An 884354-nucleotide genomic window follows, 5' to 3' on the forward strand; every position below is an offset into this window, starting at 1 on the left:
GAACGCTTCAACCCGGCCGACACCTCGGTCACCGGCCAGGCGCTGAAGCTGATGTCGGCCAAGGCCGACGCGGTGTTCATCGCCGGATCGGGCACGCCCGCCGCGCTGCCGCAGAAGACGCTGCGCGAGCGCGGCTACAAGGGGCCGATCTACCAGACCCACGGCGTCGCCAACAACGACTTCCTGCGCATCTGTGGCAAGGACTGCGAAGGCACGCTGCTGCCGGTCGGCCCGGTGCAGATGGCACGCAGCCTGCCTGACGACAACCCGGTCAAGGCCAGCGCGCTGGCCTACGTCGAGAAGTACGAGGCCGCCAATGGCGCCGGTACGGTGTCGAGCTTCGGCGCCTATGCCTGGGATGCCGGTGTGCTGCTGCAGGCCGCCGTGCCGGAGGCGCTGAAGGCCGCCAAGCCGGGCACCGCCGAGTTCCGCGCCGCGCTGCGCGATGCGCTGGAGAACGTCAAGGAAGTCGCGGGCGCCACCGGCATCTACACCATGAGCGCCGACGACCATCTCGGCCTCGACGAGCGTTCGCGCGTGATGATCGAGATCCGCGACGGCACCTGGTCGCTGCTCAAGTAAGCCCGAAAAGAACGATAGCGAGGGTGCGCCCGCAGGGGCGCACCCGGCCCATGCCGCAGGACCGGCAGGGTTCTCCCTCCCCACATTCCGACTGGCATCGGCCGATGCCCGGTGGAGCCTCTCCATGGATATGTCAATTGCACTGATACTGGGCCAGGACGGCATCACCAACGGCGCGATCTATGCGCTGCTGGCGCTGGCGCTGGTACTGGTATTCGCGGTCACGCGGGTGATCTTCATCCAGCAGGGCGAGTTCGTCGCCTATGGCGCGCTGACGCTGGCGATGATGCAGGGCGGCGGCGTGCCGGCCACCGTCTGGCTGCTGCTGGTGATGGGCGTGCTGGTCACGCTGTTCGACGGCGTCGCCGCGCTGCGTGCCGGCCAGGCGCGCAAGGCCGCGTCGGTGGCGGGCTGGAACCTGGCCTATCCACTGGTGCTGGCCGGGCTGTTCGCGGCGGCGCCGGTGGCCTCGCTGCCGCTGGCCGCGCACGTCGTGCTGACGCTGGCCATCGTCGTGCCGATGGGGCCGATGATGTACCGGCTGATGTACCAGCCGATCGCCTCGGCGCCGGTGCTGATCCTGCTGATCGTGTCGGTAGCGCTGCACATCGCCATGGTCGGGCTCGGCCTGCTGTTCTTCGGCGCCGAAGGCCACCGCACGCCCGCCTTCAGCGACGCCAGCTTCGATCTCGGCCCCTTGCTGATCACCGGCCAGACGCTGTGGGTGCTGGTGGTGTCGGCGCTGCTGATCGTGGCGCTGTACCAGTTCTTCGAGCGCACGCTGTACGGCAAGGCGCTGCGCGCGACCGCGATCAACCGCGTCGGCGCCCAGCTGATGGGCATCTCGCCGGCGCTGGCGGGCAAGCTCACCTTCTTGCTGGCGGCCTTCATCGGCGCGCTGTCGGGCGTGCTGATCGCCCCGATCACCACCATCTACTACGACACCGGCTTCCTGATCGCGCTCAAGGGCTTCGTCGCCGCCATCATCGGCGGCCTGGCCAGCTACCCGCTGGCGGCGCTGGGCGCGCTGGCGGTGGGGCTGCTCGAAGCCTTCGCTTCGTTCTGGGCCAGCGCCTACAAGGAAGTCATCGTCTTCACCCTGATCATCCCCGTGCTGCTGTGGCGCTCGCTGCGTAGCCACCACGTGGAGGAAGAAGAATGAGAACCGACCGTCTGCTGCTGGGGGCCTTCCTCGCCCTGCTGCTCGCCGTGCCGGCGATCCTGTCGCCGTACTACGTGACGCTGTTGAACTACATCGGCCTGTATGCGATGGTCGCCCTCGGCCTGGTGCTGCTGACCGGGGTGGGCGGGCTCACGAGCTTCGGCCAGGCCGCCTTCGTCGGCCTGGGCGCCTACACCACCGCGGCGCTGAGCACCGCCACCGAGCTGCCGGCCTGGCTGGCGTGGGTGGGCGCCTCGCCGTGGCTGACGCTGGTCGCCGGGCTGCTGATCACCGCCACCGTGGCGCTGATCCTGGGTTCGCTGACGCTCAAGCTGTCGGGCCACTTCCTGCCGCTGGGCACGATCGCCTGGGGCATCAGCCTGTACTTCCTGTTCGGCACCATGCAAAGTCTGGGCGGGCACACCGGCATCACCGGCATTCCGCCGATCGAACTGTTCGGCTGGACGCTCGACGACGGCAGCGAGATCTACTACCTGATCTGGGCCTTCCTGCTGGTGGCGATGCTCACCACCCACAACCTGCTCGATTCGCGCGAAGGCCGTGCCATCCGCGCGCTCAAGGGCGGGCGGGTGATGGCCGAGGCGATGGGCGTGGATACCTCGCGCGCGCGCATGATCATCTTCGTCATCGCCGCGCTGCACGCCTGTGCCGCGGGCTGGCTGTACGCCCACATGCAGCGCTTCGTCAATCCGACCCCGTTCGGCGTGCATATCGGCATCGAGTACCTGTTCATGGCGGTGCTCGGCGGCGCCGGCTACGTCTGGGGCGCGATCGTCGGCGCCGGCGTGATCACCGTGCTCAAGCAATGGCTGCAGGACTGGCTGCCGCAGCTGCTCGGCGCCAGCGGCAACTTCGAGATGATCGTGTTCGGCATCCTGATGGTGCTGGTGCTGCACCGGGCGCGCGAAGGCCTGTGGCCGATCCTGAAGAAGCGGGTGCCGGTGCCGGTGGTGCACAAGAAGATCGACGCCGCCGCCGAGCCGCTGCCGCGGCGCACGCTGCCGGCCGCCGGCGAGCCGATCCTGGTGGCGAAGGACGTGACGCGCAAGTTCGGCGGCCTGGTGGCCAACAACAACATGAGCCTGGAAGTGCGCGCGGGCGAGATCCTCGCGCTGATCGGCCCCAACGGCGCCGGCAAGAGCACGATGTTCAACCAGATCTCGGGCGTCGACACGCCGACTTCGGGCGAAGTGCTGTTCCTCGGCAAGCCGGTGGCCGGCCACGACTCGCGCGAGATCGCCCGCATGGGCATGAGCCGCAGCTTCCAGCACGTCAAGCTGCTGCCGACGATGAGCGTGCTCGAGAACGTGGCCATCGGCGCGCACCTGCGCAGCGACAAGGGCGTGTTGAGTTCGGCCTGGCGCCTGGACCGTGCGGAAGAAGCGCGCATCCTCAAGGAGGCGGCGTACCAGATCGAGCGCGTGGGCCTGAAGGACTTCATGTACGAGGAGGCGGGCAGCCTCGCGCTGGGCCAGCAGCGCATCCTCGAAATCGCCCGCGCGCTGTGCGCCGACCCCTGCCTGCTGCTGCTCGACGAGCCTGCGGCCGGCCTGCGCTTCAAGGAAAAGCAGGCACTCGCCGAGCTGCTGAAGAAGCTGCGCGCCGAGGGCATGGCCACGCTGATCGTCGAGCACGACATGGACTTCGTCATGGGCCTGGTCGATCGCGTGGTGGTGATGGAGTTCGGCCAGAAGATCGCCGAGGGCCTGCCCGAGGAGATCCAGAAGAACCCGGCGGTGCTCGAAGCCTACCTGGGCGGTGTGGAATGAGCGAGGAGAACGCGATGACACAGCAGCAAACGCAGGCCGCCGCCTCGAACGCGGGCGCGAAGAACCCGGTGCTGGAAGTCCGGGACCTGTGCGTGTCCTACGGCAAGGTCGAGGCGCTCACCCACGCCAGCCTGACCGTGGGCGAAGGCCAGATCGTGACCGTGATCGGCCCCAACGGCGCGGGCAAGACGACGATGCTGTCGGCGATCATGGGCGTGCTCGGCTCGAAGGGGCAGGTCGCCTTCGACGGCACGCTCGAAGTGGTGCCCGAGGTCGAGCGCATGGTCGCGCGCGGCATGAACCTGGTGCCCGAGAAGCGCGAGCTGTTCGGCGAGATGAGCGTCGAGGACAACCTGGTGCTGGGCGCCTTCCAGCGCTACCGCATGGGCAAGCGCGACCACGCGCAGACGCTCGAAGAAGTCTATGCGCTGTTCCCGCGCCTGAAGGAGCGCCGCGACCAGGCCGCCGGCACGATGTCCGGCGGCGAACGCCAGATGCTGGCGGTGGGCCGCGCGCTGATGGCGAAACCGAAGCTGCTGATGCTCGACGAGCCCAGCCTGGGGCTGGCGCCGCTGATCGTGCGCGAGATCTTTCGCATCATCGCCGAGCTGCGCCGGCGCGGGGTGTCGATCCTGCTCGTGGAGCAGAACGCGCGCGCCGCGCTGCAGGTGGCCGACTACGCCTACGTGCTCGAGACCGGCCAGGTCGCCATGCAAGGCCCGGCGCACGAACTGGCCGACGATCCGCGCGTCATCGAGGCCTATCTGGGCTTCGGCAGCAAGCACCAGGCGATGCTGGTGAGCTGACAGACCCGAGCAAGGAGATTCCGATGGAAGCAATGCGCATATTGATGGATGAGCACCAGTCGCTGGCGGCGATCATCCACGCCATCCGCTACATGATCAAGGAGATCGGCGAGGGCCGGCTCGAGCCGGATCACAAGCTGCTGAAGGCGATGGTCGAATACCTCGACGCCTACCCCGAGAAGCGACACCACCCCAAGGAGGATGAATTCCTCTTCGGACCGCTGCGCGCGCGCACCCAGGAGGGGGCTGAAGTGCTGGCCCACCTGGAGCGGGAACACGCCGAAGCCGACGCCCGCATCAAGACGCTCGAAGCCGCGCTGGCGCGCTACCAGTCGGGCGAGGCGGGCGGCTTCGAGGCCTTCAGCGAGGCTTTCGATGCCTACGCCGAGTTCTACCGCCTGCACATGATGACCGAGGAGCGCGAGGTCATTCCGCTGCTGATCAAGTACCTCACGCCCGAAGACTGGGCGCGAGCCGATGCCGGCTTCGCCGCCAACCGCGACCCGATGGGCGGCACCCGCAACGCCGGCGGGCAGGAGGACTTCGCCCGCATCTTCTCCAGGCTCGTCGCTGCCGCGCCGGCGCCGATCGGGTTGGGCGCGGGGCCGTACAAGGACGAATGAGGCCCGTCCCGAAACACTTGGCAAAAAAGTACCGTCATTCCCGCACAGGCGGGCATCACGCCGCTGAACAGTCCCCCAAGCGCGGCGGACAAGAATTTTGATTTGCATGCAAACTTTCTGGCTACTAGAATAGTTTGCATGCAAACCGTTTCGTCTTCGTCCGATTCTTCGCCGCTTGCCGACCCGCCGCGCACGTCCGTGCGCTTCGCCAGCCAGGTCGGCTTCATCTACCGCCAATGGCGCAAGGTGCTGAATCGGCGCCTCAAGGCCCACGGCCTCACCGACGCCAGTTGGGCGCCGCTGCTCGCCCTGTCCAAGGCCGGCCGGCCGATGCGGCAGAAGGAACTGGCCGATCACCTGTTCCTCGATACCTCGTCGATGGTCCGCATCCTCAATCAGTTGCGCGAAGCGGCGCTGGTCGACTGGGCGGCCGATCCCGAGGATCGCCGCGCCAAGTTGATTTCGCTGACGGCACGTGGGTGGGAACAGGTCAGGGAGATCGAAGGCGCGTCCCGCAGCCTCGAAGCCGAGGCCTTGCGCGGCATCGCCGCGGAGGACGTCGCCACGACCCGCGCAGTGCTTGCTCGCATCGCCGAGCGCATCGGGGAGATCGAACTCGGCGCACAGTGCGAACGCAGCGGGGAGGGCGCTGGCAAAGCGGGCGACAGCGGCTGAAACGGCCGCCGCGTCCGCTTTCCCTGGCTTCCCTTTCCCGCCTCCGAGGAGCTTCGGCTCAAATGCGCCTTCCTTCCCCTCCTTCGTTCGAGACGCTTGCCGAACGCTACGGCGAGCGCTACAAGTGGATGCTGCTGATCGTGGTTGGCATCGGCACCGTGGCCGGCGGGCTCTCCACTTCCAGCTTCAACGTCGCGATCAACGCGCTTGCACAGGACTTCGGCCTCGGCCAGGAGCGCGTGCAGTGGGCGATGACCGGTTTCATGGCGGCGATGACGCTGTCGATGCTGCCCGCACCCTGGCTACTCGACCGCATCGGCTTCCGCAAGCTCTTCATGTCCGCGCTGATCCTGCTGGTGCTGAGCAGCATCGCCGGCAGCCTGGCCACCAGCTTCCCGATGGTGGTCGCCGCGCGGGTGCTGCAGGGCTGCGCCACCGGCGTGCTCCAGCCCTTGAGTGCGCTGGTGATCCTGCGGTTGTTCCCGCCTCATCTGCAGGGCCAGGCCTCCGGCCTGCTGATGCTGGGGCTCGGGCTCACGCCTGCGGTGGCGCCGGCCTTCGGCGGCGTGCTGATCGACCGTTTCGGCTGGGAGTCGATCTTCTACCTGAACCTGCCCTTCGGCCTGCTGGCGCTGCTGGCCGGTATCTTCCTGCTGCCTTCGCCGCGCGAGATCAGGCGGCATCCGTTCGACTGGCTGGGCGCGGGCCTGCTGTCGGGCGCCACGCTGGCGATGGTCGAAGGCATCGCCAGCCTGCAGCACAGCGGCCTCGTCTCGGTGTGGACGCTGGGCAGCTTCCTGCTCGCCGCGGTGCTCGTCGTTGGCTTCGTGCTGCATGCCCGGCGCGCCCGGCAGCCGATCATCAGCTTGGACATCTTCCGTTCGCGCACTTTTTCGATGGGTACGCTGGTGTCCTTCACCTACGGCTTCGGCCTGTTCGGCTCGACCTACCTGATCCCGGTGTTCCTGCAGCATGCGCTGGGCTACACTGCGACGGCGGCCGGCAGCGTGCTGATTCCGGGCGGCATCGCGCTGATCCTGTCGACGCCGGTCGCCGGCCGGATGGTCGACAAGTTCTCGCCGCAGCAGGTGACGATCTGGGGGCTGGTGCTGTTCGGCCTGTCCTTCTTCATCTTCTTCGCTCTCGGCGGCAAGGTTGATTACACCGAGCTGATCGTCGCCACCGTGCTCGGCCGCATCGGCCTGGGCCTGATCCTGCCGGCACTCAACCTCGCGACGGTCCGCGACCTGGCGGCGCATCAGCATGCGCAATCCTCGGTCGTGGTCAGCTACGCCCGCCAGTTGGGTGGCGTGTTCGGCGTGGCGGTCATCGCGGTGTTTACCGAATGGCGGGTGCAGGCGCTGGCCGCTTTGCCCGACGGCCTGCCGCTCGCCTACGCCCAGGGCTTCCTGCTCATCGGCCTGACGATGCTGGCTGCCGTCTGCGCGGCCTGGCGGATGAAGGGCCAGCCTGCCGCGCAGGCCTGATCACGGCATGTGCCCGCGCTGCGGCCCGGCTCCCAGCTTCATCGCCCACAGCCACCATGCTGCGCCCAGCAGCGCCAGCAGGCCGCCGGCCAGGCCGACATGCTGCAGCCCGGCATGCGAACTCACCTGGCTGCCGATCAGTGCGCCCGCACCGATGCCGACGTTGAACAGGCCCGAGAACATCGCCATCGCCACCATCGCCGCACCCCAGACCGAAACCAGCACATACAGCACCTAGCCGTCGCCGACGGAGGTGGTCAGCAGCATGCCCGGCAGCGACACCAGCGTCACCAGCTAGGCATAGATGGTCAGCATCAGACCGACGTGCTCGACCGGCATGCCGAAGCTGCCGCCGATGTCGCTGAGCAGCCCTGCCGGCACGAATTCGCTGGTATTGAACACAAATGCGCCCAGCGCCAGCGCGGTCACGCTGAGCCAGCGCTGGCGGTCGGTCAAGGCGGACGACGAAGGAGAAGCGGCAACGGCGTCCGCCGGGGCGGGCGGACGCGGGGAAGCGGGTGCAGGGGGCATGATGCGGGGGGGCTCAGGCCTCGCCGTCGGAATCCGCCTTGTCCAGCATGCGGCGGTGCGTCGCCTCGTCGTCCATCAGCTCGAACCACATCGCGTTGAGCACGGCGAAGGCGGCTGCCAGCGGCAGGCCGAGGAGCCAGGAAAAGTACCACATGGTTTGTCCTCCGCTGGGGGTCAGTACGAATGCCCTTCGCCGGTGGCGATGGCGACCGGATCCACCTTGCCGCGCAGGATGCGATACACCCAGGACGTGTAGGCCAGGATCAGCGGCATGAAGATCAGCACGCACACCAGCATGATGAACAGTGTCATGTGGCTGGACGACGAGTCCCACACTGCCAGGCTCACGCGCGGGTCCAGCGACGAGGGCAGGATGATCGGGAACATCGCGGCGCCGACCGTGAGGATGATGCAGGCGATGGCCGCCCCGCTGGACAGCAGCGCCAGCCACTCCCTGCGGCCGCGCATGCCCAGCAGGCTGAGCAGCGGCAGCAGCACGCCGAGCGCGGGCAGCAGCCACAGCACGGGCCGGGCGCCGAAGTTGGCCAGCCACGCGCCCGCCGTCACGGCGACCGTCTTGGCCGCCGGGTTGGACGGCCCGGCAGGGTCGATGGCGCTGGTGATCGCGTAGCCCGGCACGCCGCCGAGCGCGATCCAGACGCCGGCCAGCACGAACAGCACGCTCGTCAGCACCGCGGCGATGCCGCCCCAGCGCGCGGCGCGCGCCGACACTTCGCCTTCGGTCTTGAACACCAGCCAGGCGGCGCCGTGCATCAGCAGCATGAACAGGGACACCAGGCCGCACAGCAGCGCGAAGGGCGTCAGCAGGCCGAAGAAGCTGCCTTCGTACCAGATGCGCATGTCGTCGCCGAGGCGGAAGGGCACGCCCAGCAGCACGTTGCCCACCGCCACGCCGAACAGCAGCGCCGGTGCCAGCCCGGTCAGGCACAGCACCCAGTCCCAGGCGTTGCGCCAGCCGGGTTCCTCGCGCTTGCTGCGGAATTTGAAGGCGACCGGACGCAGGATCAGCGCGGCGAGAATGGCGAACATCGCCAGGTAGAAGCCCGAGAACGACACCGCATACAGTTGCGGCCAGGCGGCGAAAATCGCGCCGCCGCCCAGGATCAGCCACACCTGGTTGCCTTCCCAGATCGGGCCGACGGTGTTGATGACGACACGGCGCTCGACGTCGGTCCTGGCCGTGGCCCGCAGCAGCCCCATGGCGCCCAGGTCGAAGCCGTCCATCACCGCGAAGCCGACCAGCAGGATGCCCAGCAGCAGCCACCAGATGACGCGCAGCACCTCGTAGGAAATGAGTTCATGCAGGATCATGGCGAATCCCTCCTCGCTCAGCGCGTGCGCGCCAGCTTGTCGATCATCGGCTGGTAGAAGCTCAGATGCGGTTCGCTGACATGCGGCGGCCCCTTGCGGATGGCCTTGAGCATCAGCTTCATCTCGATGACGAACAGCACGGTGTAGATCAGGACGAAGCCGGCGATCGTCAGCAGCAGCGTGCCGGCGCCCAGGTTGGAGACGGCCATCGCGGTCGGCAGCACGCCTTCGATGACCCAGGGCTGGCGGCCCACTTCGGCGACGATCCAGCCGCACTCCACGGCGATCCAGGGCAGCGGAATCGACCATACGGCGACTTTCAGCAGCCACGGATGGGCATCGAGCCGGTGGCGCGCCGACAGGACGAAGAAGGTGGCCGTCAGCAGGACGAAGAACACCCCCAGGCCGACCATGATGCGGAAGGTCCAGAACAGCGGGCCCACCGGCGGCACGCTGTCCATCGCCGCCTGGCGGATCTGCTCATCGGTGGCATGACGCGGATCATCCACGTAGCGCATCAGCAGCAGGGCATAGCCCATGCGTGCGCCCTTGTCCTCGAAGCGCTGGCGTGCCTCGGCGGGGATCTCTGCATCCGTCTTCGCGGCACGAATGGCCTGCAGCGCATCGTAGGCATCGATGCCGTCGCGGATGTAGCCTTCGGCGTCATCCACGAGCTGGTTGATGCCCGGAATCTCCTGTGTCAGCGAGCGCGTGCCGATCAGGCCCATGACCCAGGGGATGTGTACCGCGTAATGGGTTTCGCGCGCCTCGCGGTCGGGGAAGCCGAAGGCGGTGAACGAAGCCGGCGGCGGCTCGGTCTCCCACATCGCCTCGATCGCGGCCAGCTTCATCTTCTGGTGCTCCGAGGACTGGTAGCCGCTCTCGTCGCCGAGCACCACCACCGACAGCGAGGCGGCGAGGCCGAAGGAGGCCGCCACCGTCATCGAGCGCTTGGCCAGCGGCACGTGGCGTCCCTTGAGCAGATACCAGGCCGACACGCCCAGCACGAACAGCGATGCCGTCACGTAGCCGGCCGACACCGTGTGCACGAACTTGGCCTGGGCCACCGGGTTGGTCAGCACGGCGAAGAAGTCGGTCACTTCCATGCGCATGGTTTGCGGATTGAAGGCCGCGCCGACCGGGTTCTGCATCCAGCCGTTGGCGATCAGGATCCATAGCGCCGAGAAGTTCGAGCCCAGCGCCACCAGCCAGGTGGCGGTCAGGTGCTGCACCTTGGTCATGCGGTCCCAGCCGAAGAAGAACAGGCCGACGAAGGTCGCTTCGAGGAAGAAGGCCATCAGGCCCTCGATCGCCAGCGGCGCGCCGAAGATGTCGCCGACGTAGTGGCTGTAGTAGCTCCAGTTCATGCCGAACTGGAACTCCATCACCACGCCGGTCGCCACGCCCATGGCGAAGTTGATGCCGAACAGGATGCCCCAGAACTTGGTCATGTCGCGCCAGATGGTCCGGCCGGTCATCACGTACACGGTTTCCATGATGGCGATGAGGACGGACAGGCCCAGCGTCAGCGGCACGAACAGGAAGTGGTACAGCGCCGTGATGGCGAACTGCAGCCGCGAGAGATCGACGATGTCGAGGTCCATGAAACCTCCTTTGCTGCGGTACTTCAAAGGGGCAATGCAGCGCCTTGGCGCGGGGTGGAACCCCGGCGTCAATCCGCTGCATCGGGTCTGAGCCGGGCCAGGGCCAACTCATATTCGCGGGTGCCGCGTTGCGCCTGCCGGGCAATGCGTCCGTCCGCGAGCCAGATAATCCGGTCGGCCAGCCGTGCCTCGCGCTGCCAGTGCGTGGCCAGCAATAGGGTACGCCCTTGAGCGGCTTGTGCAAGCCGCTGCATGACATCGGCAGCGGTGACGGCGTCGAGACCTTCGGTGGCTTCGTCCAGCAGCCAGCATCGGGACGGATGCAGAAACAGCCGCGCCAGCGCCAGGCGGCGCGCCTGGCCGCCCGACAGGCCCAGGCCGCCTTCGCCCAGCAAGGTGTCCAGCCCCTGCGGCAGGGCCTTGATGTCCCGGGCCAGTCCGGCGGCTTCGAGTGCGTTCCACAATGCGGCGTCTCCGGCATCCGGCGAAGCCAGGCGCAGGTTGTCGCGCAGGCTGTCGCGGAACAGCTCGGTGCGCTGCGTCATCCAGCAGCACGGCAGGGCGGCAGCCCGTCCCGAGGCGGCGGGCAGTTCGCCCGCGATCACCGACAGCAGGCTGCTCTTGCCGGCGCCGCTGCTGCCGATCAGGGCAATGCGCTCGCCCTCGCGGACGTGCAGATCCAGCGGCCCGAGGATTTCCGGCCAGCCCGGATGAGCTACCCGCAGCTGGTCCAGCTGCACAGCCAGGCCGCCAGCGGGCTTTTCCCGCTCGGCCGACGGTGGCCCGTCATCAGCCGCCACCGCGGCGCCGAGGCGGCGGACTGCGAGCCAGCTGCGGCCGGCTTCGGCCGCACCCCGGCGGAGGGCGGCGAACGGCTCCATCGCCGACAGCGCCAGCAGGATGCCCAAGGCCGCGACGGCGACGCCGATCCGTTGCCCTTCCACCAGCCAACCCATTGCCGGCAAGGCGGCGCTCAAGGTCAGGGCGCTCGCCAGGCCATAAGCCTGTGCCGCACACGCCTCGGCGCGGTACAGCCGGTCGTCGGCTTGCGCGGCGCGCGCATCGCAGGCCTGCACCGCCGCGACCTGCGCAGGCAGGCGGCCCGTCATCAGCAGTTCCGCCTGCCCTGCGACGAGGTCCACGCTTTTCAGGCGCAGGGTTTCCAGCGCCATCGCACGGCGGATCGCGGTCTTGCGGGTCCGCAGGCCGTGCCACAGCGCGATGCCCCAACCGGCCAGCAGCAGCCAGGCCAGCGTCAGCAGGCCCAGCCACCAGCGCATGATGCCGAAGGCCAGCGCCGCCAGCAGCGCCGCGCCGAGCGCCGCGATGCCCGGCACCAGCAGACGCAGGTACAGGTTGTCCAGCGCATCGACGTCGGCCGTCAGGCGCTGCAGCAGGCGGGCGGGGCGCAACAGCAGCAGGCGTGCAGCCTGGGGGCGGGACCAGTGGCGGAACAGCTTTTCGCGCAATGCCGCGAGCACGGCCAGCGTCGCGTCGTGCGTGACCAGGCGCTCCGCATAGCGTGCGCCGCTGCGGCCCAGTGCCAGCAGGCGGATGCCGGCCGAAGGCATGAAGACGTCGAACATCAGCGCCGTGGCCGGCACCAGGCCCGCCAGCGCGGTGGCTGCGATGAACCAGCCCGACAGCCCCAGCAGCGCCATGCCCATCAGCACGGTCAAGGCCGCCAGCAGCGCGCCGCCCAGCCATAGCCGGCGCCCGGCCATCACAGCCAGGGTGTGTAGCAGGGGTTTCATGCTGCGGCGCAGGGACGGCTTGCGACCCTTCATGCCGCCTCTCCGTCCGCCGAGGGCGGGAGCGGCCGCCATGGCAACCGGATCACCCGGTCCATGCGCTGCGCCAGCTGCGCATCATGGGTGGCGACGATCAGCGTGCGGCCGCGGGCGATGCGCAGCAGGCTGTCGATGATCTGCCCTGCGGTCACCGGGTCCAGGTGGGCGGTCGGCTCGTCGACCAGCAGCAGTCCGGCGTCCCGGTTCACCGCCAGGCGCGCCAGCGCCAGCCGCAGCACCTCGCCGCCCGACAAGCCGCTGCCGCCTTCGCCCAGGCTCGAGGCCGCGCGCGCCTGCAGCACGGCGCCCAGCGCCGCCTGCTCGGCGGCGGTCCGGACGTCGTCGGCACCGAGGTGCACACGCCCCAGCGATACGTTGTGCGGCATCGAGCCGGCAAAGACATGGGCGTGCTGCCCCATCCATGCCATGCGGGCGCGCATCGCTGCGGCCGTTTCGGCATTCAAGGGCTGGCCGTCGATGCGTATCTCGCCTCCGGCGACCGGTGCCAGGCCGGCGATCTGTGCCAGCAGCACCGACTTGCCGCTGCCGCTGGGGCTCCACAGCGCCACGTGCTCGCCTGGCTCGACGTGCAGGTTCAGCGCTTCGAGCCGCGTGTCGCTGCCGGGCGCCTGGACTTCGAGAGCCACGATGTCGACCGCTGCTGCTGTGCTTGGAGCAGGGGGCATCCGTTCGGCCTCGATGCTGCCGACGATGGATGTCGCCTGGCGGCGCAGGTCTTCCAGCGCTTCGAGCGCTGCTTCGCCGGCGGCGCGGTCGTGCCAGACGGCGGACAGTTCGCGCAGGGGTTCGAAGAATGCGGGTGCCAGCAGCAGCACGAACAAGGCCTCGCCCAGGCTCAGCTTCTGCCCCCAGGCGCCGAAGGGCAGGGTGCCGAGCAGGTGGAAGCCCACATAGACCGCCACCATCGCCACCCCCAGCGCGGAAAACAGCTCCAGCACGGCCGAGGACAGGAAGGCGATGCGCAGCACGCGCATGGTGCGCTGGCGCAGGGCTTCGGCATGCGCTCGCAGCCGCCGGGCCGAGCTTTCCACCGCGCCCAGTGCCCGCAAGGTGCTCAAGCCCCGCAGGCGATCGAGCAGGAAGGCGTTCATGCCGCCCATTTCCGCCAGTTGCTCTTCGCTGGCGGCGCGGGCGCGCCAGCCGACGATGGCCATGAACAGCGGAATCAGCGGCGCGGCGAGGATCAGGATCAGCGCGGCCAGCCAGCTCTGGCTGGCGACGACGGCCGCAATCGCCAGCGGCACGACGCGCACACGCCACATCGCGCACTGGTAGCGCGCCAGCCACGGCACCACGGCTTCGGCCTGTTCGGCAAGGACGCTGGCTGCCTGGCCCGACGATGGCCGTGCCTTGTCCAGCGGCGACGAATGGGCCAGGGCCTGCAGCGCCCGGGCACGCAACTGGCTCAACACGGTGCGTGCGGCGCGATGGGCCCGCAGCACGCCGGTACCGTCGCACCAGGCGCGCAGCATGCCCAACGCCAGCACGCCTGCGGTGGCTGCCAGCAGCTGCCGCATCGGCTGTCCGTCCGCCATCTGCTGCAGTGCCCAGGCGAGCAGGCCGGCCTGGGGCAGCCACAGCAGCGCAGCGGCCAGTTGCAGCATCGCGCCGCTGCGGGAAGAAGTGGCCATGTCCGGACCTGGGGGCGAATCCATGGGCTGTGCCGCCGGGGTGCGTGCGAGATGCTGCCCGAATCCGAGGGCGCGCGCGGGACATTCCGCGTTCCGGAGTCGGCCACCGTCGCCTTTCGATCGGCCGGCTGCTCCCTGATGCGCTTGGCTACGCAACAACGCTTTACCTCCCCGGGTTTTGACGATCTCGCCGGCATGGTATATGACGTGAATGAATCGCGACGCTGGAGGGGCGGCCGCTGGTCCGCTTTACGGCGGGGCGAATCGCCACGCGCCCGGTATTCACGGGCATCGCCACCGAAGCCGCTGCTGCGGCCCAGGGTGTGTTCAGTTGTAATTTTCGAGGAGCAATCATGAGCAGACTTCGCATCGGCGTGATCGTCGGCAGTGCCAGCCGGACCTCCATCAACCGCAAGCTGGCCCAGGCCCTGGTGAAGCTGGCGCAGGATCGGGCGGATTTCGAGTTCATCGACCTCGACCATCTGCCGATGTACAACCGTGATGACGACGCAGACTATCCGGCCGTCTTCCAGGCCCTGAAGGACAAGGTGCGCACCCAGGACGGCATCCTGTTCGTGACGCCCGAGCAGAATCGTTCGATCCCCGCGCTGCTGAAGAATGCGCTCGATGCGGCCAGCCGGCCCTACGGCAGCAGTGCCTGGGCGGGCATCCCGGCCGCAGTCATCGGCACCGCGGGCGGCGGGCCGGCCACTTCCATGGCCCAGCAGCACCTGCGCAACATCCTGGCCTACCTCGACATGCCGACGATGGGGCAGCCCGAGGGCTTCATCCGCTGGCATGACGAATTGATCGATGCCGAAGGCAATGTGGGTGCCGCCAGCCACGACTTCCTGAAGGGCTACATGGACCGGTTCGTCGCCTGGGTCGAGCGTTTGCGCAAGGCTTGATCCACCGCCCTGTGCAGCATCGGCATAAGGCGGGGGTGGTGGCTGCCTGTTGACCTTCCAAGCGTGGCAAGCCTCATGCTGCCGGACGTGACATTTCCCAAGGAGCTTCCGATGCGATTCCATATCGAAAACATGACCTGCGGCGGCTGCGCCCGCGGTGTGACCAAGGCGATCCAGTCGGTCGACGCCGACGCGAAGGTAACGGCCGATCCGCCCAACCGCCTGGTCGAAGTCGAATCGTCCGCGCCTCAGGCGCAGATCGAGGCGGCGCTGCAGGAAGCAGGTTTCCCGCCGAAGGCGGCCTGAGGCTGGTTTTTCAGCCGGGGGCTGAGCCGCGAAAACCTTCGTAGGATGGGTAGAGCGCAAGCGAAACCCATCGGTTGCGACTTGTCGGGGATGATGGGTTTCGCTGCGCTCTACCCATCCTACTTGGCTGTAGAGCTGTAGGGTGGGTCGGGCCGTGCGGGTAGGGGCCGTAGGCGAAACCCACCGCGTCAAAGCGGCTCCATGGCCGATGGGTTTCGGCTCATGCGGCCCGGCCCTTCCCGCAAGCCGGGCTGGCTGCTTTTTCCACCTCGTCCTGCTCCAGATTCGCCAGAATCGGGCAGTCGGGCCGGTCGTCGCCCGCGCAGCAGGCCACCAGCGTCTGCAAGGTGTCGGCCATCTGCCGCAGTTCGTCGATGCGCCGCTGCAGGTCGGCGATGTGCTGTTGCGCGACCCGCTTGACGTCGGCGCTCTTGCGCGAGCGGTCGCGCCACAGCCCGAGCAGGTCGTGGATCTCCGCGACCGCAAAGCCCAGGTCGCGGGCGCGGCGGATGAAGCGCAGCATATGCACGCCGGACTCGGTGTAGGCGCGATAACCCGAGTCGGTGCGCGCCGCCGGCGGTATCAGCCCGACCGACTCGTAGTAGCGGATCATCTTGGCCGAGACGCCCGAGGCCCTGGCCGCTTCACCGATGTTCATCGTCCTTCCTCCTCATGCCCGGGCGTCGGCCGCCAGCGGCGGCTGGAAGCGCCGCAGCCGCAGCGCATTGCCCAGCACGAACACGCTGGACATCGCCATTGCGCCGGCGGCGAAGATCGGCGACAGCAGCACGCCGTACGCGGGGTAGAGCGCACCCGCAGCCAGCGGGATCAGCGCGGTGTTGTAGGCGAAGGCCCAGAACAGGTTCTGGTGGATGTTGCCGATCGTGGCTTTCGACAGCGCGATCGCGTTCGGCACGCCCTGCAGGTTGCCGGACATCAGCACCACGTCGGCCGCTTCCATCGCCACGTCGGTGCCGGTGCCGATGGCCAGGCCGACGTCGGCTTCGGCCAGCGCCGGCGCGTCGTTGATGCCGTCGCCGACGAAAGCCAGCACGCCATGGGCGGCCTTGAGCCGCTGGATCGCCTGGACCTTGCCTTCGGGCAGCACTTCGGCCACCACTTCGTCGATGCCCAGCTGCGCAGCGATGGCGCGCGCCGTGCGCTCGTTGTCGCCGGTGATCATGGCGACCTTCAGGCCCAGCGCGTGCAGCGCCGCGATGGCAGCGGGCGTGCTCGGCTTGATCGGGTCGGCGACGGCGAGGATGGCGGCCAGGCGGCCGTCGATGGCGGCGTACAGCGGCGACTTGCCTTCGCTGCCCAGCCGTTCGGCGCTGACGGCGAATGTATCCACGTCCAGGCCCAGCGAGCGCATGTAGCGGTCTGCGCCGACTTCCACGCGCTGGCCGCCGGCCGTCGCCCGCACGCCCATGCCGGTGACGGACTCGAACGCGTCCAGCGCGGGCAGGGTGATGCCTTCCTGCTCGGCCGCTTCGACGATGGCGCGGGCGATCGGATGCTCGGAGCGCGATTCCACGGCCGCGACCCGCGCCAGTACCCCGGCACGCTCGAAGCCTTCGGCCACTTCCAGGTCGGTCAGTGCCGGACGGCCTTCGGTCAGCGTGCCGGTCTTGTCCACCGCCACCACCCTGGCATCCTTCAGCAACTGCAGTGCTTCGCCCTTGCGGAACAGCACGCCCATCTCCGCGCCGCGGCCGGTGCCGACCATGATCGAGGTCGGCGTCGCCAGGCCCATCGCGCAGGGGCAGGCGATGATCAGCACCGCCACCGCATTGACCAGCGCGAAAATCAGCGCCGGCGAGGGGCCGAAGGCCAGCCAGATCAGGAAGGTGGCCAGCGCGGCGGCCATCACCGCCGGCACGAACCACAGCGTCACCTTGTCCACCACCGCCTGGATCGGCAGCTTGGAGCCCTGGGCTTGCTCGACCAGGCGGATGATCTGCGCCAGCACGGTCTGGCTGCCGACCGCGGTGGCGCGCAGGCTCAGCGCGCCTTTCTGGTTGACCGTGCCGCCGACCGCTGCGCTGCCCGCGGACTTCCAGACCGGAATCGGCTCGCCGGTGATCATGGATTCGTCGACGTAGCTCTGTCCTTCGATGACTTCGCCATCCACCGGCACCCGTTCGCCGGGGCGGACCTCGACGACGTCGCCCAAGGCCACCTCGCCGATCGGAATGTCGACCGTGCGACCGTCGCGCACCATGTGCGCCACCTTGGCCTGCAGGCCGACCAGGCGCTGGATGGCCTGCGAGGTGCGGCCCTTGGCGCGCGCTTCCAGGAAGCGCCCGAGCAGGATCAGCGCCACGATCACCGCTGCCGCCTCGTAGTAGACGTTGACCGTGCCGGCCGGCAGCGCGCCGGGCAGGAAAGTGGCGACCACCGAATACGCATAGGCCGCGCTGGTGCCGACCGCGACCAGCGAGTTCATGTCCGGCGCCAGGCGGAACAGTGCCGGAAAGCCCTTGGCATAGAAGCGCCGGCCGGGGAAGAGCAGCACCAGCGTCGTCAGCACGAACTGGATGATCCAGCTCGTCTGGGTGCCCAGCGTGTGCGACACCCAGTGGTGCATCGCCGGGATCATGTGCGAGCCCATCTCGAGGATGAACACCGGCAGGGCCAGCACTGCGGCGATGCCCAGGTCGCGTTGCAGTTCGGCGCGCTCGGCATCCTTCTTCGCCAGGGCTTCGTCGTCGCCGGCCTGTGCCGCGGCCTCGATGGCGCGGGCGTCGTAGCCGGCCCTGTCCACCGCCGCGATCAACGCATCGACGCCGGCCACGCCGCGCACGGTGGCGCGCTCGGTGGCGAGGTTCACATTGACTTCGGCGACGCCGGGCACGGCCTGCAGCACTTTCTCGACGCGGCCGACGCAGGATGCGCAGGTCATGCCCTCGATCGCCAGCTCGGTGGTGCTGGCCGGCACGTCATAACCGGTCTTCTCGACCGCGGCGATCAGCGTCATGCGATCCACCGGCGCAGCCAGGCGGATGTCCGCCCGTTCGGTGGCCAGATTCACCGAAACCTGCGCGACGCCCTCGACCTTGGCCAGCGCCGCCTCGACGCGGCCGACGCAGCTGGCGCAGGTCATCCCTTCGATCGGCAGGCTGACCGCCGCCGTGACTGGCCGGGCCTGCGCTTTCGCGGATGCGTTCATGATTCCTTTCCTCGCATTGATGCCTTGACAGCATACAGGCTAGACCTTGCCATCATGGGAAGGTCAAACCGCAATGATGCCTGTTCTGAAAATGGCAGCCATCAGCCGGGCAGAGTGGATCGGGTCGCGCAGGTGGAGCGAAGCGAAACCCGATGCTCCCGTGAATGGCACGATCGGCGGGGGCTCCAGCCTGCCAGAAGTGAGCGCTTCGGCTCAGCCAGCAGCACCGTGGAAAGGCCAGAACACCGGGATGAAGATCACCCCCAGCACCCAGAAGATCAGGTTCAGCGGCAGGCCGACCTTGACGAAGTCGCTGAAGCGGTAGCCCCCGGCGCCATAGACCATGGTGTTGGTCTGGTAGCCCACCGGCGTGGCGAAGCTGGTCGATGCCGCGAAGGTCACCGCGATCAGGAAGGGCGTGGCGTCGACGTCCATCATCCGCGCGGTGGACATGCCGATCGGCGTGAGCAGCACCGCCGCCGCGGCATTGCTCATGAATTCGGTCAACAGCAGCGCCATCAGGTACAGCACCGCCAGCACCATCAGCGGCCCCGAGTCGCGCACCAGGCCGATGGTGTTTTCCACCAGGAAGGCGGCGGCGCCGGTTTCGCTCATCGCCACGCCCAGCGGCAGCAGGCCGGCCATCAGGATGATGATGCGCCAGTCGACGGCGTCGTAGACATCATCCGCATCCAGGCAGCCGGCCAAGGTCATCGCCACCGCGCCCATCAGCGAGGTGACCGCGATCGGCGCCCAGCCCAGTGCCGACACGCCGATCACCAGCGCCATCACCGCCAGCGCGAAAGGTGCGCGCCAGCCGCCCGGCTGCTGCGCCTCACGCTCGGACAGCACGATGACGTTCTTGTCCTTGCGCAGCGCCGGCATTTCCGCCTCGGGCGTCAGCATCAGCAGGATGTCGCCCACGCGCAGGCGCACCTCACTCAGCTTGTCGCGCAAGACCTGGCCGCGGCGATGGATGCCCAGCACCGTCGCGTCGTGCTGCCAGCGGGGTGCCAGCGTCGCCAGGGTGCTGCCGATCGCGCGCGAGCGGGGCGCGACCATCACTTCGGTCAGCACCTGGGCCACTGCCGCGAAATCCTGCCGGCCGAGCTTGAACTGCGAATTCACTTCGAGGCCCGCCTTCTTGCGCAACTCGTCCAATTGCGACCAGTCGCCGCGCGCCAGCAGCACGTCGCCTTCCTGCAGCGTCTGCGCCCGGGGCGACCAGACCTTTTCGTCGCCGCGCAGCAGTTCCAGCACGAAAACGCCGAACCCCTCGCCCAGCTTGGCTTCGCCGACCGAGATGCCGATCAGCGACGAGTCGGGCATCACCCGCAGTTCGGTGATGTATTTGCCCAACTGATAGTGCTCGACCAGCTCCGCGCCCCGCGTATCCGGCAGCAGCCAGCGCCCGAGCGTCAGCAGGTAGAAGCAGCCCGCTGCCATGCAGATCAGGCCGAGCGAACTGAACTCGAACATGCCGAAGCCGGGATGGCCCATGTCCCTCGCCATGGCGTTGACCAGCAGGTTGGTGGAGGTGCCCACCAGGGTGCAGACTCCCGCCATCTGCGACACATAGGACAAGGGGATCAGCGCCTTCGAGGCCGACATGCCGACGCTGGCCGTCGCCGCCATCACGATCGGCATGAACACCGCGACCACCGCGGTGTTGTTGACGAAGGGGGCGATCACCGCCAGCACCGCGAACAGGATGATCAGGAATTGCAGCGGGGACCCGGCACGCCCGAGCAGGCTGCCGATGCCGGACAGCGCGCCGCTGTTCTGCAGCCCGGCGGCCAGCACGAACATCGCGGCTACCGTCACCGTGGCCGGATTGCTGAAGCCGCCGAGCGCCTGGCCCGGGGCGACCAGGCCGGTCAGCGCCAGGCTACCGAGCACCAGCAGGGCGACCGTGTCCATGCGCAGCTTTTCCGTCGCGAACAGCACAATGGCGGTCAGCGCGATGAAGAGGACCGTCACGATTTCGATCGTCATGCCGGGTACTCCCTGGGCAGGGTGGCGGCCGGGTTAATCCAGGCTGTGGGCAAAAGATTAGCGGATCGTTGTGGCGGATGGAGCCAGGCGATGCAAGCGATAACAGGAGAAGCCTGGGCAGCAACCCCCGGATCTGGATTTTTTCCGATGAAATACCTGCTCGACACCCATGCCGTCATTGCCATTATGAAAAGCCATGACGGCATGTTGGCCCGTTTGCAGCAGCATCTGCCAGGCGACTTCGCCATGCCTTCCATCGTTGCCCATGAGCTTTGCTACGACGCCAGGCTCAGGGGCGCCCGGCAGCGGCCCGGCCTGGAGTGTCTGCTTTACAATTCCACGCCTTTTCTTTACATTTATCGGTGCCGTACTTTACAAATGAAGGGGTGCCATGGACATCGTCGATACTCTCATCCTGCGCATCATCGACAGCGGCGAGCCGCACGTTGCGAGTACGGCGGCGGCGGAGTTGGGCGTATCGCGGCAGACCATTGCCACCCGCCTCAAGCGCCTGGCCGGTGATGGCATCATCCAGGCCAAGGGAACCGGGCGCGGCCGACGCTATGCCTTGCTGCCGATTCTGTCCGTGCGCAAGACGCATGGCCTGGAAGGGCTGGACGAGCATCGGCTCTGGGTGGCGGACGTGGCGCCGCTCGTTGCCGATCTGCCGCCCAATGTCGTCGATATCTGGCGCTATGGCATCACCGAGATGGTCAATAACGCAATCGACCATTCCGAAGGCGGGCAAGTGACCGTCGCCATCGAACGTGATGCGCTGCGTACCACGATGCACGTTGCTGACGACGGCGAAGGCATTTTCCATCGTATCCAGCGTCTGCTGGGCCTGTACGATCCGCGTGAATCCATCCTGGAACTGGCGAAAGGCAAACTGACGACCGATCCTGCACGCCATAGCGGTGAAGGCGTGTTCTTTTCGTCGCGGATGTTCGATCGCTTTTCCATCGTGTCGCGCAATCTGGTCTTTTCGCACGAAGCGGCAAGTGCCGACTGGTTGATCGGCGGCGACAGCGAGGTGGCCGGCACGCAGGTAAAGATGGTGCTGGCCAATGACAGCCCGCACACGGTGAAGGCCGTGTTCGATGAATTTGCGATGCCCGAGGAATTCACCTTTGCCAAAACCGTCGTTCCCGTCCGGTTGGCGCAGCACGAAGGCGAAAAGCTGGTGTCACGCTCCCAGGCCAAGCGGCTGACGCAGCGCTTCGAGCGTTTCCAGACGGTGGTGCTCGACTTTACGGGCGTTGAAGAAATCGGCCAGGCATTCGCGGATGAAGTGTTCCGTGTTTTCCAGGCCTCGCATCCGACGCTCGAAATGACACCGGTCAACATGAGCGAGGATGTTCGCAGGATGGTGGCGCGGGTGCGGGCGGGGTAGCGTGGCGAGGAGGCAGCGCGTTGGCGGCATTGAGCCAGATGCTGCTGCCGTCGGTCAGGACGATTTCGCGGACTTCGGTGGTGCCGCTGCGGTAGCCGGCCACCCAGGCCTGGGCAATGCCGGGCAGGGTGGTGCGCCAGCCGAGCCGACCCAGGCGCTCATGCGCGATCTGCAGCAGTGATGCAGCGCCCGAACCTACAGGTGGAAATCGCCCGCGGCTTCTGGCTGATAAAGCACTTTCCTGATCCGGATATGGCAGGTTCGATCCGGAATCCGCCAGTCGAAGGCATCGCCCTCCTTGTAGCCCAGGATCGCGGTGCCGATGCCGGAGCAAACCGACAATTTCTCGGCGCTGTCGTCCGCATCCTCCGGGTAAACCAGCGCGACTTCCACCTTCTCGTCGTCCACCTCCAGCAAGGCCCTGGAGTTCATCGTGATGACATCTTCCGCCACTTGCCGCGGATCGACGACGATGGCGCGCTCGATCTCGTGCTCCAGCTCGAAAATGTCCGATTCCATACTGAGCTCGACCAGACTCTTGAGCCGGGCCCTGTCGACTTCGGTGATGTAGATGTCGCTGGCGAGAGCCGCAGGGCTTTCACGCAAGAGCCGGAGATAGCGCGCCGAATTCATGGCGAAAGACTTCATCGTGGGCGTCTCGCTTTCCAGCAGGAAGCCATTGCGCAGGAAAGCTTTCAGCGACCGCGCGTTGTCCGGGTGGATTTTGGCGATGAGCTTCTCCGCCCGCATGTCGAAGAAGGCGAGCTTCATGCCTTCGCGGATCACGCTGGTGCCGAGCTTGCGGCCCCAGTCGTCGCGGTTGCCAATGACCAGGACCATTTCGCAGTCCGGGCCCTTCTTGACGAGACGGACGAAGCCCACTGGCACGTCATGCCGGTCATAGGCCATGAAGAACCGGCCGCCCTGGTTGAACAGATGGGTCAGGATCGGCAACTGGACCCGGCCGATGACCTGCTCGATGAACCGGGAGACATGGCGCGAATCGCTCAGGTAGCGGGTAACGCCCTCGTCCTCCAGCCAGTCCATCAGCGTCAGCGCGTTTGCCCGAGTGATCTCGGGACAAAGAAAAATAAAAGGCTCGTTCATCTTCACCCCCATTGGGTTTCAAGAATGAAAGCCTTCCATGGCCTCGGCCATGACGGTTCTTTCGACAGCGCACTCGTCAAGAATTGACGTCGATCTTGGTCCGGAATGGAGAGGAATTACCCAAGAAATTGATCGCCCAGTGGCCGTCCCTGGCGTGGAGCGGGTGAAGGGAACATCACGCCGCACTCAAATCGTTGATTGATAACAGGTTTATTCCGTTTGCGCTACGGAATTAGGCCGGATTATGTACCTGTAGCGAGCCCTCGGCAACTCGGCGTGCCCGCTGCTGCCGCATTGGCTCACCCAGAGCCGTCAAGCGCTGCCCTGTGCCAGATGCAAGAGCCCCCAGCCAATCCCAGGCTCATCCAGCCACCTCACGTCTCACGCAGGGGCAACGCCGTCCGGCAGGAAGCCGCCATGTTCATCGTCATGCAGGCTGAGGTACTCAAGTCGCCATTGATCCACGCGCCGAAGGTCGGCGAGGGTCATGTGCGTATCCGGGACTGGCTCGCAGGCGTCGAGGGCGATTTCCGTTGCCGCATCGGGAGGACCGTACGCTTCGATGAAAAGCTCTCGTAATTGTCGCACTACGCTCTCGGCGGACTCACGCGCACCTGGCCCACCCTCGATGGCGTCATAAGCCACCGATATGGACAGCGCATAGGGTTCACCATCAGAAGCCTCGATGCCCCGCTGCTCGCCCAGATCGAAGAACAATCCCACCAGATGTCTGGCTTCGGGAGCGAGGATGCGGGCGATCCGGCTCTTGACGTCTCTCTTGCCGACACGCTTCGCTAGCCGGTTCTCGAAGGTGTTGGGAAATGCGGGCCGGCCATAGCGGGCCGCCAGCCATTGCTTCAGGGTGCGCTTCGATTCATCCGAAAGCGACGCTTCAAGAAACCGAGACGCGCCCCGGCCAAACTCGACTCTCGGGATGGACCTTTTCTCCGCATGCCGCAACTCCAACACCATCGAGCCTCCATCCGCCTTGTCATACGCAAGATGCAGCCGCCGGGGGTTCTTGGCATGAGAGAGTTGCGGATCCTCACGGGCATCGCCGATCAAGTCCGCCAGGATGACCTCAATGCAGGGTTCGTGCGGGTGAGGGATGTCACAGTCGTGGGAGATCACGACAGCCAAACGGCCGTCCTCCGACGATTCAATCAGCCCCAACTGTAGTGATGCATCGCTGGTCAGCAAATCTCCCTGCCGCCATGACGTTTCCCGGTCCAGCATCGCGCGATCCCCGAATCACTGCTCGGGATAGCCAGGAATGGAAGTAGCGGAACGCCAATCATCCGTTGGTGCGGCCTTGCTCTTGGCCAGTCCCGACCTTTCGTATGCCGCATCCATGGCCTGAGCCTCGGAGATCAGCGTTTGGACATGCTCCATGACAGTCTGGTTTGCAGCGATGAGATCCAAGAGAGACCTGCCGTCAAACGCCTTCATCTTCAGCATCATTGGCGCCCGTTTGACGCCTGCCTCATGAAAGGCGTCGGCCACTTGGCTGAGTGCCTGTATCCGAGCGAAGTTGTCCGCTTCTGGCGTCGACTCTCCCCCCAGCCATTTGTAGATCGCTTGCCGGGAAACACCAAAGGTCCCGGCAAGATCGGCGATTGCTGGATTGAGCACCTCACGGATGTTGGCCAGATGCTCCGAAGCGCTTCGCAGATCGGGACGAGCCGCCTCCTCGCCATCCACCTCGATTTCGACGTGAAGGGGAGTCCGCGCCTCCACCAGCCTGCGCCATTCCCCGGCCCGGGTCACATCGAACACGCTGCCAGTACCGCCAACCAACTGCGTGATCCCCATCAGGGCGAAGGCGGCCGTGGCCGCGACCCGAACGGGCACGATCGACGGCGAAGTCCTGATTGCTGGGAACGTCTCGGTGTACATGCGGGTCTCCAGTGCTACGCCCATGCCCGGCGCGCATGATCCGTGGTGGTTGCCTTGAACACGGACTTGATCGGGGCATGCAACGAGCGCAGTTGTTCTTCGAGCTTGCCGAGATCGATAGGCATGCGACCTTCACAAAAATGGTCGGTATCGAGCACACCATGCTCACGTGGCGCGGCCATGGCGAAACGCGGATTCAGTGCCAGCCCGTTCGGCAACATATCGGGAGGAAAGCCAAGCTGTGCGGTTGCCCTGTATACCCTTGCAACCAAGGTTCCGACGGGAACGAGTGGACCGACATCGGTCGAGAATACGGATTCACTCATTGCGTGCCGGCGAACCGCGTCGAATCCCACCCCATGGACTCCACCGACAAGGTACTGCTCGACGGACTCCCCGTCTGCCGGCACCACCGCATCCAGGTAGCGCAACCCAAGCCGCCCCACGTGGTCAAGGCTGACAGCCTCATGCACGGCATCCAACCCACGCAGTAATTCCGGAATGAATGACTTGTGGGTGTCGTAATGGGTCGTATGAAACGTGATTGTCGAAGAGGACAGGATGAAGCCCGCAGATCGATCGCTCCTGGTCAGGAGCCAGGATACCGTTTGCTGGATCTTTGGTTCGGCTTGTTGTGCCTGGCCTGGCCCGGACACGACCAAGTGAGTGACCTGCTGCGGCTCGAACAAGGGGTACCCTTCACGGCGCAGTCGATCTTGTATTTGGTCGACATACTTGACCATGGCCGCCACCGGATTGAAATGCGCCTGTGCCAGCGCGTAGTACACCGGCGCATTGGACATTCGTTCGCTCACAGGCCGCTCCATCTTCTCGGTTGACACTTCAGTTGCCAGTTTACACCATGGTTGACACCCATGCCAGGGAGCATTGCTCAATGCGGCTGGATCAGGGGGGGGCGGGCTCAGGCTAAGGAGAAGGCGCCGTCAAAAGCCTTCCAGTACGTCGACACCGCCGTCCGCGTCACCATCGCCGGCCCCCGACGTTGGCCCAGCCTGCTGCCATTGCCTGCGAGAAAGGCTGCGCACCCGCTGTGGCAACAACTCCCGCACCAGCTCCATGCCAAGGGCGTCCTTCTCCAGGGTCATCGCTTCTGACAGGTCATCGAGCCGACCCAGCACGTGCAGCGCGCGCAGGAAGGTGTGCAGCGCGGTGCCGGGATAGCCATCTTCCAAGCGCCTGACGGTGCTCAAGGACGTGCCGATGCGCTGAGCAAGGTCTTCCTGGCTCAGGCGGCGCATGCGCCGCGCCACCGAGATGTCCTGCCCCAGGCGGCGCAGCGCACGCGCGACAGGCTGCGGCATGGCCACCTGGGCACCGGAGCGCTTCTGACCGGAAGAGGACATGCCTTAAGCCTCAGATATGAATTTAATTCAGCAATAAGAGTTCAAATTTGAATGCATAAATATGGTCTGGTCGACAAGCCCAAGTTTGGAATCAGCAGGCCAGGAAAAAGCTGGCTGCTGTCGGTCCGTTACCCCGCTTGCAGTTCTGGGGACCGCGCTGCGCCATCGCGCTGTCCTGATCCTGCACGACGATCAGGCCACCAATGCCTAATGAGAGCCGACAGCAATCCCCTCGTCATCGCAGTCCTGTCGTCGGAACTACCGAATCGCTCCTTCCCATGAGTGCGGAACCGGACTGTCATGCTTTGTCGATCTGGAGGCAGACCTCTCGCGTCTTGCCCGAAACCTCGTCGCACCCCGTCTAAGCGGCATCACCACACCCGATTCCGCCCGAACCGCGTCTGCTGACAGACCGTCGCTGTCTTGCACGCCGGTGACAACCAGGCTCTAACGCGAGAAGACCAAATCCGTCTTTCGCCTCGATGGCGTCTGTAGCAAAACCTCGTTATCGAGCCATCCTGCCATGGGCAGTCAACCCCTCGAAGCATACCGCGACGCAGAGGCTCGGTGCTGTTGGACAAGCGCCATATCGACAGGCGGCGGCTGGTGAACATCCGTCATCCCGGCCTTTCCCACAAGCCAAGCCGCCACCGTCTCGCGACGTGAAGGCGCACCCGGCAGCGATTCCAATCAACGAGGGAAACAGATGTCCTGATTCCGGTTACCTGGGAGCAGCCATGCGAAAGCCACCTTCATCCGGCCCCCAAGCCAAGGTCTTTTACCGTCCGATCGAGGCGGCCATCCAGTGGGCGGGGCTGTCGCGCTTCGAGCGCCGCATCCTCGGTGTCGCCAAGGGGATGAACCGCTTGCCTGAGCACCCCGAACTGGCACGCTGGCCACAGCTTCGTCTCAACGCGGAACGGATCTATGACGCACTGGTGCACTTCGACCTCCCCTACGGCAAGGACGGCATCACGAGCAACGACCCCGCCTTGCTTGATGACCCCGGCCTCACGATCCGCCATGTCGACCTGAAGGCCTGGATGATCCGTTTCTATCCCGACCAGCGACCGGCCTTTTTGTTCGATGCCTTCGAGCGCCACCTGCATCCGGCCGTCAGTGTCGATGCCGTGCAGGCACTGATCATGGATCGCGAGGCGTTGAAGCTCCAGCTTGCCGACAGGGTGCAGGCCTGGGATGCGCTCTATGCCCAGTTCCAGACGCTCAGCCAGGAGCACCAGGCACGCGCGGAACGCGAGAAGCGCTCCGGGATGCCGGGCGCCCGCAGTGAGTCCACCTACCTGAACATCGTTGGCGGCCTTCTGACCCTGCTGTTGGGCAAGTCGCCCAATGGCGTTCCCTATTCGTCCTTCGAGACGCTGGAATCGGTCATCAGTGCGCTGGTTGCCCACTACGGCGACAAGTCCGGAATCAGCGAGCGAACGCTGTGGGCGAAGTTTTCGGCAGCCAAGCGTCATCTCGCCACCCAGGACCGCTGACTGCAAGTGCAGATGGCGAGCCTGCACTTGCGGTGACTGCGCGAGAACAGCGCTATTGAATACGGGGCACGTCCATCACCGTCGCTACACAGCGCCAAGGAGTGACCCTCGTGACTGCCCAGACCATCGCCACCGCGACGCCGAACGAACACCGCATCCTGCGCCGCGCGGAAGTCGAGGCCAAGACCGGCTTCAAACGCGCCCACATCTACAACCTGATCAAGGAGGGCAAGTTTCCCAAGCCCCTGCGCCTCGGGGTACGCGCCATCGGATGGGATTCGGTGGAGATCGATCAGTGGATCACCGATCGACTCAGGGAACGGGCGTGAGCCCGCGCTCCGTCGGAATCCCTTCCACGAGGAGTCGCGCCATGCAGGTGGTATCCATCATTTCGACCAAGGGTGGCGTCGGCAAGACGACCACCGCGGCGAACCTGGGCGGCTTCATCGCCGATGCAGGGCTGCGCGTGCTGCTGCTGGACCTGGACGTACAGCCCACCTTGTCGAGCTACTTCACGCTCGGCACGCATGCGCCTGCCGGTATCTACGAGATGCTGGCCTTCAACGAGCAGCGTATCGAGCAATTGGCTTCGCAGACCGCTGTGGCGGGTCTCGACCTGGTGGTCTCGAACGACCACCGCGGCGAACTGAACACACTGCTGCTGCACGCACCCGACGGCCGGCTGCGCCTGCGTCACCTGCTCCCCGCGCTGGCGCCGCACTACGACCTGCTGCTGATCGATACCCAGGGAGCGCGCAGTGTGCTGCTGGAGATGGCGGTACTGGCCTCCAGCCTGGCGCTGTCGCCGGTGACACCGGAAATCCTGGCGGCGCGTGAGCTGAGGCGCGGCACGCTGCAACTGATCGAGGACATAGCTCCGTATCGGCACCTCGGCATCGAGCCGCCACCGCTGCGCTTGCTCATCAACCGTGTGCATCCGGTTTCGTCGAACGCCCGACTGATCCAGCAGGCCCTGCGCCAGGTGTTCCAGGCGCACGCTGGCATACAGGTCCTGAACACCGACGTCCCGGCCATCGAAGCCTACCCACGTGCCGCAACACGGGGGCTGCCAGTGCATCGCGTCGAGTACCGGCAACCAGTGGGCCGTACTGCGCCTGCGGCGTTGGAGACGATGCGTGCGCTGGCTGGCGAGCTGTTCCCGGCATGGCGGGAGCGCTTCGCGTGCGTTACCGGCAGAGGCCGCGCAGGGGGAGCCAGTCATGGCGAACGCGCATGAACTGGCCCGCGGCCATGCGCGGCTGCGCGCGCTGATCGAGTTCGCGCTGGGCGAAGGTTGGCACGTGAAACGCACGCGCGGCGGGCACCTGATGTTCACCAAGCCCGGCTGCGCCGCGATCTACACCAGTTCGACCGCGAGCGATCACCGCGCCAGCCGCAACGCTCGCGCGCAGCTTCGCCGCGCCGATCGACAGGCACCGGTGGCATCTCGGGAGAGCAGCGATGGCTGAGTCGACGCCGCAGGACATGGCCGCCAAGCTGCTGGCCACCGGCTTCGAACGCAGCGGTCCTTCGGCCGCTGCCCTGACCGACCCCATCGCCGATACGCCGATGGTGGTGACGCTGGACGAGTTGCGTCCCTATGAACATGACCCACGCGTGACGCGCAACCCGGCCTACGAGGAAATCAAGGCCTCGATCCGCGAGCGCGGGCTGGACGCACCGCCCGCGATCACCCGCCGGCCGGGCGAGGCGCACTACATCATCAGGAACGGTGGCAATACGCGGCTCGCCATCCTGCGCGAACTGTGGAGCGAAACCAAGGAAGACCGCTTCTTCCGGATCGCGTGCCTGTTCCGCCCGTGGCCGGCGCGCGGCGAAATCGTGGCGTTAACCGGGCACCTGGCCGAGAACGAACTGCGCGGTGGGCTGACCTTCATCGAGCGCGCCCTGGGCATCGAGAAGGCGCGCGAGTTCTACGAGCAGGAAAGCGGCCAGGCGCTGTCGCAGAGCGAACTCGCGCGGCGGCTGACTGCCGACGGCTATCCGGTGCCGCAGTCACACATCAGCCGCATGAACGATGCGGTGCGCTATCTGCTGCCGGCGATCCCGACGCTGTTGTACGGCGGATTGGGCCGGCATCAGGTGGACCGGCTCGCAGTGCTGCGCAAGGCGTGCGAGCGCACCTGGGAGCGGCGTGCGCTGGGCCGGCCGCTGACCGTGGACTTCGCCACCTTGTTTCAGGACGTGCTGACGCAGTTCGACACACAGCCGGACGACTTCTCGCCGCAGCGGGTGCAGGACGAACTGGTCGGCCAGATGGCCGAGTTGCTGGAGGCGGACTACGACACGCTGGCGCTGGAGATCGACGACAGCGAAAGCCGCCAGCGTGCGCTGACCAGCGAACCGGCGGCGCCGAAGCCACCGGCGGCGCCTGTCGTGCCTGCTGCTCCTTCCGCACCGGTCTCCGCGCCTCAGCAGCCACCCGTGTCGTCCGGTCCGCGCGACACCACGCCGGTCTCGCCTGGGGCGTCAGCAGCGCCACCGCCTGCATCGCCCGAAGCGCCGCAGGACCAGCACGGACAACGCGACGAGCGCCTGCAAGGGCACATCGTGACGCCGGCCCCGACCACCGAGCGCCTGCAGTCCATCCAGCGGATGGTCGCGGATCAGCTCGGCGACAAGCTACCCGACTTTGAGGCAGATGCGCTGCGTGCGATCCCGGTGCAGGTTGGCGGGCTCTTTCCCATCTCGGATGTCTGGTACATCGAGCCGGGCCTGGACGTGCCGGATCGCCTGCGCGTGCATATCGCGCAGTTCGCTCGCGAGATCGCGGGGGAAGCGGCGGTGGCCGACCACATCGAAGCCAGCGATGGCGGCATCGGCTTCGTCTGCGTGACGCCGGCCGTGGGCCAGGCGAAGGCGCTGCCGGCGTTCGCGCGTGCGATGCTGACCCTGCTGCACGCGCTGAGCACCGCGCCGGCACCCGCGACCGGGCTGGACAGCGCGCGGCTGGCCGATGACCTTGGGCCGCTGCTGCATGGTCACGGCGGCTTGGTCACGCGCCTGAGCGATGCCGGGCTGGTGAAGCTGTTCCGTCTGCTGCGCCTGGCGCGCCGGTTGCTGGACCTGCAAGCCGGCGAAGCGGGCCAGGCATCCTGAGCGCGCAGGAGGCTCCCGCATGTCGGCACCGCACCCACTCAACCAGGCCGTGATCGCCCAGGCCCTGCATGACCTGCGCAACGGCCAGTTGCGCCGCTGCAAGGCCATGGGCTTCGGCGAGGAGGAGTTGGATGCGCTGAAGCACCCCGAACTCGTGAGCATGCTGGTGAATGCCACGGTGTCGTGGTGTTCGGTGTCGGTGAACCGGGAAGTGTTGAAGCGGCTGCTGAGCCAGATGCACGACGTGGAGCGGGAGATCGCTACGGTGGACCGCATGCTGCGCCTGGGGGCGAGCACGGAGATGGTCAGCAAGTTCTACGGCCTCACGCATCAAGAAGTGGCGCTGCGCCGCGACATCCTCGGGCTGCCCAAGCGCAAGGGCCGGCATCCGGTGCTCGACGAGGCGCAGGACGTGGCCTTGTGGGAGCGCTGGAAGGCCGGCGTCTCCGAGCGCCACATCGCACTGACCGACGACATGGCGATGCTGGCGCTGACCATGGAGCTGGCCGAGGCCATGACCCTGCCCATGTCGGTGATCTGGTCGGCGATACGGAACTGGATCGACCAGGGGCTGGTGTAGCCATGACCACGGGCAGCGCATCACGGCGCGATGGCCCGGTTGCGCTGTCGTCGGTGTTCGGCGAGGCGCTGCGGCACCTTGAGCCGAAGGAACCGGCGCAGGGCACGGCGCCGAACCAAGACGGTTTCCTCTACAGCGGCAACCGCCATGAGAGCGTGCCGCGCCGACTGTTCCTCGACCGACGCCTGACGCCGCTGGAGCGCAACGCCTGGCAGGTGTTTCGCCTGCAGCTCAACGACGACGGCGTGACCGCCTTTCCCACCTACGACCAATTGCGCCCTTACTTGGCCTCGATACCCTGCGCGGCACGAGCCTCGCACGAGACCGTGGCGCGCGCCCTGACGCTGCTGCGGCTGACACGCTGGCTGAGCCTGGTGCGACGACGGCGCGACCCGAATACCGGCCGCATCCAAGGCAACCTCTATGTGCTGCACGACGAACCGCTGTCGCCCTTCGAGGCGATGCAGCTCGATGCCGACTACCTCGGCCTGGTCAGCCAGGCGCTGACCCATGCCGCCAAGGCGGTACAGATCGTGGGCATGAACACACTCAAGGAGATTGCCGAGGACCCGCTGCTCAGCGGCCGCACGCTGCCGACCCGATTGCAGGTGCTGGCGCAGCGCATGGCGCGGCATGGCTGGACGACGCCAGGTTATCCACAGGAGGGTGCGGGCCACGAATCCGAAGAAGGCCAGGAAGCCCTTCTTCGGAATGGCGTGCGCCCGTCTTCGGATTCCGAAGCAGGGTTGGAATCCGCGCCAGACGGCTCTCTTCGGATTCCGAAGGAGGACCGTACAGTACGTATGAATCGTATAAATAAAGAAGTACGTACAGTACCGCGCGCGAGGGCCTTGCAGAACCTGCGGCTGCCCGAGCGCTTCCTGCGCCTGAAGGACGAGCAGCAGGCCGGCGCGCTGGTGGCCTTGCAGCAGGTGGACGAGCCCCAGCGGCAGGCCGTGCTCGACGAGTGGGAGGCGCGCTGCCGCAACAGCGCAGTGCGCAACCCGGCGGGCTATCTCTTCGGCATCATCCAAAAGGCGATCCGCGGGGAGTTCAAGGCGTGGGCGGGCGACGGTGCCACAGTAGCGCCAGCAACCCGTCCACCGCCATCCGCACCACCGGCACCGGTCCCGGCATCCCCCGAGGTGGTGCGTGCCCACCTGGCACGGCTGCGGGCGGCGCTGCGCGGCCCCTGACCGGGCGGGCTATCCCCAGGGGATAGCCGGGACAGGGAGCCTTCCGGCAGGCAGTCGGCCCGACCCTGGCTCTTGCGCGAGTCTCAATTGAGATACACAATACAGTCTGATGCACAAACAGGAGAGCCGAGATGGCCGCACAGACTTCGATGCTGCACATCCGTGTGGACGATAAGCTCAAGGCCGATGCCGCCGAGAAGCTCGCCGGGGTCGGCCTCACCGTTTCGGACGCCGTGCGCATCCTGCTGACCCGTGTGGTCAAGGAAGGCGCGCTGCCGGCTGGCCTCACGGCCGACCCGGAGGCCTACGATGCCTGGTTCCGGGCGAAGGTCCAGGAGGCGCTGGCCGACACACGGCCGCCGGTGCCGCACCAGCAGGTCATGGACGAGGCGCAGGCGCTGATCGACAGGAAGCGGCGTGCGCGTACTTGAGTGGCGGGAAGCCGCCCGCGCTGACCTGCTGGCGATTGTTGACTACATCTCGGACGACAACCCCGATGCCGCGCAGCGGTTGAAGGACGACATCGAGGCCAAGGCCGCGAAGCTGCCGGAGCGCCCGAAGCTCTACCGGCCTGGCCGCGTGGCCGGCACGCGGGAGATGGTCGTGCGTGCGAACTACGTGGTGGTCTACATGGAGGACACCCGCGCGGTGTCCATCCTGCGCGTGTTGCACGCCGCGCAGCAGTGGCCGCTGGCACAGGAGTGAAGGCGGTTTTCCTCACTGGAGATTCACCATGAATGCCAAGGAGCCTGAAGCAGCCAAACTCAAGGCGCTGCAGGAAGCAGCTTGCATGGGCTGGGCCGACATCGCCGCCGGCCGCCATGCCGATGTTGCCGACGGCCAACTCGAAGGTTTCATTGCACAGTTGGGACAGCAGGCGGCGCTTGCCGTCGCTACCCGCCGCGAGGCTATCCCCAGGGGATAGCTGGGACAGCCAGCCTTCCCGCCACCGACAAACCGGGCGCACGCCGATTGCGGTTTGTTGACTGACGGCCTTCCGGGCGGTGCCGATGCTGGCGACTCGTTCCGTTAATGCGAGTCGTCACCCATGGCCAATGAACCCCTGCAACTGAATCTCGGGTCGCTGCGCAGCGCGATGTCGCTGACGCTGCACACGCACCACGCTTCGCGCATCTGGCACGGCCGTGCGCCGACCGAGGGGCGCGCCGGCATCATCGGACTCAACGGCTTCATCAGTGCGATGAACAAGATGAAGCGCGGTTCCGAGCAGGACGATCCGTACTCCGATTTCTGGATGCTGCGTATCGAAGACAAGCTGGAGCAGACCAAGAGCACGCTGCAGGCGCTGCGCGAGCAGGTGGATCAGGCCCTGGCCGATGTACCCCCGGCGCTGTCGCTGGGCGAGAACATGAACGTGCAGCCGGTAAAGCTGCCGCTGTTCGTGAACGCCCAGCTTGGCTTCATGGCGGTGTATCTGCTGGCCGACTACGACGACCTGGCACGCAAACTCATCCTGGCGCACCACACGGCGCTGATTGACCGCAGCACCTTGGAGCGCTGGCTCAATGATGGCGCGCACGCGCTGCGGAGCCTGTTCTCGCTGGCCCAGCAGTACCGCTACTCGGGCACGACGCGCGACGACTTCGCGGCGAAGAACGCCGCGGCGCGGGCGGCGCTGGAGAAGTTCGGCGAGTTGCCGCAGGACGTGCTGGAAGGCACGCGCCGCTCGCGTTTCGCGCCACCGATCGCGCGGCGGACGACCAAGCCCGGCACGCCGCCTGCTGCGCCCGCCATCGAGCCCGATGCGACGGCTCACACGGATGGCGCAGCCAATCCAGCGACGGGTAATGAGGGTGCTGACGCATGACGGCATCGATCCCCATCAGCCACTCCACGCGCTTCGTGGCGCTGGAACAGGCGGACTTCCAGCGGCTGGAACACGCAGGCTACCTAAAAGGCCTTTTACAGCCCTTTAAGGGTAAGGGAAGTCTGGAGACCTGGGCCAGCCAGTGCGCAGCGCTGCGCGACGACCTGATTGGCCTGGCGCAGCGGCGCGTGCTGCCCCAGGCGCGGGCCTACCCCTTCAGCCTGCTCGACGTGCAACTGGCCCAGCAGGCCACTGGCGCGGGGACGACCTTCCTGCGCTGGCGCAACCTCGACCGTTCCTCCATGGGCGTGGCGTTGTGGGAGGCCCTGCTGGCCAACCCCGCGACGCCGGCCTCGATGATCGACGAACTGTACGCGATGGAACTGCAGCGCATCGTGCTGAACATGCAGATCAGCCTGACGCACAGCATCGCTCGCCAAGCCCTGGAATGCGCCAGCAAGGCCGCGCAGGCCGAAGCGGCTTACCTGCGGCGTGTCCACGGGCATACCGCGGCCGTTCCACCCACCACCAAGGAATCACCATGAGCACGCACTTCGTCGGCGAGGGCAACATCGGTTCTGTGCCGGACTACCGCGAATTCCCGAACGGCAACGACGAGCCGCGCCGGCTACTTCGCCTGAACGTCTATTTCGACAACCCGATCCCGAAGAAGGACGGCGAGTACGAAGATCGCGGCGGCTTCTGGGCGCCGGTGGAGCTGTGGCACCGCGACGCCGAGCACTGGAAGACGCTGTACCAGAAGGGTATGCGGGTGCTGGTCGAGGGCCGCACCGTTCGCGACGAATGGGAGGACGCCGACGAGAACGAGCGCGTCACATTCAAGGTTGAGGCCCGGCGCGTGGGCATCCTGCCGTACCGCATCGCGTCGGTGGCGCTCAGCGCCAAGCCGGCCGGCGGACAGTAGTTCGCCTATCGCCGTTCCCCCGAGGGCGGCTGTAGCAACTGTCATGCGCCCGCGATGCACCAGCGAGCTATCCCCAGGGGATAGCTCCAAGGTCGTCCACAGAGTTCCAGCCGCCCTCCCGAAACGACGCTCTTGCTGTGCCAGCTCCTGCGGTCTATGCGCACCGCTGCGGCAACGGACCGCCTGCCGATCACAAAGCGGCGTCTGCATCAATCGGGTTCCTTGCTGCCGGCATCTCCTGGCCCTGCCAAGCTGGCGCTCATCCGACGAACCGCACATTTCCAAGGAGGCTTCATGCGCGTGTTCCTGTGCGAGAAGCCGGCCCAGGGCAAGGACATCGCCCGTGTGCTGGGTGCCGGTCAACGCGGCAACGGCTGCTACAGCGGTGCGGATGTCGTCGTGACCTGGTGCATCGGTCATCTGGTGGAGGCGGTTCCGCCCGAAGGCTACGGCGAGCAATACAAGTGCTGGGCCATCGAGCAACTACCCATTCTTCCTGAGCGTTGGCGTGTCGAGCCCAAGGCGGCGACCGCAGCGCAATTCAAGGTCGTGCAGCAGCTCGTCGCCAAGGCGGGCGAGCTGGTGATTGCGACCGACGCCGACCGCGAGGGCGAGATGATCGCCCGCGAGATCATCGAGCTATGCGGCTACCGCGGGCCGATTCAGCGCCTGTGGCTGTCGGCGCTCAACGATGCGTCGATCCGCAAGGCGCTGGGCGCGCTCAAACCGTCCGCCGAGACGCTGCCACTGTATTTCTCCGCACTCGCCCGATCGCGCGCCGACTGGCTGATCGGGATGAACCTGAGCCGCCTTTTCACGTTGCTCGGGCGCCAGGCCGGCTACACCGGCGTGCTGTCGGTCGGGCGGGTACAGACGCCGACGCTCAAGCTGGTGGTGGACCGTGATCGCGAGATCGCGCGCTTTGTCTCCGTGCCGTTCTGGGCCATCGAGGTGGCGCTGTCGCATGCGGGCCAGTCCTTCGTCGCAAGCTGGACGCCGCCACAGGGCAGCACCGACGACGCCGACCGCTGCTTGCAGCAGCCGGTGGCGCAGCAGGCAGCGGAATTCCTGCGCGCGGCCGGCACCGCCCAGGTGCTGTCGGTGGAGACCGAGCGCGTGCGCGAAGGGCCGCCCCTGCCGTTCGACCTCGGCACCCTGCAGGAGGTGTGTTCCAAGCAATTGGGCCTCGACGTGCAGGAGACGCTGGACATCGCCCAGGCGCTGTACGAGACGCACAAGGCAACGACCTATCCGCGCTCGGATTCGGGCTATCTGCCCGAGAGCATGCTGGCCGAGGTGCCGGCCGTGCTCGACAGCCTGGTCAAGACCGATCCCAGCCTGCGGCCGCTGATCGACCGCCTGGACCGCCAGCAGCGTTCGCGGGTCTGGAACGACGGCAAGGTCACAGCTCACCACGGCATCATTCCGACGCTGGAACCGGCCAACCTCTCGGCGATGAGCGACAAGGAGCTGGCCGTCTATCGGCTGATCCGCGCCCATTACCTCGCGCAGTTCCTCCCACACCATGAGTTCGACCGGACGGTGGCGCAGTTCTCGTGCGGCAGTCAGTCGCTGGCGGCCGTGGGCAAGCAGATCGCCGTCATCGGCTGGCGTGAGGTGCTGGCGACGCCGGGGCCGGACGATGCCGATGGCGAGGATGCGCAGCGCAGCCAGGTGCTGCCCGCCCTGCATGCGGGCCTGTCCTGCCCGGTCGGAAAGGTGGATCTCAAGGCGCTGAAGACGCTGCCGCCCAAACCCTACACGCAGGGCGAGCTGATCAAGGCCATGAAGACCGTCGCCAAGCTCGTGACCGACCCGCGCCTGAAACAGAAGCTGCGAGATACCACCGGCATCGGCACCGAGGCGACACGCGCCAACATCATCAACGGTCTGATCGGTCGCGGCTACCTGGTCAAGAAAGGCCGCGCCGTCCGCGCTTCCGACGCGGCATTCACGCTCATCGACGCGGTGCCCTCAGCCATCGCCGACCCCGGCACCACGGCGGTGTGGGAGCAGGCGCTCGACATGATCGAGGCCGGCCAGATGACGCTGGACACCTTCATCGAGAAGCAGTCCGTGTGGGTCGGCCAGCTCGTGCAGCAGTACCGCGGCGCAACGCTCTCGCTCAAGCTGCCGCCGGCGCCGGCCTGCCCGCAGTGCGCCGCACCGATGCAGCAGCGCACGGGCAAGAGCGGCGCGTTCTGGTCCTGCTCGCGCTACCCGGACTGCAAGGGCACGTTGCCGATCGAGTCCCCGACGGGCCGGCGCAGCGCACCGCGCAAGCGGCGCGCTGCCTCCAAGGCGTCCTGATCCTCGCTTCCCCCTGCCGCGCCGGCCACTTCACTGGCGGCGAGGCAAACGTCCCGCACCGCGCGGGACTCCAAAGCGCGCGTCTCCTTCTGCAACGGTGTGCGCGCCCCGTCTGCCCGCCATCGGGCGACGGGGCGAGAAGGTCATTGCTCCACGAATCGCGCCCGCCGCCATTCCCTTGATCGGTGTGCCTTGCCTCGGCCACGAGGGGCTTCCTGACGCCTTGCCGCCGCGCGAGCCGTGAGGAGGCCCCTTGGGCCCAGGGTATTCCGTGCCGGTGCCCGCCGGCGGAACAATGGGCTCCCTTTGTGCGCGTATGCGTGCCAAAGGTTTCCGGCCCCAGCCACGAAACGGGCCGGGTGCGATTGCTGATGCAGCGAACGGCTTTGACGACGGCCCGCGCTGACGCAGCCCACAGGTGGTTTTCCTTCCTCTCCAGCCGAAGGCCCGCGTGGCCTTCGGCGATTAGTCATTTCACTGATGCACCTCTGTGTCCCGGGATGTCCTTGCGAGGGCACATCACAGTGACATTCGACGTCCAAGCAGCACGGCGCTCGAAGGACAAAGGCTTGCGGCCTGCCGTGTGGCAAGGATGGCCGCCGGTGCGGCGCTGCGCTCGATTGGCTTGAAGCCCGCGCGCTCGAAGAACGGCGCAGCCGTCGTGGTCAGCAACCAGGCGTCGCGCCCGCCCTCGTCGAAGGCACGGCGCAGCAGCAGTGCGAACATTCCGCCGCCGATGCCGCGATGGCGTGCGTGTGGCAGCACCACCAGGGAGCGCACGAGCACGTCTCGGCCCAGGCGCTCGAAGCCGCCGTAGCCCACGCGCTCGCCGGACACCGTGGCATAGGCGAAGAAGCTGCGCCCTGATTCGGCCAGGTCGTCCGTGGGAAGCACGGCCTCTTGCAAAGCCAGGGCGAGGTCCGGGTCGCTGCCGGCGATCGGCGTATCCACCAGCAGCGGCGTGCCATCCTCCTTGCGGTTCTCGCCCGCCGGTCGTTGCGGCAGCAGGTCGATCACCATGTCCGAGGGGCGGCACAGGCGCACGCCCGAGCGCGACACCACGATGGGCCGATTGATGAGGATCGGGTACGCCAGCATCTGATCGATCAACTGGTCGTCGCTCCAATGCGCGGCATCCAGGCCCAGTTCCTTGTAGGGCGTGCCCTTGATGCGCAACACATCCCGCACGCCCATGCCCATCCGCGCGATCAGCGCCTTCAAGGTCTCGCGGTCGGGCGGCGTCTTCAGGTACTCGATGACCGTGGGCTCGATGCCGCTGGCGCGGATCAGCGCCAGCGTGTTGCGCGACGTGCCGCAGTCCGGGTTGTGGTAGATCGTGACGGTACTCATGCCGGATGCCTCGCTGCGTTGCGCGGGGCCTGTTCGTACCAGGCGCGGGAACGGTTGACCACGCGCACCACCAGCAGCATCACCGGCACTTCGATCAGCACGCCGACCACGGTGGCGAGGGCCGCGCCGGAATGGAAGCCGAACAGGCTGATGGCCGCTGCCACTGCCAGCTCGAAAAAGTTGCTGGCACCGATCAACGCCGAGGGACACGCGATGTTGTGCTTCTCGCCGACCCTGCGGTTGAGCCAGTAGGCGAGGCCGGAATTGAAGAACACCTGGATCAGAATGGGCACGGCGAGCATGGCGATCACCAGCGGCTGTCGCAGGATGGCCTGGCCCTGGAAGGCGAATAGCAACACCAGCGTCAGCAGCAGCGCTGCGATTGAGAGCGGGCCGAGGCGCTCCAGCGCGCGGTCGAACGCGGCCTGTCCACGACGCAGCAGCGAGCGGCGCCACACCTGCGCGAGGGCGACGGGGATGATGATGTAGAGCACCACTGAGGTCAGCAGCGTGTCCCACGGCACGGTGATCGCCGACAGGCCCAGCAGCAGCCCGACGATGGGCGCGAAGGCGAACACCATGATGGTGTCGTTCAGCGCCACCTGCGACAGAGTGAATACCGGGTCGCCGCCGGTCAGTCGGCTCCACACGAACACCATCGCTGTGCACGGTGCGGCGGCCAGCAGGATCAGGCCGGCGACGTAGCTGTCGAGCTGGTCGGCCGGCAGCCAGTCGGCGAAGACGTGGCGGATGAACAGCCAGGCCAGCAGTGCCATCGAGAACGGCTTGACCGCCCAGTTGACGAACAGCGTCACGCCGATGCCACGCCAGTGCTGGCGAACCTGGCCGAGCGCGCCGAAATCCACCTTGAGCAGCATCGGGATCACCATGACCCATATGAGCAGGCCGACCGGCAGGTTGACCTGGGCCACTTCCATGCGGCCGACGGCCTGGAACGCGCCAGGCGCGAGCTGGCCCAGGGCGATGCCGGCGACGATGCACAGCAGCACCCACACCGTCAGGTAGCGCTCGAAGATGCTCATCGAGAACGATGGCGTGGCGGCGACGGCTTCTGTCTGTACGGTCATCGTGCTACCTCACTGCTTGCCGATGACGCGCAGCTCATGCTGCAGCGACATGGCATCGAGCCGTTGGAGCGGCAGCGACAGGAACAGCTCGATGCGACGCTTGAGCGTCAACGCGGCGTCCATGAACGCCTTGCGCTGCTGTTCCTCGCTGCCTTCGACGGCGGCCGGATCGGGCACGCCCCAATGGGCCGACACCGGCTTGCCCGGCCATACGGGACACACCTCGCCAGCGGCGTTGTCGCAGACGGTGAAGATGAAATCGAACACCGGCGCACCGGGCGCCACGAATTCGTCCCAGCTCTTGCTGCGGTAGCCGGTCGTTGGCAGGCGCAGGCGCTCCAGCGTGGCGAGCGCCAGCGGGTGGACTTCGCCCTTGGGGTGGCTCCCCGCCGAGTAGGCGCGAAACCGTCCCAGGCCCAGTTCGTTGAGGATGCCTTCGGCCAGGATGGAACGCGCCGAATTTCCGGTGCAGATGAACAGCGCGTTGTAGGTGGTTTCAGTCGTCATCGATGCCTCGCGTCAGCAGCAAGAAGCAGCCCGTTTCGCGGCGGCGCGACTGTCACTCGGCGCGCAGCAAGCTGGAGCTGTGCTCGGCGCGGGCTGCGGCGCTTCGTTGAACACGGGGATGTTGCCCAGCGTGTGGAAATGCTCCCAGGCCACGCCCTGCGGGTCGGTGACCCAGTGCTTCTCACTGCGTGCATAGCAGCAGGTCGTGGTGCCTTCGTCGAGCAGCGCCATGTCGGCAGCCTGCGCGCGGGCCTTCAGGGCGGTGAGTTCGTCGGCGTCATCGGTCTGGATGCCCAGGTGGTCGATGCCCGGCTTGCTGCCGCGCGTGGAGATGGCGAAGTTGACCGGCGGGTCTTCGAGCATCCACTTCGCGTAGTCGGCCTCGATGCGAGCCGGCTGCGCGGCGAACAGTTGGGAATAGAAGCCGATGCTGCGATTCAGGTCATCGACGTGCAGGTGGACGTGGAAGCGTTTCATGGAGGTTCCTTTCAGCAGGAGGCGCAGGCACGGGTGGATTCATTGGCCTCGCACACGCCACCTTGGCAGCAGTGCTCGGTCAGGTAGCCGAGCAGCCCGTTCATGTGGGCGAAGTCGGCGCGGTAGATCAGGTTGCGGCCCTGTTGCTCGATGGTGACGAGGCCGGCATGGGCCAGCTCCTTCAGATGGAAGGACAGGGTGTTGCGGGCCACGTCGAGCTGGTCGGCCAGGACGCTGGGCGTGAGCCCTTCGGGGCCGGCGACGACCAGGGCGCGGAACACGCGAAGGCGCTGGGTGTGGGCCAGGGCGCCCAGGGCGGAAACGGCTTGGGTCTCGTTCATAGTTCAATAATACAACATCTATTGAATAATTGTGCAAGCACATCGCAATAGAGGACCGGGCGCGCCCGACCCCAATCGGGGACGCCACTGCGCCCGATTGCTGCGTGACGCGGCTATCTGATAGTCCGAAGCTCACCCTCATGCGTTGCTGACCGTCGTCAGCGGCATGCCCTGGCAGTCTCGGTCTTCAAGACTGCAACGCGGTTCGCCGCGTTGACCGATCCAGTCCGCTTCGCATCGCTCACCGCGGACGCTCGCCGGCCAGGCGACGATGCACTTTTCTCAACCACCCGAGGGGAACCCATCCCCTGCGGGATGCGTGCTCCCCGACCCACCAAGGAGCACGGCATGTCTGTACCTTCCGCATCTTCCTCTGCAACCGCAGTGCGCAGTGGTGCGCTGGCGCTGGCCTGGACCGGCAAGCGTTTGCCGCTACAGGTGCTGCGCAGCGCGGCCGGCCACTACATCGGCACACAAGACGACGAAGGCCCGGTATCGCGGGAGTCCGTCGAGTATTTCCCGAACCACCTCGCAGCACAGCGCGCCCTGGATACCCATGCCTGGGCACAGCGCGCTCACCCCTGATTCCCACCCTTCAAGGAGTTCTCTCATGAATCTGTCTTTACCCGAAGACGTGCTCGATCAGATGGCGCTGGAACAGGCACACTTCGACGTTGCACCGCAGGCCTTCTTCGAGGCCTGGAAGCGCGGCGCGCAGATCGCCGGCCACGAGTGGTTCGGCGACGGCACACGCGAAGGTCTGCAGCGTGCCACCACCAAGTGGGACCTGCGGCCCAACATGCTGATGCTCAACGACGCCCTGGGCGTGCTGAGCAGCGGTCAACGCATGTTCCTGTCCGCAATGGTGAGCTTCTACAACTCCCGCGAGGGCGGCGCGATGCTCAAGCGTTGCGGCTTCGAGGGGCTGTCCGACTTCGGCGGCCTCGATCTGGAACGGCGCCAGGTCATCGCCGACCTCACGCTGCACTACAACGGCTGGTGAGCCGCGCCTGGCAACCCACCGTTCTTTCATCCCACCCCACGAGGGACATGCGTCCCCGTTCGGGGCCATGTCCCTCCTTCCTTTCGCAGGAGCGGCCATGTCCCGAATCACCATCTTCCACTGACCTGCACCGCCCGCCACCAGGGCGGCCCGACGCCGCGGCCGGCTGACCGGTTGCCACTTCATCCACTCGCTGGGGTTCAATCCCCGGCAGGGGATTGCCTCGGCCATCCTCTGCTGGAGGAATCCCATGTCTCATTCCAAAAACCCCTTCGTCCGCGGCTACGATGGCCTGTCCGTGCAGCGGCTGCTGGCGATTTCCTACGACGACGACTGCCCGCTGAGCTATCTGCCGCTGCACGTCTCGCAGTCGCATCTGCCGGCCAGCCAGGTCGAGCGCCATGCCTGCGTCTTCTGCGACGACTTCGCGCTGATCACCGAGGGCCAGAACGTGCCGCCCGATCTGGACGCGCAGTGCCCCAGCCACGGTATCGCCCGAAACTTCGTCTACGCCGTCATGGCCGAAGAAGCCGGCCAGCCACTGCACGTCGGCGATACCTACTCCGAGGAAGCCGCGCGCGAGGTGGTCCGCCGCCTGCGCTTCGAGACCGGCTTCTACAGCCGTGCCTGGGAAATCAGCTCGGCGCACATCACCGAGGAGGCCGGCCGCTTCCTCGCCGAACTGGCGGACATCGCCACGCCGAGCGGTTTCTTGTTCGTGGCCTTCCGCATTCCCTACAGCCCGGCGGTCGGCGTGAAGCTGATCGCCACGCCCTGGACGGATGCGAACCTGCAGCATGTCGAGGGCATCACCGCCGAAGAGCTGCGGCAGGAGCACCGGGCCAAGGGCGTGCCGGAGTCCCTCGTGGAAGTGTTGCACCTGGCTGCGCTCGCCGACGTTCGCATGTTGGTGTTCGATGCCGACGCGCCCGTGCTGGACGGGCTGACGCTCTACGACGACGAGTAACCCGCAACCCATTCGAGCCCCCACGTCGGGGCTCTTCTTTTTCGCGGAACGCGGTGCCGGCGCATTGCCGATTCCCAACGGACGGCCGCCGCCATGTGCCGCACGCTGGCCGCATGTTCGCTGGCGTTGCCGGCAGCATGCCCAGGCAGTCGAGACCTTCAAGACTGCGGCGCGGTTCGCCGTGCTGGTTGCTTCGTTCTCCGGGCGCACCCGCGTCCATCCACCTCACCCTCAAGGGACAGACCTCCCTTGCGGGCGGGAGTCCCTTGGTTGCCACAAGGAGTCTCCCCATGGATACCCAAGCCATCCGTGCACAGATGCCAACGCTCGTTGTCGGTCATGTGCCTTCCAACGTCCGTTCGTTCAAGTTCAACATCTTCGACGGCCAGCCCAAGGTTTCGACGCTGGGCTTTCACATCGACCCGAAGCCTTTCGAGGGCAAGGTCATCGCCACCACCGACGAGGCCATCGTCGTCAAGACGGGGCGAGCCGAGTTCGCGGTGCTCGATCGCACGCTCGTGACTGAGGTGCCCGACGAGGGCGCCAAGGTGCAGGTCGAACCCTATGTCAGACGCCGCTTCGACGGTCAGCGAGCGGACACGCCCGAGGAGCAGACCGAGTTCACCGCCGACGGCCAGCCCTACACGGTGAAGCGGTTGGTGCTCGGGTCCGCACCGGCGAAGCTGCCGATTCCCAAGCCTCGCTGCCCCGAGCTGCAGGAACTGGTCAACCAACTGGAGCAGTTGCCCGCTCCCGACGGTTTCCGGCGCGTCACCGTGCTGTATGAGCGTGGCCTCGACCTCTACGCGGTGGAGCTGCGCCGCGACGGCGAGCTGATCGAACGGGTCGATGAGGTGTTCTTCGACACCCTCGGCGAGACGCTGGAACGGCTGATCGACGACGGGAGTTGGCGGCGCATCCGCGTGCAGTGCCTGTCGTGTCGTAAGGCTATCCGGCACTGATCTCACAGCAGCTTCCCGCCCTCGCGGCGGGAAGCCGTTTTTCCTGCCCCCTGGAGATCACACTCATGACTGTTCGATTCAAAGGCACGGAGCTGCGGCCCGTGCTCGCCGAAGCGGTGGCGAATCAATGCCGCGTCATCCTGGTCAAGGATCAGGGCGTGTACTTCCTGGCCGAGTGCGGCGAGCGCCGACCCGATGGTCGCCAGAAGACCATCGCCTATGCCGCCGGTTGCAACCCGGATGTCGATGCCTTCGACGACTGGTGGGAGCTGGCGCGCGCCGAGTTCGGTGGCGACGACTTCGGCGAGTTCTTCGATCCGCAGGAGGGCGTGTTTGCGCGCATCCTGCGCAGCGAGGACGACCTCGACGTGTCCGCCTCCGCGACACACCTATCGCTGCAGGCGGTTCCTCCCACGCCCAGCGGTAACTGACCGCCCATCCCTGGCCCCCGCTCCGGGGGCCTCTTTCTTCCCGGCAATGCGGACAGCCGCGAGTGCCGATTGCCGCTCGCCTGCGCGCCGTCCTGGCGCCACGCTTCCGGCCATGTTCCGCTGACGTCCGTCAGCGACATGCCCAGGCAGCCACGATCTTCAAGGCTGCGACGCGGTTCCGACCGCGTTGATCACTCCAGTTCGCACCGGCATCCATGCGCGAACGGCCATCGGTTCTCGATGGCGATGCCTCCAAGCTGTTCCATCAACCCACGCGGGGGTTCCACACCTTCCCCGCCTTGGGTCGGGTGTGTCTCCGCCTCATTGTTCCCAGGAGATTCACCATGACCACTTCCACCGAAAAGTCCTACTTCGATCTGCACATCACCGGCCTCGGGTATCTCAATCGCATCCGCGAAGTGAAGCCCAAGAAGGGCGATGCGTTCCTGGCCTGCGACATCGCGGCTCTGAACGGTCCCAGCGACGACGTCTCGTATGTGCGTTTCGACACGCGCGTATCGGGTTCGGAAGCGCAGCACCTGGTGCGCCGCTGCATTCAGGCGGTCGACGCCGAGAAGAAGGTGATGATCGGCTTCCGCCTGGGCGACCTGTGGACCGACACCTTCACCTACTCCAAGGGGAAGCGTGCCGGCGAGCAGGGTGTGAGCCTCAAGGCCCGTCTGCTGTTCGTCAGTTGGATCAAGGTCGACGGCAAGCTCGTCTACAAGGCCGAACCCAAGCCGACCGAGACCGACGAGCGCGACCCGGAAGTCCCCGTGACGTCCGACGCGCCCGCCGCGCAGCAAGCCTCGGCACCGGAGCCTTCCAGGCCCGTCGCCGATGCTGCCGACGACGCTGCCGATGCCCCCGCATTGGCCGTTGCCGAGTCGTTCTGATCCGCAAGGCCCCATCCCCGGGGCCTTGTCTTCTCTTCGTCCGCAGGAGACCTTCATGATCACCATTCCCGGCCAACTGGCCATCAAGACCATCCACGGCAGGAACGGCGACTTCAACGTCGGCCGCCTGGCGACCTCGATCGGCGAGTTCGTCGTGAAGAACGCCGAACTCGATCAGTACCGCGAGGGCAAGTACGACGGTGATTTCGTCATCGTCGAGATTCGCCCCTCCACGTACAACGCCAACGGCCGCATGGTCATCGAGATCCGCGCCCATCTGGGCGGGATGACCCTGTCCAACATCGACGCCCTGAGCCGCGACGAAGCCCGCCGGCTGAGTCCGCAGGAAGTCGATCCAATCGACGAGGAAGCGCAGGCGCCCGCGCCGGCAACGCCCCCGGCCAAGCCGAAGGCGAAGCCGCGCAGTCCGCGCGATCCCCTGGTCGATACCACGCCGTTCGGCAGCGAACCGGCTCCCGTGTCCGCTGCGGCCTCGGCCGAGGCAGACGACGCGGCGCTGTTCGGTGCCTTGTGGCCCCTGGGCGAGACCGTAAAGCTCGATGCGACCGTGGATCGTCGTGTGCTGCGTCAGCAGCGCGACCGTCTCGACAAGCTGGGCTACGAGTTCGCTCCGCTGTCCCAGGACTGGCACCTCCAAGCTGCCTGATCCATCCGCCGCCTTGCGCGGCATTCCGCCACCCGCCGGGGTTCTCCCCCGACGGGGAGGGCTCCGGCCTTTTCTTCAAGGAGACCCTCATGGGCTGGACCTTCGTTCGTCAGACGCGCGATCAGTTGATCCGCGAGCTGCTCGCTCCGCAGGCGTCCGAACGCGCCTGCTGCGAAGTCATCGACCACACGCTGGACGGCGACGTTCTGTGGACCGTGGTTCGCGTCACCGCCAGGCAGGCGGGCGTCATGGGCCTCGCGGCCGGTGAGTCCGTCTGCTACATCGGCTGCCATCTGCTGGAAAGCTCGGGCGGCGATTGGGGCTACAAGTCCCTCGATGAGTCCGTGCATCCGTACTACTACTCGTGCCCGCTGCGCTATCTCGACATGGCGCCGGTGCAAAGCTCCGAGTGGCGCGAGCGGGTTCACCGCTTTCACGCGGGACGCGCTGTCTAGCGGCACGCATCTTCCTTCACCCAACCGGGGCGAGCACGGCCCCGCGGGCTGTGGTTGCTCCTTCTTTTCCAAGAGGACATCACCATGCCTGCACCTTCTTCCGCGAAACCGCTGTACCGCATCGACGAATGCCCCGACCTCATGGCCGACGGTTGCGTCGGTGACGAGCAGGGCAATCTCGTCTTTCTCTCGATCTGGGCGCGCGACACCGCCGTTCAGGAGTTCCTCGCCCGCCTGACCCTCGGCCGGGATGAACAGGGACTGGATCAGTTCCACGTCATCACCGAGCAGGGCGCATCCATCCCGGTCTTCGTCGGCAACGTCGAGAACCTGGAAAAGCGCATCACCCGCGCCTATCGGCGAACGCTGTTCGGTTCGCTGACGAATGTGTGGCTGTTCGATCGTCGCTGCGTGAAGCCAGACAAGGCCAACGCCAGCGCGCTGGCGCTTCTGCCCAGGGATTCCGCTCACCGGCTCGACCGGCTGTGGACGCTGGTGCAGGACACCTGCCCGCTGCCACTGCTCGACCACTGGCGCGACACCGTGCTGGAGCTGTTGCAGACACGGCGGATGCTGACCGGTCTTCCCTTGGCCCTCGGGCCGCTGGAAGGCCATCGGCTGGCCCTCGATGTCCCGGCACTGACGAAGGCGCTGGGCGAGCTGATCCGCAACGGCACCCTCGGTGCCACGCAGTACGAACTGGCCGCGAACGCACCGCTTCGGCGTGTGGCGTGAGCCATCCCCACGGGCATGCGCGCCGCGCGTGCCCGCCTTCCCTCATCCATCATCAGGAGAAATCCATGGCACTCATGTTTCCGCGCCTGGCGCGCAATTTCATCCGTAACGGCTACTTCCCCACCGACGAGCCGACGCTGGAGCGGGCCTTGTCCGCATTGGCGCCGTCTCCCGGCTCCATGTCCATCCTCGATCCCTGCGCCGGCGAAGGCGTGGCGATTGCCGAAGCCGCCCACGCCCTCGGGCGCGAGCAGGTCCAGGCCTTCGTCGTCGAGTACGACGCCGAGCGTGCCCGCCACGCACGGCAACTGGTCGATCGCTGCATCCACGGTGACCTGATGGACACGCTGATCTCGCGCCAGTCATTCGGGCTGCTGTGGCTGAACCCGCCGTATGGCGACCTGAGCAAGGACGTGAACGGCAACATCGGCTATCAAGGCCAGGGCCGTGCGCGGCTGGAAAAGCTGTTCTATCAGCGCGCGCTGCCGCTGCTGCAGTACGGTGGCGTGCTGATCTTCATCGTGCCGTCCTACGTGCTCGACGCCGAGCTGGTCGGATGGCTGACGCGCCACTTCGCCGACCTGCGCATCTACCGTGCGGTGGAAACGCAGTTCAAGCAGGTGGTGATCTTCGGTCGCAGGATTCGTCAACGCGACCAGGCGTCGGAGTCGGTCAAAGCCGTGCGCGGTCTGCTGTTGCAGATCGGACAGGGTGACGCCGAAGCCGAGGAACTGCCGCTCGAATGGCCGTTCCTGCCGTACACCGTCCCTGCCAGCCCGGCCGAGCCGGAGCACTTCTATCGCGTGACGATGGAGCCCGAGCAGTTCGCCGATGAAGTCGGCCGGCTGCAAGGACTCTGGCCGGCGCTCGATACGCACCTGGGTGGCGCGCAGCAGTCGCTGCGTCCACCCGCGCGGGCCTTGTCGCACTGGCATCTCGCCCTGGCCTTGGCCGCAGGCGCGATCTCCGGCGTGGTGACGTCCAAGAGCGGGCGCGTGCTCGTCGTCAAAGGTGATACCCACAAGGAGAAGACCCTCCAGACGGAGTACACCGAACGCGACGACGGCTCCGTGGCCGAGACGCGCATCCTCACCGACAAGTTCGTGCCGGTCATTCGTGCATGGGACTTGACGCTGGGCTCGCCCACGTGGGGCGAAGTGCTGACCATCCGCTGATCGCTGTTCCCTGACGGTTCGCCGTCGCTTTCATCCGCCCACCGGGGTCACGTTGCCCCCGATGGGTTGCCGTGGCCCCTTCTTCCAGAAGGAGAAACCACCATGGCACTCGCAATCCTCAACCTCGCGTCACAAGCACGCTTTTCGCCCGGGCAGGTGGTCATGACCGCCGGCGTCGACGAGCTGGTCCGACAGGGCCGGCTCAATCCCAGCGCGTACCTGCGCCGCCATCTTCATGGCGACTGGGGCGACCTGAGCGACGACGATCGGCGATTGAACGACGCCGCGCTGCAATCCGGCGAGGATCGTCTGTTCTCGTCCTACCAGGTCACGCGCGACCTGAAGCTCTGGATCATCACCGAATGGGATCGCAGCATCACCACGCTGCTGTTGCCCAGCGAATACTGATCCGCATCCAGCGGCCTCGTGCCGCTTCTTTCTTCCCACCCAGGGGCATGTCACCGCCCCGTGGGGGAGGTGCATGCCCCATTTTTTGGAGCATCACCATGTCCATCGTTCTCGAAACCGTTCCCGAAACCGCTGTGCAGGGCGACCTGCTCGAAGCGGCCGCTTCACCTCTCACGCTCAGCCTGCAGGACTTCGTATCGGAGTTCGGCGACGAGCTGCTCGATTCGCTGAACCGCGCCAATCCTCCGGTCTACACCGGCCAGGTGCGGGTGCATCGGCAACTGATCCTCGCCTCGCTCAAGCGCAAGCTGTTCCCGGCGCAAGCCGATGTGGTCCATGCCGTCACCGAGCTACTGGTCGACCGCGGCGAACGTGCCGCGATCGTCAACGGCGAGATGGGCTGCGGCAAGACGACCGTCGGCATCGCCACGGCCGCCGTGCTCAACGCCGAAGGCTACCGCCGCACCCTGGTGCTCTCGCCACCCCACCTGGTCTACAAGTGGCGGCGCGAAATCCAGGAGACGGTGACCGGTGCCAAGGTCTGGGTGCTCAATGGCCCGGACACGCTGGTCAAGCTGCTGAAACTGCGCGAGCAGTTGGGCGTGCCGGCCCAGGGCCAGGAGTTCTTCGTCCTGGGCCGCGTGCGGATGCGGATGGGGTTCCACTGGAAACCTGTCTTCGTTCGTCGGCGCACGCCTCACGGCGACGTGGGGGCCTGCCCGGATTGCGGGCATGTCATCACCGACCTCGACGGCGAGCCGATCAACCCGGTCGAGCTGGAAGCCGCGGAGTACCGCCGCAAGTGCAGCCACTGCCGTGCACCGCTGTGGTCGTTGATCCGTCCCAGAGGCCTGTCCGCCAGCGACCAGTCCTCGACCGTGCTCAAGGCACTGAAGCGTATTCCAACCATCGGGGAAGTCACCGCGCAGAAGCTGATGCAGAAGTTCGGCGACGCCTTCCTCGCGTCGATGCTCGGGGACAACATCCACGAGTTCATCAACCTGATGGATGGCAACGGCGAGCTGGTCTTCTCGGATCGGCAAGCCCACCGGATGGAACGTGCGATGGCCAACATGGAGTTCGGCTTCGGCGAAGGCGGCTACCAGCCGTCCGAGTTCATCAAGAGACAGCTTCCCCAAGGCACGTTCGACCTGCTCATCGCCGACGAGGCGCACGAGTACAAGAACGGCGGCTCCGCACAGGGCCAGGCCATGGGGGTGTTGGCGGCCAAGGCGCGCAAGACGCTGCTGCTCACCGGCACACTGATGGGCGGCTACGGCGACGACCTGTTCCACCTGCTGTTCCGAGCCCTTCCGGGGCGGATGATCGAAGACGGCTACCGGCCGACGAAGAGCGGCAGCATGACGTCGGCCGCGATGGCGTTCATGCGCGACCACGGTGTCTTGAAGGACATCTATTCCGAGAGCACCGGCACGGCGCACAAGACGGCCAAGGGCACCAAGGTATCGGTGCGCACGGTCAAGGCGCCGGGCTTCGGCCCGAAGGGCGTGCTGCGTTGCGTTCTGCCGTTCACGGTCTTCCTCAAGTTGAAGGACATCGGCGGCAATGTGCTGCCGCCCTACGACGAGGAGTTCCGCGAAGTCGCGATGGACACGGCGCAGGCCGCGGCCTACCGCGATCTGGCGGGTCGCCTGACCCAGGAGCTGAAACAGGCCCTGGCGAAGCGCGACACGACGCTGCTCGGTGTGGTCCTCAACGTGCTGCTGGCCTGGCCGGACTGCTGCTTCCGGTCGGAAACGGTGGTGCATCCGCGCACGCGCAACACCTTGGCGTTCGTGCCGGCTCAGTTCAACGAGCTGGAGGTGATGCCCAAGGAGCGCGAGCTGATCGAGATCTGCAAGCAGGAGAAGGCGGAAGGACGCAAGACCCTGGTCTATTCGGTCTACACCGGCACGCGCGACACCACGTCGCGTTTGAAGGTGCTGCTGGAGCAGGAAGGCTTCAAGGTGGCGGTGCTGCGCGCGAGCGTGGATGCCTCCCGCCGCGAGGACTGGATCGCCGAGCAGTTGGACCGTGGCATCGACGTGCTCATCACCAATCCCGAACTGGTGAAAACCGGCCTGGATCTGCTGGAGTTCCCGACCATCGTGTTCCTTCAGAGCGGGTACAACGTGTATTCGCTGCAGCAGGCCGCCCGGCGCTCCTGGCGCATCGGCCAGAAGCAGCCGGTGCGCGTGATCTACCTCGGCTACGCCAACTCCTCGCAGATGACCTGCCTGGGGTTGATGGCCCGGAAGATCATGGTGTCGCAAAGCACGTCGGGCGACGTGCCGGAGTCCGGGCTCGATGTCCTGAACCAGGACGGTGATTCCGTCGAGGTGGCATTGGCACGACAGCTCGTGGCGGCATGATCCATGCGTTGCATGCCGGCGGCCCTATGGTCGCCGGCATTTTTCCTGGCAAATCGGGAGCCGATGGATTCGCTTTGTTTGCTGCGGCAGAGGGCCGGCGCGGCGATGGTGATGGCTCGTTGTTTCAGGACACCGATCCATGTGCCCATCCCGCCAGCCCTTCCGTATCGCCGGACGCAGCCATCTGATCCGTTTGCCCGGCTTGCTCCTGGCCGCCATGGCCAGCGGCTGCGCGATGACGAACGCCATGCCACCGACGCCCGCATCCGAAGCCATCGACATCGCGCCCGAAGCCGTGACGGAGTTCGTGCCGGTGACACGATATGGCCGCTATACCCTGGTCGAACTCGCGCCGACGGCGGCCCAGCACGACCTGTTGCTGCAAGTGGTGGATGTGGTTATCCCCGGCACGCTGGGCGCCACCGTCGGGGATGCCCTCCGGCACCTCGTCCTGCGTTCCGGCTACCGGCTGTGCGATGAGCAGTCCGCCGATCTGTTGGCCTTGCCGCTGCCGGCGGCTCACTACCGGCTCGGCCCGCTCCTGCTGCGCGATGCGCTCTTGACCCTGGCCGGCCCCGCCTGGGATCTGCAGGTCGACGACGGTGAGCGGAAGGTGTGCTTCATCCGCAGCCTCAGGGAAGCTCGTACGCCGCACGAGCCCAAGCCACCGGAAATCAACCGTTCGGCTGAGCCCGCTCCGCTGATCCAGGAGGTTGCGCCATGACCATCCGGGACTCGGCGACGGGCCAGCGCACGATGCTGCTGCGGGTCGCGGCCGCAACCTGGTTGTTGCTCGTCAGCGCGGTGGTGCTGGTGGATCACATGGCCTTGTCCGGGCTGGCTGAACGGACCCAGGCCTTCGCGCCCACCGCGCAGGTGTCCCTGCTCGAATCCCGACTGGACGGCCTCTCGCATCGGATCGAACAACGCCATACTCAGCCCGCTGCCTTGCCGCAGGCGCGCTACGAAGAGGACACCAAGGCATTGGACCAGCGGCTGGCGGCGATCGAGCTGGCGCAGGCCCATTACGCCGCCACCGATGCGCTGCACGCATTGGAAACCCGCGTCACGCGACTGGAAGCCCGCCCGGTCTCGCGCCAGCCCAAGCTGCCCGCACCACGGCCATCCCAACCTGTGGCGGTCCAACCCAAGCCTGTTGAGCCTTCATTCCGCCTGATCGGAGTGGAACTGCGTGCGGGAGAACAGTTCGTGTCGGTGATGCCTGCCGATGGCACCGGGCTGGCCGATGTCCGCCTGCTGCGCGCCGGCGAGTCGGAGGGCGGCTGGCGGCTGGACGGCATCGAGCGCGATGGCGCCGTCTTCCGGCAGGGTGACGAGATCCGCAGGCTGCCCATCCCTCCCCGATAAGGAGGCCCACACCGATGGTCCCGCGCCACTTGACCCCGCCGTTGCTGGCCGCGTTGCTGGCCGCCTCCGCCATGCAGGCGGCGCTCGCGCAGCCCACCGGCGCAACCACCGTGGCCAGGACGGCGCCGAGCCGCGAAGCGCCTGCGGCCATCGCTCGCAGCGACGAACAGCGGGCGCAGGACTGGGGGCTGCGCACGGACGAATGGACGCGCTATCGCGAGTTGATGCAGGGGCCGCTGGGCGTCTACTCGCCCAGCCTCGACCCGCTCACGGCCCTCGGCATCGAGGCACGTTCCGACGAGGAGCGCCGCCGCTACGCGGAACTGCAGGTTCGGGCCGAAGCCCGGCGGGTCGAGAAGACGCTGGCCTACCAGCGTGCCTACGACGCCGCCTGGCAACGGATCGCGCCGGGCATGGCGCGGGTCAACCTGCCCGGTGCCAAGCCGACCGGCGCGGGCACCACCATCGCATCGGGCACCGACCGAACCGCCGTCTTCGTGAAGGACGGCTGTACCGCCTGCGACCAGGCCGTGCAGCGGCTGCAAGCGTCGGGCGTCGAGTTCGATGTCTATGTCGTCGGCAGTCGCACCGACGACGCGCGCATTCGTGAATGGGCACGCCGGGCCCGTATCGACCCGGCGAAGGTGCGCGCACGGCACATCACCCTCAACCACGACGGTGGGCGCTGGCTGTCCCTCGGCCTGCAGGGCGAACTGCCCGCCGTCGTGCGCCAGGTCGGCGGCCAATGGCAGCGGCAGTAGGCCTCGCGCGTCTCGCGCTCCTGCTGCTGGCTTGCTGGCCACTCGGCCAGGCGAAGGCCGGGGAGGTTCCGCCGCCGGCCTACCAGTTCGCGGCACAGCGTGCGGGCATTCCGGCGGCGGTGTTGTACGCGGTGGCCTTGCAGGAGAGTGGCACCCGGTACCACGACCGCCTCGTGCCCTGGCCCTGGACGCTCAACGTGGCCGGGGCATCGCATCGGTTCGCCACCCGTACCGAGGCCTGCGCCGGCCTGCACCAGGCATTGCGCGACGTGCCGCGCACCCGCATCGACGCCGGCCTGGGCCAGATCAACCTGGGCTACCAGCGTCACCGCTACGACCACCCCTGCGAACTGCTCGATCCCTATCGGAACCTGGCGCTGGCCGCGCAGATCCTGCGCGAGCAGCACGTGCCTGGCCAGGACTGGCTGATCACGATCGGCCGCTACCACCGTCCCGCTGGTGGCGCACCCGCTGCGCGCTACCGCCAAAGCGTTGGACGCCACCTGGCCCGCGTACTGGGCGAGCCAGCGCGGGGCGCGGATACCCGGAGAACCCTGCCATGAAGCCTCGAATCTTCCGTCCGGTTGTGCGGTGGCTGATCGGCTTGCTGCCGCTCGTGTCCGTACCAGCCGCCTTCGCACAATCGCCGCCCTTGATCGTCGTCGAGGATCGCGGCGGTGCCTCCGCGCTGCCTTACTACCAGGCCTTGGACCTGCAACCGCGCACCGGAAGCAGGCCATCTTCCAGGATCGAGATGCCACGCCTGCCCGAAGGGCCTTCTGGCGAGGCGGCCATGCTGCCGGTGCGCTCGGCCCATTTGACCCCTGGCGATGTGGCTCCCCGAGCGATCCAGGCGCCGGGGCTCACGCCGATGTTCCTGGTTGGTGATGACCCGCGCTCCCATGCCTGGCTGCGCCAGCGTGCCCCGGCGCTGCGCGAGTTCGGAGCCGTGGGGTTGGTGGTCCAGGTCGAGTCACCGCAGGCACTTGCGGCACTGCGTGCCCTGGCGCCCGGGCTGATGCTGGCGCCGGCGTCCGGGGACGAACTGGCCGGGCGCCTGGGGCTGCGCCACTACCCGGTGCTGGTGACCGCCACCGGCATCGAACAGTGAGAACTGCCCGATGGCCCAGCCGCACGCCGTCGAAGTCCTGCTGCGGCCAGCGGTGGAGCTATACACCGTTGCCGTATGCGCAGGCGCCGCGATGGTGTGCGTGGTGGCACCGTGGTCGCTCGCGTTGAATCCGGTACTCGGCCTCGGCAGCGCGCTGGCCTTCCTGGCCTTCGGCGCGATTCGCCTGCGCGACGCCTGGGCCATCCTGCGCTATCGCCGCCACATCCGTCGTCTGCCACGCTACGTGATGACGAGTCGCGACGTACCAGTGAGCCAGTACCGCTTGTTCGTTGGGCGTGGCTTCCGCTGGGAACAACGACACACCCATCGGCTGACGCAGACCTACAAGCCCGAGTTCCGGCGCTACGCCGAACCGACGACGTTCTACCGCCTGGCGCGCCGCCTGGAGGAGCGGCTGGAGTTCGCGCCGCCGCCGCTGCCCAGGCTGGCGCGGGCATTGGCCTGGGACAGCCCGCTCAACCCGGTCCGGCCGCTGCCGCCAGTGGGTGGCATGCCGCGCCTGCATGGCATAGAGCCGCACGAAACCGACGTCACCCTGCCGCTGGGCGAGCGTGTGGGCCACACCCTGGTGCTCGGTACCACGCGCGTGGGCAAGACGCGCCTGGCCGAACTGTTCATCACCCAGGACATCCGCCGCAAGGTCCATGGCGAGCACGAGGTGGTGATCGTCTTCGACCCCAAGGGCGATGCCGACCTGCTCAAGCGCATGTATGTCGAGGCCAGGCGCGCCGGACGCGAGGGCGAGATGTACGTGTTCCACCTGGGCTGGCCCGACATCTCGGCACGCTACAACGCCGTGGGCCGGTTCGGGCGCATCTCGGAAGTCGCCACCCGCATTGCGGGGCAGCTTTCCGGCGAAGGCAACAGCGCCGCGTTCCGCGAGTTCGCCTGGCGCTTCGTCAACATCATCGCGCGCGCCCTGGTGGAACTGGGGCAGCGGCCAGACTACCTGCTGATCCAGCGCCACGTCGTCAACATCGACGCGCTGTTCATCGAGTACGCCCAGCACTTCTTCGCCCGAACCGAGCCCAAGGCCTGGGAGGTGATCGTCCAACTCGAAGGACGACTCAACGACAAGACCATCCCGCGCCACATGGTCGGGCGAGAGAAGCGGGTGGTGGCACTGGAGCAGTACCTGTCGCAGACGCGAACCTACGACGCGGTGCTCGACGGCCTGCGCTCCGCGGTGCGCTACGACCGCACCTACTTCGACAAGATCGTCGCTTCGCTGTTGCCGCTGCTGGAGAAGCTCACCACCGGCAAGATCGCGCAACTGCTCGCGCCGAACTATTCCGACCTGTCCGACCCGCGCCCGATCTTCGACTGGATGCAGGTCATCAGGAAGCGGGCCGTGGTCTATGTGGGGCTGGATGCGCTGTCCGACGCCGAAGTGGCGGCGGCCGTCGGCAACAGCATGTTCAGCGACCTGGTGTCCGTGGCGGGGCACATCTACAAGCACGGCATCGACGATGGCCTGCCAGGGGCATCGGCCAATGCCAAGGTCGCCATCAACGTTCATGCGGATGAGTTCAACGAACTGATGGGCGATGAGTTCATCCCGCTCATCAACAAGGGTGGCGGTGCGGGCATGCAGGTCACGGCCTATACGCAGACGCTCTCGGACATCGAGGCGCGCATCGGCAATCGCGCCAAGGCCGGCCAGGTCATCGGCAACTTCAACAACCTGTTCATGCTGCGGGTGCGCGAGACCGCCACCGCCGAACTGCTGACACGACAACTGCCGAAGGTGGAGGTCTACACCACCACCCTGGTCAGCGGCGCCACAGACAGTTCCGACATCCACGGCCCGACCGACTTCACCAGCAACGCGCAGGACCGCATCAGCACATCGAGCGTGCCGCTCATCGAGCCTGCGCACGTGGTCGGCCTGCCCAAGGGGCAGTGCTTCGCCCTCATCGAAGGCGGTAACCTGTGGAAGGTTCGCATGCCGTTGCCGGCGCCCGATCCGGACGAAGCCATGCCCCGGGACCTGCAGCAACTGGCCGGCTACATGCGCCAGCACTACGCCGAGGCGGGCGAATGGTGGGAGGGCAACGGTCTGCCCCGGCTGCACGACGGCGATGCGTTGCCAGCGGATCTGGCCACGGAAGTGCAAGAAGGCACGCCGGATGAAGAGGCCCCATCGTGAAAGAGCCCGCCGCGACCGCCGAGCGACAGCAGGCGCGCCAACGCGGCCTGGTCGCCAGCGTGGTCACGCTGCCATGGCGCCTGTTCGGCATGTTGGTCGCCTCGCTGCTGCTGTCCATCGTCATCGAATGCGTCGGCATGCACCTGTTCTGGCCCGACCAGGGCTGGCGCCACGCGCAGGGCATGCTCGACTACGAACTGAACCAGCTCTCCACCCATTTCACCCGGAGCGCCGTCGTGCAGGAGCCGGGACGTACCGCGCGCTGGCTGGTGGAGGGCACCTACGAGTGGGTTTTCGTGAAGACGGGCTTGCTGGACTGGATGCGCGACGCCTCGGCGCAGGCCAGTGCACCCAGCCGAGGCGCGCACCGAGACTTCCGCTATTACGTCGCCCAGGTCTATGTCTGGACCAAGAGCTATCTGATTGCTGCCGGCTTCACCATCCTGACGTTCATCGTCCGCCTGCTGGTCCTGATGCTGACATTGCCCCTGTTCCTGCTCGCGACCTTCGTCGGCCTGGTCGATGGACTGGTTCGCCGCGACATCCGCAAGTTCGGCGCCGGGCGGGAATCGGGCTTCGTCTACCACCGGGCGAAGGCGGCGTTGATGCCGCTGGCGGTGTTGCCGTGGGTGACTTACCTGGCGTTGCCGGTTTCCTTGCACCCATTGGTGATCCTGCTGCCGAGTGCAGCAATGCTCGGGGTGGCAATGAATATCGCCGCCAGTAGTTTCAAGAAGTACCTGTAGAAAATACGTCGTGCGAAACAGTACGCATGACTCAGTTACCGATACCTCTCTGCGCAAACAACGTGAGCATGTGTGCGAGAGACTTCGGGTTAGGAAACCTTCTTCTGCCTGTCACGCAGAGACACGGCCCAGTCTTTCAAAGCCTGGATGTCCTGAAAGAGATCTGCAGGTGGTGGTGGCGCGGCATTCCTGCCGCTGGATGGATCGTGTGCGTCAACAATGTCGCAGCACTTCTTGAATCCGGCGGCGAAAGCATCGCAGTCAGCCTCGTTGAGCGCACTGACCTTCTTCAGGTCCTTGGCGTTGATGTAGTCCCTGTGGCGTTGAATAACGCGGACGAAAGCGATGTCCTCCAGGCCGCGCTCCCATGTGGCGCGCAGCGAGTTGTAGAGCTTTGCCACCTCGACCGCGTACTCGTCTTCCTGGTTGTTGTCATGCAGCAGCTTTGCCGCACGTGCCGCCTTCTCCAGCTTGTCGATGCGATCTTCGACGCTCTGGGCCTTCCAGGGCAGGCCGTCGGCCACCATACCGGCTCCCGCGGCGCCACGACTGAGCGTCGTGAGCCGCACGGCCCGCCCGGTCTTCGTCGCGTGGTCATTCAGATCGTTCACGAACACCAGATCATGCGTGAAGACGATGACCTGACGGTTCTCCGCTTCTTCCACGAGACGCTTGGCCACCTGCCCGCGCCAGCGATGGTCCAATGAGGACACCGGGTCATCGAAGACCAGAGCAGAGCGGTGCATCGCGGTGGCAAGCTCGGTCATGAAGGCGGCCAGCGCCACGCAGGTCTTTTCCCCTTCGCTCAGGATTTCGTGGACCTTGGCATCCGGCTTGGCGAAGAGGCGCACCTGATACTGCGGTGAGCCGTACTTACCGCCGGAGCGCACGATTTCGACGCGAACCTTCGAGGCCGCAAGCCGGACAATCTCTTCCTGAAACCTGTCGCGCAGCCGAGGCGTAATCACGGTGTCGGCAATGTCATTGCCCATCTTGGTGATGGTGTTCGTCGCCGTGTCGCCCGCACACTCGGTCAGAAACCGGATGGTCTTCAGCCGCTGGATTTCGTCGGTGACGACCGGCAGCATGCCGGCGAGCAGCGCTCGATCGCTCAACTCGGTGAAATCGGCTTCGAGCTTCTTGCGTTCATCCGCGTCAGCGGACTTGCGCAGCTCGGCGGCGTAATTGCGGATCGTGGTCTGAAGCTGGTCGAGATCAGGTAGCGGCGACATTGGAACGGGCGGAAGCTGTACCTCGCCGTTTCCGCCCAGGGCTTTGAGCAGAACGTGGCGCCGCAGCCGGGCTGCGGCGATGAAGCGGCGCGTCTGCTGCTGCAGCGCCTCATTCTGGAGGCCAAGCTCATCAAGACTGGCCTTCACAGCCCGCGTGCCGATTGCCCCGGCAGCTATGGCCTGACGTGCGGTCTGAGCTGCCTTCTCTGCCTCGCGTGCCAGCTGTTCCGTGTCCTTCTGGATGAAATCCTCGAAGCGTGCCATCCGTGCACGTGCCTCAGCTTCCAATGGCTGCTGGCAAAGCATGCAATGCGCGTCTTCGGCCGACGGCGGAAACGGCTGTCCGGGGTATGCAATCTCCGTCGAGTAGCGTCGAGCGGAATCCCAAAGCGCCCGCCATGTCTCGCCGCCGACGCCGGCAAGGGGTTCGCCCGTGAAGGCCTTCTCCGCGGCAAGACGTGCGGCGTCCCGTTTCGACCGTGCGTCCCTGGCGAGGGCAGCGGCCGCCAGCAGTTCCTCATCGGTGGTTCTGGCTGCAATGCTGTTCACCGCGGTAATCAGCCGCATGACGTTGTCGGCTTTGACGGTCTGTTCCGCCGCTGCCTTGGTCGGATTCTTCGACAGGTCTGCCCGCAGACGCTCAAGACGGGCGCTTTCGTCTGCCGAGAGCGCCGCCAGGGCTTCGATCTTCTTTGCGTCAGTATTGGCGTTCAGCGCGGCCAGCGCCTTTCCCACGGCCGTGGTGGCCTTCCAGGTCGGCGCCGCAAAGATCGGATGGCGGGCCTTCTCAAGCTGCTTCTGCTCAGCTGCGAGGGCGTCCTTTACCGCCTGGCAGGCTGCAGCAAGCTCATCCGGCACGTCCAGGCCAAAGGGCCGGAATGCAACTTCGTTCTTCTCGCGGATATGCACTGAGGCGCAGTCGCTATCGAACACGCTCACTGCAGACAGCGTTGCATGCGGATTTGCCCCGTTCTGCCACTGCTCGACCGGCTGCTGCACACCGCCGACCCCGTACGCGATGTTCGCGCCGACGCGCTTCGGGGGCTGATCAGCATACACATTGGGTTCGATCTTTCCGGCATGCCTTGCACGACATGCGCGCTTCAGGATGCGTGCGTAGCCGGACTTGCCCGCACCGTTGTCGCCGTAGATGATCGTGATTCCATTCGGCTCGAAGCCGAGGGTCTGACCGGCGGCAAGGTTGTTCACGCCGGTCACGTCGGCGATCGACAGAAGCGATACCGCGGCGGTCTGACCGGGGTTGGCCGGAAGGTGGTCCTTCTCCAGCGGTATCGCTTTCAGCGCGCCAACTGGTGCACCTTTGCCTTGTTTACAAAGGTCCACGAGTTCGCCGATATCGGCGTCCGTCAGACGGCCGTTTGCGATGATGCGGCGCAGGGCATCACGCTGCCAGAGTGGACGATCCTTTGACCAGTCCAGAATCGTCTCCAGGACGGTCTTCTGCTGTGCGGCGGGCTTCTGCATTTTTTGCTCCTTCGTCGGGCTCCAAGATGATGGCAAAGTGTCTCTAAGCGCCCGATTTGATTCTCTATGGAGACCTTCAAAAAAAGTTCCCATGACAGCCAACCTGCGGCACTTAGGAATCACGCACAACCACGCCCTCAGGACGACCTTTCTCCAGAATTTCTAGTAGCACCACGCTCTGCTTCTCTGTCGGGAGCTTGGAGGGAATCTGCATGGCAACCCTAAGCACGCCGTCTTCCTTTGGCGTGAGCAGATCCTTCTCAAGCAGCAACTGATGGATGCGAGCCCATTCCGCAGCGGGAACAGCCAGCACTTTTCGCTGCGCCTCGATGCCGTTGTCGATCCTCTGCGTCTGCTTCGCAGTCTTCACGATCGCTGCCTGATCATCCTGCGGAACAAGTCGATCGTAGAACTCCGGCGGGAGAAGATCGGCAATGGCGTCGGTACGAGCCTGTATCCTCGTCCAGCATGCCTCCTTCTTGCACCATTCGGAAATGTTCGAGATACCGTGTGGTGGCTTGGTGATGTCATCGTTCACCACGCCAGACACGACAGCGATGGCATCCTCCAACACGGCATCAACCATCTGTGCATTCCAGACGCCCAGGAAATCGATGCTCGCCTTTCTTCGCTTCGTGATATCGGCCAATACCGCCAGCGTGTAGGCCACGATGTTTGCTCGATACCCACCGTTGTACCAAGGTTGCGCAGAAACGATGCGCTCGGTGGCACGGAAGATCAGTCCGCGCGCGACGGCTCTCTTGAAGTAGAACTCGTTGAAGGCATCGGACGATTTTTCCCACTCGCTTCCGATTCGCGCAGCATAGCGCGCAAAGTTCTTCTGCGAGCCAAGATTGACCCATCTTGGATGGTCATCCCAGACATTTTCGAACTTTGCGAGATCCGTCTTGGTGAACATTTGCGGCTTGGGATGCTCGGCCTTGAAGCGACGCTGCTCTGCTGGTGTCAGTTTTGACTGTGCATCGGCATACTGACCGCGTGCGCGCTCGTAGAACCAGCGCGTCTCGCGGGGGGACCCCTTCTGCGCCGGCGCCCATATGCGCCGCGAGAACCCTTCCATCCGGACATGGAACGGATGATTCGAGAAGAAGTCGGCAGCATTCACCCTATTCTGGGTGTTCGCATACTCCGATATCTTCGGCACAACCATCTCGCTTTGCTGGCTGTCAATGACGGACAGCTTCATCTGAACGAATATCTGGGAAAGGTCCGCCTTGTCCCGCTTCCGCGTATGGAACAGGGATGCAGTGGTCTGCCCACCATTGACGATTTGAAGATCGACAATCCTTGTGATCGCCAGACCGGAATCCGTTGCCTCGGTTTCGACACTCTGCGCAGTGGCCGTGATCCCATTGTTGTAGGCAAAGAACATTCCCGGCTCATTCAGGATCGTTGCCCGTATGCCCTGGTTCACATTGCCACGAGCCTGCAGGAATGTCCGGACGTTCTGCTCCAGCAGGCGCGCTCCGAAACTTCCGTACAGGGTCGCCAGCACATCTGCTGGCATGACCATGAGGTAGGACTGATAGGCATCGGTTGTCAAGTGAGCGGGAAGGCAGGCGATGCCTTGGCCAAACATCTGCTCGAAGTCGAGATCGAGTGGTTCCTTGTGGCTGCGTGAACTTCGCTGACGATGAAGACGCGAAATATCCCATACGTGATAACTCGTGGGAACGCCAGCAACTTCTCCATCCGGAAGGCTCTGCACTGCCCCGCTGAGCGTGCGCTCGGAGAACAGAACAAGGTTGAGCGAGCCGATGGCACCTCTGCGATCGGCAATCTGTCTGGCAAGGCCGTATTCCGGCGATGTGACTTCCAGATCGTCCGCCAGATTCCTGTCGATACTTGTTTCGAAGAAGTTGGCAACACGCTTGAATGCCGCATCCACATCCGTCCTGGTCAGGGATGCCAGTTCGTTGCGGGACTCAAAGTCTGCGATGAAGAGGTGCAGGACTCCCTCATCATTGAACCAGTAACCGTCCACGCGCACGCCACGATGCGCCCGGAAATGACAAAGTTCGAAGCCTTCCGTGAAGCCTGTTTCGACAAGCTCTGCAGCGATGGTTTCCATGAACTCGTCGAGCTGAAACCTGCCATTGGCCTCGGCTCCCGCCAGCAGTTCCTGCCGGAAGTCGTGGAAGAACTCTTCGCCGGTTTGCTCCATCACTCTCCTCCGAAGACAGCGGCCCCGTCGCACTCGTATTGAGCAATCGTTTCCAGTCTGATGTCGTAGGCTACCTTGGCAATCCCCGTCGGCAATTGCGATCGCATAAGACGCGGAAAATCATCGACGACCCGATAGCTGCGCACGTCGCTGACGACAAAACGCGGCTCATCGTAGTCAGGGAGCGGCGCGTAGCCGTGTGCAACCAGCTTCCGGTCAAAGGCCTCGATAGCCTCTGCCTTGTCGAGCCGCGCCTGGACGGCGGCGACAAGCTCGTTGAGCGAGCGGGCACCTGCCGCGTCAGCCAGGTTGCTCAGCCGGTACACGCGCAGGAACAGTGCGTCGTTCAGCGATTCGAGCTGGTCTTCCGACGAAATGCGGATGCTGCTTCGCTCGGCGCCCGAGAGGGATTTGACCTCGACAGCCGTGTTGCCGAAGATGAAATCCTGATGTGACCGTTCCGGACCAAGCCAAGCTTCGACGACGGCGTTGCTCGGCATTTCCCGATCGATCAGTTCCGTCAAGAAGACGATTTCGGCGAAGAGGCCTCGAACATCCTCTGCGGACAGATGCTGACTTCGACCCGAGAGGAAAGTCTTCCAACGACGGATGTGCGCCAGCGAGACTGCCAGAGAGCTGGCCGAATCGGTGGCGTGCTCCAGCGCGAATGCCAGGGTACGGCACAGTCCCTCGAAAAGATCGCGATCAACCTGTCTTTCAAGAGCGAGGACCAGGTGTTGCTGCCCCTGATCTCCGGCACGAAGATCGACATCGACGCCGTTCACCGTGACCGCGTTCTTCCGGTACTGGGCTGTGTGGTCGCCGTGCAGCTCCACAATGAACAGGCAGGCACCACTGACATCACGTCCCCAGAAGCAGGGCACGGCCGTTTTCGCCGCAACCTGGCGGACATTGAAGTCCGTGCCAGGAACGGCAATTTCATCCCATGGCGAGGTTTCAGGCATCGTAGTCTTCCTCCTCGTCAGGATCGTCCACATAGCCCTGCATCTGCTGGAGCCAGACCTTGTTGACGACGACATTGATGGTTGTCGAGTAGTCCCCGTATGGGAAGCTCATGCCAAAGGCAGCGATCGGCCCCATCACGGCATCGCCCTTGGGCTCCAGACTGTGAATCATGAGGAGGGGCCTGTCCCTCACCATCCGGTAATGTGTGTCGGATACCGCCCCCGAGCCGTCGTCGTCGCCTGCGACCATTCTCGCCTCAGCGCGTTGCTCGTCGCTGAGCCCGAGCTTCTCGTCACCACGCGAAGCAACCCTGTCCTTGTTCAGGCGCCACGCAGTGCCATTCGGCTGATTCTTCCCGACGACACGCACCTGATTCCTCAAGGTGTATGGGCGTTCGCCGCCCGACCCACCCGGGGGAGAAATCAGCAGGACATCAGCAAGCGGACGCTTCGTCGCGATCCGTTCGAGATAGCTCACCACGTCTGATTTCTGTCCCGCAAAGGTCGAATGGCATTCGAATCTAGTGAGAAAATCGTCGATCACCTCGACGGGCACGTCTCTGAAGATGACGCCTTTCTCGGTGAACTCCTCCGGCCGTCCGCCGAATCCATTTCGCCAGTGATCGGCGATCAGCTCAAAGTTCTTGGCATTCACATCGGGGTCTGTGGAGACAATGTAGCTTTCACGCAGTCGCCCGCTGAAACTCTGTTCGACGGTGACTTCCTGACCAGCCCGCATCTTGTTCGCGGCCGTGATCAGCAGGCTGTCCGGATGCGAGCGGACGTAAAGCCCAAAGTCCTTTGGGCTGAGGCGATCACGTCGCATGCGCTTGACCTGCTGCACAAGTTCTTCGGCGGCATCAGCGATGTGGGAATACCAGTTGATCGAATCGCGAGAGAGGTGGACTCGGCAGAGGTCCTCGAATCCCGGTCGGTAACCGAACCAGCGCCCCATCTGCATGAGGGTGTCGTACATCTTCGTGTTGCGGTACATGTAGCTGACGGTCAGTCCCTCGATGGTCAAACCTCGCGACAGGCTCAGGCCACCGACCGCGACCGCCGTCAGCCCGATGCCTTCCTTCTCGTACCGGGTGTAGTCGAGCACTTCGTCACTCTTGCTGTTGATGACGTAGAGATGAAGGTGCTCGAAGACACCGACGAGGGCTGCCTTCACTTCCTCCCAGGTCACCCCGACATCGGCATACTCGGCGAGGAAGGCATCCTTCAGGCCTTGCATGTACATGTTCCTTGAAGAAACATCTTCCGGCATCGCGTAGTTTGCGAGAACCGCTTCCCTGATCTTCTTTTCCCTGAGGCTCAGGAAATCGCGCACAGCCTTCTGCACCGGCACGAAGCGCGACACATTGACCATCATCGAGCAATGCTTGCTGGCCTGTCCGCGCAGGTTTCGAATGGCGCGTGCAATGATGAATTCGTCGAATGCGCGATAGAGGCTCGGGGGCAGCTCATGGACAGGGGCGTCGCGCTTGTGCGAGTAGGGAATGAAATCCTCGCAATCGTCGATCGGGCTGACGATCGATTCGCTGGTCGCCTCATTTAGGAAGACCTTCTCCGCCCCGAAATAGGTTGTGGGCGCATCCAGGCAATAGATGAAGTCGCGAGGGAAAAGCTCTTCCCGCACGTCATCGCCATAGGCATCCGGATTGATGAAGATGTTGGCGAACGGGGTTGCCGTATATCCGACGTAGCAGGACTTCGCGAACAGCCCCAGGATGCGGCGAATCATCGCATTCGTCCGGGTCGGGTCCAGGTCTTCCTTGTTCGTGTTGATCGATGCGTTGTCGGCCTCGTCATCGATCAGCAGCATCGGCACATCGGAAATGCGGTCTTCCCCTTCGGCGTTCAGTGCCTTCAGCCATTTGTGCAACGCAGTGAGCGTCGTGACGTTCTTCTTAATGATCAGGATGATCGGCTTGCTGAAGTCGTTGATCTTCCAGCCACTCTTGGCGGCTGTATTCTTGTTGAAGTCCTCGTTGATGTTGGTGAGCGTTGCCGGATGCGGATATCCCGGAGCGAGACCGACACCGATGTTGCGGCGATCCTCGGGATCACTCGACCGACCGATGAAGGCCTCGTCGATTCGCTGCTGTGTCTGCCTGCGCAGGTTGTTGTGAATGCCTGCGATGACGACGATGAACTTGTAGCCCGCATCGGCTGCACGTGCTATCAGACCCGTGTAGTTGGCCGTCTTCCCTGACTGCACATGGCCGATGACCAAGCCACGGCGGTTCCAGCTCGTGCCTTCGCTCAGTGGATCCTGAAGGTGGCCAAGAATGCGGGTGGTCACATCGCTCAGCGACTGAACCATCTGTGGAGGCCAGCCCTCGTTGCGAAGAAATTCCTCGTATGCACCGGCATAGGTCCAGGTGACGTCCTCGCGCTTGTGAACCCATTGATCGTCATGCTTCGCACTGACATCGACCAATGAAATGCCTGCTCCCATGCGGGTCACAACCGATTCCATGGCTTCGGTGACAATGTTGCGGAGGTCTCCCGCATAGCCGAAGATTGAAGCAATCTGCCTTGCCTTTTCCTCCACCTGATCGCGCGTCGGCGTTTCTGCCATGTTGGCAAGGCCCGAGATGAGCGCGTTGGCGATGTTTCGTTCTGCCGTGATGGCTGTAATGCTCATGCAAAGGCCTCATTGATGAATTTTTCGACCAGATCCATCTGGCCATCGAAGAGATGCGTGGAGCGCACGATCTGAAGAAAGACCTTCGCATCGCCCGGCCCGTCGCCATACAGCACCTGGCGCAGGCTTCTCAGGCGATCCATGGTCTGGCTTTCATCCACCGATCGTTGATTGATCTCGCGCGGGTGGGTCGAGTAGTCGGAATAGATCATCTCGACCGGCAATGAGGCAGCAACCGAATCAAGCAGCGTGCGCATCAGGTCTGCGTCCTCTGGCGAGAGTCTTTCTGCCAGTGAGACGATGATCGGGTGCTGGTCGTTGATCGCGAACCGGATGCCATCATGATCGGCATAGCGCTCCCAGAACGGTGCCTGGGTTTCCTGAAACAGCTTCTGTCCGCGTCCCCGATGTACCGTCACGCTACGGTTGGTGATCTTGGCGATGATCTGGCGCAGGCGCTCACGCACCGCATGTGGGGGGCGCGCGCGCGACTTCTTGATGTCGATTGTCCAGGCTTCGTCCAGACTGTTGGGGAAGTCGATCTGCACCCGCGCCAGCTTGGTGGCCTCACCCTTGGGCACCAGCCGGAACCAGTCTCCCCACGCCATCAGACGCCCATTCCGATAGACATAGCCTCCCTGGTTGGAGATGAAGTCACTGCGATCTTGGTAGTAGTCGTACTCGGACGCGGAAAGACGGCTATGGTGTGGCAGCACATAGGGCTGCAGGCGCACTTCCGCATCGCCGATGCGGACAATTTCCTCCGGAAGAACCTGAGTGGCCGGATTCTTTCTGCAGAAAGGATCGAATGCGGCAATGGGGTGACCGTTGATGGCAAGCGTGACTCTGGGATGCCCCTTGACCTCGCCCGAAAGGAAGCGATGGAAGACGAGGGCGAGATGTCGCCCCACCACCTCAAGCTTCTCGTTCACGATTTCCTGCCGCCGATCCCCGACTTCGTCTTCGAGCATGCGATCGAGTTCTCGCCAGAGGACTGCGGTGCCGTGCCTTCCGAGGCGATCGACATAGGGCAGCGCCTGGATGTCGGCCTCATCAAGGATGCTCAGGATCCAGTCGTCTGCCGCATCGATGCGATCCAGGTTCCACTCGGCACCACAGATGGAAGCATCACCTGTACTGACCACTGTCAGGGAGCGGCACTGCGAGAACGACGCCGTCTTCAGTCCAAGACCAAAGCGCCCGAGATCCCTTGGCGAACGGTGTCGTCTGGGGCTATCGGTTCCATGACGCATTGCCGCCAGCAACTCTTCCTCCGTCATTCCCTTGCCGTTGTCGAGAATGACGACCAGAGGAAGCTCGCCGGACACATCGCAGATGATGTCGATCCTGTCTGCCCCGGCAGAAATGCTGTTGTCGATCAGATCCGCGATGGCCGTTTCGAGGGAGTACCCGAGATCCCTCATCGATGCCGAGAGGCAGGCCGCGCTTGGTGGATGTCTATGTTCCCTTGCCATCAGGATGCCCCCTCGTGATCTCTAGTGAATCGACTTCTGCTAATCTTTCAGCGTCTGCATCCCCTCTGTCCGATTGACTGACAGCGGTGTGAAGCAGCGGTTGCTGAAAATATCCAAGCTGGATGTCCCCAAGGTCATGCGCGTCCCGACCACCCCTCAGCGCAGCCGCATGATGTCGAGCATTCGCGGAAAGGATACCTGGCCGGAGCGAACCCTTCGATCGCTTCTTTTCGCCAGAGGATTTCGCTATCGACTTCATGTCAGAAATCTGCCCGGCTCCCCGGATCTTGTGTTCCCAAGGCACAGATCGGTGGTGTTCGTCCATGGCTGCTTCTGGCATCGGCACGAAGGCTGCCGCTATACCACTACCCCTCGAACCAACGAAGAGTTCTGGCAACGGAAGTTCCTGGGCAATGTTGACCGTGACAGGCGACACGTGGAGACGCTTCGGTCTCTTGGCTGGCGCGTGGCCACCGTGTGGGAGTGCGCGCTGAAGCAGTCGGTCGAGGACACTGCGCGATTGGTTGAGGAGTGGCTGCATGGCGACGAGGAAGCCTTGGTGATCGGTCAGTCGGCCTCGGCAAGCAGCGGAACCTGAGCCTGCTCGGGAGCGTTGCGCCTCGGGTTTTCCATCGGCTTGCTGTTCGCTCGGTCACTGACCTGCCTGCGCCTCTTCCTGTTCATTTCGTTCAAAAGACTCCGCACGATCTTGGCCAACTTGTGCGCCAGCAGCGGAGGAACAGCATTCCCGACCTGCGTGTATTGCTCCGTGCGATTGCCTGCGAAGAAATAGTTGTCCGGGAATGTCTGCAGGCGCGCGGCTTCCCTGACGGTGAGGCTTCTGCATTGCGAAGGGTCGTAATGAATGTAGTAATGCCCATCCTTGGCAATGTGCGCCACCACCGTTGTTGCCGGCTCGTTTTTGCACTGCACACGAAACCGATCCTTGAATGGGATGGCCTCGAACTCACTGCCGAATTGCACATTGAAGTGATCCGGCAGCAGCTTGGGCGGAAAGACATCCAGCCGAGGGGAATAACCCTGCGAATGAGCAAAGGTCGCCGCAAAAAGGTATCTGGCCAGATCGGAGGCCATGTGCGCACGTGCCTCGTGCTGGCAGATACCACCAAGGCTTCGATCATGCAGCCACTGCTGCAGTTCGGTTGGTTTCTTGGGCCTTCTGTATTCCTTCTGTATGAAGGCACCTCCGGTGCTGACACTGGTGGCTGAAGCGGCAAAGGCCCGCATCGATTCGACCATGGCGGACTCGTTCTCGGCTCTCCATCCCTTGACGTAGGCAGGTGCCGCCTGAACCGCCTTGCGCCAAGCCTCCAGAGAATCCCCTCTGGACAGTCGGCTCCGAATTCGTGGCAGGTCATCAATGGTCTGCCTGACAGTCACAGGCTTTGATACAGGTTCCAGCAATTGATGCTGTGGCACGCCCTGTCCCTTTCGAACTCCAAGCAGGATGACTCGATGCCTGCTTTGGGGTATGCCATAGCGTTCGGAATGAATCAGGTAGTCCGCAGGCTCCAGAGAAGCGCTGTTTCCCTTCTTCGTGAAGGAGCGAATTTCATACTCCAGTCCATCCGCGGGAGAAGAGAGATCCGCAATGATCTTCTCGAACATCGGATTTCCGGAGTGCTTGGACGACAGCAATCCCTTGACGTTCTCCATCACGAAGATGGTGGGCTTGTGAACCTGGATGATCCGCAGGTACTCCTTGTAGAGAAAGTGCTTCTCGTCCTTGTGGAAATCCTTGTCGTTGGCGCGCCGTGACCGTCCGGCAAGGGAATACGCTTGGCAGGGCGGACCGCCGATGAGTACCCAGGTCTCCTGCCCATTCAGTGCAGACCGGATTTCATCGTCGATGCTGGCTTCGTCGGACTTGCCAAGTTCGAGACATCTTGCTTCCTTGGCGGCATGCTCGAAGGCGCTGGCCACGGCAGGAATCCGACGGAACGAAGCTTCGTCGAGCTCACCCCGTACGTAGCTGTAGTAATGCCTGACATCCTTGGTACCGCGCAGGCGCCTGAACGCCGCTCGCAGCATCAGTGTTCGATGCGCAACCTCAGTCTTCTCGATGGATAGACCGATCTCGAAGAATGGCTGCCGCTTGTGTCCCTTGAGAGAGGCAAAGCCCTCTCCCAGCCCGCCGGGACCAGCAAAGAGGTCGATTATTGGAATCGGCATTTCTCGTTTTCCTGCTGTTCGTCATTGAGCGCATATTTGACTGTGCCGATTTCTTTGGCATTCATTCGTAACCCATCCCCAGTTCCTGAGCCTGACGGCTCAGTTCGTCCATGGCCTGCGCACTGGCCTGTTCCCTCGCGTCCTTGAACTGCAGCAGATCGGCCAGGCGAACACGCCGGTGCTTGCCTGTGCGAAGAAATGGCAGCTCACCATCCTCCAGAAGCTTCACCAGATGAGGTCTGGACACATTGAGGAGATCAGCCGCTTCCTGGGTAGTCAATTCGGCGTTTACCGACACCACCCTGATGGCGTCACCCCTAGCGAGTCCGTTGAGAACTTCTTCCACGAGGCGCAGCGTCGAGACAGGCAATTCCATCTCATGTGCCCGGTCTGCTTCATCGTAAAGCCGGATACGCCTGGTTTTGCGCTTGCCAGAAAGACAGGATGCGAGAGCCCGCTGACCTTGGGCCGCCAATTGAACCTCCTGCTCGTCAGGCAGCTTCATGCGGGCGTGCGCTGAGGTGTTCATGTGATATCTCGGTCAGTTGAAGTGCACGGCACAGCATTCTAGAACGAAACAAACGAAAACGAAACAAACGAAAACGCCAGCCATGATGCCCGTCGCTGACGTGGGCTCGCGGTCGCAGTTGGCCGGCTTCCGCTTCGGCGCACGAATCCGGAAGCTGACTGGTTCGCATTGATTGAGGTACCAGAGACTGCCTCACCGCAACATCGTGTCATTCGCTTCATGGGGATTGGCATGGCACTTCGGATCGACAGTTGCACGCATTGGACAGGCCTTTGGGTGGCGATACTGTTGATCGCACCTTCGACCTACCAATCGGCGGCCGCAGCAGACGATGCCATCGAGCGCGAGCAGCTTGCGGCCTTGGTTCGCCAGATCGACCTGATTGACCGCCAGGCCGAGCACGCCGCCCTTACCGCTCCGCAGGAGCGCGCCCGCTACCACTTCGACCATGCCCGTCTGCGCAAGGACCTCCAGCGCGTTCGGGCGGGCATCCAGGACTACCTGACGCCGCCGCGCGCCCAGCCGCGCGATCCGGTCGAGCTGTCCGGCGACTACCGCCAGTCCAGCCCGCCCTCCGAACAGGAGGCACCCCAATGAACGCCGCCCAGGTCAGCGCCTTCCAGGCCAATGGCGGCTTTGCCCCCGCCGCCGTGGCCACGGTGGTGCTCGGCCTGGTGTTCGCCGTCCTGCTCCTGTGGGGCGTTTGGGCCATGCGTACCGCCTACACGGGCTGGGCCGAGCAGCGCCTGTCCCAGCGTCAGTTCCTGGGTGTCGTCGTGCGATTCGTCGCGATGTACCTGGTGCTGACCTATTTCCTCCTGTCCTGACCACCACGAAAGGCCCGACCGCCATGAAGACCCATCCGATTCCCCATCGCATTGCCACCACCATCCTCGCGCCATTGATGCTGATGGGCTTGCCATTGGCGGCCCGGGCGCAGGGCCTGCCGACCATCGAGGACCCCTCGCGCGGCCAGGGCAGCGGCATCATGCAGACGCTGCAGAACTACGGCTACGACATCGTGCTGCTGGTCGCGCTGCTGGTGGTCGCCTCGATGTTCGTCGGTGTGTGCTACCACGCCTACACGCGCTACTCGGAGATCCATACCGGCCGCGCCACCTGGGGCCAGTTCGGTCTCACCGTGGCCGTGGGTGCGATCCTGCTGGTGGTCGGCATCTGGCTGCTGACCAAGGCCACCGGCGTGCTCTGAGCGGCGATGGCTGCCTTGAACGATATCGCGCGTGACGGGCTGGTCACCTTCCTGCCGCACAGGCTGAACCGGCAGCCCGTGGTGGTGAGGGGCCTGACCGCCGACGAACTCTGGATCTGCTCCGGCCTGTCCGCGGTGGTGGGGTTCGTCGCCGGCGTGCCGCTGGCCTGGGCCACGCACAGCGTCGCCATGGTACCGACCCTGATCGTGGCCGGCGTGGCGGCTGGCGTGTTCGGTGGTGGCGGCTTCCTGCGCCGGCAGAAGCGCGGCCGCCCGGACATCTGGCTGTACCGGCAACTGCAGTGGCGCCTGGCGCTGCGCCATCCGCTGGCAGCGTCCTGGCTCGGTGGGCACCGTCTCATCACGCGGTCTGGGTACTGGACCACCCGGCGCTCACGCGGAGCAGCCGCCTCATGAGCCGTTTCAGGAATGAAGTCCATCACCTGCAGGCCCATGTGCGCACGCTGCGCCTGGGCGCCGGTGCGTTGTTCGTGGTGGCGCTGCTGCTCGGTTTCGGCTGGTGGAGTGCGCCGAGGCAACTGACGATCCACGTGCCCCCCGATCTGCGCTCGGGCAGCACCCGCGCCTGGTGGGATGTGCCGCCCGAGAATGTCTATGCGTTCGCCTTCTACGTCTGGCAGCAGGTACAACGTTGGCCGACGGATGGCGAACAGGATTACCCGCGCAACCTCCACGCGCTGTCGGCCTATTTCACACCGGCCTGCCAGGCCTTCCTGCGCCAGGACTACGAGCACCGGCGCAGCAGTGGCGAACTGCGCCAGCGGGTGCGTGGCATCTACGAGATTCCGGGGCGCGGCTTTGGCGACAACCCCATGATGCGGGTGAAGACGGTTTCCAGCCGCGACTGGATCGTCACGCTGGACGTCAGCGCGGACGAATACTACGGCGCCGAGCAGGTCAAGCGTGCCCTGGTGCGCTATCCGCTGAAAGTGGTGCGGCTGGACGTCGACCCCCAGCACAACCCCTTCGGCCTTGCGCTGGACTGCTATGACGGCGCGCCGCAGCGGATTGAGGCACCGTCGCCGGCAGTGCCTCCGTCCGGCACGCCCGGCGGCGACCTTTCGCAGGGAGGCAATCCATGAAACACAACGTCCTCACCATCGTGGCGAGCCTGGCCCTCGGCTTCGGCCTGGTGCCGGACAGCCATGCCATCGAGATCCTGCGCTGGCAGCGGCTGCCGCTGGCCGTCCCGCTGGTCGTCGGCCAGGAGCGCGTGGTCTTCATCGACCGCAACGTGCGTGTCGGCCTGCCCCCGAGCCTGGGCGAGCGGCTGCGCGTGCAGAGCGCGGGTGGAGCCATCTACCTGCGCGCCAGCGAGGCCATCGCGCCGACGCGGCTGCAACTGCAGGACGTGGAATCCGGCGCCATTGTGCTGGTCGACATCGCAGCCACGGACGCCCGGGAAGGCGAGCAGCCGCTGGAGCCTGTACGCATCGTCCTGCAGGAGGCCGTCGCGGAGGCCGGCGGTGACACTGCCGCCGGTCCAACCCAGGCAGCGCGACCCGCGAGGAGTCGGCAAACGCCGATAACCGTTGTCCTGACGCGCTACGCGGCGCAGAACCTTTACGCACCGCTGCGCACCGTCGAGCCCGTGGCCGGCATCGGGCGCGTGCCGCTGCGGCGCCCGCTCGCGCTGGACACACTGCTGCCAACGCTGCCGCTGAAGGCGCGGGCGCTGGCGGCCTGGCGACTCGAAGACCAGTGGGTCACCGCCGTGCGCCTGACCAACACCTCACCTCACCGTATCGATCTCGATCCAAGGGTGCTGCAAGGTGACTTCGTGGCCGCGACCTTCCAGCATCCCGACCTGGGGCCGGCGGGCGCTTCGACCGACACCACGGTGGTCTATCTGGTCACGCGCGGCCGTGGCCTGGCCGAGTCCCTGATGCCGGTGCTCAGCCCCATCGATGCCGGCACGAACTTGCCGCCGGCCGCCGCTGCGGGGAGGACGTCCGATGAGGAGTAATCCCCTGTTGAAGTGGCTGCTGATTCCGATGGCATTGTTGCTGGTGTTCGTCGGTGCCAGGTTGTTCTCAGGCAGTGACGCTGCACCTGGCAAGCAGGATGTCCCGGGGCAGCTCACTCCCGAAGAAATGAAGGCGCTCGGCATCGCGGGCGACACCCCGCGCGATACCGTCGCCACCCTGGTCGCGCAGGTCAAGCAGCTCCGCACCGAGCTGCAGACCGCGCTGAGCGACAACCGCCAGCACAAGGCGGAGAACGAGCGCCTGCGTACCCGCGAGGGTGCGATCGACCAGCGCATCCAGAACGCCCTCGACAGCGAACGCCGCCGCCTGGAACAGGAGCGAACCCAGGCCGCCAGCGACCGGCAGCAGACGCAAGGGCTGATGCAGGAATTGCAGCGCCGCCTGGACGGACTGTCCGGCAAGGGCGATGCCGCCGACCTGCCGATCGGCCTTGGACTGGACGGGCATGACGGCGGGCCGCTCAAGGATGGTGGCATGCGCTGGATCGAACCGGATGACGCCCGGCCCGATCCTAAGGGCGGTTCGGCCGGCGGCCAGCGCTTGCCGGGATTTCCCTCCAGCTTCGGCCCAGCCTCGCCGGGGCTGACGGCCGCGACGGAGGCCGTCAGCGACAGGCCGGCGCAGACCGTTGCCGGCACCACCCAGGCGGTCTATACGGTGCCCACCAACGCCACGCTGATGGGCTCGGTCGCCATGACCGCGCTGATCGGTCGCATTCCCATCGACGGCACCGTCAACGACCCGTTTCCCTTCAAGGTGCTGATCGGGGCCGACAACCTGGCGGCCAACGGCATCGAGATTCCCGACGTGGCCGGTGCGGTGGTCAGCGGCACGGCCTCGGGCGACTGGACGCTCTCGTGCGTGCGTGGGCAGGTCCGCTCCATCACCTTCGTATTCAGCGACGGCACCATCCGCACGGTGCCGGAGGACGACGGCAAGCGCAGTCGAAGCCAGAACAGCACCAGTCTGCTGGATGGCCTGGGCTGGATCAGCGATCCCTACGGCATCCCGTGCGTCTCGGGCGAGCGCCGCAGCAATGCCCAGCAGTACCTGGGATCGCAGGCGTTGATCACCGCGGCCGGCGCAGGCGCCGCCTCGCTCATCAAGTCCGACAACGGCAGCGTGGCCGTGGTCGCCAACAACAGCGGTTCGCTGGGCACGGTCGGCATTTCGGGCAACGAGGCCATGGGCCGCATCCTGGCCGGTGGCGTGCGCGACATGGCCGACTGGGTCAACAAGCTCTACGGCCAGGCCTTCGCGGCGGTCTACGTGCAGCCCGGCGCCAGGGTGGCCGTGCACCTGGAGCAGCCGATCGCCATCGACCACGACGCCAAGGGGCGCCGGGTGAATCACCTCATGGGAGAAGCGCATGCATCGGACCTGGATTGACCGCCCCCTTGTCCTCCTCGCCGCCGCCGTTCTCGCGGGTTGTGCCACCAGCTCGGAAAAGCTGCTGCCCCGGGGCGAGCACACCATGCAGGACGTCTGGCAGCACGAGACTGGCGGCTACAGCGGCGGCCAGGCCGGCCGCCTGCTGCTCGACGCACGCCAGGACCTGCGCCGCCCGCTGACCGACGCTGACACCCTCGCGGCGCCCGCCCGGAACGCGGCCTACACCCGCACGGCAGCGAACGAGATCCAGCGACAATTCCATCGACTGCCGAACCCCGATCTGGTGATGTACGTCTTTCCGCACCTGGCCGGCACCGACTCGGTACCGGTGCCCGGCTACAGCACCGTCTTCCCGCTCTACCAGCGCGTGCAGTACGCGATGCCCGGCGAGCGGTTGGAGGACTACTGATGGGCTGGCGACTGCCGTGGCCACGTCGTCCGGCCTCCATGCCAGTCCAGGCCGACATCGAGCCGGACGCCTGGACGCAGCATGTCGCCCACCTTGCCGCGCACGGCATCGAGGCACCTGGCGCCGCCCCTGGGCGGCATCATCGGCGACCCGCGACGCAGGCCGACCACGCGGCGCTCTACGACGTGGCGCCGTCCTTCGCCGACCTGCTGCCCTGGGTCGAGTACCTGCCGGCCACGAGGTGCATGCTGCTCGAAGATGGCCAATCGGTGGCGGCGTTCTTCGAGTTGCAGCCGATCGGTACCGAAGGGCGCGAGACCGCCTGGCTGTGGCAGGCCCGCGATGCCCTGGAGAACGCGCTGCAGGACTCCTTCGACGAACTGGACGAGAACCCGTGGGTGGTGCAGCTCTACGCGCAGGACGAAGCCGATTGGGACCACTACCTGCGCACCCTGGGGGCGTACCTGCATCCACGCGCGCAGGGCAGCGCGTTCAGCGAGTTCTATCTGCGCTTCTTCGGTCACCACCTGCGCGCGATCGCCAAGCCGGGCGGCCTGTTCGAGGACTCCACGGTCACACGCCTGCCGTGGCGCGGCCAGACCCGGCGCGTGCGCATGGTGGTCTATCGGCGCACCCCGGACGCAGCATCGGCCCGGCGCGGGCAATCGCCCGAGCAGGCCCTGGCGACGATTTGCGACCGCCTGGTCGGCGGCCTGGCGAATGCCGGCGTCAAGGCCCGGCGCCTTGGCGCGGCGGACATTCACGACTGGCTGCTGCGCTGGTTCAACCCGAATCCCGGCGCGCTGGGCAGCACGGCCGAAGACCGGGAACGCTTCTACGCGCTCGCCCGCTACCCGGAGGAACGGGAAGAAGGTGAGATCGAACTGGCCAGCGGCGACTTCGCACAACGCCTGTTCTTCGGTCAGCCGCGCTCGGATGTCGCCCGCGGCCTGTGGTTCTTCGACGGCATGCCGCACCGGGCTATCGTCATGGACCGCCTGCGCTCGCCGCCCGCCACCGGACACGTGACCGGCGAAACGCGCAAGGGCGGCGATGCGATGAACGCGCTGTTCGACCAGATGCCCGAGGACACGGTGATGTGCCTGACCCTGGTCGCCACGCCGCAGGATGTGCTGGAGGCGCACCTCAACCACCTGGCCCGCAAGGCGGTTGGCGAGACGCTCGCCAGCGAACAGGCGCGCCAGGACGTGCAGCAGGCCCGCGGCCTCATCGGCAGCGCGCACAAGCTGTACCGGGGCACGCTGGCGTTCTACCTGCGCGGCCGCGACATGGCGCAGCTCGACGCCCGCGGCCTGCAACTGGTCAATGTTATGCTCAATGCGGGCTTGCAGCCGGTGCGCGAAGAGGACGAGGTGGCCCCGCTCAACACCTACCTGCGCTGGCTGCCCTGTCTGTTCGACCCGGCGGCGGACAAGCGGCAGTGGTACACGCAACTGATGTTCGCGCAGCACGCGGCCAATCTGGCGCCGGTGTGGGGGCGCAGCCAGGGCACCGGCCATCCAGGCATTACCTTCTTCAACCGGGGCGGCGGCACGATCACCTTCGATCCACTGAACCGGCTCGACCGGCAGATGAACGCCCACCTGTTCCTCTTCGGCCCCACCGGTTCCGGCAAGAGCGCCACGCTGAACAACATCCTCAACCAGGTCACGGCGATCTACCGGCCCAGGTTGTTCATCGTCGAGGCCGGCAACAGCTTTGGCCTGTTCGGTGACTTCGCCGCTCGGCTGGGCCTGAGCGTGCATCGCGTGAAGCTGGCACCCGGCGCGGGCGTGAGCCTGGCGCCATTCGCCGATGCCTGGCGCCTGGTCGATACACCGGGCCAGGTGCAGACGCTGGATGCCGACGCTCTGGACGAGGACGGCGACACCCATCAGGCCGACGATGGGGATGACCAGCGCGACGTGCTCGGCGAACTCGAAATCACTGCCCGGCTGATGATCACCGGCGGCGAGGACAAGGAGGAAGCGCGCATGACGCGCGCCGACCGCAGCCTTATTCGCCAGTGCATCCTGGACGCCGCCCAGCGCTGCGCGGCACAGGCGCGCACGGTGCTGACCCGCGACGTGCGCGACGCGCTGCGCGAACGCGCCCGCGACGCCAACCTGCCGGATGCCCGGCGCGCGCGGCTGTTGGAGATGGCCGATGCGATGGACATGCTCTGCCAGGGCGCAGACGGCGAGATGTTCGACCGTCCGGGCACGCCCTGGCCCGAGGCGGACATCACCATCGTGGATCTGGCCACCTTCGCGCGCGAGGGCTACAACGCGCAGCTCTCCATCGCCTACATCTCGCTGATCAACACGGTGAACAACATCGCCGAGCGCGACCAGTTCCTGGGCCGGCCGATCATCAACGTCACCGACGAAGGCCACATCATCACCAAGAACCCGCTGCTCGCGCCCTACGTGGTCAAGATCACCAAGATGTGGCGCAAGCTCGGTGCGTGGTACTGGCTGGCGACGCAGAACATCGACGACCTGCCCAAGGCCGCCGAGCCCATGCTCAACATGATCGAGTGGTGGATCTGCCTGTCGATGCCGCCCGACGAGGTGGAGAAGATCGCCCGGTTCCGCGAACTGTCGCCCGCACAGAAGGCGCTGATGCTGTCCGCGCGCAAGGAGGCGGGCAAGTTCAGCGAGGGCGTCATCCTGTCCAAGTCGATGGAAGTGCTGTTCCGCGCCGTGCCGCCCAGCCTCTATCTGGCCCTTGCGCAGACCGAACCGGAAGAGAAGGCCGAACGCTACCAGCTCATGCGCCAGTACGGCATCGGCGAACTGGATGCCGCCTTCAAGGTGGCCGAAAAGATCGACCAGGCGCGTGGCATCGCATCGCCGCCGCTGTCCCTGCCGAAATGACCGGAGCGCGTCATGCCCTCAAAGCAAACCACCTTGCCAAGCCGGTCCCAGGTCCTTCGCATGCGCGCCGGGCGCCTCCCACGACTGTCCTGGGTGGTCGCTGGCATCCTTGTAGCCGGCCTGCTGGGCTGGTTCCTGTACCGCACGCCCGGTGCGCCGGCACCGCGCACGGTGGCTGAGGTCGCGCAGGCGCATCCGGTCGGCCCACCCTGGCGCCACGGCCCAGCCGATGCGCGCTTCACGCTGACGCTGTACGCCGACCTGGAATGTCCGTTCTGCAAGGCCTACTACCCGACCCTGATGGCCTGGATCGATGCCCATCCCGAAGCCAGCCTGCGGTGGCATCACCTGCCGCTGGCGATGCACGATCCCGAGGCGAGTCGGCTGGCCCGCGTGGCCGAGTGCGCAGGCGAAGCGCAAGGCCACGAGGCCTTCTTCGGTGCCATCGCCTGGCTCTACCAAAACACCCGGGGCGATGGCCAGGGGCTGCCCACCGATCAGGCCTGGCCAGGTCTGACGACCGCCATGCGGGCCTGCCTGGAAAGCGATCGCCCCGCAGCCATCGTTCGCGCGCAGGCCGACGAGGCCATGCGCAGCGGCATCAACGCCACGCCCACCGTGCGACTGGAAGACAGCCTGACGGGAAGATCACTGCTGTTGCATGGGCCGGTCGAGGGCGATGCGCTGCTGTCTGCGCTTGATCTGGTGGCGTCGAAGGAGACCGTCGTCTCCATGAGGCCGTAAACCGATCACCCGGAGGCTGGTCCAGATGGCGGCCAAGGTGGTTGGACGCATCCAAATCCTTGGAGATGGCTTGGGACTGCGTGCCGAGGGCGGGCTCGCAGTGGCGGCCGGACTGCGTGTCCTGGCTTTTCCCAAGGAGTGCCCGACTCCACGCCTTACTCTCGCTTCATCTTTTAAATGATAATGACTATTATTGTCAACTGAGCGGATTGACTATTTCTGGCCGCATCGGTGCCGCGTCTGTCAGCCACTGGAAAGCCAGACTCGAATCGACCGCGTCAAGAATTTTCGTGCCGGAACTGCCGACCGGCGCAACCAGGCCAACACATGACGCATCTCGCTTCTTTTCCTTCATCCAGAGAAAGTTTGCGCCCGGCCATCCTGGAAGATGCCGTCGGGGCTCTTTCGACGCAGTCTCCGAACGGGCATGGCGCTCTCACGCCGACCGACAATGCCGTGATGCACGGACACTTGCTGTTGCACCCAGTGCAGGTTGGACTGAACGCGACCGGCTATGACATGCGGTACGAGGGCCACCTCCACCTGCAAGATGAGGCCGAGGACGTCATCCTGTGCAGCACGCTGATCGCCGGAAAGAGTGAACCGATGTCGGTTGACGATTGCCAGGTCACGTTCACGACTGGACACACGAATCTCATAGGCATTCCCGGACGCCGGCTTTGCCGTGGCGCATGTCTTCGGGGCGGACACAGCGTGGTTGCAGGATTCACCATGCAACGCGCATGGCTCGACCGCATGGCCGACAGCGACGCAAGCCTGGATCCATTGCGGCGCATGTTCGAAGGTGATGTTCGCATCGAAAGCATCGGTGTCTCGGCACGGTTGCAGCAGCTTGCTCGACAGTGCCTCTCGCGCAACTACTCAGGAGCACTTGCGACCATGCTCGTGGAGAGCGCCACATTGGCCACCGTGGTCGAGGTGGTGAATTGTCTCGGAATGGCTTGCAGCCTTCCGCCGGGCATGACGAAGCGGCAGGTGCGCCGTGTTCATGAACTGCGAGCCATTCTCGATGCCAGGCTGGCCGATCCACCTGGCATGGAGGAACTGTGCCGGACGCTTGCGGTGAATGCCACGACCCTGCGATCCCATTTCAAGGCGGTGTTCGGTACTACGATATTCGGCTGGCTGAGGGACAGACGTCTGGAAGTGGCGCGAATGATGCTCTTGGAAAGGAGCTTCCCGGTTGCCGAAGTGGGATGGCGGGTTGGGTTCTCCAATGCCGGCGCATTCTCCATGGCCTATCGCCGTAGATTCGGCCACTCTCCCAAGGAGGAGCGCAAGCCAGCGCATTGACAATCTTCGTCCCGACGAAGTGATCCTTCGCCGCGCAGAAGTCTGTCTGGAGTCTTCATGGAATGCTTGGGATTTGACCGTCCCTGAATTACCGAAGACATGAAGAGAAAGATCGTCCTGCTGGTGGGTGCCACATTGCTGCCCGCGCCATCCCTCTTTGCCCAGGAACCGGCGGGCGACATTCCACAATTGGGCACCATCTACGTCCACGCGAGAAAGCGTGACGAAACCGCGTTCGACGCCCCTGTCGCGGCATCCGTCAGGGAGGGTTCGACGCTGGGATTCGGTTCCATTGAGCCAGGTGCCGACCTGGCTCGCGGGACACCCAACTTCAACTTCGTCGACTTCGCCATACCCGGCAACAGCTTCGGATCGGTCCGTGGCATCGGCCCCCTCGGAAGCCCACTCAATTCGCTGGATAACACAGTCGGGTTCTCGACGAACGGCGTTCCCACCACGTCGTTCGGGTTTGCGCCCACTCTGTTCGATGTCGAGCAGGTCGAGGTGCTTCGAGGGCCACAGGGCACGATGTTCGGACGCAATGCCATGGGTGGTGCCGTGAACATCGTGACCCGACCTGCCGACGGCGTCAGGGAGGTTGTTCTGGGCGTCGAGATTGGCGAAGCGGGGACACGGAGTCTGGATCTGGCCGCCGGCAGTTGGATCGTTCCCGGCTCACTCGCCGGCCGCGCGGCGCTCAGGCTCCAGAACTTCGACGGGGACATTCCCAACGCCATCATCGGCGGTCGGGATGGTGATGCACGAGTGGCCGCCGGTCGCATCTCGCTCGCCCTTCGACCGGGCGAACCATCCAGCGCGGCGCTCACCTTCGGCCGGGATCGTGACCGCCGCAACAACCCGATCTATCTCTTGGTCGAACAGCCCGGGTTTCCCGTCAGCGGGACGGACATGAAGCAGGTCGGCGAACGCGAGATCGATCATGCGAGCCTTACGCTCAAGCATGAGTTCAGGAATTTCACCTTCCACTCGGTCAGTGGCGTCCAGGACATCAAGGTCACCACTATCACAGATGACACCGACTCCTTCCTGTTCTCACGATATCTGACCGACTACGGCATGCCGATGCCGCCCGAGGCGTTCTCTGATCCGTCGCAGGACTGGGGCGTCGTATTCGAAAAGGAGCGAGTCTTCAGCCAGGAGTTCCGTCTGAACTCCGCGGCGGGATCACCGTTCGAATGGGTTGCCGGAGTGTCCTACTTCCGCTCGGCCTTCGATATGGATCGCACGCAGCAAAGCAATTACTCACCATCCCTCAATGGCCACTACGACACGCAAATCACCAGCGAAACCTATTCTGCGTTTGGCGATATATCGGTGCCTTTCGGCGAGAAATTGACGTTTTCGGTGGGTCTGCGTGCCGCCCGGGACCGGCAAACGTTCGACACGACCTACCTTTCCAATGGCGCGGCGGGCACGGTACCAGGCCATCGGCAGCGGGGGCGATTCGCCGATAACTACCTCACGGGAAGGATGGCGGTCGACTGGCGCTGGAACGAGGAATGGATGAGCTATGCCTCGGTCGCGCGCGGCTACGCATCGGGGGGATTCGAACGATATTCGCTGAACGCCTACCTGGGGTCTGACACCCCCCCGTTCCGTCCATCGTCCTCTTGGACCTACGAAATCGGCACCAAGGCGCGGTTCTGGGATGGCAGGCTGAGCCTGGCCAGCGCGCTTTTCTACAACGACGTCGCGCGAGGGCAATTGACTGCGTTCGATGCCAGTTCACTGACGTTTTCGTTCGATAACCAGGACTACCGCAGCCATGGGGCGGAACTTGAACTCAGCGCGGAAGTGACACGCCATGCCACAGTGCGAGGGGCGCTGGGCTGGACCAAGACTCGACTTGTCAACGTACCCTTTGGGGCAACGACCGGCGCGGTGAACGGCAATCGTGTGCCCAACATGCCCGAGATGACCGCGAACCTGGGGCTGGATCTGCGGTATCCGCTCGGCGCCGGAACGGCCTTGGCATCGCTCGATATCACCCATGTCGGGGGACGGATGGCCGACATCGGCAACAGCTGGGAGATTCCTGGATACACACTGGTTGATGCCCGCGTCGGCTGGCGACGCAAGGCGATGGAGTTCTACCTCTTCGCCCGGAACCTGACCGACAAGCGCCCCATCTACTTCTCCTCGACCTTTTCGCCCAATGCCCACAGTGCCATCGTCGGTCGCGGACGCGTCATCGGGATTGGCGCGACATGGCATCTGTGAATGCTTCTCTTCCTGGAAATCGACTGGGACGGAATGAACTGGGTGCGATCTTCGCCCTGAACCTGGTCCAGGGACTGCCGGCCTATTTCTTTACAGTTGCCATGCCAGCGCTGCTGAGAGACCGGGGCGCATCGTTGGATCTCGTGGGGCTGACCTATGTCGTGTGGCTGCCCTGGGCGCTGAAATGGATATGGGCCCCTGTCTTCGATGCGCGCCCTTTGCTCAGGCTGTCTGTTCTGCGGGCCGGGCCAGTGGCGTTGGCACTCGCGTTCCTATCCCTTCTGTGGTCGCATCCGGAGCACGACGTCGCACCGGTCCTGGTCACTGCCGCCCTGGCATCCACGATCGGCGCAACGCTGCAGATCATCGTGGGAGCCGAGGTGATCCACCGTACGGATAGCGCAGCTCGGGCAATTGCCAATGTCCTTCAGGTCACTGGCATGACCCTGGGAGGTGTGATGGGTGGAGCGGTGTTGCTCGGCCTGAGCGAGCACATTGGCTGGACCTCCTCCATCGCTGCAACTGCGACGATGATCGTACTGGCCGGGTTGACTGCATTCCAGATGCGGAAAGGGTCGATCATTCCAAGCAGGCGGCCGAGTATTCGAGATGTCGTGACGAACCGGCGCATCCTTGTCCTGCCAGTGCTGGTCGGGTTCGGCAATGTGGCGGATGGCTTCCTGGGCGCGTGGCTCGTCGACCAGGGGCACGGCGCCGTGGAAGTCGGCCGGTATCTGGGCCTGTTCGCCGTTCTGGCGATGATACCCGCGTCTGCGGTGGCCGGACTTCTCCTGCGAACCATGAGACTTGGCCGGACCTTGATCCTTCTGTTCGCGGTCAAGGGTGGCCTGCTGGCTGCCATGGCATTCGTGCCCATGCAGGGGATTCTGGCCGTGGCGGTGGCCGTGACCGCCTTTGCGATGAGCGCGGCCCTGATGACCGCCGTATGGCAAAGCTACATGGCATCGGTCAGTGAGTCGGCGTCCGCGACAGGGTTCGCCTTCCTGACGTCCATGGAGGCCCTGGTCATCATGCTGGGAGGCATGGCTGCAGGCCAGGCGGCGCTGCAGTGGGGATACTCGCCAGTTTTCTGCATCTCTGTGACGGCTGTCTGCCTGGCGGCCTTGATGACGCCGATATTCTCGGCATCCAGGACCGGGGCACCATGATGTCGAGATGGCTGACCGGCTACCGCCTCGTCCTTGGCGGGGCAGCGCTTCTCGCCGTGGTGGCCACGGCATTGGGACTGTTGCCCTATATTGCAGCGTGGCAGATGACCGATGCCATTCTGTCCTCCAGCCTGGACGCCGGGTTGGTTGCATGGTGCTCCACATTCGCGCTTGTGGGAGTGATTGGCAAGGCCCTGCTCCAAGCTAGCGCCACCGGCCTGTCGCACATTGTGGCTTACCGCTTGCTCCATGAGTTGCGCCTCAAGTTGGTCTCGCGACTCGCCAGGGTTCCGCTGGGCTTCATCTCGCAGCGACCATCGGGCAGTCTCAGAAAGATTCTCATGGAGGATGTCGAGCAGATCGAGGAAGGCATTGCGCACGCCATACCCGATCTCGCTTCCGGTCTTGCGGTGCCGATCCTCTCCGGGTTGGTCCTCCTCTGGCTCGACTGGCGCCTGGGGCTGGCAGCGATGGCGATGTTCCCGCTGCTCGGAAGCGTCTATCTCCTGTCCCTGCGGGCATCCAGACCACACATGGGGGAGTATGTCGGCGCGGTTTCCAGCCTCAGGGCCATCGCGGTCCAGTATGTACAGGGCATCAAGGAGATTCGCACCTTCCTGCACACCGGTCAGGTGCTGGAGGAGTACGAGGCAGCAGTGGCTAGGATGGAGCGGATCGGCCTGGCGTTCGCGAAGGCCAGCCTGACTCCCATGGCCGTCATCTACGCGGGGCTGCGTGCGAATATCCTCGTGCTCATGCCGGTCGGCACGCTGTTGCTCGTCTCGGGGAACATAGCCACATCCGAACTGGTGCTGTTCCTGCTGCTGGGTCTGGGCATGAACGCACCGCTGCTCAAGGTGGTGTTCACGGCCGGAAACTTTTTCCTGAAGCTGAAGGGTGCGGGGGCTCAGATTGCGACCATCCTCGATACAGACGAGCAGCCACATCCCTCCACGCCCCAGGAGCCACGGGATGCTTCGATCATCCTTGATGGCGTCGGCTATTGCATTGACGGCACTGAGATTGTGTCCGGCGTGAACCTGCGGGTGGACCAGGGTACGACACTGGCACTGGTCGGTCCCTCAGGAGCTGGCAAATCTACCCTGGCACGCCTGCTGCTTCGGTTCGCCGATCCGGACGCCGGGCGGATCCTTGTAGGTGGGGTCGACCTGCGCCAAATGGCGCCGACGCAGCGAGAGCGCATGGTGACGGCCGTCCTGCAGGACGCATGGCTGATGAACGCAACGGTCTACGAGAACATTCTGTCGGGCCGCCCGGAAGCCACGCGGCGAGAGGTCGAGGAAGCGGCGCGGGCCGCGCGAGTGCTCGAGTTCGCTCCCGACCTTTCACGACAGGTCGGTGAAAGCGGGCGGAACTTGTCCGGCGGACAGCGTCAACGGGTGGCCATCGCCCGCGCCATCCTCCGCGGCTCGCCCATCGTCATTCTGGACGAAGCAACGGCCGCGCTGGATCCCGAAAACGAAGTGGCAGTGAGGGATGCGCTCGGCGCTCTGGCCCGGGGTCGGACGGTTGTTGTGATCGCGCACCGGTTGGACACAATCCGCCATGCCGAGCAGATTGCAGTGATCGAGCAGGGCAAGGTAGCCGCCCTTGGGCGCCATGAGGAGCTTCTGACAAACTCGCCTGTGTATCGCAGGCTGTGGGAAGGGTACGAAGCTGTCGAGGGTTGGCACCTGAAGCCGGGAGCCGTTCGCGCGGTGCCGAATGTGAAGGCGTCGGTGCCACCTTCGACGGGAGCAGCTACCTTGCCAGCGGGGAACTGGGCAAGGTTCCTGTGGCTGCTCGGTCCCGCGCGCAGGAAGCTCCTCATGCAAGCGTTGCCGCTGCTGTTCATCGAGGGCATGCTGGCCGGTGCGCCGGTCATCGCCATCTGGATGGTCCTTGATCGCGTGCTGGCCCAATCCCTGACGGTTCCCTTCGCTTTCCTGGCATCCGCATGGGTCGCGGTATGCAGCGGCTTGCTGGTCGTCTGCAACCGCGCATCGCATGCCGTCCTATGGCGTGTCCAGTGCAGTGCCATCAGCTTCCTGCAACGGCGCATTGCGTCACATCTGCGGCGGGTTCCGCTGGGAGTCCTGCTGTCGCGGGACACCGGCTCGGTCGAGGCGCTGATCACCCAACATGCGGCGGGCATCAATTTCGTCACACCGCCGGCCCAGGTCATGCGTGTGCTGGTCGGGCCGTGGCTGAGTGGCATCGTCCTGTTGCTGCTGGACTGGCGCCTGGCGCTGCTCGCGTTCGCGTTGCTGCCCTTATTTGCCCTGGCATTGTGGAGAGCTGACAGACTGAACGCCAAGCTGATGCAGCGTCTGGTGCTGTCGGGAGAGATGTTGTCCGCGCGGGTTCTGGACTACATCCAGGGTCTACCGACCCTGCGTAGCCTGGGCAAGGCTGAACGGTACCGACCACTGTTGCAGGCGTTGTCCAACCATCGCTTGGCATCGACCGCGACCGTCATTGCCCTTATGCCTGCGGTAGCAATGGGATGGGTGCTGCTGGACGCAGGCTTTGTCGTCATGCTCTCTGCGGGTGGCTGGATGCTCTTGGACGGGCTTATCGAGGCCCGGGCATTCGTGCTGTTCCTAGTCGTCGGACTCGTTTTCTACGCACCCATCGCCGACGCGTTCGATCTATCGGCACAGGCTAGGTTGCTACAGAAGACGATGGGGCGAGTCATCGAAGTACTCGGTCTTCCAATCCTGCCCGAACCGTTACGACCGCGGCGACCGTCGTCGATCGACGTCCGTTTCGAGGACGTGCACTTCAGCCATGGCACCCAGAAAGTCCTGCAGAACGTGAACCTGACGTTTACCGCCGGCCAGATACATGCCCTGACGGGCCCCTCGGGCGTTGGAAAGTCCACCGTCCTCCATCTCATCGCCCGATTCTGGGACGTAGAGGCAGGGCGTATCACCATCGGCGGCGTCGACGTGCGGAATATCGGTCCCGAACTCCGAAGTGCGCTCGTGACTGTCGTGTTCCAGCAAAACTACCTCTTTGACATGAGCATTGCCCGCAACCTGAGGCTGGCCGATCCGGACGCAACAGATGCGGAACTGCACGAGGCAGCGCGCACCGCCGGCTGTCACGACTTCATCATGTCCCTGCCCAACGGCTACGAGACCCGCGTAGGAGAAGGTGGCGTACGCCTATCGGGAGGCGAGCGTCAAAGGATCGCGTTGGCACGGGCGCTTTTGAAGGACTCTCCGATCGTTCTGCTGGACGAAGCGACGGCGTCCGTCGACCCCGATTCCGAGCGCGAGATCCGGCAGGCGCTGGCCAGCTTGTGCACTGGTCGTACCGTGATCGTCATCGCGCACCGGCCAAGCACACTCCAGCATGTCGACCACAAGATAGAACTGGGCGGCGAACGCGATCTACCCAGCCAGGATTGTCCTCCATGAGGATTGCCGGCACGGTACTCGTACGAGTTCCTCGGAAGCGCAGCCAGTGCCAACGCCATGCCCACCGAGCGGCTGGAAGTTCTCCTGACAGGAAAATCGCTGCTGTTGCACGGTCCGGTCGAGGGCGATGCGCTGCTGTCGGCGCTCGATCTGGTTGCATCGCCGGACAGGCCGGACGCTCGTTCAGTGGGGGCCGCCGCCGGCACGGCGGTCCGTGGTCGCCGTCATGGCCTCGCCGAGGCCCAGTAGTCGCGGAGCGCGCGCACGCTGTCCGATGGCGAAGGCATGTAGCCGCTCAGGTTGACGAGCCCGACGTTCATGCCGCGTTCGTCGGTGGTGCCCCTGAGCATCAGCCGTTGGAAGCGACTGGTGTCCAGGCCATATCGATGCGGATCATCGACTTTCAGCGCCAGTAGGTGCAGGTGCGAGTTCCAGATTCGGAACTTCGCATGTTCGATGGCCCGTATCGCCTGCCAGGGAACGAAGACCCGCTGGTGGCCTTCGCGCGTGAGGCCGAGGGCATCGGCCACGAGGTCGGCGGGTGGGTCGAGGCGACGCAAGCGCCGCACGAGTGTTCGCACGATCGCCCGTGTGAGCGCGGCGGCCAGGATGACGCCGCCCAGCGCAAGGGCGAGCACGACAGGGTCCGTCTCGTGGATGTCCCTGACGAGGGGCGGCAGCACGACGACCAGCTGAGGGAACACGATCCCCATGCCCATGACCAGCACTTCCCACCACGCGGCGCGCGCGATGGGAATGCGCAGCGTCGCCGGGAAGCGAGGCAAGGGCATGTGCCTGCGTCGCCAGCGCAGGCGGCGTCCATACTGTCGGGCCAGGACCATGAGCCCCACGACGGAGGTGACGAGGAAGACCGCAGCAGCCAGTCTGGCGGGGCCGGGGTCCGCGCGCAGGGATGACAGCAACGCAAGCAGCAGCGTCAGGCCCGACACCAGGAGCACCGGCTCCACCACGAAGACGTAGATCCTTGTCCACCAAACGCTTCCCGCTCGCTGTGTGCTCATGGCCCTCCGTCCCGATCCCGCTTTGATACCGCTCCCATGCTGGTCATCCAGTCGCCGCGGTCGAAATACACTTCGTTGCGGCGAATCTTGCCCGCATGGTCCAGTTGCACCAGGCATACGCCGACCACGGTCAACACCTCGCCGCCGACCGGGATGTCGGCGCGCCATTTGTTGAGGAAGCCATCCTGCATGGGGATGCCCTCGACCTGCGTCCAGACCCACGCTGGATTGCGCGCCAACAGGCGCTCGAAATAGCCCAGCAACGCGGGCTTTCCCCGCAGCCCTTGGGGTACGGCAGGGTCGAGATAGAAGGCATCCTCCGAATAGAAGGCAGCCAGCCGCTGGGGATCGTTGCCGGTCCAGGCGGGCAGCCACACCTGCGCAAAGCGCCGCGCCTGCTCCGCATCGAGGGCGTTCATCGTGATGTACCGGGCCGGCCCGGAACGCGCGTCATCGGTGCGCCGCCTTGCGGGTTCCGCTGCCGATGGCCTTGAGCAGCGCTGCACCAAGCACCGACTTGAGCACGCCGCCGAGGACGAAGGGGGCCACGCCCACGGCGATGGCTTTCTGCACGCCAACCATCGCGGCCAGCCAGGCGCCGCCGAGCAGCAGGCACAGGGCGTTGCCGATCAGCATCGCCGCGAAGGCCAGCGCGACGCGCCCGCCATGCCAGCCGCGTTCGACCAGCCAGCCGGTCAGCGCGCCGGCCACGGGAAAGGCCAGCAGGTAGCCGGCCGTCGGCCCCAGGAAGCGCGCCAGGCCTCCCGTGCCACCGGCGAACACCGGCAAGCCGAGCGCGCCCTGGGCCAGCCAGACGAGGATCGTCAGGCCACCCAGGCGCCAGCCGTACAGTGCGCCGACCAGCGTGACGGCCAGCGTCTGCATGGTCATCGGCACCGGCACCATGGGCACGCTGACGTGGGACGACGCGGTGAGCACGAGGGTGCCGAACAGCACCGCCAGCACCTTGGTCGCGTTGGACTGTCCGCGCAGCCAGCGGGTTGTGTCGAGGGTCCCGAGGGTTTGGGTCGAGGTTGGGGTCATGGGTTCTCCTTCATGAATGGCGGTACTGGCCGCCGAGCGCATCCTTGCGCGGACACCGGAAACGTCATCGATCCTGCTTGCCCTGCAGGCAGATCAGGGTCTGCTGGCCGAGCGCCACCTGGGCCCGTCCCTGCTCGGTGACGCCGAAGACTTCGAGCTGGCAGATGGTCAGGGTGCGTCCGGAGCGCACCACCGTGCCGACCGCTTCGAGGTAGTCGCCCTGCGCGGGGGCGAGCAGGTTGATCTTGAACTCGACGGTCAGCACGGAGCTGTCCGGGGGAAACAGCGTGAAGCCCGCGTAGCCGCCGGCCGAGTCGGCGATGGCGCTGGTGCCGCCGGCATGGAAGTAGCCATGCTGCTGGGTGAGGGTTTCGCGGAACGGCAACCGGATGCTGACCCGTCCGCGCGCAACCTCGTGCAGTTCGGCGCCCAGGTGGTGCATCAGGCCCTGGCGGGCGAAGCTGTCGCGGACGATTCGCTCGACCTGGGGATCGAGCGGCAAGGATGGGGCGGCTTGGGTCATGGTGCGGAGGTTCCTTCTCGCTGTGGGGACGCCTCGGGGTGGCGGCGGCCGATGAGGTTCATGGCCTTGAAGCTCGCGACGACTTCGCCCTGCTGGTTGATCCCCTCGACCAGGGTATGCACCATGCCGCGGTCGGGCTTGGAGCGCGATGGCGCCGCGTCGGCGATGGTCAGCCGCAGGTGCAGTTGGTCACCCGGGCGCACCGGCTTGAACCAGCGCACTTCATCGACGCCCGGCGAGGCCAGGCTTGCCACCGACGTCAGGTAGTGGTCGACGAACAGCCGCATCATCAGGCCGATGGTGTGCCAGCCACTGGCGATCAGGCCGTGGAACGGCCCGCGGGCCGCCGCCTCGGGATCGATGTGCATGGCCTGGGGATCGAATTGCCGCGCGAACGCGATGACTTCCGGCTCTTCGACCCCGATGGGGCCGTACTCGAACGATCGGCCCTTTTCGTAGTCCTCGAAGTAGCGCTGATCCCTCGGTGTCTTGAAGTCGGACAGTGGCATGGCAAGGCTCCGGTGTCAGGAATGGGGGTTGAAGCGAGGCGGCCGCTTCTCCAGGAACGCCCGCATGCCTTCCTCGCGGTCGGGCAGCGAAAGGGTGTGGTGGAAGGCGGCCCGCTCGCGGCGCAGTCCTTCGTCCATGGGCAGGCTGGCGCTGGCACGCGCGGCCTGCTTGATCAGAACCAGCACCTCGCCCGACAGCGACGCCATGTCGGCGGCGAGCCGGCGGCCCTCTTCGAGCAGGTGATCGGCGGGCACGATGCGCGAGACCAGCCCGCTGCGTTCGGCCTCGCGGGCGTCCATGCGGCGCCCGGTCAGCAGCAGGTCCAGCGCCTTGGCCAAGCCGAGCAGGCGCGGCAGGCGCTGGGTGCCGCCCGCGCCGGGCATGGTGCCGACGCGAACCTCCGGGTGGCCGAACACGGCGTTCTCGGCCGCCAGCACGATGTCGCACATCTCGACCAACTCGCAGCCGCCGCCGAGCGCAAAGCCCTGCACCAGCGCCACCACGGGCTTGGGGAACGTGCCCAGCGGCGCGCAGCAACCGGCGAAGTCGGTGGCGCGCGCCTGCTCCGCGCTGATGCCGAGCATTTCCTTGAGATCGGCACCGGCCGCGAAGTGTTCGCCTTCGGCGCGCAGCAGGACCACCCGCACGGCGGCGTCGGCCGCCAGCCTGTCGAGGTGCGCGGCCATCGCATCGGTCAGTGAGCGGCACAGGGCGTTGCGGGCTGCCGGCCGGTCGATGACCAACTCGGCATAGCCGTCTGGGTGCGACGCGCATCGAATGAAATCGGAAGACATGGGTTCTCCTGCGAGGAACCGCCCGAAGTGCCGGGCCGTCATCGATTCGGCAGCGCCGGGCAGTACCTGCGAAGTCTGCTGCGCGATGACGCTTGCGGCCAAGCGCGAATATCTCAGGTGGGACTGAAAATTTCTCGCTGGAGCCGACGCCATGCCCGGCCCAGAATCAATTCGCGGACGGGCCTCGTCTTTCCCTCAACGCCCCGGTACTCCCCGTCCCAGCGAACTCCCATGGAACATACCGCCCTCGTGGCGCTGATCGTCTACGCCTTCGTCATGTCGATCACGCCCGGTCCCAACAACGTGATGCTGATGTCCTCGGGCCTGCTCTTCGGCCTGGGCCGAACCTGGCCGCACCTGCTGGGCATCCCCGCGGGCGTGATGGTGCAGCTCGGGATCACCGGCGCCGGCCTCGGTGCGGTGTTTGCCCTCGAACCTCGCCTGCAGGTCGCATTGAAGGTCGTGGGCAGCCTCTACCTGCTCTGGCTGGCCGCGCGCCTGTGGCGCGCGGCCGAACTGGAGGAGACCGAAGCCGGCCGGCCCATCGGCTTCATGCAGGCGTTGGCCTTCCAGTTCGTCAATCCGAAGGCCTGGCTGATCTCGGTGACGGTGGTGTCCACCTTCCTGCCGCCGGGCGAAGGCTACGCACTGCGCCTGCTGGTGGTCAGCCTGGTGTTCGCCGCCATCGGACTGCCCTGCATGCTGGTCTGGGCCGCCTTCGGCGCCGGCCTGCGGCCCTGGCTGCGCGACCGCGCCGTCGCTCGCGTGGTCAATCGTGCGATGGCGACCCTGGCCGCCCTGACCGTTCTTCTCTTCTGGATGTGATGCCATGACGACACTCTCTCATGATCAACTCCGGGCCCATGCGCTGGCCTGGATCGATGACTGGAACCGGCGCGACGTGCCGGCGGTGCTGGCGGCCTATGCCGACGACGCACTGTTCGTGAGCGCGCTGGCGCAGCCCTATACCGGTGGCACGCGGGTACAGGGCAAGGACGCGCTGCGCCGCTACTGGCTGGCCGCGCTCGCCGACAGGCCTGACCTGCGGTTCGAACTCATCTCGGCCATCTGCGATGTCGAGGCGCAGACCGTCGTCGTCCATTACGTGGCGCAGGCCTGCGGCAAGCGCACGCGCATGTGCGAGATCATGCGCTTCGAGAACGGGCGGCAGGTCCATGGCGAGGCTCTGCACGGCGTCCCCGCCGAGGAGGACACGCCATGACGGCACTGCTGCGCGCCGTCCGGACCGACGACGGCAACCGCTATGACTGGGGTGAGGTCTGCCTGGGCTGGCGACTGCTGGAACTGCAACACATGCAGGTGCGGCAGGAATGGATGCCCGCAGGCGGCGCCGAAGCACCCCACTGGCACGCCAGGGCGCACCAGTTCTTCTACGTGCTCAGTGGCCACCTGCGCCTGAGCACGCCCGACCAGGACGTGCTGCTGGCAGCCCGTCAAGGCGTGCATGTCCCGGCCGGCACTCGCCACATCGCCGCCAATGGTGGCGACGAGGACGTGAATTTTCTGGTGTTCTCCAGCCCCAGCACGCAGGGCGACCGCATCGAATCGACCTCGGCCGCCGAACCGGATCGCCATCGCGACTCGGAGCCTGCATCATGACCGTTTTCGCCATTGCCCAACTCACCATCCACGACCGGACCGCCTACGACCGCTACCAGGCGCGCTTCATGGAGGTGTTCCGCCACCACCGGGGACGTCTGCTGGCCGCGGACGAGCAGCCTCGCACCATCGAAGGCACCTGGCCGCACCAGAAGCTCGTGCTCATGTCCTTTCCCGACGAAGCCGCCTTCCACGACTGGGCGGAATCGGCCGAGTACCAACGCATTGCCCAGGATCGCAAGGCCGGCGCACAGGCCGTGGTGCTGCTGGTCCAGGGTCTTGCTGTGAATGGCTGAGCCCATCGATATTCGCGCCGCCGACGGCTATGCCCTGGGTGGATTCGCCTGGCGCCGTTCCTGTGATCCACGACGCCCGCATCCGGTGGCGGTCATCAACGCGGCCACCTCGGTGCGCTGCCGGTACTACGCGCGCTTTGCCGACTGGCTCCACAGCCACGGATGGGACGTGGTGACCTACGACTACCGCGGCATCGGCGAATCGCGACACCGTGGGCTGCGTCGGCTGCAGGCCGACTGGATCGACTGGGGGCAGCACGATTTCGAGGGTGTGCTGCAGTACCTCGCCTGGCGATTCCCCGGCCAGCCGATCGACGTGGTCGGCCACTCCGCCGGGGGCTTCGTGATCGGGCTGGCCGCGTCCGCACACCGCGTGCGGCGCATCTTCACCATGGGGGCGCAGTACGCCTACTGGCGCGACTATGCGCCCGCCGTGCGTCGCGCCATGTTCCTGCGCTGGCACGTGGCCATGCCGCTGCTGGCGCGGGTGCTTGGCTACGTGCCAGCCAAGCGCCTGGGATGGATGGAGGACACGCCCAAGGGCGTGGCACTGGACTGGGCACGCATGGGTCCCCGCTTCGAGGGCACGGTGCGCCGAGGTCGGGAGACACTGGAAGGCGAGCCCGAAGCCGAAATGCTGGCACGGCGCTTCGGCCAGGTGCGCGCACCGATCCTGGCACTGGGCATCGAGGACGATCCGTTCGGCACGGTCCCGGCGCTGGACCGCCTGCTGGATTACTACACCGGCAGCGAGCGTCATCACCTGCGCTTGGCTCCCGCGGCCATCGAGCAGGCCGAAATCGGCCATTTCGCCTTCTTCCACGAGCGCTTCCGCGAGGCGCTGTGGCCCCTGGCGCTGGACTGGTTGCGTACCGGCGAGCCACCAACCCGCCCCCTCGGCGTACTGAAGCATCGACCTGCGGACGATCCGCAAGCAGCGGGAGCCACGACATGAACACGAACCTCGCCCCCTCGACAGCATCGGCAAACGAGCGCCGATCGCTCTGGATTCCGATCCTGGCCGGCGGACTGATCATGGGTTTGGCCCTCGGTGTGCGGCACGTGCAAGGCTTGTTTCTGCTGCCGGTGACGATGGATCGCGGTTGGTCGCGCGAAATGTTCGGTTTCGCGATGGCGGTGCAGAACCTGACCTGGGGTCTCGCCCAACCCTTCACCGGGATGATTGCCGACCGCTACGGTTCGGCCAAGGTCATCGCGGGCGGGCTCGTGTTCTATGCGCTGGGGCTTTTCTTCATGGTTCAGGCGCACAGCCACGTGGCCTTTGTTCTGGGCGCTGGCGTGTGCGTCGGCATCGCGCTGTCGGGCACGGCATTCGGTGCGATCTACGGCGCGCTCAGCCGCCTCGTGCAGGCTGAGCGCCGCAGTTGGGCACTGGGGCTGGCCGGCGCCATCGGTGGCCTCGGGCAGTTCGCCATGGTCCCGGTTGCGCAGGCCTTGATCGGCGGTTGGGCCTGGACGGGTGCGCTGCTGATTCTGTCAGTGGTCATGGCGTTGCTGCTGCCGCTGGCGTTCCCGATGCGCGACGCAAGCATCTCGAACGCGGTGGTCGGCACGGAGCTGTCGATGAAGGCGGCGATCGGTGAAGCCTTCCGCCACCGCGGCTTCTGGCTGCTGAACCTGGGCTTCCTGGCCTGTGGCTTCCAACTCGCCTTCATCGCCACGCACCTCCCAGCCTACCTGCTGGACCGGGGCCTGGCCGCCACCGATGCCGTCGCCGCGCTGGCGATCATTGCGCTGACCAATGTGGCCGGCACCTACCTGCTGGGGCTTTGGGGTGGCACGCTGCGCAGGAAGTACCTGCTTGCAGGCCTGTACCTGGCGCGCACGGTGGCGATGGCCCTGTTCGTCCTGCTGCCGCTCAGCACCTGGGGCGTTTACCTGTTCGCTGCATTGATGGGGTTCCTCTGGCTCGGGACGGTTCCGCTGACCAATGGCCTCGTGTCTCAGATCTTCGGCGTGCGCTACATCACCACATTGTTTGGTTTCGTCTTCTTCGGCCACCAGTTGGGATCATTCTTCGGTGTCTGGCTTGGTGGCCGCATGTTCGAGGCAACTGGGTCGTACCTGAGCATCTGGCTGCTGGCGATTGCGCTGGGCCTGCTGGCGACGGTTCTGCACTGGCCGATCGACGACAGAACCATCGTTCGCGCCGATCCACGGTTGGCGACTTCATGAGGCAAGGCCGCGAATGGTTCAGGCGCTGGGCGCCGCTGGCTGTGCTGCTGGCTGCGGGCGTGCTGGTGTTCCGCGCCTGGCTGTCGATGGAACTGCTGTGGGTGTGGTTGGAGCAATGGTCCTTCTGCGGGTGAGCGGGACCTGACGAGAACTTCGCACGACCATGAGCGCTGATCGTGTCGCTGACTGGCCAAGGTCAAGTGGCTGGCTGTTGCCTCAACCACGCGACGACATCGTCGGCATTCCGGTCCGGCGGGAACACAGGATAGAACACATGCTCGATCACGCCATCGCGCGCAATCAGGGTCAGTCGCTTGAGCAGCGCCAGGCCTTGCACCTCGAAGACCGGCAGACCGAGCGCGGTTGCGAATGAAAGGCGATGGTCGGACAGCAACGGGAAAGGCAGGTGCAGGCGCGCCACCGCCTCGCATTGGTACGCGGTGTCCTGCGTGGACACGCCGAACAACTGGGCGGCGCCCAAGGACTTCAGTTCGGCGAAATGATCCCTGAAGGCACAGGATTGCGGGGTGCAGCCCCGTGCTCCTGGAATCTCGTCCCAGCCTGGAGGCAGTGCGACATCTGGCCGGCCCGTCATCGGGAAGAGATAAAGCACCGTGCGTCCGCGCAGGCGCGAAGGATCGACACGGCCACCATCCGTCGATGCCAGTTCAAGCGTGGGCAGGCGCATGCCCGTCAGGTGGCGGGCGCCGCCATCATCCTCCGGCTGCGGAAGGCGCGACCAATCGACCTGCTGCAGGTTGTTCATGGCTTCACCACCGCTCGCTACCGGCCAGCCAAAGCACGTAGCTCTTCCAGCCGGCGGGTTCGGCGAAGCGCGCGTAGGCCCGGATGGCGTCGGGGTTGTCCTCGGGGACCAGCCAGCGCAGATGGATCCAGGCGCGTGATCGACCGATATCGGCGATGGCCGCGATGAGCCGCTGAGCGAGTCGTTTCCCGCGCGCGGCGGGCAGGACGTACAGGTCGTCGAGCTGGCCCGACCGGCCTCCGGAGATCGCCTCGGGCAGATCGAAGAACACCGCGAACGCGACAAGTTCGTCGCCGAGAAAGCCACCCAGGACTTCCGCGATCGGATCGGCGATCAAGGTATCGGCACGGGCCAGTGCATTCGCCCCGGCTCCTTGCCCGTGGCGCATTTCGTCGCCATAGGCGGCCACCAGGGAGGCAAGCGCAACGGCGTCATGGGCAACGAGCCGTCGAAGCGTCACATCGTCATCCGGCGGTGCTTTCTGGTCTTTTGGATATGCGTTACTCATACGTGTCTATGCTGTCCGCGCTTCTGGGTTCCGAGTTCCGCTTTCCGACTGACATTGCTCGCGCAGCCAGCCGCGCAGGTTATCCAGCCGTCGATCTTCGGATAGCGCCTCGGGATAGACGAGCCAGAAGCCGACGCCCGCGCTCACAGGGTGGTCGAAGACCGAGGCCAGGCGTCCGAGCCGGACGGCACTCTCGGCCAGTTCGCAGACGGCGATCGACACGCCGGCCCCATCGGCGGCCGCCTGCATCGTCAGGCCGCCCGAGTCCACGCGGGTTACGACAGCCGGCTCGAACGGTCCACCGGGCAGGCTGTCCATCCAGCGCCGCCAGCTGAGGCAATGCCGCGACACGAACAGGTTGGCGCGCGCGACCTGCTTGAGGCGTTCCCGGCGCGAGCCGGTGGCAAAGCCCGGGCGCGCGTACAGATCGATGGTGGCCTCGAACAACAGGTCGGCCTGCAGGCCGGCCCACTGGCCGTCGCCATACCAGATGCCGGCATCGGCCACGCCGGCGGCCAGATCCACGTCGTCCTGCGTGGTGGAGATGTCCAGCGAGAAGCCGCGCCGCTCGAACGGATACAGGCTCAGGCGGGGCGACAGCCAGTTGGTCGCGAAGGTCGGCAGCATGTTCACGCGCAGGGGCCCGTCGCGCCGCTCCTCGCGCAAGCTGCTCACGCCCTCGGCGATCAGGGCGAAACCCTCGTTGAGGCTAGGTGCCAGCCGGCGGCCGGCGCTGGTCAATTCCAGCCGCGTACCGATGCGGCGCAGCAGTTCGACGCCGAGCATGTCCTCCAGCGTGCGCAACTGGTGGCTGACCGCCGAGGGGGTGACCGCCAGTTCCAGGGCCGCGTCCTTGATCGAGAGATGGCGCGCCGCAGCCTCGAAGGCGCGCAAGGCATTCAACGGGACAGGGATGCGCATGGGGGATTCACCCTCCTGGAAGTCATTGGTCGTTCATGGACTCATTAAACCGGAAATCGTCGTCTCCACGCTCGCCGACACGAGGACCAAAACTCAGCATCGTCTGAGATTTGCTCACTCGTGCCGACGGCGAACCGGCCGCACACTTACGCCATCGACAACCTGTACAGCGGTGCGCACCATGCTCAATTCCCTTGACGATCGCGATGGCCTGATCTGGCTCGATGGCGAGCTGCTGCCCTGGCGCGAGGCGCGCCTGCACGTGCTCACGCATGCGCTGCATATGGGCGGGGCCGTCTTCGAGGGCATGCGCGCCTATGGCGGTCATGTCTTCCTCAATGCGCCTCACCTGGAACGCTTCCAGCAGTCCGCCGCGCTGCTGGACTACCACCTGCCGTGGTCGCAAGGCGAACTGACACAGGCCATCGAGGCGGTGCTGTGGGCCAACCAGCTCGACGACGCCTACATCCGCCCGGTGGCCTGGCGCGGCGCGGAGAGTGTTTCCATCGCTTCGCCGCGCGCCCGCATCCACGTGGCGATCGCGGCCTGGGACTGGCCCACGGCGGCGTCCCAGGGCCGCGCCGAGGAAGGCATCCGGCTGCAGCTGGCGAGTTGGCGGCGTCCCCGTCCTGACACCGCACCCACCGCGGCCAAGTGCTCGGGGCTGTACATGATCGGTACCCTTGCGCGCCATGCCGCCGCAGCGGCGGGCTGCGACGACGCACTGCTGCTCGACAGCGAAGGCCGGGTCGCCGAGACCACGGCAACCAACCTGTTGATGGTCCATGACGGGGTGCTGGTGACCCCATTGCCGACCTGCTTCCTCGACGGCATCACCAAGCGGCACGTGATGGGACTGGCGCGCCAGCGCGGGCTGCGGGTCGAGGAGCGGACCGTGACGCTGGACGAACTGCGCGCCGCCTCCGAGGTATTCACCGCCGGCACCTCGGTCGAACTGCAGCCGGTGGTGGCGCTGGTCGAGGATGCGGCGACCACCGAATGGCCCGTGGGGCCGGTGACGCGACAACTGATCCGGGACTTTCGTGCGTCCGTGACCGAGGCGAGCCAGGTCGGCCGGACGCTGCGGGAACGGGAGACCGGCTTGTTGGAACGGCGCCCGTGGCCCGCTCGCGTCGCCTCCGCCTTGCAGGCGCCGTAGCGCGCCATGGACCGGTACGCAGACGGACCCGCGAGAGGACAGGCACGATGCCATGCAGACTGGCTTCATACACGCCCCAGACAGTCGCGCAGTTGCGCGGCAAAGCGCGCCGCGTCCCCGGGTTCGAGCGTCGAGACCGTGACTCGCAGCGCGGGGGCCGCGGGCGCGATCGCGAAGGCATCGCCGGTTCGCACGGCCCAGCCGCAGCGTGCGAGGCTTTGCGCGGTGCGGTGAACGTCACGGTCTTCCGGCAACGGAATCCACACATTGAACCCGTCGCAGGGCTGCCTGGCGGCGATGCCCACGGCGCCGAGTGCATCGATCAGGGCCTTGCGACGCATGGCGTAGGCGGTCTTGGCCGCATGCAGGCGCGCCGTGGCCGCGTCGGATCCGAGCAGGCCGCGCACGGCCGCCTGCAGCAGGTGGCTGACCCAGGTCGTGCCGGGAGCCAGTCGCATGCCGAGCCTTGCGGCGGTCCCCGCATCGGTAGCGATGAAGGCCAGCCGCAGGTCCGGGCCGAAGCCCTTGGACACGGAGCGCACCAGCGCCCGCCGCGTGGTGGCCGCGGGCGCGATAGAGAAGTACGGCGTCTCGGCCAGCAAGGCGAAGTGGTCGTCCTCGATCACCAGCACGTGCGGATGGCGGGCGAGCACGCGGCGCAGTTCGCGGGCGCGCTGCTCGCTCAGGCCGCAGCCGGTGGGGTTTTGCGCCCTTGGTGTGCACAGCACCGCCTGGGCGCCATTGGCCAGCGCCGCTTCCAGCGCCTGCGGGCGCATGCCGTGCGCATCCATGGCCACGGGCACCGCTGCCAAGCCCGTGCTGTGCAGGATGTTGAGGCTGCCGAGGAAGCACGGGTCCTCCACCGCCACCTTGTCGCCGGCGACGAGGTAGGCAGCCAACAGACGCTCGATCGCATCGACCGCACCATGCGCCAGCACCAGACCGTCACCCTCCCGGAGATCCGCTCCGAACCACTGCCGCGCCAGCCGTTCGAGTGCTGGGTCGAGTACAGGCTGGCCATACAGCGCGGGCCGGTAGCCGCTGGCTGCCAGCGCCTGCAATGGATCGGGCAGCCAGGCCGGGTCCGGATTGCCGCTGGCCAGATCCGCCAGCGCCGAGCCGGGCTGCAGGCCCTCCTGCTCACCGAGACGCGCCGCTGGCCGGATCACCGTCCCGTTGCGCCCCAGCGTCTCGGCAATGCCTGCGGCCACCAGCTTCCGGTACGCGGCGGCGACCGTGTTGCGGTTGACGCCCAGTTGATCGGCCATCTCGCGCACGGACGGCAGTGTCTGGCCCGCGGCAAGCTGGCCCGCATGTGCCTCGCGGCGAATGCGCTCAAAGATGTCCGATGCGGTCTTTTCTGCCATTCCCGTTTGTCCCGTGACAATGTATATTTTGTCCTATGACAATGTTAGCAGCACGGAGAACCCCTTGTCCATGAACGCGCAGACGCATCCCTGGCCCACCGCACACAGCGTCGAGGACTTTCGGCGCAATCTGGCGGCGGTGCATCGGCGCATCGCCGATGCCTGCTCCCGCGCGGGACGCGATCCGTCCGATGTGCGCCTGCTGCCGGTCAGCAAGACCGTGCCGGAGGAGCGCATCCGTCTGGCTTACGCCGCCGGCTGCCGCGACCTGGGTGAGAACAAGGTGCAGGAGGCGCAGCGCAAGGCCGAAGCGATGGTGGATCTCGCCGACCTGCGCTGGTCGGTCATCGGCCACCTGCAGACCAACAAGGCCAAGGTCGTGGCACGCTTCGCCAGCGAGTTCCAGGCCCTGGACAGCCTGCGTGTGGCGGAGGCGCTGGACCGTCGCCTGCAAGCCGAAGGGCGCGCACTGGATGTGTTCGTGCAGGTCAACACCTCGGGCGAGGCCAGCAAGTTCGGCTTGCCGCCTTCCGAGGTGGCCGGCTTCGTCCGGGCGCTGCCGGGCTTCTCCACCCTGCGCGTGCGAGGCCTGATGACACTGGCGCTGCTGTCGGCCGATCCGGCGCGGGTCCGTCCCTGCTTCGTGCTGTTGCGCGAACTGCGTGATCGGCTGCGCCAGGAGGCGCCGGCGGGCATCGGCATGGACGAACTGTCGATGGGGATGTCCGGCGACTTCGAGCTGGCCATTGAGGAAGGCGCCACCGTCGTGCGCGTCGGCCAGGCCATCTTTGGCGCTCGCGCGACGCCGGACAGCCATTACTGGCCCGACGACGACCGGGCTGCGACATCGACCGCATCGGAGCAGACCGCATGAAGACCGCCCTGGCCCTGCGCCACATCCATTTCGAAGACCTCGGCACGCTCGAACCGCTGCTGCGCGAGCGTGGATTCGACGTGCGCTACCTCGACCCCGCGACGGACGACCTGGCCGGTGAGGAGGCCGCGGCAAGCGATCTTCTCATTGCACTGGGTGGGCCGATCGGCGCCTTCGACGAGCGGGCCTATCCCTTTCTTGCCGACGAACTGCGTCTGCTCGAACGGCGCTTGGCCAGCGGCCGGCCGCTGCTCGGCATTTGTTTGGGCGCGCAATTGATCGCGCGCCTGCTCGGCGCCGCCGTCGCCCCCATGGGCTTCAAGGAGATCGGCTTCGGCGCGCTGACGCTGACGGATGCGGGCCGCCGCTCGGTGCTGGCACCGCTGGCCGGCGTGCCGGTGCTGCATTGGCACGGCGACCGCTTCGAGCTGCCTGAGGGCAGTGAACTGCTGGCGAGCACCGAAAGCTGCGTGCAGCAGGCCTACGCGGTCGGCAACCGGGTGCTGGGTCTGCAGTTCCACCTGGAAGCCGATGCCAGCCGAATCGAACGCTGGCTGGTCGGCCATTGCTGCGAGCTGGGCCAGGCCGGCGTCGATCCGCGCACGCTGCGCGCGGATGCCGAGCGGCATGGGGCAACGCTGAAGGCTGCGGCCCACCGCACGATCGGCGCGTGGCTGGACCGGCAGCAGGACACGGGGGGGCGTCCTGAATGACGGTGACCCAACCTGTGCCCATCGATGTCATCAGCATCCAGTCCCAGGTGGTCTACGGGCGGGTCGGCAACAACGCGGCGATTCCCGCGTTGGAAGCCTGCGGGCTGCTCACGGCCGCGGTGCCGACCGCGCTGCTCAGCAATACCCCGCACTATCCCTCTGTCCATGGCGGTGCGGTGCCCGACGCGTGGTTCGCTGGCTGGTTGGATGACCTGGAGGCGCGCGGCATCCCCGCGTGCGCTCGCGTCGTGCAGGTCGGCTTCCTCGGCGCGCCGTCGCAGGCACGGATCCTCGCATCCTGGTGGTCGACGATGCGCGAGCGCCACCCGCAACTGCGCCTGCACCTGGATCCGGTCATTGGCGACTACGACCAGGGCGTGTATGCGGCGGCCGGCATGGCCGAGGCCTGGCGCACGCTGCTGATTCCGGAAGCCCACGGCCTCGTCCCCAATCGGTTCGAGCTGGAACAGGTCACCGGCAGAACGCTGCAGGGTCTGGCGGATTGCCGCGAGGCTGCCCGTGCGCTGTTGCGCGGCCCCACCCAATGGGTGGTGGTGACCAGTGTCCAGGATGATCCCGAAAGCGCCGTCGTCCAGACGCTGCTGGAGACGCGAGAGGGGGTATCGCGCCTCTTCGAGCATCCCCACGTGCCCTGCGTGGTGAAAGGGGCCGGCGATTACTTCGCCGCGCGCCTGACCGGCCATTGCCTGCTTGGCATGGGGATGCCTCAGGCCGTCGAGCGCGCCTGCGGCGATACTGCCGAGCAACTGACCCGCACCCGGCGCCTGGGCTGGGAGGAGATGGCGATACACACGATTGACGGGAGTGTCCGGCCATGAACGCCTACCGCCTCGTGATTTCCCGGCATGGCCGGCTGCTGGGTCAGTTCGACAGCGAAACGCCCTGGGCGGGCGACGCGGTCCGCGACCTGCAACAGCGACTTCCCGAATGCGATGGCTATCGCACCGAACTGTTCATCGCGCGCGAAGAGCGCCGATTGCTCGAAAGCGGTCCTGGCGGCCTGAAGGTCCTCGGCCGCGAGCCGTTGTTCCAACCCTTGCCGATCACGGCGCTGCTGTCCGGCACGGCGCCCGAGGAGCCGCTCGCGTGAATCAAGCTCCCGGCCTCACGTACGCGTAGGTGGCGCGATGGAGCTGCGACACCTGCGCTGTTTCGTGGCAGTGGCCGAGGAACTGCACTTCACGCGTGCGGCGGTACGGCTCCATATCGAGCAGTCGCCGCTGTCGCGCACCATCCGGGAACTGGAGTCCGACCTCGGCGCCACGCTGTTCGAACGCAATCGGCGCGGCACCCAGCTCACCTGGGCGGGCCAGGTGCTGCTGGAGGATGCCCGCCGCGTGTTCGCGGTGCTGGAACAGGCACGAACCAACGTCCGGGCCGCCGCCACGGGCTATCGCGGCATGCTGCGCATCGCGCTGTCGGACGGTATCGCGCAGACACGCCTCGCGGCACTCCTGGCCCTGTGCCGGGAAGAGGAGCCCGATGTGGAGATCCGCCTGTTCGAGACGCCGCTCGCATCGCAAGTGCGCGGGTTGCGCGACGACACTTTCGATGCCGGGTTCGCGCAGTCCGACGAAGCTGGAGAGGGCATTCTGTGCGAGGCGATCTGGTCCGATCCCATCCTGGTGGCCATTCCGACGCGCCATCCTTTGCTGGCCTTCAGGCAGGTCCCTCTGGATGAACTGCTGCGCTATCCCCTGATCAAGTGCCACCCGGAAGCTTGCGAGGGCGCGTACCGGCAGATCAAACGGCTGCTCCGCACGGCCGCCATCCAGCCCCGGATCGCAGAGCGGGTCGCGACACTGGAATTGATGCTGACGCTGGTGGCCGCGGGCTACGGACTGGGTTTCGCCACGGCGGCGCAGATTTCGGTCTGCCGTCATCCCGAGGTCATTGCGCGGCCCCTGTCGGACCCGTCGGCATGCATGACCACCTACCTGTTGCGGCCGGACAGCGAGCCCTCGGAACCGCTGCAGCACTTCATCGAACGCGCCATGCTCTCGCGCGAGGACAGTCCCGCCGTCGATCCGATCTAGCCCTGCGCAACCGCCTTCGTCGCAGCACAGGCCTTCGTCGGGGACGCCGCGCAGGCGCCATGGTAAGCCATGGGCGACCGAGCGGCTGAACGTGCCGCCGCGTCTACAGATGCAGGGTGCCGCTGGCGACGGTCACAGCCTGGCCTCCGACGCGCACCGTCAGTTCGTCGCCGTTTCGGGTCCATTCGACATGGATCAGGCCGTCGCGTCCCATCTCGATGCCTTGCTCCGCAAGGTAGCCACCCTGGAGAGCCGATGCGTGCCGGTGCCTTGCCAGGAATGCCGCGACACACCCGTTTCCAGACCCGCAGACGGGATCCTCGGCCACGCCTTCGCCTGGCGCGAACGTGCGCAGGCGCAAGCGTACCGGCGCCTCGGCCTCGTGCTCGGCAAAGACGGTCACGCCGACGGCACCCGATGCGCGGCAGCGTTCGGCGATGCGAGGCAGGTCGGGACGCAGCGACGCCAGGGCGGCGACGCTGCGCAGTTCGGCGATCAGCCACGGGATGCCAGTGGAGACGACGTCCACAGGCATCGCGGCCAGCATGTTCGCATCGCAGCCCAGCAGGGCCGACATTTCTCCCGGATCGATGGCCGTGTCGCGGAACTGCGGGCTGGCCTGGGTCATCCAGTAGATCGGCGAACCCTCGGTCGGAACGACTTCGACAGGCACGATGCCGATGCCGCAGGCCTGCCGCAGCAGACTTGCATCGGCCAGGTCGCCACGGTGCGCACGCACCGCGCTCGCAGTGGCGATGGTGGGGTGCCCCGCGAACGGCAACTCGCTGGAGGGCGTGAAGATGCGCACCCGATAGTCGGTGTCGGGCGATTCCGGGGCCAGCACGAAGACCGTCTCGGACAGGTTCATCTCGCGCGCGATCCGCTGCATGGTTCGCGCATCGAGGTCGTCGGCATCGAACACGACGGCAGCCGGGTTGCCCCTGAGCGGCTGGCTCGTGAACACATCGACTTGCAGGAAGGATTTGTTCATCGCTTCTCCAGGTTCGGTCGCACCGCCTGTGCTCGGTTGCGTGCGCGTGGCCGGGGACGAATCACGCGGCCAATGCCTTGGCGCCGCTCGACGGTCTCCACAAAAGAATCCATGCGGCGAATCCGAGGAAACCGATCCCCGCCAGGCGCGTCCAGCGCTGGCGCCAGACGGAGGTGCCCAATGCTCCCCGCACCCGGCTTGCAATGGCGGCATAGCCGGTCAAGGTGGCGCCGCTGAGGATCACGAAGATCGCGGTCAGGCCCATGAACTGAGGGATGAGCGCCTGGTCGGCCCGGATGAACTGGGGGAAGAAGGCGGTGAAGAAGAGGATCGACTTCGGATTGGATGTCGCCACCAGGAATCCCTCCTTCGCCAGCGCGAAGGCCTGCACCGGCCCTGCGTCAAGGGCACCGGGGTCCGGCGGCCGTGTGTGTCTGCCCTGCACAAGCAGGCAAAGACCGAGGTACGCCAGGTAGGCGGCGCCGGCCAGCCGCAGTGCGGTCATCGCGTGGGCGGAGGCAAGCAGGAACAGGCCGACGCCCCACGCGGCCGCCGCGGAAACCACGAGCAACCCCAACATGTTGCCCAGCGTCGACCACAGGCTCGCGACCACGCCCTGGCGAGCGCCATTGCGCATCGCCAGCAGGATGGCCGGGCCGGGCGTAAGGATGGACAGCCAGGCCGCCAGGACGTAGGAAATCAGGAGCGGGATATCGAACATGGCGAACTCGGGGAGCGTCCTCGTCGGTTGTGAAGGAAGTGCACTTCGACGATAGCCAAGGCCATTCGAGCTGACCATTGAGCTTTTCTCGACGCTTGCTGAGACCTTCTCACTCGGCAATTCGACGCATCGGTCCTAAGGTTTCCAGCCAGACAACCTCACCCCGGATTTCCGCGTACGCCACCATGAGCCACCTTCAGACCGTTCGCCTCTTGATGCTTCCCGGTATCGGCAATTCCGGGCCGGAGCATTGGCAGACGCGCTGGGCGTCGCGCCAGGAGCATGGCCGGCGATTCCAGCCTGCCGACTGGGACAGGCCGGACCTGGCCGACTGGCTGCGGGCACTCGATGCAGCCATCGACGAGTGCGCCGCACCCGTCGTACTGGTCGCACACAGCCTTTCGTGCCTGCTCGTCGCGCACTGGGCATCGCGGCCGGGAATCGGAGAAGACATCCAGCATCGAATCGCCCAGGTCCGGGGCGCCTTCCTCGTTGCCGTCCCTGACCCCGGCGCACCGGCGTTTCCGGGCGAGGCGAGCGAGTTCAGCCCGCCACCGACCGAACCCCTGCCGTTTCCCGCACTGGTGGTCGCCAGCAGCGACGACCCCTATGGCTCGCTGGAGCACGCCCGGCGCATGGCCATGGGTTGGGCAGCGGGATGCGTTGAAGTCGGCGCCCTCGGGCATATCAATGCCGCCAGCGGCGTGGGCGACTGGGACACCGGCTGGCATCTGCTGCAGGCATTCGGAGCGGGGCTGCGCGTCCAGATGCCGGCATCGAATCGACCGGGAGGGTGAGCATGCGCGCGTATCGCTACCTGACCGGCATCGACGACGCGGCGTTCTGCCACCGCGTCACCGCGGCCCTGAACAGCGGCTGGGAGTTGTATGGCGCGCCGAGCCTGACCTACGACGCGGCGCGTGGCGCAGTGATCTGCGGCCAGGCCATCGTCAAGACCATCGAATCGACGACGTACAGCGAGTCACTGGACTTGTCTGTGCTCTGACGGAGATCCCCTAATGGATGCATCGACTGCGATCCTGGGCTTCACGCTGACGGCGCTGCTGCTCACATTGACCCCCGGCCTGGACACGGCGCTGGTACTTCGCACGGCCGCAGTGGAAGGGGGGCACAAGGCGATGAGTGCGGGCGGCGGCATCGTGACCGGCGTGCTGATCTGGGGGCTGATCGCGGCCCTCGGGCTCGGCGCGGTGCTCGCGGTCTCCCGACTCGCCTACACCCTGCTGCAGATCGCGGGCGCGGCCTATCTGCTCTGGCTCGGCTGGAAGCTGATCTCTGGCGCGCTCAAGAGCCGGCCGGCGCTACCCGCAGATGATCCGCCGCTCGTGCGTGGCGAGCGCTGGTTCCTGCGCGGTCTGCTGACGAATCTTCTCAATCCCAAGGTCGGGGTGTTCTACGTGAGCCTCCTGCCACAGTTCGTTCCCGCCGACGTGCCGGTGGTCGGGTTCAGCGTGCTGTTGGCCGGCATCCACGCCGCGATGGGACTACTCTGGTTCGCCGCACTGGTGCTGGCCACGCGGCCACTGGCACGCTGGCTGCGCCGGCCCACGGTGCTGCGCTCGCTCGATGCGCTCACCGGCCTGGCGCTGATGGGGTTTGGCCTGCGCCTGGCCCTGTCCAGGCCGACGAGTTGAGGCGCGAGCGGCATGGACAACGGAACTTTCCTGCTGCTGGCCGGTGCCGGCATGATCGGCGGCATCTGCAATGCGGTGGCCGGCGGCGGCACATTCTTCACCTTTCCCGCGCTACTGGCTGCCGGCGTACCACCCGTGGTGGCCAACGCCACCAGCGCGGTGTCGATCTGGCCGGGGCATGCGAGCAGCCTGCTCGGCTATCGCAGCGAACTCGGGCGCCACCGCGCCGCGTTGCGGCGCAGCCTGCCCGTGGTCGGTGCCGGTTCGCTGGTGGGCGCAGCACTGTTGGTGTTCACCGGAGATGCACAGTTCAGCCGTCTGGTACCGTGGCTGATCCTCGTCGCGACCGTACTGTTCGCCCTGGGGCCCTGGCTGCGCCAGGCCATCGAGCGGCATGCGCGCGGGCAGGTGCCGCACCTGGTGGCGGCGGGAGCGGAGTTCCTGACCGCACTCTATGGTGGCTACTTCGGCGCCGGCCTGGGCATCATGCTGATGGCGATCCTGACCTTGCTGGGTGTGCGCGATGTCCAGGAGGCCAACGCCGTCAAGAATGCGATGGCTACCGTCGTGACCAGTGCCGCGGTGATGCTTTTCGTCGCCACCGGGTCCATCGCCTGGGCGCAAGGCAGTGCGGTCCTGCTGGGCGCGATCGTGGGGGGCTATGCCGGCGCGCGGCTGGCGCGCTGGATTCCGCCGCTGGCCCTGCGTTGGACGATCGTGGCGACCGGCCTGGCGCTCTCTGCGTACTTCGGGCTGAAGGCGGGCGCATGATGGATCGCTTGCAGCGGGCGCGCGACGCCCACGCCTGTGCGAACACGGCGCTCCCCGGCATCGCCAATGGCGCGCGATGCTGCTTTCCGCGCTCTGCTGCGTTTGCGGACAACGCGGCGCCGACCCTGCCACCCGCCTGGATCTGCCAACCCGACTCGACCGACGGGGTGGCGTGTCGATTCAGTTGGCGAACTTTCTGTGAGGAGTCCATACGATGAATCCACTCGATGCACTGACCGCGCTATGGTCGCTGGGCGGGCTGCCGCCGCAGGCGCTGGCCGGGATCGCGCTGACGGGCAGCGACCCGGTGTTTCCCTCGTCCTTCGCCGTCGGCACCGCCGCGCAGGCCAGCATTGCCGCGGCCGCGCTCGCCGCCTGCGAACTGGGCCATGAGCGAGGTGCTTCGCGCCAGCGTGTCGCCGTGGACATGGCCCACGCCGCCGCCGAGTGCACCGGCTGGTTTACGCTCGACGGCCAGGAGCCCGAGCTGTGGGACCCGTTCGCCGGCCTGTACCGCTGCGCCGATGGCCACGTGCGTGTCCACACCAACTTCCCGCACCACCGCGATGGCGCGCTGCGCCTGCTGGGCCTGGACCCGGCCACCGCCACGCGCGCCGACGCCGAGCAGGCCCTGCTGGGCTGGAAGGCCCTGCACTTCGAGCAGGCCGCGGCCGACCACGCACTGGTGGCCACGGCGCTGCGCAGCTTCGCCGAGTGGGATGCCACGCCCCAGGGCCAAGCCGTGGCCGCGCAACCGCTGATGACGATCACCCGGATCGCCGATGCGCCACCGCGCGCACTGCCGCCCCTGGCGGCCGATGAACGGCCGCTCGCCGGCCTGCGCGTGCTCGACCTCACGCGCATCCTGGCCGGCCCCGTCGGAGGGCGGGCATTGGCATCGTTCGGCGCGGACGTGATGCTGGTCAATTCACCGAACCTGCCCAACATCGCCGCCATCGCCGAGACCAGCCGCGGCAAGCGCTCGGCGCACATCGACCTGCGCAGCGAGGCCGGGCGCGAGGCGCTGTGGCGGCTCGTGGAAGGCGCCCACGTGTTCTCGCAGGGGTACCGGCCCGGCGGCCTGGCCGCGCTCGGCTTCTCGCCCGAGGCCCTGGCCGCGCGCCGGCCCGGCATCGTCGCCGTGTCGCTGACCGCCTACGGTCCGCAAGGGCCCTGGGCCGGCCAGCGCGGTTTCGATTCGCTGGTGCAGACGGCGATGGGTTTCAACCACGCCGAGGGCGAGGCGGCGGGCGACGGCAAGCCGCGCGCGCTGCCGATGCAGATCCTCGACCAGGCCAGCGGCTTCCTGATGGCTTTCGGCGCCGCCGCCGCGCTGTGGCGACAGTCGCGCGAAGGGGGAAGCTGGCACGTGCAGGTGTCGCTGGCGCAGACCGGGCACTGGCTGCGCGGGCTGGGGCGCATCGAAGAGGGCCTGCGGGCTGGCAGGCCGGACCTCAGCCCCTGGCTCGCCGACGAAGTCTCCGGCTTCGGCCTGCTGCGCGCCGTGCGCCCCAGCGCGCAACTGGCGCGAACACCGGCCGGCTACGCGCGACCATCGGTGCCGCCGGGAACGGATCGCTCGAACTGGTGAGCGCTTGTCCGCAAGCCGAGACTTGATGCGGTCGGCCCCCTTGAATGAGCGATATCCCAGGTCACCCGGGCGATGCATCGCGTGGCGCACCGATGCCTGCCACGTCAGCCTTGCCCTCCCATCTGCTGTGGACCATTGCCCTGGCGGCGGGCGCATCCGTGGCCAACAGCTACTACAACCAGCCGCTTCTCGGCGAACTGAGCCGGGAGTTCGCGCTCTCTGCGGGGACCGTGACCTGGCTGCCCGTGCTCACCCAGGCGGGCAATGCCCTGGGCGTGCTGTTCCTGGCACCACTGGGTGACCGCCTGGAGCGCAAGTCACTCATCCTGCGAACGCTGGCGGCGCTGGTGCTCTCCTTGGTGCTGGCAGCCGCGTCCTCCGGCTTCGTTCAATTGGCACTGGCGAGCCTCGCCGTGGGCTTGTGCGCCACCGTGGCGCAGCAACTGGTTCCCTTGGCCATCCACCTGGCGCCCTCCCACCGCAAGGGGCAGGTGCTCGGCGTGGTGACGGGCGGCATCCTGATCGGCATCCTGCTGGCCCGTGTGGTGAGCGGCTGGATGACCGAGCTTTGGGGCTGGCGGTCCGTCTTCGGTTTTTCTGCGGCACTGATGCTGGTACTGGGCTTTCGGCTGGCATGGACACTGCCGGTGGTACCACCGTCCTCCGATCTCGGCTATGGACGATTGCTGCTGTCGATGTGGCATTTGGTGCGCAAGCACGCTTCCTTGCGCCAGGCTGTGGCCGTCCAGTTCCTGCTGTTTGCCAGCACGATCGGCTTCTGGGCAACGTTCGCGCTCTGGCTGGAGCGGCCGCCGCTGCAGCTCGGCGCGGTATCCGTCGGCCTGTTCGCGCTGGTTGGCGTGTACGGCGCGTTGGCTGCACCGGCGGCTGGCCGTTTTGCCGCCCGGCGCGGACACGGCGCAGTCGTTCGTGCCGGCGCAGTGTGCACCGCCATGGCATTTGCCGTGCTGTACCTGGGGGGCTCATCGATCCCCGCACTCGTCCTCGGCATCTTCTTGCTCGACGTGGCCGTGCAGTCGGCCCAGGTGGCGAACCAGACCATGGTCTATGCATTGGATGCGGGTGCACGCAGCCGGCTGAACACCGTGTTCATGGGCACGATGCTGCTTGGCGGGGCCTTCGGCGCTGCTGCAGGCGGGTGGGCCTTCACCGCGCATGGATGGGCCGGGGTCTGCGCCTTTGGCATGCTCAGCACCACCATTGCGTGGGGCCTGTCTCTTCGGCTAACCCAATGATGACAAGTGAATTGACAAACCGTCTGCTGGTCGAAGCAAACCCTAACATGACGCCGATGCCACCTCAGGTGGTCATATCGGGGTGCTCCGGCGGCGGCAAGTCGACCCTGCTCGGGGAACTGCGGCGGCGTGGTCATGCGACCGTCGCCGAACCCGGGCGGAGGATCATCGCCGAGCAGATTCGACAGGGCGGCAACGCCCTGCCATGGACCGACATGGCGGCCTTTCTGCGCGAGGCGCTGAGCGTCGCCGCCATGGATCTCGAAGGCGCGGCACGGGACGCTGGTCCGGTTTTCTTCGACCGAGGGCTGATCGACGCCGCTGCAGCGCTTCAACGACTCTGCGGCGTATCGTTGGCGCAAAGCCTGGGCGAATCCCGCCCTTATGGGCGGCTCGTGTTCCTCGCACCGCCCTGGCCGGACATCTATGGCACCGACGAGGCGCGGCGGCACGGCTTTCCCGAGGCGGAGGCGGAGTACGCCCACCTGGATGCAACCTACCGGGCACTCGGCTACGAAGTCAGGTTGCTTCCGCGCGCCAGTGTGGCCGAGCGGGCCGACTTCGTTCTCCAAGCGATTCATCGCTGCTGAAGGCGAGACCAACTTGTGGCGGCCGCCTTGGCTGTCGATCCGAACGCGGCCCCCCAGCATGCACACTCACGGGCACGGTTGTGGGATGAGCATACGATGACACGGACACGGGCAACAGTCGCGGACAAGGTGTTGAAGTCAAAGGTGTTGAAGTCAGAGGAGACGGCTGGACATGGCAACGGCCTTCCCTCAGCGCTGGCTACACGGCAACCGAAGCACCCAGCCCCGGATCTAGGAAGCCGGGCCGAAGGCGTTAGCCGAGCGAAGCGAGGGAGCGATGGAAGCCCGACAGGGGCGAAACCCGGCAGGGGGTTGATGGATAGCACGATAGCGCGACCAGCCATGTTTCTTGGCCGGAAACGCCCAGACATCAATGCTCCAGTCTTTCGTCACATCATCGGCTCACTTGCGCCATAGCCAGGCGGACTATATGATTCATATATGTTTCATATAGTCCAAAACACATGGGTATCGTGAACATCGACGACGATCTGCATGACCAATTGCGCAAGGCAAGCGCGGTGTCGTGCCGGTCGATCAATGCGCAGGCGGCCTTCTGGATCAGGATCGGCATGCTCTGCGAAATGAACCCGACACAGAGTTTCAACGATATCGTTGCTCGTGAACTGCGGGCCGCGGGCGTTGTGGCGCACCCCATCAAGATGGGGTCGGCATGACCAAGCGCCCAGAAGAAATCGCGCTGATGGCCGAGTCGGGCCGGCTGTTGGCTCAGGTGTTCGGCCATCTTGACCGATTGAACCTGATCGGCATGTCCACGATGCAGGTCAACGATCTGGTCGATGACCTCATCGTCCATGAACTCAACGCACGCCCGGCCAGCAAAGGGCAATACGGGTACGCCTACGCGCTCAACGCCTCCCGCAACCATGTGGTCTGCCACGGCGTTCCTTCCGCCGAGGACATTCTGCAGGACGGGGACATCGTCAATTTCGACATCACGCTGGAAAAGAGCGGCTACATCGCCGATTCCAGCAAGACCTATCTGGTCGGCGAGGTGTCACAGCCGGCGCGGCGACTCGTGCAAGTGGCTTATGAAGCGATGTGGAAAGGCATCCAGGCCGTCCGCCCGGGCGCTACGCTCGGCGACGTGGGCCACGCCATCGAGCGGCATGCCCGCAGGAATGGCTATTCGATCGTCAGGGAATACTGCGGCCACGGCATCGGCCGTGAAATGCACGAGGAGCCGCAAGTGCTGCACTGGGGTAAACCGCGAACGGGTCTGGCGCTACGGGAAGGGATGGTGTTCACCATCGAGCCGATGGTGAACCAAGGACGGCGTGCCGTTCGAACTGAGGACGACGGCTGGACGGTCGTCACGCGCGACGGGCAACTGTCGGCTCAGTTCGAGCATACCGTTGCCGTCACTGCGAGCGGTGTGCGTGTCTTGACGCTGCGCCCGGGCGAAAAGGCGTTGCACTGATTCAATGTAGTGGACAGGAGCACCTTGCGGTGATCCAAGGGCCGAGTGAGTCAACGATCCGCCTGGCCAGCCGCACATCGTGCGCATAGGTACGCAATCGCTTCTCGGCACGGAACGACAGGTCGCGTTCGATCAGCAGCCCCAGCCCGCCGAGCACCGTCGCCAGTTCGCCGAGACTGACGCAGCCGACTTCCGGCGCCCCAGGCCCAAGTCGCAAAAGCCAAATGCGTGGTCGTTATCATCGCCGATATCAATCTCGGTCAGCAATCAAGCCACATCGGCGCCCGATGTGAACAGCTTGGGCCACGGGGCCGGATCGGCCCATACCCATCCACTGCACACAGTCAGCTTCTGGCAAGCGCGCAGGTCCGATCAGCGAGTCGGGGCGGACAGGGATGGTGAAAACGGGGCGAGGCGGTCTCCGGTTTGTTTGTCGTGTCGAAGCCGGATTTCGGTTCGACTGTCACCGGATTGGCTTCCCTCCGGTGTTGTCCCATGGACTCTCGCGCTGTTCCTCATGCCGCTCGCGCTCGCTCAGCATGGTTTGCTTCGGGCATTGCCATCCTGGCATTGGCCACCCGCGCCGCCGCGGCGGAAGTATGGGTCGTTACCGACTCGCATCATCCGGTCCATGGCCAGGCTGACCGACACCTCATCCTGGACGCGGCCGCGGTGCTCGAAGCGGAGCTGGCCGACAACCTGCCCACCGATCCTGAGCGCGCCAGCGCCATCGTCCAGCAACGCCTGAAGCTGGGCGGTACAGACCTGCAGCGAAGGATCGGCACCGCCTACCAGGGCATTGCCGACGCCTGGAGCCTTGGCGTCCTCAAGGTTCCGGCCATCGTGGTGGATCGCCGATACGTGCTCTATGGCGAGACGGACGTGGCCCGTGCGGTAGCACGCATCGACCAATACCGGAGGACGCAGCCATGACGAGGCGTCCGTTCGCGCCATCCCGGCGCCAGCGGTTGGCCATCGCAGCGCTGTTGCTGGGGTGTTCCGCATCGTCCTTTGCACTGAACACCGCCACCATCGTGGCCTCCACCCTGTCGCCGGATTGCCTGGAGTACCGCGTCACCGGCATCTGCTACTGGCTCTATTGCACCTGGACGGGATGCACCGTGCGCACCTCGGTCAAGGTGCGCCACTACATCCCGGATGCCGTGGTGTCGAGCTACTCGAACACCGGCGAGAACCCTTGGGTCGAGGTGCGGGCGATGAGCCTGCCGAACCCGGCCGCGAAGGCCGGCGGCGACGGCACCACCAACGAGGATCACGAGAACAACCTGGCGAAGTTCAAGAACGCCGACGTCATCGGCCATCCCGGTGGCCATGTGTTCAGCCAGTTCGCCAGCGCGTCCGGCTACACCTGCGAGGGCGCAGGCACCGCCTTCATGCCCTATCTGCTGAGCACGCTCGACACGCTGGCATGGCGCTACAACATCCCCGAGGCGCTGTATCCGGAAGCACTGATTCCCGGCCGGCGCGAGATCGGCACGCGCACGGCCATGAATCTCTGGGGCAACGTCTATCCGCGTGGCGGCTTCCTGCACCAGGTGGATGACCACAAGGCCGCAGCCGTGGTCGCCCAGCGCGCGGGTGACATCGTGACGCGCCGCAACCAGATCCACGTGTACCAGCCGCTGCTCGCCAGTTCGCGCGATGGCTACTGGCCGGCCGGCGCCCTGATGGAAACCGATGCCGCCACGGGCAAGTGGCAGGAGCTGACCCCCACGCTGTCCAGCAGTTGCGCGGTATTCCCCCACGGCAATGCCAAGGTGCAGGCCCGGCAAGGCGACTACGCCTGGGCATTGTGGCGTCCCTATAGCTGCTGCCAGCGCCGCGGCCAGGTGTTCCTCGGCAGCGTCGATTTCCTGTGAGGCCCGATGCCATGACGACTTCATTTCCGAACGCCCGTCGATTTCTGCAAGTCGCATTGGCCGTTGTCGCAGCGCTGTGCTGCTCCAGCGCCGGGGCACAGACCAGCGTCAATGAGTACGGCGTCCAGCATCAGGGCAGCGTGATCGGCGATGACGTGCTCTACAGCATTGGAGGCGGCCGCGCGGTGTCCATGAGCGGTGCGGCCAACATGCACTCCATCGGTGTTGGCGTCGGCTGGAACAGCAACCTGATCTGTGGCGACATGAGCATCACCACCACGCTGCAGAACCAGTTGAACGGCATCACCAACGGCTTCCAGGCCATCATGTCCTCGGTGATCCAGAACGCCACCGCTGCCGTGGCGTCGCTGCCCGCCTTGATCATCCAGCGCGCCGATCCAGGGCTGTACAACCTGCTGACGAATGGGGTGCTGCAAGCCAGGCTGGATTTCGATCGCAGCAAGCTGACCTGCCGCGCCATCGCCAACCGCATGGCCGACATGGCAGGTGGGCAACTCGGCTGGGACCAGCTTGCCGAAGGCATGGCGCTGAAGCAGGCCGTCGCGAGCACCGATGCGGTCTCGGCGATCGACGACGCCGAGGCGAACCGTGGCAACAATGGCGTGCCGTGGGTCGGCGGAGACAACGCCGGTGGTGCGGGCCAACCTCCGGTGCGTGTGGTCGGCGACGTGACCCGCGCCGGCTACAACCTGCTCAATGGCCGTGGCGTCGGCGATGCCAGTTCCATTCCGCAAGCCAGTTGCGGCGGCAACCTGGCGTGCCAGACCTGGAGTTCGCCCGATGCCGCCGCGGCTTGGGCCGTTCGCGTGCTGGGCGAGCAGGAACAGCGCACCTGCGATGCATGCACCAAGACCGTCACCACGCCGGGCGTTGGCCTGACCCCGCTGATCCAGGAGGAATACGAGGACAAGCTGCAGGCCCTGCAGGAGCTGGTCGCCGGCAGCCGTCCGACCACGGCGCGGAACCTGCAGGCTGCGGGCAGCGCGTCGCTGCCCATCACCCGTGGCGTGATCGAGGCGCTGCGCGACGAGACGGACCAAGACATCCTGGCTCGGCGCCTGGCCTCGGAGGTCGCGCTGGCCAGCGTGCTGGAGAAGGCGCTGCTGCTGCAACGCACGCTGCTGACCGGGCGCAAGGAGCCCAACGTGGCCGCCAACGAACTGGCCCAGAAGGCCGTCACCCACGAAAGCGACATCCTCGATCGCGAGATTCACAACCTGAAGGCAGAACTGGAACTGCGCCGCGAACTGTCCAGCAACTCGCCGATGGCGATCATCCAGCGCCACAGCTCCCGTGCCGCCGGTGCGCGTGGCATCTACGAGGGTGACCCGGTACGCAATCGGGTCGATGAACTGCAGCGGCCGCCGTCCGGTGGAAGCCATCCATGAATACCGTGGGGCGGTGCCTGCGCTGGCTGTCCAGCCGGCGTGCCATCCTGGTGCTGGTGTGGGCGGTGTCGCTGCTGATCGCCGCGACCGCCGTCAATGTGGTCGGCATCCGCATCGCGGGCGGCATCGAGGGCTGGCAGCGCTGGATGGCGGCGCAATCCGGGGCCTTCCTGGCCTGGCGGTTGTTGCTCTACGCCGCCACCGCCTGGGGTTGGCTCCGGATGCGACGTCGCCTGCGCGCGCGGGAACCGGAGCGCGCTGCCGGGCAGCGGCTGCTGCGTGCGGAGGTTGCGGCCATCGTCGCCGTGATCGTGCTGGAGGCCAGCCTGCTGATGGAGGCGCGGTAGCGCGAGGTTCATCATGACGCTGTACACCACCGACTATCTGGAGTACTACCTGACGCTAGTGTCCTGGGTGGTCCACAACGGCATCTGGTCGGTGCTGGTCGCCAGCGGCATGTTCGCCGTCCCGTTCCTGGCGATCATCATCCAGGAATGGCTGAAGGCCCGCGCGGAAGGCGCGGACGAAGGCAACAAGGGGGTGCTGTCCTCGGCTCGCATCGAGAACCGCGTCTTCGTTGCCATCGTGGTGATCATGTTCGCGGGCATCCCCTTCATCGATGTCGATTTCAACACCATCAAGTACGACCGTTCGCGTTCGACCCAATGCCAAGTGAATGTCCCGGAGCCGACCGATACGGGCTGGTCGCAATCGTTCAGCACGATCAACAACCAGTCGGCCAAGGTGCCGGTGTGGTGGTTCGCCATGCACGCGACCTCACGCGCGATTACCGGCGCCTCGGTCGCGGCCATTCCCTGCGGCACCGACCTGCGGCAGATCCGCATGGACATCGACGCGACCCGCATCGACGATCCGGTGCTGGCCCAGGAGGTCAGCGACTTCACCCGCGACTGCTATGGCCCCGCCCGCGCCAAGCTGTTCATGACCCGGCCCAGCCTCAGCGAGGAGCAGATGCACGACGTCACCTGGATCGGCTCCAGCTACTTCGTCGGCACTACCGGCTTCTACGACAGCTACCGCTCCAGAACACCGCGCGATGCCTGGCCGTTCGACGCCACGCGCGACGCCGGCCTGACCCAGGTGCCCGGCGGGGGTGGCTACCCGACCTGCCGGCAGTGGTGGTCCGACGGCGGCCACGGCCTGCGGGCACGATTGCTGGCCCAGGTCGATCCCAGCCTGCTGACGCGACTGGCCGGCTGGGCGGGCTTCCTGAGCCAGGCCGAGGTCAACGACTCGGTGATCCGCGCCGTTGCCAGCCCTCGCCAGCAGAAGCTCAACCAGGGGGCGGTCTACACGGACTACGGTGGCCAGATCGACATGACGCTGCCCAACATCGTCACCCGCGCTGCTAGCGACGTGGGGCTGACCGTCGGATCACTGGGCTATTTCCCGGCGATGGACGTGGTGCGGCAGGCGCTGCCGATGGTGCTGTCCCTGCTCAAGATGGCGCTGGTCATCTGCATCCCGCTGGTGCTGCTGATCGGCACCTATGACCTCAAGACCGTGGTCACGGTGAGCGTGGTGCAGTTCGCGCTGTTCTTCACCGAATTCTGGTTTCAGCTCGCCCGCTGGATCGACTCGACGATCCTCGATGCGCTCTACGGCTGGGGGTGGGGCTGGAACCGGCCGCACACGAACTTCGATCCGCTGGTGGGCCTCAACAACACCTTCGGAGACATGCTGCTGAACTTCGTGATGGCCACGATGTTTTTGATCTTGCCGGCGTTCTGGATGACGGCATTGGTCTGGGCAGGGGTCAGGGCCGGCAATGTTCTGCAAGGACTGGGTACGGGCACTCGCGATGCGGGACAGGCGGGAAGCAAAGGCTCGGGCATGCTGATCAGTGCAGCCAAGAAAAGGTAGGGGCCATCGCAAGTCAGTCGTCTTCAAACCGCGGGTCAGGATCATCGTTGTACGACGCAGGGTGGTAGAACAGGCTTTCGCGATGATCCAGTTCTTCGGCCTTGCGTCCGAGGAAATCATCGTCACCTTGCGGCGCTTGCTCCGCCATCCTGACTGCCACAACGAGAGCGACCAGCAACAGCGTCGCCCAGACCGCGACGTACAGCAACACCCCAAGGATCGCCAGCTTGATCACCCAGATCAGCACCGCGGCACCGCCTGCGGGCAGTCCCTGCGCCATCAGCCATCGATGCACCCGACGCTCCGCGCGCAGCCAACCGCGCCATACGCCGCCCAGCCAACGGCCGAGTCGCGCTGCGGTGGTCATGCGTGCGGTGTGCTTCATGGTCGGCTACCTCATGGTCGTTCCACGGTCGTTGGGCAAGGTGGCGCCGGTCTCCTTCATGCCTGCCGCGCCGCGAACGTTTCGGCGGTCATGATCAGGCCGGGAAAGTCCTCTCGCATGGCGAGAATGTCTGCATCACCCGTGATCAACGCATCTGCCTTGCCGACATGCGCGAGCACCAGGAACACCTGATCCTTCTCGTCGCGGCAGATCGGCAGGTCTGGCCATGGCATCGGCAGTTCCACCACATCGGCGTAGGGCAGAAAGTCCGCCAGCAACTCCTGCTGTTCCAAGGTCGACAGCTTGAACTTGGGATAGGCCAGGACGCGCAGCAGTTCACTGGCCGTCTCCCGGCAGACCAGCGGCTGCAACTGCTGTTGCTGCCAGGCGTGGCGTATCCAGGCCAGGCGTCCTGCATTGAAGATCAGCGCCGACAGCACGATGTTGGTGTCGAGCACGACCCTGCGCATCAGCGCCGCGCCCAGGCCACGGCATCCTCGACGTCCTGCTCGGTGATCCCGAGTTGCTCCAGCTTCTCGCGCACGGCCTGGGCCTTCTGGACCCGCACGGGGGTCAGGACGATCCGACCGCCCTCGACGGTCACGTCGAAGTACTCCGCCGCATCCACGCCGGACACGGCCGCCTTGGGCAGCGTGATCTGATTTTTCGAAGTGAGCTTGGCAAGCATGGGAGGCCTCCGTAAGTTTCAAAGGAAATCTTACTTCCTTACTTCATTCTCGACAAGCATGCCTTCGGGTGCAGGGGTTTCAGGGCCTGCCGTGCTTTCAGCGCCGGTTAGAAACTGCCTGATCCGGTGAAAACACAGTGCCTGTTCCGTCCGATCCTGGAGCGCACGGGCTCCGCATTGATTGCGGCACACGAAGCCGACTGCCCCTATACCAAAGGGCTTGTCGAAGGCCAAAGGGCTGGGGAAGGAGCAAGGGAATGGCCTCAAGGGGAAAGGCCCTACCCGAAAAGGCCAAAAGGCTCCGCCGGCCAGCCCATCACCAGGATGCCGCCATGCTTTCGCTGTTCCAGCGCAAACGGGTGCCGCTGACCAAAGCCGCCGCGCCACCTCCCGTCGAGCCCGCCAAAGGGCTGACGCCACCGCAGTCGGCCACATCGCTGCTGGCGGAGCCGCACCGGCAGCGGCTGCTGGAACACATCTGGCAGCGCACCTCGCTGTCGCGTCGGCAGTTTCGCTCGCTGTACCTGGCGCCGCTGGAGCGCTACGCCGAGCTGGTCCAGCAGTTCCCGGCCTCGGAGGCGCATCACCATGCCTGGCCGGGCGGCATGCTGGACCACGGCCTGGAGATCGTGGCCTACGCGCTCAAGCTGAGGCAGTCCCACTTGCTCCCGGCCGGAGCCCCGCCCGAGGTCCAGGCCTCGCAAGCCGAGGCCTGGACCGCCGGGACCGCCTACGCCGCGCTGCTGCACGACATTGGCAAGATCGCAGTCGACCTGCACGTCGAGCAGGCCGATGGCGTGGTCTGGCACCCCTGGCATGGGCCGCTGCGGCAGCCGTACCGCTTTCGTTACCGGACGGATCGCGAGTACCGGCTGCATGGCGCCGCCACGGGGCTGCTCTACACCCGTGTGCTCGATGCCGGCATCCTCGACTGGCTGAGCGACTACCAAGACCTGTGGTCGGCGCTGCTGTACGTCCTGGCAGGCCAGTACGAGCATGCCGGCACGCTGGGCGAACTGGTCGTCAAGGCCGACCAGGCATCGGTGGCGCTGGCGCTCGGAGGTGATCCGGCCAGGGCGATGGCGGCGCCGAAGCATGCGCTGCAGCGCAAGCTGCTGGATGGCCTGCGCTACCTGCTGCGCGAGGAGTTCAAGCTGAACCAGCCCGGCGGCCCGTCGGATGGATGGCTGACCCAGGACGCACTCTGGCTCGTCAGCAAGACGGTCAGCGACAAGCTGCGCGCGCATCTCCTGTCGCAGGGCATCGAAGGCATCCCATCGAACAACACCGCCGTCTTCTCGGTGCTCCAGGACCATGGCATCGTGCAGCCCGCTCCGGATGGGAAGGCGATCTGGCGGGCGACCGTCACGAGCGGCACCGGCTGGTCGCACAGCTTTACCTTCCTGCGTCTGTCGCCGGCCTTGATCTGGGAGTCGGGCGAGCGTCCCGCACCATTCGCCGGCACGGTCACGACGGAAGAGCCCCTCCCTGGCGAAGATGACGCGTCGACCCCCTCCGGTATCCCGGCCACCTCACCGTCCCCTGGGGTAGCGGATTCCCCAGCCGGGATCGCGGACCCGGTCTCCGATCTGCTGTCGATGCTCGATGCGTCCGACGCAGCCACCACCAGTGCATCGTCCGCCAGCGCGGAACCGCCATCGCCATCCACCACCGCAACTACGTCTTTGCCCCATTTGACGCCGACCACTCCTGCCTCCATGCCGGCTCCCGCGAAGGCCACGCCGTCCGGGGAAGACTTCATCGCCTGGCTCAAGCAAGGCATCGAGTCGCGCAAGCTCATCATCAACGATGCGAAGGCACTGGTGCATACCGTCGATGGCACGGCGTACCTGGTCAGCCCCGGTGTTTTCCAGCGCTACGCGCAGGAACATCCGGAGATCCAGGTGCTGGCCCGGCAGGACAATCTGCACGACTGGCAATGGGTGCAGAAGCGCTTCGAGAAGCTGGGACTGCACCGCAAACAGGACAGCGGCCTGAACATCTGGACTTGCGAAGTCACCGGGCCGCGCAAGTCGCGGCGGTTGCACGGCTATCTGTTGATGGCGCCTTCGGCATTGTTCGCGGAAGTCCCGCCGGACAATCCCTACCTGTCCCTGGCGAGCGGCTAAGAGTCTCCTCGCTGCACACGGGAAGCGCACCTGCCGACCCTATGTCTTGCATCGTCGATCCCCCTCATGCTCGATGGGCGACCCAACCCTTGAAGGTGAACGCGCAATAGAAAAGGTCGATGTCCGCGAATCCAGCCTCGCGGAGCAGATCGACATCCTGCGCGGGCGAAAGCACGGGCAGCCGTTCCTTGATCGCCGCGATGCTGCCTTCGGCTTGACGCACTGGTACGCCGGAAGCAGCCGCGAACGCCGCATTGCGCGAGAGCCATCTGTCCCTGACGGGATCGTCGCCGGGAAAGCTGTGATGCGCGACGACAAGGGACGCACCGGGCTTGAGTCGCAGGTGTATTTGCTGCAGCGTCTTCAGCCGCTCGGCTGGCGGCAGGAAATGCAGTGTCAGCAGGCAGGTCGCGCCATCGAAGGGCCCCTTGGGGGCGCTGTCGATATTGCCCTCGTGCAAACGCACGTGGGGCGCCATCGGGCCCAGGATCGTGCGGGCGAGTTCGAGCATCTCTGCGGAGGGATCGACGCCGTCGAACTGCCAGCCGGGCTGCATTTCAGCAAGGGCCTTCAGTTCCAGCCCGCCACCGGCGCCGAGCACCAGGATGCGCGCGTCGGCCGGCGCGCGTTCGGCCAGCAGCACGCCCGCCATCCGGTGCAGGTCGCGCAGGCCCGGCACGATCCTAGCGGTTCTTTCCGCATAACCCGATACCGCCGTCGGGTCGGAGAACGACGTCATCAAGCGCGGCCTTCCGCTTGCGCTGGCTCGATCGTCTCGGGCCAAAGCAGTGATCGGTGAATCTGGGCGCCGGTCATGGCACCGTTGCCCACGGCCAGCGACACCGAATGCGGTGCCCGCGCGACATCGCCGCAGGCAAAGATCCCAGGCACCGAGGTCTTGCTCTCGGCATCCGTGCGGATCTGGATGCCCATGGGCGTTTCTTCCAGTGCACAGCCGATTGTCCCGGCCAAAGGGTCGGAGGGAGCGGTTCGCGTTGCAACAAACAGGCCCGCAAAGCTCAGTCGCCTTCCGTCCACCAATGTCACGTCGGCATGCCCCTCGATTTTGTCGATGCGCGCCTCTTCGATGACCACGCCTCGGCGTTCCAAAGTGGACCTGATTTCCTCGTTGAGTTCCAATGCACCGTTGACGAACAAGGTGACATCCCCCCAATCCGTGAGCAGTTCAGCCTGATGGATGGACATCGGGCTGGCACCGACGACGCCGATGCGGCCTTGTCCAAGTTCATAGCCATGGCAGTACGGGCAGTGAAAAACCGTCTTCCCCCAGCGTTGCGCGAGCCCGTCGATGGCTGGAAGCTGGTCGGTCACCCCCGTCGCCAACAGAATGCGTCGCCCCAGGTGCGACTCGCCATCAGCCGTCGTGACGGTGAATTCATCCGCCTGCCCGGCGACAGCTTCCACCCGACCTTCAAGCCAGGTCAGCGTTGGATAGGCTTGAAGCTGGCGGCGTGCGTTTGCAGCGATTTCACCTAGCGGCACACCATCCTGACCGAGAAATCCGTGTGAATGGCTGGCGAAGCGGTTGCGCCGCTGGCCCGCATCGATCACCAGCACGGACCTGCGTGCGCGCACCAGTTGCAGGGTCGCGGCCATGCCTGAGTAGCTTCCGCCGACGACGATCACATCGTGATTCATGACTGATTCCTTGAATGTCGTAAAGCCGCATGCCGGCGTGCGAAGTCAGAGGCCAGATCGGCAAGGGTGATTTCCGAGAACCGCTTCAGCAGCAGCGCCTCGGCTTCGGCAAACGTGCCTTCGAGTGCCGCATTGACCGTCTGCTCGACCAGACACTCCGGTGTCTCGTTGCGGTTGCCGATGGCAAACGTCGCCGGCTCGCCCAGGGCTTCGTGCAACTGACGCAGGGTGACGCTGCCAAGGTCGGCGTGGATACGCCATCCTCCTGAGTGACCTCGTTCGGAGGTGACGATCCCCGCTTGCCGCAGGTATCCCATCGTGCGCCGAACGACGACCGGGTTGGTTCCCAGGCATAGCGCCAAGGTTTCTGAGGTAACGGGTCCATCCTGCTCGGCCATGTGCAGCAGCGCATGCAGGACAGACGAGAGGCGGCTGTCTCTTTTCATGAAACAAATGATGTTACGAAAAAGGTCGCGTGTCAAATGCGAGGTGGCAATGAACGCCTGGCAAGTCACAACCTTGACGTACAAGAACGTTGTTGACGCCTCACCGCCATGACGGCATGGCTATTCGGCGTCGTTCTCTTCCTCGGACAGTTGCGCCTCGGTCGCGGCCATCAGTGCCGCGGCCGAGCACCCCAGCCCCTTCGCGATCCGCAGGATCAACACCAGCGTGGGCATGTGCTCGCCGCGCTCGATCTTGCCCATGTGCGACCGGGCGATGCCCGCCTGTTCCGCGAGCACCTCCTGGGCCAGCCCCTGCGCGGTCCGTGCCTCGCGCACGGCAACGCCGAAAGCGCGCGCTGGCTCGCTTTCATAGGTTCTTGTCCCTGCGGGTCTGCCGCGTTGCACCGATCGCTTCTGCATCAACAGAAGCGTCACGCGCCAAGCGAATTTAAACCACGTTAAACTTATCTCATCAACCGGTCGCGCCCGGTTTTTTCCAGTGTCGGCGTTGTACAGGTGACACGATGATCGCTTCCGAGCCCTTGAACATTGCCCTGTCGGACTGCCTGGCCTATCCCCGGTTGTCGGTGCCGATGGCGGAACATCGCCGGCGCCATCCGGACCACCCCATTCGCCTTCATAAAGAACGCCTGGAGGACCTGCATCGAGGACTGCTCGCGGGGGCTTTCGAGGCGGGCCTCTGCCAGTCGCCCGCAGCCCCTGAAGGCATCGATGTCCGCCCCGTCTGGCGCGATGCGCTGGCACTGGCCGTGTCTGCCCATCACCCCTTGCTGGCCTTCGCGTCAGTGTCCCTGGAGCAGGCCGCCGACCACCCTTGGATCGCCCTGGATGCCCGCGACTGTGTGGGCTACTGCGGGCAGATCGACACGCTGCTGACGGCGGCCGGCGTCTTCCCCTCGGACGTCACGACGGCCACATCGTTCGGGTTGATGATGACCCTGGTGGCCGCCGGCTACGGCGTCTGCCTGGCACCCGCCGCCCGCATCGAGGGCCATCGTTCCCTTGGCGTTGTCCAGCGTCCCTTGCAAGAGGGCGCGCTGACGCTCACCACCTACTTCCTGAGCCGTCGAAATACGGACAGCACCCACCTGGAGCGGTTCTTCCAATCGCTCCAGGCAAGCGCCTGACCGAACTTCGGCGCGACCCTGGCTTGATCAGTCTCCGGGCGTCGCTTCGGCGACATCGGCAGCGACGGCTTCGCGCACCAGCCGCTGCACGCTTTGCCGGACCTGCTCAGGAAACTCGGTCGTCACGACTGGCTCGCTCGCCTGCATGCACTGTGCGGCCACCAGCCGCGCGGCAAGGTGCAGGTTCGTTGGGTTGACGGCTTCGATGGCCGGCCGTGTCCCGAGGGCCTCATATGAGCGCAGGAGAGCGTGGTAGATGTCCCAGGTGTCGATGCCCCGTGGCAGTTGCTTCAGGACGGACTGGACCAGCCTGCGCTTGAGCGGATCGAGTTGCCAGTCTGGCACTCGCTGCCCGCGATGCCCCATGTGGATCGACAGCAGGTTGCCGGCCTGGATCTCGTAGGTGATCCAGCGGCGCGACTTGCCCGCGAGCCTGGCGTAGTCCGCCACCGAGAGGTTGTGCGGCGCCTCGAAGATCTCCAGCACCTGCAGGCGTTCACGCTGCGCGTCCGACAGGCGCGGCCGTGCGTACTCGGGCATGCGCACGGCCGACAGCCGCTGCACCGATGCCGGCGCTTCGGGTTTGTCGGGCGCCGGCGCGGTCACGATCAGCTGCGGCGCGGTGAGGTCGAGCACCGGCGGCTGCACCGTCGCCTGGCCGGCAATGGTCGGCAGGCCCTGAAGCGTGATGGTCAGATGCCGGCTGGCAACCTCGACCTCATTCTGCTCAAACAGGTCCAGGCGATCGGCCCAGTCCTGCATCATGACGCGGCGCTGCTCGACGTATTCGGCATGGTTGTAGGTCGCGCTGATCCTGTCTGGATCGGCATGCGAAAGCTGGGCGTCCACCCATTTCTTCGGGTAGCCGAGTTCGTTCAACGCCGTCGAGATCGTTGCCCGGATGCCGTGCCCCGTGAGTTGGTCCTCGTAGCCCATGCGCTTGAGCGCGGCGTTGAGCGTGTTCTCGCTGATCGGGTTCTTCAGGCACCAGTCGCCGGGAATGAGATGAACCTGGGCCGGCTTGAAGTTGTCGAGCAGGTGGCGAACGATCTCCTGCGCCTGCACCGACAGCGGCACGATGTAGGGCGGGATGTCGATGATGCGCTTGCGCTTCTTCCTGGTGAGCAGCTTTCGCTGCTTGAGCCTGGCCACGGGGATGATCCACAGGCCCCGGTCGAGGTCGAACTGATCGGGCGTGGCGAAGCGCAGTTCGCCAGTGCGCACACCGGTGAGCATCAACAGCCGCAAGCCCAACTGCGTGTTCAGGCGCCCGCGGTACTTGCGCAGCGTCTGCAGCATGGCCGGCAGCTCGTGCATGCGCAGGAACGGGTTGTGTTCGACCGGCGGCAAAGGCAACGCGACCACTTCCAGGTCCCTGGACGGGTTCTCGCCCATGTTGGGGATCGCCACCGTGGCGTAGGTGAACAACTGGGTGAACCAGGTCCGCAGCTTCTCGGCCACCGACAGCGAGCCGCGCTTTTCCACCTTGCCGATGATGTCCAGCAGGTGCGCGCGGGTGATCTCGTAGATGGTCAGGTGCCGCAGCGACGGGAACACGTCTTTCTTGAAGACGCGCCCGATCTGCTCCAGGCTGGTCTGCCGTCCTTCCTCCAGCGAGAGACGGCGATGGGCCAGCCATTGCTCGTAGACGGCCATGAAGGTGTGCTCGCCGGCCAGGACGATCGCGTGCCGCTTGCGCTTGCGTTCGCTGTGGGGATTGACGCCCTTGGCGAGCAGCGAGCGGGCTTCATCGCGCAGCGCGCGGGCGTCCTTCAGGGAAAGCGCCGGGTAGGTGCCGAAGGACATCCGGTCGCGCTTGCCGCCCCAAGAGAAGCGGAAGTGCCATGCCTTTGCACCGGTGGCTGAAACAAAGAGGGAAAGGCCGTCTGTGTCGGCCAGGGTGTACGGTTTGCCGGTCGCCTTGGCTTGGCGAACCGTGAGGTCCGAAAGCATGATCCCAACTCCTTGAAAGCGAGTTGAGTGCCATGTTTCCCATCGAGCCCCGGCTCCCCCAGCAACAATGCGGAATCGGGAAGCTCCGCATTGAGATGTACCACTTAATGTACCGGTTTTGACCGGCTGTCAGTAGATTTCGCTGGACGTCACTGGAACGGATTTTCTGGAAAAACCGAACCGTGACAATGACTTGCAACACTCCATGGAGGTCCTTGGAACACCGTGGAAAGTTGAAGTGGAGCGGGCGAAGGGAGTCGAACCCTCGTCATCAGCTTGGGAAGCTGAGGTAATAGCCGTTATACGACGCCCGCATGCCTGGCCGGCAGACAGAAAGGCCAGCATGAAAGAGGCGGCCATTCTATGATTCCCGGCCTTCCAGTGCAATGCCGGCATGAGCACTTCAGCCGGCCAGCCGCTCCACTGCCTCGCGGATGCGCGCCGGTTCATCGGCCTTCAGGATGCGTTGCACCTTGGGGGCGAGATCGCCGAGGTCGGCGCGCAGTACCTGCTGCTTGATCTCCAGGATGTTGCCCGGGTGCATCGAGAAGTTGCGCAGGCCCATGCCGAGCAGCAACAGGGTGTAGACGGGGTCGCCGGCCATCTCGCCGCAGACCGACACCGGCACGCCGTAGCGCGCGCCGGTCGAGATGGTGGCGCCGATCAGCTTCAGTACCGCGGGGTGCAACGGATCGTAGAGATGCACCACGGCTTCGTCCGAGCGGTCGATGGCGAGGGTGTACTGGATCAGGTCGTTGGTGCCGACCGACAGGAAGGACAGCCGGCGGATGAACATGCCCAGCGACAGCGCGGCGGCCGGGACTTCGATCATGCCGCCGACCTGCACGCCTTCGTCGAACTTGATCTTCTCGGCGCGCAGTTCGGCCTTGGCCTTGTCGACGAGCGCCAGGCACTGGTCGATTTCCTGCGCGTGCGACAGCATCGGGATCATGATCTGCAGCTTGCCGTGGGCCGAGGCGCGCAGCAGGGCGCGCAACTGGGTCAGGAACATCTGGGGTTCGGCCAGCGAGTAGCGCACCGCGCGCAGGCCGAGCGCGGGGTTCGGTTCGAAGCGGGCGTGGGCGCCGTTGAGCGCCTTGTCCGCGCCGACGTCGAAGGTGCGGATCGTCACCGGCTTGTTCGGCAGCGCCTTGACCACGCTGCGGTAGGCTTCGTACTGCTCGTCCTCGTCGGGCAGCACGTCGCGGCCGATGAAGAGGAATTCCGTTCGGTACAGGCCGATGCCGTCGGCGTTGGCGGTCTTGACCGCGGGCAGGTCCTTCGGCCCTTCGATGTTGGCGAGCAGGTTGATGGTTTCGCCGTCGAGCGTGGTGGCGCGGGTGTCGCGCAGGCGGTTGAGCTTGGAGCGCTCGATCTCGAGTTCGCTGCGGCGCAGGCGGTATTCCTCGACGATGGTCTCGTCGGGGTCGATGATGATGACGCCGCGGGTGCCGTCGACGATGACCAGTTCGTCGTCTTCCAGCAGGTCGCGCACGTGGTGCAGGCCGACCACGGCCGGGATCTTGAGGCTGCGGGCGACGATCGCGGTGTGGCTGGTGGGGCCGCCGACGTCGGTGACGAAGCCGGAGATGTTGTGGTCGCGGAAGCCGATGGTGTCGGCGGGCGACAGGTCGTGGGCGACGATGACGGTGCCGAGCCCGTCGCGGCGCTTGGGCGGCAGGTGGCCGGGATGGCCGAGCAGCACCTTGACCAGGCGCTCGACCACTTGCACGACGTCGGCCTGGCGCTCGCGCAGATAGGGGTCCTCGATCTGGCGAAACTGCTCGACGAGCTGTTCCATCTGCTGCACCAGGGCCCATTCGGCGTTGCAGCGGCGGGTTTCGATCAGGTGGCGGGCGGCGTCGATCAGCATCGGATCGGCCAGCATCATCAGCTGCAGGTCGACGAAGGCGCCGACTTCGCTGTGCGTCTGGGCCGTCGTCGCAGCGGCCTTCAGGCCGATCAGTTCGCCCTGGACGGTGGCGACCGCGTCCTCCAGGCGTTCGAGTTCGTCGGACAGGTGGCGGGGGGCAACGTGGTAGTGGTTGACCTCGAGCAGCGCGTGAGAGATCAGGTGGACGTGGCCGATCGCGATGCCTTGCGAGACGGGCAGGCCGTGCAGGGCGAAGGTCATGCCTATTCTCCCTCGCCGAAGCGGTCCGCGATCAGGTCCTGCAGTTCCTGCAGCGCTTTGTCGGCATCCTCGCCCTCGGTGTCGATGGTGATGGTGCTGCCCTTGGCGGCGGCCAGCATCATGACGCCCATGATGCTCTTGGCGTTGACCCGGCGGCCGTTGCGCTCGAGCCAGACTTCGCACGGATAGCTGCTCGCCAACTGCGTCAGCCTGGCCGACGCGCGCGCGTGCAGCCCGAGCTTGTTGATGATTTCGGCTTCGGCTCTCGGCATGCTGTTCTCCCCTGGTGTTGCCTCTGCGCTCTAGGGCGCCTGATTCGCTTCGATGTGCATCACGCCGTCGCAGCCGCCCGACACCGCACGCTTGAGCAGCGTGTCCATGCCTTGCTCGCGGTAGGTGAGTACGCGCAGCAGCATCGGCAGGTTGACGCCGGCGACGGCTTCGATCCGGCCGGGAGCGGTGAGCTTGGTGGCGACGTTGGACGGGGTTGCGCCGTAGATGTCCGTCAGGATCAGCACGCCGTGGCCGCTGTCGGTCCAGTCCAGCATCTGGCGCGCCTGCGGGAGGATGTCGAGCGGGTCGTCCTGCGCCGACAGGCCCAGTTGCGCCACCTGCGGCGGGCGCTTGTTCAGCACGTGGCAGGCGCACTGGATCAGCGATTCGCCGAGCGAGCCGTGCGTCACCAGAAAGATTCCGATCATTTCGATTCCGTCTCCATTGGCGGCGATTTTAGCCGATGGGGGCAAGGCATGGCGTGACGTACAGTCAGCCTGGCACACTATGCATAAAATATGACAAATGGAGATTGGTGGGCGCCAAACCTGCGATATGGCTGGGAAATCCGGTTTTGAGCATTGCGTCGAGACTGTTAAACTTGTTTTGTACAAATATTTGTAAGGTAATGATCGCCATGTTCCGGGCGGCCCTCAGAGAGTACGGATGACAGAAAAAAAAGACCCCATGATCCCCGACGGGGACGTCAACCCCATCGATACCGACTACCAGATCGGCCAGGACAACATCATCGTCAACGTAGGCCCCTTGGGCCTCGACATCCACAACCGCGTATTCGCCATCTCGGGTGGCCTGGTGGTGCTGTTCGTGGCACTGACGCTGGCTTTCCACGACCAGGTCGAGCCGCTGTTCAGTGGCATGCGGACCTGGCTGACCTCGAACCTCGACGGCTTCTTCCTCGTCGCCGGCAACATCTTCGTGCTGGTGTGTTTCATCGTTGCGTTCTCGCCGCTGGGCCGGGTGCGGCTGGGCGGCACCGAAGCCACGCCGGATTACACTTACCTCGGCTGGTTCTCGATGTTGTTCGCTGCCGGCATGGGCATCGGCCTGATGTTCTTCGGCGTGTCCGAACCGCTGTCGCACTTCGGCGCGGCTTTCGGCGGCACGGCGATGGAGAACGGCGTGCGCACCGATTGGGCGCCGCTCGGCGCCGCGGCCGGCGATGCCGAAGCGGCCATGCGCCTGGGCATGGCAGCGACGATCTTCCACTGGGCCCTGCACCCGTGGGCGATCTACGCCGTGCTGGCGCTCGGCCTGGCGCTGTTCTCGTTCAACAAGGGGCTGCCACTGACGATCCGCTCGGTGTTCTACCCGCTGCTGGGCGAGCGGGTGTGGGGCTGGCCTGGCCACCTGGTCGACATCCTCGCGGTGCTGGCGACGCTGTTCGGCCTGGCGACCTCGCTCGGCTTCGGCGCGGCGCAGGCGAGTTCGGGCCTGAACTTCCTGTTCGGCGTGCCGCTGGGCACCACCACCCAGATCGTGCTGATCATCGGCATCACCGCGATCGCGCTCGGCTCGGTCGTGTCCGGGCTGGATGCCGGCGTCAAGCTGCTGTCCGAGATCAACATGATCCTGGCGCTGCTGCTGCTGCTGTTCGTGATCGCCGTCGGGCCGACGCTGGACATCCTCGGCGGCTTCTTCACCAATCTCGGCGCCTATCTGCAGCACCTGCCGGCGCTGTCCAACCCGGTCGGCCGCGACGACGCCAACTTCCTGCAGGGCTGGACCGCCTTCTACTGGGCCTGGTGGATCTCGTGGTCGCCCTTCGTCGGCATGTTCATCGCGCGCGTGTCGCGCGGCCGCACAGTGCGCGAGTTCATCGTCTCGGTGCTGATCGTGCCCTCGCTCGCCTGCACGCTGTGGATGACGGTGTTCGGCGAAACCGCCATCAGCCAGGTGGTGCGCGACGGCTATGAGGCTGCGCGCAGTGCCGAGCTGCCGCTGCAACTGTTCCTGATGCTCGATGCGCTGCCGCTGGCGCAGATCACCTCCTTCCTCGCCATCGTGCTGGTGGTGGTGTTCTTCGTCACCTCGTCCGATTCGGGTTCGCTCGTCATCGACGTGATCTCGGCCGGCGGCAAGATGGACGCGCCGATGCCGCAGCGCGTGTTCTGGGCGATCTTCGAAGGCCTGGTGGCGGTTGCGCTGGTGCTCGGCGGCGGGCTGGTGTCGCTGCAGGCGATGGCGGTGTCGACCGGGCTGCCGTTCGCCGTCGTGCTGCTGGTGGCGAGCCTGGCGATCATCAAGGGCCTGGCATCGGAGCCGCGCCTGGCCAGATGACGGCGCAGGGGCGGAGATGCAGCCGGGAAGGCGGCCGGAGCCGCCGCCCCGGTGGTATGTTCGTCCCGACCGACATCCACGGACCCATGCCATGCAGGTCGAACAGCTCGAGATCCTCGACTTCCTCCGCGCCCACCCGCCTTTCGACGCCTTGCCGGAGGACGCCCTGCAGCGCGTGGCGGCGGCGGTCGATGTGCGCTACTACAAGGCCGGCGAGCAGATCATCGAATTCGGCCAACCCGCCGAGTTTTGGCACGTGGTGCGCAGCGGCGCGGTGGAGGTCTTCCGCCGCAACGGCACGCTGTACAACCGCCTGACGGCGGGCGGCTACTTCGGTGAATTCGGCCTGCTGCGTCATGGCCGCGTGCGCTTTCCCGCGACTGCGCTGGAAGATTCGCTGATCTACCTGATCCCGCAGCCGGTGTTCCTCGAACTCTTCGATGGCAACGAAGCCTTCGCCGACCACGTCGAAATCGAAGACCGCACCCGGCTGCGCCAGGTCATGTCGCGCCGCGAGGATGCCAACGACCTGTTGTCGGCCACCGTCGACACCCTCGTCGGGCGCGAGGCGGTTACACTGGGCAGCGAGGCCACCGCACGCGAGGCGGCGCAGCGCATGACGGCAGAAGGCGTCTCCTCGCTGCTGATCGTCGACCCCAACCCGGACGTGCCCGAACTGCCGCTGCTGTCCGGCATCCTCACCGACCGCGACCTGCGCACCCGCCTGCTGGCGCCCGGCCTGGGCCACGACACGCCGGTGAGCGAGATCATGAGCCCGGGCGTGGTCACGGTGGCGCACAACCAGCTGGTGTTCGAAGCCATGCTGGCGATGCTGCGCCGCAATGTGCATCACCTGCCGGTGATGAAGCACCAGCGTCCACTCGGCATCGTCGCGCTGTCGGACATCATCCGCTACGAATCGCGCAACAGCCTGTTCGTGGTCGGCGGCATCTTCCGTGCCCAGACGGTGGATGATCTGGCCGCGCTGGTACCGGACGTGCGCGCCTGTTTCAGCCGCATGGTCGGCGAGGAAACCAGCGCCCACGTGGTCGGCAGCGCGATGGCGGCGATCGGCCGCAGCTTCAAGCAGCGCCTGCTGGAGCTGGCCGAAGCCGAACTCGGTCCGCCGCCGGTGCCATACTGTTTTCTCGCGCTGGGCTCGATGGCGCGGCAGGAACAGTTGATCGTCACCGACCAGGACAATGCGCTGATCCTGGACAACCGCTTCGACCCCGCACGGCACGATGCCTGGTTCAAGGCGCTCGGCGATTTCGTTTGCGACGGGCTGGCGCGTTGCGGCTACAGCTACTGCACCGGCGGCGTGATGGCGAGCAACGAAAAATGGCGCCAGCCGCTCAAGGAATGGGAGCGCCGCTTCACCGACTGGATCGAGCGTCCGACCCCCGAATCGCTGCTGCACGCCGGCATCTTCTTCGACCTCGATGGCGTGTGGGGGCGCACCGAATGGGCCGTGCGCCTGCGCGAACTGGTCGCGCGCAAGGCCCGCGACAATTCGCGCTTCCTCGCCTGCATGGCGCGCAACGCTCTGCTGCGAACCCCACCGCTGGGCTTCTTCAAGGACTTCGTCGTCGAATCCGACGGCCGCCACACCCGGGCGATCAACATCAAGCGCCGCGGCACCGGGCCGCTGTCCGACCTGATCCGCGTGCATGCGCTGGCGATCGGCTCGCAGGCGCTCAATTCCTTCGAGCGCCTGCGCGAGATCATCGGCGCCGCCATCCTGCCGCTCGGGCGCGGGCAGGATCTGTACGACGCGCTTGAATTCATCTCGGCGGTGCGGGCGCGCAATCAGGCCCAGGACCTCGCCGCTGGCAACGAGCCGGACAACAGCCTCGACCCCGAAAAACTGTCCGAATTCGAACGCAAGAGCCTGCGCGACGCCTTCCTGATCCTCGGCAACGCGCAGAAATACCTCAAGTACCGCTACCAGCCCGGCCGGGCCAACTGAGCACGGCACGATGCTGCACCTGGGTGACATGAAAGCGAAACCGGGCCGCGCTTCGCGCCGGGCACGTGCCGCCGCGGGCATAGCCTGGCCGCAGCGTTTTGCCGCGCTTGCCGCCACCACGCGCGACCGGCGCCTGCAGTCCTTCTATGCGCAGGGCGCGCCGGCGGGTAGCAGCCTGCTGAAGGACGTGCCAATGGCGGCGCTCGACATCGAAACCACCGGGCTGAATCCCGCACGCGACGAAATCGTCAGCATCGGCGTGGTGCCGATGAGCGTGACGCACATCCAGGCCAGCGCCTCGCGCTACTGGGTGGTGCGCCCCGATGGGGAACTGAAGCCGGAATCGGTGGCGATCCACGCCATCACCCATGCGCAGATCGAAGCGGCCCCCGATCTGGACGCGATTCTCGGCGAACTGCTGGAGGCGCTGGCCGGCCGCGTCGTCGTCGTCCATTGCCGCAGCATCGAGCGCGGCTTCCTGGATGCCGCGCTGCGGATGCGCACCGGCGAAGGCATCGAATTCCCGGTCATCGACACCATGGAGCTCGAAGCGCGCTTGTACCGCCGTCCGCCCGGCTTCTTCGCCTGGCTGCTGGGCCGGCGGATGCGCACGGAGTCGATCCGCCTGGCCGACAGCCGCAGCCGCTACAAGCTGCCACGCTACCGGGCACATCACGCGCTGACCGACGCACTCGCCACGGCGGAACTGCTGCAGGCGCAGGTGGCGTATCGGTTTTCGGTGGAGACGGCGCTTGCCGAGGTGTGGGGGTAATGTGTATTCGAAATTAAAAGGGGGCAGGCTCTAGATTGAATTGCAACACCCAGCAATATTCTTTGGTTATTACGTTCTAGGTGACTCCAATCCTTTCAAGCGTGATTGAGCAGCAAAAATTTTGCTCCTTCAAGCTCCCGAATTTTTTCCACTTTACTTGAAAAATGCGAAATGGAAATTTTCTTCTCTGCCAGAAAACTCATATGAGCGGAAAAGCCTTGAAGCACCTCGTCCTTCACCAGAAGCTTGTTGGCATAATCGATCACTGAGGAGTCTCGCCCTGAAAACGTGCTGCGAACGAGCGTTGTTTTGTCAAGTGTCTTCCTGAGTTCATCGATCCATTGCACGCCGCGCTGAGTGCCGTTGACGAAGTCGAGGAATCTGATCAGATTGGCTGCAGGCAAGGACTGGACATAGCGCATATCGAGAAGATGGGCTGGATCGTCCTGGAGCAACAATTTTCCGCAATGCCTACGTGCGAGAACTCGCCATTCATGGCGGTGCTTTTCCATCTCATCCCTTGCTGCATCGCCCATACCCAAGTCACTGGTTGCCATTACGCTGCCAAGGCAGGCAAGCATGTAGCAATCTTCAGATGCGCTCAGTTCAACAATGTCTTCGATCTCGTCGAACTGAGATCGGTAATGATAGGCAAGAGTCGTAAATGACTGCTTGCTCTGTAACAGCAGATCACGCCGCATGGCTTCATCCGTCGCCCGCTGCGACAGACGCAGATGGTCAATTGCCGCCAGCAGTTTCGCCCGCTGCGAGGACTGCAGGAACCTCTTGATTGCCTTGGTCTGCTTTTCGATTGCATTGAGCTTCTGATCGATACGCCTCAGACGTGAGGCAAGAAACGTGAAGCCTGTAACGGATGTGACCAGCCCGAGGCCGGACAGCGCCGTCGCTGCCATCGAGTAATTCAGAATCTGCTCGGTTGCCGCCTTCACCGCCGCCACATTCGACGACAGTGCCTGCAACTGAATGCCGTTTACAATGGAGCCGATGGCGCCCAAGCCGGGTACTGCGTTGAGCAACCCGGCAGAGGCCGGCATGGCAAGATGAGAAACGATACGGCCAGCGGTATCGCGTATGACTCCACCATGGAGCGTCAAATTACCTGTCGCCAATCCAATTACTTGATCGACTGGTATGGAGCGCGCGATATTCAGGCCAAGGTCAGCCAGCATCGAGTCCACCTCTGTATATTTTCAGTAATTTCTTGGCCCATCAACTCCGCTTCGATTTTAATCCAAAGGAAATTTTTCCTTTGTGACATCCGTCACAAGTCCAGATTACGCTCGGACATCAGCATCGGGGCGTTCCGTCTTGCCGATTTTCTTGACCAGGCGTTCAACGATTCTGGCTTCCATTTCAGTGAACAAAGCCTCTTGATCACTGGTCGCTGATTTCGGTTTTCTCATGAATCGCCACCAATAATAGAATCCCGCACCAGCGGCGATGCACCCCACAGCAGGAAGCAGGAACGCTATAACAGCGCTGCTCGGAGTGATACCGATCGACATCAGTAATGCTTTCAACCCTGTTGCTTCAACTGTTGTTGCTGCAACGCCAGCACTTCCAATGATGCTGGAGCCGGCACCTGAAAGCACGGCTACTGCGGTCGCACCCAGTCCTGCCGCAGTGCCGGTTGCTGTAGCAACGAGTCCAGTGATCGCTGCGGTGCTCAGGTAAGTACCTGCCATGTATCCACCTGCGCCAGTAACGATCATTCCCCCTGCTGCGTGGGGCACCAAGGTGCTACCACCGGTAGTCAGAGCGGTCAGGATGGGTATCAGGGGTAGCGCCATAGGGGGGCAGATCGAACTTGACGTTGTGCTTCACGCGTGAAAATCGCTTCACCAGTTTTTCTAAAGTCATTCGCATAAATCGCACTCCTTGGGGAGTTGTTAGCCGTTTCTAATTAAGAGCGTCGAGAACGGCGTTCTCAATTACTCCCTTAGAGTTGCAAGTGACGGTTTCTGTTCTTCTGTCAAACCGCCGCATCTCTTGAAATTCTGTATTGACACTTACACTCGGACGATCCGTGGAGCGTGTGACGAAGACATTGAACGAAGCCTTGCGTCCGAATGGAGTCCACAGACCTCCAGTGCCGCAATCTGCAGCATCGTCATTGAACAACATTGATTCTGCGTAAATTACGCCACTGTCCTTTGCAATATTTTTGATCGGTATATTCCTGGACGCGAAGAATTGAACTAGTTTCTCCCAAACCTCATCGTAGCTTTGGTTGTAAGTGCGTGAGTTATCTATGCTGTAAATCGATGGCATGGTTCCGCAACTGGCAAGTGCTGTAGCGGTGGCTGTTGCAATAGCAAGGCTTCTGATGCGGCTCATCTTGTCCCTTTTTGGCTGTGAGAGAAGTAATCTTAGGCTCCCCCAAAAACACATCCTGCCATCGGGAGGCAAGTTTGCAGTTGGTGAAGTTGTTGGCGCTTTATCATATCGCGCTCGACCGTCAGGCGAGGGCTAAAAAAGAGAGAAATAACTTGGTAATAAAAATTGCTGTCTGGCAGGCTGAAGAAGTGTTGCCTGCGCAGATCATTTAAGAGTGACGGCATTATTTTTCCAGAATGTATTCTGTTCCTACACAAGTCCCTCTATTGCCCCCAACCAATTTCTCCTTCGGCGAAGATGCAATCACTCTCCATCCGTTATCAAGATAGCTCTTGAGTTCCTTGCTGAGATCGCTACATTCTTTCTCCATTTGCATTACTGCATAACTGTCTTTTTGCTTGTAGCTGATGGACTGTGCCTCAAATAAAATCTCTTGCTTTTTGCTGCATCCTACTGTTGAGAGCGTCAGAAGCGCTAAGAGCCCGAGTTTAACGATTGGCATAAAAACCTTTGGTCGAATCAACATCTGTTGCTAGCCAAAATCCAGTGGTATGACAGTAGCCGCGTAATATGGAGTTTGTGCCTTACTTGATGAGTAATAGATGATGCTGGTGTGATGATCAGTCTGAAACATCTTGGTTGATGCAGCATGCGGCGCTTCTGCGTCAACAAGCCAGGAACCATGCCTCATCTTGAGTCGGATCAGTTGTCTGGCTATGCGAATGCCGTACTCAGTCTCGGGCGCTCATCCATGAAATAATTCGTGGCGTCTTTGCACCTTCTTCCGCAATTAGGGCATCGCTTGCTCGATTGCCAAATTTCGCTGTCCATCGGGCCGAAGTTCTCGACGTAAATGGTGCAACTGTTTTCCCACGCTTTCTTGAGGTGAGCTTCCCCTGAAATTTCGCCTTCCAACCGGTCGTGTATAAACTCGACGGAAAGGAAGGGAATCAGGGATGTTCAAAGTACCGAAGCAATCGTACACGGCGGAGCTGTTACAGGCGCAGGTGGCGTATCGGTTTTCGGCGGAGAGTCCGTTGCGGGATCTGTGGCAGTGAGCATAGGCCGCTTTCGACTCATTCTTTTCAACCGGGCTGAGTAAACGGGTAGGATGGGTAGCAGGGCTGTTGTAACTATGCGAATCACATTTTCAGAAGAGGATCTATTCGCATCATTCAATAGCGATTTGCACAAAACTTGTGCAAATTAAGGCTGTTCGGGAGTGAAATATGGTCACAAAGATCGATTTCAGTTATGCCAAGTATGTATATGCGGCAACTCTGGGATGGGTAGAGCCGTAGGCGAAACCCATCAACACCGGAAAGATTTCGCGCCACGACTGATGGGTTTCGCCTGCGGCTTTGCCTACGTAGTCCGGCTCATCCTGTAAATAACTGCTCGTCGAATGTGTAGTAAGCGACGCCATTTATTTCCCTGGATACAAGCATCTTTCTGTTTTTCGATCCCCTGTTTTTCTTGTCGTAGTTCGACAAATTGTTGTTCGGATCGTCAATTCCCGCGTTTCTTATGTCGATGCTGCTAAAGATTGGAGGGAGTTCATTAGATTGAACTTTAGTCCTTAATTCTTCGATAAATGTCATGATGTAGCCCTTTCAATTTCTGCTTGATCGGAATGGTCATCGACTAGGGGGCCAGAAAGAAATGCTGATGCGATCTTTGGTGATGGGAGGGATTCCTGAGAGAAAAAGTAGAACGGCTTGGGCTCCGTTCTTTGCTTCCCAGACATCCCTAAGAATCGCCTTAGAATGCATTGATCCATCCGCTAGCTTTTTTGGGAAAAAATTCCCTATTTGTGTGGTGAGGTTCAGATAACTCTGAATGTTGACGTTGCCGCCAAAGTCTACGCTGATTCTTATGACCTTCTTAGACTTGCCAATAGAAACCTCATAGTTTTTTGTCGGTAGCCCGAATGCCGTTCCTGTCATTTCCATGTGACTGCAGTCGAGAATAATGTCTGTGTTTGAGGTTTCTGACTCATTGCAGACGAATCCCTTGGCTTCGACTTGTTTCTGTGTCATGTCAAAGGTGATGCCATTGTGGCCTTCAAATGCAATGACGTGACTGCTCAGAAAGGTAATTGCAGCAACGAGAAGCGTGTTTCCTAATTTTCTATGCTGATAGGATTTATGAGGCGTGGCGATACTCATGGAAGAGGTTCCGTAGCTGTTAGGGCGATCGCCTACAATACTACGTATTTCGTAGAGATCGAGCAAGCGAATCCTACGAGTATCGTAGGATGCGTCTCAAGCCCCCTACCTCCTGTTTTGGCCGCCGGATGCGGGAAGCCCGCAAGCTGGCGGGCATTCCGCAGGACAAGCTGGGGGTGGCGATCGGGCTGGATGAGGGGACGGCGAGTGCGCGGATCAGCCGCTACGAGACGGGCGCTCACGCGCCGCCCTATGACGTGGCGAGCAAGCTGGCCCGGGTGCTGCGGGTGCCGGTTGCATATTTCTACTGCGAGGACGAAGCGCTGGCGCGCCTCATCGTTTCTTGGGGCGAGGCGTCGGCAAGCCAGCGGCAGAACATCGTGGCTTTCGTCGAGCGAGAACTGCGGGGGGAGATACTGTCTTGATCGTCCGCGCCCTCGCGGCTGAAGCCGCTTCTACGAAAAGCTTGACCCGGATAACGGTATCTTCAGCCGCGAACAGGGCTCGGATGCTGTTTCCACGGCCGTTTCGCGGCTAAAGCCGCTTCTACGGCACGCTGGGCTGCGAGTTGGTGGTGGATGGGCCTTGGCCGCTCAGGCGGCGTCAGCCCTGCGCCCAGTCCTCGATCATCAGGCTGCCGACACGCTCGAATTCACGCACGTTGTTGGTGACGAGGATGGCTGCAATGCTGAGTGCGTGGCCTGCGATGAGCGTGTCGAAAGGGCCGATTTTTTGGCCCTTTTTCTCCAGCATGGCGCGAATCTGCGCCGCATGGTCGCAGGCAGCGGCATCGAGCGGCAGTACGTCGAGCATGGCGCAAAAAGTGCTGATGTTGTACAGCGCCTTGTGCGGTGCCATGGATTTGTAGGCGCCACTCAAAAGCTCGAAGCGCGTGACTTCGGAGATGCACATCTGCTGATGGTGCGCGTTGAAGATGGGCAGCACATGTGCAGGGCGCCGGTTGATGACGTGGATGCAGATGTTGGTGTCGAGCATGTAGCGTGTCACGCCAGCGACTCCCGCTCCTGCATGGCGGGCTGGTCGCGCTCGGGTAGCAGGGCGTCATCATCCACAGACTGTGCAAACCACGCGTCCCAAGTGTTGCCTGCCGGAGCAATGATGCGGGTGTTGCCCACGGCCACGATGGTGACTTCATGCACTTCGGGCGCGAAGGCCACTGATTTGTGAAAGCGGACGGCCTGGCTCTTGTTGTTCAGAAACAGGTTGGTGCGAATCATGTCGTGCCCCTGTGTTCGGTGTATATGTGTATTGTATATACTGCACTGGCGCTGTCAAGGTGGGGCGAGAGCGTTGCGACGGTAAGCCGGAGCGACACGCAAAGGCACCCATGCTCGATGGCAGGGTGCTTTTCGTGGAGGTGATGTGCCGCCTGGGGCAAGCGGCGTTCAGGGCTTGATCGTCAGCATGTTGTTGACCGAGGCCACGCCTTCGATGCCGGTGGTGATCACCGAGGCGCGCTCGATTTCGGCGCGGGAGTCGACTTCGCCCGTCAGCGTCACCACGTTCCTGACGGTCTCGACCTCGATGTTGCGCGCCTTGGTCAGTTCGTCCCTGGCAAGTGCGGTCTTGACCCGGGCGGTGACGGTGGCGTCGTCGATGAACTGCCCGACCGATCCGGGCTCCTTCTCCATGCTGTCGCTTTCCGCAGGCCGTGTTTCGGCCGGGGCCATGTCGGAGGCTGCAAAGGCGGCCGGCGCGGCAAGACCGATGACGGTGGCGGCGAGGGTGGTGGCAAGAATCTTGTTCATGGTCGAATCTCCTTTCTGGATCGGGCCGGTTCGCGCAACGCACGGGCGTTGCCGCGTCCGTCGTCCCTGTGGCCCATACGATAGGCAGCGGAGGCCGCCGCGTGCATAGGCGCATGCCGCTTGCGTGTGTCGGATGTCGCCGACACGGCGTAGGCCTCGGCCTACACCGGGGCTGCGGCCGCAAAACCCCCGAAAACGCCGAAGGCCCGCAGGTTTGCGGGCCTTCGGGGCTTGTTGGGGCGGCAGGGCGCGCGCGGGACTGCTTATTCCAGGCCCTGGCTGGAGAGGTATTCCTCGTAGGTGCCGCGGTAGTCGATGATCTGGCCGTCGAGCTTGATCTCGATGATGCGGGTGGCCAGCGAGGACACGAACTCGCGGTCGTGCGAGACGAAGATCAGCGTGCCGTTGAATTTGTCGAGGCCGCCGTTCAGCGACTCGATCGATTCCATGTCGAGGTGGTTGGTCGGTTCGTCCATCAGCAGCACGTTGGGCCGCGACAGCATCAGCTTGCCGAACAGCATGCGGCCCTGCTCGCCGCCGGAGATGACCTTCACCGACTTCTTGACCTCGTCCCCCGAGAACAGCAGGCGGCCCAGCGTGCCGCGCAGCAGGGTTTCGTTGTCCTCGCCGGTGGCGGCCGCGGTGATGCGGGAGTAGGGCGCGATCCAGTCGGTCAGGCTGACGTCCTCGGCGAAGTCGGCCGAGTGGTCCTGGGCGTAGTAGCCGGGCTTGGCCTTCTCGGCCCATTTGACCTGGCCCTTCTGCGGCTTCAGTTCGCCTACCAGCAGCTTCAGCAGCGTGGTCTTGCCGACGCCGTTCTCGCCGATGATGGCGACTTTCTCGCCGGCCTCGATGGCGATCGAGAACTTGTTGATCAGCGGCTTTTCCATGCCTTCGTAGCCGAAGCTGATGCCGTCGACTTCGCAGGCCAGGCGGTGCAGCTTGTCCTTTTCGTCGTAGTCGAAGCGGATCCACGGGTACTGGCGGCTGGACGGCTTGACGTCCTCGGGCTTGAGCTTGTCGATCAGCTTCAGGCGGCTGGTGGCCTGCTTGGCCTTGGACTTGTTGGCCGAGAAGCGGCGCACGAAGGCCTGCAGTTCCTGGATCTTGTCCTTGGCGCGGGCGTTGGCGGCGGACTGGCGCTCGCGCGCCATCGTCGACGCTTCCATGTAGTCGTCGTAGTTGCCCGGGTAGATGGTGATGGTGCCGTAGTCCAGGTCGGCCATGTGGGTGCAGACCTGGTTCAGGAAGTGGCGGTCGTGCGAGATGATGACCATCGTGCAGTCGCGGTTGTTCAGCACGTCTTCCAGCCAGCGGATGGTGTTGATGTCGAGGTTGTTGGTCGGCTCGTCCAGCAGCAGGATCTCGGGGTTGGCGAACAGTGCCTGGCACAGCAGCACGCGCAGCTTCCAGCCGGGGGCGACTTCGCTCATCGGGCCGTTGTGCAGCGCGGAGTCGATGCCCACGCCGAGCAGCAGTTCGCCGGCACGCGCCTCGGCGGTGTAGCCGTCGTATTCGCCGACCTTGCCTTCCAGCTCGGCGGCGTGCATGTAGTCGTCTTCGGTGGCGTCCGGATTGGCGTAGATCGCGTCGCGCTCCTGGATCGCGGCCCACAGTTCCTCGTGGCCCATCATCACCACGTCGAGCACGCGCATGTTCTCGTAGGCGAACTGGTCCTGGCGCAGGTAGGCCATGCGCTCATGCACGTCCTTGGAGACGTTGCCGGCGGAGGGTTCGAGAATCCCGCACAGGATCTTCATGAAGGTCGACTTGCCCGCGCCGTTGGCGCCGATCAGGCCGTAGCGGTTGCCGTCGCCGAACTTGACGGAAACGTTCTCGAACAGGGGCTTGGCCCCGAACTGCATGGTGATGTTGGCTGCGACGAGCACGGAAAATCCTGTTTGTCAGATAAAACAAAGCCTTGCATTATAGCGCAGGCTGTTGGTCGTGAGTGTTGCAGGACAGTGACGCACAGGGATGCCACGGCCGCCCCGACAAAGAAAAACCCTCCGGCGCCACCGGATCGGGGCGCGGGAGGGGTGAAGGGAGGACAGGATCGAGGACTGCTTACTTCAATCTCGGCTGCACGATGATCTTCACCGCCGATTCATTGTTGTGGATCAGGGTCTCGAAGCCCTGCGAAACCAGGTCGTCGAGCTGGATGCGCTGGGTGATGAAAGGCTCCAGGTCGATCTTGCCCTGCTCGACCAGCTTGATGGTTTCCTGATGGTCGTTGCAGTAGGCGATCGTGCCGCGCACGTCCAGCTCCTTCATCACCACGCTGTGTACGTTGATGGTGGCCGGATGGCTCCAGATCGACACGATCACCACCACGCCGGTGGGCTTGGTCGCGGCCACCAGGGCGTCCAGCACCTTGTTCACGCTGGTGCATTCGAAGGCCACGTCCACGCCCTTGTCGCCGGTGAGCTTCATCGTTTCCGCCACCACATCCACTTCGGACGGGTCCAGGATGTGGTCGGCGACGCCGGATTCGCGGGCCTTCTCTTTCCGCTTGGCGCTCAGCTCGGTGATGATGACGGTCAGGCCCTTGGCTTTCAGGATCGCCGACAGCAGCAGGCCGATCGGGCCGGCGCCGCCGACCAGGGCCACGTCGCCGGCCTTGGCGCCGCTGCGGCTCCAGGCGTGGTGGCCTACCGACAAGGGTTCGATCAGCGCGGCCTGGTCCAGCGGAATCCTGTCGGAGATCGGGTGCACCCAGCGGCGCTTGACGGCGATCTTTTCGGACAGGCCGCCGCCGCGGCCGCCCAGGCCGATGAAGTTCATGTTCTTCGACAAGTGGTAATTCTCGCCCGGCCCCGTGGGCACGTCGTCGGCCACGATGTAGGGTTCGACCACCACGTGCTGGCCGACCTGGATGTCGTCCACGCCTTCGCCGACGGCATACACCACGCCGGAAAACTCATGGCCCATGGTGACGGGGGCGGATTCGCCGGAAATCGGGTGCGGATGGCCGCAGGGCGGAATGAAGATCGGCCCTTCCATGAACTCGTGCAGGTCGGTGCCGCAGATGCCGCACCAGGCCACTTCGATGCCGACGGTGCCCGGCGCCACGACGGGTTCGGGGATGTCTTCGATGCGGATGTCGCCGCGGTCGTAAAAACGTGCTGCTTTCATGGGTCAAACTCCGTGCTCGTGAATTCCTGTGGTCGTCGCCGGAGCGCCTCGCCCCTCGCTGGGGAGGCGCTCCGGAAACCTCTCGCTCAGCGCAGGTGATGCACTTCCTGCAGGCCATAGACCTGCACCGGCAGATCTTCCTGGCGCGCCTTCAACTGCAGCGCCAGGTACAGCGAGTAGTGGCGCGACTGGTGCAGGTTGCCGCCGTGGAACCACATGTTCTCCTGCTGCGTGGGCTTCCACATGTTGCGCTGCTCGCCTTCCCAGGGGCCGGGGTCCTTGGTCGTGTCCGAACCCAGGCCCCAGACCTTGCCGACCTTGTCGGCCACTTCCTGGCTGACGAGGTCTGCCACCCAGCCGTTCATCGAACCGTAGCCGGTGGCATAGACGATGAGGTCGGCGGGCAGCTCGGTGCCGTCGTCCAGCACCACGGCGTTCTCGCTCAGGTGGCTGATGCCCTTGCCCGATTGCAGCTTGATGCTGCCGTCGATGACCAGGTCGCAGGCGCCGACGTCGATGTAGTAGCCCGAGGCGCGGCGCAGATACTTCATGAACAGGCCCGAGCCGTCATCGCCGAAGTCGAGCATGAAGCCGGCTTCCTCGAGCTTGCGGTAGAACTCGGCGTCGCGCTCGCGGATGCGGTCGTACAGCGGGACCTGGAAGTCCGCCATGATGCGGTAGGGCAGCGAGGCGAAGATCAGGTCGGCCTTCTTCGTCGTCACGCCGTTGGCGACGGCGCGCTCGGAGTACAGGTCGCCCAGGCCGATGTCCATCAGCGAATCCGAGCGCACGATGTGCGTGGAGGACCGCTGCACCATGGTCACGTCGGCGCCGTGTTCCCACAGCGCGGCGCAGATGTCGTGCGCGGAGTTGTTGGCGCCGATCACCACCACCTTCTTGCCGCTGTAGGCGTCCGGCCCCGGGTGCTGCGACGAATGCTGCTGCTCGCCCTTGAAGACGTCCTGGCCCTCGATCTTCGGCACGTTGGCCTTGCCGGACATGCCGGTGGCGAACACCAGGTGTTTCGGCCGGATGACCAGCGTCTCGCCGTCGCGCTCCACCGTCACTTCCCATTCCTTGCGGGTCTCGTCGTAGCGGGCGTTCAGGCAATTGGTGGAAGACCAGTAATTGACTTCCATGACCTTGGTGTACATCTCCAGCCAGTCGCCGATCTTGTCCTTGGGCGCGAACACCGGCCAGTTCGGCGGGAAGGGCAGGTAGGGCAGGTGGTCGTACCACACCGGGTCGTGCAGGCACAGCGACTTGTAGCGGCTGCGCCACTGGTCGCCGGGGCGGGGGTAGCGGTCGATGACGATGTGCGACACGCCCAGTTGCCGCAGCCGCGCACCCAGCGCGATGCCGCCCTGGCCGCCGCCGATCACCAGCACGAAGGGCTGCTGGCTGCGGCCCAGTTCGGCCGCTTCTTCCTCGCGGCGCTCCAGCCAGGTCTTGCGCCCGCGCTGGATGCCGTGCTCGGCGCCCATCGGCCGGCGCGTGTTCAGCGGCTCCTCGTGGCCCTTGAGCTCCTGGGCGGTGGTCAGTAGCGTCCAGATGCGGCCGTCCTGAATGCGGATGTGGCCATGGCCGGCGATGAGTCGGGTGTCGATGTCGATCCATGCGGAAACCACGCCATCGGCTTCATCCACCGTTTCGCCGGGGCTGAGGCTGAAGACGACCGGCGAGGCGGCGTCCAACTGCGCGTCCAGCATCTGCCGGATGGCGGCCCGGCCTTCCAGGGTCTTGAGGTTCCAGGTCAGCAGCACCAGGTCGCGCCAGTAGCATTCGTCGGCGAACAGCTCGGCTGCGGCCTGGGTGTCGCGCCTGGCCAGTGCGGCGTTGAGCTGGTCCAGCATTGCCTGGGCGCGGGCAGTGGGGGTTGAAGTCATGATGTCTCCAGAATCGTTGTTGGTGTATGCCTGCCCGGTGTGCGGGCGGAGGAGGTATCGCAAACGTCGTGCCATGCCTGTCCGGACCACTCGGGCATCGTGAAATCAATGGTTTGCCGAACGACGGCTTGAACATCTGCGTCGCGCTGGCTCATTTCGCCGCTTCAGGTGTTGCAATGGCTGCGACAGGTGTCGCATTGGCCATGCTGCGGTGCAATATCATTTCTGGGTAAACCTTCATTCACCTGCGGGTGCTTTGATTCCAGAATCCCTGGCACTTTCCACCGCGCAATGCGCCATGCCATCCGGGCAATTCGGGATTCGGGCGTGCACATGTTCCATTGCAAGCCAATCAACGGCAGGTGTGCCTGAATGAGCTGCCGTGCCGGCCGGCTGGTTTTTCCGATTTCGGCGTCATTGGTTTATCGATCGTTCAATCGTCAGGAGACATCATGAGCAAGAAAGTCGCAGTCATCACCGGTTCCGCCGATGGCCTGGGCAAGGGAATTGCCGAGCGCCTGGCGGCAGATGGTTTTCGTATCGTGCTGTCGGACATCGATGCCGGGCAGCTCGCCGTGACCGAGCAGGAATTCAAGCGCAATGGTCACGAGGTGAGCTCCTTCGTCGGCAACGTCGCCAGGCGCGACGACCAGTTCGCGCTGGTGGCTCATGCCGTGGCCGTTTTCGGCCAGGTCGACGTCTTCATCAACAATGCGGGCATCGAGGACGTGATGCCGCTGGATACCGTGCGCGAGCCGGATCTGGAAAAAGTCTTTTCGGTGAACGTCTACAGCGTGGTCTATGGCACGCAGGCCGCGGCCGAACAGATGAAGAAGCAGGGCACGGGCGGCAAGATCATCAATGCCTGCAGCATTGCCGGACATGAATCCTACGAATTCCTGGGCGTGTATTGCGCAAGCAAGCATGCAGTGCGTTCGCTGACGCAAAGCGCTGCCAAGGAATTGGCGCGGCACAAGATCACCGTCAATGCCTATTGCCCCGGCGTCGCCGCCACGAAGATGTGGGACCGCATCGACGAGGAAATGGGCAAATACCTCGGCACGAAACCGGGCGAAGCCTTCGAGCGGTTTTCGTCGGGCATCCTGCTGGGCCGCCCGCAGACGGCCAAGGACGTCGCCGATTTCGTTCATTACCTGGCCTCGCCCGATTCGGACTACATGACCGGGCAATCCATCATGATCGATGGCGGTATCGTGCTGCGCTGACTGCCGCTAAACTGCAGCGGATGGGCGATGGGCCTGCTTGCAGGCCCATCGCCCACATGCAAACACTCAACGCCAGGGTCTGCGATGCCGCCCCAGTCCTACGTCTCGCACATCAAGGAGATCGAAGCCTTCGGGCTGGGGCAGCCCATGCATGGGGGCAGCAGGGACGAGGCCGTGCTCGGCAGCTGGCGCCGCTGCCTGGACCATCACCGGCTCGATCCGGCCCGGACCTGCGAAGCCGTCATTGTTCCCGAAGGGCAGTTGCGCCAGCATCAGGAAGAATCCGAGTCGCTGATCCGCATCGCCCGCAGCGGGCTGGAGCGGCTCTACCAGCAGTTGAAGGGCCTGGACTACGTGCTGCTGCTGGCCGATCGCCATGGCGTGGCGGTGGATTTTCTCGGCCGGGAGGCCGACACTGGCGACCTGCGCCGCGCCGGCCTGTACCTGGGCGCCGAATGGCGCGAGGACCGTGCCGGCACTTCTGCCGTGGGCGCCTGCCTGGCCACCGGCGACGCCCTGATCGTGCATCAGAGCGACCATTTCGACTTCACCCATACGCGGCTGTCCTGCACTGCGGCGCCGATCTACGACCTGCGCGGCGAACTGGCGGCGGTGCTCGATCTTTCCCAGCTCAGGTCGCCCGAGGAGCGGGCCAGCCAGGGTCTGGCGCTGAACCTGGTGGTCGCGGCGGCGCGGCGCGTGGAACTGGCGAACCTGATGGCACAGTCGCGCAGGGACTGGGTGCTGCGCTTTTCCCAGTCGCCGGATTTCCTCGACGTGGACCCGGACGCCGCCATCGCCGTCGATGCGCATGGCCGCATCAACGCCATGACCCACGCGGGCGCGCGCCTGCTGGCCGCGGCGGCGCGGCTGGACTGGCGGCGGCGCCATGCGCTGATCGGCCAGCCGCTGGAGCGCTTCTTCCAGTTCGACGCGCGCCACCTGCCCAATCTGCGCGCCGACCGTCCGGCGCAGCAACGCATCGTCCGCGCCTGCGACGGCAGGGTCCTGTTCGCCCATGCGATCGAGCCGATGCGTGTGCGGAACCCGGCCTCGCGCCCGCTGACGCCCGCGCCGCTGCCTGCCGCCTTGCAGGCGCTCAGTGCCGGCGACCCGGTAATGGACGCGCTGCTGCACAAGGCCGCAAGGCTGGCGCCGCGGAACCTGCCGATCCTGGTGCAGGGCGAAACCGGCGCCGGCAAGGAGTTCCTGGCACGCGCCATCCACGGCGCCAGCGGCCGCGGCGGCGCGTTCGTCGCCATCAACTGCGCCGCCATTCCCGAGTCGCTGCTGGAGAGCGAGCTGTTCGGCTACCTGCCCGGCGCGTGGACGGGCGGCGCCAGCAAGGGTCGCCAAGGGCTGGTCGAGGCGGCCCATCGCGGCACCCTGTTCCTCGACGAGATCGGCGACATGCCGCTGGCGCTGCAGGCCAAGCTGCTGCGCGTGCTGTCGGAGTCGCAGGTCCTGCCGCTGGGCGCGCGCGAACCGCGCACGGTCGATATCCGCGTGGTGTCGGCTTCGCACCGGCCACTGGCCGAACTGGTGCAGTCCGGCCAGTTCCGCCAGGATCTGCTCTACCGCCTCAACGCCGCGGAACTGCAGCTGCCGCCGCTGCGCCAGCGCCGCGATCTCGGCGGCATGATGGACCGGATGCTCGCCGACCTGGGCAGCCAGTACAGCCTCGGCGAGGCGGCGCGTGCGATGCTGCTCGCCCACCCGTGGCCCGGCAACCTGCGCGAGTTGAACAACGTGCTGCGCTATGCCGTCGCGCTGTGCGGCGACGGGCCGCAGGCCGGCGCGGAGGCTTGGGAGTGCGTTATCGAGCAGATCCATCTGCCCGACAGCCTTCAGGCGGTCGATGTGCTGGATGCCGGGCCATCCGTGCTGCAGATGGGCAGCGCCGCAGCGCTGGACGAGGCGGGCGGCGCTGGCGGGTGTTTCCAGCCCGGCGGCGCCGTGGAGCTGGAACAGTTGCTGGCGCAGTGCCACGGCAACGTCTCGGAAGTGGCGCGGCAGCTGGGCGTGAGCCGTTCCACGGTACATCGGCGCATCCAGCGCCTGCAGCTGGGCGTGCGCTGCGCCCGCTGGAGCAAGAGACCGTCCTGACCGCCGCGCTGTTCGAGTTCAGTGCTGCGGGAAGATGCCACCAATGATCTGTTCGTCAGGGGGGAGGCGTACGGTCCATCTGGCGAAGAATGTCCATGAACATGGCTGTCGGGATAGGCCCATAAAGCTCATAAATGTTGTCGCAGCCGACCGAGTCGCATCCCTTCAGGATGACGGCGATCTTTTCAAGTTCGGTCGGGTTGCGCCAGAAACCGTACGCGACAATGTCGTTTCGTTCCGAGCGAGTGATCTTCGCTGACTGATCGAGCCCGAACAGCTTTCTCAGTCGACGCGATTCAGCGGAGTCAGGATCCAAGTCCCCGATTTTGACGAGTAGCGAATCAAAATCCTGCGTATCCTGGGCTCGGGGAAAGCCGGCGCGTTGAGCTTGTTCAAGTGCCTGAGCGGACGTTGACGCCGACATTGAGATCAGATGCTCGGGTCCGTCCTGTGTGGCCTTGAGGGATAGATGGACTCCCGGCAGCGAAGCAAACGTATTCATGCGTGCGATCCGATCTGCCGGAAAACGAATGCTCAGTTCATCAATCTGGATGCTCAGGCAGTTGGTGCATGCTGCTGCCTCCGGCCACGGCAGAGGTTCGATCATGGCGCCTGCGCCTGCGATGCATGGTGAGGTATAAACGGTCGTGAGTAGCCATGCAGCCAAGATCCAGTTTTTCATGTGTTTTCCCAAACAGGAAGTTTCCGATGGGCGATGCCCATCTCTGCAAGGTTGAGTTCACTCTGCCAGGATCGGATGACTTGCCGGGCACAAGTCATCGATAATCTGCCTAGATGTGTCTGGAATATTCCGTTCCCGAGATATGTGATCAGCCAGAATGGAGAAGGTTTTCCGCCGCTCGGTTTCGGAGCCCATGCAAAGGCACGTGAACATTTCTGTGTTTCAAACAGCATTGTTCCGAAAACCTCAGCAACACGTTGATTGACGGCTCCGTCCCACACAGGCGTTATTCCGGCAAGTCTGTAGAGCGCCTGAATCATGCCTTTGATCTCGAGCTTCTCATCTTCTGTGAGCGTCGGGGTGGTCCTTTATGCTTAAAACTGGAAGAGGGTCGTATTTTATGCGAATGGAGAAATGGCTGCAGGGTTTCATGATCATAAGCGCCTTGCAGGTCGGAGATGATCGAAGTCGTCGGCCAGGGCGAAGTCCGAACACCGGGGAGCCGTAGAGCCAATGGAGCATTCCTGCTTGGTGCCGTCGCAGAGTTGGAGCAGGACCGCCAGATTTCGCGAGTGATGGCGGCCGGCTGTCGGAATCGTCCGACGCGGCTTTCGGATCGGGCTGATGGGGAGCGTGGACGGCCTCGCCTACAGTGAGGGCGTGCTCAGGCATCGAGCAGCACCCTCAACCCCAAGGAGAGCAGCCATGAACAAGGACATCATCGAAGGCAACTGGAAGCAGCTCAAGGGCAAGGTCCAGCAGCAGTGGGGCAAGCTCACCGACGACGACTTCGACGTCATCGCCGGCCGCGGCACCGAGCTTGCCGGCCGCATCCAGGAACGCTACGGCATCAGCCGCGACGAGGCCGAGAAGCAGGTCAAGGACTGGCAAAGCCGTCTTTGAGCCCGAGGACTTCCTTGGTCGCCGGGTTCCCGCTTGCGGGCGGGCATCCGGTGGTTTTCCCGACCTGCAAGGAGAAAACCATGCTTCACTACGCAGTCGTTTTCTTCGTCATCGCCCTGATCGCGGCCCTGTTCGGCTTCAGCGGCATCGCCGCCGGCGCGGCGGGCATCGCCAAGATCCTGTTCGTCGTCTTCCTGGTGATGGCGATTGCCAGTTTCGTCGTCAACCTCCTCAGGGGGCGCTGACTCAAGTTTGATCAACTTCGACCGGATGAACCGACATGCTGCGCATCGCCATCGTCGATGACCACCAGATCGTGCGCGCGGGCTTTCGCGAGATGCTCGCCGATGAGTTGGGTTTCGCCTTCCCGTTCGAGGCGGCGTCCGGCGAAGAGGCGCTGCAGGGCCTGCGCGAGCACGAGGTGGACGTTCTGCTGCTCGATTTGTCGCTGCCCGGACAGAGCGGCATCGACGTACTGCGTGCGGCGCGCCAGCGCTACGAGAAGCTGCGCATCCTGGTGCTGTCCGGCTTCCCGGAAGAACGCTACGCACTGGCGATGATCCGCAACGGCGCCGACGGCTATCTGTGCAAGGACTGCTCGCGCGAGGACCTCATCAACGCGATCCATGCCGTCGCCCAGGGCCGGCGCTACCTTTCGCCCCGCACGGCTGAACTGCTGGCGGAGGAGTTGACCGGCGGTGGCGGCGGCGCGCCGCACGAAAAGCTGTCCGACCGCGAACTGCAGGTGTTCCTGCGCCTCGCGCGCGGCGAATCCGTGTCCGACATCGCCGCGGTGCTCAATCTCAGCGTCAAGACGGTCAGCACCTACCGCTCGCGCCTGCTCGAAAAGCTGCAGGTGTCGAGCAACGCCGAACTGGCGACCTATGCCCTGCGCCATGGGCTGATTCTCGAATGATCGAATGACCGGTTTCACGTCATGGCTGCCTCTGCGTCTTCTTCTTCGCTGCGCGTCGTGCTGATCGAGGATTCACCGATCCTCTGCGCGATGTTGCGCGACATGCTGAACGAGCTCGACGGCGTCGAGGTCGTGGCCGATGCCGATGGCGAGCAAGCGGCCGTGGCCGAACTCGAACGGCAGCAGGCCGATGTCGTCATCGTCGACCTGGAATTGCGCCAGGGCAGCGGTCTTGGCGTTCTAGCGTGCCTGCAGGCCGAGCCGGAGCGCTACGGCAGTCCGCGCGCGGTGGTGTTTTCCAACTACGGGCACAGCGCGCTGCGGGCCCGCTGCAAGGGGCTGGGCGTCGAGTACTTCTTCGACAAGTCCTTTCAGATGGACGAACTGCTCGAATTCATCCAGAGTGCTGCCGCGAGGCACTGAACCGCCCTCGGCGAGCTGCCCTCAGCGCTCCGCCGCCGCAAGCGGAATGCGCGCCACGATGCGCGTGCCGCGGCCGGGGCGGCTGTCGATGTCGAGCTGGCCGGCCAGCATCTGCACGCGGTGGGCGATGCCGGTCAGGCCGTGGCGCATCGGCTGGCGGACCGACGGATCGAAGCCGGTGCCGTTGTCTTCCACCTTCAGCACGATGCGGTCTGCCTCTGCGGCGAGGCTCAGGCGGACGTGCGTGGCCTGGGCGTGGCGGCGGATGTTGGTGAGCGCCTCCTGCGCGATCCGGTACAGTGCCAGCGACACCGGCGCCGGCAGGTCGGGCAGGGTGTCGGGCAGGTCCAGCTCGATCCGGCCGCCGTCCTCGTCCCCCGTTCCCGGCTGCGCCAGCGAACGCAGCGCTTCGACCAGGCCCAGGTCGGACAGCAGCGGCGGGCGCAGGTCGGCGACCACGCGGCGCTTGATCGCGATGATCTGGCCCAGCGTATCGAGCAGGCGGTCGAAGCGCTCGCGCAGCGGGGCGATGGCTTCGTCCGGCAGCTTGCGTGCAATCCAGGCCGCGTCCATCTTCGCCGCGGTCAGCAGCGAGCCGAGCTCGTCGTGCAGCTCGCGGGCGAGGCGCTCCTTCTCTGCCTCGCGGGTGTTGGTCAGGTAAGTGGCCAGGTTGCTCAGCGCGGCGGTGCGCATTTCCACCACGGACTGCAGGCGCTCGTTCTCGGACTGCAGCAGCATCTCGAGCCGCTCGCTCAGGCGATCCTGCCGGTAAAGCAGCACGATGATCGTCGCCAGCAGCACCAGTACGCCCATGCCGAGCACGGTGTTGGTCCGCCGCGCATCCCCCAGGTTGTGGAACGAAGCCAGGATGGTGTCGTGGATCTGCTCCATCGTCTGCGACCGCAGTGTTTCGATCAGCGCACGGATGTCGTGGGTGATCTGTTTGCCGCTTTCCGTGCCGTCGTCGGTTTCCGGGCCGGCGCTGCGTTCGATGGCCCGTGCCAGCAGCGCCCAGCGGGTTTCGACCCGCGTGGCCAGCTGTTCGACCGTGTTGCGCTGGGCGGCGTCCGGCCAGCTTTCGGCCCGCAGCGCGGCAAGCGTGATGTCGATGTCGGCGCTGCCGTCCCGGTAGGGGGCGAGGTGGGCCGGATCACCCGTCAGGATGAAGCCGCGCACGCCCGACTCGGCATCGAGCAGATGCACCAGCAGGCTGTCGAGATGGGCGACGCGGCTCGATTGCTGCTGCAGCTTCTGCAGCGCGTCGCGGCTGGTTTCGGCGTGGTGCTGCGCGGCCATCAGCCAGACGGCCCCCAGTACGAAGCCGAGCACCAGCACCACCAGTAGAAGCAAGGTGGAAGCGCGCGGCAGGCGGGAAGGCAGGCGGGGCAAGAAGCGTCTCGGCAAGTGGCGTGTCGGATCGTGGAGATGTTATAGCGGATGCCCGCCGCATCGGCCAGACGGGCCATACCCTGATGGCGCACCATGGCAAGAAGGGGGATTGCTCCCCCTTGCTTGCGCATGCCCCGACACGGATTTACGGGCGAATGGCGATGTCGTTCTTGACCGCATGCACGCCCGGCGTGTTGCGCGCGATGTCGGCGGCGCGGCTGCGTTCGGCGGCACTCTTGGCGAAGCCGGAGAGCTGGACCGTGCCTTTCAGCGTCTCGACGCTGATCGCCATGGCGCTGACGGTGGGATCTTCGGCGAACTTCGCTTTCACCCGGGTGGTGATGGTAGCGTCATCGACGTACTGGCCGACGGTGGATTGGTCGCGGGTGACGGCGCAGCCGACTGCAGTGAAGGCGAGCAGACCGGACAGGGCGAGCGTGGCGGCGGTATGCTTCATGATGCGTCTCCTTGGTATTCGCGGGCTCTCTCGGATATCCGCGACGGGCTTCATTCCCGCCTGCGGGTGCGATTCAAATGTATCCTCGGGGCCATACCGGCGCTGTCCGACAGCGCGGATTGCGTTGTAGGACGATTCTGTCAGCCGCCCCGCATTTCCATCCGGCATTCATCCGAACGCTCCAGCCGCCATGCGCTTCCTCCATTCCGCCGACTGGCATCTCGGCCGTGTGCATCACGGCGTTTCGCTGCTCGAAGACCAGGCCCACATCCTGGGCGAATTCGTCCGCCTCGCCGCCGATATGCGGCCCGACGCCATCCTGCTGGCCGGCGACATCTACGACCGTTCGGTGCCGCCGGCCGAGGCGGTGCGCCTGCTCGACCTGGTGCTGACCGAGCTGGTGCAGGGGCTGCGCATTCCGGTGGTGATGATCGCCGGCAACCACGACGGCCCCGACCGCCTCGCCTTCGGCGCCGGCCTGCTGGGCGGCGCCGGGCTGACGGTGCGCGGCCCGTTCGAGCCGCAGGCGCGGCCGCTGGTGCTGCACGACGAGCACGGCGCGGTCGCGATCCATGCGCTGCCCTATGCCGAACCCGCCGTCGTGCGCAGCGCGGTCGCCGGCCGGTACAGTGAAGACGCCGAAAATGCCGCACCCGCGATCGATTCCCACCAGGCCGTACTGGCGGTGCAACTGCAGGCCGCGCGCGCGGCGCAGCCGCAGGGCGCGCGCAGCGTCGTCGTCGCCCATGCCTTCGTGCTCGGCGGCAGCGAAAGCGAATCTGAGCGGCCGCTGTCGGTCGGCGCCAGCGGCGCGGTCGATGCGGCGCTGTTCGACGGCTTCGACTACGTCGCGCTGGGCCACCTGCACCGGCCGCAGCAAGTGGGGCAGGCGCGCATCCAGTATTCCGGCTCGCTGCTCAAGTATTCGTTTTCCGAGGCGGATCACGCGAAGTCGGTGAACCTGGTCGAACTCGATGCCGCAGGCGCCTGCACGGTCGAACGCATCGCGCTGACGCCGCGCCGCGACCTGCGCATCGTCGAAGGCCAGCTCGACGCCATCCTCGCCGGCGGCGCGGCCGATCCGGCGCGGGACGACTACATCCTCGCCCGCCTCACCGACAGCGGCGCGCTGCTCGACGCCATGGGCCGGCTGCGCGGCGTCTATCCCAACGCGCTCGCCATCGAGCGCCCGCAACTGGCCGGCGACGGGCCGGGGCGGGCGGCGGCGGACCATCGCCGCGTGCGCATGCAGGATCTGTTCGCCAGCTTCCATCGCGACACCACCGGCCAGGCGCTCGACGAAGCGGGCGCGGCCGTGCTCGAGCGCATCGCCGAGCGCCTGGAACGGGAGGCGCGCCACGCATGAAGCCGCTCAAGCTCTCGCTGCAGGCCTTCGGCCCCTTCGCCGGGCGCGAGACGGTGGATTTCACCCGCCTGCCGCCCGGCGCGCTGTTCCTGATTGCCGGCCCCACCGGCGCCGGCAAGACCTCCATCCTCGACGGCATCACCTACGCGCTGTACGGCGACACCTCCGGCGGCGAGCGCAGCGCGCGCGAAATGCGCAGCCACCACGCCGACGCCGCGCTGCAGACCGAAGTCGAACTGGAATTCGCCCTCGGCGGCCAGCGCTACCGGGTGCGCCGTGTGCCGGAGCAGACGCGCGCGGCCCAGCGCGGGGGCGGCATGGTCGATGCGCCGGCCAAGGCCGAACTCTTCCGCCTCGCCGTCGACGACCAAGGCAGCGACGGCCGGAGCTGGCAGCCGCTGGCGCAACGCACCACCGAAGTCACCCAGCAGGTCGAAGCCCTGCTCGGCTTCAAGGCCGAGCAGTTCCGCCAGGTCGTGCTGCTGCCGCAGGGCCAGTTCCGCAAGCTGCTGGCGGCGAGTTCGGCCGAGCGCGAGAGGATCCTCGAAACCCTGTTCGGCACCGCCGCCTACAAGCGCCTGCAGGACGCGCTGAAAGCCGAAGCCGCTGCGCTGCGCGAACGCGGCGAGCAGACCCGCCTGCGGCGCGACACCTTGCTGCAGCAGGCCGAGGCGGAATCGGCCGAAACCCTGTCCGCTCGTATGGATGCCCTCGGCGCCGCGCTGGCGGCGCTGGAAGCAGAGGAAAAAGCCGCCCGCGAAGCGGATGCCGCCGCCCGCGCAGCGCTGCAGCAAGGCCAGGCGGCAGCGGCCCGTTTCACCGAAGCGCAGGCCGCCGCCGCCGCGCTTGCCGTGCTGACGGCCGGGCGAGCGGAAATCGATGCCCGGCGCCAGCGCCTGGACGATGCCCGGCGTGCGCAACAGGTGTCGCCGGCTGCCACTGCATTGTCGGCCGCCCGCAGCGCCGCGGCCGAAACCGGCCAGCGCGCGCGGCAGGCTGCGGAAGCCGCCGAGCAGGCGGCCGAAGCATTGCTCAGGGCAGATGCGGCGCTGCAGGCCGAGGCCGCGCGCGGCGACGAGCGCGAAGCCGCGCAACGCGAACAGATGCGGCTCGAAGCCCTGTTCGATGCCGTTGCTCGCCTTGCCGAAGCGGAAACCGCCTTGCAGGCCCGTCAGCGCGAACGCACCGCCGCCGATGCGCGGCTCGCACAGGCGGAAGCCGCCTGCAAGGCCCTCGACGGCCAGCGCAGCCAGCTTGCCGGCCGCATCGACACCTTGCAGGCCCAGGCCGCGCAGGCGGCGGCACTGGGCCTGCGCGTGCAGCAGGCCGAGCAGCGCGAACAGGCGCAGGCCCGCCTTGCCGCCAGCGTCGGCCAACTGAAGCAGGCGCAGGCGCTGGACGAGGCGAAGCGGCAGGCGTTCGAGGCGGCGCAACAGCACATGCTGCGCCGGCGCGAGGCTTTCGACGCACTGGACGCAGACTGGCGCCGCGCGCAGGCGGCCATCCTTGCTCACCATCTGCACGACGGCGGGGCCTGCCCGGTGTGCGGCAGCGCCTCGCACCCGTCGCCGGCCCGCTTCGACGGCGAACTGCCCACCGAGCAGGCTTTGCAGGCGGCGCGCGATGCTTTGCGTGCGGCCGAAGCCGCGATGGAAACCGCCCGCCACGAGCGGGACGATGCCGCGCAGAAACGCGCCGCGGCCCAGGCCGAAGTGAACACGCGCCAGGCTGCGCTGCACGGAGGCGCTGCCGCTGATCAGCTACAGCAGGATCTGTTCGGCTCCAGCGCCGACGAGGACTTGCCCGCATTGCGGACAGCCTTGCAGGCTGCGCGTGCCGCTGCGGCCGAAGTCGAGCAAGCGCGCGGACAACTGCAGCAAAGCGAGACCGCACTGGCTGCTGCCCAGGCCGCGCTCGACGACGCGCGCAAGCAGGCTACAACGGCCGCCAGCGTAGCCGAAGGCGCCTTGCGCGTGGCCGAGGAAAGGCGCGGCGCGGTGCCCGAGGCCCTGCGCTCGCCGCAGGCGCTCGGCACCGCGCTGGCGGCGGCGCGGGCCATGCGCCAGCGCCTCGATGCCGCGCTGCAGGCCGCCCAGGAAGCACAGCGGCAAGCGCTGAACCACGATGCGTCGCAGCGTGCACAGCGCGATGCCCAGGCCCTGGCGGTTGGCGCAGCCGAAGCGCGCGTGGCCGAGGCCGCCGCCCAGTTCGCCGATGCGCTGCATGCCGCCGGCTTCGGCAGCGCCGAGCCGGATGGCGCGGAAGCCGCATGGCGCGCGGCCGTGCTGCCCGCTGCGCAAATGGACGCGCTCGCGCAGCAGATCCGCAGCGCCGACGAACAGCTCGCCGCCGCACAGGCGCGCAATCAGCGCGCCGCGCAGGCCATCGCCGGACTGACGGCGCCGGACCTCGCCGCACTCGACGCCCGCGCCACCGCCTGCCGCGAACAGGTCGAAGCAGCCGTCGCCCGCATCACCCACAACCGCAGCGAGCAGCACAAGCTGGCCCGCACGCTTTCACTGCTGGACGAAATCGCCCGCGAGCACGGCGCCATCGAAGCCGAATACCGCGTCGTCGGCCGCCTGGCCGAGGTCGCCAACGGCGACAACGGCCGCAACCTCACCTTCCAGCGCTACGTGCTCGCCGCGCTGCTAGACGATGTGCTGCGTGCCGCCTCGCTGCGGCTGAAGGCGATGAGCCGCGGCCGCTACCTGCTGCAGCGGCGCGAGGACGTCGCCGACGGCCGCCGCGCCGCCGGGCTGGATCTGGAAGTGTTCGACGACTACACCGGCCGCGCCCGCCCGGCCAGCACGCTGTCCGGCGGCGAGGGCTTCATGGCCTCGCTGTCGCTCGCGCTCGGCCTGTCCGACGTCGTCCAGGCCTACGCCGGCGGCGTGCAGCTCGACACCTTGTTCATCGACGAAGGCTTCGGCAGCCTCGACCCCGAATCGCTCGACATGGCCATGCGCGCCCTCATCGACCTGCAGCAGCGCGGCCGCAGCGTGGGCGTGATCTCGCACGTCGAGGACATGAAGCAGCAGATCGGCGTGGCGATCGAGGTGGTGCAGGGGGTGAGGGGGAGCAGGGTGCGGATGGTGGGGGTGGAGAGCGCTGGTCCGCTCATCCTGGAGGATGTGCGGATCGGACCGGCTTCCATGGGGTAGCGTCGATCACAGCAATACCAGATGCTCCGCTCGGGCGCCTGGTACGGCACTCAGCGGAATGCGCCTGTCGAAGCTGACCAGGCACCCGCTGTGGCGTATGGCCAGACTCAGCAGGTACAGGTCGGTCAATTGGCGGGGACTGTGGATGTGGGCGTGGTTGAAGCGGGCGACGTCCAGCAGGCTGATGTCGTCCGGCCAGAATGTGTGGAACGGGGTGGATGTGGAGCGGCTCAGCATCGCCATCAGGGCAGCCAGGGGCTGCGGTTGGCTATAGCCCGGCTGGGCCATGATGCGCAGACAGCCATTTTGCGTGAGCGGGCAACTGGCCCAGCCGTGCTGGATATGCGCCTGGAACCAGCCGGATGCGGTTTGATGATGCACGTGGTCGCTGTCGTGCAGCGCGATCAGCACATTCACGTCGAGCAGGGCGCGCATCGATCAAATGCCTTCTTCGTCGCGCAGTCGGTCGATGAGTTCGTTGCTGATTACCGCGCCACGCGGCGGTAGCGGATGGATGCCATAGGCGGCAAGCGGCTCGGCAAGCCTCGGCAGCGTTGGAGCGTTGGCAGTGCCGGCCGGCTGGGCGAAGGCCCGGCGCGCCAGTTCGCTGATCACCTGGCCCAGCGGTTTCTTCTCCCGGCGTGCCAGTTCCTTGGCAGCGAACAGCACGTCGTCGGCGATGTCGAGTGTAGTGCGCATGGGGATGCCTCTCATTGCAGATTTGATGTTTGATGCTAAAACATCAAGCATCATGAACGCAAGCCGCTCTCGATGCCGACTCATGCCGAGGCCGGCATGTGCTGATGGGGCGGCAGGTACGGCACCACATTCCGCAGCGCCCGCGTGATGCACTCGTCCTTTTCGCCGACGGGCGCGACGTAATGGCAGGGCGCGTTCGGCCGCTCCGATGCCGCCCAGGCGGGCCGCCATCCAGAACGCCAGGTATTGCGCGCCCAGGCAGCCGCCGGCGGTGGCGACGTTGCCTTGCGCGAAGAAGGGCTGCTCCAGCACGCGGACGCCGGCCGCCTGTACCCAGGGCCGGGTGGTGAGGTCGGTGCAGGCGGGCACGTCGCCCAGCAGGCCCAGCCGCGCCAGTACCAGCGCGCCGGAGCACTGCGCGCCCACCAGTTGCCGCGCCGGATCGAAGCGCAGCGCGTCCATCGTCGCCGGATCGTCCACGATGCTGCGCGTGGCCAGTCCGCTGCCGACGATCACCGCGTCGGCGGTGGCGGCGTCGGCGAGTGTCGCCTGCGCCTCGACGGCCACGCCGTTCATCGACGTGACGCGGCGGGCGGGGCTGGCGATCGATACCCGCCACGCAGGCTGGGCGGCCAGCCGCAGGATGCCGAGCGCGATCAGCGAGTCCAGCTCGTTGTGCAAGCAAGCGGGCTGGTCAGATTTCGCGCAGGGCGCCTGCCTTGGTGCGTGAAGGGTGTCACCTCTCCCATGCACGCGATTTTGCGCTGGCCGCAAAGCCCCCCGGTTTGTAGAATCGCCCCTTCCCTCGCGCCGGCTCCGCCGCCGGGCCTTGCCCCAAGAACCAGAAACGGAGACATCCCATGCAGAAACGCCGCTTCACCGCCCTCATCGCCGGCTTGTTCGCTTCGGCCGCGCTCGGCCTGTCGATGCCGGCCACGGCTCAGCAGTACAAGGACGAATACAATCTGTCGACGGTGCTCGGCGACGCCTTCCCGTGGGGCTGGGGGGCGCAGCGCTGGGCCGATCTGGTGGCCGAGAAGACCGAGGGGCGGATCAAGGTCAAGGTCTATCCGGGCACCTCGCTGGTGTCGGGCGACCAGACCAAGGAATTCACCGCGCTGCGCCAGGGCATCATCGACATGGCGGTGGGCTCGACCATCAACTGGTCGCCGCAGGTGAGGGAACTGAACCTGTTCGCGCTGCCTTTCCTGATGCCGGACCACAAGGCGATCGACGCGCTGACCCAGGGCCGGGTCGGTGCGAAGATGTTCGAGATCCTGGCCGCGCGCGACGTGGTGCCACTGGCCTGGGGCGAGAACGGGTTCCGCGAGGTGTCGAACTCGAAGAAGCCGATCCGCACGCCCGAGGACGTGAAGGGCATGAAGGTGCGGGTGGTCGGTTCGCCGCTGTTCCTGGCGACCTTCAATGCGCTCGGCGCCAATCCCACGCAGATGAGCTGGGCCGATGCGCAGCCGGCGATGGCGACGGGCGCGGTCGATGGCCAGGAAAATCCGCTGGCCGTGTTCAACGCCGCCAAGCTGCACACCGTCGGCCAGAAGCACCTGACGTTGTGGGGCTACGTTGCCGATCCGCTGATCTTCGTGGTTAACAAGAAAGTGTGGAGCAGCTGGACCGAAGCCGACCGCAAGCTGGTTGCCGAGGCGGCGCAGCAGGCCGCCACCGAGGAGATCGCTCGCGCCCGCGCCGGCATTTCGGCGGACGACGAATCGCTGCTGAAGGAGATCGAGGCCAACGGTGTGTCCGTGGTGCGCCTGAGCGATGCCGAGCGCGACACTTTCCGCCAGGCGACGGCCGGGGTGTACAAGGAATGGGCCGGCCGCGTCGGCAGTGACCTGGTCAAGCAGGCCGAGGAAGACATCGCCAAGCGCTGAGTGCAGTCCCGGCCCTGCCGGGCCGATGTGCGGCCAGCTTCGTCCCGTTCGGGGCGGACGCTGGCCGCATGATTTTTTCCATTGTTGATGGACCGTTTCACACGATGAGTATCGAAGTAGAAGTGCCGCCTGCCGAGGCAGAGGCCGCCGCTCCGCCGTCCTATGCGATCGAGCAGATCCTGACCGGCATCGCCATGGCGCTGATCATGCTGGTCACTTTCGGCAACGTGCTGGTGCGCTACTTCACGTCGCAGTCCTTCGCGGCGACCGAGGAGTTCTCGATCGCGCTGATGATCGTGGTCGCCTTTCTCGGTTCCTCGGTGGCCTTTGCCTTCGACCGCCACATCCGCGTGGGCTTTTTCGTCGATCGCATGTCGCCGCGGGCGCGGGCCTTTTTCGACTGGCTGTCCTTCGCCGCCACGGCCAGCCTGTTCGCCTTCATCGCTTGGTATGCCGGGCTGCTGACCTGGGACCAGTACCGTTTCGAGGAAACCTCGCCGGCGCTCGGGGTGCCGCAGTGGTGGTACACGGTGTGGATGCCGGTGCTGTCGGCGACGCTGGTGTTGCGCCTGGTGGTGAAGCGCCTGCGGAGGCGCGCATGACCGGCACGGTACTGATCGGGGTGTTCATGCTCCTGCTGCTGGCCGGCGTGCCGCTGGCGGTCGGGCTGGGGGTGGCGAGCGTGGTCGTGCTGGCGATGGCGGGCTTCGACCAGCTTGCGGTGCCGACCAACATCTACGCCGGTATTGCCAAGTATCCCTTGCTGGCGATTCCGATGTTCGTGCTGGCCGGCATGATCTTCGAGCGTTCCGGCGTGGCCGTGCGGCTGGTGCGCTTCGTCACCGCCATCGTCGGCGAATGGACGGGTTCGCTCGCGGTGGTCGCGGTGCTGGTGTCGATGCTGCTGGGCGGCGTGTCGGGCTCCGGCCCGGCCGACGCGGCGGCGGTGGCGGCGGTGATGCTGCCATCGATGGTGGCGCGCGGCTATCCCAAGGGTTTTTCGGCCGGCCTGATCGCGGCCTCGGGTTCGACCGCGATCGTGACGCCGCCTTCGGTGGCGCTGATCGTCTATAGCGTGATGGTGCCGGCCGCGACCGTGCCGGCGCTGTTCGCCGCTGGCCTGTTTCCGGGCATGCTCGCGGCGCTGAGCCTGCTGCTGCCGGCGATCCTGATCAGCCGCAAGTACGGCTTCGGCCGTGGCTACAAGGCCGAGCGGCCGCCGCTGGGCAAGAGCTTCATCGATGCGATCTGGGGCCTGCTGGCGCCGGTGGTGATCCTCGGCGGCCTGCGCACCGGCTTGTTCACGCCGACCGAGGCGGCGGTGGTGGCGGTGGCCTACGGCATCTTTGTCGGCATGGTGGTGTATCGCACCATCGATCTGAAAGGGCTGTTCCGCATCATGGTCGATGCCGGCGAGTTGTCGGCGGTAGTGATGATGGTCATCGGCATCGCCTCGGTGTTCGCCTGGGCAGGCAATACGCTGGGCATTTTCGACGTCGCCGCCAGGGCGCTGGTCGGGCTGCATTCGAGCGAATGGATGATGCTGGTGTCGATCAACCTGCTGCTGCTGGTGGCGGGGATGTTCCTCGACGCGATCTCGATCTTCCTGATCCTGCTGCCCATCCTGGTGCCGATCGCGGTGGCGATGGGCTGGGACCTAGTGTGGTTCGGCGTGATGATGACGATCAACCTCGCCATCGGCCAGTTCACGCCGCCGATGGCGGTGTCGCTGATGATCACCTCGCGCATCGCCGGCATCGGCATGGAGGAGACTTTCCGCTGGGTGACTTGGCTGCTGCTGGCGATGCTGGGCGCGCTGACGCTGATGGTGGTGTTCCCGCAGATCGCGCTGTGGCTGCCCGGACAGCTGGGCTATCTGTAAAGAGGGCGCCGCGCTCAGCGCGGCGTCGCTTCCAGTTCGTATTTCGGCGAGCGCGGGCCGTACAGGATGCCGTTGGGCATGGCGGCCGACAGCAGGCGGTGGCTGGTGATGCCGGCGATCGGGTGCGAGCGGTTGGTGCTGCTCTCGATGATCTGATTGACCACTGCGGTGATGAGCATGCCGATCAGGCCGCCGCCCGAGTCGCGGCCTTCGGCGCTCGAAGCGGTCGCCGAGCCTTGCCACAGCGTCTGTTCCGTGCGCAGGTCGATCAGGCGCGCCTGCGCCGTGACCCGGCTTTCGCTGGCGAGCACGGCATAGCTGGTGCCGTACTGCTCGATGTTGATGTACAGCGCGGCGTCTGCGCCGAAGATTTCGTGCAGCTTGGCCAGCGGCACGCCGTGCATCTCGCCCGGGTTGTGCAGGCCGTTCTGCTGGAAGGTTTCGTCGACCAGGCTGACCGGGAACACGTAATAGCCCGATTCCGCCAGCGGCATCGTGACCTGCGACAGCATGCTGTAGGTGGCTTCGACCTCCATCGAGCTGTTGAGCGGCGGCAGCACCAGGATGGAAGCGGGCCGGCTCTGCCTGAAGGCCGAATAGTCGTAGCTGGCCTGCTGCGTGGCGCAGCCGGTGGCGAGCAAGGCCGTGAATGCGGCGATGAGGCCGGCCTTCAGGCGAAGGCGGCCGGCTGTCGTGGGATGCATCGATCGGGATCTCAGTCGGATTTGACGGCCTTGCGCATCAGGAAGTCCATGTAGGCGGCGCTTTCCGGATACAGGATCTTTTCGGCCTCGAAGTGCCGCAGCATCTGGTCGGGCTGTTCGCTTTCGGCGTACAGGATGCCCAGGTGCGCGTGGTAGCCCGGCGGCACCGCCAGGCTCCTGGCGCGGGCCTTCTCGAGCCCGGCCTCGAGCGCGGCGATTTGTTCCTGCGGGCCTTGTTCCTTGGTGAAGTGGCCGTATAGCGCGGGCTGGTATTCGCCCCAGTAGTAGAGAGGCTGATGCCTGTTGCCGCTGGCGCAGCCGGCCAGCAGCAACAGGCCCGCAGCCGGCAGCGCGGCCGCGAGGCGGGCGAGGGTGCGGGACTTCATCGCAGGCTTGGTCGTCGTGGTAACGGAGGGGTCAGTGGGCAGGCTGCCAGGCGCCGGCTTCGATGCCTTCGACCAGCCGATTGACGGCCTCGCGCATGGCGAGGTCGAGCACCTTGCCGTTCAGCGTCGAATCGTAGCTGGCGGTGCCGCCGAAGCCGACGACTTCGCGGTTGTCCAGGCTGTATTCGCCGGCGCCCTGGGTGGAGAAGACGACTTCCGAGCTGGCGACATCGACGATGTTGAGGTTGACCTTGGCGTAGGCGACCTGCGACTTGCCGCGGCCGAGGATGCCGAACAACTGGCGGTCGCCGGTTTCCTTGCGGCCGAACTCGGCGACGTCGCCGGTGATGACGTAGGCGGCGCCCTTGAGCTTCTGCGCAGCGCCGGACAGTTCGGCTTCCTGCCTGATCTCCGCCATGTTGTCGCGGTCGAGCACGTTGAAGCGGCCGGTCTGCTGCAGATGGGTGATCAGGATGGTCTTGGCCTGGCTGCCGAGCCGGTCGACGTTGTCGCTGAAGATGCCGCGCATGAAGCTCGAACGGTTGTCGAACTTGCCCACCGCGATCAGGCTGCGCTGGCCGGTGTAGGGCGTGGCGACCGATGCGACCTTGGGGACTTCGAGCGTGCGGTGCTGCTCGGTGGCGCAGCCGGCGAGGAGGGCGGCGCCGATGCTCAGGGCGCAGACGGCAGCGAACTTGCGGGAAAGGGGAAGGGCGCGCATGGAGGATGGCTTCCGATTATGTCAAATGGAACGATGCGCGATTATGTCGCAAAGGGCGGGCGACAAGCCAGGAACTTGTTCTCATCTGGTGGCGGCTACCCGTTTTCCGGCTGCAGGCGTTTTCTGCAGCCGGGTGCGGATGCGGATCCCGCCCGCTTCGGACCGTCAGACCCGCCGGAGCGGGCGGGTGGCTGCGGCCCCCAGCACCGCTCCCATCAACAGCAGCAGCGAGCCGGGCTCGGGCACTTGCGAGCTCGGTACCATGGTGCCGGACTGTTCCTTCCAGATGCCGACCGTATGGTTGTCCGATTCGTATCCTGCCCCCGGGGTGGTCTGCCTGAAGACGATCTCGTCGAAGCTGGAGTCGTCGTCGGCGAAGAAGTTCAGGAAGACATAGGGTTCGTCGCGGTTCTGGTCACGGAACTCCTCGTTCGGGTTGCCATGGTAGCCCGATTTGTCGGACACCAGATCGAGCACGTCATTGGCGCTGAAGGAGAACACTTCGGTGCCGTTGCTGAAGAAGGACAGCTGGTTGCCGCCGTCGAGCGCGGACAGCCAGAAGCCGAAATAGGTCAGATCCTGGTTGAAGGAGATCGAATAGCCGGACGTGGCGTTGATGCCGGAGACCGCGTAGTTGCCGCGGCCGCTTGCGCCGCCAAACTGGTCGGCGGCCTGGACATTCACGCCGTGGTAGGTGCCGATGATGCCGAGATCATCATTGCCGAAGTTCGAGACATGGATTCCATGGACGCCGGTCGACAAGGAATCGAAGCGCTCGACGCCGACGATCTCCTCGCCCTTTGCATTGGAGCCCGGCTTGAACGAAGTGGTGGTGCTGGTCACGCCCGCCTCTTCGTAGGTGACCACGAAGGCTGCCGCAGCGGTGGTGGAGGCGGCTGCCAGCGAGACGGCCAGCAGGGCGGGTGCGAGAATGCGAGTCTTGATCATCGAGTGGCTTCCTTGGCAAGGACGTGCTGAACATTCATCCGGGTAGCTCATGCTCCGCGCGATGTTCGCGTTGAAGTGAAAATTGATAAATAGGCTGTTAATGGCAATTCTGGACCATTCCGTCCGACGGATATAAGGAAGAACGGCACAGTTCACGCATCGCCGCGCACGGGAATCCGTGCTGAATCATGTTCCGTGCGCAACTTGTCACGCACGATGCGCTCGAACTCTGGGCGCGTGCCCGGAGAAGCGGCGTGACGCAGGTGCCGGAGTTGGTATTGCCGCGGTGGCCGGACGGCTTGCCGTCATCAGGAGGAGCGATGAAGAAATCGGTGTTGGCGCAGGGCGCATCCATCATGCGGGAGGCAGCATGGATACGCTGACGCACGCACTTTCCGGTGCGCTCGCGGGGCGCCTGCTGGCACCGCGCGGCAAGCCGGCATCAGCCGCGCCGCTGCCCAGGCCCTGGCAGGCGGTGGTCGCCGGCGCCGTCGCAGCGACTTTCCCCGACTTCGACTTCGTCCTCGGCTGGGTATCGGAGCTGACCTATCTGCGCGGCCATCGCGGCGTCACCCATTCGCTGTTGCTGCTGCCGCTGTGGGGGCTGCTGATCGCCTGGCTGCTGTCGCGCTTCTGGCAACGTGGCGGCCGCCGCGGGCCGGACTGGCGCAGCCTGTATGTCGTCGTCTGCGCGGCGATCCTGATCCACATCCTGGGCGATCTCATCACCCAGTTCGGCACCATGATCCTCGCGCCGTTGTCCGAGCGCCGCTTCGGCTGGGGGACGAGCTTCATCATCGACCTGCCGCTGACCGGGATCATCGTCGCCGGCCTGCTCGGCAGCGCGCTGTGGCGGCACAGCCGGGTGCCGTCGGCGCTGGCACTGGTGGCATTGGCGGGCTGGATCGGCGTCCAGGCCACCGGGCGCAGCGAGGCGATCGATGCGGCCCATGCCTATGCCGAGCGGCAGGGCATCCGGCCCGTGCTGGTCGATGCCGCGCCACGTCCGGCCTCGCCCTTCAACTGGACGGCGATCGTCTTCGACGGCGAGCGCTACCACTACGCCCATCTCAACACCCGCCGCAGCGACCCCCTGCTCGCCAGCGCGGACGACAATTTCATCCGCCGCTTTTCCGCGCCTTACCTGCCGGTGGCGCAGGCGCAGTGGGAAGTGCGCGAGCGCTTCGGCGACAATGGCGTGCGTCAACTCGCGGAAAAGGTCTGGAGCGCCGAGGACTTCGCCTTCTTCCGCTGGTTCGCGATGTTCCCGGTGCTCGACCATGCCGAGAACGGGCCATCCGGCCAGTTCTGCGCCAACTTCGTCGACCTGCGCTTCATCACCCCGGGCCGCGACGAGACACCTTTCCGCTACGGGCTGTGCGGCCGCGAAGGCGGCTGGCGCCTGTTCGAGCGCGAACCCGGTGGCCCGCGCTGGGTGATGGACTGAACATCGTCCCTTCTCCTGTGTGCCGGGGATGTTTCGGCGTGGGCCGCTCAGGTCGGCTGGGTCTTGCGCGCGTCGCCCGCCGAGTCCAGCGGTCTCGCCTTCACCCTCAGCGAGTAGGTGGTCGGTTCGAAGCCGTGCCGGCGACAGAATTCTTCGATGGCCTCGTTCAGCACTTCGTCGGTGAGCCAGTAGTCGCGGCCGGATTCTTCGCACAGGATGTGCTGGCGGAAGTCCTTCTCGGCCAGCGAATAGTGGGATTTTCCGGCGTCGATGGCGTGAAGCGTCAGCACGCCGGCTTCGACGAAGCGCTTCAGCACGGTGTAGATCGACGACAGCGACAGGGTGATGCCGTTCTCGTTGAGGCGGGCCTGGATGTCGTAGGGCTGCAGCGGTTCATCGGCCTGGGCCAGCACCGTCCATACCGCCAGGCGGGGCACGGTGACCGACACGCCGGCCTTGCGCACGGCGTTGATGGCGGCGTTGGTCGAATCGTTACTGTGGACCAGGGAAGGTATGCGGGTTTCCGGACTCGGCATCATCAGGTTTGCGCCCATTGTCGTATCAGGTTGTGATAGGTGCCGGAGAGCCGGTTGACCTCGTCGGTGTTCTCCGTCCGGGTGGCCAGCCGCTGGATGCTGTTGTCGAGGTCGTACAGGATGGCGCGCCTTGCGTCGTCCTGGACCATGCTCCGCGTCCAGAAGAAGGAAGCCAGGCGCTGGAGGAAATCGCCAGCCGCCTCAGGCGGAGCGTGGCGCACTTTCGCGTCCGAGCGTGCCGTGCCGTGAACGCGCCGGTTCGTGCCGGCGCCTCATCCGCCCACCTCGGCCGGCGCCAGGGCGGGTGTTTGTTCATGGACGTGCCGCGAGTGCGTCTTCGCCGGGCTGGTTGAGCAGGTCGTCGATGGCGATCTGGATGCGCTGCGTGACCTTGTCGCGGTCGAGGCCGGGGTTGCGGATGGTGCGCTGGAGCAGCCCCTCGAAAAGACAGGCCAGCACCTCCACCATGCCGTCGATGGCGGCGGGGCTGTCCTGGTGGCCGCTACGGCGGCGGATGTCGCCGATGACGGTGGCGAGCTCGCGCCTGCAGATGATGTCGGCCTCGTTGACGATCTGCGCCACGCGCGGGTTGCGCGCGGCCTCGGCGACGATCTCGAGCTTCAGCCCGGCGGCGTCGGGGTCGAGCTGCCTGACGACGCCTTCGGCGGCGCGTTCGATCAGCGCGGCGCGGACGTTGCATGCCGCACGGAACTGCGCCGTCATCTCCAGCAGGCTTTCGAGGTCCTGCGCGACGATCGCCGCGATGATGGCTTCCTTGTTCTCGAAGTAGTGGTAGATGTGGCCGGGGCTCATGCCCGCGATGGCGGATATCTTGGCAATGCTGGCGCCATGGAAACCATGTTCACGGAAGCACCGCGCGGCGGCGCACAGAATCTGCTGGCGGCGGGCGGCGGCGCGCGAGGCGTCGGTGGAGGGCGTCGTATCCGTGTTCTGCATGTATTTGTCTGCCGTGGGCCTGGCGCCCGGAAAATTTTCGTTCCGCTGCTTTTGTCTCGCTGTCGCGGGCAATTTCCTTGCGGTGCAGCAAAGGCTAACATAGAATGAGCGTTCAATCTAGCAGCCTGTCGGACTTGAAGCCGGCGAACGGCGTACCGGCAGGCGGGTTTTCATGATGTGAAAAATAATCGGCATTTCAGAGCCGAAAGCGCCTTTTTCGCGTGAAATCGCCATGCTCCTGTCGTTTTTTCTCACTGCAGACGCAATGCGGCCATGCGCTTGAAGTTCCACGCGAGGCAGACCAGCGTCCATTCGTTGCGCACGTTGCCAACACCGCGCAGCAGGAACTGACGGAAACCCATCACGGACTTGATGATGCCGAACACCGGCTCGACGGTCTGTTTTCGCAGCGCGTAGGCGGCGCGACCGGCCTGGGTCTTGAGGGCGTGCTTCATCTGCTCGACGTGGGAGGTGGGCGTCGCGAGCGGTGCGGGCTCCTCGAAGCGGCTGCGCCAATCCGGATGATGCGCATCGCGCCCCACGGCGATCAGCGGCTCGACCCCGGCGTCGTGGCAGTGCTGGACGTTGCGTTCGCTGTAAAAGCCGGTGTCGGCCAGCAGCCGCGTGGGTTGATTGAGCCCATCGGGCAGTGCCTGGATGCACTCGAGCATCGGCGCGACCTGCTCCTTGTCGTTACCGGCGGTGGTGATGTGGGGCGCCACCACCAGCATCGATTCGGTATCGACCACGGCTTGCGCGTTGTAGCACTGCTCGAAACCACCGCCCGCCACCTTCATGATGCGCGAGTCTTCATCGGTCAGATTGATCTGATCCTCGGCCTGTGGCCCCGTCTGCGGGGGCTTGGGGGGCTTGCCACCGGGCTTCTTGCCCGTGCTCGCCTGCTTGGCCTTGCGCTTGGCCATCTTCGCCTCGTACTCGGCTTGCTCGCGCTCGAAACGTTCCTTCGCGCGGGCCTCGATCTTGGCTTTGGCCGTCGCGATGGCCGCCAGACGGTCTTCGCGCCGCTTGATCTCCGCCGGCAAATCCACCCCCTCAGGCACATTGCCTTGATCGGCGGCCTCGGCCAGCTTGAGCATCTCCTGCACCTCGGCTTTGAGCTGCGCTTCGATCTTCTGCGCGTGCCCGTAAGACAGCGCACTGTGCCGGGAGGCGTTGGCGTGCAGCTTGGTGCCGTCCAGGCTGACCGTGCCAAAGCGTGAGAGCTGGTTCTCGCGTGCGACCTGCAGCACTTGCACGAAGAGCTCGGCGAACTGTTCGCCGAAGCGGCGCCGGAAACTCGCCAGGGTGTCGTGGTCCGGGTGCTGGTTGCAGGCGATGAACCTAAACGCCAGCGAATCGTAAGTCGCCCGCTCGATCCGGCGGCTCGAATGCGTCCCCGTCGCGTAGCCGTAGATCAGCAGCGACAGCAGCATCGCCGGGTGGTAGGCATCGCTCCCACGCCCCGCATACGCCCGCTCCAGCGCCGACAGGTCCAGCGCCTCGACCACGTCGACCACATAGCGCGCCAGGTGCGTTTCGGGCAGCCACTCCTGTACCGAGGGCGGCAGCAGGTAGTCCGTTTGGCGGTCGATCGGGCGGAAGCGGCTCATGCTCTCAGGATCCGGGGGCGATGCGGCATTTTACAGGGGGTAGTCCGACAGGCTGCTAGAATAACCCTTCTAAGGGGCGGGGTCGAAGCGGAATGGAAAAACGCGGCGATGATCCTGTTCCTCGAATCACGAGGCTCCAATGAAGAGAATCAATAGCGCCGTCATCAAGCCCGCTGTCGTGCTTGCGCTGAGCACCCTGTTCCTCGCCGCCTGCGGCGGCGGTGCAGAGCAAGGGGGCGCTTCGGCACAGGGCGCGCCGCAGGCGCCTGCCGTCACCGTGCTGACGGTCAAGACCGAAGCGGTGCCGATGGTGTCCGAACTGCCCGGCCGCACCAGCCCCTACCTGATCGCGGAGCTTCGCCCGCAGGTTTCCGGCATCGTCACCCAGCGCGCCTTCAATGAAGGCAGTGAAGTCAAGGCAGGCCAGGTGTTGTACCGCATCGATCCCGCGCCTTACCAGGCCACCTTCGACAGTGCGAAGGCGGCGCTCGCGCGAGCGCAGGCCAATGCCGAAGCGGCGCGCCTGACGGCCGAGCGCCATGCCGGCCTGGTCAGGATCGAGGCGGTCAGCAAGCAGGCCAACGACGACGCGCAGGCCGCGCTGCAACAGGCCAGGGCCGAAGTCGCGGCGGCGAAGGCGGCGCTGGACAAGGCGCGCATCGATCTCGACTACACCCAGCTCAAGTCGCCGATCGCCGGCCGCATCGGCCGCTCGGCGGTCACGCAGGGCGCGCTGGTCACCGCCAACCAGGCGCAGGCCCTGGCCACCGTGCAGCAGCTCGACCCGATCTACGTCGATCTGAGCCAATCCAGCGTCGAAATGCTGCGCATGCGCCGCGAAGTCGAGGCCGGCCGCCTGCAGGCCAATGCCAAGGGCGACGTGCCGGTGAAGCTGATCCTGGAGGACGGCAGCGAGTACGGCGCCGAAGGCCGGCTGGCGCTGTCGGAGGTGACGGTCGACGAAGGTACCGGCAGCGTCACGATGCGCGCCCGCTTCCCGAACGCGGACGGCGTGCTGCTGCCCGGCATGTACGTGCGTGCCCGCCTGCCGCAAGGCATGCGCAACGAAGCCATCCTGGTACCGCATGCGGCGGTGTCGCACGATCCGCTCGGCAACGCGGTGGTGATGGCGGTCGGCGCCGAGAACAAGGTCGAGGCGCGGACGGTGCAGACGGCGCAGTCGATCGGTTCCAACTGGGTGGTGACCGGCGGGCTTGCCGCCGGGGAGCGCGTCATCGTCGAAGGGCTGCAGAAAGTGCGCCCGGGCGTGCAGGTGCAGGCGCAGGAGGCGGGCAGCGCGCCCGCGCCGGCGCCGGCCGCTGAAGCGAAGTGAGGTAGCGGCTCATGGCACGCTTCTTCATCGACCGGCCCATCTTCGCGTGGGTCATCGCCATCGTCATCATGCTGGCCGGCGCGCTGTCCATCCTCGAACTGCCGGTGTCCCAGTATCCGTCCATCGCGCCGCCGGCGATCGTCGTCAACGCCCGCTATCCGGGCGCGTCGGCCAAGGCGGTCGAGGATTCGGTCACCCAGGTCATCGAGCAGAAGATGACCGGGCTGGACGGCCTGCTGTACATGAACTCGAACTCGGATTCGTACGGCCAAGCCTCGGTCACGCTGACTTTTTCCGCCGATACCGACCCGGACATCGCCCAGGTGCAGGTGCAGAACAAGATGCAGACCGCGCTGCCGCTGCTGCCGCTGCCGGTGCAGCAGCAGGGCGTCACGGTCGCCAAGTCGGCACGCAACTTCCTGATGGTGATCGGTTTCGTGTCCGAGGATGGCAGCCTGGGTGGTACCGATCTGTCGGACTTCCTGGTGGCCTCGGTGCAGGACCCGCTGTCGCGGGTCGACGGCGTGGGCGAGGTTACGGTATTTGGCTCGCAGTATTCGATGCGGGTCTGGCTCGATCCCGCCCGCCTGACCAACTACAAGCTCACCTCGGCCGACGTGCGCGCGGCCATCGTCGCGCAGAACGCCGAAGTGTCGGCGGGCCAGCTCGGCGGCACGCCGGCGGTGCCGGGCCAGGGTTTCACCGCGACCATCACCGCGCAGAGCCGGCTGCAGACCGTCGGCCAGTTCGAGAACATCCTGCTGCGCAGCAGCACGCAGGGCGGCGAAGTGCGCCTGAAGGACGTCGCGCGGGTCGAGATCGGCGCCGAGAACTACGGCACCGTGGCGCGCTTCAACGGCCAGCCCGCGGCCGGGGTCGGCATCCGCCTGGCGTCGGGCGCCAACGCGCTCGAAACCGCCACCGCCGTGCGTGCGCGGCTCGACGAGATGCAGCGCTATTTCCCGGCGGGGGTGGAATACGTCGTGCCCTACGACACCACGCCTTTCGTGAAGATTTCCATCCAGGAAGTGGTAAAGACGCTGGTCGAAGCGGTCATCCTGGTGTTCCTGGTGATGTATCTGTTCCTGCAGAACCTGCGCGCCACGCTGATTCCGACCATCGCGGTGCCGGTGGTGCTGCTGGGCACCTTCGGCGTGATGGCGGCGTTCGGCTTCTCGATCAACACGCTGACGATGTTCGGCATCGTGCTGGCGATCGGCCTGCTGGTCGATGACGCCATCGTCGTGGTCGAGAACGTCGAGCGGGTGATGAGCGAGGAAGGCCTGCCGCCCAAGGAGGCCACCAAGCGTTCGATGAAGCAGATCACCGGCGCGCTGGTCGGCATCGGCCTGGTGCTGTCGGCGGTGTTCGTGCCGATGGCCTTCTTCGGCGGCTCGACCGGCGTGATCTACCGCCAGTTCTCGATCACCATCGTTTCGGCGATGGCGCTGTCGGTGTTGGTGGCCATCGTGTTCACGCCGGCGCTGTGCGCGACCATGCTGAAACCGGTCGAGAAGGGCCACGAGCACGGCGAAGGCGGCCTGTTCGGACGTTTCTTCGGCTGGTTCAACCGCAAGTTCAACAACGGCACCCAGCGCTACGAGCGGGCGGTGGGCGGCATACTCAAGCGCAGCGTGCGCTTCATGGCGATCTACGTCGCCATCGTCGTCGTGCTGGGCCTGCTGTTCGTGCGCATGCCGACGTCCTTCCTGCCGGAAGAGGACCAGGGCATCATGTTCAACCAGATCATGCTGCCGGCCGGTGCGACGCAGGAGCGCACGCTGGAAGTGCTGGAAAAGGTCGAGCAGCACTATCTGCAGAACGAGAAGGATGCGGTGCGGGCGATCTTCACCGTGGCCGGCTTCTCGTTCGGCGGCAGCGGCCAGAACATGGGCATCGGCTTCGTCAACATGCGGCCGTGGGACGAGCGCCGCGCCGCCGGACTCGACGTGCAGTCGGTCGCCAACCGGGCGATGGGCGCCTTCTCGCAGATCCGCGAGGCGATGGTGTTCGCCTTCGTGCCGCCGGCGGTGATCGAACTGGGCACCTCGGGCGGTTTCACGGTGCAGATGCAGGACCGCTCCGGCCTCGGCCACGAGGCCCTGCTGGCGGCGCGCAACCAGTTCCTTGGCATGGCGGCGCAGGACAAGCGCCTGGTCGGCGTGCGTCCCAACGGCCAGGAGGACATGGCCGAACTGCGGCTGGACATCGACCATGCCAAGGCGGGCGCGCTGGGCGTCAGCGTCGCCGACATCAACGAAACCCTGGCGACGGCCTGGGGCGGCAGCTACATCAACGACTTCCTCGACCGCGGCCGGATCAAGAAGGTGTACCTGCAGGGCGATGCCCCTTCGCGGATGACCCCCGGGGATCTCGAAAAGTGGTACGTGCGCAACAAGGCCGGCGAGATGGTGCCGTTCTCGGCCTTCACCAGCGCCTACTGGGCCTATGGTTCGCCGCGCCTGGAGCGCTTCAATGGCCAGCCGTCGCGGGAAATCCTCGGCCAGGCCGCGCCCGGGCTGTCGTCCGGCGAGGCGATGCAGGCGGTCGAGGAGATCATGGCCAAGCTGCCGGCCGGCATCGGCTACGACTGGTCGGGCACCTCCTATGAGGAACGCCGCAGCGGCTCGCAGGCGCCAGCGCTGTATGCGCTGTCGCTGCTGATCGTGTTCCTGTGCCTCGCCGCGCTGTACGAAAGCTGGTCGGTACCGTTCGCGGTGATGCTGGTGGTGCCGCTCGGCGTGCTCGGCGCGCTGCTGGCGGCGACCGGGCGCGGGCTGTCCAACGACATCTACTTCCAGGTGGGCCTGCTCGCCACCATCGGCCTGTCGTCGAAGAACGCGATCCTGATCGTCGAGTTCGCCAAGCTGCTGATGGAGCAGGAAGGCAAAGGGTTGGTCGAGGCCACGCTCGAAGCGGTGCGCATGCGCCTGCGTCCGATCATCATGACCTCGCTCGCCTTCGGTTTCGGTGTGTTGCCGCTGGCGATCTCGACCGGCGCCGGCGCCGGCAGCCAGAACGCGATCGGCACCGGCGTGCTCGGCGGCACCATCGCCGGTACGCTGCTCGGCATCTTTTTCGTGCCGCTGTTCTACGTCGTGATCAAGCGCATCTTCCCCGACAAGCCGCGCGAAGATGCCGTGGTCGCACAGGAGGCACGCTGACATGGAGAATTCAGTGACCCCAATTCGTACTCCAATCCGTACTCTCATCGCCGCGATGGCCACCACCCTGCTCGGCGCATGCTCGCTGATCCCGGCCTATGAGCGTCCGGCCGCGCCGGTGCCGGCGGAGTTTCCGCAGGCGGCGCCGACCGAGGCATCCACCCTCGCGCCGCTGGCCCCCGACATCGGCTGGCGCGACTACTTCGCCGATGCGCGCCTGCGCCAGGTGATCGAACTCGCGCTCGAAAACAACCGCGACCTGCGCATCGCCGCGCTCAACATCGAGCGCGCGCGCGCGCTGTACGGCATCCAGCGCGCCGACCTGTTCCCGACCATCGCCGCCAGCGGCGGCCAGAGCGCGCAGCGCGTGCCGGGCGACCTCAACGCCACCGGCGAGTCGGCGGTCAGCCGCCAGTACAGCGCCAGCCTCGGCTTCGCGTCGTACGAACTGGACTTCTTCGGCCGCGTGCGCAGCCTGGAAGAACAGGCGCTGCAGACCTATCTCGGCACCGAGGAAGCGCGCCGCAGTGCGCAGATCAGCCTGGTGGCCGAAGTCGCCAACGCCTGGCTGCGCCTTGCCGCCGACCGCGAGCGCCTGGCGCTGGCGCGCAGCACCTTCGAGACCCGGCAGAAATCGCACGAGCTGACGCAGCGCAGCTTCGATGCCGGCGCGGTGTCGGCGCTCGACCTGCGCCAGGCCGAAACCCTGCTGCAGACCGCACGCGCCGACATGGCGAGCTACACCGCGCTGGTGGCGCAGGACGAGAATGCGCTGGCGCTGATCGTCGGCACCGGCGTGCCGGCGGACCTGCTGCCGGAAAACCTGAACGAGGCGATCGCCAGCGTGCCGGTGCTGCCGGCCGGCGTGCCTTCCGAAGTGCTGGTGCGCAGGCCGGACATCCTGCAGGCGGAATACGCCCTGCGCGCCGCCAACGCCAACATCGGCGCGGCGCGCGCGGCCTTCTTCCCCAGCATCTCGCTGACGGCCAGCATCGGCAGCGCCAGCGCCTCGCTCGACGGCCTGTTCGAAGGCGGCTCGCGCACCTGGAGCTTCATGCCGCAGATCCGCCTGCCGATCTTCGAGGCCGGCCGCCTGCAGGCCAGCCTGGACGTGGCGGAAATCCAGCGCGACATCAACGTCGCGCAGTACGAGAAGGCGATCCAGTCCGCTTTCCGCGAGGTCGCCGACGCGCTGGCCCAGCGCGCCACGCTGGCCGAGCAGCTCGATGCGCGGCGTGCGCTGGTCGAAGCCACGGCGAAGAGCTTCGAGCTGTCCGATGCGCGCTACAAGGGCGGCGTCGACAGCTACTTCAACCTGCTCGACGCCCAGCGCAGCCTGTACGGCGCCGAACTGGAGCTGATCGCCACCCGTCTGTCGGATGGGGCCAACCGCGTCGAACTGTACAAGGCGCTCGGCGGCGGCTGGCAGTGAGTGCCGCGCCCGCTGACGGGGCGCCCGCCGGCGCCGAGGATCGCCGCATTCCGGTGACGGTCCTCACCGGTTTCCTCGGTGCCGGCAAGACCACGCTGTTGAACCACCTGCTGCGCCAGCCGGGCATGGAAGGCTGCGCGGTGCTGATCAACGAGTTCGGCGAAGTCGGCGTCGACCACCATCTGGTCGAGAAGGTCGACGAAACCCTGGTCGTGCTCGACTCGGGCTGCATCTGCTGCAGTGTGCAGGGCGACCTGGTGCGGGCATTGAAAGGGCTCTTCATGCGTGCGCTGCGGCGCGAACTGAAGGGCCTGCGCCGGGTGCTGATCGAGACCACCGGCCTCGCCGATCCGGCGCCGGTCGTCCATACGCTGATGTCCGAGCCTTTCATCGCCGAGCGCTACCGTGTCGACGGCGTGGTGGCGGCGGTCGACGTCACCCACGTCCTCGGCCAGCTGGAGGCGCATGCCGAAGCCGTGCGCCAGGTGGCGATGGCCGACCGTCTGTTGCTGACCAAATGCGATCTGGCCGGCGAGGCCGAGCGCCAGGCGGTGGCCGGACGCATCGCTCGACTGAACCCGGGCGCGCGCCAGCTCGAAGTGTCGGCGGGCGCCGTGGCGCCGGATGCGCTGTTCGATTGCGGCCTCTACGATGCCACAGGCAAGCATCCCGACGTGGCAGCATGGCTCGGCGAGGAAGCCGCGGCGGCTGCCGCGAGGCAGGCGGCCGAGCGCGCTCCGGCCTGGCGCAGGCCGGGGGCGAGGGGCGCGGCGGCCAATGCCGTCCCTGCGCCTGCCGGTGAAATCCGCGCGCGTCACGATGCGCATGTGCGCAGCTTCGTGCTGAGCTTCGACGAACCGCTGCCCTGGTACGAATTCTCGGATGCGCTCGGCCTGCTGCTGCAGCTTTATGGCGAGCACATCCTGCGCATCAAGGGCCTGCTGAACGTCGCCGGCGACCCCTTGCCGCGCGTGCTGCAATGCGTGCAGCACAGCGTGTACCCGCCGCTCAGCCTGCCGGCCTGGCCGGCTGTGCCGCCCTATGACGACCGCCGCAGCCGGCTGGTATTCATCGTGCGGCATCTGGCTGCCGATGACGTCGCGGCGCTCTTCGGCAGCTTCATCGGTCGGATGCCCGTGCAGACGGGCCGGGCATCGCCTGACTAGCGGCCGGCCGCTTCCGCATCCGGGGCGATCAGTCGCAGACCGCCCGGCAGTTCCCGCTGCTGCAGTCTTCCGCCTCGACGGTGCACTCGGCCTTGGTCCGATGGACCAGGCGGTGGTCGTTGTCGTAGTCGCAGATCAGGCGTGTCAGGCCGTTCTTGCGTTCGACGTGCATGCGCGTTGCCTTCGAGGCGTGGATGGAAGCCGGTGCGACGTTGCACGACAGGTAGCCGCTGAAGCGGCCGTCGGCCGATTCCCACATCGCGATGTTCTTGACCTCGCGGTAATTGTCGAAGCTGGCGCAGGTGATGACGTCGGCGCCGTAGAGGCGGGCGTTGTCGCCGCAGTAGCCCATGAAGGTGTAGCGCAGTTCCGCGTCGGTGGGGCAGGCTGCGACCTGCACCGCGTCGGCGAGATCCGGACAGGGCATCGGTTCTGCCCATGCGGGGCTGCTTGCGAGGGCGCCGCCCAGCAGCAGGGGCGGCAGCAGAAGGCTGAATTTCATGGGATGGGGCTCGTTTCGGAAGAAATCGGTTCGGCGACCTTACCAGAACTTCCACCACCACTTGCGCTTCTTCATCGCCTCCTCGACATGCTCGGACCATTGGCTGGCGCCGCCGTGGGCGAGGAAATGCGCGCCGAAGCGCTTGTCCGCCTCGTTGATGTGGCGCGTCAGCCAGACCTTGAGGAAGTGGAGCAGTTCGAAAGTGATCGCGCCCTGCCCGGAATCCAGTTTTTCCTGCAAAGCCTGGACCTGGGCGATGAGGTCTTCGTGGTTCTGCTTGTGCGCGGCGAAATCCGGGTAGTTGGACACCCGCATCAGGCTTTCCTCTACGGCGAAATGGGTACGGGTGTAGTCCGCCAGCTTGTCGAGGACCTGACGCGAAGTCGCGGAGCCGTGATGTTCCTGGATGGCGACGTGCAACTGGTTCAGCAGGTCGACGAGTTCCTTGTGCTGCTCGTCGATCTCCTGGATGCCGACGTCGAGTTCGCTGGTCCAGTGGAAAAGCTCTGTGCTCATGGATGTCCCCGCTGCGAATGCTGTAGGCCGGGAGGCTAAGCCTTTCTGAAAACGGCAGCTTGATCGCCATCAAGGTCTGTGGCGCGACAGTGCCGAAACTGGGAAATCCGGCAATGAAGGCAAGATGGCTACGGCTGCCGCTGCTGCGCGGCGCAATCGGGCCGCAAGCGCGGCGTGCTTCCACTCCCGCTTCTGCAATCGGATTGGGGCGGGTTCCGAATATGGCCGAGGCGTGGTCGTTGCTATGCTGTCCACCTTTTGCCCCTCAACCCTGCCTTTGAACGGGCCGCATCGGTCCGCGCCACCTTGACAGCCTCTACCCGTAGCTCCGCCGCTCTGACTCCATTCGAATCCCGCTGGCTGGCGGAGGTCGTGCGCCGCCATGAGGAACGCCACGGCGCCCTGGAGGATCATGCCGCAGTTGCCGCGGCGCGTGCTGCCGCGCCCGAGTTCGAGGCACGCGTGCTGCACCGGGCTCGGAAACTCGGCGTGCGCGAAGGCTGGCACGATGCGATCCTGCGCTGGCATGGCCGGGTACGGCTGCTGCTGGCCGTGGCGGCGGTGCTGGCGCTGGTGCTCGGTTTCGGCGCCGCGGCCGGCGTGCTGGGCGACGGCGGCCGTGCGGTGAATGTGGTGTGGGCGCTGGGCGGCCTGCTGGGCGTCAATCTGTTCAGCCTGCTGCTGTGGATTCTGGCGACGCTGCTGTCACGCGGCGGCCGTGGTGCCCGAACGGGTGTGTCGGGCGGTTTGTGGCTGCGGCTGCCGTCGTTCTTCGAGCGTTCGCCCGCGGCGACAGAGCTGCCGCTGGCGTTGGGCGGCCTGCCCGGCTGGAGCCGTGCCGCGAGCTGGGGCGTCGGCGCGGCCGGCCATGCACTGTGGGCGCTGGCGCTGCTTGCCGCTGCGGCGGGCATGCTGGCGCTGCTCGCCATGCGCCGCTATGGCTTCGTCTGGGAAACCACCATCCTGCCCTCAGGCGTGTTCGCCTGGCTGGTCGATGCGCTGGGCCGGCTGCCGGCACTGCTGGGTTTTCCGGTGCCGGATGCGGCCACGATCGTCGCCAGCGGTGATGCACCGATGCTGGAGGAAAGCGGGCGGCGCGCCTGGTCGGGCTGGCTGCTCGGTGCCCTGCTGGTCTATGGCGTGCTGCCGCGCGCCGTGCTGGCACTGGCGTGCATGGTGCTGTGGCGGCGATCGCTGCAGCGCCTGCGGCTCGACCTGAGCCGTCCCGGCTATGCGAGGCTGCGTCCGCTGTTGCTGCCGGACAGCGAACGCATCGGCGTGCGCGACCCCGAGCCGGCGGTGATGCCCCGCCCCGTACGCCATGCGGCACGGCTGGCGGGCAGCGGCGGGCCGGCGCTCGTCGCCCTGGAGCTGGGCGGCGACCTCGCGTGGCCGCCGTCGGCGGGCGGGGGCGGCAGCGTATCTGCCGGGCTGGCGGCGTTCGACGCCGGCCGCCTCGACAGCCGCGAGCAGCGGCGCGAGGCGCTCGCCCGTTTCGGCGCACAGCCGCCGTGCCGGTTGCTGGTGGCGGTCGATCCGCGCCGCACGCCGGATCGCGGCAACCTCGGCGTCATCGCCGGGCTGGCGGATCATGCCGTCGAGACGCGCGTCTGGGCGCTCGGTGCTGGCGACAGCAGCGGCGAGGCGATGGAAAGCCGGCTGCCGCAGTGGCGCGAAGGCCTTGCCCGGCTGGGTTTCGCGCCGGAGGTGCTGATCCTCGGCGAGACGGCCGCGCGCGACTGGCTGGAAGGCCGCGAGCTGGAGCGGATGCCATGAACGAAGTGCTGCGCGTGGCCGTCGTCGGCCACACCAATACCGGCAAGACCTCGCTGTTGCGCACGCTGGCGCGCGACGTGGGTTTCGGCGAAGTGTCCGATTCGGCCGGCACCACGCGCCACGTCGAAGGTCTGCGGCTGATGGCCGATGGCCGGCCGGCGCTGGAACTGTTCGACACGCCGGGGATGGAGGATGCCATCGCCCTGCTTGAATTCGTCGATGCGCTGGTGGCGCCCGGCGAACGCCTCGACGGCCCCGACCGGCTCGCACGCTTTCTCGAGCGGCCCGAGGCCCATGCACGCTTCGAGCAGGAAGCGAAGGTACTGCGCCAGATGCTGGCGAGCGATGCGGCGCTGTACGTGGTCGATGCGCGCGACCCGGTGCTGCCCAAGCACCGCGACGAGCTGGAATTGCTCGCCGCCTGCGCCCGTCCGCTGCTGCCGGTGCTGAACTTCGTCGCCTCGAAGGATGCGCGGGTGGCGGAATGGCGTGCCGCGCTGGCCCGGCTCAGCCTGCATGCGGTGGTCAGCTTCGACACCGTGGCGCCGGCGCTCGATGGCGAGCGCGAGCTGTTCGACACCCTGGCGACGCTGATGCACGGCCATCGCCCCGCGCTGCAGCGCCTGATCGATGCCCGTGCGTGCGAAGCCGACGAGCGGCGGGCGATGGCACGGCGGCTGGTGGCCGAACTGCTGGTCGATCTGGCGGCACGGCGCGAGCGGCTGGCGGCGGGGGAAGATTCGGAGCATGCGCTGCAGGCCGCCGTCGAGCGCCTGCGCGATGCGGTGCGCCGGCGCGAACAGGATTGCGTCGAAGCCCTGCTGCGGCTGTACCGCTTCCGCCCCGGCGATGCCCGCGCCGCCGAACTGCCGCTGACCGACGGGCGCTGGGACGACGACTTGTTCAACCCCGAGACCCTGCGCCAGATGGGGCTTCGCCTGTCGACCGGCGTCGCCGCCGGTGCCGCGGCCGGCGTCGGCATCGACCTGATGACCGGCGGCCTCACGCTCGGCGCCGCCGCCGCGCTGGGTGCGATCGCCGGCGGCCTGTGGCAGACCTTCGGCCATTACGGCGAACGCATCGCCGCCAAGTTGCGCGGCCACCGCGAACTGACGGTGGACGATCTCATCCTGCGCGTCGTCGCGCTGCGCCAGAACCGGCTGCTGGCGGCGCTGGACGGCCGCGGCCATGCCGCACTGGCGCCGATCGAAGTCGCGGAGGCCAGCGAGGCCGGTGCCGTGGACGAAGTGGCCGAGCGCTGGCGCAAGGCGGATCTGCCTCACGCGATCGAAAAGGCCCGCGCCCATCCGGAATGGGCGGCCGGACAGGGGCAGGACGAAGGCCGCGAAGCCGCGATCGCCGAACTGGCCGAAGCCCTGCAGTGAGCGGCATGCCGCGCCGCAGGCCGATGCCCGTTGCGGCGGTGGCGCACTCAAGTTTCTGATTTTTCGGCCGTTGACGGGACTTGCCGCTGATGCGCCCGGGGTCCCCCATGAAAATCGCCGCCTTCAATGTCGAACTGCAATCCTCCCGGCAGTTCTCGCAATCGTCCGAAACCAGCGAACGGCTCGAAGTGTGGGGCCGGGGCGGCGTGCCGCTGTCATCCGGCACGGGCGCCGAGGCCGCCGCGGGTACTGGAGCTGGAATGCCCGCGGCGGTGCAGATTTCCGATGCCGCGCGCCGGGCACAGATGGCCGACGCCGCCGCTGCCGGCGCGCAGTCCGCGCCTGCCGTCGAGCTGGATGACATCCTCGACAACGATGCCACCTTGTCGATGCTGATCCGCCTGATCGAAGCCATGACCGGCCAGCCGGTGCGCCGCCTCGACCTGCGCGGTCTCGGCCAGGCTTCGGCCGGGGCGGGCGCGCAGCAGCCGTCCGGCCCCGGCTTTGCCTACGATTTCAGCGCCACCTACGCCGAGTCCGAAACCACCACCTTCAGCGCCTCCGGCATGATCCGCACCGCCGATGGCGCGGAAATCCGCTTCGACCTCGGTTTCGCGATGTCGCGCAGCTACAGCGAGTCGGTGTCGGTCAGCCTGCGTGGCGGCGAGCAGCGCAGGCTGCAGGACCCGCTGGTGCTCGATTTCGGCGGCCCGGCGGCGGCGCTGTCGGACGTGCGCTTCGATTTCGACCTCGACGCCGACGGCACGCTGGACAAGGTTCCGCTGCTCGGCGGCAGCGGCTATCTCGCGCTGGACCGCAATGCCAACGGCCGCATCGACGACGGCCGCGAGCTGTTCGGTCCGATGAGCGGCAATGGCTTCGACGAACTGGCCGCGCTCGACGGCGATGGCAACGGCTGGATCGACGAAAACGATGCGGCGTGGTCGCAGTTGCGCATCTGGCGCCCGAACGCCCAGGGCGTGGGCACGCTGCAGACGCTGAAGGAAGCGGGCGTCGGCGCCTTCTACCTCGGCCGCGCCGACACGCAGTTCAGCCTCAACAATGCCGCCAACGAAACCCTGGGCATGATGCGCGCCAGCAGCATCTACCTGCGCGAGGACGGCAGCGTCGGCACGGTCAGCCAGGTCGATCTGGCGGTGTAGGGCCGACTGGACGGTTTCCTCCCGTCTTGCCTCCCGGCCTTGCGACCTGTCGGCCGCAAGGCGTTCCCGCGGGAGAAGCGTTGCTTCGCTTTTCCGGTTTTACCCTGCGAGGGGGCAGGGAGAAAGAGAAAGCCAGCCTGCTTCAGGCGTGGAGCTGGTTCAGTTGCCGCGCGATGATGTCGTGGTTGAGCCACAGCACCGGCCCCGACGGCGCCGAGGCTTCGCGCAGGATCAGCGCGCCGCTGGCTTCCAGCACCAGGCTGCTGAGCAGGTCGGTGATCAGCGCCGAGCGGTCCTTGTGCATCTGCACGATGTCTTCCGAGGTGCCGATCTGCAGGTCGGCCTGGGCCTGGCTGTTGGGCTGCGGCCAGGCGGCGAAGTCGCGGAAGCCCTGCATCACCTCGCTGCCCTGGAAGGCGGCGATCTTCTGCAGCACGTCTTCGAGCGTGCGGCCGTCGGCCAGCAGCGCACGGCAGGCCTGCCATTGCGATTCCGCCCAGGCGCCGCCGCCTTCGTGCTTCAGCGCCTGCAGCAGCGAGATCAGCGGCAGTTCGACGCCGGCGAAGACGTCGGTGGAGTTGGTGCGGATCTCCGGACAGTTGAACACCGTGGCCTTGACACCCTTGTCCCAGGCGGCCCGGGCGATGCGTTCGAGCCGCATCTTGGCGTAGCCCTGGGTGTAGTTGGTGTAGGTCTGCCACTGGTAGCGGCCGTCGATGAGGATCTCGGTGCCGTGGTAGCCGTAGGCGGTGTAGCGCACCTGGCCGCCGGCCGCCTCGATGCGGGCGCGAATCGCCGCGCTGCCCTCGATCAGGTGCTGGAAGGTGATCGCCGAGACTTCGTCGAAGTTCTGCAGGATCAGCTTGCCGAGGTCGCTGTCGAGCAGGGTCTGCGAGGGCATGAAGCGGTCGCCGCGGCCCTTGTAGATGCGGTTGGCGATCACCATGAAGACCTTGGCGCGTGGAATGCCGCCGGCCATCGTGTGGGCGAACAGCACGTTGCGGCCGTCGCCGATGAGGCCGTCGATTTGTGTCATCGCTTCGGCCACCGCGGCCTGGAAGCGGCGGGTGCCGAGTTCGCGGCATTTTTCGATGTGCGCCCAGTCCAGCTTGTCCTGCTCCCAGCTCTTCAGCGTCATCTTGTTGAGCAGCTCGGTCGGCGTGGGTTCGCCGGCCGGCGCGTCGAGGTCGAAGCCGGCCATCAGCGGCACGTTGATGATGCGCCCGCCCAGGTTGGCTTCGGCTGCCGCCAGTTCCTCGTCGTTCAGCGGCCGCAGCGCATTGTTGTCGTCGCGCCGGCCGACGGTGATGCCGACGATGTCCATGCCGGCCTTGCGTGCTTCATTGACGAGGCCGCTGGCATAGCCGCGGCCGAAGAGTTCGCCGAACAGCACGAACACGTCGCCCTTGCGGAAGATGTTGGTCTGCGGGAGCTGGGTCAGGGAGATGGGGCTGTTCATGTCGAGGTGCGCCAGGCGGCTTGGCCGAAAGTGAAGGTAGGCGCGATTGTACCCGGCTGGAACTGTGCGCATGGCGCTGCCGCAGTGCCCGGCCGTAGCGCGGATTGCCGCTTGTTAAACCGGCAATCAGATAAGAGATACCGTTCGCCCTGGGCTTGTCGAAGGGCATTGGCCCGAACAGGGCTTCGACAGGCTCGGCCCGAACGGTATTTGCTTGCCGGGCTGATGGCGGGTGCCGCTTCGGGGGCCTTGGTTTCAGGCTGGCGGTGCCAGCAGCGGCGCGCTGCGTTCCGAGGCGACCATGATCAGCTTCATCGTCGCGCGGGTGGCACCGACGAAGAGCTTGCGCATCGCCGTGTCGTCCATCGTCTCGAAGTCGATCTCGGTGAAGATGATGCAGGGCGCGGACTGGCCCTTGAAGCGGTAGACCGAGTCGATCAGCAGTTCGCCCTGCGAGTGCTCGGGTTCGCCGAGCAGGTCGTAGCGGCCGGTGAAGGCGCGCAGGCGGTGCGGGCCGAGCTGTTCGAGCGGGGTGAAGCGCGAATGCTCGCGGCCGCGGAAAGTCAGCAGCACGATCGCCTCGCGGCGGAAGCCGAGGCCGAGGGCGCGGGTGATCGCGCGCTTGGTGGCATCCATCAGGCCGGCGTCGTCGCGCCAGGCCAGTACGTCGGGGCCGCTGTCGGCCACCGGGCTGCCGGCGCGGATCGGCGCTGGCAGCGGCAGGCGGGCATTGAGCAGCGCCAGCACGTCGGCTGGGGTGCGGTAGTTGGTGTCGGCGGTGAGCCCGATCCAGCCGGGCAGCGCCACCGGCGGGCGGGCGTAGAGGTTCTGCAGCGGATCTTCCAGCCACCACGCCCGGCCGCCGGGCTTGAGCAGTGCGAGCAGGGCGTCGCGCCACGGCTCCATGAAGTCCTGGCCTTCGTCGATGATCAGTTCGTCGAACTGCCAGTCGGGATGCGGCTGTTGGGCCACCAGCGCGGCGAAGTCCTCTTCCATGCGGCGGAAGGCGCCGGGCACGCCGAAGCGGGGTGGCCGGCCGGCGGCGCGCAGGCGGCGGTCGCAGAGCTGGTGGTAGGTGGCGATTTCGCCGCCGGCCGGGGCGATGCGGGCGAAATGGTCGGCGAGCGGGCGGTTGTAGCAGACGTACAGCGGCCGGCGCCCGGCGGCGAGGGCATCGGTATGGGCGGCGAGCGCGAGCTGGGTCTTGCCGCTGCCGGCGGTGGCGGTGATGCGCAGCCGGTGCGGCGTCGCGCTGATGCGCCGCGCCCATTCGGTGAGGCCGCCCGACAGCCGGGTGGTCAGTTCGTCGGCCTGGCCGATGTGGGCCTGCACGTCCGGCACCAGTTCCAGCAGGTCGGCGAAGAAGCGGTGCAGTGCCTGCAGCCGGGCGTCGTCGGCCGGCGGGTCGCCGTCCTGCGGCGTGGTCAGCGCGCGCACGGTGGCGGCCAGGCTGTCGCGCCGCGGTGCGTCGACGATGCGCGCCGGGTCGAGGCCGGCGCTGCCGGGCTGACGCACGGTGTGGTCGGGGCAGTGGAGCAGGGTGTCGAGCAGCGGCTCGGCGCCGTCGAGCGCGGGGCGCAGGCGGGCGCGCAGGGCGTCGGCGCTGCGCGCGAGCTCGTGGCTGACGATCCGCGCGCGCTTGCCCGGGCGCACGAGCCCGTCCGCGGTCTCGTCGAGAAAGCCGGCGTGCTGCTCGATCAGCAGGATGCGGCCGCCGGGGCCGAGCACGGCGAAGCTGACGTCGCCGAAGATCGTCTGCGGGCCGTCGGCGCGGGTCCAGTGCAGGCCGTGATAGATCGTCCAGTCCGGCGGCAGCGCGTCGGCCAGCAGTGCGAGGGTGCTGCGTTCGCGGCCGCGCGCGCCGGCGGCGGGAAGCTGTCGCCAGCCTTCGGGATGAGTGCGTGCCATGGCGTTTCGTGCGCGGTGAGGAAAGGAATGGAAAAGAGATACGAAAGAAGGATGTAACCGAATGCACCAAGTGTCGACTCCGTCACACCGTCAGTGTATCAAGCATGCGTTATGCTCGCCGCGTCGCGCCATCGAGGCGTTTCGAGTATCGAATGGAGTCGCCGTTTTGTTCTTGCGCCACCCTGTCCAGTCTGCAGCCTTGGGCTTCGGCACGCTGGCCGTGTCCGTCGCTTCTGCCTGTGCATGGGCGGCGGATGCCTTCTTCGACGACGTGCCGATCGTCCTGACCGCATCGCGCATGGCGCAGTCGCCGGTGGATGCGCCGGTCGCGGTGACGCTGATCGACCGCGAGATGATCGAAGCATCCGGCTTCACCGAAATCCACGAGCTGATGCGGCTGGTGCCGGGTTTCCTCGTCGCCGACTGGCCGGACGGCTCGCCGATGGTGGCCAATCATGGCATGAGCGATGCCTATGATCGCCGCATCAAGATCATGATCGACGGGCGCACGGTCAACAGCCCGGCGTGGGGCAATACCAACTGGCATGACCTGCCGCTGAGGGTCGATGACGTCGAGCGCATCGAGGTCGTGCGCGGGCCCAACGGCGCGGCCTATGGCGTCAATGCCTTCGACGGGGTGATCAACATCATCACGCGTTCGCCGGCGACCGAGAGCGGCGTGGCGGTGATCTCGCGGATCGGCGACGATGGTTTCCACGACCACGGTTTCCGCATCAATGGCGATGCCGACGCGGCGATCGACTGGCGGCTGTCGGGTTCGCACCGGCGCGCGGTGAATTTCCGCCCCTACCGGAACGAGGATGGCGCGCTGGAAGCGCGCAAGATCGTCGAGCGTTCGGTGCTCAATTTCGGCGCCACGGCGCAGTTGTCCACGCAGGACGAACTGCAGTGGATGCTGGGCCTCAGCCGCGGCAGCACCGACCGCGGGGCGCCGGGCAGCCTGGAACATCCGCTGCGCGAGGACGACATCCATGCGCACTACGTGCATCTGGGCTGGAAACGCAGCTTCGCGGTCGATTCCGAGCTGTCCGTGCAGTTCCACCATCAGCGCGAGCGTGCGCGGGTGCCGTGGCAGGTCACGGTGCCCGGGTTGGGCCTCTTGTCCGTGGGCATGGACAGCGACGCGCAGCGGGAAGAGCTCGAAGTGCAGTACGGCGCCAGGCTGTCGCCGGCCTGGCGCTTCATGCTCGGCGCGGGCGTGCGCCGCGAGGCGGCGCGTTCGCGGTCGATGTTCGATACCGGCAGCACGATCAGCGGCGTCAGCAGCCAGCTGTTCGGCAGTGTGGTGTGGTCGCCGGTCGAGCACCTGAGGGTCGATCTGGGTGGTACGCTCGAAGACCATCACTACAGCGGTTCGCTGTTCTCGCCGCGCCTGGCGCTCGGTTATGCGCTGACGCCCGATTCGGCACTGCGTTTTTCGGCCGGCGTGTCGTACCGGACGCCTTCGCTGATCGAGTCGCATGCCATGCAGGTGATCCGCGTCGGTTCGGAGATCAAGCGGATCGGCGCCTGGGCGGGAGCGGACACGCAGCCGGAGCGGGTCAGGCATGCCGAACTGGGCTATGCGGCGATGTTCCGGGAGTTGGGGCTGGGCGTGGATGTGCGGGCCTTCTACCAGGAATATGACGACTACGTCGATGACGAGCGTTGCTGGTATCCATTGCAGCCCTGGGAAAGGCCGCCGAGGGAGTCCGCCTGGGCGTGCCCGCCGCCGCCGGTGGACTTTGCGCCGATCGAATGGGACTGGCAGGCCAGCCGGGGCCCGAGTTCCTTCGTGTTCCGGAACGTCGGCAGCTTCCGCGTGACCGGCGGCGAGTTCAGCATCGACTGGCGGCGGCCCGGCTGGGGCCGGGTCGTGCTGTCGCAGGCCATCATCGATGTCGATGTGCAGGGTGCCAGCGTCGATGAGGATTTCGAGACCAGCGCGCCGAGTTCGATCACCTCGCTGCTGCTGATCAAGGAATTGCCCGGGCGCTGGCGCGCCAGCCTGGGCTATTACCGGCATTCGTCGATGAACTGGCTCAACGATGGCGATCGCGTGCCCGAGCAGGACCGCGTCGACCTGAAGCTGTCGCGCCGCTTCGGCGGCGCCAATTCGGGCAGCGAAGTGGCGCTCGTGGCGCAGAGCGTGGGTGGGCGATACGTCGATTTCCATGCCGGACGCTACCGCCGCGAGCCCCAGCTGTTCGGCAGCCTGCGCCTGACGTGGTAGCCGTGCCGATGGTCCGGCGGTGGCGGTTCCGCCTGCATGTCTGCCTGCTGCTGATGCTGCTGGCGGGGCTGGTGCCGGCCGCGCGCGCCGGGCTGGAAGTGGCATTGGTGGTGTCGCAGCGAACCGGCCCGCACGGGGTGTTCGCACAGAACTTCAGCCGCGCCGCGGCCAGCCTGGGCCATCGCGTAGTCGATGCCGGCTCGCTGGACGAAGGCCTGGACGACGTCGCCCTCGCGCGTGCCGACCTGGTCATCGCCAGCGGCGAAGCGGCGCTGGCGGCCGTGCTGCGCCTGCATCCGCGCCCGACGCTGGCGGTCATGCTCGGCCGTGCGCGCTTCGAGAACATCCGCCGCAGCCATGCCGACCGGCCTTTGTCCGCCGTCACGCTCGACCAGCCGGCGGAGCGGCAGCTGCGCCTGCTCCAGGCCGTGATGCCCGATGCGCAGCGGGCGGGGATACTGTTCGGGCCGGAACGGCTGGGTGCCGAGTCCTTCGAGCGGGCGGCGGAGGCGCTGCAGATCGATCTGGTGGAGCGCGTGGTGAGCGACGAGAGCGGCCTGATGAAGCAGCTCGAAGCCGTGTTGCGCGAGTGCGACGGCCTCATTGCGCTGCCCGATGCGCTGCTCTCCACGCCTGTTTCGGTGCGTTCGATCCTGCTCACCAGCTATCGCTACCAGCGGCCGATCATCGCGTTTTCGCGCGCATACGTCGAAGCGGGCGCGCTGGCCGCCATTTTCACCACACCGGAACAGGCCGCCGCCGATCTCATCGCCTGGCTGCGCACCCAGGATGGCGGCCGTGTCGAGCTGCCGCCGGTGAGCGGTCCGGCCTCCTTCGAAATCGCCGTCAACCGCCAGGTCGCCCGTGCGCTGGGCATCAACGTGGCGAGCGACGAGGAGCTGTTGCGTTTCATCGCCACGGGAGTGCGTCGATGAACGTCGCCCGGATCCCGTTGCGCAGGCGCCTGCTGCTGACCGTCCTGTTGCCGATGTCGCTGCTCATCGCTGCGATGGCGGGCCTGTTCCTGGCCCGCGGCGAGCGCATGACCCAGGATGCGATCGTCGAACGCGGTCTCGCCATCGTCAGCTTCTTCGCCCCGGCCGCCGAGTATGGCGTGATTTCGGGCAATGCCGACAACCTCAACGATCTGATCGAAGCGCTGCGCAAGTTGTCGGGCGTGGCGGCCGTGGTGCTGTACGAGCGTGGGGGCGAAGTCATCGCCGCGCGCGGGACGCCGCATCTGCTCGATGCCGCGCGCATCAAGGCCGTGCACGCGCCGATGCGGCTCGAGCAATGGGGCAGCTTCAGGGGCTTTGCGGCGCCGGTGATGTCGGTGCCGATGGTGGTCGACGAGGTCGGGGGCGAAGGCGAGATACCCAGGCCGGAGCCGGTCGGCTGGGTGTATGTCGAACTCGAGACCAGCGCGCTCGATGCCGAGTGGCGGGCGACCATGATGACCACGCTCGGCCTGGCGTTCGTGATCGTGCTGCTCACCGCGCTGCTCGCGGCGCAGCTGACGAGCCAGGTCAGCCGGCCGCTGGCCCGGCTGGCGGATGCGGTCAAGCGCATTGCCGGCGGCGAGCGCGACGTGCAGGTATCCGATGCCGCCGGCAGCGAGGAACTGCACGAGCTGCAACAGGGTTTCAACTCGATGGCGCGCGCCATCGACAGTGCCCACCAGCACATGCAGGCCCGGATCGACGAAGCCACCGAACGACTCGCCTACCAGGCCATGCACGATCCCTTGACGGCCCTGCCGAACCGCCGGGCCTTCGAGCTGGCGCTTGCCGAAATGGTCGCCACCTCGCGCCGGGTGGGCGACCATGGGGCGCTGTGCTTCATCGACCTGGACAACTTCAAGACCGTGAACGACACCGTCGGCCATGCCGCGGGCGACGCGCTGCTGTGCCAGATCGCCGATCTGATCCGGCACCGGCTGCGCGCGGGCGACATGGTGTGCCGCATCGGCGGCGACGAATTCGCCATGATCCTGCGCGGCTGCTCCAGTGCCGATGCCCATCGCATCGCCAGCGGCGTGTGCGACGCGGTCCGCGAGATGCGCTTCGAATGGGATGGCCGCACTTTCCGCGTCGGCGCCAGCATCGGCTTCGCGATCATTGACCCGTCCGTCGACAACGTCACGGACGTGCTCCGGGCGGCCGACCATGCCTGCTACGCGGTGAAGCGCGAAGGGCGGGGCTACGCCATGGAGTACCAGCCCGAGCCGGCGGAAAACGGCGGCGGGCCCGTATAATCCGCGCTCGATCCGCGCGGGCGCACTTGCCGGCGCATCGCCCCTGCGCCTTGCCCGGCAGTCCCGCCATGTTCCATCTGAGTTTCTCGAACCGCTTCGAAATCCTGCTCGACAGCCTGCTCGAACGGCTCGGCGCCGAGCAGCCGGGGCCGTTCGGCCAGCGCCAGGTGGTGGTGCCGGGCAGCGCCCTGCGGCGCAAGATCGAATTGGCGATGGCCGACCGCGAAGGCATCTGCGCCAACCTCGGTTTCGATTACCTCGCCCAGTGGCTGTGGCGGCAGATCCGCCTCGTCGTGCCGGTGCCGGAACGTTCGCCCTTCGCGGTCGGGACGCTGGCCTGGCGCATCCACGGCCTGCTCGATCCGGCGCATGAAGCCAATGCCTGGCTGGCCGGCCATCCACGGCTGGCGCGCTATCTCGAGCGCGCAGACGCGCGCATGCGCTTCGAACTGGCCGAGCGCATCGCGCAGGTCTTCGACCTTTACCTGACCTATCGTCCCCAATGGCTCGAGACCTGGGCGGGCAGGCGCGGCGCGGCGCTCGGCGCCGGCGCCTCGGCGGCCGAGCGCGAGGACGAGGCCTGGCAGGCCGAGCTCTGGCGCCGCATCCACGAAGGCCTGGCGCTGGGCCAGGAACATCCGGCGCGGATCTTCCTGCGCCGCGTCACGGCGATGTCGGGCGACGAACTGGCCGCCGCCGGCCTGCCCGCCTCGGTGCACGTGTTCGGCCTGCCGGCACTGCCGCCGCTCTATCTCGACATGCTGCGCGAGCTCGCGCGCGTGGTCGAGGTGCGGCTGTACGTGCTCAACCCCTGCCGCGAGTTCTGGTTCGACATCGTCGATGCGCGCCGCCTGTCCTGGCTCGCCGCGCGCCAGCAGGACATGTTCTTCGAGACCGGCAACAGCCTGCTCGCGGCCTGGGGCAAGCAGACGCGCGCCCACATCGGCCTGCTGTTCGAAGGCGAGCACGCGGTGGAGGAAGAGGCCGCCTTCGCTCCGCACCCCGGCCGCCATCTGCTGGCGCGGCTGCAGAACGCCATCCTCGACCTGCAGGAGCTCGAACCGGCCAGCATCCGGCTGGCGGCGGCCGACCGCAGCATCGAAGTGCAGGTCTGCCATTCGCGCACGCGCGAGCTCGAAGTGCTGCACGACCGCCTGCTGGGCCTGTTCAAGGCCGGCGCCGGCACGCCGGAGGCGCTGCAGCCGGCGGACGTCGTGGTGCTGATGCCCGATCTCGAGAGCACCGCGCCGCTGATCGAAGCGGTGTTCGGCACCGTGCCGCGCGAACGGCACATTCCCTGGCGCATCACCGGCCTCGGCGGCCGGCAGGACAACCCCGTCGCCAGGGTGCTCGACCAGGCGCTGCAGCTCGCCGCCGGCCGCTTTCCCGCCAGCCAGGTGTTCGACCTGCTGCAGCAGGCGCCGGTGGCGGCGCGCTTCGGCCTTGACGAAGCGGCGCTGGAAACGATCCACGACTGGATGCGCGAAGCCGGCGTGCGCTGGGGGCTGGAAGCCGGCGGCAGCGACGATGGCGTGCTGCGGCCTGCCGGCCACACGCTGGAAGACGGCCTGCATCGCCTGTTCCTCGCCTGGGCGGCGGGCGACGCCGCGCAGCGCGCCACTTTCGCCGGCCACGTCGGCGCCGCGGCGCCGGAAGGCCAGGCCGCGCTCGCGCTCGGCGGCTTCTGGCGCTACGTCGACAGCCTGCGCGCGATGCGCGACGAACTGCAGCGTCCGCATGACGGTGAAGGCTGGCGCCGGGTACTCCATGCCGTGCTGGAGCACCTGGTCGATGACAGCGCCGAGCACGCCGACGCCTTGCGCGAAGTTCGCGCCGCCATCGCCGCGCTGGCCGACGACATCGCCATCGCCGGCTGCGAAGCCGAGTTTCCGCTCGATGTCGTGCATTGCGCCCTGGCCGCGCGGCTCGACGACCCCGCGCGCGGCGCCGTGCCCGGCGGCACGGTCACCTTCTCCGCGCTGTCGGCGCTGCGCGGCCTGCCGTATCGCGTCGTCTGCCTGATCGGCCTGGACCAGGGCGCCTTCCCCGGCAGCGACCGCCCGGCCGAGTTCGACCTGATGAGCGCCCGTCCGCAGGCCGGCGATCGCCAGCGCCGCCTCGACGACCGCAACCTCTTCCTCGATCTGGTGCTGTCGGCGCGCGAGGTGCTGCACCTGTCCCATGTCGGCCGCAGCGTGCGCGACGGCTCGGCGCTGCCGCCGTCGGTGCTGGTCGATGAACTGCTCGACACCCTGGCCAGCGCCTGTGCCGCCGAGGCCGGCGACCCGCAGGCCGTGGCGCAAGCACGTGCGCGTCTGGTGCTCCATCATCCGCTGCAGGCCTTCGCCGCCGATTATTTCGTCGCTGCCGATCGCAGCGACGCGCGGCTGGCGAGCTTCAACGAGGACTACGCCAGGGTGCTCGCCAGCCGGCTGGCGGCCGGTGCGCAGCCGGTGGCGATCGATGCGGAAGAGGCAATGGAGAATGGGGACGATGTCGAGGACGACGGGAACGAGTCCGGGGCCTTGCCGGCCGCAGCCTGGCCGGCCGCGCCCTTCTTCGTGCTGCCATTGCCGCCGCCCGAAGCCGCCTGGCGGGAAGTGGATCTGCAGCAACTGACGCGCTTCTTTTGCCACCCCGGCCGCTACCTGCTGCGCGAGAGGCTGGGGCTGGAACTGCCCGAGGCCGAAGCCGAGCTCGACGACGTCGAGCCGATGCTGCCCGACTGGCCGGCATCCCAGGCGCTGGCGCGGCGCCTGCTGCCGGTGCTGCTCGGGCCGGAGGAGGATGCGTCCGAAGCGTCCGCGCTGTGGGCGCTCGCCCGTGCCGGCGGTGAGTATCCGGCCGGCCGCCTGGGCGAGGGCGCGCTCGAACGCGAACTCGGCAGCCTGTGCACCTTCGCCCGCCGCCGGCGGCAGCTCCAGGCGGAGCCGGCTTTGCCGCCGCACGCCGCGCGCGTCGAGGCCTGCCTCGATGGCGAGACCTGGACCTTGTCCGCGGCTTTCACCGATCTGCGCTCCGATGGCCTGCTGTTCGCGCGCTACGACGACACCCGCGCCGCCGATTGCCTGGGGGCCTGGCTTGCCCATCTGCTGCTGTGCGCGGATCCCGCCCCCGGCGCGGCGGCGCGCACGCGCGGCCTGTCGCGCGACGGCGGCTTCGGCTTCCGGCCGCTGGCCCGGGCGCAGGCGCGGGCGGAATTGCACGCGCTGCTCGCGCTCTACCGCGAAGGCCTGGTCCGGCCGCTGCATTTCTTCCCCAAGTCTGCCTGGGCCTGCATGAGCAGCGGCGGCAAGGACAGCGAGGCAGTGAAGAAATGGAGCGGCGGCAAGCGGCCCGAGTTCGGCGAAGCCAACGACCCGGCCTGGCGCCTAGCGCTCAGGGGCGAACAGGGGCTGCCCGGCGAGCGCTTCTTCGAACTCGCGCGCCAGGTGCTGGGGCCGCTGTTCGAACACCTCGAGGACGCCTGACCGGACCGACGCCATGCCGCTGACACTTGCCGAACCCGTCCATAGCGAACTGATCATCAAGAAGAGCCGCTTCATCGGCTGCGTGCAGCCGATGGCCGACCGCGCCAGCGCGCAGAAGGTGGTGGCCGGCCTGTGGGCCGAGCATCCGGGCGCCCGCCACGTCTGCTGGGCCCTGCTCGCGGGCGGGCAGTCGGCGGCGGTGGATGACGGCGAACCCAGCGGCACCGCCGGCCGGCCGATGCTGGACGTGCTGCGCCACCAGGACCTGGAAGGCGTGCTCGCCACCGTGGTGCGCTATTTCGGCGGTATCAAGCTGGGCGCGGGCGGGCTGGTGCGTGCCTATACCGATAGCGTCGCCCAGGCCTTGCTGGCTGCGACCAAGGTGCCGATCGTGCGCCTGCGGATGCTCGGCTGCACCGTGCCCTACGCGCAGGAAGGCATGCTGCGCCGTGAGCTGGATGCGGCCGGCGCGGCCTTGCTGGATGTCGCCCACGGCCAGGCGGTGACGCTGCGCTTCAGCCTGGCCGAGGACGCTGCTGCCGGGCTCGTCGGCCGCCTGAACGAGCTGGGGCAGGGGCGGCTGCTGTGGCTGGACGGGCAGGAAGCATCCGGCGGGGAATGAGCCGGGGGCAGAGTGACACCGTTCCATGTGACACCGCCCCCTGGCCCCAATACTGTTCGTTCAAGCAAGTGCTCTTTGACCGTAGGAGCGGCTTTAGCCGCGAAAGCAGCGCCTGGGGGTGACATCATCAAGCCCATCGCGGCTGAAGCCGCTCCTACACCGGAAGGGAATCTCCCAAGTGGACAGCATTACCCCTTGGCCTGTGCCTTGCCGCGCCGGCCAGGGGGCGGTCTTGTCCTTGTCCGAGCGCGATTATTCTTCCAGCAGGCTGCGCAGCATCCAGGCGGTCTTTTCGTGCACGTCGAGGCGCTGGGTCAGCACGTCGGCGGTCGGCTGGTCGTTGGCTTCGTCGACCAGGTCGAACAGCGAGCGCGCGGTGCGGGCGGTGGCTTCCTGGGCGATGACGAGGTGGCGAACCATGTCCTCGGCCTTGGGCACGCCGTCGACCTCCTTGATCGAGGCCAGCTTGGCGAACTCCTTGTAGGTGCCCGGTGCCGGGAAGCCCAGCGCACGGATGCGCTCGGCGATGACGTCGAGCGCGTTCCACTGCTCGGTGTACTGGTCCATGAACATCGCGTGCAGGCTGTTGAACTGCGGGCCGGTGACGTTCCAATGGAAATTGTGCGTCATCAGGTACAGCGTGTAGCTGTCGGCCAGAAAGGCGGACAGGCCGGCGACGATCTTCTTGCGCTGATCCTCGGGAATGCCGATGTCGATCGCCGGGGTTTTCATCTTCTTGCTTGCCATGTGCGTGATCTCCTGCATGAAAGAGGATTCGGGGCCGTTCAGCGGCGTGCCGTCCGGCCTGCGATGCAAGTCGGATGTCGCCGTACGCGAATCGGCTGAGCGATCAGAATACCGCTTAAACGCATCGCTGCGTTTGATTCGGGCGATTGACGCGGGCAATCAGCGCTTGCCGGCAGGCCGGATGACCAGGGCGCCGTGCTATCGTCGCCTGTCTCCGTCCTCCGCCGTGACGGCGCTTCTTCGACCGCTTCTTTTCTCACCATGTCCGCAGCTCCGGAACTTAACGTCTTTGATTGCCCGCTGGACGGCATCCGCCTGATCGAGGCCTCGGCCGGCACCGGCAAGACCTGGAACATCTGCGGCCTGTATCTGCGACTGCTGCTGGAGCGGGAGCTGCCGGTCGAAGCCCTGCTGGTCGTCACCTTCACCAAGGCGGCGACCGCCGAGCTGTCCGGCCGCATCCGCGAGCGCATCGTCGAAACCCTGCGCGTGCTCGACGGCGCGGCGGCGGGCGACGACCCTTTCGTGCCGCAACTGCTCGACACGCTGCGGGCGCGCGGCATCGACGATGCGCGGACGAGTGTGCGCCTGCGCCATGCGCTGCAGACTTTCGACGAAGCGGCGATCTTCACCATCCACGGCTTCTGCCAGCGCGCGCTGGCCGACACGCCTTTCGCCGCCGGCCTGCCTTATGCGCTGGAACTGGTCGAGGACGATGACGCGCTGCGGCTGGAAGTGGCGCAGGACTTCTGGCGGCGCGAAGTCGCGGGCAGCGCGCTGCCGCCGCTGCTGGCGGACGAACTGCTGAACCGGGGCGACTGCCCCGCAGGCTGGGCCGGCATCCTGCAGCGCCACATGGGCCGGCCCTGCGCCCGCGCGCTGTGGGACGAGGGCACGGACGGCGGCGAAGGCGCGGCCGCGCTGCCGGCGGCCGAGGCGCGGTTGCGGCAGGCCTATGCCGCAGCACGTGCGCTGTCGGAGAGGCTGGACGAAGCCGTCGCCTGCGTGAATGGCGCGCTCGACGGCCTCAACGGCACGCGCTACAAGCCGCAGGCGATCGGGACCGCGGCCGGCCAATGGGCCGGCTGGCTGGCGGCGGACGATCCCTTGCAGCCGATTGCCGGCGAGCACGGCGACAAGTTGAGGCTGTTCGCCGCCGAGGTGCTGAAGCAAGGCATCACCGCCGCCGGCAGCAGGAAGGGCATCGCTGCGCCGTGCCATCCCTTCTTCGATGCCGCCGGCGAACTGCTGGCGGCGCGGGCGGAAGTCGATGCCCTGCTGGCGACCGCCCGGCTGAGCCTGCTGCGGCGCTTCGTCGACACGGCTGCGGACGAGTTGCGCCGGCGCAAGGCCGAACGCCGCCAGATCGGTTTCGACGACATCCTGTGGAACGCCTGGCAGGCCCTGCATGCGGGTGGACAGCCCTGGCTGGCGGCGGCGCTGCACGCGCGCTACCCGGTGGCGCTGATCGACGAGTTCCAGGACACCGATCCGCTGCAGTTCGGCATCTTCGATCGCATCTATCGCGCCGAAGGCCGCCACGGCAGCCTGTTCCTGGTCGGCGACCCCAAGCAGGCGATCTACAGCTTCCGCAGCGCCGACCTGCACACCTATCTCGCCGCGCGCGAGCGCACCGATGCGCGCTATACGCTGCGCCACAACCAGCGCTCGGCGCCGGCGCTGATCGAAGCCTGCAACCAGCTGTTCGGCGCCAACCCGGCGGTGTTCATGATGGACGGGCTGGACTACGTGCGCGTCGGCGCCGGCAGCCGGCCGCGCAAACCGCTGGCGGACGCCACGGCGCCGGCCGGCGAGGCCCCGCCGCTGCAGCTGTGGCGCATCCCGCGCGACGACACCCAGGCCGACAGCGACGAGGGCGGCGGCACCCGGCTGCCGCGCGAACAGGCGCTGCAGCGCGCCGCACGCGCCTGCGCGGCCGAGATCGCACGCTTGCTGGCAGCCGGTGCGACCGGGCAGATCCGTATCGGCGAGCGGCCGCTGGCGCCTGCCGACATCGCCGTGCTGGTGCGCAGCCACGGCCAGGGCGCGCGCATGCGCCGCGCACTGGCGGCGGTCGGCGTCGGCAGCGTGGAACTGTCGCAGGCCAGCGTGTTCCACACCGACGACGCCGAAGAGCTGGAACGGGTGCTGCTGGCGATCGCCGAGCCGCTGCGCGAGCGCCGCGTCAAGGCTGCGCTCGCCACCGTGGCGATGGGCTTCGACGCGGCAGCGCTGGCCAGGCTGGCCGAGGATGAAAGCGCGCTGCTCGACAGGCTCGACGCCTTCGTGCGCTGGCGCGAGATCTGGCTGTCGCGCGGCTTCGGCGTGATGCTGCGGCAGTGGCTGAGCGACGAGGACGTCGCCGCCCGCCTGCTCGGCCGCCCGGATGGCGAACGCCGGCTGACCAACCTGATGCACCTGGCCGAACTGCTGCAGCAGATGGCCGGCGACGCCGCGCCCGAAGTCCTGCTGCGCACGCTGGCCGCGCAGCGCCGCGAGGGCAGCGGCGGCGAAGCGGCCCAGCTGCGGCTGGAGTCGGACCGCAACCTGGTGCAGATCGTCACCATCCACCGGGCGAAAGGGCTGGAATACGGCATCGTGTTCTGTCCCTTCCTGTTCGACGGCCACGCCGGTGGCCGCAGCGAAGGCCCGATGCGCGCCTGGCACGACGACAGCGGTCGACTGGTGCTCGACTACCGCCAGGCGGCAGCGCAGGACGAAGCGATCAAGGCCCGCCTGCGCCGCGAACGACAGGCCGAGGACCTGCGCCTGATCTACGTCGCGCTGACGCGCGCGGTGCACCGCTGCTACCTGGTGGTGGGCTGCTATGCCAAGCGCGGCAAGACCATCAGCCATACCGAGAGCGTGCGCAGCCTGCTCAACTGGATGGTGGCCGGTGCCGGCACGGCTGCCGATGCCTGGGCCGGCTACAGGTCGACGCCGATGGACATCGAGGCCCGCTGGCGCGCGCTTGCCGGCGCCAGCCTGTACGAGGGCAAGCCGGTCATGCAGTGGTCGGATCTGCCGGACGGGCACGGCGAAGCACTCGCTCCGGCCGGCGGTGCCGGCCAGCGGCCGCGCGCGCTGCGGCCACCGGTGGTGCCGGCCGGCTGGCGCATCGGCAGCTTCAGCGCGCTGATCGCCGGCGCGGCCCGAGGCCAGGTGGCGCCGGAGCAGGCCGCGCTGGACCACGACGCCAATGCGCTGGATGGCGGCGAGCTGGCGGCGCTGACCGGCCTGGCTGCCGCCGTGGACGCGGTGCCGGCGCCTGCGCCGGCGGACGACGACATCCTGCGCTTTCCGCGCGGCCCGGTGGCCGGCGACTGCATGCACGCGCTGTTCGAGCAGATCGACTTCACCGACCACGGCGGCTGGGAGCAGGCGATCGCCGCCGCGCTCGCCGCCCATCCGCAGCGGGCGCCGGCCGGCTCGGCGGCCCTGTCGCGGATGCTGCGCCGCATGCTCGCGGACGTGGTGGCCACGCCGCTGCTGGCGGAGCCTCCGGGCGCCGGACTGCGCCTGGACAGCGTGCCGCGCACGCACCGGCTGACGGAGCTGGGCTTCCATCTGCCCACGCCGCGGCTGACGGCAGCGCAGCTCGACGGCTGGCTCGCGGCGCGAGGCTACCGCGTGCCCAGGCTGTCCTTCCGGGAGCTCGACGGCTACCTGAAAGGCTTCATCGACCTGGTGTTCGAGCACGATGGCCGCTACTGGCTGCTCGACTGGAAGTCCAACCACCTCGGCGACCGTCCGCAGGACTATGCGCCCGCCGGCCTCGAAGCCGCGATGCAGGCGCACGGCTACCATCTGCAGCACCTGATCTACAGCGTGGCGCTGCACCGCCACCTCGGCCGCAGCCTGCCGGACTACGACTACGAGCGCCATTTCGGCGGCGCGCTCTACCTGTTCGTGCGCGGCGTGCGGCCGGGCTGGCTGCTCGGTGGCCGGCCGGCCGGCGTGTTCCACCACCGCTGCCCGCGCAAGGTGCTCGAAGAACTCGATGCGCTGCTGGCCGGCAGGGCCGAAACCGCCATCGTGGAGCCGGCATGAACGATCTCGCCGAGGGCTTCGCCCGCCACCTTCTTGCCTGGGCCGATACGCTGCAGGCGCCGGCCGGGAGCCGCGCCGTGCTGGCTTCGGCCGTACGCCGGCTGGCGGTCGCCACCAGTGCCGGCCACGTCTGCATGCCGCTCGCTGCGCTCGCCGGCCCGGCGGACGGCGCATTCGCCGACGCCGAAAGCAGCCTGGAGGAGCCGTCCGCGCTGATGGCGGATGCGGCTGAAGCCCTGGACGGTCTGCCGCCGGGCAGCGATACCCCGCCCGGGGCGGAAGCCGATGCTGTCCGGCTCGAACGGCTGCGCGGCGCGCTGCGTGCCAGCGGCGTGGTCGCCGGCGTGGCGCAGGCGGTCGGCGGCGCATCGGCGCATCCGCTGGTGCTCGACGACGAGGACCGTCTCTATCTGCGCCGCCATTTCGACCAGGAGCACGGGCTGGCCGCGGCCCTGGTGGCGCGCGCCCAGCCCGCGGAGACGGTGGAAGCACCGGGCGCCGAACAACGGGTGCTGCTGGACAGCCTGTTTCCGCCGCGCGCCGCAGCCGCGCCCGACTGGCAGAAGCTTGCCGTCGCGCTGGCGCTGCAAGGGCGGCTGACGGTGATCAGCGGCGGACCGGGCACCGGCAAGACCACCACCGTCGCGGCCTTGCTCGCCTGCCTGCTCGAACGCGAACCAGCCCTGCGCATCGCGCTGGCCGCGCCGACCGGCAAGGCCGCCGCGCGCATGCTCGAAGCACTGCGCCAGCGGGCGCAGGCGCTGCCGGCCGGACTCGCGGCCAGGCTGCCGAGCGAGGCATTCACCGTGCATCGCCTGCTCGGCGTCACCCCGGAAGCCGGCCGTTTCCGCCACCATGCCGGCAAGCCGCTGGCGGTGGATGTGCTGGTGGTGGACGAGGCCTCGATGCTGGACCTGGCGCTCGCCGCCCGCCTGGTGGATGCGCTGCCGCCGGTGGCGCGGCTGGTGCTGCTCGGTGACAAGGATCAGCTCGCCGCCGTCGAAGCCGGTGCGGTGTTCGCCGAACTGTCGGCGCAGCGCAGCTTTTCTGCCGGCATGCGTGCCCGCCTGGCGCAGATCGACCCGGCGGTCGATACCGGGGCGGTCCATGCTGCGGCGGCCGAAGCCAGCCTGCAGCAGGACGAAGGCGAGGATGGCGAAGCAGGAGAGGGCACCGCCGCACTGGCCGATTGCGTCGTCTGGCTGACCGAGAGCCACCGCTTCCGCGCCGACTCCGGCATCGGCCGGCTGGCGGCCGACATCCGCGCCGGCCGTGGTCAGGCCGCGCTCGCCTGGCTGGCGGCCGGCGGCGATGAATCGGCGTGCTGGATCGAGGATGGCGGCGAGCGTCCGGGGGCCGACGCGCTGGCACGCATCGAAGCGGGCTATGCGCCCTACTTCGCGCTGCTGCGGGCCGGCCTGGGGACTCGGCCGGGGACTCGCCTGGATGAGGCTGCGGCTCTTCGCCCGCTCGACGTCTCCGCTGCGATGCAGGCGTTCGAGCGCTTCCGCGTGCTCGTCGCGGTGCGCGACGGCAGCCGCGGGCTGGTCGCGCTGAACGCCCATCTCGAAGCCCGGCTGCGCGCCGCCCTCGGCCTGGCGCCGGACCGCAGCGCCGCCGGGCGCTGGTATCCGGGGCGGCCGGTCATCGTGCTCGCCAACGACTACCGCCTCGGCCTCTTCAACGGCGACGTCGGCCTTTGCCTGCCCGACGAACAGGGCAGGCTGCGGGTGTTCTTCCCAGCGGCCGAAGGTGGCTTCCGCCCTGTTCCGCCGCTGCGCCTGCCGGCCCACGACACCGCTTTCGCGCTGACGGTGCACAAGAGCCAGGGTTCGGAGTTCGACGAGGTGCTGCTGATGCTGCCGGCGCAGCCGCTGCGGGTGCTGACGCGCGAACTGATCTATACCGGCGTCACCCGCGCCGCCAGGCGGGTGACGGTGGCCGGCGCCGGCGAGGTCTTCGTCGCCGGCTGCGCGGCACGCACGCTGCGCGCCTCGGGATTGCGCGCGCGCATGAGGGAGGTCGTCAAGCAATGAGCCGTCGCCTCCGCAAGTCGCCGCTGGCCCGTGCGCTGCAGCGTGCGACGGCTGCGACGACGGCGATGACGCGCAAGTCGCTCGCCGCGGGAACGCGGGCGGTGGGCAAGGCCGTCGCGCAGACGGTCGATGCGATCGCCGCGCCGCATCGGCCGCCGCCCGGTGCCGGGGACTGGATCGCCGGCCAGGCGCTCGGTCCGGCAGGCGTGCGCCGCTTCCACCTGTTCCGGCCGCCCGGCATCCGCCACGACGAGCGCCGGCCGCTGCTGGTGATGCTGCATGGCTGCGGGCAGACGGCGGCGCAGTTCGCCCACAGCACCCGGATGAACCGCATCGCCCGGCGCGAGCGCCTGCTGGTGCTGTATCCCGAGCAGGATCGCAGCGCGAATCCGCAGGGCTGCTGGAACTGGTACGACACCCGCAGCCGCCACGCCGATGCCGAGGCGGAGACGCTGATGGCGGCGATCGACCAGGTCTGCCTGCTCTACGCGGTGGACCGCGAGGCCATCGCGCTGGCCGGCATCTCGGCCGGCGCGAGCATGGCCGCGCTGCTGGCGGCGCGCCATCCCGATCGTTTCGCCGCGGTGGTCATGCACTGCGGCGTGCCGCCGGGCAGCGCCCATTCGGCCGCCACCGCGCTGGCGGCGATGGGCGGGCGGCGCACGGCGAACGCGAACCTGGCGCCGGACGGCGGACTGCCACCGCTGCTGGTGATCCACGGCCAGGCCGATCGCGTGGTCGCACCGGCCAACGGACGCGCCGCGGCCGAGCTGTGGGCGGCCGCTTCGGGCGCGCGGGCCGGCGAGCCGCGCCGCATGCAGCGCGGCGCGCGCCGGCCGATGACGGTCACCGATTACCGCGCAGGGCGCCGGCTCGCCGCGCAACTCGTCGAGGTCGAAGGGCTCGGCCATGCCTGGAGCGGCGGCGACGCGCGCCAGCTGTTCAGCGACCCGCAGGGACCGGATGCGTCGGGCATGGTGTGGCGCTTCGTTGCCGCGTCCTTGAAGCGCCGCGCGGCCACGCAAGCGTGACGCGACGCACGCCGCGGCGCGCGGGCGCTCGCTTGGCGTAATCCGGGGATGCGATCATGTCGGCCCCGAATCTCATCTGGTTGCCTTCATGACCGACAAGTCCCTGCTCCGCGCCCGCAATTTTCCTTCTGCCGAGGACGAAGCCCGCGCAGCGCAGCCGCACAGCCGCTACGGCGGCCCCGGCGGCTCTTTCCGCATGGCTTTCACCGACACCGATTTCCTGCTGCGCGAGGAACTGCGGCCGGTGCGCCTGCAGCTCGAACTGCTGAAGCCCGAGCTGATCCAGCAGGAGCAGGGCGTGGAATCGACCGTGGTGGTGTTCGGCAGTGCCCGCTTCAAGGCGCCCGAGGTGGCCGCGGCGATGCTGGCGGAAGCGCGCGCCGACGGCGACGAAGAGGCGATCCGGAAAGCCGAGCAGATGGTCAGGAATGCGCGCTGGTACGAGGAAGCGCGCCGTTTCGCCGAGCTGGTGACGCGCGAAGCCGGAGCGCTCGGCGAGCCGGTCATCGTCGCCACCGGCGGTGGCCCGGGCATCATGGAAGCGGGCAACCGCGGCGCCCACGAGGCCGGCGGGCGCAGCATGGGCATGAGCATTTTCCTGCCTTTCGAGGAAGCGCCGAACCCCTACATCACGCCCGAACTGTGCTTCCAGTTCCACTATTTCGCCATCCGCAAGATGCATTTCCTGATGCGCGCGGTGGCGCTGGTCAGCTTCCCGGGCGGGCTGGGCACGCTGGACGAGCTGTTCGAAGTGCTGACACTGACGCAGACCGGCAAGATCCGGCGCCGGCCGATCGTGCTGATCGGGCGCGAATTCTGGCAGCGGCTGATCGATTTCGACGTGCTGGTCGAGCACGGCGTGATCAGCCCCAAGGACAAGGATCTGTTCCATTACGCCGAGACGGCCGAGGAAGCCTGGGACGTGATCAAGGCTGCCTACCAGGGCGACAACCCCGCGCTGGTGGCGCGGCAGATGAGAGGGAACTAAGAATCCAGCAGGTATTCGCGCAGTGCGACGGCGTTGTTGTGCTCGGTGTCGTGCGCGGCATGGAGCAGCGTCAGCACCGGCTGGGCGGCAGCCAGTTCGCGCAGCGTTGCCAGCGCTTCGGCGGCCTCGCCGTGGTCAAGCTCCTCGGCGTAGCGGCGGCGGAATTCGTCCCAGCGCGCCGGATCGTGGTTGAACCAGTGGCGCAGTTCGGTCGATGGCGCCAGTTCGCGCAGCCAGTGGTCGAGTGCCGCGGCGTCCTTGCGCAGTCCGCGCGGCCACAGCCGATCGACCAGCACCCGGCAACCGTCGGCGGGCGAGGGCGGTTCGTAGATGCGTTGAGTGCGGATGTCCATGTCCTTGGCCTCGTGCATGAAATGGGAAGGCGGTGGATATTCGTCGTTCAGTATAGGCGACAGGCGGCTGTGTGCTGCCGGCGAGTGCCTGGTGTAAGTCGGTTCAGCATGATTATTTCTTCCGCATACCTTCCTCTATGCGACCTGATTTGAGACAATGCCTCACCCTCTGGCTGAGCTTCTTCGACACTGATTGGGAAGGTCAAGGCGAACATTGACGGCGGGTTCTTCAAGAACGCATGTGCTATCAGAATGAGCTACGTCTTGAACAAGTGCGGCGTAAGAGTCCCGTCAATAGGAGGGAAAACCGTTTCGGGTAGTGATGGGGCACAGTACATGTTTCGTGCTTATGAAATGCATCGACTTTCAGCAGAGTGCGGAACTGCTCGAAGTGATTAGAGGTTACACCAAGTAAGGGATACGCGAAGAGCGCTGAAGAACACAATTCCCATGTATCAGAAGATGCCAAGCCAGTCTTTTGGTCTTCGGGTAGGCACCCCCAAAGCGTGACCGCGAACTTGATATGACTTCAGTCGATAGGCGTAAGAGCTGCCCCCTTCCTTGATTGTTTCCCCCCGTCCTGCGGCCGGCTTGGTAACATCGCCGCCCATGTCAGCCGAACCCACATTCCTGCCCGCATCCGGCCAGTACGGCCTCGGTCTGCGCGACGTCGCCGCGCTCGGCCAGGTGTTCACGCCGGCGCCGGTGGTGCGCGCGATGCTGGCGCTGCGCCGCAATCGCGGGCGGGTGCTGGAGCCGTCCTGCGGCGACGGCGCCTTCCTGCGCCATCTGCCCGGCGCGGTGGGGCTGGAGCTGGACCCGGACCACTGTCCGCCCGGTGCGCGGGTGCTGGATTTCTTCGCCTATCCGGTGCAGGAGCAGTTCGACACCATCATCGGCAATCCGCCCTACGTCCGCTACCAGGACATTCCGGCGGCCACGCGCGAACTGATCACGCGCGGCCACCATGGGCGCTGCCTGGACGGGCGCTCGAACCTGTACCTGTTCTTCGTCGAGAAATGCCTGCGCCACCTGAAGCCGGGCGGCGAACTGATCTTCATCACGCCGCGCGACTTCCTGAAAACGACCTCGGCGGTGAAGCTGAACCGCCTGCTGGCGGAGGCGGGCAGCATCACCGATGCGATCTCGCTCGGCGATGCGCGGGTGTTCGACGATGCCTTGCCGAACTGCCTGATCTGGCGCTTCGAGCAAGGCCGCCGCGATCACGCGATGCGCTATTGCGAGATCGGCGTCGATGACGAGCTCGATGCCGCGCTCGCGGCACCGGCCTGGCAGCCGCGCCATTTCGTCGAATGCGCGGGACACCTGATGTTCGCCCGCGAGGACTACCCGCTGCGGCTGTCGCAGGTGGCTTTCGTCAAGGTCGGCGGGGTGTCCGGCGCCGATGATCTGTACACCGACCTGCTGCAGGGGAACCGCGAGTTCGTCTGTTCATCCACCGTCAGCACCGGCCGCACCCGGCGCATGATCTGGCCCGAGCCGGGCAAGCCGCCGCCCGCCGCGCTGCTGCCGCACAAGGCCCGCCTGCTGCAGCGCAAGGTGAGGGACTTCGACGAGTCGAACTGGTGGATGTGGGGGCGCATGCATCACCGCAGCGAGCGCCCGCGGGTATATGTGAATGGCAGGACGCGCGTCGCACGGCCCTTCTTCGTCCATGCATGCAAGGACTACGATGGCGCGGTGATGGCGGTGTTTCCATACCGCGAGGACGTCGACGTCGAGACTTTCCGCGATGCGCTCAACGCGGTGGACTGGGCCGACCTCGGCTTCGTCTGCGACGGCCGCTTCCTGTTCACCCAGCGCAGCCTGGAGAACGCGCCGCTGCCGGCGTCCTTCGCGGCCTTTTTACCCCAGGATTGAAGCGCCCGCTCCAGCTACGCTGGCCACTTCCAGGCGGCATGCGTGTCGCCAGCGGTATCACTGGCTCCTGAGCTGCAATCACTGCGAGCGCAAGACATCCAGATCGGCGCGGTTGCGCTCGTCGGTGTAGGGCTCGCCGGCCAGCGGCGGGTTGGCGGCGTGGCACTGCACCAGCACGTTCGACAGCGGCCGGTCGCGGAACAGCACTTCGACCGCGCAGGGGCCGTACTCGGCCTGGATGCTCGCCAGCAGGTTGCGCGCATAGGGGGTGGCGAGCTTGGTGTCGAGGATCAGATTGGCGATCAGGTGGCCGTCTTCCTTCAGCGCCTGGCGGGTGGCGCGCCAGAACTCGCGCGTCACCAGGTGGGCGGGGATGCTGGTGAGTGCGCTGTAGACGTCCACCACCACCGCGTCGTAGCGCTCGGTGCTGTTGCGCACGAAGGCGCGGGCGTCGGCGACGATGAATTCGCCGCGCACCGGCTCGCGCAGGAAGTCGCGCTCGGCGATGTCCTTGATCGCCGGATCGATGTCGACATAGGTGTAGTGGTTGAGCGGCTCGCGGTGCGACAGCGTGAAGCCGCCGGCGCCCAGCACCAGCACGCGGCGCTCGCGGAAAGCCAGTTCGTCCAGCAGCAGCGTGCGCAGGCGCTGGATGTAGCGCGCGTATTGCGGCGGTTCGGCGTTGTCGATGATCGACGCGGCGGAGTTGTTGACCCAGAACACGCGCGGATTGTCGAAGCCGTCGAGCGTGGTCGGCGCCACGCGGTAAGTGGCGTAGGCGGTCTCGGTCTGCTGCGGCAGCACCAGGTTGGCGGCGAGCGCGGCGCCGGCGGCGAGGGCGGACAGCAGCATGGCGTAGTGGCGGGCGTGGCCGGCTTCGCTCAGCAGCGGTACCAGCACCAGCAGCAGGGCGGTGCAGATCAGCACCGCGGCACCCACGCCCAGCCACTGCATCACCAGCATCGACAGGCTCACCGCGCCGAGGAAGGAACCGAGCGTGGACCAGTACAGCGCCGCGCCGCTGCGTTCGCCGGCGCGTGCATGGCGCAGCAGGTTGGTCAGGATCGGCACCGTCTGGCCGAGCAGCCAGGCCACCGGGCACAGGACGCCGCCGATCAGCGCGAACCAGGCCAGCGGCGCCGGCTGCAGATGAGTGAACAGCAACTCGGCCACCGGCCCGGACAGCCCCACCGCGATCAGCACCGCGGCGGCGAGGAAGTTGTGCCTCACCCGCGCCAGGTAGCCGCCGGCGACGCGTCCGCCGGCCTGGTAGCCGAGCGCCAGTGCGAGCAGGAAGAAGCCGATCGTCGGCGCGGTGACGGTGATCGCGCTGCCCACGTGCGGCACCAGCCGGCGCAGGGCGACGATCTCGGCGCCGAGCGAGACGAAGCCTTCGACGAAGACCAGGGCGAACAGCAGCGCGTTGGCGAGCGGCGGCCCGCCGGCGGGATCGGGGGCGAGATCGGATGGTTCGGCTGCAGCGGGCATCGGGCTCGTCGTCGCGGGTGGTGGTGGGGGGATGGTAACGCTTGCGGGTATCGCGTGCGGCTACTGCCGCGTCACGATGCGCGCGGTGAAGACGCCCGGCAGCACCAGCAGCGCGATGCCGAGCGTGGCGTAGCGCGCCGCATCGGCGATGGATTCCCCGCCTGCCGCCATCAGCGTGCCGCCGAGGGCGGAGGTGATCGACAGCGCGATGAGCTGCGTGGTCGAGATCGCCGCCGCGGCCTTGCCGCCTTCGGCAGCGTCGTGCGTGCTCATCGGGGATTCTTTCAGGAGGCGCTGCTGGCGGCGCCGAACCCATGATTCTGACGCCATCCGTCCCGGAGGTGGTGCGCGCCGGTGATGCCAGCCGCAGCGGAATCCGCTACCCTGCGCCGTGTCCCGATTTCGCACGCATCGCGTCCCCTTGCCCATGGCCCAGCCTACCCTCAAGCAGCGCAAGACGTTTGCCCTGATCCGCATTTTCGGCGGCATGGTCGCCGCCCTGTATCTGAGCTTCGTCGTCGTCACCAACCTGTTGGCAGGCCTGCCCTTCGAAGGCAGCCTGATCTTCACCGCGCTCGTCGCCGCCGTGGGCTACGCATATGCGGCCTGGTACTTGCGTGAGCTGTCGGCAGTCGCGCGCGAGGAGCGGGATGGGCGCTGAGCTGCCGCGCCGGCGCTGTGTTGCGGATGGGGCGGCGGTGTGAGCGCCGATTTCTCCCGTGCAAACCCGCCGCTCGGGTTGTCCGCCGCCGACCTCGACGAGAACGGCCTCAAGATCGGCATTTCCCCCGAGCACTTCCGCAGGGTGGCGATGCCCTTGCTGTTCGACCATCTCGACGCGCAGTGTGAAGGCACGGTGGCGGTCAACCGCCAGGCGCGCATCGTGTGGATGAGCGCCAAGTATGCCCACAAGCTCGGCATCGACGACCCCGACGCTGTCCTCGGCCGCGACATCGAGGAAGTGCTGCCGGCCAGCCGGCTGCGCGAGGTGGTGGAAAGCGGCCAGCCCAGCCTGCTCGACCTGATGCCTTTCGGCGACGAGCATTTCGTCGTCACCCGCATTCCGTTGCGTGACGATGGTGGCCTGGTGGTGGGGGCGCTGGGCTACGTGCTGTTCGACCGCGCCCGCCACCTGAAGCCATTGGTGGAGAAATACGGTCGCCTGCAGGCGCGGCTGGCCGAGGCCGAGCGTGCGCTGCTGCAGGTGCGGCGGGCGCGCTACACCATCGCCAACTTCATCGGCACCAGCGCGGTGGCCGGCGAGATCAAGCGCCAGGCGCGGCGCGCGGCCAAATTCGACGCCACCGTGCTGCTGCGCGGCGAGACCGGCACCGGCAAGGAGCTGCTGGCGCAGGGCCTCCACAATCTGTCGGCACGCGCCGCCGGCCCTTTCGTCGCGGTGAACATGGCGGCGATCCCGGACAACCTGGTCGAAGCCGAACTATTTGGCACCGCGCCGGGCGCCTATACCGGCGCCGACCGCAAGGCGCGGGTCGGCAAGTTCGAGCTTGCCAACGGCGGCACGCTGTTCCTCGACGAAATCGGCGACTTGCCGCTGCCGCTGCAGGTCAAGCTGTTGCGCGTATTGCAGGAACAGCAGGTCGAACCGCTGGGCTCGAACCAGGTGCGCGCGCTCGACGTGCGCGTGATCGCCGCCACCCACGTCGATCTCGAAGCGCGCGTCGCCGCCGGCGCCTTCCGCGCCGACCTGTTCTACCGCCTCAATGTGCTGAGCCTGCGCGTGCCCAGCCTGCGCGAGCGCCACGAGGACATCCCGGCGCTGGTCGACTACCTGCTCGACGACATCGCCGCGCGCTCCGGCCTGCGCCGGCTGGAATTGGGCGACGATGCCTTCGCCCTGCTCGCGACCCTGCCCTGGCCGGGCAATGTGCGCCAGTTGCGCAATCTGCTCGAGCGTGCCCAGCTCAGCGCCGACGACGGCCCGCTGGGGGCAGCCGCGCTCGCCGGCCTGCTCGGCGAGACGGCGGCATCGATGCAGCGGCCGGCGCACCAGCTGCACTCCGGCGCCGGGGCGGAGGGACATGGTGCCGGGGGCGAGGAGGCCGACGCTGCAGCCGAGGCCGGCGGCGCGGTGGAGCCGCTCGCCGACAGCCTGGCACGCGCCGAACGCAGTGCCCTGCTCGCCGCCCTGCACGCCTGTGCGGGCAACCGGCGGCTGACCGCCAGCCGGCTCGGCATCTCGCGTGCCGGGCTTTACGCCAAGCTGCAGCAATACGGCATCGCCCGCTGAAGCCGGGCTGCCGGCGTGAATGTCCAGAATCGTGGACGCCCTGGATTGGATTGTCCATAAAAATAGACATGTCTTGAATTCAGGACTGTTCTGGCATGCATGGATGATGCACATCCATTCATGACGAAAGAGAATAAACAGATTCGATAGCCCAATAAGCGTGCGGCTTTGCACGCACATCATGCCTCCTTCTGGTGCATCGGCACGTGCACGCCCGTCAGGCTGGCACATGCCTTGCAGAGGCTGCGGCACTGCGGCCGAGGCCGCGGCCCACATCCAAAACCACCAGGAGGAGAAACCCCATGGGCACCCTAGGCATTCTGCTGTCTCTCGTACTGCTGATGTATCTCGCCTATCGCGGCCTCAGCGTCCTGCTGCTCGCGCCGCTGCTGGCGCTGCTGGCCGTGCTGATGTCCGGCGAGGCCGCGCTGCTGCTGCCGACCTACACCCAGGTCTTCATGAAGGCGATGGGCGGCTACGTGATCCAGTTCTTTCCGCTGTTCCTGCTCGGTGCGCTGTTCGGCAAGCTGATGGACGACTCCGGCTCGGCGCGCGCGATCGCCCACGCCATCGTCGCCAGGGTCGGCAGCGAGCGGGCGATCCTCGCCATCGTGCTCGCCTGCGGCATCCTGACCTATGGCGGGGTGTCGCTGTTCGTCGTCGCCTTCGCGGTCTATCCGATCGGTGCCGCGCTGTTCCGCGAGGCAGGCATTCCGAAGCGGCTGATTCCGGGGGCGATCGCCCTGGGCGCCTTCACCTTCACGATGACCGCGCTGCCGGGCACGCCGGCGATCCAGAACGCCATCCCCATCCCCTTCTTCGGCACCGACGCCTTCGCCGCGCCGGTCCTCGGCCTGATCGGGGGGCTGATCATGTTCGTGCTCGGCACCTGGTGGCTGGGCGCGCAGGCGCGCAAGCTGATGGCTGCCGGCGAAGGCTACGGCAGCCATGCCGACGAGCCCGCCGCCGCCGACGCCGGCCCGCTGCCAGGCTTCTGGCTGGCGCTGCTGCCGATTCTCGTCGTGATCGGCCTGAACTTCCTGATGGCCAAGCAGGTGCTGCCCAACATCGATACCAGCTACCTGGCCAAGCCGGAATTCGGCGGCCTGCAGGATGCGCGCTCGCTGATCGGCATCTGGTCGATCATCGTCGCGCTCGCCGTGGCGATCATCCTGCTGGTGGTGATGCACTGGAAGCGCTGGACCGATCTGATGAAGACCGTCAACGAAGGCTCCTTCGGTTCGATGCTGCCCATCCTCAATACCGCGACCGAAGTCGGCTACGGCACCGTGATCGCCTCGCTGGCCGGTTTCGTCATCATCCGCGACCTGGTGCTGGGCATCGCTCCGGGCAATCCGCTGATCTCCGAGGCGGTGGCGGTCAACGTGCTGGCCGGCATCACCGGTTCGGCCTCCGGCGGCATGTCGATCGCGCTGAAGACGCTGGGCGCGGAGTATCTCGCCATGGCCAATGCCGCGGGGATCAGCCCGGAACTGCTGCACCGCGTCGCGGCGATGGCCTCCGGCTGCATGGACACGCTGCCGCACAACGGCGCGGTGATCTCGCTGCTCGCGATCTGCAAGCTCAACCATCGGCAGTCCTATGGCTTCATCGCCATGAACACCGTGGTGTTCCCGCTCATTGCGCTGGCGACCGTGATCGTGCTCGGCACCTTGTTCGGCAGCTTCTGACCCCGTCCGCGGAGGAGACAAGACATGTCCATCGCTCGCCATCCCATGGCCGCTTCGCTGAACGTTTCGGACAGCGGCAAAGTGGTGTCCGCCCGCGAGGCGGTACGCCTGATCCGCTCGGGCGACACGATCGCCACCGGCGGCTTCGTCGGCATCGGCTTTCCAGAGAGCATCGCCATTGCCCTCGAACAGCGCTTTCTCGAAAGCGAGGCCGCCGACGGTGCCGGCCACGGCGGGCCGCGCAATCTCACGCTGGTCTATGCCGCCGGCCAGGGCGACGGCAAGGAGCGCGGCCTCAACCACCTCGGCCACGAAGGGCTGGTCGGCAGCGTCGTCGGCGGCCACTGGGGGCTGGTGCCCAAGCTGCAGCGGCTCGCGGTCGATAACCGCATCGAGGCCTGGAACCTGCCCCAGGGCGTCATCTCGCACCTGTTCCGCGACATCGCCGCCGGCAAGCCCGGCACGCTGACGCGGGTCGGGCTGGGGACTTTCGTCGATCCGCGCTTCGGCGGCGGCAGGCTCAACGCGCGCACCACCGCCGAGCGCGTGCGCCTGCTCGAGATCGACGGCGAGGAATACCTGTTCTACAAGGCCTTCCCGATCCACGTCGGCATCATCCGCGGCACCACCGCCGATGCCGACGGCAACATCACGATGGAAAAGGAAGCGTTGACGCTGGAGGCGCGCGCCATCGCGATGGCCGCGCGCAATTCCGGCGGCATCGTCATCGCCCAGGTCGAGCGCGTCGCCGAGCGCGGCTCGCTGAATCCGCGCCAGGTGCAGGTGCCCGGCGTGCTGGTCGATTGCGTGGTGGTCGCGGAGCGGCCGGAGCACCACATGCAGACCTACAGCGAGCAGTACAACCCCGCTTTTTCCGGCGAGCTCCGCGTGCCGATGTCGGCGATCGCCGGCATGGGCATGAGCGAGCGCAAGATCATCGCCCGCCGCGCGGCGATGGAACTGCAGGCCGACGCGGTGGTGAACCTGGGCATCGGCATGCCCGAAGGCGTCGCCAGCGTCGCCGCCGAGGAGCAGGTCATCGACCTGCTCACGCTCACCGCCGAGCCGGGCGTGATCGGCGGCATTCCGGCCGGCGGGCTGAGCTTCGGCGCGGCGGTCAATACCCAGGCGATCATCGACCAGCCCAGCCAGTTCGACTTCTACGACGGCGGCGGGCTGGACATCGCCTTTCTCGGCCTGGCGCAGGCCGACCGCGAAGGCAACCTCAACGTCTCGCGCTTCGGTCCGCGGCTGGCCGGCGCGGGCGGCTTCATCAACATTTCGCAGAACGCCAAGAAGGTGGTCTTCGTCGGCACTTTCACCGCCGGCGCGCTGCAGGTGGCGGTGGAGGACGGCCGCCTGCGCATCGCGCAGGAGGGCGGCGCGAAGAAGTTCGTCGCCGAGGTCGAGCACCGCACCTTCAGCGGCCCGCAGGCGGTCAAGTGGCGGCAGGACGTGCTCTACGTCACCGAGCGCTGCGTGTTCCGGCTGTGCGGGGAAGGGCTGGAGCTGATCGAGATCGCGCCCGGCGTGGACCTGCAGCGCGACATCCTCGCGCACATGGACTTCGCCCCGGTCATCAAGCGCCCGCCGGCGCTGATGGACGCACGCATCTTCAGCGACGAGCCGATGGGCCTGCGGCGGGCGCTGCTCGAGATTCCGCTCGAGCAGCGCCTGTCCTACGACGCCGAGCAGGAACTGTTCTTCGTGAATTTCGAGGGCCTGGCGGTGCGTACCGAGGCCGACATCGCCCGCATCGAGCGTGCGGTCGAGGCCGCGCTTGCCGCAGTGGGGCGGCACGTCGATGCGATCGTCAATTACGACCGCTTCTCCATCGTGCCCGAACTCGTCGATGCCTACGTCGGCATGGTCAAGGGCCTGATGGTGCGCCACTACCGCTCGGTGACGCGCTACACCGCGAACAGCTTCCTGCGCATGAAACTCGGCGAGGCGATGGAGAAGCACCAGATCGCGCCGCACATCTATGGCAGCGCCGCAGAGGCGCAGGACCGCGTCCGCGGCGGCAGCTGAGCACCTGCGGCCGGGCGCGCCGCCGCGTACCGGTCCATGGAAGCGCTGCTGCGCCGGCCGCCAGGCGGGCGGCCGCGCCTCCAGGTCTCAGCGTCCCGAGCAATGGCCGCCCGACGCCGCCTGCCCGCTGCCGAGGGCGAAGGGCGGCGGCTCCAGGCGCACGCTGTGGGTATCGAAGGTGTCCAGCGCCACCAGCGCCAGCACCAGCAGCCAGAACACCGCGTTGACGAGGCGGAAGAGCTTCTTGCCGTTCATGGTTCTTCCTCCTCAACTGCCGATGCGGCGGCGGATGCGCACGCCGATGATCGAACCGGCGAAGGCGAGCGCGAACCACACCCAGCCGTGCAGGCTGGCCGAGGCGATGCCGCCCAGGTAGGCGCCGACGTTGCAGCCGAAGGCCATGCGCGAGCTGTAGCCCATCACCAGGCCGGCGACGCAGGCGGCGATCAGCCGGCGGTTCGACGGCAGCCTGAAGTCCGCCGGGCCGTTCCAGCGCGATGCGGCCAGCGCGCCGTAGAGCAGGCCGAGGTTGGTCACCGAGGTGATGTCGGCCAGCAAGGGCCCGGCCAGCCGGGTGGCGTGCGGCTCGACGCCCCAGAAGGGATCGCCGACCGGGCTCCAGCCCAGCGCCGAAGCGATCTTGGCGCCCCATACGCCGATGCCGTAGACGATGCCCCAGGGCTGGCCGGCGACGATCAGGTGCAGGCCGTACAGCGCCGCCAGCAGCAGCGCGCCCAGCCACCAGCGGCGTGCCCAGCGGCTGCGGCCGCGCGGTGCGTCGGCCGCGGCGGGGACGAAGCTCGCCGTGCCGGCGCGCATCACCTGTTGGGCGGCGTCCTGCGGCGTCGAGGTCTGCGACGCCATGGGCTGCGAGGCTGCGGATTGGGATTGGGCGCGGCCGGCCAGCCAGGCCACCAGGCCGCAGCCGGCAACGGTCAGCGCGAGCGCGGTGGGCCAGCCCCAGGCCAGCAGATCCACCGCCGGCAGGCCGCCGAGGGCGATCCAGCCGGGCTGGTGCGAGGCGCCGACGAAGCTGCCGAGGGCGAAGGTCGGCAGCACCGCGAAGGACAGCGGCGCCCCGGCGCCGGCCTTGTACAGCGTGCCGGAGCCGCAGCCGTCGGCCAGCTGCATCGCGGCGCCGAACAGGAAAGCGCCGAGCACCAGGCTGATCGTCAGCGGCGCCACCGCGCCGACCAGTTCGCCGCCGCTGCCGGCGATCAGCGGCAGGCTGACGGCGGCGGCGAGCACCATCAGCAGCATCTGCGCCCACAGCCCCTGCGGGTCGCGGCGTTCGATGAAATCGCGCCAGCCGGTGGTGAAGCCGAAGCGGGCGCCTTGCAGCACTGCGCCGAAACCGATCCCGAGCAGGGTCAGCAGGCCCTGGCGCACGCCGGCGGCGTAAGCCACTGCCAGCACGCCGGCCAGGCCGCCGGCGATCAGAAGCAAACGAAAGAACCAGCGCATCGCAATCACCTCTTCCGCTTACTCGAAGGCCCGCTTGAGGTCCTGCACCAGCACCGTGAAGCGCGACGGCTGGTTTTCCATCGGCAGGCCGCTCAGGCTCCAGTCGACCATCGATTCGGGGTACAGCTTCACCGCCGTGTTGCCGGCGATTTCCGACATCACGAACCAGTTCGTCGCCGCCCAGTGGCCGGTATTGCAGAAGGACACCGCCGGCCCGCTGGCGGCGCCGATTTGTGCGGCCAGTGCCTTCAGTTCCTCGGCCGGCTTCAGCGTGGTGCCGCCCTTGACGAAGAACTGGGCGTTGTCGAAGGACTGTGCGCCGGGCAGGGTGCCATAGCGCGCGGCGGCATCGACGCGGACTTCGCCGCTGAAGAAGCGCGGCGGGCGGGCATCGAGCAGCAGCGGCGCCGACGAGGACTGGATCGCGCCGGCGAGTTCCTCGCGGGTGACGATCTGGTCCTGGTCGTAGCGGTACTCGAACCGGCTGGGTGCCACTTCCGGCACGGCCTTGTCGAGCGCGCCGCCGCTGCCCGCCCACAGCCTGGTGCCGCCGTCGAGGATCGACAGGCGGTTCAGGCCGCCGACCTTCAGCGTCCAATACACCCGCGCCGCGGCACCGAAATCCGTGTGCGTGGCGCCGCCATGGACGACGACGACGTGGGTGCTGTCGTCGATGCCCGCCTTGCGCAGCAATTCGGTCAGCTTCGCTTCGGGCACGAGCTGGCCGGCGTTGCTCTGCGGGCCGCGGAAAGCACCGTAAGGGGTGTTGATGGCGCCGGGGATGTGGCCTTCGGCGTAGTCCTTGGGCGGGCGGATGTCGAGGATGCGCACGTCGGCCTGGCCGAGCAGGGGGCGCAGCTCCGCCGGCGTCAGCAGCGGCGTGTGGGCGTGCGCGGCGGTTGTCCGGGAAACGGTGGCCGGCTGGGTGCCGGCGCTCGTGTCGGCATGGACCGGTAGTGCGAGGGTGGTGCCGGCCAGCGCCAGCAGGGCGATGGTCTTGTTCAGCATGGTGCATCCTTGGGGTCGGGGCCGGCTCATTCGAGCCGTGGCCTGTATGCAGGCTCTGGTGAGACAACTGCGGATGAGGGCGGATTCTAATGGGGAGATGAATGGCAAAAAAGGTATTTGAGATTAATTATTAAGAACTGTTTGGAATTAGCCGCAGCCTGTGGCAGCGTGCGCTTCTGCATCGGGGGATTTCGGGCGATAGTGGCGCCTTGCCGGAACTGCCTGCCCATCGCCTGCCATGAATCGAAGACATTTCATCCTTGCCCTGGCGTTTGCCGTACTGGCCGCCGCCTGCGGGCGTGAGCCCAGGCTGCCCGCGCTCGCCGACGGTGCGCGGGTGCTCGCCTTCGGCGACAGCGTGACCTACGGCACCGGCGCGGGCGAAGACGAGGACTGGCCCGCGCTGCTGGCGGCGGCGACCGGCTGGGAGGTCGTGAACGCCGGCATTCCGGGCGACACCGCGCAGGCAGGGCGGCACAGGCTGCAGGGCCTGCTCGACGAATTCGCACCGGAACTGGTGCTGGTCGAGATCGGCGGCAACGACTTCCTGCGCCGCCGCACCGAGTCCGAAGTCAAGGAGGATCTGCGCCAGATCGTGCGCCTGGCGCGGGCGAGCGGCGCGCAGGTGGTGCTGGTCGGCGTGCCGGCCTTGTCGCTGGCGGGCGCCGCCATCGGCCGGCTGTCCGATGCGCCGATCTACGCCGCGCTGGCCGACGAGGAGGGCGTGGCGCTGGTGCCCGACGTGTTCGCCGGTGTGTTGTCGCAGGCCGAACTGCGCGCCGACCGCATCCATCCCAATGCGCAGGGCTATCGCCGGATGGCGGACGGCATCCACGCGCGGCTGCGCGAGATCGGGCTGGCGCGCTGAAATTGGTGGACAGGCGCTCGAGCACGGCGATCTCGTCGGCGCTTGCCCCTGCGGTGCCGCTGTTCGTAGGCGGTGTTCCAGGCGCCCTTGACCGAATCGCCGATTGCAACCGTCGTTGGTTGCTACGATATGAATACCCTTTTTACTGAGACGCGAGTTGCTTGAGGCGCGCGACCATCGACCTCCATTCTTCGTATGGAACACGTCCGTCGATCCAATCCTGTATCTGCGCCTGTAGTTCCGGCCTCGGGTAGTGCTTGAACTCATCCAGCCAGTCTTCCGGGTCCGGCATGATGTCGAAGGTCGGCAAGTGGTCGTAGTCGAAGTCGAACTTGAACTTGAACTTGCCGTCCGGCGTCAGCGTGAAAGTGGCGGTGTACCAGGCGTGGCCGTTGTCGTGCAGTTTGGCCATTTCGGCGCGGAGTATTGGAAGAGCGTCATATCCGGGGCTGTCAATTGCGAAAGTCTTGGATTTGACTTTCGCCGAATTCAGGAAATACCCTGGGCGGTTTCAAGTTTGAGGTGCAACACTTGATTTCATGCTGATGACTTCCCGCGCAAATACTTCAGCTGGGGTTTCGAACTGGAGACACTTGCGCGGCCTGTCGTTGATCTGCCTTGCAATTGCATTGAGATAGCCTTGCGAGATCGGAGCCAAATCCAGCCCCTTGGGCAGGTATTCACGAATCAGTCCGTTGGTGTTTTCGTTGGTGGGCCTCTGCCACGGACTGTGCGGATCGGCGAAATAGACGTCGATCTTCAAACGGCGAGCCAACTCTTCGTGCTTGGCCATCTCCTTGCCTTGATCGTAGGTCAGCGTTTTGCGCACGCATGCTGGAACGTGGCGAAACCTGGCAGTGAAGGCTTCCAGCACGGATTGAGCAGAACAATCAGGCAATCTAGTCATGATCAGGTAACGGCTCTTGCGTTCGACCAATGTGCCAACCGCGCTGCGATTACCCGCGCCCTTGATCAGATCGCCTTCCCAGTGCCCAGGAATGAGTCGAGCCGCCACTTCAATCGGCCTCAGGTGGATCGAAGTCATGTTCGGCAACTGACCGCGCCGATCCTGACCACGAGCACGGGGCATGCGCGTCTTGTGAGCAAAGCGCAATTGGGCAATGAGCTCTTTGCGCAGTTCGCCTCGGGGCAAGGCGTAGATCGCGCAGTAAATCGTCTCGTGGGAAACATGAAAGCCAGGGTCGTCTGGATGCATACGCCGCAGTCTGCCTGCAATTTGCTCAGGCGACCAACCTTGCGCCATCAGTGCTCGTACCCGAGCAAACAACTTCGAATCAGTCTGGAGCTTGATCGAGCCGCGGCGCCGGCGAGCCTGCGATTGATGTCGCGCTCGAAGCGCATCGTAGCTCTTGCCAACCGTGTTGCGAGCCAGTTCGCGCGTCACCGTCGAAGCAGGGCGATTGAGCAGTCGGGCAATTGCCCGACTGCTCAATCCTTCATTACGACACCGATGGATTACGTTACGCTCTTCCATGCTCAGATGCTTGTAGATTCTTACCATGCGCACACCCTATCAAAATAAGGGTGTTGCACTTCAGTCTAGAGCCCGCCCTGTTTGAACGCTATAGCACGTGATGGCCTTGTAGGAGTAGCAGGCACGAACCCAGCCCGAAGAGGGGAGTTCTCGGAGCACTGATCTTGCAATGTCTTGGTATGGATTTTGTATGGAGGCGTTTATTTTGGATTGTTGATCGTCTGAATTGATCGGTTTCCGTTGATTGTTTCGGTGACCTTGAAACTCCCCGCCCGCATCGTGTCGTCAGGATAGTTCAGTTCGATTCTGACCTGAACGGTATCGCCGGCCTTGAGGCGGTCGGCCCAGTTCTTTTCCATCTGCCCCCATTTCCCCTTTGGATAGGCATTGATTTGTCCGGCCATGGGGGTGAGGTTTTCGTAGCCTTCGTACCCGCCGAACTGTGCGCCGATCAGGTGGCCGCCGTGGTCACCGGGCGCCCGTCCGTCGTCGACGCCGACGTTGCCTTGCATGCGGTCGCTTCGGTTGGGATTGGCTCGGCACGCAATTCGCCCTCGACGGCATTGATCCGGCCGTGTTCGTCGGTGGTGTATTTGTAGCCGTTGGGCTCGTAGGTGCTGTTCGGCGCAAGCCAACCCCTCTTGACCGCCACGCCCGCCGTCCTTGCCCTGTGTGGGCACGCCGTAGTTGAGAGGCTCCGCTCCGCAGTTCAGAGAGAAAATCATGGATAGCCCGAACTGGAGGCTTCTCAGGCGTTCGTGACATTTTCGAATTCTGATTTTAATGCAGATAGGATATTATATAACGGCAAATTTTAGCCAATGCTGCTGGTTGTGTCGGCTGCGACGACGGATCAGGAATGGTTATTCTTTGTTTGGGCCTTCATGCGAAGGTAATCGAGGAAATGATTTGTACTTGGTGATACTGATGCAATACTGAATTCATCGTCATCTTCTTGTATTAGTTCATATTGCCCCTGCTCGTACATGAACAGCAAATTCCCCAGAAATTTGACAAGATTCTCGGCGGCTCTCACCCGAGTGAACTCTCGCCCTCCAAATGATATGACTTGAGCAACGTCTCCGTGAACACCAGGGTCGAAGTCCAGGCCGAGGTAGCTCCCGGCTGCATCATCCGCCAGGGGAATCCATGATTTATTCATGACAGCCTGCTTGATAGTACCAACAGGGAGACAGGTATAGTCTTGGCTCCATTTTTCCAATTCTTCTGGAGATGCTTCGTCCAAAACACTGCATTCAAAATTCAAATGCTGGATGACTTTATCGATCGACAGGAAGGGCAACCCGAAAAAAAGACCGATTCCACGGAATGCCTCGGATTGCCCATTGTGCCAACGATAAAGATCACGTACGTTCTCGGGCAACTGGGCCCCGATATTTTTCTCCAAAACTGCAATCTCGGTTTCGTTGGCTCCAAGATTCAGGCTTGCTGCTGTACTCGGAAATCGGCTGTCAATACATTTTTGCAGCCGGTAGAGAAGTTCCTTCATGTCTTCTTCCCAACCTGTTTGAGCCGTGCAACCATCGACTTCCATTCCTCATATGGCACGCGCCCATCGATCCAGTCCTGGATCTGGGCCTGCAGTTCCGGCCGAGGATAGTGCTTGAACTCGTCCAGCCAGTCTTCCGGGTCCGGCATGATGTCGAAGGCCGGCAGATGGTCGTAGTCGAAGTCGAACTTGAACTTGCCGTCCGGGGTGAGGGTGAAGGTGGCGGTGTACCAGGCATGGCCGTTGTCGTGCAGTTTGGCCATTTCAGCACGGAGATGCTCGAATGCCGTTCGGACAGCGTCCGGAATATTCAATATTCCATCGAATGTACCGTTTTTTTTCTCATATTTTCCGCCAGAAGAAGAGAACTGAGTGATCTCCTTGTAGGTGAACTCTGCCCTTTTCCAACGCCCTTCGGGCAGGCTCCCCCATACCCCTCTCGCAATCTCCGTGTGGTAATGGCTCAGGTTACTGATCATGGTTTTGGATTCCTGACGATGTTCACATTCTGAGTGACGCTTGAACCGCTTGTGATTGTCTCAGTCACCTTGAAGCTCCCCGCCCGCATGGTGCTGTCAGGATAATTGACTTCGATCTTCACGTGGACGGTGTCGCCGGCCTTGATTCGGTCGGCCCAGTTTTTTTCCATCTGCCCCCATTTCCCCTTTGGATAGGCATTGATTTGTCCGGCCATGGGGGTGAGGTTTTCGTAGCCTTCGTACCCACCGAACTGTGCCCCGATCAGATGGCCGCCGTGGTCACCGGGCGCCCGTCCGTCGTCGACGCCGACGTTGCCTTGCATGTGGTCGCTTCGGTTGGGGTTGGCCTCGGCGCGCAATTCGCCCTCGACGGTCTTGATCCGGCCGTGTTCGTCGGTGGTGTATTTGTAGCCGTTGAGGCTATACGTGCTGTTCGGTGCCAGCCGCCCTTTCCTGACGGCCACGCCGTCCTTGCCCTGTGCGGCTTCGCGCCGGGCCTGGGCGAGGCGCTGCGCGCGGGCGCGCTCGAGCACGGCGATCTCGTCGGCGCTTGCCCCGGCGGCCTTCGCGGCGGCGATCGCCTCGTCGAGCTTGTTCGCCGCCTCCATGGGCGTCCTGGCAAGGCGCACGATGTCGGCGACCTTCTCGGCCGCCCGGGCGACGCCGGCTGCGCCTTTGCCGCCGAGGGCTTCCATGCCGAGGGTGGCGAGCACCATGGCGCTGGCCCCTGCGGCGCCGTTGCGCTCGTAGGCGGCGTTCCAGGCTTCCTTGACCGAATCGCCGATTGCTCCGAAGGCCTCGCGCTGGTTCTGCTGCATTTGCTCGACCAGCGCGATCGCGTCGGGATCGCCGCTCATGTAGGCGTGGTTGATCAGCTCCGGCGGCGATCCCATCAGGGTGCCCAGCCCTTCGAGCGTGCCGATCGCGCCATCGGCGATGCGCTGGCGGGCCGCTTCGGTCGAGGCCGGGTCCGATGTGCCCGGCAGTGCTTCCCACACGGTCCTGGCGCCGTCGATCCAGCCGTCGATGGTTTCGGAGCCGACCCGTGCGGCTTCTTCCCAGGCACGTTCGTACCAGGGGCGGGACTCCGGCGAGGGGGCTGTTTCTCCTTCGGCGTGCTCGCTTGCAGGTTGCGGTGGTGGCCCCATGGGCATCGTATACACCCGGCCGAGGGTGGCGTTGTCGGCGGGGTTGACCGACTGCGGGGCGGGAGGTGGGGATGAAACCGGGCCGGAGTTCGGGTGTTTGGCGGTGAAATCACCGTGCGGACGCCCCTGGCCGTTCGGATCGAGGTAAATCTCCGGGCCGCGCAGCGCTTCCGGCAGGACGTCGCCGACCACCTGGGCCTGAACGCCCTGCGGGGTGAAGATGAACTGGACCGGGCGGCCGAACTGGTCGACCGGATGCTTGTCGCCCATCAGTCGGCCTCGGACAGGTCCACGTCCAGCGCGGCACCGCCCAGCCGGCAGTTCATCAGGCAGGCGTCCAGGTGGCGTAAGACCTTGCGGCCTTCGGCGTAGACCGTGCTCGATCCTTCGCGCATCCAGACATGTCCCGCGCCCTGCGACACGCCCGACTTGATGCCGCGTCCGGCGTTGCCCCTGACCCCTGCGGCCACGCTGTCGATCATCAGCACCGGCTCACCGCGTGCGAACACCGAGCGGGCGTACAGCGTCTTGTCCCGGTCGAGCGTGCGGGCGATGTCGAAGGGAATGATCTTCTTGCCGACCTTGCAGAAGTCGGGCGTGACGTTCAAGGCCGCCCATTGGGCCTCGCGGTCGGCGATGTGTTTGTTAGCCATGGATTCAGTCCAGCCGAAAGCTGCGCAGCACGGCATGGCGCGCTTGCAATACATGGGGAACGGGCAGGCGCCAGGTGAGATACAGACGCTCGGCATCCAGGTCGATGTCTATGGTGTCGAGGCGCATCGGCGCCAGCTGCGCCTGCCCCTTGGCGGGCAGCAGCAGCGCTTCGAGGCGGATTGCAGGCAGGTGGCCCACGCAGTGCGCCAGGCCCCGGAAGCCGCGCAGCGCCAGTTGTTCGCCGCCGGCAAGGGGGCGTTCGAATACCCAGTCCGGATGGGCGGCGTGGAAGAAGCGCGGATCGAAGTCCGCCGGGTAGTCGGGGCCGGCGGTGCTGTCGGCCTGTCGTTGCCAGGCCTTGTCATAGGTGCCGGCAAAGCGGCTGCGCGCGTCCCAGAAGCGTGGGATCGGGCCAAGGCCGGGCACGGGCACCAATGCGCCGGGCCGCTCGCTCATCACGTCGAAGGCCTCGATCTGTGGAGCAGGGTAGTGGATTTCGCGGTCCATGCGCCGTGCATCGAAAAAGCCGATGCCGACGGGGTTGGGCTCATGCTCGATCCACCCGCCTGCATTCGGGTAGCGTCCGCCGAAAGCCAGCTCGTAGCGCAGCGGCCAGGACTCGGCAGGCTCAGGCTCGCTCAGCTGCCAGCCTTTGATGAACGACCAGCGCCATTGGCGCGGCCCGACCAGACGCGCCTGACGCTGGCGTTTGAAATTCTTGCCGGACACCTCGACGGACACCGCCCAGTGCTGACGGTACTGCTCGGGAGCCGTGACCGACCCGCGCACCCACAGATCCGTGCCGGGTTTGTGCAATACCGTATCGCCCGCCACACGCAGGCTGGTGCGCTCAGGGGCGCCGTAGTGCTCGTCGGCCAACCACAGCGGAGCGGATTCTGCCGTCAGTTCGATGCCGTCGCCGTGTCCGCGTCCTTCCTCGCCGGGGAGCAGGCGGCAAACGGCCTTGCAGATCAGCACGTCGAAGTGCCGCCGTCCCGGCCCCGCCTTTTCGAAGGAGAAGTATGTGAAGGGGGTGTAGTTCTCGACCGTTTCCAGTTGCATGAGCACGGATCAGGACAGGCTGCATGGCTCGTTCATATGATGAGGACTCATTATGCATCAATCTCCCGTCGGCGACAGGCGGAAGGCGCGCACCTCGTCGAGCTTGCGCAGTTCTTCCGCCAGCGTGCGCAGGTTGCCCTGCTGGCTGGTGCGGATGGTCATGCGGTATTCGAAGTACAGCCCGTCGTCCGAGACGCGGTAGTTCATGTTGGCCACGGTGAAATCGTGCCGGGCGAGCAGCGCGCGCACTTCCTCCTCGTTCATCGCATGGCCGCGATCGAAGCGGATGGTGTGCTGGGCATACAGGTGCGAGGGCAGGCGGATCTCGATCCAGCGGAAGGCCGCCAGGGTGCCGAGCGTGATCAGCGTGGCGAACACCGCCGGGAAGTAGAAGCCGATGCCCATCAGGATGCCGATCGCGGCCGTCATCCAGATCGAGGCCGCGGTGGTCAGCCCGCGCACGCTGAGCCCTTCCTTGAAGATCACGCCGGCGCCGAGAAAGCCGATGCCGGTCATGATGCCCTGCGCCATGCGCGTCGGGTCGGTGCGCACGGTTTCCATCGGCACGCCGGGCAGCCAGGACCACTGGTACAGCGTCACCAGCATCAGCAGGCTGGATGCTACGCAGACCAGCGAATGGGTGCGGAAGCCCGCCGGGCGGCCGTGGTAGCTGCGTTCGAGGCCGATGATGCCGCCGGCGGCGAGCGCGGCCAGCAGGTGGACGGAGATGTTCGCCAGATCGGCGTGCATGTTCGGCGGGCTCATGGCTGCCTCCTTGCCGAAGCGTTCCCGTTATTTACCGGCTCAGCCGTGGCCGCCCTCGAGATAGGCCGCCCGCACTTCCGGACTTGCCAGCAGTTCCGCGCCCGTCCCCGCGAGCGTGATCTCGCCATGCTGCAGCACGTAGCCGCGGTGTGCAACCCGCAGCGCCTGGTTGGCGTTCTGTTCGACCAGCAGGATGGTCATGCCGTGGTCGCGGTTCAGCTCCCTGACGATCTGGAACACCTTGCGGATGTAGATCGGCGCCAAGCCCAGCGAAGGTTCGTCGAGCAGCAGCAGCTTGGGCCGGCTCATCAGCGCGCGGGCGATCGCCAGCATCTGCTGTTCGCCGCCGGACAGCGTGCCGCCGCGCTGCGACTGGCGCTGCTCCAGGATCGGGAACATCGCGAACATGCGCGCGAGGTCGGCGCCGTAGTTCGCCGGGTCGGCGTGCGTCGCGCCCATCTGCAGGTTCTCCAGCACCGTCATGCGCGGGAAGATGCGCCGGCCTTCGGGCACCAGCGCGATGCCGCGGCGGGCGATCTCGTGCGTGTGCACGCGGGTGATGTCCTCGCCGTCGAAGACGATGCGCCCGGCGCTCGCGCGGGGGGTGCCGAACAGGCTCATCATCAGCGTCGACTTGCCGGCGCCGTTGGCGCCGATCAGCGTCACGATCTCGCCGACCTGCACTTCGACGTCGATGCCGCGCAGCGCGTGGATGTGGCCGTAGTGGGCGTGCACGCCCTCCATCGTCAGCATCATGCCGTGGCCCCTCCCGTCGTCACCGCAGCGTCCTGCGCATCTTCGTCGTCGTCCTCGCCGAGATAGGCCTTGATCACGTCGGGGTCGTTCCTGACCTGTTCCGGCGTGCCCTCGGCGATCTTGCGGCCGTAGCTGATCACGCCGATGTGGTCGGAGACGTTCATCACCACGCTCATGTCGTGCTCGATCAGCAGGATGGCGATGCCCAGTTCGCGGCACAGGTAGAGCAGCAGCGCGTTCAATTCGGCCGATTCGCGCGGGTTGAGGCCGGCGGCGGGCTCGTCCAGGCACAGCAGCACCGGGTCGACGCACAGCGCACGGGCGATCTCGATGCGGCGCTGGATGCCGTAGGGCAGCGCGCCGGCGGCGTGGTCGGCGAGGTGTTCGAGCCGCAGCCGCTTCAGCCACGTTGCCGCGCGCTCGATCGCCGCTTGCTCGGCCTGGCGGTAGCCGGGCAGGCCGAGCAGGCCGGCGATGGAGAACTTCGAGGCGTGCTGCAGCACGTTGTGCTGGGCGACGATGAGGTTTTCCAGCACCGTCATCTTCGGGAACAGGCGGATGTTCTGGAAGGTGCGCACGACCTGGGCGTCGCGCGCCACGCGATGGCTGGGCAGCGCTTCCAGGCGCATTTCGCCGTGCTGCGGGTGGGCCAGCCGCAGGCTGCCAGTGGTCGGCTTGTAGAAGCCGGTCAGGCAGTTGAACAGCGTGGTCTTGCCGGCGCCGTTGGGACCGATGATGCCGGTGATGCTGCCGGCCGGCACGTCCAGCGACAGGTCGTCGATGGCGACCAGGCCGCCGAAGCGCATCGTCAGGTTCTGCACCGACAGCAGCGTGGCGGCGGTGTTCGGGACGGTGGCATTCATCGTGCGGCCTCCCTGGCGGCGCCGGCCTTGCCCAGCGGGTTCAGGCGCACGGTCGGTTCGCGGTGCGACAGCAGGCCGCCCGGCTTCCAGATCATGATCAGCACCATTGCCGCGCCGAACAGCAGCATGCGGTATTCGGCGAAGTTGCGGCCGAACTCGGGGATCAGCACCAGCAGCGTCGCCGCCAGCACCACGCCCATCTGCGAACCCATGCCGCCCAGCACGACGATGGCGAGGATGATGGCGGACTCGGAGAAAGTGAAGCTTTCCGGCGAGATGAAGCCCTGGCGCGCGGCGAAGAACACGCCGGCGAAGCCGCCCAGCATGGCGCCGATGGCGAAGGCCGACAGCTTGATGTTGGTGGTGTTCATGCCCATCGCGCGGCAGGCGATCTCGTCCTCGCGCAGCGCCTCCCAGGCGCGCCCGACCGGCAGCTTGCGCAGCCGCGAGACGAAGGCGTGGGTCAGCAATGCCAGCACCAGGATCAGGTAGTAGAGGAAGATCAGCCGGTGCATCGGCGAGAAGGCCAGGCCGAAGAAGCCGGCGAAGGTCTGCTCGCCTTCGGGTGCGCTGCGGGCGAACTCGAGGCCGAAGAAGCTCGGCCGCGGGATCGAGCTGATGCCGTTGGGGCCGCCCGAGAACTCGGTCCAGTTCACCAGGATGACGCGGATGATCTCGCCGAAGCCGAGCGTGACGATGGCGAGGTAGTCGCCGCGCAGGCGCAGGATCGGGTAGCCGAGCAGGATGCCGAAGCAGGCGGCGAGCGCGCCGGACACCGGCAGCGCTTCCCAGAAGTTCCAGCCGTACTGGGTCGACAGCAGTGCGTAGGAGTAGGCGCCGACCGCGTAGAAGGCGACGTAGCCGAGGTCGAGCAGCCCGGCCAGGCCCACCACCACGTTCAGGCCCCAGCCCAGCATCACGTAGATCAGCACCGTGGTGGCGGTGTCGACCACGTAGCGGTTGTCCGAATGGAAGATCGGCAGCGCCACCGCGGCGCCGAGCGCGATCCAGCCGAGCACGGTGACCACTTTCTGCGCGCCCTGGGCGCGCTCGTCGGCGGTGGCCGGGGCGCCGGCCGCGCTGCGGGCCTGCCTGCGCTCGCGTGCCTGGTCGAGCGCCCAGCGCAGCAGCAGGCGGCCGGCGAACACCGCCGCGACGGTGGCGGCCAGCAGGCCGAAGCGGGTGTCGACCGCCAGCCGGCCGCCCACGTCCACCGTGGTCAGGCCGATCAGCGGCACGCCGAGGATGAAGCCGACGAAAGCGACCCAGCCGGCGTCGCGCAGGCGCTCGGCGGGCGTCATCGCGTGGCGGGCGAAGACGACGGTGCTCATCAGACTTTCTCCACTTCGGGCCGGCCGAGCAGGCCCGAGGGGCGCAGCATCAGCACCAGGCACAGGATGCCGAAGGTGGCGACGTCCTTGTATTCCGCCCACAGGTAGGCGGCCCAGAAGGATTCGATGAGGCCGATCAGCAGGCCGCCGAGCATCGCCCCCGGCAGCGAGCCGATGCCGCCCAGCACCGCCGCGGTGAAAGCCTTGATGCCGACCAGGAAGCCGATGAAGAAATCGACCACGCCGTAATACACCGTCACCATCACGCCGGCGACCGCGGCCAGCGCGGCGCCGAGCATGAAGGTCAGCGAAATCGTGCGGTCGACGTTGACGCCGAGCAGCGCGGCCATCGTGCGGTCCTGCTCGCAGGAGCGCTGCTGGCGGCCGAACGGCGTCTGCGTGATCATCCAGGTGAAGGCCGCCATCAGCGTCACCGTGGTGACGATGATCAGCAACTGGCTCCAGCTGATCTGCACGCTGAAGGCCGGCGCGTCCCACAGCACGAGACCGCCTTCGATGACCGGCGGGATCGGCTTGACGCGCGCGCCCTGGGTCAGCTGCACGGTGTTCTGCAGGAAGATCGACATGCCGATCGCCGAGATCAGCGGCGCCAGCCGGGTCGAGCCGCGCAGCGGGCGATAGGCGGTGCGCTCGACCGCCCAGCCGTAGGCCGAGGTGAAGAAGATCGCCACGACCAGCACGAAAGTCAGTGCCAGCGGGATGGACGTCACGTCCGCTGCCGCCAGCAGCGTGAAGGCGGTGACCGCGATGAACGCGCTCACCATGAAGATGTCGCCGTGGGCGAAGTTGATCATGCCGATGATGCCGTACACCATCGTGTAGCCGATGGCGATCAGGCCGTACATGGCGCCGAGCGTCAGCCCGTTGATCAGTTGCTGAAGTGCGTAGGCCACGATGTCTCCGTTGGGGGCACGGCGGTTTCCCGCGCTGGTCGCCGGGGCGCAGTGCGGGCGTGCCGCTGTGATGTGATCCGGCCCGCGCCGCTGCGTCGGGCGGCGCGGGGGAGGTCTGGCCAGGCCCAATACCGTTCGTTCGAGCAGGCGCCTCTTTCACCGTAGGAGCGGCTTCAGCCGCGAAAGGCGGTTGTTCGCGGCTGAAGCCGCTCCTACACCGGAAGGGAATCTCCTAAGTGAACGGCACTATGGCCGGACCAGGCGAAGCGGGGCCGGACGATTACTGGACGTAGTCGTACTGGCCGCCCTGCCAGCGGTAGACGACGAAGCCGGGCACGTTCAGGTCGCCTTTCGGACCGAAGGCGAGATCGCCGATCACGGTCTTGAAGTTGCCGCTGCGCATCGCCTTCTCGAGCTCGGCGTACTGGGTGCTGTTGGCTGCGGTCGCCACCTGCTCGAACAGCTGCATCGCGGCATAGGCGTACAGCACGTAGCCTTCCGGCTCGACCTTGGCGGCGCGGAACTTCTCCACCACCGGCGCGGCGTCGGGGTTCTTGCGCGCGTCGGGCGAGAAGGTGAACAGCACGTTGTCGGCGGCCGGGCCGGCGGCGGTGACCAGCTCGGCATTGGTCATGGTGTCGCCGCCCATCACCGTCAGCTGCAGGCCGGCGGCCTGGGCCTGGCGCAGGATCAGCGCGACTTCGGTGTGGTAGCCGCCGAAGGCCATCACGTCGACGCCGGCCTGCTTGAACTTGGCGATCAGGCTGGAGTAGTCGCGCTCGCCGGCGGTGATCGATTCGCGCAGCGCGGGCTTGAGGCCCTTGGCACTCATCGCCTTGGCCATCTCGTCGGCCAGGCCCTTGCCGTAGGCGCTCTTGTCGTCGACCACGGCGACCTTCCGGTCCTTGAAATGGTCGGCGAGGTAGCCGCCGGCCACCAGGCCTTGCTGGTCGTCGCGGCCCATGATGCGGAAGACGTTGGGCAGGCCGCGTTCGGTGACTTGTGGATTGGTCGATACCGTGGCGACCAGGATGTCGGCGTCGGCATAGACGTCGGAGGCGGGGATCGTCGAGCTGGAGCACCAGTGGCCGTGCATGTAGACGATGCCCTTGTTCACCATGGTGTTGGCGACCGACACCGCCTGCTTGGGATCGCAGGCGTCGTCGCCGATCTCCAGCTTCAGCTTCTGGCCGAGCACGCCGCCGCGGGCATTGATGTCGGCGATGGCCATTTCGGCGCCCTTGCGGATCTGGTCGCCGGCCGAGGCGTACTGGCCGGTCATCGGGCCGGCGATGGCGACCGTCAGGTCGGCCAGCGCGGCACCGGAAAAGCCGCCGAGCGCGAGCAGGGCGGCGGCGAGCAGGGTTTGCTTCTTCATGGAACGTCTCCTTTGTTGTTTGATTTGGACAGGGGGGGCAGGCCTCGGCGGTGGAGCCTGCGGCGATCCCGCCCCGTAAAGGTAAGCGAATTTTTCTTCCTTGCCATCCGTGGCGACCCTCAGGCCGGGGATCCCCGCCCGCAGTGCCGGGCGCCCAATGTCTCAAGCTCCGGGGCCTTCCCGCTCTGACCGGGATCAAAGCTCGGCTCCATTACCGGCAGGCTCGGTGCCGGGCCCGCGACGTGCTGCCGCGCGTGCCGGCTGCGTGAGCGCTGCGGGCCATGGTGTAACATCCCCGCCAATCGTTTCGCCGCCTGCCGGGCCGGCAGGGGCTCATCCAGGCCAGAGACAATCCATGGTTCCGCACCTCACTACCGCACTCACCGGGCCGCTGCTCGAACTGGAGCGCCAGTTCCTCGACAACGCCTGCGACATCGAAAAGTGGTTCCGCACCCAGTGGCAGGACCACATGCCGCCCTTTTACGGCTCGACCGACCTGCGCAACTCGGGCTTCAAGCTCGCGCCGGTCGACCTGAACCTGTTCCCGGGCGGCTTCAACAACCTCAACGACGCCTTCATGCCGCTGTGCGTGCAGGCCGCCCAGGTCGCGATCGAGCGCATCTGCCCCGACGCCGGCAAGCTGCTGCTGATTCCCGAGAACCACACCCGCAACCAGTTCTACCTGCAGAACGTGGCCAAGCTGGTGTCCATCCTGCGCCTGACCGGGCTGGAAGTGCGCATCGGCAGCCTGCTGCCCGAGATCACCGAGCCGACCGTGATCGAACTGGCCAACGGCGTCGCGCTGACGCTGGAGCCGCTGCGGCGCAGCGGCGGCCGCGTCGGCCTGGATGGTTTCAGTCCCTGCGCGGTGCTGCTGAACAACGACCTGTCGGCGGGGATTCCGCCGGTGCTGCAGGGCCTGGACGAGCAGTGGCTGATCCCGCCGCTGCACGCCGGCTGGCATGCGCGCCGCAAGTCGAAGCACGCCGAGTGCTACGACCGCGTGGCGCGCGAGTTCGCCGCCGCGATCGGCATCGACCCGTGGCGCATCAACCCCGAGTTCGGCGTCTGTGGCCAGATCAACTTCCAGGAGCGCACCGGCGAGGAATGCCTGGCGGCGCAGGTCGATTCGCTGCTGACCCGCATCCGCGCCAAGTACAAGGAATACGGTGTCAGCGACGAGCCCTTCGTCGTCGTCAAGGCCGATGCCGGCACCTACGGCATGGGCGTGATGACGGTGAAGGACGCGTCCGAAGTGGTCGGCCTGAACCGCCGCCAGCGCAACAAGATGGCGGTGGTCAAGGAAGGCCTGCAGGTGCACGAGGTCATCATCCAGGAAGGCGTGCATACCTTCGAGACGGTCGAGGACGGCGTCGCCGAGCCGGTCGTCTACATGATGGACCACTACGTCGTCGGCGGCTTCTACCGCGTGCATACCGAGCGCGGCCGCGACGAGAACCTCAACGCGCCGGGCATGCACTTCAAGCCGCTGGCCTTCGACACCTCCTGCACGCTGCCCGACATGGCGCAGGGGCCGGATGCGCCGCCCAACCGCTTCTACGCCTACGGCGTGGTCGCGCGGCTGGCGCTGCTGGCGGCCTCGGTCGAGATCGAGGAAACCGCGCCGCTCGAGGAACTCGGAGAGGCGGCATGAAGCTCGCCTTCATCCTCGATCCGCTCGACGGCCTGAAGGCCTACAAGGATTCCAGCATCGCCGTGATGCGTGCCGCCGCTGCGCGCGGCCACCAGGTGTGGACGCTGCAGCGCGGTGCGCTGGCCTGGCGCGACGGCGCGGTGGCGGCGCGTGCGCTGCCGATCCGCCTGCTGGCGGGCGACAAGCCCTGGTACGAGCCCGCCGGAGCGGAGCAGGCGCTGCCGCTGGCGGAATTCGACGCCGTGCTGATGCGCCAGGACCCGCCTTTCGACTTCGAGTACGTCACCGCCACCTGGCTGCTGGAAGACGCGATGCAGGCCGGCGCGCGGGTGTTCAACGACCCCCGCGCGATCCGCGACCACTCCGAGAAGCTTGCCATCACCGAATTCCCGCAGTTCATGGCCACGTCGCTGGTGGCGCGCGATGCGGTCGACATCCAGGCTTTCATCGACGAGATCGGCGACGTCATCCTGAAGCCGCTCGACGGCATGGGCGGCAGCCAGATCTTCCGCGTCAGGAAGGACGACCCCAATCGCAACGTCATCATCGAGACGCTGACGCAGGAAGGCGCCCGCACCATCATGGCGCAGCGCTACCTGCCGCAGATCGCCGACGGTGACAAGCGCGTGCTGATCATCGGCGGCGAAGTCGTGCCCTATTCGCTGGCGCGCATTCCGCAGGCCGGCGAGACGCGCGGCAACCTCGCCGCCGGCGGCCGCGGCGTGGCGATGCCGCTGACCGCGCGCGAACGCGAGATCGCCGAATACCTCGCGCCCATCCTGTGGCAGCGCGGGCTGCTGATCGTCGGCCTGGACGTCATCGGCGGCCACCTCACCGAGATCAACGTCACCAGCCCCACCTGCATGGTCGAGATTGCCACCCAGCAGGGTTTCGACGTCGCCGGCCTGGTCGTCGACAAGCTGGAACAAGCTTGCGCCTGATGGGGGCGAGGCCGGACTTGCCCTCCTGCTGGCTGCGCTGCCTGGGATTGATTGCCTGCGTGCTGCTGCTGGGTGCCTGCTCGCGCGCCGAAGTCTTCCATCATGAGGCTTTCGTGTTCGGCACCCGGGTCGACGTGGCGGTGTATGCCGACGACCAGGCGGCGGCCGATGCAGCGGCCAACGCCGTGCTGCGCGAGTTCGACCGCCTGCACCGCGCTTACCACGCCTGGGAGCCGTCGGAGCTCACGGCCTTGAATGCCGCCATCGCGCGCGGCGAGGCGGCGACGGTGTCCGCCGAGCTGGCGGCGATGCTGAAGGATGCCCAGCGCATTGCCGCCATCAGCGACGAGCTGTTCGACCCCGCGCTGGGCGCGCTGGTGGCGCTGTGGGGCTTCCATTCCGATACTTTCGTGCCGCTGCGGCCGGATCCCGCCAGGCTGCAGGCCCTGCTCGACGCCCGGCCGCGCATGGCCGACCTCGTCATCGACGGCAACCGCGTCGAAAGCCGCAACCCGGCGGTGCAGCTCGATTTCGGCGGCTACGCCAAAGGCTATGCGCTGGACCGCGCCGCCGCCATCCTGAAGCAGCAGGGCGTGCGCAACGCGCTGATCAACATCGGCGGCAACGTGCTGGCGCTGGGCAAGAAGGGCGATCAGCCGTGGCGCATCGGCATCCAGCATCCGCGCGAACCCGCGCCGCTGGCGGCGATGCCGCTGTACGACGGCGAGGCGGTCGGCACCTCGGGGGACTACCAGCGCTACTTCATGCTCGACGGCGAACGCTACGCCCACCTGCTCGACCCGCGCACCGGCCAGCCGGCGCATGGCACGCAGTCGCTGACGGTGCTGGTCACGCCCGGCAGCGCGGCGGAAAACCTGGGCAGCGAGGGCACCGGCACCTTGTCCGATGCTGCCAGCAAGCCCGCCTACCTGGCAGGCGATGGCTGGCGCGAACAAACGCGCCGTTTCGGCATCGAACACGCGCTGCGCATCGCCGGGGATGGCCGCGTGGAAGTGACGCGGGCCTTGCGTGCGAGGCTGCAGTTCCTGGGGCCGGTCGAGCCCCGCATCGTCGATTGAACAAGAACAGGATCAGGGGAGGGAACAAGACATGACTGAACAGACCGCATGGTTCGCCGCCATCGCCGCGGTGCTCGTCGCCGCGCTTATCGGCTTCTTCATCGGCCGCCGCTGTGGCGGCGGCAAGGCCCGCATCGAGGAACTGGAAGCCGAAGTCCAGCGCCAGGTGCAGGAAATCGAGGGCTACCGCAAGGAAGTGGAGACGCACTTCGACAAGACGGCGACGCTGTTCGTGTCGATGGCGGGCTCGTACAAGGAGCTGTTCGAACATCTGTCCTCGGGCTACGAAAAACTGTCGTCCGGCTCGGCGCGCACGCTGTTCCAGCAGCGTGTCGATGCGCTGCTGGTCGGCTCCGCCCGCGATACCGGCGAGGCGGACAAGCTGCTGGCGGGGGTGGGGGCTGCGGCGGCCGTGGCCACCGTGGCAGATGCCGCTGCCGTGGAAGCTGCGGGCGCCGATGCACCGGACGTCGATACACGGGATGCCGCCGCATCGGGCGCCGTTGCGCCCGAGGCCGACGCGGCGCCGGATGCAGCCGCCAGGACGGCAGAAGCTGCGGCTGCTCCGGAGGAAGCCATCGCCACGCAGGCCGACGCGCTTGCGGAGAGCGCCGAGGCCGAAACCCCTTCGGAAGTCGCTGAAGTGCGGGACCTGGCCACCGAAGCCTACCGGAACGAGGGGGCACAGGCCGACGATCCGCTGAGCGATACGGTCGCCGGCGAAGCCGGCCAGCACGCCGGGGCTCGCCGGGACGGCGCCGGCTGAGTCACTGCGATGCCGCCGCCCGGCCAGCCGCGCTTTCGCCTGGGTCGGGTGCGCACGGCCCGGCCGGCGGTGTCTGCATGCGCGCGAAGCTTCGTCGCCGTGCTGCTGGCGGTACTGGTGCTCGGCGGCTGCGGCGTGCGCTTTGCCTATTCCCAGCTCGACTGGCTGGTGCCCTGGTACCTGCGCGACTACGTCACCTTCGACGCCGGCCAGCGCCAGGTGCTGGACCAGCGCCTCGCGCTGCGGCTGGATTGGCACTGCCGCGTGCATCTGCCGGGCTACGTCGGTCTGCTGCGCGATGCGCGCCGCCTGCTGGCGCGCGAACGGATCGAGGCGCAGGAGCTGGCGCCTTTCCTGCGCCAGGGCGAAGCCTGGTGGGACGAGCTCCGCGTCGAACTGATGAACGATGCGAAGGTGCTGCTCGCGGGCCTGTCGGACGATCAGGTCGCCGAACTGGCGGCTGCCTTCGAGCGCCGGGACAAGGAGGCGCGCGAGGAATTCCTCGGTGGCAGCACCGAGGCGCGCCGCAAGGCACAGATCGCGCGCATGGAAAAGCGCCTGCGCAACTGGTTCGGCCGCCTCACCGACGAACAGCGCGCGCTGGTCGCCGGCTGGAGCCAGGGGCTGCAGCCGACCACCGAACGCTGGCTGGACGAGCGCCGCCAGTGGCAGCAGGGTATGCTCGAGGCCTTGAAGGTCCGCCGCGAGCCGCGGCTGTTCGCCGAACGCATCGCGGCCCTGCAGGCGCCGGCCGGCGAGGTGCAGGACGAATACTCCGAACAGGCGGCACACAATCGACAACGGACCCTGGACTTGCTGGCCGGTGTGTTCAATACCGCCAACGACCGCCAGCGGGAACGTCTGCTCGCCGAGATCGATGGGCTCACGGGGCAGTTCGACAAGCTGGCCTGCGCCGCGCCGAAAATGGCGGAAACGGGACGGGGGCTGGAGTGAATCGCATCGGCGAGGCTTAGTTTTCCTAAGCCTCAAGCACAGAAATCGTCGCTTTACGCTGCGGTTTGCGGCGGCCTACGATCTGCATGTCCGGCACGCCCGTTTTCGGCGCGGAGCCACATCTTCGGAGGTCGACCATGTCCCAGCACCACGCTGCCATCCATTGGCAACGTTCCCCGCACCCCACCGACGGCAGCACTTATTCGCGCAACCATGTGGCCGAGCTGAACGGCCAGCAGGCCGTGAATGTGTCGGCGGGCGTCGACTACAAGGGCGATCCGGCCTGTGCCGATCCCGAGCAACTGCTGCTCGGTGCGCTGGCGAGCTGCCACATGCTGACCTTCCTGGCCATCGCGGAATTCCAGGGCTACTGCGTGGAGCGCTACGAAGACCAGGCGACCGGATACCTGGAGAAAGTCGAAGGTGTCGGCATGAGCCTGACCCGGATCGAACTGTCGCCCCGGGTCAGCTTCGGCGGCGACAAGCAGCCGGACGCTGCCGTGCTCGCGCGCCTGCATGCCGGTGCCCACAAGAACTGCTTCATCGCCCATTCGATCACGGCCAAGGTGACGGTCGTGCCGGCGGCCTGAGCCGCGCGTCCATCCGGAGTTGCCATCATGCCCGCACTGCAGAACGCTACCGATACCCCGTTGCTGCGCAGCGACGCCGACGGCGTCGTGACGCTCACGCTGAACCGTCCGCAGCAATTCAACCCCCTGTCCGAAGCCATGCTGGATGCCCTGCAGCGCGAGCTGGATGCGCTGTCCTGCGACGACGAGGTGCGCTGCGTCGTGCTGGCAGGGGCCGGCAAGGTCTTTTGCGCCGGGCACGATCTGCGTGAAATGCGCAGCCAGCCCCGGCTCGGGTATTACCAGGACCTGTTCGCCCGCTGCAGCCGGGTGATGCAGGGCATCCAGACGCTGCCGGTACCCGTCATCGCCCGCGTGCACGGCATCGCGACCGCTGCCGGCTGCCAGCTCGTCGCCAGCTGCGATCTGGCGATCGCCGCGGAGACGACGCGTTTCGCGGTGTCGGGCATCAACGTCGGCCTGTTCTGCTCCACGCCGGCCGTGGCGCTGTCGCGCAACGTGTCGCCCAAGCGCGCTTTCGACATGCTGGTGACGGCGCGTTTCATCGATGCTGCGACCGCTGCCGATTGGGGGCTGATCAACGAAACCGTGCCCGAAGCCGAACTGGACGAAGCGGTCGCGCGCAAAACCGCCGAGATTCTCTCCAAAAGCCCCGTGGCGGTGCGTTACGGCAAGGCCATGTTCTACCGCCAGCGCCAGATGGCACTGAACGATGCCTATGCCTACGCAGGCGACGTCATGGCGCGCAACATGATGGAGGAGGATGCCTGCGAAGGCATCGACGCCTTCTTCGAGAAGCGCCCGGCCCGATGGAAGCGCTGACGCGCTGCCGGTGAGTGCCGTGGCGGCTGAGCTTCACGCGGCTGTCCTGACACCGTAAGCTGCCGGCCCATGTCCAAACGAGCTTGCCGATTTCCTCCGCTGCCGGCCACACCCGATGCGAGTGTGGAGGCGGCACCGGGTTGCCGGATGCAGGACGGCGTTCCGTCGCGGCCTGCGCCAGCCTCCACGCGGCGCTTGCCGCCGCTGGTGGCGCTGTCGTATTTCGAGGCTGCGGCAAGGACGAGGAGCTTTGCTGCTGCAGCCAGGGAACTGCACGTCACGCCGGCAGCGATCAGCCACCAGATCAAGGCGCTGGAGGCGCTGCTCGGTGTCGAGCTGTTCGTGCGCCATCACCGCCGGGTCAGCCTGACGTCGGCGGCCAGGCTTGCGCTGCCGGCGCTGCAGGAGGGCTTCGCCGCGCTGGCGGATGCGGTCGAGCAGCTCCGTGCCCACAGCGAGGCGCGCAACCTCATCACGGTATGCGCGGAGCCGATGTTTGCGACCAAATGGCTGGTGCCGCGCCTGCATCGCTTCTACGCCCGTTGCCCCGAGGCGGAAGTGCGCCTCCAGGCCAGTCTCAGCTCGGTCGACTCGATGCGCGGCGGTCCCGCCGGGCTGGCGGAGTTCCGCCGGGCGGGTATCGATCTGGCCGTGCGTTTCGGCTATGGAAGCTATCCGGAGCTCGAAGCGCAGCGTTTGCTGGAAGTGTCGCTGCTGCCGGTATGGGCGCCCGAGCCGGGGGCGGAGCCGCGCGTGGAGCCTGAAGCCCTGCTGGGGCAGGCCTTGCTGAGCGACGGCACGGCCTGGCGTTCGGCCGATCGTTTCGGCTGGCCGCAGTGGTTCGAACATGCGGGCGTCGCAGTGCCGGCTCCGCTGCGCGAGCAGCGCTTCGGCAACGGGCTGCTGGCGCTGGAAGCTGCGCTCACGGGGCAGGGGGTACTGCTGGCGTCCCCGCTTCTGATCCAGGCCGAGCTGCAGGGCGGCAAGCTGGCTGTCGCCTGCGAGGTGGCGATGCCCTGTCCCTTCGCCTACTTTGCCGTCTGTCCGCCGCTGGCGCTGGAGCGCCCGATCGTGCAGTCGTTCAGGGCATGGCTGTTCGAGGAGGCCGTGCCCTGCGGAGGTGGGGGTGCCGCGACGGCATGAGCATACGGCACGCCTGCTGCGCGTCAGCGCTGCTGCGCGGGCAGGCTGTCCGGACCGGCCGACCAGATGCGGTAGCGCACCTCGATGTCGCTCGGCGCGTAGATGACCAGCGGCAACTGGCTGTTGTAGCGCACCAGCATGGGCTCGCCGCCGGCCTGCACGAATGCCTGTTTGCGGCTGTCGTCCGGGCAGGCCATCATCGTGCTGACGGGCGGGCCGACCCGGTCCAGTTCGTAGTAGCTGTAGCCCCAGCCTTCGACGGTCTTCTCCTGCCATTGGCCGCCCATGCGGTGGTGGTTGCAGTCCACCTCCATCGTCTTGCCGGCGATCAGCTCCACCTTGCGTGTGCTTTCGTCGGTCAGCTTCGGCAGTTCGATGACGTGGCGGCTGTAGCCTTCGGCGGCGCGTGGCCAGGGCTTGAGCGCATCGTCGGCGGACGTCGTCGCGCAGGCGCTCAGCGACAGCCCCAGGGCAAGGGCGGCGAGACTGCTTTGAGTTTTTTTCATCGGAGTTCTCCTGTTGTTCTTGGAGGCGCCTCGCGGGCGGCGGGCTGGCATTATCGGGGCAAATTCGCCCGAAAGCGGGAAGCAGGCCTGAGGGATACCGTAAGAATATGTTGGCGAAGCGGGGCATCGAAGGTGCGAATCATGAGGGCTGCGCTCGAGCCGGAGCCCGGTGCTGCGCGTATGATTGCGCGCGCCTTTGCCGCCGTTCCCTGTTCCCGAGAATCCGATGCCGCCCAAGACCCAGCTCGACCGCCTTGCCATCAGCCTGATGCTGCTGTTCTGCACCTTGTGGGGCTTGCAGCAGGTGGCGATCAAGATCGCCAGCACGGGCATTTCGCCGGCATGGCAGGCCGGGCTGCGCTCGATCGGGGCGACGGTGCTGGTGTTCGGCTGGGCGCGGCTGCGCGGTATTCCGCTGTTCGGGCGCGACGGCACGCTGTGGCCGGGGCTGCTCGCGGGGCTGCTGTTCGCCGGCGAGTTCGCCTTGATCTTCCTCGGGCTCGAGTTCACCACCGCCTCGCGCGGGGTGATCTTCTTGTACACCGCGCCCTTCTTCGTCGCCCTGGGGGCGAAGTGGCTGCTGCCGAACGAGCGGATGCGGCGTGCGCAATGGGCGGGGATGGCGCTGGCCTTCGCCGGAGTGCTGGCGCTGTTCGGCGAGAACCTGCTGCGGCCGTCCGGGCAGGCCTGGATCGGTGACTTGATGCTGGTTGGCGCGGCGATGCTCTGGGCCGCGACCACGCTGACGGTGAAGGCGACCGCGCTTGCGCGCACCTCGGCCGAGAAGATGCTGCTGTACCAGCTGGCGGTGTCGGCGCTGGTGCTGCCGATGCTGTCGCTGGGCCTGGGCGAGCCGGGCGTGTTCGCACCCACGGCCGGGGTATGGGCGAGCCTGGCGTTCCAGACCGTGCTGGTGGCATCGGCGAGCTACGTGGGCTGGTTCTGGCTGATTCGCCATTACCCGGCGACGCGGCTGTCCTCGTTTTCCTTTCTGACGCCGGTGCTGGGTGTGCTGGCCGGCGGCGTGCTGCTGGGCGAGGCGCTGACGCCGGCGGTGTTCGCCGCGCTTGGCCTGGTCGGCGCCGGCATCTGGATTGCCAATCGTCCAGCGGCGGAGTAGCGCTGCGGCACGGCTCGGGAGCCTGCGCTGGGGCGCGTGCCGTGGCGGCGTGCGTGCGCCCGTCGGGCTATAGTGAAGAGGTCCGTTTGCCTTGGAGTCCTGCCATGTCCCGTCCCGCCGTCGAGTTCTGGTACGAGTTCGCCAGTACCTATTCCTGGTTGTCGGTGATGCGCATCGAGCCGCTGGCCGAGGTGGCGGGCGTGCAGGTCGAATGGAAGCCCTTCCTGCTCGGGCCGGTGTTCATGGCGCTGGGCTGGAACGATTCGCCGTTCAACATCTATCCGCCCAAGGGCCGCTACATGTGGCGCGACCTGGAGCGCCTGGCGGCCAGGTACGGCCAGCCCTTCCGCAAGCCGAGCGGCTTTCCGCGCGACAGCCTGCTGGCGGCGCGGGTCGCGCTGGTGGGGGTGGCGGAGGGCTGGGTGGCGCCGTTTTCGCGTGCGGTGATGAGCGCCAACTTCGCCGAGGACCGCGACATCGGCCAGGCCGGGGTGATCGCGGAGATCCTGTCGCGGCAGGGGCTGGACGCCGATGCGGTGATCGGGCGCGCCTTGTCGGACGACAACAAGCAGGCTTTGCGCCGGCAGACCGAGCATGCGACCGAGCTCGGCCTGTTCGGTGCGCCGAGCTTCAGGGTGGGCGAGGAACTGTTCTGGGGCAACGACCGCCTGGAAGATGCGCTCGACTGGGCGCGTGGCCTGCAGCCGCTGTAGGCGGGCAGGGCTGGGCGCCGGTGTCGCGGTGGCCGGCTGCCAGGTGCTGAATGTCCGTCGCCGGCGTGCCGGCCGGCGGATCGCCGCTTGCCGGGCCGATGGCTGCTATTTCTTCTTGGTGGCCTGGTCTTCTTCGTGGCGGCGGATGCGCTCCTCGTAGCGCGCGCGATCGCGCTCGGCGGCGGCGGCGCGGGCTTCGGCTTCGGCTTCGGTTTCGGCGCGCTTGGCGGCCCGTTCCGCGTCGCGCGCAGCGCGTTCGGCCTGTGCGCCGCTTGCGGCCTCACCGGCACTGCGGGCACGCTCGGCGCGGATGCGTTCGGCTTCGGGCGACGGGCCGACGTCCCCATCCGGCGCCGGTGCCGGCGTGGCCGTGGCGGCGGGCGCCGGTACATCGGGTGCCGGTACGCCGGGAGCGGGTTGTGCAGCCGGTGCGTTGGCGCGCTGGGCGGCCTGGACTTCGGCGGCGGCGCGCTGGCGCTGGGCGAGGTCGATCTGGCGGGCTTCGGCTTCGAGTGCGCGGGCGCGCTTGATCGTGTCGAGGCGCAGCTGCCTGGCCTGGTCGATGCAGCGATTGACGAGGAATTTCTGGTAGCAGCCGGCTTCGGTGGCAACGAAAGTGGCTTCGGCCTCGTTGCGCAGCACCTTGGCCTGGGCGTTGAGTTCGGCCTTGCGTGCGTCCTCGGCGACCGTCTGCGACGAGGCGCCGGTATCGGCCGGTGCTTGCGCAAGTGCGGGAGCGGACAGTGACAGCAGGACTGCGGCCGACAGCGACAGCAGTGCGCGTGCGGGTCTGGGGGCCGAATTCAGGGGGGCTGTGGGGGTGAGGCTGGGGCGGGACATGCGCGCAGGGTTCCGGAGACGATTCGCTTGGCGCGTAGAATAGCGCCTTTATTTCCGTCCGCGGCCGTCCTGGCCGTGTTTTACCTTCGTGATCAGTCTTCGCAATCTGCGCCTCGCACGTGGCGCCAAGGTCCTCGTCGAAGGGGCCACGCTGCAGATCCATCCCGGCTGGAAAGTCGGCCTGACCGGCGCCAACGGCAGCGGCAAGTCCAGCCTGTTCGCCATGCTGCGCGACCAGCTCCACCCCGACCAAGGCGACCTGGAGATGCCGCCGGGCTGGGTGATCGCCCACGTCGCGCAGGAAACCCCCGGCCTGCCGCAGCCGGCGATCGACTACGTGCTCGACGGCGATGCCGAACTGCGCGCCATCGAGGCCGGGCTGGCCGCCGCCGAAGCCAGCCACGACGGCGGGCGCATCGGCGAACTGCACGCCCGCCTGCACGAGATCGGCGGTTATGCGGCGCGTTCGCGCGCGGCGGCGCTGCTCGACGGCCTGGGTTTCCTGCCATCGGACATCGAGCGCCCGGTGGCGGACTTTTCCGGCGGCTGGCGGATGCGGCTGAACCTGGCGCAGGCGCTGATGTGCCGCTCCGACCTGCTGCTGCTGGACGAGCCGACCAACCACCTCGACCTGGACGCGGTGATCTGGCTCGAGGCCTGGCTGCGCGACTACCGCGGCACCCTGCTGCTGATCTCGCACGACCGCGAATTCCTCGACGCCTGCACCACCCACATCGCCCACATCGAGCAGCAGCGCCTGGCGCTGTACTCCGGCGGCTATTCCGATTTCGAGCGCCAGCGTGGCGAGCGCCTGCTGCAGCAGCAGGCGATGTTCGACAAGCAGCAGCGCGAGATCGCGCACATGGAAGACTACATCCGCCGCTTCCGCGCCAAGGCCACCAAGGCGCGCCAGGCGCAGAGCCGCATCAAGGCGCTGGAACGGATGGAGCGCATCGCCGCCGCCCACGTCGATACGCCCTTCAGCTTCGCCTTCCGCGACGCGCCGCCGGCTCCCGACCCCTTGCTGCAGATCGAGGACGGCGCGGTCGGCTACGGCGAGCGCATGGTGCTGGAGCGGATCCTGCTGACGCTGCGCCCCGGCGAGCGCGTCGGCCTGCTGGGGCGCAACGGCGCCGGCAAGTCGACGCTGATCAAGCTGCTGGCCGGCGAGCTTCCGCTGGCAGCGGGACGCAGGCTGGAAGGCAAGGGCCTGGCGACCGGCTACTTCGCCCAGCACCAGCTCGAAACCCTGCGTCCGGACGAATCCGCGCTGCAGCACATGATGCGGCTCGACCCGCAGACGCGCGAGCAGGAACTGCGCGACTACCTCGGCGGCTTCGATTTCCGCGGCGACGGCGCCGGCGGCACTTCCACGCCGGCGACCACGCCCTGCGGCCCGTTTTCGGGCGGCGAGAAGTCGCGCCTGGCGCTGGCCTTGCTCATCTGGCGGCGGCCCAATCTGCTGCTGCTGGACGAGCCGACCAACCACCTCGACCTGGAAATGCGCCACGCGCTGACGATGGCGCTGCAGGACTACGAAGGCGCGATGGTGCTGGTGTCGCACGACCGCGCGCTGCTGCGCGCCACCTGCGACCGCTTCCTGCTGGTCGATGGCGGCCGCATCCAGCCCTTCGACGGCGATCTCGACGACTACCGCGACTGGCTTGCCACGCGCCGCGCCGAGATCACCGCTGCCGCCGCCTGCCCCGACCAGGCTGCCGACAAGGCGGCGCGCAAGGCCGACCGCGCCCAGGCCGCCGCCGAGCGCCAGGCGCGGCTGGCCGCGCGCCGCCCGCTGGTGAAGGAGATCGAGCAGATCGACAAGCGCCTGGCGGCATGGAACGAGGAAAAGGCCGAACTCGACGCTCGCCTGGCCGACCCGGCGCTATACACCGGGCCGCAGGCCGGCGAGGTGCCGGTGCTGAACAAGCGCCAGGCGGAACTGGCGGAGCGCATCGAGGAAGCCGAGTTGCGCTGGCTGGATCTGCACGAAGCGCTGGAAGCGATCCCCGCCGATTGAGTCCGGCGGCTGCGGCTGCTTTTAACCGGCAACCAAATAAACACGAGTAGGATGGGTGGAGCGTAGCGAAACCCATCACCCCTGCTCCCGGCAAACGATGGGTTTCGCCTGCGGCTCTACCCATCCTACCCTGGCTGTGCCTCACTCCGGCAGCCAGCGCGCCGGGTCGATCTTCCAGGTGTCGAAGTCCTCGTGGCCGATGATGCGGTCCTGCGAGCGCCGCAGGTCGATGGTTTCGGGCGTCAGGTAGTGGCCGCGGGTGTGGAAGATGACCTTCACCGTCGGCTGCATCAACTGGTCGGCGTTCTGCGACTGCACCACGGCCAGGCGCCGGCTTTCGAGCCGCACCAGCGAACCCGTCGGGTAGATGCCGACGGCGCGGATGAACGCCTGTACCAGTTCGGGTTTGAAGTGGAACTTGCTCCACTCCAGCAGCTTGCGCAGCGCTTCGGTGGGCGCCATGCCCTTGTGATAGACGCGGTTCGAGGTGATCGCGTCATACACGTCGACGATCGCCCCCATCTGGCCGTACAGGCTGATCTCGTCGCCCTTGAGCTTGTTCGGGTAGCCGGTGCCGTCGAAGCGCTCGTGGTGCTGTGCGGCGACGTCGAGCGCAATGTTGCTGATGCCCGGCGTGTCCTGCAGGATGATCTTGCTCTGCACGACGTGGTTCTTCATCTTGGCGAATTCGGCGTCGGTGAGCTTGGCCGGCTTGTTGAGGATTTCGTCCGGCACCCTGGCCTTGCCGACGTCGTGCAGCAGGGCGCCGACGGCGATTTCGTGGATGATCTCGCGCGGCAGCTCCAGCGCCCGCGCGAACGAGGTCATCAGCGCGCATACCGACACCGAGTGCTGGAAGGTGTATTCGTCGTGGTCCTTGAGCCGCGCCAGCGGCAGCAGGGCGTCCTGGCGGCTGAAGATCGAGTCGACGATGCGTTCGACCAGCGGTTCGATCTGCTCCATCTGGATCTGCTTGCCCAGCCGGATGTCGCCCATCACGTCGCGCACGATGCGGTTGGCTTCGCCATGCAGCCGCTGCGCGGGCTCGATCTCGAGCCTGACCGGTATCCGCGGCATGGCCGTTGCGGCCTCGCCTGCGAGCGCCTGCAGTGCCTCATCCACCTTGTGGGCGTGGTCCTCCTGGGTCGGCGCCTCGGCGACGTCGAGCCCGCGTTCGGTGTCGATCCAGATTTCGAGCACGCCCAGCGCCCGGACTTTCTCCGCGATTTCTTCCGTCCTGACGGCAAAGCGGCTGCGCAGGAAGTTGTGTTCCATCCAGCCGCAGTTGAGGTCATGGATGTACATGCCGGGTTGGAGCTTGTCGATGGGGATGAGCTTGATCATATCGGTACAGGTACGGATGCGGTCATTGTCCGGGAGTATCCCATCTGGTAGCAGCATACGCTTCCGGGATTGCCTGTCAGTCGAGAAGTTGTGCACAGGCCGGCGCTTGTCCGGCACGGCGTGCCGGACCGATACGATTCGGCGCAGCGGCACGGATGCTAGAATCGCGGCTTTGCCAAATTCTGCCCGCAGGAGCGTACGGTGCGTATCGTCTGTCTAGACCTCGAAGGTGTGCTGGTTCCCGAAATCTGGATCGAATTCGCCGAGCGCACCGGTATTCCCGAACTGCGCCGCACCACGCGCGACGAGCCGAACTACGACACGCTGATGAAGTACCGCCTCGGCATTCTGGCGGAGAAGAAGCTCGGCCTGCCCGACATCCAGGAAGTCATCGCCAGCATGGGGCCGATGGAGGGCGCGCGCCAGTTCCTGGACGAACTGCGCGACGCCTACCAGGTCGTGATCCTGTCCGACACCTTCTACGAGTTCGCCAAGCCGCTGATGAAGCAGCTCGGCCTGCCGACGCTGTTCTGCCACAGTCTCGAAGCCAACGATGAAGGTGTTCTGGTCGACTACCACCTGCGCATGCCCGACCAGAAGCGCGAGGCGGTCAAACGCTTCAAGGAACTCAACTTCAAGGTCGTCGCCGCGGGCGACTCCTACAACGACACCGCGATGCTGGGCGAAGCCCACGGCGGCATCCTGTTCCACCCGCCGGAAAACGTCGTGCGCGAATTCCCGCAATATCCGGTGGTCCGCGACTACGCCGGCCTGCGCGCCGAGATCGATAAAGCTTTTGCCAGGGCCGCCTGATCACCGCCATGCATCGCCAACGCTTCTACACACTTTCCGCCTCCTGCCCCGACCGCGTCGGCATTGTCGCCCGGGTGTCGGGTTTCATCGCCGAGCACAAGGGCTGGATTCTCGAAACCTCGCTGCATGCCGAACAGCCGCGTGACGGCGAGTCCGTCGGGCGCTATTTCATGCGCATCGAGATCAAGGCCGATTCGCTGCCCTTCCATCTCGCCGAATTCCGCGAGCGCTTCCGTCCGCTGGCCGAGGAACTGGAGATGGAATGGAAGATCACCGACTCCGCGGTCAAGAAGCGCGTCGTGATGCTGGTCAGCAAGCAGGAGCACTGCCTGTACGACCTGCTCGCGCGCTGGCAGTCGAAGGAACTGGACATCGAGATTCCGTGCGTGATCTCCAACCACGACACCCTGCGCGGTTTCGTCGAGTGGCACGGCATTCCCTTCCACCACGTGCCGGTCACGCCCGACAACAAGGCCGCCGCCTATGCCGAGGTGCAGCGCCTGTTCGAGGAGGTGCGCGGCGACACCATGGTGCTGGCGCGCTACATGCAGATCCTGTCGCCCGAGCTGTGCGCCGCCTATCCGGGCCGCATCATCAACATCCACCACAGCTTCCTGCCCAGCTTCGTCGGCGCCAAACCCTACCACCAGGCCTACGACAAGGGCGTCAAGCTGATCGGCGCCACCTGCCACTACGTCACCGCCGACCTCGACCAGGGGCCGATCATCGAGCAGGACGTGATCCGCATCGACCACTCCGACGCCGTCGAGGACATGGTCCGCTATGGCAAGGACATCGAAAAGACCGTGCTCGCCCGCGGCCTGCGCTACCACCTGGAAGACCGGGTGCTGGTGCATGGGAACAAGACGATCGTGTTCCGCTGAAAATCGCGCCGCGAACTTGCACGGGATCATGGTGACCAAGGCATGGATCGGCCACCTTCCCTGGAGCATGGAGAAATGAAGAAACAGAAGCGCCTGAAGCCTCGAAACGCTTTGATTCCGATCCTGTTCAACGAATGCGGGCACGCGGTTCACAAGAACAAGCGCCGCGAAGAGCGCGATCGGCGAGCCAGGCAGGAAATCAAGAACCATACCCGCGAAAGCGGGTATTTTTTTGCTTCGGCGACGTGGGCGGAACAGTGTCAGTGGACCCTCTCAGAGATTCTGGATTCCGGGTGCTTGCCGTAACTGCGACTGCGGATAGAAAAAGCCGAGGAGGCTTAGGTTCTTATTCCGATATCAGGGCATCGGCTCGAACAAAGACAGGTTCGATTGCTTGCATTGGTTCAGCAACGCGTCCTGCTGTAGATGTCCAGAACGGCGTCTTAATCCCTTTCATATCAGGGTATCAGTTCGAGCGATGCCCCCTTGCAATGCGGGGCTGCAAGATCACGCTATAGGCGGGCGAGACTCTCCGCCCCGAACCGGGGCAATGAGGGCATCTGCCGAAATCCCGAGGCCATCATGCAGGCGGCGAATCATCGCCAGGCTCAAACCGCGCCGCCGCGATAACACCTCGTACACTCGGTTTGGCGGGCCGATATATGGCTTCAGGTCGGCCACACTCATCCCTGCCTGCTCCATTCTGAATTTAATTGCTTCGATCGGATCAGGTGGCGCTACCGGATAGTGCTGTCGCTCGTAGGCTTCGATGAGCGTCACCATGACTTCGAAGCGATCTCCTTCGGGAGTGCCGGGCTCTGGTTCGCTGTCGAACATGGGGCTAATTTCAGCCAGTGCGGCCAAATAATCGGCCTCAGTGCGCAAGGGGCGAATATCCATAATCAAAACATCTCCACAGTGTCGGCGTTGATGCGGTCGTAGGCAGCGTGCGTGCCGATGAACTTTATATACACTGCGCCAAACTGGTAGGCCACTGCCGCGACCAGTCGGTAATCGTTGCCCTTGATGTTGAACACTACCCGACGACTCTTTAGCACGCTGGCAGTCGTGAACTGCGCAGTAATGTCGGCGGGCATTTTCCACTCTGCGCGTCCCGCTTCAGTCAACCATGCCCGCAAAGGCTGCTCGACATCCGGGTGACGTAGCCAGAAATCTCGCAGGTACTTGATCGCTATCACTCGCATAGTGCGAATGATAGTCCCAAATAGGGACTATTGCAAATTTCTGGATCACGCTGCTCAGCTCATGGCAGAGGCTCTGTCTTAAACCAATCCGGGAAATCCCCCGGCTGTGCCGGGGTGGCAGTAGAAGTTTGACTTATGCGGGAGTCCATCGATGAAACTTCCAAAGTGAGCCGCCAAGCACACTCGAAAAGGGAGTTGCCATCGCTGGCTTTGCCGAACAAGCGGCCTTCTTCGGCATGCAGCTTTTTCAGCGCATCGGTTTCGTCCTGATTGGCTCCCTTCAGCATTCGCCCCCCAGTTCAGGGCACGCCACCAGAAACGCAATGCACCCTTGAGCGAGGCATTGCGCATTTGCGTGTGATCGACCTCGTGGTTTTCACCGCCGAGAAACATGGGCGTCACGATCAGGTTGCACAGGCGTTCTTCCTCATCCAGCGGGTCGGCCACACCGACGGCATTACGGGCATCGTCCACGCCGATGACCAGCCTGCCGCCTGCCGAGTTGGCGAAAGCCACCAGCGTGCGCAACACGTTGCGCGGTGAGGACAGATCGCGCTTGAACTCCAGCGTCTTGCCTTCGGGCTGCTGGAGCGGAGGATTGCCAGTGCTCATGTGGCAGCCTCGTTGCGGACTTCACGGGTAAGGAAGGCGGGTGTCTGGAGACTGAGGTGGTAGCGCAGTGTCTTCATGGTGTGGCGTGGCCCGGTCGCATGGAATATGTTTGCCACGAAGATACCCGACTCCGATATGTCTTCCGCGCATGGCAAGCTTGCGGGTTTGACGGTGTCGACAGTGCTCCGCAAGTATCCCGCCAGCCTTCGGCTTATGTGATCGGCAACGAAGACTTTGCCCGACCGTACGCACATGGAAAAACGGCGCCCCTTGCAGGGCGCCGGTGGAGATCGAAGCCGGGGGCGGGCCGGCTTCGCAGGTGACGACGGTGGGTGTTACATGCGGTAGGCGGATTCGCCGTGGGCGCTGATGTCCAGGCCTTCGCGTTCTTCTTCTTCCGACACGCGCAGGCCGACCATCACGTCGATGAGCTTGTAGGCGACCAGCGAGACGACACCGCTCCAGACGATGGTGATGATCACGCCGTAGGTCTGGATCCACAGTTGCGAGGCGATCGAGAAGTCCGCGTCGCCGGTGCCGCCCAGGCCGGGGGCCGCCAGCACGCCGGTGAGGATGGCGCCGACGATGCCGCCGATGCCATGGACGCCGAAGACGTCGAAGGCGTCATCCACGCGCAGCATGCGCTTCAGGCCGCTCACGCCCCACAGGCAGGCCAGGCCGGCGATCAGGCCGAGGACGATCGAACCCATTGGGCCGATGAAGCCGGCGGCGGGGGTCACGGCGACCAGGCCGGCGACTGCGCCCGAGGCGGCGCCCAGCATCGAGGGCTTGCCTTTCAGCACCGCCTCGCCGGTGATCCACGACACGGTCGCGGCGCCGGTGGCGAGGATGGTGTTGATGAAGGCGAGGCCGGCGATGCCGTCGGCGGCACCGGCCGAGCCGGCGTTGAAGCCGAACCAGCCCACCCACAGCAGCGAGGCGCCGACCATGGTGAGGGTCAGGCTGTGCGGCGCCATCGATTCACGGCCGAAGCCGATGCGCTTTCCCACCATGTAGGCGCCCACCAGGCCGGCCACGGCGGCGTTGATGTGCACCACGGTGCCGCCGGCGAAGTCGAGCGCGCCGTCCTGGGCCAGCAGGCCGCCGCCCCACACCATGTGCGCGACCGGAATGTAGCTGAAGGTGAACCACAGCACGCTGAAGATCATTACCGCCGAGAACTTGATGCGCTCGGCGAAGGCACCGACGATCAGCGCGCAGGTGATGGCGGCGAAGGTCGATTGGAAGGAGATGAAGACGTATTCCGGAATGGTGCTCAGCGCCGAGGACATGGTGTCCGGCGTGATGCCGCTCAGGAACAGCTTGCTGAAGTCGCCGTAGAAAGTGCCTTCACCGCCGAAGGCGAGGCTGTAGCCGTAGATGGCCCACAGGATGGTGATGGTCGAGAAGATCATGAACACCTGCATCAGCACCGACAGCATGTTCTTGGCGCGGCCGAGGCCGCCGTAGAACAGCGCGAGGCCGGGGATGACCATCAGGATGACGAGCATCGTCGAGGTCAGCATCCAGGCGGTGTCGCCGGCGCTGAGTGCCGGGGCCGCTTCGGCGGCGTCCTGGGCGAAGGCGCTGCCGGCGGCGGACAGGGCCGGCAGGAGTGCGAACAGTTTTTTCATTTTCGTGTGCTCCCTTACAGCGCGTCCGGGCCGGTTTCGCCGGTGCGGATGCGGATGGCCTGCTCCAGATCGAAGACGAAGATCTTGCCGTCGCCGATCTTGCCGGTGGCGGCGGACTTCTCGATGGCCTCGATGGCCTGGTCGAGGATGTCGTCGGCCACGGCGGCCTCGATCTTGACCTTGGGCAGGAAATCGACGACGTATTCGGCGCCGCGATAGAGTTCGGTGTGGCCCTTCTGGCGGCCGAAACCCTTGACCTCGGTGACGGTGATGCCTTGCACGCCGATGGCGGACAGGGCTTCGCGCACTTCGTCGAGCTTGAAGGGCTTGATGATGGCTGCGATGAATTTCATGGGTTTTCTCCAGTTCTGCGGGCTGGCCGGTCAGAAGGACTTGCTGACCGACAAGATGAAGCGCTCGTCGGCGAGGTCGGAGTGCTTGATGTCGGAATCGACGTAGTGCAGGCCGAAGTCGAAGCCGCCGAATTCCTTGGTGACGCCGAGTTTCCAGTCGTCATAGTCGTCGCCGCCCTTGATGTCGTTGTAGCCGTAGTGCAGGTCGAGCTTGAAGCCGGCGCCGAGCTCGAATTCAGCGCCGAGGTCGTAGTACTGGCTGCCGTCGGAATCGCGCAGGCCGAACAGGTCGGTGAAGGCGTAGGAATACTTGAAGGAGAGGAATTCCCACGACAGGCCGATGTAGCCTTCCAGCGTGTTCGGCTTGGTCATGCCGGTTTCCGCTTTCCATACCGAGCCGTAGCTGCCGGGGTAGTAGTACTGCAGCAGGCCGACGTCGTAGCCGATCGGGCCGGCTTCGCCCGCGTAGCCGGTGTAGAAGTCGATTTCCAGGCTGTTGCCGGACGACTTGCTGGCCTCGGCGTCGTTGATCCAGGACACGTTGGTGGCCCACACGCCGGCGTAGAAGCCGCTCGGATGCGTGTAGTCGAAGCCGCCCTGCAGCGCCGGGCGCTCGTCGGTCTGGCTGATGCCGCGGTAGGCGTAGTCCGAGACGATGCTCACGTTGGCCGAGAAAGGGCTGTCCTCGGCATGCGCGATGCCGGCGCATGGAAGCGTGGCGATGAAGGCGGTGGCGACAAGCGTCTTGTGCATGGTTTTCTCCTGGCAGAGGAAGTTGGATTTCCGACGAGCACTCTTTAGCAGGCCTCGTGCCAGCCCCCGGAGTGCCAGGATTCACGCGGGTTTCAGCCTGGAGGACGCTGTGTTACCGGGTGTTTTTGTTGCGCCGCGCAAAGGAATCGGGCGCAACTTGGTGCGTAATGCACCAAAGTGGTGCATTTGGGCCGGCGCGGTGTGCCGGCGGCCGATCGGGCGGGCGTGCTAGACTTTCACCATCCATCACCGGCCATCGATACACGCTCATGTCTACTCCGCGCTTCCTCGACGAAATCGGCGCCAAGCTCTCCGAACTGGCAGCCAACAGCCCTGCCCGCGACATCGAAAAGAACGTCAAGGCCATGCTCGGCAGCGCCTTCGGCAAGCTCGATCTGGTCACGCGCGAGGAATTCGAAGTCCAGCGCGAAGTGCTGGCGCACGCGCGCCAGAAGCTCGCCGAACTCGAAGCCCGCGTCGCCGAGCTGGAACGTGCGCGCGCCGGCGAGGGCGACGAGCCGGCCTGAGCGTCGCCCCCTGCTGCCATTTTCTGGATGATGCCGGCCTAGTCTTTTGTCATCGATGCGTTCCCGCTAGACTGGCGGTTCGTCCAGTCCGGAGAACCGCATGTCTCTCGCGCTCGTGCGCAGCCGCGCGCTCGACGGCCTCGATGCACCCGAGGTCACGGTCGAGGTGCATCTGGCCAATGGCCTGCCTGCCTTCAGCCTCGTCGGCTTGCCCGATACCGAAGTGCGCGAGGCGCGCGACCGCGTGCGCGCCGCCTTGCAGACTTCGCAGTTCGAGTTCCCCCAGCGGCGGATCACCGTCAATCTGGCGCCGGCCGATCTGCCCAAGGAAGGCGGCCGCTTCGACCTGGCGATCGCGGTGGGCATCCTCGTCGCCTCCGGCCAGGTGTCCGCCAAGCTGCTCGACGATCTGGAGTTCTGCGGCGAGCTGTCGCTGAACGGCGAGCTGCGCGCGGTGCGCGGCGTACTGGCGGTTGCGCTGGCGGCCGGCCGTGGAGGGCGCGCGCTGGTGGTGGCGCCGGCCAACGCGGCGGAAGCGGCGCTGGCCCGGGAGACGACGGTGCTGCCGGCGGGCAGTCTGTGCGCGGTGGCGGCTCATCTGAACGGCCATACCGCGCTGGTGCCGCAGCCGTGCAGCAGCGTGCCGTCACAGTCTGCCTGCGGGCCGGACCTGGCCGACGTGCGCGGCCAGCTGCAGGCGCGCCGCGCGCTGGAGGTGGCCGCAGCCGGCGCCCATGCGCTGCTGCTATTCGGGCCGCCGGGCACCGGCAAGTCGATGCTGGCACAGCGCCTGCCCGGCCTGCTGCCGCCGATGTCCGAGGCCGAGGCGCTGGAAACGGCGGCGGTGAGTTCGCTGGAGGGCCGCTTCGATGCCGCGCGCTGGGCGCAGCGGCCGATGCGCGCACCGCATCATTCCGCTTCGGCGGCGGCGCTGGTCGGTGGTGGCGCAACGCCGCGTCCAGGCGAGATTTCCCTCGCCCACAATGGCGTTTTGTACCTGGACGAACTGCCCGAGTTCGACCGCCGCGTGCTCGAATCCCTGCGAGAGCCGCTGGAGAACGGCTGCATCAGCGTATCGCGGGCGCGGCGGCGGGCGGAGTTCCCTGCGCGCTTCCAGCTGGTGGCGGCGATGAATCCCTGTCCCTGCGGCTTTCTGGGCCATCCGCGCAAGGCCTGCCGATGCACGCCGGAGCAGATCGCACGCTACCGCGGGCGCCTGTCGGGGCCGCTGCTCGACCGCATCGACCTGGTGGTGGAAGTGCCGGTGCTGGAGCACGAGGAACTCGCCTCGGCTGTGCCCGGGCCATCGTCGACGGAAGTGCGGGCGCGGGTCGAGCAGGCGAGGGCGGTGCAGATCGAGCGCCAGGGCGTGGTCAATGCCCGCCTCGACAGCCGCGGCGTGGAGCGTTTCTGCATGCCGGACCAGGGCGGTGGGGCCTTGCTGAAGCAGGCGATGAACAGGCTGGACTTTTCCGCGCGGGCCTACCACCGCGTCCTGCGCGTGGCGCGCACGCTGGCGGACATGGCAGGCGCCGCACAGCCCGGCGCGGCGCAGATGGCCGAGGCGATCCAGTATCGCCGCAGTCTGGACGGGCGCTGAGCGCGGATCGGCCCGCGCCTCAGCACTGCTCCCACGGCAGGCCGTCGAAGCGCCAGCCGCTCACCGAATTGCGGTGGTGGTGTTCGTTGAGCTCGCCTTCGAAGCCGTGCTGCACGTTGTAGACGTCTTCGAAACCGGCCTCGAGCAAGGCCTGGGCCGCCACCTCCGAGCGATTGCCGGAACGGCAGATCAGCAGGATCGGGCGGCCGCCGCCGTTGCCGGCCAGCTTGCGTACGTCGCCGACGAAGTGCGGATTCACCTCCCATTCGGGGCCGTCGTTCCACGATACGTGGATCGCGCCGACCGGATGCCCGACGAACAGGTATTCGATTTCGCTGCGCACGTCGATCAGTAGCGCTTCCGGGTTCGCCTGCAGGAAGGCATGCGCTTCTTTGGGGGTGATCTGCTTCATGCGTCGTTCTCCTGAAGTGCGGGATTATATTCTGAACAACGAATGTACGAACGGCGGAAGCGCCCCGGACAGGCCGCATGAAAGCTGCATGACTGAAGGGGGGGAGGTCCGCGAAGGGGGCTTCCGACCAGGGGCGCCCGGTCAGCGGCACCCGGCGCAGCGGCGCCCCGCCATGGACGCCCCTGGCCTCAGGCGATCTCGCCCAGATAGGCTTCGCGCACCTTCGGGTCGGCCAGCAGTTCGCTGCCGGAGCCGGTGAGGGTGACCTTGCCCGACTCCATCACGTAGCCACGCTGGGCGAATTCCAGCGCCAGGTTGGCGTTCTGCTCGACCAGCAGGATGGTGACGCCGTCGCGGGCGACCGACTGCACGACCTCGAAGATCTTCTCCACCACCAGCGGCGCCAGGCCCATCGAAGGTTCGTCCAGCAGCAGCAGCCTGGGGCGCGACAGCAGCGCGCGGCCGATCGCGACCATCTGCTGCTCGCCGCCCGACAGCGTGCCGGCGACCTGGTGCAGGCGCTCCTTGACGCGCGGCAGCATGGCGTAGACGCGCTCCAGGTCGGCTTCGATGCCGGCCTTGTCCTTGCGCGTGTAGGCGCCCATGCGCAGGTTCTCTTCCACCGTCAGGCGGGTGAAGATGCCGCGGCCTTCCGGTACCAGCGCGACGCCGCGGCGCAGGCGCCGGTGGGCCGGCACGGCGTTGAGCTTGTCGCCCTGGTACAGGATGCTGCCGCCCGCGATCGGCAGCACGCCGGCGATGGCGTTGAGCGTGGTGGTCTTGCCGGCACCGTTGGCGCCGATCAGGCAGACGAGCTCGCCGGCCCACAGGTCGAGGTCGATGCCTTTCACGGCCTGGATGCCGCCGTAGGCAATCTGCAGGTTCTGCAACTGCAGCAGCGGGGACGTGGGGTTAGTGTGCATGCTTGCCTCCGCCCAGGTAGGCGGCGATGACCGCTTCGTTCTTCTGCACCTCGAAGGGGACGTCCTCGGCGATCTTCTTGCCGAAGTCCAGCACCGCGACGCGGTCGCACAGGCCCATCACCAGCTTCACGTCGTGCTCGATCAGCATCACGGTGACGCCGTCGTGGCGGATCTGCTCGATCAGCAGCTTGAGCTGGGCGGTTTCGGTGGCGTTCATGCCGGCGGCGGGCTCGTCCAGCGCCAGCAGTTGCGGCTCGGTGGCCAGCGCGCGGGCGATTTCCAGCCGGCGCTGGTCGCCGTAGGACAGGTTCTTCGACACCACCTCGGCGAAGCGGCCGATGCCGACGTAGTCGAGCAGTTCGTAGGCGCGCTGCGTGGTCAGGCGCTCTTCCTCGCGGGTGCGGCGGTTCTGCGTCAGGATGCCCCACACGCCCGCCTTGGTGCGGACGTGATGGCCGGCCATGACGTTCTCGAGCGCGGTCAGGTCGCGGAACAGGCGGATGTTCTGGAAGGTGCGGGCGATGCCGCGGCCGACGATCCTGTGGGGCTTGCCGACCGGCAGTTCGCTGCCGTTGAAGACGAACTCGCCGCCGTCCGGCGTGTAGGCGCCGGTCAGCACGTTGAAGAAGGTGGTCTTGCCGGCGCCGTTGGGGCCGATCAGGCCGTAGACCTCGCCCTTGTTGATCGTCAGCGACACGTCGGTCAGCGCCTGCAGGCCGCCGAAACGCTTGCCGATGCTGCGGGCTTCGAGCAGGGTGATCACTGCGCGCCCTCCCGCTTCATGTTCTCGGCGTGGGCGTAGCGCGCGCGGGCCGGAATCATGCCGGTGGGGCGCAGCAGCATCATCAGGATCATCGCCAGCGACAGCAGCAGCATGCGCAGCACCTCGGGGTCGAGGATCACGGTGCCGAACAGCGTCTGCTGCAGCGGAATGGCGATGTCGCGCAGGATCTCGGGCAGCATCGCCAGCACGAAGGCGCCGACGATGGCGCCGGCGATGTTGCCCATGCCGCCGAACACCACCATCGTCAGCACCGCGATGGACTCCATCAGGCTGAAGCTCTCGGGGCTGACGAAGCCCTGGAAGGCGCCGAACAGCGCGCCCGCGACGCCGCCGAAGGTGGCGCCGAGCGAGAACGCCAGCAGCTTCATGTTGCGGGTGTTGATGCCGATCGCCTTGGCCGCCAGTTCGTCGTCGCGCATCGCCGCCCAGGCGCGGCCGACGCGCGAGATCTGCAGGCGCTGGATGAACACGATCGAGCCGGCCACGCACAGCAGGAAGAAGTAGTAGTACAGGAACAGCGAATTGATCGAGAAGGTTTCGGTGACCTGCAGGTTGCGTGACAGATCCCAGCCGAACAGGTTGATCGGGTCGAGCATGTTGATGCCCTGCGGCCCGTTGGTGATGTTGATCGGATAGTTCAGATTGAGCATGAAGATGCGGATGATCTCGCCGAAGCCCAATGTCACGATCGCTAAATAGTCTCCTCGTAATCGGAGTACCGGGAAGCCCAGCATGATGCCCGCCAGTGCGGCGAAGGCCGCGCCCAGTGGCAGAACGATCCAGAACGGCAGGTGCACGTCGAAGTGCGGCGAGGCGAGGAAGGCGAAGGTGTAGGCGCCCACCGCGTAAAAGGCGATGTAGCCCAGGTCGAGCAGCCCGGCGAAGCCCACCACCAGGTTCAGGCCCAGCGCCAGCATCATGTACAGCAGCGCGAAGTCGAGGATGCGCACCCAGCTGCGGCCGAACTGCCAGGCGATGATCGGCGCCGCCAGGGCGAGGATGATGATGAGCCAGCGCGCCGCCATCGGGTTGCGCTTGCCCAGCCAGGGTACGGCGGAAACGAGTTCGTTCATGGTCGTGGGCTTCCCTTATGCACGGTCCGACACGCGTTCGCCGAGCAGGCCGGTGGGCTTGAAGATCAGCACCAGACCCAGGATGATGAAGGCGAAGATGTCCTGGTAGGACGAGTTCAGGAAACCGAAGGTGAGGTGCTCGATGTAGCCCGCGCCGAAGGATTCGACCAGGCCCAGCATGATGCCGCCGAGCATCGCGCCGCCCAGGTTGCCGATGCCGCCCAGCACCGCGGCGGTGAAGGCCTTGAGGCCGGGCATGAAGCCCATGCCGTAGTGGGCGATGCCGTAGTTGCTGGCGTACATCACCCCGGCCACGGCGGCCAGCGCCGCGCCGACGACGAAGGTGAAGGCGATGATGGCGTTCGTGTCGACCCCCATCAGGCTGGCGACGCGGTGATTCTCGGCGGTGGCGCGCATGGCGCGGCCGATGCGGGTGCGGGTCACCAGCAGCGACAGCCCGATCATGATCGCGGCCGAAGCGACGATGATGATGATCTGCACCGGGGTGATGAACACGCCCTCGATCGGCTGCAGAGGCGTGGTCGAGATGAGCTGAGGGAAGGTGTGGTAGTTGCGGCCCCAGATGATCATCGCGATCGTCTGCAGCAGGAAGGACATGCCGATCGCGGTGATCAGCGGCGCCAGCCGCGGGGCGTTGCGCAGGCGCCGGTAGGCGAGCCGCTCCATCAGGAAACCCAGGGTCATGCAGACCGGTATCGCCACCATCAAGGCGATGGTCAGCATGTAGATCGGCGACATGCCGGGCGCGACGCCCATCAGGAACATCATGGTCTGCAGAGCGGTCAGCGCACCGACCATCAGCACGTCGCCGTGGGCGAAGTTGATGAGGCCGAGGATGCCGTAGACCATCGTGTAGCCGAGGGCAATCAGCGCGTAGACGCTGCCGATCACCAGGCCGTTGATCAGTTGCTGGATGAGGGTTTCCATTGTCGACGGATAGCGCTCGCGGGAAGGATTGAATGGTCCCGCCCCCGCACGGCTGCGCGCGGGGGCAGGCTGGCGCTCAGAGCGCGACCCAGCTACCGTCCTTGAACTGATAGACGGTGACCGCGCCTTCCTTCAGGTCGCCGTGCTCGTCGAAGGAGACGTTGCCGGTCACGCCGTCGAAGTTGGTGACCTTCAGCTCGGGCAGGTACTTGGCGGGCTCGACCGAGCCTGCGCGTTCCATCGCCTTGATGATCGCCATCGCCGCATCGTAGGCGTAGGGCGCATAGACCTGCACGTCGCCGCCGAAACGCTTCTTGTAGTCCTCGCGGAACTTGGCGCCGCCCGGCATCTTCTCGATCGGCAGGCCGGCCATCGAGCAATAGGCGTTGGCGCTGATTCCGTCGCCCGCCAGCTTGATCATCTCGGGGCTGCAGCCGCCGTCGCCGGTCATGAACTTGGCGTTGATGCCGAGCTGCTTGATCTGGCGCAGCATCGGCCCGGCTTGGGCATCCATGCCGCCGAAGAAGATCACGTCCGGGTTGGCGGCGCGGATCTTGGTCAGGATGGCGTTGAACTCGGTCGCCTTGTCGGTGGTGAACTCACGTGCCACCACTTGGGCACCGGCCGCCTTCACCGCCTTGTCGGTCTCGTCCGCCAGGCCCTGGCCGTAGGCGGTGCGGTCGTCGATGATCGCCACCTTGGCCGCGCCCAGGGTCTTTACCGCGAAGTCGCCCAGCGCGCCGCCCTGCTGCACGTCGTTGGCGATGGTGCGGAACACGCCCTTGTAGTTCTGCAGCGTCAGCTTCGGGTTGGTCGAAGCCGGCGACACCTGCGGCACACCGCCCTGGTCGTAGATGCGCGAGGCCGGAATCGAGGTACCGGAGTTCAGATGGCCGATCACCCCCTTCACGCCCGCATCGACCAGACGCTGGGCTACCGTGGTGCCGGTGCGCGGGTCGGCCTGGTCATCCTCGCCGACCAGCTCGAACTTGACCTTCTGCCCGCCGATGTCGGCGCCGCCCTGGGCATTGACCGTTTCGATCGCCATCCGGGTGCCGTTCTCCAGATCCTTGCCCAGGTGCGAGATGGTGCCCGTCAGCGGCGCGGCATTGCCGAGCTTGACGACCTGCTGCGCATGGGCAGCGCCCAGGCCAATGCTCATGACTGCGAGTGCGACGATGGTTTTCTTCATGTTTGATCTCCTGCGAGCCCAAGTGATGACTGATGGTGTTGTCCGATGCATCCGCGAGGCCTTGTCTCCCCTCGTCGAGGCCAGATCCTGCCCGGCCCCTGTCCCCCTGCCACTGCTGCGCACGTCCGCCATGTGGCAAAAGTTTGCGTATTCTGCACAAAAACGGGGCGCGGATATGCCCCATTGTGGGGTGCAGGGCTGTTTTGTGATGCTGCGGCGCCGCAGTAAATGCCAGCGCCCTGTGCAGAAAGAACAAAGCGCGAGCCCCACAGGCCCATTCATGCATCGGATACGGGTGGTGCGACGCACAATTCGTGCCAGGCTATGGATAAGCCTGATCGGGAATAGGGGGTATTGATGAGGTGCAGAGGGTGAGGGTTGAGGTCATCTCGTCATACACAACTCACGCAGCCTCATCGCGTAGCGCCTGCATGGTGGTGGCGGCATCCATGACGCGCTGCAAACCCGGCCAGATGGTTTTCACGCCCGGCTCGCCGTCGCCCTTGCGCGCCAGGAAGCGGCCGAGGGTGGCGATCAGGCGCAGCCAGGGTAGGATGGGTAGAGCCGCAGGCGAAACCCATCATTTGCGGGGAGCAGGGGTGATGGGTTTCGCTACGCTCTACCCATCCTACTCGTGCTGCTCAATCCTTCATTACGACACCGATGGATTACGTTACGCTCTTCCATGCTCAGATGCTTGTAGATTCTTACCATGCGCACACCCTATCAAAATAAGGGTGTTGCACTTCAGTCTAGAGCCCGCCGAGTATCAAGCTCATGGCTGATACGTTTGGGTGTATGAATATCGCGAAGGATGGGTGATGGCGCTGGAAGCAGAAAAACTAGCAGTCAAAGAAATGATCGAGTCTTTTTATGGATTCGCAAATGTCTCGTTGCGTTGGAATGGCGAGGTGAATGAGCGGGTAGCAGAGGTTTTTGGTGTGATGCTGAATGACTACAAAGGGACTTCCCACATCCGCCGTTGGCCTGTTCGGCCCGGCATCGAAGTGCCAAGATTGAATTGCAGAAGTTCAATCTGAGTCGGTGAAAGGGGAAGTCCAAATGAATGCTACGACGATCGGGGTGGATCTGGCAAAGAACGTGTTTGTGGCCTGCGTGGCTGATGGTGCGGGGCGCGTGGTCGAGACGCGCGAGTTCAACCGCGCCGGCTTCCTGGCCTGGCTGGCAACCTTGCCGCAGGGCACTGTGGTGGCGATGGAAGCGTGCGGCGGGGCGCATTGCTGGGGACGCACGATGGCCGCCCTGGGGCTGGAGCCGCGCCTGATGGCGGCCGAGTTCGTGCGGGCTTATCGCAAACGCCAGGCGGTCAAGAACGACCGCGCCGACGCAGCAGCGATCGTGGCCGCGCTGCACGCGCCAGGCATGCGCTTCATTCCGGTCAAGACCGAAGCCCAGCAGCAGCGGCTGGCCTGGCACAGCCTGCGCCTGGGTTGGATCGAGGAGCGGACCGCATTGCTGAACCGGATTCGCGGACTGTTGGCCGAGTTCGGCATGGTGGTCGAAACGGGTGCGACCCGTTTGCGGCGCTGGCTCGCCGAGCACGAATTCGACACCGCACAACCCGCCCCGATTCGCCTCCTGATCCAGAACGTGCGTGACCAACTGGACGCGCTCGACCTTCGGATCGCCGAGTGCGACCGGCAGATTGCCGCCCAGCACGCCAACGATGCGGCTGCCCGCCGTGCGCGTGAGCTGCCCGGTGTTGGCCTGCTCACCGCCGATGCGGTGAGCGCCAGCGTTGGTGACGCCACCCAGTTCCACAACGGCCGCCAGTTCGCCGCCTGGCTGGGGCTCACACCGAGCCAGTATTCCAGCGGCGGCAAGCCGAAGCTCGGGCGCATCACCCGACGCGGTGACGATTATCTGCGAACCTTGCTGGTGCAAGGCGCAAGGAGCGTGCTCGCGGCCACCTTGCGCAAGGCCCGTACCGCGCCTGACACGCTCACCCGGCTGCAGCAGTGGATCGTGAGCCTGAACGCTCGAGTGGGCTACCACAAGACGCTGGTGGCGATCGCCAACAAGCACGCGCGTCAGTTGTGGGCGGTGCTGGCCAAGGGCGAAGCGTACAACCCCGAGGCGTGGCGCCAGTGGGGTGAAGTGGCCGAGCAAGCGGCGGCCTGACGGAATCACCAGGAATCGATACGGAAAATGACTGCGCACGAGCGATAGGCAAAACAGGTCAGACCGACCGGCTGAGAGCCTGGCTAACCTGATGGCCGACCATGAAGGGTGTCGCGGCTGATCCCCGCGCCCCGGCCGCGCCGATGAATGATTGAGGCCAGCCGGAGCGGTTAGTCGCATGGCCCCGGCACGTGCGTGCCGAACAAGGCCGATTGGGGAAAGGCAGTCTGTTCTGTCCTTGTCCATCGCGATGTCGGCAGTCCAGAAGCGGTCACGCCCAGGCGTGATCAGCAGGAGAAGAAGATGCGTGCATGATCAACGGCTGCTGTCTGCAGAAAACAGTTGACGGGAAGTCCCTTGGGGAAGCAAGGGAGTGCTCTAAAGCCATAGGGTGGGTGCCAAGGCCATCTGGTGGGAAAGCATCTATTTCGTGGCTTGCAATGCAAATGGGTAGGGGGATGTTCAATCATTATCGAGGTCAGTTATCGTTTTCGTGTGTACGCGGTGTTATCTATAAGTGAGGTAGAGAGCTTGAGATGGCATCAATAGGGCTGACCTCCAGGAGGCTTCCGACATGGGGGTGATGCGTCGAGTGAGATGGGTGTTTGGTATTTTCTTGTCGATTGCTCTGTTCAATCCGTGCTTGGCAGAGAATGGCATATCCATGGTTGAGAAGCCATGGCCGGATATTGGGGGTTGTCAGGATTGCATTTGTGTGCAATTCGGTCGGTTGGAGATGCGTATTCCTTTGTCTGTTGCTGGAAAGGTCCTTGTTACGGGCCATGGTGATTCTATATTGCATATTTTTCAGGAAAAGGATGGGAAACAAGCCGTTCATTTCCTGTCCGTAAGCCGGGATAGGCTGATGGGAATGTATGAGAGTGCAGGCTTGTTGAAGGGGCTGGATATTGGAAGCAATGAAGAGCTCTTTGATGCACTTGGCCGGCTTCCTGCTGGAAATGAAGCGCTGGCGGCATTGCGGCGTATAGAGAGTATTGATGTGGCTGACGGCTATATCAAGACCTCAAAAGGCGCCATTCACTCCTATTGGATCAAGTCTTCTCTTCCGGGTGGCGCTCAGCGCATCTATTTCGTCATGGATGATGACGATACTGTCTATATGCTTGCAGGGGATGTTTCCAAAGAGTTGTACGAGGCAGTTCTGGCAAACATGCGTATTGCAGACATCCCGTAAGTGCTGAGTGTGGAAGTGCCCAGCATTTGATGGGCGCGGAGCAGCGCGCACCACCGCTGCCCCGCTTATGCCCCCTCAGCAAATGCACTCCCACAAGCTCTGCTGGTCCTCGAACTGGTCGAGTTCCAGCCCCTTGAAGTCGCTGCGCGACACGATGCCGACGACCTTGCCGTCCGCGGTGACCGGCAGGTGGCGGTAGCCGCCGTCGCACATCATGTGCAGCGCATCGATCGCCTTGAGATCCAGGGCGATGGTATCCGGCTTGGCGGTCATGACTTCGGCTAATGGCACATCGGCTGGATTGCCGCCGCGGGCGATTGCCTGCACCGCGTCGCGGCCGGTGAAGATGCCTTCCAGCCGGGCGTTCGCGTCGGTGACCAGCACTGCGCCCACGTTGCGCTCGCACATGCGTTGACAGGCCGTCTGCACGGTGTCGGTCGGGCGCAGCATCAGGGGGTTCTGGTCCTTGACGATGAAGGAGATGTCGCGGTTTGTCATGTCTCGCTCCCGTATCGGTGTTGTGATGAGAATCCGATCACACCCTAGCCTGGAAACTGCTTGACGATCTTGACATTTGGCAAGCATCGTGAAGATGCCTGCCCGGGGCGCTTGAGAGGGCTGTAAACGGCGGCGGGGGCGTGAATCCACGCCCCCGCCGGTTTTCATGATGGTGCCGCTTACTGCACCGGCTCCCATTTGCCGTTGGCGTAGTTGTACAGGCTGACGCCGCCTTCCTTGATGTCGCCCTTGGCGTCGAAGGCGATGTGGCCGGTGACGCCCTGGAAGTCGACCTTCTGCATGGCGGGCAGGTATTTCGCCGGGTCGGTCGAGTCGGCGGCCTTCATGCCTTCGATCAGCGCGGTGGCGGCGTCGTAGGCGTAGGGGGCGTAGACCAGCACGTCGGCGTTGAAGCGCTGCCTGAAGCGGGACAGGAACTCTTCGCCGCTGGGCATCTGCGTCAGCGGGATGCCGGCCTGGGTGCAGAAGACCTTTTCGTTCATCGCGTCGCCGGCGAGCTTGAGCATTTCGCTGGTGCAGTTGCCGTCGCCGCCGAGGAAGGTGGCGGGGATGCCGAGCTGGCGCAGCTGGCGCAGCATCGGCGCGCCTTGCGAGTCCATGCCGCCATAGAAGATGGCGTCGGGCGTGCGGGCCTTGATCTTGGTGAGGATGGCGGTGAAGTCGGTGGCCTTGTCGTTGGTGAACTCGCGGCCGACGATTTCGCCGCCCAGCTTCTTGATGCTGTCGGCGAAGGAGTCGGCGAGGCCCTGGCCGTAGGCGGTGCGGTCGTCGATGACGGCAAATTTCTTCACCTTCAGCGTCTCGATCGCGTACCTGGCCATGGCTTCGCCCTGCTGCAGGTCGTTGGCGATGACGCGGTAGGTGGTCTTGTAGTTCTGCTGGGTCAGCTTCGGGCTGGTCGACGACGGCGTGATCACCGGCACGCCGGCCTGCTCATACACGCGCGAGGCGGGAATCGAGGCGCCCGAGGTGGTGTGGCCGACCACGCCCCTGACGCCGGCGTCGGTCAGGCGCTGCGCCGCGGTGGTGGCGGTGCGCGGGTCGCCCTGGTCGTCTTCGCTGAGGAGTTCGAACTTGACGGTCTGGCCGCCGATGACCAGGCCCTTGGCGTTGGCGTCTTCGAGCGCGAGGCGGGCGCCGTTCTCGCCGTCCTTGCCGAAGTGGGCGATCGGGCCGGTCAGCGGGCCGGCGTGGCCGATCTTGACGACGGTCTGGGCCTGGGCGGCAAAGCCGGCGCCGACCAGGGCAAGTGCGAGCAGGGTCTTCTTCATGTGCGTCTCCGGAAGGTGCATAGTTTGCAAAGAGTCACTGCAAGGGCGTTGCAAATCCATGGTGGATGGCAGATTCTAGCCCAGTGGCCCGTCGCCGGAAGGCCGGGCAAACCCTCGAGGAATCGATGACATGAAACGCTTGCTTGCCTGGCTGTGCGCCGTGCTGTCGGCAATCGGCATCACTGCCTGCGATTACTTCAATCTGCGCGAGCTCAAGCCGGGGGAATCGACGGCGGCGGAGGTGCGCGAACGTTTCGGCCCGCCGCAGATGGAGTGGCGCAACGCCGATGGCTCGGTGACCTGGGAGTTCACCCGCCAGCCCGAAGGCACCGAGTGCTTCATGATCACGATCGGCCCGGACGAAATACTGCGCAGCGTCGAGCAGGTGCTCAACGAACAGAACTTCGCCCGCGTGGTCAACGGCATGAGCGGCGACGAAGTGCGCCGCCTGCTGGGCAAGCCGGCGCGCAGCCAGTTCTTCCGCCTGAAACGGGAAACCGTGTGGGAATGGAAGATTTCCAACGGTCCCGATGGCACGAGCGATCCGGTGTTCTTCACCGTGTCCTTCAATACCGACGGCAGGGTGACCGGCACGGGCCGCTACACGCAATATCGACGCTGAATGGAGGCTGTCATGAGCCAGACCGCTACCCGGAGTGCGACCCCGTTCCCGATGCGCTGGCTGCGCGGGATGGGGTTGCTGCTGATGCTTGCAGGGGCGCTGCAGCTTGCCGGTTGCGCGACTTTCGAGCCGCCCCGTCCCTTCACCACCGAGGCCGAGGCACTGGCCGCCAAGGGCGAGCCGAGCCGGCGCTGGCAGAACGAGGACGGCACGACCACGCTGGAATACGCCACCCAGCCCTACGGCCATACCTGCCTGATGGTGCAGGTCGACCAGGGCGGCATGGTGCTGCGGCAGTGGGATGCGCTCGAAAGCGAGAACCTGGTGCGGGTGCAGAAGGGCATGACGCAGGAGGAAGTCGAGCGCATGCTCGGCCAGCATCGCTCGGTGCAGGTCTTCAAGCTGTCGGGCGAGGAGGTGTGGGACTGGAACATCCGCAACAATGGTCCGGGCGTCGCCACGCGCTTCAACGTGCATTTCATCGACGGCAAGGTGGCGCGCACCAGCCAGACCTATGTGTATCCGCGTGACGGATGGGTGGTCAACGGCTATTGGGGCCACGGCCGGCCGTATTACGGCTACCCCTATTACCGCCATCCGTTTTTCGCGCCTCATCCCTTTCACCCTTACTGGTGGTAGCCGGGCCGTGCCAGGCTGGGCTGTGTCTTGACCCAGGCCGCGTCAGGCCGCTATTGGCAAGCCCTGGCGTGAGCCGATACAATCGCTCTCCTGCCGAGGAGCGCTGCGACCCCGCCTGATTCTGCGAGGGCTAGGCTCGGCAACCGATCAACGGCGCTCACAAACCTTCTGCCGGTTTGTGGCGCCGTCTGCTTTCGTACCAGGCGTCACCCGGCGATCGTCGAACGACCGAGGTGATACCCGATGCAAGCCGACCGCACGACCGAACTCCGCCAGCTGCTCGCCGAGCGCATCCTGATCCTGGATGGCGCCATGGGCACGATGATCCAGCAGCACACGCTGGGCGAGGCGGACTACCGCGGCCAGCGCTTCCTCGACCACCCGCGCGACCTCAAGGGCAACAACGACCTGCTGGTGCTGACGCGGCCGGACGTGGTCGGCGGCATCCATCGCGCCTATCTCGATGCCGGCGCCGACATCATCGAGACCAACACCTTCAACGCCACCCGCGTGTCGCAGGCCGAATACGGCCTCGAAGCGCTCGCCTGGGAGCTCAACGTCGAAGGCGCGCGCCTGGTGCGCCGGCTGTGCGACGAATACACCGCGCGCAACCCGGCCAAGCCGCGCTTCTGTGCAGGCGTGATCGGGCCGACCTCGCGCACGCTGTCGATCTCGCCCGACGTCAACGATCCGGGCTTCCGCAACATCAGCTTCGACGCGCTCGCCGACGACTACTACGATTCGGCCAGGGGGCTGCTGGAAGGCGGCGCCGACATCCTGCTGATCGAGACGGTGTTCGATACGCTCAATGCCAAGGCGGCGGTGTTCGCCGTCGAAAAGCTGTTCGACGAGATCGAAAAAAGCGGTGGCCAGCGCGTGCCGGTAATGATCTCGGGCACCATCACCGACGCCTCCGGCCGCACGCTGTCGGGCCAGACCGCCGAGGCCTTCTGGAACTCGCTGAATCATGCGCAGCCGATCAGCTTCGGCCTCAACTGCGCGCTCGGCGCCGACCAGCTGCGCCAGTACGTCGAGGACCTGTCCAACGTCTGCGACACCCATGTGTCGGCCCACCCCAATGCCGGCCTGCCCAATCCGCTGTCGCCGACCGGCTACGACGAGACGCCCGAGCACCTCGCCGGCGAAATCCGCCAGTGGGCCGAAGCCGGGCTGCTGAACATCGTCGGCGGCTGTTGCGGCACCACGCCGGCGCACATCGCCGAGATCGCCCGGGTGGTGGCGGAATTCCCGCCGCGCAAGGTGCCCGAGGTCGAGAAGAAGCTGCGCCTGTCCGGCCTGGAGCCCTTCAACGTCGGCGACGACAGCCTGTTCGTCAACGTCGGCGAGCGCACCAACGTCACCGGCTCCAAGGCCTTCGCCCGCATGATCCTCGAAGGCCGCTTCGACGACGCGCTGGCGGTGGCGCGCCAGCAGGTCGAGAACGGCGCCCAGGTCATCGACATCAACATGGACGAGGCGATGCTGGATTCGGTCGCGGCGATGGAGCGCTTCTGCAAGCTCATCGCTTCCGAGCCGGACATCTCGCGCGTGCCGATCATGCTCGACTCGTCGAAGTGGTCGGTGATCGAGACCGGCCTGAAGTGCATCCAGGGCAAGGGCGTGGTCAACTCGATCTCGATGAAGGAGGGCGAGGCCGAGTTCCTGCGCCAGGCGCGCCTGGCGCGCCGCTACGGCGCGGCGGTGATCGTGATGGCCTTCGACGAGGCCGGCCAGGCCGACACCTTCGCGCGCAAGACCGAGATCTGCGCGCGCGCCTACCACCTGCTGACCAAGCCGGTGGCCGAGGGCGGTGCCGGCTTCCCGCCCGAGGACATCATCTTCGACGCCAACATCTTCGCCATCGCCACCGGCATCGAGGAGCACGACAACTACGCGGTCGACTTCATCGAGGCGGTGGCCTGGATCAAGCACAAGCTGCCCTGGGCCAAGACCTCGGGTGGGGTCTCGAACGTGTCCTTCAGCTTCCGCGGCAACGACCCGGTGCGTGAGGCGATTCACACCGTCTTCCTGTACCACGCGATCAAGGCCGGCCTGTCGATGGGCATCGTCAACGCCGGCCAGCTCGGCGTGTACGACCAGCTCGACCCGGTGCTGCGCGAGAAGGTCGAGGACGTGGTGCTGAACCGCAAGCCCGCGTCCGGCCAGAATCCGGGCGAGGTGCTGGTCGAGATGGCGCAGTCGGTGAAGGGGCAGGCCAAGGAGTCCGGCCCCGACCTCGCCTGGCGCGCCTGGGCGGTGGAAGAGCGCCTGTCGCACGCGCTGGTCAAGGGCATCACCGAGTTCGTCGTCGCCGACACCGAGGAGGTGCGGGCCAAGCTGGAAGCCGAAGGCCGGCCGCCGCTGGCGGTCATCGAAGGCCCGCTGATGGCGGGCATGAACGTGGTCGGCGACCTGTTCGGCGCCGGCAAGATGTTCCTGCCCCAGGTGGTGAAGTCGGCGCGGGTGATGAAGCAGGCGGTGGCCCACCTGATCCCCTACATCGAAGCCGAGAAGCTGCGCACCGGCGCTGCCAGCAAGGGCCGCATCGTCATCGCCACGGTGAAGGGCGACGTGCACGACATCGGCAAGAACATCGTCGGCGTGGTGCTGGGCTGCAACGGCTACGAGATCATCGACCTCGGCGTCATGGTGCCGGCGGCGAAGATCCTCGAAGCGGCGAAGGAGCACGGTGCGCAGGCGATCGGCCTGTCCGGCCTGATCACGCCCTCGCTCGAAGAGATGGCCCACGTCGCCGCCGAGATGAAGCGCCAGGGCTTCGAAGTGCCGCTGCTGATCGGCGGTGCCACCACCAGCCGCAACCACACCGCGATCAAGATCGCGCCGCACTACGACCAGCCGGTGGTCTATGTGCCTGACGCCTCGCGCGCGGTGGGCGTGGTCACCGCGCTGCTGTCCGAAGGGCAGAGCGATGCCTTCAAGGCCGAAGTCGCCGCCGACTACGAGAAGATCCGCGCGCTGCATGCCGGCAAGAAGGGCATGCAGTTGGTGAGCCTGGACGCCGCCCGTGCCAACGCCTTCCGCATCGCGCCCGACTATCGCCCACCGGCGCCCAACACGCGCGGCGTGCAGGCGATCGAGGTCGAACTGGCCGATCTGGTCGATTACATCGACTGGGGCCCGTTCTTCCAGACCTGGGACCTGGCGGGCCGTTTTCCGGCGATCCTCGACGACGAGGTGGTCGGCGAAACCGCGCGCAACGTATTCAAGGACGGCCAGGCGATGCTGGCGCGGATCGTCGATGAGAACTGGCTGCAGGCCAGGGCCGTGTTCGGCCTGTTCCCGGCCAACTCGGTGGGCGACGACGTCGAGATCTACACCGGCGAGGACCGCCGCCAGCTGGCGATGGTCTGGCACGGCCTGCGCCAGCAGCACGAGCGCCCGGCGGGCAAGCCGCACTGGTGCCTGTCCGACTTCATCGCGCCGAAGGATTCCGGCGTGCCGGACTGGATCGGCGCCTTCGCCGTCACCGCCGGCCTCGGCATCGAGGGCAAGCTCGCCGAATTCGAGGCGGTGCACGACGACTACCACGCCATCATGCTCAAGAGCCTCGCCGACCGCCTGGCCGAAGCCTGCGCCGAATGGCTGCACGAGCGCGTGCGCAAGGAATGCTGGGGCTATGCCGCCGACGAAACGCTCGACAACGAGGCGCTGATCGCCGAGCGCTACAGCGGCATCCGCCCGGCGCCGGGCTACCCCGCCTGCCCGGACCACACCGTGAAGGGGCCGTTGTTCGAACTGCTCGGCGCCCGCGAGCGCGCCGGCATGGAACTCACCGAAAGCTATGCGATGATGCCGGCGGCGGCGGTCAGCGGCTTCTACTTTTCCCATCCGGAAAGCCATTATTTCGCCGTGCCGAAGATCGGCCGCGACCAGCTGGAAGACTGGGCGCGCCGCACCGGCATGGAAGTGGACCAGGCCGCGCGCTGGCTGGCGCCCTTGCTATAAACGCGTGCCGGAGCGGAATGGGTCACGCTCCGGCAGATTCGGCCATGCTAATCTCGCCACGTTCTGATGCGTAGCGGATATGTGTGCCGTGAAGTTCCCCCGCCTGACCGATGACCGGGTCGACCCAGCCTCCTGGCATCAGGCGGTCTATCTGCTGTACCGCAATTCCATTCCGGCGCAGATCTCGCTGGTGACGGTCGCGCTGATGCTCGCGGTCGGCAACGTCGTCTTCGGTGCGGAGATGGTGCCGGCGCTCGGCTGGGCCGGGGCGATGGCGCTGCTTGCCTTCATCCGCGTGCTGTCGGTGCGGCGCTTCTTTGCCCGCGCGCCTTCGGTCGATGAAGTCGGCACCTGGTTCAAGCGCTACATGCTGGGCGCGCTGCTGGCCTCGACGGGCTGGGCGGCCGGGGCGGCGCTGTTCATGATCGGCGCCGGCTACGACGCGCGCTTCTTCACCGCCGGCATCATCGCCGCCACCATCGCCGGCGCGATGCCGACGCTCGCGCCTTCCCGCACCGCACTGGCCAGCTACACCGTGCTGTCGGTGTTGCCGGTCGCGCTGATCGCCGCGCTCGACTACCAGGGCATTCCGGACCTGATCCTGATCGTGCTGATTCCGGTCTTCAGCATCACCATCATCAACAGCTCGAACAACCTGAGCTCGATGCTGATCGAGTCGATCCAGCTCGGCCGCGAGCGCAGCCGCATGATCGCCGAACTCGAAGCCTCGCGCGACCAGGCGGAAATCGCCAACCGCACCAAGAGCCAGTTCCTGGCCAACATGAGCCACGAGATCCGCACGCCGATGAACGGCATCATCGGCCTCACCGAGCTTGCGCTGATGGACCCGCGCGACCCCGAGGTGCCCGAGCATCTGCGCATGATCCAGGCTTCGGCCGATTCGCTGCTGCGCATCCTCAACGACATCCTCGACTTCTCCAAGATCGAGGCCGGCAAGGTCGATATCGAGCACGAAGCCTTCGACCTGCACGAGACGCTGGACCTCGCCACCCGCGTACTGTCCGCGCCGGCCAAGTCCAAGGGGCTGGAGCTGAGGCTCGAACTGCCGCCGGATCTGCCGCGCAGGGTGCTCGGTGACGCGCTGCGGCTCAAGCAGGTGCTGACCAACCTGATCGGCAATGCGATCAAGTTCACCCAGCAGGGCGAAGTGGTGGTGTCGGCTTCGGTGAGCGGCAGCGGCGGCGGCATGGCCGACGTCGTGTTCTCGGTCAAGGACACCGGCATCGGCATCGATCCGCAGGTGCAGGCGATGGTGTTCGATGCCTTTGCCCAGGCGGATACGTCGACTTCGCGCAGGTTCGGCGGCACCGGCCTGGGGCTGTCGATCTCCTACCGCCTCGTCGAACTGATGGGCGGCATGCTGGGCGTGGACAGCAAGCCGGGCCGGGGCAGCCGCTTCTTCTTCACGCTGCGTTTCGAATGCGCGGCGCCGGATGCCGGCGGGGCCAAGGCAGCGCCCGCTGCCGATGCGCCGCCCGCGCCTGTGCCGGGCAAGGGCGCAGCCATCCTCGTGGTCGAGGACAACCCGATCAACCAGAAGCTCGCGGTGGCGCTGCTGACGCGGCGCGGCTACGACCTGACGGTTGCCGAGGATGGCCGGCAGGGTCTGGAGAAAGTGATCGGTGGCAGCTTCGATCTGGTGCTGATGGACCTGCAGATGCCGGTGATGGACGGCCTGGAGGCGACGCGGCGGATTCGCGCCCACGAGCGCGAAACCGGGCGGCCGAGGATACCGATCCTGGCCATGACGGCCAGCGCGCGCGAGGAGGATCGCCAGATCTGCCTGGCCGCCGGGATGGACGACTTCCTGACCAAGCCGCTCAACATCGGTCTGCTGTACGAGCGGGTCGAGGCCGTGCTGAAGGCCGGCGGCCGGGTGGCAGCCTGAGCATCGCCGCGGGCCGTTGCCGGTGATTCGTGCTTGGGCGGGGCGCCACAGTCCGGTAGCATCGGCGGTCTCGAACCCACGGAGCCCGCCGACATGGCCACCCTCGAACTCACCGCCGACAACTTCAACGACGTGCTGGAACAGAATCCGATCGTCTTCATCGACTTCTGGGCGGCCTGGTGCGCTCCCTGCCGCAGTTTCGCGCCGACCTACGAGGCGGCGTCCGACGAGAACCCCGACATCGTCTTCGGCAAGATCGACACCGAAGCCCAGCAGGAACTGGCGGCCACCTTCCAGATCCGTTCGATCCCGACCATCGCCGTGATCCGCGAAGGCATCATGGTGTTCCGCGAATCGGGCGCCCTGCCGGCCAGCGCGCTCAAGCAGGTCATCGACGGCGTGCGCGGCCTCGACATGGACCAGGTGCGCTCGGAGATCGCCGAGCAGCAGAAGCAGCAGGCCTGAAGCCGGCTGCCGCGGGTGGCACGCTGCCCGCGGCGAACAAGGAAACGGCGGCACCGGAGCATGTCCGGGCCGCCGTTTTTAACGTCTTGCCGTTGCCGGTCTTCAGCAGGGGCAGCGGCTGCCGCCGCGTTCGGTGCTGGGGAAGCGTGCCTCCAGGCTGTGGCGCTCGAACCCGGCTTCGAACGTCGGCACGGCGTCCGCCTGCTGCTCCGGCCGGGGCGCCTGGAGGATTCGGCGCAGCGTTCAGAGACTGAAGCGGCTGACATTGCCCTGCATGTGGCTGGCCATCGCGCGCAGGCTTTCGGCCGAGTGCGAGCTTGCCGTGGTGACGGCATGGATCTGTTCGGCGTTGCTGGCGATCTGTTCCACGCTGCGGGCCACCACGGTGGAAGCTTCCGACTGTTCGCGCAGGGCGAGGTCGATGTCGCCGATCAGTTCGGACACCCGGCGCGCGATCGACAGCAGCGAATCGATGCTACCGCCCGCCGCGCGGGCGTGTTCCACGCTGCGTTCGACGGCTGCCACGCCTTCGTCGATGCGCGTGACCACCTGGTGGGTGGACTGCTGGATGGTGTCGACCATGGCGGTGATCTCGCCGGTCGACTGAGTCGTCCGCTCCGCCAGCTTGCGCACTTCGTCGGCCACGACCGCGAAGCCGCGGCCCTGCTCGCCGGCGCGCGCGGCTTCGATCGCGGCATTGAGCGCGAGCAGGTTGGTCTGGTCGGCGATGTCCTTGATGACATTGACGATGGCCGAAATTCTCTTCGACTCCTCGGCCAGGCTGCCGATGCCGTCCGACGCCGTCCTGACGACGGCCGAGACCTGGTCGATGTCCTGCTCCAGCTTGCGCAGCACTTCACGGCCTTCGTGCGCCTTGGCGTCGGAGTCGCGCGCCGCGGCGCTGGCCTCGTTGGTGCGGCTCGCCACTTCGCTGATCGACACCGTGACTTCCTCGACGCTTGCCGCGATGTTCGAGGCTTCCGTGCTCTGGGCATCCACGCTGGCTTCGAGTTCGCCCACGCCCTTGCTGAGCTCTTCGGCGGATGCGGACAGGCGGGACGAGACCTCGCGCGTTTCGCCGATGGTCACGCGCAGCGACTCGCGCATCGCATCGATGGCGCCCAGCAGCGTGCCGATTTCATCCTTGCTTGCCGCCGACGGGCCGTCGGCGGTTTTGCCGAGGCGGCCGGCGGCGATCTCGTTTGCGACCGCGACGGCATGCTGCAGGCGGGTGGTGATCCGCCGCGCCAGCAGCATGGACACCAGGCCGGCGAGCAGGGTGCCGAGCACCAGCGCGCCGATCGCCATCCGTTTCGCATGGCTGGCGGCGCGGGCGATCGCCTCGCGTTGCGCTTCGGCCCGGTCGTTCGCGTGTTTCACCAGGGCGTTGGTGGCGTTGGCGACCTGCGTGCCGGCGGCGAACCACTCCGTCCGCTGCAACTGCATGGCCTGGTACTCGCGGCCGTCCTTGACCAGTGCCACGGCCTTCATCACCGTGTCGCGGTAGGCCGCCACGGCTCCGGCGAAAGTGTCGAGCAGGGCGCCGGCCTGGAGCTCGGCGGCGAGCTTGCGATAGTCCTCGATGGAGCGCGCCAGCCTGCCGTCGATGTCCACCAGCGACTGTTCGAGCTTGTCCCGCTCGGCGGCCGTTTCGGCGAGCATGAATTCCAGGCTGCGGATGCGGTAGCGCATCCGCCCCTCGCTCATGGCAGCGGTCTGCGTCAGCGAAAGCAGGGTATGGTTGGACATTTCGTCCGAGAGACTGTCCATGCGCTCGATCTGCACATAGCAGATGACGATGGCCACGATCAGGAGGGTGCTGGAAACGGCGAAGTTGAAGATCAACTTTGTCCGCAGGCTGAGGCTGTCGAACCAGTTCATATGATGTTCTCTGAGGTCTGGGAAGGGGGCGAGCCATGGTGTTATCGGCAGGCCCCGCCGGATCCTGAAGGCCTGAAACGGGAAGAGATGTCCCGGACAGGCAGGATCGCGCCCCCGGCCCCGGAGGGCCGCCCCATCTCATTCGAACAGCACGCCCACGCTCTGGCCGCTGTGGATGCGCTCGATCGCCGCGGCGAACAGCGGCGCGACGCTCAGCGAGGTGATCTTGGGCAGGCGCTTGTCCCGTGCCAAGGCGACGGTATTGCTGACCACCACCGAATCGATGGGCGCGCCGCGCAGGCGCTCGATGGCCGGACCGCACAGCACGCCGTGCGTCGCGCCGGCATGCACGCTGCGCGCGCCGGCGGCGCGCAGCGTCTCGGCCGAGGACACCAGCGTGCCGCCGGTCGAGATCTCGTCCTCGAAGATCACCACGTCGCGTCCGCGCACATTGCCCACCACTTCGCCATGCTTGACCGCGGTGTCGCTGACGCGGCGCTTGTCGATGATCGCCATCGGAATGCCCAGCCGCTCCGAGAAGCGCCCGACGCGCTTGGCGCCGCCGGCGTCGGTGGCCACCGCCACCATGTTCGACAGGTCGTGGTGGCGGCGGAAGTGCTCGGCGATGGTCGGCACCGCCGTCAGGTGGTCGACCGGCACGCTGAAGAAGCCATGCACCTGGTCGGCGTGCAGGTCCATCGTCAGCACGCGGTTCGCGCCGGCGGTCTTCAGCATGTCGGCGATCAGCCGGCCGGTGATCGAGATGCGCGGCGCGTCCTTCTTGTCCGAGCGTGCATAGGAGTAGTACGGGATCACCGCGGTGATGCGCTGCGCCGATGCGCTGCGCATGGCGTCGAGCGTGATCATCAGTTCCATGATGTGCTCGCTCACCGGCTCGGTGAAGGACTGCACCACGTACACGTCGCGTTCGCGCACGTTTTCCTGCACCTGAACGCGCAGGTTGTCGTTGGAGAAACGGGAGATGTCGAGCTGGCCGAGGCGGATGCCGAGCCGTTGGCAGATTTCGCCGGCAAGTTCCCGGCTGGCGTTGCCGGCAAAGATCTGGAGGCCGTGGCTGATCACGGGATGTCTCGCTTATGTGAATTGGCTGGAATGAGCCGGCCGGAGCCGGGGCTGCATGCGTGGCGGCGCGCACCAGGCGCGCTCTCTTTTACTCCGACTCCGGTCTTGGGGGAAGAGGGGGCGGCAGCGTACGATGCCGGCTGGAACGCTTTCCTGCCGGGTTTTGCCGATGTCCGTTCGATTTGCCGCAGTTGCCTCCGCTGCCGTTTCCCCGGCCGTCCCTGCTCCCGCGCGGCCTGTGCCCGCCCGCCGTGCCTTGCTGTATTGCCTGATTCTTGCCGCGGCGCTGGCCGCAGCCCTGCCTGCGTCTGCAGCCGATGCCGTCACGCCCGACGGCGGCATCTATCGCGGCGGCATGCGCGACGGCAAGCTGCACGGCCAGGGCCGCATCGAGTGGCGCAACGGTGCCTACCGCGAAGGCGCTTTCGTCGAAGGCCTGTCGCACGGCAGAGGCATGGCGGCCGGTGCATCGGGCTGGCGCTACGAAGGTGGCTTCGACAACGGCCTGATGCAGGGCAAGGGACGCATGCGCTTCGCCGACGGCTCGGAATACGAAGGCGAATTCCGCGCCGACGAGTTCGACGGCTACGGGCGCTACGCCCGCGCCAATGGCGAAGTCTACGAAGGGGGCTTCAGGAAGGGCCGCTTCCACGGCGAAGGCCGCCTGGAGCTGGCCGACGGCCGCATCTACATCGGTCGCTTCGAGGACGACGAGCCGGTCGGCCGCATGCTGGTCATCCACGACGATCGCCGCTACGAAGGCGAACTCGCCGATTGGGAGCCGAACGGCCAGGGCCGCTTCACCGACGCCCAGGGCAACGTCTTCGAAGGCACCTTCGCCGCCGGTGCGCTCAGCGGCAAGGGCAGGGCGAGCATGAAGAACGGCGCCCGCTACGAGGGCGATTTCGACAACTGGCGCTTCCACGGCCAGGGCGTGTTCCGCAATGCCGACGGCGACGAATATCGCGGCGGTTTCGCCTGGGGCCTGTACGACGGCGAAGGCACGATGACGTATGCGCGGCCCAAGCCGGACGGACGCGCGCGCGACAGCGGCACCTGGCAGCGCGGCAAACTGCATGACCCGGCGGCCGAGGCGCTGCGCCAGCGCAACGTCGAAACCGCGCTGTACGCCCAGCCGGCCCTGCTCGAACGCCAGCTGCAGGCCCTGCGGCCGCAGGATCCGGCGCGCATCGACCTCTATCTGCTGGCGGTGGCGGGCGACGGCCGGGAAGAAGTGTTCCGCCGCGAAGTCGAGTTCGTGCGCAGCCAGTTCGACCGCGACTTCGGCACGACCGGCCGCTCGTTGACCCTGGTCAACAGCCGCAGCAGCGTCGATGCCGTGCCGCTGGCGACCCGGACCAGCCTGCGCCGGGCGTTGCGCGCAGTGGCCGACAGCATGGACGTGGAGCAGGACATCCTGTTCCTCTTCCTGACCAGCCACGGCTCCGACGCGCACGAGCTGACTTTCAAGCTCGCCGGCATCGACATGCCCGACCTGCCGGCCGCTACGCTGGGCGAGATGCTGCGCGAGAGCGGCATCCGCTGGAAAGTGGTGGTGGTGTCGGCCTGCTACTCCGGCGGCTTCGTCGACGCGATCGGCGACGAAGGCACGCTGGTCATCACCTCCGCGCGCCACGACCGGACCTCGTTCGGCTGCGCCGACGACAACGACTTCACCTATTTCGGCCGCGCCTACTTCAAGGAATCGCTCGCGCCCGGCGTGTCCTTCATCGACGCCTTCGACAAGGCGCGCGGTCTGGTGGAAACCTGGGAGCGCGAGGACATTGCCGGCATCCAGGGCGAAGGCGGCGCGGGTGAGGAACTGGCGGAAGAGGAGCACTCGCGCCCGGTGATCGTCGCGCCGGCACCGATCCGCGAGCAGTTGCGGCGCTGGCGGGTGCAGTCAGCGGAGTAGCGAAATGGTGGCGGGCTGCGATCTGCACGATCTACCGCAACAAGGCCTCGCCTTCATCCACGAAAGCCCGCATCAGGTGATGCGCAATCGCATACGGCAGCGGCGCCGACAAGCCCTGGGCGTGGGTGCCGGCCAGCATCTCGGCGACTTCGCTGCGGCTGAACCAGCGGGCGTCGTCCAGTTCGGTGGTGTCGATGATGATGGCCGTGCCCTGCGCCTGGGCGAAGCAGCCGATCATCAGCGACGAGGGGAAGGGCCAGGGCTGCGAGGCGAAGTAGCGCACCGTGGAACAGGGCACGCCGGCTTCTTCGAGGATCTCGCGGCGCACCGCATCCTCGATCGTCTCGCCCGGCTCGACGAAGCCGGCCAGCGTCGAATACATGCCGGCGGCAAAGCGCGGCTGGCGGCCGAGCAGGCAGCGTTCGCCGTCGATCGCCAGCATGATCACCACCGGATCGACGCGCGGGAAGTGCTGGGCGCCGCAGGCGTCGCAGTCGCGCCGCCAGCCGCCCGCGACCATGCGGCTGGGTGCGCCGCACTGGGCGCAGAAACGATGGCGGCGGTGCCAGTCCAGCACCGCCTTGGCGCCGCCGAGCTCGCCCAGCAGCGCGTGGTCGAGCTCGCCCTGCATCGCCACCGCGCGCAGGCTTTGCAGCGCCAGCCCCGGCAGGCCGGCGACGACATCGACCAGCCCGGCGCCGAAATCCAGCGCGAACAGCGCCGCGCCGTCCGGCAGCCGGCCCATGAACACTTCGCACACGGGCTCGCTGAGCTCCGGTGGCAGCACGGCCCGCAGTGCGGCCAACTGCGGCGCCGAGAACAAGGCGTCGCACTCCACGCCCCGCTGCATCAGCAAGGGCTCGTCGCCGCCGTGGATGACGAAGCGCGTATCCGCCGCCTGCCTGGCCTGGTGCACGTAGTCTTCGTCCTGGCGCTTGTCGGACAGGCGGTCCAGCGGGTTGAAGCCGAAGCCTATGGCGGCGGAGCGGTCGTATGCGTGCATGGGAATACCGGAGCGTTCAGGCGGGATAGAGCAGGAAGGGCCGGCGGACTTCGGTCCAGGCGGCTTCGTCGGCGCGCGCCGGGCCGTCGAGGTCGGCCGGTACGGCGGCGGGGTCGTCCACCCATTCGCGCAGCAGCGGCGAACCGTTGATGAGATCGATCGCCAGGCGCTCGAACTCGTACTCGTAGCCGAAGTCGCGCCACAGCGGATAGTCCGGCCACAGCCGGCGGATGGCCTTGAACGCCAGCGCCTGCAGTCGCCACGGACGAAAGGCGGCGTGGTCGTAGTGCGCCAGGTCGTCGACGTGGATCTGCACGCCCTTGCACAGCTTGCCGGCATGCTTGTGGAAAGTCGGCTCGAACCAGCATTCGCGCAGCACGCAGCCGCGCAGCCAGTCGGGCGCGAGTGCGCGCATCTCGGCGAGCAGGGCGCGGGCGTCGAGGTCGGGGGCGCCGAACAGTTCCAGCGGGCGGGTGGTGCCGCGGCCTTCGGACAGCGTCGTGCCTTCCAGCATCACGGTGCCGGCATAGGCGCGCGCCATCGACAGGTTGGGTGCGTTGGGGCTGGGGTTGATCCAGCTGCGTTCACCCAGCGGCCAGCCGTGGCCGGGGGCGTCGTCGGGCTGCCAGCCTTCCATCTCGATCACGCGGCAATCGACGTCGAGCTTCAGCGTGGCGACGAACCAGCGCGCCAGTTCGCCCATCGTCAGGCCGTGGCGCATCGGCAGCGGGCCGGCGCCGACGAAGCTTTCCCAGCCGGCACGCAGCAGCGTGCCCTCGACTGGCCGGCCGGCCGGGTTGGGGCGGTCGAGCACCCATACCGACTTGCCGTGCCTGGCCGCTTCCTCCAGCACGTAGCGCAGCGTGGTGATGAAGGTGTAGATGCGGCAGCCGAGGTCCTGCAGGTCGACCAGCAGCACGTCGAAGCTGTCCATCATCGCCGCGGTGGGGCGGCGCACTTCGCCGTACAGGCTGAACACCGGGATGCCGTGCAGCGGGTCGGTGTAGTCGGGCGACTCCACCATGTTGTCCTGCTTGTCGCCACGCAGGCCGTGCTGCGGGCCGAAGGCGGCGGACAGGCGGAGGTCGGGCAGCGCGGCGAGGGCGTCGAGCGAATGCTCCAGCCCGCGCGTCACCGAGGCGGGGTGGGCGAGCAGGGCGACGCGCCGGCCGGCCAGCGGGCGGCGCAGCACGGCGTCGGCGAGCAGGCGGTCGAGGCCGAGGCGGATCGCGCCCATCAGCGTTTCCCGTCCGGGGCGGCGGCCCGGGTCGCCAGCGCCAGCACGAAGCCGTTGCGGGCGTGGAAATCAGGCTGCGGGGCAGGGTGGCTCACCGCCCAATATTCGAGTTCGCCGTCGCTGCGTTCGACGACCGCGGCCAGGCCGATGTCGAGATCGGTGCCGGGCGCTACCGCGGGCAGCGCGGCGGCGGGCACGCGCGCTTCCAGCCAGGCGGTGTCGCCGTCCCGCGCGAAGCGGATCGATGGCCCTGCGTCGGCCCGGAAATCCATGTTGCGCTCGCGGGGGGCGTGAAAGTCGTAGATCGCCCACTGGCCGGATGGCGAAAAGTTGAATTCGCGGTAGCCCGCTTCGCCCTGGACGCCGACGAAGGCTTCGAAACAGGTGTGTTTCCACAATTCGTCCGCGGCGCCGGGTTCGGCCTCGAGCGGGATGCGGATGGCGTCGAGCCGGCTGCCGTCGAGCTTGAACTCGAACACCGCGCCGCCTTCCGGCAGGGCGTACATCGTGGCGAGCAGCATGCCGACCGGCGAGGCGGAATCCGCAGGGGCGGCCGGCGTTGTCGAGGGGTGAGGGCGCAGGCCGACGGTGATGGTCGGCACGCTGGGGCGTTCGGGTGTGGGCAGGCTCACGATGGGATCGATGCGGGTGGGTTTGGAGCGGGCGGGGGCGGCGCCCCCGTTTGGTGCAGGCGCAATGGTAGCCGGTTCGCCGGGCGGGCGCTGGCTCCGGGTGCCCGCGCCCGGCGGTCGGCTCAGGCGCTCGTCTTCAGGTCCGGCAGCGGCACGAGGCGCTGGTGCATGTCCATCTGCGGATAGGGGATGGTGATGCCGTTTTCGTCGAAGGCGATCTTCAGCTTTTCCTTCAACTCGCACATCGTCGCGAAGTGGTCGGCGGTGGCGACCCAGGGGCGCACGTGCAGGTTCACGCTGTGCTCGCCGAGGTCGGCCACGCCGATGAAGGGTGCGGGGTCGGCCAGTACCCGCGCATCATCCTTCAGCACCTGGCCGATGATCGCCTTGACCCGGCGGATGTCGTCGTCGTAGCCGACGCGCAGCAGCAGGTCGATGCGGCGCGTCGGGCGGGTGGAGTAGTTGGTGATCACGCCGGCGTAGACGGCGCCGTTGGGAATGATGATTTCGCGGTTGTCGGCGGTGCGGAAGGTGGAGCTGAAGATGTTGATCTTCTCGACCGTGCCCGAGGTGCCGCCGGCCTCGACGAAGTCGCCGGCCTTGAAGGGGCGGAACAGGATCAGCATCACGCCGGCGGCGAAGTTCTTCAGCGAATCCTGCAGTGCCAGGCCGACCGCCAGGCCGGCCGCGCCGATCAGCGCCACCAGCGAGGTGGTGTCGATGCCGAGGCGGTTGAGTGCGGCGATGACGACGATGAGCAGCAGCACGCCCTGCAGGATCGACAGGATGAAGTTCACCAGGATCGCGTCGAGCCGGGTGTGCGTCAGCAGCCTGCGCACCACGCTGACGACGCCATGGGTGATCCAGCGGCCGATGATGAAGGTGCCGAGGGCCAGCAGCAGGTTGATGCCCCACGGCAGGGCATAGGTTTCGATCCAGTCGAGATGGGCCAGTCTTTCGAGCATGATGAGCGCGGAGATCCTTTTCGTTGTCCGGGGGGAAGGTTTGCGTCTGCCTTCGGGGATGGCAGTCTTGCCGCAGGGGCCTTACCTTATCGCAGGCCTGCGGCGGGCGCATGTTACAAGCAGTGTGAGGAAGCCGTTAAACTCGCAGTCTTTGTCCCGTTTCCGCCGGAGCGATCCATGTCCGCCAGCAAGCCTTCCGTCCAGCGCGTCCTCACCGGCATCAAGCCTTCGGGTACGCCCCACCTCGGCAACTATGCCGGTGCCATCCGCCCGGCCATTGCCGCCAGCCGCCAGGCGGGGGTGGAGAGCTTCTACTTCCTGGCCGACTACCACGCGCTGATCAGCACCACCGACCCGCTGCGCGTGCAGCGTTCGACGCTGGAGATCGCCGCCACCTGGCTCGCCGCCGGGCTCGACACCAGCCATGTGTGGTTCTATCGCCAGTCCGACATCCCCGAGATTCCCGAACTGACCTGGCTGCTGAGCTGCGTCGCCGGCAAGGGCTTGCTCAACCGCGCCCACGCCTACAAGGCGGCGGTCGACAAGAACACCGCCGAAGGCGTCGACCCGGACGCCGGCGTGAATATGGGCCTGTACATGTACCCGGTGCTGATGGCGGCCGACATCCTGATGTTCAAGGCGCACACGGTGCCGGTCGGGCGTGACCAGATCCAGCACATCGAAATGGCGCGCGACATCGCCGGCAGCTTCAACCACCTGTACGGCGAGCATTTCGTGCTGCCCGAGGCAGCCATCGACGCTTCGGTCGCGACCTTGCCGGGGCTGGACGGGCGCAAGATGAGCAAGAGCTACGACAACACGATTCCGCTGTTCTGCAGCCCGACGGAACTGAAGAAGGTGATCTACTCCATCGTCACCGACTCGAAAGCGCCGGGCGAACCCAAGGACGCCGACGGCTCCGCGCTGTTCGAGCTGTACCAGGCTTTTTCCAGCGCCGAGGAAACGCGCGCGATGCGCACCGCGTTCGAAGAAGGCATCGCCTGGGGCGAAGCCAAGCAGGCCCTGTCCGACAAGATCGAGGCCAGCGTGGCGCCGATGCGCGAGAAATACCAGGCCCTGATCGCCGACCCGGCGCAGATCGAAAAACTGCTGCACGAAGGTGCGGCCAAGGCGCGTGCGATCGCCACGCCCTTCCTGGGCGAACTGCGCCGCGCCGTCGGCCTGCGCAGCCTGGCCGAAGTCGCCCGCCCGGCGGCTGCGGCGGAAAAGACCAAGGCCGCGCTGCCGCAGTTCAAGCAATACCGCGAAGCCGACGGCCGCTTCCATTTCAAGCTGGTCGATGCCGGCGGCGGCCTGCTGCTGCAGGGCGAAGGCTTCGCGTCGCCGCGCGATGCCGGGACGGTGGTGTCGGCGCTGAAGCAGGGCAGCGCCTTCGAGGTGAAGGACGCTACTCTGTGGCTGGATGGTGCAAAGGTCGCGACGCTGGCTGAAGGCGTGGACGAAGCCACGCTACGCGCGGCGCTGGCTGCGTTCGGGGAGTGAGGCTGGACGCGACTGAAGTCGTGTTCGGCGAGGACGGCTTGCAGGCATTGGTGTGACAATTCCCTGATGGCATAATCCGTCGACATCATGACGATGTATTGCCATGCCCGCCATACCGCACGACAGCACGTACAAGGATATCTTCTCGCATCCGACGATGGTCGAAGCGCTGTTGCGCGGCTTCGTGCATGAGGACTGGGTCAGGCAAGTAAACTTCAGCACGCTGGAAAAGCAGAACACCCACTACGTCAGCGACTCCCAGGTACAGCGCAGCACCGACATCGTCTGGCGTGTGCAACTGAAGCTGCCCGACGGCAGCCAGGAATGGCTCTACCTGTTCCTGCTGATCGAGTTCCAGAGCAAGACTGATCCGTGGATGGCGCTACGCATGCTCACCTACGTCTGCCTGCTCTACCAGGACTTGATCAAGACCGAGCAGGTGAAGCCGGGTGAAAAGCTGCCGCCGGTGTTTCCGGTTGTGATCTACAACGGCCAAGCCACATGGCGAGCCTCGTTGGAAATCGCCAAGCTGATCGACGCCCCCGACAGCCTCAAATGCTGGACGCCGCGCTTCCGTCATCACCTACTCGATCAGGGACGGGTGCCGAAAGCAAAACTGAAGCAGCTGTCCGACAACCTGATGGCCTGCCTGATCGTGCTGGAAACCCATCTGCCAGATGACCCGGTCATCCTCGAAACGACCCGGGCGCTGGTCGAGCTTCTCAAGGACGACGACTTCGACGGCCTGGACCGTGCCTTTACGAGGTTTTACCGGCGCACTATCCTGTCGAAACTGAATCCGGGTCAGATGACTCAAATGCCCGAGACTTTGGAAGGAGTCACCACCGTGCTGGCTGAACGTATCGACGAATGGATGGACGGCCTTCGCCAGGAAGGAGAACGCAAGGGGGAGCAGAAGGGCTTGCTCAAGGGCAGGCAGAGCGAAGCAGCCCGCATGCTGGGCCTTCAACTCAGGCTGCGTTTTGGCCCCTTGCCCGATTGGGCCGAGGCGCGGCTTGCGCAGGCGCCGCTGGAACAACTCGAAGGCTGGATCGAAGCGGTGCTGACGGCGGAGAGCCTGGAAGGTGTGATCGGGCCGGAAGGCTGAACGTCCCCGACGTAAAAGCACACGAGAAGCTGCGCAAGTGCGCCGGATTTTCCGGCCGCTCGCGCAGCTTCTCTTTTTATTGAATTGTTTGCAGGCGTTCTTGCCGCACCGGACCGACTCCCTGCATCTGTTGCCCGCTGTCACGGCAGACCATGATCTGAAATCATGGCTGTTTCAGTGCCCGGCGTTCAGCGCTTCTCGATGATCTGATCGTAGATGCCGCCGTCGGCGAAGTGTGTCTTCTGCACCGCCGGCCAGCCGCCGAGTTTTTCATCCACGGTGAAAGTGCGGATCGGCGGGAACTTGTCTGTGTTCTGCGCCAGCACCGCGGCGTCGCGCGGGCGGAAGTTGTGCTTGGCGATGATCGTCTGTCCTTCGGGCGAGAACAGGAACTGCAGGTAGGCTTCGGCGGCCTTTGCCGTGCCGCGCTTTTCGGTCACCGACTTCACCACCGCCACCGGTGCCGAGCGACCCACCCGGAGTATGCCTGTAACCTTTTACTATATATATCTCATATGTTACCGTTATCGCTTTTCATGGATCGATACGGGAGCCACGGCCATGAATCGTCTCCTGACCGCCCACACCCCCCTTGGCGACGCGCTGTGGGCGGTGAGCCTGTCGGGCCGCGAGGCGCTGTCCTCGCTGTACCGCTTCACGGTGCGCTTCAAGTCCGAATCGCCCGAGCTGGACTGCCAGGCCATGATCGGCGAACGCTGCGCCATCGAACTGGAGACGGACCGGCGCGGCCGGCGCTGGCTGTCGGGCCAGATGATCGACTTCGCCGCGGTCGGCCACGAAGGCCGGCACTGGGTCTATGAAACCACCCTCGCCCCGCGGCTGTGGCACGCCTCGCGCCGCGCCGACTTTCGCATCTGGCAGAACCAGAGCGTGCCCGACATCCTCTACCAGGTACTGGGCGAGAACGCGGTGCGCTTCGACATGCGGCTCAAGGCGCGCTACAAGCGCTGGACCTACCTGGTCCAATACCGCGAGACGGACCTGTCCTTCATCTGCCGCCAGCTCGAACACGAAGGCATCTTCTTCTGGTTCGAGCACGCGGCCGACGGCGAGACCCTGGTGCTGGCCGACCACCTGTCGGCCCACCCGGACTGCCCCGGCTACGCCACCGTGCCCTACTACAGCGGCGTGCAGACCCGCCCGGACCGCGACCACTTCGACGCCTGGCGCCTGACCCGGCGCGTCGAGACCGGCCGGCTCATCCACGCCGACTACGACTTCGAGCGCCCCTCGTCGGACCTGACCACCGAACACGCCGACCCGCGCGGCCACCTGTTCGACCACTACACCCGCTATCACTACCCCGGCGACTACCTCGACCCCGGCGACGGCGCCCAGTACGCCGCCAACACCCTCGAGCGGCTGCAGCGCCAGCAAGAGACCATTCACCTGTCGGGCCGCGTGCGCGGCGCCGCCCCGGGCCACCGGCTCACGCTCACCGGGCACCCGCGCGCCGACCAGAACCGCGAACTCACGCTCGTCGCCGTCAGCTACGACATCGCCGACAACGACTACGAAGGCGCCGCCGGCAGCACCGCCAGCCACTTCCACGTCGACGTCGAGGCGCTGCCCGCCGAGCGCCCCTTCCGCCCGCCGCTGGCCACGCCCAAGCCGCGCGCCCGCGGCGTCGAGACCGCGGTGGTGGTCGGCCCGCCGGGCGAAGAGATCCACACCGACGAATACGGCCGCGTCAAGGTGCATTTCCACTGGGACCGCTACGGCAAGAAGGACGGCACCGACACCTGCTGGATCCGGGTCGCCTCGCCCTGGGCGGGCAGCAACTTCGGCGCCATCCACATCCCGCGCATCGGCCAGGAAGTCATCGTCGACTTCGAGCACGGCGACCCGGACCGCCCGATCATCACCGGGCGCGTCTATAACGCCGAGCAGATGCCGCCCTGGTCGCTGCCGGCCAACCGCACCCAGTCGGGCATCCTGACCCGCTCGAGCAAGGGCGGCGCGGCCGGTGCCGGCCTGCGCGACGGCGCGGGCGACGCCAACGCGCTGCGCTTCGAGGACAAGAAGGGCGCCGAACAGGTCTGGTTCCACGCCCAGAAGGACGCTCTGACCGAGGTCGAGCACGACGAATCCAAGTGGGTCGGCAACGACCGGCGCAAGGAAATCGACCGCGACGAGTTCAACACCATCCACCGCGACCGCACCGAGGTCGTCGATCGCAACGAGAAGATCGACGTCCACGGCTGGCGCACCGAGACGGTCGATCTGGACGAGACGCTGACCGTGCACCAGAACCGGACCCGCACGGTCGATGGCAACGAAGCGCTCACCATCCACAAGAGCCGGACCAAGACCGTCGACAGGAACGAGACCGACCGCATCGGCAAGAACTGGTCGATCAAGGTCGGCAAGAACAAGACCGAGACCATCGCCATGGCCTACCTGCAGAACGTCGGCCTCGGGCGCATGGAGAACGTCGGCCTGGGCTACAGCCTGAACGTCGGCCTGATGATGAACACCCTGGTCGGGGTCAATCAGAGCGCACAGATCGGCAAGAACAAAAGCACCACCGTCGGCACCCAGTACAGCCTGACCGTCGGCGCCGGGGGCGGTGGAGGCGGTGCTCCCGCCAGCGCGGGCGTGATGCATATCGTCGCCCCCAGCGGCGACGGCGCTGCAGGCGAGGGTGGCGGGGGCGGTTCCAACATCACCATGGATGCCGAATCCATCACCCTGAAGGTGGGCGCCTCCACCCTCGTCATGAAAGCCGACGGCACCGTCACGATCAACGGGAAGAACATCGACGTGGTCGGATCGGAACATGTGCAGGTCGAATCCAGCCGCATCGATCTCAATTAACGGCGAACGATCCGTATGAATCGCCCCCCCTACGTGCTGGAGTCCCCCGTACAGGCCGCGCCGCTGCCGGAAGTGCGCAACCACACGCACTTTCCCAGCCAGTACTTCCAGATGATGGACAGCGACGACAAAGTCTTCCACGTACTGGTCAGCCGCATCACCTACGATCTGAGCGAACTGGACGGAGAGGGCCGGCCCGGGCTTGCCCGCGAGCAGCAGGAACTGGTGCAGTCGGACATGTTCTACGGCCAAATCAACGCCAGCAGCATCATCCAGGAAAGCGACTTCGCAGCTTACAAGCCCCGCTGCGACGTGCTTTTCGCTCATGCCACCGCCTATGCGCCCGACGGCAAGCCCGCTCCGCGCTGGCCCATCGGCGTGCGGGTCGGCGATTGGAGCAAGCTGATGGGCGTCTGCGGCCCGCGCGTCATCCGGCCCGGCGTGCTGGGCTGGAAGCTGGGCGATCCCGAACCGGCCATCCAGGTGCCGCTGCGCTACGAACTGGCGTTCGGCGGCACCTGCCAGTGGCCCGAAACCGTCATCGGCGACGAAGAGCCGCAAATCCATGCAAGCTATGCGCCGAACCCGATCGGCTGCGGCCTGCTGCACCCGCAATGGCTGAAGAAGGCCCGCCCGCAGGCGCTCGAGGCGCCGCAGATGGAAGTGCTCGACCAGCCTTTCGACGACGCTCGGCTGCAGCGCCAGGATTATCCGGCGGTCGGCCTTGGTGCCATCGGCCGCTGGTGGCAGCCGCGCGTGGCACTCGCCGGCACTTATGACCAGAACTGGAAGGAACATCGCTGGCCCCGCCTGCCGCAGGATTTCGACTGCGCCTACTGGAACTGCGCCCCGCGAGACCAGCAGATCCCCTACCCGCAAGGCGGCGAAGACATCGTGCTCGTCGGCCTGACCCCGGGCGGCGGACGCTTCCAGGCCCGCCTGCCCGACAGGCCCCCTCATGCGCTGGCGCGCCTGCATGCAGGTCCGATCCTGCCGAGGCACATGCCCCTGGACACCCTCGTCTTCGACATGCACCGCATGACGCTGAGCTGCGTTCACCGCATGCTCATCGCCGCCGATGCCGACGTGCGCGTGCTCGAAATCCGCCGCAGGGAGGCGTGAACAATGGCCACCGAAGCCGCCGCCGCCAAGGACGCGGAGTTCATCCTGGTCTGCCTCCTGCCCGACGTATGCCTGACCCCGAACAGGAAAGGCAAGCCGGTGCCCTATCCCATCACCCATGACATGGGTGAAAGCAAGCAATGCTCGCCCAACGTGTTCTTCCGCGGCAAACCCGCCTACCTGCACGAAGAAAGCTACGTCGATAACGTCAAGGGCGACGAACCCGGCGGCGGCAAAGGCGTGGTCTCGCGCACGCACGTCAAGATCAGCCGCAGCGAGCAGTACAGCCACAATGTCTTCGTCAACGGCCGGCATCTGGTACGCACGGGCGACAAGGTCTGGATGAACCGGGCCGAACCGGGCGATGCCGGCGGCAGCGCCGCAGCCTCGGGCAAGAAAGCCCGTTGGGAATGCCGCCAGGGCCAGATCGCCGCCGCCAGGGACAAACTGTCGGAACTGCCCGACGGTGCCGACAAGGATCGCCTGCAAGCGGCCGCCGACCGTTTCGAGCGCAACAATGTGGCGGTGGAGCATGCCCGGCTTTCACGGGCTGTTTACGGTCCCGATGGCACAGCACCCGAGGGCTGGATCAACATCAGCGACAATCCGGAGAAATTACGGCAATACGGCTTGGAAACCGGAGATCTTCAGATCGAGGACTCCAATTTCCGGGCTCAGGTGTATGAACCCGATCCGGCAGTATTCGGCAACGATATGAAGCCGACCGTTGCTTTCAAAGGCACTCAGAATGGTGAGGACTGGAAGAATAATCTTGCGCAGGGAGTCGATATGCACTCGGACTACTATATGCGTGCCACCAGGATCGGATCGAAGATTGAACGGTCTGGAGCAACAGTTGATATCGCCGGCCATTCCCTGGGCGGCGGGCTGGCTTCTGCCGCTTCGCAGGCCAGCGGCATGCCGGCCACGACCTTCAATGCCGCCGGGCTGCACGGCAATACGGTGGAGCGTTATGGTGGTACGGTGCGCCAGACGGACATCCAGGCCTACCGCGTCGCTGGCGAGATTCTGAGCGGCGTTCAGGAGCCGGGCTGGGGTGGCACTGCCACCGCGGCAAGCGCTGGTCTTGCGCTGGGCGGCGTCAAGGGGGCCGCGATCGGCGCGCTGGCGCGGTGGGGGCTCGCCGCCTTGATGCCTGATGCAGTGGGTACGCCTCACGTATTGGAGGGCACAGGCCTGAATCCCATCGACCGCCACGGCATGGAGCAGGTCATCGACGGCATCGAAGCCCAGAAATCTGAAGACCAGCAAACCATCGCCTCGGCAACCGGAAAGATATGCTGATGAAAAAAACACACGTTTCAACACTCCTGCGCCCGGCATCGTGGTTGCGCAGAACCTGGCTGGCCTGGGGCGCGAGCACGCTGCTCACCGCCTGCCTGCCCGCCATCGGTCAAGGAAACCGTTTCATGAGCAAGAAATATCGCGCCGAAGAATTCTTCAAGGGCCATTACCTGCTGATGGCCCAGGCCATCGAGCACAACGACATTGCCCGGCTGAAGCAACTGGCACAGGGGCAGGACCTTGGGCTCAAGGGCGACAAGGACATGGACCTGATGTGGTTCGCCATCCTGCAGGAAAACTTCGATGCCATCACGGCGCTGGTGGCGCTGGGCGTCAACCCGGACAAGCAGACGGCAAAAGGCATTGGCAGCGCGTTGGAGTTCACTTTTATGAAGCATGATGACACGCGCTATCTCAAAGCCATGCTCGACGGCGGTTTGTCACCCAATCATCGGCATCCACGGCAAAAAATGATGCTCGAACGTGGGGTGTTTGGCGGTCTGGAGCACGTCAAATTGTTGCTGCAGCGCGGCACCCGTATCAATGACCGAAACAGCATCGGCGGAACAGCTTTGGATGAAGCTATCAGCATAAGAGCTCCCGATATTGCAATTTACCTAGTGCGACAAGGTGCGGATTTCAATACTCACTGGACCAATGGCGCCTCTACCACTTGGGGTGTTCATTTGGCCGTCAACGGCACGCGCCCCGGCAATCCTATCCATACCCAATTCCTGGAACTGCGCGATCTGTTGATCAGCAAAGGCGCCAAATGGCCGCCGGACTCCCCCATCGAAGTGCGCGACCAGATGCGCGCACGGGGCGAGAAACCTGATGTCCCGCCCGGCCAGCCACGCTGAACGCCCCACGGAAGACATCCAGGCCCGGCAACCCGAAAAAACATGCGGATGAAACCCTTTCCCTTTCCGACGCTGTGGCTGCGCAGAACTTGGCTGGCCTGGGGCGCGAGCATGCTGCTCACCGCCTGCCTGCCCGCCATCGGTCAAGGAAACCGTTTCATGAGCAAGAAATATCGCGCCGAAGAATTCTTCAAGGGCCATTACCTGCTGATGGCCCAGGCCATCGAGCGCAATGACATCGCCCGCCTGAAGCAACTGGCACAGGGGCAGGACCTTGGGCTCAAGGGCGACAAGGACATGGACCTGATGTGGTTCGCCATCCTGCAGGAGAACTTCGATGCCATCACGGCGCTGGTGGCGCTGGGCGTCAATCCGGACAATCAGGTCGCCCAGGGTTTGGGTAGCGCGCTGCATATAGCGTTCATGAAACATGATGACATCCGCTATCTCAAAGCCATGCTCGACGGCGGTTTGTCACCCAATCACCGGCATCCGCGGCAAGAAATGATGCTGCAGCGCGGGGTATCTGGCGGCCTGGAGCACGTCAAGCTGCTCCTGCAGCGCGGTACCCGTCTCAATGACCGAGATAGCATTGGCGGAACAGCTGTAACCGAAGCCGTTAGCAGAGCAAAACCCGACATTGCCATCTATCTGGTGCGGCAAGGCGCGGATTTCAATACTCACAAGACCAACGGGGTATCGGTGGCGTGGTCTGTGCATCTATCCGTTCAAGACATGCGCCCCGGCAACCCCATCCATACCCAATTCCTGGAACTGCGCGACCTGCTGATCAGCAAAGGCGCCAAATGGCCGCCGAACTCCCCCATCGAAGTGCGCGACCAGATGCGTGCGCGTGGCGAGAAACCTGCCGTCCCGCCCGGCCAGCCACGCTGAACGCCCCACGGAAGACATCCAGACCCGGAAATCCGAAGACCGCCCAAGTATCCCATCTGCAACCGGAAAATTTCCGGACAAGGAAACACCTTTTTCCACGCGTTTTTTTAGACAGTGAGCACTGCATGATCCACCGCCTTTATCTCAAATATGCCGTCATTCATGCCTTCATGCTCCTGGCGACCCTGGGGGCGGTTGCTCATGCACAGTCCGCCGGTATCCTTCAGGAGCCGCCCGCCAGCATCCAGTTTTCCGGCCGGGGCTATCATCTGGCCTGGCAGTCGAACCCGATACCTGATTACGTCAAGTACGAGTATCTGCCCGAAGGGCAGCGCTTGCCCCGCTATCAAGACATGCTGTTGCTGGAATTGCTCACCAATGGCCTCACCGTGGCCGAAGTCGTGCGCAAACAACTGGACTTCCTGCGCCAGCGCGAGGGAAGCGATCCGGTGTTCCAGCACAGGATTCTGGCCAATGAGCGCACCGGCGAATTCCTGCTGGACTTCACCCTCAGCGCCGAGGACCCGGAGAACGGAAAGATCATCGAATGGAACGCCTACCGCTATATTCCGCATCGCGCTGCGGACGGCAAGCAAGGTGTGCTGCTCTACGGCTACAGCAGGCGATCCTACGGGGACGAGGAGGGGCTGGCGTTTCTGCATGACCTGAAGGAAAGAACGCCGCGGGACATCCAGGCACTGGGCTCGGCCAGCATTCCGGTGCCAGGTGATGGCAGCCGGCCTTCAGGCAGCACAGGTTCCGCGGAACGATAAGGCACACCGCCCAGAGAGCCGTCATGTCCGGAACCACCGTCTTTGCCCATGCTCCCGTCGCCCTGCCCAATGGCACTGCCGTCGCGATCGACGCGCTGGAAAGCGGCGTACTGCTGGAAACCTTCGATCCGCAAACTCCGCAAGCAACACTGCTGAGCGAGACCCTGAGCTACGAGCAGTATGCACAATTGCGGGCGGACAATCCCGGCATCGCCTATCCGGAGCTGAGCAAGCCCGATCCCGACAGCCAGGGCGGCGGTGGCGGCAAGGAGGCCGCGCAGCAGGGCCGCATCCATCCCAACGGCTATCCTCAGCCCGGCCCCGTCGCCAACACCAACGGCATCATCGTGCCCAAGACGGAAACGGCCGCTCAGGGGGCGGGGAGCAATCCCTCCGGCGGAGCCGAAACCGAAGCAGAACAAGGCTGGTGGAAGAGCTGGGGTTCGGGCGTCCTGCATGGCGCGCTGGACATTGCCGGGCTGCTGCCCGGCCTCGGCGAAATCGCCGACCTGGCCAACGCGGCCATCTATGCAGCCGAAGGCGATTACGCCAATGCGGGCATCAGCGCCGCGGCGGCCATCCCCTTTGCGGGCTGGGGCGCCACTGCGGCCAAGGCGGGCAAGCGCGTGGGGGATGCCGTAGACGCCTCGCGCACGGCCAAGGCGGGTGCGGAAGCCGGCGCCAAGGCCGGGCGCCAGGGCGCGGAGGCCGCAGGCAACGCCGCCGCCAAACGTGCCGACGGCACGCCCTCCGGTGGCGGCAGGGTGGACGGCAACGGCAATGCCAACCCCAACAACGGCAAGGCGGACAAGCCCTGCGCCTGCTGACCCGACCCAAGTACGAGGACGAACCATGAGTACCACGCCGCCCGGCGTTCAACTTGCGACCGGCGCCTGCGTGCTGCAAGGCGAGGACGAGCTCGACTTCATGCTCGACGGCAGCTTTGCGCTGCACTGGCAGCGCACCTACCTTTCGCACAACGCCACCTGCGGCCTGCTCGGCCAGGGCTGGACGGTGCCGCTGTCGTTTGCGCTGGAACGTGCCGCCGACCACCTGCTGTTCGTCGACCTGCAAGGCCGGCGCACACGGTTTCCGCTGCTGCAGGTGGGCGAGGAATTCTTCTCCCGCTACGAGCACACCACCCTGCGCCGCACCGGCAGCGACGCCTATGAGCTGGCCACGTCCGACGGACTGCGCCTGCTGTTCGCACCGCTGGCCGATGGCCAGGCCGTCCTGCCGCTGCAGGCCATGCTCGATGCCAACGACAACGGCGTGCATCTGCAATACGGTCCGCACGGCCTGCCGCTGGTACTGCAAGGCACGGACGGCTACCGGCTCGGCTTCGCCTACGACCTCGCCCTTGCCGCCACCGCCCGCCTGGTGGAAGTCCAGCGCCTGCATGGCGAACCCGACGCCAACGGCCGTTATCCCACCCATGCCCGGCAGTTGCTGGTGCACTACCGCTACAGCGCCGAGGGCAACCTGGCCGAGGTGCACGACGGGGCGGGCCGGTGCTGCCGCAGCTTCGAGTACGCCGGCCACATCCTCACCGGCCATCGCCAGCCCTCGGGGCTCACCGCCCGCTATGCCTGGTCGGCGCACCAGCCCCATGGGCAGGTCCTGTCAATGCAGCTGTCCTCCGGCCGCCGCTGGCAACTGCACTACGATGCCGCCGCGCGCAGCACCCGCGTCCTCGAACAGGCCGAAGGGCTCGCGCGCACCAGCACCCATTACTTCGATGCGGACCATCACCTCGTCGCCCTGGTCGATGCGCTGGGCGGCACCACGCGCATCGAACGCGATGAATTCGGCCACATCCTTGCCCACACCGACCCGCAAGGCGGCACCACCCGCTACACCTACGATGCGCGCGGCAACGTGCTCGGCATCACCGGGCCCGACGGTGCCACCGACACCCTGCAGTGGGATGCCCGGCTGCGCAAACCCACCGCCGTCACCGACGCGCTCGGGCACACCACCCGCCACGACTACGATGCACGCGGCAACCTGCTGCGCAGCACCGCCGCCGACGGCGGCCAGACAACATATGAACGGGACGCGCGCGGCCTGCCCGTGGCCATCGTCGATGCCCGTGGCGGGCGCAAGACGCTGGCCTGGGACGCGGCCGGCCGGCTGCTCGCCTACACCGACTGCTCCGGCCACACCACCCGCTACGCCTGGGACATGCACGGCAATCTCGTCGCCGTCACCGATGCGCTGGGCCAACGCACAGCCTACACCTACCGCTTCATCAACCGCCAGGCCCGCCTGAGCCGGCTCGACCTGCCCGACGGCAGTTGCGAGCGCTTCGCCTACGATGCCCAGGGGCGGCTGACCGCCCATCACGATGCCCTCGGCCACACCACCTTCTATCGGCTCGACAGCGATGGCCGTCCGCTGGCGCGCACCGATGCCCTGGGCCACCATCTGGACTACCGCTACGACGGCTTCGGCCGCCTGCTCACACTGCGCAACGAGAACGGCGCCCACTACCGCTTTGCCTGGGATGCGCTCGACCGCTTGAGCGCCGAACAAGGGTTCGATGGCCGGCGCATCGACTACCGCTACAGCGCTGCCGGCCACCTGCTGGAAGCGGCCGACGGCGTGCCGGTGGGCGCGCCGCTGCTCGGACGCGGCTGCGCCGGGGTGCTGCGCACCCACTATCGGCGCGATGCCGCCGGCCGCCTGCTGGAAAAGCGCGCCGTCAAGCTCGGCGCCCGCGCGCTGCGCACCCGCTACGCCTGGGATGCCGCCGGCCAGCTGGTCCTGGCGCGCAATGCCTTCGCTCGCGTGCAACTGGCCTACACCGCCACCGGCCAGATCGCCTGTGAGCAGACCCGCAGCCGCTTCGGTCCGCACACGCAACTGCTGCACCGCTACGACGCGCTGGGCCAGCGCATCGCCACCACCCTGCCCGACGGGCGCATCCTCAACACGCTCACCTATGGCTCGGGCCATGTGCACCAGATCAACCTCGACGGCGAGGTGCTGTGCGACTTCGAGCGCGACGCCCTGCACCGCGAGGTGTGGCGCAGCCAGGGCGCGCTGCACAGCCGCTACGCGCTCGACCCGCTCGGCCGCCTGCTCGCCAGCCAGGCCGGCACGGCCGAATCACCTGCCCCCGCAGGCGCGGCGCAGCCGCACAAGGCCGCCAGTGCCAGCACCGGCCAGCGCATCGCCCGCCGCTACCGCTACGATGCCGCCGGCCAGTTGCTCACGCTCGACGATGCCCGCCTGGGCCTGACCCGCTACCGCTACGACGCCCTTGGCCGCCTGCTCGCGGCCCGCACACCCACCCAGGAAGAGCGCTTCGCCTTCGATCCCGCCCACAACCTGATCGAACCCGGCGCCGATGCCCCGGCCACCACCGCAGCGCCCGCCCCCTGGGGCCACGAGGACTGGGCCGAGCACGTGCGTACGCACCTGCCCAATCCGCACTTCAACCCCCTGGGCACTGCGGATGACGGCCACGACCCCCGGCAATGGCCGGGCAGCCAGGGCAAGCGCCTTGCGGTCTGGCAGGAACACCGCTACGCCTACGATGCCTGGGGCAACTGCATCGAGAAAAAGAGCGGCAAACACCGGCGCCAAACTTTCCACTGGGATGCCGAGCACCAACTGGCTGCCGTGGGCATCGACGACGCGCGCCAGGAAGGGCCGCACTACTGGGCCTATGCCTACGACCCCTTCGGCCGGCGCATCGCCAAATGGCGGACGGCGCAAGCGCAGCACCACCGGCGCCCCGCGCCCGACGCGATCACCCACTTCACCTGGGACGGCAACCGCCTGCTGGCCGAGCAGCGCCCCGCGCGCCATCCGCGCATGCCGGCACAGGCACGGCACACCCTGTATCTCTACGAGCCCGACAGCTTCGTGCCGCTGGCCCAGGTCACCACCACCGGCCCCTGGCCAGAGGACGCACGAGACCTGCCCGACATCACCCAGGCCAGCCAGCGCCTGCAGCAGCAATACCCCGAAGCCTGGGCCGCCAACGTGCTGCCGCTGCAGCGGCGCATCGCGGCGCGACTCAAGCACGGCCTGCCTCAGGCACCGAAAAAACCGGCGCCCACCGCCCAGGTGCTGTACTACCACACCGACCACCTCGGCACCCCGCGCGAACTGACCGACACGGACGGCCACATCGTTTGGGAAGCCCATTACAAGGCCTGGGGCGGCACGCGGCACATCGAGTATCCACCGGTCCTGCACACGTCCGCCGACGGCAACACCGTGCGGCAGTACTGGATCGAACCGCTGCGCCATGAACGCCCGGTGCAGAACCTGCGTTTCCAGGGGCAGTATTACGATGAGGAAACGGGGCTGCATTACAACCGCTTCCGGTACTATGATCCGGATATCGGGCGGTTTGTCAGTCAGGACCCGATTGGGCTTTACGGAGGATATAACCTTTATCAATATGCACCTAATCCGACGGGATGGGTAGATCCTTTTGGGTTAACGGGGGCAAACACAACATGGAAAGGGCCAAACGTACCAGGAGGCTCACAAACAGGATTGAGTACAGGAGAGGGAGGTAAGGGAATTACAAACCCTGCTGTTGATCAAGCTTACAAAAAAGTACCTGCGGATATTCAACCTCCCTTTCATGGGTTGTGTGCGGAGGCGGATGCGCTGAGCAAAGGAGCCAATGCAGCCGGAGTAAATACGGTGGAGGAGCTCAAAGAATTGGCCAAGGATTCCACTATGGATACTCAGCGAAATGACAAAAAGGGGAAGCCAATGGTCGGCTGCCCATCTTGTGCACACGTCATGAGTGAGCTTGGCATCATCGATCTGGCCAAGTGTGCAGGCAAATAACAGGATTAATCATGGCGGAATTGAACAGAGTGGATGTGGTGGAAATCAAGAAATTAGAAAAAGAGTTTAATATTAATGAGATTTCCTATGGGGACATGCATAATCTATTGTACGAATTTATTATTATGGTGCTCTTGCCCAGCGAGTGCTTGGTACGGAAAAGTTTTCCTGAAAAGCTGATGCAAGCGGTCAGGTTATTTACAAAAAAATACAAAATGTATATTAATGGACAAATTAGCCACCAAGAAGCCAAGGCGCAATGGCTGCGAATTCGAGAAATTGCTAATGAGTTTTATTCGGAAAGCCCCCCAAAGGATATTGATGAATTCATGATGCTGATCTTGATGATTCCTAATAGTGAGGTATTGGAAAAGGAGTTTAAAGGCGGCTACGAAATGGGCGATTATTTAACACCAAATTTATATCGTTCAAGGGCGCTTTGTGGTGATGAGTTTTGCCTAAAGACAGCAGATTTCATCAGGCATCACCCCTTGATGCAAAAGTATAGATGGTCCAACTTTCCGGATGTAAACTTGGAAGAGAATGATTGATGCGTTGCTCATTCTTCTCTTGGTCGTCTGGCCGAAGCGAGGGCCGATCATGCAAGCAAAAGTGACAGCGGCAAGAACTCTCCAAACCCTTGTGGGTAAACGCCACAAGCCTTAAACCATCACCCACTTCACCTGGGACGGCAACCGCCTGCTGGCCGAGCAGCGCCCCGCGCGTCATCCGCGCATGCCGGCACAGGCGCTGCACACCCTGTATCTCTACGAACCCGACAGCTTCGTGCCGCGCTCCGGGCGGGCGACGAGGACTGGGCCGAGCACGTGCGTACGCGTAAGCTCCGGCCCTGTCGCGGTGTTCAGCGCCTCTCGATGATCTGGTCGTAGATGCCGCCGTCGGCGAAGTGCGTTTTCTGCACTGCCGGCCAGCCGCCGAGTTTTTCATCCACGGTGAAGGTGCGGATCGGCGGGAACTTGTCTGTGTTCTGCGCCAGCACCGCGGCGTCGCGCGGACGGAAGTTGTGCTTGGCGATGATCGCCTGCCCTTCGGGCGAGAACAGGAACTCCAGGTAGGCTTCGGCGGCCTTTGCCGTGCCGCGCTTTTCGGTCACCGACTTCACCACCGCCACCGGTGCCGAGGCGTCGATCGAGATCGACGGATAGACCACGTCGAACTTGTTGTCGCCGAGTTCGCGGGCGATCAGGATGGCCTCGTTCTCGAAAGTCACCAGCACGTCGCCGACGTCGCGCTGGGTGAAGGTGGTGGTGGCGCCGCGGCCGCCGCCGTCGAGCACTGGCACGTTGGCGAACAGCTTGCCGACGAATTCACGTGCGCCGGCCTCGCTGCCGGTCTTGTCGAGCGCGTAGCCCCAGGCTGCCAGGTAGGTGTAGCGGCCGTTGCCCGAGGTCTTGGGGTTGGGCACGATCACCTGCAGGCCGTCGCGGGCGAGGTCGTCCCAGTCCTTGATGTTCTTCGGATTGCCCTTGCGCACCAGGAAGACCGAGGTGGTGGTGTAGGGCGTGGCTTCGTGCGGCAGGCGCTGGCGCCAGTCGGCCGCGACCAGGCCGCCGCGCTCGACCAGGATGTCGATGTCCGGCGACTGGTTCATCGTCACCACGTCGGCATCGAGGCCGGCGGCGACCGACAGCGCCTGCTTGCTCGAGCCGCCGTGCGACTGGTTGACGCTGACGGGCTCGCCGCCCTGGGCCTTCCAGTGCGCGGAAAATGCGGGGTTGATGTCCTTGTACAGCTCGCGCGACACGTCGTAGGACACGTTGAGCAGCGTGATGTCTGCGAGCGCGGCGGATGCCGACACCGACAGGACGAGTGCGGCCAGGATGCCGCGGACGGCGTTCGGTTGGCGGGAGGAAGTATTCACTGAGGGCTCCGGAGACTGGTGATGTGCGGGCGAGTCTAGGGATGGCGCACCTACAGCGGAAATAATGAAAGTAGCGTTGCTTATTCGATTTTCTGCTATCGGGCATCTACTCCCGGGATTGCCCCCCGGCCCGGCGCGGCCGGCTCAGGCTGCCCAGCGCCATTGGATGAAAGGGGCAGCGGCGGGAGCAGGGGGCGGCGTCTCCTCCTGCGGCGGATGTTGCAATATCCGCCGCAGCACCCGGTCTTCCAGTACGGTGAAGCCGGCGCTGGTCCGGTCGCGCGGGCGTTCGAGCGCAATCCGCAGATCGAGCGCGGTGCTGCCGTCTTCGATCAGCAGCACGCGGTCGGCCAGCGCGATGGCTTCGGAGACGTCGTGCGTGACGAGCAGCGCGGTGAAGCCTTGTTCGCGCCACAGCCGTTCGATCAGCGCGTGCATCTCGATGCGGGTGAGGGCGTCGAGTGCGCCCAGCGGCTCGTCGAGCAGTAGCAGGCGGGGCTTGTGCACCAGTGCGCGCGCCAGCGCGACGCGCTGGCGCTGGCCGCCCGACAGGCGTGCCGGCCACTCGTCGGCGCGGTCGGCGAGGCCGACGTCGGCCAGCGCGGCGAGTGCCGCTTCGCGTCGTTCCCGTGCCGAGCCGGGCAGGCCGAGGGCGACGTTGTCGGCCACGCTCTTCCACGGCAGCAGGCGCGCGTCCTGGAACATCAGGCGCAGTTCGTCGTGGGTCTCCAGCAGCGCCTGGCCGTCCAGCGCGATGCTGCCCTCGCTCGGCGCCTCGAGCCCGGCGAGCAGGCGCAGCAGCGTGCTCTTGCCGCAGCCGCTGCGGCCGACGATGGCGATGAATTCGCCGGCGGCGACGTCCAGGTCGATCGACGACAGCACCGTGCGCGCGCCATAGGCCTTGCCCAGCCCGCGCAGCGCGATGGGCACGCCGCTGTCGCGTGGCGGGCCGGGTTCCGCTTCGCTGCGGGCCGGTTCGGCCGGCGGCACGGGTTGGCCGAGCGCGACTTGTTCGCCGAGTTCGGCGAGTTCCTTCAGGTTGATGAAGCCCATCGGCTGTTCTCCGGGTCGTGAGGATGTGAAGCGCTGTCTAGGCGCCGGCATAGGCGTTGTTCCAGCGCAGCAGGCGGCGTTCGAGCAGCCGGGCGGCGACGTCGGCCAGCTTGCCGAGTACCGCGTACAGCAGGATCGCCAGCACGACGACGTCGGTCTGCAGGAATTCACGCGCGTTCATCGCCATGTAGCCGATGCCGGAACTGGCGGCGATGGTTTCGGCGACGATCAGCGTCAGCCACATGAAGCCCAGCGAGTAGCGCACGCCGACCAGGATGTTGGGCAGCGCGCCGGGCAGGATCACGTGGCGGAACAGCGCCCAGCCCGACAGGCCGTAGGAGCGGCCCATCTCCACCAGCGCGGCGTCGACCGAGCGGATGCCGTGGAAGGTGTTCAGATACACCGGGAAGAACACGCCGAGCGCGACGAGGAAGAGCTTGCCGCCCTCGTCGATGCCGAACCACAGGATCACCAGCGGGATCAGCGCCAGGTGGGGCACGTTGCGCACCATCTGCAGCGTGGTGTCGAACAGGTTCTCCGCGACGCGCCAGCAGCCGTTGATCAGGCCGAAGAAAAAGCCGATGCCGCTGCCGATGGCGAAGCCGATCGCGGCGCGGGCGAAGCTGGCCTGCAGATGGGTCAGCAGTTCGCCCGAGCTTGCCAGCGCCCACAGCGCGGCCAGCACGGCGGAAGGGGCCGGCAGGATGCGTGTCGACAGCCAGCCGGTCTGGGCGGCGATCTGCCAGCTGGCGAGGATCGCGGCCGGCACCAGCCAGGGGCCGATGCGGCCCGGCCAGCCGGCGCGCGAGGTGTCGTTCGAATGTGCCATGGATGTGCTCCCTTCAGCTTTGCGCCGCCTTGGGAGCCTGGGCGTAGCCGATGATCTCGCCGATCGGCGCGACGCGGCGGCGGGCGGGCTGGTGCGCGTCGTTGGCGGGGGCGTCGCGGCCGGCCAGGCTCAGGTGCGGGAACACCAGCTCGGCGAAGCGCCAGGCCTCTTCCAGATGCGGATAGCCCGACAGCACGAAGGTGTCGGCGCCCAGCGCGGCGTATTCCTCGATACGCTCGGCGATGATCTTGCCGTCGCCCACCAGCGCGGTGCCGGCGCCGCCGCGCACCAGGCCGACGCCGGCCCATAGGTTGGGCGCGACTTCGAGCTTGCTGCGGTCGCCGCCGTGCAGCGCGCGCATGCGGCGCTGGCCTTCCGAATCCATCTTGCCGAGCGACTGCTGTGCGCTGGCGATGGTGTCGTCGTCGAGCTGGCTGATCAGTTCTTCCGCCGCCTGCCAGGCCGCGGCCTCGGTTTCGCGCGGGATCACGTGCAGGCGCATGCCGAAGCGCACCTGGCGGCCCTCCTTCTCGGCGCGCCGCCGCACGTCGGCGAACTTGCGCGCCACTTCCGACGGTGGCTCGCCCCAGGACAGGTAAAGCTCGACGTGCCTGGCCGCGGTGTCGTGCGCCCGGTTCGACGAGCCGCCGAAATACAGCGGCGGATGCGGCTGCTGCACTGCGGGGAAAAGCAGGCGGGCGTCCTTCACCTTGACGTGCCTGCCGTCGTGATCGACCCGTTCGCCGGCCAGCAGCCGCTTCCAGACTTCGAGGAATTCGTCGGCGTGCTCGTAGCGCTCGTCATGGCCGAGGAAGATGCCATCGGCTTCGAGGTCGGAGGTGTCGCCGCCGGCCACCAGGTTGATCAGCAGGCGGCCGTCCGACAGGCGATCGAAGGTCGCGGCCTGGCGTGCCGCCACTGTCGGCGAGGTCGTCGCCGGGCGCAGGGCGACGAGGAACTTGAGCTTGCGGGTCACCGGAATCAGGCTGGACGCCACCACCCAGGCGTCCTCGCAGGCGCGCCCGGTGGGAATCAGCACGCCGCCGTAGCCGAGGCTGTCGGCAGCCTGCGCGATCTGTTTCAGGTAGTCGTGATCTACTGCGCGCGCGCCCAGCGAGGAGCCGAGATAGCGCCCGTCGCCGTGGGTGGGGAGGAACCAGAAGATGTCGAGTGGCTTGCGTATGCTCATGACGGGTTTCCTTTAGTGCGCGGGGCGCCACACGACCGAAGCCACGTCGAGCTTCTTCGGGATCAGCTTCAGTTCGGCCAGGGTGTCGGCCATCCGCTGCTGGTGGCGGATCACCTCGTCGCTCAGCGGCTTCACGCCGTAGCCGTAGCGCGATATCGAGACTTCGGCGATCTCGACCGGCAGGCCGATCTGAGGCGCGACGATGGCGGCGGCTTCCTTCTGGTTCCGGCCGACCCACTCGCCGGTCTCGTTGATGGCTTCGAGCGCCGAAGCGAGCACCTGGGGATGCTTCTGCGCGAAGGGCCGCGCGGCGATGTAGAAGTTGTAGTTGTTGGCGATGCCGGTACCGTCGGCCAGGATGCGGGCGTCGACCTGCGCTTCGGCAGCTGCGCCGAACGGGTCCCAGATCACCCAGGCGTCGAGCGAGCCGCGCTCGAAGGCGGCGCGGGCGTCGGCCGGCGGCAGGTAGGCGACTTCGACGTCGCTGTATTTCAGATTGGCCGACTCCAGTGCCCTGACCAGCAGGTAATGCACGTTGGAGCCCCGGTTCAATACCACGCGCTTGCCCTTGAGATCGGCCAGTGTCCTGATCGGCGAATCCTTCGGTACCAGGATCTTCTCGGCCCGCGGCGCCGGTGGCTCGTTGCCGAAATACACCAGGTCGGCGCCGGCCGCCTGCGCGAACACCGGCGGCGTCTCGCCGACCACGCCGATGTCGATGCTGCCGACGTTCAAGCCTTCGAGCATCTGCGGCCCGGCGGGGAATTCGGTCCACGTCACCTTGACGCCTTCGGCTTTCAGGCGTGCTTCGAGATTGCCGCGCGCCTTCACGATCGACAGCGTGGAGCCTTTCTGCCAGCCGATGCGGATCGCCGGCGAATCGGCAAGGGCGAGGGGGGATGACAGCGACAAGGGGAGGGAGGCGGCGGCGAGCAGCCCCTTCAGCGCGGAACGACGAGTGACGATCATGGTCGGATGCCTCGGAATGGAAACAGGATGAGAGGACGGAAAAGCCGGCATTCGCCGCCGGCCGGTGGCGCAATGAGGCCACGTCGCCGTCCGGTCGCGAACGAAGAAAATCCGCGCTGTTTATTCGGGGCAAGCTGGATTGCTTAGCGGAATTCGAGCTTTGCCGGTGCTGAAAGGGACGGAGCGCTGCTTGAGGCGCGCACGTTGGGGAATTGTTCCGTTTTCAGCAACGATCATTCTTTGGAATCCGTCTTTTTTATTGGCGAAGATATCAATAAAGTCGGGTTTCCGCTGCCGCCTGGACCCTGGGTTCAGGCAAGCCACAGGAATCGAGCCATGAGCACACCGACGAACACACGCTACACCGCCACTGCCCAAGCCCTGCACTGGGGCATTGCCGTGCTGATCTTCGGCATGCTCGGCGTCGGCTTCTACATGACCGGCCTGCCGCTGTCGCCCACCAAGCTGCAGATCTATTCGTGGCACAAGTGGGCTGGCGTCACCATCTTCCTGCTGGTGCTGTTCCGCCTGGCCTGGCGTATCGGCCATCGCCCGCCGGAACTGCCGCAGCACATGGGCGCGATCGAACGTTTCGCCGCGCATGCCGGTCATCTTCTGCTATACGTGCTGATGTTCGCGATTCCGCTGTCCGGCTGGCTGATGAGTTCGGCCAAGGGCATCCAGACGGTATGGTTTGGCGTGCTGCCGCTGCCCGATCTGCTGGACAAGGACAAGGCGCTGGGCGACCTGCTGCAGACCGTGCATCTGAGCCTGAACCTGATCCTGATCGCCGTGCTGCTCGGCCACATCGGAGCAGCGCTGAAACACCATTTCTTCGACAAGGACGACGTACTGACGCGCATGCTGCCGCGCCACCGTTCGTGAATTCCACCCCGACTTCAGAGGATTGCCTATCATGAAACGTTTTGCACTCGCACTGTTCTCGACGCTCGCCTTCGCCTCCGCCGCCCATGCGGCCGAATACGGCAAGGTGCTGGCCGAGCAGAGCCGGATCGGCTTCGGCTACCAGCAGATGGGGGTGTCGATGGACGGCAGCTTCAAGCAGTTCGACGGCCAGCTCCGCTTCGACCCCGCCGCACCGGAAGCGGCCTCGGCCGTCGTCGAAGTCGAACTCGCCAGCATCGACACCGGTAGCGACGAAGGCGACGAGGAAGTCGCAGCCAAGACCTGGTTCAATACCGCTGCCTTCCCCAAGGCACGTTTCGAATCCACCGGCGTCAAGGCGCTCGGCGGCAACAACTACGAAGTGGCGGGCAAGCTGACGATCAAGGGCACGACCCGCGACGTCGTCGTCCCCGCGACCTTCACCGAGCAGGGCGGTACCGGCGTGTTCGACGGTACGCTGACGATCAAGCGCGGCGACTTCTCGGTGGGTGAAGGCGCCTGGAAAGCCTTCGACATCGTTGCCAATGATGTCAGCATCAACTTCCGCATCGCTGCTGCCGCACAATGAGTTGCATGAGTTCCTGTACTTTCCAACCGAGGAGAACCAATCCATGAAGCATATCGCCAAGCTCGCCGCCGTCCTGGCCGTTTCCGCCGCTGCCGCCACCCCGGTGCTGGCCGCGCCGCAGACCTACACCATCGACAGCACGCATACTTTCCCGAGCTTTTCGTACAGCCACTTCGGCATGTCGACCCAGATCTCGAAGTTCGACAAGACCACCGGCACTGTCACGCTGGACAAGGAAGCGAAGACCGGCGCGGTCGACATCACCATCGACATGAAGTCGGTCAACACCGGCTACGAAACCTTCAACGAGCACATCCAGGAGGCGGATTTCTTCGATACCGCCAACTACCCGACCGCCACCTTCAAGTCGACCAAGGTCAACTTCGAAGGCGACAAGCCGGTGAGCATCGAAGGCGATCTGACGATCAAGGGCGTGACCAAGCCGGTTACGCTGCAGGTGACGCATTTCGCCAACATGCCGCACCCGATGATGAAGAAGGACGCGATCGGCGCCAACGCCACCACGGTGGTCAAGCGCAGCGAATTCAACGCCGGCAAGTACGCACCCAACGTCGGCGACGAAGTGACGATCAGCATCAGCCTCGAAGCCATCCAGAACTGAGTTTCGTGTTGCGGGCGCCTCTACGACGAGGCGTCCGTGTGCCGTGACGGCGCTACGGCCGCAGGCCATGCCGGCATTGCGCCGCATGCATGGCGCCAATGGGCCGATTGCCCGCACATCCCGCCTTAATCGCAGGCGATGGATTTCTAAGCCGTTTTTCTTCGTTCGTTTTCCGCCGCGGATGCGCGAGCATCCGGCCTCGTACCGCTTCTTCAAGCTGGCAGAGGACGGAGGAAGGCACATGAACGACCACAGGCTGTTGCAGAGCCCGCTCGCCGAGCGGGCCCGCGCTTTCCTCGACCAGCTGCCGCTCGAACGCGAGGGCGGCAAGCAGTTGCGCCGCCTGCCGGAAGGCGGCGTGGTCGGCGACTGGTTCGGCTGCCAACTGTCGAGCGTGTTCCAGCCGATCGTGCCGCCGTCGGCGGACGGCATCTTCGGCCATGAGGCCTACCTGCGCATCCTCGGCAGCGGCGAGCGCGCGCTGTCGCCGTGGACGCTGTTCTCGGCCAATGCCGACGACGGCCGCCTGGTCGCGCTCGACCGCCTGGCGCGCACCGTCCATGCGCTGAATTTCCTGTCCTCGGTCGAAGGCGACGGCCTGCTCTTCCTCAACGTGCATGGCCGCCTGCTGGCGGCGGTCGGCGGCGATCACGGCGCGGCTTTCCGCAAGGTGCTCGACGCCCTCGGCCTGCCGCCCGAGCGCGTCGTCATCGAAACCCCGCTCGAAGCCAGCAGCCAGCCCGAACTGCTGGGCTTCGTGCTGCGCAATTACCGCAGCAACGGCTTCCAGGTGGCGATCAACGTCGATTCGCCGGCGCAGTGGCAGTCGCTCGCCAGCCGGGTGCCGGCCCAGTTCGTCAAGATCGACAATGCCCACCTATTTTTCGCCGACGACTGGCGCAAGCGCCTGGACTGGCTGGCGGGCCTGCGCGAAGGCGCGACCATCATCATCACCCGGCTCGAGCACAGGCTCGAAGGCGATCTGCCCGACGGCCTGCTGCTGCAGGGCTACGCCTACGGCCTGCCGGCGCAGCGCGCGGCGATCACGCGCGCCGAGCGCTACGTGCTGGAACGCTTCGCGCGCTGAAGCGCCTCGCGCCACAGCGTGGTGTCGAGCCTGGATGGCGAGGCTCAACCCCCGTCCGGGGCGGTGGCCGGACGCGAAAGCGCTGCCGCTGAAGCCGCGCAGTTCGCCTGCCGCCACTCAGGCCGCGACCGGGACGCGGCGCGGCCTGGCGATCGGCCTGCAATCCAGCGCCGGCCGCCCGATCAGGAAGCCCTGCAGCCAATCGACACCGAGTTCCTTCGCGTGCTGGAGCTGTTCGGCGTTCTCGATGTGCTGGCCGACGACCTGCATGCCGCGGCGGCGGATTTCGGCGACCAGCGCTGCCGCGATGTGTGCGGCCGGCGCGGGGGGGCGGGACAGGCTGCGGTCGAGCTTGACGATGTCGGGCGCGAGCGCTTCGAGCCGGCCGAGTTCGGACGAATGGCGGCCGAAGTTGTCCAGCGCGATGCGATAACCCCGTTCCTGGTATTCGGCGATGGCGGCGGCCAGCGGCGCCGGCTCGGAGAGGCCGTCGTCGGCCAGTTCGAGCACCACCCGGTCGGGCGTCAGTCCGCAGCGCGACAATACGCTCTCGAATACCTGCCCGTGCCGGTCGGGCACCGCGCGGACGAGCCGCGGGTGGACGTTGAGCGCCAGGATGCCGCCGGCCTGCCCGCGCTGCAGCAGGAAGTTCAGCGCGTGGAGGGTGCGCACCAGGCGGTCGAGCCGCACCAGTGCCTCGTCGGTGCGCGCATCGAGGAAGACCGCCTGCGCGGGCAGTGCCCGTCCGCTGCCCCAGGCCTGCAGATGGGCTTCATGGCCGAGCACCCGGCCGCCGCGTTCCGCCAGCGGCTGGAACAGGCTGCCGAGGATGTGGCCGGCGAAGCGGGCATATACGCGCTGGCCATCGAATTCGAGGGTGTCCTCCTCGGTGCCGGCGCGGGCGAATTGCCTGCGCTTGTTGAAGTAATGCACCAGTTCGGTCAGGGGCACGGCGGTCTCCAGGGCTTGCGGGGGGCGGAATTCGGACGATCAGGGCCGTCACCTTAGCGGCAGGAAAGGGATCGGCAAACCAAGATTTCATGCGATCGTTATGCATGGACGCCGCCTCCGGCGCGGCGGGCGCGCTTGGCTTGCGCCGGGCGACGCGCTAGCCTGTCGCGCCTGCGCTTGCGCAATCTGGCCGCGCCGCGGCGATACCGACAGGAACCCGACATGAGCTCACTCGAAACCCTCACCGTGCATGGCCTCGGCCGTGTCGCCGAGCCCTACCGCGACATCGTGCCGCCCATCCATCTCGCCAGCACCTTCGAGCGCGCGGCCGACGGCAGCTATCCGGGCGGGCGGCTGTATGCGCGCGACGGCAGCCCGGCCTACATCGAGGCGGAAGAGGTGCTGCGCCAGCTCGAAGGCGGCGCGCAGGCGCTGCTGTTCGCCTCCGGCCATGCCGCGGCGACGGCGGTGCTGCAGGCGCTGGATGCGGGCGACCGCGTCGTCGCGCCGCGCTCGATGTACTGGGCGCTGCGCAAGTGGCTGCTGGACCTGGCCGGGCACGGCCACATCCAGCTCGCGTTCTACGACAACACCGACATCGACGGCCTGCGCGCGCAGCTCGCCGCGGCGCCGACCCGCCTGCTGTGGATCGAGACGCCCGCCAACCCGACCTGGGAAGTCACCGACATCCGCGCTGCGGCCGCGCTCGCCCGTGAGCAGGGAGCGATGACCGTGGTCGATTCCACCGTGGCGACGCCGGTGCTGTGCCAGCCGCTGGCGCTCGGTGCCGACATCGTCATGCATTCGGCCACCAAGTACCTCAACGGCCATTCGGACGTGGTGGCCGGGGCGCTCGTCACGCGCGAGGATTCGCCGCTGTGGCAGCGCATCCGGGTCATGCGCAACCTCGGCGGCGGCATCCTCGGGCCGTTCGAGGCCTGGCTGCTGCTGCGCGGCATGCGCACCCTGCACCTGCGCGTGCGCGCCGCCTGCGCCAATGCGCTGCGGCTCGCCACCGAACTCGAAACCCATCCCGCCATCGCGCAGGTGCTGTACCCCGGCCTGCCCTCGCATCCGGACCATGCGGTCGTCGCGGCGCAGATGCGCGGCGGTTTCGGCGGCATGCTGTCGATCCGCCTGAAGGACGGCGAGGCCAAGGCCCGCGACGTGGCCGCGCGCGTGCAGGTGTTCAAGCGCGCGACCTCGCTCGGCTCGGTGGAAAGCCTCATCGAGCACCGCGCCAGCGTCGAAGGGGAAGGCAGCCGCTGCCCGCCGGATCTGTTGCGGCTGTCGGTGGGCATCGAGCCGGCGGACGATCTGCTGGCCGACCTGGTGCAGGCGCTGGCGGGCTGAAGGCACCGCAGCTCATTGATAGCGCTTCTTGCTCGCCGGATATCCGGCGTGCGCCGCGCGATTGGTGCTGCCTGGACGTCAGGGACGGTTATTCGTTGCCGGCGAGACCGGCGAGCCGGCTGCCTCTTCGGCTTGCGCACGCAGTCTTGTTTCCAGTTCCGTCTGGTAGCGCCGTACGATGTCCTGCAGTTCGGCGCTGTACATGAGATCCACGCATTTCATGACGGTCAGCTCCGTATCGGCGTGCTTGCCGAGATAGCTTTTCTGCAGATACCGCTGCGCCAGTTGCTGCGCTTCGCAGTAGGCCTCCGCATCGTATGCCCCAAGTTCGACATAGCCCCCGGCTGCGGCCAGCGCTTCGCGCTCAATTGGCTGTCGGGGAAAGCCTTGTGCCAGGCAGGTGCTCAAGGCGTAATTCACGAGATGCTGCGCCGGCGTATAGGAAGAGGATCTCGCGTGGACGGATGTATCCGTCTGCGCCGACGGCGCTTGCGCCTGGCCATGGGCAGGAATGGCCGTAAACATTGCCGGCCATGAGGAATATGTTCAGTCCAGAAGCCATGGATACGCCTCTTGGAGTACCAACGGTGCAGTTGTGCATGACGAGACGGGATTAAGCTCGTCACGGAGATTTTCCCAACTCCCGGCTTCCGTAATCAATGTTACTCCAGCCTTGATCGCCATGTGCTTAGTTGCATCTTAATCTGTATTCTTCTGTGTCAAGCCATGAATCAGGTGATTTGCAGGGGTCATGTTTTTCATAGATGGCACGAACATCTGCGGAGTTACTGAGATCAATGCACTTCATCAGGATATTTTGGGTTTCATCTTTGCTGCGATAGTCCTTGTCCAGCCAGTTTCTTACTGTGGCGCGTAAATCATCGTATGCATCAGGGGATATGTTCGAGAACTCTCTGTAGCCATTGATTGCCTGGCTGAATTGATCGGTAAAATAGCCGGATTTTTCTTTGTAACCCATCCCCAGACACATCGACAGAGATGTGTTCTCAAACAGCGTTATTTCTTTGGCGTTCTTGAATGCATGCTCTCCGGTGCTGTGAGCTGTCGTCCAGAAAACAAGGGCTGTTGCTCCAATCAGTTTTCTAATATCCATACGTGCACCCTTTTCGCCTCTGAAAAATAGCATTGATCGGAGCAGTTGACGCCATTCCAAATGGTGGCATGGCCACTTGAATCGACCCACTGGCTAACCTCAAAAACCACGATTCCTTTGTGTTTTGCCAGTTTCGATGCCGTCGGGTCGTCAATAACATAATCGGGTTCGCCAAATTTTCTCTTCAAATATTGAATGAGTGTCGAAACCCTGAAAATATACCAATTTCCATTTTCTCCGGATACTGTCTGGCCTGCAATGGAGGGAATTCTGTATCCTGTTTTATTCAATACATAACTCAATCTAATCGCGCAGGCGTTCTCGAATCGACCTTCTTCTTTGGTAAGCTTGTTAATGTTGTAATCGAATTTTCCGCCGATGAAAGATCCAACTTCGGATACCGATTTATTGACGTCGCTAAATGCGTAGAATGCCTGAGATAGTGTTGGTCTATTCCCCATGTCGTCCTCTTTGAATCAAGTTTTCCGCATGGCGGAAAGCTTCGACCGGTGGCCGCGAGCGTAGCGAATCAGGCTGGCTCCAGGCGTCCCGTCGAATCAGGCTTCGGGATCGTCGGATATAGTGATACCCGCTGCTCCGGCTGTTATTGACCATCGATAACAAGCGGTTGGTCGGGGAGCGAAGGAATCGTGCCGGCCGCCGACACGGCGGCTTGAGCGTCGCTGCTTCGCGTGGAAGTGACTAGATCGACCATCCCGTTGTGCTTTTGTGCTGAAACCGGGGAGAATAATCCGCGAGCATGATGAATGCAAGTTGGAAGATTCTTGGAAAACCGATGCGCGCGAGGCTTCGTGGCATGCTGACACAAATTTTTAGTCGGCCATGAAGTATTCAGTTTTTCGCAGCTCTCCGCCTGCTCTCGATAGACGTGCCACTTGCCGTCGGCTCCTGACGAGCTTGTCCAGCTTCCATTGACGGCCTGCTGGCCGACCTGATGCAGGCGCTGGCGGGCTGAAGGCGCCGGCACGCATATCGATATCACTTCTTGTTCGTTGGACATCCGCGGCGCGGCGCTTAATCTCGCCTCGCTCGCCGGCGCCTGCCGGCGTCATGTTCCGCAATGCAAATGGAGTTCCCGACATGAAGAAACTGCGCCTGGCGACCCTGGTCGCCCTGTCCCTGCTGTCCGGCCTCGCCCAGGCCGACCGTCTGGACGACATCAAGAAGAACGGCGTGCTGCGCGTGGCTGCTTTCGACAGCAATCCGCCGTTCGGCTTCATCGATCCGCAGACCCGCCAGATCGCCGGCCTGGACGTCGATTACGCCAGGGAGCTGGCGGACCGGCTCGGCGTGAAGCTCGAACTGGTGCCGACCAACCCGGCCAATCGCATTCCGCTGCTGGCCGCCAACAAGGTCGACATCGTGCTGGCCAACTTCACCATTACCGAAGAGCGTGCCAAGCAGGTCAATTTCAGTATTCCCTATTTCGCCTCGGGCCAGCAGTTCATCGTCCGCAAGGGCACGCTGGCTTCGCCGGACCAACTCGGCAAGCTGCGCATCGGCGTGGACAAGGGCACGACCAACGAAATCGTGCTGCGCGAGAAATACCCGACCGCCACGCTGGTCGCCTACGACGACACCCCGTTCGCCTTCACTGCGCTGCGCAACGGCAACGTCCAGGCGATCACGCAGGACGGGCCGAAGCTGGTCGGCCTGCTCGCCAACGTGCCGGACAGGGAAAAGTACGAGATTCCGCCTTTCTCGATCTCCGACGACCTGATCGGCGCCGGCCTGCCCAAGGGCGAAACGCGCCTGACCGAGTTCGTCAATGATTCGCTGCGCGAACTGGAAGCCAGCGGCCGGGCGCAGGCGATCTACGACACCTGGTTCGGTCCCGACTCCAGGACGCCGCTGGCCCGCATCTTCCGTATCGGTGACAAGTAAGCTGCCGCCGCTTCTTCTGCTTCCGCCCCCGCCCGCCTCGCTGGCCGGCGGGGGCGTTTCCATTGCCGGTTTCCGCCACGCCATGCCTGCCGACCATGCTCGATGAACTGCTCGCACCGAAATACCTGGGCTGGCTGATCGGGGGCTTCGGCGTCACGCTGCTGCTGTCGGCGCTGGTGTCGGTCGCCGCCAGCGTGCTCGGCCTTGGCCTGTGCCTCGCCCGCGTCGCGCATTCGCCGCTGTGGTCGTGGCCGGCGCGCGCCTGGCTGTCGGTGTTCCGCAACACGCCGCTGCTGGTGCAGTTGTTCTTCTGGTACTTCGGCGCCAGTGCGCTGATGCCGGAGAAACTGCTGATCTGGCTGAACACGCCGCATGAGTGGGACCTCAAGCTGTTCGGCGTGCGCTGGCCGTCGTTCGAATACCTCGCCGGCTTCTTCGGCCTGACGCTGTATACCGCAGCCTTCATCGCCGAGGAATTCCGTTCCGGCGTGCGCGGCGTACCCGCCGGTCAGGTCGCCGCCGCGCAGGCGCTGGGCTTCACGCCGCTGCAGGTGTGGCTGAACGTGGTGATGCCGCAGGCCTTCCGCATCTCGCTGCCGCCGCTGCTCGGCCAGTATATGAACGCGGTCAAGAATTCCTCGCTGACGATGGCGATCGGGCTGGCCGAGCTGTCCTATGCGTCGCGCCAGGTCGAGACCGAGACCTTCAAGACCTTCCAGGCCTTCGGCATCGCCACCACGCTGTACATCGCCACCATCATCGTCATCGAACTCGCCGGGCAGTGGCTGCAGCGCAGGAAGCCGGCGCCCGGCGCGAGTCACTGAGAGCGGTTCCGAACCATGGACTTCAGCGTCATCGCCAACAACTTCGGCTATTTCATGCTGGGCGCCTGGCCCAACGGGCCGCTCGGCGGCGCCGCGCTGACGCTGGTGCTGAGCGTGGTGTCGGCAATCGCTTCGGGGGTGCTCGGGCTGGTGTTCGGCATCGCGCTGGCAATGACGCGCGGCGCCGCGCACAGCGTGCTGCTGCTGGGGCTGGGCTTCTTCCGCGCCATTCCGGTGATCATGCTGATCTTCTGGACCTATTTCCTGCTGCCGATCCTGTTCGGCATCGACGTGCCGGGTACCGGCACCGTGGTGGTGGCGCTGTCGCTGATCGGCGGCAGCTACCTGGCGCATTCGGTCCATGCCGGCATCGCCAGCCTGCCGCCGGGGCAGTGGCAGGCCGCCGCCGCGCTGGGCCTGAGCCGCGGACAGGCGCTGCGCCTGGTGATCCTGCCGCAGGCGCTGCCGATCATGGTGCCGTCCTTCATCAACCAGTGGGTGGCGCTGGTCAAGGACACCTCGCTCGCCTATGTCATCGGCGTCGGCGAGCTGTCCTTCGTCGCCACCCAGGTCAGCAACCGCGAAATGGTCTATCCGACCGAGATCTTCCTGTTCGTGGCGCTGGTGTATTTCATCTTCTGCTCCACGCTCGAACTGTGCGCCAACCGCGTGGCCAGGCGCTTCGGAACGGTGGAGGGCTGAGCGGCTGCGCCATCCCGTGCTTCGTGCACGATATCCGCTGCCGGGCGGGTCTGTAGAGGCTGGGATTGCAAGAAGGCGCGCAGCTCATTGATGATCGACGCAGTCTCTCGCATCGGGCGTGCGCGCTCGGGAATGATCCGGGCAACAGGCTGACCACGGCGCGTGATGACGATTTCCTCGCCCGCGATGACTTGGTCGACGACGGCGGAGAAATGCGATTTCGTTTCGGCAAGCGTAAGAGTTCGCATGGCCTCGTCCTCGTGACTGATTGACCGGGAGAAGGATAGCAGACGCATGAGGGGCCTGCGATCGTCTCGGCGATGGCGGGCTGGATGCTTGTGCAGCGGCTCAGCCCTTGTGCAGCCAGTGCTGGTAGAGCCAGCGCGCGCCGTAGTCGAGCAGGAAGCCGAGCGCGCCGATGATGAGGATCGCCGCCATCAGGTCGGGGTAGGCGAGGCGGTCGCGGGCGTCGAGGATGAAGTAGCCGAGCCCGGCCGATACGCCGAGCATCTCTGCCGGCACGAGGATGATCCAGATGATGCCGATCGCCAGCCGCACGCCGCTCAGGATGTGGGCGACGATGCCGGGCAGCACGACGCGGAAAAGGGTTTCGGCGCGTGTCGCCGACAGGCTGCGCGCCAGCATCAGCCAGTTGCGGTCGAGCTGGGCGACGCCGGCCGCGGTGTTGAGCAGGATCGGCCACACTGCGGCGAAGGCGAGCAGGAAATACACCGGCGCGTCGCCCACGCCCAGGACCATGACCGCAATCGGCATCCACGACAGCGGCGAGATCATGCGCAGGAACTGGAACAGCGGCGTCGTCGCCTGCGCGAACACGTGCGACACCCCGGTCAGGACGCCCGCCGGCACGCCGATCGCCAGCGCCGCGGCGAGGCCGACGGCCACCCGCTGCAGGCTGACGCCGATGTGTTCCCACATCACCGGATCGATGGCCAGCCGCGACAGCGCGCGGAAGGCCTCGGCGGGTGCGAAGTTGGCCAGGATCGGCGTCTCGTTCGCCAGCAGCAGCGTGGCTGCCGCCCACAGCGCGGCGGCCAGCGCGAGGCCGAGCAGGGGCAGGATCAGCGTGGCGGGCATGCGCGTCAGACCGCGATGGTTTCCTGCCGCAGCAGGTCGGCGGGCAGGCCGAAGGCCTGCGGGCCGCCCACCCGTTCGATCGCCGTGCGCACGAAGCGGTCATCGACCAGATCGCGGGCGACGAAGGCCGGGTCCAGCGCGGCGAGGAAGGATGCGTCGCCCTCCACCTTGGTGGCGAGCAGGCTGCGCACCAGCTCCTCGGTGTAGGACGGGAAGGGGTAGGGCTGGAAGTCGATGCGGCGCTGGTGCCAGCCCTTGTTGCGGGCGACGCCGCTCGCCTCGTAGCTGGCGTAGTCGGTGGCGGACAGCACTTTCGCCAGGACTTCGACCGAGTGCGGGGTGTAGCGCTTGTCGCCGCTGGCGGCCAGCAGCTTGGCCGCATCGAGCTGGTTGCTGCGCGTCCACAACTGGGCCTTGACGATGGCGTCGGTGACGCGCTGCGCCCATTGCGGGCGTTCGGCGATGTCGCGCTCGGCGAGGAAGGTCACGCAGCAGGCATGGTCCTTCCACACGTCGCCCGAGAAGCGCAGGATCTTGCCGACCTTGTTCAGCTCGGCGGCGGCGTTGAACGGGTCGGCGACGATGAAGCCGGCGATGCCCTTGCCGGCGAGCGCCGACACCATCTCGGCCGGTGGCAGCACGATCAGGTTGACCTCGCTGGCGGCGATCGCCGTGCCGCGCGGGCGGGTCACGGCGGTGAGGCCGCTGGCCACCAGCAGCTTTTGCAGCAGGATGTTGTGGATCGAATACCAGAACGGCACCGCCACCGTCTTGCCGCCGAGGCCGGCCACGCTGTCGATGTCGTGCGCGACGGTCAGCGCGGAGCCGTTCATGTGGTTCCACGCCACCACCTTGGCGGGGAATTTCGTGCCGTAGCGCACCCACAGCGTGGTCGGCGACAGCAGGTGGATGACGTTCACCTGGCCGGACACGAAGGCCTCGACGATCTGCGCCCAACTGCGGAACAGGCGCGGCGCCTCGGTGCGCAGGCCTTCGGCCTCGAACAGCCCGCGCGCATGGGCGATGAGCAGCGGCGTGGCGTCGGTGATCGGCAGGTAGCCGATCTTCACCGGCAGGTCGTCGCCCCTGGCCGCCTGCGCCGCGGCGTCGCCCGCGCGCAGCATGGGCACGGCCAGGCCGGCGCCGGTCAGTGCGGACAGGCGCAGGAAGTCGCGGCGGTTCATGCCGCAGCCGCAGGCGGACGACTGGCAGATGTGCGGGCGGGAGGAAGGCGTGGGACGGCTCATGTGGAGGGTTCCTCGTCGGGAGTGGGGGAAGGCGGTACGCCGGTGGCGCTGGCTTCGCGCAAGGCGGAGAGGATGTTCAGCCGCAGCGCGGTGACGGCTTCGGCGTGGGCGTCGCGTGGATGGGGGATGCCGACCGTCCATTCGCGCTCGATGCGGCCGGGCCGGCCTGCCATCAGCAGGATGCGGTCGGCGACCAGGATGGCTTCGTCGATGTCGTGGGTGACCAGCAGCACGGCGGCGTGCCAGCGGCGCACGACGTCGACCAGCAGAGCCTGCATCTCGGCGCGGGTGATCGCGTCGAGGGCGGAAAAGGGTTCGTCGGCGAACAGCAGCTCGGGTTCGCGCGCCAGCGCGCGGGCCAGCGCGACGCGCTGTGCCTGCCCGCCCGACAGTTCGGCTGGCCAGGCCCGTTCATGCGCTGCCAGGCCGACCGCCGCCAGGGCTTCGCGCACGCGCGCCTTGCGTGCGGCGGCATCCGCCGCCGGCTGGTGCTTGAAGTCGAGGCCGAAGCCGGCGTTGTCGAACACGTTGAGCCAGGGCAGCAGGCTGGCTTGCTGGAACACCAGTGCGCTGCGCGGATGCGGCCGCGCCAGCGGCTGGCCGAGAAAACGCACCGTGCCGGCAGCCGGCGCTTCGAGGCCGGCGAGCACGCGCAGCAGCGTCGATTTGCCGCAGCCGCTGCCGCCCAGCAGGCAGACGATCTCGCGCCGGCCGATGGCGAGCGAAACCTCGCCGAAGCCGGCGCCCGAGCGGGCGTAGGCGAAGGACAGGCCCGCGGCATCGAGCACGGCGCTGCTGCCGGTGGCTGCCGCCGGGGCGGGTGCTGTCGTGGCCGGGCGTGCGCTCATGCGGTGACGGTTCCTGCCGGCGGTGCGGCGTGTTTTGCCAGTTCGCCCTGCAATTGGGTAAGGCTGGGGGTGATGACCGGAATGAAAGCGGCTTCGAGCCAGCGGCGGGCGAAACCGGCATTGTGTGCATTCAGGTAGGCGCGACCGCCGGTGGCGTCCAGTTCGAGGCCGAGCGCGGTCTGCACGATTCCGGCGAGGCGGATGCGGATGCGGAACAGGGCGGCGGCCCGGGTGGTGAAGTGTCCGCCGGCGAGTCCGGCGCGCAGCTCGGCGGCCAGCGTTTCCAGTTCGCCGGAGGTGGCGTCGATACGCGGTATCACCAGCGCGTGTGCGCCTTTCGCCTGCGCGCCCGCGCTGCGCAGCGCGATCCGCGCCAGGCCGATCGACATGCCGAGTTGCAGCGCGAGGAAGGCCGGGCGTACCTGCGGGCAGAAACTGCGCGCATCGGGGTGGAGAATCTGGCCGTCGCCGATCGAGGCGGCTTCGATCGCCACCGCGGCGGTATTGCTGCCGCGCAGCGCCAGCAGGTCGAGATCGGCGCTGCGGCTGATGCCGGGCTGGCTGTCGGTCAACGCCACCACCATCGGCGTGGCGTCGGCGCGCTGTACGGCGGCGGCGACGACGAAGCCGGCCTTGCGCAGATTGGTGACCCACGGCAGCGTGCCGTCGAGCTGCCAGCGTCCCCGGTCGGGCGTCGCGGCGATCTGAAGGGATTCGATGCCCGACAGGAACTTCATCGCGTTCGACAGCCCGCTGGCGCCGGCGAAGCTGCCGTCGAGCAGCGCGGCGAGCCAGCGTTCGCGGGCGGTGTCGTTCGGCGTCTGCAACAGGAATTCGATGAAAGTGCGCTGGCCCCAGAACACGAAGGCGGCGCTCAGCGAGCGTTCGGCGACGGCGGCGATCGCTTCCACCGCATCGAAGCCGTCGCCGCCGTCGCCGCCCAGCGCCTGCGGCACGCCGATGCGGAACAGGCCGCGCCGGCCCAGCTCGGGCACGACCCGTTCGGCATCGGCGTTGCCGCGGTTCAGCGCCTCGGCATGGGAGTCGAACCAGTCGAGGGCGGTAGCGTCGACGCGCGCATTCATGCTTGCAGCACTCCGGGGCGGAAATCCTGCAACTGCGGGTTGATGTCGTTGCGGGCGAGATTGTTGGCGAAGTTGCACAGCGTCGCCAGGCTGACGCCGAGCACCACTTCGAGCACCTGGGCGGGCGTGAAGCCGGCGTCGGTGAAGGCTTTCAACTCGCCGTCGCCGACTGCGCCCCGGCTGGCGACGAGGGCGCGGGTGAAGGCCGCGAGGGCGTCGAAGCGGGCATTGCCGGTCGCGCCGCGCTGTTGCAGGGCGACCACGGCGGCGGTGTCGAAGCCGGCTTTCTTCAGCGCGATCGCCGAATGGCCGCTGACGCAAAATTCGCAGCCATGCAGGCTGGCGGCGGTGATCTGCACGACTTCGCGCTCGGCCAGCGTCAGGCTGCTGCGGGCGTTGATGTCGCCGACGGTGAAATAGGTTTCGAGCGCGGCGGGGGCGTTGGCCAGCACGCCGATCAGATTGGGCACGAAGCCGTTGGCGGTCTGCGCGCGCTCGATGAAGGGGCGGCTGGCTTCGGGTGCGGTGTCGAGGGTTTGCAGTGGGAGCCGGGACATGGAGTTCGATCCTTGGTGTGGGTTGCGCCATTGTCCGAAGGGCGGTGTGGCGGCGCTATGCGCGTCTGTCGCTGTTTCTTGTTCGATCGTCCAGCGCGCGGGGGGCGAGACGTTCAGTGCATGCCGTGCGCGGCCTGCCGGCGCGCGCGCTGGTAGGCGCCGGGCTGCTCGCCGATCACCTTGTGGAAGGCGCGCGTGAATGCCGCCGGCGACTGGTAGCCGACGCGCTCGGCGGCGCGGGTGACGCTGTCGCCGTCGCGCAGGTGGCGCGCCGCGATGGTCATGCGCAACGACAGCAGGAACTGCGCGGGCGGCTGGCCGCTGGCGTCGACGAAATGCTTGAAGAAGCTGGCGCGCGACATGTTGGCGATGCGCGCCATGTCGTCGACCGACCAGTCGCGGCCGGGCTCGTCGAGCAGCCGTTCGAGCAGCGGCGCGAACTGCGGCCGGCCCGCCACGGCCCACAGGCCGGCCTCGATCCGTTCCTGCGCGGCCATCTCGCGGATCAGGTAGAACAGCAGCAGCTCGGTCAGGCGCGCGATCAGCGGGGACGCCGCCGGGGTGTCGCGGTCCGCTTCCGCGCGGATGAGGTCGAACAGCGGCGCCGCGGCGCGCAGCGTGCCGGAGCCCGCGCGCAGCACCAGCAGGTCGGGAAAGGATTCGACGAGGAAGGCCCCCGCCGGCCCGCGGAAGTCGAAGAAGCCGCAGGCCAGGCTGGTGCCGTCCGGCTGGACGGGCTGCATCGGCCGCATCGGGCGCGGCACGCAGTCCGGCCCCGGATGGCGTCCGGGCGTCAGCGAGTGGGGGCGGTCGCGCAGCAGGAACACCGCGTCGCCTTCGCCCAGCGGCAGCGGCCCGGCCCCGCCGCCGAGGTGCAGGAAGCAATCGCCGCGCAGGATGAGGTGGAAGCTCGCGCGTGCGCGGCCGGCCGTCGAGGCGCGCCATGCGCCGCAATACTGGCCGACGTGGAAGACGGTGGTGTCGAGTTCGAGGCCGCTGACCAGCCAATGGACGAGTCGGTCGGTATCGGGCTTCATGCGCGGTCGTCATCTGCGTGAATCGGTGGCGCGATTGTCCGCATGGGCCCGGGAAGCGGAACCAAGAAAATCAGCTTAGCTTTCCATCGGCCGCAAGGGGCTGGCGATGCGGCGCCGGGCGGGCATCATTCCGTGCCGCGCGCAAGAACATTTCGGCGGAACCGAAAAAATACGAATCAAATGATGGTTTGCACACAGCGAGCGAATGAAGCGATGATTCGGGGAACCGGTTCCATCGCGCAAGGCCAAGGAGATCATCGTGTTCAAATATGTCAGGCAATTTCTTCCGGGCGTGTGCGTGGCGCTGCTTGCGCTGCCGGGCCATGCGCTCGAAGTTGGCGACCAGGCCCCTGATTTCGATCTGCCCGGCTCCGACGGCAAGCACTACAAGCTGGCCGACTATCGCGGCAAGCAGGCCGTGGTGCTGGCCTGGTTTCCGAAGGCCTATACCTATGGCTGCACCATCGAATGCAAATCGCTGGCCGAGAACGGCCATCTCATCCGCGAATACGACGTGAGCTACTTCATGGCCAGCGTCGATCCCCTGCTCGACAACAAGGGCTTTGCCAAGGAAACGGGTGCCGACTTTCCCCTGCTCAGCGATGAGGACAAGTCGGTGGCCAAGGCCTATGGCGTGCTGCACGACAGAGGCTACGCAAAGCGCCACACTTTCTACATCGGCAAGGACGGCAGGATTCTGCAGATAGATGACAAGGTCAGGCCCGAGACTTCCGCCGAGGACATGGCGGCAATGCTGGGCCGGCTCGGCGTGGAGCGGCGCTAGCGCAGGTCCGCGCCGTTGGCGGCCGGCCAGACGCGGCCGGGCTCGTCCAACGGCGGTGCTTCGTGCGCGCGATTCAGGCGGCTGCTTTTTGCGATGCGCTCACCGTGCTGGCGTCGAAGGGGCCGCCGGTGATGACCTGGTCCTGGATCGTCACCGGCTTCTTGCCCGGCAGCAGCGGGAACACCAGCTCGGCGAAGCGCCAGGCTTCCTCCAGGTGCGGGTAGCCCGACAGCACGAAGGTGTCGACGCCGAGGTCGGCGTATTCCTTCAATCGTGCGGCCACGGTCTGCGGGTCGCCGACCAGCGCCGTGCCGGCGCCGCCGCGCACCAGTCCCACGCCCGCCCACAGGTTGGGGCTCACTTCGAGCTTGTCGCGGCGTCCGCCGTGCAGTGCCGCCATGCGGCGTTGGCCCTCGGAGTCCATCGAGGCGAAGCGCGCCTGGACCTTGGCGATGGTGTCGTCGTCCAGCCGGCTGATGAGCTTGTCGGCTTCCGCCCAGGCCTCCTCGTTGGTTTCGCGCACGATCACGTGCAGGCGCACGCCGAAGCGCGGCTTGCGTCCCCGCCGGGCGGCACGGGCGCGCACGTCGGCGATCTTTTCCGCCACCGCGGCGGGCGGTTCGCCCCAGGTCAGGTAGGCATCGACCTGCTCCGCAGCCAGATCGTGCGCCGCATTCGACGATCCGCCGAAATACAGCGGCGGGTGCGGCTGCTGCACCGCCGGGAAGAGCAGTTGGGCGCCTTTCACCCGGTGATGCTCGCCGTCGAAATCGACCGTCTCGCCCTGCAGCAGCCGGCGCCAGATGCTCAGGAATTCCCCGGCCTCGTCGTAGCGCGCGTCGTGGTCGAGGAAGATGCCGTCGCCGGCCAGTTCCGCCGAGTCGCCGCCGGCCACCACGTTCAGCAACAGCCGGCCCCGGGTCGCCTGGTCCAGCGTCGCCGCCATGCGCGCGGCGGCAGTCGGCTTGGTCAGCGCGGTGCGCAGCGCCACCAGCAGCTTCAGTTTGTGCGTCACCGGAGCGACGCTGCCGGCGACGACCCAGGGATCGAGGCAGCCGCTGCCGGTGGGGATCAGGATGCCGTCGTAGCCGAGCTTGTCGGCGGCGACCGCGATCTGCTGCATGTAGTCGATGGTGACCGGCCGGCCGGAATTGGATTTGCCCAGGTAGCGGGTGTCGCCGGAAGTGGGTAGGAACCAGAAGATGTCGAGGCTCATGGCGTGTGTCCTCGCTCAGGCGGCGGCGCGCACGGACTTCGGCGCCTCCGCCGGGGCGTGGGCCCGCTTGCGCAGGAAGGGGCGGGCGCGCTTGGCGGCGAGCTCGATGCGCGCGCGCAGCGAGGGGCTGTCGACCTTGTAGTCCCGGATCTCGGCTTCGTTGGCATAGACGCCGATCGGCAGCGTGTGGGCCTGGAAGAAGCTGAACAGCGGCCGCAACTGGTGCTCGATGACCAGCGCGTGGCGGTCGCTGCCGCCGGTGGCCGCCAGCAGCACCGGCACGTCGATGAGGGCGTTCTGATCGACGAAGTCGAACAGGTGCTTGAACAGGCCGGTGAAGGAGGCCCGATAAACCGGGCTCGCCACCACCAGGAAGTCGGCCGACTCGATGGCGGCGATGTCGGTCTTGATGTCCTCCGGCAACTGGGACGGATAGAGGGCGCCGGCCAGCCGGGGGCCGATGCTGCCGAGTTCGATCAGGCGGGCACTGATCGGCGCCTGTTCGGCCAGCGTGTCGATCAATGCCTCGACCACGCTCAGGGTGCGGGACGGGCGTTGCAGGCTGCCGGATACGGCAACGACTTTGATGGGGGGGCTCAAGGGAAATCTCCTGTCGTGTTGGATGCGGGTCGTGCCGCCGGAATGGAAATGCCGTGCGGTTTTCCGCTTGCCTCGAAGAGTCTAGGGACAGGCGCAAAAAGCGAGAACGAATCTTTATCGATAAGAATTGCTGGATTTCATCGTTGCTGGATCGGGCGGGGCGTCGATCTGCAGCGGATTGACCGATCTCCCTGGAGCGTCAGCGTTTTGAAGGCGCCGCGGCGAAAGCATCACACTGGAACCGGAAAATGCAAATCCGATTAACTTGGTTCGCGTTTCGCCGGTTCTTGCCTATCTTTTCTTCCCGGCATCCATGAATTGCCCGGCTTGCCCCGGAATGGGAAACGGAAATGCGGAAACGGAAATGCTCGGGGCATTCCGGATGGAATTCCGCCGAGCCGGGGCACGCATGGATCGATATCCCATGTCAGCGGAGAAAGGAAAATGAGAGCACTCGTGGTAGGAGCGGACCGGGTGGACGCGATCAGGAACGAACTCATCCACTCGGCGCATCTCGGCATCACCTGCGCCGAACATTGGTCGGGACGCCATGTGCATGAGAACCGCAAGCCGATTCCCATCGATACCCGCGTCGTCGTGGTGCTGTGCAACCGGGTCAGCCACGACCTGCTGTACAGCATCAAGCGCCAGGCGGCGAGCCGCGACCTGGTGCTGGTGTTCTGCCGGCACTCGGTGGTCGATCTGCGCGACAAGCTGTCGCGGGTGGCTGTTCGCGTCCATTGACGGGTTCCTTCGGCGGGGTGCCGCTTTGCCGCCTGGACTACGCCTGCCGGTGTTCTATGATTGCCTGATAAAGGCGGCGCGGGCTCGGCTGGGTGAGCGCTTCGACTGGCAGGAGAGCAGATCATGACCACGCAGTCCGACGAACCCGTTTCCGGCACCGTGCACTCCGAAGCACTGGCGCTCGAGAAGATACTGGCGGTGATCGAAGTTTCGCTCCATGTTCCGAGCGAGGATTTCAGCGATGCGCAGGTTGCCGCGAGGGGCTTTCAATATCTGCTGGCGCGGGAATTCAAGCGGCAGCAGCCGGCGCTGGCACTGCTCTACGATCTCGAGTTCGTAGGAACCGGATTGCGGCGCGGAAGCTACATCTTCGACTGGAAAGTTCTGGTCAAGGCAAAGCAGCGCGTGGCCTCCGCGCTGGCCGACCCGGCGACGGCCGTCATGCTGACGGCGGTCCTGGCGCTGCCGGGCGCGATCGAGAACTCCATCGGGCTATGGGAGCGGCTGTTCCCGCCGGTGCAGCAGCACTTGATGGATGACTTCCCTCATGCTCCGCCAGTCGTGACCATCGTCGTGATCCGCAAGCCGGATGGCCGGGATACATTCACTCGCCGTGGCGGCGAATTCGACCTGGATGATGTATGACGGTTGCCCGCCATGCGGGATGGAGGCACGGCATTTCCCGCATGGCCTTCAGGCGTAGAGCTGGGGGTCCGGCGCCTCGCCCTTGAGCGACCAGCGCCCGAGCATGTTGAGCTTGTAGTCGAGCGGGTCGTGCAGGGTATGGGTGCGCACGTTGCGCCAGAAGCGGTCGAAGCCCAGGCTCGCCTTGGTGCCGCGTGCGCCGGTGACGTCGAACAATTCTTGGCTGACGAAAAGGCCGGCGCGGTGGGCGAGGATCTTCGATTCGGCGACGGCGACGGCAACCTCGGCGCGCTCCGCCGCGGTCAGCGCCGGGCCGCGGACAAAAGCACGGTCGACATGTTCGGCGGCGCGTTCGGCCAGCGCGCGGGCGCCGGCGAGATGCACGTGCATCTCGCCGAAGCGGTTCTGGGTGAAGAGGTCGTCGACCGCGTGTTCGGCGCTGGAAGCCAGCCAGGGCCGGGCCTGGGTGTGCGCGTAGGTTCTCGCTTCGGCGAAGGCACCCTCGGCGATGCCGAGGTAGAGATTGGTCAGCACCAGTTGGGCGAGGCAATTGCGCAGGGTATGGAAAGGCGTCTGCTCCTGTTCCGGCCACAGCAGGATGTCGCGCTCGGCCACGGCCACGCGATCGAAGGACACCGAATTGCTGTCGGTCTGGCGCTGGCCGATCGGGTCCCAGTCGTCCAGGATGCGGACACCCGCCTGGTCGCTGGGCACCACCGCCAGCAATTGGCGCGGTGCCGCGTCGAATACCGCCGACAGCGTCATGAAGTGCGAACCGACCGTGCCGGAGCAGAACGACTTGACGCCATCGAGCTGCAGCCCGTCCGCAGTGCGCTGCGCCGCCAGGCGACGGTCGCGCGGGTTCATGCCGTTGCCCCACCAGCACTGGTGCTCGATGGTGTGGCTGAGCAGGCGTGAGATCTGTTCCGGCTTGCCGTAGATGAGCACGGTCGCTACCTGCAGATGGTGGAAGGCGAGCACGTGGCCGAGCGCGCTGTCGACTGCTGCCACCTTGCGCACGGTGGCGTAGATTTCCTGCCAGCTCAGTTCGTCGCCGCCGCAGGCGCGCGGAATCGACAGGCGCAGCAGGCCGGCGTCGCGCAGCAAGGCCTTCTCGGCCGCCGCATGGCCGCCGCGCGCGTCGCGTTCGACGGCGGTGCTGCGCAGGTGGGTGAGGATCTCGTCCAGCGAAGTGTTCATGGTTCCTTTGCGGGTCTCAGGGCTTGTCTTGGGGGGGCGGATGGCCTGCGAGCGTCAGCGCCGCATGCAGTTCGTCGCGCTCGATGCAACTGGGGCCGGTGCACAGCAGGTTCAGGTAGCGCAGATTCCGGTGTGCCGCCTCGATGTCGCCGATGGCGATGAAAAGTTCGCCTTGGTAAGCGAGCGCCGGGCGGTGGCCAGGGTCGAAATGCAGCGCTTCGCGGTACCAGCGTCCGGCCTCGTCGTGGCGGCCGAGCTTGCGCAGGCTGTAGCCGAGCAGGTTGTAGAGGTCGGCATGCTGGACGGTGGTGCTCAGCGCCTGCAGTTCGGCGGCCGCAGCGGTGAATTCGCCGGCGTAGATCTGCGCCCGGATGGGGGCGAGATCGGGCAGCTCCGTCGCCGGCGGAATGTCGGCGGCCGCGGCGCTGCTGGCCAGCGTGAGGCCGGCCAGCAGCACCGCGGCGCGCAGGCAGTGGCGGCTGCGCTTCATGCGGCCAGCGCCTCGGCGTGGATGCTGTCGCCCATCGCTGCCAGGATCTCGCCTTTCAGCTCGCTGAAGGCGTGGCTGCTGCGCTCGCGCGGGCGGGCGATGTCGACTGCGAATTCGCGCACGATGCGCCCCGGGTTGGCGCTCATGACGACGACGGTGTCGCTGAGGAAGATCGCTTCATCCACGTCGTGGGTGACCAGGATCATGGTCACGCCCTCGACTCGCCAGATGCGCTGCAGTTCTTCCTGCAGGCGCAGGCGGGTGAGGGCGTCGAGCGCGCCCAGCGGTTCGTCCAGCAGCAGGATCTCGGGCTGGCCGACCAGCCCGCGCGCGATTGCGCCGCGCTGCGCCATGCCGCCCGACAACTGGTGCGGCCAGGCTTTCTCGAAGCCGTTCAGGCCGACCAGGGCGATGTGCGAACGGATCGCCTCGGCGCGCCTGGCCTTGCTCCAGCCGCTGTTCTCCAGGCTCAGGGCGATGTTGTCTTCCAGCGTCAGCCAGGGCAGCAGGCGATGGTCCTGGAAGACGATGCCGCGCGACAGGCTGGGGCCGGTGACGCGTTCGCCGTGCAGCAGGATGTCGCCGCGGTAGTCGCCGTCCAGGCCCGCGACCAGGCGCAGCAGCGTGGATTTGCCGCAGCCGCTGGGGCCGACGATGGAGACGAAGGCGCCCGCTTCGACGCTGAGCTCGATGTCGGACAGCACGTCGAGGCGCTGCTGGCCGCGTTGTTGGCCAGGCTGCTGGCCGATGAGGTTGTAGCTTTTCGAAACCTTGCGGATTTCCAGGCGCGAAGCTTCGGCCATGGCGTGTTCTCCCGGAGAAGTCGGTTGTCGGAGGCGGGGCGGAAAGGCGCAGTGCCGGTTCAGCCTTCGAAGCCCTGCTTCCAGCGCAGTACCCGGCGCTGCAGCAGGAACATGCTGCGGTCGATGACGAAGCCGACGAGGCCGATGATCGCCATGCACACGAGGAGCTGGTCGGTCAGCAGCAGGCCTTGTGCGCGGAAGATCAGGAAGCCCAGGCCTTCGAGGCCGCTCAGGCCTTCGGCGACCACGACCAGCGCCCAGGCCAGGCCGGCGGCATAGCGCAGCGACACCATGACGCTGGGGATGGCCGACGGGATGACGACCTTGCGCACCAGCTGCCAGCGGGTCAGGGTCAGCGCCTGCGCCAGTTCGATGTGGGCCTTGTCCACGTTGCGGATGCCTTGCAGGGTGTTGAGGAATACCGGGAAGAACACCGACTTGGCGATCACCAGGATCTTGGCCGGCGCGCCCAGGCCCAGCCACAGCACGATCAGCGGCAGCCAGGCGATGCCGGGAATGTGGCGGATGGTGTCGAAAGTCGGCCCAAGGAAGCGTTCGAAGCGCTGCGACAGGCCGGCGGCGATGCCGAGGACGACGGCGGCGAGCGAACCGTAGATGAAGGCCTGGCCGACGATGGTGATGCTGGCGACGAAATCCAGGGCCAGGTTCTGCTCGCTCAGCATCTTCCAGAAGGCCGCCACGACGACGCGCGGTTCGGGCAGGAAGACCGGGTCGATCCAGCCGCGCGAGGACGACAGCTGCCACACCGCCAGGATCAGCGCCGGCAGGATGAGGCCGATGGGGTCGAAGCGGGCGAGGGCGGCCTGGATGCGCGCTTTGCGCGCGCGGCCTGGCTTGGCGACGGCAGGCCCGCCGTCGATGACTTCTGCTGTACTCATTGGAAGGTCCCTGAGATCGGTCGAGGCGGGCGCGGCGGCCCGCCGTGGGGCTTATCGATAGATCGAGTACTGGCCGCCGACGAAGAAGCGCTCGTCGATGAAAGCGTGGATCTGGTTGTCGCTGAGCCTGCGTTCGGACAGGATGTCGTCGCCGTTGGCGATGTGCCATTCCTGGAAAGTCCTGATCGCGTTGCGCGCGCGCTCGGCGTTCGGTTCGCCGGCCATGAATTCCCACTGGCCCGCATGGGTGATCTGGAACTTGGCGACTTCGACCGGCACCCGGGTTTCCCGCGCCACGATCCTGGCGGCTTCATCGACGTTGTCGAGCGTCCATTCCAGCGTGCGCTCGCGCGCGGCGAGGAAGGCCTGGACCACCTGGGGATACTTGTCGACGAATCCGCGGCGGGCGAAATAAGTGACGCGGCCGGCGTGATTGACGTACACGCCGTCGTCCGGCGACTGGCCGATGACTTTCAGCTTGCCCGACAGCCAGGCACCGGTGAACTGGCTTGCCGCCAGATGCGCGGTGGTGGCATCGGTCGCGCCAGACAGCACGGCCGAGATCGCCACCACGCCGTTGTCGATCGATTCATAGCGCACGCGCCCCCGCTTCTCGCGCGAGTCGAAGGGCAGGCCGGCCTTGTTCAGCTGTTCGAAAGGCGATGACCAGTAGCAACTGATGCGGCTGCTGCCGAATTTCCTGCCGTCGAGGTCGGCCACCGTCTTGATGCTGTCGTCGTCTGCACGCGTCAGGATCGGCGCCCGGTAGCGGTTGGAGGGCTCCGAAGCCCAGACGACGACGCCGTCCAGCCCGTTGGCGCGGTGCACCGTCGCCGGATAGATCATGCGCTGGGCGATCGCGATCGCGCCGTTGTTGACCGCGGCGGCTTCGGCGCCGAGCAGTTCGGCCGCGCCGGAGGCGATCAGGTTCACCCGTGTGGTGCCGACCTTGTCGAACTCTTCCTTGAAGAAACCCTTGTCCCGTGCGATCACCGACCACGGCGACAGTTGCAGGTTGATCTCGGGCAGCGCCTCGGTGGCGGCGGTGGCCGGGGCGAGCGGCAGCAGCAGGGCACCGGCCAGCAGCGCAACAGCGGTATTGCGCTTGACGGCAATGCCTTTGCGCTCATCGAGTGTTTTCATTTCGTCTCTCCGGGGTTGATTCAAGAAAAATTCCAGAATGGGTTTCGTCAATTCCTGGATCGATGAAAATTCTATGAGCGGAGAATGAGGCGGGGAACGAATCTTTGGCGATAAGGATTCCTGAATTTCTTATTCCTGGAATGAAGCGTGGTGATGCTAATTTCCGATTTCCTATTACGGAATGGCCTTGTTTGCCGGGGCGAAATGCATTTTCATTTTTTACGTGATCGCGACGGCTCCGTGCCCTCGTCGCCGGTGGCTGCCGGAGATGATTCGGCTGAACACGCGGGAGCCGCGCGTGGCCGCCATCCTCGGCGGCGCGTCCGCCGGGTTGCCGCGGGCGGCGTGCTGCTCGCTGCGATCGGCCTCGGGCTGGCGCAGGCGCATTTCGGCCTGCCTGGAGGGCAGGCGGTCCGCCCCGGTCATGGCGAGGCGCTCCGTCTGCCTGCCGGAACCCGCCTGAAGATCGGCCTGGCCGGCATGGCGCAGCCGCGCAGCGATAGCCGTGACTACACTGCGGACGGCCTGCACATCGGCCTGGCCGAGGAAATCGGGCGCCACCTGGGCGCCGAGCTCGAGTTGCTGCCGCTGGCGCCGGAGCGGGCGCATGCGGCGCTCCGTGACGGCGAGGTCGATGCGCTGCTGATGCGCGGCCTGCCGCCGTCGCTGCCGCCGCAGGCGGTGACGGTGCTCGACACCGGTTTCGCCTCCGGTCTGAACGTGCTGATGCGCTCCGACACCGGCTTGCGCCACTGGCGCCAGTTCGACGGGCAGGTGCTGTGCGTGACCGTGGCCAACACCGGGGCGCAGGCGCTGGCGCATGTGCTCGGCGCGCGCGTCGAAGTTTTCGAGGCGCCTGCGCAGGCGCTGATCGCGATGCGCACCGGGCAGTGCGATGCCGCCGTGCACGATGCGGTGCTGGTGGACGCGCTGCGGGTGAAGGCGGAGTGGAGGAAGTTTTCGGCGACGCTCGATGCGCGGCCGCCGACGCCGCTGCAGCTCGCGCTGATGGCGGACAGGCCCGAGCTCGAAACGGCGCTGCACGCGGCGCTGGTGGCGCTCGACAGTTCCGCGAACTGGCGCCGGCGGGTCGACAAATGGGCGTCCAACGTCGCTTTCGAAGTTTTTTTCGACCAGATCGGGCCGGACTGCCATTGATCGCGCCTTCCGTCTGCCGCGTGCTGGCGGGTGTGCTGGCCATGCTGTCGCTGTCCTGGCCGGTGGCGCCTGCTGCCGACGAGGAGGCGCTGCCTGCGCTGCACGCAGCGTACCGGCAGCCTCCCGGGCGCTGGCCCGCGCCATGGATCGATGCGGAGGTGGCTTTCGTCGAGCTCGGCGCCCTGCCGCCTGCGGTGCCGGAGGCTGGCTCGGCAGCGGACGGCAAGGCCGCGCTGGGCCGGCGCCTGTTCCATGACCCCCGCCTGGCGGCCGATGGCGCACCCGCCTGCGCCGGCTGCCATCATCCGGAACATGGCTGGAGCATCCCGGCGGCGGTGGCGGAAGGCCATGGCGGGCGGCGCGGACGGCGCAATCCGCCGGCGCTCCACACCGCTGTCCGGCAGCCGCGGCTGGGCTGGGACGGCAGCGGCGCCGAGCTGGTGGCGCAAGTCCTCGCTCCGCTGACGCTGGCGCATGAAATGGGCAACCGCAGCCTCGACCAGGTGCTGGCGCGCATCCGCGCCGACGCCGGGCTGGCGGCCGGTTTCCGCGAGCATTACGGCGATGGCGGGATCAGCGCGGCAGCGCTCGGCGATGCCCTCGTCGCGTTCCTGCGCACGCTGGACAAACCGAGCCGCTTCGACCGTTTCGTCGCCGGCGACTACGGCCAGTTGTCCGATCTCGAGATCGACGGGCTGCACCTGTTCCGCACCAGGGCACGCTGCGCCAATTGCCATTTCGGACCGCTGCTGGCGGACGGGCGCTTTCACAACCTCGGCATTTCCTTCTTCGGCGAACCGTCGGAAGATCTCGGCCGCTACCACGTCACCGGCCGCAGCGCCGATGCCGGCGCCTTCCGCACCGCGAGCCTGCGCCATGTCGCCGACAGCGCGCCGTACATGCACAACGGCCTGTTCCGGACGCTGGAGGGCGTCATCAACCTGTACGACCGTGGCGGCGGTGAAACCTGGGCGCGCAGCGCGGCCGAAGCGGCCCACCCCTTGTATGCCGCCGCCGCGCGGAAGTCGCTTCAGTTGCGTCCGCTGCAATTGACGGACGGGGAGAAGGCCGCGCTGCTGGCGTTCCTGAAAACCTTGTGACGGAACGGCCGGGCCTCAGCCCTGGTGCTGCGGGCCTCAGCGGCGCTCGGTGAGCCGTTCCAGGCTGCCTTCGCCCAGGCCGAACCACAGCAGGGCGGGTGCGGCGAGGATCTGCGCATGGCACGTCGCATGCGGGGTTTGCAGCGCGATTCGGCGGCAGCGCCGATCAGAAGGGCGCGTCTCCCTCGATGGTCGTCCTGTAGAGCTTGCGCCGCAGGTGGTCCGGGGTTCCCGCCGCCAGGTGGATGATGGAACGGTTGTCCCAGAACACCAGGTCATGGGCTTGCCAGACGTGCCGGTAGATGAATTCGAGGCGGGTGCTGAACGCGAACAACTGCTCGAGCAATGCCCGGCTGTCCTCCTCGGCCAGTAATGTCCTGCATCCCCCAGCCCGATCGGCGCCCCGTTCTCCTTGATGTTCGAGATGATCATCACTTCCGGATGGGCGGGGAGGGCGAACTGGTGCAGCACGTGTTTCTGCAGCGGGCCGAAGCGCCGGCTGAAGGCCACTTGCTGCGCCGGCGAAATGCGCTGCTCGCGGAACACCAGCACGTGGTGCTCCAGCAGCGCCCGGCGGATGCGCTGGAAGTCAGGCTCGGAAACGGGCCGGGTGAGGTCGAGACCGATCAGTTCGGCGCCCAGCGCAGGGCCGAGGCTGCGGATCTCGAAATTCTGCCTGGAAGGAGATCGGGCGCGAGCAGCGGTGAGAGCAGTGTCCATGGTGTTCTGCGCCGGGGCGCGTCCGGTAAGTGGATCGACGTGAACTCCACTCTAAGAAAATGATGCTGCGGCATGAACCATGAATTTCTACGATTGATATGAGGCGGAAGAATGATGCCGGTTCGCCTTCAAGGCGATGACCGCGTTGCTCAGCCTTGCCGTGCCATAGCGCTGTCTGCGGCCTCGGTTTCGTTCTCTGGCATCGATGCCACCGGAGGGAAAAGAAGCGGGGGCTGCTCCGAATTCAGCAGGGCCGCGCGAATGTGTTGCTGACGCAGCATTCCTGTTCGGCGAAATGCAGATCGCCATTTTTCAGACTGCCCTCCGGGGCTGCCCAATCGATTGATTATTCGTGCTTTCGGGTTTTTTTCGTGCTTCAGGCACGCGGGTTGCTATTGAGAAGCCTTGCCTGGCCGCCGCCGGGAGAACGGCATGCAATCGGGCTGCGGCAGGCATTCGTGGAGAAACGGAAAGTATGAGTTATGCGGAACAAGGCGCTCCGTCGCGTGCTTACATGATCGGGCTGGCCGCGGTCCTCGGCTTGCATGTCCTGCTTGCATGGGGCCTGGCCAGCGGCCTGGCGCGTTCGGTGGTGCAGGTGCTGAAGGCGCCGCTCGACGTGGCATTGATCGAGGAGATCAAGGAGGCGCCGCCTCCGCCGCCGCCCCCACCACCGCCGCCGCCGAAACCCAAGGTCGTCAGGGCCGCGCCCAAGGCGCCGCCGCCGGCCTACGTGCCGCCGGTCGAGGTGCCGGTGGTGGCGCCCCCGCCGGTGATCGTCGCCACCGCGCCCGAGCCGCCGCCGCCAGCCAAGCCCGTTCCCGCGCCTGCGCCGGCCGCACCGCCGGTCGTCAACATCGCCGTCACCTGCGCGAACCACGTCGCCGTGCGCAGCGCGGTGCCCTATCCGTCGCAGGCCGAGCGCCTGGGGCTGTCGGGCGATGTCGTGGTCGATTTCACCGTCGATGCCAGCGGCGCCGTCAAGAACGTGGCGGTGGCGCGCAGCAGTAATCCGATCTTCAACGCCGCGGCCACCGCCGCGGTGGCAAAGCTCAAGTGCACCGGGCAGGGCCAGGACGTGCGGGTGCGCGTGCCCTTCGCCTTCCGCTATGAAAGTTGAGCGTGCGGCATGGCCGCGCGCGTTCCCTTCCAGACAATACGACTCAGGAGTATTCAGATGATCCGCAGACCTTCCTTCGCCACCCTCTGGCCGCGGCTGCTGCTTGCCGCCGCCGTGCTGGCCTCGCCCCTGGCCCATGCCCAGGCGGATGAAGCCACCGTCGTGGAGAACCCCTACGGCCTCGAGGCGCTGTGGGCCGCCGGCGATTTCGTTGCCAAGGGCACGCTCGCCATCCTGGTGCTGATGTCGGTCGGGAGCTGGTTCATCATCCTGACCAAGCTGTTCGAGCAGTCCCGGCTCCTGCGCCAGGGCAGGAAGGCGAAGCGCACTTTCTGGGCCGCGGGCGATGTCGAGAAGGGGCTCGAGACCCTCGATTCCCGCAGCGCCTATCACTACATCGCCAGGACCGGCAGCGAGTCGACGGCGCACCACGTCGGCCTGCTCGGCTTCATCGACCTCAACGACTGGATCCAGCTCTCCATCCAGCGTTCGATCGAGAAGGTGCAGAGCCGCCTGCAGAGCGGGCTCGCCTTCCTGGCCACGGTAGGCTCCACCGCGCCTTTCGTCGGCCTGTTCGGCACCGTGTGGGGCATCTATCACGCGCTCACCGCGATCGGCGTTTCCGGCCAGGCGTCGATCGACAAGGTCGCCGGCCCGGTCGGCGAGGCCCTGATCATGACCGCGATCGGCCTGGCCGTCGCGGTGCCCGCGGTGCTCGGCTACAACTGGCTGGTGCGCCGCAACAAGGCGGCGCTCGACGACGTCCGCAACTTCGGCGCCGAGCTGCATGCCGTTCTGCTCGGCGCCCAGGCGGCGCGCTCCGCGGCGCAGGCGCCCCAGGCCGCGCCGCGCGAGCTGCATGCGGTGCGCGTGGCGGCGGGCTGAGCCATGGCGATCGCCTTTTCCAGCGGAGACGAGGACGAAGTCGTCTCCGCGATCAATACCACGCCGCTGGTGGACGTCATGCTGGTGCTGCTGATCATCTTCCTGATCACGGTGCCGGTGGTGACGAACACCGTGCCGGTCTCTCTGCCGAAGGAGCTCAACCAGCCACGCCTTGCCGCGCCGGAGAACATCAACATCGCCGTCGATCGCGACGGCAAGGTGTTCTGGAACGAGCTTGCGCTCGCCGATCACGATGCCCTGCTTGCCCGGCTGAAGGACGTCTCGCAGCAGACCCCGCAGCCCGAGGTCCAGATCCGCGGCGACGAGGCCGCCCTGTACGAGCATGTGGGGCGCGTGGTGTTCGCCTGCCAGCGGGCGGGCATCCTCAGGCTCGGCTTCATCACCGAGCCGCCGCCCCGTGGCTGACGCGGGACTCCAGGAGCCAGAAACATGGGAATGAACCTAGCCGCAGCCAGTGCCTCGGCCGATCCCGAAGTCCTCGTCGACATCAACACCACGCCCTTGATCGACGTGCTGCTGGTGCTGCTGATCATGTTGATCATCACGATCCCGATCCAGCTGCACTCGGTGAACATGAACATGCCGATCGGCGACCCGCCGCCGCCGGAAAGCCCGCCGGAGGTCGTCCGCATCACCATCGACCCGGCCGGCGTCGTGTTCTTCGACGGCGAGGTCGTGGACGGCGGCGACGCGCTCGAGCTGCGCCTGGCGGCGATCGCGGCCGCGCCCGTGCCGCCCGAATTGCACGTCAGCCCGGACAAGGCCGTGCCCTATAGCGCCGTGGTGACGGTGATGGCGGCGATCCAGCGCAAGGGCCTGACCAAGGTCGGGCTGGTGGGGGCGGAACAGTTTCTCTGAACGAGGCGCGGCGCCCCTTCCGGCGGCCGCTCCATTCCCGCTTTTCCGCGCCGCCGTCCGGCGGCGCGGCGGCATAACTTCCCGTATTCCACGACCCATGATTGAGCTAGTTCTCGAAGACCGCTGCATCCAGTGCGCGAAATGCGCGAAGGCCTGCCCCAACGACGTTTTCGATGCCGAGCCGGGCGAACTGCCCGTGATCGCGCGCAAGGCAGACTGCCATACCTGCTTCCTGTGCGAGCTGTACTGCCCGACCGATGCGCTCTACGTGTCTCCATTCCGCGAGCCCGAGGCCGGCCTGCGGCTCGCTCCGCTGATCGAGAACGGCACCGTCGGCAGCTATGGGCGCATCTCCGGCTGGAAGCGCGGCGCGCCGCAGACGGTGCCGGCATGAGGCCGGGCGCCGCCCTCCCGCCTTCCCCCCGCGCGGCACTGCCGGCCGCGGCGGGGCTTTGCTGTGCAACGAAACGGAGAATCTTCTGACATGGCACGCTATCCGACCAGCAATCAGGTGGACGACGACAGCCACGACCTCCAGCACCGCGCCGACGTGCTCGTCATCGGCGGCAGCATCGCGGGGTGCTGGGCCGCGCTGACCGCGCGGCAGGCCGGTGCGAACGTGGTCTTGGCCGAGAAGGGCTACGTCGGTACCGCCGGCGTGGTCGCCGCGGCCAGCGGCGGCGCCTCGCATACCGTGCCGGGGCAGGCCGAGTACAACCAGCGCATCATCCGCGACCGCCACGACGCGGCCTGCGGCATCGACGACCTGGCCTTCATCGAGCATGTCTTCGGGCAGAGCTACGAAATCGGGCTCAAGCTGAAGGCGTTCGGCTTCCTGCCCAACCAGGGCCGCCCGGGCGGGAACCGCCTGCCCGGCACGCCGGAGCGGCTGACCACGTTCCGCGGCGCCTACACCTTGCACTTTCTGCGCACCCAGCTGCGCAAGGCCGGTGTGCGCATCCTCGACCACAGCCCGGTGCTGGAACTGCTGATGGCCGACGGCCGGGTCGCGGGCGCGGCCGGGGTGAACCGCCAGAGCGGCGACACCTGGGCCGTGCGGGCGGGGGCGGTGATCCTCGCCACCGGCGGCAATGCCTTCCGTTCCGGGGCGATGGGAACCAACGGCATCACCGGCGACGGCCACCTGATGGCGGCCGAGGCCGGTGCGCATTTCGTCGGCATGGAATACAGCGGCCACTACGGCATCGCCCCGCAGGGCAGCCCGACGACCAAGGGCTTCTGGTACGGCAGCGCCACCTTCTACGACGCCCACGGACGCGAACTGCCGATCAACGGCTGGGCGGCAGTGCCGGACATCGCGCGGGCGATCATGGAAACCGGCGCCGCCTATGCGTCGATGAACCGTGGTGCTGCCGGCTTCAGCACCTTCGCCCGCAACAATGCCAACGTGTTCCAGTATTTCGACCGCATCGGGGTCGACCCCTTCACCCAGCGCTTCCGTGTCGAACTGCTGTACGAGGGCCTGGTGCGCGCCACCGGCGGGCTCGTGGTGGACGAGCGCGCCGCCACCGGCATCCCGGGGCTGTATGCGGCCGGCGACGTGACCGAGCGCACGCGCCTGACCGGTGCCGGCATGAGCGGCGCGGGGCCCGCCATCGCCTGGTGCCTGGTATCCGCCGAGTGGGCGGGCAGCGCCGCCGCGGCCGATGCCGCCGCGTACCGCCGCCCGCGCGGAAGGCTGGAAGCCATCGGCGGTCTCGGCCTGCGGCCGCGGGCGAAAGGCAGCGTGTCCGCGGCGGCGGTCGGTGCGGGCGTGCAGGCCGAAATCCTGCCCATCTCCAAGAACGTCTTCCGCTCGCTGGACAGCCTGCGCGACTCGCTGGCCGCACTCGACGGCTTGTGGGATTCCGCGCGCGCCGGACTGCAGGGCGGCGGCGACCTGCGCGAGGTGCTCAAGGCCCGCGAAGCCGCATCGATGCTGGCGGGCGCGCGCTGGATCTACCGCAGCGCCCAGGCGCGCACCGAGACGCGGGGGCTCCACCGCCTGGCCGACCATCCCGGAACCGATCCGGCCCAGCAGGACCACATCGTCGTCGGCGGCGTGGACGACGTCGTCCTGCGCCGCGCGCCGCTGACGCGTTTCCAGCCGCTCGGCCAGGCCGCCTGATGCCGCCCGGCCTTCCATTTCCAACCGGAACCGATCCCCGATGAACGACCGACAACGCAGCATCCGCCACGAATCTCGCCTGCGCCAGCTGCTGGTGCTGGCGGTGGAACAGCCCTCGCCCCGCCTGCGGCGCATCACCCTGGGCGGGGCCGATCTGGCCGGCTTCGCCAGCGACGGCCATGACGACCACGTCAAGCTGTTCTTTCCCGACGGCGACGGGCAGCGCCCGGTCCGCGGCGCGGACGGACGCCTGGCCTTCGCCGAGGGCGTGCGTCCGCCCGCCCGCGATTACACCCCCCGGCGCTACGACGCCGCGCGCCAGGAACTGACGATAGATTTCGTGCTGCACGAGGGCGGGCCCGCCACCGAGTGGGCGGAGCGCGCCCGTCCCGGAGACAGCCTGCTGGTCGGCGGCCCGCGCGGTTCGCGGATCGCCGGCAACGATTTCGACTGGTACCTGCTGATCGGCGACGAAACAGGCCTGCCGGCCATCGGCCGCCGGCTCGAAGAGCTGCCCGGCGGCGCACGCGCCATCGTCGTCGCGGAAGTCGATGGCGCCGCCGACCGGCAGGTGCTGGATAGCCCCGCCCATGTCGAAGTGCACTGGGTGCATCGAAATGGCGCCGCCCCCGGCACGCCGGGACTCCTGCTGCGCGCGGTGGCAGCGCTCGAGCTGCCTGAGGGCGAGGGCCACGCCTGGGTCGCCGCCGAATCGGCGGTCGCACGCGCGCTGAGGCGCCATCTGGTCGATGTGGCCGGACTGGCGGGCGCCCACGTCAGGGCCGCCGGCTACTGGAAGCTGGGCGCCGTGGCCAGCCACGAACGGCACGAGGATTGAGGGGCGCATGAGCATCAGCGGGCAGGCCGACATCCTTCTTGCAGCCGACGTCCTCGTCATCGGCGGCGGCCCGGCCGGCGCCTGGGCGGCCTGGAGCGCGGCCCGCGCGGGCGCCCGGGTCGTCGTCGCCGACAAGGGCTATCTCGGTTCCAGCGGTGCCACCGCGCCGGGCGGCACCAACCTGCTCTACCTGCCGCCGGACGCGGCGCTGCGCGACGCGGCGGTCAGGCAGCGGATGGAGGGCGGGGGCTACCTGTCCGAGCCCCGCTGGATCCACCGCGTGCTCGACCAGGTGTACGAAAGCCTGCAACTGGTCGAATCCTGGGGGTATCCGTTCCGCCGCGACGAGAACGGGGTGGCGATGCGCGACCACCTGCAGGGGCCGGAGTACCTCAAGATCATGCGCAAGGCGGTGCACCGCGCCGGGGTGAAGATCCTCGACCAGTCGCCCGCGCTCGAACTGCTGGCCGACGCCGATGGCGTGGGCGGCGCGCGCGGCATCTGCCGCCTCGATGGCAAGCGCTGGGAGGTGCGTGCCGGCGCCGTGGTCGTCGCCACCGGCGGCTGCGCCTTCCTGAGCAAGGGCCTGGGCTGCAACGTGCTGACCGGCGAAGGTCTGCTGATGGCCGCCGAAGCGGGCGCGAGCCTCTCCGGCATGGAGTTCAGCCGCGCCTACGCGCCCAGCGCCGCGTTCGGCACCAATACCCGTGGACGCATGCTGGGCTGGGCGACGTTCAGCGACGGCGACGGCAACATCCTGCACGCGGGCGGCCCGCGCTCGCGCGACTTCCTCGCCGAAGCGCTGCTCAGGGGGCCGGTGCATGCGGTGCTCGACCGCGCCGACACGCCGGAGAAGCGGGCCATCCTGCGCCATGCCCATGCGATCTTCTTCCTGCCGCTGGAGCGCGCGGGCTTCGATCCCTTCACCCAGCGCTTCCCGATCACGCTGCGCTACGAAGGCACCTTGCGCGGCACCGGGGGCTTGCGCCTGAGCGGCGACGATTGCGCCACGTCGGTCGCCGGCCTGTACGCGGCGGGGGATGCCGCCACGCGCGAGCGCGTCTGCGGCGGCCTGTCCGGCGGTGGGGCCTTCAATGCTTCCTGGGCGATCAGCTCCGGAATCTGGGCCGGGCAGGGCGCGGCCCGCCATGCCCGGAATGCCGGCGGCGCCGGGCGCAGGCTCCGTCCCGCCGGCGGCGCCGGCGTCCGGCCGCTTGCCGGCACCGGAGCCATCGACAGCGGCGGGCTCATCCATGCCGTGCAGCAGCAGGTGCTGCCGCTGGAGATCAACTACTTCCGCAGCGAGCACGGGCTGCGGCAGGCGCTGCAGCGTGTCGACGCGCTGTGGCCGGAAGCCTGCGGCGCCCCGCCGGCCGGCACGCCGCAGGAAATCCTGCGCGCGCGAGAGGCCGCCGCGCTCACCGCGACCGCACGCTGGATCTTCAATGCCGCGCTGGCGCGCAAGGAAACCCGCGCCTCGCACACGCTGGCCGAGTATCCGGCCACGGACCCCGCCCAGCAGCATCGCCTCATCGTCTCCGGCATCGACGTCATCCGCACGGCGCCCGAGGCCGTACCTGCCTGACGTCCGGCGCCAGGCCACAGGAAACCGAACATGATCGAACTCGTCAGTGAAAGCCGCTGCATCGAATGCGGCTTGTGCATCCGCGTCTGCCCCACCAACGTCTTCGACGACCGTGGCGGCGGCTTTCCGGTGATCGCCCGCCAGGACGATTGCCAGACGTGCTACATCTGTGAGATCTATTGCCCGGTCGACGCGCTCTACGTCGCCCCTTACGGCGAATACAGCGTCGCCGTGGACGAGCGGGCGCTGGAAGGCAGCGGCGTGCTGGGCAGCTGGCGCAGGACCGTCGGCTGGGGCCGCAAGCGCCCCACGCTGGCCGAACTGGACACCACGCCCTTCATCGACCGCATCCTGCCGTCGCAGCCGCAACTGTCGGCGGACGAGCTGGCCTTCATCCTCGGCAAGGCCGCGCCGGCACTGGACGGGAGCCCGGACACCCGGCCCTGAGCCCGGTCGGCACGGCCGCCGGCCGCGCCCGGCGGCCGGTGTGAAGGGCCGGGCGCGGGGCGGCGCTCAGACGATCTCGGCGACCTCGGCGAAGCCGAGGCGGCCGGCGCGCGGCGCGGGCGAGTCGGGGATGCCGTAGCCGAGATTGGCGATGAGGTTCACCTTATAGCGGCCGTCCGGGAAGAAGGCCTGGTCGAGGGCGCCGGCGTCGAAGCCGCTCATCGGCCCGACATCCAGGCCCAGCGCGCGCGCGGCCAGGATCAGGTAGGCGGCCTGCAGCGAGCTGTTGCGCGCGATGGTCGGCTCGACCAGGTGCGCATTGGCCTCGAAGTTCTCGCGGACCTTGGGGTTGGCGACGTGCTCGAAGAAGCGCGTGTCCTGCGCGACGATGACGGTGACCGGTGCGGCCAGGGTCTTCTCCTTGTTGCCGGGCGACAGCGCGGGCTCCAGGCGGGCCTTGGCTTCGGCGCTGCGCACGAAGACGTAGCGCGCGGGCTGCGAGTTGAAGGCCGTCGGCCCCCACTTGAGCAGGTCGTAGAGTCTTTGCAGGGTGGCGTCGTCCACCGGCGTGGATTCGAACTTGCCGTAGCTGCGGGCGGCGAGGAACAGCTGGTCGAGTGCTTGCTGGTTGAGGGGGGTTCCCATCGATTTGCTCCTGTTGCTTGGGGGTTGAAAACCTGTGGCGGGCGAACGGCCGGCGGCCGCTACGCCAGCGCCTTGCCATGGGCGGCCAGCAGGGCCCGCCCGTTTTCCTTGAGGATGAGCGCGCGCTCCGCGGCGGACAGCGGCGCCCGTTCGATTTCGTCGATGACCGGCCGCACGCTCGGCGCCGGGGCATAGTCGGTACCGAAGACGATGCGGTCGGCGCCGAGCACGTTCGCCGCCAGGGCGATGGCCTGGCCGCCGCGCCCGGCCGCGCCGGTGTCGAACCACAGCTGGCGGAAGCGCGCGCGGACATCGTCGATGCCGTAGCGGTCCGCGTTCAGCGCGACCTGCTCGGCCACCGCGGCGATCACGCTGGAGCCGCCGAGCATGGCGATCTGCACAGTCACGTCCGGATAAGGGCGCAGGAAGTCGCTGAACGCAAGCGTGATCGTGGCGGCGGCGAAGCTCCACGCGGTGTCCAGCAGGCCGCGGATCGCGGCGCTGTCGCCGTGCAGGTGCAGCGGAGGCTGGCCCGGCACCGCCGGGTTGGCATAGCCGGTATGCAGGTAGATGTGGCTGCGGTGGCGCTGGGCGGCCTCGAACACCGGGCGGAAGCGCTCGGCCCCGGCCAGGCTGGCAAAGCCGTTGACCGGCAGCACGCCGCCGAGCAGGCCGAGCTCGCCGTGGGCGCGCTCCAGCTCCCGGACGGACCAGCCGATGTCCGAGGTCGACAGTGTCGCGACGCCGCTGAAGCGGGCAGGGTGCCTGCGCGCCAGTGCCGCGAGTTCGTCGTTGTAGTCGCGCCACAGGGGCAGGGTGTCCGCGGCCGGCAGGGCGGCGTCGATGCCGAGCGTGGTCGGCCATGACAGCAATTGGTGCTGGATGCCGTTGGCGTCGAGGTGGTCGAGCCGCGCGTCGATGTCGAACCACTGCGGGCCCAATGCAAAGGCGTCGGCATGGCCGTGGGCCGTGCCCGGGCCGGCGCGGTGAAGCCGGATCGTGCCGGAGGGGTCGGCGACGAAGCGCGGCGGGACGGCGCGGGCGCCCAGCCGCTCCACCGCGCGCGGCGAGAACCAGTGGCTGTGCAGGTCGACGAGGCCGCTACCGGCGGCCTGTGCGGCGGCGATGGCCGGATCATCGGGATGGCCCATGTGTGGCGTGCTCCTTGTGCATGTCGAAAGATGCCGTCCGGCGCTCACAGGCTCCGGGGGCGGTGGAAAACGTCGCGCAGCATGGCGCGCTGGGTGTCGAGTTCCCGCAGCAGGGCTTCCGGCGGCGGGCGCGGATGGAAGCGGGCGCGCTCCGCCGCCGCCTGCGGGTAGAAGGGCGGCGAAGGGGCGTCGGGCATGGTGCCGAGCATGCAGGCCTTGCTTGCCAGCGCCGCCTGGCCGCGCGGCGAGAACAGCCAGCTCTTGAGCAGGCGCGCGGCCAGCGGGTGAGGCGCGCCGCCGATGACGCCGAAGCCGAATGGCACGTTCAGCGAAAAGTCCGGGACGAAGCGGATCGCGACCGGCGCGCCCAGTTCGCGCTGGCGTGCGACGACCGCGAGATAGGACCACAGGTTGAGCGCCAGCCGCCCCTGGCTGACGTAGGTGACGCCGGCATCGGGGCCGGTGAACAGCCCCGCGCGGTGCAGCCGCTCCAGCCGGGCGCGGTCGAGCGCGCCCTGGCGCAGCAGCACGGCGAAGGCCACGTCGGTGGTGCCGACCGCCGTCACCGGCTTCACATATGAGAAGCGCTCGTGCCAGCGCGGCTGCAGCACGTCGTCGAAGCGCGTGGGCAGCTCTTCCTCGCGCACCAGCCGGGTGTTGTAGGCCAGCCCGAAGACCTTGCAGAAGGGGTAATGGACGAAGGCCCCGGCGTCGCGGTACTGCGCATCGAGCCCCTCGGCCGTCGCCGGCGAGAAGGCTTCGAAGTAGCCGTGCCGCGCGATCAGGGGCATGACGTTGACCGGCTGCATCATCAGGTCGCCCTGGCGGTTGCCGGCGCGGGCCTCGGCGTCGATGCGCGGCATCACCTGGGTCGGCGACACATGCATGTACACCACCCGCATGCCGGGGAAGTCCGCCTGGAAGTCGAGCCACAGCGCTTCCCATTCGGCATCGACGGCGGCGCCGTACACGACGACGGTGTTCTCGCCCGCGTCGCGCACCTGCCCGTACAGCGCGAGCAGAGCCTGCTGCGCGGCCGGCGAACCGGACACCCGGGGTTCGCCGCCGGCCGGAAAGCCGCCGCCGGTGCCGGGGCCGCAGCCGGCCAGCGGCCACAGCAGCCCGCCGGCGCCGAGCAGGCGCAGCAGGGCGCGGCGGCGCTGGAAGGCGGATGCGTGCTGCGTGTTCATGCGGCCTCCGCCAGGGCGTCCTCGCCGGCCGCGTCGGGCAGGATGACGACATCGCCCGGCGCGACGCCGACGTGGGCATGGGGCCAGTGGGGCAGGTGGTGCAGGTCGCCGCGCTCGTTCCAGCCTTCCAGCGGCAGGCTGGCGAACAGGCGGTGGCCGGCGACCTCCACTTCGGCCTGGAAGCGTTCGCCGAGGTAGGTCACCGGCCCCGCCGCCGCGGCGAAGCTGTTGACCTGGCCGTGGGGCGCCTCGCCGCGCGCCAGGCGCAGGTTGGCGCTGCGGATGGCGGCCACGCCGCGCTGGCCGGGGCGCAGCGCGGCCGGCGCGCGGCCGGCGATCTCGCCGCTCCAGCCGTCGGGGCGGAAGGCCGCCTGGCCGGCTTCGCGGGAGATCACGGTGCCGGGCAGCAGGTTGTCGAAGCCGACGAATTCGGCGACGAAGCGCGTCGCCGGGGCCAGGAAGATCTCCGTCGGCGTGCCCAACTGTTCCAGCCGCCCCAGCCTCATCACCGCGACGCGGTCCGCCAGCGCCAGGGCCTCGGCCTGGTCGTGGGTCACGTATACCGAGGTGCGCCCGGCCTCTTCATGCACCCGGCGCAGATCCTGGCGCAGGCGCAGACGCAACTGGGCGTCGAGATTGGACAGCGGCTCGTCGAACAGCAACAGGCGCGGCCGCGCGGCAATGGCGCGGGCGAGGGCGACGCGCTGCTGCTGGCCGCCCGACAGTTCGGCCGGCGCGCGCCCTTCCAGCCCGGCCAGGCCGACCAGCGACAGCGCCTCGCCGGCTTCGCGGGCGATCTCCAGCCGCGACAGGCCGCGCCGCCTATGCCTGACCGGATAGGCGACGTTGTCGAACACCGTCATGTGCGGCCACAGCGCGTAGCTCTGGAACACCATGCCGATTTCCCGCTTGTCCGGCGGCACGAACACGCGCGCCGCGGTATCGGCAACGACCGCGCCGCCGATCTCGATGCGTCCGGCGGACGGCTCCTCCAGCCCGGCGATGCAGCGCAGGGTGGTCGTCTTGCCGCAGCCGCTGGGGCCGAGCAGGACGAAGAACTCGCCGTCGCGGATGTCCAGGTCGAGGCCGTCGATCGCGCCCCGCCTGGGCGCGGTGGTCACCGTGTCGGCGGTGAAGTACTTGCGCAGTCCGTGCAACGCCACGCCGCTCATCTGTCCATTCTCCTTGTCGTTTCTTTCAGCCGGCGGCCGGTGCGAAGGGCTGGCCCGCGCGCCATACGGACAGGTCGTCGAGCGCCCGCCGCTGGCGCTGCTCCGCCAGCCGGCGCCACAGCCGGTAGAGCCCCAGGCCGGTGCACCAGACCGCGGCCTTGGCGAGCAGCAGGACCACCAGTAGCGCCGACGCGGCGGAAAAGTCGCCGGACGAGTGCAGGCTGTACACCACCATCGCGATCGGCGTCTGGCCCGGCGCCTTCAGCAGCAGCGGCACTTCGAGATTGCCGGAGACGATGATGGCCGCCATGAACCAGCCGGCGAGGAAGCTGGGGGCGATCAGGCGCAGCACGACGTCGGCCAGCGCGCGCGGCGCCGATGCGCCGCCGATGCGCGCCGCTTCCTGCAGTTCGGGCGCCAGCTGCACGGTGGCGGCGTTGGCCACCTGGATGGCGAAGGGCGTGACGACCACCACCAGCGCCAGGAGCACCAGCCAGACCGTGCCATACATCTGCTTGAGGCCGGGAAGGCTGACGACCGCCCAGGAGATCGCCAGGGCGGTGACGACGCCCGGCATCGCCAGCGGAATCAGCGTGACGAAGCGCAGCAGCGCGGCGCGGCGAGGCGGCAGCGTGCGGCCGATCTGCGCGACCGACACCGCCAGCAGCATGGCGGCGAAGCCGGCGGCGATGGCGATGGCGAAGGTCACCCGGATGGCGTCCAGCACGCGCGGCAGTTCGAGGATGGCGAGGTAGTGGCGGAAGGAAAAGCCGTCGTAGATGCCGGGAAAGGGCTGGAAGGACGAGAACGCCACCGAGCCGATCGGCAGCAGGGCGGCGAGGAACAGATAGGCCGCGATCAGCGCTGCGAGAGGCCAGCGCGCGCGGCCCAGGCCGATGCGCCGGCGGCCGCCGCTCTTGCCGCCGATGGTGACGAAGCTGCGCTTGCCCAGCAGGCGCGACTGCAGCACGCACAGCAGCGCCACGATCGCCAGCAGCGCGATCGACAGGACGCTGGCGCGAGCGTAGTCGGGCGGCGCGGAGCCGTTGATGAAGTTCATGATCCGCGTCGCGACGACGTCGATGTCCTGCGGCCAGCCGAGTATCAGCACCATGTCGAAGGCCTGCAGCCCGCCGACGATGCCCAGCAGCGCGGCGCCGGTCAGCGCGGGCGCCAGGATCGGCAGGTTGATGCGGAAGAAGGTGCCCGCCTGACTGACGCCCGACACCAGCGATGCGTCGTCGTGGCTGGCGTCGAGGGCGCGGAAGGGGCCGATCAGGAACAGGTAGATGACGGAGACCTTCTTCAGCACCATCACGGTGACGAGGCCGCTCCAGGTCTCGATGTCGAGCCATGCCGCGCCGCTGCCGAACACCCATTGCAGGAGCCGGTTGGCGGAGCCGGTGTAGGCGTTGGCGAGCAGGGCGTAGCCCAGCGCGTAGAACAATGCCGGCGTCGCGAACATCAGCATCAGGCAGGGCGTGACCGCCCGCCGCAGGGGCACGTCGGTGCGTTCGGAGAGGAAGGCCAGGCCGGCCGCGAGCAGCGTCGCCGCGAGCGTGGTGACGAGCGACAGCAACAGGGCGTTCGACATCGCCCGTCCGGTGCCGGGGCTGTCGAAGGTGCTGGTCCATGCCGCCAGGGTCCATTCCGCGTCGAAACCGGGTGCGGCGGAGCGGAACGAGCCCGCCACCAGCATCAGCACCGGCCACACGAGGATGCAGAACAGCGCCAGGTAGAGCGAGACGCGCAGCAGCCCGCCGGGGCGGAGGTGCGCGCGGGGAACGGTGTGCCCGTTCATGGGAACCTCGATCGAAGCGTGGGCGCAAGCGCCTGCGGGCAGGCGCTTGCGCGGGACGACGGCCGCCAGGCCGGCGGCGGTCAGAAGAGAAGGCTGGCGCCGGCGTACACGAAGCGGCCCGCAGCGCCGTTCGGGGCGATGAACGAGTACGGGTTGATGCCGCTGGCGCGGTTGGTGGTGTCGTACTTGTCCGGGTACTGGTTGAACAGGTTCTGCGCGCCCAGTTCGAGGCGCAGGTGGTTGTTCACGCGATAGCCCAGGTTCAGGTCCACATACCATTCCGGATCGAAGGTCTGGTCGTGGTTGCCGTTGGCGGCGCCGGCGGCGGCGTTGTAGGTGTACTTGCCGTAGCGCGTCACGGTGGAATCGACCGTCCAGTCGCCGTAGCTGTAGCGGGCGCCCAGCACCAGCTTGTTCTTCGGGATGCCGGTCTCGATGTCGCGCACGCGGAAGTCGTTCACCACGGTCACCGTGGTGCCGTTGACCGTCTGCGTGTTCTTGACCTTGCTGGCCTTGGTGTTGAGGAAGCTCAGGCCCAGGCTCAGGTCGAGGGTGCCGGCGCCGTCGAGGCGCAGCTTCTTGCGGCCGACGAAATCGATGCCGGTGGTGGTGGTGTCCCAGCCGTTGAAGTAGTAGCTGGCCTGGGTGAAGCCGGGCAGGCCGACGCTGGTGAAGGCGCTGGTCACACCGTCCCCGCGCAGGGCGTCGGTGATGATGACCTGGTCCTTGATCTTCAGGTAGTAGGCATCCACCGTCAGCGAGGTGTCGGTGTCGGGGGTCAGCACGAAGCCCAGCGAGAAGCTGTCGGACTTCTCCGGGTCCAGCGGCTTGGCTCCGAACACGGCGGCGCGGGGATCGTTGGGACGGAACAGGCGGGTCTGCCCCGGAGCGGCGAGCCCCAGGCCGGTGTTGTTCCAGTTGCTGGTGAACGCGGTGGTCTGGGTACCGAGCTGGCCCAGGCTGGGCGCATGGAAGCCGGTGCTCACCGTGCCGCGGAAGGCCAGGGCGGAGCTGACTTCGTAGCGGCCGGACACCTTGCCGTTGAGGGTGTCGCCGAAGTCGGAATAGTCTTCCAGGCGGGCGGTGATGCCGATCTGGAATCGCTCCGTGACGTCGGTTTCGGCGCCGACATAGACCCCCTTGACCCTGCGCCTGACCGTGCCGCCATCCACCGCGCGCAGGCCGGAGCCGCTCGCCGCGGTGATGGGAATGCCGTTGCCGGCGTTGGACAGGCCGCCGTTGGTATAGCCCGCCTCGTCGCCGAACTCGCTGACGCCCCAGCTTTCGCGCCGCGACAGGACGCCGGCGGAAACCAGCACCGGCGCCGAGGCCCAGGCGGGGCTGAAGCTGCGCACGTAGTCGGCGGTGATGCTGAGCTGGCTCGAACGCCATTCGCCGTAGTCGAACTTGGTCGGGCTGTCCGCCCCCCAGCTCGGGTTGGACGTGTGCCAGCCGCTGATCGAGGTCCGGTTCTGCCCCCAGCTCGCGCCGACGTCGAGCTTGCCGGTGCTTTGCTCGCCGAAGCGGTAGCCGATCGCGCCGGCCCAGTCGGTGGAGTAGTAGCTGCGGCCGGGCTGGTAGCCGTCGGGGTAGAGCGCCAGGTTGTTCGAGGTGTTGTCGCGGATCGGGTCGCCGGGCAGGCCGGTGCCGATCACCAGGCGTTCGGGGTTGACGTAGTTGCTGGTGCGCTTGTCGGCATAGTTGAGCCAGCCATAGGCGGTGCCGTCGCCGATGCCGAGTTCCGAGTTGGCGAGGACGCTGATGTTCTCGCGCGCGGCCTGGCCCCAGGTGCCGTGCTTCTGGCCGAGGGTGTCGTTGCGCGGATCGCCGGAGGGGAAGCGCTGGCGCCAGTCCGCCTCGCTGCGGTCGACCTGGCCGCTCTTGAGGTAGTCGAGGCTCAGGTTGACGAAGCCGGCGTCGCCGAGCGCCAGGCCCTTCCAGCCGTTGACCGCCTTGGTGGCGCCGCCGCCGTCGCTGTAGCTGCCGTAGCGGACGCTGGCGCCGCCGCCGTCGGCGGCGTTGTTCAGCACGATGTTGATCACGCCGGCGATGGCATCGGAGCCGTACTGCGCGGCGGCGCCGTCGCGCAGCACCTCGACGCGCGCGATCGCGCTGATCGGGATGGCGTTGAGGTCGACGACGTTGTTGGCCGGCCACGGATCGGTGCCCTGCAGCAGCGCCTGCGTGTGGCGGCGCTTGCCGTTGACCAGGATGAGCGTATAGGCGGGACTCACGCCGCGCAGCGACGCGGCGCGCGTGGCCTGGCCCTTGACCGCGTTCTGGCCCTGGGCGAAGTTGAACGACGGGTGCAGCTTCTGCAGCGCCTGGTTGAGCGTCACCGCGCCGGTTTCCTCCAGCTGGCGGGTGCTGATGACTTCCACCGGCGCGGAGCTTTTCAGCGCGGTCCGGTCTTGCCTGGACGAGCCCAGGATCACCACGGTGTCGAGATTGGCGGCGTATTCACCGGCGGCATCCTCGGCCCCGGGAGCCTGCTGGGCCTGCGCCACGGGCGTCAGGGCGCCGCAAAATGCCGCGATCGCGGTCAGCGCGAATTTCTGCATGGAACTTCCTTTTCTGGGATTGTTTTTTTATCCGGCAAGCTCCGTCGCAGCTGCGCCGACGAAGTGCCGGAGGGGTGGCACAAGACACGGCCGGCCACATGGCCGCCGTCTCGCTGGAGGTTCTCAAGCAAAAACGGGGCCATGTTGAAAACTTTTTTGTTTTCAATTGTTTGCTTTGATTTTCTGCGCGAATCTGCGCAGCGTTTGCTGCATCGGCAGCGCTGCTGCTCCGGATGGGGCAGCCCGCTGCGCGCAGCGGTGCAGGCGGGCGGCTCAGTCCGGCCGGGCGTGGGAAAACTGGCTCTGGTAGAGCGTGCGATAGAGCCCGGCCCGGCGCAGCAGGGCCCGGTGGGTGCCGGACTCGACGATGCGGCCGCCGTCCATCACGACGATCCGGTCGGCGGCGGCGATGGTGCTCAGGCGATGCGCGATCACGAAGCTGGTGCGGCCTTCGAGCAGTGCGTCCATCGCCTGCCGGAGCAGGGCTTCCGTGCGGGTGTCGATGTTGCTGGTGGCTTCGTCGAGGATCAGGATCGCCGGGTCGGCCAGCAGGGCCCGCGCGATGGCCAGCAGCTGCCGCTGGCCCTGGCTGAGCCTGGCGCCGTTTTCCGCCAGCAGGGTGTCGTAGCCCTGGGGCAGGCTGCGGATGAAACCGTCGGCGCGCGCCAGCACCGCCGCCCGTTCGACCTCCTCCGCACTGGCGTCGTCGCGGCCGAAGCGGATGTTGTCGCGGACGCTGGCCGAGAACAGGTGCGTATCCTGCAGCACCATGCCGAAATGGCGGCGCAGGCCGTTCTTGTCCAGCGTCCGGATGTCGTGGCCGTCGATGCGGAGCGTGCCGCTGTCGGCGTCATGGAAGCGCGTCAGCAGGCTGGCCAGCGTGCTCTTGCCGGCGCCCGTCGGGCCCACCAGCGCGATCATCTGCCCCGGTTGCACGTGCAGGTCGATGTCGCGCAGCACCGGACGCTCCGCCTGGTAGCCGAAACCCACGCCTTCGAAGCTCACTTCGCCGCGCACGCGGTCGAGCCGGGTCCGCTCGCCGGCGGCGTGTTCGCTGGGCTCGTCGATGATGTCGAGCACGCGTTCGGCGCCGGCGAGGGCGGATTGCGCCAGGTTGAACTGGTTGGCGAGGTCGTTGATCGGCCGCTCGATCTGGCGCGTGTAGTTGAGGAAGGCCACGACCACGCCGATGCTGGTGGCGCCGTCGATCGCCAGCCATGCCCCGATTGCGGCCATGACGGCGAAGCCGAGGTTGTTCGTCGCGTTCATCGACGGCCCCATCATGCCGGCGAGGATCTGCGCGCGCGTCGATGCCGTGCGCACCTGCGAGTTGATGGCGTCGAACTCGCGCAGCGCGCCGGCCTCGCGGCGATAGGCCTGCACCACCTTCTGGCCGGACAGGGTTTCCTCGATGAAGCCGTTCAGCTCTCCCAGCCGGCCCTGCTGGGCCGAGAAGTGGCGCCGCGTGCGGCCCGCCACCTGACGCGTGACGACGATCGCGAGCGGCACCGCGAGCAGCGCCAGCAGGGTCATCGGCGGGCTCATCCACAGCATGACGAGCAGCGATCCGGACAGCAGGACGACGCTGCTCATCAACTGCGGCAGGGCCTGGTTCAGGAACAGCGCGACCATCTCGACGTCGTTGGTCGCGCGGCTCATCAGATCGCCCTGGCTGCGGCGGGCGAAGACGGACAGCGGCAGGTCCTGCAGCGCGGCGAAGAAGTGCTGGCGCAGGACCCCGACCGTGCGCTGCGAGACGCCGATCATGATGAAGGACTGCAGCCAGTTCATTGCCGTCGCCGCCAGGTACACCAGCAGCAGCACGGCGCAGGCGCGCGCCAGGCCGTCGCCGTCGCGCGGCACCACGTGCTGGTCGATGATGCGGCCGATCAGCCACGGCCCCAGCAGCGCCAGCCCGGTTCCGCACAGCGTCAGCGCGCAGGCGGCCAGCAGCGCAGGGCGCTGGCCGCCGGCACAGGCCCACAGGCGCCGCAGCGTGCTGCCCGGGCCATGCGGGCGCTCCGCCGGCCCGCCGCCGGGAAGAGGGGGCAGGCCGGCCTGCGGTGATGCGGAAGCCTGCCTAGTCATGGGATACCGTGCCCATGGCGGCCTGCGAGCGGTGGATGTCGCGATAGGCCGCCGATGATTCGAGCAGCTGCGCATGCGTGCCGTGGGCGACGACGCGGCCCTGCTCCAGGACCACGACGAGATCCGCGGCTGCCGCCGCGGACAGCCGCTGGGCGATGAGCAGGCAGGTCGTGCGCGGCAGCAGGGCGCGGATGCCGCCGAGGATGCGCGCCTCCGTCGCCAGGTCGACGGCGCTGGTGCTGTCGTCGAGGATCAGCAGCGAAGGCTGCAGCAGCAGGGCGCGGGCGATCGACAGGCGCTGCTTCTGGCCGCCCGACAGGTTGATGCCGCGCTGGCCCAGGATGCTGTCGTAGCCGTCGGGCAGGCGGCCGATGAAGTCGTCCGCCTGGGCTGCCCGCGCCGCGGCGGCGATGTCCTCGTCGCTGGCGCCGGCGCAGCCGAAGCGCAGGTTGTCGCGGACACTGCCCGAGAACAGGATGGTTTCCTGCTGCACGTAGCCGATGCGCCCGCGCAGCGCATGCGGATCGAGCGTGCGGATGTCGTGGCCGCCGATCCGCACCGTGCCGAGGTCGGGGTCGTAGAGGCGGGGCAGCAGCGCGGCGAGCGTCGACTTGCCCGCGCCGGTGCTGCCGAACAGCGCGACCGTGGCACCTGCCGGCAGGCGCAGCCAGACGTCTTCCAGCGCGGGCCGGGCCGCGCCTTCGTAGCGCAGCGACACGCCCTCGAAGGCCACTTCGAGCGGCCCCGGGGACAGCGTCCGGGCTGGAGCGGGGCGGTGCGCGGGGATGGGGGCCGCCGCGGCCCGGGAGGGGGCGTGCTCGCGGGATGCGGCGTCGAACACCTCGTTGATGCGGGCGGCCGCGACCTGGGCGCGCGAGAAGCCGGTGAGCAGCATCCCGACCGAGCTCAGCGAGGACAGAATCACGGTGACGTAATTGACGAAGGCCACCAGTTCGCCCGCAGTCATCGTGCCCGCGATGCTGCGCTGGCCGCCGGCCCACAGTACCGCGACGATGGTGAGGTTGAGCGCGAGGCTGAGCGCCGGCATGTTGAGCGTGACGATGCGCCAGGCGCGGATCGCGGCGTCGGCGTAATCGCGGCTGGCATCGCCGAAACGGGCCGCCTCGCGCCTGCCGCGCACGAAGGCCTTGACGGTGCGGATGCCGGCGAGATTTTCCTGCAGCATCATGTTGAGCCGGTCGAGCTGGCGCTGGACGCCGTCGAACAGGGGAACGGAGCAGCGGACGAGCAGGAAGAGCACGCCGAACAGCAGGGGCACGACGCCGAACAGGATGAGCGCGAGCGACGGGCTGATGGCGGTCGCCATGGCGACGCTGCCCACCACCAGCAGCGGGGAGCGCACGAAGGCGCGCAGCAGCATCATGACGAACTGCTGCAATTGCGCCACGTCGCTGCCCAGGCGCGTGATCAGCGAACCGGGGGGCAGGCGGTCGAGTTCGCGGAAGGACAAGGCCTGGGTCGCGGCAAACAGGTCGCGGCGCAGGTCGGTGCCGAAGCCGACCGCGGCCTTGCTCGAGTACACCGTACACCCCGCGCCGCCGATGAGCCCCAGCGCGGCGCACAGCAGCATCAGCGCGCCGGTGGCGCCGACATGGGCGAGGTCGCCGCGCATCACGCCATCGTCGATGATGCTGGCCATCAGGCGGGGCTGCATGAGGTCCATCGAGACCTCCAGCAGCATCAGCAGGGGCGCGAGCGCACTCGCGCCCCGGTAGGGGCGCAGATAGGAGAAGAGCTTGAACATGGAGTGGAGCCGGGTGCCCCCGGGCGCCGGGTCGCGCCGGGGGTGCGTTCAGGATTCGGTGGTTTCCCCGACCGGCGCCTGCCAGCCGCCCTGCAGCAGGCCGAAGCGCTTGAGCTGGGCGCGCAGCACGTTGCGCGAGATGCCCAGGCGCCTGGCGGCCTGCACCTGGTTCTCGCGCGAGAATTCGAACGCCGCCCTGACCAGTTCTTCCTCGACCCGCTCGTACAGGCGCTCATGCCCTTGTTCGAGCAGGCTGCGGAGGATATGGGCGAGGCGGAACTCCGTGGCCGCGGCGTCCTCGCCGGCCTGCTTCCCGGCGGGGGCGGGCCCGTCCATCCTGCCGCTCTGCAGGCGCAGGTCGCTGGTGTCGATCCGGCCGTTGGTGCATACGATCAGGCCGTAGTGGATGACGTTCTCCAGTTCGCGTATGTTGCCCGGCCAGTCGTGGGCGAGCAGCGCCCGCTCGGCGTCCGGCGTCAGCGTCACGGCGTCGAGCGCCAGCTTCTTGCGGTAGCGGTCGATGAAGTGCCACACCAGCGGCAGGATGTCGCCCGGGCGCTCGCGCAGCGGCGGCAGCGGCACGGAAGCCACGTTCAGACGGTAGTACAGGTCCATGCGGAAATTGCCGGCGCGCACGGCGCGAGCCAGGTCGATGTTGGTCGCCGCCACCAGCCGCACGTCGATGGGAACGGGCTTGCGCGCGCCGATGCGCACCACACAGCGTTCCTGCAGCACGCGCAGCAGCTTGACCTGCATCGCCTGCGGAAGATCGCCGATCTCGTCGAGGAACAGCGTGCCGCCATTGGCGGCCTCGAACCAGCCGGTCCGGGCCTGCGTCGCGCCGGTGAAGGCCCCCGCTTCATGGCCGAACAGCTCGGCTTCGACCAGGCTTTCGCTGAAGGCACCGCAGTTGACGGCCACGAACGGGCCCGGGCGCCCGCTCTGCTGGTGGATGTAGCGCGCGATCAGTTCCTTGCCGGTGCCCGTCTCGCCGATGATCAGCACCGAGGCGTCGCTGGCCGCCACCCGCCCGACTTCTTCGAGCAGGCCGACCGAGCGCTGATCGTGGAACACCAGTGCGCGGGCGCGGATGGAAAGCGAATGCGCTTCCGGGGAGGGAAAGGTCAGCAATGGCGCGGAACCCCTTCCATCCTCGCGTCCTTCGCGAAGGTGATATGTCGCATGGTCCATGAACGATCCTTTTCGATGATTTCGCGGCAAGGTTTGCATAGTGCACTGCAGAATCAAACCAAGAATATTTGCTTTCGTGCGCATGAAACCGGATATCGACCATAGCGTGGGTCTATTCCAGGGAATCGCCGCCGGCGGCCTGTTCCTGCCGCAGCAGCGTGCCCGCCCGCCTGCTCGAAACGCAGCAGATCCACCCGCATGCCCGGCGCGCCGCCGCGGCGCGGCGCGGGCGGGAAGGGTGGAACGGCAATTGCTACGGGGCGTGGTCCGTCCGTCCTCTTGCCCGGCTTCCCGCTTGCTTCCATCTCATGCCCCCTGCCCAGCCTCCCGCGCGCCATTTCGTCCTTTTCAGCATCGGCCATGGCGTTTCGTCGGTGGGGGCATGGGCGCAGAAGACCGGTGTCGGCTGGCTGGCTTGGGAGCTGACGCAGTCTGTGGCCTGGGTGGGCACCATCGCCATGGCCGACCTCATCGCGGCGCTGTGGGTGGCGCCGCTGGCCGGGGCGGTGGCGGACCGCAGCAATCCTTGCCGGCTGTTCTGCCTGACCCAGACGCTCATGCTCGCACTTGCGCTGCTGCTGTGCCTGGCCACCGCGGCCGGGGTGCTGACGATCCACTGGCTGCTGGCATTCGCGGTCGCGGAGGCGACGCTGCAGGGATTCAACCAGCCGGTGCGCATGCTGCTGACCAACATGCTGGCGCCGCGCGAGCGCTTGTCGCAGGCGGTGGCCGCCAATGGCATCGCCATCGCGCTGGCGCGCAGTATCGGCCCGGCCCTGGCCGGGGTGACGATGTACTTCGGCAGCGTGGCGCTGGTGTTTGCCATCAACGCGGTGTCGTTCGTGGCGATCCTGGCCGTGGTGTTCCGCCTGCGCGCATGGCTCGACCGCGTGCCGCCGGCGCGCGGGACCGCGCTGATGCACGACATGGCGGAAGGCTTCCGCTATGTCGCGCGCTCGCCGGAAATCGCCACGATCATCTTCCTGTCGGTCGCGTTCGCGGTGCTGGCGCGGCCGTTCTCCGAACTGCTGCCCGCCTTCGCCGGGGATGTGTTCGGCGGCGGCCAGGGCGTACTGTCGATGCTGATGAGCGCGCAGGGGCTGGGGGCGCTGCTGGGTTCGGCGCTGATGCTGCGTTCGCGCGACAGCCGCGCCCTGGTCCGCAGCGTGCTTGCCACGGGGCTGGGGCTGGCCGTCTCGCTGCTGGCCTTCACCGCCGGGGACGCACTGACGCTGGCGCTGCCGGCACTGTTCGCCGCGGGCCTGTTCCACGTCGTGTGCAACATCGCCATGCAGTCGCTGTGCCTGCTGCGGAGCGAGCCCGCGCTGCGCGGGCGCGTCGTTGCCCTGTACGGGCTGATCTTCCGCGCCGGGCCGTCGGTCGGCGCCTTCTGCATCGCCCAGGCCGCGCAGTGGGCGACCCTGGGCACGCTCGTCGGCGCCTGCGCCATCGCCTATGCCGGCCTGCTGGCATGCACCCTGCCGGCAGCGCGCCGCATCGGCCTGCCGGTGACCGCCGATGAATGAACGTTCTTCCATCTTGCCCGACAGGAAAGCCGCCTTGCCGAATACCATGCCTCCCGCGTCCTCCGCATCCTCGCCGGTGCTCATTCCGCTGATCGTCGCCAGCGCCTTCTTCATGCAGGTGCTGGACGGGACCATCATCGGCACCTCGATGCCGCAGATGGCCGAATCGTTCGGCGTCCAGGCCGTGGACCTGAGCCTGGGCATCACCGTCTACATGCTGTTCGTGGCCGTGTTCATTCCGGCCAGCGGCTGGCTGGCGGACCGCCACGGCGCGCGCAACGTCTTCGCCCTGGCCATCGGCGTATTCACGCTGGCCTCGCTGGCATGCGGCGCGGCCGAGAGCCTGCCGCAGTTCATCGCCGCGCGCGCCCTGCAAGGCATCGGCGGCGCGCTGATGACGCCGGTGGGACGCCTCGTGGTCCTGCGCAACACGACCAAGGCCGGCTTGCTGCAGGCCACCGCGTTGATCACCTGGCCGGCGCTCATCGCGCCGGTGTTCGGGCCGGCGCTGGGCGGCTTCATCACCACTTATGCGTCGTGGCGCTGGAACTTCCTCCTCAACATTCCGATCGGCCTGGCCGGCATCGTGCTGGTGCTGCGCTACATCCCCAACGTCCGCGACGTGCCGCGCTCCTTCGATCTCAAGGGCTTCGTGCTGAGCGGGGGCGCGCTGGCCTGCCTGCTGTACGGGCTGGAATCGGTCAGCCATGCCGCGGCCGCCCCGGCGCATGCCGCCGCGCTGTGCGTGGCCGGCTGTGTGCTGGGGGTGCTGGCGGTACGGCATTTCCGCCGCGCGGCCACGCCGCTGCTGGATCTTTCGCCCTTTGCCTTCGCCACCTTCACCCAGTCCACGCTGGGCGCGGGCTTCGGCTGCCGCATCGCCATCAGTGCCACGCCTTTCCTGCTGCCGCTGCTGTTCCAGCTGGGATTCGGGCTGACGCCCTGGGCCAGCGGCCTGCTGCTGCTGGCCTATTTCGGCGGCAACCTGGGCATGAAGACGGTGACCACGCCCTTGCTGCGGCGCTTCGGCTTTCGCCGCGTGCTGGTCGGCAACGGCGTTGCCGGCGCGCTCGCCATCGCCGCCTGCGGCATGCTCACGCCGGCCACGCCCCACTGGCTGATGGTGGCGGTGCTGGTGCTCGCGGGCCTGACCCGATCCATGCAGCTCACCGCCCTGAGCACCATCACGTTCGCCGACACCACGCCCGCGCAGCGCAGCGCGGCGTCGACCCTGTCGAGCATGCTGCAGCAGGTGTCGATGGTCCTCGGCGTGGCCGCGGGGGCCTTGCTGCTGCGCCTGCCCCAGGCGTGGCAGGTGGAGGGTCAGGTTCCGCTGGTGGAGGTCCACTTCCGCATCGCTTTCGCGGCCGTGGGGCTGATCGGCCTGCTGTCGGCGCTGCATTTCCTGCGCCTGCGGCCCGATGCCGGCGCCGAGGTCAGCGGCCACGCGGTGGCGAACTGATCGCGCGGCGGTGTTGCGCCATCACCAGCCGCAGCGCCGGATTGCTGCATGAGCAACACCCGGGCCGCCGCCGGCGCCGCCGAGAATCCCTTCCGGCCCGCCATTCGCGGGCGATCGGGGCGCGGTGGCGGTCGTGGTACGGCTCTTGCTGTTGTTCCCGCATCGTTGTTCAACCGAGGCCCGCGCGCACGCCGCCGGGCAATGACAGACAGCCGGTGCGCCGGCGATGCGAGGAGAACCATGAACCGTCCCGCGACTCTTTTTCCCGGCCGCGTCCTTTGCCGGGCGGCATGCCCGCTTGCGGGGAGGGGCGGGCGATGAGCGGCGGCGCGGGTAGTGCCGTTTCCTCGCTGCCGCCGTCCTCCGTCGTCAGCGGGCTTGCCGGCGGGCGCGGTGAACGGGGCGCCGCTCCGCGCCTGGCCCGCGGCCTGCCGGTCGCTTTCCAGTACGCGGTGTTCCCGCTGTCGGTGCTGCTGCTCTGGTGGCTCGCCAGCGGCCTGGAGTGGGTGCCGCCGAACATCCTGCCCGGCCCCGGCGCGGTGGCCGCGAGCTTCGTCGAGCTGCTCGCCGGCGGCGAGATCGCCGAGCACCTGGGCATCAGCCTGTGGCGCGTGGCGCAGGGTGCGGCCCTGGGGCTGACGATCGGGCTGCTGCTCGGCGTCGCGCTGGGGGCCTCGCCGGCCTTCGAGAGCTGGATCGGGCCGAGTTTCCGCATTCTCGTCCAGGTACCGTCGATCGCTCTCATCCCGCTGCTGATGATGGTGCTGGGCATCGACGACAGGCTCAAGCTGTTCATCATGGCCAAGGCCTGCGTGGTGCCGCTGGCGCTCGTCACCGCCGACGGCATCCGCAACATTCCGGGCGCCTATCTGGAGGTGGCGCGGGCGATGAAGCTCAGCCGGTGGACCCTGTATCGCCGGGTGATCCTGCCGGGTGCGCTGCCGGCGATCGCCACTGGCGTGCGTCAGGGCGTGGCCCATGTGTGGGTGGCGCTGGTGGCGGTGGAGGTCATGGCCTCGGCCGAGGGCATCGGCTACCTGATGACCTGGAGCCGGCAGATCTTCCAGCTCGACGTGGTGCTGGTGTGCGTGGCGCTGATCGGCCTGACCGGCTTCATGCTCGACCACGTCTTCCGCCGCGCCGAGAACCGGCTGCTGAAATGGCGGGTGCGGCCGTGAGCGCGGCGTCCGTGCTCGGGGCGGTGTGGCGCAGCCGCCACTTCCGCGGCATGGTGCCGCCCGCGATCCTGCTGGTGCTGTGGTGGCAGGCGACCACGCACGAATGGGTCAGCAGCCTGGTACTGGTGCCCTTCGGCCAGTTGTTCGACGCGGCCCGTGATCCGGCGATCTTCTCCAGCCTCGCCGAAGGTCTGCTGTCCACGTTCGCGCGCCTGATCCAGGGCTGCGCGATCGGCATTCCCGCCGGCCTGGCGCTGGGCATCGGCATGGGGCTGTCGCACGTCTTCGACCGCGTCATGGGGCCGAGCTTCCACGCCATCCGCCAGGTCGCGATCCTGGCCTGGATTCCGCTGCTGACGGTGTGGTTCGGCACCGGCGACCTGTGCAAGATCGTCTTCGTCGCCATCGCCGCCTCGAAGCCGGTGGTGATGGGGACCTTCGAGGGGATCCGCAGCACGCCGGCGCAGCTCGTCGAGGTCGGCCGCGTGCTGATGTTCTCCCGCGCCCGGCTGCTGCGCTACGTGGTGCTGCCGTCGGCCGCTCCTTCCATCGTCACCGCGCTGCAACTGTCGCTGATCTATTCATGGTTCGCCGCGATCGGCGCGGAGTACGTGATCGGCGTCATGTCCGGCGGCATCGGCTCGGTGGTCATGGGCGCGCAGGAGCATTTCCGCACCGACATCGTGCTGCTCGGGGTCAGCCTCATCGCCTTCACCGGCATCACCATGAACAAGGCGCTGCGCCGCATTCCGCGGTACCTGTTCCGCTGGCGGGGGCAGGGCTGAGCGGCGCGGCGGCCGTTTTCCCATCCATCATCCATTCACATCGGTTCGACATGAAGACAATCCATCGCATTCTCGCGCGCATGGCCGTGGCCTTGCTGGCAGGCGTGGCGCTGCAGGCCGCCGCCGGCCTGCCCGACAAGATCCTGTTCGGCGAGGTCGGCGGCACCAACGTCGCCAATTCGGGCGGCAGGCCCGTCAGCACCGGCATCGTCGCCCTGGCCGAGCACCTGGGCTATTTCGAGGAGGAGTTCGGCAGCAAGGGCCCCCGGATCGAGCAGATCTTCTTCGCCGGCACCGGCCCGGCGCAGAACGAGGCGCTGGCGCAGGGCTCCATCGACTTCGGCACCTATGGCGGCGTGCCCAACGTCATCGGCCTGGTCGGCGGCATTCCGGCCCGCATCGTCGCCACGCGCCGGGCCAGCGGCACGGGCACCTTCTACCTGGGGGTCCGCAACGACTCGCCGTTCGAGAGCATCAAGGATCTGAAGGGCAAGCGCATCACCGTGCAGAAGGGCACCAATCCCTACCGTTCATTGATCCTGCTGCTGGAGTCCAGGGGCCTTCAGGAAAAGGACGTCACGCTGGTCAACCTGCAGGGCGCCGAGGCGCTGGTCGCCTTCAACGCCGGTGCGGTGGACGCGGTGTTCGGCACCCTCAACCTGCTGATCCTGCGCGACCAGGGCAAGCTGCGCGTTCTCGAAGACACCAAAACCTCGCTCGACGATGGTACCCAGAGCGGCATGCTGGTGTCGGAGAAGTTCGAGAAGGCCTACCCGGAGGTGGTGCAGAGGGTGGTGAAGGTGCTGCTGCGCGCATCGCACTGGGCGTCGCGCGAGGAGAATCGCGAGGCGCTGCTGCGCTTCGTCGCCGAGCGCAGCGTGGCCTACGAGTACGTCGAGGAGGATTATGCCGGCTCGCTGAAGGAACGCTTCAATCCGCTCATCGACGAGAGCTCGGTCCTGGCCTACGACGAACTGGTGAAATTCGGCGTCAAGCACAGGCTGATCCGCAAGGGCGTGGACGAAAAGACCATCCGCACGTGGTTCCGCCCGCAATACCAGCAACAGGCCTTGCAGGAGCTGGGATTGGAAGGCTACTGGTAGGCCCGCCGGACCCCGGCGCCGGAGCCGTCCTCCGGCGCGAAGCGCATCCGCCCTCGATCGCAGGGCGGATGCGCTTTTTCTTTTTTTGCCGCCGGGCCGCCCCAAGGCAAAAAGCGCCCCCCGGGGGTGGAGCAGGGGTTTCGCGGAGCATTGCTCCGCGCCTGCGGAACGGGCCGGCGGTGCAAAGCCGGCCCTCTTGCGATCGGTGCAGCCTGGGGGCTTTTCGTCCGCGGGGGCGGCGTGCCGGGCGGGCCGCATCGCAGCAGCGGGACAGGCGGGATGTTGCCAAATCACCAGCCAGGCCCCGCAGCGCCGGGCAACCTTTCCGCAGTGAATACCGCTGCGGAAAATAAATACGATTGTTTTCAGTGGCTTGCGTTGTTTTCTGTTTTCTGCCCAGCCCCGTTCGGCCGCTGGCACGCTTTCTGCGAAAGGGTGTTCGACCGGTGCAGGTTTCCTGCCCGGGCGGAAACACCTTTCCTTCTTTCGACACGCCATGCCTGCCGCGCCGCCCAGGGCGGCGCCGGCAGTCGTGGCCCAGTGTGGAGCGTGCACATGGCAAGCGGAAACATCATCAATTTTCCCGATCCGTCGGGACGCAGCGTCTTCGACGTCGATCTCGTCGCCGATGTCCTCGTGATCGGCGGCGGTCCGGCCGGCGCCTGGGCCGGCCTTGCGGCAGCGCGGGCCGGCGCCCGCGTGGTCGTGGCCGAGAAAGGCTATCTCGGCACCTCCGGCGCGCAGGCGGCGGCGGGCACCGGCGCCTACTACATCAAGCCGGACGACCCGGTGCACCGCGAGGGCATGATCAAGGCGCGCATGCCGATCGCGTTCGGCTTCGCCGACGAGAGCTGGATCGAGAAGGTGTACGACCAGAGCTTCATCAACCAGGACCTGATGTCGCGCTGGGGCTACGCCTTTCCGAAGACCCAGGACGGCAACAAGGAACGCTGGGGCGGCATGCGCGCCGCCGACGCGGTGCTGTTCCTGCGCAAGCAGCTGGAAAAGCACGGCGTGACCATCCTCGACCACAGCCCGGCGCTCGAACTGCTGATCAGCGACGGCGTGGTGGCCGGCGCCACCGGCTGGAACCGCCGCAACGGCACGCGCTGGCAGGTGCGCGCCGGCGCCGTGGTGCTCGCCACCGGCGGCACGGCGTTCCGTTCGGGCATCGCCGGCGGCAACAACAATACCGGCGACGGCTACCTGCTCGCGGCCGAGGCAGGCGCGCACTTCTCCGGCATGGAGTTCAGCGGCCAGTACGGCATCGTGCCCAAGGGCAGCGCTTGCTCCAAGACCGCGGTCTACGGCTCCGCCACGCTGCGCGACGCCAATGGCGAGGTGGTCTCGCGCGGCAAGGGCACCACCGTCGCCGAGATCCAGACCGGCCACGTGTACTGCAAGCTCGACAAGTACGACGACATCGGCCGCGAACGCATCCAGGCCAGCCAGCCGATGACCTTCCAGTACTTCAAGCGCTACCTGCCGCTCGACCCCTTCACCGAGGAATACGAGGTCGAGCACATCCTCGAAGGCACCATCCGCGCCTCCGGCGGCATCGAGGTCGGCGAAGGCGCGTCGACCAGCGTGCCGGGCCTGTTCGCCGCCGGCGACACCACCTCGCGCGAAAAGCTCGTCGGCGCCAACCAGTCCGGCGCCGGCCCGGCCACCGCCTGGGCCCTGGCGTCCGGTTCCTGGGCGGGCCATTCCGCCACCCTGTTCGCGCGCCGCTACGGCGGCAACGTCGCCACGCGCAAGGTCCGCGCCATCGGCACCGCCGGGCTGCGCCCGACCGGGCAGGTCCGTGCCGACCTCGACGTGAACGAACTGATCCGCGGCGTGCAGGAGGAAACCCTGCCGGTCGCCAAGTTCTACCGCCGCGAAGGCACGGTGATGCAGGCGTCGCTGGACAGGATCGACGGCCTGTGGCGGGACGCGCGCGAAAGCCTGGGCGGCGACACCCGCCTGGGCGGCGCCGACCTGGCCCGCTCGGTGGTGCGCGCACGCGAGGCGGCGGCGCTGATCGCCTCGGCCCGGCTGATCTTCACCAGCGCGCTGGAACGCAAGGAAAGCCGCGGCCTGCAGCGCCGCGCCGACTACCCCGTCATCGACGAGCGCGAATTCAGCCACGTCGTGGTCAGCGGCCTCGACCAGCTCCAGGTCGAACGCAAGGCCATCGGCGGCGGCGAAGTGCGCGAGCAGGCGAGGGCAGCGTCATGATCGAACTGGTTCTCGACGACCGCTGCAACGCTTGCGGCGCATGCGAAGAAGTGTGCCCGACCAACGTGTTCGACCTCGATGCGCGCGGCATTCCGATCATCGCGCGGCAGGCGGAATGCCATACCTGCTACCTGTGCGAAGCCCACTGCCCGACCGACGCGCTGTACGTCGGCCCGCTGCGCGCGCCGCACCCGGTCACGCGCGAGACGGTGCTCGCCAGCGGCGTGCTGGGCAACTTCCGCCGCGCGCTGGGGTTCGATCGCTACGAGCCGGGCAGCTTCTGCTACGCCGGTTCGGAAGAACGAGCCGACAACCCCGAAGCCAAGCGCGTCAAGGGCAGCCCCAACAGCCCGGACGCGGCCATCTACGCCAGCCTCGCGATCGCCCGCGAACACGGGCTGGTGGACGTGAGCCAGCGCGCGCCGCTGACGCGGGAGATCGTCATCTGAACGCCGCCGCCTGCGTGCGCTGCTGCCTGCCGTTGCGGCCGTGTCCGCAACGGCAGGGCGTGCCGCGCGCGCACGCCGCGCCGGCAACGGTTCCGCAACCCAGGCAGCACGGCCCCCCTTTCCCTTGAACCACAGCCGCAAGACGAGTTATCCACATGACCAAAACATCACATCCCCCGGCAGTCCCCGCTCTCCGATCCACCCATCCGCGCTTTCCCGGCCGCAGGCGCCTGCTCTCCGGCCTCGTCGCCCGCACACTGGTGGGCGGCATGCTGTCGGCAACGGCCTTCGCCGCCGCCGCCCAGCAGGGCCCCATCTCCCCGGCCGCCGAACTCGATGCCGAGATCGGCCAGCTCGAACAGGCCCTCGAAGAAGCACGCAAGCGCCGCGCCGGCCTCGCGCCCGCTGCCGGCACCGACGGCGCCGGCAGCACGTCGCCCGCCGCCGGGGCCGCGGATGCCGCCGACGACGACGTCGTCAGCATCGATGCCGTGGTCGTGCGTGCCCGCAACCGCGAGGAACGCCTGCAGGACGTGCCGATTCCGGTATCGGTCGTCAGCGGCCGCGAACTCGAACGCGACCATGCCGTGAACATCAGCGACTTCGCCCGCCGCGCCACCAACGTGCAGGCCGCCGAACTCAATTCGCGCCGCTCCAGCGTGTCGATCCGCGGCGTCGGCAAGAATGTCAACGGCGAAGAGTACGAGGCCCCGGTGGGGGTCATCATCGACAACGTCTTCCAGCCCTACGTCGGCGCCTCGTGGACCAACTTCCCCGACCTCGAATCCATCGAGATCGCGCGCGGTCCGCAAGGCACGCTGCTGGGCAAGAACACCACGCTGGGCGTGCTCAACATCTCCACCCGCAAGCCCAGCTTCACGCCGCAGTATTCGGCCGAAGCCACCGTCGGCAGCCGCGACCTCAAGCGCATCACCGGCACCCTGAGCGGCCCGCTGGTCGAAAACGCGCTCGCCTACCGCTTCTCGTTCTTCAACGAAACCGGCGAAGGCAGCATCGATGGCCAGGGCCAGAACAAATCCACCTGGTACGACCGCAACCGCTCCGGCGCGCGCCTGCAGTTCCTGGCGCTGCCGGCGGACGACGTCTCGGCCCGCGTCATCCTGCATCACGCCCGCGCGCGCGAGAACATCAACATGAGCCCCAACGTGAGCGACCCGGCCGCCTTCCTGGACGGCGCGCCGCGCGGCATCACCTTCACCAGCCGTATCACGCGCGGCTGGTTCGGCGGCTACCAGCCGCTGTTCGAGAAGTTCAAGGTCGATGCCGACTACGTCACGCCGTCGATCGACGAGCAGAACGGCGCCTCGGTGGAAATCAACTGGAACCTGGCCGGGCACACGCTGACCTCGATCACCGCGTACAAGGACAACCGCTTCGTCGCCGACAACGACTTCGACAAGACCCGCTGGGACATCCGCCGCGGCGGCGGCGCACGCACCGCGCAGCGCCAGTTCTCCGAGGAGATCCGCCTGACTTCGCGCCAGGGCGGCAGCTTCGACTACCAGACCGGCCTGTACGCGCTGTACAACGGCTTCAACAACGAAACGCACACCGTCTTCGGCCGCGATGCCGGCGCGTTCTACGCCAGCAATCCCCAGTACGCCACGCTGAGCCAGAACGCCGCCGGGCGCGAACTGCTCGCAGCCTCGCTCGACGGCACCTACACCGCGCAGAAGCGCTCGCCGGAAACCACCAGCTTCGCCGCCTTCGGCCAGTTCAACTGGCGCTTCACCGAGCAGGCCACGCTGACCGCCGGGCTGCGTCAGACCTGGGAGCGCAAGAAGAACACGTGGTCCTACCTGCTGTACGGGCCGGGCGCCGATCTCGATGCGCTGGGCGCCGCCAACGGCGCCAGCGCCGCCCAGATCGCCGCCGCCAAGGCCATCCGCGGCGGGCCGACCGGCACCGGCGCCGGGCAGATCGGCTCGCTGGCGCGCTTCGGCCCCAAGCGCCATGCCGACAACAGCGACACCGCCACCTCGGTGCTGCTCAGCCCCAGCTACAAACTCGATGATGACACCCTGCTGTACGCCTCGGTCGCGCGTGGCGTGAAGTCCGGCGCAGTGGGCTGGAACACGGCCGACGGCACGCCCAACGTCACCGACCCCGAAGTGGCCATCGACTTCGAACTCGGCACCAAGCTGTCGCTGCTCGAGCGCCGCCTGATCCTGAACGTCAATCTCTTCAACACCGACATCAAGGACTTCCAGACCGACCAGGTGGTGCCGGACGCCGGCACCGCCACCGGCGTGCGCAACATCATCGGCAACGCCAGGAAGGTCCGGCTGCGCGGCGTCGAGTTCGACGGCGCCTTCGCCGTATCGCAGGCATTCACGCTGCGCTTCGGCGGCGCTGTCAACCACGCCAGATACAAGGACTACAAGGACGCCCCTTGCCCGTCCGACCTTGCCGCATCGCTGCCGCTGCAATGCGATTTCTCCGGCAGGCAGCTGCCGGGCGCGCCGAAATACACCCTCAACCTGGGGGCGGAATACCGGCAGCCCGTCGGCCAGGGGCTGATCCTCAGCGCCCACGTCAACAACAGCTATTCCTCGAAGCAGAACGTCGCGCTCAACCTGTCCGAGCACGGCTGGGAATCGTCGCGCAACATCACCGACGCCGGCATCGGCTTCGGCCCCGCCTCGGGCGCATGGCAGATCAGCCTGTTCGCCAAGAATCTGTTCGACGTCGAGTACGCGGTCGATACCTCCACCTTCACCGGCAACAGCGCTGTCAGCAAGCGCTGGGGCGAGCGGCGCTCGGTTGGCCTGAGCTTCCGTGCCAGCTTGTGACGCGTTCCGGCCGTCCAGCGGCTAGCCTGCGTCCTGCCTGTCGCTGTCGACCAGGCCGTGCCGCTTCAGCAGGGTGCGGACCACGTTGCGCGTCACGCCGAGCAGTTGCGCGGTCCGTACCTGGTTGAAGTGGCTGTGGGTGTAGGCGCGCTCGATGATCAGCGCTTCGAGGCGTTCCATCAGGCGCTCGGCGGGGGCGTCGAACAGGCGGGCCAGTTGCAGCGCGATGGCGTCGATGGGTGCAAGCTCCGCCTCCGGGCGGATCGCCGGAAAGCCGCCGGCAAACTTCAGGTGCTCGGGCAGGATGGGCCCGTCATCCGACACCAGCAGGGCGAAATGGATGACGTTCTCCAACTCGCGGATGTTGCCTGGCCAAGGGTGCGCCATCAGCGCCCGCTGTGCGGTGGGCGACAGGATGGGTGGCGGACGTCCCAGGCGCTGCGCGTAGCTGCCGAGGAAGTGGGTGGCCAGCGGCAGGATGTCCCCCACCCGTTGGCGAAGCGGGGGCAGGTCGAGGCGGGCGATGTTCAGGCGGTAATACAGGTCGTGGCGGAAACGCCCCGCCGCGACCGCGCGTTCGAGATCGACGTTGGTTGCCGCGATCAGGCGGACGTCGATGTGGATCGGCTGGCGCGAACCGACGCGCACGACCTGGCGCTCCTGCAGCACGCGCAGCAGCTTGACCTGCATCGGCAGCGGCATGTCGCCGATCTCGTCGAGGAACAGGGTGCCGCGGTCGGCGGCCTCGAACCAGCCCGCGCGCGGCGCGCGCGCGCCGGTGAAGGCCCCGGCCTCGTGGCCGAACAGCTCGGCATCGACCAGGCTTTCGCTGAACGCGCCGCAGTTGATCGCCACGAACGGCCCTTCCCGGCCGCTGCGGTCGTGGATGTGGCGGGCCAGCAGTTCCTTGCCGGTGCCGGTCTCGCCCATTACCAGCACGGTCGCCTCGCTTGGCGCGATGCGTTCGACCTGCGTCAGCAGGCGGTAGGACAGGGGGTCGCTGAACGCCAGCGCCTTGGCGCGGATGGACAGGGCCTGGGCGCCCGAGTCCGGTAGCGTGAGCACGGGCTGGTGCTGTCCGCCGGCCGGGGAAAGGCTCGCCGCCTGCCTCCCGTGCGGCGCGTTCCAGTCCGCGGAACGCTGGCCTTCGCTGGAACCGTGCATCTGACTTCCTCCACAAACCGGGGCCGGTCGTGACGCACGATCCATGCCACGGGGAGAAGGACCGGTACCGCCCCGGCCGGCGTGCGCGGCGGATGGTGCGAAACACGCGCATCCGCCGCCGGGCGCCGTTCTCCGCCGCCCACGGCCCGCGCCGGCCCCTGCGGCGATGCCTGTTGATCCAGGGGCAGCGGCAGCGCCCGGGTGCTGGGATTCCACCAGTCCGCGGCGCGGCGGGCCGCTCCGTGTGCCATCGGCAGCGGATGCACCGGCCTGCTGGCCTGGCAGCAGGCGGGGGCGCGGGCCTGCACGCGGTGCACCATCCGCCGCGCCGGCCGCCTTATGGATCAAGGTCTTGATGGCAGGCGCGGAATTTGCTTGAGCCGTCCTTGCCCGGTGCGACCGACACCGGCCACCGCCCATCGCCCTTTCGCCGAGGATCCCAGTTCATGAACATCGAGCGCCACCTGCATGCCACCGGACGCGGAACATTGCCCTACCTGTTCGCGCCCGCCGCCGACGCCTTGCCATCCATCCCGCTGGTCGTGTTCCTGCATGGCGCACGCGACCGCGGCAGCGACCCTGACCTGCTGCTGACCCATGGCTTGCCGCGCCATGTCGCCCATGCGGCCGAATTGCCGTACCACTTCCTGGCCCCGCAGATCCCGGAGGGGAGCGCCTGGGCCGAGTGGCGCGCCGAATTGCTGCAACTGATAGACGAGATTGCGGACCGCCACCGGGCCGACCGCCGCCGCATCGTGCTGGCCGGCTTCAGCGCGGGTTCGGCTGCGGCCTGGGAACTGGCCGCGGCCGAGGCGGAGCGCTTTGCCGGCCTGGTGCTCGTCGCGGGCCGCGTCCCCGACGCTGCCGGTGACGCGGCTCTGGGGCGGCTCGGCCATACCCCGGTGTGGTTCTTCCACGGCGGGCGCGACGACAGGGCGCCGGTGGCACCGGTCAAGGCCGCCGTCAGCCGCCTGCACGCCCTGGGCGTGCCGGTACGCTTCACGCTCTACCCCGATGCCGGCCATGCCATCGCCGACGCCGCCTACGGCGACTCCACGCTGCAGCGCTGGCTGGCGACCGTGCCCCGCCGCTCGCCCAGCGCGCCGCGCGTGTCCCAGCGCGAGGTCGATCCGCTGTTCCTGAACCGCTGGTCGCCGCGCGCGCTCCGTGCCGATCCGATCGACGATGCGAGCCTGCTGCGCATCATCGAAGCCGCACGCTGGGCGCCGTCCGCGAGCAATTCCCAGCCCTGGCGCTTCCTGTACGTGCGCAATGGCGCCCCCTTGTGGGACGAAACGGTCGAGCTGCTGTCGGGCAACAACCGCCTGTGGGCGCCGCAGGCATCGGTGCTGATCCTGCTGCTGTCCAAGACGACTTTCGTGCGGCAGGGCGAGCACCTGCCGTCGCCGGCCAGCAACCACAGCTTCGACAGCGGTGCGGCATGGGCGCATCTGGCCCTGCAGGCCACCCTGTCGGGATGGCATACCCGGGCCATCGCGGGGTATGACAAGGAGGCTGCCCGGGCGCTGTTCAAGGTACCGGACGAGTACAAGCTGGAAATCCTCATCGCGCTGGGGCGCCTGGGCGACGACAGCGTCTTGCCCGAGCCCTTGCGCGAGCGCGAGCTGCCGACGCCGCGCAGGCCGCTGGCCGACCTGGTCGCGGCGGGCCATTTTTCCTTGCCGCGGGACTGAGCGCGTGCCGTGGCATCCGCATGGCCCGCACCCTCTGCGCGGGTCTGATCCGATTCGGGGCGCCCGCAGTGTGCGGGCCGCCTCATCCGTATGAAAAGGAGTTTCTCCGTGACTGCAGCAGTCCAGCGGCCCGTGCCGCCTTCCACGTCCTCGGCCCGGCCCGGTGCCGCGCGGCCGGATGCCATTCTGGCGCTCGACGGCGTGGGCAAGACTTTCCAGGTGGACGGGCAGGCGCTGGAGGTGCTGCGCGGCATCGACCTGGAGGTGCGGCGGGGCGAGTTCGTCTGCCTCGTCGGCGCCTCGGGCTGCGGCAAGTCGACGATCCTGCGCCTCATCGTCGGCCTGGACACGCCGACCGTCGGCTCGCTGGCGATCAACGGCGCGCCCGTCACCGGCCCCGGGCTGGACCGTGGCATCGTCTTCCAGGAGCACCGCCTGTTTCCCTGGCTGACCGTGGAGCAGAACGTGTTGCTGGGCCTGGATGCGGCGGATGTTTCCGACGCGGAAAAGAAGCAGGCGGTTGCCGAGCATATCCGCCTGGTGGGGCTCGAAGGCTTCGCCAAGGCTTTCCCGGGGCAGCTTTCCGGCGGCATGTCGCAGCGCGCCGCGATTGCGCGCGGGCTCGTGGCCCGGCCGGAGATCCTGCTGCTGGACGAACCGTTCGGCGCGCTGGACGCGCTGACGCGCACCTATCTGCAGGAAGAGCTGCTGCGCATCTGGGAGAACAACCGCATCACCACCGTCATGGTCACACATGACGTGGAAGAAGCCGTCTATCTGTCCGATCGCATCGTCGTGCTCGACCCGCGGCCGGGTCGCATCCGCACGGTCGTCGACGTCGATCTGCCGCGCCCGCGTGCGCGCGGAAGCGCGGACTTTGCCGCGGTCAAGGACAGCGTACTGGGCGAACTCCGCCATTGAGGCGGAGCGCCGGCGGGGCGCTCGCGGCCGAAGTCGGCGATGGCGGGCGGGCGAGGATTTCCGCCCGCCCGCCCTCAGTCGGCGGGCTGCCAGTGGCTGAAAGGCGTGTCCTCGTAGGCCTTTTCGCGCACGTAGCGCGCCAGCCGGATCCACTGCGCGGCATCTCCCGCACTGCCCAGCTGGCGGGCGACCGGCAGGCCGTCGAGGTCGTAGAACACCAGGGTCGGCAAGGCGAAGACGCGCTCGCTGCGGGCGAACTCGGCCTGCTGCGTGGCCTGGTCGTCGAAGTCCCTGAGCGGCAGCGGCTGGTCGGCCATCAGGCTGGCCGTGACGAAATCGCGTTCGTAGGCCTTGCGCAGGCCGCTGTCCCTGAAGGTCGTGGCGCGCAGCTTTGCGCATTCGCCGCAGCCTTCCATCTCGAACAGCACGGCAACGCCCTGGCGTCCGCTGCTGCGGGCCTGTTCGAGCGCCGCGGCGAGGTCGGCACTCGGCGGGAAGAAGCCGTCATGCTGCTTGCCGGCGGGCGCCGTGCCTGCCTGCAGGGAGCCGGCGACGATGCACAGCGCCAGCAGGATGGCGATCGTGACGGCGGACCACAGCCGCGGCTGCGCCCGCGTGCCGGCGGCGTCGATCCGGGGCGCGGCGGGGCAGGCAAGGATTCCGTGGCGAGGCGGCAGGGTTTTCATGCCGGAGCCCTCAGCGCAGCCAGAACAAGCTGCGGTGGCGCAGCTTGTCCAGCAGGGTCATCGCGCCCCAGGTCACGGCGCCGGTGTACAGGATGCCGGCCACCATGCGCGGATAGTCGGCGAAGTCGGCGTAGTACTGCACGAAGCGGCCCAGCCCGGCATTGGCGCCGAACAGCTCCGCCACCGTGAGCAGGATGAAAGAGAAGCCCAGGCCCACCGCCATGCCGGAAAAGATGTGCGGCAGGCTGGCCGGGAAGACCACTTTGCGCAGGTACTCGAGGTGCGTGAAGCCGAGCACGCGCGCGTTGTCGCGGTGCCGGCCTTCCACCGACAGCGCGCCGGCGGCCGCATTGTGGAAGATGGGCCAGAAGGCGCCGAGGAACACCACGAAAGTGGCCGACAGATGGAAGGTGGGCAGCACCGCGATGGCGTAGGGGATGAACACGGTGGGCGGAATCGGCGCGGCCACCTTGGCGAAGGGGAAGAAGGTGCGTGCCAGCCAGGGAGTGGTGCCGGCCAGCAGGCCGAAGGCGATGCCCAGCACCAGCGCCCCGGCATAGCCCGGCAGCAGGATCAGGAAGGACGAGACGGTGCCGCGACCCAGTTCCGGCAGCGAGTCCCACAGCGCCTGGAACACCACGGCCGGGGGCGGCAGCAGCGGGTTGCCTTCGCCGGACAGGGCGCTGCCGCCGATCTGCCAGGCCAGCAGCAGGGCGGCGGCAAATGCCCACGGCTCCCAGACGAAGCCGGCGGGAAGTCGTGGGCGGGAGGCGGTGCCGTGTTTGCCGCCTGCATCGGCGGGCAGGGTCAGGGCCTTCTGTGGGGCGCTCATGATCGTGGTTCCTGGTATTCAGATTGCATCTTGGCGATGAGGCGGCGTTCCCGCCGGAGCGGGAACGCTGGAGCGTGTGCGCCGGGCCCTCAGGCCGCTTCCAGATGGGCCAGCGTGTCCGCGTCGAGGGCTTCGGCGATCTCTTCGCGCAACTGGTGGAAGGCGCCGTCCTTGAACAGCGCGGTGCGCTTGCGCGGGCGCTCGAAGGGCACCGCGTATTCGCGGATGATGCGTCCCGGATTTGCGCCCATCACCGCCACGCGGTCGGCCAGCAGCAGGGCTTCATCCACGTCGTGGGTGACGAACACCACCGTGCGGCGCGGCGTGCTGCCCTGCCACACGTCCACCAGCAGGTCCTGCAGCCGCGCGCGGTTGACCGGGTCGAGCGCGCCGAAAGGCTCGTCCATCAGCAGAAAGGGCGATTCCAGCGCCAGTGCGCGGGCGATCGCGGCACGCTGCTGCATGCCGCCGGAGAGCTCGAACGGATGCTGCCCGGCGACTTCACCCAGGCCGACGCGGGCGAGGTGCTCGCGCGCGAGCGTGCGCCGTTCCTTGCGCGACAGCGTGGGGTGCGCCTTGGCGATGGCCTCGGCCACGTTGTCGCCCACCGTCATCCATGGGAACAGGGCGTAGTGCTGGAACACCACCGCGCGGTCCGGGCCGGGGCCGGCCAGCGGCTTGCCCCCGGCGGCGAGGCGCCCGGCCAGCGGCTGTTCCAGCCCGGCGATCAGGCGCAGCAGGGTGGACTTGCCCGATCCGCTCGGGCCGAGCAGGGCGAGGAATTCACCCTCGGCCACTGCCAGGTCGATGCCCTGCAGGATCGCGCTGCCGCCGTAGGCGAAGTCCAGCGATTCGACCAGCAGGCTGTGGCGGCCCTGGCTCACAGCGTGTTCCGTGCGGCGGATGCCTGCAGCAGATTCTGCCAGAACGGCTCCGCCGGGCTCTCGGCCGCCAGGCTCTTCAGCGCGCGTTCATAGATGTCGAGCGCGAAGATCGGCTCCAGCGGGCGCTGGCCGTCGATGAATTCGGCTTGCACCAGCGTGTCCCAGAACGCCCTGGTGCCCCGCGCATTGGCGTCGGTGCCCTGTTCGAGGTGCAGCGAGTAGTAGCCGGCTTCCAGGATGTCGCGATCGAGCTTGACGTACTTCTGGATGGCGTCGAGGGTTTCCGCGCGGTTCGTGGCGGCGAACTGTTCGGCGCGCAGGATGGCGCGCAGGAATTTTTCCAGCGTGGCCGGGTTCTTGAGCTTGTCGGACTTCACCACCAGACGGCAGCAGGGGTGGCCCGGCTGCAGCTCGCTGGAACGGATCACCACCTGCAGGCCCTGGCGTTCGGCGCGGATGTCGTGCGGGCCCCACACCACGCCGGCATCGACCTGGCCGGACTTCACCGCTTCGAGCACTGCCGGCGGATTCTTCAGCTCGAAGATCTGCACGTCCTTGCGCCAGTCCAAGGCCGCCTGGTTGAGCGCCCCGCGCAGGACCGCATCGCCGGTCGCCAGGCGGATGGTGGCGATCTTCTTGCCCTTGAGGTCGCCGATGGTGCGCACGCTGGCGGCGTTCTCGGGCTTGACGATGATCGCCGCGTCCTCGCCCATGATGCCGCCGATGATCTTCAGGTCGGCGCCGCGGGCGTAATGCACCAGCGGGGCGGTGGTGCCGAAGGCGCCGATGTCGAGCTTGCTGGAGACCACCGCATGCAGGCCGTCGGCGGAATTGACGAATTCCACCAGCTCCACCTCCAGCCCTTCCTGCTTGAAGAAGCCGCGTTCCTGGGCAACGAAGAACTTGGCATGGCCGGTCACCGGCAGGTAGCCGACGGCCAGTTTCTCCGCATGCGCCACGCCGGTGCTCACGGCAAGGGTCAGCGCAGCCAGGCTGGCGCGGAGGAGGCGGGTTGCTTTCATCATCGATCCTCTGTGTCTGGAAGAAGCGCACGCTGCACGCTGCAGCGCAACAGAGGGCAATGTTAGAAAGCGGAGCCGCCGCCGCGAACCAAGAAAATTTCAGTTGGAAAGCAGAAAACGGGAAAAGGGGGCGTCAGGCCCTGCTCAGCGCCTGGTCGATGTCCCACAGGATGTCGTCCAGGGTTTCCAGGCCGACCGACAGGCGGATCAGGTCGGGCGGCACGCCGGCCGCCACCTGCTGCTCTTCGGAGAGCTGGCGGTGGGTGGTGGAGGCGGGGTGGATGACCAGGGTCTTGGCGTCGCCGATGTTGGCGAGGTGGGACAGGAATTCGACCGAATCGATGAACTTCTGCCCGGCGGCGGCACCGCCCTTGATGCCGAAGCTCAGCACCGCGCCGGCGCCGCGCGGCAGGTATTTCTTCGCCAGGTCGTGGTAGCGGCTGCTTTCCAGGCCGGGGTAATTGACCCAGGCGACCTTGGGGTGCGATTCCAGATGGCGGGCCACCGCCAGCGCGTTGGCGCAGTGGCGGTCCATGCGCAGCGGCAGGGTCTCGACGCCCTGCAGCAGCTGGAAGGCGGCGAAGGGCGAGAGCACCGGGCCGAAGGTGCGCATGCCTTCCATGCGGCACTTCATCGTGAAGCCGAAGTCGCCGAAGGTCTCGAAGAAGCGCACGCCGTGGTAGCCGGGCGAGGGATCGGTCATGCTCGGGAACTTGCCGTTGTCCCACGGGAACTTGCCGGACTCGACGATCACGCCGCCCATCGTGGTGCCGTGGCCGCCGAGGAACTTGGTTGCCGAATGCACGCTGATCGCGGCGCCCCATTCGAAGGGCCGGCACAGGTAGGGACTGGCGAAGGTGTTGTCGATGAACAGCGGCAGGCCGGCGCCGTTGGCGATCTGCGCCACCGCCTCGATGTCGAGCACGTTGAGCGAGGGGTTGCCCAGGGTTTCGGCATACACGGCCTTGGTTTTGGGCGTGATCGCGCGGGCGAAGTTCTCCGGCTCGTCCGGATCGACGAACACGGTGTCGATGCCGAGCTTGCGGAAATTGACGTCGAGCTGGGTGTGGGTGCCGCCGTACAGCGTGCGCGCGGCGACGATCTGGTCGCCGGCCTCGCAGATGTTGAGCAGCGCGATCATCTGTGCCGCCATGCCGCTGCCGGTGGCCAGCGCGGCGCGGCCCGCTTCGAGCGCGGCGATCCGCTCCTCGAACACCGCGACGGTAGGGTTGGAGATGCGGGAATAGACGTTGCCGAAGGTCTGCAGGTTGAAGAGGCTGGCCGCTTCTTCAGGGCTGTCGAAGACGTAGGAGGTGGTCTGGTAGATGGGGACGGCGCGGCTGCCGGTGGCCGCGTCGGGAATCTGGCCGGCGTGCAGGCACAGGGTGTCGAAGCCGTATTGATGGTCTGCCATGTTCGGAATCCTGCTCAGGGAAGCCAGCGGGGGCGGCGGGCGGAAATCACCTTGGTGTTGACGCCGAACCAGTTGAGGCCGCCGAACAGGCGGGCGTATTCGATCTTGACGCAGCGGTCCATGATCACGGTGAGCCCGGCCGCCTCGGCCTTGCGCTTGGCTTCCTCGTTGATGACGCCGATCTGCAGCCACAGCGTGCGGGCGCCGATGGCGATCGCCTGCTCGGCCACGGCCAGCGCATCGCCGGGCTTGCGGAACACATCGACGATGTCGACCTTGTCCGGGATCGAGGCGAGGTCGGGATAGCTTTTCTCGCCAAGGATTTCGGGGTACTTCGGATTGACCGGGATGATCCGGTAGCCGTGCGCCTGCATGTACTTGGCGGCGAAGTAGGACGGCCGGAACCAGTCGGCCGACAGGCCGACGACGGCGATGGTGCGGGATTCGTGGAGAACCCGGCGCAGGGTCTGGATGTCGCTCATGCTCGTTCGGTCCGCTTGCTGGAGTTACCGGGGCGGGACGCATGATACCGAGTGTGGTGACGATTGCCGATGGTCCATGCGCTCGAAGCTGGCGGCCAGGCCACTGATTTCGGTGCGCATGAAATGTCTGATTCGAGAACCGGTCACGCTCAGGTGTGATCAGCGGGAAAAGAAGATGGGGGCATGATCAACGGCGCGTCGCCTCGAAGCTGATGATTTGATCGCCTTGGTGCGGTGGACGTCCATGCTGGTAATCGCCCGACGCCACCACGTCCACGAAGCCAGCCTCCCGCAACGCGAACGCCAACTCCGCGACGCCCCACCAGCGCAAGTGAAACAGGTCGAGTTCGGTACCCAGCAGCGCACCATCCCGCCAGTGTTCGTAGCGCAGATGAGAAAGGGTCGTTTGCCTGATGTGATCGATCCCGGCCCGCTGACTGATCAGCGTAAGCAGTTCGTTCTCTTTCACCATCCAACTGCGCGCGGAACCCGAGTCTTCCATGATGCTTTCGATGGGGTCGATGTCCAGGATCAGCCTTCCACCAGGCAGCAGATGATCGTGAAACCGCCTGAGCACGGCCATGGCCGAAGTGGCATCCGTGATCAGCTGGAACGACCCCGCCGGCAGGATGATGTCTGCGAAGCGTCGTTCGTAGTGGAAGTTATCGAATGTCTGGCATGTCAGCGGCGTGGGCAGGCGTCGCTTCAGACACTCCTGCTGGCAATATTCGATCATGTCTTGCGACGCATCGAAGCCTTCGATAGCCAAACCCGCCTCCAGCAGCGGCACGAAGATTCGGCCATTGCCGACGGCAGGTTCCAGAACAGCGCCATCGCATCCGGTCAGACGCTGCCGGTAGTATTCCTGATCGCCGAAGGAGTGACCGATGGGTTTGTCCAGGTGATAGACCCAGGAAGCGAGTTTTCCGTATCTGTTATGCATGTTGTTTCCGTGTTGGGGTGAGTACCTAAAGAGTTCTTCGTCGCGAAGCAGCGTTGGAATTGTTAGGTCTTGATATATGCATGCTGATAGACATAAAAGCTATTGCAGGAGTAATGAATAGAACGCATGTGCCGATTGTTGGAAGCCACGAAACGACCTTGGTGAAGCCTGAGGCATTGGACATGCCTCCCAGAACGAATTTGGAAAATAAAATCCAAAATGGGATGCCGGCAAGGCAACTAAACATGACCTTGCTGCTCAACGTGTCAAGCGCCCTCATGATTTTCCATGACCCTGCTATCAGCGGTAGGTATGCGATAAACGCCGTGGAAGTGATAACGATCTGGAGAAGTTCAGATGAGTTTATGGTTGTCATGGCCTGACGAATGAAAACTAACCGATGCTGCGTGGCTTTATCGCGCAGCGTCCGCGTTGAGCCGGCAGTTAGACCTTGCTGAGATATGCATCAACTATGGCCCAAGTAGTGGTGAACAGCTCTGCGCGATCGATAGCCTCAGTGCCAGGTTCGCCATGACGTAGTGGATCTGCTGCGGCCTTGATGAGTCGAATGGATGTCTCCTCAACGCCAGAGATATCACGAAATGCTTGCCACTGCTGAACCTTGTTTGCTTCTCGGAGGTTGTTCCGAGCTGCACAGTGATGGCGCAGTGACTCTATAGCCCTGTAGCAATAAAAGCCTGTGTCATCCGCGTGCTTCATTGCTGAGGTTAGATCGTCAAAGCACCGAAGGAGGAATACTCCGTGTTCACCGGTTGTTTTCTGTCTCAGTTGAAGTAGCGCCTCATTGAGGTCAACGTCCTGATTTCGGTTCGTGATACACGGGATATCGATTCCAAAAACGTAGTCGATTTCTCTTTCGCGAGAAAGAACTCGCGTGATTTCAACGTCGTACGCATAACCCTTGAGATACCCAATCATCGCCAGATGTCCTTGGACAATGTTCTTGACGACATTGCGTAAGTCAAAGATGTTCCAGTTATGCTCACTAGTTACCCATACCGCAGCTTGGTTAAGGACTATGCTGACTTGTGCTTCAGCATTGACCCCCCAGGGCTCCCGCAGCTACGTGTTCCGCATGAACGCAAGACGGTCGGCGGGATGGTCACCTGACGTGTTATCAACGATTTGCCAGAACCAGGCGGCCACATTCTGCCCGCACTTCAATTCCATTCGCGTAGCTGCGGTAGCCCTGATTGACCCCCGTAGAAGCGTGTTCGAACTTGAGAGAATATTCTAATGAAAGTTGGGCTCGTTCTGGAAGAATTACGCCGTGAAAGAGATATGGTTCCATTGCTTATTAGGTCTAACGAATGAAAGGGACTTCCCCGTCCCGGTCTGACCGCATTGCGGCAATGAGCACCTGAGTGCCACGATGGGAAGTGCGAACTCTCATCAATCCGTCCGAAAGGGGAAGTCCATGAGCATTGTGACCGTTGGCATCGATCTCGCCAAGAACGTGCTTGCCGTGCATGGCGTCAATGAAGCCGGCCGCGCCGAGTTGGTGCGCTCGCCGGTGCCGGGTGAGAAGCTGCATGAACTGATCGCAAGCTTGCCGTCATGTGTGATCGGCATGGAGGCGTGCTCGGGTGGCCCCGGCACGTGCGTGCCGAGCAAGGCCGATTGGGGAAAGGCAGTCTGTTCTGTCCTTGTCCATCGCGATGCCGGCAGTCCAGAACCGGTCACGCCCGGGCGTGATCAGCAGGAGAAGAAGATGCGTGCATGATCAACGGCTGCTGTCTGCAGAAAACAGTTGACGGGAAGTCCCTTGGGAGTTGTTAGGCTTTGCCCCGATTTTCAGGATGGACTAACTCTTTCAGAATGCTGACAAGACTTTGCGCGGAGAGTGATTGATAGTGCTGCTTTTTAATGATTGGTTCATATATAGAAAGCATTCGGTTGTACGCTTCGACCATAGGGTAGTGCGAGTTAAAGTACCTTTCTTTGAACTCTGAAAACCTATCCAGTTCATTAACGAGGAAAGAAGCTGTTCCCATGTATTCTGCTTCATTGTTTCCATCGAAGCCCCGAAACTTTGGGTCTTTTCCAAAAGGAGTTGCCTCTGCTTCTACAAAAGCCTTTTCATCATCTGTAAGTTCGCCGTAACTTCTTTCGATAAGGCTCCACATATCAAGTATGTTCAACACCTCCTTTACGATTTCAGGTGTGTCTTGTTCATCGAAGGGGATGCCGGCGTACTTCCATGGAATACTCCATGTGTTATTGCTGAAAATTGCGGACCTTATGAAGTCGGGTTCAATTTCACCTCTGACTTCCAACTTCTCGTATAGCTCACTCAGCATCAAAATTATCAGTTTCTCGCCGTTTGTGATTTTCATTCTAATTCCTTAATTCCCGGTTACGATGGTTTCTTTCTTCTCGTCTGCCAGGTTCTTGGCAACAGGGAGAAAGCTATTGATCTTGTGATAAATTCGAGTGCCGATTTCTTTCTTTTCGTGTTGTTGTGTTGCGTCAGCTAGAGATGTTATGTCGTCGTTGAGGTCGCTGCATAATTTTAATGCATGATTCTTGAATAGCTCAGAGTAATGAGTGCTGTGCTCATTTATCAGTCTGCAATACTCTTCAACATCTTTTGCAATGCTGCTACAGTCAATGCCGGTTAATAAATTTAGGCTGGAAGATGGACCTATCCTTGAAACAATACCAAGGATTCTTTTTGTCTCAGTGTGTATTTGAGATATTTCGACCATTTCCCTGCGGGTTACAAGTTCACTTCTTACTCTTTCGGCTCTTGATGCAGATTTTGATGCTTTGCGGGCCTCAATAAATGCCCATACGGCACCACCAATGGACGCAAGGGAGCCTATTATTGATATCCATGTTTCTGTAGTGCCCACTATTATGGATTCCTTATGAGCCTAACTTCGAAATTCAGCGGGCGGCGAAGCCGTCCGCTGGAATGGCAGGTTGTACCGCACGCGCATCACTGCACTTTCAAATGGGCAGAGAGGCGCTTTACGAACTCACGCAGTTCGGCGAGTGCAACTTCCGCGTGCAAACCACGATCATTTGTGAATTCGAATGCTTCAACCTCGCCCTCGCTTGGAATCGGCTTGATTCTGAAATGTGCAACTGAGTGGCGCATGTTAAAGACCAACCCTCTCAAGGTGTTTGGATCTGGATCGTTCTTTCCCTTTGCCTGGCCCGTCGCCTTTATGGACGAAGGCTCGATGCCCCATTTCTTAAGTTCAGAAAGTGGCGTATCCGGAATCGCATGCAGCATGGTCTCCTTAGGAACGACAAGCAGTCCAAGTAGGCAGTTGATCAAGAGCGTCGCGTCGTACTCACCTGAGTAACCTTCTTCGACAATAGCAAGAGTGTGCTCGCTGAAAGATCGTTCAAAGTTGGAGAGGTAGCTCATCGGCAATTCAGTGCTGTACAACTATTAGTAGACGACAAATGTCGGCGTAAGGATGTTATCCGACATCGAAAGATTCGAAAGAGGCCCTCGCATCATGTTGATTCCCTTCATTTGATGCATAAGTTTCACCGTCATGTTGTCGCCTAACATGTTTGGCACGATCGCCGCCCGTGCCGTGCTTGTCCGATGTGCACTCACACCAAGCAGGATCACCCGCACACCAAGAAAGCACACATCATCCGCATCAAAAGATACATTCTTCCCCACGGCAATCGCCATCCATACAACATGCCTTGTGTGACATGGGTCATACGAGCATGCTGATGGGAAGAAGAGTCTGCGGCTGCTTGCTATCGCCCGGAGCTTGTTCCCGACCAGCAGCGTGGTGTTCGTCGCCATCAACGGCCTGGTGAGGTTGTGCTGGCGACGGAGAAATGAAAAAGAGCCATGGTGCGACCCATAGCTCTTTTTCATCCGTTGCCCGGCGAGGTACCGGGTGCGTGGCTCAGCGTGGTGGCGACGTTCTGCCCGATGCCAGCCGCTGCAGCACGGCCACCAGGGTGTCGACTTCGCCGCAGGTGTTGTAGAACGCCAGCGAGGGCCGTACCGTGGCTTCCACGCCGAAGCGGCGCAGGATGGGCTGGGCGCAGTGGTGGCCCGAGCGCACGGCGATGCCTTCCTCGTTGAGCGCGCGGCCGACTTCCTCGGTGGTGTAGCCGTTCAGCACGAAGGACAGCACGCTGGCCTTGTCCGCGGCGGTGCCGATCAGGCGGATGCCGGGGACGGTGAGCAGGCCGTGCGTTGCGTAGGCGAGCAGGTCGTGCTCGTAGCGCGCGATGTTCTCCATGCCGATGCGCTCGACGTAGTCGATCGCCGCGCCCAGGCCGACGGCGTCGGCGATGTTGCCGGTGCCGGCCTCGAAGCGGGTCGGCGGGCCGTGGTAGATCGTCTTCTCGAAAGTGACGTCGGCGATCATGTTGCCGCCGCCCTGCCACGGCGGCATGTCCTCCAGCACTTCGCGCTTGCCATACACCGCGCCGATGCCGGTCGGCGCGAACACCTTGTGGCCGGAGAAGACGAAGAAGTCGGCGTCGATGTCCTGCACATTCACCCGCATGTGCGACACTGACTGCGCGCCGTCGACCAGCGCCTTGGCGCCGGCCGCGTGGGCCATGGCGACGATCTCCTTGACCGGCACCACGGTGCCGAGCGCGTTCGACACCTGCGTCACGGCGACGATGCGGGTGCGCGCGTTGAGCAGCTTGCCGTACTCGTCGAGCAGCACCTGGCCGCTGTCGTCCACCGGGATCACCCGCAGCTTCGCGCCCTTGGCGGCGGCGAGCTGCTGCCAGGGCACGATGTTGGCGTGGTGTTCGAGGTGGGAGACGATGATCTCGTCGCCCTCGCCGACGTGCTGTGCGCCCCAGGTCTTGGCGATCAGGTTGATGCCTTCGGTGGCGCCGCGCACGAAGATGATCTCCTCCGCCGAGGCGGCGCCGAGGAAGCGCGCCACCTTGCTGCGCGCGCCTTCGTAGGCGTCGGTCGCGCGCGCGGCCAGTTCGTGCGCCGCGCGGTGGATGTTGGAGTTCTCGTGCTCGTAGAAGTACGCGAGCCGGTCGATGACGGCCTGCGGCTTGTGCGTGGTGGCGGCGTTGTCGAGCCAGATCAGCTGCCGGCCATTGACGCGCTCCTGCAGGATGGGGAAATCCCTGCGCACCGCGTTGACGTCGAAGGGCGGATGCGCGCTTGGCGCCACCGCCGGCGCCGGTTGTTCAGCCTCCGGGTCGAGGAAGTAGAACGCCGGGCCGCTGGCCGGGGTGATGGTGGATGTGGGGACCGGGCTGTGCCGCCCGACCTCGATGCCGCCGAGCAGCTGGTTCAGCTCCGCTTCGCCCGGCAGGCCGAACGAGCGCGCGGTGACGCGGTCTTCGCGGGGCAGGCCGGCGCTTTCCGCTTGAGACGGCCAGGCGCTGGCTTCGCCGAGGAAGTAGTAGGGCGAGGAGGGCGCGCCCGGCACGCTCGAAGCCTGCGGCGGCGCGACCGGCGGCAGCGCCGCGGCATGGGCCTCGGGCACGCCCAGCACCGGGTTGGCCGCCCGGCCGAAGGCCGGGGCGGCATCGACGGCTTCGTCGGGCGCGGCAGCGGGCGTGCCCGGCAGCGGCGCCAGCGCAGGCGCGCGGTTGCCGAGCGCGATCTCGGTCTGCGCCGGCTGCGGCGGTGCGCCGAAGGGAAGCTGCGCATCCGGCGCGCCGGTCGGCAGCAGGGCGAAGAACTCGCCCGCGAGCCGGCTCAGCAGTGCTTCCTCGGGCAGGCCCGCCGGCAGGCCGGGAGGCAGGCTCGGAGGTGGGGGGCCGCCGACGGCGGCCAGCCCCTCACTTGTAGGTATCGAGTGCGGAGTAGTCATGGTACTTGCCCACTTCAACGTCATCGAGCACGGCCAGGGCGTCGTCGGAATGAACCACCAGCGAGCAGTACAGCGAGATCAGGTAGGAGGCGATCGCGTTGCGGCTGATGCCCATGAAGCGCACCGACAGGCCCGGCCCCTGTTCGCCGGCGACGCCGGGCTGGAACAGGCCCGACACGCCCTGGCGCTTCTGGCCGACGCGCAGCAGCAGGATCTTGGTCTTGCCGTCCTCGACCGGCACCTTGTCCGACGGTACCAGCGGGATGCCGCGCCAGGTCAGGAACTGCGAGCCGAACAGCGACACCGTCGGGGGCGGCACGCCGCGGCGGGTGCATTCGCGGCCGAAGGCGGCGATACCGAGCGGGTGGGTGAGGAAGAAGGCGGGTTCTTTCCAGACCTTGGTCAGCAGGTCGTCGAGATCGTCCGGTGTCGGTGCGCCGGTCAGCGTCGAGATGCGCTGCTCGTCGGCGATGTTGGCCAGCAGGCCGTAGTCCGGGTTGCTGATCAGCTCGGACTCCTGGCGCTCCTTGACCGTCTCGATGGTCAGGCGCAGCTGTTCCTTGATCTGGTCGTGCGGGCTGCTGTAGAGGTCGGAGATGCGGGTGTGGACGTCCAGCACCGTGGTGACGGCGTTGAGGAAGTACTCGCGCGGCTGGTCCTCGTAATCGACGAAGATCTCCGGCAGATCGCCTTCGTCCTCGCGCTGCGAGCAGGATACGCGCACGTCCTGCGGGTTCTTGACCTTGTTCAGGCGGTAGATGCCGGCCTCGACCGGCAGCCACTCCAGGAAGTGCACCAGCCAGCGCGGCGTGATGGTGGAAAGCTGCGGAACGGTCTTGGTGGCGTTGGCGAGCTGGCGGGCCGCCGTATCGCCCAGCGCATGGTGCACTCTTTCTTTTACTGCCATGGTCGACTCCTTTCTGTCAGAAAGCATATGGGATGGAAAGCGGGACGCGCCAAGTGTCCTGCCCCGGGCGGGGCGGCCTCAACCGGCTATCGCCATCAAATTCAGGCGCGGTATGCGCCGGAGGGGTCGTGCTCGCAGACTGCGATCAGCGCCGACAGCGGGGTCTGCAGCGCGGCGGCGAGCTTCTGGGCGGTCAGCAGCGAAGGCGTCACGTCGCCGCGCTCGATCTCGCCGATGTAGCTGCGGTCGAGGTCGGCCAGTTCGGCCAGGCGCTCCTGCGACCAGCGCTGGCGCTGGCGCAGGCTGCGGACGACCGGGCCGAAATTAGATGTTGGCCCCATCCCGCCCCTCCAGCCGTTCGTGGTGCAGGCCGGCCTGGGTCACGTTGCTGCCCGGCGGCACGCTGCGCGTCAGCCACACGTTGCCGCCGATGCTCGATCCGCGCCCGATCGTGATGCGGCCGAGCACGGTGGCGCCGGCGTAGATCACGACGTCGTCCTCGACGATCGGGTGGCGGGCGCCGCCCTTGGCGAGGTGGCCGTCGCTATCGACGTCGAAGCGCCGGGCGCCGAGCGTGACCGCCTGGTACAGGCGGACGCGCTGGCCGATCACCGCGGTCTCGCCGATGACCACGCCGGTGCCGTGGTCGATGAAGAAGCCGGCGCCGATCTGCGCGCCGGGGTGGATGTCGATGCCGGTGTCCGAGTGCGCGAGCTCGGCCAGGATGCGTGCCACCAGCGGCACGCCGAGCTCGTACAGCGCATGGGCGAGGCGGTGGTGGATGACCGCCAGCACGCCGGGGTAGCACAGCAGCACTTCGTCCACGCTGCGTGCGGCGGGGTCGCCCTCGAAGGCGGCAATCACGTCGGCGTCGAGCAGTGTGCGCAGCGCCGGCAGGCCGGCGGCGAAGCTGCGCACGATGCCGGCGGCGCGCTCATCGACCTGGGGCGCGAGCGTTTCGTCGTGGCGCGCCTGGTATGCCAGTTCGAGCCGCACCTGGGCCAGCAGGCCGGTGAGGGCGCGGTCCAGGGTGTGGCCGACGTAGAAATCCTCGCCTTCGACGTGCAGGTCCGGCGGCCCGAGCCGCATCGGGAACAGCGCGCCGCACAAGTCGGTGGCGATGCCGCGCAGCGCGTCGCGCGACGGAAACTCGCGCGCGCCGCCCTCGCCGCCGCGCTTGCGCAGTGCGCGCCAGAGGTCCCGCGCCTCGTGCAGGCCGGCGACGATGCCCCGCAAATCGAGATGGGGTATCGAAGAGGGCGCTGCCGCCGACAGCGGCGCGAGGCTTGCGGGACGGTCGCTCACGCCGGCAGCCCCGCTTCGTTGAACAGACCTTCGAACAGCACCGAGCTGAGGTAGCGCTCGCCCGAATCCGGCAGGATCACGACGATGGTCTTGCCGGCATTCTCGGGTTTCTTCGCCAGGCGGGCCGCCACGGCCACCGCCGCGCCGCTGGAGATGCCGGACAGGATGCCTTCCTCGCGCGCCAGGCGGCGGGCGTAGTCGACCGCGTCCTCGTTGCTGACCTGCTCGATGCCGTCGACCAGCGCCAGGTCCAGCACCTTCGGCACGAAGCCGGCGCCGATGCCCTGGATCTTGTGCGGGCCGGGCTTGAGCGGCTCGCCATTGCGCGTCTGCGTCAGCACCGGGCTGGCGGCGGGTTCGACCGCGATCGCCTGGATGGCCCTGCCCTTGGTCTGCTTGATGAAGCGCGACACGCCGGTGATGGTGCCGCCGGTGCCGATGCCCGACACCAGGATGTCGATCGCGCCGTCGGTGTCGTCCCAGATCTCCGGGCCGGTGGTGGCTTCGTGGATGGCCGGGTTGGCCGGGTTGTTGAACTGCTGCAGCAGCACGTACTTGTCCGGCTCGGCGGCGGCGATTTCCTCGGCCCTGGCGATCGCGCCGGGCATGCCCTTGGCGCCTTCGGTCAGCACCAGCGTGGCGCCGAAGGCGGCCAGCAGCTTGCGCCGCTCGATGCTCATGGTCTCGGGCATCGTCAGCGTCAGCGGAATGCCCTTGGCCGCGGCGACGAAGGCCAGCGCGATGCCGGTGTTGCCGCTGGTGGGCTCGACCAGCTCCTTGCCGGGGCCGAGCAGGCCGCGTTTCTCGGCATCCTCGACCATCGCCGCGCCGATCCGGCACTTGACCGAGTAGGCCGGGTTGCGGCCCTCGATCTTGGCCAGCACGGTCGCGGGCGCGCCGTCGATGATCCGGTTCAGGCGCACCAGCGGCGTATGGCCGATGGACTGCGCGTTGTCGGTGTACCAATGCGACATGATGTGACTCCTGTTTCCGTGTGATTAGTCCTGGGCCCAGGGCAGGCCGGCGTGTCGCCAGCCGTTGAAGGAGCCACGGCGCTGCTGGTCGTCCAGGTCGCCCTCGAAGCCTTCGCGGATGTTGAACACATGCTTGAAGCCTGCCCTTGCGGCGGCCTCGGCCGCCTGGGCCGAGCGCTTGCCGCTGCGACACAGTAGCAGCACGACCGCGTCCTTGCCGGTCTTGCTTTCCAGGTCGCGGACGAAGCGCGGATTACGCGTCAGCGAGGTGCCGGTGGCCCAGGGCACGAACAGGGATTCCGGTACGTGGCCGACGAACTTGCGTTCCTCGCCGCTGCGCACGTCCACCAGTACGGCTTCGCCGGCCGACACAAGTTCCCAAGCCTCGGTCGGCGTCACGCCGCCGGCGTAGGGCAGGCCTTCGTCGGCCGCGTGTGCCAGGGCGCGCTCGAGAATCGGGTGGAGCGGCGCCTGCTGCGAGGCGGCGGGGGTGGTGGGTGCTGCGCTTACGCTGATGGCCATCTTCCTTCCTCCTGTGTCTTCGGGCGTTTTTGCCCTGCGTCGATATGCGCAAACCTTACGCTTGCCCCGCCTGCATCCGAACCAACAAAAATTCCAATGGATTCCCGTGCGGGGAATAAGAATCCAGCGCTCCCGCCAGCCGGATGGCGGGCATGTGGTCGAGTTCTATGGCCGGCTCGCTACGCGGGCCTCGCCGTTGATCAGGCGCCGGGTCTGGTGGCGCAGCCGGGCCAGTGCGCCGGTGCGTCCGCGCCGGCCTTCCTTGCGCGACGCGATCGCGCCGAGCGGGGTGTCGGCGGCCGCGCGCAGCTGCGCCAGCAACTCGAGCGCCTGCGGCCATGGCCCGTGGCCGGAGTCGGTATTGATGTGGCCGGCGTCGCCGACGTCGATCAGGCGGCTGCCCCAGCGCTCGGCCCAGGCGCGGGCGGCGGGCATCCTGAGCCAGGGATCGCTGCGGCTGGCGACGAGGATGCTGGGACAGTCGAACGCGGTGCGCGGCAGGTAGTCGGCCAGGCTCTGGCCCTGCCCGGCGTCGTGGCGCAGGCCGAGCGGATCGAAGCGTTCCGGGTCGGCGGGCGCCACCAGCAGCAGCCCGGCCACTTTCTGTGGCCGGTCCGCCGCGGCGACGACGCTGGCGAGGCAGCCGAAGCTGTGCGCCACGATCCATACCGCGCCGGCGGCGTCGTCGATCTCGCGCCTGACCTCGCCGGCCCAGCGCGCCAGCAGCGGGTCTTCCCAGTCGATGCCGCCGACGCGGCGCGCGTCCGGCAGCTCGCCTTCGAGCCAGGTCTGCCAGTGCCCGGCGCCGCTGCCGTGGTAGCCGGGTACGGTCAGTATCGTGTGGCGCACGGTGGGCTCAGAGCGTCGCGATCGACACTTCGGTGGATTTGACCAGCGCGACGACTTCGGAGCCGGGCTTCAGCCCCAGCTCGTCCACCGAGCGCGTGGTGATCACCGAGGTGACGATGCCTGAAGGCGTCTCGACGTCGACTTCGCTGACGACGTCGCCGCGGATGATTTCCTTCACCCGCCCGCGGAACTGGTTGCGGACGTTGATTGCCTGGATTGCCATGGCGGGCCTCCCGATCACTTGGCGTAGAGCTGGTCGAACACGCCGCCGTCGGCGAAGTGCTTCTTCTGCGCCGCCTGCCAGCCGCCGAGGTCGTCGATGGTGACCAGCTTGACTTCGGGGAAGCGGGCGATGTCGGCCGGATCGGCATGTTCCGGCGCGGACGGCCGGTAGTAGTGCTTGGCGGCGATCTTCTGGCCGACCGGCGAATACAGGTATTCCAGGTAGGCCTGGGCGACCTTGGTGGTGCCGCGCTTGTCGGCGACGCCATCGACCACGGTGACCGGCGGTTCGGCGAGGATCGAGATCGAGGGCACGACGATCTCGAACTTGTCCGGGCCGAGTTCGTTGATCGACAGGAAGGCCTCGTTCTCCCAGGCCAGCAGCACGTCGCCGATGCCGCGCTGGACGAAGGTGTTGGTCGAACCGCGCGCGCCCGAATCCAGCACCGGCACGTGCTTCAGCAACTGGCCGACGAATTCCTTGGCGCTGTCTTCGTTGCCGCCCGGCTGCTGCAGCGCGTAGGCCCAGGCGGCGAGGTAGTTCCAGCGCGCGCCGCCCGAGGTCTTCGGGTTGGGCGTGATGACTTCGATGCCGGGCTTCACCAGGTCGCCCCAGTCTTTGATGCCTTTCGGGTTGCCCTTGCGCACCAGGAAGACGATGGTCGAGGTGTAGGGCGAGCTGTTGTGCGCCAGGCGCTTCTGCCAGTCGGCGGGGAGCTTGCCGGTCTGTTCGGCGATGGCGTCGATGTCGTAGGCCAGCGCCAGCGTGACGACGTCCGCTTCCAGGCCGTCGATGACCGCGCGCGCCTGCTTGCCGGCGCCGCCGTGCGACTGCTTGATGGTGAGGGTTTCGCCGGTCTGCGCCTTCCAGTGCTTGGCGAATTCGGGGTTGAACTCCTGGTAGAGCTCGCGCGTCGGGTCGTAGGACACGTTGAGCAGCGTGGTCTGGGCCTGGGCAGCGCCGGCGAAGCTGGCGGCGACCGCCAGGGCGATCAGGCCGCGGCGAGTGGACCGAAGGGGATTGAAGGCCATCGAGGTTTCTCCATGTCGTGTCGATTGCGATGGCGGAAATCTAGCCTCCCTGCTTCATAACCTGAACTTAGAAAAAACGGATTGCTTATTCCATTCCTGGCAGGGGCGCTTCGAATCGCCGCGCCCGGCTCTGTGGCGCTTCTGTAACAGTGTCATTTTCTTGCGTCGAAAAACGCATAATCGTGGCGATGCCATATCGATTCGTCCTGCCCTGCACCCTGATGTGAATTCCGAAGCCGAAGCACCCGCCGCACAAGAAACCGATGCTCCCTTTGTCCGGCGCCGCCTGCGTCCCTGGCGTCTGTTTGGTGCCGGGTTGTTCATCCTGGTATTGGCCGTACTGGTGGCGGGCGCCGTGCTGCTCGTCCACGAACTGCACAGCTCGCGCCTGCAGGCGCGCGAGATCTCGCGTTTCGCGGCGAAGCTCGACTACCAGCGCGTCGCCGGCCGCAGCGAGGCCTTGCGCTACCCGACGCACGGCCCCTTCGACCAGCGCCTCGGCTACACCGAACTGCCGGATTTCATCGAACGGCTGCAGGCGCGCGGCTTCGAGCTGGCGGCGCAGACCCGCTTCAGCCCCGAACTCATCGACTACGTCGATCGCGGCCTGTTTCCGCCTTACCGCGAGAAGACCCGTGCCGGCCTGGATGTGCTCGACTGCCGCGGCGGATCGCTGTACGACTTCCGCTACCCGTATCGCGGCTATGCCGACTTCGCCGCGGTGCCGCCGGTGGTGGCGCAGGCGCTGCTGTTCATCGAGAACCGCGACCTGCTCGACGACAGCCGGCCGACGCTGAACCCGGCGGTCGACTGGGTGCGCTTCGCGCGCGCGGCGGCGGCGCAACTGGGGCGCATGGTCAAGGAAGACCTCGACGCCCCCGGCGGCAGCACGCTGGCGACGCAGATCGAGAAGTACCGCCACTCGCCCGACGGCATCACCGTCGATGCGCGTGAAAAGCTGCGCCAGATGGTGTCGGCCAGCGTGCGCGCCTACCGCGAAGGCGAACGGACCCTGCCGGTGCGGCAGCGGCTGGTGCTCGACTACCTGAACACCGTGCCCTTGTCGGCGGCGCCGGGGCATGGCGAAGTCAATGGCCTGGGCGACGGCCTGTGGGTGTGGTTCGGCGCCGATTTCGATCGCGTCAATGCGCTGCTGTCGGCGCCGCCGGGGCAGGGCGGGATCCTGCGTGAACAAGGGCTGGCGCTGCGCCAGGTGGTGGCGCTGATGATCGCCCACCGCCGGCCGTCGTGGTACCTGGCGCGCGGCCGCGACGAACTGGCGCGCAGCACCGATGCCTACCTGCGCCTGCTCGCCGAGGCCGGCACCATCGACGCCGCGCTGCGTGATGCCGCGCTGTCGCAGCGACTGGTTTTCCGCGACCTGGCGGCCGACCCGGCGCTGTTGCCGGCCCGTCCGGGCAAGGGCACGACCGCGGTGCGCACACGGCTGGCGGGCATGCTGGGCATTTCGCTGTACCGCCTGGACCGGCTCGATGCCGAAGTCGGCACGAGCTTGCACGGCGGGCTGCAGCAGGCGGTCGGCGATTACCTGGGCCGCCTGGCCGATGCGGACTTCGCCCGCAGCCAGGGGCTGGTCGGCGATCGCATGCTGAACCCGGCGACGCTCGGCGCGGTGCGCTACAGCTTCACCCTGGTCGAGCGCACGCCGGGCGGCAACCGCGTGCGGGTGCAGACCGACACCTCCGACCAGTTGTTCGACATCAACGAAGGCAGCAAGCTCGAACTCGGCTCCACCGCCAAATTGCGCGTGCTGGCGACCTATCTGGAAATCGTTGCCGAACTGCACGGACAACTGGCCGAACTGGACATGCCGGCGCTGCGCCGGGTTGACATCGCCCGCCAGGACAACCTGACGCGCTGGGCCATCGACCACCTCGCCACCGCGAGCGACCGCAGCCTGCCGGCGATGCTGGACGCGGCGCTGGAGCGGCGCTTCGCCGCCAGCCCGGGCGAAGGCTTCTTCACCGGTGGCGGGCTGCACAGTTTCGGCAACTTCAACCGCAGCGACGATGTGCGCATGCCGACGCTGCGCGAAGCGCTGCAGGCCTCGATCAACCTGCCTTTCGTGCGGCTGATGCGCGAGATCGTGCGCCACACCATGTACCAGGTGCCGGGCAGCACCGCGCAACTGCTGGAAGACGCCCAGGATCCGCGTCGCGCCGAATACCTGGCGCGCTTCGCCGACCGCGAGGGCCAGGTCTTCCTGCGCCGCTTCTGGCGCAAGTACCAGGGCCTGGGCGCGGAAGACATGCGCGCGCTGTTGCTCGACGGCCTGCGTCCCGGCGCCGAGCGCCTGGCCGCGGTGTTCCGCTATCTCGAACCCGATGCGCCGCCCGAGGCGCTCGCCGCCTTCCTCGGCCAGCGCCTGGGCGAGGCGCTGCCATCCGAATCGCGCATCGCCCAGCTCTACGGCCGCTACGCGCCGGAGGCTTTCGACCTGCCCGACCGCGGCTACGTCGCGCGCCTGCACCCGCTGGAGCTGTGGCTGGTCGGCTACCGCATGCGCAACCCGCAGGCGAGCCTGGGCGAGGCGATCGCCGCCAGCGAGGGCGAGCGCCAGGCGGTGTACCGCTGGCTGTTCCGCACGCGCTCGCGCAGCGCGCAGGATTCGCGCATCTTCACGATGCTGGAAGTCGAAGCCTTCCTCGAGATCCACCGCCGCTGGGCGCGGCTGGGCTATCCCTTCGGCCATCTCGTACCTTCGCTGGCGACGGCGCTCGGCAGTTCGGGCGACCGCCCGGCGGCGCTGGCCGAACTGATGGGCATCATCGTCAACGACGGCCTGCGCCTGCCGATGCAGCGCATCGAGCGGATCGATTTTGCCGTCGATACGCCGTACGAAACCGCTTTCACGCTGCGCGCCGGGGGCGGCGAACGGGTGATGGCGGCGGAAGTCGCCGCGGCGCTGCGCAGCGCGCTGTCCGACGTGGTCGAGAGCGGTACCGCGCGCCGGCTGGCGGGCAGCTTCCGCCTGGCCGACGGCAGCGAGCTGGCGCTGGGCGGCAAGACCGGCACCGGCGACAACCGCATCGTCATCGGCGGCCGCGCCGGCACCGCGCTGAACCGCACCGCGACGTTCGTCTTCTATCTCGGCCCGCGCCATTTCGGCACCCTGACCGCCTACGTCACCGGTCCCGGCGCCGCCGCCTACCGCTTCACCTCGGCGCTGCCGGTGCAGATCCTGAAGTCGATGGCGCCGGTGCTGGTGCCGTACCTGGAGCCGGAAACCGGCGCAGCCTGTCTTGACGCGGCGCTGGAATGCGCCGAGAAAGCGGTCGAGCGGAGCAAGGAATGAAACCGTCCGGGCATGGGCGGAGGGGCGCCCGTGCCCGGACGGCACGGAGGGTTCCGCCGCCGTGGGTGCCGGGCAAGTTGCGCTACATCCGCTCGAAGACGCCGGCCGCGCCCATGCCCGTGCCGATGCACATGCTGACCATGCCGTATCTGCCGCTCGTGCGCTGGAGGCCGTGCACCAGGGTCGCAGTGCGGATTGCGCCGGTGGCGCCCAGTGGATGGCCGAGGGCAATCGCGCCGCCTTGCGGATTGACTTTGGCCGGGTCGAGCGGAATCTCTTTCAATACCGCCAGCGCCTGTGCGGCGAAGGCTTCGTTGAGCTCGATCCAGTCCAGATCTTGCTGGTGAATTCCGGCTTGCTGCAGCGCTCTGGGAATTGCCGCGACGGGGCCGATGCCCATGATTTCCGGCGGTACTCCGGCGACCGCGAAGCTGCAGAAGCGGGCCAGCGGGATGAGGTTGAACTGCTTCAGCATCCGTTCCGAGACCAGCAGCACGGCGGCCGCGCCGTCGGACATCTGCGAGGCATTGCCTGCCGTCACCGAGCCCCCGGCGTGGAAGACCGGACGCAGGCTGCCCAGTGATTCGAGCGTGACATCGGTGCGTGCGCCTTCGTCGTCGGTCGCCAGGCGGCGGCGTTCACGCACCGTGCCGTCTTGGCCGCCCGGCAGGCGCTCGACGATCTCGTAAGGGGTGATTTCGGCCTGGAACCGGCCTGCGGCAATGGCGGCGCAGGCACGGCGGTGGGATTCGACGGCGAAGGTATCCTGCGCCGCGCGGCTGATCTGCCATTGTGCCGCCACCTTCTCGGCGGTCAGGCCCATGCCGTAGGCGATACCCCGGTTCTCGTCATTGGCGAATACTGCCGGGCTGACCGTGACCTTGTTGCCCATCATGTTGTTCATCACCGTCATCGATTCGATGCCGGCGGCGATCATCACGTCGGCCTGGCCGAGGCGGATCTGGTTGGCGGCGTCCGACACCGCCTGCAGGCCGGAGGAGCAGAAGCGGTTGATGGTGACGCCGGGCACGCAATTGGGCAGGCCGGACAGCAGCACGCCGATGCGCGCGACGTTCATGCCCTGTTCGGCTTCCGGCATGGCGCAGCCGACGATCACGTCGCCGATCAGGGCCGGATCGAGTGCCGGTGCTTTCGCAACCACCTCGCGCAGCACATGCGCCAGCAGATCATCCGGGCGGACGTTCCTGAACATGCCCTTGCGCTTGGCGACCGGTGTGCGCACCGCGGCGACGATGTAGGCGTCTTGAATCTGTTTGCTCATGGGTCGTTCTCCGTCGCGCATCAGTTGCGCAGGGGCTTGCCGGTGTCCAGCATGTGGCGGATGCGGGCCTGGGTTTCAGGGGTCTGCAGCAGTTCGAGGAAGACGCGGCGCTCGACGGCGAGCAGCCAATGCTCGTCGACCAGTGTCCCGGCCTCGACTTCGCCGCCGCACAAGGCTTCGGCAACCGCGCGGGAGACGCGGTGATCGTGGGCGGATATCATGCCGCCCTCCTGCATATTCACCAGCGTCATCTCCATGGCCGCAATGCCGGCGCGGCCCAGGACGGGCACGCTGCGCACGGGCTGCGCCGGGGCGTGGCCGATGTCGGCCAGTGCCCGCGCCTGCTTGAGCGCCGCAAACAGCAGTTCGCGTGGATGAAGGCGGATCGGATCGCTGCGCTCGCCGTAGCCGAGGTCGATCGCCTCGAAGGCATTCTTCGCGACCCTGCCCGTGGCCACGGCCAGGAAGGCCGGGGTCAGGCGCGGCAGCAATTCGCTGGCGGTGCCCGTTTCGGCCGCCCAGCGGGCGCAGCGCAGCGCCAGTTCCTTGCACCCGCCGCCGGCCGGAATCAGGCCGACGCCCACTTCGACGAGACCGAGCTGGCTTTCCAGAGCCATCACCCGGCGCGCCGCATGCATGGCGAACTCGCAGCCGCCGCCCAGCGCAAGTCCCTGCACGGCGGCGACGACCGGTACTTGTGCGTACTTGATTGCCATCGTCGTTTGCTGAAAGCGTTCGACGTAGGCTGCCAGTTCGGCCGTTCGCCCGGCCTCGAGTGCGGCGGCGATTTCCTTCAGGTCGGCGCCGATGGCAAAGGGCGCGTCGTGCCAGATCACCAGGCCGTCGAGTTCGGCTTCCGCCTTGATGAGCGCAGCCTGCATGCCGTCGAGCACGCTGCTGCCCAGCGTGTGCATCCGGGTCTTGATGGAGACGATGCCGATGCCCGGATCGATTTCCGGCAATCGCCACAGGCGCAGGCCTTCGTTCTCGAACAGGGTCTCGCCGCTTGTTTCCGGGCGGGCGCCGGCTTCGCCGAGCAGCAGTTCGGGAAATAGCTGGCGTTGATAGACTGGCAGCGTCGAACGCGGCGCATGCGCGTTTCGGCGTGCCGACCAGGATCCCTCGGCGGTGTGCACGCCGCCGCGGCCGGCGTCCATGACCCAGGCGGGCAAGGGGGCGCCGCTCATGCTCAGCCCCGATGCGATGTCGGCGGCAATCGCCTCGGCGGTTTCCCGCCAGCCGGCGGCCTGCCACAGTTCGAACGGCCCTTGCGCCCAGCCGAAGCCCCAGCGCAGCGCCAGATCGAGGTCGCGGGCGTTGTCGGCGACTTCGCCCAGCTGCACGGCGCAGTAGTGGAAAAGGTCGCGGAAGACGGCCCAGAGGAATCGAGCCTGCGGATGGTCGGAGTTACGCAGTGCCTGCATGCGCGCCGCCGGGTCGCGCATGCCGAGCGTGGCGGCGACCTCGTCGGCAACGTCATCGCGGCTGTCACGGTAGTCGCCGATGGCCGGGTCGAACACCTGGATCGCCCTGCCCTGCTTGCGGAATACGCCGCGCTTGCTCTTTTGCCCCAGCGCGCCTTCCTCGATCAGCCTCTGCAGCCAGACCGGGAGCTGGAAGCAGGCATGCCACGGGTCATCGGACAGCGTGCCGTGCATGGTGGCGACGACGTGCGCCAGCGTATCCAGGCCGACGACGTCGCTTGTGCGGAAGGTGGCGCTTTTCGGGCGGCCGATCTTCGGGCCGGTCAGCGCGTCCACCGTGTCCGGTGCCAGATCGTGGGCGGCCGCATGGCGCATCACCGTCAGGAGCGAGAAAACGCCAATGCGGTTGGCGACGAAGTTCGGGGTGTCGAGCGCCCGGATGACGCGCTTGCCGAGGCGGGTGGTCAGCCAGGTTTCCAAGCGGTCGAGCATCGCAGCGTCGCTATTCGGCGTCGGTACGATCTCGACCAGCGGCATGTAGCGCGGCGGGTTGAAGAAGTGGATGCCGCAGAAATTGCCGCGCAACGCTTCGGGCAGCCCCTCGGCCAGGGTAGAAATGGACAGGCCGGAGGTGTTGGACGCGATGATTGCAGTGGCGGGCAGGAAGGGGGCGATCCTGGCATAGAGCGCGTTCTTCCAGTCCATGCGCTCGGCAATGGCTTCGATGATCAGGTCGCAGTCGCGCAATTGCTCAAGATGGCTGTCGTAGTTGGCAGCGTCGATGTATTGCAGGCGGTCGTGCTTGACCGCCGGCGCGGGCTGCAGCTTCTTGAGGCCATCGAACGCCTTCTTGACGATGCGATTGCCATCGCCTTCCGGCCAGGCCAGATCGAAGAGCGTCACCGGCACATCGGCGTTGGCGAGATGCGCCGCGATTTGTGCGCCCATTACGCCCGAGCCCAGCACAGCGGCCTTTCTGATCGTGAAATTCATGGTCTTCTTTCCTGGGACGAATCAGTTCGCGAGTTGCCGGCGCATCGCCTTCTTGTCCAGTTTGCCGACGCTTGTATGGGCCAGGCTGTCGACGAAGCGCACCTGGTCGGGGATGGCGAACTTGGAGATGTGTCCTTCATCGGCGAGCTTCTGGACGTGGGCGCGAATCTCCTCCGGCGTGGCGGTCCTGCCCTGGTGCAGCACGATCATCGCCAGCGGGCGTTCGCCCCATTTGTCGTCCTTGACGCCGACAACGGCCACTTCATTGACTGCCGGGTGCTGCGAGATGATGCTTTCCAGTTCCAGCGACGACACCCATTCGCCGCCGGTCTTGATCACGTCCTTGAGGCGGTCGGTCACGGTCAGCATGCCGCGTGGGTCGAGCACGCCGATGTCGCCGGTGTGCAGATAGGAACCCGCCCAGAGCTCTTCGGATGCTGCCGGGTTGTGCAGATAGCCCTGTGTCAGCCAAGGGGCGCGCACGATGATTTCGCCGCTGCTGTGGCCGTCACGCGGAACGTCGAGCATTTGCATGTCGACGGTGCGCAGATCGACGAGAGGAATGCTGTAGCCGGTGCGGATGCGTTCGGCGGCCTGCGCGTCGGCGTCCGGCAGTTCGTCGCGGACGTGGGCGATGGTCAGGATCGGGCAGCTCTCCGACATGCCATAGCCGGTGAACACGTCGATGCCCCGTGCCAGTGCCGCCGCCGCCAGACCCTTGGGGAAGGCGGCGCCGCCGATGATCATCTTGCAGCGTGACAGATCGACGTTTTCCGAGGCTTTGCTCGAGAGCAGCATGTGCAGGATGGTCGGAACGCAATGCGAGAAGGTGACGCCTTCGGTCCGGATCAGCTGGAGCAGGGTGTCGGGCGCATAGCGGCCGGGATACACCTGCTTGAGTCCCAGCATCGTGGCGACGTAGGGCAGGCCCCAGGCGTGCACGTGGAACATCGGCGTGATCGGCATGTAGACGTCCTGCCGATGCAGCCGGCCTTGCCCGGCGGCGCTGCCCAGGGCGGCGGTGACGGCCATGGTGTGCAGCACCAACTGGCGATGGCTGAAGTAAACGCCCTTGGGCAAGCCGGTGGTGCCGGTAGTGTAGAAGGTGGTTGCCCGCGTGTTCTCGTCGAATTCGGGGAAGTCGTATTCCGGGGCGGCCGCGGCGAGCAGGGCTTCGTATTCGCCCGCGTAAGGTACCTTGAAGCTGCTCATGGTCGAGCCGTCGTCGCTGATCAGGACGAATTTCTTCACCGTCTCCAGTTGCTCGCGAATGATCGCCAGGATGGGGATGAACTCGACATTGACGACGACGATGTCGGCCTTGGCATGGTTGAGCGTGTAGAGGATCTGCTCCGGCGACAGGCGCACATTCACCGTCTGCAGCACTGCGCCCATCATCGGCACAGCGAAGAAGGCTTCGAGGTAGCGATGGCTGTCCCAGTCCATGAAGGCGACGGTGTCGCCCTGGCCGATACCCTGGGCGCGCAATGCGTTGGCCAATCGCCCGATGCGCTCGAAAAACTGGCGGTAGGTCAGGCGCGAGCGGTCGCGATAGACGATTTCCTGCCCGTCCGCCGTCGCCCGCGCCGAATGCAGCAGCTGCTTGACGAGCAGCGGGTAGGTGTAGGCGGATGGCGCGACTTCGATGGATTGCAATGGCATTTCCGGTCCCCTCGTCGTTGTTCGAAGAGGGCGAGCCTAAGCAGGCTCCGGCGTACCGTCAGCCGGAAACTTCCCGAAATGTTGTAGGAACTTTCCGATACTTGCGCCGGCGGAGCATGCCTCAGTCGTCGATGCCGTGTTCGATGCAGTAGCGCACCAGTTCAGCATTGCTGACGATGGCCAGCTTGCCGAGCAGACGGCTGCGGTAAGTGCTGACCGTCTTGACGCTCAGGCACAGACGGCGGCCGATTTCGGTGAGTGAGACGCCGGCGACGATCAGGCGCAGGATCTGCCATTCACGCTCGGTCAGCCTGGCATGGGCGGCGTGCGGCACGGCGGGGCGGTGTCCGGGGCGCAGGCCCGCCGGAAGATGGAATCCGCCGCTCGCCGCGATGCGGATGGCGTCGATCAGCTGCGCGGCATCGCGGTCTTTGGAGACGTAGCCGTTGGCGCCGGCATCGAGCGCGATCGCGGCATATTGTTCCTCCGGGTACATCGAAAGCATGACCACCGGTTGCGAAGGCCATTCCGCGTGGATGCGGCGCAGGGTGTCGAGGCCGCTGCCTCCGGCCATGCTGACGTCGAGCAGCACGACCCCGAAAGGACGGTTGCGGAGCCGTTCCAGCGCTTCGCGGCCATTGCCGGCCTCGGCGACGATGCGCATGTCGGGCTCGTCCGATAGCAGGCGGCGCAGGCCGCTGCGGAAAATCGCGTGGTCGTCGACCATCAGGATTTCGATCATGCCGTGTCCTCCTTGGGCAGGCGCAGGATCAGGCAAGTGCCCCCGGCCTGGCCGCAGCGGAAACTCAGTTCGCCGCCGAATTCCTGCGCCCGTTCCGCCATGCTGAGCAGGCCCAGGCTCTTGCCGGTCGGCGTCTGGCTGTGCAGGCCTCTGCCGTCATCCTCGATTTCCACCTGCAGCCAGCCCGCGGTGCTGCTCAGGCGCACATGCACCTGCCGGGCCTGAGCGTGGCGGGCGATGTTGGTCAGGGCTTCCTGGCAGATCCTGTACACCGCGGTTGCGCGCGCTTGCGGCAGGTCGATGTCGGCATCGCCGGCCGCCAGGACATACCTCAACTCGGTGCGTTCGGAGAAGCGGCGCAGCATCGCGTCCAGCGCGGCGCGCAGCCCGAGGTGGTCGAGCGCGCTGGGACGCAGATCTTCGGAAATGGTGCGTACGGTGTCGATGCTCTCCTGCGCCAGGACCAGCAGGTCGCCGACGATACGCTGCATTTCAGGGTCGCTGGCGCGCCGCTGGATGCGCTGGATGTCGAGCTTCATCGATGTGAGCATGCCGCCGACGACATCGTGCAGTTCGCGCGCGATGCGCGCCCGCTGTTCCTCCCGCACGGTATTGATGTAGGCAGCCAGTTCGCGCAGGCGCTCCCGTGACAGGCGCAGGGCTTCCTGCTGCTGGCGCTGCTCGGTGATGTTGATGCCGACCCCGACCACCGCGGGCCGGCCGCGAAACATCACGCAGGAGCCATGCACTTCCAGATACACGGGCTCCCGGTTGCGGTGCCAGCCGATGGTCGTGTAGCGGATGCTTGGTATCTCATCGCTGATGCGCTTGTGGAAATTGACGATCGTCGCTTCCTGCATCTCGGGATAGACCGCCTGGCGCAGGTGCATGCCTTTCATTTCTTCCGGCGTGTAACCCAGCATGCTGGCGAACGTCGCGTTCACGTACTGGAACAGCTCGTCCTGGATCACGTACATGCCTGCCAGCGACTGCTCGACGATGCCACGAAACGGAATGTCGGCCTCTATGTTCGATCGGGGACGCTCGTGTTCCCGTTCAGGCGGTGGCGGAGAAGGCGGTGGATGCGTCATGGGGGATGCGCGCTCGGACAGGAGTGTGAGGGGCTTTGTGCCACCCCGATTACAGCTTGAAGCGGGCCGCGAGTTCGGAAGAGGGAGGCGTTCACCGACGTGGCCGCGCAGCCCGGTCCGTCGCGGCTACCGCCTTCTGGCTCTCGTCCCGATGGGCGACCACGAAGGCCGGCCGACGTGCAGAGTGCGATGCCGCCGCGGGTGTCCGTTTCCCAGCTAGTATAGATGCCGAGCAGGCCGGGAACATGCCCGAGCGAGGCAAGGAGTGAGCTGCGGCTTGCCGGAGACGTGGCCGGCGGTCATTGAGTCTTCATTTTTTGGAAGCCATGCGCCGGGCGCACGTGTCCGCCAGTTCACCCCGAAGTGGGTAACTCCAGACGCCCGCCAGACAGCCCGTCTTTTGCCATCCGGGTAGCATCCATCCGGTACCGGACGATCGAGTCCAGTGCGGCTTTCGACGTGCGCACCGCCAGGCTGGGCGGGCACATCGCCGATCTGCGGGCGCTGGCCAGCCATTTCGTCAGCAAATCGAGCCGCTGAGTCGGCGCGCATGGCTCACTCGAGCGGAGAGAGAAAGGAATGAGGGTGCTGGATGCGAGTGTGTACGGGATGCTGCTCCCGGCGCTCGAGCAGTCGATCATGGCGGCAGTGCTGGTCGATGAGAACAATTGCGTGCGCTATTTCAACCCCGCCGCCGAACGGCTGTGGGGCTATGCGCGCGAAGAGATCATGGACCGGGACATGCAGCCGCTGTTGCCGAAGGCGCTGCAGGCCGTCCATGGCGGCTACATGCGCAGCAACCGGGAAGGCGGCGAGCCGCGGGCCGTCGGCATGAACCGCGACCTGCTGGTGGAGCGCAAGGACGGCCGGCAACTGTGGGTGTCGTTCTCGCTGTCGAAGATCGACCTGTCGGGCCGCATCCACTACCTGGCTTTCGCGCGCGACGTGTCGGACGAGGTGGCCCGGCGCGAGCAGAATCGCCTGCTGCTGCTGGCGGTCAACCATACCGAGCGCCCGCTGTTCGTCGTCGATGGCGAGCGCCGCATCGTGCAGATCAACCGTGCTTTCAGCGACCTGTTCGGCTATACCGCCGCCGAGGCGGTCGGCTGTCTGCCGAGCGAACTCCTGGCCAGCCTGAACACGGATGCCGAGACGCTGGCGCGATTGCGCAGCAAGGCCTGGAGCACGGAGGGATTCAACGAGGAGATTCTGGCCAGGAGCAAGGACGGCCGGGACATATGGGTGAAGGCTTCGGTCAATCCGATCTTCGACGAGGACAGCGGACAACTGCGCAATCAGGTCATCGCCCTGTCCGACATTACCGAGGCGCGGCGGATCAGGGATCTCGAGCGCGACGTGCTGGAGGCATTGACCAGCAATCTGTCCTTCATCGGGCTGGGCAACTTCATCTGCCAGCGCATCGAGGCCATTGCGCCGGGCGTGCTGGTCTCGGTGTTCAAGGTTGTCGGGCGCAGACTGCGGCACTGGGCTGCGCCGAGCTTCCAGACTTCGTATGTGGCCGGCTGGGAGGGCGTCGAGATCGGCGACGGCGTGGCAGGAGGCTACGGCACCTGCGCCCATCGCGGCGAACCAGTGATGCTGGCCGACATCACGGCGGAACCGCTGCGCTCGGCCTACTGCGGGAGGGTGCCGCCGGCCGGATGCCGGGCGTGCATGGTTTATCCGGTCAAGCGGCGCGATGGCGGCGTGATCGGTATTTTTGCGCTCTATCTCCGCCGGGGCGCCCCGCAGGACGCCTACCTGAAACGGATCGCGGATGTCAGCATGTACTTGTGCGCGCTGGCGATCGAGCGCGAGGAAAGCCGGCTGCGGCTCGACGAACTGGTTCACCACGACGCGTTGACCGGATTGCCGAACCGCAACAATTTATATCGGTACACCGACGATCTGCTGGCTTCCGGCGTGGAGCAGGAAGTTGCCTTCTTCTGCGTCGGATTGCTCCGGTTCAAGGACGTCAACAACACGCTGGGCCACAGGGTGGGTGACCAGATGCTGGTCGAGGTCGCCAACCGCCTGCGATCCCGTCTGAGCGGCGGCGCCTTCCTTGCGCGGCTCGAGGGCTGCACCTTCGTGCTGGTCGTGCCCGACTGCAGCCCGGCCCGCGCTGCGCAGGTGGCTTCACGCATCCAGCAGGTCATCAGCGAACCGCTCGACATCGCCGGTGTGCTGCTGGATCTGTCGGCCTGCATCGGCGTCAGCCATTATCCCGACGGCGGCTGCCGCGACCGTGATGGATTGCTGCAGAGCGCCAAGAGTGCGATGGACGAGGTCAAGGCGTCGAATGGCGGCGGCATCCTGTTCTTCGATGCCGGCATGAACGAGCTCGCGCGCGAGCGCCTGCTGCTCGGCACGGCGTTGCGCCGGGCTGTCGCAGGGGCGGGCTTGCGCCTGGTGTATCAGCCGCAGGTGCGTTCGGAGGATGGCGAACTGTACGGCGTGGAGGCGCTGGCGCGCTGGCACGACGACAATTTCGGCGAAATCCCGCCGGGCAGGATGATCGCGCTGGCCGAGGAGATCGGCGAGATCGAGGCCATCGGGCGCTGGGCCCTGCGCAAAGCCTGCCGGCAGATGGCGGCGTGGCGCAGCCAGGGCGTGCATGTGCCGGTGGTGTCGGTCAATCTGTCGCCGCGCAGTTTCCGCAGCCGCGAGCTGCCGGATTTCGTCGCCGGGCTGCTGCAGGAGCATGCGCTGAGCGGCGACAGCCTGACCATCGAGATCACCGAGAGCGCGGCGATGGTGCTGACCCCGGAAATGCTGGAGATCGTGCACGGCATCCGCGCGCTGGGGGTGGGCCTGTCGGTGGATGATTTCGGCACCGGCTTCTCCAGCCTGTCCAATCTGGCCAGCCTGCCGGTGACGGAGGTCAAGATCGACCGCAGCTTCATCGACAGATGCCTGCAGGAAAGCCGCCTGCAGGCGCTGGTGACGGCGGTCATCGGCATCGGCCGGAGCCTGAACCTGGCGGTCGTTGCCGAAGGCGTGGAAACCGCGGGGCAATGCGAGCTGCTCAGGCGGCAGCGTTGCCCCGTCGTGCAGGGCTATCTGTTCTCCCGCCCGCTCGAACCCCGGGACATCCCCTCGTGGCTCGAACGCTTCCGGGCGGCTGCCGCTGCGCCGGAAGCCGTGGAAGCCCGCCCGGGGATGGGTGGATGACATTCCTGCCGGATGCGCTGTTCACCCGCATTCTCGATGCGCTGCCCGTCGCCGTGGTGGTGGCCACCATGCCCGATGCCCGGATCCGCTACAGCAATCATGCCTTCGACAGCTTGCTGGGCTGTCCGCCCGGCCAGTTCAGGACAGCGCGGCAGTTGATCGCGAGAGCCTGCGTCCATGAGCGGCAAAAGGCCTTGCTGCTGCGGCACTGGGATGTTTCCCTGCGGCGCCCGGCTGGCGGGGACGTGGGCGTCGTGCCGGACATCGAGATCGACATCCACTGCGGCGATGGCCAGGTTCGCACTGCCCTGCACTGCGGCCTGGTCCTGCACGAGCAGAAGCTGGCCGTCGCCATCTGCAAGGACATCACACGGCTGAAGCGCGACAGCCTGCTGTTCAAGGAATTCGCGTTTCTCGACCCCCTCACCGGCATCGCCAACCGGCGGGGCCTGGAGCAGCACTGGCGCGAGGCGACCTCCGATCCGCTGCAGCGGCGCCTGGCCTTCCTGATGCTGGACCTGGATGGCTTCAAGCCGATCAACGATACCCACGGCCACCTGGTGGGCGACGCGGTGCTGTGCACGGTCGCGAAGCGCCTGAAGCGGGTGGTGCGCGACTCCGACCTGGTGTGCAGGCTCGGCGGGGACGAATTCGGCCTGCTGCTCGAGGTGCCGGAAAAGCTCGAGCGGATGGACGCCATCTGCCAGCGCATCATCGACCTGGTCGGCGAGCCCATCGTGCTGGCGGACAGAACGGTCCATGTCACGGCGAGCATGGGCGCCTGCATCCATCCCGATCAGGCGGCGGACCTGCATCAGCTGCTGCAGCGGACCGATCTCGCGCTGTATGAAATCAAGAAATCGCGCAAGGGGCAGTGGCAGTGGTGGACGCCCGCCCGTTGAAGCCTTCGATGTCGATCGGGCGCTTCCGGCAGGCTCCGCAGATGCGGAGCCGCCCTGAATAATTCATGACCGTTCGGACTGAGCCCTTCGACTTCGCTCAGGACAGGTTTGTCGAAGTCCCCGATTATTCAGGAAATGCCCTTCGACAGGCTCAGGGCGAACGGATTTGATCAGCGTTTCCCCTAGAGCTTGAAGCGGCCGACCAGTGCGCCGAGATGTTCGGAGGCGCTGCCGATCTGCGCGAGCGTCTGCGAAGTCTGCTGGATCGCGTCGTCGGTGCTCTGCACCACGCCGGATGCCTGCTCCGCGGACTGGGCGAGCGCGGTGGCGGCGGCGGACTGCTCCTGCGTTGCTTCCGCGATTTCGCGCACGCGCCCGGCGGCGCGCTGCATGCTGGCCTCGATGGCGGCGATTTCGTCGGCCACGTGTGAGGCGCGTTCGACGCCGGTTTCCACCGCTTCGCGCGTGGCATGCATGCTGCTGACCGCCTGTCCGGTTTCACCGCGCATGGCTTCGATCATGTCGCGGATTTCGGTGGTGGCGCTGCTGGTGCGTTCGGCGAGCTTGCGCACTTCGTCGGCGACGACGGCGAAGCCGCGGCCCTGTTCGCCCGCGCGTGCGGCCTCGATCGCCGCGTTCAGCGCCAGCAGGTTGGTCTGGTCGGCAATGTCGCGGATCACCTGCACGATGCCGTTGATCTGGGTCGAGCGTTCGGCCAGGCCGTTCAGCGACGTGGCCAGCGCTTCCATGTTGCCGGCGATGTCGCGCATGTGGGTCTGCATGTCGCGCACCGCTTCGCCGCTGCGCTGCGAGGCGGCGCAGGTTTCCAGCATGACGCCGTTGGCTTCGTTGGCATTGCCGGCGATATGGCCGATGGAGACGGTGATCTCCTCGATGGTGGCGGCGTTGTCGCCGGTGGTGGCCGCCAGCGTGTGCGAGCTGCCGGCGATGCGGTCGGTCGCGTTCGAGACTTCGCGGATGCCGTCCACCAGCGTGTGGCTCTGGTCGCGCACTTCGATGAACATGCGCTGCAGGCTGGCAAGGAAGGTGTTCACCGAGCTGGCGACACGGCCGAGTTCGTCGCGGCTGCGGGTTTCCGGCAGCCGGCGCGTCAGATCGCCTTCACCGCCGGCCAGTGCCTGCATCGCGCCGGCCAGCGTCGCCAGCGGCCGGGTGAGGACGGCCAGCAGCAGGGACAGCACCGCGGCGGTCAGCAGCACGCTGACGGCGCCCATGACGATGGCGGTGGTGCGCAGCGTATCGGCCGAGGCGGTGATGATGCCTTCCGGCACCGATACCACGCTGCTCCACCAGGCATCGCTGTCGCTGAGCGATACGCGCTGCAGGAAGTGGAGCACGCCGGCGCCGTCCTTCCAGTGCATCGCACGGCCTTCGCGCAGGGCGGCCAGCGCTTCGGCCGGCAGCTCGGATGCCGGCTTGCCGATGCGTGTCGCGTCCTGGTGCGCAACCACCAGGCCCTTGGGGGTGTACAGCGCGACGCTGCCGACGCCGAAGGGCTTGATCCGGCCCAGCCGTTCGGCCAGTTCGTCCAGCGCCACGTCGACGCCGGCGATGCCGGCGAAGCGGCCGTCGATCTGCAGCGGCTTCACCAGCGAGGTGATCAGCAGGTTGCGCCCGCCGGCGACGTATTCGTAGGGTTCGGCGAGGTAGGCACGGCCGCTCTGCTTCGGCTGCTGGTAGTAGTCGCCGGCGCCGGGCTGGTCGTAGTCGACCAGCGGCTCCAGCACGACGGTATTGCCGCTGCGGCTCCAGTACGGCACGAAGCGGCCGCTGGCGTCATGGCCCGCATGGCCGGCGAAATCGGCGTCGCGGCCGTCGAAGGCATCCGCTTCCCAGCCGGTATAGACGCCCAGCAGGCCGGGGCGCCCTTCCAGCACGCGCTGCAGCACCTTGTTCACCGTGCTCCGGTCCGGCACGCTGCCGGTGCGCAGGCCGTCCAGCGACAGGGCCAGCGTGGATGAAACCGCCATGGCTTCGTCGAGGTGGGCGCCGACGCCGTGCGCGACCGATGCGGCTTCGCCCTCGGCGCGCGCCATGCCCTGTTCGAGTACCGCCTGGTGGCTGCGCCAGGCCAGCACGCCCAGGGTGATGGCGAAGCACAGCAATACGGTGATGACCGTGGCGGACAAAAGCTTCGCGCGGAAGCTCAGAGCGTTCAGGCGCATGATCGACCTCGTGCGTTGGGAATCCAGGTTGACGGCGATCATGCGGCATTCTTTAAGGTCAAGTGCGGACGCATTCCGCACCTGTCCTGCATCCGATCTGCCCGCGGAACGGGCGCGGGCGGATCGGGCTGCGCTGCGACGGCCTCAGTGTCCGCCCAGCGCCAGCGGGTTGAACGGCTTGCCATTCACCGTCAACTGACCCTGGCGGAAGGCTGCCTGAGTCTTGACGATGCCGTCGTTGCGCTGCAGGTAGCCTTGCGCTTCCAGCGCTCCGAGCTGGGCGTCGAGCTGCGCCGCCGCGAACGCCGCTTCGTCCTCGTTTTCGGCCTGGCCGCTGCCGAAGGCCTGCAGCAGGGCCTGCGGCACCGACAGATCGGCCGCCGCCTGCAGCTTGGCGATCAGCATCATCGGATTGGCCAGTTCTTCGGGCTGCAGGCCGTCGAGGCTGAGCTGCGCCGACAGGTCGGTCTTGCCGTGCGGGCTGGTGAAGCTGATGCGGTCGATGCTGAACGCCGGGTTGTGGCCCAGCAAGGCCATCGCCGGCTCGGCCAGCGGCGCGAACACTGCCGTGGGGTCTTCGGCCTGGGCGGCAAGCGCCGCGGGGTCGGAGCTGATCTCGATCAGCTTGCGCCACAGCGTGACGAGAGTGCGTCCGTGCAGGTGCGTGAGCGAGAAGTCGTAGTGGGCGGGGCCATAGTCGGCATCGCCGATGCGCAGCACGTCGGTACCGATCAGCGCCTTGATGTCGACGTAGTCGCCCTTGGCCGGAGCGTCGATGTCGTAGCTCATGCGTTCGAGCTGGAAGGCCATGCCGTCGAGCTCGCTGTCTTCCTTGCCGCTCACGTCCATCGACGCCACCGTCGCGCGCTGCCTGCCGACATGCAGCCAGGGCTCGTCGTCGAACAGGCGGCGCTGGTCGCCGTCGAAGACCAGCCCGGACAGCGTGATGCGCATGTTGGGGTCTTCCATCGACATGCTTTCCGCGCTGCCCTTGGTGGTGTAGCTGCGCAGGCCGGCGCTGAAGGCGACGTCCGCCTTCAGCCCGCCCAGGCCGATGCGCAGTTCGTTGCCGCTGCCGTCGGGCATGCCGAATTCCAGTGCGGGGCTGTCGACCGCCGAGTGGCCGCTGCCGTCGAACTGGAACACCGTGCGGGCCGTCAGCGGCGCCTTGCCGGCCAGCGTCGCTGCCAGCCTTTCGCCCTGTTCGCCGTCGATCACGAGTTCGGTGTCCATCGTTGCCGCGGCCAGCGTCGACAGGCCCAGCAGCGGGCCGTGCTTGATCTGGTTGACGGCATGCATGCGGAACGGCTCGCCCGCCTGCAGCGTGCCGTCTTCGGCGACGGCCGGCATCGCCATCTCGAAGCTGACTTTTTCGGTGCTGGCGAACACGCCGCGCTCGTAGCTGCGTTCGGTGATCTTCAGCGTGGGGTGCGACTGCATCTCGGCGTACTGTTCATCCAGGATGGTCTGGATCTTCTGGCCGGCAAACCAGGCGGCGGCGGGGTAGCTCAGGGCGATCACGGCAAGCGCGGCCGCGATCTTGGTGGGGCGGTTCATCCGGGGGGGTCCTTTTTCCGGTCAAGAGGTCGTGGCGGGCCGCAGGTGGGCGCCGCCGTATGTACAGGCCATCGTGTCCATGTCATTGATGCATCGCAAAACGGCGCACAGTATATGTGAGTGGGGTGATGGCCGGGAGTAGCCGTCCGGCCGGTTGCTCAGAAATTCGGCGAAGGGGCAGTCCTGGGCGCGTCGGCCGTTTCGACGAAGGGCTCGGCAGCGGCGTCCGTGGTGCCGTCCGCGGACGCGTCGAGGGGGGCGCTGGCGGATTGATCATCAGTGTCGGGTTGCGCCTTCGTGCTTGCTTCCGCATCCGGCGACACCATGTCCAGCGCCGTGGGCGAGGTGCGCAGCATGGGCGAGAAGTGCGCGGCCTCGTCGACGATCTCGTCGCTTCCGCGCCGGGCCTGCAGCAGCGCGAAGACCGCCAGCGGCGCGAAGGCGATGGCGAAGTGCAGCGGCAGGCCGGCAGGGCCGGCGAAGCCGAGCAGCGCACCGGCGATCATCGGGCCGATGGCGGCGCCGACGCCGTGCAGGAACAGGACGCCGGTGTTGCCGGCGAGGATGTCCTGCTGGTGCACATGGTCGATCAGGTGGGCGACGGTGACCGGGTAGATGGTGAAGGCGGCGGCGCCGAAGATGAAGAAGCCCGCCAGCGCGACGGCTTCGATGCTGCCGGTGACGCCGCCCAGCGCGGCCATGACGGCGCCGGTGACGGCCGCCGCGGCGGCGACCAGGCCGAGTGCGCGGCGGCGGTCGCCGCTGTCCGACAGGCGGCCGATCGGCCATTGCAGCAGCGCGCCGCCCAGGATGGCGCTGCTCATCAGCATGGCGATGCCGGCCGGGTCGAGGCCGATGCGCTGGCCGTAGATCGGCCCCAGGCTCCAGAACGCACCCATGCCGATGCCGGACGACAGCGCGCCGACGAAGGCCGCCGGCGCGGCGCGCCACACCATGCGCAAGTCGAGCCTGGGCGTGTGCCCGAGCTGCGGCTGGGGCAGGCGGGTCATGGTCACCGGCAGCAGCGACAGACAGGCGAAGATGGCGGCGACCGCGAACAGGGTGAAGTTCCCCGGCCCGTCGAGCCGCAGCAGTTGCTGGGCGCCGGCCAGCGCCAGCAGGTTGACCACCATGTACACCGCGAACACCTGGCCGCGCCGGTCGGCGGTCGTCTGCTCGTTGAGCCAGCTTTCGATCACGGTGTAGAAGCCGACCAGCGCCACGCCGGTGATCACGCGCAGCACCATCCAGAATGCCGCGTGCACGACGAGCACGTGCAGCAGCATGCAGGCGGCCACCGCTGCGCCGAAGAAGGCGAAGGCGCGGATGTGGCCCATGCGCCGGATCAGGCGCGGCGCGACGAAGGCGCCGAGGAAGAAGCCGAGGAAATACGTTGAGCCGATCAGCCCCAGCGTGGTGTCGGAAAAACCTTCCAGGCCGCCGCGCAGGGCGACGATGGTATTGAGCAGGCCGGAGCCGAGCAGCAGCAGGGCGATGCCGGCGAGCAGGGAGCCGATCGGCAGCAGGGTGGGGAGCATGGGCGGAATCTCGAAGACCGGCGATGCCGGCACAAGCACGTCTTGACGACTATTCGGGCAAATAGTTTAGCCGGCGTGCGTTGCGGAACGGGAGCCGCCCATGTGGCACTTTGTTACTCGAAGGATGGCAGGCTCGGCTGCTCGACCGGCTTGCCGGCGGCTGCCCACGCATCGAAGCCGCCGACGATGGCACGCACCCGTGTGTAGCCCATGTCCTGCATCGCGCAGGCGGTCAGCGCGGCACGGGATGAGAATCAGTGATGGCTTATATTTTGGCAGCGTGATGCCGCACCCGCCGCCGCGTGCCACGCTTGCCAGAAGTGAGGGGGATTTGCTAAAAGGTTCGCTGGTCCACGCCAGTGGGCCTCGTGTTCCGACGCGGGGACGGCCCCGCCCGCCATGCGCAATGACGCAGCGACCGTCGGTTACCCACGGGACGACCCGTGCTGACGGCAACCCCCTGGGTTCAACCCTCGGGGTCGCACCTTCATTGCAGGATTTCACCGTGTCTTCAAAACCCAAACTTCGCTCGCTGGGCGACCGACTGCGCCAGATCACGATGTTCGAGGTCGGCGGGCTGCTGATCGTCACGCCGCCTTTCGCCTGGGGCAGCGGCGTCCCCATCACCGAATCGCTCGGTCTGCTGGCGCTGCTGGCGCTGATCGCGGCGATCTGGAACGGCTGTTACAACACCAGCTTCGACTGGATCGAAGGCCGGCTTACCGGCCGCCGCGCCGACCGCCGGCCCTTCCGCCTGCGCTGCATCCACGCGGTCGGCTTCGAGTTGGGCCTGTTCTGCATGACGCTGCCGATCATCGTCTGGTGGACCGGCATGGGCTGGATCGAGGCGGCGATCGCCGATATTTTCCTCGCCATCACCTATACCGTGTACGCGTTGCTGTTCAACATGGGCTACGACCGCCTGTTCCCCATCCCCGACACGCCTGCCGCCCCCGAGCGCGACACGGCGAGGCTGGAGCGCTGACATGCCCGCCGCATCGCCGCGCATCGAGACGCAGGCCGACCTGTCCGCGCTCAACACTTTCGGCCTGCGCGCGCGCGCGGCACGGCTGCTGCGGCTGCGCTCGGCGGATGAGATCGGCGCCCTCATCGCCGCGCCCGATCGGGCGCCGGAACCGCGGCTGGTGCTCGGCGGCGGCAGCAACCTGGTGCTGCGGGGCGACTTTGCCGGCACCGTGCTGAAGGTGGAGATCGCCGGCCGCCGCCTGGTGCGCGAGGATGCCGAGGCCTGGATCGTTGAGGCCGGCGCGGGCGAGCCGTGGCACGGTTTCGTGCGCTGGACCTTGGAGCAGGGCTGGCCCGGACTGGAAAACCTGTCGCTGATCCCCGGCACTGCGGGTGCGGCGCCGATCCAGAACGTCGGCGCCTACGGCATCGAGACCGCCGACCGCTTCGACTCGCTCGACGCGGTGGACCTCGAAACCGGCGAATGCCAGGTCTTCAGCCTGGCGGACTGTGCCTTCGGCTACCGCGACAGCGTGTTCAAGCGCAACCCGGGGCGCTGGCTGGTGACGGCGGTGCGCTTCCGCCTGCCGAAACCCTGGCAGGCGGTGACGCGCTATGCCGACGTCGAACGCGAGCTGGCCGCCGCAGGCATCGCCACGCCGACGCCGCTCGACATCTCCGACGCCGTCGTCGCCATCCGCCGCCGCAAGCTGCCCGACCCCGCCGAGATCGGCAATGCCGGCAGCTTCTTCAAGAACCCCGTGGTCGACGCCGCCCACTGCGCCCGCCTGCTGGCAGCGTACCCGACGATGCCGCATTACCCGCAGCCCGACGGCCGCGAGAAGCTCGCCGCCGGCTGGCTGATCGAACAGGCCGGCTGGAAAGGTCGCGACCTCGGCCCGGTGGGCTGCTTCGAGCGCCAGGCGCTGGTGCTGGTCAATCGGGGTGGGGCGACGGGGGCGGATGTGGAGCGGATCGCGCGGGCGATCGTGGCCGATGTGGAGGGGCGCTTCGGCGTGGTGTTGGAGGCGGAGCCGGTGTTTGTGGGTGGGGACAGTCGGTAGTAAGCTGCCTCGGGCCGCCGCTGTCGTGCGGCACGACTTGAAGCCTCGTTCAAACAATGCAGTGGCTCGAGACAAAAATTCCACCGCCGATCGTCATGGTGCTGCTTGGTGCTGCCGCATATGGCGTCGCACCTTTGCTGCCCGTGCTCTCCTTTGAATTTGCGCTGCGCACCACTCTCGCGATTGCGCTGGCCCTTGCAGGCCTGGCGTTGAATATCCTTCCTGCACTCGCCTTTCTGCGCGCGGGTACGACCTTCAATCCGCTCCGGCCCGCTTCGGCCACGCGTCTGGTGACATCCGGTATTTATCGCCATACCCGGAACCCGATGTACCTCGGTGACTCCGTAATCCTGCTGGGATGGACGCTATGCCTCGGCAATGCCGCGGCTTTGGTGGCTGTTCCGGCTTTCGTGCGCTACATCACGCGATTCCAGATCCGGCCGGAGGAGCGGCATCTATCCGCTCGCTTCCCGGAAGCGTACGCCAGCTTCTGCAAGCGAACCCGGCGTTGGCTGTGAACCCTGGCAATCGAAGCATGGCAGGCAAGTAGATCACCAGCGGCATCGCCGGGCTGTGCGCCATGTTCTTGCTTGATGATCGCGGCCTTGGTGTTGCTGTGCCTGTTCCCCTGCATCGCTACCTGCTTGCCCGGCAGGATGTAAGTGTAAGCTTGTTCGCCATTGAACCCCGGAAAGGAAAAAACCGCCATGTCCACACCCGAATCCGCCCTGCAACGCCGCCACGTCGGCACGCGCCTGTCCGAAAGTGCCGTGTTCAACGGCGTGGTCTATCTGGCCGGGCAAGTGCCCGAGAACAGCCCCGGTGCCGACATCGCCACGCAGACCCGCGAGGTGCTGGGCCACGTCGAGCGCTTGCTGGAGGAAGCCGGTTCCAGCAAGCGAAGCATCCTGCAATGCCAGATCTTCCTGGCCGACATCAGCGAGATCGGCGCGATGAACACCGTCTGGGACGAGTGGGTCGTGCCCGGCCACACGCCGCCGCGCGCGACGGTGCAGGCGCAATTGGCCAACCCGGCCTACCGGATCGAGATCGTGGTGGTCGGCGCGGTCGAGTGCTGACGCCCCCGGTCGCCCACGCGATTCTGGTGCTCGCGCAGGTGGTCGGCAGCATCAATTCATGAAAAACGCGACCAGCAACGTTCAGCGCTTGACCTGTGCCCGTTCGACGATGATGTCCGCCTGCGCCTGAGTCACGCCCGGGCCCAGCGAGCCGAACATGGCGCCCCAGCTGTTCATGCTTCCGCCCAGCCGGGTCTTCATGAACACGTCGATCACCTCCGGCGTCGAATGGCGCAGCAGTTCGGCGCCCTGCAGTGAGCGGGCGATCGCTTCGGATGCGGGGCGGGCGAGGAATTCGTCCTGCAGCATGGCGTCCAGCAGCGGCCCCATCGCGGCGACGTAGGCGTCGAAGCGCGTGTCCTGGCCGCGCACGTCGGCCAGTTCGGCGAACAGGGCGTCGCGGCAGCTGGCGTCCTTCAGCATCGCGCGGCGGACGTCCATGCACATCATGTTCGCCGTGCCTTCCCAAACGCTGTTGAGCGGCGCTTCGCGGTACAGGCGGGCCATCGGGCCGTCCTCGACGAAGCCGTTGCCGCCGTGGCATTGCAGGGCTTCGTTGGCGACGGCGACGACGCGGGAGCAGTTGAAGTACTTGGCCATCGGCGTCGTCACGCGAGCGAAGGCCTTTTCCTGCGGATCGGTGTCGATATGGTCCGTCGCCCTGGCGATGCGCAAGGCCATCAGCGTCGCGGCCTCGACTTCCACCGCCATGTCGGCCAGCACGTTGGCCATCATCGGGCGCCGGGCCAGGCTGGAGCCGAAGCCGTTGCGGGTGGTGGCGTGGTTCAGCGCCAGCGTCAGCGCCTGGCGCATCAGGCCGGCGGAGCCGACGGCGAAGTCCAGCCGGGTCAGGTGGGAGTGGGAGAGGATTTCCCTGAGGCCGGCGCCTTCCTCGCCGACGCGGATCGCCAGGGTGCCGCTGTATTCCACTTCGCTGCTGGCATTGGAGCGGTTGCCGGCCTTGTCCTTGAGCCGCTGGATGAAGAAGCGGTTATGGCTGCCGTCGGGCAGCGTGCGTGGCAGGAAGAAGCAGGTGACGCCGCCATCGACCTTGGCCAGGGTGAAGAAGCCGTCGGACTGCGGCACCGAGCAGAACCACTTGTGGCCGGTCAGCTCGTACCAGTGGGCCGTGGCACCGTGATAATCGGCCGTGTGCGAGAACACCGCGGTGGTCTGCGTTTCGCGCAGGTCGGAGCCGCCCTGTTTCTCGGTCATCGCGTAGCCGATCACCACCGAGGGCTTGTCGGCCACTTCGCGGCGGCTGTTTTCATAGACCGTGCCGAGGCTCTTCTCTGCCCAGATCTTCAGCGCCGGCTCGTGGCGGAAGCCGGCGTAGGACGCATAGGCCATCCCGGTCGGGCAGCCGGTGCCTTGCTCGACCTGGTTCCACAGATAGGAGAGCACGGCGCGGGCGAAATGCGGCTGCTTCTCCTTGCTGGTCCACGACAGCGTCGGCACTTCGTGCTTCCAGGCCAGCGACATCAACTCGTGCCAGGCGGGATGCAGTTCGACCCAGTCGATGCGGTTGCCGAAGCGGTCGTGGGTCTTCAGTTCGGGAGCGTTGCGGTTGGCCTGGCGGGCGAGCTCCTGCACTGCGTCGTCGCCGGCCAGCTTGCCGATGGCCGAGCAGCGCGACGCGGCCCATGGCGCCTCGCGTTCGATGGCGGCCTTCAGCACCACGTCGTCGTCGAAGGCGTTGAAGCCGGTCGGCATCGCGGCCTGGTTTCTGACGACATGGGTGGAATGGCGGTCGGATGCCGGCTTGAGCGCATTGCTCGAGGGAATCGGGGCGTTCATTTCTGTCTCCTTCGGGTGGCGTCGAATGAAGCAAGCTTGCCGTTCTGTGTGGCGACTGCCGCGCAGCAGACATCGGCAATCTGGCTTGCCAGGGCGTGAACCGCGTCGGGCGTCCGTTTGCCCGAGCGGTCGAAATCGGCGTTGAGGGGCGAAAGCGGACCGATCAGGCTTTCCATGAAGCCGCCCACGATCACCGTGGCGGCAATGCTCGGGTCGAGATCTGCACGGAAGTCGCCCTGCGCCTGGCCATCCTTGACGATGCGCATGATCTGCTTGCTGATGGCATGGCGATACACCAGCCGGGCTTCATCGAGTTCCCGTTCGCAGGGCTCGGCGATCAGGGCATAGGCCAGCCGCCGGTTGCGCATCGCACGCTCGACGAAAGTCGAGACCGCGACGTGGAGGGTCTGCCAGGGCGCGTCGTCGCTCTCCGCGATGGCCTTCAGCACGTCGACTTCGCGCTGGGACACGACGGACAGCACTTCGACGAACAGATCCACCTTGGACGGGAAGTAGCGATACACCGAACCAGTCGCCACGCCGGCGGCGGAGGCGACGTGGCCGATCTGCGCCTCGGCCCAGCCGCCCTCGGAAACCAGCCTGCGCGCGGCGTCCAGGATGCGCTGCCGGTTGTCGGCAAGGCGTGCTTCGATGCGTTCTGTCTTGCGATAGGCCATGATGAAGTGAACAGAGATTCATTTTGTGAACGCTAATTCACTTCATCGTGGAATGCAAGCATGTCGATCGGGATGGCGATGACGCTGCAAGTTGATCGTGCAGTATGCGGCCAGACGTCGATGTGGCCTGGCCTTCAATTCCCGGAGCCAGATTCTGCCGCTTTGGCCACCCGTTCGCGCAGGCTTTGGAAGTAAGCGGCATCGGCTGGCGAAGTGGGCGCAGAAGCAGCGCCTGCCAGCAGCAGGCTGCGCACATGCTGGCGATCCCGATCCTTGCGGATCAATTCGCGCACGTACTCGCTGCTGGTGCCGTAGCCGCGTTCGTTGACCTGTTCATCCACGAAGGCCTTCAGGCTGTCGGGCAATGAGATGTTCATCGTGCTCATGGCCTGAGCTTAGGCGGCATGGCAAGAATTGGTAATGCCGGTTCCAGCAAGGCCGCTCCCGGGCCGCAGCCTGAAGGTGGCGCCCGCTTTCAGCCGCTTCTGCCGACCTTCGGCAGCGGCACCATCACCGGCTGGCCGGGCTGGCTGCAGCCGGCGTCGCAGCAGCGCCCGGGCTGCTTGTTCCTGCTGATCGAGCGGCCGTCCTCGGCCAGCACGCCGCGTTCCAGCAGGCGCTCGACCAGCTCGACCTTGTTGCCCACCGGGTAGTTGCGCCAGATTTCCTGCTTCAGTGCGGTCGGCGAGCCGCCGCCGTGCAGGCTGATCAGCGAGTACCAGCCGCCCTGGTAGGAAGCGGTCAGGTCTTCGATGAAGCGGGACACTTCGATCCGCTTGTCGTAGGGGATGGCCGGGTTGGCGCGCAGCACTTCGGCCAGCGTCGCCGCCGTGGCCGGGTTGTGGTCCTCGTCCGGTCCCGGCAGGGCGACGATCAGGCCGCCGGAGACTTCGTGGGCGAGCCGGTGCATGTCGTAGATCTGGGTGGAGAGCAGCAGCTTGCCGATGTTCGAATACACCGGCTCGGGCATGAAGCTCTTCGAGTACGGGTCCTGCACCGAATAGACGCTCGCGGCGACGCCGCAGGCGTAGAAGCCTTCGGTGATCTTGATCAGCTCGACCATCGGGTCGCGCAGATTGGCCTTCTTGTCCGGATCGAGGCCGTTGGCTTCGCACATCAGGGCGCCGGCGCCGATCAGCAGGTCGCCGAAGCCCGCCCGCGCGCCGATGCAGCTGTGGCGGTGATGGGTGGCGTAGTTGTAGGTGATGTCGCCGGAAAACTCCCATTCGCCGGCCAGGAACACGCGCTCCCAGGGCACGAAGACCTTGTCGAAGATGACCACGCCGGTCGATTGGCCGTACTTGCGCGAGAACAGCGGCGCGCCGTGCTCGGGCTTCTCGCCGGGGCGGCCGGCCGGCCGGGCGACGATGGTGATGCCCGGCGCGTCGACCGGCACCGCACAGCAGAGGGCGAAGTCCTTGTCGTCTTCGCGCATGTTGCGCGAGGGCATGACGAGGAATTCGTGCACGTAGGGCGCGCCGGTGACGATGGCCTTGGTGCCGGAAATGATGATGCCTTTGGCATTGCGTTCGACGACATGGACATAGACGTCCTGGTTCAGCTGCTGGTTGGGGCGCTTGCTGCGGTCGCCCTTGGCGTCCGTCATCGCGATGCCCAGCGTCAGGTCTTCGTCCTGCACCTTCTGCAGCCAGGCGGCGAACTTCGCGCGGTATTCGGTCGAACCCCTGGCATCGTCCAGCTTGGCCATCGCCTGGCCGATGCCGTTGAGCGCGTCGTGCGCCAGATAGCGCTGCGCACAGCCCGTCTCCTGGCAGAGCACGCGGACCGCTTCGAGCTTGTTGAGCAGGTCGCCGGCCGATTCGTTGACGTGCAGCATGCGGTTGACCGTCCTGCCCGAGGCCGTCTGCTTCGCGAGCATCAGCGGTGCCAGCGCGGGGTCGTGGGCGAAGTCGTAGGTGACGGCAAGGGCATTGATGCCGGGCTGCAGCGAAGGAGCATCGACGACCGATTCGATCCGTTGGCCATCGACATAGACGACGGGCTCGTACTTCCGCAGGGATTCCCGGAATTGCCGGCCGTCCATCAGGCCGCTGGTGTTGGTGGCAGACATGGTGGCTCCTTTTTGAGTGGCGTTGACTGTATTGAACAGTGTTCAATATGTCGCGCAGTGTAGAATTCTGCTCATGTCCAAGTCAACGACCGCCCGCCAGAGTCCGCCTCGATCACGCGCCCGTGCGGCCGCTGCCGGAATGGCAGCCGAGTCGCGGACGGAATCGAGGGCAATCAGGGAAAACACGCTCAACCAGGCGCGCCGTGCGCTGATCCTGGATGCGGCGCGCTCGGCCTTCTTCGAGCTGGGACTGGACGGGGCGAGCCTGCGGGAGATCGCCAAGCGGGCGGGCTACACCCCCGGTGCCATCTACAGCTACTTCGCCAACCTGGAAGAGATCTACGGCGCGCTGCTCGGCGAGTCGCTGCAGCGCTTGAACGGCGTCGTCGATGCGGCAGGGGCGGACGCGGCCGGGCCGGTCGAGCTGCTGCGGGCCAAGGCCACCGCCTTCTACGTGTTCTACCGCGACAACCCGAAGGAGCTGGACCTGGGCTTCTACCTGTTCGACGGCGTCAAGCCGCGGGGCCTGACGCCGGAGCTGAACCAGCAACTGAACGAACGGCTGATGGCCGCGCTGCGACCGGTCGAGCAGCAATTGAAGACCTTGGGCCTGGATGCCGACGAAGCGGTGGCCGAGACCACCGCCGCATTCGCCCACATCGTCGGCGTGCTGGTGCTGAACAACACCGGGCGGATCCGGCTGTTCAGGCAGAACCCGGACGCGCTGTTCGAGCGCTACATGGATTCGCTGGTCCGCCGGCTGCCGGCGAGCTTGAGGTGTGTGCGGGGCTGACGTCGCTCATGTGGGGCATCAGCCCGGCGATCGCATGCACCCGGTTCGACCGCGGTGCAGGTATTCACCTGCCCCGTCAGTATTCATCGTCCTTTTCCGCTGCGCAGAATGGAGAGCAGCAGCCATACGCCGCCGACCATCGCGCCGAGGAAGCCGATGAGGCCGAAGACCGGCAAGCCCAGGAGCGTCGGTCCTCCCGGCACGGTCATGACGATGGACGAACCGACGATGAGCGCGGCGACGACGACTCCGATCACGAGGCGGTTGGCGGCGCGATCGAGTTGATCGCCGAGCCGTTTCAGATGGGGGATGTCGATGTGCATCTCCAGCCGGCCGCGACGGGCAAGGCGCAGCAGGCGGGAGAGATCCTGGGGCAGGCTCGCCAGCAAGGAGAAAACCTCGCCTGCTGACCGTTGCCCCCGTTTGAGCAGCGCAGCCGGGGAGTAGCGCGCCTGCATGGTACGCTCCAGCAGGGGCAGGGCCTGGTTGGCCATGTCGAAACCGGGGTCGAGTTCGCGGCCCAGGCCTTCGAGGGTGACGAAGGCCTTGACCAGCAAGGCCAGATCGTTGGGCAGCACGAGATGGTGGCGTCGCGGGATCGCCACGAGGTCGCTCAGCAGTTCGCTCAGGCGCAGCTGCTTCAGTGGCACGCCGTGGTAGCGGTCGACGAAGGACTGGATTTCCAGCAACAGCTCCTGTTCATTTGCCGCACCGTCGTTCGCCCATTCGAGCATGACGTCGACGACGCTGCGGGCATCGTTCTTCACCAGCCCCAGCATCAGCCGGATCAACTCGTCGCGGCGTTCTTCCGAGAGTCGTCCGACCATGCCGAAGTCGATGAAGGCGATGCGATTGTCCGGCAGGTAGAACACGTTGCCCGGGTGAGGGTCGGCGTGGAACAGCCCATCCTCGACGATCATTTTCAGTACCGCATTGGCGCCGCGCCGGGCGAGAATTTTGCGGTCCAGGCCGGCCTGCTCTACGGCTTGCAGCCTGCGCCCGGAAATACCGCCGATGAATTCCTGCACGCAGACCCGCTCGCCGGTCCATTGCCAATGGACGCGGGGAATGACGATGATGGCCGGGGCACTGGCGGGGTCCGGCTCCCCGCTGCCGGAAACGGCGGGGGCAGAGTCCTGATCGGCATAGCCCGCGAAGTTTCTTGCGATGCGATCGGCGTTGCGGCATTCGCCGGCGAAATCGAGTTCGTTGCGCAGCGACCGGGCGAACTGGCGCACCATCTCGCGTGGGTGCAGGACACGCCATTCGGGGCTCTCGGCCTCGGCGAGTTCGGCCAGGCGTGCAAGCCAGCGCAGATCGGCTTCCAGAATCGGGCGAATGCCCGGCCGCCGCACCTTGACCACGACTTCGCTGCCGTCGTCGAGGCGGGCCCGATGTACCTGTGCAATGGAGCCGGCTGCCAGCGGCTCGGGTTCGAAGGCCGCGAAAACTTCCTCGGGCGGGGCGCCGAGGTCTTCGCTGAGCTGCTGATGCACGGCAGCCCAGGGGGCGGGCGGCGCGCTGTCCTGCAGTTTCCCGAACTCGGCGATCCACTCGGGTTCGAGCAGATCGACCCGGGTGGCGAGTACCTGGCCGAGTTTGACGAAGGCCGGCCCCATGTCTTCCAGCGCCCGCCGCACCCGTTCGGGCGGCGTCATGTGGGCGAAGTCGGCCGCTTCACGCCAGTGCAGCGCCGTCCCCGCGCGTTCCAGGGCGTTGGCCAGCCCCATCCGCCGCACGACGTCGCCGAATCCGTAACGGACCAGGATCGAGGCGATTTCGTGCAAGCGCCCCAGATCGCGCATCGTGGTCAGAGCCTGCCAGAACATCGCGTTTCCTCACACGGGAGCATCATTCAGGACGAGCGGGGCTGCTCGCATGGAATGGCATCCGGCAAGCTGGACGCCCGCTTGATGAAGCGCTTGTCGAACGTCAGCAGCGCCGTGCAGGATGCGGCGCGGCTCAGGTGCAGCGCATCGGCAAAGTCCAGCCCCTGCTCGAAGGCCTGCAAGGCCGCCAGCACGCGGGCACGGTCCTCGACGACGACGTTGCCATACGTGCATAGTGCGCTCAGGGCGCGGTGGATGGACGCACGCGGCAGTTCGTAGAAGCCGCGCAGCACCCATTCCAGCTCCAGCAGCACGGTGACGGAAACGAACACACGGCCCCGCATCGCCTCCAGCGCGGCAGGGCGCCGGCGCGCGGCTTCCAGATCGTCCGGGTCATCCACGAAGAAGCGTGCCAGCACATTGGTGTCGACGGCTTTCATGGCCTGGCTTTGGCAAGCAGACCGGCGGCATCGAAATCCGCCAGGCGCCGCGGCTTGCCCCTGGATCGAGGCTTGAGCATGCCGTAGCCGGACTCCACGTCTGCCTGGGGCGCGGGATGGGGAACGATCAGCCGGATGCCGTCCGGTTCCTCGACCAGTTCGAGCCGGCTGCCGGGGACCAGGCCAAAGTGCTGCCGCACCTCGGCGGGCAGCACCAGTTGGCCCTTGGATGAGAGAATGACCGTGGTCATGGCGTACTCCGAGGGGGCCTGTCGGCCATCCTATCCGTGTCTTACTGGTAAGACAAGGCGGCATCCACGCCTGCAGCCCTTTCAGGTCGCGAATCGATTCGCCGGCCTCGATTGCGCCTGGCGTGTCCACGGTGTCGGCGCTCCGCATCTCGCCTCATCGCGAGGCTTGCCCCACCCGCCGTTCGCCTAGCTCTAGGCTATATCGCCACCAGGCTCCGGATGTTTTTCTCCTGCATCTCGCTGCCCGGCCCCTGGGCGATGACTTCGCCGCGTTCCATCACCAGGTAGGCGTCGGCCAGTTCCTCGGCGAAGTCGTAGTACTGCTCGCACAGCAGCACGGCCATGCCGCGTTCCTTGGCGAGCATGCGGATCACGCGGCCGATGTCCTTGATGATGCTGGGCTGGATGCCTTCGGTGGGCTCGTCGAGGATCAGCAGCTGCGGCCCCGGCGCCAGCGCGCGTGCGATCGCCAGTTGCTGCTGCTGGCCGCCCGACAGGTCGCCGCCACGGCGCTGCAGCATCTGTTTCAGCACCGGGAACAGTTCGTACAGGTCGGGCGGTATCGGCGTGCCGGCGCGCTGGTAGGCCAGGCCCATGCGCAGATTGTCCTCGACCGTGAGGCGGCCGAAGATCTCGCGCCCCTGCGGCACGAAGCCGATGCCGGCGCGGGCGCGTTCATAGGGCGCGCGGCCCGACAGCGACTGGCCCTGCCATTCGATCGTGCCGTCCCTGATCGGCACCAGGCCCATCAGGCTCTTGAGCAGGGTGGTCTTGCCGACGCCGTTGCGGCCCAGCAGCACGGTGATCCGGCCCGGCTCGGCGGTGAGGCCGACCCCGCGCAGGATGTGCGAGCCGCCGTAGTACTGGTGCAGGTTGTGGACTTTGAGCATGGTTCGGTCTTTATCGCTTATCCATCGGGAGAGGGCATGCCGGGGCTTCAGCGCCCCAGATAGACTTCGATCACGCGCTCGTCGGCCTGCACGTCGTCGAGCGTGCCTTCGGCCAGCACCGCGCCGTCGCACAGCACGGTGACTTTTTCCGAGATGGCGCGGATGAAGTGCATGTCGTGCTCCACCACCATCAGCGAGTGCCTGCCCTTCAGGCGCAGGAAGAGTTCGGCGGTGCGCGCGGTTTCCTCGTCGGTCATGCCGGCGACGGGTTCGTCGAGCAGCAGCAGCTTGGGGTCCTGCATCAGCAGCATGCCGATCTCCAGCCATTGCTTCTGGCCGTGGGAGAGTTCGCCCGCCATGCGGCGCATGCTGCCGGCGAGGTGGATGGTGTGCAGCACCTCGGCCAGGCGATCGCTCTGCGCGCTGTCGAGCTGGAAGAACATCGAGTGCTTCACGCCTTTGTGCGTCTTCAGCGCGAGTTCGAGGTTCTCGAACACGCTGAGCTGTTCGAACACCGTGGGCTTCTGGAACTTGCGGCCGATGCCGAGCTGCGCGATGCCGGGCTCGTTGTGGCGCAGCAGGTCGATGGTCGAGCCGAAGAACACCGTGCCCTTGTCGGGCCGGGTCTTGCCGGTGATGATGTCCATCATCGTGGTCTTGCCCGCGCCGTTGGGGCCGATGATGCAGCGCAGCTCGCCGGGGGCGATGTCCAGGTTCAGGCCGTTGATGGCCTTGAAGCCGTCGAAGCTGACGTGCACGTCTTCCAGGTACAGGATGCGGCCGTGGGTGACGTCCACCTCGCCGGCCAGCGCGTGGCGGGCATAGCCGGCGCTGCGGCCGCCCGATTCGGTGAGCGCGGCGCGGCGCTGGGCCTCGCGTTCGAGGTGGCGTTCGAAGCGGGCCGTGCCCGCCTTCATCAGTTCGGGAGTCATGCGCGCGTCTCCTCTTTGGCAGCGGGGCTGCGGCCTTCCGCCTGTGCGCCTGCAAGGGGCCGGGCTTCGCCGCCGCTGCGGCGCAGCTTGCGCGCCAGGCCGGCGATGCCTTGCGGCAGGAACAGCGTGACGGCGATGAACAGCGCGCCGAGGAAGTACAGCCAGAACTCCGGCGCCACCACCGTCAGCCAGCTCTTCGCGCCGTTGACCAGGAAGGCGCCGGCGATCGGCCCGATCAGCGTGCCGCGCCCGCCCACCGCGGCCCACACCGCGATCTCGATCGACGCGGCCGGGCTCATCTCGCCGGGGTTGATGATGCCGACCTGCGGCACGTACAGCGCGCCGGCTACGCCGCACATCATCGCGCTGATGACCCAGATCGTGAGCTTGTAGGGCAGCGGCGAGTAGCCCGAGAACATCACCCGGCTCTCGGCGTCGCGGATCGCCTGCAATACGCGGCCGAACTTGCTGCGAACCAGCCAGCGCGCCAGCAGGAAGAAGCCCAGCAGGGTGCAGCCGGTGAGCACGAACAGCAGCATGCGCATTTCCTGCGTGGCGAGCGGCTGGCCGAGGATGCGCTTGAAGTCGGTGAAGCCGTTGTTGCCACCGAAACCGGTCTCGTTGCGGAAGAACAGCAGCATCGCCGCGTAGGTCAGCGCCTGCGTGATGATGGCGAAATACACGCCCTTGATCCGCGAGCGGAAGGCGAACCAGCCGAACACGAAGGCCAACAGTCCGGGGACGGCGACGATCAGGATCAGCGTGGCGGCGAAGCTGTCGGACAGCATCCAGTGCCAGGGCAGTTCCTTCCAGTCGAGGAAGACCATGAAGTCGGGCAGGTCGCTGCCGTAGTTGCCTTCGGTGCCGATCTGGCGCATCAGGTACATGCCCATCACGTAGCCGCCGAGGGCGAAGAACAGGCCGTGGCCCAGCGACAGGATGCCGGTGTAGCCCCAGATCAGGTCCATCGCCAGCGCGCAGATCGCGTAGCACATGATCTTGCCGAGCAGCGCCACCGCGTAGTCCGACAGGTGGAAGGCGCTGTCCGGCGGTACCCACAGATTCAGCACCGGCGCGAGCGCGCACACCGCCAGCAGCGCGGCGCAGAACGCGCCCCAGCCCTTGCGCGTCAGCAGCGGCCTGCGGCCCGGGAGTTGTACCGCGGGTACGGCAGGAGTCGAAGAAGTGGTAGCTTGCATGTCATGCCTCCGCACTGCGGCCCTTCATTGCGAACAGGCCCTGCGGGCGCTTCTGGATGAAGGCGATGATGAATACCAGCACGGCGATCTTGGCCAGCACCGCGCCCGTCCAGCCTTCGAGGAACTTGTTCAGCACGCCCAGCCCCAGTGCCGCGTAGACCGTGCCCGCCAGTTGGCCGACGCCGCCCAGCACCACGACCATGAAGGAATCGACGATGTAGCTCTGCCCCAGGTCCGGGCCGACGTTGCCGACCTGGCTCAGCGCGCAGCCCGCCAGCCCGGCGATGCCGCTGCCGAGCGCGAAGGCCATGGTGTCGACGCGCGCGGTATTGACCCCCATGCACGAGGCGATCGGGCGGTTCTGGGTGACGCCGCGCACGAACAGGCCCATGCGCGTGCGCGAGATGATCCAGGCCACCAGCGCCAGCACCGCGAAGGCGAAGCCGATGATGACGATGCGGTTGTAGGGCAGCGTCAGGTTGGGCAGCGCCTGCCAGCCGCCGCTCATCCACGAGGGGTTCTCCACCGCCACGTTCTGCGCGCCGAACACGGTGCGCACCAGCTGCATCAGGATCAGCGAGATGCCCCAGGTGGCCAGCAGGGTTTCCAGCGGGCGGCCGTACAGGAAGCGGATCACGCTGCGTTCGAGGATGGCGCCGACCAGCGCCGAGGCGAGGAAGGCGGCCGGGACCGCGGCGAGCAGGTAGGCGTCGAAGGCGCCGGGGAAATACTGCCGGAACACGCCTTGCACCAGGTAGGTGGCGTAGGCGCCGATCATCATCAGTTCGCCGTGCGCCATGTTGATGACGCCCATCAGGCCGTAGGTGATGGCCAGGCCGAGCGCCACCAGCAGCAGGATGCTGCCCAGGCTCGCGCCGGTGAAGACCACGCCCAGGCGCTCGCCCCAGGCGAGCCTGTCGTCGATCTTGCGCAGCGCGCGCTGCAGCTCGCTTCGCACCTGGTCGTCGGTTTCGGCGGCCATGCGCTCGCCGAGCAGCAGGCGGGTGGCGGGGCTGGCATCCCCGGCCAGCGTGGCGATCGCGGCCAGCCGTTCGGCGGGCAGTTCGGCATTCAGGTGCACCGAGGCGCGGATCTGTTCCAGCGCCTGCTTCACGCGCGCATCCGTTTCCTGGGCAAGGGCTTTATCCACCAGCGGCAGGCGCTCGGCCGATGCCCCCTGGCGCATGGCGTGTGCGGCCTGCAGGCGCTTGCCGGCATCGGCGGCGAACAGGTCGAGCGCGGCCAGCGCGGCGTTGATCGCGCCGCGCATGCGGTTGTTGTTCATGACGCCTTCCGCGCTCGCTGGCAGCGGCAGGGTTTCGCCGCTGACGGGATCCTGCGCCTGGCCGTTGCGCACGATCAGGGCGCGGCCGTCGGCGACCGCCACTTCGTTGGCGGCCAGTGCGCGCAGGAAGGCGGCGGTGCGCTCGTCGGGGTCGTCGGCGATGGCCGCCTGCATGGCGGCGATGCGGCTGCTGCCTTCGCCCCGGGCCATCGCCAGCGCGGCTTCGGGCGTCAGCGCGTGCGCCAGGCAAGGCAGTGCCAGGCAGGCCAGCAGGGCCAGCGTTCGCAAGTATCCAGTCATGGGGAAACACTCGAAAGAAACGGTGCGGCTTGCGCCTGGCGGCACGCGAATTGCAGCGAGTGGCGCGGCACGCACCGGTGTCGGACGCAGGGGGCCGCGGACACGGCGCACGCCGTGCCCGGGCGATCCGCCAGGGCGAGGGACGGAAGAGGAGGTTTACTGCTTTTCCGGCTCGTCCTTCTTCTTGTCGTTGCCTTCGATGTAGGGGCTCCAGGGCTGGGCCTTGACCGGCGCGGGCGTCTTCCACACCACGTTGAACTGGCCGTCGCCGCGGATCTCGCCGATCAGCACCGGCTTGTGCAGGTGGTGGTTCTTCGCGTCCATCGTCAGTGTGAAGCCGCTGGGCGCCTCGAAGCTCTGGCCGGCCATCGCGGCGATGACCTTGTCGGGCTCGGTGCTGCCGGCCTTCTCGACCGCCTGCTTCCACATGTGGATGCCGACGTAGGTGGCTTCCATCGGGTCGTTGGTCAGCGGCTTGGTCGATTGGCCGGGCAGGCGCTTGGCCTTGGCGTAGTCGCTCCACTGCTTGATCCAGGCGTCGTTGGCCGGGTTCTTGACGCTCATGAAGTAGTTCCACGCCGCCAGGTGGCCTTCCAGCGGCTTGGGATCGAGGCCGCGCAGCTCTTCCTCGCCGACGCTGAAGGCGACCACCGGCACGTCGGTGGCCTTCAGGCCGGCGTTGCCCAGTTCCTTGTAGAAGGGCACGTTGGAGTCGCCGTTGATGGTGGACACCACCGCCGTCTTGCCGCCCGCGGCGAAGCGCTTGATGTCGGCGACGATGGTCTGGTAGTCGCTGTGGCCGAAGGGCGTGTAGGTCTCCATGATGTCCTTGTCGGCCACGCCCTTGGCCTTCAGGAAGGCGCGCAGGATCTTGTTGGCCGTGCGCGGATAGACGTAGTCGGTGCCCAGCAGCACCCAGCGCCTGGCCTCGCCGCCGTCCTCGCTCATCAGGTATTCCACCGCGGGAATGGCCTGCTGGTTGGGCGCGGCGCCGGTGTAGAACACGTTCTTGGACAGCTCCTCGCCTTCATACTGGACGGGGTAGAACAGCAGCGCATTGTTTTCTTCATAGACCGGCAGCACCGACTTGCGGCACACCGAAGTCCAGCAGCCGAAGGTGACGGCCACCTTGTCCTGGCCGATGAGCTGCTTGGCCTTTTCCGCCGCCAGCGGCCAGTTGGAGGCGGTGTCGATGACGACCGGCTCCAGCTTCCTGCCCAGCACGCCGCCCTTGGCGTTGATGTCCTCGATGGTCATCAGCGCCATGTCCTTGAGCGCGGTTTCGGAAATCGCCATCGTGCCGGAGAGCGCATGCAGCACGCCGACCTTGATGGTGTCCGCAGCCTGCGCGGAGAAGGACAGGGACAGGCCGGCCGCGGCGACGGCGGCAGCGAGAGTCTTGAGGCTGAAATGGCGCGGGCTCATGGTGAAGATGTCCTCCGAAGGGCTGAATGCCGCCGGATTGGCGGGTTTGTCGTCCCTTTAGCAAAGGCTGTGCCATTCGCCCGGAAGCCCTTGACTGCGGCGGTTCAGCAGGATTTTGCGGCTCGCCCTTTCACGCTCTCGAACGGTGCATTGCGCTGAAAAAGCGGTGCGGCGCACCAATGTCGTGCGCAATGCGAACGCCTGCCGAGCCCGTCGGCATCAGTTGTGTGCATGGCGGCTGTCCGGGGGCCGTTATGTCTGCTAGCGGCCAGGCTCTCCGGCACTGCCTTGGGGCGTCAACTGCTGTCCACCACCCGCGCGCAGGTGTCGCGCAATGCGCTGGCGAGCCTGTGTGCGTCATCGATGATGCGGTAGCTGCCGCGGCCGAAGATGCGGCGCACATAGGCTTCGGATTGGCGGTCCAGCGTCAGGCAGAAGCAGCGGATGCCCTTGCGTCTCGCTTCGCCGACGGCGAAGGCGGCGTCTTCGACGAGATGGCGCTCATCGAAGACGTCGATGTCGGAGGGGGCGCCGTCCGAAAGCAGAAGCAGCACCCGGGTGTCGTTGCGCTCCGTGGTCAGGCGGGATGTGGCGTGGCGGATGGCTGCACCCATGCGCGTCGACAGGCCGCTGCGCGCGAAGGCGAGGAGCGACGCCGGTTCGGCTGGAATCGGCTGGCCGAAGTCGAGCAGGCGCAGGTAATTGATTGCCTGGCGTCCGTCGGAGTCGAAGCCGGCGACTTCCAGCCGGTCGGAACCCGCCCGCAGTGCCGCCATCAGCATGCCGGCGGCTTCGTGTTCGAGCGCGAGCACGCTGCGGCCGTCGGTCAGCAGATCGGCGGTCGAGGCCGACAGGTCGAGCAACAGCAGGATGCTGGCGTGGTGCGGGGCGCGGCCGGCGCGGCGGAACAGGCGGGGATCGGGGGCAAGGCCGAGGCGGCGGTCGATGAAGACTTCGGTGGCGGCGTCGAGGTCGATGTCCTCGCCTTCCCACTGGCGGCGGATGCGTTCGCGGCGGTCGAGGCGCAGGCCGCGTTGCAGGCGCAGGTTGTCGCTCGTCCGTATTCCGGTTTCGTCGGGGGCCGGAGGCGGTACGGCGCGTTCGATCACGGTGCACCAGTTGCTGCGTACACGTGCCAGTTGATGGTGCCACTCGGGATAATCGTGACGGGCGATTTCGGGCAGGGCCACCGTTTCAGGCGGCGAGGCCGATGTCTGCGCAGCAGCGGCGCCGGCCTCTCCGGCCGGTGGCGGCGGGCGGCGCAATGGGATATCTGCTTGCTCGGCGTCGGCGGCGTGCGCCCACAGGTGGCTGTTGTCGTCGTGCCAGGGAAAGGGCGGAGCATGGGTCTGCAGGTTCATGCGCACGCGCAGCTGGCCGAGGTCGTAGGCGAGCACGTCGATCATGGGCTGGAAAGCCTCGGCGTCGTCCAGCTGGTCCGTCTGCTCCTCGAACAGCGCGCGGCCCTTGATGACCCAGATGTCATTGTCGCCGGCCCGCGGATCGAGCAGCACGCGCTGCAAGCGGGCGATGCGGGCTTCGAAGCCGACTTGCGGCAGTTCGTTCTGGGTGCGGATCAGGTGGCGGATCAGCCGCGCGATGCCCGGATAGCGGCGCATCAGCAGGCGGTCGACGCGCACGTCCTCGATCGCCGCGGCGAGCGCCAGCCCCATCGGTTTGCGCTTGCCCGTCGGCTGCCGGCGCGGCGAATACAGAAGGTGGCCGATGGCGTGAAGTGTGGCGGCGAGGTGGCAGTGGCCACCATCGCCGTGCCAGCCGCTGGGAACGGCCGGCAGCAGCAGGGTGGCGCCGTGCAGCACCGGGCGTGCCGGCGGGCCGTCCTGCGGCGGGCGCTCTAGCAGCTGGACTTCGCCATCATCGACGCCGAAGGCGTGGAGCAGGTGGGTCAGCCGGGTCAGGTGCGAGGCAGGGGCATCGCTGGTCGGCGCCGAGGGCATGGCAGCTCGCCGTGTCAGAACGTCGCTTCCAGGATCGCGTCCAGCGCGGCCTGCATGTCCGGATCGTCGGTGATCGGTGCGGTCATTGCCATGCGGCAGCTGTCGATCGGCGGCAGGCCGTCGCGGATCAGGATGCCGGCATAGATCAGCATCCGGGTGGAGATGCCTTCTTCCAGCCCGCGCTCGCGCAGCCGGCGCGACTTGACCGCGATATCCACCAGGCGCGCGGCGAGTGTCGGCTCGATGCCGGCCTCATGGGCGACGATGTCGGTTTCGGCCGCAGCGGCGGGATAGCCGAACTCCAGCGCGGCGAAGCGCTGGCGGGTGGATTGCTTCAGGCTCTTGCTGTGGCTCTGGTAGCCGGGGTTGTAGGACACCACCAACTGGAAGTCGGGGTGGGCGGTGACGATCTCGCCTTTCTTGTCGAGCGGCAGGATGCGGCGGCTGTCGGTGAGCGGGTGGATGACCACGGTGGTGTCCTGCCGCGCCTCGACGACTTCGTCGAGATAGCAGATGGCGCCGTGGCGCACCGCGGTGGTGAGCGGACCGTCGTGCCAGCGGGTGCCGTCGGCGTCGAGCAGGTAGCGGCCGACGAGGTCGGCGGTGCTCATGTCCTCGTTGCAGGCCAGCGTGATCAGCGGTCTGCCGAGGCGCCAGGCCATGTACTCGACGAAGCGCGTCTTGCCGCAGCCGGTGGGGCCCTTCAGCACCAGCGGCAGGCGGTGGGCATAGGCGTGCTCGTAGAGCGCGATCTCGTGGCCGGTCGGGTGGTAGTAGGGCTCGGTGGCGATGCGGTAGGAAGAGAGGTCCATGTGCGGCTCGGCAGGGGGGGGCGTTCAGCGGTGCCGGGTTTCCTGGTTGGGAATGCCGTCGATCGGGCATTCCGCCGTGCCCACCGTCGAGCGGGTGATGGCTTCCACTTTCTTGCGCGTGCCTTCAGGGTCGTTGATCCACTCGCCGTAAAAGCTGTAGGGGCAGGCAGCGACGCCGGCAGCATCCTCGCCGGAGTTGATCTTGCCGGTGTAGCCGCGGTGCAGCAGCTTGAACAGGTGGTTCTGCGACTGCGCGTTCTTGCGGAAATCGCGGATCAGGCCGGTGGACAGTTCGGCATACTGGATGCCCATGTCCTCTTCGCCGCATTCGCCCAGTGTGCGGCCGTCGAAGCCGATGATGGCGGAATGGCCGAAATAGGAATACACGCCGTCGAAGCCGGTGGCATTGGCGACCGCGACGTAGCAGTTGTTCATCCAGGCCATCGCCTTCGACACCATCACCTGCTGGTCCTTGGCCGGGTACATGTAGCCCTGGCAGCGGACGATCAGTTCGGCGCCCTTCATCGCGCAGTCGCGCCAGATCTCGGGGTAGTTGCCGTCGTCGCAGATGATGAGGCTGATCTTCATCCCCTTCGGGCCGTCGGAGACATAGGTGCAGTCGCCCGGATACCAGCCTTCGATCGGCACCCAGGGCATGATCTTGCGGTATTTCTGCACGATCTCGCCTTGGTCGTTCATCAGGATCAGCGTGTTGTAGGGAGCCTTGTTGGGGTGCTCCTCATGCTGCTCGCCGGTCAGCGAGAACACACCCCAGACCCTGGCCTTGCGGCAGGCGGCGGCGAAGATTTCGGTTTCGTCGCCGGGCACGGTGGCGGCGGTGTCGTACATCTCCTTGGGGTCGTACATGATCCCGTGGGTGGAGTACTCGGGGAAGATCACCAGGTCCATGCCGGGCAGGCCCTGCTTCATGCCGACCACCATGTCGGCGATCCTGCGGGCATTGTCCAGCACCTCCGCCCGGGTATGCAGGCGGGGCATCCTGTAATTGACGACGGCAACGCCCACGCAATCGGCGCTGCTGGAAATGTCTCCGTGTCTCATCGGCTGGGTCTCCGGTGTAGGGCGGGTGGTCGAAAGGCCTGGCGCCATTGTGGGAAGGATTGTGCGATGCACAAATACGTCGTTTGACGTATTGGGGGCAGTGCCGGATGAGGTCGTAGGGAGCCGCTGCATCAGTGCGTTCAGTGTTTGAAGACCGCGACGGACAGACCGGCGCAATCCTTGGTGTTGCGCGCCACCGGCGCGAGGCCGTGTTCCGGGGCGGTTGCTGCGAGAGCACGGGATTCCCGGGTCTGGAGTGCCAGGCGAAGGTCTTGCGTGAGATGCCTCAAGATAGAATTCTCGAATGCCACCTTAACGAGACGCCGGCCGTATGAGCGAACTGATCCTCTACACCACCGAAGACGGGCGCAGCCAGATCAAGCTGAGGGCCGAGCAGCAGACGGTCTGGTTGACCCAGCTTGAAATGGCCGAGTTGTTCGACGCTACCAAGCAGAATATTTCGCTGCACTTGAAGAACATCTTTGGGGACGGGGAGTTGGACCCGGCGACAACTGTCAAGGAATCCTTGACAGTTCAAACCGAAGGTTCCCGCCAGGTGCGGCGCAGCGTCACGCTCTACAATCTGGATGCCATTCTGGCCGTGGGCTACCGGGTGCGCTCGCCGCGCGGGGTGCAGTTTCGCCGCTGGGCGTCCACGGTGCTCAAGGAGTACTTGCTCAAGGGCTTCGCGATGGATGACGAGCGGCTGAAGAACCCGGATGGCCGCCCGGACTACTTCGACGAGATGCTGGCCCGCATCCGGGACATCCGTGCCTCGGAAAAGCGCTTTTATCAAAAGGTTCGCGATCTGTTTTCCCTGGCGAGCGACTACGACAAAACCGACAAGGCCACGCAGATATTCTTTGCCACGGTACAGAACCTGTTGCTCTGGCGCTGTTCAGATAAAACGTGGATGAACCCTGACCCGACCTGCGCCCGCCCGCCGCCAGTCTTGACATGAGCCAACTCCGTAGCTATATTCAGAGCTAATTAAGGAGCTGAGCTATGCAAACGATTCTCACGGACATCACGGTCAGCATGTCGGAGTTCAAGAAGAACCCCGCTTACGTGCTGCGCGAAGCGAACAGCCGCCCGGTGGCGGTCCTCAACCACAACAAGGCCGCCTTCTACATGGTGGAGCCGAAGCTGTTTCAGGCGATGGTAGAGGAGCTGGCCGACCAAGACCTGTATCGCACGGTGTTGGCTCGGGTTGCCGAGAAGGAGCAAGCCGTCGAGGTCGACATTGACGAAATCTGAGCCGTCGAGGAAATACAAGTACCGGCTCTTCTTCATCCCCTCTGCGTTGCAGGAGTGGCGTGACCTCGACGGTTCGGTGAAGGAGCCGTTGCGCAAGCTCCTGCGCAAGCGGTTGAACAACCCGCATGTCCCCGGCGGTGCGCTCCACGGGGAGCTTGAGGGCTACTACAAGATCAAGCTCAGGAAGCAGGGGTATCGGCTGGTCTACGGCGTGGAGGACGACGCGCTCATCGTAATGGTCATGGCAGTCGACAAGCGAGAGGACGGAGCGGTCTATCGCTCGGTTCTCGCGCGGCTCGCCGAAAAGGCCACCGAGCTGGCGAAGGCCGTCAAGGAAAGGCTCATCACGTAGGCGCCCTGCGGCAACGGCCTGTTCGCCCTCGGATCAGGTGTTGACGACCTGCCTGCCGAGGGCGGACGCGATGACCTCCTCGGCCGAAACGCCGGTCTTGCCCCAGCTCATGAGCCGCTGCCAGGCGAGGTAGTTGGGTAAGTACTTTGTGGCTACGCCCCTGAGCCTGCGCTGTATCCACGACTTGAGGCGCTCGTGGTAGTGGTTGGCGGACTGAACGTGATAGACCTTGTCGAGGACGGGCCCGTGGTAGCTCGCGACGAAGGACTTGGTTTGCACGCCGAGCGTGCGCTGCAGGTGGAGAAAAGCGGAGTGACCGTCGGTGCAGAGAATGGTCTCGCCGGGCGTGACCGCCTCCTTGAGCGCGTCTGTCACTTCGACACCGGTCAGCCGACCAAGCACGCGGTCGGCAGTGAGGGCCTGACCTCGCGCCCGCCCCACAAGAACGGGAATCCAGTCTTTGTTCCTGCGCCCGCGCCCCTTGGCCTTGCCGCCCCGCTTGCGCGGCGGGCGGGTGAGCTTGCGAGAACCCTTCTGCGATTCACGGAAGTAGGTCTCATCCACCTCAAGGATGCCGGTAACACCTTTGGGTTGATGAGCGACAACCTCGCTCAGGAAGCGGTGACGCCACCGGAAGGCTTTGTCCAGCGACAGCCCGACCTCAGCCGCAGCCTGCCGCACGGTGTATCCCTTCCGCATGCACTGTGCGTAGGCCTCGAACTGGTCTTTGTCCCGCAGTCGCGAAAGCGGTGTTCCGGTCGCTGCGTTGAAGGTCTTGCCGCATGCGCGGCAAAGGAAGCGTTGCAGGCCGTTCTGGACACCGTTCCGCACCACTTTCTCGCTACCACACCGGCGACAGGAGCAAGGGCGCGCAGCCTCGATAGCTCGGTAGCTTGCCCGCACCGTCTGCTCGGAAGCGAGGGCGCTGCGAACCTGCTCTAGTTGCCCAGCCGTAAGCTTCGTGACTGATTCGAGGAATCGCTTGAATTGACGGGCGTTCATGGCTCCCCCTGTCATATCGACTACGCTACTCTACCACTCATCCACGCTTAACCTGAACAAAGCCGTTGCTCTACGCCGTGACGCAGCAGACCGCGGCGGAACTGATCGTGGCTCGTGCCAACCCCGACGACAGATACTTCGGCCTGTTGCATTGGCCGGGCGACAAGGTGCGCAAGCAGGACATTCTGATCGCCAAGAACTACCTGACCGAGGACGAGATCGACACCCTGAACCGACTGGTGGTGATCTTTCTGGAAACGGCGGAGCTGCGTACCAAGCGCCGCGAGGAGATTCGCATGAGTTTCTGGCGCCAGAACGTGGACCAGATCATCAGCAGCAATGGCTTTCCTGTGCTCACGCATGCAGGCAAAGTGAGCCACGCGCAGATGGAGCGCACCACGGGCTTGCGCTACCTGGACTATGACCGGCGCCGCAAACAGGACGAGGCACGTCAGGCCGACGAGCAGGACGAAGCCGAACTGAAGGCTCTGGAAAATGCCCTGAAGAAACGCCTGAAACCATGACTCGTGACAGGGCTGTTTGGGAGGCGGAGCAATGACGCGTCTTGCTTGATGCGTACGGGCTTGATGCTGGCAGCCGTGTTGTGCGCTGCTTGTTCCTCGCTGTCTACGGGAGCGGCTGCCCTGGCTCGTCGCCCGGCGCCTGCCGGAGAGCATCGCGCTCTATTCGGCGGTTGCTCATACCGCGGTTTCGCCGGGCCTGCTTCACTTCCACGATCTACTGGCCACGCTGGGCCCGATGAACGACGGACAGGTGATCGCCGGCTGGAGCCTGCTGCCGGGATCGGGACTGCTGGCCGAAGTGAAGTCCGACCATTGGATTTATGTGCTGCTGCTGTCGGGACACCCCAGCCTGCTGGTTCGTACCATCGCTTCGTCTGCCGACTTTCCGCGCGCGGCATTCTTCCGTGCCGTGGTGAAAAGCGTGGCGGAGGATCTGGGGCGTTGACGCAGTCGAACTGCGGGCTGCGTGTCCGGTCGTGGCTGGATTCTTCAGTGGCTGATCATCCACGGCCGCTTGGTCGGAAAGGCCTTCGAGCCGTCGGGTGCACGCAGGGTGGCTTTCGAGGGCTTGCCGCCGCAGCATCCGCAGCCCGGCCCGTGCTTGTGGCGCGCGGCGTATTCGGCGCTCGTCATCGGTGTGTGGGCGGCGCGTTCGTTGGTGGCGTGGGCGCTGCGGCTGGTGCTGTCCATTGTGGCCAGCGTGGGAGCGCTCAGCATCACGCGGTAAGCGGCGGTGCCGCAGTGGGGGCAGGGGCAGGCTTCGTTGCGGGCGCTCATCGGACGCAGCGCGGAGAAGTCGCCGCAGTCTTCGCAGAAGTATTCGTAGGTTGGCATGGTGTGCTCCCGGCACGGGCCGCCGCGCCAGGGCGGCGACCCGTCTGGCGTGTGGCGGTCAGGTCTTGTCGTAGGCGATCGGCATGTCGACGGCGCCATCGATGAACCGGGTCGGGCCGGCGGCCGCCGGGTTGATGTCGAACTCGAAGATTTCGGTCGGTAGCCACAGCGTGGCGCAGGCGTTGGGGATGTCGACCACGCCGCTGATGTGGCCCTGCACCGGCGCGGTGCCGAGGATGGAGTAGGCCTGGGCGCCGGAGTAGCCGAACTTCTTCAGGTATTCGATGGCGTTGAGGCAGGCCTGGCGGTAGGCCACATGCACGTCGAGGTAGTGCTGCTTGCCCTGTTCGTCGACCGAGATGCCTTCGAAGATCACGTAGTCCTTGTAGCTCGGCGTGATCGGGCTGGGCTTGAAGATCGGGTTTTTGATGCCGTACTTGGCCATGCCGTCCTTGATCAGGCTGACGCGCATGTGCACCCAGCCGGCCATCTCGATGGCGCCGCAGAAGGTGATTTCGCCGTCGCCCTGCGAGAAGTGCAGGTCGCCCACCGACAGGCCGGCGCCCTTGACGTACACCGGGAAGAACACGCGCGCGCCGCGCGACAGGTCCTTGATGTCGCAGTTGCCGCCATGTTCGCGCGGCGGCACGGTGCGGGCGCCTTCGGCGGCGGCCTTGTCGCGCGCCTCGCCCTTGAGCTTGCCCATGTGCGCGGTCCTCGGTGCCGGCGGGTTGGCCAGCGGCGGCACGCGGTCGGGCTGGGTGGCGATGAAGTCCACTTCGCGCTCGTTCCAGGTGTCGAGCATCTTCTGGTCGGGCAGGCAGCCGATCAGGCCGGGGTGGATCAGGCCGGCGAAGCGCACGCCGGGGATGTGGCGACTCTTGGTGAACATGCCTTCGAAGTCCCAGATCGACTTCTGCGCATGGGGGAAGTGCTCGGTCAGGAAACCGCCGCCGTTGGTCTTGGAGAAGAAGCCGTTGAAGCCCCACAGGCTCTCGTCCTTGGCACCGATGTCGAGCAGGTCGACCACCAGCAGGTCGCCGGGCTCGGCGCCTTCGACGCCGACCGGGCCGGACAGGAAATGCACCGTCGACAGGTCGACGTCGCGCACGTCGGCGGCATCGTCATCATTCTTGATCGCGCCGCCGGTCCAGTCGTAGGTTTCGAGCACGAAGTCGTCGCCCGGCTTGACCCAGCACGCCATCGGGATGTCCGGGTGCCAGCGGTTGTGCACCATCTCGTTTTCGTAGGGGGACTGCTTCAGATCGACCTTGATCAGGGTTTCAGGCATGGCACACCTCTTTCTTGATGGGTTACACGGAGAGGAACTGCTTGATGTGGGCTTCGTCGGTGTCGGCGCGCGCGCTTTCATGGACGAGGCGTCCGCCTTCGATGACGAACAGGCGGTCGGCCACGTCCATCGCGAAGGACAGAACCTGTTCGGACACGACGATGGTGATCCGGCGGATCTTGCGGATCTCGTTCAGCGCTTTCGCGATGTCCTTGATGATCGAGGGCTGGATGCCCTCGGTGGGCTCGTCGAGCAGCAGCACCTTGGGCTCGGTGACGAGCGCGCGGGCGATCGCCAGTTGCTGCTGCTGGCCGCCCGACAGGTTGCCGCCCTTGCGCCGGCGCATGTCCCACAGCACCGGGAAGAGGGCGTAGATTTCCTCGGGCACTTTCTTGACCCTGGCGTTTTCCAGCCCGGTCTCGATGTTTTCCTGCACGGTGAGAGTGGGGAAGATCATCCGGCCCTGCGGCACGTAGGCGATGCCCTTGGCGACGCGGCGGTAGCTTTCGTCCTTGCCGACTTCGACGCCGTCGACCTCGACGCTGCCGGACTTCAGCGGCAGCACGCCCATCAGCGACTTGAACAAGGTGGTCTTGCCCATGCCGTTGCGGCCCATGATGGCGACGGCTTCATTGCGCTGCGCGGCGAACGAGATGCCGTGCAGGGCCTCGCTCTGGCCGTAGTTCACGACGAGGTTGGATACCTTGAGCATGGTGTTCTCCATTGGGGGGTGTGGCCGGAATCAGTGGCCCAGGTAGACGTCGATGACCTTGGGGTCGGACTGCACCTTGTCCATCGCGCCCTCGGCGAGGATCTTCCCCTGGTGCATCACCGTGACCTTGTGGGCGATGCGGGCGACGAACTCCATGTCGTGCTCGATGACGATCACCGAGCGGTTCCGGCAGATGCGCTTGAGCAGCTCGGCGGTCAGTTCGCGTTCGCGCGCGCTCATGCCGGCGATCGGCTCGTCGAGCATCAGCAGCTCGGGGTCCTGCATCAGCAGCATGCCGATCTCCAGCCACTGCTTCTGGCCGTGCGACAGCAGGCCGGCTTCGAGCTCGAGGCGGTCGGCGAGGCCGATCATGTCGGCGATTTCGTCGACCTTGGCCTTCACTGCCTCGTCGCACTTGAAGCCGAGCGCGCCGAACACGCCGCGGCCGCGCGGGTAGGAGACTTCCAGGTTCTTGAACACGCTGAGGTTTTCGTAGATGGACGGGGTCTGGAACTTCCGCCCGATGCCGGCGCGCACGATCATGTGCTCGGGTAGCCTGGTCATTTCCTGGTTCTTGAACTTGATGCTGCCGGCCGAGGCCTTGGTCTTGCCGCAGATGAGATCGAGCAGCGTGGTCTTGCCGGCGCCGTTGGGGCCGATGACCACGCGCAGCTCGCCGCGATCCACATAGAGGTTGAGGCTGTCGATGGCCTTGAAGCCGTCGAAGGAGACCGTCAGGTCTTCCACCGCGAGGACGAAGTCGGTGTTGCTCATGATGTCTGTCTCCCTGTGCCGTCAGGCCGACTGGCTGCTGACCTTGGTGCCGATGCCGAGGCCGCCGTCCGCCGCGACTGCTTGCGTGGAGTGGGAGGCCGCGGGGCTGGACGAAGCCGGAGCGCTTGCCTGCTGGCCGGCTTTGCCCGGCGTGCCGGCAGGCGGCTCGCCGGCCTTGGCGGCGGCGCCCTTGCGCCGCGCCAGCCAGGGCTTGACGTGGCTCTCGTACAGGCCGGCCAGGCCGTTGGGGAAGGCCATGACGACGCCGATGAACAGCGCGGCCATCAGGAACAGCCACAGGTCGGGGAAGGTCTCGGAGAAGTAGGTTTTGCCGAAGTTGACCAGCAGCGCGCCATACACCGCGCCGACCAGGCTCATGCGCCCGCCGACCGCGGCGAAGATCACCATCTCGATCGAGGGCACGATGCCGATCAGCGTTGGCGACATGAAGCCGACCTGCAGCGTGAACATCGCGCCGCCGATCGCCGACAGCGCCGCCGCCAGGCAGAAGGCGAAGACCTTGAACATCGACACGTCGTAGCCCGAGAAGCGCACGCGGTCTTCCTTGTCGCGCATCGCCAGCAGCAGCGTGCCGAGCTTGCTGAGCTGGACCCAGCGGCACAGCAGCACCGAGGCCAGCAGCAGCGCGGCGGTGACGAAGTACAGCACGGTCTTGGCTTCGTCGCTGCGGACGTCCCAGCCGAGCAGGGTCCTGAGGTCGGTCATGCCGTTGACGCCGCCGGTGTAGCCCTGCTGGCCGATGATCAGCACGGTCAGGATCAACGCCACCGCCTGGGTGATGATGGCGAAATACACTCCGCCGACACGGCGCTTGAACATCGCGTAGCCGATGATGAAGGCCAGCAGCACCGGCACCGCGACCACCGCGAACAGCGTGAAGCCGAAGGAGTTGAACGGCTCCCACCACAGCGGCAGCGCGGTGAGCTGGTTCCAGTCCATGAAGTCGGGGATGCCCGGCGTCGACTGGATGGCGGTGCTTTGCGGGTCGGACGCTTCCAGCTTCAGGAACATCGCCATCGCGTAGCCGCCGAGGCCGAAGAACACGCCCTGGCCCAGGCTCAGCACGCCGCCGTAGCCCCACAGCATCACCAGGCCGACGGCGACGAAGCCGTAGCTCAGGTACTTGCCGACCAGGTTCAGGCGGAAGCTGTCCATCGCCAGCGGGAACACCACCAGCAGCAGGACGGCGAGGATCGCGATGCTGGCGAGGCCGCTGCGATCCAGCCAGGTTTTGAATGCATCCATGATTGGCTCTCCGTTGGTTCGTGTGTCAGGGCGCCGGATCAGCGGCGTACCTTGGATGCGAACAGGCCTTGCGGGCGCAGCATCAGGATGGTCACGATCAGCAGCAGGGTCAGCACCTTGGCCATCGAGCCGGACAGGAAGAACTCCGAGATCGACTGCGTCTGGGCGATGCCGAAGGCCGACACCACGGTGCCCCAAAGGCTGGCGGCGCCGCCGAAGGTCACCACCAGGAAGGCGTCGACGATGTACAGCGAGCCGCTGGTCGGACCGGTCGAGCCGATGGTGGTGAAGGCCGCGCCGGCAACGCCGGCGATGCCGCAGCCGATGGCGAAGGTGACGCGGTCGGTGCGGGTGGTGTTGATGCCGGTGGCGTTGGCCATGGCGCGGTTGGCGACGGTGGCGCGCACGCGCAGACCCCAGCGCGATTTGTAGAGCGCCAGCAGCACGCCGCCGGTGACGAGGACGGTCAGGCCGAGCACGAACATGCCGTTGATCGGGATGTCGAGGCCTTCGGTGACTTCCCACGAGCCCATCAGCCAGTCGGGCAGTGTGGGGCTGACTTCCTTCGGCCCGATCAGGGTGCGGAAAGCCTGCTGCATCGCCAGCGACAGGCCCCAGGTGGCGAGCAGGGTGTCGAGCGGGCGCTTGTACAGGTGCCGGATCAGCGCCCATTCCGCCAGCCAGCCGAAGGCGAAGGCGACGATGAAGGCGCAGAGGATGGCGAAGGGGAAATAGGCCTGCATCAGTCCTGGCGCATGGCTTTCGGTCAGGCTGGACAGCAGGAAGATGGTGTAGGCGCCGATGGTCATGAACTCGCCATGCGCCATGTTGATGACGCCCATCTGGCCGAAGATGATCGCCAGGCCCAGACCCATCAGCAGCAGCACCGCGAACAGGCTCAGGCCGGCAAAACCCTGCATCAGGGTGATGTTGTAGATTTCGTCGAAGGACATGGCGCTTCTCCGGGGAAGGTCGGATGGGGCAGCGCCGCCGCACCGTGAGCGGCGCGGCGGCTGGCGGGGCTTACTGGTAGCCCTTGGGGAAGGGGTCCGGAACCATCAGCTCGGGCGATTCCGCCACCACCTTGAAGCTGCCGTCGGGCTGGCCTTCGGCGATGCGGGCCTTGCTGTACAGGTGGTGGTTCTCGTGGATCTTCACGTAGCCTTCGGGCGCGGTCGGCAGCTCGATGCCCGGCGAGGCAGCGACAACCTTGTCGACGTCGAAGCTGCCCGCCTTCTCGACCGCTGCCTTCCACAGCCAGGGGCCGAGATAGGCGGCCTGGGTGACATCGCCGATCACCGCCTTTGGCCCGTAGGCCTTCTTGAAGGCTTCGACGAAGGCCTTGTTGTTCGCGTTGTCGAGCGACTGGAAGTACTTCATCGAGGAGTAGAAGCCGGCGAAGTTTTCGCCGCCGACGCCCAGCATCTCGTCCTCGGTGACCGACAGGGTCAGCAGGAACTGCCTGGCGCCGGTGATGCCGGCCGCCTTCAACTGCTTGTAGAAGGCCACGTTCGAGCCGCCCACCACGGCGGCGAAGATGCAGTCCGGCTTGGCGATCTTGATCTTGTTGATCAGCGAGTTGAAGTTGGTGTGGCCGAGCGGGTAGTACTCCTCGCCGACGATCTTGCCGCCCTGGAAGGCTTCGACGTGCTTGCGCGCGATCTTCATCGAGGTGCGCGGCCAGATGTAATCGGAGCCGATCAGGAAGAAGGTCTTGGCGCTCTTTTCCTGCTTGGCCCAGTCGAGGCCGTACAGGATCTGCTGGGTGGCTTCCTGGCCGGTGTAGATGACGTTCTTCGACTGCTCCAGGCCTTCGTAGAAGGTCGGGTAGTAGAGCAGGCCGTTTTCCTTCTCGAAGATCGGCAGCACCGCCTTGCGCGAGGCCGAAGTCCAGCAGCCGAACACGGTGGCGACCTTGTCGTTGACCAGCAGCTTGCGCGACTTCTCGGCGAAGGTCGGCCAGTCGGAGGCGCCGTCTTCCTTGATGACGCGGATCTTGCGGCCGAGGATGCCGCCCATCGCGTTGATCTGGTCGATGGCGAGCTGTTCGGCCTGGATCGAGCCGGTCTCGGAGATCGCCATGGTGCCGGTGGCCGAGTGCAGCTGGCCGACCACGACTTCGGTGTCGGTGACGGCCAGGCCGGTGGTGTTGACCTGGGCAGTGGGCAGCGCGGCGGCATGACCGATGCGGGACATCGCCAGGGCGAGCGGGAGGGCAGCGGCGCCGAGCATGAACTTGCGGCGCGGGGAGGAGGGCAGGTGCTGGTCGGACATGGATCGCTCCTTGATGGGTGGGCGGCGGTGCGGGAGGCGGGACGGCTTGTCGTCTCGCTGCGGTGCACAAATTACCCATCGGGTGCGATGCGGCGAATACGTCAAACGACGTATGGGGATGCGTGGGCGGCGGCGCTATGGTCTTGTGCAGCGCACAGCCGCGATGCCGCGTGCCGGTGCATGGGCATCAACGGCATGCACCGGCGCGGTGCATGCGCGGCGGACGCGGTGCCGCCCTGGGGCCGCAGCTGCAGGATGTGCCGGACAGGAATGCCTTTTGCTGAACCTCGGGGCCGACCCGATTTTTCCATTCGCAGCCCATCGCCGTGACCGCTCCCGCCACCCAGCGCATTCTCCCCATCCGCCGCGAGTACAACGCCTGGGTCGCGGACGAGACGCTGGAGGACTACGCACTGCGCTACGCGCCGCTCGGCTTTCGCAAGTGGTCGTTCTCGCGCATCGCCAATACCGCGCTCGGCGCGGTGTCCTTCCTCGCGCTGGAAGCGATCGGCGGCACCATCGCGCTGAACTGGGGCTTCACCAACGCGGTATGGGCGATCGGCCTGGTGGCGCTGGTGATCTTCCTCACCGGCCTGCCGATCAGCTACTACGCCGCGCGCGAGGCGCTGGACATGGATCTGCTGACGCGCGGCGCCGGCTTCGGCTACATCGGCTCGACCATCACCTCGCTGATCTACGCCTCCTTCACCTTCATCTTCTTCGCCATCGAGGCGGCGATCATGGCGCTGGCGCTGGAGCTGTGGTTCGGGCTGCCGCTGCAGTGGGGCTATCTGCTCAGCTCGCTGGTCGTGATCCCGCTGGTGACGCACGGCATCACCTGGATCAGCCGCCTGCAGGCGTGGACCCAGCCGGTGTTCGTCGTGCTGCTGCTGGCGCCCTTCTTTTTCATGCTGGTGCGCGAACCCGGGCTGTACGCCGCCTTCACCGACTTTGGCGGCCGCCACGGCGGCAATACCTTCGACTGGCTGGCGGTCGGCGCCGGCTGTACCGTGGCGGTGGCGCTGATCTCGCAGATCGGCGAGCAGGTCGACTTCCTGCGCTTCCTGCCGCCGCCGGGCAGGCGCAACACGCTGCGCTGGTGGGCTTCGGTGATCGCCGCCGGTCCGGGCTGGATCATTCCCGGCGCGCTGAAGATGCTGGGCGGCGCCTTCCTCGCCTTCGTCGCGCTGCAGGCGATGGTGCCGCCGGACAAGGCCTTGCAGCCGACGCAGATGTATCTGGCCGGCTTCAGCCACGTGGTGGATGATCCGCGTGCGGCGGTGGCGCTGGCCTGCATCTTCGTCATCATCTGTCAGGTCAAGATCAACGTCACCAATGCCTATGCCGGCTCGCTGGCATGGTCGAACTTCTTCTCGCGCCTCACCCACAGCCATCCGGGGCGGGTGGTATGGCTGATCTTCAATGTGCTGATCGCTTTGATGCTGATGCTGCTGGGGGTATTCGAGGCGCTGGAGCAGGTGCTCGGGGTGTATGCCGCCGTGGCGGTGGCGTGGATCGGCGCGGTGGTGGCGGATCTCGTCGTCAACAAGCCGCTCGGCCTGTCGCCGCGCCGCATCGAGTTCAAGCGCGCCTACCTGTACGACATCAATCCGGTGGGCGTGGGCTCGATGCTGGCCGGTTCGGTGCTGGGCATCGTCGCCTTCGGCGGCCATCTGGGTGCCGCGGCGCAGGCTTTCGCGCCCTTCATCTCGCTCGGCACCGCCTTCGTGCTCGCACCGCTGCTCGCCTGGGCCACCGGCGGCCGATACTACCTCGCCCGGCCGCGCGAGACACAGTGGCGGCCGGCGCAGTTGCTGCGCTGCGTGGTGTGCGAGAACCGCTTCGAGTCCGAAGACATGGCGCAGTGCCCGGCCTACGGCGGCGCGATCTGTTCGCTGTGCTGCACGCTGGATGCGCGCTGCCGCGACCGCTGCAAGCCGGCGCCCAGCCTGCTTGGGCGTCTGGCGCCGCTGGTGGCGGGCTGGATGCCCTCGCCGGCCTCGGCGCGGGTGGCGCGGCGGGTGGGGCAGTTCCTGCTGGTGTTCTCGGTCTGCTGCCTGGTGCTCGCCGCAGTGGTGGCACTGGTCTACCAGCAGGAGCTGATCGCCGCCGAAGCCGGCGAGACCGATCTCGGCATCGCCTTCGTGCGCATCTTCGCGGTGCTGGTGCTGCTGGCCGCGTTGGGCATCTGGTGGCTGGTGCTGGTCAATGAGAGCCGGCGCGTGGCGCAGGAAGAGTCCGAGCGCCAGAACCAGCTGCTGCTGCGCGAGATCGAGGCCCACCGCGACACCGATGCCAAGCTGCAGCAGGCCAAGGAAGATGCCGAGGCCGCCAACGCGGCCAAGAGCCGCTACGTGCGCGGCATCAGCCACGAGCTGCGCACACCGCTCAACACCATCCTCGGCTATTGCCAGATCATGCTGCGCGACACCGACCTGCCGCGGCGGCGGCGCGATGCGATCTCCACCATCCAGCGCAGCGGCGAACACCTGCTGGGGCTGATCGACGGCCTGCTCGACATCGCCAGCATCGAGGCCGGCCGCCTGCAGTTCAGGCGCGAGGAAATCCGCTTCGGCGAATTTCTCGCTCACATCGAAAAGATGTTCCGCCTCGAAGCGATGAAGAAGGGGCTGGATTTCCGTACCGAGTCCGGCGACGGCATGCCCGAAGTGGTGCAGGGCGACACCGGCCGCCTGCGCCAGATCCTGATCAACCTGCTTGCCAACGCGGTGCGCTACACCGAGCGCGGCGAAGTGCGGCTGAAGATCGCCTGGCGCAGCGAGACCGCGGTGTTCGAAGTCTGCGACACCGGCTGCGGCATCGCGCCGGAGGACATGGAGCGCATCTTCCTGCCCTTCGAGCGCGGCGCCGGGGCGGATGTGGCCAGCGTACCGGGCACCGGCCTGGGGCTGACGATCACCCGCCTGCTGGTCGAGCTCGCCGGCGGCCAGCTCACCGTCAGCAGCACGCCGGGGCGCGGCAGCGTGTTCCGCGTCAAGCTCCACCTGCCGCGCGTCGCCCGGCCGAGGCTGGCAATGCGGCCCGAGCGCGAGATCCGCGGCCATGCCGGCCGCCGCCGCTGCCTGCTGGTGGTGGACGACCAGCCCGGCCAGAGCCGCCTGATCGCCGACATGCTGCGGCCGCGCGGCTTCCTGGTGCATGAGTGCAGCCAGCCGGACGAAGTGCCGGGCCTGCTCGACAGCCTGCGGCCCGATCTGGTGTTCCTCGATGTGTCGATGCCGCTGCTCGACGGATGGACGCTGTGCCGCCGGCTGCGTGACGCCGGTCACGGCATGCCGATCGTGATGGTATCGGCCAATGCCTACGAGAACCTGCTGCAGCGGCGTGAGGCGGCAGGCTGCGACGATTTCATCGTCAAGCCGGTGCTGGAAACCGAACTCTTCGCGCGCCTGAGCGCCTGGCTGGGACTGAGCTGGATCTATGCGGACGCGCACGGTGCAGGCGCCGGGCAGGCCATGCCGGTACAGGCATCGGCGTCGGATGCACTGCGGCGGGGCGCGGGAGAGGCCGGCGAAGCGTCGCCGCCGGCCGCTGGTCCGCTCGCCGCCGCACCGGCCCCCGGGCTGTCGGGACTGTCCGCACGCGTCCGCGCCGAACTGCGCGACTTCGCCGATCTCGGCCACCTGCAGGGCCTGGTCCGCCGCCTCGACGAACTCGAGGTCCTGCATCCCGAGCTGCAGGTGCCGCTGGGCTCGCTGCGCGAGATGACGATGGCGCTGCGCTTCGACTCCCTGCTTCGAGTGCTGGATGAGGCTGCCGATGACTGAACTGGATGGCACGCCGCGTGAGCGCGCGGTCGTGCTGCTGATCGACGATGCGCCCGACACCGTGCGCATGATCGCCGAGGCGCTCGACGATGCCGGCTATACCGTGCTGGTGGCGACCGATGGCGCCACCGCGCTGAAGCGGGTCGAGCGCGTCATTCCCGACGCGGTGCTGCTCGATGCCTGCATGCCGGGCATGGATGGTTTCGAGACCTGCCGCCGGCTCAAGCAGGTCTCGGGCATGCGCACCGTGCCGGTGATCTTCATGACCGGGCTGGCGGAAACCGAGCGCCTGGTCGAAGGCCTGTCGGCCGGCGGCATCGACTACCTGGTGAAGCCCGTGGTGCCTGACGAACTGGTTGCCCGGCTGCGGGCCCATCTGCGTGTCGCGCGCGAAATGAACGCTGCGATGCAAACTCGTAGCAGCGAGGCTGCGGAGGAAGGTGCGCCGTCGAGCCCGCTTCCCAATCCGCTGACCCCGCGCGAAATGGACGTGCTGGAATGGGTGGCGCGCGGCAAGACCAATCGCGACGTGGCGGAAATCCTCGACATGAGCCCGCGCACCGTCAACAAGCATCTCGAGCACATCTACGAGAAGCTCGGGGTGGAAACGCGGACCGCTGCGGTCGCCCAGTTTGCTCGGCTCTCCCGCCCCTGAGCGGCGTTCAGCCGCCCTGCATCCTGCGCCGCGCCTCGTGGATTTCCTGCGCCTCGACGCTCAGCGTGGCGGTCGGCCGTGCCAGCAGGCGGGGAATGCCGATCGGCTCGCCGGTGTCCTCGCACCAGCCGTAGCTGCCGTTGTCGATGCGGACCAGGGCCTCGTCGATCTTGTGCAGCAGCTTGCGCTCGCGGTCGCGCACGCGCAATTCCAGCGTGTGGTCTTCTTCGAGCGAGGCGCGATCGGAAGGGTCGGGCGTGCTTTCGAACTCCTGCAGGTGCAAGGTGGTGCGGTGGGCGGACTCCAGCAGCGCGTCGCGCTCGCGTTCCAGCAGGGCGCGGAAAAAAGCCAGTTGCCGGGCGGACATGTATTCCTCGGCGGGGGCCTGGCGAATCTCGGCTTCGCTGGGCAGGGAGTCGGTGGCGGTCGCATTCATTGTGTTTCCTCCTTATGGCTGCGCTGCGTGCCGAACCTGGGTTCGCGCGCCTTGCGGTCGAAAAGCCCCGTCACCATACACGTCTATCGAGCCGCGTGGATGTGGGAAATTCCCTCGACAGGGGCGCTTCGTCCGTGGATGGCAGCGCAATTGCATATTGCATGTGCGATTGGCATGGTTTGTGCGTTGCAGCGGGATGCACGGTATCAGGCAAGTCTGATGCGGGCTATCACGGCTGTGTGATTTCCGTACGCGAAGTGTGCTGTTAACTTGCAAAAAGCGCACGCAAAGTCGTTCGCCAGCCTGTTTGCATCGATCTGTCCGATTCTCGTTCCGCTTCCTTCCCCTGCCATCCGAACCTTTCTCCGGAGCCCAAAATGATAAAGAGACAACTTCGCGGTAAAACGCTCGCCACCGCCTGTGCCTTCGCCGCCCTGCCGGCCGTCGCCCAGGCGGCGACCTGGAGCGACACCTTCATCGGCTATCGCTACGGCACCGACTTCCGCGAGCCCAACAACACCGAGAAAGTGCGCAAGCATGTGCTGCAGCTCACCCATGCCAGCGGCTATTCGATCGGGCAGCATTTCGTGAACCTCGACGTCTTCCAGTCCGACGACAAGGATCCGACGACGCGCAACGGCAGCAACGGCGCCACCGAGTTCTACCTGACCTACCGTCACCAGTTCCATCTGGGCAAGATCTTCGACCGGCGCCTCGCCTTCGGTCCGGTCAAGGAAGTCGCGCTGACCGCCGGCTTCGACCTCAACACCAAGAACACCACCTTCGCGCCGCGCAAGCGCCTGCTGGTCATCGGCCCGACGCTGAAGTTCGACGTGCCGGGCTTCCTCGACGTCAGCCTGCTGTACGGCAAGGAATGGAACCACTGCGGCCTCGGCTCGCCCGCCTGCCCGAAGAGCGACATCACTTTCGACCCGCAATGGATCCTGAGCGCGGCCTGGGGCATCCCCTTCAATGCCGGTCCGGTGCCGCTGAAGTTCCAGGGCTTCATCAACGTCAATAGCGAAAAGGGCAAGGACTACGCCGGCGTCGAGACCAAGACCGAAACCCTGATGCGCACTTCGCTGATGGTCGACGTCGGCCAGATGGCCTGGGGCAAGAAGAACACTTTCCTGATGGGCGTGGGCTACGAATACTGGCGCAACAAGTTCGGCAACCATGCCTTCGCCAATGGCGACCAGAAGCCGGGCATCAAGACCACGGCGCCGATGTTCCAGATGGAACTGCACTTCTGAGGAAGTCCGCGGCGATTCGAACGAAAACGGGGCCATCGTGCCCCGTTTTGTTTGTAGACTCGGCGCTGGGCGAGGGCGGCCGGCGAGGCAGGCCGGCAGCAGGCTTCGTTCCGATCATGAAATCAGATGGTGGGATCGCACCCGCCACGCTGCCGCCCCTGCGGCTGCCGGCTTCGAGGAGACACGGTCGATGAATGGAAACGAGGCGGCGGCATCGCAGGATGCAGCCGGAGCGGCAAGGCAGGCCATGCTCATCGTCCTGCTGACGGCCGCCACCATGCTGGCTTTCGCGGCCAATTCGCTGCTTACCCGGCTGGCTTTGCAGACCACGGCCATCGACCCGACATCCTTCATCGTCGTCCGTCTCGCCTCGGGTGCGGCAATGCTGGCGCTGATCGTGATGCTCCAGCGCCTCGGGCTGCCGTCGCTGCAGAAATCCTGGCCGTCCGCCGTGCTGCTGTTCATCTATGCGGTGGCTTTTTCCTTCGCCTATCGCGGCATCGACACCGGTGCGGGGGCGCTGCTGCTGTTCGCCAGCGCGCAACTGACGATGATCGCCTACGGCTATGCCCGCGGCGAGCGTGCCAGCCTGCCGGGCGTGCTGCTGGCACTCGCCGGTCTGGTGGCCTTCCTGGCGCCGGGCGCGTCGGCGCCGGCGCTGCTGCCTGCCGGGTTGATGACGATCGCCGGCATCGCCTGGGGCGGCTTCTCGCTGCTCGGGCGCTTCAGCCAGGACACGCCGGTGGGCAACACCGCCAGCAGTTTCATCTGGGCCCTGCCGCTGGCGCTCGGCCTGATGTTCCTGCAGCGCGACGCCATCCGGCTGGACGGCGTCGGCGTGGCCTATGCGTTGTTGTCCGGCGCCGTGATGTCGGGGCTGGGCTATGCGGTGTGGTACTGGGTCCGGGTGCGGATGACCGCGATCGCCGCCGGTTCGGTGCAACTGAGCGTGCCGGTGCTCAGTGCCCTGCTCGGCATGATGATGCTCGGCGAGCACCTGGGCGCGGAGCGCTGGCTGGCGGGCGCGGCGGTGCTGGCCGGCGTGGCGATCACCACCTTGTCGGCGGCCAGGCGTGCCCGGCAGCGCAAGGGCTGAAGTCTCCCTGCCGGCATCCGCCGCGGTCTGCCCGGTGTGCCGGGGTGCCGGCGCGCGTTCTTTCATGTGTGTCGAAGGGCGGGACTATCTTCGCTGCGGACGCTGCGAGGCGACTTTTCTGCTGCCCGCGCAGCGCCCGGCGGCGGCGGCCGAGCGGGCGGAATACGCGCTGCATTGCAACGATGCCGCCGATCCGGCTTATCGCCGCTTTCTCGGCCGTCTGGCCGCGCCGCTGCTGGCCCGATTGGCGCCGGCGAGTACGGGGCTGGACTACGGCTGTGGCCCCGGCCCGGCACTGGCCGGCATGCTGCGTGCAGCCGGACATGCGGTGGCGCTGTACGACCCCTTCTTCGCGCCGGATGCTGCGGTGCTGGCGCGAAGCTACGACTTCATCACCTGCACCGAGGCCGCGGAGCATTTCCATGACCCGGCAGCCGAATTCGCCCGCCTCGACGGCCTGCTGCGGCCCGGCGGCTGGCTGGCGGTGATGACCTGCTTCCAGGCCGACGATGCCCGCTTCGCCGGCTGGCATTACCGCCGTGATCCGACGCACGTGGTGTTCTACCGCGAGTCGACCTTCCGCTGGCTGGCGGATCGTTTCGGCTGGCAGTGCGAAGTGCCGTGCAAGGACGTGGTGCTGATGAGGAAAGCGCAGGGCGGCGAAACGCCGTAAGGCAGGGCGCCGGCCGCTGCGGCTTCAGCCTGCGGGATCGGGGCACGGCAGCAGGTTCGATGCACTCGGTGGCCTTGCCTCGAGACGCCGATCGAGTTCATGCACCGAGATGGTGCAAGTCTTCGAGTGCAGACCGTCCGATTGCCTGCCATCGACCGCTCCGGTGCCGGAGTGGCGCTGAAATTTCCTTGATCGACAAGCAGATACGGCCTTCATGCCAGTGCTGGAACGCCGTTTGCTTGTCGTCCGGCATGAACGCCGTAAGCACGCCCGAAACCCATGCCCTGGCCGAGCAGCCCGCCGGCCGTGGCTGGCGGGCCGAATTGCGCCTTGGCTATGAGCGGCGCGGCGGGCGGACGGTGCTGGCGCGCCGCGAACATGTCGGACCGCTGGTGGTGCAGCGGGCGCTGTATCCCGAAGGGGAGGCGGTGTGCCACACCATTCTGGTGCATCCACCGGCGGGAATTGCGGGCGGCGACCGCCTGAGCGTCGATCTCGACGTCGGTCCGGGCGCGCATGCGCTGGTGACCACCCCGGGCGCGGGCAAGTGGTACCGCAGTGCGGGGCAGGTGGGTTCTCTGGTGCAGCGCATCGAAGTCGCTGCCGGCGGCGTCTGCGAATGGTTGCCGCAGGAGAGCATCGTCTTCGACGGCGCGCTGGGCGAGCTGTCCTCCGAAGTGCGCCTGCATGGCGACGCCTGCTTCATCGGCACCGAGATGCTGTGCTTCGGGCGCACCGCGTCCGGCGAGCGCTTCGGCCATGGCGAACTGGCGATGCGCACCCGGATCGAGCGCGACGGCCGCCCGCTGTGGCTCGAGCGCGGTGTGCTGGCGGGCGGCAGCGCTTTGCTCGGCGCGGCGGTGGGCATGCAGGGACAGCCGGTCGGCGGCAGCTTCGTCGTCGCCTCGCCGCACTGTGATGGTGCATTGCTCGAATGCTGGCGCGGCATCGAAACCGAGGCGGGCGAGGGCGCGGTGACGCTGCTGCCCGGCCTGCTGCTGGCGCGCTGGCTGGGGCCGGCATGCGAGCCGGGGCGGGCGTGGTTCGCGCGCCTGTGGGCGGCGGCGCGGCCGGTGGTGGCCGGGCGGCCGGCGCAGACCCCGCGCATCTGGAATACCTGATCAATTGTGTTGCAGGCGGCGCCCGGCGCCGCGGAGAGGACGATGGAACTGACGCCACGCGAGAAGGACAAGCTGCTGATCTTCACCGCCGGCCTGCTGGCCGAGCGGCGGCGCGCACGAGGCTTGAAGCTGAACTACCCGGAGGCGGTGGCGCTGATCACCTGCGCGATCCTCGAGGGCGCGCGCGACGGCCGCACGGTGGCCGAACTGATGAGCCACGGCGCGACGCTGCTGACGCGCGAGGAGGTGATGGAAGGGGTGGCGGAGATGATCCCGGACATCCAGGTCGAGGCGACGTTTCCGGATGGAACCAAGCTGGTGACGGTGCATGCGCCGATCGTGTGAGGAGAAAAGGATGATCCCAGGAGAATTCTTCGTCGCCGACGGCGACATCGAGCTCAACGCCGGCCGCGCCACGCTGAGCCTGGCGGTGAGCAATACCGGCGACCGCCCGATCCAGGTCGGTTCGCACTACCACTTTGCCGAGACCAATGACGCGCTGGTATTCGACCGCGCGGCGGCGCGTGGCTTCCGGCTGAACATCGCGGCGGGCACGGCGGTGCGCTTCGAGCCGGGGCAGTCGCGCACCGTCGAGCTAGTGGCGCTGGCCGGCGAGCGTGAGGTGTATGGCTTCAACGGCCAGGTGATGGGAGCACTGGGCGAACCTCCGCGCGCATTGCATTCGCTGCCCCCCATGGGGACGCGGGCCTCCCTCGGGGCGGCCCGGCAGGAGGCCTGAGATGGCAATGATTTCGCGCCGCGCCTATGCGGAAATGTTCGGCCCGACGGTGGGCGACCGGCTGCGGCTGGCGGACACCGAGCTCGTGATCGAGGTCGAGAAGGACTGGACGATCTATGGTGAGGAGGTGAAGTTCGGCGGCGGCAAGGTGATCCGTGACGGCATGGGCCAGGGCCAGGACGTGTCGGCCAACGTGGCGGACACCCTCATCACCAACGCGTTGATCATCGATGCGGTGACCGGCATCGTCAAGGCCGACGTCGGCCTCAAGGACGGGCGCATCTGGTGCATCGGCAAGGGCGGCAACCCGGACATCCAGCCGGGGGTGACGATTCCGGTCGGCGCCGGCACCGAGGTCATCGCCGGCGAGGGCATGATCCTGACCGCCGGCGGCATCGACAGCCACATCCACTGGATCTGCCCGCAGCAGATCGACGAGGCGCTGAGCAGCGGCGTCACCACCATGCTGGGCGGTGGCACCGGGCCGGCGACCGGCACTTTCGCCACCACCTGCACGCCGGGGCCGTGGCACATCCATCGCATGCTGGAGGCGGCGGATGCCTTTCCGATGAACATGGGTTTCTTCGGCAAGGGCAACGCCAGCCTGCCGGCGCCGCTGAAGGAGCAGGTGGCGGCGGGCGCGATCGGCCTGAAGCTGCACGAGGACTGGGGCACGACGCCGGCGGCGATCGACAACTGCCTGACGGTGGCCGACGAGATGGACGTGCAGGTGGCGATCCACTCCGATACGCTCAACGAGTCCGGCTTCGTCGAGACCACGCTGGCCGCGTTCAAGGACCGCACGATCCACACCTTCCACACCGAAGGCGCCGGTGGCGGCCATGCGCCGGACATCATCAAGGCGATCAGCCGGCCCAACGTGCTGCCGTCGTCCACCAACCCGACGCGGCCCTACACCGTCAACACCATCGACGAGCATCTCGACATGCTGATGGTATGCCACCACCTCGACCCCGCGATCGCCGAGGACGTCGCTTTCGCCGAGTCGCGCATCCGGCGCGAGACCATCGCCGCCGAGGACATCCTGCACGACACCGGCGCGTTCTCGATGATGTCCTCGGATTCGCAGGCGATGGGCCGCGTGGGCGAGGTGGTGATCCGCACCTGGCAGACCGCGCACAAGATGAAGCTGCAGCGCGGCCCGCTGGCCGAGGATGCAGGCAGCGGCCATGACAACTTCCGCGTGCGCCGCTACATCGCCAAATACACCATCAATCCGGCGATCACGCACGGCATCGCGCACGTGGTCGGTTCGATCGAGGAAGGCAAGCTCGCCGACCTGGTGCTGTGGCGGCCGGCCTTCTTCGGCGTCAAGCCGAGCCTGGTGCTGAAGGGCGGCATGATCGTGGTGGCGGCGATGGGCGACCCGAATGCGTCGATCCCGACGCCGCAGCCGGTGCATTACCGGCCGATGTTCGGCAGCTTCGGCCGCGCGCTGAGGACCTCCGTCACCTTCGTGTCGCAGGCCGCGCTGCACAACCCGGCAGTGGCGGCGCTCGGCCTGCACAAGCCGCTGGTGGCGGTGAAAGGCTGCCGCACGGTGCAGAAGCGCGACATGGTGCTCAACGGCGCCACGCCGGACATCGAAGTCGATCCTGAAACCTACGTCGTCCGCGCCGATGGCGAGCACCTGGTGTGCGAGCCGGCGGACACGCTGCCGATGGCGCAGCGCTATTTCCTGTTCTGAATCCAGCCATGACGACTACCCTGACTCCAGACACCGGTGCGCCGGCCGCCGGGATGCCGGCCAACGATACCCTGGTCGAAACCGCTGCGGTGTTGCTGATCGAATCGCTGCACGAGGGCGCCGAAGTGGCGGCCGAGGTGCTCGAACTCGATTTCAACTACCGCACCAAGAGCCGCCTGCGCGCGAAGCTGGCGTCGGGCGCCGAGGCCGGGCTGTTCCTGCCGCGCGGCACCATCCTGCGCGGCGGGCAGAAGCTGCGCGCGAACGACGGCCGCATCGTCGAAGTCCGCGCCGCGCCCGAAGAGCTGATCGAAGCCCGCTGCGCCTCGGCGGTCGAGCTTGCGCGCGCGGCCTACCACCTGGGCAACCGCCACGTCGCGGTGCAGGTCGGCAGCGATGCCGGCGGCGGCTGGCTGCGCATCCAGGCCGACCATGTGCTCGAAGGCATGCTCGCCGGCCTGGGCGCGCAGCTCGTGAAGCTGCATGCGCCGTTCGAGCCCGAGGCCGGCGCCTATGCCCATGGCCACCAGCACCCCGGCGACGGCAGCGGCGCGCGCATCCACCTGATGGCGGGGCGCTGAAGGTGGCCGTGCCGCTCGTTCCGGGCGCCACCGGCATGGGCTTGCTGCCCTTGCTGCGCCTGCTGCAGTTGAGCAGCCCGGCGCTGCCGGTGGGTGCCTACACCTATTCGCAGGGGCTGGAGTGGGCGGTGGAAAGCGGCGCGGTGCGCACCGAGGCGGAGGCCGCGGCGTGGATCGGCGGCCTGCTGGAATGGAGCCTGGCGCGCTTCGAGGCGCCGTTGCTGGCCTGCCAGCTCGCGGCCTGGCGCGCAGGCGACGATGGCGAGGTGCTGCGCCTCAACGACGACTTCCTCGCCAGCCGCGAAAGCGCCGAGCTGCGCGCCGAGAGCGTGCAGATGGGCTGGTCGCTGGTGCGCCTGCTGGCCGAGCTGGACGCTTTCGCCGCGCTGCCCGGCTGGCGCGAACGCCTGCTCGCCGTCGATACGCCGGCCTTCCCGACCGCGTGGTCGGCCGCCGCCGCGGCCTGGCGGGTGCCGGCCGAGCAGGCGCTGGCGGCCTACCTGTGGGCCTGGGCCGAGAACCAGGTGATGGCGGCGGTGAAATGCGTGCCGCTGGGCCAGAGCGCCGGCCAGCGCCTGCTCGCCGCGCTGGGCGAACGCATCGCGCCGCTGGCGGGCACGGCGCTGTCTCTGCCCGAAGCGCGCTGGAGCAACCACACCCCCGGCCTGGCGATCGCCAGCAGCCGGCACGAAACCCAATACACGAGGCTTTTCAGATCATGAGCACGCATGTCCCCAATCAGCGCGGACCCTTGCGCGTCGGTATCGGCGGTCCGGTCGGTTCGGGCAAGACCGCGCTGACGCTGGCGTTGTGCCTGACCCTGCGCGACAAGTACGACATCGCCGTCGTCACCAACGACATCTACACCGCCGAGGACGCGCAGTTCCTGGTGCGCAACGAGGCGCTGGCGCCGGAGCGCATCATCGGCGTCGAGACCGGCGGCTGTCCGCACACCGCGATCCGCGAGGATGCGTCGATCAACCTGGAAGCGGTGGATCGCCTCAACGCGCGCTTTCCGGGGCTGGACATCATCTTCGTCGAATCCGGCGGCGACAATCTGGCGGCGACCTTCTCGCCCGAGCTGTCCGACCTGACGATCTACGTCATCGACGTCTCCGCCGGCGACAAGATCCCGCGCAAGGGCGGGCCGGGCATCACCCGCAGCGACCTGCTGGTCATCAACAAGATCGATCTCGCGCCGCTGGTGGGGGCATCCTTGGACGTCATGGAGCGCGACGCATGCAGGATGCGCGGCCCGCGCCCCTTCGTCTTCTCCAACCAGAAGACCGGGCAGGGACTGGCCGAGATCATCGGCTTCATCGAACGCCAGGGCATGCTGGTCGCCGCCTGATGCGGCTGCAAACCAGGGACACCAGAAAGAACGACACCCGATCACAGGAGCCATCGCCATGAAGAGCCGTTTCGCACTTGCCGCAATCCTTGCCGCCGCCTCGGGCGCGGCACTCGCCCATCCCGGCCACGAAACGGCCGGCTTCCTTTCCGGCTTCGCCCATCCGCTGGGCGGCCTCGACCACCTGTTGGCGATGCTGGCCGTCGGCCTGTACGCCGCACGCCAGCCGGGCGCGGCGCGCTGGATGCTGCCGGCCGGCTTCGTGCTGGCGATGCTTGCAGGCGCCGGGCTCGGCGCCCTTGGCGTGGCGCTGCCGGCGGTCGAGGCGGGCATCGCCGCCTCGGTGCTGGTGTTCGGCCTGCTGATCGCATTTGCCGCACGCTTGCCACTGGCGGCCAGCCTGCCGCTGGTCGCCGCGTTCGCGCTGTTTCACGGCCATGCGCACCATGCCGAAATGGGCAGCGCCAGTCTCGCGGCCTATGCGCTGGGGTTTGCGCTGGCGACCATGCTGCTGCACGGCACCGGCTATCTGATTGCGCGCTGGATGCCGGAAACGCCCGTCGCGCAGGGCATCAGGCGGGCGCTGGGCGCGCTCGTCGCGGGAACGGGGGCGGTGTTGCTGGGGGTGTGATCCGGTGTGTCGGTGCCGCCGAATTCGGGCGTCGCCGCGAAAGTTGTGCCAGAGTACGGCCCGAAAAGCTGTTTCTCGCTGACACGGAGCAAGCGCGCATGAAAGAAACGCCCCGCATCGTCGTGATGGCCGGCAGCAGCCGGCGGGATGCCTTGTCGCGCAAGCTTGCCGCCGCCTGCGTCGCGCCCTTGCAGGCAGCCGGCGCCGAGGCGCGCCTGATCGAGCTTGCCGATTACCCCGCGCCGCTGTACAACGGCGATCTCGAAGCCGAATTCGGCCTGCCGCCGTGCATCGTCGAGCTGCAGCGGACGCTGTATGACAGCGATGGCCTGCTGGTGGTGAATCCGGAGTACAACGGTTCGATCACGCCACTGCTGAAGAACACGCTCGACTGGTGCTCGCGCCCGAATGCGGCCGATCGGACACGTTCAGGCGGCGCGGTGTATGCCGGCCGGGCGGCGGCGGTGCTCGGCACGTCGGCCGGTGCGCTGGGCGGCATGCGCGTGCTGTTCCACGTGCGCGACATCCTCGGCTATCTCGGCATGCAGGTGATTCCGCAGCAGCTTGCGATCGCCCATGCGGACAGAGCAATCGGCGACGACGGCAGCCTGTGCGACGCGGCGCAGCGCACAGCGCTGGACAGGCTGTCGGCGGCCCTGGTCGATACCGCGCGGCGGCTGCGCGGCTGAAGCGCCGCGCAGGCCGGGTGCTGCCTCAGCTACCCCAGGTGACCGGCACCGCTTCTTTCTGCGCGGTTTCGAGCATGTCGAGCAGCGGCCAGGCGCGTTGCGCGAGCCCGACCGGCGCCGCCATGCCGCTGCGGCCGGCCTCGCGGTCGGCGGCATCGTCCTTTTCGGTGCGCTGGCGTTCGAGCTCGGCCTGGCGCGCGCGGTCTTCCTCGATCGCGGCGCGCAGGCGGACGATCGCATCCGGCAACTGCTCGACCGTGACGATGCCCTGGCTGTCGGCAGCGTCCTTGCCCATGATGGCGATGAGCTTCTTCGCCGAGTTGCCCAGCATCAGCACGTCGGCGCTGGCGGAAGACTTGAAGGTGTAGAGCATGGCGAGTCTCCTGGTGGTCGGGGTCGGTCTTACAGGCCTTTGACGGCGTAGATGCCCGGGGCATTGCGCCAATAGCCCTTGTAGTCCATGCCGCAGCCGAACAGGAAGCGGTCGGCGACGTCGAGGCCGCTGAAATCGGCACGCATGCCGGGGCTGGCCTTGCGTTCGTGCAGCTTGTGTACCAGCACCGCGGACAGCACTTCGGCGGCGCCTTCGTGCTTCAGGTGTTCGACGATGGCTTTCAGCGTGTGGCCCTCGTCGAGGATGTCGTCCAGCACCAGCACGCTGCGGCCGCGCAGGTCCTGCGTCGGACGCACGCGCCAGTCGAGCTGCGTGCCCTGCAGCGCATGGCCGTAGCGGGTGGCGTGCAGGTAGGCGACTTCGAGCGGGAACTGGAGGCGCGGCAGGATGCGTCCGGCCAGGATGAGGCCGCCGTTCATCACCGCATAGACCAGCGGATTGCTGTCGGCCAGGCGCGCGGTGATGGCCGCCGCCATGCGGTCGAGCGCCGCATCCACGGTTGCGCCGTCGGCGAGGCAGTCCGCTTCCTCGCGGGCGCGTTTGATTTCTTCCAGATCTGCTTGCATGTCGATGAGCCGCGGAGCCATGCCTGGCGAATGTTCAGGCCTGTCATTCTAGCGCCGAACCGGAAACGGCGCCGGGTGCCGTGTGTTCTTGTGCGCGCTTCGGCGGCGCGGTAAAAGAGGCAGGTCTTTGCCCTGCAGCCTGGAACCGCCATGCCCATCCACGAAATCCGCCACCCGCTCGTGCGCCACAAGATCGGCCTGATGCGCGAAGGCGATGTCAGTACCAAGAAATTCCGCGAGCTCACGGCCGAGATCGCGCGCCTGCTGGCCTACGAGGCCTGCAAGGATTTTCCGCTGGAAACGGTCGAGATCGATGGCTGGGCGGGTCCGGTCCGGATCGAGCGCATCAAGGGCAAGAAAGTCACCGTGGTGCCCATCCTGCGCGCCGGGCTGGGCATGCTCGACGGCGTGCTCGACATGGTGCCGAGTGCCAAGGTCAGCGTCGTCGGCATCGCGCGCGACGAGGAAACCCTGCAGCCGGTGCCGTACTTCGAGAAATTCGTCGGCCAGCTGGACGAGCGGATGGCGCTGATCATCGATCCGATGCTGGCCACCGGCGGCTCGCTGGCGGCCACGGTCGATATGCTCAAGCGCAAGGGCTGCAGGCAGGTTCGTGCGCTGGTGCTGGTGGCGGCGCCAGAGGGCATCGCGCTGATGAACGCGCAGCACCCGGATGTCGACATCTTCACCGCCAGCATCGACAGCCACCTCGACGGCCAGGGCTACATCATTCCCGGGCTCGGCGATGCGGGCGACAAGATCTTCGGTACCCGCCACGACTGATCTGCGGTGTGCCGCGGCGGACCTTGCTTCCGGGCAATGAGGCCGCCGGCCGGCGGCACGTGGGGAATGATGGCGCCGTTCAGGCCGACAGCGCGCGCTTCAGCGAGCGCAGCAGGCGCCGCAGCACCGGGACGGCAAACGGCAGCAGACGGCTGCCGCGAGCCTGGCGCAGCAGCAGCCAGCCCAGCCAGGCGCGCCGGGCCAGGCGCAAGGTGAGGCGTGGCTTGAACAGCAGCACGGTGATCACGCCGATCGACAGCAGCGGCACCTTTTCCTTCGCCCACGACAACTGGTCGCGCACGGCATCGAGGCGCGACAGGCCGGCTTCGATGCCGGCCAGGCGCGCCGCCATGTCTTCGCGCTGGGCCTCGGCGCGAAGCTGCAGGCGCTGCTTGCGCAGGGCGATGTCGACGAGTCGCGGGTCCATGGCGGAAAGCCGTTCAGCCGTCGTCGTCGGGCGCGCGCAGGGCATCCCGGTCGCGGGCGAGTTCGGCGAGGCTGGCGGCGAACAGCCGGCTGCCCTGCTTGAAATCGCGTGCCACGTTGGTGGCGGTGAACAGCGCACCGCCGAGGCAGATCGCGGTGGACAGGCCGAGTGCGAGCAGGCGGTGCTCCTCCCAGAACAGCACGGTCAGGAACACCATCAGGAAGACCAGGCCGAAGCCCAGCAGCAGCCCGCACAGCACGATGTTGATCGCCAGGCGGGCGAGGCGCAGCTTTTCTTCCTGCGCCTCGAGTGCCAGCAGTTCGAGCCGCGTCTGCAGCGTCTGCAGCGCGGCATCGGCGATGCCGCGCAGGCGCCCGGCCAGGCGAGGCTTGCGGGCCTGCTCCATCTTCGGCGTCAGCGGCGGCTGGCGAGCAGGCCGAGCAGGAAGGCGACGCCGGCGGCGACGCCCAGCGACTGCCAGGGGTGCTCATGCACGTAGTCGTCGGTGGCGCGGGCGGCCTTCTTGCCCGAATCGATCAGCGCGGCTTCGGCGTCGGACAGCTTGGCCTTGGCTGCGGCGAGGCGTTCGGTGATGCGGCCGCGCAGGTCGCCCAACTTGTCGCCGGTCTGGTCGGCGGTCAGGGCAAGCAGATCTTCTGCGTCGGTGATGATGGCCCTGAGATCATCGACGAGCTTGTCTTTCGAGGGGACTGCAGCTTTGGCCATGGTATCTCTCCTTGTTCATCCGTCATGAATGATCGCGCTTCTGCGCGCCCATCCACAGGCTAACGCCGCCGGGGGGCAAAGGCAATGCAAAAGCGGGTAACAAAAAATGGGTGCGTACCCTGAAATGGGCGCCAGTGCTGGCGCCGGAGGGTTTGTGCGGCGCAAAACCGCGTATAGTCCGACGAAGACCAACAGCCTGACGGCATCGTCCGGATACGCCATCCGTGTGGCGGGCGGCCAGCCAGGCAGCGATTCCCTTTCCCTCTGCCCGATGAGCATACGTACCGAATCCGTGCCGCAGGCCGGTAACAAGGCGTCCGGCGCGAAGCTGCCGGAATATCTGCGCCGCACCTATACCTGGGCCTACCTGAGCCCGCGCACCATGCCCTGGCTGGACCGGGCGCCGGTGGTGTCGGCAATCCTGTGGGGCAACGCCGGCCGCCTGATGCGCTGGGCGGCGGCGCAGTTCGCGCCGGGCGAGCACGTTTTGCAGGCGGCCTGCGTGTATGGCGATTTCTCGCCGATGCTGGCGCGGCGCGTCGGCCCGCAGGGGCGCCTGTCGATCCGCGACGTGGCGCCGATCCAGATCGACAACGTGCGGCGCAAGCTCGCCGGCCTGCCGCAGGCCGACGCCGAAGTGGCCGATCTCGTCGATCCACTGCCCACGCGTTATGACGCCGTGTGCTGTTTCTTCCTGCTCCACGAGGTGCCCGAGGCCGAGCGGCGGCGCATCGTCGCCAACCTGCTCGCGGCGGTGAAGCCCGGCGGCCGCGCGGTGTTCGTCGATTACCACCGGCCGCGCCCCTGGCATCCGCTGGCGCCGGTGATGGCGGGCGTGTTCCGTTGGCTGGAGCCCTTCGCCGAATCCCTGCTCGACGAGCCGCTGGGGACCCTCGCCGACGAGGCGGGCGACTTCGAGTGGCACAAGCAGACCCGCTTCGGCGGCCTCTACCAGCTCGTGGTGGCGCGCCGCCGCTGAGGCTGTGCGTGGCCTGCCCTACAGCGCCCAGTCGTAGTCGACCGTCAGCGGCGCATGATCCGAGAAGCGCTGCTCCTTGTACACCGCAGTGGCCAGCGCCGTGCCCGCGATGGCGGGCGTGGCGATCTGGTAGTCCAGCCTCCAGCCGACGTTCTTCGCCCAGGCCTGGCCGCGGTTCGACCACCACGTGTAGCAGGCATCGGTGGCCTCGGGGTGCAGGCGGCGATAGACGTCGATCCAGCCCTGCTCGTCGAACAGGCGGCTGAGCCAGGCGCGCTCCTCGGGCAGGAAGCCCGAGTTCTTCTGGTTCGATTTCCAGTTCTTCAGGTCGATCTCGCGGTGGGCGATGTTCCAGTCGCCGCAGACGACGACTTCCTGGCCGCTGGCGGCGAGCGCGGCCATGCGCGGCAGGAAGCGGTCCATGAAGCTGAACTTGATCTGCAGGCGCTCTTCCGAGCTCGATCCCGAGGGCAGGTACAGCGACACCACCGACAGCTTGCCGAAATCGAGCTGCAGGAAGCGGCCCTCGGCGTCGATGTCGGCGATGCCCAGGCCTTCGACGACGCGGTCCGGCTCGATGCGGCTGTAGATGCCGACGCCGCTGTAGCCCTTCTTCTCGGCATGGTGGAACCAGCCTTTCATGCCTTCCGGGCTGCGCATTTCCGGATTCAGGTCGCCGGCCTGCGCTTTCAGCTCCTGCATGCAGACGATGTCGGCCTGCTGGCGGGGCAGCCAGTCCAGGTAACCCTTGCTGACTGCGGAGCGGATGCCGTTGAGGTTGAGGGAGATGATGCGTAACATGGATGCTTTCCAGAAATGCTGCACAGCAGCCGGACAGCCGTGGATTTTAGCCGGGATTTCATCGCTCTCGCCTGTCGCAAGGGGGTGCTGCGCTTCGGCGCCTTCGTGACCAAGGCGGGGCGCAACTCGCCGTATTTCTTCAATGCCGGTCTGTTCGACGACGGTGCCTCCTTCCGCGAGCTGTGCGGCTACTACGCCCGCGCGATCCGCGCTTCGGGCGTGGCCTGCGACATGCTGTTCGGGCCGGCCTACAAGGGCATCCCGCTGGTCGCCGGCACGGCGATCCGCCTCGCCGAGGACGGCATCGACCTGCCGTTCGCCTTCAACCGCAAGGAAGCCAAGGACCATGGCGAAGGCGGCACCCTGATCGGCGCGCCGCTGAAGGGCGGCGTGCTGATCCTCGACGACGTGATCTCGGCCGGCACTTCGGTGCGCGAGTCGGTGGAGATCATCCGTGCCGCGGGCGCGACGCCGGCAGGCGTGGTGATCGCCCTCGATCGCATGGAGCGCGGCAAGGGGGCGCTGTCGGCGGTGCAGGAAGTACGCGAGCAGTTCGGCATTCCGGTGATCGCGGTGGCGACGCTCGAAGACCTGATCGCCTACCTGGCCGACAGTCCCGAGCTTGCGGCGAACCTGGGTGCAGTGCAGGCCTACCGCGAACAATATGGCATTGCGTCGAACTGAGCAGCCGTCCGGCAGGGGCGTGCTGGCGGGCGTGCTGGCCGCTGCGGCGCTGATGGCCGCCGATGGGGCGCTGGCCCAGGCGCAAGGCGGGCGCGTGATCTATTGCTGCGACGTCGGCAGCCAGGCGGTCTGCGGCGACATCCTGCCCCCTGTCTGCTATGGCCGGGCCTATCGCGAGATGAATCCATCGGGTACCGTGCGCCGCATCGTGCCGGCACCCTTGACCACCGAGGAAATCGCCCGGCGCAATGCGCTGGAACGGGAGCGCCGCGCCCAGGAGGCGCTCCGCCTGAAGCAACTGCGCATGGACGAGGCCCTGCTCGAAACCTATCGCAGCCTGCAGCATCTCGACGAGCGGCGCGACCGGGAAATCGGTGCGCTGGACAAGTCCATCCAGATCCTGCGCCAGCGCGAGGCCGAACTGATCGAGCGCCAGCACGAGCTGATCGAGGATGCGTCGCGGGCGGGCGAGGGCAATGCCGACCCGGTGATCGAGGAGAACATCCGCAGCCTGGACGGCGAGATCGTCGCCCAGCGCAGCGTGATCGATGCCAAGATGCGCGAGCGCTCGGCGATACTCGACCGTTTCGACGAGGACCGGCAGCGCTACATCGAGCTGACCTCGCCCGCCTCTTCCGCCCCGCAGCCCGGGGCGCGCTGAGTTCCTCGAGCCATGTACCGCGATCATCCGGATCCCGAACTGGACCGCGTCGCCACGCTGCTGGCCCGGGCGCAGCGCATCCTCTTCATCACCGGCGCGGGCATCTCGGCCGATTCCGGCCTGCCCACTTACCGCGGCATCGGCGGCCTGTACCACGAGCGCCTGACGGCCGAAGGGCTGACGATCGAGGAAGCGCTGTCGGGCGAGATGATGGCGCTGCGGCCCGAGGTCTCGTGGAAATACATCGCCGAGATCGAGGCCAACTGCCGCGGCGCCCGCCCTAATGCCGCGCACCGCCTGATCGCCGCGCTCGAGCAGGAGAAGCCGATGGTCTGCGTGCTGACGCAGAACGTCGACGGCCTGCATGCCGATGCCGGCTCGCGCAACCTGATCGAGATGCACGGCACGGTGCACCGCCTGCGCTGCGACGACTGCATGAATGCGCGCCGGGTGGCCGATTACGCCGGGCTGCAGATCCCGCCCGAATGCCCGCGCTGCGGCGGCATCATGCGGCCGGACATCGTGCTGTTCGGCGAGCAGTTGCCGCAGCGTGCGCTGGAGCGCCTGGAGCACGTATTGCAGCAGCAGCTCGACCTGGTGATCTCGATCGGCACCACTAGCGTCTTTCCCTACATCGCCGGGCCCGTCGTATGGGCGGCGCAGGACGGCGTGCCGACGGTGGAGATCAATCCGGGCGATACCGAGGTCAGCAGCATCGTCCGCCATCGCCTGCGCATGACCGCGAGCGAAGCGCTGCGCGCGCTGTGGGACCGAACCCATCCCAGCGAAGCTGCCGAAGGCTGAAGCTGCGCTGCCCGGCGTGATGGCTGGGTCGTCCGGCCTTGCTGTAGCGGGGTCGAATGCAAAGGGCCGGGGTCTTGCGATCCCGGCCCTTTGCTTTGCTGCGTCGCCTCCGCCTACAGCAGCACGCGCTCGATGCCGCCGTTGTTGGCCTTGCCGACGTAGTCGGGCAGCCAGTTCTCGCCGAGCAGGTGGCGGGCGAGTTCGACCACGATGTAGTCGGGCTCGACGCCGCCGGCGTCGTTGGCGTAGCGGTGCATGCCCTGCAGGCAGCTCGGGCAGGAGGTCAGCAGCTTGATGCGGGCGTTGGGATCGTCCTCGCGCAGCCTGGCCGCGCCCTTCTCGATCTCTTCCTGCTTGCGGAAGCGCACCTGGGTCGAGATGTCGGGGCGGGCGACGGCGAGCGTGCCGGATTCGCCGCAGCAGCGGTCGGACAGGTCGACGCGCGTGCCCATCAGCTCGTTGGCCACCTTGATGCCGGAATGCACCTTCATCGGCGTGTGGCAGGGCTCGTGGTACATGTACTTCACGCCTTGCACGCCGTCGAGCTTGACGCCCTTTTCCATCAGGTACTCGTGGATGTCGAGCAGCCGGCAACCGGGGAAGATCTTCTCGAACTCGTACTTCTGCAACTGATCCATGCAGGTGCCGCAGGACACGATCACGGTCTTGATGTCGAGATAGTTCAGCGTGTTGGCGACGCGGTGGAACAGCACGCGGTTGTCGGTGGTGATCTTCTGGCCCTTTTCGTCCTCGCCGGCGGCGGTCTGCGGGTAGCCGCAGCACAGGTAGCCCGGCGGCAGCACGGTCTGGGCGCCGACGTGGTAGAGCATGGCCTGGGTGGCCAGCCCGACCTGGCTGAACAGGCGCTCGGAGCCGCAGCCGGGGAAGTAGAACACCGCTTCAGACTCGCCGTTGACTTTCCGCGGGTCGCGGATCACCGGGATGACCTTGTCGTCCTCGATGTCGAGCAGCGCGCGGCTGGTGCGCTTGGGCAGGTTGCCGGGCATCGGCTTGTTGATGAAGTGGATCACCTGGGCCTTGATCGGCGGCTTGCCGAGCGTCGCCGGCGGTGCCTTCAACTGCTGCTGGATCAGGCCGAATTTCTTCGCCATGTCGTGCGCCCAGCGCTGGGCCTTGTAGCCCCAGCCCATCATGCCGACGCGCATCGCCTTGATCGTGGCCGGGTCCTTGATGGTCAGGAAGGCCATCGCCGCCGCCTTGCCCGGATTGAACGACTTCTTGCCCTGCTTGCGCAGCAGGTTGCGCATCTTGATCGACACGTCGCCGAAGTCGATATCCACCGGACAGGGCTTCTCGCACTTGTGGCAGATCGTGCAGTGGTCGGCGACGTCCTCGAACTCGGCCCAGTGCGCCAGCGACACGCCGCGGCGGGTCTGTTCCTCGTACAGGAAGGCCTCGATCAGCAGCGAAGTGGACAGGATCTTGTTGCGCGGGCTGTACAGCAGGTTGGCGCGCGGCACGTGGGTGGAGCACACCGGCTTGCACTTGCCGCAGCGCAGGCAGTCCTTGATGTCGTGGGCGATGTCGCCGACGTCGGTCTGCTCCATGATGATGGACTCGTGTCCCATCAGGTTGAAGCTGGGGGTGTAGGCGTTGTCCAGGTTGCCCTTGATCGGCCCCTGGCGCATCAGCTTGCCGCGGTTGAAGCGGCCTTCCGGGTCGACTTTCTGCTTGTACGCCCAGAACTCGCCCATTTCCTCGTCGGTCAGGTAGTCGAGCTTGGTGATGCCGATGCCGTGCTCGCCCGAGATCACGCCGTCAAGGCTGCGCGCCAGCGCCATGATGCGGTCGACCGCGCGGTTGGCGGTCTGCAGCATCTCGTAGTGGTCGGAGTTGACCGGCAGGTTGGTGTGCACGTTGCCGTCGCCGGCGTGCATGTGCAGCGCGACGAAGACGCGGCCGCGCAGCACTTCGCGGTGGATGTCGGCGATGCGGGCGAGGATGCGCGCGAACAGCGCGCCGTCGAAGACCTGCTCGAGCAGCGGGCGCAGCTCGGTCTTCCACGACACGCGGATCGAGTAGTCCTGCAGGCGGTGGAACAGCACCGGATCGGCGGCGCGGTTGCTGAGTTCGCCGGCGTCGATGCCGTAGTCGGCGAACTGCGGCTCGGCTTCGGCCAGCGCCAGGTCGAGGTTGTCGAGCAGCCACTGCCAGCGCCGCCGCACCGCGGCGACGTAGGCCAGCGCCTGGGCGCGGTGGTCGGCGATCAGCGTCTCGCGGTCGACGATCTCGTCCTTGACGTCGAGCGGCAGTTCGCCGCGCAGGAAGGTTTCCAGCGTGTCGCACAGCTCGATCTTGTTCTGCAGCGACAGCTCGATGTTGATGCGCTCGATGCCGTCGCAGTACTCGCCCATGCGCGGCAGCGGGATGACCACGTCCTCGTTGATCTTGAAGGCGTTGGTGTGGCGCGAGATCGCCGCAGTGCGGCTGCGTTCGAGCCAGAAGCGCTTGCGCTGCTCGGGGCTGACGGCGATGAAGCCTTCGGCGCCGCGGCTGTTGGTCATGCGCACGACGTCGGAGGCGGCCTGCATCACCGCGTTCTCGTCGAAGCCGACGATGTCGCCGATCAGCACCATCTTCGGCCGGCCGTGGCGCTTGGCCTTGGTGGCGTAGCCGACTGCCTTGACGTAGCGTTCGTCGAGGTGTTCGAGGCCGGCCAGCAGCACGCCGGCGAGGTTGCCGGCGCCGCCCGGCTTGAAGTAGTCGGTGATCTCGACGATCGCCGGCACCGCCTCGCGCACCTGGCCGAAGAACTCCAGGCACACGGTGCGGGTGATCGGCGGCATCTTGTGCAGCACCCAGCGCGCGGCGACGATCAGGCCGTCGGTGCCTTCCTTCTGCACGCCGGGGATGCCGCCGAGGAACTTGTCGGTGACGTCCTTGCCCAGGCCGTCCTTGCGGCAGTGCGCGCCGGGCATCGACAGCACCTCCTCGCCCAGCGGCTTGTAGCTGAGGCCGTCGAAGCGGCGCAGGCGGAAGCGCGCGGTGTGCTGCTCGTGGATCTTGCCGAAGTTGTGGTCCAGGCGCTCGACTTCCAGCCAGTTGCCGTCCGGCGTGACCATCTTCCACCACGCCAGGTTGTCGAGCGCGGTGCCCCACAGCACGGCCTTCTTGCCGCCGGCGTTCATGGCGATGTTGCCGCCCACACAGGAGGCGCTGGCCGAGGTCGGGTCGACCGCGAACACGCGGCCGGCCAGCGCCGCCGCCTCGGACACGCGCTCGGTGACGACGCCGGCGCCGGTGCGGATCGTCGCGTAAGGCGAATCCATCGGCCTGCCTTCGGCATCGGGCAGCACCATGTCCTCGACCGCGCCGATGGCGATCAGCTTCTCGGTGTTGATCACCACCGAGTCGGCGTCCAGCGGCACGGCGCCGCCGGTGTAGCCGGTGCCGCCGCCGCGCGGGATGATGGTGAGGCCGAGCGTGATGCATGCGCGCACCAGCGGCGCCATTTCCTCCTCGGTGTCGGGGTAGAGGACGACGAAGGGGTACTCGACGCGCCAGTCGGTGGCGTCGGTGACGTGCGACACGCGGGCGTGGCCGTCGAAGCAGATGTTGTCGCGGCGGGTGTGGCGCGACAGCGCCTTGAGCACCGACTTGCGCCGCCGCGCGGTGGCGTCGAACCAGCTCTCGAAGCTGGAGATGGCATCGCGCGTGCGTGCGATCAGCAGGGTCACGCGGTCGTTGCCCTGGCGGCGCTTCTCGATCTCGGCCAGGCGGTGGTTCAGCGCGCCGATCAGCGCCTCGCGCCGCTCGCGGCTGTCGAGCAGGTCGTCCTCGAGGTAGGGGTTGCGGCGCACCACCCAGATGTCGCCGAGGACTTCGTACAGCATGCGCGCCGAACGGCCGGTGACGCGCTCCGCGCGCAGTTCGTCGAGCACCGCCCAGGCTTCGCTGCCGAGCAGGCGCATGACGATCTCGCGGTCCGAGAACGAAGTGTAGTTGTACGGAATTTCGCGCAGGCGTTGGGTCATCGGGATACCGGGAGAGCTGCTGCTGGGGAACGTGCCATTTTAGCCCACCGCAGTGCACCATGCAGCAAAAAACAAGACCTTACCGGGAGCGTGGGCACGCGTCGGCATGCTGGAGCCGGTTCAGCGTGCGGTGGGGATCAGCCGCTCACCAGCTTCGCCACGCCGGCGCCGATCATCACGACGTCCACGGTCTCCATGCGGAAGGGGCTCCTGTCGGTTGCGCGGCTGCCCGGGCCGCAGGGCTACTCGGTTGTACGGCGGCCGGCGGGCCTGCGCGGCCTGGTTTTTCCGCTCGAGGCTTTGCCGGTTCCGCCTGCCGCCGTCGTTCCTGCGGCAGCTCCCGTAGTTGCCTGGTGCGCTGCCGCTTCGAATGCATCCAGCATCTGCCGAAGGCGCTCGGCTTCGCCGGCCGACAAGGGATCGCCGTGTCCGGTCATCGATTCCAGCACCTGGGCTGCGCTGCGGATGTCGTCCGGCGCCGCCTGCGCGAGCAGTTGCGGCAATGCTGCCAGCGCAGCCTGCGCGTTGCGGCGTATCAGCAGGGCCTGGCCGCGGACGTGCTGGCGGAATGCCGCGAAGTCGAAGCCGGGCTGGCTCACCCGCGGCTGGAGCAGGCTCCAGGCGTGGCGGAAGAGCCGCTCGTCGCTGCCGCCGCGCTCCTGCAGCACGTAGAACAGCGCGCGTTGCGTCGCTTCGACCAATCCGCCCGTCGTCATCTCGGCGTCCTGGCGAGCGAGCTCGCGGGCGAGATAGTCCCTGTGCTCCGGGGAACTGCCCGGATGCGATCGTGCCGGGGAGGCGTCATGCTGGCTGCGGCCTGCCAGTGCCTGCACCGCGGGCGAACCGTAGATGGCATCGAAGACCCGCGCATACATGAGGTCGCGCTGGTCGCGGTAATGGTCGAGGAAGCGCTCGATCGCACTGGACACCGCTTCCTGCACCTGCAGGAAGGGGTTGTCGGCTGCGGCCGGCTGCCGATGCCCGCGTACCCATTGCGCCTGCGCAGCCACCGGAGCGGCGAGCGGATTGCGGTCCGACCACGACTCGTAGCCGACCCGCAGCGGATGAAAAAGCTGCTGCCAGTGTGCGCCCAGCGGCGTCGCCAGCGTCTGGACCCAGGGCTGCATCAGATTGCGGTAGAACGCCAGGTTGATCTCCGAGATCCGCGCCGCTGCGGCGAAGCGGGCGTCGCGCCGGGGATCGGGTCTGACGATGCCGCGCACCTCCTCGACGCCACTCTTGCGCAGCCGCATCAGGTATTCGTCACCGGCCAGTTCGTCCGCCGGCATGCCGTCGGGCCGGTCCTCGACGGTGGCGCAGTAGATGCCGGCCGGCAGCAGGTCGATGATGTCGATGTTGCCGGCGAATTCGTTGTGTTCCTTGCGGCCGACGCTGCCCGAGACGAAGATGCCCAGGTGGCCGATGCTGTCGTGGGTGGCGAAGACGATGGTCTGGTCGTGGCCGACGACGTCGTCGTCGTCCCGGTAGAGGTCGGTGATCCAGCCCAGCGCCTGCCCCGGTGGCGTGATGTTGTCGCCGTAGGAGCAGAACACCACGATCGGCGAGCGGATGTTGCGGAAGTCGATGCGCAGGCCGTCGGAGGTGGTCAGCTCGGCGTTCGACAGGCGGTTGCCGATGAACAGATTGTCGACGATGTATTGCATCTCGCCGCCGTCCAGGAACACATGCCCGCCCCAGTATTTCTCGAACTCCAGGTAGCGCGGGCCCTCGGTGTCGACCTTGGCGTAGACGCCGTACTGCTTGGTCCACAGCGTGTTGGCCGGGTCGAGCTGCTCGAAGTTCTGCACCAGCCAGGCGCCGTCGAAGCGGCCGTTGCCGAGGTCGCTGGTCATCGCCGTCAGCCAGCTGCCGCCCATCAGGCCGCCGGCGTAGCGCATCGGGTTGTCGCCGGCCCAGTAGGACAGCGGCGTGCCGGCGACGATGATCGGGCCGAACAGCTCCGGCCAGATCGATGCCGTCATCAGCACCTGCCAGCCGGCCTGGCAGTTGCCGATCACCGCCGGCTTGCCGACGCTGTCCGGATGCAGTTCGGCGACCTTGCGCAGGAAGGCGGCTTCCGCGCGCATGACGTCCTCGATCGTCTGGCCCGGCACCGGATCGGGCAGGAAGCCGACGAAGTAGCACGGGTGCCCGGCCTTCAGCGCCGCACCGATCTCGCTGTCCGGCTTGAAGCCGCCGATGCCCGGACCGTGGCCTGCACGCGGATCGACGACGACGAAGGGGCGCTTGCGGGGATCGATCCGGATGCCGGCGGGCGGCACGATGCGCGCCAGTCCGTAGTTCGCCGGCTGCGGCAGGCTGAGCCCGGACATTACCAGCTCCGCCTCGAAGTGGAGCACGTTGGGCACCCTCTCCAGCATGTGCGCGCGGTACTGGTTGCCGCGCTGGCGCCGGATGTCCGCATACAGGATGGAGCGCTGCCAGGCGTCGGTGGCGTATTCGGTCGCTGCCGTTGCCAGTGCGAACGGATTCATCCAGCGGCTCCAGTTCGGCACGATGGCCGCGACGGCTGTCTTTTCGGGTTCGTTCATGCGGATGCTCCTTGGATGGTCTTGCCCGGTTGCGGTCGGCAAGCCGGCGCTCGTCACTCCTGACCGCTTGAGGCCGTTGACCGTTCCTGAGTGCCGGGGACCTTGCCCACGGCCTTCTGGATGGCGACGTAGCGGGTATTCAGCCGCCTTCGGCTTGCAGGTCGCGGCGGGCCTGCAGATGGCTGCGCTGGCTGCCGAGCACGGCGGCGAGGCCGGCGGTGCCGCTGCCGTAGCGGGCCTGTGCCAGTTGCCAGGCATCACCGGCGCTTCGCACGCGGAGCGCCAGTCGGTGAGTCTTTTGCTGCTCTGCAGTATAACTGCTCAGGGCGCCGCCGATTTCCCGCCAGGCCTCGAGCACGGTCGGCTGGCAGCTCACCGCGGCTTCCTTCCAGTTCGCGCAGTTGCACCACGCTCTTGCGCCGGCCGCACGTCGCCGGCATGCGCGGCGCCAGCTCTCACGCCATCAACCAGGCGATCGCGCCGTAGCGCAAACCTTTCCCCAAGGCCATCCAGGCCATGCAGGCGAGCCAGTTCAGGCGCAGCACGCCTGCCGCAGCGCACAGCGCGTCGCCGATCAGCGGTACCCAGGACAGCAGCAGGATCAGGCTGCCGTGGCGGCGCACCAGTTCGAGCCGCGGCGGCAGCTCCTTGCGTGGCAGCAGGCGGCCGAGGGCATACGTGCTCATGCCGCCCGCGGTGTTGCCGAGGGTCGCCAGTACGAGTGCGGGCAGGCTCAGGTCCGGCCGAAGGACGACGAGGCCGGCGAACACCGCTTCCGAGCCGCCGGGCAGCAGCGTTGCGGCGAGGAAGGCGGCAAGCGTCAGCGAGCCGAGCAGGGCGAGATCGGTGTCAGCGCCCATGGCAGGGGCGGCAGTGCGCCGCCGATGATGACGTTCGATTCAAATAAATTGACATTAGAATATGACGAAAGCAGAATCGGGCCGCAGCCTTGCTGCGTATCCCAGAGGAGATTCGATGATGAAGAACACATTGCACGCTTTTGTCGCCAGCCTTGCCGTCCTGATGCTGGCTCCTGCCGATGCATTGGCCAATCCGCAGCACGAGCGCATGAGGAATTGCAATGCCGAAGCCAAGGCGCAGGCGCTGAAAGGCGATGAGCGGAAAGCGTTCATGAGCACTTGCCTGAAGGGCAAGCACGCCGCGGCGGAGACGGGGGCTGCAGCCGCCGCGCCGGTCGCCGCCGAGCAGCCGGTTTCCCAGGCCGCGGTGCCGGATGACGGTGCCGACAAGAAGAAGGTCTGCAACCAGGCGGCGACCGAGCAGTCGCTGACCGGCGCCAAGCGCAAGGCCTTCATTGCCGAGTGCACCAAGGCCTGACGGGTTCTTTCTGGACATGCGCCGCCGACTCGCCAAGGGCGGGGAGGCGGCGCAATGCTTCGCGGGCGCCGGGAGATGGCGTGGCGGGGACTCGATCTCAGACGATGTCGAAGAACACCAGGTCGCGCTCGATTTCATCGGCGGAGAAGCCACAGCCGATCCGGCCAGGGCCGCGCAGCACCAGCTTGTCGTGACGGATGCGGCGCTCCTCGCCGCCTTCGATCGACACGAAAGTGCCGTTGGTGCTTTCGTCGATGAGGGTGAAGCCCTCGCGCTGCCGCTCGATGCGCGCATGCTGGCGCGAGGCGCGAGGGTCCATGATCACGATGTCGTTGCCCAGTTCGCGGCCCAGCAGCAGGACCGGCCGCTGTTCCTCGACGAACACGACGTCCTGCTGGTGGCGCAGGCGCAGGCGCTGCGACAGCCGTGCGGTGGGCGGGATGGACGTCACCGTGCCCATGCGCTGGCCGATGGCGTAGATCGGCCAGTCGAGCGCCTGCAGGGCCGGTGCCTGCAGCGGATGGGCGCTCGCGGTGTGGCGGGCGGCGGGCGTCAGCAGCAGCACTGCGGTGCTGCTGGCCAGTGCCTGTTCCGATTCGGCGTGGGCGGCGATGCGCTGGGCGATGTCGATGCCTTCCCCCGTTCCCTGCGATGGATCGACGATGCCGTAGTGCAGGCCGATCCGCACCGGTTGGCGCAGCCCGTTCATGCTCGGCAGGTTCCTGATCCGGTCGAGCATGTCGCTTGCCGCGAGCACGCCGGTGTCGCAGCGCTCGAAGGCCGCCACGATCGAGCCGCCCTGCTGCTGCAGCACTTGGCCGCCGTGTGCGGCGATTGCGCGCTCGATGCGGTTCAGGCAGCGTTCGGCCGCATGGCTGGCTTCCGTGCTGCCGAGGCGTGCGACGAAGCTGTCGTCGGCAAGCGCATTGGCGGCGAGCACGCAGAGGTTCTTGCGGTCGGGCATGGCTTCGATGTCGTCTGGATGCAGGGAGCGTGCGTGGCAGCGTCCAATGATGTTGAAATGCGGCCTGTTGCGCAAGCCCTCGCCGGGGCAGCGGCTTCAGTCCGCATCCTGCAGCCGCGACACGATCTGGACGGCCTGCGGCACCAGGCGCGGCAGTTCGGGCGGATCGAAGGCGGTGTCGCCTTCCTCCACTTCCGTCTGCTGCGTGAGACCGGTGAAATCGAACAGGCGCTGATCGGCCAGGTGCGAGGGCACGACGTTCTTCAGCGAGGTCGCCAGCGATTCGATGCGGCCGGGGAAGTCGCGTGCCCAGCCCTGCAGCATCGCCTTGATCTGCTTGCGCTGGGCGTTTTCCTGCGAGCCGCACAGGTTGCACGGGATGATGGGGAAGTCCATCGCGCGGGCGAAGCGGGCGATGTCGGCCTCGGTGCAGTAGGCCAGCGGCCGGATCACGACGTGGTTGCCGTCGTCGCTGACGAGCTTGGGCGGCATGGCCTTGATCTTGCCGCCGAAGAACATGTTGAGGAACAGCGTCTCGAGGATGTCGTCGCGATGGTGGCCGAGCGCGATGCGGGTGGCGCCGATTTCCTTCGCGGTGCGGTAGATGATGCCGCGGCGCAGGCGCGAGCACAGCGAACAGGTGGTCTTGCCTTCCGGGATCTTGTCCTTGACGATGGAATAGGTGTCTTCGGTGACGATGCGGTAGTCGACGCCGATCGATTCGAAATAGCCCGGCAGCACGTGGTCGGGAAAGCCGGGCTGCTTCTGGTCGAGGTTCATCGCCACGATGCGGAAATCGACCGGCGCGCGTTCGCGCAGCGCCAGCAGGCAGGACAGCAGCGTGTAGGAGTCCTTGCCGCCCGAGATGCAGACCATCACGGTGTCGCCGTCGCCGATCATGCCGTAGTCGCCGATGGCTTCGCCGACGCTGCGTTCCAGCTTCTTCTTCAGGCGCAGGAAGGTGTTCGAATGGCGGGCTTCCGGCCCGGCTCCGGTGGCATCGGCGGCGGGAGCAAGGGTTTCAAGCGGGGCGGTGGCTGCGTTCACGGGGCGGCTCGATCAGTGAAAAAAAGCGAAGAATTATACACTTGGCGCTGTCCGCCGGACCTAGAGGTGGGCGCTGCGGCCGCCGTCGACGGCGATGATCTGGCCGGTGACGTAGGGGGCATCGAAGATCAGGAAGCGCACCGTGCGGGCGATGTCCGCTGCCGAGCCGGTGCGCTTGAGCAGGGTATCGCCGATGATCCGCTGGCGTTCCTCGGCGGAGAACTGGCCGTCCTCCGGCCATTCGATCGGCCCCGGCGAGATGCCGTTGACGCGCGCTTCGGGCGCCAGCTCGATCGCCAGCGCGCGCGTCAGCCCGGCCAGTCCGGCCTTGGCCGCGCTGTACACCGGGTAGTGCGGCAGCGGCCGTTCGGCGTGAATGTCGACGATGTTGACGACGGCGCCGTACCGGCGCCGGATCTCGGGCGCCAGCGCCTGCGACAGGAACAGCGGACCCATCAGGTTCGAGCCGACCAGTTCGTCCCAGGCGGCGCGGTCGATGCGGCCGAGCGGCGTGGGGAAGAAGCTGGAGGCGTTGTTCACCAGTCCGTCGATGCGGCCGAAGTGGGCGAGGGCGGCGGCGGCGACTTCGTCGGCGGTGCCGAAACGGGCGAGATCGCCGCCGACGGTGGCGGCCGAGGCGGCGCGTTGCGTGTTCAGTTCCGCCGCGAGCCTTTCAGCCTCGTCGCCGCTGTTGCGGTAGTGCAGCACGACGCGGGCGCCGGCGGCGTGCAACTGGCGGGCGATCTCGGCACCGACGCGGCGGGCGGCGCCGGTGACGAGGACGACGGGGGCGCTGCCCGTGGCGGGCGCGTTCGGATCGGTCTTGGAAGGATCGAGAAGCGTCATGTCGGATCGAAGTGTCGAAGGTTTTGGTCTGCCCACGGCATGAGCATGGACGATCGGGCTTGCCGGTACAATCCCGCACTTCCGTTTCACTGCCTGCCGCGCCCATGTCCTCATTGCCCCAGCCCTCCGCCGATGCGCTCGATCAGAGCTCCCGCCTGCTCCGACTCGTCGAGGCCGACATCGATGCGGCCGGCGGCTGGCTGCCGTTCTCCCGCTATATGGAGCGGGTGCTGTACGCACCGGGCCTGGGCTATTACAGCGGCGGCGCGCGAAAGTTCGGCCCCGGCGGCGATTTCATCACCGCGCCCGAACTCACGCCGCTGTTCGGCCAGGCGCTGGCCGCCCAGGTCGAACAGGTGATGCGGGCGAGCGCGCCGCAGGTGATCGAAGTCGGCGCCGGCACCGGCCTGCTCGCCACCGACCTGCTGCTCGAGCTGGAGCGCCGCGGCTGCCTGCCCGAGCACTACGGCATTCTCGAACTGTCGGGCGAACTGCGCGAGCGCCAGTTCGACACCCTGGCGCAGAAGGCGCCGCATCTGGCCGCGCGGGTGCGCTGGCTGGACGAACTGCCCGGGTGCTTCAGCGGCGCGGTGGTGGCGAACGAAGTGCTCGACGTGATGCCGGTGCATCTGCTGGCTTCGCGCGCGGAGGGCCTGTTCGAGCGCGGCGTGGGGCTTGCCGACGACGGCGCCGGCGGGCGCCGCCTGTGCTGGGCCGACGTGCCGGCGGCAGGCGCGGTGTGCGAGGCCGCGCAGGCGCTGGCGCTGCCCGCGCCCGCCAGCGGCGAGTACGTGACCGAGCTGAATCTGGCCGGAGGCGCCTGGGTGGCGGCCTGGGCCGAGCGGCTGGAGTGCGGGGCGATGCTGCTGATCGACTACGGCTACCCGCGCGCCGAGTACTACCTGCCTTCGCGTTCAGGCGGCACCTTGCTGTGCTACTACCGCCATCATGCCCACGGCGATCCCTTCCTGTGGCCGGGGCTGAACGACATCACCGCCTTCGTCGATTTCACCGCGGTGGCGGAAGCGGGCTTCGCGGCGGGGCTGGACGTGCTGGGCTACACCTCCCAGGCCCATTTCCTGTTCAACTGCGGCGTGCTCGATTGCCTGGCGCGGCGCGGCCCGCAGGAAAGCGCCGACTACATCCGCGCCGCGCGGGCGGTGCAGCGGCTGACGGCGCCGCAGGAGATGGGCGAACTGTTCAAGGTGCTGGCGCTCGGCCGCGGCATGGCCGAACCGCTGCAGGGCTTCGCCCGCGGCGACCGGCTGCACACCCTGTAGGCGTGCCGCCGGCGGCACGCCGCTTCAGCAGCGCTGCGCCTGCAGCCAGGCGGCGATGCGCTCGGCGACTTTTTCCCAGTCGCGCTCGAGCATCAGGCCGTGCCCCATGCCGGGGAAGATCTCCGCCTCGCGGCCATAGGTCATGGCGGTCATCCGTACCTGGTCGGGCGGGATCAGAGTGTCGTGTTCGGCGCCGAGGATCAGCATCGGCACCTTGCGCACCTGCATCGGGTTGGGCAGGTTGAACAGCGTCATGTCCCAGATCGCGCGGTGCGATTCGGGCTGGCACAGGCTGTAGTAGCGCTGCAGGTCGCGGGCGTCCACCGGCTGGTGGAACAGCGCCTCGCGCAGGCTGTCGATGTCGATGTCGTTGCCGGCCATGATGCGGTTGAGGTCGCTCATCAGCGTGGGGCGCTGCATCATCAGGCCGAGCGCCGAACTCATCAGCCCTTGCGGCGGCACCGAGGACATCAGCACGGCTGCGGGCGCGTCGTGCCGCTCGAGGTATTTCTGCACCACCAGGCCGCCCATCGAGTGGCCGACCAGCACCGGCGGCGCCGGCAGCGATGCGGCCACTTCGGCGACGTCGCGCACGTAGTCGTCGATGGAGTAGGTGTCGAGATGTTCCGGCTGCCGGCTGTAGCCGTGGCCGGACAGCGACACCGCGTAGGACGTCCAGCCGCGCGCGGCGAACCAGGGCAGGAAGTGCTCTTCCCAGCACCAGGCCGACACGTAGGCGCCGTGCACGAACAGCAGCGGCGTCGCATGGACCGGGGTGGCGGGCGAGTGGCAGAGGACTTCGAGGTCACCGAAGCGGCGAGTGTTCATTTGGGCTCCTGGGGAAGAGGGCGGCAGGCGCGGCACGGGGGCGTTCGTGCTCGGCGGAGAAGAGACGTGATGCGCTTTTTGTTCTTGAGGGGTGTCGTATCCGCTGTTGTGTCTGAAGTCGCAGGCCGATTTTTGCACGCAGCCTGCCGCGGCGCCAAGCCGAGTGGTTCACGTTCGCGTAATGTTTGCTGGATTCGGGCTGGCGGCAGAAGCGCGGAGGCCGAGCGCGCGCACCGCGTCGACCCGGGCGGCGTGGATGGCCTGCGGTATCCGGTCCTTGTTGGCGCAGCTGCGCGCGATCGCGCCGGCGTCGAGGCTGCGCACCGCGTCCAGCGCCGCCAGCCAGGCCGCGCGCGGCGCCCATTCGGGCCGCGGGCCGCCGCCGCGGCCGAAGTAATCGCAAGCCGCCGCATCGAGCGCGAGCGCGAAGCGTTCCGGCCGCCGCAAGGCGTCGCAGCGCTCCAGCACCTTGACCATGGTCTCGGGCCGCAGGATCGCCGCCTGGCCGAAGATGCCGTGCTCGCGCGCGACCATTTCGGCCAGGTCGCGGCAGTCGGCCGGCGCTTTCAGCCGCATCGACACTTCGCGCGCGCGCCGCGCGCTGGCCTGCTCGTGGCCGTAGTGGTGCGGCAGGATGCCGGCCGGCGTGTCGCCCTTGCCGAGATCGTGCAGCAGGCAGGCCCAGCGCACGGCGAGCGGCTGCCGGGTGGCGGCGGCATGGTCGATGACCATCATGACGTGCTCGCCGGTGTCGATCTCCGGGTGGTGCTGGGCGGGCTGGGGCACGCCGAACAGCCTGTCCACTTCCGGCAGGATGTGGGCGAGGGCGCCGCAGTCGCGCAGGCTGCGGATCATGCGCGATGGCTTGTCCTCCATCAGGCCGCGGGCGAACTCCTGCCATACCCGCTCGGCGACGAGGTGGTCGACTTCGCCGGCCTCGACCATCCGGCGCATCAGCGCGAGCGTTTCCGGCGCGGTGCCGAAGTCGGCGTAGCGCGCGGCGAAGCGCGCCACCCGCAGGATGCGCAGCGGGTCTTCGGCGAAAGCCGGCGAGACATGGCGGAACACCCGGGCTTCGAGGTCGCGGACGCCGCCGTAGGGGTCGATCAGGCTGCCATCGGCGTCGCGCGCGATGGCGTTGATGGTCAGGTCGCGGCGCAGCAGATCCTCTTCGAGCGTGACCTCGGGCGAGGCATGGCAGACGAAGCCGGCATAGCCCTTGCCCGATTTGCGCTCGGTGCGGGCGAGAGCGTATTCCTCCTGGGTCTGCGGATGCAGGAAGACCGGGAAATCCTTGCCCACCGGGCGGAAGCCCCGGGCCAGCATGTCCTCGGGAGTGGCGCCGACCACCACCCAGTCATGGTCGGTGACCGGCAGCCCGAGCAGGGCGTCGCGCACCGCGCCGCCCACCACGTAGCACTGCATCAGTCGTACAGGTCCTCGGCCGGGATCGATTCGGTCTCGGCGCGTGCCGCCGCCGCCCAGTCCTGCATGTGCGGATTGGCCAGCATCGTGGCGAGGTACTCGCCGGCAGCGCCGTCCGGCTGCACGCCATAGGTCTGGAAGCGGAAGCAGACCGGCGCGAAGGCGGCATCGGCGAGGCTGAAGCGGCCGAACAGGTAAGGGCCGCCCTGGCCGAAGCGGGCGCGGCAGCCGTTCCAGATCGCGGTGATGCGGGCGATGTCGGCATCGACTTCCGGCGTGTGGCCGAAGCCGCGGTAGTCCTTGCGGATGTTCATCGGCATCTTGCTGCGCAGGGCCTGGAAGCCGGAGTGCATTTCCGCGGTGACCGAACGGGCGGTGGCACGCGCGGCAGCGTCGGCGGGCAACAGCGCGGGCTGCTTCTCGGCGAGGTATTCGCCGATCGCCAGCGAATCCCATACCAGCACGCCGTTGTCGTTGAGGCAGGGCACCTTGCCCGAGGGCGAGTGCGCCAGGATGCGTTCGCGGCTGCCCGGGATGAACAGCGGGATGTCGATTTCCCCGAAGCTGAAGCCGCCTTCGCGCGCGGCGAGCCAGGCGCGCAGGGACCAGGACGAGTAATTCTTGTTGCCGATGATGAGCTTCATGGCCGACTCCGGGTGGTTTGTGTGGTTAGCGGCAATGCTGTTCACTCAGGAGATTCCCGCTTGGCGTAGGAGCGGCTTCAGCCGCGAAAGGCGCTTGTTCGCGGCTGAAGCCGCTCCTACGGTGAAAGAAGCTCCTGCTTGAACGAACGGTATTGGGCTTAGCGGCGCGCGTGGCGCCGGAAGGGATAGTAGCGCGAGCGGACGGTTCCATCGCCCAGCCAGCTCGGCACCACCGCTTCGATGGCGGTCGGCTGCAGGCCGAACGGTAGCGGCGCGCCGTCGGTGACGACGTTGTCGACACGCATCGAGCGGACATTGTCGCGGCTCATCAGCGGCTGGGGCGCGAGCTCCAGCAGGCTGGCCTGCAGCATCGCCAGGCCTTCCGGCAGGCCGATCACCGGGCGCGGCTTGCCGATCTGGGCGGAAACGTATTCGACGAGCTGGCGCAGGGTGTAGACCCGGGGGCCGGCGACGTCGAAGATCCGGCCGGCCGCGCCCGGCGTGCTCAGGCTGCGCCAGACGACTTCGGCGACGTCCTCGACGTAGACCGGCTGGAAGCGGGTATCGGCGCCGGCCAGCGGCAGTATCGGGAAAGCCGAGGCGAGATCGGCGAACAGGTTGAGGAAGCGGTCGTCGCGGCCGAAGATCACCGAGGGCCGCAGGATGACCCAGTCGAGGTCGGCGCCGGTACTGCGGATCGCCGCTTCGCCCGCGGCCTTGGAGCGCTGGTAGCCGGAGGGGCCGTCGGCACTGGCGCCGAGCGCGCTGATGTGCACCAGCCGGCGTATGCCGGTGTTGCGGCAGGCGGTGACGATCTTCTTCGGCAGTTCGACGTGGGCCTGGGCGAAATCGGGGCCATAAGGTTCGCCGCCGCGCGAGTGCAGGATGCCGACCAGATTGACCACCGCGTCGGCGCCGGCGAGCAGATGTTCCAGCGTGGCGGGATCATGCACATTGGCTTCGACGGCCTCGACCGTCGGCAGCAGCACGACGTGGCCGGCACGGCTGCGGCGGCGGGTGGGGACGACGACCTGGACGCCGGCTTCGACGAGGCGGTTGGCGACGGCATGACCGACGAAGCCGGTGCCGCCGATGAGGACGACGCGTTTGATGTTCATGGCAGGGACTCGCTGTTGTTGCTCGATCGGAAAAGCTGTGTTCATTCGCTGGCCGGGCGCGGGCCGATCACGCCCAGCCGTGCTTTCAGCGACTGGGGCCGGTGCTCGAACATCGCGCCGTAGATGACTGCATTGACCATCACCTTCTTGACGTAGTCGCGCGTCTCGTTGAAGGGGATGGTCTCGATGTAGATGGCCGCTTCGAGCGGCTTGTCGTCGCGCCAGCGGCGGGCACGCCCCGGGCCGGCGTTGTAGCCGGCGCTGGCCAGCACCGGATGATCGTCCAGGTCGTTCAGGATCAGGCGCATGTAGCTGGTGCCGAGCAGCACGTTGGTGCTGGGGTCGTTCAACTGGCGGGGATGGTAGCCGCGCAGGCCGATCTTGTTCGCCACCCATTTCCCGGTCGCCGGCATCACCTGCATCAGGCCCTGGGCGCCGGCGCTGGAGCGGGCCGGGACGACGAAGCGGCTTTCCTGGCGCATCAGGCCGTACACCCAGCCCAGGTCGAGCCCCTGCATATGCACCTGCGGCTCGATCAACTCACGATAGGGGGTCAGGAAGCGCAGCGCATAGTTTGCGCGCGGGTTCGACAGTTCGGCGCTGTTGATGGCGCGGTCGTAGAGCTCGTTGCGCAGCGCGAGGTGGGCGGCGGCAAGGCGGAAGGTTTCGTCGCGGCCGCGCAAGGCCCAGGTCCATTCGCGGGTCGCTTCGGTGCGCAGGCCGAGCCGGTACAGCGCGAGGGCGCGGCGCAGCGCGGGATCGTTCTCGGCCTCGTCGAGCGGGGGCACGGCAAGCGAGTCCCCGCTTGCGGGAAGCGCAAAGGGCCGGCCGAGTTCCTCGGCGGCGAGGATGCCGTAGAAATGCGGTTCGGCGGCAATATGGCTGAACAGCGCCTCGGCGTCGCCGGCGCGGCCGGCGGCAGCATGCGCACGTCCGAGCCAGTATGTCCATTCGGGCTGCTGGCGCTCGGATTCCGGCATCGCTTCGATGGCCGTGCGGACGGCGGCCCAGTCTCCGGCCCGCAGCGCGGCGCGCACGCGCCAGGCACGCTGCAGCGGCGTCAGCTCGGCATTGCCCACCGCTCGGTAGAAGGCCATCGCCTCGGGCATCTGGTCGATGGCGGCATGCATGGCGATGACGGCCTGGATGTCGCCGCGCTCCTCGCTGCCAAGGCGGTCCTGCAACTGCAGCAGGCGGGCATGGGCGAGGCGGGCGTCCTGCCAGGCGATGCGTGTCAGTGCGGCGAGGACGAGCTCCCGGCCGGCGCGGGTGACGGCGAAATTGGCCGGCAGGCGGTCGAGCCAGGCGGCGGAAGAGCGCAAGGCCTGTTCGGCATCGGCGGCGGCCGGCGCGATTTCGGCGGGCAGCCAGTTCCAGCTCAGCAGCGCATCGTCGGGTTTGCGCGTGTCGGCCTGGCGGCGCGCACGGCGCCAGAGCGCGTCGTCATCGACCCTGCCGGTGGCATGGGTGGCACGCAGCGCGGTGTCGCAGGCCGCCGGCGCATTGTCCAGCGTGCGCCATTCCAGCGCGACTTCGTCGAGCGCGCGGGTGTCGCCGGTCATCAGGCGGGCGGTCCAGGCCGTGCAGCGCGTTTCGCGGTCGGGATTCAGCAGGCCGGGATAGAGCGCCGTGAAGCGCGTCCAGTCGCCATCCGTCGCCAGCCGGCGCAGCCAGTCGGCACGCAGGCGCTCGGCCAGCACGGTGCCGGCTTCCCGCTGCAGGAAAGCCTCGAGCTCCCGCGCCGGGGGAGGCAGTTCGGGGCGCGCCAGCACATTGACGAAGCGCCAGTAGCGGACGTAGGCATCCAGCACGTGCGGGCTGGACTCGGCGGCGAGCACGTCGAGCGTGTCGCGGTCCCCCTTGCGCACCGCCTCGTGAGCGGCGACGATGCGATCGTCGCCGAAAGCCCGCGGCACCTGGGCCGGCGCCGTCGCCGGCAGCAACATCCCGGCGACGCAGAGCGCAGCCGCCATCAAGCCCGTTTTCATACTTCCCCTGCTCTCCATTGCAAGCAACCATACCACAGTGACGAAGCCTGTTTCCGACCCCGCCGATGACATCGAGAAACGCCGCAGATTCCTGCGGCAGCAGGCAATCCAGGCCCGCGAGGCGCTGGACGAGGCGCAGCGGGCACGGCTCACCGCGCGCCTGTCAGCCCATCTCGGCGGCGTGATCGACGAACTGGCGCCGCGTACGCTGGGTTTCTGCTGGCCTTTCCGTGCCGAACCCGATCTCAGGGACTGGGTCCGGCACTGGCTGGCCGGCGATGCGCTGCGCGTGGCGGCCTTGCCGGTGGTCGTCGCAGCAGGGGCGGCGATGCATTTCCGCCGCTGGACGCCGGGGGCCGGGATGGTGTTCGACCGCCATGGCATCCCGCATCCGGCGACGCCGGAGGAGGTGGCGCCCGAGGTCGTGATCGTGCCGCTGAACGCCTTCGATGCGGCCGGTTACCGCCTGGGTTACGGTGGCGGCTATTTCGACCGCACGCTGGCGGGGATGGACGTGATTGCCATCGGCGCCGGCTTCGAGCTGGGCCGCGTGCCGAGCGTGCTGCCGCAGCCGCACGACCGGCCGATGGACTGGATCGTCACGGAAGCGGGGGCAGTCCGCGCTGGCGCGGTACCCATCGGCACGGCCCGCGCCAGCCGCTGAAACGCGCGCAGCACACCGCCGGAAACCCGGCGGAAGAGCGTCAGGCGGCGAGGAACAGCCGGTAGGCGGGGTTGTCGGTCTCGGCCACGTATTCGTAGCCGAGCCGTTGCAGGAAGTCCTCGAAGGCTTGCGTGTCCTCGGGCGGAACCTGCATGCCGATCAGCACGCGGCCGTAGTCCGAACCGTGGTTGCGGTAGTGGAACAGCGAGATGTTCCAGTCCGAATGCAGCTTGGAGAGGAAATTCATCAGCGCGCCCGGCCGTTCGGGGAAGACGAAGCGGTAGAGCACTTCGTTCTTGGCCTGCGGCGAGCGGCCGCCGACCATGTAGCGGCCGTGGGTCTTGGCCAGTTCGTCGTCGGTCAGGTCGATCGCCGGCAGTTCGTGGCGTTCGAGCATTTCCACCAGGCGGCCGGCTTCGTTGCGGTTGTGCACCGTGACGCCGACGAAGATGTGGGCCTGCTCGGGGTCGGCGTAGCGATAGTTGAACTCGGTGATGTTGCGGTTGCCCAGCAGGCTGATGAACTTGCGGAATGCACCCGGCCGCTCCGGAATCGTCACTGCCAGCACGGCTTCGCGCTGTTCGCCGAGCTCGGCGCGTTCGGCGACGAAGCGCAGGCGGTCGAAGTTCATGTTGGCGCCGGAGGCGACGGCGACCAGGTTCCTGTCGCGCAGCTTGTGGCGCTTGGCGTATTCCTTGGCACCGGCAATGGCGAGCGCGCCCGAGGGTTCGAGGATCGAGCGGGTGTCCTCGAAGACGTCCTTGATCGCGGCGCAGATGGCGTCGTTGTCGACGACGATCATCTCGTCCACGTACTGCTGGCACAGGCGGAAGGTCTCGGCGCCGACCTGCTTGACCGCGGTGCCGTCGGCGAACAGGCCGACCTGTTCCAGTGCCACGCGCTTGCCGGTGGCGAGCGACTGCGTCATCGCGTCGGCGTCGACGGTCTCGACGCCGATGATCTTCGTCTCCGGGCGCACCCGCTTGACGTAGGCCGCCACGCCGGCGAGCAGTCCGCCGCCGCCGACCGCACAGAAGATGGCATGGATGGGCCTGGCATGGGCGCGCAGGATCTCCATGCCGATCGTGCCCTGGCCGGCGATGACGTCCGGGTCGTCGTAGGGATGGACGAAAGTCAGCTTCTCGCTCTTTTCCAGTTCCTGCGCATGGGCGTAGGCGTCGGAATAGGATTCGCCGGCGAGCACGACTTCGCCGCCGCGCGCCTTGACCGCGTCGATCTTGATCTGGGGCGTGGTGCTGGGCATCACGATGACGGCGCGGGTGCCGAGCCGTGCCGCCGACAAGGCGACGCCTTGGGCGTGGTTGCCGGCCGAGGCGCAGATGACGCCGCGCTTCAGGGCCTGCGGCGACAGCCGCGCCATCTTGTTGTAGGCGCCGCGGATCTTGAAGCTGAACACCGGCTGCATGTCCTCGCGCTTGAGATGGATGCGGTTATGCACGCGCGCGGACAGGTTGGCGGCGAGATCGAGCGGCGTCTCGACGGCGACGTCGTAGACGTGGGCGTTGAGAATGCGCTCGAGGTAATCCGTGGGGGTGCTCATCGAAGGCTCGCGGGGCAGCAAAGCCGTCGAGGTTAGCAGCCGATGCGGCACTGCGGCAATAGCACCGCCGATAGGCCGCTTGCCGGCCGGGGCGTGCTTACGCCGCGCCGTCGCCGTCGGCGGCGCTCATCGCCTGCATCTGGCGGTCGATGAATTCCTGCATCGCGTCGATGCCGCGCAACTGCAGGATGGTCGAGCGCACGGCGGCTTCGAGCAGCACCGCGAGGTTGCGGCCCGCGGCGACGGGCAGCACCACGCGCATGACCTTGACGCCGAGGATGTCCTTCACTTCCTGCTGCACCGGCAGCCGGCTCGGGTCGCCGTCGCCGGGCTGGCGGCGTTCGAGATGGCAGACCAGGCGCAGGCGCATCTTCCGGCGGCAGGCGGTCTCGCCGAAGATGGTGCGGATGTTGAGGATGCCGAGGCCGCGGACTTCGATGAAGTCCTGCAGCATCGGCGGACAGCGGCCCTCCAGCACGGTCGGGGCGATGCGCGAGAACTCGACGACGTCGTCGGCGACCAGGCCGTGGCCGCGCGAGATCAACTCGAGCGCGAGCTCGGATTTCCCCGCGCCGGAGTCGCCGGTGATCAGCACGCCGACGCCGAGCACGTCCATGAAGACGCCGTGCAGCGAGATCTTCTCGGCCAGCTCGCGCGACAGGTAGAGCCGCAGCTGGTCGATGACGCTGGCCGAAGGCTGGGGGGTGGTGAAGAGCGCGACGTCGTGCGCTTCGCAGACGCCGCGGATGATGTTCGACACCGCGCAGCCGTCGGCGACGATGATCGCCGGCGGCTGGCTGGACAGGATCTCGTTGAGGTGGTGGGCGACCTTGTCGGTGGTCTGGCGCTGGGCCCAGGCCAGTTCGGCGGCGCCGACGATCTGCAGCCGGGAAGGATGGATCAGGTTCAGGTGGCCGACGAGGTCGGCCGGCCAGATCCGTTCTTCGGCCACCGCCAGCACGGCATCCAGCCGTCCGCTGACATGGCTGAGCTGAAGGAGCTCCCGTTCAGCCTCGAACAGCCGCGCGACGCTGGTCTGCCTCATTCATCGGCGCCCCAGTTCACGAACAGCTTGTGGATGTGCGCGGCGTCGGGTGCGTCCAGCAGGGCCTCGCGGAATTCGCGGTCGCTGAACATCTGCGCCAGTTCGGACAACAGCTGCAGATGGGTCTCGTTGGCCTGTTCGGGCACCAGCAGCACGAACAGCATGCTGACCGGCTTGCCGTCGGGCGAATCGAACTGAACCGGCGCCGCCAGGCGGAGAAAGGCGCCCGCCGCGTCCTTGAGGCCCTTGATGCGGCCGTGGGGAATGGCGATACCCTGGCCGAGGCCGGTGGAGCCGAGCCGTTCGCGGGCGAACAGGCTGTCGAATACGAGGCTCTGGGCGATGCCTTGGTTGTTCTCGAACAGCAGGCCTGCTTGTTCGAAGACGCGCTTCTTGCTGCTGGCGTCCAGATCGACCACCACGTTCGACAGTGGCAGGAGTTGAGATATCAGGCTCATTCGCTATGGAGCTTGCGCAGCGCCGTTACCGCTGGCGCCACGTTGGGCGACGGGGGTTGGACCGGGGTGCGTTGAAGCCGCGTCTTGATAAACGCGCGCATTATAACCACACCCCGGAAGGAAAGCCGCAAGAGACGATCCACCGGTTCGCCTTCGAAGCGATGACCGCGTTGCCCAGCCTTGCCGTGCAATGAGCACCGTCTGCGGCTTCGCGTCTTGTCCTCGCTTCGAATGCAAGCCGGTATCAGGCCTCGGGCGGCGCCTGGTGCTTCAGGGCTTCGTGGTTGTGGTCGGCCATTTTCTGCTTGTACTTCTGGACCTGGCGATCGAGCTTGTCGGCCATCGCGTCGATGGCGGCGTACAGGTCGGTATCCTCGCTTTCGACGAAAATGTCCTTGCCGCGCACGTGCAGCGTGACTTCGGCCTTCTGCTGCAGCTTTTCGACCGAGAGGATCACCGCCACGCTGGTGACGTTGTCGAAGTGGCGGATGACGCGGTCGAGCTTGGCGCCGACGTAGTCGCGAATGGCCGGCGTGACTTCGACGTGGCGCCCGGTGATGTTGAGATTCATGCTAACTCCTGTTGTTGTCAGATCGATTTGCGCAAACTGACCGGCGGGATATTGAGTGATTCGCGGTATTTCGCGATGGTGCGACGTGCGACCACGATACCCTGCTGGCCCAGAACTTCTGCAATTCGTGCGTCGGACAAGGGTTTCTTCCTGTCCTCTGCGTCCACCAGCTGGCGGATCAGTGCGCGGATTGCCGTTGAGGAAGCTGCTCCGCCGGTGTCGGTGGAAACGTGGCTGCCAAAGAAATACTTGAGTTCGAACACGCCACGCGGTGTCGCCATGTACTTCTGCGTGGTGACGCGTGATACGGTGGATTCGTGCAGCTCGAGCTGGTCTGCGATCTCCCGGAGGGTCAGTGGCCTCATCGCCACGTCACCATGATCGAAGAACTGTCTTTGCTGGTCAACGATGGCCTGGGACACGCGCAGGATGGTGTCGAAGCGCTGCTGCACGTTCTTGATCAGCCAGCGTGCCTCCTGGAGCTGGCCGGTGAGTCCGCCGCCCTGTCCCCTGTTCTGCTGCAGCAGGCTGGCGTACAGGCGATTGACGCGCAGGCGCGGCATCGCCTCCTGGTTCAGGCTCACGCTCCAGCGCCCGCGGACCTTGCGCACGACGACGTCGGGCAGCACGTAGCGCGTTTCGGAAGCCGAGTGGCGCAGGCCGGGATGCGGGTCCAGGCTGCAGATCAGGGCGTGCGCGGCGCGCAGTTCGTCGTCGTTGCAGCCGGTCAGCTTCTTCAGGCGGACGAAGTTGCGTTCGGCCAGCAGTTCGAGGTGCCCGTCGACGATCTCGAGCGCCAGCATCTGGATCGAGCTTTCGGGCATCGCGCGCAGCTGCAGCGCCAGGCACTCCTGCGGCGTGCGGGCGCCGATGCCCGCCGGGTCGAGGTTCTGCACGTGGCGCAGCGCGATCGACAGATCGTCGAGGTCGATCTCGAGCTCGGGCGGCAGCAGTTCGAGCAGTTCCTCGAGCGGCTGGTACAGGTAGCCGTCGTCGTCGAGCGCTTCGATGATGAAGCGCACCAGTGCGCGGTCGAGGTCGTTCAGCGGCGACAGCGCGACCTGCTGGTCGAGGTGTTCGCGCAGCGACAGCTCGGCGGCCTGGATTTCCTGGAAGTCGACGTCGTCGTCATCGTCGCGCTTGGCCGAGGTGCCGGTGCCGACGTTCGACCAGTCGATGCCTTCGTCGCCGCCTTCGCGCTCGGCTGTACCGCCGTTGTCGCCGTCGCCGCCCCCGTCGGTGTCGGCTTCGCGCTGCTGTTCACGCTCGCGCTCGGCCGGCGAGGAACTGGTTGAGGGTTCGAGCCTGGGCGGCGGCTCGTCGAATTCCTCGCGCTCCAGCATCGGATTCTCGAGCAGGAAGCGCTCGATCTCCTGGTTCAGCTCGATCGTCGACAACTGCAGCAGCTTGATCGACTGCTGCAGTTGCGGCGTCAGCGTGAGGTGCTGGGAAAGCTTGAGCTGGAGACTGGGTTTCATCCTGGACTAGAGGCGGAAATGCTCGCCGAGGTAGACCTGGCGGACTTTTTCGTTGGCGATGATCTCGCCCGGCTGGCCGCTGGCGAGCACGCGGCCTTCGCTGATGATGTAGGCGCGGTCGCAGATGCCGAGCGTCTCGCGGACGTTGTGGTCGGTGATCAGCACGCCGATGCCGCGTTCCTTGAGGAAGCGGATGATCTTCTGGATGTCGATCACCGCGATCGGATCGACGCCGGCGAAGGGCTCGTCGAGCAGGATCAGGCGCGGGTCGGTGGCCAGCGCGCGCGCGATCTCGCAGCGGCGGCGCTCGCCGCCCGACAGCGAGATGGCGGTGTTGTCGCGCAGATGGCTGATGCCGAGCTCTTCGAGCAGCTCCTGCAGGCGCTCGTCCACCTGGCGGTTCTCGAGCCCCTGAAGCTCCAGCACGGCGCGGATGTTCTCGGCCACGGTGAGCTTGCGGAACACGCTCATTTCCTGCGGCAGGTAGGACAGGCCCAGCCGCGCCCGGGCGTGGATCGGCAGGTGGGTCAGGTCCTTGCCGTCGAGGCCGATCTGGCCGCCGTCGGCGCGCACCAGGCCGACGATCATGTAGAAGCAGGTGGTCTTGCCGGCGCCGTTGGGGCCGAGCAGGCCGACGACCTCGCCCGAGCCGACTTCGAAACCGACGTCATGTACGACGGTGCGTGCCTTGTAGCGCTTTTGCAGGCCAGCGACCTTAAGCAGACTCATCGTGGGGCTCTTTCAGCAGCTTGCGGATCAGGTCGGGTGCGAAGCCGCGGGTTTGCAGGAAGCGCGCCTGCCGCGCCCATTCGCGGGCATCGGCGGGCGGCGTGGTGAAGCGGCTGCGCAGCACGCTGCGCGCACGCTCCGATTCCGATTCTGCACATTCGCTGGCGATTGCCTCGTCGACCAGGTCACGGTCGAGGCCACGCCGCGCCATTTCGCTGCGCAGGCGGCTGGCGCCGAAGCGCGCCGCCTTGCTGCGCACGAAAGCCTGGGCGAAGCGTTCGTCGGACTGCAGGCCGAGCTCGCCCATGCGTTCGATCACCGCCCGGATCTCGTCCTCGTCGCCGTAGGCCGCGAGCTTCTTCGCCAGTTCGGCGCGAGAGTGGTCGCGGCGGGCGAGGTGGCGCAGGGCGCGTTCGCGCAGGCTCGGTTCAGCCATGGCAGCCGCTGGTGTCCCTGTCAGGCCTCGTCCGCCGCGACGGCCGGGGCTGCGCCGCCCGACGGCATTTCGGGCAGGCTGACGGCGGCACGGACCTTGTTCTCGATCTCGCGTGCCAGCGCCGGGTTGTTGCGCAGGAACTCGCGCGAGTTGTCCTTGCCCTGGCCGATCTTGTCGCCGTTGTAGGAATACCATGCGCCGGACTTGTCGACGATCTTGTGCACCACGCCGAGGTCGATGATCTCGCCTTCGCGCGAGATGCCTTCGCCGTACAGGATGTCGAAGTGCGCTTCCTTGAACGGCGGTGAGACCTTGTTCTTGACGACCTTGACGCGGGTCTCGGAGCCGACCACCTCGTCGCCCTTCTTGATCGTGCCGGTGCGGCGGATGTCCATGCGCACCGAGGCGTAGAACTTCAGCGCGTTGCCGCCGGTGGTGGTCTCGGGGCTGCCGAACATGACGCCGATCTTCATGCGGATCTGGTTGATGAAGATCACCAGCGTGTTGGTGCGCTTGATGTTGGCGGTCAGCTTGCGCAGCGCCTGCGACATCAGGCGGGCCTGCAGGCCGGGCAGCTGGTCGCCCATCTCGCCTTCGATTTCGGCCTTGGGCGTCAGCGCGGCGACCGAGTCGACGACGACGATGTCGACGCCGCCCGAGCGCACCAGCATGTCGGCGATCTCGAGCGCCTGTTCGCCGGTGTCGGGCTGCGAGATCAGCAGGTCCTCGATATTGACGCCGAGCTTCTCGGCGTAGCCGACGTCGAGCGCATGCTCGGCGTCGATGAAGGCGGCGGTACCGCCGAGCTTCTGCATCTCGGCGATGACCTGCAGCGTCAGCGTGGTCTTGCCGGAGGATTCAGGACCGTAGATCTCGACCACGCGGCCGCGCGGCAGGCCGCCGAGGCCGAGTGCGATGTCGAGGCCGAGCGAGCCGGTGGAGACGGTCTGGATGTCGCGCTCGACGTTGCCGTCGCCCATGCGCATGATCGAGCCCTTGCCGAACTGCTTTTCGATCTGCGAGAGCGCGGCGGCGAGTGCCTTGGCCTTGTTGTCGTCCATGAAAACTTTTCCTGAGTGATGGGCGGATTATGGCACAGAGCTTGCAGGGATTTTCGGCGGCGAGCTGTCGCAGCCCTGAACAAGGTCTCTGACGGCGTCAGCTTAGCATCTGTATTTATATACAGCAAATATGTCATGCAATATCCGCGCCAGCCAGTTCGATCAAGCGGCGCAGCGCCTGGATGACGGTCTGGCGCCGCACTGCCTCGCGGTCGCCGGCCAGCTGCAGCGTCTGCACCAGCGTGGCCGCGCCGCGCCGCGCCCAGGCCACGCACACCATGCCGACGGGCTTTGCCGGCGTGCCGCCGCCGGGGCCGGCGACGCCGGAAACGGCGATCGCGACGTCTGCCGTGCTGTGGATCAGCGCGCCTTCCGCCATTTCGGTGACGGTCGCTTCGCTGACGGCGCCATGCGCTTCGAGGGTCGTGGCGGCGACGCCCAGCATGTCGGTCTTGGCCGCGTTGGAATAGGTCACGAAGCCGCGGTCGAACCAGGCCGAGCTGCCGCTGGTGGCGGTGACGGTCGCCGCGATCCAGCCGCCGGTGCAGGATTCCGCGGTGGCCAGCAGCCAGCCCCGCGCGGCCAGCGCGGCACCGGCCGCGGCCGAGAGTTCGTTCAGTTCGCTATCCATCGTTCGCATGTGTGCTGAAGGGGGGACCGGGGCTGGTCAGCGGCCGAACAGCTGGACCAGGATGGCCAGCACGAGCAGGGTGTAGCCGGCGGCGATGATGTCGTCGAACATCACGCCGAAGCCGCCCTTGAAGCTGCGGTCGGCCCAGCGCACCGGCGGCGGCTTGACGATGTCGAAGAAGCGGAACAGCGCCACCGCGACCGCCTGCCAGCCCAGCGTCGCCGGCGTGAATGCCAGCACCAGCCAGATCGCCACCATCTCGTCCCAGACGATGCCGCCGTGGTCGGGCACGCCGAGCGTGCGGCCGGTGCGTTCGGCGGCGAGCACGCCGACGATGAACAGGCTGGCAAGAAAGGCCAGGAAGACGAACTCCGACAGCGGCGCGCTGAGCAGCGGATACAGCGCCCAGCCCAGCAGCGTGCCCGCCGTGCCCGGCGCCCATGGCGACAGGCCGGAGCCGAAGCCGAGCGAGATGAAGTGGGCGGGGTGGCTCATCATCAGTTTCAGAGTGGGGCGCATCGGCTCGCTCCGGAAGGTCGGGGAGGGGGGGGCGGAAGAACGGGCGTGACGGCGGCGGCGATGTTCATGCGAAGTGATCGTAGCCGCTCGGATGCAGGACCTGCTCCTCGCCGTCGGCCGTGCGCAGCAGGCATTCGCCCGCCCGGCCGGTGATCCGGCCGATGCGGTGCAGCGGCAGCGCGAGCCGGCGCGACAGCGCGTCGATGTCGGTGCGCGCGGAGGCCGCTGCGGTGAACAGCAGTTCGTAGTCGTCGCCGCCCGCCAGCAGGCAGGCGCGGGCCTTGTCCTCGGGCGCGCCGGTCGCGAGCAGCGCCGCCAGTGGCAGGGCCGCGCTATCGATGACGGCGCCGGCACCCGACTGCGCCAGGACGTGGGCCAGGTCGCCGAGCAGGCCGTCGGAGACGTCGAGCATCGCGCTGGCGAGCCCGCGCAGGGCCAACCCCAGCGCCACGCGCGGCTGCGGGCGCTGCAGCGCGGCGATGCAGCCTTGGCGGCCGGGCGGGTCCAGATCGACTTCGCCGCGCAGCGCGGCGAGGCCGAGCGCAGCCAGGCCGGGCTGGCCCGAAACCCACAAGTCGTCGCCGGCGCGGGCGCCGGCGCGGCCGATCGCTGCGCCCGCCGGCACTTCGCCGATGATCGTGACGGACAGGTTCAGTGGCCCGCGGGTGGTGTCGCCACCGGCCAGGTCCACGCCGAAAGCGTCGGCGCAGGCGTAGAAGCCGCGCGCGAAGGCGGTGATCCAGTCCTCGTCGGCCGCCGGCAGCGCCAGCGCGAGGAAGGCCCAGCGCGGTTCCGCGCCCATCGCCGCGAGGTCGGACACATTGACCGCCAGCGTCTTCCAGCCGAGGTCCTGCGGGTCGGTGTCGGCGAAGAAGTGCGTGCCGGACACCAGCATGTCGGTCGACACGGCCAACTGCATGCCCGGCCGCGCACTCAGCAGTGCCGCATCGTCGCCGCCGGCGAGATCGGTATGCCGCGTGCCGCGGCTGAAATGCCGCCGGATCAGGTCGAACTCGGATGGCGGCGCAGATGCGGGCCGTGGAAACGTGGCGGGCGAGGCGGATTCGGTCGGGCGGGGCATGGCGCGGGCGCGGCAGCGAAGCGGGGGCGCAAGCTTAACGCAGATGCTGCCGGCTCGCCTGCCATCCCCATGGCCACTGTCGTTTGCGCGAGGCCATCATCGGTCCGCGAGCATTCTCGCGCCGACAGCCCGGTTCTTCGTAGGAGCGGCTTCAGCCGCGAATGGGGCTGAGATGCCGTTTCCACAGTTGCTTTCGCGGCTGAAGCCGCTCCTACGGATAGCGTCAGCGGCCGAGGCCCAGCTTTGCCTTCAGCGCATCCCAGTCGACCGCGTCGAGGGTGTTCTTGACCAGCAAGCCCAGTTCGGTATCGCCTTCCATGCGCAGGCGGCGGCTGAAGAACAGCGTGTCGGGGTCCTCCTCGCGCAGGGCCAGGGCGATGAAGTCGCGCGTGGTGGCGGAAATGACCAGATCGGGCTTGCCGTCGCCGGCAGCCGGCGCGGCGCGCTGGAAGCCCTTGTCGCCCAGCGTGAAGTCGAGCCTGAGGCCGGCATCGAGCACCCGCATCTGCAGGTGGCGGCCGTTCAGCGGCGCCAGCGTGTCGCGCGGCAGGATGCGGTCGAGCGCCAGGTTCAGCGCCAGCGTCAGCGCCATCGTGGGCGGCTGCTGCGGCAGGCGGCCGGCCAGCTTCGCCAGTGCGGCGGGCACGGTGAAGTCCGGCACGCGGAAGTGCTCCAGGCGCTCGCCGATGCGGCGGCGCAGGTTGCCGGGCAGCAACACGGCCGGCGGCGGGAAGGGCAGGGAAGGCAGGGCGGGCATGTTCGGGCTCCGGATGTTCTCAGGGCGGATATGCGGCAGGAAGCGGGGCGATGCGGGCTGCCGCGCTCACGCCGCCACGTACTGTTCGGCGCCGGCGCGGCCGTGCCAGAAGCCGTTGCACGGCGCTTCCACCATCAGTTCGCGGCTGGCGGCGAGTGCGGCGGCCGGTGTCTGTGCATCGTCGAGGGCGGCGCGGAACAGTTCGACGACACGGCGGGTGTCCGAACCCTGCGGGCTGATGCGCAGCACTTCGGCGTTCTGCCGTACCGCCGGCAGGTCGCCGAGCAGGTTGTGCACGCGGGCCGACTGGGTCTGCACGCCGTTCAGGGTCAGGAAAGGCTCGCCCTCGCGGGTGCGCAGCGTGATGCCGTCCATGATGGCCAGGCAGCGGAACTCGCAGGTGTCCTTCTGCAGGTTGAAGTGGCGTGCGGTGAAGCAGCGCGCCGAGTGCGCCAGCGGCAGGCGGCCGTAGGCGAAGACTTCGGTCTCGACCGGTGCGGCGAGCGCGGCGCGCACGGCGGCGAGCGCCTCGCCCGACATCTCGGGCGCGACCGCCCAGCGCGTGGCGCCGGCGTCGATCATCAGTTGCAGCGTCGCCGGGTTGAAGATGTTCAGCGTCGGGCCGGCGACCCAATCAGTGGCGCCGGCTTCGCCGAGCAGGCGCACCGCGCCCATGTCGTTGGCTTCGACGCGGAAGCCCGGCGCGCCGTCCGCGCTCTGGCGCACGATGCGGCGCAGCACCTTGAGGTCGGATTCGGATTCGATCAGGCCCTGGGTGCTGATCACCACTTCCTTGTCGGCGGCGGCGAGCATTTCGCCGACTTCGAGCCAGTCGTCGAGGCGCAGTTCGTGGCGGCGCGAACACACTGTTTCGCCGAGATAGACGCTATCGACAGACGTTTCGGCGATGTCGGCGTAGAAGTCGAGCACGCTCTGGCGCGGCCAGTAGTAGAGCAGGGGGCCGAGGGCGAGTTTCATCGGGCGGGTTTCCATCATTTCCACGGACGGTAGTAGGCGCCGAGCGTGTGGCTCTGGCCTTCGGATACCTTGTTGAGTTCGGCCATCCAGCCCGGCAGCACGCTGAAGGCGTCGGCGCCGCCGGCGGCGAGTTTGTCGAGCGCGGCGCGCCACACCTGTGTGACCTGGGCGACGTAAGCCGGGCTGCGCTGGCGGCCTTCGATCTTGATCGCGCGGATGCCGATGCGCGCCAGCTCGGGCAGCAGTTCCAGGGTGTTGAGGCTGGTCGGCTCCTCGAGCGCGTAGTAGGTCTCGTCGTTGACCTCGAAGCGGCCCTTGCACAGCGTCGGGTAGCCGGCGCGCTCGCCGTCGGCGAAGCGGTCGATCAGGATGCCGTTGAGGCGGGTTTCCATGCCTTTCGGGGTCTCTTCCCAGCGCACGTGCTTGCCGGGCGAGCAGGCGCCGTTGCAGTTGGGCGATTCGCCGGTGGCGTAGGCCGACAGCGCGCAGCGGCCTTCGACCATCACGCACAGGCCGCCGAAGCCGAAGACTTCGATCTCCACCGCGGTGTTGGCGACGACGTGGGCGACCTGGGGCAGCGACAGCACCCGCGGCAGCACCGCGCGGCGGATGTCGAAACGCTCGGCGTACCAGTTGATCGCCTCGTAGCTGGTGGCCGAGCCCTGCACCGACAGGTGCAGGCGCAGCTGCGGATGCGTACGGGTGGCGTAGTCCATCAGGCCGGGGTCGGCCAGGATCAGCGCATCGACGCCGAACTCGGCGGCGCGGTCGATGGCCTGCGTCCAGCTCGGCCAGTTGTCCGCCTGCGGATAGGTGTTGAGCGCCAGCAGCACCTTGCGGCCGCGGGCGTGGGCATAGGCGACGCCTTCGCACATCTGCGGCGGGTCGAAGTTCAGGCCGGTGAAGTTGCGCGCGTTGGTCGCATCCTTGAAGCCGAGATAGACGCAGTCGGCGCCGTGGTCGACGGCGGTCTTGAGGGCCGGCAGGCTGCCGGCGGGGCAGACGAGCTCGATCGGGGCAGGCACGATGATGGTGTCCGGAACGGGAAAAACTCCACCACCTTAGACGAGCGGGGCGGGCCGTTCGTTGATCACCATCAAAGCCGGGCGCCGGGAGCGCCGGCGAGGCGGGCTGCGCTCGCCGGCGCTGCCCGCGGTTTTGCTCAGTGTGCGGTGCGATGGGCGCCGGATGCCGGGTGCGGGCCGACGAGGCCGCCGATCAGCATGCCGAGGGCGCTGGTGCACAGGCCGTAGAGCTGAGGCTCGATATCGCCTTCGGCGACGAAGATCTCGCACAGGATCCAGGTGCCCAGGCCGAGGCCGACCGCCAGCGCCGCGCCCAGATTGTTGGCCCGCTTCCAGAACAGGCCGGCGGCCAGCGGCACGAAGGCGCCGGCCAGCGTGACGCGGTAGGCGTTCTCGACCATGTGGTGGATGGAGGCGTCGGTGCCGGTGGCGTACCAGGTCACCAGTGCGGTGAACACGGTGATGGTGATGCGGGTGCTCCACAGGAACTGATGGTCCTTCATGCCCGGGATGAAGCCGCGCAGCACGTTCTCGGTGAAGGTCACCGACGGCGCCAGCAGCGTGCCCGAAGCCGTGCTCATGATCACCGACAGCAGCGCGCCGAAGAAGATGACCTGGGCGTAGAAGGGCATGTACTGCAGCACCAGGGTCGGCAGGATGAGCTGGGAGTCCTGCTCCATCAGGCGCTCGACCATCGCCGGGTCGATGATGTTGGCGGTGTAGGCCAGGAACAGCGGCACCGCGGCGAAGAAGAAATAGCTGACGCCGCCGAGCGTGGTGGCCCAGACGGCGACGAATTCGTTCTTCGACGAGTTGACGCGCTGGAACACGTCCTGTTGCGGAATCGAGCCCAGCGCCATGGTGGCGAAGGCGGCGATCCAGCCGATGATGTCGAGAAGGTCCAGTGTCGGCAGGAAGTCGAGCTTGCCTTCGGCGGCGGCCTTCGACACCACGACCTCGAAGCCCCCCGCCATGTCGCCGGCGAGCCAGGTGACGTAGAGCAGGCCGAGCACGATGACGATCATCTGCACGAAAGTGGTCACCGCCACCGACCACATGCCGCCGAACAAGGTGTAGAGCAGCACCACCGAGGCGCCGATCAGCATGCCCTGGTTCATCGACACCGCGTCCGCCGACAGCACGTTGAACACCAGGCCGAGCGCGGTGACCTGCGCCGCGACCCAGCCCAGGTAGGACAGCACGATGCAGATCGACAGCACCAGCTCGGTCGTGCGGTTGTAGCGCATGCGGAAGAAGTCGCCCAGCGTCAGCAGGTTGAGCCGGTACAGCGGACGGGCGAAGACGAGGCCGAACAGCACCAGGCAGACCGAGGCGCCGAGCGGGTCGGAGATCAGGCCGCGAAAGCCTTCCTCGAGAAAGGTGGCCGAGATGCCGAGCACCGTTTCGGCGCCGAACCAGGTCGCGAACACCATTGCCAGCACCACTGCCATCGGCAGGTTGCGGCCGGCGGTGACGTAGTCCCGGGCGTTGTGCACCCGGGTGGCGGCGATGAGCCCGATCGCGATGGACACGACCAGGTAGGCGACGACGAGCCAGAACATCATGTTGGGCGTCTCCAGGCGGCGGGTAGGGGGCCGGGGGAAAGGGGGCGAATCCGGTGGAACGACGGCAAAACCGGCGAATTCTAGCAACGAATCGGCCGCGTGTTGCAGTGCAATTTGCCTCTGTTCGAGCGGTTGCCCGATGGAGTACCGGAGAAGGCGGGGAGGGGGGCGCGGCAGGCCACCCGGAAACGACCCCGGAGCGGGCCCGGCACTGCTGTGCCGCACCCGCATGGCCGTGCCGGCGCCGTCAGTCCGACAGGCTGGCCAGCGTGTCGATGACGACGTTCGCGCCTTCGCGCAGCACCGCTTCGTCGATGATCAGCGGCGGCGCCAGCCGCAGCACGTTGCGGTTGGTGTCGCGGGTGGCGATGCCGCGTGCCAGCAGGCATTCGGCGGCGCGAGCGGCGCTGAAGGCGGGGTCGAGCTCGATGCCGACCAGCAGGCCGCGCCCGCGCACCTCGCGCACGCAGGGCGGCGCGGCGGCGCGCAACTGCATGCGCAACGCTTCGCCCAGCCGTTCGGCCGGCTCCCAGGGCCGGGTTTCGGCCAGCAGCGCGAGCACTTCGGTGCCGACCGCGGCCGCCAGCGGATTGCCGCCGAAAGTCGAGCCGTGGTCGCCGGGGCGGAACACGTCCATCACCGCGCAGTCGGCGAGGAAGGCCGAAACCGGCAGCAGGCCGCCGCCGAGCGCCTTGCCCAGGATCAGGCCGTCGGGGCGCACGCCTTCGTGTTCGCAGGCCAGCAGGCGGCCGGTACGGCCGAGCCCGGTCTGGACTTCGTCGGCGATCAGCAGCACGCCGTGGCGGTGGCAGATCTCGGCACAGCGTGCCAGGTAGCCGGCCGGCGGCACGACGATGCCGCCTTCGCCCTGGATCGGTTCGACCAGGAAGGCCGCGGTGCGCGGCGTGATCGCCGCTTCCAGCGCATCCGCGTCGCCATAGGGGATGCGGCGCAGGCCGGGCGGGAAGGGGCCGAAGCCGTCGCGATACTGGCGATGGGACGAAAAGCCGACGATGGCGATCGAACGGCCGTGGAAATTGCCGTCGCAGGCGATGATCTCGGCTTCGTCCTCGGCGATGCCCTTGACCTTGTAGCCCCATTTGCGCGCCGCCTTCAGCGCCGTTTCGACGGCTTCCAGGCCGGTATTGACCGGCAGTGCGCGTTCGTAGCCGAAGGTGGCGCACAGGCGTTCGAGGAAGACCGGCAGGCGGTCGCTGGAAAAGGCACGCGAAGTCAGCGCCAGGCGCTGCGCCTGTTCGGTCAGTGCGCGCACCAGGCGCGGGTGGCTGTGGCCGAAGCTGACGGCGGAATAGGCGCTCATCATGTCGAGATAACGCCGCCCTTCCACGTCCCACAGCCACACGCCCTCGCCGCGCTGGAACACCACCGGCAGCGGCGCATAGTTGGCGGCGCCATGACGCCGTTCGCGCTCGCGCAGTTCGCTGCTGTCCGGGCCCAGCGCCGCTGCGGCGAATTCGAGCGCCCAGTGCGCGCTGCGGCCGTCGGCATCGAGATCGGGGCGGTATTCGACGATCTCGAGGGCGAGGAAATCGTCGCAGCTGCGCAGCGCCAGCAAGGCGTCGGCGAGCTCGCGGGGGTCGAGGCCGCCGGCTTCCGGGCAGGTCACGGCGGGCACGGCCTGCGGCTCGAGTGCGTCGAGATCGAGGCTGAGGCCGAAACCGCCCCCGCCCGCGCGTGCGATCGTCAATGCGTCGCGGAACGCCGCTGTCAGGCCGCGCCGCCTGATCTCGGCCATGTCGAAGATGCGCACGCCGCGCCGCTGCAGCAACTGCAGCTCTTCCACTTCCCAGGCACGCGCGCCGACGATGCAGACCCGTGTCGGATCGAGCCGCGGGCCGGGGATGCCGGCCAGGGCCGGATCGCCTTCGCCCAGCAGCGCCGCCAGCGGCATGCCGTGGATGTTGCCGGAATGGGTGGTGGTGGCGGTATGGCTGTCGAGATGGGCATCGACCCAGATCAGGCCGGGAGCGTGGCCGGCGCGCCGGGCGATGCCGCGCCAGGTGCCGGTGGCGACGGCGTGGTCGCCGCCGATCACCAGCGCGGTGGTGCCGGCCGGCAGCGCGGCGAGCTGGTCGGCGAGGCGGCGGGCGAAGTCGCCGTTGGCCTGCAGGCGCGCATCCATGCCGGCAGCGGCCGACGCGGCGGCAGGCGCTTCCAGCGTCGTGCTCCATTCGACGGTGAGCCCGATCGAGGCCAGGCGTTCGGCCAGGCCGCCTTGCCGCAATGCGTCGGGCGCGGCGGCGCTGCCGGAGTGAGGGGCGCCGAGCGCGGAGCCGGCACCGATGATCTTCAGCGGGGAATGCGGCGCGGACGGCCGCAGGGCTGTCTTCTCCATGGCACACCTCCCGTCCCGCTTTGGCGCGGGCGCCGCAGGATTGTTCTGGCAGGGCCGCTTTGCGGAATTGGACGGAGGCAGGCGGGATTCGTTCAGCCGAACAGGCGGTACAGCTCCAGGCCGAGCAGCGCCGCGGCCAGTGCGCCGATCACGGCCAGCATGCGTCCCTGCAGGCGCTGGCCGGCGGCGAGCTGGTCGAGGCGCTGCTGCTGGGCGGCCTGCTGCCTGCCGGCGTCGGTCAGGTTCTGGTGGATCAGGCGCGGCAGCTGCGGCAGCGCGCCGGCCCAGGCGGGGGCTTCTTCCTTGACGCCGTGCACCAGCGCGCGCCAGCCCATGCGCTCGTCCATCCAGCGTTCGAGGAAGGGCTTGGCGGTCTTCCACAGGTCCAGCTCCGGGTCGAGCTGGCGGCCCAGGCCTTCGATGTTGAGCAAGGTCTTCTGCAGCAGCACCAGTTGCGGCTGCACTTCCATCTCGAAGCGGCGCGCGGTCTGGAACAGGCGCAGCAGGGTCTTGCCGAAGGAGATGTCCTTCAGCGGCTTGTCGAAGATCGGTTCGCAGACGGTGCGGATCGCCGCCTCGAACTCATCCACCCGGGTCTTCGCCGGTACCCAGCCGGCTTCGATGTGGGCCAGGGCCACACGCCGGTAGTCGCGCTTGAAGAAGGCGAGGAAGTTCTGCGCGAGATAGTTCTTGTCCACCTCGTTGAGCGTGCCCATGATGCCGAAGTCGAGCGCGATGTAGCGCCCGTCGCGATGCACGAAGATGTTGCCCGGGTGCATGTCGGCATGGAAGAAGCCGTCGCGGAACACCTGGGTGAAGAAGATCTCGACGCCGGCGCGCGACAGCGCCTTCAGGTCGTTGCCCTGGGCGAGCAGGGCCGGCGTCTGCGAGATCGGCACGCCGTGCATCCGCTCCATCACCATGACCCTGTTGCCGCACCAGTCCCAGTGCACTTCGGGCACCAGCAGCAGCGAGGAATCCTTGAAGTTGCGCCGCAGCTGCGAGCAGTTCGCTGCCTCGCGCATCAGGTCGAGCTCGTCGTGCAGGTGCTTGTCGAACTCGGCCACCACTTCGCGCGGCTTCAGCCGCCGGCCTTCCGGCCAGACCTTTTCCAGCAGCATCGCCGCGGCTTCGAGCAGGGCGAGGTCGTGGGCGATGACGCGGTCGATGCCCGGCCGCAGCACCTTGACCGCCACTTCGGTGCCGTCCGGCAGGCGGGCGAAATGGACCTGCGCCACCGAGGCCGACGCCACCGGCGTGCGCTCGAAGTCGCGGAATACCTCGTCGATCGGCCGGCCGTAGAAGCCTTCCAGCACGCCGAGCGCCTGCTCGATCGGAATCGGCGGCACGCGGTCCTGCAGCAGCGCGAGTTCGTCGGCGAGGTCGGGTGGCAGCAGGTCGCGGCGGGTGGACAGCATCTGGCCGAACTTGACGAAGATCGGCCCGAGCGACTCCAGCGCGAGGCGCAGCCGCACGCCGCGCGGCTGGGCAAAGCTGCGCCAGAAGAACACGGCTTGCCAGACCCGTGCCAGCCGGCCGCTGCTGTCGGCGTCGAGGATCAGGCGGTCCAGGCCGAAGCGCAGGCTGACGGAAACGATCTTGATGAGGCGGAAGAGGCGCACGGCGGAAGGGGGGCGGCGGCAAAGGCCGGACTTTAGCCGGAAAGCGCCGGGCGGGGAACGGGTGAGCCTGGGCGTGGGCGCGTGACCGCCGCGTTCTAGCGGGTTTCCGCCTGGTGCAGCGACTTGACCAGATCCCTGACGACCTGCTGATGGGCGTCGCTGAGCGCCGCGATGTCGCGCATCAACTGATAATCGAACGCCGCCCCCGGCTCCCTGGCGCTGAAAGCCGCATTTCCCGCGCCGAAGCGCAACCATTCGGCGCTGACGCCGAGCCAGTCGGCCAGCACGCGCAGCTTGTCCTGGGCCGGGATGGCGTCGCCGCCCAGCCACTTGCGGGCGGCATGCAGCGTCACCGGCTCTCCGGCGTAGCGGCGGTTGAATTCGCGGGCCAGCGCTGTCGGCCGTGCGGCATCGGGCGCGACGCGCACGAGGGCTTCCCGCAGGCGGGTGCTGAAGGCGTCGCGTTCGAGGTAGGGTTGCATGGATGCAACGCTAGCAACCGCGATGCCGTCTGAAGGTATATTTTTTTTCGTCGACCGGAAGTATAGTTCTGCGGCATATGCGGAATGCTTGGCCGCGGGAGTGTCGCGGCGGCTGGGGATGTCAAGGAACGAACGACGATGGCAGGCAAGCAGCGGCCTCCCTACTTCAGGGTGGTTTTCCCGGGGCCGGTGAGGTCCGTGACGGGAGAGATGGCGTGGGAAGGGCACTGGCGCAGCCGGGCCTATATCGATTTCGGGCGGTACCGCTTGGGGGACGTCGTGACCTGCCCTCGGATGGATCGTGTGCTCGATGAGTGCGGCAGCGATCCCGACGCGGTCGTCAGACTCGGGCATTTCCTGATCTGGCGCTGGGTGCTGTCGGTCAGCAGCGGCGGGCAGATCGAGCGCCAGGGGCTGCTGCCCTTCGCCCTCAGCCTGCTGCTCATCACTGCCACGTTCGCGGTCGGCGGCTTCGTGTGCCTGTTCATCAGCATCGGCGTGCTGGAGATGGCCGATGGCGTCTTGCCCGGCCTGGCGCTCGCCGTGCTGTGGGCGGTGCACATGGCGATGAATCTCAAAGCCTGGCTGGGCGCCTGAGCGCCGCGGGGCGCGAAGTGGAACGATCACCCGCCGCCCATGGGCGGCGGGCCGTGTGGCGGTCAGAAGTCCAGCCTGACGCCCACCGTGACGTTGCGCCCGACCAGCGGCGCGGCGTGCTTGATGAAGGAGCTGTGGTTGTAGGCGAGCTTGTCGGTCAGGTTGTTGGCCTTGACGTAGAGCAGCCAGGGCATGCCTTCGTATTTGCCGCGGTAGCTGGCGCCGAGGTTCAGCATCGTGTAGCCGGCGGTTTCGCTCTCGAATTCGGCGACCTTGTTCTGCCGGCCGACGCGGTAGATCTCGGCTTCGCCGCTCCATGCGTTCCAGCCGGCGTCCAGCCGCAGGCCGATGCGGTGGGCGGGAATGCGCGGCAGGTCGCGGTTGCCGCCGCTGTCGAGGCGGGCGCGAACGTAGTCGCCGAACACGGTGGCGCCGAAGATCGGGTTCAACTGCTGGCGGAGCTGGCCTTCGATGCCGGTGAAGCGGGCGTCGCGCTGGGCGTACTCGATCAACTGGAAACCTTCGTGCACATCCAGGGTGTTGGCATAGATGTAGTCCTTGACCCGGTTGTGGAAGACACCGACCGAGAAGGTGGTGGCGCCTTCGGTCTTGCGCAGCGACAGGTCGATGTTGCGCGAAGTCTCCGCCTTCAGATCGGGGTTGCCCACTTCCCAGGTGCTGGTCGCCAGGTGGATGCCGTTGGCGTAGAGCTCCTCGGCGCTCGGCAGCCGCTGGGTGCGCGACAGCGACAGCCCCAGCGCGTACTGCGGGGCGAAGTTCCACACCGCGCCGAGCGACAGCGAATTGCCGCGGTGGCTGCGGTCGCGCTGCGCCGAGTCGACGTCGATGTCCTGCCATTCGTGACGCAGGCCGGCTTCGAAGCGCCAGTCGCCGAGCGCGTATTCCTCGACCAGGAAGACGGCGTGCTTCCTCGTCAGCGTCGGCGGGACGTAGGCTTCTTCGCCATTGGCGCTGAAGTCGCGGCGCGAGGTCTGCAGGCCGACGACGCCGCGCCAGCCGGCGAGCGGGGCGTGTTCGAGCTCGAGGCGGCCGTCGTGGGCCTTGCTGCGGAAGCGGGTGGAGATGTGGCGCTCGCCGTCTTCCTTCTCGATCTCGTCATGCACGTAGTCGGTGTGCGCGGCGCGCAGGCGCAGCCGGGTGAAGCCGGGCAGCGGGTCGAGCAGTTCGCCGCGCAGGTCCCAGCGCTTGCTGTCGAGTTCGACGTAGGGAATGCCGTGCGCGTGCCCATGATCGTGATCGTGGTCATCGTCGTCGTGGCCATGGCCGTGATCGTCGTGGCCGCCGCAGTGCAGGTGGTCGCCGTGCGGGTGGCAGTCCTCGTATTCGTGGCTGTGGCCGGGCAGGCCGTATTCGTTGCGCTGGCGGCTCCAGGCGACGCCGAGGTAGCCGCGCTCGCCGACCCAGGACAGGCCCAGGCTGCCGCTGTCGGTGGTGTTGTAGCTGCCGTCGACGCGGCGGCCGTCGTGCCAGCCGTCGCCGACGCGGTATTCGTTGGCGTCGCGCTTCAGGCCCTCGGCGTGGACGGCGACGTTGCCCGATCCGGCGGTGATCGCGAAGGCGCCGGCGCCCTCGCGGGCAGCGCTGCCGGCACGCAGCTCGATGCTGCCTTCGACGCCTTTTTCCGGTACCGCGGTCGGCACCCGGTCGTCGAGCACATTGACCACGCCGCCGATGGCGCCACCGCCGTAGGCGAGCGCCGACGGGCCGCGCAGCACCTCGATCTGGCGGCTCAGCATCGGCTCCAGCGCGACGGCATGATCGGGGCTGATGCTGGAGGCATCCATGATCTCGGCGCCGTCGGACAGCACCTTGACGCGCGGGCCGTCCATGCCGCGGATGATCGGCCGGCTGGCGCCGGCGCCGAAGTGGCTGGCGGCGATGCCGGGTTCGCTGGCGAGGGTGTCGCCCAGCGTGGCGCCGCGGCGCAGGACGAGGGCGTCGCCTTCGAGCACGCTGGCCGGCGTGCTCATGGCGTCGGTGCCGAGCGTGAGCGCGCTGGCGGAGACGGTGACCGGTGCGAGCGTGGTGCCGCCGTCGCTCGCCTCGTCGGCGAAGGCCGGTGCCTGGGCGAAGGCGAGCAGCAGGCCGGCGGCGAGAGGGCGGCGGGCGAGCGGGTGCAGAGCGGGGAAGGCGGAGCGAGGCTTGGGATGAAGCATGGTGGACATCGGAGTTCCCTTGTTGCTTTCAGTCCGGATGGGGTGTGCGCAGGTGCCGGACGGGTCCGACGGGCCGCAGCAAGCCCCACCGGCCGGCGGTGCCGGCAATGGAAATGCCGCGGCCAGGCGAAGTGCGGGCGCGGCGGGCGTTCAAGCGGAGTGGCGGTTCAAGCCAGCAGGGCGGACAGGGAAGGCAGGGGCGGGGCGCGGCAGCGCGGCCGGAGCGGGGGCGCGTCAGGGGCGGGAAGAGCCGCGGCCTCCGGTGGCCGCAGCAAGGTCGCGTGATGGGTGCGGGCGGGAGAAAGGCCGCCCAGCGGCAAGTCGATGCCGGTCAGCGCCAGGCATTCGAGGCAGGCGCCGGCAAGGTGCTCGCCATCGCCTTCGGCCCGGTCGGTAGCGCTCCCGCCTTGCAGCAGCTCCCCGGCATGGCCGACGAGGTGGATCCTGGCCTCGCCCTGCACCGCAAGCAGGGCCAGCGCCAATGCCAGTGCCCACATCAGCCGGGCCATGGCCGTGTCCGCGCGGGCCCGCGAAGCGGCACGGCGGAGTTGTGTGGCGGCGCGGCGGGGGTGGGATAGTGTGGCCGGGGCGGAAGGCATGACCGGATTCTATGGGGCTTGCCCTTTATTCGCAACATTGTTGCGATAGAGGGGCTGCTTTCGGCGCGCTGCAATTCGCGCTCACATGCCAGCCGCGGAGCGTGGAAGGCGATCCGCTATAATCCGACGTTTAGATTTCCAGCCGAGTGCCATGAGCGCCGACCCCAAAGCCCTGCTGACCGACCTGCTGAAAACCGCGCTGAAGAGCGTGGCACCGGATCATGCCGATACCCCCGTCCTGCTCGAGCGCCCGAAACAGGCGAGCCACGGTGACTTCGCCACCAATCTCGCGCTGCAGCTCGCCAAGCCGCTGAAGCGCAACCCGCGCGAGCTGGCGGCGATGCTGCTGGCCGAACTGCCGGCGTCGAAGCTGGTGGCCAAGGCCGAAGTGGCGGGCGCGGGCTTCATCAACTTCGCGCTGGCCGCCGATGCCAAGACCGCGATCGTCGCCGGCGTGCTGGCGAGGGGTGCGGACTTCGGCCGCGGCGCGGCCAAGGGCGTGAAGGTGCTGGTGGAATTCGTCTCCGCCAACCCGACCGGGCCGCTGCACGTCGGCCACGGCCGCGGCGCGGCCTACGGCGCCTCGCTGTCGGACGTGCTGGCCTTCGCCGGCTTCGACGTCACGCGCGAGTACTACGTCAATGACGCTGGCCGCCAGATGGACATCCTGGCGCTGTCGACCTGGCTGCGCTACCTGGCGCTGTTCGGCATCGAGGTCGCCTTCCCGCCCAATGCCTACCAGGGCGACTACGTCACCGAAATGGGCCGCGACATGCGCGATGCCCATCAGGACCGCTTCGCCCGCGTCACTGCCGGGCAGGTGCTGGCCGGCACGCCGGGCCTGCCGCCCGCCGAGCGCAACGACGACGAAGCCAGGCAGCAGCGCGAGGAGCACCTCGACGCGCTGATCGCCAACGCCAAGCGCCTGCTCGGCGACGACTACGCCTGGGTGCATGGCTTCGCGCTGAACGAACAGCTCGGCGACGGCCGTGACGACCTCGGCGAGTTCGGCGTGCGCTTCGACAAGTGGTTCTCCGAGCAGAGCCTGTTCGATACAGGCCTGGTCGAGCGCGCAGTCAAGCAGCTCGAGAAGCAGGGCCACATCTACGTCCAGGACGGCGCCAAGTGGTTCCGCTCCAGCGCCTTCGGCGACGAGAAGGACCGCGTCGTGCAGCGCGAGAACGGGCTGTACACCTATTTTGCCTCCGACATCGCCTACCACCTGAACAAGTACGAGCGTGGCTTCGACCGCATCATCGACATCTGGGGCGCCGACCATCACGGCTACATCCCGCGCGTGAAGGGCGCCATCGCCGCGCTCGGCCTGCCGCCGGAAAAGCTGGAAGTCGCACTGGTGCAGTTCGCGGTGCTGTACCGCAACGGCCAGAAGACCTCGATGTCGACCCGCTCGGGCGAGTTCGTCACGCTGCGCGAGCTGCGCCAGGAAGTCGGCAACGACGCCTGCCGCTTCTTCTACGTGCTGCGCAAGTCGGACCAGCACCTGGACTTCGATCTCGACCTGGCCAAGAGCCAGAGCAACGAGAATCCGGTCTATTACGTGCAGTACGCCCACGCCCGCGTGTGCTCGGTGCTGAACCAATGGGGGGGCGAAGCGTCCGAGCTGGCAGGTGCCGACCTCGGCCTGCTGCAGCACGAACGCGAGCTGGCGCTGTGCGCGCGGCTGGCGGCTTTCCCCGAGCTGGTGCAGAACGCCGCCGCCGACCATGCGCCGCATCAGGTGGCTTTCTATCTGAAGGATCTCGCTGCCGATTTCCACGGCTGGTACAACGCCGAGCGGATGCTGGTCGAGGACGAGGCGCTCAAGCTCGCCCGCCTGGCGCTTGCCGGGGCGGTGCGCCAGGTGCTGGCCAGCGGCCTCGCGCTGCTCGGCGTGTCGGCGCCGGAATCGATGTGAGTTTCGGAGAGTTTCGTGAGTCGTGATCGCAAATCTGCCCGCAAGCCTGCGCGCGCGCCGTCGCGCAGCGGCGGCAGTACCCTGATCGGCATCTTCATCGGCCTGGTGTTCGGTGCGCTGATCGCCGCCGGCGCAGCCTGGTACTTCACCCGCGCCAATCCCTTCCAGTCGGCGCCGACGGCTTCGCGCATGCCGCCCAGCGAGCGCCAGGCGCCGGCCGCGCTGCCCGGCAAGCCGGGCGACCGCCCGGTGGCGAAGCAGGATTTCGAGTTCTACAAGATCCTGCCCGACGGCGACAACGTGCCTGCGCCGGCCGAGCCGCCGGCGCGCCCGCAGCGGCCGCCAGTGGTGAACGTGCCTGCGCAGCAGGCGCCGGCGCCGGTGCAGGACGTGTCGGTGAAGCCGGCCGAGCGCCTGTACCTGCAGGTGGGGGCGTTCGAGAATCCGGGCGAGGCCGACAACCTGAAGGCGCGCCTGGCGCTGGCCGGCATCGAGGCCAGCGCCCAGCGGGCGCAACTGGCCGACGGCCGGGTCGTGCATCGGGTGCGCATCGGCCCGTTCTCGCGGCCGGAGGACATGAACCCGACCCGCGCGCGGCTGGCCGAAGCCGGCTTCAATGCTTCGGTGAGCCGCAGCGCACCGTGATGCCCGATACTTTCCGGATGGCCGGGAACGCGAAGGCGTTGCCGGCGTCTGAAGGCCGTTATCGAACCTGGAGTGAGCCTGAATGAACCGTCGTGATGCCCTGAAGCAGCTTGCCGCCGTATCCGCAGCCCTGCCGCTCGCCAATCTCGCCTGGGCCAAGGATCCGTTCGTGGTCCTGAATCCGGCCCAGCCGACCGACGATCCGTCGAAGATCGAGATCATCGAGTTCTTCCACTACGGCTGCCCGCACTGCCGCGACTTCGACCCGCTGGTCGCGGCCTGGAGCAGGAAGCTGCCGGCGGACGTCAGCTTCCGCCACGTTCCGGCGATCTGGAACAACCCGCAGCTCGCCGCGCTGGCGCGGCTGTTCTACGCCGCCGAAGCCTCGGGCGACCTGAAGACGCTGCATGAAAAGGCGTTCGTCGCCGTGCAGGATGAACGCCGGCCGCTGCATACCGAGGAAGGCGTGCGCGAGTGGATCGACGGCAAGGTGGCCGATCCGGCCAAGTTCATGGATGCCTACAAGTCCTTCGGCGTCAATTCCAAGCTGCAGCGGGCCGATCAGCTCGCGCGCGCGATGAAGATCCAGGGCGTGCCGACGGTGGCGGTGGATGGCCGCTTCCTGACTTCGGCGTCGATGGCGGGCAGCCACGATGGCGCGCTGCAGGTCGTCGACCAACTGGTCGAGCGGATCCGCAAGGAGCGCGGCGGGAAATGAGCGGGACGCGCGCCGCGCCAGTGCCGCCCGAAGCATCGGTCGAGCGCCGGGGTTGCCAGCGCTTCGTCGCCCGGCGCAGGGGTGAGCCCTGCTTCTGGGTGGTGATGGACGGCGCACGCATCCCGCTCAACGATCTTTCCGCCGACGGCTTCTCGTATCCGTCGGCGACACCGCCCGCCAGCGGCCAGGCCTTCGACTTCGTGCTGCAACGCGATGGCGTGCCGGACGAGATCCGCGGCCGCGCCGTGGTCGTGAATTTCCTCGCGGGGTCGGCGCAGGCGGGTTGTTCCTTCGTCAGCCTCGACGGCGATGGTGCCGAGCGCCTGCGTGACTGGCTGATCGCCCACGTGCTGATGACCGCGACGGTCCGCATCACCGAAAAGGACGCGGCCGCGATCGTGTCGGGGCCGTCGCTGATCTAGGCGGGGCAGGGATGAGCAATCGCCGGACCAACGTCGATGCCCTCGGCCATGCGCACGCGCCGGCGGGACCCGGGGCCCGCATCGTCTCGCTGGTGCCGTCGCTGACGGAGCTGATCTTCGACCTGGGCCTGGGCGAGCGGCTGGTGGGCCGCACCGGCTTCTGCATCCATCCCCGCGACGCCCTGCGCGCAGTGCCCAAGGTCGGCGGCACCAAGGACGTGAAGGTCGATGTGCTGAAGGCGCTCGCGCCGACGCACCTGATCGTGAATATCGACGAGAACCGCAAGGAAACGGTCGATGAGCTGGCGGCATTCGTGCCGCATGTGATCGTCACGCATCCGTGCACGCCGGCCGACAACCTCCAGTTGTATCGTTTGTTCGGCAGCGTGTTCGATTGCGAAGCCGCAGCGGAAAGGTTGTGCACCGCGCTGCAGTCCGCGCTGGACGATGCCGCCGCGCTGCGTGCGGGCCTGGCCGACGAAGCGGTGCTGTATCTGATCTGGCGGCAACCGTGGATGACGGTGGCGCGCGGCACCTATATTGCGGCGATGCTCGAAACCGTCGGCTGGCGTACCTTGCCGGAGGAGGCGCAGACGCGCTATCCGGTGTTCGAGTGGCCGCTGGCGGAACAGGCCGGGCGGGTGTTCCTGTCGTCCGAACCCTATCGTTTCAAGGAAAGCCATCTGGCGGAAGTCGAGGCGCTGGGCAAGCGCCCCGCGACGCTGATCGACGGCGAGATGGTGTCGTGGTATGGCAGCCGGGCGGTCGCCGGGCTGCGCTACCTGATCGCGCTGCGCCGCCGCCTGGCCGGCCTGGTGGCCGATCAGCGTTCCGGCGCCGCTGCCGGAGCGAGTGTTTCGGCGCTGAAGCGCTCGGGCGTCATCACCCGATAGCGGCCGCGCAGCAGGCGGTGCCGGCCGGCCCGCAGCAGCAGCTTGTCGCGCGTCAGCAGGTGGCTGGCGCCGGCGTCGAAGGCGATCTCGAGGAATTTCTGGTCGTCGCCGTCGCGGCAGACGGGGAGCGCGCGCGTTTCGCCTTCGGCCATTTCCGGCAGGACCTCGACCTGGTTGCGATAGTCCGCCAGCAGCGCATGCTGCGCATCCTCGCCGAGCCCGAACCGGGAGTAGGCGAGCACGTGCCGCAACTCGGTCAGCGCGTCCTCGCGCGACGCGAGCGTGCAGGCACCGCCCTCGATCCAGCCGCGCAGCAGCGCGAGGCGGGGGTCGCGGAACATCCACAGTGCGAGAATGGTGTTGGTGTCGAGGACGAGCCGGGGGCGCATGGAGGGCATGGCAGGCGGCGGCAACGAAAAACGGGGAGGGTCGCCCCTCCCCGCTCGCTTCCGGCCGCTTCGCCGCGATCAGGCCGCTTGCGTGGCGTCGATGCGCATCTTGACGAAGGAGCCCGGGGCGTCTTCCAGCACCTTCAGCTTGCCCTTGGCGGGGTCGCGCGGCTCGGCCTGCTCGCTGTCCATGGCGGTCAGCCACGCCTGCCAGTCGGTCCACCACGAACCCGGGTGCTGCTGCGCGCCGGCCAGCCAGTCGTCGGGGCTGCCGGGCAGCTTGGCGGCCGGGTTGATCCAGTAGCCGTACTTGTTGGCCGCCGGTGGGTTGACGATGCCGGCGATGTGGCCCGAGCCGCCCAGCACGAAGCGCACCGGGCCGCCGAAGTTGCGCGCACCCAGGTAGGTGCTCTTCCACGGCGCGATGTGGTCTTCGATGGTCGAGATGAAGTAGCACGGCGTCTTGATCTTGCCGAGGTCGATCGGCACGCCGTCGACGCTGATGCCGCCCGGTTCGACGAGGCGGTTTTCCATGTACAGCTTGCGCAGGTAGAAGCTGTGCATCTTGGCCGGCATGCGGGTGGAGTCCGAGTTCCAGTACAGCAGGTCGAACGGGAACGGATCCTTGCCCAGCAGGTAGTTATTGACCACGAAGGACCAGATCAGGTCGTTGGCGCGCAGCATGTTGAAGGTGCCGGCCATTTCCGAGCCTTCCAGGTAGCCGCGCTCGAACATCTTCTTTTCGAGGCTGGAGACCTGGCCTTCGTCGATGAACACGCCGAGTTCGCCCGGATCGGAGAAGTCGGTCATGGTGGTGAAGAAGGTCGCGGCCGAAATCCGGCCGGACTGCTTCTTGGCGGCCAGGTAGGCCAGCGTGGTGGCGAGCAGGGTGCCGCCCAGGCAGTAGCCGGCGGCGTTGACCGACTTCTCGCCGGTCTGCCGTTCGATGGCGTCGAGTGCGGCGATCGTGCCTTCCAGCAGGTAGGAGTCGAACAGCTTGTCCGTATGGCGCTCGTCCGGGTTCACCCACGAGATGACGAACACGGTGTGGCCCTGGTCGACACACCACTTGATGTACGAATTCTTCTCGCGCAGATCGAGGATGTAGAACTTGTTGATCCACGGCGGCACGATCAGCAGCGGCTTCTTCAGCACCTTGTCGGTGCTCGGCGTGTACTGGATCAGCTGCATCATGTCGGTCTGGAACACGACCTTGCCCGGCGTCGTGGCGACGTTCTTGCCCAGTTCGAAGGCAGTGGTGTCGGTCATCTTGACGCGCAGCTGGCCACCGCCGTCCTCGACGTCGCGCAGCAGGTTGTTCAGGCCCTTCAGCAGGTTCTGGCCGCCGCTCTTGACGGTCTCGCGGAAGACCTCGGGGTTGGTGACGGCGAAGTTCGACGGCGACAGCGCGTCGATGTACTGGCGGGTATAGAAGTTGACCTTCTTCTGGGTCTGTTCGTCCAGGCCGTCGACGCAGCACACGGTGTCATGGATGTGGCGGGCGGCGATCAGGTAGGACTGCTTGATGAAGTCGAACAGGAAGTGCTGTTCCCATTCTTCGTCCTTGAAGCGCTTGTCGGTCTTCTCGGGGGCGGCGATCGGCGAGGCGTTGAGGCCGGCGAAGCGCATCATCGAGTGCTGCCACAGCGAGAAGTAGTCCCACACCAGGTTCATCTGGGCCTGGGCGAGCTTGTACGGGTTCGACAGCAGCTTGGCCATCATGTCCATGAAGGCCTGGGCGATGCCCAGTTCGTCGGCGGGGGCGGTGATGCCCTTCTTCAACTGGCGGTTCACGTGATCGCTGATCAGGTGCGAGGCACGGCGGGCAACGTCGGCGTAGGTCTTGGCGACCTCCTGCGGATCGGGCAATTCGGCGCGAGGGGTTTCGGTGGAAGGTGCAGCCATCTTGTTTGAACTCCTGGTTGGCGACCGGAATGTCTCTCCGGCAGGTTTTTTCATTGTTTGCTATCGATGAAACGGATCAGGCCATCCGTGCCGATTTCCCGGCGGAGCTCTCCTCGCTCCTCCAGGTAGTTGAGGTGGGCAATGGCCTCCCCCATGGCAAACATGACCTGATGGGTGTCCAGCTCGCGCGGAAACAGTGTCGCCAGCACTTCGCCTGCCGTTCGTGCGCTGCGGCACTCGGCCTGCAGTGCGGCGCAGCGCTCGCTGTGGTGGGTGACGAGCTGCGCCACTCTCGACCGGATACCCGTGAAAGGTCTGCCGTGCGATGGTAGCACGAGCGTCTCATCGGGCAAGTTGCAAAGTTCCTGGATCGAGTCGAGAAAATAGCCGAGGGCGTCGTCATGCGGCGTTGCAGCATGGACGCTGACGTTGGTCGAGATGCGCGGCAGCAGCATGTCGCCGGAGATGAGCACGCCGAGCTCGGCGCAGTACAGGCTGGCGTGCTCGGGAGCGTGGCCATAGCCGACGATGACGCGCCATTCCCGTCCGTCGATCGGCAGGATGCTGCCGTGGCGCAGGCGCTCGTAGCGCGAAGGCAGCTCGGGGATGCCGCGGCGGTAGGCGTTGCCGCGCGTTGCCAGGGCCGTCGCCGGGGCATCGTCGAGGCCGTGGGCGCGGAACTGCGCCACCATGTCCTGCACGTTGTATCCCGGCAATTGCTGCCAGATGGCGTGGCCGAGGAGATATTCCCCCAGCGTCATGTGTATGCTGGCGCCATTGCGCACGGCCAGCCAGGTCGCCAGGCCGACGTGGTCCGGATGGTGGTGGGTGACGACGACGCGCGTGACCGGGCGCGGATCGGCATCGAGCACGCTGGCCCAGGCCTGGCGGGTTTCGTCCGAACCATAGCCGCAGTCGACGATCACGCGTTCGTCGCCGTCGTCCAGCAGCCACAGGTTGATGTGGTCGAGCGCGAAGGGCAGGGGCATCCGCAGCCAATGCACGCCGGGCGCGACTTCGGCGGCCTGGGCCGTGGCGGGGAGGTCGGGAAAGGGGTAGTGCAGTGGGGACATCGGTCTGTCTTCCTCGTGGGGCTGTGCGGGAGCGGGCTTGTGGCGGCCTGGCGTTGCTCAAACCGCCGAAATCTGCTTAACTCTCGCTGTTTTGTTTAATTTTTGGCTTATAAAACAATATCTTGCTGTTTGTGCCGCGCCTCATGCGGTGTCAGCGGCCATCCCGGACCACTCATGGGCGACGAACAAACCTACACCATCACCGAGCTCGCACGCGAATTCGACATCACGCCCCGTGCGATTCGTTTCTACGAAGACCAGGGCTTGCTGACCCCGGCCCGCGCCGGGCGTGCCCGCATCTACACCAAGGCCGACCGCACCCGCCTCAAGCTCACGCTGCGAGGCAAGCGCCTGGGCCTGTCGCTTGCCGAGATCCGCGAGCTGCTCGACATGTACGGCGGTGTGCGCAATTCCGCTTCACAGCTCGAACTCTTCCTCGACGTGCTGAAGGAGCGCCGTGCGGCGCTGGAACAGCAGCGGCTCGACATCGAGGCGGTGCTGCTCGAGATCGACATGCTCGAACAGCAATGCCATGCTCTGCTCGGCCACAATGCCGCAGGCGCTGCGGCGGCGAGGGCGAAGCTGGTCAGGCATATCGACGGCGTCGGTACCGGCCGGGCCGACACCGACTGAGCGGTGCGGCGCGATTCCGTTGAATCCAATATTACGTTGACGTAAACGTAAAAACAAAGAAAATACGCCCCGGAATACGAGAACACCGCCAGACCACGCCCGCCCAGGAGACCGCCATGCGCCCGGAAATGCCGCAGTTTCAGCCCAGGGACCCCGGTTATGCCGCGCGTGTGCGGGCGAGCTTCGAGCTCCAGCAGGCCATGGCGCTGATCGGTGCGCAACTGGCCGTGATCGAGCCGGGCTATACCGAGGTCCACCTGCCCAACAAGTCCGAGATCACCCAGCAGCACGGCTACATCCACGGCGGCGTGGTCGGGATGATCGCGGATTCCGCCGCCGGCTATGCCGCCAACACGCTCACGCCGGCCGACAGCAGCGTGCTGACGGTGGAATACAAGCTCAATCTCGTCGCCCCGGCCGACGGCCAGCGCCTGGTGGCGCGCGGCGAAGTCATCAAGCCCGGCCGCACGCTGATCATCACCAGGGCCGAAGTGTTTGCGATCCGCGACGAGCGCTGGACGCTGTGCGCGATCATGCAGCAGACCATCATGGCCATGCAGGGCAAGAACGAGCGCCAGGGCTGAGGGTCGAAGACTGACGCCACCACCATCCGAGGAGCTTGCATGTCCCTGAACCTGCGTGCATTGACGCCGTCCGATACGGCCGAACTGGAGCAGGTGCGCCAGTTCTTCCGCAACTACGCTGCCTGGCTGGGCGTCGATCTCAGCTACCAGGGTTTCGCCGACGAGGTCGCGAACCTGCCGGGCGCCTATGGCGAGGCCGACGGGCGCCTGTTCTTCGCCGAACTGGACGGCCGCCCGGCCGGCTGTGTCGGCGTGCGGCGCTTTTCCGACGGTGTCTGCGAGATGAAGCGGCTCTACGTCGACCCCGAGGCGCGCGGCCACGGGGTGGGCCGCAAGCTGGCGCTGGCGGCGATCAAGGCGGCGCAGGCGCTGGGCTACCGCCGCATCCTGCTCGACACCCTGCCGGCGATGCGCATCGCGATGAAGCTGTACCGCGAGCTGGGTTTCACCGAGGCGCCGGCCTACTACCCGAGCCCGATCGAAGGCACGATCTTCCTCACCCTCGACCTCGCGCAGTGGTCCGAGGAGCAGGCGAACAACGAAAGCCTGCTGCACCTGTTCGACTACAACCAGGCCTGGTCGCGCCAGATGCAGCAGCTCGACCCCGCCTTCTTCGAGAAGCTGTCCCACCTGCAGAGCCCGGAATACCTGTGGATCGGCTGTTCCGATTCGCGCGTGCCGGCCAACCAGATCGTCGGCCTGCTGCCGGGCGAAGTCTTCGTCCACCGCAATGTCGCCAACGTCGTCGTACACACCGACCTGAACTGCCTGGCAGTGATCCAGTACGCGGTGGATGTGCTGAAGGTGAAACACATCATGGTGGTCGGCCACTATGGCTGCGGCGGCGTCAAGGCGGCGCTCGACCGCGCCCGCGTCGGCCTCGTCGACCTGTGGCTGCGCCATGTGCAGGACGTGCATGTGCGCCACCTGCAGGCGGTCGATACGCTGCCGCCCGAATTGCGCCCTGACCGCCTGTGCGAACTGAACGTGCTCGAACAGGTGGTCAACGTCGCCCAGACCGTGGTCGTGCAGGACGCCTGGCGGCGCGGCCAGCGCCTCACCGTGCATGGCTGGATCTACGGCCTCAAGAACGGCTTGATCCGTGACCTGGGGCTCAATGTGGGCCGTCCGCAGGATCTCATGCCGCGCTATGTCGCGGCGCTCGAAGCGCTCGGTCAATGAGCGCGGTTCGCAACAAGGTATCAAAACAGGAGAATGGAATGTCCGATCCCGTCGTCATCGTTTCCGCCGCCCGCACCCCGCTGGGCGGCTTCCAGGGTGAGCTGTCCAGCCTGGGCACGCCGCAGCTCGGCGCCGCCGCCATCAAGTCGGCGGTCGAGCGCGCCGGCCTGGCGCCCGAGCAGGTGCAGGAAGTGATCATGGGCTGCGTGCTGCCCGCCGGTCTTGGCCAGGCGCCTGCCCGCCAGGCCGCGCTCGGCGCCGGCCTGCCGCTGTCGGCCGGCTGCACCACGATCAACAAGGTGTGCGGTTCGGGCATGAAGGCCACGATGCTGGCGCACGACCTGATCCTGGCCGGCACCAACGAGGTGATGGTCGCGGGCGGCATGGAGTCGATGTCCAACGCCCCCTACCTGCTGCCCAAGGCGCGCGCCGGCTACCGCCTCGGCCATGGCCAGACGCTGGACCACATGTTCCTCGACGGCCTGGAAGACAGCTACTCGAAGGAGAACAAGGGCCGCCTGATGGGTACTTTCGCCGAGGACTGCGCGGGCCACTTCGGCTTCAGCCGCCAGGCGCAGGATGAATTCGCCATCGCTTCGACCACCCGCGCCCAGGCCGCGATCAACAACGGCGATTTCAGTTGGGAAGTCGCGCCGGTGACGGTGTCCGGGCGCAAGGGCGATGTCGTCGTCGACAAGGACGAGCAGCCGCTGAAGGCGCAGATCGACAAGATCCCGGCGCTGAAGCCGGCTTTCCGCAAGGACGGCACGGTGACGCCGGCCAACTCCAGCTCGATCTCGGACGGCGCCGCGGCGCTGGTGCTGATGCGCAGGTCCACCGCCGACAGGCTCGGGCTGAAGCCGGTCGCCACCATCGTCGGCCACGCCACCCATGCGCAGGAGCCGGCCTGGTTCACCACCGCGCCGGTGGGGGCGATGCAGAAGGTGCTGGACAAGGCCGGCTGGCGCACCGAGGACGTCGATCTGTGGGAGATCAACGAAGCTTTCGCCGTGGTGACGATGGCGGCGATGCACGAGATGAAGCTGCCGCACGACAAGGTCAACGTCAATGGCGGCGCCTGCGCGCTGGGCCACCCGATCGGCGCTTCCGGCGCCCGCATCCTGGTGACGCTGATCGGCGCGCTGCGCAAGCGCGGGCTGAAGCGCGGCGTCGCCAGCCTGTGCATCGGCGGCGGCGAGGCGACGGCGATGGCGATCGAGGTCGACGCCGCGGTCGGCTGCGGCGGCTGAACCGGGCCGAGGCTGTCCGCTGCGGCGTCCGTGCGGTTCTGGCGATTCGTGCCCTGAACCGCCGGCCACGCCGGGGATTTGCTCCGCAGTCTGCGGAACTCGCTCCCTGCGGTCGCTCGGACAGTCCCCGACTGCTCCACAAACTCCCGACACGGCCGATTCGGCAGTGTCGCAGATCCGATAGGCAATGGGACGGCTGAGGCCGTTCCGGAAGAGGTTTGACATGATTCTTACCCAGGAACAGGAACTCGTCCGCGACTCGATGCGCGCTTTCGCCCAGGAGCGCCTGGCGCCGTTCGCGGCCGAATGGGACCGCAACCACACCTTTCCGCGCGAAGCGCTGAAAGAACTGGCCGAACTCGGCGCGCTCGGCATGGTGGTGCCGGAGGAATGGGGCGGCGCCGGCATGGACTACATGAGCCTGGTGCTGACGCTGGAGGAAGTCGCCGCCGGCGATGGCGCGACCTCGACCATCCTCAGCGTGCAGAACTCGCTGCCCTGCGGCATCATCAACCGCTTCGGCACCGAGGCGCAGAAGGAAGCCTGGCTCAGGCCGCTGGCCCGGGGCGAGAAGCTGGGCTGCTTCTGCCTCACCGAGCCCCACGTCGGTTCCGACGCCGCCGCCATCCGCACCACGGCGATGCGCGAGGGCGGCGAATGGGTGCTGAACGGCGTCAAGCAGTTCATCACCACCGGCAAGCATGCCGACGTCGCCATCGTCTTCGCCGTCACCGACAAGGCGGCGGGCAAGAAAGGCATCACCTGCTTCCTGGTGCCGGCGGATGCGCCCGGCTACCAGGTGGGGCGCATCGAGGAGAAGATGGGCCAGAAGGCTTCCGACACCACGCAGATCCTGTTCGAGAATTGCCGCATTCCGGCGGATTCGGTGATCGGCGCGGAGGGCGAGGGCTACAGGATCGCGCTGTCCAATCTGGAAGCCGGCCGCATCGGCATCGCCGCGCAGTGCCTCGGCATGGCGCGTGCCGCGCTGGAAGCGGCGGTCAAGTATGCGCAGGAGCGCGAGAGTTTCGGCAAGCCGATCTTCGAGCACCAGGCGGTCAACTTCCGCCTCGCCGACATGGCGACGCAACTGGAAGCGGCGCGCCAGCTCGTGTGGCATGCCGCCAGCCTGAAGGACGCCGGCCGGCCCTGCCTCAAGGAGGCGTCGATGGCCAAGCTGTTCGCGTCGGAAATGGCCGAGCGCGTGTGCTCCGACGCCATCCAGGTGCATGGCGGCTACGGCTACGTCACCGACTTCCCGGTCGAACGCATCTACCGCGACGTGCGGGTATGCCAGATCTATGAAGGCGCCAGCGACATCCAGCGCCTGGTGATCGGACGCGCGCTGGCGGGCTGAGCGCTCGCTCCCTGCTTCACCGTCAGCCTGACCGCCAAGGCCGGCCCCTCGATTCGAGGGAGCCGGCCTTGGCGTTTTTGGGGTCTTCTGTGTGATGAGAAAGCGAATCTGTCGTCTTTTTGGTAAGACCAATTCGATAATAATTGCTAATGGGTGCCAATAGCTGTGTTTTTCAGCCTTGTCGACATGCCTGCTCCAGGGCTGGCTCCATATAATCGCGCAGCGCGGCAGGCGTGTTTTGGTATGACCAATATGATCGGCGCGGGAGCGGGTTCTGCCCAATGCGGCGAACTGCCCTCGGCAACTGGCGCGCAGAAGGGGCCAAGCTGGAGAGCGATAACTTCAGAGGCCGTGTTCATCGACCAAGGAAGGAAAAATGGAACACATCTGGCAACAAAACTACGATCCCGCCGGGAACGTATGGATTTCGGCGCTGGTTGCGCTGATACCGATCATCTTCTTCTTTCTGGCACTGACGAAGCTGCGACTGAAGGGCTACGTGGCCGGCACCATCACCGTGGTGCTGGCGCTGGCCGTGGCGCTGATCTTCTACCGGATGCCGGTCTCGGCGGCGCTGGCCTCGGCGGTATACGGCTTCTTCTACGGCCTGTGGCCGATCGCGTGGATCATCGTTGCCGCGGTGTTCCTGTACAAGGTCTCGATCGCGACCGGACAGTTCGACATCGTCCGCTCGTCGATCCTGTCGGTCACCCCTGACCAGCGCCTGCAGATGATCCTGGTCGGTTTCTGCTTCGGCGCCTTCCTGGAAGGCGCGGCCGGTTTCGGCGCGCCGGTGGCGATCACCGCCGCGCTGCTGGTCGGCCTGGGCTTCAAGCCGCTGTACGCCGCCGGCCTGTGCCTGATCGGCAACACCGCGCCGGTGGCCTTCGGCGCGATGGGCATTCCGATCATCGTCGCCGGCCAGGTGTCGGGCGTGGATGCGTTCGCGATCGGCCAGATGGCTGGCCGCCAGTTGCCGTTCATGACCATCATCGTGCTGTTCTGGCTGATGGCCATCATGGACGGCTGGCGCGGCATCAAGGAAACCTGGCCTGCCGTGCTGGTCGGCGGCGGCTCGTTCGCGATCGTGCAGTTCCTGACCGCCAACTACATCGGCCCCGAACTGCCGGACATCACCTCGGCGATCGTGTCGCTGGTGGCGCTGACCGCCTTCCTCAAGGTGTGGCAACCCAAGCGCATCTTCCGCTTCGAGCTCGAGGACGGCACGCCGCCCCCGAGCGCGGCAGGCGCTGCAGCCGGGCTGGACAAGCCGCCGGTGGACTTGACCGTCGGCACGGTGCTCAAGGCATGGTCACCGTTCATCATCCTGACCGCGATGGTGACGCTGTGGAGCCTGAAGCCCTTCAAGGCCTTGTTCGCCGCCAATGGTGCGCTGTCCGACTGGGTCATCAACATCCCGGTGCCGCTGCTGCACAACCTGGTCGAGAAGATGCCGCCGGTGGTCGCTGCGGCCGCGCCGTATGGCGCGGTGTACTCGTTCAACTGGTTCTCCGCGACCGGTACCGCGATCATGATCGGCGCGCTGCTGACCATCGTCTTCCTGCGCCTCAAGCCGGCCAAGGCGATCGAGACTTTCGCCGATACGCTGAAGAGCCTGGCGTGGCCGATCTACTCCATCGGCATGGTGCTGGCGTTCGCCTTCATCGCCAACTACTCCGGCCTGTCCGCCACGCTGGCGCTGGCGCTGGCGCACACCGGCGATGCCTTCGTGTTCTTCTCGCCCTTCCTGGGCTGGATCGGCGTCTTCCTGACCGGCTCCGACACCTCCGCCAACGCCCTGTTCGGCGCGCTGCAGGCCACCACGGCGCAGCAGCTGGGCCTGCCCGAAGTGCTGACGGTGGCGGCCAACACCACGGGCGGCGTGACCGGTAAGATGATCTCGCCGCAATCCATCGCAATCGCGTGCGCGGCAGTGGGCCTGGCCGGCAAGGAGTCCGACCTGTTCCGCTTCACGGTGAAGCACAGTCTGATCTTCGCCGCCATCATCGGCGCGATGACGACGCTGCAGGCTTACGTTTTCCCGTGGATGATCCCGGTCGTCCATGCGGCACACTGAGTAGGATAGGAGGCACGCAATGCGCCTGGCTGATCAGATCGCCGAGCAACTGCATACCCTCGTCCGGCAAGGCAAATGGCAGCCGGGCGAGCGCTTGCCGGCCGAAAGGCTGCTCGCCGAGCAACTGGGGGTGTCCCGGCCTTCCCTGCGGGAAGCCATCCAGAAGCTGGTCAGCCAGGGCGTGCTCCACAGCCGGCGGGGCGCGGGCACCTACGTTCAGGAGCGCAACCGGGGTTTTCTGCTGTCGGGCACCTTCGAGCCTCTGGCCAACCTGCTCACTGCGGACCCCGAATACCGCTACGACGTGCTGGAAGCCCGCCATGCGCTCGAAAGCAGCACTGCCTGGCATGCCGCGCTGCGCGCGACGCAGGCCGACAAGGACCGCATCCGGCGCTGCTACGACGTCATGGTGCGCCACCAGCAGAGCGGCCACGCCGAGCTGTCCGCGCGCGCCGATGCGCAGTTCCACCTCGCCATCGCCGAAGCCTCGCACAACGTGGTCCTGCTGCGCGTGATGCACAGCCTGTTCGAGCTGGTGTTCTCCAACGTCATGCACAGCCGGCGTACCATGTTCACGCTGAGCTCACCGGAAACCATCAACGAACTCACCGACCAGCACCGCACACTGATGCAGGCCATCCTCGACGGAGATGCGCCGCAGGCGCGCGCACTGATCGAAAACCACCTCGATTTCGTGCGCGACACCGTTCGCCGCTTCGACGACGACGACGCCAGGCGCGCCCGCTACGGCCGCCTGCCCGAGGAAGCGCGCGTGCCCACCTTGATTCCCGATGAACCGGGCTGACGCTTCGCCAGCCCGCTCCAGATACCCAGGAAGACAAATCCATGATCATTTCCTCTGCCAGTGACTACCGGGCTGCCGCGCAAAAGCGCCTGCCGCCCTTCCTGTTCCACTACATCGATGGCGGCGCCTACGCCGAAAAGACCCTGCGCCGCAACGTCGACGACCTCGCCGAAGTCGCGCTGCGCCAGCGCGTGCTCAAGGACATGAGCCAGCTCGACACCAGCATCGAACTGTTCGGCGAAAAGCTCTCCATCCCGGTGGCGCTGGCGCCGGTCGGCCTCACCGGCATGTATGCGCGCCGCGGCGAAGTGCAGGCCGCGGTGGCGGCCGACAAGAAGGGCATCCCCTTCACGATGTCCACCGTGTCGGTGTGTCCGATCGAGGAAGTCGCGCCCAAGCTCAGCCGCCCGATGTGGTTCCAGCTCTACGTGCTCAAGGACCGCGGCTTCATGCAGAACGCGCTCGAGCGCGCCCAGGCCGCCGGCTGCTCGACGCTGGTGTTCACCGTCGATATGCCGGTGCCCGGCGCCCGCTACCGCGACGCCCACTCCGGCATGAGCGGCCCCAACGCCGCCCTGCGCCGCTACATCCAGGCCGCGCTGCACCCGCATTGGGCCATCGACGTCGGCCTCAAGGGCAAGCCGCACACGCTGGGCAACATCTCCACCTACATGGGCAAGGACATCAACCTGGAAGACTACATGGGCTATCTGGGGGCCAACTTCGACCCCTCGATCTCGTGGAAGGACCTGGAATGGATCCGTGAGTTCTGGAAAGGGCCGATGGTGATCAAGGGCATCCTCGACCCCGAAGACGCCAAGGACGCGGTGCGCTTCGGCGCCGACGGCATCATCGTCTCCAACCACGGCGGCCGCCAGCTCGACGGCGTGCTGTCGTCGGCACGGGCCATGCCCGCCATCGCCGACGCGGTGAAGGGGCAGATCAAGATCCTGGTCGACTCCGGCATCCGCAATGGCCTGGACGTGGTGCGCATGCTCGCGCTGGGGGCCGACTGCACCATGATCGGCCGCGCCTTCATCTACGCGCTGGCGGCCCAAGGGCAGGCGGGCGTGACCAACCTGCTCGATCTGCTGGAAAAGGAAATGCGTGTGGCGATGACGCTGACCAGCGTCAAGAACGTTGCCGAAATCACCGGGGATTTGCTGGTGCAGGGAGGCTGAAAGCGGCGCCGGGTTCGGCGCGGATTTGAGGTTTCGGCGAACGGCCGGTACTGCTCAGAGAGGGTAGTGCCGGCCGTTTGTTTGTGGCGTACGTTACGTGTGTTGTGTGTGGCGATGCTGTTTTCTGCAATTTCCATCGTCGAGCACTCGAACTGCCGGATGGCATATGCATGATGGAGTGCGATCTGGCCGGTGTTAGACTCCATGCGTTAACCACGGGGTCTGATTCAGTCCTGGTAACCACATGAACAAGACACAAGCAGACGCCGCCGCCCGTGCGGTGCTGGAGCCGGGCATCCGCGCCCAGCAGGAAGCCCGCCGCAAACGCCACGAGCAGGAGTTCATCGAGGCAAGGCGGCGCCAGGTCAGCCGGTTTGCCTTTGCCGGTTTTGGCATTGGCGCGGCGCTTGCCTGTTTCCACTTCAGGGACGAATATCCTCTGGTCGTTGGTAGTGCGCTGATGGGCAGCCTTGCCGGCACCGTTCTCGGCTGGATCGTGGCCTGGTGGCGTGGCAGGTCGCGTGCGGGCTGACGGTCTTTCTGCTTGATTTTACGAGACGATCGGTTTAATGTCGCTGCATGGACGTCGAACAACAAGCCCCTCGTCGCCGCGGCAGGCCGCCCAGGCAGCGTGAGAACCTGATCGAGACACGCGAGCTGTTGCTGCGCGCGGGTCTGGAAGTGCTCACCGAGAAGGGCTTTTCCGCCACCGGCATCGAGGAAGTCCTCGGCCGCGTCGGCGTGCCGAAAGGCTCCTTCTATCACTACTTCAGCAGCAAGGAGGCTTTCGGTCTCGACCTGATCGAGCGCTACGGAGTGTTTTTCGCCCGCAAGCTGGATCGCCATCTCGGCAATTCGTCGCTTGCGCCGCTGGACCGCCTGCGTTCTTTCGTGGCCGATGCGACGGATGGCATGGTTCGGTACGAATTCCGCCGCGGCTGCCTGATCGGCAATCTCGGCCAGGAGATGGGTGCGCTGCCGGAGAGTTTCCGCGACCGGCTCAAGGAGACCTTCGAGGATTGGCAGGTGCGTCTGGCGGCCTGCCTCCGCGAAGCGCAGAAGGCCGGGGAAATCGCCCCGGATGCCGACACCGAACAGCTTGCCGCCGTGTTCTGGATCGGCTGGGAGGGCGCGGTGCTGCGTGCCAAGCTCGAGCGCAGCGCGAAGCCGCTCAAGGTGTTTGCAGGGTTTTTCTTTGCCGGCCTGGCAGCAGGCTGATTTTTTTGATCGTAACTAGACGGTCGGTCTAAATTAAGGAGGGTGAGATGTTCAAGGGTATTCTGATCGAGAAGGACGAAGCGGGTTACCGCGCCGGGGTAAAGGACATCGACGAAGCGCAACTGCCCGAGGGCAACGTCACGGTCCGCGTCAGCCACTCGACGATCAACTACAAGGACGGCCTGGCGATCACCGGCAAGGGGCCGGTGGTGCGCAAGTTCCCGATGGTGCCGGGCATCGACCTGGCGGGCGTGGTCGAGGAAAGCTCGCATCCGGAATACAAGGCCGGCGATGCGGTGCTGCTCAACGGCTGGGGCGTCGGCGAAACGCACTGGGGCGGCTTGGCGCAGAAGGCGCGGCTGAACGGCGACTGGCTGGTGCCGCTGCCCGCGGCATTCTCGCCGCAGCAGGCGATGGCGATCGGCACCGCGGGCTATACCGCGATGCTGTGCGTGCTGGCCCTGGAACGGCACGGCGTGAAGCCGGCGGACGGCGAGATCCTCGTCACCGGCGCGGCGGGCGGCGTGGGCAGCGTCGCCGTCGCGGTGCTGGCGAAACTGGGCTATACGGTGGTGGCAATGACCGGCCGGCCCAAGGATGCCGATTACCTGAAGGCGCTCGGCGCGAAGGAAGTGGTGGACCGCGCCGACTTCTCGTCCCCCGGCAAGCCGCTGGGCAGGGAGCGCTGGGCAGGCGCGGTCGATGTCGCCGGCAGCCACGTGCTCGCCAACGTCTGCGCGACGACGAAATACCGCGGCGTGGTGACGGCCTGCGGCCTGGCGGCGGGCATGGATCTGCCGGCGAGCGTCGCGCCCTTCATCCTGCGCGGCGTCACCCTGGCGGGCGTCGACAGCGTGATGTGCCCGCGCGCCGACCGCCTGGTGGCGTGGCAGCGCCTGGGCAGCGACCTGGACGTCGCCAAGCTCGGCCGGATCAGCCGTGAAGTCGGCCTTGCTGAAGCGATCCCGCTGGCCGAAAGCATTCTGAAGGGCGAAGTGCGCGGCCGCGTCGTCGTGGACGTCAATCGATAAAAACCTGCAGATCCCGAAATCTGCTTCATCACTCGAAGGAGAAGTACATGACTCAAGCACAACAGGCCGCAGTGAGCCGTTTCCCGGTCCCCGCACTCGAGGACATGCCCGAGGACATCCGCGAGCGGATCGTCGCCGTCCAGGAAAAAGCCGGCTTCGTTCCCAACGTGTTCCTGACCCTGGCCCACCGTCCGGACGAGTTCCGCGCCTTCTTCGCCTACCACGACGCCTTGATGGAAAAGCCCGGCAACCTGAGCAAGGCCGAGCGGGAGATGATCGTGGTGGCGACCAGCGCGGTGAACCAGTGCCAGTACTGCGTGATCGCGCACGGCGCCATCCTGCGCGTCCGCGCCAAGAATCCGCTGATCGCCGACCAGGTCGCCACCAACTACCGCAAGGCCGACATCACCGAACGCCAGAAGGCGATGCTCGATTTCGGCATGAAGGTGTCGCAATCGGCTCATCTGGTAGGCGATGCCGACTTCGAGGCGCTGAAGGCGCACGGCTTCACTGACGACGACATCTGGGACATCGCCGGTATCTCGGCTTTCTTCGGCATGTCCAATCGCATTGCCAACGTGACGAGCATGCGGCCCAATGCGGAGTTCTATTCGCTGGGCCGCTGAGTTTTTCCGGCAGCGGTTCGTTCAAACCCGGCCGGCCTCGAAAACATGCAGGCCGCGCCGGCAGGTGCGCGATGAATGGCATTCCGATGAGCCACATACTCGTTTCGCTTTGGCCCCTCTTCGTCCTGATCGTGGCCGGCCATGCCATGCAGCGCTCCGGCTTCCCAGGGGCCGGGTTCTGGCCGGGCGCGGAGCGGTTCAACTACTTCGTGCTGTTTCCGGCGCTGCTCTTCAGCAGCCTCAGCGCCGCGCCGCTGAACAACCCGGCGCTGCCGCGACTGCTCGCTGCCCTGGTGATCGTGCTGGGCGTGGTCACGGCCGGCCTGCTCGTCGCCCGCCGCATCAGGCAGTGGCCCGCAGCCCGCTTCGGTGTCCAGCTCCAGGGCCTGCTGCGCTTCAACACCTATCTGGGCATTGCCGCCGTCAGTGGGCTGTACGGCAAGGAAGGCATGGTGTTCGCCGCGGTGATCCTGGCGGTGCTGGTGCCGGCCGTGAACGTACTGTCGGTGCTGGCATTGTCGGCCGACAGGAGCAGGAGCGTGATGTCGCTGCTGGTGCCGGTGATCAGGAATCCGCTGATCCTGGCCTGCCTGGCAGGGGCGCTGTTCAATCTTTCCGGGCTGGAGCTGAAATGGGGCACGGACAGGCTGCTGACCCTGCTGGCGAACACCAGCCTGCCGCTGGGCCTGCTGTGCGTGGGGGCGGCGTTGAAGCTCGACGAATTGCGCGGGCAGGGTGGCGCGCTGCTCGGCAACAGCCTGATCAGGCTGCTCGTGGTGCCGGCGGTCGCGTTTCTGAGCGCACGGCTGCTGGCGCTGCCTGAGATCGAGACGGCCGTCGTGGTGGTGTTCTTTGCCCTGCCGACTGCGCCGTCGGCCTACGTGCTTACGCGCCAACTGGGTGGCGACAGCCATCTGATGGCCGGTCTCATCACCTTTCAGACCTTGCTGTCCGCAATCAGCCTTCTGCTGGTGATGGCGGCGCTTGCGCAAATGTAGAGCGACCCGATGGGTCTCATGCCGGAGAAAACGAAATGAGCATTGCATTCCAGGATTTCTATGCCGAGAAGTTCAGCCATTGCTATGGATGTGGCAGAAACAATCCGGCAGGGCATCATCTGAAGAGCCATTGGGATGGCGACGAAACGATTGCCCGCTTCCTGCCGAAGCCCGAATACAGCGGCGGCGTTCCGCATCACGTCTATGGCGGCCTGATCGCCTCCCTGCTGGATTGCCACGGTGCGGCCTCCGCGGCGGCCTTTGCCCATCGGGCCCGGAACCGTGAGATGGGGGCGGAGGGCGAGCCTATCCGGTACGTCACCGCATCCCTGAAGGTCGACTTCCGCCGGCCCACGCCGATGGGCACCGAGCTCGTCATCAAGGGGAAGCTGCGCAGCATGGAAGGCCGCAAGGTGTGGGTGGACCTGACACTGTCGGCAGATGGCGAGGTGTGCGCAACGGGGGAAATGCTGGCGGTCCGGTACCAGCAATGAAGCCTTCCTTCGGCAGCTCCATCACGGCTGGGCAACCCTCGTCGGCGCCGTCGCCGCAGGTGATCATCCTCATCGGCCTGGTCGCGCTGGCGATTGCGATGGGCGTCGGCCGGTTTGCATTCACGCCGATGATGCCGCTGATGCTGCGCGACGGGAGCCTCGATGCGGTGACGGGCACGGAGTGGGCCACGGCCAATTACTTCGGCTACCTGCTCGGCGCGCTGAGTGCGTCGTGGTTCGCGGGCAGCCCGCGGCGAGGGCTTCAGATCGGGCTGATCGGCGTGGCCGTGACGACGCTCGGGATGGTCTGGGGCGATGCCGGGCTGCCGTGGCTCGGCATGGCGCTTCGGGCCAGTGCGGGCATTTTCAGCGCCTGGGTGCTGGTCTGCGCCAGTGGCTGGTGCCTGCCCGAACTGAGCCGCCGGCATGCGACCTCGCTCGGCGGGTGGATGTATACCGGGGTCGGCCTGGGCATCGCGGGAACGGGTGTCCTGACCTGGCTGGGCGGCGGGCAGAGCGCCGTGGTGCTTTGGGCGGAACTCGGGCTGCTCGCCGTCCTTGGTGCTGCGTATGTGCTGCGGCAGCTTCCGGAGTCGTCCGCTGCGGCGGCGCCATCGGGTGCTTCCGCTCCGCCAAGGCCGGCGGCGTCGACAGCCGGGCGCGGCAACCTCGGCGTGGTGCTGTGCTACAGCGCGTTCGGCTTCGGCTACATCATCCCCGCGACTTTCCTGCCGACGATGGCACGGCAACTGGTGGCCGACCCGCTCGTCTTCGGGCTCACCTGGCCGATCTTCGGCACGGCGGCGGCACTGTCGGTCGCCTTTGCCTCGCGCTGGCTGCATGGCTGGTCGCGCCGGAAGGTCTGGGCGATTGCCCAGGGCGTGATGGCCGTGGGCACCTTCCTGCCCTTGCTGCAGCAGTCGCTGTGGGGGCTGGCGGGCTCGGCGGTGCTGGTTGGCGGCACCTTCATGGTGACGACCATGGCGGGCCTTCAACTGGCGCGCGAGCGCATGCCCGACAATCCGACGGCTCTTCTCGCGCGCATGACCGCCGGTTTCGCGGCAGGCCAGATCGCCGGCCCGCTGCTGGTGCGGCTCATCGGCGACGCCCGGGTCGCCGGCTGGGATGCCCTGAGCTGGGCCAGCGCCATTGCCACCGTGCTGCTGGCGGGCACGGCGCTATGGCTGTGGCTTGGCAGCCGTCACAGCGACCGTCCGGCCATCACGAGCCCCAGCAGCAGGAAGACGCCATAAAGCACGCGCTGGAACTGCATCGGCTCCAGGCGACCCCGTAGCCGCGCGCCCGCCCACAGCCCCGCAAAGGCGGCGACGAATGCCGTCGCGCATGCCGGAGCGTTGGCGGCCCAGTCGGCCAGGTCTGCGCTCCCCAGCCTCAGCGCGGGCTCAAGCCTTCGTCCGCCTGCTGCGGCGCTTCGCCCTCGGCAGCGGGCTTCAGCTTGGCGGCGAGGAAATCGTCGAAGCCCTTGGAGACCAGTTCGTAGGTCTTCATGATGCCGTTCTCGATGTCGCTGCCGCCGAGCACACCCAGCCCGTCCAGGATGTCGCGCGCTTCCTTGAAGCCCTTTTCGAAGCCGCCCCGCACCAGGTCAGTGAAGTTGCGGGCGAGTTCTTCGGGGGCCTTGCCGGGGTGCTGCGCCGCATAGGCGTCGAAGAAGCCGGTGGCGAAGCTCAGGATGCGTTCGGCGGTGGCTTCGGGCGAGTTGTCCTGCTCCATGGCCTTGCCGATGACGTCCACGTTCTGCCCCGGAGCCAGCACTTCGTTCAGGTGGTCGATGGCCGAACGGTAGAGCAGGGCGAGCGAATCGTTGCCGGCCTTGATCGACACCTGCAGCGATGCGCTGATGATCGCGGCGTTCTGCTCGTGGCGCACCGTTTCCGCGCTTGCCATGCGGCTGGTGCTCTCGCTGCGTTGTACGCCCTTTGCCGCCTGGGGGGCCTGCGTTGCGCTGCTTGCCGCTGTCTGGTTGATGCCGCTGCCTGTCGTTGCCATGGTGCTCTCCTTCGTCCGCTTCGGGCGTGACTTCAGCCGTCGTCACAGTAAAGGCTTAACGGCCGGCTGCGGGGAAACTTGATGCCGGGGTTTGAGCTGATTTGGTCGAGGTGGATTTCCTGACTGCCTGCACGGCGGCAAACCTGGAAGGCGGGGACGGTGCTGCCGTCGGGGACTTCTCAACCGCCTGCACGGCGGCAAACGATCTCTATCACCACTTTGCCGGGCTTCGATGCTTCTCAACCGCCTGCACGGCGGCAAACGAAAACAGTGATGCGTTTCGCAGGCCCTCATACTTCTCAACCGCCTGCACGGCGGCAAACGGATAAATCGCCCGCGATCTGGATGGCGGCGTCTTCTCAACCGCCTGCACGGCGGCAAACTACAGACGAAAACAGAAACCCACTCCCCGCGTCTTCTCAACCGCCTGCACGGCGGCAAACAGATGGGGCTCGGTTTCGACCCGCTCGCGGCTCTTCTCAACCGCCTGCACGGCGGCAAACGCCGCCGCCGAAATTCGGCGCTTGATGATCGACTTCTCAACCGCCTGCACGGCGGCAAACGAGCCGACGGCCACATCGCCCCCCGACGTCGACTTCTCAACCGCCTGCACGGCGGCAAACCGTGGCACCCCGGCTGCGGGAGCTTCGCACGCCTTCTCAACCGCCTGCACGGCGGCAAACGCACCCCGATCCGCTCCGCGGACGCCCCACAACTTCTCAACCGCCTGCACGGCGGCAAACGAGTGGGTAGCAGAGCGCCAGCCGCGTGTGCACTTCTCAACCGCCTGCACGGCGGCAAACGTCGGGCGGGTGCAATGATTTATCTGCACACTCTTCTCAACCGCCTGCACGGCGGCAAACCGGGTCCGGGCGAAAAAGAGAGTTGCCCGGAACTTCTCAACCGCCTGCACGGCGGCAAACAGCATGATCACGGCGCCGAAGAAGCCGACGATCTTCTCAACCGCCTGCACGGCGGCAAACTACAAGCTGATCGAGGACGGGCAGGTGCTCGTCTTCTCAACCGCCTGCACGGCGGCAAACGGAAATCGCCGAACTGAACGCCAGCATGGCGACTTCTCAACCGCCTGCACGGCGGCAAACTCGAGGAAGCGCCAGAAGGTGTATTCGTCGATCTTCTCAACCGCCTGCACGGCGGCAAACCTCGTGGAGATCGACTTGCTGAACATGGTCGACTTCTCAACCGCCTGCACGGCGGCAAACCGCAGCCTTGGGCGCAGAGCTGCCGCGCAGTTCTTCTCAACCGCCTGCACGGCGGCAAACGGCGTTCTGATCGAGAACAACCCGGCAATCGACTTCTCAACCGCCTGCACGGCGGCAAACGGGCTGTCGGTGATCGCCAGGCCTTCCAGGTACTTCTCAACCGCCTGCACGGCGGCAAACGCGCCGGTCGGGGTTCGCCAGCAGCTCGTGCTCTTCTCAACCGCCTGCACGGCGGCAAACTGAATGATTTTCGCGGAAAACCATTCCTGAACAACACCTTATCCAGAATTTCAGGGGCCAGACTTCGTTTTTCCCCCTACCTCCCAATACATTGAATTCAAAGCTGTTTTTCCGCAAGCTGTTTGACGAAGCCAAACAGGAAGTCCAGCGCGTCGGCATCTTGCAGGGTTTCGATGAGGCGGGCGCGGAAGGTGTTGTCCTTGGTGCGCGGGTCGGCACCGCACTCGAAGGCCAGGGGCATGACGTAGGCGTCCTTGATCAGGTCGGCGACGTCGAACACCAGCGCGCCGCGCCGGGTCTTGCCGTGGAGCAAGGGGAAGGCGTAGCTGATGCCCAGCCCGTTGAGGGCGACGGCGGCGAGGCCGTAGGCGATGTAATTGCCGTGGTCGAGGAAGGCGTTGACGCGTTCTTCCTTGGTGCCGCGCGCACCGGCACCTTCCTGGCGGGTGAAGGAAAGGCCGTAGCCGCTGGAGAGGGCGGCGTACAGGGCGCGCGCCCATTCGGCCTCGGCCAGCAGCAGGCCCTGGGTGTCCGGGACGGCTACGGCGCGCCGGTGGAGGGTGTCGGCGGCGCTGGGCGGCAGGGCGATGCGTTTTTGCAGGAGTTCGCCGTTCTTGCCCCAGGTTTTCGCGGTGAGGGCGATGCGCTCTGCGATCAGCGCCTTGGCCAGTTCCAGGCGGTGGGCTTCGTTGGACCACAGGCGTACCCAGGCCTGCATGTACTCGGTGGGGCGGTATTCGCTCTGCGGGGTGAGGAATACCGGGTCGGCGCTGGCGAAGAGCGGCGAGCCGCCGCTGCCGCAGAAGCCGACCAGCACGTTGGATTCGGCCAGGCGGCGCATGGCCGCGTCGGTGATCGAGGTGCCCTTGCCGAGCAGGAGCAGTGCAGTGTTGCGCTCCGGCAGGTTGAAGTATTGCTCGACGTCTTCGCCGCTTTCGGTGAGCCAGACGATGCGCTCGTCCTTTTGCAGTACCCGCGCGTGCTCCAGGTAGAAGATGTTGGCGCGTTTGGAGAGCAGGATCTGGCGGGGCTTGGGGCGCGCCTTGCTCATGGCAGGTGGGGCACGCCGAAGGGCCGCGAGGCGGTGGCCAAGCCGTAGGCGTCGGGTTCGGCCTCGTCGGTCACGGTGGTGGCCGGCTGGGCTTGCACGTACAACCGCCAGATCTGCCGGTTGCTCTGGCTGTGCAACACGAAGTACGGCAGGCCGGCGGTGTCGGCCGCCTGCATGCGGCGCAGGCGCAGGTTGGCGTCGGGGTTGCGCTCGGCCTTGCGGCTGGGGATGCGGTAGCGCCGGTAGCTGATCCAGGGGCCGGCGAAGCCGTCCGGCAGCGTCTTCGGGTAGCTGTATTCCACCAGTCCACTGAAGCCGGCGTGGCTGTCGGTGGCCGCCACCAGCCGGTCCAGCGCTTCGCGGGAGCCGGCGAACACCCGCAGGCGCGGAAAGCTGCGCGGGTAGTCGGGCAGGGCCAGGGCGTACTGGCCGGGGTGCTGGCGGAACACGCCGTGCAGCACGCCCAGCGCGAGGGCCGCCGCGGTGGGCGCGGCGCGCGGGCCGAAGCGCAGGTCGACGTAGCAGCGTGGTTTCACGATTCCTTGCCTCCGGAGAACACGCCGCCGCGGATCAGGCTGGCGATCATGAACATGCCGCCGGGGCTGGCGGGGTCGAGGGTGTTGAGGCGGCGGGCGAATTCGAAGGCGGAGGTTTTCTTGTCGCGGAAGAATTCCTGGGCTTCCAGGCTGGCGCCGTTGGGCTCCACCGGCAGCGGGCGGCCGTGTTCGGCATAGCGCGGGTACCAGGTGTCGATCGTACGCAGGGCGTTGCCGATCTTCTGGTCGCGCAGCGCGGCGTGGCCCATGATGCGGGTGCTGTCGAAGCCCATGCCGCTGTCGCGATCGAGCCGCTCGGCGGTGCCCAGGCAGTACAGTGGGCGGGCGAAGCCGCGCGGTTTGTTCTCGACGTAGTTCTGCGAGGGGAAGACTTCCAGCGCGCCGCGCACGCCGAAATCCAGACGTGCTTCGATCTCCAGCCCCGCGTCGTCCAGCCCGCGCAGGCCGGCCGCGATGTGCTCGGCCAACTGGCGTTCGGCGTCGGTAATGTCGTCGAAGTGGTTGAGCGGGGTGGCCAGCGCGTCGAAGCTGGCCAGCAGTTGGCCGGCCACCGTCACGTTCACCGAGACGCTGCGCGCGATGCTGCGGTTGCGCCACAGCCAGCGGCCGTTGGCGATGTTGCGGGCGAAGCGCGCGGCCACTTCATCCAGCCCGGTCGAGTCCTTGGTGCGCTGGATGAAACCGGCCACGCTGTCGCGGTAGCTGCGCACGAGGTCGTCAGCGTCGGTGGCGGAGGGCGCGCAGGCGAACAGCACGTTGTCGAGGTCGAGAAAGCGCAGGCTGAAGCGCACCGCAAGTGCCTTGGCGTGCTCGTCCAGCTTGGCGGTGTCGGTGGTCTGGATGTTGGAGACTTCCTGCCGTTTGGCCTCGGCCGCGGTGCTCTTTTCCGCGTCGCCGTTCTTGTTGATGTTCTGGGTGCCGCGGATGCCGTGGCGCACGACCATGACCGGGCTCTGGCCGTCGTCGAGCACGTTGAAGAAGGGCGCGTCGGTGACCACGATGCCGCGCTGGAAAGCCAGTACGCCGGGCAGTTTCTTGAATTCGGGTGCGTTCATGGAGAGGGCTCCTTACAGGGATGGCGGGGCAGAGGAAAGCTGTACGGGGGCGGACTGGCGCACGACGAACACGTCGTCCTGCAGCCAGGTATGCTCCCAGAACGGAACGGGGCGCGGGCCGAAGTCCCCGGTAGAGACGTACTGGACCACGCCCAGCAGCGGTTCGCAGAAGGCGTGCAGCGGGGTTTCCGGCTGGCCGCCTGCGCCGGTCTGGCGTACGCCCGCGCGCCGGGCGAATGGCGTGGTGGCGGCGTAGCCCAGCACGGTGGCGGCGAACCAGGATTCGGGCAGTGCCTGCAGGGTGTCCGCCGCCTCCGCCCGTGCCGCCTTCCGGGGCGTGTCGGTCTTGCGCGACTTGCGCCCGAGCAGGCCGACCAGGGCATCGACCGGGTTGGCGCCGGTGTCCAGCAGATCGCTGCGCTCGATCAGCCAGAAGCCCTTGGGCAGTTGCAGGCCGTCGAGTTCATTGGCGGACTCGGGCTTGCCGAAGCCATCCACGCAGCCGCCCGCGATGCGCGCGCTGCGCAGGAAGTCGAGGACCCGGTCGAGCTTGATGCGGCCGTCTACTTCGATCAGCAGCGACAGGGTGAGGTGGCAACTGGCGGTGGGCTGCAACGAGAGCGCGTGGCGGTTTTTGGAGGAGTAGTCCACGTCGTCGATGAAGCTGGCGCCCCGGCGCTGCTGGGGGTGAAAGTCGTAGAAGCCGTCGCTGCCGTATTCGCCGAGCAGTTGCGCGTCGTGGTGCAGGATGGCCACGCGCAGCGGGTGGCATCCGGTCTTCAGGCCGAGGTTGTGGGTGAACAGGCTGACGGCCATCACCGGGGCCGCCTGTACGGCATAGTTGCCCGCCATGGCGTTGGCCGCGCGGACGCGCAGGCGGGGCAGGAGCAGGTAGGTCACGGTACAACCCTCCTGTCGCTGCGCGACATCCTCCCCGTGGGAGGAAGAGCGCCCTCTTCGGGCGGCCGGGCGAGAGCGCTCATCGCACCACCTCCTCGATCATGTCCTGGATGGCGTACAGATCCGCCTGGTCGAAGTGGAACTCCTCCCGGCCGTCGTCGAAGCGGTAGTCGGCGATCAGCCGCGCGAGCCGTTCGGCGAAAGCGCGCGGCCAGTGCCGTTCCCGCAGTTCGGGGGCGATCAGGCCACGCGCCACGGCATCGGCCTGGGCGCAGACCAGCGGCGTGCCGCCGGCCGGCAGCATGTCGCGGTGGTCGAGCAGGCGCCGCCGCGCCTGGGCGCCCTGGGCCAGCACGGCGCGGGCGATGACGCGGACGTGTGCGATCTCTTCGTCCCGCGTGCGCATGTCGGTGGCGATCCGGCCGCCGTTGCGCGCCCGGCAAGCGGTGCTCCAGGCACGGAAGGCGTTCATCGGCTCGCGTGGCAGGCGAATGCCGAGCCCCTGGAAATGCAGCGCCAGCGCGACCTTGATCTGACGGTTTTCGGCAGGGGCGAAACACACCAGCGGGCGCTGCATGTCGCGGACCAGCGAACCCACGTTCTGTGGGTTGGAACCGCCCAGGCCGAGTATCGCCAGCGGAATCCGCTGCAAGTGCTCGCTGCCCGGCGCTTTCTCCCGCTGCAGTTCGTGCACCCGTTCGTTATGCGTGCGCACGGTTTCGCGAATCCGGCGGCTCACGCCACCCGCGCTCAGGGGGGTGACGGCACGGTAAGCGCCGTCCGGCCCCGGCAACAGCAACTGCCGGGCGCGCATCGAAACCTTGTGAGTGGCGATTTCGCAGCCCTGCGCAGTGGCCTCGGCCAGCATCGCCAGCAGTTGGCGGGCTTCGTCCGGCGGGGCCGTGGCGCTGCCTTCGCGGAGTTGGTTGAGCTGCTTGACTGCGGTGGCGGTCTTGCCGGCATTGGCCACGTAATCCAGCGCAGGCGTTTCACCGGCGCCGAGCAGCGTGCGGGCGGAGACGTAGGGGAGTTTCAGCGCCTGCGAGGCGGACAGGCGGATGCCGCCGGGCGGCGCATTGGAGTTGGCGGTCTTGTGGGAGAAGGTGACGAGCCGGGCGCAGGTTTCGGCGTACAGCGCGTGGGGAAGGACGATCCATTCCGGCGGGGCTTCCGCAGCGGCTTTCCGGGGGCGTGCCAAGGTATGCTCCTGCAATGGTCAGCGGTGATGCTGGAACCATAGGCTTGCTCAAGGCTGGAGTCAATCGCTTAATAAACTAAATTAAACAGGGAGAGGTTACGTGGCAAGATGTGCGCAGATGGCTTTCCGGTATGAAATCAGGCGGATGGGATGTCGCCTCATTGGGATGATCTGGCGTTTTTCCCGAAATGGTAGGCGATGCCCAGTATTTTGGGCGTTTATGCGAAATACGCTCGCTTGAATGTGCAGATTTCAAATGCTGCATGGTGGCGAGCGTGTTGAAGAGGTTGGAGCGTACGAAGGGTACGGAGTTTTTTAACCGCCTACACGGCGGCACACAATCGTTATTTAGTAAAGCAAACACTTCTAAACCACCTGTGCGGTGGCCACGCCAAGCCTATCACGGACACGAGCCCACTTCGATGCACGTTACCCTGATCTCCGACTGTCAGCGCCGCGCAGTGAAACGCAGCCGGGCGATTCTGGACAGCTACGCGATCCGCACCGGCGTGCGCTCGTGGGCCACGCCGATCACGCTGGAAGGCTTGCGCGAACTGCGCGGCCTGCTGAAATCCTCCGCCACGCGGCAGACGGCGGTGGCCTGCTACCGCAACGAAGGGCGCGAGCGCATGCGCCTGTTGTGGGTGGTGGGCGCGCGCGACAGTTTCGGACCGGACGGGCATTACCCTGCCGGGTACACCCGGTGCAAGCCGCCGCTGCCGGCGTGGCTGCGCATCGTCGGCCTGCTGGCCCACGCGGGTGGGCTGGGGCACGACCTGGGTAAGGCGGGCAGTTTCTTCGCCGACAAGCTTGCCCGTGCGGTCAGCAAGCCCGGAGAACGGGGCGAGCGTGATCCGGTGCGGCACGAATGGCTCTCCATGCGCCTGCTGCAGCAACTGCGCGGCGGCCAGGATTGGGAGCAGGCCTGGCAGGCACTGGCCTGGCCCAAGCCCCTGTGCGTGATCGGCGCGCTGGAGGATGAGGGCATCCGCACGGCTGTGGATGCCCTCGATTATCTGGTGGTCACCCACCATCGCCTCTTCGGGCCGGCCGCTGCGAACCAGGTGTCCGCACCCACGGCCGAGCGCCATGTCGAGGATGCCGGACGTGCCCGTGAACTGCGGCTCGCGGGCGCCTTGCCGCCCGACATCCTGGAGTTGCTGGCACGTGTGCAGGTCCGTCTGGCACGCAAGGCCGGCGAGCGCGGCCCGGCCTTCTGGCGCGGCGCTGCGGTGCTTGCGCGGGCCGCGCTGATCCTGGCGGACCACGAGGTGTCCGCCCGGCCCCGGCCGGAAGGGCTGGCCGGCTGCGGCCTGTTCGCCAACACCAAGAACGGCGCCTTCGACCAGCCGCTATGCTGGCATCTGCGCACGGTGGGCGCCCGTGCGGCGGATTACGCCTGGCGCATCGCCACGCTGCGCCTGCCCGGACTGGCCACCGAGACGGTGGAGCACATCCTCTCCCTCGCCGACGAGCACGGGCGCTTCGCGTGGCAGAACCGTGCCGTGGCGGCAGTGGCCGCGTTGCGCGAGCGTTCCGATGGTGGCCTGCTGGTATTCAACATCGCGGCCACCGGCGCGGGCAAGACCATCGCCAACGCCAAGCTGGCCTGCACCGTCTCCACCCGGCCGCGCTTCGCCATTGCGCTCAACCTGCGCACGCTGACGCTGCAGACCGGCGACGCGCTGGGCGAGGACCTGGGCCTGGGCGCCGACGAACTGGCGACCGTCATCGGAGATCGTATCGCCAGCCGTCTGCACGCGGCAGGCAAGGCAGAAGACCTCGCCCAGGCTGGAGCCTTCGAAACCGATGGCTTGGCCACCGAGTACGACGCCCATGGCGGAGAAGTCGAACTGCCGGAGTGGATGCGGGTGCTCACCGAGCGCCGGCCGGTGCTGCGCAGTGTGATCGGTGCGCCCGTACTGGTCTCCACCATCGACTACCTGATCAACGCCGGCGAGCCGGGGCGGCAGGGCCACCATGTCTCGGCCCTGCTGCGCGTGGTGGACAGCGATCTGGTGCTCGACGAAGTCGATTCCTACGAGCCGGACGCCCTGATGGCGGTGCTGCGGCTGGTGCAGATGGTCGGGCTGATGGGACGCAGCGTGATCTGCTCGTCGGCGACCTTGCCGCAGCCGGTGGCCGAGGCGGTGTACCGTGCGTTTCGCAGCGGCATGGAGATGCGCTGCGCGCTGGAAGAACGGGAGGCGCGCTTCGGTGTGGCCATCGTGGACGACCGCACGGCACCGACCCTGCTCGACAGCGCCGACGACCTGCCCGCCCGCTTCGGCCAGCATGTGCGGGTGCTGCTGAGCCAGCCCGGACGGGCGGTACGACGGGCCTGGGTGCAGCCGGTCACGGCGCGCAGCACCGAAGCATTCATGAGTGCGGTGGCCAACGCGGTGACGCGGCTGCACGCGGCGCACGCCTGGCCGGGCGCGGGGGGCAAGCGCCTGTCCTTCGGGCTGGTGCGGGTGGCCAACATCCGCACGGCCATCGCCACCGCCCGCGCGCTGGCCGCGGCGTTTCCGCACGCGCGGGTGGCCTGTTACCACGCGCGGGACTTCCGCATCCAGCGCCATCTCAAGGAAAAGCGGCTGGACTTCCTGCTCAAGCGCAAGCGGGGTGATGCGCACATCCTGCGCGACGAGGAAATCACCACCCTGCTGGCGCGCAGTGCGGCGGACTCGGTGCCCTTCATCGTCGTCGCCACGCCTGTCGAGGAAATCGGCCGCGATCACGATTTCGACTGGGGCGTGATCGAGCCTTCCAGCGCGCACTCCATCGTGCAGACCGCCGGCCGCATCAACCGCCACCGCCTGCGGGAAATCGGCGAACCCAACATCGCCGTCCTGCAGTACAACCTGCGCGCGTTGGAGAGCCGCGTGGGCGAGGCCTGCTTCCGCTGGCCCGGGCTGGAGTCGAAATCGCCCGAGCACCGCTATTCCAGCGCCGATCTGTGCGCCTTGCTGGAAGATGCCGATCTCGACGCGCTGGACGCCCGTCTGCGTCTGGGCGGGGGGCGCATGGCGAGTGACGAGGACCGCATCGTCTCCGTCCGCCTGAAGGAGCCACTCGCCATGCTCGAAGCCGGCGCACGCTATCCGTCTGAATGGATGACGCAAAGTTTCTATGCCACCCATGCCTTGCGCAATGCGGAGCCTCTCGAAGCCTGGCGTGTCCGTCTGTGCGATGGTTTTTGGGTCTTCGAACGGCAGGCACGGCCTCATGAGGATGAGCCTTGGTTGAAACTCGAATTGGGAACGGAAGTTCTCCGGGTCGCCAACGACTGGTTGTGCTGGGAATTGGAGACGCTTGCGGATGCATGCGATGAAATGGGGATCTCACGCGATCGAGGACTGGAACTCCAGGTGCCGTGCCGCAACGAGCAGTTGCGGCTGTCTTGGGACAGATCTTTTGGATTCCAGATGATGAGGCGAAGCTGAGCGGTGTTCGTTTCAGCGCTGGAACGGCTGCGCCTTACCCCAGTTCCACCGGCGCCTCTGCCCTGAATGCGCTCGGTGCCACCCCCGTCCAGCTCCGGAATGCCCGCGCGAAGCTCTTTTCGCTGTCGAAGCCGACCGCGGCGGCGATCTGCTTGATGGGCCTCTTCGTCTGCAGCAGCAGGCGGATGGCGTGTTCGCGGCGGGCTTCGTTCTTCAGCCGCTGCAGCGACACGCCTTCGTCCTTCAGTTGCCGGTGCAGGGTGCGCACCGACAGGTTGAGCCGGGCGGCGAGGTCTTCGGCGGTGTGGGCGGCGCCGGGCGCGGCGTTCAGCAATTGCGCGACGCTGTGCACCAGCAGGCGGTCGCGCCGGTATTGCAGAACGGTGAGCGGCAGCGCGCGCTGCAGCATCGCCTGCAAGGCGCGTTCGTCGCGGCGCACCGGCAGCGACAGGTAGCGGGAGTCGAAGCCGAAGCCGGCGGCGTCGGCGTCGAAGCGCAGCGGACCGGGGAACAGGTAGGGGTAGGCATCGGCGTGGCGCGGAGCGGGGAAGGGAAAGCGGGTTTCCGCCAGCGCGATGCGCGAATCGATCAGCCAGCTCGTGTAGCCCAGCAGGTAGCGCAGCGTGGTGACGAGGCAGAATTCGCGCAGCTCGCCGAGCGCCGCGTGCTCGGTGACGCGGACCGTCGCCGTGCCGCGCTGCTGGTCGAATTCGAACACGATGTCCTCGGTCAGCAGGCGGTGGTGGCGGCACCAGCGCTTGAGCGCCACTTCCAGCGTGGGCGAGGTGAGCGAGGCGCGGCACAGCATGCCGTAGCTGCCCCACGGCAGGCGGCGCGAGAACCAGCCCAGCGCTTCGTCGTCCAGCGCCTGCATGGCGATGCCGGAGATCGCCTCCATCTGCGCGGCGGTGACGCGCGCATCGGGGTCGTCGAGCAGGCTGGCGGGGATCTGCGCCTGGCGCAGCGCGCTGGCCGGATCCATCCCCCGGCGGCGGTACGCGGTGACGATCGCGCGGATGAAGGCGATCGGTGTGGCGGCGCGGCCCAGCGTGAGCTCGGCGGGCGAGGGGGTGAGGATCTTCATGGCTGGAAATACTAGTCGACGTGGCACGATCTGCAACCCCGATGGCAGTTGTCGGGCGCCGCGCGGGGCTAATCTCGCTTCATCTCCGGGCGTGTGCCGTCCATCATTGGAGCGTGCGGCCTGCCTGGCGCCAGAAAAAATCGACAAGGAGACACCCCATGAACGTGCCCAGCCTGAACTTCAACCTCGGCGAGACCATCGACGCGCTGCGCGACACGCTGCAGGCTTTCTGTGCCGCCGAGATCGCGCCGCGCGCGGCCGAGATCGACCGCGTCAATGAGTTTCCCGCCGACCTGTGGAAGAAGCTCGGCGACCTCGGCGTGCATGGCATGACGGTCGGCGAGGAATACGGCGGCACCGACATGGGCTACCTCGCCCACATCGTGGCGATGGAGGAAATCTCGCGCGCTTCGGCTTCGGTGGGGCTGTCCTACGGCGCGCATTCCAACCTGTGCATCAACCAGATCCGCCGCAACGGCACCGAGGCGCAGAAGCACAAGTACCTGCCCGGGCTGATCTCCGGCGAACAGGTCGGCGCGCTGGCGATGTCCGAGCCCAACGCCGGTTCCGACGTGGTGTCGATGAAGCTGCGCGCCGAGCGCAAGGGTGACCGCTTCATCCTCAACGGCAGCAAGATGTGGATCACCAACGGCGGCGACGCCGACACCTTGGTCGTCTACGCCAAGACCGACATCGACGCCGGCCCGAAGGGCATCACCGCCTTCATCATCGAAAAGGGCATGAAGGGCTTCTCGCACGGCACCCACCTCGACAAGCTCGGCATGCGCGGCTCCAACACCTTCCCGCTGTTCTTCGACGACGTCGAGGTGCCGGTCGACAACGTGCTCGGCGGCGAGGCCAACATCGGCCGCGGCGTGCAGGTGCTGATGTCCGGCCTCGACTACGAGCGCGCGGTGCTGTCGGGCGGCCCGCTGGGCATCATGGCGGCATGCATGGACGCGGTCGTGCCCTACCTGCACGAACGCAAGCAGTTCGACACGCCCATCGGCGAATTCCAGCTCATGCAGGGCAAGGTCGCCGACATGTACTCCACCTGGTCCGCCTGCCGCGCCTACGCCTACGCCGTCGGCCAGGCCTGCGACCGCGCCGACCACGCCCGCACGCTGAGGAAGGACGCCGCCGGCGTCATCCTCTACACCGCCGAGAAGGCCACCTGGATGGCCGGCGAGGCGATCCAGACCCTGGGCGGCGTGGGCTACACCAACGAATACGCGGTCGGCCGCCTGTGGCGCGACGCCAAGCTGTACGAGATCGGCGCCGGCACCAGCGAAATCCGCCGCATGCTGATCGGCCGCGAACTGTTCTCCGAGACGCGCTGAAGCACGGAGGGGGGAGGGCGGCGGCTACTCGCCCCTCCCCTCCCGCAGTTGTTCCAGCAGGCGTACGGCTTCGCCCATGCTGTCACGGGTGTCGAGCCTGCCCGAAAAGGCTTCGAGCGGCCCGATGGGGGGAGGATCGAGGGCGAACACTCCGGGCTTGTCCGGGATGGGTTCGAGTCGTGCTCGGCGCTCAGGAGAAAGATCTGATTTGCGCATCGCATGCTTTGACAGGATTCGATTTTATTGAATCTTACTCCGTAAACTTTAATAAGAGTCGTGCTTGTCAAAGGATGTCAGCGAAACCCTGTCTTTGGGTGATCGAGTGCCCGGCCTTGCTTTCCTGAAGGAGAGCGTCACCGCTCGCCTGGGTGGCCGCTGCCCTCGCCGGAAATCATGAGACACTTGGCCGATGCCCTGGCGGAGGCGCCGTGGGGACGGAACTGACGGAGTGACGAAAAATGACCGAGCCGATCGATTTCTACTTCGACTTCTCCTCGCCTTACGGCTATTTCATGGCCGAGAAGATCGATGCGCTGGCGGCCGCCCATGGCCGCAGCGTGTGCTGGCGCCCCATCCTGCTGGGGGCGGTGTACAAGGTCACGGGCGACGTGCCCTTGCCCCTGAAGCCGCTCAAGGGCGATTACTCGAAGCGTGACTTCGAGCGCTCGGCCCGCTTCCTCGGCCTGTCCTGCCGCATTCCCGATGTTTTCCCGATCGGCACCCAGGTTGCCGCGCGCGCCTTCTACTGGCTGGACGACCACGATCCCGTCGAGGCCCGCCGCTTCGCGCTGGCCGCCTTGCGCGCCTACTTCGTCGACGGACGCGACATCTCGCAGGAGAGTGCGGTGCTGGACATCGCGGCGGCCCAGGGCGCCGACCGCGCTGCGCTGGCCGAAGCGCTGGCCGGCGACGCGGTGCGGAATCGCCTCAAGGACGAATGCGCGCAGGCCATTGCCCGTGGCGTGTTCGGTTCGCCCTTCGTCATCATCGACGGCGAGCCCTTTTGGGGCGTGGACCGTATTCCGCAGCTCGAGCGCTGGCTGGAAACCGGCGGGTTCTGAGTTTCAGACGCGCAGCCTCCCGGTCTGCGTCATACCCGCCGCCATGTAGCCGCCGTCGACGACCAGGGTTTCGCCGTTTACATACGAGGCTGCGGGCGAGGCCAGGTAGGCGATGGCGTCGGCAATGTCTTGCGGCGTGCCGCGGCGGCGCGCGGGCACCATTGCAAGGATGTTGTCCCAGGTTTCGTCGGAATAGGTGCCGAGCGTCATCGGCGTCTCGATCGCGCCGGGGGCGATCGCGTTCGCGGTCACGCCAAGCGGCCCGAGTTCGAGTGCGAGCTGCCGGGTCAGGCCGATGATGGCGGCCTTGGAGCTGCCGTAGGCGGCACGCCCGACACCGGCGCGCAAGCCGGAAACCGAGGTGATGTTGATGATCCGACCATAGCCGCGTTCAGCCATGCCCCGTGCGGCACGCTGGCTGGCAAGAAAGGTGCCGGTGACATTGACGCGCATGACCCTGTCCCAGCTCTCCGGAGAAAAATCCAGCAGCGGCTCGACCAGCATCAGCCCCGCGCTATTGACCAGCACGTCGGTTCCGCCGAACGCGGCCTCGGCGTGGTCGAAGCCGGCGGCAATCGAGCTTGCGTCGCCGACATCCATCGCAACACTCGTCGCCTTGCCGCCGGCCGCGGCGATTTCTTGTGCAACCGTGCTGGCGCTGCGGGCGTCCCGGTCGGTCACGACGACCTGGGCGCCGCGCCGGGCGAGCGTCAGCGCGGCAGCCCGCCCGATGCCCGATCCGCCTCCGGTCACGAGAGCCGTGCCGTAATCTTCGCGCATGTTTTCCATCCTCCCTGTCTCAGCGTCCCATCATCGTGTCGGGCAGCCAGGTCGTGATCACGGGGAATGCGAACAGGATGGCCACGGTGAACAGTTCCATGATGACGAACCACTGCGCGCCACGGAAGATGTCGGTCAGCGAGGTGCTGCGGTCGATGCCGGCGATGACGAAGCAGTTCAGGCCCACCGGCGGCGTCATCAGCCCGATCTCGCACATCTTCACGCACAGGATGCCGAACCAGATCGGATCGAAGCCGAGACCGGCAACCGTCGGGAAGACGATCGGCAGCGTGATGACCATCATCGAAAAGGCATCGAGGAACATGCCGAGCGGTATATAGACCAGCAGCAGGACCGCGACGATCAGCGTGGGCGAAATACCGCTTTGCACGATCGCTTCCGAGATTGCCTGCGGGATCTGCACCAGCGTCAGGAAGTAGCTGAAGATGCCGGCGCCGATCATGGTGAACAGAATCATCACCGTGGTCGTCGCGGTGCTGCGGAAGCTGTCGAGCAGCCGCGTGCCCAGCGTCGCACGGGCCACGCGCGAAAAGACCAGCATCAGCAGCGCAGCGAATGCCCCGACAGCCCCCGCCTCGGTCGGCGTGATGAGGCCAAGATAGATGCCGCCGAGCACGAGCAGAAAAAGAACGAGCACTTGCCAGGCTTGCCCGGTCGACCGGATCCGTTCCCCCCATGGCGAACGTGGGCTGCGTGCTTCCCTGTTCATGCCGCGGCGGCCGATGATCGCGACGCCGGCCATGAAGACGAGCGTGGTCAGGATTCCGGGCACGAAGCCGGCGATCAGCATCTTGCCGGCCGAAACTTCGGTCAGCGCGGCGTAGAAGATCAGCAGCACCGACGGTGGAATCAACACGCCGAGCACGCCGCCGGCAGCGACGGAGCCTGCCGAGAGGCGCGGATCGTAGCCCGCCTTCTTCATTTCGGGGATGGCGACCGCGCCGACGGTGGCCGCGGTGGCGACCGATGATCCCGAAGTGGCGGCAAAGCCTGCCGAGGTGAGGATGCTGGCCATGGCGAGACCGCCTGGCAGGTGGCCGACCCATTTGCGTGCAACGTCGAAGAGCCGTTTGCCGACCTGGGCGTGGTGGGCGAAAGCGCCCATCAGGATGAAGAGGGGGATGACGGTCAGCGTGTAGCTTGCCGTGGTCGAAAAGGGCAGGGATTTCATCCGATTGAGAAGGAAGTCGAGATTTTCGACCATGACGATGCCGAACGCGCCCGACAGCGCGAGAGCGGCAAATACCGGCGTGCCGAGCGCCATGAGCAGAAGGATCAGCCCGACGGCGATAGTGGTGATGAGGGTGACGTCCATGACGGTTCCTGGGGTGCTTGATGCCACCGGGATGTGGTGCGGCGGGTGCGCGGGACCCTTGGGATCCCGCGCCCGCCGTTCAGTGGGTGACGGAGGTGGCGCTCACGCGGCGCTGCGGGGGCAGGCGGTCGAGCGCGATGAGGGCGGCGTGGATGAGCGCCTGCAGCGCGGCGAACCAGAGTCCGACGGCGACGATGACCTTGGCCCACCAGATGGGCATCTGTACCGCGCCCCAGCGGAACTCGAAGATCGAAACCGAATAGGCGGCTTCTTTCGTCGCAGGCCACGCGAGCAGGGCAAAGGTCAGTCCCGCAAAGACCCAGCCGAGCGCAGTGAATTGACGGCCGAGCGGCTTCGGCAGCCGGTCGGTCAGCAGGGTCACGCGGATATGCCCATCGTCGAGCAGGGTCGCGCCCAGCCCCATGAAGACGACCAGCGCCATCGACAGCTCCGAGAGTTCGAAGAGGCCCGGAACCGCGCGCCCGCTCAGGGCGCGGGCAAGGACATCGATGGTGATGGCCAGCATCATGAAGGCGAGGGAGGCGAGCGCCACCCAGCTCATCGCGTGAGCGACGCGCGTCAGCAGGCGGTCGAGGACGGACATGATTACAGGCCCGTCGCGATTTCGATCGGCCGCTTGAGCTTGCCCGAGGGCGCATGCCTGGCGATCGCCTGCTCGATCACGTCCTGCATGGCCTTGCCGTCGATGCGATTGGGTTTGGCAACCTCGTCGATCCACTTGTCGACCTGGGCAGGCTGGACGATGGCGCGCGCGCGCTCTTTCTCGGCACCGGGAAGCGAAGTGAACTTCACCCCTTCGGCCAGTGCCTTCTTCACGTAGTCGGTCAGCACGTTTTCGTAGATCTCGGCGAATTTGCCGGCATACAGCTCGTTGGCGAGATCGGTGCAGATCTGCTGATTGGCCGGGGACAGCTTCTCCCATGTCCGCTTGTTCATCACCGTGAGCGCGGGGGCATGTGCGCCGTCGCCGATGTCGTAGAAGTTGGGCGCGATCTCGTGCAGCTTGTAGGCGACGGCCGTGACGAAGTCGAAACCGTAAACGCCGTCGAGCACGCCGCGTTCGAGCGACTGGTAGACCTCGCCTGCCACCATCGGCACCGCGATGCCGCCGAGCCGCTCGATGACGTCGGTGGCAACGCCGTAGGCGCGGATCTTCTTGCCCTTCAGGTCGGCCAGCGACGAGATCGGCCTGCGCATCACCAGGGGGGCGTAGTTCCAGTTGGTCCAGTACAGCACCTTGCACCTGTGGCGCTGTTCCCACTCCTGCCGCAGCGGTTCGAAGTTGTCGTAGGTGTCGCGGCAAACCTGTTGCAGGGTGTCGGCGCGATCGACGCGGAAATACCATTCGAGGCCGCGCGTCACCGGCATCTCGGCCTGGTAGTAGCCCGGCGAGATGATGGTGATCTCCGAGGTGCCGTCGCGGACTGCCCCGAGATGCTCGCCGGCCTTGTTGAGGCTGCCGGCCCAGTAATACCTCACCGCGACGTCGCCGTTGGAGCGCTTCTGGAGCTCGTCGAGGAACCAGCGGTCGATCCACGAAGGCCCCGCGCTCTCGGTGACGTAGCTGTCGAACTTCATCGAGGTACGGGCCTGGGCCAGGCCCGGCAGGCCCAGCATGCCGGCGCCGGCAAGCGCGCCGCCGGTCTTCAGAAAATCACGTCTTTTCATGGTCTCCTCCTTGGTTGTTGGTGCGGGGGTCTTTCCCGTCGGTCGTTGTCAACGTGTGCTTCGAAGGGCTGCGTGCCGTAATTCGGTCTTCAGGATCTTGCCGTAGCTGTTCTTGGGCAGTTCCGTGGCGAAGACGTAGCGCTTCGGCCGCTTGAACGAGGCGATCTGCTGCCGGCACCAGCTGTCCAGCTCCGCTTCGGTCACGTTCTGGCCCGGCTGCGGCACGATGTGGGCGACCACCTGTTCGCCCCATTCCGGCTCCGGTTCGCCGATCACGGCTACCTCGAAGACGGCCGGATGGCGCAGGAGCGCTTCTTCCACCTCGCGCGGATAGATGTTGGTGCCGCCGGAGATGATCAGGTCCTTGGAACGGTCGGTCAGGTACAGGAAGCCGTCTTCGTCGAAATGGCCGAGGTCGCCGGTGTGCAGCCAGCCGCCGTGCAGGGTCTCCGCGCTCGCTTCGGGGTTCTGCCAGTAGCCGAGCATCACCGTCGGCCCCTGCACGCAGATCTCGCCGGTATGGCCCGCAGGCAGTTCGGCGCCGTCCGGGCCGAGGATCGCGAGCCGCACGCAGCCCGCGGCATGGCCCACGGAGTTCCGGCGGGCGCGCCAGCGCGAATGGCTCTGGTCCGCGACCAGCTTGCGCGGCAGGACCGAGATCGTCATCGGGCTTTCGCCCTGGCCATAGATCTGCACGAAACGCGGCCCGAACACCTCCAGCGCCTCGTCGATGTCATTGGCGTACATCGGGCCGCCGCCGTAGGTGATCGTGCGGATGCCGGAGCCGTCGTAACCCGTCGCCCGGGCCGCGGCGATGAGGCGCTTGATCATGGTGGGCGCGGCGAAGAACACCAGATTGCCCTTGCTCTGGGCGAGCTGGATGATCTCGGCGCAGTCGAAGCCCCGCGATGCGGGCACCAGATGGGCGCCGGCCGCGCGGATCTGCGCGAACATGTAGAGCCCCGCGCCGTGCGACATCGGCGCGGCATAGAGCATGTGGTCTCCGGCGGCGGGCGTATCGACGTCCAGGCTGTAGCACAAGGTCATGTTCCGCAGGTTCTCATGGCTGAGCATGACGCCCTTGGGCTTGCCGGTCGTGCCCGAGGTGTAGAACAGCCAGGCGATGTCCTTGTCGCCGGCCGGGCGTGGCGCCGTCACCGGCGCGCCCTTGGCGACGGGGGCCGAGAGCGCCTCCTCGACGAAACCGGAGTGGCCGGAAAAGGCATCGCCCTGGTCGGTGAGGACGAGGCGTGCGCCCGAGTTGGAGATGATCCATTCCGCCTCGGCCGGATGCAGCTTGTAGTTGACCGGCACCACGACCGCGCCGATCCACCAGCAGGCGTGCAGCACCTCGATGTATTCCGGCGCGTTCTGGCTGAAGAGCGCGACCCTGTCTCCGGGGCCGATCCCGTGCCGGTCGGCAAGATGGCGTGCGCGGTCGCACACCGCCTTGAGCAGCCCCGCGTAGTTGTGGGCCAGGCGGACGCCGTCGAAGATCGCGGGGTTGTGCGGCCAGGCGAGCGCCGCCTGATGAAGCCAGTTGGCGATGTTCATGCGAGCCTCAGGCGCGATCGGCATTCAGCAGCGAGGCGTAGTTCGCCACCGCCGTGCCGCCCATGTTGAAGGCCAGGCCCCATTGCGCGCCCTTGCGCTGCATGGCGCCGGCCTGCCCGGTGAGCTGGCGGAAGGCAAGGGCGTGCATCGAGACCCCCGTGGCGCCCACCGGATGCCCCTTGGCCTTGAGCCCTCCCGACAGGTTCACCGGGGTGCGGCCGTCGGCGAACACCGTGCCCTCTTCGAGCACCCGTGCGCCCTGGCCTTGCGGCGCGAGTCCCATGGCCTCGTACGTCAGCAGCTCGGCAGGGGTGAAGCAGTCGTGCACTTCGGCGAAATCGAGATCGCCCACGCCGATTCCCGCTGCCGCGTAGGCTTGTGCGATCGCGCGCCGGGGGCCTTCGAAGGCGAGGAAGTCGCGCCGCGACATCGGCAGGAAGTCCGAGACGTGCTCGGCGGCGGCGATGCGCACGCGGCGCTTCGCGCTGGCCGCCGCATCGGCCGAAGACAGCACGATCGCCGCCGCGCCGTCCGAGATCAGCGAGCAGTCGGACAGCCGCAGGGGCGGTGCGATGAGCGGGTTCTTGTCGCTCACTTCGCGGCAGAACTCGTAGGACACGGCCTTGCGCATCTGCGCAAGGGGATTGTTCAGCGCGTTGGCGTGGTTCTTTGCCGAGATGCGCGCCATGGCATCGAGCGGATCGCAGTAGCGCTCGGCGTAGGCTTTCGCGGCGATGGCGAAAACCTGCGGAAAGCTCAGCGCCGCTTCCGCGGGATCGTTCTGGTAGCCGGCGCCGGCCAGCGCCGTGGTGACGTCGCCGGTCGACCGGTGGGTCATCTTCTCCGCGCCGACGACGAGCACCTGCCGCGCCCGGCCGGCGCGGATCATGTGCAGCGCGGCGTGGATTGCCGCCGAGCCCGAGGCGCAGGCGTTCTCGCAGCGCATCGCGGGGGTGAAGCGCAGCGCGGGATCGGCCTGGTGGATCAGCGATGAGGCGAAGCCGTCGGGCACCAGCGCCGAGTTGAAGTGTCCCAGGAAAACCGCATCGATTTCCGATGCGGCGATCGCGGCCTCCGACAGGGCCTCCCGCGCGGCCTCGACGATCAGTTCTTCCAGCGTCTGTTCCAGCCGGCCGAAACGGGTATGGCCCGAGCCTGTGATGTAGATGTCAGGTGTCATGTCTCTCCTCCTGCCAAACAGTTTGGCTTTTGCGGGGGGCTGGCGGCTATGCGTCAAACTACGTAGATTCATACGTAGAAATTACTTAGATGCGCCCAGGACGCGGCATGAGCTACAACAATCTTCCGGACGAGACCCTGAATCTGACCGGCTTCATGGATGCGCCGGTCGGCATCATGGTGACGTCCAACCGGACCATCCTGAGGGTGAACACCGAGATCGAACTGCTGTTCGGCTGGAACCGGGTGGATCTCGAAGGGCAATCGACCCGCCTGCTGTACCCCTCGAACATCGACTTCGAGAAGATCGGCTCACGCTGGAGCCGCTGGCTCCTCAATTGCCCGCGCTACGAAGACGAACGCTTCATGCAGCGCAAGAACGGCGAGATCATCTGGGTTCGTGCGCGCGGCCGTACGCTGGTGGCGGCAGAGCCCTTCCTGCTGATGGTGTGGACCTTCGAGCACCTGAAGGACCGGACACCGAGTTCTTCGGCCTTGACGCCGAAGGAGCGCGAGGTCGCGCGCCATATCGTCAATGGCCATACGAGCAAGGAGATCGGACTGGCGATGGGGATATCTCCGCGGACGGTCGAGGTGCACCGCGCGGCGATCATGCGCAAGCTGGGGGTTCATAATGCTGCCGAGCTCGTGACGCGGATGATCATCGCCCGCTAGGCAGGTCCCTGGCCGGATCGATTCCCCGCGCGGCTCGCCTGCCGGCGGTCGGATTCATGTGCGCAGGCATGGCGGTGCATAGGCTGCGAGCGGAGCGGGGGGCGCTGGCTGCCGGATTTCCGCAATGCATCGCTCCGCCCGGTGATGGCATGAATTGCGACCTTCTTGGCACTCGCGGCACGGCCTGCGGCGCTAGTCTTGCGCAGTGTGCTGGCTGCGGCGCCTCATAGACAAGATGGACAAGACACGAGGACGAGGGGACATGAGTACGATCAAATCTGCCATCAACGTGCGCAGTGAAGAATTCCAGGCCAATGCGGCCAGCCTGCGCGGCCTGGTCGACGACCTGCGCGCCAAGGCGGCGCAGATCAGCCTGGGTGGCGGCGAGGCGGCGCGCACGAAGCACACCGCGCGCGGCAAGCTGCTGCCGCGCGACCGCGTCGGCCACCTGCTCGACCCCGGCACGCCCTTCCTCGAAGTCGGCCAGATGGCGGCTTTCGGCATGTATGGCGACGAGGCGCCCAGCGCCGGCGTCATCACCGGCATCGGCCGGGTGCAGGGCGTCGAGTGCATGATCGTGGCCAACGACGCCACGGTGAAGGGCGGCACCTACTACCCGATGACGGTCAAGAAGCACCTGCGCGCGCAGGAGATCGCCGAGCAGAACCACCTGCCCTGCATCTACCTGGTCGACTCGGGCGGCGCCTTCCTGCCCAAGCAGGACGAAGTCTTCCCCGACCGCGACCACTTCGGCCGCATCTTCTACAACCAGGCCAACATGTCGGCCCAGGGCATCCCGCAGATCGCGGTGGTGATGGGTTCCTGCACCGCCGGCGGCGCCTATGTGCCGGCGATGAGCGACGAGACCGTCATCGTCAGGAACCAGGGCACCATCTTCCTCGGCGGTCCGCCGCTGGTGAAGGCCGCCACCGGCGAGGTCGTCAGCGCCGAGGATCTCGGCGGCGGCGACGTGCATACCCGGTTGTCCGGCGTGGCCGACCACCTGGCCGAGAACGACGCCCACGCGCTCTACCTCGCGCGCCGCATCGTCTCCAACCTCAACCGGACCAAGCCGGTCGGGCTGGCGCTGGGCCAGGGCGAAGAGCCGCTGTACGACCCGGAAGAAATCTACGGCATCATCCCCACCGACACCCGCAAGCCCTTCGACGTGCGCGAGATCATCGCCCGCGTGGTCGACGGCTCGCGCTTCGACGAATTCAAGGCCCGCTACGGCAGCACGCTGGTGTGCGGCTTCGCCCAGCTCTACGGCTATCCGGTCGGCATCGTCGCCAACAACGGCATCCTGTTCGGCGAGTCGGCACAGAAGGGCGCGCACTTCATCGAGCTGTGCGGCCAGCGCGGCATTCCGCTGCTGTTCCTGCAGAACATCACCGGCTTCATGGTCGGGCGCAAGTACGAGAACGGCGGCATCGCCAAGGACGGCGCCAAGATGGTCACCGCGGTCGCCACCGTGCAGGTGCCCAAGATCACCGCGCTGATCGGCGGCAGCTTCGGCGCCGGCAACTACGGCATGTGCGGCCGCGCCTACAGCCCGCGCTTCCTGTGGATGTGGCCCAACGCGCGCATCAGCGTGATGGGTGGCGAGCAGGCCGCCAGCGTGCTGTCCACCGTGCGCCGCGACGGCATCGAGGCCAAGGGCGGCAACTGGAGCGCCGAGGAAGAGGAAGCCTTCAAGGCGCCGATCCGCGACCAGTACGAAGTCCAGGGCCATCCCTACTACGCCACCGCGCGCATGTGGGACGACGGCGTGGTCGACCCGGCGCAGACCCGCCGCGTGCTCGGCCTGTCGCTGTCGGCGGCGCTCAACGCGCCGATCCAGCCGACCCGGTTCGGCGTGTTCCGGATGTGATGCGCGAGAGCGTGGACTAAGATAGCCATGTCAATGGCTATTTTCGAGGTGCGCGATGATTTCGATTGCCGATGCAAGGAACCGCCTGCCCGCGCTGGTCCATCAGGCCGAGGCGGGCGAGGCGGTGACGATCACCCGCCGCGGCAAGCCGGTGGCGGTGGTGATCTCGTTCGAGGAATACGAGCGCGTGCGCGGAGCGGCAAGTTCCTGGATGAGCCGGCTCGACATCTGGCGCACAGGCCTGCCGGATGGGATCGAAGGTCTCACCGATGCCGAGCTGGACGCGGTGCGGGATTGCGCGCCTTACGTGCCGCGGGTGGATTTCGGCGCGGCCGAGTACGCCGATCTCGATGCCGCGCAGGGCCTGCGCGTCGCGGAAGCGGAATCCGCAAGCGGGTTCGACCGGAAGCAGGGGCGCAGGCGGTGAAGTATCTGCTCGATGCCAACGTGTTGTCGGAACTGGTGCGGCCGAGGCCGGACGCTGTCCTGGCCGCTGCCGCGCGGACGCACGAGGCTGCATGCGCGACCTCCAGCGTCGTCTATCTGGAGCTGTGGTCGGGCGTGGCCTTGCTCGGCGACACCGCGCGCGGCCGCTATCTGCGGGACGGCTACGGACAGATGTTCAAGGGCGGTGGCCTGCCGGTGCTGCCCTTCGATGCGGAGGCAGCGTACTGGCTGGCTTGCGAGCGTGCGCGCCTGGCCGCCATCGGGCACCCGCCGCCCTTGCTCGACGCGCAGATCGCGGCGACGGCCGCCACCCGCAACCTGACCCTGGTCACGCGCAACACCCGTGACTTCGAATGCTTCCGGGGTTTGCAACTGGAAAACTGGTTCGACGCGGAAAAGAGCTGAAACCGAAAAGGGGCCGAAACGCCCGCGAGGCAAGGAGACATGATGTACGAAACGCTCGAAATCCAACGCGACGGCGGCGTGGCGACGATCTGGATGAACCGTCCGGACGTGCACAACGCCTTCAACGCGCAGCTCATCGCCGATCTCACCGCGGCCTGCCTGGCGCTGGATGCCGACGACGCGGTGCGCGTGATGGTGCTGGCCGGGCGCGGCAAGAGCTTTTCCGCCGGCGCCGACCTCAACTGGATGAAGGCCGCCGGCGAGGCGAGCGAAGCGGACAACTTCGCCGACGCGATGAAGCTGGCCGGCATGCTGCGCACGCTGGCGGGCATGGCCAAGCCGACCATCGCCCGCGTGCATGGCGCGGCGCTGGGCGGCGGCATGGGGCTGGCGAGCGCCTGCGACATCTGCATCGCCGGCGACAAGGCGGTGTTCGCCACGTCCGAAGTCCGCTTCGGCATCATCCCGTCGGCAATCAGCCCCTACGTCATCCGCGCCATCGGCGAGCGCCAGGCCTATCGCTACTTCCAGACCGCCGAGCGCATCGACGCCCGGCGCGCGGCCGAGCTGGGGCTGGCGCACGAGGCGGTGGGCGGCGACGAACTCGACGCCCGCGTGCGGGCCGTCGTCGAGGCCTTGCTGCAGGGCGGGCCGAAGTCGCAGGCCGCGGGCAAGGAACTGATCCGCGCGGTGGCGAACCGGCCGGTGGACGATGCGCTGGTGCAGGACACCGCGCGCCGCATCGCCAGCCTGCGCGTCACGCCCGAGGCCCGCGAAGGCCTGGACGCCTTCCTGTCCAAGCGCCCGGCGGCCTGGGTGCCGCGGCAGCAGGGCTGAGCGGCGCCGGAGGCGACGCAGGTGGACACCCTGTCCGGATGGTTTGCCGCGCTGGGCAGCCTGACGCCGCTGCTGGACTGGAGCGGGTTGCCGCTGGACGTGGCCTCGCTGGCGGTGCTGGCGGCCGGATTGGGCTGGGCAAGCGGCCTGCGGCTGTATGCGCTGGTGTTCGTGCTCGGAGCGCTGGGCCGCTGGGGCGGTGTGCATCTGCCGGGCGGGCTGGAGGCGCTGACCCATCCCTGGGTGCTCGGCCTGTCCGGCCTGATGCTGTTCACCGAATTCTTCGCCGACAAGCTGCCCTGGCTCGATTCGCTGTGGGACGCGCTGCACACCTTCATCCGCATCCCGGCCGGCGCGGCGCTGGCCGCCGGCGTGATGGGCGACCAGGGCGCCGCGCTGCAGCTTGCCGGCGCGCTGCTGGGCGGCTCGCTGGCGGCCAGCAGCCATTTCGCCAAGGCCAGTGCGCGGGCCGCGCTCAACACTTCGCCGGAGCCGGTGAGCAACCTGATGGCCTCGTTCGGCGAGGACGGGATCTTCATCGGCGGCCTGTGGCTGATGTTCAACCACCCGCTGTGGTTCGCCTTCGGCCTGGTGGTGTTCGTGCTGTGCGCCATCGTGCTCATCGTGCTGCTGTGGCGTTTCCTCAAACGCATTTTCCGGCCAAGGCCCCGGCCTGCCGCAATGTGACCGACCGCGACATGAAGACCCAAACCTGGGGGAGACAAGATGTTCGACAAGATATTGATTGCCAATAGAGGCGGCCAGCCGCGCAGCGGCGCAGCGACGAAGTCAAATCGCCTTGCATGCGCAGCATGCCCGGGCGGTTGCACCATGGAGAGCACACATGTTTGACAAGATCCTTATTGCCAACCGTGGCGAGATAGCGTGCCGGGTGATCAAGACCGCCCGCCGCATGGGCATCAAGACCGTCGCGGTCTATTCCGAGGCCGACGCCAAGGCCCGCCACGTGCGCCTGGCCGACGAGGCGGTGCTGATCGGGCCGGCGGCGGCGCGCGAGAGCTACCTCGTCATCGACAGGATCATCGCCGCGGCGAAGCAGACCGGCGCCCAGGCCATCCACCCCGGCTACGGCTTCCTGTCCGAGAACGAGGACTTCTGCGAGGCCTGCGAGCGCGAAGGCATCGTCTTCATCGGCCCGCCGGTGTCGGCGATCCGCGCCATGGGCTCCAAGTCCGAAGCCAAGAAGCTGATGGAAGCGGCCGGCGTGCCGCTGACGCCCGGCTACCACGGCGACGACCAGACGTCCGAACTGCTGCACCGGCAGGCCGACGCCATCGGCTACCCGGTGCTGATCAAGGCCGCGGCCGGCGGCGGCGGCAAGGGCATGCGCCTGGTCGAGAAGGCGGAAGACTTCATCGACCTGCTGGCCTCCTGCAAGCGCGAGGCGGCCTCCAGCTTCGGCGACGACCACGTGCTGGTGGAAAAATACATCACCAGGCCGCGCCACATCGAGATCCAGGTCTTCGGCGACAGCCACGGCAACGTGGTCTACCTGTTCGAGCGCGACTGCTCGGTGCAGCGCCGCCACCAGAAGGTGCTGGAAGAAGCGCCCGCGCCCGGCATGACGCCCGAGCGCCGCGCGGCGATGGGCAAGGCGGCGGTCGACGCCGCCAGGGCGGTGGGCTACGTCGGTGCCGGCACGGTGGAGTTCATCGCCAACCAGGACGGCTCCTTCTACTTCATGGAGATGAACACCCGGCTGCAGGTCGAGCACCCCGTCACCGAGATGATCACCGGGCTGGACCTGGTCGAATGGCAGTTGCGCGTGGCCGCCGGCGAGGCCTTGCCGCTGGCGCAGGAGCAGTTGCAGATCCGCGGCCATGCGCTGGAAGCGCGCATCTATGCCGAAGACCCGGCCAAGGGCTTCCTGCCTTCCACCGGCAGGCTGATCCATCTGGCGCCGCCGGCCGAAGGCCTGCACGTGCGCGTCGACACCGGCGTGGAAGAGGGCGACGAGATCAGCCCGCACTACGACCCGATGATCGCCAAGCTCATCGTCTGGGACGAGGGCGGCGAATCGAGCCGCGCCCGCGCGCTGGCGCGCATGCTGCAGGCGCTGGCCGACTACCGCGTGGCGGGCGTGGCCAACAACATCGACTTCCTGTCGCGGCTGGTGGCCTGCCCGGCGTTCGCCGGCGCCGATCTCGACACCGGCCTGATCGAGCGCGAAAAGAGCTACCTCTTCCCCGAGGACCTGGCGCTGCCCGACGAGGTGCTGCAGATCGCCGCGCTGGCCGAACTGCTGCGCGAGGCGGCGCTGGCCGGCAAGCGCGCGCAGCGCAGCGCCGACGCGCATTCGCCCTGGCATGCGCGCGACGGCTGGCGCATGAACGCCACCGCGCACCGCACGCTGCTGTTCCGCCACGGCGAGGCCGAGCACGCGGTCGAAGTCGCCTACCTGCCCGGCGCCTGGCGGCTTGCGCTCGGTGGCGAAGGAGGCGAACGGCGGGTGGTCGAGGCGCGCGGCGAGCTGAATCCGCGCGGCCTGCTGCGCGTCGAGCTCGACGGCACGCGCATGGATGCCACCGTGATCGCCGCCGCCGGCCGCCGCCACGTCTTCGTCCGCGGCCGCGCCTGGCAGCTTGCCGCGGTCGATCCGCTGCACCACAGCGGCGAGGGCGGCGGCGCCGAAGGCGGCCTGCTGGCGCCGATGCCGGGCAAGGTCATCGCGCTGGTCGCGGCCGAAGGCGCCCGGGTGGAGAAGGGCGCGCCGCTGCTGATCCTGGAGGCGATGAAAATGGAGCACACCATCACCGCGCCCGCCGCCGGCACGGTCAAGGCCTTCCGCTTCGCCGTCGGCGACCAGGTGGGCGACGGCGCCGAGCTGGTCGAGTTCGAGGCGGCCGCGGCCGCCTGAGGATTCCGGACCCGGGGAGTATCGAGCGCTGCCAGCCGGCCTCCAAGAGCCGGCGCAGCCATGAGGATGAAAGGAGACGAAGATGACGAGCAACATCCCGAGTTACGTGCACGGTTCGACCGGCAAGGAACTGATCGGCCAGACTCTCGGCCGTTATTTCGACGAGGCCTGCGCCCGCCACGCCGAGCGCGAGGCGCTGGTGGTGCGCCACCAGAATCTGCGCCTGAGCTATGCGCAGCTGCGCAGCCGCGTCGATGCGCTGGCCTGCGGTCTGATGCGGCTGGGCTTGAAGCCGGGCGAGCGCATCGGCATCTGGTCGCAGAACAACGCCGAATGGGCGCTGACCCAGTTCGCCACCGCCAAGGCCGGCCTGACGCTGGTCAACATCAACCCTGCCTACCGCCGCGCCGAGCTGGAATACGCGCTGAACAAGGTCGGCTGCCGCGCGCTGGTGCTGTCGCCGGCCTTCAAGAGCAGCGACTACCTGGAGATGATCACCGACCTCGCGCCCGAACTGGGCCACTGCGAGCCGGGCCTGCTGCGCAGCCACCGCCTGCCGACGCTGGAGATGGTGATCCGGATGGGCGCCGAGAAGTCCGCCGGCATGATCAGTTTCGACGACCTGCTGGCGCCGCCGGCCAAGGATGAACTGGCCGAACTGGAGCTGCTGGGCGAGCGGCTGCAGTTCGACGACCCGATCAACATCCAGTTCACCTCGGGCACCACCGGCCACCCCAAGGGCGCCACGCTGTCGCACCACAACATCCTCAACAACGGCTTCTTCGTCGGCGAGGCGATCAAGCTCGTGCCGGGCGACCGCCTCTGCATCCCGGTGCCGCTGTACCACTGCTTCGGCATGGTGATGGGCAACCTCGGCTGCCTGACACACGGCGCCACCATGGTGTATCCGTCCGAGGCCTTCGAGCCGCTGGCGGTGCTGGAGGCGGTCGCAGCGGAGAAATGCACCGCCCTGTACGGCGTGCCGACGATGTTCATCGCCATGCTCGACCATCCGCGCTTCGCCGAATTCGATCTCTCCAGCCTGCGCACCGGCATCATGGCCGGCAGCTCCTGCCCGATCGAGGTCATGAAGCGCGTCATCGACAAGATGAACATGGCCGAAGTGACCATCGCCTACGGCATGACCGAGACTTCGCCGGTCAGCTTCCAGAGCGGCACCGACGACCCCATCGACCGCCGCGTGTCCACCGTCGGCCGCATCATGCCGCACCTGGAGGTGAAGATCGTCGATGGCGAAGGCCGCATCGTGCCGCGCGGCATGCGCGGCGAACTATGCACCCGCGGCTATTCGGTGATGCTCGGCTACTGGGGCGACGAGGCCAGGACCCGGGAAGCGATCGACGCCGCCGGCTGGATGCACACCGGCGACCTGGCGGTGATCGACGACGAGGGCTTCTGCAACATCGTCGGCCGCATCAAGGACCTGGTGATCCGTGGCGGTGAGAACATCTACCCGCGCGAGATCGAGGAGTTCCTGTACGCCCACCCGCAGATTCTCGACGTGCAGGTGGTCGGCGTGCCCGACCAGAAATACGGCGAGGAACTGTGCGCCTGGATCATCCTGCGCGAGGAAGGCTCGATCAGCGAGGACGACGTGCGCGCCTTCTGCCAGGGCCAGATCGCGCACTACAAGATCCCGCGCTACATCCAGTTCGTCGACAGCTTCCCGATGACGGTGACGGGCAAGATCCAGAAGTTCCTGATCCGCCAGAAGATGAAGGAAACGCTCGGGCTCGAAGAAGTGAAGACCGCCTGAGGGGGGCTTTGCCCGTCGTCGGACGCTTCGTCTGCGCGTTCCGGACTGCCGCTGTGGATGGACGATGAAGCGGAGCCGAAGAGGACGGGCAGTCGGAGGCTCAGTCGCTGAAGAGCTCGTCGCAGTCGTCGCAGGCGAAGTGCCATTCATTCGGGCCGCAGCGAATGAAGCCGGTCGCTGCTGCGGTGATGCGCCAGTCGCAGCGTTCGCCGTCCGCGAGCAGGGTGCCCTCGACGAAACACGGGGCGACCGGGTAGTTGTCGGCGATTTGCCGTGAGCTCAGTACGCGGGCGCGGCTGAAGAAGGTCGCGGCTTCCGTGTGGGTGAGGGCAACGTCGGCCGTGGTGCAGTCGAGCGGAGCAATGGAACGGAAATCCTTGACGAAAACCTCGTCGAGATGCCGAGGGGGATTCGAGTGAGTCGGAAGCCCGGCGCAGCCAAGGAGCGATGTCACGAGAAGGGTACCGAGAGCGAGCTGGATCAGCATTGCTTGTGCGGCCTCATCGGGAAGCGGCTCAGGATAGGATATGTGAATGGTCTTTGCAATGTTGCGAGAGCACTTGCCCATATGAAAACGTGTTGCTTGGATGGGATGAAATGAAACAGCTTCCACGGAAAGTCCGCATCGTCGAGATGGGGCCGCGCGACGGGCTGCAGAACGAAAAGCGGCTGGTGTCCACCGACACCAAGGTCGAGCTCGTCCGCCGCCTGGAGGCGGCAGGGCTGAAGGCGATCGAGACGACCTCCTTCGTGTCGCCCAAGTGGGTGCCGCAGATGGGCGACAACACCGAAGTGCTGAGCCGCGTGCTGGCTGCCGCCGCGCCGGGCGTCGCCTATCCGGTGCTGACGCCCAACCTGAAGGGCTTCGAGGCTGCGCTGGCCGCCGGTGCGACCGAAGTGGCGGTGTTCGGCGCGGCGTCCGAATCCTTCAGCCGCAAGAACATCAACTGCTCGATCGCCGAATCGCTCGAACGCTTCCGCCCCGTCACCGAGGCGGCGCGGGCGGCGGGTGTCAGGGTGCGCGGCTACGTGTCCTGCGTGGCCGGCTGTCCCTATGAAGGCGAAGTGGCGCCGCAGGCGGTGGCCGAGGTAGCGGCGACGCTGAGCGAGATGGGCTGCTACGAGATATCGCTCGGCGACACCATCGGCACCGGCAATCCGGCCAGCATCGCGCGCATGCTCGACGCGGTGATGCGCCGGGTACCGGCCGAGCGGCTGGCGGGGCACTACCACGACACCTACGGCATGGCGGTGGCCAACATCCACGCCTCGTTGCAGATGGGCGTGGCGGTGTTCGATGCCTCGGTCGGCGGTCTGGGCGGCTGCCCGTATGCGGCGGGTGCGTCGGGGAACGTCGCCACCGAGGACGTGGTCTGGCTGTTGAATGGGCTGGGCATCGATACCGGCATCGACCTCGACGCGCTGGTCGACGTGGCGGCCTGGATCAGCGCACAGCTGGAACGCGAGCCGGCGTCGCGCGTGGCGCGCGCGGTGCTGGCCAAGCGGGCGAAGGCGGCCTGCATGTAGCACCGGATGCCCCCGCCCCTTGTGGAAGAGGACGCCCGGTCAGGGGCACCCGGCGCAGGGATGCCCGGCCAGGGGGGGGGCGGCGTAGGGATACCCGTTTGGAACTTGGGAAAGGCGGGCCGCGACGGCGTTTCGGCCCGGCCTGCGCCGACTCGGTCATAATCCGGCCTGCCGCCCACGAGACGGCGCACACGCATGCGCCGTCCGCGCCCCACTGAGAGAGCCGCCATGAGTCTTGCTTCGCCCTGTATCAACGTCTGCCGCATGAGCCCGGAAACGGGCTGGTGCGAAGGCTGCCAGCGCACGATCGAGGAGATCGCGCGCTGGAGCCGCGCGACGAATGAGGACCGCCGGTCCATCCTCGCAGCCGTGGCCGAGCGCCGCGTGTGGCTGGAGGAGGCCGGCCAGCCGGTGGAGGTACGCGAATGAGTGGCGATCCGCTGTGTGTCGGCGTCTGCATGATCGACTGGGAGTCGGGCGTTTGCCTGGGCTGCGGCCGCACGGCCGACGAGATCCACGGCACGACGGACACGCCCGAAGCCGAACCGCAGGCCGGCAAAGCGCCCGGGAATGAGGCGCCGGCGGCTGAATCACCGGCAGCCGCTGCAGCGCCTGCCGGAGAGGACGGGCCTTGAGCACGCCGCGCCTGCCCGATACGCTGCGCGTGCTCGAACGCGGCTGGCTGTCGGCCAACAACGTGCTGCTGTTCGACGGCGACGAAGCCACGCTGGTCGATAGCGGCTACGTCACGCACGCCGAACAGACCGTGGCGCTGCTGCGCGCCGCGCTCGAAGGCCGGCAGCTCGGCCGCCTGGTCAACACCCATTCGCACTCCGACCACATCGGCGGCAACGCCGCCGTGCAGCGCGCCTTCGGCTGCAGCATCACGGTGCCGAAGGGCATGGCGCAGGCGGTGGCGGACTGGGACGAGACCGCGTTGCTGCTCAGCGTCATCGACCAGGCCGGCGAGCCTTTCCGGGCCGACGCCACGCTCGCAGCGGGCGGGCGCTTCGTCGCCGGCGAGCTGGAATGGCAGGCCATCGCCACGCCCGGCCACGACATGGACGCACTGGCCTACTACAACGCCGAGCGCCGCATCCTGATGTCGGGCGACGCGCTGTGGCGCGACGGCTTCGGCATCCTGTTCGCCGACGTGCTCGGCACCGGCGATGCGCTCGGCGAGACGCGCCGCACGCTCGAAGCCATCGGCCGGCTGGCGGTGGACGTGGTCGTTCCCGGCCACGGTGCGCCCTTTGCCGAATTCGACGATGCGCTCGAACGCGCCTTCGCCCGCCTGCGCGCCTTCGAGGCCGACGGCGCGCGCATGGCGCGCAACGCCATCCGCGCCTGCATCACCTTCAGGCTGCTCGACGTGCGCAGCATGGCGCTCGACGAACTGCCGCGCCATCTCGACGAGACGCCGCTGTACCGCGAGGCCAACCAGCGCTTCCTCGGCCTGACCCCGGATGCGCTGGCTGCCTGGCTGGTCAAGGAACTGGAGCGGGCCGGCGTGGCGCGGCGGGAGCACGGCGCGCTGGTCGCAAGCTGAATCATGCGGCGGCTGAAGGGCGATGTGGCGGAGCTCTCCAGCGCTTCGCCGTCGACAGCCTGTTCGCCGCGGTCAGCAGCGTCATCGGCCTGGTCGGTGCGCTGGTGTTGATGCTGAGCCTGTCGTGGCAGTTGTCGCTGCTGGTGCTGGTATTGGTGCCGCTCGAGGCGGCCTGGCTGCGCTGGATGCGGCGCAAGGTGGAAGCGCGCACGCGCACGGTGCGCGAGCGCGCGGCGGACGTGTCGAGCTTCCTGGTCGAGACGCTGCCGGCGATGAAGTTCATCCAGGTGTCGCGGCGCGAAGCCGACGAGCGCGTGAAACTGGCGACCCACAACCATAAGCCGCTGTACCAGGGATCACTGCATCTGCTAACCGGCCCGCACCGCGTCGAAACTAAGGCGCATAGGTGCTCGGTTTGCGCCAGAGGCTTCCGCGCCGATCAGTGCCCCGGGGTGATGGAAATACAGGATGTCTTGCGCAGGGTCGCAGATGGCAGTTCACCAAACAAAGCTTTGTAATAGGCGGAAAACATGCCCATGTGCCAGAATCCCCACTTACAAGCTATCCTATTTACCGAGCCCTCGGGACCCGCCATCAGCAGATCCTTTCTCGCTCCATGAAGCCTGACGTAGCGCAAAAAAGTGACAACATTGATGCCCAGCACGTTCATGAAGGCATGATGCAGCCCTCGCCGACTCATTTTGAGCCAAGCACTCAGTTCAGTGACCGTCGGCGGACTCTGCCTGTTGGCAAGAACATACTGCCGGGCGCGCTCGACGATGGCGCGCTGCACGAAATGGCTGCTGCGCGCCACCTCACTTTCGGCCGAGCGTGCCAATACCGCATGTAGCGCAGCGCCCAAGATGGTCTCGACCATCGCCTTCATTGAGTTTTCATGCTCCAACACTTCCGGCGTCGATACTGCTGACGATAGAACTTCCTTCAACGACATCCGCAAAGGACGGATCATTGCTTCCGGAAGCTCGCGTGTATGTGAACCAGCAATCGGCAATGGCGTATCCCGTCCAGTGGTATCGCGCGAGAAAGCGTCAAACACGCCAGAGTCGATGACCACGACCAGAATCGTCGACTTCTTCGGCGTGCGGAAATGCAGTTCCTCGTTGGGGCGCAGCATCATCAGCGAATCGCGTGCCACGCGATAGCCCTGCCAGTAGCCGCCTTCCTCCATGTAGACCGGCACGCCGACCGTGTAGCTGTTGCGCCGCGGGTTGGCCTTCTCGTCCACGCACTGCCAGATCGTCTCGCGGAAGATCTGGATCGGGCCGATCGTCGTTTCGATGATCTCGCCGAGAAAGCGCCCCGCCGACAGCTGCAGGTAGTCCTGCATCCAGTCGCGAAGGCTGGCCGCATGCACACAGGGATCATCGGTGGGGATGACGGAACATCGCTCGGTCGACCGGCGCGATGCCGCTTGGCCCAAGGGCAGGCCAGTGTTCATCATCTGGATTCGTCTCCTCAAGCGCCGCCGCGTGGATGCGGCCTCCTATACGCACGTTCACTCGCCAGGGGGCGGTTATTCCGCCGGCTTCTTCAAGATTAGGTCCGCGGTCGGGGCGTCGCAAGAGCAAGCGGCGCCTCGCTTCGGCGTCTGGCCGATTCTTGATAGCGCAGTCCGGGCACTCTGGCCGTTTCACGATATGCCCTGCTCTTCCTCAGCCCTAAGATGCCATCCGGAATTTGCATCGCAGCTGGATGCGCCGGCTCCATCGACCGGCCCTTTCCCGCCAACGAGAATTCGGCCCGCATCGGACGGGTCAGCACCGGGGACAGATAATCATGGCCGCAACGACACCGATCGCCGAAAGTGCCGAACCGCAAGGATTCGGGAATGGCTCACTCGAGCTTGCGGTATCGATGGTCAATCCAATGCCGCTTTCCGGAGCCGGCAACATCTCCACCAGACGTGCCTATTGGCAGACCGCCTTCAGAGACCCCGAACTGGCTTCATGGCTCGCGAATTTCGCGCCCACTCATCTATATGTCGGTAGCGAGTTCTGCGAACACCTTCTGCCTGGGCTACGGACCTGGGAGAAAGCGATCACCCACGCACAGGCTGTGCAATGCCGTGTGTCCCTGCTCACGCCGATCGCTTCGCCACAGCTCATCCGGAACCTCGGCAGACTGCTGCCATCCATCCCCGATGGGAGCGAGGTGATCGTCAACGACTGGGGTACGGCACATTTCGTCCACGAGCGTTTTCCGGCACTCCATCTGATCGCCGGCCGGCTGCTATGCCGCATGATGAAGGATCCGCGGCTCGGCCAAGCGGCCCAGGCAGCTGCATTCAGGTTCGATCCGCGCCCATTGCGGGCGATGTTCGCCCGTCTGGGCATCCGCCGAATGGAAATCGACGCGCCGCTTTCCACCGATGCCGGCACGTTTTCCACATTGCCGCTACCAACCAGCGTCCACGTTCCATTTGCCTGCGTTGCCAAGGGAAGGATGTGCCGGATCGGGTCGAGTTCGATCCGGGGACCGGAGCGATTCGCCGTCGGGCGCAAATGCAGGAAAGAATGCCTGAAAGTCAGTGCGCAGCTCGAACGTCCCAGCTTCCGCGACACGCGAGATATATACCAGATCGGCAATTCCATCATCAGCAGGCATTCGGCGGCGATGTCCGGTGTCGTGAAGAGCGCAGTCGAACAAGGTTTCATCAGCCGGATCGTCGTGCCGGGAGAAGCACTATGAAGATCGTCGCACCCATTGCCAGCGTGGAGGAGGCCGAAGCTCTGGCACGCGCCGGGGCCCGGGAATTCTATTGCGGCTTCGTCCCGGACGAATGGATCGGCAGGTTCCGTGCAGTGAATGCCAACCGGCGGCCATCGGGCAATTTTCGCGATCATGCCGAACTCCATCGCGCCGTTGACGTCGCGCACCGGCGCGGAGGTTCGATCTCGCTTGTCCTGAATGCACAGACCTACACCGACGAGCAGATCGCCGCCACCATCACGATCGCCGAGTCTTTCCTGAAAATCGGGGGAGACTCGCTGATCGTTTCCGATCTTGGACTGGTCGGCGAATTGTTCCAGCACGTGCCGCTGTCGCGCATCCACGTCAGTTCCGTGGCGACCTGCCGCAACGGCAGTGCTGCCAGGCTTTGCAAGGAACTGGGCGCGTCACGGATGATTCTGCCGCGCGACGTGACGATAGGCGAGGCCTGCGAGATCGCCGCCGAAGTGCCAGGCATCGAAATCGAAGCCTTCATCCTCAACGATGGCTGCGTCTTCGAAGAAGGCGCCTGCGCCACGCTCCACCTGCCACAGAACCTGGGCGGTCCGATCTGCCTGGACAATCACACCCCTCACTACAGGCGGCGTGGCAGCGGAAAGCTGGACGGCCCCGCCCTCGACAGGCTTCGGGACAATGACGAGGAATACCGGAAATGGCTCTGGTATCGCTTCTCCTGCGGGTTCACGACGAATGCGGCGGGAATGCCCTTCGGCCCCTGCGGACTGTGCGCGCTGCCACTCCTTCTGAGAGGCGGAATCGCTGCCGTGAAGATCGCCGGCAGGGAAGCGCCCACGGCCAGGAAGCTGGCCAGCGTGCGCATGGTCAAGGCGGTTCTCGACCGCGCCGAAGCAGGAGAAGACGATGAATGCATCATGCAATTTGCGCAGGCCTTGAGGCCCTCCGAGCAGCACTGCCGAACGGGATACATGTGCTACTACCCGGAGGTGCTCGGACATTAGATACCAGTTGCCCTCCCGATCGTTTCTACAGCACCCGTGAAGATGGAGCGGGGGCTGCGACGCGAACACTTGTCCAATCACCACCATCACTTCCACCAGGAGACATCGAGATGCTTTACGCACACCCCGGCCAGTCCGGCGCCCCGGTCCAGCACAAGGCGCGGTACGACAATTTCATCGGCGGCCGTTGGATGGCGCCGGTCAAGGGCCAGTACTTCGACGTGGTGACGCCGATCAGCGGCCAGGTCTACACACAGGCGGCGCGCTCGACGGCCGAGGACATCGAGCTGGCGCTGGACGCGGCGCACGCGGCGTTTCCGGCCTGGAGCAAGACGCCGGCGGCCGAGCGGGCCAACATTCTGCTCAGGATCGCCGAGCGCATCGAACAGAACCTGGAACGGCTGGCCTACGCCGAGACGGTCGACAACGGCAAGGCGATCCGCGAGACGCTCAATGCCGACATTCCGCTCACCGTCGATCACTTCCGCTACTTCGCCGGCTGCCTGCGCGCGCAGGAAGGCAGCATCAGCGAGATCGACGAGAACACCGTCGCCTACCACCTGCACGAACCGCTGGGCGTGGTCGGGCAGATCATCCCGTGGAACTTCCCGATCCTGATGGCGGCCTGGAAGCTCGCGCCGGCGCTGGGCGCGGGCAACTGCGTGGTGTTGAAGCCCGCCGAATCGACGCCGGTCTCGATCATGGTGCTGGTCGAACTGATCGCCGACCTGCTGCCGCCGGGCGTGCTCAACATCGTCAACGGCTTCGGCCGCGAAGCCGGCATGCCGCTGGCCACCAGCAAGCGCATCGCCAAGATCGCCTTCACCGGCTCGACCTCGACCGGGCGGGTGATCGCCCAGGCCGCGGCCAACAACCTGATCCCGGCCACGCTGGAGCTGGGCGGCAAGTCGCCCAACATCTTCTTCGCCGACGTCATGGACCGCGACGACGCCTTCCTCGACAAGGCCATCGAAGGCATGGTGCTGTTCGCCTTCAACCAGGGCGAAGTGTGCACCTGCCCGAGCCGGGCGCTGATCCAGGAAAGCATCTACGAGCGCTTCATCGAGCGCGTGCTCGAGCGCGTGGCGGCGATCAAGCACGGCCACCCGCTCGACACCGAGTCGATGATGGGCGCGCAGGCCTCGCGCGAGCAAATGAGCAAGATCCAGTCCTACCTGGCGCTGGGCAAGGAAGAAGGGGCCGAAGTGCTGATCGGCGGCGACAAGGCGAATCTGGGCGGCGAACTGAGCGAGGGCTACTACATCCAGCCCACGCTGTTCAAGGGCCACAACAAGATGCGCATCTTCCAGGAAGAGATCTTCGGCCCGGTGCTGGCGGTGACCACCTTCAAGGACGAAGCCGAGGCGCTGGCGATCGCCAACGACACGCTGTACGGGCTGGGTGCGGGGGTGTGGAGCCGCAACGGCAACGTGGCCTACCGCATGGGCCGGGCGATCCAGGCCGGGCGGGTGTGGACCAACTGCTACCACGCCTATCCGGCGCATGCGGCCTTCGGCGGCTACAAGGAGTCGGGCATCGGGCGCGAGACCCACAAGATGATGCTCGACCACTACCAGCAGACCAAGAACCTGCTCGTCAGCTACAGCGAGAACAAGCTCGGGTTCTTCTGACGGATCAGGCCCCGCGCCGCTTGCACGGCGGCGCGGGCGCCAGGCGTTCTCCCCCATCTCACGGAAGTGAGTCTTCAGGCGGCCTTCGGGCCGCTTTTTTTGCCTGCCCTCCGAGGCTCCCCCGGTCCCGTCCCCGCTTCCATCCGCACGCGCGGCGGGGTATTTCGGCGCCCGACGGCCCCCGCTGCCAGGCATGGAAACACGTGGCCGATTCTTGATATGGCGGCCGCCGCCTCTGGCCGTTTCCCGATAAGTCCCGGACGCCTTCCCTCCTATAGTCGTTTCGCGGCGCCCGGTATGGGCCGTGCCACCACGCGATACCGAAGCCGCCCGCTCATGCGCGGCCACGCCAATCAAGATTCACGAAGGAGACAACCCAATGGAGAAAGTAAACGGGAGGAAACCCCGCCTGCTCGCGCTGGCCGCGAGCCTGGCGGCACCGCTTCTCGCCGCCCCGGCACAGGCCGCGCCGCAGGGCGAAGCCCTGGTCAACAGCAAGTGCATCACTTGCCACGCGCCGGCCGAAGACGGGCAACTGGCCCGCATCGGCGACAGCCGCCGCACACCCGAAGGCTGGGACATGACGGTGGCGCGGATGATCATCAGCCACGGCGTGAAGCTGAGCGCCGACGAGCGCGCCGCGGTCGTCAAGCACCTGGCCGACACGCGCGGTCTGGCGCCCCAGGAAACCGACGGCTACCGCTACCTGATCGAGCGCGACTTCAACCGCGTCGAAAGCGTGCAGGGCGAAGCCAAGTTGGCCTTCGACACGTGTGCGCGCTGCCACTCCTACGGCCGCATCGCGCTGCAGCGCCGCACCGAGTCCGACTGGGCCAAGCTGCCCCACTACCACGTGGGCCAGTACCCGGTGATCGAGATCCAGGCCGGCGGCCGCGACCGCAATTGGTGGGAGCTGGCGACGACGCAGGTACCGGCGATCCTCGGCAAGCTGTACCCCAACGACAGCGGCGCCTGGCAGCAATGGCAGCAGCGCGAGCGGGCCAGCGCCGCCGGCACCTGGCGCTTCGTCGGCCACCGCCCCGGCCGCGGCGCCTACGAAGGCGTGGCGACGATCGAGGCCGACCGCGCCGGCGCCGACCGCTACAAGGTGAAGTTCCAGTTCGACTATGCCGACGGCCAGCGCGAAACGGCCGAGGGCGAAGCCATCCTCTACACCGGCTACGAGTGGCGCGCTTCCGTCAAGCAGGGCGGCATGGACGTGCGCCAGGTGTTCACGCTGTCGCCCGACGGCCAGACGCTGTCCGGCCGCTGGTACGAGAACGGCAACGACGCGATCGGCGGCCGCCTGCTCGCCGCCCGCAGCGGCAATGGTTCGGCCGAGCGCCTGCTGGCGGTCGAGCCGACCCACATCAAGGCCGGCACGACCCAGCGCGTCACCCTCTACGGCAACGGCCTGTCGGGCGACGTCAATCTGGGCGACGGCATCACGGTCGCCAGGGTGGTCGAGCGCGCCGCCGGCAAGGTGGTGGTCGAAGCGCGGGCCGATGGCGCAGGCAAGGATGGCGTGCGCGCCGCAGCGGTGGGCAACGCCCGCCTGCAGCAGGGACTCGCCCTCTACCGGAACGTCGATTACGTGGCCGTCGAGCCGGAGCAGGCGATGGCCGTGGTCGGTGGCGGCAAGGGTCCGCTGCCGAAAGTCCCGGTCCAGTTCGAGAGCGTGGGCTACGCCTTCGGCCCCGACGGCAAGCAGGGTACGGCCGACGACATCCGCCTGGGCTACTTCCCCGCCACCTGGTCGATGGCCAACGCCAATGCCTTCGCCGAAGAAATGCAGGACACGACCTACGCCGGCACCCTGCGGACGGACGGCCTGTTCATCCCCGGCGACGCCGGCCCCAACCCCAAGCGCAGGTTCGGCACCAACAACGCCGGCGAGCTGGTGGTGACGGCGACGGTCGACGACGCCGGGCGCAAGCTCAGCGCCAGCAAGCACCTGATCGTGACCCTGCAGCGCTGGAACGACCCGCCACTGCGCTGAGGCACGCAAAGGAGCCGCCCCCATGACCACCTTGTTCGTCAACCGCCACAGCTTCCACGACGTGAAGCTGCCCGAGCGGCGGATGCTGTTCCACATCCCATCCAGCGGCCTGTTCGAGCTGGACGAGGTGGGCGGCTCGCTGCTCGACTTCCTGAAGGAAAACGATCGCGTCTCGCTCGATGGCGTGCGTGAACGCTTCGACGGCCGCGTCACGGCATCCGACCTGGCGCAGACCTTCGAGAGCTTTCGCGAGCTGTCGATCCTGTGCGACGCCCCCGCCGGCCCCGACTTGGGCCTGCGCACGGAGATCCGTTCCTTTCCGATCAGCACCGTGGTGCTGAACGTCAACACCGGCTGCAACCTGAGCTGTACCTATTGCTACAAGGAGGATCTGGACGTCCCGTCCAAGGGACGCCGAATGAACTTCGACACCGCGTGCAAGAGCATCGAACTGCTGCTCGCCGAAGGGGCCGTCCACGACCGCATCAACGTCATCTTCTTCGGCGGCGAGCCGCTGACCAACCTGGCGCTGATCGAGCAAGTGGTGGACTACACCGAGCGGCGCTGCGCTGAGGAAGGCAAGCACGTCGATTTCTCGATGACTACCAATGCCACGCTGCTGACCGAGGAAATCGTCGACTACCTCGACCGCCACCGCTTCGGCCTGTCGATCAGCATGGACGGCCCCGAGGCGGTGCACAACCGCCGCCGGCTCACCGTCGGCGGCAAGGGCACCTACTCGGTGGTGGCGTCCAAGGCGCGGATGCTGCTGGAGCGCTACCGTTCCAAGCCGGTCGGCGTACGCGTGACGATGACCGCGGGCTATACCGACGTGCCCGCCATCCACCGGCATCTGAAGGGCGAACTGGGCTTCTTCGAGGTCGGGTTCGCGCCCGCCACCTCGGGACCGCTGACGGCGTTCAACCTGGACGCGGATGAGCTGCAGGCGGTCTTCGACGGCATGAAGGCGCTCGGCCGCGCCTACCGCGACGCGGCGCTGCGCGGGGAAAACAACGGTTTCTCCAACATGCACCAGTTGATGAGCGACCTGTACGAGGGGCGCAAGAAGGCCCTGCCCTGCGGCGCCGGCGTCGGCCTGCTGGCGGTGGACCACAAGGGCGACCTGAACCTGTGCCACCGCTTCACCGGCTCGGACATGCCGCGCTTCGGCAACGTCGACGAGGGCATCGCCAGGGAGGCGCTGGGCGCTTTCCTGGAGAAGGCCACCGACCGCGCCGACAAGGGCTGCTCCACCTGCCGCATCCGCAACCTGTGCGCCGGCGGCTGCTACCACGAGTCCTATGCCCACTTCGGCGATCCCTTGTCGCCGACCTACCACTACTGCGACCTGATGCGCGACTGGGTGGACTTCGGCATCGAGATCTACACGGAAATCCTGGTCAAGAACCCGGGCTTTTTCAGACAACACCTGAGCACGAGGAGTATCCAGCTATGAAGCACATGAAAGCGATGAACGCGAAGGCCCACCAGGTCGAAGTGGCGATCGGCAAGGGCGGCAGCGAGGCGGAGGAAGTGATGGCGATGCAGACGGTGGTCGGCTGCGCCACGACCTTCGACCCGGGCTGGGAAGTCGACGCCTTCCTCGGCGTCGCCGGGCTGTGCCAGCCGATGGAGGCCGACCTCTACGGCTGCGCCGACCCCTGCTGGTGGCCCGCGCAGGTGCCCGACACCCTGCACAACTACACCGACTGGGCCACCGACAAGGATGCCGCCGTGCAGGACTGGACCAAGCTGCAGTCGGTCTTCCCCAAGTAGAACCCGGTCAACGAATCCCGCCAATGCATTCGACGCGGCGGCCCAACCGCTGCGTCAGGAGACTCCCACAATGAAAAACAAGCAGCAATCCACCCTGCGCAAGGCATTTGCGCTCGGCATCGTCGGTCTAGGCATGAGCCTGCTCAGCCAAGCCGGCCTGGCCGCCAAGGACTACCTCGTCACCGCGGTGCGTCCCAACAAGCTGGTCGTCATCGATGCCGAGGCGCGCCAGGTGGTCAAGACCCACGAGATACCAAACACCGCACCGGGCAACAGCGTCGCCGGTATCGCGGTATCGCGGGACGGCAAGGTAGCCTACGCCATCCACAATCGTTGGGAAAGCGTGTCCGGTATCAACCTGGAAACAGGCAAGGAAGTATTCCGCGCCGAACTGTCCTCGCCCGACATCCGCGCCAAGGCGCATTTCGCCATCGACGTCAGCCCGGACGGCAAGGAGCTGGCGGTCTATGTCAATCCGACCCGCCTGAAGCCGGGCGAATACGAGGTGCTGGACCCGTACATCGCCATCTACGATACCGGCGCCGGCGTCCACGCCCAGCCGGTGCGCAAGCTGCCCGCCCCGCGCCGGGCGACCACGCTGGCCTACTCGCCCGACTACAAGCGCCTGTACACCTTCACCTGGGACATGCTGGTGCTCGACCCGAAGACCGGCGAGCAGATCGGCTCGCACCCGTGGAAGAGCTGGAAGCGCGAGGGCTACGGCGAACCCGACTCGCTGTCGGTGTCGCCGCAGTTCGAGCAGGCCAACGAGTTCGCCACGCCCTACTTCATTTCGCACAAGGACAAGGACGGCAAGGAGTCGCTGCGCGCCGGCATCTGGGCGCTGGACATCGAAAACGACAGGGTGCGCTTCTCCGAGTTCGAGGACGCGACGGTGATGTTCTTCTCCACCGCCATCAACCCGGTGCGCCGCAACGAGGCGTACACGGTGTACACCCAGCTCACCAAGACCGACCTCGACACCAACACGCTGGTCAAGCGGGTGGATCTCGACCACACCTTCTACACCGTCAACGTCTCGTCCGACGGCAAGGAGCTGTACATCGGCGGCACCATCAACGAAATCGTCGTCCATGACAGCGACACGCTGGAGAAGAAGGGCACCATCATCGTCGGCAACGGCGACCAGGTGCTCAGCTCGATGCGGCTGGTGCGCCGCTGAGGCAGGCCGGCGCCATGCAAGCCCATGCCGCACATGGCGCCGCGCCGGGCGCGGCGCCCCCTCCGGAGCCAAGCCATGCATGACCACCGAACGGACGCCCACCCGGCGATCTGGCTCGCCCTGCCGGCCGCCGTGCTGTCGTGCGCCGCGCTGCCCGCCGTCGGTAACCTGGCGGTGCTGGGCGCCGGCCTTTGCGCGCTTGCCGCCGGCCTGCGGCAAGACGGCCGCGCGGCCTGGGCACGGGCCGCGGCGGCGCTGCTGTGGGGCGCGCTGCTCGGGCTTGCCCTGCTGCTGCTCGGTGACCGTTTCGAGGTGCGCTACGTCTGGCTGTACAGCGGCGCCGAACTGCCGCTGCACCTGAAGCTGGGCAACCTGTGGGGCGGCGACGAAGGCACGACGCTGCTGCTGGCGGCCTTCTGCGCCAGCCTGGCGGCACTCGGCCGCGGCCAGCCCATGCGCGTCGACGCCACCGCGCTCATCGCCGCCGCCATCGCGCTGCTCGCCGCCTGGCTGGGGCCGTTCTCCGCCACGCCCGCCGAGCTGCTGTCGCAGGCGGCATCGCAGGGCATGAACGCCCACCTGATGAAGGTCTGGATGCTGCTGCATGCGCCGCTGGTGCTGGCGGCCTACGCGTGGACGCTGGCGCTCGCCGCGCCGGCCCTGGCCGCGCTCGGCGGCCACGCCGCGCAGTGGCCGCACGATGCGCACATGCGCGCGCGCCGCGCCTGGATGCTGCTCACCGCCGGCATCGGCTTCGGCATGGTGTGGGCCTTCGAGGACGCGATGTACGGCCTGGTCTGGCACTGGGACCCGGTGCAGACGGCGGTCTTCGCCGTCTGGTGCCTGCTCGGCGCCCACCTGCACGGCGTCCCCGGCTGGCGGGCGGGACGGCCGGCATGGTGCTGGATGCCGGCTGCCGCGCTATTCGCGGCGGTGCTCACCCTGGTCGCCATGGGCGTGACGCGGCACGAGGCGCTCGCCAGTTCGCACCGCTATGTCGGCGCGGCCAGCGCGCCGGTGTATTTCGCCCTCGCCGCGCTGCTCGCGGCCGCCGGCGCGGCAATTGGATGGCGCGGACGCACCCGCGTCGCGCCGGTGCCGCTGCGCCAGGGTTTCGCCGCGTGGGGCCTGCGTCTCACCCAGTACGCCTTCGCCGTCATCGCCGTGGCCGCCGCCGCGCAGCTTGCCTGGGCCTTCCATGCCAGCGCCCAGGAACTGCCGCGGCCGGACGACCTGAAGCCCTTCTTCGCCACGCTGGCCGGCTGGGCGCGCGGCAACGAGTTGCCGGCGCTGCGGGCGGCCTTCTCGCAGTGGGACGTGAACGGCTACGCGCTGGCGCGGGCGGCGCTGTATCCGCTGATCCTCATCGGCCTGCTCGGCGGCTGGTTCTTCATGCGCCGCCTGTCGCCGCGGCTGGGCTGGGTGTCGCTGGCGCTGGCGGCGCTCGCCTGCGGTGGCGTCTGGCTCGAAGGCGGCCTGCTGACGCGCGAATACACTGGCACGGGGGTGCTGTCGCAGCGGATCGTCGCGGTACTGCCGCGCATCGACGCCAGCCTCGTGGCGGGCGCCTATCTGGCCCTGGCGGCGAGCGCCTGGAGCATCCGGACGGCGAGGACGGCCGCCGCGGGCCACGCCCTGGCCGTCGGGCTGGTGCATGTGGGGGCGATGCTCGCGCTATGGGGCGCCCTGCTGTCGACGGCGCTCAACGGCTACTCGCAGCACGTGGTCGCCCTGTCGGACGACTGGCGGCGCGACCACCACGGCTACGCCTTCCGCATCACCGGCGTCGATGTCGAGCGCACGGCCGACGGCGGCCGCGCGGACGGCGACGGAGGCTTTCGCGCCTTCGCCCGCATCGAGCTGCTGACGCCGTCGCAGAGCCTGGCCAGCGGCCAGACCCTGTACCGCGACGGCCGCAGCGCCATCGAAGGCTACGACGGCCCGATGCGCGAAATCTGCGAGATCCTCGATTACCGTTACGCGCGCTACGCCGATTCCCCAGGCTACGTGCTGCACCCCTTCATCGAACGCGGCTGGGCGCGCGACGTGCAGTTGTGGGTCTCCCCCGCCGCCGCCGTGGCCGCGCTCGAAGGCGGTCCGCAAACGCCGCAGGCGACGGTGGTGCTGCGCTACTTCCCGTTCATCTCGCTGCTCTGGCTCGGCCTGGCGCTGACCGCGGCGGGCGCGCTGTGGCTCGCGTTCGCGCCGCAACGCGCCCGCCGGGGAAAGTCCGTACAAAGCCGCACGTAGCCTCCGCTGCCAAGCTTGCGCGAGCCCCCGGGGTGCCTGTAAGCAAGACGTCGGAGGCGCGCGCATCCGTATGCCGCGCCCCGGCGTGACCGCAGGCGTGCAACCCGGCGCTCCCCAGCGCCTCGAACCGGCCCCGCCGGCCCATGACTCAAGGAGACATCCGAAGTGAAGCCATACATCAAACGCACGGCCCTGAACACCCTGCTCGCAAGCCTGCTGGCCGCGGCCTCCGCCGTGCATGCCACCGACACGGCCACATCGCCCTTCGCCCTCAACGCGAACGTCAGTCTGGTTTCGCAGTACGTGTTCCGGGGCATTTCGTATTCCCAGGAAAGGCCCGCCATGCAGGGCGGCTTCGACCTGGCGCATGGCAGCGGACTCTACCTCGGCGTGTGGGGCACCAGCGTCAGCGACGACGCGCTCAACGACGCATCGGGTGAAATCGACGTCTATGGCGGCTACGCGAACACCATCGGCGACTTCGGCTACGACATCGGCCTGCTGCAGTTCATCTTTCCCGGCGGCAGGATCGACGGCACGCGCGAAAAGTACGACACGCTGGAACTCTACGCCGGCATCACGTGGAAATTCCTGAACCTCAAGTACTCGCACACCCTGGGCGACTACTTCGGCTTCAACGACAAATCCTTCGGCCTGGGGCGGGGCGATTCGAAGGGCTCGTACTACGTCGAGGCCAATCTGGCGCATGAATTCCTGCCCGGCTGGATCGTCAGTGCCCACGTCGGCCACCAGTACGTGCGCAACTATGGCGAATACAATTTCACCGACTGGAAGATCGGCCTGGAGAAGAGCTTCGGCGGCGGCTGGCAGGCGGGACTCGCCTGGGTCGACACCGACGCCGACAAGCCGCTCTATACCGTGTGCGACGACGGCCGGCACTGCAAGAATACGGCGTCGGGCAAGTGGCTGGTCCACCTGACGCGCAGCTTCTGACTCCTCAGGCGAGGCGCCCGCCTGCGTGGCCCGTCCCGCAAAATCGGCCGCCGCAGCCTGGAAGCGCTTCGCCAGTCCACGGCCGTCGTCCCTGCTCGCCTTTGATGTGTATTCAGGTGGGTGAGCGTCCATGGCTCGCAGCCTAGTGCCTGCCGGTCGTTGCGCTGATGTCGGCGATGAGTTTATCTATTGTTGTTTAGAAACCGGTTGACATGCATGCTGATCCCTTCACGCGCTTCGGAAAGCACCACGATGAGTCTGCTTCGCCCTATATCGATAGTTGCCGAATTAACCTGGAGCTTGGGCGGTGAGAAGGGTGCAAGAACCTGCGAATGCTCGCCAGCCTCTCCTCGGGCTTGACCTTGGTGATTTGGTTAATCGGAGAAATGGAACGGGCCAAAGTGGTCCGCCGGTCGCAAGGATGGGTCATGCAACTGCTGGAGGGCGTTCCGTGCTGAGCCGCCTGGTCCACACCGAGCGGCCGGACGAACTGCGCCGCGGCCTGCGCTGGCTGTACGGCTTCGTGCGGCCGCAGCGGCGCGCGATCGCCGGACTGCTGCTGCTGTCGCTGTGCGCGACGCTGCTGGTGCTGCTGCAGCCGTGGCTGACCAAGATGCTGATCGACGACGGCCTGCTCGCGCGCGACTATCCGACCCTGGTGGCGGTCGCCTGCGGCATGGTCCTGGCCGGCATCGCCGGCACTGTGCTGGCCGGCGTCAACCGGCAGCTGCACACCCGCCTGTCGGGCCGCATCCTGTTCGCGCTGCGCAGCGATCTCTACCGCCACCTGCAGACCCTGTCGCCGGCTTTCTACGGCCGCCAGCGCATGGGCGACCTGATGTCGCGGCTCGACGGCGACGTGGCGGAAATCCAGCGTTTCGCCGTCGACAGCCTGTTCGCCGCGGTCAGCAGCCTCATCGGCCTGGTCGGCGCGCTGGCGCTGATGCTGAGCCTGTCATGGCAGTTGTCGCTGCTGGTGCTGGTGCTGGTGCCGGTCGAAGCGGTCTGGCTGCGCTGGATGCGGCGCAAGGTGGAGGCGCGCACGCGCACCGTGCGCGAGCGCGCGGCGGACGTGTCGAGCTTCCTGGTCGAGACGCTGCCGGCGATGAAGTTCATCCAGGCGTCAAGGCGCGAAGCCGACGAGCGCGCGCGGCTCGACGGCCTGGGCGGGCGCTACCTCGACGACTTGCTGCGGCTGCAGCGCACCGAGTTCTTCACCCAGGCCGTGCCGTCCACGCTGACTTCGCTGACGCGCGCCGCGGCTTTCCTGATCGGCGGCTGGTGGGTGATCGAAGGCAGTTGGCAGCTCGGCGCGCTGATCGCGTTTTCCACCTACTTGGGCATGGCGACCGGCCCGGTCAACAGCCTGCTCGGGCTGTACGTCGCCATCCAGCGCATGAGCGTGAGCCTGATGCGGGTCAGCGAGTTGCGCGAGGCGCATGCCGATGTGGTGGATGGTGCGGATGGGGCGCTTGCGGCCGGCCGTCCCGCGGCGCAGCCGGGGCCGCGTCCATGGCGCGGCGCGATCGAGTTCGACGAGGTGGTGTTCCGCCATGCGGAGCGGGCCGACGCGGTGCTCGACGGCGCCAGCCTGTCGATTCCGGCCGGCGCGAAAGTGGCGCTGACCGGCGCTTCGGGCGCCGGCAAATCGACGCTGATCGACCTGCTGCACCGCCACTACGATCCGGCCGGGGGCGCGATCCGGCTCGACGGCACCGACCTGCGCCAGCTCGGGCTCGGCGAGCTGCGGCGCGCGGTGGCGGTGGTCAGCCAGGACATCGTGCTGTTCCGCGGCACGCTCGCCGACAACATCCGCTACGCCGCGCCGCAGGCGGGTGACGACGCGGTGCGCGAGGCCGCGCAGCGGGCGCGGCTGGACGAACTGGTCGAGCGCCTGCCGCAGGGCCTGGACACGCCGCTGGGCGAGCGCGGCCAGCAGCTTTCCGGCGGCCAGCGCCAGCGCATCGCGATCGCGCGCGCGTTGTTGCAGCAGCCCTGTGTGCTGGTGCTCGACGAAGCCACGTCGGCGGTGGACGAGGTGACCGAAGCCGGCATCATCGCCGAAGTGGATGCGCTGTTCACCGGCCGCACCCGCATCCTCATCAGCCATCGCCCGGCGACGCTGGCCGGCTGCGAGCTGCGGGTGCGCCTGCAGGCGGGACGGCTGGCGGTGCTGGCGGATGCCGGAGACATTGGATGAATCAGGACTGGACGAGCGCGCGGATACGCATCGGCGTGGTCGATAGCGGCCACGCCGCCGCCCAGGTGCCGCACGTGGCCGCGTCCGCTGCCTTCGTGCTAGACGGCGGCGAACCGCGCCGCGTGCCTGCCGAGCCGGACAGGCTTGGGCACGGCAGCCGGGTCGGCGACGGCCTGCTGCATTGCCTGCCGCAGGCCGAATTGCTGGTCGCCCAGGTGTTCCGCGAGCGCCTGGCGACTTCCGCCGCGCAGGTGGCGGCGGCGATCGACTGGCTGGTGGACGAGGATGCGCGGCTGATCAACCTGAGCCTGGGCCTGCGCGAGCCGCGGCCGGTGCTGGCGGCGGCCTGCGCGCGTGCGCTGGCGGCGGGCGTGGTGCTGTGCGCCTCGGCGCCCGCGCGCGGCCAGCCGGTCTATCCTGCGGGCTTTCCCGGCGTGCTGCGGGTGACCGGCGATGCGCGCTGCATGGTGCCGACCGAGATCGCCGCACTCGGCGCCGCGCATGCCGACTACGGTGCCCATGTGCGGCCGCTGGACGGCAGCTTGGACGGCGCCGGGGCCAGCATGGCCTGCGCCTGGCTCAGCGGCATGGCTGCGCGCCACCTGGCGGCCGGCGGCAGCGCGGCTTCGCTGCCCGGCTGGCTGGCGGCGCAGGCGCGCTACCATGGCGTGGAAGACCTGGAGAGCCTGAAACGGGAGAAGTTGAAACATGGCCACTGACGGAATCGTCGTGATCGGCGCCGGCCCGGCGGGCGCGGCGGCGGCGATCGGGCTGGCGCGCATGGGCGAGCCGGTCACGCTGGTGGGCGAATCGCGCCGCTTCGCTGCGGTGGAAGGCGTGTCGGCGCGCGTGCTCGAAGCCTTGCGCGGGCTGGGGCTGGAGCAGGCCCTGCGCGCCTTCGCGCCGCCGTCGCCGCGCCGTGCGCTGTGGAACGGCGCGCTGTCCGAGGCGAATACCGAAAGCCTCGTCGATCGCCAGTTGTTCGACCGTGGCGTGCTGGACGACCTGCAGCGGCTGGGCGTGAAGGTGGTGCGCGGCCATGTCGCCGAAGCCGCATCCGCGCCGGGCCGCCACGAGATCCGGGTCGAGACGGCGGACGGCGTGCGCACCCTGGTGGCGGATTTCCTCGTCGAGGCCCGCGGCCGCGCCGCGCCGGGCGGCGGGCTGCCGCGGGTGCGCGGCGCCGAAACGGTGTCGCTGCTGCAGTACTGGCAGGGGCCGCCCGGCAGCGCGCATTCGGCGGTGCAGAGCTGCGAGGACGGCTGGGCGTGGATGGCGGCGCTGGCCGACGGCCGGCGCTACCTGCAGTTGACGCTGGACGTGCGCAGTGCCGCGCTGCCGCCGAAGAAGGCGCTGGCCGATTACTGCGCCGCGCGTTTGCGCGGCATCGATGCCGCCGCGCCTTTCCTGCGGGACGCCGAGCCGGTCGGCGAACCCCATGCGCGGACCAGCACGCCGGTGCTCAACGAAGTGCTGGCCGGCGACGACTGGATCCGCGTCGGCGATGCGGCGATGGCGGTCGACCCCCTGTCGGGCAACGGCATCTTCCAGGCCTTGTCGTCGGCGCTGCAGGCGCCGGCGGTGGTGGCGACGCTGCGCCACGATCCGGCGCGTGCGCAGCTTGCACGGCAGTTCCACCGCCAGCGCATCGAGCAGCTGTTCTACCGCTTTGCCCGCATCGGCCGCGACTTCTACGCCCAGGAGACCTGCTGGCCGCAATCGCCGTTCTGGGCGGCGCGGCGCGGCTGGCCCGACCGCGCGCCGCTGCACGCCGAGGTCAGGCCCGACACCGTCGAAGTCGCCCGCCGGCCGGTGGTGAGCGGGGGCCGCATCGTCGAGGCGGAGGTGGTGGTGACGCCCGACCAGCCGCTGGGCGTGTGGCATCTGGACGGCGTGCCGCTGGCGCCTTTGCTGAAGGCGGTACAGGCGGCGCCGGGCAGGCCCGCCGAAGCCGTGCTGCAGGGCCTGGACGGCCTCGGCGCCGAGGCCGCGGCGCGAATCGCGGGCTGGATGCGCACGCAGAAGTGGATTTTCTGAGGCCCGGATTGCCAATTTGGGCTAATGGTCGAATAAATTCGTTGTATGTCATCCGCTGCGGCGCAGGGTTTCCGACGGCAGCTCGCCGAACATGGCCTTGTAGTCGGCCGAGAAGTGCGACAGGTGCCAGAATCCCCAGCGTGCCGCAATGTCCGCGACGGTGGCGCGTTCGTTGCCGCCGGCCTGCTTCAGGGCGCGGCGCACGGCATTGAGGCGGATCGCGCGCAGGAATTTCACCGGGTTCAGGTCGAGCACGTCCTGGAAGCTGTATTGCAGCGTGCGGCGCGAGACGCCGAGCTTCACGCACAGGTCGGCGACGGTGATCGGCTCGTCGATGTGCGTTTCCATGTATTCGCGCGCCCGCGCGACGATGAACTGGCGGGTTCTACAGGAAGGCGCGAGGCTGGGCGAGGCCGCTGCCGGCGGCAGCGTGTTGAGCAGGGTGGCGAACAGCGCCTGCTCCATCGCCGTGCGCATCTGCGGGTGGCGCAGCAGGTCCGGCGTGGCGCGCAGGCTGGCCATCATGGTCGTCAGCAGGGCGCCGAGATCCGCCATCTGCTGCGGGCTGGCCGGTACCGTCGTGCGCCCGGAAAGTTCGGCTTCGAGGTCGCGGTGCTCCACCTGCAGCGCATAGGTGTTGAGCGCCGTCGTGTCCGCCGTACAGGCGACGATCTCGAGCCGGCGCGGGGTGCGGAAGTCGAGCTCGTCGCTGCTGCCGAGTGTCAGCATGGTGTCCGCGGAATACGTTTCGCCGCCGAACCAGCCGGTGCCTTCGATGACCGTCGGCACCGCGACGGTGCGCGAGCCCGGCCAGGCGATGCCGGCCTGGTGCACCGACTGGTTGAGCGCCTCGCGGAACAACTGCACCCTGCCGAAGCAGAACTCCTCGAATTCCCCGGCGAAGAGGCCGGCGCTGAGCTGATCGTACTGCTGCTGCCAGTTGCTCAGGCAGGCGGCATGCTCGTCGGCGTCCAGCGTGTCGCGCAGCGTGTAGGAGAAAGGGGCCGTGGTGCCGGGAGCAGCGGTGCTTGCGATCGGGCCGCCCGCATCCATAGGCTTGGCGGCCGCGCTCATTGCCCTCGCCTTTCGGGCGTGTGCAGCGTGGCGAACATGTCTCGTTCTCACTCGATCGATGGGCGATCGTTCTTGTCGTTATGCGCCCCTGGCTGCGGGGCGTAAGGACGGGCGCGATTCATCGCTTGCCCGTCTTTCAGGCCAGCATGGCACGCAGGGGCAGCTTGTGCAAGCCGGTAGCGTTCCGGCTGCTTGCCGTTTTCGGCTAACGCCGGTCGCCTTGCCGCGCCTAGGATTTGTCCAGCCTCCGCGTGACTCCGGCAGCGATCGGGGCAGGCGGGTGGTAGATGTCGATGTTGCGCAGGCCCTCGCAGAAGGGCTGGAGGCCGGCCCCGTGCCGCGCCCCGGTGGAGAAAGGAGATGCAGGATCGGCTCGCCCGCAGCGAGCCGGCCGGTGCTTGTCCTCGGCCCGCGCAGCGTTGCGGTGTCCTTCGTATGGCGAACGGCCTGGCCGCGCTGCCGGAGGATGCTTCATCCACGGGTACCAAGAGGAGATCCGGTCTTGAAGATCACGAAAATTGCCGCCGCGATGAGCGGCGTGGCCGCAGTCGGCCTTGCGCTGGCGTCCTCGCCGGCAGTGGCCGCCGCTTCCGCCGAGGCCCTGCTGCGCGCAAAGTGCCTGGCCTGTCACACCGAAACCGATGCGGGCTTCAGCCGCATCGCCGACCAGCGCAAGTCGCCCGAAGGCTGGCTGATGTCGATTGCCCGCATGCAGATCGTGCATGGCCTGAAGATCACCGACGAGGAGCGCCGCGCGGTCGTCAAGCATCTGGCCGATACCCAGGGCCTGGCGCCGTCCGAAACCGAAGGGGCGCGCTATGCGCTCGAACGCCGGCTGAACACCATGGAGGCCTTCGAGTCCGAGCAGTTCACGCAGATGTGCGCGCGCTGCCACTCGGGTGCGCGGGTGCTGCTGCAGCGCCGCCCGGCCTCGGAATGGGAGCACCTGGTGCATTTCCACCTCGGCCAGTACCCCACCGCCGAGTTCCAGGCCTTCGGCCGCGACCGCGACTGGCTGGGCATCGCGCTCAAGGAAGTGGTGCCCGATCTGGCCGGCAAGCTGCCGCTGGAGTCGGAAGCCTGGAAAGCCTGGCAGGCGCGCGCGCCGCAGGCGGTCGATGGCGAATGGAGCCTGAGCGGCCACATGACCGGCCGCGGCGGCTTCTCCGGCGTCATGAAGGTATCGGCCGGCAAGGGCCAGGATCTCCATGCGCTGAGCTTCGAGGGCCGCTGGGACGACGGCAAGCCGATGGCCGGCAAGGGCCAGGCGCTGATCTACACCGGCTACGAATGGCGTGCCGACCTCGTCGTCGATGGCACGCCGATGCGCCAGGTGTTCGCGCTGGAGGACGGCGTGCTGCGCGGGCGGATGTTCCTGCGCGACCACGACGAGGTGGGGGCCGACGTCGTCGCCAGCTTGCAGCGCGACGGCAACGCGCGCGTGCTGGCGGTGCATCCCGCCTACCTGAAGGCGGGTGAGGAAGGCGAACTGCGCATCGTCGGCTCGAAGCTCGACGGCGAGGTCGGCCTGCCGCCGGGCGTGAGCCTGCTGGAAACCGTGAAGCGCTCGGCCGGCGAAGTGGTGCTGCGGGTGCGCGCGGAGGCGGCTGCGCGCGGCGTGCATCCGGTGACGGTGGGTGCGGCCAGCGGCGGCAGCCTGGCGGTGTACGAGCGCATCGGCAAGATCGAGGTGCTGCCTGCCTATGCCGTGGCCCGCATCGGCGGCAACGGCACGCCGACCCCCAAGGTCGAGGCCCGCTTCGACGCCGAAGCCTGGGATGCGGGGCCGGACGGCCAGCCCGGCACCAGCGACGACTTCCGCATCGGCGTGGTGCCGGCCAGGTGGTCGGTGGAGCCGTTCGACGAGGTTGCGGTGCGCGACGAGGACGTGAAGTTCGCCGGCCTGATGGACGAAGCCACCGGCGTCTTCGTGCCCGGCGGCGCCGGCCCCAACCCCATGCGGCGGATGTCGGCGAACAACGTCGGCAACCTGAAGGTGGTGGCCGAAGTGGAGCAGGGCGGCACGCCGGTGCGCGGCGAAGGACAGTTGATCGTGGCGCCGCAGCGCTGGAACAACCCGCCGATTCCGTGAGCGGCCGCGTGCCGTGTTCCGCGTCCCGGCGGGCGATGTCCCGCCGCCCACGATCCCGATGATTGAGGAGGCTCCGATGGGTGCCGTCTTGAACCTGGTGCAGCACAACCTGCACGAACTGCGCGTCGACGACACGCGCATGTTGTTCCACATTCCGAGCAGTTCGCTGTTCGCGCTCGATCCGCTGACCGAAGCCTTGATCGACCGCATCCGCCGCCAGAGCCTGACCGCCGAGGCGCTGATCGACGGCCTGCGCACCGAGTTCGACGCCGACGACGTCGCCGGTGCGATCCGCGATCTGGTGGCGCTCGAGCTGGTCGACGACGGCCGTCCGGCCGGCGCCGCGGCGGCCGGGCACGTGTTCGAGCGCTTTCCGCTGACGACGGTGGTGCTCAACGTCAATACCGGCTGCAACCTGAGCTGCACCTACTGCTACAAGGAGGATCTCGACAAGCCCTCGGCCGGCCGCAAGATGGCTTTCGACACCGCGCGCGACTCGATCGAGATGCTGCTGCGCGAATCGCCCGACGAGCCGCGCTACAACGTGGTCTTCTTCGGCGGCGAGCCGCTCAGCAACCTGCCGCTGATCAAGGAGGTGGTGGCCTACTGCGAGGAGCGCTTCGCCGCCCTGGGCAAGCAGGTCGATTTCGTCATGACGACGAACGCCACGCTGCTTTCCAACGACACCATCGACTGGCTCGACGCCCACCGCTTCGGCCTGTCGATCAGCATCGACGGCCCGAAGGCGATCCACGACCGCAACCGGCTCACGGTCGGCGGCCAGGGCACCTACGAAACCGTGCGGCGCAAGGCCGAGCGCCTGCTGTCGCGCTATACCGCGCGGCCGGTCGGCGCACGGGTGACGCTGACCCATGGCACGACCGAAGTCGAGCGCATCTGGGACCACCTGTTCAACGAGCTGGGCTTCGCCGAAGTCGGCTTCGCGCCGGTGACCTCGGGCGACATCAGCACCTTCAACCTGAGCAACGAGGAAGTGGCCGAGGTCTTCGACGGCATGAAGCGGCTCGGCCGGCGCTACCTGGAGGCGGCGCTGGAGGGGCGCAACATCGGCTTCTCGAACATGCACCAGCTGATCACCGACATGCATGAAGGCCACAAGAAGCTGCTGCCCTGCGGCGCCGGGCTGAAGATGCTGGCGGTCGACCACAAGGGCGAGCTGAACCTGTGCCACCGCTTCACCGGCTCCGAACTGCCGACCTTCGGCAACGTCAGGGACGGCATCGAGCGCGAGCAGCTGGGCGACTTCCTGTCGCAGCGCCTGGACCGCAGCGGCACCGGCTGCGCGAGCTGCCGCATCCGCAACCTGTGCTCGGGCGGCTGCTACCACGAGAGCTACGCGCGCTACGGCGACGCCACGCACCCCACCTACCACTACTGCGATCTGATGCGCGACTGGGTGGATTTCGGCATCGAAGTCTACAGCCGCATCATGGCCGGCAACCCGGCCTTCATCGAACAGCACATTTCCCCGAGGAGGGCGTCATGAAACATCTGAAGGCAATCAACAACAAGGCGAAGCTGCTGGAGCAGGCCGTCGGCGAGGACCGCGTCGAGGAAGTGGTGGCGATGAGCGCGATCGCCGGCTGCACGGCGACGGTGGACCCCGGCTGGGAAGTCGACGCCTTCGGCGGCGTGGCCTCGCTGTGCCAGCCGATGGAGTCCGACCTCTACGGCTGCGCCGACCCCTGCTGGTGGCCCGCCCAGGTGCCGGACACGATGATCACCTATCCGGACTGGAACAAGGATGCGGCCAATACCCGCGAAGACTGGCGCAACCTCGGCTCGGTGTTCCCGGGCGACAAGCTGTAAGGGGGCAGACATGAAGAACACGATGATCGGCGGCGCGCTGCGCCGCAGTGCACGCGCCGCCGCCGTGGCCGCCTGTGTCGCCGGCAGCACGATGCCGGCCGCCGCGGCCAACGAGTCGCTGGCGCTGCAGCCGGGCAGCGAGTACCTGATGGTGGCGAACTACCCGAACAACCTGAACGTGGTCGATGTGGCGACCGCCAGCGTCTACAAGACCTGCACGCTGCCCGATGCCTTCGGTCCGGGCCTGACGCAGATCTCGCCCGACCGGCGTACCGCCTACATCCTGAACAACCGCTTCGGCACCATCTACGGGATTGAGCTGGATTCCTGCAAGGTGACGTTCCGCGCCGAGATGTCGCTGGCCGACAACGAACGGGCGAAGTCCATCGCGTCCTTCACCGTCAGCGCCGACGGCAAGGAGCTGTACGCGGTGCAGAACCCGACGACGATCAACCGCGACCATTACCGCGTCGGCGAGCCGCGCTTCGTGGTCTATGACAGCAGCGCGGGGCTCGATGCCCGCCCGGTGCGCATCTTCCCGGCGCCGCGCCAGTCCACCATCATGCAGGCGGCGCCCGACGGCACCCTCTACCTTGCCGGCCAGAACCTGTACACGGTGGACGTGAAGACCGGCGAGATGAAGGTGAAGCTGCCGATCCGCGACTGGAACCGCAGCACCCACGCGCCGCTGGACGTGCTCTACGTCTGGCCGGTGCAGACGCCGCAGCGGGACTTCACGATCCTCTACACCACCGCCGAATACCAGGACGGCAAGCAGGACATGGAGACGGCCGAATACCAGTACGGCTACCTCAACGTCAACCTGCTGAGCGGCGAGGCCGAGGCGCGCGAGTTCGGACCGCTGACCGAGATCTACTTCACCGGGCTGCGCTCGCCGAAGGACCGCAACATCATCTACGGCCTGCTGCACCGGCTGACCAAGTACGACATCGCCGAGCGCAAGCTGCTGCAGGCGGTGGAACTGGAGCACACCTACTACACCCTGCTGACCAACCACGACGGCAGCCGGCTCTACCTCACCGGCACCTTCAACGACATCGCCATCTACGACGCCGATTCGCTGGCCAAGCTGGGCAAGGTGCAACTGCCGGGCGGCGACATGTCGCTCGGTACCGGGCAGGTCTTCATACGCTGAGCCGAAGGCCCCGTTCCGCGGGGCCGTGCGGCCGCAAGCGCCGCAGGGATATGCACCAAAAAATACATGATCGAGGAGACGACGGAATGCGTATTCGGACGAACGCGGTGGCCGTGCTGGCCGCCGGGCTGACGGCCCTGGGGCCGGCACACGCGCTGGACCTCTACCAGGGCGAGCGGGGCTCGCTGGGCCTGAGTGTGGACGGCATGGCGGGGGCCTTTTCCACCCGTGAGGACTATCTGGGCGAAGGCGGCAAGAAGTGGCGCGAGGCCTTCATTCACGGCGTGCTGACCGGCAGCACCCGTGCCGGCGACGGCGAGCTGTACGGCGGCCTGGGCGCCATCGCGCAGGGCACCTGGGGCGACGGCGATGCCGGCGGCTACACGACCGGGCGCGAGCGCGATGTCGATCTCGAAGATGCCTACCTCGGCTGGCGCAGTGCGGGCGGGGTGTTCGACTTCTCCTTCGGCCGCCAGCAGTTCCAGCTCGGCGACGGCTTCCTGATCGCCGCCGACCGCGTCAACCTCGGCAAGGGGCTCGACGTGCTCGGCGTCGACGTCGATCGCGGCGGCTCCTATTACCTCGCGGCGAAGAAGAGCTTCGGCAACACCGCGATCCTGCGCATCGACCCGGCCGGACCGTGGCGCGGCGACGTGTTCTGGCTGAAGTCGAACAACCCCTACCAGCAGGACACCGAACTGGGCGGGCTGAACCTGGAGTACGTGTCCGAAACCCATGGCACGCTCGGCCTGAGCTGGATGAAGGTGCTCGGCGTCGACAAGGGCGCCGGGCTGGGCATCTTCGACCAGCGCGACGGCATGCGTATCGCCAACCTGCGCGGCCAGGGCAGCCTGGGCGTCGACAACCTGTTCGTGGCCTTCGAATACGTCGACCAGCGCGGCGGCGACACCGCGGTGAAGAACGACGCCGATGCCTGGTTCGTCGAGGGCGGCTGGACCTTCGCTGACGCCGCCTGGAGCCCGACGCTGAACTACCGCCATGCGCGCTTCTCGGCCGACAAGGCTTCGACCACCCGCAACGAGGCCTTCGATCCGCTGTTCTTCGGCCTCAGCCGCGGGCTGGGCACCTGGTTCCAGGGCGAAGTCGCGTCCAACTACGCCGGCCCGGCCAACAGCGGCAACAAGGTGGATCGCCTGGAACTGACGCTGGCGCCGCGCGAGGATCTGGCGGTCACGCTGCAGTACTGGGACATCCGTTCGATCGGCGACGCGGCCGACCTGGACGGGCGCGAGATCGACCTGTTCGCCTTCTGGGAGATCAACGACAAGCTCACCTTCGTGCCGCTGCTCGGCATCTACGAGCCGCGTGGCAAGGACGTGAAGAGCCTGCAGGGCAACAGCAGGCGCAACGTCTATCTGCAGGCGGTGCTGCTGTTCAACTTCTGAAGCCGCCGCTACCCACATCAAGGACACATACGGAGACAGACCATGGATGCTCACACGAGTGAACTGCTGCACGAGAACACCCGGCGTTTCCTTGCCCAGCCCAAGCGCCTGCTGATCGGCGGGGCCTGGGTGGAGGCCAGCGACGGCGCCACGCTGGACGTGTTCGACCCGGCCACCGGGTTGGCCTTCGCCAAGGTGCCGGCCGGCGGCCAGGCCGACATCGACCGTGCGGTGGCCGCCGCGCGCCAGGCCTTCGAAGGCGGCGACTGGGCGGCGATGCGCCCGGTCGATCGCGAGCGCCTGCTGATGAAGCTGGCCGACCTGGTCGAAGCCAACGCCCAGGAACTGGCCGAACTGGAAGCGCTGGACAACGGCAAGCCGGTGACGGTGGCGCGCTTCGCCGACGTCGCGCTGGTGGTCGACTCGCTGCGCTACATGGCCGGCTGGGCGACCAAGCTCGGCGGCGAGACCATGCAGCCCTCGGTGCCGATCATCCGCGAGCGCGAATTCTGGGGCTTCACCCGGCGCGAGCCGGTGGGCGTGGTCGGCGCCATCATCCCGTGGAACTTCCCGCTGCTGATGGCGGCGTGGAAGATGGGTCCGGCGCTGGCCAGCGGCTGCACGATGGTGCTCAAGCCGGCCGAGGAAACGCCGCTGAGCGCGCTGCGCCTGGCCGAACTGGTGCAGGAAGCCGGCTACCCGGCCGGCGTGTTCAACGTCGTCACCGGCCTGGGCCATGTCGCCGGCGCGGCGCTGTCCTCGCACCCGGGCATCGACAAGCTCGCCTTCACCGGCTCGACCGAGATCGGCAAGCTGGTGGGCAAGGCCGCGCTCGACAACATGACGCGCATCTCGCTGGAGCTGGGCGGCAAGAGCCCGATGATCGTGCTCGACGACGCCGACGTCGACGCGGTGGCCGCCGGTGCCGCACACGGCATCTTCTTCAACTCCGGCCAGGTCTGCACCGCCGGCTCGCGCCTGTTCGTGCACAAGAAGAAGTTCGACCAGGTGGTCGAAGGCCTGTCCAACATTGCCGCCGGCATGAAGGTCGGCGCCGGCCTCGACCCCGACACCCAGCTCGGCCCGCTGGTCTCGGCGGTGCAGCAGGAACGGGTGATGGGCTACATCCGCAGCGGCTTCGAAGAAGGCGCGCGTGCCGCGGTCGGCGGCGAAGCGGGCGAAGGCGGCGGCTACTTCGTCAAGCCGACGGTGCTGGTCGATGCGCGCGACGACATGCGGGTGGTGCGCGAGGAAATCTTCGGCCCGGTGGTGGTGGCGATGCCGTACGACGATCTGGACGAGGTCGCGCGCCGCGCCAACGACACGCCCTACGGCCTGGCGGCGAGCATCTGGTCGAACGACCTGACGCGGGTGCATCGGCTGATTCCGCGGATCAAGGCCGGCACGGTGTGGGTGAACTGCCACACGGTGCTGGACAACTCGATGCCGTTCGGCGGCTTCAAGCAGTCGGGCATCGGCCGCGAGATGGGGCGCGCGGTATTCGACCAGTACACCGAGATCAAGTCGGTGCTGATGGCCTTGTGAGTGCCGTGCGCGCTGCCGCAGGCCGGCAGCGCGCCGGTTCTTCCGATGCGGTCTGTGCGCGGCCCGGGGCCGCAAGGACGAAATGCAATGGAGACCCCCGAGCTTGCGGTGGCGGCGACCCGTCCCATCGCCCTCGACTGGACCGCGGCGGCGCCCGCCGTGCGCGAACGCCACTGGCAGCGCGTCCATGGCGATGCGTCGCTGGCCGCCTGGCTCGCCCCGCTGGCGCCGACGCATCTGCACTTCGGCAGCGAGTTCTGCGAGCACCTGCTGCCGTCGCCGCGTGCCTTGCGCGAGGCCGTGCGCCAGGCCGGCGCGCACGGCCTGCGTTTCGCCCTGCTCACGCCGGTCGCTTCGCCCGGGGTGATCGAGCGGCTCGATGCCTTGCTGCCGATGCTGTCGGACGGCATGGAGGTGGTGGCCAACGACTGGGGCGTGGCCCATCTGGTGGCGACGCGCTTTCCCTCCCTCGGGCTGGTGGCGGGCCGGGTGCTGTGCCGCATGACCAAGGACCCGCGCCTCGACGCGGGCTGGGCCGGCCGCTGCGGCCATGCCCTGGCGGCGCCGACGATGCGCGTGCTGTTCGAGCGCCTCGGCATCCGCCGGCTGGAACTCGACATGCCGGTCTTCCCCGCCGAGGAAGCGTTCGACGGCCTGCCGCTGCCGGCGGGCGTGCATCTTCCCTTCGTGTATGTGGCCAAGGGGAGGATGTGCCGCGCGGGGAGCCTGTCGATGACGGGGCCGGAACGCTTCGCCGTCGGCCGCCGCTGCCAGAAGGAGTGCCTGCGCATGTCGGCGGCAGCCTCGCGGCCGGGGCGGGACGATGCCTGCAGCGCCGTGCAGCTCGGCAATACCTTGTTCAGCCGCCATTCCGATGAGATGGCGGATTCCCTGAGACGTGCGGCCGGCATGGGCCGCGTCGCGCGCCTGGTGGTCGCGGGAGAGTCCTTGTGAGAATCGTCGCCCCGGTGTCCCGCCTGTCCGAGATCGCCCTGCTGGCGCAGGCCGGCGCCAGCGAGTTCTATTGCGGCCTGGTGCCGCCGGAATGGCTCGGCCGCTTCCATGCGCTGAGCGCCAACCGCCGTCCGTCCGGCAACCTGAAGAGTTACGCGGATCTGGCCGCTGCGGTCGAGCTGGCCCACGCCCATGGCGCCATGCTGTCGCTGGTGCTGAACGCGCAGAACTACCCGGCCGCGCAGTCCGAGGCGGCGGTGGAGATCGCGCAGCGCTTCGCCGACATCGGCGGCGATGCGCTGATCGTCAGCGATCTCGGCCTGGTCCATCTGCTCGCGGCGCGCTTTCCCGCCCTGCGCGTGCATGTCAGCTCGGTGGCGACCTGCCGCAATGCGGCGGCGGCCCGCTTGTGCCTCGAGCTGGGCGCGCGCCGCCTGATCCTGCCGCGCGACGTGAGCATCGACGAAGCCGCCGGCATCGCTGCCGAAGTGCCGGACATCGAGATCGAGGCTTTCATCCTCAACGACGGCTGCGTCTTCGAGGAGGGCGCCTGCCATACGATCCATCTGCCGGGGCAGATGGGTGGGCCGATCTGCCTCGACCGCTACCAGTATCACTACCGCCGCCGCGATGGCGGCGAACTGCCGGCGCGCGTGGCGGCGCGCCTGCGGGAGAACGACGAGGCCTACGAGCGCTGGCTGTGGTACCGCTTTTCCTGCGGCTTCAGCACCACGCCGGAGGGCCTGCCGTACGGGCCTTGCGGCCTGTGTGCCATCCCCGCGCTGCGGCGTGGCAAGGTGGCGGCGATCAAGATCGCCGGGCGCGAGGCGCCGACGGCGCGCAAGCTGGCGAGCGTGCGCATGGTGAAGTCGGTCGTCGACCGTGTGCGCGGCGGCGCGGACGATGCGGCGGTGCGGGATTTCGCCATGGCCTTGAGGCCTTCCGAAGCGCACTGCGCCACCGGCTTCATGTGCTACTACCCGGAAGTGCTGCGGGCGGAGGCGAACTGAGATGGGTGCCTCATTCCCTGCCGTGCCGGCCTGGGCGGCCGCCGTGGCTGCCGCGGCGCTGATTGCGGGCTGGGCGGCGGCGGGGCAGGCGGTGCTCGTGGCCGCGGCCGCGCTGGCGCTGCATGCGGTGTTCAGGCCGGCCGGACGCCCGCGCGTGCTGTCGCTGGCCGCGGCGCTGGCATGGGGATGCGTGCTGGCGCTGGGCTGGCATTTCGCCATGGACGGCTTCGCGCTGCGTTACGTCTGGCTGTACAGCAGCGCCGAACTGCCCCTGCATCTGAAGCTGGCCAACGTGTGGGGTGGCGACGAAGGCACGACGCTGCTGCTGGCGGCCTGCTGCCTGAGCCTGGCCGCGAGCGGCGCGCGCGCCGGCGCGGATGCGGCCCGCTGGTCCGTCGCCGCGGCGATCGCCGCCTGGTATGCGCTGACCGCGGCGTGGCTGGCGCCGTTCGCGGCGACGCCGGCCGAATGGCTGGCGCAAGCGCCGTCGCAGGGCATGAACGCCCATCTGATGAAGATCTGGATGCTGTTCCATGCGCCGCTGGTGGTGCTGGCCTATGCGTGGACGCTGTCGCTGGCGGCGCCCGCGCTGGCCGCCCTGCGCGGCGCGCAGCCGGCCTGGCCGGGCCTCGCCCGCGCACGGGCGCGGCGGGCCTGGGCGGTGCTGACCGCCGGCATCGGCTTCGGCATGGTATGGGCCTTCGAGGACGCGATGTACGGTCAGGTGTGGCACTGGGATCCGGTGCAGACCGCGGCCTTCTGCCTGTGGTGCTTCCTCTGCGCGCATCTGCATGGCGTCGCCGGCTGGGCGCCCGGGCGCAAGCGCGGCTGGGCCGTGCCCTGGGCGGCCTTGCTTGCTGCGCTGATGGCGCCGCTGGCGATGGCGGTGACGCGCAATCCGATGCTCGCCAGTTCGCACCGCTACGTGGGGGCGGATTCGTGGATCGTCCATTTCGCGCTCGGCATCGTGTTGCTGCTGGCCGGGCTGGGGTGTGCGCTGGTACGGAGCGGCCGCGGCGGAAAGGATGCCTCGCCGCGAGCGGCGTCCGGCATCGGGCTGTGGCTGGCCCAGCTCGGCCTCCTGGCGGCGGGCGTCGCGGCGCTGGCGCAACTGGCTTTCGCCTTCGGCGCCCAGGCCGGGGGGATGCCGCGGCCGGAGGAGTACAAGCCTTTTCTCGCCATGCTGGTCAACCTGATGCCCAACGGCAGCGAGCTGGATGCCTTGCGCCAGGCCTTCGACCAATGGGACGTGGATGGCTACGTGCTGGCCCGCCTGCTGCTGGCACCGCTGGTGGTGCTCGGCGGCGTCGGCGGCTGGTATTTCTTCCGCCGGCTGTCCAAGCGCGCGGGCTGGGCGTCGCTGGCACTGGCGGCAGCGCTCGCGATGCTGGGGGCCGAGTTCGGCGGCCTGCTGACGCGCGGCTATGCGGGCATGGGCATCCTGTCGCAGAGCATCGTTGCGCTGCTGCCGCTGCTCGACGCCAGCCTGGTCGCAGGGGCCTACCTGGCGGCGGGCTGCCTGGCCTGGGCCGGCGTGACGGCATGGCGCCTGGGCTGGAAAGGCGTGTCGGTGTCGGCGCCGCTGGCGGCGATCCATGCCGGCGTGGTGCTGATGCTGTGGGGCGGCATGATGGCGATCGCGCTCAACAGCTATTCGCAGCACGAACTGTTGCCGGAGGGCGGGCTGGCCGAGGCGGCGACCGGCTGGGTGAAGGACAGGCATGGCTATACCTTCCGCCTGGCCGGGGTCCGCTTCGGCGATGCCGACGACGGCGCCCGGCGCGGCGAAAACGGCATTCGCGCAGTGACGACGGTGGAAGTGCGCGGCGCCCGCGGCGAGATCATGGACGGGCAGACGCTCTATCGCGACAGCCGCAGCCTGCCCGAGCGTTACGACGGCCCGATGCGGCAGGTCTGCGAGTTGCTGGACTACCGCTATGCCCGTCACGTCACGACGCCGGGCTATCTGCTCGACCCCCTGATCGACCACGGCTGGGGCCGCAGCGTGCAGTTCTGGATCTCGCCCGCGGCGCTGCTGGAAGCGGCGGCTGCAAATGGCGAGCCGCCGGTCGTGGTCGCGGTGGTGAAGGTCTTTCCGTTCGTGTCGCTGCTATGGACCGGCCTCGTGGTGGCGGCGCTGGGCGGCCTCTGGCTGGCCTTGCTGCCGCAGCGTGAGGTGAGCGCGGCGCGGGGCAGCCAAGCCGGATCTTTTCGCGCACCGTGAAAAGACGCCGTCCCCGGCGGGAATGAGCCCGGCTGCGGACGGCGGCGGACTGCCTTGCAGCTTCCGCTTCGCGGCCGGCATGACGAATTCGGCGCTGGTGCCGATGTGCTCCATCTAGCCGGATTGAGAGCCCCTGGCGTCCGCATCGCGGCGGACGCCGGGAGCTCTTGTTCCGGTAATCGGCCTTGAGCTGGGCCGGCCGGGCTCATGTGAACCGCAGCACCTGTGCCGCGCCGCGGGCCTTGGCGGCCTGCGGGTTGTCGAAGTCGGCCAGCAGTTGCGCCTGCCTGGCCTTGGCGAGCGCCATGTGGCGCTCCTTGACGTGGCCGTAGCCGCGTACCTCGTCCGGCAGGCTGGCGAGCTTGACCGCGATCGCGAGCTTGTCGCGATCGAGCTTGTCGCACAGCGTGTCGAGCAGGCGGTCGTAGTCCTCGATCGCCTGGCGCTCCATGCGGCGCTCTTCGGTCTTGCCGAAGATGTCCCACTTGCCGCCGCGCAGGTGCTTCATCTTCGCCAGGTGGCGGAAGGCCTTCAGCATCCAGGCGCCGTACTTCTGCTTGATCGGTTCGCCGGTCTGCGGGTCGCGCTTGGTCAGCAGCGGCGGGGCGAGGTTGTACTCGACCGTGTAGCCGTGCGGGAACTGCGCGTCCAGTTCGGCCAGGAAGGCCGGATCGGAATGCAGGCGGGCGACCTCGTACTCGTCCTTGTATGCCATCAGCTTGTAGAGGTGGCGCGCGGCGGCTTCGGCGAGCGCCGAGCTCTCCGGCGCAACGCGCTTCTCGGCTTCCATCACCTGCCTCACCTTGGCCGCGTAGCGGCGTGCATAGGCGGCATCCTGGTAGCCGATCAGGTCGGGCACGCGGATTTCGAGCAGGCGGCGTACTTCACCCGTGGCGCCGACCGAATCCACGATCTGGCGTGCCTCTGCGGTCATTTCGGGCAGCTTGGGCGCCTTGGCCTCGTGCTTGCGGATCTCGGCGTGGACGTAGTCGAGGTCGATCACCGCCATGCGGCCCCACTTGAAGGCGAGCAGGCTCATGTCCACACCGACGCCGGCCTGCTCGATCGCGGTCTCGAAGGCCTCGGCGCCGATCGGCAGTGCGCCGGCCTGGTAGGCCACGCCGACCATGAACATGTTGGTCGCCATGCTGTCGGCGAACAGGCCCTCGGCCAGCGTCTGCGCGTCGAGGTAGACGTTGTCGTTGCGGCGCGTGACGCGGTCGATGCCCTGGGTGAGGCGATCGACGTTGGGGAACTGCACCGACTTGTCCGACACCATGTAGCCGGTCGGTGCCTGGCCGGTGGACACGATCGCGATCGTGCGCCCGGGATGGCACTTGTCCAGGTTCTTGCCGTCGGTGGCGTTGAGGATGTCGAAGCCGAGGTAGAGGTCGGTGCTGCCGTCGGAGATCTTGTTGGCGCCATCGAAGGGCCGGGCGGTGATCTTGATGTCGGAGATCACCGCGCCGCCCTTCTGGGCGAGGCCGGTCTGGTCGAGCCCGACCGCCCATTTGCCGTCGAGGCGCGCGGCATTGGCGATGGTCGCCGCCACCGTGACCGAGCCGGTGCCGCCGATGCCCATGACGTGGGCGCCGAAGTCGTCCGGGTTCACCTTGAGGACGGGGTCGGGCAGCGTCCGCTCGAGCGCGGGCAGGCGGCCCTGCTTCTTTTTCTTGCCACCGTCGGCGCTCTCCGGCGCGGCCTTGGGCGTGATGGTCAGGAAGGACGGGCAGAAGCCCTTCACGCAGGAGTAGTCCTTGTTGCACGAGGGCTGGTGGATGCGCGTCTTGCGGCCGAACTCGGTCTGCACCGGCTCGACCGACATGCAGTTGGACTTCTCGCCGCAGTCGCCGCAGCCTTCGCACACGCGCTCGTTGATCACCATCACCGCTGCCGGCTCCCACGCCTTGCCGCGGCCACGCTGGCGGCGCAGTTCGGCGGCGCACTCCTGGTCGTGGATCAGCACGGTCGTGCCCGCCGTCCCGGCGAGCAGCTTCTGCGCTTCCATGATGCGGTCGCGGTGCCAGATTTCGGTGTTGCCCGCGAGATCGACCGCGTTGTAGCGCGACAGGTCCTCGGTGGTGACGATGATGCGCTTGACGCCGTTGGCGACCAGTTCGGCCACCAGGTTGCGCACCGGCTCGGCGCCCATGATCTGCTGGCCGCCGGTCATCGAGGTGTGGCTGTTGACCAGGATCTTGAAGGTGATGTCGGTGTCGGTCGCCGCACAGTAGCGCACCGCCAGGCTGCCGGAGTGGGCGTAGGTGCCGTCGCCCATGTTCTGGAAGATGTGCCGGGTGTCGGTGAAGGGCTGCATGCCGATCCACTGCGCGCCCTCGGCGCCCATGTGGGTGCCCATCACCACGCCGCGGTTCATCCACATCGCCATCGTGTGGCAGCCGATGCCGGCCGACACGATGCTGCCGTCGGGGGCCTTGGTCGAGGTGTTGTGCGGACAGCCCGAGCAGTACCAGGCCGAGCGCGTCAGCGTGGCCGGCGCGTGGCGGCCGTGGATCTCGTCCAGGCGGCGGATCCAGGCTTCGGCCGATTCCAGCTTCGTCTTGCGCGACAGGCGGGCGTGCAGCGCGCGGGCGATGATGTCGGACTCGAATTCGCCGTGGAAGGGCAGCAGGTCGCGGCCTTCCTCGTCGCGCTTGCCGACGATGCGCGGCGCGTTGGCGGTGCCGTAGAGGATTTCCTTGGCGAAGAGTTCGATGAAGGGGCGCTTCTCCTCGACGACGAGGATTTCCTCCAGGCCGCGCGCGAAGTCGCGGATGTCGTCCGGCTGCAGCGGGTTGAGCATGCCGATCTTGAGGATGCGCACGCCGGCGCGGCGCAGCGCGTCGTCGTCGAGGCCCATTTCCATGCAAGCCTGGCGCAGGTCGTGGTAGGTCTTGCCGGCGGCGACGATGCCCAGCCAGGCGTCGGGGTTGGGGAGCGTGAGCTTGTTGAGGCCGTTCGCGCGCGCGTACTGGCGGGCGAGTTCGAGGCGCGCGTAGTACAGGGTGCGCTCCATGTCGAGCGCGTCCTTGCGCACGTTCATGCCGAGGTTGACCCCGGGCGTGTAGGGGCGGCCGTCGAGCTCCACCACCGGGGTGACGAACTGCAGGCGGTCCGGGTCGACGAGCGCGCTGCCGCTGCCGTCGGCGACGTTGGTGACGATCTTGAGCCCCGCCCACAGGCCGCAGATGCGCGACAGGTAGTAGCCGTGCAGGCCGAAGTCGAGGATGTCCTGCACGTTGCCCGGGTACAGCGAGGGGATGCCGACGTGGTAGAACATGGCCTCCGACTGGCTCGGCAGCGAGGACGACTTGCAGCTCGGGTCGTCGCCGAAGATGGCGAGCACGCCGCCGTTCTTGAGCGTGCCGGTGTAGTTGGCGTGCTTGAGCGCGTCGCCCGAGCGGTCCACGCCGGGTGCCTTGCCGTACCAGGTGCCGACCACGCCGTCGAACTTCTGCCCGCCGACCGTGTGCATCATCTGGGTGCCCCACACGGCGGTGGCGGCGAGGTCCTCGTTGAGGCCGTCGACGAAGTGGATGTTGTGCTGCAGCAGCAGCTTCTGCTGCCTGATGAAGTTGGCGTCCAGCATGCCGACGGGCGAGCCGCGGTAGCCGGACACGAACATGGCGTTGTTCAGACCGCGGCGACGGTCGAAGCGGATCTGGTCCATCGTCAGGCGCACCAGCGCCTCGATGCCACCGATGTGGATGATGCCTTCTTCCGCGGTGAATTGCCGGGTCAGGTCCTGTTTGGACGACATCGTGGGTTCCTCTGTCTCTGTGCTGGCTTGGCGCCTGTCATGGGTCGGGGGGCGGGGGCCGGGGCACCTACTCTCGTGCGCCGCCGGCCTGGCCGTGCACCGTGTCCTTGTGCTCAGACGAAGCGCACCGAGCAGTCGCCGATGCCGGCGACGGTCATGCGCAGGTTGTCGCCGGCCTGGGCGGGCACCATCGCGCCGAGCGCGCCGGACAGCACGATCTCGCCCGCCTCGAGGCCGATCCCCAGGCGGCCGAGGGTGTTCGCCAGCCACACGACCGCATTGACGGGCGAGTTCATCGTCGCTGCGCCGGCGCCGGTGACGACGACCTCGCCGTTCTTTTCCAGCACCATGCCGCAGGTGACGAGATCGAGGTCGCGCACGTCGATCAGCCTGGAGCCGAGCACGAAGACGCCGCAGGAGGCGTTGTCGGCCACGGTGTCCTGGATGCGGATCTTCCAGTCGCGGATGCGTGAGTCGACGATCTCGAAGCAGGCCATCACGCCTTCGGTCGCCCGCAGCACGTCGGCTGCGGTCACGCCCGGACCCATCAGGTCGTGCTTGAGCACGAAGGCGATCTCACCCTCGGCCTTGGGCTGGATCAGCGACGACGCTGGAATCGGGTCGCCGGCGCCGTACACCATCGCGTCGGTGAGCATGCCGAAGTCCGGCTGGTCGACGCCGAGCATGTTCATCACCGCCTTGCTGGTGACGCCGATCTTCTTGCCGACGATGCGCTCTCCCGCCTCGATGCGGCGGGCGATCATGCGCTGCTGGATGCGGTAGGCATCCTCGATGCGGATGTCGGGATGGCGCTCGGTGAGCGGTGCGATCGGGCTGCGGTCCCGCAGTGCCGAGTACAGCTCGTCGCCGCAGTGCTTGATCGTGTTTTCGTCCATTTCTGACTCTTGTCCCAGTGTTTCGTGTGGAATGCGGCCGATGGCTGGCTCAGTGCGCCAGGAAGTCGAGCGTCATGCGGTTGAACTTGTCCGCATGCTCCCACTGGGCCCAGTGGCCGCAGCGGTTGAAGATGTGCAGCTCGGCGTTGGGCATGCCCCAGATCAGGCGCAGGCCGACGTCCATCGGCACGAAGCGGTCGTCGCGGCCCCAGATCACCAGCGTCGGCGCGGTGATCTCGCCCAGGCGCGAGCCCTGGTCGGGGAACTGCCTGGGGTTGGCGGCCAGGCTCTTGACGAAGTTCTCGAGGTGGTCCTTGCGCGCCAGCATGTTGTCCAGGCGGGCCTGGAACAGCGCCTCGGTCATGCTGCCCGGGTCGAAGACGAAGACGTTCATCATCTTTTTCAGGTTCTCGATCGTCGGCTCGCGGTACAGGCCCTGCAGCAGCTTGATGCCTTCGGTGGGCATGGGCACGAACTGGCTCGGGCCGCCGGTGCCGCCACCCATCAGGATCAGCTTGCCGACGCGGGCCGGGTTGGAGAGCGCGAAGGCGACCGCACTGTGACCGCCCATCGAGTTGCCGACGATGTGCACCTTGTCCAGTTGCAGGGCGTCGAGCAGCGCCTTCAGGGTCTGGGCGTTGAGATCCGAGCGCGAGCCGGTGCACACGATCGGGTCGCTCTTGCCCCAGCCGAGGCAGTCCAGCAGCAGCACGCGGTAGCCGGCGCCGACAAAGGCGTCGACGTTGCGGTGGAAGTTCGCCCAGCCGGTGGCGCCGGGGCCCGAGCCGTGCAGCATGACGACGGTTTCCGCGCCGGCACCGCAGTCGTTGTAATGCACCTGCACGTCGAGTTCATTCACCTCGAGGCGGATGAGGTGGCTGGTGGCGGCTTCGGTCAGGGGGGCAGTCTGAATGGTCATCGTTGTCGGTCCTGTTGGTGTCGGGTGGGCGGCATGTGTCTGCCGTGGTGGTCGTGGGCGTTCAGCCCTTGTATGGTCCGGTTCCAAGCCCGATCGGCGCCGGTGCGGCGGCGACGAGCCTGGAGAAAATCTGTGCGAAGTCCTCTTCGCCGGTTCTTGCGGTCGCCCGCGTGCCGCTGAGCGGATCGTCGGCGATGAAGCCGGCGTTGGCCTTTTCCCAGTCCTCGGCGGTGAAGTGCTTGCGGATCAGCGGCAGCACCTCGCGCTCCTCGGTCATCATGTGCAGGCGGTAGAACTCGGCGTAGGCATCGAAAGCCTCGCTGAAGGCCTCGAAGCCGCCCACCTCGCCCGACTGGTAGCGCGCCAGCGCGGCTTCGAGCGTCTTGATGCGGGCGTCGGCTTCGGCGTGTTCCCGCTCCAGGTGGGCCAGCACTTCAGCCCCCTCCTGGGTGCGCGCGCGCAGCGGTCCGAAGAGGAATTCATCCTCCTTGGGGTGGTGTCGCTTCTCGGGGTAGGCGTCGAGGTATTCGACCATCGCCTTCAGCAGCTTGTGATCCGGCTCGAGCCGGCCCTCGCCGATCTCCTTGATCATGTAGCGGATGGCGTGGATGATCGCCGCCAGCGACTGGTGCTCATCCATCAATATGCGCATTGCTTCCATCGGAATCTCCTTGCTCGGGTCTGTCAGCTCACCAGCATCGCCTGGTGCTTGCTGCCGAAGCCCAGATAGGCCTCGATGACGCGCGGATCGTCGGCCAGTTCGTGCGCCGGGCCTTGCATGGCGACCTGGCCGGTCTCGAGCACGTAGGCGTAGTCGGCCACCTGCAGCGCGGCGCGCGCGTTCTGCTCCACGAGCAGGATCGACACCCCGCGCCGGCGCAGCTCGGCGATGATGCGAAAGATCTCGCGCACGATCAGCGGCGCCAGCCCCAGGCTGGGCTCGTCGAGCATCAGCAGCTTCGGTTTCGCCATCAGCGCGCGGCCCACCGCCAGCATCTGGCGTTCGCCGCCGGACATCGTGCCGGCGGCCTGGTCGCGGCGCTCCTTCAGGCGCGGGAACAGCGCATAGACTTCTTCGAGCGTCTGCGCGTGGTCGCGCTTGCCCATGCGGTAGCGCTGGAAGGCGCCCAGCACCAGGTTGTCCTCGACGCTCATCTCGCCGAACAGCTCGCGCTTCTCGGGCACCAGGTTCATGCCGCGCGCGACCATGCGCTCGACCTCGGGCACCACTTCGAGCGTGCCGTCGAAGGCGACCTGCCCCTTCGAGCCGAGCACGCCCATGATCGCCGACAGCATCGTCGTCTTGCCCGCGCCGTTGGGGCCGATCACGGTCACGATCTGGCCTTCGCCCACGGTCAGGCTGGCGTGGGTGAGCGCCTCGACCTTGCCGTAGGACACGCACAGGTCCCGGACTTCCAGCACCGGGTTCTTCGCGCCCGCGTTCGAGGCGGCGGCCTGCGTTTGCTGCTGTGTCATCGCGTTCTCCTCGCTCATTCCACACCGCCCAGGTAGGCTTCGAGCACCGCCGGGTTCTTCTGGATCTCCTCGGGCAGGCCCTCGGCGATCTTCTGGCCGAACTCCATCACCACCACGCGATCGACCAGGCCCATGACGAAGTCCATGTCGTGCTCGACGATCAGCGTGGCCATGCCCTCGGCGCGCAGCTTCTTCAGCAGCTCGGCGAGTGCCTGCTTTTCCTTGAAGCGCAGGCCGGCCGCAGGCTCGTCGAGCAGCAGCAGGCAGGGGTCGGCGCACAGCGCGCGGGCGATTTCGAGGATGCGCTGCTGGCCCAGCGCGAGGCTGCCCGCCTCCTCGTACATGAAGTCCTTCAGGCCCACGCGCTCGATCTGGTACGCCGCCTCCTTGAGGATGCGCGCTTCTTCCGCACGGTCCAGGCGCCAGGCCGAACTCAACACGCCCTTGTCGCTGCGCAGGTGCGCGCCGATGGCCACGTTCTCGAGCACGCTCATCGTCGGCAGCAGCTTGACGTGCTGGAAGCTGCGGCTCATGCCCATGCGGGCGATCTCGCGCGAGTCGTGGCCGGCCACCGGCTTGCCGAGGAACAGCACTTCGCCCGAAGTCGGCGTGTCGACGCCCGAGATCTGGTTGAACATCGTGCTCTTGCCGGCGCCGTTGGGGCCGATCAGCGCGAGGATCTCGCCCGCGCGCACTTCCAGGCTCATGTTGTTGTTGGCCACCAGGCCGCCGAACTTGCGCGTCACGTCCTTCGCCACCAGGATCGGCTCGCCGGCGGCCGGCAGCGTGCGCCGCGGCAGCGGCTCGGCGGCGGCGTCGATCTTCTTGTGCACCACCGGCACCGGCACCCGCTTCTTCAGGATCGGCCACAGGCCTTCGCGCGCCCGGTGCAGCACCAGCACCATCAGGATGCCGAACACGATCATCTCGAAGTTGCCGCTGGCGCCGAGCAGCTGCGGCAGCCAGTCCTGCAGCCATTGCTTGAGCACGGTGATCACGCCGGCGCCGACGATCGCGCCCCAGACGTAGCCGGCGCCGCCGAGCACCGCCATGAACAGGTACTCGATGCCGATATGCACGCCGAACGGGGTCGGATTGACGAAGCGCTGCATGTGGGCGTACAGCCAGCCCGCGGCACAGGCGTGCAGCGCGGCGATGACGAAGATGATCATGCGCGCGCGCGAGGTATCCACGCCCATCGCCTCGGCCATCACCCGCCCGCCCTTGAGCGCGCGGATGGCACGGCCTTCGCGCGAATCGAGCAGGTTGTGGGTGGTGAGCATCGCCACCAGCAGGAAGGCCCAGATCAGGTAGTAGATCTCGCTGCCGTCGTCGAGCGTCCAGCCGAACAGTTCGATCGGCGGAATGCCGGTGATGCCGGTGTGCCCGCCCAGACTTTGCATGGTGCCGAACAGGAAGTACAGGCTGATGCCCCAGGCGATCGTGCCCAGCGGCAGGAAGTGGCCCGACAGCTTGAGCGTCAGCGAACCCAGGATCAGCGCCACGGTGGCGGTGATCAGCAGCCCGGCGACCAGCGTCAGCCACGGCGAGGCGCCCACCCACGCCAGCCAGGCCGGCAGCTCGGTGGCGGTGCTCAGCGCCGCGGTGGTGTAGGCGCCCAGGCCGACGAAGGCGGCCTGGCCGAAGCTCGTGAGCCCGCCCACCCCGGTCAGCAGCACCAGGCCGAGGGCGACCATCGCATACAGGCCGATGTAGTTCAACAGCGTCACGTAGTACGGCGACAGGATCGCCGGCACGGCGAGCAGCAGGGCGAGGAAGGCCCCCAGCAGCAGACGGTCGGTTCTCATTCTTCTTCCTCCACGTGGTGGCTACGCAGCGAGCGCCACAGCAGCACGGGGATGATCAGGGTGAAGACGATGACTTCCTTGTAGGCGCTGGCCCAGAACGAAGCGAAGGCTTCGAGCAGCCCCACCGCCAGCGCGCCCAGCGCCGCCAGCGGGTAGCTGGCCAGGCCGCCGATGATGGCGGCGACGAAGCCCTTGAGCGCGATCAGGAAGCCGGTGTCGTAGTAGATGGTGGTGATCGGGGCGATCAGCACGCCCGACAGCGCGCCGATGAAGGCCGCCAGCAAGAAGGTGAGCTTGCCCGCCAGCGCCGGCGAGATGCCCATCAGCTGGGCGCCGACGCGGTTGATCGCGGTCGCGCGCAGCGCCTTGCCGTACAGCGTGCGCTCGAAGAACTGGTACAGCGCCACGATCAGCAGCGCCGACACCACCAGCACCCACAGCGTCTGGCCGGTGATCAGCAAGGGGCCGAGATCGAAGCTGGCGTCGCTGAAGGCGGGCGTGCGGTGGCCTTCGGCGCCGAAGAACAGCAGGCCGAGCCCGACCATGGCGATGTGCAGCGCTACCGACACGATCAGCAGGATCAGCACCGGCGCCGAGGCGATCGGCTGGTACATCAGCCGGTACATCATCGGCCCCATCGGCACGACGATGGCCAGCGTCAGCACGACGTGCGCGGCCAGCGGCAGCGAGGCCACCGGCGCCGCCGCGAACAGCCCGGCCAGCACCAGTGGATAGGCCAGGTTCCAGCCCGCCACCGACGCGGCCTTGCGCGCCTGGCCGGCACGCAGCGCGGCGACGCCGTCGAACAGCGTGACCAGCACGCCCATCACCAGCAGCAGCCAGACGGTGGCCGGCACGCCGCCGCCCTGCATCATCGCCAGCGTCAGCGCGCCATAGGCGACGAACTCGCCCTGCTGGATGAAGATCACCCGCGTGACCGCGAATACCAGTACCAGCGCCAGCGCCAGCAGCGCATAGATCGCGCCGTTGGTGATGCCGTCCTGGCCCAGTATCAGTGCAACAGTTGAATCCATCTCGTCCTCCTTTTCCCCGCCCCCGATGCGGCGCGGCGGAACCGCGCAGGCGCTTCCGCCACGCGGCATGCTTTCGGCTGCCGATGGGGGCGTGGTGGAAAAGCGCGGCCCGGCCCTGAACACGGGCATCGGCGGCGCGCACTGGGGTCCGACCGCTTATTTGACGAGCGACCACTTGCCGTTGACGACCTCGATCAGCACGACCGCCTTCGGGTCGTAGCCACCGTGATCCTCGGCACTCAAGGTGTAGGTGCCATTGACGCCAACCAGGCCGGAGGTGCTTTCGAGGGCGTTGCGGATCCCTTCACGGAACTCCGGGGTACCCGGCCTGGCGGTCTTGACCGCTTCCTTCATGGCGTTCTCGAGCAGCAGCCAGGCGTCCCAGGCGGCGCCGGCGAAGGTCGAGCGCGAGTCGGCGCCGAGCTTGCCTTCGAGTTGCTGCAGGAAGGCGACGCCAGCGGCCTTGTTGGGATGGCCGTCGGCCATCTGTTCGGCCACCAGCACCGGCGCGACCGGCAGGCGGGCGCCTTCGACGTTCTTGCCGCCCAGGCGCAGGAACTCGCGGTTCGCTACCGCGTGCGACTGGTAGATCGGGCCCTTGTAGCCGCGCTCGCGCAGCGTGCTCTGGGGCAGGGCCGCCGGGGTGCCCGAGCCGCCGACGAAGACCGCGTCCGGACGGGCGGACATCACCTTGAGGGTCTGGCCGGTGACCGAGGTGTCGGTGCGGGCGTAGCGCTCGGTGGCGACGATCTTGATGCCGGCAGCCTGGGTGGTCTCGGTCAGCGCCTTCAGCAGCAGCTCGCCCCAGGAGTCGGAGAAGCCGATGAAGCCGACCGTCTTGACGCCCTTGGCCTTCATGTCCTCGACCACGCGGCCGACCATGATGTCGGCGGTGGGTTCGACGCGGAAGGCCCAGGCGCGCTTGTCGGCGGCGGGGTCGATCGGCGCGATCGACAGCATCGGCACCCTGGTCTCGTTGGCGACGTCGACCATCGCCATGCCGTTGGTGATCAGGTTGGGGCCGATGATGGCGTCGACCTTGTTCTCGCCGACCAGCTTGCGGGTGTTCTTGACCGCGTTGGTCGGGTCGGTGGCGTCGTCCAGCACGACGTAGTTAATCTTTTCGCCGCCCAGGGTGGCGGGCATGAGTTCGAGCGCCTTGCGCGTCTCGGCGCCGAGCGAGGCGGCCGGGCCGGTGAGCGAGAACACGACGCCGACGTTGATGTCGGCGACGGCGTGGCCGGCCGACAGGGCGAGGGCGATGGCAGCGAGTTGGGTCTTGATGCGTAGCTTCATTTTCATCTCCTGGTCTCTCTGATTGTCAGGATGTTGCGTTGTATGGCGAAGGTGCGTCGTGGGTGATTCGGGGTTCAGCGGGAGCGGCCGCTGAGGGCGCCGAAGCCGGCGATCCACTCCGGGATCTCGCGGTAGTAGCGTTCCTCGGCCTGCCAGGCGCCGGCGCAGGCGGCGTCCATCGCGGCCACCGCCGCGACCCAGGTCTTGGCCTCGTGCGCCGAGCCGCCGGCGTCGGCGGTGATGTCGGCGTTGCGGTAGGCGTCGATCGCCGCCCAGTCGCGCGCGGCGAGCCGTTCCATGAGCTTGCGGTCCCACTCGGCGTTGAGCGGATGCAAGGTGCTGGTGCCGGCGGTGAAGGCTTCGGCGGCGGCGATCGTGCGCGCCTGGCGGGCGGCACGGGCTTCGGGCGAAGGGTTGCGGTTGTCGATCAGGCGGGCGATGACTTCCGGATCGGTCGCAGTCGCCATCTGCGGCACCGGCGGGTTGTGCGACAGGCCGCCGGAGCCGATGAACAGCGCGCGCTGGCCCCGCGCGCGGGCGAAGCGGCCGACAGCCTCGCCGAGCAGGCGGGCGCGCTGGAAGCTCACCACCGGTGGCGCCACCGAGTTGATGAAGATCGGCACCACCGGGTAGCGATCGAGCGCGCCGGTGAGCTCTTCGAGCGGCTGGGCGCAGCCGTGGTCGACCTGCATGCGGTACGAGAAGCCGAGGTCGATGCCGGCATCGACCACCGCCTGGGCGCAGGCTTCGGCCAGCGTGCGCGGCACGTTCAGCGGCCCGGCGGAGGACTGGTAGTCACCCACCGACTCGGCCGCCATGCCGATGCAGAACTGCGGCATCAGGTCGAGGAAGAAGCCGTTGAGGTGATCGGGCCAGAACAGGTAGATCACCTCGGGGCCGAAGGCCTCGACCTCCGCGCGCAGGGTATCGACCAGCCCGGCCACTTCCTTGACGATGGCGGCCTCGGGGTCGAAGCAGCCTTTCAGCGGGGTGTGCGAGAGGCACTGCAGGCGCGCTTGCATCAGGCGGCTCCCTTGCCCACGTTCAGGCCCATCTTGTCGGCGACCTGGGCGAGCAGCTCGTTGATCCTGACCGGGTAGGCGAGGCCGGCGACGAAGCGGTCCGGGCGGATCACCGCCACCGCGCCCCGATGGCTGCCGAACCACTCCTTGAGGCGCATCTGCTCGTCGCCGACGACGATGGCGTCGGGGCCGATCGCCTGCTCGCGGTGGATCTGCACCACCGGTTTGACGGTGATGATGCGCCCGCCGAGCGCGGCCAGGATGTCGCGGCTCTTCTGGTTGAGCCAGAAGCTGGGATCCACGCCCCAGCACACCAGCGCGAAGCCGCTGCCCATGACGTCGTCGAGCAGCTTGACCTCGCCGTCGCGGGTGCGCACTTTGGGCTGGATGAAGAGCCTGCCGACCGGCGAATTCCTGCCCACGCGCGTGGCCGGCATCAGGCGGCCGAGCAGCGGGGTCTTGCGCGCCAGTTGGCAGAGCAACTGCTTGACGCCGGGCTCGGTGTCGATCTCGGCTTCGGAGACGACCAGGCCGGTCTCGTACCTGGGCATCGGCTTGAAGCGCATCTCGGTAAAGTAGCGCTTGGCCGGCGGCACCAGGTTGAGCACCCAGGTGGCGAAGTCGCGCGCGGCGACCACCGCCGGGTTGCGCGGCGAGAAGATGCGGCCGGCGGTCACCGACAGGTCGATCATCGCCTTGGCGTGCGGCGGACGCTCGAGCTGGTAGGTGTCGAGCAGCTTCTCGGAGGCGATGCCCTTGACCACGTAGGCCAGCTTCCAGCCCAGGTTGGCGGCGTCGCGCATGCCGGTGTTGTAGCCCTGGCCCTGCCACACCGGCATGATGTGCGCAGCGTCGCCGGCGAGCATCACGCGGCCCACTTTCCAGCGCTCGGCGATGCGCGCGTTGTGGGTGTAGACGCGCTTGCGGATGTAGTCCAGGCTGGTGGCATCGACGCCCGGCGGCAGCACCTTCGCCATCAGCATCGCCATGTTGTGCGGCTGGGTCATTTCCTCTTCGTTTTCGTTCTCGAAGATCATGAACTCGAAGCGGCGGATCGAGTCGGGCAGGGCGACCGACACATACGGACGCGAGGGATCGCAGTGCATGTAGATGTTGGGAATGCCGAGCGGGTCGTTGCGCACGTCCACCACCAGCCACTTGGAAGTGTCGGTGAAGCCGCCGAAGCCGACGTTGAGCGCGGTGCGGATCGGGCTGCGGCCGCCGTCGCTGCCGACCAGCCAGCGCGTGCGCAGGGTGTAGACCGTGCCGTCGCTGCGCTTGACGTCGAGGCTGACGCCGTCGGTATCCTGTTCGAAGCGCAGCACGTCGCTACCCAGGCGTACGTCGACGTTGTCGAAGCGCTCGAGGCCGTCGAGCAGCACGCGGTCGACCAGCGGCTGGTTGAAGGCGTTGCGGCGCGACCAGCCGAATTCGTCGGTGCGCGGCTCGATCGAGGCGAAGCAGCGCCCGCTCTTGGTGACGAAGCGCATCCAGTGGTGGGGGGTCAGATGCGGCAGCACCGCCTCGGCCATGCCGATGCCCTGCAGCGTGCGCAGGCACTCGTCGTCCATGCCGACGGCACGCGGGTAGTCGATCAGCTCGTCGCCGCGCTCGAGCAGGATGGCCTTGACGCCGTGCAGGCCGAGCATGCTGGTGATGGCGAGGCCGACCGGGCCGGCGCCGGCGACGACGACGTCGGCATCGAAGCGGGTGTTTTCGTTCATGTTGCAGACTCCTGAGGTGCGGGGCTGCGCTGGATCGCCGTTTTTCCGGGCGATGCGCGTCGGATGGTTCGGGTAAGAAATATTCTTTATGCTGCGATTAGTTGGGCAGAGTCTAAAAATTCTTGAACCTCTGGACAAAAACACTTCGATCACCGTCCACAGGGCGCACAACATTGTTTGTAAAGGGTTTTATCGCATGAGACCTGATACGGGCGCCGACTATGGGGCCGTGCGCAGCCTTGCCCGCGGGCTGGATCTGCTGCGAGTGCTGAACCGGCACGACAAGGGGCGCGCCTCGCTCGCGCAGCTTGCCGCCGGCACCGGGCTGCACCGCACGACGGTGCGCCGGCTGCTGGAGACGCTGATCGAAGAGGGCTATGTGAAGCGCAGCGCGTCGGACGACCGCTACGTGCTGACCTTGAATGTCCGCGCCTTGTCGGAAGGCTTCAAGGACGAGGAGCGCATCTCGATGGTGTCCGGCCCGGTGCTCGCCCAGTTGCTGCAGCAGGTGCGCTGGCCGTCGGACCTATGCACGCCCGACGGCGGCTCGATGCTGATCCGCGAATCGACGCACCGCTTCAGCTCGCTGTCCTTCAACCGCGCGATGGTGGGCGAGCGCCTGCCGATGCTGCTGACCGCGGCCGGGCGCGCCTATTTCTGCTATTGCGCCGACGCCGAGCGCGAGGCCCTGCTGGTGCTGCTGCGCCGCGACCCGGTGCAGGCTGCGCTGGCCAGCGACGAGAGGTTCATCGCCAACCTGCTCGAGCAGACGCGCAGCCGCGGCTACAGCTCGAACGAGGGCGACTGGAGCGCGGAACGCAAGATCGGCGCGATCGCGGTGCCGGTGTTCCAGAGCGGCAAGGTGATCGCGAGCATCAACGTGATCTACCTCGTGCGCGCGGTCTCGCATGCCGAGGCGGCCGCGCGCTACCTGCCGGCGCTGGTCGAGTCGGCGCGCCATCTGGAAGCGGCGCTGAACGAGCCGGAGGCATGAGGCACCAGCACCGAAGGCGGGGGCGGATGCCGGATCGGGCCGGCAATCTGCCCACGGCGGCCGAGGCTTCAGCCCGCTCGGCTATGAGACGCCAGCCATGCGCCAGGGCGATTTCCTGGCAGATGGCCAAGCCCGGTCCCGCCCCGTAATCCCGCAGATGGTCGCACTTCGGCTTGGATCGAATGGTTCACCAAGGCACCACGGGGCCGAATTGTTGACCTGAGATGCCTGATTTCGAGGGCCTGCCGGACGTGGTGTTCTTTCTCGATGCGGAGCTCGGAAGAATCCGGGCGGAACGCAATGCAGCCGACGTACGCATATTCCTGCAGCGTGCCCCCGCGACTGGATTTTCACCTCCTATCACGAGCACGCCATGCGGTTGAAGGTACGCGAATTGCTGTACGCGGAGCTTGGGCGAACGCGGGAAGATGTTCCGGGCAAGCTCCACATGTCCTCGCGCACCGTGATCCGCAGGTTGCAGGACGAAGGGCTGTCGTTTCAGGGTATCAAGGACGAGCTGCGCAGGGATCTGGCCATCCTGAACCTCACGCACCAGGACGTCTCGCTGGCCGAGATTTCTTACTCATTGGGGTTCAGCTCTCCCGCCGTTTTCCACCGCGCCTTTCGCCACTGGACCGGCATGACGCCAAGGGGCTATCGGGCCGTCCAACAGAAACTGCGTGGCGCGAATATGGAGGTTGAAGGCTAGGCCGCAACAAGCAGATACAATCGCTGTTCCCGGACCCGCAAGAATGCGCCGGAAGAGATCCGCGCGGAACGGAGTTCGCTCACGCCGGCAGGCCGCCCATTCCGACTGGCGCCTGCCGGAGGATCGAAATGCCGATCCGCGGGTCGAAGGGGCTGAAGCGCGCCCGTGGCTTGCGCGCCGTTTCCAGATGAAGAGGGACCATGCAGATCGTATTGATAAGCGGCTTGTCGGGGTCGGGCAAGAGCATTGCGCTCAACGTGCTGGAGGATGCCGGCTACTACGTCGTGGATAACCTGCCGGCGGCGCTGCTGCCGCAACTGGTGACGCACCTGCGTGGCGGAGGCTGGGCGCGCGCGGCGATCGCGGTCGACATGCGCTCGGGCGCGAGCATCGCGGCCTTGCCGAGCCAGGTCGAGCAACTGCGCGATACGGTCTCGGACCTGCGTTTCATCTTCCTCGACGCGCGCGACGACACGCTGATCGCGCGCTTTTCCGAGACGCGCCGCCGCCACCCGCTGGCGGGCGACGGCGTCACCGTGGAAGAGGCGATCAAGCGCGAGCGCGATGCGCTGGCGCAGATCGCCGAACTGGCCCATCGCATCGACACCAGCGATCTGCACCCGAACACGCTGCGTGCCTGGGTCAAGGATTTCATCCGGGTCGAGGAAAGCCAGGGGCTGACGCTGATGTTCGAGTCCTTCGGCTTCAAGTACGGCATCCCGCTGGATGCCGACCTGGTGTTCGACGTCCGCTGCCTGCCCAACCCGTACTACGATCCGCGCCTGCGGCCGCTGACCGGATGCGACGAGCCGGTCAAGGAGTTCCTGCGCAAGATCCCCGAAGTCACCCGCATGAGCGAGGACATCCGCCGCTTCATCGCCAACTGGCTGCCGGCCTACATGCGTGACAATCGCAGCTATCTGACGGTGGCGATCGGTTGCACCGGTGGGCAGCACCGCTCGGTCTATATCGCCGAATGGCTGGCGGACTGCTTCCGCGACCAGCTCAGCGTGATCGTTCGCCACCGCTCCGCAGCGCGGCGGGCGGCGGATCGCGGCGCCGCGGCAGTGCATGCGCCGGTGGCCGAAAAACAGCCGTGAGCTTCCCGCTTGCCGCCTGGCGGGCGCTGCTGCGGCCGGGCGACGTGCTGATCGCGGCTGCCGGCCTTGCCGTGTGCGTCCATGCCGCAGCGGTACTGTGGCAGGGCGGGCGGCCCGAAACTGCGGTGGTGCGTGCCGGCGGCAAGGTCGTGGCCGAGGTCGCGCTGTCGGCGCCGCGGGTGGTCGAAGTGGCAGGGCCGCTCGGCACCACGCGCATCGAAATCCAGCCCGGCCGCGCGCGCGTCGCCGCGGACCCTGGCCCGCGGCAGTATTGCGTGCGCCAGGGCTGGTTGACCCAGGCCGGCGCGGTGGCGATCTGCGCACCGAACGAAGTCAGCCTCAGCCTGACCGGCCGTGGGGCCGACTATGACTCACTCAACTATTGAACTCCTTCCTTCGCCGAAGGACCGCCGCATCGCGCGCCATGCGGCGGCGGCGATCGTGCTGACCGTGGCCGAGGCGGCGATTCCGCTGCCCCTGCCGGGGGTCAAGCCCGGATTGGCGAACATCGTCACCCTGATCGTGCTGGCACGCTGGGGCTGGCGCGAAGCCGTATGGGTGGCTTTGCTGCGGGTCTTCGCCGGCAGCCTGCTGCTGGGCCAGTTCCTTGCGCCGGGGTTTTTCCTGAGCCTGTCCGGCGCGCTCGCCAGCCTGGTGGTGCTGGGACTGGCGATGCATCTGCCGCGGCGCTGGTTCGGCCCGGTCAGCCACAGCATTCTGGCGGCATTCGCGCATATCGGTGCGCAACTGGTGGTGGCGCGGCTGTGGCTGGTGCCGCACGACGGGGTGTTCTACCTCGTGCCGGTGTTTGCGCTGGCCGCGGTGGTGTTCGGCCTGGTCAACGGCCTGGTGGCGGCACGGCTGCTGGAAGAGCTTGGCGGCGGGACGCCGGGAGACGACAAGGGCAAGGAGGCCGTGCGGCCTGCTTGAGCCGGGAGCCGGCGTTCCTCCGGCGGCTGGAGTGCTGGCCGCAGGAGGAACGCTGGTCCCTGGAACGTCCGGGCGCCTGCCTGCGTCCAATCCGCATTGCGAAGTGCCGCGAGCGGGTGGGGCGAAGCATGAAGGGGCGCTGGAGGAAATACCTGTCGGCCTTGCTGGCGGCGATCTGCGGCATTGCCTTCGGCTGGTTTGCCGGCCTCGGCGTGGCGCGCGCCGAGGCCGGCCGTGTGACGGCGGGCGCCCCTGCCACCCATGCGGCCGAGGCGCCCGCTGGCGATCACAGCTTGGCCGAGAACCACTCCAGCAGGCGCTTCCAGCCGTCTTCCGCTTCAGTCTGGCGATAGCTCGGCCGATAGTCGGCATGGAAGGCGTGGGGCGCGTCGGGATAGACGATGATCTCGCTCGGCTTGCCGGCCGCATCGATGGCGGCGCGCATGGCTTCGACGTCGTCGAGCGGGATGCCCTGGTCCTGGCCGCCGTAGAGGCCGAGCACCGGCGCGTGGAGCTGCGCGGCGACGTCGATCGGATGCGCCGGCTGGTTGTCCGAAGGGGCGCCGTCCAGCCGGCCATACCAGGCGACGCCGGCCTTGAGCTTCGGGTTGTGCGCGGCGTACAGCCAGGTGATGCGCCCGCCCCAGCAGAAACCCGTGATCGCCAGCCGCGACGCGTCGCCGCCCTTCGTCGCGGCCCACTCGGCGCAGGCGTCGAGATCGGCCATGACCTGGGCGTCCGACACCTTGGGCACGATGGACGACAGGATGTCGGCGACGTTTTCGAGCTTGGATGGGTCGCCCTGGCGGAAGAACAGCTCCGGCGCGATGGCCAGGTAGCCTTGCTTGGCCAGGCGGCGGCAGACGTCGCGGATGTGCTCGTGTACGCCGAAGATTTCCTGTATCACCAGCACCACCGGCAGTTTGTCGCTCCCGGCGACGCGGGCGAAGTACACCGGCAATTTGCCGTCGGCAGTCTGGACGGTGCTCGTGCCGGCGTCCAGGCCTCGTGCATCGGTGCTGATCACCGTGCTTGCCTGGACCGGGAGCACGGCAAGGGCGAAGCCGGTGGCGGCGATCGTCGTGACGAAGCCGCGGCGGTCCACCCGCGCGGCAGGCAGCAGGCTGTCGAACTCGGTCGTCGAGGTGTCGTGTGCATCCATCTTCATCTCCATCCGTGGGGGTGTGATTCGTGTGCAGCCCTGTGATGACATCCGCAGCGAGGGTGATGTTCCCATGTCGTTCGATGCAGGTACAGGCCGTTGCGAGCGGATGCCGGCGTCAACGAAAAAGCCCCTGCCGATCCGGCAGGGGCTTCGAAGGGCTGAACGCTCAGCGGCGGCGGGGCGGCGGGGCCGACGCGGTGCCGGCCGGACGGCCCGGCAAGTGGCGGAAAGTGATGCGGCCCTTGCTCAGGTCGTAGGGCGACATCTCGAGCGAGACGTTGTCGCCGGCGATGATGCGGATGTGGTGCTTGCGCATCTTGCCGCCGGAGTAGGCGATGAGGTTGTGGCCGTTGTCCAGGGTGACGCGGTAGCGTCCATCCGGCAGGACTTCGGTAACGGATCCGTGCATTTCGATGAGTTCTTCCTTGGCCATGTTCGGGCTCCTTGTCATTGTGCCGGAGCGCATGCCTCGGGCGCGCAGCGGCGATTTGCCCACCTCCGCCGGGGAAGGGCATCGGGCCGGGGGCTTGTGCGCGTGGCGCAAGGGGCGGACCGGCCGGGCCTGCGCAAAAGTGACAGGCCGCTTCAAAGCTGGGGCGATTGCACACCCGCATCATTCGCACGGGTGCGAGCCGTGCGCCGGATGCAAGCCGGCGCGCAGCATGAGAGCGGTCCGGAACGCTTGTCGGGCGCGAAGACCACATCGGCCTGCAGCACACGGGTGCCGCAGCTTGTGTCTCGGAAAAACCGGGCGAACCCGCCAAAGGGCTCACCGGACGACACGGTAGGTCATTGAAGGGGAAGGGCCGCCCCTCGCATGCGCCACGGCGTCATCCAGGCCATGGGCGGGTGAGGCGGTCATCGGCTCGATGTTTCCGGGGCCACGGCAACAGCGGCGCCGTGGGGACGGAAGCGGCTTCGCCAATCTTCAGTGGCGGGCATGATACCTGCTTCTCGGGTGGCCTGTCCAATCGGGGTGTTGTAATCAAGTGCGGTGGGCGGGCGTCCGGTGTGCTTCGCCGCCGTCATCGCAATGGAAGCGGCAGCCGCTTCCGTGCCGGGCGGCGTGCCTGCCGCCTCGCTCCTTCGGTGGTCTTCCGCTGTCGGCGGTGACGACGACTTCCGGCAGCAGCCATTCCGTTTCGGCGGCCTGCATTGCGAGCAGCCCGCTCCGGGGTGTTTCGTTGCGGGGTTGGCTGGTGGCCGCAAAACCCAGCGCATGCACCGCGATGACGCCGGTGGCGATCAGTGCCTTCGTCCATGTCTTCATGTGCCTGCTCCTCGGATCGAGATGCCCGCCGTTCGGGCCGTGCTGCCATTTGAACAGGCGGATGTATCCTGGATTTTTCCAGGGCGGACGGATTTGCAGAGGCATGTATCCCGATACGGGTTGGACAATTCGGGATACATGCCGGGGCTTGGGTTGGCCGGTGCTGCGGGGGAGGCGAAAAAAACAAAACGCCAATCCTTTGACAGGATTGGCGTTTCATTTGAATTTGGTAGGCCGTGCAGGATTCGAACCTGCGACCAACGGATTAAAAGTCCGCTGCTCTACCAGCTGAGCTAACGACCCAAAAGAGAGGCGGAATTCTAGAAGCTGGAGGCAGCCACGTCAACAACGCACTGCCGTCTCCCGGCCTGGTTCAGGCTTCCCGCATCAGCAGCCAGTACTGGATCTTCATCGCGATGGCGCAGCCTGTGATGATGGCGGCGGTGGTGATGAAGGCGCCGACGGCCAGGGTGGACAGTCCGGTGATGCCCTGGCCGATGGTGCAGCCCAGCGCCGTCACGCCGCCGAAGCCCATCAGGATGCCGCCGATCATGTGGCGGGCGAGGTCGGGGGCGTCGCGGAAGCCTTCGAGGCGGAAGCTCTTCGACACCACGGCGTAGAGGGCCGAGCCGGCGATGACACCGAGCACGCTGGCGATGCCGAAGGTGACGATGCGGCTGGTGTCGCTCCAGAACATCAGCAGCTCGAGCGTGAAGGCCAGCGGCCCGACGAAGGTGAGGGATTCGGCGCGGCCGCTGTTGGTGGCGATGAAGGCTTCTTCCAGGGTTTCGGGGTGTTCGGCGACGTAGCCGATGTGGCCGGAGACGTACCAGCCGGCGATCACGGTGGCGCCGACGACCACGCCGCCGAGCCAGACGTCGACAGTGCGCGCATCGCGCTCGGCGACGGCCCACAGCAGCAGGATGATGCCGATCAGGCCGGCGGAGATCGCCAGTGCGCTGGCCGGCTCGATGCCGGCGGCAGCGATGAAGGCGGGAATGTCCTGGGTATGCGGCAGCTCTGCGGCGACGGTATCGAGGATGTTGACGCGCCAGACGGCGAACAGGCCGCGCAGCGTCATGTAGGCGCTGATGGCGAGGAAGACGAAGACCACCAGCGACTTGAGATTGCCGCCGCCGATGCGGATCAGGGTCTTGCTGCCGCAGCCCGAGGCCAGCGTCATGCCGACGCCGAAGGCGAGGCCGCCGACGATGTGCGACAGCCAGGTCAGTTTGCTGCCGGTGTAGATCGAGCGGGTGACGTCGATGAGTCCGGCCAGTTGCAAGGCGGCGGTGCCGAGGATGGCGACCGCGATGGCAACGACCCACATGCGCATGCGGCTCCAGTCGCCCATGTTGATGATGTCGGACACCGCACCCATGGTGCAGAAGTTGGTCCGATTGGCGACGAAGCCGAACACCGTGCTGACGGCGAAAGCGAGCCAGGCGATGGTGGAGGCGGAGACGATCGTTTCTTCCATGGTGCAGCCGGCAACGGGATGGCCGGCCATTCTAGGCGAAAACCCCGGCAGCGTTGAGCCGAAGGCTGCAGGGACGGTGCCCCGTGGCCGGGTCAGGCGTTGCGCAACTGGTAGGGCGTGGGGTCCGTCACGCCTGCGCCGGCGAAGCCTGCGGCGCGCAGGCGGCAGGCTTCGCAGCGGCCACAGGCGCGGCCGGCCTCGTCGGCCTGGTAGCAGGTGACGGTGATGCCGTAGTCGACGCCGAGCGCGATGCCGCGGCGGATGATGTCGGCCTTGCTGAGGTCGATCAGCGGTGCGTGGATGCGCAGGCGGGCGCCTTCGACGCCTGCCCGGGTGGCCAGGTTGGCCATCGTCTCGAAAGCCTGGATGAAGGCCGGGCGGCAGTCGGGGTAGCCGGAATAGTCCACCGCATTGACGCCGATGAAGATGTCGTTGGCGCCGAGGACTTCGGCCCAGGCCATGGCGATCGACAGCATCACGGTGTTGCGGGCGGGCACGTAGGTGACGGGGATGCCGGCGCTCTCGCCGTCTGCGGGCATGTCCTCGGGCACCTCGATGGACGGGTCGGTCAGCGCGGAGCCGCCGAACTGGCCGAGGTCGATGCGCGCGAGCCGATGCTCGCGGGCGCCCAGCGCCTGGGCGACGCGCAGCGAGGCCGTCAGCTCTGCGGTGTGGCGCTGGCCGTAGGCGACCGACAGGGCGTAGGCGTCGAAGCCCTGGTCGCGGGCGATGGCGAGGCAGGTTGCGGAGTCGAGGCCGCCTGACAGCAGGACGACGGCGCGTTTGGCTTGAGTCATCGGGAAAGCTTCCGATCTGTGGTGCCGGGGACGGCTGTGCCGCGGCTCAGCGGCCGCGGGCGTCGTTCCACAGCACTTTGTGCAGTTGCAGTTGAAAGCGGACCGGCAGGCGGTCGCGCACGACCCATTCCGCCAGCCGGGCGGGGTCGAGCGAGCCGGCGACCGGCGACAGCAGCACGGTACAGCGCTCGGCGATGCGGTGTTCGGCGATCTGGCGCTTGGCCCACTCGTAGTCCGCTTCGTCGGCCAGCACGATCTTGACTTCGTCGTGAGGCGTGAGCAGGGCGATGTTGGCGTACAGATTGCGTTCGACTTCGCCGGAGCCGGGCGCCTTGAGATCGACGACGCGCGACACGCGCGGATCGACCTTGCCGATGTCGAGCGCACCGCTGGTTTCGAGCGACACCGAGTAGCCGGCGTCGCACAGTGCGCGCATCAGCGCCAGGCAGCTCTTCTGCGACAGCGGTTCGCCGCCGGAGACGCAGACGTGCTTGAGGCCGTGGCCTGCGACCTCGTCCATGATGTCGTCGAGGCTGCGCGACTCGCCGCCGGTGAAGGCATAGGCGGTGTCGCACCAGGTACAGCGCAGCGGACAGCCGGTGAGGCGCACGAACACCGTCGGCAGGCCGACCCGGGTCGATTCGCCCTGCACCGAGGCGAAGATCTCGGTGATGCGCAGTTTGACGGCTGCTGCCGTCACTGTTTCGTTTGCCGTCACGCCGGCCTCAGCGCTGGCCGAGGCGCTGCCTGGCGACCTGGGCGGCGTTGCTCTGCGGATAGCGTTCGACCAGCGTCTGCAGCGTGCGGCGCGAGGTGGCTGCGTCGCCGATCGACTGCTGGCTGTTGGCCAGGCCGAGCAGGGCGTCGGGAGCGACGTTCTCGTTGGGCCACTTGGTCAGCACGGTGTTGAAGTGCTTGGTGGCGGCGTTGATGTCCTTGGCCTGCAGCGCGGCATTGCCTGCCCAGAAATGGGCGCCGGCGCTGAAATCGCCCGCGGGGTACCTGGCGACGAAGGCGTCGAAGGCGGCCAGTGCCTCGCGATGCTTGCCTTCCTTGAGCAGATTCAGCGCAGCCTCGTAGTCGGCGGATTCGGCGGCGGGGTCGCCGCCGCCGGTGGCCGTTGCACCGCCTGTCTCGATCTGGCGCAGACGGGTGTCGAGGTCGACGTAGAAGTCCCGCTGCCGCTGCTTGAGGGTTTCCACCTCGTTGACCAGCAGTTCGATCTGGCCGCGCAGGCGGGCGACTTCGGCACGCAGCTGTTCGTTCTGGTTGGCGAGCTCGAGCTGGCCGCGGCTGGTGGTTTCCAGCCGGCCCTCGATGTCCTGGCGCATGTCGGTGATCTGCCGGCGGGCCTCGTTGTCACCGAACAAAGCCGCTTGCGCGGCTCCGGCCGATGACAGGACGAGGATCACCGCCAGCGGCAGCAGGCGCTTCATCTCAGAACTCGCCCGAGTAGAGCATGTCGCCGCGGCGGTTCTCGGCGAAGCACGCTTCGGTGGGCGCGTCGCAGCGCGGCTTTTCCTCGCCCAGGCTGACGGACTCGATCTGCGCTTCGCGGGCGCCCAGCAGCAGCAGCGCCTGCTTGACCACGTCGGCGCGCTTCTGGCCCAGCGCGAGGTTGTACTCGCGGCTGCCGCGCTCGTCGGTGTTGCCCTGGATCAGCATCTTCATCTGCGGGTTCTGCACCAGGAAGCGGGCGTGGGCTTCGATCAGCGGCTTGGCTTCCGGCTGGATGACGTAGCTGTCGAAGTCGAAGAACACGCTGCGCTTGGACAGGATGTTGTTCGGGTCGGTCAGCGCGGCGATGCCCGAGCCGGCGGCGCTGTCGGCGGTGACGGTGGCGACGCCGGTGCCCGACGAGCGGTCTTCGACCTGGGCTGCAGTGTCGGTGGGGCCGGTGCTCGAGCACGCGGCCAGGATCAGCGACAGCAGGGCGGGGATTGCAAGCTTCTTCATGTGTGATGCTCCGGTATGTCTGGTTTTGAGACAGCAGTGGTTGTTGCAGCTTTGTTATTGCCGTGGCTGCGGACCCCAGGCGGGTTCGCGGACATCGGCGGCCTTCACCGTCAGGCGTTGCTTGATCCGCCCATCCGACGACACCGCCGACAGCACGCCCCGCCCGCCGCTTTCGGTGGCGTAGAGGATCATGCGGCCGTTGGGGGCGAAGCTGGGCGATTCGTCGCGTGCCGAATCGGTGAGGATCGTTGTCTGGCGGGAGGCGAGGTCCTGCACGGCCACCTGGAAGCGGCCGCCGTTGCGGGTGATGAAGGCAAGCAGCTTGCCGTCCGCCGACAGGCGCGGACTGACGTTGTAGTTGCCGTCGAAGGTCACCCGCTGGGCGCTGCCGCCGCCAGCGGAGATACGGTAGATCTGCGGACTGCCGCCGCGATCGGAAGTGAAGTAGATGTTGTTGTCCCGGCCCCAGAAAGGCTCGGTGTCGATGCCGGACGAGCTGGCCAGGCGACGCACGCCCGAACCGTCGGCGTTGAGCACGTAGAGCTGCGACTGGCCGTCCTTGGTCAGCACCACCGCGAGCTGGCTGCCGTCGGGCGACCAGGTGGGGGCGGAGTTGGAGCCCTTGAAATTGGAGACGACGCGGCGCTGGCCGGTGGCGAGCGTGTGCACGTAGATGATCGGCTTCTTCTGCTCGAACGAGACGTAGGCCAGGCGCTGGCCGTCCGGCGACCACGCGGGCGAGATGATGGGCTCGCGCGAGCGCAGCGCGGTGGCTGCGTTCATGCCGTCGGCGTCGGCGACCTGCAGCTCGAAGTTGGGGCCGCTCTTGACCACGTAGGCGATGCGGGTGGAGAAGTAGCCGGGCTGGCCGGTGAGTTTTTCGTAGACGAAGTCGGCGATGCGGTGGCCGACGAGGCGGTTCTGCGAGGCCGTCATCGGCAGCGCCATGGCGCCGAGTTCGAGCTGGGTCTGGGTGTCGAACAGGCGGAAGCGCACTTCGTAGCGGCCGCTGCCCTGGGCGACGACGCTGCCGGTCAGCACCGCGTCGGCGCCGCGGCCGCGCATCGCCGGCAGGTCGGGCATGACGGATTCCGGCAGCGCCAGCGGGCCGAGGTCGACCAGGCTGAACAGTCCGCTGCGATCGAGGTCGGCGCGTACCACGTCGGTGACGCTGTTGGGCAACTGGCCCTCGTGCTCGAAGATCGGGATGATCACCGGAAAGCGCGAGGCGCCGGCGCCGGTGATTTCGATCGAAAGCTGCGCGCGCGCGCCCAGCGCGAAGCCGGCCAGCACGATGGCCAGCAAGAGTCGGAAGAGGGTCAGGGTTCGTGTCATGTGAGGCCGCTCCAGCCGCAGATTATATCGATGGATTAAGTAGATAAGGCATGCTTAGTTGTCGGCCAGCGGACGGAATCTGAGTTCGAGCGTGCGCTGGAACAGAGCCGGGTTCGAAGGCGTGGGCAAGGGGTCCGAGGCCAGGATCGCGCGCTCGATGGCCTGGTCCAGCGCGGGTACGCCGGACGAGCGCTTGAGCCGTACGGCGAGCACGACGCCGGTCGGAGTCTGATCGACCTCGAAGACCGCTTCCGGGTTTCCCGACAGCCCCGGCGGCGGCAGGAGCTTGCCGCGTACCTTGGTGCGGATCGCATTCACGTACTTGTCCATTTCGCCCTGCGCGCCGGCGCGGGCGGCCTCCTGCCGCAGCATGCCTTCGAGCCGGGCGTTCTGCGCGGCCTGCGTTTCCTTTGCCAGCAGTTCCTTCATGTAGTCGTCCTGCGCAGGCTTGGGCTGAGGCTTGGCCGGGGGTTTGGGCTCCGGTTTCGGCTGAGGCTTGGGCTCCGGCTTGGGTGCGGGCTTCGGCTCCGGTTTGGGTGCGGGCTTCGGCTCCGGCTTGGGTTCCGGTTTCTTCGGCTCGGGTTTCTTCTGTTCCGGTTTCGGCTGAGGTTTGGGCTCCGGCTTTTTCTCCGGTGCCTTGGTGGCGATCTCGGGCTTGGCCGCCGGCTTGGGCGGTTCGGGTTTCGGCTCCGGCTTGGGAGGCGGAGGCTCCGGTTTGGGCTCGGGTTTCGGTTCCGGCCTGGGTTCGGGCTTCGGTGCCGGTTCGGGCTTCGGCGCCGGCTTCGGCGCCGGCGCGGCCGTTTCGGGTGCGCTGACGAGTCCGACTTCGAGCCCGGCCGGCGGCGGGCTTTGCCAGCGGACGCCGAAGAACAGGAACAGGAACAGGCCCAGATGGACCGCGATGGTCAGTCCGAGCGACTGCCATTTGCCCGGTGCCTTGCGCGGCGGTACGACGCGATCCCTCATTGCCGTGGCGTGCTGCTCTGAGTGATCAGGCTGATCTTGCGCACGCCGGCGCCGCGGGCGACTTCGAGCACGTCGATCACCTTCTGGTAGTCCAGCGTGCTGTGGGCGGCGACGAGGAAAGCCTGTTCCGGATTCTTCTCCAGCGCTTCCAGCAGCGCGGGCTGGAGCTGGTCGTTGCGCAGGGCGCGGGACGTGCCGCTGCTGCTGGCCCGCAGCCCGAGCTTGCCGTCGGCGGCCACTTCGATGACGAGTGCTTCGGCCTGCGGCGGGGGGGTGCCCGCGCTGGCCGAAGGCACTTCGATGGTGCCGTGCTGGATCATCGGCGCGGTGACCATGAAAATCACCAGCAGCACCAGCATCACGTCGATGTAGGGGACGACGTTGATCTGGTTCATCAGGCGGCGTTGACGCATGGCGGTCCTCCGTGTCCGTCAGCGCAGGTTGCGCTGCAGGATGTTGGAAAACTCTTCGATGAAGCTCTCGAAGCGGATGCCCAGGCGGTCGATGTCGTGCGCGAAGCGGTTGTAGGCGACGACGGCCGGAATCGCCGCGAACAGGCCGATCGCGGTCGCGACCAGCGCCTCGGCGATGCCGGGGGCGACCTGGGCGAGCGTGGCCGCGCCGACGCTGGAAAGCCCGCGGAAGGAGTTCATGATGCCCCACACGGTGCCGAGCAGGCCGATGTAGGGCGACACCGAGCCGACCGAGGCGAGGAAGGCGAGATGGGCTTCGAGGTCGTCGACTTCGCGCTGGTAGGTCGCGCGCATCGCGCGCCGCGCGCCGTCGAGGATGGCCGGGTGGTCGTGGCCCTTGGCCCGCAGCTTGGTGTATTCGCGGTAGCCCGATTCGAAGATGCGCTCCATGCCGCCGTTTTCGTTGCGGGTGGCGGCATCGAACAAGGTGTTGAGGTCGCCGCCGCTCCAGAAGTCGCGCTCGAACCCGTCGGTCTGGGTGCGCGCGGCGCGGATCTGGAACGACTTGCGGAAGATCCAGTACCAGGACACCAGCGACAATGCCGCGAGCAGGGCCATGACGAGCTGGACGAGGACGCTGGCCTGGCTGATGAGGCTGAGGATGGAAAGGTCGTGGGTGACGGTCATGCTAGGCTTTCGAGGTGGGCATGGAGATGGGCGTACAGCGGGGCCGGAATCTGCACCGGCTTCTGCCGCCGATGGTCGATGCAGGCGATTAGGACTTGGGCGGTGAACAGAAGTTGCCCGTCGCGCCGGATTTCCTGCTCGAACACCAGGCTGGCGCGGCGCAGGGTGGCGATGTGGCTGACGACCTGCAGGACGTCGTCGAGGCGGGCGGGCTGCAGGTAATCCGCCTTCACCGAGCGCACGACGAAGGCGATGCCGGCCGAATCCAGCAGCGCCTGCTGCTCGACGCCGAGCGCGCGCAGCCATTCGGTGCGCGCCCGCTCGCAGAAGCGCAGGTAGTTGGCGTAGTAGACGACACCGCCCGCGTCGGTGTCTTCGTAATAGACGCGGATCGGCAGGGCGAACGAAACCGCCGGGGACGGAAGGCCCTGCGGCAGGCGCTCCTGCGGTGGTGAGGCAGCGGCAATTTCTGGTTGCATCGCAGCATTCTATCCGAGCCTGTGAGGTCGTCCAGTGGCGCGTGAAGATGCGGACATTTACAAAACGTAATCCCCGCGAACGGCCGTGCGCGGGCCTGTTTTCGCAGGCGGATTGCGGGAAATGCTATCCTCCGTCCGGGTTCCTGGAGTCCGTGGCAAATACTTGGGACGAAGCACAGCGTGGCACTTTCCTTTTTCGGCCGGAAACGGCCGGGCGGTGAGCGGCAGACCGGGCCGGCCGAGGATGTCGGCGAAACCGGGCGCCCGTCGCCGACCGTGCTGTCCGAACTCGATTTCACCGGCACCGGGGCCGATCACGGCCTCTCCATGGCCGTGGGCGGCGTCGAGGTCCAGGAAGTCGGGGCCGGCATCGGTGCGGTGTTCGAAGAGGCGGCGATCCTGTACGCCAATGGCGGCGTGGCCGAAGCCGAGCAGGTGCTGACGGCGACGCTCGACGACCCGAAGGCGGCGACGGGCGAGGGGCTGTGGATGATGCTGCTGGATCTGTACCGCCTGACCGGCCAGCGCGAGCGCTTCGAGGCGCGCGTGCTCGACTACGCCATGCGCTTCGAGCGTTCGCCGCCGCCGTGGGTGGATTTGTCGCCCAAGGGAGGGCGCACGAGCGGGGAGCGCATGCCGGCGGTCGGCCTGTCCGGCAACCTGGCCGCCCAGGGGGAAACCCAGCTCGCCCAGATCGCTGCCGTCGCGCGTCGCAGCGGGACCGTGCGCATCGATGTCGGCAGGCTGCGCAACGTTGCGGATGCCGGCTGTAGCGCCTTGCTGACGCTGCTCGAAAGCCTGTTGGCCGAGCGTGTCAAGGTCAGCCTGTCGAGCGTCGAGCCTTTCATCGAGGATCTGGCCCGGCGGGCCGTCGCGGGCCAGGCGGAAGGGCGCGACACCTGGCTGCTGCTGCTCGAATTGTTGCAATTCACCGGCGATCAGCAACGCTTCGAAAACCTCGCCATCGACTACGCGGTCACGTTCGAGGAGTCGCCGCCGTCGTGGAAAGGCATCGCGGCGGCCGTGCCGAAGTGCGCCGAGCCGGAGGCGGACGCGGTGGCGGGTGACGTGCCCCGGCTTTGCGGCGAGCTGTGCGGGGCCGCGAACGAATCGCTGAAACGGCTCGCCAGCCTCGCGGCGGAGCGCAGGGAACTGAAGGTGGACTGTGCGCAGCTGCACCGGGTCGATTTCGTCTGCGCGGGCCTGCTGTTCAACATTCTCGCCACGGTCAAGGCTCAGGGTAAACTCGTGACCCTTTTCAACGTCAATGCCATGGTGGCGGCGCTGCTGCGCGTCATGAGCGTCGACCAGGTCGCGCACGTCACGCTGCGCCACTGAATCTATATAGCAACGCCGGCCGCGAGCCGGCGGGGAATCGTCATGGAACAATATCGCGGTACAACCATCCTGTCGGTGCGGCGCGGCAATCGGGTCGCCCTCGGCGGCGACGGCCAGGTCACGCTGGGCAACATCGTCATCAAGGCCTCGGCGCGCAAGGTGCGCACACTGTACGACGGCCAGATCCTGGCCGGTTTCGCCGGCGGCACGGCCGACGCCTTCACGCTGTTCGAGCGCTTCGAGGCCAAGCTCGACAAGCACCAGGGCAACCTGCTGCGTTCGGCGGTGGAGCTGGCCAAGGACTGGCGCACCGACCGCATGCTGCGCCGGCTCGAAGCCATGCTGGCGGTCGCCGACCGCGACCATTCGCTGATCATCACCGGCAACGGCGACGTGCTCGAACCCGAGCAGGGCATCGTCGCCATCGGCAGCGGCGGCGCCTACGCGCAGTCGGCCGCGCGCGCGCTGATCGAGAACACCGAACTGGCGCCGGCCGAAGTCGTCTCCAAGGCGCTCGGCATCGCCGCCGACCTCTGCATCTACACCAATCACCATCACACCATCGAAGTGCTGGATTGAGAGCGAACGCATGACCCAGATGACCCCGCCGGAGATCGTCTCCGAACTCGACAAGCACATCGTCGGCCAGGACAAGGCCAAGAAGGCCGTCGCCATCGCCTTGCGCAACCGCTGGCGCCGTGCCCAGGTGGAAGAGCCGCTGCGCAGCGAGATCACGCCCAAGAACATCCTGATGATCGGCCCCACCGGCGTCGGCAAGACCGAGATCGCCCGCCGCCTGGCGCGCCTGGCCAACGCCCCCTTCATCAAGATCGAGGCGACCAAGTTCACCGAAGTGGGCTACGTCGGCCGCGATGTGGACACCATCATCCGCGACCTGATGGAAATCGCCATCAAGGATGGCCGCGAGCGGGCGATGAAGCGGGTGCGCGACCGCGCCCTCGACGCCGCCGAGGACCGTGTACTCGACGCCCTGCTGCCGCCGGCGCGGGCGATGGGCTTCAATGCCGAGCCCGAGCCGACGCAGGATTCGGCCACGCGGCAGAAATTCCGCAAGAAGCTGCGCGAAGGCGAGCTGGACGACAAGGAAATCGACATCGAGGTGGCGGCGCCGTCGATGCAGGCCGAAATCTTCGCCCCGCCGGGCATGGAGGAACTGACCCAGCAGATCCAGGGCATGTTCCAGAACCTGGGCGGCGGCAAGAAGAGGCAGCGCAAGCTGAAGATCCGCGAGGCGCTGAAGCTGCTCGCCGACGAGGAAGCCGCGCGCATGATCAACGACGAAGAGGTCAAGCTCGAAGCCGTGCGCTCGGTCGAGCAGAACGGCATCGTCTTCCTCGACGAAGTCGACAAGATTGCCGCCCGCAGCGATGCGCACGGCGCCGACGTGTCGCGCCAGGGCGTGCAGCGCGACCTGCTGCCGCTGGTAGAAGGCACCACGATCTCGACCAAGTACGGCATGATCAAGACCGATCACGTCCTGTTCATCGCCAGCGGCGCCTTCCACCTGTCCAAGCCCAGCGACCTGATTCCCGAACTGCAGGGCCGCTTCCCGATCCGCGTCGAACTGGAATCGCTGTCGGTCGAGGACTTCGAGCGCATCCTCACCAGCACCGACGCCTGCCTGACGCGCCAGTACGAGGCGCTGCTGGCGACCGACGGCGTCGAGATCGATTTCACCTCCGACGGCATCCGCCGGCTGGCGGAAATCGCCTACCAGGTCAATGAAAAGACCGAGAACATCGGCGCCCGCCGCCTGTACACGGTGATGGAGAAACTGCTCGAGGAAGTCTCCTTCGAGGCGGGCAAGGCCACGCTCGGCAAGGTCGTGGTCGATGCGGCCTACGTCGACGGCCGGCTCGACATGCTGGCTCAGCGGGAAGACCTGGCGCGCTACGTGCTCTGAGCGCTCCTCCACTGCATGCGCCCCGGAAGCGGATGAAGTCCGCCCCCGGGGCGTTCCCGTTCATGGACGTGGCTTACTTTCTGCGAATTTCCCATGCTGATCCGAATCGTCGAAATCCTCTTCCCGCTCTTCGCGATCACCGCGCTGGGCTATTTCGTCGGCCGCCGCGTCAAGCCGGAGCTGTCCCACGCCAACAAGCTGAACATGGACGTGTTCGTGCCGGCGCTGGTGTTCGCGGCGCTCGCCAACAAGGCTTTCGACGTCAGCGCCTACCTGCCGCTGGTCCTTGCCACCACGCTGATGGTGGTCGGCTCCGGCCTCGTCGCCTGGGCCGTGGCGCGGGTGGCCGGCATCGAACCGAAGACCCTGGTGCCGCCGATCATGTTCAACAACTGCGGCAACCTCGGCCTGCCGCTGGCCGTGCTCGCCTTCGGCGAAGCCGCGCTGGCGCCGATGGTGGTGCTGTTCATGGTGTCGAACCTGATCCACTTCTCGTTCGGCGCCTGGCTGTTCGACCATCGCGTCAATGTGTTCACGGTCTGGAAAGTACCGTCGGTGCTGGCGACCTTCCTGGGCATCGCCGTCAGCCTGACCCAGTTCGAAGTCTGGCCGCCGCTGCTGACCGCGATCCGCATGCTGGGCGAAATCTCGATTCCGCTGATGCTGTTCGGCCTCGGCGTGCGCCTGGCGGGCTCGCGCATCGGCTCGATCGGCTTCGGGCTGTTCGGCGCCGTGCTGCGCCCGGTCGTCGGCATGGCGCTGGCGTGGGCCATCATGCTGGTGATCGAGCTGCCGCCGCGCGAGCAGGCGCTGCTGCTGGTATTCGGCGCGCTGCCGCCGGCGGTCCTCAACTACATGTTCGCCGAGCGCTACGGCCAGGAGCCGGACAAGGTGGCCTCGATGGTGCTGATCGGCAACGTCGCCGCCGTGCTGTTCCTGTCGATCGCGCTGGCCCTGGTGCTCGACTGACGTGAGCGCCTTCCGGCCCAGGCGGGGCAACCTTTACGCACCGCTGCCCGCGGCGGGCGCCGACGAGGATTTCCACACCCTGTTCGCCGGCGCGGCCTGCCGGGTCGAACGCATCGTGTCGCACGGCCACGCCAGCCCGCCGGGCTTCTGGTACGACCAGGCCGAAGACGAATGGGTCGTGCTGCTGCAGGGCGAGGCCGAACTCGGCTTTGCCGACGGCCAGCGCATCAGGCTGCTGCCGGGAGACTGGGTGGAAATCCCCGCCGGCTGCCGGCATCGGGTGGAATCGACCGCGCCGGCCACCGTATGGCTGGCCGTGCATTGCGCGCGCGGCGCGGATTGATCGGCCAGGCGGGCGAAGATTCGCCGGATCAGGGCAGGGGCCGGCCGGCGCCCTGCGCCTGTTCGGTCAGCGCCTGCAGCACCACTTCGCGCTCGATGCCGTCGAGCACCGCCTCCAGCGCGGTGGCGTCCAGCGCAGGGCGCGCCGGGTCTTCGAGAAAACGCAGCATGTGCGCGGCGGTGGCGTGGCCGCGCCGTGCCGCCTGGGCGATCCAGTCGATGCCCACGGCCTCGTCCGCCGCCACGCCGGTGCCGGCGACATGGCAGCGCCCCAGCCAGTGCATCGCCTCGGGGTACAGGTTCTGCGCCGCCTTGCGCAGCCAGGCCACCGCCTCGGCCGCCTGATCCTGGCCCAGCAGCAACAGCGCCAGGTCGCACTGCGCTTCCGGCCCGCCGGCATCCGCATCCTCGATCAACGCCCGGTCCTCGGCCGCCAGCTTCAGCGGCGACAGCGCAAGCACGTCATCGAGCGCAACACGGGTGGCCGCCCCCGGGGGCATTTCCCTGCCGCCGCCCTCCTGCCGCAGACTGCCATCGGCAATGCGCCGCCACAGCGTGCGGCGGCTCAAGCCGGTGATCGAAATCGCGGTGTTCAGGGAGATGAAGGACATGGCACCGGCCTCGCGGGGGAAGATGTTCGTGGGAAGGGCTGTCGGGAGCGCGGCAGCAGGCGCCAGGCCGGAAGCTCGCCGCCCGCTGATGCCGTGAAGCAAGAATCGTGACGCCGCCAGCACCATCGATGCGGCGCAGCCGATCCGGAATTGTAAACCGAGAACCCGAAGGCCCCGCCTGATCGCCTGGAGCTTGCTGGCCCAAGGCGATCCCTCACGCACTGCAAACACTGAAGCACGCCAGACGCGAATCTCGCCGATGGCATACAGACGCGGCAAGCCTTGGCACAGCAAGCCGTGCCAGCACTTGCCAATGGCGCAGCCCGCCGCGCCAGCCCCGGCCGTGGCACGGGCCGGCATGCCAGGGAAACGCCAAATAAATCACGGATTCAAGCCCTTTCAACCCTGATTCCGTCTGGCACGGAGGTTGCGAAAGGATGTACGGAAGGCGCCGTATCGATGCATGCGGCATCGGATTCCCATCTTTTCATCGTGCAAGGAGCAGGATCATGAAAAAGGCTCAACAGGGTTTCACCCTGATCGAACTGATGATCGTCGTGGCGATCATCGGCATTTTGGCGGCTATCGCCATTCCGCAGTATCAGGATTACGTCGCCCGTTCGCAGGTTTCCCGTGTGATGAGTGAGACCGCTTCGATGCGTACGGCGGTGGAAACTTGCATCATGGACGGTAAGACAACAATCACTCTCCCTGGTGGGACACCTGATGCAGATGAATGCCAGCTTGGTTGGACGAACAGCAATCTACTGGGTGATGACGCTGGCGGCGACTTTACAGTTCAGGATCCCGGTCTCGTCGTTACCATGCCTGCAGGTGCCGATGATGACACCGTTATTACTGCAACCTTTGGACAAGCTGCTGCGACCATTCTTCGTACAAAGCAATTGGCTTGGACGCGCACTCCGACAGGCGTGTGGGGTTGCAGTACTGATGTGGCCGTAACTTATCGGCCGGCTGGTTGCAAGGCTGAACTTGGTGCAGACCCTGAGGATACTGATCCCCCCGCCGGTGGTTGATCCTTAACAAAGAAATTTTCCAATAGGGCGTTTGGAGATTTTCTCCCGATGAATCCGGTGTTGGCAAACCAAGGTTTGACGACACCGGATTTGACAGAGCGGGTGACGGTGTCGGAGCGCTTTTTTTTGCCGCACTGTCAATTTTCATATTAATTTTCTCCAAAAAATTGAAGCGGTAATCAAGCAGAACAGAAATGGAGTGGCATCGTGATTAAATCCGTCATTCGGTTCTATGGTGTTCCTCCGGAGAGGCAGGAGGAGGCTGGTTTGCTTGATCAGCTCGGCGATGAAGTACAGACTTGTTATAGCTTTTGGGTGGTGGCATCTCCTGGGCTGACCTGTAACAGTGGTACCGCTTCCATTCTTCCGATTACATCTGATTCAATTGACTTGCGTGATATCAGTAAACATCATCACGATATGTCGGGGGGAGAAGCTGCAGCCTATGCCAAGGCAATTGAATTCTTAAAATCTCATGACTCGCTGTCTGGTCTTAGATTTTTCGAGCACAAAGAGCCGTAGTTCAGTCTGGTAAGCAATAACGGTAAGGTTGAGTGCGGAAATAGGAAACGTGTGAGCCAACTTTGGCAGATGGGTAGGGAGTGCGGTTCGATTCCGCAGGTATCGGTGTCAGTGGACGTTGCTGTGTCATTCAAATTCAGCTTTCCGGTTTATCTGGGTTTTTACATGCAGCAAAGGAGGTCGAAATGAATACATACACGTCTCGCAGTTCTGATGAAGCAAAGGAAATCAGCAAGACCGTTCGTCGTCGGTTTGTAGCATCACTGGTTGCAGCGGCGTCCTTTGCACTGGTACTCGGCCAAGGTGGCCCCTCTGCCAAAGCTGGTTCGTAGCAAACTATCCGGGCAGCACTCTGGCAAACCTCTCTTTGCCACCGCGATGCGCAAAAACCTTAGGCTTTTCCTGGCGGCCCTCGTCGGCTGCGTCGTCATAGCGCTGTTCGCTCACTTCTGGATCACCGACCGCCTCGGCGTGCAGCGCCTGCTGTACCCCGCCCAGGCGCTGCTGACCCAGCCGACCCTGCAGTGCTCACCACATGCGCCGGCCTGGATGCAAACGGCAATGCACACCGCCTTGTGGGACAACGCCTCGCCGGCCAGCCAGATCGCCTATTCCGCTCCCGACGGCAGCTTGCACCATTGCGAGCACGGCTGGCAGGACCAGCCTCTGCTGTCGCCTCGCGTCAACGAGCACAGCCGTTTCCGCTATGCGAGCATGACCAAGTTGCTGACGGCCGACGCCGTGCTGCGCCAGCAGCAGGCGGGGGCGTTGGCGCTGGACACGCCGATCCTGGCCTGGCTGTCGCCCATCCCCGCGCTGCGGGACGAACGCATCGCCCGCATCACGGTGGAAGACCTGTTGCGCCATAGTGCGGGTTTCGACCGCCTGCGTTCGCCGGACCCGATGGTCATCCACGCCACCCGGCCGTGGTGCCCCGGCGAGCTTGCGCAACTGGCCCGCGCCCGGCTGGATTTCGACCCCGGCACGCGCCATGCTTATTCCAACCTCAATTACTGCCTGCTCGGGGTCATCCTGGAACAGGCCACGCACACCGGCTTCCGCGATCTGCTGGAAAGGGAATACGGCCTGGCGGCCAGGGGCATCCGCTTCGTCGACGGCCCTTATCTTGCGGACGAGGTCCGCTACGATTTCCGCAACAGCGATTTCTACGGCCCGGACTATTCGCGTCATTTCGACTTTGCCGCGCTGTCGTCCTCGGCCGGGCTGTCCGGCAGCGCCAGCGCGCTGGCCGCACTGCTGGCGGAATTGCATCGGCAGGGCAAGGGCCTGCTGACCCGTTACGACGTCGCAGCGGATTGCAGGCAGGACGCATTGCGCGACTGCTACGGCCATGCGGTGTTTCCGTACAAGGCCGGCGATGGCGATCTGCGCGTCCATGTGCAGCCCGGCTTCCTGTATGCCGCTTCGTCGGTCGCCATTCTCGACGAGCGGGGCGGGGTGACGGTGTGGATCGGCAACGGCATGAAGCGCGGCGGCAGTTCCACCGACGACATGACGCTCGCGCTCTACCGCGCCCTGGACGCGCACTATGCGCGGCCCGGCGCTGGATCTGGCACCGCTGCCGTACTCGCGCCCGTCGGCGCCGATTGACGCACCGCCATGCCCTATACCGCTTCGCTCGACGGCATCCGGGCCATCGCCGCGCTCGTCATCGTTGCCTACCATGCGCGGATTCCGGGCTTGCCGGGTGGCTTCTTCGGCGTGGATGTGTTTTTCGTGCTGTCGGGCTATCTGGTCACCCGCCTGCTTGCCGAGGAGCATGCGCAAAGCGGCACCATCCGCTACCGCGCCTTCATGCGGCGCCGCATCCGCCGCCTGAGCCCCGCGCTGCTGACGATGCTGGCGGCCTATCTGCTGGCTGCGCCGTGGCTGTTCGCGGAAGTGCCGTTCGCGCGCCATGTGCGCGACGCGTGGTGGTCCGCGCTGTATCTGCTCAACTACGCCAGCGCCTTCGGCGAGCCGGTTGCCATTCTGGGCAATGTCTGGAGCCTGGCGGTGGAGATGCAGTTCTATCTGCTGTGGCCGCTGGTGCTGCTGATCGTACTGAAAATGCCGCGCCCCGCCGCATTGGCCACGCTGGCGGCGCTGTACCTGCTGGCCACCGCCTGGCGCGCGGCCAGCCCGGAACACCTTGGCGATGTCTGGGCGTTCTACATCCGCACCGACACCCATTGCAGCGGCCTGCTGCTGGGCAGTTTCATCGGCCTGCTGAACCCGCCCGCACCCGAGCGCCGCACTGCGGCCTGCATGGCGATGGCAGGCATCGTGATACTGGCTTTCGCCCTGACCTTCTACAGCACGAAGTGGATCGTGACCGTGCAATACGGCTTCACCGTGGCCGAAGCCGCCGCCGCGCTGCTGGTCGTCGCCCGCCCGTCCTGGCTGGGCGGCGCCGTTCTTGCGTGGCTGGGCAGGATGTCATATGGCCTGTATCTGTGGCATTACCCGATCATGCGCGCGCTGCGCGAGCAGGGCTGGGAAAACCACGACTGGCCCGCCATCCTCGCCGTCGGCGGCACGCTGGGGTTGATGTGCGCGGTGGCGAGCCATCATTGGGTGGAGGGGCGGTTTTATCGGCGTGGGGGAGGGTGGCGGTCGTGTCAGCGCAGACCTGGCAGCAGATATCGGGAAGGAGCAGCTTGAGGAAACGGTCTGACAAGGACAGGAGTTCGGCCACTGCTGCTGTTGGGTATGTGACGAAGCTCAGGCGGCAATGCGGCGGTCAACGGCCGTTCAGCCGCCGAGGCAGGTCAATGACCGCTGGTCACTTCGTGCTACTGCCGGACCCGACCCAAAGCGGAAGTTTGACTCATCACTAACTTTCAGCGGGAGTGGACAGGGTGCGAATTTCCTCCCATGGAAACTTTCTCTCCGGATCCACCTTCTTTGCTGAGCTCAAAAAACTTAGAGTCGAAAAGCAACGTCAGGTTTATGAGTCAAGTGAATACGATCTTAGCCACTTCTCAACTAAGCCCTGATGCCTCAAATCAGTCGTGTAAACATATTGATCTGCATGTTGGACCAGCCTAGTATTCGTTACTTTCGTCATCCAATCATGATTCATGTGAGCAAATTTTTCGATGTATTTACCACTCGAACATACGAAGAATTGGCGAGGAGATATAGGCAGAACTAGCGCAAATGCATCTTTAAAGAAGTCGCCAAAATAGGCAAACGGTAGATCGCAGATCAATGCGTCCTTCCATCCAGATGGCACTTTAAATACCGTCCATTCGGCGGAGCGAATTTTTCTGTTGTACTTTTGTGAACCTATCGCCGCTACAAAGAGCTTTAGCCCTTCGTCCAGAGCATCGACATGAGAAGCCGCCGCCTCCCCGTTTTTAGCGCGAACCCTTTCTCGCCCCAGATGCCGAAAATGATTGATCATAAAGGGCAGGCGGAACATGCCGGCGAGCAGTAGTCGTGACCAAATGAAACGCTGATCATCCGATAGATTTACTACGCCGTGAGATAGGATGTGTTGATGTACCGGTGCGGCAATGTCATCTACGTGTGGGCCCAGAATATCCTTTTCGATGAAGACGTCAGGTTGAGATGCCCCCCGTCGAATGGAGTACAGATGCTTCACCTTCGCGACTGCTTTGGGGGAATGCCGATCAAACCTCACCGCGCCACTAGGTAGCCGCCTAAAAACGCCAAGTTTCCCGTCTTTATCTGCCCATTCCGCAAGAAGAAAACGCGGAACAAAGTGATGGTTTCTGTGGCTGTTGTTATTACTCATAAGTGGTTTAAATCGATTGATTTTCCTGACTCAAATAATATCCCGCATATTCTTGGCAAGGATCTTTAATTAAAATATGGCAAAACTTCACCTTACTTCAGATAGCTTCTTCCCGAACCTCGAATGACCGATCCTGGCCGATTGTGCGTCGCGAGCGAACGGCTGCTACTGGCCGATAGTACGCTGTGGGCATCTTCCCCGATAGCCGCCGCACGCCACGGGCACAAGAATCAGACTCCGATCAACAGCAAGGAGTCTGTCATGGAAACCCGAGAACATCCGTATCGGGAAGCCTGGAACAAGGGGAAGCTGGTGGGCCAGAAGGCACCGCTCAAACCCAAGGACATCTGGGCCATCCGTATTCATCTGCAGAACGCGCACGAAGTGCGCGACCTCGCCATGTTCAACCTCGCGATCGACAGCAAGCTCCGAGGATGTGACCTCGTCAGTCTGCGGGTGCGCGATGTGACGCATGGAAGCCAGGTGCTCTCACGCGCCATGGTCGTGCAGCGGAAAACGCAGCGGCCTGTGCAGTTCGAACTGACAGAGCCGACGCGCACGGCTGTGGCTGCCTGGATCGCGAAGGCCGCCTTGAGGTCGGAAGATTTCCTCTTTCCGAGCCGCCTGCACGACTCTCCGCATGTCTCTACCCGGCAGTACGCTAGGATCGTCGAGCACTGGGTGGTGGCCGCTGGCTTGGATCCTTCCGCCTACGGTACGCACTCGATGCGGAGGACGAAGGCGACATTGATCTACAAGCGCACGAAGAACCTGCGAGCCGTTCAGCTCCTGCTCGGCCACTCCAAGCTTGAGTCGACAGTGCGGTACTTGGGCATCGAGGTCGATGATGCCTTGGAGATCTCTGAGCAGATCGAGATCTGAGCCCGGCGTGGCTGCCCGCCAAGCGCCTTTTGCCGGCGGGCGGCTGCTTACGGCGATGATGCTGCGGGGGTACTATCGGCCAGAAGCTGCCGGTCACCCATACGGCCTGGCTGATGTTCAAGCGGCAGCTCCACTCTGAAGCCGGCCGGACAGCCTGCGCGAACTCGTCGGCCTGAGTTGACTCCGGGCCGCCGACCGACCCGAACTGGGCGGCCATGCGCCGATCACTCTCACCAGCCGCTTAGTTGCTGACGGGGGTACTGTCCGCTTGTCTCGGCCGCGTAACCCCTCTTCTTGGACTCCCACTTCCTGCCCGCAACTTTCATAATTGTTGATGTATCATCGGCGGGTTACCAATCTAATACATGGTTGTGGCACCTTTAACCCCGGAAAACATCGAGTCGGAACTCAGCTATGCCTATCTGCATGCAGTAGCATCGAAGGCTGGCGTCTGTTGCGAGGTTGCTGGTAGGCACGAGGACAACGCCGGTGTCGACGCTCGTCTCGTAGGATGGGGGCCATTCCCTAATGGTGGGTGGCGGCAGGAGGTCGATCTCAAGATTCAGTTGAAGGCGACGGTTAAGCAGCCAGCGACTGTCCAGGATTCGCTTTCCTATAGCCTGTCGGGGATTCCCCGTTATGACGATCTACGCTCTCAGGCGGTAGCCACTCCACGGATATTGGTTGTGCTTTTTCTGCCAGACAGAGCTGAAAACTGGATCACGCATACCGATGACGCTTTATCGCTTCATCGATGTGCTTACTGGGTCAGTTTACGAGGGGCAAAGTCTTCCACGAATAAGACGGCCCAAACCATCTATCTGCCCAAAGCGCAGCGATTTGATGCAGATGGTCTGACGTCTTTAATGGCTGCATTGTCAAGGAATGAAATTCCGACATACCAAGAGATAGAAGCGTGAACGCTGACCAGACAATTACCCCAATTGACCTAAGGGATTTCCTGAAGTCTCAGGGCTGGTCTGTTTTCGAGCAGGCCTTGGCCGATCGTCTCTTTGTCTTCAGTAGTCCAGCCTTCCCGCGTCGTCAGCTTGTTTTTCCAATGGATTTGACGGCACCCGACTACGCTGAAACTGTAGATCTAGTTGTAGGAAAAATCGGCGAATTAATGGGAGTTTCCCGTACTTCGTTGATAGCTAGGCTATTTTCCATTCGCGATGATGTCCTGCGCCTCAGGGTATTTAACGGCGCGAATGACTACGATCTTCCACTCAGCTTTGCCAGCAGCCTCATTACCAATGCAGAGAAGCTGCTGAAGGCGGCTGCTTGTACCGTTCTGCGTCCTCGTCCCCATCACCCCCGCCTCTCCCTTAGCGAAGCTAATCAGTTAATCGAAAAATCGCGCTTCGGGCAGACAGAGCGGGGAAGCTATGTGGTGAGGGTGTCGTGCCCACTGAATGCGCTGGAAGTGCAAGGTAGCCTAGAACTGGACGACTCCGATGCTCCGTTTGTTCGGCAAGTCACCCTATCGCTTAACCAAGCCCTACAGCAATTGACGTCTGCTATAGAAGCGGACTCTATTGATAGTCTTGTTAACAGCATTCGTACCTCTGCATCACCACTCGTTTCTTCTAACTTATGCGAGGCGCTATCTGGCATGCACGATGACCAGATGAACAATTCGCTCGACCTCACTTTTGACTGGTCCGTGCTCCGGCACCTTCCCCCGCAGACTCGCACCCAGCCTATCCGTATCCAGCGCGATTATTTCGCTAGGGTTGAGGAAATCCGCCGGGAACTTCGCTCTGTAGAACGTGAGCAACAGGATACGTTTATTGGCACGGTAGAGCGCCTTGATGGAGAAATGGGGGATGACGGTCGCCGTTCCGGCGTCGTTGTTCTGGCTGTACTTTTGGCTGAAGAAGGTGAATCTGTTCGTGCTCGCACCGTATTGACGCCGGAACAGTACGCCATCGCTGACCAAGCACACATGACTAACGGCGCCTACGTACGCGTGACAGGCAAGCTGCGTCCCGGTCGTCAGCCTCGCCAGTTAGCCGACATTACAGACTTCAGTATCGTACGTAATTAAGTCACGACCTCCGTCCATTTCCGATCCTTGATAGGCAGGGGTGTGTGGAATTTGCGTAAAGCATCCATTACACATCTCATCGTGGAAAATCCGCCCAGGGCGACGAACACCCGGCTACCAAGTCACCGGATGACTGCTGCAATCAACTACCTGCCAGTAGACGGTCGAGGTGACGAATGACCGCAACGGGTCGGTACTTCCAGTTGGCAGGATGGAGAAGCCGCCGTTCGCCCTCGCCTGACGCTCGAACGGCAGGTGACCAGCACATTGCTGCCTGACTGCGCCATAAAGGCACCGGCAGCTGAGGCCGAGGACCGGAAGTCGGCCGTTGCCGCCGGCCAGCCCGCGCCAAATGAGCGGCGGCAACGCAGCCTACACCTGCCGCACCGCGATCCATACGAGTTGAACGGCAGGCCACGATCCTTCGAACTCACCGTATCGACCCGAAGCGGAAGTGGCGGGAGGTGGATCTGACCACTGAAAGCAGACATTCGAGGCTTTGGCGTGCGGACTGCGTCTTCCAGCGCCGTTGCCATCCTTCGTTACAGGCCGAAGGTCCGCCCGTACCGACGTCACAGTAACCCAGTATCATTGCGCAGCCAGCACACCGACACGAAACCATAGATCGGTACATGGGAGGACCAACCTTTGCGCATCAACCACGCCGCGCGGATCTGCGCGCTTTCGCCGTCAGAGCTTGAGGATTTCGTCGACGACTGGGTCGCTCAGCGCTGCAAGGACTACCATGCCCACGAGCTATGGCGTGGCACGGGCGACATGGGACGCGATGTGACGGGCTACGTGACCGACCGCCGCCTGGAAGGTCCATGGGACAACTTCCAGTGCAAGCAACTCAGCTCAAAGCTGTCCGAACACTCGACCTTCGTCGAACTCGGCAAGATCTTCAAGAATTCGGCCGACGGCGCGTTTTCATTGCCGCGCGCGTACACCTTCGTCGCGCCGTACGGTCTTGTTCGGAACGCGCGGGACTACATCGCACATCCCGAGAAGTTCAGGCAGGCCTTCCTGGACCGGTGGGATACTTACATTGCCAAGGACCTCGTGGAGAACCAGGTCGTCAATCTGACCCCGGAGATCGAGGCCAAGATCCGAGCGTTCGATTTCAAGAGGGTCGACTGGCTCGACGCGGCGCGCCTCGCCAAGGATCCCGCGTGCAAACCGGCGCTCGTGGCATGGTTTGACGCTGATCCAGGCCCGTGGCCCAGGGGCGCTGTGCCCGATGAGATTCAGGCCAGCGAGTCGGCATACATCAGCCAGCTCCTCAAGGTCTACGACGAGAAGGGCCCGGGGACCTACCCCGATGCTGCCGCGGCGCTCGCCTGTCCAGAGATCGGCCCGCATCTGCGTATCCAGCGCACTCGCTTTTTCGATTCCGTGGCCTTTGATCGGTTCTACCGGGATTCCACGCCCGATGGGACCCTGAAGAATTTCAGGGATGAGATCTACCACGGGGTTGTCGATGTGCATCACGGCGCGCACGCCAGCCGCTTCACTAGGCTCGGGCAAGTGATGCAGCAGGCGGCTGTCCTACATCCTTCCGGGGTGCTCGGCAAGCACGCGGGCCCGCAGGTCAAACAAGGCACTTGCCACCTATTGGCGAATGAGGGGCTGCTGCCGTGGGACCGGTAGAGCTCAATTCATCGGGCGCGCACCCCTTCAACAGCACGCTCGAGACGGGAATCAGGGCGCTGGTGGTGCTGGAGGCCTTCTACCCGCGGCGGTGCGATCTTCTGGAGATGACCTGGCTCGATCACCTAGTCGTGCACACCGGCGATCTCGACGGCCAGGACGTGCCGGAAAGTCTGCATCCGGACCTCCCCAATCGTGCGGGCGAGTTGCTCGTGCGCCGCCAACTGGTCGAGAGGAGCCTGCTCCTGATGCAGCAGGTGCATCTCGTCGAGGTGTTCGAAACGGAGGACGGCATCGCGTTCAGCGCTACCGAGGACGCGCCCAGCTACCTGGACCTGCTGCAGGCGCCGTATTCCCTTGCCCTCAAGGAGCGCGCCAAGTGGATGGCGGACCGCTTCGCGGGCATGCAGACCGCGGAGATGCGAGCGCTGATCGCGGGCCGGATCGGACGCTGGACCGCTGATTTCCGTGTCGAAGAAATGCCTGCGAGGCTTCCGAAATGACCGGTATTCGCCTGCGCCACCTGGTTTTCACTGGCCCGAAAGTTGAGACCGCCGAACTGGAATTCGACGATGGCCTGAACATAGTTTTCGGCGCCTCAAACACCGGGAAGTCCTTTGCGTCGAAGACCATTCTCTTCATGCTGGGCGCGTCCGCGAGCTTGCCTGAGACCGAGGAGATCGCGGCTTACGACGGTGCCTGGCTCGGCATCACCCTGGCTGACCAAGGCGACTTCACGCTCTATAGGGCGACACGTGGTGGCCACCTCAAGCTCTATGCAGGACTGCACAAGGGCGCGCCCCTGGGCAATGGGGAAGTGCTGCGTGAGAAGCACGACCACAAGCGCACGGATACCGTCTCGCATCGACTGCTTGATGCGATCGGCCTGGCCAACAAGTGGGTTGTGCGTGACGGCAACGGTAAGAAGGATTCGCTGTCCATCCGTCTGCTGTCGAAGTACGCCGTGGTGGCCGAGGACGACATCATGTCCGAGACCAGTCCTGTCTATCTGTCGGGAACTCCGTCAGAGCGCACCTTCGAGCAGAACCTCTTCAAGCTCCTCCTCACTGGCAAAGATGATGCGGCCGCCGTGACGGTCCCGAAGGAGACGGAGCGCAAGGCCGCCAAGGCCGCGAAGCTCGAACTGGTCGACGAACTGCTTGCTCAGATTGATGCTGAGCTCGGTGAGCAGCCTCCGGACGAGAAAGAGACCCACGAACAGCTTGAGCGACTCGATCAAAGTGCCGACGGCTTGCTCGCACGGTTGCAGACTGCGCAAGGCGAGCTGGACAGCCTCGTGCTTGAGCGCCGTGCCACGTTCGAGCGTTACCGCGAACTGCAAGAACGCATCGGCGAGCTGGAGCTGACACTTGAACGCTTCGCCAAGCTGCAGGCGGTCTACACCTCTGACCTGCAGCGTCTGCAATCCATCGAGGAAGGCGGTTACGTGCTGATGGCCATGGCTGGGCGGGACTGCCCGGTCTGCGGCGCTCGTCCCGATGCCCAGAAACACAACCACGCAGCGGACGAGATATCGCTCGCGCACACCGCCGCTGCCGCTGAAGCCCGCAAGATCGAACGTGAGCAGCGAGAACTGGCGCACGTGATCGCCTCGCTTGAGGCCGAAGCCACCGGACTGCGCAAAACCGTCGCCAAGCTCACGACCGATACTGAAAATCTTGACAGGTCCATCCAGGGACTGCGTCCCCAGGAAGCGTCGCTTCGGGAGAGCTACAAGACGTACAACTCGAAGCGCATCACGATCCTCAAGGTACTCGAACTCTATCAGCGGCGCGCAAAGCTGGCCGAGCGACGGGCGGAGATCGGCGCCATGCCCACTAGGCGCGAGGGCGAAAAGCCAGCCGTCGGCCCAGACTCAACTACGTTGTTCGACTTCGGCGAGACGGTGAAGACGGTGTTGAAGGCCTGGAAATTCCCCGACGCTGACAAGGTCCAGTTCGATGGGAAAGCCAACGACATAACCGTCGGCGGCAAATCCCGGGCGGCCAATGGCAAGGGGGTCCGGGCGGTGCTCCACGCGGCATTCAACGTCGCGGTGATCGTCCACTGCATCGAAAACAACCTGCCGCATCCTGGCTTCCTGGTTCTCGACACCCCGCTGCTCACCTACCGCGAGCCGCTTAAGTCCAAGTACGGCGACTTGTCGCAGGACGAGGCTGACCTCAAAGCGACCTCACTCGCAGAACACTTCTACAAGTACCTTGCGAGCCTCGCGCAGCACGTGCAGGTCATTGTGATCGAGAACTCGGATCCGCCTTCAGCCATCGACGGGATGGCCCGCATCGAGACCTTCACTGGCAACCAGGGCAACGGGCGGCCTGGGTTGCTCGCAAGGCCCGCCTGACCCTTCATGCCGGGCGACGTCCGAGCATCGCACCCCATGCGGAGTGCGGCCCACGCCAACCCGCCCGAGATGCAGCTACACAGTCGTCCTTCAGCTGTCCGATCACGGGCGCGATTCAGATTCTGCGCGGCCAGATTGTCATCGTTGATGAGCGGGGTAGATTTGAGATCATTGGCGACGCAGTGAGAATGAGCGGGCCAAGGGGATAGGGATGAGCGCGAAACGGGTGATCAAAGGAGACGAGGCGAAGGCGCTGATCAAGAGCCAGCTTGCGGCACATGGGGGTGGCGTGCTCGCCATGCTGGCCCGGTATCGACGCGATAATGCTGTGGCGGCTTGGCACGAGACGATCCGGGGTGTAGAGGAATTCATCAACCTGCCTCAGTTTGGCATATCCGATAAGCGACTGCGGGACTGGCTCTACACCATCCGCCTGGATGGCGGGTTTCTGGCCAATCCCGGTCCGACATGGTTGGCGGTGCGAAATGCGCTCACCCACCATTTCGAACCTGCGGTGATCGGGCGATTTACTAGGATCATGCTCTACGCGAGCGCGATCGGGAACGCATTCGCACAGCATGACCAAGGTGGTCATAGGCCAGCGATCACGCTCGATACGATCAGAGGTGCGGTCGATTACTTTCAATCGCGCCGGCGCCACATCGTCTCACTTCTCTACACCATGCCTTACGCGTGCGCGGGCGCCGAGGTCCTCAAGCCATATGACGCGCTGACCGTGCTCTTGCCGCAGATCGAGCACAGTTGCACCGCCATCACCGGTTTCCATCACAAGCTGGCGCTGCTCGATGCGCTACCAGACTTCACACTTGAGGTCGATGACATCGGGGCGATGGCGAGCCACGGCTTTGATACACTGGACGATTACTTTCTCGAGCCGGAGCGCGCATCCATTCATGTGATGGAAGAGCTGCGCGGCGGTCAAATCGTCAGGCCGGTGATGGAGCCTCTCGATCCCAGAAAGATCTTTTCGACGGCAGAGCTGCGCAACTCTATCAAACTTATTGGTGCGACCTATGAGGCGTTCGGGCTGAAGGACTCTGATTTCTCGGCGATGGGCATGCTGGTGATCGCTTTTGCCCGCCATGCACGGGATGAGTATTTCGTCGAGATCGACAAGACGAAGTTTCTCGCGATACTCCGCGCTCAAAATGAACTCGATCCAGAAGAGCTGGAACGGCTTCTTGTGAACGAGCCATCAGACTACGCAACCAATACGAATGCCTATCAACCTTTTCTGGATCTCGGCGACCGAGTGGTGTCGAATATCAACCTGCTGTCGCGGTTGCTGTATTCTTTCAAGAATGTCCACTTAGGGAGCCGCCGCCGCTTCCAGATTCACGCTGGTTTCATATTCGAGGACATGGTGAAGCGAGATCTGAGCCGGATGGGGTTCCAAGTGAGGGATATCAAGCGCATCAACCGAAAGGAATTTGACGTCGTCGCGACCGACCAGGGCGTCATTTTCAACATTCAGTGCAAGAACAATTGGATCGACTTCTCAAAGATTGAAACGGAGCGCGATCTGTTCGTTCGATACAATCGACGGCTTGTCAGTTACTATGCAAGAGCATTGAAAAAGGAGCTCGGGCGCGAGCAATTGCTCAAAGATAAGTTGGGCCTGGAGCGGGTCGTCCACTATGTCGTCAGCCGGTTTCCCGTTATCGGCGCGGACCCGGCAGTTATCAATTACAACCAGATTGAGCGGCTTCGGTCTGCGAGGGTAACCGCGTGACGAAAATGCCTTCCTATATGATTCGGTTGGGGCGTAGGTCTGACTTCAAGGTTATCGCCGCCATCGCGATCATCGAGGAATCGCCCACCGATAAGGATGCCGATGAAAGTTGAGTCTGTGGCTAGCACAAAGCAAATCGAAAGATACAATCTGGATAGCCGTCAACTCGCCCGGATCGAATCTGTTCATCGTGGCTTCCTCTACCAACATCTCTATGCCGTGGCGTGCCTGTTTCGGGCCGCCAGCGCCGGCGTTACCCACATCGTCGTCGAGAATGACGAAGACGTGGAACTGGTGCTCCCGGACAAACGCATCTACGCGCAGATCAAGACCCGCCGCTCGCATCTGATTTTCAGTGACATCAGCGGCGCTCTTTCGCGGTTCGATGCGATCAGGACCGAGCATAAGGACGGCCGCAGGAGCGGCACAGCTGAATTCGCGATCGTTTCGAACAGTCCGCCCGGTCCGGAATTATCTGAAAGGCTCAGGAGCGAAGCCTGGCCGTCTGACGTCCCATTGTTCTGGCCCGGCAAAATGCCCGCGGCAGAGCAGTCGCTTCCCGCACCATGGGATGATGTCTCCGGCGGCTTCGCCGCCTGCCGCGCCGCAGCCAATACGTTGCCTTTTTCGATCCTGGCGCCGGAAACGCTGGTCTGGAAGCTAGCGGGCCGAATCATGGCAGCCGCTGCGGGCATCGAGCCGAACGCTAATCACACCTTCGTCGTGCATGACCTCCCAGCGCTCTTCGAGCAGTTGGTGATACAACTACAGGACTTTCCGGCACCGCCCCTTAGATACCGGCCTCAGGATAAGGAACCGCCACTCGTCACGACGCATCGAGTGCGACTGGTCACCGGCTTCTCGGGAGCCGGCAAATCCTCTTGGGTCTCCCAGACGGCCCTGCATACGAGCGATAGGCTGGCCTATTACGACGTGGCGGACATCTCCGGACCGGCCCTAGCCAGCGCTGTCGCCCGCGAACTCGCGGCACGCTTATTCGGGAAGACCGGCGGCAAGCTCGGCGAGATCCTGTTGCCCGGCGCCACCGGGACGGAAATCCTCTTCGCAATCGGGCGCCACCTTGCGGAAAGCAACCTCACGGCGACCCTGGTGCTGGATAACGCGCACCGCGTACCGGCAGCCGACCTGGTCGCGCTGATCGAGGTGTCACCACATCTGCATTTCGTTTTGCTGGCACAGCCGAACACCGCAGTCGCTCGCATCGAGGCAACGCTCGGCGTTCAGGCGGAACCGCTTCTTGGCTGGACCAACGAAACCGCCGCCGCAGAAGGTTCGTCCCTTGGATGTCGAGGTGACTATTCGGCCTATGAGCGGCTGCTGAAGCTGACGGGCGGGTTGCCGCTCTATACGCAAAACGCGCTGAAGATCGCGGCCGATAATTACGACGGAGAGGTAGACCGGCTCTGCGCAGCTCTCGAGGAACGCACGCACATCGTCGAGACCGCTCAGGAACTGATCCTCGCTGACGTATTCGACGGCTACAATGATGACGAGCGCCGTGCCGTCGCCGGGCTCAGCCTCAGCGACGTCCCTCTCAATCAATCCGAAGCCAGCGACGTCCTGAAGGCAACCTTCGGGCTGGAAAAGCCTGCGGCAGCCGCCGCATTTCGACGATTGCGCTTGAGTGGCGCGATCCAGATCTTTGGGGACGACCGCTTCAAGGTCCACGATGCCATGAGGCCGCTGGGTCGCGGTCACCTCGATGTTTGCGGAGCTGAATTCGTCCGGAAGGCGCAAGAGGCGATCCGCGATCTCCTCATGGCCGCGCTTCCCAGGGATCACGATCGTCAGCGCGTCTTCCTGCTGCTGCGGATGTTCGTTGCGCTCGGCAACATCAAGCCCCTTGTCGAAATGGCGACTGACGAAATCTTCCATGAGTTGGGCTACATGGACGAAATTTCCGAGTATCTGCATCAGGTCGCTGCATCAGAAGAGGTCCCTGCGGAGGATCGGTTTTGGGCGTTGGACGGGCTGGTCTTTGCTCATTTCAAGGACGGCGATAACGCCGACATCCGCAACATGCTCGATCGGATGGACGAACTGGTGCGTCAGAACGATCTCGGGCTATCGGAACGCCTCGCCGTTGGCATGAAGCGCATGATCTTTGCCGCTCGTGCGAAAGACGTTGCCACCGTAAAGACGACGATGAACGAGCTCAGCCGCCTGCTGCCCCAAACGCCGCAGCACCTTCGCGTGGCAAAGTACAACTATGCGCATGCGCTCTTCGAACTTGGGATGATGGACGACTGCGTTACTGCGACGCTCGATCTGATCGTCGAGTACTACGACCTGCTTGGCCTCACGCTCGCCGACGTGATGGGGCAGAATCCGGACAAGATATTCCCTCTTCTGAAAGGCGATCACAGCCATACCGACGATCTCAAGCACCTCGCGGATTCTCTTGATCTGCAGGCGAAGGCGATCAAGGCCATGGGAAATCATCCCGGCCTTGCCCACGTCCATGCACTGAAATTCTACTCGATGGCGCACTCCTTAGACTCGTTCGTGAGAGTCGGTCAGGAGTTGGTCGACGACTTCGTCGAGCGGCACGACTACATCGGCGCGCGGGACGTCATCGAGCGAAATTTGATGCCCACCATTCTGGGCCTGAAGCTGGCAGGCCGCGTCATCCCCATCCGCAGCCAGTATGCCGTCGTTCTTGCCTACTGCGGGGCGTTCAAGGAAGCCGAGGCCGAGATGGCGCGCCTGCTGCCATATGAGAGTGGGCTCGGTCCACGCGGACGAAAGGAGCTCCAGGATCAGCGCGCGCTTATCGCCGAGTTGAAACTGAACCCTCCGCCGCCACAGTGGCAAATGCCAGCACGGCTCCGCGACTCTATGCGTCGAAATCAAGGCGAGCCGCAGCAGCCATAAGCTTCACCTCTGCAGCTCTAGGAGGCGATCCACCGGCGTAGAAAGTAATCGACTTCAGACCTGCTTTTGCAATGATACGTATTGCGGATCATCTCCCTTAGCGTCTCGCCGCCCGGTCCGATGCGATTCTCTCCCTGCGCAAGGTCGACGGCGTCCAATTCCGCCTGAGAGAACCCTTCCATCGGCATGGGATTCACAGTCCAAATCTCGTTGAGGTCCGCGATGGCACCGTTCGAGAACCCTATGCAGCTCAACAGCCTCGGGAGACGATTCTCCAGACCATACAGCCTAGCGGCGCCCAGCTTCGTGCTGACCCGGACATCCAGGATTGGTTTTCGCCGGTAGAAGGTGATGTCCGTCGGCTGCCCGGACATTGACAACATGCTAAGCGTGTGAGTGAGCATTCCCTCGCGAGAGCCGAAATGCTGTTCCAGGCGCCTCATCGCCTCTTGCGGGGTAATGTCTACGCTCACGGTGATAACCTCATCAATTGCGGGGCGACGACATTCTCGCGGCAACGCGGCTTAGATTCAATTTGCTTCGGAAAGCTGCGCACCAACAGTTCACGGGGCAAGCGTATTGAACGTCTGCTGTAGATCCCATTGCTACCGTTCGCTCGACCTCAGCCCAACGTCGGGTCTGGCCGAGTTGCTTCCGTAGGGTACCCGACAGATTACAGAACGGACCTACCGTTCCAATGACAGTTCTCTTGCATTGGCGTGCGGTTCAGTTGGCTGATAGTACGCGGGCTCTGGCCGCTGGTGCTGCGCGTGCTGAAAATGCCGCGCCCCGCCGCATTGGCCACGCTGACGGCGCTGTACCTGCTGGCCACCGCCTGGCGCGCGGGCAGCAATGTGGTGGAAAGTGCCGCGTGGCAGCCCGCAGAGGCGCATCGCCAGACTTCATTCTTTTTGCATATAATCCCGTTTGTCATGAAAACGGGGTGATGCGATGCCGCCATCGAGCCACGACCAGAACTTCAAGAACCTGATCCTCGACTACCCGCGCCAGGCGCTGGAGTTCTTCGCCCCGGCCGAAGCGCAGGGCATCGATGACAGCGTGCGCATCACCCCGATTCGCCAGGAACAGCTCAAGGAGCGGCTGGGTGACCGCTTCCACGAACTGGACGTGCCGCTGCTGGTGGAATGGCCCGACGGCCGGCGCGAGGCGCTGCTGTTCGTGCTGGAGGAGGAAAGCGATCCGGCGCGCTTTTCCATCCATCGCCTCGGCCATTACTGCCTCGATCTGGCCGAGCTGTGCAAGACCGACCGCGTGGTGCCGGTGGTGATCTTCCTGCGCAGCAGCGGGCGCATCCGCAAACGCCTGGAGCTGGGCAGCGAGCAGCATGCCTATCTGCGCTTCGATTACCTTGCCTGCACGCTCGCCGACATCTCGGCCGAGCCTCACATGGACAGCGGCAACCTGGTTGCGCGGCTCAATCTGCCCAATATGCACTGGCCGCGGGACAAGAAGATCGAAGTTTACGCCCAGGCCATCCGGGGTCTGTTGACGCTTGAACCGGAAATCGAAAAACGCCTCAAATACATGGACTTCGTCGACATCTACAGTGCCCTTGACGATAATGAACGTCGGCTTTATACCGAGCGCTACCCGCAGGAGAACCGGAACATGGCTGGATTGACAGAGCGATTGCTGACCCAGGGCCGGCAGCAGGGAATGGCACAAGGCATGCAGCAAGGCGAACTTGCCATGCTCACCCGCCAGCTCTCCCGCCGCTTCGGCCCGCTCGACGCCCGGACCGTGGAGCGTCTGCAGAATGCGTCCAGCGCCGAACTCGAACGCTGGGCCGACAACATCCTGGATGCACGTACGCTGGACGAAGTGTTTGCCGCCCATTGAACTTGGTGTGCGCTTGCTCAGAAATTCCGATCGATTCGCGCTTTCGGCGCTGGTAACAGAAATAGTGCCGCATGGCAGTCCGCAGAGGTGCATCGCCAGGTTCCAGTCTTTTTGCATATAATCCCGTTTGTCATGAAAACGGGGTGATGCGATGCCGCCATCGAGCCACGACCAGAACTTCAAGAACCTGATCCTCGACTACCCGCGCCAGGCGCTGGAGTTCTTCGCCCCGGCCGAAGCACAGGGCATCGATGACAGCGTGCGCATCACCCCGATTCGGCAGGAACAGCTCAAGGAGCGCCTGGGCGACCGCTTCCACGAACTGGACGTGCCGCTGCTGGTGGAATGGCCTGACGGCCGGCGCGAGGCGCTGCTGTTCGTACTGGAGGAAGAAAGCGATCCGGCGCGCTTTTCCATCCATCGGTTGGCGATCTACTGCGCCAGCCTGGCCGAAACGTGCAAAACCGATCGTGTGGTGCCGGTGGTGATATTTCTGCGTAGCGGCACGCGCATCCGCAAACGCCTGGAGCTGGGCGGCGAGCACACCTCCTATCTGCGCTTCCACTACATCGCCTGCGTACTTGCCGACACCCCGGCCGACGATTGGCTGGACAGCCCCAACCTGGTCGCCCGGCTCAACCTGCCCAACATGAACTGGCCGCGGGACAAGAAGATCGAAGTTTACGCCCAGGCCATCCGGGGTCTGTTGACGCTTGAACCGAGTATCGAAAAACGCCTCAAATACATGGACTTCGTCGACATCTACAGTGCCCTTGACGATAATGAACGCCGGCTTTATGCCGAATGCTACCCGCAGGAGAACCGGAACATGGCTGGATTGACAGAGCGATTGCTGACCCAAGGCCGGCAGCAGGGAATGGCACAGGGAATTCAGCAAGGCATGCAGCAAGGCGAACTTGCCATGCTCACCCGCCAGCTCTCCCGCCGCTTCGGCCCGCTTGACGCCCGGACCGTGGAGCGTCTACAGAATGCGTCCAGCGCCGAACTCGAACGCTGGGCCGACAACATCCTGGATGCACGCACGCTGGACGAAGTGTTTGCCGCCCATTGAACTTGGTGCGCGGGTGCTCGGGCAGGCCCGCTCCCGCCGGCCAGGCTGACGCTAGAATACCCCCTCGAGCCATCGGCGAGGCTGCTTGTTCCAATGATCCGGGTATCGGCCGCCGTCTGCCCGGGGCAAAAGGGGGGAATGAGAATGAGCGATCACATGCCTGACGACCTGTCTGCCGCCGGCAGGGACTTGAGGGCCTACACCGACACGTTGCGTCCCCGGCACGGGGTGGTGCGCAACATCCATGGCGAGTGGGTGCTGCTGAGGCACGGACTGGTGGTGGAGGCGGCGCTGGACGATGAGCGGTTTTCCAGCGCGGTGTCGAGCCATCTGCAGATCCCGAACGGTCTGGATGCGGCCGAGCACACGGCATACCGGCAGGCCCTCGACCGCTTCCTCACCCCGGAGGCGCTGGCTCCTTTCCATGAGGAATTCCGCCGGGTGGCGGCCGATCTGGTGGCGTCGCTGCCGCGGGGCGTTGCCGTCGACGCGGTGTCCGAGGTGGGCGTGCGCTTTGCCGTGCGGGCGCAAAGCGCGTGGCTGGGCTGGCCGGCCGATCTCGAGGATCGTCTCGTGACCTGGGTTGCCGAGAACCATGCCGCGACGCGCTCGGGCGACAAGTCGTGGACGCTGAAGGTGGCGGAGGCTTTCGACGAGCTGATCCGCTGCGTGCTGGAGCCGCGCCGCAGTGCCGGGCGCGAGGGTGGCGCCGATGCTGATGATGTCACTGCCCGGCTGATGCGTACCGAAGTAAATGGCCGGCCGCTGACCGATGCGGAGATCGTGTCGGTGCTGCGGAACTGGACGGGCGGAGACCTGGGTTCCATCGCGCAGTGTGTCGGCGTGCTGCTCCATTACCTGGCGACGCATCCTGAACTGCAGGATCGCCTGCGCTCGGGCGTTCCCGAGGCCGAGCTCGATGCCCTCATCGACGAGATTCTTCGGATCGACGATCCTTTCGTGTCCAATCGCCGCGTGACGACCTGTCCGGTGACGATCGGCGGCGTGGCGTTGCCGCAAGGCGCGCGCGTGAAGCTGAACTGGACTTCCGCAAACCGGGACGAGGCGGTTTTCGGCGACCCGGACGCCTTGGACCCGGCGCGCAACGCCAGCCGGAATCTGGTGTACGGCATCGGCAGGCACGTATGCCCCGGGCGCTTGCTGGCAACGCTGGAGCTGCGCATCGCCTTGCAGGAACTGCTGACCGCAAGCTCGTCGATCGTGCTCGATCCACGGCAGGCGGCCGAACGGGCGGTGTCTCCGGTCGGCGGCTGGCGCACGGTGCCGGTGGTGTTGGCGTAGGTTGACTTTTTTGCGCTTGACTCGTACGGACAGGTGGCGTACATAAGAAGGCCATTCATCCTCGAACAGCATCAAGGAACACCATGCAGCACACGCCAGAAACCACTGACAAGGCCCGTAATGCTCGGCTGGAGGCGCGCGTGTCCGGCGCACAGAAGGAATTGTTCCAGCGTGCGGCGGCACTGACCGGGCGAACCTTGAGCGAGCTGGTGATCGAGAGTACGCAGGAAGCCGCTACGCGCATCGTGCAGGAGCATGAGTTGATCCGCCTGACGCGCACCGAACAAGCGGCCTTTGTCGCGGCGATTCTGAATCCGGCACCGCCCGGCACGCGTTTGCGCAGCGCCGTGGAACGCTACCGCCAGCAAACGGGAGTGTGATTGTCCCTCTCTCTCACGCTTCAGGCCATTGTGCCCCTTGAGAGAGCGCACGAGCGCTCGGCTTTCGATTGCGGCAACGAGGCATTGAACCGCTATCTCAAGCTGCAAGCCCGGCAGGACATGCAGCGGCATGTCGCGGCTACTTTTGTCCTGCTCGATGACAACCGCGTGGTGCGCGGCTTTTATTCGCTGTCGGCCTCCCTGATTCCCATCGCGGAACTGCCGCCCGCATTGGCCAGGAAGTTGCCCCGTTATGACCATCTGCCCGTGACCCTGCTGGGGCGCCTGGCCGTGGATAGGTTCGTCCGCGGTCGGGGCGCCGGGCAATTCCTGCTGGTCGATGCGTTGCGGCGCAGTTTTGAAGGTGCGCAGCATGTGGGTGCAATGGCCGTGATCGTCGATGCCAAGGATCAGCAGGCGGAGAGCTTCTACAGGCATTTCGATTTTCTGCCCTTCCAGCAAACACCGTTGCGCTTGTTCCTGCCCATGGCGCAGGTCGCGCAATTGTTTTCCGTACCAAGGGCAAGCGCCTGATCCTGCTTCTTTTTTTGAACGTTGAACGTGCGCGGGCGTGAGCCGCCGGCGCTCTAGAGCCCGCTGAAACGGTCGATCCGGCGGCGGTCGCGCTTGGTCGGGCGGCCGTGCAGGTCGGCGCCCGGCGTGGCGGCGAGCTTGCGCAGGTCTCGCGCCTTCTCGCGTCGTTCGGCGCTTTCCGGGGTTTCTTCGTACAAGGTCTGCGCGATGGCGGCGGAGCCGCGCTTGTCGGCGATCGCCCGCACGACGACGGTACGTGTTTCCTCGCCGATCGTGACGTCGATGCGGTCGCCGGGCTTGACCTCGCGCGCGGGCTTGGCCGCGAGGCCGTTGAGCTTGACCTTGCCGCCATCCACCGCTTCCGTCGCCGCGGTGCGATGCTTGAAGAAACGGGCGGCCCACAGCCATTTGTCGAGGCGGGTGCGGGCGGTGTCGACGGCAGGACGATCAGGCATGGCGGTTGCGGAGATTTGAAAAAGGACGCGGGGCCACCGGCATTGTCGATGGCCCCGCGTATCGGGGCAAAGGCCCGAGGCTCGGTTGACTACGCGGCCCGGCTTGGCTTGGCTTATCCGATCATCCCGGCGCCGACGGTGTTGTTGGTGCTCTCGTCGATGATGATGAAGGCGCCGGTGGCGCGGTTGTCCGCATAGCGGTCGGCGACGATGGGCTGGGCGAGCTTGAGCGTGACGCGGGCGATGTCGTTCATCGCCAGGCCGGTGGCGGCTTCCCGTTCCAGCGTGTTCACGTCCAGGCGGTAGTCGATCCTGGCGAGCTTGGCCTTCACTTCGCGCGTGGTGTGGCGCACGAGGTAGGTGCGCGCCGGCGACAGCGGCGCTTCGGCCAGCCAGCAGATGGTGGCGTCGATCTGCTTGACCGGCTCGGGCGCTTCGGCGGACTTGACGATGAGGTCGCCGCGCGAGATGTCGATCTCGTCTTCCAGCAGCAGCGCCACCGACTGTTCGTGGATCGCGCGCTCCAGCGGCACGCCGCCGATCTCGATCCGCCTGACCTTGCTGGTGGCACCCGAGGGCAGCACCGTGACGGCGTCGCCGACGGCGATCTCGCCCGATTCGACCCGGCCCATGAAGCCGCGGTAGTCGTGCAGTTCGGGGTTGGCCGAATCCTGCGGGCGGCAGACGAACTGCACCGGGAAGCGGAAGTCCTCGGCCTGCTCGGTGTGGGCGGCGGGGGCGTTCTCGAGGATGTCGAGCAGGGTGGGGCCGTCGTACCAGCCCAGGCGCTCGCCGCGGTCGACGATCATGTCGCCGGCCAGTGCCGAGATCGGGATGAAGCGCACGTCCTCGATGCCGAGCTTGTCGGCGAAGGCGAGGTAGTCGGCCTTGATGCGCTCGAACACCGCCTGGTCGTAGTCGACCAGGTCCATCTTGTTGACCGCGACCAGCAGGTGCGGGATGCCGACCAGGCTGGCGAGGTAGGAGTGGCGGCGGGTCTGGGTCAGCACGCCCTTGCGCGCATCGACCAGGATGATGGCCAGGTTGGCGGTGGAGGCCGCGGTGACCATGTTGCGGGTGTACTGCTCGTGGCCGGGGGCGTCGGCGATGATGTACTTGCGCCGGCCGGTGGAGAAGTAGCGGTAGGCGACGTCGATGGTGATGCCTTGCTCGCGCTCGGCCTGCAGGCCGTCGGTGAGCAGCGACAGGTCGACCGCGCTCATGCCGCGCTTGGCCGAGGTCTTCTCGATGGCGTTGAGGGTGTCGGCGAGGATGGTCTTGCTGTCGAACAGCAGGCGGCCGATCAGGGTGCTCTTGCCGTCGTCGACGCTGCCGCAGGTCAGGAAGCGCAGCAGGCCGTTGTCGATCTCGGGCAGTTGTTCGGGTGCGGACATGGTCATGATTCCTTCAAGCTTTCTTCAAGATTTGGTCGCAGTCGTGGCCGTGGGTCGGGTGCCTGCGAATCGCCGATGGCTGCGTAGAATGGGTAGAGCGCAGCGAAGCCCATCGTTCGTTCTCAAGAACACCTTAAAAACTCAGAAATACCCTTCCTTCTTGCGCTGCTCCATCGAGGCTTCGGAAGTCTGGTCGTCCATCCGCGTTGCGCCGCGCTCGGTGATCGTCGTCGTTGCCGTCTCGGCCAGGATCTTCTCCACCGTGTCGGCATCGGATTCGACCGGCGCCGTGCAGGTGATGTCGCCGACGGTGCGGAAGCGCACCTGGACGTCTTCGACCTTGTCGCCCGGCTTGGCCGGCGTCAGCTCCGTCACCGGCTGCAGCAGGCCGTTCTTGCGCACCACCGGGCGGACGTGGGCGAAATAGATCGACGGCAGCTCCAGCTGCTCGCGCTGGATGTACTGCCACACGTCCAGCTCCGTCCAGTTGCTGATCGGGAAGGCACGGATGTTCTCGCCCTTGTGGCTGCGGGCGTTGTACAGGTTCCACAGCTCCGGGCGCTGGTTCTTCGGGTCCCACTGGCCGAACTCGTCGCGGAAGCTCATGATCCGCTCCTTGGCACGCGCCTTTTCCTCGTCGCGGCGGGCGCCGCCGATGCAGGCGTCGAAACCGAATTCCTCGATCGCTTCCAGTAGCGTCACCGACTGGTGCTTGTTGCGCGACTCGCCGGCATGCTTCAGCACCACGGTGCCGCGCGCCATCGAATCCTCCACCGAGCGCACGATCAGGCGCTCGCCCAGCTCGGCGGCGCGCTTGTCGCGGAAATCGGTCACTTCCTTGTAGTTGTGGCCGGTGTCGATGTGCATCAGCGGGAAGGGGAAACGGCCCGGGCGGAAGGCCTTCTCGGCCAGGCGCAGCAGGCAGATCGAATCCTTGCCGCCGGAGAACAGCAGCACCGGGTTGGCGCACTGGCCGGCGACTTCGCGCAGGATGTGGATGGCTTCGGCTTCGAGCCAGTCGAGATGGGAAAGCGTCTGTTTGGTCAGCGTCGACATGATGTGATTACCGTTTCGATTGCGTGTTCGGGGGCGCGTGAGGGCGTCGGTTTCAGCCCTTCTTGGCGTGCAGGCCGCATTCCTTGGTTGCGGGGTCTTCCCACCACCAGCGCCCGGCGCGGACGTCCTCGCCCAGCGCGATGGCGCGCGTACAGGGGGCACAGCCGATGCTGGGATAGAACTGGTCGTGCAGCGCGTTGTAGGGTACCTCGTTGATACGGATGTAGGCCCACACCTCGGTCTCGCTCCAGTCCGACAGCGGGTTGAGCTTTTCGAGGCCGTTGCCCTGGTCGAACTCGCGCAAGGGCAGGCCGCTGCGGGTCACCGACTGGGCGGCGCGCAGGCCGGTGATCCAGGCCTTCTTGCCGGCCAGGGCGCGGCGCAGGGGTTCCATCTTGCGCACGCCGCAACAGGCCTTGCGCAGCTCGATCGAGTCGTAGAAGGCATTGATGCCGTGGCTGCGGACGAAATTCTCCACCGACGCGGAGTCGGGGAAGAAGACTTTCAGCCTGGTGCCGTAGCGTTGCTCGACCTCGCCCATCAGCGCATAGGTCTCGGCCGGCAGGCGGCCGGTGTCGAGCGAGAAGATCTCGATCGGCAACGCGCTCGACAGGATCAGGTCGGTCAGCACCATGTCCTCGGCGCCGAAGCTGTTGGCGAAAGTGAGTTCGCCGGCCGTGCCGAATTCCGCCACCGCCTCGCGCAACAGGGCGAGGGCGGCGGCGGCCTTGGCGCCGGCCGTGGCGCGCAGCGCGTCGGTCAGCTCGGGGCGCGTGGCCGGGTTGCCGGCGGGCGGGCGCAGCGGGGAGACACTGGCGTTCATCAGGCGGCGTCCTTCTGCAGCGGGGTGCGCGGCTGGCGGCGGAACAGCGGCTCCGGGCGGTCGACCGCGCCCTGGTAGGGATTGGTGAAATCCTTCAGGCTGGCGAGCGCGGCTTCGAGCTGGGCAGTGGTGTATTTGCCTTCGCGCGGCTGCAGCACGCTGAAGCCGCAGCGCAGCATGAAGAAGAACTGGTCGCGCAGCACGTCGCCGATCGCGCGCAGCTCGCCGCCATAGCCCAGGCGGGTGCGCAGCAGCGTGGCGATCGAGTAGCCGCGGCCGTCGGCGAACTTGGGGAAGTCCACCGCGACCAGTTGCAGTGCCGACAGGTCGGCTTCGAGCGCGAAGGGGTCTTCGCTGCCCGCCAGCCAGACGCCGAGCACGCCGGCTTCGGCCTTCGGCAGCAGTTCGTCGCGGCGAGCCTGCCACACGGCCAGCGGCACGATGACGCGGCCGGCCGGCAGCGCGGCGTCGGCGGCGGCCTCGCCTTCGGCCAGGCGCAGCACCTGCCAGTCGTCGGACTGGATGAGGCCGTTCTTGATGATGTCAGACATTGGCGGTCTCCCGGGCTTCGAGGCGCGCGGCGCGCTCGGCATAGACGCGGGTCTTGAACGAGTCGATGCCGATGCGGCGCACGGTGTCGATGAAGCGTTCGTCTTCGTGGCGGTTGTCGATGAAGTTGTTGATCAGCGAAGTGATCACGTCCGGCATTTCGGCGGCGGCGAAGGACGGGCCGATCACCTTGCCCAGCGCCGCCTGGTTGCCCTGCGAGCCGCCGATCGTCACCTGGTAGAACTCCTGGCCGTTCTTGTCGACGCCGAGGATGCCGATGTGGCCGACGTGGTGGTGGCCGCAGGCGTTCATGCAGCCGGAGATGTTGAGTTCCAGTTCGCCGAGGTCGTACAGGTAGTCGAGATCGGTGAAGCGGTCCTGGATCGCGTTGGCGATCGGGATCGACTTGGCGTTGGCCAGCGCACAGAAGTCGCCGCCGGGGCAGGAGATGATGTCCGTCAGCAGGCCGATGTTCGGCGTCGCCAGGCCCAGTTCGCGTGCCTGCTGCCAGACCTCGAACAGGTCGGCTTCGCGCACGCTGGCGAGCAGCACGTTCTGTTCGTGGGTGTTGCGCACTTCGCCGAAGGCATGGCGGTCGGCGAGGTCGGCGATGGCGTCGAACTGCTCGGCGGTGAGGTCGCCCGGCGCCACGCCATAGGGCTTGAGCGACAGCACCACGCTGGCGTAGCCCTGCACCCGGTGGGCGCGCACGTTGCGCCGCGCCCAGGCCGCGAAAGCCTTGTTCTCCGCCAGATGGGCGCGGTAGCCGGCGTCCTGCGGCAGCGGCGCCAGCACCGGATCGTCGAAGCGGCCGGCGACGCGGTCGATCTCGGCCTGCGTCAAGGTGGACGGGCCGTCCTTGAGATGGACGAACTCGGCTTCGACTTGGCGGGCGAACTCTTCCACGCCCAGGGCCTTCACCAGGATCTTGATGCGCGCCTTGTAGGCGTTGTCGCGGCGGCCGTGCAGGTTGTAGACGCGCAGGATGGCGCTGCAGTAGTTGAGGATCTGCTGCCAGGGCACGAAGGCGGAAATTTCCGCGCCGATGATCGGCGTGCGGCCCAGACCGCCGCCCACCAGCACGCGGAAGCCCAGCTCGCCGGCCTCGTTGTACACCAGGTCCAGGCCGATGTCGTGGGCCTGGATCAGCGCGCGGTCCTGCTTGGCGCCATTCACCGCGATCTTGAACTTGCGCGGCAGGAAGGCGAATTCCGGATGGAAGGTGCTCCATTGGCGCAGGATTTCGCACCACGGGCGCGGGTCGGCGATCTCGTCGGCGGCAACGCCGGCGAAGGGGTCGGAGGTGACGTTGCGGATGCAGTTGCCCGAAGTCTGGATGGCGTGCATCTGCACGCTGGAGAGCAGGCCGAGGATTTCGGGCACGTCTTCCAGCTTGGGCCAGTTGAACTGGATGTTGTGGCGCGTGGTGACGTGGGCATAGCCGCGGTCGTAGCAGCGGGCGATGTGGCCCAGCATGCGCAACTGCTTCGAGTTCAGGTTGCCGTAGGGCACGGCGATGCGCAGCATCGGTGCATGGCGCTGGATGTAGATGCCGTTCTGCAGGCGCAGCGGGCGGAATTCGTCCTCGCTCAGTTCGCCGGCGAAGTAGCGCCGGGTCTGATCGGCGAATTGGGCGACGCGCTCATCGACGATGCGCTGGTCGTATTCGTCGTACTTGTACATAGGATTCGTCTCTCTGGGGGTTCATGTATTCGTTGCGTTGAGCCCGGGACAGGCCGGGCTGCGTGCCAGTGGCTGGCGGTCAGTGGCTGATCAGCTTGGCGCCGACCAGCACCAGCATGGTGGCCAGGATCGGGCGCAGGAAGTGGTCGGGTACCTTGGTCGAAATGTGGCTGCCGAGCCAGATGCCGGGCAGCGAGCCGACCAGCAGGCTGCCCAGCAGCAGCCAGTCGACGCTGCCGAGCATCCAGTGGCCGATGCCGGCGACTGCGGTCAGCGGCACCGCGTGGGCGATGTCCGAGCCGACGATGCGCAGTGCGGGCATCGTCGGGTACAGGAACAGGAGGGCGGTGACGCCGAGCGCGCCGGCGCCCACCGACGAAATCGACACCAGCGTGCCCAGGATCGCGCCGGTCAGGATGGTGAGGCGCGCGGTGCGCACCGGATCGGGCTTGCCGCCGAAGCGGGCGAGGGCGAAGGCCTGGATGCGCTTGCGGAAGATCAGGGCGACGGCGGTCAGCAGCAGCGCGACGCCGAGCGCCACCTGGATCAGGCTGGCCGCGCCTTCGATGCCGCCCGGCGCGTAGCGGCCGACCAGGAACAGCGTGAGCGCCGCGGCCGGAATGCTGCCGGTGGCCAGCAGGCGGGTGATTTTCCAGTCCACCGTGCCCTTGAGGCCGTGGGCGAGCGTGCCGCCCGCCTTGGTGATGGCGGCGTACAGCAGGTCGGTGCCGACCGCGACCGACGGATGGATGCCGAACATCAGCACCAGCAGCGGCGTCATCAGCGAGCCGCCGCCGACGCCGGTCAGGCCGACGATGGCGCCCACGGCGAATCCGGCAATGGTGTACGCAAAATCCATGAAGGGCATCCTTTGAAGTGCGCGGATCGTAGAGGTTTGGCTTAGCCATAGAAAGCGGTTTGCGGTTAGACTTTTAGAATTGAAAGTTATATGAGGCGGAGGGGACAATGAGGAGGGGACAATGAATCTCCAGCAGCTTCGCTACATCCATGAAGTGGCGCGCCGTGGGCTCAACGTCACGGAAGCCGCCGATGCACTGTTTACTTCCCAGCCGGGCGTCTCGAAGCAGATCCGGCAGTTCGAGGCCGAGCTGGGCATCGAGATCTTCGAACGCCATGGCAAGCGCCTGGTCGCCGTCACCGAGCCGGGGCGGGCAGTGCTGGCGATCGCCGAACGGGTGCTGCGCGACCTCGACGATCTGCAGCAGGTGGGCAGCGAGTTCGCCAACGAGACGGTGGGCAGCCTGAGCATTGCCACTACCCACACTCAGGCGCGCTACGTGTTGCCGGCCGTGGTACGCGACTTCATGCGCCGCTACCCGCAGGTGAAGCTGTCGCTGCACCAGGGCAACCCGCGCCAGGTGTGCGAAATGGTGCTGGATGGCGCCGCCGATATCGGCATCGCCACCGAGGCCATCGCCGATTACGACGACCTCGCGATGCTGCCCTGCTACCAGTGGAACCGCTGCGTGGTCGCCACGCCGCGCCACCCCATCCTGCATGAATCGCCGCTGACGCTGGAGGCGATCGCCCGCTATCCGATCATCACCTACGACGACGCCTTCACCGGCCGCAGCCTGATCAACAAGGCCTTTCTCGGGCGCGGACTGAGGCCCAATGTCGTGCTGTCGGCGATCGATTCCGACGTGATCAAGAAATACGTGGAAATGGACCTGGGCATCGGCATCCTGGCGCGCATGGCCTACGACGCCGAAGAGGACAGGCGGCTGGGCATGGTGGATGCGTCGCACCTGTTCGAGTCCAGCACGACCCGCATCGGCCTGCGCAAGCGGGCCTGGCTGCGGGCCTACGTCTTCGCCTTCATCGAGGGCTTCGCGCCGCACCTGTCGCGGCGCATCGTCGAAAGCGCGCTGATCGGCGGCGGCAGCGACCCGGGGCTCTGAGCGGAGAGGGCGTCAGACGCGCTCGAACCAGCGCTTCAGGCGGGCGCCGCGCAGTCCGGCGCCGAGGCCGGCGATCAGGCGCACGCGCGCCTTCAGCGGATCGAGCGTGCGGCACTGCAGCCAGTTGCCCGGCCGATCGGCGCGATGTGCGGTCGCACCGGCGCCGCAGCGGCTGGCCAGCACGACCGGTAGCGCAGGCGGAAGGTCTTCGGCGAGCACCGTTTCCCAGCTTGCGGGCAGGCTGGCGTTGCCCGGCAGCGCCAGCACCAGGCCGGCACGCCCGGCGACCTGGCTGGCGCGGGCCAGCGCGCGCACCACGGCTGCGGCCAGTGCCGGCGAACTGCCTGCGCTCGCCGTCAGCAGTTCGACCGGCGGTAGCGCCTGCACGCCGTCGGGCAGGTCGATGCGGTGATGGCGGGGGGATGGAAGGGCCTGCAACTGGGTGTCGCTGGCGTCGATGCTCAGCGCGCCGGGCGAACTGAAGGCATCGACCGCGGACGGGTGGCGCTTGGCGAGATGGACCGCGGGCAGGATGCGGTCGCCGAGCACCGCGAGCACGCCGGCGCGGCCCGCCGCCGGACGGCAGGCGAGTTGCACGGCCTGGTAGAGGTTGAGCGGACCGTCGGCGGACAGCGCGGTGGCCGGGCGCATCGCCGCGGTCATCACCACCGGCTTGGCGGTGGCGAGCGCGACATGGAGGAAATAAGCGGTTTCCTCCAGCGTGTCGGTGCCGTGGGTGACGACGACACCGTCGATGTCGCCGTCATCGGCCAGCGCCTGCACGCGCCGCAGCAGCGGCAGCCAGTGGGCCGGGCCCATGTCCTTGCTGTCGATGTTGAACAATTGCTCGGCGTGCAATTCGGCCAGCGCGGACAGCTGCGGCACGGCACCGAGCAGTTCTGCGGCGCCCAACTGCCCGGCGGTGTAGCCGGTGGTGTCGGTCGGCGAGGCGGCGGTGCCGGCGATGGTGCCGCCGGTGGCGACGAGGGCGATGCGGGGTCTGCGCATGTTCGGGCTGCGGGCCTGGGCGGTTCCTGAATAGATGAGGGCCGGAGGCACGGAGCCCGCCAGCCTGCCCGCGATTCTACGGGATGGCGCGTTTGCCGGTGTGGCTTCGAGCGCGTGGTGAATATGCCATCGATGTCGTTTGCGTCGACAATGACGAATTCCACGGAGGCCTTTCGGTATACCCCCATATACTCGCTCCACCCTCCCGAAACCGGACGACCCCTTGCCCATGAAACGCCCTGCCCGACTGCTGGCCCGTATGCTCGCCACCGGTGCCGTCTCGCTGCTCCTGTCCGTGCCTGCGCTGGCCGACCCGGCGGCGGCCAGCCGCTATTACGAGGACGGGCTGAAGCGTTTCGAGGCGCAGGATGTCGCCGGTGCCATCATCCAGCTCAAGAACGCCCTGCAACAGGACCGCAACATGCTGGCCGCCCACCTGCTGCTGGCGCGCGCCTACCTCAGCGACGGGGACGTCGGCCCGGCGGAAGTCGAATTCCGCGAAGCGCTCCGGCTCGGCGTGAGCCGCGCCGAAGTGGCGGTGCCGATGGCGCGCATCTATCTGCTGCAGGGGAAGCCGGCGGTGCTGCTGCAATCGATTCCGGCGGAAGGCCTGCCGGCCGGCGTCCGCCTCGATGTGCTGACGCTGCGCGGCGTGGCCCATGCCGCGCTGGGACAGCGTGCCGAGGCCGAGCGCAGCTTTGCCGAAGCACGTGCGCTCGATCCGGCTTCGCCCGTCCCTCTTGCGGCGGAAGTGCCGATGCTGATCGGAAGGGGAGACCTGGCTCGTGCACGGCAGCTTGCGGAGCAGGCGGTGGAGCACGGCCCGGAATACGCGATGGCCTTCAATGCGCGTGCTTCGGTGGCGCATGCCACCGGCGAGCTGGCGACGGCGCTGATGGACTACGAGCGCGCGATCGCGCTCGATCCCGCTCTGATCGATGCCGCCGTCGCACGGGCCGGCATCCTGGTCGACCTGGGGCGTGATGACGAAGCGCGGGCCGCGCTGGCCGCCATCGGGGCAGGGCCGATCGAGCCGCGGGTGTCCTACCTGCTTGCCCTGCTCGCCGACAGGCAGGGCAAGCGTGCGGAGGCGGCACGCCACCTGGCAGAGGCGGGCGGCCTGGTCGATGCCCTGCCCGCGGAATGGGTTGCCGGCCACGAGCAACTGCTGATGGTCGGTGCGCTGGCGCACCACGCCGGACGGCAGCTCGAGAAGGCCAAGAAGTATCTCGAAACGACGGTTTCCCGCTACCCGAACAATCTCGGCGCGCGCAAATTGCTGGCCTCGGTCTATCTGGACATGAGCGACTACGCACGCGCGACCGGCATGCTCGAGCATGTGCTCCGGCTGCAGCCGGAAGACCCGCAGGCGCTGCAGTTGCTGGGGCGCGTCAACCTCGCCCAGCGGCGCTATGGCAAGGCGAGTGAATTGCTCGAAAAGGCCGCGCAGGGCGGGGATGTCGGGGCGCAGGCCGCACTCGGATTCAGCCGCCTGGGCGGTGGCGACACGGCGGCTGCGATCGAAAGCCTGCAGGCCGTGTTCGACAAGACGCCTGGCGACTTCGTCGTCGCCAACGCGCTTGCGAACACCTTGATGCGGCAAGGCGAAGGCAAGGCCGCGCTGGCCGTCGCCCTGCGTGCCGCCGAAGCCGCGCCCGGCAATCCCGCGGTGCTGAATCTGCTGGGGGCCATCCAGGTCGCCAGCGGAAATCCGGTCGAAGGGCGCAAGGCCTACGCGGCGGCGCTGGCGAGCGACGCGAACTTCATGCCTGCGCGCCTGAACATGGCGCGTCTCGACGTTGCGGAAGGGCGCCTCGACGAGGCGCGCCGCACCTATGCCGCAATGCTGAAGCAGAACCGCAACGACACCGTGGCCATGTATGAGTCGGGCATGCTCGAACAGGGGGTCGGCAATATCGGCGAGGCGATTCGCTGGTTCGAGAAGGCGGTGGCCGAACGCCCGCGGGACCCGCGCTTCGGGGTGGCGCTGGTCAAGGCGAGGGCGGCGGCCGGCGATAAGGCGGGCGCCCTCGATGCGGCGAAGGCCCTGGCGCCGCAGTGGGGTTCCGACCTGCTGGTGCTGGCCACGCTGGCCGAGGCGCAGATCGACATCGGCGACAACAAGGCGGCCCGGCAGACCTTGCGCGAAATGACCGTGCTTGCCGAATACGACGTATCGCGGCTGGTGAGCATCGGCTATCTCCAACTCCGGGCGGCCAATCCCTCGGGGGCGAGCTATGCCGCGCAGAAGGCGCTGCAGGGCAGGCCCGGGGACGAGGCTGCGATGGTGCTGGAAACGGAGGCGGCCCTTGCCGATCCGGGCGTGGAGCCGGCGACGATCGACGGCCTGGTGGCGGCGCTGCGCAAGGAGCATCCGGCCAGTGCGAGCGGCCTGCGCCTGGCGGGAGATCTCGCGGTGCGCCGCAAGCGCCTCGCCGAAGCAGCGCAGCTGTACCGCGACGCCTTCGAGCTTCAGCCCTCGTTCGATGTGCTCCAGCGCCGCGCCAGCGTTGCCGTGCTGCAGGGCGAGCCGAAATCTGCCGTGCCGGTGCTGAGGCGCTGGCTGGAGGAGAAGCGGGGCGAGGAAGCGAGCGTGCGGGAAATGCTGGCCGAACTCTGGATGCGCGATGGCAACTGGAAGGCCGCGCGGGAGGAGTACGAGAAGCTGGTGGCCGAGGGCCGGGCCGGGGCGAACGTCCTCAACAATCTGGCAAACGTGCTGCTGGTGCAGGGCGAGGGCGACCCGGTGCGCCTGGCGGAGCAGGCCTTGGCTCTGGAACCGGGGAACGTCGGCATCGCCGATACCCTGGGTTGGGCGCTGGCGCAGGCCGGCCGCTTCGACGAGGCCATGCGCCACTTGCGCGATGCTCGCCTGCGCGCGCCGGAAGATCCCGAGATCCGCTGGCATCTCGGCTATGTGCTGGCGAAGCTGGGACGGGCACAGGAAGCCCGGGCCGAGCTGCAGTTCGCATTGAAGGCGTCTCCGGCTGCCTCCTGGGCCGGGGAGGCCAGAAAGCTGCTGGAGCAGCTCGGATAGTGTCGGAAAAATTGACGCACGTGCTGCGGGTATCCCTGCCGAATTATGTAACTAATTGATAAATATGGTGCGAAGAAGATTGGCTCGTTTTTTGCTGAAAAGGCAAAAAAGCAAGCCAATTTAAGGAATGACCATGAAAACGATAATTTCGAAGTCCGCTCTTGCCATCGCTCTGTGTGCCGCTTCGCTCTCCGCGATGGCGGCGACCAACTGGAACCTGACCAACTCCGCCGCCAACGAGCCCCAGGTGACGGGCTGGAAGGCTACGGGCAATACCTCGGATATCTACAAGACCTCGGTCGGATACTGGGCGGGCAATGGCATCGGCGTTGGCGGGGAGTCCGCGACCGGCAATCAGCATGCGCTCGACAACAAGGACGGATTCGAGGTCGCGCTGCTGAGCTTCGACGAAGCGGTCCGGCTGGAGAGCGTCAGGGCGGGCTTCGCCACCACCGATTCCGACATTTTCGTCATGGCGTTTACCGGCTTCGGTTCGCTGACGGCAACCCAGTCTCTCGATGGCGGTACGTTTGCCAACCTCACCAGCCGCGGCTGGACGCTGATCGGCAACTACGCGAACATCGGCACCGCCACCAAGGATCTGGGCACGGCTGCGGGGGACATCTATTCGAGCTTCTGGCTGATCGGGGCGGGTGGGTATCTGGCCAACTCCGGCGTGAATTCGGGAGACATCAGAAATGGTTCCGCAGTCGGTTTCGATAAATGCTCTGGAACGGGTAAAAACCAGGTGTGCGGGAAATACGACTACCTGAAGCTGGCCAGCGTCGGCGGCACGATCAAGCCCAACAATGGCGGTGGCAACGTGCCCGAGCCCGGTTCGCTGGCACTGGCCGGCATTGCCCTGCTCGGCATGGTCGGCATGCGCCGCCGCAAGAACGCGGCCTGAAGCTCGGGCGGATCTTTTGCCAAGTGCGGCGCCGAAAGGCGCCGTTTTTTTTCGCCTGTGCTCAGCCGGGCGTGGCGTCCGTGGCGGCCTCCTCCTGCTGCAGCAGCCACATCTGCGCGTAGGCGCCGCCGCTTGCCAGCAGGGCGCCGTGCCGTCCGCGTTCGACGATGCGGCCGCCGTCGAGCACGATGATTTCGTCCGCATCCATGATCGTCGACAGCCGGTGGGCGATGACGAGCGCGGTGCGGCCTTCGGCGGCGCGTTCGATCTGGGCCTGGATGGCTTTCTCGGTCCTGGAGTCCAGCGCCGAGGTGGCTTCGTCGAAGATCAGGATCGCGGGGTTCTTCAGCAGCGCGCGGGCGATCGCGACGCGCTGTTTTTCGCCGCCCGACAGTTTCAGGCCGCGCTCGCCGACGCGGGTTTCGTAGCCGTCCGGCAACTGGCGGATGAAGTTTTCCAACTGGGCGGCACGCGCGGCGGCTTCGACTTCTTCCCGGCTTGCGCCCGGGCGGCCGTACTGGATGTTGTAGAACAGGGTGTCGTTGAACAGCACCGTATCCTGCGGCACGATGCCGATCGCCGCGCGCAGGCTGTCCTGCGACAACTGGCGGATGTCGTGGCCATTGACCCGGATCGCGCCCTGCTGCACGTCGTAGAAGCGGTACAGCAGGCGCGCCAGGGTCGATTTGCCCGAGCCGGAATGGCCGACGACCGCCACCGTGCTGCCGGCGGGAATGTCGAAGCCGAGGTCGAACAGGATCGGGCGCTTGGCGTCGTAGGCGAAGCCGACGCCCTCGAAGCGCACGCTCGCCGGACCGGGGGGCAGCGTGAGCGCATCCGGTGCGTCGGCGATTTCGCGGTGCTGGTTCATCAGCCCGAACATGCGTTCGATGTCGGTCAGCGCCTGGCGGATTTCGCGGTAGATCACGCCGAGGAAGTTCAGCGGAATGTAGAGCTGGATCAGGAAGGCGTTCACCAGCACGATGTCGCCGATCGTCATCTCGCCGCTCGCCACCCGGATCGCGGCCTGCCACATCATCGCCGTGACGGCGACCGCGATGATCGCCGCCTGGCCGATGTTGAGGCCGGACAGCGAATACTGGTTGGTGATCTGGGCCTGCATCCACTTGCCGAGCTGTTCGTCGTAGCGGCGCGCCTCGAATTCCTCGTTGTTGAAGTACTTGACTGTCTCGAAGTTGATCAGGCTGTCGATCGCGCGCGCGTTGGCGGCCGAGTCGAGTTCGTTGGTGCGCCGGCGCAGCAGCGTGCGCCAGTTGGTGACCTTGACGGTGAAGGTGACGTAGGCCGCCAGCGCCGCCAGCGTGATCAGCGCGAACACCGGGTCGTACTGCACCAGCAGGATGCCGATGACGAGGCCGATCTCGATCAGCGTCGGCAGGATCGAATACAGCGTGTAGCTGATCAGCGAGCCGATCGAGCGGGTGCCGCGCTCGATGTCGCGCGTCAGGCCGCCGGTCTGGCGCTCCAGGTGGAAGCGCAGCGACAGCGCATGCAGATGGCGGAACACGCGCAGCGAAATCTCGCGTACCGCCTGCTGGGTGACGCGGGCGAAGACGATTTCGCGCAGTTCGGTGAACAGCGAGGTCGAGAAGCGGAACACGCCATAGGCGAGCAGCAGCGAAGCGGGCACGATGATGAAAGCCTGTTCGCGCGTGATGCTCAGGTCGTCGATCAGGTGCTTGAAGACGATCGGCACCGTCACGTTGGCGCCCTTGGCCGCCAGCAGACAGCCGAGCGCGAAGATCACCCTGCCCTTGTAGGCCCAGATGAAGGGAAACAGGCTTTTCAGCGTCTGCCAGTCATGGCGCTCGGTGGGTTCGGGGCCGGGCAGGGCGGTGGCGGAGGAGCGTCTCATGGTTTCGTCGGGATGGGCGGCAAGCGCGCGATTCTGTTGCCCGGGCTGCGGCGAGTCAAACCGAAGGCCGGTTGATGGATCGGGCTTGACACAAAATAAATTGAACGTATGATTAAAACAATCGTTTGAATTGAGGGCGCCGATGTCCACCGAGCCACACCTGCCGCAGTCCGAAACGCGCGATCGCATCCTCGATGCCGCCGAACGGCTGTTCATGGAGCACGGCTTCGAAGGCACGTCGATGCGCCTGATCACCGGTGCTGCGAATGCCAACCTGGCTGCGGTGAATTACCACTTCGGCAGCAAGGACGCGCTGATCCAGGCCGTGTTCCGCCGCCGCATGACGGCATTGAACGAGGCCCGGCTGGCAGCGCTCGATCGTCTGGAGGCGGAAGCCGGCGGCGAGGCGGTCAAGCCCAGCCGCATCGTCGAGGCCTTCTTCGGCACTGCACTGGAACTGGCCGCGGACGCCGAGCATGGCGGCAACACTTTCATGCGCCTGCTCAGCCGCACCTACAACGAACCCAACGCCTTCGTGCGCCAGTTCCTCGCCGAGGAATACGCCGAGGTGATGGACCGCTTCCTGGGGGCGCTCTTCCGCGCGCTGCCGGGGGTGCCGCGCGACGAGATCATGTGGCGCTTCCACTACATGATGGGGGCGATGTCGTTCGCGATCGCGGGTATCGAAAGCGTCTATGCGACGGCAGGCCTGCCTTGCACGGAAGAGGAGCCGTCGCGGATGCGGCCGCGACTGATGAGCTTCCTGCTCGGTGGCTTGCGCGCCCCGCTGCCGGACTTCGGCGCGGCGGCAACGGATTGATTGGAGAACGGCCGGGGCGGCGCCCGGCATGAGGAGAACGTGATGGTCTGGTTGCTACTGGTTTGCCTCCCTCCCTTGGCAGGTGCGCTCGCCTACGGGCGAGCGCCACTTTTTGCCTGGCTGCTGGCGGGGCTGGTGTGGATCGCGGCATTGGGCTGGGCCGGCGACTGGCCGGTGCTGCTGACCTTGCTGGTGCTGGCGCTCTATGCGGGGGCGATGAGCGTCTTCCTGGTCGATTCACTGCGCCGCCAATGGGTGACGGCGCCGATCTTCAAGGCTTTCCGCAATGCCCTGCCGACGATGTCGCAGACCGAGAAGGATGCGCTCGAAGCCGGCACCGTGTGGTGGGAGGGCGAGCTTTTCAAGGGCAACCCGGACTGGCGCAAGCTGGACGGCTATCCCTGGCCCAGGCTGAGCGAGGAGGAGCAAGCCTTTCTCGACAACGAAGTCGAGGAACTGTGCCGCCTGACCGATGACTGGGATTGCACCCAGCGGCAGGACATGCCGCTCGAAGTGTGGCAGCACATCAAGGACAAGGGCTTCCTGGGCATGATCATTCCCCGGGAATATGGCGGCAAGGGCTTCTCGGCCTATGCCCATTCGCAGGTCATCACCAAGCTGTCGACCCGCTCGTCGGCGCCCGCGGTGACGGTGATGGTGCCGAACTCGCTCGGCCCGGCCGAACTGCTGCTGCACTACGGCACGCCCGAGCAGAAGCAGCACTACCTGCCCGGCCTCGCCAGCGGGCGGGAGATTCCGGCCTTCGCGCTGACCAGCCCGTGGGCGGGGTCGGACGCGGCTTCGATTCCCGATGCCGGCGTGGTGTGCAAGGGCATGTGGCAGGGCGAGGAAGTGCTCGGCATGCGCGTCAGCTTCGACAAGCGCTACATCACGCTGGCGCCGGTGTGCACCGTGTTCGGCCTCGCCTTCCGCCTGTACGACCCGGACGGGCTGCTCGGCGGCGAGCAGGATGTCGGCATCACCTGCGCGCTGGTGCCGCACGACCACCCGGGTGTGGACATCGGCCGCCGCCATTTCCCGCTCAACGCGGTGTGGATGAACGGCCCGGTGCGCGGCAAGGACGTATTCATGCCGCTGGACTTCATCATCGGCGGGGCGGCGATGGCCGGCCAGGGCTGGCGCATGCTGATGGAATGCCTGGCGGCCGGGCGCTCGATCTCGCTGCCGGGCTCCAACGTCGGCATGCAGAAGCTCACCGCGCGCACCGTGGGTGCCTATGCCCGCGTCCGCTACCAGTTCAGGACGCAGATCGGCCGCTTCGAAGGGGTCGAGGAGGCGCTGACCCGGATCGGCGCCAACACCTATCTGTGCGACGCGGCGCGCACGATGACTGCCGGTGCGGTCGATCTCGGCGAGAAGCCAGCGGTGGTGTCGGCCATCGTCAAGTACCACGTCACCGAGCGTGCGCGCCAGGTGGTCAATGACGGCATGGACGTGATCGGCGGCAAGGGCATCTGCCTCGGGCCGCAGAACTTCCTCGGCCGCGCCTACCAGCAGATTCCGGTCGGCATCACGGTCGAAGGCGCCAACATCCTGACGCGCAGCCTGATCCTGTTCGGCCAGGGGGCGATCCGCTGCCATCCCTTCGTGCTCGCCGAAATGGATGCGGCGCAGCGCAACGACGAGGGCGGTTTCGACCATGTCCTGCGCGAGCACGTCGCCTTCACCGTCAACAATGCCGGCCGCGCCTTCGTCATGGGGCTGACCGGCTCGCACTTCGTCAAGCTGCCGATCGATGTCGCGCCCGAGACGCGCCGCTACTACCAGCAACTCACCCGCTTCTCCGCCGCCTTCGCCTTCATCGCCGACATTTCGATGGGCACGCTGGGCGGCGCGCTGAAGCGCAAGGAAAAGCTGTCGGCGCGGCTGGGCGACATCCTGTCGCTGATGTATCTCGCCACCGCCACGCTCAAGCGCTACGAGGCCGAAGGCCGCCAGGCCGCCGATGCGCCGCTGATGCACTGGGCGATCTGGGACTGCATGTTCCGCATCCAGCTCGCCTTCGAAGGCGTGATCGCCAACTTCCCGAACAAGCTGTACGCCTTCCTGCTGCGCCGTCTCGTCGTGTTCCCGCTCGGCCGCCCCTACGTGGTGCCGTCCGACCGCCTGGGCCACGAGGTCGCAGCCCTGCTGATCGGGCCGTCGGCCGCGCGCGACCGCCTCACAGCCGGCGTCCATCTGCCGGAAGACGTCGAGGAGCCGGTCGGCGCGCTGGAGGCGGCGCTGCTGGCGACGATCGCGGTCGAGCCGATCGAGGACAAGCTCAAGCAGGCGCAGCGTTCCGGCGCCTTCGAGCCGGGCCTGATGACGGGCGGCGACGTGGATGAAGTCTGGCGCCGCGCGCGTGACGCCGGCGTGATCACCGACGCCGAATACCTGCTCGTCGAGCGCCGCAACATGCTGCGCGACAAGGTCATCCGCGTCGATGACTTCCCCTACGACTTCGATCTGGGCAAGGCGGTGGAAAGCATGCCGGCGGTGTCGCCGGCACGCGGGGAGGCCGCATGAGCAGGGATGTGTTCGTCGTCGATGGTGCGCGCACGCCCTTCCTGAAGGCGCGCACAGGGCCCGGTCCCTTCACCGCCGCCGACCTGGCGACGGCGGCCGGCACGGCGCTGCTGATGCGCCAGCCCTTCGGCCCCGGGCAGCTCGACGAAGTGATCCTGGGCTGCGCCAGCCCTTCGGCCGACGAGGTCAACATCGGCCGCGTGGTGGCGCTGCGCATGGGCTGCGGCAATGCCGTGCCCGGCTGGACGGTGATGCGCAACTGCGCCTCCGGCATGCAGGCGCTGGATTCCGCGATCGCGAACATCCAGTGCGGCCGATCCGGCCTGGTGCTGGCAGGCGGCGTCGATGCACTGTCGCATGCGCCGCTGCTGTTCTCCGACAAGATGGTGCGCTGGCTGGCGAACTGGTACGCGGCAAAGAAGCCGGGCCAGAAGCTGGCGGCGCTGAAGGATTTCCGCCCCGGCAACCTGGCGCCGGTGATCGGCATCATGAAAGGGCTCACCGATCCGATCGTCGGCCAGTTGATGGGGCAGACCGCCGAGAACCTCGCGTTCGCTTTCGGCATCAGCCGCGAGGAGATGGATGCCTTCGCGCTCGAGAGCCATCGCCGCGTCGCGGCGGCGCAGGACGCCGGGCATTTCGCCGCCGAACTTGCGCCGCTGATCGGCCGTGACGGCAGCGTCCATGGTGCCGACGACGGCGTGAGGCGCGATGCGTCGATGGCAGGGCTGGCCAAGCTGAAGCCCTTCTTCGACAAGAAATACGGCCGGGTGACGCCCGGCAACAGTTCGCAGATCAGCGACGGCGCGGCGTGGCTGCTGCTGGCTTCGGCCGAAGCGGTCGAGCGCCACGGCCTGCAGCCGCTCGGGCGCATCGTCGACAGCCAGTGGGCGGCGCTGGCGCCGGAGCAGATGGGCCTCGGCCCGGTGCATGCGGTGCTGCCGATCCTGCAGCGCCATGGCCTGAGCCCGGCCGACATCGACGCCTGGGAACTGAACGAGGCTTTCGCCGCGCAGGTGATCGCCTGCCTGCGCGCCTTTGCCGACGACGCCTACTGCCGCACCCACTTCGGCCTCGATGCCGCGCCGGGTGCGCCGGACGGGGCGAAATTCAACATCGACGGCGGCGCGGTGGCGCTGGGCCATCCGGTCGGCGCCAGCGGCGCGCGCATCGTGCTGCATCTGCTGCAGGTACTGCGCCGCAGCGGCGGCAGGCGCGGGCTGGCGTCGATCTGCATCGGTGGTGGTCAAGGAGGAGCGATGCTGGTGGAGGCCGTGCAATGAGCCAACGGAACTGGACGCACTGGACACTGCGCCGCGAGGCGGACGGCCTGGCCTGGCTGGAGATCGACTGCGCCGGCGCCGCGGCCAACACCTTGTCGGCCGAAGTGATGGCCGAGTTCTCGCAGGTGCTCGACGAGCTCGATCGCCAGCCGCCGGCGGCGCTGGTCATCGCCTCCGCCAAGCCGGCCGGCTTCATCGCCGGCGCCGACATCGAGGAGTTCTCGCGGCTGGACTCGCCGGCGGCGGCGCGCGCGCTGGTCGAGCGCGGCTGGAGCCTGTTCAACCGCCTGGCGGCGGTGCGCTACCCCACGCTGGCGCTGATCCGCGGCCATTGCCTGGGCGGCGGCCTGGAGCTTGCGCTCGCCTGCCGCCATCGGCTGGCGGTCGATGAGCCGTCGACCAAGCTCGCGCTGCCGGAAGTCATGCTCGGCATCGTGCCGGGCTGGGGCGGCATGCTGAGGTTGCCCGAGGCCATCGGCCCGGCCGCGGCGCTGGACATGATGCTGACCGGCAAGAGCGTCGATGCGCGCAAGGCGAAGCGCCTGGGCCTGGTCGACGACTGCGTGCCGCCGCGCGTGATGGCGTCCGCCGCACGCATCGTCGCGCTGTCCGGCGCGCCGGCGCGCAAACCCGCGCTGAAGGAGCGCCTGCTGCGCCGTGCGATGAACGGCCCGCTGCGCAGCAAGGTGGCCGAGAAGGCGCGCAAGCAGACCGAGGCCAAGGTCTCGCGCGACAACTATCCTGCGCCTTTCGCCATCATCGAGATCTGGGAGAAATACCAGGGCAACGCCTTGGCGGTGCCGGCGGGCGATCCCGCCTCGCTGGAAGCGATCTTCGCCTCGCCGACGACCAAGAACCTGGTGCGGGTGTTCTTCCTGCAGGAGCGCCTGAAGGCCTTCGGCAAGGGCATCGATTTCGCGCCGCGGCACGTCCATGTGGTCGGCGCCGGCGTCATGGGCGGCGACATCGCCGCGGTGTGTGCGCTGCGCGGCATGCGGGTGACGCTGCAGGACCAGTCGGTCGAGCGCATCGCGCCGGCGATCAAGCGCGCGGCCAAGCTGTTCGAGCGCCGCAGCAAGGGCGATGCGCGCGCGGCGCGCTTTGCCCTCGACCGCCTGATCCCCGATCCGCAGGGCCATGGCGTGGCCCATGCCGACCTGATCATCGAGGCCATCTTCGAGAACCTGGAGGCCAAGCGCAGCCTGTTCGCCGATCTCGAACGCCGCGCCAGGCCGGATGCGGTGCTGGCGACCAACACTTCCAGCCTGCGCCTGGAAGACATCGCCACGGCGTTGCAGCAGCCGTCGCGGCTGGTCGGCATCCATTTCTTCAACCCGGTGCCGCAACTGCCGCTGGTCGAAGTGGTGCAGGGCGAGGCGAGCGACGAAGAGATGCTGCGCCGTGCGATCGGTTTCGTGCGTGCGATCGACAAGCTGCCGCTGCCGGTCCAGAGCGCGCCGGGCTTCCTGGTCAACGCGGTGCTCGGCCCCTACATGCTCGAAGCGCTGCGCTGCGTCGAGGAGGGCCGCTCGCCCGAGACCGTGGATGCGGCGCTGCTGCGCTTCGGCATGCCGATCGGGCCGGTGGAACTGGTCGATACCGTGGGCCTGGACATCGCGGTGGCCGCCGGCGAGGCGCTGACCGGCGATGCCGCGTCCGGCCAGCCTGTGGCGCCGCCGCAACGCCTGCTGCAACTGGTCGAGGCCGGCAAGCTCGGCCGCAAGAGCGGCGAAGGCTATTACCGCTGGGTCGATGGCAAGGCGCAAAAGGGCGAGGCAGGTGCCTTCGATGCCGCGCTGGTGGAGCGCATCCTGGCGCCGCTGCTGGCCGCCGCCGAACGCTGCGTGCGTGGTGGCGTGGTCGCCGATGCCGAGCTTGCCGATGCCGGGGTGATCTTCGGCACCGGCTTCGCGCCGCACACCGGCGGTCCCCTTCACTATGCCGCCAGCCTGGGGAAAACCCTGATTGGCGAGGCCGGAAACGTGGCTGAACGTGTGGCCGAAGCCTGAACGATGACGAGGAGATACGGATGAGCGAATCTGGTGCCAGCGCGACTGCGCTGCCTCACGACAGGCAGCCGGCATTGCGCGTCATGCCGATGCCGGCCGACCTCAACCCCGCCGGCGACGTGTTCGGCGGCTGGGTGATGTCGATGGTGGACATCGCCGGATCGATCCCGGCCAGACGCAGGGCGCGCTCGCGGGTGGCGACGGTGGCGGTCAACTCCTTCGTCTTCAAGCAGCCGGTTTCGGTGGGCGATCTCGTCAGCTTCTACGCCGAGGTGATCGCGGTCGGGCGGACCTCGATCACCGTGGATGTCGGGGTCTTCGCGGAACGCGATCCGGAAAACCCGGTCGTGGTCAAGGTGACGGAGGCGCAACTGACCTATGTCGCACTGGATGACAAGGGGCGCAAGCGGCCGCTGCCGGCCGAGTAGCGTTCCTTCATGGGATTGGCGCCAGGACCGATGTTCGAAGGCGTCTGTCGAGGGCGCCGGGGCGAAGGCTCCGGCAGGTTGGTGAGTACAACACATCCACATCATTTGTGAGAGGGGACGTCAAAATGCAGAAAACCACGATTGCACGCCTGTTGCCCGCCGCATTGCTGGCCCTGGCCAGCGGAAGCGCCAGTGCGGCCGGCTTCCAGCTTCTGGAGCAGAACGCCAGCGGCCTGGGCAATGCCTACGCCGGCTCGGCCGCGGTGGGCGAGAACGCCAGCACGATCTACTTCAACCCGGCCGGCATGACGCTGCTGCAGGATCGCGAGTTTTCGGCCGGCCTGTCGATGGTGAGGCCGAGCTTCAAGTTCAAGGACAAGGGCTCCAGCACCGGCATCCTGACCGGCAAGGCCAGCGACGCCGGCGGCTGGGCGGCGCTGCCCAATGCCTATCTGTCCTGGGCGCTGGACAAGGACCTGTACGTCGGCGTGGGCATCGGCGCGCCTTTCGGTCTGGTCACCAAGTACAACCGCGGCTGGCTCGGTTCGGCGCATTCGATCGAGTTCGACATCAAGACCATCAACATCAACCCGTCGATCGCCTGGCGCGTCAATGATACGGTCTCGCTCGGCTTCGGCCTGAACTGGCAGCGCATGGAAGCCGAGTACCTGCGCCGCGCCGGCACCGTCAATGCGCCGGGAATGCCGCTGGCGTCGACCTTTGCCAAGCTCAAGGCGGACGACGATTCCTGGGGCTGGAACGTCGGCGCGCTGTTCACACTCACCGATGCCACCCGGCTCGGCATTTCCTACCGCTCCAAGATCAAGCACAAGCTCGACGGCGACCTGACCGGCAAGGGGCCGATAGCACCGTTCAACGCGGCGATTTCGTCCGACGCGAAAGCGACGGTGGAACTGCCCGACACCTGGATCATCAGTGCGGTGCATAAGCTGGATTCGCGCTGGGAATTGCTCGGCGACGTCTCCTGGACCGGCTGGAGCAGCATCGACAAGGTGGACATCAAGCGCACTTCGGGGCCGATGGCGGGCGCCATCGCGCAGACGCTGGATACCGATTTCCGCGACACCTGGCGCGTCGCGCTGGGCGCCAACTACCAGCTCAACGATGCCTGGAAGCTCAAGTTCGGCATCGCCTGGGACCAGACGCCGGTCCGGAACGCCGAAAAGCGCCTGACTTCGCTGCCGGACAACGACCGCATCTGGCTGTCCTTCGGCGGCCAGTGGAAGCCCAGCCGGGCATCCACGCTCGATCTCGGCGTCGCCTACCTGCATGTGGATGACACCAAGATCAACAACGGCGACGCCGCCGATCCGCAGAAAGGCTTGGTCAGAGGCGAATACGATTCCAGCGTCTGGATCCTCGGCGCGCAGTATTCGCAGGCTTTCTGAAGCCGTCTCCCGCCGCGGCCCGCGCCTGGCGCGGGCCGTGTTTCCCCAATCCCGGCAGATGCCGGGATATTCGTGACTCGGAGAAGCGCATGAGTCGTCTCATCATCCGCAAGGTTGCCGTGCTCGGTGCCGGCGTCATGGGCGCGCAGATCGCCGCCCACTGCGCCAACGCCGACCTGCCGGTGATCCTGTTCGATCTCCCCGCCGGCGAAGGCGATGCCAACGGCGTCGTCACCAAGGCGCTCGCCGCGATGAAGAAGCTCGATCCCGCGCCGTTCGCGGCCAAGGATCGCGGCCGCTTCGTCGAAGCGGCGAACTACGCCAGCGATCTCGCCCGCCTGGGCGAGTGCGACCTCGTCATCGAGGCCATCGCCGAGAAGATGGAGTGGAAGCTCGACCTGTATGCCAAGGTCGCGCCGCACCTGAAGCCGGGCGTGGTGTTCGCGTCCAATACCTCGGGCCTGTCGATCCACGCCCTTGCCGCCGGCATGCCGGAAAGCCTGCGCAGCCGCTTCTGCGGCATCCATTTCTTCAATCCGCCGCGCTACATGCCGCTGGTGGAGCTGATCCCGGCCGCCGAGACCGATCCGGCGATGCTCGATGCGCTGGAAGCCTGGCTGACCACCCGCCTGGGCAAGAGCATCGTGCGCGCCAGGGACACGCCCAACTTCGTCGCCAACCGCGTCGGCGTGTTCTCGATCCTGGCCGTGCTGCATCACACCGCCCGGCTCGGGCTGGCCTTCGACGAGGTCGACCTGCTGACCGGGCCGCGCATCGGCCGGCCCAAGAGCGCGACCTTCCGCACCGCGGACGTGGTCGGCCTGGACACCCTGGCGCACGTCGTCGGCACCATGCAGGCGACGCTGCCCAACGACCCCTGGCACGCTTATTTCGAATCGCCCGAATGGCTGCGGGCGCTGATCGCCAAGGGTGCCTTGGGGCAGAAGACCCGCGGCGGCATCTACCGCAAGCAGGGCAAGCAGATCCAGGTGCTGGATCTCGGCATGCAGGACTACCGCGACAGCGGCGGCGAAGTCTTCCCCGACGTCGACGCGATCCTGAAGCTGAAGAACCCGGCCGAGAAATTCGCCCAGCTTGCCGCCCACCCGCATCCGCAGGCGCAGTTCCTGTGGTCCATCTTCCGCGACGTGTTCCACTACTGCGCGGTGCATCTGGGCGACATCGCCGACAATGCGCGCGACGTCGACCTGGCGATGCGCTGGGGCTTCGGCTGGGCGCAGGGGCCGTTCGAGACCTGGCAGGCCGCCGGCTGGAGCGAGGTGGCGAAGATGATCGACGACGACATCCGCCACGGCCGCGCGATGTCGAGCGTGCCGCTGCCGCCCTGGGTGTTCGAGCGCGACGGCGTGCATGCGCCGGAAGGCTCCTGGAGCGCGGCGCAGAACGTGCTGAAGCCGCGTGCGCGCCTGCCGGTGTACCAGCGCCAGCTCTACCCGGACCGCGTGTTCGGCGAAGCGCCGGACGATCGCGGCGAAACCCTGTGGGAAAACGCCGGCGTGCGGCTGTGGCGGCGTGCCGACCAGGATGCGCGCATCGGCATCGTCTCGATCACGTCCAGGATGCACACCATCGGCGAGGAAGTCATGGACGGCATGCTGGAGGCCATCGCCCGCGCCGAGGCCGATCTCGACGGGCTGGTGATCTGGCATCCGGCGCCGTTCGCGGTCGGTGCCAACCTGCAGCAGGTGGGCGAAGCCTGCCGCGCCGGCCAGTTCGAGCTGCTGGAAAAGATGGTGGCGAAATTCCAGCAGACCTCGATGGCGATCAAGCATGCGCAGGTGCCGGTCGTGGCCGCGGTACAGGGCATGGCGCTGGGCGGCGGCTGCGAGTTCGCGATGCATGCGGCGCACCGGGTGCTGGCGCTGGAAAGCTACGTCGGCCTGGTCGAAGCCGGCGTGGGCCTGATTCCGGCGGGTGGCGGCAGCAAGGAGTTCGCGCTGCAGGCGCACACGATGGCCAGGCGTACCGCGGGCGGTGACGTCTTCCCGTTCATCCAGACCGCGTTCCAGACCATTGCCATGGCAACGGTGGCGAAGAGCGCGATCGAGGCCGCCGAGCTCGGCTTCGCCCGCGCCTCGGACGACGTCGTCTTCAACGCCGCCGAACTGCTCCATGCGGCCATCCGTCGCGCCCGGGCGCTGGCCGAATCGGCCTGGCGGCCGGCGCTGATCGATTCCGCGGTCAAGGTGGCGGGGCGCGACGGCATCGCCACCTGCGAACTGATGCTGGTGAACATGGCCGAAGGCGGCTTCATCTCGGCGCACGATTACCGCGTCGCCAAGGCTGCCGCGACGGCGCTGTGCGGCGGTGAAGTGAACAGCAACAGCCGGGTGGGCGAGCAATGGATTCTCGACGTCGAGCGTGCGCAGTTCGTCGAACTGCTGAAGACCGAAAAGACCCAGCAGCGCATCGCGCACATGCTCGAAACGGGCAAGCCGCTGCGCAATTGACGGAGAACGGACGGAATGAGCAAACAGATTCAGGACGCCTACATCGTCGCCGCGGTGCGTACGCCGGTGGCCAGGCGCAACGGCGCCTTCCGCCATGTGCGGCCCGACGACATGCTGGCCGCGGTGCTGCGCGAGCTGGTGGCCCGCGTGCCCAACCTCGACGGCAACGAGATCGGCGACGTCGTCACCGGCTGCGCGATGCCGGAGGCCGAGCAGGGCATGAACGTGTCGCGCATCGGCCTGCTGCTGGCCGGGCTGCCGGATGCGGTGCCCGGCATCACGATCAACCGCTTCTGCGCCTCGGGCCTGCAGGCGGTGGCGGATGCCGCCAACCGCATCCGGCTCGGCGAGGCCGACGTGATGATCGCCGCCGGCACCGAGAGCATGAGCGCGATGCCGCAGATCATGGGCAACAAGGTCAGCCTCAACCCGGAGATCTTCGCCCACGCCGAGAACGTCGACATCGCCTACGGCATGGGCCTGACCGCCGAGCGCGTCGCCAGCCAGTGGTCGGTGAGCCGCGAAGACCAGGATGCCTTCGCGGCCGAATCCCATCGCCGCGCCTGCGCCGCGATCGCCGCCGGGCAGTTCGATGCCGAAATCATGCCTTATGCGGTGAAATCCTGGCTGCCGGGCGAAGGCGGCACGGTGCGCATCGCCGAGCGCGTGCTGTCGCAGGACGAAGGGCCGCGGCCGGACTCGACGCCGGCAACGCTGGCGAAGCTGAAGCCGGTGTTCGCCGCGCGCGGCTCGGTGACGGCGGGCAACAGTTCGCAGATGTCCGATGGCGCTGCCGCCGTGCTGCTGATGAGCGAGGTCGCGATCAAGCGCTACGACCTGGCGCCGATCGCCCGTTTCGCATCCTACGCGGTGGCCGGCGTGCCGCCCGAGGTGATGGGCATCGGCCCGGTGGAGGCCATTCCGCGCGCACTGCGGCGGGCCGGGCTGGGCATCGACGACATCGGCTGGACCGAGCTCAACGAGGCCTTCGCCGCCCAGGCGCTGGCGGTGATGCGCCAGCTCGACCTGGATCCGGCGAAGGTGAATCCGCTCGGCGGCGCGATCGCGCTCGGCCATCCGCTGGGGGCGACCGGCGCGATCCGCACCGCGACGCTGATGGCCGCGATGCAGCGCGACCCGGGGCTGCGCCACGGCATGATCAGCATGTGCATCGGCACCGGCATGGGCGCGGCGGGCATCTTCGAGCGGGTCTGACGGTTTTCCTCCGGTGGCGGCGGGAGCCGCCTCGGGGAAAGCCCGCTCAGCGCGACAGGCGGTAGGCGAGCCGCCCCAGCGCTTCATGCAGGGCGAACCAGCCGGCGTAGGTGCTGTGCGGGTTGGGCAGTTCCGCCAGCCAGCTGTTTTCGGCCGCCGGTTCGTTGTGGTTGCCGAGCCAGCCGGTCGGGGCCGGCTGCACGGTCAGCCCCGCCGCTTCGAATTCGGCCTGGGCGCGAGGCATGTGGGCGGCGTGGGTCACCAGCAGGATGCGCCGCATGCCGGTCGTGCCGAGAATCGCGCTGGCGTAGCGGGCATTCTCCCGGGTGTCGCGCGCACGTTCTTCCACCCATCGCACCGTGAGGCCGAAGTCTTCTTCCAGCGCGGCTTTCATCAGTACCGCTTCCGCTGTCTTGCCGGGGCCGGCGCCGCCGCTGACCAGGATGGGCAGCCCGGTCGCGCGCGCCAGGTGTGCGCCATAGCGCAGGCGTTCCAGCGCCAGGCGGCTCACCGTTTCGCCGCCGAATTCGGGTGCATAGGCGCGCCGGCCGGCACCGAGGATCACGATGGCATCGGCGTTCCTGATGGCGTCGGCCGACAGGGGCGCGGGATCTTCGACTTGCGCCACCAGCCAGCCCACGCTTGCAGGAGCACTCAGCAGCAGGCCGAGGGCCAGGCCGCCCCAGCCCAGGGTTCGCCCCAGGCGCGGAAAGCGGCCGAGCAGCGCCAGGCCGAGGGCAATCGGCAGCAGCGGCAGCAGCGGCGGCAGGGCGAAGGCGGCAGCCAGTTTCTTGAGCGAGAAGAGCAGCAGGGAAAGATCCATCGGGGTTCGGGTTCCTGGTTCGTGCCTGGGTTTGTGGTCGGCAGAGGCGGGCAGTATTATCGGGCGAATTCCGTTCCAGGCCGTGTTTGCCGATGATGCCTCTCCTGCCGATGCCAGCATGTACCGCATGCCTGCCCGATTTCGGTGCTGCCGCTGCCGGCGATTCGATGCCGCCGGGCAGGAGGGTGGCCGGATGAGTCTGCGGCAGGCCTTGTGGATTCTCGTCCTCCTGCTGCTGTTGCTGGCCGGCTGGCAGTTCCTGCGTGCGGTGTGGCTCAGCCGTGATCCGATGTCCCCGCCCGAGGCCACGGCTGCTTCGGCCACGGCTCCCGGGCAGCAGGTGGTGGCTGCTGTTGCTGCAGGCGAGGAGGACGACGGCGAAGGCTTCGACCATGCGCCAAGGCTGAATGCGGCCACAGCCGATAGCGCTGCCGGGAACGAGCCGGAAGCATTCCGTTCGACATTGGAAACACAGCGCTTGCGGCGCCTGCTCGACGGTCAGCAGGCGCTGGTCGATCGGCAGCGGGCCGAGATCGAGACGCTGCAGGCCGAAGTCGCCGGGCTGAGGCAGCAGCTCGAAGAGTCTCTGCATGCGCAGTCGCCACAGTCGATGGCTTCGCCCGAATACGCCGAAGCCACGCGCCTGGCCGAGCAGGGCCTGGACGCCGAAGAGATTGCGGCGCGCTGCGGCATCAGCATTGCCGAAGCGGGCTTGCTGGTGTCCCTTGCACGCAGCGGAGGCCGCCAGTGACGGCAGCGCGGCGAAGCCAGCGCAATGCCGCGCTGCGCATGGCTGGCGCTGCCCTGCTGGCGGCGGTTGCCGCCCTGATTGCGGCGCTGTCGCTCGAACAGCGTCTGCCTGGCGATGGCGCCCGCCCGATGCCGGATGCTGTCGCGCCGGCGCCCTCGCTCGGCAGCGGCTTGTTCGCACCGATGGAGGCGGGTATCGCCGCGGCAGGCGATTCAGCCGCCGTCCGCGGGGCCGCTCCGGAGCCGGCGCAGACGCCTGAGGAGACGGCTATGTCCGTGCCCTCGCCCGCAAGCAGCCCGGCAGCCGAAGCCGCGGAGCCGATTTTTGCCGACGCACCGCCGGCGCCGGCGGATGGATACCGCATCCAGCTCGGTGTGTTCGGCGATCCCGCCAATGCGCTTGCGCTGCAACGGGCGCTTGCAGCCCAGGGTTTGCAGGCCGGCATCCAGAGCCGCGTCGTGCTCGGCCCCTTCGCCGACCGCGAGGCTGCGCAAAAAGCCCAGGCTGCACTGCGCGCGGCAGGGGCCGAGGCGGGTATGCTACTGGCACCAGAGAAGAAAAGGCGCTGAAGCCCGATCTGGCTCGATCCATTCCATTTAGGGGAGCATCCATGCAAATCAGGAGTCCGGAGTTCGGTACCGTCGAGGTCGCCGACGATCGCATCATCGAGTTTCCCGCCGGCCTGCCCGGTTTCGAGCAATGCCGCCGCTTCGCGCTGGTGCATGAAGAAGGGCACGAGGCAGAGGTCTTCCTGCTGCAGTCGGTGGATGAGCCCGAGGTGGCATTCTCGATCACCGCGCCGATGCGGCTCGGCGTGAACCTCGAATTCGCCCTGAGCGACGAGGAGGTGGCCTTGCTGGCGCTCGAAGGCGTCGACGACGTCGCGGTGGCGATCATCGTGCGCTCTCAAAGCGCTGAAGAAGCCGGGCCGGCCAGCGCCGGGCTGAGCGCCAACTTCATGGCGCCGCTCGTCTTCAATACCCGGGCCCGCAAGGGGATGCAGAAAGTGATCAACCGCCTCGGCTGCGAGATCACGCTGCGCCAGCAGGACTGAACGAAACGCCGGCCGGCCTGCGGGAGGCTGGCGTGCGGTTTAGAATGTGGGCCTTTATCCAACGAGGTTGAACCATGGCCCGCAGCATCATCTCCACGCCCAGCGCTCCCGCCGCCATCGGCCCGTATTCCCAGGCCGTCAAGGTCGGCAACCAGGTCTTCCTGTCCGGCCAGATCGGTCTCGATCCCGTCAGCATGGAACTGGTCGAAGGCATCGAGGCCCAGGCCGTGCGCGTGTTCGAGAACCTGAAGGCGGTGGCCGAGGCGGCCGGTACGTCGTTCGCCGAAGTGGCCAAGATCACCATCTATCTGACCGACCTGGCCAATTTCGGTGTCGTCAATGAAGTGATGACGCGCTATTTCGCCGAGCCCTATCCGGCCCGCGCCACCGTCGGCGTGCGCGAACTGCCGCGCGGCGCGCTGGTCGAGGCCGATCTGACCATCGTGCTCGACTGATACCGGCTCCGCAGTGGCCCGCGCGAAGCAAGCCGCCGCCCGGACCGATGCCGCCGATGCAAAGCCCGGCCGGGAGGCGTCATCTCCCGCCCGGCCTCCCGCGCCGCAGCCGTGGCCGGGCGTGGGGGCACAGCTCGCCGGACTGTTGGCCAAGCTCGACATCCGCAGCCCGCGGGACCTGCTGCTGCACCTGCCGCTGCGCTACGAGGACGAAACCCGGCTGACGCCGATTGCCGACGCCCGGCCGGGTTTCCTCGCCCAGGTCGAAGGCGAGGTGGCGTCGTGCGAAGTGGTACTGCGCCCTCGGCGGCAGCTCGTCGCCCGCATTCGCGATGCTTCGGGCGTGCTGGTGGCACGCTGGCTCAATTTCTACCCCTCGCAGCAGAAGCAGCTTGCCGTGGGGCGCCGGGTGCGCCTGTTCGGCGAGCCGCGCGTCGGCTTCTTCGGCGTCGAGATGGTGCACCCCCGCGTGCGCCCGGTGGAGCAGGGCGAGCCGCTGCCCGAAGCCCTGACGCCGGTCTATCCGGCCACCGCCGGGGTGGGGCAGGCGACGCTGCGCAAGCTGATCGACCGCGCGCTGGCGAGCGAGCCGCTCGACGATCCGCTGCCGCCGGACGTATTGCGCAAGCTGCACCTGCCGGGCTTCGCCGAAGCCTTGCGCGCGCTGCATCATCCGGCGCCCGATGCCGACCCGGCGGCGCTCGAGCTGCGCGAACACCCCGCCTGGCGCCGCATCAAATTCGAGGAACTGCTGGTGCAGCAGATGTCGCTGCGGCGCGCCTACAACGCCCGCCGCGCGCGCCGTGCCGTGCCGCTGCCGGTGCAGGACCGCCTGCCGCGAGCCCTGCTCGAAACGCTGCCTTTCCAGCCCACCGGCGCGCAGCGTCGTGCCGCGGCCGAGATCGCCGCCGACCTCGCCGCGCCGCATCCGATGCAGCGCCTGCTGCAGGGCGACGTCGGCAGCGGCAAGACCCTGGTGGCTGCACTGGCGATGCTGCAGGCGGTGGACAACGGCTGGCAGGCGGCGATGATGGCACCGACCGAGATTCTCGCCGAGCAGCACTGGCGCAAGCTGTCCGACTGGCTGGCGCCGCTCGGCATCGAAGTCGCATGGCTGTCGGGCAGCCGCAGGAAACGCGAGCGCGAAGCCGTGCTCGAACGCCTGCACAGCGGCGAGCTGCTGCTCGCCGTCGGCACCCATGCGCTGATCGAAGACCCGGTGACGATGCCGCGGCTGGCGCTGGCGGTGGTCGACGAACAGCATCGCTTCGGCGTGCGCCAGCGCCTGGCCCTGCGCGAGAAAGGCGAGGAAAACCGCCGCCCGCACATGCTGATGATGTCGGCGACGCCGATCCCGCGCACGCTGGCGATGACGCACTACGCCGACCTCGACGTCTCGGTACTGGACGAACTGCCGCCCGGACGCACGCCGATCCGCACCAAGCTCGCATCCGACGCCCGCCGCGACGAAGTGGTCGAACGCGTGCGCCAGGCCTGCCTCGGTGGCCGCCAGGCCTACTGGGTGTGTCCCTTGATCGAGGAGTCCGAAGCTCTTCAATTGCAGACGGCAGTCGAGACCTTCGAGGCACTGGCCGAAGCGCTGCCCGAGCTGCAGGTCGGCCTGGTGCATGGCCGGCTCAAGGCCGACGAAAAATCGGCAACGATGAAAGCCTTTGCAACTGGGGAAATCGACGTGCTGGTCGCCACCACCGTCATCGAAGTCGGCGTCGACGTGCCCAATGCCAGCCTGATGGTCATCGAACACGCCGAACGCTTCGGCCTCGCCCAACTGCACCAGCTGCGCGGCCGCGTCGGCCGCGGCCGCGCCGAATCGGTCTGTATCCTGCTCTACGCCCAGCCGTTGTCGCAGACCGGCCGCGAACGCCTGAAAGTGATCTACGAGAATACCGACGGCTTCGAGATCGCCCGCGCCGACCTGCGCATCCGCGGTCCCGGCGAATTCGTCGGCGCCCGCCAGAGCGGCCTGCCGCTGCTGCGCTACGCGAGCCTGGAGAACGACACCGGCCTGATCGAACCTGCGCGCGAACTCGCCGAGCGCATGCTGCGTGACATGCCAGAGGCCGCAGAACTCCTGATGCAGCGCTGGCTGGGCGGGCGCGAGGCGCTGCTGCGGGCGTAGCCGGAAGAGCGTACCGGAATCTCCCCCTCGAAACCTGTCGAGCGGGTTCACCACGCCAAGCCCGCCGCCATTGCGCGAGGCATGCAGGCGGGCTCCAGTTTCACTACACTTCGGGCATGGAAAGCTCGGGAGCGAAGCCATGACGACACTCGAACGGCTGGCCGATCAACGCGAAAAACTGCTGCACGCAACCGCCGCGCATCGGGGGCGTAATCTGCGCGTATTTGGCTCCGTCGCCCGTGGCGAGGATGGTCCCGGCTCCGATATCGACTTTCTGGTCGAATTCGACCCTCAGGCTTCGCTGCTCGATCTCATCGGCCTCCAGCAAGACCTCGAAGCCATCGTCGGCAGGCGGGCCGACGTCGTTACGCCGAACAGCATCAGCCCCTTTCTGCGTGAGCGGATCCTCAACGAGGCTCGTCCGCTGTGAGCCGTGACGCGCGCGTTTTCCTGAACCACATCCTGCTCTGTCTGGAGCGTATCCAGGCATATACCGGCGAGGGACGAGAGGCATTTCTTTCCGACCCGAAGACTCAGGATGCGGTCATCCAGAATCTTGAAATCATCGGTCAGGCAGTCAAGGACCTAGAGGCAGCGAATGGTTTGAGGAGCGCGCGCCGGGCATGCCTTGGCGGCAGATCGGCGGATTGCGCAACGTGCTTGCCCATCAGTATCCGGGGGTCGATCTCGAACTTGTCTGGAATGTCGTTTCTGAACACCTGCCAGATCTTGAAAAGGCCGTCGTCGCGCTGCTGCAAAATTTCTGACGGCAAGACTCCCGCCCGAGAGCGCCCCTCAAACCCTGTCCAGCGGACTCACCACCCCCAGCCCGCCGCGGTTGAGCACATGGGTGTAGATCATCGTCGTCTTCACATCGGCATGGCCGAGCAGTTCCTGCACGGTACGGATGTCGTAGCCGCCCTCCAGCATGTGGGTGGCAAAACTGTGGCGCAAGGCATGGCAGCTCACCGGCTTGTCGATACCCGCCGCCTTCGCCGCAGCATGAACCGCCTTCTGCAAGCTGCTCTCATGCAGGTGATGACGCCTCACGGTGCCGTCGCGCGGGTCGGCCGCCAGCCGACTGGCGGGGAAAACATACTGCCAACCCCATTCTCGCGCCGCACCCGGATACTTGCGCGCCAGCGCATCAGGCAGATACACGGCCCCGGCCCCCAGCGCGAGGTCGTCACGATGCAAGGACCGGACCTTGTCCAGATGGCGCCGCAGCGGCTCAATCAGGCGCTGCGGTAGCGGAACCACGCGATCCTTCTGGCCCTTGCCGTCGCGCACCACGATCTGGCCATAGGCAAAGTCGACATCCTTGATCCTCACGCGCAAGCATTCCATCAGGCGCATTCCGGTTCCGTACAGCAGCGCAGCCATCGTCGCCGGCATGCCCTGCAAAGCCGCCAGCAGTCGCCTCACCTCGTCCGCCGTCAACACCACCGGCAAGCGCTGCGGACGCTTCGCGCGCGCAAAAGCGCCCAGCTCGCCCAAGGGCTGTTCCAGCACCTGAGCGTAAAAGAACACCAGCGCATTGAGCGCCTGATTCTGCGTATTGGCCGCCACTTGCCCTTGCACCGCGAGTGCCTGCAAAAAAGCCTTCACCTGCGCCGCCCCCGCCTGCGCGGGATCGCGACCGCCGATGAAACGTAGATAGCGTTCAAGCCACCCAAGATAGGCCTGCTCAGAGCGGATCGAATAATTGCGCTGGCGGATCACCGCCACCAGGCGGCCGCCAGGGGACTGCTGCGGCACGCAGCCGCCATCGCAGGGGGGCGGACTGCTCATTGCGCGCGCAATCGTTGGATGACTTGCCCCCAGGGGACGGCCCCCTTCGCGCCAGAACGCCCAATCCACCTCGGTCGCCGCAGGTGCCCCCGCCATCGTCAACAAGTGGCGCACCGCATCCACGGCTTGCGTGAATTGCCACGTCGCCATTCCGTCTACCCTGCCCAGCTCTCCCAGCCAGGACTCCACTGTGGCTACCGAGTGAGTGGCGAGGCGCTGTCCGTCGGCAGCCTTGACGTAGGCTTCGGCGTGGCGGGCGTACCACTGCACCGCCGACGGCTTCACACCAGATTCGGTGAGTGTAAACCGGTACTTACGCCAGAAGCGGACTACCGTATCGGAATGGTTTGACAAGGTCATGAGTCTGGATTAACGTCATCGACGATGTAGTTGGAATCTACAGGATTGAAATGCTAATAGAATAATTCAGGGTGGGCAATATGTGGATTCCGTCTACTCATCCATCGGCCCGCTCCGTCTACTACACTGTTAGCCTGCTTTTTATTCCTGCTCATTTCAGCCCATGAATATTCAAGCGCCATTTACCCTCGCAAGCGTTTATCCGCTGGGTGTTTGGCGTTCGCTCGGGCTTCGCCTGCGTGGGTTGCGACAGTTTCAAGCCTTTTTGGCCTCTAGCCCTTGTGCAGCAAGCGCAAGCAGCTATTGTTTTCGTAGTCCGTGGCCTGTGCGGTCACTTTCGTTTTTGCGCTTTGGGTCTAACCCGGCGCTCAAGCCGACCCGCATACTGCGGGCGGCTTATCTTGGCCGTTAGGCGTTAGAAGCATGCGTGTTTGGCTAATTGTGCGATGGGCACTCATTACTGCGTCAGCGGTTGGCGCATTCTTCGTGCCGCTTGGTCCTCAGGCATCGCCACCCATCGGGTGGAGTGCGTTGCTGGCCATCTTTGAGGTGCCCTACGTTTTCCGCCTTCCAACTGACCGTCCTCATGCTGCCATTTCTTGCTGATCCTGTCTCTCGATCCAGTTCTGCAAGAACGTGGTCGGCGACAGATATCCCAAGCTGGAGTGGCGGCGGCTCCGGTTGTAGAACACGGCAATGTATTGGAACAGATCGCTCATGGCCTCGTTTCGGGTCGCGTAGCTCACGCCATGCACCCGCTCATTCTTGAGGCTGTTGAAGAAGCTCTCAGTCGGTGCGTTGTCCCAGCAGTTACCCTTGCGCGACATTGATCCGCGCATGGCGTACGTGGCCAGGCGGGCCTGGTAAGCCTGGCTGGCGTACTGACTTCCCCGGTCGGAGTGGAACAGCACGCCCGGTCCTGGCCGCCGGCGAAACCATGCCATCGACAACGCATCGATCACCAAGTCGGTCGTCATCCGTGGTTTGATGGACCAGCCGATCACTTCGCGGTTGAACAGGTCGATCACCACCGCCAGGTACAGCCAACCCTCGGCGGTGGCGATATAGGTGATGTCGCCTGTCCAGACGCGATTGGGCGCCTCAGGCGCGAACTGGCGCTCGAGCACATTGTCGGCCACCGGCAGGCGATGCCTGGAGTCGGTCGTCGCCTTGTAGCGCCGCCTGTGCCGTGCCCGGATGCCATTCTCGCGCATCAGCCGCTCGATGCGCGGCAAGCCGAGCCGGTAGCCACGCCCACGCAACTCGGCGTGGATGCGTCGTGCCCCGTAGGCCTGCCGGACCTCCTGATGAACCGTACGAATCAGCACCAGGGCCTGCGCATCGGTCAGTCGCTTGCGGTCCGGCGTTCCGCCTCCCCGCCAAGCCCGAAAGCCGCTCTGGCTCACCGATAAGGCCTCGCACAGGACAGGCAACGGAAAGGATCTGCGCTGCGTCTCGATCCAGGCATATTTCACAGCAGATCCTTCGCGAAATATGCCGCCGCTTTTTTTGTGATCTCCAGCTCCATCTCGAGCCGCGCGACCTGAGCCCGCAACCGGGACAGCTCCATCTGTTCGGCAGTGATCTGCTTGGCGCCGGCCGGATTCAGCTTGCCCGCCTTCGCCGCCTTGACCCAGTTGCGCAGCGTCTGCTCAACCAACCCCAGTTCCTCGGCAACACGGCCGATGCCGCCGACCTCGTCAGCTCGCTTGACGGCCTGCTCCTTGAACTCAGCCGTGTATTCCTGTTTCGGGATGCGCTTCACGTCGTTCTTCCTCTCGTTGTGTCGATCCTACGACGACTACGTTGGAAGACGAAATTCGTGGGGCAGCTCACTTCGCTTTCTGCCCAATCGGCCTGCTGTTCGTTCTCGGACTTCAAGTCATCAACCCACGCTCAGCAAAGGCGTGGCTTCACCCTTCATGGCACCTCAACCCGTTCAACTTTCGGCAGCCCCTTCAGTTCTTCCATTTGGGCGCTTACGTCTGCTTGGCACAGGCACTTGTCGGTTTAGTTCGTCTGGTCGTCTCACAAACCTCGTTCTATGTTGAGGCACTGGTGCCTCTGGCCATGGCCGCCGGCGTCCTCCTTGGCCTTAAGCTAGTCATGTTGGTGTTCCGCGCAAAAATCGAGCGTTGCGCCTAACATCTCCCCAAGGGACTTCCCGTCAACTGTTTTCTGCAGACAGCAGCCGTTGATCATGCACGCATCTTCTTCTCCTGCTGATCACGCCTGGGCGTGACCGCTTCTGGACTGCCGACATCGCGATGGACAAGGACAGAACAGACTGCCTTTCCCCAATCGGCCTTGTTCGGCACGCACGTGCCGGGGCCATGCGACTAACCGCTCCGGCTGGCCTCAATCATTCATCGGCGCGGCCGGGGCGCGGGGATCAGCCGCGACACCCTTCATGGTCGGCCATCAGGTTAGCCAGGCTCTCAGCCGGTCGGTCTGACCTGTTTTGCCTATCGCTCGTGCGCAGTCATTTTCCGTATCGATTCCTGGTGATTCCGTCAGGCCGCCGCTTGCTCGGCCACTTCACCCCACTGGCGCCACGCCTCGGGGTTGTACGCTTCGCCCTTGGCCAGCACCGCCCACAACTGACGCGCGTGCTTGTTGGCGATCGCCACCAGCGTCTTGTGGTAGCCCACTCGAGCGTTCAGGCTCACGATCCACTGCTGCAGCCGGGTGAGCGTGTCAGGCGCGGTACGGGCCTTGCGCAAGGTGGCCGCGAGCACGCTCCTTGCGCCTTGCACCAGCAAGGTTCGCAGATAATCGTCACCGCGTCGGGTGATGCGCCCGAGCTTCGGCTTGCCGCCGCTGGAATACTGGCTCGGTGTGAGCCCCAGCCAGGCGGCGAACTGGCGGCCGTTGTGGAACTGGGTGGCGTCACCAACGCTGGCGCTCACCGCATCGGCGGTGAGCAGGCCAACACCGGGCAGCTCACGCGCACGGCGGGCAGCCGCATCGTTGGCGTGCTGGGCGGCAATCTGCCGGTCGCACTCGGCGATCCGAAGGTCGAGCGCGTCCAGTTGGTCACGCACGTTCTGGATCAGGAGGCGAATCGGGGCGGGTTGTGCGGTGTCGAATTCGTGCTCGGCGAGCCAGCGCCGCAAACGGGTCGCACCCGTTTCGACCACCATGCCGAACTCGGCCAACAGTCCGCGAATCCGGTTCAGCAATGCGGTCCGCTCCTCGATCCAACCCAGGCGCAGGCTGTGCCAGGCCAGCCGCTGCTGCTGGGCTTCGGTCTTGACCGGAATGAAGCGCATGCCTGGCGCGTGCAGCGCGGCCACGATCGCTGCTGCGTCGGCGCGGTCGTTCTTGACCGCCTGGCGTTTGCGATAAGCCCGCACGAACTCGGCCGCCATCAGGCGCGGCTCCAGCCCCAGGGCGGCCATCGTGCGTCCCCAGCAATGCGCCCCGCCGCACGCTTCCATCGCCACCACAGTGCCCTGCGGCAAGGTTGCCAGCCAGGCCAGGAAGCCGGCGCGGTTGAACTCGCGCGTCTCGACCACGCGCCCCGCACCATCAGCCACGCAGGCCACAAACACGTTCTTTGCCAGATCCACCCCGATCGTCGTAGCATTCATTTGGACTTCCCCTTTCACCGACTCAGATTGAACTTCTGCAATTCAATCTTGGCACTTCGATGCCGGGCCGAACAGGCCAACGGCGGATGTGGGAAGTCCCTTTGTAGTCCTTCAGCCGACCGTCAAAAAGCTGCGCTTTTTGCCGTCGGCTGAGCTTGCACGTTAGGCATCTACACATGCATCCAGTGGTGGCAAAACCACAATTCTGAATGCCCTGGCGGAGCGTGGGTATCGCGTCGTGCCGGAGTCGGCCCGTAGGATAATCAAAGAACGGTTGGCAGCAGGGTTAACACCTCGGCCAGATCCGGGCTCTTTCGCCCAGGAGATCCTGCGTTCCGATATTGGGAAATATCGGGAAGCAAGTGCCTACGACCATACCGTGTTCTTTGATCGTGGGGTGCTAGACGCGCTGTACATGCTTGATGTGGAGAGCGCGTTAACTCGTCATGAAATTTCGCAGTACGTTCAAAAGTTTCCATATAACGGCGTTGTATTTTTGCTTCCTCCATGGAAAGAAATCTATGCTACGGACTCAGAGCGCGACCAAGATTTTGAGGAGTCCGTAAGGGTTTTTGAAGGTATGAGAAAGTGGTATTCGGAATGGGGTTACGAGACGCTGGAAGTCCCGCGCGGCAAAATTGATGAGCGTGTATCATTCATTCTGCAGTGTGTAGATATCCCCTGGAAATCACTGTTGGCGGACAAGCTTTTCGCCGCTTCGAGGCTCCAAGTTTGCCGCAAGGTTCAGCGTTAGCCTTCATCGAGATCAGCATGCCATTAACCGTCCGCCAAGAGTCCCCGTCAGACATCCCGGCAATTCATGCGCTGATAAAAGCGGCGTTCCTTAATGCACCTCACACAGCCCACACAGAGCATTTCATCGTAGATGCCCTGCGTGAGGCAGGTGCCCTGGCCATATCGCTGGTCGCTGAAGATGACGGAGGTATTGTTGGGCACGTGGCTGTCTCTCCCATATCCATTTCAAATGGTGTCGCAGGCTGGTATGGTCTCGGGCCAATCGCTGTGTCTCCAGATCGTCAGAGACAAGGCATTGGCTCAAAGCTCATGCGCTCAGCCCTGCAAGACCTGGAGGGGAGAGGTGCTTCTGGCTGCGTGCTTGTGGGAGATCCGGCCTACTACAGCAAGTTCGGGTTCAAGCATCAAGATAGCCTTACCTACCCGGATCTGCCGCCCGAGTACTTCCAGGTCATTGCTTTCTCGCATCCCGTGCCGCCCGGCATTGCAATATTTCATCGGGCATTTGATGCGAAAGGCTAACAATTCCGAAGGCCTGGAGCGCGGGCGTCAGAGCGCCGAGCGTCTGTTCGGCATTCCTCCATCGGAGCTTGGCTGACGGTCGGCGCTCCGGCAAGGAATCGTTGTTCGTGGGCAATGCGGATTAGAATGCCGCCTGTTCCCGCAAGAGATTCCATGCTTCCCTGTCCCCATCGCGAAACCTGGTCATCGACGCCGCCGCGTGCCACGGTTCCGTCAGCCCTGATCCCTTGGCTCACCGACCCTTCGTCGCTCACTGCCCGCATCCGCCGGCGCTGTGGGCGTTTCGGCGTCGAGGTGCTGTACCAGGGGCTGGGGCAGAGCGTGCGGGACGAAGCCGTGCTGCTCGGCCTGCGTGCGGGTGAGCGGGTGTGGGTGAGGGAGGTTCTGCTGATTGCCGACGGCGTGCCGGTGGTGTTCGCGCGCTCGCTGCTGCCGCGCCGCAACGTGCGGGGGGCGTGGAACCTCTTCCACGGCTTCGGCGCGCGTCCGCTCGGCGCCGCGCTGTTCGCCGACCCGGCGATCGAACGTGCGCCGCTGGCCTGCGCCCGGCTCGATGCGCGCGATGCGCGTTATCATCGGGCCCGTTCCGTGCTGTCGGCGCGGCAGCCGCCGGTGGCGATGGAGCGCGAGCTGTGGGGACGCCGCTCGCTGTTCCTCCGTCACGGCCGCGCGCTGATGGTGAGCGAGTTCTTTCTGCCTGCGATTTTCGAGCTGCCCCGATGACCGAGACCATGCGCTTCAGCGACAAGCTTCCCCATTACGCCCGCCTGATGCGGATCGACAAGCCGATCGGCACGCTGCTGCTGCTGTGGCCGACGTTGTGGGCGCTGTGGTTCGCCGCCGAGGGCTGGCCACCGTTGCACATCCTGGCGATCTTCGTCATCGGCACCTTCCTGATGCGTTCGGCCGGCTGCGTCATCAACGACTACGCCGACCGCGACTTCGACGGCCACGTCGAGCGCACCCGCAACCGTCCGCTGGCGACCGGCATGGTCAGTGCCCGCGAGGCGCTGTTGCTGGCAGGTGGCCTGTCGCTGCTCTCCTTCCTGCTGATCCTGCCGTTGAATTCGCTGGTTCTCTGGCTGTCGCTGCCGGCGCTGTTCCTGGCCGCCAGCTATCCCTTCACCAAGCGCTTCCTCGTCATTCCGCAGGGTTATCTCGGCATCGCCTTCGGCTTCGGCATTCCGATGGGGTTCGCCGCCATCCTGGGCGAAGTGCCGGCCATCGCCTGGGCGATGCTGCTCGCCAACGTCTTCTGGGCGATCGCCTACGACACCGAGTACGCGATGGTCGATCGGCCCGACGACCTCAAGATCGGCATCAAGTCTTCGGCCATCACCTTCGGCCGCTTCGACGTCGCCGCGGTGATGCTGTGCTATGCGGCCACGCTCGGCCTGCTCGCCGCCGTGGGTGTCGCCGCCGGGCGAGGGCCAGCTTGGTTCGCCGGCCTGCTGGTGGCGGCGGCGATTGCCGGCTATCACTACACCTTGATCCGTGATCGCGACCGCGCCGGCTGCTTCAAGGCTTTCCGGCACAACAACTGGCTGGGTGCGGCGGTGTTCGCCGGCCTGTTGATCGACGACCTGCTGCGCCGCGTCTGAACACCGCCGGTCTTTACACCCCTGAACCTGTTTCCCTCTGGATGCCGACATGCATTTCATGACCGCCCTGAAAGCCGCCTGGCAGCAGCGCAACAGCCTGCTGTGCGTCGGCCTCGATCCCGATCCGGCCCGCTTTCCCGCCCATCTGCAAGGCCGTCCGGGCGCGATCTTCGAGTTCTGCAGGCAGATCGTCGATGCCACCGCCGACCTGGTGTGCTGCTTCAAGCCGCAGATCGCCTACTTCGCCGCGCGCCGCGCCGAGGACCAGCTCGAAGCGCTGATCGAGCACATCCATGCCCGCCATCCGGGCACGCCGGTGGTGCTCGATGCCAAGCGCGGCGATATCGGCAGCACCGCCGAGCAATACGCCGTCGAAGCCTTCGAGCGCTTCAAGGCCGACGCGATCACGGTCAATCCCTACATGGGCCGCGACTCGGTCGATCCCTATCTCGCTTACCCGGACAAGGGCGTGATCCTGCTGTGCCGCACCTCCAACCCGGGCGGCTCCGACCTGCAGTTCCTCGACGTCGGCGGCATGAAACTGTACGAGCACGTCGCCCGGCTGGTGGCGCAGGACTGGAATGCCAGCGGCAACTGCGGCCTGGTAGTGGGGGCCACTTTTCCTGCCGAGATCGCCCGCGTGCGCGAACTGACTGGCGGCATGCCGCTGCTGGTGCCCGGCATCGGCGCCCAGGGCGGCGACATCGCCGCGACCATGGCAGCGGGGCGTACGGCGGACGGCAGCGGGCTGATGATCAATTCCTCGCGCGCGATCCTGTACGCCGGCGAGGGCGAGGATTTCGCCGCCGCCGCGCGCCAGGTCGCGCTCGATACCCGCGACGCGATCAACGCGCAGCGCTGATCCTGGGGCAACCGCATGAAATACGACGACCTGCGCGACTTCATCAGCCAGCTCGAAGCCCGCGGCGAACTCAAGCGCATCACGCTGCCGGTCGACACCCATCTGGAGATGACCGAGATCGCCGACCGCGTGCTGCGCGCCGGCGGTCCGGCGCTGCTGTTCGAGAAGCCGGTGACGCGCGGCGTGCCGCAGGCCATTCCGGTGCTTGCCAACCTGTTCGGCACGCCGCAGCGGGTGGCGATGGGCATGGGCGAGGACGTTGCCGACGGCGACTGGAGCACACCGCTGCGCGAAGTCGGCAAGCTGCTGGCCTACCTGAAGGAGCCGGAGCCGCCCAAGGGCCTGAAGGACGCCTGGGACAAGCTGCCGGTGCTGAAGCAGGTGCTCAACATGGCGCCGAAGGAAGTGCGCTCCGCGCCCTGCCAGCAGGTGGTGTGGGAGGGCGCAGGGGAAAACGGTGTCGACCTGGCGAAGCTGCCGATCCAGCACTGCTGGCCGGGCGACGCCGCGCCGCTGATCACCTGGGGCCTGGTGGTGACGCGCGGGCCGCACAAGAAGCGCCAGAACCTGGGCATCTACCGCCAGCAGGTGATCGGCCGCAACCGCGTGATCATGCGCTGGCTGGCCCATCGCGGCGGCGCGCTGGATTTCCTCGAGCACCAGCGCGCGCATCCGGGCGAACCATTCCCGGTATCGGTGGTGCTGGGCTGCGATCCGGCGACCATCCTCGGCGCGGTGACGCCGGTGCCGGACACGATCTCCGAATACCAGTTCGCCGGCCTGCTGCGCGGCGCCAAGACCGAGCTGGTGAACTGCCTCGGCAACGATCTCCAAGTGCCGGCATCGGCCGAGATCGTGCTGGAAGGCGTGATCCAGCCCGGCGACATGGCGCCGGAAGGCCCTTACGGCGATCACACCGGCTACTACAACGAAGTGTCCGAGTTCCCGGTGTTCACGATCGAGCGCATCAGCATGCGGCGCGAGCCGATCTACCACAGCACCTACACCGGCAAGCCGCCCGACGAGCCGGCGATGCTGGGCCTGGCGCTGAACGAGGTCTTCGTGCCGCTGCTGCAGAAGCAGTTCCCCGAGATCGTCGATTTCTACCTGCCGCCGGAAGGCTGCTCCTACCGCCTGGCGGTAGTCAGCATCCGCAAGCAGTACCCCGGCCACGCCAAGCGGGTGATGTTCGGTATCTGGAGCTTCCTGCGCCAGTTCATGTACACCAAGTTCATCATCGTGGTGGACGACGACGTGCGCATCCGCGACTGGAAGGAAGTGATCTGGGCCATGACCACGCGCGTGGATGCGACCCGCGACACCACGCTGGTCGACAACACTCCGATCGACTACCTCGACTTCGCCAGCCCGGTGGCGGGCCTGGGCAGCAAGATGGGGCTGGATGCGACCAACAAGTGGCCGGGCGAGACCAGCCGCGAGTGGGGCACGCCGATCGTCATGGACGCCGAAGTCAAGGCGAAGGTCGATGCGATGTGGGGCGAGCTCGGCCTGTGACGGCCAACACTGCAGCGTGATACCGCGCCGCGGTGGAACACCCGCTTACGTTTGATCTTGCTCCAGTGCCGAACGCTGCGGCGCCGGGGGAGTCGAAGTCGCCGTCACGGATGCCGCCAATCCCGCGCGGCAGCCGCAACCGAGGAGAATCGATGAGCAATCCCGTTCCCGCCCCGCTGGCGATCGGCCAGCCGTCCGAGAACATGGTCACCGTCACGCACCTGGTCTATGCGCTGCATGCCTTCGCGGTGTTTTCCGCCGTCGTCGGCTCGACGATGATCATCTTCGGCTTCATCGCCAGCCTGCCGTCGATCGCGGCGGTGATCCTGAACTACTGGAACCAGACGACGGTGCGCGGCACCTGGCTCGAAAGCCATTTCCGCTGGCAGATCCGCACTTTCTGGTTTGCGGTGCTGTGGGTGGTGATCGCCGGGCTGATGGCGGTGACCTTCATCCTCCTGCCGTTCGCGTTCGCGTTGATGCTGCTTGCCGGGCTGTGGATTCTCTACCGCATCGTGCGCGGCTGGTGGGTGCTGACCCAGCGCGCGCCGCTGCCGATGCCGCCGCAGGGCTGACATCGGGATGCCGGCCGGTCCCTTCAGGGCTGGCCGGCCCAGACCCACTCCAGCAGCGCGTCCTGCGCGGCGGCACTGGCGGCCGCTTCGGGGTGGTTCACCATCATCACCAGCGCATGGCGCCGGCCGTGGCGGTCGAGCAGGTAGCCGGCGATCGCGCGCACGCCGTTCAGCGTACCGGTCTTGATGTGGGCCTGGCCGCCGGCAGGGCTGTTGCGCAGGCGGTTGCGCGCCGTGCCGTCGAGGCCGGCGACAGGCAGCGCCGAGATGAATTCCGGCATCCACGGCCGCTGCCACGCGAGCAGCAGCAGCCTGCCCAGGGTGTCGGCGCGGATGCGCTCGATGCGCGACAGGCCCGAGCCGTTTTCGATCACCAGACCATCGACGTCGAGGCCGGCCGCAGCGAGCTGCGCGATCGTGGCGCGGGCGCCCGCGGCGACCATGTCCGGCGCATCGCTGGCCGGGCCGGCGAGGAAGGCGCCGAGATCGGCCAGCAACTGGCGGGCGATGACGTTGCTCGACCATTTGTTCATGTCGCGCACGATGTCGGCGAGCGGTGGCGATTCGTGGCTCAGCAGGGTGCGCACGCCGGGCGGGGCGATGCCGTCGCGTACCTGGCCGTCGAGCCGGCCGCCGGCTTCCGACCACAGCGTGGCGACCAGCGCGGCGCCGTATTCGGCCGGCGGCAGCGGTGCCGCGCTCCAGGTGCGCGGACCGCAGGCTGCCGGCAGGCTGCCGCTGAGCACGAGGCGGCGGCCGGGCTCGATCCGCGCTTCGAGATCGCGGTACCAGACGTCGCAGTTGCTGGTGGAAGTCTGCAGACGGTTGTCGATGATGACACCGGCCAGCGGCGGTTCGGCGACCACGGTCACCGATTCATTGTTGCCGTTGCCGGGGAAGAGCGCGAGCTGCAGGGTGTTGTAGTGCATCAGCAGGCCGTGCGGGCCGCTGTTGTAGGGGCGCAGGCCGCGGCCGTCGAAGGCGTCCGGGTCGTGCGGCGGCAGTTTCAGCACGGAGGCGTCGAGCACGATGTCGCCGCCGATCCGGTCGATGCCGAGTCCGCGCAGGCGCCGCAGCAGTTTTGTGATCCTCTCCTGGTCCAGCACCGGGTCGCCGCTGCCGACGACGTACAGGTCGCCGTCCAGCATGCCCCCGGCGACGGTGGCGTTGCTGGCGAGCCGGGTCGTCCAGGTCCAGGCGGGGCCGAGCCGGTCGAGTGCGGCAAAAGCGGTGACGAGCTTCATCACCGAGGCCGGATTCATCGCTTTGCCGGCATTGAAGGTCATGCCGGGTCGTGCCGCGTCTACCGGCTGTACCCAGACCGATACCGCATCCTCGGCGATCCGGGCGCGTTCGAGCGCCAGTTTCACCGACGGTGGAAGCCTGTCGGCGGCGAAGACGGGTGGTGCGAACAGGATCAGCGCGCCGCAAAGCAGGCTCAGATAGTGGCAGAATCGCTGGAATAGTGCACTGCAGCACGGTGGGCGCCGGAAAGGGCGGAGGCGTGCTGCTGCGTGACGATAGAATGGGGCTGATGGAGACTGCGATGAAAACAGGATACGCCTGTGGGATTTCATGGGTACAGGTGCCGGGAGCATGTGCTCCGGCTTGATTGCTGAGTATCGAGAATGAGTGGATTCGGACATTATGCGCGCACGGCCGACGAGCTCGAGCGCGAAATCTACAAGCGCGGCCTGGCGCTGGGGCTGGACTGGGACGACCAGACCCGGATGCGGGAACTGGCCCGCCAGGCGCTGAGCGCCGAACCGGGGGGCGTGATGAAGCTCCTGCGCAGCCCGGTCCGCCAGGACAAGCTCACGGGCGAACTGTTTGCCCTGGCCGATCTGATGCTCGACACCATGCGCCAGAGCGCGCAGATCGGTGTGCATACCAGCGGTGGCAGGGCCTGGAAGGCCTTCGGTCGGGCACTCTATCAGGAGTCCGAAGGCCTTGGCGAGGGGACGGCCGAATCACTGGGAACACCGTCCCGGTAGGAGCGGCTTCAGCCGCGAAAACAGCGCGTGGGCAACAATCAGACCCTGTTCGCGGCTGAAGCCGCTCCTACGTGGCTCGTCCGATCACTTGGTCTTTCAGGCTAGCGGCTTCTCGTCTGCGAACAGCGCGGCGACGGTTTCGCGCGCGCGCACCAGATGCGCCTGCTCGCCATCGACGATGACTTCGGCGGCACGCGGCCGGGTGTTGTAGTTGGAACTCATCGTCATGCCGTAGGCGCCGGCCGACAGGATGGCGAGGAGGTCGCCTTCGGCCACGGCGAGCCGGCGTTCGCGGGCCAGGAAATCGCCGCTTTCGCAGATCGGGCCGACGATGTCGTAGATCTGCGAATCGGCGCAGGGCGCCGCGACTTCGACCACCTCGTGCCAGGCGTCGTACAGCGCCGGGCGGGCGAGGTCGTTCATGGCGGCGTCGACGATGGCGAAGTTCTTCGTCTCGCCGGGCTTCAGGTATTCGACGCGGGTCAGCAGCAGGCCGGCGTTGCCGACCAGCGAGCGGCCGGGCTCGAAGCACAGTTCCTCGCTGCGGCCTTCGAACACCTTCAGCAGCGGCGCCAGGTAGTCGGCCACCACCGGTGGCGCTTCGTCGCGATAGCGGATGCCGAGGCCGCCGCCGAGGTCGATGTGGTCGAGCGTGATGCCGTCGCTGGCGAGGCGATCGACCAGGTCGGCGACTTTCTGCGCGGCTTCGGCCATCGGCGCCGGGTCGAGCAGCTGCGAGCCGATGTGGCAGGCGACGCCGCAGATGCGCAGGTTCGGCAGCGCCGCGGCGCGGCGGTAGAGCGTCTGCGCGTCGGCGAAGGCGACGCCGAACTTGTTGCCCTTGAGCCCGGTGGAGATGTAGGGGTGGGTCTTCGGATCGACGTCCGGATTGACGCGCAAGGCCACCGGCGCCAGCACGTCCATCTCGCCGGCGATCGCGTCGAGGCGCTCGAGTTCGGTGGCGGATTCGACGTTGAAGCAGCGGATGCCGGCTTTCAGTGCCTGGCGCATTTCGTCGCGGGTCTTGCCCACGCCCGAGAACACCACCTTGCTCGCCTGGCCGCCGGCGGCCAGCACGCGCGCCAGTTCGCCGCCGGAGACGATGTCGAAGCCCGCGCCGAGGCGGGCGAACACCGACAGGATGCCCAGGTTGGAGTTGGCCTTCACCGCGTAGCAGATCAGCGAGCGGTGGCCGGCCAGTGCCTGCTGCCAGGCTTCGAAGGCGGCGGTCAGCGCGGCTTTCGAATAGACGTAGGTCGGCGTACCGAACTTTTCGGCGATCTGCGCCAGCGAGCACCCTTCGAGAGCGAGGATGCCGTCCCGGGCGTGCAGGGTCGGCGTCGGCAGGGGACTGGGGGGGGGGGTCGAAATGCTCATCGCGTCGGGCTCATTGGATCGGCGTGTATTGGCCCGGCTGTTCGTCCGGGGCCGGTGGCTGGGAGGGTTTGCTATGATCGGCGCCCTGCACGGGCTGGCCGGAAGCGCCGGTGCCGGGCGCGGGCAGGTGAAGCGGGCCCTTGATGCCACAGGCCGACAGCAGCGCGCAGGCAAGCGCGATCACGGTAAGTTTGGCTCGCATCGCCATCATTCACGAAAAACCGGAATGCTATCAGAAGGAATCCGCATGGAAGAGTCCGCATTCAACATGCTGGCCGAGGCCGAACTGGCGCGCATCGAGAACGCCTTCGATGCCTGTGGCGCCGACATCGACATCGAGCCCAAGCCCGGTGGCGTGCTCGAGATCGAATTCGACAACGGCAGCAAGATGATCATCAACCGCCATACGGCTGCCCGCGAGATCTGGGTCGCAGCCAGGTCAGGGGGCTTTCACTTCCGCCCGGTGGAGGGCGCCTGGCGCAATACCCGCGACGATGGCGAACTGTGGGCGATGCTGGCGGTGCTGGCGAGCGAACAGGCGGGCGAGGCCGTCACCCTGGTCCGCCCGTACTGAAGCCGGGGGCGCCGAGCCGGGGGCGCTGAAGCCCGCGATGCTCAGCGCCGGATCGGCACCGGCATGCGGTCTTCGACCGGGGCAGGGGCCTGCGCGGCCGGTATGGGCGGCGGCGGGATGGCCTCTTCCGGCGCTTCCAGCGCCGGCCCGTGGTCCGACGCGAACATCTGCCGCAGCCAGTCGGGTGCGAGCGGCGGTTCGGGCGGATCGTATTCGGCGTACTGGTAATCCTGGCGGCTGCCGTCGCCGGCCTCGATCTGGATCAGGCCGCCGGGGCGGGGGCGCTGGATTTCCGGCGTACCTGCGAGCGCAGTGCGCATGTAGTCGATCCAGATCGGTAGCGCCGCGGCGCCGCCGGTCTCGCCCCGGCCCAGATTGCGCGGCTGGCTGAAGCCGACCCAGGACACGGCCACCAGGTCGGGGTTGTAGCCACAGAACCAGGCGTCCAGGTAGTCGTTGGTGGTACCGGTCTTGCCGGCGAGGTCGTTGCGCTTGAGGCTGCGGGCACGCGCGGCAGTGCCGCGCGACACCACGTCCTGCAGCATCGAATCCATCAGCCAGGCATTGCGCGGATCCAGCACGCGCGGTGCGCTCTCGCTCGCGACCGGCGGATCGGTGCGCGCGATCAGCTTGCCGTTGCCGTCGTAGATTTCCTTGACCACGTAGGGATCGACGCGGAAGCCGCCGTTGGCGAACACGGCGTAGCCGCCGGCCAGTTCCCAGGGCGTGACGCTGCCCGCGCCCAGCGCCATCGGCAGGTAGGGCGGGTTCTTGGCCGAGTCGAAGCCGAAGCGGCCGATGTAGTCTTGGGCATAGCGCGGCGTGATGTCCTGCAGGATGCGGATCGACACCATGTTCTTGGAACGGGCGAGGGCGTCGCGGATCGTCATCGGCCCGGCGTACCTGCCATCGTAGTTCTTCGGTTCCCAGGCCTGGCTGCCGGTGACGCCAGGGGGGAAGTACAACGGCTCGTCGTCGACGACGTGGCCCGGGCCATAGCCGCGCTCGAGCGCGGCGGAGTAGATGAAGGGCTTGAAGCTGGAGCCCGGCTGGCGCTGGCCCTGGGTGACGTGGTTGAACTTGCTGCGGTTGAAATCGAAGCCGCCGACCAGGGCGCGTACCGCGCCGTCGCGCGGATCGATCGCCACCAGCGCCGATTGCACTTCGGGAACCTGGCTGATTTCCCAGCCGTCCTTGCCGGTATCGCGGATGCGGACGATGGCGCCGCGGCGGATGCGCCGCGTCTGCGGCGCCTTGTCTGCAAGCATCGGCGCGGCGAAGCGCAGGCCATTGCCGCTGATCTCGATCTCTTCGCCACGGCGATAGACCGTGACCTGCTTGGTCGAGGCCTGCAGCACCACCGCGGCGAGGAGGTCGTCGTAGTCGCTGCGGCCTGCCAGCAACTCGTCGAGCTGTTCGGGCGCGGCATCGTTCGGCGGCAGCTCGGCGAAGGCTTCCGGGCCGCGGTAGCCGTGGCGCCGGTCGTAGTCCATGACGCCCTTGCGCAGCGCGGCGTAGGCGGCTTCCTGATCCTTGCGGGTGACGGTGGTGAAGATGCGGATACCCAGTTCGTAGGCCTTGTCGCCGAACTGCTCGACTGCGATCTGGCGTGCCATTTCGGCGACATAGTCGCCATGGATGCTGCTTTCCTGCGGTTTTCCTGCGGCGGTGATGTCGCGCCGGTTGCGGGTCGGCGTGGCGGCGGCGATGGCGTTCTCGAAGTCGCTCGGCGTGATGATGCCGGTCTCGACCATGCGGCGCAGCACGTATTGCTGGCGCAGCGCGGCGCGCGCGGGGTTGACGACGGGATTGAAGGCGGAGGGCGCTTTCGGCAGCCCGGCCAGCATCGCCGCCTCGGGCAGGGTCAGTTCGTCCAGGGTCTTGCCGTAGTAGGTTCGTGCCGCCGCGGCAAAGCCGTAGGCACGCTGGCCCAGGTAGATCTGGTTGATGTAGAGCTCGAGGATCTGGTCCTTGCTCAGTTCGTGCTCGATCTTGAACGAGAGCAGGATTTCATAGAGCTTGCGGTTGTAGGTCTTCTCGCGCGTCAGGAAGAAGTTCCGCGCCACCTGCATGGTGATCGTCGACGCGCCCTGCCCGCGGCCGCCGGTGGTCAGGTTGGACAACGCGGCGCGGGCGATGCCCACCGGATCGACACCGGCATGCTCGTAGAAGCGCTCGTCCTCGGCGGCCAGGATCGCATGCTTGAGCAGCGCCGGAACCTCGGCAATGCGAACCACATCACGGCGCTCCTCACCGAACTCGCCCAGGAGGTAGCCATCCGATGTATATACTCGCAACGGGACGCGGGGCTGGTAGTCGGTCAGGGACTCCAGCGAAGGAAGATTGGGCCAGGCGAACAGCGTGATCGCTGCCAGCGTGGCAAGGCCGAGAACCACCAGCGCCAGCAGCGCCGCGATCGGATAGAGGACCCAGCGCATCAGCAGTCCAGGAAACGTCGTTTGGGGTGCGCATTATACGAGATGGTCCCGAGGCTGGCGGTTTCCAGCGGTTTCCTGGTGTGAAGCGTGATGCAGTTTGCTTTGCACAAACTGAAACTTATTGATACGATTTCAGGGCAAAAATCAAGTTTTGCTCGTAACATGAAGAAATGTAAGGACTTTCTTTGTGATTGAACTCCCCTTCTTCGGTTCTGCGGCAAGCCAGCTGGCAGGGCTCGATATTTCATCTTCATCGGTCAAGCTCGTCGAGCTGTCCGGGGGGGACAAGGAAGCTTACAAAGTCGAGCGCTACGCCATCGAGCCCTTGCCGCGCGACGCCGTCGTCGATGGCAACATCGCCAATCTCGAGGCGGTCGGCGAAGCGGTGCGCCGCGCGTTCAGGCGCTTCGGCGCCGGCATCAAGAATGTCGCCATGGCGCTGCCGGCCTCGTCCGTCATCACCAAGCGGATCATCCTGCCCGCCGGTTTGCGCGAGCAGGAGATGGAGGTCGCGGTCGAGTCCGAGGCCAATCAATACATCCCGTTCGCGATCGACGAGGTCAATCTCGATTTCCAGGTCATCGGCCCGGCAGCAGGCAGCCCGGGCGAGCTCGAAGTGCTGGTCGCCGCATCGCGCAAGGACAAGGTCGAAGACCGCGTCGCCGTTGCCCAGGCCGCCGGCGTGAAGGCCACGGTGATCGACGTCGAGTCCTTCGCGATCGAGGCGGCGCTCGGGCTGGTCAGCAGGCAGTTGCCGAATGCCGGCCAGGACAAGGTGATCGGCCTCATCGACGCCGGTGCGAACGTGATGAACGTCAGCGTGTTCCGCAACCGGCAGCAGGTCTATGTGCGGGAGCAGGCCTTCGGCGGCAACCAGCTGACGCAGGACATCGCGCGGCAGTATGGCATGAGCGTCGATGAGGCCGAGGCGGCCAAGCGTGCGGACTCGCTGCCCGATACCTATCGCCGGGACCTGATGCGCCCCTTCCTCGACAACCTGGCGCTCGAGATCTCGCGCGCGCTGCAGTTCTTCTTCACCTCCACCCAGTACAACCGGGTGGACCATCTCGTGCTGGCAGGCGGCTGCGCGATGATGCCTGGCCTGGCCGACGTCGTCGCTGCGCGTACCCAGGTCGAGACCATCGTCGGCAATCCCTTCGCCGGCATGACCATCTCGTCCAAGGTGAGGCCGAAGAACCTGCTGGCCGACGCGCCGTGCCTGATGGTCGCCTGCGGGCTGGCCCTGCGGAGGTTCGACGAATGATCCGTATCAACCTGCTGCCGCACCGCGCGGAGAAGCGCAAGCAGCGCCGCACGCAGTTCTACGTGCTGTCGGCGGCGATGATCGTGCTGGGGGCGCTGATCGGTCTGCTGGTGCATTCGATCTACGCCGGCTACATCGAGCGGCAGGAGTCGCGCAACGCTTTCCTGAAGGCCGAGATCGCCAAGCTCGACCAGCAGATCGCCGAAATTCGCCGCCTGAAAGAGCAGATCGACGCCTTGCTGGTGCGCAAGAAGGTCATCGAGGATCTGCAGAGCACGCGCGCGGAGTCGGTCCATCTGCTCAACGAACTGGCCAGGGGCATACCCGAGGGGGTATATCTGAAGTCGGTCAAGCAGACGGGCAGCCGCATCACCCTGGTCGGCTATGCCCAGTCCAATGCGCGCGTATCGCATCTGATGCGCAACCTCGAGGACTCTCCGTTCCTCGAGCGGCCGACGCTGGTCGAGACCAAGGCGGCGACGGTCGATCAGCGGCGTGTCAGCGAATTCAACCTCGGTATCGGAATCGAGCGGCCGAAGCTCGAAGAGCCGGCTGCCGAGGCCACCAGCAGCGCCGCGCAGGCGAACAGGAGGCGCAAGTGAAAGCGGCCGGCACGCTCAAGGGGGCGCGGAAGATCGATTTCAAGCGGCTGGCGCAGGACTTCAAGGGGCTCGATCCGAACGACCCCGGCATGTGGCCGCTGGCGCCGAGGGTGGCCGTCATGGCCGGGCTGCTCGCGGCGGTGCTCGGCGCCTTCTGGTGGTTCGACTGGCAGGAGCAGGCGGACACCCTGGCCCAGCGCGAACAGGAAGAAGTGCAACTGCGCGACAGCTGGGTGGCGAAGAAGCGCCAGGCCGTCAATCTCGATGAACACCGCCGTCAGTTGGCCGAGATCGACCGGCAGTTCGGTGCCCTGCTGAAGCAGCTGCCGAATCGCGCTGAAATGGATTCGCTGCTGTCCGACATCAACCAGGCGGGGCTGGGCCGTGGACTGCAATTCGAGCTGTTCAAGCCGGGCAACAACGTGGTCAAGGAGTTCTACGCCGAGATGCCGATCGACATCCGCGTCACCGGCAACTATCACGAGCTGGGCGAGTTCGCCGGCGACGTCGCCCGCATGCCGCGCATCGTCACGCTGAACAACCTCGCGATCAACACCGACAAGGACGGCCGGCTCAAGCTCGAAGCCAAGGCGATCACCTACCGCTATCTGGACGAGGACGAGATCGCCAAGCAGCGCCAGGATGCCAAGGCTGCGTCAGCCAAGGGGAGGAGACGATGATGCGTGCGTTGGTCCTCGCCTGCGCCGCCGCCATGCTCGGGGCGTGCAGCAGCGGTGAGCAGGAGGATATCCGTGCCTGGATGGACGAGCAGGCCAGGGGCATGCGCGGCTCGGTCAAGGCGCTGCCGGAGATCAAGCCGTTTCCCGTCGTCGAATACGTCGGCAGTGCTGCGGACGACCCCTTCTCCAAGGGGCGCATGGAAGTCGAGAAACGGGTGAGCAGTTCGCTGCGGCCCGATCTCGAGCGCCGCAAGGAGCCGCTCGAGGCCTATCCGCTCGAGTCGCTGCGCATGGTCGGCGTGCTGTCGCAGGGCAAAAGCAACCGCGCGCTCGTGCTTGCGGGCAAGAACCTGCATCAGGTCAAGGTCGGGAATTACATGGGACAGAACTTCGGCGTGGTCACGAGCATCGGCGAGAGCGCGATGACCCTGAAGGAACTCGTCGAGGATGTGCAGGGCGACTGGGTCGAGCGGATCAGCACGCTGACCCTGCAGGAGCGGCAGGAGGCCGGGAGATGATGAAACACATTCGAGTTTGGGTGCTGGCCACGGCTTTTGCGGGGCTCGTGCCGATGCCTGCCGCATTGGCCCAGGACGCGGTGCAGGCGCAGAGCCGGACGAACCAGATCGAGGGGCTGGAAGTCGCGCAGCACGACGACGGGATCTACCTGCGCCTGACGATGAAGGAGCCGCTGGCGAGCCCGCCGCCGAGTTTCAGCGTCGCCAGCCCCGCCCGCATCGCCTTCGATTTCCGCGACACCGGCAATGCGCTGGGGCGCAGCGTGCAGAGCATCGAGCAGGGCGATCTGCGCAGCGCCAACATCGTCCAGGCCGGCGACCGCACGCGGCTGGTGCTCAACCTGGCCAAGCTCAGTCCGTATGAGACGCGCATCGATGGCCGCAACCTCGTCATCGCCATCCGTTCGGGCAATGCGCAGGATGCGCGCGGCTCCGTGGTGGCGCAGGCGCAGGGCAACTTCGCCGAATCCCGGGTCGCTGTCGGCGGCGGCATGGCGGTGCGCGACATCAACTTCCGCCGCGGCATCGAAGGCGAAGGGCGGGTCGTCGTCGACCTGTCGAGCCCGGATGCGGGCATCGACATCCGCCAGCAGGGCGGCAACCTGGTCGTCGAGTTCCTCAAGACCTCGCTGCCCGAGCACCTGCGCCGACGCTCCGATGTGATCGACTTCGGCACGCCGGTGACGGCGATGGCCGCGCAGCAGGCGGGCGACAACGTGCGCCTGACGGTGGTGCCGAACGGCTTGTGGGAGCACAACGCCTACCAGAGCGACAACCGCTTCGTGCTCGAAGTCAAGCGCGTGCTCGAGGACCCCAACAAGCTCGTCCAGGGCGCGCGCGGCCAGTACCAGGGCGAGAAGCTGTCGCTGAACTTCCAGAACATCGACGTGCGCTCGGTGCTGCAGGTCATCGCCGATTTCACCGACTTCAACATCATCACCTCCGACTCGGTGCAGGGCAGCCTGACGCTGCGCCTGAAGGATGTGCCCTGGGACCAGGCGCTGGACATCATCCTGCAGGCCAAGGGCCTGGACATGCGCAAGAACGGCAACGTGATCTGGATCGCGCCGGGTGATGAACTGGCGGCGCGCGAGAAACTGCAGCTCGAGGCCAGGGCCCAGATCATCGATCTGGAGCCGCTGTCCACCGAGAGCTTCCAGATCAACTACCACAAGGCCAAGGAAATCTTCGATTTCCTCAAGGGCAAGGACCAGACCATCCTGTCCAAGCGCGGCAGCGTGGTGGTCGACGAGCGCAGCAACAAGCTTTTCGTCACCGACGTCGGCACCCGCCTGCAGGCTTTGCGCCGGCTGGTGCAGGAGATCGATTTCGCGCCGCGCCAGGTCATGATCGAAGCGCGCATCGTCGAGGCCAGCAAGACCTTCTCGCGTGACCTGGGTGTGCGCATGGGACTGGGCAGCCTGGGACTCGCGTCGGTTGGGCGGTTGGGGAAAGTCGGCTTCGGCAAGGGTGTGTTCGGCGAAACGACGGTCGACGAAAATGGTGTGGCGACATTCGAACCCGCTACGGGCAGCGGGGATAACATCAACTCGATCGGCCGGCTCCTGACTCCTGGCGGCGATGCGAACAGCGGGCCAGGTGGTGTCACCAGCGGTTTCGGCAATCTGAACCTGACCCTGTTCAACAACAAGTTCACTCGATTCCTGAACCTCGAACTCCATGCGCAGGAAACCGACGGCCGCATCCGCCTGGTGTCCAGCCCGCGCGTGCTGACCGCGAACCAGGTCGAGGCGCTGATCGAACAGGGCAATGAGATTCCCTACCAGGAGGCGAGCAGCTCCGGCGCGACCAGCGTGTCGTTCAAGAAGGCCGTGCTGTCGCTGAAAGTGACGCCGCAGATCACGCCCGATGGCCGGATGCGATTGACGATCGAGGTGAACAAGGATTCGCGCGGCCCGACGACCAACGGCATTCCGTCGATCGACACCAAGAAGGTCAAGAGCGAAGTCCTGATCGAGAACGGCGGCACGGTCGTGATCGGCGGCATCTATGAAGAGGTCGATTCGAACGATGTCGAGCAGGTGCCGCTGCTGGGCGACATCCCGGTGCTGGGGCATCTGTTCAAGACCCGGCAGAGAGTCTCCGACAGCCGCGAACTGCTGGTCTTCATCACGCCGCGCATCGTTGCCGACACGCTGACGCTGCGGTAAGCCGCTGCGCTGCTGATACAATGCCGGGGCGGGCATCCTGCGTGGATGCCCGCCTTTTTACCTTTCGTGTTTCCCTTTCCATTTCGACTTCCGGCGAATCGCGCGTGAGCTGCTTGATACTGATCGGCATGATGGGAGCCGGCAAGACCACGGTCGGCAAGGAGCTTGCGCGCCGGCGCAAGGTCCGTTTCGCCGATTGCGACCAGGAGATCATCGCCCGTACCGGGGTGAGCATTCCGACCATCTTCGAGATCGAGGGCGAGGAAGGCTTCCGCCGCCGCGAGACGCAGATGATGGACGAATTGTCGCAGGAGCCGGACATCGTCATCGCCACCGGCGGCGGTGTCGTCACCACGCCGGCCAATCGCGGCCTGATGCGCGAGCGCGGCGTGGTGGTCTATCTCGACGTGCCGCCGGCGGTGCTGTACGAGCGCACCCGCCATGACCGCAACCGCCCGCTGCTGCAGGTCGATAACCCGCGCCAGCGCATCGAGGAGCTGTACCGGCAGCGTGACCCGCTTTACCGCGAGGTGGCGCACCTGATCGTCGAAGGGGGCCGCGGCAACCCCGGCACCATGGTGCGCATGATCGAGAATGGCCTGCAGAAACTCGCCCGGCAGAAACCGAAGAGCACTCCATGCGAACCCTGAATGTCGCCCTGGGCGATCGTACCTACCCCATCCACATCGGCCGCGGCCTGCTCGACCGCGCCGAGCTGATCCTGCCGCACCTGAAGACGAAGCGCGTCGCGATCGTCACCAACGACGTCGTCGGGCCGCTGTATCTCGGCCGCTTGCGGACCACGCTGGAAGCGGCCGGCGTGCGCGTCGCCTCGGTCGTGCTGCCCGACGGCGAGGCGCACAAGGACTGGCCGACGCTGAACCTCATTTTCGACATGCTGCTGCAGGAGCGCTGCGAACGCTCGACCACGCTGGTCGCGCTCGGCGGCGGCGTCGTCGGCGACATGGGCGGCTTTGCCGCCGCCTGCTACCAGCGCGGCATGCCTTTCATCCAGATACCGACCACGCTGCTGGCGCAGGTCGATTCCTCGGTGGGCGGCAAGACCGCGATCAACCACCCGCTGGGCAAGAACATGATCGGCGCCTTCTACCAGCCCAAGCTGGTGCTGGCCGACATCGACACGCTGGCGACGCTGCCGGCGCGCGAGCTGTCCGCCGGCCTGGCCGAGGTGATCAAGTACGGCCTGATCCGCGATACCGCCTTCCTCGACTGGCTGGAGCGCGATCTCGAACGCCTGACGGCGCGCGAGCCCGAGGCGCTGGCCCACGCGATCGAAGTCTCCTGCCGCAACAAGGCCGAAGTGGTCGCCGCCGACGAGACCGAGCAGGGCGAACGCGCGCTGCTGAATCTCGGCCACACGTTCGGCCATGCCATCGAGACCGGGCTGGGCTACGGCGAGTGGCTGCACGGCGAAGCGGTGGCCGCCGGCACGATGATGGCCGCCGAGCTGTCGCGCCGCCTGGGCTGGCTGGACGAGGCGGGCGTTGCCCGCATCGCCGCCCTGTTCGAGCGCGCGGCGCTGCCGGTGCGCGGGCCAACGCTGGGTGCGGAGCGTTATCTGGAACTGATGGCGCACGACAAGAAGGTCGAGGCCGGCAGGCTGCGGCTGGTGCTGCTGCGCGCGCTTGGCAAGGGCGTGATCCACGGCGAGGCGCCGCAGGCCGACATCGCGGCGGCGATCGAGGCTTGCTGCGGCTGAGTACGGCAGTTTCCCGAAGCGAGGATGAAGCGATGCTGCAGCTTGCGCCCCATGCCGTCACCGAAGGCAATTCCCGCGGCCGCGTCCATGACGAACCGGCGCCGGTGGCGCGAGGCAACTTCCAGCGCGACCGCGACCGCATCGTCCATTCCACCGCCTTCCGGCGCCTGGAGTACAAGACCCAGGTCTTCGTCAATCACGAAGGCGACCTGTTCCGCACCCGCCTGACGCACAGCATCGAGGTCGCCCAGATCACCCGCGGCATTGCCCGCGAACTGAGCCTCAACGAGGATCTCGCCGAAGCGATCGCGCTGGCCCACGATCTCGGCCACACGCCTTTCGGCCATGCCGGCCAGGATGCGCTGAACGCCTGCATGAAGGCGCATGGCGGCTTCGAGCACAACCTGCAGTCGCTGCGCACCGTCGATGTGCTCGAAGACCGCTATGCCGGCTTCGACGGCCTGAACCTGATGTTCGAGACGCGCGAAGGCATCCTCAAGCACTGCTCGCGCACCAATGCCGAGCGTCTGGGCGAGATCGGCCAGCGCTTCCTCGACGGCACCCAGCCTTCGCTCGAAGCGCAACTCGCCAACCTTGCCGACGAGATCGCCTACAACAACCACGACGTGGACGATGGCCTGCGCTCGGGCCTGATCACGCTCGAGCAGCTCGACGAGGTGCCGCTGTTCGCCACGCAGCGGCGCGCGGCCGAGGCGCGCTGGCCAGGCTTGTCCGGGCGCCGGCTGGTCAACGAGACCGTGCGCCGCATGATCCACCTGATGGTGATCGACCTGCTGGAGCAGACCCGCGCCAACATCGCCGCCGCCGGTGTGGCCTCGCTGGACGACGTGCGCGCCGCGCCGCGGCTGGTGGCCTACTCCGAGGCGCTCCAGCCCCGCCTGCGCGAGCTGAAGCTCTTCCTGCGCGAACAGCTCTACCGCCATTATCAGGTGCTGCGCATGACCAACAAGGCGCGGCGCATCATCGGCGAGCTGTTCGCCGCCTTCATGGACGATCCCCACATCCTGCCGCCGCAGTATCAGGCGATGGCGCGCGAGGACAAGCCGCGGGCCATCGCCGACTACATCGCAGGCATGACCGACCGCTACGCGATGAAGGAACACCGGCGGCTGTTTGCCGTCGGCGAGATCCACTGAGGCAGGCTGTCTTGCTGCTCCAGAAGAGTGCTTTTTCTGGCCCGATTCCTGCTTGAAAAGGGCATGTCGCAGCGCAAAAAAATTCTTGAAGCCAGTGTTTCCGGGGCGTATAGTTTTTTTGTCAAGCTGATTTTCGATACTGATTACCAAAATGGTGCATGCAATAGTTCCATTGTGGTGCATCGGTCGATAAAGCAAGGTTTTTTGCACCAATATGGTGCGGGACATGAAGCCGGTGCGCACGCGCCCGGCTTTTTTGTGCGCGCTCGGTTTGTCTGGCGAACTTCGAATGAGAGGCCAGCGCGTGATTTCTTCTGTCGTTTTTGAGGAAAAGAAGATGGAACTGCCCCAAAAGCAGGGTCTGTACGATCCGGCCAACGAACATGATGCCTGTGGCGTGGGTTTCATCGCCCACATCAAGGGCAGGAAAACCCATGAGATCGTGCTCCAGGGCCTCGAAATCCTGAAGAATCTCGACCACCGCGGCGCGGTCGGCGCCGATCCGCTGCAGGGCGATGGCGCCGGCATCCTGATCCAGATCCCCGACCAGCTCTACCGCGAGGAAATGGCGAAGCAGGGCGTGATGCTGCCGCTGCCCGGCGAGTACGGCGTCGGCATGGTTTTCATGCCCAAGGAAGCCGCGTCGCGCCTGGCCTGTGAGGAAGAGATCGAGCGCGCCGTCGTCGCCGAAGGCCAGGTCGTGCTCGGCTGGCGCGACGTGCCGGTCAACCCCGAGATGCCGATGTCGCCGACGGTGAAGGCCAAGGAGCCGGTGATCCGCCAGATCTTCATCGGCCGCGGTGCCGACGTGATGGTCACCGAAGCGCTCGAACGCAAGCTCTACGTCGTCCGCCGCCGTGCCGCCAACGCCATCGGCGCCCTTGCCCTGAAGCACGGCAAGGAGTTCTACATGGTGTCGATGTCGGCGCGCACGGTGAACTACAAGGGCCTGCTGCTGGCCAACCAGGTCGGCGAGTACTACCTCGACCTGGTCGACCCGCGCACGGTGTCGGCGCTGTCGCTGGTGCACCAGCGCTTCTCCACCAACACCTTTCCGAAGTGGGACCTGGCCCACCCGTTCCGCTACATCGCCCACAACGGCGAGATCAACACCCTGCGTGGCAACTACAACTGGATGCGCGCGCGCGAGAAGGGCGTGCATTCGCCGCTGCTGGGCGAGGACCTGCAGAAGATCTGGCCGCTGATCTACCCCGGCCAGTCCGACTCGGCATCGTTCGACAACGCGCTCGAACTGCTGGTGATGAGCGGCTACTCGCTCGCCCACGCGATGATGATGATGATTCCCGAAGCCTGGGAATCGCACGCGCAGATGGACGAGAAGCGCCGCGCCTTCTACGAATACCATGCGGCGATGATGGAGCCGTGGGACGGCCCGGCCGCCGTGGCCTTCACCGACGGCCGCCAGATCGGCGCCACGCTCGACCGCAACGGCCTGCGTCCGGCGCGCTACCTCGTCACCGACGACGACCTCGTCGTCATGGCCTCCGAGTCCGGCGTGCTGCCGATTCCCGACAGCAAGATCGTCAAGAAGTGGCGCCTGCAGCCGGGCAAGATGTTCCTGATCGACATGGAGCAGGGCCGCATCATCGGCGACCAGGAGCTCAAGGAGTCGCTGGCCAACGCCCGCCCCTATGCCGACTGGCTGCGCCGCATCAACATCAAGCTCGATAGCCTGGCCGCCCCGCTCGGCAGCGTGGCCGACGCCGAAGGCGGGCGCGTGGCGCCGCTGCTCGACCGCCAGCAGGCCTTCGGCTACACTCAGGAAGACATCAAGTTCATCCTCGAGCCGATGGGCAAGGCCGGCGAGGAAGCGACCGGCTCGATGGGCAACGACTCGCCGCTGGCGGTGCTGTCGAGCAAGAACAAGCCGCTGTTCAACTACTTCCGCCAGCTCTTCGCCCAGGTCACCAACCCGCCGATCGACCCGATCCGCGAGCAGATGGTGATGTCGCTGGTGTCCTTCATCGGACCCAAGCCCAACCTGCTCGAAATCAACGAGATCAACCCGCCGTTCCGCCTCGAAGTGAGCCAGCCGGTGCTGGACTTCGACGGCATGGCCAAGATCCGCAACATCGCGCGCTACACGCAGAACAAGTTCCGCTCGGCCGAGCTCGACATCTGCTACCCGGTCGAGTGGGGCAAGGCGGGCGTCGAAGCGCGCCTGGCCTCGCTCTGTGCCGACGCCGAGAACGCGGTGCTGGGCGGCTACAACATCCTGATCGTGTCCGACCGCAAGCTGGCCGCCGAACGCGTCGCCATTCCGGCGCTGCTGGCGCTATCGGCGATCCACCAGCACCTGGTGGCGAAGGGCCTGCGCACCCGCGCCGGCCTGGTGGTCGAGACCGGCTCGGCGCGCGAAGTGCATCACTTCGCGGTGCTGGCCGGCTACGGCGCCGAGGCGGTGCACCCCTACCTGGCGCTCGAGACCCTGCAGCACCTCGCCGGTGACACCGAGTCGGCTGCCAAGTACGTCAAGCACTTCGTCAAGGCGATCGGCAAGGGCCTGATGAAGGTCATGTCCAAGATGGGCATCTCGACCTACATGTCGTATACCGGCGCGCAGATCTTCGAAGCCGTCGGCCTGCAGCAGGCGCTGCTCGACAAGTACTTCACCGGCACCACCAGCCAGGTCGAAGGCATCGGCCTGTTCGAGGTCATGGAAGAGGCGATCCGCCAGCACGAGGCCGCCTTCAGCGCCGACCCGGTGCTGCACGACATGCTCGACGCCGGTGGCGAATACGCCTTCCGCATCCGCGGCGAAGAGCACATGTGGACGCCGGACGCGATCGCCAAGCTGCAGCATTCGACGCGCGCGGGCAAGTTCGACACCTACAAGGAATACGCCCGCATCATCAACGACCAGGGCAAGCGCCACATGACGCTGCGCGGCCTGTTCGAACTGAAGACCGCGACCACCCCGGTGCCGCTGGAAGAAGTCGAGCCGGCCAAGGAGATCGTCAAGCGCTTCGCCACCGGCGCGATGTCGCTCGGCTCGATCTCGACCGAAGCGCACACCACGCTGGCAGTGGCGATGAACCGCATCGGCGGCAAGTCGAACACCGGCGAGGGCGGCGAGGACCCGATGCGCTTCAAGCCGCTGACCGAGGCGATCAGGCTGTCGCAGGTGATCGGCGAGAAGCGCATCGCGCGCGACCTCGAGTTGCAGGCCGGCGATTCGCTGCGCTCGGCGATCAAGCAGGTCGCCTCGGGCCGCTTTGGCGTCACCACCGAATACCTAGTCAATGCCGACCAGATCCAGATCAAGATGGCCCAGGGCGCCAAGCCCGGCGAAGGCGGCCAACTGCCCGGCCACAAGGTGTCGGAATACATCGGCTTCCTGCGCCACTCGGTGCCGGGCGTCGGCCTGATCTCGCCGCCGCCGCACCATGACATCTACTCGATCGAGGACCTGGCGCAGCTCATCCACGACCTCAAGAACACCAACCCGGCCGCGAGCATCTCGGTCAAGCTGGTGTCCGAGATCGGCATCGGCACGGTGGCGGCCGGCGTGGCCAAGGCCAAGGCCGACCACATCGTCGTCGCCGGCCATGACGGCGGCACCGGCGCCTCGCCGTGGAGCTCGATCAAGCATGCCGGCTCGCCGTGGGAGCTCGGTCTTGCCGAGACCCAGCAGACGCTGGTGCTGAACCGCCTGCGCTCGCGCATCCGCCTGCAGGTCGACGGCCAGATCAAGACCGGCCGCGACGTCGTCATCGGCGCGCTGCTGGGCGCCGACGAGTTCGGCTTCGCCACTGCGCCGCTGGTCGTCGAAGGCTGCATCATGATGCGCAAGTGCCACCTCAACACCTGCCCGGTGGGCGTGGCGACGCAAGATCCCGAACTGCGCAAGCGTTTCTCCGGCCAGCCCGAGCACGTGGTCAACTTCTTCTTCTTCGTCGCCGAGGAAGTGCGCGAGCTGATGGCGCAGCTCGGCGTGCGCAGGTTCGACGAGCTGATCGGCCGCGCCGACCTGCTCGACATGAAGGCCGGCATCTCGCACTGGAAAGCGCAGGGCCTGGACTACTCGCGCATCTTCTACCTGCCGCCGGTGCCGGCCGAGGTGCCGCGCCTGCATACCGAAGGCCAGGATCACGGCCTGGACGGCGCGCTCGACCAGCAACTGATCGCGCTGGCGAAGCCGGCGCTGGAGAAGGGCGAGAAGGTCAACATCGACCTGCCGGTGCGCAACATCAACCGCACCGTCGGTGCGATGCTGTCGGGCAAGGTGGCGGCGGCCTGGGGCCATGCCGGCTTGCCGAACGACACCATCCACATCCGCCTGAACGGCACCGCCGGCCAGAGCTTCGGCGCCTTCCTCGCGCGCGGCATCACGCTCGAACTGGTGGGCGAGGGCAACGACTACGTCGGCAAGGGCCTGTCGGGCGGCCGCATCGTGGTCAAGCCGAAGGCCGAATTCCGCGGCGATACCGGCAGCAACATCATCGTCGGCAACACCGTGCTGTACGGCGCGACCGAAGGTGAAGTCTATTTCGCCGGTGTCGCCGGCGAGCGCTTCGCGGTGCGCAACTCCGGCGCCACCGCGGTGGTGGAAGGCGTGGGCGACCACGGCTGCGAATACATGACCGGCGGCACCGTGGTGGTGCTCGGCCAGACCGGCCGCAACTTCGCCGCCGGCATGTCGGGCGGCGTCGCCTACGTGCTGGACGAGGACGGCAGCTTCGAGCAGCGCTGCAACATGGCGCAGGTCTCGCTGGAGCCGCTGCCGGACGAGATCGCCGCGCGCCAGGGCTCGGAGTCGGGCGACGAGCTCGAATCCCACGGCCGGGTCGACATCGATCACCTGACGATGGGCGACGAACTGATCCTCAAGGGCCTGATCGAGCGCCACGTCCGCTTCGCCGGCAGCGTCCGCGCCCGCGAGATCCTGAACAACTGGGCCGTCTGGCGGAAGAAGTTCGTCAAGGTGTTCCCGCATGAGTATCGTCGCGCGCTGTCCGAGATGGCGGAGCAGCGCGAAGCTGAGAAGGAGGCCGCATAAATGGGCAAGCCAACCGGATTCATCGAATATCAGCGTCTGTCCGAGGCCTACGCGCCGGTCGACAAGCGGCTGAAGAACTACAAGGAGTTCGTCGTCCGCCTGACCGACGAGCAGGCCGCGATCCAGGGCGCGCGCTGCATGGACTGCGGCGTGCCGTTCTGCAACAACGGCTGCCCGGTCAACAACATCATTCCGGACTGGAACGACCTCGTGTATCGCAACCATTGGCGCGAAGCGATCGAGGTGCTGCATTCGACCAACAACTTCCCCGAGTTCACCGGCCGCATCTGCCCCGCGCCCTGCGAGGCCGCCTGCACGCTGAACATCAACACCGATCCGGTCGGCATCAAGTCGATCGAGCACGCGATCATCGACAAGGCCTGGGACGAAGGCTGGGTCGTGCCGCAGCCGGCGGACGTGAAGACCGGCAGGAAGGTCGCGGTGGTCGGTTCCGGCCCCGCCGGCCTGGCCGCTGCCCAGCAACTGGCGCGCGCCGGCCATGAGGTGACGGTGTTCGAGAAGAACGACCGCGTCGGCGGCCTGCTGCGCTACGGCATTCCCGACTTCAAGATGGAAAAGTGGCTGATCGACCGCCGCGTCGAGCAGATGCAGGCCGAAGGCGTGCGCTTCCGCACCGGCGTGCTGGTCGGGGCGAAGGAAATGCCCGCCGGCATCGTCAACGACGCCACCGAAGTGATCAGCGCCGAACAGCTGCAGCAGGATTTCGACGCTGTCGTGTTGACCGGCGGCGCCGAAGTGCCGCGCGACCTGCCGGTGCCGGGCCGCGAACTCGGCGGCGTGCATTTCGCCCTCGAGTTCCTGATTCCGCAGAACAAGCAGGTCGCCGGCGACAAGCCCAACCCGATCTCGGCCAAGGGCAAGCACGTGGTCGTGATCGGCGGCGGCGACACCGGCTCGGACTGCGTCGGCACCTCCAACCGCCACGGCGCGGCGAGCGTGACCCAGTTCGAATTGATGCCGATGCCGCCGGTGCAGGAGAACAAGCCGCTGACCTGGCCCTACTGGCCGACCAAGCTGCGCACCTCGTCCTCGCACGAAGAGGGTTGCGAGCGCGACTTCGCCGTCGCCACCAAGGAATTCATCGGCAAGAACGGCAAGGTCAAGGCGCTGAAAGCCTGTCGCCTCGAATGGAAGGACGGCAGGATGGTCGAAGTGCCGGGTTCGGAGTTCGAGATCAAGGCCGACCTGGTGCTGTTCGCGATGGGCTTCACCAACCCGGTGGGCGGCGTGCTGGATGCCTTCGGCGTGGCCAAGGACGCGCGCGGCAACGCCAGCGCCGCCACCGATGGCGAAGGCTGCTACGCCACCAACGTGCCCAAGGTTTTCGCTGCCGGCGACATGCGCCGTGGGCAGTCGCTGGTCGTGTGGGCGATTCGCGAGGGTCGGCAGTGCGCACGTGCTGTCGACGAGTATCTGATGGGTGAAAGCCTGTTGCCGCGCTGACGGAATCGCCCGCAAGGGGAGTTGACGATTGCGGGCCGGCTGGCCCGCAAGGCGCGAAGGCCGGCAGTGCGCGTCTGCTGTCGATGAGTTCCTGATGGGCGAGAGTCTGCTGCCGCGCTGAGCTTCGGCGCTCATCGGTGATTGGGGGGCGGCCTGCGGGCCGCCGCCTCGTTTTTGCCGGCGTCGGGCGTAATGCCTTGTCGCAATTGAGCCTGTTGCATTGCCGCAAGCGCGGGGCGGATTCCGATTCACAGTGATGTTACAGCGGTATTATTGCCGGCCATCCAGTCCGGGAGTATCGCCGTGTCCCGTTCCGCCCTGTTCCATTCCATCACTCCACCGTCAACCCCGTCGCTCACGATGCTGCGCGGCTGGGCCTGTGCGATGGGTATCGTGGTGGCATGGTACGTGGCTGCACAGGCCGGTATCGCCTTTGCCATCGGCGTATCGCCGGGGCAGGACGCCTGGCTGCGCGACCTGGCTGCCCATCTGCTGGCGGGGACGGCGCTGTTCCTGATGGCGCGCAGCCTGAAGCGCTTTGCGCTGGCGATGGCGATCGTGTTTTCGGCCTTCACCGTGTCCAACGCGATCAAGCTCGCGGTGCTCGGCGGGCCGGTGATGCCGGACGATTTCATCGCCGCAAAGAATCTCTTTTTGTTGCTCGAAGGCTGGCAATTGTGGGGCAGCGTGGCCATGCTGGCGGTGCCGCTGGCGGGCCTGCTGTGGATGTTCGCCTGGCGGCAGCCGCGGGCCTGGCTGGCGCTGGCCGGCGTGGTGCTGGCGGTGATGGCGGTGGTGCGGCATCCGGCGCCGGTCGTGAGCTGGATGGACGCCCGTTTCGGCGACTGGGTGTGGAACCAGCGCGGCAACTACGAGATGCGCGGCCTGCCCATCCACCTTGCCCAGGAGGCCGCACGCAATCTGTCTCGCCGCCTGCCGCCGCCGCAGGCCGGCGAAGTCGATGAGGCGCTGGCACGGCTGGGGGCCAAGCCGCCCAGCGGTTTCTTCAAGGCGGCGCAGCAGTCGAGTGGCGGTGCCGGCCGCAACGTGCACATGATCGTGCTCGAATCCTTCTGGGACCCGACGCCGCTGAAGGCGGCCGGGCTGTCGGCCGACCCGCTCGACCCGGCTTTCCGCAAGCTGTGGAAGGCCACCGGCAATGCCAGGGCGCTGTCGCCGGTGTTCGGCGGCTATACCGCCAATGCCGAGTTTGAGGCCTTGTGCGGTTTCCCGGTGCGGGCCGACGCGGTGTTCTTCGAAGGCAGCCTGCGCCGCGACGTACCTTGCCTGCCGCGTCATCTCGGCGAAGCGGGCTATCGCAGCATCGCCTCCCATCCCAATTCCGCGCCGTTCTGGAATCGCATCAACGCCTACGGCCGGGTCGGCTTCGGGCAGTACTGGTCCGACCGCGACTTCGTGCTCGACGACATGAACCGCGAATTCCTCAGCGACGCCTCGCTCTATCGCCAGGTGCTGGAGCGCATCGGCCCGGATCTGGAGAACGGCCAGCCGCTGTTCAACTACGTGCTGACCTATTTCGGCCATCTCGACTATCCGCTCAACGAAGCGCGCCCGCCGGTCATCGAGGCCCGCAGCGAGAACGAACTGGTGGCGGCGTATGCCAATACCGTCTACTACAAGTCGCGCGAGCTGATGGCCTTCCTGCGCGAACTGCGCGAACGCGACCCCGAGGCCATCATCGTGCTGTTCGGCGACCATCTGCCGTCGCTGGGCTGGAATCATGGCGGCTATGCCGAATCGGGCCTGCTCGCCGCCAGCCGCAGCGAGTTCGACGACGCCATGTTCCGCACGCTGGTCGCCACGCCGCTGGTCGTCATCGACGGCCGCCGCGGCCCGGTGCGTACCGGCGATCTGCCGATCTATGCCTTGCCGGCGCTGATTCTCGACCTCCTCGGCGACGAGCGCGACAGCATGCTGCGCTTCGTCGCCCAGGCCGACGACGAGATCCGTGTGCGGCCGCTGCCGGGCATGCATTTCACGCTGGAGGGGAAAGCGCTGACGGTCTGCCGCCAGGGCGGGGATAAGCCGGCCTGCGAGGCGTCGAATGCCTGGATCGAGGCCGTTTCGGTGCTCGAGCGCGATATCTTCAGCGGCGCGCAGCATGCCTTGCGGGCGCCCATGCGTACGGACATGCTGCAGACCGTCGAACTCGAACTGGACGGCATCGGCGGCGGGCTGCTGTCCGATGTGCTGGCGGCCGATAGCGACAACGACGTGTGATCGCGGCCCGCCGGCGTTTCAGGCCGGCGCGGGCAGGCCGGCGTTTTCGGCCTCGATGGCGGCCAGGGCATCGACGGCCCGCCGCAGCGCGGGCAGCGAGTCGAGGGCGTTGTGCTCGGTCATCCGCATGATCGGCGCCTGGATCGCGATCCCCATGTTCGAGCGGCCCGTGGGCGAAGGCACCAGCATGGCGATGCAGAACAGCCCGGGCAGGAATTCCTCGTTGTCGAAAGCGTAGCCGACGTGGCTGACATGCTCGATTTCCGCTTCCAGCGCATCGATTTCCACCAGCGTGCGTGGCGTGTATTGCATCAAGGGGGCGTGCGCCAGCAGGCGGCGGCGCTGGGTGGGCGTCATCTGCGCCAGGAAGAGTTTGCCGCTCGCCGAACAATGGACCGGGACGCGCGACCCCGGGTGCAGGTAGAAGCGTAGCGGGGCGGCCGTCTCGACCCGGTCGAGGTAGAGCACTTCGCTGCCCGACAGCGCGGTGAGATTGCAGCTTTCGCCGATCTCCTCGACGAGCTGGCGCAGCACGGTGTGGCGTGCGCCGTGCAGCGTGTCGTTGAGCAGCAGATTCTCGGCCAGGCGGCGCAGGCGTGCGCCGGTACCGTACTGGCGCCCGTCGCTGTCGCGCTGGAGCATGCCGGCCGCCTCGAGCTGCTGCAGCATGCGGTGGACGGTCGGTTTCGGCAGTCCGGTCTCCTCGACCAGCCCTTGCAGCGTCACCAGTTGATCCTTGGCGGCGATCACTTCAAGCAGCGCAAGCAGGCGCATCGTGGGTGTGTCGCCGTCGAGCCTGGCGTGTCCGGGACGCTCGTTCATGTCGATGCCTTCATTCCGTTCCATGAAAGGGTAGGCATCGTACCGTTTTTTGCTTTATCGAGCCCGTGCCGTGGCTGGCCTCAGGCTGCGAACAATACTTCCTGCATCGTATCCGCGGCGATGCGCAGATGGCCCAGGTTGGCGTGCAGGTCGTCCAGCGAGAGGCGGGCGGTCGGGCCGTGGCAGGCGATCGCGGCGACGGGCCTGGCGCTCTTGTCCACTATCGGCACCGCTATCGCGATCATGCCGCGCACGAACTCCTCGTTATCCACGCCATGGCGCTTGGTCGCCAGCCGCGCCAGCTCCGCTTCGAGTTCCTGCCGGTCGGTGATCGTATGCGGCGAATGACGGGTCAGCGGCATATGGGCCAGCAGGCTTCGGCGTTCGAGCAGCGGCATCGTGGCGAGGAACAGCTTGCCGCTGGCGGTGCAGTGCATCGGCACCCAGGTACCGGGAGGCAGGTGCATGCGAAGCGGTTCATGGGTTTCCACACGCTCGACGTAAAGCACGCGGCCGGCGTCGGGAACGGTGAGATTGCAGGTTTCGCCGAGTTTGCGCACCAGGTTGCGCAGCACGGCGCGGCATTCGCGCCTCAGGTTCGGACTGCGGAGGATCTGCAGCGCAAGCGTGGTTGCGCGCGGACCGACGACGAAGCCTCGCTCGGCAGGCATGTGCAAGACATAGCCGTGCGCTTCCATTGCGCGCAGCAGGCGCATCAGCGTGCTTTTCGGCACCCGCATCAGGCTTCCGAGCTGGGCCAGGGTCAGGGGCTGCCGCGATTCGTTCAGATGTTCGAGGAGGATCAGCGGCCGCAGGCGCCTGATGTCCTCCGCCTGCCCGGGAAGCGTGTCCCCGTCCGGTGCGTCCAACTCGGTCTCGCGGTCCTTTTGGTCCGCTTCCGCCAGCTTTCGTTTCACTTTCGCGGCCTCGTGCAGATTTTCATTGGTTTTGCAAATGGATCGATCGATAGTGATTATGAAGCAAATTTCGGAATGAATCGTTTCATTTTAAAAAATTTTTGGCGGCTGGCAGCGTGTCGCTTCTGTCCGCCGAGCGCCCAAGGGAGGTTTTTCAATGTCGATGGAATTCGATTACATCGTGGTCGGCGCGGGTTCGGCGGGATGCGTCCTGGCCAACCGCCTCAGTGCGGATCCGGGCAACAGCGTGCTGTTGCTCGAAGCGGGCGGGGCCGACCGCAATCCGTGGATCCACATTCCGGTCGGCTACTTCAAGACCATGCACGATCCCGAACTCGACTGGTGCTATCGCACCGAACCGGACGAAGGCATTGCCGGACGCCAGTTGCAGTGGCCACGCGGCAAGGTGCTGGGTGGTTCGAGCTCGCTCAACGGCCTGCTGTACGTACGTGGCCAGCGCGAGGACTACGACCGCTGGGCGGCACTCGGCAACAAGGGTTGGAACTATGAGGAAGTCCTGCCCTACTTCAAACGCTCGGAGGATCAGGAGCGCGGCGCCGACGAGTGGCACGGTGTCGGCGGGCCCTTGAAGGTATCGGATCTGCGCCTGCGCCGTCCGATCGCCGATTACTTCATTGCTGCCGCTCAGGACATCGGCATTCCCTATAACGACGACTACAACGGTGCCTCACAGGAGGGGGTCGGCTACTTTCAGCAGACCGCGCACAAGGGATTGCGCTGGAGCACGGCGAAAGGTTTCCTGAAGCCGGCCAGGACGCGTGCCAATCTTGCCGTGGAGACGAAGGCACAGACGACGCGCGTGCTGTTCGAAGGCAGGCGGGCGGTCGGGGTCGAGTTCCTGCAGGGCGGTGTGCTGCGCCAGGCACGTGCGCGAGCCGAGGTCGTTCTCGCTTGCGGCGCGATCGGCTCGCCGCAGATCCTGCAGAACTCGGGGGTCGGCCCGGCCGATCTGCTGCGCAGGGTCGGGGTGGAGGTACGTCACGCGCTGCCCGGCGTCGGCCAGAATCTGCAGGACCATCTGCAGGTACGCCTCGTATACAAGACTCGTGCGCGCACGCTCAACGACGAGGTCAACAGCCCGATCCGCAAGCTGTGGATCGGGCTGCAGTACATGCTGTCGCGCACCGGGCCGCTGACCCTGGCCGCCAGCCAGGTCGCAATCTTCACGCGCTCCGCGCCGGATGTGGAGCGGCCGGACATCCAGTTCCACATGCAGCCGCTGAGCGCGGACAAGCCGGGCGAAGGGGCGCACCCGTTCTCGGCCTTCACCGCCTCGGTATGCCAGTTGCGTCCGTACAGCCGGGGGCAGGTCGAAATCCGCTCGGCCGATCCGCTGGCCTATCCCGCGATCCATCCCAATTACCTGTCCGACGAGCGCGACCACCCCGTCGTCGTCGGCGGCATCAAGGTGGCGCGGCGCATCGCTGCGGCGCCCTCGCTCGCGCCCCACATCCTGTCCGAGTTCGTGCCGGGCAGCGGCTTTGCGACCGATGATGAGCTGCTCGACGCTGCACGGCGCTACAGCCAGTCCATCTACCACCCGGTCGGGACCTGCAAGATGGGCCAGGACCCGATGGCGGTGGTCGACGAGCGCCTGCGCGTCCATGGCGTCGACCGCCTGCGCGTCGTCGATGCTTCCATCATGCCCGAGCTGGTTTCGGGCAACACCAACGCCCCGACCATCATGATCGCCGAAAAGGCGGCGGACATGATTCTCGACGATGGCGCGCTTCTCCATTGAAACCCCAACCGACAGGAGTGCCGAAGCCACCCCCATTCTCCATCCTCGTAGCTGTTCCGCATCACGAAAAGATAACTATTCTGGAGACAAGAACATGCATGATCCGACCAAGAAGGGCAAAGACCCGAAGGAAGCACGGCGCGTAGTAACGGCGAGCCTGATCGGCGCCACCATCGAGTGGTATGACTTCTTTCTGTACGGTGTCGTCGCCGGCATCGTTTTCAACAAGCTGTACTTTCCGGTCGACGATCCGATGGTGTCGACGATGCTCGCCTACGGAACTTTTGCCGTCGGTTTCATCAGCCGGCCGCTGGGCGGCGTCATCTTCGGCCACTTCGGCGACAAGATCGGACGCAAAAGCATGCTCGTCATGACGCTGATGATCATGGGCGTGGCGACGGTGCTGATCGGTCTTGTGCCGACCTACGACCAGATCGGCATCTGGGCGCCGATCCTGCTGCTCGTCCTGCGCGTGGCCCAGGGCATCGGCCTCGGCGGCGAATGGGGCGGCGCGGTGCTGATGGCCTTCGAGTATGCGCCGAAGGAAAAGCGTGGCCTGTATGCGAGCATCCCGCAGATCGGCCTGGCGCTCGGCCTGTGCATGGCGTCCGGTGTCGTCGCTCTGCTGTCGTCGATGCTGAGCGATGAGCAGTTCCTGTCCTGGGGCTGGCGCGTCGCCTTCCTGCTGTCCTTCCTGCTCGTCGTCGTCGGCATGTACATCCGCCTGAGCGTGATGGAAACGCCCGAGTTCGCGAAGGTCAAGGCTTCGGGCCAGGAGGTCAAGCTGCCGATCAAGGAAGTGATCACGAAGTCGCCGGGCAACGTGCTGGCGGGGATGGGGGCACGCTACATCGACGGCGTGTTCTTCAACGTCTTCGGCGTGTTCTCGATCGCCTACCTGACGCAGACGCTGAATCTGAGTCGCACCGATGCGCTGCTCGGCGTCATGGCCGCCGCGCTCGTGATGGTGGTCACGATCCCGCTGTTCGGCAGGCTGTCCGACCGCATCGGACGGACGCGGATCTACTTCTGGGGCTCGCTGCTGACCGGCCTGTCGGCCTTCATCGGTTTCTGGTTCATGAAGCACAGCGACGGCAACATGCTGATCGTCTGGCTGTCGATCATCATCCCGTTCGGCGTCTTCTACGCTGCCGTATATGGTCCGGAGGCCGCGCTGTTCTGCGAACTGTTCGATGCACGGGTGCGCTACACCGGCATTTCCTTCGTATATCAGTTCTCGGGCATCTTCGCCGGCGGCCTGACGCCGATCATCGCCACCTACCTGCTCTCGAAGGGGCATGGCGAGCCCTGGCTGATCTGCGCCTACGTCATGTTTGCCGCGGTCGTCAGTGCGCTGTCGGCGTCCTGGATCGGGCGCAGGCAGCAGGCGGCGGTGCAGCCGCTGCAGTCGAGCGCACGCCGCGCCTGAGCGCGCGTGTCCAGCCGGGGCCGGCGACGCTTGCGTCGCCGGCCCCGCGTCGTGCCGTTCGCGTTTCTGGAGTCTTTTTGCAGGCCCGGATGACGTGATGCGGCGCACGACACGCCCTTTCTGCCTTGATCTCTTGTTTATATTCCGAAAAAACATACATTTTGATTCGATTTTTGGAATTTGTAGTTGACGCGATGTACGCGCGGCACTAGAGTTCCGATCATGTTTCGTTTATCGGAACTTTTTGTACCGTTTAAATCAATACCGAATCGCACCGAGGAGACCCCCATGAGCCAGCCGCAATCCCTTTCCGATGGCCGCACGATCCCGAGCGGCCCGACCAAGATGACGCCGTCCGAAGCCTTCGTCGAAACCCTGGTGGCCAACGGCGTCACCGACATGTTCGGGATCATGGGCTCGGCGTTCATGGACGCGATGGACATCTTCGCGCCGGCGGGGATCCGGCTGATTCCGGTGGTGCACGAGCAGGGCGCGGGCCACATGGCCGACGGCTATGCGCGGGTGTCGGGCCGTCACGGCGTGGTGATCGGGCAGAACGGCCCGGGGATCAGCAACTGCGTGACGGCGATCGGTGCGGCCTACTGGGCGCACAGCCCGGTGGTGATCGTGACGCCGGAGACGGGCACGATGACGATGGGGCTGGGCGGCTTCCAGGAATGCAAGCAGTTGCCGATGTTCCAGGAGTTCACGAAGTACCAGGGCCACGTCACGCACCCGGCGCGGATGGCCGAGTACACCGGTCGCTGCTTCGACCGGGCGATGAGCGAAATGGGCCCGACGCAGCTGAACATCCCGCGCGACTACTTCTACGGCGAGATCACCTGCGAGATCCCGAAGCCGGCGCGGCTGGACCGCGGCGCGGGCGGCGAGCACAGCCTGGACGAAGCGGCCGAGCTGCTGGCCAAGGCGAAGTTCCCGGTGATCATCTCGGGCGGCGGCGTGGTGATGGCCGACGCGGTCGAGGAATGCAAGGCGCTGGCCGAGCGTCTGGGCGCGCCGGTGGTCAACAGCTACCTGCACAACGACTCGTTCCCGGCGAGCCACCCGCTGTGGTGCGGCCCGCTGGGCTACCAGGGTTCGAAGGCGGCGATGAAGCTGATGAGCCAGGCCGACGTGGTGGTGGCGCTCGGTTCGCGGCTGGGCCCGTTCGGCACGCTGCCGCAGCACGGCATGGACTACTGGCCGAAGAACGCCAAGATCATCCAGATCGACGCGGACAACAAGATGCTGGGCCTGGTGAAGAAGATCTCGGTGGGCATCTGCGGCGACGCCAAGGCGGCGGCGGTGGCGCTGACGTCGCGGCTTGCGAAGCGCACGCTCGAGTGCGATGCGAGCAAGGCCGAGCGCGCGGCCAAGGTGGCGGCCGAGAAAGCGGCGTGGGAAAAGGAACTGGACGAATGGACGCACGAGCGCGACCCGTTCAGCCTGGACATGATCGAAGAGAACGCGAAGGAAAAGCCGTTCTCGGGCGGAGAATACCTGCACCCGCGCCAGGTGCTGCGCGAGCTGGAAAAGGCGATGCCCGAAGACGTGATGGTGTCGACGGACATCGGCAACATCAACTCGGTGGCCAACAGCTACCTTCGGTTCGAGAAGCCGAGGAGCTTCTTCGCGGCGATGAGCTTCGGCAACTGCGGCTACGCGTTCCCGACGATCATCGGCGCGAAGGTGGCGGCGCCGCACCGTCCGGCGGTGTCGTACGCGGGCGACGGTGCGTGGGGCATGAGCCTGATGGAGACGATGACCTGCGTGCGTCACAACATCCCGGTGACGGCGGTGGTGTTCCACAACCGTCAGTGGGGCGCGGAGAAGAAGAACCAGGTGGACTTCTACAACCGCCGCTTCGTCGCGGGCGAGCTGGACAACCAGAGCTTTGCGGAGATCGCGCGGGCGATGGGTGCGGAAGGGATCACGGTGGATCGTCTGGAGGACGTGGGTCCGGCGCTGAAGAAGGCGATCGAGCTGCAGATGAACGAGGGCAAGACGACGATCATCGAGATCATGTGCACGCGCGAGCTGGGCGACCCGTTCCGTCGCGATGCGCTCTCGAAGCCGGTGCGCTTCCTGGACAAGTACAAGGACTACGTCTGAGCGGCAACGCGCCGTGAAACAAACCCCGCCTGAGAACGGCGGGGGTGGATTTACCCTCCCTCAATTCCGACCCCTCTCCCCTGATCGGATTGAGATTGGCCGGCATCGCACGCTTGTGGGGCTGTGATGCCGGCTTTTTTTTTGTGCCTTTTTCGATGTGCCGCCGGACACGGCGGCCATGAGGATGCCGAAACATGAAAGCGATCAACCGGATCATCGACCGTGCCCGCGCCAGGCCCGGGCGCGTCGTGCTGTGCGAGGGCGACGACCCGCGCGTGTTGCAGGCTGCGCTGCGCGCCACGCGCGAAGGCACGGCGCACATCCTGCTCGTCGGTGAGCGGCAGCGGATCACCCAGCTGGCCGAGGACGAGGCCATCGACCTCGGCGGCATGACGCTGATCGATCCGGCGGATTCGCCGCTTGCCGCCGGCTATGCCGAAACCCTGTTCCGCCTGCGCGAGAAGAAGGGCATGACGCTCGCCCAGGCCCAGCAGGAAGTGCTCAAGCCTCTGGTCTTCGCCAACATGATGGTGCGCGCCGGCGATGCCGACGGTTCGGTGGCCGGTGCGGTGCATACCACGGCCGACGTCGTGCGCACCGCGATCCAGGTGATCGGCACCGACCCGTCGTTCAAGCTGGTGTCGAGCTTCTTCCTGATGATGATGTGCGAGCCCTTCCACAGCCTGAAAGGCGGCCTGATCTTCTCCGACTGCGGCCTGGTGGTCGAGCCGAATGCGGAAGAGCTGTCCGAGATCGCGATGGCGGCGGCCGACAGTGCGCGCACCTTGCTGGGCGAGGAGCCGCGGGTGGCGATGCTGTCGTTCTCGACCAGCGGCAGCGCCAAGCATGCGGCGGTCGACAAGGTCACGGCCGCCGCCGAGCGGGTCAAGGCGATGCGCCCGGGGCTGGCCATCGACGGCGACGTGCAGCTCGATGCCGCGATCGTCGCCGAGATCGCCAATCGCAAGCTGCCCGAATCCCAGGTCAAGGGCAAGGCCAACGTACTCATCTTCCCCAACCTGGAAGCGGGTAACATCGGCTACAAGCTGGCCGAGCGCGTCGGCGGCGCGGTGGCGATCGGACCCTTGCTGCAAGGGCTCGCCAAGCCGGCCAACGACCTGTCGCGCGGCTGCAGTTCGGAGGACGTGTTCCACGTCATCGCCGTCACGGTGGTGCAGGCACACGAAGTTGCGGCGAAGGCCGGCGGCTGAGCGCGGCGCCGGGCGCCGGGACGCACTGACATGGACATCGAAACCACCGCCGCCCTGCTGGGCGTCATCGCTGTCGGCACCTATTTCCAGACCGTGACCGGATTCGGGCTGGGGATGATCGTCATGGGCATCACCAGCGGTTTCGGGCTGGCGCCGATCACCATGGTCGCCGTCCTCATCAGTCTGGTGACGCTGGTCAACAGTGCGGTGGCGCTGCCAGGCAAGCTGCACCACATCGACTGGCCGGCATCACGCGCCGTGCTGCTCGGCGTGGTGCCCTCGGTGGTCTGCGGGGTGTTGTTGCTCGAGTATCTGAGCGCGGCCGCGGCACTGCTGCTCGAACTCCTGCTCGGCATCACGATCATCTACAGCGGCATCGTCTTCATGCTGCGGCCCACGCCGCTGAGCGAGCGCTCGTCCAGGGGCAGTTTCTTCGTCAGCGGCTTCTTCTCCGGCCTGTTCGGTGGCCTGTTCGGCATGGCCGGCCCGCCGGTGATCTTCCACTTCTACCGCCAGCCCTTCAGCCTGGAGACGATCCGCAACATGCTGTTGCTGACCTTCGCCTTCACGTCCGGGGTGCGCACGATCTTCGCCGGCACCCAGGGCACCTTCACCCAGGAAGTCTGGGTGCTGGTCGCCTTCACCGTGCCGCTGGTGACCCTGGCGACGCTGGCCGGGCGCCGCTATCCGCCGCCGTTCTCGGCGATCACGATGCGGCGCATCGCCTTCGGCGTGCTGATCCTGATCGGCGGTGGCCTGGTCTTCAATGCCGTGAGTTCGATGCTGCGCTGACTGCGGCCACGGGCAGGGGGGCGTCGGCCCGGTGCTTTTTGCGCACCCGAGCTGCTTATAACTATTGGTTTTATCGATAGGGGTGTCAAAAAACATCGAGATCACTATTCTCTCGAAACATCGACGCATGTGCTGGCCGTCCGCCGGGGTTTTTGCCCGGTGCCGTTTTCGAGAGGAGATTCCGATGTCCGAGACCCTGTTCGCTTTCATCGCCCTGCTTGCGGTGCTGACGCTTGCCTGGTTCAGGGGGCGGGCCAAGAAGCAGGACGCCATGTCGCGCATCGAGTCCGCGCCGCAGGAGGTCGAGCGCCTGTACCTGCGGCACGCGCCGGACGTCGACGCCTACTGGTTGCACGTGCGCTTCAACGACGGCAAGAAGCGCGTGCTGGCCGCGCCGTGGGAAATCGAAGCCGTGCTGGCGCGGCTCGAAGCGCTCGGCCTGCGGCTTCGCGCCGAGGACGAGGCGCTGCTGGCGCAGCGGGCCGATGCCGCGGCACCGGCTGCGGTACGCACTGCGCAGCAGCGGCACAAGGCCGAGGGAAAGTTCGGGCTGTCGACGCGGGTGGCCTGAACACCGGGCATTCGAACCCGGGCGCTCCCGGCCCGGGTTCGCCTCGGAATGGCGGCCTCAGCGTTCGGCAGCGGCACTGAGCCGCCAGGCGCCGGCTTCGATCGGCAGGAAGGCGGCAATCGCCGCGGTGGCGACGATGTGGGTGGTGCCGGCTTCGGGATCATGGACGTCGAGCCCGCCGAACACCGCCTTCACTTCGGCGCGGCCGCGCGGCAGCGTGGCGGCGACGGCGGCGGTATCGACCTTTTCCGGCGCCTGCACGCCGATCGTCACTTCGACGCGCATGTCGAGGTGGTCGTAGCCGAGCGATCGCAGCAGCACGAGCGAGGAATGGTGCAGGGCGTCCTGCACCGCGCGGCAGGCCGCCTTGGTGTAGTCGCCGCCGTAGAGATCGTTGCCGCTTCCCATTTCGAGGATGATGCGCTTTTCAGTCATGGGCCTGCTCCATGTCGAAGTAGACGACCAGCGCCGCATTCACCATCACGGAGCTGCTGCTGCCATCGGGTTTGGCGACTTCCAGGCCGCCTCTGGAGACGCGGATCGTCGCCTGCCCATAGGGGAAGATCGGCAGCAGCGCGGCGCAGTCCACCGCTTCCGGGCAGGGCACGCCCAGCTCCACGTCGATCTGCATCGCCTCGCGCGGAAAGCCGAAGGCGTCGGCGACGTTGAGCGAGTTGTGCCACAGCGCGTCGCGGATCGCGCGGGCCGCAGCCTGGGTGTAGTCCCGGCTGCGGATCGAGGTGCCCTGGCCGAACTGGACGGCCAGACGTTTCCTTGCCATGTGTTTTCTCCTGTCGAATGCCGCGCCGCCTGGCCGGCACGGAAAGCTGCGCGCGGGCCGGCGCGCTACGGGTTCCGGCGGGCGCCGTGCAGACGGCCGCCGAGCATCTGGGCAATCTCGAAGAACAGCGTGTTGTCCAGCGCCTGGCTCATGTCGGTGGCCAGGCAGCGCCGGTAGAAGGGGCTCAGGTCGAGGCCGACGCCCAGGCCGATGATCTCGACCGCGCCCTGCTGCGTGCGCCGCGCGACCACGTCCTTCAGGTGGTTGTCGAGGTAGAAGGCGTCGTTGGCGAGGCCGGTGGCGCTGTCGGCCGGGCAGCCGTCCGAGATCACCACCAGGATGCGGCGGCGCTCGCCGCGCGCCAGCAGGCGGTTGCAGGCCCAGTCCACCGCCTCGCCGTCGATGCCTTCGCGGAACAGGTCGGCCTTCAGCAGCGCGGCGACATCGGTGCGTGCCCGCCGCCAGTTGCGCTCGGCGTCCTTGAACACCATGTGGCAGACCTCGTTGAGCCGGCCGGGCCGTGGCGGACGGCCCTGGGCGAGCCATTCCCGCCAGGCGCGGCCGCCATTCCACGCAGAGGTGGTGAAGCCGAGCAGCTCGGTGCGCGCGCCGGTCATTTCCAGCGCGCGCAGCAGCACGTCCAGCATCACCGCCACCGCTTCGATGTGGGTCTTCATCGAGCCCGAGCAATCGACCAGGAAGGCGACCACGCAGTCGGCGTGTGGACGCAGGCGATCCTGGCGGAACAGGCGGCGCTCGGTGGGGGAACTGATCAGCTGCGCCAGCCGGCGGCCGTCCACCCGGCCTTCCTCCTCGCCAAACAGCCAGCCATCGTGCCGGGGTTCGGCCAGCGCCGCGCCAAGCATGCGCGCCAAGCGGGCGAGGTTGAGGCCTTGTTCGGCGATGCGCTTGTCGAGCCGCTCGCGCAGTTCGCGCAGCAAGGCCTTGCGTACCAGGCCGGCTGCGGCGACTTCGCTGTCGAAGCGGGTGGTGAATACGCGATAGGCATGCTCGGCCTCGTCGAAGACCTTGCTGGTGCCGGTCGTGGCGGCGGCGATGCCGTCGTCGTCGCCGTCCTGGTCGAAATCGAGCAGCAGGGCGAATTCGCGCAGCGTCTCGTCGTCGCTTTCGTCGCTGTCGTCGGTGTCCGCGGCGGCGGCCTGCTCGGCGCGCACGCGCTCGCCGACGATGGCGGCGATGGCGAGCGCATGGACGGCGAACGCGCGCTGCTCGGCCCGGCTGCGGCGGAGGCCCGCCAGGTGCGTGCCCAGTTCCCCGGCCAGCGAGAAGCGCATGCTCTCGATGTAGTCCTCGGTTTCCTCCAGCACGCGCAAGCTGGTCAGGCGCGACCAGCACATCTGCGCCACGGTGTACAGCAGCATGCCCAGCGTGCTGTCGGTGAGGCCGGAGCGGTAGAAGGCCAGCGACCAGTTCTCGAAGCGGCGATGCAGGTTGTCGGCCATGCCCGCCATGTCCGCGGGCACGAAAGTCTCGACCCGCAACTGCTCGAGCAGCTCGAACACCAGGCGCTCGACCGGGTCGGCGGGGCACAGGCTGCGGTGCAGCGCGGGGTCGGAGTGGAGCAGGCGCAACGCCATGCCGTCGGCCGCGGCGCGGCAGTCGCCGAAGCCGCTTTCGCCGGCATCGACGCGCAGGTGCGGCGCGTGCATGGCCAGCGGCCGCTCGCCGGCATACAGGCGGCGGCCGCGGTAGTGCAGCCGGCGGTCGCCGGTCAGCGCGCGCAGCGTGGCGGCGCACAGCTCCTCGACGCGCTGCTGGCGCCTCGCCTTTTGCTGGGCGCTGGACATCACTGCGCTCCGGGCGCGCGCATCCAGGATTCGTCCAGTTCGGTGCCGAAGCAGCGCTGGTAGTACTCGGCCACGATCGGGCGCTCGGCCTCGTCGCACTTGTTGAGGAAGGACAGCCGGAAGGCCAGTGCCGGATCGCGGAAGATCTCGCAGTTCTCCGCCCAGGTGATCACGGTGCGCGGCGACATCAGCGTCGACAGGTCGCCGGCGGCGAAGCCCTTGCGGGTCAGTTCGGCGACCGTGACCATGGCCGAGATCAGCTTGCGGCCCCTGTCGTCGTTCTTGGCCGGCACGCGTGCCAGCACGATCGCCATCTCTTCGTCGTGCGGCAGGTAGTTCAGCGTGGCGACGATGTTCCAGCGGTCGATCTGGGCATGGTTCAGCACCTGGGTGCCGTGGTACATGCCCGACAGGTTGCCCAGGCCGACGGTGTTGGAGGTGGCGAACAGCCGGAACCAGGGGTGGGGGTGGATCACCCGGTTCTGGTCGAGCAGCGTGAACTTGCCGTCGCGTTCCAGGATGCGCTGGATCACGAACATCACGTCCGGCCGGCCGGCGTCGTATTCGTCGAAGATCAGCGCCACCGGGCGCTGCAGTGCCCACGGCACGATGCCTTCCTGGAACTCGGTCACCTGCAGGCCGTCGCGCAGCACGATGGCGTCCTTGCCGACGAGGTCCAGGCGGCTGATGTGGCCGTCGAGGTTCACCCGCACGCAGGGCCAGTTCAGCCGCGCCGCGACCTGCTCGATGTGGGTGGATTTGCCGGTGCCGTGCAAGCCCTGCACCATCACCCGGCGGTCGCGGCTGAAGCCGGCCAGGATCGCCAGCGTGACGTCGGGGTTGAAGCGGTAGGCGTCGTCGATGTCCGGCACGTGGTCTTCGCGCTCGGCGAAGGCGGGCACCTTCAGATCGGTATCGATTCCGAACACCTCGCGCACCGACACCATGCGGTCGGGGCCTTGCAGGACGAATTCCGTCACCTCTGTCTCCTTGCTTCCTTTTTTGCACTTGCCGGTCCGGCTTGCCGTGCCGCGGGTCGGAGTGCGCATGTGTGGGGTCAGGTAATCTTATTTTAATTCCGAAAATTTGTACATAAAGTTCCGATTTTTGTTTTATTGCTTGACGCCATGCGCGCGCGGCACTAGAGTTCCGATCATGTTTCGTTTATCGGAACTTTTTGTACCGTTTAAATCAATACCGAATCGCACCGAGGAGACCCCCATGAGCCAGCCGCAATCCCTTTCCGATGGCCGCACGATCCCGAGCGGCCCGACCAAGATGACGCCGTCCGAAGCCTTCGTCGAAACCCTGGTGGCCAACGGCGTCACCGACATGTTCGGGATCATGGGCTCGGCGTTCATGGACGCGATGGACATCTTCGCGCCGGCGGGGATCCGGCTGATTCCGGTGGTGCACGAGCAGGGCGCGGGCCACATGGCCGACGGCTATGCGCGGGTGTCGGGCCGTCACGGCGTGGTGATCGGGCAGAACGGCCCGGGGATCAGCAACTGCGTGACGGCGATCGGTGCGGCCTACTGGGCGCACAGCCCGGTGGTGATCGTGACGCCGGAGACGGGCACGATGACGATGGGGCTGGGCGGCTTCCAGGAATGCAAGCAGTTGCCGATGTTCCAGGAGTTCACGAAGTACCAGGGCCACGTCACGCACCCGGCGCGGATGGCCGAGTACACCGGTCGCTGCTTCGACCGGGCGATGAGCGAAATGGGCCCGACGCAGCTGAACATCCCGCGCGACTACTTCTACGGCGAGATCACCTGCGAGATCCCGAAGCCGGCGCGGCTGGACCGCGGCGCGGGCGGCGAGCACAGCCTGGACGAAGCGGCCGAGCTGCTGGCCAAGGCGAAGTTCCCGGTGATCATCTCGGGCGGCGGCGTGGTGATGGCCGACGCGGTCGAGGAATGCAAGGCGCTGGCCGAGCGTCTGGGCGCGCCGGTGGTCAACAGCTACCTGCACAACGACTCGTTCCCGGCGAGCCACCCGCTGTGGTGCGGCCCGCTGGGCTACCAGGGTTCGAAGGCGGCGATGAAGCTGATGAGCCAGGCCGACGTGGTGGTGGCGCTCGGTTCGCGGCTGGGCCCGTTCGGCACGCTGCCGCAGCACGGCATGGACTACTGGCCGAAGAACGCCAAGATCATCCAGATCGACGCGGACAACAAGATGCTGGGCCTGGTGAAGAAGATCTCGGTGGGCATCTGCGGCGACGCCAAGGCGGCGGCGGTGGCGCTGACGTCGCGGCTTGCGAAGCGCACGCTCGAGTGCGATGCGAGCAAGGCCGAGCGCGCGGCCAAGGTGGCGGCCGAGAAAGCGGCGTGGGAAAAGGAACTGGACGAATGGACGCACGAGCGCGACCCGTTCAGCCTGGACATGATCGAAGAGAACGCGAAGGAAAAGCCGTTCTCGGGCGGAGAATACCTGCACCCGCGCCAGGTGCTGCGCGAGCTGGAAAAGGCGATGCCCGAAGACGTGATGGTGTCGACGGACATCGGCAACATCAACTCGGTGGCCAACAGCTACCTTCGGTTCGAGAAGCCGAGGAGCTTCTTCGCGGCGATGAGCTTCGGCAACTGCGGCTACGCGTTCCCGACGATCATCGGCGCGAAGGTGGCGGCGCCGCACCGTCCGGCGGTGTCGTACGCGGGCGACGGTGCGTGGGGCATGAGCCTGATGGAGACGATGACCTGCGTGCGTCACAACATCCCGGTGACGGCGGTGGTGTTCCACAACCGTCAGTGGGGCGCGGAGAAGAAGAACCAGGTGGACTTCTACAACCGCCGCTTCGTCGCGGGCGAGCTGGACAACCAGAGCTTTGCGGAGATCGCGCGGGCGATGGGTGCGGAAGGGATCACGGTGGATCGTCTGGAGGACGTGGGTCCGGCGCTGAAGAAGGCGATCGAGCTGCAGATGAACGAGGGCAAGACGACGATCATCGAGATCATGTGCACGCGCGAGCTGGGCGACCCGTTCCGTCGCGATGCGCTCTCGAAGCCGGTGCGCTTCCTGGACAAGTACAAGGACTACGTCTGAGCGGCAACGCGCCGTGAAACAAACCCCGCCCGAAAGGGCGGGGCATTTTCCCCGATCACGCACAGAGGGACGAGCGCGCTCGCGCGCCTTTGCATCATGACTGCCCAGACCAATGCCATGCCTGCCTCGATGTTCGCCGACGCGCGCAAGCTGCTGCCCGGATTCATGCTGTGCACGGTGATCGCGATCACCGCCGCCTTCGTCTCCGATCACTACGGCGGCCCCAAATTCCTTTACGCGCTGCTGCTCGGCATCGCCTTCCATTTTCTCTCGGACAACGACAAATGCATTCCCGGGATCGAGTTCTCGGCGAAGAAGCTGGTGCGCATCGGCGTCGCGCTGCTGGGTGCGCGGATCGCCTTCAGCGACGTCGCCGACCTCGGCCTGGCCGGTGTCGGCGCGCTGGCCGGCGCGGTCGTGCTGACGATCGGCTTCGGCATGCTGATGGCGCGCATGCTCGGCCTGCCTTCGATGCTCGGCCTGATCTCGGGCGGCGCGACCGGCATCTGCGGCATTTCGGCGGCGATGGCGATTTCCGCCACGCTGCCGCAGACCAAGGAGAACGAGCACTACACCCTGCTGACCGCGATCGGCGTGGCGACTTTCTCGACCGCGGCGATGATCCTCTATCCGCTGGTGGTGTCCGCCGGCGGGCTTTCGGTGGGCGAGGCGGGCATGTTCCTCGGCGGCTCGATCCACGACGTCGCCCAGGTGGTCGGCGCCGCCTTCATGATCTCGCCGGCGGTCGGCGATGCGGCGACGCTGGCGAAGATGTTCCGCGTCGCCATGCTGGTGCCGGTGGTGATGGTGCTCGCGTTCGGCTTCCGCGCCCAGTCCGCCCAGGCGGCCGGCGGCAAGAAGGCGCCGCTGCTGCCTTTCTTCCTGATCGCCTTTGCCGCGCTGGTGGTGGTCAACAGCCTGGGCTGGATTCCGGTCCAGGTGGTCGAGGTGAGTTCGGACGTGTCGCGCTGGTGCCTGGTGATCTCGATTTCCGCGCTGGGCGTCAAGACTTCGTTCGAGAAGCTGGCCGCGCTGGGCTGGAAGCCGATCGCGCTGCTGTCGAGCGAAACCCTGTTCATCGCCTTCTACATGATGGCCATCGTGATGCTGATGCGCCTGCTGTCGGCCTGAGTTCGCGGGCCGGCACGACAAGCAGAAAGAGGAGACAGACATGCAGGATACCTTGACCATCGCCGGCAGGCCCTACACGTCCCGCCTGCTGGTGGGCACCGGCAAGTACAAGGATTTCGACGAAACGCGGCGGGCGATGGAGGCGAGCGGGGCGGAGATCGTCACCGTCGCCATCCGCCGCACCAACATCGGCCAGAGCGCGGGCGAGCCGAGCCTGCTCGACTACCTGCCGCCGGCGCGCTACACCTATCTGCCGAATACCGCCGGCTGCTACACCGCCGAGGATGCGGTGCGCACGCTGCGCCTGGCGCGCGAACTGCTCGACGGCCACGCGCTGGTCAAGCTCGAAGTGCTGGGCGACCCGAACAACCTCTACCCCAACATGCCCGAGACGCTGAAGGCGGCGCGGACACTGGTGAAGGAAGGCTTCGACGTCATGGTCTATTGTTCCGACGATCCGATCCAGGCCCGCATGCTCGAAGACATCGGCTGCGTCGCGGTGATGCCGCTGGCCTCGATCATCGGCTCGGGCATGGGCATCCTGAACCCGTGGAACCTGCGCCTGATCATCGACAACGCCAAGGTGCCGGTGCTGGTCGATGCCGGCGTCGGCACCGCGTCGGATGCCGCGATCGCGATGGAACTGGGCTGCGACGCGGTGCTGATGAATTCCGCCATCGCCCATGCGCGCGATCCGGTGCTGATGGCGAGCGCGATGCGCCATGCGGTGCGCGCCGGGCGCGAGGCCTTCCTCGCCGGGCGCATGCCACGCAAGCTCTACATGGCGGAAGCATCGTCGCCGGCCACCGGCATGATTTCCCCGCTCGGCAAGGCGGCCTGAGCCCGTCCCCCAAACCTTCCCGGGAGTGATACCCTCGCGCCTCTTCTTTTTTGCTGCCGGGCCGCCTCCAAGGTAAAAGCGCTTTACCGAGGGGCGGCAGCAATTCTTGCTGGGCCGCGCCCGGACATGATCGAAAGGAATGATTCCGGCGATGAGCGTCAAACTGACCGGCACGATGTGGCAGCAGTTCTTCCAGCGTTCGACGTCTCCGGGTTTGAGCTTGCAGGGGCAGATCCGCGAAATGCTGGTGAGTGCCATCCTCGATGGCCAGCTGCCGCTCGATGCGCCGATACCGTCCAGCCGCGAACTGTCGGCGCAACTGGGCGTCGCGCGCAACACCGTGGTCATCGCCTACCAGCAACTGGCCGACGAAGGCTATCTGGTATCGCACGAGCGCAAGGGCCATTTCGTCAACCCGGCGATGCTCGAAGGGCGGGCGCAGCCCGCCGGCGCCACGCCGCCGCCGGCCGAAACGGCGCCCACGCCGAGTGCGCGCTCGCCGGAGTGGGGCCGGCGCTTCCGCTTCCGCCCGTCCCTGCAGCGCAACATCGCCAAGCGCGCCGACTGGCAGAGCTACCCCTATCCCTTCCTGTACGGCCAGTTCGACCCCTCGCTGTTCCCGACCTCGGACTGGCGCGAGTGCTGCATGAAGACGCTGAGCGCGCTGGAGATCGGCGAGTGGGCGCAGGACCGCATCCTGCGCGACGACGAATCGCTGGTGCGCCAGATCCGCACCCGCGTGCTGCCGCGCCGCGGCGTCTGGGCGTCGGACGACGAGATCGTCGTCACCGTCGGCGCGCAGCAGGCGCTCTATCTGCTCGCCGACCTGCTGGTGGGCACGGACACGCCGGTGGGCATCGAGAATCCCGGCTATCCCGATGCGCGCAACATCTTCAGCAGCCGCAGCTCGCGCATCGTCGACCTCGATGTCGATGCCGACGGCCTGGTCGCGAATGCCTTGCTGCGGATCTGCGACTACGTCTACGTCACGCCCAGCCATCAGTGCCCGACCACGGTGACGATGCCGGTGGCGCGGCGCGAAGCCCTGCTGGACATGGCCGACGAGGCGGATTTCGTCCTGATCGAGGACGACTACGACAGCGAGAATCCGTTCGAGGGCGAGCCGGTGCCGGCACTGAAGAGCCTGGACCGGCACGATCGCGTGATCTACGTCGGCAGCCTGTCGAAGAGCCTCGCCCCCGGCCTGCGCATCGGCTACATCGTCGGTCCCGCCGAGCTGATCAGCGAGATCCGAGGCATCCGCCGCCTCAACCTGCGCCACCCGACCGCCTTCATGCAGCGCGCCTTCGCGCTGTTCCTGTCGCTCGGCCACCACGATGCCCTGCTGCGCCGGCTGTCGGCGGCGCACCACGAGCGGGCGGCATGCCTGATGCAGGCGCTCGACCGCCATCTGCCGGAGTTCCGCTACCGGCCGGTGTCGGGCGGCTCGGCCTGCTGGGTCGAAGGCCCGGCCTGGCTCGATGCCGCCGAGCTGGCGCGCGAAGCCGAGGCCGAGGGGGTGCTGATCGAGCCGGGCAGCGTGTTCTTCAACGTCGAGTCGCCGCCGGCCAACTGCTTCCGCCTGGGCTTCTCGTCCATCTCCGCCGGCGACGTCGAAGCCGGCATCCGCCGGCTCGCCACGGCTTTCCGGCGCCTGGAGCCAGCCGGCCGCGCCTGAGCAGCCTTGCTGGTCCAAACGATTGTTCCCAACTGGTCCTACGCAGCGCTTCGATGGTTTTCTAATCTTGAGCCTCGACACCGCCACGGCCCTGCGCCGGCGGCGGCCGACAACAGACGAGCCAAGATACAGGAGACCCCCATGACCCAGCCTACCGTCGAGTTCCTGCAAGCCTTCAGCGATGCCTGGAACCGCCACGACATCGACGCCCTGATGAGCTTCATGGCCGACGACTGCTCCTTCCATGCCGTGGCCGGTCCCGACCTGCTCGGCCGCAGCTTCGTCGGCCGCGATGCGGTGCGCGAAGGCTTCCAGCTTGCCTGGCAGACCTTCCCGGATGCCGCCTGGCTCGACGCCGACCACTTCGTCGTCGGCGACCGTGGCGTCAGCGAATCCACCTTCTCCGGCACCAAGGCCGACGGCACGCGGATCGAGGCCCGCATGGTCGACATCTTCACTTTCCACAACGGCAAGATCGCGGTGAAGAACGCCTACCGCAAGGATCGCCCGCCGGTCGCCGCCGCCTGATTCGGACACGACCCCAACCGATACGGAGTCCGGACATGGATGCAGCAGTCTTCAATCAATCTGGCGGAGCGGGGCGGGCCACGGCACCGTCGGCGCCCTACGATCCGGCCTACGACCCGCTGGTATCGCCCACACCCGGGCACGGACGCGACTACGCGCCGACCTACTGGATCGGCACCGCCGGCGAACCGCCGGAGGACGATGGCCCGATCACCCGCGACATCGACGTCGACGTCGCCATCATCGGCTCCGGCTTCACCGGCCTGACCACGGCGATCTTCCTGGCCCAGGAGTACGGCATCAAGGCCACGGTGCTGGAAGCCAACCGCAGCGCCTGGGGCTGCAGCGTGCGCAACGGCGGCCAGGCGCAATGCGCTTCCGGGCGCCTGAAGCGTTCGCAGTGGATCGAGCGCTGGGGCCTGGACACGGCGAAGAAGATGCACCAGGAGTGCCTGGATGGCATGGAGAACTTCAAGGAGCTGATCAAGGACATCGACTGCGATCCTCAGCCCGGCGGCCACCTGTACATCGCCCACCGCGACAAGGTGATGCCGGTGCTGGAGAAGGAAGCCCGCCTGCTGCGCGAGACCTTCGGCTACGACGCCCGCATCCTCGACGCCGAAACGGTCAAGCGTGAGTACGTCGACGACAAGGAAGCCTGCGGCGCGATGCACGAACCGGAAGGCATCGGCATCCACGCCGGCAAGCTCGCCTTCGGCTATCTCCGCAAGGCGCGCGCACTGGGCGCCACGGTACATCCGGCCAGCCCGGTGCAGGGTTGGGAGACGCGCAACGGCGTGCATCACCTGCGCACGCCGGGCGGCATCGTGCGCGCCCGCGCGGTGGGTATCGCCACCGGCGGCTACACTTCGAACAGCCTGCATCCGGAGCTGAAGAACCGGCTGCTGCCCATCCTGTCGAACTCCATCGTCACGCGTCCGCTGACGGCGGCCGAGATCGAGGCGTGCAACTTCCGCACCACCCAGGTCATCACCGATACGCGCGTGCTGCGCCACTACTACCGGCTGATGCCCGACAACCGGGTGCAGATCGGCAGCCGCAGCGCCATCACCGGCATGGATGCGCCGCAGAAGAAGTACGAGGACTTCCTGATCCGCGACCTGCACCGCAAGTTTCCGGCGCTGGAAGGCGTCCAGATCGACTACTCGTGGTGGGGCTGGGTGGATGTCAGCCACGACATGATGCCGCGCATCTACCAGCCCGATCCGGCGCAGACGATCTATTACGCGCTGGGCTACGGCGGCAACGGCGTGATGTATTCGGCCCAGGCCGGGCGCCGGCTGGCGCAATGGATCGCGGGGCGAGGCCGGGAGCTGGAGCTGCCGATCTTCAAGTCGAGGCTGCCTTTCCCGAACGTGCGCGAAATGGTCGAAGCCGAGATGTTCGCGCCCTTCCGCCGGTTCGGCCAGTGGTGGCTGTACCGCTGGTACCACCTGAAGGACGAGGTCCTCTGAGGAGCGCCCGCGAAGACAACGACAACGACGGGACGACAGGGGGCGCCCGCATGCCCCGGAGCCCGCTTTGCATGAGCAGTCGAGTTTGCAGCACCTTTTCAAACCTATAAGGCCACTTCAAGGGGCCGAGGAGACAATCATGAACATCCGCAAAACCGTACTGATGCCCGTACTGGCCGCCGCCAGCCTGATGATGGCCGCGCCCGCGACCATGGCCGCGACCTTCAAGATGGCGATCGGCGATGCCGCCGGCGGCACCCAGTGGGAGCTCGGCACCAGCTTCGCCAAAAGCTTCAGCGACAAGACCGGCGGCAAGCACAAGGTGGACCTCTTCCCCAACGGCCAGCTCGGCGACGAGCAGGACACGGTGAACAACGCCGGCATGGGGGTGCTGGACTTCTCCATCGTCGCGATCAACAACATCACGCCCTTCTCGCCGACGGTCGGTGTGCTGACGCTGCCCTACGTGATCCAGAGCGCCGAGGAGGCGAAGCTGCTGACACAGGGCGACATCGGCAAGGAACTGGTCGAGAACACCATCCGCGATGCCGGCGTGCGCATCATCGGCTGGTCCTACTCGGGCTTTCGGGTACTGACCAATTCCAAGCGCCCGATCAAGACCCTGAACGACCTCAAGGGCGTGGTGATCCGGGTGCCCAAGAACGAGATCATGATCGCCACCTATCAGGCCTGGGGCATCAACCCGACGCCGATGGCCTGGTCCGAGACCTTCACCGCGCTGCAACAGCGCGTGGTGGATGGCCAGGACAATCCCTACATCACCGTGTCGGCGATGAAGTTCAACGAGGTGCAGAAGTACATCACCAACATCCGCTACCTGTTCTCGCTCGAGCCGCTGATCGTCAGTGAGCAGGTGTTCCAGTCGCAGAAGCCGGATGTGCAACAGGCGATCCTGGAAGCCGGCCGCGAGGCGACCGAGCACAGCTACCGCTTCCTGCTCGAATCCGAGGAGAAGATCCGCGCCGACCTAGCGGCGAAGGGCATGGAAATCTCCGATCCGGCCGACGGCGAGAAGGAATGGATCGAGAAGGCCACGACCGCCGTGTGGCCGAAGTTCCACAAGAGCATCGGCGGCAAGGACAAGCTCGACGCTGCGCTGAAGGCACTGGGCCGCTGATCCTGCCAAGGCCCCCGCGGGCCGGAGGCGGCCAGCGCACCGATGGTGCCGGCCGCCTCCGGCCCGCGGAGGAAAACCCCCGCATCTCCATCCCAACCCGTACCTGCACGGCTTCTCCGCCGCCACAGGGCCGCTGCCTGCAGCGGCCGGGCGAGCCGTGCCCGAGGTGCATCAGACAGGGAGAGTCCGCCGTGTCCGCCAAGCGCGTCATCGTCAATTTCTTTGCGAACATCGAAGAGTACTTTTGTGAAGCGCTGCTGGCGTTCTTCGTCGTGCTGCTCTTCGTGCAGATCCTGCTGCGCCAGTTCTGGGGCTACACCATCCCGTGGGGCGAGGAACTGGCGACCTACATGTTCGTCTGGTTCGCCTATCTCGGTGCCGTGGTCGCCGCCAAGATGTCGGCCCACAACCGGGTGTCATTCCATTTCCGCTACTTCCCGCCGATCGTCAAGAAGGTCAGCGAGGCGATCGCCGACCTGCTGTGGGTGGGCTTCAACCTCTACATGGCCTGGCTGAGCTACGACTTCGTCTTCAACCGCATGAACCTGTTCTGGAAGTCGCAGACCATCGGCCTGCCGATGAAGTACTTCTACATGATCCTGCCGGTCGTCTTCGTGCTGATGTCGATCCGCATCCTGTGGAACAACTACCTGACCCTGGTCAAGGGTGTCGAGATCCTCGATCCGGAAGCGAGGGAAATCGAGAACATCAAGCGGGTGGCTGCCGCGAGAGCCCAGCAAGGCTGATTGCCGCCACGCGGAGGAGACATGACAATGGAAGAATATCTGATCCCCATCCTGTTCGGCGGCTTTCTGGGCCTGATGCTGCTGGGGGCGCCAATCACGGTGGCGCTCGCGGGTTCGGCGATGGTCGCCTTTCTGGCGCTGGACAAGAACCCGATCGCCTTCGTGCAGATCGCCTTCACCTCGGTCGGCAGCTTTCCGCTGATGGCCCTGCCGGCCTTCGTGCTGGCCGGGGCGCTGATGGAAGCGGCCGGCATCTCGAAACGCCTGGTCGATCTCGCCGAGGCCCTGGCCGGACCGATCACCGGCGGGCTGGGCGCCGCCACGGTGCTGGCCTGCCTGTTCTTCGGCTCGATCTCGGGTTCGGGGCCGGCGACGACCGCCGCGGTCGGCATGCTGATGATTCCGGCGATGGCCAAGCGCCACTACGAGAAGAGCTACGCCTCCGCGGTGACGGCCGCGTCCGGCGGGCTGGGAATCATCCTGCCGCCGTCGATTCCGATGGTCATCTTCGGCATTTCCGGGCTGGGCATGGTGCCGCCGGCCGAGGCGGTGGCGAAGTTCGGCGAGTTCGACACGCTGTCGATTCCCAAGCTGTTCATCGCCGGCGTGATCCCGGGCCTGATCATGGCCGTCAGCCTGATCGTCATGAACTATGTCATTTCGAAGAAGCGCGGTTACCGTGGCCTGACCGAAAAGTGGTCGTTCGAGGACATCGGCCTGGCCGTGCGCCGCGGCGTGTGGTCGCTGCTGGCACCGCTGGTGATCCTCGGCGGCATCTACACCGGCATGTTCACGCCCACCGAGTCGGCCATCGTGGCGATCTTCTACACGCTGTTCGTCGGTTTCTTCCTGCACCGCGAACTGAAGTTCTCGAAAGTGCTGATCTCGCTGCGCACCACCACCTGGATCACCGGCCGCGTGCTGCTGATCCTGTTCGCTGCCACGGTGTTCGGCCGGCTGATGGTCGAGCAGCAGATTCCGGCCACGGTCGCTGCCTCGCTGCTGAGCCTGACCGACAACATGTACCTGATCTGGACCATCCTGATCCTGTTCCTGCTGTTCTTCGGCATGTTCATGGAAACGCTGGCGGCGATCATGATCCTGGTGCCGGTGCTGCTGCCGATGATGTACATGCTGGGTGCGGATCCGACCCACGTCGGCATCGTCGTCATCTGCGCGCTGTCGATCGGCTTCATGACGCCGCCGCTGGGTGAGAACATCTTCGTCGCCTCGGGGATCGGCGGATCGAGCGTGGAGCAAATCGTCGCCCGCATCCCGCCCTTCGTCCTCGCGCAGACCATCGCCCTGTTCGTGATCGCCTTCTTCCCGGTGATCAGCCTGTGGCTGCCACGAATGATGGGCTACTAGATCATTGGGAGAGAGAACATGATGAAATCGCTGGTTTCTTGCCTGAAACCCCTGATCCTGGGGGCCATGCTCGCCACGATCGCCGCACCTGCGCCCTTGCTGGCGGAGACGGTCGATGCCCCGGTGGCCAGGAGCGCGCTGCAGGCACGCGCGGAAGCCCTGCTCGACATCGCCGCCCGGCACGTTGCCGAGAAGGGCGAAGCCGGCGCGCTGGACTTCGCCCGCCAGTCGGCCTTCGTCGACCGTGACCTCTATGCCTACGCGCTGCGGACCGACGGCGTCTTCCTGGCCAGCGGCGGTTCGTCCGCGGCGCTGGTCGGCGACAACGTGCTCGACTACACCGATACCGACGGCAAGGCCTTCTTCCGCGAGATGATCGAGATCGCCAGGCGGGACGGCCAGGGCAGTATCGAATACCGCTGGTTCAATCCCGCCGACAGCCGGGGCGAACCGAAGACGACGCTGTTCCGCAAGGTCGGCGAAGTGATCGTGGCGGTGGGCTACTACCCGCCCCGCGCCACCGCGCTGGAAGCCAGGGCCATGCTGCGCACCGCGCTGCGGGCGCTCGATGGCGGCAAGGATGCGGCGCTCGCCGAGTTCCAGGACCTGAACGGCCGCTTCGTGCGCAACGACCTGTACGTCTTCGTCGTCGATGCCGAAAGCGGCCGCTTCCTCGCCCACGGTGCGACGCCGGCGATGGTGGGGACGGACGGCTTCGAACTGCAGGACCCGCGCGGCCAGTACATCATCCGCCAGATGCTGGAGATCGCCCGCAAGGACGGCAGCGGCGAGCTGGACTACTTCTGGCGCAACCCGACCACCGGCAAGGTGGAAAGCAAGCACACCCTGTTCCGCCTGAGCCACGGGCTGCTGGTGGCAGTCGGCAGCTACAACCGATGAAGGCCGGCCGGCGGGCCGTTCAGCGCAACTGCCCGCCGGCCAGTTCGCCCAGCGTCATCAGCGCATGCACGTGGCGGTCGCTGAAGGGATAGCAGCCCGACAGGCGCAGGTGGCGGTCGTAGCGGCCCGAAGGTGAATAGAGCTTGCCCGGCGTCATGCCGATGCCGCGGCGCAGGGCGAGGTCGAACAGGCGGTTGGTGTCGCAGCCTTCGGGCAGCTCGACCCACACCAGGAAGCCGCCGCCGGGCCGGGTGGCGCGCGTGCCCGCGGGAAAGGCGTCGTGGATCAGGCCGCGCAGGCGCTCGGTCTGGGCGGCATAGGTGCGGCGCAGGCGGCGCATGTGCTGGGCGTAGCCGCCGCTCTCGAGGAAGCGGCCGATCGCTTCGCACAGCAACGCCGGCTGCGCCACCGAGGCACAGAACTTGAGTTCGGCCAGTTCGCGGCCGAAGCGGCCGCCTTCCATCCAGCCCACCCGCATGCCGGGCGCCAGGGTCTTGGTGTAGGACGCGCAGACGATGATCCAGCCGTCCCGGTCGAAGGCCTTGGCCGTCGGCTGCAGCGGCGTGCTGAACTGCAGTTCGGCGTACAGCGCGTCCTCGATCACCGGCACGCGGTAGTCGTGTGCCAGCCTGGCCAGGCGGCGCTTGTTGGCCGGGCTCATGCTGGTGCCGAGCGGATTGTGCACCGTCGGCATCGTCACCACTGCCTGCAGGCGCTTTTCCGACAGCAGCAGCTCGAGCGCGTCCAGCGACAGCCCGCCTTCGGGATGGGTGGGGATCTCGATCGCCTTCAGGCCCAGGCGGTCGAGCAGCGGAATCAGGTTGAAATAGGTCGGCGACTCCAGCCCCACGGTGTCGCCGGGCCGGGTGGTGGCGCGTAGCGCCAGTTGCAGCGCTTCCATGCAGCCGTTGGTCAGCAGGATGGCGTCGGGCTGCAACTGCATGCCCAGCTCGGTGGCGTGCCGGCAGATCTCCCGGCGCAGCAGCAGCGAGCCGGGCGGCAGCGAATAATCGGTGAGCAGTTCCGGGTGGCGGCGGGTCAGCTCGGCGACGATGCGGCCGAGCTTTTCGCCCGGGTAGAAGTCGCTGCCCTTGGGGCAGGCCAGCGACAGGTCGATGGTGTCCGGCCGCGTCTGCGCCGCCAGCACCGCGGCGATGCGGCTCAGCACGGTGCTCTCGGCGGCGATCGCGGAACTCGGTTCGGCCGCTGCGGCTTGCGGGGCAGGGGGCACGGCCAGCCGGGCGCGCACGAAGTAGCCGGCCTGCGGCCGCGCGTCGACCAGGCCCTGGGCTTCGAGCTGGCGGTAGGCGGCGATCACGGTGTTGATGCTGATGCCGCGGCTGGCCGCCGCTTCGCGCACCGAAGGCAGGCGCGCGCCGGCGGCGAGGCGGCCGTCGCGGATCGCTTCGCGCAGCTCCTCCGTCAGCGCCTGGTAGAGCGGTGGAGGCGGGAGGTCCGGAGAGTGGAGGTCTGGGGTCACAGTACACGCTGCCTTTCATGGATACAGATGGTTTTGAAGCTCATCTGTAACCACTATAAAACCATTTTTCTGGCTCTGTAACCATAAAGCGCCGATTCGTATAGTTCTTCCTCGATACCCATGAGGAGAACGCCGTGATCGACCTGCCGCTGATGACCTACGTGGCCACGATGTCGGTGACGCCGGGGCCGAACAACATCATGCTCGCCGCCAGCGGGGTGAACTTCGGCTTTCGCCGCACGCTGCCGCACATGCTCGGCGTCAGCGTCGGCAGCAGCCTGCAGATGCTGATCGTCGCCAGCGGCCTGGCCTGGGCCATGGCCTGGTTCGATGCGCTGCGGCCGCCGCTGGTGGCGGTGGGCTGCGGCTACCTGCTGTGGCTGGCCTTGCGCCAGGCCCGCGCTGGCCAGCCGGGCCGCGGCGGACGGGCAAGGCCGCTGGGTTTCCTGGGGGCGGCGATGTTCCAGTGGGTCAATCCGAAAGCCTGGATGATGGTGCTCAATGCCGCGATCCTGTTCCTGCCGCCGAACGCGGGCTGGCAGGCGGCGGCCGGGCTGGCACTGGTCTGCCTGGTGGTCAATCTGCCCTGCATCGCGCTGTGGGCGGTGGCGGGCGCGCGCCTGCGCGAATGGCTGCAAGGGCCGGCGGCGCTGCGCAGCTTCAATTACACGATGGCGGTGCTGCTCGCCGCGACCGCGGCATGGATCGCCGCGGACGAGGCCGGCCTGTTCGCCTGACTTACTGCTTCTGCACGATGGCGCTGCCGCCGCCGTGGCGTAGCGGCTCGCTGACGGCGGTGACGGTGCCGTCGGCATTGAAGCGGATGCCGCTGGCGGCGCCGATCTGATCGGTTTCGCGCCATGCATGGCCTTTCGCTTCCAGTGCCCTGGCCTGTGCGCTGCCGGGGAAGTCCAGCAGCGTTTCGACTTCGGTGGTGCCGGCATTGCGCTGGCTCATGCGCGGCGCGGCGAGCGCGTCGGCCAGGCTCATGCCGAGATCGACGTGATTGACGATGGTCTGCAGCACGGTGGTGATGATGGTCGAGCCGCCGGGCGAGCCGATGGTGAAGGCGGGGGTGCCGTCCTTCAGCACGATGGTCGGGCTCATGCTGGAGCGTGGCCGCTTGTGGGCTTCGGGCACGTTGGGGTGCGGGCCGCTGAAGTCGAAGTCGGTCATCTCGTTGTTGAGGATGAAGCCGCGCCCCGGCACCACGATGCCGCTGCCGCCCCAGGATTCGATGGTGAAGGTGTAGGCGACGACGTTGCCTTCGCGGTCGGACACTGTGAGGTGGGTGGTGTGCATCGACTCGTGTGCGAGCGGCTGTGGCGCCGGGCGCAGCGGCACCGACAGGTCGTGCTGGAACGCGTAGGGATCGCCTGCCTCGACCTTGCCCGACGCGGCAGCGGCGCCGATGGCCCTGGCGCGTTCACGCGCGTAGTCCCTGGACAGCAGGCCGTCGCGCGGGACGTCGATGAAGGCCTCGTCGGCGACGTAGGCGTTGCGGTCGGCGAAGGCCAGGCGCGAGGCTTCGAGGTAGAGGTGCTCGACTTCGGCGCGCGGCAGGCGGGGGAGGTCGAAGGTCTCCAGCATGTTCAGCGCCTGGGCGATGGCGATGCCGCCGCTGGACGGCGTCGGCATGCCGTGGATCTCGTAGCCGCGATAGCTGGAGCGGATCGGCTGGCGGACGCGGGCTTCGTAGTCGGCGAGGTCGGCCATGTCGAGGTGGCCGGGAATGACGCTGACGCCCGGATTGGCCGGCGGGTGGTTGACCGCGGCGACGATGCTGGCGCCGATCGGCCCTTCGTAGAAGGCCTTGACGCCGCCGCGGGCGATGTCGCGGTAGGTCTGCGCCAGGTCTGGATTGCGGAAATGGGTGCCGACCGGCAGCGCCTTGCCGTCCTTCAGATAGAGCGCGGCGGTGCTGGAAAAGCGCGCGAACTTCGCTTCGTTGCCCTGGTTGAGGCGGTGGAAGTTGTCGTCGATGGCGAAGCCTTGCTCGGCGACGCGGATCGCCGGCGCGAGCACCTGCCCGAAGTCCATCGTGCCGTAGCGCGTCAGCGCGTCGTGCCAGCCGCGCACGGTGCCGGGCACGCCGACCGACAGGCCGTTGGGGACCGCGGCCGCCCATTCCATTTCGCTGCCGTCGGCATTCAGGAAGACCCCGGGATGGAAGCGGGCGGGGGCCGTTTCGCGGTGGTCGAGCGCGATCACGCGCTTGTCCCGCGCCGAGTAGATCAGCATGAAGCCGCCGCCGCCGATGCCGCAGCTGAAGGGGGCGGTGACGCCGAGCGTGGCGGCGGCGGCGACCGCGGCGTCGATGGCGTTACCGCCGGCATCGAGGATTTCCATCGCCGCCAGGCTGGCGTGGTGCGAGATGGTGGCGACGGCGCCGCCGTGGCCGGTGTCGACAGCCTGTTTCGCCCAGGCGCCGAAGGCGGCCATCATCAGGGCGGTGGCGAGAAGCTTGCGGGCGGGGATCATGTCCTTGCTCCATCGTGCTGGAGCAATGACATTAGCACCGGGCGGAAAGCCGCCTCAAGGCGGGAGAACCCCAGGCGGGTAGCCCCGGGTGGGTAGCTTCCGCAGGACGACCCCGCCCCGCCGGGCGCAGGGGCGCAGCCGGGCAGGCTGCGCCCGCGCCAATGCTGTTTACTTGGGAGATTCCCTCTTGGTGTAGGAGCGGCTTCAGCCGCGAACAGCCACCTTTCGCGGCTGAAGCCGCTCCTACGGCGAAAAGAAGCGCCAGCTTGAACGAACAGTATTGGGCGCCCGCGCCGCGATCACAGCCTCAGGGCTTCGGCCGTGTAGCGCGCGATCATGCGTTCTTCATTGGTTGGCACCACCGCCACGGCGACACGGCTGTCGGCGGCATCGATGCGGCGGGCATGGTCGGCATTGGCCGCAGCGTCGATCTTCACGCCCATCCAGGCCGCCAGTTCGGCCACCTTCTGGCGGACCGGTGCGGCATGCTCGCCGATGCCGCCGGTGAACACCAGCGCGTCCAGGCCGCCGGCCGCTGCCGCCAGCGAGCCGAGTTCGCGGGCGATGCGGTAGCAGAACAGGTCCACCGCTTCCTTCGCCTCCGGGGCGTCGGCGGCGAGCAGGGTGCGCATGTCCTGGCTGATGCCGGAGACGCCGAGCAGGCCCGACTCCTTGTACAGCAGGCGGGTCAGCGCGCGCGCGTCCATGCCTTTTTCTTCCATCAGGTAGAGCAGCACGCCGGGGTCGATGCTGCCGGTGCGCGTCCCCATCATCAGGCCATCGACGGCGGTGAAGCCCATCGTCGACGCCACGCTCTTGCCGTCGCGCAGTGCCGTCATCGAGGCGCCGTTGCCGAGGTGGGCGACGACGACCGCGCCCTTGGCACGCTCGCCGATGACTTCCGGCAACTGGCGGGAGACGTAGTCGTAGGACAGGCCGTGGAAGCCGTAGCGCTTGATGCCGCCCTGGGTCAGCCGGCGCGGCAGCGCGAAAGCCTGGGCGATGGCGGGCTGGGTGCGGTGGAAGGCGGTGTCGAAGCAGCCCACCTGCGGAATGGACGGCATCAGCGCGGTCACCGCATGCACCGCCCGCAGGTTGTGCGGCTGGTGCAGCGGCGCGAGCGGGATGAAGTCTTCCAGTTCGTCGATCAGCTCGGCGTTCAGCACCACCGGCGCGCTGTAGCGGTCGCCGCCATGCACGATGCGGTGGCCGGCGGCAACGATTTCGAGGCTGGGGTTGTGCGCCGCCAGCAGCTTGAAGACGTGGTCGAGGGCGTCGCGGTGCTGTTCGCCCTGGCTGCCCGTGGCATTCACCGCTTCCTGGATGCGCTGGCCGTCGGCCGTCTTCAGCGTGATTTCGGGCGTGGCGCCGATGCCTTCGACCTGGCCGGAGACGGCCGGTGCCGCGGCGACTTCGCCGTTGATGGCGTAGAGCGCGAACTTCAGGCTGCTGGAGCCCGCATTGAGGACGAGGACGGCTTTCATGCTTTCAACATCTCCCGCTTCTTGTGCACCATCAATTGGACCACGGCGCACGAGGCGGCGCGGGTTTCGGCGGTGTCGGCACGGCTGGTCAGCACGATGGGCACGCGCGCGCCCAGCACCACGCCGGCCATCAGCGCGTTGGCGAGGTATTCGAGCTGCTTGGCGACCATGTTGCCGGATTCGAGGTCGGGCACCACCAGGATGTCGGCATTGCCGGCGACCACCGACTTGATGCCCTTGGTCTTGGCCGCGACCAGCGACACCGCGTTGTCGAAGGCGAGCGGGCCGTCGAGCAGGCCGCCCTTGATCTGGCCGCGGTCGGCCATCTTGCACAGCGCGGCCGCTTCGAGGGTGGAGCGGATCTTGGAGGTGACGGTCTCCACCGCCGACAGGATCGCGACCTTGGGTTCGGGCAGGCCGAGCATGTGGGCGAGCTCGATCGCGTTCTGGATGATGTCGACCTTGTCCTCCAGCGTCGGCTCGATGATCACGGCGGCGTCGGTGATCATCAGCGGGTGCGGGTAGGTCGGCACGTCGGCGAGGAAGACGTGGCTGATGCGGCGGCCGGTGCGCAGGTTCTTGACCACCTGGCTCATCATCTCGTCGGTGTGCAGCGAGCCCTTCATCAGGGCTTCGGCCTCGCCATCGCGGCACATCGCGACCGCGGTGGCGGCCGAGGCGTGGCTGTGCTCGGTATCGACGATGCGGAAGCCCTTGATGTCGATGCCGTGTTCTTCGGCCACGGCGCGGATCTTGTTCTCGGGGCCGACCAGGATCGGATCGACCAGGCCGGCCCTGGCCGCCTGTACCGGGCCGGACAGCGACTCCTTGTCGCAGGGATGCATCACCGCGATCGGGATCGGCGACAGGCCGGCCGACACCGACAGCAGGTGGCGGTAGCGCAGTTCGCGGTCGGAGATGGTGACTTCGGGCAGCACGATGCGCGCGCGCTTGATCTTCTGCGTCGGCGCCATGACTTCGGCGATGCCGTCGATGACCTTCAGTCCGTCCTGGTTGACCGCCAGGCAGTCGAAGATGATGTGGTGGTTGTGCTCGAACTTTTCCTTGCAGGTGACGGTGATCGTCAGCGTGTCGCCGATCGTGATCGGGCGCCAGAAGTTGAGTCCCTGCGAAACGTACACCGTGCCCGGGCCGGGGAATTCGGTGCCGAGCACGGTCGAGATCAGCGTGCTGCCCCACATGCTGTGGCCGACCACTTCACGGAACTGGCTGGAACGGGCGTACTCGACGTCGACGTGGGTCGGGTTGACGTCGCCCGACATGGCCGCGAACAGATGGATGTCTTCCGGGCGCAGGGTACGCACCAGCTGGGCGAAGTCCCCGACCTGGATCTCGTCGAAGGTGCGGTTCTGTATGAACTGGGTGTCGGAATGTTCCATGGCGGATCCCTGATTTGTGTGTGCAGTGCAACATGCAATTCTAGCCGCTGCCCGTGACGAATATAAGCGGAAAAGCGCCGCATTTGTGCAATGCGTCAATCTGTGCGGGATTTGCTGGAAAAACGCCGCCGTTTTCACGCATCTGCCATGCATTCGCTCACATTTCATGCTGTGCCGCGGTGGTACACTCCGCGCTACTCGTCAATCTGCTGGAAGATTTCCATGGAAGTCGTCGTTCTCGCCGCCGGCCAGGGCAAGCGCATGCGCTCGGTTCTGCCCAAGGTTCTGCAACCCATCGCCGGCAAGCCGATGCTCGCCCACGTGCTCGATGCCGCCCGCACGCTCGATGCCCGGCGCATCTGCGTGGTCTATGGCCACGGCGGTGAAGCGGTGCGCGAACACCTCGACGCTCCCGACCTGGCCTGGGCGCGGCAGCAGCCCCAGCTCGGCACCGGCCATGCAGTGCAGCAAGCCCTGCCGCACCTGAGCGACGGCGACATGGCGCTGGTGCTGTACGGCGACGTGCCGCTGATCGGCGTGCCCACGCTGCGCCGCCTGGCCGCCGCTGCCGGTGGCGAGCGCCTGGCGCTGCTGACGGTGAGGATGGACGATCCCACCGGCTATGGCCGCATCCTGCGCGATGGCGCCGGCCGCATCACCCGCATCGTCGAGGAAAAGGATGCCAGTGACGAAGAGCGCAAGGTGCAGGAAGTCAACACCGGCATCCTGGTGGCGCCGGTCGCCCGGCTGCGCGGCTGGCTCGGCCGCATCGGCAACGACAACGCCCAGGGCGAGTACTACCTCACCGACATCATCGGCCTGGCCGTGGCCGACGGCGTCGAAGTCGTCAGCGAGCAGCCCGACGCCTTCGCCGAGACGCTGGGCGTCAATAACAAGATGCAGCTCGCCGAACTGGAGCGCCTCCACCAGGGCAACATCGCCCGCCGCCTGATGGAAGAGGGGGCGACGCTGATCGATCCCGCGCGCATCGACGTGCGCGGCAGCCTGAGCATCGGCCGCGACGTCGAGATCGACGCCAATTGCGTGTTCGAAGGCACGGTGGAACTGGGCGACAAGGTCCGCATCGGCCCCAACTGCGTGATCCGCAACGCGCGCATCGGCGCAGGTTCGCGCATCGAAGCCTTCAGCCACGTCGACAGCACCACGATGGGCCAGGCCTGCGTGATCGGCCCCTACGCCCGCACCCGCCCGGGTACCGTGCTCGGCAGCGACGTGCATCTGGGCAATTTCGTCGAGATCAAGAACAGCGTCATCGCCGACCACTCCAAGGCCAATCACCTGGCCTACGTCGGCGACGCCGACGTAGGCAGCAAGGTCAACATCGGCGCCGGCACCATCACCTGCAACTACGACGGCGCCAACAAGCACCGCACCATCATCGAGGACGAAGTCTTCATCGGCTCCGACACCCAACTCGTCGCGCCGGTGCGCGTCGGCCGCGGCGCCACGCTGGGCGCCGGCACCACGCTGACCAAGGATGCGCCGCCGGAGCAGCTCACCGTCACCCGCGTCCGGCAGCTCAGCCTCGCCAACTGGAAGCGCCCGGTCAAGCAGCCGCGCTGAGCGCCTGCTCGCCGCCGACGCCAACGAATCACACTTTCAAGGAAGTCTCGCCATGTGTGGCATCGTCACCGCCATTGCAACGAACAACGTCGTTCCCGTCCTGCTGGAAGGTCTGCGCAAGCTCGAATACCGCGGCTACGATTCCGCCGGCCTCGCCGTGCTGGCGGGCGAACTGACCCGCCTGCGCTCGGCCGGCCGCGTCGCCGAACTCGCCGCGCTGGCCGACGCCAGCAAGCTTTCCGCCACCACCGGCATCGCCCATACCCGCTGGGCCACCCATGGCGTGCCGTCCGAGCGCAACGCCCACCCGCACATCTCGGGCGGCCTGGCGGTGGTGCATAACGGCATCATCGAGAACTTCGAGAGCATCAAGGCCGAACTGCAGGCGCGCGGCTACGTGTTCACCTCCGATACCGACACCGAAGCCATCGCCCACCTGATCCACAGCAAGCTGCAGGGCGTGCCCGACCTGTTCGAGGCGGTGCGGCTGGCGACCAACGAACTCGTCGGCGCCTACGCCATCGGCGTGCTGGCCGAAGCCGATCCCTTCCGCGCCATCGTCGCCCGCCGCGGCTCGCCGCTGCTGCTGGGCGTGGCGGACGACGGCATGTATGCCGCGTCCGACACCGCCGCGCTGCTGCAGGTCACGCGCAAGGTCGTGTACCTGGAAGACGGCGACCTGGCCGAACTGCGCCGCGACGGCTACCGCGTCGTGCTCGCCGACGGCACCCCGGTCGAGCGCGAAGTGCATCTGTCCAGCCTGTCCGCCGACGCGGTCGAACTGGGCCAGTTCCGCCACTACATGCAGAAGGAAATCTTCGAGCAACCGCAGGCGCTGGGCAACACGCTGGAAATGATCACCGGCGGCGGAGGGGCCGCGTCCCAGCATTTCGGCGCGCGCGCGCCCGAAGTCTTCGACGGCGTGCGCCGCGTGCTGGTGCTGGCCTGCGGCACCAGCTACCACGCCGGGCTGGTGGCGCGCTACTGGATCGAAGCCATCGCCAGGCTGCCGGTGACGGTCGAGATCGCCAGCGAATACCGCTACCGCGAATCGGTGCCCGACCGCGACACCCTGGTCGTCGTCATCTCGCAGTCGGGCGAGACCGCCGACACCCTGGCCGCGCTCAAGCACGCCAAGTCGCTCGGCATGGAGCGCACGCTGGCGATCTGCAACGTGCCCGAATCCGCCATCGTGCGCGAAACCGCGCTGCGCTTCATCACCCGCGCCGGCCCCGAGATCGGCGTCGCCTCCACCAAGGCCTTCACCACCCAGCTCGCCGCCTTCGCGCTGCTGACGCTGGCGCTCGCCAAGATCAACGGCCGCCTGACCGAAGCCGACGAGGAGCGCCACCTGGCCGCGCTGCGCCACCTGCCGGTCGCCGTGCAGAAAGTACTGGAGCTCGAGCCCGAGATCGAGAAGTGGGCGCAGCGTTTCGCCGGCAAGGAGCACGCGCTCTTCCTCGGCCGCGGCAGCCACTGGCCGATCGCGATGGAAGGCGCGCTCAAGCTCAAGGAAATCTCCTACATCCACGCCGAAGCCTACGCCGCCGGCGAACTCAAGCACGGCCCGCTGGCGCTGGTGGACAAGGACATGCCGGTCATCGCCGTGTCGCCGGCCGACGAACTGCTGGAAAAGCTCAAGTCCAACCTGCAGGAAGTCCGCGCCCGCGGCGGCGAGCTCTACGTCTTCGCCGACGCAGGCAGCGAAATCCCCGAGTCCGAAGGCGTGCACATCCTGCACATGCCCGAGCACTACGGCATGCTGTCGCCGGTGCTGCACGTGATCCCGCTGCAACTGCTGTCCTACCACGCGGCGCTGGTCAAGGGGACCGATGTGGACAAGCCGAGGAACCTGGCGAAGTCGGTGACGGTGGAGTGATCGTATCGGGCTTGATGTTCGGTATCACATGAGCCATATTGAACAGGTCATGTGATACTTGGACGTCGGCCATGCAACTCGTCACCCCTGAACAGATCGCTGCCGTGATGGCCCTTGTGCCGGCGCCGCATTCGTTTGCCGAGCTGGATGAGCAGGTTGCCGAAGGGCTGCCCAAAAACGCCCTGAAGGCCGGGGTCGAGCGGCTGGGGCGCAATGTCGACGAGCGCCGGGCATTGCTGCGTCGCGTCGTGCCCGAGGCGACGTTCAAGCGCCGCCGTGATCGCCTGAGCGCGGCCGAATCCGAGAAGACGGAGCGGCTTGCCCGGGTCTACGCAACGGCCCGTCATGTGTGGGATTCGGACGAGGAGGCGCTCGCCTTCCTGCACACACCGCATGCGATGCTCGATGGGCGGCCGCCGCTGGAGGTCGCCATGACCGAACTGGGCGCACGCCGCGTCGAGACCTTGTTGTGGCGGCTCTTCTACGGCATCGCCGCGTGATGCGCATCTACCGCATCGCGGACAAGCGCCATCCGATCTGGGACGGAACGGGCGCTGCCTTGCTGGGCGGCCGCTGGAACAGTCCCGGCCACCCTGCCATCTACGGCTCGCTGAGCCATGCCTGCGCGATGCTCGAAATCCTTGCGCATGCCGGTATCGGCCGCATTCCTGCGATGCAGCAGTTCGTCACGGCCGAACTGCCTGACGACGCTTCGCTGGTCGAGCGCCATGAAGCATCGGCTTTGCCGGACGGATGGGACGGCGAAGACAGCAGGGTTGCTCGGCGTTTCGGCGATGCGTGGCTCGGGTCGCGCCGCAGCCTTGTTCTTGTCGTGCCGTCCGTGGTCGCCAGGCTGGAGTTCAACGCTGTGGTGAATCCGGCGCATCCCGATTTTTCGACACTGAAGATGAGTGCGCCGGAGCCGGTCGTGTGGGATCGGCGTTTGTTCAGGTGAGCTGCGCGTGACCTCGGGCCGGAATCGTCACCTCGTCCGGCCTTCCTGTTCGCGCCGGATGAGCGCGCAGACCGTATCCACGCGATTGTTCTCGCAGCAGAGCGCGAGACCCTCGGCAAAGGCGGCGTGCGTGAGTCCGGTGAGGACTTCGCGGCTGGGCATCTCGACGGCCAGCCGGGCCCCCCGCTCCCAGGCGAGCTTGGCGGTGTCGAGCCAGTTCACCTGCATGGCGACGTTGCCGGCGAGATCGTCGGCAATGCGAGCGGGGTCTCGGAGCACGCGCGCGGCGCTGCTGCTGAGGAAATGAATGCGGGGCCGCTTCGTGGCCACGCCGGCGAATGCGTTCTTCATCGCATGCGCGACGGGTGCCAGCAGCTCGCAGTGCGAGGGAACGCTGGCCGCCAGGCGCTCGCAGCGAGTCGCCCCCTGTTCGAGCGCGGCACCGGCGACCGCCTCCATCGCCGCATCGGCACCGGCGACGATGGTCTGGCGTTCCGCATTCAGGTTGGCGATGAAGACCGGTTGCGATGGCGAATGGATCCGGGCGACGATCCGCTCCAGGTGGGAGAGCTCGATGCCGATCACCGCCGTCATGCCGTAGCTGGCCGGGAAAGCCTCTTCCATCAGGCGGCCTCGCAGAGCGACGAGGCGCAGCGCATCTTCGTAGTCGAGCACGCCGGCGACGACTGCCGCCGGATAGGCGCCCACCGACATGCCGGCAACCATGTCCGGCCGGGCGCCGCGGGCAATCAGCACGCGCGCCATCGCGACGCCGGCAATCAGCAGGGCGAGCTGCACGGCCACCGTGGAGCGGAGCGATGCCTCGGTATCCAGTTCGCCCGGATCACGGCCGAGGACTGCATGCGCCTGTGCGAAGGTACGCTCGACTTCGACATCTGCGGGCAGCCGCGACAGCATGCCCGGCGACTGCGAACCCTGGCCCGGAAAGGTGAATAGGACGCTCATGATCGATCCTCGTCTGTTTGCGCTTGCCATGGGTTGCTCACGAGCCGGGGGCCATGCGGGGTTTTCAGCAACACGGTGCGGCGCCCGGACAGCCATTCGTCGAAGGCGAAGCCGCCATGGCCGGTGTCGACCTGGATGTCGAGCCGGCAGCTCGCGTGCGCTTTGAGGGATTTCAGCAAGGCGATCTCGTTCCCGTCGAGCGGGCGTTCGGTCCGCAGCAGCAGGTCGAGATCGCTTGCCGGATGCAGGACCGTGGCGCCGCAGGCGAGTACGAATCCCACGGCGCCGGCCGGCCCCCACGCCAGCCCGGCTTGCTCGAGCAGGGGAGCGATGCGGGCGAGTGAGTCGAGGCAGGCGAAGCTGCCGCCGGGGCGTCGCGTCCATCCGCGTTCATTCGCCAGTGCTTCCGGTGTACGACAATGGATCACCTGCGCAGGCGCCACCCATGCAGCATGGCGCTGGTTGCGGTGGCGGCCGCGCAGCCCGACCGGGATCAGGCCCCGTCCAGCTCGCGGCGCACGCCGGACGACCACCGGCCAGTCCGGCTCGGCCCAGTCGGGCAGGGGCACCCCGTCGGCCCAGGTGCCGGGATGGAGCCACAGCAGATCGTGAGCTTGCATGGGGCATCCCTCCCGGTTGTCAGTCGACCAGCGCCTGGGTGGCGAGGAACAGCAGCGACGGTCCCAGCAGGCAGCCCAGACCGGTATAGAAGGTCGAGGTCATCGCGCCGTAGGGGACGAGCTTGGGGTCGATCGCCGCGAGCGCGCCGCAGACGCCGCTGGTCGTGCCCATCATGCCGCCGAAGACCATCGCCGTGCGGGGGTTGTCGAGCCCGATGCGCGGCGCGAAGAAGGGGCTGGCGATCATGACCAGGATGGCTTTCACCAGCCCGGCGGCGATCGAGAGCGCCATGACCTCCGAACTGGCGCCGATCGCCGCGCCCGTCACCGGACCGACGATATAGGTCACCGCGCCGGCGCCGATCGTCGTCATGCTCACCGCGTCGGTATAGCCGAATGCCGCAGCCACCGCCGCGCCCACCACGAAGGACAGAATCACGCCCACCAGCAGCGACACGACGCCGCTTGCGCCCGCCTTGCGGATCTCCTGGAAATGCACGCCGAACGCGGTGGCGGTGATCGCGAAGTCGCGAATCATCGCCCCGCCCAACAGGCCAACTCCAGTGAGCAGCGGCACGTCGGCCACGCCTTTCTGGCCACCGGTGAAGAGCCCGCTCACGTATGCGAGCGCCAGCCCGAGCATGATCGCGATCGCCGACCCGTGCAGTTTGCCGCGGGTGAAGCGGCTCGACAGCCAGTAGGAGACCAGCATGGTGAAGCCGATGACGGCAAAACCGGTGAGTAGTCCGTTCTTGGTCAGGACGTCGAGAAGGATGTCTTCCATGGTGGCTTACTCCGCAATGGTCTGTGCATCGGTGGTCGGCCCCTTGGTGCCGATTCGCGCAATGGCGGGGATGAGTGCGAAGCAGACGGCGGTGGCGAGCACACCGGCGAGAATCGCCGCCGGTCCGCCTTTCACTGCGGCCACCACATTCTGCTGGGCTGCCATGGCAACGACGACGGGGATGTAGATCGCGCTCCAGAAATGCACGCCCTCCTTGGTCGGCGTGGGCAGCAGGTCGCGCTTGCGCAGGTATTCCGAGGCGAAGATGAGCAGGAGCATCGAGAAGCCGACGCCGCCGACGTTGGCTTTGACGCCGATCGCCGAGCCGAGGACGTCGCCGATGAAAAGTCCGATGAGGACGCAGGCCGCCAGCAAGGCGGTGCCGTAGATGGCCATGGTGTTGTCTCCTTTGGTGTTCCGGCCGTTGTGTGCGGCCGTGTTGGTATCGGTGGGCGGCGCAGGGCGTCTTTCCCGCGATCGCCGCCTGGGTGGATCGATCAGATGTCGGTCATGCCTCCCAGCCTGCCCGCAGGCGTTCCCGTACTTCGAGCGAGAGGCGGCGGTCGGGCTGTCCCAGCCGGCTCGAAAGGTCGCGGCGCTCGTCCGCGCGGATGTCGTCCAGGGCCTCGGCAAGGCAGCGCTCGACGCGGTCGATGTCCGCCGCATCGGGCGCGTCCGGCCGGGAGACCGGGAGCAGCCGCCACAGCAGGCCGAGCCTGGCGAAGCTGGCGATGTCGTAGGCCATCGGCGGTATCTTCTCGGCCAGTGCCTCCAGTTGCTCGACCGAACGCAGCGTCACCCGTGCCGCGGCCGCCTTGCCCATCGCATGGACCATGACTTGCGGATCGTCGAGGGCGATCAGCCGGTTGGCCTGGTAGCCGTGTGCGAGCAGTGCGCCGGACATCGCCTTGCCGACGATCAGCCCGATCACCGGATGCCCGGCAAGGCGTGCGTCGGCGTAGGCCGCGGCGGCGCTGGCAAGCGCCTGGTGGATGCCATAGGCTTCCTCGCGCCGGCCGTAGGCCTGGCTGGTCACGTCGATCACCGCCACGATCGGCCGGCGCCTCGAGGTGCCGGCATCGGCGGCGACGACTTCGCGCACCGCGCGCGCGAGTGCCCAGCCCTCGACCAGGCCGACTTCGCCCCGGCGGGCCCGTGGGAAGGGGTTGCGGGGATCAGGCACCACCGCGATGAATCGCGCCGGCTCGCCGGCCAGTGCGGCATCCACGACCTGCACCGAGGCCGGATGGCCGGCAACGGTCGCTGCGCCACCGGTCGTCGCGCCATCCCGTGCGAGTGCGGCGAGCCAGGCCGCGCCGCGGCTGATTTCGGTTTCATGTGCCATGTTTACAGTCCCTTCTGGTAGATGGCGCGTACCGTCTCGGGCCGCGCCTGTTCGGCGGCATCCACACGCTCCATGCAGGCGAGGAAGTCCGCCTCGCGGTCGCTGCGATGCCGTGCCGGAGCGCCCATGCGGATGAACTCGTGGACGCTGGCGCGCATGGCGCCGACGTCGTCCTCGAGGTAGGCATCGACGAGCTTCGAGGCGAAGCGCTGCTCGCCGCCCGTGATGCTCCAGATGAAGGGGCGGTCTCGCGAGTCGTATTCCTCGATGCCCGCTTCCTGCTCGATGACCTGCGGCCCGTTGAGACCGAGGCGGGCCTCGCGGGTGACGATGAGATAGCTGCACAGGCCGGCGGCGATCGACATGCCGCCGAAGCAGCCGACGGTGCCCGCGACGATGCCGATCACTGGCTGGTAGCGGCGCAGGTCGGCGATCGCGGCGTGGATCTCGGCGATTGCGGCAAGACCGAGATTCGCTTCCTGCAACCGCACGCCGCCGGTCTCGAACAGGATCACTGCGCGGGTCGGGATGCCGCGGCGGTTGTTTTCGGCTGCCAGTTCGAGTGCTCCCGCGATCTTCGCGCCGCCCACCTCGCCCATGCTGCCGCCCTGGTATGCGCCCTCGATGGCGAGCACCACCGCGGGCTGCCCGGCGATGCGGCCACGGGCGACCACCACGCCGTCGTCGGCCTGGGTGACCACGCCTTGCGCGGCCAGCCAGGGCGAGGTCAGCCGGTCGAAGGGGCCGATCAGTTCGCGGAAGCTGCCTGGATCGAGCAGCGAGCGGGCACGTTCCCGCGCTCCGAGTTCGATGAAGCTCTCGCGCTTGAGCAGCTCTGCGGTATTCATCATGCTTCCCTCCCACTGCCGGTGAGTTCCTCGAACGCCTGCTCGATGCGCATGCGCACCACGCCGGGCGTCGCGCCGAAGTCGTTGATCTCGATCTTCGTGGCGGGCAGCGGCGTCGCCGCGAGAACCCGGGTGAGCACCGCTTCCCAGACGCGGCCCATGCCGGTCACCGAGGTCGTGACCGAAACGGTGGTCGTCCCCGCGGCACCGGGTTCGGCGAGCACTTCCAGGTCGCCCGAGCCGACCACGCCGGCCAGCGCCCTGCCGGATGCCGGGTCCAGGGCCGGGAAGGTGAAATTCAGTTGTTCCATCCTGGTTCTCCTTTTGGTTGAATGGGGTCTTCCGTCTCGAATCGATCGAGGAACAGCGCCGCGGCGAGCAGATCGGCGGCGCCGCCCGGTGAAACGTTCCGCGCGATCAGTTCGCGCTCCAGCGCGTGCAGCGCCGCGCGCCCCGCGCGCGTCCCTGCGCCACCGGATTCCAGTACGGCCCGGGCGCCTGCCTGCGCGCAGGCGAGCGCCGCCGGGCCGCCGCGCGACAGCACGCAGGTGTCGTCGAGCTCGGCCATGACGGCGAGCAGTGCATCGAGGCGCGCGGCATCTTCCGTCGCACCTACAGCCCGGGACTGGCGCAGCTTCGGCAGCGCGACGTGGACGACGTGCGGAAAGCCGGCATGTGCCTGTCCGCGGGCGCCGCCGACGCCGTAGGCGCGGCAGGCCAGTTCGCCCTTGTTTCCGGTGAACCCGGGCGCATGGCGGTCGGGCAGGCGGGCGAGGCCGCCGGCCCGGGCGGCGACGCGGGCGGGAGCCCGCTCCGATGGGGCCATGGCCGCCGCGGTGACGAGCAGCCCCAGGGCCCAGATCGCACCCCGATGCGTATTCACGCCGCCGGTTGCCGCCAGCATCGCCGCCTCGCCATTGCGGCCAATGGCACCGATGGATTCACGCAGTGCCGGACTCGAGGCCGCGCCGGCGCCGGCTTCGGCCAGCGCGGTGAAAGTCGGCTGCAGCGTGCGCGCCGAATGGCACATCAGCGACCAGTCGAGATCGCGATGGGCGCCCCGGCTGCGGATATCCACCAGCCCCGGCTTGGGTGTCAGGGTGACTTCGTCGATGAGTGCGGCCACCGCCAGATCGGCCAGGCGATCGGCCATGCCGGACCGGCGCGTCCGGCATGTGCCGCCCCTGGGCGTCAGCACCGGATCCATCACCAGCTCCTGAATTTTGCGGGCGGATTGTAGAGGCCGCCCGACCAGGCAACCAGGTCGGCGACGCTTTTCGCGGCGAGCAGGGAGCGGGTCGCCTCGGCCCGATGCACGCCGAGATCTTCGGGCAGCGCCACCAGCCCGCCGCGGCGCAGCGCCTCGGTACGGCGCGGGTCATGGGTGAGCCCGATCGGCGTCACGCCGGAAACCGCGGCGATCATCGCCTTGCGTTCCTCGACCGAGCGCGCCTTGTACAGGTAGGCGATGCCTTCCTCGGTGAGCACGTGGGTCACGTCGTCGCCATAGATCATCACCGGCGCCAGCGGCATGCCGCTCCCCTTGCCGACGTCGACCGCATCGAGCGATTCGACGATGCAGGGCTTGCCGCCGGCCTGGAAAGTCTCGACGATCTGCACGACGAGCTTGTGCCCGCGGGCGAGCGGATCGTCCGTCTCGATCAGGTCGAGCCATGCCGGCGTCGGATGCCTGCGCCCGCGCGGGTCGTGGCCCATGTTGGGCGCGCCGCCGAAGCCGGTGAGCCGGCCGCGGGTGACGGTGGAGGAATTGCCCAGCCCGTCCATCTGCAGGGTCGAGCCGATGAAGAGATCCACCGCATATTGGCCGGCGAGCTGGCACAGGGCGCGATTGGAGCGCATGGAACCGTCGCGGCCGGTGAAGAACACGTCGGGCCGGGCCGCGACGTAATCTTCCATGCCGAGTTCGCCGCCGAAGCAATGCACGCTTTCGACCCAGCCCGATTCGATCGCCGGGATCAGGGTCGGGTGGGGGTTCAGCGTCCAGTTGCGGCAGATCTTGCCCTTCAGGCCGAGGCGCTCGCCATAGGTCGGCAGGATCAGCTCGATTGCCGCGGTATTGAAGCCGATGCCGTGGTTGAGCGACTGCACCTGGTGGCGCTCATACACGCCGCGGATCGCCATCATCGCCATCAGCACCTGCATCGGCGTGATCAGACGCGGATCGCGGGTGAATAATGGCTCGATGAAGAAAGGCTTGTCCGCCTGGACCACGAAGTCGATCCAGGCGCCGGGGATGTCCACCCGGGGCAGTTCGCCTGCATCATCGACGATCTCATTCACCTGGGCGATGACGATGCCGTCGTGGAAGGCCGCGGCTTCGACGAGGGTGGGCGTGTCCTCGGTGCTCGGACCGGTGTAGAGGTTGCCCTGGCGGTCGGCGGTGTAGCCTGCGACCAGCACGACCTTGGGAATCAGATCCACGAACAGCCGGGCGTAGAGCTCGATGTAGGTGTGGATCGCGCCGACTTCGAGCAGTCCGTCCTGCAGGAACTGCGAGATGCGCAGACTCTGTCCTCCGGCGTAGGCAAAGTCCAGCCTGCGTGCGATGCCGCGCTCGAAGAGATCGAGATGTTCCGGGAGGCTCACGCTCGGCATGATCAGGTTGATGCCATGAACCCGCTCGGGATCGACCCGGGCGAGCGCGCGGGCGAGAAAATCGGCCTGCTTCTGGTTGTTGCCTTCGAGCACGACCCGATCTCCCGGGCCGATAAGTCTTTCCAGCACCTCGACGATCGAGCCGGTCCTGAGCACGGCCCCGTCGGCGAATTCCCGAACCTGGGCGAGGCGGCGCTGCTTCTCGGTCCGGCGCCGGGTCCAGCGCGGGTCTGGTTGAGCCTTGGCTTGCATGTTCACTCCGTCAGTTGAGACCTGGTGGAGGCAAGATAGGCGTGCGCTCGCAGTGCTTCAATCAAGCAAAACGTCTGTTTATTACTCCATGAGTAATAATGATGGCAATGAGGATCACGGCGACCGGCTGGCGGCAAAAGGGGGAGCAGGGCATGCAGATCGATGAGCAGATCACTTTCCGCAAGCTGGAAGTTTTCCTCAGCTTCATCGAACTGGGCAACATGGCGCGGGTCGCCGAGGCGCTCGACCAGAGCACGGTCAGCGTGCACCGCGCCCTGCATTCACTCGAGGAAGGGCTGCGCTGTCCGCTGTTTCGCCGCGACGGCCGCAAGCTGATTCCGCTGGCGGCGGCCTACGTGTTCGCCGAGCATGCGAGGCGGTCGGTGGCGGAATGCACCGTCGGCATCCAGAAGGCCCGCGAAGCCGCCGGTTTCGGGGCGGCACGGCTGCGGATCGGCACGCTGTACTCGCTCACCGTGCGCACCATCCCGCGCCTGCTGATCGGGCTCAAGACCCGCCGCTCCGAGCTCGATGTCGACCTGACCATGGGCTCCAACCGGGATCTGCTGCACAAGCTCGAGGACGGCCGGCTCGATGCGATCGTGATCGCGGTCGACGAGGCGCCGCTGCATCCCGAACTGCTCATGGTCCCGATGTTCACCGACGAGATCCTCTTCGCCGCGCCGCTCCACTCGCCCTATGCGGCGAGCCGGATGATCGATCTGAGGGACCTGCAGGACGAGAGCTTCGTCAGCCTGAGCGACTACTTTGCGACCTATCGCGACTTCAGCCGGGCGTTCGAGCTGGCTGGTTTCAAGCCCCGCATCGCGATGCGGGTCGGCGACATCTTCTCCCTGATGAACCTGGTCAGCGGTGGTGTCGGCTACTCGCTCCTGCCCGGCCGCGTCGCCGATTTCAACCCCCAGGTCCAATTGATACCGATCGTGAAGCCCTACGTCGTGACCCAGCGGATCGCTCTTCTCCTTCCCCGCAACCGCGAGCGCGATCCCAATCTGCTGGCGCTGATGGCCGAATGCAGGATGTTCAAGCGCAATTCATCGCCAGGCTGAGTGCCGGCGCCCACCCGCCTCTGCTGGTCTGTATGCTGCTCCATAGCGAGCACCTGCTCGACGACGGCACATCCGTGCGTGACGGCGTGTTCTCCCTCGTTGTCACCGGCAGGGATCGACTGGCCGGCGGCGCCAAGCGCAACCTGTTCCGGCCTCCTCAGTGCCCGGCCATTCCCCATGCCAGCACCGCCAGCCCCAGCAAGGCCGGCGCAGCGAAGCGCAACGGACGCGGCCGGTAGCTCAGCATCAGGCCGATGGCGACGCTGGCGAGCGACAGATAGCCCAGCCAGGCCAGGCTGCCGATGGAGGGGCCTCGCGCGGCGAGCGCCGGCAGCAGCGAGGCGAACAGCAGCAGCCAGCCGGCCACGGTCAGCGTGTGCCGCGCCGCCAGCGCGGGGAGCCGGCCGAACACCTGCTTGGAATGGCGTTCGGTGCTCAGGGCGATGGCGCTGAAGGCGGCGAAGCTCAGCGCGAAGGCCAGAAAATCCAGGGCCAGGGGGTTCATCCGGCTTGCTCCGTGGTCAGCAGCGCAGGGGAAGCGGCAGGGGGGCCTGGGCGGCGGTGGCTTCCGCCGGGCGTGGGGAACGGGTTGCCGGCCTGGCGGCCGGAGCGGCCTTGCCGGGCCGCACGCGCGGAACGTGGCGGATGACGCCGCGGGCGGCGAAGAACAGCAGCAGACCGCAAGCGAGCGCCGTCAGGTCGAAGCCGGCCACTTGCCACTGGCCGCTCGCCAGGCTGTGGCCCAGATGCGCGCCGCCGCTGAAGGTGTTGAGCAGGGGCAGGGCGGCGAACAGCGCGCCGGCGGCGACGAGCTGCTCGATCCAGGCTCGCTTGTGGCGGCGCAGCAGGGCATGGATCAGCGTCAGTCCCCATGCGCTGAAGAACGTGCGGATTTCCCACAGATTGCGCTCGGCCTGTTCTACCGGAACCAGGCGGTTGGCCCAGAAGTAGGCGGCGATGGCGATCATCAAGCCGGCGACGGCGGCGATGTTGAGCACCTGCACCAGGCGGTGGCCGCGCGGAATGGGGGCAAGCGAGGGCTCTGCCGAGGGCGCGTCCTTGGCGCGCGACACCACCCACAGCACCAGGCCGCTGGCGACCATCAGCGAGCCGAGCACGCCGGACAGGAATAGCAGCCAGCGCGGCAGCGGCGACGCGAAACGCCCCAGATGGACCGCGCTCAGCACGTTCTGGATCGCTCGCACGGTGGAAGGCTCGGCGGCCGGCGGCGCATCCAGCAGCTTGCCGCTGACGCCGTTGAACAGCAGGCGTTCGGTGGCGGCGCGGTTGGCGAGGCTGTCGCCGCGCGCCTGGCGCAGTTCGATGATGGCGCCGGCATCGCCGGGGTGGGTGACGACGATGCTGCCGACGCCGGCGTCCGGCCAGCGCCGTTCGCCTTCGGCCAGCAGCGGGGCGATGGCGGTGAGCGGCGCCGCCTCGCCGGTGGCGCGGGGCGCCGGCGCGGCGTTGCCGAGGCCGCGCAGTTCGCGGCCGTAGGCGGCGCTGTCCTCGGGATAGGCGGACGATACCGCCGTGGGCATCAGCATCGAGCCCAGCAGCACCAGGCCGGAAAAGGTGATGACGAGGTGGAAGGGCAGCGACAGCACGCCGCTGGCGTTGTGTGCATCCAGCCACGAACGCTTGCCCTTGGCCGGGCGGAAAGTGAAGAAGTCGCGGAAGATCTGGCGGTGCACGATGACCCCGGTGATCAGCGCCACGAACATGAACATGGTGGCGATGCCGACGATCCAGCGCCCCCAGATGCGATCGATGCCGTATAGCTCGAAGTGGAAGCGGTAGAGGAAATTGCCGCCGGCGGTCTGGCGTGCCTCGATCAGTTCGCCGGTGGCGGGGTCCATGACGGCGCGGTGCAGGCCGGGCTGCTGGCGCCCGCCGCCGCGGCTTTGGGAGCCTTGCGCCTGCTCGGGCTGGGCTTCGCGCCAGCTCAGGTTGACCACGTTGCTGCGCGGGCCGGGCAGCGAAATCGTCCATTGCTGGGCGCCGCTACCGACGCGCTCCAGCGTGCGCAGCGCGTTGGCGGCGGCGTGGCCGTCGTCGTGGGCGCGATGCAGCTCGGGCTGCATCCACAGCGTGATCTCGTTGCGGAAGAAGGACAGGGTGCCGGTCACGAATACCGCGAACAACAGCCAGCCGAGCAGCAGTCCAGCCCAGGTGTGCACCCAGGACATGGACTGGCGGAAGGTGCGTGGTTTGTCGAATCTCATGCTGCACCTCCGGGTGCGGCGAGCCATTGCCAGGCGGCGAAGGCGCCTGCGCCGATCGCCAGGCCGGCGGCCGAGCGCAGCAGCGTGGCGGCGGCGAAGACCCAGATCACCGCCACGGTGTAGACCAGGAAGGCCAGCATGATGGCGGCCATTACCGCGTCGGTGCGCGGCAGCGGCAGGCCGACCGCGAATGCGGCGGCAGCCAGCGCGGCAACGCCGTAGCCGCCGAAGACGGCCATGACCGAGCGCAGGGTGATGTTGAGGCTGGGCCGGTGGTCGGCAAAACACGTGGAATAGGGAGTGTCGGGCTTCATCGTGCTGTCTCTGCCATCCAGCGCAGGGTGTGGCCGAGCGACGCGGGCAGCATGGGGCCGTGCTCCAGGCCCGGCAGTTCGCGGTATTGCGCATCGAGCCCGGGCACTTTGCCCAGGCGGGAAACGAGGGCCGGCACGGCGTCGGTGGGCAAGGCAGCCGTTGCACGCTCGCGCTCGGCCAGGCGCGCCGCAGAGGATGGGGGGCGCGCACGACGGTCTTCGGCGTCGCCGCGAAGGACCAGCAGCCGGGTGTGATTGCCGGTGAAGTTGCGGCCGAACGCCTCTTCGAGCGTCAGCAGGTGGCCGTCGCGCCACCACAGTGCGGGGCTGGCGGCAGCGTAGTGGGTGAATGCGGCGGGCTGCGTCAGCAGGGTGTGGAGCACGAACAGGCCGCCGTAGGAATGCCCCCACACGCCCTGGCGCTTGGCGTCGAGCGGGACGCGCGCGGCGACTTCGGGCTTGACCCGGGTCTGGATGAAATCGAGAAAGCGCTTGGCGCCGCCGTTCGTCCGCGTGGGATCGAGGGGGTCGGTCTGCGGCCCTCCGCCGGGCAGCGGTGGCGTGTAGTCGTGGGCGCGGGCGACGACGTCGAAGCGCAGCGGCGTGTCGTAGCCGATGGCGACGATCACCGGTGGGCCGGCTGTGGCCAGTTCGCCCAGCAGTTCGTCGTCGAGCGCTTCGATGGCGGCATTGCCATCGAGCAGGAAAATGGCCGGATAGCCTGCTGCCGGCGGCGCCAGACGAGGGCGTGCGATCTGGACGCGGTAGCGGCGTTCGCCGCCGGGTGCGTCCAGCATCAACGTCTCGAAGCTGTAGTGGATCGAGCCCCGTTCCGAAATGTCCGGCCGGGGGCCGCGCTCCAGGCTGGGCTGGGCGGCGGCTGTGCCGCCGTACAGGGCCAGGATGGCGGACATGAGGACGAGGACGAAGCGTGTCGTATGCATGCAGGGCAGCCGAAAATCAAGAAGCGTCCGGCTTTTGCCGGACGCGGGGACAGCGCAAAAGGCCGTGGGCCTTGCCGCTGCCGCTTCAGAACGGGGCGGTCAGCGTCGCGTAAAAGCTGCGGCCGGGTTCGTTGTAGGTGTCGGCGCCCTGGCCCTCGGCGAGCGTGGCGTCGGCCTGCTGGGCGAATGCGCCGTGGGAGGGAAGGCAGGCGAGGCCGATGGCCGCGACCAGCGGCCTGAGGCGGCGCGAGGTGAGAGGGCTGGGGGAAGAGCGAGGCATCGTTGTTCTCGTCGGGCAGGAGTCGAAAACGCCGCACGGCAACGCCACCGGCATGACTGCAGGTAGAATCGCGTGCTTGGATTAGCAATAAAACAAGAATCATAATCATTAACAATTGTAATTGTTTGTCGAAATATGGAAAATGTGTGGCATGCCTGCGCCATTGCACGATGAGACGCCCGTCCGCGGGCAGGGCGTCGGCACGCTACCCGCGAATACTCATGAACGACCCCATTTCCCCACTCGCCCGCGCTTTCCCGAAACCGGCTGCGGCACGGCATTCCGGATGAATCATCGTGCCGACCGACGCTCCCCGCATCCTGCTCATCGATGACGACCCCGAGATCCGCGCTTCGCTGACCACCTATCTGGGCCGCTACGGCATGGAGGTGAGCACCGCCGCCGATGCGGGCAGCGGCCGCAGGCTGCTTGCGCGCGAGCGTTTCGACCTGGCGCTCGCCGAGGTCATGCTGCCGGACGAGGATGGGCTGTCGCTGTGCCGCTACCTGTACGAGCACCTGAGGCTGCCGGTCATCCTGCTGTCGGTGCTGGCCGATCCGGCCGACTGCGTGGCGGCGCTGGAACTGGGTGCCGACGACTACATCATCAAGCCCTTCGATCCGCGCGAACTCGTCGCCCGCATCAAGACCGTGCTGCGCCGGATGCGCAATGCGATGCGTGGTGCGGAGGCCGCTGCGCCTGCAGTGATGGGCGAAGCCCGCTATCTGAGCTTCGACGCCTGGACGCTGGATATCGGCCAGCGCGCGCTGTCGCATCGGAACGGCCGCATCGTCGAGCTGAGCGCGGTCGAGTTCCGCCTGCTGCTCGCCCTGGCCGAGCATCCCAACACCGTGCTGAGCCGCGAACGCCTGCTCGATCTCACCCACCGCGACGAACACGGCGTCTTCGACCGCAGCATCGACACCCAGGTCAGCCGCCTGCGCAAGAAGATCGAGGAAGATCCGCGCCGCCCGCGCCTGCTGCGTACCGCCTGGGGCGACGGCTACCTGCTGTCGGCCGAGGTGACGCGCCGGGGGGCGTGAAACCCGTCTTCGCCGCTGCCGGGGCCGTCCGCCGCTTCGAGTCTGCTGAAGCGAGTGTTCGGAAATGATGAATCTGCCGCCGGCGCGATAAAACTAAACTGCTTCCGCTCGAGCATATGTCCGGGCGCCAAAACAAGGAGGAAGACATTGAAGATCCTGGTACCCGTGAAACGCGTCGTCGACTACAACGTGAAGGTTCGCGTCAAGGCTGACGGCAGCGGCGTGGATATTGCGAACGTCAAGATGAGCATGAACCCGTTCGACGAGATCGCGGTGGAAGAGGCGGTGCGCCTGAAGGAAGCGGGCGTGGCCACCGAGGTGGTGGCGGTGAGCTGCGGGGTGGGGGCGTGCCAGGAGACGCTGCGCGCGGCGCTGGCGATCGGCGCGGACCGCGCGATCCTGGTCGAGACCGATGCCGAGCTGCAGCCGCTGGCGGTGGCCAAGCTGCTGAAGGCGGTGGCCGACCGTGAGCAGCCGGCGCTGGTGATCGGCGGCAAGCAGGCGATCGACGACGACGCCAACCAGACCGGGCAGATGCTGGCGGCGCTGGCGGGCTGGGCGCAGGCGACGTTCGCCTCGAAGCTGGTGATCGCCGATGGCAAGGCGCAGGTCACGCGCGAGATCGACGGCGGTCTGGAGACGCTGTCGATCGTGCTGCCGGCGGTGGTCACCACCGACCTGCGGCTGAACGAGCCGCGCTACGCGACGCTGCCCAACATCATGAAGGCGAAGAAGAAGCCGCTCGACACGGTCAAGCCCGCAGAGCTGGGCGTGGATGTGGCGCCGCGGCTGCAGACGCTGAAAGTGGCCGAGCCGCCCAAGCGCAGCGCGGGCGAGCGGGTGGCCGACGTCGCCCAGCTGGTCGACAAACTCAAGAACGTTGCCAAGGTGATCTGAGATGACTACCCCCACATTTGCGGCTGAAGCCGCTGCATGCAGGGCCGGCTTTGCACAGCCGGCCCGTTCCGCATGCGTGGAGCAGTGCTCCACGAATTCCCTGCTTCACCCCCCCAAGGGGGCGGACACCCACCTTGGGACGGCCCGGCGGAGGGTGTCATGAGCATTCTCGTCATTGCCGAACACGACAACCAATCGCTCAAGGCCGCCACGCTCAACACGGTGACGGCGGCAACCAAGCTGGGCGGCGACATCCACGTGCTGGTGGCCGGTGCCGGCTGCGGCGCGGCGGCCGAGGCGGCGGCGAAGATCGCCGGCGTGGCCAAGGTGCTGGTGAGCGACGCGCCGCACTACGAAGCGCAGACGGCCGAGAACGTGGCCGAGCTGGTCAAGGGCCTCGCCCCGAACTACAGTCACGTGCTGGCGCCGGCGACGCCGAACGGCAAGAACATGCTGCCGCGGGTGGCGGCGCTGCTGGACGTGGCGCAGATCAGCGACATCGTCGCCATCGAAAGCGCCGACACCTTCGTGCGCCCGATCTACGCCGGCAACGCGCTGGCCACGGTCAAGAGCGCCGATGCGATCAAGGTCATCACGGTGCGCACCACCGCCTTCGATGCGGCCGCAGAAGGCGGCGCCGCCCCGATCGAAGCGCTGGCCGCGGGTGCCGACCTGGGCGTGGCGGCGCTGGTCGGCCGCGAGCTGACCAAGAGCGAGTGCCCTGAACTGGGTGCGGCCAAGGTCATCGTCTCGGGTGGCCGGGGCGTGGGCAGCGGGGAGAACTACCACACGCTGCTCGAGCCGCTGGCGGACAAGCTGGGCGCGGCACTGGGCGCGAGCCGTGCGGCGGTCGATGCGGGCTTCGTGCCCAACGATTACCAGGTGGGCCAGACGGGCAAGATCGTCGCGCCGCAGCTGTACATCGCGATCGGCATCTCGGGGGCGATCCAGCACCTGGCGGGGATGAAGGACTCGAAGGTGATCGTGGCGATCAACAAGGACCCGGAGGCGCCGATCTTCCAGGTGGCCGACTACGGCCTGGTGGGCGATCTGTTCGAGGTCGTGCCGGAACTGACCGCGGCGCTCTGAGCCGGGCCGGGGACGGCGCCGGCACGGCTGTCCCCGCGTACCGTCGATGGTTTTTTCGTCCGGAGATCGCTCCTCTCCCCTCCTGCTGATTTCCGGAACGAATTGCGGCTTGGCTGACCCATGGTTCGCCAGGCCGTTTTTTTTTTTGACTCCATCCCGGCACTTCACTGGACTGCGTCGTAGCTCGACACAGCAGATTTATCGAGAACTTGCACGCAGCCGAAGGAGACGCCGAAGTTCTGACCGTGGAGAATGTCAGCACTCGGTTTGTGCTACGCTGCACTTGTTCTGTAACACATGAGAGTCATGCCATGAGCGAGGCTACGTTTACCTTCCGGGTGGATCAGGAACTGAAAAACGAATTCACCATGGCTGCCAAGTCCCGCGACCGCACGGGCGCGCAATTGCTGCGCGACTTCATGCGCGATTTCGTGCGCCAGCAGCAGGAAGCGGCCGCACATGATGCTTGGTTTCGCCAGCAGGTGCAGATCGGCCTGGACTCGGCCAATGCGGGCGATCTGATTTCGGCGGCAGAGGTAGAAGCCAGGTTCGCGGCCAAGCGGTCGGCCACCCGTCGCCGCCTTGAAGCAGCCAAATGATGGAGCTGTTCTGGACGCCAGAGGCGACCCAAGACCGTGACGAAATCTACGACTACATCGAGGCCGACAACCCCGTCGCCGCCCTGGCTTTGGATGAGTTGTTTGCCGAGAAGGCGGGCCGCCTGCTCGATCATCCCGGCTTGGGTCGGCCTGGCCGCATCGCCGGCACTCGCGAACTGGTCGCGCACCAGAACTACATCATCGTTCATCGTCTATGACCTGGCCGGCGACCTGGTGCGCGTGCTGCGTATCCTGCACGCTGCTCGGCAGTGGCCGCCGCTCCAATCCTGACCGCCGGCTGGCTGCTGGAAAAATCCTTCGCTGAACTGCTCTGCACGCCGCGCAGGATCGCGCCATCAGCCACTCCCGCTTCCTCCATCCATGCTCCCATGTGGGAAACCCCGCAGCCGACGCGGTCCATGGCTGGCGATACGCGAGGGGCTGCTACGTCAGGAAGCCCCGCCGGAGGGCGGGAGGATGCCCGCCCGGCTCTCCGCATGGCCGGGGTAGTCCATGATGCTTTCGATCAGTGCCAGCGTATGGCTCGGCAGCGAGTCGCCGCAGCGCGACAGCACGTGGCGCTCGCGTAGCGCCCAGTCCTCGTCGAGCGTCTTGATCGAGATCGCCATGGTCTTGCTGTTCCGCCGCGCGGCGGACTCGGGGACGATGCCGACGCCGACGCCGGCTTCGACCATGCGGCAGACCGATTCGAAGTTGCTCACCTGGACCCGGATGTGCAGCCGCTTGCGCGCGTTCTGCATCAACTGGTCGACGAAGGCCTGCAGGGTGCTGCCCTGGTGCAGGCCGATGTAGTCGTAGTCGATGATGTCGGCGAAGCGAACCTTGTCGAGCGCTTCGAGCGGGTGTCCCGGGGTGACGGCCAGCACCAGGCGGTCGGTGCTGAAGGTATGGAGTTCGAGTCCGTCGGCGGTGATCGGGCCGGAAGTGATGCCCAGGTCGGTGGTGCCGTCCAGCACGCCGCGGATGATTTCCGAAGTGGGGCGCTCCTGCAGATTGACGTCGACCTTGGGATGGGCGGCGAGGAAGGTGGCGAGCACTTCGGGCATGAACTCGGTGACGGCCGTGGTGTTGGCGAAGATCCGGATGCTGCCCTGCACCCCTTCGCCGAAGCGCTGCAACTCCGATTTCATGTGCTCGATCTCGCTCAGCACCGTGCGCGCATGCCGCAGCAGGCTCTGGCCGGCCGGCGTCAGCGCGACGCCGCGCGGCGTGCGGTACAGCAGCCGCACGCCGGCATTGGCTTCGAGGTTCTTCACGCGCGCGCTGACTGCGGGAAGCGACAGGTAATTGCGCTCCGCAGCTTTCGTCAGGCTCTTGGTTTCGGCGATGAGACTGAAGAGGGTCAGGTCGCGCAGATCGATGTTCATGCCGTCGTTCCGGTCATTATCCCCTCGAATGTTATGGCTTCGATGGGCGTTCGGGGCTTCGATTGTCGTTAAGGCAGGGTAAAGGAATGGCGAATTGTGATCGTTCGGCACCGGGCGGATCATGTTTCGCAGAAAAACATATGTGTGGAAAAGGAGAGTTTATGGAGACTGGGGCCAACAGCACGAACGCCGATCTGGCAGCGTGGGTGGGGCGGGAGGAAGTTCGCAGCGACCGCGTCGATCTGCGCATCGCCCAGGCGCTGGCCGCCACGTTCGACCATGAGCCGTCGGCCATCGCCGACGGTGATGCGCTGCCGCCGCTGTGGCACTGGGTGTATTTCACGCCCAATGCGCGCGCCAGCGAGATCGGCCCCGACGGCCACCCCCGGCGCGGCGGCTTCCTGCCGCCGGTCGAACTGCCCAACCGGATGTGGGCGGGTGGGCGGCTGCGCTTCGAGCGGCCCCTGCGCGTCGGCGAAAGCCTGCGCCGGGTGTCCCGCATCCTGAGCTGCGAGCGCAAGAGCGGCCGCAGCGGCGACCTTGTGTTCGTCACCGTCGAGCACACCATCTCGGGCGCCGACGGCGCCGCCGCGCTGGTCGAAGAGCACGACATCGTCTATCGCAACGCATCGCCCGGCGGCGGCAAGCTGGCGGGCGAGGCGGTGCCGGCGCAGGCCGACTTCCGCCGCAGCATCGATCCCGACCCGGTGCTGCTGTTCCGCTATTCGGCGCTGACCTTCAACGGCCACCGCATCCACTACGACCATCCCTATGTGACCCAGGTCGAGGGCTATCCGGGCCTGATCGTGCATGGCCCGCTGATTGCCACGCTGCTGCTCGAAGCTTTCCGCCAGGCCCACCCGGACAAGCGTATCACCCGCTTCTCGTTCCGCGCCGTCGGGCCGCTGTTCGACATCCACCGCTTCGACGTCTGCAGCCGCATCACCGGGCCGGATTCGGCCGAATTGTGGACCGACGAGAACGGGCGCCTGACGATGAAGGCAGTCGTCGGCTTCGAGTAAGCCGCTTCTCTTCCACTTCCGCTTCACCGACCGATGCGCTTCGGCAACGAAGCGCAGGGGCGCGCCTTGGCCGCGATTTCCCCGCTTACCACCACAGGAGACAAGCATGTCCACTCTGAACGCCCCCGACCAGCACCAGGACATCCGCGACGCCGTCCGCAGCCTGTGCGCGGAGTTTCCCGATGAATACTTCCGCAAGATCGACGAGCAGCGCGGCTACCCCGAAGCCTTCGTCGACGCGCTGATCGGCGCCGGCTGGCTGTCGGCGATGATTCCCGAGGAGTACGGCGGCTCCGGCCTCGGGCTGACGGCGGCGTCGGTGATCATGGAAGAGATCAACCGCTCGGGCGGCAATTCGGGCGCGGTGCATGGCCAGATGTACAACATGGGCACGCTGCTGCGCAACGGCAGCAAGGCGCAGAAGGAGAAGTACCTGCCCGACATCGCCGCCGGCAAGCTGCGCATCCAGTCGATGGCGGTCACCGAGCCGACCACCGGCACCGACACCACCAAGATCAAGACCGTGGCGGTGAAGAAGGAGGGCCGCTACGTGGTCAACGGCCAGAAGGTGTGGATTTCCCGCGTGCAGCATTCGGACCTGATGATCCTGCTGGCGCGGACCACGCCGCTGGCCGAGGTCAAGAAGAAATCCGAAGGCATGTCGATCTTCATCGTCGAGCTGAAGGACGCCGTCGGCAAGGGCCTGACCGTCAGGCCGATTCCCAATCTGGTCAACCACGAAACCAACGAGCTGTTCTTCGACAACCTCGAGATCCCCGAGGAAAACCTGATCGGCGAAGAGGGCAAGGGCTTCAAGTACATCCTCGACGGCCTGAATGCCGAGCGCACGCTGATCGCCGCCGAATGCATCGGCGACGGCTACTGGTTCATCGAGCGCGCGGCCCGCTACGCCAACGAGCGCATCGTGTTCGACCGCCCCATCGGCAAGAACCAGGGCGTGCAGTTCCCGATCGCCGACGCCTTCATCGAGATCGAGGCCGCCAACCTGATGCGCTTCAAGGCCTGCGAGCTGTTCGACGCCCACCAGCCCTGCGGCGCCCAGGCCAACATGGCCAAGTACCTCGCCGCCAAGGCCTCGTGGGAGGCGGCCAACGTCTGCATGCAGACCCACGGCGGCTTCGGCTTCGCCAACGAGTACGACATCGAGCGCAAGTTCCGCGAGACCCGCCTGTACCAGGTGGCGCCGATCTCGACCAACCTGATCTTCTCCTACGTCGCCGAGCACCTGCTCGGGCTGCCGCGTTCGTTCTGAGTCCGCCCTGGGAGTTCGCGCGATGATCGATCAGAACACGCCCGCCGACGCGCTGTGCGCCTTCGTCGCCGGCCTGCGCTACGAGCAGTTGCCCGTGCCGGTGGTGGAGCGCTGCGAAGAACTGTTCCTCGACTGGATCGCCTCCGCGCTGGCGGCGAAAGGCATGCATCCGCTGCCGCAGTTCGAAGCCTTCGCCCACGCCATGGGCCCGGCCGGCGGGCCGGCGGAAGTGCTGGCCAGCCGCGGCCGGACTTCGCCCTACTTCGCCGCCTGGGTGAATGCGGCGTCCTCGCACCTGGTGGAGCAGGACGACCTGCACAACAGTTCGGTGCTGCATCCGGCGACGGTGGTGTTTCCCGCCGCGCTGGCGGCGGCGCAGGACGTTGGCGCTTCGGGCGCCGAGTTCATCGCCGCCTGCGTGGCCGGCTACGAGGCGGGGATCCGCATCGGCGAATTCCTCGGCCGTTCGCATTACCGCATCTTCCACACCACCGCCACGGTCGGCACGCTGGCGGCCGCCGTCGCTGCCGGGCACGTGCTGAAGCTGTCGCCGGAGCAGATGCGCAACGCCATCGGCTCGGCCGGCACCCAGGCGGCGGGGCTGTGGGAGTTCCTGCGCGACGCTGCCGATTCCAAGCAGCTCCACACCGCGCACGCGGCGGCCAGCGGGCTGGCCGCCGCCTATCTGGCGCGTGGCGGGGTGAGCGCGGCGCGGCGCATCCTCGACGGCGAGAAAGGCATGGCCGCAGGCATGTCGTCCGATGCCGATCCGGCACGCCTCGGCGACCGGCTCGGCAGCCGCTGGGCCTTGCTCGAAACCTCGTTCAAGTTCCACGCCTCCTGCCGCCACACCCACCCGGCGGCGGATGCGCTGCAGGCCGTGATGCAGCGCGAGGGGCTCGCCCATGGCGACATCGAATCGGTGCTGACGCGCGTGCACAAGGGCGCGATCGACGTGCTCGGCGTCGTCGATGTGCCGACGACCGTGCATCAGGCCAAGTTCTCGATGGGCACGGTGCTGGGCCTGCTCGCGGTGCACGGCGATGCCGGCCTCGAGAGCTTCCGCGACCATGCGCTGAGCGACCCGGCGGTCGCCGCCTTCCGCGACAAGGTCGGCATGACGCTCGACGACGAGGTCGATGCTGCCTACCCCAAGCGCTGGCTGGGCCGGGTCGAGGTCAGGACCAGGTCGGGCGCCTGCTTCCAGGGGGCGATCGACGACCCCAAGGGCGATCCGGGCAACACCTTGTCGCGCGCCGAGCTCGCCGACAAGGCGCGGCGCCTGGCGGCTTTCTCCGGCGCCGCCAGCCCGGCCGAGATCGACGCCCTGATCGGGCGTGTGTGGCAACTGCGTACCGCGCCCCGCATCGGCGCGCTTCTTCCATCTTCCTGAGAGTGGGACCATGACTGCGACCCTGACCGATACCCACAAGCCGCAAGCCGGCTCGCTGCCGCTCGAAGGCGTGACCGTCGTCTCGCTCGAGCACGCCGTCGCAGCGCCCTTCGCCACCCGCCATCTGGCCGATCTCGGCGCCCGCGTGATCAAGATCGAACGCCCCGGCGTCGGCGACTTCGCCCGCGCCTACGACCACCGCGTCGATGGCATGGCCTCGTATTTCGTCTGGGCCAACCGCTCCAAGGAAAGCCTGACGCTGGACGTCAAGCAGCCCGAGGCGCAGGAAATCCTGCACAAGCTGCTGGCCAAGGCCGACGTGATGGTGCAGAACCTCGCGCCTGGCGCGGCCGCGCGCCTGGGGCTGTCCTACGAGGCGCTGTCGCCGGCAAACCCCGGTCTGATCGTCTGCGACATCTCCGGCTATGGCGAAGGCGGCCCCTACACCGAAAAGAAGGCCTACGACCTGCTGATCCAGAGCGAGTCGGGCTTCCTGTCCACCACCGGCACGCCCGAGGAGCAGGCCAAGGCCGGCATCTCGATCGCCGACATCGCCGCCGGCATGTATGCCTATACCAACATCCTCGGCGCGCTGATCGGGCGCGGCAGGACCGGCCGCGGCCGCCGCATCGAGGTCGCGATGATCGACGCCATGGTCGAGCTGATGGGCTTCCCGATGTACTACGCCTACAAGGGCCAGGAGCCGCCCAGGCGCTGTGGCGCGTCGCACGCCACGATCTATCCCTACGGACCCTTCCTTGCCGGCGATGGCCGCACCGTGATGATGGGCCTGCAGAACGAGCGCGAATGGGCGGTGTTCTGCGACAAGGTGCTGGGCGATTCCGGCATCGCGGCCGACGCGCGCTTTGCCAGCAATGCGCAGCGCGTGGCCAACCGCGACCCGCTCCGCGCCGTGATCGAGCAGGCCTTCGCCGGCTCCAGCGCCGAGGAGGTCCTCGGCAAGCTCGATGCGGCAGGCATCGCCAATGCCAGCGTCAATACGATGAGCGACATCTGGGCCCACCCCCAGCTCCAGGCGCGCAAGCGCTGGACCACGGTGGATTCGCCGGTCGGCCCGCTGCCCGCGCTGCAGCCGCCCGGCATGGGCGGCGACCATCCGGCGCGCATGGACCCGGTGCCCGCGCTCGGCGCCCATACCGACGCGATCCTCGACGAACTCGGCTACGGCGGCCGCATTGCCGAGCTGCATGCAAGGAAGGTGGTGTGATGGAAGAAAAACTCGATCTGGCGCGGGCGCGGACCTTCCTGTTCGTGCCGGCGAGCCGCCCGGAGCGCATCGCCAAGGCCGTCGCCACCGGCACCGACGCCGTCATCGTCGACCTGGAGGACGCGGTCGCGCCCGCCGACAAGCCGGGCGCACGCCAGGCGCTGCTGGCCTGGCTCGACGCCAATCCTGCGCAGGCCGTGGTCGTCCGCATCAATGCCGCCGGCACCGACTGGCACGAGGACGACCTGCTGGCCTGCCGGCATGCGGGCGTGGCCGGGGTGATGCTGCCGAAGGCCGACAGTGCCGCCCAGTTGCGGCATGCCCGCGCCAGCAGTGGCAAGCCGGTGCTGGCGATCATCGAAACCGCGGTCGGGCTGGATGCGCTGCGCGAGATCGCCGGCGCCGAAGGCTGTGCCCGCCTGGTGTTCGGCAAGCTCGACCTGGCCGTCGAGCTGGATCTGGTGCCGGACGAAGCCGATCCCGAGGAACTCGTCTTCCTGCCCTGGCGGGCGATGCTGGTGCTCGCCAGCCAGCGTGCCGGCTTGCCGGCGCCGGTGGACGGCGTGTTCACGGTGATCAGCGACGCCCAGGCGCTGCAGCGCTATGCCACGCGCGCGCGCCGGCATGGCTTCGGCGCGCAGTTGCTGATCCATCCCTGTCAGGTGCAGGCCGTGGCCGCGGCCTTCACCCCTTCGGCCAGCGAGATCCAGTGGGCGCGCGCGGTGCAGCAGGCCGCGGCGGCCGCGGGCGGGGGCGCTGCGGTGGTCGAGGGTCGCATGATCGATGCCCCCGTCATCGCGCGCGCCGAGCGTGTACTGGCCGTCGCCGCCACCTTCGGCCTTTGATCAGCCGTTTTTTTGCAGTCGTTCTTACAACAAGCAGGAGGAGACCATGAGCAAATTTTCCCATCTTCGCCGTACCCTGATCGGCGGCGCGCTGTCGCTGGCCCTGGCACCCTTGTCGACGCTTGCCGTCGCCGCCGAGCCGATCGTCATCAAGTTCAGCCACGTCGTCGCGCAGGACACACCCAAGGGCAAGGGGGCCGACAAATTCAAGGAACTGGCCGAGAAATACACCAATGGCGCGGTCAAGGTCGAGGTGTATCCCAACAGCACCTTGTACAAGGACAAGGAGGAAGTGGAAGCGCTGCAGCTGGGCGCGGTGCAGATGCTCGCGCCGTCGCTGTCGAAGTTCGGTCCGCTGGGCGTGCGCGAGTTCGAGGTCTTCGACCTGCCCTACATCTTCGACAGCTACGAGGCCCTGCACAAGGTCACCAAGGGCCCGGTCGGCCAGCAGCTGCTCGACAAGCTGGAGCCGCGCGGCATCAAGGGCCTGGCCTATTGGGACAACGGCTTCAAGGCGCTGAGCGCAAACACCCCGATCCGGACGCCGGCGGACCTGCGTGGCAAGAAACTGCGCATCCAGTCGTCCAAGGTGCTCGAAGAGCAGATGCGTGAAGTGAGGGCCTTGCCGCAGGTGATGGCCTTCTCCGAGGTCTATCAGGCGCTGCAGACCGGCGTGGTGGACGGCACGGAAAACACCTTGTCGAACTACTTCACGCAGAAGGTCCATGAGGTGCAGAAGCACATGACGATATCCGACCATGGCTACATCGGCTATGTGGTGATCACCAACAAGCGCTTCTGGGACGGCCTGCCCGCCGAGGTGCGCAGCCAGCTCGACAAGGCGATGGACGAGGCGACCGACTACGCCAACCAGATCGCCAAGGAAGAGAACGACCAGATGCTGGAAGCGGTGCGCGCCTCGGGCAGGACCGAGATCCACATGCTGAGCGACGAAGAGCGTGCGGCCTTCATCAAGGCGCTGCTGCCGGTGCACAAGAAGATGGAATCGCGCGTGGGCGCGGCGACGATCAAGTCGATCTACGAAGCCACCGGCTTCGATCCGGACAAGTTCTGATCGCTGGCCGGCTGATGCCCTGCTGCGCCCGTCGGGGCGCGGCGGGCCTCATGGGGGAGTCACCATGGTACTGAAACTACTCGATCGCCTGGAAGAGGTGCTGGTCGCCTTCTTCATCGGGGCGGCGACCGTGATCATCTTCGTGGCGGTGGTGCACCGCTACCTGTCCGGGTTCGAGATACCGGGGCTGCAGGACATGCTGCTGGACATCAACCTGGGCTGGGCGCAGGAGCTGTGCATCATCATGTTCGTGTGGATGGCCAAGTTCGGCGCGGCCTACGGCGTGCGCACGGGCATCCACGTCGGCGTCGATGTGCTGATCAACCACCTGTCGGACGCGGTGCGCCAGAAGTTCATCATCTTCGGTCTGCTGGCCGGAGCGCTGTTTACCGGCATCATCGGCACGCTGGGCGCGCACTTCGTGTGGGAGAACGGCATGGCCTACGCGGTGCTGAGCACGCTGGGCGCGGACACGGGCCACTTCTTCGAAGGCCCGGTCACGCCGGACCTGGAATGGCCGACGTGGATCGTGTATTCGGCGATTCCGCTGGGCTCCTACCTGATGTGCTTCCGCTTCCTGCAGGTCACGGCCAGCTTCTGGCGCACGGGCGAGCTGCCGCACCACGACCACGGCCACGTCGACGGCATCGACGAGGAAGGGCACGTGCCGGTCGATGTGAACTACTTCGAAATGGACGACGACCTGCACCCGCACGACCTCAAGCACAAGCACCCGCCGTACGACAGCGACGACAAGCGCAATGGCAGCCATCGCAACGGCGGCCAGGGAGGCAAGCCATGACCGCCGCGATCATCTTCGTACTGCTCACGGTCCTGATGCTCACCGGCATGCCGGTGTCCATTTCGCTGGGCCTGACGGTACTCACCTTCCTGTTCTTCTTCACCGACGTCCCGCTCGAATCGGTGGCGCTGAAACTCTTCACCGGCATCGAGAAGTTCGAGATCATGGCGATCCCGTTCTTCGTGCTGGCGGGCAACTTCCTGACCCACGGCGGGGTGGCGCGGCGCATGATCGACTTCGCCACGGCGATGGTCGGGCACCTGCGTGGTGGGCTGGGCATCAGCTCGGTGTTCGCCTGCGCGCTGTTCGCCGCGGTGTCGGGCTCGAGCCCGGCCACGGTGGTGGCGATCGGCAGCATCATGATCCCGGCGATGATGAAGGCAGGCTACCCGAAGCCGTTCGGTGCGGGCGCGGTCGCCTCGGCCGGGGGCCTCGGGGTGCTGATCCCGCCCTCGATCGTGATGGTGATGTACGCGGTGTCGACCAACAGCTCGATCGGCGCGCTGTTCATGGCCGGCGTCATCCCGGGGCTGCTGTGCGCATTCATGCTCGGCTTCACTACCTGGTGGGTGGCGCGCAAGGGCGACTTTCCGCGCGAACCCAAGCGCAGCTTCGCTGACGTGTGGGTGGCGTTCCGGCGGGCGATCTGGGGGCTGGCGCTGATCATCGTGGTGATGGGCGGGATCTACTCGGGCATGTTCACGCCGACCGAAGCGGCGGCGATGAGCGCGATGTACGCGTTCTTCATCGCGATCTTCGTGTACAAGGACCTGAAGCTGTCGGACGTGCCGAAGGTGCTGCTCAATTCGGCCAACATGAGCGCGATGCTGCTGTACATCATCACCAACGCGGTGCTGTTCTCGTTCATCCTGACCAACGAGCAGATTCCGCAGGGGATCGCGCAGTGGATCATGGACTCGGGGATGGGGATGATCGGGTTCCTGATCGCGGTCAACATCCTGCTGCTGGTGCTGGGCAGCTTCATGGAGCCCTCGTCGGTGATCCTGATCACGGCGCCGATCCTGTTCCCGATCGCGATGACGCTGGGGATCGACCCGATCCACTTCGGCATCATGATCACGGTGAACATGGAGATCGGTCTGATCACGCCGCCGGTGGGGCTGAACCTGTACGTCGCGAGCGGCATCAGCAAGCTGGGGCTCACGGCGATGGCCAAGGCGGTGTGGCCGTGGCTGGTGACGATGCTGGTGTTCCTGATGTTGATCACCTACGTGCCCATCATCTCCACCTGGCTGCCAACCGCGCTCGGAATGATGTAAGGGAATGCCTGACCAGGCCGTTCGCCCTGGGCGTGCCGCAGGGCCCGGTCCGAACGGCCATGAACAAAGCATGGAGTTTGTCCGATGAAGATCGACGCACTGGACCATCTGGTCCTCACGGTGGCGGACATCGACGCCACGATCGCCTTCTATGCCCGCGCGCTGGGCATGGAGGCGGTCACCTTCGGCGAGGGCCGTCGGGCCCTGTCGTTCGGCAGCCAGAAGATCAACCTCCACCCCGCCAGCGCGCCGATCCGGCCGCATGCGCGCACGCCGCAGGCGGGCTCGGCGGATCTGTGCTTCCTGACCGGCGTGCCGCTGGATGAAGTGATCGCCCATCTGCACGCCTGCGGGGTGGCGATCGAGGAGGGACCGGTGCCGCGCACCGGCGCGACCGGGCCGATCCGCTCCGTTTACTGCCGCGATCCCGACGGCAATCTCGTCGAGGTGGCCAATGTCCAGTCCGCCGCCTGAGCGAGCGCCCCGGTCCGGCGAGCCGGCTGCGCAGGACGGCGGCGAAGCGGTGTCGGCACCGCCCAGCTTCCGCAACCCCTTTCTCGACCTGCTCGGCGCCGTCGATGACGGCGTCGGGCCGGGATGGGCGCGGGTCGCGCTCGACTCGCGGCCGGAACTGACCAACATGCACGGCAAGGTTCATGGCGGCGTGCTGATGACCTTGCTCGACACCACGATGGCGCGGGCGGCGATGGCACGCCAGGGCTTCCGGCTGTCGGTGGTTTCGATCGGCGTGACGGCAAGCTTCCTCAGTCCCGGCAGCGGCCGGCAGCGGGTCCAGGCGCGCGCCATCGGCGGCGGCCGCTCCACCTGCTTCTGCGAAGCCGAGATACTCGACGCCGAAGGGCGGATCGTCGCCAAGGGCGTCGGCACCTTCAAGTACCGCAAGCCGCCGCAGGGCGGTGCGACGCCGCCGGAATCGATCGAATGAATGGCGGCGCCCGCAACAGCGAGGGGGCGATGCTCATCCCCCTGAGCATCACCCTGGCGATCCAGATCCTCGCCACCATGGCCGCGCTGACCGTACCGGTGCTGGCGCCGGAAGCGGCCCGTACCACCGACCTGCCGGGTGCCCTGGTGGGGGTGTTCATCGCCCTGGTCTATGTCGGCGCGATGCTGTCGACGCTGGCGAGCGGCAATCTCGTCGGCCGCTACGGCGCGATTCGCGTCAGCCAGGCCTGCCTGCTGCTGTCCGGCGCGGGGCTGGCTTTCGCCGCCGGCGGAACGGTGTGGTCGATGACCGTCAGCGCGCTGCTGATCGGTTTCGGCTACGGACCGATCACGCCGTCGAGCTCCCACATCCTCGCCCGTACCACGCCGGCGCACCGCATGGGCTTCCTGTTCTCGGTCAAGCAGACCGGGGTTCCGCTGGGCGGCGCGCTGGCCGGCCTGGCCGTGCCACCGCTGGTACTGCTGTCGAACTGGCAGGGCGCCGCGCTCGCGGTGGGCGCCGCCTGCGCAGTCATGGCGCTGATCGCCCAGGTGGTGCGCACCGGCTTCGATGCCGACCGCGACCCTCGGCGCAAGGTGTCGCTGGGTGGCGTGATGCGCCCGCTGGCCCAGGTCTTCGCCCATCGCGACATCCGCAACCTGGCGTTCTGCACCTTCTTCCTGAGCGCGATGCAGCTGTGCCTGACCACCTACCTGGTGACCTACCTGACCGCGGAATACGGTGCTTCGCTGGTCACCGCCGGCTTCGTGCTGTCCTTGTCCCAGTTCGCCGGCGCGGGCGGACGCCTGCTGTGGGGCTACGCCGCCGACCGCTGGAAGGCGCCGAACCTGGTGCTGTGCCTGCTCGCGTTCGCGATGGCGGCAGCTTCCTTGATCACCGCGCTGTTCGAGCCGGACTGGCCGCTCGTCGTCGTCATCGCTGTCAGCATGGTGTTCGGCGCCACCGCGATCGGCTGGAACGGCGTCTATCTGGCCCGCGTCGCCCAGCTCTCGCCGCCGGGCCAGGCCGGCATGTTGACCGGCGGCACCCTGTTCTTCACCTATTTCGGCGTCGTGCTCGGCCCGCCGGCCTTCGCCGCGCTGGTCGGCGCCACCGGCTCGTTCGCGGCCGGCTACGCGGGGATCGGCGGGGTGATCCTGCTGGTCGGCGTGGTACTGCTGTACGCGGAGCTGAAGGGGAAGGGCAGGCAATAGTGGCGTGCGCGGCGCGGTCCTTCGTGGTGCCGGCTCGTGTGCCGTCGGGGATACCTTCGGCAACAGGAGAGCAGAATGGAACGCGACTCGATGGAATTCGATGATTCCGTGGCAGAAGCGCGAAGGCTATCCGGGTGCCTTCGCTGCTGCGGCCACGGCTTCGTCGGCGACCATCGCGGGCCTGATCCCGCCGTCGATCCCGCTGATCCTGTTGTTGAACCTGATCATGGTGACGGTGGGGATGTTCCTCGACCTGCCGGCGGCGATCCTGCTGCTCGGCCCGACCTTCGTCGCCATCGGCAATGCGATCGGCCTCGACCTGATCCAGCTCGGCATCATGATGGCGGTGAACCTGAGCATGGGCCTCTTCACTCCGCCGGTCGGCACCACGCTGTTCATCGCCGCGGCGATCTCGCGCGATAGGGTGGGAGCGGTCGTGCGAGAGCTGTGGCCCTTCTATCTGGTGGCGATCACGGTGTTGGCGCTGATCTCCTTCGTGCCGGCCTTCACCCTTTACTGACCCTGTGCGGCCCCTGCGCCGCAGGGGCCGCCACTTGGACAAGGACGTTTCATGAACACGATTGCATTTGCCGGGCTCGGTTCGATGGGCCTGCCGATGGCAAGAAATCTGCTCGCCGCCGGGCACCGCGTACGCGGCATCGACCTGAATGCTGCCGCGCTCGCCACGCTGGCGGCGAGCGGCGCCGAGCCTGCCGTCGATGCGGCCGGCGCCGCTCGTGGCGCCGAGGTGCTGATCCTGATGGTGGTCAATGCCGCCCAGGCCGAACAGGTGCTGTTCGACGACGGCGCGCTGCAGGCGCTGGACGAGGGCGGCATCGTCTGCCTGATGGCAACCTGCCCGCCGGCCGCGGTCGAGCGCATCGCCGCGCGCGTCACCGCCAGCAAACGCCGCTTCGTCGACGCGCCGGTTTCGGGCGGCACGGCCGGCGCGACTGCCGCCTCGCTGACCATCATGGCGGCCTGCGATCGCGCCACCTTCGACGCGATGCAGCCGGTGTTCCAGGCCATGGGCCAGCGCATCTTCCACGTCGGCGAGCGTGCCGGCCAGGGCGCCACGGTGAAGACCGTCAACCAGCTGCTGTGCGGCGTGCATATCGCCGTCGTCGCCGAAGCCTTCGCGCTGGCCGCCAAGGTCGGCGTCAGCCTCGACGTGCTGCTCGACATCATGGGTGGTTCGGCGGCGTCGAGCTGGATGCTGAAGGACAGAGGCCCGCGCATGTTGCAGGCCGAGCCCGAGGTCAGCAGCGCAGTCGACATCTTCGTCAAGGATCTCGGCATCGTGCTGGAGGCCGGGCGTGACGCCAGGGCAGCGCTGCCGATCGCCGCGGTCGCGCACCAGCTCTTCCTCGCCACGTCCGGGCGCGGCGACGGGCGTGCGGACGACAGCCAGGTCATCCGCAGCTACTACGCACTGAACGGCACCATGTCGGCAGCCCGGTCCTGATCCCGCATCCTGCAAAGAGAATCGCCAATGTTCGTCCAGATCGTGAGCATCGTCTTTCCGGTGTTCACCGTGATTGCGATCGGCTACCTGTATGGCCGCAAGCATCGCCCCGACATGATCGCCACCAATCAGGTCAATATGGGCATCTTCGTGCCCGCATTGATTTTCTCCGCGCTTGCGGGGAAGTCGGTGGATCTGGCCGAAGTGCAGATGATTGCGATCGGCGGCCTGCTCATCGTCCTCGGTTCGGGGCTGCTGGGGTGGCCGATCGCACGCCGGATGGGCTACGCCCCGAAGACGCTGTTGCCGCCGATGATGTTCAAGAACGCGGGCAACATGGGGCTGCCCCTTTCGCTGTTTGCATTCGGGGAGAAAGCGCTTCCCGCCGCGGTCGTCCTGTTCCTGGTCGAAAACGTCCTGCACTTTGCGGTCGCCACCTGCTGGCTCGGCCGGAATGCGAAGCTGTGGCTGATCTTCCGCGAGCCGGTCGTGCTGGCGGGCGTCGCAGGCGTGCTGGTCAGTCTTTCGGATCTGGCGCTGTGGCCGCCGTTTCTGTCGGCGATCAAGATCATCGCGGACGTCTCCACCGGGCTGATGCTGTTCTCGCTCGGCGTCCGGCTGACTACCGCGCCGTTTGCACAGTGGCGCATCAGAGTCGTGGGGGCGGTGGCGACACCACTCACGGGAATGTTGATCGCCTATGTTTTCTGCCTTGCATTCGGCGTGTCCGCCCACGAAACGAGCATGCTGCTGATATTCGGCGCACTGCCGCCCGCCATTCTCAACTTCATGTTTGCCGAGCGTTATTCCCAGGAGCCCGAAAAGGTGGCGGCGATCGTGATTCTCGGCAATCTTTTCGCACCGCTTTCGATTTCACTGGCGCTGGCATTCAGTCTGGCATCATGAGTGCGGCTGGCCACAAGTTGAAGAGGAGTGAACGGAGCAGGTGCTCCGCCTCCTTCATATCTTTTTCTGCAACTCGCCCATGACCATGTCTGGCCAATGGCACTTACCACTCCACGCAGATCTTGCCGAAATGCTGCCCGCTCTGCTGGTGGGCGAAAGCCGCGGCGAGATCCGTGTATGAGAACACCTGGTCGATGATCGGCCGGGCTTCCATCAGTTCGAGCGCGCGGACGAAGTCCTGCTGGTCCCGCCGGCTGCCGACGATCAGGCCTTCGATCCGGGCGTGCCTGGTGAGTGCCAGCAGGATCGGCAGATTGGCGTCGATGCCGGACAGCAGGCCGATCATGGCGATGTGGCCGCCGACCTTGAGCGCGGTGAGGGATTGCGCCAGCGTCGCCGGGCCACCGACTTCGATGACGTGATCGACGCCGAAGCCGCCGGTGAGCTCGAGCGCCTTCCTGCCCCATTCCGGTTCGCGCCGGTAGTTGATCGTCAGGTCGGCGCCGAGCGCGGCCACTTTCGACAGCTTCTCGTCGGATGACGAGGTGGCGATCACGCGCGCACCCATCGCCTTGGCGAGCTGCAGCGCGGCGATGGAGACGCCGCCGGTGCCCTGGACCAGAACGGTTTCGCCGGCCTTCAGCCGGCCGTTGACGACCAGCGCCCGCCACGCGGTGAGGCCGGACGTGGTGATGGTCGCGGCCTCGCGATGCGTCCAGCCGCGCGGTGCATGGGTGAAGGCGCTGGCGGGGCGCACGACATGTTCGCAGGCCATGCCCTGGATGCCGTCGCCAGGGGTGTGCAGGAAGCCGCCCACCTGCGGCGTCGCCGGCCCGGCAGGCCAGACCGGGAAGAAAGTGGAAACGACATGGTCGCCGGGCCTGAACTCCGTCACACCCTCGCCGACTTCTGCCACGGTACCGGCGCCGTCCGACAGCAGGATGCGGCCATCCTCGGTGGGGACGGCGGCGCAAGCGACGAGCAGGTCGTGGTAGTTCAGTGAGCTGGCCTTGATCGCGACGCGGATTTCGCCCTTGCCAGGGCGTCCCGGGTCTGCGACCTCGGCTTCGGCGATGTTGACCAGGCCGCCCGGGGCTTTGAGCGTGATTGCCTTCATGTCTTCCTCACAGGCTTGGAGTGGAAGGCAAGCTTAGCCCGGATCATGGCCGTGCGCCGCCCGTGTTTCACTCCCAGGCCAGTGCGCCGCCGGTCTGGTATTCGGTGACGCGGGTCTCGAAGAAGTTCTTTTCCTTGCGCAGGTTGGCCTGCTCGTCCAGCCAGGGCAGCACGTTCTCGGCGCCGGGGAAGGGCTCGGGCAGGCCGAGCTGGCGGGCGCGGCGGTTGGCGATGTAGCGGAACTGGCCCATGTGCTGGGCGGCGGAGTAACCCAGCATCGGCTCGCGCAGCAGGTAGCCGGAATAGGCGGCTTCGGCCGCTTCCGCTTCCTGCCACAGCAGCGAGACCGCCTGCGGGTCGAGTTCCAGCTCTTCCTCGGCGATCAGCGTGCGCACGGCGCGGATGCCGAAGGCGCAGTGCAGCACTTCGTCGCGCATGATGTACTGCAACTGCTCGGCCGTGCCCTTCATCAGCCCGCGCCGCTGCAGCGCGAAAATCGGCGAGAAGCCGTTGTAGAACCAGCAGCCTTCGAAGATCGCGGCGAAGAACAGGTAGGAGAGGGCGAATTCGTGCAGCTTGTCGCGGTCGCCGAGATCGAAGTCGGCGCGCATCACCCGCTCCAGGCGGCGGTTGGCGAGCGCGATCTTGCCGTGGATCTCGGGCACGACGCGGTAGCGGTTGTAGATTTCCTGCTGGTCGAGGCCGAGGCTCTCGATGCAGTGCTGGTAGGTCCAGGTGTGCAGCGCCTCTTCGTAGACCTGGCGGGCCTGGTAGATCTGCAGCTCGGGCGCGGTCATCTTCTCCATCACCGCCAGGCCGATGTTGCGCATCGCCAGGATGTCCGAAGTCGTCAGGTAGGACAGCACGTTCTCGAACACGTGGCGCTCTGCCGGCGTCAGGCGGTGGTGGTAGTCATGGACGTCCTGCGCCATCGAGATTTCCAGCGGCGTCCAGTGGTTCTTGTTGGCGTTGAGGAAGAACTCCCAGGCCCACGGATACTTGAAGGGCGCGAGCTGGTTGATGTCGCCCTGGCCGTTGACGATGCGCTTGTCGGAGACGCGCACCGGCGCCAGCGCGCCAGGCCGCGCCTCGGGCGCGAGCATCGCAGGGGTGCGCGTGGCGTTCGTGCCCAGGCCGGGGCGCGGCGCAGGGGCGGCAGCCGTCGCCGGGGTAGGCGCTGCTGCTGCCATCGTTGTCGCAGTAGCCGATGCGGGGGCCGAGCCTGTCGGCGTGGGCACGGACGACGGTGTGCGCGGGGCGGGCGTGTCCCAGTCGTTGAAGTTGAATGCGCTCATTATTGGCAGGCCTCGCAGTCGGGATCGAGGATGGAGCAGGCCTTGGGTGCGGCGCTGCCGTAGGCGGCTGGGGCAGCATCGGGCTGGGTAGCGCCGGTGCCGGTGCTGGCGCCAGTCTTTTCCATTGCGGTCGCGCCCAGGGTACGCAGGTAGTAGGTGGTCTTGAGGCCGCGCAGCCAGGCCAGGCGGTAGAGTTCGTCGAGCTTGCGGCCCGACGCGCCGGCGACGTAGAGGTTCAGCGACTGTGCCTGGTCGATCCACTTCTGGCGGCGCGAGGCGGCTTCGACCAGCCACTGCGGCTCGATCTCGAAGGCGGTGGCGTAGCGTGCCTTGATGTCGGCCGGGATGCGCTCGATCGGCGCCAGCGAGCCGTCGAAATACTTCAGGTCGGAAGCCATCACCGGGTCCCACAGGCCGAGCACCTTCAGCTCGCGCACCAGGTGGGCATTGACCACGGTGAATTCGCCCGACAGGTTGGATTTGACGTACAGGTTCTGGTAGTCCGGCTCGATCGAGGCCGACACGCCGACGATGTTGGAGATGGTGGCGGTCGGCGCGATGGCGACGCAGTTGGAGTTGCGCATGCCGTGGCGGGCGATGCGTTCACGCAGCGGCCCCCAGTCGAGAGCGGACGAGCGGTCCACTTCGAGCAGCGCGCCGCCTTCGCTGGCGCGGCCGCGCGCTTCGGCGAGCAGGGCCAGGCTGTCCTGCGGCAGGATGCCGCGATCCCACAGGCTGCCGCGGAAGCTGGAATAGCGGCCGCGTTCCTCGGCCAGTTCGGTCGAGGCCCAGTAGGCGGCATGGCAGACCTGCTCCATCGAGCGGTCGGCGAATTCGACTGCGGCGTCGGAGGCGTAGGCCAGTCCCATCACGTGCAGCGCGTCGGCGAAACCCATGATGCCCATGCCCACCGGGCGGTGGCGCAGGTTGGCGGCGCGGGCCTTGGGCGTGGCGTAGTAGTTGAGGTCGACGACGTTGTCGAGCAGGCGCATCGCGGTGCGCACCGTGCGCTGCAGCTTGCCGCTGTCGAGCTGCCAGGTGTGGCCACCCTCACCGTCGGCGCTGCGCACCAGGTGGGCCGGCAGGTTGACCGAGCCGAGGTTGCACACTGCGGTCTCGTCGTCCGAGGTGTTCAGCGTGATCTCGGTGCACAGGTTGGAGCTGTGCACCACGCCGACGTGCTGCTGCGGCGAGCGCAGGTTGCAGGCGTCCTTGAAGGTGATCCACGGATGGCCGGTCTCGAACAGCATCGTCAGCATCTTGCGCCACAGCTGCACCGCCGGCAGCTTCTTGCTCAGGCGGATCTCGCCCGACGCCGTGCGCGCTTCGGCGGCGAGGTAGGCGGCCTCGAATTCCTGGCCGTACAGGTCGTGCAGCTCGGGCACGTCGGAGGGCGAGAACAGCGTCCATTCGGCGTTGCCCAGCACGCGCTTCATGAACAGGTCCGGAATCCAGTTGGCGGTGTTCATGTCATGGGTGCGGCGGCGCTCGTCGCCGGTGTTCTTGCGCAGTTCGAGGAATTCCTCGATGTCGAGGTGCCAGGTTTCCAGGTAGGCACACACCGCGCCCTTGCGCTTGCCGCCCTGGTTGACCGCCACTGCGGTGTCGTTGACCACCTTCAGGAAGGGGATCACGCCCTGGCTCTGGCCGTTGGTGCCCTTGATGCGGCTGCCCAGCGCGCGCACCGGCGTCCAGTCGTTGCCCAGGCCGCCGGCGAACTTCTGCAGCATGGCGTTTTCCTTGATCGACTGGTAGATGCCCTCCAGGCTGTCGGCGACCGTCGTCAGGTAGCACGACGACAGCTGCGAATGGCGGGTGCCGCTGTTGAACAGCGTCGGCGTGCTGCTCATGAAGTCGAAGGAGGACAGCAGCAGGTAGAACTCGATCGCGCGCGCCTCGCGGTCGATCTCGTTCAGCGCCAGGCCCATCGCCACGCGCATGAAGAAGGTCTGCGGCAGTTCGATGCGGCGGCCTTCCACGTGCAGGAAGTAGCGGTCGTACAGCGTCTGCAGGCCGAGGTAGTCGAATTGCAGGTCGCGCTCGGGTTTCAGTGCCGCCGCCAGCCGGCTCAGGTCGAAGTCGGCCAGCCGCGGGTCGAGCAGCTCGGCATCGATGCCGAGCTGGATTGCTTGCGTGAAATGACTGACGTATCCGCCTGAAGGGGCGGCCATGTCGGCCTGCGAGGCTTCGTGGCCCAGTACCTCGACGCGCACCGCGGACAGCAGCAGGCGCGCGGCGACGTGGCTGTAGCCGGGCTCGCGTTCGATCAGCGTGCGTGCCGCCAGCACCAGCGACTGGCGCACGGCGGCGACCGGCACGCCGTCGTAGAGGTTGTGCAGCGCATGTTCGAGCACGGTGTCGGCGGACACGTCGGCCAGCCCTTCGCAGGCTTCGCGGCAGGTCGCGAGCAGCGCGGCGCGGTCGAGCGGCCGGCGCTGCCCGCCATCGACGACGTGCAGCACCGGCGCGTCGCCTGCGGCGTCCATGCCGGCGGCCTTCTGCGCGGCGCGTTCGGCGGCGCGGCGTTCGCGGTAGAGCACGTAGGCGCGGGCGACGTCGTGCTCGCCCGAACGCATCAGCGCCAGTTCGACCTGGTCCTGGATGTCCTCGATGTGCAGCATGCCGCCGTCGGGCAGGCGGCGGGTCAGCGCGCCGACGACGGTTTCGGTCAGGCGGCCGACGAGATCGCGCACGCGCGACGAATCCGCGCCCTGGCGGCCCTCGACGGCGAGGAAAGCCTTGCTCATGGCGACGGCGATCTTGCCCGGGTCGAAGGCCACCACGGCGCCGTTGCGGCGGATGACTTCGAAAGCGGTCAGTTGCGGGTCGATGCGATGGAGGGAGTCGGGGAGTCGGTCCACGGGATGTCCTGTCTGGAAGTGAGTGTGTGGAGGTGTTCAGGCGGCGGCGCGGCTGCGGGAGAGGCTGGCAGGAGCCGGGCTCGGCAGTTGCAGCGCCAGCGGTGCGGCGGGGTTCCCGCCGCTGCGGCGGAAGCCGTGGAGGCCGGCCATGTGCAGCACGGCGGGGCTGATGCTGTAGCACAGGACGCGTGCTGCGCCGCCGCGCTGCGCCATGGCAATGACGTGGCTGAACAAGGCATGGCCCAGGCCCTGGCCGCGGTATGGGCGCGTCACGCTGAGGCCGAAGTCGACGTCGCCATCGTGCATCGCGATATGTGCGAGGGCCACGATGTCGCCGCGGGCGTCGTTCAGGCCGTGGACGTGGTCCCGGACGTAGTCGAGGCGGGCGACGTAGCTGGCCAGTCCTTCGTCGCGGATGCCGTGGCCGAAGCGCAGCATGCGGTCGTCGGTGTCGAGCATCAGCAGGTGGGCGAGGATGCGGGGCGCGTCATCGGGGCCGAAGCGCGTCATCGGGCTCAGCGCAGGAGCGGGGCGAGCGAGGTCTGACATGGCGGAGATCCGGTACGGGCAGGGCGGATCTCCGGCGGCTGGACGCGGCGCATCGCCCGCATGGACACGCCATGCGGTGCTGCCCGGCCGTCAGGAAAGCGAACAAGTGAAATGGTCTGAGCCATGCCTCTTGTCAGGGACACCCCGCCCCAAACTGTTGAAGGTGATGTGCATGGCAGGTCTCCTGACTCACGGGTCGTCGCCTTGCGCCAGCCTTCCCGGAACGTGCTGCTGTTCCAGTGGCGTGAGGGGGCGCAGGACTCGCCGATTACAGTTGCGGGGGCAGTTCCGGGTTTCGCGCGCGGGCGCGGCACCGGATTCCCTTTTCATGCCTGCCGGTGTCGGCAGGCAACCATGAACAGGGGCGCAGATTAGCCCTGGCCCCCCGGGCTGTCAAACTTCCGATCCAGCCCCAGCAGCGGCAGGAGCGTTCCTGCCAGCAGGAGCCCGGAACCGAACAGCAGTGACTGGCGCAATGTCTGTTCATCGGCAATCCAGCCCGCCGCCACCGGGCCAATCGCCTGGCCGACTGAAAACACCACCGTGAAGAGCGTCATGCCCTTGGCGAGCTGCGGCGCGGGGAGTTTCTGGCGTACCAGCACTGCGATGGCCGACGGCGCGATGAACATGCCCAGGCCAAACACCAGGGCGGAAGCCAGCAAGCCGGCCGCATGGGCATTCAGCAGCGGAATCACGGTACCGGCCCAGGTGGCGGTGCAACTGGCCGACAGCGTCAGCGCCGGCGGCCAGTGTTCCAGCGCGCGGCGCCATGCGAAAGGCGACAAGGACACGCCGATGCCCAGCACGAGCCACACCAGCGTGCTCAACTGCCATGAGCCATGCTGGGTGTGCAGCCAGGCCAGGATGAAGGTCATGTAAACGATGTAGCCGGCAGCGAAGGCGAAGTAGCCCAGCAGCGCCATCCGCATGCCCCGCAGCGACAGGGCGCCGCGCGCGGGGGCGTTCGAAACGCGCTGGACCTTCAGCGCCTCTTTCAGCGGCCAGACGGACAGGAGCAGCGCCAGTGCGCCCAGCCACAGCCATGCGGCAGGCCAGCCCTGCGAGCCGGACCATGCCAGCAAGGGATTCACCACCAGGCCCGACAGGCCGATGCCCAGACCGGCGCCGGCAAAGAACACGCCCATGGCGGTTCCCCGGCGGCCATCGGTTTCCGGATATCGCGCTGCTATCAGCGCGGTGCCGCAGGAGAAGACCCAGGCTGCGCCGATGCCTGCCGCCGCGCGAGCCGCGGTCAGGGACGCCAGCGAGCCATGCAGCCCGGTAAGCGGCAATGCCGCCAGCGTGAGCCATAGCCCCCAGGAAAACAGACGCGCCGGGGAGGCGTGCCGCAGCAAAAAGTAGCCGCTTGCCGCACCAAGGATGTAGCCGAGGGCATTGGCGGTGTTCAGCCAGCCTGCCTGGGCGTAGGTCCAGGCCAGGTCCTCCCGCATGGCGGGCAGCAGCAGGGCATAGGAGAAGCGGGCCAGCCCGTTGCCCACGGCGATCGCCAGGCCCAGGCCGAACGCCGGCCATAGCGATGCTGCATTCGGCATTGCCGTTGTGGTGCATTTGGGCGAGTGTCGCATGTCACATTCCCGTCCTGTCGTGATCGAGGGCCGCCCTGCAGCGGGCGTGGCGCTGCCCAATCTAGAAGGTTTCGAGCGGATGTCCAATTGTCTAAAATGACAATGAAAAATCCATTTTGGACAAACCATGCCGGACTTTGTCATTGCCGTGCCCGAGGGGGCGCTCGCTGCCAGCGTCGGCGCGACCCTGGATGTGTTGAGCATTGCGGGCCGCAGTGCCGCGGCACGAGGCCGCAAGCCCATGGAATGGCGGGTGGTGTCCACCCGCCGGCAGATTCCGCTGTCGGGCGGCATGACGCTCGCTGCCGAACGCCTGGACCGGGTGGCCATCCAGCCGCATGCCGTCGTGGTGATTCCTGGAATCGGCCTGGACCACCCGAAGCTGGATTCGGGGGGCAATATCCGCGACCGCTATCGCGAAGACAGGCTGCGCCAGCGCATGAACATGCCGGACATGGCTGCGTTTGCCGCCATGGCGGCCGAGCACGGTGCCCATGGCGGCAAGGTCGCGGCGTCGTGCTCTGGCGTTTTCGTGCTGGGAATGGCCGGTCTGCTCGATGGACGGACCGCAACCACGCACTGGCAGCTCGGGGATTTCCTCCAGCGTTGTTTTCCCCTGGCCCGGCTGGATGTGAATCGCATGCTGGTGGATGAGCGCGGCGTCATCAGCGCCGGCGCGGCCATGGCGCAAATGGATCTGATGCTGTACTTGATCCGCCACCGGGCCGGCAGGGATGTCGCCGATCTGGCCATGAAGTATCTGCTGGTCGACAGCCGCACGACGCAGGCCCGCTACCGGGTATGGGATCAACTGCAGACGGACGAAGAGGGCGTCGCAGCCCGTTTCGAGGCCCTCATCGAGGCCAGCCTGCCCATGCCTCCCAGCATTGCCGAGGCAGCCAGCCAGTTGCACATGACGGCCAAGACCCTGTCCCGGCACATTGCCCGGGCAACGGGTTCCACGCCGATGAACCTCGTCCACACCATCCGCATGCGGCATGCGCAACGCCTGCTCGCGCTGGGAGAGCTGTCGCTGGACGAGGTGGCACAACGGCTGGGCTATGCCAACGCCACCTCGCTGCGGAAGCTCACGATGAAAATGGCCCGGTTGCCGCCGGCCATGTTCAGGCATCCCGTTTCCGGCGGCAGCCAGTAGAGCATCTGCCTGATCGTCGCCCGCTCGCGGAGCGGGCATGCGGTTTCAGGGTGCCAGCCGCTGCCGCTGCCAGCTGCCGTCGTCCTGCAGCCGATAGGCGATGCGGTCGTGCAGGCGGGATGCGCGGCCCTGCCAGAATTCCCAGTAGTCGGGCACCAGGCGGTAGCCGCCCCAGTGCGGCGGGCGGGGCGGATTGAGGCCGAACTTGAGCCCGTAGTCGGCCGCGCGCGCGACGATCGTGCCGCGTCCGTCGATGATCTCGCTCTGCGGCGAGGCCCAGGCGCCGATGCGGCTGGAGAGCGGGCGACTGGCAAAATAGCGGTCGGCTTCTTCCGCCGACACTTTCTCCACCCGGCCTTCGATGCGCACCACGCGCTCCATCTCCACCCAGTGGAACTGCAGCGCGGCAAAGGGGTGGGCTTCCAGCTCGCGGCCCTTGCGGCTGTGGTAATTGGTGTACCAGACGATGCCGCGCGCGTCGCAATCCTTGATCAGCACGATCCGGGTCGATGGGCGGCCGCTCTCGCCCACGGTGGCGACCGTCATCGCGTTGGGCTCGGGAACGCCGCGCGCGAGGGCTTCCGACAGCCAGCCCTCGAATTGCCGCAAGGGCTCGCTGGCCGATTCGTGCTCGTCCAGCGCACCCTGCTCGTAGCTCTTGCGCAGGTCCGACAGGGGGATGTGATTGCTCATGCCCGATCTCCGAGCTCGTGAATGAAGCCGGGCCGGCCGGAGAAGGCCGCCGGAAGGGCGGGATTATACGCCGGGGCCGGCGTATCACGGCCTGGATGCCGGATAATCGCCCCTTCTTCAGACAGCACAGGCGCCACCCGGCCCCGCGGCCGCCTGGCATCCGCCGACATGACTCTTGCCATCGTCTCTCCGCCCGCAGCTCCCGGCCGCGCGCGCCGTCCGTGGCTGCGCTTTGCGTTGCCGCTGCTCGCGCTATCCGTGCTGATCGGCGCCATCGGCGCCGTCGGTTATCGTTATCTGGGCGACGAGATCCGGCGCGAGACGCACCGTACGCTGGCCGTCATCGCCGAACAGAAGCGCCAGCACATCGAAGATTGGCTGCACAAGGCGCAGGTCGATGCCGAGCTGCATTTCTCCGGGCATTCGCAACTCGAAACCCTGTTCGGCCGCTGGCTGGATGGCGGGCGCCAGGATGGCGGGGCGCTGGCACGCATGCAGGAACTGCTACGGGAGGCCGCCGCTGCGCGCGGCTGGGCAGGCGTGGCGCTGGTCGATGCTGATGGAGAGCAGGCTTTTGCGGTCGGTGATGCCGATGGCAGGGCGCACATCGCAGCCATCCGCGATGTGCTGCGTACGCCGCGCGTGGTGCTGGTCGACTTGTACCTGAATGCGCAGGGCGAGGCGCGCTACGGCGTGCTGGCGCCGGTCGGCCGCTCCGGTGCCGCGCCGCGCGGCGTCGCTTACCTGACCTGGCGTGCCGACGAGACCTTGTTCCCGATGGTCGAAGCCTGGCCGGTGCCCACCCGGTCGGCCGAGACCTATCTGGTGCGCCGGGACGGTGCCGGTGTGCGCTTCCTGACGCCGCTGCGCCACCAGCAGGATGCCGCGCTGGTGCTGACGCTGCCGCTGGGAGATACCCGCGTGCCGGCGGTGTGGGCTGCGCAGGGGGAGTCGGGCATTCTCGCCGGCGGGCGCGACTATCGTGGGGTGCCGGTACTGGCCTATGCCGCCGCGGTCGGCGGTACGCCCTGGCTGATGCTGGCCGAGATCGACGAGCGCGAAGCCTATGCCGGCATCCGCACCATGAGCTGGGCCACCGCGCTGGTGATGGCGCTGGGCCTGCTGCTGGTGTATTCGGCGGGGTATCTGCTGTGGCGGCGCGACCTGCAGCGGCAGGAGCTGGCCGCACTGCATGCGCAGCGCGCCGCGGAGGCGCGCTTCCGGGTGGTGTTCGAGCAGGCGCCGCTGGGCGTGGTGCTGCTCGATTCGCGGAGCGGCCGCATCACCGAGGCGAACCAGCGCTTTGCCGACATCGTCGGCCGCTGTCCGGCAGCGCTGGCGGGCCTGAGCCCGCTCGCCCTTACCCATCCAGACGACATCGAAAAGAGCAAGACCCAGCTCGCCCGCCTGACCGCTGGCGAGATCGCCGGCTACAGCCTGATCAAGCGCTACCTGCGCCCCGACGGCTCTGTGGTGTGGGTGAGCCTGAGCTTCGCGCCGGTCAGGGTCGAGACCGAGCAGGCGCCGCGCCATCTCGGCATGGTCGAGGACATCACCGCGCGCAAGGAGATGGAAGAGCGGCTGCGCATCAGCGAAGCCCGCCACCGCCAACTGGCGGACGAAGCCGCGGCGGCCAATGCGGCCAAGAGCGAATTCCTCGCTCACATGAGCCACGAGATCCGCACGCCGATGAACGCCGTGCTCGGCCTCGCCCAGGTGCTGGCGCGCGACGCGCTGTCGGACAATCAGCGCGACATGGTGGGGCGGATTCGCAGCGCCGGCCAGTCGCTGCTCACCATCCTCAACGACGTGCTCGACCTGTCGAAGATCGAGGCCGGCCAGTTGCGCATCGAGCCCTGCGCCTTCGATCTCGCGGCGCTGCTGGCGAACCTGGACAGCCTGATGGGGCTGGAGGCACACCGCAAGGGTCTGGTGCTGCGGGTGCAGATGCCATCGCCGCCACTCGGGCCGCTGAGGGGTGACGGCCTGCGGCTGGAGCAGGTGCTGTTCAACCTGGTCGGCAATGCGATCAAGTTCACCGAACGCGGTGAAGTCGCCTTGAAGGTGAGCGTGCCCGAGGCGGATGCGGAACGGCTGCGCCTGCGTTTCGAAGTGCGCGACACCGGCATCGGTATCGCGCCCGAGGCGATCGGGCGGCTGTTCGCCCCCTTCAGCCAGGCTGATGCGGACATCGGGCGCCGCTTCGGCGGCACCGGCCTGGGATTGTCGATCTGCAAGCGTCTGGTCGAGCTGATGGGTGGCACGATCGGTGTCGACAGCCAGCCCGGTATCGGCAGCACCTTCTGGTTCGAGCTGCCGCTGCAGCGGGCGGCCGAAGGCGAATCACCGGCGTTCGGCGAGACACGGCCGGCAGCGCCCGCCGGGCCGCGCTTGCAGGGCGCGCACGTGCTGGTGGTGGACGACAGTGCGATGAACCGCGACCTGGTCGAGCGTGCGCTGGCGCTGGAAGGCGCCACGGCCACGCTGGCCGCCGATGGCCAGCAGGCGCTGCAATTGCTGAAGACCCGGCCCGAGGGTTTCGACGCGGTGCTGATGGACGTGCAGATGCCGGTGATGGACGGCCTCAGCGCCATGCGTGCGATCCGGCTGGAACCGGGTCTTGCCGGACTGCCGCTGATCGCCTTCACCGCCGGTGTCAATGACGCCCAGCAGGCGGCGGCGCGCGATGCCGGCGCCGACGACGTGCTGGCCAAGCCGATGGATCTGGACGAGATGGCGGTATTGCTGGCGCGCTGGATCGGTCCGGAGGTGGCCCGGACGAGCGCGGCCCGATCGTCATCCGGCATGCAACTGCCGCCGGTGTACGCGGTGGAAACGGCGGCGACGGAAGACGGTGCTGGCACCGGCGCGAACGCGGACGCGGATGCGGACGCCTTCCCCGTCATTCCCGGTATCGATCACGGGCGTGCCGCGCAGCGCCTGGGGCGGGACAGGGCGATGTTCATCGGCCTGCTCGAATTCTTCATCGAGGACAATGCCGATGCCGCAGAGCAGGCGCGCCGCGAACTGGCCGCGGGCGAGCGTGAGGCCGCCGCCCGGCGCATGCACACGTTGCGAAGCAATGCCGGTTTCATCTGCGCGATGGAACTGATGGAGGAAGCGGGCGCGCTGGAGAAGGCGATCGAGCAGGGCGAGCCCGGCGTCGATGCGCGGCTGGCGGCGCTGGGCGAGCGCATCGCGGCGCTGATCGAGGCCAGTGCGCCCTGGCGCTGAATCCGCTGGCCGCCGGAAACGCGGCCAGCACACAGCTGTGCGGCGACTCGCGGATAATGGCGGCGCCCAACCCACCTTCTTCCCGCAGGAGCCGACCATGGAAAAGATCGTCTTTCTCGACCGCGACACGCTGGCGCCACAGATCCGCGTGCGCCGCCCCGGCTTCGCCCACGACTACGTGGAATACGCGCGCACCACGCCCGCCGAGCTGGCCGAGCGCCTGGACGGGGCGACGATCGCGATCACCAACAAGGTGCCGCTGCCTGGCGAGGTGCTCGAACGCTTGCCCTCGCTGCGCATGGTCGCGGTGGCGGCGACCGGCACCGACCAGGTCGACAAGGCCGCCTGCCAGCGCCTCGGCGTGGCCGTGGCCAACATCCGCGGCTATTCGGTGAATACCGTGCCGGAGCACACTTTTGCCCTGATCCTGGCGCTGCGGCGCAACCTCGTCCCGTACCGCGACGACGTGCTGGCGGGCGAATGGCAGAAGTCCGGCCAGTTCTGCTTCTTCAACCACCCGATCCGCGATCTGCACGGCGCGCGGTTGGGCATCATCGGCGAGGGCGACCTCGGCCAGCGCGTCGCCGGCATCGCGCGTGCCTTCGGCATGCAGCCGCTGTTCGCTGCCCGCAAGGGCAAGACGGGCTGGGGCAGGCTGTACACGCCGTGGGACGAAGTGCTGGCGAGCAGCGACATCATCACGCTGCACTGCCCGCTGACGCCGGCCACGCGCGGCATGATCGGGCTGGCGGAATTCCGCGCGATGCAGCGCAAGCCGCTGCTGATCAACACCGCGCGCGGCGGCCTGGTGGACGAGGACGCGCTGGTGCAGGCGCTGGACGAAGGCCTGATCAGCGGCGCGGGCTTCGACGTCGCCGATGGCGAACCGCCGGCGGCGGACAGCCCGCTGATGCGCATCGCCGGCCGCCCCAACGTGATCCTGACGCCGCACGTGGCCTGGGCATCGGACGAGGCGCAGCAGACGCTGGCGGACCAGTTGATCGACAACATCGAGAATTTCGTCGCCGGCAGGCCGAGCAACCTGATGCAGGCGGCATAGCGGCGGAACGCCGCTGTTTTGAGGCTGGAAATCCGGCCATCGGCGCGAGGCTGCCGATGCCCGCGCAAGGGCTGCACGCGCTGCAAGGGCGCGGACCCCCGCGCACGATGATCCCGGTACGCTGAACCGGCCCCCGGGTCTGCCCGGCAGATTCGGGGCCCGCGCTGCCGCCGGGATATGCCACTTTCCGTCTGTTTGCATGCATGCATTGCAAGAATGCATTCTTTCGCATGCCGGTCGCTTTGTGCGGGCCGAATTGGTGCGCAATTCGCGCATCCTCTTTTTTATTCTTTTTTGTCCATATAAAACAATTGGTTGATTTCTGTTTTCATGCGCTCCGATGGTGCGCCGTGAGGCGGTTTCACGCCAAATCCGTGCATGTGCTGTCAAGCGACACGCAGATTTGACCCCCTGACGACATCTGGAATTGACCCCCTGGGTTAATCAACTCTCCGACGTGATCGGGGTGGGGGCAGCGGCCTTCTGCAGAAGGCCGCTGCGGCGCTTGTCGCGCAGCCGGTAGCTGTCGCCCCGGATCGTGATCACCTGGCTGTGATGCAACAGCCGGTCGAGGATGGCGGTGGCGGCCACGGCATCGCCAAACACCTGTCCCCACTCGCCGACTGGCCGGTTGCTGGTGATCAGCATGCTGGCGCGCTCGTAGCGTCGCGACACGAGCTGGAAGAACAGGTGCGCGGCGGCCGGCTCGAGCGGCAGGTAGCCCAGTTCGTCGATGATCAGCAGCTTGGGCTTGGAGAGCTGCAGCAGCTTCTCCTCGAGTCGCCCGTCGGAGTGCGCCTTCGTGAGCCCTGCCATCAGCGCTGCTGCCGAGGTGAAGAGCACCGTGTAGCCGCGATCGACCGCTTCACGCCCGAGTGCGACCGCCAGGTGCGTCTTGCCCACGCCGGGCGGGCCGAGCAGCAGCAGGGCCTGGCCGTGGCCGATCCAGCGGCCGGTGGCCAGATCCCGGATCTGCCCCGGATCAATCGAGGGTTGAGCGTCGAAGTCGAAGCCGTCGAGCGTGCGCACGCACGGGAAGCGGGCGAGCTTCATGCCCATCTGGATACGCCGGGTGTCGCGTCGGGCGACCTCGCGTTCGGCCAGGAACAGTAGCGCCTCGCGCAGCGTCATCTGCGCCCGGCTGGCTTCATCGAGCAGGCTGTCGAGCTGGTCGCGGATCGCCGTGAGCCGCAGCCGGGTGAGCAGTTCGTCGAGTCGGTCGGTGTCGAGCATCACCAGCCCCCTCCGACGAGTGCTTCGTATTCGGCCAGCGGACGCAGCAGCGCATCGGTGCGTGGCGGCACCGCGATCTCGGCTGGCGGCGGAGAGCCGCCCAAGAGATGGCTGCGCTCGATGCTGCGCCCGCGACTACCGGAGAGTTCCGCGTGGCGTGCGACTTCCTCGCCGGCGTACTCAACCACCACGGTATCGGCGCTAACGACGACCGTGACGGTCTCGCCAATCAAGCGCCACGGCACACTGTAGGCGTTGGTGTCCAGTTCGATGCAGCCCTCGGCATTGACCCGGCGCACGAGCTCGCGCACCTGCAGGAAGGGGGTGACGCCGGCGATGGGGCGCAGGTGATCGCGCTCCAGCTCGAAGCGCTCGCGTGGGGCAACGCCCGTCGTGCCGTGGATACGCACGTCGGCCACCTCACGTTGCCAGCGCGCCAGGTGCGCTTCCATCGCCGCCCAACTCTCGAAGGCGTGGCCGGCGATGGCGTTCTTCTTCACGTAGCCCACGCCGTTCTCGGTCTTGCCCTTGGTGCGGGCGCGAAACGGCGCGCACGCCCGGGCAGCGATGTCCCAGTGCCGGCAGAACGCCTCGAAGCGGCTGTTGAACCGAACCTGGCGCGTGTGCGCGTCGTGCTTGTCGACCAGCGCCTTGGCGTTGTCGACGAGGAGCGTCTGCGGTCGTCCGCCGAAGTGGGCGAACGCGGCTTCGATGCCAGCGAACCAGGCGCTTTGGCGCTCGTGCCGGAACGCGCAGGCGAACCCCCTGCGCGAATGGCCCAGCGTCGCCACAAAGAGGAACACCCGCACCGACTCGCCGCCGATCAGCACGCGCGTCTGGCCGAAGTCGATCTGCATCTGCTCGCCGGGCGCGGTCTCGAAGCGGATCGTCGCACGGCGGCTCGCTTCGAGTTCCTGGCGGAACCCTCGGCACGCGCGCTCGACCGTGCGCAGGCTCGTGTCGATCCCGAGCTCTTTGCTCAACTGCTGGCGCACCACGTCGCAGTTGCCCCGGTGCTGCAGAAAGCGCTCCCGCAGCCATGTTTCATGACCGCCGAGCACACTGGCACGTTGCGGCTGCTGGTAGGGCACCGGCCCGCCCGCATTCAGATACCGCTTCGCTGTGTTGCGCGCGATGCCCAGCGTCCTGGCAATCCGCTTCGCACCCCACCCCGACTGCCCCAACCGAACGATCGTCGTGACCGCTTCCGGCTCCAACATCTCCTGCACTCCGCAAACCACACGGCGCACAGGATTCACCTTGATGTGCTTCGTTTCCAACGATGGCCTCCTTGCGAACGAGGGGGTCAGTTCCTCGTGTCGCTAGGGGGTCAATTTACGGTGTCGCCTGACATGTGCCGGAAACGTGCCGTTGAATGCATTTCTGCATAGCAAGGTTGTCAATTTATATCTTCTCGAACTTTGGTCGCATTGTTAGTCTGCGATTGGGAGATGTCTGTTTGATAGAGATATTTATTGAGTTTATTTACCTGGGGGTTTCATGGAAACGAAAGGCGGTGCTTGCGATGCGCTTATGTCGGACCCGAGATTCCGGGCTCTTGTCAGAAGGAAGAGAGGTGTCAGCCTTGTTCTCTTTGGAATATCGATGGCCCTGTTTTTCTCCATTCCACTGATATCAAGCTATTTCCCTGAATTTTTCAATGTACGTATTTTCGGAGAGGTCAACGCAGGGCTGGCCTATCTGATTCTCCAGTACGTCGCGGGCGGATTCATCGCCTGGAAATACGCGGTGCTGTTCGGCAGGGTGGATCAGGAAACGGCGGCGCTGGTTGCTGAATTCACCCGCAAGCGTTGATTTGCCATTCGATGGCCCCGAATCTGGAGATGGAAATGAAAGATATCATCGGCAAAAAACCGAAAATCCTGTTGCCGGCGGCGCTGCCGGCATTCATGTCGCTGAGTGGCAGCGCCCATGCCCAGGCGGCGACGCTGGTGTCCGAAAAGAACCAGCTGATGACCGTCGTGGTCTTTCTGGCGCTGTTCGTCCTGACCCTCGTCATTACCTTCATGGCCGGCCGCAAGAACAAGACGGTCGGCGATTTCTATACCGCCGGCGGGGGGATCGCGCCGCGAACCAATGGAATCGCGATTGCGGGGGATTATCTTTCCGCGGCGGCCTTCCTGGGGGTTTCCGGCCTGATCGCGCTTTACGGGCTGGACGGCATCACGTACGTGGTGGGCTTCTTCGTCTCCTTCATTCCCGTTCTGCTGCTGGTCGCGGAGCCGTGCAGGAACCTCGGCAGATATACGCTCGGCGACGTGCTGGCGTACCGGAACAGCTTTCGCGTGACGAAGACCGTCGTTGCGGTATCCAGCATCCTGGTGGCGCTGTTCTACATGGTTCCCCAGATCGTCGGCGGCGCGGTGATCATTCGTGCGCTAGTGGGAATTCCGTATGAGATCTCCGTCATCGCGGTCGGCAGTTCGATGCTGGTGTATGTGATGTTCGGCGGGATGCGGGCAACGACCGCGGTGCAGGTGCTCAAGGCCTGCCTGCTGATTTCGTTCTGCTTCGTGCTGGTCGTGCTTTCCTGGGTGCCGTACGGCTTCGACATCGGCGGTTTCTTCGGCGCGGTGGTTGGCAACGCCGGAATCCAGACCCACGTGCTCGAAACCCTGCTGGGCGGCAAGTCGGGCCTGTCGGTCGCCGAGGCCGGGCAGCGTTTCATGGATCCGGGGCTTTACCTGAAGAACCCGGTGGAGCAGGCCTCGCTGGGGCTCGCCCTGGTGCTGGGAACCGCCGCCATGCCCCACATCCTGATGCGCTTCTTCACCGTGGCCGATGCGCGGGGCGCCCGCACGTCGGCGCTGTATGCAATGGCCGCGATCGGCTTCTGCCACATCCTGATCATCGTGATCGGTTTCTCGGCGGCCCTGAATGTCGGCCCGAAGGAAATCATCGCCATGGACAAGGGCGGAAACCTCGCCGCGCCCATGCTCGCCCAGTTCCTCGGCGGCGGCCCGGACAGCATCCTGGGCAATTTCATGCTGGCGTTGGTTGCATCGGTGTCTTTCGCGACGATCGTGGCGGTCGTTGCCGGGCTGACGCTGGCGGCCGCTTCGGCATTGGCGCATGACGTCTATGTCGGCGCGATCAAGAACGGCGACGCGACCGAGCGGCAGCAGGCGGGCGCTGCCCGGATCGCGACGATTGCGATGGCGGTGATCTCGATCGGAGCAGGCATCGCCGCCAAGGGCCAGAACGTCGCCCATCTCGTCGGGCTGGGTTATGCGGTGGCGGCTTCCGCCAATCTGCCGGCCCTGGTCCTGACCCTGTACTGGAAGCGCTGCAGCACGGCCGGCGTGGTTGCGGGCGTGGTCGGCGGCACCTTGCTCAGCATCGGCCTGGTGCTGGTGTCGCCGAACATGACTTATCCGATGCAGGTCAAGAAGGCGGCCATCGCTGCGGTGGCGGATATCGAGCCGAAGATTCTGAAGATGGAGCAGGAGCAGCCTGGCACCGGCACGCCGCAACTCGGCAAGTTGAAAGCCGACCTGGCAGTGGCAAAGACGGCCGTCTCGTCGATTCCGGATGGCGCGACCAGCATGGTCGGCCTGAGCGAACCGTTGATTTCCCTGCGCAACCCCGGGTTGATCTCGATTCCGGTCGGGTTTGCGCTGGTCATCGTGTTCTCCCTGCTGATGCCCAGCACCTATTCGTCGTCGCGCTGGGCCGAACTGGCCGTCCGCCGCGAAACGGGATATGGCGCGGCGAAAGCCGTCGCCCATTGATGAAGCAATCGAAACCACCCAAGGAGCAACACATGAATCTGCCCATCGTGAAAGTCGCCGCTGCCCATGTCGCACCGGTTTACATGGACAAGGCCGCCAGCGTCAAGAAAGCCGTTTCGATCATCGGCGAGGCGGCACGCCACGGCGCGGAACTGGTCGTGTTTCCGGAATCCTTCATTCCCGGCTTCCCGGTCTGGGCCGCATTGTGGGCGCCGATCTACAACCATGAATGGTTCAAGCGGATGACCGCGAACAGCATCCTGGTCGATGGCCCGGAAATGGCCGAAATCGCCAGCGCCGCCCGCCAGCACGGGGTATTCGTCTCGCTCGGCTTCAGCGAATCCACGCGGGTGAGCGTGGGCTGCATCTGGAATTCGAACGTGCTGATCGGTGACGATGGAAGCATCCTCAATCACCACCGCAAGCTCGTGCCGACGTTCTATGAAAAGATGGTCTGGGCGGCGGGGGACGGCCACGGGCTGCGCGTTTCCGATACGCGGATCGGCAAGATCGGCGCGCTGATCTGCGGGGAGAACACCAATCCGCTGGCGCGCTATGCGCTGGCGGCCCAGGGGGAGCAGATCCACATTTCGGCCTGGCCGGCGATCTGGCCGACCCGGAAGCCGGGCAACCAGAACTTCGACAACCTCTCGGCCAACCGCATCCGGGCCGGCGGCGCGTCGTTCGAGGCCAAGGCATTCGGTGTGCTGAACGCCGGCTTCATGGACGACACGATGCTGAACATGCTGCTGGACGGGGCGGACAGCGAAGCCGTCGAAGTGCTGCAAAGAACGCCTCGCGCCGCCACCCAGTTCCTGGATCCGACCGGGGCGGCCATCGGCGACATGCTGCAGAACGAAGAGGGCATTGCCTACGCGACCTTCGATCTCAACGCCTGCGTCGAGCCGAAGCAGTTCCACGACATCGTCGGCTACTACAACCGCTTCGACGTGTTCGACCTGGAGATCGACCGCCGCAGGCTGATGCCGACGCGCTTCAAGGACGACCACGACGCCGAGCCGGGCCTGCGCCGGAGCGTCCAGCGGCAGGAGGAGTGCCGGCAGGAGGAGTGCGGGAGCGCCGGCGCGCAATAGGACGCGGCGCTGAACGCAGCGTGAAGCCAGTCAGGCTTCCGGCCCCGGGAACGTGCCTTGGATGGACGTTTCCCGGCCGGCCGGCGCCTGGTGCCAGGAGCGGCTGCGGCGCAGCCACTCTACATCCGGATGGGATATTCCCGACAACGCCATGAATTCATCGGAAGCCAGATCGTGGGACAGCCTGCGTGAGAATCGCTCCCGGCGCCTGGAACGGGCAGCCAGCGCCGGGATCGGCAGGGAGGTTCCCTGCGATCGGATCATCGAACTGCTCGAAGCGGTGATGCAGCCGGGGGACCGGGTCTGCATCGAGGGCAACAACCAGAAACAGGCGGATTTCCTCGCCGAATCGCTGGCCGCGTGCGATCCGGCGAGGCTGCACGATCTCTCCCTGGTCCAGTCGGTCCTGGCCTTGCCGAGCCATCTGGATCTTTTCGAGCGCGGCTTGGCAAGCCGGCTCGACTTTTCCTTCAGCGGGCCGCAGGGCGCCCGGCTGGCGAGGCTGGTCAATGAGAAACGCATCAGGATCGGTGCGATCCATACCTACCTCGAGCTGTACGGACGCTATTTCCTCGACCTGACCCCGAACGTGGCGCTGATTGCGGCGCAGGCGGTGGATGCCCGCGGAAATCTGTACCTCGGGCCGAATGCCGAGGAAACGCCGACGATCGTCGAGGCGACGGCTTTCAAGGCCGGGGTGGTGATCGCGCAGGTCAATGAGCGCAGGGAAACGCTGCCCCGGGTCGACGTGCCGGCGGACTGGGTCGACTTCACGGTGCGCGCGCCGCGGCCCAATTTCATCGAGCCGCTGTTTACCCGCGATCCGGCCCAGATCACCGAGGTGCAGGTGCTGATGGCGATGATGGCGATCAAGGGGATTTACGCCGAATACGGCGTGACGCGGCTGAACCACGGCATCGGCTTCGACACCGCGGCGATCGAGTTGCTGTTGCCGACCTATGCGGCCGAACTCGGCCTGAAGGGCAGGATCTGCACGCACTGGGCGCTGAACCCTCACCCCACGCTGATTCCGGCCATCGAGTCGGGCTTCGTCCACTCCATCCACAGCTTCGGCTCGGAAGTGGGCATGGAAGCTTATGTCGCCGCCCGCCCCGACGTGTTCTTCACCGGTCCGGACGGCAGCATGCGGTCGAACCGGGCTTTCTGCCAGACGGCGGGGCTGTACGCCTGCGACATGTTCATCGGCTCGACCCTGCAGATGGATCTCGCGGGCAATAGCTCGACCGCGACGCTGGGGCGCATCACCGGCTTCGGCGGCGCGCCGAACATGGGTTCGGACCCGCACGGGCGGCGGCACGCAAGCCCGGCCTGGCTCAAGGCCGGGCGCGAGGCGGGCGGCGCGAATGCGACCCGGGGGCGCAAGCTGGTCGTGCAGATGGTCGAGACGTTCCGCGAGCACATGGCGCCGGTGTTCGTCGAAGAGCTGGATGCCTGGAAGCTGCAGAAGGCGATGGGGGCGGAACTGCCGCCGATCATGATCCACGGCGACGACGTCAGCCATGTCGTCACCGAAGAGGGCATCGCGAATTTGCTGCTCTGCCGCACGCCGGAGGAACGCGAGCAGGCGATCCGGGGCGTGGCCGGATATACCCCGGCCGGGATGGCGCGCGACAAGGCGGCCGTGGAAAACCTGCGGGACAGAGGCGTGATCAGGCGGGTGGAAGACCTCGGCATCGACCCGCGCGATGCCACGCGCGACCTGCTCGCGGCGCGCTCGGTCAAGGACCTGGTCAGGTGGTCCGGCGGACTGTATTCCCCTCCCTCACGTTTCAGGAACTGGTGATTGCGATGGAAGAGCTTGTCTATCGATTTTCTTCGCCGGCCGTGCCGGCCGGTCCGGCTGCGGTGCTGTGCGGCGTGCCCGCTTCCGGCAATCTGGAAATCCTCGCCCGACCGGGGCGGGAGGCGGAAACATGCGGCTTCGTCGTCAGGACGTCCGCGCGCGGCTTTGGCGACACCTGGCAGGCCGTGCTCGGGAACTTCGCCGCCGCCCATGCCGCGGGCGGCATCGATTTCAGCATCAACGACATCGGCGCCACGCCCGCGGTGGTTTCGCTGCGGCTGTCGCAGGCGCTTGCCGAATACCGGGGGGAGCACAGATGACATCCATGCCGATTTCGCGGCGAAGCTGGTTCGAGGCCAGCGCCCGCGCCCGCCTGGCCGGGCTGCTCGACGCCGGCAGCTTCAGGGAGTTCCTGCCGCCGGCCGCGTCGCAGCCCAGCCCCCATCTGGCCCGGCTCGACATTCCCGGCGCTTTCGACGATGGCGTCGTCGTCGGCGCGGGGCGCCTGTCGGGGCGGGAAGTGTTCGTGATCGCCCAGGAGGGGCAGTTCATGGGTGGGGCGGTCGGCGAGATCCACGGCGCCAAGATCGTCGGTCTGCTGCGTCGTGCGCTGGCCGAGAAGCCCGGCGCGGTGCTGTTCCTGATCGATTCGGGCGGCGTGCGCCTGCACGAAGCGAATGCCGGGCTGATCGCCATTTCGGAAATCATGCGGGCCGTGCTGGACGTCCGCGCCGGCGGCATTCCGGTGCTGGCGCTGGTGGGCGGCAGTTGCGGCGCATTCGGCGGCATGGGCATCGTCGCCAGACTGTGTTCCGCAATCCTGATGTCGGAGGAAGGCCGGCTCGCCCTTTCGGGGCCGGAGGTCATCGAAACGGTCGCGGGCGTGGAAGAGTTCGACTCCAGGGATCGCGCCCTCGTCTGGCGAGTGACCGGCGGCAAGCACCGCTACCTGATGGGGGACTGCGCCGAACTGGTGGATGACGATCCGGCCTCGTTCAGGGAAGCCGCGGCTGCCCGCGTCGCCGCCAGCGTGGAAGACGCGCCGGCGCTCGAAGCCTTGCAGGCGAAGCAGCGCAGCCTGGCGCAACGCATCGAGCGCTTCGCCGGTTTGGCCGACGGCCTGGAGGTCTGGCGAACCCTGGGCATCGAGCAGCCCGAAAGTGTGCCGATGCTCGAGCGGGAAGCGCTGGCGGCAATGAAAAGGAGACTGGAAGCATGATGCTGGAGACGATCCTCGATGCGCTCTTCCCTGACGGGCACGATGTCCGGCTCGATGGAAAAACCATCACCGGAGAGGCGGCCACGCCGCTCGGCACGGTCGCGGTGCTCGGCACCGCCGATGCCGCGGCGATGGACCACGCGATTGCGCTGGGCCTGTCTGCCTTCATCCTGGAAACGGTGGCGCGCCACCCCGGGCGGCCTTTCGTGTATCTGGTCGATACCAGCGGGCAGGCGCTGTCCCGCAGCGAGGAGCTGCTCTGCCTGAATGGCTCGCTGGCCCACCTGGCCGAATGCGTCGACCTGGCGCGCCGCCGCGGCCATCCGTCGCTCAGCCTGGTGACCGCGAATGCGGTGAGCGGCGGCTTCCTGTCCTACGGCCTGATGGCGGACCGGGTTTTTGCCCTGAAGGATGTCCAGGTCAGGGTCATGGACCTGCGGGCGATGTCCAGGGTGACCAGGATCGAGCACGAAAAGCTGGTCGAGCTGGCCGGCCATTCGCCGATCTTTGCGCCCGGCGCGGAAAACTACCTGCGCATGGGCGCCATCGAAGCGGTCTGGGACGAGCCTTCGGCGAGCCGTCTGGTGGATGCGCTGACCAGCCTGCAGCGTGGCGTTGCGGCGGGCGACCATCGGATGAAGCTGGGCTGCGGCCGGGGAGGGCGCATGCTGGCGGAGCCCGTGGCGCTGTCGGTTCAGGCCGCTGGCGGCGGAGTGTGACGATGCACCGGCACGATCGAGCCTGGCTGCATGCTTCCGCCGCTTTCCGCAGCGATTGCGCGCCGGCGGATGGCTTCCACTGGCAGCAGGTGCGGGAGTGGATTCGCCGCGGCAGGCCGCTGGTCGTGCCGCGGCAGGCCGCTTCCGCGGCGGTGGTGTCGCTGGGTCTGGTCCTGCCCGCGCATTGCGGCGGCAAGCGGCTGAGCATACAGGTGGAACGCAAGGGCATATCGGCCATTTTCCCGCCGATGCCGCTGGCGAAGTGCCTGCCGGCCGTGTCCGGGCACGATCGGAGCCATCTCGCGCGGCTGGACGAGGCCATGCACGGCGCGGGCGTCCGCGTCGGCGTCTATGGCTCGATGGCCTGGGAGCTGGCCAGCGGGGAAACGTACCGGCACGAGGATTCCGATCTCGACCTCATCTGCGACCTGGCCGAGCGGAGCCAGGCCGGCACGGTGCTCGCGGCGCTGCAGAAAGCCGCGGCCGGGCTTTCCTTTCCGCTGGATGGCGAAATCCGCTTTCCGGGCGGGCAGGCCGTCGCCTGGCGAGAACTGCTCGCCGCCCGGAACAAGCCTGGCGCGGACGTGCTTACCAAGGGCGACGAAGAGATTGCGCTGGTGGCGATCGAGGCCTTGATGGATGGCTTCGGGGGAGAAATGGCGTGATCGAAGCGTCTTCGTTCGTGGCTTCCGGGCGCCTTGTCCCGGATCGACATGCGCTGCCGGCGCGGCGGATCGGCAGGTTCGCGCTGGCCTGCCTTTACCGCGAAGTGGCGCTGGCGCACAAGCCGGGCCTGGTGACGCCCTGGAGCCGGGGCAGCCACGAGGACATGGATTTCTCCACCTTCCTGCGCAGCCTGCAGTCCCTGCGCCATTACTTCCCGGAGATCGCCGCATGCGGCTGCGGCAGGCCGGACTTCGGTGCGCTGCGATCGCTCGGCATCGACGCGGAGCGGCACATGCTGCGGGCGACCGGCGGCATCAATACGCACCGGGGCGCCATCTTCAATCTCGGCCTGCTGTGCGCGGCGGCCGGCGTGGCCGCCGCCGGCCGGCAGCGGCTGGAGCCGGCTTCGGTCTGCGCGCTGGTCAGGGAATCGTGGGGCGCGTCCATGCTCGCTGCGCCGGCGGGCGGGCATGATGAAGCCGGCCTCAGCCACGGGCAGAAAGTGGCCGTGCGCCATGGCGTTGGCGGCGCGCGGGCGGAAGCGGCCGCGGGTTTCCCGTCGGCCATGGCGGTGGGCTTGCCGGCCTATGTTTCGGTGCTGGAAACGACCGGCGATGAGACGCGTGCGGAAACGCAGGCGCTGTTTGCGCTGATTGCGTCGGTGGATGACACCAACCTGTTGTGGCGCGGCGGCGCGGCCGGGCTGGCGCATGCGAAACGGAGCGCGGCGGATTTTCTCGCGCGCGGCGGTGTGCTCGCGAGAGACTGGAGGGGGCGGGTCGATGCGATCGACGCCGATTTCAGGTCGCGCCGGCTGAGCCCCGGTGGAAGCGCCGACCTGCTGGCGGTCACGCTCTTCCTTGCCGGCGTCGGGGCGCTTGGCTGAGATGCGGCTCGCCCTCGTCTTCAGTGGCCAGGGCGGGCAGCGCGCCGAGCACTGGCGTCAGGTCGAGGCAGGCGCCGCCTGCGGCTTCCCGTCCGTCCTGGACGCGCCGGAACGGGCGGAAGGAAGCGAGGGCGCCATTACCAGGAACAGCATCGCCCAGCCGCTGATCTTTGCCCACCAGATGCTGGTCTGGAACCAGCTCGGCCCGCTTCTGCCGCGCCCGGTCTGCGTCGCCGGCTATTCCCTGGGCGAAGTGGCGGCATGCTGCGTGGCGGGGGCTTTTGCCGCTGACGAGGGCATCCGGCTGTGCATCGAGCGGGCCCGGCTGATGGACGCCGCCGCGCCTGCCGGCAGCGGCATGCTGGCGGTGATCGGGCTGGGCAGGGCGCAGGTGGAACAGGCGGCGGCGGACCTCGGCCTCGCGATTGCCATCATCAACGGCGACCGGCACTTCGTCGTGGCAGGGCGCTGCGACGGCCTGGCCCTGGCAGAGGCGCGCTTCCGCGACCTGGGTGCCGCACGGCTGGTCCGCCTGGCTGTCGAAACGCCGTCGCACACGCCGGTCATGGCGGCCGCATCGGCGGATTTCGCAAGGCGCCTGGCCAGGATTCCCGACGGGCGGCTAAACTGTCCCGTGCTCAGTGCGATCGACGCCCGCGCAAACATCCGGGTCGGGCCGGCGCTGGATGCCCTGGCCCGGCAGATCAGCCAGCCGATGAACTGGGCCCTGTGCATGGAAACGATCCGGGAGCTGCGGCCGGACGCAGTCCTCGAAATCGGCCCGGGGAACGCGCTGGCGCGATTGTTCGCCGAGTTCGAACCGCAGCTGCCGGTACGTGCCAGCGATGATTTCCGCAGCATCGGCGGGCTTCTCGACTGGCTCGGCCGCTTCGGCTGACGGCGGCCGGGCCGGATCATTTCCGCATCGGGGACCAGGACACGCCACACCCATGAAGAAGATTCCTCTTTCCAGTCTGGATTGGGACGATGTAAGGCTATTCCTGAGCATCTACCGCGCCGGCAGCCTGCTGAAGGCATCGCGGCAATTGTCGCTGGACCAGTCCACCCTCAGCAGGCGCCTTTCCCAGCTCGAACTGTGTCTTGGCGGGGCCTTGTTCGAAAGACAGCGCACCGGCCTGAAACCGACCGACCTCGCGCATATCCTGGCCTCCCCCGGAAACGAGATGGAGCGCGCCATCGTTTCCCTGCAGGAAGCATTGGGCAGCACCGGCCCCGACCCGACCGGCACGGTCCGGATCGCGATGATGGAGGGCATCGGCACGATGTTCGTCGCCAGGCACCTGCAGCCGCTGCTCGGCCGCTATCCGGATCTGCACGTCGAACTGGTGACGTCTTCGTCGCTGGTCAACGTGAGTCGGCGGGAGGCCGACGTCTTCGTCAGCTTCTTCAAGCCGGACGGCAGGGGCATGGCCTGCCATTACGTCGGGGATTTCCGGCTCTATCTGTACGCCGCCACCGATTACCTCGAAAGCGCCGGCATCCCGCAGTCCATCGAAGACCTGAAGGACCACAGCTTCGTCGGCTATCTGCAGGATCTCATCAAGCTCGACGTCGTGCGCTGGCTCGACGAGATCATCACCCGCCCGCGCATGGCCTTCCAGTCCAACAGCATGCTGGCGCAGATGTCGGCATGCTCGTCCGGCCTCGGGCTCGCCCTGCTGCCGAAATTCTCCGTCATCAACGAAACGAATCTGGTCCCGGTCCTGCCTGAAACGGCCTGCGTCAAGCGCGAACTCTGGGTGAGCGTCCATCAGGACCTGCAGTTCTCGAAACGGGTTTCGCTCGTGCAGAACTTCCTGCGCACGCTGTTCACCTCTCATCTCGACTGGCTCAACGGGCCGCCCGACGCCGAACCCCGCGGCAGGCGGTCTTTCGTCTCCCCGTCCGCGATGCGGAAATGATCCGGCCCGGCGGGGTTTGTCCGCGGCTCAGCTGCCGGCGCCCGTGTCGCCGGCAAAGAAGCGCCCTTCCAGTTCTTCCAGCCCCAACGTCTGCAGCATGGCGCGCAGGCGTTCGGCGGCGCGGCGGCGCGGCAGGTCCTTGTAGCTGGCGATGATGAGCTCGTTCTTCATCGAATGCTCCCAGCCCACCAGTTCGGTGACGCTGACCTGGTAGCCGTGCGATTCGAGCTGCAGGCAGCGCAGCACGTTGGTGGCGTGGCTGCCGAATTCGCGCGTGTGGATGGGGTGGCGCCATAGCTCGGCGAGGCTGTCGCGCAGCGCCTGCTGCTTGTTCTTGCGCAGCACGGCGGCGACTTCGGCCTGGCAGCAGGGCACCAGCACGATGAAGCCCGCCCGTTTTTCCAGCGCGAAGCGGATCGCGTCGTCGGTGGCGGTGTTGCAGGCGTGCAGCGCGGTGACGACGTCGATGCGTTCCGGCAGGCGGTCCGAGCCGATCGATTCGGCCACCGTTAGCTTGTGGAAGCGCATGCCGCCGGAAAAGCCCAGCTTGTCGGCCAGCCGGCGCGAGCTCATCACCAGCTCGTCGCGCGTCTCGATGCCGTGGATGCGGCCGGCGGGTGCGTGCAGCTTGAAGAACAGGTCGTACAGGATGAAGCCGAGGTAGGACTTGCCCGCGCCGTGATCGACGAGCTGGATGTCCGGCCGCGCGGCCAGCGCTTCGGCCAGCAGCGGCTCGATGAACTGGTACAGGTGATAGACCTGCTTGAGCTTGCGCCGGCTGTCCTGGTTCAGTTTGCCGTCGCGGGTCAGGATGTGGAGCTGCTTGAGCAGCTCGATCGACTGCTCGGGGCGGATTTCGGGGTGCTGGGCGTTCATCGGCGGGGCGGGCGCGGGGGCCGTGCTGCGGTGGAGCGCGCAAATGTACCCTGGTCCCGCGGCGTGTCCAAGCATCGCCTGCTTGCCGCTTCAACGCCGCGCCCGTGGCCGGCGGTGCGCGAACGGGGGCGGCAGGTCGGATGCGGTCGGCGGAGCGTCATGGGGGCTGGGCGTCGTCCAGGCACTGGCGCCGTGCGCCGCCCGCCGCCGTGGACTAGCATGAAGCAAGGCGGGAGCGGGCCTGGTTGTTGCCTGCCGATACCGGTTTGCCGACGTGCCGTGGGGGAGGGGGCGAACATGAATGCGTTCGATGCTTGCCGAATGTCTCGCACTTCGATTCCGCCTTCTCTTGGCAGGGCCTGTCGGGCGGGCATGGTGCTTCTGCTGGCGGTGTTTTTGTTGTCGCTCGCCGGGTGCGGTGCGCGCGAGGAGGCGCCAATGAGTGCGCCTCCGCCGGCGGGGGAAGCGCCATCCGCGCCGGACCCGGGGGATAGCGGAGAGCCGCCGTCTGCGATGGAGCCGCCACCTGCGGCGGAATTGCCGGCCACGGCGCCGTCCGCTGGCCGGGAGACCTTGCCGCCGACCGCAAGGCCGCGGCCGAGCGCGAACGGTGGGCCACCCGCGAACGGCGGACCACCCGCCGCCGCGCTGCCCGGCTTCCCCTGGCCGCCTCCGCGCTATTCGGCGTTTTCTCCCATCGAGCGCGCATGGCTGGCGGAGGGCGAAGCGCCGGTGCTGGGCGACGTGGCCGTGCGCCTGGAGCGTGCATTCGATGCCGCCGGCTACGGCGAGCGCAGCTATTACCGGATACCGGGCGGCTTCGCGCTGGTGTCGCGCATCGAGCGGATACGGGAGGATGCCTCGTCCTTCGAGCCGCCCGCGCGCTGGACCGTCGAGGCCGCCCGGGTGCGCGAAGGTTTCATCGACCACATCCGTGCGCTGTTCAATGCGCCGCCCGGTTTTTACCGGGTCATCGTGTTTGCCGTCACCGACGAGGATTTTGCCGCGGCCGAGCGTGCGCCGACCTCCGCCGAGGCGCGCGAATGGGTAACGGGCGGTGGCCTGCGTCTGCCCGAGGGAATTGCGCTGCAGCCCTACGGTGCGCGCCACTATACGACCGCCCTGATCTATGAATTCGAGCGCCGGGGCGAGCAGCCGCAGGCCAGCGTGCGAATGCCGAGTCCCGCGACAGGGCGGATGCATCTCGAGAAAGCGGGTTTGTGGCAGGCTCTGGCGGTGCGCTGAGATGGACAGCACGAGCGTGGATGCGGGGTGGAGCGTGTTGCGCCGGCTGGCGCAGTTTTCCCTGTCGTTCGCGCTCGCCAGCCTGCTCGCCACGGCGGCGACCCTGGCCTGGCTGCCCAATGCCGCCGCGCTGGGGGAATGGATCGTGATTTCGACCGGAGGCATGGTCGGGCTGCTTGCCTTCGCGTTCGGCACCATGATCAGCCTGCGCAAGCCGCATGCGCGCAAGCTGGGCTTCGTCACCGTCGCGGCGTCCTTCCTGGCTGCGGTGCTGTTCGGCCTGCTGGCCATTGCGGTGCCCGAATCCGCTGTGCAGTTCATCGCCTGGCTGGCGGTATTGCTGGCCTACGCGGCATATGCCACGCATCGCCTGGTGCGCTGGCCGACCGGGGTGCTGGCGGACGAGCCGAAGTCCAGCCTCGGCATTTTCATTTCCTACCGCAGGGACGACAGCCGCGAGAGCGTGGGCCGCATTCACGACTACCTGAGGCAGGGCTTCGAGGATGAGCATCTGTTCCTGGATGTCGATCGGCAGGCCGCGGGCGAGGACTATCGGACGGTCATCGGCCGTGCGCTCGACGCGGCCGAAGTGGTGCTGGTGGTGATCGGCGTGCGCTGGCTTGCGCCGGCCGCGGCCGATGGCGGGCGCCGCATCGACGACCCGGAGGACATGGTCAGGATCGAGATCGAGACCGCGCTGGCGCGGGGCCGGCGGGTGGTGCCGCTGCTCGTCCAGGGCGCGGCCATGCCGGCCGAAGCGCAGTTGCCTCCGTCATTGAGCGAACTGGCCTACAAGACTGCGCTGCCGGTCAGGCCGGACCCCGATTTCAAGCCGGACATGCAAAAGCTCATCGCTGCGCTGCGCGCCTGAGGGCAGGCAGGGCCGCCAACCGCCGTTCATTGCCTGACGTCGCTCCATTCGGCGACGGTCAGCGCCTGCAGTTGCGCGGGGCTGAGCGGGAACACCGAGAAGGGCGTGCCGGCGGCGGCCCACAGCCGGGTGAAGCGCTGCAGGTCCGTGTCCAGCAGCAGCCTGACCGGCCGGGCATGGCCGATGGGGGCAACGCCGCCGATGGCGTAGCCGGTGGCTTCGCGCACGAAGTCGGCGTCGGCGCGGCCGATCTTTTCGCCGACTAGCGCCGCGACCTTGGTTTCGCTGACGCGATTGTCGCCGCTGGCGACGACGACGACCGCCTGGCCGCTTTCCTTGCCGCGGAACACGACCGACTTGGCGATCTCGGCCACGCTGCAGCCGATGGCCGCGGCGGCTTCGGCGCTGCTGCGGGTGGGCTGTTCGAACTCGACGACCTGTGCCGTCACGCCGGCGTCGGCAAGGTATTGCTGGGTGCGGAGGGCGGTGGGGTGCTGAGCGGGTTTCATGTGAGGCGTACGGGGTGATTGGCGAAAGCGTGCAAGGATAAGGCGAAATGCCGCGCGCTTCAGCTGGCCGGCCGGTCGGTGCCGGAAGGTGGACGCGCCGCATCCGGTTCCCGCGCGTCCGGCTGGTGGCCGCCCAGGTCGGAATCCTCGATCCATTCGCGCCATACCGCCATCAGCACCGCCAGCACCACCGGCCCCAGGAACAGGCCCACGAGGCCGAACGCCGCCAGGCCGCCGAGCACGCCGAACATCACCAGCACGAAGGGAATGCGGGTGGCGTTGCTGATCACCAGCGGCCGCACCAGGTTGTCGACCCAGCTTACCACCAGCGCGCCCCACAGCAGCAGGCCGATGCCGGCCGCGGTTTCGCCGCTGATCAGCAGCCAGGCGCCGATCGAGCCCCACGCGAAAGGCGTGCCGAAGGGAATCATGGCGATCAGCGCGGTGATGGCGCCGAGCAGCACCGGCGCCGCCACGCCCGCCCACCAGTAGCCCAGGCCGGCGACGAAGCCCTGCGCGAGCGCGGTGGCGACCAGCCCCCAGACGACCGCCTTGGTCATCGAGCCCACGGCCGCCAGGTAGTCGTCCACCCGCTTGCCGAGGAAGCGCTGCAGCAATCGATGTACCTGCTGCAGCAGGCGCTCGCCGTCGCGATACAGGAAGAACACGGTGATCAGCGCGAAGCCGAGCTTGGCTGCGTTGCGCCCGACGTCGCCGATCAGCGCCACCGCCACGTCCGCGCCCTGCCGCACCCAGTCGGTCAACTGGACGCGCAAGGCTTCGGGGTCGTGCGTCAGTTCGTCGAGCAATTGCTGCAGATCGTCGCCGATCCAGGGCAGGTTGCGGACGAACTCGGGCAGGGCGAGCGTGCCGTGGCGGACTTCGGCGGTGATGGCGGCGATCGCCAGCCCCAGCTCGTTGCGCAGCAGGCTGGCCAGCCACAGCGCGGGCAGCACGACGGCGGCGCTCAGCAGCAGGCTCATCAGCAGCGCGGCCAGGCCCGGGCGGCGCGGCATGCGGCGCTTCAGCCGGCGATGGAGCGGCCAGGTCGCATAGGCGATGATGACCGCCCAGGCGACCGGCACGATGAAGGGCTGCAGCACCGCATAGCCAAGTACCAGCAGCCCGCCGAGCAGCAGGCCGAGGATGATGCGGCGGATGATTTTCTCGGCGACCTGGTCGATCATCTGGACTCCATGGAACCCTGGATCGCGAGGAGGCGATGGCGCGCGCAACGCTCGCCGCCGTCCTTGCCGTCTCCGGACGGGGTGTCGGACGATGCGAAGACAACTGCGACATTACATGCTTCCCGCGGTACTCGCATCTGTGCTGCCGAGGGGGCCTGCGAGCGGAGATTCAATCGACCGCGCGTGCGCCTGCGAACTCCCCCGGCGTCGTGCCGAAATGCTCGCGGAAGCTGGCGATGAAGGCCGACACCGAATCGTAGCCGCAGACGATGGCGACGTCGGTGACCCGCTCGCCGGCCTCCAGCATCGGCAAGGCGCTGATCAGGCGCAGGCGCTGCCGCCAGCGGCGGAAGCTCAGGCCGGTGTGGGCGCGGAACAGCCTTGCCAGCGTGCGTTCCGAGCAGCCCAGACGCCGTGCCCAGACGGCCAGCCCGTCGCGTGAATCGGGTTCCGCCTCGAAGGCTTCGCATACCCGGCGCAGGCGCGGCTCCTGCGGCAGCGGCAGCATCAGGCCGAGCGCGGGAGCGCCTGCGACCTGGTCGAGCAGGACGGCCGCGAGCCGCCCGCCAGGGCCTTCTTCTTCGTATTCGGCCGGCAATTCACCGAAGGCGCGAACCAGTTCGCGCAGCAGCGGGCTGACCGCGAGCACGCGGCAGCCGCCTTGCGAGTCGGGCAGGGCAGAAGGTTCGATGTAGAGGCTGCGGATCACGGTGTCCGCCGAGCCGCGCACCTGATGCACGACCCCGGCGGGAATCCACACGGCACGCTGCGGCGGCGCGATGAAGCGGCCCGCGTCGGTGCGCACGTCGAGCACGCCGGCCGTGGCATGGGCGAACTGGATCCACGGATGGGCGTGGGGGTAGCCGAGCGCGCGGTTGGTCAGCGATTCGGCATGGCCATAGATCGGCCGCGGCAGGCGGGTGAGTGTGGCGAGGTCTTCCGGAGGGCAGGGTGGCATGTCCGGTCAGCGACATCGGTCGTTCGATTGGCGTTAGCCGGCAGTATCGCCAGCCGTTAGGCTTGCATGCAAGCATGCCGCGTGTCCGATCCCGGGCCTGCTGCTCTCCCGATCCCACCACTCCGCCGAACAAAAAATGAAATTCCTGCAACTGCTGTTCGATCGCTTCACCCTCATTCTCATCGCCGTCGTCGTGCTCGCCACGATCCTGCCGCCACAGGGCCGGTACGTGGCTTTCTTCGACGGGCTGACGCATGCCGGGATCGCGCTGCTGTTCTTCCTGCACGGCGCGCGTCTGTCGCGCCGCGCGATCATCGACGGCGCGATGCACTGGCGCCTGCACCTGCTGGTCTTCCTATGCACTTTCGCGCTCTTCCCGCTGCTCGGCATGGCGCTGCAGCCGCTGATGAAGCCGCTGCTGGGCGACGCGCTGTGGCTCGGCATGCTCTACCTGTGCCTGCTGCCGGGCACGGTGCAGTCGGCGATCGCCTTCACCTCGATCGCGCGCGGAAACGTGCCGGCGGCAGTGTGCGCGGCATCGGCATCGAGCCTGGTGGGCATCGTGGTCACGCCGCTGCTGGCCGGTCTGGTGCTCGGCGGCACCGGTGCCGGCATGCCGCTGGGCGAGTCGATCCTGAAGATCGGCGTCCAGCTGCTGCTGCCTTTCGTGGCCGGGCATGCGCTGCGGCCGTGGATCGGCGCCTGGGTGGCGCAGCAGCAGCGCTGGCTGCGCTACGTCGATCAGGGTTCGATCCTGCTGGTGGTGTATACCGCCTTCGGCGCGGCGGTGCTGGAAGGGTTGTGGCGCACGGTCCCGGTCCCGGCGCTGGCGCTGCTGACAGGGTGCTGCATCGTGCTGCTCGCACTGATCCTTGCCACCACCACCTGGCTTGCCCGCCGATTCGGCTTCAATACCGAGGACGAGATCACGATCGTCTTCTGCGGTTCGAAGAAGAGCATGGCGACCGGCGTGCCGATGGCCCAGGTCCTGTTCGCCAGTTCGACCGTGGGCCTGGCGATCCTGCCGCTGATGGTGTTCCACCAGATCCAGTTGATGGTGTGCGCGGTGATGGCGCGGCGCTATGCGGAGCGTGATGGCAGCGAGGTGGTGGTCATAGCGCGCTGACCGAGGGGTTTTACGCTGGGTGGAGTACCGCGTCGGTGGTTTCCAGCCGCTCATGCGGTCAACTGGCGTTTGGTGTCCACTGGGAGATGATGGCGGGTATGAGCGCCGATTCCGAGCTTGGGTCAATCCAGATAAGGTGCCACAAGGGTTCTCCACTCCTTGCCGTCATAAGCTTTGACGACCTCGGGGCTGGCGATGACAAGCAGGCCGTCGTGGGCGTCCATATGGCCGTAGATTGGTATTTGCTGGCCGTTGTGAGTGATGGGCTGGAGTTGCTTGCCGTCCCAGGTGCGTGCCTGATAGTCGGAGGCGAGCCAGAGCTTGCCGTCGAACCACAGTACGTCATTCCACAGAATGGAGGAGGCGCCCTGATAAATGAGCTCCCATGTGGACAGTTTTCCGCGCCACAGGCTGCCACCTTCACCGGAAATATAGACTTGGCCATCTCCGGCGCAGGTGACCGTGGCCAGCTGTACGTTGCTGGGGAAGCCTTGCTGGGTCCACAGCTTGCCGTCGAAGTGCCAGACATCGCCGTGGCCGCCGACGGCATACATGTCGGTTTCGCTAAAGGCATCCATGTCGTTGAAGCCTTGGGCGGTATCGGCCTCGACTGCGGGGAAGCCAGCGTCGATCTTGATCCATTTGCCGATATCCTCCCGCTTATAGATAGCTCTTCCCCCTCCGACTGAATAAGCATAGTCGTTGATGCACTTCACCCGTGCGGTCATGGGGACTTTGCCGGGGGCAATGAATTCATCAGCAGTATCAACGCCGCCACCCATAATATTCACTTGGCCGTCATTGTTACGCGAAACAAGCAGGCCTTGAGGAAGTGGTTTGCGGGAAACGCCGACTCTGGGTTTATTGTAACCTTCGAGTGTAGTGGCTCCGAACCTATCTCCTGTGGGAGAGGATAGGCTGAGCACGAATAGTTTACTTCTTATGTCATGATCAAAAATTAATGATGCTTCCTCAGGAGATGTTTTTTTTCTAAGGCAAAAATAGACGACGCTTTTTTCGCGAACTGCGCAGTCAGTGATGTGCCATGACTGGAAATGTTTAGCCCACAAATCTTTCTTTATGTATGTCATTTTTGCCTCGATGGGATTAAATCGATCCGCCGCTTCCGTCTGTCTCAACGGGGTTTCCATTCTTGTTTGCTGCTTTAAGTCTACTGCCTCTACACATTTGCGAGTAGTATGATTCCAATTGTGCTTTGATGCATTTCTTTGAGCACTTTGAAAGTGGAAACGCTTCGGCATGAGAGTTCGCAGCAGCGTTTATTGCGTCATCCACACTCATGGTGCCGTCGCCTGAGACTTTACCGTTCCTTGCCAGAGCTCCGACCTGTCTATCCATTGCGTCATGCACACGTCCATGGCTGCCAAAATTCTGGCTGGTGCCTTCCACGCAGACCGTTGGGGCTACATTGTGGTCGTAATTGGGACATGCGCCACGAGCCATGGCCCCATAGATCAGATGGTGTCCTGTTTGTCCTTTGCAGCATCCACCGCCTCTCGCGGACTCGACGTTCGAGCGTCTTCTGCCACCAGTCGGGTTGCCGGCACCGTCAGCACTATAGGGTACGAGGTTGCACTTTCGGGCGCGGGTGCAGGCATTGAGAGTGGCAAGCATGTCCTGTCCCGCGGTGGCAATTTCTTGTGCTTTGGAAAGTTGTTCGTCTGGTGGAAGACTCTTTAAGTTCTTGAAATTGTCCGCCAGGGACTGCAGATCGTTTCCTTTTTGCCGCAGAATGTCCAATTGCTCTAATGCTTCGTTGGCTGTGGCCTTTATTTCAGCAACGTCGCCAATTGCAATTGCGGCGTCTACGGCACTCCATACGCCCATGGCGGCATTGCCCAGGACGGGCAGGGAAGAACCTGCCAATTGCTTGACAGCGGCTTTGGCGCCTACTTTGGCTGCCGCTCTCATGGCGGCGTTGGTTGCTAGATCCGTCAGGACGGACTCCAGAACATTCATGGCGTTGAGTTCATCGGGCAGAGCTAGAAAAAGATCGGCCAGTTGGTCAGCGTACTCCTTGGCCTTTTCAATGGAGTCCAGACTGACTTCCAGCCCTGCGCAGTGGTCGTCCGTCCAGTGCCAGCCACTGCCGTCGCGGCGCCCAACGTCGCTGCGCTGCTTGCGGCCCTGCAGGATTCTTGAAATTTTGCTTTTCCCTTGAATCTCTTTTTTAGTATCCGAACTTTCCTTGTCAGGCTGGCAGGCGCGTGCGATACGTTTTTCTTCTTTTGCGCAATCATGGTTCCATATCCAGCTGCGAGAAATATAGGGGAACACCGGCGTGTTCGATGGCATGGAGCCATGATTGTGGCTGACCATGTCGGTATGCCGATCCACGCCTAGTCCTTCAAAAACGACATCCAGGGACCAGGACCTGAAATAGGCTTTCCCCTTGATGACGCTGGTTTTGTCACCTTTGGCAAATGCTTCGGTAGCAGGTTCATTGCCTGTACTGGTGGAAAAGTAGGCCTTGTCCTCGATGGCTACCGTCTCGCCTGCAATGAATACCGTGCAGGTGCCGTTGGTGATGTCCGGCGCGAAGGCGACATTGCCGTAGGGAACGAGTATCGGCCCGCTTTTGGGAGGAGGAGGACTCCAGCACGGATCGGGGAAGGCGGTGGTTGCCACGCCATCGGTCGATTTGCAGGCGATTTCCAGGTCGTTGGCGTAAACGTGCGTGCCCATGGCGCGTCATTTCCTTTTAGCGGTGATGGATGGCCAGAGCAGCACGCTGCCCGTTCTCGTTGCCAAGATGCAGTAAGCCTCGAGTGCCGAGGTCATCGGGCGCCATTTCAGCGCCGATCCAGGACAGGATCAGCGGACCAAAGGCCGCACCGATTTCGCCAACCGATTGAGCGGCAACCCTGTGGGGAAAGTATGCCACTTTCCGCGTCATGACCCGGTCCATGGCCAGTGCGGCCTCCTTGAAGTACCACTGCTCGCCGCCAATGGCGCTGGCATGGAACAGGAGGTCATCAGCGCTCCAGTTCGCGCTTTGCAATGCGTTACGCAGCGCCTTCGTCAGGCCCATGGCGCGTAGCGACGTAGCTTCATCAAAGGGGCTGGCCGGCTCATGGGCGGTGCCAACGCCTTCAATCCAGAGGGCGTGTCCGCTTGACTGCCGAGGCGTCAGCGCAATGGCGGCCGCGGCTTCTCCCGGAATGAACCCGTCCGGATTGATCGAACAACGGATGCGCTCTTGCGCCAGAAAATGTTCAATGCTTGCCGCATCCAGGAAACTGTCCACACCAATGATGATGACGTATTCCGGCGGTGCTTCTCCCGCAAACATACTGCCGGCACCGAGGAGTGCATCTGCGATGCCGGCTTTGCCCAGGCAGCCGAGGATAGTACGAGGGTCGTAATCCTCCTCTGGGCGATTGCTCACCAGGAGGTCGATGATATCGCGATGAAATCGGGTACCGCGCTCCCGCTCCGCACCGATGAGAATGATGGGGGAAGCTGGTCAGAAGTTAAAGGCAAGCCGGCAAGACATTCGGTCATGGCAGAGCGGTACATGTGTTGCAGGCGCGACTGCCCCCAGGTGGGAACGTCATAAAGCATTGCAACATTGATCGGTTCACCTGCCGTATCGACGAAGCTGCCTTGGCGGAAATGATTCAGGCGTGCCCGGATGGCAGCTGACGTCGACGCCGTGTCATTGCCCACCGAGCAGCAGACACCGGCCGATGCAACACGCAAGGGCATGAATCGCGATTTATTGGTTTGAGAGATGACGCTCATGCGGCCTCCTGCACTTGTCCGCAACCTGGGCAGCCCGCGCCGTCCAGCCCCAGGCGTCGGGCGTCCCACCAGGCCGGATCGACGTTGCCGACCGCGACGGTGTCGAACTCATGGATGCGGCGGCGTATGGGGGTGCTGGCACGCCAGACGGCCGAGAAGCGGCCTGCCTCGGTTTCGAAGAACAGCGTATCGACCGGTGGCGAGAGGATTTCGGTGCTGTAATCGGTGCGCAGGATACGCACCCTGAGTGCGTCGAAGCGGGGCAGGGTGAAGCTCAATGTGGGGTGGCGGGGCAGCAGATGGGTGAGCGTGACTGTTTCTCCGCCAGCAGGATAAGGAATCTGTTGATCCGTCGGCGCGCACTGAAAGAACCGTTCATCGAAGTCTTCCGGCAGAAACGGGGCAAGCTCGCGCCTCCAGGCGTCGTCATAGGTTCCCCCATACTGGTTGCGGGGGGCCCAGTGCCGGGCGATGGCACTGAGTGCAGTCGGCATCAGTGCATCGTCGTTGGGCTTTTTGATGGGCTTGCCCGGTGCGTGGAGATTTGCGATCGGCTCGCCTGCCAGGGTGTGCCATGTCTTCGGCCCACCCCAGCCGATGCCGGCGAGGTTGTGCTCGAAGGCTTCGCAATGAACGTGTTTGCCGTCCTGGTAATGGCGCATGCCACCGAAAGCGTGCCCATGGTGAAGCGGCAGCGTCGTGAAAGGCGCGGGCTCGGAAGGCGTCAGGCCGAGCACGCCCCGTTGCCACTGGCGGTTTCCAGTGACGCAGACGGTCTTGTGCCAGGCGCCGATACGCACTTCGGCTTCGAGATATTTGAGCGGTCGCTGGTCGGGTGCATGGGCGCAGGCGTCGAAGAGCAGGTCGCAACGGGGTTTGTGCCGTACGAAGTCGTCGCCATAACGCATTGCGCTTTCGCCCGGGGCGCCGTAATACTCGTCGCTGACGACCAGCGGGCACGGCGACAGGGGGCGTGGGCGCTGGCCAGGCTCGGGAATGCGCCAGGTGGCCTTGGCAACGACGACCAGGTGTTCGCGGCCAGTGACGTCCAGCGCGGTCGACAGGGCCACGTCGAGGTGTTTGGAGAGGCAGACGAGTTCCATGCGCGCTGCTCAGTTGATCTGCACGGAGCCGCCGCGAATGCGCTGCCCCGCCTCGGCGTGGCTGGTGATGTAGCGGCCACGCAACTGAATGCGCCCGTCGGCTTGCAACAGGATCACGGCTTCTCCGCAACGAAGTTCGAGTTCCTCGTCCGCTTGCACAACGACTCGGCGTGGGGACGATTCGGTGCGGGCTTCCGTCGATTCAGGGGCAACTGGCGTATCCGCAGGCGGCACCCAGACCCGTCCCAGAATCACGGGTTTGCGGGGGTTGCCATCCTGAAAGCCCAGCACGAACCGTGTGGCCCCGACATCTTCCTGCCTGAGCGGGACCATGGAGAGGGCAGGAAAGGGGCCTTCCTTGAAACTGTCCGCTTGTACCTGCGCAAGACCTGTGTCGTCGAGATGGTGCAGCGTACCGATCGTCAACCCATCGATCTGGCTCGGCAGGCTGTGCCGGAGGCTTTCACGTTCCAGCAGCACTTGCAGCGTGCTTTCGGGAGGCGTCGCTGCAGGCAGCGGCGATGCTTCGGCATGCGGATCAGTTTTCAAGGATCTTGGCTCCTTTCATCGTGATGTTGCCATCGGCCTTGACGACTTGTTCGCCCGTCATCGTGATCGTGCAGTCATGTCCATTGATCGTGATGGTGCCGTCGGCTTTCATGACGAGGGTGGAGGCGCCGACCTTGAGGGTGATGGATTCGCCCGCCTGCAGGGTGAGGTTCTGCCCCACGGTGGTGGTCTTGTCGATGCCGATCTGGCTGGTCTGGCTGAGCCCCACGAGGGTGTTCATGGCCATGCCGACGTTCAGGCTGTAGCCCAGGCCGACGTTCTCCATGCGCCCGAGGCCGACGTTCTGCATATAGGCCATGGCGATGGTCTCGGTCTTGTTCTTGCCGACCTTGATGGACCAGTTCTTGCCGATGCGGTCGGTCTCGTTCTTGTCGACGGTCTTGTTGCGGCTCTTGTGGATGGTGAGCGATTCGTTGCCATCGACCGTGCGGGTCCGGTTCTGGTGCACGGTCAGCGTTTCGTCCAGGTCGACCGTCTCGGTGCGCCAGCCGTGGACGTCGATCTTCTCGTTGCGATCGACGATCTCGGTGCGGTCGCGGTGGATGGTGTTGAACTCGTCGCGGTCGATTTCCTTGCTGCGGTCGTTGCCGACCCACTTGGATTCGTCGTTCTCAACCTCGGTCAGGTAGTCCTTCTGGGCGTGGAACCAGACCTGCTCGGCGCCCTTCTTGTCCTCGAAGCGCAGCGCGTTGGCGTCGCCCGCGCCGTCGCGCAGGCCGGCGCCGGCCGCCCCGCCCTTGCTCGAGCGGGTGAGGATGCCCGACTGGGTCTGGTTGGCCGGCAGCGCCCAGGGGGGCATCTGCTCGGCGTTATAGACGCGCCCGGTGATGATCGGGCGGTCCGGGTCGCCGTGCTCGAAGTCGACGATGACTTCCTGGCCGATGCGCGGCAGGTGGATGGCGCCGAAGCCCGAGGCCACTCAGGGTGAGGTGTGTAAAAGTGAGTTCCCCAGCATACGGAGAATTTGGTCTTTGCATAATCGACTACAAAGAAGAAGTGAGCTCGAAACTACTGAGCCGGCACCCATCCGATGAAACTGTCCGGAAACTCCTGCCGGAATCTGACAATGACCTGATCGAGCAGCGGGGTGGCTGGCACGTCCAGCGGCACGGGCGCTGGCAGTTGCGCCAGCGGCTGCTGCATCAAGGGATGATCGAAACGCTTGGGATTCTCCAGTCCCGCCCATTCACGGAGGCGTAGCCAGCATAGGATTTCGTAGGGGAACAGCATGACGTCTTCGGCATCGAACTCGTCGATTTCGTCATGGGCGGTATTACGGGCCTCTTGGACATGGAAGTCGGCCATCGCGCATACCCAGTCGTGCACCTTGCCCGGATCGGTAGTGAGCCAGTCGTCGAGCACAGTCGCATACGGGCTCATATCGGGAGGGTAGGAGTAGAGCGAGGTGTCGAATTTCGGCCCACCGGCTTGGGCATAGAGGCGCAGGATGAACCAGAAGTGGCGGTAAATTTCCCCTGCGCGGTGCCGATCCGTATGCCGCAAATCGAGCAGGGAGGTGTCGAGGCCGCGAATCAAGGCTTGACCGATCCGGCTCGCGGCATCTTTCCAGCCAGCTATGACGGCAAGGGAGAAATAGAGTACGGCTTCATTCTGGAGCACTGAACCGCCCCCATTGAATTCTGCGAAGGCCGTCTCGAAGTGGATATAGGCTTCGGCATGGCGCACAGCAAGAGCTAGGTCTGTGTATCCGTTGCTGCCTTCGTTCAACACTGCGTGCTCGTAGTGGACAAGATGCCGGAAATAAATTTTTCGAGCACGGCTACCGAGAAGAGAAATTTCATCTTCACCGGCCAGATAGGCCTCAAACAAACCGGGGGGTCTATCCCTGAAGTTTCGGATCAGGGTTGGATTGACAATCCATTGCTTGAGCCATTTGCTGACATTCTTCTGCAACTTGACGACTTCTCTCTTGCTATCCATGTATCAATTCCTTATTCATTGGCAAGCCAGGGTTTTGAGCGGGAAGGTTTGTTCGGATTCTTCGCGCATCCCTTCGAGATGTCGTCGATAAAGACTTCACGTTTTTGGTAGGCTACAGGCTTTCCTGCCTCTTTCGCTTCGTTTATCCATTCGCGCGCGGTCTTGGCATTTTTTTGCTTCCGGTATTTTCCCATAGTTATCTTTGCCATCAGCCACTCGTGTCAAGCGGTCATTCGTATATTTTTCCTCACCCATACCGGCCTGATCTCTGGAGAGAGAAGGCGCGCTGCTCCCTTCCTAGGGCGTTGAGAGTTGGTCACACCAATTGTTTCCGTCTTGGCCGGGATTCGAAAAGAAAAATTCCCTGCATGGCTTATCACCATGCAGGGAGTCGGATAGGTGGCAGGGCTGGAAGTTTATGATGATCGCGTGATGTAAATGGCGAAAACCACGGCTGCGACTAATTCAGGGTGATTACCTGCGGCGGCTCCATCTGCTGCGCGATGTGATGGTAGACCTCCAGCTTCACGATATCCAGATTACTGACGACTTCCTTTCCACCCAGGGCCGGACGGTGCTTGTAGCCATACATCTCGTCACTCTTGAGTTGACCAAGGGCCTTGAGTGCTCGGGTGAACATCGGGCTCTCTGATTCGTCTGTTTCGTCAAAATATTCAATATCGCTGTGTCCCCAAAAACGTTGAAGCTTAATTGCTTCCCGAGCGTCGTCGAGTGGAGTGGAATCGTTCAGAGGGTCGTAAAAAATGATATTCAGATTAGGGTCTATAATAATAGCCTTACCTTTGGATTTACCCCATACGTAAAGGCATCCAAAAGCATTTCTGGCAATCACGCTCAAATCGTTGCGGTTCTCAAACGGGCTTCCATCCAGCCACATGTCCAGTAAGTCCTGATATTCAGCAGGGTTGGTCATCCATACAAGACCATTGTGGAAACCACAAGCGCCTACTGCTCGCCAATACACGAAGAGTTGCTCGGGAAGCTTGCCGCGGTATGTTTCAATCACCGACTCCGGGATGGGTGTGCTGTCGTGCGGCTCACCAAAGTCTTCCAGAAAACCGTCAAAATCTTCATCGAAACGGTAATTTGTCATCATCATTTCCTTGGGCTGGGTTTGCATCCGGCTGCCCGGGCTTCACGTTTACCGCAGGCGCGCAGCTCCACATTCATTTTCTCATTACCTTCACCGGCCTGTTTCCGTCGGCAGGCCTCGGCATCCATTGAATTGATCCGATCGCCTCGCCACTGACTGCCAATATGTTGGTTGGTATCGCTGAAGCCGAAATCGGCATCGCTCAACACACCGTTGTCACCGATTACATCCCTGCCGCCAGCAACCATATCTTGATTGTGCAAGGGATTTGTCTGGTCGCGTTCGCGTTTGGCTTTGGCTGAGCCCATCCGCTTGGCATCGCTACGCCCAAGGCCTTGATCACGAAACTGATCAGAATATCGCTGTGTCTGCTCTTTTTGTCGCTGATTCTTTGCCTTCCTTGTGACAGAAAGATCACGCCCAGGTGCCTTCGCGACACTTTGCCCCGTGCAAGGGTTTGTTCCGGTAAAGCCACCGCGCTGGGCAAGATACTCATCGACGCTCATGGCGTTGATGCCGTCCTGTTGGTGCTTGAGCTGGCGATCATACTCATCACGTCCACCTTTGGCTCGGTCTTGGGGGCAGAAGCATTTGACGCGTTGCCTTCGACCTCTCGCCCTATCCTTCCCGCCGCCGCTACCTTGAGTCTTCTTTGCCCCCTGCTGGGATGCCTGCTGGGCGGTCTCTTTGCCGACAGCCTTGCCAGTGCCCTCGACGGCGGCGCCGACAGCCCGCTTGCCGACCTTGGCGCCGGTGGCGGCCATGCCCAGCCCGGGCACCATCGCCGCTGCGCTCAGGGCGGCGTTGACTGTGTCACCCTCGGCCAGATAGATCAACGCATTGGCCCCGTCGGCTATCTCGCCGACCACCGGGATGAGGCCGACGACGTCGAGCACCCCGTGAGTGACGGCGCTGCCCCAGCGCCCCCACCAGCCGGTTTCCTTGGCGGTGGCCTGGATGGGCGGTGCGCTGTTGCCGTGCGGATTCGACCCGGTATCGGGGACGATGATCCCCTGGGTGTTGCCCATCGGCCCGGGGGTGGGCTGAGCATTGGGCTTGACCTGGGCGGAGACGGTGGGGCGCTTGCCGCTCATGGCTTCTTCCAGTTCATCCATACCGAATCGCCGGTACGCACGATGGGCTGGCCATTGACAAAGACGTTGCTGCTCTTGTCGATGTTGTGGCTGATGGTGGTATGCGTGCCCGAGACGACGCCTTTGCCCGCGCCGGGTTCGTCGCCCTTGACCTTATCGACGAAGCTCTCGTTGTGCAGATAGACGGGCTTGCCCTGCAGGAAGACGTTCGGCGAGCACTGCTGGCTCTGGTCCATCGTATGGGTGATGGGGTAGGGCACCGGAGAGCCTTTCTTGCTGGGAGTGATGCACACGTCGGGTGCCAGGCTGACCAGACGGAAGCGGCCATCCTTGGAGACGATGTTCTCATCGGCCATGCGCCGTCTCCGGTGTGTAATACGCCTGTGTGCCTGGCGGCCAGGTACCGAGTTCGAGTGCCCGTACTCCGGTGCGCGCGCTGACCGTGGCACGGCGAACCACCGAAAGGGTGGCGGCTGTTGGATCGATGATGACCGTGTCGATGTGCATCGGTGCGAACAACAGCGGACCGGCCTGCAGGCGCAACAGCAACTGCAGGTCTTGCCGGGGCAGGGCGAAGCGGATGCCGCCGCCGTTGGCGGGCGGGTCTGGCGTCAGATTGGCCAGCGCGATGATTTCGCCGCCCTGGGGATAGTCGATCTGTTGATCCTGGGGCGCGCAGTTCCAGTAGCGATAGTCGTGGTCGAGCGGCGACTTCGGCCACTGCGTGGCTTTCCAGGTCTCGTCGTGCGTGCCGGCCAGTTTGAGGCGGGGTTGCCACCAGCGGCCGATCGGTCCCAGCCCCAGTGCCGGATAGTCGTCCTGGCCCTTGAATGGCTTGTCGGGTAGCTCGATTTGCGGTGCTATGTGCAGGGCCGCTTCGACTTGTTCCCAATCGGGAGCGGACGGGTGCTGCACGTCGCGGACCATGCCAACCGCCTCGAGCACCTGTGCTGGATTACGGCCGCAGCCGATGGGATTGACCGCGTCGTAGGCGGGCATGCGTGCCAGGGCGCGGGCAACCTTGTCCCTGTCCGCTTCACTCAGGCCCGGGGCATCTTCGAGCCGTTCCAGTACGTTCTGGAGGGCGATGGAATTGGGGCCGCCGCAGGCCAGCTCGTAGAGGATGGGGACTTGCGTGGCGGGCTCGGGCGCGGTGAGCGACCAGCCCAGCATCCCCTTTGTCTGGTGGCGCGGGCCGGTGACCTGGAGGACCTTGTAAATCGCATTGCCGAAGGCGAAGCCGACCGCCCAGCGATCCTTGGGTCTGCCGCCGGGGCTGTAGGCGTGCGCGTTGACGACGAGGACGTCGCACTTGGGTTTGTACGGTGCGTAGTCGCTCTCCTGGATGAGGCTGGAGGTGTTGACGCCAAGGCGGAATTCGTCCGATTCGCACAGCGGGGCCTGTTCTTCGGGTGGAAGCAGTTCCGGCACGGGGACGGCGCCCGCGCCGGCGTCCAGCGTGCGCAGGCTGTAGGTCGTCCGGCACACCATGACGTGGAAGAGCTCGCCCTGCGGGTCGACATGCTGGAAATACTGACTCGGCCAGGGGGTGTGGTTGCTCACCTCCGGCAGCGGGGCGCTCGCCAGGGGGGCGGGAAGCGTGTTGTCCGGGCCGTTCATGGTCAATTGATGTCGATCCGCTCTGAGTCGAGGCCGATGTGTTCGCTGCCGACGACATCGATGCTTTTGCCGTTGATCGTGATGGTGCCGTCGGCTTTCATGACGAGGGTGGAGGCGCCGACCTTGAGGGTGATGGATTCGCCCGCCTGCAAGGTGAGGTGCTGCCCCACGGTGGTGGTCTTGTCGATGCCGATCTGGCTGGTCTGGCTGAGCCCCACGAGGGTGTTCATGGCCATGCCGACGTTCAGGCTGTAGCCCAGGCCGACGTTCTCCATGCGCCCGAGGCCGACGTTCTGCAGGTAGGCCATGGCGATGGTCTCGGTCTTGTTCTTGCCGACCTTGATCGACCAGTTCTTGCCGATGCGGTCGGTCTCGTTCCTGTCGACGGTCTTGGTCCGGCTCTTGTGGATGGTGAGCGCTTCGTTGCCATCGACCGTGCGGGTCCGGTTCTGGTGCACGGTCAGCGTCTCGTCCAGATCGACCGTCTCGGTGCGCCAGCCGTGGACGTCGATCTTCTCGTTGCGATCGACGACCTCGGTGCGGTCGCGGTGGATGGTGTTGAACTCGTCGCGGTCGATTTCCTTGCGCCGGTCGTTGCCGACCCACTTGGATTCGTCGTGCTCGACCTCGGTCAGAGCGTCCTTCTGGGCGTGGAACCAGACCTGTTCGGCGCCCTTCTTGTCCTCGAAGCGCAGCGCGTTGGCGTCGCCCGCGCCGTCGCGCAGGCCGGCACCGGCCGCGCCGCCCTTGCTCGAGCGGGTCAGGATGCCCGACTGGGTGCGGTTGGCCGGCAGCGACCAGGGCGGCATCTGCTCGGCGTTATAGACGCGCCCGGTGATGATCGGGCGGTCCGGGTCGCCGTGCTCGAAGTCGACGATGACTTCCTGGCCGATGCGCGGGATGTGGATGGCGCCGAAGTTGCTGCCCGCCCAGGGCGAGGCGACCCGGATCCAGCAGGTGTCGGTGCCGTCCTTCTTGCCGTAGCGGTCCCAGTGGAAATGCACCTTGACGCGGCCGTATTCGTCGGTGTGGATCTCTTCGCCCGGCGGGCCGACCACCACCGCGGTCTCGACGCCGCGGGCGCGCGGCTTGGGCGTGGCCAGCGGCGGGCGGAAGGGGCGCTCGGCGGGCAGCGCCTCGACGTCGACGTGGAAGTGGCTGGCGGTGCTGCCGGCGGCGCCTTCGTAGTCGTTGTCGGCGATGTCGTAGCTGACGGCGACGAGCGTGAGTTCGCGGTTCTGGTCGGCGCGCGGGTGCCCGGTGAGCGTGAGCCGGTGGCCCGGGGCGGCGCCGCGCACGCGGCCCGACAGGTGAATGGTCTCTTGCTGGCGCTGCAGCCGCTCGAGGGTGTTGGCGGCGTACTGGGCGCCGTCGCCGGGGTCGAGGTAGTCGCCGGGGTAGTGATAGCGGGTGTAGTGGTCGAACAGGTGGCCGCGCGGGTCGGCGTGTTCGGTGGTCAGGTCCGACGAGGGGCGCTCGAAGTCGTAGTCGGCGTGGATGAGCCGGCCGGTCTCGACGCGCCGGGTCAGGCGCCAGGCGTCGAAGTGGTCGCGGTCCGGGCGGGTCTGCACGCCGCTGTAGTAGGGCACGGTGGCGTAGCCGGGGCAGTCCGGGTGGGCCGACAGGTGATCGGCCAGCACCAGGGTCTCGCCGTCGGCCGCGTGCTCGAACCAGAAGAAGATGCCTTCGTGTTCGAGCTGGCGGCAGATGAAGGACAGGTCCGTCTCGCGGTATTGGACCAGGTAGGTCCAGCGCTTGTAGCGCGCCTTGAGCCGCATGTCGAAGCGCACCGCGTTCTCGCCCAGTACCTGGTACAGGATGTCGGGCACGCTCTGGTTCTGCCAGATGCGAAAGTCGGCGCGGCGCGAGGCGTGCCACAGCCGCGGGGCGAGGGTGGTTTCATAGACCCAGTGCCGGCCTTCGTGGCCAACGGCGGCAAAGTCGATCATCTGACCCGACAGGTAGCGACGACCGCGACGGTCCGTCTCCAGTTCGATGGCGCAGCGTTCGCCGATCATGGCCTGGCAGTCCAGGTCGGGCGAGGCCGACTTGAACCGTACCGTGAAGCGGTACAGCGAGGACAGCGCCTCGCGGCCCGACAGGCTCACCGCCCACAGCGCGTCGCCCAGCGGCGTGTGGGCGATCAGGAGACGATTCATGGTTTGCTTTACTCGTTGTCGGTTTCGGTCGTGGCCTCGGCTGCATCGTCAGCCGTCTCGGCGTGTTCATCGTGCTGAGCGTGGCCGGTGCCGTCTGGCTGGTAGACCGAGATCAGCAGATCGACGCGGCGATTGACGGCACGCCCTTCGCGCGACGCGTTGGGCGCGATCGGTTCCGCGTCGCCACGGCCTTCGAACGAGACCCGGCTCTCATCGAGTCCCAGCGACACCAGTGCGTCGTGCACGCTTTCGGCCCGGCGGGTGGAGAGGGTCAGATTCTGTTGGGGATTGCCGACGTTGTCCGTGTGCCCGATTACAAGCACCGCGAGCCGGGGATGCGCGCCGAGCGTGGAGGCGATGTGCTCGAACACTGGGCGCATCTTCGGGTTGATCTTCGTGCTGGACGTTCTGAAGATGTCGCCGGAGCGGACCTGGACGACGAAATCGCCGTTCTGGTGTTCGGTGACGCTGAGATGAGGGCTCTGGCGCAACTGCTGGATGGCCTGGTTACGCTGCTCGAGCCACGCAGTGTGCTGCTGGGCTGCCTGCATTTCGGCAATGGTTTCGGCCGATGGCTCTGCAGGCTGCTCCGGCACGGTGGCACAAGCGCCGAGCGTGAGCAGAAGAGCCAGGATCGGCAGGGGATGGAAGGGGGTATGGGACGACATCGTGTGTTCCTGGGAAGTTGTTAGTTGACCGGGATCAGGTGTTGCAGCGGGAGGTAGCCATCTGTCGTATCGCGTGATGGCGTGGGATGCGGCAGGGTTCCATCGCGACGAACGCGGACTTGAACCCAGTCGCCGTCGATGGTCTGAAGCTTCAGAACGGGCTGTCCGGCGTCCAGTACGGTAATGCCGGGGGCTTGTTCATCCGGTTGCGCCTTGAGTTCGGCTCGTCCGGCGTCGCCGCTGATCTGGTAGATCTCCAGGTAGGGCGGAATGCCGCCGCAGTCGGCGGCGCTTTCGGCTGACGAGATTTCCTGGCGAAGTTGAACAGGATCTCGCCGGGTGGGCGATGGTTCCATTGCTGCGAAATCGCCAAAGAACAGGCGCTTGTCGCATTCGATGAGGGCAGACAGGTGCTCCATGCGCAAGGTGACGGCGGCCACTGCGTCGCCCTCCTTGTAGCGGAAGAAGTTCGACGGCACGTGTGGAAACAGGCGATCGAGCAGCGGAACGGCTGTTTCGAGCGGGAATTCGGTGGCGAAGGTGCCGTCTGCCAGTGGTGCGTCGCGGTAGATCTGGATGCTGGTGGGCTGACTGGCAGGGCGTTCCGTTTCTTCGATACGAGGCAAGCTGCGTAGCGATTGCGCGTCGGGGAAGAAACGCATGAACAGGGTGCGCTGCTCGGTACTGCCATCCGGCCACGAGGGGACCCAATACACTTGAAGTACGCCCGAAAGTGTGATCTTGCCGGCATATTCGAGCCGTTGTGTCCGGGCCGATCTTTCCACGTCGGGCGCCAGGCCCTGGGGAGCCGCCAGTGCCGCGCCCAGCGCGAACAGGGTGCCGATTGCACCGAGGCGCAGGAGACGGGAAAATGGACGACGGGTGCTTGCTGGGTTTCTCATTGCATTTCTGAAAGGCGAAAGGCTTACTGGTAGTCCGAGGATAATGGATGGCGTGGGGAGCTGCTGTTGTGGATCACGCTTTGCTCCTCAGCCGGAACCGAGGCATCGAAAGCTATCGCGTAGAACACTGCGGCTGTCTTTGCGGATAAGAAACTCGACCCCCCAACGCCAAACTTCTTCGCCGTATGAATGGCCGATCATCACCCGGGCGCGCCATACGAGTGCTTCCGGAATGGATGGATCGTCCAGGATCGTGGTCTCGATCAGATTTTGTGCTTCCGGGTTGTCGAGCGCGGCGATAAAGCCGCTGATGTATTCACCGATGGTTCGGTCGTCGGGGTGGGTGCCTGCCTTGTGGCAGGAAGGGTCGACGATGAGAGGAACGTCCGTATTGAGAAGCAGGAGATGAATGATCTCCCGAGGCTCGGGTGCTGCAGTGGACGGAGTCACACCGGGGGAGGCCGCTTCAGGGCTCATGGTCGCGCATCCGCCGGCCATGATCGACATGCTGGCTGCCACCAGCAACGCCCGGAGGCGATAAGCTGCCGAAGTGCGCATCAGAGCTTGCTCCCGTGAGGTAGCTCTCCCCAGAACATGGCGTTATCGGGTTCTCGATAATGGCGGCTGAACTGTTCCGGCGTCTGGCGTACGACCTTGTTGCGAGAGTTCGAGTAGTGCCAGATATTGCGTTGATCCCCGCAGAAAATGCCTACATGCTTGCGAGGAACGTTGACCATGCCCTTGTTCTGCAAGTCGACGTGGTTGGCATTCAGAATGAAAACCAGTCCCGTGCGCACTGTGTCCGGCAAGTCAGCCCAGGTGCCGACACGTGGACAGTGGGGAAATATTTCCTGGACCCGAATCGAAGCCGCCGCACCCGAGCCGTGCACCATCGAGCGGCAGGTAATGCCGTATCGCAGTTCGAGGACATGGCTGACGAAATGCGCGCAATGGTTATCGGAGTTACCGTGGAATCCTACAGGGCAAATACTCGAGATGTGCTGTTCAAGATAGCTGTTCAGATCGGCTTCTATCATGGCTTGTTGTGCTCAGGAAAATGGACGGTGGGTGCTTGCCCGGTATCTCATCGCATTCCGGAAAGGTGAAAGGATCACTGGTAATCCGCGGATATTTCGAGGAATACGTTGTCGATGCCCGCGTCGTTCAGGTAATCCTTGACCTTGCGCAGCATCGAGACACTGGAGTTCACCACATTGCTGCCCTTCGTTTCGCCGACGAGAAGGCATCCATCGGTATTGGAGGGGTAGTTGCCATTGTGGATCAGGATGTAGCGGCCCTCTGAAACCGTGCTGTTGTATAGCAGTGGCACAGGGTTGTAGGGCTTGACCGTGGGGATGTTGCTGTTATGCCATTTGAGCCGGTAGGTGCCTTCCGGGATGCGCAGCCGCAGCCCCGACTGTGCGGTGTCCGGGCCAGGGCGTTCGAGCACGTAGCCTTTCAGGATACCGTTGTTGCTGCCGAGTTCCGAGATTGTGGCCGTTTCGCTCTGCCATTTGCGGACGATCTGGATCTTGCCCATGATTTTATTCGATTGAACCTTTTTGGCTGTTTAATTAGGTCCCACTGCGTGGGGGCAAAATGAGGATCAGCTGATTTATGGAAAATGTATCCTGCCATGATGGCTGGAGTGGGCTTCCCAGCGTGGGCTTCCTGTAATCAGAAAGCGGCGTTTACTCCCGGGTGGCCGATGTACGCCCGCCGGTTCGGAAAGAAACGGTATCCGGAACGCCGGCTTCTGCAGCACCTGAAGTGTCCAGATCGTATCTCCCATGAATCGGAACGATATTTTGTCGGGTTGCTGTACCTGCAGTTTCTCGAAACGTCCTGTGGAGTACATGCCGCCAATGCGTGCACTATCTTCAAGTGTGCCGGAGAAGCTGACAAGATGGATATTCAGCGAATCCTCATGAGGAATGTCGTCAGTCAAAAAAAGAAGATAACCGGCATCACATTCGAGTGCAGCCTCCAGCACGCACCCTTCGATACGTTGGCCTGTTGGTTTGCCGCCGACAACCAGTTCACAACTCGGTGGTGTTTTGTCGGAAGCTTGGCGTAGGGCTCGGGCGGTGATGGTTTCGGTTTGTTGTAGCATTGACCATATCCGGATGTTTTCAGGTGAGGGAAGCTCCGCGGGTGTCAATGCTCGTGATCATTTCTTTCGTTGCCGCCAAACCTCGGCTTTCCTGCATTTTTCAGAAGAAGTGCAATGACAACGAGTAGCATTGCCACGAAGGCATACTGACCCAGAAACTGGAAGGTCGCCCAAGCCAGCGCTGCAAGAGCAATGCACGCTGTCAAAAAAGCATCCTTTGTCATCATGCGTACTCGAAGCGAGGGGAGACAGGAAACCCGGGCCGAAGCCCGGGTGAAACCGCATCAAGCCTTGTTCTGCTTGACGTCCCAAGTGCCGGTCACGGCAGCGCCCATGGAACCGTTGGCGTTCTGTTCCTTCACCTCGACCTTGATCTTGGAGTAGGAAATGCTGACGGTTTCCTTGACGCGGGCATCATCGGTGGAGCCGGAGGGGCCTGCGTGGGTGATGATGCAATCGGTCAGGGTGATGCGCATGTATTCCTGCGAGCCGTCGCCGACTTTGCAGCACGACACTTCGACCGTACCGATATGCTTGCCGGACGCGCAGTACTGCATCAGGTTCGGCGTGGCCTTGTCGACGTAGTGGGTGAACGACAGGGCATCGAAACTGGCCTTGCCGACCCCGCCGCCGCCGCCGGTGAAGGTCGAGGAGGACTGGGAAACGCCGTAGTTGAAGGACAGGACGTCGATCCAGCCGGCGTGCTTCGAGTCCTTGGACTCACCGTCGATGCCGGCGATCTTGATGAAGAAATCTTGTAGGGATGCCATTGATATCTACCTTCCTATGTGTTGAAAAAAACAGGTGGTTTCACCGTCAGGATGTGGAGCCTTCCTTGACCGACGGCAACTTGGAAACCAGACGAAGGCTCATGGTCAGGCCCTCGAGCTGGTAATGGGGGCGCAAGAAGAATTTGGCCGAGTAGTAACCGGGGTTGTCCGCGATTTCTTCGACGACGACTTCCGCGGCGGCAAGCGGCTTGCGGGCCTTGGTCTCCTGGCTGGAGTTGGCCGGGTCGCCGTCGACGTAGTTCATGATCCAGTCGTTGAGCCAGCGCTCGACGTCGTCGCGTTCCTTGAAGCTGCCGATCTTGTCGCGCACGATGCACTTGAGATAGTGGGCGAAGCGGCAGCAGGCGAAGAGATAGGGGAGACGCGCGGCCAACTGGGCGTTGGCGCTCGCGTCCGGGTCGTGATATTCGGTGGGTTTCTGGAGGCTTTGCGCACCGATGAAGGCCGCCGTGTCGGTGTTCTTGCGGTGGATCAGCGGCATGAAGCCGTTCTTGGCAAGTTCGGCTTCACGCCGGTCCGAGATGGCGATTTCGGTGGGGCACTTCATGTCCACGCCGCCGTCGTCGGTGGGGAAGGTGTGGCAAGGCAGCCCTTCGACGACGCCGCCGGATTCGACACCGCGGATGGAGGTTGCCCAGCCGTAGTGCTTGAAGCTCCGATTGACGTTGACGGCCATGGCATAGGCGGCGTTGACCCACAGGTAGCGGTGATGGTCGGTGCCGTTGGTGCTTTCCTCGAAATCGAAGTCGTCGACCGGATTGGTCTGGGCGCCATAGGGCAGGCGGCCGAGGAAGCGGGGCATGGCGAGGCCGATGTAGCGCGAGTCGTCCGCGTCGCGCAGGCTGCGCCATGGCGCGTATTCGGTGTTCTCGAAGATCTTGGTCAGGTCGCGCGGATTGGCCAGTTCCTGCCAGGAGTTCATCTGCATGACGCCTGGGTCGGCGCCGCCGATGAAGGGGCAGTGTGCGGCTGCGGCGATCTTGGCCATTTCGCCGAGCAGTTCGACGTCCGGGGCGGTGTGGTCGAAGTAGTAGTCGCCGACGAGGCAGGCGTAGGGGGCGCCGCCCAACTGGCCGTATTCCTCTTCGTAGATGCGGCGGAAGATCGGGCTCTGGTCCCAGCCGACGCCCTTGTGCCGGCGCAGGGTGCGATGCAGGTCCTTCTTCGACAGGTTGATGACCCGAATCTTCAGCATCTCGTCCGACTCGGTGTTGTTCACCAGGTAGTGGAGGCCGCGCCAGGTCGATTCCACCTGCTGGAAGTCGGGGTGGTGGATGATGTGCTCGATCTGCTCGGAGAGCTTGCGGTCGATTTCACCGATGATGGCCTGGATGGAGCGGTAGGCGTCGCCGGAAAAGTTGAGGCTGGATTCGAGTGCCTGTTCCGCCAGGGTGCGCACGGCGGATTCGACCGCACTGCGCTGTTCGTCGGTTCGGGGCTTGAATTCCTTTGCCAGCAGGCCGGCGAACTCCGAGTCTTCGGCCGTTGCAAGGGCGGACTCGGCGAGCTGTGACGATTGTGTGTTCATGTCGGGTCAGACCTCCTGGTTGGGGGTGCTGGGGGTTTCACCCTGCTGCCGGGTCTCGTCGGCTTTGGGCTGCGATGCCAGGGCCTTGAGGATGCTTGGGTCGCGCAGGACCTCGGCCAGTAGATTTTCCGCGCCGCTCTTGCCATCCATGTAGCTGAGCAGGTTGTTGAGCTGGGTGCGGGCTTCGAGCAGGCGGCGCAAGGGCTCGACCTTGTTGGCGATCGCGCCGGGGCTGAATTCGTCGATGCTGTCGAAGCTCATGTCGACAGGCAGTTCGCCTTCTCCGGTCAGCGTGTTGGGCACCGTGAACGCCACGCGCGGCTTCACCGCCTTCATGCGCTCGTCGAAGTTGTCGATGTCGATCTCGAGGAACTTGCGTTCGGCAACCGGTGGCAGGGGTTCGGCGGGTTTTCCGGACAGATCGGCCATGACGCCCATGACGAAAGGCAATTGCACCTTCTTGTCCGAGCCGTACAACTCGACGTCGTATTCGATCTGGACGCGCGGTGCGCGATTGCGGGCAATGAACTTCTGGCCACTTTTGCCCTTCGGCACGTCGTTTCGGGTTGCCAATTCAGGACTCCTTGCTTGGTCGGGTGGATGGATCGGGGGGCGGGTGTTTCAAGTCAGGTGGAGATTTGTTCGCCTGCGATCTGTCTGAGCTGGCCGAGCCCGTCGGGGGTCAGCTCGGAGATGATTTCCGCAAAACTGAGGCCTTCGAGCTTTTCGATGCGCTGGATCAGGAGCGGCGCAGGATGGGAAGGTTCGTTGTGTTCGAAGTACTGGCGGGCAAGCGCCAAGGCGCGGAATGCATCGCGTCGGTTGTCCACGGCGTCGGGCAGGGCCGGGGCAGGCAAGCCGGCCTGACGGACTGCCGGATGTGTGCTCTGCCGCGAGGCTGGTTCCGCGTCGGCGCCGTGCGGTTGCGTGCCGTCGGCCATGCCTTGGCGTGGCGGGGCGGCCAGATCGGCGAGCCTGACCAGAAGATCCCTCAGGCCGTCGAATTCCGGCCAGAATTCTGCTTCCAGCCTGTTTTTCCAGAGTGTCTCGATCTGTTGCAGCAGCGAGGCGGCTTCGCTCAGCGATGCGAACGTTTCCGCATTGCGTTCGCGTTCGTCGGCGATCAGGCGGGCCAGTTGCTCGGGTGTGGCGACCACTGCAGCGCTGCCGGCGGTACGCCCCTTGATGATGTTCTCCGCATCGCCGACATGCAGGGCGCCCACGCGGCTCTCCAGCAGGCGAGCCTGCCTGGCTGCACCGAGGCAGCCGTGGGCGTCGTACACGTAGGACAGGGCGTTCGTCCTCATCAGGGGGTCGTGCTCGCCATCCAGCGTGAGCGCCGGATGCAGTGTCTCCCAGTGCGCCGAGAGCCAATCGAGAATCAGCGCCAAGCCGTCGGCAAGGCCGCGCAAGCCATGGATCTGGGTGGCCGCATGCGTCAAGACGACTGCGATTCTCAGGTCGCGGGTCTCGCCTGCGAGCGTCATGCCGGATTTCAGGACGCTGCGCCAGTCGGGCTCCTGCGCAGGAATGATGGCGTCACCGAGTTGCTGCTCTTCCTTGCCCTTTGCGCTCGCCATGAAGTCGAGGAAGCGCGGCGCGTATTCGAGGTCGGGTCCGCATGGACCGCCTTCAAGCGCCGGTGATGCGGCCGTCAGGGTGGAGAACAAGGATGGTGCTGGTGGCATTTATTCTTGATCTTCAATGCATTATTGAGCGATGGATTGCTTGATGAGTGTGGTCTACAGGGGTTATGCTTGTCAAGTATGCTATATTTCTTGACTTGCTGAGGTCATTGCATGAATTGTCAGGGGCATGTTTTTTCATCATGGTGCGTGCTTGTGTGATGGCGGGGGTGGTGGGCTTGGCCGCTGCTTTGTCGGTGGGCGGCTGCTCGTTGCCGGCCAGGCAGGAATTGCCTGTTCCCGTGGAGATCTCGATTGCAGCCTCGGAGTCGCTGAATCCGACCGAACAAGGGCGTCCGTCGCCCGTGCTTCTGAGGATCTATGAGCTCTCGGGGCGGGCTTTTTTCCAGTCGGCCGATTTCTTCACCCTGTTGGGCGAGATGGAGAGTGCACGGCACGCGGAGGTGATCGAGATACACGAGTTCGTGCTGATGCCCGGCGAGGTCCGGGTGATGCGCCGCCGTACCGAGCTGGGGACCCAGTTCCTGGGTGTGGCTGCTGCCTATCGCGACCTGCAGGGGAGTTCGTGGCGCTCGCTGGCATCGGTGCCGCCGCCGCATCGCGCGGGGCGTTTGTGGTCTTCCGAGACCTCGCCGGAGCGGCGATATCGCGTCGTCGTGGGCGAAAGAAGCGTTGCAATTGACGAAGTGGGGCGATGAAGTGCCGAACGTTGAGTGTCGAGACCGCATGCAGGTGGGCTGCGGGGAGTTTGCATGAGCGGTGAGCGCAAGGTTGTCTGGTCGGAGGGAATGTTCCTGCGGCCCCAGCATTTCCAGCAGCAGGAACGCTATCTCGAGTCATTCACCCAGCGGCGCATTGCCTATGCGGACGAACTGTACTGGGGCTTCCATTCGCTGGAGTTCGACGAGGATGCGTTCTCGCTCGGCAGCGTGGTGCTCAAGTCGGCCCGGGGCGTGATGCCGGATGGCACGCCTTTTTCGATTCCCGGAGACTGCCCCGGCGGGCTGTCGCTGGATGTGCCGGCCGAAGCCAGGGATGCCTTGGTGTGCCTGGCGCTGCCGACGCTGCGAAGCGGTGTGAATAGCGTCATCTTCGAGGAGGACCGGCGTAGTGCGGCGCGCTGGGTCAGCACCACGGAAGAGGTGCGGGACGTCAATGCGATCGGTTCGGTCCCGGCGGAAGTGCAATTGGGGGAACTGCGGCTGCGCTTGTTTCTGCAGCAGGACATGCCTGCCGGCTGGCGTTCGCTCGGTGTCGTGAGGGTGCGGGAACGCCAGGCGAATCAACGCCTGAGCCTGGATGACGGCTATGTTCCGCCGGTGCTTTCCTGCAAGGGGAGCGTCGTGCTCAGCGGCTACATGCGCGAGCTCGCGGGCTTGCTGGGGCAGCGTGCCGATGCGTTGGTCGAGCGAATGTCCGGCGGCGGACGCGGCGGCGTGTCGGATGTCGCGGATTTCCTGCTGCTCAAGCTGGTGAACCACTGGCTGCCTGTGCTGCAGCATCTGGAGCAGCGCCAGATCGTCCACCCCGAACGGCTGTACTCCGAGCTGTTGGCGCTGGTCGGCGAGCTGGCGGTGTTTTCGAGCCACCGGCGCGCCAAGGTGTATCCGCCCTACCAGCATGACGACCTGCAGGCGACCTTCGCGCCGGTCATGGTCGATCTCAGGCAGGCGCTGACGGTGGTGATGAACCAGGCGGCTGTCCGCATCGACCTCGAAGAGCGCAAGTACGGCATTCGCATGGCCATGGTGCCCGACCGGCAACTGCTGCGAAATGCGTCCTTCGTGCTGGCCGCACAGTCCAATCTGTCGCCCGAGCAGTTGCAATCCCAGTTCCCGGCCCAGGTCAAGATCGGGCCGGTCGAGAGGATCCGCGATCTGGTGAATCTGCACTTGCCCGGCGTCAAGCTGAAGCCCTTGCCGGTTGCGCCGCGCGAGCTGCCGTATCACGCGGGGTATCAGTATTTCGAGCTGGATAGCCACCATGAGCTGTGGCACGAGATGGATCGCAGTGCGGGCGTCGCGATCCACATCGCCGGGGATTTTCCCCAGCTTGAACTCGAGTGCTGGGCGATCAGGCGATGAGTCAGGGGTCCGGGGTGAATGCCATGTCGGGCTTCGATCTGCTTGCGGGTTTGAACGGTGAGGCTGGCGGGCAGGCGGACGGTGCGCGGGTGCCGCCGAGGAAGGAGGCGCTGCAGCCCTTGCCGTCCTGCAGCGACAACCCGCTCGTCAAGGCCGCGACACGGCTGCTGAATCTGATTCCGCGCATTCGTATGACGAGCGCGCTCGGCGAGCCGGCGGATCTGCGCAGTTCGTTGATCGACGAGATCCGTTTTTTTGAAGAGCAGGCCCTGGCGGCGAACGTGTCGCGCGATGAAATCGTCGGGGCCCGCTATTGCCTGTGTACCGCGCTCGATGAGGCTGCGGGGCAGACGCCGTGGGGTGGCAATGGCGTGTGGGCACGCCACAGCCTGTTGGTGACCTTCCACAATGAAACCTGGGGAGGTGAAAAGTATTACCAACTGCTTGCGCGGCTGGCGCAGTATCCGGAGCGCCATCGTCAACTGATCGAGCTGCTGTATTACTGCAACATGCTCGGTTTCGAGGGCAAGTTCCGCATCGCCGAGAATGGCCATGCCCAGCTGGAGATTCTCAAGCGGCGCATCGCGACATTGCTCAATACCGCGCGCAACGGCTATGAAGGGCGGTTGTCGTCACACTGGCGGGGCGAGGAGACCAAGCGCGAGGCCTGGCGAATGATCCCGCCCTGGGTGGTGGCGGCTTCCTGCGCGCTGATTGCCTTCGCGATCTACGTCTGGCTGAGCTTTTTGCTGGGGCCGGAGTCCGACAAGGTCTTCCGCCGCCTGGTGACGCTCGAGCCGCCCAGCCCGGTGGTCGCCGAACAGAGGCCCCGTCCGGTGGAGCCGCGCCTGCGGCGCTTCCTCGAGCCCGAGATTCGTGCCGGGCTGCTGGAAGTGCGCGATCTGTCCGATCGAAGCATCATCATCCTGAAGGGCGATGGCTTGTTCGATTCGGGTAGTGCCGAAATCCGTGCAAATTACCTCGGCGTGCTCAACCGCATCGCGCATGGCCTCGATGACATCGACGGTAGCGTGGTGGTGACCGGTTATACCGACAGCGTGCCGATGCGCAGTGCGCGCTTCCCCTCGAACTGGCATCTTTCGGAAGCGCGCGCGCGTGCCGTTGCCGCGTTGGTGTCGGGACAGATGCTGCGCCATGACCGGGTACGGGCCGAAGGACGGGGAGAGGCTGAGCCGGTGGCCGGGAACGACACCGCCGAAGGGCGGGCGCGCAACAGGCGTGTCGAGATCACGCTGATGCTGTCCGGGGACGAAATCCTGCGCCAGTTGAATCCGCCGGCAGCTCGGCAGACGAGGGAGATCCGGCAATGATCTCGTCCTTCCTGCGGCGTGTGATGGACACGCTGCTTTCGCGTGCCTTCTGGGTTTGTGTCGGCTTTCTGATCATCGCCGTGCTGATCTGGTTCGTCGGGCCGCTGTTCGCGATCGGCGACAGCCGGCCGCTGGTGTCGGTCGGCGCGAGGCTGTGGACGATTGCTGCGCTGGCGGTTTTTCTGCTGGTGCGTGCGTTGTGGCGCCGCTGGCGCCGTGGCTCGGCCAATGCCGGAGTGACGGAGCGCCTGCGTGAGCTGCTGCAGACGAACTCGCGTGGCGGCGAAACCGAAGAGGTCAAGCTGCTGCGCTCGCGCTTCGGCGAAGCGCTCGAAATATTGCGCCGTGCGCGTTTCGGCACGGGCGCGCGCGGCCCGACGAGGTTGTTTTCGAGAGGCCGCTATCTCTACGAGCTGCCGTGGTACATCATCATCGGCGCGCCGGGCGCGGGCAAGACGACCGCGCTGCTGAATTCCGGGCTGGATTTCCCGTTGGCGAAGTCGCTTGGCAAGGGCGCCGTCAAAGGAGTCGGTGGCACGCGGAATTGCGACTGGTGGTTCACCAATCAGGCGGTACTGATCGACACCGCAGGCCGCTACACCACCCACGACAGCGACGCCGAAGGAGATCGTGCGGAATGGCGCGGCTTCATGGGGCTGTTGCGCAAGAGCCGCAGCCTGCAGCCGATCAACGGTGTGCTGTTGACGGTCTCCGTCACCGAACTGCTCGACAGCACTTCCGAAGAGCGTCGCCGCCATGCCGAAACCCTGCGCCACCGGCTCGATGAATTGCGGGAGGATCTGGGGGTCCGTTTCCCGGTTTATCTGCTGATCAACAAGTGCGACTTGCTGTCCGGCTTCGACGAGTACTTCGCATCGCTCGACCGTGCCGGACGGGAGCAAGTATGGGGTTTCACGCTGCCTTGGACGCCTGATGGCGGAAACGGCTATGCCGACGATGGGGTCGAGCGCGAACTGGCGCTGCTGCGCCAGCGCATCCATGCCGGGCTTCCGGATGTCCTGTTGTCCGAGCCGGAGCTGGCGCGACGCGCGCTGATCCATTCCTTTCCGCAGCAATTCGCTTTGCTGTGCGAGGCCTTGCGGGAAGTCGGCGCGCAGTTGTTTGCCGATTCGCGCTTTTCCTCCGCGCCCTTGTTGCGGGGCATGTACTTCACCAGCGCGACGCAGGAGGGCACGCCGCTCGATCGTGTCATCCGCGCGATGGATGCACCGCAAGGGGTGCGCGCACCTGCGCTGCTGCGCGGCACCGCGAAAAGCCATTTCCTCAACGAGTTGCTGGCCAAGGTCGTGTTTGCCGAGGCGCATCTGGTCGGGCACAACCGCAGTGCGGATCGGCGTGTCCGCATGCTGCATCTGGCTGCCTACGCAGTGAGCGCGCTGTTGCTCGTAGCCGGGGTGGCTGCCTGGGTGACCAGCTATCGCAACAACGAGACCTACCTGACCGAGGTCGACGGCAAGGTGGATCGGCTGGCGCGCAAGCTGGATGAACTGCCGCCGATGGTCGATGGAAATGTGTACCCCCTGCTCGCGCCGCTGACCGAAGCGGAAACCGTGTCGGACAGCGTGCATTTCCGTGCGGCCGATCCAATGCGGGCATGGACTTTCGGGCTGTATCAGGGCGACAAGCTGATGGCGGGATCGCGGCCCCTTTACGAGAATCTGCTGCGCACCCGGCTCGCGCCGGCGATCGAGGCCCGTCTGGAGTGGTTGCTGCGGACCGTGGCGGTGGAGGATCTGGAATTTTCGTATGAGATTCTGAAGGCCTACCTGATGCTGCACGACCGGGCGCGTTTCGATGGCGAGGCGTTCAAGGCTTTCGTGCTGGCCGACTGGGACTACAACATGCCGGCTGGCGCGGCACGCCAGGAGCGCGATGCACTCGAGCGCCACGTCGAGGCGCTGATCGGGATCGGCGGCATGCAGGCGTCAAAGCCGGTCGACAACACCCTGGTGGATGCGACACGTGCCAGGTTGACCCAGTTCTCGTTTGCACAGCGCACGTACCGCAGACTGGCGAGGGCGCTCGAACACAACAATCTGCCGGATTTTTCCATCGGTGCCGTCGTCGGCCCGAGTGCGCCGGCCGTCTTCAAGCGCTCGAGCGGCCAGCCGCTCACGGACGGCGTCAGCGCCTTGTATACCTATCGCGGCTATCACGAGCTGTTCGCGCCGGAAGTGGATAACGTCGTGCGGTATGTCGGGCGTGATGACGCATGGGTGCTGGGCAGCTCCGACGTTTCGGCGCGCGAGCAGGCCCAGGCGATTGCAACCGGCGAACTGGCGCTGGAGGTCAAGCGGCTGTACATGCGGGACTACGTGGCGGCGTGGGAGCGATTCATCGACGATATCGACCTGATTGCGCCGCGTTCGCTGGCGGAGGCGGCCGAACTGGTCAAGGGCTTGTCGGCGGTGGATTCGCCGCTGGCAAGGTTGATGAAGGCGGTGGTCGAGGAGACGACCTTGCTGAAGTCCGCGCCGGGTGGCAACGCGAATGATGCATCGCTGCTGGAGCGGGTGAAGCGTTCGGCTCGTGCGACACAGGACGATGTGACGCGGATGATCGGGCCCAGCGCCTTGCCTGGCCGCCTCGGTCCGGACGAGAAACCGGAACTGATCGTGGATCGGAGATTCGAGGCTCTGCGGCGTTCGGTTGGCAGCGGTGACAGTGGCGCTCCGCTGGCGGGCACGCTGCAGTCGCTGTCGGAATTGCATCTGCTGCTGAGTTCGGTCGAGGCGGCTCGCGCAGGCGGGTATCCGCCGCCTTCCAGCGACTTGCCTGCGCGCCTGAAGGCGGAGGCCGGCCGTCTGCCGTCGCCGAGCAGGCGCCTGCTCGAAACGCTGGCTGCCACGGGCGGCACGCTGGTGGCGCGGGAGGCGCGGGCGGCCAAGAGCGTGCAGATGGTCGGTACGGTCACCCGGGCGTGCCGGGAAACGATCGAAGGCCGCTATCCCTTCAGGCCCGGTGCAACGCGGGAAGTGGCGAGCGAGGATTTTGCGAGGATGTTCGGTCCGGGCGGTATCGCCGACAGTTACTTCCAGCGGGAACTGGCTGCGGTGGTGGATACTTCGGCGAGTCCGTGGCGCTTGATCCCGGGAGCGCGTGGCGGGCTCGGGGACGGTGGCGTTCTGGGACAGTTCGAGCGTGCGGCGGTGATCAAGGATGTGTTCTTCCGCAGCGGCGGCGGGGCGCCGGCGGTTACGGTGCTGATCAAACCCCTCGAGATGGATGCCACGATCACCCAGATGCAGCTCGACATCGATGGTCAGGTGGTCCGTTACCAGCATGGCCCGCAGGTTGGCCATACGGTGCGCTGGCCGGGTACTCGCGGCAGCGGGCAGGTCCGCTTGTCACTGGAGCCGGCGCTGGGCGCAGGCACCGATGGCCTGGTGCTGGAAGGGCCGTGGGCACTGCATCGCTTGTTCGACAAGGCGCGTATCGCGCCGGGCAACAGCCCGGAGCGCTTTCAGGCAACGCTGGACGTCGGCGGACGCAAGGTGAGCTTCGAGGTGGTGGCCGGCAGCGTGAAGAATCCCTTCGCGCTCAAGGAAATGAGGGAGTTTGCATGTCCCGCGGGCCTGTGAGCCGATATGGAACGGCGGCACCGGTGGGGGAAGCGTGATGGACGAGCGCTTTCTGGACTACTACAACCGTGAGCTTGCCTACCTGCGGGAGCTGGGGGGCGAGTTCGCGGCTGCGTTTCCGAAAGTGGCCGGCCGCCTCGGCATGCAGGGCGAGACGGTGGCGGATCCTTATGTGGAACGCCTGCTGGAGAGCTTCGCTTTCCTCGCCGCCCGGATTCACGTCAAGATCGATGCCGAATTCCCGCGCTTTTCGCAGCGTCTGCTCGAAGTCGTCTATCCGCACTATCTGGCGCCGACGCCCGCCATGGCGATCGCCTGCCTCGATGGTGCAAGCGTGGATGGCGGCAGTGCCGATGGCGGTGCCGGAAGGCTGCCGCGCGGCACCCGCATGACGTCCAATGCCGTGGCGGGCGGACGGACGGAATGCAGCTTCGTGACTGCGCACGACATTGATGTGTGGCCGCTGGAAATCCTGGAAGTGCGGACCGATCTGCCGGGGGATCGATTGCCGCTCGGCGCCCTGGCCGGAAGGAAGGCAGTCAAGGGGGTACTGCGCATCCGCTTGAGGTTCACCCGTCCCGAGGCCGCGCTCGGGCCCTTGCCGGATCGCCTGTGCTTCCATATCGCGGCCGATGAGCCCGATGCGGGCCTGCTCTACGAGGCCGTGCTGGGGCACGGGATCGGGGCGGTGATCAGCGAGCCTGACGGCAACGGGGCACAGCTGCTCGCTGCACCGGACACCTTGCGCGCGGAGGGCTTCGATGCAGCACAAGCCTTGCTGCCGACGGATGCGCGCGTGTTCCAGGGCTACCGCTTGCTGCACGAGTACTTCGCATTTCCGGCGCGCTACCTGTTCTTCAGCATAGGCGGTGTTGGCACGGCGCTGTCGCGCCTTGAAGCGGAGAGCTTCGAAATCGCCATCCTGCTCGATTGCGATCCTGCGGCGGTCGCCCCGGTGGTGGGCAACCGCTGCCTGCTGCTCAATTGTGCGCCGATCATCAACCTCTTTCCGTCTTCAGGCAAACGCTTGCCGGTGAGTCCGGGGGCGCTCGAGCATCACATCGTGCCGGATCGAACCCGTCCGCTGGACTACGAGGTTTATCAGGTGTTCGGCATCGATGGTTTCGATCGCAGCAACAACGCCGTGCGCTCCTTTGCGCCGTTCTACAAGCACGTCGGCGAAACGACTCGCGCTTCGGAGGCCTTCTTTTCGGCACGCCGTGAGCCGCGCCGGCTTTCGGAAGTGGGCAGGCGGGATGGCGGCCGCTCGGGTTATCGCGGCTCGGAGGTATTCGTGTCGCTGGTGGATACACGCGAGGCGCCCTGGCCCGAGCATGTCGAGCAGATTGCCGTCGACATGCTGCTGACGAACCGGGATCTGCCGTTGTTTCTGCCTGCAGGCGCCTCCTTGCGTGTCGATACCCGCCTGCCGCTGCGCGGCGCCACGATCGTGAAAGGGCCATCCCGTCCCCGCCCGCAGGTGGCCGAGCGGGAGATGACGTGGCGGCTGATCAGCCATCTTTCGATCAACTACCTTGCGCTGCGCGACATGGATGCAGGCAGCGGTGCGGCATTGTTGCGTGAATTGCTCGGCTTGTATGCCGCGCTGGCCGATCCGGTGGTGGCACGGCATGCGGAGGCCATCGTCGCCACCCACGCCCGTGCGGTGAACCGCCGCCTGCCGGTTGCCGGCCCGCTGGTTTTCGGGCGCGGGGTCGCGGTGGACGTGACGGTCGACGAGCGGCCTTTCGCCGGTGGAAGCCCCTATTTGTTCGGTGCCGTGCTCGAGCAGTTCCTGTCGCGCCATGTTTCGATGAACATGTTCTGCGAGTTGAACCTGCACAGCACCACGCGCGGCAGGCTGGCCGCATGGCCGCCGCGCTGGGGAGGGCGTCCGGATGCGTGACGCGACTGTCGTGCCGCTGCGCGAATTGCTCGAAGGATCGCCCTGGGAGGTCGATTGGTTCAACGCCCTGCGCTGGTTCGAGGCCAGGAACCCGCAGGCTCCGCGCCTGGGCAGGGCGATGCGCGCGAGCGAAGAGGTGCTGCGGGTCAGCCAGCCGCCGTCGATGCGCTTTGCGCCTGCCGCGCTGGCAAGCTACGACGAGGACTACTTCGGGCGTCCGCGCCTTGGCCAACTGGGCTTCGGCCTCTTCGGCCCGAACGGTCCCTTGCCCTTGCACCTGACCGAGTATGTGCATAACGCGGTGCATATCGACAAGGACGAGGGGCTTCAGGCCTTCTTCGATATTTTCCAGCATCGCGCGGCGCTGCTGTTTTATCGGGCGTGGTCCAGCGCACAGGCGGCCACCAGCCTGGATCGCCCCGACGATGACGCCTTCAGCCGCTACGTCGGCAGCCTCACGGGTCATGGCGAGGCGTGCAACGAGGGGCTGGATCGCGTGCCGGGTCATGCGCGACACCACATGGCGGGCCATCTGGTACGGCTGACGCGCAATCCTGAAGGCTTGACGGCGATCCTGACCGGCTTCTTCGGATGGACGTTCCGGGTTGAAGAATGGGTCATGAACTGGCTGGAGCTGTCGCCGGAGGACCGGAGCGAGCTGGGGGGCCATGGCGATGCATCGCGACTCGGTGTCGGCGCAGTGTGCGGCGTCGCGGTGCCGGATCGCCTTCATCGCTTCCGCATTCACGCGGGGCCGCTCGATCTTGCCGCCTATGAACGCTTCCTGCCAGGAGCTGACTGGCACGACATGCTGCGTGACTGGGTCAGGAATTACACCGGGTTCGAGCTGGCCTGGGATATTCGCCTGATCCTCCGCGCCGACCAGGTTCCCGCCGTAAGGCTGGGGGGGCAGTCCCGGTTGGGGTGGACGAGCTGGCTGGGTGTGTCGGCGCAGAAGCAGGATCGTGGTGATCTGATCCTGGACTGCGAGGGGCAGTCGGCCAACCCACAATATTCTCAAGCATGAGGTCATCATGAGTACGATCAGCCGGGTATCGTTGTTCGGCAAGCTCAATCCGACGCTGTACAAAAGTATCGAGGGCGCGACCGTTTTCGCCAAGCTGCGCGGTAATCCGCTGGTCGAACTGTGCCACTGGCTTTACCAGCTGCTGCAACTCGACGACAGCGACGTCCATCGCATCCTGCGCGATGCCGACGTCGAGCCGGGGCGTCTCGTCGCCGAGCTGCAGCGCGCACTGGAGCGCCTGCCCAATGGTGCGAACGGCATCGAGGACCTGTCATCCGATATCGATACCGCGGTCGAGCGGGCCTGGATGCAGGCATCGGTAAACTTCGGTGCGGCGACGGTGCGCAGTGGTCATTTGCTGCTCGCCGCGTTGGGCGACAAGCGCTTGCGCAGCGTGGTGCTGAAAAGTGCGCCGCAGCTGGAACGCATCGACGTCGATCGCCTGGGGGCAGAGTTCGGTCGATTGCTGGCCGACAGCCCCGAAGCCTCGTCGGAAACGGCTGCCAGTGCCTATGGCGATGCGCTCGCCGCGCCCGGGGAAAGCTCCGGGGCAATGAGTCCGGCTGCGCTGGGCAAGGCCGAGGCGCTGAAAAAATACACCGTCGACCTGACGGCGCGCGCACGTGCGGGCGAAATCGACCCGGTGACCGGCCGCGATGACGAGATCCGCCAGATCATCGACATCCTGATGCGCCGGCGGCAGAACAATCCGATCCTGACCGGCGAGGCAGGCGTCGGCAAGACCGCCGTGGTGGAAGGTTTCGCGCTGCGCATTGCCGCGGGCGAGGTGCCGCCCAGCCTGGCGCAGGTCGAACTGCGCAGCCTCGATATCGGCCTGCTGCAGGCCGGTGCGAGCATGAAGGGTGAATTCGAGCAGAGGTTGAGGCAGTTGATCGACGAGGTGCAGCACGCTGCCAGGCCGGTGATCCTGTTCATCGACGAGATTCACACCCTGGTCGGCGCGGGAGGCGCAGCCGGTACCGGGGACGCGGCCAACCTGCTCAAGCCGGCGCTGGCGCGCGGTACCTTGCGCACGGTGGGGGCGACGACCTGGAGCGAGTACAAGAAGTACATCGAGAAGGATCCTGCGCTGACGCGCCGGTTTCAGGTCGTTCAGGTGCATGAGCCGGACGAGGCTCGCGCCATCGACATGCTGCGCGGAATCGTCGCACCGCTGGAGCGGCATCATGGCGTAAGCATTCTCGACGATGCGGTGCGCGCCGCCGTGAGCCTGTCGCACCGCTACATTCCCGCCCGCCAGTTGCCCGACAAGGCAGTGGCGCTGCTGGATACGGCCGCGGCCCGGGTTGCGATCAGCCAGCATGCGACGCCCGGGGAACTGGAGGATCTGCGGCGCCGGATGGCCTTGCATCAGGATGAGCGCACGCTGCTGCTGCGCGAGCAGGCGGCAGGACAGTCGCACGCGGAGCGCATAGCCAGGCTCGATGGGGAGATCGTCGGGCTGGAGGCCCGGGTGGCGGAGCTGGAGGCGCGCTGGGAAGAAGAGCGTGCGCTGGTCGCGCAGATCGTCGAGTTGCGCGGCGCCTTGTTCAAGGACGCGGCCGGGCCGAGTGCCGGAGAGAGCGGCGGCAATGCCGATGAGCAGGCGGAAGCCGTGGAAAGTATCGAGGCCGGTGAGTACGAGGAAGCTGCGGAAAGCACCGAGGCCAGGCGGGCGCGTCTGGTCGAGCTGGAGCAGCGTCTGCAGCAGTGCCGCGGTGAGCAGCCCTTGGTGACGGCGGCGGTCGATGAGCACGTCGTCGCGTCGGTGGTTGCCGACTGGACGGGTATTCCGGTCGGCAGGATGGTGCGTGACGAGGCCCGTGCCGTGATCGAGCTGGCCGACAGCCTCGGGCGCCGCGTCATCGGCCAGCGCGAGGGCCTGGAGGCGATTGCGCGCCGCATCCAGACTGCGCGGGCGAAGCTGTCGGACCCGCGCAAGCCGGTCGGCGTGTTCATGCTGTGCGGCCCTTCCGGCGTTGGCAAGACCGAGACGGCGCTGGCGCTGGCGGAGAACCTGTATGGCGGTGAGCAGAACCTGATCACCATCAACATGAGCGAGTTCCAGGAGGCGCATACCGTATCGACGCTCAAGGGCGCGCCGCCGGGTTATGTCGGCTATGGCGAAGGCGGTGTGCTGACCGAGGCGGTTCGCCGCCGTCCCTACAGCGTGATCCTGCTCGATGAAATCGAGAAAGCGCATCCGGATGTCCACGAGATATTCTTCCAGGTGTTCGACAAGGGGCGGATGGAAGACGGCGAGGGGCGGGAAATCGACTTCCGCAATACCGTGATCCTGCTGACCTCGAACGTCGGTACCGAGATCATCGACCATCTGTGCGCGAACGGGCCGCAGCCCCCCAGCGCCGAGGCACTGGATGGGGCGCTCCGGCCGGCGCTGCTGGAGGTGTTTCCGCCTGCCTTGCTGGGGCGCCTGGTGGTGGTGCCCTATGTGCCGCTGGCAGCGGAAACCTTGTCGGCGATCGTCCGCCTGCAACTGGAGCGGGTACGCGCGCGCATCGAGCGCAATCACGGTGCGGTGCTGGAGTATGACGACGAAGCGATCCGCTGCGTGCTCGAGCGCTGCCATGTCAGTGATTCGGGCGGACGGATGATCGATGCGGTATTGACCAATACCGTGCTGCCCGAGATCAGCCGGCATGCGCTCGAGGCGATGATTTCCGGACGTACGCTCGAACACGTGCGCCTGTCGGCCGAGGGGGGCGCATTCGTGGTCGATGTTCGTACGCGGCCAGCCCAGGGGAGTACTGCATTGCAAAATGCTCCTTCGGAGGTCAAGACGGAGTCACCGGAAGCCACGATGTTTGATGCAATGGAAGATTGAAATGCCGGCCTTTGAAAGAGGTTTCATGTTCTTGTGGCTGGTGTTTCTCAGTATCGCATTTGCGGCAGTCTGGCTGAGGGCGCCTGCGCTTTGGTTCATTACCATCCCGGATTCTGCGTGGAATCTTTTGGCAGATTTCCTGGGCGCAGATTGTTGTGAAAGTACAGCGGATCTGGAAGTTGCCGTTGGTCTCGGTTTGGGGCTCGTCCTGGCGAGCATTATTCTTGCAATGGTTCTTTTCATCAGAAATGGAATGAAGAGGCCAACAGATTCGAGCGGATCGCCTCCGGCCTCCGTCAGGCGTTGAATATGGATACGATACAGTCGCGTGGCGCCGCTCAGCGCCTGGCTCCGGTAAACGCGCTGCCGGTCGGCGCGCGCGTGCAGGAATACGAGATCAGGTCGGTGATCGGCGAAGGCGGATTCGGCATCGTGTACCGGGCCTATGACACCTTGCTCGAGCGTGAGGTCGCGATCAAGGAGTACCTGCCGGTCAGCCATGCCACGCGCCGGGATGATGGGCTGGTGGTTGCCAGCTCCGAGCGCCAGCGCGAGACCTTCGAGAAGGGCTTGCGCTGCTTCGTCTCGGAGGCGCGCATGCTGGCGCGTTTCAAGCATCCTGCGCTGGTCGAGATCCTGCGTTTCTGGGAAGAGCAGGGCACGGCCTACATGGTGATGCCGTTCTACCTTGGGCGGCCGCTGAGCGAACTGATCCAGGAAGGCTTCCGCATCGAGGACAGTGCCGGCCTGGAAGCATTCCTGATGCCGCTGCTGGATGGCCTGGCGCAGTTGCACGGTTCGGACTGCTATCACCGCGACATTTCCACCGACAACATCCTGATGCTCGAGAATGGCCAGCCCTTGCTGCTGGATTTCGGTGCGGCGCGCAGCATCCTGGTCGACAAGTCGGATGTTTCCACGGTCATCCTGAAGCCGGGGTTTGCGCCGATCGAGCAATACAGCGAGGACCACAAGGTTGCGCCACAGGGCGCCTGGACGGATTTGTATGCACTGTCTGCCGTCGCCTACCAGGTCGTCACCGGGATCATGCCTACCGTATCGGTCGCACGCATCATCCGCGATCCGCTGCTTCCTTTGGTGAAAAATGCACCGCCAGGAATCTCGCCTGCCTTACTGGCTGCGATCGATCTGGGCTTGCGAGTCTCGCCCGACCAGCGTCCGCAGTCGGTACAGGCTTTCCTCGAGCTGATGCATGCTGTCGAGCCCGCCGCCGACGAGCGCATGCTGGCGCTGGAGGCGGTCATGCCTGCCGAGGAGGACGCCATCCTCCCCGCTTCTGGTGATGCGGGGATGGGGCAGCAGGCCGGGGATCGCGAGAGCGATGTGCTTGCCGGTCTCATCCCGTTGCCGGAGGGGGCACTGCAGGAGTCCGGGAAGGAGGTGGACCAGGCCGCGCCGGTTTCCCGGACAGAGAAACAGCAGGACAGGCGGACGCCCGCCGGTGATGCCCATGAGCCAGCGCCCGCTGCGTCCACCGCTTCCCCCGTCGGCGAGCTGAAATCCGAGGTGCCGGCACGTAAGCGTAACGGGCTGCTGGTCGGCGTGCCCTTGCTCTTTGCTGCGCTCATCGGGATGTATTTGTTCACTCGATCTGGTGATGACGATCTGCATGGGCTGGAGCCGGCAGCCAGCCCGGCGGCGTCGGCACGAACAGCGGCAAGCGGTTCTCCGCCGGCCGGCATGCCATTCGCGCTTGGCGGCAAGGAGGGCAGGGAGGCTCCGCAAGCCGTTTCGGCTGCGCCAGCCTTGCCGGAGGCGGAAGTGCTCCACGACGATGAGCAGCAGGCTGACGCACAGATGGCGAGTGACGGCCCGCCTGCCATGCCGTTGCAGGCGGCCGAGGCGCCGGAGGTGGTGGAAACTCCTTCCTTGTCACAGGCCGTTGAAGCCCATCATGGCGCTGGCGGCGAGGGTGCCGGCGTGGGGCAGGAGTCCCCGATGGCGGCAGCGCCTGCCTCCGATCCGCCGATGATCACGGATCAGCCAATGATTGCCGGTCAGCCCATGGCTACGGATCCGCCGATTCCCACCGTGGTGGCTGATGCCGGCGGGGATGAACATGGGATCGCTCCGGTCTCCAACGCCCAGAATGCCGTGCCGGAAACTCCGGTGGTTGCCGAACAGCAGCAGGGCACGGTCGATGTCCGCGTCGAGCCATGGGGCAATGTGTTCGTCAATGGGGAACTGGTCGGTGTCACGCCGCCGCGGGTCCGTTTCCAGGCCGATCCGGGCCAGATCGAAATCGAGATACGCAACGAAACCCATCCTGCAAAGCATGTCACGCTGGACATAGAGGCCGGTCGTACCTACCGGATCAGGCATGTCTTTGGAAACGATTGAAGCGCGGACGCCGTCCAGGCCGGCATATGCCCGGTGTCTTCTGCCGTGCTTGTATGGCGCGGTGATGCTTGGTGCGGCGAGTGCATGTTCGACCCTGTTCGACGCGCCGTCATTCGAGCGTGCCGCTTCAGGGCAGGTGGATCAGGTGCTCGAAGAGGCTGTGCGGGAGCGGATCGAGGCGCTGCAGCAGCAGGGCAGGGAGCGAATCGGCGATTGGTCGATGGCCGGCAAGGAGGCGTTGCAGCGCGTCATCGTCTTTCCGAAGCCCAGTGGCGCAGTCGGCATAAGCGACCGTGGCTGGCCGGTGATGCGTATCGATAAGGTGGCGGCTCAGAGGCAGCCGCAACTGGTCCTGGAAGCTCCGGTGCGCGGCGTCGTGTTTCTGGATGAACGTGAAATTGGCTTGGTACAGGATGGCAGCGCACGCATCGTCACACTGGTGCCGGGAGAGCACCGGATCCGAATCGAACATCCTCTTACGCCTCCCATGATGGCGCAGTTCTATATCGAAACGGGCGAGCGCATCACCTTGCGCTGGGAGTCGCGCTGAATACGGCGTTGTGGAGAAAGATCATGCTTGAAGTAGCAGCAATCAAATACAACGACATTGCTCCGGTGTTTCCGATCATCCGCCAGCTGCCGGAAGGGGGCGGCAGTGTCGGGCGCGGTGATGACAACGCCGTGATGCTTCCCGACCCCATGCGCTTGCTGTCCAGGCGGCATCTCATGATCGAGCCGGATCGGCATGGAACTTACCTGCTGACGAACGTCAGTGCGTCCAACCCGGCGTTGTTGAATGACGTTCCCGTTGCCCCGGGGGAAAGCAGGACCTTGAACCATGGCGACCAGATCTGTATCGGGGGCTATTTGCTCGAGGTGCGGATCACCGCGCAGCGGGAACAGGGTACCCGTCCGGAAATGGCTGCGAACTTGCCGGGAGATGAAACGCAGGACCCGCATGCAGCGGATATCAATGCCATTCTCGACAAGGGGAGCACACGCCCGCTGATGTCCGACGATCCGCTCGGCCTTGCATCCATCAGAAACACGATCAGGCTTTCCGATCTTGCAGGGAGCGGCAAGCAACTGTTGAGCGGTCTTGACCAGGAAAGCCGCTCAGGGCAACTGGCGCATGAGTTGACCAAGGACCCGTTATCGGAAAGCGGCAACCCGTTGCTGGAGGAGGGGGCGCTGGATCCGCTGGCGATTTTTGGCGGCGATGAAGAGGCCGTGGAGGACTTGTTCGGTGTGCCGGGCGATCGAAACGCAGAGCCCGGCGGCGCGACTCCTTCTCGCCCCGTCAGCGAATTGCATTCGCCCTTTTCTCTAGATTCGCTCGATACCGATAGGCCTGAAATGGCTTCCTCGGAGACCGGGCCCGACGCTCCCGCCATGCAAAGCGAGCAAGCTCAAGGGGAGGAAGGAGATGTGGCGGAAACCGAAAATACGCTCCTGATCCCTGAGGATTTCGCCCTGGACGAACTGCTGAGTGATCGGAGTGCCCTGCCGTCGAGTTCCGATGCGCCGGACATGGGCATGTCGTCGCAGCATGCTGATGGGCATCGGAATGGTGGCGCTGCCGTTTCGCCGATTCCCGCAGAGGCAAGCGAGCTGCAAGGCTTTCAAGCGCCTTCTCCCGCGCCGGAAGCCGAATCTGACCCAGCGCCTTCTGGCGTTCGCACGCAGCAGAGCGTGGCTGCGCACCCAGTCGAGGCAGGGGCGGCAACGGGGGCGGGTGATGCGGTGAATCGGGAGGTGGCGGCACTGCATGCAGCGCTGCTGGAGGGGCTCGAGCTGGATGATTTGCCGGAGCATCGGAAGCTGGACGCCGATTTCATGCGCACACTGGGTGCTCTGCTACGGACGTCGATCGACGGCACGATTCGGCTCATGGCCGCGCGGGCAGCCGTCAAGCGCGAAGTGCGCGCCAATGTCACGGTGATATCCCCCGATCGTAACAATCCGCTGAAATTCTCCCCGGATGCCGATGTCGCATTGATGTATCTGCTCGGCCGTGAGTATCCGGGCTTCATGGGGGCGGAGGATGCGGTGCACGAAGCTTTTGCCGATCTGCTGAGCCATCAGATCGGTGTGGTTTCAGGCATGCGGTCTGCACTGTCTCTGGTGCTGGAGCGTTTCGATCCGGAGACGATCACACGCAATGCCGATACCCATGGCATGATCGACAACCTGCTGTCGATGGGGCGCAAGGCGCGGCTGTGGGACGCTTACGGGCGCTATTTCGAGAACACGCGGGAACAGGCGGTGGATCGCTTCCAGGAGTTTTTCGGTGCCGCGTTCGTCGACGCCTATGAGGAGAACGCCCGGGCAGGCGGAAAGCAGAAACGCGAGGCGCTCTGATGAAAGATCCCATGATGCACTTGTCCATCGCCCACTGCACGGAACTGGGGAGCCGAGAGAACAATCAGGATTTCATCGGTTTTTGCGCCAATGAACATATTGGTTGTTTTGCTCTGGCGGATGGCGCTGGTGGCTACGAGGGCGGAGCTGAAGCGTCTCGGGCGGTAGTGAGCGAAGTGCTGCGCTGCTTCCAGACTGCGCCCGCCGCTCGCTGCATGGATGCGGCCTGGCCGATCGCGGTTGCGCGTGGCGCACTTGCAACGGCGCGTGAGCGTCATCCCGGTTGCGGCGAGATGAATACCACGGTGGCAACGCTTTTGATCAGTACCGAGACTGGGCGTGCAACCTGGTGCCAATTGGGTGATAGCCGCATTTACCTGTTCCGAAACGGCAGGGCGCACAAACTGTCGCACGACCACAGCGTATTGCAGGCGATGATCGATGCCGGGTTCGTGCGGGGAGATCTGCGTGGCCGGCAGGAGCGCAATGCACTTTATGCTGCCGTGGGGTCGCCGGAGACGCCACCGACAGCCGTTTGCGATTCGCCGCTACCGGTATTGCAAGGCGATGTCTTCCTGCTTTGCAGCGACGGGTTTTGGGACGCATTGCCTGAAGCGGTCATGGAAGAGGAACTGAGGGGAGCAGCCACTCCCGAAGAATGGGTGAAACGCATGCTGTCGCGTATCAAGCGGCCAGCGTGCGAGTCGGACATGGATAACTTCAGTGCTTTGGCCGTCTGGGTAGGGAAGCGCATCGAAGTCACTCGCATCCTGGACTTGGGAGAGAAGGACGTGGGACGGGTCGCATGGCAGGCATGAGCTTTTCCTCGATGCGCTGGGGCAAACCCCCGCTGGTGGGGTGGTTTGGCAAACTGCCCGTGCTCGGAGATTTTGCGGGACGGGGATTGCCACTGGCGCTTCGCGAGCATGTACATGCATGGTGTGCGGGGGGGATGGGGCGCTTGACGGAGAGGCATGGGGAGGCCTGGAAAGCCGCATACCAACTGGCACCGGTATGGCACTTCGCCATGAATGCACATATCTGGGATGCACGCCCATTGGTGGGTTGCGTCGCGCCCAGCGTGGATCGAATCGGCCGTTGCTCGCCGGTGCTGGCTCTGCGCTCGGTGGACGGAGCAAGGATGACGGAGCACCTGCCGCCCCGGAGCCGCTGGCTGTTCGAGGTGGAAGCCTTGTTGAGGCAAGTCATTCGAGGCGATTTGAGTGTCGATGCGATCCAGTCCGGACTGGAGGCAGCTTTGGAGGCAGACGGTACCCAGAGGCGGGAAGGAGACTCTGCCGGCGACATCCTGGCCGACCTGGGGATTGCGACAGGCGCCAATCCGAACTGGTTTTCCTGGCCGGATCTGGCCGAACGTTTCACCGAGCGCAAGGGGCGCAGCTTCTGGTGGGCGGAGCCTTCGCCCCGTCAGCCGCCCCGCCAGATCATCCATAACGGCGCTCCGGATGAGGATTTGTTCGAATTGTTGATGGCTGGCTGGGCCGAAAGGCCAGGACGGCATCGGGCGGACTGGGAGTAAGGCCCCGGATGAGCCGTAGCGATCGCTTCTTGCCGACATTGCTCGACCGTCTGGTCGAATCGCCTGAAAACGGAAAAGGAGGGATGTCCAGGCAGGCGTATCAACAGTCGGTGCTGCGGGACTTGCAGTGGCTGCTGTGCAGCGTGGCGCCCAGGGAGCAAACGTCGTTCGCCAAGCATGCCGAGGCCAGCCGTTCCGTGCTGAACTACGGCATCCCCTGCAGCACCGGCATGACGCTGACCGAGCGGGAGTTGACGAAGTTGGCCCAGGACATCGAGAAGGCAATCCTCACATACGAACCGAGGGTGCTGCCTGAAAGCCTGTCGGTGGCCTTGCTGGCGGATAGCGAACAAGCCGTTCGGAGCCAGCTGGTATTTCGAATCCGGCTGGCGTTCTGGTTCGAGCCGTATCCGCTGGAGCTATCCGTGCGCGCGCAGTGGGATATCGAAAACGGCCTGGTTTCGCTGAGTGGGGAGTAGGGGTGGGGCATGAAAACCTCACGTGGCGCGTTTTGGGAGTTGCCATGAGGAGAACAATATTGCCGCTGCTGTGTTCGGTCGTGGTGGGTTGTGCAGCCAGAATGGAGCCCGTCGACTCCTCGCGTCCGGGAGTGCTGCGCGATATTGAAGGCTACGCGATAGCCAGTTGCCTCGCGAGTCAGAGCGACCCGTATCTCAAGGATCAAGGCGATGCATGGGCGTCCGCTATCATTCAGCGCATGAAAGGTGATATCGATGTTCTGGATGATGTTCTTGACCAGGTAAAGAACGAAAGCGCGAAAGGTGAAATGGCCGTGATTCGTGACGAAACGGGTCCGGGCAAGGACAAAGTGTTGTCCATACTTTACTGCGCAGAGATCATTGATGGATATTCAGTTCGTGCTGCAATTCAGAAGGCGGTGGCAGTACTCAATTCAGCCTATGAACAATGATATCCGTCTGTCGGTACACCGGCTGTTCATCAGTTGCTCCGGCGTGCAGGATGCACCCGTCAGCTGAACGCAAGCTCTGCTTGGCGTTTTGATGGACTGCAGCTGTCTCTCAACCGCCCCTCATTCCGGATCGTCCCTCTTTCCATGCTCTCCAATAGAAAAAACCGATTGTTCCATACTCTGTTTCTCGCGCTGCTGGCCTTGTCCGTCACAGGCTGCGCCCATCTCTTCGGTGATCACGGTTCGGCCCGGGGAGCAGCAACGCCGATCGACGATGGCGCCGCGACCCCGGACAGGCATGGCCAGGCGCCCGGTTACTTCAGAATGCGGCTGGGACGGTTCACGTTGACGGCACTGTACGATGGCAGCATTGAAATCCCCAGCACCCAGCTCAAGGGGGCGTCTCGGGCCGCCATCGATCGGGCCCTGCGCATCGTCAAGCAGCCTGCGAACGTGTCGACCGCGGTCAATGCGTTTCTGGTCGACGATGGCGAGCGCGTCATCCTGATCGATTCTGGTGCGGGTGCCATGCAGGGCGACACGCTTGGAAAGCTCCAAGCCAACCTTGCCGCCTCCGGTTACGCGCCCGAAGACGTGACGGCCGTCCTTCTGACGCACCTCCACCCCGATCATGCCGGGGGCCTCATTGCCGAGCATGGGCTGGCCTTTCCCAATGCGGAGCTCTACGTGGCCCAGGCCGAAGCCGATTTCTGGCTTTCCGGCGACCGCCTCAACACCGACCAGCCCTACGACCAGGGGTTGCGACGGATCATCGCCGAATACCAGGCCCGCGGCAGCTTCCATACTTTCGCAGGCGGCACGCCACCCATCGAAGGCATCGAAAGCGTCGTATTGCGAGGCCATACGCCGGGCCATACCGGCTATTTCATCAACGCGGATGGTGAAATGCTGCTGTTCTGGGGGGACATCGTGCACAGCCCCGGTACCCAGTTCGCCAATCCCGATATCACGGTCGCCTTCGATGTAGACCAGAAGGCCGCGCGCGTCACCCGTAACAAGCTTTTGCGTGGCGCGGCTCAGACTGGTATCTGGGTCGCAGGCGCCCACATGCCGTTTCCTGGCATCGGACGCATCCTATCGGTAAGCAACACCAGCTATCGCTGGCTGCCGGTCGATTATTCGCAGGCGCTGGCTGGGCCTGCCCAGCGTCAGGCTGCAGGGCGCTGATAGAGCAGTGCCAGACGCCGCGTCAGACTGACAAATGCATGCCGCGCGGGATTCATCCTGCTCGGCCAATACGTTGCAGGGCGAGTCTCGGGCGCCAGAGCGGTCGCTTGCGAGGCAGGCTTATCCTTGCTGGCGTGGATTTTGTAAGGATGGATTGCCAGTTATGAGCGCGCCCGCCACGAAGCGGGGCGGAGGCACTTATCGAACGGTCGCCAGAGGTAGGAACAAGGCCAAGGAGGACGCCGACAGCTCCATGAAGCCATGATGTCGGTAGAAAGCGGCTGCCTGGTCATCCTTGGCGTCTACGACAAGAGCGAAGGCGGCAATCTCGGAGCGGGCGGCCCGCCGCAAGGCGTCGTATAGCAGCGCCCCGCCCAGACCCTGCCCCTTGAAAGCTTGATCGATCGCCAGGCGGCCCATGCGGACCGCCGGAACGGCCGCATAGCGGGGCAACTTGCAGGTGATATCGGATGGAAGGTCGGCCAACGGCACGCTGGCCGTTGACAAGGTGTAGTAGCCTGCAACGCTCCGTCCACCAGCCAGGGCAACAAAGCAAGCTGCTATTCGGCGGCGGATGTCCTGTGTGACTTGCTCGCGCAGGTAGCGGTTGAGCGGTCCGGAGCCGCAGTCGAAGGTCGAGCGGTCATACGCTGCATCGAAGGCAACGATGCTGGACGGCGCGGCCCTCATTCAGCGCCAAACAGCTCGGCGTGGCGGGCCTTGGCACGCAGCAGAGCATCCGACGGCGGCGGCGGCGATAGCAGTGCCTCGGCAAAACGCTTTTGGTCCGCTAGCGACAGGCGGATGACTTCAGCCTGTTCAATGGCCCGCTGAGCGGCCTCCTGCACGGCAGACACTACGAAATCCGTCATGGTTCGTCCTTGCAACTCCGCGGCACGCTTGAGCATCGCGTGGAGATCGGTGCTGATCCGGGCTTCGAGTCGGGCAGTGGAAACGGCTGGTGGCATGGTCTAATCCTCCTTTTGTTATTGTACGGCAGTTTGCCGTAAAAACAAGGTGCTCGGGTAGGTTGCAAAGCCTACAAGCGCAGGGGATGACAGCAAAGCCGATATGTAAGATGTTGTATGTTGTAATACAACGACATACAACATTACAAGACTAGATTAGAAAAATCTTTCGCGTGCGAAAGTTCCAGGTGCCTACGGCAGATAGTCAAGCTATTTGCCGCTGTAGAAAGCTTTCGCCTGAGCCAAACTGCTGAACCACTGCCTTGGCGATGACCATGCGGTACGCGCATTTGGCGCCAGACCATCTCAAGGAAGCCCGGGATTTCAACCCGTCGGCACTTTGCCGTCGCAGAAACGACCAAGGCCGGCATGAGCCGGCCTTGAGTCATTGATTCGTTGGTGGTGATGGGCAGAATCGAACTGCCGACCTACGGGTTATGAATCCGTCGCTCTAACCGTCTGAGCTACATCACCAACAGAGCGCGCAAATATAGCGGGTCGAACGGGAAGGCGTCAATAGGCGTGATCTGCGTGATCGTAGGCCGCGCAGGCGGCCGTGTCGTGCCGCCGTACCTTTTCTGTCTGCGTAGCGTTTGATTTATAAAGGGTTTTGCGTTGACATGGCGCTCTCCATGGGTGAAAATCCTGCGCTTGTTCACGTAGCCTGCCGGTCATTGCCGGCTGATGTTTTGCGCAAGATTCCCTTCTCACTTCTGTTGCTGTCGCTGGCGGGCGCGCCCGGCTCGGCGGCGCACGCCGCGCCATCGCGGGCGTTTCCGGAAGATGCCCGCAAGACCACGATGACCTTCGCCTCCGCGGGAACCGTGCTGGTCGATGACCAGCCGGCCGCGCTGAGTCCGGGCGCGCAGATCCGCAACACCTACAACCGCATCGTGCTGCCTTCGCACATCCGGGGCGAATACAAGGTGCGCGTCAAGTTCGACAAGTATGGGCAGGTGCATCGGGTGTGGATCCTCACGCCCGAAGAGGCTGCCGTTCCCGATCCCAAGCGCTAGCGTCATCGCATTTGACGCCGTGACTGAATTTTCTCGATGAAGAAACTCTACATCCGCACCTTCGGGTGCCAGATGAACGAGTACGACTCCGACAAGATGGCGGACGTGCTCGCGGCCGGCGAAGAGCTGGTCAAGACCGACAACCCCGAAGAAGCGGATGTGATCCTGTTCAACACCTGCTCGGTGCGCGAGAAGGCGCAGGAGCGGGTGTTCCACGACCTCGGCCGGGTACGGCTGCTGAAGCAGGCGCGGCCCGACCTGATCATCGGCGTGGGCGGTTGCGTGGCGAGCCAGGAAGGCGAGGCCATCGTCAAGCGCGCGCCCTATGTGGACGTGGTGTTCGGCCCGCAGACCCTGCACCGGCTGCCGAAGCTGATCGAGGCGCGCCGCCGCACCGGCCGCTCGCAGGTCGATATTTCCTTCCCCGAGATCGAGAAGTTCGACGCCATGCCGCCGGCGCGGGTCGAAGGCGCCAGCGCCTTCGTGTCGATCATGGAAGGCTGTTCCAAGTACTGTACCTTCTGCGTCGTGCCCTACACCCGCGGCGAGGAAGTGTCGCGCCCGCTGGACGACATCCTGGCCGAGATCGCCGGCCTGACCGCGCAGGGCGTCAAGGAAGTGACCCTGCTCGGCCAGAACGTCAATGCGTGGCGCGGCGAGCTGGTGCGCGAAGCGGGCGAGGAGGGCGACTTCGCCTTCCTGCTCGAGTGCGTGGCGGAAATGCCCGGCATCGAGCGCATCCGCTATACCACCTCGCACCCGCGCGAGATGACGCAGCGCCTGATCGACTGCTACGCCACCATCCCCAAACTGGTGTCGCAACTGCATCTGCCGGTGCAGTCGGGCTCGGATCGTGTGCTGGCGGCGATGAAGCGCGGCTACTCGGTGCTGGAGTTCAAGTCGGTGGTGCGCAAGCTGCGCGCGGCGCGGCCCGACCTGTCGCTGACTTCGGACTTCATCGTCGGCTTCCCGGGCGAGACCGAGGCGGACTTCGACAAGACCATGAAGCTGATCGACGACATCGGCTTCGACGGTTCCTTCAGCTTCGTCTACAGCGCCCGCCCCGGCACGCCGGCAGCCGACCTCGAAGACACGGTGCCGCAGGAGACCAAGCTCGCCTGGCTGGCGCGGCTGCAGAAGCGCATCGACGAGCAGTACCAGGCCAACAGCCAGGCCATGGTCGGCAGCGTGCAGCGCATCCTGGTCGAAGGCGCGGCGCGCAAGAACGCCGACGAAGAGCTGATGGGCCGCACCGACAACAACCGCGTGGTCAACTTCGCCGCGCCTTCGCTCAATCGCGGCCGCCTGATCAACCAGTTCATCGACGTGCGCATCACCGCCGCGCTGCCGCACAGCCTGCGCGGCGAGATCATCACCCGGGAATCCTGAATGGCGAAAACCCTGGATGTCTTCTTCGAGCCGGCGGACAACGCCCGGCTCGCCAAACTCTGCGGCGCGCTCGACGAGAACCTGCGCCAGATCGAGAACGCTTTCGACATCACCATCGCCCGCCGCGGCGAGCAGTTCACCCTGAACGGCCATCCGGCCCAGGTGCTGCGCGGCGAGATGGCGCTGAAGCATTTCTACGAACGTACCGAGAACGACCTGTCCTTCGACGAAGTCCAGCTCGGCCTGGTGGAGATCGCCAACCGCGGCGAAGCCACCGTGGCCTCGCCGGTGCTGATGACCCGCCGCAGCGAGCTGCACGGCCGTACGCCGCGCCAGGTGGAATACCTGCGCAACATCCAGGAGCACGACATCACTTTCGGCATCGGCCCTGCCGGCACCGGCAAGACCTACCTCGCGGTGGCCTGCGCGGTCGATGCCTTCGAGCGCGAGCTGGTCGAACGCATCGTGCTGACCCGCCCGGCGGTCGAGGCCGGCGAGCGCCTGGGCTTCCTGCCGGGCGACCTGGCGCAGAAGGTCGACCCCTACCTGCGCCCGCTGTACGACGCGCTCTACGACCTGATGGGCTTCGAGCGTGTCGGCAAGCTGTTCGAGCGCAGCCTGATCGAGATCGCACCGCTGGCCTTCATGCGCGGGCGCACGCTCAACAACGCCTTCATCATCCTCGACGAGGCGCAGAACACCACGCCCGAGCAGATGAAGATGTTCCTCACCCGCATCGGCTTCGGCGCCAAGGCGGTGGTCACCGGTGACCTCACCCAGGTCGATCTGGTGCGCGGCCAGCGCAGCGGCCTGAAGGAGGCCCAGCAGGTGCTGGCCGGCGTGCGCGGCATCGCTTTCACCGAATTCCGCAAGGAAGACGTCGTCCGTCATCCGCTTGTCGCACGCATCGTCGAAGCTTACGACAATGAGGCCGCCCGCCTGGAGCGCGCGAAGGCGGTGGCCGGTGCCCAGGCTCAGGATGAGGAAGACAAGGATGCCGAAAGCGGCGAACGAAAAAATGGGTAAGACCAGGATTCTTGCGGTCGACGCCGATGGCAGAACGACGCGGATCAAGGCCGAGCGCCTGGAGATCGAACTGGGCGACGGCCGTCGCCTGCTGCTGAGCCTGCCCGGGGAGCCCTGGGGCGACCTGGAAATCGAAGCCGACTGCGCCGGTGAGGATGCCGTGCCGCTGCTGTCGCTGCAGCCCGCCGCCTGCAACGTGCTGACGCTGCGCGTCGATCTGCAGCACGGCCTGCTGCCGGTCGAGGAGGCCGAGCCGATCGATCTGCCGCAAGGCGACAGTCCGCCGGTGCTGAAGCTCGCCGTGCAGAAGGCGGTCGAAGGCGTCGACAAGGCCAACGCACCCAAGAAGCACGCCATCCGCCGCTGGGCGCAGGCGGCCCTGCTGCGTGATGCCGAAGTCACCGTGCGGCTGGTGGGCGAGGCCGAAGGGCGCGAACTGAACCGCGGTTTCCGCGGCAAGGACTACGCCACCAACGTGCTCACCTTCGTCTATGGTGAAGGTGAGGCGATGCCCGCTGCGGGCGAGGGCAGCGAGGGTGGTCATGGGCCGCTGGCCGGCGACCTGGTGCTGTGCGTGCCGGTGGTGGTGCGCGAGGCGGCCGAGCAGGGCAAGACGCTGGAAGCGCATTTCGCCCATCTGGTGGTGCATGGTATGTTGCACCTCCAGGGCCATGACCACGAGAACGAGGCCGATGCCCTGGAAATGGAAAAACTCGAGACGGATATCCTCGGTGGTCTCGGCTACGCCGATCCCTATGCCTGACTACATGCCGGGCGATGGCGGGTCGGCAGGCGCCGCCCGCGGAACCGCCATCCACCGACATGGATAGTCCTGGAAAACCTTCATTCATCGAGCGCGTCGCCGCGCTGCTGTCGCGTGAGCCGGAAGACCGCGACGACCTTCTCGCCCTGCTGCAAGCCGCTTTCGAGCGCGACCTGCTCGACGCCGACGCCTTGTCGATCATCGAAGGTGCGTTGCAGGTTGCCGACATGCAGGCTCACGACGTCATGGTGCCGCGCGCGCAGATGGACTGCGTGCGCCTCGACAGCCCGGTCGAGGATATTGCCGGCTTCGTCGTCGACACCGGGCATTCGCGCTTTCCGGTGATCGGCGGCGGCAAGGACGACATCGTCGGCATCCTGCTGGCCAAGGATCTGCTGCGCCACTTCGCCGGGCGCGAGTTCGACCTGCGCGGCCTGCTGCGGCCCGCCGTCTTCATTCCCGAATCCAAGCGCCTCAACGTGCTGCTGCGCGAGTTTCGCGCCAGCCACAACCACATGGCGATCGTCGTCGATGAATACGGCGGCGTCGCCGGGCTGGTGACGATCGAGGACGTGCTGGAACAAATCGTCGGCGAGATCGAGGACGAGCACGATCTGGACGACAGCGGCGACAACATCCGCCTGGCCTACAATGGCCACTACCGCGTCAAGGCCACCACCGCCATCGAGGATTTCAATGAGGCTTTCTCGACGGCGTTCTGCGACGATGAATACGACACGGTCGGCGGCCTGTTGATGCGCCGCTTCGGCCGCCTGCCGCAGCGCGGCGATACCGTCGAGCTGGCGGGGCTGCGCTTCCAGGTGCTGCGCGCCGACTCCCGGCGGCTGCACTCCGTGCTGGTCGACGTGCTGCCGCCGCTTCCATCATCGTCCGAAGCCGGAGCGACTGACGCCTGATGCGGGCCCGCCTGGTATCTGCCCTGCTGGCGGGCGCGGCCAGCGTGCCGGCGTTCGAGCCGTTCGGCTGGTTTCCGCTGATGTTCGCCAGCCTTGCCGTGCTGGCGGGCTTGCTGGCACGCGCCGGGCGGACGCGCGACGGTTTCCTGATCGGCTTCGCCTGGGGCTGGGGCGCCTTCATTGCCGGCGTGTCCTGGCTGTATGTCGCGCTCGAGCGCTATGGCGGCATGCCGGCGCCGCTGGCCGGGCTGGCGATCGCGCTGTTCTGCGCCTATCTCGCCCTGTACCCGGCGCTGGCGGGAGCCCTGTTCGTGCGGCTGCGCGGCCTGGCCTGGCGGCCGGGGGCAGGCACGCTTTCCGCCGCAGCCGTGTTCGGCGCACTCTGGCTGCTTGCCGAATGGCTGCGCGGCGTTGCCCTGACCGGTTTCCCCTGGCTGGCCGTCGGCTATTCGCAGACGCCGCCCAGCCCGCTGGCGGGCTGGCTGCCGGTGCTCGGCATCTACGGCGTCGGCGGACTGCTGGCTTTCCTGTCCGCGCTGGTGGCGCTGACCGATTGGCGGAAGGCAGCCCGGCGGCAAGGGCTCGGTGCCCTGGCCGTGGCGGCGGCCCTGCTGGCAAGCGGCGCAGGCCTGCGCGGCCAGGCCTGGACCACGGCTGTCGGCCAGCCTGTGGACATTGCGCTGGCGCAGACCAATTTCAGCCAGACCCTGAAATGGGATGCCGGACGCTTCACCGACGTGCTGCGCGACAATTTCGCGCTGGTGCGCGACGAGTTCACCCGCACCGATCCGCCCGCCATCCTGGTGCTGCCCGAAACCACGCTGCCGACCCTGCTCGACCTGCTGCCCGAAGGCTATCTGGAGGCGCTGGCCGGCTTCGCCGCCGATGCGGGCGGCGACCTGGTGCTCGGTGCCTTCCGCCGCGACGAGGCCGGACGCATCTACAACGCCGCGCTCAGCCTCGGCAGCGCGCCGGTGCAGCATTACGCCAAGCAGCACCTGGTGCCTTTCGGCGAATACTCGCCGCCGCTGTTCGGCTGGTTCTACCGCCTGGCCAGCATCCCGATGTCCGACCAGACCCGCGGCGCCGCCGACCAGCCGCCGATGGCGCTCGGCGGGCAGCGCATCGCGCTCAACATCTGCTACGAAGACCTGTTCGGCGCCGAGATCATCCGCGCGCTGCCGCAGGCGACGCTGATGCTCAACATCTCCAACCTCGCCTGGTACGGCGACTCCTTCGCCCAGCCCCAGCATCTGCAGATCGCCCGCGCGCGTGCGCTGGAAACCGGCCGTCCCATGTTGCGCTCGACCAACACCGGCATGACCGCGCTGGTGCAGCCCGACGGCCGCGTGACGGACCTGCTGCCCGCGTTCGAGCGCGGCGTGCTGCGCGTCAGCGTGCAGGGCTACGAGGGCATGACGCCGTACGCCCGCTGGGGAAATGGTGCGGCGCTTGCACTGGCAGCGCTGCTGCTTGCGTTCGCCTTGTTCCGCAGAGTGCGTATGCGAGTGTGATTTTTTCACGGTGAAGGCGGTTTCATTGCTGCGCCCGCGGCAGTCCCCTCTGGCTATGCGGCTACAATTATCTTAAAATTTTTCCCTGGCCTTTCGTCATAAACGGGCCAGGGTTTGAAGATGCCTTTGATCCAGGGATAAGCAGATGGCTCAGATGAATCGAACATACGTGACAGGGGAAAGCGCACCGCCCTCCAGGCCGTGGCGCTGGTTGGCGGTGCCGGTGGCGCTGGCGGTGATGGGGGCGGAAGTGTTGGCTCAGGAGATACCTGACGTACTCGTCAACCATGACGGCCTCTATGCTGGCGCGGATGCAACCGAAGGCCCCGCTGGCGGCACCTTCACCTACCGGGCCAAGGTCAAGCTCAATGTGGGTACCAGCGCCAGCAATGCTGTGGTCATCCAGCAGCTGCCCGAAGGGGCCATCTACCAGGGGCGTAGTTTTTCCCCCGACGCCGGGACCATCAGCTGCACCGGCCTGCCGTCTGCAGGCACGGTTTTGACCGCATCCAACAATACGTCCCGCTGCACGATCGCCACGCTTGGTACGACCTTCAAGTGGATCGACTACAACGTCATCCTCCCCTCGGTCGCGTCTGACTGGACAGCTACGGCCAGCGCGGAGCTTCCGCCGCCTACGGGTGTGGCAGACGGTGACGGCGGGGTCAACAACACGAACCTCCAGCGCCAGTTCACTACCAATGAGGCGTCGGACCTGGGTATCACCCTCGTTTCCAGCGCGGCCAGTGTCAATAATGGGGACAACTACTCTTACACGATCACCGTCACCAACCACGGCCCGTCGGAGATTCCGGCTGCAGGCCGGGCACAGGTGACCTTCGAGGTGCCGGCGGGGGCGTCGGTCATTTCCCAGCCCGGTGGTCCTGGGTGGACATGCCTCCCCGCAGCAGGCGGGTTCCCGGTCACAAGCGGCACTTATACCTGCACGCTCTCCGGGGCGCTGGCCGCGACGGGTACGCCTGGTACCCCCATGCCTTCCATCACGGTGCCTGTCCTGGCAACCGCCAGCGGCCCGATCGGTGCGGCGGCCAGCGTGGAAGGCTTTGCCGATGCCACCACACGTCGCCCGGACGGCCAGTTGAACAACAATACGGCTGCGGTAATCGTGACGGCTGCGGGGGATGATTGGGCCGACATGTCGCTGGCCAAGTCCGTGTCGCCGGTGCAACTGGATGCGAACACCGCTTCCTCCCCGGTGACCTACACCCTGACGCCCAGATTCGAGGCCGGCGGACTCGTGCCCGCGGATGTCCGGGTGGAGGACGTGCTGCCCACAGGGGTGACCTTTGACGCTTTTGGCGCTCTCAATGCCAACTGGAACTGCTCGGCAAGCACTACGACCAAAGTGGATTGCTCGTGGAATGGGGCGTACACGGGGAACCCCGGCACCAACATGCCACCGATCACCTTCACCGCCAGCGCGGCACCGCCGGGGGGAGTTGGCTCAGCCGGTTCCATCGTCAACACCGGCCGGGTGTCGCTGCCGGGCCAGAACGAGCCGAACACCACCAACAACACTGCCACCGCGGTGCTGGGCTTCAGCAACACGGCGCAACTGTCGCTCAGCAAGAGCGGCCCGCAGCGGCCGGCGAAGAAAGGCGAGCCTTTCCCCTACACCCTACGGGTGACCAACGAAGGCCCCATGCCTATCGCGGCTGGCACGGTCATTACCTTGACCGATACGCCGACTGCCCCGCTCAAGCTGGTGGGTATGCAGACCAGTAGCAATTGGGCTTGCCCGACAGGAGGCACATCATTCGGAACTGAAGGTGCTCAGGTACAGTGCCAATACACCGTTCCGGCAGGCGGGATGGCGGTGGGCGCTTCGACCTCGCTGGTGCTGAATGCTCAGGTGGACACCATTACGGGTGAGTTTACCGTGTTCGGCAACAGCGCCACGGTTGGCCCGGTTCCAGAGCGCGCAGGCACTGCGGTCAGTTCCAGTGCCAATGTGACGGTGTCCGACACGCAGGCCGACCTGGTGGTGTCGAAGACCGTCATCTCGGGGACCGCCCCGTTGCGTACCGGCGACCCGATCACCTATCGCATTACCGTGACCAATAAGGCGGGTAGTTCCCAGACAGCGCAGGCGGTCCGCATCGAGGACATGCTGCGCGATCTGGTGACCGAGCATGACGGCGGCGGACCGACCGGCACTTATCCCGGTGGCGGTTTCGTGTCGGCGGTAGAGGGCTCGTTCTCGGGCGGCACACCGGTTCCAGGGCAGACCATCACCTGCAACGCGCCAACAGGGGAGCAAAACTCCAGAGATCGTACTCTGGTCTGCACCGCCAGCCACCTGAGCCCGGGTCAGAGCGTATCTGTCGACGTGACCATCAAACCCCGCGTCGCGACAGCCAGCCCCGCCGATACGGGCGTCACCGCCTACACCAACACGGCCAGCGCGTTCTCGCCTCACATCCACGATGAGACTCCGGCGGACAACACTTCCAGCGTCCCGATCGACATGACGCCCTATACGGACCTCGCCGTGCTGAAGGCGGTGACGCCCGATCCGGCCGCCGCAGGCGAACCGGTGAGCTATACCGTGACGGTGCAGAACCTTGGCCCGTCCTCGGCGCAGGACGTCAAGCTGGTGGACCGCCTGCCTGCCAACCTCATCCTGGTCGGCCCGGCAACTGTTCCCGCCCAGCCTGCTGGCGGAAGCTGCTTCCACAGTACCGATGCCACTGCCACCTCGGGCGATCCGCTGGATGGAAAGCAGGGCGGCTACCTGATCTGCACCTGGACGGGAGCATTGGACAAACCCGCCAATGCCGTCGGCCAGATCGCGGTGCAGTACAAGGGGCGCTCCGTGGGTACGCTGCCGGCAAGCACCGTGCTGGGCAACGATGTCGAGGTGAGTACCGTCACCCCTGAACGCGATTACACCAACAACGACGACGACGCCCAGTTCACCCTCAAGAAGGCCGAACTGGACGTGCAGGTGCAGATGCGCCACTCCGACGACGGCCTGCTGCTCGGAGAGGAAACGGAGTACACGATCACCATCCGGCATGCGCAGGATTCGCTGTCCTATGCCACGCAGGTGAACATGCGGGATGTGTTCCCGGCCACGCTGATCGACAGCATCACCGGCGCCAAGCTCAATTCGTCCGCCACCTTCAGCTATCAGGGCGGCCTGAGCGTGACGCCCACGGCCACGACCAAGGCGGGCTACACCTCCGGCGTGACCGGGGCAACGGGCGGCACGGCGGTCGACACGAGCATGTGCACGGCGCCTTCCGTCGGCGCGACCTCGGGTGCGCTGGATTGCACCTTCCCGCTGATGGCGCCGGGCGACACGGTCACCATCAAGTTCAAGATGAGGGCCGAATCGCTGCCTGCCGGCGCCACCACCGGCACGATCTTCCACGACGTCAGGGTGAGTGCTGCGGAAGAGGAGTACATGAGCGGCTACGATGCTGCGCTCAACAACGCCACCAGCGACCGGACGTCCACCAGTAACCGTGCCGGTCCGCGGCCGGCAGTTGACCTCGGGTTGCAGAAGCTTGGGCCGACCGGCCGTCCGCAGCCGGGCACGACGGTGATGTACACCATCACCGTGAGCAACTACGGCACCGATGCCAACTCGCCCGCGGGGTCGATGATCGACACCTTGCCGGCAGGGCTGAGCTTCGTCAGTGCGAACAGAGACGGTGCGTCTGTGAGCTGCACGCCTGCCGCCAATGTGGTCACGTGCCCGGTGCCCTCCCTGCCAAGGGGCGGAAGCACGGTCTTCGTCCTGGAAACGGAAGTGAATGACCCGTTTGACGGCAGCTACCCGCTGATCAACAAGGCCCGTGTGTCGGTATCTGGCGATGGTGATCCGGACAATGACGAAGATGGAACCAGCACCCAGCCTCCGCCGCCGGCTTCCATCCCGGTCGACAACCCGCTGGCCCTGCTGGCGCTGATCTTCGGCGTCGGCCTGGTGGCCCGCTGGCAGCACGGCCGCCGCCGGCATTGAGGCCGGGGTGAGGCCGCCGTGAAGCCGCGATCAGGCCGTGGCAAGGGGTGAATGATGGACGGGGAGCTTTGGCTCCCCGTTTTTTCGCATCGACCTGGCATGCCGATGCTGGCGAGCCTGCCATAATCGCGCCACCCCATCGTTTCGATCCGGCGTAGCAACGCCTTCACCCATGAATAAGAGAATTGCCCGTACTGCCGTATCCATTGCCGCACTGGCGCTGGTGCCGATGCTGTCCTTGTCCGGTGCGTTCTCCGCCGGTGCCCAGGACGCGGCGCCGGCGCCGCGTCCGGCCCTGACCGTGAGCGTGGCGCAGCCGGAACGCATGCAGTTACCGCAGCGCCTGGTCGCCAACGGCGACGTCGCGGCGTGGCAGGAGGCCAGCGTCGGGGCGGCGATCGGCGAGCAGCGCCTGGTCGAAGTGCGTGCGGACGTCGGTGATACGGTGCGAGCCGGCCAGGTGCTGGCGGTGTTCGACGACGAGATGCCGCGCGCCGAGGTTGCGCAGGCGCGGGCCGCGCTGCTCGAAGCCGAGGCGGGGGCTGCCGAGGCGGTGGCGAACGCCGACCGTGCGCGCAGCCTGCGGGCGAGCGGGGCGATGAGCGAGCAGCAGGTGATCCAGTTCCTGACCGCCGAAAAGACGAGTGCGGCACGCATTGCATCGGCCCGCGCGACGCTGGCCGCACGCGAACTGCGCCTGCGCCATACCCGTTTGCTGGCGCCGGACGATGGCGTCATTTCGGCGCGCAGCGCCACCGTCGGGGCAGTGGTGGCGAACGGTACCGAGCTGTTCCGCATGATCCGCCAAGGCAGGCTGGAATGGCGGGCGCGTCTGACCGAGACTGAAATCGGCCGCGTCCGCGCCGGCCAGACCGTGGCGCTGACGCTGGCCGACGGCAGCCGGCTGCATGGCAAGCTGCGCATGGTGGCGCCGACGGTCGATGCGCAGACGCGCTTCGGCCTCGTCTATGTCGATCTGCCGATGCGTGGCGCCGAGGCCGGACTGGCGAAGGCGGGCATGTTCGCGCGCGGCGAGTTCGAGCTGGGCGAGGCCGAGGCGCTGACCGTGCCGCAGCAGGCCGTGGTGGTGCGCGAGGCCTTCAGCTACGTGTTCAGCGTCGGCGGGGACGGCCGCGTCGCGCAGTTGAAGGTGCGCACCGGCCGGCGTGCCGGCGACCGGGTCGAGATCCTCGATGGCCTGGCGGCCGGGGCGCGGGTGGTGGTGGCCGGTGCCGGTTTCCTGAACGACGGCGACCTGGTGCGCGTGGCCGAGCCCGCTGGTGCAGCGGCTGCCGATGCCCCGGCGGCCGGCGTTCCGGCGGCGCGCTGAGGGCCGCGGGCGATGAACGTTTCCGCGTGGGCCATCCGCAACCCGATTCCGGCGGCGATGCTGTTCGTGCTGCTCAGCTTCGCCGGTCTGCTGTCCTTCGGCGCGATGAAGATCCAGAACTTTCCCGACATCGACCTGCCGTCGGTGACGGTGTCGGCGGTGCTGCCGGGGGCGACGCCGTCGCAACTGGAGAACGACGTCGCGCGCAAGATCGAGGATTCGATCGCGACCCAGTCCGGACTCAAGCACATCTATACCAAGGTGCAGGACGGCAGCGTGCTGATCACCGCCGAGTTCCGCCTGGAAAAACCGGTGCAGGAGGCGGTGGACGACGTGCGTTCGGCGGTCGCCAGCGTGCGCGCCGACCTGCCGGGCGATCTGCGTGACCCGGTGGTGAACAAGGTCGATCTCGCCGGCACGCCGGTGCTGGCTTTCACCATCCGCTCGCCGCGCATGGACGACGAGGCGCTGTCGTGGTTCGTGGACCACGAAGTGTCGCGCAAGCTGCTGGCGGTGCGTGGCGTGGGTGCGGTCAACCGCGTCGGCGGCGTGACGCGCGAGATGCGCGTCACGCTCGACCCGCTGCGCCTCGAAGCGCTGGGCGTGACCGCGGCCGAAGTGTCGCAGACGCTGCGCGAAGTGCAGACCGAGAGCGCGGGCGGGCGTGCCGACCTGGGCGACGGCGAGCAGCCGGTGCGCACGCTGGCAACCGTCGCCGACGCCGAGGCGTTGGGCGACATCGAGCTTGCGCTGGCCGGCGGCCGCACGCTGCGCCTGCGCGAAGTGGCGAAGGTGGAGGACACTGTGGCCGAACGGCGCTCGGCGGCCTTGCTCGACGGCAAGCCGGTGGTCGGCTTCGAGGTGTCGCGCAGCCGGGGCGAGAGCGAGGTCGAGGTCGGTGCCGCGGTGCAGGCGGCGCTGGCCGAGCTGCGAGCGGTACATCCGGACGTCGAGATTACCGAGGCCTTCAACTTCGTCACCCCGGTGGAGGAGGAATACCACGGCTCGCTGAAGCTGCTGTACGAAGGCGCCGCGCTGGCGGTGATCGTGGTGTGGCTGTTCCTGCGCGACTGGCGGGCGACGCTGGTGTCGGCAGTGGCCTTGCCGCTGTCGGTGATCCCGGCCTTCCTCGGCATGTACCTGCTCGGCTTCTCGATCAACGTCGTCACGCTGCTGGCCTTGTCGCTGGTGGTCGGCATCCTGGTGGATGACGCCATCGTCGAGGTCGAGAACATCGTGCGCCACCTGCGCATGGGCAAGACGCCCTACCAGGCGGCGATGGAGGCGGCCGACGAGATCGGCCTGGCGGTGATCGCCACCACCTTCACGCTGATCGCGGTGTTCCTGCCCACCGCCTTCATGAGCGGCGTGGCGGGCAAGTTCTTCAAGCAGTTCGGCTGGACCGCATCGCTGGCGGTGTTCGCCTCGCTGGTGGTGGCACGGGTGTTGACGCCGATGATGGCGGCCTACCTGCTCAAGCCCATCGTCGACAAGCATGCCGAGCCGCGCTGGCTGGTCTGGTATTCGCGCTGGGCCGAACGCTGCCTGCGCCATCGCGCGCTGACCATGCTGGCCGCGGCAGCCTTCTTCATCGGTTCGGTGATGCTGATTCCGCTGTTGCCGACCGGCTTCATTCCGCCCGACGACAATTCGCAGACCCAGGTCTATCTGGAACTTCCTCCTGGCGTGACGCTGGCGCAGACGCTGGACGTGGCCGAGCAGGCGCGCCTGCTGGTCGGCGGTGTCGAGCATGTGCGCAGTGTCTACACCACGATCGGCGGCGGCAGCGCCGGCGGTGATCCGTTCGCGCCCAAGAGCGCGGCCGAAGTGCGCAAGGCCACGCTGACGGTGCTGCTGTCGCCGCGTGCGGAGCGGCCGGTCAAGCAGGTGATCGAGCAGGATATCCGCGCCGTGCTGGAAACGCTGCCCGGCGTGCGCAGCAAGGTCGGGTTGGGAGGATCGGGCGAAAAATACATCCTGGTGCTGTCCGGCGAGGATGCGGTGGCGCTGCAGTCGGCGGCGCTGGCGGTCGAGCGCGACCTGCGCACCATCCCGGGCCTGGGCAGCATCGCGTCGACCGCCAGCCTGATCCGTCCCGAGATCGCGGTGAGGCCGGATTTTGCCCGCGCGGCCGACCTGGGCGTGACCAGCCGTGCCATCGGCGACACGCTGCGCGTGGCGACGGTCGGCGACTACGACATGGCGCTGGCCAAGCTCAACCTGTCGCAGCGCCAGGTGCCGATCCTGGTGCGGCTGGACGAGTCCGCGCGCGAGGATCTCGCGCTGCTCGAACGCCTGGCGGTGCCGGGTGCGCGCGGGCCGGTGATGCTCGGTCAGGTGGCGACGCTGGAAGTGGCCGGTGGCCCGGCGGTGATCGACCGCTACGACCGTTCGCGCAACATCAACTTCGAGATCGAGCTGTCGGGCGTGCCGCTCGGCGAAGTCACCGCGGCGGTGGCGCAACTGCCGTCGGTGCGCAGCCTGCCGCCTGGCGTCAAGATCGTCGAGATCGGCGATGCCGAAGTCATGGGCGAGCTGTTCGCCAGCTTCGGCCTGGCGATGCTGACCGGCGTGCTGTGCATCTACACGGTGCTGGTGCTGCTGTTCAAGGACTTGCTGCACCCGGTCACGATCCTGGTCGCGCTGCCGCTGTCGCTCGGCGGCGCCTTCGTCGCGCTGCTGGCGGCACAGAAGAGTTTCTCGATGCCTTCGCTGATCGGCCTGATCATGCTGATGGGCATCGCCACCAAGAACTCCATCCTGCTGGTCGAATACGCCATCGTCGCCTACCGCGATCGTGGCCTGTCGCGCGCCGAAGCGCTGATCGACGCCTGCCGCAAGCGCGCCCGCCCGATCGTCATGACGACGATCGCGATGGGCGCCGGCATGATGCCGATCGCGATCGGCTCCAGCGCCACCGACAGCAGCTTCCGCTCGCCGATGGCGATCGCGGTGATCGGCGGCCTGATCACCTCGACCGTGCTCAGCCTGCTGGTGGTGCCGGTGGTGTACACCTATGTGGAGGGCTTCAAGAGGCGGGCGGTGAGCTTGTTGCGGCGTTCTTGAACGGGGGACTTTTTCGGCCGTGGCGTCGGGCACGATGGGGCCTGATGAGGGGCGGATGGGGAACAAGTGCGGGGCAAGTGAGGGGGATGTGCGCCCCTGAGGCCGGAATCCCAGTAAAATCCCGGACTTTGCGTTCTTCGTGCGGCCTTTGCCGCCCCCACCGATCAAGGCGCCATGTCCGTTCAGAAACCCACCTTCCAGCAAGTCATCCTCACGCTCCAGCATTTCTGGGGCGAACGCGGCTGCGTGCTGCTGCAGCCCTACGACCTCGAAGTCGGCGCCGGCACCAGCCATACCGCCACCTTCCTGCGCGCGATCGGCCCCGAGCCGTGGAATGCCGCCTATGTGCAGCCTTCGCGCCGGCCCAAGGACGGCCGCTACGGCGAGAACCCCAACCGCCTGCAGCACTACTATCAGTTCCAGGTGGTGCTGAAGCCCTCGCCGCTGGACATCCAGGAGCAGTACCTGGATTCGCTGCGCGCGCTGGGCATCGATCCGATGGTGCATGACATCCGCTTCGTCGAGGACGACTGGGAGAACCCCACGCTGGGCGCCTGGGGGCTGGGCTGGGAAGTGTGGCTGGACGGCATGGAAGTCACCCAGTTCACCTATTTCCAGCAGGTCGGCGGGCTGGACTGCAAGCCGGTGCTGGGCGAGATCACCTACGGCATCGAGCGCCTGGCGATGTACCTGCAGGGCGTCGAGAACGTCTATGACCTGGTGTGGTCGATCGCGCCCGACGGCCGCAAGGTGAGCTACGGCGACGTCTACCACCAGAACGAGGTGGAGCAATCCACCTTCAACTTCGAGCACAGCAACGTCGACTTCCTGTTCTCGCTGTTCGCCAGCTACGAATCCGAAGCCAGGCGCGTGATGGAGGTTGGCCTGGCGCTGCCGGCCTACGAGATGGTGCTGAAGGCCGCCCACACCTTCAACCTGCTCGACGCCCGCGGTGCCATCTCGGTCACCGAGCGTGCCGCCTACATCGGCCGCATCCGCAACCTGTCGCGCGCCGTGGCGCAGGCTTATTTCGAATCCCGCGAAGCCCTCGGCTTCCCGATGCTGAACGCCGGCAAGGAGGGCGTGTGATGACCAGCGCGACCCTGCTCGTTGAGCTGCTGACCGAAGAATTGCCGCCGAAGGCCCTGCCGCGCCTGGGCGAGACCTTTGCCGGCAAGATCGCCGAAGGCCTGAAGGCAAAGGGCCTGGCGCCGGCGGATGCGGCTTTCCGCGCCTTCGCCAGCCCGCGCCGCCTCGCCGTGACGGTGGCGAATGTGGCCGCCGAAGCGGCGGCGAAGGAAGTCACCGAGAAGCTGATGCCGGTGTCCGTCGCGCTCGATGCCGATGGCAGGCCGACGCCGGCGCTGCTGAAGAAGATGGAAGCCAAGGGCATTGCGGCCGATGCCGTGGCCGGCTTCGAACGCCGCATGGATGGCAAGGCCGAGGCGCTGTTCCACACCGCGACGGTGCCGGGCGCGAAACTCGCCGACGTGCTGTCCGCCATCGTCCAGGACGCGATCAAGGCGCTGCCGATCCCGAAGGTGATGCACTGGGGCGATGGCGACGCCACCTTCGTGCGCCCGGTGCACAAGCTGACCATGCTGCGCGGCGCCGAGGTCGTGCCGGGCCGCGTGCTCGACCTGGATTCGGGCCGTACCACCCGCGGCCACCGCTTCATGAGCCGCGGCGACATCGACATCGCCACTGCCGACGCCTACGAGCCGACGCTGCTGGCCGAAGGCAAGGTGATCCCGAGTTTCGCCGAGCGCCGCGACGACATCGAACGCCAGTTGCTGGCCGAAGCGGCGAAGCAGGGCGCGCTGCTCGGCGAATACGCCGACCTGCTGGACGAGGTCGCGGCGCTGGTCGAGCATCCGACGGTGTATGTCGGCGAGTTCGAATCCGAATTCCTCGCCGTGCCGCAGGAATGCCTGATCCTGACGATGCGCGCCAACCAGAAGTATTTCCCGCTGTTCGACGGCACCGGCAAGCTGCTGAACCGCTTCCTGATCGTTTCCAACATGCGGGTGGCCGATCCGTCGAACATCATCGGCGGCAATGCCCGCGTGGTGCGGCCGCGCTTGTCGGATGCGCGCTTCTTCTTCGAGCAGGACAAGAAGCAGCCGCTGGCTGCCCGCCTGCCGCGCCTGGCGCCGGTGGTGTATCACAACAAGCTCGGCAGCGTGCTGGAGCGCGTCGAGCGCCTCGAAGCGCTGGCCGGTGCGATCGCCGCGCAACTGAAGGCCGATGTCACCGCGGCGAAGCGCGCCGCGCGCCTGGCGAAGGCCGACCTCGTTACTGACATGGTCGGCGAGTTCCCCGAGCTGCAAGGCATCATGGGCCGCTACTATGCGCTGGCCGACGGCGAGGGTGAAGTCGTCGCCGATGCGATCCAGGCCCACTATCAGCCGCGCTTCGCCGGCGATGCGCTGCCGGCCGGCAATGCCGCCGCCGCCGTGGCGCTGGCCGACAAACTCGATGCGCTGGTCGGCTTCTTCGGCATCGGCATGGTGCCGACCGGCGACCGCGACCCCTTCGCGCTGCGCCGCGCCGCGCTTGGCGTGCTGCGCATCCTGATGGAAACGCCGCTGCCGCTCGAACTGCCCCGCCTCATCGAGCTTGCCGCCGCCGGCTTCAAGCCCGGCCTGCTCGGCGCCGAAGGCTTCGCCGCGCAACTGCAGGACTTCATGTTCGAACGGCTGAAGAACCTGCTGCGCGAGCGTGGCCGCGACGGCGCGGTGATCGACGCGGTGCTGGCGCTCAGGCCGGCCCGCATCGACCTGGTGCCGGCCAAGCTGGCAGCGGTGGAGGCCTTCCGCGCGCTGTCCGAAGCCGAGGCGCTGGCGGCCGCCAACAAGCGCATCGTCAATATCCTGAAGAAGGCCGGAGGCGAGCCGGGCGAGCCCGACATCGCGCTGCTGCAGGAAGAGGCGGAAAAGGCGCTGTTCCAGCGTGTGGTCGAAGTCGCCCCGCTGGTCCGCTCGCACGTCGCCAACGAGGACTACACCGAGGCGCTGCGCGTGCTCGCCGGCCTGCGCGGCGCGGTCGACCAGTTCTTCGAGGACGTCATGGTGATGGCCGAAGAGCCGCTGACGCGCCAGAACCGCCTGGCCCTGCTGGCCCAGCTTGCCGGCTTGATGAACCAGGTGGCCGACATTTCGCGCCTGTCCGCCTGACGCTGCAGGGACCGCCCGCCATGCCGATGAAGCTCATCATTCTCGACCGCGACGGCGTCATCAACGTCGACTCGGACCAGTTCATCAAGTCGCCCGAGGAGTGGAAGCCGATCCCCGGTTCGCTCGAAGCCATCGCCCGCCTCAACCAGTGGGGCTGGCGGGTGGTCGTGGCCTCGAACCAGTCCGGCGTCGGCCGTGGCCTGTTCGGCATGGACACGCTGAACGCGATCAACGACAAGATGGTGCGCAGCCTGGCCCAGGTGGGCGGGCGGCTGGATGCGATCTTCTTCTGCCCCCACGCCGCAGATTCGACCTGCGACTGCCGCAAGCCGAAATCCGGCCTGTTCCGGCAGATCGCCGAGCGCTTCAATGTGGATCTGAACGGCGTGCCCTGCGTGGGCGACAGCCTGCGCGACCTGCAGGCGGGGGTGCGCCTGGGCTGCGAGCCCTATCTGGTGCTGACCGGCAAGGGCGAGGCGACGCGCGAGAGCCCGGACCTGCCGGCCGGCACCCGGATCTTCCCGGACCTCGATGCCGTGGCCACGGCGCTGACTTCTTCGCGCTGAGCTTCCCTCGTACCGGCGCCAGTGCGCCTTCCCGATCCGCCCGCCGGCGCGCCGTCCGGCGGGGCCATTTTCCGAGTCCCGACCGTGCACCTGATCCGCTCCTCCGTCTTCGCCATCCTGCTTGCCCTGGTCACGATCCCGTACGCGCTCTTCGCGATCCTGATCTTCTGGTTGCCGCCGATGACGCGCCACCGCCTGATCACGTCCTGGGTACCGATCATGATGTGGATCATCAGGCACGTGCTGGGCATCCGCTACCGCATCGTCGGCGCCGAGAACATGCCGGCGGGGCCGGCGGTGGTGCTGTCCAAGCACCAGTCGGCATGGGAGACGATCGCGCTGCAGCAGATCTTTCCGCCGCTGTGCTACGTGCTGAAGAAGGAAGTGCTGCGCATACCCTTCTTCGGTTGGGGGATGGCGAGCATTCCCGGCATCGCCATCGACCGTTCGGCGGGCAAGGATGCGCTGGCCCAGGTCGTGGAACAGGGACGCAAGCGCCTGAAGGAAGGGCTGTGGGTCGTGGTGTTCCCCGAAGGCACCCGCGTGGCGCCGGGAAAGACAGGCCGCTACAAGCCGGGCGGGGCGATCCTGGCCAAGCGCGCGGGTGTGCCGGTGGTGCCGGTGGCGCATAACGCCGGCGAGTTCTGGCGCCGCAACGCCTTCATCAAGCGTCCAGGCGAAGTCATCGTCAGCATCGGCCCGGCGATCGAGGTCAAGGGCGTCAAGGCCGACGAGATCAACAAGCGCGCCGAAGCCTGGATCGAGGCCGAGATGCGGCGCCTGTTCCCGCATCATTATGCTCGGCCCGCTCCGGGATCGATCCAGTAAACAGGCATTCTCCAGGCGCTCTCCGGCCGGGCTTCGGCCCGCAGCTACGGCATGGTCTTCGTCGCGGCGGGAACGGGCGGAGCATCGCCGTCAATCGGGATAGGGGCGGCCAGCTTACCCGGCCGACCCCTCCCACACCACCCGGCATGCGGGTCCGCACCGGGCGGTTCGAGTCGTTGAGGTTATGAGAGCCGAGGGACGCCGAGTCGGTCGAAGTAAGCGACAGGCATCGCGCGGTTCAATCGCATGCGGCTGTTACGCCACCAGCACCGACTGTTCGCCGCCACCTTGCGGGCATCCTCTTCCGAGGCGCCCATCGCTTTCAACTCCCGGTACATCGTCGTACCCCGACGCCAGTGCTTGAGCTGCACCGCACGCAGCCGGTGTCTTATCCACTTGTCGAGTTTGCGGAACACCTTGGGTGTCTGCGCAAGCTGGAAGTACGTCTTCCAGCCCGGCATGTAGGCCCGCAGCCGTTCGGCAATCTCGGTCAGGTTGCGCCCACCCGAGCGACGCGTGAATTGCCGGATGCGTTGCTTGAAGGTCTTGAGCGCCTTGTCGGCCACCCTGCACTTGACCTGTCCGCCCGGGCCGTACCAGAAGGCGTAGCCCAGAAACTTGCGGCCCGAGGCCGGCGCAACGGCCGTCTTGGCGTCATTGACCTTCAGGTGAAGTCGTTCGTAGAGCTTGGTCAGGCCCGCCAGCACCCGTTCGCCTGCGCGACCACTGCGTACATATACATTGCAGTCGTCGGCATAGCGAACGAAACGGTGGCCCCGTCGCTCCAGTTCCCGATCCACCTCGTCAAGCAGCACATTGGCCAGCAGCGGCGACAGTGGGCCGCCTTGCGGCGTCCCCTCGTAGCGCGCCATGGCCACGCCGCCATCCATGATCCCGGCCACGAGGTAACGACGGATCAGCCGCAGCACGGCCTTGTCCTCGATTCGCCTCGACAACCGTTCCATCAGGATGTCGTGATTGACTCGATCGAAGAATTTCTCCAGATCCACATCGACCACCACCCGGTAACCGTCCTGCACGTAGCGCTGTGCATCGAGCACCGCGTCGTGGGCACGGCGTCCCGGCCGGAAGCCGTAGCTGTGTTCAGAGAACGTTGGATCAATCCTGGGCTGCAAGACTTGCAGCAGGGCTTGCTGGATCAGCCGATCCGTCACCGTCGGAATCCCCAATTCGCGCACCCCACCATCGGGCTTCGGGATCTGGACACGGCGCACCGGCAGGGGCCGGTAGCTGCCATCCAGCAAGGATTCCCGAATCCGGGGCCAGTGCGCTCTCAGTTGCTCCGCCGTCTCGGTGATCGACAACCCATCCACCCCAGCACTGCCGCGATTGGATTTGACGCGTTTCCACGCCGCCTCCATGTTCGCGCTCGCGAGCACCTGCGCAAGCAGGTCATCTCGCCCCGGGCTTCCAGTTCCATGCCGCGCCGTCCGTGCTTCATCACGCACTGCTTCGGACGCGGCTTCACCGAGCCCTCCCGCATTGCGCCCCGGCTCCCCGAGCTTCTGATGCACTTCACGTCCGAGCAACACGGCCTTCGGCCCTCCTACTCGTTCGGCCCTTCGCCCCAAACCAGCGGCTACTACGGCCTCTGCTGACTTCTCGCTCCGGTTAAGCGCCGTCGCCCTTTCAGGCACAAGGCGAGACCTCCCCAGGTAAGAACGCACTCCTTCGCTGCACAACCGCCGGATCTACGCCACTTCGCCTTGATCACGAGAGCTTCGCGATTACGTGCTCGCTCGCCCTGCTCCGCAGCGCCTTCTATCCGATTCTTGTCCATCGGCTCGCAGCTTATGCTCCACGCTTCCTCCCCACGCTCGGTCACCCTCACGCAGTTGCGCTTCACTTCGTTCGCTGTGATCAACTTACGGCGGGACTTGCACCCGCAGGAGGGCGCCCATGCTGGGCGCACACACAAAACGGCCCCGCATCGCGGGGCCGTTTCGTGAAACCGTGAAGCTGAAGACTTAGGCGGCCTTCTTGGCAGCGGTCTTGGTGCTGGTGCTCACGGCCTTGACGGTGGCGTTGGTCGCGGCGGCCACGTTGGCTTCGGCGATCTCGGCGACTTGCTTGGCAGCCTTGCTCATGCTGTCGTAGGCGCTGTTGGCGGCGGCGATGGCCGACTTGACGGCGGCGACGGCAACGTCCGAACCGGCGGGAGCCGACTTGGCAGCCTTGTCCAGGGCGGAAGCGACGCCCTTGTTCAGCTCGGCGACCTGGCCTTCGAAGACCTTCGACACTTCTTCCTGGCTCTGCGAGGTGATCTCGTAGACGCTACGGGCGTAGGCGACGGCCTTTTCGACGATCGGCTGGGCCAGCGAAGCTTGCAGGTTGACCAGCTCTTGCACGTCCTTGACGGCCAGCAGAGCCTTGGTGTTGGCAACGCCGTCTTCCAGGATCGAACGGGCGGTGTTCAGGTTCAGGGCGGCCAGGCGCTCGGCGCTGGCGAAAGCGGCGTTGGCCAGGGTCAGCAGGGTTTCGACGTTGGCTTTGTTGGTGGCGGCGAACTGCTCGGGGGTGACGAAGGCGGACATGAATGACTCCTAGTAAAGAATGAGGTTATGCAGAAACATCGGACTTTCTCGCTTGCCGCGATGTTGCATTGCAGCATGGACTGAATTATAGGGATGCCACTTTCCCTGTCAAGAAATTTTTTGTGCATTGCACAATAGTGATGCGATTATTTTCATCTATCGCCATCGATGGCTATCCGGTCATCGCGTCCGGGGCCGACGGCATCATGCCCCGCAGAGTTTGCGCGAGCATGACGGCCGGAGGCGGGAGCCACGGCGGCGGCTGTCCGGCAGCTTCGGCAGGACCGGGCAGGCCGTTAACGCGAAACGACCGCCCGGGGGCGGTCGCATGTTCCGCGGCATTGCGGCCGGGACGGCTTCAGTCGTGCCTGAAGCTGGGCTTGCGCTTCTCGACGAAAGCGGCCATGCCTTCCTTCTGGTCGTTGAGCGCGAAGGAGGAATGGAACACGCGGCGCTCGAACAGCAGGCCTTCGCCGAGGCTGCTCTCGAAGGCACGGTTGACCGACTCCTTGATCATCATGACGACGGGCAGCGAGAAGCTGGCGATGGTTTCGGCGGCGGTCAGGGCTTCTTCCAGCAGCTTGTCGGCGGGAACGACGCGGGACACCAGGCCGGCCTTTTCGGCTTCGGCGGCATCCATGAAGCGCGCGGTCAGGCACAGATCCATCGCCTTGGCCTTGCCGACTGCGCGCGGCAGGCGCTGGGTGCCGCCGGCGCCGGGCAGGGTGCCGAGCTTGACTTCAGGCTGGCCGAAGCGGGCGCTGTCGGCGGCGATGATGATGTCGCAGGTCATCGCCAGCTCGCAGCCGCCACCCAGCGCAAAGCCGGCGACCGCGGCGATGATCGGCTTGCGGCAGGTCTTGACGCGCTCCCAGTTGCGCGTGATGTAGTCGCCCTTGTAGGCGTCCATGTAGGAGTAGTCCGCCATCGCGCCGATGTCGGCACCGGCGGCGAAAGCCCTGTCGGAGCCGGTGATGACGATCGCGCCGATGCCTTCGTCGGCCTCGAAGGCGTCGAGCGCAGCGCTGATTTCGTCCATCACCTGGTCGTTCAGCGCATTCAGCGCCTTGGGCCGGTTCAGGGTGATCAGGCCGACACGGCCGCGGGTTTCGGTGAGGATGAGTTCGTGGTTCATACTGTCTCCAGGCAGGTGGAAGAGGTCGGCCGGCTTACGGCTGTGTGGTCGTCTTGCTGTCGTTCTTGGGCTGGATGACCGCGCGCACGCGTCCGTCGCCGTTCGGCTTGCCGCCCGGCGCGTTCTTGGCGAGGTAGTTCTCGGTGATCGCGTCATACTCGATGTAGGCGCCGCGGACTTCGTCGCCGCCGCTGGTGACGCGTGCGCGATTGAACAGCCGCGCCTTCTCGTTGCGGCTGTCGTACTCGATGCGCTCGGCTTCGCCATCGACGTATTCGTTGGTGCCTTCGCGCTTCTGGCGGAAAGTGGCGAGCTTGTTGCCTTCCGCGGTGGCGACACCGTTCTGGAAGCCGGCGGCGTCCTGGGTGACGACGAGCTTGTCGCCCTTGATCAGCAGGCTGCCCTGGGTCAGGACGACGTTGCCCTCGAACACGTGCACCTTGTTGCGGTCGTCGACCGTCATGCGGTCGGCTTCGATGTTGACCGGCTGCTGGCGGTCGGCGCTTTCGGCGAGCGCGGGCCGGGCGACGGCGCCGAGGGCGAGGAAGAGCAGCGGAACCAGTGAGCGGAGGGTCGGAGCGTTCATGAAGCGGATCCTTGGCGGCGCGGCATGTTGACGTGTACCTGGCCGATGAGTTCGAGCGTGCCGAACAGGTTGTCGGCGCGCATGCCCTGCGCATCCGCGCGGGTGCTGCCGCGCGTCAGCTGCACGGGCGAATCGGTGTGCGCCCGATGGGTGTCGGGCCATACGGTGAGGGTCTCGGAATCGAGCGCCAGGGCGGGGTCGTCCGCCACCGCAGGGCGGCGCACGCGCACCTCGCCCTGCATGTCGACCTGTTCGCCGCCTGGCGAGACTTCGGCATGCAGGGCGGTGATGTGCGTTTCCCGGCCTTCGTTGATCATGCGCAGGCGCGGCATGTCGAGCCGGGTGATGTCGCCCTGCGGAAAGTGGCTGAGGCGGTCGGCGAACAGTTCGTAGCGCTGCGCGCCGTTCGCGCCATAGCCGACCACGCGGGTGTGCTCGGCGATGAAGTCCGGCCCGGTCTGCTCCGCGGCTTCGGCGGCAGGTTCATCGACGCGGGTGACGCGCTCCAGCCACACCGAGGCGCCGGCCAGTAGCGCGAGCATGATGATGGGGTAGAGGCGATAGCTGTTGACCACTCAGATTACCTTGGCCTGCATCAGGTCGTGGGTGGTGAGCGCGCCGACGAGGCCGCCGTCCGCGTCCAGCACCAGCAACTGGCTGATCCGCATGCGCTCCATCAGTTCCGCCGCTTCGGCGGCGAGGGCTTCCGGGCCGATCGAGCGCGGGCTGCGCGTCATCACCTCGGTCAGCTTGGTGCTGCGGACGTCGCAGCCCTTTTCCAGTGCGCGGCGCAGGTCGCCGTCGGTGAAGATGCCGATCGGGCGCGAATTCGCGTCGCATACCGCGGTCATGCCCATGCCGCCTGCGGTCATCGCCAGCAGGGCCTGGGTCAGCGGCGCATCGCTTGCGACCATCGGCACGGCTTCGGCCGGGCGCATGACGTCGCCGACGTGGGTCAGCAGCCGGCGGCCGAGGGCGCCGCCCGGATGGGAGCGGGCGAAGTCGTCGGTGCCGAAGCCGCGCGCGTCGAGCAGGGCCACGGCCAGCGCGTCGCCCAGCGCCAGCGCGGCGGTGGTGCTGGCTGTCGGGGCGAGGTTGAGCGGACAGGCTTCCTCGGCGACGATGGCCTCGAGATGGATGTCGGCCTGCTGCGCCAGCGGCGACTCCGGCCGGCCGGTGATCGAGATCAGTTGCGCGCCCTGGCGCTTGACCAGCGGCACGATGGTCAGCACTTCCTCGCTGGTGCCCGAGTTCGACAATGCGATCACGACGTCTTCGGGCGTGATCATGCCCATGTCGCCATGCGCGGCTTCGGCCGCATGGACGAAGTAGGCGGGGGTGCCGGTACTGGCCAGCGTGGCGGCGATCTTGCGTGCGATGTGCCCCGACTTGCCGATGCCGGTGACGATGACGCGTCCGCGCCGCTGCAGGATGAGCTGGACCGCGCGCTCGAATGCCGTGCCGAGGCGGTCGGCGAGCGCGGCGACGGCGGCGGCTTCGATTCGGAGCACGCGGCGGGCAAGCGCGAGCGTGGGGCTGTCGGCGGCTGAGGTCATCGGAAGGATCGGGAGGCCTGGATCGGTTGCGGATTCCGCCGGCACGGTGGCGCGCCGGCAGGGACTCGCAATTGTATAACAGTCGGTGGGCCGCCCGACGGCTGTGGCGGCGCGCCCGGAAGCCCGGGCCGGGCGCGCCGTTGCGGCACGGATGCCCGCTGCCGGGGGCTACAGGCTCGCGCACACGGTATAGCTGGTGTCGTCGTCCAGCGGAGCCGCGCTGGAGACCGGCGTGAGCGAGCCGGTGCCGCTGTCGGTGCCGGCCCGCATCGAGCCTGCCGCCGGATCGCCGTCGTCCAGTGCCAGGTCGAGCTGGCGCACGAGCTTGCCCAGGATGCCGCCCGAGCAGGTCAGGATGCTGCCGCGCAGGCCGAGCAGGCTGCCGCTCTGCACGCCGAGACGGCCGCCGACCGTGTTGCGCGGCAGGTAGCCGGCATTGCCGGTGTCGCTGCTGCCGGTGGCGAGGCCGGCGAGGCGCACGTGCTGCCAGAAGCGGAAGGCGTCGCTGTCGGTGTCGTCGTCCCAGTTGCCGTCGATCGTGCCGTTGCCGTTGCCCGCGCTGGTGCAGTCGTCGCCGCTCGGGCACAGGTGCAGGCGGGCACGGGCATCGTCGCCCGGCAGCGCGCGGAAGCGATCCTGGTAGGCGTGGGTCAGGGCCGGCAGGCTGCGGAAATCCTGGGCCAGATTCTTGACCCTGGCGCTGTCGATCAATTCCTGGCCCTTGAGCACGCCGCCCAGCAGCAGGCCGACGATCAGCAGGACGACGGCGATTTCCACGAGGGTGAAGCCTTGTTGATGGGTTTTCATCGGTATTGCCTCCTTGTTGCGTGGGTGGAAAAAGCGGGGGGCCGGCCATCCGGGGGCCGGCTGTCCGGGGCCGAGCGGTGCTGCCTCACAGGCGGCCTGCTTGGGCAAGGCGGGCGATCAGCAGCGGACGCCCGATCCAGATCAGGATGTCGTCGAAGTCGGCGGTCGGTTCGCCGGCCTGGTAGGCGGGGCCGGTGGCGGAGTAGGTGGCGTTGAGGCCGTCGGCGCGGCGATTGGCGCCGGTCGAGAACACGATCGCGACGGCCTGGGAGTCGCTGACCGTGATGCGGCGGCCGTCGTGCGCGTGGATCTGGAGATTGCTGGCCGGCACGCTCGCCGCAGTGATGGGCTGGTCGGCGAAGCTGCGGTCGACCCGGTAGCGCCAGTGGCCTTGCCAGGGGGCGTCGGCGCTGGCGCGCGTGCTGCCCCAGGGGTCGGTGGCGGGCATGCCCAGCGTGCGCCACGGCAGCAGGCCTTCGACGGCGGTGTTGCAGGGCGGCGGCGTTTCCTGGCCGTAGTCCGGGTGAGCCGGGTCCGCTTCGATGCTGGGGCAGGGCAGGCGGCCGTGGATGATGGCGAAGCCGGTCAGCGCCTGCTGGATGTCGCGCAGGCGGTCCAGCGTCGCCTGGCGGTCGCGGGCTTCGATGCGGCTGGCGAGCGGGACCAGCATGCTGCCGGACAGCAGCGCGAGGATGATCAGCACGACGGCGAGTTCGGCCAGCGTGAAGCCGCGCAGGCGGCACAGGGGCGGTGGGCGCATGGCGGCGGCGAAGCGGGTGGGAGGGTTCAGCTCAGACATCGGACGACGTCCTGGCTGGCGGGGCGCTGCGGGTCGGTGATGCGGAATTCGGCAGTGCCGTGGAATTCCGCGATGCCCAGCACGAAATGACGGGGGTTGTCGCCTTCGAGGTATTGCGCGACATCGGCCCGTTCGGCCGCCGTGCCGCGCCGCTGATGCCCGTCGCCGCTGCGGATCCGCTCGCCGCCGAACAGCAGCACGGCACGGCAGGTTTCGGTGCGCGGCAGGTCCGGATCGATGACGGTGATGCAGTCGCTGCCGTCCTTGCACAGGGCGACGTGGAACTGATCGCGCCAGTTGTCGTGGGCGGTGCCGGCGGGAGCGGCGATCCCGAGCTCCGGCGCGGTGGGGAGCCTGCCCGTCAGCAGCCGTCCATGCGGCGTCTCGTGCAGGTGGCGGGCGACGAAATCCGCGTCGCTGAGCGGCGAGGCCAGATGCAGCGCGGCAGTCTCGCCGATGTGATCGATGCGGGAGGCGAAGTCGCTGCGCCGGCGCAGTGCATCGTAGATGTCGTCGATGCCCAGCCAGGCGATCAGGTCGTTGCGCGTGGTGCTGCCGACCTGTCCCTGATGAATGTCCGACACCGCGATGGAGGCCAGGCTGCTTCCCGTTTCGACGAATTCGCCGAACTCGCCGGCCGTGCAGGGGGCGTGACCGTCGCTGTGGCGATGCTGGCCGTCGAGTACGGGCCCCGGGGCGAACACGACCGCGATGGCAAGGCCGTCCGGCGCAGCGGCAGGCAGGCTGCGGCCGTCGCCGCGCCACAGTTTGAACTGCCCCGGACTGTCCCAGTTGAGTGCGAGCGCCTTCGGGTTGTGCTTGACGCTGCCGGACACCGCGTACCACAGGCATTCGCCCCAGCCGTCCAGCAGTTGCGGCAGGGCCAGGGTCCGCCATGGCAGCCGGCCGCTTGCGGCGGCGCCACGGGGGCCGCAGGCACCGAGCGCCGTCGAGCCGGTGTTGCCGGTGTCGGGGCAGGGCAGGTAGCCCTGGCCCTGGCCTGAGTGGCTTTCGTCATAGCTGATCGCATAGCCGAGCAGGGCTTCGCGCGCCTGCGAAAGCGCCGCGATGCTGCGGGCCTGGGCACGGGTGCGGAAGCGGGTTTCGAGCTCGCCGTGGGCGAGCAGCCCGCCGGCGCCGAGCAGGATGGCGAGCGCAAGGGCGGCGACCAGGCCGTGGCCGGCGGCTTCCACGCGGGTGGGCTTCATTCCGGTCGCTCCGGGGGTGTGTCCGATGCTGCCTGCCAGCTGTCGCCGGTGCGCAGGCGCTGGTGGGGGGCGTGCACCGGGATCAGCTCCAGGGCCGGGAAGGGCGCGGCATGCAGGCTCGCCGGCAGCGGACCGGGCACGCCGTCCAGCCATAGCGTCGTTTCGCCGCTCGAATGGCGCAGGAAACCGTCGATGCGCCGGGGTGCCGCGCTCGGGGGGCTCGCCGGCATGGCGGCTTTGGGGGGAGGCGCCGGCGGCGGGGGTTGATCCAGTGTGCGGCGTTCTTCCGGCGTGAAGAACAGGCGGCCGAAGGTGGTATCGGCGGGCTGAACGATCATCGGGGGATTGCCGTGGGCATGCGCCATGCCGGGGTCTGTTGCCGCCAGCGTGCAGGCGAGCAGCACAAGCAGGTCGCGCCGTGGCCGCTGCGCGGTACATGCGCACGGCGAGGGGCGAAGCCGGGCGGGTGTCCAGATCGGCATCATTTTGTGTTTGTGCCGGACGGTAGCGAAATCGTCAGCCAGTCGAACCGGCAGTGGGCATGCACGCGCCCGGCCGTGCCGAGGTCGACACGGCTCAGCGTGCAGTTTCGCGGCAGCACGAGCGCGCCGGGAACGGCGGCCAGCGTGGAGACCAGCGCCGGCAGCCGGCCTTCGTGCTGCAGCGGGGTGTCGATCTCCAGGCTGTGGACGAGGATGCGCGGAGCGTTCGGATCCGCCCCGTCGGCCACCGGCCGGGGTGGCGTGAAGTGCAGTTCCTTGCCGGCGATGTCCTGCCGCTCGAGGTTGCGGGCAGCCTGGGCGGCCCATGCGGTGGGGGCGGGCGGCTGCATCACGCCGAGTGCGGCGAGGGCGTTCCAGTGTTCGAGCGCGGCATCCAGCTCGGGCTGCTGCTGTCGCAGCGTGTCCAGTTCAGCGGCGAGACGGGCGTGCTGGCGCTGCGCTGCCGACAGTCTGGCCAAGGCTTCGTCGCGCATGCCGGACGAGGCGACGAAAGCGCCGATGCCGCCCGCCGCAAGCACTGCGGCAAGCAGCAGCGCGGCGACGCTGCGGGTGTCGACGGCGATCGGCATGGCTTTCATTGCGGCGCTACCCGGGCGGGATGAGATGCCAGCAGCAGTTCGACGTGCGTATCGCCGCCGGCATCGGTGTGCGTGTCGATGAGCCGTGCGCCGCGCCCGGCGAGATGGGCAACGATGGTTTCGATGGCTGCGTGCGCGCTGATGCTGCTTTGCAGGAGCGTGCCGGCATCGGGCGAGAGCTTCATCTTCACGCGGGCGAGCGCAGGCTCGGCGCCTGCCGGGGCCGGCGACCATTCCAGGGTCTGCAACGCAAGTCCGGGCGCGTGGTCCAGGCCGTCCGCGATCGGGCGAAGAACGTCCAGCGGCGTGATGACCCTGCCTCTTTCGTTTGCGACCTGCTGGATCGTGCCGATGATCCGGGCGGGCGGCGCGTCGAGTCCGGCGTGGGCGGCTGTGAACTCCGCCAGTTCGTGCTGCAGACGGGCGGTTTCACGCTGCAGCGCGGCATGGCTTGCCTCGGCGTTCTGCGCCGTCTGCCAGTGCATGGCGGCGATGCCGGTGCCGCCGGCGAACAGCAGCACGCCGGCGCCGAAGGCCAGCTTGCGGGCGTGGCGCAGCGGAAATGCCGTGTCCGGCGAGGGGCCGGGCCAGCCGAGCTTGTGCGGAGCGCGCGACAGCCAGGCCAGCAGCAATTCGCTGCTGTCGGTGGCGGCTGCGCTGGGCCGAGTGGAATCGGTCCCGGTCGGATCGAGGGGGTGTGGTTGTGCTTCGGCCGCGTGGGGCGACCCGGCAGCGAGCACGGCGACCTGGAGATGCCCGCCGGAATGTTCGGCGGCAGCTTCGCCTGCCTGCAGCTGCAGCTTGTTCGCGTACTGCAGCGTGCGCTCGATCTCGTGCTGCCATTCCGCGTTGCCGGGGTGGCCAGTGCTTTCCACCAGGCGTGACAGCCGTGCCGTGTGTCCAGCGACCAGCGTCAGGCGCATGCCGGCGCGGCTATGGCTGACGATCAGCCGCGCAGGGCCGGGCAGCGCGTGGGCGATCAGTTCACTGGCCGGAACCAGCCGTTCGCAGCTGCATCCCGCATCGCGCAGGGCCTTCGTCCAGACATCGGCGCCGGCCGGCCGGGCGAGGCCGCTGAACAGGATCTGCTCGGTATTGGCCTTGCGGTCGATGGCCAGGGTGTCGGCCCTGGCATAGCAGGCTTGCGGATACCAGGCGGCGAGGCGGCGGCCGATCAGGGCGCGGCGGTCGGCGCCGCGGGTGCGCGGCAGGGTTTCGGTTTCGTGGCATTCGTCGGCCAGGTCCACCAGCATGCGGTAGCGGGCCTTGCGGGGCTGGCGCCGAAGCCAGTCGATGAACGCGTCCCGCTCGCCGGCGGCGAAGCTGGCGAGGCGGGCCGGCGGGCTTTCGCCGCCCTGGAATGCTTCGAGGCCGAGGGCGTCGATGCGGAGCAGGATGGTGTTCGGCATGGCGGGCTCCGCGTCAGGCCGGGAGGCGGGTGATGATGTCGTAGATGGGGCCGAGCACCGCGCTGGCGATCCACAGCAGCAGTGCGCCCATCGCCAGCGTCAGCAAGGGCTCGATGGCAGCCTGCAGGCGGCCGGTGGCGTCGGCGACGTCGCGCCGGTAGAGCGTGGCGACATTGCCGAGGGCGCGGTCCAGGCCACCCGTCTGTTCGCCCACTCTGAGCATGCGTTCGACCAGGGGAGGGAACAGGCCGGTCGCTTCGAAGGCGGCCGATACCGCGTGACCTTGCTCGATCCGCTCGGAGGCTGTGTGCAGGGCCTTGCGCAGGGCCAGGTTGCCGGTGATGTCCCGGGTGATGCGCAGGGCGTCGATGATCGTGATGCCGGCGGCGTATAGCGTCGCGAGTACGCTGGCGAAGCGCGCGAGGGCGAGCTTGCCCAGGATCTCGCCAACGACGGGGAGTCGCAGCAGCAGATGGTGCAGGCGGGTGCGAGCGGCATCGGAACGGCTCAGGAACCCGTGCATGCCGGCCAGCCCCAGGGCGATGCCGCCCGGCAGCAGCCAGCCGGCCTGCGTCACTGCGTGCGACAGGCCGATCAGCAGGCGGGTCTGCAGCGGCAGGGTCTGGCCGCTGCTGCGGAACAGCTTCTCCAGTTCGGGTACGACATGGACCAGGGCGACGGCCACGGCGAGCAGCATCAGGCTGGCGACGATGGCCGGATAGATGGCGATGCGGCGGGCGTAGGCGGCGAGTTCGTCTTCGTGCTCGAGCGCGGCGCCGATGTCGCGGATGGTTTCGGGCAGGCGGCCTGCCTGTTCGCCGGCGCGCAGCAGGGCGACGGTGGCGGGTGGGAACACGCCCGGCTGGTGGGCGGCGGCGTCGGACAGCGGCTGGCCGCGCTCGATGTCGGCAAGCAGTGTGACGACCGCCGTGCGCATGCGCGGATGGGTGGTGGCGTCGCGCAGCGCGGCGAGGCTTTCGAAGGGCGGCACGCCGGCCGCCAGCAATTGCTCGAGGTGGAAGCAGAAGTGGATCAGCTCCCGGCGCGGCACGCGCCTGCGCGGCAGGTCGAAGCCGGGCCTGGCTTCGCCGTTGATGAAGGCGAGGCCTTGTTCCCGCAGCCGCTGCTCCAGGTCGGCGAGGTCGGCCGCGTCCAGCCTGCCGCGCAGCAGGCGGCCGTCGGTGCTCATCGCGCGGTAGCTGTAGGTTTTCATGCGGCGTGCTCCGCTTCGGCCGCATCGCAGGTGAGGCTGCCGAGGTCGACGACGCGGGCCAGTTCGGCCAGCGAGGTGCTGCCGTCCAGTACCCGGCGCAGGCCGTCGCCGGCGAGGCCGGCATGGCTGCGGCGACGCAGGAGGGCGCGCAGCACGCCGGGACGGGCGCCGGCGCCGATCTGCTCGTCGAGCTCCGCGTCGATGTACAGCAATTCCATGATGGCGATGCGGCCGCGGTAGCCGCGAAAGTCGCATTCGGCGCAGCCGGACGGGGCAAACAAGCGCGGCGCCCGTTCGGCAGGCAGGCCGAGCAGGCGGCATTCGGCAGGGGACGCGGGGGTTTCGATCCGGCAGTGCGGGCACAGCCGCCGCACCAGGCGCTGGGCGATGATGCCCGACAGGTTGCCGGCCAGCAGGTCGGCGCGCAGGCCGATGTCGAGCAGGCGCGGTATGGCGCCGAGCGCGGAGTTGGCGTGCAGCGTGGCGAACACCTGATGGCCGGTGAGCGCGGCGCGCAAGGCCATCTGCGCGGTGTCGGCGTCGCGGATCTCGCCGATCAGCAGGATGTCGGGGTCCTGGCGCAGCAGTGCGCGGACGCCGTCGGCAAAGCCGAGACGGCTGGCGTCGCCGATCGGGGTCTGGCGGATCTGGGCGAGCGGGTATTCCACCGGGTCTTCCAGCGTCATGATGTTGACGGCTTCGGTGTTGAGGTGGCTGAGGACCGAATACAAGGTGGTCGTCTTGCCGCTGCCGGTGGGGCCGGTGACGAGGATCAGCCCTTCCGGGCGTGCCAGCATGCGGTCGAGCGTGTTGCGCTGCATGTCGCCGAGGCCGAGCGCATCGAGCGGGACGATGCCTTTTTCGCGGTCCAGGATGCGCAGCACGATGTTCTCGCCGTGCAGCGTGGGCTGGGTGGCGACGCGGAAGTCGATCGGCCGCCCGGCGACGGCCAGCGAGATGCGGCCGTCCTGGGGGCTGCGCGATTCGGCGATGTCGAGCCCGGCCATGACCTTGAGGCGTACCGCCAGCTCGGGCCAGAAGGATTTGTGCAGCGCGCGGACCTGGCGCAGCGTGCCGTCGATGCGCTGGCGGATGCGCAGGTAGCCGGCTTCGGGTTCGAAATGGAGATCGGAGGCACGGTTGGCCACGGCTTCGGCCAGCATCGCGTCGACCAGGCGGACGACGGCCGGGCCGTCGTCCCGGCTGCCTGCAGCGGCATGGCGGGCGCTGCGCTGCTCGATCTCGCGCACGATGTCGTCGATGGTGATGGCCTGGCCGTAATGGCGTTCGATGGCGCGTTCGAGCTGCACGTCGGCGGCGACCCGCAGTTCGAGGCGGGTGCCCGGGCCGAGTTCGGCGTGCAGGCGATCGAGGGCGATGACGTTGTCGGTGTCGGCGATGGCGACGACCAGCGTGCGCTCGGCGGCGCGGTATTCCAGCGGCAACAGCCTGTGCCGCCTGGCAAGGGCCTGGGGGACGAGTGACAGGGCGGCGGGGTCGGCCAGCGTGCTGGCGAGATCGACGCTGGGGTGGCCGCAATGGGCGGCGAGGGCGTCGCGCAGCGCGGTGTCGCTGATGAAGCCGAGTTCGACCAGCACCTGGCCGAGCGGGCGTTTGCGCTGCTGCTGCTCGTGCAGCGCGATGCGCAGCTGGTCGGCGCCGATCAGGCGGGCGTCGAGCAGGAGCTGGCCGATCGGCAGGGCGGCGTTCATGGGCGGTGCTCCGTTTCACTGCCGCCGTGGCTCGGCACCAGCAGCGGGCGCATCGGCATCGACGGGAAGTTGCGCAGGCCGGGCGAGGGCCGGGAAACGAGGAAGTCCGGCCCGGGAAGCTGGCTGGCATAGCCGGCGTAGTCGCCGCGGGTGCTCGGATCGTCGATCAGCAGCGGCCGCAGGAAGATCAGCAGTTCGGTGCGGCGCACGGCGTTGTCGCGGCGGGTGAACAGCTCGCCCAGCACCGGGATGTCGCCCAGCAGCGGAATGCGGCCGGTGTCGTGGTCCACGCGGTCTTCCATCAGGCCGCCGAGCACGGCGATCTCGCCGCTGCGCAGGCGCAGCATCGATTCGATCTCGCGGGTGCGGATCTGCGGCACGCGGTTGGGGATGTCGCGCAGCGAAGGATTGGGGTCGTCCCTGAAGCCGGAGATGCCGGAGATGGTCGGGCGTACGTTCAGCGTGATCTCGCCGTTGGCGCTGATCTGCGGCGTGACCGACATCACCATGCCGACCGACACCGACTGGGGCGTCGTCGTCGCGGTGACTTTCTCGCGCTCGCTGTCGCCGTATTCGGTGGTGGTCGCATCGACGAGGAAGTACACATATTCCTCGACCACCTTGAGCATTGCAGTTTGATTGTTCAGCACCGACAGGCGCGGGCTGGACAACACCTTGACGGTGCCGAAGGTCTCCAGCAGTTCGAGCCTGAAGTCGGTGTCGGCCGAAGCGTAGCTCAGGGTCGGCGCGCCGCTGCCGGCGTTGTTGCGCGGGTTGATGTTCCAGCCCGGCAGGCCGAGGCGGCTCCAGTCGATGCCCTGGACGTAGCCGTTGGCCAGCGTGACTTCGACGATGGTGGCTTCGATCATGACCTGCCGGCGCGCGGCGCGCTGCACCTGATCGATGAAGGTGGCGAGTTGCTCGTGCTGGCGGGACGTGGCCCGCACCATGACGATGCCGCTCTCCCTGTTGACCATGATGTCGCCGTCGTGGCAGTCGTCCTTGCCGGCGCAACGGGACGGAGCGCCTGCGCCGTCGCCGAGGATGGCGCGGATGTTGGCCTGGATCGATTGCCAGAAGTCGTTGCTCGAGCGGGTTTCGATCTGGGTCACCGAAGTGTTGCCGGCGGCATCGCCATGGCTGCCTGCGCTGCTGGAACTGGTGGAGATCTGCGTGCTGGTGGCAACGGTGCCGCGCATGCTGCGGCTGAGGTTGACGTAATCGAGCGTGTAGCTGTGCAGGAAAGGCATGTCCGGCCGCACGCTGAGGTGATTGCCGGCGATCTCGTAGCGGATCGGGGTCTGGCGTGCGATGCGGGCGAGGATCTCGCCGAGCGGCTGGTCGACGGCGTTGAGCGTGACGCGGCCGTCGATGCCGCCGTGCAGGTCGAGATCGAGCCGGGCGTCGCGGCCGATCGCGAGCAGCAACTGGTGGACGGGAATGTCGTGTACCGAGATCGAATAGGTCTTTTCCCGCCTGGCCGGTGCCGGCGTTTCGGCAGGCGCAGGGAGCTGAGGCTCGGCAACTGCGGGCGGCAGGCCCGCGGTCACCGCCGATGGAGGCGGAAGCGGGGCGGAGAGGTGGCCGGCCGGAGTCTGGTGAACGCCGAGCTGCGTACATGCGCCCAGTAGCACGATGAATGCAAGTGGCACTGATGGGAGAGTGTGGGCGGCTCGGCGGTTCATGCATTCATGCTAAACTAAATTATGACGTAAGAAAATACATGCATGACATTTTCCGGGGCTGGCGCAGGATGCCGGCTGCTGTGCCGGCATGGGCTAATCGACTGTTGCATTGCGACAAATTGCCGGGAAGCTGCGTTGGCGTCTGTTAGAATGCCCGGTTCCCGAACAAAAGAATCTGCTTCCGTGGCCCCTGCAGCCGAGCGCGATGTGCCTCTCGTTTCCCTCCGCGACGTCCGTTTCGCCTATGGCGAACGGTCGGTGCTGCGCGGCATCGATCTGGATGTGCATCGCGGCCAGGTGGTGGCGATCATGGGCGGCAGCGGTTGTGGCAAAACCACCTTGCTGAGGCTGATCGGCGGCCAGTTGAAGGCGAATTCGGGTGCGGTGGAAGTCGCTGGCCATGAGGTCGGCAAGCTCGGCAGGGCCGAGCTCTATGCGATGCGCCGGCGCATGGGCATGTTGTTCCAGTTCGGTGCGCTGTTCACCGACATGAGCGTGTTCGACAACGTCGCCTTCCCGCTGCGTGAGCACACCGATCTGCCGCCGACCATGATTCGCGACCTGGTGCTGATGAAACTGCAGGCAGTGGGGCTGCGCGGCGCGGCCTCGCTGCGGCCGGGCGAGCTGTCGGGCGGCATGGCGCGGCGAGTGGCGCTGGCACGCGCGGTGGCGCTCGACCCGATGCTGATCCTGTATGACGAGCCTTTCGCCGGGCTGGATCCGATTTCGCTCGGCATCATCGGCCAGTTGATCCGGCGCCTGAACGACGCGCTCGGCGCCAGCTCGGTGATGGTCACGCACGACGTGCATGAATCGCTGGAGATCGTGGACTACATCTACTTCGTGTCGGACGGGCGCATCGTCGCGCAAGGCACGCCGGACGAGATCCGTGCCTCGGCGGACCCCTTCGTCCACCAGTTCGTCAATGCCGAGGCCGACGGCCCGGTGCCTTTCCATTATCCGGCGCAGCCGATCGACAGTCTGCTGGGCGGGAGGAGCGCATGAACGGCCTGTTCGCCGGCCTTGCCGCCGGGCTGCGCCACGTCGGCAAGCTGACGATAGACGGCATCTGGCGGCTGGGTTTCGCCACCCGTTTCATGTTCGCGGTGCTGCTGGCCTCGGGGCAGTCGCTGACCCGCATCCATCTGACGATCCGGGAGCTTTACTTCAGCGGCGTGCTGTCGCTGCTGATCATCACCGTGTCCGGCCTGTTCGTCGGTCTGGTGCTCGGCCTGCAGGGCTACGACATCCTGCAGCGCTACGGCTCGGCCGATGCGGTGGGGGTGATGGTGGCGCTGTCGCTGCTGCGCGAGCTGGGGCCGGTGATCGCGGCGCTGTTGTTCGCCAGCCGCGCGGGGTCGGCGATCACCGCCGAGATCGGCCTGATGAAGACCACCGAGCAGTTGAAGGCGATGGACATGATGGCGGTGAACCCGATCGCGCGCGTGGTGGCGCCGCGCTTCTGGGGCGGTGTGCTGTCGATGCCGCTGCTGGCTGCGCTGTTCTCGGCGATGGGCGTGTTCGGTGGCTGGCTGATCACCGTCGTCGTCATCGGCGTCGATGACGGCGCTTTCTGGTCGCAGATGCAGGCGGCGGTCGAGTTCGACTACGACGTGCTGAACGGAATCATCAAGTCCATGGTCTTCGGTACCGTGGTGTCGCTGATCGCCGTGTTCGAGGGTTACGATTGCGAGCCCACCGCCGAAGGCGTGTCACGCGCGATCACCCGCACCGTCGTGACCTCGGCGCTGGCCATCCTGGCGCTCGATTTCGTGCTTACCTCTTTCATGTTCCGGGGTTGATGATGAGTCGCACCGCACTCGACCTGTGGGTCGGTATTTTCGTTGCCATCGGCTTCGCCGCACTAGTCTTTCTGGCGATGAAGGTCGGCAGTTTTTCCGGCATCAACGGTAGCGAGAGCTATCGCGTGGAAGCCGCTTTCGACAATATCGGCGGGCTGAAGGTGCGCGCACCGGTCAAGAGCGCCGGCGTGCTGATCGGCCGCGTGCAGGGCATCCGCTTCGACACCGACAGCTATCGTGCGGTCGTGCAGCTGGATATCGACAAGCGCTTCGAGTTTCCGGCCGACACCTCTGCGTCGATCCTGACTTCCGGCCTGCTCGGCGAGCAGTACGTCGGCCTCGAAGCGGGCGCCGACGTCGAGCCGCTGAAGGAGGGCGATCGCCTGATGATCACGCAGTCCGCAGTGGTGCTCGAGAAGCTGATCGGCCAGTTTCTGTTCGACAAGGCCGCCGAGCCGGCCGCGCAGTGAGGAATGCCGTGGAGTTCGCTGGAGAACGATGACATGAACGCCGGAATCCCCAACCTTCCTGCCGCCCTGCGCCGACCGCTGGCGGTCGCCACCCTGTCGGCGCTGCTGCTCGGGGGCTGTGCCACGGCCGGCAACCCGGTCGATCCGCTCGAAGGCTACAACCGGGCGATGTTCAGCTTCAACGAGCAGGTCGACAAGGCGGTCGTCAAGCCGGTGGCGCAGGCCTACGAGTTCGTGCTGCCGGACGTCGCCCGGACCGGTTTCGGCAACTTCATCGCCAACCTCGAAGACCCCTGGATCGCCATCAACAGCTTGTTGCAGGGCAAGCCGGCCGATGCCTTGTCCGGCCTGATGCGCTTTGCCTTCAACTCGACTTTCGGCCTGATCGGCCTGATCGACATCGCCACGCCGATGGGTTTGCCCAAGCATGACGAGGATCTGGGCCAGACGCTCGGCAGTTGGGGCGTGGGCGAGGGCGCCTACGTCGTGCTGCCCTTCTTCGGGCCGCGTACCGTGCGCGATGCAGTGGCGCTGCCGGCCGATTTCCTAGGCGAGAATCCGTGGCTGATCCACCACGTGGCCACGCGCAACAGTTACATCGCATTGCGCTTCACGCACATTCGCTCGACCTTCCTCGGCACCGACAGGGCGGTGGATGAGGCGACGATCGACAAATACGCCTATATCCGCGATTTCTACCTTGAACAACGCCGTTACAAGGTTTCGGATGGCAACGTGATGCGCGAGTACGAAGATTTCGAGGATTGAACGGGCGCGGCGGCGATCGTCCCGCCAGT

General features: G+C 66.6%; 837 protein-coding genes, 3 tRNA genes, 9 pseudogenes, 1 CRISPR repeat array and 2 riboswitches (1 of these 852 running past the window's edge). Of the genes and pseudogenes, 451 read left to right on the forward strand and 398 right to left on the reverse strand.

What is annotated here, in order from left to right; genetic code table 11:
* The 7 genes from ACNQFN_RS01035 to ACNQFN_RS01065 all read left to right on the forward strand — a co-directional run.
* Positions 1–582: the 3' portion of an ABC transporter substrate-binding protein gene (locus tag ACNQFN_RS01035; RefSeq protein WP_068639478.1), read on the forward strand. Its footprint begins 567 nt before the window's first position; 582 of the gene's 1149 nt are visible here — the last part of the coding sequence; its start codon lies beyond the left edge, outside the window; its stop codon occupies positions 580–582.
* Between the two features lie 124 nt (positions 583–706).
* Positions 707–1744 carry a branched-chain amino acid ABC transporter permease gene (locus ACNQFN_RS01040; RefSeq protein ID WP_418647732.1) on the forward strand — a complete coding sequence of 346 codons (1038 nt, stop codon included), beginning with the start codon at positions 707–709 and terminating at the stop codon, positions 1742–1744.
* Positions 1741–3534: an ABC transporter permease subunit gene (locus tag ACNQFN_RS01045; protein ID WP_418647733.1), complete on the forward strand. Its 1794-nt coding sequence runs from the start codon at positions 1741–1743 to the stop codon at positions 3532–3534. Before ACNQFN_RS01040 ends, ACNQFN_RS01045 begins: the two co-directional genes overlap by 4 nt.
* Positions 3535–3548: 14 nt before the next feature.
* The gene (locus tag ACNQFN_RS01050) at positions 3549–4340 is read left to right on the forward strand and encodes an ABC transporter ATP-binding protein (protein WP_068639718.1); all 792 of its coding nucleotides are present in this window, start codon (positions 3549–3551) and stop codon (positions 4338–4340) included.
* Positions 4341–4363: 23 nt separating this feature from the next.
* On the forward strand, positions 4364–4963 hold the full coding sequence (locus ACNQFN_RS01055; protein WP_418647734.1) for a hemerythrin domain-containing protein: 600 nt from the start codon (positions 4364–4366) through the stop codon (positions 4961–4963).
* Positions 4964–5101: 138 nt separating this feature from the next.
* Complete coding sequence (locus ACNQFN_RS01060) at positions 5102–5638, forward strand: MarR family transcriptional regulator (RefSeq protein ID WP_083953586.1); 537 nt, start codon at positions 5102–5104, stop codon at positions 5636–5638.
* A 62-nt stretch (positions 5639–5700) separates the two neighbouring features.
* Positions 5701–7125, forward strand: a complete 1425-nt coding sequence (locus tag ACNQFN_RS01065; RefSeq protein ID WP_418647735.1) for a DHA2 family efflux MFS transporter permease subunit — start codon at positions 5701–5703, stop codon at positions 7123–7125.
* On the opposite strand, the gene ACNQFN_RS01070 is transcribed toward ACNQFN_RS01065, so the two are convergent.
* The 7 genes from ACNQFN_RS01070 to cydD form a co-directional block, all read right to left on the reverse strand.
* Positions 7126–7350 (reverse strand): hypothetical protein, encoded by a 225-nt coding sequence (locus ACNQFN_RS01070; protein WP_418647736.1) that lies wholly within the window; start codon positions 7348–7350, stop codon positions 7126–7128.
* A gap of 69 nt (positions 7351–7419) precedes the next feature.
* Positions 7420–7656: a hypothetical protein gene (locus ACNQFN_RS01075; protein WP_217999605.1), complete on the reverse strand. Its 237-nt coding sequence runs from the start codon at positions 7654–7656 to the stop codon at positions 7420–7422.
* A 13-nt stretch (positions 7657–7669) separates the two neighbouring features.
* Positions 7670–7810 carry a cytochrome bd-I oxidase subunit CydX gene (cydX, locus tag ACNQFN_RS01080; RefSeq protein ID WP_068636785.1) on the reverse strand — a complete coding sequence of 47 codons (141 nt, stop codon included), beginning with the start codon at positions 7808–7810 and terminating at the stop codon, positions 7670–7672.
* Positions 7811–7830: 20 nt separating this feature from the next.
* Positions 7831–8988 (reverse strand): cytochrome d ubiquinol oxidase subunit II, encoded by a 1158-nt coding sequence (gene cydB, locus ACNQFN_RS01085; protein ID WP_068636786.1) that lies wholly within the window; start codon positions 8986–8988, stop codon positions 7831–7833.
* A gap of 17 nt (positions 8989–9005) precedes the next feature.
* Positions 9006–10592: a cytochrome ubiquinol oxidase subunit I gene (locus tag ACNQFN_RS01090; protein ID WP_418647737.1), complete on the reverse strand. Its 1587-nt coding sequence runs from the start codon at positions 10590–10592 to the stop codon at positions 9006–9008.
* Between the two features lie 68 nt (positions 10593–10660).
* On the reverse strand, positions 10661–12379 hold the full coding sequence (gene cydC, locus ACNQFN_RS01095) for a thiol reductant ABC exporter subunit CydC (RefSeq protein ID WP_418647738.1): 1719 nt from the start codon (positions 12377–12379) through the stop codon (positions 10661–10663).
* Positions 12376–14034, reverse strand: coding sequence for a thiol reductant ABC exporter subunit CydD (gene cydD / locus ACNQFN_RS01100; protein WP_418647739.1), 1659 nt, complete (start codon positions 14032–14034; stop codon positions 12376–12378). The genes cydC and cydD overlap by 4 nt, the downstream gene beginning before the upstream one ends.
* Positions 14035–14387: 353 nt before the next feature.
* On the opposite strand from cydD, the gene ACNQFN_RS01105 reads away from it, so the two are divergent.
* Positions 14388–14942 (forward strand): NADPH-dependent FMN reductase, encoded by a 555-nt coding sequence (locus ACNQFN_RS01105; protein ID WP_068636789.1) that lies wholly within the window; start codon positions 14388–14390, stop codon positions 14940–14942.
* A gap of 75 nt (positions 14943–15017) precedes the next feature.
* Positions 15018–15248: a heavy-metal-associated domain-containing protein gene (locus ACNQFN_RS01110; protein WP_418647740.1), complete on the forward strand. Its 231-nt coding sequence runs from the start codon at positions 15018–15020 to the stop codon at positions 15246–15248.
* A gap of 220 nt (positions 15249–15468) precedes the next feature.
* On the opposite strand, the gene cueR is transcribed toward ACNQFN_RS01110, so the two are convergent.
* The 3 genes from cueR to ACNQFN_RS01125 all read right to left on the reverse strand — a co-directional run bounded on the left by cueR (position 15469) and on the right by ACNQFN_RS01125 (position 20412).
* Positions 15469–15906, reverse strand: a complete 438-nt coding sequence (cueR, locus tag ACNQFN_RS01115) for a Cu(I)-responsive transcriptional regulator (protein ID WP_068636791.1) — start codon at positions 15904–15906, stop codon at positions 15469–15471.
* 12 nt (positions 15907–15918) lie between these two features.
* Positions 15919–18417: a heavy metal translocating P-type ATPase gene (locus ACNQFN_RS01120; RefSeq protein WP_418647741.1), complete on the reverse strand. Its 2499-nt coding sequence runs from the start codon at positions 18415–18417 to the stop codon at positions 15919–15921.
* A gap of 213 nt (positions 18418–18630) precedes the next feature.
* Positions 18631–20412 carry an SLC13 family permease gene (locus ACNQFN_RS01125; protein ID WP_068636793.1) on the reverse strand — a complete coding sequence of 594 codons (1782 nt, stop codon included), beginning with the start codon at positions 20410–20412 and terminating at the stop codon, positions 18631–18633.
* A gap of 391 nt (positions 20413–20803) precedes the next feature.
* On the opposite strand from ACNQFN_RS01125, the gene ACNQFN_RS01130 reads away from it, so the two are divergent.
* Positions 20804–21805 (forward strand): STAS-like domain-containing protein, encoded by a 1002-nt coding sequence (locus ACNQFN_RS01130; protein ID WP_068636794.1) that lies wholly within the window; start codon positions 20804–20806, stop codon positions 21803–21805.
* A gap of 195 nt (positions 21806–22000) precedes the next feature.
* Here the strand turns inward: ACNQFN_RS01130 and ACNQFN_RS01135 are convergent, their stop codons facing one another.
* The 5 genes from ACNQFN_RS01135 to ACNQFN_RS01155 all read right to left on the reverse strand — a co-directional run bounded on the left by ACNQFN_RS01135 (position 22001) and on the right by ACNQFN_RS01155 (position 26172).
* Positions 22001–22924: a bifunctional GNAT family N-acetyltransferase/nucleoside diphosphate kinase regulator gene (locus ACNQFN_RS01135; protein ID WP_245650905.1), complete on the reverse strand. Its 924-nt coding sequence runs from the start codon at positions 22922–22924 to the stop codon at positions 22001–22003.
* Between the two features lie 369 nt (positions 22925–23293).
* Positions 23294–24148: a hypothetical protein gene (locus ACNQFN_RS01140; protein ID WP_256161650.1), complete on the reverse strand. Its 855-nt coding sequence runs from the start codon at positions 24146–24148 to the stop codon at positions 23294–23296.
* Positions 24149–24163: 15 nt separating this feature from the next.
* On the reverse strand, positions 24164–24808 hold the full coding sequence (locus ACNQFN_RS01145) for an XRE family transcriptional regulator (RefSeq protein ID WP_256161649.1): 645 nt from the start codon (positions 24806–24808) through the stop codon (positions 24164–24166).
* Positions 24809–24822: 14 nt separating this feature from the next.
* Positions 24823–25623 carry a TIGR04255 family protein gene (locus ACNQFN_RS01150; protein ID WP_254915203.1) on the reverse strand — a complete coding sequence of 267 codons (801 nt, stop codon included), beginning with the start codon at positions 25621–25623 and terminating at the stop codon, positions 24823–24825.
* 129 nt (positions 25624–25752) lie between these two features.
* Positions 25753–26172 (reverse strand): helix-turn-helix transcriptional regulator, encoded by a 420-nt coding sequence (locus ACNQFN_RS01155; RefSeq protein ID WP_256161648.1) that lies wholly within the window; start codon positions 26170–26172, stop codon positions 25753–25755.
* 737 nt (positions 26173–26909) lie between these two features.
* Between ACNQFN_RS01155 and ACNQFN_RS01160 the strand changes: the two genes are divergently transcribed.
* The 14 genes from ACNQFN_RS01160 (at position 26910) to ACNQFN_RS01225 (ending at position 37630) form a co-directional block, all read left to right on the forward strand.
* Positions 26910–27671: a hypothetical protein gene (locus tag ACNQFN_RS01160; protein ID WP_032972664.1), complete on the forward strand. Its 762-nt coding sequence runs from the start codon at positions 26910–26912 to the stop codon at positions 27669–27671.
* Positions 27672–27781: 110 nt separating this feature from the next.
* A complete protein-coding gene (locus tag ACNQFN_RS01165; RefSeq protein ID WP_009461157.1) occupies positions 27782–28000 on the forward strand; it encodes an AlpA family transcriptional regulator in 219 nt (72 codons plus the stop codon).
* 41 nt (positions 28001–28041) lie between these two features.
* Positions 28042–28908, forward strand: coding sequence for a ParA family protein (locus tag ACNQFN_RS01170; protein WP_043223302.1), 867 nt, complete (start codon positions 28042–28044; stop codon positions 28906–28908).
* A complete protein-coding gene (locus tag ACNQFN_RS01175) occupies positions 28892–29140 on the forward strand; it encodes a type II toxin-antitoxin system HicA family toxin (RefSeq protein WP_142096545.1) in 249 nt (82 codons plus the stop codon). The genes ACNQFN_RS01170 and ACNQFN_RS01175 overlap by 17 nt, the downstream gene beginning before the upstream one ends.
* A complete protein-coding gene (locus ACNQFN_RS01180; protein ID WP_418647742.1) occupies positions 29133–30791 on the forward strand; it encodes a ParB family protein in 1659 nt (552 codons plus the stop codon). The genes ACNQFN_RS01175 and ACNQFN_RS01180 overlap by 8 nt, the downstream gene beginning before the upstream one ends.
* A 19-nt stretch (positions 30792–30810) precedes the next feature.
* The gene (locus tag ACNQFN_RS01185) at positions 30811–31371 is read left to right on the forward strand and encodes a DUF2857 domain-containing protein (protein WP_418647743.1); all 561 of its coding nucleotides are present in this window, start codon (positions 30811–30813) and stop codon (positions 31369–31371) included.
* Between the two features lie 2 nt (positions 31372–31373).
* Positions 31374–32567, forward strand: a complete 1194-nt coding sequence (locus ACNQFN_RS01190) for an STY4528 family pathogenicity island replication protein (protein ID WP_418647744.1) — start codon at positions 31374–31376, stop codon at positions 32565–32567.
* A 131-nt stretch (positions 32568–32698) separates the two neighbouring features.
* Positions 32699–32998: a type II toxin-antitoxin system RelB/DinJ family antitoxin gene (locus ACNQFN_RS01195; protein ID WP_009618210.1), complete on the forward strand. Its 300-nt coding sequence runs from the start codon at positions 32699–32701 to the stop codon at positions 32996–32998.
* Complete coding sequence (locus tag ACNQFN_RS01200; protein ID WP_141984815.1) at positions 32985–33272, forward strand: type II toxin-antitoxin system RelE/ParE family toxin; 288 nt, start codon at positions 32985–32987, stop codon at positions 33270–33272. Before ACNQFN_RS01195 ends, ACNQFN_RS01200 begins: the two co-directional genes overlap by 14 nt.
* 28 nt (positions 33273–33300) lie before the next feature.
* Positions 33301–33492, forward strand: a complete 192-nt coding sequence (locus tag ACNQFN_RS01205) for a hypothetical protein (RefSeq protein WP_027350501.1) — start codon at positions 33301–33303, stop codon at positions 33490–33492.
* Positions 33493–33615: 123 nt separating this feature from the next.
* The gene (locus ACNQFN_RS01210; protein ID WP_418647745.1) at positions 33616–34395 is read left to right on the forward strand and encodes a PFL_4669 family integrating conjugative element protein; all 780 of its coding nucleotides are present in this window, start codon (positions 33616–33618) and stop codon (positions 34393–34395) included.
* A complete protein-coding gene (locus tag ACNQFN_RS01215; protein ID WP_418647746.1) occupies positions 34392–34940 on the forward strand; it encodes a DUF3158 family protein in 549 nt (182 codons plus the stop codon). Before ACNQFN_RS01210 ends, ACNQFN_RS01215 begins: the two co-directional genes overlap by 4 nt.
* A complete protein-coding gene (locus ACNQFN_RS01220) occupies positions 34937–35320 on the forward strand; it encodes a single-stranded DNA-binding protein (protein ID WP_180215302.1) in 384 nt (127 codons plus the stop codon). Before ACNQFN_RS01215 ends, ACNQFN_RS01220 begins: the two co-directional genes overlap by 4 nt.
* A gap of 294 nt (positions 35321–35614) precedes the next feature.
* Entirely contained in the window at positions 35615–37630 is a 2016-nt protein-coding gene (locus ACNQFN_RS01225) for a DNA topoisomerase III (protein WP_418647747.1), read from the forward strand.
* 519 nt (positions 37631–38149) lie between these two features.
* On the opposite strand, the gene arsN2 is transcribed toward ACNQFN_RS01225, so the two are convergent.
* From arsN2 to ACNQFN_RS01255, 6 genes and pseudogenes are all read right to left on the reverse strand, one after another.
* Positions 38150–38581: an arsenic resistance N-acetyltransferase ArsN2 gene (arsN2, locus tag ACNQFN_RS01230; RefSeq protein WP_418648952.1), complete on the reverse strand. Its 432-nt coding sequence runs from the start codon at positions 38579–38581 to the stop codon at positions 38150–38152.
* A gap of 12 nt (positions 38582–38593) precedes the next feature.
* Positions 38594–38980, reverse strand: a pseudogene (arsC, locus tag ACNQFN_RS01235) (arsenate reductase (glutaredoxin)); the annotation flags it as partial.
* Positions 38977–40068 carry an ACR3 family arsenite efflux transporter gene (gene arsB, locus ACNQFN_RS01240; protein ID WP_418647748.1) on the reverse strand — a complete coding sequence of 364 codons (1092 nt, stop codon included), beginning with the start codon at positions 40066–40068 and terminating at the stop codon, positions 38977–38979. The gene arsB and the pseudogene arsC, both read right to left, overlap by 4 nt.
* A 9-nt stretch (positions 40069–40077) precedes the next feature.
* Positions 40078–40575, reverse strand: a complete 498-nt coding sequence (locus tag ACNQFN_RS01245; protein WP_024537141.1) for an arsenate reductase ArsC — start codon at positions 40573–40575, stop codon at positions 40078–40080.
* A 12-nt stretch (positions 40576–40587) separates the two neighbouring features.
* Complete coding sequence (locus ACNQFN_RS01250; protein ID WP_011829938.1) at positions 40588–41052, reverse strand: ArsI/CadI family heavy metal resistance metalloenzyme; 465 nt, start codon at positions 41050–41052, stop codon at positions 40588–40590.
* Positions 41053–41063: 11 nt separating this feature from the next.
* A complete protein-coding gene (locus ACNQFN_RS01255; protein ID WP_024537143.1) occupies positions 41064–41393 on the reverse strand; it encodes an ArsR/SmtB family transcription factor in 330 nt (109 codons plus the stop codon).
* 348 nt (positions 41394–41741) lie between these two features.
* On the opposite strand from ACNQFN_RS01255, the gene ACNQFN_RS01260 reads away from it, so the two are divergent.
* From ACNQFN_RS01260 to ACNQFN_RS01350, 19 genes are all read left to right on the forward strand, one after another.
* Positions 41742–41978, forward strand: a complete 237-nt coding sequence (locus ACNQFN_RS01260; protein WP_418647749.1) for a hypothetical protein — start codon at positions 41742–41744, stop codon at positions 41976–41978.
* Positions 41979–42003: 25 nt separating this feature from the next.
* A complete protein-coding gene (locus ACNQFN_RS01265) occupies positions 42004–42396 on the forward strand; it encodes a hypothetical protein (protein WP_418647750.1) in 393 nt (130 codons plus the stop codon).
* Between the two features lie 250 nt (positions 42397–42646).
* On the forward strand, positions 42647–43363 hold the full coding sequence (locus tag ACNQFN_RS01270; RefSeq protein ID WP_418647751.1) for an ABC transporter substrate-binding protein: 717 nt from the start codon (positions 42647–42649) through the stop codon (positions 43361–43363).
* Positions 43364–43653: 290 nt separating this feature from the next.
* On the forward strand, positions 43654–44325 hold the full coding sequence (locus ACNQFN_RS01275) for a GTPase (RefSeq protein ID WP_418647752.1): 672 nt from the start codon (positions 43654–43656) through the stop codon (positions 44323–44325).
* Positions 44326–44390: 65 nt separating this feature from the next.
* Entirely contained in the window at positions 44391–44756 is a 366-nt protein-coding gene (locus ACNQFN_RS01280) for a DUF3085 domain-containing protein (RefSeq protein WP_010792167.1), read from the forward strand.
* A 344-nt stretch (positions 44757–45100) separates the two neighbouring features.
* Positions 45101–45652: an STY4534 family ICE replication protein gene (locus ACNQFN_RS01285; RefSeq protein WP_010792166.1), complete on the forward strand. Its 552-nt coding sequence runs from the start codon at positions 45101–45103 to the stop codon at positions 45650–45652.
* A 55-nt stretch (positions 45653–45707) separates the two neighbouring features.
* The gene (locus ACNQFN_RS01290) at positions 45708–46319 is read left to right on the forward strand and encodes a DUF3275 family protein (protein ID WP_010792165.1); all 612 of its coding nucleotides are present in this window, start codon (positions 45708–45710) and stop codon (positions 46317–46319) included.
* Between the two features lie 89 nt (positions 46320–46408).
* The gene (locus ACNQFN_RS01295) at positions 46409–46774 is read left to right on the forward strand and encodes a hypothetical protein (protein WP_013982123.1); all 366 of its coding nucleotides are present in this window, start codon (positions 46409–46411) and stop codon (positions 46772–46774) included.
* 84 nt (positions 46775–46858) lie between these two features.
* Positions 46859–47509, forward strand: coding sequence for a hypothetical protein (locus ACNQFN_RS01300; protein ID WP_003141029.1), 651 nt, complete (start codon positions 46859–46861; stop codon positions 47507–47509).
* A 65-nt stretch (positions 47510–47574) separates the two neighbouring features.
* Positions 47575–48684, forward strand: coding sequence for a DUF6094 domain-containing protein (locus tag ACNQFN_RS01305; protein WP_142028478.1), 1110 nt, complete (start codon positions 47575–47577; stop codon positions 48682–48684).
* A gap of 102 nt (positions 48685–48786) precedes the next feature.
* The gene (locus ACNQFN_RS01310) at positions 48787–49092 is read left to right on the forward strand and encodes a hypothetical protein (protein WP_128666852.1); all 306 of its coding nucleotides are present in this window, start codon (positions 48787–48789) and stop codon (positions 49090–49092) included.
* 98 nt (positions 49093–49190) lie between these two features.
* The gene (locus tag ACNQFN_RS01315) at positions 49191–51464 is read left to right on the forward strand and encodes a helicase-related protein (protein ID WP_418647753.1); all 2274 of its coding nucleotides are present in this window, start codon (positions 49191–49193) and stop codon (positions 51462–51464) included.
* A gap of 139 nt (positions 51465–51603) precedes the next feature.
* Positions 51604–52188, forward strand: coding sequence for a PilL N-terminal domain-containing protein (locus tag ACNQFN_RS01320; protein ID WP_051621578.1), 585 nt, complete (start codon positions 51604–51606; stop codon positions 52186–52188).
* Positions 52185–52832: a hypothetical protein gene (locus tag ACNQFN_RS01325; protein ID WP_032972614.1), complete on the forward strand. Its 648-nt coding sequence runs from the start codon at positions 52185–52187 to the stop codon at positions 52830–52832. The genes ACNQFN_RS01320 and ACNQFN_RS01325 overlap by 4 nt, the downstream gene beginning before the upstream one ends.
* A 14-nt stretch (positions 52833–52846) precedes the next feature.
* On the forward strand, positions 52847–53593 hold the full coding sequence (locus tag ACNQFN_RS01330) for a TIGR03759 family integrating conjugative element protein (protein WP_032972612.1): 747 nt from the start codon (positions 52847–52849) through the stop codon (positions 53591–53593).
* Complete coding sequence (locus tag ACNQFN_RS01335; RefSeq protein ID WP_032972610.1) at positions 53578–54156, forward strand: lytic transglycosylase; 579 nt, start codon at positions 53578–53580, stop codon at positions 54154–54156. Before ACNQFN_RS01330 ends, ACNQFN_RS01335 begins: the two co-directional genes overlap by 16 nt.
* On the forward strand, positions 54153–54704 hold the full coding sequence (locus tag ACNQFN_RS01340; RefSeq protein WP_032972608.1) for an integrating conjugative element protein: 552 nt from the start codon (positions 54153–54155) through the stop codon (positions 54702–54704). Before ACNQFN_RS01335 ends, ACNQFN_RS01340 begins: the two co-directional genes overlap by 4 nt.
* 10 nt (positions 54705–54714) lie before the next feature.
* Positions 54715–56874 (forward strand): type IV conjugative transfer system coupling protein TraD, encoded by a 2160-nt coding sequence (traD, locus tag ACNQFN_RS01345; RefSeq protein ID WP_418647754.1) that lies wholly within the window; start codon positions 54715–54717, stop codon positions 56872–56874.
* Positions 56871–57620 carry a TIGR03747 family integrating conjugative element membrane protein gene (locus tag ACNQFN_RS01350; protein WP_025513266.1) on the forward strand — a complete coding sequence of 250 codons (750 nt, stop codon included), beginning with the start codon at positions 56871–56873 and terminating at the stop codon, positions 57618–57620. The genes traD and ACNQFN_RS01350 overlap by 4 nt, the downstream gene beginning before the upstream one ends.
* 89 nt (positions 57621–57709) lie before the next feature.
* Here ACNQFN_RS01350 and ACNQFN_RS01355 read toward each other — a convergent pair whose 3' ends face one another.
* From ACNQFN_RS01355 to ACNQFN_RS01375, 5 genes are all read right to left on the reverse strand, one after another.
* Positions 57710–60337, reverse strand: coding sequence for an AAA family ATPase (locus ACNQFN_RS01355; RefSeq protein WP_418647755.1), 2628 nt, complete (start codon positions 60335–60337; stop codon positions 57710–57712).
* Between the two features lie 112 nt (positions 60338–60449).
* A complete protein-coding gene (locus ACNQFN_RS01360) occupies positions 60450–62522 on the reverse strand; it encodes an AIPR family protein (protein ID WP_025513269.1) in 2073 nt (690 codons plus the stop codon).
* A complete protein-coding gene (locus ACNQFN_RS01365) occupies positions 62522–63487 on the reverse strand; it encodes a PD-(D/E)XK motif protein (protein ID WP_025513270.1) in 966 nt (321 codons plus the stop codon). Before ACNQFN_RS01365 ends, ACNQFN_RS01360 begins: the two co-directional genes overlap by 1 nt.
* Entirely contained in the window at positions 63480–66140 is a 2661-nt protein-coding gene (locus ACNQFN_RS01370) for a Z1 domain-containing protein (RefSeq protein WP_121493373.1), read from the reverse strand. Before ACNQFN_RS01370 ends, ACNQFN_RS01365 begins: the two co-directional genes overlap by 8 nt.
* Positions 66137–67615 carry an ATP-binding protein gene (locus tag ACNQFN_RS01375; protein WP_025513272.1) on the reverse strand — a complete coding sequence of 493 codons (1479 nt, stop codon included), beginning with the start codon at positions 67613–67615 and terminating at the stop codon, positions 66137–66139. Before ACNQFN_RS01375 ends, ACNQFN_RS01370 begins: the two co-directional genes overlap by 4 nt.
* Positions 67616–67715: 100 nt before the next feature.
* Between ACNQFN_RS01375 and ACNQFN_RS01380 the strand changes: the two genes are divergently transcribed.
* Entirely contained in the window at positions 67716–68213 is a 498-nt protein-coding gene (locus ACNQFN_RS01380) for a very short patch repair endonuclease (protein ID WP_418647756.1), read from the forward strand.
* On the opposite strand, the gene ACNQFN_RS01385 is transcribed toward ACNQFN_RS01380, so the two are convergent.
* Positions 68183–69808 carry a DNA cytosine methyltransferase gene (locus ACNQFN_RS01385; protein ID WP_025513273.1) on the reverse strand — a complete coding sequence of 542 codons (1626 nt, stop codon included), beginning with the start codon at positions 69806–69808 and terminating at the stop codon, positions 68183–68185. The genes ACNQFN_RS01380 and ACNQFN_RS01385 overlap by 31 nt on opposite strands.
* A 61-nt stretch (positions 69809–69869) precedes the next feature.
* Positions 69870–70337, reverse strand: a complete 468-nt coding sequence (locus tag ACNQFN_RS01390) for a helix-turn-helix domain-containing protein (protein ID WP_025513274.1) — start codon at positions 70335–70337, stop codon at positions 69870–69872.
* Between the two features lie 231 nt (positions 70338–70568).
* Here ACNQFN_RS01390 and ACNQFN_RS01395 point away from each other — a divergent pair, with 231 nt between their 5' ends.
* From ACNQFN_RS01395 to ACNQFN_RS01465, 15 genes are all read left to right on the forward strand, one after another.
* On the forward strand, positions 70569–70934 hold the full coding sequence (locus ACNQFN_RS01395) for an RAQPRD family integrative conjugative element protein (protein ID WP_418647757.1): 366 nt from the start codon (positions 70569–70571) through the stop codon (positions 70932–70934).
* Positions 70931–71164, forward strand: a complete 234-nt coding sequence (locus ACNQFN_RS01400; RefSeq protein ID WP_009463356.1) for a TIGR03758 family integrating conjugative element protein — start codon at positions 70931–70933, stop codon at positions 71162–71164. The genes ACNQFN_RS01395 and ACNQFN_RS01400 overlap by 4 nt, the downstream gene beginning before the upstream one ends.
* Positions 71165–71187: 23 nt before the next feature.
* Positions 71188–71547, forward strand: coding sequence for a TIGR03745 family integrating conjugative element membrane protein (locus ACNQFN_RS01405; protein ID WP_024889601.1), 360 nt, complete (start codon positions 71188–71190; stop codon positions 71545–71547).
* A gap of 6 nt (positions 71548–71553) precedes the next feature.
* Positions 71554–71964 (forward strand): TIGR03750 family conjugal transfer protein, encoded by a 411-nt coding sequence (locus ACNQFN_RS01410; RefSeq protein WP_142177994.1) that lies wholly within the window; start codon positions 71554–71556, stop codon positions 71962–71964.
* A complete protein-coding gene (locus ACNQFN_RS01415; protein WP_142177995.1) occupies positions 71961–72650 on the forward strand; it encodes a PFL_4703 family integrating conjugative element protein in 690 nt (229 codons plus the stop codon). Before ACNQFN_RS01410 ends, ACNQFN_RS01415 begins: the two co-directional genes overlap by 4 nt.
* A complete protein-coding gene (locus ACNQFN_RS01420; RefSeq protein ID WP_418647758.1) occupies positions 72647–73534 on the forward strand; it encodes a TIGR03749 family integrating conjugative element protein in 888 nt (295 codons plus the stop codon). Before ACNQFN_RS01415 ends, ACNQFN_RS01420 begins: the two co-directional genes overlap by 4 nt.
* Entirely contained in the window at positions 73524–74945 is a 1422-nt protein-coding gene (locus tag ACNQFN_RS01425; RefSeq protein WP_418647759.1) for a TIGR03752 family integrating conjugative element protein, read from the forward strand. The genes ACNQFN_RS01420 and ACNQFN_RS01425 overlap by 11 nt, the downstream gene beginning before the upstream one ends.
* Complete coding sequence (locus ACNQFN_RS01430; RefSeq protein ID WP_418647760.1) at positions 74926–75357, forward strand: TIGR03751 family conjugal transfer lipoprotein; 432 nt, start codon at positions 74926–74928, stop codon at positions 75355–75357. Before ACNQFN_RS01425 ends, ACNQFN_RS01430 begins: the two co-directional genes overlap by 20 nt.
* Positions 75357–78236, forward strand: a complete 2880-nt coding sequence (locus tag ACNQFN_RS01435; RefSeq protein ID WP_418647761.1) for a conjugative transfer ATPase — start codon at positions 75357–75359, stop codon at positions 78234–78236. Before ACNQFN_RS01430 ends, ACNQFN_RS01435 begins: the two co-directional genes overlap by 1 nt.
* A 12-nt stretch (positions 78237–78248) precedes the next feature.
* Positions 78249–78980, forward strand: a complete 732-nt coding sequence (locus tag ACNQFN_RS01440; RefSeq protein ID WP_418647762.1) for a DsbA family protein — start codon at positions 78249–78251, stop codon at positions 78978–78980.
* A gap of 327 nt (positions 78981–79307) precedes the next feature.
* Positions 79308–80294 (forward strand): helix-turn-helix transcriptional regulator, encoded by a 987-nt coding sequence (locus ACNQFN_RS01445; protein ID WP_418647763.1) that lies wholly within the window; start codon positions 79308–79310, stop codon positions 80292–80294.
* Between the two features lie 99 nt (positions 80295–80393).
* A complete protein-coding gene (locus ACNQFN_RS01450; RefSeq protein ID WP_418647764.1) occupies positions 80394–82535 on the forward strand; it encodes a TonB-dependent receptor in 2142 nt (713 codons plus the stop codon).
* Positions 82523–83704: an MFS transporter gene (locus ACNQFN_RS01455; protein ID WP_418647765.1), complete on the forward strand. Its 1182-nt coding sequence runs from the start codon at positions 82523–82525 to the stop codon at positions 83702–83704. The genes ACNQFN_RS01450 and ACNQFN_RS01455 overlap by 13 nt, the downstream gene beginning before the upstream one ends.
* The gene (locus tag ACNQFN_RS01460) at positions 83605–87129 is read left to right on the forward strand and encodes an ABC transporter ATP-binding protein (protein WP_418647766.1); all 3525 of its coding nucleotides are present in this window, start codon (positions 83605–83607) and stop codon (positions 87127–87129) included. Before ACNQFN_RS01455 ends, ACNQFN_RS01460 begins: the two co-directional genes overlap by 100 nt.
* A gap of 57 nt (positions 87130–87186) precedes the next feature.
* Positions 87187–87378, forward strand: coding sequence for a hypothetical protein (locus tag ACNQFN_RS01465; RefSeq protein ID WP_418648959.1), 192 nt, complete (start codon positions 87187–87189; stop codon positions 87376–87378).
* On the opposite strand, the gene ACNQFN_RS01470 is transcribed toward ACNQFN_RS01465, so the two are convergent.
* The 6 genes from ACNQFN_RS01470 to ACNQFN_RS01495 form a co-directional block, all read right to left on the reverse strand.
* Positions 87354–88151, reverse strand: a complete 798-nt coding sequence (locus tag ACNQFN_RS01470; RefSeq protein WP_418647767.1) for a hypothetical protein — start codon at positions 88149–88151, stop codon at positions 87354–87356. The genes ACNQFN_RS01465 and ACNQFN_RS01470 overlap by 25 nt on opposite strands.
* On the reverse strand, positions 88148–88570 hold the full coding sequence (locus ACNQFN_RS01475; protein ID WP_418647768.1) for a nuclear transport factor 2 family protein: 423 nt from the start codon (positions 88568–88570) through the stop codon (positions 88148–88150). Before ACNQFN_RS01475 ends, ACNQFN_RS01470 begins: the two co-directional genes overlap by 4 nt.
* A gap of 31 nt (positions 88571–88601) precedes the next feature.
* A complete protein-coding gene (locus ACNQFN_RS01480; RefSeq protein ID WP_418647769.1) occupies positions 88602–89195 on the reverse strand; it encodes a biotin transporter BioY in 594 nt (197 codons plus the stop codon).
* Positions 89196–89259: 64 nt separating this feature from the next.
* Entirely contained in the window at positions 89260–89718 is a 459-nt protein-coding gene (locus ACNQFN_RS01485; protein WP_024889590.1) for a PaaI family thioesterase, read from the reverse strand.
* On the reverse strand, positions 89715–90227 hold the full coding sequence (locus tag ACNQFN_RS01490; protein WP_418647770.1) for a MaoC family dehydratase: 513 nt from the start codon (positions 90225–90227) through the stop codon (positions 89715–89717). Before ACNQFN_RS01490 ends, ACNQFN_RS01485 begins: the two co-directional genes overlap by 4 nt.
* Positions 90228–90242: 15 nt before the next feature.
* Positions 90243–91022 carry an enoyl-CoA hydratase/isomerase family protein gene (locus ACNQFN_RS01495; RefSeq protein ID WP_060833093.1) on the reverse strand — a complete coding sequence of 260 codons (780 nt, stop codon included), beginning with the start codon at positions 91020–91022 and terminating at the stop codon, positions 90243–90245.
* 231 nt (positions 91023–91253) lie between these two features.
* On the opposite strand from ACNQFN_RS01495, the gene ACNQFN_RS01500 reads away from it, so the two are divergent.
* The 7 genes from ACNQFN_RS01500 to ACNQFN_RS01530 are packed head-to-tail and all read left to right on the forward strand — an operon-like array spanning position 91254 to position 95268.
* On the forward strand, positions 91254–91847 hold the full coding sequence (locus ACNQFN_RS01500) for a LysE family translocator (protein WP_020649404.1): 594 nt from the start codon (positions 91254–91256) through the stop codon (positions 91845–91847).
* Positions 91848–91851: 4 nt separating this feature from the next.
* On the forward strand, positions 91852–92244 hold the full coding sequence (locus ACNQFN_RS01505; RefSeq protein WP_026353018.1) for a nuclear transport factor 2 family protein: 393 nt from the start codon (positions 91852–91854) through the stop codon (positions 92242–92244).
* The gene (locus ACNQFN_RS01510; protein WP_020649402.1) at positions 92241–92642 is read left to right on the forward strand and encodes a cupin domain-containing protein; all 402 of its coding nucleotides are present in this window, start codon (positions 92241–92243) and stop codon (positions 92640–92642) included. The genes ACNQFN_RS01505 and ACNQFN_RS01510 overlap by 4 nt, the downstream gene beginning before the upstream one ends.
* Positions 92639–92938 (forward strand): DUF1330 domain-containing protein, encoded by a 300-nt coding sequence (locus ACNQFN_RS01515; RefSeq protein ID WP_020649401.1) that lies wholly within the window; start codon positions 92639–92641, stop codon positions 92936–92938. Before ACNQFN_RS01510 ends, ACNQFN_RS01515 begins: the two co-directional genes overlap by 4 nt.
* A complete protein-coding gene (locus tag ACNQFN_RS01520) occupies positions 92931–93893 on the forward strand; it encodes an alpha/beta fold hydrolase (protein ID WP_026353017.1) in 963 nt (320 codons plus the stop codon). The genes ACNQFN_RS01515 and ACNQFN_RS01520 overlap by 8 nt, the downstream gene beginning before the upstream one ends.
* Entirely contained in the window at positions 93890–95134 is a 1245-nt protein-coding gene (locus ACNQFN_RS01525) for an MFS transporter (protein ID WP_418647771.1), read from the forward strand. Before ACNQFN_RS01520 ends, ACNQFN_RS01525 begins: the two co-directional genes overlap by 4 nt.
* Complete coding sequence (locus ACNQFN_RS01530; RefSeq protein ID WP_153962035.1) at positions 95131–95268, forward strand: hypothetical protein; 138 nt, start codon at positions 95131–95133, stop codon at positions 95266–95268. The genes ACNQFN_RS01525 and ACNQFN_RS01530 overlap by 4 nt, the downstream gene beginning before the upstream one ends.
* Before the next feature lie 62 nt (positions 95269–95330).
* On the opposite strand, the gene ACNQFN_RS01535 is transcribed toward ACNQFN_RS01530, so the two are convergent.
* The 3 genes from ACNQFN_RS01535 to ACNQFN_RS01545 are packed head-to-tail and all read right to left on the reverse strand — an operon-like array spanning position 95331 to position 97329.
* Positions 95331–95900 (reverse strand): peroxiredoxin, encoded by a 570-nt coding sequence (locus ACNQFN_RS01535; RefSeq protein WP_029578119.1) that lies wholly within the window; start codon positions 95898–95900, stop codon positions 95331–95333.
* Positions 95901–95904: 4 nt separating this feature from the next.
* Positions 95905–96408: a GNAT family N-acetyltransferase gene (locus ACNQFN_RS01540; protein WP_418647772.1), complete on the reverse strand. Its 504-nt coding sequence runs from the start codon at positions 96406–96408 to the stop codon at positions 95905–95907.
* 6 nt (positions 96409–96414) lie between these two features.
* Positions 96415–97329: a LysR substrate-binding domain-containing protein gene (locus tag ACNQFN_RS01545; protein WP_144735406.1), complete on the reverse strand. Its 915-nt coding sequence runs from the start codon at positions 97327–97329 to the stop codon at positions 96415–96417.
* Between the two features lie 181 nt (positions 97330–97510).
* Here ACNQFN_RS01545 and ilvE point away from each other — a divergent pair, with 181 nt between their 5' ends.
* Positions 97511–98488 (forward strand): branched-chain-amino-acid transaminase, encoded by a 978-nt coding sequence (gene ilvE, locus ACNQFN_RS01550; RefSeq protein ID WP_009463302.1) that lies wholly within the window; start codon positions 97511–97513, stop codon positions 98486–98488.
* A gap of 65 nt (positions 98489–98553) precedes the next feature.
* Here the strand turns inward: ilvE and ptsJ are convergent, their stop codons facing one another.
* A complete protein-coding gene (ptsJ, locus tag ACNQFN_RS01555) occupies positions 98554–99855 on the reverse strand; it encodes a transcriptional regulator PtsJ (protein ID WP_029578116.1) in 1302 nt (433 codons plus the stop codon).
* Positions 99856–99925: 70 nt separating this feature from the next.
* Between ptsJ and ACNQFN_RS01560 the strand changes: the two genes are divergently transcribed.
* Genes ACNQFN_RS01560 through ACNQFN_RS01580 form a run of 5 tightly spaced genes read left to right on the forward strand, consistent with a single transcriptional unit; the run spans position 99926 to position 103499 of the window.
* Positions 99926–100729: a YggS family pyridoxal phosphate-dependent enzyme gene (locus ACNQFN_RS01560; protein WP_021205431.1), complete on the forward strand. Its 804-nt coding sequence runs from the start codon at positions 99926–99928 to the stop codon at positions 100727–100729.
* A complete protein-coding gene (locus ACNQFN_RS01565) occupies positions 100726–101442 on the forward strand; it encodes a glutamine amidotransferase (protein WP_024889577.1) in 717 nt (238 codons plus the stop codon). The genes ACNQFN_RS01560 and ACNQFN_RS01565 overlap by 4 nt, the downstream gene beginning before the upstream one ends.
* On the forward strand, positions 101439–102281 hold the full coding sequence (locus tag ACNQFN_RS01570) for a PfkB family carbohydrate kinase (protein WP_253102717.1): 843 nt from the start codon (positions 101439–101441) through the stop codon (positions 102279–102281). Before ACNQFN_RS01565 ends, ACNQFN_RS01570 begins: the two co-directional genes overlap by 4 nt.
* Entirely contained in the window at positions 102278–102553 is a 276-nt protein-coding gene (locus ACNQFN_RS01575; RefSeq protein ID WP_124086420.1) for a cytoplasmic protein, read from the forward strand. The genes ACNQFN_RS01570 and ACNQFN_RS01575 overlap by 4 nt, the downstream gene beginning before the upstream one ends.
* Before the next feature lie 37 nt (positions 102554–102590).
* Positions 102591–103499 (forward strand): LysR substrate-binding domain-containing protein, encoded by a 909-nt coding sequence (locus tag ACNQFN_RS01580; protein WP_253102716.1) that lies wholly within the window; start codon positions 102591–102593, stop codon positions 103497–103499.
* Between the two features lie 103 nt (positions 103500–103602).
* Here ACNQFN_RS01580 and ACNQFN_RS01585 read toward each other — a convergent pair whose 3' ends face one another.
* Together ACNQFN_RS01585 and ACNQFN_RS01590 are read right to left on the reverse strand one after the other, a co-directional pair.
* The gene (locus tag ACNQFN_RS01585; protein ID WP_024889573.1) at positions 103603–104490 is read right to left on the reverse strand and encodes a PhzF family phenazine biosynthesis protein; all 888 of its coding nucleotides are present in this window, start codon (positions 104488–104490) and stop codon (positions 103603–103605) included.
* A gap of 61 nt (positions 104491–104551) precedes the next feature.
* Positions 104552–105211 (reverse strand): LysE family translocator, encoded by a 660-nt coding sequence (locus tag ACNQFN_RS01590; protein WP_124086424.1) that lies wholly within the window; start codon positions 105209–105211, stop codon positions 104552–104554.
* Positions 105212–105396: 185 nt separating this feature from the next.
* On the opposite strand from ACNQFN_RS01590, the gene ACNQFN_RS01595 reads away from it, so the two are divergent.
* The 9 genes from ACNQFN_RS01595 (at position 105397) to map (ending at position 112515) form a co-directional block, all read left to right on the forward strand.
* Positions 105397–106008: an RBBP9/YdeN family alpha/beta hydrolase gene (locus ACNQFN_RS01595; protein ID WP_124086425.1), complete on the forward strand. Its 612-nt coding sequence runs from the start codon at positions 105397–105399 to the stop codon at positions 106006–106008.
* 2 nt (positions 106009–106010) lie between these two features.
* Positions 106011–106217 (forward strand): DUF1737 domain-containing protein, encoded by a 207-nt coding sequence (locus tag ACNQFN_RS01600; RefSeq protein ID WP_024889570.1) that lies wholly within the window; start codon positions 106011–106013, stop codon positions 106215–106217.
* Between the two features lie 13 nt (positions 106218–106230).
* Positions 106231–106866 (forward strand): LysE family translocator, encoded by a 636-nt coding sequence (locus ACNQFN_RS01605; protein ID WP_121411128.1) that lies wholly within the window; start codon positions 106231–106233, stop codon positions 106864–106866.
* A 12-nt stretch (positions 106867–106878) separates the two neighbouring features.
* Positions 106879–107637 carry a sulfite exporter TauE/SafE family protein gene (locus tag ACNQFN_RS01610; protein ID WP_121411129.1) on the forward strand — a complete coding sequence of 253 codons (759 nt, stop codon included), beginning with the start codon at positions 106879–106881 and terminating at the stop codon, positions 107635–107637.
* A 214-nt stretch (positions 107638–107851) separates the two neighbouring features.
* Positions 107852–109228 (forward strand): CoA transferase, encoded by a 1377-nt coding sequence (locus ACNQFN_RS01615; protein ID WP_124086427.1) that lies wholly within the window; start codon positions 107852–107854, stop codon positions 109226–109228.
* 44 nt (positions 109229–109272) lie between these two features.
* Positions 109273–110484: an MFS transporter gene (locus ACNQFN_RS01620; protein ID WP_418647773.1), complete on the forward strand. Its 1212-nt coding sequence runs from the start codon at positions 109273–109275 to the stop codon at positions 110482–110484.
* Positions 110485–110531: 47 nt separating this feature from the next.
* Positions 110532–111074: an AAA family ATPase gene (locus tag ACNQFN_RS01625; RefSeq protein ID WP_124086431.1), complete on the forward strand. Its 543-nt coding sequence runs from the start codon at positions 110532–110534 to the stop codon at positions 111072–111074.
* A 464-nt stretch (positions 111075–111538) separates the two neighbouring features.
* Positions 111539–111751 (forward strand): ParD-like family protein, encoded by a 213-nt coding sequence (locus ACNQFN_RS01630; RefSeq protein ID WP_121411132.1) that lies wholly within the window; start codon positions 111539–111541, stop codon positions 111749–111751.
* Positions 111748–112515, forward strand: a complete 768-nt coding sequence (map, locus tag ACNQFN_RS01635; RefSeq protein WP_034036967.1) for a type I methionyl aminopeptidase — start codon at positions 111748–111750, stop codon at positions 112513–112515. Before ACNQFN_RS01630 ends, map begins: the two co-directional genes overlap by 4 nt.
* A gap of 1 nt (position 112516) precedes the next feature.
* Here map and ACNQFN_RS01640 read toward each other — a convergent pair.
* Positions 112517–112833: pseudogene (locus ACNQFN_RS01640) on the reverse strand (DUF2958 domain-containing protein); the annotation flags it as partial.
* Positions 112834–113010: 177 nt separating this feature from the next.
* On the opposite strand from ACNQFN_RS01640, the gene ACNQFN_RS01645 reads away from it, so the two are divergent.
* From ACNQFN_RS01645 to ACNQFN_RS01665, 5 genes are read left to right on the forward strand one after another with little or no spacing between them, the layout of a single operon-like run.
* A complete protein-coding gene (locus tag ACNQFN_RS01645) occupies positions 113011–113448 on the forward strand; it encodes a TIGR03757 family integrating conjugative element protein (protein WP_121411134.1) in 438 nt (145 codons plus the stop codon).
* A complete protein-coding gene (locus tag ACNQFN_RS01650) occupies positions 113445–114395 on the forward strand; it encodes a TIGR03756 family integrating conjugative element protein (protein ID WP_253102714.1) in 951 nt (316 codons plus the stop codon). Before ACNQFN_RS01645 ends, ACNQFN_RS01650 begins: the two co-directional genes overlap by 4 nt.
* A gap of 11 nt (positions 114396–114406) precedes the next feature.
* Positions 114407–115804 (forward strand): integrating conjugative element protein, encoded by a 1398-nt coding sequence (locus ACNQFN_RS01655; protein ID WP_124086439.1) that lies wholly within the window; start codon positions 114407–114409, stop codon positions 115802–115804.
* Entirely contained in the window at positions 115801–116151 is a 351-nt protein-coding gene (locus ACNQFN_RS01660) for a hypothetical protein (RefSeq protein WP_124086441.1), read from the forward strand. The genes ACNQFN_RS01655 and ACNQFN_RS01660 overlap by 4 nt, the downstream gene beginning before the upstream one ends.
* 13 nt (positions 116152–116164) lie before the next feature.
* Positions 116165–117688 carry a conjugal transfer protein TraG N-terminal domain-containing protein gene (locus ACNQFN_RS01665; protein ID WP_124086443.1) on the forward strand — a complete coding sequence of 508 codons (1524 nt, stop codon included), beginning with the start codon at positions 116165–116167 and terminating at the stop codon, positions 117686–117688.
* A gap of 13 nt (positions 117689–117701) precedes the next feature.
* Here the strand turns inward: ACNQFN_RS01665 and ACNQFN_RS01670 are convergent, their stop codons facing one another.
* Genes ACNQFN_RS01670 through ACNQFN_RS01680 form a run of 3 tightly spaced genes read right to left on the reverse strand, consistent with a single transcriptional unit; the run spans position 117702 to position 118761 of the window.
* The gene (locus ACNQFN_RS01670; RefSeq protein WP_124086445.1) at positions 117702–118073 is read right to left on the reverse strand and encodes a DUF3742 family protein; all 372 of its coding nucleotides are present in this window, start codon (positions 118071–118073) and stop codon (positions 117702–117704) included.
* Positions 118074–118129: 56 nt separating this feature from the next.
* Positions 118130–118531, reverse strand: a complete 402-nt coding sequence (locus ACNQFN_RS01675; RefSeq protein ID WP_236081315.1) for a putative toxin-antitoxin system toxin component, PIN family — start codon at positions 118529–118531, stop codon at positions 118130–118132.
* Positions 118532–118542: 11 nt separating this feature from the next.
* Positions 118543–118761 carry an AbrB/MazE/SpoVT family DNA-binding domain-containing protein gene (locus tag ACNQFN_RS01680; protein ID WP_006489017.1) on the reverse strand — a complete coding sequence of 73 codons (219 nt, stop codon included), beginning with the start codon at positions 118759–118761 and terminating at the stop codon, positions 118543–118545.
* Between the two features lie 332 nt (positions 118762–119093).
* Between ACNQFN_RS01680 and mobH the strand changes: the two genes are divergently transcribed.
* A complete protein-coding gene (gene mobH, locus ACNQFN_RS01685) occupies positions 119094–120890 on the forward strand; it encodes a MobH family relaxase (protein WP_253102713.1) in 1797 nt (598 codons plus the stop codon).
* Positions 120891–120954: 64 nt separating this feature from the next.
* Here the strand turns inward: mobH and ACNQFN_RS01690 are convergent, their stop codons facing one another.
* Genes ACNQFN_RS01690 through ACNQFN_RS01705 form a run of 4 tightly spaced genes read right to left on the reverse strand, consistent with a single transcriptional unit; the run spans position 120955 to position 123415 of the window.
* Entirely contained in the window at positions 120955–121629 is a 675-nt protein-coding gene (locus ACNQFN_RS01690; RefSeq protein ID WP_418647774.1) for a class I SAM-dependent methyltransferase, read from the reverse strand.
* Entirely contained in the window at positions 121629–122549 is a 921-nt protein-coding gene (locus tag ACNQFN_RS01695; RefSeq protein ID WP_418647775.1) for an NAD(P)/FAD-dependent oxidoreductase, read from the reverse strand. Before ACNQFN_RS01695 ends, ACNQFN_RS01690 begins: the two co-directional genes overlap by 1 nt.
* Complete coding sequence (locus tag ACNQFN_RS01700; protein WP_006489041.1) at positions 122546–123079, reverse strand: Rrf2 family transcriptional regulator; 534 nt, start codon at positions 123077–123079, stop codon at positions 122546–122548. The genes ACNQFN_RS01695 and ACNQFN_RS01700 overlap by 4 nt, the downstream gene beginning before the upstream one ends.
* A 36-nt stretch (positions 123080–123115) precedes the next feature.
* The gene (locus ACNQFN_RS01705; protein ID WP_009618091.1) at positions 123116–123415 is read right to left on the reverse strand and encodes a helix-turn-helix domain-containing protein; all 300 of its coding nucleotides are present in this window, start codon (positions 123413–123415) and stop codon (positions 123116–123118) included.
* Between the two features lie 104 nt (positions 123416–123519).
* Between ACNQFN_RS01705 and ACNQFN_RS01710 the strand changes: the two genes are divergently transcribed.
* Positions 123520–124143, forward strand: coding sequence for a LysR family substrate-binding domain-containing protein (locus tag ACNQFN_RS01710; protein ID WP_006489045.1), 624 nt, complete (start codon positions 123520–123522; stop codon positions 124141–124143).
* 27 nt (positions 124144–124170) lie between these two features.
* Here ACNQFN_RS01710 and ACNQFN_RS01715 read toward each other — a convergent pair whose 3' ends face one another.
* The 5 genes from ACNQFN_RS01715 to ACNQFN_RS01735 form a co-directional block, all read right to left on the reverse strand.
* A complete protein-coding gene (locus tag ACNQFN_RS01715; protein ID WP_253102709.1) occupies positions 124171–126096 on the reverse strand; it encodes an integrase arm-type DNA-binding domain-containing protein in 1926 nt (641 codons plus the stop codon).
* A 239-nt stretch (positions 126097–126335) separates the two neighbouring features.
* Positions 126336–126410 (reverse strand) — tRNA-Gly (locus ACNQFN_RS01720).
* Positions 126411–126499: 89 nt separating this feature from the next.
* Positions 126500–128230 (reverse strand): phosphoenolpyruvate--protein phosphotransferase, encoded by a 1731-nt coding sequence (ptsP, locus tag ACNQFN_RS01725; protein ID WP_068636847.1) that lies wholly within the window; start codon positions 128228–128230, stop codon positions 126500–126502.
* Positions 128231–128232: 2 nt separating this feature from the next.
* Positions 128233–128502 carry an HPr family phosphocarrier protein gene (locus tag ACNQFN_RS01730; RefSeq protein ID WP_418647776.1) on the reverse strand — a complete coding sequence of 90 codons (270 nt, stop codon included), beginning with the start codon at positions 128500–128502 and terminating at the stop codon, positions 128233–128235.
* A gap of 30 nt (positions 128503–128532) precedes the next feature.
* Entirely contained in the window at positions 128533–128931 is a 399-nt protein-coding gene (locus ACNQFN_RS01735; protein WP_157659169.1) for a PTS sugar transporter subunit IIA, read from the reverse strand.
* 238 nt (positions 128932–129169) lie between these two features.
* Here ACNQFN_RS01735 and ACNQFN_RS01740 point away from each other — a divergent pair, with 238 nt between their 5' ends.
* The 3 genes from ACNQFN_RS01740 to ACNQFN_RS01750 all read left to right on the forward strand — a co-directional run bounded on the left by ACNQFN_RS01740 (position 129170) and on the right by ACNQFN_RS01750 (position 133545).
* On the forward strand, positions 129170–130804 hold the full coding sequence (locus ACNQFN_RS01740) for a BCCT family transporter (RefSeq protein WP_418647777.1): 1635 nt from the start codon (positions 129170–129172) through the stop codon (positions 130802–130804).
* 91 nt (positions 130805–130895) lie between these two features.
* Complete coding sequence (locus ACNQFN_RS01745; RefSeq protein ID WP_418647778.1) at positions 130896–132773, forward strand: DUF294 nucleotidyltransferase-like domain-containing protein; 1878 nt, start codon at positions 130896–130898, stop codon at positions 132771–132773.
* Between the two features lie 28 nt (positions 132774–132801).
* Positions 132802–133545 carry a 3'-5' exonuclease gene (locus ACNQFN_RS01750; protein WP_418647779.1) on the forward strand — a complete coding sequence of 248 codons (744 nt, stop codon included), beginning with the start codon at positions 132802–132804 and terminating at the stop codon, positions 133543–133545.
* A 95-nt stretch (positions 133546–133640) separates the two neighbouring features.
* Here the strand turns inward: ACNQFN_RS01750 and ACNQFN_RS01755 are convergent, their stop codons facing one another.
* The 5 genes from ACNQFN_RS01755 to ACNQFN_RS01775 form a co-directional block, all read right to left on the reverse strand.
* Entirely contained in the window at positions 133641–134735 is a 1095-nt protein-coding gene (locus ACNQFN_RS01755) for a hypothetical protein (RefSeq protein ID WP_418647780.1), read from the reverse strand.
* Between the two features lie 105 nt (positions 134736–134840).
* Positions 134841–135278, reverse strand: a complete 438-nt coding sequence (locus ACNQFN_RS01760) for a hypothetical protein (RefSeq protein WP_418647781.1) — start codon at positions 135276–135278, stop codon at positions 134841–134843.
* Positions 135279–135465: 187 nt separating this feature from the next.
* Entirely contained in the window at positions 135466–135903 is a 438-nt protein-coding gene (locus tag ACNQFN_RS01765; RefSeq protein WP_157659172.1) for a hypothetical protein, read from the reverse strand.
* Between the two features lie 223 nt (positions 135904–136126).
* The gene (locus ACNQFN_RS01770; protein WP_418647782.1) at positions 136127–136429 is read right to left on the reverse strand and encodes a hypothetical protein; all 303 of its coding nucleotides are present in this window, start codon (positions 136427–136429) and stop codon (positions 136127–136129) included.
* A 1111-nt stretch (positions 136430–137540) separates the two neighbouring features.
* Positions 137541–138071, reverse strand: a complete 531-nt coding sequence (locus ACNQFN_RS01775; RefSeq protein WP_418647783.1) for a hypothetical protein — start codon at positions 138069–138071, stop codon at positions 137541–137543.
* Between the two features lie 89 nt (positions 138072–138160).
* Here ACNQFN_RS01775 and ACNQFN_RS01780 point away from each other — a divergent pair, with 89 nt between their 5' ends.
* Positions 138161–138496 carry a helix-turn-helix domain-containing protein gene (locus tag ACNQFN_RS01780; protein ID WP_418647784.1) on the forward strand — a complete coding sequence of 112 codons (336 nt, stop codon included), beginning with the start codon at positions 138161–138163 and terminating at the stop codon, positions 138494–138496.
* A gap of 178 nt (positions 138497–138674) precedes the next feature.
* Here the strand turns inward: ACNQFN_RS01780 and vapC are convergent, their stop codons facing one another.
* The 6 genes from vapC to ACNQFN_RS01810 all read right to left on the reverse strand — a co-directional run bounded on the left by vapC (position 138675) and on the right by ACNQFN_RS01810 (position 144861).
* Complete coding sequence (vapC, locus tag ACNQFN_RS01785) at positions 138675–139079, reverse strand: type II toxin-antitoxin system tRNA(fMet)-specific endonuclease VapC (RefSeq protein ID WP_418647785.1); 405 nt, start codon at positions 139077–139079, stop codon at positions 138675–138677.
* Positions 139076–139309: a type II toxin-antitoxin system VapB family antitoxin gene (gene vapB, locus ACNQFN_RS01790; protein WP_418647786.1), complete on the reverse strand. Its 234-nt coding sequence runs from the start codon at positions 139307–139309 to the stop codon at positions 139076–139078. Before vapB ends, vapC begins: the two co-directional genes overlap by 4 nt.
* Positions 139310–139477: 168 nt before the next feature.
* A complete protein-coding gene (locus ACNQFN_RS01795) occupies positions 139478–139840 on the reverse strand; it encodes a BON domain-containing protein (RefSeq protein WP_068637985.1) in 363 nt (120 codons plus the stop codon).
* Positions 139841–140103: 263 nt separating this feature from the next.
* Positions 140104–141729 carry an ABC-F family ATPase gene (locus tag ACNQFN_RS01800; RefSeq protein ID WP_068637986.1) on the reverse strand — a complete coding sequence of 542 codons (1626 nt, stop codon included), beginning with the start codon at positions 141727–141729 and terminating at the stop codon, positions 140104–140106.
* A gap of 178 nt (positions 141730–141907) precedes the next feature.
* Entirely contained in the window at positions 141908–142975 is a 1068-nt protein-coding gene (locus ACNQFN_RS01805; protein WP_418647787.1) for a 2,3-butanediol dehydrogenase, read from the reverse strand.
* Between the two features lie 86 nt (positions 142976–143061).
* Complete coding sequence (locus tag ACNQFN_RS01810; protein WP_418647788.1) at positions 143062–144861, reverse strand: NAD(P)-binding domain-containing protein; 1800 nt, start codon at positions 144859–144861, stop codon at positions 143062–143064.
* 452 nt (positions 144862–145313) lie between these two features.
* On the opposite strand from ACNQFN_RS01810, the gene ACNQFN_RS01815 reads away from it, so the two are divergent.
* Both ACNQFN_RS01815 and ACNQFN_RS01820 read left to right on the forward strand, forming a co-directional pair.
* Positions 145314–146087, forward strand: a complete 774-nt coding sequence (locus ACNQFN_RS01815; RefSeq protein WP_068637998.1) for an acetoin reductase — start codon at positions 145314–145316, stop codon at positions 146085–146087.
* Between the two features lie 84 nt (positions 146088–146171).
* Positions 146172–148193: a sigma-54-dependent Fis family transcriptional regulator gene (locus ACNQFN_RS01820; RefSeq protein WP_418647789.1), complete on the forward strand. Its 2022-nt coding sequence runs from the start codon at positions 146172–146174 to the stop codon at positions 148191–148193.
* 55 nt (positions 148194–148248) lie between these two features.
* On the opposite strand, the gene ACNQFN_RS01825 is transcribed toward ACNQFN_RS01820, so the two are convergent.
* On the reverse strand, positions 148249–148875 hold the full coding sequence (locus ACNQFN_RS01825) for a hypothetical protein (RefSeq protein WP_418647790.1): 627 nt from the start codon (positions 148873–148875) through the stop codon (positions 148249–148251).
* A complete protein-coding gene (locus tag ACNQFN_RS01830; RefSeq protein ID WP_418647791.1) occupies positions 148872–149195 on the reverse strand; it encodes a hypothetical protein in 324 nt (107 codons plus the stop codon). The genes ACNQFN_RS01825 and ACNQFN_RS01830 overlap by 4 nt, the downstream gene beginning before the upstream one ends.
* Positions 149196–149580: 385 nt before the next feature.
* On the opposite strand from ACNQFN_RS01830, the gene ACNQFN_RS01835 reads away from it, so the two are divergent.
* From ACNQFN_RS01835 to ACNQFN_RS01850, 4 genes are all read left to right on the forward strand, one after another.
* A complete protein-coding gene (locus ACNQFN_RS01835; RefSeq protein ID WP_415248159.1) occupies positions 149581–149778 on the forward strand; it encodes a CsbD family protein in 198 nt (65 codons plus the stop codon).
* An 80-nt stretch (positions 149779–149858) separates the two neighbouring features.
* A complete protein-coding gene (locus ACNQFN_RS01840; RefSeq protein WP_083953669.1) occupies positions 149859–150023 on the forward strand; it encodes a DUF1328 domain-containing protein in 165 nt (54 codons plus the stop codon).
* Positions 150024–150058: 35 nt separating this feature from the next.
* Positions 150059–150694: a response regulator transcription factor gene (locus tag ACNQFN_RS01845; protein WP_068638022.1), complete on the forward strand. Its 636-nt coding sequence runs from the start codon at positions 150059–150061 to the stop codon at positions 150692–150694.
* Positions 150695–150715: 21 nt separating this feature from the next.
* Positions 150716–151117: a response regulator gene (locus ACNQFN_RS01850; protein WP_068638024.1), complete on the forward strand. Its 402-nt coding sequence runs from the start codon at positions 150716–150718 to the stop codon at positions 151115–151117.
* 21 nt (positions 151118–151138) lie between these two features.
* Here the strand turns inward: ACNQFN_RS01850 and ACNQFN_RS01855 are convergent, their stop codons facing one another.
* Together ACNQFN_RS01855 and ACNQFN_RS01860 are read right to left on the reverse strand one after the other, a co-directional pair.
* Positions 151139–152506: a CHASE3 domain-containing protein gene (locus ACNQFN_RS01855; RefSeq protein ID WP_418647792.1), complete on the reverse strand. Its 1368-nt coding sequence runs from the start codon at positions 152504–152506 to the stop codon at positions 151139–151141.
* Between the two features lie 145 nt (positions 152507–152651).
* Positions 152652–152963 carry a BON domain-containing protein gene (locus ACNQFN_RS01860; RefSeq protein ID WP_068638026.1) on the reverse strand — a complete coding sequence of 104 codons (312 nt, stop codon included), beginning with the start codon at positions 152961–152963 and terminating at the stop codon, positions 152652–152654.
* A 190-nt stretch (positions 152964–153153) separates the two neighbouring features.
* Here ACNQFN_RS01860 and ACNQFN_RS01865 point away from each other — a divergent pair, with 190 nt between their 5' ends.
* Together ACNQFN_RS01865 and ACNQFN_RS01870 are read left to right on the forward strand one after the other, a co-directional pair.
* Positions 153154–154329, forward strand: a complete 1176-nt coding sequence (locus tag ACNQFN_RS01865; protein WP_418647793.1) for an exonuclease SbcCD subunit D — start codon at positions 153154–153156, stop codon at positions 154327–154329.
* Positions 154326–157493, forward strand: a complete 3168-nt coding sequence (locus ACNQFN_RS01870) for an AAA family ATPase (RefSeq protein ID WP_418647794.1) — start codon at positions 154326–154328, stop codon at positions 157491–157493. Before ACNQFN_RS01865 ends, ACNQFN_RS01870 begins: the two co-directional genes overlap by 4 nt.
* Before the next feature lie 6 nt (positions 157494–157499).
* On the opposite strand, the gene ACNQFN_RS01875 is transcribed toward ACNQFN_RS01870, so the two are convergent.
* Both ACNQFN_RS01875 and ACNQFN_RS01880 read right to left on the reverse strand, forming a co-directional pair.
* Positions 157500–157928: a TA system VapC family ribonuclease toxin gene (locus ACNQFN_RS01875; RefSeq protein ID WP_068638032.1), complete on the reverse strand. Its 429-nt coding sequence runs from the start codon at positions 157926–157928 to the stop codon at positions 157500–157502.
* Positions 157929–157931: 3 nt separating this feature from the next.
* Positions 157932–158873: a DJ-1/PfpI family protein gene (locus tag ACNQFN_RS01880; RefSeq protein WP_217999648.1), complete on the reverse strand. Its 942-nt coding sequence runs from the start codon at positions 158871–158873 to the stop codon at positions 157932–157934.
* A gap of 179 nt (positions 158874–159052) precedes the next feature.
* On the opposite strand from ACNQFN_RS01880, the gene ACNQFN_RS01885 reads away from it, so the two are divergent.
* The 3 genes from ACNQFN_RS01885 to ACNQFN_RS01895 all read left to right on the forward strand — a co-directional run bounded on the left by ACNQFN_RS01885 (position 159053) and on the right by ACNQFN_RS01895 (position 161966).
* Entirely contained in the window at positions 159053–160084 is a 1032-nt protein-coding gene (locus tag ACNQFN_RS01885; protein WP_418647795.1) for a DctP family TRAP transporter solute-binding subunit, read from the forward strand.
* Positions 160085–160188: 104 nt separating this feature from the next.
* Positions 160189–160686, forward strand: coding sequence for a TRAP transporter small permease (locus ACNQFN_RS01890; protein ID WP_068638039.1), 498 nt, complete (start codon positions 160189–160191; stop codon positions 160684–160686).
* Entirely contained in the window at positions 160683–161966 is a 1284-nt protein-coding gene (locus ACNQFN_RS01895) for a TRAP transporter large permease (RefSeq protein ID WP_068638041.1), read from the forward strand. The genes ACNQFN_RS01890 and ACNQFN_RS01895 overlap by 4 nt, the downstream gene beginning before the upstream one ends.
* 14 nt (positions 161967–161980) lie before the next feature.
* Here the strand turns inward: ACNQFN_RS01895 and ACNQFN_RS01900 are convergent, their stop codons facing one another.
* The 4 genes from ACNQFN_RS01900 to ACNQFN_RS01915 all read right to left on the reverse strand — a co-directional run bounded on the left by ACNQFN_RS01900 (position 161981) and on the right by ACNQFN_RS01915 (position 164725).
* Positions 161981–162670: a DUF799 domain-containing protein gene (locus ACNQFN_RS01900; RefSeq protein WP_068638043.1), complete on the reverse strand. Its 690-nt coding sequence runs from the start codon at positions 162668–162670 to the stop codon at positions 161981–161983.
* A gap of 11 nt (positions 162671–162681) precedes the next feature.
* The gene (locus ACNQFN_RS01905) at positions 162682–163056 is read right to left on the reverse strand and encodes a DUF4810 domain-containing protein (protein ID WP_068638045.1); all 375 of its coding nucleotides are present in this window, start codon (positions 163054–163056) and stop codon (positions 162682–162684) included.
* Between the two features lie 31 nt (positions 163057–163087).
* On the reverse strand, positions 163088–163777 hold the full coding sequence (locus ACNQFN_RS01910; protein ID WP_068638047.1) for a CsgG/HfaB family protein: 690 nt from the start codon (positions 163775–163777) through the stop codon (positions 163088–163090).
* Positions 163778–163942: 165 nt separating this feature from the next.
* Complete coding sequence (locus ACNQFN_RS01915; RefSeq protein WP_418647796.1) at positions 163943–164725, reverse strand: PEP-CTERM sorting domain-containing protein; 783 nt, start codon at positions 164723–164725, stop codon at positions 163943–163945.
* 370 nt (positions 164726–165095) lie between these two features.
* Here ACNQFN_RS01915 and ACNQFN_RS01920 point away from each other — a divergent pair, with 370 nt between their 5' ends.
* Positions 165096–166172 (forward strand): metal-dependent hydrolase, encoded by a 1077-nt coding sequence (locus tag ACNQFN_RS01920; protein ID WP_418647797.1) that lies wholly within the window; start codon positions 165096–165098, stop codon positions 166170–166172.
* A 47-nt stretch (positions 166173–166219) separates the two neighbouring features.
* Here the strand turns inward: ACNQFN_RS01920 and ACNQFN_RS01925 are convergent, their stop codons facing one another.
* The 4 genes from ACNQFN_RS01925 to ACNQFN_RS01940 all read right to left on the reverse strand — a co-directional run bounded on the left by ACNQFN_RS01925 (position 166220) and on the right by ACNQFN_RS01940 (position 169275).
* Positions 166220–166711, reverse strand: a complete 492-nt coding sequence (locus tag ACNQFN_RS01925) for a Fur family transcriptional regulator (RefSeq protein WP_157659176.1) — start codon at positions 166709–166711, stop codon at positions 166220–166222.
* Positions 166711–166857: a hypothetical protein gene (locus ACNQFN_RS01930; protein ID WP_245650944.1), complete on the reverse strand. Its 147-nt coding sequence runs from the start codon at positions 166855–166857 to the stop codon at positions 166711–166713. Before ACNQFN_RS01930 ends, ACNQFN_RS01925 begins: the two co-directional genes overlap by 1 nt.
* Before the next feature lie 163 nt (positions 166858–167020).
* On the reverse strand, positions 167021–167665 hold the full coding sequence (locus tag ACNQFN_RS01935; RefSeq protein ID WP_418647798.1) for a TetR/AcrR family transcriptional regulator: 645 nt from the start codon (positions 167663–167665) through the stop codon (positions 167021–167023).
* Positions 167666–167916: 251 nt separating this feature from the next.
* On the reverse strand, positions 167917–169275 hold the full coding sequence (locus ACNQFN_RS01940; RefSeq protein ID WP_418647337.1) for an IS1182 family transposase: 1359 nt from the start codon (positions 169273–169275) through the stop codon (positions 167917–167919).
* Positions 169276–169414: 139 nt separating this feature from the next.
* Between ACNQFN_RS01940 and ACNQFN_RS01945 the strand changes: the two genes are divergently transcribed.
* The 4 genes from ACNQFN_RS01945 to ACNQFN_RS01960 are packed head-to-tail and all read left to right on the forward strand — an operon-like array spanning position 169415 to position 176370.
* Positions 169415–170608: an efflux RND transporter periplasmic adaptor subunit gene (locus ACNQFN_RS01945; RefSeq protein ID WP_068638060.1), complete on the forward strand. Its 1194-nt coding sequence runs from the start codon at positions 169415–169417 to the stop codon at positions 170606–170608.
* Between the two features lie 11 nt (positions 170609–170619).
* Positions 170620–173772 carry an efflux RND transporter permease subunit gene (locus ACNQFN_RS01950; RefSeq protein ID WP_418647799.1) on the forward strand — a complete coding sequence of 1051 codons (3153 nt, stop codon included), beginning with the start codon at positions 170620–170622 and terminating at the stop codon, positions 173770–173772.
* A 55-nt stretch (positions 173773–173827) separates the two neighbouring features.
* The gene (gene adeC, locus ACNQFN_RS01955; protein WP_245650948.1) at positions 173828–175204 is read left to right on the forward strand and encodes an AdeC/AdeK/OprM family multidrug efflux complex outer membrane factor; all 1377 of its coding nucleotides are present in this window, start codon (positions 173828–173830) and stop codon (positions 175202–175204) included.
* Positions 175201–176370: a CobW family GTP-binding protein gene (locus ACNQFN_RS01960; RefSeq protein WP_418647800.1), complete on the forward strand. Its 1170-nt coding sequence runs from the start codon at positions 175201–175203 to the stop codon at positions 176368–176370. The genes adeC and ACNQFN_RS01960 overlap by 4 nt, the downstream gene beginning before the upstream one ends.
* 28 nt (positions 176371–176398) lie before the next feature.
* Here the strand turns inward: ACNQFN_RS01960 and ACNQFN_RS01965 are convergent, their stop codons facing one another.
* Both ACNQFN_RS01965 and ACNQFN_RS01970 read right to left on the reverse strand, forming a co-directional pair.
* Complete coding sequence (locus ACNQFN_RS01965) at positions 176399–176872, reverse strand: hypothetical protein (RefSeq protein ID WP_068638066.1); 474 nt, start codon at positions 176870–176872, stop codon at positions 176399–176401.
* 39 nt (positions 176873–176911) lie between these two features.
* Positions 176912–177388, reverse strand: a complete 477-nt coding sequence (locus ACNQFN_RS01970) for a bacteriohemerythrin (RefSeq protein ID WP_068638068.1) — start codon at positions 177386–177388, stop codon at positions 176912–176914.
* Positions 177389–177760: 372 nt separating this feature from the next.
* Between ACNQFN_RS01970 and ACNQFN_RS01975 the strand changes: the two genes are divergently transcribed.
* The 3 genes from ACNQFN_RS01975 (at position 177761) to ACNQFN_RS01985 (ending at position 181712) form a co-directional block, all read left to right on the forward strand.
* A complete protein-coding gene (locus tag ACNQFN_RS01975; protein ID WP_418647801.1) occupies positions 177761–179164 on the forward strand; it encodes a DUF2868 domain-containing protein in 1404 nt (467 codons plus the stop codon).
* Complete coding sequence (locus ACNQFN_RS01980) at positions 179161–180549, forward strand: GTPase/DUF3482 domain-containing protein (protein ID WP_068638070.1); 1389 nt, start codon at positions 179161–179163, stop codon at positions 180547–180549. The genes ACNQFN_RS01975 and ACNQFN_RS01980 overlap by 4 nt, the downstream gene beginning before the upstream one ends.
* A gap of 107 nt (positions 180550–180656) precedes the next feature.
* Positions 180657–181712 carry an energy transducer TonB family protein gene (locus ACNQFN_RS01985; protein WP_068638071.1) on the forward strand — a complete coding sequence of 352 codons (1056 nt, stop codon included), beginning with the start codon at positions 180657–180659 and terminating at the stop codon, positions 181710–181712.
* A gap of 142 nt (positions 181713–181854) precedes the next feature.
* On the opposite strand, the gene ACNQFN_RS01990 is transcribed toward ACNQFN_RS01985, so the two are convergent.
* Positions 181855–183171, reverse strand: a complete 1317-nt coding sequence (locus tag ACNQFN_RS01990) for an enoyl ACP reductase FabMG family protein (RefSeq protein ID WP_418647802.1) — start codon at positions 183169–183171, stop codon at positions 181855–181857.
* Between the two features lie 255 nt (positions 183172–183426).
* Complete coding sequence (locus ACNQFN_RS01995) at positions 183427–185079, reverse strand: ATP-binding domain-containing protein (protein ID WP_068638910.1); 1653 nt, start codon at positions 185077–185079, stop codon at positions 183427–183429.
* 220 nt (positions 185080–185299) lie between these two features.
* On the opposite strand from ACNQFN_RS01995, the gene ACNQFN_RS02000 reads away from it, so the two are divergent.
* The 5 genes from ACNQFN_RS02000 (at position 185300) to ACNQFN_RS02020 (ending at position 193658) form a co-directional block, all read left to right on the forward strand.
* Positions 185300–187312, forward strand: coding sequence for a TonB-dependent receptor plug domain-containing protein (locus ACNQFN_RS02000; protein WP_418647803.1), 2013 nt, complete (start codon positions 185300–185302; stop codon positions 187310–187312).
* 8 nt (positions 187313–187320) lie between these two features.
* Positions 187321–188247 carry an ABC transporter substrate-binding protein gene (locus tag ACNQFN_RS02005; protein ID WP_068638912.1) on the forward strand — a complete coding sequence of 309 codons (927 nt, stop codon included), beginning with the start codon at positions 187321–187323 and terminating at the stop codon, positions 188245–188247.
* A complete protein-coding gene (locus ACNQFN_RS02010; protein ID WP_068638914.1) occupies positions 188244–189566 on the forward strand; it encodes a diguanylate cyclase in 1323 nt (440 codons plus the stop codon). The genes ACNQFN_RS02005 and ACNQFN_RS02010 overlap by 4 nt, the downstream gene beginning before the upstream one ends.
* Before the next feature lie 68 nt (positions 189567–189634).
* Positions 189635–193036, forward strand: coding sequence for an exodeoxyribonuclease V subunit gamma (gene recC, locus ACNQFN_RS02015; RefSeq protein WP_418647804.1), 3402 nt, complete (start codon positions 189635–189637; stop codon positions 193034–193036).
* Positions 193037–193049: 13 nt separating this feature from the next.
* The gene (locus tag ACNQFN_RS02020; protein ID WP_418647805.1) at positions 193050–193658 is read left to right on the forward strand and encodes an IMPACT family protein; all 609 of its coding nucleotides are present in this window, start codon (positions 193050–193052) and stop codon (positions 193656–193658) included.
* 252 nt (positions 193659–193910) lie between these two features.
* Here ACNQFN_RS02020 and ACNQFN_RS02025 read toward each other — a convergent pair whose 3' ends face one another.
* Entirely contained in the window at positions 193911–194405 is a 495-nt protein-coding gene (locus ACNQFN_RS02025; protein WP_418647806.1) for a Dps family protein, read from the reverse strand.
* Positions 194406–194666: 261 nt separating this feature from the next.
* On the opposite strand from ACNQFN_RS02025, the gene recB reads away from it, so the two are divergent.
* The 4 genes from recB (at position 194667) to ACNQFN_RS02045 (ending at position 202510) form a co-directional block, all read left to right on the forward strand.
* Entirely contained in the window at positions 194667–198455 is a 3789-nt protein-coding gene (gene recB, locus ACNQFN_RS02030) for an exodeoxyribonuclease V subunit beta (RefSeq protein ID WP_418647807.1), read from the forward strand.
* Positions 198452–200491 carry an exodeoxyribonuclease V subunit alpha gene (gene recD, locus ACNQFN_RS02035; protein WP_418647808.1) on the forward strand — a complete coding sequence of 680 codons (2040 nt, stop codon included), beginning with the start codon at positions 198452–198454 and terminating at the stop codon, positions 200489–200491. Before recB ends, recD begins: the two co-directional genes overlap by 4 nt.
* A complete protein-coding gene (locus ACNQFN_RS02040; protein WP_418647809.1) occupies positions 200488–201522 on the forward strand; it encodes an alpha/beta hydrolase family esterase in 1035 nt (344 codons plus the stop codon). Before recD ends, ACNQFN_RS02040 begins: the two co-directional genes overlap by 4 nt.
* Before the next feature lie 88 nt (positions 201523–201610).
* Positions 201611–202510: an LOG family protein gene (locus ACNQFN_RS02045; protein WP_418647810.1), complete on the forward strand. Its 900-nt coding sequence runs from the start codon at positions 201611–201613 to the stop codon at positions 202508–202510.
* Here the strand turns inward: ACNQFN_RS02045 and ACNQFN_RS02050 are convergent.
* Positions 202507–202863, reverse strand: a complete 357-nt coding sequence (locus tag ACNQFN_RS02050; protein ID WP_068638956.1) for a DUF488 domain-containing protein — start codon at positions 202861–202863, stop codon at positions 202507–202509. The genes ACNQFN_RS02045 and ACNQFN_RS02050 overlap by 4 nt on opposite strands.
* A gap of 213 nt (positions 202864–203076) precedes the next feature.
* Between ACNQFN_RS02050 and ACNQFN_RS02055 the strand changes: the two genes are divergently transcribed.
* Both ACNQFN_RS02055 and ACNQFN_RS02060 read left to right on the forward strand, forming a co-directional pair.
* Positions 203077–203262, forward strand: coding sequence for a T6SS effector amidase Tae4 family protein (locus ACNQFN_RS02055; protein WP_418648953.1), 186 nt, complete (start codon positions 203077–203079; stop codon positions 203260–203262).
* Positions 203263–203472: 210 nt separating this feature from the next.
* Positions 203473–204744 (forward strand): Eco57I restriction-modification methylase domain-containing protein, encoded by a 1272-nt coding sequence (locus tag ACNQFN_RS02060; protein WP_068638929.1) that lies wholly within the window; start codon positions 203473–203475, stop codon positions 204742–204744.
* Positions 204745–204822: 78 nt separating this feature from the next.
* On the opposite strand, the gene ACNQFN_RS02065 is transcribed toward ACNQFN_RS02060, so the two are convergent.
* Both ACNQFN_RS02065 and ACNQFN_RS02070 read right to left on the reverse strand, forming a co-directional pair.
* Positions 204823–206232: a fused MFS/spermidine synthase gene (locus ACNQFN_RS02065; protein WP_068638931.1), complete on the reverse strand. Its 1410-nt coding sequence runs from the start codon at positions 206230–206232 to the stop codon at positions 204823–204825.
* 60 nt (positions 206233–206292) lie between these two features.
* Entirely contained in the window at positions 206293–206505 is a 213-nt protein-coding gene (locus ACNQFN_RS02070) for a hypothetical protein (protein WP_068638934.1), read from the reverse strand.
* 154 nt (positions 206506–206659) lie between these two features.
* Between ACNQFN_RS02070 and ACNQFN_RS02075 the strand changes: the two genes are divergently transcribed.
* The 4 genes from ACNQFN_RS02075 to ACNQFN_RS02090 all read left to right on the forward strand — a co-directional run bounded on the left by ACNQFN_RS02075 (position 206660) and on the right by ACNQFN_RS02090 (position 212205).
* Complete coding sequence (locus ACNQFN_RS02075) at positions 206660–206893, forward strand: hypothetical protein (RefSeq protein ID WP_068638936.1); 234 nt, start codon at positions 206660–206662, stop codon at positions 206891–206893.
* Positions 206894–206932: 39 nt separating this feature from the next.
* Positions 206933–208483 carry a sigma-54 interaction domain-containing protein gene (locus tag ACNQFN_RS02080; protein ID WP_068638938.1) on the forward strand — a complete coding sequence of 517 codons (1551 nt, stop codon included), beginning with the start codon at positions 206933–206935 and terminating at the stop codon, positions 208481–208483.
* A 302-nt stretch (positions 208484–208785) separates the two neighbouring features.
* The gene (locus ACNQFN_RS02085; protein ID WP_068638940.1) at positions 208786–210174 is read left to right on the forward strand and encodes a GntP family permease; all 1389 of its coding nucleotides are present in this window, start codon (positions 208786–208788) and stop codon (positions 210172–210174) included.
* 24 nt (positions 210175–210198) lie between these two features.
* A complete protein-coding gene (locus ACNQFN_RS02090) occupies positions 210199–212205 on the forward strand; it encodes an acyl CoA:acetate/3-ketoacid CoA transferase (RefSeq protein WP_068638942.1) in 2007 nt (668 codons plus the stop codon).
* Positions 212206–212292: 87 nt separating this feature from the next.
* On the opposite strand, the gene ACNQFN_RS02095 is transcribed toward ACNQFN_RS02090, so the two are convergent.
* Genes ACNQFN_RS02095 through ACNQFN_RS02105 form a run of 3 tightly spaced genes read right to left on the reverse strand, consistent with a single transcriptional unit; the run spans position 212293 to position 214677 of the window.
* The gene (locus ACNQFN_RS02095; protein WP_169802983.1) at positions 212293–212460 is read right to left on the reverse strand and encodes a hypothetical protein; all 168 of its coding nucleotides are present in this window, start codon (positions 212458–212460) and stop codon (positions 212293–212295) included.
* A gap of 12 nt (positions 212461–212472) precedes the next feature.
* Complete coding sequence (locus ACNQFN_RS02100) at positions 212473–213669, reverse strand: YeeE/YedE family protein (RefSeq protein ID WP_068638944.1); 1197 nt, start codon at positions 213667–213669, stop codon at positions 212473–212475.
* Between the two features lie 18 nt (positions 213670–213687).
* On the reverse strand, positions 213688–214677 hold the full coding sequence (locus tag ACNQFN_RS02105) for a sulfurtransferase (RefSeq protein WP_418647811.1): 990 nt from the start codon (positions 214675–214677) through the stop codon (positions 213688–213690).
* Between the two features lie 238 nt (positions 214678–214915).
* On the opposite strand from ACNQFN_RS02105, the gene ACNQFN_RS02110 reads away from it, so the two are divergent.
* Positions 214916–215545 (forward strand): arylesterase, encoded by a 630-nt coding sequence (locus tag ACNQFN_RS02110; RefSeq protein WP_068638948.1) that lies wholly within the window; start codon positions 214916–214918, stop codon positions 215543–215545.
* A gap of 142 nt (positions 215546–215687) precedes the next feature.
* Here the strand turns inward: ACNQFN_RS02110 and ACNQFN_RS02115 are convergent, their stop codons facing one another.
* From ACNQFN_RS02115 to ACNQFN_RS02180, 14 genes are all read right to left on the reverse strand, one after another.
* Entirely contained in the window at positions 215688–215957 is a 270-nt protein-coding gene (locus tag ACNQFN_RS02115) for a hypothetical protein (RefSeq protein WP_068638950.1), read from the reverse strand.
* Positions 215958–216056: 99 nt separating this feature from the next.
* A complete protein-coding gene (locus tag ACNQFN_RS02120) occupies positions 216057–217067 on the reverse strand; it encodes an IS30 family transposase (RefSeq protein ID WP_418646786.1) in 1011 nt (336 codons plus the stop codon).
* A gap of 173 nt (positions 217068–217240) precedes the next feature.
* Complete coding sequence (locus ACNQFN_RS02125) at positions 217241–217765, reverse strand: DNA/RNA non-specific endonuclease (protein WP_418647812.1); 525 nt, start codon at positions 217763–217765, stop codon at positions 217241–217243.
* Positions 217766–217893: 128 nt separating this feature from the next.
* On the reverse strand, positions 217894–218550 hold the full coding sequence (locus tag ACNQFN_RS02130; protein ID WP_418647813.1) for an SMI1/KNR4 family protein: 657 nt from the start codon (positions 218548–218550) through the stop codon (positions 217894–217896).
* The gene (locus tag ACNQFN_RS02135) at positions 218547–219029 is read right to left on the reverse strand and encodes an immunity protein YezG family protein (protein ID WP_083953756.1); all 483 of its coding nucleotides are present in this window, start codon (positions 219027–219029) and stop codon (positions 218547–218549) included. The genes ACNQFN_RS02130 and ACNQFN_RS02135 overlap by 4 nt, the downstream gene beginning before the upstream one ends.
* Positions 219026–220447: a DNA/RNA non-specific endonuclease gene (locus tag ACNQFN_RS02140; RefSeq protein WP_418647814.1), complete on the reverse strand. Its 1422-nt coding sequence runs from the start codon at positions 220445–220447 to the stop codon at positions 219026–219028. The genes ACNQFN_RS02135 and ACNQFN_RS02140 overlap by 4 nt, the downstream gene beginning before the upstream one ends.
* A complete protein-coding gene (locus ACNQFN_RS02145) occupies positions 220447–220830 on the reverse strand; it encodes a PAAR-like domain-containing protein (protein WP_068639313.1) in 384 nt (127 codons plus the stop codon). The genes ACNQFN_RS02140 and ACNQFN_RS02145 overlap by 1 nt, the downstream gene beginning before the upstream one ends.
* A 4-nt stretch (positions 220831–220834) precedes the next feature.
* Entirely contained in the window at positions 220835–221893 is a 1059-nt protein-coding gene (locus ACNQFN_RS02150; protein WP_068639314.1) for a DUF2169 family type VI secretion system accessory protein, read from the reverse strand.
* A gap of 57 nt (positions 221894–221950) precedes the next feature.
* The gene (locus ACNQFN_RS02155; protein WP_245651000.1) at positions 221951–222658 is read right to left on the reverse strand and encodes an MgtC/SapB family protein; all 708 of its coding nucleotides are present in this window, start codon (positions 222656–222658) and stop codon (positions 221951–221953) included.
* A 39-nt stretch (positions 222659–222697) separates the two neighbouring features.
* Positions 222698–223411 (reverse strand): ABC transporter ATP-binding protein, encoded by a 714-nt coding sequence (locus ACNQFN_RS02160; protein ID WP_068639335.1) that lies wholly within the window; start codon positions 223409–223411, stop codon positions 222698–222700.
* Positions 223411–224277, reverse strand: coding sequence for an ABC transporter ATP-binding protein (locus ACNQFN_RS02165; protein ID WP_418647815.1), 867 nt, complete (start codon positions 224275–224277; stop codon positions 223411–223413). The genes ACNQFN_RS02160 and ACNQFN_RS02165 overlap by 1 nt, the downstream gene beginning before the upstream one ends.
* Positions 224274–225608, reverse strand: a complete 1335-nt coding sequence (livM, locus tag ACNQFN_RS02170; RefSeq protein WP_418647816.1) for a high-affinity branched-chain amino acid ABC transporter permease LivM — start codon at positions 225606–225608, stop codon at positions 224274–224276. Before livM ends, ACNQFN_RS02165 begins: the two co-directional genes overlap by 4 nt.
* Complete coding sequence (locus tag ACNQFN_RS02175; RefSeq protein WP_068639317.1) at positions 225608–226522, reverse strand: ABC transporter permease subunit; 915 nt, start codon at positions 226520–226522, stop codon at positions 225608–225610. The genes livM and ACNQFN_RS02175 overlap by 1 nt, the downstream gene beginning before the upstream one ends.
* 280 nt (positions 226523–226802) lie before the next feature.
* Positions 226803–227900, reverse strand: a complete 1098-nt coding sequence (locus ACNQFN_RS02180) for a branched-chain amino acid ABC transporter substrate-binding protein (RefSeq protein ID WP_418647817.1) — start codon at positions 227898–227900, stop codon at positions 226803–226805.
* Between the two features lie 355 nt (positions 227901–228255).
* Here ACNQFN_RS02180 and gshA point away from each other — a divergent pair, with 355 nt between their 5' ends.
* The 8 genes from gshA to ACNQFN_RS02220 all read left to right on the forward strand — a co-directional run bounded on the left by gshA (position 228256) and on the right by ACNQFN_RS02220 (position 235849).
* Positions 228256–229554 carry a glutamate--cysteine ligase gene (gene gshA, locus ACNQFN_RS02185; RefSeq protein ID WP_068639319.1) on the forward strand — a complete coding sequence of 433 codons (1299 nt, stop codon included), beginning with the start codon at positions 228256–228258 and terminating at the stop codon, positions 229552–229554.
* The gene (gene gshB / locus ACNQFN_RS02190; protein WP_418647818.1) at positions 229551–230495 is read left to right on the forward strand and encodes a glutathione synthase; all 945 of its coding nucleotides are present in this window, start codon (positions 229551–229553) and stop codon (positions 230493–230495) included. The genes gshA and gshB overlap by 4 nt, the downstream gene beginning before the upstream one ends.
* Complete coding sequence (locus tag ACNQFN_RS02195) at positions 230495–231574, forward strand: FAD:protein FMN transferase (protein WP_418648954.1); 1080 nt, start codon at positions 230495–230497, stop codon at positions 231572–231574. Before gshB ends, ACNQFN_RS02195 begins: the two co-directional genes overlap by 1 nt.
* A 31-nt stretch (positions 231575–231605) precedes the next feature.
* The gene (locus tag ACNQFN_RS02200; RefSeq protein ID WP_068639322.1) at positions 231606–232340 is read left to right on the forward strand and encodes a ZapG family protein; all 735 of its coding nucleotides are present in this window, start codon (positions 231606–231608) and stop codon (positions 232338–232340) included.
* Positions 232341–232349: 9 nt separating this feature from the next.
* Positions 232350–233294: a DUF6279 family lipoprotein gene (locus tag ACNQFN_RS02205; RefSeq protein WP_245651002.1), complete on the forward strand. Its 945-nt coding sequence runs from the start codon at positions 232350–232352 to the stop codon at positions 233292–233294.
* A 137-nt stretch (positions 233295–233431) separates the two neighbouring features.
* Positions 233432–233884, forward strand: a complete 453-nt coding sequence (locus tag ACNQFN_RS02210) for an OsmC family protein (protein ID WP_068639323.1) — start codon at positions 233432–233434, stop codon at positions 233882–233884.
* 27 nt (positions 233885–233911) lie between these two features.
* Complete coding sequence (locus tag ACNQFN_RS02215; protein ID WP_068639324.1) at positions 233912–234706, forward strand: enoyl-CoA hydratase; 795 nt, start codon at positions 233912–233914, stop codon at positions 234704–234706.
* A gap of 147 nt (positions 234707–234853) precedes the next feature.
* Complete coding sequence (locus tag ACNQFN_RS02220) at positions 234854–235849, forward strand: LysR substrate-binding domain-containing protein (protein ID WP_068639325.1); 996 nt, start codon at positions 234854–234856, stop codon at positions 235847–235849.
* A gap of 23 nt (positions 235850–235872) precedes the next feature.
* Here ACNQFN_RS02220 and eco read toward each other — a convergent pair whose 3' ends face one another.
* Complete coding sequence (gene eco, locus ACNQFN_RS02225) at positions 235873–236355, reverse strand: serine protease inhibitor ecotin (protein ID WP_068639326.1); 483 nt, start codon at positions 236353–236355, stop codon at positions 235873–235875.
* A gap of 226 nt (positions 236356–236581) precedes the next feature.
* Here eco and ACNQFN_RS02230 point away from each other — a divergent pair, with 226 nt between their 5' ends.
* Positions 236582–237475 (forward strand): DMT family transporter, encoded by an 894-nt coding sequence (locus ACNQFN_RS02230; protein ID WP_068639327.1) that lies wholly within the window; start codon positions 236582–236584, stop codon positions 237473–237475.
* Positions 237476–237579: 104 nt separating this feature from the next.
* Entirely contained in the window at positions 237580–238188 is a 609-nt protein-coding gene (locus ACNQFN_RS02235) for a 2-hydroxychromene-2-carboxylate isomerase (RefSeq protein WP_068639328.1), read from the forward strand.
* A 105-nt stretch (positions 238189–238293) separates the two neighbouring features.
* On the opposite strand, the gene ACNQFN_RS02240 is transcribed toward ACNQFN_RS02235, so the two are convergent.
* Positions 238294–239028 (reverse strand): hypothetical protein, encoded by a 735-nt coding sequence (locus ACNQFN_RS02240; protein WP_418647819.1) that lies wholly within the window; start codon positions 239026–239028, stop codon positions 238294–238296.
* Positions 239029–239116: 88 nt separating this feature from the next.
* On the opposite strand from ACNQFN_RS02240, the gene ACNQFN_RS02245 reads away from it, so the two are divergent.
* Entirely contained in the window at positions 239117–241048 is a 1932-nt protein-coding gene (locus ACNQFN_RS02245) for an ATP-binding cassette domain-containing protein (RefSeq protein WP_418647820.1), read from the forward strand.
* A gap of 141 nt (positions 241049–241189) precedes the next feature.
* Here the strand turns inward: ACNQFN_RS02245 and ACNQFN_RS02250 are convergent, their stop codons facing one another.
* Positions 241190–242392, reverse strand: a complete 1203-nt coding sequence (locus tag ACNQFN_RS02250; RefSeq protein WP_068639331.1) for an HD-GYP domain-containing protein — start codon at positions 242390–242392, stop codon at positions 241190–241192.
* A 201-nt stretch (positions 242393–242593) separates the two neighbouring features.
* Here ACNQFN_RS02250 and thrH point away from each other — a divergent pair, with 201 nt between their 5' ends.
* From thrH to ACNQFN_RS02265, 3 genes are all read left to right on the forward strand, one after another.
* Positions 242594–243205 (forward strand): bifunctional phosphoserine phosphatase/homoserine phosphotransferase ThrH, encoded by a 612-nt coding sequence (thrH, locus tag ACNQFN_RS02255; protein ID WP_068639332.1) that lies wholly within the window; start codon positions 242594–242596, stop codon positions 243203–243205.
* A gap of 8 nt (positions 243206–243213) precedes the next feature.
* Positions 243214–244089: a formyltetrahydrofolate deformylase gene (gene purU / locus ACNQFN_RS02260; RefSeq protein ID WP_068639333.1), complete on the forward strand. Its 876-nt coding sequence runs from the start codon at positions 243214–243216 to the stop codon at positions 244087–244089.
* A gap of 75 nt (positions 244090–244164) precedes the next feature.
* The gene (locus ACNQFN_RS02265) at positions 244165–244395 is read left to right on the forward strand and encodes a hypothetical protein (RefSeq protein WP_418647821.1); all 231 of its coding nucleotides are present in this window, start codon (positions 244165–244167) and stop codon (positions 244393–244395) included.
* A 201-nt stretch (positions 244396–244596) separates the two neighbouring features.
* On the opposite strand, the gene ACNQFN_RS02270 is transcribed toward ACNQFN_RS02265, so the two are convergent.
* The 6 genes from ACNQFN_RS02270 to ACNQFN_RS02295 form a co-directional block, all read right to left on the reverse strand.
* On the reverse strand, positions 244597–244989 hold the full coding sequence (locus ACNQFN_RS02270) for a helix-turn-helix domain-containing protein (protein ID WP_418647822.1): 393 nt from the start codon (positions 244987–244989) through the stop codon (positions 244597–244599).
* A 2-nt stretch (positions 244990–244991) separates the two neighbouring features.
* Positions 244992–245294 (reverse strand): type II toxin-antitoxin system HigB family toxin, encoded by a 303-nt coding sequence (locus tag ACNQFN_RS02275; protein ID WP_068639113.1) that lies wholly within the window; start codon positions 245292–245294, stop codon positions 244992–244994.
* A 78-nt stretch (positions 245295–245372) separates the two neighbouring features.
* Complete coding sequence (gene cmr1, locus ACNQFN_RS02280) at positions 245373–245906, reverse strand: type III-B CRISPR module RAMP protein Cmr1 (RefSeq protein WP_418647823.1); 534 nt, start codon at positions 245904–245906, stop codon at positions 245373–245375.
* 335 nt (positions 245907–246241) lie between these two features.
* Positions 246242–247540 carry an ammonium transporter gene (locus tag ACNQFN_RS02285; RefSeq protein WP_088178904.1) on the reverse strand — a complete coding sequence of 433 codons (1299 nt, stop codon included), beginning with the start codon at positions 247538–247540 and terminating at the stop codon, positions 246242–246244.
* A 14-nt stretch (positions 247541–247554) separates the two neighbouring features.
* Positions 247555–247893 carry a P-II family nitrogen regulator gene (gene glnK / locus ACNQFN_RS02290; RefSeq protein ID WP_068639083.1) on the reverse strand — a complete coding sequence of 113 codons (339 nt, stop codon included), beginning with the start codon at positions 247891–247893 and terminating at the stop codon, positions 247555–247557.
* A gap of 30 nt (positions 247894–247923) precedes the next feature.
* The gene (locus tag ACNQFN_RS02295; protein ID WP_068639081.1) at positions 247924–248646 is read right to left on the reverse strand and encodes a TorF family putative porin; all 723 of its coding nucleotides are present in this window, start codon (positions 248644–248646) and stop codon (positions 247924–247926) included.
* 269 nt (positions 248647–248915) lie between these two features.
* Between ACNQFN_RS02295 and ACNQFN_RS02300 the strand changes: the two genes are divergently transcribed.
* Together ACNQFN_RS02300 and ACNQFN_RS02305 are read left to right on the forward strand one after the other, a co-directional pair.
* Positions 248916–249173 (forward strand): accessory factor UbiK family protein, encoded by a 258-nt coding sequence (locus ACNQFN_RS02300; protein ID WP_068639079.1) that lies wholly within the window; start codon positions 248916–248918, stop codon positions 249171–249173.
* A gap of 100 nt (positions 249174–249273) precedes the next feature.
* A complete protein-coding gene (locus ACNQFN_RS02305) occupies positions 249274–250773 on the forward strand; it encodes a YifB family Mg chelatase-like AAA ATPase (protein WP_418647824.1) in 1500 nt (499 codons plus the stop codon).
* A gap of 19 nt (positions 250774–250792) precedes the next feature.
* Here the strand turns inward: ACNQFN_RS02305 and ACNQFN_RS02310 are convergent, their stop codons facing one another.
* The 7 genes and pseudogenes from ACNQFN_RS02310 to ACNQFN_RS02340 form a co-directional block, all read right to left on the reverse strand.
* Positions 250793–251185: a rhodanese-like domain-containing protein gene (locus tag ACNQFN_RS02310; protein ID WP_068639075.1), complete on the reverse strand. Its 393-nt coding sequence runs from the start codon at positions 251183–251185 to the stop codon at positions 250793–250795.
* Positions 251186–251373: 188 nt separating this feature from the next.
* Positions 251374–252108 (reverse strand): ABC transporter ATP-binding protein, encoded by a 735-nt coding sequence (locus tag ACNQFN_RS02315; protein ID WP_068639073.1) that lies wholly within the window; start codon positions 252106–252108, stop codon positions 251374–251376.
* Entirely contained in the window at positions 252098–252871 is a 774-nt protein-coding gene (locus ACNQFN_RS02320; RefSeq protein ID WP_068639071.1) for an ABC transporter ATP-binding protein, read from the reverse strand. Before ACNQFN_RS02320 ends, ACNQFN_RS02315 begins: the two co-directional genes overlap by 11 nt.
* Complete coding sequence (locus tag ACNQFN_RS02325) at positions 252868–253965, reverse strand: ABC transporter permease subunit (protein ID WP_068639069.1); 1098 nt, start codon at positions 253963–253965, stop codon at positions 252868–252870. Before ACNQFN_RS02325 ends, ACNQFN_RS02320 begins: the two co-directional genes overlap by 4 nt.
* A 15-nt stretch (positions 253966–253980) precedes the next feature.
* Complete coding sequence (locus ACNQFN_RS02330) at positions 253981–254913, reverse strand: branched-chain amino acid ABC transporter permease (protein ID WP_068639067.1); 933 nt, start codon at positions 254911–254913, stop codon at positions 253981–253983.
* A gap of 76 nt (positions 254914–254989) precedes the next feature.
* Entirely contained in the window at positions 254990–256105 is a 1116-nt protein-coding gene (locus tag ACNQFN_RS02335) for a branched-chain amino acid ABC transporter substrate-binding protein (RefSeq protein WP_068639065.1), read from the reverse strand.
* Between the two features lie 403 nt (positions 256106–256508).
* Positions 256509–256649 (reverse strand): annotated as a pseudogene (locus tag ACNQFN_RS02340) (IS4 family transposase); the annotation flags it as partial.
* A gap of 277 nt (positions 256650–256926) precedes the next feature.
* On the opposite strand from ACNQFN_RS02340, the gene ACNQFN_RS02345 reads away from it, so the two are divergent.
* The 3 genes from ACNQFN_RS02345 to ACNQFN_RS02355 all read left to right on the forward strand — a co-directional run bounded on the left by ACNQFN_RS02345 (position 256927) and on the right by ACNQFN_RS02355 (position 259442).
* Positions 256927–257145, forward strand: a complete 219-nt coding sequence (locus tag ACNQFN_RS02345) for a hypothetical protein (protein WP_418647825.1) — start codon at positions 256927–256929, stop codon at positions 257143–257145.
* A 22-nt stretch (positions 257146–257167) separates the two neighbouring features.
* The gene (locus tag ACNQFN_RS02350) at positions 257168–258247 is read left to right on the forward strand and encodes an IS110 family transposase (protein ID WP_068639414.1); all 1080 of its coding nucleotides are present in this window, start codon (positions 257168–257170) and stop codon (positions 258245–258247) included.
* Between the two features lie 574 nt (positions 258248–258821).
* Positions 258822–259442, forward strand: a complete 621-nt coding sequence (locus ACNQFN_RS02355) for a hypothetical protein (protein WP_068639410.1) — start codon at positions 258822–258824, stop codon at positions 259440–259442.
* A gap of 75 nt (positions 259443–259517) precedes the next feature.
* Here ACNQFN_RS02355 and ACNQFN_RS02360 read toward each other — a convergent pair whose 3' ends face one another.
* The gene (locus tag ACNQFN_RS02360; protein WP_068639409.1) at positions 259518–259940 is read right to left on the reverse strand and encodes a cyclic nucleotide-binding/CBS domain-containing protein; all 423 of its coding nucleotides are present in this window, start codon (positions 259938–259940) and stop codon (positions 259518–259520) included.
* Between the two features lie 179 nt (positions 259941–260119).
* Positions 260120–261232, reverse strand: coding sequence for a branched-chain amino acid ABC transporter substrate-binding protein (locus ACNQFN_RS02365; RefSeq protein ID WP_068639408.1), 1113 nt, complete (start codon positions 261230–261232; stop codon positions 260120–260122).
* 130 nt (positions 261233–261362) lie between these two features.
* Here ACNQFN_RS02365 and ACNQFN_RS02370 point away from each other — a divergent pair, with 130 nt between their 5' ends.
* The 5 genes from ACNQFN_RS02370 (at position 261363) to ACNQFN_RS02390 (ending at position 268833) form a co-directional block, all read left to right on the forward strand.
* Complete coding sequence (locus tag ACNQFN_RS02370; protein ID WP_068639407.1) at positions 261363–261854, forward strand: hypothetical protein; 492 nt, start codon at positions 261363–261365, stop codon at positions 261852–261854.
* A 51-nt stretch (positions 261855–261905) separates the two neighbouring features.
* Positions 261906–262493 (forward strand): hypothetical protein, encoded by a 588-nt coding sequence (locus ACNQFN_RS02375; protein ID WP_418648955.1) that lies wholly within the window; start codon positions 261906–261908, stop codon positions 262491–262493.
* An 89-nt stretch (positions 262494–262582) separates the two neighbouring features.
* A riboswitch (S-adenosyl-L-homocysteine riboswitch) is annotated at positions 262583–262659 on the forward strand.
* 77 nt (positions 262660–262736) lie between these two features.
* The gene (metH, locus tag ACNQFN_RS02380) at positions 262737–266459 is read left to right on the forward strand and encodes a methionine synthase (protein WP_068639405.1); all 3723 of its coding nucleotides are present in this window, start codon (positions 262737–262739) and stop codon (positions 266457–266459) included.
* An 88-nt stretch (positions 266460–266547) separates the two neighbouring features.
* Entirely contained in the window at positions 266548–268368 is a 1821-nt protein-coding gene (locus ACNQFN_RS02385; RefSeq protein ID WP_169802991.1) for an ATP-binding protein, read from the forward strand.
* Positions 268369–268461: 93 nt separating this feature from the next.
* Positions 268462–268833: a thioredoxin family protein gene (locus ACNQFN_RS02390; protein WP_068639403.1), complete on the forward strand. Its 372-nt coding sequence runs from the start codon at positions 268462–268464 to the stop codon at positions 268831–268833.
* A gap of 243 nt (positions 268834–269076) precedes the next feature.
* On the opposite strand, the gene ACNQFN_RS02395 is transcribed toward ACNQFN_RS02390, so the two are convergent.
* Together ACNQFN_RS02395 and ACNQFN_RS02400 are read right to left on the reverse strand one after the other, a co-directional pair.
* Positions 269077–270714, reverse strand: a complete 1638-nt coding sequence (locus ACNQFN_RS02395) for a methyl-accepting chemotaxis protein (RefSeq protein WP_418647826.1) — start codon at positions 270712–270714, stop codon at positions 269077–269079.
* Between the two features lie 138 nt (positions 270715–270852).
* Positions 270853–271797: a ribose-phosphate diphosphokinase gene (locus tag ACNQFN_RS02400; RefSeq protein WP_418647827.1), complete on the reverse strand. Its 945-nt coding sequence runs from the start codon at positions 271795–271797 to the stop codon at positions 270853–270855.
* Positions 271798–272035: 238 nt separating this feature from the next.
* On the opposite strand from ACNQFN_RS02400, the gene ACNQFN_RS02405 reads away from it, so the two are divergent.
* Positions 272036–273712 carry a C13 family peptidase gene (locus ACNQFN_RS02405; protein WP_418647828.1) on the forward strand — a complete coding sequence of 559 codons (1677 nt, stop codon included), beginning with the start codon at positions 272036–272038 and terminating at the stop codon, positions 273710–273712.
* 31 nt (positions 273713–273743) lie between these two features.
* Here the strand turns inward: ACNQFN_RS02405 and nudC are convergent, their stop codons facing one another.
* From nudC to ACNQFN_RS02425, 4 genes are all read right to left on the reverse strand, one after another.
* Positions 273744–274715, reverse strand: a complete 972-nt coding sequence (gene nudC, locus ACNQFN_RS02410; protein ID WP_418647829.1) for an NAD(+) diphosphatase — start codon at positions 274713–274715, stop codon at positions 273744–273746.
* 16 nt (positions 274716–274731) lie between these two features.
* Positions 274732–275952: an exo-beta-N-acetylmuramidase NamZ domain-containing protein gene (locus ACNQFN_RS02415; RefSeq protein WP_418647830.1), complete on the reverse strand. Its 1221-nt coding sequence runs from the start codon at positions 275950–275952 to the stop codon at positions 274732–274734.
* Positions 275952–276584, reverse strand: a complete 633-nt coding sequence (locus tag ACNQFN_RS02420; protein WP_418647831.1) for a DOMON-like domain-containing protein — start codon at positions 276582–276584, stop codon at positions 275952–275954. The genes ACNQFN_RS02415 and ACNQFN_RS02420 overlap by 1 nt, the downstream gene beginning before the upstream one ends.
* Before the next feature lie 122 nt (positions 276585–276706).
* The gene (locus tag ACNQFN_RS02425; protein ID WP_068639397.1) at positions 276707–277549 is read right to left on the reverse strand and encodes a mechanosensitive ion channel family protein; all 843 of its coding nucleotides are present in this window, start codon (positions 277547–277549) and stop codon (positions 276707–276709) included.
* Positions 277550–277726: 177 nt separating this feature from the next.
* Between ACNQFN_RS02425 and ACNQFN_RS02430 the strand changes: the two genes are divergently transcribed.
* Entirely contained in the window at positions 277727–279052 is a 1326-nt protein-coding gene (locus tag ACNQFN_RS02430) for a tryptophan--tRNA ligase (RefSeq protein WP_418647832.1), read from the forward strand.
* A 103-nt stretch (positions 279053–279155) separates the two neighbouring features.
* Positions 279156–280160 carry an Rpn family recombination-promoting nuclease/putative transposase gene (locus ACNQFN_RS02435; RefSeq protein ID WP_418647833.1) on the forward strand — a complete coding sequence of 335 codons (1005 nt, stop codon included), beginning with the start codon at positions 279156–279158 and terminating at the stop codon, positions 280158–280160.
* Between the two features lie 188 nt (positions 280161–280348).
* On the opposite strand, the gene ACNQFN_RS02440 is transcribed toward ACNQFN_RS02435, so the two are convergent.
* Entirely contained in the window at positions 280349–280636 is a 288-nt protein-coding gene (locus ACNQFN_RS02440; protein ID WP_418647834.1) for a hypothetical protein, read from the reverse strand.
* 85 nt (positions 280637–280721) lie between these two features.
* Between ACNQFN_RS02440 and ACNQFN_RS02445 the strand changes: the two genes are divergently transcribed.
* From ACNQFN_RS02445 to ACNQFN_RS02485, 9 genes are all read left to right on the forward strand, one after another.
* A complete protein-coding gene (locus tag ACNQFN_RS02445) occupies positions 280722–282998 on the forward strand; it encodes a type VI secretion system Vgr family protein (protein WP_418647835.1) in 2277 nt (758 codons plus the stop codon).
* Between the two features lie 15 nt (positions 282999–283013).
* On the forward strand, positions 283014–284120 hold the full coding sequence (locus ACNQFN_RS02450) for a DUF2169 family type VI secretion system accessory protein (protein WP_418647836.1): 1107 nt from the start codon (positions 283014–283016) through the stop codon (positions 284118–284120).
* 3 nt (positions 284121–284123) lie between these two features.
* Complete coding sequence (locus ACNQFN_RS02455; RefSeq protein WP_418647837.1) at positions 284124–285425, forward strand: PAAR-like domain-containing protein; 1302 nt, start codon at positions 284124–284126, stop codon at positions 285423–285425.
* On the forward strand, positions 285425–286285 hold the full coding sequence (locus ACNQFN_RS02460) for an ankyrin repeat domain-containing protein (protein ID WP_418647838.1): 861 nt from the start codon (positions 285425–285427) through the stop codon (positions 286283–286285). The genes ACNQFN_RS02455 and ACNQFN_RS02460 overlap by 1 nt, the downstream gene beginning before the upstream one ends.
* A 48-nt stretch (positions 286286–286333) precedes the next feature.
* Complete coding sequence (locus ACNQFN_RS02465) at positions 286334–287179, forward strand: ankyrin repeat domain-containing protein (RefSeq protein ID WP_418647839.1); 846 nt, start codon at positions 286334–286336, stop codon at positions 287177–287179.
* A gap of 125 nt (positions 287180–287304) precedes the next feature.
* Positions 287305–287952, forward strand: a complete 648-nt coding sequence (locus ACNQFN_RS02470; RefSeq protein WP_068639419.1) for a hypothetical protein — start codon at positions 287305–287307, stop codon at positions 287950–287952.
* 23 nt (positions 287953–287975) lie between these two features.
* Positions 287976–288779 (forward strand): hypothetical protein, encoded by an 804-nt coding sequence (locus ACNQFN_RS02475; RefSeq protein WP_068639418.1) that lies wholly within the window; start codon positions 287976–287978, stop codon positions 288777–288779.
* A gap of 25 nt (positions 288780–288804) precedes the next feature.
* On the forward strand, positions 288805–292770 hold the full coding sequence (locus ACNQFN_RS02480) for an RHS repeat-associated core domain-containing protein (RefSeq protein WP_418647840.1): 3966 nt from the start codon (positions 288805–288807) through the stop codon (positions 292768–292770).
* Between the two features lie 11 nt (positions 292771–292781).
* A complete protein-coding gene (locus ACNQFN_RS02485; protein ID WP_418647841.1) occupies positions 292782–293321 on the forward strand; it encodes a hypothetical protein in 540 nt (179 codons plus the stop codon).
* 311 nt (positions 293322–293632) lie between these two features.
* Here ACNQFN_RS02485 and ACNQFN_RS02490 read toward each other — a convergent pair whose 3' ends face one another.
* From ACNQFN_RS02490 to ACNQFN_RS02510, 5 genes are all read right to left on the reverse strand, one after another.
* Positions 293633–294652, reverse strand: coding sequence for a sulfate ABC transporter substrate-binding protein (locus ACNQFN_RS02490; protein WP_418647842.1), 1020 nt, complete (start codon positions 294650–294652; stop codon positions 293633–293635).
* Positions 294653–294796: 144 nt separating this feature from the next.
* The gene (locus tag ACNQFN_RS02495; protein WP_418647843.1) at positions 294797–295705 is read right to left on the reverse strand and encodes an ATP-binding cassette domain-containing protein; all 909 of its coding nucleotides are present in this window, start codon (positions 295703–295705) and stop codon (positions 294797–294799) included.
* A 37-nt stretch (positions 295706–295742) separates the two neighbouring features.
* Complete coding sequence (gene ssuC / locus ACNQFN_RS02500; protein WP_068639183.1) at positions 295743–296534, reverse strand: aliphatic sulfonate ABC transporter permease SsuC; 792 nt, start codon at positions 296532–296534, stop codon at positions 295743–295745.
* A 13-nt stretch (positions 296535–296547) separates the two neighbouring features.
* Positions 296548–297723, reverse strand: coding sequence for an FMNH2-dependent alkanesulfonate monooxygenase (ssuD, locus tag ACNQFN_RS02505; protein ID WP_418647844.1), 1176 nt, complete (start codon positions 297721–297723; stop codon positions 296548–296550).
* Between the two features lie 12 nt (positions 297724–297735).
* Entirely contained in the window at positions 297736–298692 is a 957-nt protein-coding gene (locus ACNQFN_RS02510) for a sulfonate ABC transporter substrate-binding protein (protein ID WP_068639185.1), read from the reverse strand.
* A gap of 336 nt (positions 298693–299028) precedes the next feature.
* On the opposite strand from ACNQFN_RS02510, the gene ACNQFN_RS02515 reads away from it, so the two are divergent.
* From ACNQFN_RS02515 to ACNQFN_RS02530, 4 genes are all read left to right on the forward strand, one after another.
* Positions 299029–299577, forward strand: a complete 549-nt coding sequence (locus ACNQFN_RS02515) for a cytochrome b (RefSeq protein WP_068639186.1) — start codon at positions 299029–299031, stop codon at positions 299575–299577.
* A 31-nt stretch (positions 299578–299608) separates the two neighbouring features.
* Positions 299609–300166, forward strand: a complete 558-nt coding sequence (locus tag ACNQFN_RS02520) for a YceI family protein (RefSeq protein WP_068639187.1) — start codon at positions 299609–299611, stop codon at positions 300164–300166.
* A 43-nt stretch (positions 300167–300209) separates the two neighbouring features.
* Positions 300210–300788: a YceI family protein gene (locus tag ACNQFN_RS02525; protein ID WP_418647845.1), complete on the forward strand. Its 579-nt coding sequence runs from the start codon at positions 300210–300212 to the stop codon at positions 300786–300788.
* Between the two features lie 241 nt (positions 300789–301029).
* Positions 301030–301875: an EAL domain-containing protein gene (locus ACNQFN_RS02530; RefSeq protein ID WP_068639189.1), complete on the forward strand. Its 846-nt coding sequence runs from the start codon at positions 301030–301032 to the stop codon at positions 301873–301875.
* A 117-nt stretch (positions 301876–301992) separates the two neighbouring features.
* Here ACNQFN_RS02530 and ACNQFN_RS02535 read toward each other — a convergent pair whose 3' ends face one another.
* On the reverse strand, positions 301993–302826 hold the full coding sequence (locus ACNQFN_RS02535) for an EAL domain-containing protein (RefSeq protein ID WP_418647846.1): 834 nt from the start codon (positions 302824–302826) through the stop codon (positions 301993–301995).
* A 222-nt stretch (positions 302827–303048) separates the two neighbouring features.
* Here ACNQFN_RS02535 and ACNQFN_RS02540 point away from each other — a divergent pair, with 222 nt between their 5' ends.
* Positions 303049–304179, forward strand: coding sequence for a trans-sulfuration enzyme family protein (locus tag ACNQFN_RS02540; RefSeq protein ID WP_068639191.1), 1131 nt, complete (start codon positions 303049–303051; stop codon positions 304177–304179).
* 78 nt (positions 304180–304257) lie between these two features.
* Here the strand turns inward: ACNQFN_RS02540 and ACNQFN_RS02545 are convergent, their stop codons facing one another.
* The 4 genes from ACNQFN_RS02545 to ACNQFN_RS02560 all read right to left on the reverse strand — a co-directional run bounded on the left by ACNQFN_RS02545 (position 304258) and on the right by ACNQFN_RS02560 (position 306314).
* The gene (locus tag ACNQFN_RS02545) at positions 304258–304599 is read right to left on the reverse strand and encodes a T6SS amidase immunity protein Tai4 family protein (protein WP_068639192.1); all 342 of its coding nucleotides are present in this window, start codon (positions 304597–304599) and stop codon (positions 304258–304260) included.
* Between the two features lie 268 nt (positions 304600–304867).
* Positions 304868–305293, reverse strand: a complete 426-nt coding sequence (locus ACNQFN_RS02550; RefSeq protein ID WP_157659218.1) for a hypothetical protein — start codon at positions 305291–305293, stop codon at positions 304868–304870.
* Entirely contained in the window at positions 305275–305754 is a 480-nt protein-coding gene (locus ACNQFN_RS02555; protein ID WP_418647847.1) for a type VI secretion system amidase effector protein Tae4, read from the reverse strand. Before ACNQFN_RS02555 ends, ACNQFN_RS02550 begins: the two co-directional genes overlap by 19 nt.
* A gap of 143 nt (positions 305755–305897) precedes the next feature.
* Positions 305898–306314 (reverse strand): hypothetical protein, encoded by a 417-nt coding sequence (locus tag ACNQFN_RS02560; protein WP_157659219.1) that lies wholly within the window; start codon positions 306312–306314, stop codon positions 305898–305900.
* Positions 306315–306394: 80 nt separating this feature from the next.
* On the opposite strand from ACNQFN_RS02560, the gene ACNQFN_RS02565 reads away from it, so the two are divergent.
* From ACNQFN_RS02565 to ACNQFN_RS02575, 3 genes are all read left to right on the forward strand, one after another.
* Positions 306395–307198, forward strand: a complete 804-nt coding sequence (locus ACNQFN_RS02565; protein ID WP_418647848.1) for an ABC transporter substrate-binding protein — start codon at positions 306395–306397, stop codon at positions 307196–307198.
* 95 nt (positions 307199–307293) lie between these two features.
* Positions 307294–308022, forward strand: coding sequence for an amino acid ABC transporter permease (locus ACNQFN_RS02570; protein ID WP_418647849.1), 729 nt, complete (start codon positions 307294–307296; stop codon positions 308020–308022).
* A 15-nt stretch (positions 308023–308037) separates the two neighbouring features.
* On the forward strand, positions 308038–308724 hold the full coding sequence (locus tag ACNQFN_RS02575; RefSeq protein WP_068639195.1) for an amino acid ABC transporter permease: 687 nt from the start codon (positions 308038–308040) through the stop codon (positions 308722–308724).
* Here ACNQFN_RS02575 and ACNQFN_RS02580 read toward each other — a convergent pair.
* The 7 genes from ACNQFN_RS02580 to ACNQFN_RS02610 all read right to left on the reverse strand — a co-directional run bounded on the left by ACNQFN_RS02580 (position 308613) and on the right by ACNQFN_RS02610 (position 314596).
* Positions 308613–309020, reverse strand: a complete 408-nt coding sequence (locus tag ACNQFN_RS02580; RefSeq protein ID WP_418647850.1) for a type II toxin-antitoxin system Phd/YefM family antitoxin — start codon at positions 309018–309020, stop codon at positions 308613–308615. The genes ACNQFN_RS02575 and ACNQFN_RS02580 overlap by 112 nt on opposite strands.
* Before the next feature lie 52 nt (positions 309021–309072).
* Positions 309073–309822 (reverse strand): ABC transporter permease, encoded by a 750-nt coding sequence (locus tag ACNQFN_RS02585; RefSeq protein WP_418647851.1) that lies wholly within the window; start codon positions 309820–309822, stop codon positions 309073–309075.
* Between the two features lie 5 nt (positions 309823–309827).
* The gene (locus tag ACNQFN_RS02590; protein ID WP_418647852.1) at positions 309828–311069 is read right to left on the reverse strand and encodes an ABC transporter substrate-binding protein; all 1242 of its coding nucleotides are present in this window, start codon (positions 311067–311069) and stop codon (positions 309828–309830) included.
* Positions 311066–311917 (reverse strand): ABC transporter ATP-binding protein, encoded by an 852-nt coding sequence (locus ACNQFN_RS02595; protein WP_068639198.1) that lies wholly within the window; start codon positions 311915–311917, stop codon positions 311066–311068. Before ACNQFN_RS02595 ends, ACNQFN_RS02590 begins: the two co-directional genes overlap by 4 nt.
* A complete protein-coding gene (locus ACNQFN_RS02600) occupies positions 311914–313002 on the reverse strand; it encodes an acyl-CoA dehydrogenase family protein (protein WP_418647853.1) in 1089 nt (362 codons plus the stop codon). The genes ACNQFN_RS02595 and ACNQFN_RS02600 overlap by 4 nt, the downstream gene beginning before the upstream one ends.
* Positions 312999–313559: a carboxymuconolactone decarboxylase family protein gene (locus ACNQFN_RS02605; RefSeq protein WP_068639200.1), complete on the reverse strand. Its 561-nt coding sequence runs from the start codon at positions 313557–313559 to the stop codon at positions 312999–313001. Before ACNQFN_RS02605 ends, ACNQFN_RS02600 begins: the two co-directional genes overlap by 4 nt.
* 113 nt (positions 313560–313672) lie before the next feature.
* The gene (locus ACNQFN_RS02610) at positions 313673–314596 is read right to left on the reverse strand and encodes a cupin domain-containing protein (protein WP_418647854.1); all 924 of its coding nucleotides are present in this window, start codon (positions 314594–314596) and stop codon (positions 313673–313675) included.
* A gap of 259 nt (positions 314597–314855) precedes the next feature.
* On the opposite strand from ACNQFN_RS02610, the gene ACNQFN_RS02615 reads away from it, so the two are divergent.
* A complete protein-coding gene (locus ACNQFN_RS02615) occupies positions 314856–315380 on the forward strand; it encodes a peroxiredoxin (protein WP_068639202.1) in 525 nt (174 codons plus the stop codon).
* Between the two features lie 73 nt (positions 315381–315453).
* Here the strand turns inward: ACNQFN_RS02615 and ssuD (ACNQFN_RS02620) are convergent, their stop codons facing one another.
* Together ssuD (ACNQFN_RS02620) and msuE are read right to left on the reverse strand one after the other, a co-directional pair.
* A complete protein-coding gene (gene ssuD / locus ACNQFN_RS02620; protein ID WP_418647855.1) occupies positions 315454–316596 on the reverse strand; it encodes an FMNH2-dependent alkanesulfonate monooxygenase in 1143 nt (380 codons plus the stop codon).
* 15 nt (positions 316597–316611) lie between these two features.
* The gene (gene msuE / locus ACNQFN_RS02625; RefSeq protein ID WP_418647856.1) at positions 316612–317196 is read right to left on the reverse strand and encodes an FMN reductase; all 585 of its coding nucleotides are present in this window, start codon (positions 317194–317196) and stop codon (positions 316612–316614) included.
* A gap of 444 nt (positions 317197–317640) precedes the next feature.
* Here msuE and ACNQFN_RS02630 point away from each other — a divergent pair, with 444 nt between their 5' ends.
* Positions 317641–317940, forward strand: a complete 300-nt coding sequence (locus ACNQFN_RS02630) for a hypothetical protein (RefSeq protein WP_245650992.1) — start codon at positions 317641–317643, stop codon at positions 317938–317940.
* Between the two features lie 123 nt (positions 317941–318063).
* The gene (locus tag ACNQFN_RS02635; RefSeq protein ID WP_418647857.1) at positions 318064–318585 is read left to right on the forward strand and encodes a hypothetical protein; all 522 of its coding nucleotides are present in this window, start codon (positions 318064–318066) and stop codon (positions 318583–318585) included.
* A 48-nt stretch (positions 318586–318633) separates the two neighbouring features.
* Here the strand turns inward: ACNQFN_RS02635 and ACNQFN_RS02640 are convergent, their stop codons facing one another.
* The 5 genes from ACNQFN_RS02640 to ACNQFN_RS02660 are packed head-to-tail and all read right to left on the reverse strand — an operon-like array spanning position 318634 to position 323120.
* Complete coding sequence (locus tag ACNQFN_RS02640; protein ID WP_418647858.1) at positions 318634–319785, reverse strand: acyl-CoA dehydrogenase family protein; 1152 nt, start codon at positions 319783–319785, stop codon at positions 318634–318636.
* 16 nt (positions 319786–319801) lie between these two features.
* A complete protein-coding gene (locus ACNQFN_RS02645) occupies positions 319802–320275 on the reverse strand; it encodes a tetratricopeptide repeat protein (RefSeq protein WP_418647859.1) in 474 nt (157 codons plus the stop codon).
* Positions 320272–321078, reverse strand: a complete 807-nt coding sequence (locus ACNQFN_RS02650) for an ABC transporter ATP-binding protein (RefSeq protein ID WP_418647860.1) — start codon at positions 321076–321078, stop codon at positions 320272–320274. Before ACNQFN_RS02650 ends, ACNQFN_RS02645 begins: the two co-directional genes overlap by 4 nt.
* A gap of 59 nt (positions 321079–321137) precedes the next feature.
* Entirely contained in the window at positions 321138–321977 is an 840-nt protein-coding gene (locus ACNQFN_RS02655) for an ABC transporter permease (RefSeq protein ID WP_418647861.1), read from the reverse strand.
* A gap of 51 nt (positions 321978–322028) precedes the next feature.
* Positions 322029–323120 (reverse strand): ABC transporter substrate-binding protein, encoded by a 1092-nt coding sequence (locus ACNQFN_RS02660; RefSeq protein ID WP_418647862.1) that lies wholly within the window; start codon positions 323118–323120, stop codon positions 322029–322031.
* A gap of 153 nt (positions 323121–323273) precedes the next feature.
* On the opposite strand from ACNQFN_RS02660, the gene ACNQFN_RS02665 reads away from it, so the two are divergent.
* Positions 323274–324278, forward strand: coding sequence for a hypothetical protein (locus ACNQFN_RS02665; RefSeq protein WP_418647863.1), 1005 nt, complete (start codon positions 323274–323276; stop codon positions 324276–324278).
* Positions 324275–325378, forward strand: a complete 1104-nt coding sequence (locus ACNQFN_RS02670) for a cytochrome-c peroxidase (protein WP_418647864.1) — start codon at positions 324275–324277, stop codon at positions 325376–325378. Before ACNQFN_RS02665 ends, ACNQFN_RS02670 begins: the two co-directional genes overlap by 4 nt.
* 166 nt (positions 325379–325544) lie before the next feature.
* On the opposite strand, the gene ACNQFN_RS02675 is transcribed toward ACNQFN_RS02670, so the two are convergent.
* Positions 325545–325724: a TauD/TfdA dioxygenase family protein gene (locus ACNQFN_RS02675; protein ID WP_418647865.1), complete on the reverse strand. Its 180-nt coding sequence runs from the start codon at positions 325722–325724 to the stop codon at positions 325545–325547.
* A gap of 29 nt (positions 325725–325753) precedes the next feature.
* Positions 325754–326098, reverse strand: a pseudogene (locus ACNQFN_RS02680) (TauD/TfdA dioxygenase family protein); the annotation flags it as partial.
* Between the two features lie 475 nt (positions 326099–326573).
* Between ACNQFN_RS02680 and ACNQFN_RS02685 the strand changes: the two are divergent.
* The 9 genes from ACNQFN_RS02685 to ACNQFN_RS02725 all read left to right on the forward strand — a co-directional run bounded on the left by ACNQFN_RS02685 (position 326574) and on the right by ACNQFN_RS02725 (position 333980).
* The gene (locus tag ACNQFN_RS02685) at positions 326574–327218 is read left to right on the forward strand and encodes a TonB family protein (protein WP_418647866.1); all 645 of its coding nucleotides are present in this window, start codon (positions 326574–326576) and stop codon (positions 327216–327218) included.
* A 57-nt stretch (positions 327219–327275) separates the two neighbouring features.
* A complete protein-coding gene (locus ACNQFN_RS02690) occupies positions 327276–328103 on the forward strand; it encodes a MotA/TolQ/ExbB proton channel family protein (protein WP_418647867.1) in 828 nt (275 codons plus the stop codon).
* Between the two features lie 3 nt (positions 328104–328106).
* Positions 328107–328529: an ExbD/TolR family protein gene (locus ACNQFN_RS02695; RefSeq protein ID WP_418647868.1), complete on the forward strand. Its 423-nt coding sequence runs from the start codon at positions 328107–328109 to the stop codon at positions 328527–328529.
* A gap of 24 nt (positions 328530–328553) precedes the next feature.
* Positions 328554–328982, forward strand: a complete 429-nt coding sequence (locus ACNQFN_RS02700; RefSeq protein ID WP_418647869.1) for an ExbD/TolR family protein — start codon at positions 328554–328556, stop codon at positions 328980–328982.
* Between the two features lie 97 nt (positions 328983–329079).
* Positions 329080–329376 carry a 4Fe-4S binding protein gene (locus ACNQFN_RS02705; RefSeq protein ID WP_418647870.1) on the forward strand — a complete coding sequence of 99 codons (297 nt, stop codon included), beginning with the start codon at positions 329080–329082 and terminating at the stop codon, positions 329374–329376.
* Positions 329377–329466: 90 nt separating this feature from the next.
* Complete coding sequence (locus ACNQFN_RS02710; protein ID WP_418647871.1) at positions 329467–331110, forward strand: FAD-binding protein; 1644 nt, start codon at positions 329467–329469, stop codon at positions 331108–331110.
* Between the two features lie 40 nt (positions 331111–331150).
* Complete coding sequence (locus tag ACNQFN_RS02715; RefSeq protein ID WP_418647872.1) at positions 331151–331948, forward strand: siderophore-interacting protein; 798 nt, start codon at positions 331151–331153, stop codon at positions 331946–331948.
* A 7-nt stretch (positions 331949–331955) separates the two neighbouring features.
* On the forward strand, positions 331956–333533 hold the full coding sequence (locus tag ACNQFN_RS02720) for an FAD-dependent oxidoreductase (RefSeq protein ID WP_418647873.1): 1578 nt from the start codon (positions 331956–331958) through the stop codon (positions 333531–333533).
* A gap of 30 nt (positions 333534–333563) precedes the next feature.
* On the forward strand, positions 333564–333980 hold the full coding sequence (locus ACNQFN_RS02725) for a 4Fe-4S binding protein (protein ID WP_418647874.1): 417 nt from the start codon (positions 333564–333566) through the stop codon (positions 333978–333980).
* Positions 333981–334046: 66 nt separating this feature from the next.
* Here ACNQFN_RS02725 and ACNQFN_RS02730 read toward each other — a convergent pair whose 3' ends face one another.
* The 9 genes from ACNQFN_RS02730 to ACNQFN_RS02770 all read right to left on the reverse strand — a co-directional run bounded on the left by ACNQFN_RS02730 (position 334047) and on the right by ACNQFN_RS02770 (position 347544).
* Positions 334047–334625 carry a malonic semialdehyde reductase gene (locus ACNQFN_RS02730; RefSeq protein ID WP_418647875.1) on the reverse strand — a complete coding sequence of 193 codons (579 nt, stop codon included), beginning with the start codon at positions 334623–334625 and terminating at the stop codon, positions 334047–334049.
* A gap of 59 nt (positions 334626–334684) precedes the next feature.
* Entirely contained in the window at positions 334685–335776 is a 1092-nt protein-coding gene (locus ACNQFN_RS02735; protein WP_418647876.1) for an amidohydrolase family protein, read from the reverse strand.
* 44 nt (positions 335777–335820) lie between these two features.
* Positions 335821–336966 (reverse strand): ABC transporter substrate-binding protein, encoded by a 1146-nt coding sequence (locus ACNQFN_RS02740; RefSeq protein ID WP_418647877.1) that lies wholly within the window; start codon positions 336964–336966, stop codon positions 335821–335823.
* Positions 336963–338138: an ABC transporter ATP-binding protein gene (locus ACNQFN_RS02745; protein WP_418647878.1), complete on the reverse strand. Its 1176-nt coding sequence runs from the start codon at positions 338136–338138 to the stop codon at positions 336963–336965. The genes ACNQFN_RS02740 and ACNQFN_RS02745 overlap by 4 nt, the downstream gene beginning before the upstream one ends.
* A 25-nt stretch (positions 338139–338163) precedes the next feature.
* Positions 338164–339939 (reverse strand): ABC transporter permease, encoded by a 1776-nt coding sequence (locus ACNQFN_RS02750; protein ID WP_418647879.1) that lies wholly within the window; start codon positions 339937–339939, stop codon positions 338164–338166.
* Positions 339940–340019: 80 nt separating this feature from the next.
* Positions 340020–342500, reverse strand: a complete 2481-nt coding sequence (locus ACNQFN_RS02755) for a TonB-dependent receptor plug domain-containing protein (protein ID WP_418647880.1) — start codon at positions 342498–342500, stop codon at positions 340020–340022.
* Between the two features lie 273 nt (positions 342501–342773).
* Positions 342774–344588: an ABC transporter ATP-binding protein gene (locus ACNQFN_RS02760; protein ID WP_418647881.1), complete on the reverse strand. Its 1815-nt coding sequence runs from the start codon at positions 344586–344588 to the stop codon at positions 342774–342776.
* Entirely contained in the window at positions 344581–346353 is a 1773-nt protein-coding gene (locus tag ACNQFN_RS02765; RefSeq protein ID WP_418647882.1) for an ABC transporter ATP-binding protein, read from the reverse strand. Before ACNQFN_RS02765 ends, ACNQFN_RS02760 begins: the two co-directional genes overlap by 8 nt.
* 48 nt (positions 346354–346401) lie before the next feature.
* A complete protein-coding gene (locus tag ACNQFN_RS02770; RefSeq protein ID WP_418647883.1) occupies positions 346402–347544 on the reverse strand; it encodes a sigma-54 interaction domain-containing protein in 1143 nt (380 codons plus the stop codon).
* A gap of 308 nt (positions 347545–347852) precedes the next feature.
* Here ACNQFN_RS02770 and ACNQFN_RS02775 point away from each other — a divergent pair, with 308 nt between their 5' ends.
* The 8 genes from ACNQFN_RS02775 to ACNQFN_RS02810 all read left to right on the forward strand — a co-directional run bounded on the left by ACNQFN_RS02775 (position 347853) and on the right by ACNQFN_RS02810 (position 359080).
* Positions 347853–349070, forward strand: a complete 1218-nt coding sequence (locus tag ACNQFN_RS02775) for an MFS transporter (RefSeq protein ID WP_418647884.1) — start codon at positions 347853–347855, stop codon at positions 349068–349070.
* Positions 349071–349104: 34 nt separating this feature from the next.
* Positions 349105–350532, forward strand: a complete 1428-nt coding sequence (locus tag ACNQFN_RS02780) for an MFS transporter (RefSeq protein ID WP_418647885.1) — start codon at positions 349105–349107, stop codon at positions 350530–350532.
* A 317-nt stretch (positions 350533–350849) separates the two neighbouring features.
* Positions 350850–351710 (forward strand): ABC transporter permease, encoded by an 861-nt coding sequence (locus ACNQFN_RS02785; protein ID WP_418647886.1) that lies wholly within the window; start codon positions 350850–350852, stop codon positions 351708–351710.
* A complete protein-coding gene (locus ACNQFN_RS02790) occupies positions 351707–352495 on the forward strand; it encodes an ABC transporter permease (RefSeq protein ID WP_418647887.1) in 789 nt (262 codons plus the stop codon). The genes ACNQFN_RS02785 and ACNQFN_RS02790 overlap by 4 nt, the downstream gene beginning before the upstream one ends.
* Before the next feature lie 50 nt (positions 352496–352545).
* Positions 352546–353598: an ABC transporter substrate-binding protein gene (locus ACNQFN_RS02795; protein WP_418647888.1), complete on the forward strand. Its 1053-nt coding sequence runs from the start codon at positions 352546–352548 to the stop codon at positions 353596–353598.
* A gap of 555 nt (positions 353599–354153) precedes the next feature.
* Positions 354154–355818 (forward strand): FAD-binding protein, encoded by a 1665-nt coding sequence (locus ACNQFN_RS02800; protein WP_418647889.1) that lies wholly within the window; start codon positions 354154–354156, stop codon positions 355816–355818.
* Positions 355815–356267 (forward strand): 4Fe-4S dicluster domain-containing protein, encoded by a 453-nt coding sequence (locus ACNQFN_RS02805; protein ID WP_418647890.1) that lies wholly within the window; start codon positions 355815–355817, stop codon positions 356265–356267. Before ACNQFN_RS02800 ends, ACNQFN_RS02805 begins: the two co-directional genes overlap by 4 nt.
* A 155-nt stretch (positions 356268–356422) precedes the next feature.
* The gene (locus ACNQFN_RS02810) at positions 356423–359080 is read left to right on the forward strand and encodes a TonB-dependent receptor (RefSeq protein WP_418647891.1); all 2658 of its coding nucleotides are present in this window, start codon (positions 356423–356425) and stop codon (positions 359078–359080) included.
* A 21-nt stretch (positions 359081–359101) separates the two neighbouring features.
* Here the strand turns inward: ACNQFN_RS02810 and ACNQFN_RS02815 are convergent, their stop codons facing one another.
* On the reverse strand, positions 359102–360244 hold the full coding sequence (locus ACNQFN_RS02815) for a sigma-54 interaction domain-containing protein (RefSeq protein ID WP_418647892.1): 1143 nt from the start codon (positions 360242–360244) through the stop codon (positions 359102–359104).
* Between the two features lie 446 nt (positions 360245–360690).
* Between ACNQFN_RS02815 and ACNQFN_RS02820 the strand changes: the two genes are divergently transcribed.
* Both ACNQFN_RS02820 and ACNQFN_RS02825 read left to right on the forward strand, forming a co-directional pair.
* Positions 360691–361938 carry a nitroreductase family protein gene (locus ACNQFN_RS02820; protein ID WP_418647893.1) on the forward strand — a complete coding sequence of 416 codons (1248 nt, stop codon included), beginning with the start codon at positions 360691–360693 and terminating at the stop codon, positions 361936–361938.
* Between the two features lie 108 nt (positions 361939–362046).
* Positions 362047–362859 carry an ABC transporter ATP-binding protein gene (locus tag ACNQFN_RS02825; protein WP_418647894.1) on the forward strand — a complete coding sequence of 271 codons (813 nt, stop codon included), beginning with the start codon at positions 362047–362049 and terminating at the stop codon, positions 362857–362859.
* 74 nt (positions 362860–362933) lie between these two features.
* On the opposite strand, the gene ACNQFN_RS02830 is transcribed toward ACNQFN_RS02825, so the two are convergent.
* From ACNQFN_RS02830 to ACNQFN_RS02860, 7 genes are all read right to left on the reverse strand, one after another.
* The gene (locus ACNQFN_RS02830) at positions 362934–363545 is read right to left on the reverse strand and encodes a thioredoxin family protein (RefSeq protein ID WP_418647895.1); all 612 of its coding nucleotides are present in this window, start codon (positions 363543–363545) and stop codon (positions 362934–362936) included.
* 10 nt (positions 363546–363555) lie between these two features.
* Positions 363556–364377, reverse strand: a complete 822-nt coding sequence (locus ACNQFN_RS02835) for an ABC transporter permease (protein ID WP_418647896.1) — start codon at positions 364375–364377, stop codon at positions 363556–363558.
* Positions 364378–364466: 89 nt separating this feature from the next.
* Positions 364467–365261 carry an ABC transporter ATP-binding protein gene (locus ACNQFN_RS02840; protein ID WP_418647897.1) on the reverse strand — a complete coding sequence of 265 codons (795 nt, stop codon included), beginning with the start codon at positions 365259–365261 and terminating at the stop codon, positions 364467–364469.
* Positions 365258–366283: an ABC transporter substrate-binding protein gene (locus ACNQFN_RS02845; RefSeq protein ID WP_418647898.1), complete on the reverse strand. Its 1026-nt coding sequence runs from the start codon at positions 366281–366283 to the stop codon at positions 365258–365260. The genes ACNQFN_RS02840 and ACNQFN_RS02845 overlap by 4 nt, the downstream gene beginning before the upstream one ends.
* A 133-nt stretch (positions 366284–366416) precedes the next feature.
* A complete protein-coding gene (locus ACNQFN_RS02850) occupies positions 366417–367697 on the reverse strand; it encodes an O-acetylhomoserine aminocarboxypropyltransferase/cysteine synthase family protein (RefSeq protein WP_418647899.1) in 1281 nt (426 codons plus the stop codon).
* A 14-nt stretch (positions 367698–367711) separates the two neighbouring features.
* The gene (locus ACNQFN_RS02855; RefSeq protein WP_418647900.1) at positions 367712–368179 is read right to left on the reverse strand and encodes a CoA-binding protein; all 468 of its coding nucleotides are present in this window, start codon (positions 368177–368179) and stop codon (positions 367712–367714) included.
* 187 nt (positions 368180–368366) lie between these two features.
* A complete protein-coding gene (locus ACNQFN_RS02860) occupies positions 368367–369122 on the reverse strand; it encodes a class I SAM-dependent methyltransferase (protein ID WP_418647901.1) in 756 nt (251 codons plus the stop codon).
* A gap of 80 nt (positions 369123–369202) precedes the next feature.
* Between ACNQFN_RS02860 and ACNQFN_RS02865 the strand changes: the two genes are divergently transcribed.
* Entirely contained in the window at positions 369203–369505 is a 303-nt protein-coding gene (locus ACNQFN_RS02865; protein ID WP_418647902.1) for a hypothetical protein, read from the forward strand.
* Between the two features lie 61 nt (positions 369506–369566).
* Here the strand turns inward: ACNQFN_RS02865 and ACNQFN_RS02870 are convergent, their stop codons facing one another.
* Positions 369567–370061: a hypothetical protein gene (locus ACNQFN_RS02870; RefSeq protein WP_418647903.1), complete on the reverse strand. Its 495-nt coding sequence runs from the start codon at positions 370059–370061 to the stop codon at positions 369567–369569.
* Positions 370062–370560: 499 nt separating this feature from the next.
* On the opposite strand from ACNQFN_RS02870, the pseudogene ACNQFN_RS02875 reads away from it, so the two are divergent.
* A pseudogene (locus tag ACNQFN_RS02875) lies at positions 370561–370731 on the forward strand (IS110 family transposase); the annotation flags it as partial.
* A gap of 187 nt (positions 370732–370918) precedes the next feature.
* Here the strand turns inward: ACNQFN_RS02875 and ACNQFN_RS02880 are convergent.
* The 13 genes from ACNQFN_RS02880 to ACNQFN_RS02940 all read right to left on the reverse strand — a co-directional run bounded on the left by ACNQFN_RS02880 (position 370919) and on the right by ACNQFN_RS02940 (position 380737).
* Positions 370919–371479 carry a YfbU family protein gene (locus ACNQFN_RS02880; RefSeq protein WP_418647904.1) on the reverse strand — a complete coding sequence of 187 codons (561 nt, stop codon included), beginning with the start codon at positions 371477–371479 and terminating at the stop codon, positions 370919–370921.
* 9 nt (positions 371480–371488) lie between these two features.
* Positions 371489–371998: a hypothetical protein gene (locus ACNQFN_RS02885; RefSeq protein ID WP_418647905.1), complete on the reverse strand. Its 510-nt coding sequence runs from the start codon at positions 371996–371998 to the stop codon at positions 371489–371491.
* A gap of 86 nt (positions 371999–372084) precedes the next feature.
* On the reverse strand, positions 372085–372522 hold the full coding sequence (locus ACNQFN_RS02890; RefSeq protein WP_418647906.1) for a HEPN family nuclease: 438 nt from the start codon (positions 372520–372522) through the stop codon (positions 372085–372087).
* Between the two features lie 24 nt (positions 372523–372546).
* The gene (locus tag ACNQFN_RS02895) at positions 372547–372996 is read right to left on the reverse strand and encodes a hypothetical protein (protein ID WP_418647907.1); all 450 of its coding nucleotides are present in this window, start codon (positions 372994–372996) and stop codon (positions 372547–372549) included.
* A gap of 31 nt (positions 372997–373027) precedes the next feature.
* A complete protein-coding gene (locus ACNQFN_RS02900; RefSeq protein ID WP_418647908.1) occupies positions 373028–374926 on the reverse strand; it encodes a family 2A encapsulin nanocompartment cargo protein cysteine desulfurase in 1899 nt (632 codons plus the stop codon).
* Complete coding sequence (locus tag ACNQFN_RS02905; protein WP_418647909.1) at positions 374895–375833, reverse strand: family 2A encapsulin nanocompartment shell protein; 939 nt, start codon at positions 375831–375833, stop codon at positions 374895–374897. The genes ACNQFN_RS02900 and ACNQFN_RS02905 overlap by 32 nt, the downstream gene beginning before the upstream one ends.
* Positions 375834–375934: 101 nt before the next feature.
* Positions 375935–376174: a helix-turn-helix domain-containing protein gene (locus ACNQFN_RS02910; RefSeq protein WP_418647910.1), complete on the reverse strand. Its 240-nt coding sequence runs from the start codon at positions 376172–376174 to the stop codon at positions 375935–375937.
* On the reverse strand, positions 376158–377138 hold the full coding sequence (gene epsC / locus ACNQFN_RS02915; protein ID WP_418647911.1) for a serine O-acetyltransferase EpsC: 981 nt from the start codon (positions 377136–377138) through the stop codon (positions 376158–376160). Before epsC ends, ACNQFN_RS02910 begins: the two co-directional genes overlap by 17 nt.
* The gene (cysK, locus tag ACNQFN_RS02920) at positions 377135–378112 is read right to left on the reverse strand and encodes a cysteine synthase A (RefSeq protein WP_418647912.1); all 978 of its coding nucleotides are present in this window, start codon (positions 378110–378112) and stop codon (positions 377135–377137) included. The genes epsC and cysK overlap by 4 nt, the downstream gene beginning before the upstream one ends.
* Before the next feature lie 24 nt (positions 378113–378136).
* Positions 378137–378634: a rhodanese-like domain-containing protein gene (locus ACNQFN_RS02925; protein ID WP_068637887.1), complete on the reverse strand. Its 498-nt coding sequence runs from the start codon at positions 378632–378634 to the stop codon at positions 378137–378139.
* 165 nt (positions 378635–378799) lie between these two features.
* On the reverse strand, positions 378800–379483 hold the full coding sequence (locus tag ACNQFN_RS02930) for an RBBP9/YdeN family alpha/beta hydrolase (protein WP_418647913.1): 684 nt from the start codon (positions 379481–379483) through the stop codon (positions 378800–378802).
* A gap of 7 nt (positions 379484–379490) precedes the next feature.
* Positions 379491–379706, reverse strand: coding sequence for a TOBE domain-containing protein (locus ACNQFN_RS02935; RefSeq protein WP_004338061.1), 216 nt, complete (start codon positions 379704–379706; stop codon positions 379491–379493).
* A 14-nt stretch (positions 379707–379720) separates the two neighbouring features.
* A complete protein-coding gene (locus ACNQFN_RS02940) occupies positions 379721–380737 on the reverse strand; it encodes a sulfate ABC transporter substrate-binding protein (protein ID WP_418647914.1) in 1017 nt (338 codons plus the stop codon).
* Positions 380738–380960: 223 nt separating this feature from the next.
* Between ACNQFN_RS02940 and ACNQFN_RS02945 the strand changes: the two genes are divergently transcribed.
* Entirely contained in the window at positions 380961–384053 is a 3093-nt protein-coding gene (locus ACNQFN_RS02945) for a transglycosylase domain-containing protein (RefSeq protein ID WP_418647915.1), read from the forward strand.
* Positions 384054–384135: 82 nt separating this feature from the next.
* On the opposite strand, the gene ACNQFN_RS02950 is transcribed toward ACNQFN_RS02945, so the two are convergent.
* The 5 genes from ACNQFN_RS02950 to ACNQFN_RS02970 all read right to left on the reverse strand — a co-directional run bounded on the left by ACNQFN_RS02950 (position 384136) and on the right by ACNQFN_RS02970 (position 391247).
* On the reverse strand, positions 384136–385335 hold the full coding sequence (locus ACNQFN_RS02950; RefSeq protein ID WP_418647916.1) for an acetyl-CoA C-acyltransferase: 1200 nt from the start codon (positions 385333–385335) through the stop codon (positions 384136–384138).
* A 20-nt stretch (positions 385336–385355) separates the two neighbouring features.
* Positions 385356–387752 carry a 3-hydroxyacyl-CoA dehydrogenase/enoyl-CoA hydratase family protein gene (locus tag ACNQFN_RS02955; protein ID WP_418647917.1) on the reverse strand — a complete coding sequence of 799 codons (2397 nt, stop codon included), beginning with the start codon at positions 387750–387752 and terminating at the stop codon, positions 385356–385358.
* A 21-nt stretch (positions 387753–387773) separates the two neighbouring features.
* The gene (locus ACNQFN_RS02960) at positions 387774–389414 is read right to left on the reverse strand and encodes a fatty acid--CoA ligase (RefSeq protein WP_418647918.1); all 1641 of its coding nucleotides are present in this window, start codon (positions 389412–389414) and stop codon (positions 387774–387776) included.
* Positions 389415–389535: 121 nt separating this feature from the next.
* Positions 389536–390156: a response regulator transcription factor gene (locus ACNQFN_RS02965; RefSeq protein WP_418647919.1), complete on the reverse strand. Its 621-nt coding sequence runs from the start codon at positions 390154–390156 to the stop codon at positions 389536–389538.
* Positions 390153–391247, reverse strand: a complete 1095-nt coding sequence (locus ACNQFN_RS02970; protein ID WP_418647920.1) for a PAS domain-containing sensor histidine kinase — start codon at positions 391245–391247, stop codon at positions 390153–390155. Before ACNQFN_RS02970 ends, ACNQFN_RS02965 begins: the two co-directional genes overlap by 4 nt.
* 579 nt (positions 391248–391826) lie before the next feature.
* Here ACNQFN_RS02970 and dosP point away from each other — a divergent pair.
* Complete coding sequence (dosP, locus tag ACNQFN_RS02975; RefSeq protein ID WP_418647921.1) at positions 391827–394421, forward strand: oxygen-sensing cyclic-di-GMP phosphodiesterase DosP; 2595 nt, start codon at positions 391827–391829, stop codon at positions 394419–394421.
* Positions 394418–395323, forward strand: coding sequence for a diguanylate cyclase domain-containing protein (locus ACNQFN_RS02980; RefSeq protein ID WP_418647922.1), 906 nt, complete (start codon positions 394418–394420; stop codon positions 395321–395323). The genes dosP and ACNQFN_RS02980 overlap by 4 nt, the downstream gene beginning before the upstream one ends.
* Positions 395324–395505: 182 nt before the next feature.
* Here the strand turns inward: ACNQFN_RS02980 and ACNQFN_RS02985 are convergent, their stop codons facing one another.
* From ACNQFN_RS02985 to ACNQFN_RS02995, 3 genes are all read right to left on the reverse strand, one after another.
* Entirely contained in the window at positions 395506–397509 is a 2004-nt protein-coding gene (locus tag ACNQFN_RS02985; protein ID WP_418647923.1) for a methyl-accepting chemotaxis protein, read from the reverse strand.
* Between the two features lie 144 nt (positions 397510–397653).
* Positions 397654–399066: a YdgA family protein gene (locus ACNQFN_RS02990; RefSeq protein ID WP_418647924.1), complete on the reverse strand. Its 1413-nt coding sequence runs from the start codon at positions 399064–399066 to the stop codon at positions 397654–397656.
* A 158-nt stretch (positions 399067–399224) separates the two neighbouring features.
* Positions 399225–400604 carry an MFS transporter gene (locus ACNQFN_RS02995; protein ID WP_083953665.1) on the reverse strand — a complete coding sequence of 460 codons (1380 nt, stop codon included), beginning with the start codon at positions 400602–400604 and terminating at the stop codon, positions 399225–399227.
* Between the two features lie 505 nt (positions 400605–401109).
* On the opposite strand from ACNQFN_RS02995, the gene ACNQFN_RS03000 reads away from it, so the two are divergent.
* The 4 genes from ACNQFN_RS03000 to ACNQFN_RS03015 all read left to right on the forward strand — a co-directional run bounded on the left by ACNQFN_RS03000 (position 401110) and on the right by ACNQFN_RS03015 (position 403713).
* Positions 401110–401589: a PACE efflux transporter gene (locus ACNQFN_RS03000; RefSeq protein WP_157659168.1), complete on the forward strand. Its 480-nt coding sequence runs from the start codon at positions 401110–401112 to the stop codon at positions 401587–401589.
* 1 nt (position 401590) lies between these two features.
* The gene (gene murB, locus ACNQFN_RS03005; RefSeq protein WP_068637900.1) at positions 401591–402634 is read left to right on the forward strand and encodes a UDP-N-acetylmuramate dehydrogenase; all 1044 of its coding nucleotides are present in this window, start codon (positions 401591–401593) and stop codon (positions 402632–402634) included.
* 56 nt (positions 402635–402690) lie between these two features.
* Positions 402691–403152 (forward strand): methyltransferase family protein, encoded by a 462-nt coding sequence (locus ACNQFN_RS03010; protein ID WP_068637902.1) that lies wholly within the window; start codon positions 402691–402693, stop codon positions 403150–403152.
* Between the two features lie 189 nt (positions 403153–403341).
* Positions 403342–403713, forward strand: a complete 372-nt coding sequence (locus ACNQFN_RS03015) for a RidA family protein (protein WP_418647925.1) — start codon at positions 403342–403344, stop codon at positions 403711–403713.
* A gap of 81 nt (positions 403714–403794) precedes the next feature.
* Here ACNQFN_RS03015 and ACNQFN_RS03020 read toward each other — a convergent pair whose 3' ends face one another.
* The 4 genes from ACNQFN_RS03020 to ACNQFN_RS03035 form a co-directional block, all read right to left on the reverse strand.
* The gene (locus ACNQFN_RS03020) at positions 403795–405510 is read right to left on the reverse strand and encodes an acyl-CoA dehydrogenase family protein (protein ID WP_418647926.1); all 1716 of its coding nucleotides are present in this window, start codon (positions 405508–405510) and stop codon (positions 403795–403797) included.
* Positions 405507–406187, reverse strand: a complete 681-nt coding sequence (locus tag ACNQFN_RS03025) for a TetR/AcrR family transcriptional regulator (protein ID WP_068637908.1) — start codon at positions 406185–406187, stop codon at positions 405507–405509. Before ACNQFN_RS03025 ends, ACNQFN_RS03020 begins: the two co-directional genes overlap by 4 nt.
* Before the next feature lie 134 nt (positions 406188–406321).
* The gene (locus ACNQFN_RS03030) at positions 406322–406573 is read right to left on the reverse strand and encodes a type II toxin-antitoxin system ParD family antitoxin (RefSeq protein WP_418647927.1); all 252 of its coding nucleotides are present in this window, start codon (positions 406571–406573) and stop codon (positions 406322–406324) included.
* Between the two features lie 89 nt (positions 406574–406662).
* Positions 406663–408258, reverse strand: a complete 1596-nt coding sequence (locus ACNQFN_RS03035; protein WP_068637912.1) for a 4-hydroxyphenylacetate 3-hydroxylase family protein — start codon at positions 408256–408258, stop codon at positions 406663–406665.
* A 73-nt stretch (positions 408259–408331) separates the two neighbouring features.
* Between ACNQFN_RS03035 and ACNQFN_RS03040 the strand changes: the two genes are divergently transcribed.
* Positions 408332–409051 carry a TetR/AcrR family transcriptional regulator gene (locus tag ACNQFN_RS03040; protein WP_418647928.1) on the forward strand — a complete coding sequence of 240 codons (720 nt, stop codon included), beginning with the start codon at positions 408332–408334 and terminating at the stop codon, positions 409049–409051.
* 83 nt (positions 409052–409134) lie between these two features.
* Here ACNQFN_RS03040 and ACNQFN_RS03045 read toward each other — a convergent pair whose 3' ends face one another.
* The 11 genes from ACNQFN_RS03045 to ACNQFN_RS03095 all read right to left on the reverse strand — a co-directional run bounded on the left by ACNQFN_RS03045 (position 409135) and on the right by ACNQFN_RS03095 (position 421434).
* Positions 409135–410880, reverse strand: a complete 1746-nt coding sequence (locus tag ACNQFN_RS03045; RefSeq protein ID WP_418647929.1) for an ABC1 kinase family protein — start codon at positions 410878–410880, stop codon at positions 409135–409137.
* Positions 410881–410906: 26 nt separating this feature from the next.
* The gene (locus ACNQFN_RS03050) at positions 410907–411320 is read right to left on the reverse strand and encodes a type II toxin-antitoxin system VapC family toxin (protein ID WP_068637918.1); all 414 of its coding nucleotides are present in this window, start codon (positions 411318–411320) and stop codon (positions 410907–410909) included.
* Positions 411317–411571 (reverse strand): AbrB/MazE/SpoVT family DNA-binding domain-containing protein, encoded by a 255-nt coding sequence (locus ACNQFN_RS03055; protein WP_068637920.1) that lies wholly within the window; start codon positions 411569–411571, stop codon positions 411317–411319. The genes ACNQFN_RS03050 and ACNQFN_RS03055 overlap by 4 nt, the downstream gene beginning before the upstream one ends.
* A 197-nt stretch (positions 411572–411768) precedes the next feature.
* Positions 411769–412461, reverse strand: coding sequence for an urea ABC transporter ATP-binding subunit UrtE (urtE, locus tag ACNQFN_RS03060; RefSeq protein WP_068637922.1), 693 nt, complete (start codon positions 412459–412461; stop codon positions 411769–411771).
* Positions 412462–412508: 47 nt separating this feature from the next.
* A complete protein-coding gene (gene urtD, locus ACNQFN_RS03065) occupies positions 412509–413393 on the reverse strand; it encodes an urea ABC transporter ATP-binding protein UrtD (protein WP_418647930.1) in 885 nt (294 codons plus the stop codon).
* Entirely contained in the window at positions 413390–414592 is a 1203-nt protein-coding gene (gene urtC, locus ACNQFN_RS03070) for an urea ABC transporter permease subunit UrtC (protein WP_418647931.1), read from the reverse strand. Before urtC (ACNQFN_RS03070) ends, urtD (ACNQFN_RS03065) begins: the two co-directional genes overlap by 4 nt.
* Before the next feature lies 1 nt (position 414593).
* Positions 414594–416177, reverse strand: a complete 1584-nt coding sequence (gene urtB / locus ACNQFN_RS03075) for an urea ABC transporter permease subunit UrtB (RefSeq protein ID WP_068637928.1) — start codon at positions 416175–416177, stop codon at positions 414594–414596.
* Positions 416178–416333: 156 nt separating this feature from the next.
* Positions 416334–417602, reverse strand: coding sequence for an urea ABC transporter substrate-binding protein (urtA, locus tag ACNQFN_RS03080; protein WP_418647932.1), 1269 nt, complete (start codon positions 417600–417602; stop codon positions 416334–416336).
* 296 nt (positions 417603–417898) lie between these two features.
* Positions 417899–419560 (reverse strand): nitric oxide reductase activation protein NorD, encoded by a 1662-nt coding sequence (locus ACNQFN_RS03085; RefSeq protein ID WP_068637932.1) that lies wholly within the window; start codon positions 419558–419560, stop codon positions 417899–417901.
* A 14-nt stretch (positions 419561–419574) separates the two neighbouring features.
* Complete coding sequence (locus tag ACNQFN_RS03090; protein WP_418647933.1) at positions 419575–420372, reverse strand: CbbQ/NirQ/NorQ/GpvN family protein; 798 nt, start codon at positions 420370–420372, stop codon at positions 419575–419577.
* 24 nt (positions 420373–420396) lie between these two features.
* Positions 420397–421434: an aliphatic amidase gene (locus tag ACNQFN_RS03095; RefSeq protein WP_068637936.1), complete on the reverse strand. Its 1038-nt coding sequence runs from the start codon at positions 421432–421434 to the stop codon at positions 420397–420399.
* Positions 421435–421765: 331 nt separating this feature from the next.
* On the opposite strand from ACNQFN_RS03095, the gene rhuM (ACNQFN_RS03100) reads away from it, so the two are divergent.
* The 3 genes from rhuM (ACNQFN_RS03100) to ACNQFN_RS03110 are packed head-to-tail and all read left to right on the forward strand — an operon-like array spanning position 421766 to position 423043.
* Positions 421766–422395 carry a RhuM family protein gene (gene rhuM, locus ACNQFN_RS03100; RefSeq protein WP_418647934.1) on the forward strand — a complete coding sequence of 210 codons (630 nt, stop codon included), beginning with the start codon at positions 421766–421768 and terminating at the stop codon, positions 422393–422395.
* Positions 422396–422439: 44 nt separating this feature from the next.
* Positions 422440–422691 (forward strand): type II toxin-antitoxin system Phd/YefM family antitoxin, encoded by a 252-nt coding sequence (locus ACNQFN_RS03105; protein WP_282811045.1) that lies wholly within the window; start codon positions 422440–422442, stop codon positions 422689–422691.
* The gene (locus tag ACNQFN_RS03110; protein ID WP_282811044.1) at positions 422678–423043 is read left to right on the forward strand and encodes a type II toxin-antitoxin system RelE family toxin; all 366 of its coding nucleotides are present in this window, start codon (positions 422678–422680) and stop codon (positions 423041–423043) included. The genes ACNQFN_RS03105 and ACNQFN_RS03110 overlap by 14 nt, the downstream gene beginning before the upstream one ends.
* A 33-nt stretch (positions 423044–423076) precedes the next feature.
* On the opposite strand, the gene ACNQFN_RS03115 is transcribed toward ACNQFN_RS03110, so the two are convergent.
* Positions 423077–424045 (reverse strand): IS1595 family transposase, encoded by a 969-nt coding sequence (locus ACNQFN_RS03115; RefSeq protein WP_282811043.1) that lies wholly within the window; start codon positions 424043–424045, stop codon positions 423077–423079.
* Between the two features lie 65 nt (positions 424046–424110).
* Here ACNQFN_RS03115 and rhuM (ACNQFN_RS03120) point away from each other — a divergent pair, with 65 nt between their 5' ends.
* Both rhuM (ACNQFN_RS03120) and ACNQFN_RS03125 read left to right on the forward strand, forming a co-directional pair.
* The gene (rhuM, locus tag ACNQFN_RS03120) at positions 424111–424569 is read left to right on the forward strand and encodes a RhuM family protein (protein ID WP_418647935.1); all 459 of its coding nucleotides are present in this window, start codon (positions 424111–424113) and stop codon (positions 424567–424569) included.
* Between the two features lie 235 nt (positions 424570–424804).
* The gene (locus ACNQFN_RS03125; RefSeq protein WP_068637940.1) at positions 424805–425014 is read left to right on the forward strand and encodes a hypothetical protein; all 210 of its coding nucleotides are present in this window, start codon (positions 424805–424807) and stop codon (positions 425012–425014) included.
* A gap of 44 nt (positions 425015–425058) precedes the next feature.
* Here the strand turns inward: ACNQFN_RS03125 and ACNQFN_RS03130 are convergent, their stop codons facing one another.
* The 7 genes from ACNQFN_RS03130 to urtA (ACNQFN_RS03160) form a co-directional block, all read right to left on the reverse strand.
* A complete protein-coding gene (locus ACNQFN_RS03130) occupies positions 425059–425403 on the reverse strand; it encodes an FmdB family zinc ribbon protein (RefSeq protein ID WP_068637942.1) in 345 nt (114 codons plus the stop codon).
* A 58-nt stretch (positions 425404–425461) separates the two neighbouring features.
* Positions 425462–426694: a formamidase gene (gene fmdA, locus ACNQFN_RS03135; protein ID WP_418647936.1), complete on the reverse strand. Its 1233-nt coding sequence runs from the start codon at positions 426692–426694 to the stop codon at positions 425462–425464.
* Between the two features lie 22 nt (positions 426695–426716).
* Positions 426717–427406: an urea ABC transporter ATP-binding subunit UrtE gene (urtE, locus tag ACNQFN_RS03140; RefSeq protein ID WP_068637945.1), complete on the reverse strand. Its 690-nt coding sequence runs from the start codon at positions 427404–427406 to the stop codon at positions 426717–426719.
* A 30-nt stretch (positions 427407–427436) separates the two neighbouring features.
* On the reverse strand, positions 427437–428180 hold the full coding sequence (gene urtD / locus ACNQFN_RS03145; protein ID WP_068637947.1) for an urea ABC transporter ATP-binding protein UrtD: 744 nt from the start codon (positions 428178–428180) through the stop codon (positions 427437–427439).
* Positions 428181–428201: 21 nt separating this feature from the next.
* Entirely contained in the window at positions 428202–429446 is a 1245-nt protein-coding gene (gene urtC, locus ACNQFN_RS03150) for an urea ABC transporter permease subunit UrtC (protein WP_418647937.1), read from the reverse strand.
* 38 nt (positions 429447–429484) lie between these two features.
* Positions 429485–430399 (reverse strand): urea ABC transporter permease subunit UrtB, encoded by a 915-nt coding sequence (gene urtB / locus ACNQFN_RS03155; RefSeq protein ID WP_068637951.1) that lies wholly within the window; start codon positions 430397–430399, stop codon positions 429485–429487.
* Between the two features lie 70 nt (positions 430400–430469).
* Positions 430470–431720, reverse strand: a complete 1251-nt coding sequence (urtA, locus tag ACNQFN_RS03160) for an urea ABC transporter substrate-binding protein (protein ID WP_068637953.1) — start codon at positions 431718–431720, stop codon at positions 430470–430472.
* 326 nt (positions 431721–432046) lie between these two features.
* Between urtA (ACNQFN_RS03160) and ACNQFN_RS03165 the strand changes: the two genes are divergently transcribed.
* Entirely contained in the window at positions 432047–435508 is a 3462-nt protein-coding gene (locus ACNQFN_RS03165; protein ID WP_245650941.1) for an ATP-binding protein, read from the forward strand.
* Positions 435501–436163, forward strand: a complete 663-nt coding sequence (locus ACNQFN_RS03170; RefSeq protein ID WP_068637957.1) for a response regulator transcription factor — start codon at positions 435501–435503, stop codon at positions 436161–436163. Before ACNQFN_RS03165 ends, ACNQFN_RS03170 begins: the two co-directional genes overlap by 8 nt.
* A gap of 7 nt (positions 436164–436170) precedes the next feature.
* On the opposite strand, the gene dksA is transcribed toward ACNQFN_RS03170, so the two are convergent.
* Positions 436171–436599, reverse strand: a complete 429-nt coding sequence (dksA, locus tag ACNQFN_RS03175) for an RNA polymerase-binding protein DksA (protein WP_418647938.1) — start codon at positions 436597–436599, stop codon at positions 436171–436173.
* Positions 436600–436976: 377 nt separating this feature from the next.
* On the opposite strand from dksA, the gene ACNQFN_RS03180 reads away from it, so the two are divergent.
* From ACNQFN_RS03180 to ACNQFN_RS03235, 12 genes are all read left to right on the forward strand, one after another.
* On the forward strand, positions 436977–437852 hold the full coding sequence (locus ACNQFN_RS03180; protein ID WP_418647939.1) for a hypothetical protein: 876 nt from the start codon (positions 436977–436979) through the stop codon (positions 437850–437852).
* Positions 437853–438042: 190 nt separating this feature from the next.
* Positions 438043–438948, forward strand: coding sequence for a DMT family transporter (locus tag ACNQFN_RS03185; protein WP_418647940.1), 906 nt, complete (start codon positions 438043–438045; stop codon positions 438946–438948).
* 64 nt (positions 438949–439012) lie between these two features.
* Positions 439013–439621: a class I SAM-dependent methyltransferase gene (locus ACNQFN_RS03190; protein WP_068636217.1), complete on the forward strand. Its 609-nt coding sequence runs from the start codon at positions 439013–439015 to the stop codon at positions 439619–439621.
* Between the two features lie 251 nt (positions 439622–439872).
* Entirely contained in the window at positions 439873–440742 is an 870-nt protein-coding gene (locus ACNQFN_RS03195) for an urease accessory protein UreD (RefSeq protein WP_068636218.1), read from the forward strand.
* Positions 440743–440784: 42 nt separating this feature from the next.
* Positions 440785–441087, forward strand: a complete 303-nt coding sequence (gene ureA / locus ACNQFN_RS03200) for an urease subunit gamma (protein ID WP_068636219.1) — start codon at positions 440785–440787, stop codon at positions 441085–441087.
* A 10-nt stretch (positions 441088–441097) separates the two neighbouring features.
* Positions 441098–441481 carry an urease subunit beta gene (locus ACNQFN_RS03205; RefSeq protein ID WP_169802961.1) on the forward strand — a complete coding sequence of 128 codons (384 nt, stop codon included), beginning with the start codon at positions 441098–441100 and terminating at the stop codon, positions 441479–441481.
* 1 nt (position 441482) lies between these two features.
* The gene (gene ureC / locus ACNQFN_RS03210; RefSeq protein ID WP_068636220.1) at positions 441483–443189 is read left to right on the forward strand and encodes an urease subunit alpha; all 1707 of its coding nucleotides are present in this window, start codon (positions 441483–441485) and stop codon (positions 443187–443189) included.
* A 53-nt stretch (positions 443190–443242) separates the two neighbouring features.
* The gene (ureE, locus tag ACNQFN_RS03215; protein WP_068636221.1) at positions 443243–443770 is read left to right on the forward strand and encodes an urease accessory protein UreE; all 528 of its coding nucleotides are present in this window, start codon (positions 443243–443245) and stop codon (positions 443768–443770) included.
* 35 nt (positions 443771–443805) lie between these two features.
* On the forward strand, positions 443806–444492 hold the full coding sequence (locus tag ACNQFN_RS03220; RefSeq protein ID WP_068636319.1) for an urease accessory protein UreF: 687 nt from the start codon (positions 443806–443808) through the stop codon (positions 444490–444492).
* On the forward strand, positions 444489–445121 hold the full coding sequence (gene ureG / locus ACNQFN_RS03225) for an urease accessory protein UreG (protein WP_068636222.1): 633 nt from the start codon (positions 444489–444491) through the stop codon (positions 445119–445121). Before ACNQFN_RS03220 ends, ureG begins: the two co-directional genes overlap by 4 nt.
* A gap of 58 nt (positions 445122–445179) precedes the next feature.
* Positions 445180–445752, forward strand: coding sequence for a HupE/UreJ family protein (locus tag ACNQFN_RS03230; protein WP_068636223.1), 573 nt, complete (start codon positions 445180–445182; stop codon positions 445750–445752).
* Between the two features lie 98 nt (positions 445753–445850).
* A complete protein-coding gene (locus ACNQFN_RS03235; RefSeq protein WP_418647941.1) occupies positions 445851–446441 on the forward strand; it encodes an NADPH-dependent FMN reductase in 591 nt (196 codons plus the stop codon).
* 25 nt (positions 446442–446466) lie between these two features.
* Here the strand turns inward: ACNQFN_RS03235 and ACNQFN_RS03240 are convergent, their stop codons facing one another.
* Both ACNQFN_RS03240 and ACNQFN_RS03245 read right to left on the reverse strand, forming a co-directional pair.
* Complete coding sequence (locus ACNQFN_RS03240; protein ID WP_418647942.1) at positions 446467–446814, reverse strand: DUF1840 domain-containing protein; 348 nt, start codon at positions 446812–446814, stop codon at positions 446467–446469.
* A gap of 29 nt (positions 446815–446843) precedes the next feature.
* A complete protein-coding gene (locus ACNQFN_RS03245; protein ID WP_068636320.1) occupies positions 446844–447401 on the reverse strand; it encodes a hypoxanthine-guanine phosphoribosyltransferase in 558 nt (185 codons plus the stop codon).
* A gap of 150 nt (positions 447402–447551) precedes the next feature.
* Here ACNQFN_RS03245 and upp point away from each other — a divergent pair, with 150 nt between their 5' ends.
* A complete protein-coding gene (upp, locus tag ACNQFN_RS03250; protein ID WP_418647943.1) occupies positions 447552–448184 on the forward strand; it encodes a uracil phosphoribosyltransferase in 633 nt (210 codons plus the stop codon).
* 79 nt (positions 448185–448263) lie between these two features.
* Here the strand turns inward: upp and ACNQFN_RS03255 are convergent, their stop codons facing one another.
* The 3 genes from ACNQFN_RS03255 to ACNQFN_RS03265 are packed head-to-tail and all read right to left on the reverse strand — an operon-like array spanning position 448264 to position 449337.
* On the reverse strand, positions 448264–448611 hold the full coding sequence (locus tag ACNQFN_RS03255) for a YqjK-like family protein (RefSeq protein ID WP_068636227.1): 348 nt from the start codon (positions 448609–448611) through the stop codon (positions 448264–448266).
* 13 nt (positions 448612–448624) lie between these two features.
* The gene (locus ACNQFN_RS03260; protein WP_068636228.1) at positions 448625–449017 is read right to left on the reverse strand and encodes a phage holin family protein; all 393 of its coding nucleotides are present in this window, start codon (positions 449015–449017) and stop codon (positions 448625–448627) included.
* Positions 449018–449025: 8 nt separating this feature from the next.
* On the reverse strand, positions 449026–449337 hold the full coding sequence (locus ACNQFN_RS03265; protein WP_068636229.1) for a DUF883 family protein: 312 nt from the start codon (positions 449335–449337) through the stop codon (positions 449026–449028).
* A gap of 271 nt (positions 449338–449608) precedes the next feature.
* Here ACNQFN_RS03265 and rquA point away from each other — a divergent pair, with 271 nt between their 5' ends.
* Positions 449609–450316: a rhodoquinone biosynthesis methyltransferase RquA gene (gene rquA / locus ACNQFN_RS03270; protein ID WP_068636230.1), complete on the forward strand. Its 708-nt coding sequence runs from the start codon at positions 449609–449611 to the stop codon at positions 450314–450316.
* A gap of 18 nt (positions 450317–450334) precedes the next feature.
* Here the strand turns inward: rquA and ACNQFN_RS03275 are convergent, their stop codons facing one another.
* Positions 450335–451117, reverse strand: a complete 783-nt coding sequence (locus tag ACNQFN_RS03275; protein ID WP_418647944.1) for an exodeoxyribonuclease III — start codon at positions 451115–451117, stop codon at positions 450335–450337.
* Positions 451118–451132: 15 nt separating this feature from the next.
* Between ACNQFN_RS03275 and pyrE the strand changes: the two genes are divergently transcribed.
* Genes pyrE through ACNQFN_RS03290 form a run of 3 tightly spaced genes read left to right on the forward strand, consistent with a single transcriptional unit; the run spans position 451133 to position 453266 of the window.
* Entirely contained in the window at positions 451133–451801 is a 669-nt protein-coding gene (gene pyrE / locus ACNQFN_RS03280) for an orotate phosphoribosyltransferase (RefSeq protein ID WP_369404200.1), read from the forward strand.
* Positions 451782–452462 (forward strand): hypothetical protein, encoded by a 681-nt coding sequence (locus tag ACNQFN_RS03285; protein WP_418647945.1) that lies wholly within the window; start codon positions 451782–451784, stop codon positions 452460–452462. Before pyrE ends, ACNQFN_RS03285 begins: the two co-directional genes overlap by 20 nt.
* Positions 452463–452474: 12 nt before the next feature.
* A complete protein-coding gene (locus ACNQFN_RS03290; RefSeq protein WP_068636233.1) occupies positions 452475–453266 on the forward strand; it encodes an NAD-dependent deacylase in 792 nt (263 codons plus the stop codon).
* 113 nt (positions 453267–453379) lie between these two features.
* On the opposite strand, the gene ACNQFN_RS03295 is transcribed toward ACNQFN_RS03290, so the two are convergent.
* The 4 genes from ACNQFN_RS03295 to ACNQFN_RS03310 all read right to left on the reverse strand — a co-directional run bounded on the left by ACNQFN_RS03295 (position 453380) and on the right by ACNQFN_RS03310 (position 460673).
* The gene (locus ACNQFN_RS03295; protein ID WP_418647946.1) at positions 453380–457261 is read right to left on the reverse strand and encodes a DUF3683 domain-containing protein; all 3882 of its coding nucleotides are present in this window, start codon (positions 457259–457261) and stop codon (positions 453380–453382) included.
* A 242-nt stretch (positions 457262–457503) separates the two neighbouring features.
* Entirely contained in the window at positions 457504–459813 is a 2310-nt protein-coding gene (locus tag ACNQFN_RS03300) for a DUF3141 domain-containing protein (protein ID WP_418647947.1), read from the reverse strand.
* 139 nt (positions 459814–459952) lie between these two features.
* Positions 459953–460189, reverse strand: coding sequence for a hypothetical protein (locus tag ACNQFN_RS03305; protein ID WP_068636235.1), 237 nt, complete (start codon positions 460187–460189; stop codon positions 459953–459955).
* Between the two features lie 79 nt (positions 460190–460268).
* Entirely contained in the window at positions 460269–460673 is a 405-nt protein-coding gene (locus ACNQFN_RS03310; RefSeq protein WP_418647948.1) for a YqaA family protein, read from the reverse strand.
* A 115-nt stretch (positions 460674–460788) separates the two neighbouring features.
* On the opposite strand from ACNQFN_RS03310, the gene ACNQFN_RS03315 reads away from it, so the two are divergent.
* Positions 460789–461151 (forward strand): PsiF family protein, encoded by a 363-nt coding sequence (locus ACNQFN_RS03315; RefSeq protein ID WP_245650875.1) that lies wholly within the window; start codon positions 460789–460791, stop codon positions 461149–461151.
* Between the two features lie 97 nt (positions 461152–461248).
* Here the strand turns inward: ACNQFN_RS03315 and ACNQFN_RS03320 are convergent, their stop codons facing one another.
* The 3 genes from ACNQFN_RS03320 to ACNQFN_RS03330 form a co-directional block, all read right to left on the reverse strand.
* Complete coding sequence (locus tag ACNQFN_RS03320; RefSeq protein WP_418647949.1) at positions 461249–462115, reverse strand: FHA domain-containing protein; 867 nt, start codon at positions 462113–462115, stop codon at positions 461249–461251.
* Between the two features lie 96 nt (positions 462116–462211).
* Entirely contained in the window at positions 462212–463162 is a 951-nt protein-coding gene (gene ttcA, locus ACNQFN_RS03325; RefSeq protein ID WP_418647950.1) for a tRNA 2-thiocytidine(32) synthetase TtcA, read from the reverse strand.
* Between the two features lie 60 nt (positions 463163–463222).
* Positions 463223–464008: a pteridine reductase gene (locus tag ACNQFN_RS03330; protein ID WP_418647951.1), complete on the reverse strand. Its 786-nt coding sequence runs from the start codon at positions 464006–464008 to the stop codon at positions 463223–463225.
* A gap of 104 nt (positions 464009–464112) precedes the next feature.
* On the opposite strand from ACNQFN_RS03330, the gene ACNQFN_RS03335 reads away from it, so the two are divergent.
* Positions 464113–465288: a class I SAM-dependent methyltransferase gene (locus tag ACNQFN_RS03335; RefSeq protein ID WP_068636239.1), complete on the forward strand. Its 1176-nt coding sequence runs from the start codon at positions 464113–464115 to the stop codon at positions 465286–465288.
* A 24-nt stretch (positions 465289–465312) separates the two neighbouring features.
* Here the strand turns inward: ACNQFN_RS03335 and ACNQFN_RS03340 are convergent, their stop codons facing one another.
* From ACNQFN_RS03340 to ACNQFN_RS03360, 5 genes are all read right to left on the reverse strand, one after another.
* Positions 465313–466116 carry an alpha/beta hydrolase gene (locus ACNQFN_RS03340; protein WP_068636240.1) on the reverse strand — a complete coding sequence of 268 codons (804 nt, stop codon included), beginning with the start codon at positions 466114–466116 and terminating at the stop codon, positions 465313–465315.
* Between the two features lie 168 nt (positions 466117–466284).
* A complete protein-coding gene (locus tag ACNQFN_RS03345) occupies positions 466285–467541 on the reverse strand; it encodes a multifunctional CCA addition/repair protein (RefSeq protein WP_068636241.1) in 1257 nt (418 codons plus the stop codon).
* Positions 467541–468185, reverse strand: coding sequence for a glutathione S-transferase family protein (locus ACNQFN_RS03350; RefSeq protein WP_418647952.1), 645 nt, complete (start codon positions 468183–468185; stop codon positions 467541–467543). The genes ACNQFN_RS03345 and ACNQFN_RS03350 overlap by 1 nt, the downstream gene beginning before the upstream one ends.
* Before the next feature lie 158 nt (positions 468186–468343).
* Complete coding sequence (locus tag ACNQFN_RS03355) at positions 468344–469303, reverse strand: complex I NDUFA9 subunit family protein (protein ID WP_418647953.1); 960 nt, start codon at positions 469301–469303, stop codon at positions 468344–468346.
* 41 nt (positions 469304–469344) lie between these two features.
* Entirely contained in the window at positions 469345–471291 is a 1947-nt protein-coding gene (locus tag ACNQFN_RS03360) for a transglycosylase SLT domain-containing protein (protein WP_418647954.1), read from the reverse strand.
* Between the two features lie 37 nt (positions 471292–471328).
* On the opposite strand from ACNQFN_RS03360, the gene ACNQFN_RS03365 reads away from it, so the two are divergent.
* On the forward strand, positions 471329–471955 hold the full coding sequence (locus tag ACNQFN_RS03365; RefSeq protein ID WP_245650876.1) for a 5-formyltetrahydrofolate cyclo-ligase: 627 nt from the start codon (positions 471329–471331) through the stop codon (positions 471953–471955).
* A 40-nt stretch (positions 471956–471995) separates the two neighbouring features.
* On the opposite strand, the gene ilvA is transcribed toward ACNQFN_RS03365, so the two are convergent.
* From ilvA to ACNQFN_RS03455, 18 genes are all read right to left on the reverse strand, one after another.
* Entirely contained in the window at positions 471996–473516 is a 1521-nt protein-coding gene (ilvA, locus tag ACNQFN_RS03370) for a threonine ammonia-lyase, biosynthetic (RefSeq protein ID WP_068636245.1), read from the reverse strand.
* 97 nt (positions 473517–473613) lie between these two features.
* Positions 473614–474561: an HPr(Ser) kinase/phosphatase gene (gene hprK / locus ACNQFN_RS03375; RefSeq protein WP_068636246.1), complete on the reverse strand. Its 948-nt coding sequence runs from the start codon at positions 474559–474561 to the stop codon at positions 473614–473616.
* Positions 474558–475019, reverse strand: a complete 462-nt coding sequence (gene ptsN, locus ACNQFN_RS03380) for a PTS IIA-like nitrogen regulatory protein PtsN (protein WP_068636247.1) — start codon at positions 475017–475019, stop codon at positions 474558–474560. Before ptsN ends, hprK begins: the two co-directional genes overlap by 4 nt.
* Before the next feature lie 244 nt (positions 475020–475263).
* Positions 475264–475590 carry a ribosome hibernation-promoting factor, HPF/YfiA family gene (gene hpf, locus ACNQFN_RS03385; RefSeq protein ID WP_068636248.1) on the reverse strand — a complete coding sequence of 109 codons (327 nt, stop codon included), beginning with the start codon at positions 475588–475590 and terminating at the stop codon, positions 475264–475266.
* A 17-nt stretch (positions 475591–475607) separates the two neighbouring features.
* Positions 475608–477068: an RNA polymerase factor sigma-54 gene (locus tag ACNQFN_RS03390; RefSeq protein ID WP_068636249.1), complete on the reverse strand. Its 1461-nt coding sequence runs from the start codon at positions 477066–477068 to the stop codon at positions 475608–475610.
* Between the two features lie 6 nt (positions 477069–477074).
* Entirely contained in the window at positions 477075–477797 is a 723-nt protein-coding gene (gene lptB / locus ACNQFN_RS03395) for an LPS export ABC transporter ATP-binding protein (protein WP_068636250.1), read from the reverse strand.
* Entirely contained in the window at positions 477784–478233 is a 450-nt protein-coding gene (gene recX, locus ACNQFN_RS03400) for a recombination regulator RecX (RefSeq protein ID WP_068636251.1), read from the reverse strand. Before recX ends, lptB begins: the two co-directional genes overlap by 14 nt.
* 20 nt (positions 478234–478253) lie before the next feature.
* Positions 478254–479294 (reverse strand): recombinase RecA, encoded by a 1041-nt coding sequence (gene recA, locus ACNQFN_RS03405; protein ID WP_418647955.1) that lies wholly within the window; start codon positions 479292–479294, stop codon positions 478254–478256.
* A 133-nt stretch (positions 479295–479427) separates the two neighbouring features.
* On the reverse strand, positions 479428–479925 hold the full coding sequence (locus ACNQFN_RS03410; RefSeq protein ID WP_068636253.1) for a CinA family protein: 498 nt from the start codon (positions 479923–479925) through the stop codon (positions 479428–479430).
* Between the two features lie 36 nt (positions 479926–479961).
* The gene (locus ACNQFN_RS03415; protein WP_068636254.1) at positions 479962–480444 is read right to left on the reverse strand and encodes a phosphatidylglycerophosphatase A; all 483 of its coding nucleotides are present in this window, start codon (positions 480442–480444) and stop codon (positions 479962–479964) included.
* 64 nt (positions 480445–480508) lie between these two features.
* Positions 480509–481525 (reverse strand): thiamine-phosphate kinase, encoded by a 1017-nt coding sequence (gene thiL / locus ACNQFN_RS03420; RefSeq protein WP_418647956.1) that lies wholly within the window; start codon positions 481523–481525, stop codon positions 480509–480511.
* A 223-nt stretch (positions 481526–481748) separates the two neighbouring features.
* Positions 481749–482282 (reverse strand): ubiquinone anaerobic biosynthesis accessory factor UbiT, encoded by a 534-nt coding sequence (gene ubiT, locus ACNQFN_RS03425; RefSeq protein WP_418647957.1) that lies wholly within the window; start codon positions 482280–482282, stop codon positions 481749–481751.
* 66 nt (positions 482283–482348) lie between these two features.
* Positions 482349–483260 carry a U32 family peptidase gene (locus tag ACNQFN_RS03430; protein ID WP_068636257.1) on the reverse strand — a complete coding sequence of 304 codons (912 nt, stop codon included), beginning with the start codon at positions 483258–483260 and terminating at the stop codon, positions 482349–482351.
* Between the two features lie 14 nt (positions 483261–483274).
* On the reverse strand, positions 483275–484291 hold the full coding sequence (gene ubiU / locus ACNQFN_RS03435) for a ubiquinone anaerobic biosynthesis protein UbiU (RefSeq protein ID WP_418648956.1): 1017 nt from the start codon (positions 484289–484291) through the stop codon (positions 483275–483277).
* A 131-nt stretch (positions 484292–484422) separates the two neighbouring features.
* The gene (locus ACNQFN_RS03440) at positions 484423–485850 is read right to left on the reverse strand and encodes a sodium:solute symporter family protein (protein ID WP_068636259.1); all 1428 of its coding nucleotides are present in this window, start codon (positions 485848–485850) and stop codon (positions 484423–484425) included.
* A 247-nt stretch (positions 485851–486097) separates the two neighbouring features.
* Positions 486098–488206 carry an ornithine--oxo-acid transaminase gene (rocD, locus tag ACNQFN_RS03445; protein WP_418647958.1) on the reverse strand — a complete coding sequence of 703 codons (2109 nt, stop codon included), beginning with the start codon at positions 488204–488206 and terminating at the stop codon, positions 486098–486100.
* A gap of 92 nt (positions 488207–488298) precedes the next feature.
* A complete protein-coding gene (ubiB, locus tag ACNQFN_RS03450) occupies positions 488299–489828 on the reverse strand; it encodes a ubiquinone biosynthesis regulatory protein kinase UbiB (RefSeq protein WP_418647959.1) in 1530 nt (509 codons plus the stop codon).
* Between the two features lie 95 nt (positions 489829–489923).
* Complete coding sequence (locus ACNQFN_RS03455) at positions 489924–490310, reverse strand: hypothetical protein (protein ID WP_068636262.1); 387 nt, start codon at positions 490308–490310, stop codon at positions 489924–489926.
* A gap of 138 nt (positions 490311–490448) precedes the next feature.
* On the opposite strand from ACNQFN_RS03455, the gene ACNQFN_RS03460 reads away from it, so the two are divergent.
* A complete protein-coding gene (locus ACNQFN_RS03460) occupies positions 490449–490907 on the forward strand; it encodes a hypothetical protein (protein ID WP_418647960.1) in 459 nt (152 codons plus the stop codon).
* A 62-nt stretch (positions 490908–490969) separates the two neighbouring features.
* Here ACNQFN_RS03460 and ACNQFN_RS03465 read toward each other — a convergent pair whose 3' ends face one another.
* The gene (locus tag ACNQFN_RS03465; RefSeq protein WP_418647961.1) at positions 490970–493093 is read right to left on the reverse strand and encodes a TonB-dependent receptor domain-containing protein; all 2124 of its coding nucleotides are present in this window, start codon (positions 493091–493093) and stop codon (positions 490970–490972) included.
* Positions 493094–493251: 158 nt separating this feature from the next.
* Complete coding sequence (locus ACNQFN_RS03470) at positions 493252–493593, reverse strand: hypothetical protein (RefSeq protein WP_418647962.1); 342 nt, start codon at positions 493591–493593, stop codon at positions 493252–493254.
* Positions 493594–493834: 241 nt separating this feature from the next.
* Here ACNQFN_RS03470 and argS point away from each other — a divergent pair, with 241 nt between their 5' ends.
* From argS to ACNQFN_RS03495, 5 genes are all read left to right on the forward strand, one after another.
* Complete coding sequence (gene argS / locus ACNQFN_RS03475) at positions 493835–495598, forward strand: arginine--tRNA ligase (protein WP_418647963.1); 1764 nt, start codon at positions 493835–493837, stop codon at positions 495596–495598.
* A 15-nt stretch (positions 495599–495613) separates the two neighbouring features.
* Positions 495614–496243, forward strand: coding sequence for an SPOR domain-containing protein (locus ACNQFN_RS03480; protein ID WP_418647964.1), 630 nt, complete (start codon positions 495614–495616; stop codon positions 496241–496243).
* Between the two features lie 82 nt (positions 496244–496325).
* Positions 496326–496961 (forward strand): thiol:disulfide interchange protein DsbA/DsbL, encoded by a 636-nt coding sequence (locus ACNQFN_RS03485; protein WP_068636268.1) that lies wholly within the window; start codon positions 496326–496328, stop codon positions 496959–496961.
* Positions 496958–497383 carry a PilZ domain-containing protein gene (locus tag ACNQFN_RS03490; RefSeq protein ID WP_418647965.1) on the forward strand — a complete coding sequence of 142 codons (426 nt, stop codon included), beginning with the start codon at positions 496958–496960 and terminating at the stop codon, positions 497381–497383. The genes ACNQFN_RS03485 and ACNQFN_RS03490 overlap by 4 nt, the downstream gene beginning before the upstream one ends.
* 11 nt (positions 497384–497394) lie before the next feature.
* On the forward strand, positions 497395–498276 hold the full coding sequence (locus ACNQFN_RS03495; protein WP_083953524.1) for a helical backbone metal receptor: 882 nt from the start codon (positions 497395–497397) through the stop codon (positions 498274–498276).
* On the opposite strand, the gene ACNQFN_RS03500 is transcribed toward ACNQFN_RS03495, so the two are convergent.
* From ACNQFN_RS03500 to ACNQFN_RS03510, 3 genes are all read right to left on the reverse strand, one after another.
* Entirely contained in the window at positions 498207–498665 is a 459-nt protein-coding gene (locus ACNQFN_RS03500; protein ID WP_088178855.1) for a putative toxin-antitoxin system toxin component, PIN family, read from the reverse strand. The genes ACNQFN_RS03495 and ACNQFN_RS03500 overlap by 70 nt on opposite strands.
* 78 nt (positions 498666–498743) lie before the next feature.
* Positions 498744–500570 (reverse strand): class I poly(R)-hydroxyalkanoic acid synthase, encoded by a 1827-nt coding sequence (gene phaC, locus ACNQFN_RS03505; RefSeq protein ID WP_418647966.1) that lies wholly within the window; start codon positions 500568–500570, stop codon positions 498744–498746.
* Between the two features lie 50 nt (positions 500571–500620).
* Positions 500621–501643, reverse strand: a complete 1023-nt coding sequence (locus tag ACNQFN_RS03510) for an MBL fold metallo-hydrolase (RefSeq protein ID WP_418647967.1) — start codon at positions 501641–501643, stop codon at positions 500621–500623.
* A 174-nt stretch (positions 501644–501817) separates the two neighbouring features.
* On the opposite strand from ACNQFN_RS03510, the gene ACNQFN_RS03515 reads away from it, so the two are divergent.
* The 15 genes from ACNQFN_RS03515 (at position 501818) to ACNQFN_RS03585 (ending at position 516332) form a co-directional block, all read left to right on the forward strand.
* The gene (locus ACNQFN_RS03515; RefSeq protein WP_418647968.1) at positions 501818–502276 is read left to right on the forward strand and encodes a MerR family transcriptional regulator; all 459 of its coding nucleotides are present in this window, start codon (positions 501818–501820) and stop codon (positions 502274–502276) included.
* Between the two features lie 116 nt (positions 502277–502392).
* Positions 502393–502860: a PaaI family thioesterase gene (locus ACNQFN_RS03520; protein ID WP_418647969.1), complete on the forward strand. Its 468-nt coding sequence runs from the start codon at positions 502393–502395 to the stop codon at positions 502858–502860.
* A 39-nt stretch (positions 502861–502899) separates the two neighbouring features.
* Positions 502900–504042, forward strand: a complete 1143-nt coding sequence (can, locus tag ACNQFN_RS03525; RefSeq protein WP_418647970.1) for a carbonate dehydratase — start codon at positions 502900–502902, stop codon at positions 504040–504042.
* A 38-nt stretch (positions 504043–504080) separates the two neighbouring features.
* The gene (locus ACNQFN_RS03530; RefSeq protein ID WP_418647971.1) at positions 504081–505292 is read left to right on the forward strand and encodes an acetyl-CoA C-acetyltransferase; all 1212 of its coding nucleotides are present in this window, start codon (positions 504081–504083) and stop codon (positions 505290–505292) included.
* A 223-nt stretch (positions 505293–505515) separates the two neighbouring features.
* Positions 505516–506649, forward strand: a complete 1134-nt coding sequence (locus ACNQFN_RS03535) for an acyl-CoA dehydrogenase (protein WP_068636276.1) — start codon at positions 505516–505518, stop codon at positions 506647–506649.
* A gap of 376 nt (positions 506650–507025) precedes the next feature.
* Positions 507026–508726: an L-lactate permease gene (gene lldP, locus ACNQFN_RS03540; RefSeq protein WP_068636277.1), complete on the forward strand. Its 1701-nt coding sequence runs from the start codon at positions 507026–507028 to the stop codon at positions 508724–508726.
* Between the two features lie 19 nt (positions 508727–508745).
* On the forward strand, positions 508746–509531 hold the full coding sequence (gene lldR, locus ACNQFN_RS03545; protein ID WP_068636278.1) for a transcriptional regulator LldR: 786 nt from the start codon (positions 508746–508748) through the stop codon (positions 509529–509531).
* Between the two features lie 41 nt (positions 509532–509572).
* A complete protein-coding gene (lldD, locus tag ACNQFN_RS03550) occupies positions 509573–510712 on the forward strand; it encodes an FMN-dependent L-lactate dehydrogenase LldD (protein WP_068636279.1) in 1140 nt (379 codons plus the stop codon).
* A gap of 244 nt (positions 510713–510956) precedes the next feature.
* Positions 510957–511244 (forward strand): hypothetical protein, encoded by a 288-nt coding sequence (locus tag ACNQFN_RS03555; protein WP_068636280.1) that lies wholly within the window; start codon positions 510957–510959, stop codon positions 511242–511244.
* Between the two features lie 110 nt (positions 511245–511354).
* Complete coding sequence (locus ACNQFN_RS03560; RefSeq protein WP_418648957.1) at positions 511355–511930, forward strand: TetR/AcrR family transcriptional regulator; 576 nt, start codon at positions 511355–511357, stop codon at positions 511928–511930.
* Between the two features lie 47 nt (positions 511931–511977).
* Positions 511978–512961: an MDR family oxidoreductase gene (locus ACNQFN_RS03565; RefSeq protein ID WP_068636281.1), complete on the forward strand. Its 984-nt coding sequence runs from the start codon at positions 511978–511980 to the stop codon at positions 512959–512961.
* 47 nt (positions 512962–513008) lie between these two features.
* Entirely contained in the window at positions 513009–513587 is a 579-nt protein-coding gene (locus ACNQFN_RS03570) for a peroxidase-related enzyme (protein ID WP_418647972.1), read from the forward strand.
* 86 nt (positions 513588–513673) lie between these two features.
* Positions 513674–514585, forward strand: coding sequence for an AEC family transporter (locus ACNQFN_RS03575; protein WP_418647973.1), 912 nt, complete (start codon positions 513674–513676; stop codon positions 514583–514585).
* Between the two features lie 35 nt (positions 514586–514620).
* On the forward strand, positions 514621–515079 hold the full coding sequence (locus ACNQFN_RS03580) for a PaaI family thioesterase (RefSeq protein WP_418647974.1): 459 nt from the start codon (positions 514621–514623) through the stop codon (positions 515077–515079).
* Entirely contained in the window at positions 515076–516332 is a 1257-nt protein-coding gene (locus tag ACNQFN_RS03585; protein WP_418647975.1) for a YbfB/YjiJ family MFS transporter, read from the forward strand. Before ACNQFN_RS03580 ends, ACNQFN_RS03585 begins: the two co-directional genes overlap by 4 nt.
* Before the next feature lie 139 nt (positions 516333–516471).
* Here ACNQFN_RS03585 and ACNQFN_RS03590 read toward each other — a convergent pair whose 3' ends face one another.
* The 6 genes from ACNQFN_RS03590 to ACNQFN_RS03615 form a co-directional block, all read right to left on the reverse strand.
* Positions 516472–517089 carry a DUF5610 domain-containing protein gene (locus ACNQFN_RS03590; protein WP_418647976.1) on the reverse strand — a complete coding sequence of 206 codons (618 nt, stop codon included), beginning with the start codon at positions 517087–517089 and terminating at the stop codon, positions 516472–516474.
* A 115-nt stretch (positions 517090–517204) separates the two neighbouring features.
* Positions 517205–518552: a CRISPR direct-repeat array (repeat unit 28 nt; unit sequence CTTCTCAACCGCCTGCACGGCGGCAAAC).
* Positions 518553–518649: 97 nt separating this feature from the next.
* Positions 518650–519603 carry a type I-F CRISPR-associated endonuclease Cas1f gene (gene cas1f / locus ACNQFN_RS03595; RefSeq protein ID WP_418647977.1) on the reverse strand — a complete coding sequence of 318 codons (954 nt, stop codon included), beginning with the start codon at positions 519601–519603 and terminating at the stop codon, positions 518650–518652.
* Positions 519600–520139, reverse strand: coding sequence for a type I-F CRISPR-associated endoribonuclease Cas6/Csy4 (locus tag ACNQFN_RS03600; protein ID WP_418647978.1), 540 nt, complete (start codon positions 520137–520139; stop codon positions 519600–519602). The genes cas1f and ACNQFN_RS03600 overlap by 4 nt, the downstream gene beginning before the upstream one ends.
* The gene (gene csy3, locus ACNQFN_RS03605) at positions 520136–521215 is read right to left on the reverse strand and encodes a type I-F CRISPR-associated protein Csy3 (RefSeq protein WP_418647979.1); all 1080 of its coding nucleotides are present in this window, start codon (positions 521213–521215) and stop codon (positions 520136–520138) included. The genes ACNQFN_RS03600 and csy3 overlap by 4 nt, the downstream gene beginning before the upstream one ends.
* A gap of 12 nt (positions 521216–521227) precedes the next feature.
* A complete protein-coding gene (locus tag ACNQFN_RS03610) occupies positions 521228–522115 on the reverse strand; it encodes a type I-F CRISPR-associated protein Csy2 (RefSeq protein WP_418647980.1) in 888 nt (295 codons plus the stop codon).
* Between the two features lie 79 nt (positions 522116–522194).
* Positions 522195–523313: a type I-F CRISPR-associated protein Csy1 gene (locus ACNQFN_RS03615; protein ID WP_418647981.1), complete on the reverse strand. Its 1119-nt coding sequence runs from the start codon at positions 523311–523313 to the stop codon at positions 522195–522197.
* A gap of 422 nt (positions 523314–523735) precedes the next feature.
* On the opposite strand from ACNQFN_RS03615, the gene ACNQFN_RS03620 reads away from it, so the two are divergent.
* Complete coding sequence (locus tag ACNQFN_RS03620) at positions 523736–526759, forward strand: hypothetical protein (RefSeq protein ID WP_418647982.1); 3024 nt, start codon at positions 523736–523738, stop codon at positions 526757–526759.
* Between the two features lie 34 nt (positions 526760–526793).
* On the opposite strand, the gene ACNQFN_RS03625 is transcribed toward ACNQFN_RS03620, so the two are convergent.
* Entirely contained in the window at positions 526794–527843 is a 1050-nt protein-coding gene (locus ACNQFN_RS03625; protein ID WP_418647983.1) for an AraC family transcriptional regulator, read from the reverse strand.
* A 158-nt stretch (positions 527844–528001) separates the two neighbouring features.
* Here ACNQFN_RS03625 and ACNQFN_RS03630 point away from each other — a divergent pair, with 158 nt between their 5' ends.
* Together ACNQFN_RS03630 and ACNQFN_RS03635 are read left to right on the forward strand one after the other, a co-directional pair.
* Entirely contained in the window at positions 528002–529183 is a 1182-nt protein-coding gene (locus ACNQFN_RS03630; RefSeq protein WP_418647984.1) for an isovaleryl-CoA dehydrogenase, read from the forward strand.
* A gap of 458 nt (positions 529184–529641) precedes the next feature.
* Positions 529642–530244, forward strand: coding sequence for a 2-hydroxychromene-2-carboxylate isomerase (locus ACNQFN_RS03635; protein WP_068636296.1), 603 nt, complete (start codon positions 529642–529644; stop codon positions 530242–530244).
* Between the two features lie 3 nt (positions 530245–530247).
* Here the strand turns inward: ACNQFN_RS03635 and ACNQFN_RS03640 are convergent, their stop codons facing one another.
* The 6 genes from ACNQFN_RS03640 to ACNQFN_RS03665 form a co-directional block, all read right to left on the reverse strand.
* On the reverse strand, positions 530248–531024 hold the full coding sequence (locus tag ACNQFN_RS03640; protein WP_418647985.1) for an SDR family NAD(P)-dependent oxidoreductase: 777 nt from the start codon (positions 531022–531024) through the stop codon (positions 530248–530250).
* A 19-nt stretch (positions 531025–531043) separates the two neighbouring features.
* The gene (locus ACNQFN_RS03645) at positions 531044–532360 is read right to left on the reverse strand and encodes a TRAP transporter large permease (protein WP_068636297.1); all 1317 of its coding nucleotides are present in this window, start codon (positions 532358–532360) and stop codon (positions 531044–531046) included.
* Positions 532361–532439: 79 nt separating this feature from the next.
* A complete protein-coding gene (locus ACNQFN_RS03650; RefSeq protein ID WP_068636298.1) occupies positions 532440–532964 on the reverse strand; it encodes a TRAP transporter small permease in 525 nt (174 codons plus the stop codon).
* A gap of 2 nt (positions 532965–532966) precedes the next feature.
* Positions 532967–534049: a TRAP transporter substrate-binding protein DctP gene (gene dctP, locus ACNQFN_RS03655; protein WP_068636299.1), complete on the reverse strand. Its 1083-nt coding sequence runs from the start codon at positions 534047–534049 to the stop codon at positions 532967–532969.
* Positions 534050–534097: 48 nt separating this feature from the next.
* Entirely contained in the window at positions 534098–535603 is a 1506-nt protein-coding gene (locus ACNQFN_RS03660; RefSeq protein ID WP_068636300.1) for a class I adenylate-forming enzyme family protein, read from the reverse strand.
* Positions 535604–535610: 7 nt separating this feature from the next.
* Positions 535611–536783, reverse strand: a complete 1173-nt coding sequence (locus ACNQFN_RS03665) for a thiolase domain-containing protein (RefSeq protein ID WP_068636301.1) — start codon at positions 536781–536783, stop codon at positions 535611–535613.
* A gap of 107 nt (positions 536784–536890) precedes the next feature.
* On the opposite strand from ACNQFN_RS03665, the gene ACNQFN_RS03670 reads away from it, so the two are divergent.
* The 8 genes from ACNQFN_RS03670 (at position 536891) to ACNQFN_RS03705 (ending at position 545671) form a co-directional block, all read left to right on the forward strand.
* The gene (locus tag ACNQFN_RS03670; RefSeq protein ID WP_068636302.1) at positions 536891–537457 is read left to right on the forward strand and encodes a LuxR C-terminal-related transcriptional regulator; all 567 of its coding nucleotides are present in this window, start codon (positions 536891–536893) and stop codon (positions 537455–537457) included.
* 262 nt (positions 537458–537719) lie between these two features.
* The gene (locus ACNQFN_RS03675; protein WP_418647986.1) at positions 537720–539327 is read left to right on the forward strand and encodes a carboxyl transferase domain-containing protein; all 1608 of its coding nucleotides are present in this window, start codon (positions 537720–537722) and stop codon (positions 539325–539327) included.
* A gap of 55 nt (positions 539328–539382) precedes the next feature.
* Positions 539383–539754, forward strand: coding sequence for a type II toxin-antitoxin system Phd/YefM family antitoxin (locus ACNQFN_RS03680; RefSeq protein ID WP_418647987.1), 372 nt, complete (start codon positions 539383–539385; stop codon positions 539752–539754).
* Entirely contained in the window at positions 539751–540179 is a 429-nt protein-coding gene (locus ACNQFN_RS03685; RefSeq protein WP_418647988.1) for a PIN domain-containing protein, read from the forward strand. Before ACNQFN_RS03680 ends, ACNQFN_RS03685 begins: the two co-directional genes overlap by 4 nt.
* A 39-nt stretch (positions 540180–540218) precedes the next feature.
* Complete coding sequence (locus tag ACNQFN_RS03690; RefSeq protein ID WP_418647989.1) at positions 540219–541016, forward strand: enoyl-CoA hydratase/isomerase family protein; 798 nt, start codon at positions 540219–540221, stop codon at positions 541014–541016.
* Between the two features lie 21 nt (positions 541017–541037).
* Positions 541038–541703 carry a DUF4126 domain-containing protein gene (locus ACNQFN_RS03695; protein WP_418647990.1) on the forward strand — a complete coding sequence of 222 codons (666 nt, stop codon included), beginning with the start codon at positions 541038–541040 and terminating at the stop codon, positions 541701–541703.
* Positions 541704–541860: 157 nt separating this feature from the next.
* Positions 541861–543894 carry an acetyl-CoA carboxylase biotin carboxylase subunit gene (locus tag ACNQFN_RS03700; protein ID WP_418647991.1) on the forward strand — a complete coding sequence of 678 codons (2034 nt, stop codon included), beginning with the start codon at positions 541861–541863 and terminating at the stop codon, positions 543892–543894.
* 82 nt (positions 543895–543976) lie between these two features.
* The gene (locus ACNQFN_RS03705) at positions 543977–545671 is read left to right on the forward strand and encodes an AMP-binding protein (protein ID WP_418647992.1); all 1695 of its coding nucleotides are present in this window, start codon (positions 543977–543979) and stop codon (positions 545669–545671) included.
* 100 nt (positions 545672–545771) lie between these two features.
* On the opposite strand, the gene ACNQFN_RS03710 is transcribed toward ACNQFN_RS03705, so the two are convergent.
* Entirely contained in the window at positions 545772–546284 is a 513-nt protein-coding gene (locus ACNQFN_RS03710; protein WP_418647993.1) for a hypothetical protein, read from the reverse strand.
* Here ACNQFN_RS03710 and ACNQFN_RS03715 point away from each other — a divergent pair.
* From ACNQFN_RS03715 to ACNQFN_RS03735, 5 genes and pseudogenes are all read left to right on the forward strand, one after another.
* Positions 546269–547198 carry a hydroxymethylglutaryl-CoA lyase gene (locus tag ACNQFN_RS03715; RefSeq protein ID WP_418647994.1) on the forward strand — a complete coding sequence of 310 codons (930 nt, stop codon included), beginning with the start codon at positions 546269–546271 and terminating at the stop codon, positions 547196–547198. The two genes, ACNQFN_RS03710 and ACNQFN_RS03715, sit on opposite strands and share 16 nt — an antisense overlap.
* A 228-nt stretch (positions 547199–547426) precedes the next feature.
* Positions 547427–547627, forward strand: a complete 201-nt coding sequence (locus ACNQFN_RS03720; protein ID WP_418647995.1) for a DUF1289 domain-containing protein — start codon at positions 547427–547429, stop codon at positions 547625–547627.
* A complete protein-coding gene (locus ACNQFN_RS03725; RefSeq protein WP_418647996.1) occupies positions 547624–547833 on the forward strand; it encodes a DUF1289 domain-containing protein in 210 nt (69 codons plus the stop codon). The genes ACNQFN_RS03720 and ACNQFN_RS03725 overlap by 4 nt, the downstream gene beginning before the upstream one ends.
* Complete coding sequence (locus tag ACNQFN_RS03730; protein WP_418647997.1) at positions 547830–548747, forward strand: MBL fold metallo-hydrolase; 918 nt, start codon at positions 547830–547832, stop codon at positions 548745–548747. The genes ACNQFN_RS03725 and ACNQFN_RS03730 overlap by 4 nt, the downstream gene beginning before the upstream one ends.
* A pseudogene (locus ACNQFN_RS03735) lies at positions 548748–549070 on the forward strand (ABC transporter transmembrane domain-containing protein); the annotation flags it as partial.
* Positions 549071–549186: 116 nt separating this feature from the next.
* On the opposite strand, the gene ACNQFN_RS03740 reads toward ACNQFN_RS03735, so the two are convergent.
* The gene (locus tag ACNQFN_RS03740) at positions 549187–550209 is read right to left on the reverse strand and encodes a helix-turn-helix domain-containing protein (protein ID WP_418647998.1); all 1023 of its coding nucleotides are present in this window, start codon (positions 550207–550209) and stop codon (positions 549187–549189) included.
* Positions 550210–550544: 335 nt separating this feature from the next.
* Between ACNQFN_RS03740 and ACNQFN_RS03745 the strand changes: the two genes are divergently transcribed.
* The 12 genes from ACNQFN_RS03745 to ACNQFN_RS03800 all read left to right on the forward strand — a co-directional run bounded on the left by ACNQFN_RS03745 (position 550545) and on the right by ACNQFN_RS03800 (position 566487).
* Entirely contained in the window at positions 550545–551456 is a 912-nt protein-coding gene (locus ACNQFN_RS03745) for a hypothetical protein (protein ID WP_418647999.1), read from the forward strand.
* On the forward strand, positions 551453–552457 hold the full coding sequence (locus tag ACNQFN_RS03750) for a U32 family peptidase (RefSeq protein WP_418648000.1): 1005 nt from the start codon (positions 551453–551455) through the stop codon (positions 552455–552457). Before ACNQFN_RS03745 ends, ACNQFN_RS03750 begins: the two co-directional genes overlap by 4 nt.
* Positions 552458–552567: 110 nt before the next feature.
* The gene (locus tag ACNQFN_RS03755; RefSeq protein ID WP_418648001.1) at positions 552568–554088 is read left to right on the forward strand and encodes an aldehyde dehydrogenase family protein; all 1521 of its coding nucleotides are present in this window, start codon (positions 552568–552570) and stop codon (positions 554086–554088) included.
* Positions 554089–554467: 379 nt separating this feature from the next.
* On the forward strand, positions 554468–556087 hold the full coding sequence (gene peaA, locus ACNQFN_RS03760; protein ID WP_418648002.1) for a quinohemoprotein amine dehydrogenase subunit alpha: 1620 nt from the start codon (positions 554468–554470) through the stop codon (positions 556085–556087).
* 22 nt (positions 556088–556109) lie between these two features.
* Entirely contained in the window at positions 556110–557543 is a 1434-nt protein-coding gene (peaB, locus tag ACNQFN_RS03765; protein WP_418648003.1) for a quinohemoprotein amine dehydrogenase maturation protein, read from the forward strand.
* Entirely contained in the window at positions 557540–557863 is a 324-nt protein-coding gene (qhpC, locus tag ACNQFN_RS03770) for a quinohemoprotein amine dehydrogenase subunit gamma (protein WP_418648004.1), read from the forward strand. Before peaB (ACNQFN_RS03765) ends, qhpC (ACNQFN_RS03770) begins: the two co-directional genes overlap by 4 nt.
* 70 nt (positions 557864–557933) lie before the next feature.
* Positions 557934–559046 carry a quinohemoprotein amine dehydrogenase subunit beta gene (peaD, locus tag ACNQFN_RS03775; protein WP_418648005.1) on the forward strand — a complete coding sequence of 371 codons (1113 nt, stop codon included), beginning with the start codon at positions 557934–557936 and terminating at the stop codon, positions 559044–559046.
* A gap of 75 nt (positions 559047–559121) precedes the next feature.
* Positions 559122–561296, forward strand: a complete 2175-nt coding sequence (ccsA, locus tag ACNQFN_RS03780; RefSeq protein WP_418648006.1) for a cytochrome c biogenesis protein CcsA — start codon at positions 559122–559124, stop codon at positions 561294–561296.
* A 165-nt stretch (positions 561297–561461) separates the two neighbouring features.
* Positions 561462–562250 carry a TorF family putative porin gene (locus ACNQFN_RS03785; protein ID WP_418648007.1) on the forward strand — a complete coding sequence of 263 codons (789 nt, stop codon included), beginning with the start codon at positions 561462–561464 and terminating at the stop codon, positions 562248–562250.
* A gap of 451 nt (positions 562251–562701) precedes the next feature.
* A complete protein-coding gene (locus ACNQFN_RS03790; RefSeq protein ID WP_418648008.1) occupies positions 562702–564450 on the forward strand; it encodes an ABC transporter ATP-binding protein in 1749 nt (582 codons plus the stop codon).
* Positions 564447–565169 carry a S8 family serine peptidase gene (locus tag ACNQFN_RS03795; RefSeq protein WP_418648009.1) on the forward strand — a complete coding sequence of 241 codons (723 nt, stop codon included), beginning with the start codon at positions 564447–564449 and terminating at the stop codon, positions 565167–565169. The genes ACNQFN_RS03790 and ACNQFN_RS03795 overlap by 4 nt, the downstream gene beginning before the upstream one ends.
* Complete coding sequence (locus tag ACNQFN_RS03800) at positions 565159–566487, forward strand: NAD(P)/FAD-dependent oxidoreductase (protein WP_418648010.1); 1329 nt, start codon at positions 565159–565161, stop codon at positions 566485–566487. Before ACNQFN_RS03795 ends, ACNQFN_RS03800 begins: the two co-directional genes overlap by 11 nt.
* 48 nt (positions 566488–566535) lie before the next feature.
* Here the strand turns inward: ACNQFN_RS03800 and ACNQFN_RS03805 are convergent, their stop codons facing one another.
* The gene (locus tag ACNQFN_RS03805) at positions 566536–567561 is read right to left on the reverse strand and encodes a helix-turn-helix domain-containing protein (protein ID WP_418648011.1); all 1026 of its coding nucleotides are present in this window, start codon (positions 567559–567561) and stop codon (positions 566536–566538) included.
* Positions 567562–568063: 502 nt separating this feature from the next.
* On the opposite strand from ACNQFN_RS03805, the gene peaA (ACNQFN_RS03810) reads away from it, so the two are divergent.
* The 9 genes from peaA (ACNQFN_RS03810) to ccsA (ACNQFN_RS03850) all read left to right on the forward strand — a co-directional run bounded on the left by peaA (ACNQFN_RS03810) (position 568064) and on the right by ccsA (ACNQFN_RS03850) (position 579778).
* Positions 568064–569653: a quinohemoprotein amine dehydrogenase subunit alpha gene (gene peaA / locus ACNQFN_RS03810; RefSeq protein ID WP_418648012.1), complete on the forward strand. Its 1590-nt coding sequence runs from the start codon at positions 568064–568066 to the stop codon at positions 569651–569653.
* 76 nt (positions 569654–569729) lie between these two features.
* A complete protein-coding gene (peaB, locus tag ACNQFN_RS03815; protein ID WP_418648013.1) occupies positions 569730–571160 on the forward strand; it encodes a quinohemoprotein amine dehydrogenase maturation protein in 1431 nt (476 codons plus the stop codon).
* Positions 571157–571483, forward strand: a complete 327-nt coding sequence (qhpC, locus tag ACNQFN_RS03820; RefSeq protein ID WP_068639426.1) for a quinohemoprotein amine dehydrogenase subunit gamma — start codon at positions 571157–571159, stop codon at positions 571481–571483. The genes peaB (ACNQFN_RS03815) and qhpC (ACNQFN_RS03820) overlap by 4 nt, the downstream gene beginning before the upstream one ends.
* A 10-nt stretch (positions 571484–571493) precedes the next feature.
* On the forward strand, positions 571494–572639 hold the full coding sequence (peaD, locus tag ACNQFN_RS03825; RefSeq protein ID WP_174524560.1) for a quinohemoprotein amine dehydrogenase subunit beta: 1146 nt from the start codon (positions 571494–571496) through the stop codon (positions 572637–572639).
* Positions 572640–572725: 86 nt separating this feature from the next.
* Positions 572726–574045: an alginate export family protein gene (locus tag ACNQFN_RS03830; protein ID WP_068639424.1), complete on the forward strand. Its 1320-nt coding sequence runs from the start codon at positions 572726–572728 to the stop codon at positions 574043–574045.
* Between the two features lie 42 nt (positions 574046–574087).
* On the forward strand, positions 574088–575590 hold the full coding sequence (locus tag ACNQFN_RS03835) for an aldehyde dehydrogenase family protein (protein ID WP_418648014.1): 1503 nt from the start codon (positions 574088–574090) through the stop codon (positions 575588–575590).
* Positions 575591–575677: 87 nt separating this feature from the next.
* Positions 575678–576544, forward strand: coding sequence for a hypothetical protein (locus ACNQFN_RS03840; protein WP_068639588.1), 867 nt, complete (start codon positions 575678–575680; stop codon positions 576542–576544).
* Complete coding sequence (locus tag ACNQFN_RS03845; protein WP_068639589.1) at positions 576541–577554, forward strand: U32 family peptidase; 1014 nt, start codon at positions 576541–576543, stop codon at positions 577552–577554. The genes ACNQFN_RS03840 and ACNQFN_RS03845 overlap by 4 nt, the downstream gene beginning before the upstream one ends.
* A gap of 1 nt (position 577555) precedes the next feature.
* Positions 577556–579778, forward strand: coding sequence for a cytochrome c biogenesis protein CcsA (gene ccsA / locus ACNQFN_RS03850; protein WP_418648015.1), 2223 nt, complete (start codon positions 577556–577558; stop codon positions 579776–579778).
* 205 nt (positions 579779–579983) lie between these two features.
* Here the strand turns inward: ccsA (ACNQFN_RS03850) and ACNQFN_RS03855 are convergent, their stop codons facing one another.
* From ACNQFN_RS03855 to ACNQFN_RS03900, 10 genes are all read right to left on the reverse strand, one after another.
* Positions 579984–583673, reverse strand: a complete 3690-nt coding sequence (locus tag ACNQFN_RS03855) for an indolepyruvate ferredoxin oxidoreductase family protein (RefSeq protein WP_418648886.1) — start codon at positions 583671–583673, stop codon at positions 579984–579986.
* Positions 583652–584434: a 2-oxopent-4-enoate hydratase gene (gene dmpE, locus ACNQFN_RS03860; protein WP_068639592.1), complete on the reverse strand. Its 783-nt coding sequence runs from the start codon at positions 584432–584434 to the stop codon at positions 583652–583654. The genes ACNQFN_RS03855 and dmpE overlap by 22 nt, the downstream gene beginning before the upstream one ends.
* 49 nt (positions 584435–584483) lie before the next feature.
* Positions 584484–585353, reverse strand: coding sequence for an alpha/beta fold hydrolase (locus ACNQFN_RS03865; RefSeq protein ID WP_068639593.1), 870 nt, complete (start codon positions 585351–585353; stop codon positions 584484–584486).
* 61 nt (positions 585354–585414) lie between these two features.
* A complete protein-coding gene (locus ACNQFN_RS03870) occupies positions 585415–586014 on the reverse strand; it encodes a hemerythrin domain-containing protein (protein WP_418648016.1) in 600 nt (199 codons plus the stop codon).
* 23 nt (positions 586015–586037) lie between these two features.
* On the reverse strand, positions 586038–586829 hold the full coding sequence (locus ACNQFN_RS03875; RefSeq protein WP_068639718.1) for an ABC transporter ATP-binding protein: 792 nt from the start codon (positions 586827–586829) through the stop codon (positions 586038–586040).
* 14 nt (positions 586830–586843) lie between these two features.
* On the reverse strand, positions 586844–588637 hold the full coding sequence (locus ACNQFN_RS03880; protein WP_418647733.1) for an ABC transporter permease subunit: 1794 nt from the start codon (positions 588635–588637) through the stop codon (positions 586844–586846).
* Positions 588634–589671, reverse strand: coding sequence for a branched-chain amino acid ABC transporter permease (locus ACNQFN_RS03885; RefSeq protein WP_418648017.1), 1038 nt, complete (start codon positions 589669–589671; stop codon positions 588634–588636). Before ACNQFN_RS03885 ends, ACNQFN_RS03880 begins: the two co-directional genes overlap by 4 nt.
* A 156-nt stretch (positions 589672–589827) precedes the next feature.
* Entirely contained in the window at positions 589828–590967 is a 1140-nt protein-coding gene (locus ACNQFN_RS03890; RefSeq protein ID WP_418648018.1) for an ABC transporter substrate-binding protein, read from the reverse strand.
* A 74-nt stretch (positions 590968–591041) separates the two neighbouring features.
* Positions 591042–591989 carry a 3-carboxyethylcatechol 2,3-dioxygenase gene (locus ACNQFN_RS03895; protein ID WP_068639621.1) on the reverse strand — a complete coding sequence of 316 codons (948 nt, stop codon included), beginning with the start codon at positions 591987–591989 and terminating at the stop codon, positions 591042–591044.
* A complete protein-coding gene (locus tag ACNQFN_RS03900; protein WP_068639620.1) occupies positions 591989–593713 on the reverse strand; it encodes a bifunctional 3-(3-hydroxy-phenyl)propionate/3-hydroxycinnamic acid hydroxylase in 1725 nt (574 codons plus the stop codon). The genes ACNQFN_RS03895 and ACNQFN_RS03900 overlap by 1 nt, the downstream gene beginning before the upstream one ends.
* A gap of 196 nt (positions 593714–593909) precedes the next feature.
* Here ACNQFN_RS03900 and ACNQFN_RS03905 point away from each other — a divergent pair, with 196 nt between their 5' ends.
* From ACNQFN_RS03905 to ACNQFN_RS03925, 5 genes are all read left to right on the forward strand, one after another.
* Positions 593910–594707 (forward strand): DNA-binding transcriptional regulator, encoded by a 798-nt coding sequence (locus tag ACNQFN_RS03905; protein WP_068639619.1) that lies wholly within the window; start codon positions 593910–593912, stop codon positions 594705–594707.
* Positions 594708–595080: 373 nt separating this feature from the next.
* Entirely contained in the window at positions 595081–595416 is a 336-nt protein-coding gene (locus tag ACNQFN_RS03910) for a helix-turn-helix transcriptional regulator (protein ID WP_418648019.1), read from the forward strand.
* Between the two features lie 200 nt (positions 595417–595616).
* On the forward strand, positions 595617–596516 hold the full coding sequence (rapZ, locus tag ACNQFN_RS03915; RefSeq protein ID WP_068639618.1) for an RNase adapter RapZ: 900 nt from the start codon (positions 595617–595619) through the stop codon (positions 596514–596516).
* A complete protein-coding gene (locus ACNQFN_RS03920) occupies positions 596513–596902 on the forward strand; it encodes a NusG domain II-containing protein (RefSeq protein ID WP_068639617.1) in 390 nt (129 codons plus the stop codon). Before rapZ ends, ACNQFN_RS03920 begins: the two co-directional genes overlap by 4 nt.
* Positions 596883–597446, forward strand: coding sequence for a Gx transporter family protein (locus ACNQFN_RS03925; RefSeq protein ID WP_418648020.1), 564 nt, complete (start codon positions 596883–596885; stop codon positions 597444–597446). Before ACNQFN_RS03920 ends, ACNQFN_RS03925 begins: the two co-directional genes overlap by 20 nt.
* A 286-nt stretch (positions 597447–597732) precedes the next feature.
* Here the strand turns inward: ACNQFN_RS03925 and ACNQFN_RS03930 are convergent, their stop codons facing one another.
* The 14 genes from ACNQFN_RS03930 to ybgC form a co-directional block, all read right to left on the reverse strand.
* Complete coding sequence (locus ACNQFN_RS03930; RefSeq protein ID WP_068639623.1) at positions 597733–598608, reverse strand: dienelactone hydrolase family protein; 876 nt, start codon at positions 598606–598608, stop codon at positions 597733–597735.
* Positions 598609–598777: 169 nt separating this feature from the next.
* On the reverse strand, positions 598778–599044 hold the full coding sequence (infA, locus tag ACNQFN_RS03935; RefSeq protein ID WP_068639481.1) for a translation initiation factor IF-1: 267 nt from the start codon (positions 599042–599044) through the stop codon (positions 598778–598780).
* 552 nt (positions 599045–599596) lie between these two features.
* Positions 599597–599881: a hypothetical protein gene (locus tag ACNQFN_RS03940; RefSeq protein WP_418648021.1), complete on the reverse strand. Its 285-nt coding sequence runs from the start codon at positions 599879–599881 to the stop codon at positions 599597–599599.
* A 227-nt stretch (positions 599882–600108) separates the two neighbouring features.
* Positions 600109–600184: transfer RNA gene (locus ACNQFN_RS03945), tRNA-Lys, on the reverse strand.
* A 70-nt stretch (positions 600185–600254) separates the two neighbouring features.
* A complete protein-coding gene (locus ACNQFN_RS03950) occupies positions 600255–601361 on the reverse strand; it encodes a YeeE/YedE family protein (protein WP_418648022.1) in 1107 nt (368 codons plus the stop codon).
* A gap of 92 nt (positions 601362–601453) precedes the next feature.
* Entirely contained in the window at positions 601454–602158 is a 705-nt protein-coding gene (gene queC / locus ACNQFN_RS03955) for a 7-cyano-7-deazaguanine synthase QueC (RefSeq protein WP_418648023.1), read from the reverse strand.
* A 46-nt stretch (positions 602159–602204) separates the two neighbouring features.
* Positions 602205–602876 (reverse strand): 7-carboxy-7-deazaguanine synthase QueE, encoded by a 672-nt coding sequence (gene queE, locus ACNQFN_RS03960; protein ID WP_418648024.1) that lies wholly within the window; start codon positions 602874–602876, stop codon positions 602205–602207.
* Positions 602877–602883: 7 nt separating this feature from the next.
* Positions 602884–603594 (reverse strand): tol-pal system protein YbgF, encoded by a 711-nt coding sequence (gene ybgF, locus ACNQFN_RS03965; RefSeq protein ID WP_418648025.1) that lies wholly within the window; start codon positions 603592–603594, stop codon positions 602884–602886.
* Position 603595: 1 nt separating this feature from the next.
* On the reverse strand, positions 603596–604114 hold the full coding sequence (gene pal, locus ACNQFN_RS03970; protein ID WP_068639486.1) for a peptidoglycan-associated lipoprotein Pal: 519 nt from the start codon (positions 604112–604114) through the stop codon (positions 603596–603598).
* A gap of 54 nt (positions 604115–604168) precedes the next feature.
* Positions 604169–605449 (reverse strand): Tol-Pal system beta propeller repeat protein TolB, encoded by a 1281-nt coding sequence (tolB, locus tag ACNQFN_RS03975; protein WP_068639487.1) that lies wholly within the window; start codon positions 605447–605449, stop codon positions 604169–604171.
* A gap of 54 nt (positions 605450–605503) precedes the next feature.
* A complete protein-coding gene (locus ACNQFN_RS03980) occupies positions 605504–606415 on the reverse strand; it encodes an energy transducer TonB (RefSeq protein ID WP_418648026.1) in 912 nt (303 codons plus the stop codon).
* Positions 606412–606828 carry an ExbD/TolR family protein gene (locus tag ACNQFN_RS03985; protein WP_068639489.1) on the reverse strand — a complete coding sequence of 139 codons (417 nt, stop codon included), beginning with the start codon at positions 606826–606828 and terminating at the stop codon, positions 606412–606414. The genes ACNQFN_RS03980 and ACNQFN_RS03985 overlap by 4 nt, the downstream gene beginning before the upstream one ends.
* Positions 606829–606846: 18 nt before the next feature.
* A complete protein-coding gene (tolQ, locus tag ACNQFN_RS03990) occupies positions 606847–607515 on the reverse strand; it encodes a protein TolQ (RefSeq protein WP_068639490.1) in 669 nt (222 codons plus the stop codon).
* Positions 607512–607994, reverse strand: coding sequence for a tol-pal system-associated acyl-CoA thioesterase (gene ybgC / locus ACNQFN_RS03995; RefSeq protein WP_418648027.1), 483 nt, complete (start codon positions 607992–607994; stop codon positions 607512–607514). Before ybgC ends, tolQ begins: the two co-directional genes overlap by 4 nt.
* A gap of 180 nt (positions 607995–608174) precedes the next feature.
* On the opposite strand from ybgC, the gene ACNQFN_RS04000 reads away from it, so the two are divergent.
* The 5 genes from ACNQFN_RS04000 to ACNQFN_RS04020 all read left to right on the forward strand — a co-directional run bounded on the left by ACNQFN_RS04000 (position 608175) and on the right by ACNQFN_RS04020 (position 612568).
* A complete protein-coding gene (locus ACNQFN_RS04000) occupies positions 608175–609332 on the forward strand; it encodes an STAS domain-containing protein (protein ID WP_418648028.1) in 1158 nt (385 codons plus the stop codon).
* Between the two features lie 42 nt (positions 609333–609374).
* The gene (gene hslV / locus ACNQFN_RS04005; RefSeq protein WP_068639493.1) at positions 609375–609911 is read left to right on the forward strand and encodes an ATP-dependent protease subunit HslV; all 537 of its coding nucleotides are present in this window, start codon (positions 609375–609377) and stop codon (positions 609909–609911) included.
* Between the two features lie 10 nt (positions 609912–609921).
* The gene (gene hslU, locus ACNQFN_RS04010) at positions 609922–611256 is read left to right on the forward strand and encodes an ATP-dependent protease ATPase subunit HslU (RefSeq protein WP_418648029.1); all 1335 of its coding nucleotides are present in this window, start codon (positions 609922–609924) and stop codon (positions 611254–611256) included.
* 93 nt (positions 611257–611349) lie between these two features.
* Positions 611350–612225, forward strand: a complete 876-nt coding sequence (locus ACNQFN_RS04015) for an AEC family transporter (RefSeq protein WP_418648030.1) — start codon at positions 611350–611352, stop codon at positions 612223–612225.
* A gap of 1 nt (position 612226) precedes the next feature.
* Positions 612227–612568, forward strand: a complete 342-nt coding sequence (locus ACNQFN_RS04020; protein ID WP_418648031.1) for a cupin domain-containing protein — start codon at positions 612227–612229, stop codon at positions 612566–612568.
* Positions 612569–612596: 28 nt separating this feature from the next.
* On the opposite strand, the gene ACNQFN_RS04025 is transcribed toward ACNQFN_RS04020, so the two are convergent.
* Complete coding sequence (locus ACNQFN_RS04025; RefSeq protein ID WP_418648032.1) at positions 612597–613178, reverse strand: hypothetical protein; 582 nt, start codon at positions 613176–613178, stop codon at positions 612597–612599.
* A 509-nt stretch (positions 613179–613687) separates the two neighbouring features.
* Between ACNQFN_RS04025 and ACNQFN_RS04030 the strand changes: the two genes are divergently transcribed.
* The 4 genes from ACNQFN_RS04030 (at position 613688) to ACNQFN_RS04045 (ending at position 617401) form a co-directional block, all read left to right on the forward strand.
* A complete protein-coding gene (locus ACNQFN_RS04030; protein ID WP_418648033.1) occupies positions 613688–614215 on the forward strand; it encodes a pilin in 528 nt (175 codons plus the stop codon).
* 207 nt (positions 614216–614422) lie between these two features.
* Positions 614423–614737 carry a hypothetical protein gene (locus ACNQFN_RS04035; protein ID WP_418648034.1) on the forward strand — a complete coding sequence of 105 codons (315 nt, stop codon included), beginning with the start codon at positions 614423–614425 and terminating at the stop codon, positions 614735–614737.
* Between the two features lie 378 nt (positions 614738–615115).
* Entirely contained in the window at positions 615116–616348 is a 1233-nt protein-coding gene (locus tag ACNQFN_RS04040; protein ID WP_418648035.1) for a serine hydrolase domain-containing protein, read from the forward strand.
* 9 nt (positions 616349–616357) lie between these two features.
* The gene (locus tag ACNQFN_RS04045) at positions 616358–617401 is read left to right on the forward strand and encodes an acyltransferase family protein (protein ID WP_418648036.1); all 1044 of its coding nucleotides are present in this window, start codon (positions 616358–616360) and stop codon (positions 617399–617401) included.
* Positions 617402–617687: 286 nt separating this feature from the next.
* On the opposite strand, the gene ACNQFN_RS04050 is transcribed toward ACNQFN_RS04045, so the two are convergent.
* Entirely contained in the window at positions 617688–618500 is an 813-nt protein-coding gene (locus ACNQFN_RS04050; protein WP_418648037.1) for a DUF4238 domain-containing protein, read from the reverse strand.
* Between the two features lie 261 nt (positions 618501–618761).
* On the opposite strand from ACNQFN_RS04050, the gene ACNQFN_RS04055 reads away from it, so the two are divergent.
* The 8 genes from ACNQFN_RS04055 to ACNQFN_RS04090 all read left to right on the forward strand — a co-directional run bounded on the left by ACNQFN_RS04055 (position 618762) and on the right by ACNQFN_RS04090 (position 630095).
* A complete protein-coding gene (locus tag ACNQFN_RS04055) occupies positions 618762–619382 on the forward strand; it encodes a tyrosine-type recombinase/integrase (protein WP_418648038.1) in 621 nt (206 codons plus the stop codon).
* A gap of 365 nt (positions 619383–619747) precedes the next feature.
* On the forward strand, positions 619748–620302 hold the full coding sequence (locus ACNQFN_RS04060) for a DUF4365 domain-containing protein (protein WP_418648039.1): 555 nt from the start codon (positions 619748–619750) through the stop codon (positions 620300–620302).
* A complete protein-coding gene (locus ACNQFN_RS04065; RefSeq protein ID WP_418648040.1) occupies positions 620299–621432 on the forward strand; it encodes a hypothetical protein in 1134 nt (377 codons plus the stop codon). Before ACNQFN_RS04060 ends, ACNQFN_RS04065 begins: the two co-directional genes overlap by 4 nt.
* Before the next feature lie 648 nt (positions 621433–622080).
* Entirely contained in the window at positions 622081–623082 is a 1002-nt protein-coding gene (locus tag ACNQFN_RS04070) for an ABC-three component system protein (RefSeq protein WP_418648041.1), read from the forward strand.
* Positions 623070–623585 carry an ABC-three component system middle component 2 gene (locus ACNQFN_RS04075; protein ID WP_418648042.1) on the forward strand — a complete coding sequence of 172 codons (516 nt, stop codon included), beginning with the start codon at positions 623070–623072 and terminating at the stop codon, positions 623583–623585. The genes ACNQFN_RS04070 and ACNQFN_RS04075 overlap by 13 nt, the downstream gene beginning before the upstream one ends.
* The gene (locus ACNQFN_RS04080; RefSeq protein WP_418648043.1) at positions 623582–625447 is read left to right on the forward strand and encodes a hypothetical protein; all 1866 of its coding nucleotides are present in this window, start codon (positions 623582–623584) and stop codon (positions 625445–625447) included. The genes ACNQFN_RS04075 and ACNQFN_RS04080 overlap by 4 nt, the downstream gene beginning before the upstream one ends.
* Positions 625448–625658: 211 nt before the next feature.
* Positions 625659–627200 (forward strand): hypothetical protein, encoded by a 1542-nt coding sequence (locus ACNQFN_RS04085; RefSeq protein WP_418648044.1) that lies wholly within the window; start codon positions 625659–625661, stop codon positions 627198–627200.
* Positions 627201–627302: 102 nt separating this feature from the next.
* Positions 627303–630095, forward strand: coding sequence for an ATP-binding protein (locus tag ACNQFN_RS04090; RefSeq protein WP_418648045.1), 2793 nt, complete (start codon positions 627303–627305; stop codon positions 630093–630095).
* 17 nt (positions 630096–630112) lie between these two features.
* Here ACNQFN_RS04090 and ACNQFN_RS04095 read toward each other — a convergent pair whose 3' ends face one another.
* Positions 630113–630568: a hypothetical protein gene (locus ACNQFN_RS04095; RefSeq protein ID WP_418648046.1), complete on the reverse strand. Its 456-nt coding sequence runs from the start codon at positions 630566–630568 to the stop codon at positions 630113–630115.
* A gap of 288 nt (positions 630569–630856) precedes the next feature.
* Between ACNQFN_RS04095 and ACNQFN_RS04100 the strand changes: the two genes are divergently transcribed.
* From ACNQFN_RS04100 to ACNQFN_RS04125, 6 genes are all read left to right on the forward strand, one after another.
* Positions 630857–631042, forward strand: coding sequence for a hypothetical protein (locus ACNQFN_RS04100; RefSeq protein ID WP_418648047.1), 186 nt, complete (start codon positions 630857–630859; stop codon positions 631040–631042).
* 4 nt (positions 631043–631046) lie between these two features.
* Positions 631047–631955: a DUF4351 domain-containing protein gene (locus tag ACNQFN_RS04105; protein WP_418648048.1), complete on the forward strand. Its 909-nt coding sequence runs from the start codon at positions 631047–631049 to the stop codon at positions 631953–631955.
* A gap of 151 nt (positions 631956–632106) precedes the next feature.
* A complete protein-coding gene (locus tag ACNQFN_RS04110; RefSeq protein ID WP_418648049.1) occupies positions 632107–633027 on the forward strand; it encodes a DUF4351 domain-containing protein in 921 nt (306 codons plus the stop codon).
* A gap of 156 nt (positions 633028–633183) precedes the next feature.
* Positions 633184–634329, forward strand: coding sequence for a cytochrome P450 (locus ACNQFN_RS04115; RefSeq protein WP_418648050.1), 1146 nt, complete (start codon positions 633184–633186; stop codon positions 634327–634329).
* An 83-nt stretch (positions 634330–634412) separates the two neighbouring features.
* Positions 634413–634709, forward strand: coding sequence for a DUF1778 domain-containing protein (locus tag ACNQFN_RS04120; protein ID WP_418648051.1), 297 nt, complete (start codon positions 634413–634415; stop codon positions 634707–634709).
* On the forward strand, positions 634710–635243 hold the full coding sequence (locus ACNQFN_RS04125) for a GNAT family N-acetyltransferase (RefSeq protein WP_418648052.1): 534 nt from the start codon (positions 634710–634712) through the stop codon (positions 635241–635243).
* Positions 635244–635296: 53 nt separating this feature from the next.
* Here ACNQFN_RS04125 and ACNQFN_RS04130 read toward each other — a convergent pair whose 3' ends face one another.
* The 7 genes from ACNQFN_RS04130 to ACNQFN_RS04160 form a co-directional block, all read right to left on the reverse strand.
* Positions 635297–635698: an RNA-binding S4 domain-containing protein gene (locus ACNQFN_RS04130; protein ID WP_418648053.1), complete on the reverse strand. Its 402-nt coding sequence runs from the start codon at positions 635696–635698 to the stop codon at positions 635297–635299.
* Positions 635699–635811: 113 nt separating this feature from the next.
* Positions 635812–637092, reverse strand: coding sequence for a sulfate adenylyltransferase subunit CysN (gene cysN, locus ACNQFN_RS04135; RefSeq protein ID WP_068638847.1), 1281 nt, complete (start codon positions 637090–637092; stop codon positions 635812–635814).
* 141 nt (positions 637093–637233) lie between these two features.
* Positions 637234–638148 (reverse strand): sulfate adenylyltransferase subunit CysD, encoded by a 915-nt coding sequence (gene cysD / locus ACNQFN_RS04140; protein WP_418648054.1) that lies wholly within the window; start codon positions 638146–638148, stop codon positions 637234–637236.
* A gap of 52 nt (positions 638149–638200) precedes the next feature.
* Entirely contained in the window at positions 638201–638971 is a 771-nt protein-coding gene (locus tag ACNQFN_RS04145; RefSeq protein ID WP_418648055.1) for a phosphoadenylyl-sulfate reductase, read from the reverse strand.
* Positions 638971–639522, reverse strand: a complete 552-nt coding sequence (locus ACNQFN_RS04150; RefSeq protein WP_418648056.1) for a DUF934 domain-containing protein — start codon at positions 639520–639522, stop codon at positions 638971–638973. The genes ACNQFN_RS04145 and ACNQFN_RS04150 overlap by 1 nt, the downstream gene beginning before the upstream one ends.
* Positions 639515–641203: a nitrite/sulfite reductase gene (locus ACNQFN_RS04155; RefSeq protein ID WP_418648057.1), complete on the reverse strand. Its 1689-nt coding sequence runs from the start codon at positions 641201–641203 to the stop codon at positions 639515–639517. The genes ACNQFN_RS04150 and ACNQFN_RS04155 overlap by 8 nt, the downstream gene beginning before the upstream one ends.
* A gap of 79 nt (positions 641204–641282) precedes the next feature.
* Positions 641283–642062 (reverse strand): sulfite exporter TauE/SafE family protein, encoded by a 780-nt coding sequence (locus ACNQFN_RS04160; protein WP_418648058.1) that lies wholly within the window; start codon positions 642060–642062, stop codon positions 641283–641285.
* A gap of 121 nt (positions 642063–642183) precedes the next feature.
* On the opposite strand from ACNQFN_RS04160, the gene ACNQFN_RS04165 reads away from it, so the two are divergent.
* Positions 642184–643125 carry a CysB family HTH-type transcriptional regulator gene (locus ACNQFN_RS04165; RefSeq protein ID WP_418648059.1) on the forward strand — a complete coding sequence of 314 codons (942 nt, stop codon included), beginning with the start codon at positions 642184–642186 and terminating at the stop codon, positions 643123–643125.
* Positions 643126–643137: 12 nt separating this feature from the next.
* Here the strand turns inward: ACNQFN_RS04165 and ACNQFN_RS04170 are convergent, their stop codons facing one another.
* On the reverse strand, positions 643138–644133 hold the full coding sequence (locus ACNQFN_RS04170; protein WP_418648060.1) for an asparaginase: 996 nt from the start codon (positions 644131–644133) through the stop codon (positions 643138–643140).
* Positions 644134–644362: 229 nt separating this feature from the next.
* On the opposite strand from ACNQFN_RS04170, the gene prsT reads away from it, so the two are divergent.
* Both prsT and ACNQFN_RS04180 read left to right on the forward strand, forming a co-directional pair.
* Positions 644363–647170 (forward strand): XrtA/PEP-CTERM system TPR-repeat protein PrsT, encoded by a 2808-nt coding sequence (gene prsT, locus ACNQFN_RS04175; protein WP_418648061.1) that lies wholly within the window; start codon positions 644363–644365, stop codon positions 647168–647170.
* 133 nt (positions 647171–647303) lie between these two features.
* Positions 647304–648077, forward strand: coding sequence for a PEP-CTERM sorting domain-containing protein (locus ACNQFN_RS04180; protein WP_418648062.1), 774 nt, complete (start codon positions 647304–647306; stop codon positions 648075–648077).
* 61 nt (positions 648078–648138) lie between these two features.
* Here ACNQFN_RS04180 and ACNQFN_RS04185 read toward each other — a convergent pair whose 3' ends face one another.
* Positions 648139–649953, reverse strand: a complete 1815-nt coding sequence (locus ACNQFN_RS04185; protein WP_418648063.1) for an ABCB family ABC transporter ATP-binding protein/permease — start codon at positions 649951–649953, stop codon at positions 648139–648141.
* 142 nt (positions 649954–650095) lie between these two features.
* Between ACNQFN_RS04185 and ACNQFN_RS04190 the strand changes: the two genes are divergently transcribed.
* From ACNQFN_RS04190 to ACNQFN_RS04225, 8 genes are all read left to right on the forward strand, one after another.
* Positions 650096–650773: a TetR/AcrR family transcriptional regulator gene (locus ACNQFN_RS04190; RefSeq protein WP_418648064.1), complete on the forward strand. Its 678-nt coding sequence runs from the start codon at positions 650096–650098 to the stop codon at positions 650771–650773.
* Positions 650774–650815: 42 nt separating this feature from the next.
* On the forward strand, positions 650816–653302 hold the full coding sequence (locus tag ACNQFN_RS04195; RefSeq protein WP_418648065.1) for an acyl-CoA dehydrogenase: 2487 nt from the start codon (positions 650816–650818) through the stop codon (positions 653300–653302).
* On the forward strand, positions 653299–654585 hold the full coding sequence (locus ACNQFN_RS04200; RefSeq protein ID WP_418648066.1) for an acetyl-CoA C-acetyltransferase: 1287 nt from the start codon (positions 653299–653301) through the stop codon (positions 654583–654585). The genes ACNQFN_RS04195 and ACNQFN_RS04200 overlap by 4 nt, the downstream gene beginning before the upstream one ends.
* Positions 654582–656594 carry a 3-hydroxyacyl-CoA dehydrogenase NAD-binding domain-containing protein gene (locus tag ACNQFN_RS04205; protein WP_418648067.1) on the forward strand — a complete coding sequence of 671 codons (2013 nt, stop codon included), beginning with the start codon at positions 654582–654584 and terminating at the stop codon, positions 656592–656594. Before ACNQFN_RS04200 ends, ACNQFN_RS04205 begins: the two co-directional genes overlap by 4 nt.
* A 20-nt stretch (positions 656595–656614) precedes the next feature.
* Positions 656615–657022 (forward strand): acyl-CoA thioesterase, encoded by a 408-nt coding sequence (locus tag ACNQFN_RS04210; RefSeq protein WP_418648068.1) that lies wholly within the window; start codon positions 656615–656617, stop codon positions 657020–657022.
* A 125-nt stretch (positions 657023–657147) separates the two neighbouring features.
* Positions 657148–658431: an OmpP1/FadL family transporter gene (locus ACNQFN_RS04215; protein WP_418648069.1), complete on the forward strand. Its 1284-nt coding sequence runs from the start codon at positions 657148–657150 to the stop codon at positions 658429–658431.
* Positions 658432–658520: 89 nt separating this feature from the next.
* Positions 658521–660902: a 3-hydroxyacyl-CoA dehydrogenase/enoyl-CoA hydratase family protein gene (locus ACNQFN_RS04220; RefSeq protein ID WP_418648070.1), complete on the forward strand. Its 2382-nt coding sequence runs from the start codon at positions 658521–658523 to the stop codon at positions 660900–660902.
* 15 nt (positions 660903–660917) lie between these two features.
* Positions 660918–662117, forward strand: coding sequence for an acetyl-CoA C-acyltransferase (locus tag ACNQFN_RS04225; RefSeq protein WP_418648071.1), 1200 nt, complete (start codon positions 660918–660920; stop codon positions 662115–662117).
* 46 nt (positions 662118–662163) lie between these two features.
* On the opposite strand, the gene ACNQFN_RS04230 is transcribed toward ACNQFN_RS04225, so the two are convergent.
* Positions 662164–662940, reverse strand: a complete 777-nt coding sequence (locus ACNQFN_RS04230; protein ID WP_418648072.1) for a YdcF family protein — start codon at positions 662938–662940, stop codon at positions 662164–662166.
* A 193-nt stretch (positions 662941–663133) separates the two neighbouring features.
* On the opposite strand from ACNQFN_RS04230, the gene ACNQFN_RS04235 reads away from it, so the two are divergent.
* From ACNQFN_RS04235 to ACNQFN_RS04270, 8 genes and pseudogenes are all read left to right on the forward strand, one after another.
* Positions 663134–663691, forward strand: coding sequence for a DUF2802 domain-containing protein (locus tag ACNQFN_RS04235; protein WP_418648073.1), 558 nt, complete (start codon positions 663134–663136; stop codon positions 663689–663691).
* Positions 663688–664260, forward strand: coding sequence for an SPOR domain-containing protein (locus tag ACNQFN_RS04240; RefSeq protein ID WP_068638836.1), 573 nt, complete (start codon positions 663688–663690; stop codon positions 664258–664260). Before ACNQFN_RS04235 ends, ACNQFN_RS04240 begins: the two co-directional genes overlap by 4 nt.
* Positions 664261–664301: 41 nt before the next feature.
* Positions 664302–664745, forward strand: coding sequence for a flagellar assembly protein FliW (gene fliW / locus ACNQFN_RS04245; RefSeq protein ID WP_418648074.1), 444 nt, complete (start codon positions 664302–664304; stop codon positions 664743–664745).
* A 74-nt stretch (positions 664746–664819) separates the two neighbouring features.
* Positions 664820–665200: a RidA family protein gene (locus ACNQFN_RS04250; protein WP_418648075.1), complete on the forward strand. Its 381-nt coding sequence runs from the start codon at positions 664820–664822 to the stop codon at positions 665198–665200.
* 121 nt (positions 665201–665321) lie between these two features.
* On the forward strand, positions 665322–667340 hold the full coding sequence (gene recG / locus ACNQFN_RS04255; RefSeq protein ID WP_418648076.1) for an ATP-dependent DNA helicase RecG: 2019 nt from the start codon (positions 665322–665324) through the stop codon (positions 667338–667340).
* A 139-nt stretch (positions 667341–667479) separates the two neighbouring features.
* The gene (locus tag ACNQFN_RS04260) at positions 667480–667770 is read left to right on the forward strand and encodes a nucleotidyltransferase family protein (RefSeq protein ID WP_418648077.1); all 291 of its coding nucleotides are present in this window, start codon (positions 667480–667482) and stop codon (positions 667768–667770) included.
* Positions 667767–667925 (forward strand): annotated as a pseudogene (locus ACNQFN_RS04265) (DUF86 domain-containing protein); the annotation flags it as partial. The gene ACNQFN_RS04260 and the pseudogene ACNQFN_RS04265, both read left to right, overlap by 4 nt.
* Positions 667926–667954: 29 nt before the next feature.
* A pseudogene (locus ACNQFN_RS04270) lies at positions 667955–668107 on the forward strand (DUF86 domain-containing protein); the annotation flags it as partial.
* Between the two features lie 28 nt (positions 668108–668135).
* Here the strand turns inward: ACNQFN_RS04270 and ACNQFN_RS04275 are convergent.
* Positions 668136–669491 (reverse strand): integron integrase, encoded by a 1356-nt coding sequence (locus ACNQFN_RS04275; RefSeq protein ID WP_418648078.1) that lies wholly within the window; start codon positions 669489–669491, stop codon positions 668136–668138.
* A 163-nt stretch (positions 669492–669654) separates the two neighbouring features.
* Between ACNQFN_RS04275 and ACNQFN_RS04280 the strand changes: the two genes are divergently transcribed.
* On the forward strand, positions 669655–669903 hold the full coding sequence (locus ACNQFN_RS04280; RefSeq protein WP_418648079.1) for a DUF1010 domain-containing protein: 249 nt from the start codon (positions 669655–669657) through the stop codon (positions 669901–669903).
* Between the two features lie 172 nt (positions 669904–670075).
* Here ACNQFN_RS04280 and ACNQFN_RS04285 read toward each other — a convergent pair.
* Positions 670076–671256, reverse strand: a protein-coding gene (locus tag ACNQFN_RS04285) for an IS3 family transposase (RefSeq protein WP_418648080.1) whose coding sequence is annotated in 2 segments (ribosomal slippage) — positions 670076–671004 and positions 671004–671256 — 1182 coding nt in all. Because the reading frame shifts where the segments join, the coding sequence is not laid out codon by codon here.
* A 41-nt stretch (positions 671257–671297) separates the two neighbouring features.
* On the opposite strand from ACNQFN_RS04285, the gene ACNQFN_RS04290 reads away from it, so the two are divergent.
* Entirely contained in the window at positions 671298–671636 is a 339-nt protein-coding gene (locus ACNQFN_RS04290; RefSeq protein ID WP_418648081.1) for a hypothetical protein, read from the forward strand.
* Positions 671637–672004: 368 nt separating this feature from the next.
* Here the strand turns inward: ACNQFN_RS04290 and ACNQFN_RS04295 are convergent, their stop codons facing one another.
* Complete coding sequence (locus ACNQFN_RS04295) at positions 672005–673084, reverse strand: IS110 family transposase (RefSeq protein ID WP_068639414.1); 1080 nt, start codon at positions 673082–673084, stop codon at positions 672005–672007.
* A gap of 190 nt (positions 673085–673274) precedes the next feature.
* Between ACNQFN_RS04295 and ACNQFN_RS04300 the strand changes: the two are divergent.
* From ACNQFN_RS04300 to ACNQFN_RS04330, 7 genes and pseudogenes are all read left to right on the forward strand, one after another.
* A pseudogene (locus ACNQFN_RS04300) lies at positions 673275–673838 on the forward strand (AAA family ATPase); the annotation flags it as partial.
* Between the two features lie 17 nt (positions 673839–673855).
* Complete coding sequence (locus ACNQFN_RS04305; protein ID WP_418648082.1) at positions 673856–674362, forward strand: GNAT family N-acetyltransferase; 507 nt, start codon at positions 673856–673858, stop codon at positions 674360–674362.
* A 153-nt stretch (positions 674363–674515) separates the two neighbouring features.
* Positions 674516–675085: a chorismate--pyruvate lyase family protein gene (locus ACNQFN_RS04310; protein WP_418648083.1), complete on the forward strand. Its 570-nt coding sequence runs from the start codon at positions 674516–674518 to the stop codon at positions 675083–675085.
* The gene (gene ubiA / locus ACNQFN_RS04315) at positions 675082–675963 is read left to right on the forward strand and encodes a 4-hydroxybenzoate octaprenyltransferase (protein ID WP_418648084.1); all 882 of its coding nucleotides are present in this window, start codon (positions 675082–675084) and stop codon (positions 675961–675963) included. Before ACNQFN_RS04310 ends, ubiA begins: the two co-directional genes overlap by 4 nt.
* Before the next feature lie 49 nt (positions 675964–676012).
* On the forward strand, positions 676013–676825 hold the full coding sequence (gene pyrF, locus ACNQFN_RS04320; protein WP_418648085.1) for an orotidine-5'-phosphate decarboxylase: 813 nt from the start codon (positions 676013–676015) through the stop codon (positions 676823–676825).
* Between the two features lie 15 nt (positions 676826–676840).
* Positions 676841–678340 (forward strand): 4-hydroxy-3-polyprenylbenzoate decarboxylase, encoded by a 1500-nt coding sequence (gene ubiD, locus ACNQFN_RS04325; RefSeq protein ID WP_418648086.1) that lies wholly within the window; start codon positions 676841–676843, stop codon positions 678338–678340.
* A gap of 152 nt (positions 678341–678492) precedes the next feature.
* Positions 678493–678915 (forward strand): DUF4870 family protein, encoded by a 423-nt coding sequence (locus ACNQFN_RS04330; RefSeq protein WP_418648087.1) that lies wholly within the window; start codon positions 678493–678495, stop codon positions 678913–678915.
* A 23-nt stretch (positions 678916–678938) separates the two neighbouring features.
* On the opposite strand, the gene dacB is transcribed toward ACNQFN_RS04330, so the two are convergent.
* Positions 678939–680285 carry a D-alanyl-D-alanine carboxypeptidase/D-alanyl-D-alanine-endopeptidase gene (dacB, locus tag ACNQFN_RS04335; RefSeq protein WP_369404220.1) on the reverse strand — a complete coding sequence of 449 codons (1347 nt, stop codon included), beginning with the start codon at positions 680283–680285 and terminating at the stop codon, positions 678939–678941.
* A gap of 258 nt (positions 680286–680543) precedes the next feature.
* Here dacB and ACNQFN_RS04340 point away from each other — a divergent pair, with 258 nt between their 5' ends.
* Positions 680544–680909, forward strand: coding sequence for a hypothetical protein (locus ACNQFN_RS04340; protein WP_068639025.1), 366 nt, complete (start codon positions 680544–680546; stop codon positions 680907–680909).
* Positions 680910–681005: 96 nt separating this feature from the next.
* Here ACNQFN_RS04340 and lysA read toward each other — a convergent pair whose 3' ends face one another.
* Complete coding sequence (gene lysA / locus ACNQFN_RS04345; RefSeq protein ID WP_418648088.1) at positions 681006–682286, reverse strand: diaminopimelate decarboxylase; 1281 nt, start codon at positions 682284–682286, stop codon at positions 681006–681008.
* A 10-nt stretch (positions 682287–682296) separates the two neighbouring features.
* A complete protein-coding gene (gene lptM / locus ACNQFN_RS04350; RefSeq protein ID WP_068639029.1) occupies positions 682297–682497 on the reverse strand; it encodes an LPS translocon maturation chaperone LptM in 201 nt (66 codons plus the stop codon).
* Between the two features lie 36 nt (positions 682498–682533).
* Between lptM and cyaY the strand changes: the two genes are divergently transcribed.
* On the forward strand, positions 682534–682860 hold the full coding sequence (gene cyaY / locus ACNQFN_RS04355) for an iron donor protein CyaY (protein WP_068639031.1): 327 nt from the start codon (positions 682534–682536) through the stop codon (positions 682858–682860).
* 41 nt (positions 682861–682901) lie between these two features.
* Here cyaY and ACNQFN_RS04360 read toward each other — a convergent pair whose 3' ends face one another.
* A complete protein-coding gene (locus ACNQFN_RS04360; protein WP_418648089.1) occupies positions 682902–685298 on the reverse strand; it encodes a penicillin-binding protein 1A in 2397 nt (798 codons plus the stop codon).
* A 187-nt stretch (positions 685299–685485) separates the two neighbouring features.
* Between ACNQFN_RS04360 and ACNQFN_RS04365 the strand changes: the two genes are divergently transcribed.
* The 12 genes from ACNQFN_RS04365 (at position 685486) to ACNQFN_RS04420 (ending at position 702135) form a co-directional block, all read left to right on the forward strand.
* Entirely contained in the window at positions 685486–686562 is a 1077-nt protein-coding gene (locus tag ACNQFN_RS04365; RefSeq protein WP_418648090.1) for a pilus assembly protein PilM, read from the forward strand.
* On the forward strand, positions 686559–687164 hold the full coding sequence (locus ACNQFN_RS04370; protein WP_068639036.1) for a PilN domain-containing protein: 606 nt from the start codon (positions 686559–686561) through the stop codon (positions 687162–687164). Before ACNQFN_RS04365 ends, ACNQFN_RS04370 begins: the two co-directional genes overlap by 4 nt.
* Positions 687161–687844: a type 4a pilus biogenesis protein PilO gene (locus ACNQFN_RS04375; RefSeq protein ID WP_418648091.1), complete on the forward strand. Its 684-nt coding sequence runs from the start codon at positions 687161–687163 to the stop codon at positions 687842–687844. The genes ACNQFN_RS04370 and ACNQFN_RS04375 overlap by 4 nt, the downstream gene beginning before the upstream one ends.
* Positions 687841–688362 (forward strand): pilus assembly protein PilP, encoded by a 522-nt coding sequence (locus ACNQFN_RS04380; protein ID WP_418648092.1) that lies wholly within the window; start codon positions 687841–687843, stop codon positions 688360–688362. The genes ACNQFN_RS04375 and ACNQFN_RS04380 overlap by 4 nt, the downstream gene beginning before the upstream one ends.
* The gene (gene pilQ, locus ACNQFN_RS04385) at positions 688359–690533 is read left to right on the forward strand and encodes a type IV pilus secretin PilQ (RefSeq protein WP_418648093.1); all 2175 of its coding nucleotides are present in this window, start codon (positions 688359–688361) and stop codon (positions 690531–690533) included. Before ACNQFN_RS04380 ends, pilQ begins: the two co-directional genes overlap by 4 nt.
* Positions 690534–690637: 104 nt before the next feature.
* Positions 690638–691183 (forward strand): shikimate kinase, encoded by a 546-nt coding sequence (locus ACNQFN_RS04390; protein WP_418648094.1) that lies wholly within the window; start codon positions 690638–690640, stop codon positions 691181–691183.
* Positions 691171–692253 carry a 3-dehydroquinate synthase gene (aroB, locus tag ACNQFN_RS04395; RefSeq protein WP_418648095.1) on the forward strand — a complete coding sequence of 361 codons (1083 nt, stop codon included), beginning with the start codon at positions 691171–691173 and terminating at the stop codon, positions 692251–692253. The genes ACNQFN_RS04390 and aroB overlap by 13 nt, the downstream gene beginning before the upstream one ends.
* Positions 692254–692285: 32 nt before the next feature.
* Positions 692286–693410: a deoxyguanosinetriphosphate triphosphohydrolase gene (locus ACNQFN_RS04400; protein ID WP_418648096.1), complete on the forward strand. Its 1125-nt coding sequence runs from the start codon at positions 692286–692288 to the stop codon at positions 693408–693410.
* A gap of 63 nt (positions 693411–693473) precedes the next feature.
* Entirely contained in the window at positions 693474–693737 is a 264-nt protein-coding gene (locus ACNQFN_RS04405; RefSeq protein WP_418648097.1) for a hypothetical protein, read from the forward strand.
* 10 nt (positions 693738–693747) lie between these two features.
* The gene (locus ACNQFN_RS04410; RefSeq protein ID WP_418648098.1) at positions 693748–698430 is read left to right on the forward strand and encodes a glutamate synthase-related protein; all 4683 of its coding nucleotides are present in this window, start codon (positions 693748–693750) and stop codon (positions 698428–698430) included.
* Positions 698431–699894, forward strand: coding sequence for a glutamate synthase subunit beta (locus ACNQFN_RS04415; protein ID WP_418648099.1), 1464 nt, complete (start codon positions 698431–698433; stop codon positions 699892–699894). It begins immediately after the preceding gene.
* Between the two features lie 303 nt (positions 699895–700197).
* Positions 700198–702135 carry an LTA synthase family protein gene (locus ACNQFN_RS04420; protein WP_418648100.1) on the forward strand — a complete coding sequence of 646 codons (1938 nt, stop codon included), beginning with the start codon at positions 700198–700200 and terminating at the stop codon, positions 702133–702135.
* 18 nt (positions 702136–702153) lie between these two features.
* On the opposite strand, the gene ACNQFN_RS04425 is transcribed toward ACNQFN_RS04420, so the two are convergent.
* Both ACNQFN_RS04425 and ACNQFN_RS04430 read right to left on the reverse strand, forming a co-directional pair.
* Positions 702154–702957 (reverse strand): IclR family transcriptional regulator, encoded by an 804-nt coding sequence (locus ACNQFN_RS04425; RefSeq protein WP_068639050.1) that lies wholly within the window; start codon positions 702955–702957, stop codon positions 702154–702156.
* 80 nt (positions 702958–703037) lie between these two features.
* Positions 703038–703874, reverse strand: coding sequence for an IclR family transcriptional regulator (locus ACNQFN_RS04430; protein WP_418648101.1), 837 nt, complete (start codon positions 703872–703874; stop codon positions 703038–703040).
* Between the two features lie 163 nt (positions 703875–704037).
* On the opposite strand from ACNQFN_RS04430, the gene ACNQFN_RS04435 reads away from it, so the two are divergent.
* From ACNQFN_RS04435 to ACNQFN_RS04460, 6 genes are all read left to right on the forward strand, one after another.
* On the forward strand, positions 704038–705636 hold the full coding sequence (locus tag ACNQFN_RS04435; protein ID WP_418648102.1) for a GMC family oxidoreductase: 1599 nt from the start codon (positions 704038–704040) through the stop codon (positions 705634–705636).
* A 94-nt stretch (positions 705637–705730) separates the two neighbouring features.
* The gene (locus tag ACNQFN_RS04440; RefSeq protein ID WP_418648103.1) at positions 705731–707065 is read left to right on the forward strand and encodes an MFS transporter; all 1335 of its coding nucleotides are present in this window, start codon (positions 705731–705733) and stop codon (positions 707063–707065) included.
* 288 nt (positions 707066–707353) lie between these two features.
* On the forward strand, positions 707354–709177 hold the full coding sequence (gene xsc, locus ACNQFN_RS04445) for a sulfoacetaldehyde acetyltransferase (RefSeq protein ID WP_418648104.1): 1824 nt from the start codon (positions 707354–707356) through the stop codon (positions 709175–709177).
* Positions 709178–709371: 194 nt separating this feature from the next.
* Positions 709372–710388 (forward strand): phosphate acetyltransferase, encoded by a 1017-nt coding sequence (gene pta / locus ACNQFN_RS04450; RefSeq protein WP_418648105.1) that lies wholly within the window; start codon positions 709372–709374, stop codon positions 710386–710388.
* A gap of 30 nt (positions 710389–710418) precedes the next feature.
* On the forward strand, positions 710419–711180 hold the full coding sequence (locus tag ACNQFN_RS04455) for a TSUP family transporter (protein ID WP_068639665.1): 762 nt from the start codon (positions 710419–710421) through the stop codon (positions 711178–711180).
* Between the two features lie 184 nt (positions 711181–711364).
* Entirely contained in the window at positions 711365–711751 is a 387-nt protein-coding gene (locus tag ACNQFN_RS04460; RefSeq protein ID WP_418648106.1) for a hypothetical protein, read from the forward strand.
* A gap of 57 nt (positions 711752–711808) precedes the next feature.
* Here the strand turns inward: ACNQFN_RS04460 and ACNQFN_RS04465 are convergent, their stop codons facing one another.
* The 4 genes from ACNQFN_RS04465 to ACNQFN_RS04480 form a co-directional block, all read right to left on the reverse strand.
* A complete protein-coding gene (locus tag ACNQFN_RS04465; protein ID WP_068639667.1) occupies positions 711809–712186 on the reverse strand; it encodes a Lin0512 family protein in 378 nt (125 codons plus the stop codon).
* On the reverse strand, positions 712179–712532 hold the full coding sequence (locus tag ACNQFN_RS04470; RefSeq protein WP_418648107.1) for a Lin0512 family protein: 354 nt from the start codon (positions 712530–712532) through the stop codon (positions 712179–712181). Before ACNQFN_RS04470 ends, ACNQFN_RS04465 begins: the two co-directional genes overlap by 8 nt.
* A gap of 65 nt (positions 712533–712597) precedes the next feature.
* A complete protein-coding gene (locus ACNQFN_RS04475; protein ID WP_418648108.1) occupies positions 712598–714340 on the reverse strand; it encodes a cobaltochelatase CobT-related protein in 1743 nt (580 codons plus the stop codon).
* On the reverse strand, positions 714340–715320 hold the full coding sequence (locus ACNQFN_RS04480) for an AAA family ATPase (protein WP_068639670.1): 981 nt from the start codon (positions 715318–715320) through the stop codon (positions 714340–714342). Before ACNQFN_RS04480 ends, ACNQFN_RS04475 begins: the two co-directional genes overlap by 1 nt.
* A gap of 241 nt (positions 715321–715561) precedes the next feature.
* Here ACNQFN_RS04480 and xsc (ACNQFN_RS04485) point away from each other — a divergent pair, with 241 nt between their 5' ends.
* The 10 genes from xsc (ACNQFN_RS04485) (at position 715562) to ACNQFN_RS04530 (ending at position 727190) form a co-directional block, all read left to right on the forward strand.
* A complete protein-coding gene (xsc, locus tag ACNQFN_RS04485) occupies positions 715562–717385 on the forward strand; it encodes a sulfoacetaldehyde acetyltransferase (protein ID WP_418648104.1) in 1824 nt (607 codons plus the stop codon).
* Between the two features lie 96 nt (positions 717386–717481).
* Positions 717482–718516, forward strand: coding sequence for a YeiH family protein (locus ACNQFN_RS04490; RefSeq protein ID WP_418648109.1), 1035 nt, complete (start codon positions 717482–717484; stop codon positions 718514–718516).
* A gap of 40 nt (positions 718517–718556) precedes the next feature.
* Entirely contained in the window at positions 718557–719357 is an 801-nt protein-coding gene (locus tag ACNQFN_RS04495; protein ID WP_418648110.1) for a thiazole synthase, read from the forward strand.
* A 151-nt stretch (positions 719358–719508) separates the two neighbouring features.
* The gene (locus ACNQFN_RS04500; RefSeq protein WP_418648111.1) at positions 719509–721035 is read left to right on the forward strand and encodes a PLP-dependent aminotransferase family protein; all 1527 of its coding nucleotides are present in this window, start codon (positions 719509–719511) and stop codon (positions 721033–721035) included.
* A 141-nt stretch (positions 721036–721176) separates the two neighbouring features.
* Entirely contained in the window at positions 721177–721563 is a 387-nt protein-coding gene (locus ACNQFN_RS04505) for a nuclear transport factor 2 family protein (protein WP_418648112.1), read from the forward strand.
* Between the two features lie 35 nt (positions 721564–721598).
* Complete coding sequence (locus ACNQFN_RS04510) at positions 721599–723038, forward strand: NAD(P)/FAD-dependent oxidoreductase (protein ID WP_418648113.1); 1440 nt, start codon at positions 721599–721601, stop codon at positions 723036–723038.
* A 139-nt stretch (positions 723039–723177) separates the two neighbouring features.
* A complete protein-coding gene (locus tag ACNQFN_RS04515) occupies positions 723178–724176 on the forward strand; it encodes a TRAP transporter substrate-binding protein (protein WP_418648114.1) in 999 nt (332 codons plus the stop codon).
* A gap of 191 nt (positions 724177–724367) precedes the next feature.
* Positions 724368–724922 (forward strand): TRAP transporter small permease, encoded by a 555-nt coding sequence (locus ACNQFN_RS04520; protein WP_418648115.1) that lies wholly within the window; start codon positions 724368–724370, stop codon positions 724920–724922.
* A 27-nt stretch (positions 724923–724949) separates the two neighbouring features.
* Entirely contained in the window at positions 724950–726290 is a 1341-nt protein-coding gene (locus tag ACNQFN_RS04525; protein WP_418648116.1) for a TRAP transporter large permease, read from the forward strand.
* A gap of 18 nt (positions 726291–726308) precedes the next feature.
* Positions 726309–727190, forward strand: coding sequence for a cache domain-containing protein (locus ACNQFN_RS04530; RefSeq protein ID WP_418648117.1), 882 nt, complete (start codon positions 726309–726311; stop codon positions 727188–727190).
* 19 nt (positions 727191–727209) lie between these two features.
* On the opposite strand, the gene ACNQFN_RS04535 is transcribed toward ACNQFN_RS04530, so the two are convergent.
* Positions 727210–728670: a PLP-dependent aminotransferase family protein gene (locus ACNQFN_RS04535; RefSeq protein WP_418648118.1), complete on the reverse strand. Its 1461-nt coding sequence runs from the start codon at positions 728668–728670 to the stop codon at positions 727210–727212.
* 134 nt (positions 728671–728804) lie between these two features.
* Between ACNQFN_RS04535 and ACNQFN_RS04540 the strand changes: the two genes are divergently transcribed.
* Positions 728805–729407: a LysE family translocator gene (locus ACNQFN_RS04540; RefSeq protein WP_418648119.1), complete on the forward strand. Its 603-nt coding sequence runs from the start codon at positions 728805–728807 to the stop codon at positions 729405–729407.
* Position 729408: 1 nt separating this feature from the next.
* Here the strand turns inward: ACNQFN_RS04540 and ggt are convergent, their stop codons facing one another.
* From ggt to ACNQFN_RS04555, 3 genes are all read right to left on the reverse strand, one after another.
* Positions 729409–731151 carry a gamma-glutamyltransferase gene (ggt, locus tag ACNQFN_RS04545; protein ID WP_418648120.1) on the reverse strand — a complete coding sequence of 581 codons (1743 nt, stop codon included), beginning with the start codon at positions 731149–731151 and terminating at the stop codon, positions 729409–729411.
* Positions 731152–731450: 299 nt separating this feature from the next.
* Positions 731451–732635: an acetate/propionate family kinase gene (locus ACNQFN_RS04550; protein WP_418648121.1), complete on the reverse strand. Its 1185-nt coding sequence runs from the start codon at positions 732633–732635 to the stop codon at positions 731451–731453.
* Entirely contained in the window at positions 732632–734035 is a 1404-nt protein-coding gene (locus ACNQFN_RS04555) for a bifunctional enoyl-CoA hydratase/phosphate acetyltransferase (protein WP_418648122.1), read from the reverse strand. Before ACNQFN_RS04555 ends, ACNQFN_RS04550 begins: the two co-directional genes overlap by 4 nt.
* A gap of 222 nt (positions 734036–734257) precedes the next feature.
* On the opposite strand from ACNQFN_RS04555, the gene glmU reads away from it, so the two are divergent.
* The 4 genes from glmU (at position 734258) to ACNQFN_RS04575 (ending at position 738453) form a co-directional block, all read left to right on the forward strand.
* Entirely contained in the window at positions 734258–735619 is a 1362-nt protein-coding gene (gene glmU / locus ACNQFN_RS04560) for a bifunctional UDP-N-acetylglucosamine diphosphorylase/glucosamine-1-phosphate N-acetyltransferase GlmU (protein WP_418648123.1), read from the forward strand.
* 52 nt (positions 735620–735671) lie between these two features.
* The gene (glmS, locus tag ACNQFN_RS04565) at positions 735672–737498 is read left to right on the forward strand and encodes a glutamine--fructose-6-phosphate transaminase (isomerizing) (protein ID WP_418648124.1); all 1827 of its coding nucleotides are present in this window, start codon (positions 735672–735674) and stop codon (positions 737496–737498) included.
* Between the two features lie 71 nt (positions 737499–737569).
* The gene (locus tag ACNQFN_RS04570; protein ID WP_068638991.1) at positions 737570–737998 is read left to right on the forward strand and encodes an antitoxin Xre/MbcA/ParS toxin-binding domain-containing protein; all 429 of its coding nucleotides are present in this window, start codon (positions 737570–737572) and stop codon (positions 737996–737998) included.
* Positions 737998–738453, forward strand: coding sequence for an RES family NAD+ phosphorylase (locus ACNQFN_RS04575; RefSeq protein WP_418648125.1), 456 nt, complete (start codon positions 737998–738000; stop codon positions 738451–738453). The genes ACNQFN_RS04570 and ACNQFN_RS04575 overlap by 1 nt, the downstream gene beginning before the upstream one ends.
* Positions 738454–738480: 27 nt before the next feature.
* On the opposite strand, the gene mdcH (ACNQFN_RS04580) is transcribed toward ACNQFN_RS04575, so the two are convergent.
* The 9 genes from mdcH (ACNQFN_RS04580) to mdcA (ACNQFN_RS04620) form a co-directional block, all read right to left on the reverse strand.
* Positions 738481–739419 (reverse strand): malonate decarboxylase subunit epsilon, encoded by a 939-nt coding sequence (mdcH, locus tag ACNQFN_RS04580; RefSeq protein WP_418648126.1) that lies wholly within the window; start codon positions 739417–739419, stop codon positions 738481–738483.
* Complete coding sequence (locus tag ACNQFN_RS04585) at positions 739416–740039, reverse strand: malonate decarboxylase holo-ACP synthase (RefSeq protein WP_418648127.1); 624 nt, start codon at positions 740037–740039, stop codon at positions 739416–739418. The genes mdcH (ACNQFN_RS04580) and ACNQFN_RS04585 overlap by 4 nt, the downstream gene beginning before the upstream one ends.
* A 19-nt stretch (positions 740040–740058) precedes the next feature.
* Entirely contained in the window at positions 740059–740823 is a 765-nt protein-coding gene (gene madM / locus ACNQFN_RS04590) for a malonate transporter subunit MadM (RefSeq protein ID WP_068638983.1), read from the reverse strand.
* 6 nt (positions 740824–740829) lie between these two features.
* Complete coding sequence (gene madL / locus ACNQFN_RS04595; RefSeq protein WP_418648128.1) at positions 740830–741219, reverse strand: malonate transporter subunit MadL; 390 nt, start codon at positions 741217–741219, stop codon at positions 740830–740832.
* A gap of 112 nt (positions 741220–741331) precedes the next feature.
* The gene (mdcE, locus tag ACNQFN_RS04600; RefSeq protein WP_418648129.1) at positions 741332–742168 is read right to left on the reverse strand and encodes a biotin-independent malonate decarboxylase subunit gamma; all 837 of its coding nucleotides are present in this window, start codon (positions 742166–742168) and stop codon (positions 741332–741334) included.
* Between the two features lie 2 nt (positions 742169–742170).
* The gene (locus tag ACNQFN_RS04605; protein ID WP_418648130.1) at positions 742171–743019 is read right to left on the reverse strand and encodes a biotin-independent malonate decarboxylase subunit beta; all 849 of its coding nucleotides are present in this window, start codon (positions 743017–743019) and stop codon (positions 742171–742173) included.
* Positions 743016–743327: a malonate decarboxylase subunit delta gene (locus ACNQFN_RS04610; protein WP_068638976.1), complete on the reverse strand. Its 312-nt coding sequence runs from the start codon at positions 743325–743327 to the stop codon at positions 743016–743018. The genes ACNQFN_RS04605 and ACNQFN_RS04610 overlap by 4 nt, the downstream gene beginning before the upstream one ends.
* Positions 743315–744223 (reverse strand): triphosphoribosyl-dephospho-CoA synthase, encoded by a 909-nt coding sequence (locus ACNQFN_RS04615; RefSeq protein WP_418648131.1) that lies wholly within the window; start codon positions 744221–744223, stop codon positions 743315–743317. The genes ACNQFN_RS04610 and ACNQFN_RS04615 overlap by 13 nt, the downstream gene beginning before the upstream one ends.
* Positions 744223–745884 (reverse strand): malonate decarboxylase subunit alpha, encoded by a 1662-nt coding sequence (gene mdcA / locus ACNQFN_RS04620; RefSeq protein WP_418648132.1) that lies wholly within the window; start codon positions 745882–745884, stop codon positions 744223–744225. Before mdcA (ACNQFN_RS04620) ends, ACNQFN_RS04615 begins: the two co-directional genes overlap by 1 nt.
* A 152-nt stretch (positions 745885–746036) precedes the next feature.
* On the opposite strand from mdcA (ACNQFN_RS04620), the gene ACNQFN_RS04625 reads away from it, so the two are divergent.
* Entirely contained in the window at positions 746037–746954 is a 918-nt protein-coding gene (locus ACNQFN_RS04625; protein ID WP_418648133.1) for a LysR family transcriptional regulator, read from the forward strand.
* Between the two features lie 157 nt (positions 746955–747111).
* Here the strand turns inward: ACNQFN_RS04625 and ACNQFN_RS04630 are convergent, their stop codons facing one another.
* The 5 genes from ACNQFN_RS04630 to ACNQFN_RS04650 form a co-directional block, all read right to left on the reverse strand.
* Complete coding sequence (locus ACNQFN_RS04630; RefSeq protein WP_068638970.1) at positions 747112–747459, reverse strand: DUF3325 domain-containing protein; 348 nt, start codon at positions 747457–747459, stop codon at positions 747112–747114.
* Positions 747460–747475: 16 nt separating this feature from the next.
* Positions 747476–749179 carry a PepSY-associated TM helix domain-containing protein gene (locus tag ACNQFN_RS04635; protein ID WP_418648134.1) on the reverse strand — a complete coding sequence of 568 codons (1704 nt, stop codon included), beginning with the start codon at positions 749177–749179 and terminating at the stop codon, positions 747476–747478.
* Entirely contained in the window at positions 749176–749493 is a 318-nt protein-coding gene (locus ACNQFN_RS04640) for a hypothetical protein (protein WP_418648135.1), read from the reverse strand. Before ACNQFN_RS04640 ends, ACNQFN_RS04635 begins: the two co-directional genes overlap by 4 nt.
* Entirely contained in the window at positions 749490–750437 is a 948-nt protein-coding gene (locus tag ACNQFN_RS04645) for an alpha/beta hydrolase (protein ID WP_068638964.1), read from the reverse strand. The genes ACNQFN_RS04640 and ACNQFN_RS04645 overlap by 4 nt, the downstream gene beginning before the upstream one ends.
* Positions 750438–750522: 85 nt before the next feature.
* Positions 750523–750717, reverse strand: a complete 195-nt coding sequence (locus tag ACNQFN_RS04650; protein WP_068638962.1) for a hypothetical protein — start codon at positions 750715–750717, stop codon at positions 750523–750525.
* Between the two features lie 296 nt (positions 750718–751013).
* Here ACNQFN_RS04650 and ACNQFN_RS04655 point away from each other — a divergent pair, with 296 nt between their 5' ends.
* The 5 genes from ACNQFN_RS04655 (at position 751014) to ACNQFN_RS04675 (ending at position 754563) form a co-directional block, all read left to right on the forward strand.
* The gene (locus ACNQFN_RS04655; RefSeq protein ID WP_068638960.1) at positions 751014–751760 is read left to right on the forward strand and encodes a response regulator; all 747 of its coding nucleotides are present in this window, start codon (positions 751014–751016) and stop codon (positions 751758–751760) included.
* Between the two features lie 147 nt (positions 751761–751907).
* Positions 751908–752657, forward strand: coding sequence for an electron transfer flavoprotein subunit beta/FixA family protein (locus ACNQFN_RS04660; protein ID WP_068638958.1), 750 nt, complete (start codon positions 751908–751910; stop codon positions 752655–752657).
* 159 nt (positions 752658–752816) lie between these two features.
* Entirely contained in the window at positions 752817–753746 is a 930-nt protein-coding gene (locus ACNQFN_RS04665) for an electron transfer flavoprotein subunit alpha/FixB family protein (RefSeq protein WP_418648136.1), read from the forward strand.
* Positions 753747–754057: 311 nt separating this feature from the next.
* Positions 754058–754345 (forward strand): CopG family ribbon-helix-helix protein, encoded by a 288-nt coding sequence (locus tag ACNQFN_RS04670; RefSeq protein ID WP_068638551.1) that lies wholly within the window; start codon positions 754058–754060, stop codon positions 754343–754345.
* Positions 754342–754563, forward strand: coding sequence for a type II toxin-antitoxin system RelE/ParE family toxin (locus ACNQFN_RS04675; protein ID WP_245650969.1), 222 nt, complete (start codon positions 754342–754344; stop codon positions 754561–754563). The genes ACNQFN_RS04670 and ACNQFN_RS04675 overlap by 4 nt, the downstream gene beginning before the upstream one ends.
* 231 nt (positions 754564–754794) lie before the next feature.
* Here the strand turns inward: ACNQFN_RS04675 and ACNQFN_RS04680 are convergent, their stop codons facing one another.
* Positions 754795–755733, reverse strand: a complete 939-nt coding sequence (locus ACNQFN_RS04680) for a LysR family transcriptional regulator (RefSeq protein ID WP_068638550.1) — start codon at positions 755731–755733, stop codon at positions 754795–754797.
* 161 nt (positions 755734–755894) lie between these two features.
* On the opposite strand from ACNQFN_RS04680, the gene ACNQFN_RS04685 reads away from it, so the two are divergent.
* The 14 genes from ACNQFN_RS04685 (at position 755895) to ACNQFN_RS04750 (ending at position 769182) form a co-directional block, all read left to right on the forward strand.
* Positions 755895–756755 carry an FAS1-like dehydratase domain-containing protein gene (locus ACNQFN_RS04685; RefSeq protein ID WP_418648137.1) on the forward strand — a complete coding sequence of 287 codons (861 nt, stop codon included), beginning with the start codon at positions 755895–755897 and terminating at the stop codon, positions 756753–756755.
* A gap of 106 nt (positions 756756–756861) precedes the next feature.
* Positions 756862–758028: an acyl-CoA dehydrogenase family protein gene (locus tag ACNQFN_RS04690; RefSeq protein WP_418648138.1), complete on the forward strand. Its 1167-nt coding sequence runs from the start codon at positions 756862–756864 to the stop codon at positions 758026–758028.
* Positions 758029–758050: 22 nt separating this feature from the next.
* The gene (locus ACNQFN_RS04695) at positions 758051–759421 is read left to right on the forward strand and encodes an MmgE/PrpD family protein (RefSeq protein ID WP_418648139.1); all 1371 of its coding nucleotides are present in this window, start codon (positions 758051–758053) and stop codon (positions 759419–759421) included.
* Between the two features lie 10 nt (positions 759422–759431).
* Positions 759432–760649 (forward strand): CaiB/BaiF CoA transferase family protein, encoded by a 1218-nt coding sequence (locus ACNQFN_RS04700; RefSeq protein ID WP_068638543.1) that lies wholly within the window; start codon positions 759432–759434, stop codon positions 760647–760649.
* On the forward strand, positions 760649–761494 hold the full coding sequence (locus tag ACNQFN_RS04705; protein WP_068638541.1) for an HpcH/HpaI aldolase/citrate lyase family protein: 846 nt from the start codon (positions 760649–760651) through the stop codon (positions 761492–761494). The genes ACNQFN_RS04700 and ACNQFN_RS04705 overlap by 1 nt, the downstream gene beginning before the upstream one ends.
* A 46-nt stretch (positions 761495–761540) precedes the next feature.
* Complete coding sequence (locus ACNQFN_RS04710; protein ID WP_418648140.1) at positions 761541–762569, forward strand: TRAP transporter substrate-binding protein; 1029 nt, start codon at positions 761541–761543, stop codon at positions 762567–762569.
* Positions 762570–762633: 64 nt separating this feature from the next.
* Positions 762634–763371 (forward strand): TRAP transporter small permease, encoded by a 738-nt coding sequence (locus tag ACNQFN_RS04715; protein ID WP_083953697.1) that lies wholly within the window; start codon positions 762634–762636, stop codon positions 763369–763371.
* Positions 763368–764651: a TRAP transporter large permease gene (locus ACNQFN_RS04720; protein WP_418648141.1), complete on the forward strand. Its 1284-nt coding sequence runs from the start codon at positions 763368–763370 to the stop codon at positions 764649–764651. The genes ACNQFN_RS04715 and ACNQFN_RS04720 overlap by 4 nt, the downstream gene beginning before the upstream one ends.
* An 84-nt stretch (positions 764652–764735) precedes the next feature.
* The gene (locus ACNQFN_RS04725) at positions 764736–765125 is read left to right on the forward strand and encodes a VOC family protein (protein WP_068638537.1); all 390 of its coding nucleotides are present in this window, start codon (positions 764736–764738) and stop codon (positions 765123–765125) included.
* A complete protein-coding gene (locus ACNQFN_RS04730) occupies positions 765106–765597 on the forward strand; it encodes a PaaI family thioesterase (RefSeq protein ID WP_418648142.1) in 492 nt (163 codons plus the stop codon). The genes ACNQFN_RS04725 and ACNQFN_RS04730 overlap by 20 nt, the downstream gene beginning before the upstream one ends.
* A complete protein-coding gene (locus ACNQFN_RS04735; RefSeq protein WP_245650968.1) occupies positions 765594–766811 on the forward strand; it encodes an MFS transporter in 1218 nt (405 codons plus the stop codon). Before ACNQFN_RS04730 ends, ACNQFN_RS04735 begins: the two co-directional genes overlap by 4 nt.
* Positions 766812–766911: 100 nt before the next feature.
* The gene (locus ACNQFN_RS04740) at positions 766912–767331 is read left to right on the forward strand and encodes a TRAP transporter large permease subunit (RefSeq protein ID WP_418648143.1); all 420 of its coding nucleotides are present in this window, start codon (positions 766912–766914) and stop codon (positions 767329–767331) included.
* Between the two features lie 51 nt (positions 767332–767382).
* Positions 767383–768276: an NAD(P)-dependent oxidoreductase gene (locus tag ACNQFN_RS04745; protein ID WP_068638531.1), complete on the forward strand. Its 894-nt coding sequence runs from the start codon at positions 767383–767385 to the stop codon at positions 768274–768276.
* A 27-nt stretch (positions 768277–768303) separates the two neighbouring features.
* Positions 768304–769182 (forward strand): AEC family transporter, encoded by an 879-nt coding sequence (locus ACNQFN_RS04750; protein ID WP_418648144.1) that lies wholly within the window; start codon positions 768304–768306, stop codon positions 769180–769182.
* A 103-nt stretch (positions 769183–769285) separates the two neighbouring features.
* Here ACNQFN_RS04750 and ACNQFN_RS04755 read toward each other — a convergent pair whose 3' ends face one another.
* The 5 genes from ACNQFN_RS04755 to ACNQFN_RS04775 all read right to left on the reverse strand — a co-directional run bounded on the left by ACNQFN_RS04755 (position 769286) and on the right by ACNQFN_RS04775 (position 776733).
* Positions 769286–770299: a zinc-dependent alcohol dehydrogenase family protein gene (locus ACNQFN_RS04755; RefSeq protein WP_418648145.1), complete on the reverse strand. Its 1014-nt coding sequence runs from the start codon at positions 770297–770299 to the stop codon at positions 769286–769288.
* A 67-nt stretch (positions 770300–770366) separates the two neighbouring features.
* Positions 770367–771488 carry a ribonucleotide-diphosphate reductase subunit beta gene (locus tag ACNQFN_RS04760; RefSeq protein WP_245650967.1) on the reverse strand — a complete coding sequence of 374 codons (1122 nt, stop codon included), beginning with the start codon at positions 771486–771488 and terminating at the stop codon, positions 770367–770369.
* A gap of 104 nt (positions 771489–771592) precedes the next feature.
* Entirely contained in the window at positions 771593–774454 is a 2862-nt protein-coding gene (locus ACNQFN_RS04765) for a ribonucleoside-diphosphate reductase subunit alpha (RefSeq protein WP_418648146.1), read from the reverse strand.
* Positions 774455–774490: 36 nt separating this feature from the next.
* On the reverse strand, positions 774491–775003 hold the full coding sequence (locus ACNQFN_RS04770; protein WP_418648147.1) for a GNAT family N-acetyltransferase: 513 nt from the start codon (positions 775001–775003) through the stop codon (positions 774491–774493).
* A gap of 156 nt (positions 775004–775159) precedes the next feature.
* Positions 775160–775375, reverse strand: a riboswitch (cobalamin riboswitch).
* Positions 775375–776733, reverse strand: a complete 1359-nt coding sequence (locus tag ACNQFN_RS04775) for a YbfB/YjiJ family MFS transporter (RefSeq protein WP_418648148.1) — start codon at positions 776731–776733, stop codon at positions 775375–775377. Its footprint overlaps the riboswitch before it by 1 nt.
* Between ACNQFN_RS04775 and ACNQFN_RS04780 the strand changes: the two genes are divergently transcribed.
* A complete protein-coding gene (locus ACNQFN_RS04780) occupies positions 776717–777745 on the forward strand; it encodes a GlxA family transcriptional regulator (RefSeq protein WP_418648149.1) in 1029 nt (342 codons plus the stop codon). The two genes, ACNQFN_RS04775 and ACNQFN_RS04780, sit on opposite strands and share 17 nt — an antisense overlap.
* Positions 777746–777790: 45 nt before the next feature.
* On the opposite strand, the gene pdxH is transcribed toward ACNQFN_RS04780, so the two are convergent.
* Entirely contained in the window at positions 777791–778438 is a 648-nt protein-coding gene (gene pdxH, locus ACNQFN_RS04785; protein WP_418648150.1) for a pyridoxamine 5'-phosphate oxidase, read from the reverse strand.
* A gap of 168 nt (positions 778439–778606) precedes the next feature.
* On the opposite strand from pdxH, the gene ACNQFN_RS04790 reads away from it, so the two are divergent.
* On the forward strand, positions 778607–781672 hold the full coding sequence (locus ACNQFN_RS04790; RefSeq protein WP_418648151.1) for an ATP-binding protein: 3066 nt from the start codon (positions 778607–778609) through the stop codon (positions 781670–781672).
* A gap of 97 nt (positions 781673–781769) precedes the next feature.
* Complete coding sequence (locus ACNQFN_RS04795; protein ID WP_418648152.1) at positions 781770–782732, forward strand: D-2-hydroxyacid dehydrogenase; 963 nt, start codon at positions 781770–781772, stop codon at positions 782730–782732.
* Between the two features lie 444 nt (positions 782733–783176).
* On the opposite strand, the gene istB is transcribed toward ACNQFN_RS04795, so the two are convergent.
* On the reverse strand, positions 783177–783965 hold the full coding sequence (istB, locus tag ACNQFN_RS04800) for an IS21-like element helper ATPase IstB (protein WP_418648887.1): 789 nt from the start codon (positions 783963–783965) through the stop codon (positions 783177–783179).
* Positions 783965–785185, reverse strand: coding sequence for an IS21 family transposase (gene istA, locus ACNQFN_RS04805; protein WP_418648888.1), 1221 nt, complete (start codon positions 785183–785185; stop codon positions 783965–783967). The genes istB and istA overlap by 1 nt, the downstream gene beginning before the upstream one ends.
* Before the next feature lie 313 nt (positions 785186–785498).
* On the opposite strand from istA, the gene ACNQFN_RS04810 reads away from it, so the two are divergent.
* The 11 genes from ACNQFN_RS04810 (at position 785499) to ACNQFN_RS04860 (ending at position 796027) form a co-directional block, all read left to right on the forward strand.
* Positions 785499–785780 carry a DUF485 domain-containing protein gene (locus ACNQFN_RS04810; protein WP_418648889.1) on the forward strand — a complete coding sequence of 94 codons (282 nt, stop codon included), beginning with the start codon at positions 785499–785501 and terminating at the stop codon, positions 785778–785780.
* Positions 785781–785815: 35 nt separating this feature from the next.
* Complete coding sequence (locus tag ACNQFN_RS04815; RefSeq protein ID WP_418648153.1) at positions 785816–787717, forward strand: cation acetate symporter; 1902 nt, start codon at positions 785816–785818, stop codon at positions 787715–787717.
* A 32-nt stretch (positions 787718–787749) separates the two neighbouring features.
* Positions 787750–788811 carry a carbon-nitrogen hydrolase family protein gene (locus ACNQFN_RS04820; RefSeq protein ID WP_418648154.1) on the forward strand — a complete coding sequence of 354 codons (1062 nt, stop codon included), beginning with the start codon at positions 787750–787752 and terminating at the stop codon, positions 788809–788811.
* Positions 788812–788872: 61 nt separating this feature from the next.
* Entirely contained in the window at positions 788873–790615 is a 1743-nt protein-coding gene (mdcA, locus tag ACNQFN_RS04825; RefSeq protein WP_418648155.1) for a malonate decarboxylase subunit alpha, read from the forward strand.
* Between the two features lie 5 nt (positions 790616–790620).
* Positions 790621–790935, forward strand: a complete 315-nt coding sequence (gene mdcC, locus ACNQFN_RS04830) for a malonate decarboxylase acyl carrier protein (RefSeq protein ID WP_418648156.1) — start codon at positions 790621–790623, stop codon at positions 790933–790935.
* Positions 790932–791834: a biotin-independent malonate decarboxylase subunit beta gene (locus ACNQFN_RS04835; RefSeq protein ID WP_418648157.1), complete on the forward strand. Its 903-nt coding sequence runs from the start codon at positions 790932–790934 to the stop codon at positions 791832–791834. The genes mdcC and ACNQFN_RS04835 overlap by 4 nt, the downstream gene beginning before the upstream one ends.
* Positions 791831–792553 (forward strand): biotin-independent malonate decarboxylase subunit gamma, encoded by a 723-nt coding sequence (locus ACNQFN_RS04840; protein WP_418648158.1) that lies wholly within the window; start codon positions 791831–791833, stop codon positions 792551–792553. Before ACNQFN_RS04835 ends, ACNQFN_RS04840 begins: the two co-directional genes overlap by 4 nt.
* A gap of 2 nt (positions 792554–792555) precedes the next feature.
* Positions 792556–793218, forward strand: coding sequence for a malonate decarboxylase holo-[acyl-carrier-protein] synthase (gene mdcG, locus ACNQFN_RS04845; protein ID WP_418648159.1), 663 nt, complete (start codon positions 792556–792558; stop codon positions 793216–793218).
* 17 nt (positions 793219–793235) lie between these two features.
* The gene (gene mdcB, locus ACNQFN_RS04850) at positions 793236–794105 is read left to right on the forward strand and encodes a triphosphoribosyl-dephospho-CoA synthase MdcB (RefSeq protein WP_418648890.1); all 870 of its coding nucleotides are present in this window, start codon (positions 793236–793238) and stop codon (positions 794103–794105) included.
* A gap of 1 nt (position 794106) precedes the next feature.
* Positions 794107–795003 (forward strand): malonate decarboxylase subunit epsilon, encoded by an 897-nt coding sequence (gene mdcH, locus ACNQFN_RS04855; protein WP_418648160.1) that lies wholly within the window; start codon positions 794107–794109, stop codon positions 795001–795003.
* Positions 795004–795055: 52 nt separating this feature from the next.
* The gene (locus ACNQFN_RS04860; protein WP_418648161.1) at positions 795056–796027 is read left to right on the forward strand and encodes a LysR family transcriptional regulator; all 972 of its coding nucleotides are present in this window, start codon (positions 795056–795058) and stop codon (positions 796025–796027) included.
* Positions 796028–796054: 27 nt separating this feature from the next.
* Here the strand turns inward: ACNQFN_RS04860 and ACNQFN_RS04865 are convergent, their stop codons facing one another.
* A complete protein-coding gene (locus ACNQFN_RS04865; RefSeq protein ID WP_418648162.1) occupies positions 796055–796903 on the reverse strand; it encodes a class I SAM-dependent methyltransferase in 849 nt (282 codons plus the stop codon).
* 438 nt (positions 796904–797341) lie between these two features.
* Here ACNQFN_RS04865 and ACNQFN_RS04870 point away from each other — a divergent pair, with 438 nt between their 5' ends.
* On the forward strand, positions 797342–798148 hold the full coding sequence (locus ACNQFN_RS04870) for a hypothetical protein (protein ID WP_088178895.1): 807 nt from the start codon (positions 797342–797344) through the stop codon (positions 798146–798148).
* Between the two features lies 1 nt (position 798149).
* On the forward strand, positions 798150–799019 hold the full coding sequence (locus tag ACNQFN_RS04875) for a toll/interleukin-1 receptor domain-containing protein (RefSeq protein ID WP_418648163.1): 870 nt from the start codon (positions 798150–798152) through the stop codon (positions 799017–799019).
* A gap of 26 nt (positions 799020–799045) precedes the next feature.
* Here ACNQFN_RS04875 and ACNQFN_RS04880 read toward each other — a convergent pair whose 3' ends face one another.
* From ACNQFN_RS04880 to ACNQFN_RS04890, 3 genes are all read right to left on the reverse strand, one after another.
* Positions 799046–799528, reverse strand: a complete 483-nt coding sequence (locus ACNQFN_RS04880) for a YbaK/EbsC family protein (protein ID WP_068638502.1) — start codon at positions 799526–799528, stop codon at positions 799046–799048.
* Between the two features lie 59 nt (positions 799529–799587).
* Positions 799588–800715 (reverse strand): AI-2E family transporter, encoded by a 1128-nt coding sequence (locus tag ACNQFN_RS04885; protein WP_068638500.1) that lies wholly within the window; start codon positions 800713–800715, stop codon positions 799588–799590.
* 169 nt (positions 800716–800884) lie between these two features.
* A complete protein-coding gene (locus tag ACNQFN_RS04890) occupies positions 800885–801673 on the reverse strand; it encodes an AraC family transcriptional regulator (RefSeq protein ID WP_068638498.1) in 789 nt (262 codons plus the stop codon).
* A 136-nt stretch (positions 801674–801809) separates the two neighbouring features.
* Here ACNQFN_RS04890 and ACNQFN_RS04895 point away from each other — a divergent pair, with 136 nt between their 5' ends.
* Positions 801810–802799 carry a bile acid:sodium symporter family protein gene (locus ACNQFN_RS04895; RefSeq protein ID WP_068638496.1) on the forward strand — a complete coding sequence of 330 codons (990 nt, stop codon included), beginning with the start codon at positions 801810–801812 and terminating at the stop codon, positions 802797–802799.
* Positions 802800–802921: 122 nt separating this feature from the next.
* Here ACNQFN_RS04895 and ACNQFN_RS04900 read toward each other — a convergent pair whose 3' ends face one another.
* The 25 genes from ACNQFN_RS04900 to tssA form a co-directional block, all read right to left on the reverse strand.
* A complete protein-coding gene (locus tag ACNQFN_RS04900; RefSeq protein WP_418648164.1) occupies positions 802922–803950 on the reverse strand; it encodes a hypothetical protein in 1029 nt (342 codons plus the stop codon).
* Complete coding sequence (locus ACNQFN_RS04905) at positions 803907–805505, reverse strand: PAAR-like domain-containing protein (protein ID WP_418648165.1); 1599 nt, start codon at positions 805503–805505, stop codon at positions 803907–803909. The genes ACNQFN_RS04900 and ACNQFN_RS04905 overlap by 44 nt, the downstream gene beginning before the upstream one ends.
* Positions 805506–805521: 16 nt before the next feature.
* Positions 805522–806208 (reverse strand): hypothetical protein, encoded by a 687-nt coding sequence (locus tag ACNQFN_RS04910; protein WP_418648166.1) that lies wholly within the window; start codon positions 806206–806208, stop codon positions 805522–805524.
* Entirely contained in the window at positions 806205–806564 is a 360-nt protein-coding gene (locus ACNQFN_RS04915; protein WP_157659191.1) for a hypothetical protein, read from the reverse strand. Before ACNQFN_RS04915 ends, ACNQFN_RS04910 begins: the two co-directional genes overlap by 4 nt.
* Entirely contained in the window at positions 806561–807667 is a 1107-nt protein-coding gene (locus ACNQFN_RS04920; RefSeq protein ID WP_418648167.1) for a DUF2169 family type VI secretion system accessory protein, read from the reverse strand. Before ACNQFN_RS04920 ends, ACNQFN_RS04915 begins: the two co-directional genes overlap by 4 nt.
* Before the next feature lie 9 nt (positions 807668–807676).
* Positions 807677–808216: a DUF6484 domain-containing protein gene (locus tag ACNQFN_RS04925; protein ID WP_068638486.1), complete on the reverse strand. Its 540-nt coding sequence runs from the start codon at positions 808214–808216 to the stop codon at positions 807677–807679.
* The gene (locus ACNQFN_RS04930) at positions 808206–809156 is read right to left on the reverse strand and encodes a type VI secretion system Vgr family protein (protein ID WP_068638484.1); all 951 of its coding nucleotides are present in this window, start codon (positions 809154–809156) and stop codon (positions 808206–808208) included. Before ACNQFN_RS04930 ends, ACNQFN_RS04925 begins: the two co-directional genes overlap by 11 nt.
* A gap of 89 nt (positions 809157–809245) precedes the next feature.
* Positions 809246–810178 (reverse strand): hypothetical protein, encoded by a 933-nt coding sequence (locus tag ACNQFN_RS04935; RefSeq protein ID WP_418648168.1) that lies wholly within the window; start codon positions 810176–810178, stop codon positions 809246–809248.
* 11 nt (positions 810179–810189) lie between these two features.
* Entirely contained in the window at positions 810190–810387 is a 198-nt protein-coding gene (locus ACNQFN_RS04940) for a hypothetical protein (protein WP_157659190.1), read from the reverse strand.
* A gap of 251 nt (positions 810388–810638) precedes the next feature.
* Positions 810639–811319, reverse strand: coding sequence for a GAD-like domain-containing protein (locus ACNQFN_RS04945; protein WP_083953694.1), 681 nt, complete (start codon positions 811317–811319; stop codon positions 810639–810641).
* On the reverse strand, positions 811295–812407 hold the full coding sequence (locus ACNQFN_RS04950) for a polymorphic toxin type 15 domain-containing protein (protein WP_157659189.1): 1113 nt from the start codon (positions 812405–812407) through the stop codon (positions 811295–811297). Before ACNQFN_RS04950 ends, ACNQFN_RS04945 begins: the two co-directional genes overlap by 25 nt.
* Positions 812383–812742: a DUF4150 domain-containing protein gene (locus ACNQFN_RS04955; RefSeq protein WP_068638476.1), complete on the reverse strand. Its 360-nt coding sequence runs from the start codon at positions 812740–812742 to the stop codon at positions 812383–812385. The genes ACNQFN_RS04950 and ACNQFN_RS04955 overlap by 25 nt, the downstream gene beginning before the upstream one ends.
* Positions 812732–814006 (reverse strand): DUF2169 family type VI secretion system accessory protein, encoded by a 1275-nt coding sequence (locus ACNQFN_RS04960; protein WP_418648169.1) that lies wholly within the window; start codon positions 814004–814006, stop codon positions 812732–812734. The genes ACNQFN_RS04955 and ACNQFN_RS04960 overlap by 11 nt, the downstream gene beginning before the upstream one ends.
* A 2-nt stretch (positions 814007–814008) precedes the next feature.
* On the reverse strand, positions 814009–816165 hold the full coding sequence (locus ACNQFN_RS04965) for a type VI secretion system Vgr family protein (protein ID WP_418648170.1): 2157 nt from the start codon (positions 816163–816165) through the stop codon (positions 814009–814011).
* An 8-nt stretch (positions 816166–816173) separates the two neighbouring features.
* On the reverse strand, positions 816174–816833 hold the full coding sequence (locus ACNQFN_RS04970) for an OmpA family protein (protein WP_418648171.1): 660 nt from the start codon (positions 816831–816833) through the stop codon (positions 816174–816176).
* Positions 816834–816853: 20 nt separating this feature from the next.
* Complete coding sequence (locus ACNQFN_RS04975) at positions 816854–817735, reverse strand: hypothetical protein (RefSeq protein WP_418648172.1); 882 nt, start codon at positions 817733–817735, stop codon at positions 816854–816856.
* An 87-nt stretch (positions 817736–817822) separates the two neighbouring features.
* Positions 817823–818293: a hypothetical protein gene (locus ACNQFN_RS04980; RefSeq protein WP_068639234.1), complete on the reverse strand. Its 471-nt coding sequence runs from the start codon at positions 818291–818293 to the stop codon at positions 817823–817825.
* Positions 818293–818772 (reverse strand): hypothetical protein, encoded by a 480-nt coding sequence (locus ACNQFN_RS04985; protein ID WP_068639233.1) that lies wholly within the window; start codon positions 818770–818772, stop codon positions 818293–818295. The genes ACNQFN_RS04980 and ACNQFN_RS04985 overlap by 1 nt, the downstream gene beginning before the upstream one ends.
* 74 nt (positions 818773–818846) lie before the next feature.
* On the reverse strand, positions 818847–819275 hold the full coding sequence (locus tag ACNQFN_RS04990; RefSeq protein ID WP_068639232.1) for a DUF5675 family protein: 429 nt from the start codon (positions 819273–819275) through the stop codon (positions 818847–818849).
* 75 nt (positions 819276–819350) lie between these two features.
* Positions 819351–819848, reverse strand: coding sequence for a hypothetical protein (locus ACNQFN_RS04995; RefSeq protein WP_157659223.1), 498 nt, complete (start codon positions 819846–819848; stop codon positions 819351–819353).
* Positions 819849–819892: 44 nt separating this feature from the next.
* Positions 819893–820075: a hypothetical protein gene (locus tag ACNQFN_RS05000; RefSeq protein WP_418648173.1), complete on the reverse strand. Its 183-nt coding sequence runs from the start codon at positions 820073–820075 to the stop codon at positions 819893–819895.
* Positions 820076–820132: 57 nt separating this feature from the next.
* A complete protein-coding gene (locus tag ACNQFN_RS05005; protein ID WP_068639231.1) occupies positions 820133–820618 on the reverse strand; it encodes an Hcp family type VI secretion system effector in 486 nt (161 codons plus the stop codon).
* A gap of 46 nt (positions 820619–820664) precedes the next feature.
* Positions 820665–822167 carry a type VI secretion system contractile sheath large subunit gene (gene tssC / locus ACNQFN_RS05010; RefSeq protein ID WP_068639230.1) on the reverse strand — a complete coding sequence of 501 codons (1503 nt, stop codon included), beginning with the start codon at positions 822165–822167 and terminating at the stop codon, positions 820665–820667.
* Positions 822168–822173: 6 nt separating this feature from the next.
* Positions 822174–822740 carry a type VI secretion system contractile sheath small subunit gene (tssB, locus tag ACNQFN_RS05015; RefSeq protein WP_245650994.1) on the reverse strand — a complete coding sequence of 189 codons (567 nt, stop codon included), beginning with the start codon at positions 822738–822740 and terminating at the stop codon, positions 822174–822176.
* Positions 822741–822793: 53 nt separating this feature from the next.
* Positions 822794–823837 carry a type VI secretion system protein TssA gene (gene tssA, locus ACNQFN_RS05020; protein ID WP_418648174.1) on the reverse strand — a complete coding sequence of 348 codons (1044 nt, stop codon included), beginning with the start codon at positions 823835–823837 and terminating at the stop codon, positions 822794–822796.
* Between the two features lie 83 nt (positions 823838–823920).
* Between tssA and tssJ the strand changes: the two genes are divergently transcribed.
* From tssJ to ACNQFN_RS05100, 16 genes are all read left to right on the forward strand, one after another.
* Complete coding sequence (tssJ, locus tag ACNQFN_RS05025) at positions 823921–824511, forward strand: type VI secretion system lipoprotein TssJ (protein ID WP_068639228.1); 591 nt, start codon at positions 823921–823923, stop codon at positions 824509–824511.
* A 54-nt stretch (positions 824512–824565) separates the two neighbouring features.
* Positions 824566–825897 carry a type VI secretion system baseplate subunit TssK gene (gene tssK, locus ACNQFN_RS05030; RefSeq protein ID WP_068639227.1) on the forward strand — a complete coding sequence of 444 codons (1332 nt, stop codon included), beginning with the start codon at positions 824566–824568 and terminating at the stop codon, positions 825895–825897.
* Positions 825876–827228 carry a DotU family type VI secretion system protein gene (locus ACNQFN_RS05035; protein WP_088178905.1) on the forward strand — a complete coding sequence of 451 codons (1353 nt, stop codon included), beginning with the start codon at positions 825876–825878 and terminating at the stop codon, positions 827226–827228. The genes tssK and ACNQFN_RS05035 overlap by 22 nt, the downstream gene beginning before the upstream one ends.
* Positions 827225–830830 (forward strand): type VI secretion system membrane subunit TssM, encoded by a 3606-nt coding sequence (tssM, locus tag ACNQFN_RS05040; RefSeq protein WP_418648175.1) that lies wholly within the window; start codon positions 827225–827227, stop codon positions 830828–830830. Before ACNQFN_RS05035 ends, tssM begins: the two co-directional genes overlap by 4 nt.
* 37 nt (positions 830831–830867) lie before the next feature.
* Positions 830868–832736: a type VI secretion system baseplate subunit TssF gene (tssF, locus tag ACNQFN_RS05045; protein ID WP_418648176.1), complete on the forward strand. Its 1869-nt coding sequence runs from the start codon at positions 830868–830870 to the stop codon at positions 832734–832736.
* The gene (tssG, locus tag ACNQFN_RS05050) at positions 832729–833763 is read left to right on the forward strand and encodes a type VI secretion system baseplate subunit TssG (RefSeq protein WP_068639223.1); all 1035 of its coding nucleotides are present in this window, start codon (positions 832729–832731) and stop codon (positions 833761–833763) included. The genes tssF and tssG overlap by 8 nt, the downstream gene beginning before the upstream one ends.
* A 7-nt stretch (positions 833764–833770) precedes the next feature.
* A complete protein-coding gene (tssH, locus tag ACNQFN_RS05055; protein WP_418648177.1) occupies positions 833771–836608 on the forward strand; it encodes a type VI secretion system ATPase TssH in 2838 nt (945 codons plus the stop codon).
* Positions 836592–836915, forward strand: a complete 324-nt coding sequence (locus ACNQFN_RS05060) for a hypothetical protein (protein ID WP_418648178.1) — start codon at positions 836592–836594, stop codon at positions 836913–836915. The genes tssH and ACNQFN_RS05060 overlap by 17 nt, the downstream gene beginning before the upstream one ends.
* 2 nt (positions 836916–836917) lie before the next feature.
* Positions 836918–838969 carry a protein kinase domain-containing protein gene (locus ACNQFN_RS05065; RefSeq protein ID WP_418648179.1) on the forward strand — a complete coding sequence of 684 codons (2052 nt, stop codon included), beginning with the start codon at positions 836918–836920 and terminating at the stop codon, positions 838967–838969.
* Entirely contained in the window at positions 838950–839519 is a 570-nt protein-coding gene (locus ACNQFN_RS05070; protein ID WP_418648180.1) for a hypothetical protein, read from the forward strand. The genes ACNQFN_RS05065 and ACNQFN_RS05070 overlap by 20 nt, the downstream gene beginning before the upstream one ends.
* Before the next feature lie 23 nt (positions 839520–839542).
* A complete protein-coding gene (gene tagH / locus ACNQFN_RS05075) occupies positions 839543–841330 on the forward strand; it encodes a type VI secretion system-associated FHA domain protein TagH (protein ID WP_418648181.1) in 1788 nt (595 codons plus the stop codon).
* On the forward strand, positions 841330–842148 hold the full coding sequence (locus ACNQFN_RS05080; protein ID WP_068639219.1) for a PP2C family protein-serine/threonine phosphatase: 819 nt from the start codon (positions 841330–841332) through the stop codon (positions 842146–842148). The genes tagH and ACNQFN_RS05080 overlap by 1 nt, the downstream gene beginning before the upstream one ends.
* On the forward strand, positions 842145–842870 hold the full coding sequence (gene tagF, locus ACNQFN_RS05085) for a type VI secretion system-associated protein TagF (RefSeq protein ID WP_418648182.1): 726 nt from the start codon (positions 842145–842147) through the stop codon (positions 842868–842870). The genes ACNQFN_RS05080 and tagF overlap by 4 nt, the downstream gene beginning before the upstream one ends.
* 8 nt (positions 842871–842878) lie before the next feature.
* Entirely contained in the window at positions 842879–843349 is a 471-nt protein-coding gene (tssE, locus tag ACNQFN_RS05090; RefSeq protein ID WP_418648183.1) for a type VI secretion system baseplate subunit TssE, read from the forward strand.
* A 101-nt stretch (positions 843350–843450) separates the two neighbouring features.
* Positions 843451–843801 (forward strand): hypothetical protein, encoded by a 351-nt coding sequence (locus ACNQFN_RS05095; RefSeq protein ID WP_418648184.1) that lies wholly within the window; start codon positions 843451–843453, stop codon positions 843799–843801.
* Between the two features lie 168 nt (positions 843802–843969).
* A complete protein-coding gene (locus ACNQFN_RS05100; protein WP_418648185.1) occupies positions 843970–844989 on the forward strand; it encodes an MBL fold metallo-hydrolase in 1020 nt (339 codons plus the stop codon).
* 198 nt (positions 844990–845187) lie between these two features.
* Here ACNQFN_RS05100 and ACNQFN_RS05105 read toward each other — a convergent pair whose 3' ends face one another.
* From ACNQFN_RS05105 to ACNQFN_RS05115, 3 genes are all read right to left on the reverse strand, one after another.
* Entirely contained in the window at positions 845188–845679 is a 492-nt protein-coding gene (locus tag ACNQFN_RS05105; RefSeq protein WP_418648186.1) for a GNAT family N-acetyltransferase, read from the reverse strand.
* A complete protein-coding gene (locus ACNQFN_RS05110; RefSeq protein WP_418648187.1) occupies positions 845676–845957 on the reverse strand; it encodes a DUF1778 domain-containing protein in 282 nt (93 codons plus the stop codon). The genes ACNQFN_RS05105 and ACNQFN_RS05110 overlap by 4 nt, the downstream gene beginning before the upstream one ends.
* A 397-nt stretch (positions 845958–846354) precedes the next feature.
* Positions 846355–846431 (reverse strand) — tRNA-Met (locus tag ACNQFN_RS05115).
* A 146-nt stretch (positions 846432–846577) separates the two neighbouring features.
* Here ACNQFN_RS05115 and ACNQFN_RS05120 point away from each other — a divergent pair.
* The 13 genes from ACNQFN_RS05120 to ACNQFN_RS05180 all read left to right on the forward strand — a co-directional run bounded on the left by ACNQFN_RS05120 (position 846578) and on the right by ACNQFN_RS05180 (position 865539).
* Positions 846578–846973 (forward strand): hypothetical protein, encoded by a 396-nt coding sequence (locus ACNQFN_RS05120; protein WP_245650996.1) that lies wholly within the window; start codon positions 846578–846580, stop codon positions 846971–846973.
* 36 nt (positions 846974–847009) lie between these two features.
* A complete protein-coding gene (gene miaB / locus ACNQFN_RS05125) occupies positions 847010–848362 on the forward strand; it encodes a tRNA (N6-isopentenyl adenosine(37)-C2)-methylthiotransferase MiaB (RefSeq protein WP_418648188.1) in 1353 nt (450 codons plus the stop codon).
* The gene (locus ACNQFN_RS05130; RefSeq protein ID WP_068639251.1) at positions 848363–849388 is read left to right on the forward strand and encodes a PhoH family protein; all 1026 of its coding nucleotides are present in this window, start codon (positions 848363–848365) and stop codon (positions 849386–849388) included.
* The gene (gene ybeY / locus ACNQFN_RS05135) at positions 849357–850151 is read left to right on the forward strand and encodes an rRNA maturation RNase YbeY (protein WP_083953752.1); all 795 of its coding nucleotides are present in this window, start codon (positions 849357–849359) and stop codon (positions 850149–850151) included. Before ACNQFN_RS05130 ends, ybeY begins: the two co-directional genes overlap by 32 nt.
* A gap of 59 nt (positions 850152–850210) precedes the next feature.
* Positions 850211–851068 carry an HlyC/CorC family transporter gene (locus ACNQFN_RS05140; protein ID WP_068639249.1) on the forward strand — a complete coding sequence of 286 codons (858 nt, stop codon included), beginning with the start codon at positions 850211–850213 and terminating at the stop codon, positions 851066–851068.
* A complete protein-coding gene (gene lnt, locus ACNQFN_RS05145) occupies positions 851068–852582 on the forward strand; it encodes an apolipoprotein N-acyltransferase (RefSeq protein ID WP_418648189.1) in 1515 nt (504 codons plus the stop codon). Before ACNQFN_RS05140 ends, lnt begins: the two co-directional genes overlap by 1 nt.
* A gap of 145 nt (positions 852583–852727) precedes the next feature.
* Positions 852728–856573 (forward strand): hypothetical protein, encoded by a 3846-nt coding sequence (locus ACNQFN_RS05150; RefSeq protein ID WP_418648190.1) that lies wholly within the window; start codon positions 852728–852730, stop codon positions 856571–856573.
* A gap of 172 nt (positions 856574–856745) precedes the next feature.
* Positions 856746–857903, forward strand: coding sequence for an efflux RND transporter periplasmic adaptor subunit (locus ACNQFN_RS05155; RefSeq protein WP_068639246.1), 1158 nt, complete (start codon positions 856746–856748; stop codon positions 857901–857903).
* 12 nt (positions 857904–857915) lie between these two features.
* Positions 857916–860969 (forward strand): efflux RND transporter permease subunit, encoded by a 3054-nt coding sequence (locus tag ACNQFN_RS05160; RefSeq protein ID WP_068639245.1) that lies wholly within the window; start codon positions 857916–857918, stop codon positions 860967–860969.
* 174 nt (positions 860970–861143) lie between these two features.
* A complete protein-coding gene (gene glyQ / locus ACNQFN_RS05165; protein WP_068639244.1) occupies positions 861144–862058 on the forward strand; it encodes a glycine--tRNA ligase subunit alpha in 915 nt (304 codons plus the stop codon).
* Positions 862058–864145: a glycine--tRNA ligase subunit beta gene (glyS, locus tag ACNQFN_RS05170; RefSeq protein WP_418648191.1), complete on the forward strand. Its 2088-nt coding sequence runs from the start codon at positions 862058–862060 to the stop codon at positions 864143–864145. Before glyQ ends, glyS begins: the two co-directional genes overlap by 1 nt.
* 26 nt (positions 864146–864171) lie before the next feature.
* Positions 864172–864711 carry a D-glycero-beta-D-manno-heptose 1,7-bisphosphate 7-phosphatase gene (gene gmhB / locus ACNQFN_RS05175; RefSeq protein WP_068639257.1) on the forward strand — a complete coding sequence of 180 codons (540 nt, stop codon included), beginning with the start codon at positions 864172–864174 and terminating at the stop codon, positions 864709–864711.
* Positions 864712–864795: 84 nt separating this feature from the next.
* Positions 864796–865539, forward strand: a complete 744-nt coding sequence (locus tag ACNQFN_RS05180) for a lysophospholipid acyltransferase family protein (protein ID WP_068639242.1) — start codon at positions 864796–864798, stop codon at positions 865537–865539.
* A gap of 182 nt (positions 865540–865721) precedes the next feature.
* On the opposite strand, the gene ltrA is transcribed toward ACNQFN_RS05180, so the two are convergent.
* The 15 genes from ltrA to ACNQFN_RS05255 form a co-directional block, all read right to left on the reverse strand.
* A complete protein-coding gene (gene ltrA / locus ACNQFN_RS05185) occupies positions 865722–867092 on the reverse strand; it encodes a group II intron reverse transcriptase/maturase (RefSeq protein WP_418646661.1) in 1371 nt (456 codons plus the stop codon).
* Between the two features lie 435 nt (positions 867093–867527).
* Complete coding sequence (locus ACNQFN_RS05190) at positions 867528–868094, reverse strand: phasin family protein (RefSeq protein WP_068639241.1); 567 nt, start codon at positions 868092–868094, stop codon at positions 867528–867530.
* 358 nt (positions 868095–868452) lie between these two features.
* A complete protein-coding gene (locus ACNQFN_RS05195; RefSeq protein ID WP_068639240.1) occupies positions 868453–869229 on the reverse strand; it encodes an enoyl-CoA hydratase in 777 nt (258 codons plus the stop codon).
* 34 nt (positions 869230–869263) lie between these two features.
* Complete coding sequence (lptA, locus tag ACNQFN_RS05200; protein WP_068639239.1) at positions 869264–869815, reverse strand: lipopolysaccharide transport periplasmic protein LptA; 552 nt, start codon at positions 869813–869815, stop codon at positions 869264–869266.
* On the reverse strand, positions 869812–870390 hold the full coding sequence (gene lptC / locus ACNQFN_RS05205; RefSeq protein ID WP_068639238.1) for an LPS export ABC transporter periplasmic protein LptC: 579 nt from the start codon (positions 870388–870390) through the stop codon (positions 869812–869814). The genes lptA and lptC overlap by 4 nt, the downstream gene beginning before the upstream one ends.
* A complete protein-coding gene (locus ACNQFN_RS05210; protein ID WP_418648192.1) occupies positions 870391–871371 on the reverse strand; it encodes a KpsF/GutQ family sugar-phosphate isomerase in 981 nt (326 codons plus the stop codon).
* Between the two features lie 168 nt (positions 871372–871539).
* Positions 871540–872178 (reverse strand): prepilin-type N-terminal cleavage/methylation domain-containing protein, encoded by a 639-nt coding sequence (locus ACNQFN_RS05215; RefSeq protein WP_068636994.1) that lies wholly within the window; start codon positions 872176–872178, stop codon positions 871540–871542.
* A gap of 85 nt (positions 872179–872263) precedes the next feature.
* The gene (locus tag ACNQFN_RS05220; RefSeq protein WP_418648193.1) at positions 872264–872977 is read right to left on the reverse strand and encodes a type II secretion system protein; all 714 of its coding nucleotides are present in this window, start codon (positions 872975–872977) and stop codon (positions 872264–872266) included.
* Positions 872965–874185, reverse strand: coding sequence for a hypothetical protein (locus tag ACNQFN_RS05225; protein ID WP_418648194.1), 1221 nt, complete (start codon positions 874183–874185; stop codon positions 872965–872967). The genes ACNQFN_RS05220 and ACNQFN_RS05225 overlap by 13 nt, the downstream gene beginning before the upstream one ends.
* Complete coding sequence (locus ACNQFN_RS05230; RefSeq protein ID WP_418648195.1) at positions 874182–874670, reverse strand: hypothetical protein; 489 nt, start codon at positions 874668–874670, stop codon at positions 874182–874184. Before ACNQFN_RS05230 ends, ACNQFN_RS05225 begins: the two co-directional genes overlap by 4 nt.
* A complete protein-coding gene (locus ACNQFN_RS05235; RefSeq protein WP_418648196.1) occupies positions 874667–875257 on the reverse strand; it encodes a hypothetical protein in 591 nt (196 codons plus the stop codon). The genes ACNQFN_RS05230 and ACNQFN_RS05235 overlap by 4 nt, the downstream gene beginning before the upstream one ends.
* A 5-nt stretch (positions 875258–875262) precedes the next feature.
* On the reverse strand, positions 875263–876675 hold the full coding sequence (locus ACNQFN_RS05240; protein WP_418648197.1) for a hypothetical protein: 1413 nt from the start codon (positions 876673–876675) through the stop codon (positions 875263–875265).
* 13 nt (positions 876676–876688) lie between these two features.
* Positions 876689–877888, reverse strand: a complete 1200-nt coding sequence (locus ACNQFN_RS05245; protein ID WP_418648198.1) for a type II secretion system F family protein — start codon at positions 877886–877888, stop codon at positions 876689–876691.
* Positions 877885–879600 (reverse strand): GspE/PulE family protein, encoded by a 1716-nt coding sequence (locus ACNQFN_RS05250; protein WP_418648199.1) that lies wholly within the window; start codon positions 879598–879600, stop codon positions 877885–877887. The genes ACNQFN_RS05245 and ACNQFN_RS05250 overlap by 4 nt, the downstream gene beginning before the upstream one ends.
* Positions 879597–881150, reverse strand: a complete 1554-nt coding sequence (locus ACNQFN_RS05255) for a secretin N-terminal domain-containing protein (protein WP_418648200.1) — start codon at positions 881148–881150, stop codon at positions 879597–879599. The genes ACNQFN_RS05250 and ACNQFN_RS05255 overlap by 4 nt, the downstream gene beginning before the upstream one ends.
* 285 nt (positions 881151–881435) lie before the next feature.
* Between ACNQFN_RS05255 and ACNQFN_RS05260 the strand changes: the two genes are divergently transcribed.
* The 4 genes from ACNQFN_RS05260 to ACNQFN_RS05275 are packed head-to-tail and all read left to right on the forward strand — an operon-like array spanning position 881436 to position 884325.
* Complete coding sequence (locus ACNQFN_RS05260; RefSeq protein ID WP_068636985.1) at positions 881436–882290, forward strand: ABC transporter ATP-binding protein; 855 nt, start codon at positions 881436–881438, stop codon at positions 882288–882290.
* Complete coding sequence (gene mlaE, locus ACNQFN_RS05265; RefSeq protein WP_068636984.1) at positions 882287–883087, forward strand: lipid asymmetry maintenance ABC transporter permease subunit MlaE; 801 nt, start codon at positions 882287–882289, stop codon at positions 883085–883087. The genes ACNQFN_RS05260 and mlaE overlap by 4 nt, the downstream gene beginning before the upstream one ends.
* Positions 883088–883089: 2 nt before the next feature.
* On the forward strand, positions 883090–883557 hold the full coding sequence (gene mlaD, locus ACNQFN_RS05270; protein ID WP_068637003.1) for an outer membrane lipid asymmetry maintenance protein MlaD: 468 nt from the start codon (positions 883090–883092) through the stop codon (positions 883555–883557).
* A 33-nt stretch (positions 883558–883590) separates the two neighbouring features.
* Positions 883591–884325: a VacJ family lipoprotein gene (locus ACNQFN_RS05275; RefSeq protein WP_083953597.1), complete on the forward strand. Its 735-nt coding sequence runs from the start codon at positions 883591–883593 to the stop codon at positions 884323–884325.
* Positions 884326–884354 lie beyond the last annotated feature (29 nt).

This window comes from Thauera butanivorans, from assembly GCF_048398245.1.
Classification (GTDB): domain Bacteria; phylum Pseudomonadota; class Gammaproteobacteria; order Burkholderiales; family Rhodocyclaceae; genus Thauera; species Thauera butanivorans.

What these genes read in the sequence shown, in the direction of transcription:
- ACNQFN_RS01300 (WP_003141029.1), top strand. Translation starts at nt 46,859, where the DNA reads ATGCCTGCACCTTCTTCCGCGAAACCGCTGTACCGCATCGACGAATGC.
- ACNQFN_RS01770 (WP_418647782.1), bottom strand. Translation starts at nt 136,429, where the DNA reads ATGTTGATTCGACCAAAGGTTTTTATGCCAATCGTTAAACTCGGGCTC.
- ACNQFN_RS01225 (WP_418647747.1), top strand. Translation starts at nt 35,615, where the DNA reads ATGCGCGTGTTCCTGTGCGAGAAGCCGGCCCAGGGCAAGGACATCGCC.
- ACNQFN_RS01905 (WP_068638045.1), bottom strand. Translation starts at nt 163,056, where the DNA reads ATGAAGTCCCGCACCCTCGCCCGCCTCGCGGCCGCGCTGCCGGCTGCG.
- tssE (WP_418648183.1), top strand. Translation starts at nt 842,879, where the DNA reads ATGAGCCGTAGCGATCGCTTCTTGCCGACATTGCTCGACCGTCTGGTC.
- ACNQFN_RS01265 (WP_418647750.1), top strand. Translation starts at nt 42,004, where the DNA reads ATGAATCTGTCTTTACCCGAAGACGTGCTCGATCAGATGGCGCTGGAA.
- ACNQFN_RS01455 (WP_418647765.1), top strand. Translation starts at nt 82,523, where the DNA reads ATGGCATCTGTGAATGCTTCTCTTCCTGGAAATCGACTGGGACGGAAT.
- ACNQFN_RS04570 (WP_068638991.1), top strand. Translation starts at nt 737,570, where the DNA reads ATGCAACTCGTCACCCCTGAACAGATCGCTGCCGTGATGGCCCTTGTG.
- ACNQFN_RS03530 (WP_418647971.1), top strand. Translation starts at nt 504,081, where the DNA reads ATGTCCGATCCCGTCGTCATCGTTTCCGCCGCCCGCACCCCGCTGGGC.
- ACNQFN_RS03890 (WP_418648018.1), bottom strand. Translation starts at nt 590,967, where the DNA reads ATGAAGCTACGCATCAAGACCCAACTCGCTGCCATCGCCCTCGCCCTG.
- peaA (WP_418648002.1), top strand. Translation starts at nt 554,468, where the DNA reads ATGGAGAAAGTAAACGGGAGGAAACCCCGCCTGCTCGCGCTGGCCGCG.
- ACNQFN_RS01410 (WP_142177994.1), top strand. Translation starts at nt 71,554, where the DNA reads ATGGCTGCCTTGAACGATATCGCGCGTGACGGGCTGGTCACCTTCCTG.
- ACNQFN_RS02610 (WP_418647854.1), bottom strand. Translation starts at nt 314,596, where the DNA reads ATGAAGCCCGATACCGACCGACTCGTCCATTGGCTGGTCAGCGGCCTC.
- ACNQFN_RS01415 (WP_142177995.1), top strand. Translation starts at nt 71,961, where the DNA reads ATGAGCCGTTTCAGGAATGAAGTCCATCACCTGCAGGCCCATGTGCGC.
- metH (WP_068639405.1), top strand. Translation starts at nt 262,737, where the DNA reads ATGCAAGCCGACCGCACGACCGAACTCCGCCAGCTGCTCGCCGAGCGC.
- ACNQFN_RS04915 (WP_157659191.1), bottom strand. Translation starts at nt 806,564, where the DNA reads ATGAGCGTCATCTCTCAAACCAATAAATCGCGATTCATGCCCTTGCGT.
- ACNQFN_RS01275 (WP_418647752.1), top strand. Translation starts at nt 43,654, where the DNA reads ATGGATACCCAAGCCATCCGTGCACAGATGCCAACGCTCGTTGTCGGT.
- istA (WP_418648888.1), bottom strand. Translation starts at nt 785,185, where the DNA reads ATGTTGGAGCCGGAAGCGGTCACGACGATCGTTCGGTTGGGGCAGTCG.
- ACNQFN_RS02140 (WP_418647814.1), bottom strand. Translation starts at nt 220,447, where the DNA reads ATGGGCGACAAGCATCCGGTCGACCAGTTCGGCCGCCCGGTCCAGTTC.
- ACNQFN_RS03490 (WP_418647965.1), top strand. Translation starts at nt 496,958, where the DNA reads ATGAGCGGGACGCGCGCCGCGCCAGTGCCGCCCGAAGCATCGGTCGAG.
- livM (WP_418647816.1), bottom strand. Translation starts at nt 225,608, where the DNA reads ATGAGCACCGTCGTCTTCGCCCGCCACGCGATGACGCCCGCCGAGCGC.
- ACNQFN_RS01120 (WP_418647741.1), bottom strand. Translation starts at nt 18,417, where the DNA reads ATGAACGCATCCGCGAAAGCGCAGGCCCGGCCAGTCACGGCGGCGGTC.
- xsc (WP_418648104.1), top strand. Translation starts at nt 715,562, where the DNA reads ATGAGCCAGCCGCAATCCCTTTCCGATGGCCGCACGATCCCGAGCGGC.
- ACNQFN_RS01775 (WP_418647783.1), bottom strand. Translation starts at nt 138,071, where the DNA reads ATGAGTATCGCCACGCCTCATAAATCCTATCAGCATAGAAAATTAGGA.
- ACNQFN_RS01335 (WP_032972610.1), top strand. Translation starts at nt 53,578, where the DNA reads ATGGCAGCGGCAGTAGGCCTCGCGCGTCTCGCGCTCCTGCTGCTGGCT.
- rapZ (WP_068639618.1), top strand. Translation starts at nt 595,617, where the DNA reads ATGCAGATCGTATTGATAAGCGGCTTGTCGGGGTCGGGCAAGAGCATT.
- urtD (WP_068637947.1), bottom strand. Translation starts at nt 428,180, where the DNA reads ATGAGCAACACCGACTTCGTCCTCGCGGTGGAAGACCTGACGGTCTCC.
- ACNQFN_RS02870 (WP_418647903.1), bottom strand. Translation starts at nt 370,061, where the DNA reads ATGATTGGGTATCTCAAGGGTTATGCGTACGACGTTGAAATCACGCGA.
- tssF (WP_418648176.1), top strand. Translation starts at nt 830,868, where the DNA reads ATGGACGAGCGCTTTCTGGACTACTACAACCGTGAGCTTGCCTACCTG.
- ACNQFN_RS01520 (WP_026353017.1), top strand. Translation starts at nt 92,931, where the DNA reads ATGGCTGAGCCCATCGATATTCGCGCCGCCGACGGCTATGCCCTGGGT.
- hslV (WP_068639493.1), top strand. Translation starts at nt 609,375, where the DNA reads ATGGAACAATATCGCGGTACAACCATCCTGTCGGTGCGGCGCGGCAAT.
- ACNQFN_RS04440 (WP_418648103.1), top strand. Translation starts at nt 705,731, where the DNA reads ATGCATGATCCGACCAAGAAGGGCAAAGACCCGAAGGAAGCACGGCGC.
- vapB (WP_418647786.1), bottom strand. Translation starts at nt 139,309, where the DNA reads ATGATTCGCACCAACCTGTTTCTGAACAACAAGAGCCAGGCCGTCCGC.
- tagH (WP_418648181.1), top strand. Translation starts at nt 839,543, where the DNA reads ATGCTTGAAGTAGCAGCAATCAAATACAACGACATTGCTCCGGTGTTT.
- ACNQFN_RS01355 (WP_418647755.1), bottom strand. Translation starts at nt 60,337, where the DNA reads ATGCAGAAGCCCGCCGCACAGCAGAAGACCGTCCTGGAGACGATTCTG.
- ACNQFN_RS02390 (WP_068639403.1), top strand. Translation starts at nt 268,462, where the DNA reads ATGGCCACCCTCGAACTCACCGCCGACAACTTCAACGACGTGCTGGAA.
- ACNQFN_RS01570 (WP_253102717.1), top strand. Translation starts at nt 101,439, where the DNA reads ATGACGGTGACCCAACCTGTGCCCATCGATGTCATCAGCATCCAGTCC.
- ACNQFN_RS01565 (WP_024889577.1), top strand. Translation starts at nt 100,726, where the DNA reads ATGAAGACCGCCCTGGCCCTGCGCCACATCCATTTCGAAGACCTCGGC.
- ubiA (WP_418648084.1), top strand. Translation starts at nt 675,082, where the DNA reads ATGACCGAGACCATGCGCTTCAGCGACAAGCTTCCCCATTACGCCCGC.
- ACNQFN_RS03020 (WP_418647926.1), bottom strand. Translation starts at nt 405,510, where the DNA reads ATGAACGCCCCGATTCCCTCGAGCAATGCGCTCAAGCCGGCATCCGAC.
- ACNQFN_RS01160 (WP_032972664.1), top strand. Translation starts at nt 26,910, where the DNA reads ATGCGAAAGCCACCTTCATCCGGCCCCCAAGCCAAGGTCTTTTACCGT.
- ACNQFN_RS04220 (WP_418648070.1), top strand. Translation starts at nt 658,521, where the DNA reads ATGAGTCGTCTCATCATCCGCAAGGTTGCCGTGCTCGGTGCCGGCGTC.
- ACNQFN_RS03755 (WP_418648001.1), top strand. Translation starts at nt 552,568, where the DNA reads ATGCTTTACGCACACCCCGGCCAGTCCGGCGCCCCGGTCCAGCACAAG.
- ACNQFN_RS04935 (WP_418648168.1), bottom strand. Translation starts at nt 810,178, where the DNA reads ATGGATAGCAAGAGAGAAGTCGTCAAGTTGCAGAAGAATGTCAGCAAA.
- ACNQFN_RS02605 (WP_068639200.1), bottom strand. Translation starts at nt 313,559, where the DNA reads ATGTCCCGGCTCCCACTGCAAACCCTCGACACCGCACCCGAAGCCAGC.
- ACNQFN_RS01645 (WP_121411134.1), top strand. Translation starts at nt 113,011, where the DNA reads ATGGACTCTCGCGCTGTTCCTCATGCCGCTCGCGCTCGCTCAGCATGG.
- nudC (WP_418647829.1), bottom strand. Translation starts at nt 274,715, where the DNA reads ATGCACGCATACGACCGCTCCGCCGCCATAGGCTTCGGCTTCAACCCG.
- tolQ (WP_068639490.1), bottom strand. Translation starts at nt 607,515, where the DNA reads ATGACCGTCACCCACGACCTTTCCATCCTCAGCCTCATCAGCCAGGCC.
- ACNQFN_RS01515 (WP_020649401.1), top strand. Translation starts at nt 92,639, where the DNA reads ATGACCGTTTTCGCCATTGCCCAACTCACCATCCACGACCGGACCGCC.
- ACNQFN_RS03220 (WP_068636319.1), top strand. Translation starts at nt 443,806, where the DNA reads ATGGGCTTGCTGCCCTTGCTGCGCCTGCTGCAGTTGAGCAGCCCGGCG.
- ACNQFN_RS05195 (WP_068639240.1), bottom strand. Translation starts at nt 869,229, where the DNA reads ATGAACCACGAACTCATCCTCACCGAAACCCGCGGCCGTGTCGGCCTG.
- ACNQFN_RS01830 (WP_418647791.1), bottom strand. Translation starts at nt 149,195, where the DNA reads ATGATTCAGGCGCTCTACAGACTTGCCGGAATAACGCCTGTGTGGGAC.
- ACNQFN_RS04555 (WP_418648122.1), bottom strand. Translation starts at nt 734,035, where the DNA reads ATGGAACATTCCGACACCCAGTTCATACAGAACCGCACCTTCGACGAG.
- cydX (WP_068636785.1), bottom strand. Translation starts at nt 7,810, where the DNA reads ATGTGGTACTTTTCCTGGCTCCTCGGCCTGCCGCTGGCAGCCGCCTTC.
- ACNQFN_RS02590 (WP_418647852.1), bottom strand. Translation starts at nt 311,069, where the DNA reads ATGAGCCGTCCCACGCCTTCCTCCCGCCCGCACATCTGCCAGTCGTCC.
- dksA (WP_418647938.1), bottom strand. Translation starts at nt 436,599, where the DNA reads ATGAATGCGACCGCCACCGACTCCCTGCCCAGCGAAGCCGAGATTCGC.
- ACNQFN_RS01630 (WP_121411132.1), top strand. Translation starts at nt 111,539, where the DNA reads ATGGGTATCGTGAACATCGACGACGATCTGCATGACCAATTGCGCAAG.
- madM (WP_068638983.1), bottom strand. Translation starts at nt 740,823, where the DNA reads ATGGAAGACATCCTTCTCGACGTCCTGACCAAGAACGGACTACTCACC.
- lysA (WP_418648088.1), bottom strand. Translation starts at nt 682,286, where the DNA reads ATGAGCATTTCGACCCCCCCCCCCAGTCCCCTGCCGACGCCGACCCTG.
- ACNQFN_RS03440 (WP_068636259.1), bottom strand. Translation starts at nt 485,850, where the DNA reads ATGATGTTCTGGCTCGTCGTCGCCTACCTGGTCGTGTCCATCGCGATC.
- ACNQFN_RS02335 (WP_068639065.1), bottom strand. Translation starts at nt 256,105, where the DNA reads ATGAAGAAAACCATCGTCGCACTCGCAGTCATGAGCATTGGCCTGGGC.
- ACNQFN_RS02350 (WP_068639414.1), top strand. Translation starts at nt 257,168, where the DNA reads ATGAATGCTACGACGATCGGGGTGGATCTGGCAAAGAACGTGTTTGTG.
- ACNQFN_RS03105 (WP_282811045.1), top strand. Translation starts at nt 422,440, where the DNA reads ATGCAAACGATTCTCACGGACATCACGGTCAGCATGTCGGAGTTCAAG.
- ACNQFN_RS05070 (WP_418648180.1), top strand. Translation starts at nt 838,950, where the DNA reads ATGTCTTTGGAAACGATTGAAGCGCGGACGCCGTCCAGGCCGGCATAT.
- ACNQFN_RS02755 (WP_418647880.1), bottom strand. Translation starts at nt 342,500, where the DNA reads ATGCAGAAATTCGCGCTGACCGCGATCGCGGCATTTTGCGGCGCCCTG.
- ACNQFN_RS04310 (WP_418648083.1), top strand. Translation starts at nt 674,516, where the DNA reads ATGCTTCCCTGTCCCCATCGCGAAACCTGGTCATCGACGCCGCCGCGT.
- ACNQFN_RS02085 (WP_068638940.1), top strand. Translation starts at nt 208,786, where the DNA reads ATGGGCACCCTAGGCATTCTGCTGTCTCTCGTACTGCTGATGTATCTC.
- ACNQFN_RS04745 (WP_068638531.1), top strand. Translation starts at nt 767,383, where the DNA reads ATGAACACGATTGCATTTGCCGGGCTCGGTTCGATGGGCCTGCCGATG.
- ACNQFN_RS04150 (WP_418648056.1), bottom strand. Translation starts at nt 639,522, where the DNA reads ATGTCTGACATCATCAAGAACGGCCTCATCCAGTCCGACGACTGGCAG.
- ACNQFN_RS03665 (WP_068636301.1), bottom strand. Translation starts at nt 536,783, where the DNA reads ATGACACCTGACATCTACATCACAGGCTCGGGCCATACCCGTTTCGGC.
- gshB (WP_418647818.1), top strand. Translation starts at nt 229,551, where the DNA reads ATGAAGCTCGCCTTCATCCTCGATCCGCTCGACGGCCTGAAGGCCTAC.
- istB (WP_418648887.1), bottom strand. Translation starts at nt 783,965, where the DNA reads ATGCTCGACACCGACCGACTCGACGAACTGCTCACCCGGCTGCGGCTC.
- ACNQFN_RS01425 (WP_418647759.1), top strand. Translation starts at nt 73,524, where the DNA reads ATGAGGAGTAATCCCCTGTTGAAGTGGCTGCTGATTCCGATGGCATTG.
- ACNQFN_RS03725 (WP_418647996.1), top strand. Translation starts at nt 547,624, where the DNA reads ATGAGTGGCGATCCGCTGTGTGTCGGCGTCTGCATGATCGACTGGGAG.
- ACNQFN_RS03285 (WP_418647945.1), top strand. Translation starts at nt 451,782, where the DNA reads ATGGCATTGCGTCGAACTGAGCAGCCGTCCGGCAGGGGCGTGCTGGCG.
- mdcH (WP_418648160.1), top strand. Translation starts at nt 794,107, where the DNA reads ATGCGGCTCGCCCTCGTCTTCAGTGGCCAGGGCGGGCAGCGCGCCGAG.
- ACNQFN_RS01530 (WP_153962035.1), top strand. Translation starts at nt 95,131, where the DNA reads ATGAGGCAAGGCCGCGAATGGTTCAGGCGCTGGGCGCCGCTGGCTGTG.
- ACNQFN_RS03350 (WP_418647952.1), bottom strand. Translation starts at nt 468,185, where the DNA reads ATGAAGCTCATCATCGGCAACAAGAATTACTCGTCCTGGTCCCTGCGC.
- ACNQFN_RS04890 (WP_068638498.1), bottom strand. Translation starts at nt 801,673, where the DNA reads ATGCCACCCTGCCCTCCGGAAGACCTCGCCACACTCACCCGCCTGCCG.
- ACNQFN_RS01940 (WP_418647337.1), bottom strand. Translation starts at nt 169,275, where the DNA reads ATGAGCCGCTTCCGCCCGATCGACCGCCAAACGGACTACCTGCTGCCG.
- ACNQFN_RS02865 (WP_418647902.1), top strand. Translation starts at nt 369,203, where the DNA reads ATGCTGATAGACATAAAAGCTATTGCAGGAGTAATGAATAGAACGCAT.
- ACNQFN_RS03985 (WP_068639489.1), bottom strand. Translation starts at nt 606,828, where the DNA reads ATGCGTCAACGCCGCCTGATGAACCAGATCAACGTCGTCCCCTACATC.
- ACNQFN_RS05060 (WP_418648178.1), top strand. Translation starts at nt 836,592, where the DNA reads ATGCAATGGAAGATTGAAATGCCGGCCTTTGAAAGAGGTTTCATGTTC.
- ilvA (WP_068636245.1), bottom strand. Translation starts at nt 473,516, where the DNA reads ATGAGCACCCCCACGGATTACCTCGAGCGCATTCTCAACGCCCACGTC.
- mlaE (WP_068636984.1), top strand. Translation starts at nt 882,287, where the DNA reads ATGAACGGCCTGTTCGCCGGCCTTGCCGCCGGGCTGCGCCACGTCGGC.
- ACNQFN_RS02510 (WP_068639185.1), bottom strand. Translation starts at nt 298,692, where the DNA reads ATGATCGTCACTCGTCGTTCCGCGCTGAAGGGGCTGCTCGCCGCCGCC.
- ACNQFN_RS05005 (WP_068639231.1), bottom strand. Translation starts at nt 820,618, where the DNA reads ATGGCATCCCTACAAGATTTCTTCATCAAGATCGCCGGCATCGACGGT.
- ACNQFN_RS03230 (WP_068636223.1), top strand. Translation starts at nt 445,180, where the DNA reads ATGAAGAGCCGTTTCGCACTTGCCGCAATCCTTGCCGCCGCCTCGGGC.
- ACNQFN_RS02785 (WP_418647886.1), top strand. Translation starts at nt 350,850, where the DNA reads ATGAGCGGCGGCGCGGGTAGTGCCGTTTCCTCGCTGCCGCCGTCCTCC.
- ACNQFN_RS01330 (WP_032972612.1), top strand. Translation starts at nt 52,847, where the DNA reads ATGGTCCCGCGCCACTTGACCCCGCCGTTGCTGGCCGCGTTGCTGGCC.
- ACNQFN_RS02070 (WP_068638934.1), bottom strand. Translation starts at nt 206,505, where the DNA reads ATGAGCACGCACGACGCTGCCGAAGGCGGCAAGGCCGCGGCGGCGATC.
- ACNQFN_RS02895 (WP_418647907.1), bottom strand. Translation starts at nt 372,996, where the DNA reads ATGAAAAAGAGCTATGGGTCGCACCATGGCTCTTTTTCATTTCTCCGT.
- ACNQFN_RS04605 (WP_418648130.1), bottom strand. Translation starts at nt 743,019, where the DNA reads ATGATGAATACCGCAGAGCTGCTCAAGCGCGAGAGCTTCATCGAACTC.
- ACNQFN_RS01220 (WP_180215302.1), top strand. Translation starts at nt 34,937, where the DNA reads ATGAGCACGCACTTCGTCGGCGAGGGCAACATCGGTTCTGTGCCGGAC.
- ACNQFN_RS03875 (WP_068639718.1), bottom strand. Translation starts at nt 586,829, where the DNA reads ATGACACAGCAGCAAACGCAGGCCGCCGCCTCGAACGCGGGCGCGAAG.
- urtB (WP_068637951.1), bottom strand. Translation starts at nt 430,399, where the DNA reads ATGTCCTTCGACGAAATCTACAACATCACCCTGATGCAGGGTTTTGCC.
- ACNQFN_RS02910 (WP_418647910.1), bottom strand. Translation starts at nt 376,174, where the DNA reads ATGGGGCCAACATCTAATTTCGGCCCGGTCGTCCGCAGCCTGCGCCAG.
- ACNQFN_RS03870 (WP_418648016.1), bottom strand. Translation starts at nt 586,014, where the DNA reads ATGGAAGCAATGCGCATATTGATGGATGAGCACCAGTCGCTGGCGGCG.
- ACNQFN_RS01575 (WP_124086420.1), top strand. Translation starts at nt 102,278, where the DNA reads ATGAACGCCTACCGCCTCGTGATTTCCCGGCATGGCCGGCTGCTGGGT.
- lptB (WP_068636250.1), bottom strand. Translation starts at nt 477,797, where the DNA reads ATGAGTCTGCTTAAGGTCGCTGGCCTGCAAAAGCGCTACAAGGCACGC.
- ACNQFN_RS01595 (WP_124086425.1), top strand. Translation starts at nt 105,397, where the DNA reads ATGAGCCACCTTCAGACCGTTCGCCTCTTGATGCTTCCCGGTATCGGC.
- ACNQFN_RS01175 (WP_142096545.1), top strand. Translation starts at nt 28,892, where the DNA reads ATGGCGAACGCGCATGAACTGGCCCGCGGCCATGCGCGGCTGCGCGCG.
- ACNQFN_RS02295 (WP_068639081.1), bottom strand. Translation starts at nt 248,646, where the DNA reads ATGCACAAGACGCTTGTCGCCACCGCCTTCATCGCCACGCTTCCATGC.
- hprK (WP_068636246.1), bottom strand. Translation starts at nt 474,561, where the DNA reads ATGAGGCAGACCAGCGTCGCGCGGCTGTTCGAGGCTGAACGGGAGCTC.
- ACNQFN_RS02775 (WP_418647884.1), top strand. Translation starts at nt 347,853, where the DNA reads ATGCCCCCTGCCCAGCCTCCCGCGCGCCATTTCGTCCTTTTCAGCATC.
- miaB (WP_418648188.1), top strand. Translation starts at nt 847,010, where the DNA reads ATGAAGAAACTCTACATCCGCACCTTCGGGTGCCAGATGAACGAGTAC.
- ACNQFN_RS03465 (WP_418647961.1), bottom strand. Translation starts at nt 493,093, where the DNA reads ATGTCCACCATGCTTCATCCCAAGCCTCGCTCCGCCTTCCCCGCTCTG.
- ACNQFN_RS03680 (WP_418647987.1), top strand. Translation starts at nt 539,383, where the DNA reads ATGATTTCGATTGCCGATGCAAGGAACCGCCTGCCCGCGCTGGTCCAT.
- madL (WP_418648128.1), bottom strand. Translation starts at nt 741,219, where the DNA reads ATGGCCATCTACGGCACCGCCTTGCTGGCGGCCTGCGTCCTCATCGGA.
- ACNQFN_RS02935 (WP_004338061.1), bottom strand. Translation starts at nt 379,706, where the DNA reads ATGGCAATCCAGGCAATCAACGTCCGCAACCAGTTCCGCGGGCGGGTG.
- ACNQFN_RS04885 (WP_068638500.1), bottom strand. Translation starts at nt 800,715, where the DNA reads ATGATCGACCAGGTCGCCGAGAAAATCATCCGCCGCATCATCCTCGGC.
- ACNQFN_RS01935 (WP_418647798.1), bottom strand. Translation starts at nt 167,665, where the DNA reads ATGCAGAACACGGATACGACGCCCTCCACCGACGCCTCGCGCGCCGCC.
- ACNQFN_RS03455 (WP_068636262.1), bottom strand. Translation starts at nt 490,310, where the DNA reads ATGCAACCCTACCTCGAACGCGACGCCTTCAGCACCCGCCTGCGGGAA.
- ACNQFN_RS04795 (WP_418648152.1), top strand. Translation starts at nt 781,770, where the DNA reads ATGGAAAAGATCGTCTTTCTCGACCGCGACACGCTGGCGCCACAGATC.
- ACNQFN_RS01670 (WP_124086445.1), bottom strand. Translation starts at nt 118,073, where the DNA reads ATGAAGCACACCGCACGCATGACCACCGCAGCGCGACTCGGCCGTTGG.
- ACNQFN_RS01690 (WP_418647774.1), bottom strand. Translation starts at nt 121,629, where the DNA reads ATGACGTCGTTCTCCGACCCGACGGCGGTATCGGGTTATGCGGAAAGA.
- ACNQFN_RS01405 (WP_024889601.1), top strand. Translation starts at nt 71,188, where the DNA reads ATGAAGACCCATCCGATTCCCCATCGCATTGCCACCACCATCCTCGCG.
- ACNQFN_RS02325 (WP_068639069.1), bottom strand. Translation starts at nt 253,965, where the DNA reads ATGAACGAACTCGTTTCCGCCGTACCCTGGCTGGGCAAGCGCAACCCG.
- ACNQFN_RS02155 (WP_245651000.1), bottom strand. Translation starts at nt 222,658, where the DNA reads ATGAGCCCGCCGAACATGCACGCCGATCTGGCGAACATCTCCGTCCAC.
- ACNQFN_RS02835 (WP_418647896.1), bottom strand. Translation starts at nt 364,377, where the DNA reads ATGAGCGCCCCACAGAAGGCCCTGACCCTGCCCGCCGATGCAGGCGGC.
- ACNQFN_RS01125 (WP_068636793.1), bottom strand. Translation starts at nt 20,412, where the DNA reads ATGACGATCGAAATCGTGACGGTCCTCTTCATCGCGCTGACCGCCATT.
- cysN (WP_068638847.1), bottom strand. Translation starts at nt 637,092, where the DNA reads ATGTCCGCACCCGAACAACTGCCCGAGATCGACAACGGCCTGCTGCGC.
- ACNQFN_RS01735 (WP_157659169.1), bottom strand. Translation starts at nt 128,931, where the DNA reads ATGATCGGAATCTTTCTGGTGACGCACGGCTCGCTCGGCGAATCGCTG.
- ACNQFN_RS02145 (WP_068639313.1), bottom strand. Translation starts at nt 220,830, where the DNA reads ATGGCTAACAAACACATCGCCGACCGCGAGGCCCAATGGGCGGCCTTG.
- ACNQFN_RS03185 (WP_418647940.1), top strand. Translation starts at nt 438,043, where the DNA reads ATGAATGGAAACGAGGCGGCGGCATCGCAGGATGCAGCCGGAGCGGCA.
- ACNQFN_RS04760 (WP_245650967.1), bottom strand. Translation starts at nt 771,488, where the DNA reads ATGGCAGCAGCAGCGCCTACCCCGGCGACGGCTGCCGCCCCTGCGCCG.
- ACNQFN_RS02635 (WP_418647857.1), top strand. Translation starts at nt 318,064, where the DNA reads ATGACCACGCAGTCCGACGAACCCGTTTCCGGCACCGTGCACTCCGAA.
- ACNQFN_RS03745 (WP_418647999.1), top strand. Translation starts at nt 550,545, where the DNA reads ATGGCCGCAACGACACCGATCGCCGAAAGTGCCGAACCGCAAGGATTC.
- ACNQFN_RS01475 (WP_418647768.1), bottom strand. Translation starts at nt 88,570, where the DNA reads ATGAACGCCCTCGATGCGGAGCAGGCGCGGCGCTTTGCGCAGGTGTGG.
- ACNQFN_RS02165 (WP_418647815.1), bottom strand. Translation starts at nt 224,277, where the DNA reads ATGAATGCCACCGTCCCGAACACCGCCGCCACGCTGCTGTCGGTGCAG.
- ACNQFN_RS02855 (WP_418647900.1), bottom strand. Translation starts at nt 368,179, where the DNA reads ATGAGCGACATCCAGACCCTGCGCCGGGTTCTCCACGAATCCCGCACC.
- ACNQFN_RS04670 (WP_068638551.1), top strand. Translation starts at nt 754,058, where the DNA reads ATGAGCGAGGCTACGTTTACCTTCCGGGTGGATCAGGAACTGAAAAAC.
- ACNQFN_RS01760 (WP_418647781.1), bottom strand. Translation starts at nt 135,278, where the DNA reads ATGATCGTTACTGGCGCAGGTGGATACATGGCAGGTACTTACCTGAGC.
- ureE (WP_068636221.1), top strand. Translation starts at nt 443,243, where the DNA reads ATGCCGGCCAACGATACCCTGGTCGAAACCGCTGCGGTGTTGCTGATC.
- ACNQFN_RS04195 (WP_418648065.1), top strand. Translation starts at nt 650,816, where the DNA reads ATGGTCTGGTTGCTACTGGTTTGCCTCCCTCCCTTGGCAGGTGCGCTC.
- rhuM (WP_418647934.1), top strand. Translation starts at nt 421,766, where the DNA reads ATGAGCGAACTGATCCTCTACACCACCGAAGACGGGCGCAGCCAGATC.
- ACNQFN_RS01315 (WP_418647753.1), top strand. Translation starts at nt 49,191, where the DNA reads ATGTCCATCGTTCTCGAAACCGTTCCCGAAACCGCTGTGCAGGGCGAC.
- ACNQFN_RS03840 (WP_068639588.1), top strand. Translation starts at nt 575,678, where the DNA reads ATGGAGACCCCCGAGCTTGCGGTGGCGGCGACCCGTCCCATCGCCCTC.
- ccsA (WP_418648006.1), top strand. Translation starts at nt 559,122, where the DNA reads ATGCATGACCACCGAACGGACGCCCACCCGGCGATCTGGCTCGCCCTG.
- urtC (WP_418647937.1), bottom strand. Translation starts at nt 429,446, where the DNA reads ATGGATGCATTCAAAACCTGGCTGGATCGCAGCGGCCTCGCCAGCATC.
- ACNQFN_RS05230 (WP_418648195.1), bottom strand. Translation starts at nt 874,670, where the DNA reads ATGATGCCGATCTGGACACCCGCCCGGCTTCGCCCCTCGCCGTGCGCA.
- ACNQFN_RS04880 (WP_068638502.1), bottom strand. Translation starts at nt 799,528, where the DNA reads ATGAAACCCGCTCAGCACCCCACCGCCCTCCGCACCCAGCAATACCTT.
- ACNQFN_RS04615 (WP_418648131.1), bottom strand. Translation starts at nt 744,223, where the DNA reads ATGGATCCGGTGCTGACGCCCAGGGGCGGCACATGCCGGACGCGCCGG.
- lnt (WP_418648189.1), top strand. Translation starts at nt 851,068, where the DNA reads ATGCGGGCCCGCCTGGTATCTGCCCTGCTGGCGGGCGCGGCCAGCGTG.
- peaB (WP_418648013.1), top strand. Translation starts at nt 569,730, where the DNA reads ATGGGTGCCGTCTTGAACCTGGTGCAGCACAACCTGCACGAACTGCGC.
- ACNQFN_RS02630 (WP_245650992.1), top strand. Translation starts at nt 317,641, where the DNA reads ATGAGAGCACTCGTGGTAGGAGCGGACCGGGTGGACGCGATCAGGAAC.
- ACNQFN_RS04980 (WP_068639234.1), bottom strand. Translation starts at nt 818,293, where the DNA reads ATGCGCACTTCGGCAGCTTATCGCCTCCGGGCGTTGCTGGTGGCAGCC.
- ACNQFN_RS01245 (WP_024537141.1), bottom strand. Translation starts at nt 40,575, where the DNA reads ATGACGACTGAAACCACCTACAACGCGCTGTTCATCTGCACCGGAAAT.
- ACNQFN_RS04280 (WP_418648079.1), top strand. Translation starts at nt 669,655, where the DNA reads ATGAATATTCAAGCGCCATTTACCCTCGCAAGCGTTTATCCGCTGGGT.
- ACNQFN_RS01195 (WP_009618210.1), top strand. Translation starts at nt 32,699, where the DNA reads ATGGCCGCACAGACTTCGATGCTGCACATCCGTGTGGACGATAAGCTC.
- ACNQFN_RS04665 (WP_418648136.1), top strand. Translation starts at nt 752,817, where the DNA reads ATGAGCATTCTCGTCATTGCCGAACACGACAACCAATCGCTCAAGGCC.
- rocD (WP_418647958.1), bottom strand. Translation starts at nt 488,206, where the DNA reads ATGGAGAAGACAGCCCTGCGGCCGTCCGCGCCGCATTCCCCGCTGAAG.
- ACNQFN_RS02205 (WP_245651002.1), top strand. Translation starts at nt 232,350, where the DNA reads ATGCCGCCGCCCGGCCAGCCGCGCTTTCGCCTGGGTCGGGTGCGCACG.
- ACNQFN_RS01985 (WP_068638071.1), top strand. Translation starts at nt 180,657, where the DNA reads ATGAAAATCGCCGCCTTCAATGTCGAACTGCAATCCTCCCGGCAGTTC.
- urtA (WP_418647932.1), bottom strand. Translation starts at nt 417,602, where the DNA reads ATGAGCCCGCGCCATTTCAGCCTCAAGACTCTCGCTGCCGCCGTCGCC.
- ACNQFN_RS02765 (WP_418647882.1), bottom strand. Translation starts at nt 346,353, where the DNA reads ATGTTCAAGCTCTTCTCCTATCTGCGCCCCTACCGGGGCGCGAGTGCG.
- ACNQFN_RS03035 (WP_068637912.1), bottom strand. Translation starts at nt 408,258, where the DNA reads ATGTCTGCCACCAACACCAGCGGCCTGATGGACGGCCGGCAATTCCGG.
- ACNQFN_RS04410 (WP_418648098.1), top strand. Translation starts at nt 693,748, where the DNA reads ATGGAACTGCCCCAAAAGCAGGGTCTGTACGATCCGGCCAACGAACAT.
- ACNQFN_RS02100 (WP_068638944.1), bottom strand. Translation starts at nt 213,669, where the DNA reads ATGCGCTGGTTCTTTCGTTTGCTTCTGATCGCCGGCGGCCTGGCCGGC.
- ACNQFN_RS03950 (WP_418648022.1), bottom strand. Translation starts at nt 601,361, where the DNA reads ATGGAAGAAACGATCGTCTCCGCCTCCACCATCGCCTGGCTCGCTTTC.
- ACNQFN_RS01610 (WP_121411129.1), top strand. Translation starts at nt 106,879, where the DNA reads ATGGACAACGGAACTTTCCTGCTGCTGGCCGGTGCCGGCATGATCGGC.
- ACNQFN_RS04145 (WP_418648055.1), bottom strand. Translation starts at nt 638,971, where the DNA reads ATGAACGCCAGTGTCTCCCCGCTGCGCCCGCCCGCCGGCAACCCGGCC.
- ACNQFN_RS02150 (WP_068639314.1), bottom strand. Translation starts at nt 221,893, where the DNA reads ATGCAACTGGAAACGGTCGAGAACTACACCCCCTTCACATACTTCTCC.
- ACNQFN_RS01510 (WP_020649402.1), top strand. Translation starts at nt 92,241, where the DNA reads ATGACGGCACTGCTGCGCGCCGTCCGGACCGACGACGGCAACCGCTAT.
- ACNQFN_RS03025 (WP_068637908.1), bottom strand. Translation starts at nt 406,187, where the DNA reads ATGGCCTATCGCAAGACAGAACGCATCGAAGCACGCCTTGCCGACAAC.
- ACNQFN_RS02210 (WP_068639323.1), top strand. Translation starts at nt 233,432, where the DNA reads ATGTCCCAGCACCACGCTGCCATCCATTGGCAACGTTCCCCGCACCCC.
- ACNQFN_RS02655 (WP_418647861.1), bottom strand. Translation starts at nt 321,977, where the DNA reads ATGAGTACAGCAGAAGTCATCGACGGCGGGCCTGCCGTCGCCAAGCCA.
- ACNQFN_RS02455 (WP_418647837.1), top strand. Translation starts at nt 284,124, where the DNA reads ATGGCCACCGAAGCCGCCGCCGCCAAGGACGCGGAGTTCATCCTGGTC.
- ACNQFN_RS03045 (WP_418647929.1), bottom strand. Translation starts at nt 410,880, where the DNA reads ATGTTCTGGCAGGCTCTGACCACGATGCGCGATCTGGGGCGCTTGCAC.
- ACNQFN_RS03910 (WP_418648019.1), top strand. Translation starts at nt 595,081, where the DNA reads ATGCGGTTGAAGGTACGCGAATTGCTGTACGCGGAGCTTGGGCGAACG.
- ACNQFN_RS02485 (WP_418647841.1), top strand. Translation starts at nt 292,782, where the DNA reads ATGGCGGAATTGAACAGAGTGGATGTGGTGGAAATCAAGAAATTAGAA.
- ACNQFN_RS01420 (WP_418647758.1), top strand. Translation starts at nt 72,647, where the DNA reads ATGAAACACAACGTCCTCACCATCGTGGCGAGCCTGGCCCTCGGCTTC.
- ACNQFN_RS03865 (WP_068639593.1), bottom strand. Translation starts at nt 585,353, where the DNA reads ATGACCATTCAGACTGCCCCCCTGACCGAAGCCGCCACCAGCCACCTC.
- cysK (WP_418647912.1), bottom strand. Translation starts at nt 378,112, where the DNA reads ATGTCGCATTGGTACACCGACAACGCGCAGTCCATCGGCCATACGCCG.
- ACNQFN_RS04085 (WP_418648044.1), top strand. Translation starts at nt 625,659, where the DNA reads ATGAGCGCGAAACGGGTGATCAAAGGAGACGAGGCGAAGGCGCTGATC.
- ACNQFN_RS01605 (WP_121411128.1), top strand. Translation starts at nt 106,231, where the DNA reads ATGGATGCATCGACTGCGATCCTGGGCTTCACGCTGACGGCGCTGCTG.
- argS (WP_418647963.1), top strand. Translation starts at nt 493,835, where the DNA reads ATGAGCGCCGACCCCAAAGCCCTGCTGACCGACCTGCTGAAAACCGCG.
- ACNQFN_RS01585 (WP_024889573.1), bottom strand. Translation starts at nt 104,490, where the DNA reads ATGAACAAATCCTTCCTGCAAGTCGATGTGTTCACGAGCCAGCCGCTC.
- ACNQFN_RS01910 (WP_068638047.1), bottom strand. Translation starts at nt 163,777, where the DNA reads ATGCGCGCCCTTCCCCTTTCCCGCAAGTTCGCTGCCGTCTGCGCCCTG.
- tssC (WP_068639230.1), bottom strand. Translation starts at nt 822,167, where the DNA reads ATGAACACACAATCGTCACAGCTCGCCGAGTCCGCCCTTGCAACGGCC.
- ACNQFN_RS03805 (WP_418648011.1), bottom strand. Translation starts at nt 567,561, where the DNA reads ATGAGCGCGGCCGCCAAGCCTATGGATGCGGGCGGCCCGATCGCAAGC.
- pdxH (WP_418648150.1), bottom strand. Translation starts at nt 778,438, where the DNA reads ATGAGCAATCACATCCCCCTGTCGGACCTGCGCAAGAGCTACGAGCAG.
- qhpC (WP_068639426.1), top strand. Translation starts at nt 571,157, where the DNA reads ATGAAACATCTGAAGGCAATCAACAACAAGGCGAAGCTGCTGGAGCAG.
- ACNQFN_RS03050 (WP_068637918.1), bottom strand. Translation starts at nt 411,320, where the DNA reads ATGAAAGCCGTCGACACCAATGTGCTGGCACGCTTCTTCGTGGATGAC.
- urtC (WP_418647931.1), bottom strand. Translation starts at nt 414,592, where the DNA reads ATGCAAGCTACCACTTCTTCGACTCCTGCCGTACCCGCGGTACAACTC.
- ACNQFN_RS02640 (WP_418647858.1), bottom strand. Translation starts at nt 319,785, where the DNA reads ATGAACACTTCGCTGGACGAGATCCTCACCCACCTGCGCAGCACCGCC.
- ACNQFN_RS02700 (WP_418647869.1), top strand. Translation starts at nt 328,554, where the DNA reads ATGGGAATGAACCTAGCCGCAGCCAGTGCCTCGGCCGATCCCGAAGTC.
- cmr1 (WP_418647823.1), bottom strand. Translation starts at nt 245,906, where the DNA reads ATGAGCACTGGCAATCCTCCGCTCCAGCAGCCCGAAGGCAAGACGCTG.
- ACNQFN_RS04820 (WP_418648154.1), top strand. Translation starts at nt 787,750, where the DNA reads ATGAATCTGCCCATCGTGAAAGTCGCCGCTGCCCATGTCGCACCGGTT.
- ACNQFN_RS01440 (WP_418647762.1), top strand. Translation starts at nt 78,249, where the DNA reads ATGCCCTCAAAGCAAACCACCTTGCCAAGCCGGTCCCAGGTCCTTCGC.
- pta (WP_418648105.1), top strand. Translation starts at nt 709,372, where the DNA reads ATGAAAGCGATCAACCGGATCATCGACCGTGCCCGCGCCAGGCCCGGG.
- ACNQFN_RS02075 (WP_068638936.1), top strand. Translation starts at nt 206,660, where the DNA reads ATGGCCCAGCCTACCCTCAAGCAGCGCAAGACGTTTGCCCTGATCCGC.
- ACNQFN_RS01155 (WP_256161648.1), bottom strand. Translation starts at nt 26,172, where the DNA reads ATGTCCTCTTCCGGTCAGAAGCGCTCCGGTGCCCAGGTGGCCATGCCG.
- ACNQFN_RS02985 (WP_418647923.1), bottom strand. Translation starts at nt 397,509, where the DNA reads ATGCGCCTGAACGCTCTGAGCTTCCGCGCGAAGCTTTTGTCCGCCACG.
- ACNQFN_RS04695 (WP_418648139.1), top strand. Translation starts at nt 758,051, where the DNA reads ATGATCGATCAGAACACGCCCGCCGACGCGCTGTGCGCCTTCGTCGCC.
- mdcH (WP_418648126.1), bottom strand. Translation starts at nt 739,419, where the DNA reads ATGAGCGTCCTATTCACCTTTCCGGGCCAGGGTTCGCAGTCGCCGGGC.
- ACNQFN_RS04645 (WP_068638964.1), bottom strand. Translation starts at nt 750,437, where the DNA reads ATGCATACGACACGCTTCGTCCTCGTCCTCATGTCCGCCATCCTGGCC.
- ACNQFN_RS02565 (WP_418647848.1), top strand. Translation starts at nt 306,395, where the DNA reads ATGAAGAAACTGCGCCTGGCGACCCTGGTCGCCCTGTCCCTGCTGTCC.
- urtA (WP_068637953.1), bottom strand. Translation starts at nt 431,720, where the DNA reads ATGTCCGACCAGCACCTGCCCTCCTCCCCGCGCCGCAAGTTCATGCTC.
- ACNQFN_RS02460 (WP_418647838.1), top strand. Translation starts at nt 285,425, where the DNA reads ATGAAAAAAACACACGTTTCAACACTCCTGCGCCCGGCATCGTGGTTG.
- ACNQFN_RS02720 (WP_418647873.1), top strand. Translation starts at nt 331,956, where the DNA reads ATGAGCATCAGCGGGCAGGCCGACATCCTTCTTGCAGCCGACGTCCTC.
- ccsA (WP_418648015.1), top strand. Translation starts at nt 577,556, where the DNA reads ATGGGTGCCTCATTCCCTGCCGTGCCGGCCTGGGCGGCCGCCGTGGCT.
- ACNQFN_RS01060 (WP_083953586.1), top strand. Translation starts at nt 5,102, where the DNA reads ATGCAAACCGTTTCGTCTTCGTCCGATTCTTCGCCGCTTGCCGACCCG.
- ACNQFN_RS01390 (WP_025513274.1), bottom strand. Translation starts at nt 70,337, where the DNA reads ATGAACACCTCAGCGCACGCCCGCATGAAGCTGCCTGACGAGCAGGAG.
- glmU (WP_418648123.1), top strand. Translation starts at nt 734,258, where the DNA reads ATGGAAGTCGTCGTTCTCGCCGCCGGCCAGGGCAAGCGCATGCGCTCG.
- ACNQFN_RS03555 (WP_068636280.1), top strand. Translation starts at nt 510,957, where the DNA reads ATGAACAAGACACAAGCAGACGCCGCCGCCCGTGCGGTGCTGGAGCCG.
- ACNQFN_RS05190 (WP_068639241.1), bottom strand. Translation starts at nt 868,094, where the DNA reads ATGTCCGCCTTCGTCACCCCCGAGCAGTTCGCCGCCACCAACAAAGCC.
- ACNQFN_RS04400 (WP_418648096.1), top strand. Translation starts at nt 692,286, where the DNA reads ATGCTGCAGCTTGCGCCCCATGCCGTCACCGAAGGCAATTCCCGCGGC.
- ACNQFN_RS01865 (WP_418647793.1), top strand. Translation starts at nt 153,154, where the DNA reads ATGCGCTTCCTCCATTCCGCCGACTGGCATCTCGGCCGTGTGCATCAC.
- tssG (WP_068639223.1), top strand. Translation starts at nt 832,729, where the DNA reads ATGCGTGACGCGACTGTCGTGCCGCTGCGCGAATTGCTCGAAGGATCG.
- ACNQFN_RS02125 (WP_418647812.1), bottom strand. Translation starts at nt 217,765, where the DNA reads ATGATTTTCTCTCTGAACTGCGGAGCGGAGCCTCTCAACTACGGCGTG.
- ACNQFN_RS03580 (WP_418647974.1), top strand. Translation starts at nt 514,621, where the DNA reads ATGAGCATTGCATTCCAGGATTTCTATGCCGAGAAGTTCAGCCATTGC.
- ACNQFN_RS04740 (WP_418648143.1), top strand. Translation starts at nt 766,912, where the DNA reads ATGATTCCGTGGCAGAAGCGCGAAGGCTATCCGGGTGCCTTCGCTGCT.
- ACNQFN_RS02705 (WP_418647870.1), top strand. Translation starts at nt 329,080, where the DNA reads ATGATTGAGCTAGTTCTCGAAGACCGCTGCATCCAGTGCGCGAAATGC.
- ACNQFN_RS02970 (WP_418647920.1), bottom strand. Translation starts at nt 391,247, where the DNA reads ATGACGCATCCACCGCCTTCTCCGCCACCGCCTGAACGGGAACACGAG.
- ACNQFN_RS01875 (WP_068638032.1), bottom strand. Translation starts at nt 157,928, where the DNA reads ATGCGCGCCCTGCTCGACGTGAATGTGCTGATCGCGCTGCACGACAGC.
- ACNQFN_RS02955 (WP_418647917.1), bottom strand. Translation starts at nt 387,752, where the DNA reads ATGAATTTCACGATCAGAAAGGCCGCTGTGCTGGGCTCGGGCGTAATG.
- ACNQFN_RS02135 (WP_083953756.1), bottom strand. Translation starts at nt 219,029, where the DNA reads ATGATCAGTAACCTGAGCCATTACCACACGGAGATTGCGAGAGGGGTA.
- ACNQFN_RS04045 (WP_418648036.1), top strand. Translation starts at nt 616,358, where the DNA reads ATGCCCTATACCGCTTCGCTCGACGGCATCCGGGCCATCGCCGCGCTC.
- ACNQFN_RS02230 (WP_068639327.1), top strand. Translation starts at nt 236,582, where the DNA reads ATGCCGCCCAAGACCCAGCTCGACCGCCTTGCCATCAGCCTGATGCTG.
- ACNQFN_RS01615 (WP_124086427.1), top strand. Translation starts at nt 107,852, where the DNA reads ATGAATCCACTCGATGCACTGACCGCGCTATGGTCGCTGGGCGGGCTG.
- ACNQFN_RS04920 (WP_418648167.1), bottom strand. Translation starts at nt 807,667, where the DNA reads ATGGAACTCGTCTGCCTCTCCAAACACCTCGACGTGGCCCTGTCGACC.
- glnK (WP_068639083.1), bottom strand. Translation starts at nt 247,893, where the DNA reads ATGAAATTCATCGCAGCCATCATCAAGCCCTTCAAGCTCGACGAAGTG.
- ACNQFN_RS01625 (WP_124086431.1), top strand. Translation starts at nt 110,532, where the DNA reads ATGACGCCGATGCCACCTCAGGTGGTCATATCGGGGTGCTCCGGCGGC.
- ACNQFN_RS02850 (WP_418647899.1), bottom strand. Translation starts at nt 367,697, where the DNA reads ATGGCAGACCATCAATACGGCTTCGACACCCTGTGCCTGCACGCCGGC.
- ACNQFN_RS03310 (WP_418647948.1), bottom strand. Translation starts at nt 460,673, where the DNA reads ATGGGCGCTGACACCGATCTCGCCCTGCTCGGCTCGCTGACGCTTGCC.
- ACNQFN_RS01825 (WP_418647790.1), bottom strand. Translation starts at nt 148,875, where the DNA reads ATGAAAAACTGGATCTTGGCTGCATGGCTACTCACGACCGTTTATACC.
- ACNQFN_RS03495 (WP_083953524.1), top strand. Translation starts at nt 497,395, where the DNA reads ATGAGCAATCGCCGGACCAACGTCGATGCCCTCGGCCATGCGCACGCG.
- ACNQFN_RS01495 (WP_060833093.1), bottom strand. Translation starts at nt 91,022, where the DNA reads ATGTCTTCCGATTTCATTCGATGCGCGTCGCACCCAGACGGCTATGCC.
- ACNQFN_RS01065 (WP_418647735.1), top strand. Translation starts at nt 5,701, where the DNA reads ATGCGCCTTCCTTCCCCTCCTTCGTTCGAGACGCTTGCCGAACGCTAC.
- ACNQFN_RS02480 (WP_418647840.1), top strand. Translation starts at nt 288,805, where the DNA reads ATGAGTACCACGCCGCCCGGCGTTCAACTTGCGACCGGCGCCTGCGTG.
- ACNQFN_RS02770 (WP_418647883.1), bottom strand. Translation starts at nt 347,544, where the DNA reads ATGGACCATGCGACATATCACCTTCGCGAAGGACGCGAGGATGGAAGG.
- ACNQFN_RS04955 (WP_068638476.1), bottom strand. Translation starts at nt 812,742, where the DNA reads ATGGCCGATGAGAACATCGTCTCCAAGGATGGCCGCTTCCGTCTGGTC.
- ACNQFN_RS04630 (WP_068638970.1), bottom strand. Translation starts at nt 747,459, where the DNA reads ATGAACCCCCTGGCCCTGGATTTTCTGGCCTTCGCGCTGAGCTTCGCC.
- ACNQFN_RS05220 (WP_418648193.1), bottom strand. Translation starts at nt 872,977, where the DNA reads ATGTCTGAGCTGAACCCTCCCACCCGCTTCGCCGCCGCCATGCGCCCA.
- ybeY (WP_083953752.1), top strand. Translation starts at nt 849,357, where the DNA reads ATGCCGAAAGCGGCGAACGAAAAAATGGGTAAGACCAGGATTCTTGCG.
- ACNQFN_RS02375 (WP_418648955.1), top strand. Translation starts at nt 261,906, where the DNA reads ATGCGCTGGCTGCGCGGGATGGGGTTGCTGCTGATGCTTGCAGGGGCG.
- ACNQFN_RS02730 (WP_418647875.1), bottom strand. Translation starts at nt 334,625, where the DNA reads ATGGGAACCCCCCTCAACCAGCAAGCACTCGACCAGCTGTTCCTCGCC.
- ACNQFN_RS03195 (WP_068636218.1), top strand. Translation starts at nt 439,873, where the DNA reads ATGAACGCCGTAAGCACGCCCGAAACCCATGCCCTGGCCGAGCAGCCC.
- ACNQFN_RS01400 (WP_009463356.1), top strand. Translation starts at nt 70,931, where the DNA reads ATGAACGCCGCCCAGGTCAGCGCCTTCCAGGCCAATGGCGGCTTTGCC.
- ACNQFN_RS01485 (WP_024889590.1), bottom strand. Translation starts at nt 89,718, where the DNA reads ATGACCCAAGCCGCCCCATCCTTGCCGCTCGATCCCCAGGTCGAGCGA.
- ACNQFN_RS03460 (WP_418647960.1), top strand. Translation starts at nt 490,449, where the DNA reads ATGGCAGGCAAGCAGCGGCCTCCCTACTTCAGGGTGGTTTTCCCGGGG.
- ACNQFN_RS01130 (WP_068636794.1), top strand. Translation starts at nt 20,804, where the DNA reads ATGGACATCGTCGATACTCTCATCCTGCGCATCATCGACAGCGGCGAG.
- ACNQFN_RS01965 (WP_068638066.1), bottom strand. Translation starts at nt 176,872, where the DNA reads ATGAAATTCAGCCTTCTGCTGCCGCCCCTGCTGCTGGGCGGCGCCCTC.
- map (WP_034036967.1), top strand. Translation starts at nt 111,748, where the DNA reads ATGACCAAGCGCCCAGAAGAAATCGCGCTGATGGCCGAGTCGGGCCGG.
- recB (WP_418647807.1), top strand. Translation starts at nt 194,667, where the DNA reads ATGTCCGCAGCTCCGGAACTTAACGTCTTTGATTGCCCGCTGGACGGC.
- ACNQFN_RS02995 (WP_083953665.1), bottom strand. Translation starts at nt 400,604, where the DNA reads ATGCTCCCCACCCTGCTGCCGATCGGCTCCCTGCTCGCCGGCATCGCC.
- ACNQFN_RS01915 (WP_418647796.1), bottom strand. Translation starts at nt 164,725, where the DNA reads ATGATCAAGACTCGCATTCTCGCACCCGCCCTGCTGGCCGTCTCGCTG.
- ACNQFN_RS04990 (WP_068639232.1), bottom strand. Translation starts at nt 819,275, where the DNA reads ATGGGCAAGATCCAGATCGTCCGCAAATGGCAGAGCGAAACGGCCACA.
- ACNQFN_RS05110 (WP_418648187.1), bottom strand. Translation starts at nt 845,957, where the DNA reads ATGCCACCAGCCGTTTCCACTGCCCGACTCGAAGCCCGGATCAGCACC.
- ACNQFN_RS02560 (WP_157659219.1), bottom strand. Translation starts at nt 306,314, where the DNA reads ATGTCCAACGAACAAGAAGTGATATCGATATGCGTGCCGGCGCCTTCA.
- ACNQFN_RS04715 (WP_083953697.1), top strand. Translation starts at nt 762,634, where the DNA reads ATGGTACTGAAACTACTCGATCGCCTGGAAGAGGTGCTGGTCGCCTTC.
- ACNQFN_RS03240 (WP_418647942.1), bottom strand. Translation starts at nt 446,814, where the DNA reads ATGCTCTACACCTTCAAGTCTTCCGCCAGCGCCGACGTGCTGATGCTG.
- infA (WP_068639481.1), bottom strand. Translation starts at nt 599,044, where the DNA reads ATGGCCAAGGAAGAACTCATCGAAATGCACGGATCCGTTACCGAAGTC.
- ACNQFN_RS01170 (WP_043223302.1), top strand. Translation starts at nt 28,042, where the DNA reads ATGCAGGTGGTATCCATCATTTCGACCAAGGGTGGCGTCGGCAAGACG.
- lptM (WP_068639029.1), bottom strand. Translation starts at nt 682,497, where the DNA reads ATGATGGCGATGCGAGCCAAACTTACCGTGATCGCGCTTGCCTGCGCG.
- ACNQFN_RS01055 (WP_418647734.1), top strand. Translation starts at nt 4,364, where the DNA reads ATGGAAGCAATGCGCATATTGATGGATGAGCACCAGTCGCTGGCGGCG.
- ACNQFN_RS03125 (WP_068637940.1), top strand. Translation starts at nt 424,805, where the DNA reads ATGAACGACGGACAGGTGATCGCCGGCTGGAGCCTGCTGCCGGGATCG.
- ACNQFN_RS02275 (WP_068639113.1), bottom strand. Translation starts at nt 245,294, where the DNA reads ATGCGAGTGATAGCGATCAAGTACCTGCGAGATTTCTGGCTACGTCAC.
- mdcG (WP_418648159.1), top strand. Translation starts at nt 792,556, where the DNA reads ATGCACCGGCACGATCGAGCCTGGCTGCATGCTTCCGCCGCTTTCCGC.
- ACNQFN_RS04380 (WP_418648092.1), top strand. Translation starts at nt 687,841, where the DNA reads ATGATGCGTGCGTTGGTCCTCGCCTGCGCCGCCGCCATGCTCGGGGCG.
- ACNQFN_RS02120 (WP_418646786.1), bottom strand. Translation starts at nt 217,067, where the DNA reads ATGGTAAGAATCTACAAGCATCTGAGCATGGAAGAGCGTAACGTAATC.
- ACNQFN_RS04710 (WP_418648140.1), top strand. Translation starts at nt 761,541, where the DNA reads ATGAGCAAATTTTCCCATCTTCGCCGTACCCTGATCGGCGGCGCGCTG.
- ssuD (WP_418647844.1), bottom strand. Translation starts at nt 297,723, where the DNA reads ATGAGCATACGCAAGCCACTCGACATCTTCTGGTTCCTCCCCACCCAC.
- ACNQFN_RS02665 (WP_418647863.1), top strand. Translation starts at nt 323,274, where the DNA reads ATGCTAATTTCCGATTTCCTATTACGGAATGGCCTTGTTTGCCGGGGC.
- ACNQFN_RS05215 (WP_068636994.1), bottom strand. Translation starts at nt 872,178, where the DNA reads ATGAAAACCCATCAACAAGGCTTCACCCTCGTGGAAATCGCCGTCGTC.
- ACNQFN_RS04185 (WP_418648063.1), bottom strand. Translation starts at nt 649,953, where the DNA reads ATGAGACGCTCCTCCGCCACCGCCCTGCCCGGCCCCGAACCCACCGAG.
- ACNQFN_RS03675 (WP_418647986.1), top strand. Translation starts at nt 537,720, where the DNA reads ATGAGTACGATCAAATCTGCCATCAACGTGCGCAGTGAAGAATTCCAG.
- ACNQFN_RS03565 (WP_068636281.1), top strand. Translation starts at nt 511,978, where the DNA reads ATGTTCAAGGGTATTCTGATCGAGAAGGACGAAGCGGGTTACCGCGCC.
- ACNQFN_RS04500 (WP_418648111.1), top strand. Translation starts at nt 719,509, where the DNA reads ATGAGCGTCAAACTGACCGGCACGATGTGGCAGCAGTTCTTCCAGCGT.
- ureC (WP_068636220.1), top strand. Translation starts at nt 441,483, where the DNA reads ATGGCAATGATTTCGCGCCGCGCCTATGCGGAAATGTTCGGCCCGACG.
- ureA (WP_068636219.1), top strand. Translation starts at nt 440,785, where the DNA reads ATGGAACTGACGCCACGCGAGAAGGACAAGCTGCTGATCTTCACCGCC.
- ACNQFN_RS04015 (WP_418648030.1), top strand. Translation starts at nt 611,350, where the DNA reads ATGCTGATCCGAATCGTCGAAATCCTCTTCCCGCTCTTCGCGATCACC.
- ACNQFN_RS01260 (WP_418647749.1), top strand. Translation starts at nt 41,742, where the DNA reads ATGTCTGTACCTTCCGCATCTTCCTCTGCAACCGCAGTGCGCAGTGGT.
- ACNQFN_RS03255 (WP_068636227.1), bottom strand. Translation starts at nt 448,611, where the DNA reads ATGGACCCGCGACTCGTCGACATCGCCCTGCGCAAGCAGCGCCTGCAG.
- ACNQFN_RS02820 (WP_418647893.1), top strand. Translation starts at nt 360,691, where the DNA reads ATGAACATCGAGCGCCACCTGCATGCCACCGGACGCGGAACATTGCCC.
- ACNQFN_RS04575 (WP_418648125.1), top strand. Translation starts at nt 737,998, where the DNA reads ATGCGCATCTACCGCATCGCGGACAAGCGCCATCCGATCTGGGACGGA.
- urtB (WP_068637928.1), bottom strand. Translation starts at nt 416,177, where the DNA reads ATGACTGGATACTTGCGAACGCTGGCCCTGCTGGCCTGCCTGGCACTG.
- purU (WP_068639333.1), top strand. Translation starts at nt 243,214, where the DNA reads ATGCATCGCCAACGCTTCTACACACTTTCCGCCTCCTGCCCCGACCGC.
- fmdA (WP_418647936.1), bottom strand. Translation starts at nt 426,694, where the DNA reads ATGCCTGAAACCCTGATCAAGGTCGATCTGAAGCAGTCCCCCTACGAA.
- ACNQFN_RS03180 (WP_418647939.1), top strand. Translation starts at nt 436,977, where the DNA reads ATGATAAAGAGACAACTTCGCGGTAAAACGCTCGCCACCGCCTGTGCC.
- ACNQFN_RS02065 (WP_068638931.1), bottom strand. Translation starts at nt 206,232, where the DNA reads ATGCCCGCTGCAGCCGAACCATCCGATCTCGCCCCCGATCCCGCCGGC.
- ACNQFN_RS05210 (WP_418648192.1), bottom strand. Translation starts at nt 871,371, where the DNA reads ATGACCTCAGCCGCCGACAGCCCCACGCTCGCGCTTGCCCGCCGCGTG.
- ACNQFN_RS04790 (WP_418648151.1), top strand. Translation starts at nt 778,607, where the DNA reads ATGACTCTTGCCATCGTCTCTCCGCCCGCAGCTCCCGGCCGCGCGCGC.
- ACNQFN_RS01295 (WP_013982123.1), top strand. Translation starts at nt 46,409, where the DNA reads ATGGGCTGGACCTTCGTTCGTCAGACGCGCGATCAGTTGATCCGCGAG.
- cydD (WP_418647739.1), bottom strand. Translation starts at nt 14,034, where the DNA reads ATGGCCACTTCTTCCCGCAGCGGCGCGATGCTGCAACTGGCCGCTGCG.
- mdcA (WP_418648155.1), top strand. Translation starts at nt 788,873, where the DNA reads ATGGACGTTTCCCGGCCGGCCGGCGCCTGGTGCCAGGAGCGGCTGCGG.
- ACNQFN_RS03625 (WP_418647983.1), bottom strand. Translation starts at nt 527,843, where the DNA reads ATGAAGATCCTCACCCCCTCGCCCGCCGAGCTCACGCTGGGCCGCGCC.
- ybgC (WP_418648027.1), bottom strand. Translation starts at nt 607,994, where the DNA reads ATGCAACCAGAAATTGCCGCTGCCTCACCACCGCAGGAGCGCCTGCCG.
- ACNQFN_RS03795 (WP_418648009.1), top strand. Translation starts at nt 564,447, where the DNA reads ATGAATCAGGACTGGACGAGCGCGCGGATACGCATCGGCGTGGTCGAT.
- ACNQFN_RS02815 (WP_418647892.1), bottom strand. Translation starts at nt 360,244, where the DNA reads ATGCACGGTTCCAGCGAAGGCCAGCGTTCCGCGGACTGGAACGCGCCG.
- ACNQFN_RS02960 (WP_418647918.1), bottom strand. Translation starts at nt 389,414, where the DNA reads ATGCCATTGCAATCCATCGAAGTCGCGCCATCCGCCTACACCTACCCG.
- ACNQFN_RS04130 (WP_418648053.1), bottom strand. Translation starts at nt 635,698, where the DNA reads ATGCCTGATCGTCCTGCCGTCGACACCGCCCGCACCCGCCTCGACAAA.
- ACNQFN_RS02515 (WP_068639186.1), top strand. Translation starts at nt 299,029, where the DNA reads ATGAGCACACCGACGAACACACGCTACACCGCCACTGCCCAAGCCCTG.
- ACNQFN_RS04720 (WP_418648141.1), top strand. Translation starts at nt 763,368, where the DNA reads ATGACCGCCGCGATCATCTTCGTACTGCTCACGGTCCTGATGCTCACC.
- ACNQFN_RS03430 (WP_068636257.1), bottom strand. Translation starts at nt 483,260, where the DNA reads ATGAAACTCGCCCTCGGCCCCCTGCTCTACTACTGGCCGCGCCAGAGC.
- mdcE (WP_418648129.1), bottom strand. Translation starts at nt 742,168, where the DNA reads ATGGCACATGAAACCGAAATCAGCCGCGGCGCGGCCTGGCTCGCCGCA.
- pyrF (WP_418648085.1), top strand. Translation starts at nt 676,013, where the DNA reads ATGCATTTCATGACCGCCCTGAAAGCCGCCTGGCAGCAGCGCAACAGC.
- ACNQFN_RS01110 (WP_418647740.1), top strand. Translation starts at nt 15,018, where the DNA reads ATGCTGCCGGACGTGACATTTCCCAAGGAGCTTCCGATGCGATTCCAT.
- ACNQFN_RS04775 (WP_418648148.1), bottom strand. Translation starts at nt 776,733, where the DNA reads ATGACAAAGTCCGGCATGGTTTGTCCAAAATGGATTTTTCATTGTCAT.
- ACNQFN_RS04050 (WP_418648037.1), bottom strand. Translation starts at nt 618,500, where the DNA reads ATGAGTAATAACAACAGCCACAGAAACCATCACTTTGTTCCGCGTTTT.
- ACNQFN_RS04360 (WP_418648089.1), bottom strand. Translation starts at nt 685,298, where the DNA reads ATGCGCTGGGTCCTCTATCCGATCGCGGCGCTGCTGGCGCTGGTGGTT.
- ACNQFN_RS01990 (WP_418647802.1), bottom strand. Translation starts at nt 183,171, where the DNA reads ATGAACAGCCCCATCTCCCTGACCCAGCTCCCGCAGACCAACATCTTC.
- ACNQFN_RS03645 (WP_068636297.1), bottom strand. Translation starts at nt 532,360, where the DNA reads ATGGACGTCACCCTCATCACCACTATCGCCGTCGGGCTGATCCTTCTG.
- ACNQFN_RS02005 (WP_068638912.1), top strand. Translation starts at nt 187,321, where the DNA reads ATGGTCCGGCGGTGGCGGTTCCGCCTGCATGTCTGCCTGCTGCTGATG.
- ACNQFN_RS02160 (WP_068639335.1), bottom strand. Translation starts at nt 223,411, where the DNA reads ATGCTGACGATGGAGGGCGTGCACGCCCACTACGGCCACATCCACGCG.
- ACNQFN_RS01140 (WP_256161650.1), bottom strand. Translation starts at nt 24,148, where the DNA reads ATGCTGGACCGGGAAACGTCATGGCGGCAGGGAGATTTGCTGACCAGC.
- ACNQFN_RS05095 (WP_418648184.1), top strand. Translation starts at nt 843,451, where the DNA reads ATGGAGCCCGTCGACTCCTCGCGTCCGGGAGTGCTGCGCGATATTGAA.
- ACNQFN_RS02060 (WP_068638929.1), top strand. Translation starts at nt 203,473, where the DNA reads ATGTCAGCCGAACCCACATTCCTGCCCGCATCCGGCCAGTACGGCCTC.
- recA (WP_418647955.1), bottom strand. Translation starts at nt 479,294, where the DNA reads ATGGACGACAACAAGGCCAAGGCACTCGCCGCCGCGCTCTCGCAGATC.
- ACNQFN_RS02025 (WP_418647806.1), bottom strand. Translation starts at nt 194,405, where the DNA reads ATGGCAAGCAAGAAGATGAAAACCCCGGCGATCGACATCGGCATTCCC.
- ACNQFN_RS02415 (WP_418647830.1), bottom strand. Translation starts at nt 275,952, where the DNA reads ATGGGCGCGATCCGCCTCGGCCTCGACCGCCTGCTCGCCGACGCCGTG.
- ACNQFN_RS04945 (WP_083953694.1), bottom strand. Translation starts at nt 811,319, where the DNA reads ATGCAAACCCAGCCCAAGGAAATGATGATGACAAATTACCGTTTCGAT.
- ACNQFN_RS01385 (WP_025513273.1), bottom strand. Translation starts at nt 69,808, where the DNA reads ATGCCGATTCCAATAATCGACCTCTTTGCTGGTCCCGGCGGGCTGGGA.
- upp (WP_418647943.1), top strand. Translation starts at nt 447,552, where the DNA reads ATGCCCATCCACGAAATCCGCCACCCGCTCGTGCGCCACAAGATCGGC.
- ACNQFN_RS02370 (WP_068639407.1), top strand. Translation starts at nt 261,363, where the DNA reads ATGAAACGCTTGCTTGCCTGGCTGTGCGCCGTGCTGTCGGCAATCGGC.
- ACNQFN_RS03170 (WP_068637957.1), top strand. Translation starts at nt 435,501, where the DNA reads ATGACTGAACTGGATGGCACGCCGCGTGAGCGCGCGGTCGTGCTGCTG.
- ACNQFN_RS04975 (WP_418648172.1), bottom strand. Translation starts at nt 817,735, where the DNA reads ATGAGAAACCCAGCAAGCACCCGTCGTCCATTTTCCCGTCTCCTGCGC.
- ACNQFN_RS04730 (WP_418648142.1), top strand. Translation starts at nt 765,106, where the DNA reads ATGTCCAGTCCGCCGCCTGAGCGAGCGCCCCGGTCCGGCGAGCCGGCT.
- tssM (WP_418648175.1), top strand. Translation starts at nt 827,225, where the DNA reads ATGATCTCGTCCTTCCTGCGGCGTGTGATGGACACGCTGCTTTCGCGT.
- ACNQFN_RS02900 (WP_418647908.1), bottom strand. Translation starts at nt 374,926, where the DNA reads ATGACTACTCCGCACTCGATACCTACAAGTGAGGGGCTGGCCGCCGTC.
- ACNQFN_RS01435 (WP_418647761.1), top strand. Translation starts at nt 75,357, where the DNA reads ATGGGCTGGCGACTGCCGTGGCCACGTCGTCCGGCCTCCATGCCAGTC.
- ACNQFN_RS02355 (WP_068639410.1), top strand. Translation starts at nt 258,822, where the DNA reads ATGGGGGTGATGCGTCGAGTGAGATGGGTGTTTGGTATTTTCTTGTCG.
- hpf (WP_068636248.1), bottom strand. Translation starts at nt 475,590, where the DNA reads ATGAATCTCAACATCACCGGGCGCCACGTCGAAGTCACGCCGGCCATT.
- ACNQFN_RS02470 (WP_068639419.1), top strand. Translation starts at nt 287,305, where the DNA reads ATGATCCACCGCCTTTATCTCAAATATGCCGTCATTCATGCCTTCATG.
- ACNQFN_RS02595 (WP_068639198.1), bottom strand. Translation starts at nt 311,917, where the DNA reads ATGAGCGCACGCCCGGCCACGACAGCACCCGCCCCGGCGGCAGCCACC.
- ACNQFN_RS02570 (WP_418647849.1), top strand. Translation starts at nt 307,294, where the DNA reads ATGCTCGATGAACTGCTCGCACCGAAATACCTGGGCTGGCTGATCGGG.
- ACNQFN_RS01500 (WP_020649404.1), top strand. Translation starts at nt 91,254, where the DNA reads ATGGAACATACCGCCCTCGTGGCGCTGATCGTCTACGCCTTCGTCATG.
- ACNQFN_RS02990 (WP_418647924.1), bottom strand. Translation starts at nt 399,066, where the DNA reads ATGAACCGCCCCACCAAGATCGCGGCCGCGCTTGCCGTGATCGCCCTG.
- ACNQFN_RS02020 (WP_418647805.1), top strand. Translation starts at nt 193,050, where the DNA reads ATGCCGCTGACACTTGCCGAACCCGTCCATAGCGAACTGATCATCAAG.
- ACNQFN_RS02130 (WP_418647813.1), bottom strand. Translation starts at nt 218,550, where the DNA reads ATGAAGGAACTTCTCTACCGGCTGCAAAAATGTATTGACAGCCGATTT.
- ACNQFN_RS01600 (WP_024889570.1), top strand. Translation starts at nt 106,011, where the DNA reads ATGCGCGCGTATCGCTACCTGACCGGCATCGACGACGCGGCGTTCTGC.
- tssJ (WP_068639228.1), top strand. Translation starts at nt 823,921, where the DNA reads ATGCTTGTCAAGTATGCTATATTTCTTGACTTGCTGAGGTCATTGCAT.
- ACNQFN_RS02270 (WP_418647822.1), bottom strand. Translation starts at nt 244,989, where the DNA reads ATGGATATTCGCCCCTTGCGCACTGAGGCCGATTATTTGGCCGCACTG.
- recX (WP_068636251.1), bottom strand. Translation starts at nt 478,233, where the DNA reads ATGGCTGAACCGAGCCTGCGCGAACGCGCCCTGCGCCACCTCGCCCGC.
- ACNQFN_RS04510 (WP_418648113.1), top strand. Translation starts at nt 721,599, where the DNA reads ATGGATGCAGCAGTCTTCAATCAATCTGGCGGAGCGGGGCGGGCCACG.
- dctP (WP_068636299.1), bottom strand. Translation starts at nt 534,049, where the DNA reads ATGAAAAGACGTGATTTTCTGAAGACCGGCGGCGCGCTTGCCGGCGCC.
- ACNQFN_RS02810 (WP_418647891.1), top strand. Translation starts at nt 356,423, where the DNA reads ATGACCAAAACATCACATCCCCCGGCAGTCCCCGCTCTCCGATCCACC.
- ACNQFN_RS02235 (WP_068639328.1), top strand. Translation starts at nt 237,580, where the DNA reads ATGTCCCGTCCCGCCGTCGAGTTCTGGTACGAGTTCGCCAGTACCTAT.
- ACNQFN_RS03355 (WP_418647953.1), bottom strand. Translation starts at nt 469,303, where the DNA reads ATGAACATCAAACGCGTCGTCCTCATCGGCGGCACCGGCTTCGTCGGT.
- ACNQFN_RS02520 (WP_068639187.1), top strand. Translation starts at nt 299,609, where the DNA reads ATGAAACGTTTTGCACTCGCACTGTTCTCGACGCTCGCCTTCGCCTCC.
- mdcA (WP_418648132.1), bottom strand. Translation starts at nt 745,884, where the DNA reads ATGCAAGCCAAGGCTCAACCAGACCCGCGCTGGACCCGGCGCCGGACC.
- ACNQFN_RS03015 (WP_418647925.1), top strand. Translation starts at nt 403,342, where the DNA reads ATGTCCACACCCGAATCCGCCCTGCAACGCCGCCACGTCGGCACGCGC.
- ACNQFN_RS02010 (WP_068638914.1), top strand. Translation starts at nt 188,244, where the DNA reads ATGAACGTCGCCCGGATCCCGTTGCGCAGGCGCCTGCTGCTGACCGTC.
- ACNQFN_RS01695 (WP_418647775.1), bottom strand. Translation starts at nt 122,549, where the DNA reads ATGAATCACGATGTGATCGTCGTCGGCGGAAGCTACTCAGGCATGGCC.
- ACNQFN_RS05130 (WP_068639251.1), top strand. Translation starts at nt 848,363, where the DNA reads ATGGCGAAAACCCTGGATGTCTTCTTCGAGCCGGCGGACAACGCCCGG.
- ACNQFN_RS01280 (WP_010792167.1), top strand. Translation starts at nt 44,391, where the DNA reads ATGACTGTTCGATTCAAAGGCACGGAGCTGCGGCCCGTGCTCGCCGAA.
- ACNQFN_RS04610 (WP_068638976.1), bottom strand. Translation starts at nt 743,327, where the DNA reads ATGGAACAACTGAATTTCACCTTCCCGGCCCTGGACCCGGCATCCGGC.
- ACNQFN_RS04840 (WP_418648158.1), top strand. Translation starts at nt 791,831, where the DNA reads ATGATGCTGGAGACGATCCTCGATGCGCTCTTCCCTGACGGGCACGAT.
- ACNQFN_RS01895 (WP_068638041.1), top strand. Translation starts at nt 160,683, where the DNA reads ATGACCGGCACGGTACTGATCGGGGTGTTCATGCTCCTGCTGCTGGCC.
- mobH (WP_253102713.1), top strand. Translation starts at nt 119,094, where the DNA reads ATGCTTTCGCTGTTCCAGCGCAAACGGGTGCCGCTGACCAAAGCCGCC.
- ACNQFN_RS04725 (WP_068638537.1), top strand. Translation starts at nt 764,736, where the DNA reads ATGAAGATCGACGCACTGGACCATCTGGTCCTCACGGTGGCGGACATC.
- cydB (WP_068636786.1), bottom strand. Translation starts at nt 8,988, where the DNA reads ATGATCCTGCATGAACTCATTTCCTACGAGGTGCTGCGCGTCATCTGG.
- ACNQFN_RS04995 (WP_157659223.1), bottom strand. Translation starts at nt 819,848, where the DNA reads ATGCTACAACAAACCGAAACCATCACCGCCCGAGCCCTACGCCAAGCT.
- ACNQFN_RS04635 (WP_418648134.1), bottom strand. Translation starts at nt 749,179, where the DNA reads ATGAGATTCGACAAACCACGCACCTTCCGCCAGTCCATGTCCTGGGTG.
- ACNQFN_RS03705 (WP_418647992.1), top strand. Translation starts at nt 543,977, where the DNA reads ATGACGAGCAACATCCCGAGTTACGTGCACGGTTCGACCGGCAAGGAA.
- ACNQFN_RS01105 (WP_068636789.1), top strand. Translation starts at nt 14,388, where the DNA reads ATGAGCAGACTTCGCATCGGCGTGATCGTCGGCAGTGCCAGCCGGACC.
- ACNQFN_RS02220 (WP_068639325.1), top strand. Translation starts at nt 234,854, where the DNA reads ATGCAGGACGGCGTTCCGTCGCGGCCTGCGCCAGCCTCCACGCGGCGC.
- ACNQFN_RS01810 (WP_418647788.1), bottom strand. Translation starts at nt 144,861, where the DNA reads ATGACTTCAACCCCCACTGCCCGCGCCCAGGCAATGCTGGACCAGCTC.
- traD (WP_418647754.1), top strand. Translation starts at nt 54,715, where the DNA reads ATGGCCCAGCCGCACGCCGTCGAAGTCCTGCTGCGGCCAGCGGTGGAG.
- ACNQFN_RS01370 (WP_121493373.1), bottom strand. Translation starts at nt 66,140, where the DNA reads ATGAGCATTACAGCCATCACGGCAGAACGAAACATCGCCAACGCGCTC.
- ACNQFN_RS01075 (WP_217999605.1), bottom strand. Translation starts at nt 7,656, where the DNA reads ATGCCCCCTGCACCCGCTTCCCCGCGTCCGCCCGCCCCGGCGGACGCC.
- ACNQFN_RS04370 (WP_068639036.1), top strand. Translation starts at nt 686,559, where the DNA reads ATGATCCGTATCAACCTGCTGCCGCACCGCGCGGAGAAGCGCAAGCAG.
- ACNQFN_RS04905 (WP_418648165.1), bottom strand. Translation starts at nt 805,505, where the DNA reads ATGGGCACGCACGTTTACGCCAACGACCTGGAAATCGCCTGCAAATCG.
- ACNQFN_RS01250 (WP_011829938.1), bottom strand. Translation starts at nt 41,052, where the DNA reads ATGAAACGCTTCCACGTCCACCTGCACGTCGATGACCTGAATCGCAGC.
- ACNQFN_RS04675 (WP_245650969.1), top strand. Translation starts at nt 754,342, where the DNA reads ATGATGGAGCTGTTCTGGACGCCAGAGGCGACCCAAGACCGTGACGAA.
- ACNQFN_RS04900 (WP_418648164.1), bottom strand. Translation starts at nt 803,950, where the DNA reads ATGGAAACCCCGTTGAGACAGACGGAAGCGGCGGATCGATTTAATCCC.
- ACNQFN_RS01270 (WP_418647751.1), top strand. Translation starts at nt 42,647, where the DNA reads ATGTCTCATTCCAAAAACCCCTTCGTCCGCGGCTACGATGGCCTGTCC.
- ACNQFN_RS04115 (WP_418648050.1), top strand. Translation starts at nt 633,184, where the DNA reads ATGCCTGACGACCTGTCTGCCGCCGGCAGGGACTTGAGGGCCTACACC.
- ACNQFN_RS03635 (WP_068636296.1), top strand. Translation starts at nt 529,642, where the DNA reads ATGACCGAGCCGATCGATTTCTACTTCGACTTCTCCTCGCCTTACGGC.
- ACNQFN_RS04080 (WP_418648043.1), top strand. Translation starts at nt 623,582, where the DNA reads ATGACCGGTATTCGCCTGCGCCACCTGGTTTTCACTGGCCCGAAAGTT.
- ACNQFN_RS02880 (WP_418647904.1), bottom strand. Translation starts at nt 371,479, where the DNA reads ATGAAAATCACAAACGGCGAGAAACTGATAATTTTGATGCTGAGTGAG.
- ACNQFN_RS04215 (WP_418648069.1), top strand. Translation starts at nt 657,148, where the DNA reads ATGCAGAAAACCACGATTGCACGCCTGTTGCCCGCCGCATTGCTGGCC.
- ACNQFN_RS01730 (WP_418647776.1), bottom strand. Translation starts at nt 128,502, where the DNA reads ATGCCGAGAGCCGAAGCCGAAATCATCAACAAGCTCGGGCTGCACGCG.
- cueR (WP_068636791.1), bottom strand. Translation starts at nt 15,906, where the DNA reads ATGAACATCGGTGAAGCGGCCAGGGCCTCGGGCGTCTCGGCCAAGATG.
- ACNQFN_RS01040 (WP_418647732.1), top strand. Translation starts at nt 707, where the DNA reads ATGGATATGTCAATTGCACTGATACTGGGCCAGGACGGCATCACCAAC.
- ACNQFN_RS04640 (WP_418648135.1), bottom strand. Translation starts at nt 749,493, where the DNA reads ATGAAGCCCGACACTCCCTATTCCACGTGTTTTGCCGACCACCGGCCC.
- ACNQFN_RS04340 (WP_068639025.1), top strand. Translation starts at nt 680,544, where the DNA reads ATGAGTGGATTCGGACATTATGCGCGCACGGCCGACGAGCTCGAGCGC.
- ACNQFN_RS01650 (WP_253102714.1), top strand. Translation starts at nt 113,445, where the DNA reads ATGACGAGGCGTCCGTTCGCGCCATCCCGGCGCCAGCGGTTGGCCATC.
- lldR (WP_068636278.1), top strand. Translation starts at nt 508,746, where the DNA reads ATGCGCCTGGCTGATCAGATCGCCGAGCAACTGCATACCCTCGTCCGG.
- ACNQFN_RS01185 (WP_418647743.1), top strand. Translation starts at nt 30,811, where the DNA reads ATGTCGGCACCGCACCCACTCAACCAGGCCGTGATCGCCCAGGCCCTG.
- ACNQFN_RS04110 (WP_418648049.1), top strand. Translation starts at nt 632,107, where the DNA reads ATGCCGCCATCGAGCCACGACCAGAACTTCAAGAACCTGATCCTCGAC.
- ACNQFN_RS05275 (WP_083953597.1), top strand. Translation starts at nt 883,591, where the DNA reads ATGAACGCCGGAATCCCCAACCTTCCTGCCGCCCTGCGCCGACCGCTG.
- csy3 (WP_418647979.1), bottom strand. Translation starts at nt 521,215, where the DNA reads ATGAACGCACCCGAATTCAAGAAACTGCCCGGCGTACTGGCTTTCCAG.
- ACNQFN_RS03670 (WP_068636302.1), top strand. Translation starts at nt 536,891, where the DNA reads ATGAGCTACAACAATCTTCCGGACGAGACCCTGAATCTGACCGGCTTC.
- ACNQFN_RS04435 (WP_418648102.1), top strand. Translation starts at nt 704,038, where the DNA reads ATGGAATTCGATTACATCGTGGTCGGCGCGGGTTCGGCGGGATGCGTC.
- ACNQFN_RS02310 (WP_068639075.1), bottom strand. Translation starts at nt 251,185, where the DNA reads ATGAAGCAGATCACCCCCAAAGAAGCGCATGCCTTCCTGCAGGCGAAC.
- ybgF (WP_418648025.1), bottom strand. Translation starts at nt 603,594, where the DNA reads ATGAAGCGCCTGCTGCCGCTGGCGGTGATCCTCGTCCTGTCATCGGCC.
- ACNQFN_RS03345 (WP_068636241.1), bottom strand. Translation starts at nt 467,541, where the DNA reads ATGCAGTGCTACGTGGTGGGCGGCGCGGTGCGCGACGCCCTGCTCGGG.
- ACNQFN_RS04680 (WP_068638550.1), bottom strand. Translation starts at nt 755,733, where the DNA reads ATGAACATCGATCTGCGCGACCTGACCCTCTTCAGTCTCATCGCCGAA.
- ACNQFN_RS03835 (WP_418648014.1), top strand. Translation starts at nt 574,088, where the DNA reads ATGGATGCTCACACGAGTGAACTGCTGCACGAGAACACCCGGCGTTTC.
- lptA (WP_068639239.1), bottom strand. Translation starts at nt 869,815, where the DNA reads ATGAACGCTCCGACCCTCCGCTCACTGGTTCCGCTGCTCTTCCTCGCC.
- cydC (WP_418647738.1), bottom strand. Translation starts at nt 12,379, where the DNA reads ATGAAGGGTCGCAAGCCGTCCCTGCGCCGCAGCATGAAACCCCTGCTA.
- ACNQFN_RS02090 (WP_068638942.1), top strand. Translation starts at nt 210,199, where the DNA reads ATGTCCATCGCTCGCCATCCCATGGCCGCTTCGCTGAACGTTTCGGAC.
- ACNQFN_RS02215 (WP_068639324.1), top strand. Translation starts at nt 233,912, where the DNA reads ATGCCCGCACTGCAGAACGCTACCGATACCCCGTTGCTGCGCAGCGAC.
- ACNQFN_RS03590 (WP_418647976.1), bottom strand. Translation starts at nt 517,089, where the DNA reads ATGGCAACGACAGGCAGCGGCATCAACCAGACAGCGGCAAGCAGCGCA.
- ACNQFN_RS04165 (WP_418648059.1), top strand. Translation starts at nt 642,184, where the DNA reads ATGAATCTCCAGCAGCTTCGCTACATCCATGAAGTGGCGCGCCGTGGG.
- prsT (WP_418648061.1), top strand. Translation starts at nt 644,363, where the DNA reads ATGAAACGCCCTGCCCGACTGCTGGCCCGTATGCTCGCCACCGGTGCC.
- ACNQFN_RS04550 (WP_418648121.1), bottom strand. Translation starts at nt 732,635, where the DNA reads ATGAAAGCCGTCCTCGTCCTCAATGCGGGCTCCAGCAGCCTGAAGTTC.
- ACNQFN_RS05235 (WP_418648196.1), bottom strand. Translation starts at nt 875,257, where the DNA reads ATGCCGATCGCCGTCGACACCCGCAGCGTCGCCGCGCTGCTGCTTGCC.
- ACNQFN_RS02645 (WP_418647859.1), bottom strand. Translation starts at nt 320,275, where the DNA reads ATGAAGCGCAGCCGCCACTGCCTGCGCGCCGCGGTGCTGCTGGCCGGC.
- ACNQFN_RS01970 (WP_068638068.1), bottom strand. Translation starts at nt 177,388, where the DNA reads ATGAGCACAGAGCTTTTCCACTGGACCAGCGAACTCGACGTCGGCATC.
- ACNQFN_RS01850 (WP_068638024.1), top strand. Translation starts at nt 150,716, where the DNA reads ATGGCTGCCTCTGCGTCTTCTTCTTCGCTGCGCGTCGTGCTGATCGAG.
- ACNQFN_RS04755 (WP_418648145.1), bottom strand. Translation starts at nt 770,299, where the DNA reads ATGAAGGCAATCACGCTCAAAGCCCCGGGCGGCCTGGTCAACATCGCC.
- ACNQFN_RS05105 (WP_418648186.1), bottom strand. Translation starts at nt 845,679, where the DNA reads ATGAGGGCCGCGCCGTCCAGCATCGTTGCCTTCGATGCAGCGTATGAC.
- ACNQFN_RS03130 (WP_068637942.1), bottom strand. Translation starts at nt 425,403, where the DNA reads ATGCCAACCTACGAATACTTCTGCGAAGACTGCGGCGACTTCTCCGCG.
- ACNQFN_RS02715 (WP_418647872.1), top strand. Translation starts at nt 331,151, where the DNA reads ATGAACGACCGACAACGCAGCATCCGCCACGAATCTCGCCTGCGCCAG.
- ACNQFN_RS04250 (WP_418648075.1), top strand. Translation starts at nt 664,820, where the DNA reads ATGGCCCGCAGCATCATCTCCACGCCCAGCGCTCCCGCCGCCATCGGC.
- tolB (WP_068639487.1), bottom strand. Translation starts at nt 605,449, where the DNA reads ATGACACGAACCCTGACCCTCTTCCGACTCTTGCTGGCCATCGTGCTG.
- eco (WP_068639326.1), bottom strand. Translation starts at nt 236,355, where the DNA reads ATGAAAAAAACTCAAAGCAGTCTCGCCGCCCTTGCCCTGGGGCTGTCG.
- ACNQFN_RS01680 (WP_006489017.1), bottom strand. Translation starts at nt 118,761, where the DNA reads ATGCTTGCCAAGCTCACTTCGAAAAATCAGATCACGCTGCCCAAGGCG.
- ACNQFN_RS04940 (WP_157659190.1), bottom strand. Translation starts at nt 810,387, where the DNA reads ATGGCAAAGATAACTATGGGAAAATACCGGAAGCAAAAAAATGCCAAG.
- ACNQFN_RS01210 (WP_418647745.1), top strand. Translation starts at nt 33,616, where the DNA reads ATGGCCAATGAACCCCTGCAACTGAATCTCGGGTCGCTGCGCAGCGCG.
- ACNQFN_RS01360 (WP_025513269.1), bottom strand. Translation starts at nt 62,522, where the DNA reads ATGGAGCAAACCGGCGAAGAGTTCTTCCACGACTTCCGGCAGGAACTG.
- ACNQFN_RS02540 (WP_068639191.1), top strand. Translation starts at nt 303,049, where the DNA reads ATGAGCTCACTCGAAACCCTCACCGTGCATGGCCTCGGCCGTGTCGCC.
- ACNQFN_RS02450 (WP_418647836.1), top strand. Translation starts at nt 283,014, where the DNA reads ATGAATCGCCCCCCCTACGTGCTGGAGTCCCCCGTACAGGCCGCGCCG.
- ACNQFN_RS02925 (WP_068637887.1), bottom strand. Translation starts at nt 378,634, where the DNA reads ATGGCCATCAGCGTAAGCGCAGCACCCACCACCCCCGCCGCCTCGCAG.
- ACNQFN_RS01920 (WP_418647797.1), top strand. Translation starts at nt 165,096, where the DNA reads ATGGATACGCTGACGCACGCACTTTCCGGTGCGCTCGCGGGGCGCCTG.
- ACNQFN_RS03470 (WP_418647962.1), bottom strand. Translation starts at nt 493,593, where the DNA reads ATGGCCCGGCTGATGTGGGCACTGGCATTGGCGCTGGCCCTGCTTGCG.
- glyS (WP_418648191.1), top strand. Translation starts at nt 862,058, where the DNA reads ATGACCAGCGCGACCCTGCTCGTTGAGCTGCTGACCGAAGAATTGCCG.
- ACNQFN_RS03900 (WP_068639620.1), bottom strand. Translation starts at nt 593,713, where the DNA reads ATGAACGAAAACACCCGCTTCGATGCCGACGTCGTCGTCGCCGGCGCC.
- ACNQFN_RS02200 (WP_068639322.1), top strand. Translation starts at nt 231,606, where the DNA reads ATGACTGAACAGACCGCATGGTTCGCCGCCATCGCCGCGGTGCTCGTC.
- ACNQFN_RS02550 (WP_157659218.1), bottom strand. Translation starts at nt 305,293, where the DNA reads ATGGATATTAGAAAACTGATTGGAGCAACAGCCCTTGTTTTCTGGACG.
- ACNQFN_RS03830 (WP_068639424.1), top strand. Translation starts at nt 572,726, where the DNA reads ATGCGTATTCGGACGAACGCGGTGGCCGTGCTGGCCGCCGGGCTGACG.
- ACNQFN_RS04685 (WP_418648137.1), top strand. Translation starts at nt 755,895, where the DNA reads ATGGAGACTGGGGCCAACAGCACGAACGCCGATCTGGCAGCGTGGGTG.
- ACNQFN_RS01490 (WP_418647770.1), bottom strand. Translation starts at nt 90,227, where the DNA reads ATGCCACTGTCCGACTTCAAGACACCGAGGGATCAGCGCTACTTCGAG.
- ACNQFN_RS03500 (WP_088178855.1), bottom strand. Translation starts at nt 498,665, where the DNA reads ATGCGCCCCCGGCTCGTCCTCGACACCAACACCATTCTCGCACTGTGG.
- ACNQFN_RS02430 (WP_418647832.1), top strand. Translation starts at nt 277,727, where the DNA reads ATGTCCGCCAGCAAGCCTTCCGTCCAGCGCGTCCTCACCGGCATCAAG.
- ACNQFN_RS04200 (WP_418648066.1), top strand. Translation starts at nt 653,299, where the DNA reads ATGAGCAGGGATGTGTTCGTCGTCGATGGTGCGCGCACGCCCTTCCTG.
- ACNQFN_RS03885 (WP_418648017.1), bottom strand. Translation starts at nt 589,671, where the DNA reads ATGGATTCAACTGTTGCACTGATACTGGGCCAGGACGGCATCACCAAC.
- ACNQFN_RS04530 (WP_418648117.1), top strand. Translation starts at nt 726,309, where the DNA reads ATGATGAAATCGCTGGTTTCTTGCCTGAAACCCCTGATCCTGGGGGCC.
- ACNQFN_RS02760 (WP_418647881.1), bottom strand. Translation starts at nt 344,588, where the DNA reads ATGACTAGGCAGGCTTCCGCATCACCGCAGGCCGGCCTGCCCCCTCTT.
- ACNQFN_RS01215 (WP_418647746.1), top strand. Translation starts at nt 34,392, where the DNA reads ATGACGGCATCGATCCCCATCAGCCACTCCACGCGCTTCGTGGCGCTG.
- ACNQFN_RS02800 (WP_418647889.1), top strand. Translation starts at nt 354,154, where the DNA reads ATGGCAAGCGGAAACATCATCAATTTTCCCGATCCGTCGGGACGCAGC.
- ACNQFN_RS03485 (WP_068636268.1), top strand. Translation starts at nt 496,326, where the DNA reads ATGAACCGTCGTGATGCCCTGAAGCAGCTTGCCGCCGTATCCGCAGCC.
- ACNQFN_RS03895 (WP_068639621.1), bottom strand. Translation starts at nt 591,989, where the DNA reads ATGCAAGCGCGCCTGCAGTGCCTCTCGCACACCCCGCTGAAAGGCTGC.
- ACNQFN_RS02395 (WP_418647826.1), bottom strand. Translation starts at nt 270,714, where the DNA reads ATGAACTGGTTCGACAGCCTCAGCCTGCGGACAAAGTTGATCTTCAAC.
- ACNQFN_RS04090 (WP_418648045.1), top strand. Translation starts at nt 627,303, where the DNA reads ATGAAAGTTGAGTCTGTGGCTAGCACAAAGCAAATCGAAAGATACAAT.
- ACNQFN_RS01890 (WP_068638039.1), top strand. Translation starts at nt 160,189, where the DNA reads ATGAGTATCGAAGTAGAAGTGCCGCCTGCCGAGGCAGAGGCCGCCGCT.
- ACNQFN_RS03750 (WP_418648000.1), top strand. Translation starts at nt 551,453, where the DNA reads ATGAAGATCGTCGCACCCATTGCCAGCGTGGAGGAGGCCGAAGCTCTG.
- ACNQFN_RS04735 (WP_245650968.1), top strand. Translation starts at nt 765,594, where the DNA reads ATGAATGGCGGCGCCCGCAACAGCGAGGGGGCGATGCTCATCCCCCTG.
- ACNQFN_RS01815 (WP_068637998.1), top strand. Translation starts at nt 145,314, where the DNA reads ATGAGCAAGAAAGTCGCAGTCATCACCGGTTCCGCCGATGGCCTGGGC.
- ACNQFN_RS01710 (WP_006489045.1), top strand. Translation starts at nt 123,520, where the DNA reads ATGATCGCTTCCGAGCCCTTGAACATTGCCCTGTCGGACTGCCTGGCC.
- ubiD (WP_418648086.1), top strand. Translation starts at nt 676,841, where the DNA reads ATGAAATACGACGACCTGCGCGACTTCATCAGCCAGCTCGAAGCCCGC.
- ACNQFN_RS04860 (WP_418648161.1), top strand. Translation starts at nt 795,056, where the DNA reads ATGAAGAAGATTCCTCTTTCCAGTCTGGATTGGGACGATGTAAGGCTA.
- ACNQFN_RS04330 (WP_418648087.1), top strand. Translation starts at nt 678,493, where the DNA reads ATGAGCAATCCCGTTCCCGCCCCGCTGGCGATCGGCCAGCCGTCCGAG.
- ACNQFN_RS04160 (WP_418648058.1), bottom strand. Translation starts at nt 642,062, where the DNA reads ATGGATTTTGCGTACACCATTGCCGGATTCGCCGTGGGCGCCATCGTC.
- ACNQFN_RS02040 (WP_418647809.1), top strand. Translation starts at nt 200,488, where the DNA reads ATGAGCCGTCGCCTCCGCAAGTCGCCGCTGGCCCGTGCGCTGCAGCGT.
- ACNQFN_RS01375 (WP_025513272.1), bottom strand. Translation starts at nt 67,615, where the DNA reads ATGGCAAGGGAACATAGACATCCACCAAGCGCGGCCTGCCTCTCGGCA.
- ACNQFN_RS01340 (WP_032972608.1), top strand. Translation starts at nt 54,153, where the DNA reads ATGAAGCCTCGAATCTTCCGTCCGGTTGTGCGGTGGCTGATCGGCTTG.
- ACNQFN_RS03905 (WP_068639619.1), top strand. Translation starts at nt 593,910, where the DNA reads ATGAGACCTGATACGGGCGCCGACTATGGGGCCGTGCGCAGCCTTGCC.
- ACNQFN_RS01145 (WP_256161649.1), bottom strand. Translation starts at nt 24,808, where the DNA reads ATGTACACCGAGACGTTCCCAGCAATCAGGACTTCGCCGTCGATCGTG.
- ACNQFN_RS03390 (WP_068636249.1), bottom strand. Translation starts at nt 477,068, where the DNA reads ATGAAACCCAGTCTCCAGCTCAAGCTTTCCCAGCACCTCACGCTGACG.
- pal (WP_068639486.1), bottom strand. Translation starts at nt 604,114, where the DNA reads ATGAAGAAGCTTGCAATCCCCGCCCTGCTGTCGCTGATCCTGGCCGCG.
- ACNQFN_RS01980 (WP_068638070.1), top strand. Translation starts at nt 179,161, where the DNA reads ATGAACGAAGTGCTGCGCGTGGCCGTCGTCGGCCACACCAATACCGGC.
- ACNQFN_RS04025 (WP_418648032.1), bottom strand. Translation starts at nt 613,178, where the DNA reads ATGTCCTTCATCTCCCTGAACACCGCGATTTCGATCACCGGCTTGAGC.
- ACNQFN_RS01465 (WP_418648959.1), top strand. Translation starts at nt 87,187, where the DNA reads ATGCCCACCGAGCGGCTGGAAGTTCTCCTGACAGGAAAATCGCTGCTG.
- cas1f (WP_418647977.1), bottom strand. Translation starts at nt 519,603, where the DNA reads ATGAGCAAGGCGCGCCCCAAGCCCCGCCAGATCCTGCTCTCCAAACGC.
- ACNQFN_RS03740 (WP_418647998.1), bottom strand. Translation starts at nt 550,209, where the DNA reads ATGATGAACACTGGCCTGCCCTTGGGCCAAGCGGCATCGCGCCGGTCG.
- ACNQFN_RS01450 (WP_418647764.1), top strand. Translation starts at nt 80,394, where the DNA reads ATGAAGAGAAAGATCGTCCTGCTGGTGGGTGCCACATTGCTGCCCGCG.
- ACNQFN_RS02805 (WP_418647890.1), top strand. Translation starts at nt 355,815, where the DNA reads ATGATCGAACTGGTTCTCGACGACCGCTGCAACGCTTGCGGCGCATGC.
- ACNQFN_RS03575 (WP_418647973.1), top strand. Translation starts at nt 513,674, where the DNA reads ATGAGCCACATACTCGTTTCGCTTTGGCCCCTCTTCGTCCTGATCGTG.
- ilvE (WP_009463302.1), top strand. Translation starts at nt 97,511, where the DNA reads ATGCTCAATTCCCTTGACGATCGCGATGGCCTGATCTGGCTCGATGGC.
- ACNQFN_RS01305 (WP_142028478.1), top strand. Translation starts at nt 47,575, where the DNA reads ATGGCACTCATGTTTCCGCGCCTGGCGCGCAATTTCATCCGTAACGGC.
- ACNQFN_RS01050 (WP_068639718.1), top strand. Translation starts at nt 3,549, where the DNA reads ATGACACAGCAGCAAACGCAGGCCGCCGCCTCGAACGCGGGCGCGAAG.
- ACNQFN_RS01505 (WP_026353018.1), top strand. Translation starts at nt 91,852, where the DNA reads ATGACGACACTCTCTCATGATCAACTCCGGGCCCATGCGCTGGCCTGG.
- ACNQFN_RS04490 (WP_418648109.1), top strand. Translation starts at nt 717,482, where the DNA reads ATGACTGCCCAGACCAATGCCATGCCTGCCTCGATGTTCGCCGACGCG.
- ACNQFN_RS01205 (WP_027350501.1), top strand. Translation starts at nt 33,301, where the DNA reads ATGAATGCCAAGGAGCCTGAAGCAGCCAAACTCAAGGCGCTGCAGGAA.
- ACNQFN_RS01665 (WP_124086443.1), top strand. Translation starts at nt 116,165, where the DNA reads ATGACGCTGTACACCACCGACTATCTGGAGTACTACCTGACGCTAGTG.
- ACNQFN_RS04960 (WP_418648169.1), bottom strand. Translation starts at nt 814,006, where the DNA reads ATGAACGGCCCGGACAACACGCTTCCCGCCCCCCTGGCGAGCGCCCCG.
- ACNQFN_RS01930 (WP_245650944.1), bottom strand. Translation starts at nt 166,857, where the DNA reads ATGGTCCAGGACGACGCAAGGCGCGCCATCCTGTACGACCTCGACAAC.
- qhpC (WP_418648004.1), top strand. Translation starts at nt 557,540, where the DNA reads ATGAAGCACATGAAAGCGATGAACGCGAAGGCCCACCAGGTCGAAGTG.
- ACNQFN_RS05250 (WP_418648199.1), bottom strand. Translation starts at nt 879,600, where the DNA reads ATGAACGCCGCCCTGCCGATCGGCCAGCTCCTGCTCGACGCCCGCCTG.
- ACNQFN_RS03010 (WP_068637902.1), top strand. Translation starts at nt 402,691, where the DNA reads ATGCAGTGGCTCGAGACAAAAATTCCACCGCCGATCGTCATGGTGCTG.
- ACNQFN_RS02115 (WP_068638950.1), bottom strand. Translation starts at nt 215,957, where the DNA reads ATGGCCAAACTGCACGACAACGGCCACGCCTGGTACACCGCCACTTTC.
- ACNQFN_RS03410 (WP_068636253.1), bottom strand. Translation starts at nt 479,925, where the DNA reads ATGGATAGCGAACTGAACGAACTCTCGGCCGCGGCCGGTGCCGCGCTG.
- ACNQFN_RS01560 (WP_021205431.1), top strand. Translation starts at nt 99,926, where the DNA reads ATGAACGCGCAGACGCATCCCTGGCCCACCGCACACAGCGTCGAGGAC.
- ACNQFN_RS01285 (WP_010792166.1), top strand. Translation starts at nt 45,101, where the DNA reads ATGACCACTTCCACCGAAAAGTCCTACTTCGATCTGCACATCACCGGC.
- ACNQFN_RS02305 (WP_418647824.1), top strand. Translation starts at nt 249,274, where the DNA reads ATGTCTCTCGCGCTCGTGCGCAGCCGCGCGCTCGACGGCCTCGATGCA.
- ACNQFN_RS01535 (WP_029578119.1), bottom strand. Translation starts at nt 95,900, where the DNA reads ATGAACAACCTGCAGCAGGTCGATTGGTCGCGCCTTCCGCAGCCGGAG.
- ACNQFN_RS04170 (WP_418648060.1), bottom strand. Translation starts at nt 644,133, where the DNA reads ATGCGCAGACCCCGCATCGCCCTCGTCGCCACCGGCGGCACCATCGCC.
- ACNQFN_RS02555 (WP_418647847.1), bottom strand. Translation starts at nt 305,754, where the DNA reads ATGGGGAATAGACCAACACTATCTCAGGCATTCTACGCATTTAGCGAC.
- ACNQFN_RS01870 (WP_418647794.1), top strand. Translation starts at nt 154,326, where the DNA reads ATGAAGCCGCTCAAGCTCTCGCTGCAGGCCTTCGGCCCCTTCGCCGGG.
- ACNQFN_RS04030 (WP_418648033.1), top strand. Translation starts at nt 613,688, where the DNA reads ATGAAAAAGGCTCAACAGGGTTTCACCCTGATCGAACTGATGATCGTC.
- ACNQFN_RS01290 (WP_010792165.1), top strand. Translation starts at nt 45,708, where the DNA reads ATGATCACCATTCCCGGCCAACTGGCCATCAAGACCATCCACGGCAGG.
- tssH (WP_418648177.1), top strand. Translation starts at nt 833,771, where the DNA reads ATGAGTACGATCAGCCGGGTATCGTTGTTCGGCAAGCTCAATCCGACG.
- ACNQFN_RS03415 (WP_068636254.1), bottom strand. Translation starts at nt 480,444, where the DNA reads ATGCGCCCCACTCTGAAACTGATGATGAGCCACCCCGCCCACTTCATC.
- ACNQFN_RS04835 (WP_418648157.1), top strand. Translation starts at nt 790,932, where the DNA reads ATGACATCCATGCCGATTTCGCGGCGAAGCTGGTTCGAGGCCAGCGCC.
- ACNQFN_RS03715 (WP_418647994.1), top strand. Translation starts at nt 546,269, where the DNA reads ATGAAACAGCTTCCACGGAAAGTCCGCATCGTCGAGATGGGGCCGCGC.
- ACNQFN_RS01445 (WP_418647763.1), top strand. Translation starts at nt 79,308, where the DNA reads ATGACGCATCTCGCTTCTTTTCCTTCATCCAGAGAAAGTTTGCGCCCG.
- ACNQFN_RS01765 (WP_157659172.1), bottom strand. Translation starts at nt 135,903, where the DNA reads ATGAGCCGCATCAGAAGCCTTGCTATTGCAACAGCCACCGCTACAGCA.
- ACNQFN_RS03095 (WP_068637936.1), bottom strand. Translation starts at nt 421,434, where the DNA reads ATGAGACACGGAGACATTTCCAGCAGCGCCGATTGCGTGGGCGTTGCC.
- ACNQFN_RS02740 (WP_418647877.1), bottom strand. Translation starts at nt 336,966, where the DNA reads ATGAACACGCAGCACGCATCCGCCTTCCAGCGCCGCCGCGCCCTGCTG.
- ACNQFN_RS02525 (WP_418647845.1), top strand. Translation starts at nt 300,210, where the DNA reads ATGAAGCATATCGCCAAGCTCGCCGCCGTCCTGGCCGTTTCCGCCGCT.
- ACNQFN_RS02105 (WP_418647811.1), bottom strand. Translation starts at nt 214,677, where the DNA reads ATGCTGAACAAGACCATCGCCCTGCTGGCGCTGGCCGGCACCACCCTC.
- ACNQFN_RS04750 (WP_418648144.1), top strand. Translation starts at nt 768,304, where the DNA reads ATGTTCGTCCAGATCGTGAGCATCGTCTTTCCGGTGTTCACCGTGATT.
- mlaD (WP_068637003.1), top strand. Translation starts at nt 883,090, where the DNA reads ATGAGTCGCACCGCACTCGACCTGTGGGTCGGTATTTTCGTTGCCATC.
- ACNQFN_RS02360 (WP_068639409.1), bottom strand. Translation starts at nt 259,940, where the DNA reads ATGACAAACCGCGACATCTCCTTCATCGTCAAGGACCAGAACCCCCTG.
- ACNQFN_RS01950 (WP_418647799.1), top strand. Translation starts at nt 170,620, where the DNA reads ATGGCACGCTTCTTCATCGACCGGCCCATCTTCGCGTGGGTCATCGCC.
- ACNQFN_RS03630 (WP_418647984.1), top strand. Translation starts at nt 528,002, where the DNA reads ATGAACGTGCCCAGCCTGAACTTCAACCTCGGCGAGACCATCGACGCG.
- ACNQFN_RS03055 (WP_068637920.1), bottom strand. Translation starts at nt 411,571, where the DNA reads ATGACCACGGTCATTCTCTCATCCAAGGGCCAACTGGTGCTGCCCGCC.
- ACNQFN_RS02750 (WP_418647879.1), bottom strand. Translation starts at nt 339,939, where the DNA reads ATGAACGGGCACACCGTTCCCCGCGCGCACCTCCGCCCCGGCGGGCTG.
- ACNQFN_RS02585 (WP_418647851.1), bottom strand. Translation starts at nt 309,822, where the DNA reads ATGCCCGCCACGCTGATCCTGCCCCTGCTCGGCCTCGCGCTGGCCGCC.
- peaD (WP_418648005.1), top strand. Translation starts at nt 557,934, where the DNA reads ATGAAAAACAAGCAGCAATCCACCCTGCGCAAGGCATTTGCGCTCGGC.
- ACNQFN_RS02240 (WP_418647819.1), bottom strand. Translation starts at nt 239,028, where the DNA reads ATGTCCCGCCCCAGCCTCACCCCCACAGCCCCCCTGAATTCGGCCCCC.
- hslU (WP_418648029.1), top strand. Translation starts at nt 609,922, where the DNA reads ATGACCCAGATGACCCCGCCGGAGATCGTCTCCGAACTCGACAAGCAC.
- ureG (WP_068636222.1), top strand. Translation starts at nt 444,489, where the DNA reads ATGAGCACGCATGTCCCCAATCAGCGCGGACCCTTGCGCGTCGGTATC.
- xsc (WP_418648104.1), top strand. Translation starts at nt 707,354, where the DNA reads ATGAGCCAGCCGCAATCCCTTTCCGATGGCCGCACGATCCCGAGCGGC.
- ACNQFN_RS04970 (WP_418648171.1), bottom strand. Translation starts at nt 816,833, where the DNA reads ATGTCGTCCCATACCCCCTTCCATCCCCTGCCGATCCTGGCTCTTCTG.
- ACNQFN_RS03275 (WP_418647944.1), bottom strand. Translation starts at nt 451,117, where the DNA reads ATGTTACGCATCATCTCCCTCAACCTCAACGGCATCCGCTCCGCAGTC.
- ACNQFN_RS02860 (WP_418647901.1), bottom strand. Translation starts at nt 369,122, where the DNA reads ATGCATAACAGATACGGAAAACTCGCTTCCTGGGTCTATCACCTGGAC.
- ACNQFN_RS03800 (WP_418648010.1), top strand. Translation starts at nt 565,159, where the DNA reads ATGGCCACTGACGGAATCGTCGTGATCGGCGCCGGCCCGGCGGGCGCG.
- ACNQFN_RS03690 (WP_418647989.1), top strand. Translation starts at nt 540,219, where the DNA reads ATGATGTACGAAACGCTCGAAATCCAACGCGACGGCGGCGTGGCGACG.
- thiL (WP_418647956.1), bottom strand. Translation starts at nt 481,525, where the DNA reads ATGCCCCGCCCGACCGAATCCGCCTCGCCCGCCACGTTTCCACGGCCC.
- ACNQFN_RS04305 (WP_418648082.1), top strand. Translation starts at nt 673,856, where the DNA reads ATGCCATTAACCGTCCGCCAAGAGTCCCCGTCAGACATCCCGGCAATT.
- ACNQFN_RS01755 (WP_418647780.1), bottom strand. Translation starts at nt 134,735, where the DNA reads ATGCTGGCTGACCTTGGCCTGAATATCGCGCGCTCCATACCAGTCGAT.
- ACNQFN_RS04625 (WP_418648133.1), top strand. Translation starts at nt 746,037, where the DNA reads ATGCAGATCGATGAGCAGATCACTTTCCGCAAGCTGGAAGTTTTCCTC.
- ACNQFN_RS03340 (WP_068636240.1), bottom strand. Translation starts at nt 466,116, where the DNA reads ATGAACACTCGCCGCTTCGGTGACCTCGAAGTCCTCTGCCACTCGCCC.
- ACNQFN_RS02890 (WP_418647906.1), bottom strand. Translation starts at nt 372,522, where the DNA reads ATGAGCTACCTCTCCAACTTTGAACGATCTTTCAGCGAGCACACTCTT.
- ACNQFN_RS01430 (WP_418647760.1), top strand. Translation starts at nt 74,926, where the DNA reads ATGCATCGGACCTGGATTGACCGCCCCCTTGTCCTCCTCGCCGCCGCC.
- ACNQFN_RS04650 (WP_068638962.1), bottom strand. Translation starts at nt 750,717, where the DNA reads ATGCCTCGCTCTTCCCCCAGCCCTCTCACCTCGCGCCGCCTCAGGCCG.
- ACNQFN_RS04690 (WP_418648138.1), top strand. Translation starts at nt 756,862, where the DNA reads ATGTCCACTCTGAACGCCCCCGACCAGCACCAGGACATCCGCGACGCC.
- ACNQFN_RS04230 (WP_418648072.1), bottom strand. Translation starts at nt 662,940, where the DNA reads ATGGATCTTTCCCTGCTGCTCTTCTCGCTCAAGAAACTGGCTGCCGCC.
- ACNQFN_RS03290 (WP_068636233.1), top strand. Translation starts at nt 452,475, where the DNA reads ATGTACCGCGATCATCCGGATCCCGAACTGGACCGCGTCGCCACGCTG.
- ACNQFN_RS01805 (WP_418647787.1), bottom strand. Translation starts at nt 142,975, where the DNA reads ATGAAAGCAGCACGTTTTTACGACCGCGGCGACATCCGCATCGAAGAC.
- ACNQFN_RS02735 (WP_418647876.1), bottom strand. Translation starts at nt 335,776, where the DNA reads ATGGGCCATCCCGATGATCCGGCCATCGCCGCCGCACAGGCCGCCGGT.
- glyQ (WP_068639244.1), top strand. Translation starts at nt 861,144, where the DNA reads ATGTCCGTTCAGAAACCCACCTTCCAGCAAGTCATCCTCACGCTCCAG.
- ptsP (WP_068636847.1), bottom strand. Translation starts at nt 128,230, where the DNA reads ATGACCTTCGCCCTGCACGGCCTGCCCGTCTCGCAAGGCATCGCGATC.
- ACNQFN_RS05000 (WP_418648173.1), bottom strand. Translation starts at nt 820,075, where the DNA reads ATGATGACAAAGGATGCTTTTTTGACAGCGTGCATTGCTCTTGCAGCG.
- ACNQFN_RS01835 (WP_415248159.1), top strand. Translation starts at nt 149,581, where the DNA reads ATGAACAAGGACATCATCGAAGGCAACTGGAAGCAGCTCAAGGGCAAG.
- ACNQFN_RS03700 (WP_418647991.1), top strand. Translation starts at nt 541,861, where the DNA reads ATGTTTGACAAGATCCTTATTGCCAACCGTGGCGAGATAGCGTGCCGG.
- ACNQFN_RS04700 (WP_068638543.1), top strand. Translation starts at nt 759,432, where the DNA reads ATGACTGCGACCCTGACCGATACCCACAAGCCGCAAGCCGGCTCGCTG.
- ACNQFN_RS02445 (WP_418647835.1), top strand. Translation starts at nt 280,722, where the DNA reads ATGAATCGTCTCCTGACCGCCCACACCCCCCTTGGCGACGCGCTGTGG.
- ssuC (WP_068639183.1), bottom strand. Translation starts at nt 296,534, where the DNA reads ATGGCACATTCGAACGACACCTCGCGCGCCGGCTGGCCGGGCCGCATC.
- ACNQFN_RS04275 (WP_418648078.1), bottom strand. Translation starts at nt 669,491, where the DNA reads ATGACCTTGTCAAACCATTCCGATACGGTAGTCCGCTTCTGGCGTAAG.
- ACNQFN_RS02465 (WP_418647839.1), top strand. Translation starts at nt 286,334, where the DNA reads ATGAAACCCTTTCCCTTTCCGACGCTGTGGCTGCGCAGAACTTGGCTG.
- ACNQFN_RS01715 (WP_253102709.1), bottom strand. Translation starts at nt 126,096, where the DNA reads ATGCTTTCGGACCTCACGGTTCGCCAAGCCAAGGCGACCGGCAAACCG.
- ACNQFN_RS03585 (WP_418647975.1), top strand. Translation starts at nt 515,076, where the DNA reads ATGAAGCCTTCCTTCGGCAGCTCCATCACGGCTGGGCAACCCTCGTCG.
- ACNQFN_RS03335 (WP_068636239.1), top strand. Translation starts at nt 464,113, where the DNA reads ATGTCCTCATTGCCCCAGCCCTCCGCCGATGCGCTCGATCAGAGCTCC.
- recC (WP_418647804.1), top strand. Translation starts at nt 189,635, where the DNA reads ATGTTCCATCTGAGTTTCTCGAACCGCTTCGAAATCCTGCTCGACAGC.
- ACNQFN_RS04295 (WP_068639414.1), bottom strand. Translation starts at nt 673,084, where the DNA reads ATGAATGCTACGACGATCGGGGTGGATCTGGCAAAGAACGTGTTTGTG.
- ssuD (WP_418647855.1), bottom strand. Translation starts at nt 316,596, where the DNA reads ATGAGCCTCGACATCTTCTGGTTCCTACCCACTTCCGGCGACACCCGC.
- ACNQFN_RS02315 (WP_068639073.1), bottom strand. Translation starts at nt 252,108, where the DNA reads ATGCACACTAACCCCACGTCCCCGCTGCTGCAGTTGCAGAACCTGCAG.
- ACNQFN_RS02475 (WP_068639418.1), top strand. Translation starts at nt 287,976, where the DNA reads ATGTCCGGAACCACCGTCTTTGCCCATGCTCCCGTCGCCCTGCCCAAT.
- ACNQFN_RS04470 (WP_418648107.1), bottom strand. Translation starts at nt 712,532, where the DNA reads ATGGCAAGGAAACGTCTGGCCGTCCAGTTCGGCCAGGGCACCTCGATC.
- ACNQFN_RS03260 (WP_068636228.1), bottom strand. Translation starts at nt 449,017, where the DNA reads ATGGAGCAGGCCCGCAAGCCTCGCCTGGCCGGGCGCCTGCGCGGCATC.
- ACNQFN_RS02950 (WP_418647916.1), bottom strand. Translation starts at nt 385,335, where the DNA reads ATGAGCAAACAGATTCAAGACGCCTACATCGTCGCCGCGGTGCGCACA.
- ACNQFN_RS03720 (WP_418647995.1), top strand. Translation starts at nt 547,427, where the DNA reads ATGAGTCTTGCTTCGCCCTGTATCAACGTCTGCCGCATGAGCCCGGAA.
- ACNQFN_RS03085 (WP_068637932.1), bottom strand. Translation starts at nt 419,560, where the DNA reads ATGCCCTCGGCGCCGACCAGCGATGCCCCTGCCTCGCACCTGACCCGG.
- ACNQFN_RS03980 (WP_418648026.1), bottom strand. Translation starts at nt 606,415, where the DNA reads ATGAGGGATCGCGTCGTACCGCCGCGCAAGGCACCGGGCAAATGGCAG.
- tagF (WP_418648182.1), top strand. Translation starts at nt 842,145, where the DNA reads ATGAGCTTTTCCTCGATGCGCTGGGGCAAACCCCCGCTGGTGGGGTGG.
- ACNQFN_RS04210 (WP_418648068.1), top strand. Translation starts at nt 656,615, where the DNA reads ATGAGCGAATCTGGTGCCAGCGCGACTGCGCTGCCTCACGACAGGCAG.
- ACNQFN_RS04205 (WP_418648067.1), top strand. Translation starts at nt 654,582, where the DNA reads ATGAGCCAACGGAACTGGACGCACTGGACACTGCGCCGCGAGGCGGAC.
- ACNQFN_RS01745 (WP_418647778.1), top strand. Translation starts at nt 130,896, where the DNA reads ATGCAGGTCGAACAGCTCGAGATCCTCGACTTCCTCCGCGCCCACCCG.
- ACNQFN_RS05240 (WP_418648197.1), bottom strand. Translation starts at nt 876,675, where the DNA reads ATGCCGAACACCATCCTGCTCCGCATCGACGCCCTCGGCCTCGAAGCA.
- ACNQFN_RS01840 (WP_083953669.1), top strand. Translation starts at nt 149,859, where the DNA reads ATGCTTCACTACGCAGTCGTTTTCTTCGTCATCGCCCTGATCGCGGCC.
- ACNQFN_RS02180 (WP_418647817.1), bottom strand. Translation starts at nt 227,900, where the DNA reads ATGAAGAAGCAAACCCTGCTCGCCGCCGCCCTGCTCGCGCTCGGCGGC.
- ACNQFN_RS04495 (WP_418648110.1), top strand. Translation starts at nt 718,557, where the DNA reads ATGCAGGATACCTTGACCATCGCCGGCAGGCCCTACACGTCCCGCCTG.
- tssK (WP_068639227.1), top strand. Translation starts at nt 824,566, where the DNA reads ATGAGCGGTGAGCGCAAGGTTGTCTGGTCGGAGGGAATGTTCCTGCGG.
- pyrE (WP_369404200.1), top strand. Translation starts at nt 451,133, where the DNA reads ATGCTGCACAGCAGCCGGACAGCCGTGGATTTTAGCCGGGATTTCATC.
- ACNQFN_RS04525 (WP_418648116.1), top strand. Translation starts at nt 724,950, where the DNA reads ATGGAAGAATATCTGATCCCCATCCTGTTCGGCGGCTTTCTGGGCCTG.
- ACNQFN_RS01365 (WP_025513270.1), bottom strand. Translation starts at nt 63,487, where the DNA reads ATGCCTGAAACCTCGCCATGGGATGAAATTGCCGTTCCTGGCACGGAC.
- ACNQFN_RS04225 (WP_418648071.1), top strand. Translation starts at nt 660,918, where the DNA reads ATGAGCAAACAGATTCAGGACGCCTACATCGTCGCCGCGGTGCGTACG.
- mdcC (WP_418648156.1), top strand. Translation starts at nt 790,621, where the DNA reads ATGGAAGAGCTTGTCTATCGATTTTCTTCGCCGGCCGTGCCGGCCGGT.
- ACNQFN_RS04405 (WP_418648097.1), top strand. Translation starts at nt 693,474, where the DNA reads ATGTCGCAGCGCAAAAAAATTCTTGAAGCCAGTGTTTCCGGGGCGTAT.
- ACNQFN_RS03660 (WP_068636300.1), bottom strand. Translation starts at nt 535,603, where the DNA reads ATGAACATCGCCAACTGGCTTCATCAGGCGGCGCTCGCCTGGCCGCAC.
- ACNQFN_RS02050 (WP_068638956.1), bottom strand. Translation starts at nt 202,863, where the DNA reads ATGGACATCCGCACTCAACGCATCTACGAACCGCCCTCGCCCGCCGAC.
- ACNQFN_RS01395 (WP_418647757.1), top strand. Translation starts at nt 70,569, where the DNA reads ATGGCACTTCGGATCGACAGTTGCACGCATTGGACAGGCCTTTGGGTG.
- ACNQFN_RS01885 (WP_418647795.1), top strand. Translation starts at nt 159,053, where the DNA reads ATGCAGAAACGCCGCTTCACCGCCCTCATCGCCGGCTTGTTCGCTTCG.
- ACNQFN_RS03360 (WP_418647954.1), bottom strand. Translation starts at nt 471,291, where the DNA reads ATGAAAACGGGCTTGATGGCGGCTGCGCTCTGCGTCGCCGGGATGTTG.
- ACNQFN_RS01860 (WP_068638026.1), bottom strand. Translation starts at nt 152,963, where the DNA reads ATGAAGCATACCGCCGCCACGCTCGCCCTGTCCGGTCTGCTCGCCTTC.
- ptsN (WP_068636247.1), bottom strand. Translation starts at nt 475,019, where the DNA reads ATGAGCCTGATATCTCAACTCCTGCCACTGTCGAACGTGGTGGTCGAT.
- ACNQFN_RS04770 (WP_418648147.1), bottom strand. Translation starts at nt 775,003, where the DNA reads ATGTCAGACCTCGCTCGCCCCGCTCCTGCGCTGAGCCCGATGACGCGC.
- lldP (WP_068636277.1), top strand. Translation starts at nt 507,026, where the DNA reads ATGGAACACATCTGGCAACAAAACTACGATCCCGCCGGGAACGTATGG.
- ACNQFN_RS03030 (WP_418647927.1), bottom strand. Translation starts at nt 406,573, where the DNA reads ATGAGCACGATGAACATCTCATTGCCCGACAGCCTGAAGGCCTTCGTG.
- cyaY (WP_068639031.1), top strand. Translation starts at nt 682,534, where the DNA reads ATGGAAGAGTCCGCATTCAACATGCTGGCCGAGGCCGAACTGGCGCGC.
- ACNQFN_RS03925 (WP_418648020.1), top strand. Translation starts at nt 596,883, where the DNA reads ATGACTCACTCAACTATTGAACTCCTTCCTTCGCCGAAGGACCGCCGC.
- ACNQFN_RS02495 (WP_418647843.1), bottom strand. Translation starts at nt 295,705, where the DNA reads ATGGGCTTCATCAACCTGAAGGAACTCGCCGAACTCGGCGAACAAGTC.
- lldD (WP_068636279.1), top strand. Translation starts at nt 509,573, where the DNA reads ATGATCATTTCCTCTGCCAGTGACTACCGGGCTGCCGCGCAAAAGCGC.
- ACNQFN_RS03300 (WP_418647947.1), bottom strand. Translation starts at nt 459,813, where the DNA reads ATGAACGAACCCGAAAAGACAGCCGTCGCGGCCATCGTGCCGAACTGG.
- ACNQFN_RS04865 (WP_418648162.1), bottom strand. Translation starts at nt 796,903, where the DNA reads ATGAACGCCCAGCACCCCGAAATCCGCCCCGAGCAGTCGATCGAGCTG.
- ACNQFN_RS03880 (WP_418647733.1), bottom strand. Translation starts at nt 588,637, where the DNA reads ATGAGAACCGACCGTCTGCTGCTGGGGGCCTTCCTCGCCCTGCTGCTC.
- ACNQFN_RS03330 (WP_418647951.1), bottom strand. Translation starts at nt 464,008, where the DNA reads ATGACGCTTCTCGATCCTTCCAAGACCGATCCGAACGCGCCCGCCACG.
- dmpE (WP_068639592.1), bottom strand. Translation starts at nt 584,434, where the DNA reads ATGGACGAAAACACGATCAAGCACTGCGGCGACGAGCTGTACTCGGCA.
- ACNQFN_RS01750 (WP_418647779.1), top strand. Translation starts at nt 132,802, where the DNA reads ATGAAAGCGAAACCGGGCCGCGCTTCGCGCCGGGCACGTGCCGCCGCG.
- ACNQFN_RS03205 (WP_169802961.1), top strand. Translation starts at nt 441,098, where the DNA reads ATGATCCCAGGAGAATTCTTCGTCGCCGACGGCGACATCGAGCTCAAC.
- ACNQFN_RS03535 (WP_068636276.1), top strand. Translation starts at nt 505,516, where the DNA reads ATGATTCTTACCCAGGAACAGGAACTCGTCCGCGACTCGATGCGCGCT.
- phaC (WP_418647966.1), bottom strand. Translation starts at nt 500,570, where the DNA reads ATGGCTGCACCTTCCACCGAAACCCCTCGCGCCGAATTGCCCGATCCG.
- ACNQFN_RS02300 (WP_068639079.1), top strand. Translation starts at nt 248,916, where the DNA reads ATGTCTACTCCGCGCTTCCTCGACGAAATCGGCGCCAAGCTCTCCGAA.
- ACNQFN_RS01135 (WP_245650905.1), bottom strand. Translation starts at nt 22,924, where the DNA reads ATGGGGGTGAAGATGAACGAGCCTTTTATTTTTCTTTGTCCCGAGATC.
- aroB (WP_418648095.1), top strand. Translation starts at nt 691,171, where the DNA reads ATGCGAACCCTGAATGTCGCCCTGGGCGATCGTACCTACCCCATCCAC.
- ACNQFN_RS04120 (WP_418648051.1), top strand. Translation starts at nt 634,413, where the DNA reads ATGCAGCACACGCCAGAAACCACTGACAAGGCCCGTAATGCTCGGCTG.
- ACNQFN_RS04055 (WP_418648038.1), top strand. Translation starts at nt 618,762, where the DNA reads ATGGAAACCCGAGAACATCCGTATCGGGAAGCCTGGAACAAGGGGAAG.
- recD (WP_418647808.1), top strand. Translation starts at nt 198,452, where the DNA reads ATGAACGATCTCGCCGAGGGCTTCGCCCGCCACCTTCTTGCCTGGGCC.
- murB (WP_068637900.1), top strand. Translation starts at nt 401,591, where the DNA reads ATGCCCGCCGCATCGCCGCGCATCGAGACGCAGGCCGACCTGTCCGCG.
- gmhB (WP_068639257.1), top strand. Translation starts at nt 864,172, where the DNA reads ATGAAGCTCATCATTCTCGACCGCGACGGCGTCATCAACGTCGACTCG.
- ACNQFN_RS04965 (WP_418648170.1), bottom strand. Translation starts at nt 816,165, where the DNA reads ATGAATCGTCTCCTGATCGCCCACACGCCGCTGGGCGACGCGCTGTGG.
- ACNQFN_RS03235 (WP_418647941.1), top strand. Translation starts at nt 445,851, where the DNA reads ATGAAAGAAACGCCCCGCATCGTCGTGATGGCCGGCAGCAGCCGGCGG.
- ACNQFN_RS02575 (WP_068639195.1), top strand. Translation starts at nt 308,038, where the DNA reads ATGGACTTCAGCGTCATCGCCAACAACTTCGGCTATTTCATGCTGGGC.
- ACNQFN_RS03320 (WP_418647949.1), bottom strand. Translation starts at nt 462,115, where the DNA reads ATGCCCGACCGCAAGAACCTCTGCGTGCTCGCCGCCAATGCGCTTGCC.
- ACNQFN_RS02365 (WP_068639408.1), bottom strand. Translation starts at nt 261,232, where the DNA reads ATGAAGAAGACCCTGCTCGCACTTGCCCTGGTCGGCGCCGGCTTTGCC.
- ACNQFN_RS01545 (WP_144735406.1), bottom strand. Translation starts at nt 97,329, where the DNA reads ATGCGCATCCCTGTCCCGTTGAATGCCTTGCGCGCCTTCGAGGCTGCG.
- ACNQFN_RS05225 (WP_418648194.1), bottom strand. Translation starts at nt 874,185, where the DNA reads ATGAAGCCCACCCGCGTGGAAGCCGCCGGCCACGGCCTGGTCGCCGCC.
- ACNQFN_RS04870 (WP_088178895.1), top strand. Translation starts at nt 797,342, where the DNA reads ATGAGTGCGCCTCCGCCGGCGGGGGAAGCGCCATCCGCGCCGGACCCG.
- ACNQFN_RS02285 (WP_088178904.1), bottom strand. Translation starts at nt 247,540, where the DNA reads ATGAAAAAACTGTTCGCACTCCTGCCGGCCCTGTCCGCCGCCGGCAGC.
- ACNQFN_RS04425 (WP_068639050.1), bottom strand. Translation starts at nt 702,957, where the DNA reads ATGAACGAGCGTCCCGGACACGCCAGGCTCGACGGCGACACACCCACG.
- urtE (WP_068637945.1), bottom strand. Translation starts at nt 427,406, where the DNA reads ATGCTCAAGGTATCCAACCTCGTCGTGAACTACGGCCAGAGCGAGGCC.
- ACNQFN_RS04875 (WP_418648163.1), top strand. Translation starts at nt 798,150, where the DNA reads ATGGACAGCACGAGCGTGGATGCGGGGTGGAGCGTGTTGCGCCGGCTG.
- pilQ (WP_418648093.1), top strand. Translation starts at nt 688,359, where the DNA reads ATGATGAAACACATTCGAGTTTGGGTGCTGGCCACGGCTTTTGCGGGG.
- ACNQFN_RS02250 (WP_068639331.1), bottom strand. Translation starts at nt 242,392, where the DNA reads ATGATCAAGCTCATCCCCATCGACAAGCTCCAACCCGGCATGTACATC.
- ACNQFN_RS01945 (WP_068638060.1), top strand. Translation starts at nt 169,415, where the DNA reads ATGAAGAGAATCAATAGCGCCGTCATCAAGCCCGCTGTCGTGCTTGCG.
- ACNQFN_RS05140 (WP_068639249.1), top strand. Translation starts at nt 850,211, where the DNA reads ATGGATAGTCCTGGAAAACCTTCATTCATCGAGCGCGTCGCCGCGCTG.
- ACNQFN_RS02345 (WP_418647825.1), top strand. Translation starts at nt 256,927, where the DNA reads ATGGCGCTGGAAGCAGAAAAACTAGCAGTCAAAGAAATGATCGAGTCT.
- peaD (WP_174524560.1), top strand. Translation starts at nt 571,494, where the DNA reads ATGAAGAACACGATGATCGGCGGCGCGCTGCGCCGCAGTGCACGCGCC.
- rquA (WP_068636230.1), top strand. Translation starts at nt 449,609, where the DNA reads ATGAGCATACGTACCGAATCCGTGCCGCAGGCCGGTAACAAGGCGTCC.
- ACNQFN_RS02725 (WP_418647874.1), top strand. Translation starts at nt 333,564, where the DNA reads ATGATCGAACTCGTCAGTGAAAGCCGCTGCATCGAATGCGGCTTGTGC.
- ACNQFN_RS02905 (WP_418647909.1), bottom strand. Translation starts at nt 375,833, where the DNA reads ATGGCAGTAAAAGAAAGAGTGCACCATGCGCTGGGCGATACGGCGGCC.
- ACNQFN_RS01045 (WP_418647733.1), top strand. Translation starts at nt 1,741, where the DNA reads ATGAGAACCGACCGTCTGCTGCTGGGGGCCTTCCTCGCCCTGCTGCTC.
- ACNQFN_RS01325 (WP_032972614.1), top strand. Translation starts at nt 52,185, where the DNA reads ATGACCATCCGGGACTCGGCGACGGGCCAGCGCACGATGCTGCTGCGG.
- ACNQFN_RS04060 (WP_418648039.1), top strand. Translation starts at nt 619,748, where the DNA reads ATGGTTGTGGCACCTTTAACCCCGGAAAACATCGAGTCGGAACTCAGC.
- ACNQFN_RS02695 (WP_418647868.1), top strand. Translation starts at nt 328,107, where the DNA reads ATGGCGATCGCCTTTTCCAGCGGAGACGAGGACGAAGTCGTCTCCGCG.
- ACNQFN_RS03295 (WP_418647946.1), bottom strand. Translation starts at nt 457,261, where the DNA reads ATGACCCAACGCCTGCGCGAAATTCCGTACAACTACACTTCGTTCTCG.
- ACNQFN_RS03190 (WP_068636217.1), top strand. Translation starts at nt 439,013, where the DNA reads ATGTGTGTCGAAGGGCGGGACTATCTTCGCTGCGGACGCTGCGAGGCG.
- ACNQFN_RS03115 (WP_282811043.1), bottom strand. Translation starts at nt 424,045, where the DNA reads ATGAACGCCCGTCAATTCAAGCGATTCCTCGAATCAGTCACGAAGCTT.
- ACNQFN_RS03940 (WP_418648021.1), bottom strand. Translation starts at nt 599,881, where the DNA reads ATGAAGACATGGACGAAGGCACTGATCGCCACCGGCGTCATCGCGGTG.
- ACNQFN_RS03245 (WP_068636320.1), bottom strand. Translation starts at nt 447,401, where the DNA reads ATGCAAGCAGATCTGGAAGAAATCAAACGCGCCCGCGAGGAAGCGGAC.
- ACNQFN_RS03640 (WP_418647985.1), bottom strand. Translation starts at nt 531,024, where the DNA reads ATGCGCGAAGATTACGGCACGGCTCTCGTGACCGGAGGCGGATCGGGC.
- ACNQFN_RS01620 (WP_418647773.1), top strand. Translation starts at nt 109,273, where the DNA reads ATGAGCGATATCCCAGGTCACCCGGGCGATGCATCGCGTGGCGCACCG.
- ACNQFN_RS02980 (WP_418647922.1), top strand. Translation starts at nt 394,418, where the DNA reads ATGACATTCCTGCCGGATGCGCTGTTCACCCGCATTCTCGATGCGCTG.
- ACNQFN_RS01820 (WP_418647789.1), top strand. Translation starts at nt 146,172, where the DNA reads ATGCCGCCCCAGTCCTACGTCTCGCACATCAAGGAGATCGAAGCCTTC.
- ACNQFN_RS01525 (WP_418647771.1), top strand. Translation starts at nt 93,890, where the DNA reads ATGAACACGAACCTCGCCCCCTCGACAGCATCGGCAAACGAGCGCCGA.
- peaB (WP_418648003.1), top strand. Translation starts at nt 556,110, where the DNA reads ATGACCACCTTGTTCGTCAACCGCCACAGCTTCCACGACGTGAAGCTG.
- ACNQFN_RS02845 (WP_418647898.1), bottom strand. Translation starts at nt 366,283, where the DNA reads ATGAAAGCAACCCGCCTCCTCCGCGCCAGCCTGGCTGCGCTGACCCTT.
- urtE (WP_068637922.1), bottom strand. Translation starts at nt 412,461, where the DNA reads ATGCTCAAAGTCCACAACCTGCACCAGTACTACGGCGGCTCGCACATC.
- ACNQFN_RS01470 (WP_418647767.1), bottom strand. Translation starts at nt 88,151, where the DNA reads ATGAGCACACAGCGAGCGGGAAGCGTTTGGTGGACAAGGATCTACGTC.
- ACNQFN_RS04155 (WP_418648057.1), bottom strand. Translation starts at nt 641,203, where the DNA reads ATGTACAAGTACGACGAATACGACCAGCGCATCGTCGATGAGCGCGTC.
- ACNQFN_RS01480 (WP_418647769.1), bottom strand. Translation starts at nt 89,195, where the DNA reads ATGACCCCAACCTCGACCCAAACCCTCGGGACCCTCGACACAACCCGC.
- ACNQFN_RS01845 (WP_068638022.1), top strand. Translation starts at nt 150,059, where the DNA reads ATGCTGCGCATCGCCATCGTCGATGACCACCAGATCGTGCGCGCGGGC.
- ACNQFN_RS02965 (WP_418647919.1), bottom strand. Translation starts at nt 390,156, where the DNA reads ATGATCGAAATCCTGATGGTCGACGACCACGCGATTTTCCGCAGCGGC.
- ptsJ (WP_029578116.1), bottom strand. Translation starts at nt 99,855, where the DNA reads ATGGCAGAAAAGACCGCATCGGACATCTTTGAGCGCATTCGCCGCGAG.
- ACNQFN_RS02435 (WP_418647833.1), top strand. Translation starts at nt 279,156, where the DNA reads ATGCCCGCCATACCGCACGACAGCACGTACAAGGATATCTTCTCGCAT.
- ubiT (WP_418647957.1), bottom strand. Translation starts at nt 482,282, where the DNA reads ATGCCCGCCCTGCCTTCCCTGCCCTTCCCGCCGCCGGCCGTGTTGCTG.
- ACNQFN_RS03930 (WP_068639623.1), bottom strand. Translation starts at nt 598,608, where the DNA reads ATGGATGCACACGACACCTCGACGACCGAGTTCGACAGCCTGCTGCCT.
- ACNQFN_RS04515 (WP_418648114.1), top strand. Translation starts at nt 723,178, where the DNA reads ATGAACATCCGCAAAACCGTACTGATGCCCGTACTGGCCGCCGCCAGC.
- ACNQFN_RS01925 (WP_157659176.1), bottom strand. Translation starts at nt 166,711, where the DNA reads ATGATGCCGAGTCCGGAAACCCGCATACCTTCCCTGGTCCACAGTAAC.
- ACNQFN_RS05155 (WP_068639246.1), top strand. Translation starts at nt 856,746, where the DNA reads ATGAATAAGAGAATTGCCCGTACTGCCGTATCCATTGCCGCACTGGCG.
- ACNQFN_RS03040 (WP_418647928.1), top strand. Translation starts at nt 408,332, where the DNA reads ATGTCCAAGTCAACGACCGCCCGCCAGAGTCCGCCTCGATCACGCGCC.
- ACNQFN_RS01580 (WP_253102716.1), top strand. Translation starts at nt 102,591, where the DNA reads ATGGAGCTGCGACACCTGCGCTGTTTCGTGGCAGTGGCCGAGGAACTG.
- urtD (WP_418647930.1), bottom strand. Translation starts at nt 413,393, where the DNA reads ATGACTCCCGAACTGATGAAGGCGGGCACGGCCCGCTTCGAACGCCAC.
- ACNQFN_RS02530 (WP_068639189.1), top strand. Translation starts at nt 301,030, where the DNA reads ATGAACGACCACAGGCTGTTGCAGAGCCCGCTCGCCGAGCGGGCCCGC.
- ACNQFN_RS02580 (WP_418647850.1), bottom strand. Translation starts at nt 309,020, where the DNA reads ATGCGTCTGCTATCCTTCTCCCGGTCAATCAGTCACGAGGACGAGGCC.
- ACNQFN_RS03520 (WP_418647969.1), top strand. Translation starts at nt 502,393, where the DNA reads ATGCGCCCGGAAATGCCGCAGTTTCAGCCCAGGGACCCCGGTTATGCC.
- ACNQFN_RS02650 (WP_418647860.1), bottom strand. Translation starts at nt 321,078, where the DNA reads ATGGCCGAAGCTTCGCGCCTGGAAATCCGCAAGGTTTCGAAAAGCTAC.
- ACNQFN_RS01180 (WP_418647742.1), top strand. Translation starts at nt 29,133, where the DNA reads ATGGCTGAGTCGACGCCGCAGGACATGGCCGCCAAGCTGCTGGCCACC.
- ACNQFN_RS04895 (WP_068638496.1), top strand. Translation starts at nt 801,810, where the DNA reads ATGAAATTCCTGCAACTGCTGTTCGATCGCTTCACCCTCATTCTCATC.
- fliW (WP_418648074.1), top strand. Translation starts at nt 664,302, where the DNA reads ATGCAAATCAGGAGTCCGGAGTTCGGTACCGTCGAGGTCGCCGACGAT.
- ACNQFN_RS01900 (WP_068638043.1), bottom strand. Translation starts at nt 162,670, where the DNA reads ATGCATCCCACGACAGCCGGCCGCCTTCGCCTGAAGGCCGGCCTCATC.
- arsB (WP_418647748.1), bottom strand. Translation starts at nt 40,068, where the DNA reads ATGACCGTACAGACAGAAGCCGTCGCCGCCACGCCATCGTTCTCGATG.
- ACNQFN_RS03650 (WP_068636298.1), bottom strand. Translation starts at nt 532,964, where the DNA reads ATGTCCGTCCTCGACCGCCTGCTGACGCGCGTCGCTCACGCGATGAGC.
- ACNQFN_RS01740 (WP_418647777.1), top strand. Translation starts at nt 129,170, where the DNA reads ATGACAGAAAAAAAAGACCCCATGATCCCCGACGGGGACGTCAACCCC.
- ACNQFN_RS03265 (WP_068636229.1), bottom strand. Translation starts at nt 449,337, where the DNA reads ATGGCCAAAGCTGCAGTCCCCTCGAAAGACAAGCTCGTCGATGATCTC.
- ACNQFN_RS01255 (WP_024537143.1), bottom strand. Translation starts at nt 41,393, where the DNA reads ATGAACGAGACCCAAGCCGTTTCCGCCCTGGGCGCCCTGGCCCACACC.
- ACNQFN_RS05245 (WP_418648198.1), bottom strand. Translation starts at nt 877,888, where the DNA reads ATGAAAACCTACAGCTACCGCGCGATGAGCACCGACGGCCGCCTGCTG.
- ACNQFN_RS04465 (WP_068639667.1), bottom strand. Translation starts at nt 712,186, where the DNA reads ATGACTGAAAAGCGCATCATCCTCGAAATGGGAAGCGGCAACGATCTC.
- ACNQFN_RS02265 (WP_418647821.1), top strand. Translation starts at nt 244,165, where the DNA reads ATGAAGAAACAGAAGCGCCTGAAGCCTCGAAACGCTTTGATTCCGATC.
- ACNQFN_RS01795 (WP_068637985.1), bottom strand. Translation starts at nt 139,840, where the DNA reads ATGAACAAGATTCTTGCCACCACCCTCGCCGCCACCGTCATCGGTCTT.
- ACNQFN_RS04585 (WP_418648127.1), bottom strand. Translation starts at nt 740,039, where the DNA reads ATGCAAGCTCACGATCTGCTGTGGCTCCATCCCGGCACCTGGGCCGAC.
- ggt (WP_418648120.1), bottom strand. Translation starts at nt 731,151, where the DNA reads ATGATCCCCGCCCGCAAGCTTCTCGCCACCGCCCTGATGATGGCCGCC.
- ACNQFN_RS02745 (WP_418647878.1), bottom strand. Translation starts at nt 338,138, where the DNA reads ATGAGCGGCGTGGCGTTGCACGGACTGCGCAAGTACTTCACCGCCGAC.
- ACNQFN_RS04235 (WP_418648073.1), top strand. Translation starts at nt 663,134, where the DNA reads ATGAGTCTGCGGCAGGCCTTGTGGATTCTCGTCCTCCTGCTGCTGTTG.
- ACNQFN_RS04810 (WP_418648889.1), top strand. Translation starts at nt 785,499, where the DNA reads ATGTCGGACCCGAGATTCCGGGCTCTTGTCAGAAGGAAGAGAGGTGTC.
- ACNQFN_RS04705 (WP_068638541.1), top strand. Translation starts at nt 760,649, where the DNA reads ATGGAAGAAAAACTCGATCTGGCGCGGGCGCGGACCTTCCTGTTCGTG.
- ACNQFN_RS01655 (WP_124086439.1), top strand. Translation starts at nt 114,407, where the DNA reads ATGACGACTTCATTTCCGAACGCCCGTCGATTTCTGCAAGTCGCATTG.
- ACNQFN_RS02600 (WP_418647853.1), bottom strand. Translation starts at nt 313,002, where the DNA reads ATGAATGCGCGCGTCGACGCTACCGCCCTCGACTGGTTCGACTCCCAT.
- ACNQFN_RS04455 (WP_068639665.1), top strand. Translation starts at nt 710,419, where the DNA reads ATGGACATCGAAACCACCGCCGCCCTGCTGGGCGTCATCGCTGTCGGC.
- ACNQFN_RS02795 (WP_418647888.1), top strand. Translation starts at nt 352,546, where the DNA reads ATGAAGACAATCCATCGCATTCTCGCGCGCATGGCCGTGGCCTTGCTG.
- ACNQFN_RS01320 (WP_051621578.1), top strand. Translation starts at nt 51,604, where the DNA reads ATGTGCCCATCCCGCCAGCCCTTCCGTATCGCCGGACGCAGCCATCTG.
- gshA (WP_068639319.1), top strand. Translation starts at nt 228,256, where the DNA reads ATGGTTCCGCACCTCACTACCGCACTCACCGGGCCGCTGCTCGAACTG.
- can (WP_418647970.1), top strand. Translation starts at nt 502,900, where the DNA reads ATGTCCCTGAACCTGCGTGCATTGACGCCGTCCGATACGGCCGAACTG.
- ACNQFN_RS02110 (WP_068638948.1), top strand. Translation starts at nt 214,916, where the DNA reads ATGAATCGAAGACATTTCATCCTTGCCCTGGCGTTTGCCGTACTGGCC.
- adeC (WP_245650948.1), top strand. Translation starts at nt 173,828, where the DNA reads ATGGCCACCACCCTGCTCGGCGCATGCTCGCTGATCCCGGCCTATGAG.
- ACNQFN_RS01995 (WP_068638910.1), bottom strand. Translation starts at nt 185,079, where the DNA reads ATGGCACGCACTCATCCCGAAGGCTGGCGACAGCTTCCCGCCGCCGGC.
- ACNQFN_RS04475 (WP_418648108.1), bottom strand. Translation starts at nt 714,340, where the DNA reads ATGTCCAGCGCCCAGCAAAAGGCGAGGCGCCAGCAGCGCGTCGAGGAG.
- ACNQFN_RS02940 (WP_418647914.1), bottom strand. Translation starts at nt 380,737, where the DNA reads ATGGCCTTCAATCCCCTTCGGTCCACTCGCCGCGGCCTGATCGCCCTG.
- ACNQFN_RS04260 (WP_418648077.1), top strand. Translation starts at nt 667,480, where the DNA reads ATGACGACACTCGAACGGCTGGCCGATCAACGCGAAAAACTGCTGCAC.
- ACNQFN_RS05260 (WP_068636985.1), top strand. Translation starts at nt 881,436, where the DNA reads ATGCCCGGTTCCCGAACAAAAGAATCTGCTTCCGTGGCCCCTGCAGCC.
- dosP (WP_418647921.1), top strand. Translation starts at nt 391,827, where the DNA reads ATGAGGGTGCTGGATGCGAGTGTGTACGGGATGCTGCTCCCGGCGCTC.
- ACNQFN_RS05065 (WP_418648179.1), top strand. Translation starts at nt 836,918, where the DNA reads ATGGATACGATACAGTCGCGTGGCGCCGCTCAGCGCCTGGCTCCGGTA.
- ACNQFN_RS01540 (WP_418647772.1), bottom strand. Translation starts at nt 96,408, where the DNA reads ATGAGTAACGCATATCCAAAAGACCAGAAAGCACCGCCGGATGACGAT.
- ACNQFN_RS04415 (WP_418648099.1), top strand. Translation starts at nt 698,431, where the DNA reads ATGGGCAAGCCAACCGGATTCATCGAATATCAGCGTCTGTCCGAGGCC.
- ACNQFN_RS02830 (WP_418647895.1), bottom strand. Translation starts at nt 363,545, where the DNA reads ATGAAAACCCTGCCGCCTCGCCACGGAATCCTTGCCTGCCCCGCCGCG.
- ACNQFN_RS04780 (WP_418648149.1), top strand. Translation starts at nt 776,717, where the DNA reads ATGCCGGACTTTGTCATTGCCGTGCCCGAGGGGGCGCTCGCTGCCAGC.
- ACNQFN_RS02045 (WP_418647810.1), top strand. Translation starts at nt 201,611, where the DNA reads ATGACCGACAAGTCCCTGCTCCGCGCCCGCAATTTTCCTTCTGCCGAG.
- ACNQFN_RS01660 (WP_124086441.1), top strand. Translation starts at nt 115,801, where the DNA reads ATGAATACCGTGGGGCGGTGCCTGCGCTGGCTGTCCAGCCGGCGTGCC.
- ACNQFN_RS04460 (WP_418648106.1), top strand. Translation starts at nt 711,365, where the DNA reads ATGTCCGAGACCCTGTTCGCTTTCATCGCCCTGCTTGCGGTGCTGACG.
- ACNQFN_RS01590 (WP_124086424.1), bottom strand. Translation starts at nt 105,211, where the DNA reads ATGTTCGATATCCCGCTCCTGATTTCCTACGTCCTGGCGGCCTGGCTG.
- ACNQFN_RS01310 (WP_128666852.1), top strand. Translation starts at nt 48,787, where the DNA reads ATGGCACTCGCAATCCTCAACCTCGCGTCACAAGCACGCTTTTCGCCC.
- ACNQFN_RS01190 (WP_418647744.1), top strand. Translation starts at nt 31,374, where the DNA reads ATGACCACGGGCAGCGCATCACGGCGCGATGGCCCGGTTGCGCTGTCG.
- ACNQFN_RS03090 (WP_418647933.1), bottom strand. Translation starts at nt 420,372, where the DNA reads ATGGACCTCTCTTCCTACCGCATCGCCACCGAGCCCTACTACCACCCG.
- ACNQFN_RS02195 (WP_418648954.1), top strand. Translation starts at nt 230,495, where the DNA reads ATGGGGGCGAGGCCGGACTTGCCCTCCTGCTGGCTGCGCTGCCTGGGA.
- ACNQFN_RS04180 (WP_418648062.1), top strand. Translation starts at nt 647,304, where the DNA reads ATGAAAACGATAATTTCGAAGTCCGCTCTTGCCATCGCTCTGTGTGCC.
- ACNQFN_RS01780 (WP_418647784.1), top strand. Translation starts at nt 138,161, where the DNA reads ATGCGTCTCAAGCCCCCTACCTCCTGTTTTGGCCGCCGGATGCGGGAA.
- ACNQFN_RS02425 (WP_068639397.1), bottom strand. Translation starts at nt 277,549, where the DNA reads ATGCTCGAAAGACTGGCCCATCTCGACTGGATCGAAACCTATGCCCTG.
- ACNQFN_RS02690 (WP_418647867.1), top strand. Translation starts at nt 327,276, where the DNA reads ATGATCCGCAGACCTTCCTTCGCCACCCTCTGGCCGCGGCTGCTGCTT.
- ACNQFN_RS03510 (WP_418647967.1), bottom strand. Translation starts at nt 501,643, where the DNA reads ATGTCCCCACTGCACTACCCCTTTCCCGACCTCCCCGCCACGGCCCAG.
- ACNQFN_RS05160 (WP_068639245.1), top strand. Translation starts at nt 857,916, where the DNA reads ATGAACGTTTCCGCGTGGGCCATCCGCAACCCGATTCCGGCGGCGATG.
- cysD (WP_418648054.1), bottom strand. Translation starts at nt 638,148, where the DNA reads ATGTCGACGCTGACCAAACAGACGCTTTCCCATCTCGACTGGCTCGAA.
- ACNQFN_RS04505 (WP_418648112.1), top strand. Translation starts at nt 721,177, where the DNA reads ATGACCCAGCCTACCGTCGAGTTCCTGCAAGCCTTCAGCGATGCCTGG.
- ACNQFN_RS03315 (WP_245650875.1), top strand. Translation starts at nt 460,789, where the DNA reads ATGATGAAGAACACATTGCACGCTTTTGTCGCCAGCCTTGCCGTCCTG.
- queC (WP_418648023.1), bottom strand. Translation starts at nt 602,158, where the DNA reads ATGACTCAAGCCAAACGCGCCGTCGTCCTGCTGTCAGGCGGCCTCGAC.
- ACNQFN_RS02710 (WP_418647871.1), top strand. Translation starts at nt 329,467, where the DNA reads ATGGCACGCTATCCGACCAGCAATCAGGTGGACGACGACAGCCACGAC.
- ACNQFN_RS04105 (WP_418648048.1), top strand. Translation starts at nt 631,047, where the DNA reads ATGCCGCCATCGAGCCACGACCAGAACTTCAAGAACCTGATCCTCGAC.
- ACNQFN_RS04950 (WP_157659189.1), bottom strand. Translation starts at nt 812,407, where the DNA reads ATGGATGAACTGGAAGAAGCCATGAGCGGCAAGCGCCCCACCGTCTCC.
- ACNQFN_RS03570 (WP_418647972.1), top strand. Translation starts at nt 513,009, where the DNA reads ATGACTCAAGCACAACAGGCCGCAGTGAGCCGTTTCCCGGTCCCCGCA.
- ACNQFN_RS01705 (WP_009618091.1), bottom strand. Translation starts at nt 123,415, where the DNA reads ATGCAGAAGCGATCGGTGCAACGCGGCAGACCCGCAGGGACAAGAACC.
- ACNQFN_RS03515 (WP_418647968.1), top strand. Translation starts at nt 501,818, where the DNA reads ATGGGCGACGAACAAACCTACACCATCACCGAGCTCGCACGCGAATTC.
- ACNQFN_RS01090 (WP_418647737.1), bottom strand. Translation starts at nt 10,592, where the DNA reads ATGGACCTCGACATCGTCGATCTCTCGCGGCTGCAGTTCGCCATCACG.
- ACNQFN_RS05150 (WP_418648190.1), top strand. Translation starts at nt 852,728, where the DNA reads ATGGCTCAGATGAATCGAACATACGTGACAGGGGAAAGCGCACCGCCC.
- ACNQFN_RS02330 (WP_068639067.1), bottom strand. Translation starts at nt 254,913, where the DNA reads ATGGAAACCCTCATCCAGCAACTGATCAACGGCCTGGTGATCGGCAGC.
- ACNQFN_RS05120 (WP_245650996.1), top strand. Translation starts at nt 846,578, where the DNA reads ATGGCGCTCTCCATGGGTGAAAATCCTGCGCTTGTTCACGTAGCCTGC.
- ACNQFN_RS04985 (WP_068639233.1), bottom strand. Translation starts at nt 818,772, where the DNA reads ATGATAGAAGCCGATCTGAACAGCTATCTTGAACAGCACATCTCGAGT.
- ACNQFN_RS02685 (WP_418647866.1), top strand. Translation starts at nt 326,574, where the DNA reads ATGAGTTATGCGGAACAAGGCGCTCCGTCGCGTGCTTACATGATCGGG.
- ACNQFN_RS02095 (WP_169802983.1), bottom strand. Translation starts at nt 212,460, where the DNA reads ATGAACGGCAAGAAGCTCTTCCGCCTCGTCAACGCGGTGTTCTGGCTG.
- ACNQFN_RS03620 (WP_418647982.1), top strand. Translation starts at nt 523,736, where the DNA reads ATGCACGTTACCCTGATCTCCGACTGTCAGCGCCGCGCAGTGAAACGC.
- ACNQFN_RS04190 (WP_418648064.1), top strand. Translation starts at nt 650,096, where the DNA reads ATGTCCACCGAGCCACACCTGCCGCAGTCCGAAACGCGCGATCGCATC.
- glmS (WP_418648124.1), top strand. Translation starts at nt 735,672, where the DNA reads ATGTGTGGCATCGTCACCGCCATTGCAACGAACAACGTCGTTCCCGTC.
- ACNQFN_RS04040 (WP_418648035.1), top strand. Translation starts at nt 615,116, where the DNA reads ATGCGCAAAAACCTTAGGCTTTTCCTGGCGGCCCTCGTCGGCTGCGTC.
- ACNQFN_RS02660 (WP_418647862.1), bottom strand. Translation starts at nt 323,120, where the DNA reads ATGAAAACACTCGATGAGCGCAAAGGCATTGCCGTCAAGCGCAATACC.
- ACNQFN_RS04815 (WP_418648153.1), top strand. Translation starts at nt 785,816, where the DNA reads ATGAAAGATATCATCGGCAAAAAACCGAAAATCCTGTTGCCGGCGGCG.
- ACNQFN_RS05080 (WP_068639219.1), top strand. Translation starts at nt 841,330, where the DNA reads ATGAAAGATCCCATGATGCACTTGTCCATCGCCCACTGCACGGAACTG.